The organism is Steroidobacter flavus, assembly GCF_042651805.1.
GTDB lineage: Bacteria > Pseudomonadota > Gammaproteobacteria > Steroidobacterales > Steroidobacteraceae > Steroidobacter > Steroidobacter flavus.
Genome location: NZ_JBHSDU010000015.1, coordinates 806,514 through 1,646,477, shown reverse-complemented (window position 1 = coordinate 1,646,477; position 839,964 = coordinate 806,514). Strand labels below are relative to the sequence as shown.

The window sequence follows — 839,964 nt, the reverse complement described above, 5'->3', positions numbered from 1 at the left end:
GCGACGGTACACATGCCGAAGGCCAGGCAGTAAATCAGATCCGCTTTGCCGATGGCACGATCTGGGACGTGCCGACCATCAAGACGATGGTGCTGCAACCGACATCCGGTGATGACACCATCCTCGGCTATGCCAGCAACGACACCATCAACGGTGCCGCCGGCAACGACACCTTGAAGGGCGCAGCGGGTAACGACACACTCGATGGCGGCGTGGGCAACGACACGGTCTTGGGTGAAGACGGCAACGATGTGATCTACGGCGGCGACGGTGTCGACACCCTCCAAGGAAACCTCGGTGACGACCACCTGATCGGCGGCGTGGGCAACGACTACTTGTATGGTGAAGAAGCCGAAGGTGGCATTCACCCGAGCCGCATCGGCAACGACATTCTCGATGGCGGCGCCGGTAATGACGTGCTGGTCGGTGGCTTCGGCAGCGACACGTATCTGTTTGGTCGCGGCGATGGTCAGGACACGCTGTACAACGAAGGTGACCGTTATGGCAGCAACATCGATCCGACGGTGAATCGTCTCGACGTGTTGCAGTTCAAGGAAGGCGTGTTGCCGAGCGAAGTGACCGTGCAGCGAGTGAACAGCGACCTGATCGTTCGCATCGCAGGGACGACGGATCAAGTCACGTTGATCGGCTACTTCGTGGGCGACGGCACACATGCCGAAGGCCAGGCAGTAAATCAGCTACGTTTTGCTGACGGTACGATCTGGGATGTGGCCACGATCAAATCGATGGTTCTGCAACCGACATCCGGTGATGACACCATCCTCGGCTACGCCAGCAACGACACCTTGAACGGTGCCGCTGGCAATGACACGCTGAAGGGCGCGGCGGGTAACGACACGCTCGATGGCGGCGTGGGCAACGACACGGTCTTGGGTGAAGACGGCAACGATGTGATCTACGGCGGCGACGGTGTCGACACCCTCCAAGGAAACCTCGGTGACGACCACCTGATCGGCGGCGCGGGCAACGACTATTTGTATGGTGAAGAAGCCGAAGGTGGCATTCACCCGAGCCGCATCGGCAACGACATTCTCGATGGCGGCGCGGGCAACGACGTGCTGGTCGGTGGCTTCGGCAGCGACACGTATCTGTTCGGTCGCGGCGATGGCCAGGACATGCTGTACAACGAAGGTGACCGTTATGGCAGCAACATCGATCCGACCGTGAACAAGCTGGACGTGTTGCAGTTCAAGGAGGGTGTGCTGCCGAGTGAAGTCACCGTGCAGCGAGTGAACAGCGACCTCATCGTTCGCATCGCGGGGACGACGGATCAAGTCACGTTGATCGGCTACTTCGTGGGCGACGGTACACATGCCGAAGGCCAGGCAGTAAATCAGCTGCGCTTTGCTGACGGGACGATCTGGGATGTGGCCACGATCAAATCGATGGTTCTGCAACCGACATCCGGTGATGACACCATCCTCGGCTACGCCAGCAACGACACCATCAACGGTGCCGGCGGCAATGACACGCTGAAGGGCGCAGCGGGTAACGACACACTCGATGGCGGCGTGGGCAACGACACGGTCTTGGGTGAAGACGGCAACGATGTGATCTACGGCGGCGACGGTGTCGACACCCTCCAGGGAAACCTCGGTGACGACCACCTGATCGGCGGCGCGGGCAACGACTACTTGTATGGTGAAGAAGCCGAAGGTGGCATTCACCCGAGCCGCATCGGCAACGACATTCTCGACGGCGGCGCCGGTAATGACGTGCTGGTCGGTGGCTTCGGCAGCGACACGTATCTGTTCGGTCGCGGCGATGGTCAGGACACGCTGTACAACGAAGGTGACCGTTATGGCAGCAACATCGATCCGACCGTGAACAAGCTGGATGTGCTGCAGCTCAAGGACGGTGTGCTGGTCAGCGACGTGAACGTATCTCGCACTGGCAACGATCTGATCGTGCGCATCAGTGGCACGACCGATCAGGTCACGGTGGTGGGTTACTTCATCGGCGAAGGCACGCACCCTGAAGGCTATGCGGTCAACCAGATCCGCTTTGCCGACGGCACCACTTGGGACGTCGCGACTGTGAAAGCGTTGGTGCTGGCGGGCGGTTCTGCGGCAACTTCGGCGCTGAGCTCCTGGGCACTGACGTCCGCGTTGCTGGACTTCCACAGCACCGGCAGCGAGAGTGCTGCGCTCGGCGGCGAAAGCGGTTATGACCACGGCCGCCTGAGCAATCTCGACGGTATCGGTGTGGCAGCGGCCCAGTCGAGCAATTCGAGCTTCAGCCCGGCCCTGCAAACGCCGGCGCTGGCGAGCGAGTTGCGAACCAACGTCGCACGCATCGCTTGATGTAACGAGGCCTCGTTTCCTCCGCGTCTGGCACGAATTGGCGTGCCAGCGCGGGGTGTGCTCGACAAAGGTAGTTGGACAGCGCACGGGCAGGGCTGATCGGCGCCCGATCGGATATCCGCGCCATGTTATTGCCCACCCGGGGGGTGATAACCCTCCTGGTGGGTGATTGCCGATCCATGGGCTGCGGCCGACACTGCCCGGAGAACAAGCGCAGTCGCGATAACGGACTGTCGCCTCCTAAGTTGCTTCCATCCGGTAAGTCACCTGCGAGGAGAAGAATATGAAGAGATTGCTGACGTTCGTTGCAGTGATCGTGGCGTGGTCGTCGCCACCGGTGCTGGCTCAATCACGCTGCACGGAAACTGACAACAACGGCCTCACGACCATATCGTGCACGTACCAGTCGACGAGTATCACCGGAAAATCAAACGACACGCGCGAGGTACAGTACCAAGTCCCGCTGGGCACGGCTCCCGAGAATGGGTGGCCAGTGGTCGTGATGTATCAGGGCTCGGGCTACCCGGTTTTGTTTACGCGCGACAGCACGACGCCCTATGGCGGCCTCAACGAAACCAGGATCATTCGCGACCTGCTCGATCACGGTTATGCCGTCATCGCGCCACGAACCAAGGATTCGCAGGCGTTCTGGGATACCAACCTGCCGCTGGCGTGGCTGTGCTACACCTGTACCGACGACTACACGTTCTTGAGCAATTTATTCTCGGCCATGCAGTCCGGTTCCTTTGGCAATCTGAACAGCGCACGCTGGTTTGCAGCGGGAATTTCCAGCGGCGGCTACAACACGAGCCGCATGGCGGTGAGCTTTGGCGGCAAGTTCCGCGCCCTCGCCATCGACGCGGCTTCCTATGCGAGCTGTGCCGGGCCGCTTTGCGTGCTGCCGTGGAGTTTGCCGGCGAATCATCCGCCGACCTTGTTCTTGCACGGCGCCGCTGACACAACGGTGCCGCAATGGACCATGGACCAGTACTACGACCGCCTCGTAGCCATGGGGGTGGTCACTATTAAAATGATCGATCCGACCGCGGATCACCGATGGATCGACGCTGCGCCCCACTCGGTCCGGCCTTGGTTCGACGCGTATCCCTGATAACGGTCGTTTGTCGAACAGACGAGCCGTCCGCACCAGCGAGTGCGGACGGCGACTCCCTGCCGGCCTTGCTAAATTCGTGGACACTTGCCACCGTCCGACCTGCATGACAATAAGTCGATCAGCAGGGGGACACGATAGCAATGACATTCACGGCGAGATCGCGAGGCGCGGGGCGCGCTTCGTTGGTAAGAGAGCCTGCGAGCCAGCCCACCAATCAGTCGCCCGGGCCGTTGCCGGACTATGCCGCGTTGGTCGAAGCGGCGGGGGACTTCATCTATACGCTCGATCTGGAGGGGCGCTTCACTTATCTCAACCGCGCCGCCGGTCGCCTGTTGGGCCGCCCGGTGGAGGAACTGCTCGGTAAGAAGTTCACCGCGGTGCTTACACCACTGTCGTGCGAAATCGCCTTGAGGCATTTCGGTCGGGGTCTTGCCGGCACCGAAGCGACGCCCTTCTTCGAGGTCGAGCTCCTGCGCAGCGATGGCAGCACGGTGTTGATAGAAGTGCGGGCCGGCAGTCTGCATCGCGACGGTAAGCTGGTCGGGCGACAAGGGATCGGCCGTGACATCAGCGCGTTACGTTCGCTGCAGGAGGCGATCGCCGTCAAATCCGAACGGGTCGCGCTGCTCGAGGAACGTACACGGATCGCCATGTCGTTGTACGCGCGAATCGCGGAACTCACGGGAGAAGATACGCAGGATGCAGGCACGTCCTCGCAAGCATTGCGTCAGTTGCACGACACGGTGTTACGCGTCACGGCTGACAAACATGGCCTGACTGCATTCGATGTCAGCGTCTTGCGATTGCTGGCGCAAGGCGGCTCCAATCGGGAAATCGCGGCAGCACTCCATCGCAGCCCGCACACGATCAAGGACCACATCAAGAAGATCAAGGCCCGCGTCGGCGCGACACGCCGGGCCGAGCTGGTGACGACCGCGCTGAAACTAGGGCTCGTGACTCAAGACCGATGAGACTTCAGTTGCCCAGTGCGAGCCGTAACAAGTAGCCGCCGAGATTCGTTGTTTGCTCGTCAGGTGCGCCAAGCGCGGTGCGCGGCAGGGCATCCATATGTAACATTGCCTTCGCGAACGTGGTGACCTGTTGATGAGCGAAGGCGGGGTCGAGCTTGCCGATGTCGCCATCGGCAGGCGCCGTGCACAGATAATCAGGAATAGGGCACATGGAAATGCTCGGAATGCCGACGTCGTACAACGCGGCGCCTTCGCCAATGAAGACCTTGTTGCGCGGTGATAGCGTCAGCGAGCGAACTTTCGTGCGGCTTCGCAGGGCGTCCGCATAGATGCGTTCCATCGTAGCGTTGGTAGTGTAGACCAGCTCGCGCTCGAGCTGGCCCGTCGCGCGATAGTGCCGGCGCTGCTCGTCGTCCTTCCATTCCATGCAGCCCAGATGTTCGAGGGTCAGTCCGGCCACCGCCTGCGCGTGTCCTTGCTTGCCGTCCCACAGTTCCGGGTGTTTGCGCAGCCAGGCACTGGTCGATTGACCCTGGGTCCCCACTTCCGGCATTTGGAAATGACCGGTGGCAAACACGAAGACGAGCGAGCGTTGCCGGGCTTCTTTCGGCAGCGAGGCCGCATATCGCGCGAGTGCGAGCAATCCCGCCGGCCCGTTCTCCTCGCAAGCGTTGGGGCCATCCGTGTGCGTGTTGATGATGATCGTCTCGGCGGCGTTCGTGCCAGGCAACACTGCGTAAAGTGTTTCGGTCAACGCCTGCGGATCCAGATCGGCTTCCATCGTCAACGTCGCTTGAGCGCCGCGTTTTGCCGCGGCTTCGAGCTGGGCGCCGCTCTGCGGTCCCACCCATAGCGCGGGACAATCTTGGTAGGGTGTCGTGAACGGCAGATATTGATTCAACGCATTCTGCTCGGAACAGCCGCGCCATACGCAGATTACGCCGCGCACGCCGGCTTTGCCGGCCGCACTCAACTGAATGCCTGACGCTTTGAGCAACCCGCCGATCAGCGGCGTGCTCAGGTCGTCGGGGAAGTCGGCGGTCGGGTCCGGCGTCGGCGTCTTGCACGTGAACATCATGTACCTGAGGAGCCAGCCGATGTCCGGCGTGTCGACCTCGACGATCGCGATCTTACCCGCGGCCGATTCGAACGAATCCGGCGCCTTGCCGAGATACACGAGGGGCGCACGCACGCCGCTCGCGGGCGTGACGCCCGAGTACGGAAAATATGCGCTGACCGGCACGCTGCGCGCACTCCCGGAGGTTTCCCGGACGCTGAGTTCCCAACGCTTGGGATGCCAGCGCCTGAATCGGTAACTGTCGCGTTGGACCTGCAGCCCGATGTCCGTCAATTCCGTGGCGATGAATTCCAGTGAGCGCCGATGTGCGTCGCTGCCGGTGAGTCGCGGACCGAAACTGTTGAGCGCTTCGATCCAGGACCAGAGGCGGTCTTGTGAAGGCAGTCGCGCCGGGTCGAAAGATTGTTTGAGAGGAGCAATGCCAGGGTCCGAGGCCCATGCGCCGGGTGAGCCAGGCAGCAGCGTGCAAGCGCCCGCTGCCAGAAGTCCGCGAGTGGCGTCGCGCCGTGTTACTGACATCATTCCCCCCCGATCAAACCGCATGAGACGCGCGCAACTGCTTCTTGTCGATCTTTCCAGTGGCGCCGAGCGGCATGCGCTCCACGAATCGCACCTCGTCCGGCATCCACCACTTGGCAATGCGACCTTCCAGGAATGCGAGCAGTTCCTCCGGCGTGGCGCTTTGTCCTTCCTTCAGTTGTACCACCAGCAGCGGGCGTTCGCTCCATTTGGGGTGAGGCATCCCGATCACGGCCGCGAGCGCCGCCTTCGGATGCGCGGCGACGATATTCTCGATGGCGATGGAGCTGATCCATTCGCCGCCCGATTTGATCACATCCTTGGCGCGATCGGTGATCTGCATGAACCCGTGGCGATCGATGCTCGCAATGTCGCCCGTGTCGAAGTAACCGCGCTCATCGAGTACGTCCGCAGTCGCGTTCTTGAAATAGTTGGCGGCTACGGCTGGGCCGCTGGCGAGCAAATAACCATGAGCGCTGCCATCGTGGGGCAGATCGGCGCGCGAGTCATCGACGATGCGCATGTCCACGCCCAACGGCGGCCGGCCCTGTTTCGCCCGGCAGGGCATCTGGTCTTCGAAGGGCAGCTCCACCCTGTCGGCCGTAGGGGCGGCGACACAACCGAGCGGGGAGAGCTCGGTCATGCCCCAGCCGTGCAACACTTCGACACCGAAGCGGTCGTGGAAGGTACGAATCATGTGCTCCGGACAGGCGGCGCCGCCGACGATGACCTTTCGTAACGAGGTGAGCTTGCCGTCGGTCGCGAGCAGATGCTGGAGCAGGACTTGCCACACAGTAGGCACGGCGGCCGAGAACGTCACAGCCTCGCTCTCGATCAGTTCGTGGATCGCGGCGCCATCCAGTCGAGCGCCGGGCATGACGAGTTTGGCGCCGACCGCCGGCGCGGAGAACGCCAGACCCCAGGCGTTGGCATGAAACATGGGAACGATCGGTAGCACGACATCTCGCTGCGACAGTCCCATGATGTCCTGTTGCAGTGTCATGAACGTGTGCAGGAAGTTCGAGCGGTGCGAATAGAGCACGCCTTTCGGATCGCCCGTGGTGCCGCTGGTGTAGCACAGGCCGGCCGCCGTGTTCTCATCGAAGCCGCCCCACGATGCCGGGGCATGCGCGGTGAGCAGCGGCTCGTATGCGAGGACGTTTCTCAGGCTCGTTACAGGCGGTTCGTCCTCATCGCTCATCACGACGACGCGTTCGACGCTCGGGCACCGGCTCAGTGTTTGTTCCAGCAACGGAAGAAACGGCGCATCCGTGAAGACGATCCGGTCCTCGGCGTGGTTGATGATATAGGCCAGCTGCTCGATGAAAAGACGCGGATTGAGCGTGTGGCACACGGCGCCGATGCCCATGGTCGCGTACCACACCTCCATGTGCCGATCGGTATTCCATGCCAGGGTCGCGACGCGGTCTCCTGGGCGAATGCCCGCGGCGAGCAGGGCGCCAGAAAGTTGCCGTGCCCGGGTATGAAGCTTCTTATAGGTTGTTCGTACCAGCGGACCGGCCACCGACCGCGTGACGATTTCTCGTTCGCCATGCCAGCGAGCCGCATGGTCGAGAATCCGATCCACGGTCAATGGCCATGGTTGCATCAAACCCTGCATGGAAAGTGTCGCCTTCGTCGATCAAAAGTTGAACTTCACACCGGCCGTGAAATAGCGGCCGATCACGTCGTAGAGCGTCGGATTGGTCGGATAGAACGTGCCGAGCGTGCCAGTCGGGACAATCGGTGGGTCCTTATCGAGCACGTTGTTCACGGTGAGATACAGCTGCATCGATCGATCCTCGCCCAGGCGATAGCCCACCGTGGCATCCGTATAGAAAACGGCAGCGACGTCGTTATCGTCGATCGTGACGCCGTCGATGCGGGCGGCATCGTAGGTGCCCGAGCCGATGAAGCGCTCCTGCACGAACAGCAGCCAGCGCTCGCTTTGATAGGTTGCGCTCAGCGAACCGGACCAGCGCGGATTCGCCGACAGGCCGACTTCACCGCTGCGATCGATCACCGGTGCGCCCGGCACCTCGCTTTCATATTTGTCGAGATACGAGGCGATCAGCCGCAGCCCGAGCTGCCCGCCGGCTACCTGCAATGGCAAGCCGACTTCGAAATCGACGCCACTGGTCTTGAGCGACGACAGATTGAGCTGCGGTGTGACGATCCGGGTGATCACGCCACCGCTGTCGCGAGTCACATTGGCGCAGGCAAGGGCCGACCCGGCGAAACATTCGTCCACCGTCAACTGCGCGTTGAGTGAGCCGATGACCGCATCGAGATCGATATCGTAGTAATCCACCGAGATCGACAGTCCCGGCAGCGCTGCTGGCTGGTAGACGATGCCGGCGGTGAACGTATCGGCCTCTTCGGGGTCCAGGAGCGGATTGCCGACCGAACCGACGATCACCGGAGTCTGGGCATTGCCGCGTTGAGGATCGATCACGGAACCCTGGCCTTGCACCGATCCCGAGAACAATTCAGCAACGTTCGGCGCGCGAATATCTCGCGAGCGAGTGGCTCGAAGACGCAGGTCTTCGACGGGTTGATAGGTCGTGCCGATTTTCCAGGTGGTGACGCCGCCGCTGGTGCTGTAATCCGTGTAACGAACGGCCGCGTTCAGATCGAGCGACTGTGCGCCGGGCAGATCGCGCGCCAGCGGAGCGAGCAGCTCGATGAACCCCTCGTTGATGTCATAACTGCCGCCGACCGGCTGCGCGTTGGTCAGCGAGTAGCCGCCGGGCGCCGTGCGCAACACGCTCGGGAAACCGCGAATGCCGACGGCGGCATTGAATTGCTGAGAGAGCGGGTCTGAGGTCTGGTCAGCTTGTTCCTTGCGGTACTCGAGGCCGAAGGCGACACCGACCGGTCCCGCCCAGGTCTCGAACGGCTCGCCACGCATGCTGACCGATGCGACGTCTTGTTTGAGCTTTGTTTGATAACGAGCGGTGCCGAGCACGTAATCGAGCGCTTCCTGACTGGGCGAGCCTTCGCCGAACAGATTGATCGGCACGCAGCCTGGATACAGGCCGGGATTTGTCAGGGTGACGCGGCAAACGATGGAATTGTTGCTTGGATCGACGACGGCGTCCGCGGCCGCATACAAGCGCTCGTGAATCACATTGCGGCGGGTCTCGATGCGCTGACGATTCTCTCCGTGCTCGTAGTAGCCCTGCAGGCTCCAACCGTTGCCGATGTCCCAGTCGAACCCGGTCACGAGGTTCACGGTTTCGTTGGCGGCGTCGGCGTGCGCCGGGCCGCCGAAGTCGAAGCTGATCCGGCCCATCGAAAATGCCGGAATGCCATCGGCGGTCATCACGCTCTGGATGGCCGCTGGCAGGTAGGCGTTGCCGCTGAAGATCGTCAGGCCGTTCAAGCCCGGGATCATGAACTGCTGTACCTGGTTATATTCATTATCCGCCGTGGCGTACGCGCCTTCGGCGAAGACCTTGAAGGACGATGTCAGCGCATATTCCACGTGAGTGAAGGCACTCGCCGTGGTGACTCCGGCAGTGATATTCGTGCGTGGACGCGCGCCATCGCCTCCGACCTGATTCAGTACGCCGCGCGTCGTGCCAGGATTGAACGGCATGGGTGTGCCGCCCGGTCCAAACTGAATGCCTCGAAGCCGGTTGGCGGGATCGAACGATGCGACGATCACACCGCCGCCAGAGGTGAGCGCGCTGTTGAGGTTGGGCAGGATCAACAGACGAGCAGGATTCGTTGGATCGGGCAGGGTGCCCCAGCCCGCGGCGCCCCAGGAGCGGTCGTTGAGATCCTGTAAGCCATCGGTCTTGTAATACGAGGCGCTGGCGACAACGTGGCCTCGACCTTCGGCGAAGGACGTGCCTGCCGTCAGGCTCGCCTTGACGGAGTCGTCATCGCCATGCGTGGAGGTGCCGCTTTGTATGAGGCCTTTGACGCCTTCGAATCGGGTGTCGAGCACGAAATTCACCACGCCGGAGATGGCATCCGATCCGTACGCGGCCGATGCGCCGCCGGTGACCACGTCGACGCGACTGATCAATTCCTGCGGCAACAAGTTTGTATCGACAGCGCCGGATAACGCCGAAGGCGTCGGGCGACGACCGTCGAGCAAGACCAGCGTGCGCTGGGCACCGAGCGAACGCAGATTGAGGAAGCTGCCGGAGTTCGGGCCCGTCGCGGAGACGGACCCGGTCGATGGGCGGGTCGAGCCGCGAAACACGGGAAGCTGGTTCAATGCCTCGCCGACGATGCCAGGGGAGGCGAGCTGCAATTGCTCGCTCGAAACGACAGTCACTGGTGTGGGCGCTTGAGAGCCGTCGACAACGACGCGTGAACCGGTGACGACGACCTCTTCGAGTCCCCCCTCTTGCGCAACAGCGGCGTGTGCAATCAACGTGACCGCGGAGACCGCGGTGCTCAGGACCAGCTTCTTCATAGCGTTCCCCCAACCGTTAACGGCATGTAGCCGTCGATGTTTTGTTTGTGCCTGCAGTGTCGATGGCGCCATGCGGGCGGGCAATCACCCACCAGGGGGTTCTTACCCTCCAAGTGGGTGATTGCTCATCCGCGGGCCGGAACCGACACTGCTGCGACAACGAGCGCAGTCGCCGTGAATGACTGTCGCCGATCTCACATCGGGGGTTGGATGCAAAAGAACGTAGCGCGGAGCGCGATCGGCCTGACTGCCATCGCGCTATGGATGATGCACGGCCCGTGCGCTTTTGCTGAGGGTGCACTCGATCCGGTGTATCGCGACTTCGTCGAGCCACCCGCGGCCGCCCGGCCTCGCGTGTGGTGGCATTGGATGAACGGCAACGTCACCAAAGAGGGCATCAAGCTCGACCTGGATTGGATGCAGCGGGTCGGCATCGGCGGCTTTCAGAATTTCGATGCCGAGTTGCTGACGCCGCAAGTCGTGGAGCAACGCCTGGCGTTCATGACGCCGCCCTGGAAAGAAGCGATGCGCTACACGATCGATCTCGCCGAGGAGCGTGGCCTGGAGATGGCCATTGCCGCTTCGCCCGGCTGGAGCGAAACCGGCGGGCCGTGGGTGCGGCCCGAGCAGGCGATGAAGAAGCTGGTGTGGAGCGAACTGGAAATCGCCGGAGGCACCGCGTTCATCGGCAAGTTGCCGCCGCCGCCGACGGTGAGCGGTCCGTTTCAAGATATTCCGCAAGCGTCGACGCTGCTCAGCACGCCGAAGCCTTCGGTGCGTTTCTATGCGGACGCGGCAGTCCTCGCGTACCCCGTGGTCGGGCGTCATTCGTCGCCGGGATCTCCTCGGGTGACATCGAATGGCGGCGAGTCGATCGATGCGACGGTGTTGAGCGACGGCATCCTGACGAACTCGCTCACATTGAAGTTCGGTACTGCCGACGCGCCTGCCTGTTTGACGTTCGACTACGGCCGGGCTGCATCGATCGGCTCGATGTTACTGGCCCTGCCGAAACGGACCGACTTCTTCCGCTCGGCCGCCGCGGCGCCGACGCTCGAGGCGAGCGAAGACGGCGTCCGCTATCGCAAGGTGGCAGATGTGACATTCAGCGCGATCCTGCAACAGACCGTATCGTTCGCCGCCGTCACCGCACGTTACTTTCGTGTGTGCTTCGGGCCGCCACCGCCGCCGCCACACACCGATCTGCTCAGCGCCCCTGCCTCGGGCGCAAACCAGTTGGGGCTGTTTGCCAAGCGCGAGCCGCCGCCAAATTTTCAAGTGAGCGAGCTGCGTTTGTTTGCTACACCGCGCATTCATCATGCGGAGGAAAAGGCTGGTTATGCCGTAGCGGAAAATTACTATGCGTTGGCGACCGCGCCAGTCGACTCCGCCGACGCGGTGCCGCTCGACAGGGTGATCGATCTGACACAAAAGATGCAGCCGGACGGCACGCTCGCCTGGACGCCGCCGGCTGGACGGTGGCGGATCGTGCGATTCGGGTACTCGCTGACTGGCAAGGAGAATCATCCGGCAACAGCCGAGGCGACCGGGCTCGAAGTCGACAAACTCGATCGCGGTCACGTCAATGCCTATCTCGACGCATATCTCGGCAAATATGAGAACGCAGTAGGCGCTCAGCGCCTCGGTGCAAAAGGGATTCGCGCGCTACTCGTGGATAGCATCGAAGTGGGCGCGCAGAACTGGACCGAATCCTTACCGGTCGAGTTCCGCCGGCGCCGCGGCTACGAGCTCACGCCTTGGATGCCGGCACTCACTGGCGTCATCGTCGGCAGCGCCGAACAGAGCGACCGATTCCTCTACGATTTTCGGCGCACGCTGGCCGATCTCCTCGCCGATCATCACTATGGGCAGATTGCCGCCACTGCTCGGGCTCGCGGGTTGATCAATTACAGCGAGGCGCTGGAGCGCGATCGTCCGGTACTCGGCGACGACATGGAAATGCGCCGGCATGCCGCGGTACCGATGGCGGCGATGTGGACTTACTCCCCCGAGGCAGGCGCGCCGGCACCGGCCCGGTTCGCCGACATTCGAGGCGCCGCTTCGGTCGCTCATATATATGGGCAGAATCTGGTCGCGGCGGAGTCGCTCACGTCCGCGTTTGCGCCGTGGGCTCATGCACCTCGCGATTTGAAGCCGATGATGGATCTGGAATTCGTCCTCGGCGTCAATCGGCCCGTCATTCATACCTCGGTGCATCAGCCGTTGATCGACCGGCCGCCGGGACTTTCGCTGGCGGTGTTCGGCCAATACTTCAATCGCAACGAGACGTGGGCCGAACAGGCGAGCGCGTGGGTTTCATATCTCGCTCGCACCAGCCAGCTGTTACAACAAGGCACGTTCGTTGCCGATGTCGCTTATTTCTACGGCGAGGAAGCACCCCTGACGGCGTTGTATGCGGACCAACCGACGCGCGACGGGCCGACCGGTCACGGGTTCGATTTTGCCAACAGCGATGTGCTCCTGAACCGTCTGCGGGTCCAGGACGGCGATCTCGTGACCGTCAGCGGCATGCGATATCGGTTGCTGTATCTCGGCGGCAGCAGCGAACAGATGACATTGCCGGTGCTCCGTCGTATCGACGCGCTGGTGAGCGAAGGCGCGAGCGTCGTCGGCAATCGACCGCTTGCGAGTCCGAGTCTCGCGGACGATCCGGCTGAGTTCGACGCAATCGCGAGTCGGCTGTGGGGCGGAGCGCCGCCCGCGAAAGGTCGTGTCATACCCGGCCGTGACGTGGATGCGGCGCTCGCGATGATTGGCGTGCCTCGCGATGTCGATTATCGAAAGCCGCAGCCGGACAGTGACATCATGTTCCTGCATCGACGCCTCGACGACGGCGACGTGTACTTCCTGACGAATCGCAAGCCGCGCAGCGAATCTGTCGAAATGAGCTTTCGCGTGACCGGCAAGCGTCCCGAAATCTGGCGCGCGGACGACGCTCGCAGAGAGGCGGTGTCGTATCGGATCGAAAAGGGTCGGACCTTTGTGTCGTTACAGTTCGCGCCGCACGACGCGTTCTTCGTCGTGTTTCGCGAGCCGGCCACGACGAACGCAATCGTGCTACCAAAGCAGAGGGTTACGAGAGTTGCGACGTTGTCCGGCGACTGGGACGCGCGCTTTCAGCCTGGACGCGGCGGGCCGACATCGTCACAGAAGCTGGCCGCTGGATCGTGGACCCAGAGTAACGACCCCGCCATTCGCTATTTCTCCGGAACGGTCGCTTACAGCAAGGATCTGGAAGTACCACGCTTTCGCGACGGCGCGCGATTGATGCTGGATTTGGGTGATGTGCGCGAGCTTGCGGAGGTGTTAATCAACGATCGTTCGCTCGGTGTGCTGTGGCATTCGCCGTATCGCCTCGATATCACCGACGCGCTCCACGACGGCGGCAACCGCATCGAGATTCGCGTGACGAATCTGTGGGCCAATCGCCTGATCGGCGATGCGCAGCCGGGTGCCCGGAAAATTACGTTTACAACCTATCCGCCTTACGAAGCTGATGCGCCGTTGCGACCGTCGGGTCTGCTCGGACCGGTAACGCTCGATCGCGAGCTGCCGGCCGCGATTCGCCAATGACGCCTGCCTATTCATTTCAATGGAGTCACCGCTCGATGTTTCCATTCTTCGCTCGTGTGTCCCTGGTTTGTTTGTCGCTGGCAACGCTGGAGCCGATCGCGGCACATGCGTCCGCGTGCGACGCCTTGAAGGCGTTGTCGCTACCTGACACGAGCATCGACAGTACGGTGACGACCGCGGCGGGCCCTTATCGTGACGGCAGCAAATATTGGAGCCTGGCGGATGAGTTGCCCGAGCACTGCCGCGTGCGCGCCACCCTCCGGCCCGGTGACGATTCCGATATCAAATTCGAGGTCTGGCTGCCGGCGACGGCTGCATGGAATGGCAAGCTGCACGCCGGCGGCAATGGCGGCTTCGCCGGTTCGATCAACTATCAGAGCGGACTCGCCGCGGCTGTCCAACGCGGTTACGTGGGCGTGTCGACGGACACGGGGCATGTCGGTAAGGACGAGGACGCTTCCTGGGCCAAGGGCCATCCGGAAAAGGTGATCGACTATGGTCACCGCGCGGTGCACCTTGCGACGGCCAACGCCAAGGCCATCCTGCAGGCGTATTACGGCAAAGCCGCCAAGCGTTCGTACTTCATCTCCTGTTCCAACGGCGGACGCCAGGCGTTGATGGCCGCGCAACGCTATCCCGACGATTACGACGGCATCATTGCCGGCGCTCCCGCGAATGATTGGACCGGGCTCATGCTCAGCTTCATTTGGAACGCGCAGGCACTCCTCAAGCCGGGTGCGTATATTCCAGCATCGCTGGCGGCGACGATTCAGGCTGGCGTGAACGCTCAGTGCGATGCCCTGGATGGTGTCAGCGATGGTGTCGTGTCGAGACCGCAAGCGTGTAATTTCAAGCCCGAGCGACTGCTGTGCGCACCCGGGCAATCCGAACAATGCCTCACGACCCCGCAGGTCGAGGCGCTACGTTCGATCTACCAGGGTCCGCGTACAGCCAACGGCGTGCAGTTGTTTCCTGGGTTCGACCCCGGCGCGGAAGCGGGCTTTCCCGTGCCCGGCATCGGTTGGGACGGATGGATATTCGGCTCGGGCGCCGGCAACAGCAATCAGGGGCGCATGGTGACGAGCTTCATGCGCAGCATGATCACCGGCAATGAGAGCTGGCAGTTCACCGACTTCAATTTCGACCGCGATCCCCCGTTGGTTCTGGAAAAGGTCGGATCCGTGCTCAACGCCACCGATCCCGACCTGAGTGCGTTCGCACGTCGCGGCGGCAAGCTGATTTTGTTTCATGGCTGGGCCGACGCCGCGATACCGCCGCGCAACTCCATCAAATACTTCGAGAGCATGGGTGAGCGTATGGGCGAGCAGCAGCGTGCATCGTTCGCCCGTTTGTTCATGGTGCCTGGCATGCAGCATTGTCTGGCGGGGCCGGGCCCGAGTAGCTTCGGCGGCCTCACGGCAGCGACACAGCCATTGAATGCCGCCGTCGATCTGTCAGCGGCCTTGGAGCGATGGGTAGAAGAGGGCACCGCGCCGGAATCGGTGCGAGCGATCAGAGCGCGTGACATGGTGCGGGCATTGTTCGATCCCAAACGAGCCGATGTGGAGCGCAGCGGAGTGATCTGCGCTTATCCCAAGCAGGCGAAGTGGAACGGCACCGGCAACCCGGCGGACTCGTCGAGCTATGCGTGTGCCGATCTTCGAGCTGGCGAACGTTAGAGTGTCGTCTCGGTACGCGGTTATGGGCCCACCTTGACCAACCGATTTTGGCTCCATAGGCGCGCCTCGCCCTCTGTCATTTCCGACACTTCCGCACAATTGCTGAGTAGATAGCGCACCGTCGTTCCAGCGTGCGCTTCGAATGTAACCAGCTGTTCTTTCCATTGCCCCCATGCAAAGCAATGTGAGCCGACTTCGTAGCGGCCTGGGCTCACATCAAACTCCACACGTTGCAGCGGCATGAGCGATGCGATCAATTGTTTGTTTAGCGAAAGCCATCGATTGTTCGCCGAGCCGGCGAATGTTCCGTCTCTATACACGATGACTCGCGTCGCTGGCTCAGTCTTCGCAACAATTGGCGGTGCGACCAGTAGTCCGTGGGGTGGGGGCTGATTCGCAAACTCTGATGTGGAAGTTAGAGCCGAGCAGCCGCTAAGTGCGGTCGCGCACAGCAGGATAGCTCCGGTCCATGCGATGCTTTTCGTCGAGTTCCTCCGGCCGCGTTTACGTGCGGCGTGGGATGCAGCCGTTCAAAGCGCAAGATCACGGCCGGCAACGAGGGCGACGACGGTGGATCGCAGGGTTATGGCGCGCCTAGTGCCCGCGTGCAACGAGACCGGTCCTTAGAAATATTCACGTTGCGGAGAATATGTCACGCGCTCGGCTGGGGCGATCTGCTTGACAAGAAAGGAGTTCAACTTGAAGCGCTGGTAGTCAGCCGTCAGTGCATCCTGATACGAGAGCGCTCCTTGCAGAATGACGATTTCTTCGGAGGGTGTGTGCCAGTGGAAAGGCACTACGCAGCCGGTCCGCATGCGCACCATTCGAGTCCCGGGGCCCAGGCATGCGTTTTTTAATGCGATTGACGGCGGCTCGCAAAAAGAGCCCTCCGCCGCGGCGAGCGGTGGAGGGCGGAAGGCCCCGCTCAGGCCGTGGCGACGGCCTCCCTGACGAAATCGGCATACGTGCGCAGAGGGCGACCCAGAATGGTCTGCAAGCGATCCACTGCGTCCGCTTCGCCGTTCATGCCGAACTTCTGGATGCCGACCATCATCAGGCGCATGTCGTAGGCGAGCCAAGCGGGACCGAACGAGGCCATCTGTCCTTCGAAAGCGGCCACGTCGTCGCCCGCGTAAGTCACCGCTCGGCCTAGAGCAGAGCTCCAGATCTTTGCTGCCGACGCGCCCGTCAGCACGTCCGGACCGACCAAATCCATCGATACGCGCGGAAGAGGAGTGTTTGCTCTGTCCCGGCGCAGGAGCTCGGCAACGGCTATGTCGGCGATGTCTCGCGTATCGACCATCGAGACGCCAGCCAAGCCGATGGGCATCGGGTAGACGCCATAGTTCTGGATCACCTGCTGGACCATGCGTTCGTTCTGCATGAAGTAAGCGGGACGCAGGATGGTCGCTGGCATATCGAAGCTCTCGATCATGCGCTCGACGGTGTGCTTGCTCGTGAAATGCGGAACATTCGTGTATCTATCCGCGTGGATCACCGACAAATAGACAACACGCTCTATGCCGGCCTCGCGAGCCAAGTTCAGCGCGATGAGCGCTTGTGTCACCTCGTCGGGTGTCACGGCATTCAACAGGAATAGCGTTCGCACCGATGTGAGCGCTGCGCGTAACGAAGACACATCCGTTAGGTCCCCGACCACTTCGGTGACGCCGGCGGGAAAACTCCGCTTGCCCCGCTGGCGAACGAGTGCCTTGACCTCAGCGCCGGCGTCGGCCAAGCGTTGAACGATGAGAGAACCAATGGTGCCAGTGGCACCGGTGACGAGAATGCTCATGTGAATCTCCAGGAAATAGTGGGTTAGAGCGAGAAGTCCGCCACGACCTTGCCGGCGTGAGAGGCGGTGCGATTGCGTTCGATGGCCGCAGGAATGTCCTCGAAACGGACGACCTCGCTGACTTTGGATTTCAGCGCGCCGGTTGCGATGTCTGCAGCCAGCTTTTCAAGCAGAGCTGCGTCGGGCGTGTTCACGAACCAAAAGCCGCGGCGTCCAGCAGGCGTGCGCGCAAGGATGTCGGGCGACGACGTGCCCACGATGGCGCCTGTTTTCGTCAGGACTTGCCAGGAGCGATCGAGAACGCCGCCACCTACGTAGTCGAGTACGAGTTCGATGTCTCGAGCGATGTCCTCGAAACGTTCGGTCTGGTAGTCGATGACGTGGTCCGCGCCGAGACTGCGCACATACTCGATGTGAGCGGTGGATACGGTTGCGAAGACTTGGGCACCTGCTCGCTTGGCGTACTGCACGGCATAGCCGCCAAGTCCACCTGCCGCGCCGTGAATCAGAATTCGCTGGCCTGAGCGGATCGGGCCCGCGTGATGCAGGCTTTGCCAAGCCGCGACGGCCGCGACCGGTATAGCGGCCGCCTGGACGTCGTTCAGACCTTCAGGCGTGAGGGAGAGGTTCGCCTCGTTCACCGTCACGAAATCGGCGTAGGCTCCAAGTCCGCCGACCGGGCCCATGACCCGATCGCCGACCTGGAAGCGCGACGCGCCGTGGCCGACGGCCTCAACAATGCCCGCGAGCTCGATGCCTAGTACCGCCGGCAGTTGAAGTGGGAAAGCGTCTCGCACATAGCCCTCACGCACTTTCCAATCGATGCCATTGATGCCGGCCGCGCGAACTCGGACCAGTACCTGGGCCGGTCCGGGTTCGGGCTTTGCGATCTCGGCCACCTTGGCGGCATCGGCGCGTCCATAGGCTCGAATCAGTACTGCTCGTTGCGTGGTGTTCATTTCACGTCCTCGTATTTGATGGCGACGACTGCAAGATAGGCCGTTGCACGGGCGATACGAAGACGCCAAAATCGAGACGCCTGGTTTCAAAAACGGAACACTGGATGGACCTGAACGCTCTAGCTGACTTCGTGCTCGTTGCCACAAATGGCGGGCTCGGAAAGGCGAGCCGCGCAAGCGGCAGGTCGAAGGCGACCCTGTCTCGGCGCATCGCGGACTTGGAAGATGAGGTCGGCGTCCGCCTCATCGAGCGTAGCGCACGCGGACTGAAGCTCACCGAAGCTGGCGAGGCCTTGATGGCTCGAACAGAGGGGCCGATGCACGAGGTGGCTGAAGCGATGACCGCAGCTCGGGAGGGACTGTCGACACCTCGCGGGCGATTGCGGGTTGCTTCCCCGGTGTTGTTCTCGCAACTCGCGATGGGTCGGATTAGCGCCGAGTTCTGTGCGGCCTATCCGGAGGTCACGATCGAGGTCGCGGCAGAGGACCGCATGGTCGACCTCGTCGAGGAACAGTTCGATGTTTCCATTCGGATCAACCCGAGTCCGGATAGCAGCCTGGTCGGCCGATGCTTCGCCAAAGATCGGCTGGTTGTAGTGGCCGCGCCTTCTGTACCCATGCCGAGCCCTGGCGAAGTCAGACAAGTGCCCGGCATCGTGTTCTCTAATTTTCAACCCACCAATTGGGACCTCGACGAAGGCCGCCTGGTCTTAGAGCCCATCCCTAAGCTGAGACTTTCATCGTTCCTGATGATCCGCGACGCTGCTGTCGCCGGCGCTGGCGCGGCGCTCATTCCGCAGTCCATCGCATGGAGCCAACTTACTCGCGGGGAGTTGGTTCAGTGGGGGACGGTCACGGGTGCCGAGGTCGAGCTCTGGGTTTTGCACACCTCCAGACGCCTTCCGTCGCCCAAGGTTCGCGCGTTCGTCGAATTCATGTGCAACCGATACCCGGGAGTGTCTCTTGTGCTAGGACAATAGAAGCCTGATCGCTCGAAGTTCTCACGTTGAGATCGTCATAGATGATGAATCTCGATGAGCGTGCCCACGTCGCGCGCACGAATCGGACCAGCACCGAGTCCAGAAACGACCTCAAGCGTTAGCGCCTGCTCATGCGCTTCGATCCGCACTACCTCGTGCCTTGTTCACCGCGCCGTCGGAAGCAGCGCGCGAGTGGTCACAACAGCGAGCGAATGGTAGTGCTCTACGACCACGAGGTTCCGACGGTTGCATCCGCAGTCCCGCGAGACCGCGCGAATTTTCGGGAGAATTTTAGGGAGGCGATGACTTCTGCGAACGACGAAGATGCTGAGTCGCAGATTTCAAACCAGGAAAGTGGTGGGCCGTATAGGACTCGAACCTATAACCAACTGATTAAGAGTCAAATTAAACGATCAGGGAAATCGCGAGGTTGCCGGTCCGAATTTTATAGAAGCATGCCTAAAGAGCCCGGAAGCCGGGCGGGTTTGGGGTTTTATTTTATAGAGGCTGCTGGGCGCAGTGATCGAGGTCCGATGGCGAGGAGAGAGTTTCGCTGAACTAACGGCGATATAGGTTCGCTGAGCGGTGTTTGGAGTTTTGCCGAAAAGGCGGCGAAACTCAATGTGATCGAGTTCTTGGACAGTACGGGCAACCGATGCCTTGTCCACGAGCAAACGGTCTGTGCCGCATTCGGCCAAACCCTGATTCCATCTGCAAAGCATTGACAGAGTTGCAGTCTCAAAATACAACTACGGACACCAAGAACATTACGGATGAGGAGCTAAGGAAGGTCATGGCGTTGATATTCGCTATTCCATCTGTGCCGATCGATCATCTCCCGTCTGCCATCCCGTTGATCGATCATTGAGTCGCGGATCCCTGCCGCAGCGGGTCTCAAACATCCTTTTGCCAACGCCTCAACTAGTGGCGTCTCGCGTAACCAACGGGGCGCGGGCTGTCGCTCGGCTGTGAACTTGATTTGGATCACCGTGCGCAGATCTCAGCGCTTTCTCATCGCAATCGGCTTGGGCTGGCTCTTGATGGTCAGCTCAGCGCTGGCGATCACGCCTCAGGACATTTTCGGCAAGCCGGAGAACAGCTTCAATTCGACCAATGTGGGTCAATTCGAGGGTGAGTACCTCGATGTACGCACGCTGACGTTGTCCTGGGAGACCAAGGAACTCATCGTTCCCGGCAACGGCGGCCTCGATATCGTCGTGTCCCGCTCTTTTGGCAAGACGCCCGTGTATGGGCCGCTCGGAAACTGGGAGCTGGAAGTTCCGAGAATCCATTTGCAAACAACCCCTCACATCACCACGCGGGGGCCGCAATGTGAGGAGCCCGGGCCGCCAGACACGATTCAGCTGTACGACCAGCCGATCGGCCAGCCCGCCGTGTACACGCAGGGAAACTGGTACAGCGGACCGCTGGTGCTGCTCATGCCCGGTGAGCGTCCGCGCCAGCTCCTGCGCAAGCTCGACACGGCGACCCAGTATCCTGCGGATGTGAAGTACGTGACGGCGGACAACTGGATCGTTCGCTGTGTGAATTCCGGGCGGGGGTTCGAGGTGACCTCGCCCAACGGCACGCGTTACCTGATGCATGAGTGGACGCAGCTGAAATTCGGCGACCAGTGGTTCGGCTCGTTCCCGGGCTATCAGATCTTCGGTGCGACGACGGTTACGGACGTCCATGGGAATACGCTCACGTATGCCTACGAGCCTTCTGGCATCCAATACCAAAACCGGGTTGCAAGTATCACGGCCAATGACGGTCGCGTAGTCACGTTCAACTACTACCCCGAAAGCACGGCACCCTCCTCGCGGAGGCTGCAGACCTTTACGTTCAATGGACGGACCTGGAGCTTCTATTACGTGGCGTGCTCTTCGGGCAGCGGTCGCTTTGCATGGCAAGGCAACTGCCTGGAACGCGTCGTGCAGCCGGAAGGATTGCAGTGGACCTACCTCAACAGCAGCGACGGAGCGTTGATCTACAACGGGCCGGGCATGACTCGAGTGACCACGCCAAGCGGGGCTTCGGTGAACTACACATACAACAAGCCGATTGCTTATCGCGGCAGTGTGGTTAATACGCGAACCGTTACCGGGTCGACGATTCCCACCTCGTCCTGGACCTATACCAAATCCATGGACACAGACTATGAGTACGTGACGATCGATGGTCCGGCGCGTCGCGAGGCGTACACCTTCCATCGCGGCTGGCACGATGTCTACAACGACAACTATCTGTATCAGGCGCCACGCAATCCCTTGTTACCCGGGTTGCTCAAAACGCTGCTCATTTCAAGCGTCGATGGCTCGGTACTGTACCGAACGGTCACGCCGGCCTATGCGGACCTGCCCGCGATCGGGCAGTCGTTCCTGGGGGCGTACTCACTGCCCAATCAGAGAAAGCCCGTGCCGTTGCAATCGCAGACCATTGCGGAACTCGCACCCGGGCTGTCGTATGTGACGGCCTGGTCGAATTTCGACAGCTTCGGCCTGCCCGCGACCATGGTTGAGAACGGCAACGCCAGCCGCCAGACCAACTACACCTATTTTTCGAGCGCCTCGCCGTGGATCGCCAACGTGGTGGACTCGGAGGAGGTCGTTGGTGAAGGCATCATCGATCGAACGTTCTTTACCAACGGCAAGCTGCAGTCGGTCAACAAATATGGCATCGCCGAGAGCTACGACTACCATGCCGACGGCAGTCTGCATCATCGATATTGGATGAAGGACGGTGTGCAGCGGTCGCAGACCTACACCAACTATTATCGCGGGACGGCTCGCCGCGAGGAGCTTCCCTTGGGCGTGACCTACGAGCGTGAGGTCAATCCGGACGGCACGGTGCAATGGTCGAAAGACCCGCTGAGCAATACGACCTACTATGAATACGACGGTCTGAAGCGGCCGACCAAACTTACTCCGCCGCTCGGCGCGATTACGAACATCACATGGCCGACCGCGACCCGGATGGTGCTCACTCGTGGCAACTTCGAGAAGACCGTCACCACGGATGCACTCTGGCGAGTCAGCGAGATCAAAGAGTGGGACGTGACCAAGCCCGCCAATGAGGCCACCTACGTCCGCCACGTGTACGACCCTGTCGGGCGGCTCAGTTTCAAGTCCATTCCGAGCCTGTCGGCTACGGAGGTACGCGGGCTGTCGTATCAGTACGATGTGTTCGATCGAAAGACGCGGGAGACGAACACGGCTGACGGCAGCTATGCGTCGATCTGTTACTACTGTGTCGAGTCTGGCACCACCCCATACAAAGACAACGCGGAGTACATCAGCTTCGTGGAGCCCTCTGGAGGCGAGCCTCATCACTCCTACCAGTACTACCGCTCATACGGTAATCCCGACGTGAAGGAGCTCATGACCGTGCAACAGAGCTACTACCTGCCGACCAATCCGAATGAGACCAAGAAATACATCGACACTCGACTTGGCAGGGACAAGCTCGGCAATCTGACCAGCGTTCAGCAGGGCTCAGTGCTGCGAGAGTATGTGTACTACCCGACCAAGCTGCTGTGGAAGGTCATCGAGCCGGAAACCGGCACCACCGAGTTCACTTACGATGAGCCCGGCAACCTCAAGACCTCCAAGGTTGCGAACTCCGGCACCACGATCTATACCTACGACACGCTCAATCGACTCACCGATATCGATTATCCGGGGACCACGCCGGATGTGAACAAAGGCTACTACGCCGACAGCAAGCTGCGGTGGGTGACCAACAGCAGCGGTCGCTGGGACTACACGTACGATGCCGCGCGCCGCCTCGGAACCGAGATTCTCACGACCAATGGGCATACCTTCGGGCTTGGTTATGAGTACGACGCCAGCGATGCGCTGAAGAAGATCACCTATCCGAGCGGCACCGAGATCCTCACCAACCCGGATGCGCTGGGTCGTGCGACGACCGTGGGGGGCTATGCAAACAGCCTCGGCTATCATCCCAACGGCGAGCTCAAGACCATGACCTATGGGAATGGTCAGAAGCTCACGTTCACGCTCGATGATCGCAACTATCCCGATTCGATCGTGGTCGCTCGGGGTGCGGTCCAGCGTGTGTCGGTGGGTCTGGATTACAACGCGCGCGGCGATCTCACCACCGTCGTCGACTACCGCGATACTCGTAACAGCCGACAGCTGCGTTACGACGGTGTCCATCGGTTGACCGGTGCGGACGGGCCGTGGGGCCTCGGCACGCTCGTCTACGATACGGCCGACAACATCACCTCGATCGCGCTGGGCTCCACGACGAAGTCATTGCAGTACGATCCGGCGACGAATCGGCTGTCGTCCGTTACAGGCGCGGTGAACTACGCGCTTCAATATGACGTGTACGGCAATGTCACGAACAATGGACTGTATTCCTACACCTTCAACACTGCTTCTCAGCTCGTCTCGGTCCCTTCGGTGTCCGGTTTGAGCTATCAGTATGATGGCAACGGCAAGCGCATCCGTTCCTCGGCCTCCGGTGGGGATACCTACTATCTCTACAACCTCGCGGGCCTGCTCATGTATCAGACCAACGTGACGGCCACGCAGTCGAGCGAGTTTTTCTATGCCGGCGACAAGTTGGTCGCGCGCCGCGACTATGGCGCTGGGGTGAACCCGGATGTCGACGGCGATGGTCTGCCGAATCACATCGAGCTGCAGCTGGGCTCTTCGATGACCAATCCCGCCGATGCGACGCTCGATTCCGATGGCGATGGTTTGTCGAACCTCGCGGAGTACGTAGCCGGCACGGAGTTCACGTCAGCGGACACCGATGGCGACGGTATGTCGGATGGCTATGAGGTGCGCTTCGGGCTCAATCCGTTCGTGAACGATGCGGGCCTGGATGCGGACGGCGACGGCCTGACCAACCTGCAGGAATCGCAACGGCGCACCAATCCGAACAAGGTCGATACCGATAATGACGGTGTGCCCGATGCAACGGATCCGCATCCGACGTTCAACCCGGCGATCGTTCCCATCATCGAGATGATCCTCAATGACTAACCTGATGCAAGCGGGCAGGGCGCTCGGCGCGCTGTGTCGAATCCTCATCGCATCGCTCGCGCTCGGTGGCGTGTGGGGCACGGCGCTCGCGGGCGAGCTGGTCACTTACTATCACAATGACGTGGCTGGCTCGCCGATCGCGGCGACCGACTCCAAGGGCTACTACATCTGGCGCAGCAGCTACGAGCCATACGGGCAGCGCATTCAGAACGACGCGGAATATGCGGCCTCGATCGACAACAACCGCTGGTTCACTGGCCACGTGGAGGATGTCGAAACAGGCACGCTTTATATGCAGGCGCGCCATTACGACCCGGTGATCGGCCGGTTCATGTCGGTGGATCCAATTCGCTTCGTCGAGTCGGAGCCGCATACTTTCACGCGCTACGCCTACGCGGCCAACAATCCCTATCGCTATAACGACCCGGATGGTGAGTTCATCAACTTCATCGTCGGTGGCGTCAAAGCAGCTGTCGAAAACGTGGCCATCCAGCATATCGAGATGGCGCTGGGCATCCGTGACAGCTTTAGTTGGGGCGAGGTTGCCATCGACGCTGCGGTCGGTACCGCGACCAGTGGTCTCTCGACGATCAAGAATGCCGCGAAGCTTGCCAAAATCACCAAGCGCGTCACCAACAGGGGCGACGACCTTCCGGACTCGACCCTGGTCTGTCGTGGCGGAACCTGCAAGGCGGACCAGTTCACCCATGGTAGCGGCGTGACGAAAGAGGCGGATGGAACGCTCAAAGGTGTCTCGACGCAGAGCAAGACGGGTGCTAGCGTTGAGGAACTCGCTCAGCCGTTCAAGAATAATAAGGTGGGTGTGACAACGGTCGGTGACATCCGCCGTGCCGGCGGGAAGATTGAGCCGGACGGCACGCCGAACAATCCGAACCACGCCACCGTCGAGGGGTTGACGGCGGAGAAGCTTGAAGAGCTGTTCAAGGTCATAGACAACCCTGTTCCGCCCGCTCAGCGGGGCAAGTGATCGCTCGCGTGAGGTAGATACCGTGCCCAACCCGCAACTGTACGTCGACTTCAATGAAATGCTAGAGCCCGACCTCGTGTTGCTCAGCGCCGAGGATACAAAGCGGGATGTCGCCGGAGCGTTGGTTCAATTGCGCGAGGCGATGGCGATAGACGTATACATGGATGACGTGAATGAGCGCGGTGAGCCTGACAATCTGGTGGCCAGCGGACGGGTAGAGAAAAACCAAAGTACCGGTTGGGGCTCAAACGCCAGGTGGTGCTGTCGCATCGATGAACACGGGATCCGCCATCAATCGGATCTCGGCAAGCAAGACTGAGGCCTGAGGACGTTCATCAGGCCACGGCGCCCGGGACTCGCGACAAAAACGCTCGCGTGAGCGCGACGACTTCAGCAAGATTCGTTTCCAGCAGCCAATGGCCGCCATCGAGGATGTGCATCTCGGCGTTCGGCAGATCACGCAGATAGGCGCGTGCCGACGCTTCAGTCATGTAGCCATCTTGCGGCCCCCAGACGATTAGTGTCGGCGGCTGATGCCGACGTAGATACGCTTGATATTTTGGGAACCACGTGAGGTTGTCGCGCAACCCCGCGATCACCTCGGTTGCAATCTCCTTGCGCCGTGGCGTGGTCAACGACCAATGCAATTTCCAGAGATCGGGACTGATGCGTTGGGCCAGCTCGGGCCGGACCTCGTTTAGAAACTCATCCCGATACCTGTGTGTGGCGAATTCAAAATTCTGCGCATAGATCGTGCAAATCGTCCACGTGTCCTCCGCAAAAATTCGATGATGGCCTCTGAGATGGCCGGCCCGCGCAACTGTGGCATGATCATGGCGTGCTGAGCGCGTTCTCCACGATCGTCCGACTGACCTGGGATCTGATCCTGTGGTGCGGGCTCGTGCTTCGGCCGCGCGAGTCGTTGGAGGCAGAGATACTCTTTCTGCGGCGGCAGCTGGCGCTGTACCGCGAACGCGGGGTGAAGCCGAGGCGGGTGGATGCGACAACCCGAATGAGATTGGCGCTGTTGTCGCGCTGTTTCGACTGGCGTAGCGCTCTGGTGGTGGTGCGGCCGGAGACGCTAATCGGTTGGCACAGAGCGGGCTTCAAGCTCTTTTGGCGATGGAAGTCGCGAGCTGGACGGCCGTCGATTCCGAAGGAACTTCGCGATCTGATCCGACGAATGGCAGCCGAGAATCCCGTGTGGGGTCAAGAGCGGATCGCGAACGAGTTGCTGGTGAAGCTCGGTCTTCGCGTGTCGCCGCGCACGGTGGCGAAGTACATGCCGCGACGGACGCCGGGTCGGCCGAGGGGAGGTCAGCGATGGTCAACCTTTCTTCGCAACCACGCACGGGGAGTGATCGCTTGTGATTTCCTTGTCGCGGTGACGAGCACGTTCCGAGTGCTGTACGTGCCCGTCGTCATCGAACACCACAGCCGCCGACTCATTCACTTCAACGTGACGTCGCATCCGACGGCGCAGTGGACGCGGCAGCAACTGCGAGAGGTAGTGGGATACGAGGAGCGATGAGTACCTGCTGCATGATCGCGACGCCATCTTCTCGGCCGAATTGGATGAATCCATACGGCGGCTGGGTCTGCGGGTGTAGAAGAGCCCGCCGCGCAATCCCAAAGCAAATTCCATCTGCGAGCGCGTGATTGGGACGATTCGCAGAGAATGTTTGGACTGGATCATTCCGCTCTCTGAAGAGAATCTGCGTCAGACGCTCAAAGCTTGGGTGACACATTACAACCGCGGACGTCCGCACACAGCGTTGGGCCCAGGCGTTCCCGATCCTCCCGCGAATTCGCGTGTTCCATTGTCGACGTCTCGGCATCGACTCGACGACTTTCGCTCGGTTCATGCCAAAGCAATACTCTGCGGACTGCACCACGAGTACTCGCTGGCGTGCGTGTGAACAAATCGACCCAGCCAAGAACGGTCAGACGAGGTTATTGCGGACGGCAGGGATCGCACCGTCGAATTCGCCCATTTCCGAGATTTGAGAAGCGGCATCGTCGCTCGACCGAGTCGGGCAGAACGGCCGCCGCAGGCCAGCGTGAACAACGCGTGGCGGCACATCGTCATCGCGCCCACCGGCCCAAAGTGGTCACGCTGAATCACCGTGGGACCGCGTGAGAGCGCGGTGCTCGCCGGAACGCAATTCCAACGCTGTTCGCCGGCTCACCTTTATGAGGTTGTTGCGTCGAACCGCCAGCTGAACTCGTTTTTGCCGAAACGAATTTTATAGCCAATTTTATAGAGGCGGGAATTTCGTAGTCGCCTCGAATTCGTAACTCGCGGAGTTCAAACGGGAAAAGTGGTGGGCCGTATAGGACTCGAACCTATAACCAACTGATTAAGAGTCAGCTGCTCTACCAATTGAGCTAACAGCCCACGTGATCGTGGTGTGCGGCGTAGAGGACAGGATGTCCGGCGCCGTCTACGAAGACGTAAAAGTGTAACAGAACTTTCCAAACTACCCAACGCAGCATCGCTTCAATCAAGCGATCCAATCGCTTCATCGAGTGGGGTGGACGATGGGGCTCGAACCCACGACGACCGGAATCACAATCCGGGGCTCTACCAACTGAGCTACGTCCACCATTGCATTCGATAGTGGCTCCCGCTCGCCGACCCTGCAAGAGGGCCCCGGCCGTGCGGGGCGCAGAGTATATACGAACTCGGCGCGAACACTAGATGGTGGAGGAAGTTCGAGCACACCCCGAGGGGCTTGAACCCCCGACCGCCGGCTTGGAAGCCGATCGACCCCGGCGCGGCCAAGTTGGAAGGCACAAGCTCGAGCGCACAAGTGGGTGAAAAATAGGGTGATTTTGTAGGGCGTTTATCTAAAAGACGGACCCCCGCAAAAGACCCCAACCACCCGGACTGAAGCCTCGATAGCGCGCTCTGTGTGGGGTTCATTCCCAACCTCCGCCCAGCGCGAGGAACAGGTCGATCTGGCGATCGATAAGGTTCGCGCGTGCCGCGGACAAGCTTGTCTGGGCATCTGCGAAACTGGCCTGCGCGTTGAGCACGTCCAGAAATGGCGTGCGGCCGAAGCGCTGGAGTTTCTCCGCGTCATCGCTTGCCCTGCCGGCGGCTGTGGCGGCCAGTTCCAGCTCGTTCAGACGATCGCGGGCGTATGCGTAAGCCGCAAGCGCAGTTTCCGCCTGCTGGACGGCCAGCAGCACCGAGCCATCGAAGCTGGCAAGGGCGCCATCCGCGTCGGCGCCTGCCTGCTCGATTCGGGCGCGCACCGCCTTCCTATTTGGAAACGACCAGGAGACGAGCGGGCCGACACTGAAGCCAAACGACGCGGACTTCAGGAATTCGTCGGCGGGTCCCGCCGTGCCCGCGAATCCACCGATGCTGATCTTTGGATAGAGCTCAGCTTCCTCGATGCCGATCGTGGCCGTTGCCGCCGCCAGGAGTCGTTCAGCGCTTCTGATATCGGGGCGTCGCTTGATCAGCATCGCGCCATCGCCGACGGGTATTGGGCGATTGAGGGCGGGCGCGACGTCGCAAGTTTCCACTTCCTTTGGGTAATCGGCGGGCGTGCGCCCCATCAGCGCGGCTAGTTCGTACAGCGCGGCCTTTCGTTCGGCCAGGATATCGGGAATGGCCGCGTTGTTCACATGGACAGCCGCGCCAGCTCGGTCGACGTCGAACTGAGTGCCGCGGCCGCTTTGGGTCAGACGGGTGGCCACCTCAAGCGTCGATTTCTGGATCTCAACGACATGGCGTGCGGCGGCCAGCGTTATGTTCGAGGTGCAGACCCGTGCATAGTTGCGCGTGACGGCGGCGGCGACGAGGACGCGCACTTGGTCGCGCGCGGCCAGAGTCGCCTCTGCTTGCGCATTGGCTGCCTCGACGCCGCGATGGATGGTTCCCGCAAGGTCTAGCGGGTAACTGAGAGCAAACTCCATCGAGTAGCTGAAGGGTGCAGGCAGACCGTCGGCCGGGCCGGCAACGCGCGTGCCGACCGCCTGGCCGGAGATGTTGGTTCGCATCGTGCGAGCGGCCTCGGCCTCGTGAACGATCGCCGTGGCACGACGCAGGTTCGCGTCGGCGGCGCGCAAATCGGTATTTGCCGCCAGCGCCTCTTCCACATAGGAGTCGAGTTTGGGATCGCCATAGAGCCGCCACCATCGCGCCGGCAGTTCCCCTTGGCTCATGCGCGCATCGTCTTGGCCCAGGAACGGCGTGCTGATGTTCGGATCGTTGAGGACGGCAGTGGGTGGGACACGATAGTTCGGCCCTGCCACGCAGCCGACCAGCAGCAGCGTAGGAAACAACGCGAAGGTACGATTCATGACCGAGTCCTCGGCGCGACGGCAGCAGGCTTGGCGCTGGAGGAAACGATTTCGACGGTGGCAGTTCTGCCAGCGATCAGCCGGCTGCCGGCAGGAACACGATCGATGCAGATGCGAACCGGGATGCGCTGGGCGAGTCTGACCCAAGAGTAGGTCGGAGCGATCTTCGGCAGAAGATTGCCCGCTTCGCCGCGCTGATCGTCGGCAATGGCGGCAGCAATGCTCTCGACGTGGCCGGTGATCTCGGCATCCTCGCCCATCAGCCGGACTGTCGCGCGATCGCCGATGGCCACCTGATGAAGCTTGGTCTCTTCGAAATAGCCCTCGATGCGCAGTGAGGCGGTATCGACGAGAGCCATCGCCTGCGTCCCGGCAGCGAGATAGTCTCCCGGATGAATGTCCAGATTGGTGACGACGCCGTTGACGGTCGCCCGGATTTCCGTTCGCTGCATGTCGATAGCTGCGACGCCTCGATCGGCGAGAGCGCGCTTGAGCGCCGCTTGCGATGTCCTGACGCGAGCGACATTCTGTTCGCGGGCCTCGGTTGCCACGAGCTCACCTAACGCGGCGTCTCGTCTCGCTTCCTTGCGCGCTTGCTCCAACTGCGCCTGAGCTTCCGCGATTGCGGCGTCCGCGCGCTCGACCGTCGCGGCGATGCGTGGGCGATCCAACACAATCAGGAGCTGCCCGAGTTGGACTCTCTCGTTGTCGCGAACCAGAACTTGCGTTACGAGTCCTCCAACGTCGGTCGATACACGAACAATGTCCGCGCGCACACGCCCATCGCGCGTCCAAGGTGTTTGCTCGTATCGCTTCCACACAGGCAGCGCGATCAAACAGGCGAACGTGACGAGGCACAGAGTCAGGGCGTAGCGGCCAAGTAGAGATAGAACGGACTTCATCGGAGGTACTGCACGATCAGGCTGTAGATGATGGTGAAGGCGGCGAGCTCGACCAGCGGTCGGTAGGCAAACAATCGATAGATGTCCAGCACGCGCAGGAGGCGGATCGCCGCGATGGTGGCGACAAGTGCGAGGACCGCGATTACCAGCAGACCGGGTATGAGGACGCCTCCAATATAGAAATCGACAATCATGAGTCGCGCTCCTCATGCGTCGCGCCACCTGGGTTCAGGGCGAACCGCAGGTCGATGAGTATGTCGAGCAATCGCGAGCGTTCCGGGAGGGAGCTGCCGGCGAACAACGTCATCAGTGTCTCGATGCGTCGGTTGAGAGCGAGCGCTTCGACAGGTTTCGTCTGTCGCCTGGCGCTGAAGCGTGCAGCAGTCGCAAGAAGCAGTTCTCGCGCCTCATCGCCGAGGTCACCTTCCAGGTGCTCGACTGCCCGGCGAAGCTGATCCACGGCATGGCCCACGCGAAGGTGGTACACGGTGTCGTCGAGCACGTCCGCATAAGAAGCGTCAGACACCCGCAGCCTTGGCAGCAGCAGCGCCGTCCGATCGATCATGAGACTCGTCCAGTGCGCTTCCTCGGGCGCACTACCACAGGCGCGCCGACTGACATCGCGGCGACTCACTCGAAGCAGGCGGTTGATTGCGGCGTCGACCGGGACGGTCTGGAGCGCAGTCATGCTCACTACTGCGAACCCGGTTCCTGCAAACAGCGCGACGGCACTGTTGAGGAACATGGCAAAGTCGCCGGTGTAGGTCGTGCCCAGTCCGCAGAGGATCGGCGTCGTAAGGGTGATGCCGAGCGCCATCAACGTTGTTGGGGGACGCGCTTGAATGGAACCGGCGAGTAGGAATGCCGGCGCGAGTACCGCGACAAGAACGGCGAACTCCGTCACGCGGGGGAGGATGACGAAGCTATAGATAAGGCTGATCGCGACGGCATAGGTCGAGCCGACCAGGAACTTGACGACATTCGGCGCGGGCGCGTCGACGTTTCCGAGCAGAGCACAGCACACGCCGAGCACCGAGACTGCCAGCGCGCCGTCCGGCCAAGCCGACCAGATCCAGAAGGCGCACCCGATGACGATGCCGACGATGGCGCCCGACGCGGCGCGAGCGGCCATCAAGCTGTCGCGGTGATAGACGTAGCCTGTCGGGCGCTTCCGCCAACGAAGCAATGTGACTTCGCGCGACTGGCCGGCAGTCGCGATGTCCCGTCCGAGCCGATCGCAGTCGTGCAACAGCTCGATCATCTCGGCGAGGTGGCCCGCGAGATTGGCGGCGAGCAGATCGCCATGTGCGGCGATGTTTGTTCCGATACGTGCCTGAAGCATCCTCGCGCGCTCAATCAACTGGACTGCGACGAGCTCGCGCTCGGTCGCGCCGGCCGCTGTGATCCAGGTCTCGACGTCGCCCAGCAAAGCGGTCAACTCTTCGGGTGTGTCATGGTCGCGAATGTTGAGGGCATGAAGCCGGTCCTCTATTTCCGTCGCAAGCGGCAGTAGTCGGGCGAGACGATCGTGAATCAGCTGCAGCTTCTCGCGAGCCGGTGTCGCCGGGGCCGGGTCGTAGGGCAGATAGGTCGCAAGCCCCTGCAGGGCGAGCAGATCGGCTGCGAGCTGATTGCGGTCGCGACGGGATTTCTCTTGCGGCGCTCCGCGAAGCGCATCGTTTGCCATTCGACGGGCGTCGTTGAGCGTCGTCGACAGCTTGGTCAGGAACTGGCTCGTCATGGGCTTCGGCACGACGAAGCGATGGATCAGGACGGCGCAGAGAATCCCGATCGAGATTTCCTGGACGCGCACCGATGCGGTTTCAAAGACCGCGCCGGGATCGAGCACGCATGGGAAGCCGATCAAGCTCGCGGTGTAGCCCGCCAGAACGTACGCATAAGCTCGTGGAGTGCGATCCAGTAGTGAGACATAAAGGCACAGACCGATCCAGCACGCGAGGATCACGCTGCATGCAAGGGGATCGTTCACGAAATTCGGGACGATGGCCACTGTCGCCGCCGCGCCGATGAATGTTCCGAGGAAGCGATAGACGCCGCGGCTGAGAGACGCGCCCGCGGAGGTCTGGGAAACGATATATACGGTGACGATGGCCCAGTAAGGCTTGGGCAGCCCGATGCAGAGCGAAATGTAGTAGGCCAGCATCGCCGCGGCGAAGCTCTTCATTGAAAACAGTAGTGCGTCCGCATCGGCTTTCATGCCGTCTATTGTTAGAGATTGGCGGAATCGAATAAATTCGGTGCTCCGTCAGCAAGTACCTAAATCCGGCCAATCGTATGCCTCGATCGCGATCCGCCGTCTCGGCATTCGACCCCGATCTCACGTCACTGCCGGCGGTCGCGCATCGGCTCGACTTCGCGGATCACGAGGCGGAAGTGCCGATGCACGCGCATCGCAAAGGCCAGTTGATTCTTACGCTGCACGGAGCAGTGACCTGTACTGCGGGCAGCCAGATCTGGATTGTTCCACCCAACTGTGGAGTGTGGATTCCCGGCGGAGTGCCCCACAGCGCCAGGGCGACCGAGAATGCCCGTCTCAATTATTTATTCGTGGAGCCGGCAGCGGCGAGCCTGCCCGCGGACTGTTGCACTCTTTGGATCTCTCCGCTGATCCGGGAACTGATCGATCGGTTGGCTCGCGAGCGCGCGGATTATCGTCCGGACAGTCATGCTGCCCGGCTTGCGAGGGTGGTTCTGGACGAGCTGGCCGAGATGCCGCTCGAACACTTCAATCTACCGGTCTCCGGCGATCCGAAGATCCGTGCGATGGCAGATGCCCTGACGATAGAACCTTCCGACCGCGCCACGTTGGGAGAATGGGCCAAGCGCGTAGCGATGAGCGAGAGATCGTTGACCCGCTTGATGGTGCGGGAAACGGGCCTGACATTCGGGCGCTGGCGGCAACAACTGCACCTTCTCGTCGCGCTCAGGGATCTTGCCGGCGGCGCAACGGTGCAGAATGTCGCGGCCGAGCTGGGCTATGAGTCGGTCAACGCTTTCATCACGATGTTCAAGAAAGCTGTGGGCAGCACCCCTGCTCAGTACTTCGCGCAACGCAAGGCGCCGCTCAAGACGTAAATAGCAAACGTCTGTGGCGCGTGAAGTGGATCTCAACCCAAGCTCATCGATGCGTGCAGACGTCACAGCGGCTGGAAGTCTCACCTGAACGGGTGAGGTGGCGGAGACGCGCGCGGTTCTAGCCTTCTCCCAGCTCGCGGCAATCAGCCGCTTGGGGAGATTTGCAGCCGATGTTCGAGATGAATAATTTGAATCGGACGCTCATTGCGGGCGTCGTGGCCCTGACGCTGAGTGGTTGCGGAGGAGGGGGCGGCGGTCAATCCGAATCGGCGCCGCCGGTCGTTACTCAGCCACCGCCCTCGACCAATCCGCCTTCGAATCCGCCGCCGTCCACACCGACCACCAGCGAGTTCACGGGTGTGGCTGCCGTCGGTGCGCCGCTCGTCGGCACCGTGACGGTCAAGGACGCACTGGGCGCGACAAAGACGGTTCAGATCGGCGTCAATGGCGCGTACTCCGTGGATGTCGCCGGCATGACGGCGCCGTTCGTATTTCGGGCCGCGGGCTTTGCGAACGGCCGAGAGTACGTCGTTCACTCGGCTGCTGCTGCCGCCGACGTCAACGGCACGATCAACATCACCCAGCTCACGGATCTGGTCGTCAACAACATCGCCGGACAGATCGCGAGCAACTATTTCGATAACGGCAACTTTGGTTCGGTGAGCAAGGATGCGCTCGATGCAGAGGCGGCCAAGCTCAAAGAGAAGCTGCTGCCGGTATTGCAGGCGCTCGGCGTCGCTGCCAGCGTCGACCTGCTGCGTACGCAGTTCACCCCTCTCGAAAGCGCGCTCGACTCGGCGCTCGACGTGCTTCGCGTGACCGTCGACACGGACTCGCTGGTTGCCACGATCACCAACATCGTGACCCAGCAGCAGCTGCAGGACGATCTGAAGGTTTCGGCCGCGGGCGAGGCCAGTCCTCCGCAGCTGACCGAAACCTCGGGCCTGAGCGACGGCGCGAGCGACGTGGCGCTCATCAAGAACGCGCTGGCGAACTTTTCTTCCCTGTTCGCGACCAGCCTGCCTCCCGCCGCGAGCATCGAAGCGACGCTCACGTCCAACTTCCTGTTCGAGGATAACGATGGCCCGACGTTCGCCGCCGGGATGGCAACTGACACCTCCGCGGTGGGGCTGACCTTCACCGACGCGGACATCAAGCGGATCAATTACGACGATCTGGCGAACGTCTACGCCATCGTGGACTTCACCGCCAAGGACGCCGAAGGTCGGGAGATGGACCGCATCCGCAACTTCCAGTTGCGCAAGGGCCAGGACGGCACTTGGCGCTTGCACGGCAATCGCCAGGTAATGGAGATGTCGACCCATGTCAGCGCCATTCGCAGCACGACCGCTCAGGGCGGGGCCGCCTGCGTTTCCACCGGCATCGAGTTCTATATGGAGGACTTCGATCCGTCCAACAACGGCACTGTCGACTTCAACCAGGTGGTGGTCTACGGTCCGGGGCTGCCGCAAGGTGGCGTTCGCTACGTTCGGCCCGAGCTCGGCGGCTGGTGGCCGATTCTCGGGCAGTCGGGCAACCTGTACGTGATGGGCAACAGCTGCGCTTCGACTCAGCCGGTACCGGAGGCCGCGATTACCGGAATTCCGGACGGCGCGGCGTATCTCGCTGTGGCCTACGATGAGAATGGCAGCCGCGTGAACTTGCCCGGAGGCATCAACAATCCTGGCGCCTTCGCTCATGGTGCTTACGTGCTGAACATCGACAAGCGGCCGCTGACTGTGACGGAAGCCGTCGCCAGTGACAAATTCCCCACGATCACCTCGCCGGCATCCGCCGCAGCTCTCGCGAGCTACAACGGGGGCGCGTTGTCCATCGTCGCGTCGGGTGTGAATCCGACAAACTATGCCGACGTGATCTTCACCATCGGCACGGCGAACGGCGAACGGCAGGAGGCCGACGCGTGGACGCACGCTTCCGCAGAAGGCGTGCTCAGCGAGAACTTCACGCTGACGGCGCCGACGGACCCGATCGCGTGGCGCAGCCTTCGCGTCATCACGTATGACGCCGCCCGGCGCTCGTTCATGACTATCTACAACTAGCCTTGCGCCAGGGAGAGCATCAGCTTCGTCAGGGCAGCGCGACTGTCGACTGCTGTCTTGGCGTAGATGCTCTTCAGATGAGTCTTGAGCGTGTTGAGTGTCACGTTGAGGTGCGCGGCGACAGCATCGAGGCTGTCGCCGTCGCACAGGGCGAGCGCGGCACGGACTTCAGCCGGCGTGAGACTGTACACGCGCTGGAGCAGTCCAGGCTCCGGCTGCGACACGAGTGTATCGGCCTTGATGAAGACGACCGCTCGGGGAGCAGACGCGCCGAGATGGTAGGGGTTCGTCTCGGGCAAGTAGGAGACCTGCACGATGTAGTGAGTGGCCTCCGAAGTACGACGGACCAGGACGGTTTGCGTATGGTGTGTTCCGTCGGCCTGCGGTGCTGAAATGGCGGCCTGGATGGCGCGCTCCAGTGCGGCCTGTGCGAGCGAATCAACGGTGTCGAGAGTGCGATCGGAGCCTTCGATCTCTCCGAGCGACAAGCCGTCGTTCCGCTGCAGGATCTGCTCGGCCATGGTATTGGCAAAACAGACGCAACCCCTTTGGTCCAGCAGCAGAATGCCCTGTCGGATGCGATTCAACGCCTCCAAAGACGCGGCGACCCGGAAGTCCGCGTCGCGTAGCTTGAACATCACGCCCAGCGAACGCGTGATGTGCGGCATCAGCAGTCTCAGCCGCTCCCGATGTTCCTCTTCGAAGGGAGGCGAGTCGACTCCCCTATAGAAGGGCAAGCCGGTGGCGGGCACGCTGGGGCGCCCGGCCGTGAACACGATCCCGGAGATGAACTGGAAAATATCCATCTCCGAAAGAAACTCGCGATACCACGTCGACTCGAGCAGTTCCTCCCTCGTCGCGATATCTCGCCCGAGTACCACGTTGCCCTCGTAGAACAGGCCGCGCTCGACCATCCGCCGCGCCCACAGGTCTTCGGGCAGATATCTCGACTTCCACAATTCGATGTGATGCTGGCCGATACCGTATGGAAAAATAAAGCCGCCCTTGGCGGGCGAGTCGAAGGGTGTCAGCAGCAGGCCCTTTTCGGCCTCCAGATACTCTGCAACGGCGGCGACGATCCGCGTCCAGGCGGACGCGTCCGTGGCACCTTCATAAATCTGCAGAACCAATGCGTTGTATTGTTCGAGCATGCGCCGCAATACTAGCGACGCGGCTGGCGCCGTGCACCAGTTGAGAAATCAAATCCTTTGTCGCTCGAGTGTCGGCGGATCGGGCTGATAGCGCCTCGATGAATGGCGCGCCCGGAGGGACTCGAACCCCCGACCACCGGCTTAGAAGGCCGATGCTCTATCCAGCTGAGCTACGGGCGCGTGGCGTCCGGGAAGGAAAATGGTCGGGGCAGCAGGATTCGAACCTGCGACCCTCTGCTCCCAAAGCAGATGCGCTACCAGACTGCGCCATGCCCCGACGGGACGCGCATGTTAACAGCTTGGCGTCAGGTGGCTACTACAACACGCTACTTTCGCGCTAAATAATTGAGAGTGCTGGAAAATATTGAGTTACACCGCGGTGTGCGGGCGGCTGTCGCCCGAGCTGCGGCGCGAGCAGAGGCCGGGATGGCCATGACTTCAATCACGGTGGCGGGGCCGCGGGGCGTTTGCGCTCCGCTCGCCAGATCGTGGCGATACAAATGAAAGGCAATTTCCCGGGGAGCGCGCTGATCCGCCAGGGGGGATCGCTAGTGCTGCTGATCCTGGTGGCCGTGCTGGTGCTGGGTGGCGTGTTTGGCACGATCGCGACCGGCAACGTCGGGTGCGGACCACGCTCGGGGTCATGAGTCGGGACGAAGTCACGCCCGACGTGTTCATGAAGTGGCCGATGATTTCGCGGGCCGATGAATTCACCGCGAAGGAAGTCGCGCTCGATCTAACCCACCTTACGCCCAAAGCGCGCGACAACCTGTCGCTGCAGGACATGGATATCACCGTGTCGCGCGTAAGACGGCGTACGAAGAAGTCGCCAAGCTCGATTCGCTGATCAATGCCGTCGCGAATCAGAAGCGGCTCGAAGCCATGGAAGTGCAGACGCAGATCGCGCAGAAGGAAGCGGACATCCGCGTGACCGAAGCTCGCGGCATCGCCGAGTCGAACAGGATCATCGCGGGCACTCAATCCGCGGCGTCGACGCCGAAGTAACTCAGCGCAATGCCTTGAACAGCAGCTCCAGGCCGACCACGATCATCAACACATAAATAATAGTGATGAACCGCTCGGCGTTGACGCGCCGAACCAGCCAGACGCCGAGCAGAGTCGATGCGATCGCGAGCGGTATCAGCACCGCCGCGGCGGTGAGGTTCTCGTGCGTGAATTGCCCGAGCGCCACGTACGCAGGAATCTTGAACAGATTGATCACCGCGAAAAAGATCGCCGTGGTTCCCACCAGCACCTGAGGCGACAGGCCCTTCGGCAGCACCCACATTTGAAAAGGAGGCTGGCCCGCGTGCGCGACTTGCGATGTGAATCCCGATGCAAAGCCAAGGGCCGCGCCGAGTGCGCGAGGCGCATTGCTGGAAACGGGCACGCGACCGCCGCGAGAAATCCACAAGCGATAGCACGCGAACACGACTGAGATCGCACCGAGTACCGCGAGCACGACGGTCGCGGACACTTTTGCGGCCAGGAAGTAGGCCGCGACGATGCCGACCATCGCGGACGGAATCATCAACGCCAGCACCTCGCGATCCCAATTCTTTCGAAAGGCCCACACACCCACCGCGTCCTGCACGACCAGCACCGGGAGCAGGATCGCGGCCGCCTGCACCGGAGAAATTCTGAGCGCGAGCAAGGGCAGGGCGATGGCGCCGACACCGGCGAAGCCGCCTTTCGCAAGGCCGAGCAGGATGACTGCCGGGATGGCGAGTAGATAAAACGTGGGATCGGTGAGCATGAACGACCGCTCGTCAGGAGCGCGAACTCGATGGTTGTTCGGGGCGCGCATCTTGCCATGAGGGAGCGCACGGCCGGCTCTTACGAGGTATCAGAACGAAAGATGGTCTTGAAAGATACATTGAAACGATATATCGTTTGTTTCGTACTCAAGAGCCAATAAAGGTTTAAATTCATGTTTCATAGAAGGTTTTTTGCCCAATGGGGCGAGGGTTTCGAGCGCCATCATCACGGGCACCATTGCGGGCACTGGGGCGGTCGAGGTGGCGGCGGCGGACCGCGCGGTATGTTTTTCGGCGGCCCCGGCGGCCGAGGCGGTTTCGGACGCGGGGGCGGGGGCGGCGGTCGCCGGTTCGGGCCTGGCGACTTGCGATTGATGCTGCTCTCCTTAATTGAAGAGAAGCAGCGCCACGGTTATGAGCTGATCAAAGAGCTCGAGACCCAGTTCGGCGGCTCGTACGCGCCGAGCCCCGGTTCCGTTTATCCCACGCTGACGCTGCTCGAAGAGCTGGGTCATGTGCGCTCCACCACGACCGAAGGCAGCAAGCGGTTGTACGAGATCACCGACGAAGGTCGACGTTACTTGCGCGAGAACGAAGCCATGCTGAATAGCGTGAGAAAGCGCATGGCAATGGCGGCGCGTGCAGCGTCGGGCGAAATGCCGCCAGAAGATCTTCATCACGCCATGCATACGTTGCGAGCGGCGCTGATGTTTCATCGTGGTGGCTGGAGCGAGGAAGAGACCGAGCGCGTGCGCAGGATCATCGAATCTGCCGCCGAGGAAATCTCACAAGGGCGTGATAATGAGTAACCCGCCGAATATCACTCGAGTGCGACACGAGGTGCGCTTGCGGCGCACGACCGTCGCGCACGTCGAAACGATTGCGCCGAAGATGAAGCGAATCACCGTGAAGAGCGACGAGCTGCGCGGCTTCACTTCGCTCGGCTTCGACGATCACATCAAGTTGATCTTTCCAAACGCCGACGGCGAGTTGAACCTCGCCCCGCCGGGCACAGAGGGCGCGTCGGAAAGAGTCATGCGTGACTTCACGCCGCGGCGCTTCGATGCCGAGGCCGGCGTGTTGGCGATCGACTTCGTGATTCACGACGATGGCCCGGCGACGACCTGGGCAGCCAATGCCAAAGTCGGCAGCGTGCTCGGCGTCGGTGGGCCGCGAGGCTCGGCCATCATCTCGACGGAAGGCATCGGCCTGCATCTGCTGATTGGCGATGAGACCGCATTGCCTGCCATCGCTCGTCGCCTGGAGGAGCTGCCGGCAGGAACGAATGCGGTGGTCGTTGCCGAGGTGGCGCCGGGGTTTGAATTGCCGTTGTCGAGTCGCGCCAATCTGCAAGTCGTGTGGGTGCCGCGAACCGATCCAAATGCCGTGACAGGCGAGGCCCTGCTCGGTGCGTTGGATGATTTACCGATCATGAAGGAAGGCTGCTTCGCCTGGGCGGCGACCGAAACGCAGGCGGTCCGTGCGATTCGTCGATATCTGGTCGAAGGGCGCGGCTTCGATAAGCGTTGGGTGAAAGCGGCGGGATATTGGCAGCGAGGTGCGGTCGGCTCGCACGTGGTCGTCGACGACTGACAGGGCGTAACCGAAATGAAACCGGCTCGCGACTGAGTTCGTGACCCGGCCGGGACTAGACTGCCGCCTCTGTTCCGACCGCGAGCCCATCCATGCAGTCGCTGACTCAAGCAACTTCGCCGCGCGATTATCGTGGCTGCGTGCCGATCGACGGCTACGTGCACAAGTTTCGCTTGGAGGCACGCGAGGAGGAGGCGGCTGAGCGCCGGCCGCATCCGGATACGACGCCGACCGTCAGTCTCGGCGCATTGCTCGGCAAGTTTGTTCTTTCTGCCGTCGCATTGGCGGGCATCGCGGCTGCCGGCGCGAGCGTTCTGATCTAAAACAAATCGAATCAGCTGAGGCGCTGCCGGGTCCCGGCGCGCAAGTTCACATGTTCAATCGACGTCAGTTTCTCAACGGCGCGCTCGCTACGACTGCGAGTCTTTCCGCAGGCCTGCATACGCGTCCACTCTTTGCCGCCAGCGCGCCGCGTGCGTTGGTCGATTGGCACAGTCACTACGTGTCGCGTGCCGAAATGAAATTCCTCGCGACGCGCACGCAGCCACCCAAGTTGGTGACTGGCGCAGACGGCGTGACTCAACTCGACAACGCGACGACCGTGTCCGCGATCGGCGGGCCGGGTGCGTTTGCTCCGTCGGATATCCAGGCGCGTCTGCGGAATCTCGATAAGAACGGTATCCAACGACAGCTGCTCACGCACACGGTTGCGTTGGGCTTCGATGCGACCTTGCCGATCGAGGAGCAGCGCACGCTCTATCGCGCTTTCAACGACGAGCTCGCTGAAGTCGTCTCGAAGAATCGTCCGAAGTTCCTTGCGGTGGCGGCATTGCCGGCATCGGATCCAGTGTGGGCCGCGCAGGAATTGACGCGTGCGCATCGCGAGCTGGGATTCATCGGCGGTTCGCTGCCGCTGAATGCGTTCTCCACGCTGGCGGGCGCACGCACGTTGAAGCCGCTGTTCGATACGGCGCAGAAGCTCAACAGTCATTTCTTCATTCATCGCGGCCCGGCCAGCGATCGCGTGCCGGGGCAGCCGCCGTTGGTCGTGCCGGAAGACACCGCCTATGCGCGCTGGAATCTCATCAGCAACTCACATCTCGCGGCCGGCGCGATCACGCTCGGGCTGACGGACTTCCTCGATCCGTATCCGGACGTGAGCGTCGAGATCATCATGCTCGGCGGCTTCTTCACTCATTTGTTTGACAGCATCATCCCGGCGGCACGGGCCAACGGCGTCGCGGACCCGCTGCAGAAGCTGCGCCGGATTTATATCGACACTGGCCCGTACTCGGTGCGCAATGCCGGCTGGGTGCGCTACGCGTGCGACAAGATCGGCGCGGACCGCATTCTGTTCGGCACTGACTATGGCGTCGGTGGTGGAGATCGCGGCGATGTCGGGCCGGCGCTCGATACGCTCGATGCCACGCTCACACCCGAGCAAAAGCAAACCATTTACTTCGACAACACACGTGCACTGCTGGCGTCCAAAGGGCTCAGCTGATCGTCACGTAGTTGTAACAATTGCTGAGTCTTACGCACTCGATTTAGATCGCTGCTGATTCCTGGACAGCCGGTCCCGGGACAACAGCGAAAAAGCCAGGCAAACAGGGATCTTTTACGCTGGCACACATGTTGCTCACCTCAGGCTCCCTACTTCGGAGATCCTTCATGTCACGCCGTTTCATCCATAGCAGTCTGCTGGCCGCCGCGGCTGCGACGCTCACTCTGCTGGGCGGTCCCGTCCAGGCAAAGGACGTCGAGCTGCTCAATGTTTCTTACGATCCGACCCGCGAGCTCTACGAGGAATACAACAAGGTCTTCGGCGCTTACTGGGAAAAGAAGACCGGCGACAAGCTGATCGTCAAGCAGTCGCATGGCGGCTCCGGCAAGCAGGCGCGCTCGGTGATCGACGGCTTGCAAGCTGACGTCGTGACGCTCGCGCTGGCCGCGGACATCGATGGCATTGCGAAGAATGCCAAGCTGTTGTCGGACGATTGGGCGGCTCGCCTGCCGCACAACTCTTCCCCCTACACCTCGACCATCGTGTTCCTGGTGCGCAAGGGCAACCCGAAGGGCATCAAGGATTGGGGCGATCTGGTGAAGCCGGGCATCTCCGTGATCACGCCGAATCCGAAGACGTCGGGTGGCGCGCGTTGGAACTATCTCGCCGCGTGGGGCTGGGCGCTGAAACAGCCGGGCGGCAACGACGCGACGGCGCAGGCTTTCGTGCAGAAGCTTTATAAGAATGTGCCGGTGCTGGACAGCGGCGCTCGCGGCTCGACCACGACGTTTGCTCAGCGCGGTCTGGGTGACGTGTTGCTTGCGTGGGAGAACGAAGCGTTCCTCGCGTTCAAGGAATTCGGCGCCGACAAGTTCGAAATCGTCGCGCCCTCGGTCAGCGTGCTCGCCGAGCCGCCGGTCGCTGTGGTCGACAAGAACGCCGAGCGTCATGGCACGAGCGCCGTTGCCAAGGCGTATCTCGAATATCTGTACACCGATGCGGGTCAGGAAGTGGCGGCGAAGAATTACTATCGCCCGACCAATCCGCAGATCCTGGCGAAGTACGCCAAGACGTTCCCGAAGATCGGCACGCTGGTGACCATCGCCGACTTCGGCGGCTGGACCAAAGCGCAAGCCACGCACTTCGCCGATGGCGGCGTGTTCGACAAGATCTATTCGCCGACGACTTGATAGCGCGCAAGTCAGGCGCCTGCGATGACGACATCGTAGGCGCCTCGATCGATCCAATGCCGCCCGTGCCTTCGGCGCGGCGGCACGCGACAAGTTAGCTTACCGCGCGGCCTGTTTCGGCAGATGCTGGAACCAATCGCAACTCTGGATATTCGTCAGCCGCCGCGTCGTGGCTGATGAGCCCGAGCCGCTTGAGCAACGTGCGCAGAACGTTGCGTGAGATTCCCAGCAAGCGCGCCGTCTGCACCTGATTCTGGCTGCAGTAAGAGAACGCCCGCCGCACGATCAACTCTTCGAGCGACTGATACAACTCGGTCGGCGTGCTCGCGAACAGTTTGTCGAGTTGCGCGGCAATGTTTTCGATGGGGCTCAACGCCGGCGCCAACGCCGCCGTTTGAGGCGCGGCTGCGAAGCGAAGATGTTCCGGGCGAATATCGCCGTCTGCTGTCAGCAGCGCGAAGTGAATGACGTTCTCCAGCTCACGAATGTTGCCCGGCCAGGCATAGCTGAGCAGCGCCCGACGCGTATCCAGTCCCAGCACAGGTGGGCGCACATGCAACTTCTCGCTGTACTTGGATAGAAAATGTTCGGCCAGCGGCATGATGTCGCCGTGGCGGTCACGCAGCGGTGGCAGCTCGAAGGTCGCGACGTTGAGTCGATAGTAGAGATCGAGGCGGAAGCGGCCTGCAGTGACGGCCTCGGGCAGATTGACGTTCGTGGCGGCCACCAGCCGCACATCGAGCGGAATTGCTTTGCGCGAGCCGACTCGAACCACTTCGCGTTCCTGCAGAACGCGTAACAATTTCACTTGTAGCGGCAACGGCAGATCGCCGATCTCATCGAGAAACAACGTGCCGCCATTCGCCGCCTCGAACCAGCCGGCGCGGGTTTCGTTGGCGCCCGTGAACGAGCCGGCCTGATGACCGAACAGCTCCGCTTCCGCCAACGATTGCGACAGCGCGCCGCAGTTCACCGCAACGAAGGCGCCTTTGCGTCCGCTTTGCGAATGCAGGTGACGGGCGACCAGCTCTTTGCCGGTGCCGGTCTCGCCAACGATCAGCACCGGCGCATCGGCCGGCGCCACTCGATCCAGCTGCTGAAGCAGCGTGCGCGACTTCGGGTCGGCGAAGATCGCCGCCTTGGCACGGATCGACGTGGGATGAGCGGAGGCGTCGGGATACACGAGTAAACGTCCGTGGGGATCGCTCATAAAAATCTGCGGGTGGATGACGCACCCAGTATTGATGAGTCGCAACTCATGCACAAAGAGCGCGGCGATATCAGCTCATGAGCAATCGGACCGTGACTGGTTTGTCACTGCGAATGTCGTCGGTCGTTCGCCGGAAACGTTATCTGTAAATGCATTGTTACCTCTCACGCCCGCGGTGAGCGGCTTTTAGACTGCCCGGACTTTCCTCACTTCCGCCGGAGTCTGTCATGCGAGTGTCACGTTCGTTTTCGTTCCGCGCTCTGTCCGTGCTGCTGGTCAGCCTCGTTGCGTCCGTTGCGTTCGCCCAAGGCAAGGACGAGTCGAAGACGCCGGTCCTGTCGCGTGCCCAGTTCGATCAACTGCTGGCCAAGCCGGAGCAGTTGCTCATCATCGACCTGCGGCGTCCTGATGAGCTCACGGCCATCGGCGGTCTGCCGGTTTATCTCAGCATTCAGGCGGCGGATCTGGAAAAGAGCCTGGCGTGGATTCCCAAGGACCGGAAGATCGTGACCGTGTCCAACCACGCGGGCCGTGCCGGCAAGGCCGGCGACCTGCTCGCCGCCAAGGGCTTCAACGTGGTCGGCCGCGTCGGCGTGCAAAATTATGAAGCCGAGGGTGGCAAGCTCACCAAGATTGCGCCCAAAGCGCCGGCCGAACAGCAGAAAAATGCACAGGCGGCGACCCAGCACTGATTGTGTTATAGATCGCAAGCGCAGGACTCTCCCCGAGGTGAAGGCAGCCCATGAGCAACAACGAAGCCCAAAAATTTCCGCCCGAAGTCTGGAAGCTGTTCGATAAGTATGTGCATGGCGCGATCTCGCGACGTGAGTTCATCGACGGTGCCGGCGCGTTTGCCGTCGCCGGCATGAGCGGCGCGGCCATTCTCGAGGCGCTCAATCCGAAGTTCGCCGAAGCCCAGCAGATCACTCCGACGGATTCGCGCATCAAGGCCGAGTACGTCGAGATTCCCGCGCCGGGCTACGGCAAGTTGCGGGGCTATCTGGTGAAGCCTGCGTCGGCGAAGGGCAAGCTGCCGACTGTGCTCGTCGTTCACGAGAACCGCGGCTTGAATCCTCACATCGAGGATGTGGCTCGACGGGTTGCTTTAGAGAACTTCATCGCGTTCGCGCCGGATGCGTTGTTTCCTCTCGGCGGGTATCCGGGCGATGAGGATAAGGCGCGTGAGCAGTTCCAGAAATTGGATCAGGCCAAGACGCGTGAAGATTTCATCGCGGCGGTCGCCTATCTGAAGAAGTTGCCGGGCGGCAGTGGCAAGGTCGGCGTCACCGGCTTCTGCTACGGCGGCGGCGTCGCCAACTTCCTCGCCACCAAAGTCCCCGATCTCGCCGCGGCCGTGCCTTTCTATGGCACGCCTCCGGCGCCGGAAGAGGCTGGGAATATCAAGGCGCCTTTGCTGTTGCAGTTCGCGGAGACCGATGAGCGAATCAACGCGGCCTGGCCGGCATCGGAAGAGGCGTTGAAGAAGGCAGGGGTGAAGTACATCGCGTACATCTATCCCGGCACACAGCACGGCTTCAACAACGACACGACGCCGAGATATAACAAGGAAGCGGCGGATCTGGCGTGGAAGCGAACGATCGAGTTCTTCAAAGAGAACCTGCGGGCTTCCTGATCTCATCGTATAACGCGGCCACAGGTTTATTTTTTGTGTCTGCGACGCGAAGAGGCCGGCCATTCTGGCGGCCTCTTCGGCAACTGAGACAGACTGTTCGGCCATGCCAACCACTGGCCAATTGAAACAAACGTTCCGCGACACTTGAGCCGACAAAGTTCGGCCAAACGTCGCCTGAGCTGGCAACGCAGGCCAAACGTTTGACAATGCCCGGCCTGACAACTTAGACAAACCTTTCAGCCCGGGCGGCGCGGACCACTGATGTCCGCGCCGTCGAGCTCGCCGTCCAGCTAGCGAGTTACAGCAGGCAGGCTATTCAACACCGGCCGCACGCCGCGGGAGAATACGAACCCATTGAACCGATCCCAGTTGATCGAGAACGTCATCACGCCGCGGAAGTTGTTATAGCCGCCAGGATTCCGCAGCACGTAGCGGCCGCCGAACGATTGGCCGCGAACGAGATAGTTGATGGCTTTGGCAACTTCAGCGGGCGGGGTGTAGCCGCTGCCGGCGGCTTGGGGGGAGGAAGGTAGGCCGATCATGACTTGGTCGGGACGCAAGGCTGGGAAGAAACGATCGGGATTGCCCGCGACAGGGAAGCCAGTCATCAGCATCTCGGCCATCGCGACTTGGAAGTCGGCAGTGGCGGAGGCGTAGGCCACACCATCCAACCCAAGCACCGTGCCAGTGTTGTAATGCTGGACGTGAATAAAAGTCAGAATGTCACGCACGCCATGAATCACGGGCAGATACGCGCCAGCCGCGCCCCCGTACGCCTGGAAGCCTACCTGCACATAAAACGTTTCCGGCGCCATCGACAAAATGAAATCGCTGCCGAAACGTGATTTCAAAGTCCGCAGCGCCGAGATCAGATTGACGACCTTCGGTGTGGTGGGTGAGCGGAAATCCAGGTCGCCCGCGTTCAAACTGAGGGAGCTGCCCTCGAAGTCGATGTCGACGCCATTCAGCCCATACAGCGTGATGATATTCGCGACCGAGTTGATGAAGTTCTGTTTGTCAGTCTCATTGTTCAGCTCGACGACCGTGTTGGCGCCGCCGATCGACAGCAGCACTTTCTTGCCTTCGCGCTTCAACAACGCCACATCGGACTGAATCTCCGCGGCCGAGGTGCGTGTATCCGGAACGAACTGAATCAGCGAGCGACTGCCCGGCGCCGACTCAGCAAACGACAGATTGATCACATCGAAGTCACGCGACACATCGCGCAGCTTGATGAAGCCGGAGCCATTCTCGAAGTTGTGCCAATAGCCGACGAACGTGCGTCCCGGCACCGGGCCGCCGCCACCGCCACCAGTGTTGGTGGGCAGTGTCGTCGCGCTGACCTGATTGCTCGCAGGAGATAAATTCCCGGCCGCGTCACGCGCGCGAACGGAATAGGTGTACGTCGTGCTGGGCGACAGACCTGAAGAGGTAAACGTCGTCGCAGCGCTGCCCGTCAACGTCGCCGCATTCTGAACGATGTCATAACGAGTCACGCCGACGTTATCGGTCGCCGCATCCCACGCGAGAGAAACACTCGATGACGTCGTGCCAGTGATTCTCACATTCCTTGGCGCTGTGGGCGCCTGAGTGTCACCACCACCGCCGCCACCGCCACCAGTATCAGCACCGATGTTCAGCCACAGCGCCGGTGTATTGATCGGCTCCCAAGTGACGAGGGAGGTGTGAGCCTGACGACATTGATAAACAGATCCTTGGTAAGTCACCTTCGAGTTGACCGCATACGCGGTGTTGGGCGCCCACGCGGGAATCGATTGCGCGTGCGACACGGAGAAGAACAACGTCATCGCGGCCAGGAGCAGCAGCGACAACAACCAGCGTTGGTTGCGAGCGAGTGTGGGGTTCATGAACATCCTTGATTGGCGAGCCCGGCGCGGGGGATGCGCCGGCGGCTTCTGGAGGTTCGCCACCCTTCGGCCAACAGATGTGGCCCTGGCCATGGCCGAATGGCGACAGTCTGGCCGCCCAGGCGGCGGATCGGGCCGGATTCGGGGTGGTTCTCCGGCGTTCTCGAATGGCAGAGGCTGCTCGGGTATACTCCGCGGCCCCCTGCGGGGGAGGCCGGCCGAGCCGGTCCCAAACCTCATATATATGTGTGGGTTGGGAGCCGATGGCGGTCTCGAACAACGGCGCAGCGGTGGTGGACCGCGAAAGTGGCGGAACTGGTAGACGCGCTGGATTTAGGTTCCAGTGGGTAACCCCGTGAGGGTTCGAGTCCCTCCTTTCGCACCAGTTGTCGCAACGACATTACTCATTCGTGACTTGAGGCAGGTTTCGACCATGCAGGTTTCAGTTGAATCGACCGGCGCCCTGGAGCGTCGGATGGAAGTGCAGGTTCCGGCCGAGCGCGTCGAAAAGGCCGTCGACGAGCGGCTGCAGCGCATGAGCCGCACGGTGCGCCTGAAGGGCTTCCGCCCGGGCAAAGTGCCGGTGAAAGTGGTGCGCCAGCAGTTCGGCCAGCAGGTCCGGCAGGAAGTGCTGGGCGATGTCATGCAGAGCACGTTCAACGAAGCCGTTGTCCAGGAAAAGCTCACGCCGGCCGGCGGCCCGCGCATCGAGCCGATCAATCTCGAGCAGGGCGCGGACCTGAAATATGCCGCGATCTTCGAGGTTATCCCGCAGATCGAGATCAAAGGCGTCGAGAGCCTGAGCGTCGAGCGTCCGGCCGCGACGGTCAGCGTCGCCGACGTGGATGCCATGATTCAGAACCTGCGCGAACAGCGTCCGAGCTACAACGCCGTGGAGCGTGAAGCGCGCGACACCGACCGCGTTACCATCGATTTCGAAGGCACCATCGACGGCGTGCCGTTCGAAGGCGGCAAGGCCGAGAATTTCCCCATCGATCTGGGCGCCGGCCGCATGCTGGCCGATTTCGAAGCCGGGCTGCGCGGTACCAAGGCGGGCGACAAGAAGGACATCGAGATGACCTTCCCGGCCACCTACGCCGCCAATCTGGCCGGCAAACAGGCCAAATTTGCTATCACCGTGCACAAGGTCGAAGAGCGTCAGCTGCCTGAGCTGAACGAGGAATTCGCCAAGGTCTACGGCGTGGAAGAGGGCGGCATCGAGCGCCTGCGCTCCGAAGTTCAGGAAAACATGGAGCGTGAGCTGGGCGAGGCCATCAAGGCTCGCGTCAAGAAGCAGATCCTGGACGGCCTGCTGGCCGCCAATCCGATCGAGCTGCCGAAGTCCATGGTCGACGCCCAGGTGCGCGAGCTGCAGCTCGACGCGGCCCGTCGCATGGGCGCCCGCGACGCTTCGCAGATTCCGCCGCCGGATGGTTTCCAGGAGCCGGCGCGCCGTCGTGTGGCGCTGTCGCTGTTGATCGGCGAGATCATCCGTAACGCCAACATCCAGGTCGACCAGGCCCAGGTGCAAACCCGTTTCGAAGAGCTGGCCGCGCAGTATCCTGACCAGGGTCAGGCTCTGCAGCAGTACCGCGCCAACCCGCAGTTCCGTCGGCAGATGGAAGCGGCGGTGCTGGAAGATCAGGTGATCGACTGGCTGGCGCAGCGCGCCCAGGTCGCGGACAAGGCGTCGAGCTTCAAGGAAATCATGAATTTCGGCGCGTAATCCGCTCTCCCGGGCCGAAAGCGGGAGCGCCGTGCGGCGGTCGCTATTGCAGGGGCACTTGCCTCTTCTAAACTAGACCCCACACATCGCTGTCCCGCTTTCTTCATCGTTTAGTAAAAGCAGCAACCATAGATGGCCACCATGAACCTTGTCCCGATGGTCGTCGAGCAGACCGCTCGCGGCGAACGCGCTTATGACATCTACTCGCGGCTGCTGAAAGAGCGCGTGATTTTCATCGTCGGTCCGATCGAGGACCACATGGCGAACCTGGTGGTGGCGCAGCTGCTGTTCCTGGAATCGGAAAATCCCGACAAGGACATTTCGCTGTATATCAACTCGCCGGGCGGCTCGGTCAGCGCCGGCCTGTCCATTTACGACACCATGCAGTTCATCAAGCCGGACGTGAGCACCATGTGCGTCGGCCAGGCGGCGAGCATGGGCGCGGTGCTACTGGCGGGTGGCGCCAAGGGCAAGCGCTATGCGCTGCCGCACTCCCGCATGATGATTCACCAGCCGCTGGCGGGCTTTCAGGGCCAGGCTTCGGACATCGACATCCACGCCCGCGAGGTGCTGGAAACCCGCGAGCGTCTGAACCGTATTCTGTCCAAGCACACCGGCCAGACGGTCGAGCGCATTGGCAAGGACACCGACCGTGACAATTTCATGGGCGGCGAGGCCGCGGTGGCCTATGGTCTGATCGACCGCGTGATGGAAAAGCGGGGCGAGCCGGCCCTGGTGGCGGCCGCGGCGGGCGGGCGCTAAAGAGCCATTGAAGGCCGTCGCCGACGGCCTCATACATGGCACAGGCAGGGCGATTCCGGTAGGGGTTTCCCTGTTCTTTCTAGCAGGGGAGAAGCCTGCGGAAAGGCCGGAAAGGGCGTCTTTGCAGCCTGATGGCGGCGCGTGCTATATAGCCCGGACGCAATAGTGTCGCGACCGTGACGCGATTTCGTAACACGCTGGGACATGAAGAAGTGTCTGATTCGTCCCGGTTTTCGAGGGTAATGCATGTCCGACGATTCCCGCGGCAAACACGACGACGGCAAGCTTCTGTACTGTTCGTTCTGCGGCAAAAGCCAACACGAAGTACGCAAGCTGATCGCCGGTCCGTCGGTGTTCGTCTGCGACGAGTGCGTGGAGCTCTGTAACGACATCATTCGTGAAGAGCTCGAAGAACGCGCCGAGCGCACGCGAGACAAACTCCCGCGCCCCCACGAGATCAAGAAGGTCCTCGACGAGTATGTGATCGGTCAGCCGCGCGCCAAAAAGGTGTTGTCGGTGGCTGTTTACAATCACTACAAGCGACTGCAGACCAAGACCTCGGAAGCACGGGCCAAAGACGAAGTCGAGCTCGCCAAGAGCAACATCCTGCTGATCGGCCCGACCGGCTGCGGCAAGACGCTGCTGGCCGAGACGCTGGCTCGTCTGTTGAACGTTCCGTTCACGATTGCCGACGCCACGACGCTGACCGAAGCCGGTTACGTGGGCGAGGACGTCGAGAACATCATTCAGAAACTGCTGCAGAAGTGCGACTACGACGTCGAGAAGGCGCAGACCGGTATCGTCTACATCGACGAAATCGACAAGATCTCGCGCAAGTCCGATAACCCGTCCATCACGCGCGACGTGTCGGGCGAGGGCGTGCAGCAGGCGCTGTTGAAGCTCATCGAAGGCACCATCGCCTCGGTGCCGCCGCAGGGCGGTCGCAAACATCCCCAGCAGGAATTCCTGCAGGTGGACACGAGCAACATCCTGTTCATCTGCGGTGGCGCTTTCGCCGGCCTCGAAAAGATCATCATGAACCGCACGCAGAAGACGGGCATCGGCTTCACCGCCGACGTGCGTCAGACCAGCGAGCGTCCGCATGGCTCCGACGTGTTCCACGATGTGGAGCCGGAGGATCTGATCAAGTTCGGCCTGATTCCGGAATTCGTCGGTCGTCTGCCGGTCGTGGCGACGCTCGATGAGCTGGATGAAGCGGCGCTGGTGTCGATCCTGCTCGAGCCCAAGAACGCGCTCAGCAAGCAGTATCGCAAGCTGTTCGACATGGAAGGCGTGGAGCTGGAGTTCCGCACCGATGCGCTCAAGGCCGTGGCGAAGAAGGCCATGCAGCGTAAGACGGGTGCGCGCGGCTTGCGCACCATCCTCGAGAATGTGCTGCTCGAAACCATGTATGAATTGCCGTCGCTGCGTAACGTGCAAAAAGTCGTGGTCGACGAGCAGGTCATCCTCGGAGAGAGCAAGCCGTATGTCCTGTACGGTAACGCCGACGACGGCCGCCTCGCGGCGGTTGAAGAGCGCCGTCCGACAGGCAGCGACCACTAAGAAAGCACCACCCACCGCTTCATTGCTGAGGCGGTGGGTTCCTTCCCGGGCCAGCGCCTTTGGTAGTTCAATAGGCCCAACCCTGTAATTCGCGTTCGTCGCGACACGCACCGCCTCACAGTTTTTCCATACATCGGAAAACCCGAGCGCATTTGCGTGGCACAGAACTAGCAGGGCCGCGTTGCTTCCGGTATTTTCGGTCCGAACAGATCTTCTTTTTCGCGGCGCCGGTGATTCGTGCCGGCGCTCACCACAAGAGTACAGCGCGTGAGCACCGATACCCCTGACGCTCCCGAATCCGACAAGACTCCCGCGGCGGCACTGCCCGTCCTGCCGTTGCGCGATGTCGTTGTCTATCCGCATATGGTGATCCCGCTGTTCGTAGGCCGGGAGAAATCCATCCTCGCCCTCGATCAAGCGATGCGCTCCGGCAAGCAGATCCTGCTGGTCGCGCAGAAACAGGCCGATGTCGACGATCCGAGCGCGCAGGACCTGTACCGCCTCGGCACGGTCGCGACCATTCTGCAGTTGTTGAAACTGCCCGACGGCACAGTGAAGGTGCTGGTCGAAGGCGCCGAGCGCGCCAAGATCGAGAAGCTGGTCACCGGCCAGTACTTCTCCGCCGATACCAGCCCGTTCAAGGACATCGAGAATTACGATGAGCGCGAGATGGACGTGCTCGCCCGCTCGGTCACTTCGCAGTTCGAGCAGTACGTGAAGCTCAACCGCAAGGTGCCGCCTGAAGTGCTCACCGCGCTTGCAGGTATCGAACAGCCGGGCCGCCTCGCGGACAACGTGGCCGCGCACATGTCGCTGAAGCTCGACGCCAAGCAGAAGGTTCTGGAGATCCAGGACGTGCGCAAGCGTCTCGAGCACATCCTCGCGCTGATCGAAGGCGAGATGGATGTCCTGCAGATCGAGAAGCGCATCCGTGGCCGCGTCAAGCAGCAGATGGAGAAGAGCCAGCGCGAGTACTATCTGAATGAGCAGATGAAGGCCATTCAGAAGGAGCTGGGCGAAATCGAGGATGCGCCGAACGAGCTCGCCGAGCTCGAGCAGCGCATCCAGAAGGCCGGCATGCCGAAGGAAGCGCGCGATAAGGCGATGAGCGAGCTGAACAAGCTGAAGCTCATGTCGCCTATGTCCGCCGAAGCCACCGTCGTGCGCAACTACGTCGACTGGCTGGTGAAGGCGCCTTGGAAAAAGAAGACCAAGGTCCACAACGACATCAACCTCGCCGAGAAAGTGCTCGACGAGGATCACTACGGCCTCGAGAAGGTGAAGGAGCGCATCGTCGAGTACCTCGCCGTCCAGCAGCGGGTGAAGACGCTGAAGGGCCCGATCCTGTGTCTGGTCGGCCCGCCGGGCGTGGGTAAGACGTCGCTCGGTCAGTCGATCGCGCGTTCCACCAATCGTAAGTTCGTGCGTATGTCGCTCGGTGGCGTGCGCGATGAGGCTGAGATTCGCGGTCACCGCCGCACATACATCGGCTCCATGCCCGGCAAGATCATCCAGAACATGGTCAAGACCGGCGTGCACAATCCGCTGTTCCTGCTGGACGAGATCGACAAGATGGCCATGGACTTCCGTGGCGATCCGTCCTCGGCGCTGCTCGAAGTGCTCGACCCCGAGCAGAACTCGACGTTCGCCGATCACTATCTGGAAGTGGACTTCGATCTGTCGGAAGTCATGTTCGTGTGTACCGCGAACAGCCTGAACATTCCGGCGCCGCTGCTGGATCGTATGGAAGTCATTCGTCTGCCCGGTTACACCGAAGACGAGAAGGCCGCCATCGCGCAGCGCTACCTGCTGCCGAAGCAGATGAAACAGAACGGCTTGAAGGAGAACGAGCTGAAGGTCTCCGAGAGCACCATCATCGACATCATTCGTTACTACACGCGCGAGGCCGGCGTTCGTAACCTCGAGCGCGAAGTGTCGAAGCTGTGTCGCAAGTCGGTGAAGCAGCTGCTCACCAAGGGCGAGCCGAACCAGATCTCGATCACGCCGAAGAATCTGTCAAAGTATCTCGGCGTGCGTCGCTTCCGTTACGGCCGTGCCGAGGAGCAGGATCACATCGGCCAGGTCACCGGCCTCGCGTGGACCGAAGTGGGCGGCGAGCTGCTCACCATCGAATCCGCGATCGTGGCCGGCAAGGGCAAGCTCACGCACACCGGCCAGCTCGGCGAGGTGATGCAGGAGTCCATCCAGGCCGCCATGACGGTCGTGCGCAGCCGTGCGGCTGTGCTCGGCCTCGACCCGGACTTCTACCAGAAGGTCGATGTACACATTCACGTGCCCGAAGGCGCGACGCCGAAGGACGGCCCGAGCGCCGGTATCGGCATGTGCACGGCGCTGGTCTCGGCGCTCACCAAGGTGCCGGTGCGCTCGGATGTCGCCATGACCGGCGAAATCACTTTGCGCGGACAGGTGCTGCCGATCGGCGGACTCAAGGAAAAATTACTCGCCGCGCACCGCGGCGGCATTCGCACGGTATTGATCCCGGACGACAACACCAAGGACCTGGCGGAGATCCCCCAGAACATCAAGGACAACCTGGAGATCAAGCCGGTGAAGTGGATCGATGAGGTGTTGCAAGTAGCACTCAAACACATGCCTGCGCCGACCACAGCCGCTCCAGAGCCGTCGCGTGGCAATGACAAGCCGCGTCAGCGGCGCATTGCCAAGCGCGCCAACAAGCAGGTCAGAGCGCATTGACGGGTCCGACACCGGGCCGGGAATCGCGGCAAATTTCGCGATTCCAGCCCGGTTTCTCCTGCGCTCCGTCTCAAATCCCCCGACACTCATCGCGGCGCGGCGCTTCCTTTCTCCGCCGCCCGCTGCTATAACGCGCCCCCGTTCCTGACGTACTCGTCTGGAGCGAGGGCTTTCTACAAGAAGGAAACCGGATATGAACAAAGCGGAACTGATCGACGCCGTGAGCAGCAAGACGGGCCTCCAGAAGGCCGAAGCAACGCGTGCCGTCGATGCGGTTTTCGATGCCGTCACTGGCGCGCTGAAGGCGGGCGACTCCGTGTCGCTGCTGGGTTTCGGCACGTTCGTCGTGAAGGCTCGTGCGGCCCGCACCGGACGTAATCCGCGCACCAACGAAGCCATCCAGATTCCTGCCAGCAAAGTTCCTGGATTCAAAGCTGGTAAGGCGCTGAAGGATGCTGTAAATTAGCGCGCCTTCGAAACGGGGGGTCTAAACAACCTCTCGCTCGCCAGGGTTCTGATTGAGCGGGTTACGCGAGTACTGATCAGTACAAACGGGTGCTTAGCTCAGCGGTAGAGCGTCGCTCTTACACAGCGAATGTCGGGGGTTCGATCCCCTCAGCACCCACCAACTCAGTGACAAGAGTTGCGCCCGCAAGGGTTCGAAGTTCTAACAATGGTTCTAGCGGCTGGAGCGGTAGTTCAGCTGGTTAGAATACCGGCCTGTCACGCCGGGGGTCGCGGGTTCGAGTCCCGTCCGCTCCGCCAGTTCCTTTGTTAGATATCTCTTTGGTTGGCAAATACTTGCGCCAGCTAAGCCGTCCCCAGCCATCCTCTAGTGGCAAATTCCGGGGACCCGAGGGGACGTAACCCATCGCTCGGTTCTGGCGATCGTTCCATCGCGCGCTTGATGCGTTCCTCGTCCAGGCGGCATACGTGCTCAGCATCGTCTGCACGCTGTGACCATCCTCCTGTGCCACGAGCAACACGTTCTCGCCGATCATCAAGCGCCAGCTGACGTATGAGTGGCGCGCGTTGTAGGGTTCGCGGTAGCGAATCCGCCTTGACTCCGTCACATAGCGCCGACGGTCATACGTTGAGAATCGGTGCGCCGTCTTCCTGGAAGAAGACGAGGTCGTGCTGAATCCTGCCCGCTCTTACCAGCGCTTCCCGCAGCTCCAGTTGCCGCCTTAGAACCTCCAGGGCACGCGCGCAGAGTGCGATCTCGCGATCCTCTCCCGTCTTGGTGCGATCTTTCTCGCGGCTGCGTACGACTGCCTTGGTGATGTTGATCGTCCCCTTCTTCATGTCGCAGTCGTGGGCAGTCAGCGCGATCTGCTCTGACTGGCGGAGGCCGGTGAAAAAGCGGAACTCTTCATAGTTGCCATGTGCCGCTCCGAACTCTGCATGAGAGGCGGCAATGATCGTTTCTCCTTCGTCGATAGTGAACGGGTCGACCGGAGGGCGATGATCTTTGTATCCAAACTCGAAGGCACATCGCAGAACGCTGACGACGTTGTTGTATGTCTTTTTGTTCCGCGTGTGAGCTGCCGCGATGGCGGCCAGCTGGGAGTAGGTGATCTCCTCGAATACATCGTCTCCGATCGCTGCTTTCCAAACTGAGTCCAGAATCTTTCGATAACCATCGACTGTCGAAAAGGCGAGATCGTTCATCTCTACTAGCATGTCGCAGTGAGCGATGAACGCGTCGAAGACTTGTTTACACGTTCGTATAGAGTCTTCCGCGGAGCTGGCCTCGACCTGGTCTCGGAATTTGTAATCTGGAAACTCTTCGATGAAAGTGAAGGTGCCAGCGTCGATGCGTCTCTTGATATCCTTGAGTTGTTCTCGAGCTGGACGCAGGTTGGCTTCTGTTGGCGTCCGCTGCAATGTTGGACGATATCGCTTGTTGTTGAAGACGAAAGTGAACTCAATGCGGTCGCGCTCTTTCGCTTGTACACCGCCACTTAGAGATTTTCTGCCCATTGGCGTGCTCCGGTAAATTCTGATGGCTGTGCTCAAGTGCGCAGGGTGGGGCGGGCTGGCAATATTTGGCGCCAGGATACTCATCACCCTTCAATCCACTTCTCGTATCCAACGATGTCTATGCAGATGTGTCCATCCGGCGCTCGTCTCCAGACCTTTCCTTCTTGCCAATCGCCGCGCTCGATCTTTCTCTCCATCTCCTTCACCGTGTAGCCTGTCATCCATTGTGCTATCGGCAGAAGAACATAACGAGCAGGGGCGATGGTTATCGACTTCGTCCCGCACAGGATTTCCGTGGCCATCGCTTCTCGTCCTCGCATCGCGCTTGAATCGAATGTTTAATGTTAGATCGATATCGATTATTAGATGAGCCAAGCGTCTGCGGGTAAAGAGAAAGTGTCGTGTAGATGCAAATTAACCTGTTGCGAATGGTTGTCTTTGAAGTATTCGTTTGGCGCGAGAGTGGCTGCGACAGATTGCATTCGGTAGCGACGGTTCTTATCGTCGGACTAGTCAAATGCAGGATAGGTTCATCCCGGTTGACCGGGCTGGATTCCCAAGGCGTTCTTCGATCCGCGCCTCGTGCGGCGAGGTTGCGAAGGTGGCAGGAGGTATGGGCGTGGAATCTAAAGTGGTGGCTCTGAGCGATGTGCGAGCTGATGCGGCTCAGAGCTCGGTGACTTCATTGCGATTCGTGAGTGGCCTTTCCGGCCTACACGGCGAAGCGCAATTGCTCCCACACTCGAACACTTCGCATTCACTGCGCGTTGTGCTGGGAAGGCAGGCTGATACCTTGCTTCCTCCCCGGAGCCTTACTAGTGAGCAAGACGGAGAATTGGGATGTTGTTGTCGTCGGCGCGGGCCCGGCGGGCTTGAGTGCGGCGCTCGTCCTCGGGCGTGCACGCCGTAAGGTGCTCATCTGTGACAAAGGGACGCCGCGCAACTGGGCATCCAAGCGTATGCACGGATTCATCACGCGAGATGGCATTGATCCTCGGGAATTCCGCTCTCTGGCCCACGCGGAGCTCGCACGCTATCCGCAAGTGAAGTTTCGTGCCCAGGTGGTTGTCGGGGCCACTCAACTGAAGAGTGGCGCCGGCTTTAAGGTGACGTTGGCGCGAGGTTCACCCGTGCTTACCCGGAAGTTGCTTCTGGCGACCGGCGTACTCGACCGTCTTCCTTCAGTGCCTGGAATCGAGAAATTCTTCGGCGTGAGCGCATTCCAATGTCCGTACTGTCATGGCTGGGAGTTTCGCGACCGTGCGATCGCGGTTTACGGCCGGGGCAAGAAAGGCCTCGAGATGGCGAGGGCGATGACTGCCTGGACGCCGGACATTGTCTTATGCACGGACGGCGGCGCGTTGTCGTCAGCTGCTCAGCGGCAGTTACAGCGCAATGACATTCAAGTGCGGACGGCGCCGGTCGCGAAGCTCGAAGGACGCCATGGTGAATTAAAGCAGATCGTGTTTCGAGACGGGGATACGCTGGCCTGTGATGCGCTGTTTTTCGACACGTCCTCCATTGAACAGTCCGTGCTGTCGCGGGCGATCGGCTGTCAGTATGGAAGTCATGGTGGTATCGAGTGTGGTCAGTACTCTGCAACCAGCGTTCCTGGTGTTTATGCCGCCGGTAATATCACGCGCGACGTACAATTGGCTATCGTCGCGGCAGCGGAGGGAACGCGAGCGGCGTTCGGGATCAATCGAGCGCTGACGAGGGAGGATTTCGCGAACAAGCTGCATCGGAGCACGGCCTGAGCCCGGAGTGTCACTCGAATATTGGTGGGGCGCGCAATCGCGCCCCGTTTCATGTGTGAGCACCCGGCATTGCCGACTCTACCTGGCTGTGGCGCGGTCTGCGTGAGTCACGTGGACGTCACGATCCCTGCGCTTCAAACCGAGCAGCCCCGCCAGTCCCAGCAGGCCAAGCCAGCCCCATTCGCCGTGATCCTCTCGATCGGCTTGGTTGGCAGCCTGGTTGATGTCGTCCCGAGCCTGTTGAGCCGACAACAGGAGCGGCGTTCCAGCGAGCACACCGATAGCGACGGCTCTTACAATTAGATTCTGCATTTGCATCTCCTTCACTTGAGTGTGAGATCTACGTTCGCGTGCGCAATCAGTTCCTGGATTTTTCGAGGGAATCGCCACTTCCCACGCACATCGAGGATCTCTCCGACATGCAGGTCGATTGCGGCGATCAAAAGACTGCATCAAATGTTAAAGAGGAAAGCTTGGACCAGCATCGCGGCGAGCGGACCAGGCGGAACGGAACCGAGAATCGGCGGTGAGGGTTATTGATACTCGCGGTCGCCGACCGGCGAATATAGCGGGAGCGCACCATGGATTCTCAGACGAGCCTGTCGCAACGGTCAATTTTCCTGGTCGAGAGGGAATCTTCGAGAGCGATACGGCTCAGTGAGGCCCTTGCCGCACGCGGCTTGCAGACGCGCGCCATGGCCAGGCTGGTCGATGTGATGAAAGCCTCGAGAACGCAGATGCCTCGTGCCGTGATCATCGACTTGGCTTGTGCGGGGAATGCCACCGAACCGCACGAGCGCATGGGGCCGGATCACATCATGCGTGTCTTACGGCAAACGTATCCTGAGCTCTGCATTGTCGCTCTCGCATCGAGCGCCGACGCTAGAATGGAAGCGATCGCACGCGAGTTTCGCGTACCCCTGATCACAAAATCTTTCGGCTCCGCCGAACTATTATCGATTCTCGAGGAGTGCGGGGCGATCGGTCCGGTGGAAACTGCTTCTGCATCTGAGGCGATGCATGCGTGAAAGGATTCGCATGACTCGCTGAGGTCCGTGTGCTGGCCGACGCGAATAGCGTCACGTACTCTGTAGCCTGTGAAGGGGCTATCTCAGGTGCCTGCTACGGTAACAAGAAGTATGCAAAATGTTCACGATGGCAATCCCGATGCCATTTCAGCGTCGCAATGGCGACAGATCGTCGATAGCGCACTGGATACGGCCATCATCAGTATCGACCCCGACGGACGGGTCACCAGTTGGAACGCGGGCGCGAGCCGTATTCTCGGCTGGACGGACGCGGAAATGCGGGGACAGACGCTCGAACGTATCTTCCCCTCCGGTGCCTCGCAGCTCAAACGTGAAATAGCAGATGCCATCGAGCACGGACACGGTGGAGGAGAGGAGAGCTGGCGCGTTCGCAAAGATGGCAGCCAGTTCTGGGCAGCGGGCGAGCTCCGGCCCATTCGAGAACAGAGCGCGATCGTAGGATTCGTCAAAATTCTCCGCGACCGCACGCGGCAGCGAGCAGCTGAAGAACAGGTTCGCGAGGATCGTCGCGCGCTCGAGATACTCAATCGGGTCGGCGTGTCTCTCGGCCGCGAAACCGATCTGCAGCGCCTCGTTCAGATGGTGACCGATGCAGGAGTCGAACTTACCGGCGCTCAGTTCGGCGCGTTTTTCTACAACGTCCTCAACGAGCGCGGCGAGAGCTACATGCTCTATACCCTGTCGGGGGTTCCCGCCGAAGCGTTTGCGCGATTCCCCATGCCGCGGAACACGCAGGTTTTCGCGCCCACCTTCAGCGGTGAGGGCATCGTCCGCTCCGATGACATTACGCAGGACCCACGCTACGGAAAAAACGCGCCTCACAAAGGAATGCCGGAAGGACACTTGCCTGTTCGTAGCTATCTGGCCGTGCCCGTCGTCGGTCGCGACGGAACCGTGCTTGGCGGCTTGTTCTTCGGCCACGCTACCGTCGGCGTCTTTACGGAACGATCCGAGCGCGGCCTCGCCGGGCTCGCTGCAGAAGCCGCGGTTGCCATCGACAATGTCTATCTGACCCGTGCGGCTCAAGCAGAAATTGCCAAACGCACGCGGGCTCAGGAGGCGCTGCGCGATCTCAATGCGAACCTCGAGCGGGAAATCGCCGAGCGCACGGAGCAGTTGCGAGCTACCGAAGAAATGGTGCGACAAGCGCAAAAGATGGAGGCCGTCGGACAGCTCACCGGCGGCGTGGCCCATGACTTCAACAATATTCTGCAAGTGATCGTTGGCAACCTGGACGTTATCCGTCGTCTCGTGCCGGCCGATGCAGGTCGGCTGCAGCGATCCGTCGAACATGCACTGAATGGCGCGCATCAAGCGGCTTCGCTCACTCAGCGGTTGCTCGCTTTCTCCCGGCGCCAGCCGCTCGATCCAAAACCTGTCGACGTCAATTCGCTCGTGGGCGGCATGGCAGACTTGCTGAACCGCTCACTCGGCGAGACGGTCGCCGTGGAAACAGTGCGTGCCGCGGGGCTTTGGAAAATCGAGGCCGATCCCAACGCTCTCGAATCTGCGATCCTCAATCTCGCAGTCAACGCACGGGATGCGATGCCTCAGGGCGGCCGACTCACCATCGAAACGACGAACGCCTACATCGATGAGGCGTACGCGATTTCGCATGCCGAAGTCACGCCGGGTCAGTATGTGCTGATCTGCGTGTCCGATACGGGAGTGGGCATGGAACCCGAGATCATGAAGCGGGCCTTCGAGCCCTTCTTTACAACCAAACCTGTCGGGCAGGGCACGGGGCTCGGTTTGAGTCAGGTCTACGGCTTCGTGAAGCAGTCGGGCGGACACGTCAAGATCTATTCCGAAGTGGGGCAAGGAACGACCGTGAAGATTTATCTGCCCCGCTTCGAAGCTGCGGGCGCGGAGAGCGATGTCCCGGCGGCGGTGCCCATTCCTGAGGGCTCATCGCAGGAAACCGTGCTCGTTGTTGAGGACGAAGAGGCGGTAAGAGCCTATTCTGTCGATGCGCTACGTGATCTCGGCTACCGAGTTGTCGAAGCGGCGGACGGCCCGTCGGCACTTCGGTTGTTGGAGAGCGCCGGGAACATCGACCTGCTGTTTACCGACGTAGTGTTGCCCGGAGGCCTGACGGGCGCGCAATTGGCGGCCCAGGTGCAAGCACTGCGCCCTGAGATCAAAGTTCTATTCACGACCGGCTACGCGCGCAATGCAATCTTCCATCACGGACGTCTGGATAAGGGCGTCCAGCTAATCACCAAACCTTTCACGTTTGCGGATCTGGCCGCAAAAGTGCGTGATGTGCTGGATGGGCTATCGCGCAGCGCCCAGGATGGCAAACGCAACCGCGAATGATTGTGCTCCTGGCTCGAAGCAATTCGCCGTGGCACTGGAGTCCTGCTCGAGGCGACGCTGGAGTTCCTTGGTGAACAGTTGTTTGCAAGCTTCGAGGTGGCGTAAGCACGCCATCCCGGCACCTCGCGCCGAGGGCGTCCTGCGAACGAGGTCGAGCAGGGACGTCGTCAGCTGAAAGTGCGCCAGGTGATTCAGTGCGAAGCTCAGCTCGAATCCGTCCGGACTCAACACCCGCCAGCGTTGTTGACGAGAACGTCGATACGCTGGTATCTCGCCTTGAACTCCCCTCCGTCGCGCCAGTGAGGCGCTGAGCTGAATCCCGGCGCACCAGCTTCGGGGTCTCGGCTCCACACGGAATATTCATTCGATACCGCCGTGATCGGTTGCACCGCGTGCGCGCGGCGAATGGTCGCGGCTCCCACTTCAGACAACCCGAATGACGAACTTTGCCTTCCTTGATCAGGTCCTGCACGGCCCCGGCGACGTCCTCAATAGGCACGTTCGGGTCGATGCGGTGTTGAGTAGAGATCGATGTAGTGTAACCATGCACCGTCCTAGCCGTAGCTCTGTGCTGTGTCGAAGAATGTGACTCCGTGATCGTAAGCGGCGCGAATTGGTTCTCGTCCGCAGACTGCTACCATAGGCCGCTGGTGCCGCAACCTTCCCGCGCGATCAGTCGATGAGCCTGCTTGAGCAGGTGCACGGGAACATGCTCGCCAGTTCGTAGCTGGAGATCAGCTGCGGTTCCAGCTCTTTCCGAATGAGCTTTGGCCCATTTCAATTTCAGGCCTCTCGTTCGTCTAAGCCGTAAATGCGCAAGTACGATCAAGATCCGCAGCTTCCTCCGGACCCGGAGACCGGGGGGCCATCGCAGCGCTCGTCGGCCGAGCAGCTGATGCGTGAGTTCAACCGGGCGTTGATACGCATGCTGCAGTCCCGGCTGGGGTCGTACGAGGATGCGCGTGAGATCGCGCAAGAGGCCTACGCCAAGTTGCTGAATTTAGGCAGCGATTCGGCGGTGAGCTTTCACCGTGCCTATCTGTTTCGGATCGCCCAGAATCTGGCGACCGACCTGCTGCGCCGTCGTGCCTATACTGAGCAGCCAACCCCCGACGATCTCGGACTGTGGCCCGATCCGGGCGCCAGTCCCGAGCGGTCGGCGAGGGCCGCGCAGGCAGTGGATCGACTGCCCTCCTTGCTTGCGGAGTTGCCCTTCAATTGTGCCGAAGCGTTTCGTTTGGTCCGGGTGGAGCAATTGAGCTTCGCCGAAGCGGCGGTGCGCTTGAACCTCACCGAACGCATGGTTCGCATTCATGTGGCACGTGCCTTGGCCTATTGCCAGGAACGACTGGATGGCATCTCGGTAGGAGAGGACACGGATGAATAGCAATGCCCCAGAGCGGCGACATGTGGTGCTGCAGGAAGCCAGCGAGTGGCTGATGCGCCTGCAGGATGATGCCTGCACGGAGGCCGAGCTCGACGCGTGGGGTCAATGGATGCAGGCATCACCTCAGAACTCGGCAGCCTTCGACGATGTGAGCGCATTGTGGGATGCTGCCTCCAAGCTGGACTCGGCCGCTGTGCTGAATGCGCGAGAGAGAAGCAATCGTCTTTCTCGCCAAAGCGCGCCCCGTGGACGCCGCGGCTTTCGCTGGTCGAAGCGATTCGTGGCGGGGATCGCGGCAAGCTTTCTTGTCGTCGCCGTTGCCTGGTTCGTTGTCTCGAAGCACACGCGAGAGGCCGATGTACAAGTGCTCGCGACCCAGATCGGCGAGCGACGGCAAGTCACATTGCAAGATGGCTCTATTGTCGAGTTGGATGCCGCTACGGAAGTCCTCGTTCGTTACAACGAGCGAAGACGCGATGTCGAACTGCGCGCCGGGCAGGCATTCTTCTCCGTAGCGCACGCACCGGAGCGTCCGTTCGTCGTGGCCGCCGGGAACATACAAGGTCGGGCGCTAGGCACGCGCTTTACAGTAAGTCATCGAGCTGATCGTGCCGTGGCTGTGACGGTAGTCGAGGGACGAGTTCGGGTCAGCCAGGAGCACGAGCAGAGCGGCGCCACGCGTGCGTTCGATGCCATCGCTGGACAGCTTGTGACATTCTCGGACGAAGCGGGGTTGCAGGCACCACGCAACGTCAACACGGACCTTACCACCGCGTGGCGCGAAGGTGTGGTGATCTATCAAGGCGAATCGCTGGCGAATGTGATCGCCGATCTGAATCGTTATTCGCGCGTGCCGGTGCGCCTCGACGATCCCAAGCTGGGCCAGCTGAAAGTGACTGGCCGATGGGAGCTTGCGGCGATCGATCAATGGTTGGACGGGTTGGCGCGGGCGTCAGGGACGCGCATCAAGCGCAGCGCGAATGAAGTATTGTTGACTCGGGATCCTGCTCAGAACAGTACGGAGGTGAGCGTCGATTGAATAGAGCCTGCGGCTCTTTGTGTGCGCTACTCATAGCGCTGGGCTTCCTGGCCGCGAAGGCCGAGTCGTCGCGCATGGCCTTCCGCATTCCCTCCCAACCCCTGGACGAAGCGTTGCTCGCACTCGCTCAGCAAGCAGGCTTGCAGCTGGCGGCCGTCGGAGATCTGGATCGAGCTACTCGCAGCGGTGAAGTCAGCGGCGTGATGACGGTCGAAGCCGCGCTTCGAAGACTGCTTGCTGGCAGCGGATATCGTTTCGAGCTCCGGCGTGATGGCGTGGTGAGCGTCACGGCGGCCGAGCGGCCGAGGCGTGCAACGGCTGCGTCCGAACATGAGCTCGCAGCGCCACCAGTGAACACCTTGGCGACGGTCGTCGTGTCGGCACGGCGTCGAGATGAGCGATGGATCGAGGTGCCCATCGCGGTGTCAATCGCCGACGCCGCAGATCTCGAAAAGCTCGGTACCACGAATGCCACTGAAGCGCTCCACCTCATGCCTGGAGTGAGCGCAGTGGATGCGGGCAGCAGCTTCACCCAAGTGCAGATTCGTGGCATATCGAGCTCGCTCGCGGGCAACGACAACGGTTACTACTTCGACGATGTGCCGTTCTCCGGAGTCACAGTTCCATGGCATCCAGAGACGCGCGCTTTCGATCTGGATCGCGTCGAAGTCTTGAAAGGTCCGCAGGGCACGCTGTTCGGTGAAGGCTCGATGGGCGGCACGGTGCGGATCTTCACTCACGCGCCTGAGCTCAATCGTTTCGGCGCCCACGCGGCCCTGACAGCCACGGCGACCGAAGGCGGCGAGCAGGGTGGCTCGGGCAAGCTCATGATCAACGCGCCTTTGGTGCCGGATCGCCTGGCGCTGCGCGTGGTGGCGACGCGTGAGGCGCTGCCCGGATGGATCGATGTTCCTGAGGGCGATCGCGACGTTAACGAACAACGCATCGAGACTGAGCGCGTCCGGGCGCGCTGGTCGGCGAGCGATCGCTGGATGACCGATGTGAGTTTTGCGAGCTCGACGACGACGGCTCACGGCGGCGACTACGGTGCGAACGACAATTTGCAGTCACTCGGGTTCCTCGATACGCGCGTGCAGTGGCGGAGTTCGATGTTAGCTACCCATTACGACCTGATCGCCTCGCGGCTCAGCCTGGTTCACTCCGAGGCGCAGATGACCGATGCCATGGTCGGCGATCTGGATCCCGCGTCGTCACTGGACGGATCGCTGAATATCGAGACGGAGAACACCGAGCTGCGCTGGGCTTCCACGCACGGCAGTCGCTGGGACTGGCTGCTGGGGTTTGCACATCGCAGGGCGAGTCGATCGGAGAATTTGCGAGTCAACGAGGTGCGCTCCGAGGGAACCCAATCCAACCAGGCCAACGCAGCGTTCGGTGAAGTCACCGTCCGGCCAGGCGGGCCGTGGTCCGTCGCTGCCGGCTTGCGCTATTTCACCGAGGACGTGGTTGCGCAGGGGACCTCCGAACAAATGAGCAGGCGGATGGATACGAGCTTTCATCGCCTCATCCCACGGTTCAGCGTCAGCCGGCAGGTGTCCTCGCAACGATTGTTATATGCCAGCGTTGCGACCGGGTTCCGCTCGGGCCAGATGCAACCTGTCGCCTCGTTGGTGCGCGCCCAGCGAGTGGGCATGGAAGTGCCCGCCACGCTCTCGCCGGACACATTGGTGTCCTATGAATTGGGCCTCAAGCAAGTCCTGGCGGAGGGACGGGTGCGCATGCAGTGGGCCGCTTTTTATAGTCGCTGGCACGACTTGCCAGTGCGCGTACCGATCGACGACACAATCAATGCGCTGACCAATTCCGGCGGCGCTCGAATTCGAGGGACTGAGCTGGACCTGCGTTACACGCCACTAGGCAATCTGGACTTGGGTCTGAGCGCGACATATGTGGATGCACGCTACGCCGCCGATGTTCCTGGTACGCCGCTTCACGAGGGCACGCCAGTTTATAACGTTCCGCCGCTGAGCTTGTCGGGCACGATGAGCTATGGCTGGCGCTTGAGCGATATGACGGCGAGTGTCGCTGCCAGTGCCCGGTATCACTCTCGCCGGCAAACGGGACTGGTGGTCAGCAGTGGCGGGGACGCCATCGCTGAACTGAATCTCCGCTTGGGTCTGGAGTCGCCGAGCGGATGGGGGTGGTATCTGCAAGGAGACAACCTGACCGACGAAGCTGGCGCGGTCGATGGACGCACGACGTTCGGGCGCGCCACGCGCCTCCATCCCCGCAGCGTAGCTATCGAGCTCCAGTACCGCTACTGATCGCAAACAGCATTTCAATTTTCGGCTGCTGGTTCGTCATGTGACACAGAACATCACACTGACGCAACGGGGAGCTTTGTATGCTTGTTTCCTCCGATCGACTCCAGTCCGCGATGCTCGCGGTTGTGCTGGCTGTACCCGCAACCCATGTACAGCAAGTCGGCGCAGCCGAGACTGCCACGGCTGAAGAGCCCGCCGTGCTCGGCACCATCATCGTGACTGCACGCAAACGCGATGAGCGACAACTGGATGTTCCGATCGCCATGAATGCAGTGACCGGCGACCAGATCGAGGCCATGGGGCTGCGTAATGTCGTCGACGTTATCAATACCACACCTGGTGCAACGTCGATCGACAACGGCGGTGGCTTCACACAAGTGCAGATTCGCGGCGTGTCGAGCTCGTTGGGCGGCAATGACAACGGCTACTATGTGGATGAAACGCCGTTCACCGGTGTCACGGTGCCGTGGTATCCCGATACGCGCTCCTTCGACCTCGAGCGCATCGAGATCCTGAAGGGCCCGCAGGGGACATTGTTCGGCGAAGGTTCCATGGGCGGCACTGTGCGCATTCTCACTCGCAAGCCCGTGTTCAATGAGTTCGGCGCCGGCGTGGAGCTGGATACGTCGACCGTCAGCGACGGCGGCGATGGCTGGGGAGCCAAAGGCTATGTGAATGTGCCGTTGATCGACGATCGACTGGCGCTGCGCGTGGTGGCGACCGATGAAAGCACGCCGGGATGGATCACCAACGCCGCAACAGGTGAGAAGAACCTCAACGAGAATGACATCCGCACCTGGCGGTCCAAGCTGCGCTTCGCGCCCACCGATCGCTGGAGCATGGACCTGTCCTACTGGAAATATCGCTCCGAAACCGATTCTTCCCAGAACAGCTCTTACGACGATCTCACCGAAATATCCTTCCTGGCGGGCGAGAATGAATGGGACTCGGCCAGCCTCAGCTCCACGTATGACTTTGCCGGCTCGCAGCTGGTCTACACCTTCTCGGATGGCAACATCGAGATGGGGAATCAAGGCGATCTCGCGCCAGGCCTGTCCTATCGCGGTGATATCGAGATCGGCGTGCGCACGCACGAGCTGCGACTCGCCTCGACCGGCGAGCGTCGGCTCGACTGGACGGTCGGCTACTACCTTCGCGATGCAGAGCGCATCGACGCGATCGATGTGCCGGCGCTGGGGCTCAACAGTAAATCGCGCCAGACCAACGAAGCCTATGCCGCGTTCGGCGAAGCCACACTCAAGTTGCCCGATCCGGCATGGGCGATCGGCGTCGGCATTCGATACTTCGAAGACAAAGTGGATGCCGTCGATAGCGCCGCGGGCGGACCCGCGTCGACGTTGAACGCAAAGTTCGATAGCTGGAATCCACGCGTGAGCCTTTCATACAAACCCTCTGCGAAGGCGACTTTGTATGCTTCGGCCGCGCGTGGCTTCCGTTCCGGGCAGCTGCAGCCGATCAGCTCCATCCTGCTCGGTCAACAGTTCGGGGTCGAGCTGCCGGTCGCCATCGATGCGGACTCGATCTGGACCTATGAGCTGGGCCTGAAGTCGGTGCTGATCGAGGACACACTGCTGTTCGAAGGCGCCGTGTTCCATAGCGATTGGAAGGACGTGGCGGTGCGCGTCCCCATCACGCCGCAGATCAACGGCCTGACCAACTCAGATGGCACTACCAATGATGGCGTGGAGCTGAGTGTCACCTACACGCCGAGTCGGGCGCTGACGCTGCAACTCGGTGGCAGTTACATCGATGCGACGTATTCGGAGGATGTGCCCGGTACGCCGTTGCAGAAGGGCACGCCCGTCTACAACGTTCCCAAGACGAGTCTGCACGCATCGGCGTCGTATGGATGGGACATCGGCGAGAGCCTGCGCGGTACGGTCAACGGCAACATCAACCATGACTCCAGACGTGAGACGTCGCTGACCGCCGGCTCTCCTGGCGATCCCATCACATTGGCCAGCCTGCGCGTGGGGCTGGAGTCGATGCAGGGCTGGGCAATTTATCTCTACGGCAACAACCTCACCAATGAGGATGGTGCCATCAACGCGCGCGGCCCCACCGAGTTCGATGGTAGCGGCAAGTTCCTGCGCTACGGCCCCGCCAACCGCCCCCAGCCGCGCACCTTCGGGGTGCTGGTTCGCTACGAGTACTAACAAAATTCGAGGATGTGACATGAGAAAGATCTTACGCACGACCTTGTGCGGTCTCGCGTTGGTGACGCAAATCAACGGTGTCTCGGCGCAGACTGGCGACGACCTTCAATGGTTGGAGGAACCTCATAGCGAACGAGCCTTGACGTGGGCACGCGAAGCCACCGCGCAGTCGCGCACTCGGCTGAGCGCGTTTCCCTCGCACGCAGCCGTTGCCCAGGAGCTGAAGACGACGCTCGCTGGGGCGCCCGCCGAGGCCGATCAGTTCCCATTGGGCGAGCGGATGGTTCGTTTCTACCGTGATGCCGCTCATCCCTACGGACTGTTGCAAACTGCGCCCCGTGATGCGAAAGGCGGCGCAGGCACATGGAAGACTGTGCTGAATGTGGCCGCGCTACGCGAACGCGAAGGTATTCCGTTCGAGTTGCAGGCTTACCAACTCGGGTCGTCCTGCCTGGCTCCGCAGTATGCGCGGTGCTTGCTCCGGCTATCGCCGGGCGGCGGCGATGAGGTGGAAATTCGTGAGTTCGACCTGAGCAAAGGCGACTTCGTCACGGGAGGATTTCGCGTCGGCAAGTCGCGCGCCTTTGCGGAGTGGATGAGCGCCGACCAGCTGCTGGTCGGGCACACGCTGGGGGACTCCCCCAAGACGCAGGCAGGATGGCCGGCGGCCTTCCGCCTTTGGAAACGAGGACAGCCGCTGGCATCGGCTCGCATCGTGTATCAGGGCAAGCCGTCGGATGCGATCATCCAGATCTCCACGACGGGCTCGGGAGCCCGGACACAGGGAGTCGTCAATCGCGCGATCGACTACTCGACGTTCGAGATCTCGCTGATCGACGGCCAGGGCCAGCGGCGGACGTTGGCATTGCCGCAGTCGTTGAAATCCATGGCTGCGCTCGCATCGACCCAGCGGCATCTCATCGTGCAACTCGCGAAAGACACGGTCATCGAGGGCAAATCATACGGTGCGGAGACTGTCGTTGCTTACGACGTTGACGCGAGTGTTCCGGAGGCGCGGCGGGTCTCGACTGTTTATAGGCCCGCCGAAGGAGAATTCCTGGATCCGGCGTTTGGCGGAATGGCGGCCGACGGCGATGATGTTTATCTGGTCGTCAGTCACAATCTGCGCCAGCGCGTGATCGCCGCGCGTGCTGACAAACAAGGACGCTGGAGTGCGCAGGATGTGATGACCCTGGCCGCGGGTGATTCGGTATCGTTGCGTGCGGAGGCGCACGATGGCCGTGGAATAGTGGCGGCCGTCGATGGATTCGTCACACCGCGCAGCCAATACCTCTTGCGAAGTAACGGCGATCGCCAGCTCTTGGCTCAAGATCCGTCGTTGATCGATGCCACGCGCTTCACCACCGAAATCGGATCAGCCCTTTCCAAGGATGGCACTTCGGTGGACTATTTCCTGCTCCGTGCGCGCAAACCTCGTGCAGAGCCGGTGCCCCTGCTGATGACGGGCTATGGCGCATTCGGGATTTCGTTCAGGCCTGGCTATTTCAACAACGTCGTCGGCGGTCCTGCGCTGAAGCTGTGGCTGGAACGTGGTGGCGCGCTCGCTATCCCCGCTATTCGCGGCGGCGGCGAACGCGGTTCGGCCTGGCACGAGGCGGCGATCCGCGAGAGGCGTCAGAACTCGTACGACGACTTCATTGCCGTCACCGAACATTTGATCAAGACAGGCGTCGCAGCGAAAGGTCGCATCGGCATCTTTGGTCAGTCGAATGGCGGTCTATTGACTGCCACGCTGGTCACGCAGCGGCCGGATCTGTTCAATGCCGTGGTGAGCGATGTTCCGCTGACCGATTTGATCCGCATGCGCTACATGGGCATGGGAGCGGCGTGGATGAATGAATACGGTACTCCTGACGTGCCTGCGGAAGCCAAGGCCATGTTGGCGTACTCGCCGTACCAGAATGTGCGCAAGGGAACGAAGTATCCTCCGATCCTCGTCACGATCTCGACCGAGGACAATCGGGTCGGGCCGGGTCATGCGCGCAAGTTCGCGCATCGCTTGATGGATGCGGGTGCGACAGCTTATTTCTATGAGGACGAAGAAGGTGGCCACGGCGTCAGCGACGCCTTGCGCAACCCGGAGCTCATGGCGCTGCGGATGAGTTTCTTGATCGATACTCTGATGGGAACGGAGTGAATGAGCGCGGGATCAAGCCGCCGAGAGGCGGTTTGATCCCGGTGCTGCTCACGCCCTGTGTGCCACTTTTCGCGGCTCGTTCCGGCGGGACGTGGAATGGGACTCGACGGCGAAACTGTTCAACAAGGTGTCCACCATTGCCAGGCCATCCCGTTGCAGCGATATCAGCTGCGGAGTGAGCAGCCATTCCCGGATCAGGCCGCTGATGGCACAGCGAAGCGCCATCGCACAGACCGCAGGATCCAGCTCCGCGCGCAACTGTTTCAATCGCTTGGCATGTGAGAATGCTTCTTTCATGTGCTCGTGAAACTGCGTGGCGCCGCGCTGTTCTCGACTCAGAATAGGGCGCGTTTCTTCGGCGAGCTCACAGTGAAGATAGGAGATCTCCACCGCGTTACGGGTATGCGCGTTGTGAGTGAGCTCCTCGAACACGGTGACGTGGAATTGTCGCAGCGCCTGTAGCGGCTGATCGCCATTGCTCGAGGCGATCTTGTCGAGCTGGCTGATGAACGGGCTCTCGACGCGCTCCATCACCCCCTCGAACACTTCCAGCTTGTTGGCGAAGTGCCAATAGACGGCGCCGCGGGTATGTCCCGCTTGCGCGGCGCTGTCGTCCAGGGTCGTGCGAGCGACGCCTTTTTTCAGAAAGCACAGCTCCGCCGCGTCGAGGATGGAGGAGCGGGTCGCTTCGGCGTCTTCTTTGGTCTTGCGAGCCATGAATGTGTCGGGCGTCTCAGATTGAGCCCCGATCTTAACCGGTGGGTTGATATACATACAAACGTGTATGTATAATTAATGAACCTGATACCTGTGGTGATTCCGTGCCCCGTCCATCGACCCGTTTCGTGGCGTTTGCCAGCGCCATGTCTGTCGCCTTCGTGCTTGCCGGATGTGCAAAAGAGGCGCCGGCGCCGCCACCTGCGCCCGATGTCATCGTCGAAACCGTGCAACGGAGCGACTTGCCGCTGGCATTCGAGTACCCGGCGCGCGTGGCGGGTTCGCGTGTGGTCGAAGTGCGGGCACGTGTCAGCGGCGTGATCGTCGAACGCAAATATCGCGAAGGTCAGCCGGTGAAGGCGGGCGATCTCCTGTTCCGCATCGAGCCCGACAACTATCGGGCCGCTCATGAGCAGGCCGGCGCGGAAGTTCAAATGCAGCGGGCCGCGATCACGCAGGCCAAGAGCGACTATGAGCGTGCCAAGGCGCTGGTCGCTGAAGGCGCCGTCAGCAAGCGCGAATACGATCAGGCGGAGGCGGCTTTTCTAAGAGCCCAAGGGGGCCTGGCCGCCGCCGAAGCTGCGCAGAAGATCGCGCGGTTGAATCTGGATTACACCGAGGTGCGCTCGCCGGTCACGGGCGTGGCGAGTAAAGAGGCGGTCACCGTCGGCAATCTCGTGAATGGCGCGGCGACGGCGGGCGGCGATTTACTGACCACCGTCATTCAGGCCGACCCCGCTTACGTGGAATTCTCGATCGCTGAAGCTGAGCTGCTGCGTCTTCGCGAACTGCTCGAGCGGAACACCAAACAAACGCAGTATCCCGTGCGCATCGTGCGCGGCTCGACCTGCGAAAGCACCGGCAAGCTCGATTTCGCCGATACGTTCGTGAATACCAGCACCGGCACCGTCCGGGCACGCGCCGTGTTCCCCAACCAAAGCGGCTGTCTGGTCTCGGGCCAATATCTCGCCATTGAATTGAGCGGCGTGCACATCGCCGACGCATTGGCCGTCTCGAAAGCGGCCGTATTGTTTGCGCAGACCGGTCCGATGGTCTGGGTCGTCGGCAACGACAACAAAGTGAGCCCGCGACCGGTGAAGATCCAGGAGAGCTGGCGCGATCGTTGGATCGTGCAGGAGGGCGTGCAGCCGGGCGAGCGAGTCATCGTCGAAGGATTGCTGAAAGTGCGGCCGGGCGTCGAAGTCGTCGCGCTGACCAAGGAGCAAGACGCTGCCCGCAAGGCCGCCAAGGATCAGTCCGCCGCTGACGCGGGCAAGGGCGGCTGAAATGTTTGCTGAGTTTTTTATTCGTCGGCCGATCTTCGCGACGGTATTGTCGATCGTCATTGTGATCTTGGGGCTGGGGGCGATGGCGGGTCTGCCGGTCGCACAGTATCCGGAGATTCTGCCGCCGCAGATTACTGTGAACGCGACGTACTCCGGCGCCGCCGCCAACGTCGTGGCAGAGACCGTCGCCGCGCCGCTCGAGAACCAGGTCAACGGTGCGACGGGCCTGCTCTATATGAATTCCTCGAGCAGTTCCGACGGCCGCATGACGTTGACGGCCACGTTCAAGACCGGCACCGATCCGGACGAGGCGCTGGTTGAAATCAACAATCGAATCGCCGCCGCGACGCCGATGCTGCCGGAAGAAGTGCGGCGCTTGGGCGTTACGGCGCGCAAGTCGATGTCCAGCATCCTCGGCCTCGTCGCGATTCAGTCGCCCGATGGTCGTTATGACGACGTCTTCCTCAACAACTACGCGCTACTGAATATCGTCGATGAGTTGAAGCGCGTGCCCGGCGTGGGCGATGCCATGCTGTTCGGCCTGCGCTATTACTCCATGCGCATCTGGATGGATCCGGATCGCATGCGTGCGCTGGGCATGACGCCCTCGGACATCATTCAAGCATTGCGCGATCAGAACGCGCAGCTGCCGGCCGGCAGCATCGGTGCGCCGCCGCTGACGGAGCCGGTGAACTTCACGTACACGATGACGACCAAGGGACGTTTGAATACGCCCGAGGAGTTCGGTCAGGTCGTGCTGAGGCGCGACGCCGATGGCGGCATCGTTCGCATCAAGGACGTCGCCCGAGTCGAGCTCGCCGGACAGAACTACAACTTCACTTCGCAGTTGAATGGCAAGGCGGCGGTGCCGGTCGCCGTGTTCTTGAGTCCCGGGGCCAATGCACTCGAAGCGATGGATGCGGTCAAGAAGCGCGTTCACGAGTTGAGCGGGGCGTTTCCCGATGGCATCGAGTACAGCGTCCCCTACGACACAACCGAGTTCGTTCGCATCTCGATCAAAGAAGTGGTGAAGACCCTCTTTGAAGCCATGGTGCTGGTGTTCGCCGTCGTGTTCCTTTTCCTGGGAAATTGGCGCGCAACCTTGATTCCGAGCCTGGCCGTACCGGTATCGTTGATCGGCGCCTTCGCCGGCATGGCGATGCTCGGCTTCTCGATCAATACATTGACGCTGTTCGGCCTGGTGCTCGCCATCGGCATCGTGGTCGACGACGCCATCGTGGTGCTCGAAAACGTCGAGCGCATCATGCATGACGAGCATTTGTCGCCGACCGACGCGACTATCAAGGCCATGCAACAAGTCACCGGGCCGGTGGTCGCCATCGTGCTGGTGCTGTGCGCGGTGTTCGTGCCGGTGGCATTCGTCGGCGGCATGAGCGGTGTCATGTATCGGCAGTTCGCTATCACCATCGCCGTCTCGGTCGCGATCTCAGGGCTGGTCGCGCTGACACTGACGCCGGCGCTCTGCGCGCTGCTGCTCCGACCGGGCGACAAAGCGCAGTGGAAGTTGTTGGACCGCTTCAATGAATGGTTCGCCAGGCTCACAGGTCGATACACGCAAGGCGTGGCCTACCTGCTGCGTCACACCGCGCTCACAATCTGTTTATTCATTGCGATCGGGATCGCGGCGGCATTGCTGTTCCGATCCGTGCCTGCGTCGCTGTTACCGAATGAGGATCAAGGCGTCGCCATCGCTGTGACGAGCCTGCCGGATGGCGCGTCGTTGAGTCGCACGCAAGCCGCGGTCGATCACTTGACCGAGTACGAGACTCAACACCCCGATGTCGATCGGGTCGTGAGTCTGGTGGGCTATGACATGCTGACCGGTGCGCTCAAGCCGAACGCGACGACTCAGTTCGTGCGCTTGAAAGATTGGAAGGAGCGTCCGGAGGAGCATCAAAGCTCCGAAGCAATCGCGGCCCAATTGATGGGCGAGGGCGGCAGCAAGGTGCGAGATGCGTTCGTGCTCGGCATCAATCCGCCGCCCATCCCCGGTCTCTCGACGACGGGTGGCTTCGAGCTGTACATCGAAAGCCGCGTCGGCGCCGACTATCGAAAGATTGCCGAGGTCGTAGGCAACTTCATCGCCAAGGCGAACCAGGATCCCAAGCTGCACGGCGTGACTACGATGTTCAGCGCCAATGCGCCGCAGATCCATCTGAACATCGATCGCGACAAGGCGGCGCAAATGGGCGTGAGCCTGACGCAGCTCTTCCAGGCGACGCAGGCGACCTTCGGTGCGTTCTACGTGAACGACTTCAATCGCGATGGACGAACTTATCAAGTGCAGTTGCAGGCCGAGGGCTCGGCACGCGATGAGATCGAGGACCTGCGCAATGTCTCGGTGCGTGCCGACAGCGGCGAGCTGGTGCCGCTGAACACGCTGGTGACTATCGAACAGGACATCGGTCCGGAGCAGGTCGAGCGCTTCAACAGCTTCCCGGCCATCAAAGTGCTGGGCGATCCGGCGCCGGGCGTCGCACCGGGCGAGGCGATCGCAGCGATCGAACGGATCGCGGCGGAGACCTTGCCGCAGGGCTACACCGTGGCCTGGATCGGATCGGCGTATCAACAGAAACAAGTGTCGGCGTCCGCGTCCTTCACGATGGTGGGCGGCTTGTTGTTCGTGTTCCTGATCTTGGCCGCACAGTACGAACGCTGGTCACTGCCGATGGCGGTGATGTTGTGCATGCCATTCGCATTGTTCGGCGCCGCGCTCGCGGTGCTGTTACGAGGGTTGACGAACGATCTGTATTTCCAGGTCGGCTTGATCACGCTCATCGGCTTGTCAGCGAAGAACGCGATCTTGATCGTCGAATTCGCGGCTGAGAACGTTCGCGCGGGCATGAGAGTCAAGGAGGCGGCCCTGCTCGCGGCCAGGCAGCGTTTTCGTCCCATCGTCATGACCTCGCTGGCGTTCATTCTCGGCGTGGTGCCGCTCGCCATCAGCGCCGGCGCCGGTGCGAATGCGCGCCATTCCATCGGCACGGGCGTCATCGGCGGCCTGCTGATGGCGACGCTCGTCGCGACATTCTTTATTCCTTCCTTCTTTCGCTGGGTGATGCGCCGTGAAGAGCGGCGTGAGACCGTCGTGCCGGCGAACGCCGTGTCGCAGGAGATCTAACGATGCGACGAACTATTATCGCCATCGCGATCGCCTCGCTACTCAGTGCTTGTGCGCAGATGCCGGAACGCAATGTTCCCTCGGACGTGCCGGGCATGCTGCCGGATCGATTCACGAACGTGGTCGCAACGCCGGATACCGGGACATCTCCAACCTGGTGGCAGGCCTTCGACGATCCGAAGCTGGCTGCACTGGTCGAGCAGGGCTTGCGATACAACAGCGATCTCATCGTCGCGGCGGAACGATTGCGCGAGGCTCGCGCAACAGTGCGCGCCGTACGCTCGGCTCAGTTGCCGGAGGTCAGCGCATTCGTTGGTGGCACTCGGCAGCGAACCCTGGTCACCGGCTTGCCTGATTCGGCGATCGTCGAGACGGGGGAGTATGGCGTCCAGGTCGGTTACGAAGTTGATTTGTGGGGTCGACTGGCTTCGCAGACCGCGGCCGAGCGTCAAAGATATTTGGCTCAGGGTTACACGTTAGCTTCGTTGCGACTGACTATCGCAGCAGAGCTGGTGCGTGGTTACTTGCAGGCGCAGTCGCTCTCCGAAGCACGCACCGTGCTCGAAGAAAACGTTCAAGTACTGGACGATCAACTGCGGCTGAGTCGTCGTCGCTACGACGTCGGTGCGATTTCGGAGCTGGACCTGCAGCGCTTTCGATCCGAGCTGGAGGATTCACGTGCGCAGCTCGCCGAGACCACACAGCAACTGCGCGCCGTGCAGCGAGCGTTGCTGCTGCTGACGGGGCAGCTGCCGACAGATGAGCGAGTTGCCGGAATCAATATAGAAAGTGAAGAACGCCCGCCCGCGGTATTGCCGAGTGTGCCAACAGGATTGCCATCGACGTTGTTGAATCGCCGGCCAGACCTTCGGGCCGCGGAGGCGAATCTTGCTGCTGCCGGCGCTGATCTGAGCGCCGCTCGTCGTGCATGGCTGCCGACCATTGCGATCACCGGATCGGCGGGCGAGGTCTCAACCAATCTGTCCGACTTGTTCAAAGACGGCGGGAATGTCTGGTCGGTCGCGGCGAACGTCACCCAGGCGATATTCGATGGCGGGCGGCGTAACGCTGCGATCGAGATCAGTGAAGCGCGTCGCGATCAGTTGGCAGAGTCGTATCGCGCGACCGTCCGTCAGGCGTTCGGCGAAGTGCTCGATGCTTTGGATGCGCGAACAGCGGCTGATGCTGTGTATCGAGCTCGCAGTGAGCAGTCCGATGCGCTCCGCACAGCGTTGCGGCTCGCGCAGCGCCGCTACGATGAAGGCTATTCCGATTATCTCGGCGTGCTCGATGCGCGCCGCAGCCTGCTCCAATCTCGATTGGCCGTGGCCGAAGCGCGACGCAATGGTGGTGCCGCGTATGTCGACCTGGTGTTGGCCGTCGGCGGTGGCTGGAGTGAATCGACGTGACGATTGACGCGAGGGAATATTGAACCAGCAAGGCGCCAGACACACGCATCGTTCCGGCACGAACAGCTCACGCCGTGAACAACTCCTCAACGCGGCGGCCCGACTGATTCTGGAGAAGGGCGCCGGCAATCTGACACTGGAGGCCGTGTGTAATGCCGCTCATGTGAGCAAGGGCGGACTGCTGTATCACTTCGACAGCAAGACCGCGTTGCTCGAAGCGCTCGTGGACGATCTGACCGCGCAGCTGGCAAGAGAGGTCGATGAGCAGCTGTGTTCCGATTCGGTTGAGGGTGTGGCCGGCGCCCGTGCCTATCTTCGGGCAATCGCTCAGATGGGTGAGTTGCCGCGGACTCAGCAACTCTGCAAGGCACTGACGTTTATTTGTGCCGCTCATCCGGAATATGCGGATCGAATTCGCGAGCGCGTGGGTGAGCGATCCCGGCTGGGTTGGAGCAAACAGATGCCGCTGGAAGAGCTGCATCTACGTTTGCTCGCGGACGGTCTTTGGCTCGCGGATCTCTATGGGTCTTACCAGATTACTTCCGAGCGTCGCGTTGAGCTGCTTGAGCTGTGCGGATGCGCGTCCCTATGATCAAGCCGCTCGTCATTCTCTTTGTGGCGCAGGCCGCGGTGCTTGGTTGCTCGCCGGCGATGGGGGCCGAGGCGGGCGAATTTTATGAGCTGCTGCGCGCTCGCGATCAGACGCCGTTCGGCTTTCTGCGCCTCGACATGCGGCCGGCCTACGCAGGCTCTCTGGAGAAGGGCGAGACGGCGTTTGAAGTCGAGGTGGGCTATCAGAACACCTGGGCTTCGAGCCCGAACGTCGAAAAATATCTCACGAGTCTGGAATCGCAGGGGCGCAGAGCACTGGGCGCGGCCGAGTTGCAGGCGATCCGCGATCTTCCCGGGGAAAATTATCTCGTGGATCTCGAGTCCGCGACCCTGGATATCATCGTTCACTACAAGTTCGCGGAGCACTGGACCGGATATTTGATCGCGAGCGGTGTGTCGTATCAGGGCGGGTTCCTGGACAGCACGATCGAGAGCTTTCACGACGCCTTCGGATTCAGCTCGTTCGGGCGACCGGCAGTCCGTAAGAATCAGATCAACTACATCTACGATCTCAAAGGCGCCCAACTGGCCAGCCTCGATGCTCCGAGCGATGGTGGCGTTCTGGATCCGACCCTCGGCGTGCGCTACGCCGGCTGGGGGCTTCCGGACCGATGGGCGTTGTCGTTGGAAGCGGCGGTCAAGGTGCCCGTCGACGGGACGCGTCAGATGCTATCCACCGGTCATTACGACTATGGACTGCAAGCATCGCTGCAGCGACATGGCGATCGTCACGCGGTCTACGTCGATGTCGCGGCTGTTTACTATGGCGGCACCGACTTTCCGGCGCGGCAGGACGCTCAGGTGATCCCCACTCTAATCGTGGGCTATGAGTATCGATTGACGCCGACGACTAATATCAATCTCCAAGCCTATGCGAGCACGAGCGCGGACTCGAAGCGCCTGACCGATCTGGATGAGCTGACCGGCAACAAATATCAATACAGCCTGGGCATCCGCCATCGTCGCGGCCGTGCATTGCTGACGTTCGGCGTGACAGAGAATGTTCAGAACCTGAATAACACGCCTGACATCGGCTTTCAGCTGGGCATTGCGTATCTGCCGCTGCGGTCTCAAACGTAACTGGAGACGCAGCCAGTGGATCGCTATGAGGAGATGCTGACGTTCGTGCAGGTGGTTGAGTCTCACAGCTTCGTCGCTGCCGCGGAAGTGCTCGGCATGTCGCAGTCGGGTGTCAGCAAGGCTGTGAGTCGCCTGGAGGAGAGTTTGGGCGTTCGACTTCTGAATCGAACGACGCGTCGTTTGAGTCTGACCGAGCAGGGTGGCAGCTTCTATGACCGCTGCAATGAGGCTCTTCAACATCTGACTCAGGCACAGAATGAGGTCGAAAAGTCGCGCAGCGTGGCTCGCGGAACGCTCAGCTTGAATATGCCGAGCTCCTTGGGGTGCAAGATCATCGTTCCGGCATTGCCCCGCTTCATCGAGCAGCATCCCGAGCTGTCGGTGAAGATCAGTATGAGCGATCGTACCCTCGACCTGGTGCAGGAAGGCATCGATGCGGTGCTACAGATCGGCACATTGCGCAACTCCAGTTTGGTCGCACGATGCGTAGGACATTTGCACGGAGTTACGTGCGCCTCGCCGGATTTCATCGAACGCATTGGCGGCAAGCCTCGCACGCCTGCCGATCTCAAGCCCGAGCAATGTATCGCCATGTTCCGTCCCGACCGCAGACAGCCCCGTGAATGGATGTTCCGGCGCGGGAACGAGGCACATACGATTGTTCCGTGCGCGCCGTTGTCTTTCAGCGATCCAGAGTCGGCCGTCGCTGCTGCTGTCGGCGGCGCCGGCTTCGTCCGTACTCTGGACTTCACAGTGGAGGCGCAGATCGCCGCCGGCTTGCTACAACCCGTGCTCGAAGATTGGAACGAAGGCGCGAGCTGGCCAGTATCGATCTTGTATCCTCACCGCCAACCGGCAGCCAAGATTCGTGCGTTCGTCGAGTTCGTGACGAGCTTGTTTCCGAGTGCCGCTGTCCGTGCCAGGGCCCAATGTTTCGCCCGAGGTCCATAACCAGGTCGGCGGGGGCTGGTCGGCGGAGTTGAGAACCATTATCATGTGGCGGAGTCGCTCCCTACATATATATGTAGCCGCTGGGCCGCGCACCGATGAAGAACGGATTTCGCCAATGCATGGCTTGGCTGCATACCTGGACCGGGCTGGTGCCGGGCTGGGTGTTGTATTTCATGTTCCTCACCGGCACGGCCGGGTATTTCGATACCGAAATCGATCGGTGGATGCAGCCTGAGCGGCCGTTACACACACAGTGGCCGCCACTCGAACAGACCGTCGAGAGGGCACTCGCGCACCTCGAACAAGTGGCGCCGAAGGCTGAGCAATGGTTTATCAGCCCGCCACAAGGACGAGAGAACATCGACTTGCGGCTGTTCTACCGGTTGCCGGCGGTCAACGGCGAGCGAGGGGGCAGTGGTAGCGAGACATTAGATCCGCTCAGCGGCGAGCCGGGGCAGTATCGCGAGACGGGTGGCGGGCAGCTGCTGTATCAGATGCACTATGAGTTGCATTATCTGAACAGCGATCTCGCGAACTGGATCGTCGGCATCTGTTCCATGTTCATGCTGGTGGCGATCGTGACCGGCGTGATCGTTCACAAGAAGATCTTCAAGGATTTTTTCAGTTTCCGCCCCGGCAAGCAGCAGCGCTCCTGGCTGGATGCGCACAACGGCCTGAGCGTGCTGGCGCTGCCATTTCACGTGATGATCACGTTCTCCGGACTGATGTTCTTCGGGTTCATGTACATGCCCTGGGGCGTGCTTGCGAACTATGGGAGTGGCAAGCAGGCGGAGCGAACATTTCTGGAGGAAGCGCTCGGACGGCAGCTCAACGTGCCGCTAGCTGGCGTGGCGGCGTCGCTCGCGCCGCTCGGCCCGATGCTGGCGCAGGCCGAGGGTCGATGGGGTGAACATCAGGTGCGCTCGATACAAATCCTCAACCCCGGGGATAGCAGCGCGCGTGTGGTGATCACTCGACCGCTTCACAGTCCGATGCGCAGTCCCGAGCGAATGATCTTCGACGGTGTGAACGGGCGATTGTTGGAAATGCCCCCGACGCTCGCGAGTGCACCTCAAGGTGTGCATGACACGCTGCTCGGATTGCACGAGGGACTGTTCGCCGGTCCGGGCTTGCGATGGTTTTATTTCTTATCTGGCGTGCTCGGGACCGCCATGGTGGGCACAGGCCTGGTGTTGTGGACGGTCAAACGTCGCGCTCAGCAGACGAAACGGGCCGCGCCGGGATTCGGGCTGGCACTGGTCGAGCGCCTGAACGTCGGCACCGTGGTCGGTCTGCCCATCGCGGTGCTTTGTTACTTTTGGGCGAACCGCGGATTGCCGGTGACACTCGAGCACCGCGCTGCCTGGGAAGCGCATACGATGTTCATTGTGTGGGGCCTGATGCTGTTGCATGCTCAGTTACGACCTGCGCACCGTCTATGGTTCGAGCAGTTCGCCATCGCTGCAGGCCTGTGCCTGCTACTGCCGCTGGTCAATGCACTGACGACAGATCGTCACCTTGGTGTCACCTTGCCACAGGGTGACTGGGCGCTCGCGGGCGTCGATCTGACCATCCTCGCTTTCGGTGCAATATTTGCGCTGACCGCATTCAAACTTCGCTCGCGGGCTCGGCTCGCTGATAACGAGCAACGGGGCATGGATGACTCGTCAATGAGCGACCTGCTGACCCGCGCCGACCGCTGACAGTGCGACGGCGGGCTCGCGTCATCGCGAGCATACATCCCGCGATATTTATTTCCTTGAGATGTCATCGCCCGGCGACGACGCGCAGATAGTTGCCGACTCCGCAATGTCTGGCCATAATGTTTATGGATGAGAATGACTCGCGTTTGAGGGCGGCGGTCAAGGGAGTGCGCTTTGTCGAATCATCGTCAACGCCGGGATATCGAGGACACCTTCCTGCAACACTGGAGTCAGCTTCGATCCGCCGCTCAAGCTATCGTTGGCGTGCGTGAGGCGGCTGAGGATGTCACGCAATCGGCTTACGTGAAGGTGCTGGAGATTTCCGGCGAGCTCACGGTGCGCCAGCCGGTCGGCTTTTGTTTTCAGGTGGTGCGCAATCTCGCCATCGATCATCGTCGGCGCGCGGCGCTTGAGTCGCATGTATTCATGGACGAAAGCCACGGCGAGGCGGTACCGGCGCAACTGGCCTCGCCCGAACAGTCGCTGATCACGCAGCAGCACGTCCGGATGGTCGAGGAGGTGCTGGACGCTTTGCCAGCTCGCACGCGCGTTGCTTTCACGTTGTATCGGTTGAATGGCATGACTCAGCGAGAGATCGCCAAAGAGCTCGACGTCTCGCCGACCCTGGTCAATTTCATGATCCGCGATGCCATCGACGCGCTGAAACGTTGTCGCGGGCTGGTCGACGCCGGTCGCTCGTAGCCGATTCAGGATTGTCCCGCTTGACGCGAGGGCTTTGGATCGCGGCGGCTTTTTAGTATCATTCGTCGCGGCGCTGGGCCTTTTCAAAACATCTCATGACTGATTCCGGACGCGACGATCCGGCCTGGGACCTTGCTTGGGAGTGGATCGTGCGTGAGCACGAGCAGCCACTCGATGCCGCCGCGCGCCAGCAACTCACCGCCTGGCTGAATGCCGACCCGTCACATTTGCGCGCTTATCAGCAAGCGGCCAAGGTCTGGCTGATCGCCGGCCTCGTGCCACCACCGCCCGATTCCGATCCCCCCGCTTAGCATTCCCGCCGCGCTCGATTGCGAATAGCGAACTGCGACTAAACGCGTCGCGGTGTCGTTCGTCATTAGCTGGACAGAGACACTCAATGAGGTGGCGGAATGTCCAGCAGTTGTTTCGATCGCGAAGACGGCGTGTTCAAGGTGCTGGTCAATCACGAGGAACAATATTCCTTGTGGCCGGAGTGGAAAGCGATTCCGGGCGGCTGGACCGACACCGGCGTGCAAGGCGATAAGAAAACCTGCCTGGATTACGTCGATCGCACCTGGACCGACATGCGTCCGCTGTCGCTGCGCAAGTGGATGGCGGAACAGGAACAAAAGAGCTCACCCGCGTCGGCGTAGATCATGCGGACGCCGCTTGCATTGTTGTGCCTGCCGTGCGCGGGCGCGAGCGCCAGCATGTATCTGCGCTGGCAACGGCTGGTCCCGGCGTGGCTCAGCATCGTTCCGATCGAATTGCCGGGGCGGGGCACCCGTACCGCGGAGCCCGCCGCCGACAGTTTCGAAACATTGATCGACGATCTGTGTCGCCAGCACCAGCACCGCTGCAATGAGCGCTATGCGCTGTTCGGCCACAGCATGGGGGCGTTGCTGGCGTACTCGATGGCCGTACGGTGGCGCACACAGCAACGGCAGTCGCCCGAGTTGTTGTTTGTTTCCGCGAGCCCCGCACCTCGCTGGCGTGAGCCTGCGTACTTCGCCGACAAACAAACCGATGCCAGCCTGATCGCGGAGCTGCGCACGCAAGGCGGCACACCGGCCGAAGTGTTCGAGGACGCGGAGTTGCTCGCGATCACGCTCGACACCCTGCGCACCGACTATCGCATCTGCGCCGGGTTTCGCTATCGACCGACAGCGCCGCTCGATGTGGCCATTCACGCGCTGGCGGGCCGGCGAGATCGCATCGGTGAGGAACGGATTCTGGCGTGGCAGACGGAGACCCGCCGGCGCTTCGACGCCTGGTGGTTCGAGGGTGGACATTTCTTCATTCGCGAGCACGAGTCATCGGTGCTGCGGACGTTGATCCATGCATTGAGCGGCGATCTCAGGGAGGAGTGCGATGTCACTGTCGCGAGCGTCTGAAGTCTCTGCCGCAAGCTCATTGCCACTCGTCATCGAGCCGCAGCGTCGCGGCGAGCCGTTGCTGGAAGCCTTCGCACAGCGGAGCAAAGAGATCGACGCGGCCCTGATTGAGATCGGCGGCGTGCTACTGCGAGGTTATTCGGTGCCGAGCATCGAGTCGTTCCAGCAATTCGCGGCAGCCTTCGGACATCCGTTGCTCAGTTATGAGTTTGCATCGACCCCGCGCAGCGCGGTCACGCGCGATGGGGTCTATACCTCGACCGAATATCCCGCGCATCAGCACATCCCTCTGCATAGCGAGCAGGCGTACACGCGCGAGTGGCCGATGAAGATCTGGTTTCACTGTGTGACGGCGTCGCCGGTGGGCGGCGAGACACCGATTGCCGACAACCGGGCGATCTATCGAGACATGCCTGCGGCCATTCGCGATCGTTTCACAGACGGCCTCGTGTATGTGCGCAACTACGGCGACTTCGATGTGCCGTGGCAGAAAGTATTCAACACCACACGTCGCGATCAGGTGGAGGCGTTTTGTCATCGTGCCGCTATCGAATGCGAGTGGCAATCCGACGGCGGCTTGAGAACGCGACAGTGGTGCCAGGGTATTGAGCGGCATCCACGCACCGGGCAGAGCGTCTGGTTCAATCAAGCGCATTTGTTTCATGTTTCCAATCTACAGCGCGAGGTGCGCGAAACGCTCATCGACGCGCTCGGGCTGGAAAACATCCCGCGCAACGTGCACTTCGCCGATGGCTCAGCGATTCCCGATGAGTTGTTCAGCGAGATTCGCGCCGTGTTGGCCAAACATACGGTGATGTTCCCGTGGCACGCGGGCGATGTGCTGATGCTCGACAACATGCTGGTGGCGCACGCCCGGACGCCGTTCAAAGGGGCTCGAAAGGTCGTTGTCGCAATGGCGGAGCCCCACGGAAATCTGACATGAACGCACGCCGCAAGCCCGAACGAACTCTGCCTCGCGACTTGGTGAGCCATCTACGCGGATTGGCAGACCGGCAGCCGGAGGAGACCGCGCTGATCGTTGTCAACGCCGAAGCAGAACTCGTCCTCAACTACGCCGAGCTGGACACGCGCGTGCGGTCGTTGGCTCACAGGTTGCAATCGTCGTTCGCGCCTGGCGAGCGCGCTTTGCTATTGCTGGACAATGACGATCAGTTCGTCGTCGCATTCTTTGCGTGCTTGTATGCCGGATTGATCGCGGTCCCCGCCGCGGTGCCCGAGTCGAAGCGCGAAGGGCACAAAGCGCGATTGCGGGTGATCGCAGCGAGCGCGCAGACCCGTTGCGTGTTGACCGTGAGTCGAATCGCCGTCTCATTGGCATCGGGCGATTTGCCGGAGAGCATGCAGATCATTGCGGTCGATACGATCGGCTCGGCACATGCCGATGCGTGGCGTGCCCGGGAGCCGAAGCTGGAAGACGTGGCGCTACTACAATTCACTTCGGGCTCGACGTCCGCACCGAAGGGAGTCATCGTCACTCATGGCAATCTGATCGCCAACGAGCAGGCGATCGAGACCGGCATGGCCATCGGTGAGCACGACAAGTTCGTGTCGTGGCTGCCGCTGTTTCATGACATGGGGCTGATCGGCGGATTGCTACAGCCACTGCACCGGGGGATTCCGCTGGTGCTCACGTCGCCCGCGTATTTTCTGCAGCAGCCGCTGCGCTGGTTGCAGTTGATCTCGAAACATCGCGGCACCATCAGCGGCGGCCCGGATTTCGCTTACCGGCTTTGTCTGGAACGAGTGAGCGATGCGCAGCTGCAGACACTGGATCTATCGAGCTGGCGTGTGGCGTTCTCGGGCGCGGAACCCGTCCGGCACGACACTTTGCGCGCCTTCGCCGAGCGCTTCGCTCGAGCGGGGTTCGATCCGGCCGCGTTGTATCCGTGCTATGGGCTGGCAGAGGCGACTCTGTTCGTGACTGGTGTGAGTCGCGAGGCGGGCGTCACCACGGCAACTTACTCGAACGAGTCACTGGCCACCGGGCGGCCGATCGTGAGCGGCACTGGAACGACGCTGGTCTCATGCGGGGCCGCCGCTTCGAATCATCAGTTGCAGATCGTTCATCCGGACACGCAGCTTTCCGTATCGGCCGGTGCGATGGGAGAGATCTGGGTCAGCGGTCCGAGCGTCAGTGCCGGTTATTGGAATCAACCGGAAGCCACCGCCGAAACATTCGTGGAGCGCGATGGCAAGCGTTGGCTGCGCACCGGCGATCTCGGTTTCCTCAGCAGCCAGCAACTGTATGTCGCGGGCCGTCACAAGGATTTGATCATCCTGCGCGGACAGAATGTTTATCCGCAGGACATCGAGCGCGCCATCGAAGCGCAGATCGAGGCGGTGCGCGAAGGTCGAGTGGCTGCGTTCGCAGTCCCGACCGATGCTGGAGAAGGCGTTGGCATTGCGTTAGAGGTATCTCGGGGACTGCAGAAGCTCGTGTCGGCGGAGCGTCTGGTCGCGGAAGTCAACACGGTCATCGGCGAGCTGTATCACGAGCCGGTATTGGTTGTGGTGTTGCTGAACGCCGGCGCCTTACCTCGCACGTCGAGTGGCAAGGTCCAGCGTGCCGGGTGCCGTCTCGGGTGGCGCGAGCGAACCCTCGATGCCTTCGCGATCTATGAGTATGGAAGGTTCGTCGAAGGCGAGACGGCTGCGCGGTCCGGCGCCGTTCCGCAAGATGATATCGAGCGTGAGCTCGCGGACGTATGGCGCGACGTGCTCGGGAACAAGGCAGTCTTCCGTGACACGAACTTCTTCGCCGCGGGCGGAAATTCCCTGTCCGCAGCTCAGGTGAGCGCGAGAGTCAGCAGTCGCTGGTCGTTGAATCTTCCGCTCAGCGCTGTGTTCGAGCATCCGCAGCTGCACGCTTATGCGGCCGCTGTGAAGCAACGGATCGCGCAAGCGCCGGGCGTCGAGAATGGCGCCATCGTGGCGATCCCTTTGCCCGAACGAGGCACGCCATTGCCGCTGTCCTATGCGCAGCAGCGCGTGTGGTTCCTGTGCCAGATGGACCGCGCCAGCACGGCTTATCATCTATCGGCGACCTTCCGTTTCGTCGGGACGATGAACGTCGGCGTGGTCAACGATTGTTTCTCAGCGCTGGTGGAGCGACATGAGTCGCTGCGCACAGTCTTTCGACTCGATGACCGAGGTGAAGTGCGCCAGATCGTGCTGGCGAAGCTGTCACCGCTGCTGCACTTTGCTGACATGCGCTCGGTGCCGCCAGACGTTCGGGAACGACTGGTTCAAGCAGAGATTCGGCAACTGCAGGAGGCGCCGTTCGATCTGGAGCACGGACCGCTGCTGCGAGTTGCAGTCATTCAACATGCCGATGAAGAATTTCAGCTGGCGCTGAGCCTGCATCACATCGTGGTCGATGGTTGGTCGATGCAGTTGCTCTTCAATGAGTTTGCGGCGGAGTACGCGGCCAGAGTGGGGCAGCGGACCCTGGCGCCAACAACACTGCCATTGCAGTACATCGACTATGCGCGCTGGCAGCGCGACTGGCGCGAGAGCGCCGAGTGTGAGCGGCAATTGAGCTGGTGGCGCGAGCAGCTTGGCAACGAGCATCCCGTGCTCGAGCTGCCGGTCGATGCGCCCCGTCGCGCGACCACTGCCTATTCGACCGGTCGTCACGAGATCGCTGTGCCGGCCGCCTTGACCGAAAAGTTGCGGCAACGAGCCGATCGACACACAGGCACGTTGTTTACGGTGCTGCTCGCGGGATTTCAGGCACTGGTGCATCGATATACCGGACAGCCCGACGTGCGGATCGGTGTGCCTTTCGCCAATCGCGGTGCCAGTGCCATCGATCGCGTCGTCGGGTTCTTCGTCAACACACTGGTATTGAGATCTCACATCGACAGCGCAGACTCGTTGTGTGACGTGCTGGATCGCGCGGTTCGCACGGTCGCCGATGCCGGTGCCCATCAGGAGCTGCCGTTCGACGTGCTGGTCGACGCGCTCCAGCCCGGACGCGATTTGGGACAGAGTCCGCTGTTCCGCGTCGTGATGAATCATCTGCGAATCGATCCGCAGGCGCTCGAAACGCTGCCCGGTCTGCGGCTCGCAGAACAGTGGCTCGGCAAGCAGGCGGCGCAGTTCGAATTGTCACTGGATGTGGTCGAGTCGACGCACGATACGCTCGTTCGTTTCACCTATGCGGCGGAATTGTTCGAAGCGGCGACCATCGTGCGCCTGGCTGCCCATTACCTGGCGATGCTCGAAGCGCTTGCGACCAGCCCGGTGCAGCGAGTGCGCGAGGTGAGCTTGCTCACGTCGGCGGATCGCATGAGGTTGAGCCAGTGGAGCGAGCTGCCGGTGCAGCCCGCTCGTGCCGAATGCGTTCATCATTTGTTCGAGCAGCAGGTTGAGCGCATGCCAGATGCGATCGCTTTGCTCGTCGGTGACGAACGATTGAGCTATGCCGAGTTGAATCGTCGCGCCAACCAGTGGGCGCATCGACTGATCTCTCTCGGGGTGCGGCCGGAAACGCGCGTCGGTGTCGCCGCTGAGCGTTCGGTTGAAATGGTGGTGGCGCTGTTGGGCGTCATGAAAGCTGGCGGCGCCTATGTGCCATTGGATCCCGAGTTGCCGCCGGAGCGCTTGCGCTTCGTCATGGACGATAGCGGCGTCTCGCTAGTGCTGACTCAACAACACCTGCAAGCGCGGCTGCCGGCGCAGGATCGGATCGCGGTGCTGGCGCTCGATCGGCTCGATTGCAGCGGCGAGCCCGAGCGCAATCCCGAAGTTGCCCTGCACGGCGACAACTTGATCTACGTGATCTACACGTCGGGCTCCACAGGCAAACCCAAGGGCGTCGCCAATCGTCACCGTGCGCTGTGCAATCGGCTGCAATGGGGACAACAGTACGATCCGCTGTATTCTGCTGACGTGGTCTTGCAAAAGACGCCGTTCAACTTCGATATCTCGTTTTGGGAATTCTTCTGGCCGTTGACGACCGGCGCGACGCTCGCAGTAGCGGGCCCAGGCGATCATCGCGATCCGGAACGATTGGTGGCGCTGATCCGACGTCACGGCGTGACGACGATTCACTTCGTGCCCTCGATGCTGCAGGCCTTTATCGGATTTCCGGACGTGCCCGCGTGCAGTTCGCTGCGAAGAATGATTTGCAGCGGCGAGGCCTTGCCGGTCGACTTACAACGCCAGGTGTTCTCACGCCTGCCGCAGGTGACGCTCGACAATTTTTATGGACCCACCGAAGCCGCTATCGAGGTGACATATTTCAGATGCGCCGAGGAGCGGCGCCACTCGGTGCCTATCGGTCGGCCGATCGCCGGCACGCGCACGGTGATTCTGGATGCCGATCTGAACCTCGCGGCGCCGGGTGTGATCGGTGAGCTGTATCTCGGCGGTGCCGGGCTTGCGACCGGGTATCCGACTCGTGCGGGGCTGACGGCCGAGCGCTTTGTCGCCGATCCTCTCTCGGGCGGCGGAGAACGGTTGTATCGCACCGGCGATCTGGTTCGTTGGCGCAGCGATGGCCAGATCGAGTATGTGGGTCGGGTCGATCATCAGGTGAAGATCCGCGGTCATCGGATCGAGTTGGGCGAGATCGAAGCCCAGCTGTCAGCGCTGAGCGAGGTGCGCGAAGCGGTTGTGGTGGCGCAGGGAACATCGGCGGAGAAACGACTGGCGGCCTATGTCGTGCCGGCGCCAGGCGCGTTGCAGAGTGTCGACGTGGGCCCCGCCGCGCTACGCGGCGCCCAGGTATCGCAATGGAGCGAGGTGTTCGATTCGGCGTATTCCGATGACGTCCTTGCGCCGGCCTTTCAGGGCTGGATCAGCAGTTACACCGGCGAGCCCATTCCGGAGCTCGAGATGCAGCAGTGGCTGCAGGAAACGGTGGCGAGGATCGCAGGGCTCACGCCAGTGCGCTTGCTTGAGATCGGCTGTGGCGTCGGATTGCTCGTTCAGCAGTTGGCGCCGCTGGTGCTCGACTATCTGGCGACCGACGTGTCGGCCGGCGCGGTTCAGAAACTTTCAGCATGGACTGCGACGCAGCCTGCGCTATCTCACGTGCGTGTGGTGCAGGCGGAGGCCGCAGCGTTTGGCCATATTGCGCCGGGCTCCTTCGACACGGTGGTGCTGAATTCGGTCGCACAGTACTTTCCGGATGCGGATTATCTATTGGATGTGCTCGAAGGCGCGGCGCTCAGTCTCGCGAGCGGCGGTCGGATGTTCATCGGCGACATCAGACATCTCGCTTTGGTACCGATGTTCCATACGTCAGTACAACTGGGCCGCGCGCCAGCCCGATTGACGGTCCGGCAATTGAAGGATCGCATCGGCAAGGCGCTGGCGCGAGACACCGAGCTCACATTGGCGCCTGCTTTCTTCGAGACCGTTGCCGCGCATCTCGGCATGCAGGAGGTGCGGATCCTGCTCAAGCGGGGCGGGGCGGGCAACGAGCTGACCCGCTATCGCTATGACGTCGTGCTCAGCGCATCGCAGACCAAGCGCTCAGCGCCAGAAACGCTGGCCTGGAGCGGCCCCGAATCGCTCGTCGAGCTGCGAGCTCGTTTGTCACGTCGCGTGCCGGCGGTGCGTTTGTTTGCTGTGCCGAATCTGCGGCTCGCGTGGGATCGCGCCGCCTGGCTGGCGGTGAACTCGGCGGAGGAACATACGACGGTTGAGGAATTGCGAGCGCGGCTCGAGGGCATCGAGCTTGCGGGTATGGAGCCGGAATCGTTCTGGTCGCTGGGCGAGCAACACGGCTATGACGTGCACGTGACCTGGTCGGCGGACGCCCCGGATGCAGGCATGGATGTCGAGTTCATCGATCTCACTCGGGCATCCGCGACCGCTGAGGTCAAGCGGAGCCCCCAGGACTTGCCGCACGACTGGCGATCTTTGGCGAGCGATCCGCTACGTCTCCAGCGGACACGATTGTTTGCATCCCGACTGCGCGATCGTCTGATGACACAGCTGCCGGCATACATGGTCCCGGCGCACTTCGCGATTCTGGACGCGCTGCCGCTGACTCCCAACGGCAAGCTCGATCGCAAGGCATTGCCCGAGGCGGAGTCTTTACAGACCAGCGACTATGAGTCTCCGCATGGGCCGACGGAAACCGCGCTGGCCGCGGTCTGGGCCGACGTGCTGAGCATCGAACGGGTGGGGCGACACGACAACTTCTTCGAGCTCGGCGGCGATTCCATCGTCAGCTTGCAGATCGTGGCACGCGCTCGAACCGCAGGCTGGAAAGTCACAGCCCGACAGATGTTTGAGTCCCAGACCGTTGCGCAACTCGCCGCGGTTGCCGAGCCGATCGATCGTGAGTCGGCGGCGAGCGACCAGCGGCCGCAGGGCGCGGTGCCGTTGTTGCCGATTCAATCCTGGTTCTTCGAGCAGGTCGTTCCGAATCGTCATCATTGGAATCAGGCATTGCTGCTGTCGCCCAGGGATTCGTTGCAGGCTGAGCCGCTGGCAAAGGCGTTACGCGTAGTGATCGATCATCACGACGCTCTGCGCTTGCGTTACACGCAGGACGACAATGGAAGTTGGTCGCAGAGTTACGCCGCCGAAGAAGCATCCGATGTGCTCTGGGTTCGTGACACGCGAGATGCCGCCGATATTGAGTCATTGAGCGCAGCGGCCCAGCGAAGTTTGAATATTCACACCGGGCCGCTCCTTCGGGCGGTGCTGATGACTTCGCCCGAGGGCAGTCAACGCCTGCTGCTCGCCATCCATCACCTCGTGGTCGACGGCGTCTCCTGGCGAATCCTGTTGGACGATTTGCAGACCGCTTACCGACAAGCTCAAGCAGGCACGGCGGTTGTGCTTCCGGCCCGCACGAGCAGCTACCAGCAGTGGGCTCAACGACTGCACAGTTATCCGCAAACCCGCGCCGATGAGTTGAACTATTGGCGACAACTCGAATGCGCGCCGGCACCCTTGCCATGCGATTGGCCGGAGGGCGGCAACACTCAGGCCGATCGCGAGAGTTTGACGCTGCGCCTGGATCGCGAACACACCGCGCAGTTGCTCAAAGCAGTTCCCGCTGCGTCCCGCGTGCAGATCAATGAGCTGCTGTTGGCGGCGCTCGTGCAGGCGTTGTATCAGTGGAGCGGTCGGGCTGAGGTGTCGATCGACGTTGAGGGACACGGTCGCGAGACGGACGGCGATGACATCGATGTCTCCCGCACCGTCGGGTGGTTCACCAGTTTGTTTCCTGTCGCCGTGGTAGCGGGCAATGACGCAGGCGAGACGCTTGATCGCGTCAAGCGGCGGTTGCGTGAGATCCCGGGCAAGGGCGTCGGGTATGGCGCGCTGAAATGCTCCGGTTCGGTGGCACAACGCAAGGCGTTGGCGTCATTGCCGGGGGCGCAGGTCGTCTTCAACTACTTGGGCCAGCTCGATGGCAGCTTCGGTACGGCCGCGCTCTGGACGCTGTCGGATGAGTCCATCGGTCACACGCGGGACCCGCAGGCCTCGTGTGCCCACGAACTGTCGATCGATGGCTCGATTCGAGAGAGCCAGCTGCAGCTCGAACTGGCTTACAGCGCGCGGCGACATCGGCGTGAATCTGTAGAAACGTTGCTCGATCATTATCACGCTTGCTTGCGTGCGCTGACGACACACTGTCTGCATGGCGATGCGGCCGTGACTGCCGCGGATTTTCCATTGGCCGGACTCACTCAGCCGCAGTTCGCCGCGTTGCCGATCGAGCCGAGGCAGATCGACGATCTGTATCCGCTGACCCCGATGCAGCAGGGCGTGTTGTTTCATAGCTTGCAGGATGGCTACGGCGGTCGCTATCACAGTCAGTTGCGTCTGCAGCTCGAGGATTTGAACGTCGAGCGATTTTTGAGCGCGTGGCGGTCGGTGAGCGAGCGACATGCAGCACTGCGTACCGGCTTCCTCTCCGAGCGCGAAGTGCCATTGCAATGGGTGGCGAAGCAGGTGTCGTTGCCGTTCGCCCAGCATGACTGGCGTCATCGCGACGGGCTCGGCGAGCGACTGGACGAGCTGGCTGCATCGGAGCTGGCGCGACCGTTCGATGTACTGCAGCCACCGTTGATGCGCTTTGCACTGATTCGTATCGCGGACCATCGCTATCACTTCATCTGGACCCATCACCACGTTTTGATGGACGGCTGGAGCACAGCGCAGGTCATGAAAGATGTGCTGAGTTATTACGAGGGCGCATCGGTGCGGCCGCTGCATGGACGCTACTGCGACTATGTGCAGTGGTTGCACACGCGAGAGCCGAAAACATCCGAGGACTATTGGAAGGCGCGATTGCAGAGCTTCGATGAGCCGACGCGTCTGGCGCCCGCGGTGGTCGCACGTAGTAACTCGAGGAACTATGACGTTCACAGTGAAGTGCTCGGAACGACCGAGGCTGAGTCCTTGCTGGCGCTGGCGCGACGTGAGCATGTCACGCTGAACACGTTGACCCAGGCGGCCTGGGCGCTGTTCTTGAGTCGTGCCACAGGCAAACAATCCGTGGTGTTTGGCGCGACGACGGCGGGCCGGCCGGCTGAGTTGCCCGATATCGAAAACGTCGTTGGGTTGTATATCAATACATTCCCCGTCACAGCCGAGTGCGACCCGGCAGCCACGGCGGCGCAATGGCTCCGTGAGTTGCAAGCGCAGAATCTGGCGTCACGCGAACATGAGCACACCCCGTTGCATGAGATTCAGCGGTGGGCGGCGGGCGCGGGCCAGAGCTTGTTCGATACGCTGCTGGTGTTCGAGAACTATCCGATCGATGAGGCTTTGCGCGGGGCTGCCTCTTCGGGATTGAAGTTCGGTGAGCTGCAATCCCGCAGCGGAAACAATTTTCCATTGACGCTGCGAGTGCAGTTGCCCCAGCGACTCGGCACGGGCACTAGCGCGACCGATGCCTTGCGGTTCGACTACTTGCACGATCAGAACGTGTTCGATACCGCCACGGTGAAAGGCTTGCATCGCCAGTTCATCGAGCATTTGTATGGATTGGTCCAAGGCGTCCTGCGGAATCCGGGCGCGCGGTTGGGTGAGTTGCAGCTGACCCGAAAGTCCGATGCTTTGGTGGGAGAGGATGGGGTGCTGCCAGCTCCCAGCATTCTCCCGCTGTGGTCCGCTGTCGTGGCCGATCGCGGTGACGCGATCGCCGTGCAGGCCGGTGAGACGATGTTGACGTTCGCCGAGTTGGACGCCCGGTCGAATCGCTTGGCGCAGCTGTTACGTGCGAAGGGCATCGGAGCCGAAACGCCCGTCGGCATTCACGCCGATCGGAGCCTCGAGCTCGTGTTGGGAATATTGGCGGTGCTCAAGGCGGGCGGCGCGTATGTTCCTCTCGATCCACAGTTGCCGCCGGAACGGTTGCTGTATCAGTTGCAGGATAGCGGCGCAAAGCTGCTGCTCCAGGCGAGCCCCCGTGAGTTGATGAGCGATCTGCCTATCGTCGATCTGAACGACGACGTGACCACCGGGCAGGACGCTCCGCTGCCGATCCCCGCTGCCGATCAGATGGCGTATGTGATCTATACATCGGGATCAACGGGTCGGCCAAAAGGCGTGGCGGTGACGCACGGCGCGTTGGCCAACTATGTGCAGAGTGTGCTGAGTCGATTGGCGCTGCCGGATTCGGTGCGAAGCATGGCGATGGTGTCCACGGTTGCGGCCGACCTGGGGCACACCGTCCTGTTCGGTGCTCTGGTCTCGGGACGAACGTTACATCTCGTTCCCACCGACTGTGCGTTCGATGCGGATCGATTCGCTGCCTATAGTGCTCGTCATCGGATCGACGCAATCAAGCTTGCGCCGAGCCATCTGCAAGCGTTGTTGAACGCGGCTCAGGCCGAGCGCGTGCTGCCGCGACATACGCTCGTGCTGGGCGGTGAGGCCGTGTCCTGGTCCTTGCTCGAGCAGGTGCAGGCGCTCGCACCGACGTGTCGTGTGTTCAATCATTACGGTCCGACTGAGACGACCGTTGGCGTCTTCGCGCAGGAGGCGAGCGTTGCAATTCGGGATGCCGGCACGTTGCCGCTGGGCCGGCCGCTGGCGAATATCGAAGCGTACGTGCTGGATGCCGCGATGAATCCGGTCAGTACGGGAATGGCGGGCGAATTGTATCTGGGCGGAACAGGTGTGGCGCGCGGCTACATCGGCAAGCGAGGGCTCACGGCAGAACGTTTCATCGCGAGTCCGTTCCGTGCCGGCGCGCGGTTGTATCGAACCGGCGACCGCGTTCGACAACTCGGCGATGGCAGCGTGGAGTTCCTGGGCCGATGCGACGACCAGGTGAAGATTCGAGGCTATCGGGTGGAGCCCAAGGAGATCGTGGCGGTCCTGCGTCGTCACGTTCATGACGCCGCGGTCGTTGCTCGTGCCGCGCACGATGGCCGGACACAATTGATCGGCTATGTGGTCCCACGACCGGCGACCGCCATCGATCCGGAGGCGCTGAAAAGCCAGCTCGCGACGCAGTTGCCCGAGTACATGGTGCCGAGCGTACTCGTGGTCCTGGCCTCGTTGCCGCTGACCCGAAATGGCAAGCTGGATCGCGAGGCGCTGCCGGCCCCGGACTCTCAGCACGTCGCGCACTTCGAGCCCGCGCTCGGTGAAATTGAAAACAAGCTCGCGGAGCTGTGGTGTCGGATTCTCGGTGTCGAGCGCGTCGGCCGGCACGATAACTTTTTCGCGCTGGGTGGCGACTCGATGGCGGCGCTGCGCTTCATTGCCCGCGCCCGGCGTCAATCGATGGTGCTCTCGCTCGAACAGTTGTTTCAGCATCCGACGCTGATCGCGCTGGCGTCTCAACTGAGCGCCGCCACCGAGGTCGTCTCGCACGCTGCGATCACCCTTGCAGACCGCAATCGGCCGATACCGCTCTCGTCGTCGCAATCACGTCAGTGGTTCCTGTGGCGACTCGATGAACGTAGCACTGCGTATCACACTGGCAGTTCGATCCGCCTCGCCGGCACGCTTGATGTCGAGGCCTTGTGGGACGCGCTGCGTACGCTGGTGCATCGACATGAGTCGCTGCGCACGATCTTTGTGACATCCGCCGAGGGCGTTGCGGAACAGCGCATTCAGCCGCCAGCGGCGTTGCCGATGGGGTTCACCGATTTGAGCGCACTGTCGGAAGCAGATCGCGATGCTCAGGTAGAACGCATCGTCACCGAGGTGTCCGGCACTCCGTTCGATCTGACTGTCGGGCCGCTGTTTCGGGCTCACCTGATCCAACTGTCGGCCGAGTTGCACGTGCTCGTGGTGGTGATGCATCACATCGTGTCCGATGGCTGGTCGGTCGGGATCATCGTGGATGAATTCGCCGAACTCTATGGCGCACGTGTCGAGCGCCGCGAGCCGAATCTGAAACCCTTGCCGATTCAGTATGCGGACTATGCACTCTGGCAGAGGGCGTGGCTCGAAACCGATGCGCCTGAACGGCAACTTTCTTATTGGCGTGCGCAGCTGGGTGAGGAACATCCGCTGCTGTTGCTGGCCACCGATCGCCCGCGCACGGGCTCGGGGAATTACTCGGCGGCCTATCGCGCGTTTGATCTGCCCGCTGAGCTCGTCAGTCAGTTGCAACGAACCGCGCGCGAGCACGGTGCAACGATGTTCATGGTGTTACTGGCCGGCTTTCACGCCTTGCTCTATCGATATACTGGTCAGCGCGACATTCGTATCGGGACCAACAATGCCAACCGACATCGCGCGGAGACGCAAGGCGTGGTTGGATTCTTCATCAACGCTCAGGTGTTGCGCAGTCGCATTGACGAACGGATGACGTTGCGGGAGCTGCTGGATCAGTTGCGGGTGACGGTGGCGGGTGCGCAGGAGCATCAGGATCTGCCGTTCGATCAACTGGTGGAGGCGTTGCAGCCGGAACGCAGCGTCGGCCAATCGCCTTTGTTTCAGGTGCTGATGAATCATCAGCGCCGCGACTGGCGCCGGTTGCAGAGCTTGCCCGGGTTGACGCTGGAGACCCGCGCGTTCGGCGAGCAGGCGGCAAAGTTCGAATTGCTCCTCAGCACGACCGAACATCCCGATGGCAGCGTGAGCGCACTGCTGACCTACGCGGCCGAGTTGTTCGATGCCGCTACGGTGGAGCGCTTCAGCGAACATTATTTGCAGGTGTTGCGATCGTTCGCTCTGGAGTCGTCCACGGCGCTGGACGATATACGGTTGCTTGCCGATCAGGAACTGGAGTTGCTGCGGCAGTGGGGCGGTCAGCCTGCGCGACTGCCGTTGGATATGGTTCCCGAGCTGATCGCTCGTCATGCGGTCACGAGTGCGAACACGGCCGCAGTCGTCTGTCGCGATAAAACACTGACGTTTGCTCGGCTCGATCAGCGATCGAGTGATTTGGCGCGTCGATTGCGTGTGCTGGGTGTTGGCCCAGAGGTGCGTGTCGGCGTGCACGCCGATCGTTCGCTCGAATTTGTGATCGGTGTCTTGGCGGTGTGGAAGGCGGGCGGAGCGTATGTGCCGCTCGATCCGGCGCTGCCGGCGGAGCGACTGTCGTATCAGCTGCGGGACAGCGGGGCGAGAGTGTTGTTGAGCGTGGCGGGGGCGCCGTGGGCAGGTGATATCCCAGTGATGTCTCTGTCGGCGGAGTCAGAAGATGCGTCGGCGGTATCTCTGCATACCGAGTCAGAGAATGCACCCATGGTGCCGCTGCATGCGAAGCCAGAAGATTCGCTCCGGGTGCCGCTGCATGCCGAATCAAAAGCCGTGTCCGCGGTGTCTCTGCATGCCGAGTCAGAAGATGCGTCCGCCGTATCTCAGCATACGGACTCAAAACGGGCTGTGGCAGCTCCGCTCGAGCCCGGGCTTTGGCGCACTCCGCATCCTTCGCAGGCGGCTTATCTCATCTATACCTCCGGCTCGACCGGTCAACCCAAAGGCGTGGTCGTCACGCACGGCTCGCTCGCGAACTACGTGCAAGGGCTGCTCGATCGCGTGGCGTGGCCGGCGGAGGTGCAACGGCTCGCCATGGTGTCCACCGTGGCGGCGGATCTGGGTCATACCGTGCTGTTCGGTGCGCTGTGCTCGGGACGCACCTTGCATTTGATCGGGGCGGAATGCGCGTTCGATCCGGATCGCTTCGGGGAGTATCTGCAACGTCATCAAGTGCAGGTGCTGAAGATCGTGCCGAGTCATCTGCAAGCACTGCTCAGTGCAGCTGAACCCTCGCACGTGATCCCGGCGCATAGCTTGATTCTGGGCGGCGAGGCGACGCCGTGGTCATTGTTGTCACAGCTGCAGACGCTGAAGCCAGACTGTCGCGTGATCAATCACTACGGCCCGACGGAGACGACGGTCGGTGTGCTGACGCAGCCCGCAGCCCAGGCCCTGCGTAGTGCAGGCACGCTGCCGATTGGCACACCGTTGCCGAACATCGAAAGTTATATTCTCGATGCGGCCTTGAATCGAGTGCCGGCCGGTGTGATCGGCGAGTTGTATCTAGGCGGCGCAGGCCTCGCGCGCGGCTATGAACACCGCGGTGGTTTGACGGCGGAGCAGTTCATTGCGAGCCCGTTCACCGCCGGCGAACGGTTGTATCGTACCGGCGATCGAGTGAAGTGGTTGAGCGATGGCAGCGTAGAGTTCCTGGGCCGCACCGACGAGCAGGTCAAGGTGCGCGGCTATCGGGTGGAGCTGCAGGAGATTGCGAGTGTCCTGAAGTCCCAGCCCGGCGTGCGTGAGGCCGTTGTTGTCGCGCGCAACGAGCACGGAACAACGCAGTTGGTGGCTTATGTCGTCGCCAACACCGAGACGATAGAAACATCGCTTTCCGAGCTCGCGACGGCGTCATCGCTCGATGTCGTGGCGCTGCGAGCAGCGCTCGCGAAGCAACTGCCGGACTACATGGTGCCGGCGGCAATCGTGCCTCTAAACGCGTTGCCGCTGACTGGTAACGGCAAATTGGATCGGAAAGCGCTGCCGGCGCCTGGTGAACCAACGACCGCGCGCTACGAGGCGCCGCAAGGCGCGATTGAAACCACGCTCGCCGAGATCTGGCGCGAGGTGTTACATCAGGATCGGGTCAGCCGGCACGACAACTTCTTCGAGCTCGGCGGCGATTCAATTCTCACATTGCAGATCGTCGCACGTGCCCGAAAGCGGGGCTTGAAACTATCCCCTCGCTTGCTCATGGAACGTCAAACCGTCGCGGCGATTGCCGTGATGGCGGAGTCCTTGGAAGAGGCGGCGCCACCAGAAGACATCGAGCCTGTCGACGTGCCCTTCGGGCTGACCCCCGTGCAACGCTGGTTCTTTGAGCAGCGCTTCGCGGAGCCCACGCATTGGAACCAAGCGATCATGCTGGAGCCGCTGGCGCCGGTCGATGTTCATCTCTTGCGTCAGTCCCTACGGCGATTGCTTGAACACCACGGGGCGCTGCGCTTGTCCTTTCAACAGATCGATGGCCATTGGCAGCAGTGCTATCGCGCAATCCCGTCCGAGGATGTTCTGCAAGTCGTGCCGCTGAGTGAGGCCCACGCGGAGGCCATCACCCGCGTCGCCGATCAGTGGCAGCGCAGCCTGCATTGGCAACAGTTGTTCCGTGCTGTCTGGGTGGAGTCGAGTGACGGCGGGCGGCTGCTGCTCATCGCGCATCACCTGGTGATCGACGGCGTGTCGTGGCGCGTGCTGTTGAGCGATCTGCAATCGATTTACGAACAACTCGCTACCACCGGCGTGGCCGAGCTGCCGGCACGGACCACGTCGTTCAAACGCTGGTCGGAAACGCTGCAATCGTATGCCGACCGGGCCGACACGAGCGAGCTCGACACCTGGATGCAAGCACTCGACCCCGAGGCGCTGGAGCTACCCTGCAAACATCAGAACGCCGCGAATCTGGTCGCCGACGCGGCGTCTCTCAGCATCACGTTGAATGAAACCCGCACCCAACAGCTGTTGAGCCTCGCGCCCAAAGCATATCGCACACGGATCGACGATCTGCTGCTGACGGCATTGACCCGCACGCTGTGCGAATGGAGCGGTCGTGACAGCGTGTGCATCGAACTGGAGAGTCACGGTCGCGAGGAGCTTGCGGAAGGCATCGATTTGAGCCGCACCGTCGGCTGGTTCACCTCGCTGTATCCCGTTCGCTTAACGACACACGACGATCTCGGAACGTCGATCAAGACCATCAAAGAACAGTTACGCAGCGTACCGAATCACGGAATCGAGTATGGCGTGCTGCGATACCTCACATCGCACGGCGCGGCGTTAGCGAAGACATCGTACCCGCGCGTGTCGTTCAACTATCTGGGGCAATTCGACCAGACGCTCGATGGCAAGCTCTGGCGCCTGGCGGGCGAAAGCGTCGGCTCGTTGCGCGCGGGCACGAGTCATCGGCGATGCTGGTTCGATGTCGGTGCGCGCGTGCATGAGCGTTGCCTGACCGTGCAATGGACGTACAGCCGAGCGCTTCACGACGAGCAGGACGCGCGCCAGCTCATCGAGCGATTCGCCGATCAGCTGAACACGCTGATTGATCATTGCAGTAGTGGCGTGCAGGGGCTGACGCCCTCGGATTTTCCGCTCACGTCACTGACGCAGCAGCAGCTCGATGCGCTTCCGATTGCGCCGAGCCGCGTCCTTGATCTGTATCCGGCGACAGCGTTGCAACAGGGATTGTTGTTCCACAGTCTGCATGAGGTCGACGATCAACCCTACGTCAATCAGCTGCGCGTCGACATCGACGGCCTGGACGTGCCGCGCTTCAAGGCTGCCTGGCAGAGCGTCGTCGATCGTCATGAGGTGTTGCGCACGGGATTCCTGCACGATCGGGAGCCGCCGTTGCAATGGGTGGCGCACAGCCTGTCGCTGACGTTCATCGAGCGGGATCTGCGCGACAGCACCGATGTCAGCGGTGCATTGGACGCACTCGCTCAGGCGCATCAACAATCATTCGAACTGTCGGAGCCGCCGCTAATGCGGCTGGCGCTGGTTCGCACGGGTGAGTCGCGATATCACTTCATCTGGACGCATCATCATCTGATGACCGACGGCTGGAGCACGGCGCAACTGCTCGCGGAGGTCTTGCAGATCTATCAGCAACAATCCCTGCCGCCGGTGCGTGGTCGTTATCGCGACTACATCGAGTGGTTGCAGCGGTGTGATGAACGAGCCGCGCGAGCGTACTGGCAGTCTCAGTTGCAGTCCCTCGAACAACCGACGCGTCTGATCGACGCGTTACCCAAGCCCGTTGCAGGGCGGGGATATGACCAGCTCGTGCAGCGTTTCGATAGTGCGAGCACACGTCGTCTGCTTGCATTCGCCCGGCGCGAGCGGGTCACGCTTAATACGCTCGTGCAGGCGGCATGGGCGTTGTTACTCAGCCGGCATACCGATCAGGCGACTGTGACTTTCGGCGCCACCACGGCGGGACGGCCGGCGGATTTGCCTGGGGTGGAGCAGCTGGTGGGATTGTTCATCAACACGATCCCGGTGATTGCGACGGTGCGTGAGGAATGTGAGGTCGGCGACTGGCTGCGTGAGCTGCAGGCACGGAGTATCGCCGCTCGGGAGCATGAGCACACGCCTTTGTTCGAGATTCAACGGTGGGCCGGCGTTAGCGGTGGGTTGTTCGATACGTTGCTGGTGTTCGAGAACTATCCGGTCGACGAGGCGTTGCGGTTGCTCGATGGGCAGCAGCTGAGATTTTCTAACTTACGCTCGGAAACGGGCAATCACTATCCGTTGACGGTGCGTGTGCAGCTGATCCAGGAATCTGAGGCACAGCTGCAGCTTGGCCATTTGTATGACTCTGCTCGGGTCGACGCGGAAACGGTGGAGTCGATCGGTCGTCAATTGCAGGAGGCGCTGACGGCGCTGGCCGAGCAGACCGTGAGCTCGCCGGCGCTGCGATTGGGAGAGTTGCAGTTGTCGGCGCAGACACCGACGTTGCGTGGGGAGGAGGTGAGATTCGCGGCATCGGATGTGTTATCCCTGTGGTCTCGAGTGTCGGTGCGGGAGGCCACGAAAATTGCGCTTCAGGCGGGTGAGCGGAGTCTGACCTTCGCTGCGCTCGATGCGATGTCGAATCGCTTTGCGCGTCGGTTGTGTGACTTAGGTGTCGGGCCGGAGGTGCGCGTTGGCGTGCATGCCGAGCGGTCGCTCGAGTTTGTGATTGGGGTGTTGGCGGTGTGGAAGGCGGGCGGGGCGTATGTGCCGCTCGATCCGGCACTGCCGGCGGAGAGATTGTCGTATCAGCTGAGGGACAGCGGGGCGAGAGTGCTGTTGAGCGTGGCGGATGTGTCGTGGGCAGGTAAGGTGCCTGTGGTGTTGCTGTCGGCGGAGTCAGAAGATGCGCCGGCGGTATCTCTGCATACCGAGCCAGAGAATGCACCCATGGTGCCGCTGGATGCGAAGCCAGAAGATGCGCTCCGGGTGCCGCTGCATGCCGAATCAAAAGCCGTGCCCGCGGTGTCTCTGGATGCCGAGTCAGAAGATGCGCCCGCCGTATCTCAGCATACGGACTCAAAACGGGCTTTGGCGGCTCCGCTCGAGCCTGAGCTCTGGCGCACGCCGCATCCTTCGCAGGCGGCCTATCTCATCTATACCTCCGGCTCGACCGGTCAACCCAAAGGCGTGGTCGTCACGCACGGCTCGCTCGCGAACTATGTGCAAGGGCTACTCGATCGCGTGGCGTGGCCGGCGGAGGTGCAACGGCTCGCCATGGTGTCCACCGTGGCGGCGGATCTGGGTCATACCGTGCTGTTCGGTGCCCTGTGCTCGGGTCGCACCTTGCATTTGATCGGGGCGGAGCGCGCGTTCGATCCGGATCGCTTCGGGGAGTATCTGCAACGTCATCAAGTGCAGGTGCTGAAGATCGTGCCGAGTCATCTGCAAGCACTGCTCAGTGCGTCTGAGCCTTCGCATGTGATCCCAGCGCATAGCTTGATTTTGGGCGGCGAGGCGACGCCGTGGTCGTTGTTGTCACAGCTGCAGACGCTGAAGCCAGGCTGTCGCGTGATCAATCACTACGGTCCGACAGAAACGACGGTCGGTGTGCTGACGCAGCCCGCAGCCCAGGCCCTGCGTAGTGCAGGCACGCTGCCGATCGGCACACCGTTGCCGAACATCGAAGGTTACATCCTCGATGCGGCCTTGAATCGAGTGCCCGCCGGTGTGGCCGGCGAACTGTACCTAGGCGCAGGGCTCGCACGCAGCTATGAGCACCGCGGTGGTTTGACGGCAGAGCGGTTCATCGCGAGCCCGTTCAACGCAGGCGAGCGTTTGTATCGTACCGGCGATCGAGTGAAGTGGTTGAGCGATGGTGCAGTGGAGTTCCTGGGCCGCACCGATGAGCAGGTCAAGGTACGCGGCTACCGAGTGGAGCTGCAGGAGATCGCGAGTGTCCTGAAGTCACAGCCCGGTGTGGGTGAGGCCGTTGTTATCGCGCGCGACGAGCAAGGGCATACGCAGCTGGTGGCCTATGTCGTTGCAAACGCCCCATCGACAGCAGCAGGGCAACGGATAGTGCCTTCCAAGCAGGCGGCGGAGTCAATTCAATCGATATCGTTGCCCGAGCACGGAGCGCAGTCATTGCAATCGACGTCGTCGCCCGAGCACGGAGCGCAGTCATTGCAATCGACGTCGTCGTTCGAGCACGGAGCGCAGTCATCGCCATTGACACTGTCGTCTGAGCGCGCCGCGCAGTCATCGCCATCGATATTGTCGTCCGAGCACGCCGCGGCGGCATCGCAATCGACATCGTCGTCAAAGCACGCTGCCGAGTCATCGCCATCGAGTTCATCCGAGCCCGCGACAGCGTCAGCGCTCGATATCGTAGCGCTGCGAGCGGCGCTCGCGAAACAACTGCCGGACTACATGGTGCCGGCAGCGATCGTGCCGCTGGACGCGTTGCCGCTGACGGGCAACGGCAAGCTGGATCGAAAAGCATTGCCGGCGCCGGGTGAATCAACGACCGCGCATTACGAAACGCCGCAAGGCGCGATTGAAACCACACTCGCCGAAATCTGGCGCGAGGTGTTGAAGCAGGACCGCATCAGCCGCCATGACAACTTCTTCGAGCTCGGCGGCGATTCCATCCTCTCGTTGCAATTCATTGCTCGTGCACGCCGCCGCTCCCTCGTCGTGGCACCGAAACTGCTGTTCCAACATCAAACATTGCATGAGCTCGCGGCAGCGATGAAGGGAGGCGTCGAGCGCGGAGGCGATACGAGAATCGCGGCGATCGCGCAGTTGATGGATGAGTTCGAGGTGAGCGGCCATGCTGAATGACCAAGGACACGCCATCGCCCAACGCTTCGCTGCCCTGACGCCCGAGGCCCGGCGCGGCTTCCTGGCGAAGCTGCAGGCGAACGACTTCGACTTCGCGGAGATTCCCATCGTCGCGACCCCGCGGGCCGCGAGCGTGCCGATGTCGTATGCCCAGGCGCGTCAATGGTTCCTGTGGCAGGTGGATCGAAGCAGCACGGCTTATCACATGACGAGGTTGCTACGTCTGCAGGGAACGCTGGATGTGAACGCACTCTGCTCGGCGTTCACCGAGTTATCGGAGCGGCACGAAGCGCTGCGAACCACCTTTCGTGTAGCGACCAACGGGACGACGGAACAACTGATCTCACCAACATCGACGCTGCAAGTTGCAAGGTTCGCCTTGAGCGAGGCGCACGCAAGGGAACAGGCGCAACGAATCGCCTCGGCCCCGTTCGATCTTACGACCGGGCCGTTGTTTCGTGTCGTGTTGTTCGAGCTGTCCGCGACAGATCATCTGTTACTCGTGGTCATGCATCACATCGTCTCCGATGGCTGGTCGATGCAGCTCATCGTCGATGAATTCGTGCAGCTGTATCGGGCGCACGTCGCGGGCACGATGCCCGAGCTGCCACCACTGCCAATTCAATATGCGGACTTCGCGACCTGGCAACGCAATTGGCTGGAAGCGGGTGAGCGGGATCGGCAATTGGCGTACTGGCGGACCCGCCTCGGCGAGGAGCATCCGGTTCTGCAGCTGCCAACGGATCGTCCTCGTCCTTCGCAGCCAAGTTATCGGGCGGCACAACACGCGTTCGATCTGCCAGTTTCGCTCGTGCACGAGTTGCAACAACGAGCACGCCAGCAGCGCGCCACATTGTTCACCGTACTGCTGGCGGGATTGCAAACGCTGTTACATCGATACACCGGCCAGAGCGATGTCCGCGTCGGCATGACCAACGCCAATCGTCACCGACCGGAGACGCAGCGTATCGTCGGCTTCTTCGTCAACACTCAGGTGCTGCGAGCCCAGATCGACGGACGCATGAAGTTGACGGACCTGCTCGAACAGGTGCGCAGTGCCGTGCTCGAAGCTCAGGCGCATCAGGATTTGCCGTTCGAGCAACTGGTAGAAGCGTTGCAGCCACGTCGCGAGCAAGGCCATCAGCCGCTGTTTCAAATCCTCATGGATCATCAGCGCAAGGACTATCGACAGCTCGCCGAGCTGCCGGGGCTGACGCTGGAACGAGAGCCGCTGGGCGAGCAGCAGGCGTTGTTCGAGCTGTGGGTCAACTCGGTCGAGCATGCGGACGGGCGCGTGAGCGTGCGCTTCTCCTATGCCGCCGATTTGTTCGACGCGGACACGATCGAGCGGCTTGGTCGCCACTATCTCTCGGTGCTGCGGGCGTTCGCCAGCGAACCACAACAGCGAGTCGGCGACATCGTGCTGCTCGACGCGGCGGAGCGCGACCAGCTGCGCGCATGGGACGTGCAGCAACACTTTCCGGTGCCGCTGCCGGTGCATCGAATGATCGAAGCACAGGCCGCGCGTCGCCCGCGGGCCGTCGCATTTTGTTTCAACGACTGCGAACTCAGCTACGGTGAGCTCAACCGGCGTGCGAATCGGCTGGCGCATCGACTGATCGCGCTGGGCGTGAAGCCCGAAACGCGCGTGGGCATTGCCGTCGAGCGCTCGCCGGAGATGATCGTCGGACTGCTCGGTATTCTCAAAGCCGGCGGCGCGTACGTGCCGATGGATCCGGCGTATCCGCTCGAGCGGCTGAACTATCTCATGACAGACAGCGGCATCGAGCTGCTGCTCACGCAATCGGCTGGACGGATCGAGAGCGGCACGGTCGCGACACTCCATCTCGATACGCTCGATCTGACGGACGAGCCCGAGGACAATCCCGCAGTTCACATCCATGCCGATCAGCTGGCGTACATCATCTATACCTCGGGATCGACGGGCCGGCCCAAGGGCGCCCAGCTCACTCATCGCAACGTCGCACGGCTGTTGCATGCGACGCAGGCGTGGTTTCAGTTCGATGAGCACGATGTCTGGACGTTGTTTCATTCCTACGCCTTCGATTTCTCGGTGTGGGAAATGTTCGGTGCCCTTTGCTATGGCGGCCGTCTGGTCGGGGTGCCATTCGAGGTAAGCCGCTCGCCGGCGGATTTTCTCGCGCTACTCGAACAGCAGCGCGTGACGGTGTTGAATCAGACGCCTTCGGCCTTCAAGCAATTGCTTCAGGTGCCCGCACTGTATTCGTCCGCGCTGTCGCTACGGCTGGTGATCTTTGGGGGCGAAGCGCTCGATCCGCGGAGCCTGCGACCGTGGCTCGAGCGATTTGGCGATCGGCCAACACGCCTCGTCAATATGTATGGAATCACCGAGACCACGGTCCACGTGACCTATCGACCGATCACGTTGCAAGACCTGCCAGCGCCGCGCAGTCCCATCGGTGAGCCCATCCCGGACCTGGGATTGCGCGTGCTGGATGCCGACCTCAATCCCGTGCCGAAGGGAATGGCGGGCGAGCTGTATGTCGCGGGCGACGGACTCGCGCGGGGCTATTTGCATCGTGCGGGCCTGACTTCAGAACGTTTCATCGCCGATCCGGCTTCGGCAAACGGCGAACGTTTGTATCGTACCGGCGACCGTGTGCGCCGGGCCAACGATGGACAGCTCGAATACTTGGGGCGTAACGACCACCAGGTGAAAGTTCGCGGCTTTCGGGTCGAAGTGGGCGAGATCGAAGCGCAGCTGCTCGCGATGCCTGAAGTGGGCGAGGCCGCGGTGTTGGTCCAGGATCACGAGGGCGACAAACGTTTGCTCGCCTACGTCGTCCCGAGCGCGGCCACTGGTCAGACGCAGCCTGACGAATTGGTGTCGCAATGGCAGTCCGTGTTCGATGAGACCTACGCAGGCGAAGCGATCGCGCCGAGCTTTCGCGGTTGGAACAGCAGCTATACCGACCGGCCCATCCCCGAGGATCAGATGCGGGAATGGCTGGATCGAACCGTGGATCGGATCCTGTCGCTCGATCCACAACGCGTGCTGGAGATCGGCTGCGGTGTCGGTCTGATCGTTCAGCAGTTGGCGCCCCGCGTGCCGACCTATGTCGGCACCGATCTCTCGGCCCGAGCGGTCATGGATTTGCGGGCGTGGATCGCTCTACAGCCGTCGCTCGCTCACGTTCAAGTGCGGCAGGCGGAAGGCCGCGACTTCGACGGGATCGAGACCGGTGGGTTCGACACGGTAGTGCTGAATTCGGTCGCGCAGTATCTGCCCGATGCGGACTATCTGCTCGATGTGCTTCGTGGCGCGGCTCGAGCTGTGACGCGGAACGGTCGATTGTTCATCGGTGACTTGCGACATCTCGCGCATCGACCGATGTTTCATACGTCGGTGCAGTTGGCCAAGGCCTCGGCACAAACGACCGTCCGTCAGCTGCACAGTCGTATCGATCGGGCGGTTGCGCACGATAAGGAACTGGTGCTCGATCCGGCATTCTTTCACGCGGGGGCGCGTGCGCTGGGAATGGACGGGGTCGAGATTCTGTTGAAGCGTGGGCGGGCCGACAATGAGCTCACGAACTATCGATACGATGTGGTGCTTCAAGGTCGCAGTCACGTGGAGCCCGCGCCCGCGGTGCTGGATGAAAATCACAGCGACTTGCTCGAACAGCTTGCTCAGTACTTGAAAGCGCGGCGCCCCGATTCGTTGGCGTTACCGTCCGTGCCCAATCTGCGGCTGTCGCGTGATCTCGCGGCCTATCGTCTAGTACAGGCGAGCGATCCTCGTACTACCGTCGGTGAGCTGCTGGCGCAGCTGTCGCGTGCCGCGCCGAGCGGGATCGATCCAGAGGATGTGTGGGCGCTCGGGGACGCTCACGGTTATTACGTGAAAATCTCATGGACGCCGGATCGCAGCGATGGTGCCTTCGACGTTGAGTTCACGACCCGCGATGCGCTCCGCACTCATGAAACATCAGTGACCCCGGGCGAGCTTCCGGCGCAATGGCGTTCGTGGGCGAGCGATCCCGTGCGTGCCTCGTTTCTTCAGCAGTTGGGAACTCGATTGCGAGAGCGGTTGCTAGAAACGCTGCCCGGCTACATGGTGCCTGCGCGCTTGATGGTGCTCGACCGGTTGCCCTTGACGGCGCACGGCAAGCTGGATCGCCACGCACTGCCGGCGCCTGAGTACGCGAGCACCGGTAACTACGAGCCACCGCGCGGTGAAGTCGAGACTCAGCTGATCTCGATCTGGGCGGACGTGCTTGGCCTGGAGCGCATCGGTCGGCACGACAACTTCTTCGAGCTGGGCGGCGATTCCATTCTCAGTTTGCAGATCGTGGCGCGTGCGCGAGCTGCCGGATGGAGCATGACGCCGAAGCAGTTGTTCGAGCACCAGACGCCAGCCCAGTTGGTGACGGTCATCGAGCGGATCGGGTTGGGGAACGAGGCGTCAGAATCAACGCCGGTGGGCGCGGTGCCGCTGTTGCCCATTCAGGCCTGGTTCTTCGAGCGCGACATTCCGGCTCGGCATCACTGGAATCAAGCGGTATTGCTGAGCCCTCGCGAGCTCATCGACCGGCCCGCACTCGCGACGGCGCTCGCGGCCGTGGTTCAGCACCACGACAGCCTGAGACTGTGCTTTTCTCAGGATGAGGCGGGCGTCTGGCGGCAAGCGTACACAGAGCACGTCGCCTGCGATGAGCTGGCCTGGTTTCGAGAGGCCGCCGATACCAGCGACGTTGAGCGTGTCTGCGCTGAGGCGCAACGAAGTCTGGCGCTGAGTGTGGCTCCGCTGTTGCGCGCGGTCGTTATCACTATGAAGGACGGGAGCGAGCGGCTGCTGCTCGTCGTTCATCATCTGGTGGTCGATGGCGTTTCCTGGCGCATCCTGCTCGAGGACCTGCAGCGTGCGTATCGACAGCTGCGATCGAATCAAGCGGTCGCGTTGCCTGCGAAGACCGCCAGTTATCAACAATGGACGCGCGAGCTGCAGCGTTACGCCGTCGATCATGCGGATCAGTTGACGTTCTGGTGTCAGGACCCTGGCGCATCGACGCCGCTCGTGTGCGATGAGCCCCAAGGCCGCAATACGGCGGCCGATCAGGCGTGCCTGACGGTGCAACTGGATCGCGAGCGGACGCAGGCGTTGCTGTCGGCGGTGCCGGCTGCCTATCGAACGCAGATCAATGATGTATTACTCACCGCGCTGGCGCGTGCTCTAGGTCAATGGAGCGGGGCGTCGCGGTTGACGATCGATCTCGAAGGTCATGGTCGTGAAGATTTGTTCGAGGGAATCAATCTATCTCGGACGGTGGGCTGGTTCACGACTTTGCATCCGGTGTTGCTCGATTGGCAGGGTGAGCCAGGAGCCGCGTTGAAGCGGGTGAAGGAGACGTTGCGAGCCGTCCCCGACAAGGGGATCGGTTACGGCGCGTTGAAATATTTCGGTTCGCCCGAGCAGCGCCAGGCGTTAGTGGCGATGCCGGCGGCCCAGGTGGTATTCAATTATCTCGGCCAGTTCGACGGCAGTTTCGACGATACGAACGCGTGGCTGCCCGCGGCGGAGTCGCCCGGGGCAACGATGGATGCCCGCTCGCCGCGTGCGCATGAGTTCGCTATCAACGGTCGTATCTACGACGGTCAGCTGCGACTTAACGTGTACTACAGCGAGCGACGGTGGCGGCAGGCATCGGTGCGCGCATGGGTCGATCTGTTGCGCACGGAGCTGGAAAGCCTCATCGATCATTGCACGAGTGGAGCGATGGGGTTGACGCCCTCCGACGTCCTGCTGGCGCAGCTGAGTCAGCAAGAATTGGATGCGCTGCCGGTGCCCGCCCGATTCATCGACGATCTGTATCCCCTGACTGGACTGCAACAGGGATTGTTGTTTCATAGCCTGAAGGATCCACAGCACAGCGCTTATATCAATCAATTGCGTGTCGATATCGATGGCTTAGATGTGGCGCGCTTCCGCGCGGCGTGGCAGACCGCGATGGAACGTCACGAGATCCTGCGCACCGGGTTCCTGCATGAGCGGGAGAAGCCGCTGCAGTGGGTGAGTCGGAATGCGATGCTGCCGTTTGTTGTGGAGGATTGCCTGCTCGCCGATGTGGACGCGCGGGCGCGCCAGGAACGTGCGACGGCGTTCGACTTTGCACGCGCTCCGTTGATGCGGTTGTTGTTATTGCGGATTGGTCCGCGACGTTATCACTTCATCTGGACCCGACATCATCTATTGCTCGACGGCTGGAGCACGGCGCAACTGATCGGCGAAGTGTTGCATGACTATCATGGACGGACTTTGCCGCCGCTGCGCACTCGATATCGAGACTATTTCGGCTGGCTGCAGACGCGCGACTGGCAAGCGACGCGGGATTACTGGAGCAGTCGGGTGAAGGTCCTTGAGGAGCCGACGCGACTGGTCGATGCGTTGCCGACCCGCTCGATATCGCAGGGCTACGCCGCTTATATGCAGCGGCTCGATGCGGCGGACACCCGGCGATTGCTCGAGCTTGCGCGCCGGGAGCGAGTCACGTTGAACACGGTCGTGCAGGGGGCCTGGGCGATTCTATTGAGCCGCTATACGCAGCGAATGTATGTGACATTCGGCGCGACCACGTCGGGTAGACCGGCGGAGCTGGCCGGCGTCGAGCGGCTGGTCGGTTTGTTCATCAATACGTTTCCTGTCGTCGTGCCGACGCATCCGGAGCTGCGGGTGGGCGAGTGGTTGCGTGAGTTGCAGGCGCAGAATCTTGCGTCTCGAGAACATGAGCACGCGCCGCTGCGTGACATTCAACGTTGGGCCGCGCTCGGACAGGCGTTGTTCGATACCTTGCTGGTGTTTCAAAACTATCCGGTCGATCAGGCGCTGCGGCAGTCGGACGATGCTTCTCTGCGCTTCGAGCAGGTGCAGTTCGACAATGGCAATCACTATCCGCTGACGGTTCGGCCGCATCTGGACGGGAGGCAGGCGCTCAGCATCGAGTATCTGCACGACGCTGCGCAGGTGAGCGTCGAGGCAGTTCAGTCGATTGCACGTCAGTTGCAAGAGTTGTTGGTGGCGCTGGCCGAGCAGACGTTGCGTGAGCCGGCGCTGAGATTGGGAGAGTTGCAGCTGTCGGCGCAGACGCCGGCGTTGCGCGGGGAGGAGGTGAGATTCGCGGCGTCGGATGTGTTGTCGCTGTGGTCTCAAGTGTCGGTTCGTGAGGCCACGAAAATTGCGCTTCAGGCGGGTGAGCGGAGTCTGACCTTCGCTGCGCTCGATGCGATATCGGATCGCGTGGCGCATCAGCTGCGTGCTTTGGGTGTCGGACCGGAAGTGCGCGTCGGAGTGCATGCCGAGCGGTCGCTCGAGTTTGTGATTGGGGTGTTGGCGGTGTGGAAGGCGGGCGGGGCGTATGTGCCACTCGATCCGGCGCTGCCGGCGGAGAGATTGTCGTATCAGTTGCGGGATAGCGGGGCGAGAGTGTTGTTGAGCGTGGCGGAGGTGTCGTGGGCAGGTGAGGTGCCTGTGGTGTCTCTGTCGGCGGAGTCAGAAGATGCGCCGGCGGTATCTCTGCATACCGAGCCAGAAGATGCGCCGGCGGTATCTCTGCATACCGAGCCAGAAGATGCGCCGGCGGTATCTCTGCATGCGGAGTCAGAAGATGCACCCATGGTGCCGCTGCATGCGAAGCCAGAAGATGCGCTCCGGGCGCCGATGCATGCCGAATCCAAAGCCGTGCCCGCGGTGTCTCTGCATGCCGAGTCAGAAGATGCACCCATGGTGGCGCTGCATGCGAAGCCAGAAGATGCGCTCCGGGTGCCGATGCATGCCGAATCCAAAGCCGTGCCCGCGGTGTCTCTGCATGCGGAGTCAGAAGATGCACCCGCCGTATCTCAGCATACGGACTCAAAACGGGCTGTGGCAGCTCCGCTCGAGCCCGGGCTTTGGCGCACTCCGCATCCTGGGCAGGCGGCTTATCTCATCTATACCTCCGGCTCGACCGGTCAACCCAAAGGCGTGGTCGTCACGCACGGCTCGCTCGCGAACTACGTGCAAGGGCTGCTCGATCGTGTCGCGTGGCCGGCGGAGGTGCAACGGCTCGCGATGGTGTCTACCGTGGCGGCGGATCTGGGTCATACCGTGCTGTTCGGTGCGCTGTGCTCGGGACGCACCTTGCATTTGATCGGGGCGGAATGCGCGTTCGATCCGGATCGCTTCGGGGAGTATCTGCAACGTCATCAAGTGCAGGTGCTGAAGATCGTGCCGAGTCATCTGCAAGCACTGCTCAGTGCAGCTGAACCCTCGCACGTGATCCCGGCGCATAGCTTGATTCTGGGCGGCGAGGCGACGCCGTGGTCATTGTTGTCACAGCTGCAGACGCTGAAGCCAGGCTGTCGCGTGATCAATCACTACGGCCCGACCGAGACGACGGTCGGTGTGCTGACGCAGCCCGCAGCCCAGGCTCTGCGTAGTGCAGGCACGCTGCCGATCGGCACACCGTTGCCGAACATCGAAGGTTACATCCTCGATGCGGCGTTGAATCGGGTGCCCGCCGGTGTGGCCGGCGAACTGTACCTAGGCGGCGCAGGGCTCGCACGCGGCTATGAGCACCGCGGCGGGTTGACGGCAGAGCGGTTCATCGCAAGCCCGTTCAACGCAGGCGAGCGTTTGTATCGTACCGGCGACCGAGTGAAGTGGTTGAGCGATGGTGCAGTGGAGTTCCTGGGCCGCACCGATGAGCAAGTCAAAGTGCGCGGCTATCGCGTGGAGCTGCAGGAGATCGCGAGTGTCCTGAAGTCTCAGCCCGGTGTGCGTGAGGCCGTTGTTATCGCGCGCGACGAGCAAGGGCATACGCAGCTGGTGGCCTATGTCGTTGCAAACGCCGCATCGACAGCAGCAGGGCAACGGATAGTGCCCTCCAAGCAGGCGGCGGAGTCAATTCAATCGATATCGGTGCCCGAGCACGGAGCGCAGTCATTGCAATCGACGTCGTCGTTCGAGCATGGAGCGCGGTCATTGCAATCGACGTCGTCGTTCGAGCATGGAGCGCGGTCATTGCAATCGACATCGCCGTCCGAGCGCGCCACGGAGTCATCGCCATCGACATCGCCGTCCGAGCCCGCCGCGCAGTCATCGCCATTGACACTGTCGTCCGAGCGTGCCACGGAGTCATCGCCATCGACACTGTCGTCTGAGCGCGCCGCGCAGTCATCGCCATCGACACTGTCGCTTGAGCGCGGCGCGGAGTCATCGCCATCGATATTGTCGTCCGAGCACGCCGCGGCATCGTCGCAATCGACATCGTCGTCAGAGCACGCTGCCGAGTCATCGCCATCGAGTTCATCCGAGCCCGCGACGGCGTCATCGCTCGATATCGCGGCGCTGCGAGCGGCGCTCGCGAAGCAACTGCCGGACTACATGGTGCCGGCAGCGATCGTGCCGCTGGACGCGTTGCCGCTGACCGGCAACGGCAAATTGGATCGCAAGGCGCTGCCGGCGCCCGGCGAATCAACGACCGCGCGTTATGAAGCGCCGAAAGGCGCGGTTGAAACTACGCTAGCGGAGATCTGGCGCGAGGTGTTGAAGCAGGATCGCATCAGTCGGCACGACAACTTCTTCGAGCTCGGTGGCGATTCCATCCTGACGTTGCAAGTGATGGCACGCATCAGCCAGCGGCTGCAACTACAACAGCCGATGCGGCTGCCAGTAAGGACCATCTTCGAGCACCCGACACTCGCGGGGTTCGCGAGTCGGGTTCGCGAATGGATCGAGAAGGCAGGTCACGCTGAAGCGACACCTGCCAGAGCGCAGCGAACCGGCCCCGTCGCACTGTCTTCCATGCAGCGGCGCCTGTGGCTCGTCGATCGGCTGGCTGAAGATGAGCAGGAGCGGGCGGCTTATAACATTGCGACTCGACTCAACATCACAGGCGCTCTGGAACTCGACATTCTCAAGCGCGTCTTGCAGACATTGACGAACCGGCACGAGATTCTGCGTGCGACATACCAGGAAACGGACGACGGTGAGCCGATGATGTCCATCGGCGAGGTGCCGCCATTAACAATTCCCGTCGCCGATCTCACCGCCCTGCACCCAGCGGAACAGCAACGACAGCTGCAAGCGCTATGTGACAGTGCAGCCCGACAGCCGTTCGATCTCACAGTCGCACCGATTTTCCGCGCGAGTGTCGTAGCGTTAGGCGAGCAACGCTTCGTCCTGAACTTCGTGATTCATCACATCGCCTTCGATGGCTGGTCGCGCGGTGTGCTGATCAATGAGTTCGTCACGCTGTATCGCTCGCTGCAAACAGGCGAGGCAGTGCAACTGCCGTCCGCCAGTTTCCAGTATGCGGATTACGCCGCCTGGCACGAGAGTTACCTCGAAAGCGAAGCCGGCCTGCGGAGCCGAAAATTCTGGCGCATGCAGTTGGCCAAAGCGCCGCAGCGATCGACGATACCTCACGACGTTTCGGCCTCCGGTGTCGTATCGCGAGAAGCGGACGTCGTGCGTGTGGAACTATCGGCCGCGCATCTGCGAAAACTGCAGCTCCTGGCACGACAGTGCGAGACCTCGCTCTTTGTCGTGCTCTTGTCAGCTTACTTCGCAACGCTGCATGAGGTCTGCGATAGCGACGATATCATCGTCGGTACCGACGTGGCCGGCAGAACCCATCCCCAGACTCAGCAAACGTTGGGGTTCTTCGTCAATGTGGTGCCCCTGCGCTCGCGCCGTGCGGGAGCGCTGACGACGGTCGAGCTGATCGCAGCCGTGCACGGCATGACAATGGATGCGTTCGAGCATCAGGACGTGCCGTTCGACCAGATCGTCGAGTTGGCCGGCATTCCCCGGCAACGCGGCCGCAATCCACTGCTGCAAACCTTGTTCGTGCTCCAGAACACGCCGCCGGTGCGCTTCGAGATCCCAGGGCTCAAGATCGAAGGCGATCCGCAGCCGGTGGCCCGCTCCAAGTTCGATGTGGCGGTGTTCGCAAGCCTTCGGCGCGGACGGCTGACCGCATCGTGGGTGTTCGCGAGCGCTTTGTATCGACGCTCGACGATCGAGCGAGTGTCGCAGACGTGGAGCGCCAGGCTGGATCGATTCATTGAACACGTGGATGACCGAGTGGCACCGGCGCTCACGCAGGAGCTTTCATGAACATGGGCGTTGTGAGTACCGGCGACGATGTGAGACTCGCGCCGCTGCGCGCGGGAGCGGACTTCCCGCTGGTCATCGAAGCCCGCAGCGATCTGGACGCGGTGGCCTGGGCGCAGGCGCATCGGGACTGGATTGAGCAACTGGTGGTGAAGCACGGCGGCATTCTGTTCCGTGGCTTCGCGCTCGCCACGCCGCTCGACTTCGAAGCGTTCGCGCAGTCGATCGAGCCGGAGCTGTTCGGCAGCTACGGCGATTTGCCCAAGCTCGAGGGCGGCCAGCGGATCTATCACTCCACGCCGTATCCCGAGCAACAGATGATTCTGTATCACAACGAAGGCTCGCACCTGGATCGCTGGCCGCGGAAGCAGTGGTTCTACTGTTCGGTCCCCGCGCGCAAGGGCGGAGCGACCCCGATCGTCGACTGTCGCGAGGTGCTGCGCCGTCTGCCAGCGGCGCTGGTCGATACGTTCGAGCGAAAACAACTGCTGTACGTGCGCACCTTCACACATCGGCTCGATGTGAGTTGGCAGGAATTCTTCAAGACAGATCACAAGCCGCAAGTGGAGGAGCGCTTACGCCAGGCGCGTATCGATTGGCGCTGGCTGGAGAGCGGCGAGCTGCAAACGCGTACGCGGTGTCCGGCGGTGATTCGTCATCCGCTCAGTGGCGAGCGCGTGTTCTTCAATCAAATCCAACTGCACCACGCGAGCTGTTTACCCGCCGATGTGCGCGAGGATCTGCTCGATATGGTGGGCCTGGAGCGGCTGCCGCGTCACGTGTATTTCGGCGATGGCAGCGCTATCGACGACGAGATGGTGGCGCTCATCGGGCGAGCCTATGAGGACTGCGCGGTGAGATTCGCCTGGCAGCGGGGCGATGTGATCATGCTCGACAATATGCTCGCGGCGCACGCGCGCGATCCCTACGAGGGGCCCAGAAAAATCATCGTTGCGATGGGTGCGATGTTCGAGCGCTCGACACTCGACGGAGCCTCGGCATGATGAACGGCGATGCATATGATGTCGGGCCGCTCGCCATACCAGCGATCGTTGCTCAATGGGCCGGGCAGCGTCCGGATGCCATCGCGCTCGAATCCGAGTCCGGCGCATTGACCTATGCGGAGCTGGAGTTGCGGGTCGATCGACTGAGTCGCTGGATGCGAACACAGGGCGTCAGCTCGGGCGCCCGCGTCGCACTCGACCTGGATCGTTCTATCGAATGGGTTGTCGCCATGCTCGCAGCGTGGCGCTGTGGTGCCGCTTATGTGGCGCTCGATCCAAGCTGGCCCGCGGCACGCAAGACGGCTGTGCTTGCGGATACACAGCCGGTGCTTGTCTATGAAGGTTCGCGAGAGGAACATCGCGCCTCGAATGCATCGGGCCCGTTGTCGGGACCGTCATTGAGCGATGTGGCGTACGTTCTCTATACCTCGGGCTCGACGGGCACGCCCAAGGGCGCAGTGATCGATCACGCCAATCTCTTGAACTATGTGGCGGCGGCCTCTCACGCGATGCGCCTCGCTGATTCTCGACGCTGGGCGCTCAGCAGCACGGTGGCAGCGGACCTCGGCTATACCGCGTTGTTCGGTGCCTTGTTCAACGGCGCGTGCCTGGTGATCGCCAGCGCCGAACAGATGCAAAGCGGCTCGGCGTTCTGTCGTTTTCTTCGGGAGGCGCGCATCGATGCATTGAAGATCGTGCCCTCGCATCTGGAAGCGTTGCTCGATACCGAACAGCCGAGTCTGCCGCGAAAGTTGATCCTCGGCGGCGAGCCGGCCTCCGCGGCACTGATCCGTCGCATTGGCGAGGTGGCGCCGGACTGCGAAGTCTTCAATCACTACGGCCCGACCGAAACGACGGTGGGTGTGATGATTCATGAAGCGCGCAAGGGCGAGGCGGCCGAGGGCGGCTTGCCGCTCACTCGCGTATTAGCAAATAACCGTATCTACGTGCTCGATGGCGAGCTGCAGCCCGCCCCAGTCGGCACGGTCGGCGAGCTCTATATCGGTGGCGCGCAGGTGGGGCAGGGTTATTACGGTCAGTCCTCGTCGCAGGCATTCATCACCGATCCGTTCATGCCCGGCGAGCGCATGTATCGAACCGGTGATCTGGCGTACCGGCGGGCCGAAGGCGGCCTGCGACTCACGGGCCGAGCAGATCGGCAACTGAAGATTCGCGGCTTTCGAGTCGCCCCGGAGGAAATTGAGACGACGTTGAATGCGATCGATGGCGTGCGTCATGCGGTCGTCACGCCCCGCACGGTCGGGGACGCCACGGAGCTCGTCGCGCATCTGGTTCTGGATACATCGCGGTCGTCGCCGCCCGATATTGAAAGCATTCGCGAGCGCGTCGGCACGCTCCTGCCCATTCATATGCAGCCGACGTATTGGCAGGTGACGACGCAATTGCCGAGGCTCGCCAACGGCAAAGTCGATCGTGTCAGTCTTGCGAAGCTGCCGATAGAGTCGCAACTCATGACAACGACTCGCGCGCCACGGACCGCGGTCGAGTTCGTGCTGACGGACTGCATGGCCCAGTTGCTCCGCCGCGAGAGCCTTGGCATCGATGATGATTTTTTCGAGATGGGCGGTCATTCTTTGCTGGTGATCAAACTGGTGGCCCGCCTGCGCAGGCTGCTGAAGGTGGAGATCCCGCCCGGTCTGGTGTTCGATCATCGAACCGCGGCCGCGCTTGCCGACGTGTTACAGAATCGATGCACCGATCCGATTGAGTTGGAACGTCTGGCCGAACTGCACCGGCGCCTCGCACAGCTGTCTCCCGAGGAGCGAGCGGAGCTGGAGCAGCGGGCGCGGTCGCAGGCCGCCGCAGCCAAGGAGATGAACCCGGCATGAGCCAGGCGCAAGACGAATTGCTGAACGCGTTGCTCGATAGTGAGCTGGCCGCGACCGACGAGATCGTGGCCCGACCTGAGGCGCAGGCGCCGCTCTCGTTCTCGCAGCAACAGTTGTGGTCGCTGCAGAGCTTCGAGCCGACGCTGACCGCTTACAACCTGTCGCGGGCTTTTCGCTTGCACGGACCGTTGAACGTTACGGCGCTGAATCGTGCGTTTGTCGCATTGATCGACCGTCATGCCTCGCTGCGGACTCGCTTTGCTTCGAATCGCGGAATTCCATTTCAAGAGGTCATGCCCTCTGTGCCGTTCGAGCTACGGCAGGATGATGTGTCCGACGTGCCGCAGGCACAGCGCGAAGCGCGGTTGATGGAATGTTTGAAACGTACGGTGACTCACGTCTTCGACTTGTCGAAGCCCCCGTTGCTGGTTGCGCATGTAATCGCGCTGGCACCGCAGGAGCACGTCCTGGTCACCTGCATGCACCACATCGTGTCTGACGCGTGGTCGAATCCGATCATCGCGAAGGATCTGGGCGATGCCTACGCACGGGCCTTGCAGGATGACGGCGCTGTGCGATTGAGGCCGCCCGACATTCGCTACACGGACTATGCACGATGGCAGCGGGCGCGGTCGGAAGCCGGCGAGCTTGCCCGCGATTTGAAGTTTTGGAATGAATATCTGGGTGCCGCGGTCCCGGCACTGGAGCTGCCGGCGGATCGCGTGCGCCCATCGCGACAGACATTCGCCGGTGCTCGCGAGCCGTTCGTGCTGGATGCGGCATTGGTCGCGCGTCTCCATCAGTTCTGTCGCAACGAGCGATGCACGCCGTTTGTGGTGTTACTGGCGGCGTGGCAGATCGTGCTGTCTCGCTGGAGCGCTCAATTGGACTTCGCGATTGGCGTGCCGACCTCGGGCCGCCTGCGTCATGAAGTGCAGTCGCTGGTGGGATTTTTCGTCAATACGCTGGTGTTTCGCGCCCGCCTGCGTCCCGAAATGACGCTGCGTGAGATTTGCAAACAAGTGCGAGCCGACGCGTTGGCCGGGCTCGATCACGCCGGCCTGCCGTTCGAAAGCATTTGCGAAAGCCGCGTGGCGGAGCGCGATCCGGCCCGCAGCCCGGTGTTCCAAGTGATGTTCAGCAGTCAAACTGCTGAGCCCTCCGAACGGCTGGAGCTGGCCGGCCTGCGCGTCGAACCGCTGCGATTTCGCAAAGACACCGCCAAGTTCGAACTGTCCATCGATGTGACCGTGGGCGCGCAGCGCGTTGCCGGGCGCATGGAATACAACACGGATTTGTTCGATGCCGACTCGATTGTGCGGCTGGCTCGATGGTACGAGAACGTGCTGACCCACCTGGTCGATCGTCCCGATGGCAAGCTTGCGGAAGTTGAACTGCGCAGCCCTGCCGAGCTTGAAGCGCAGGCCGCTTGGGGAGCCGTCACGGGGCAACACACCGCGAGCCAGACGTTACATTCGCTGATCGAAGAACAGGCGCGGTGTCGTGCCGATGAGGTTGCAGTCACGTGCGAAGGGCATTCGATCAGCTATGGTGAGTTGAACCGGCGTGCCAACCGTCTCGCGCATCGTCTGATCGCAGCGGGCGCGAGACCGGAAGCCATGGTCGGCGTTTGCTTGGGCCGCGGCATCGACATGGTGATCGCCGTGCTGGCCACGCTGAAAAGCGGCGCTGCATATGTGCCCTTGGATCCCGAGTATCCGCAAGAGCGCTTGCGCCACATGGTGGAGGATAGCGGCGTCAGGCTGGTATTGGCCCAGCCCGACACCAGCGAATGCTTGCAAGCTGCGCCGGGCGTGACGGTGCTGCAGATAGATGCACCCGATGCAGGCGAGCCAGTCGAGCACGATCCGAATGTTCCGATGCGCGTCGACCAACTCGCGTATGTGATCTACACCTCCGGTTCCACCGGCAAGCCGAAAGGCGCGCAACTCACTCATGCCAATGTCGTGCGTTTGCTGGACGCCACGCGGCACTGGTTCGCATTCGATGCCAGCGACGTCTGGACGCTGTTCCATTCCTACGCATTCGACTTCTCGGTGTGGGAGTTGTTCGGTGCCTTGTGTCATGGCGGCAGGCTGGTCATCGTGCCGCATGCGATCAGCCGTGCGCCCGAGGAGTTTCTGCAGCTGCTGCGCGAGCAACGAGTCACGGTGCTCAATCAGACCCCGTCGGCGTTTCAACAGCTGCTGCGCGTGCCCGCATTGTATGAAACGAACGATCTGGCCTTGCGCGTCGTGATCTTCGGTGGAGAAGCGCTGAGTCCGTCGACGTTGCGTCCCTGGATCGAACGCTTTGGCGACGCGCGGCCGCGACTGATCAATATGTACGGCATCACTGAGACCACGGTGCACGTCACCTTTCGCCCAATCACGCTCGCGGATCTGAATGCAGCGCGAAGTCCGATCGGCCAGACGATTCCAGATCTGGGGATGCGAGTGCTCGGACCCGATTTATCGCCGATGCCGCCCGGTGTACCTGGCGAGCTATACGTAGAAGGCGCGGGACTCGCGCGCGGATATTTGCATCGGGCCGGCATCACGTCGGAGCGCTTCATCGCCGATCCGATCGGTCGAGCCGGCGCACGCTTGTATCGCACGGGCGACCGCGCCCGCTGGAACGACGATGGCGAGCTCGAATATCTCGGACGCGTGGACCAACAGCTGAAGATTCGCGGCTTTCGCATCGAGCCGGGCGAGATCGAAGCGCAGTTGCTGTCGCAGCCTGAGGTGCGCGAGGCCCCGGTCGTGCCAAATGAGTTCGGTGGATCGACCCGGCTCGTTGCGTATGTGACTTTGTATGAGGGCGCGGAGATCCGTGGCGAGCAATTGCGTGATCGCCTGGCCCGCTCGCTGCCCGACTATATGCTTCCCGCGAGCATTCTCGTGTTGCCGGCCTTGCCGCTCACGAGCAACGGCAAGATCGATCGCAAGGCATTGCCATCAGTGGCAGGCGCGGCGCTGGAGGGCTTCGAGCCTCCTGAGGGCGAGGTTGAAATCGCCTTCGCGAAGATCTGGCAGGAGGTGCTGGGGGCGGAGCGGGTCGGTCGTCGTCACAATTTCTTTGTCTTGGGGGGCGACTCCATTCTGAGCTTGCAGATCGTCGCTCGGGCGCGCGAAGCGGGCTGGGCGATCACGCCGCGGCAGTTGTTCGAACATCAAACGGTGGCGGCATTGGCCGCGGTCGCGCAACCGCACTCGACGCCGGCCGAGCAACCCGCCGAAGCATTGCACGGGTCGGTTCCCTTGCTACCTATTCAGGCCGAGTTCTTCGCTCGTGACATCGCGGCCCGCCATCACTGGAATCAAGCGGTGCTACTGCGTTCGGCAGTGCCCTTGAATATCGCGGCGTTAGAGCAGGCGTTGCAAGCGCTCGTCACTCAGCACGACGCGCTCAGGCTGCGTTTCAAGCAGGTCGATGGATCGTGGCAGCAGTTCTATGCCGATTCCGCCGGAGCCCCGCCGGCGATGCTCCAGGTTCGCTCGGCGCGCGGTCGGAAAGAAATCGAGATGCTTTGCTCGCGAGCGCAGCGCTCGTTGCATCTGAGCGATGGGCCACTGCTCAGAGCCGTCGCGATTCACGTCGCGGATGACAGCTGGCGTTTGCTGCTGGTCTTGCATCACTTGATCGTCGATGGCGTCTCGTGGCGTGTGTTGCTGGAAGATCTGCGTAGCGCGTACGCGCAAGCGGAGGCAAATCGAGCCATCGAGTTGCCGGACCGGACCAGCAGTTATCGGCGCTGGGCATTGCAGCTGCAAGAGTACGCCAGCACGCATCCGGAGGAGTTCGATGATTGGCAGAGCTCGGCGGACGATTGCTCGACGCTTCCAGTCGATCACCCCACAGGATCGCGAGCGCTCGAGCATCAAGCGGTCGCGCAGGTGAAGTTGAATCGGTTGCGAACACGGGCACTGTTGCAGGAAGCGCCAGCCGCCTATCGAACCCAGGTCAACGATCTGCTGTTGACTGCACTCGCGCGAGCACTGTCGAACTGGAGCGGGCACCAGCGCGTGCTCATCGACCTGGAAGGTCACGGCCGCGAGGATATCTTCGCCGGCGTGGACGTATCGCGCACGGTGGGGTGGTTCACCAGTTTGTTTCCTGTGGCATTGGCGGCGGCAGGCGAGCTGGATGCCGCTTTGAAACAGGTGAAGGAAACTCTACGGAACGTTCCCAACCGCGGCATTGGCTTCGGTGCATTCCGACACCTGGGCAGCGATGAGCAGCGGCAGCGACTGGCGGAACTTCCGCGTGCAGCGGTCGCGTTCAACTACCTGGGCCAGTTCGATGGCACGTTCGAGAACGATTCGACGTGGACGCCGGCCGAAGAGTCGGTCGGGCGCGCGGCCGATCCCAGTGCGCCCGCGTGGCACGAGCTCACCGTCAATGGACGGGTCTTTGGCGGTGAGTTGCGCCTGAATCTGCGCTACAGCAAGCGTCGTTATGCAGCTCGAACCATGCGGGCGTTGGCGCGCAGTTTCGAAGCGGAGCTCGAGCAGATCATCGAGCATTGTTGTAGTGGCGTGCGCGCTGTCACGCCCTCGGATTTTCCGCTCGCTCGATTGATTCAGCCGCAGCTCGACGCGCTGCCGATGCCGGCACATCGGTTGCAGGATCTTTATCCTTTGTCGCCCATGCAGGCGGGCATGTTGTTTCAAGGGTTGTCTGACCCGCGGGGAATCGCGTACATCAATCAGCTGCGGCTCGACATCGACGCGCTCGATGAGGAGCGCTTCTGCGCGGCGTGGCAGGCGGCACTCGATCGACACGATATTCTTCGCACCGGCTTTTTGCATGGAACCGAGCCGCCGCTGCAGTGGGTGGCTCATGCGGCGAGCGTGCCGATCGAGGCGCACGACTGGCGCGAGCGAGCGGATCACACGCGAGCCTTGAGTGAGCTTGCGCAAAGTGAGCTCGACCGTGGGTTCGACGTGGCACAGCCGCCCTTGATGCGATTGACCCTGGTGCGCATCGGGCCGACCCGACATCACTTGATCTGGACGCGTCATCACTTGTTGCTGGATGGCTGGAGCACATCGCAACTGATGGGCGAGGTCATGCGTCATTACGCCGGCGAGCGCGTGCCGGCGCCGACGTTACGCTACAAAAGTTACATCGCGTGGCTGCAGGATCGAAGTCACGAGAGCGCCGCCCGCTATTGGCAATCTCAGCTGCGGGCGCTGGATGAGCCGACGTTGCTCGCCGACGTCGTTCCCAAACCGATCCAGGGGCAGGGGCATGCCGAGCATGCGCTGAACTTCGATGAGCAAACGGCCGCCAAGCTCACAGCGGCGTGTCGCGAGCAGCGCGTGACGCTCAATACCTTGATACAAGCGGCCTGGTCGCTGCTGTTACGTCGTCATACCGGGCGCGCAACGGTGGTGTTCGGTGCGACTACCGCCGGTCGGCCGGTCGAGCTCGCCGGCATTCAGCAGTTGCTGGGGCTGTTCATCAACACGCTGCCGGTGATTGCAACACCGGCGCCGGAGCGCATCGTGGGCGATTGGCTGCGGGACCTGCAGGCGCAGAACCTCGCGTCCCGAGAGTACGAGCACACGCCTCTCTATGAGATTCAGCGCTGGGCCGGCCTCGGCGGGCGGGGATTGTTCGATACGGTGCTGGTGTTCGAGAACTATCCAATCGATGCGGCGCTTCGATCGCTGCCGCCCGGCAGTCCCAAGCTCAGCGGCACGCGTCATCGCGAGGAGACCCACTACCCGTTGACGCTCCTGGTCACGCAGGGACGGACGATCTCGATTCGGTTTCGCTATGACGAGGCGCACTTCGATGCGGAGTCGGTCGATGCGTTTGCCGGTCATTTGGCTGGGCTTATCGTCGGTCTGGTGGAGAGCGCCGCCGGCCCTCTACAACGCGTGGATCATTTGACAGACGCGGATCGCGCGAAGCTGCAGCTCTGGCAGCGCGCACGTGCGCCCGCGAGCGACGATTCGCGACCGGTGCATCGATGTTTCGAGCAGCAAGTGGCCGCGCAGCCGCAGGCAATCGCGCTCATCGCCGGCGACGAGCAATTGACGTACGCACAACTGAACGCGCGGGCCAATCGACTCGCGCATCGTTTGATTGCGTGCGGCGTGAAGCTGGAAACGCCCGTCGGTGTTTCGCTGGAGCGTTCGCCGGAACTTGTGATCGCGCTGCTCGCCATTCTGAAAGCTGGCGGCGCTTATGTGCCGCTCGATCCTGCGTATCCAGCGGCACGGCGCATCCTCATGCAGGAGGAGAGCGGTGTGCACCTGGTGCTCGGGCCCGCTGAGCTCAGCGCAATCGAAGATCCGGCCTGGCCATCGGATGATCCGCAGGTTGTGTCGCACGCCGACACGCTGGCTTATATCTTGTTTACATCGGGTTCCACGGGCCGACCGAAAGGTGTCGCTGTCACTCACCGGGCCATCGTTCAACGCGTGACTGCCGGCGGTTTTGCACGGCTCGATCGTGACCAGCGTGTGCTGCAATTCGCACCGGTGGCATTCGACGCCTCGACCTTGGAGATCTGGGGTTGCCTGTGTAACGGGGGCACGCTGGTGCAAGCCCCGGCGGGCAGCGTGCCGCTGGAGAGCCTGGCGGAGTTGATCGAGACGCGCGGGGTGACGACGGCATGGCTCACGTCTGCGCTGTTCAATAAAATGGTCGAGCGGCACGGTCGCTCACTGCGTGGCTTACAACAATTGCTCACTGGCGGTGAAGCGATTTCCGCGCCCCACGCGGTGCAGGCTCTCGAGCGACTGGCGGGCGGCGCGCTCATCAATGGCTATGGGCCGACCGAGACGACGACGTTTGCCACCTGTCATGCGATCGATGCGAGCGAGGCCGCGACCGGGCGAATTGCCATCGGCCGGCCCATCGGCGCGACCGAATGTTATATTCTGGATGACTCGCTGCAGCCCGTGGCGCCGGGGGCGATGGGTGAGTTGTATATCGGCGGCGCCGGTCTCGCGCGAGGTTATATGAATCGTGCGTCCGCCACCTGCGAACGTTTCATCGCGAACCCGTGGGCGGACTCCGCATCGACACGCCTGTATCGAACCGGCGACCGCGTCCGCTGGCGCGCGGACGGTGCAATCGAATATCTGGGCCGCACCGATCAGATGGTGAAAATCCGCGGCTTTCGCATCGAGCCCGGCGAGGTGACGATGGAACTGCTGCGACAACCCCATGTCAGCGCCGCAGTCACCGTCGTGCGCGATACAGGCGGCGGGAGTCAACTGATCTCTTATGTGTCTCCGCAGCCGGGCGCGACATTGAACGAGTCGCAGCTCAAGCAGTCACTCAGTGAACGTTTGCCTGCATACATGCTTCCCGCCGCTTGCATCGTGCTGCCGGTCTTGCCCGTGAACGCCAACGGCAAGATCGATATTCGCAGCTTGCCGGCGCCGCACGCGGCGAGTTTCGAGGCGCCGCAAGGCGAAGTGGAGGAGGCGCTGGCGGCCATCTGGCGGCAGGTGCTGAATGTCGAGCGGGTGGGACGACACGATAACTTCTTCGAGCTCGGAGGACACTCGCTGCTGTTGTTACAGGCGCGTACGCAGATGCGCGCACTGTCACACCTGCGGCTCGATTTCGAGATTGGCGATCTGATGCGATATCCGACCATCGCGGGTCTGGTCGCTTCGCGCTGCGACCAGGTCGGCGCCTCGCAATCCATTATTCGTCTGAATGCCTCGATGCCAGGCACGCCGGTGTTCTGCCTGCATTCAGGGCGTGGGCCGGCGCTTCAGTACCTGCCGCTCGCACGTGCTTTGAACGGAACGTGCACGGTTTACGGTGTGATGTGTCGCATGCTGCTCGACTTCAACCATCGCGATGTTTCGGTTCAGCAGATGGCGACGGATTACCTCGCGATGATTCGTGAGGTCCAACCGCATGGGCCGTATGCGCTGCTGGGCTATTCCTTAGGCGGGGTGCTGGCCGCAACGATCACGGCGATGCTCGAAGACGAGGGTGAGCGAGTCGAGTTTCTCGGTCTCATCGACAGCTTCGTTCCGCTTCCCGATCGCCCCGGCGAGCGGTCGCTGCGGCAGCCATTTGTCGCGTTCTTGCGAGGCGTGCTGCCGCAGGCTTCGATAGATGAAACGCGACTCGATGGGTTGCGCTTCGATTCCATCGAGGCGCTGGAAGACGATCCGGCGGTGGTGCCGTTCATTCAGGATATGTTGAATGCCCGGTCCGGCGCGACGCGGGCGGCGTTCGGGGAGCTGGATGCCGTCGAGATCCTGCGCGCGTTCATCACACATCGCTGGCTGATCCGGCTCACGATACAAACAACGGCGCTGTCCACGTTACGAACGGAGGCGGATTACTGGTGGATAGAAGATCGGCCCGCGGCGCATAAGGCGCATCTGATACAAACACTGGGGCAGGCGCGAAGCGAGCACAGTATCGCGGCCGACCATTCCGAAATCATCCGGGCGCCGGCGCTGATCGCCAGTGTGGCTGAAACATTTCGGCAACGACGCGGCTGACGCTTGTTCTCTAGTTGAGAACTGTTATCATCTGCTCGTCGATATACAGATCGACATATTCAGCCAGCCCTCCCTGACCCCTTGCTGCGCGGTCAGTCGTGACGGCAAGCCACCATTTGCCGAACAGCCGATGACATCGGTCCGCGTCGCGGGCCCGTGTCTGCATGGAAGTCATAAATGTTAGAGCAGATGTCCGACCGCCGCTGGCCGTCGAGAGCGTTGTCGTTGGCCGTGACTGCGGTGTTACTGGCGCCGCTGGCGGCTGTTGCCGCAGATTCCACCACGGCTGACGCCAAAACCCTGGGCAAGATCCGGGTCGACGGCGCGACGGAGGTGACGACCGAAAACAACGGTTCCTACGCCGCCACTGCGGTCACGCTCGCCAAAGGCGGCCAGGAGCTGCGAGAGATCCCGCAATCGGTGTCGGTCATCACGCGGCAGCGCCTCGACGATCAAAATATCAATTCATTGCCCGAAGCGCTCAAGAACACCACGGGTGTGACCGTGCAGCGGGGCGACGGCTCGGGATTCTTCAATTCCTCGTATGCGCGCGGCTATACCACCGACTCGTTTCAATTGGACGGGTTGAATGTACGCAGCGAGAGCATCGTGGCCGACCTGGATCTGGCGATCTACGACCGCGTCGAAGTGATGCGCGGCGCCGCCGGCTTGTTCAAGGGCACGGGTGAGCCGGGCTTGACGGTCAATCTGGCGCGTAAACGCGCGCTGGAGACAGCGCATTTCAACAGCCTGCTGAGCGGCGGCTCCTGGGATAGCTATCGCGGTGAGCTCGATGTGACCGGCGCGCTCAACGATGCCGGCACCGTGCGGGCCCGCGGGGTTGCGGTGTACGAGGATCGCGATTCGTATCTGGATCATTCGCCTGCCGATAAGCAGGTGATCTACGGCACGTTGGAAACTGACCTGACCGAATCGACGACGCTCTCGGTGGGCGGGACATATCAGGAAGTCGACGCTGTCTTCAATCAAGGCCTGCCTGCGTATGCCGATGGCAGGTTGCTGGATGTCGCGCGTTCCACCGCACTGGTGTCGGATTGGAACGTGCAGGACATGGAGAACATGGATTTGTTTGCCGAGCTGGAGCAGCGGCTGGATAACGGCGGACAGTTCAAGGTCGCCGTGCGTCGCCAGAACCGGGATATGTTTTATCAAGGCATGCGTGGTGCGGGCGCCGTTGCCGCCAACGGTGACGTACGGTTGCAATACCTTCGGCTGGATTTCGAGCAGGAGAGCACGGGGGCCGATGTGTTCCTGAGCACGCCGTTCGAATGGCTCGGGCGCGGCCATGTGGTCACCGTCGGTGCGGACTACAGCAAGCTCGATAAGAGCGAGGACCGCACGCCCGATTCGACGGTCGCCACGACCAATGTGTTCAATCACAACTTCCAGCTCGTGGAGCCGCAATGGGTCGACACGACCGCCACCGACGAGGTGTTGAAGGCGGAAGAGTATGGCTTCTATGGTCAACTGCGCCTGAGCGCAACGGACTCGCTGACGTTCATCGCGGGCGGCCGTGTCAGTTGGTGGGAGTCCACGGTGCGCAATCCGGTGACGCGCGCGGTGCTGTCCGACGCCGAGGCGGAAAGCGAATTTACTCCGTATGCCGCGGTGGTCTATGACCTGACCGATGCGCTGACGCTCTACGCAAGCTACACCGATATCTTCAAGCCCCAGAATCAGCGGACCGCGCTCGGTACTCAGCTCGAGCCACGCACAGGCACGCAGTATGAAGCGGGGGTCAAAGGCGAGTTCCTGGCGCGGCGATTGAATGCCAGCGCGGCGGTGTTTCGAATCGAGGACGAGAACCGCTCCATCGCGGACGTGAACAACGCGGGCTTCTTCGTGCCGATCGGTGAAGCGCGCAGCCAGGGCTTCGAAACAGAAGTCAGCGGTCTGATCACGCCGGCGTGGAATCTCACGGCGGGCTATGCCTTCACGGAAACCGAATTCATCCGTGGCGCGACGGCGATACAGACCGGTCAGCCGCTGAGCACGCTGACTCCGAAGCATGCATTCACTCTGTGGACCACATACACGCTGCCCGACCATTGGGTGCGTGGGCTGGACGTTGGTGGCGGTGTGCGAACCTCGAGCGGCGTGTACAGCGACGCCGGCACGGTTCGCTTCGAGTCCGGCGGTTACAGCATCGTGTCCGCACGCGTCGGTTACAGAATCACCGAGCGGCTCAACGCCTCGCTGAACGTGAACAATGTGTTCGATAAGAATTACTACGAGCGCGTCACGAACGCGACCCGGCAGAACTATTATGGCGAGCCGATGAACTTCACGCTCACCTTGCGCGCGTCGTTCTGATCTCACCGCGTCGGATCGGATCGAACAGCTGGCGTCGGACGGCGCTGTAACAGGCCATGCTGTAACGGTGATGGCCGGTGCCATCCACTTCGGGTGGAATGCTGTCCGCCACGTCGATGACTGCTACGTCGGCGCCTCGTGCGCGAAATGCAGTCTGCGCGGCATAGGCATTCTGCAGGTCGACCACGGTGTCACGACTGCTGCCGCACAGGATCGTGGGCGCGGCGGGGCGCCAGTCGAGAAGATCGTTCTGGCGTAGCGCCCTGCGAAACGGCTGATTCTCATCGAGCAGGAACGCGGCGCTGAAGGCTGGATTTCTCAGCTCGTTGAGCTTGCCACCCGCGGGCAGCGCCTGCTGGCGGTCGATTTCGGTGATGGTCAGCGCGCCGGAGAACAGTTGCTCGACTGGTTTCCCATAAGCCGCGGCGAAGACCTCGCCGGGATCCGAATACAGGCCGTAGACCTGGTTGTAGCTGAGCAGTGTGTACGCGAACAACTCCGAGGCCAACGAGTTCGGCTCGCCCGCGGTGTAGCCGAACCAAGAGCCGAGGAATGTTTGCGATAGATAGTACGGCCCAGCCATGGGGGCGGACGCGATCAGTTTGATTTCACCGGCGTGGTTTCTTTCGATCTCGCGCTGCGCGGCCATCGCCGCATGGCCGCCTTGGGAATAGCCGAACAACATCACTCGATCGTCGGCGGGAATGGCCAGATCGCGAGCCGCTGCACGTGCCGCGCGGATGGCGTCGATGATGGCGCTGGCTTCGGAGTCGGCGTGCAGATAGGGGTGAAAGGGATAGTCGGACTTGCCGAGCCCGAGGTAATCGGGCGTGACGACCAAATAACCTTGGGCGGCGAAAAACGTGATGGCGGTGTTGCCGGCATCGACTTCCGCCGACGAACGTTTGCGGTCCGATTGCGTGCCATGCGCCTGGGCGAGCAACGGAAACGGCCCGGCACAGCCCTGCGGAACATAGATCGCTGCCGATAGTGTCACTGGCTCGCTACGCACGCCGATACTGTCGTAAGTCACCTGTATGACTTGCACGTCACATTGCGCGGCGCCGCTCAATGCCACGAACTTGTTCTTTGCATCGATCGACTGGCGGGAGAAGGTCGACAGTTGCTCGACGCTTTTCACGGTGCCGCGTGCCGGCGAGTCGCTGGCTTGCGGCGAGGCGCAGGCGCTCAGGAGCAGGAGTAGGGCCAACGATACTCTCATGGTCAGGGCGGCCTTGGCGGCGAACGATGAAGCTAAGACGAACGGCGCCGTGAAATGTTTAGTGGACGGGGCCGACTAAACATACGCACCGCTGGTTCGTCTGACGCAGCATGCGGCTCCACGATGTTTCCGTGCTGTCATTTCTGATCCGGCGTTTCCGTGGGGCGCTGCTCGCTGCGGCGATTGCCAGCGTGATATCCGGCTCCTGCAGTGTGTTCCTGGTCAGCCAGATCAACGTAGTGCTGGCCGCCCAGACCACCGCGCCATTGCAGGGTTTGAAATTTGCGCTCTCGGCCGTCGCGGCGATGTGTGCTCATATGTTTTCTGCGATGTTGTTTCAGAACTTGCGGCAACGGGCCGGCGCGGAGCTGCGCGAGTACATCAGCGGTCAGGTGATGCAGGCGCCGTTCAGGTATCTGGAGCGCGTCGGTTCCGCGTCGGTGCAATCGGCGTTGTCGGAGCACACCGCGAGCGTGACCCAGTTTTTTGTGAGCGTGCCGGCGCTGTTGACCAGTGGCGCAATCGTTGTCGGATGTTTGATCTACCTCATGGTGTTGTCGCCGAGGATTTTCCTGGTCACGCTGCCGTTCGTCGCGCTCGGTGCTTTCGGTTATCACCTCGCGCATCTGAAGGCGATCAACTATCTGCGCTCGGGCACCGCCGAGCAGGAGCGGTTATTCGAGCACTTTCGATCGCTTACGGAAGGGGCGAAGGAATTGCGCCTCAATCGCGCCAAGCGCCGCTTCTTCAGCGACTCGGTCCTGAGCCGGTCCATCGAGAGTGTGCGGCGCCAGAGGACGGTGGGCATGTCGCTGTTCGTCGCGGCTTCCAGCTGGGGCAATTTTCTGATCTACGCCTTCCTGGGCCTGGTGTTGTTTGTCATCGCCGGCGACATTCCCGATCGCGCGCGGGTGTTGACGGGGTTTGCGTTGGTGATGGTCTATATGGTCGGCCCCTTGCAGGCGCTGCTGGTCAGCATTCCGAATGCCAACCTGGTGAAGGTCGCCGCCGAACGCATCGAGGCGCTGGTGCGTGGTATGAAGTCCACCGAGCTCGAAGTTACCGCCGTGTCCGAGGGGGCGTTGCGAAGTATCGAGCTGCAATCGATCCGGCATCGATATCACGATCCGCAGAGCAACGAGTCGTTTCACGTCGGTCCCATCGACCTGCGCTTCGCGCCGGGTGAAGTGACGTTCCTCGTGGGGGGCAACGGCAGCGGCAAGACGACGCTGGCGAAAGTTCTGGTCGGCCTGTATCCGCCGGAGGCGGGCGCCATTCTGCTCAATGACGAGCTCATCGACGATGCCAATCGCGATCGGTATCGACAGCAGTTCTCCGCGGTGTTCTCGGATTTTCATTTGTTCGACAGCCTGCTCGAACAACGCCGCCCGGAACTGGACGAGCGGGGCAACCGCCTGCTGGCCCGGTTGCAGCTGCTACACAAAGTGCAATTGCGCGAGGGGGCCTTCACCACGCGCTCGCTGTCGCATGGTCAGCGCAAGCGACTGGCGCTGGTCGTCGCCTGCCTCGAGGATCGCCCGGTGCTGGTGTTCGATGAGTGGGCGGCCGACCAGGACCCCGGGTTCAAGAACATTTTCTACCGTGAGGTCCTGGCGGAGCTGCGCGAGGAGGGTAAATCGGTCGTCGTGATTTCTCATGACGACCGCTACTTCGATGTCGCCGATCGGATCGTGCGGCTGGAGAACGGGCTCGTGGTGTGAGATAGCTAGGGCTCGCCGACCAGCTGCACGGCGTCGATCTCATTCCATCCCCAAACGCGGGCCGTTTCCAATGTGATGCGAGCGCCGGTCACCAGGAAGGATGTTTTCGGAAACTCTTTGATCAGCCAGCCGATCGTATTCTTCTCATACGGCGTGGTGTCCGTGCCGCTCCACATCTCGTGGAAGGCGCCGTCGGCGTCCCTCAGCTCGAGCTTGCTGATGACGCCAGGCGCAGCGCTCTGACGGATGCGCAAGCCGCTTGCGTACACCGGTTTGCCGAATTTCACTTCCAACCATTCGGGCACTTTGGAATCGCCGGACTTGGTGGTCCACGCCGCTGGATCGTCGGAGTAGCGCGAAACGTTGGGTGCGCCGGTGGCCTGCCACGCGGAGTAGCCGGCCTTCTCGCCGGTTGTTTGCGCGTACGTCGAGCTCGCCACGGCGCTCGATGCCCATTGGCCTAGCGGATCCGCGAGGATTTTCTTTTCATCGACGGGCGCGGGTGGCGGTGTCGACGGCTTGCTGTCTTGAGCGACGGGTGTGGACGGTGCGGCGGGCACCGCGTTGCTCGATGAAGCGGTCGCGTCCGGCGGTGCCGGTTCCGACGCCGATCCTGCCGTCTCCGTCGAACCTGACGATGCTCCCTGGCGAACTTCTCTGTTGTGGCGTGCGACCTGCTCGGCGAGCGTGGCCTGAGCGTCGGTCGCTCTCAGGCTGGACGTCTGCATCGTCCGAAACGTCACTTCGCCCTGCGTGTTAGCGAGCGTGATGCTGTCTGTGGGTGTGGCCGCAGGAACATCGATCGTATCTTCGTCGTCCGATGCGAGCGGCTCGTTTGCATCCGGATCGACGATTTCCTCGGTGAGGTGGATTTCCTTGGTGGCAACGGCTGCCTCGTCAAACGATTGTTCCGACGATGGCCTCGCGGCGGTAGGGCGTTCACCGTTGTGCTCGGCCGGTGTCACTTCGCCCTTGCCACACGCAGTCAGGACGGCAAGCGAGATGCACGCGAGTGCGTAGATGCGAGCGCTGGTCATGGCATCACTCCGCAGGCTGGCGATGCAGTTGCAGCGCCCAGTAGTGCTGGCCCTTGCCGGTGCCGTCGGTTTCGATCCGGACGACGTCGACATCGTTCGGATGCTTCGGGTCGATCGTGACCTTCATCGATACGCTGACGCCCGGCATGGTCTGCACGCGCCCCTGCGTCGTGTCGCTCTTCCGGTCCGTCCGTTCCCCGCAAGTGCCTTCGGGCTTGGTCCAGTCGTGCCGGGTGTGCGTGCCTTCAGGCATCTGGGGCACGTCATATTCGATGGTCAGGGTGCCGGACGTTTCGTCGATTCGCAGCTCGCCATCAGCTGTGCCGCTGATGTTGGCCTCCGAGCGCATCTCGTTGCCGGCGTCGAACTTCCAGTTCGTCTTTTTATACCAGCCGCATTCGCCCGGCATCTCCCACAGAATCTTGTTGAACCACGCTTCCTGGCGCGAGGCGCGATAGGGGAGTTTGATATTGCCGCCGCCGGATGGCGCGTCGATGCTCGCCCGGGCGCGGACGGTTCTGCGCTCGCCCCTTTGTGACTCGCCCGTGGCGTCGAGATACACGTTGTTCGAACCCTTCTCCAGGATTTCCGAATTGAACGTGTGGTAGACGTAGGCGTACTTGAGCGTGCCACGCCAGCGCCCGTCACGCGGCGGATGTTTCTCGCACTGACGCTTCAATCGATCACGCTCGGCGTACAGAATGTCCAGACCCGCCTCGTACGCCTCCCGATCGTTCTTCACGAAAAACCGCGCATTCTCCCAGTTGGACTTCGGCGTGCTGGGGCTCTGACAGGTGTGCTGATGATGTCGCTCGTGCGCCAATGTGAATCTCACGAGTGCTGCGCATTCGCGGCTCGGGTATTCCCGTTCGGTAATGCGCTCCCATGCTTGTTCGAGCTGCGGCGGATTGCGGTGCTCCTCGCGGGATCGCTGCGTCTCCCGGATGATCGCGTTGCCCTTCTCATCGTAAAGATACTTGACGAGCGGGCAGTGCTCGTCCGGATCCAGCAATGTCCCATACGCCGCGCCGGCGCCGGACCCTGTGCCCTGGGGCACTTCCGTGGGCACGCCATAGAACGTTAGGTGAAACAACGTAAGCGCCCGTTGCCGCACGTCCTCGGGCGTGTTCAACGAGGTCGGCATGTACTCCTCCCACTGCTGGAACAGCTTGCGAAGGAATTCCTGCTGAGCGATGTGCTCTTCGACCTGCTCGAGATTATCGCAGTCACAGGGCCGGCGCGCCGCCAGGGCTGCGGGGCTCGACAGCCACAGGGCACCGAGGGTCAGTGCATAAGTTGTAATTCTGAACGCGGAGGTTTGCCCAAAGGTCGTACGCATAGCGCTGCCAGGTGCCGATCCAAGCGGCGCATTCTCCGAATTTTCCCCGCGCGCTGCCTCGCTCAAAAGGGCAGCGCGCGGAACGCTTGCGGGAACCGACGAGTCCATCTAGTTTCGCGGCTGATAACAAGGAAAGGAGTCTGGCATGCTATGGATGCGCTCGCCGACGCAGGTCAAGGTGCTGCGGCAGTTCAGTGCGGATGACCCATGGGACGGTACGTTGGGGCGCCGTTTCAGCGGCGGTTTCGCGTGTGGCTCGGTCCGGTGGTTGGAATCCTGATACTGTTGCTCGCGGTTGCCATCGTGATCTTCGAGCCTTGGATTCGTACGCGAGGCCTGACGGGCGAAGTTCTGATGAACGGAGGCACCGCGGCGGCGGTGTTCGGTGGCGTTCCATGGGCTCTAATCTGGCTGCTCGAACGGCGGCGCAGTCAGCAAATACAACGGGTGCTAGAGATGCAAACGAGCGTGGATGCATGAGTGAAGTTCGCTGGCTCGGCAAGGACGATCCGAGGAATCCGTTCACCGTCGACGGTTACGACTGTCTGGCATTCGTCCGTGCGATGCGGGCGACGACCAACGATAAGGACGTCGCGGATAAGTTCGTCGCGCTCAGGAAGAGCGTGGGCGCAAATCACGTGGGGCAAATGCCGGAGGGCGCGACGGCGATCGAGCATCGGCTCGTGTATCCCGGCGGCGGAACCGCGGATGGCGTGCTCTTCAAGGCGCAGCGCATGGAGCAGAAGTGGGATATTTATTTGTATGGCAGCAGGCTGTACTTCTGCCGAAGCTGGACCGATGCGCTGGTGTTCTGCGCGGATTTTTCGACCACCGCGAATACACTCGCGATAGAAACGATCTGGGCGCCCGTCGAAGCGATTGACGGCGGGCCCGGGCTGGCGGTTCGTCAGGTGGACTACCTGATCAAGAACCATCTTCTCCGGCGCGCCGTGCCGCACCCCTTGCCCGAAGGGCTGGAGAAAGACCCCGGCACGATCGGGCTCTATTCATTCAGTCAATATGGAAGCCTGTGTTGCTTCGGTACATACGCCGACACGCTCCGCGGCGATCTGCACAAGCCCAGGCCAAGCTCGGGCTGATCAGTTCACAGCTCGACGGTCTCTTTCCTCCGCCGTTCCATCGCCTTTGCGACGGCCTCCGCCCGCGTGCGTGCTCCGAGCTTGCGTAACAGCGATTCGATATGAAATTTGACGGTGTGGAGCGAGATCTCGAGTTCGCGCGCGATGGCTTTATTGCTGAGCCCCGCGCCGATCGCTTCGATCACATCGAGCTCGCGTGGCGTAAGGATGCTTTGAACTGCCGAATCCGCGAGTTCTTCGAAGCCGCGGCGTGCAACTGAACGGGCGAGTCGAATCGACAAGCCGGCCGCCAGGGCACGGAGCGCCGCATCGACCTGGCTCGACGAAGCATCCCAAGGCAGACGATTGCCGCTCGAAGCACTCTCGTCGCTGAATACGAGAGCCGGTCGCGACATCGACGCTTGTTTCTTATCGCAAACGATCACATCCGACTCAGCCATCGCCACGACGCGATGACCTGCGTCTTCGACGAGCTGAGTCAGCGCCGCGCGTCGCGCATCGTCCGTAGCCAGCACGCCGACGAGAAGCGGCATCGCCGGGATTACGGACGAGTGCCGATCTGCGCGTCCAGTTTTAGGATATGTCCGCCGCGTATGAGTCTGACCTCCACCGATTGGCCGATGTTCTCTTCGCTCAGCCGCGCCGCGAGCGGGCGCATGCCGCGTAAGGCGATGCCATCGACCGTCAACAGAATATCGCCGACCGTCACGCCAGCCGTTGCGGCAGGCCCTTGCTCCGCGAGCGACATGACCATCATCGCGATCCGCTGGCCTGCCTGCTCGACGAGCGCATCGGGTACGGCGATCGGCTGTAGCGCAACGCCCAGCCAGCCGCGGGCGACGCGTCCATTCGCGATCAATTGGGGCACGACGCGATCTAGCGTCGCGGTGGGGATCGCGAGCACTTCGCCGGGGCGGCCGAGCGTCGACATGCCGATCAAGGCACCCATTGCATCGACCACCGGTCCTCCTTCTTCGGTGCGATGAAGGCGAATATCAAGGGTGATCCGTTGATCGATGCGACCGCCGGCCCGGCTGAACCAGCCATCGCCGACGCTACGTACGCCGCCGATGCGCACCGCCGGCGTACCGTCGACGTTCGCCGCCAGCGCCAGCGCCAGGCCGCCGAGGGTCGGCAGGGCCGGGCTATACGGGCTCACGTCGATGCGCTCGCTCGGTCGCAGGACGAGAACGTTCGTACCCGCGTCGCGACCGACGATCTGAGCGCGGTATGAATGCCCGTTCGTGGCCACGATCTCATATTCGTCGCGCTCGCCGATGGTCTGCTCAGACGCGACGATCGCATCCGGATGCCAAACGAATCCGGTGACGTGTCGATGCGCGGCGTTCCGAATCGCGACGATGCGAGTCTTCGCTGCCGCGACGATGGCTTCGATGGCCTGTGAATGCAGCTGCAGAGGGTTCGATTCGAGGTTCATGGGCGGCTCCGCGACAGTAGGGTGCAAGCCTGCGCGCGTGCGTCCGGTCGCGCCCATCGGTCGGATGACCGGGGAGCCGGTCATTCGGCTAGGTGCTCGCATCCCTGAGTCGCGCGAATATCGGCAAATGATTCCCGCACCTCGCCTCGAGCCAGAAGCGCTCGATCCATACTCCGAGCTCGTGGCACAAGCGTTCGATAGCGTGAGCCCGGCAGTCGCGAGCATCACGGCTCGCGCGTCGAATGGCCGCCCGCTCGGGGTCGGCTCCGGCGTGCTCTACACGCCAGACGGATATTTGCTGACGAACAGTCACGTGGCCGGCAGTGCGAGCGAGCTCACCGCCACGCTGACTGACGGTCGCGAAGTGAGCGCCACGCTCGTAGGCGACGACCCCGCAACCGACATCGCCGTGCTACGCCTGACGGGCAGCGGTTTCGCGTATGCGACGCTCGGCACGTCGTCGACCTTGCGCGTTGGGCAACTCGTGGTCGCGATCGGCAATCCGCTTGGCTATCAGGCAACAGTGACCGCGGGCATCGTGAGCGCGCTCGGCCGCAGCTTACGAACCCAGTCGGGTCGACTCGTTGAAAGCGTGATTCAAACCGATGCGCCGCTGAATCCAGGAAACTCCGGCGGTCCGCTGGTCGACGGCGCATGCCGGGTCGTCGGGATCAACACCGCCATTGCCGGTGGAGCGCAGGGAATCTGTTTCGCGATTGGCATCGACATCGCAGCGAACGTCGCGGCGACGCTGATGCGCGAAGGTCGCGTACGCCGCAGTCGTCTTGGCGTCGCCGGCCAGACAATTACGCTCGATCGACGCATTCAACGGACGCTGCAACGGCAAATGCAGACGGCCATTCTCGTGCTCGAGATTCAGTCAGACGGACCCGCCGCGCGTTCGAAGCTCGAGAAGGGCGATGTGTTGCTCGACTTCGACGGTGCGCCGATTGCGGGTCTCGATCATTTGCATCGGTTATTGACCGCAGAGCTTGCGACGCGCGAGGTCCGGACGCGCGTGCTCCGACGCGGAAAATTGCTCGACGTCACGATCAGGCCGATGCTGGGTTGAGGGATTCGGTGACGATCTGCTGGGCTTCGGCCACCAACATTTCCAGATGCCGCGTATCGCGGAAGCTCTCTGCATAAATCTTGTAAAGGTTCTCGGTGCCGGAGGGGCGCGCTGCGAACCAGCCCGTATCTGTTACGACCTTGAGTCCACCGATCGACGCGTTGTTGCCCGGCGCGTGAGTCAGCTTCCCAGTGATTGGCTCACCTGCAAGCGTGGAGGCGCGCACCGCCTCGGCAGACAGATTCGCGAGGCGTGCCTTTTGTTCTGGCGTCGCCGGCGCGTCGATGCGTGTGTAGAAGGGAGTACCGAACTGGGCGGTGAGCTCGCGATAGTGTTCGCCCGGATCTTTGCCAGTGCGCGCCGTGATTTCAGCCGCGAGCAGGGCGAGAATGAGCCCGTCCTTGTCGGTGCTCCAAGCCGTTCCATCCAGGCGCAGAAAACTGGCGCCCGCGCTTTCTTCGCCGCCGAAGCAAACGGAGCCATCGAGCAGCCCCGGCGCGAACCATTTGAATCCCACCGGCGATTCGAACAGCCGCCGTCCGCAGGTGGCCACCACGCGGTCGATCAGACTGCTCGACACGAGGGTCTTGCCGACTGCCGCGCGCGTGCTCCAGTTCGGGCGATGTGACAACAGATAGCGAATTGCGACCGCGAGATAGTGGTTGGGATTCAGCAAACCGGCCGACGGCGTGACGATGCCGTGGCGATCGGCATCGGTGTCGTTGGCGAATGCGACGTCGAAGCGATCCTTCAAGCCGAGCAGGCTCGCCATCGCGTAGGGGCTCGAGCAATCCATGCGGATCTTGCCGTCGTGATCCACCGTCATGAACGCGAACGTGGGATCGACTCGCGGGTTGACCACGTCGATGTTTATTCCGTAAACGCGATTGATCGGCTCCCAATAATTCACGGCGGCGCCGCCGAGCGGATCCACCCCGAGTTTCAGTCGAGCGTCGCGGATCGTGTCCATATCGATGACATGCCGAAGGTCTTCCACATACGCTGCGGCGAAGTCTTGCTCGCGAATGCCGGTCGCCGCAGGCGATACGCGATTGACCCCTCGATTGCCTTCACGCAGGAGCGTGTTGGCTCGTGCTTGAATCCAGCCGGTCACGTCGGAGTCGGCCGGTCCGCCATGCGGCGGGTTGTATTTGAAGCCGCCATCCGCGGGCGGGTTGTGCGAAGGCGTGATCACAACGCCGTCCGCCAAGCGCTCCGTCCGGCCACGGTTGTGCACGAGAATGGCCCGCGATATCGCGGGTGTCGGAGTGAAGCCATTGTCGCTCTGGATGACGGTCTCGACGCCGTTGGCGGCAAACACTTCCAAGGCGGTGCGCTGCGCCGGGGCGGACACCGCATGTGTGTCTCGGCCGACGAACAACGGCCCGCTGATCCCCTGAGTGCGCCGGTAGTCGCAGATGGCTTGAGCGATCGCAAGAATGTGCGCTTCGTTGAACGAGCCAGTCAGCGGTGAGCCGCGATGGCCGCTGGTCCCGAAACTGACCAGCTGAGTCGGATCGGTCGGATCGGGCTGGCGTGCGTAGTATTCACGCTCGAGCTGCGCGGGATCGATCAGCAATTCCTTGGGGGCCGGCTTGCCGGCCAACGGAGACAGGGCCATGAGACCACCTCGCTAGGGCGTGATGGTCAATACTGTACCTCCGGAAGTTGTTCCGTGCGCACGTTCGACACCCGAGCTGCTGAAATCCCCCATGTGAGTTGGCATAGTTGCCGTGGTGCCCACGGAAGGGGTAGGGTGGCTCAGACGGATCGCACCTACGGCAATGACGCCAACCTCAGACTCTCCCACCGAGACTTTCAGCAAGCTCTTCGCCGAGAGTCGACAGGCGCTGCTTCGATACATCCGGCGCTTCGTGCGCTCCAGCGAGACGGCCAAAGAAATCGTCCAGGAAGCGTTTCTTCGGACCTATCGCGAACGCGACTCCATCGTTACGCCCCGAGCCTTTCTCTTTTCCACGGCGCGCAATCTGGCCGCCAACGAGATTCGCCATCGACGGACGGTGGAGCGCGATGCACTGTCGAGCGCCGATGAGCTGTCGGGCGAGGTTGAACAGGAGTCGCTGGAGTCGGGGCTGCTGCGAGATGAGCGCAACCGGCTCATCCAACAGGCCATCGATCGGCTGCCTCCGCAATGTCGCGCGGCATTCACGCTGCGCGTATTTCATGAGTGCTCGTACCGGGAGGTTGCGGACCGTCTCGGCATCTCGGTGAAGACCGTCGAGAAACATATCTCGCGCGGCATACGCGAAACCAATCGCTATCTGCAGCTCCACTATGGAGCGACGAGACGGCACTATGGGTGAGCTTTATCGGCTGCCGAATCCGAAAGACACCGAGCGCGAGGCGAGCGACTGGATTGCCCGCATGAACGCTGACGACGTGACCCCCGACGATCGCGCGCGTTTCGAGGCGTGGCTGCGTGCTCATCCGTGCAATGTGAAGGCTTATGCCGACCTGAAGGCGACCTGGAATGAGCTGGTCAAAACCGGCCCGCTCGTTCGGGCGGTGTACTTCGGTCAAGCGATGAATGCCGCCACGACTCGACAGGCACAGTCATCGCGCTGGCTGGCCGGCGTATTGGCGGCGACCGTTGCAGCGGTCGTTCTCAGCACGGTCTGGAGCTTTTACAAACAACAAGCGGACACCCGCTTTCAAACGGCGGTGGGTGAGCAGGTGGCGGTGACGTTGCCCGATGGCTCCTCGTTCAATCTCAATACCAACAGTCGGGTCGATGTCGACTATAGCCCGGGAAGCCGGGTGATCTATCTGGAACGCGGCGAGGCTTATTTCAACGTGGCTCACGATGCGGGTCGGCCGTTCTGGGTGCACGCCGGCGATCGCTGGGTGCGTGCGGTCGGTACGGCCTTCAATGTTTACTTGCGACCGGCCGGAGTGCAGGTCACGGTCAGCGAGGGCACGGTCAAGGTGGTGGATGCGGGCGGCGGCAAGTTGCCCCCCTCGGACGCTTCATATGCTAAATCGGCAGCAGCGGTGACCGCAGGTGAGCAAGCTGACGCACGAGGCAGCGCCGATGTGATCCGCGCTTTGAATACAGCGGAGCTCAACCGTTCGCTGGCCTGGCGACAAAAGAGCTTGTATTTCCACGATGAGCCGCTTGGCAACGTCGTCAATGAGCTGATGCGATACACGCCGCTCACAATCGAAGTGGTGGACGATTCGCTGCGTGAGTTGCCCGTGGGCGGGACTTTTCAGACCAGTCCCGAAGGGGCGGAAGCATTGCTGAAAATGCTGGAGGATGGATTCGGCGCTCGGATCCGGCGGCCCGGCGCGGATCATGTTTACATCGAAGCGGTGACTGAATAGAAATCGAGTAGGGGGATCGGGCGGCTCGCGGGTCGTTTTAACTGCAGAGAGTGAGAATCATAAGACGCGAGCATCCAAGGAGGGGGCATGAGAGCGACCAATCGGTTGGTCAGATTGGCGATTCTGCAGGCGTTGGCCTGCACGTCGGGGCTGCTGCTGGCGGCGCCGGGCAGCGCGAATGCCGATCCAGCACAATTTGACATCGGCCCCCAGCCTCTGCCGGATGCGCTGAAGAATTTCGCCGCTCAGGCGAAGATGCAATTGCTCTATCGCTACGATGTGGTCCGAAGCGCGACTGCCAACCCGGTGTCCGGGCAGCTCGAAAAGCGCGCGGCGCTGGAGCAGATGTTACGAGGGACAGGCCTGGTCGCGATCTACAGCGGAGAAGATACCGCGACCATTCGTCCAGTCGCCATCGAGAAAAAGCGTGCGGACGCTACGAGCAGCGACACGCCCGCTTCGCCTTCCACCTCGTCTACGGTGCCCGGCGGGCATTCAGGTTTCATCCGGCTGGCTCAGGCGCAAACCCCGCCAGCTCGTGAGCCGCAGGAGTCATCGACGCCCGGCGAAACCATTCAGGAAGTGGTCGTGACCGGTCTGCGCCAATCGCTCGAAACGTCCATGTCGATCAAGCGCGACTCGTTGGGAATTGTCGATGCTATTTCACCCGAAGATATCGGCAAGCTGCCAGACACCAATCTCGCAGAGTCGTTGCAACGAATTACGGGCGTGTCGATCGATCGCTCCGGCGGTGAAGGTGCGTTTGTCACGGTTCGCGGCTTTGGACCTGAATTCAATACCGTGTTGCTCAACGGGCGACAGATTGCGACACCCACGGACCCGTCGCAGGCGAGCGGGCGAGCCTTTTCGTTCGATACGCTCGCGTCGGAGCTCATTGCTGGCGTCGAGGTGTTCAAGTCTTCGGTGGCCCATCTTCAGTCCGGTGGCGTGGGCTCGGCCATCAACGTCAGGACGGCGCGGCCCTTCGACTATCGCGGATTCAAACTCTCTGCGTCGGCGGATGTGAATTACGAGGACAATTCCGAGGACACCTCGCCGGATGCGGCATTTCTGATCAGCGACCGTTTCTTCGATGGGCGCCTGGGGATTCTGGCGTCGGGCAGCTATCAGCGCCGCAAGGATCGGCTGAATCAGGCGCAGACCGACGGTTGGATCGTCAATGGCGGTACGCCGGCTGCGCAGATCAATGGCGGCGCGGGGGTGCAGGCGACCGCGTCAAATCCGCAAGCCAATCTGTTCGTCCCGCAAAACTTCGACACCAAAGTGACGTTCGAAGATCGCAAGCGCGTGGGCGGCACCTTGGTCCTGCAATACAAGCCCAATGACGATCTGACGATTACGGCGGACACGCTCTATTCGCGCTTTACCAATACGACGGACGCGCGATCGTTCGGCCATTGGTTCACGCCGTCCAACCTGACCAACGTCGTCACCGACGCCAATGGCACCGCGATCGACCTGACCCAAGGTGTCGGCATGGCTTCGGACTTCCACGACAAGGCGTTCGACAAGAAGACTCGTCTGACCGCGACCGGTCTCAATGCCGAATGGAAGATCTCGGATCGCATGACGCTCAATCTGGACGGCAGCTTCTCGCGAGCCAAGGAAGATCCGAATGGCGGGGCGGAAAGCGAGCTGGCATTGCTCGGATACACCGGACAAACGATTCGATATCAATCGGACGGGTCGGTCCTGCCGTTTACCACCGGCTTCGTGAGACCGAGCAGTGGTGCCAACGCCGGTGTAGCCGGTGGCACGGAGCCGATGTTCCAGCACGTGATGCTTTATCGCGGCTATGGCGTCGATGACGAAGTGACTCAGTTGCGCGCCGATCTCGCGGTGGAGGGTGACGATGCGAACGAGGGACTGACCAGCTTGCGTCTGGGCGGTTTGTTTTCTCGCGACAAGAAGGATACTGCGCTCTATTCGAATGACGGCGGCACGGGATGCACGACGTGCGGTTATAACAATCCCTCTCCGGCAAGTGTCCCCATCGGCGTATTCAACGCGGGTGGCGGCTTCTTGTCCGGTATCAGCGGTGCGGATCGCCTCACCACTCAGTGGCTCACTTTCGACGGACAGTCTTTGTTTGACGCGATCACCCGGGAGCAACAGGCCCTCACGCCCGGTTTTACATTCGCGCCGCCCAAAGTGAACGATTCTTTGGTGGAGGAGAAAGTCTACGGTGGCTATCTGCAAGCGGTGTTTGCAGGCAGCCTGGGCGGTCGATCCTTCAGCAGCGTGGTGGGCGTGCGTGTCGAGAATACGCAAGCGGATATCAGCGGTCTTGCGACCAACTTCGTCGCGCTGACGAGGCTTGCCAACGACGCCACTCAATACGGCGTTGCCACCGCCGGCACGGCCACCGTGACCCAATCGAATCACTACACCGATATCCTGCCCAACCTGTCGTTCAAGTGGGCGCTGACGGATGAAATCACCGCGCGCTTCGCCACGAGCCAGACGATGACGCGCCCGACGCTAGAGCAGCTTTCACCGGTCACGACGCTGGTGACCTTGCGGCCGGGCAATTTCGCGGCGGCCAGTGGCACGCCGGATCTGGAGCCGTTTCGATCCAACAACCTGGATCTTTCGTTCGAATATTATTACGGCCGCGCCAATTTCATTTCGGTGGGTGTGTACTACAAGGACGTGAGCAATTTCATCGTGCTGAACCAGACGACCGGCGTGGTGAACAATGCTTCCGGGACACCTTTGCTCGATCCAGCGACCGGACAGCCGGCGCAGTTCACCATCACCGCGCCAACGAACGGAGAGAATGCGCAGGTGTACGGATTGGAAGCGGGGATTCAGCAGTCGTTCGGCGACAGCGGCTTTGGCGTCCAGCTGAATGGCACGCTCGCCCATAGCGACAAGGACCTGGATCCGCAGGATCTGACCAACAAATTCGCGCTGACCGGGCTGTCCAACTCGGCCAATGGCGTGTTGTTTTACGATAACCGGAGCAATTTCGAAGCGCGTATGGCGCTCAACTGGCGTGAAAACTTCCTGCAATATCTCTCGCCACCGCCGTTGAACGGCGCCGGCCAGGCGGTCACGCAGGTTCGCGGTCGCTATCAGCTGGATGCCAGTGCGACTTATCACATCAACGAAACCCTCGGGGTGTTCGTGGAAGGCGTCAATCTGACCAATCGGCCGGTCCTGAAGTACGCTTATTACGAGGATCAGTTTCTGTATGCGGAGGACAGCGGCCGCCGCTACAAGATCGGCGTTCGGGCCCAATTCTGATCGCATAAGATGGGGTCATGGAGCGTCCGATTCGATCCATTTGCATCGTCGGCGGTGGAACCGCGGGATGGCTGACCGCCGCCATCATCGCGGCTCGCCACGCGTCCGGTCTCGAGACTACGCTGGTTGAAAGCGAAACCATCGGCATCATCGGGGTAGGCGAGGGCACCTGGCCGACGATGCGCTCGACCTTGAAGAAGGTGGGCATCTCGGAGACGGATTTTTTTCGCGAGTGTAACGCCTCGTTCAAGCACGGCGCGAAGTTCGCGCGGTGGGTGACCGGTGAGGCGTCGGACTTCTATTACCATCCGCTGATGTTGCCGGAGGGCTTTCCGAGCTTCGACCTCGCGCCTTACTGGATGAAATATTCGGAGGCGCAGCCGCAGGCGCCTTCGTTCTCCAACGCCGTCTGTTTTCAAGAGGCCGTGTGTGAGTTGGGGCTTGCGCCCAAATTGATCACGACCCCCGAATATGCCGGCGTTGCCAACTACGCCTATCATCTGGACGCCGGCCGGTTCGCAGGTTTCATTCGCGATCATTGCGTGAAGAAGCTTGGCGTTCGTCACATCGTCGATGATGTGACCGAGGTCATCAGAGATGACGCGGGCGACATCGATTCTGTGCAAACTCGCAAGTCCGGTCGCCTCGCCGCCGATCTCTTCGTCGATGCTTCCGGATTCCGGTCCCTGTTACTGGGCGAGACGATGGGCGTGCCGTTCGTGGATCGCAGCGATGTGCTCTTTATCGATCGCGCGCTGGCCCTGCAGGTGCCCTATGACGACGAACGAAGCGACATCGTCCCCTATACGGTATCGACCGCACAGAAGCACGGCTGGATCTGGGACATCGGGCTGCAAAGCCGGCGCGGCGTGGGCTACGTCTATTCGAGCAATCACACGACTGCCGATGCCACGCTTGGTGAGCTACGCGCCTATGTGGGAGACAGAGGGCGCGATCTGCAGCCCAGAGAGATCAAGATTGCTTGCGGACATCGTCAGGTGTTCTGGAAAGGAAACTGTGTCGCGGTCGGTCTCTCGGGCGGATTCCTGGAACCGCTCGAGGCCTCGGCGCTGGTGCTGATCGAGCTCTCGGCCGACATGATCGCCACCATGCTGCCGGCAACGCGCGAGACGATGGCGATCGTCGCCGATCGTTATAACAAGACGACTCAGTATCGCTGGGACCGGATCATCGATTTTCTGAAGCTGCACTACATTCTGAGTCGACGCACCGATTCGGCATTCTGGATCGACAACCGCGATCCCGCGAGCATTCCGCAGAGCTTGAAGGACCAGATGGCGCTGTGGCGCTATCGGGCGCCGGGCGATCAGGATTTCACCAGCAACTGCGAGATGTTTCCTGCGGCCAGCTATCAATACGTGCTGTTCGGCATGGGCTTCAGAACGGATATCCGCCATCAGCCGCTGGATCGCGACATCGGCGGCGCCCAGCGGGCCTTCGCGCAGAACGAAACGCTCAAGGCGAGATGGACCAAGGCGCTGCCGAGAAATCGGGAGCTGATCGATAAGATCAAAGCGCTGGGGCTGCAGAAGATCTAGGAATCGAAGGATGCATCTAGTCGAGCTATCGCGCAGCGAACATCAGGGATTGCGGATCCGCGCGGATCGGGTCGAAGCCGGTGCGGCCCGTCAACACCTGATCCCGATTGTCATGGGCGAGTTCCGCAAAGCCGCGACTCAATATCCCATTGTGTTTGCAAAGCATCCTGAGACCGCACGGTTTGCTCCCTATGTGCTGAGCGGCTTGGGGCTCGAAGAAAATCTGTTCTGGTCCGGCACCGAGCTGGATGTGGCGTATGTGCCATTGAACGTACGACGACAGCCTTTTTACGTCGGCGCCGACAACGAGCTGTGCATCGATCTCGATCATCCCTGTCTGGACGGCTCTGGCACCCGGGTCCTAGTGAATGCTGATGGCAGCGACTCTGCCTATCTCAAGGAGATATTGGCCATCCTGGGGGAACTGGTCGCGGGGAGGGCGGCGACCGAGCAGTTTGTCGCAACCCTGCTTGATTTGGATTTGCTGGCTCCTATCGTGCTCGACATCGTGTTGGATGATGGCAGCCCGCTGCAAGTCCAGGGACTGTACGGGCTCGACGAAGAGAAATTCAGGCAACTCGACGAAGCGAAAATCGCCGGCCTGTGGCAAGCCGGCTACCTCGATCTGCTCTATGCCGTGATGATCGCCAGCGGACAACTATTCAAGCTCATTCGACTCAAGAACCAGCGCATTGCTCTGAGTCGCGCATGGCAGGGTAACGCGCGCTAGCGGGCCGCACGATATGACCTCATTCGCATTCAATCCCGATGCGGAGGTCAAGCTGGTACGTGTCGGTCGGCACGGTATCAAAGTGAGCGTCATCGACAATGTTCTGAACGATCCCCATGGCCTGGCTGCCCTGGGCTTCTCTCAATCGTATGCCGAGGACCGCAGCAATCTTTACCCGGGCATACGAGCCGCAATGCCCGACAGCTTCTCAATCTCATTCCGCGCCTGGCTCACGCCGATCCTTCAGCGCAATGACATGCTGGAGAGTCACCTGGTCATCGCCCGCGATGTGAGTTTCTTCTCTGTTGTGACCACTGCGAGCAAGGACCTGCTGTCCCTGCAGCGCATTCCTCACTACGACTCGACAGACTCGAACTTGCTGGCGGCCGTGATTTATCTATGCGGCCCGAGATTTTCCGGCACCGCGTTCTACCGTCATCGAAGGACGGGGTACGAAGAGATCACTGAGGAAAATGTCAGTAACTACCAGCTCGCACTCAATAGCGATCTGCGCATGTACGGCCCTCCTCAGCAAGACTATATCAATGGAGACAGTCCGATGTTTGAGGCGGTGTTCGCCAATGAACTGAAATTCAACAGCGCGATCGTCTATCCAGCCAGGATTCTGCACGCGGCGCGGATCGAAAAGGGCTTCAAGCCTCCGAAAGATCAAAGCGAATGGCGTCTGACGGTGACGGCGTTGTTACATTTGCAGCGGTCCTAGGGCGGCCTGGTTCTCGATGGCCAGGTCGACAAGGCTTGCTCGACAACCGCTTCCAGGACATCGCGACTGAAGCCCGCCTTCGCTTGGACCGCCATACCGTGGAGCACCGCGCATACGTACGCGGCTAGCGCAGTAGCGTTGGCCGTCTCCGGCAAATCTCCGTCCTGCTTCGCTCGTTCGAAGCGATCTCGCAGCGATGCCTCTGCGCTCGCGCGTGCATCGACCAGCGCGCGTCGAATAGGTTCAGCATCGTCCGAGCCAGCCAAAGCGCCGTGGATTCCGAGACACCCGGTTCTATCGGCATAACGTGTATTCAGCTCGGCGGCCCCGCGAAGGATGTGTGCGGCCACTTCTCGCGACGTCGGCAGCTCCAGCGCCGCGGGGAAGAAATCCAGGTAGTGCTCGTAATAACGTTCCAGTGCCCGGCGGAACAGCGACTCCTTGTTGCCAAACACCGAGTAGAGCGCAGGTCGCTCGACACCGATGGCTTGCGTGAGATCGGTGTACGACGTGCCTTCGTAGCCTTTGCGCCAGAACACGCAAAGTGCGGCTTCCAACGCCTCATCCGCATCGAACTCGCGCTGTCGTCCCATTTAGATCGGCCCGGGCTTTTTCATAACGATCGATACTAAATCCCTTGACGGCGTCCGTCCAATTCCATACCGTTCGTTACGTAACGACCGTTATGGTTCGCGATTGGTTCCCTGCAAGGGCGTTTCAGATACGTTGAGAGCATTGTTTTTCATGAAGAAACCATTGATTGGCAAGGTCGCGCTGGTTACCGGCGGATCGCGTGGGCTGGGAGCGGCGACGGCCGAGGCGCTGGCCGAGCAAGGGGCTGACGTTGCCATCAGCTATGTGGCATCGACCGAGAAGGCTGACGCGGTGGTCGAGAAGCTGAGAGCAAAGGGTGTTCGCGCTGTCGCGATCAAGAGCGACCAGGCGGACACTGCTACCGCCAAACCGCTGATCGAGGCGGTGCTCGCCCACTTCGGCAAGCTCGATATTCTCATCAATAACGCGGCGATCGCCGTCCAGGGAAAATCGGTCGACGATCCCGAGCTCGACACAGCCAGTCTCGATCGCCAGTGGCAGATCAATGTCCTCGGCACGGTAGCCACCACGCGCGCGGCAGCGCCGGTGCTGTCGGATGGCGGCCGGATCATCTTCATCGGCTCGCTACTGGGCGGCCATGTTCCGTTCGCTGGCGCCGCCGACTATGCGGGCACCAAGGCGGCGATCGCAGGCTATGCGAGGGGCGTCGCCCGCGATCTCGGCGGGCGCAACATCACGGTCAACACCATCCAGCCCGGCATCATGCCGACGGACATGTCGTCGGAAGTGCTGGGCGATGGCGTGCCCGACGCGCTTCTGTCTCTGCACCCCATCCGGCGGATCGCGACACTCGAGGAAGTGTCGGCGCTCGTGTGTTTTCTCGCGGGCCCGAATGCAGGCTACATGACCGGTGGCGTCATCGACGTGGCCGGCGGCCTGGCCATCTGAAATCTTCCCAGCTGCCACTCTCATGAAAGGAACAGAGATGACCCGGAAATTCGGTGCAAAGTCGAGTGCTGACGAAGTGCTTGCCGGCCTCGATCTGAAGGGCAAGCGATTTCTCATCACGGGCGCATCGTCGGGTATCGGTCTCGAAACCGCCCGCTCGCTGGTCTCGCACGGTGCCAGCGTGGTCGGCGCGGTCAGAAATGTTTATAAAGCGGAGCGGGCCACTGCGGCGATTCGTGACGCCGCGTCGAGCGGAGGCGGTAGTCTCGAGTTGATCGAGCTCGATCTCGCATCCTTGCAGAGCGTTCGCGCCTGCGCGGATAAGTTGTTAGCTAACGGCCAGCGGTTCGACGCCATCATCGCCAACGCTGGGGTCATGGCCACGCCGTTCGGTCGGACGGTCGACGGCTTCGAAGTTCAATTCGGGACCAACTATCTGGGACATTTCGCGTTGATCACGCGGATTGCACCGCTGCTCGCCGACAACGGGCGCCTGGTGATGCTGTCGTCGCAAGCGCATCGCGTCGCCGATATCGATCTGGACGATCCGAATTTTGAACGACAACCCTACGAGCCGTTCGTCGCCTATGGTCGCTCGAAAACGGCGACGTCGCTGTTCGCGGTGGAGTTTGATCAGCGGCATCGCAATCGTGGCATTCGAGCTGCCTCAGTGATGCCTGGGAACAGTCTCACCGATCTTCCGCGCCATTTCTCGCAGGAAGCCTTGCAAGGTCTGTTCGAGACTGTTGGTAAAGCTCGCGCCGCTGCGGGCCTGCCGCCCGCGGAGCTGAAAGAAATCTCGCAGGCCGCCGCAACGTCGGTCTGGGCGGCCGTCGTGGCCGACAAAGATGAAATCGGCGGACGCTATCTCGAAGATTGCGCAGTCGCGCCGATCGATGACACGCCCAACCCGTTTGCCGACGGCGTAAGGTCGTATGCGCTCGATGCTCACAAAGCCAAGCGGCTTTGGGCGAAGAGTGGGGAAATGGTCAGCGCTGCGTAACGTATTGGGGGTGTCCCAGGACTCAACTCGATCCGCACGCGGTGACTCCGCCTGACCCGAATGTGCGTCCCTTCACGTTTGCCCGGTCAATAGGGAAGTTCCCCTGGGCTATTCAGGAGATATCTCGTACGCACCGCAAGCGGGCTCACATAGCCTTGATCTTCTGACGGCGTTCCAGATCCAGGGCCGGATCGCAGTAACAAGAAGAGCTAAGTGCGTTATCCGGATCGTGTGCAGGTGTCGCAGCTCGGTGAGGCTGGCGACAGGGGCTTCCTTAGAAAGTTGATAGTGAACCTCGCGGCACTCGCGCTGCTTGCGCTTGGGCTCGCGGTTTGTGTTGGATGGATCATCGGCGACGCCACGCTGATTCAATTGCGCCCGGGCTGGGTGCCGATGAAGTTCAACGCGGCGTTGGGACTCGCGGTTTTCGGCGTGGGCGCGGCGTTGCTGGTGCATGGAGCGAGGAGAGCGGCGCGGGCTTGTGCGCTGTTTGTGTTCGCGATCGGTGGTGCCACGGCGGCTCAATATCTTCTGCAGATCAACCTGCACATCGATCAGCTCTTCGTGCGGGCGTTCATGGTCGAGCCTGGCTCGACGCCGGGGAGAATGTCGCCTGTCACTGCTTCGCTGCTCGCGGCCTGCGCTGCCGGACTGTTCATTGTGAGCTTTCGAGAATCGCGGGCGCGCTCGACGCTCGTCGGGATCGTTGCCTCCATCGTTTCCGGTGTCTCGGTCACCGCGCTGATCGGTTACGCGACACAGACGCCAGTTGCCTATTTATGGGGTGCGCTGGCCGGTGTGGCCATCCATGCCGCCGGATCGTTCGTCATCGCGGCTGCCGCGCTCGGTGCGCTCGCGACTCGTCCTGAAGAGAAGTTGTTGCCGCATTGGGCGCCGTGGGCGGCGCTCATCTGGGGGCTCGCATGCACTGGATCGCTCGGCGGAGCGTTGATCCAGCAGTTCGCTGCCACGCCCGAGTCCATGACGCCGGAGGTGACGATCATCATCGGCTCTGTCCTCTCGGTTTTGATGGCATGGGCGCTGCACTCCAGACGCGAACTGGCCGGTGCATTGGCGGCGAGTGCGCGCTCCGAAGAAATGGTTCGCGGCATTCTGGAAGCGGCGCCGGATGCGATGCTGATCGTCGACGCGAAAGGTTGCATCGTGTTGGCGAACGACATGACGGAAAAGCAATTCGGCTACACGCGCGCGGAACTGCTCGGTGAGACGGTGGATCTTCTGACGCCGATTGAAGTACGCCACACGCATGCCATGCTTCGCGAAAAATTCGCAGCGGCGCCCAGCTCGCGATTCATGGGAGACGGGCGCGAGCTCATGGCGCAGCGGCGCGACGGCACGAAAGTGCCGGTGGAAATCGCGTTGAGCCCGGTGAAGCTCCGGGGCAACAGTTTCACAGTCGCGGCGGTGCGCGACATCACGTTGAGACGGGAGACGGAGCAACGACTGCGCGAGTCGCTGCAGGAGAAGGAGATCCTGCTGAAAGAAATCCACCATCGTGTCAAAAACAATCTGCAGGTGGTGGCGAGCATGCTGGCACTCCAGGCGGACAAGGCCGTGGCGGAGGCGCAATCGCCGCTCGAGGATTGCCGCCAGCGAGTCATGAGCATGGCGCTGGTGCACGAGAAGCTGTATGGCGCGAAGGATCTGCAGCGTATCGACCTGGGCGATCTCACACGTGAAATCGCGACGATGCTGATCAGCGAATGCGTCGGTCCCGCCATCAGAACTCAATTCACGGTCGAGCCGATCGCGATCGACATCGAGCGCGCCGTTCCAGCCAGCTTGATCATCAACGAACTGATGACGAACTCGCTGAAGCACGCGTTCAAGGGTCGCGCCGCCGGACTGCTGAGCGTTTCGGTGCGCCGCTGCGAGGACGATCATGTGTGGATCGAGGTGGCCGACGATGGTGTCGGCGGCGTGCAGGCCGACAGCATTCGAACCGGTCGAACGCTTGGCATGACCATAGTGCGCAATCTCGTGAAGCAGCTCGATGCGCGGCTGTCGATCGGCAGCGGCCCGGGCACGGCGATTTCAATCACTTTTCCAATCGGTCGGGGACAGGATCAATGACGGCGCCCAGCATACTCGTGATCGAGGACGAGAGTCTGGTCGCGGAAGAATTGTCCATGCGGCTCAGGCAGCTCGGCTACGACGTGGGCGGCGTCGTGGACAACGCGGCCGATGCGTTCTCATATGTCAGCGTCGTGAGACCGGATCTCGCGCTGGTCGATATCCATATCAAAGGATCGCTCACCGGCATCGACGTGGCGCGACGCTTCCGCAATGAGTTCGATGTGCCGGTGGTGTTCCTGACCGCACACGCGGACTCGGCAACGCTCAAGGAGGCGACCGCCACGGAGCCGTTCGGATACATCGTGAAGCCGTTCGACAAACGTTCGCTCGCGGCCACGCTTGAAACCGCCATCCGCCGCCGACGTGCGGAGCAGAAGCTAGTAAAGATGGAACGGTGGCTCGCCGCGACGATGAACAGCATCGGCGACGCTGTCATCACGATCGATAGCGAGCTGCGCGTGAGTTTCTTCAATCCGGTGGCGGAACGGCTGTCTGGGTGGGCGCAGCCCGAAGCCATCGGCCGGCCGGTCACCGAGGTGTTCAATATACGCCTGGCGTCTGGAGAGACACTGGCGAGCGTCATTGAGCGAGTCATGCGCGAAGGCATCGTGCTACACATCGACGAGGCGACACTCACGCGTCGTGACGGAAGCAGCACACCGATCGATGATTCCGTCGCGCCGATTCGTGATGACTCAGGTCGCATGACCGGCCTGGTGATCGTGTTTCGCGAGGCCAGTGCGCGCAAGAAGTGAGCTTCAGCGTCCGACGATCAAGCTCACCGTCGTGGTCGCACTGCCGCCGATGTTCAGCGTAGCGAAGGTCTTCGCGCCGTCCACCTGATACTCGCCTGCGGTGCCTGTCACTTGCTTGAAGCAGTCCAGCGCCATCCGCACGCCGGTAGCGCCGACCGGATGTCCGCCGCCGATCAATCCGCCGCTGGGATTGATGGGAGTGCGCCCACGCATCTCGATGTCTCCAGTCTCGATGGCGCGCCAGCTTTGCCCGGGCGGCGTGATGCCGAAATGATCGATGGCCATGTACTCGGTCATCGTGAAGCAATCGTGAGTTTCGATGCCGTCGATCTGCTCGACGCCGGCAATGCCGGCACGGCGGAAAGCATCGGTAATCGCGCCTCGCACGTGTGGAAAGACATAGGGCTGACCTTCGCTGGCCTTGATCTTGGCGGCGTACGTGATGGGCGCCGTTCGATGTCCCCAGCCTTTGATGTGAGGTAGCACGTCGAGGTCGATGCCCAGCCGCCTGGCGTACTCGTGTGCGCGTTCTGCGGAAGCGAGAAATACAATCGCCGCGCCATCGGTGATCTGGCCGCAATCCTGCTTGCGGGTGCGGCCTTCGACGATGGGATTATCAACGTCGTCGGCGCGGAAGCTGTTCTGCTTGAACGTCCAGCGGCGGGTTTGTGCATTGGGATTGCGTCGGGCGTTCTCGAAATTGATCTGCGCGATACGCGACAGATGCTCTTGTTTCAAGCCGTAACGACGATCGTATTCATCTGCCACGTCGCTGAAGACCTGCACCCAGGGATAACGCGCCTCCTGGTACTCGTGACCGTTCCACATCGCCGGGCCGCCGATGAGCTTCGCCGCCTGTTCGCCCGGCACATTGCGCATTTGTTCCACACCGAGAACGGCTGCAAGCCCATACCGTCCCGCCTCGATATCGGCGCTGGCCGCGAGTAGCGCCAGGCTTCCGGACGCGCACGCGGCTTCGTGTCGCGACGCTGGAATGCCAGCGAATGCCGGATCGCTGGCCGCGAACAAGCCGCCAAGATGGCCCTGATTGCAGAACAGTTCGGCGCCGAAATTGCCGATGTGTGCAACCTCGATGTCGGCGGGGGCAAGGTTGGTTTCAGCCAGGCCGCGCAGGAGGGTGGAGCGCATGCCGTCGGCGATCTCCAGGCCGCTGCGGGCCCAGTTGTCGACGAAGTCCGTCTGGTAGCCGCCAAGGAGGTAGACCCGTGACGCCATTGCCGCTTCTCCTTCGGTGAACGAGCCAAACCGCGGGTGGCCCGCGTGTATTCAGTTCGTTCTACCGTGTGCTCGCGGATGCGTTCCGAGCACTCATTCAGCGATATGTCGCCATCTCACCGAGATTTTCTGCTCGGGCAGCAGCACGCCTTTGAGGCGCCATTCGCGATTGGGCTCGACTTCCTCCAGTTGGCCGTCGCCGGCGGAGAAGTCGAAGACGCCGGCGGTGCCGGGATCGAAACGCACCGTCACGCCGTTGAGCACTCGATCCGTCACGATGTGGTCGCCGTCCATATCTTTGCCGGAGATCTCTTCTTCGAAGGTCACGCGAAACGGTCGCGGATTGTTCGGATCGTGAGGCGGCAAAACGAACTCGCTGTCGATGGCGTAGGTCCGCACCGGCGTACGGTTGTCGCGATAGGACTCGCGAGCTCGCAACTCCTGGTCGCCCAGCGTGAACTGGGCCGGTTGTTTCCAGGACGGCGTGCCCGGTGCAATGCCGACGACGGAGAAATGTTTCAGAACGGTGCGCCGCGCTTCATGCAGCTCGTACTCGATCGCAGGATGCAACCGGATCGGACGATTCGTCAGGTTCACCGGCATGTACGTCGTCGTCTTGAGAAGGGTCAGCGTCCCGTCGGGATCGCGCCGGATCACTGAGTAGGACTTGGTGTATTGATCCATCACCCGATCCACGGTCAACAGCTCGAGCAGCTTTTGTTGGATGGCGGGAATGAAATCCGGCGAGAAGGTGCCGGCGGCCTCAGGGACGACGGCGCTGAGCAAAGGGCCCATTGCCTCGGTGGTTGCGGGCGTATCCAATTTTGCGAGAGATTCCGCGAGAGCCTGTACTTCGTTGCGCTGCTCGTCGGAAAGTTTCAATTGGTCGGGATCGAGGACCTGCCACAGTTGCCGATGATATTGGCTGGCCCCCGAGTAGCGACTGGCCAGGATGTCGCGCAGGTGCTCGAGGCTCAGGCAGGCACACAAGACCGCCTGTTGATTCAGCGTGTCGTTGCTGGCCGTGCTTTGCCACAGCAGCGCTTTCAAATAATAGAAGAACAGGCAGGTGCCCAGGTCGCGCATCGCATACTTGAATCGATCGGCGGGGCCGAGATCGTTCAAGACCCGCTCGGCCGAGCGGCGCAGCCGGGTCATGAAGGTCACGCAGTTTCGCCACAGCACCGAATCGGGGCCGGGTGTCACAACGCGTCCGTCCAGATAGTCACGCAGACGCGCACTGAATTGCAGCAACTCGTCCCGATCGGCAATCAGGGCCGGCAGCACCGTCAAAAAGAAATCGACCTCCAGGCGGGCGAAATCCAGTGCGGTCGGTTGCTCGGGCCGCGAGTGAGGAACGTCGATGATGAAATCGGCCGCGGGCGTCTGGTCCGGGGCCAGCGACAGCAAGGCATTCGTCATGTTCATGTCGCCATGGACGCGCGAGAAATGCAGATCGAAGGCCAGCGAGTGACCTTGCTTCACGATGGTCTCGGGCGAGCTCAGCAATGTCATCAAAGTGTCTGACGCATCGGTGCCGGCCGGACGATGGGCTCGAACGATCTGTAACGCCTGCTTCGCGGCGCTTGATGTGGCAACGGTTGCTACGATCTTCGCCAGAGAATCCGCGGTCAGCACCCCTGAAAACCAAGCCGACCAGGTTCGAGGCCCGCTGCCAACGGCGCTGGCACGCATCCCGGGCTGTCGGCGATGGAACGCCGTTTTCAGTGAGTGCAGGACGAGGTCCAGAGCGTTGCTGCAGTTCTGGGGATTGCTGCCGAGCTGGTGAATCAGCAGATCCTGCAGCGTGGTGACGGTCTGAAACTCGCTCTCTCCCTGGGCGGCGGGAAAGATGATGCATTGGTCGGCGGGCTCGTTGCCGTCGATCGGCAGCAGCACGTTGTTCGGCAGATCCGCATCGGCACGCAGCTCGACCACGGCTTCCCATTCCCGATCCGCCCGTTCCGGGCGCTTCTCGAACTTGACCACCAGCCACAGCCCGCGAGCGCGATGCGCATCGCGGCTGGTCTTCAAATAAACGAAATAGACGAAGGATTCGCCCGCCACGCCGCTGGCGCGGAGGAACGGCGGAGGTGCCGTCTCGCCTGGGTTCAACAGTTTGAGACGGATCAACGCGGCTGAGAGCAGACCCTCGTGCCCGGCTTCGTAAGCGACCATGCGCACCTCCGATGTTCTTCTTATGTCCCGGGTTCCGATGGTCGACCGAAATCGGGCCGGCGTCCACTGGGGAACTTTCGGGTCCTCAGAACAGTTTTTTTCCCGGTTTTACACTCCCGGCGTGGAGCGGAGCATACCTATTCGAATCCTAAGAGGAGCTGTCCATGTCTGAGCGAGCGGACCCTGAGCGCGTTTCCACGGGCAGTGCCGGTCTGGATGACATTCTCGGCGGCGGCTTCGATCGGAACCGGATGTATCTTTACGAAGGTCGGCCCGGGACGGGAAAAACCACCATCGCATTACAGTTCCTGCTGGAAGGCGCCCGCCAGGGCGAGCGGGTCCTGTACATCACCTTGTCCGAGAGCCTGGCCGAACTGGAACTGGTCGCGAAGCGGCATGGCTGGTCGTTGCAAGGGATCGATATCTTCGAGCTGATTCCACCGGAGAGCGCGCTCGATCAGGGGCGCGAGATCACCATTCTGCATCCGTCCGAGCTGGAGCTGGGCGAAACCACGAAGCTGATCTTCGATCGGGTCAAGGCGCTCAATCCAACCCGGGTGGTCGTCGACAGTCTTTCGGAGCTGCGCCTGCTCGCGCAGGATCCGTTGCGATATCGTCGCCAGGTCCTGGCGCTGAAACATTTCTTTGCCAGTCGTCAGTGCACGATCGTCCTGCTCGACGATCTGTCCGGCGCGGATATCGGCGGCCTGCAGCTGCACTCGATTTCTCATGGCGTGGTGCTGCTCGAGCAGCTTGCGATCGAATACGGCGCCGAGCGTCGTCGTATACGGGTGCTCAAGATGCGCGGTATCCACTTTCGCGGCGGCTATCATGACTTCACTATTCGTAAGGGCGGGCTGGAGATTTTCCCGCGACTCATCGCAGCGGAGCATCACACCAAATTCATTGGCGAGTTCGTTTCGAGCGGCAGCGATGAGCTCGATCGGCTGTTGGGCGGCGGCCTGGAGCGGGGCACGAATGCGTTGCTCATTGGCGCTGCCGGCGTGGGCAAATCTTCTCTCGCCTTGACCTACGCGATTTCAGCTGCGCAGCGTGGCGATCACGCTGTGTTCTTCGCCTTCGACGAAGGCCGCGGCACGCTCGAGGCACGCGCGCGGACCATTGGATTGCCGCTGACGGAAGCGCTCGAGAAGGGCTCGATCCGCTTTCAACAGATCGATCCCGCGGAGCTGTCGCCGGGAGAGTTTGCGGCGAATGTTCGTAAGAGCGTGGAAGTCGACGGTGCGCGGGTCATCGTGATCGATAGCTTGAACGGTTATCTGAACGCGATGCCCGACGGGCGTTTCCTGATACTGCAGATGCATGAGCTGTTGACTTATCTCAATCAGCAGGGCGTGCTCACCTTGATGGTGCTGGCCCAGCACGGGCTGGTCGGGCCGATGGACACGCCGCTGGACGTCAGCTATTTGAGCGACTCGGTGTTGATGTTGCGATATTTCGAGTACCGGGGCGTGGTGAGGCGCGCCTTGTCGGTCGTCAAGAAGCGCAGCGGCCATCACGAGCACACCATTCGTGAATTTCGCCTCACGCCCGGGGGCATCGAGGTCGGGCCGCCGCTGGTCAACTTTAGTGGCATCTTCTCAGGCACGCCGCAATACACCGGCGATCCCGAGCCGCTGATGACGAGTGAATCCCATGGAGGTGCGTGAGCCGGAAGCATTGCGCGTTCTGGTCGTGGCTCCGATCGGTCGCGACGCATCTGCGGCCGCGGAGTTGCTGAGCCGAGGTGGAGTGAGCACCGAGGTGTGCCGCGATCTCGAGTGCTTGATGGAGCATCTCGAAACAAACGTTGCCGCCGTTCTGCTCGCGGAGGAAGCGATTTATCGTCAGGATACAACTGCGCTCACGACGTGGGTCAGAGAGCAGCCGGCCTGGTCCGATCTGCCATTCGTCATTCTCACCAGTCACCTGACTCATCCCAACGTGTCGAGCTGGCGGCGCGAGCTGGTCGGCATGCTACGCAATGTGTCGCTGCTCGAACGTCCGGTCCAGGCCATTACTCTGACGAGCACAGTGCAGGCGGCGATGCGAGCGCGCCGACGCCAATATGAGCTGAAAGCGTTGGTCGAGGCGCAAGCCGCCGCAGCCGTCCAGTTGGAAGATCTGGTGTCCGCACGGACGCGTGAGCTGCAAGCGGCCAATGAGGAATTGCGTACGCAGATGATCGAGCGCACGCACATAGAGGATTCGCTGCGGCAAGCCCAGAAGATCGAGGCCTTGGGTCAACTGACCGGCGGCGTTGCGCACGACTTCAATAACTTGTTGATGGTGATCCTCGGTGGCTTGGAGATGCTGGATCACACCGATGAAGCCGCGCGACGTAAATTGCTGATGGATGGCATGCGACAGGCCGCGCATCGAGGGGCGTCGTTGACGCGTCAGTTACTGGCGTTCTCTCGTCGGCAGGCATTGCAGCCGCAGCCCGTGGATCTGGCGCGTCAGATCGGCGGCATGCGGGAGTTGCTTGCTCGGAGTCTCGGCGGCAACGTCCAGGTGCAATTGGAGCTCAGCCAGGATCTGTGGCCGGTCCACGTAGATCCCGGCGAGCTGGAGCTCGTGGTGCTCAATCTCGCCGTCAATGCGCGGGACGCGATGCCGAAGGGCGGCGCGATCGTCATTCGCGCCCGCAATGTTCCTTCGCTTCGTCTCGATGGTTTGCGCGGCGATTTCGTCCGGCTGTCCATCATCGACACGGGCGTCGGCATGACGACCGAAGTGCAACGACGCGTGTTCGAACCGTTTTTCACGACCAAAGATGTGGGCAAGGGCTCGGGCTTGGGGCTGGCGCAAGTGTATGGATTCGCACAGCAGTCGGGCGGCAACGTGCAGATCGAAAGCGAAGTGGGGCGCGGCACGACCGTCGCGTTGTTGCTGCCCCGATCCGAGTCGCAGCCGGAACGAGACGGGCCGGCGCCGGAGGGCCTTATTCCCGAGGCCGGTGCACGAGGGGCCGCGGGTGCGGTTCTGCTGGTGGAAGACGATGATGACGTCGCCGTCATGGTCAGCCGAATGCTCGGCAGATTGGGCTATCGCGTGAGTCGCGTAGCCAGCGCGTCATCGGCCCTGGCCACACTTGAGGGGGACAACCAGTTCGATCTGGTGTTTTCCGACATCATGATGCCCGGAGACATGGACGGCGTGGAGCTCGGTCGCGAATTGCGTCAACGCGGAGCAAACATTCCTGTGCTGCTGACCAGCGGTTACGCCGACGCCGCCTCCGGCCGCGCCGAAAGCGAGGGCTTCGGCGTGCTTCGCAAACCCTATTCGCTGGCGGAGCTCGCGATGTTGTTGAAGAGCATTCGGGGCTGAGGAGCAGCCTCAACGCTGCTGATACGGGTGGAAGATATAGTCTTTGTTCTTCACGGCTGTGTGACACGTGTGCCCGCAATCGGCAACGCCGGTCGGATCGACTGAGAATTTGTCGGATGGCGCGTCGTAGTTGAAGAGGGCATAACCCCATCCGCCGCTCTTCGGAAATCGTTTGCTGTCCTTCTCGATGACGAAAGCCTGCGTGAAGACGTCCGGCACATCCACCACGAACGGCGCCTCCGTGCTCTTCTTCGGTTTCCATTGCAGCTTCGCGATCTTCGAGCCGTCGGGGAACGGCTGGCCGTTGCCTGGAACGCCAGCTTTGTAAGCTTTGATCATGGTGGGATTGGCGACAATGACTTTGAGCACTTCGTCAGTGCGGGCGGAGGAGACCACAGCCCAGTCTTCGTAGCCTTTGAAATCTCCGAAAGCGATGCCGCTCGGCGACGTGAGCGAATACTTGTCTGGCTTGCTCTGTGCGTGGATGGCCGAGCCGGCTAGCGCGGCCAGCACGGCCGATGTGGCGAAAGAGAGCCTGATGCTGCGTTTCATCCCGACTGTATAAATCGTTGCCGCCAGCGGCGAGCGGTACCGCAGGGGCAAGCGTCGTGCCCCATGTACTGCCGGGAAACCGACTCGATGAGAAGTACCATCGACTTTTCATCAGGAGCTCCCGATGAGCGCTCAACCGTCGCAGGATTTCAAGCTCGAAGCCGTGGTCATTCCCGTTTCGGATGTGGAACGAGCCAAGCGTTTCTACAAAAGCCTGGGCTGGCGATCCGATGCCGATTTCTCGGCCGAAGGAAATTTCCGGGTAGTGCAGATGACTCCGCCGGGCTCGCCGTGCTCGGTTCATTTCGGGAGCGGCGTGACGTCAGCTCAGCCGGGCTCCGCGCAAGGGTTGTATCTCATCGTGTCCGACATCGAAGCGGCACGCGCCGAGTTGATTGCCCGTGGCGTCGCGGCGAGCGAAATATTTCATCGTCTGGGGCCGGGCCAGCCGGCGAAGCCGGGGCTGCATCCGCAACGGGCAAGCTATTCCTCGTTTGCGACGTTCAGCGATCCGGATGGCAATGCCTGGTTGCTTCAGGAGATTACTTCGCGATTGCCGGGACGAGTCGACCCCGATGTGGCGAGGTTTACTTCGACTTCGGAGCTTACCAGTGCCCTGCAACGAGCAGCCGCTGCGCATGGCGAGCACGAGAAGCGGACGCCTGGAGAGAAGCCCGACGAGTGGCCGAAGTGGTACGCGGCGTACATGCTGGCGGAGCAGACGGGCAAGCCGTTGCCGACGTGAGGCAACGGTGACGCCGTAGAGTGTGACGGCGTTTCACCCCAGGTGACCTGGATGCTGGCATGCCCAGATGCGCTTCACCGGCACGCCCGCGCGCCGGCACACATATCGCACCGACTCAGCATCCGGTGCGAGAAAAATCAGCACCGCGCGCCTGAGATCGCAGGATACAAACAATTGCACGAGCTGCACTCGATGCGCCCGGAAGCAAGGCCGGCACGACTCTTCGAGCTGTGCGAGAGTGCTGGATGCCGTCGGCAGTTCGATCTCGCCGACCATATAATTGAGATTGTCGTTCTGTTCGGTCACGTCAGGCGCTGAGTCGAAGAGGATCCAAGGCGGGCGCGGCTCGATCGCGCAGATAGCCAGCAAGGTGAGCACTGAGATCCCGCGCGTCGTCTTCGGCGCCGTGGATGAAACTCGATTTGCGCCGGCGCATGAAGCTCAATCCGAGAACATACAAGCCTGGCACGTCGACGATGCCACCGTCGTGACGCAGGCGTCCTTTGCGATCGAACGCTGGCACGTACAACCAGCTGTAGTCGGGACGATAGCCGCTCGCCCAGAGCACCGTTCCAATGCGATTGCGCGTGAGATCCAGCTGCAATCTCGGAGCGTGATCGAAGAGTGTCGGTGCGAATCGCTCCGGTTGTGCTGACGGGGCTTGGCCGCTGCGGTCGGCCCACGCATCGATCTTGTCGAGCAGGCGACCGAGCTTGAGATCCGCCATCGCGCACTGGTTTTGCAACGATCCGGAGAACTGGGCCTTACCGTCGCGGATGCCGACGAAACGGCCGACGAGGTCGACGCCGCGCTCTCTGAGTACGTTCAGATCCAGTGTCGTGCGCTCGGCGCTGCCGATCAGTTGCGGAGACGGCAGGCGCCGAGCTCGGTCGATGTCGTCCACTTCGTCATAACGTTCATCGAGAAGGCCGCAGGCATCGAGCCACCATTGGATATCGAGCCCGCGATAAACGCGTGGCATGCGGATGTGCTCTCCGATGGCGAGCGTCACCGGTCTGCCGGATCGATGGATTTCGTCCGCGAGTTGTACGCCGCTCGCCGAAGCGCCGACGATCAACACGCCGCGATCGTCGAGCTGCTCCGGATTACGATAGTCCTTCGTCGTGAGCGAGCGGACCATTGCCGGCAGCTCGGTTGCAAACGCTGCCACGTTGGGAACGCTGTGCTGGCCGTTTGCAACGACCACCGCACGACAGTACCAGTGCCCCCGATTGCTGATCACTTCATAACCATCGTCGGCAGCACGCACGGAGGTCACTTCAGTCTCAGTCCGCACGGGGGCCGAGATCGTGCGTGCATAGCCGGCGATGAACTCCACCACCTCCGGCAGCGACATATATCCATCCGGATCCGCGCCCAGATAGCGATGGCCGGGCAGACGGCTCTGCCAGTTCGGTGTCAGCAAGCGCAGTGAATCCCAGCGCTGCCGCCAGGAATTCGCGACTGCGCCGCGCTCGAGAACGACATGCTCGATGGCGTGCTCCGACAAGCATTGGCTCATCGCAAGTCCCGCATGGCCGGCGCCGATCACGACGACATCGATGTGGCCCGCGAGCGCAGATCGTCCTCGAGCGGCGCCGATCATTTTACGGTCACCGTCACGTTGGTTGGATTCGTCACGATGTCGAACACAGCCGAGCGCTTCTGGGATTGGGCCACCAGCGCGGCGATCTCCTCGCGCGTTGCATCGGCGTCGATTTCAAATACGACGTTCACGCCGCTGAAGCCATTGCGCACGTCGGCGTCGATGCCGAGGATGCCTTGCAGATCCATGCCGGCCTCGACCGTCGCTTTCACCGAGCGCAATTGAATCTTGCGATTCTGGGCGACTGAAGCGATGCCTGCGGTCAGGCAGGAAGCGAGTCCCACGAGCACGAATTCAACCGGCGCGGAGCCGTGGTCCTCGGCGGCGAAGATCTCGGGATGGTCGGCGTCATAACGAAACTCGGTCTTGTGATTTTGTTCGGTGCCGAGCCCGAAGAAACTCTGCACGCTCGACTGACTGTGCGTGCCTTTGACCCAGCTGCAGCTGGCGCGCCATTTGAACTGCGCGGCTTGGGGTGCGTCCGTGAGCGCCTGGCGGGCACCCAGCAATGCTTCGACATTGACGCCATTATCGACGGCGGTGGTCAGGTTCATATCGATCTCCCTCGGTGTGGATGAGTCCGGTCGACGACCGGGAACGGGGAGAACTGTGCGGGCCGCTCGTGGGACTGAGCGTGGGAGCCGCCGTGGAATTTTCAGGGCGAGCGTGGAATCGGCGCGCCAACACGCAGCGAATTGAACGCCCACACCGCGTTCACCGGCATGCCGGCACCATGCTGCGCCAGGCGGACCGCTTCGGCATCGGGTGCCTCATAGAAGCACAGCATTCGCTTGCGGTCGGCGGCAAAGAACGTCCGCACGAACTTGACCCGATGCGCTTCGAGACAGCAGGAGGCGGCCAGCTCCATCGCTTGAATGTCCTCGAACCTGACCGGCGCGGGGAAGGAACGTTCGACCAATACGTTCGGCGTTCCTTGCATCGGCGCTTCGTGCACCGTGCCGCTCCACAAGCGCCGCGTGTCGGCACCGCCTTTGTCGAGCGCGGCCCGGACGGATTCAGCGTCGGCTGCGGTCAAACGGCACACCATGGAGGCGCCGTCCAGGGCGAGAAAACTTCCCAGCCACGTGACCCGATACATTTCCAGGCACCAGGCGCCGCCTTGCATTCCGGCCAGGGCTTGCTCGGGGCTGATCGGTGGATCGAAGGTGCGCTCGAGAAACATTTGCGTCGTCATGACGGTGTGCTCAGTCGAGGGTTGCCCGCAGTGCCGCCGTGCGATTGCGGGTGTATCCCGCGACCGGAGTATCTTCCAAATCGGCGAGCGCGAGCAGATGCTCGCCGCAAGCTTGCTCGTCGTGGGCTGCACGATGGGCCCGCGCCAGAACGATATGGGCGATCATCACTTCGCTGACCCGTTCGAGCGTCATTGCATGGCGGAGCGCTTCGCCGGCCCGCTCGATCGCCGCTTGCGGTCGCTGGCGGGCCAGATCGATGAGCGCCGCGCGATTGAGCGTGTAAGCGAGTCGATATTTCGCGTCGACCCTGCGCAGTTCCGCGAGCGCGGGAGCGAGCGGTGCGGCGTCATCGCTGATCGTGTAATGACAGAGCGCGTGGAGTGCATGAGCGAAACATCGTTCACTGCCATCGCGCAATTTCTCGCCGAGCTCGATCAGGGTGACGCAGGTGACTCGCGCTGCGGCCGGGCGGTCGCGTTCGAGGTCGATCATCGCCAGATATTCGTTGGCCTGAAACTCGCTGAGCCGGTCGCCCGACGCGCGGGCCAGGATGCGCGCCTCCTCGAAGTGCTCGACTGCTTCGTCCAGCCGGTTTTCGTGGAAACGAAGCATCCCGAGCGCGGCTGTGATGACGCAGTGTCGGAGCCGCTTGCGAGCGGCGAGCGCTTGTACTTCCATCAACATCGCGTCGGCGTGCGGCAGATCGCGCTCGAGCATCCCGAGACAACGCGCCGCTTCTGCCATGCCGATGATGTGTTCTTCGTCATCGCCACCGCGCGCCACTCGCTCCGATTGCAGGATCTCCGTGCGAGCGCCGTCCCATTGACCGTGCAGCCAATGCATGTAACTGGCCATGTAATAACCACGCCGGGCGTGAGATACCGCGCCTTGATCGAGTGCCTGCTCTGCCAGCGTGGCGTACTCGCGTGCCGCCGCTTGCCAGTCCTCGACCGGTGCCGCCGTCATCATGATTTCGTGTAGTTCGATCGTCGGACACACGCGCTCCTTGCCGGGCAGTCGTGCCACCCATTGCAGGCCCTTGCGTGCCAGAGCCAGCGCTTGCTGATTCGCAAAGAACCGTAGACACAAACGGCCGGCGCAAATCATTGCGTGTGCGGCGAGCCCTGCATCGCCGCTTTGGGAAGCGTGATGCGCCAGGTCGGCGGCCCGTTCGGGATCGAGCGCGGAGTCTTGCTCCAGCAGCTCGGCGATTTGCCGATGCATGGAGCTTCGCTGTGCGGGAGGAATGGCGTCGTAGATGCCGCGTGCAATCAAGTCGTGAGAGAAACGAAAGTGTCCGTCGACTTGTAACAACATGGCCTGTCGCGCTGCCGTTTGCAGCGCCTCGCCGATCCGATTCCAATCGAGGCCAGTGACCCGCGCGAGCGTGCTGGCGTCGATTCGTGGTGCCAGCACCGCTGCCCAGCGCAGTACTTCTCCACCGTCCTTGTCGAAACGGGCCAGACGCTCCTGAACCAGACCGCCGAGCGATCGAGCACTGTCACCAGCGACTTCGGCGCGTGCCAGCTCAATCGCCAGCAACGGATTGCCGCCGCATTGCTGACTCAGGCGTTCGCCGTTGGCCTGCGGCGAGCTCGTGCTGATCAGTTTGCAAACGTCCTCGGGAGTCAGTGGCCCGAGCCTGATTTCCTGGAGCAGGTTGGCCTGGCGTAGCTCTCGCAACGCGCGTGACATCGGGGCGTTATCTCGTATCTCGTCTTCGCGCCCCGCGAAGACGCCAAGCAACGGTCGATCTCGATTGGTCCGGGCCACGTAGTGCAGGGCCGCGGCGCTCGACTCATCGGTCCACTGCATATCGTCCAATACCAGCGCCACCGGTTGCTCTCGTGAGCGGGTCGCGACGGTATCGCTCAGAGCGTCGAACAAACGATCCCGATTGGCGTGATCGCGTTGATTGAAGATGCTGTCCCGGGTCTCGGGGCCGAGCTCGCGCAAGGCGTCGACCCACAGCGCAAACGGGCGAATCGCTTCGGATTCGTAGGCGCAGGACTCGAGTGCGAGGGCACCGTTGCCGCGGGCGAGCGCGGCCGCCGTCGTCAGCAGCCGGCTCTTACCAATGCCCGGTTCGCCGTAGATCATCACCAGACTGCAGCGGCGTTGTTCGATGACTCGGGACAGGGTGGCCGAGATCAGTTGGAGTTCGGCATCGCGCCCGATCGGCCGGTCGTACGCCGGCGTTTCGATGTTTGTTTCAGAAGGCGCGCTCCGGGGGCGCGGCGTGCGAGCGGCCCGATCGAGCCGGCTCAGGACCGCTCGTGCGCGTTCATCGGACGGATCGATGTTCACCAGCGCACGAGCATGAGGCAGGGCACGTTCCGGATCGTCGGCGAGGCGTCGGATCAACGTGGACAGCAGGTGAGTTTGTGAGCGTCGGACGGCGTCGCACTCGGCGGTGCGCCAGGCGCTGAAGTCCTGGAAATCCGGCAGGTCCAGACCTTCGAGAGGTATCCCAAGATAGTGGTGCGCGGCTGCTTCCAACGTTTCGAGGGGACGAGCCTCGAGGTCGGCGGCGCTCAAGGCCTTGAGCTCGTCGATGTCGATGATGGCACCGGCCGGGTCGAAGGCCACCGCGTTGCGGTCAGCGCGAATCCTCGGTTGCGCTTCGTCGTCGACCAGGCGTCGCAGCTTGGACAGGCTCCAGCGCAGCGAGCCGCGAGGATCGTCTGGAATATCCCAGAACATTTCGCACAGCTGCTCGCGCCGGAACGGCCGCCGGTTCAGCGCGAGATACGCCAGCAGCGCCCGTGTCTTGCGTGAAGCCGGCAGCTCCAGCCGCTCGCCGTTGCGAACGACTTCCAGCTCGCCCAGAAATTTGAGCTGCAGACCTTCCATACCGCGAGTCTACGCGAACCAAAAAACCACGGTGGCCGTGTGAAAAACCACGCCCGTTCCCACGCGGGCACCCACACCGCCGGCTCAGGATCTTCTCATCCCGGCGGCCCGGCTGTCGGAATTTCGCAGGTGAGGTAGGCATCATGGCCCGCTTTAGCAACATTCTGGAAACGATCGGTAATACGCCGCTGGTCCGGCTGAACAAGCTCGCGCCGCCCGACGCGAATGTTTACGTGAAGATCGAGGCCTTCAATCCGATGGGCTCGGTCAAGGACCGCATGGCTCGCGCGGTGATCGAGCGGGCCGAGCGGACCGGCGAGCTCCAGCCCGGCCAGACCGTCATTGAAGCGACCAGCGGCAATACCGGCATCGCGCTGGCGATGGTGTGCGCGCAGAAAGGGTATCCGCTGGTCGTCACCATGGCGGAGAGCTTCAGCGTCGAGCGCCGCAAGCTGCTGCGTTTCCTCGGGGCGCGCGTTGTTTTGACACCGGCGGCGGCGAAGGGCAGCGGCATGCTGGCGAAGGCCATGGAGCTGGCGCAAGAGCACGGCTGGTATCTGTGCCGCCAGTTCGAGAACGAAGCGAATGCCGAAGTGCATGCACACACGACGGCGCAGGAAATTCTCGCCGACCTGGCGGGTGACCGGCTCGACTACTGGGTTTCTGGATTCGGCACGGGCGGCACACTCAACGGCGTCGCGCGCACGCTTCGGAAGGCGAGCCCCGGGACGAAGATCATCGCCGCGGAACCGGATAATTCACCGGTCCTCCGCAGCGGCATTCCCCAGCCGCGCGCTGCCGAGGGTTTGCCACCGCCCAGTCATCCGCAGTTCCGTCCGCATCTCATGCAGGGCTGGGCGCCGGATTTCATTTCCAAGCTGACGGGCGAGGCCCTTGAAGCAGGGCACATTGATGAGATCGTGCCGGTAGCTGGTGCCGACGCCTTGCGTCTGGCCCGCGAGCTGGCTCGCCAGGAAGGAATATTCGTCGGGACTTCGAGCGGCGGTACCTTGGCGGCGGCGTTGCAGGTGGCGCGCCGTTCGCCCCCCGGCACGAACATCGTTTGTATGCTGCCGGATACCGGCGAGCGCTATCTGTCGACGCCGTTGTTCGAGGGGATCGGCGAGGAAATGACCGGCGAAGAGCTCGAGCTCTCGCGTTCGACGCCGGGGTATCGTTTCGACACGCCGTCGTCGACGCCGGTCGCCGCTGTGGCACCGGCACCGAGCGATGCCGATGCCGAGCGCTTCGTCGCAGAGGTCATTCGCAACGAGCCGGTCGTGCTGTTCGCACTCGAGTGGTGTGAGTTTTGTTGGTCGGTCCGTCGACTGCTCACGCACGCCCGAATCAAATATCGCAGCGTCGACCTCGACTCCGTCGAGTATCAACGCAACGACCTGGGCGGCAGGATCCGCGCAGTGCTACTGAGCCGCACCGGATCGCCGACCGTGCCGCAAATATATGTCGGTGGCGAGCACGTCGGCGGCTGCTCCGAACTGTTCGACGCTTGGCGTGACGGCAGCCTGCAGCGGCGACTGGCCGACAACCACATTCCCTACGACACCCAAATCGATATCGATCCTCAACGCCTGCTGCCGAACTGGCTGCAGCCCCGCCGATCTGCTTGACCGGAGTACCATCATGGCTTTCATCGACACGACCAACTACGCCCCCGAACTGGCCGACGAAGTCCGCACGATGTACGGGCGACAGGAGGCGCACTACGGCTACGTCCCGAACTACGCCAAGGTGTTCTGTCATCGCCCGGAAATGATGGGCTTGTGGGCGCAGCTGTTATCCGGCGCCAAACGTCACATGAGCAAGAGACATTACGAGCTCACGACGTTCGCCGCCGCTCATGCTCTGCGCAGCACCTTGTGTGCCCTGGCGCATGGCAAAGCGCTCACCGAATTCTTTTCGAGCGAGGACGTTCAGGCAATGGCCCGCGGCAAGATGCCTGACTCGTTATCGTCCGCGGAAGTGACGATGATGACGTTTGCTCGCGATGTCGCTCGAGATGCAACCAAGGTGACTCACGGCCAGATCGAGCAGTTGAAACGGCATGGCTTCACCGATGCCGACATCTTCGATATCGCGGCGACCGCCGCCGCGCGCTCATTCTGGACCAAAGTCCTGGATGCGCTGGGCGTGGAGGCGGACACCGCGTTTCTCGAGATGGACGTCGACTTCAGGCGAGCCATGACGGTCGGCCGACCGATCGATTTCCTTCGCCGTCCGGTTGTTGAGGACTTGCCCGCTTACGCAGGGTATTCCACGGAAGGGCTGGCCTGAGCTGGCGTCAACGTTTGCCGAGATCCATCGCCGGATCGAAGTCACTCCCGGCGATGTCCTTGAACGCGAGCATCTGCGGCAGCTTCGCAGATGCGCCGTCGTAGAAGCCGGCCTCGCTGGCGAACTCCTTCGGGTTGCGGAAGGTGCCGAACAGGAGGTCGAACAGCGGCAGGTCGGAATAGTTGTATTGGTGAACGCCGCGAGCGTGATGAATGCTGTGGCTCTCGGGACGCTGCACGATATATCCCAGCCATTGCGGCGTGCGGACGTTGATGTGCTGGACGACGGCCAGGAACATGGTGGCGTAAAGGAAATACGTGACCGCCTGCGCGCTGAGCCCCACGATGGTCAGGCTGAGGCTGCTCAGTAACGTGAAGCCGACGATGTCCAGCGGGCTGAAGTAGAACGCACCGTAACTGTCCAGGCGCTCGGCGCTGTGATGCATTTGATGAAAGGACAGCCAGAGCCAGTGCACCCGGTGCATGGTCCGATGCCAGACATAGACCAGGAGCTCATAAGCGAGCACCCCGATGGCAGCGGCCCCGAAGGGGTTGAGCGTTTCGAGGTTGAAGATCTGGTAACGGGCCAGCGTCTCGCCCCAGAGCAGGGGCAGATAGGACGAGACGAAGAAGTAAATAAAGAACACCGTCAGCGCCCGGGTTCGCCAGCCTTTGACCTGGGGCAGGGGGCGGGCGGGGAACAGCGCCTCCAGCAGGATCAAGGCGGCGTACAGTCCAAGAACGGTCAATGAGATAGGATCCAACAGGATTTCTAGCGGCGTAGGCACGAGGGTTCTCCCGAGGTGGTTGGGGTTCGTCGGGTGCCACCCTGGCTGCGATGGCCGGATGGCCGCTTGGTGATTGGCTAATTTTTGGGTAATGATTCGATAACGGTGCGAAGGGACTGCCTCTGAAATACCAGATCGCCGACTACACCCTCGATACGACCCGGTACCGCATCAGTCACGGCGACGCCGTCGTCCCCGCGGAGCCGAAGGTCTTCGATCTGCTGGTGTATCTGATCCGGCATCGCGATCGGGTGCTGTCCCGGGAAGAGTTGTTTCGGGAGGTGTGGGACGGGCGCGAGGTGTCGGACGCGACGTTGAGCAATCACGTCAAGAGCGCCCGGAAGATCCTCGGCGATAGCGGCGAGCTGCAGCGGACCATCCTCACCATTCGCGGCCGAGGCTATCAATTCATCGCCCCGGTCATCGTCATTCCAGAAGGCGCGGCGACTAACGGAGACGTGCCGCCGCCGCCGCCACCTGCGGCTGATCCCGTCGCTACAGCTGCTGCACCGACTTGGCGCGTGCCAGTGGTGATCGCCGCCGGTGTGGTGTTGCTCGTGGCTTTACTGGGTTGGCGTACGTTTGCATCGTGGCACGCGCAGCCGGCACCCGAGTTGCCCTACGTCGTCGTCGTGCCCTTCGATGTTTCCGGCGATGCGCCCGACGCCTGGCGGCCGTTCGCAGATCAGGTCACTCGCGAAGCGATTCGTAACCTGCGGAAGATCTCGGGCCTGCGGGTGGTGCCGCCGCCGTCCGCCTTTACGTTCCGGGACAACAAGTCGCGAGATCATATTCGGCGCCAGTTGCCGGACGTTCAATATGTGCTCGATGGCGTGGTCAGTATCTCTGCGGGCAACGAGCTGCGCATCACCGTCGAGCTGGAAGATTTACGCAAGGGGCTCGTCGTCTGGGACAAGGACTACGAAGGTCGCACCGACGACACGAATCTGTTCGCGATGCAGTCCGCCATTGCCGGTGCGGTGTCGGAGTCCTTGAAGGTCGCGATCCTCGCGGGCGAGCAGCGCGCACTGGATGAATTTCCCACCACCAACTTGCAAGCCTATGAAGCGTATGTAGCCGGGCGTTATCAGCTGGATCTGCTCAGTCACGAGTCCCTGCCGCGCTCCATCGAGCTGTTCGATCGAGCCATCGCGCTCGATCCGAAATTCTTCGATGCCTACATCGCCCGCAGCGATGCCTATCGACAGTTGTTTGCTTATTTCGAGCCGCCCATCAACATGCTGCAGAAGGTGGTCGATTCGCTGGCCGAGGCGCAGCAGTTGCGGCCCGATTCCGCCGAGGCGTGGTCTTCGCTGGGGCTGACCTATGTGATGGCGTGGCGTTGGAAGGATGCCTGGATTGCCTTGAGCAAAGCGAAGCGTCGCGACCCGACGCTGGCGCAGACGGAGTTGGGGTTTGCGTTGTATTACTCGGGCCTGGGCGAAGCGGACAAGGTCAAGCTCGCGCTCGCCGCCGCCAATCGTCTCGATCCGCTCAACGTGGAAATGGCGGACTGGGGCAACTGGGCGCTGTTCATGGTCGGAGAAAGTCAGGCAGCGCGCGAGTGGGTCGATAAAAAGATGGAGCAACACCCGGACGTTGGGCCTGTGTTTTCAGGGGCGGGTGTCGGCGCTTACATCGCCGGTGACTATCGAAGGTCGGTGCAGCTTGCGGAAAAAGGCGCCGAACTGGATGGATCGCCGGTCGCGTTGATCATGCTCGCGCAGGCTTATGGATATGCGGGGCAGAAAGAAAAGGTGCTGCCGCTGCTCGAGAAAGCCGCGAGCGTGGGCACTTATGTTTGTCCGTATGAATCGGCTGCTGCTTATCTCAGCATTGGCGACGAAGGGCGCGCCGTCACGCTGCTCGATGATGCCGTTGCCAAGCGTTCGAACTGTCTCATGTTCCTGCGTACCGACCCTCGCATGGAGCCCATCCGACAGCATCCTCACTATCCGGTCTTGTTGAACCGCGTGGGACTGGACGATATCGCGGTGGCCTCGTACAAGAGGTAACGACGTCCCCGTTGTCGGCGAGACACCGCCGACCCCAACTTTTGCAACCTCGCCGATTGCTCGCTCCGTATAACGATCCCATCACGAAACAGTCAGATGGGGTCGAGTCATGCACGAGATGCAGGCAGGGGCGGCGGAAGAAAGCGAAACCGCTCGCCTGACACGCAACTTCTACGCCGGCAAAGTCATGCCTGGCGCGCAGCTCGAGTTGTTTCGCAATCGTGGCTGGATCTTCGCGCAGCGGGAGATTCCGCGCGGCAAATATGTACGCCCGCTGCAGCGAGCCGGCGATCAGATCGACGATGTAACGATTGCGACCGCGGCCGGCTCGTACGATCTGGTCGATTACGTCTCGCGCAATCGCGTCGCGGGCTTGTTGATTCTCCAGAACGGCAGAGTCGCGCTCGAACAATACGAGCTCGGCAACGACGCGACCACGCCGTGGATCTCCATGTCGGTGGCCAAGTCGGTGGGCACGACGTTGGTCGGCGCGGCGATTCGCGACGGGTTGATCGGCAGCGTCGAAGATATGCTCACGCACTATCTGCCGCAACTCAAGAACACCGCTTATGACGGCGTCACTGTGCGTCATCTATTACAGATGACGACCGGGTTGTGCTGGGACGAGACGCACACGCTGGCCGCTTCCGAGCGGCGTCACATGCTGGAGCTGCAGATCGAGCAGAAGCCCGGCATCGTTCTGAACTATCTGGCCAGTCGACCGCGGATCGCTCCGTCCGGTACCAGCTTTGTTTATGGCACCGGCGACGCTCACGTCATCGGCGTGTTGTTGCAAGCAGTGACGGGCGGCTGGGTGTCCGATTATCTATCGAAGAAGATCTGGTCGACCATCGGAATGGAACATTCCGCGCACTGGTGGCTGGAAGCGCCGGGCGGACTCGAGGCGGCCGGCAGCGGCATCAATGCGACGCTGCGTGACTACGCGCGCTTCGGTCAGTTTTTCCTCGAAGGCGGCGTGGTCGGTACGGAGAGCATCCTGCCGCCGGGCTGGATGAGAGAAGCGGGCACCTCGCGAACGATCGCAGGCAAGCGCGTCGACTACGGCTACATGTGGTGGCCGGTGCCGGGACGCGACGGCACGTTCGCCGACGGTGCCTTCAGTGCGCGCGGCATTTTCGGTCAATACATCTATATCAATCCGGCGCTGCAACTCGTGATCGTCACGCTCAGTGCGCGCTCCAAGCCGCGCTTCGCCGAAGTCATTCTCGATAACGATTTCTTCAACGCGGTCTCGGATCTCTATCGCTGATCCGAAAGCACCCGGAGCCTGCCATGAATACGTTACTTCGTCGCTGGGGCGTTCTGTCCATCGTCCTGGCCGCGCACGCCAGCGCTGCATCCACTCCGGAACAGGGACCTGAGTTCACGCCGGTGCAGCCCGATGTGTTTGCGAAGTCGGGAGGGCTGGCCTCCGCCTGGGCGGATTTCGATGGCGACGGCGATCTCGACCTGGCGGTTTCTTTTGGCACCGGCGAGCTGCGTTTGTATCGAAACGACAAGGGCGTATTCACCAACGTAGGCCCGGACGTCGGGTTGCCCACGCAGGGCGCGGAGATGCGCGGGCTCGCATGGGGCGACTACGACAACGATGGCGATGTGGATTTGTATGCAGCGACATCCGGGCGCGGCGGCACCGTCGGTCGTCTCGGCGACACGATTGTCGGCGGCTTGCTGTTCCGAAATGACAACGGACGCTTTGCCGAAGTCGCCAAGGCGGCTGGCGTGGCGGCGCCGGGACCCAATGCGCGTCAGGCCAACTGGATCGACTACGACAATGACGGCGACCTCGATCTGTTCGTCACGCAGCGCGCTTCGTCCAATCGTCTCATGCGCAACGACGGTGGCACCTTCGTCGATGTGAGCGGCGAGGCGAAGATCAACGATCCCCGCCGCAGCGTCGGCGCGTGCTGGTTCGATTTCGACCAGGACGGCGACCTGGACGTGTTCGTCGCCAACCAGCAGGGCGACAAGGACGGCTTCTATCGCAACGACGGCGGCATTTTCACCGACATCGCCGCTGAGTTGAACATCCAGCAGCCGCATCGTTCGCTGGAAGAAGGCGGTGTCAACTGTGCGGTCGGCGACTATGACAACGACGGCGACTTCGATCTGTATGTGACGGTTTACGGCGTCAACATTCTGTATCGAAACGAGGGTGGAAAATTTCGGGACGTGGCGCAGGAAGTCGGCATCACGGGCGAGAAGATGGCCGTGGGTGTGAACTGGGGCGATTACGACAACGACGGACTGCTCGACCTCGTCATCGCTGGCTACGCGCGCGAGAACGGAAAGTATCGCTCGGTCGATCATCTGCTGCGTAACACGGGCGACCGTTTCGTTGAAATGTTAGTGCCCGGCAGCGCCATGCATGTGGGCGATCACGCCGCACTTTGGGCGGACTACGACAACGACGGCGATCTCGATCTGTCGCTCACCGAAGGTTACAACCCGGCGGGCCATCACCCAGTCCTTCGCAACGATCTGTCCGCGAAGCCAAAGCGATATTCGTTGCAAGTGCAGGTGCTCGACCGCAACGGTCATCTGACCCGCGCCGGATCGGAGGTGCGCCTGTATGACGCGAAGGGCGCGTTGCTGGCTTCGCGACTGGTATCGCCGACCGAAGGTTACGACTCGCAGAGCGCGATGCCTGTGCATTTCGGGCTGCCGAGCAGCGCACCAGTGACGGTGGAAGTGACGTATCTCACCAAGGCCGGGCGCAAACAGCAGCGGATCGAGGACGTAAAGCCGGCGAAGTGGGCTGGCCGATGGCTGGTGGCGAAGGAAGCGCCGTAATCGGCACGACCGCTGACGACTTTATTTCTATTTCCAGATCGACGGGGGCACTGTGAACAAGATCAAGCTACGCATGAGCATCGCCACCTTGCTGGCAACGCTTGCGTGCGCGCAGCCAGCCGCAGCTTCGGATTTCGCCGAGCGTGCCAAGGCCACTCAACCGCAGCACGAAGGTCAGCTCACCGTTGCAGGCCTGAAGCAGCCGGTGGAAGTGGTGCGCGATAAATGGGGCATTCCACACATCTATGCCAAGAACACGCATGACTTGTTCTTCGCGCAAGGCTTCGTCGCCGCGCAGGATCGCATGTGGAATATCGAGCTGTGGCGTCGTAACGCCGAAGGCAAGCTTGCCGAAGTGCTGGGGCCCGAATACGTCGAGCGCGATCGCTTCGCGCGAGTGATGAAATATCGCGGCGATTGGGATGCTGAGTTCCGAAAATATCATCCGGAAGGCCCGGTGATCTTCAAGGCATTCGCCGACGGCGTGAATACCGCGATCCGTCTCGCTCTCACGCAGAACAAGATTCCGGTGGAGTTCGAATTGTCCGGCTTCAAGCCCGAGCCGGCCTGGACACCGCAGACCTTGCTGAGCCGCATGCCGGTGTGGGCGATCACTCGAAATGCGTCCAGCGAAGTGGCGCGAGCGCTCGCTGTGAAAAGCATGGGTCTCGCCAAGACCGCAGAGGTCATGATCACCGATCCGCCGACGCCGCTGCGAGTGCCGGAAGGACTCGACCTCAACGATATCAATCCCAACCTATTGAATATCACTCGCGACGCCAGCGATTTCGATTTCAAGTTCAAGGCGGCGGCGCCGACGCCGAAAATCTCGCAGGCGTTCTTGCCGGTGCGCGGACCTGAGAGCGGTATCGGCAGCAACAATTGGGTGGTGGGCGGTCGCAAGACCACGACCGGCATGCCGTTGCTGGCCAACGATCCGCATCGCGAAGTGCAGAACCCGGCGTTGCGTTACTGGGTGCATCTGGTCGCGCCCGGTTGGAATGTCATCGGCGCCACCGAGCCGGGTCTGCCGGGCGTCACCATCGGGCACAACGAGCACGTCGCCTGGGGCTTTACGATTTTGAACGGCGATCAGCAGGATCTGTACGTCGAGCAGACCGACCCGACCGACGCCAATCGGTATCGTTACAAAGGCGAGTGGCGGACCATGAAGGTCGACGTCGAGCAGATCGCGGTGAAGGGCGCGCCGAGCGAACGTTTCGAAGTGAAGACCACGATTCACGGACCGCTGGTGTACGAAGATGCGGCTCGTCAACGCGCCTACGCGATGCGCTGGACCGGCTATGAAACGGGCGGTCACGGTTATCTTGGTTCGCTCGGTCTGATGCAGACCCGGAACTGGAAAGAGTTCACCGCTAAAGTGGAGAACGCCTGGTACGGCCATCACAGCCTGGTGTACGCGGATACCAAGGGCAATTACGGTTACGTGTCGACCGGCCTGACGCCGGTGCGCCCGAACTGGGACGGCTTGTTTCCGGTGCCCGGTCACGAAGGTAAATACGAATGGGCCGGCTTTGTGCCGACGAGCAAGCTGCCGCGCTCGCTCAACGGTGAACGCGGGTTCTACGGGTCGGCCAACAACAACGTGTTCCCGAGCATCTTCCCGAATCAGAAGGTGCCCGACTTCACGTTCGAATACCTCACGCCGTATCGTTACGAGCGCATCGTCGAAGTGTTGAGTCAGGATCGGAAATTCAGCTTGCAGGACCTGTCGCGTCTGCAAGGGGACGTGGCTTCGTTACCGGCGCGTCGTCTGGTGCCGTTGCTCAAAAACGTCACGAGCGACGATCCCAAGCTGCGCGACGCCATTCAGCGCCTGCTGCAGTGGGACTACAATGTCGACGCCGACTCGGTCGCCGCCGCGATCTACGAATACTGGCTGTTGAAGTTGAATCCGCTGACTTACGCGAAAAAGCTACCGGACAGCGTGCGCGGCTACAACCGCTACGACATCCGGCGACTGATCCAATGGTTGGAACAGCCCGACGCGGATTTCGGTGCCAACCCCAATCAAGAGCGTGACCGCATTTTGCTGACCGCGCTCGAGCATGCGCTCGCCAATTTGAGCAAGCTCGCGGGCGACGATCCCTCCAAGTGGACCTGGGGCAGCATCCATCAGGCGCGCTTCACGCATCCGCTGGTCACGCCGGAGAATGCGCCGCTCGTCCATATTCCACCGGTGCCTCGCGGCGGCGATTCACAAACCATTCAACTGACCGGATCGGCGCGCGAAAGCGGGGCGGATCAGGGCATCGGCGCGTCGGTGATGTTCGTCTTCGACGTGCAGGATTGGGACCGCTCGGTCGGCTTGAACACGCCCGGCAACGAGTCGCAGATCGGCAGCCCGCATTACGCGGACCTGGCGGAGGCGTGGGGCCGGAATCAGCCGTTCCCGATCGCGTTCGGGGACAAGAAGGTCAAAGAGGTCGCACTACAGCGGGTCACATTGAAGCCCTGATGCGCCACGCGCGAGCATGGTGTGTGGGGCACACCGACCACGGTCGCATTCGCACCCAGGCTCTGCGCGCTGTTTCTATTCTGATTGACGATTGCCATTACAAAACACGGGGAGCGAGTGCCATGCGCACCAAGTCGACGACTCTACTGATCTCATCGATGGTCGCGGTCGTGCAGCCGCTGACCGGCTACGGTCAGGACACCGGCAACGCGCTGGAGGAAGTGGTGGTCACCGCGCAGAAGCGCGAAGAACGGATCATCGAAGTGCCGATCGCCATCAGCGTGCTGGATGGCCAGACGCTGCAGGATCGCGGCTTCACCAACATCCAGGACCTGGCTTTCGCAGTCCCCGGCCTGACCATGCGCGAGGATGGCCCGGGCAGCTACACGATCTTCATGCGTGGACTGAGCAACCAGTACGGCACTGGCGCGTTGGTCGGCGTCTATCTGGACGAGGCGCCGATCTCGCTGACTGGCTTCGATCAGCTCGACACGCGCTATCACGACATGGAGCGCGTCGAAGTCCTGAAGGGACCGCAGGGCACGCTGTACGGGCAGGGCTCGGTGGCCGGTGCGATTCGTTACATCACCAAGGCGCCGGTGCTGAATCGTTATGAAGGCACGCTCGGCGGATCGATCTCTTCCGTGTCGGGCGGCGATGAGCGCGAGACGATCAATGGCGCGATCAATCTTCCCCTGGTCGCGGACAAATTCGCGATCCGTATCGCCGCGGTCGCAGAGCAGGGCGGTGGCTGGCAGGATCAGCCGCAGGCGGGCATCAAGGATGGTAACGGTCAGGATGTGGTCAACGCCCGCGTCCGCGCCTTGTGGCAAGTGACCGATGAATTCACGATCAACGCCAAGATCATCGCCCATCGGAACGAGATCAAGCTGGGGCAGGGCTACGAGAACGCCGATCACACCGTCACCATCGGCGTGAATCGCGCGTGGGTGTTGGTCCCCAAGAAGTACGATTACGACCTGTACGATCTGACCATGACGTACGACTTCGGCGGCTTCCAGTTGCTGAGCGCGACCACGTATATCGATCACGACAATCAATATCCGTACACCACGATCTCCGGCCCGCAGACCACCTCGGCCGGCTTCGAAAGCTCCAACGAGCGGCACGTGTCGGCCATGCAGTTCGCGCAGGAGTTGCGGCTCACTTCGACCGGCGATGCCGCGCTCGAATGGACGCTGGGTGCGTTCTATCGCGATGCCAAGCGTTATTTTTATCGCGACGGCTTGTCTCGCTCGGCCGCGGGCCTGGTGACGCCGAGCTTCTTCCGTCAGGACGACACATACAAATCGTCGTCGGTGTTCGCCGATGCGGCCTATCGCATCACCGAGCGCTTCAAGCTGGGCGCCGGCGTGCGTTACTTCGTCGACGACCAGACCGGCTCGGACGGCATCTATCTCGAGAGCAAGAGCTTTCATTCCACCGATCCGCGCGTGTACGCCAGCTTCAAGCTGTCCGAGAACGTGAATATGTACGGCAGCGTCGGCAAGGGCTTCCGCAGCGGCGGTTTCAATCGCGGCACGACGTTGCCCGACTACAAGCCGGAGTCGTTGATCAGTTACGAGCTGGGCACCAAGGGCTCGGTGCTGGATCGCCGTCTGGGGTTCGAGGTCGCGCTGTTCTACAGCGACTACAAGGACATGCTGCGTCGAGGCCTGCAGTTCGTCCCGGCGCTCAACAATCTGCAGTCCAATACGTCGAACATCGGCAAGGTCGAGGTGAAGGGCGTGGAAGCCGGCATTACGCTGCAGCCCATTTCGGCGCTCACGTTCTATGCCAACGCGGCTTACACCGACAGCGAGATCAAGGAAGTCGACGCGCTCAACTCCACCAGCATTGCCGGCGATCCGGTCGACTACGTGCCGGAGCTGAGCTATGCGGTGGGCGGCCGGGTCGGCTTCGACGTGGGCTCGTTGCCGTCATTCGTTCGTGTGGACTACAACTACCGGGATGCGGTGACTTACATCGACCGCACGTCGTTCCTGCCGCAATACATTCCGCAGACCTCCGACGCCATCGGCTTGCTCGACGCCAGCGTCGGCGTGACCTGGAATGCGGCCACGGTGGAGTTGTTCGGCACCAACTTGACCAACGAGAACAAGTGGATCGATCCCTACTACAACTGGAACAACGCCAATCGCACGCGGCCGCGCGTGGTCGGGTTGCGGGTGAACTACGACTTTTAGGATCAGCCACCGGATGATAGCTGCTTGCGGTCGGCGTTCAGCGTGGCACCATAGCTATCACAACACTCAGACTGAGCGCGGGCCGAAGGACGTGGTTCGGACCGCGACCGGAGGCTCCGCGATGCTTGCCGACCCGAAATCGCAGTCGAACGTTCCCGCAGGGCCGATCCATTCGCGCCGGGCCCTGCCGCCCTTCGAAGCCTTGCGGGCCTTCGATGCCGTCGCCCGATTTGGCGGCATCCGGCGGGCCGCCGAATCCCTGTGCCGCGACCATGGCGTCATCAGCCGGCACCTCAAAACCATCGAAGACTGGATCGGCACCAAGCTGGTCGAGCGCACGCCGGGCGGAGCGGTTCTGACCGAGGCGGGCCAGCGTTATCACCGGCAGATCTCGGCGGCCATCGACAGTATTGCCGGCGCAACGCTTGACCTGATCAACGGCGGCGACGCGCATCGTCTGCGGATTCGTTGCATGCCCGCGTTCGCGTTGCATTGGTTATCGCCGCGCCTGGGCGAGTTCGAGCAGGCCAATCCTGGGCTCGACATCGAAGTGCGGCCCTCGGATCGCAGCCCCGACTTCGTCTCGTACAACATCGATCTCGACATCCGGCTGGTCGCGAAATACGGCACGCCGTCGGAGATTCCCGAAGGTTTTCGCAGTGTCGAGATGGCGCATGCGCCGATCGTGGCGGTCGCCAGCCGCGAGTATCTGGCGCGCACGCCCAAGATTCACCAGCCCGGCGATCTGCTCAGTCACCAGCTGCTACACGAAGATAATTTCGACCGTTGGCGCAATTGGCTGGCCGCTCACGACGTACGGGCCGCGGTCGATCTGGCCGGCCCACGTTTGTGGCAAGGTCATTTGACCTTGGATGCCGCCCGCCATGGTCGAGGCATCGCGCTGACCAATTGCCTGGTCGGCGCCGAGGATCTGGCCGCCGGCCGCTTGATCGAGATCGGCAAGGATCAGCCGAGCTTCATGCCGCCGGCCATCGGCGTGTGGCATTTCATCGCCAAGGCGGATCGCTGGGAGTCGCGCTTGATCAAGCGCTTCCGCGAATGGTTGACCGCGCGCATCCTGGCCGAACATCCGGAGCTCAAGCCGGCGCGAACGTAGCGGGGTGCACCGGTCTCACCACTGACTTCGGTATTTGCACCCTGATTCGAAGCTCGCTGGCTATGCTCCTGTCATCGATATCGCAGAAGGGGGAGCGAATGGGGTCACCAGCGATGCTTCGGTTCGTCGGAGTGGCTGCGCTCATTCTGGGCAGCACCGCCTTCGCCGCCGGCAGCTGGGACGTCACCGACACCGGTCAGCCTTACAGCGAAGCGCAGCTGACGCTGACCGAAGGCACCTGGATGAGCGTGGACGTGAGTCCCGACGGTCGGACGCTAGCCTTCGATCTGCTCGGCGATATCTATACGCTGCCCGCAACGGGCGGCAATGCGACGCTGGTTCACAGTGGGCCGGCCATGCAACGCATGCCGGCGTTCAGCGCCGACGGTCGTCGCTTCGTGTACATCAGCGACGCGAGCGGCGTCGACAACGTCTGGATCTCCAACATCGATGGCTCCGAGCCTCATCAGGTCACGCATGAGTCCGTGAACATGCTGAGCGCGCCCGCTTGGGGACCGAACGATGAGTCGATCGTCGCGGTCAAACTCGATGCCGCATTTCCGAAGCGCAACTCGCCGGAGATCGTGCAGGTCGATCTCACGGGCGGCGAAGGTCGCTCGGTGGTGCAGTCGGTGAGAAACGGACTGGATGTGCAGGAACCGCGCTTCTCGCCCGATGGCCGATATCTCTATTACACCGAGCGGACCAACGCATCGACGTTTGTTTTCGTCGACGCAAATCACATCAACTACGCTGTGCGTCGGCGAGAGCTCGCCACCGGCCAGACCGAGTCGGTGGTCAGCGGATTTGGCAGCGCCACCACGCCGGAGATTTCTCCCGACGGACGACAGCTGGCGTTCGTCCGTCGGGTCAAAGAGAAAACGGTGTTGTTTGTTTATGACGTGGACAGCGCCGTGCAACGGCCGGTCTACGACGGACTCGATCGCGACATGCAAGCGTCGTATGGACAGCAGAGCGCGTATTACCCGCGCTTCAGCTGGTTCCCCGACAATCGACACGTCGCCATCTGGGGCAGGGGCAAGTTGTATCGGGTGGATACGCGCAGCGGCGAGGCTGCGGAGATTCCTTTCCAAGCGACCGCCAAGCATCGAATCACGAACGCTATTCGGTTCTCGCACGATCTCGCGCCGGCGCAAGTCACGGCGCGGGCGATTCGTCAGCTCGCGCCGTCGCCCGATAACAAGAGCGTGGTGTTCACGGCGCTCGGCCATCTGTGGCGCAAGCCGTTGCCAGATGGCAAGTCGACGCGATTGACCTCCGCCACGGCGTTCGAGTTCGAGCCGGCATGGTCGGTCGATGGCAGACAACTCGCGTATGTCGAATGGGACGACGATCACGGCAGCGCCCTGAAGATCCTTGCGGCGCGGGGCGGGAAGGCTCGCACTATCATCAGCTCGAGCGGTGTGATTCGCGAGCCGTCGTTCTCGCCGGATGGCCAGTGGCTGGTGTATCGAATCAATGCCGGCGACAAAACGTTGGGCGGTTTCCGCGCCAAGCCCGGGCTCTACGTCGTGCCCAGCGCTGGCGGCAAACCGCGCTTTGTGACAAACGCCGACGAGACGCCAAGATTCTCTGCCGACGGTTCCCGCCTGTACTACGTGGTCAATGCGGCGCAGGGCGTTCGCAAGTTGATGAGCGTGAATGTTCAAGGCTTCGACGAGCGCGAGCATGTGCGCACGCCCGATGTGGATACGCTCGATCTGCGGTTGAGCCCGGACGAGCGTTGGATCGCGTTCCGCGATCGCCAGCAGTATTACGTGACGCGCTATCGAGAGACCGGCAGCCCGCTGACCGTCTCGGCGAAGAGCCAGGCCGCGCCGGTGTTCAAGTTGACCTCGACCAGCGGTGCGTCGCTGACCTGGTCGAACGATTCTGCGTCGTTGCATTGGACGCTGGGGCCCGATCTGTATCGAGCCGATGTATCGAGACTGTCGGCCGGCACTCGTGCCGATGTGCCCAAACTTTCGACGAGTCCCGTTGCCAGTCAGCCTTACGCGAAGGTCGACGTTACGGCGCTGGCGGACGTTCCGCAGGGCGTGGTCGCGTTCACCAACGCACGCGTTATCACGATGCGCGGCGACGAAGTCATCGAACGCGGCACCGTGGTCGTCGAACGAAACAAGATCAAGGCGGTCGGACCGGCCGATTCGATCAGCGTGCCTGCGAATGCGAAGGTCATCGATGTTTCGGGCAAGACGATCATGCCGGGGCTGGTCGACATGCATGGGCACACCGAGTGTTGTAACGGCACCGGCGTCATGCCACAGAAGCAGCCGACGCGATATGCGCAGCTGTCGTTCGGCGTGACGACCAACTTCGATCCGTACTCGTACAACACCGACCTGGTGGCTTACGAGAGCAACGAGACCAATCAGGCGGGACTGACGGTCAGTCCGCGCTGGATCGCGGCGGGCCTGGCGATTTACGGCCGACCGCAGATGTCCGACTCGAGCTATGTGCCCATCGAAAGCTATGCGGATGCGCAGGCGTTGATGACACGCAAGCTCGCGCAGGGCGGCACGTTCGTCAAGAGCTATCGCCAGCCGGCGCGCTTTCAACGGCAGATGCTGGTGAAGGCGGGACGCGAGGCGGGCGTGATGGTGGATGTGGAGGGCGAGGGGCAGTTCTACACCATGGTGACCGCGCTGTTCGACGGTCACACCGGTCTCGAGCACAACTTCCCGGTGGCGAATTACTACGACGATCTCGTGCAGTTGATGAAACACGGCACGACGTCGAATACGCCGACGTTGCTGGTGATCTTCGGCGAGTTGTTCGGCGAGAACTATCTGTATCAGACCCAGAGAGCGTGGGAAGACCCGAAGGTCCGCGCCTTCGTTCAAGAGGTGTCGAGCAGCTATAGCCCGGTGCTCGCGCCGAGCGCGGCACCGGCGCACGTTAGAAACATGACTGGCGTGAACGTCGCGGACGAGCTGTGGGATGTGGGCTTTCGAGCGGTCTCGCGCTCGGTGAAAAAACTCGACGATGCAGGGGTGGTCATCAATGCCGGCTCGCATGGCCAGGTGCCGGGATTGTCGCTGCACTGGGAGATGTGGCTGCTCGCGCAAGGCGGGATGAGCAACCATCGAATTCTGCGCACCGCGACCATCAATGGCGCGAAGACGCTCGCGCTGGAGGCGCAGATCGGCTCGCTGGAGCCCGGCAAGCTGGCCGATTTGATCGTGCTCGATGCCAATCCGCTCGATGACATCCATAACACCAACACAGTGCGCTACACGATGCTCAACGGCCGACTCTACGACTCTCTCAGCATGAATGAGATTGGCAATTACGACCGGCCGCGGTCGCGCTTCTATTGGGAGCGCGAGGACTACCACGGTATCGACTGGAACGAATCGTGGAGCGCGCAATGAGCAAGCGATGCCGAGTGAACAACGATGTCGGGCGCGCAATGAGCACGAATGAGCATGCGATGTCGAGTGAACAACAATGTCAGGCGCGCAATGAGCACGAATGAACAGGCGATGTCGGTGAACAAACGATGTCAGGCGCGCAATGAGCACGAATGAGCATGCGATGCCGGTGAACAAACATGTCAGGTGCGATATGGGCACCAATGAGCAAGCGGTGTCGGGTGATCAAGTGACGTCAGGCGCGATATGAGCACGAATGAACAGGCGATGTCCGGCGCGATGGCTGCGAGCGCCGCGGCTCGCGATGATCAGCGTACGTTTCTAGGCCACCCTCGTGGCCTGGCGTACATCGTGTTCGCGGAAGGCTGGGAACGCTTCTCGTTCTACGGCATGCAGGCGCTGCTCATGCTGTACATGGTCGGCTATCTGTTGCAGCCGGGACAGATCGAGCACGTCGCCGCATTCACCGAGTTTCGCTCGGTCGTCGAGTCGATATTCGGACCGCTGTCGCTGCAGGCGCTCGCGTCCCAGATCTTCGGCCTATATGTGGGCCTGGTTTATTTCTTTCCGGTGCTGGGCGGAATGCTGGGCGACCGGCTCATCGGTCGCACCCGCGCGGTTGTGATCGGCGCGATCCTCATGGCTGCGGGTCATTTCATGATGGCATTCGAAGCCGCGTTCCTGTTTGCGCTCGCTGCTTTGATCCTCGGATCGGGCTTGCTCAAAGGCAATCTCGCGGCTCAGGTCGGCGATCTGTATCCGAAGAATGACACGCGTCGGGATTCGGCGTTTTCGATGTACTGCCTCGCCATCAACGCCGGCGCCTTCGTCGCGCCGCTGGTGTGTGGAACGTTGGGCGAACTGTATGGCTGGCATTACGGCTTCGGGGCCGCGGGCGTCGGCATGCTGGTTGGTATCGCGATCTATCTGAGCGGCCGTTCCTATATTCCGGCGGATAAGACGTTCGACGCCACGACGGCCCGTCCAAAGCTGCAGCCGGGCGACGGTCGCATCATCGTGTCGCTCGCCGGTGTCATCGCCATCACTTCGTTGTATTGGGCGGGACAGACGCAGGTCTGGAACACGTATCCGATCTGGCTGCGGGATCGCGTCGACCGCGGCATCTTCGATCACTCGATTCCGGTGACCTGGTTTCAGTCGCTGGATACGTTGGCGGTGCTGGCACTCGCGCCCTTGGTGATCTGGCTGTGGAAACGTCAGGCCAAGCGGGGAGCGGAGCCGCGCGATCTGGTGAAGATCGCCATCGGCTGCGTTGCCTTTGCGCTGGCGTGCGTGTTGCTGAGCGTAAGCGAGTGGCTGTCCGGCGGTAAGACGGTCTCCGTGCTCTGGCCGACCGTGTTTCATTTCATGTGCGCCATCGGATATCTCTACGTGTGGCCGATCACGCTGGCGCTCATCTCACGCGCCGCGCCGCCCGCGGTGAACAGCACGATGGTCGGTGCTTACTATCTCGCGATTTTCCTCGGCGGCATTTTCAGCGGCTGGCTCGGTCGTTTCTACGAAGCACTGTCGCCTGCTGAGTTCTGGTTGCTACACGGTGCTGTCGTCGGCAGCGGCGCCGTGTTGATCACGTTGATGTCAGGAGTGCTGTCGCGACAGTTCGCGCAGCGACCCATCGAAGCTACTTAAGGGCCAATCATCATGATGACAGTGCGAACGCGGCGCAGATTTGCGCCGCTAGGGACACTTTTGCTCGCAGGAATCGTGGCGGCGTCGCCAGCGACCGCGGCCGCGACGAAAACCTGGATTGTTTGTCCCGCCGGCGCGACGGCGAAAGACTGCGCGTTCAAAGGGAATCAAGCGATCCAGGCCGCTATTGATCGCGCCGCCGATGGCGACACCGTGCTGATCCGCACCGGCACGTATGCCATCGAGAACCCTCGCGACGTGAAGTTCGAGGACTATGTCATTCGCGCCTACGTCGTCGTCGATGGCAAGGCGCTGCACGTGGTCGGTGAACCAGGCGCGGTGATCGACGGCAAGGACGGTCCTGCTTCCACGGCGATGCTGATCAGAGGCAGCGATGTGACGCTGCGCAATCTGTCGTTTCGCAACCTGCGTGTGGCGAGCGACGAAGACGACATCTACGACGGTCACGGCGTGTTCATCATGAATTCGACCGCCGCGGTGAGCGGCGTCGCGCTGGATCGCTTCGAAAAGATGGGATTGAGCGCTCGCGGGACAAGCAATGTCACCGCGACGGATCTGCGTATCGTCGACGGACACGTCGGTATCTGGGTTCGCGAAAGCGCGCAATTGCGTTTGTGTAACTCAGTGATTCGCGGCAACCACGGCGTCGGTGTAGGCGGCGCGGCGCATGCGTCGATTCGGGTTTACAACTCCGTGTTGCAAGCCAATGAGCTCGACGGCGTGTATCTCAAAGAGGATGCGAGCGCACTCGTCACGAATTCAATTATCGCGGGCAACAAGCCGGGCGGCGTGAGCGCCAGGAACAACGCGCAGGCTTGGGTCAGTCACAGCGTGCTGTTCGCCAATGAGAAGGGCGCCACCTCGTCCGCGGACGCGGGCATCGTCAAGCTCGGCGCGGGCATCGCGGAGGTCGATCCGCAGCTCACTCGTGATTTTCGCCTGTCGCCCGCGGTCGCCAACGCCGTTACATCCAATCCTGACGTACTCGATCGGGTCGGTGGGCGGGCACCGGTTGGGTTGAGCGACGTCGCTGGCTGCCTGCGCGCACAAGGAATCTAACAAATGAATAGACCGTCCATCATTCGGAGAACCGGGTCGATGAAATCAGGCATGAATAGAACATCCATTGTTTCGGAGAACGCATCGATGAACTCAAGGTCGCTGTTGCTCGGTTCCGTGATCGCCCTGGGGATGGCCACGGCGCATGCCGACACTAACTTGCTCTACACGCTCGATCGCTCGGCTGTGCTGCCGAGTACCAACACGGGTTGGGATTACATCAAGATGGAGCCGAACAGCAGTCGGCTGTTCATGGCACGCGACAAAGACGGCTTGACCGTATTCGACGTGGACACGAACAAAGCGATCGCGACGGTGGACAACTCTGTGGGCGCAAATGGTCCGCTGCTGCTCCCGGACTACAACCGTGGCTACGTGGCAATGACCGATGGCTCGTTGCTCAGCTTCGAGCTGAAGTCGCTCAAACCGATTGCGCGACTGCCTCTGGCGACGGATGGCGGTTTGAACAGCGGTGTCCTGGATCCGGCGACCAAACAAATCCATTTCATCACCGGCACGCGCACGACCGAGTCGACCTGGTTCACGCTCGATCCGGCGACCGGCAAGCTGCTGAAGAAGACGACGTTCCCGTTCAAGAAAATGGACGATCCGGCACTCGATGGGAAGGGCACGCTATTCGCGCCCGCACGTCGTGACAACTTGATCCTCAAGCTCGACTCGCGCACGTTGAAAGAGCAGGCGCGTTGGAGCGTCGATTGCAACGTATCGAAAGTCCGCTATCAGGCAAGCACCAACCGAATCCTGGCGGCGTGTAGCGGCGACAATCCGCTGTTCCTGGCAGTCGACGCGGCGACCGGTAAGACGGTCGCGCGCATTCCCATCGGCAAGGGCATGGATGGGTTTGTGATCGATGAGCAACGCCATCGCATCGTCACCTCGAACGGCGGCGACGGCACGCTCACGGTGATTGGCCAGAACGGCGCGGACAGCTATGAGCTGTTGGGCACCGTGTCGACTCGCGTGATCGCACGCATGATGCACATCGATGAGCGCACCGGTCGGTTGTTCGTCGTGGCTGCGGACTATTCTTCGGGCAAGCCCGATGCGTCGGGCAATGCGCCGAAGACTCTGCACCCGAACACGTTCACGGTGCTGACGTACAAGCCGATCTGATCGCTCTTACCATCGGAACACGGCGAACCAAGCACAGCGCCAAGCCCCACCCCAGACGCGCGAGGCGCCGAGCCGAATTCGTCGTATGTAACTTTGGCGGTCGCCAATGGCGCACGAGCCGGTGGACTGTCGTCGGAGCGAAGTGCGTCGGGAAGTTCGATGGGAAGCTCCAGCAATGCGTGCGGTAGATCGGCGACGGTGTCGATGACCAGATGCGCGCCGGCGTTCATCAACGTTCGTCGTGCACGCTCGACTCTTGCTGCTCGCTCTGCCGGTGCGAGCGCGTCGAGCGCATGCTGAGACAACCCGACGCCGTTGCCACTCGCAGCGATGCCGATGGTCCAGACTCCGGCGGCCAGGCCCTCAGCGATTCCGACTTCTGTATCGTCTACTTTCACGCAGGTCGATGCCGGCCACACGCCAAGCTCGACCAGATTTTTCCAGACCATCAGTGGCGACGGTCTGCCGTGCGGCGTGTCGCCGGCACAGACCACACGATCCGGACGATAACCCTGCTCAGCGGCGCGGGGCAGGATGTCTTCCATCATTTCGTGCGTATAACCCGTGCACGATCCCAACACCATGCCACTGGCGCGCAATCGCGTGGCAACCGCGGCCGCTCCGGGAATCAGCTCGGAACAGGTTCGAGCGGCAATGCGCATCATCGGGCCGACGTTGTCGAATAACGTGTTTACGTCAGCTTCCTTCGCAGGACCGCCGTATCGTTTGATCCAGGCTTCGGCAACGCGCGGCAAACCAAGGAGACTGCGTATGTGGTCGCGCTTCGCCATTCCCATGTGGGTGCGCGCTTCAGCTTCGGTGACAGGCACGCCCGCGTGTGCGAAAAGTTCGCACAGCGCGACGACGGGCGCGCGGCTGCCGAAGTCGATCATGGTGCCGGCCCAATCGAAGATGACGGCTTGCAGTAGAGGCTTCATGAGTTGGTGTTATCCGAGGAGTTCTGTGATGACGTCTTCCGCCGATGCGAAGGCCGACGAGGCGCCGGTGCTGCTGGCGATCACGACCAGTCGCACGTTGTGAGCTGGCGTACGGACAATGCTATGACCGGTTGCGGAGGCGTATGTGCCTGTCCATCGAGAGGTGACGCGCGGTGGCGGCCTCAACATCCCGGCGCCCGAGCGGTCGGCCTGAGCCGGCGCCGCCACTTCAGGGTGTGGAGGGCGATCATGTCTGAATGAGTCACTTCGCCCCTTCGCTCCTCTAAGGAGTGGAGGGGCGATCATGCGAGCTGTTTCAATTGATAACTGCGCGATCCGGGGCCGGTCATGAAGCTGGCGTCGGAATCACGGTTGTACCGGCGGGTTCGGGTCGGGCTGTGCGTCGGGCTGGCGTTGGTCGCGACCATTCCCTTCGGCTCTCGATGGATCAGCAAATCGGAAGCGACCGCGAAGGCGGAGTTCGATCCAGCGGCGTCGGCGCAGCCGCGCCCGGTCACCGCGCCGGGGCGCATTCGTCCGCGCGACGGCATTGTGACAATCGCGGCCCCGGCCGCCGCGGTGGGTGTCGCAATCGTCGGTGAATTGCACGTGAGCGAGGGCGATTGGGTCGAGCGCGATCAAATCCTGGCGGTGTCGAAAGGCCGCGATGAACTCGAAGCGGATCTGGCGGCGAGTGAGCGGCGAATCGACGTCGCGCAGGCGAAGCTGATCGCGTTGAAGTCAGGCGGAAAGCGCGAAGACATCCAGGCACTGCAAGCCGAGTTGCAAAGCGAGGAGGCGAGTCTCGCGCAGATCGAATCCGACACGCGGCGCGCAGCCCAACTAAATGCAGAGCGTGTGGTGTCAGATGCAGCGCTGGAAGCGCAACGGGCGCGATTGTCCGTCGCGAAGCGCGTTCTGGAAGCAAAGCGGGCACGGCTGCAGGGATTGTCGAGCGTTCGGCCCGCCGACGTTGCCGTTGCCGCAGCGGAGCTGTCGGCTGCGAAAGCGGATGCCGAATCGGCCCGCACGAAGTTAGCAAGCCAATACGTGCGTGCGCCCAGCGCCGGGCGTGTTCTGCGCATTCACGCATATCCAGGTCAAGCCATCGGCGCGGAGGGCTTGCTCTCTTTCGCACAGACCGATGAGATGTTTGTGGACGCCGAAGTGGTGGAGCATGACATCGCGCGGATTCGTACCGGTCAAACCGCACGCGTCACCGGCGACTCGCTAGCCACCCCGTTGGAAGGCACGGTCGACCGGATTGGATTCCTGGTCGGCGCCCGCGAAGTCTTCGCAATCGATCCGACCGCCTTCGCCGACTCCCGCATCGTTCACGTCCTGATCCGAATGAAGGATCCCGCCGCCGTCGAACGCCTCATCAACGCCCGCGTGACAGTCGAGATCGAGTCGTGAACGCCAAGGTGCCGCTGGCGTTTCTGCAGCTCAAGCATCATCCGCGGCGATTGCTCATCGCGGTGGCCGGCATTGCGATGTCGAGCCTCGGCATCCTGTGTCAGATGGGCTTCGAGGACTCGTTGTTCCGAAGCGCGACGCGCCTGTTCCAGGAACTCGACGCCGATCTGGTGCTGATCAGTCCGCAGTATCAATTCATGGTATTGCCGGCGCCCTTCACTGAGCGTCGGTTGTATGAATCGCTGTCGGTCGAGGGCGTGCAGTCGATAGCCTCGTTACGAGTCGGGATCGCGCCCTTCAGAAATCCTGTCACGCGCATCGACCGTAACGTTTATATCGTGGGCGTCCCGAAGAACGCCCGGGTGTTCGCGAATCCCGAGTGGCAGCGTGCGCTCGACAGGCTCGATCAGCCCGACGAGTTGCTGTTCGATGCGCGGTCGCGTCCGGAATTCGGTCCCATCGCGGCACTGTTTCGCGAAGGAGAAGTGCGCAGCGAGGTCGCGCACCGCTCGGTTCGCATCGCCGGACTGTTAGAAATGGGGGCGTCGTTCAGCGCCGATGGCACGGCCGTCGCGACGGAGGAGGGCTTTGCACGATTGTTTCCAGCACGTGCGTCGGGGCTCGTCGACATCGGCTTGATTCATCTGAAGCCAGGCGAGCGTAGCGCAGACGTGCTCGAGCGGCTGCGCGCCGCATTGCCGGGTGACGTTCTGGCGATGACGCATGAGGAGCTGAATCGACGCGAGCAGATTTATTGGCGCGGCACAACCCCGGCGGGATTCATCTTCAAGACCGTACTCGCCATCAGTCTGATCGTCGGGTGCGTCAGCGTTTATCAGATCCTGTCGTCGGACGTGGCCGAGAATCTGCGTCAATACTCGACCTTGAAAGCGCTCGGCTACTCCGATCGATACTTTGTGCGCCTGACGTTCGAGAAGGCCTGGCTGCTCACCTCAATGGCCTATCCCGTGGGCTTCCTGCTCGCGGGCATCGTGTACTTGAGCGCGACTCATTTGACGCTCGTGCCGCTGGTGATGACGACGACTCGCGTGGTCGGTGTCTATGCGCTGATTCTGGCCGCAGCGTTCATTGCCGGATTGGCCGCTATGAATCGACTGCGCCGGGTCGATCCAACGGAGTTGTTCTAATGAACGCGGTGATCTCCGCCCGAGGCCTGACGTATTCGTATTCGCGGGCACGCACGGTGCTCAGCGCGCTCGATCTCGACGTTGCGCCGGGCGCGATTGTGGTTCTGACCGGCGTGTCGGGTGCGGGCAAGACAACGTTGCTCACGCTGTGTGGCGCGCTTCGATCCGTTCAACAGGGAAATCTGCAGGTGCTCGGACGCGACTTGCGCGGTCTGGAGCGTGAGGCTCAGCGCGAGCTACGCAGTTCGATCGGCTTCATCTTCCAAGCGCATCATCTGATCGACGCATTGACGGCAGGGCAGAACGTCGTGATGTCCTTGCTGGAGCAGGTGTCCATCGCCGATGCGGCCGCGCGTGCGGAAGCCGCACTGAGCTCGCTGGGTTTGGCACATCGGGTCGACGCTTTACCGAATGAGCTGTCGGGTGGCGAAAAGCAGCGTGTCGCCGTTGCTCGCGCCCTGGTACGCGAGCCGTCGCTCTTGCTTGCGGATGAACCGACCGCGTCGCTCGATGACGAATCGGCGGACATTGTGAAGGCCGCGATCCACGCGGCCGCCAAGCGGCGCTCCTGTGCCGTGCTCCTCGTTACTCACGACGCCCGTTTGTTCGATATCGCCGATCGGGTGGTCCGGTTGGTGGATGGGCAGCTCGTGGAGCTGTGCACGCGGAGCGTGGTGTCGAATCTGAAATGGCTGGGCACCCTGGCCAAATCCAAGGTCTCGTGATGTCGCGAATCGTCGAACTGCTACGCCCCTTCTTTCGCGTGATTGCCATGAGTCAGGCGAACTATCGTCTGGCCTATGTCACGGATATCGCGTGCGCGCTGGTCTTCGGAATCTTGGGTGCGCGTGCGGGGGGCACTTGGTACTTGGCGCTCGCGAGTATTCTCGGCGGCGCGTTTGTTTTCAGCTTCGTCGAGTACGCGTTCCATCGCTGGCTGTTTCATTCGAACGCGCCGATCTGGAGCGAGCTGCATGCATCCCACCACTCGAAGCCGAAGCAGCCGGCGGCATTGCCGTTCTGGTTCAGCGCGGGGTCCGCGCCGGTGTTCTTCTGGATGTTGACACAATGGCTGAGCGCGTTCGTGGCGCATTTCCTTCTGTGCGGATTCTTTGCCGCCTACTTCGGCTACGGCGTCGTGCACCACCTGCAACACAGCGTGCGTATCAAAGATATTTCCGTACCCTGGGTGCGCAGGAAATGGGCGGCCCATGCCGTTCACCACGGACGCGAGGATGTGAACTTCGGTGTCACGACCTCGCTGTGGGACCGGCTCCTCGGCACGTATCGTCCCGCCGGGAATCGGTGATCGTCATTGTGCCGGTTGCTTGAGCGCGGCGACTTTGTCGGGCTTGCCCCAGGCTGTGTAGAGTTGAATGAGCGAATCGGCTGCGGCTCGAGTCTGTGCGTGTGTGGCGCCAAGTTGTTTGGCGCGCACTTCATACGAACGAGTCAGCAGCGCTTCGGCTTGGGCATACTCATTTCGTTCGAGCAATAACGTTCCCAGTTCGAAGCGGGTTTTCGCGAGTGACAGATGTTCCTCGCCGAGCTTGGCCACGCGAATGGCCAGTGCCTGCCGTAGTAGTTCTTCGGCGGGGCCGGGCTGGGATTGCTTTCGTTTCAGCGCGGCGTAGTTGGACAGCACGTTCGCATAGTCCGGGTGGTCGGTGCCGTAGGCTTTGGCATAGCCGGGGAGGGCTTTGTCGAACCACGCTTGCGCCCGGTCGAGGTGGCCGGCTTGCATTTCATGGGCGGCGAGATTGCCCATGGTTCGGGCTGTCACAGCGGCATCTTCGCCGGCCTTCGCGCGGCGTACCGCCAGCACCGACTCGAGCAACGGAATCGACTCGTCGAAGCGCTGCAGTCGCCCGAGCGCGTTCGCGACGTTCTCTTTCGAGGTGGCGGTTTCGGGATTGTCCGGTCCGGTCAATCGTTCGTAGCTGTCGAGGACCTTGCGATAGTAGTCGAGCGCCTGCTCGTTCTGTCCCCGCATCCAATGCGATACGCCGATGGCATTGGCCGCCAGGGCCGTGTGCAGATCGTGGGGGCCGAACGCCTTGGAATAGATGTCATAGGCGCGCTGCCCCAGTTGCTCGCCCTTTTCGAAGTTACCTTCGCCGTTGTTCGCGATGCTGGCCAGCGTGAGCAGGGAGTCCGCCGCTTCGGGGCTTTGCGGTCCGAACAATTGTTCGCGCACCGACAACCCTTCCAGCGCGGCATTTTCGGCGGCACCGAACTCACCTTGTAACAACAGGCCCATCGCCAGTTGGTCGAGGCTTTCCGCCACCTCTTTACTGCGCTCGCCGAACACAGCACGACGTGCATCGAGTGCTTCGCGGGTGCGCTGGTCGGCTTCGACGTACTCGCTGCGCTGGTGAAGCAGTTCCGCGAGGTCGTTCAAGCTCGCGGCGACGTCTGGGTCCTGGCTGCCGAGCTGAGCTCGTCGCATGTCGAGCGCGGAGCGGATCAATTGCTCGCCGGGTTCGATCTGTCCCAGACTCACAAACGTGCGTCCGATCGTGTTCTTCACCGCGGCCGCGATGAGCGGTTGATCCTTGAACTCCGCGTCCGCCTTTTGAGCCGCGATATTCAACACTTCTCGGATCGAGACGTCTTTGCCGGTCTTCCAGGGATCGGCGGAGCCCAGAGTCTCCTGCAGGAACGCATTGATCGAATTCGCCTTGGCCGCTTCGGCCGTGGCGCGGTCGCGTTCCTTGGCGATGCGCTGTGCCTGGACGAGTGTCACGACCACGAACGCGACGACCACACCAGCCAGTGCCGCGGCGAAAGCCGTCCCGACGCGATGCCGACGCACGAATTTGCGAGCCCGATACGCTGCACTCGCCGGGCCCGCTTGCAACGGCTCGTGTTTGAGATATCGATCGATATCGAGGGCCAGTTCGTGCGGCGAGGAGTAGCGACGATCGCGTTCCTTCTCCAGCGCCTTCATCACAATCCAGTCGAGCTCGCCGCGCAGTTGTTTGCGAAGTACAACTGGCTCCACGCCACGCGATTGGGCGATTGCCCCGCTGCGATCGCCGAGCCGCGAAACGCGAGCGCTCGGACGCATCGGCTCGCGCTCGCGGATCGCATGACGCAGCTCGATGATCGCGGCGGGTTGCGTACCATCGGCGTCGAACGGGATGACGCCCACAAGAAGCTCATAAAGCAGCGCGCCGAGCGAGTACACGTCGCTGCGCGTGTCGATGTCGATCGCGCCGACGCTCAGTTGCTCGGGACTCGCATAGGCCGGCGTGCCGAGCACGGTGCCGAACTCGGTCAGAGAAGCATCAGTGATATCGCGCGCTGTGGCTTTCGCCAATCCGAAGTCGATGACCTTGGCCAGAGGCTTGCCCGCATGATGGGTGACGAGCACGTTGGACGGTTTCAGGTCGCGGTGAATCACACCTTTCTGATGAGCGTGCTGGACGGCCCCGCAGACTTCCTGGAAGAGCTGTAGCCGCGCCCGCAGGCTCAGCGTGTGCTGATCGCAATACGAAGTGATGCGCGTGCCGTCGACGTATTCCATGACGAGATACGGACGCCCCGCGACGGTGGCGCCGGCATCGAACACCTGCGCAATGCTCGGGTGTTGCATCAACGCGAGCATCTGACGTTCGACCGAGAAGCGCGTGAGGATCTGACGCGTATCCATACCGGGCTTTAGTAGTTTCAAAGCCACGGTTCTTCGTAACGGCGTGTGTTGTTCGGCTTCCCACACTTCGCCCATGCCGCCTTCGCCGACGCGCCGAACGAGGCGATAGGGACCGATCTCCTGGCCGGGCGCAGTCAACGCAGCGTGAGCTTCCGTTGTTTCAGCACCGGAAGCCGATGATCGCATCGTTGCCAGATGGCCGACCGTCGCCAGGCAGGTTTCGCAGATCGAGACATGCGATTGCACGGGCAGGGCGCTGGCCGCGTCCAGTTCTCCAAAAGCGAAAGCAGCGATCACGTCCGCGGCAGGACAGAGAGAGGAGGCGTCGGTCATTGTTTCCTGGACCCCGCTGCGACACTGCGGGCCCTATGATAGCCTACGGTCCATGTCGCTCGCTTCGATTCCAGCGGAACGCGCCTATGAAATAGGGCGCGACACCTATCCCGCAATCGATCTGTCCCGCGACGTTTTCATTATGTTTGCTAATGCTCGGGCCGAGACCTGGAAGGGCAATCCCGACCGGGCCGCCGACATGTATCTCGCCTGCGCCTGCGTCGAGCGGATTCCCGTGGCCATCGCCGAATTCCTGGCGACGTTCGGCGAGCGCATCCCGTTGTATCTGGGCAAGCTCGCCCGCAATGCCGATCTGGTTGCAGAGGTCCGGCAGATCCTGGTCACCCGGTGTGTGATCGGCGATCCCGATAAACCGCCGGCGCTCACGGCGTATAGCGCGACAGGATCGTTGGAAGGCTGGCTGCGGGCCACCGTGGTGCGCGAGGCGTTGGCCATCAATCGCGCTCGGGATCGCAACGAGGGCGAGGTCGAAGCCGCGTTGGAAGCGCAGATTCCCTGGGTCGATCATGAAATCTCTTTGTTCAAACAGATCTATAGCGAGCCGGTGAGCCGGGCATTCGCGACCGCCTGCGCCGGGCTGGCGGCGGAAGATCGAGCCTTGTTACGACTTCACTATGTCGATGGAGTCACGACCGCGAAGCTGGCGACGATGTTTGGGATTTCTCGGGCGACCTTGATCCGACGGCTCGCGGCCACCCGGGAAGCGCTGGTCGATGGGGTCAAGGCGGCGCTCAAAGTGGCGTCCGGGGTCGCCGACCAGGACTTTGAAAGTATCTTGCGGCTGGTGAAGAGTCAGATCGACCTGCGGCTGTCGGCCGTGCTCAAGAGTGTCGAAGACGTGTGAGTCAGGTCGGCAACTCGCTCCTCTAGGAGAAAAGGGGAGGAGTTGCCATGACTGTACGATCGATCCTGGGGCTGGGCTTGCTGATGGCCTCGATGCTCTCGAGCGCTCACGATAGCGACGAGACCTGGTCCAGCGCCGGCTACGACGCTCAGAACACTCGCTATAACAAGGCCGAGCGGACCCTTGGCGTTCACAACGTCGGCCGGCTGGTCCCCAAGTGGCGCTTGCCAACGCAAGGCGATGTGTCGGCAACGCCCGCCGTCGACGCCACCACCGTTTACGTGCCGGATTTCGCCGGGAATTTGTTCGCGGTCGATCGGGACTCGGGCGAGATCCGATGGCAGGTGAACGTTGGGGACCTGACCGGCATTCCTGGTAATCACGCCCGTGCCACGCCTGCGATCAGCGGCAAGTTGCTGATCTTCGGCGATCAGGCCGGTAAGGTGTATTCGCCGGACGGCTGGTTGCTGGCGGTCAACAAAGCCACCGGTGCGCTCGTCTGGAGAACCAAGGTGCCGGGCGGCGGCTTTCCGATCGTCACGCAGTCGGCGGTCGTGAATGGCAACACTGCATATGTCGGCGTCGCTTCTTATGAAGAGGCGCTGGTCCGTTTCGGCTTTCCACTGACGTTCCGAGGCAGCGTGCTCGCGCTGGATGTGCGCACTGGAAAGATTCGCTGGCAAACATATATGGCGCCGCCGGGATACACAGGCAATGCCGTGTGGGGCAGCACTCCGGCCATCGACCCTTCGCGCAACTCTTTATATGTCGCAACTGGAAACAACTATGCCGTCCCGCCTGCCGCGAGCCGGTGCGTCGAGCGCGCGGCGTCGTCGCAGAAGCGCGCCGCTTGCATCGACGACAAGAACTATTTCGACAGTATCGTTGCTCTCGACCTCGCGACCGGCGCCGTCAAATGGGTGCACAAGGCGTTGCCGGAGGATGCATGGAATCTTTCCTGCGGCATTTATTTCATCCCCGGCCTGGAAATCGAAATGCCGGGCTGCCCGGATACCGAAGGCCCGGACTATGACTTCGCTCAAGGCCCGGCGCTGTTCAAGGTGAAGGACTTCAAAGGCAAGTCGCGCGATCTGGTCGGCGCCGGTCAGAAGAGCGGCGTCTATTGGGCACTCGATGCTTCGACCGGCAAAGTCGTGTGGCAAACCCAAGCGGGTCCCGGCGGACTGGCGGGCGGTTTGCAATGGGGCTCGGCGACCGATGGCAAACGGGTTTACGTCGCCAGCTCGAACAGCGAATTCAAGGAATGGCGCTTGCAGGACGGCTCGAGCGGCGGTTATCGCGGTGGCTGGAGCGCGCTCGACGCGACGACCGGCCGCATCTTGTGGCAGACGCCGAATCCGGCCTTCGAGCGCGCCATGGGACCGGTGAGCGCGGCGAACGGTGTCATCTACGGTTGCTCGATGGACGACCAGGGCCACATGTATGCGATGAGCGCGAGCAGCGGCGCAATTCTCTGGGACTTCGTCAGCGGCGCGAACTGTAACGGCGGCGCGACGATCGTGGATGGGATGGTGTTTTGGGGAACCGGCTACGATGCGTTCGCCGCGTCGGGCGGGAACGCATCGCAGGCTTTGTATGCTTTCGGTCTGCCGAAGCGACGCTGATCTTCAACCCGGCCGGCACACGAACATCGTGTGACTGGCCGAGAAACGCTGCAGATCATGCTCGATACTGAATCCCGCACGTTGCACGCAGGCGCGCATGTCCTCGGAGCGATACATCTTGCTGTTGCCATTGGCGAGACATGCGAAGTAGAGCGAAGTCATCGTGAGCACGAAGCGGGCGGCGGCGTGCTCCTGATGGTCCCAATACGTTTCAACGATATAGAGGCGCCCCTGTGCTGACAGGGCGCGCCGTGCGCGTTGGAGAATCGAGACAATCTCGTCCTCGCCGAAACAATCCAGGAACTGGCTCATCCAGATGGCGTCCTGATTGCCCGGGAATTCGCGCGAGGGGTCGAGGAAATCGATGGGGTGATAGCTCGCCCGTGCGCCGTGACCTTTCGCCTCGATTGCTTGCCGAGCGAGTTCGAGCTGACCGGGATGATCGAGCAGGCTGACCTGGACTTGCGGATCGTGCTCGAGGCAGCTGAGGGCGAACTTGCCGGTGTTGGCGCCGACATCGAGCAGCCGTCGCGGCCGCTCCGCGAACACCCGCGGCAGAGCGTTCGGAAACATATGGTCCGAATAATAATGATCGAAGGCGAACCAGCTTTTCTGAACCTGCGGCGGTAGCTGCGTGAGACCCTCGTAGATCGTCTTCCACGGTCCCAGTTCCCTCAGCCCCGCCGGCTTGCCGGTCGTGATGGTGTCGCGCAGATGTGCCATCCCTCGATAGCAAACGTCCGCGGTGAAATCCATGTTGACCCGGGTCATCCGGTCGCGCAGGACCAGGAGCCCGAGCTGGCGCAGATGGAAGCGCTCGCCTTCGATGGCGATGAGATCGGCGACCACGCCGGCTTCGAGCAGCACCTTCACGCCATAGAGGGGCAGGCGCGTGACCTCGGCGATGCGTTCGGCAGTGAGGCCTTCCGCCCTGGACTCCGCCAGCGCTGCCAGCACACCGAGATCCCTCAAGGCGAGCGTGGCATGAAACGACAGTGGCGCGAAGGCGAGCTTCTGGGCATCGATGAGCGCTTCGTAAAGCGGTTTGTCGTCCCGACCCGGTCGTCCCGTCACAATGATCCCCAAGCTTGTTTCAACAACCGGCCGCGATTATCCACGAATCGGCGGCCGGCTACCTGTGGATCGGCAACTTCGCGACGGCGGCCACGATCTGACGGAATTGCACCGGCTTTTGCAATCGTTCGATGGCCTGGAAGGCCGGCGGGATCGCTTCCTGTTCGTAGCCGGTGACGAACACGAAAGGAATGCCGCGATCCTGCAGCATTCCGGCGAGCTTGAACGAGGGGCCCGAGCCGAGATTGATGTCGAGGATGACAGCGTCCGGACAGTGATCTGTCAGCTCGATCAACGCCGCTTCTTCGGTCGGGCAGAGCGCCGCGATTTCTGCGCCGGCTCCCTGCAGCGCCCGCGCGATATCCGTCGCCAGGTAATATTCGTCCTCGACCACTAACACGCGGTATCCGTGGAGCGCCGGTTCATCGGACATGTCGAGCGCGCCGCCGAACACGGTTGCCCGTTGCGGAGCGCCGGTCTCGAGGATGCTACCCCGGTCGTCGAGGGGGAATCTGAGATGACATCGGGCGCCGTCGGTGTCGATAGAAAGATGACCGTGTCCGCCGAGTTCGTAGGGAATGCGTCGTTCGATCAACTCCGTGCCGAAGCCGCGGCGGCGGGATGATTGACTGGCGGGGCCGGAGGGCGGTCCGCCTCGTTCCGACCAGCTGAAGTTGAGCCAGGGCACACCGCGCTCATCGACGCTTGCCCAGCTCACATTGACCTTGCCATTCGGGACGGACAGCGCGCCGTACTTGAGCGCGTTCGTAACGAGCTCGTGAACCGCGAGCGTCAGGACTTCAGCGGTTTTGGCGGAGAGCTCGATCTCGGGACCTTCCAGAACATACTGGCTTTCGTGATTCGCCTGCACGCTCAGTTCGTCGTGAACGACAGTCCAGATGCTCACATTGGCATTGGCGGCGCGGGTCAGCAGGGCCTGCACTCTGGCCAGCGCAAGCAGTCGTCCGCCGATCAGATCGGCATATTCCTTCACGCTACCGGCTCGTTCGCCCGTGCGCGCCGTGATCGATCGGATGATCGCCATGATATTGCGCACCCGGTGTTGAAGCTCGGCGAGCAGCACGCCTTGATGTTCGGTGGCGAGCTTCGCTTCCGTCACATCTTCAGCAATGCCACCGATTCGTTGCACGCGTCCTTGCTCGTCGAACAGCGGGAAGTCGGTGCTCCTGATCCAGCGAAACGCCTGGTCGGAAGGGCGCTGGATCCGGAATTCATGCACGACCGCCTCGCCCCGCCGGGCGCGGGCGATCTGGTCCAGCGCAATGTCCCGGTCCTCCGGCACGATGGTGGCCGCCCAGCGTCTGATATCGCCGAGGAACACGTTCGGCTCGGCGCCGTAGATCTTCGCAATCGCCGGGCTCACGTATTCCATCGAAAGACTGTTCGCATCTCTGATCCAGATCGCGGCGGAGGAGGCTTTGGCGAATTCGCGGAAACGTTCCTCACTGGCTCGTAGCGCCGCTTCGGCTCGTGCGCGCTCGACCGCCGCCCAGGTTCGCTCGGCGACGTCTTCGAGAAGTCGCACTTCCGCCGTGGTCCAATCGCGTGGTGTTTTGGAATGAATGCCGACGATCGCCACCAGCTGTCCGCTCTTGACCAGCGGTACGGCGGTCCAGGCGCGAATGCCGATAGCACGATACGCCGCGCGTTGCGACTCCAACGCCGCGTCTTTTTCCGTGTCCCGATACACCAGCGTGCGCCCGGTGCGATACGCGTCGGCCATGTCCGGTGCGAAGTCGGACAGGCGCATGCGGTCGGGCATTGGCTCCGGATCGCGCTCATAACGTGCGGTCAGCGTGAAGCCATCCTGATCCGCATCGAGCTCGAAGTACGAGGCGCGCATCACGTCGAGGTGCTCAGCCAATAGCTTCATGGCCGCTCTTTGGACGTCGGCTGAATGAGTCAGCGGTCGCATCGCATCGCTGAGCTTCAGCAAGAACGCCTGTCGCTCTTCGCTCTCGCGCAAGGCTGCTTCGGCCAGCTTGCGAGGCTTGATGTCGTCGAACAGAACGGCCAATCGATGTTGTGCCGGCGGGCCGAACGGGAACGCATAGACGCTGTACCAGCGACCGAGCGCATCGGCGCGATGTTCGAAACGCTCGGGCTGCCCGGTCCGCGCGATGCGGCCGTAAGTCTCGAACCAGAATTGCTCGAGCGTGGGCGCCAGGTCGCGGACGCGCTTGCCGATGGCATTGGTGAGCCCGGTCTGCGCTTCGAACGCGGGATTGGCGTCGAGAAACACGTAGTCCACCGGTCGCCCGGCAGCGTCGAAGATCACCTCGATGATGCACAGGCCTGTGTCGATGGAGCGGAACAGCTCGCGCCAATCGCGCTCTATGGATGCCCGGTCGTCGGACATGCGCCCTCGGAATCGGATGTCTATTGAGAATGTCGGCTCAGACGAACTCTACAACCGAGGGGCCCTAGGTCCAATTGTCTGTATCCGATTCCCTGGCGAACTCTGTGACATGAGCGCCGGACCCCACGAACTCGACGAGCTCAGCCCCTTTCAGCTCAAGGACCGGCTGATTCGTTATGCCAAGGCGGAATGCGCGAGCGGCGCCGCGGCCCACAAATTCCTCAACGCCGGCCGCGGTAATCCGAACTGGGTGGCAACTACACCGCGCGAAGCATTTTTCCTGCTGGGTCAGTTCGCGCTCGCCGAATCGAAGCGGATCTGGGATGAACGCGACATCGGCGGCATGCCGGAGGCCGCGGGAATCGCCCGCCGGCTCGATTCATTCCTCGCCTCGTCGCAATCGAGCCCGGGCTCGATTCTGCTGCGCGCGGCGATCGAGTACGGCGAGTCGGAGCTTGGCTTCAATCCCGATGCATTCGTGCACGAGCTGACCGATGCGGTCATCGGCGACAACTATCCCGAGCCCGACCGGATGCTCACGCACGCCGAGCGCGTCGTGCAACGTTATCTCGCCAAGACGATGTGCGATGGGCGTCCGCCGACGGGCACCTTCGATCTGTTTGCGGTTGAGGGCGGCACGGCGGCCATGTGCTACGTATTCTCGAGCCTGCGCGAGAACCGTCTGCTTCACACAGGGGACACGATTGCGCTCGGCACGCCGATCTTCACGCCTTACGTCGAGCTGCCGCGCCTCGAGGAATTCTCTTTCTCTGTCGTCGAGATCGCGCAGAGCCGGATGGCGGATCGACACCACGCCTGGCAATACAGCGATGCGGAGATCGACAAGCTCGCCGATCCGACCATCAAAGCGTTCTTTCTGGTCAACCCGTCGAATCCGGCGTCGTTCGCCATGCATCCGGACACGCAGGCGCGCCTGGTCGAGCTCGTCAGAAACAAGCGACGCGACTTGATCATCCTGACCGACGATGTCTACGGAACGTTCGCGCCGGGGTTCCGCTCGCTGGCGGCCGATCTGCCGCACAACACGATCCTGGTCTATTCGTATTCGAAGCATTTCGGGTGTACTGGCTGGCGACTCGGCGTGATCGGTGTCCATCAACAGAATCTGTTCGACGAGCGAATCGCGGCCTTGCCCGAGCGCGATCGAGTGGCTCTGCGCCAGCGCTACGGTTCCTTGACGACAAATCCCGACGGCCTGAAGTTTATAGACCGGTTGGTCGCCGATAGTCGCGACGTCGCACTCAATCACACGGCGGGGCTGTCGCTGCCCCAGCAGGCGCAGATGACCCTGTTCTCGCTGTTCGCCTTGCTTGATCGCGACGACGCGTACCAGAGTCGATGCCGGCAGATCGTCCAGGAGAGATTGGCTGCGCTCTCGAAGGGCCTCGGTCTCCATATTCCCGCAGATCCGCTGCGCGTCGCTTATTACGTCGATCTCGATCTCGCCGTCTGGGGCCGACAGGCGATCGGCGAAGATTTCACGCACTATGTCGCCGCTCATCACGCGCCTCTCGATCTCGTCATTGACCTGGCGAAGAGGCACGGGTCGGTTCTTTTGAATGGTTCGGGCTTCGATGGCCCGCCGTGGTCGGTGCGTGTTTCGCTCGCGAATCTGGACGCCTCTGCCTACGAAGCGATCGGGCGCGATCTGAAGGAGATGGCACAGCGTGCGCTCGCCGAGTGGCAAGCTGCGAAGGGGCAGGGGCGCTGAACGTGGCGGGACTCTTTCAGTTTCTCCACGGCGAGCCGTTCTTCACAATCTTCGGTGTGGTCGCGTTGGGGATGTGGCTCGGCGCGAAAAAGATCAAGGGCATCGCGCTCGGCTCGGTCGTTTGCATCATCCTGGTCGGTCTGGTGACCAGCGTCTGGGCTTACAACGCTGCACGTATTTCGCTCGCGCTTCCGGAAGTGCTCCAGACGGTGTTCTTCAATCTGTTTATTTTTGCGATCGGCGTGAAGATCGGTCCGCAGTTTTTCTCGGGCCTGGAGCGTGACGGCTGGCATCTGGTGGCACTCGGGTTGATCGTCGCCGCGCTGGCACCGGCGTTGGCCTTTGCGTGCGACTGGTTGTTCGATTGGCCGGAGGGCGCGGTCGCCGGCGTGCTGGCAGGCTCCAACAACTCGTCCGCATCCTTCGGGGCGGCAACCGCCGCTGTGCAATCCGGTGGACGTGAGATCGCATCGGACAGCTCGGTCAAGCTCGTGACCGGTGCGTTGTCCGCTGCCTTTGCGCTTTGTTACACCGTGAGTCAGGTGCAGTTCGTGCTCCTGATGAAGCTGCTACCGAAGTTCGCACGTTTCGACGCGCCAGCCGAAGCGCAGGCGTTCGAGAAATCGATGCGTGGAGAGCACACGGCGCCGCTGCCAGGAACGGTCGAAGCTGGTGAGGTTGCCGATGTATCTGTCGCGGTTCGCGCCTATCGCGTCGAAGCTTCAACTATCGGCGGGCGAACGGTCGCTGAGATTCGTGCTAAAGCGCCGCGCGTGTCTATCGAGACGGTGCGGCGTGAGAATCGCTGGTTGACGCCGGAAGAGACATTGAAGCTGGAGCCCGGTGACGAGGTGGTGGTGGGCGCACCCGTCGCGGCACAGGTGCGAGTGCGCGAAGCCCTTGGGCCGGAGATCCCAGACGTTGAGGCGCGCTCGCGAAATCCGGTGCACACCGTCGATGTCGTGGTTGGTCGGCGCGACGTCGCCGGTCGTACGTTGCCCGAGCTTCTTACCAGTCTCGGCCCGGGGCTCTATCCGAATGCGTTGTTTCGAGCCGGCGCGGAGCTGCCGATCAGCGCCGGAACGAAGTTGAAGATGGGCGATGTGATTCGCGTCACGGGCGCCGAGTCGAACCTGGCGTGTCTCGGCAAAGAAGTCGGGCAGGTGATTCGAGCGTCCCACATTTCAGATGTGCTGACGCTCGCCCTCGGTCTGCTCGTTGGCGCCGCGCTCGGCGCGATCCCGGTGCCGTTGTTTGGTATCAGCATCAGCTTTGGAGCCGCGGCGGTGCTGGTCACGGGCATTGTCTTCGGCTGGCTGAAGACGAGACATCCCGCGCTTGGCGGGCCGATTTCCGAAGGTGGCCGCAGTCTGCTCGAAGTCCTCGGGTTGAACACGTTCACTGCGGTGCTCGCGATCAACTCGGGTCAATCGGTGTACGAAGTGATGCATGGCGGGCCGGTCTGGTCGCTCATCCTCGGGTGTCTGGTGATCAGCGCCGTCCCCGCACTCATCGCCTGGTGGATTGGTCGGCACGTGCTGCATATGAACCCGGCGCTGTTGATGGGCGCCATCGCGGGCGCGCGTCAGAACACTTCGTCGATGCAATCGGCGCAGGAACAATCGCACTCCGCGGTGCCCGGGATCGGCTACCCGGTCCCGCTCGCCATTACTACCGTCGCGCTGTCCGTGGTCGCCTATCTGTTTGCCTTGTTTGTTTGATGAGGGGCCCACCGATGCTCGCAACCCTTTCGCGCCCTGTGAGGAGATCTCGGTCATGAGCGATCCGCTGCAATCTTGGAATGACGGCCCCGTCAAGGCTTCGATCGTCGAGTTCGTCGCGCGAGTGACGAATCGGGGCAGCTCGGATCATGTGCCGCCCGCCGAACGTATCGCCGTGTTCGATAACGACGGCACGCTGTGGTGTGAGCAACCGCTGCAGGTTCAGGTGTTCTTCGCGCTCGATCGCATGAAACATCTGGCGAGAAAAGATCCTTCGCTGGCGCAGCGGCAGCCGTTCAAGGCGTTTCTGGAGCACGATCTCAAAACGATCGCTTCTCTTGGGAAGCGCGGCGCGTTCGAGTTTGCGTTCATGACCCACGCCGGGATTTCGGAGGAGGGGTTCGATGCGCTGGCGCATGCCTGGCTCGAAGAAGCGCTTCATCCGAAACTGGGTCGCCTGTTCAAGCGCTGCGTGTTTCAGCCGCAGATCGAGCTGATGAACTATCTACGTGACAATGGCTTCAAGACGTTCATCGTCTCCGGCGGCGGCATCGATCTGATCCGCGCCGTCTCGGAAGAGGCGTACTCGATTCCTCGCGAGCAGGTGATCGGATCGAGTCTCAAGACCCGGGTCGATACGCAGAACGGCATCCTCACGCTCATCAAGCTCTCCGAGCTGGGCACGTTCGACGATCGCGAAGTAAAAGTCGAAAACATCGGCCTGCACATCGGCCGCCGTCCCATCTTCGCCTTCGGCAACTCCGACGGCGATCTCGCCATGATGCGCTACACGCTCGCCGGCCCCGGCTCACGCCTCGCACTGCTCCTACATCATGACGATGCCGCTCGAGAGTTTGCTTACGACCGTGACTTCAAGCTCAGTCCTCTCAGTGAGGCGTTGGATAAGGCCGCGAGTTATGGGGTGCGGGTGGTGAGCATGAAGCGGGATTGGGGGAAGGTGTTTATTTAAGCGTAACATGCGTCATCGCTCGACCGAGGATGACGGATGAACCGCTCGCTTCAGCGCAGAGTCGCTATCAGGTTCCTGCAGCTGCCGCTGATCACGGGGGTGTTGCTGTTTCCGGCCGCCGGTACGTTGAGGTGGTGGCAGGGGTGGCTATTCATCGGTGTGTATTTCCTGGGCACACTGGCCCTCACCGTCTATCTGGCGGTCGCGGATCCGAAGCTTCTCGAGCGACGAATGAACGCCGGGCCGGGCGCGGAGAAAGAGAAATCGCAGAAGATCATCATGGTGGCCGCCATGATGTCGTTCGCGCTCACGCTGGTGCTGCCGGCGATCGATCATCGGCTGGGCTGGTCGCATGCCACTGGCGGGGTGGTCATCCTGGGAAATCTGCTGATCCTGCTGGGGCTGCTGGGAGTCGCGTGGGTGTTCAGGGAGAACACGTTTGGGGCCTCGACGATTCAAGTGACGGAGGGGCAGAAGGTCATTTCGACCGGGCCGTACGCGATCGTTCGTCATCCGATGTATAGCGCCGCTCTGGTGATGCTATCGGGCATTCCGCTGGCGCTGGGCTCGTGGTGGGGCTTGCTGACGGTGATTACCAACGTCGCCGTGCTGGCCTGGCGGTTGCTCGAAGAAGAACGGTTTCTGCTCAGGAACCTGGCTGGGTACAGTGACTACGCGCAAAGGGTACCGCATCGGCTTTTCCCGTTCGTCTGGTAGCCGCATACTGTTCTGGCAGGGAAACATCAATATCAAGGAGTGAGCGTGCGAGCGATATTTCTGGTGGCTTCAGTTGCTTTGATGCGCGTGGCGACCGCGGAGCAGTGTCCGGCGGGATTTGAGGAGTTCATCGGGGCCTTCGAGAGCAGTGCCGAGTTTCAGGTGGCGCACTCGAAATATCCGCTGAGCTATCGATACCTGGACGTCGACTCCGGCGGCGAGCCGAAGTCCGTTCAGGTGGCGGTGACGCGGGACAATCTGGGCGAGTTTGCCGCCGTTCAGTTTCCTTCGTCGGCCCAGCGTGCGCAGGAGTCTATTCAGCAAGCTGTAACTGCTCCGAATGCGAAGACCCGTATCGTCCGGCTGTGGCTGGAGAACTCGGATTTCGAGATCAAGTATGTGTTCGAGAAGACGTCGGCTTGCTGGCAGTTGATCCGCGTGGAGGACGGGGTGTCATAACAAGCGCCACTAGTTCGAAAGAACTAGCCCGCGTACGACCTTCCGTGCCCGCCCGATAGCCGTCCGGCTGATTTGCGGAAGCGTCGTCGCAACTACAGTGGCCAGTGTCGCGTCCCGCGATGCTGTTGCAGTTCTCATGATGGCCACGAAAATCCTCTCTGGAAGTTTATTACTTTCGGTGTGCTCGTCTCTGTTTCTCATGAACGCCCCGACCGAAGCGGCGCCAGTCGTGCGCCCGTTTCAGGTAAACGTCTTCCGGCCCGCGCTGGTGAATGACGTGCACGCGCCGGACGCTGAAGGTCTCTGGCGCTTCAATGGATATGGCAGCCTGTTCGAGGTGGGCCACTGGCGGGGCGACGTCAATGTTTACAACCAGGCGGGCAATCTCTGCTGGCGCGACCCGGCAGCGTCGGGCGAGGAGGCCAACAATCTCATCGCCTACGTCGCGAATTCCCGTTGGCCCGCCCGCACCGCCTTCGCCAACACGCCGGATGGCACGCAGTTCCACGTCGAAAAGGTGCAATCCGTGCCGGCGGCGTGCCTCGCCAATCGCAACACGCCGCTCTACATCTTCGACGCTGTTACAACGTCGTTCGTCGACTTCTATCCGTACAGTGTCGAGCGACAGGTCGATTGGTCGGCGCGCCGGGCACGGTTGAGGCCGCGGGCTGCGGCGGCGAAGAGCGATCAGGAGCTCAAGGCTATCCTGGTCGAGTTCATGAAGGGGCTGGAGGATCCGCACACTGGCATCAATGGGATGGTCGGTGACGAGCCCTTTGAAATCGGCTCGCAACCCGGCAAGCCGACCTTCCGCGCGCTGCGAGCAGAGTTCGCCCGGCAGACCGAGTACACCGATTTCTTCGAATGGCTCGCGGTGTGGAGAGCGGCTGACGATGAGAAGGTCTTTGCAAAGTTGAATCCCGCCACGCGCACGCGCGCGTTGAACGGTGCGGTGATGTGGGGCGTGCTGGACGGCAACGTGGGCTACCTGTCCATCGGGCAGATGATGGGATTCGAGCCGGGCGCCAACATTGCGAGAGAACGTGAGCTGATCGGGCAGGTCATGGATGAAGCGCTGGGCGAGCTGCGGACCACCGATGCGCTGGTGCTCGATATCGCCGCCAATCTCGGGGGCTACGCGCAAATCGCCAGCGATATCGCCGGCCGGTTCGCCGATCGACGCCGCCTCGCATACACTACGCACGCGCCTCGCGCTCGCGGGGTTGCACCTCAGCCGTTCTATACAACCCCGGCAGGACAGGTTCGTTATCGCAAGCCCGTGCTGCTGCTGACCAGTGATGTCACCGTGAGCGCCGGCGAAAAATTCACCTTGATGATGCGTGTATTACCAAACGTCGTGCAGGTTGGACGGGCCACTCAGGGCGCGCTGGCGGGCGGCCTGGGCAAGGGCTTGCCCAACGGGTGGGAGTTCGGGATGCCGAACGAGGTGACTCTCGATGCCTACGGTCAGCGTCATGAAGTGACCGGCATCCGGCCGGATTTGGAATTCGACGTTTATCGTGTGGGCAGAACCGTTGAGGGTCGCGTGCGAGCGGTGTTACGTGCCGCGAGATTCGCGAGTGGCGATTCATACACAACGGCTTGGTAGTCGAGAGTCGGTTCCCGCGTGTCTTTACAGATTTTCTTGCGCAGACGCGGGCTGTTCGTCAAGTTCCTGCTGACGTACGTTGCGGTGTGTGGCGCGGCGATTGCGATCGTTGGAGCCATCGACGTTCAGCTCGCTGACGGTCGGCTACGGAACGATGTTCGAACTCTGTTCGCGGGCATCGATGGACGATTCTTCGAAACGACAACGCGCGGGGTCGATCTCACCGATCCCGTCGCGTGTCGCGAGAGGGCGAACGCAGTCTTCTGGCGTGTCGTCGAGCGCGGCACCGGCCAGGTGTCGGACTTCGCCGCCATGCTTTCCTATTTCGCCACCGGACAGCTGCACGTCGTGTTCGCTTCGGAGGGGCGTGCGCTGTGTGCGAGCTCGCCCGGTCCCAGTCCCTTGCTGGCAAAGGCTCTGAGCAGAGCGCTTGAATCTCCATCGCGTGAGACCTTGTTGCGAGAGGGTAGCGATTGGGCCGTGGTCGCGCGGTTTGAGCCGGGCGGCACCGCTCCACAAATATTCATTGGAGTGCACTATCTGCCCGAGTGGACCACCGGTCCGACCCTTCCTTATGACTTGCTCCGGACCGTAGTTTTCGTGAGCGTGCTTGGCGTTTGCTTCGGCACCGTGTGGATCTGGCTGCTGCTGCGTCGGATCGAGCGTGCGACGCAGGCCGCGGATCGCTGGGCGAGCGGGAATCTGTCCGCACGGATCCGCGATTCAGCGAACGATGAGATCAGTGCGTTGGCGGAGCGGTTCAATCGCATGGCGGATGCGCTCGCTCGTACCATTCAGACGGAGAAAACATTGAGCGTGTCGATGGAGCGGCAGCGGATTGCTCGGGACCTGCACGACACCGCCAAACAACGCAGCTTCGTGCTCGGTCTCAAGCTCACCGAGCTCGAACATGACGCGCAGGGCCAGGGGGCGCTGCTGCAGATCGTCGGCGAAGCCCGGCGGCTCGCCGATCACCTGCAGCAGGATTTGGTCGATGCCGTTTCCGGTTTCAGTCTGCCGGTCGTGTCCGAGCTTGGATTGCGCGAGGCACTGACGCGCAACGTCGACGATCTGCTCGTCGGGTCGGCGATCGAATGGACTCTGGATTTGCCGGGTGAAGTGGAAGTGGCGATTGCACCGCTGGCGGCCCAGGAGCTGCTGATGATTACTCACGAAGCGGTTGCCAATGCGCTTCGGCACAGTGGCTGTCATCGGATTCTAGTAAGTTGTCAGGCCGTCGCGGAGGCGCGCTGGCGCTGGGGCGTCGAGGACGATGGCACCGGTTTCGACCCACGCCACGCGCCAGCGGGCATGGGGCTCGCCAATCTGCGCTGGCGCGCTAGCGCGTTGCCGGAGGGAGAGTTCGTCATCCGTTCGGACTCCACGGGCACGCGCATCGAGGTCACGTTTACATTGCAAACGCGGGAAATCGTATGAGCACGTCGATCCTAATCGCGGACGATCACGCGGTAGTGCGCGAGGGGCTGCGTGGGTTGCTGAGACTCGAGCCGGAATTTGTCGTCGTCGCCGAAGCAGACGATGGCGAAAGCGCCGTGACGCTGGCCCGCCAGCACCGGCCCGATATCGTGCTGCTCGATTTGCTGATGCCTGGCATCGGCGGTGTGGCTGCTACCCGCGGGATCAAAGCGGCGAGCCCGGAGAGTCATATCATGATTCTCACGTCCTCCAATGAAGATGAGCATGCGTTTGCGGCTATCGAAGCGGGGGCGCAATCCTTTCTTTTGAAGTCCATGCGTGGTGAGCATCTGTTACAGGCGATTCGGTCTGCGAGTGCCGGCGAGTCCACTCTGCACTCCGCCATCGCGCGGCGGATCCTGACAGCGATGCGTCAGCCGCAGACGGGTCCGTTCGCCGATCTGACGGAGCGGGAGCTGCAGGTCCTTCGTAGTCTCGCGCAGGGCGGCAGCAATGCGCAGATCGCCGCTGGCCTGGGTATCAGCGAGAAAACTGTCAAAGTTCATTTGAGCAATGTGATGTCAAAGCTGCAGCTTTCCGGCCGCACGCAGGCGGTGGCCTTCGCCTGGCGCGAGGGATTGATGGACGATGAGCCGTAGGCAAGCTATCCGATGAGCGCTGCCAGGGAGATTCCCATTCCACGCTCCAGTGACCAGGCGAGTCCGACGGTTGCGATGATTAGGGCTGCGGTCGGCATGAACGTTCGCTCATAGAAGACGTGGCGTTGCGCATATCTGATCAGAGGCAATGCGAGGAGGACGATTGCGAACTGTCCCAGCTCGACGCCGATGTTGAATGCGAAGAGAGATAACGCCAGCGAGCCGGACGGCAATTGCATGTCTGCGAGCACGTTGGCGAAACCGAAGCCGTGGATGAGGCCGAAGCTGAAGGCGATCCAGGCTGCCGGTCGTGAGATTGCGTATCGCAGGCGCAGTCCTGCCACCACGATTGAGAGAGCAATGGTCGTTTCGATCAGGCGCGGTGGTAGCGAGACAATTTTTAAAGCTGCGAGCGATAGTGTAATGCTGTGTGCGACGGTGAAGGCGGTGACTAATGTTACGACATCCTTGAGCATCGGGGCCCAGTCGGCCGCCGGACCTCCGTCACGTGACGCGCGCAGACCCGTGAGGAGCGGTAGAGTCACGCCATCCTTGGGCACGGGTACATCACGTGAGCGTAGGCCGGCGGGTAATAGCAGGGCCAGCAGAAACAGAATGTGATCGATGCCGATCCAGATGTGCCACACGCCTTCGCGAGCCATCATGCTGAACTGTTGCACCAGGCTCGGTGCGCCGCTCGATAGCACTGCACGACTGTTCTGCGGCGAGAGTGCGAACGTCTGCGGTGCGCCCGGACCGCGGAGTGCGATCAGGCCTCGATGAGTCGCATCGATATCAAACAACAAGGAATAGTCGAGAGTCCACGGCGCGACATTGCGCTGACAGGTCACAGTGAGGGGCAATACGGTGTATGTGCCATCGCTTAGATCGTCGACGAGCTGCGTTCCCGCGTGAACTTCGCACGGAGATTCGTGCGAAGTAATCGCCAACCTCGCCAACGCATAGTTGGCAATCTCCGCGTGCCGTGTGCGCACCTCGCCCCAAGTGATCTTTCCATTGCCATCGCGATCCAGACCGATGGCAGGTTCGAGATCGCGCAGCGCGATCCGCCACTCGCCGGTGAAGCCGTGTTCGGTTGGCGTGAGCTGGAGGTAGCTGTCGCTCGGTTTGTGCGCGAAGGCGTGAGGAGCGAGCAAGACCAGAAGCGTGATGACAACAAAGTGTCTCATGGCCGTGGTTCCAGCTGCATCTGGCCATATTGGGCAGGATGCCTAGACGGTGCGGGCGCGCGAGCTTGCAGGAGACCACTCTGGGCAGGATGCGCAAATGGTGTGGGCGCGGGAGCACGCGGAAGGCCGTGCTGAGAAGGGGGCTCGGATGATGGTGCCGGCGCCGGTAGGCGCAACGGCACGAGCAGCGCCGACAGGCGCACATCCTCCAATCCGCGCTCGCGAACAAACGTCGCCACAGGCGAGGCGGCGGCTGGGCGGCCGGCCGCAATGGCGGCCCGGACGGCGATCAGTGCATCGGCGGGTTCGCGCTGGCTGCGCCAGTTAATAAGAGCGGCATCGAGTGCCGCCGATGCCTTGCCTTCGATATCGAGCAGGAACCTGGCGTAGTCGCGCGTTGGAACGAAGTCACCGCGGCGTTGATGAGCGGCGTATTGCTCACGAATCTTCTGCGCCAACGCGCTAGCGTTCGGCGTATTCATCGCCCGCGCCGCAAGCGCAGCTCGTAGCAGCAAGTCCGCGTACTCGGGATAGCGCTCGAAAAGCGCGATCACCTCGCCGTATTCACGCTGCTCAAGCAGAAAGTCAGCAAAGGTGAGCAAAGTATAGGCATCTGCACCGGCGGCAGAGAGTGCGACGGCATAGTGCTGACGCGCAGCGTCGACATCTCCGAGCCGCGTCGAAATATCGGCGAGCGTCAGCTCGATTTCCTTGCGCTGACGGGGTTCCATGCTGCCGGCCCGATCACGTACCAACAGCAATTTTCGGTAAGCATGGGACGCCTCACCGCGGAGGCTACTAACCCGACTCATGCAATCCACCGTGATCAACGGTTCAACCAGCAAGGCGAGGCTGCGGCAATCCGTCGCCGCTGCGGCGTAATTTCCTTGCACTTGATAGATCGCTGCACGAGTCAACCGCGCCTGAGCGTTCCGAGGGTCGAGTGTGAGGGCATGATCGAGATCGACGAGTGCCGCCTCGAACAGATGGTTGTGCTGATGAATCTGCGCCCGGATGAGAACCACAGGCAGCGGCGCATCCTTAGCCGCCCACCAGGGCCCGAGCGCCGACTGTGCGTAACCAAGATAACGCGGATCGCCGGTGGTGCGAGCCGATTCGACGTCAGCGGCAGCCTGAGTCAAGGCACTTTGCAGATCACGCGGGCGTATCGTTGCCACACGCGTACCCACCGGAACAGTTGCGAGCACGGCCGCATCCGATGTTGGCCGATACGGTGCCGCTCGTGCTTGCGCCGATGAGAGCGCGAGGTTCAGAAGAACCAAGGCGGCGAAGAGGTGCCGCCCTGGTGTGACGCTGTTATTTCTGAAGTACGTCATCGAACGAAGTCTCGTCCTCGTCGAACTCGAACTGTCGGTCGTTCACGTCCGTGGGCTCGGCCGTGTTCGAGGTCTGCGTGAATTGAGCCTTGATGAAGGGCGTGAACGCAGTGCCGGTCGCGCCGGCGGGAGGTGAAGGAGTGCCGCCGCTACCTTCATACCCGCCGCCACCGCAGCCGGCGATGAGCAACGCGACCAGAATCAGAGATCTGCGATTGGAGATCATGATCGTGTTCCTTCCATGAGTTACATGGCGCCAGGATTCGGCGAGCGCAGATAGGGGAAGCGCTCATCGAAATCGGCAGCGCTCACTGCCGTGCCATCCGTCAGCGGTGCTGTGTTGTTGGGCGCGACGGTCGCATCGGGAATCAGCGCGCCCATGGCAACGCGCAGTTCGATGTCGACCACGTCGTCGCCAGGACGACGGCCGTTGGGGAAGCCGGAGGTATCACCGCCCAGTACCCCCAGCGTGTTTTGATTAGCAGAAGGTTTCGCAGCGATGCTGGTATTCAATCGCATCATCTCCGCCGGCCGAACGCTGGCCGGCTGATTCAACCCCTGCACGCCGGTGAGAAACGCCGCGACCAGATCGGTGCGGGGGAACAGGTTCGGCGCCACAGCCACGCCTTTGAACAGGATCTCGAGCAGCTCCGGCAACGTCGGGTTGGTGACATACGTGGCGAACTGCGCGTCGTCGCGCGGTTGGCTGGCGTTGAATCGATCTTTGTCTTTGAGGCCGATGACGACCTCGTTGACCAGCGGCGCGCTCAGGCGTGACACCTGGGTCCATGCGCCACCCGTGATCTGCGGGCGGCGATTGTTATCGAAGATGGGATTCGGATTGAGGATGCGAGCCTGCCGCATGCTCGCCGTCGTCCACGCGCCGATGACTGGATCGTTGTTACGAGTCAGGCACGAGGTCGGCACCTCGAGCGCCAGCGTAGTGATGTTCTGATTGCCGATAGGATTGGGAATAGCATTCGGCGGACCCAGGGGATTCAGATTCACCAGATCGAACACCGGGCCCAGATTCACCGCGAACCCTTCCTTGCGCTGACCGACGAAGGCCCGGCCGCTGCCGCAGCCTGGAATCACGATGTCGTAGATATGATCGCGGGCGTAGCTTTCGTAGTCGGCCACGGATTTGGTGCCGATGTAGTCGGCCGGCTTGCGGAACCGCGTTTCACCGGAATTCGAGGTGACAGAGCGTGAGTTGCCGGTGCGGCGATTGCCGCGAATGAAGTCGATGGTGTAGGTCTGACGCACGTTGAGTGCGCCTGTGCCGTTCTGATCCGGACCGATGCCGCCGATGTTTTTGAGCGGCACGGACACCATGCGATCGCCGGCCTGCACCTTGAGATCCGCCACCACATCGGCGAAGTTGAAGCGGAACGTCAGGTCCTCGCGGGCGTCGCCGTCGTTGTCGACATGGATTTCGTAGATGGCATCCGATTCCAAATCGAAGTAGTTCGGCCCGCCATACGGATCTTGCAGGGGCAGATAGTTGGCAATCAGCGTGATGAAGCCGTCACGGCCGGCCTCGTAGCTGCGGAACATATAAAAGTCGGTGCCGTCGACGCGCGGCATCGTGGTGATGAAGGGAGCTTCCCGGTGGCTGGAAGCCTGGGCCGGCATGCCGGCGATTAGCGCAGTCCCCACCGCGAGGGCGGCAAGCACGGACCGGCGTACTGAACTGCTCATGTGAGGTATCCTCCTGGCGAGCTGAACATAAGATGCGATCTGCGGAGGGGAGTACGGGACGAGACGGGGCGGCGGATGCACGGATGGATTTTTTTATTTCCAAGTGCGTCCAATTGGCGCGCCGCCACGTACATGAGCTGTAAGTTCTGGACGGCGGACCGGGCCGCTGGGCCAGTGGATCAGGGGTGGAAAGGCTTTAGTCGATGGCGGAGCAACAAGAACTCGCTCGGCTCTTGCAGGCGACGGCGCATGGCGATCGCCAGGCCTTCGCTCGTCTGTATGAATTGACGGCCCCGAAGCTGTTGGGGGCCGGGGTCCATATGTTGAAGCGGCGGGAACTGGCGGAGGATGTTTTGCAGGACCTGTTCGTGAAGGTCTGGCATCGCGCGTCGGAATATCAGGCCGAGCGGGGCGGGGTGCTCACCTGGCTGTATTCGGTCCAGCGCTATCTCGCGCTCGACAAATTGCGGGCTCAGCGACCGACCGAGGCGTTGGACGAGGAGATGTCGAGCACGCTGGCGTCCGATGGGCCCGATCCATCCACAATGGCGATGAGCGATGACATGGCAGCGCGCGTGCGTCGGTGTCTCGACACGTTGACCGACACACAGCGACGCACTGTAACGTTGGCATTCTTCGAAGGACTCACGCACGCGGAGCTGACTGAGAAATTGCAGACCCCGCTGGGCACTGTGAAAAGCTGGATCCGTCGCGGTCTGCTCAGCCTGCAGAAGTGTCTCGAGCAATGAGATACAACAACCCACAACTCGTGCAGCGGCTCGCGGCGGAATACGTGCTCGGCACGTTGACCGGCCGTGCGCGTCGCCGCTTCGAGAGCTGGATGAGGGATTCGTATCAGGTTCGCTCAGCGGTGTGGCATTGGGAACGACAGCTCAGCCCGCTGGCGCAAGCGACGAGCAGCGTGCAGCCGCGGCCGCATGTTTGGAAACAAGTGCTCGAGCGCACGGGCGCGAAGGTGGAACGTGAGATCGCTCGCGTGCCTTGGTTCGAGCGGCTCGGGTTGTGGCGCGGTTTGAGTCTGGCTGCGACCGCTGCGGCGGTCGTGCTCGCCGTGCTGCTCGCACGCGCACCGACGGAAGTGACGCCGCTGACTCAGCAATATATCGCTGTAGTGAACGGGCCGCAGTCGCAGCCGTTGTGGGTCGTGAGTGTCGACGCGCGACAAGGGCGGATTGCCATCAAATCGATCAATGCGACGGCGCCCGCGCCAACCAATTCATATGAGCTGTGGATTTTGCCGGCCGGTGGCGCCGCTCCTCGCTCACTTGGCTTGTTGCCGACCGGCACGGGCTCCGTCGATACGGAATTGCCCGTCGAGTTGCGCCCGCTGCTCGCGAGCGCGCAAGGTCTGGCCGTCAGTCTGGAGCCGGTCGGCGGTTCGCCCACGGGCGCGCCGACCGGTCCAGTCGTCTATCAGGCGGCGATTCTGTCTATTTGATTACTGAGCCGGGCACGTGGCCGTCAGCTTCGAATACATCGCATCCAGATTCAGCTGTGACGGAAAGCCTGAGGGCAGGTGAGCACTGTTGTAACCGGCCGCGCGCAGGCCCTGCAGATAGGGGTTGCTCACATACTGCTGGCTGAAAGTGCCGGTGCCATTGAAGTAATGATCGACCAGATGCGCGGGGTCGAGCGCGAATTCGCCACGATAGCTCGCGCCATCGTCGCCGTCGTCCCAGCCCCAGGGCGTGTTGGCCGAGTTGCTGCTGCAGGATTTCAATCCGGATCCGCAGCCGCCGCTCGTGTCGCCTTTGAACGTTCCCCAAGTATTGAATGTCTGCGCACTGCTGCTCGGCAGAGTGGCATCGTTCAGCGCTGCGGCCCACATGCCGTTGGCGGCATGGATGTCGACCAGCCGATAGGGAACGAAGCGATCGTTGCCCGAGGTGGGATATTCGGCTGCACCCTGCGTCGGGTAATAGATGATGCCGTCCTGGTTCACGCTGCCATTGAAGTCGGACGCATACGGCCACGCTTTCAGGCCATGGCCCTTGGCTTCCTGCACCGTTTTCGGACGGTTCACGCCGTTGTGCGCCTCGAAGGACACCGTGCCATCGATAGTTTCGTTGCCGTCGGTCAGCGGGCTGCCGGCCGGCGTGAACGAAAAGAAGTTGGTATGAAAGACCGTGATCATGCCTTCGAGCTTGCCGAAGCTGGTGCCGTCCTTGCGCACCACCAGCAACGCGCCTTCCAGATCGTTCTCGTGCTCCTGATCGAAAATCGTGTCCGACCAGTCGCGCGGATGGAAGAACGAGTAGGTAACAAAGTAGTGACTGCAACTTTCCACCACTGAGTAGTACACCGTCGCGGGCCACAGGCCACCGGCGCGGTTATCCCAGTTATTGGTGGAGATTCGATCGGAGTCGTAGTCGAACGCGGTGATGTAGTCCGACGGATAGTCGCTGGAATCTGTGTCCTGGTAGTGCACCGGCGCGTGGTGGAAGACCAGGGCGTCGTACGGCCCCGCAGAGGCCGTGCCCGCAAGCAATAAACACACGGCCGAGGTGAGAACGGACGTTCTTGGGATCATGTGCATCGATACTCCATTCGATGTTGGGGGAAAAACCGGCCCAGTCTGCGCTCGCGAGGGCAGCGCACGTGTGACGCAATCATGTCCGAACGATGACAATCGTGGCGCTCGAGGGACTACAATGCGCGGGCTCCCTCGGACATACAGGCCGGTCGCATGAAGCTGCAAGCTCGATGTTTCGTGTTCTTTTTTACCCTGATCGTCGCGCCGCTGTGCCTGGCGAGCGGCATGCAGCCCGAGCGTGCCGACAACGGCATGGTCGCGAGCGTGCATGAGCTGGCATCGCAGGCCGGCGTCGACATGATGAAGGCCGGCGGTAACGCGATCGACGCGGCGGTTGCCACTGGATTCGCACTCGCCGTCGTGCATCCGGCCGCAGGCAACCTGGGTGGCGGTGGGTTCATGCTGGTTCGCATGAGCTCGGGCGAAACCCACTTCCTCGATTTCCGGGAAAAGGCGCCGGGCAAAGCCACCTCGACGATGTATCAAGACAAGGATGGGAATGTGGTGCCGATGATGAGCCGCGTTGGCTACAAGGCCGTCGGCGTTCCCGGCTCCGTGAAAGGCATGGTTCATGCGCAGAAGAAGTTCGGCAAGCTGACCCTTCAGCAAGTGGTCGCGCCGGCGATCAGGCTCGCGAAAGAAGGCTTCGAGCTCGATTGGGCCGAGGCGCGTGCGCTGACGAACGACAAGAACATGGGAAATTTCCCGGACTCCAAGCGCATTTTTCAGAACGACGGCAAGGGCTGGCATCAGGGCGATGTGCTGAAACAGCCGGAGCTGGCGCGCACGCTGGAACGCATCGTGGCCGATCCCGATGAGTTCTACACCGGCAAGATGGCGGGCGAGATCGCGGAGTTCATGCAGGCGGGCGGCGGTCTGATCACGGTGCAGGATCTCAAGAACTACGATGTCGTCGATCGCACGCCGGTGCGTGGCACGTATCGCGGCCTCGAGATCATCAGTGCGCCACCGCCGTCCTCCGGCGGCATCGCGCTGGTCGAGACGCTCAATATTCTCGAAGGCTTCGATATCAAGAAGGCGGGCTTCGGCTCGGCCGAAGCGATTCATTTGATCACGGAGAGCTATCGCCGTGCGTTTTACGATCGCGCGCAGTTCCTGGGCGATCCGGAGTTCAGCACTCTGCCGGTGAACGAGCTGACAGATAAGAAGTACGCGGTCGACTGGCGTGCGTCCATCGATCCGCAGCGGGCCAGTGCCTCGTCGCGACTCGAGCGACCGCAGGTGTCGAAAGCCCTGACCGAGTACGCGAAGAAGAAACCGGTGAAGGCAACGGCCCCGGAGTCCACCGAGACGACGCATTATTCGGTGGTCGATAAGGACGGCAACGCGGTCGCTGTCACCACCACGCTCAATGGCAGCTACGGCTCGAAAGTGACCATCGGCTCGCTGGGCTTCCTGCTCAACAACGAGATGGACGACTTCTCCTCCAAGGCCGGCGTGCCCAACATGTTCGGCTTGATTCAAAGCGACGCCAATCTGGTCGGCCCGAACAAGCGCCCGCTGTCGGCGATGACGCCGACCATCGTGCTGAAGGACGGCAAGCTGTGGCTGGTGCTCGGCTCGCCCGGCGGCCCGACCATCATTACGACGGTTGCGAACATTCTGGTCGGCGTCGCCGACTTCGGGCTCGACATCCAGCAAGCCGTCAACGCGCCGCGCTTCCACAATCAATGGATCCCAGATCGGATCCAGATGGAGCGCAATCGGTTTTCTCCCGACACCATCAAGCTGCTCGAAGCTCGCGGCCACACCATCGGCTTCGGTCTCGGTGGCGACGGCGAATGCATTCAAATCGATCTCGCGACCGGGCAGCGGCTGGGCGCGAGCGATGGACGGAACGAGCGGGGCAGGGCGGTCGGGTATTAGACTATGCGCAGAGATTTGTTGAGGATCGCGTCATGAGCATTGGTGGATCGACAATCGCAGCCGAACTTGCTGCCCTCAAAGTGGATTTCTCCGCGCCTCCGGGGATCAGTCGCGATGAGCGATTGCAGCGGCTCGAACGCGCGCGGCGTCTCACCCGCGATGCCGGTGCCGATGCGGTGATCATCAATGCGGGCCCGAGCTTGCGATATTTCGCGGGCGTTCCTTGGGGCGCCAGCGAACGTTTGGTGGCGATGATCCTGCCGGTCAACGGCAAGCCGGCGATGATTTGTCCGGCCTTCGAAAGCGGCTCGCTGGAAGCGGTGCTCGAGATCGAGGCGGACGTGCGTTTGTGGGAAGAGGATGAGAATCCCTTCGCGCTGGTTGCTACCACACTGCGTGACGTTGGCGCGAATGTCGTCGCGATCGACCCGGCGCTTCCGTACGAAATGGCTGTTCGCCTCGCGGCCGCGATGCCGACCCTGAAAATGCAGGATGGATCGTCGGTCGTGAACGGTTGCCGCATGTATAAGTCGGCCGCTGAGCTGGCACTCATGCAGTACGCAAAGAAATTGACGCTCGAAGTTCACCGTCGCGCGGCGCGTGTGCTGGCGCCCGGCATCTCGACGGCCGACGTGCGTCGTTTCATCGAAGACGCGCATCGCAAGCTCGGCACAGCCGGCAATACTTTCTGCATCGTGCATTTCGCCGAAGCCACTTCGTATCCGCACGGCTTGCCGGGCGAACAGCAACTGCGCGAGAACGATATCGTGTTGATCGACACCGGCACCGCCGTCCACGGATACAACTCGGATATCACTCGCACGTATGTGTTCGGCAAAGCCACTGACGAGCAGCGGCGAATTTGGGATTTGGAAAAGGCGGCGCAGGCGGCGGCGTTTGCGAGCGCTCAACTGGGTGTCGAATGTCAGGCTGTCGATGCCGCCGCGCGTGGGCTGCTCACTCGCGCGGGCTTGGGGCCGGACTATCGATTGCCGGGTCTGCCGCATCGAACCGGTCACGGCATCGGGCTCAGCATTCACGAACCGGCGTATCTCGTGCGCGGCGATCGCACGCCGCTCGCGCCGGGCATGTGCTTTTCAAACGAGCCGATGATCGTGATCCCGGGCCAGTTCGGTGTCCGGCTCGAAGATCATTTCTATATGAGCGAACAGGGACCGAAGTGGTTCACGCAGCCGCAGGTGGCGATCGACGCGCCGTTCGGCTGATGTCCCGGGTCAAGTACAGCTCCAACGTGCGCTGGCCGATGGCGTCCCAGTCGTAGGCACTGAGATCGGCCGTGTGGCTCTCATCGAAGCAGGCCGATTCCATGGCCTGCATCAGATGTTCGCTCGCGAGCTGGCCGTTATAGAGGGTCAGCCAACGTGCGCCGACCTGACTTTGGATCTCCGGCAGCGAGCCGAGATCGGGCGCGAGCACGGCGCGATTGAACGACAGCGCCAGGAACACGCTGCCGGAATTCAGGATGCTTTGAAAAGGCAGCACCACGACGTCGGCTGCGCCGATGTAGAGCGGCACCGTGTCGTCGGGGACGAACTCCAGAGACAGGTGGATGCGCGGGTCGTCGGCTACGAGGTTTCGCAGCTCGTCAGTGCGCATCATGTGACCGGGCTGGCCGGCGATCACCAGCTGTACGTTCGATAGCGGCAATTGCCGGAACGCCTCGATCAAGGTCGGCACGTTCTTGTACGGGCGGATGTTGCCGAAGAATAAAAAGGTGAATCGATCTTCCAGCCCCAGCTGGCTCCGGCAAGTGCGCCGGGACAGGGCGGTTGCGTAGGCGTCGCGATAGTGGCCGTGAGGAATCACCGCCGTTGCTTTGTTACGTAATGCCGGGTACATGGCCAGCGCCGCTGCCAGGCCGTTGTTCGTGAGCGCGATGGCGTGCGTGCATGCACGAGGGAACCACAGCGGGAACAGTCTTTCTCCCAGCGGCGGATGGCGCTCGTGCGGCTTCAAGTTGTGCACGGTCCAGACGATACGGGTCCCGCGCAAACGTAACAGCGCAAACAACAGCCCGAGGCGCAGGTGCTTGATCAGGGCGCGAAACGACGAGCGGGCATGCAGGTGCAGGTCGGGCCAGTGAATATGCAGAATGTCATAACGTCGTTTCAGCGCCTGCTTGAAAGAGAAATCGTCGACGCGGACGCCGCGTCGCTCCAGGCTGTCCGACAGGCTGCGCAGGTACGGATTGTCGCCGTGCTTCGGAAACATGAGCACGTGGAGCAACGGTCGTTGGTTATCGTTCAAGCTGCCGACTTGGGCCGCTAGGGGCGCCGATCGATTTTATTAGTCGCTGAGGCGAGCGAGTCTATAGCGGCGTGGCGGCGTCCACAATGTAAGAATGGGCAGGTCGGCGCCTACCACTTTGAGGTGATGGCCGACCGATGGGGTTTGCGGGGCAGCGGCTGTAGCAGGAGCACGAGCTGCGTGCCCATCTGCGGGTCGTAATCGCTCTGTTCCAGTGCAACGACGGAATTCATGCCCTGAAAATGAGCGAACCGCCATTTATAGGGCTTCTCGTAGGTTCCCTCGATCAAGGCGGCAGGAAAGCAGGAGCGGAGCGCCGCAAGCGATTGCTCGAAGCTCGCATCGAATTGGCGGCGGAGGTCGCGGTCTTCGAGCAGATCTTCGGAGTCGTACTCGTCATCCAGCTGCAATCGACAAATGAGAGTGGTGGGCTTCGTCACGGTGTCGAGGACGAGCAGGGCCCCCTCGGCGGGATGCTCCACTTCCCACAAGCCGATGCCGTCGCCGACCGGTGCAGGCCAGCCTGACTTGGCACAAGCCTCGGAGAACGTGGCTGCCGAGAGCGTCGCGCCATCGAGATCTCGAAACAGGGGCAGGACCGACTGAATGGATTGCATGAAAACCTGCGAAGCGAAGCGGATGAAGAGCGTTCGAGGACGGCACCCTTTCGGATGCAACCAACCTGATCGAGGTCAGGCCTTTGTTCTTTGATCCGGGCGTCGATACTTTGAACGGTTCTTCAGCGTGCCGATATCCAACGGCGTCTGCAACGTGAACTGCAAGCCCTTGGGCAGCAGCAGCTTGCCGTTCTGATACTTGTCCCGGAAGACGTTCCATGAGTTCTGATAGTGCTCATTGGTCACGATCTCAGAGTCATAGAATTCGATCTTGGTCTGGTGCGTCCATTCACCGAGGGGCTTCTGGATGAAGGATTCCAGGCCTTGAATAATCGACTCCAGATCGTCGCTGGACGTGCCCCAGCGCACGCCTTCGCCTTGCTCCACCAACGTCAAGGGCTCGAACTCCACTGAAACATGGTAGGTCGTGTGGCCGCGCGTGTAGGGCAGCAGGTAGATGGACTGAACGATGAATTGAGCCTGCTTGATCCGTTTGCGGTAGACGCAGACTCCGCCCACCGTGCTGTGTATCTCTTTTCTATCCATGGGACACGACTATACCGCGAACCGCCCGTTGCGGTTCGCCGCCGTCGCGCTCGTTCTCCGTGAGACCTTTCCGGAGAGCCCAGTGGCGTCCATAGAAGAGGACGAAAACGATCGTCATGTCGATCTTGCGCCAGGCCTGCTGTTCACGGCTTATATGCGCGAGAAGGCGGCGTTGCGCCAGCTGCTGCGGACACGGACCCGCGATACCAGCGTGGCCGACGATCTCGTTCAGGATCTCTGGTTTCGGGTACGGAAGGTGGCCGGCTCGAAACCGGTGCGTAATCCGGGGGCGTTTCTCCGCACGATTGCACGTAACCTCGCGACGGACTGGATGCGCCGTGAGAACATGATTGCAAGCATGGCCGGTGCGCCGGAGCAGGCGGACGATGTTCCGTGCGGGCGACCGAGCGCCTTCGATGAGCGGGTCTCGGAGGAGGCAGTCGCTTTTCTGATGCGGGTCATCGAGGAGATTCCACCGCGCCGGCGCCAGGCTTTCCTGCTGCACAGGTTCGAAGGATTGACGATCGCCGAGACATCCCAACGTATGGGCACGAGCGCCGAGACGGTGGAACGTCAGGTGGCGCAGGCGTTGAGTTACTGCCAGGCCCGGCTGCTCGAGTGCGGGTGGACGTTGTAATGTCCCAGCCGAAGCACACCAAGCTCACCGCCATCGAGATGGCGGTGATGGACACAGCCAACATCTGGTTGATTCGAGAACGAGAGGGCCGTGCGGATCCGGCCGCGCTGGCGGCCTGGCTGGCCGCTTCCCCATCGCACGCTGAAGCGTATCGGCGCGCGGCGAGCGTGTATGCGGCCGTTGAAGTGCCCGCGACCCGAGTCGGACGGAAGACGCGTAATTTCTCTCGCTGGCGAAATGCGGCGTCGGTGCTATTCCTGATCAGTGCGGGATGGTTGCTTCGCGATTTGCCTGTTGAGCTCACATCCACCGTCACCGCGGTTGGCGAAACGCGCGAGCTGTCGCTTCCGGACGGCTCGCAAGTAGAACTGAACGCCGCTTCCGCTGCACGGGTCGACTATTCAGAGGCCGAGCGCAAGATCGAGCTCCGACGCGGCGAAGCGTGGTTTGCAGTGACGCGCGATGTCGCTCGACCGTTTGTAGTAATCGCCGGCGATACTCGTATCACCGTGCTGGGCACGAAATTCAATGTGAAGCGACGAGACGATGCGGTGCTCGTCAGCGTCGCCGAAGGTCGCGTGGAAGTTCGCGACGCGAGCAGGAATGTCACTCTCACGCCCGGCCGGGCCGTGGTGGCGTCGCCCGACCGCTTCGAGGTGACTGACATTCCGCTGACGCAGGTCGCCGAATGGCGCACCGGCTGGATGGGATTCGAGCAAACGACGTTCGAGGCGGTGATCGATGAGCTGTCGAGCTATCACCGCGGGCCGATCTTCATCGCTGCACGTGACTTGCGCACGCGTCCGATCGCCGCGCGACTGAATTTACAGTCGCCGGAAGCCGCGTTGAAGATCGCAGTGTCGGCCGCGTCGGCGGAGATGATCGAGCTGCCGGGAGGCGTGCGAATTATTTTCTAGCGCACGATACCGCTTCGAGCGAGTCCGTTCGTCCAGCAAGAAGAGGAAGCTGCATGTCGCGGCATCCATCGGTTGGACAGGGACATGACGAAGAACATCATACTGCTCGCACTAGCTGCGCTCGCGGGCACCGTTCAAACTCCGCACGCGCTCGCGCAGACTGCCGACAGTCAGCGAGCGACACAAACGTTCGCTTTCGACATACCGTCTGGAAAGCTGTCGAAGGCGTTGAACGCGTGGGCCGAAATCTGCGGCTACCAATTTGCCTGGTCCGATCCGCAAGGCGCGGCGGTTGAATCGCCGGGCGTGTCGGGACGCATGTCCGCCGAGGCGGCGTTGACCGCGCTCGTGTCCGGTACCGATCTCACGTTCGCCATGTCCGATCGGACGGCCACCATCCTACGGCGCGATTCGAAACAACGCATGCTCGGGCCGGTTCGCGTCGAAGGCGCGACCGATGATTCATTCGGTCGTCGTGGGCAGGCGGCCGGCGTGAACGGTATCAACGGTTCGCGCGACATCACCGCGACGGAAGGAACAGGCAGCTACACCTCCGGCGCTTTGACGATCGGCTCCAAGTCGCCACAGGCATTGAAGGACGTCCCGCAGTCGGTCTCGGTGATCACCGCCGAGCGGATGGCGGACCAGAACATGCGCGACTTCAACGACGTGATGCGTTACACGCCGGGCGTGACGACGGTGCAGACGAACAGTCTGATCTCGGAGTTTTATTCGCGCGGCTACAAGCTCACGACCATCCAGATCGACGGCTCGGCGCCGCTGGTGACCCAGGACAAGGACGTTGCCAATACCACCGGTTACTTCCCTTTGATCGACATGTCGATGTACGACCACGTGGAGATCTTGCGCGGCGCCGCCGGGCTGTTCAACGGCTATGGCGATCCCTCTGGCACGGTGAACCTGGTGCGCAAGCGGCCGCTCGAGCACGGACAGGTCGCGATCGAAGGCACGGTCGGCAGCTGGAAAAACTATCGCGCGAGTGTGGACGTGAGCGCGCCGCTCGCGCTCGACAACAAGTTGCGTGGCCGCGCGGTGATGACTTATCAGGACAACGAATATTTCTACGACGACGCGAGCGACAACAAGACCCTCTTCTATGGAATTCTCGAGTACGCGATTACGCCTTCGCTGAATTTGAGCGCCGGCACCAGCTACACGCGGCAGGATTCGGTGCCGTGGTGGGGTGGACTGCCGCGCTATGAGAACGGCGACGACCTGCACCTGCCGCGCAATACTTCCTTCGTGCTGCCTTTCAATCGCTGGGATTTCGATACCACCGAGCTGTTCACCAAGCTCGAATACGACCTGACCCGGAACTGGTCGCTCAAGGTCAATGCCGCTCAGCTCGAGCAGCGCAGCGACTACAAGGGCGGATTCTTCAATGGTGCCGTCAATCCGGCGTCGCTGACGGGGCCGGTCGCAAAGGCAAGCCAGTACGAGTACGGCAGCGATCAGATGACCGCCGATGCCGCCGTCTCCGGCTCCTTCGAGATTTTCGGGCAGCAACAGCAGATCGTGATCGGGGCTCAATATGCCCGCGAAAATCGCACCGATCAGATGCTCTACGCCAACATCTGGTTCAGGGATCCATTGTCGTCCACGACGGTCAGCTCCGCGTCCGTCAACGTCTTCGATTTCAACCCTCGCGATCCGCGGTTTCTCGAGCCTGCTGGCGCGCCTCCCGAAACCGCCAATCAAGGCGGCCAGACGCAGATGGGTGCATACATGAATTTGAGCACCACGATGTTCGACCGGCTGCACGTGAAGACCGGCATCCGCTACAGCAACTACAAGAGCCGCATCGCGAGCACCCAGTACTGCACGTATATCACTACCGGCTGCACCAGGATCGGCGACGTGAGATCCAGCAGCTTCTCGTACTACGACGGCGACGATTTCACCTGGCCGCCGAATTATTCGCTCTCTTACGACATCACTCCGACGCTGTCGGCCTACGGCAGCTATGCGGACGTGTATGTGAGCCAGGCGTCGAAGCTCGACCGCGACCTCAAGACGCTCGCCCCGACCACCGGCGCCAATATCGAAGCCGGATTGAAATGGGAGGCCGTCGGCGGGCGCCTCAATGCGAGCATCGGCGTCTACCGGATGGAACGCCGTAACTTCGCGATCCTCGATCTGGGCGCGCAGGTGTACATCACCGATCCCGTCACGGGCCGTAGCACGCTCTACTACCAGGCAAACAACGGCACGTTGATCCTGGGCGGCGCTGTCAACAACGGTGCGGAACGCCAGAGCTGCTGCTATCTCGCCGACGATCCCACCCGCTACGAGCTGAGTCGTGGCGTCGATCTGGAGCTCGGCGGCCAACTGCTGCCGCGCTGGGAGATTTCAGCGAGCTACGCCTGGAATGAAAACAAGAGGGGTGGCAAGGGGTATGGCACCTCGGAAGGCTGGCCGCTGGAGACCCGGCAGCCCGAGCATATCTTCAAGCTGTGGACCGACTATCGCTTCTCGGGGCCGGGCTGGCTCAGCCGGCTCGGCGTTTCCGGTGGCGTGCAGGCGATGTCCGCCGCCTACGTGCGGGGAACCGCCTGTGTCGAGTTCGCCCCGCCCGCCCAGGATGGAGCGCCGGCGCTGTGTCTGCCGGGGCGCAAAGTACAGTTCGACTACACGCAGGATGCTTACGCCGTCTGGGAGCTGAAAGCCGACTATGAGGTGAACGAGCGCTGGACGGTGGCGCTGAACGCGGTGAATCTCACCGACCAACGCTATTACCAGACCACGGGAACCAGTACCGGCGGCAACATGTATGGCGTGCCTCGCAACTACACGCTGAGCCTGCGCGGCAAATTCTGATAGGAGCGGGCGCCCGGCGGCGGGGATGAAATGACTGTCACCCCGCTGTCATCTGGCTGAAGTCGTCTAGAATTCCGGCACGGGTTGGCCGTGAATTCAGAGGACTTGCCGCGGATGAAGCTCAAATTCGAGTGGATCGTCGCCGTTGCTCTACTGGCTGGAACAGGAACTGGAACGGCGTCGGAGCAACCCGCGCCCGCGGGCGATATCCCCGCTGAGTTCAAGCCGCCGATCGATGCGCGCAACTATGTGAAGCGCGAAGAAATGATCCCGATGCGCGACGGGACCAAGCTGTTCACCGTGATCGTGATTCCGAAGGGCGCCAGCAACGCGCCGATCATTCTCACCCGCACGCCGTACAACGCGGCCGAGCGGGCCAATCGGATGATCAGTCCGAATATTCTCTCGACCCTGCCGCTCGCCGACGAGCAGTTCATCAACGCGGGATATATCCGCGTCTATCAGGACGTGCGCGGCAAGTATGGCTCCGAAGGCGACTATGTCTTGACCCGGCCGGTGATCGGTCCGCTCAACGGCACCAAGGTCGATCATGTCACCGACGCGCACGACACCATCGATTGGCTGGTCGACAAAGCCAACCTGCCTGAGTCCAATGGCCGCGTCGGCATGATCGGCTCGTCGTATGAGGGCTTCACCGTCGTCATGGCGCTGCTCGATCCGCATCCGGCGCTGAAAGTAGCCGTGCCCGAGAGCCCGATGATCGACGGCTGGATGGGCGACGACTGGTTTCACTACGGCGCGTTCCGTCTCGCCAACATCGGTTGGATCGGCACGCAGACCGGCTACAAGGGCGCGGGCAAGAAGCCGGGCACGGGCATTTACGATCACTACGAAGAGTTTCGTCGCCTCGGCGGCGCCAATGAGTGGGCGAAAAAATCCGGCTTCGATCAGCTGCCGGCGTGGCAGCGGATGGTCGCGCATCCGGCGTACGACGCCTACTGGCAGGGGCAAGCCCTCGACAAGTTGCTCGCCGCCAATCCTTCGAACATCCCGACGCTTTGGGAACAGGGGCTGTGGGATCAGGAAGACATGTATGGTGCGATCACAGCGTGGGAAGCGCTGAAGGCCAAAGGCAAGACCGGTAATAACTTTCTCGTGATGGGGCCGTGGCGTCACAGCCAGATCAATCGCGAGGGGCGGGCGCTCGGGCCGATGCAGTGGGAAGGCGATACGGCCGCGCAATTCCGTGAGCAAATGGTGTTGCCGCTGTTCAATCAATATTTGAAAGATGGCCCGGCGGTGACGCTGCCCGCCGCGACCATTTACAACACCGGCGAAGATCGCTGGGATCGATTCGCCCACTGGCCGCTCGCATGTGAGCAAGGCTGTCCGTCACCGCTCAAGCCGATGTATCTGAAAGCCGATGGCGGCCTGGGATTCGACAAGGATGCCGAGGGCGCGGACAGTTATGTTTCGGATCCGGCCAAGCCGGTGCCGCATTTGCCGCGACCTGTGAACTTCGACGACGGTCGTTGGGGCGACTGGTTGTTGAGCGATCAGCGTCACGCGGACGGTCGTCCGGATGTGATGACCTATCAAACGCCGGTGCTCACCGAGGCGGTGCGTTTGTCTGGTGCGCCGATCGCGGAGTTGTTTGCAAAGACCACCGGCACCGATGGCGACTTCGTCGTCAAGTTGATCGATGTTTATCCCGATGAAGTGGCCAACGATCCCAAGATGGGCGGCTATCAGCTGGCGCTCAGCCTCGATATCTTCCGGGGCCGTTATCGCGACAGCTTCGAGAAGCCGAGCGCCATCCCGGCCGGGAAAACCCAGCGCTATCGTTTCCGGCTGCCGGTCGTGAACCATGTGTTCCAGCCCGGGCATCGGATCATGGTGCAGGTTCAGTCGTCGCTGTTCCCGCTCTACGACCGGAACCCGCAGAAATATGTCACCAACATCTTCCTGGCGAAGCGCGAGGACTATCAAAAGGCGACCGTGACGCTGGAGCGGGGCGGGGCGTCGGCCAGCGCGGTCTGGCTGCCGTTGGTGCCGGCCAGCACGGGGCCGTGACGCCAAATTAAGCATCTGTCATCCCGGGCCCGATTGGTTGGGCCCGGATCCCGCGTCCTACTAGCAGCCAAGCACTAGGTAGGCGCGAAGATGACGGCAGCGCAGGTGAAATGAGCATGTCGACCACGGTACTCGACATGCTGAGCGCGATCAGCGGCGTGCTGCCCGCCCTCGACGATGGTTCCCTCCGACTCAGTTACGCGGATGTGCAGCGCTCAGTGGCGGCGGAGCGACGCTGGTTTCAATCGATGAAAGTGCGTCGCTGCGCCCTGCTGGCCGAGAACAGCGCGCGTTGGATCCTCAGCGATCTGGCGTTGCTCGCAAGCGAGGCCGTGAATGTTCCTTTGCTCCCCTCTTTTAGCCATGAGCACGTGGCGCAGGTGCTCGAGGACGCCGGCATCGAGTGGATCCTCACGGATGCGGGCGAGCGGGTCACCCGGGAGCACCCGGCATTCAGCTACGTTGCGACTTCGCATCGAACTGGGCTGGCGCTGCTACGTCGCGACGACAGCCCCGTCGGGAGCGGCGCCTGGCCGAAGGGCATCAGCAAAATAACTTACGCCCCGGGCAGCCCGGGCGTGTCCTTGAAACACAACGCCGTTCAATCCGTCACGGATTCCCTGGTCGCGGAGATCGCAGGGCTCGGCGTGCAGACGCACTTGTGTTTGCTCCCGCTGGCGGACCTGCTCGAAAACATCGTCGGTGTGTATGTGCCGCTGACCATGGGCGCGAAAGTGGTGGTCCGTCCCCGCCACACGATGGGCATCAACAACGTCAGCTTGAAATTGCCGCTGCTGCTGCAAGCCATCGATACAGCGTCGCCCGACAGCATGATCGTTACGCGCGAGTTGCTTCGCGCCCTCGTTGATGCTGTTCGCGATGGGTGGCGCGCACCGGAATCCCTGAAGTTCATCGCCGTCGGCGGCCCGGTGTCCGCGGAGTTGTTTCAAGAGGCACGCCACGCCGGACTGCCGCATCCAAACGCCGAAGTGCGCACCGTCGATCTCGGCGCCATCGATGCCGGACGTTTCGTATACCTGCGTGGCCCGGTTACGCAAATTGGCTGAGCAGTATGGATCTCACAGACAAACGTATTCTGATCACGGGCGCCGGCGGTGGCATCGGCCGGGCGCTGGTCTCCCTGTTGTTAGATGAGGGCGCGCAGGTTCTATTGACCGGTCGCGATCACGCGGCGTTGTTGAAAGTTATCGAGCACCACGCGGAACGGGATCGTGCGGCCGTGTTCGCCGCCGATCTCAGTTGTGGGATGGATCGCGCCAGGCTGTGTGACTTTGCCTTGCGCTGGCGGGGTGGCGTCGACCTGTTGATCAACAACGCCGCGGTCAATGACTTCAATCTGCTGACAACGCAGTCAGCGGATGAGCTGGACGCGGCCGTCGCGACCAATCTGATCGCGCCGATCGACTTGTGCCGCCGGCTGATTCCGCGCCTGGAGCTCAGTGACGATGCCCGCATCGTCAATATCGGATCGGTGTTGGGGAGCATCGGCTTCGCAGCGAACAGCGTTTACTGTGCGACCAAGTTCGGGCTGCGCGGCTTCTCCGAGTCGCTTCGTCGCGAGCTGGCGGATACCAATATCCGCGTGCATTACTTCGCGCCTCGCACTACCCGAACCGCTTTTAACAACGCACTGATCGACGATTTGAACAAGGCGCTGGGCAATCCGGCCGACGATCCGGCGGAGGTGGCGCGCCATATCGTCCGAGCTCTGCGGGACGATGAGTTTGAATGCATCCTCGGTCGGCGCGAGCGCTTGCTGGCTCGTCTCAATGCCTTGCTGCCGCGTCTGGTCGATGTAGCGCTGTTACAGAAATTGGCCACGATCCGCGACTTCGCCAGTCGCTCGCCTGTCAGGCCGTTGCCGCGGCCCGCCGTTCGATCCATCCGGATGACGACCACGTCATGATTTTGTGAGGAAATTGTTGACGTAATCAGGCTCGCGCAGATAGCGTCCACCGCCCGTTGCAAAACGGTCAGAACAAATAACTCTCGGCGGAGGATGTATGGGTCGAAACGGATTGGTTCGGAGCGCGGTGGCGTTCGGTATTCTGGGTGCGAGCTTGTTTGCAAGCGGCTGCGCCTCGATCGTCAATGGCGGCAATCGGGATATCTCCATCGCTACTCAACCGCCTGGCGCGACGGCGTCGGTGCGCAAGAGCGGCGGTAGCATTTCGGACGTCGTGGCGGTGGAGAAGACCCCGTGCACGATTTCGCTCGATCCCAAGAAGAGCTACTTCTCGGGCCAGAGCTACACGCTGCGGCTGGAACTGCCCGGCTACAAAGTCACCGAGGTCGAGCTGACCCCGAAGATGTCCGGCTGGTACTGGGGCAATCTGCTGTTCGGCGGCATCATCGGCATGCTGGCGGTGGATCCGGCCACGGGCGCCATGTGGAACATCTCGCCGGAGAAGATCGACCGCAAGCTGACCGGCGGCCAGGCCGAGCTGATCAAGAACAAGAGCGGCTTCGTGGTCGTGCTCGAGTCCGAGCTCACGTCGGCCGAACGTCTCGCCATGGTTCGTGTGAACTAAGTTTCCTTTGTTTGTATCGATCGGCGACCGGTTCCGGTCGCCGAATCGTAGGTGATTTGCGGGCTGAGCTTGAGACTTTCTTGCAGTATTTTGTGACCCAGCACCTGAGAATGTGTAGGGGGGGGTCATGAAGAACGCCTCGAAGCAGACGTCGGTGAACCGCGCATTAATCGGGGTGCTCGTTCTGGGCGTGGCCGGGTGCGGCGGCGGCGGTGGGGGCGGGGGAGGTCGTACTGGCGGTCGCGCTTCGAATGCACCCCCTGCGTTTGGCGCCCTCGCATTCTCCACCAAGCAGAACACAGATCTGCAAGGCCAGGTGGCCGCGACCGACCCGACCGGCGATGCGCTCACGTTTTCAGTCGTTGCCAATCCCGCCAGTGGCACGCTCGTCAGCTTCAGTCCCTCCGGCGCCTTTGTTTATCGTCCTTCACAGAGTTTTCTCGGCGACGATAGCTTTCGCGTTCAGGTCAGCGACGCGGGTGGCAACACGGTCGCTGGGGTCGTCAATATCAACGTGCATCCGAATCGCGCCCCCGTCGCAACGAGCGACGCCATGCGTGCGGACGGCGCCGCGCTAGCGAATATCACTGTTCTCGCGAACGACACCGACGCGGATGCCGATCCGCTCACCGTGACGATTGAAGAGCGGCCGCTTGCCGGTACCGCCACCGTCAATGCGGATTCGTCGATCAATATCAGCGGGCTGCCCGCCGGCTTCAAAGGCGTGACTCGTTTCAAATATCGTGTGACCGATTCGAGTGCTGCGTCGGCCGTCGGCATCGCGGCGGTCTTTGTCGGTGTCGAGCCGTTTCGCGTCGTGTTCGCAGGCGATCCGGCGGCGAATGGCTCGTCTGAAATTTACATTGGCGATTTCATTTCCGATCCCACCGTGCTGACGACTGCAACTGAAGGAACCCTGCGACTGCGGGGCTTCGCCGTTTCTCAGAACGGCACGACCGTCGCCTATCGGCGGGAAGATCAAACCAATGCGGCGAGAGTCGATCTGGGCTTCGTGCGAACGACGGCGCCGATTCAGCGAGGCACCGTGCCATTGCCGGCGGGCGCGACGTTGCCGCTCGATGCCAGCAACACCGAGCAGTTCATCGTCAGTCCCGACGGTCAGTGGATTGCGTTGATTGCACGCGTCGGCAGCGTCGACGGCGTGTATGTTTTCAATGCCGCCACGCCCGGCGCACTGACCAAGGTCAGCCCGCCAAATACCGTGTTCGGGAGTCGACTGCGCTTCTCGCACGACTCGCGCCTGTTCTTTCTTGCAGCTTCAGTCGCGGGCGGCGGCACGAAATCGCTCTACACCGTCACGCCTGCGGGCCCCAGCGCGACGGTGCCCGTTTCAGCGCTCAGCGATCCTGCGACGTCGGACGATGTGCTCGACTACTCGATCTCCGCCAATCAATCCTCGATTCTGATCCAGGCGAATCGCGCCGGACGGCAGGGCCTGTTCTTCATCGATGCGCGTCAGTTGCAAACTGAAATCCAAGTGAGTCATGCGCTCGCGTTCGGCGAATCCATCAGCGCAAGCACGGTGTCGTTGACGGGCGGTACGATTGGCGGGAGTGTCGGGCAGCGCGTGGGTTATACCGTTCGCACGGCGGCGCTGGCGACGCGGGCCTATGTGGCGGAAGTGTCTGCTACTCCCAATCCACGTGAAGTGGCGACGACGGCGGAGGTTGTCGGCTTGCGTCCTGACGACGGTGCGTTGTTGTACACGCGGGGCGGTCAGATCTTCGAACGGGATCTCACGGTCGGCTCGGACACGATGGTCGCAGTGGGCGGCACGGCCTGGTACGACTCGACAGGGAACATCGTGCTGGTACAACAGGCGCAGTTTTCCGGTGGCACTCCTTATCCCGTGCTCGTCGTGACGACGCGCGGTGCGTTCGGCAACCTTCCGCAGTCCGTCGGCACGCCAGCACAGGCGGTGCGTCTCAGTGAGGTGAGCGGTTTCGATCGAGGCGTGGCGATGCTGGCCGAAGGACCGCCGGGCGGGACGCCGCCGGCCCGGGCGCGCATCGCCCTGGTGAATGGACTGGCGCCGGATCGATTGCTCTATCTCGCCGATTTCGAATCGCCACTGCAGCTCACCTCGTCCCCGGCGGAGGTCGTGGCGCGCTGATTCTTTAGGAGCCCCTGCGGCCGATGGGGCTCTCGCTCGCCGCTCTCGATGCGGGCGACGTTTTGAAGCTTACTGTTCGATCGTGCGGACCGCGACGCCGTCGCGGGTGTATTGGAAACGTAACAGCCACACGCGCGAGTCTTCAGTGTCCGCCGGAATGAATTGCCATTGCCTTGCAGCCTGATCCGAGAGCCGGGCGAAATATTTGCTCGGCCCTTCGTTTTCCATCAGGACCGCGATGACCTTGCCATTGTTATCGACCAGCACTCGGACGGTGACGTAGACGCGGCCCTGGATTTTGTTTTGGATTTTTTCCGGGACGGTCGGCAGGACTTCGTTGAGTACCGCTGACGTTGGTGTTGTCGGTTGAGCTGGTTGCTCTGCCGGCGGGAAGGCTTGGGTCTGTGTCGGTGCCTCGATCTGCGGAGGTTGTGAGGGTGCTGCGTTCGTCGGCTCTTGAACCACGGTTGTTTGTACCGGAGGTTGCTCCTTATCCGTAAACTGTGACCCACCCCAGATGGCCAGCGCCAACAAGAGCACCGCCGCGATGCCCGTCACGAACAGATGCCGCTTCGGCGCGCTCGGCCGCAGCGGCTCTTCTCGACTGGTAACGGGTGCGGACTGAGACGGTGCGGTCACTCGCGATGTGCTGGGTGCCGGCTGGGCCGGAACGTCTACTCTGGCGACGCTCGGTGCCGGTTGGGCCGGAACGTTTACTCGCGCGACGCTAGGTGTCGGCTGAGACGGCGCACTTGCTTGCGAAGTACTGGGCGCCGACTGAGACAGGGCTATTTCTCTCGTGGCGCCAGGCACGGGCTGAGACGGAACGCTCAATTGCGAAGCGCTGGGTACCGATTGAGACGCAGCACCGGCTCGCGCGGCACCGGGCGCCGGCTGAGTTGGAACGTTTACTCGCGAAGCAATCGACGGCGGTTGAGGCGGCGCGCTTGCTGGCGAAGCGTTGGATACCCGTTGAGTCGCCGCGCCTGCCGGCGAAGCGTTGGGTACCGGCTGAGATGGAGCGCTCGGCCGCGAAGCACTAGATGCCGCTTGCGACGGAGCATCTGTTTGCGACGCGCCGGGCGCCGGCTGAGTTGGAGCGCTTGGTCGTGACGCACTCGGTACCGATTGAGGCGCGGCGCTTGTTTGTGAGGTGCCGGGTGCGGACTGAGGCGGAGCACCTGTTTGAGAGGCCCCGGACGCCGGCGGAGTAGGAGCGTTTACTCGCGAAGCAATCGATGTTGGTTGAAGCGGCGCGCTCGCTTGTGAAGCGTTGGGTACCGGCTGAGACGGAACGCTTGGTCGTGAAGCACTGGGTGCGGACTGAGGCGGAGCACTTGTTTGAGAGGCCCCGGGCGCCGGCGGAGTAGGAGCGTTTACTCGCGAAGCAATCGATGTTAGTTGAAGCGGCGCGCTTGCTTGTGAAGCGTTGGGTACCGGCTGGCGCGGAGCGCTTGGTCGTGCTGCACTAGGTATCGATTGAGGCGCTGCGCCTGTTTGTGAGGTGCCGAGTGCCGGCTGAGACGGAATGCCTGTTTGCGAGGCACCCGATGCAGGCGAAGTTAGAACATTTGCTCGCGAAGCAATCGACGTCGGTTGAGGCGGAACGCCCGCTTGCGAAGCGTTAGGCAGCGGCTGAGATGGAGCGCTGGGTCGTGAAGCACTGGGTGTCGACTGATGCGCACCGCCTGCGTGTGAGGCACTTGGTGATGACTGAGGCGCGTCGCCCATGTGTGAAGGACCGGATGCTGACGGAGGCGAAACACCTGGTTGCGCCCCACCGGATGCCGGCGGAGTAGGAACGTTTGCTCGCGGCGCAATCGATGTCGGTTGAAGTGGAGCGCTCGCTTGCGAGGCGTTGGGTACCGGCTGAGGCGGAGCGTTTACTCGCGAGGGAGCGGGTGCCTGCTGAGGCACAGCCGGGTCTCGTGCGCCAGTCGATGCGGGCTGCGACGGAGTGGGTTCGCGAGAAGCGGTCGATGCAGTCTGAGGTGGAGCGGCAGCTCGAACGGGGGGCGGTGCAGACTGAGATGCAGTGGGCGAGGCGCTGGGCGCAGCCTGAGATATAGCGGGCGAGGCGCTGGGGGCAGTGTGAGGTGAAGGGGTGCTCGATACCTTTTGTGCCGGCGACTTGGATGACGTCGGAGGCTCCGAAGAAGGAGCAGGAAGTTTATATTCCGCCCGCAACTCAATAACCGACGGCCGGTCCCCAGGCGAGGGCATCAAACAGCGTTGCACGGTCTCAACGAGCGACGCCGGCAAGCCGGCCGGCAACGACGTCGTATTAAAGGAAGAGCCAACGCTCAGCGCCTGACGAGTAAGTGCCTCAACCAGTGTCGCACCTAGGTTCCAAACATCGCCAGCAGTGGAGACGTCTTCGCCAGACCGCCGAATCGTATCGCTAGCCAGTTTCAGCTGATCTCCGACCGCCAGCAAATTCGAAGGCCGCAAGTGACCATGAACCAACTGCCGCCGATGAAGAAACGTCAGCGCATCCAGAACAGGCGGCAATAACTCCAACGTTTCTTCAGCATTCAGAGGCCGATGGCGAAGGATCTCGGCGAGGGTCTGGTCGCCGTATTCCATGACGACAAATAAATAGTCAGCCCCGCCGACCTGCCACCGGCCCACCTCGAAAAGCTGCACCAGATGCGGATGGGACAGCGCCATGGCCGCCTGCCAGTGCACGAGCAGAGTCTTCGCCTGCGATGCGTCCGCGCGAACGAATTTGATGGCGGCTTCGGCGAGGTTCTTGGCTTTGTGTTCGGTGAGGAAGACCGCGCTGTGGTCCGAGCCGCCGAGGTAACGGCGCAGCGTGAAGCGCCCGTCGACGATCTGGTGTTCCCATTTCGTCCAGGCGGAGCTGGTTGTGGTGGGTTTCGGTTCAGCGCTCATCCGTTGGGTATTCGGTGCCGGGGTGGATTGGATTCGAAGTTTATCTCATTGATTTTGATTCATTGGTTGCGAGCGATCATTGCACCACGGCCCAGCGATGATTGCGATCAAGTAACAAGAAACGTGGCAAAAGAACCACGTGTATACAACGAACGAACCCGCACGCTCCAGAATAAACAAAGCGACTGCCCTTATTTTGTGCGGATATTTTTCCGTTTTATCACTCAATGCGCCGTCGAGGCCGACTAAGCAATCTGGCTTTCATTCGGCAAATTGCAGTTGTATGCTCGAAACACGCTTTGATGCGTCCGTGCAACGGCGTCCGTCCGGCACCGGCCAGTAGATGAGAAAAAAGTAAGGGGGAGACACCGGCAGCGGAGGTTCCATCGCTTCAGTGCGGATGCGGATGGGGCGCAAAAAACCAACATCTCTTACGGAGGAGCAGTCGATGTTGATAAGAAACACACTTGCGTTGGCCGTGAAGCAAGCGCTTACGGTCGGCGCGCTTGCCACGACCTTGATTGCAACGGCTCCAACCGCGCTCGCCCAAAGCACGGGCGGCAGCGTGTTTGGACAAGCGGCATCGGGCGACACCGTGATCGTCGAGGGCGAAGGGACGGGATTTCGACGAGAAATTGCCGTAGGCAGCGATGGCTCGTATCGAGTCCCCGCGCTCTCGCCGGGCAGATACAAAGTCACATTGCGCCATCAGGATGGCACGACGGTGATTCGCGACGGCGTGCTGGTCAGCGCCGGCACGGGTACGCCAGTGAGCTTTGTCACGACGACCGGCGGCTCCCCGCAAATGGAAAACATCGTCGTCACCGCGGTACGCGTGAATCCCATCGATGTTTCTTCCGTGGAATCGGTGACGGTCCTGTCCGCCGATCAGCTCGCAAAGATTCCGGTGTTACGCGATCTCACGTCGGCGGCGCTGCTGGCGCCGGGTGCGGTGCGCGGCGACTTTGCATTTTCGGACGGCAAGCTGCCGTCGTTCGGCGGATCGTCGGTCGCCGAGAATCAATACTACGTGAACGGCTTCAATGTAACGAACTCGTTCCGTGGCCTGAACTTCTCCAAGATTCCGTTCGAAGCGATTGCCGAGCAGCAAGTGAAGACCGGCGGCTACGGCGCGGAGTTCGGCCGTTCGCTGGGCGGCGTCGTCAGCCAGACGACCAAACGCGGCACCAACGAGTTCGAGTCGGGCTCCAGTATCTATTGGTCGCCGGCGGCGCTGCGTAGCAAGACCAGAAACTTCATGTACTCGAACCCGCTCGAGCCGAGCAGCTTCGGCACGGTGCGCTCCATCAACTCCGAAGAAGAAACCTCGGAATGGACCGCCAATGTCTGGGCGAGCGGCGCGCTGGTGAAGGACAAACTGTTCGCCTACGCGTTGGTAGGCTACTCCGAGCACGACGAAGACCGCTGGGGCAACGTCACGCAAGCGGCCAATACCGACGACAACACCGAGACCCCGACCTGGCTGGTGAAGCTCGACTGGCACATCAACGACGCGAACTCCTTCGAGCTGACCGGTTTCTCGGACGAGGAAGAAACGACCAGCAAGGTGTATTTGAATACGCTCGGCGCGGCCAACCGGCTCGGCCTGATCGGCACTCAATATGAAGAGAGCGGTGGCTTGAACGTGGTGGGCAAGTACACCAGCTACATCACCGATACGCTGACGGTGTCCGCTCTGTATGGTCACGGCGAATACTCGCGAGGTCTGCATCTGACGACGGCGGATGGCCGGAGCGTCGCGTACAGCGGCGATCTGGACTCACCGGCCACGGGCTGCCCGGTCATCGTCGACGCTCGCTCGAGGGCGCGACGCGACGCCACCGGTGTCTTCGCAAGTACGTGCAATATCACAGCCACGTTCCCAAACGCCGGCAACATCGAGCGACAGGACGCCCGGGATGAGCGCAATCAGTTCCGCGTCGACGCTGAATGGCAGCTCGGCGCGCACCTGCTGCGCTTCGGCTATGACGCCGATGATTTCGAGTCGGTCGCGGGCGAATCGATCGAAGGCGGGCGCCAGTGGCGTTACTCCACCGTCCAGCTCGACCTCACCCCCGACGACGGCGACGACACCAGGCAAGACGTGGACGTCGTGCGAGAGCAGATCATCAATCAGGGCGCCACCGTCAAGGTCAAGCAACGCGCGTTCTACATCGAGGACAATTGGAACATCACCGACAGTTTCCTGTTCTCGGCCGGCTTGCGCTGGGACAGTTTCGAGAACCTGAACGGTCAGGGCCAGACCTACGTCGAGATCAACAATCAGTTCGGTCCGCGGCTCGGCTTCTCCTGGGACGTGAAGGGCGACTCGTCGATGAAGGTCTACGGCAACGCCGGCCGCTATGCGTTGCCACTGACGGCAAGCGTTGCTATTCGCGGCGCGAGCGCTTCGTTGTTCACGCGTAACGACTATTTCTTCTCGGGCGTCGATCCCGCGACCGGCGCGCCGACAGGTCTCGTGTCGCGCAATACGTTCAGGTATGTCAACGGCGAATTCGGCGAGGCCAAGAACGCGCAGACCATCGCGTCGAAGAATCTGGACCCGATGTATCAGGACGAGTTCATTCTCGGCGCGCAGATGCGCATCACCAATCACCAGAACATCGGTGCGCGGGCCATCTATCGCGAGCTGAAAGCCGCCATCGACGACAATTGCGACTACACGCCGATCCTGACGACCGCGGGCTTTCAGTTCGATGAGGACGAGGAAGTCTGGCTCGACAGCAACGGCAATCAGGCCATCCTGCCGAACGGCGGCTTTCCCTATTGCCGCATGTTCAACCCGGGCGAGGATGCGGTCTTTCTGACCGACTTCTATGACAACGGCTCGCTGACGGAGACCACGGTGCCGGGCGATCTGCTGTCGCCGAAGGCGCGCCGGACCTACAAGGCGCTCGAGCTGTTCTGGGACGGCAACTGGGATCGCACGTTCGTGCAGGCGTCGTACACGCTGGCCTACAGCAAGGGCAACACCGAAGGCGGTGTCAAATCCGACATCGGTCAGGACGACACCAACGTCACTCAAGACTTCGATTACAAAGAGCTGGCGGTGGATTCGTACGGGTATCTGCCGAACGATCGGCGTCATTCGTTGAAGGTGTTCGGCAGCTACGCGCTCACCGAGGAAGTGTCGGTGGGCACGAACCTGCTCGTGCAATCCGGACGGCCGAAAAACTGTCTGGGCGTGCTGTATCCGTATCACGGCATCATTCATCCCTACGGTTCTTCCTTCTTCCGCTGTGCCACGACGACGGCCGGCGCGGTGCTGGGTCCCTCGGAGCCGAAGCCACGGGGCACGGCGGGGCGTCTGCCTTGGACTTATCAGGTCGACCTGAGCTTCGCGTACACGCCGCGTTGGGCGGATGGGTTGATTGCGAAGATGGATGTTTTCAACGTCTTCAACAAACAGGAGGCCATTGCGGTGGATGACCGCGCCGAGGATGGAGCCACCGGCGCGCCGCTGGGCACCTACCTCGTGCCTCGGGCATACCAGTCGCCACGTGAGTTTCAGTTCTCGTTGGTTTATAACTTTTGAGCGAGGAGGGCGAATCTCCTTCCTACGGCCGCCGCTTGTCGGCGGCCGTATCGCCCCGCGAATTCTGGGCGCGTGCCCAACAGTATGAGCTGCGGGGCCTGTGGGACGAGGCTCGCTCGTTATATGAAACGATTCTGGACCGGGAGCCTCGCCATGTTCCGGCCCGGCTGCGCATGTCGCGCTTCGAGCAGATCTCCGATCGTTATCTCGCGTCGAAAGAGCATGCGTGGCAGGCGGCGGAGGCGGTACGCGAGCATGGCAGCACGCGCCATATCGGCTACGTGACCGCTCGCCTGTTGGAATTTGCTGAAGAGCCCGCCGTGGTCTCGCTGATCGAGTCCGTGGACTGGTCGGATCCGAATGTCATTTCCCAGTCCGCGGTACTGGCGCAGCAGCTGTGGCTGGCGGGTGACTATCGAGGCGCGCTGCGCTTTCTCGAAGCGATGGCCAGACAGGTGCCGGCCCATCCGTTATTGATCTTTACCCGCGCGAATGTATACCGTTATCTTGGTGACATGCAGGCGGCCGAGAGTGACTACGAAGCGTGTCTCGCTCTGTCGCCGGATCTTGCCGATGCGCATTGGGCGCTGGCCACTCATTCCAAGGCCCGGCCGCCGTTGGCTCGGGTCAACCGTATCCTGGATGCGCTGAGCCGGGTTCAGCCCAACGGAATCGAGCAGGCCCATCTGTTCCACGCGCTGTTTCGAGAATACGATGCGGCGGATCAGCGGGAAGAGGCGTGGTCTGCGTTGACGAGCGGAGCTGAGATCATGAGTCGGCGGTCTGCGTTCGATTCGCTGCTCGAAGCGTCGCGGCTCGAGGCGCTGATACGAATGCCTGTGTCGCTGCCTGAGCCGGCCGCCGACGCCGAGATTGTTCCCATCTTCATCGTCGGCATGCCGCGCACCGGGACGACACTGCTCGATCGCATCCTCAGCAATCATTCAGCGGTGCGGTCGCTGGGGGAGCGCAACGATTTTCAAGCGGCGGTGAGCGAAGCGTCGGGGCACTTCTTCCGATCGCCGCTCCACGGCGATCGGCTGCAATTGATACGAGAGCTGGATTTCAAAAGGGTCGGCCAGCTCTACGAGCAGCGCGTGCGCCGTCTGGCGGCGGACGGTCGATATGTGATCGACAAAAATCCGCAGAACCTGTTCAACCTGCCGCTCATTCTGCAAGCCTTGCCCGCGGCGCGCGTGCTGTGTCTACAGCGCGAGCCGGCGGACGCATGCTTTTCCAATCTGAAAGAGCTGTTCCAGGGCGACGCGTATCCCTATAGCTATACCTTGAGCGATGTCGCGGATCACTGCCTGCGCGTCCGGACCTGGTTACGGTATTGGAAGAGCATTGCCCCGCACTCGGTGCGGATCGTGTCTTACGAGGATCTGGTGCGTGCTCCGGAACAAACGACGACGACTGTCCTGGATTTTATCGGTCTCGATAATCAGACCGCTCTGCACGAGATCACTCGTAACAGCGCGCCCGTGTCGACGGCCAGCAGCAGTCAGGTGCGTGAAAGCATCCACGAGCGTGGGGTCGGTGCCTGGAGACGTTATGAGCGGCAGCTGCAACCGCTGCTCGCGAGATTGCAGGTCCAATGATCGTTCCCGCGAGTGTTCCGTCTGTATTGAGGCCAATGCTGGCAAGTGCGGAGGCGCTGGCCGCCAGGCAGGACTGGGCCGGCGCCATCGCCACGTACGAAAAGATTCTTGCACAGGCACCGAATGAGCCTTACACGCTCGTGCAGCTGTCGTACATGTATTCGCTGCGAGGGAACTATCGTCGCGCCGCTGAGTTCGCGCTCGCCGCGGCACGAACCGGGACGACAGATGAGAAGGTACTGGCCGAGCTGCTGCCGCGTCTGCGCACGTTCAACCAAGGGCCGGAGCTGCTGGCGTGCATCGAACGGGCGGGGCCGCCCGCGAGAATGCCTATTCCTTTATTGATCGCCGCCGGTGCGCAGCTCAGTTATCTCAATCTTCCCGAGCGCGCCATCGATTATCTCGATGAGGCGCGGCGCGCCGATCCCGACTATCCGACAACGTTACTCGCGCGTACGCAGATCCTCACTTACCTCGGTCGTTTCGACGATGCCGAGCAGGACGTGGAGCACGCCCTCCGCAGGGCGCCTGAAATTGCGCAGGGATATTGGTTGCGCGCATCGCTGCGGCGTCAGACTGCCGAGCGCAATCACGTCGACGCGATCAGACGAGAGCTGACGCGTCCGGGACGCTCGACGGACGACATTGCGCTGTTGTCATTCGCGCTTCACAAGGAGCTCGACGATCTGCAGCGATACGACGAAGCGTGGCAGGCCTTGATGCAAGGCTGTCGCGCGAAGCGGTCGCGCTTGAATTATGACGGCCGCAGGATGAAACAGCTGTTCGACGCCTTGGCGACGTTCGAACCAACGTTTGAACCGGCGCAGGCGACTCGCCGGCTGGCAGATGGGTCGAGATCGAGCGACCTGACTGCTGTGGGTATCGCATCCGTGGGCGCCGGTGCAACGCCGATCTTCATCGTCGGCATGCACCGGTCCGGCACGACGCTGCTCGAGCAGATGCTCGCCGGACATCCTGAGGTCGCCGCGCTTGGCGAGCTATATGACTTCACCAGCGCGATGCGCTACGCCACGGATCATCACTGCAAGGGTGTGATCGATGCGACGCTGATCGAGCGAGCGCGCGTCGCCGATCTCAGCGTCGCCGGCAGGCGCTATATAGAAGGCGTTCAATGGCGCCTGGGCAGCGCGCGATATCACACCGACAAACTGCCTTCCAACTTTCTCAACATCGGTTTCATCGCGCGGGCGTTACCGCGCGCGAAGATTCTGCACATGGTCCGCGATCCACTAGAGACTTGTTTCTCCAACCTTCGGGAGCTGTACTCCGATGCGAATCCATACAGCTATGACCTGGCTGAGCTCGCCGACTACTACGGGTGGTATGCGGAGTTGATGAAGCACTGGCACGCGCGTTTTGGCGGGCAAATTCTCGATGTGGAATATGCGCGGCTCCTGACGGAGCCGGAGGTGCAGCTAAGGCGTGTGACGGAGTTCTGCGGTTTGCCGTTCGATCCGGCGATGTTGGAGCTGGGCTCACGGCGCCGCGGTGTGGTCACCGCGAGCGCCGTGCAGGTCCGCGACAGCATTCAAGTTCGGGAGCGGCCCAAGTGGGCTCCCTATGAACGCTGGCTGTCGCCGCTCATGGCGGAGTGAGGGTTGTCACAAAGGTGAGTCCGGTCAACGTATCGGGCCGGCCATCGCCATTCACGTCGATGACCGGGTTGCCCTGGACGATGCCGTACACCGGCGCTTCAAACGTGCCATCCGGTCGTTGCACATACAGCTCGGAGTTGAGCACCAGATCCAGTCGCCCGTCATCCGTGAAATCGGCCAGCTGACCGGTGGCACTGCCGATGAAGTTGCCCTGAAACTTGGCAGTCTCTGTGAACGTCCCGTTCGCATTCTGAGTCACGACGAAGTTGGGCGCGGTGGCAATGAACACGTCGGCGCGGCCGTCGTTGTTGATGTCGCGTACCGTAAATTTCGTGGCAGTGTAGGCTTCGCTGAGAGGCACGGAGGTGGCGTCGAACGAGCCGCCGGCATTGAGCCGCAGAACTGCGAGCGCCGTCGGGCGCTGGCTCGGAATGTAAGGAGCGCCGATCAGATCTTTATCGCCGTCGCCGTCGACGTCGGCGGTGGCACCTTCGACGATCTGCAAGCCGCCCGGCAGGGCGATGACCTGCGCCGGGTTGAAACCGCCCGCGGTGCTGGTGTTGACGATGAGTTGATAGCCCACGCCCGAGCTGCAAAGTTGTGAGCGAATCAAATCGTTGCGGCCGTCGCGATCGACATCGATCGTGCCCAGCACCCGCCAGCTCGAAGTGGAGAGGCAAGCGGGGTCGTTGCCGAGCGTGACCGGCGTGTCGAACTGCCCGGTGGGCAGCTGCACGGAGACGTTGAAGTTATCCGGAGTCGGGCCGGTCGCGATCAAGTCGAGGCGTCCGTCGCCGGTGAGATCCTCGAATCGATACGTTTCGAAAGGCGAGAGTCCTTGAATGACAACGCCGCCGTGGAATCCTCCGCCCGAGCGGCCGCGGTACATGATCATCCGCTGCGACGGCGAGGTGGCTGGAGCCAGGATGTCGACATAGCCGTCGCCGTCGAAATCCAAAGCGTACGGCTCGTAACTCGAGCTCTCCGTCAATTGAATCATCGGCGAGAAGCGGGGCGCGCCGATCGTCAGCCGCTTCTTGACGAGGCTGATCGAAGTCGAGCCTGGATGGTGAAAGACCGCGTCGTAGATACCGGGCTGGCTGGGCGTGAAGCGCAACACTTCGCCCGGCACGGCATTCACCGCGACGGGACTGCTCGACTGTCCGATCGGTCCATAGACGGTCCAGCTGTAGCCGAGCGTCGAAGAGTCGACGTGGTCGCCATACGAGCGGCGCGCATCGAGCGTGACTTCGGTGCCGACTGCTGTCACATCGCTCGCGCCGGGGATCGAGCGTCCGATGAGGCTGGGCATCCCGGCATCGCCCGGAATGACATTCTGAGGCACGCTGCGAACGACCAGATAGTCGGTCGACCTGGTTGCTCCGGCGCTGACTTCCAGGCGCAGCAGATATTGCCCGCTGACATCGGTGATGAGCCAGGGGCGGGGCGTGTCGGCCCACTGTAACTGCGCGGTGCTGCCGGGAGGTGCCGCGTCGATATACCAGCGATGCGTCACGAACGTGCCGTCGCGATGTTCGCTGAAGCGGCCTTCAGGAAAGAACGGCAGGCCGATCTCGGCGTACACCGCATCGAAGGGATAGGCCGCCGCTGCCTGTAACAGATGGCTCGAATCGCTGCCGGCATGCACCGCAAAGTTATCCCTGACCCGGTAAGCCAGCGATTTTTGGGGACGGCCGCTGGCGCCGAGATCGAGCTCGACGCCGAACGTAAACAATGACAGCGACGTGAGCCAGAGTCGCGCCTGGGCTGCGCCGGTCGCGACCAGACTGCCGCGGCCGATCGGTCGCGTGATATTCGCACGTCCGTAGCTGGTTCGCTCGAAGTTGATGCTGCCGTCGATGTCGACGTCGCTATAACCCAGGGTGGGATCGTAGATGCGCGTCGTGCCGCTCCAGCCCCACGTGTTGACCGAGAACGTGCCGGGGCGTCGCAGCGGCTGACCGGCGAAACTCAGCTGAGCATCGCGAATCCAGGTCGTGGAGCCGTCCGGGAAACCGAACACGATGCTGCCACTGAGATTGTTGGTCGTGGTGATCTGTTGTAACAGGGAGCCGCTGGCGGTGACGGTCGTGCCGCCGATCGTCATGGCCGTTCGTTTGTAATTGCGCAGGACAGTGCTGGCGCTGAGATCGACATCGACGATCTCGGTGCCGTTGAAGGTCGCGATGCTGTTGCTGAAGCCGGAGTAGACAATTTTGAGCGTGCCGCGGCCGGCTGCGTCCAGGGTGCCGGTGATATGAGCCGTGCCTGCGGCCAGGCCATTCAACGTGGTATCGACGACGGCAGGGGGCGAGGGAATGAAGCTCCTGGCCCCCAGCTCATAGAGCGCAATGAGGCGCGTGAAGTTGTCCCACAACGACTTGGATATTTGTCCCGCATTGTTTTCAGCGATGACGACCTGCGACCGCGAGCCGCTATAGCTGAGGTTGGCGACGCCCACGGTGACGGGAACGGTCACGAGCGTCGAGCCGCCTTGCGCGTCCGTGACTGTGACATCGAAGGAATCCTGTCCGGAGAACTGCGCGGTGGGTTGATAAGTGAAAGATCCGTCCGCCGCGAAAGCCGACACGGCGCCGCCGATGGGGGCGCGGGTCAGCGTGAATGTGACCGCATCTCCCTCGACATCGGTGGCGACGACCCGCGATGCGGCCAATGTTCCTTCGTCAGTGACAATCGCCGTGGCCGTGGCGGCCGGCAGGTCGTTGACGGGAGTGATCGTGATCGTCACGGTGCCGGTCGTGGCTCGGCCGCCCGCGTCGGTGGCCCGAACCGTAAATGTATCGGTGCCGGTTGCGTTCGCGTTGGGACGATAGGTGATATTGCCGGTCGTGGCGTCCAGGCTGAGCACGCTGCCTCGCGTGGGATCGGTCGCCTGCGCGAAGGTGATCGCGTCGCCGTTGGCATCGGTCGCCGGAATGCGTGCCGTCAGATCGGTATCTTCAGGCGTTGAGAAGGTCAGTGCCCCGAACGCCGGTGCGGAGTTTTGCGGTGCCTGCCCCCCGCCTTCCTGTCCGCCACCTCCACCACCGCAAGCCGAAAGAGTCAGGCACAGCGCCGCGATGGCCGTGCCAACCAGAGTACGCATGATGCTGATCGCTCCATGGCCCTGGTGCTGAGTGCTGTCATAATCTTAATCTTGTCCAAGGGGCCTGCTTGGACTTTTGACGCGCACGCGTAGCATGCCGACAACGTGCGCAACTCACAACTCTCAATGCGCATTGCGGGTGAGCGGCACGAGAAGTATAAGCAGACGATGTCACTGAACAACGCGCGCCCCGCGTCAGTGCAATTGCGAAATAGTGTCATCGCGCTACTGCTGCTGGCGGTGGTGGGATGGGCAGCGTGGCACTTCACCCGAAGTACGGAACGAAGTGCGGGCCGGGGCCGACCCGCTGCCGCCGTGGGAACGGCGCAGGCGACGTCGATGGATGTGCCCGTCACCTTGAGCGCCATCGGTTCCGTGCAGCCCATCGTCGCGGCGACCGTTCGTTCCCAGCTGTCCGGCACGTTGTTCAGCCTGCACTTCACCGAAGGGCAGCCGGTGAAGCAGGGACAATTGCTGGCCAAGATCGATCCCCGTCCTTATCAGCTGGCGTTGTCACAGGCCCGGGCCAATCTGATCCGTGATGAATCGTTACTGGATCAGGCCCGCGCCGATCTGGAGCGCTACCGCACGCTTTGGTCGCAGGATTCGATTGCACGCCAGCAGCTGGATACCCAGGCGGCCACGGTGAAACAACTCGAAGGCACGGTGGCGGCCGATCGTGCCGCCATCGGCGTCGCGAGCTTGAATCTCGATTACACCTCTATCACCGCGCCGGTCGCCGGCAAGGCGGGACTGCGACAGGCGGATATCGGCAACTATGTGACCCCGGGCGACGCCACCGGCATCGTCGTCATCACCCAGGTCCAGCCCATCGATGTCACATTCAGCGTGCCGCAGGCGCAGCTGCCAGACGTGCAGGCGCAATTGCGCGAGGGGCGGAAGTTACATGTCACTGCCACCGATCAAGCCGGCGAGCGCGTGCTGGCAGAAGGTGAATTCCTCACGTTCGACAATCAGATCGACGCGACCAGCGGCACGGTGCGAGCCAAGGCACGCTTTGACAATCGCGACCAAACATTGTTTCCCAATCAGTTTGTGAATGTTTCTTTATTAGTTAAGACTTTGTCAGGATCGGTGACCATCCCGGTGTCGAGCGTGCGGCACGGTGCGCAAGGCGACTTCGTGTTCGTGCTGCAAACAGATCGAACTGTAAAAACGCGAGCGGTGCGAACCGGTGTGATTCACGAGCAACAGATCGTCGTGAGCAGCGGGCTGAAAGCCGGTGAAACGGTGATCACCGAAGGTGCGGACGGTTTGAACGACGGCGCCCGCGTCATGTTGGCTGGTGCGAAATGGCCGGCGAGCGCGAAGAAACAATAGAGCGCAGTGAGGGCGGGCCGTCGCGTCTGTTCATCCTGCGCCCGGTCGCGACTACGCTGTCGATGCTCGCGATTCTGCTCGCCGGTCTGGTGGCATTTCGCGTGTTGCCGCTGTCGGCGCTGCCCGAAGTGGACTATCCGACCATTCAAGTGCGCACGCTGTATCCAGGCGCGAGCCCCGACGTGATGGCGGTCACTGTGACCGGTCCGCTCGAGCGTCAGTTCGGTCAGATGGCGGGACTCGATCGTATGACTTCGGCGTCCTCGGCGGGAGCGTCCGTGATCACGTTGCAATTCTCGCTCGAGCTGGCGCTGGATGTCGCCGAGCAGGAAGTGCAGGCTGCCATCAACGCCGCCAGCACGTTGCTGCCTTCGGATCTACCGGCACCGCCGATCTACGCGAAGGTCAATCCCGCCGATGCGCCGATTGTGAGTTTCGGTGTCACGTCCACGTCGCGGCCGCTCGCCGAAGTGCAGAACCTGGTCGATCAGCGCATCGCCAACAAGCTGTCGCAGATCTCGGGCGTCGGCTTGGTGAATCTCTCCGGTGGACAGCGGCCCGCGGTGCGCATTCAAGCAAATGTGCCGGCGCTGGCTGGGCGAGGGTTGTCACTCGATTCATTGCGAACGGCGATTGCGGCCGCCAACGTCAACGGCGCCAAAGGCAGCTTCGATGGGCCGACGCGTGCGTGGACCATCGACGCCAACGATCAATTGGCGACGGCACAGGAGTATCGCGATCTGATCGTCGCGTATCGCGACGGCGCTCCAGTGCGCCTCGCCGACGTTGCGGACATCGTCGACTCATCCGAAAATACGCGGATCGGTGCATGGATGAATCGCACGCCGGCCATCATCGTCGACGTGCAGCGGCAACCCGGCGCAAATGTCATCGGCACGGTCGATGCGATCCGCAGCGCCTTGCCGGCACTCGAGTTGCAACTGCCGGCCGATGTGAAGATGACGATGCTCAGCGACCGAACCGTGGGCATTCGTGCCTCGCTGGCCGATGTGCAGTTCGAATTGTTGCTCGCTGTCGTGCTGGTCACCGTCGTGATCTTTCTATTCCTCGGCAGCTTGCAAGCGACAGTCATCGCCAGCATTGCCGTGCCACTGTCGTTGATCGGCAGCTTTGCCGCCATGTATCTGCTCGAGTTCAGCATCAACAATCTGACGTTGATGGCGCTGACCATCGCGTCGGGTTTCGTGGTCGACGATGCCATCGTGGTGCTGGAGAACATCAATCGTCATATCGAGGAGGGCACCTCGCCGTTCGCCGCGGCCTTGCGAGGCGCGCGTGAGATTGGCTTCACCATCATTTCGCTCACGGTCAGCCTGGTGGCTGTGCTGATTCCATTGCTGTTCATGGGCGACGTGGTCGGGCGGCTGTTCCGAGAATTCGCGATCACGTTGGCGGTGACGATCTTTATTTCCGCGATCGTAGCTTTGACGCTCGTGCCGATGCTTGCGTCGCGTTGGCTAAAACCGGAGCGCGAGCTGCGTCGTTTGCCGCTCATCGAGCACAGTCTGCACTGGTTTGAACGGCTGGCGCAGAGTTATGCACGCCGGCTCGATTGGGTGCTGGACCGGCAGCCGCAGACGCTGCTGGTGTTTCTCGCGACGCTGGTAATGACCGCGCTGCTGTTCGTGCTCATTCCGAAAGGACTGTTTCCACAGCAGGACACCGGGCAGCTGCGCGCCGTGGTGGTTGCCGGCCAGGATGTTTCTTTCCCGCGCATGGCCCAGCTGCAGTCGCAGGTTGCAGCGCTGGTGCTCGACGATCCGGACGTGGCCAGCCTGAGCTCGAACGTGGGCGTCGATGGCCAGAATGTGGCCCTTCATCAGGGCCGCATGCTGATCAACCTGAAAGACGGCAGCGAGCGTGGCTCGCAGCAGGACTTGATGGAACGGTTGCAGCGGAAGGCACGTGAGACGTTGGGAGTCACGTTGTATCTGCAGCCGGTGCAGGATCTGACTATCGATACTCAAAGCGGCGCCAATGAATACCGCTTCGCTTTGCAAGCGGCGAGCGCGACTGACATCTCGCAATGGGCCAATCGGTTGCTCGCGGCGCTGCGCGATGTGGATCAGATTCGCAATGTGACGTCCGATGTTCTCGAAGACGGCAGGGCGGTGGAGGTCGACATCAATCGCGATGTCGCCGCACGGCTGGGCATCAGTGCCGCAACCGTGGACAGCGCGCTGTACAACGCGTTCGGTCAACGCATCATTTCCACCATCTTCACTCCGTCCAACCAGTATCGCGTCATCCTGGAAAGCACGCCGGGTATGTTGGCCGATCCCAAGGCGCTGTCGCAGATTTACGTGCCGACCGGGTCAGGCACCGTCGCGCCGTTGAGTGCGCTGGCAACGTTTCGTTTGAAGAGTGCGCCGGTATTGATCTCGCGGGTGGCACAGTTTCCGGCCGCGACCATCGGTTTCGATCTGGCACCCGGCGTTTCGCTCGGTGCCGCCGTGGACGCGATCACGCGGGCAGAACAGGAGATCGGCGTGCCGGCTTCGATCACGACACAATTTACCGGCGCCGCCAGCGCATTTCGTGCATCGCTGGCCAATGAGTTCTATCTGATTCTCGCGGCCATCGTGGTCGTCTACATCGTGCTCGGTGTGCTGTATGAGAGCTTCATTCATCCGCTGACGATCCTGTCCACGCTGCCGTCCGCTGCGGTCGGTGCATTGCTCGCGTTGCTGGTGACCGGAAGCGATCTCGGCGTGATCGGCATCATCGGCATCGTGCTGCTGATCGGCATCGTGAAAAAGAACGCAATCATGATGATCGACTTCGCCATTGAAGCGCAGCGCGTGGAAGGCAAGGAGGCGCGTGCCGCGATCCGGCAGGCAGCGTTGCTGCGCTTCCGGCCCATCATGATGACGACGTTCGCCGCGCTGTTCGCCGCCTTGCCGCTGATCTTCGGCTTCGGCATGGGCTCGGAGCTGCGCCGTCCGCTGGGTATTGCTATCGCCGGCGGCCTGATCGTCAGTCAGGCGTTGACGCTGTTCACGACGCCGGTGGTGTTTCTCGCATTCGAGCGATTGGTACAACGATGCACGCGCGGCGCTTCGCCCGCGTTGGAGTCACCGCCATGAACCTGTCCGGTCCATTCGTGAGGCGACCGGTCGGCACGACGTTGCTGACCTTGGGCGTCGCTTTGACCGGACTGGCCGCGTTTTTTGTTTTGCCCATCGCGCCGTTGCCACAAGTGGATTTTCCCACGGTGAGCGTGACAGCGGGGCTGCCTGGCGCGAGTCCTTCGACGATGGCGTCGAGCGTCGCGTCGCCGCTGGAAAAACGCATGGGCGTGATTGCTGGCGTGACCGAGATGACATCCCAATCCGGCACCGGCTCGACTCGCGTCACTTTGCAGTTCGATCTGAGCCGGGATATCGACGGCGCAGCTCGCGATGTACAAGCCGCGATCAACGCCGCACGCGCCGACCTGCCGGCTACTCTGCGAACTAATCCGACGTATCGCAAAGCCAATCCCGCGGACGCGCCCATCATGATTCTGGCGATGACGTCGGAGACGCGCTCGCCCGCGTCTATCTACGATGCGGTTTCTAATGTGATTCAGCAGCGCCTGCTGCAGGTCGATGGTGTGGGCGATGTAGAGCTGGGTGGCGCCGCGTTGCCAGCGGTGCGCATCGATCTGAATCCGCTGGCGCTGGCGCGTTTTGGAATTGCACTCGAAGACGTGCGCAGCGCGCTGGCGTCGGTCAGTGCTCACCGGCCGCGCGGTGTGATCGAAAATGACGAGCTGGCGTGGCAGATCGAAGGCAGCGAGCCGGGGCTGCATGCCTCTGACTATCGCGATCTGTTGATCGCCTGGCGTGGTGAGGCGGCGGTTCGGTTGAGCGATGTCGCCACGGTCTATGACGGGCCTGAGGACGTGCGCACCATGGGTTTGTTCAACGGTGTGCGTGCCGTGACGGTCATCATCAGTCGTCAGCCCGGAGCAAACATCGTCGCGACGGTGGATGCGGTGAAAGCGCAATTGCCTGCGCTCGAAGCCGTGCTGCCGAAAGATATCAAGCTGCAGGTCGCGTCCGACCGGACTACTACGATTCGCGCGTCGCTACATGAAGTGGAAGTCACGCTGATTATTGCGACCTTGCTGGTCGTGGTCGTGACCAGTGTGTTCCTGCAGTCGTTGCGGGCGACGCTGGTGCCGGCCGTCGCCGTCGTCGTGTCGTTGCTGGGGACGCTCGGCGTCATGTATGCGTTGGGATTCTCGCTCAACAATCTGTCGCTGATGGCGCTGACCATTGCCACCGGTTTTGTGGTCGACGACGCGATTGTGGTGTTGGAGAACATCTCCCGACACGTGGAGCGGGGCATGCCGGCGAGACAGGCCGCGCTGCTCGGGGCGAAGGAGGTCGGTTTTACCGTTGTGTCGATTTCCATCAGCCTGGTGGCGGTGTTCATTCCGCTGCTGTTCATGGGCGGCATCATCGGCCGGCTGTTTCGTGAGTTCGCGGTGACCTTGTCGGTCGCGGTGCTGATCAGTCTGGTGATTTCGCTCACCACGACGCCGATGCTGGTATCGCTGTTGTTACGCGGACGGGAGAAGCCAAATCGATTCAGCGCGCTTTTCGCGGGCGCATTCGAGCGATTGCAGGTGCGCTATTCGCACGGGCTCGACTGGGCGTTGAACAATCGGCCGACGGTGTTGGTGATATTGGCCGGCGTGGTCGTGCTCAATCTGTTTCTGATGGCGGCGGTGCCGAAGGGGTTCTTTCCCGAGCAGGACACCGGCTCGCTGCAAGGCGGCTTGCGTGCCGATCAAAGCATCTCGTTCCAGGAAATGCAGCGGAAGATCACGCAGGTGGCGGGCATCATCCGGGGCGATCCGGATGTGGATACCGTCATTGCGTTTACCGGTGGCTCGCGCCCGGGCGGCGGCTTCATGTTCGTTATTCTGAAGCCGCGCGACCAACGTGCTTCGAGTCGCGAAATCATCGGGCGCCTGCGTCCCAAGCTGGCGGGCGTCAGCGGACTGGCGGTGTTTCTGAATCCGGTGCAGGACATGCAGATCGGCGGACGCGGTGCCAGTAGCACTTATCAATTTACGTTGAAGGCCGACGACGTCGATACATTGCAGAAGGCGGGCGATACGCTGGTGCGACTGCTGAAACAAGAGCCGCAACTGGTGGATGTCGATATCGATCGACAGGAGGGTGGAGCGGAGGTGCGGGTTCAGATCGATCGCGACCGGGCCGCGCAATTCGGCATCCCGACGCAAGCGGTGGACGCGGCGCTGTATGACGCGTTTGGACAGCGACAGGTTGCGACGATTTACTCCGGCTTGAATCAGTATCACGTGGTGATGGGCGTGGCGCCGGAGTTCAACGGGTCGCCGACGATGCTCGAACATGTTTATGTTCCGGCGACGCCGACATCGGCTTCGAACTCGGCCTCGAACTCGACATCGAACTCGACATCGACATCGACATCGACCTCGAGCTTGATATCGACATCATCGACCTTGACCTCGAGATTGCCCTCGACATCGACGGCGACCTCGACGACTAGCGCCGCGGGGGGCTCAACTCCGGTGTCCACCACCGGTACGGGCCGGGATGCATCGACCGGCGCGGCGGTGAGTCTGACGCCAGCGAACGTCGTGCCGCTGTCGGCCATCGCACGCTGGAGCACCGATTCGACCGCAGCGCTGGTCAATCATCAAGACGGCCAACCCTCAGCCACCGTCTCTTTCAACCTGGCCAACAACGTATCGCTGGGTCAGGCGACACAACGGATCGTTGAAGTGAAACAGGGCGCGGGCTTGCCCTCGACGGTCACCGGAGCGTTTGCTGGCACGGCCCGCGTGTTCGCACAGTCGACCGCGACCATTCCGGTGCTGATCCTCGCGTCGCTGATCGTGATTTATATCGTGCTCGGCATGCTGTACGAGAGCGCGATCCATCCGCTGACCGTGTTGTCCACGTTGCCCTCGGCGGGCGTGGGCGCGATGCTCGCGTTGCTGATCGGGCAGCTCAATCTGGATCTGATTGCGCTGATCGGGTTGATCCTGCTGATCGGCATCGTCAAGAAGAACGCCATCATGATCATCGATTTCGCACTGGAGGCAGAGCGCTCTCGAGGGTTGTCTCCGGTGGAAGCGATCCGCGAAGCTTCGTTGTTACGTTTTCGCCCGATTCTCATGACGACGCTGGCTGCCGGCTTCGGCGCAGTGCCGTTGGCCATCGGTTTCGGCGACGGCGCGGAGCTGCGTCGTCCGCTCGGCATCGTGATCGTCGGTGGCTTGATTGCCAGTCAGTTGTTGACGTTGCTGACGACACCCGTGGTGTACCTCGCGCTCGATCGTTTCCGTCGGCCGAGCTCCCGCACCGTCGATTCTGCTTTTGGAGCGGCACCGACATGAGAATCGCCGTGCTCATCGTCTGTGTTGTGAGTTGCGTCGCTTGCAGCGTGGCGCCGAGTTATCGACGACCGAGTGTGGAGATTCCCGCGTCATTTAAAGAAGCTCCGGGTTGGCGTGAGGCGATGCCGTCAGACGCGGTGGCACGCGGTGAGTGGTGGCAACTGTTTGGCGATCCCGTGCTATCGGACTTGCAGCGGCAGGTGGTGCTTTCCAATCAAAATCTCGCGGCCTCGAAAGCGGCTTACGATCAGTCGCGCGCGTTGGTTCGCGAATTGCGTGCGTCGCTGTTGCCCGTGATAGATCTGACCGCGTCGGGCACCAAAGTCGGTTCGTTCGGCACTGGGAATCCGACCGTGGGCAATACCGGGTCGGTGAGCACGGGCGGCAATCAGCGTTACTCGGTCACCATCGGTACCACATGGGAGCCCGATTTGTGGGGACGCATCGGCGACAGCGTGCGGCAAGCCGGTGCGTTGGCGCAGGCGAGTGAGGCCGACCTTGCCAACGCGACTTTGTCTGCGCAAGGCGAGCTGGCACTCGACTACATTCAGGGGCGCGGACTGCAAGCTCAGGAGGAAGTGCTCACTGCGACGATCGCGGCGTACGAGCGGGCATTGACGATCACTACGAATCGTTACAACGCGGGCGTCGCCGCTCGATCAGATGTGTTGCAGGCGGAAACAGCACTGCGAAACGCACGCGCGAACGTTGCCGATCTCGGTCGGCAACGCGCGTTACTCGAACATGCGATTGCGGTGTTGGTCGGCGTCAATCCATCGAACTTCGTCTTGCCGAGTGGCGAATGGAGCCGCGATGTGCCGGAGATTCCGGGCGTGCTGCCTGCGTCGCTATTGGAGCGACGGCCCGACATCGCCGCAGCTGAGCGTCGGGTGGCCGCGGCGAACTCGGCTATCGGAATCGAGCGCAGCGCCTATTTTCCCACGCTTCAGTTGAGCGGCGATGCTGGCTACAGCTCGCGCGCCATGAGCGATCTGTTCGAGTCCGCCAGTAGCATCTGGTCGCTGGGCCTGACGGGAGCGTTGACCTTGCTCGATTTCGGGGCGCGTTCGGCCCGAGTGGATCAGGCACGCGCCGCGTACGAGCAGACCGTTGCTGAGTATCGGCAGACGGTGCTGACGGCGTTTCAGCAAACGGAAGATCAGCTTGCGGCCCTGCGTGTGTTGGACGTCGTTACCACCGAGCGGGACGCGGCCGCGGTGGCGGCGAAGAGCGCAGAGAAAATAGCATACAACCAATATTTCGCCGGCCAGATCGGCTATGCGGACGTGATCGTTGCGCAGACCGCGGCGCTTTCGTCCCGACAGGCGGAGATACAAGCTGTCGTTGATCGGCAGTCGGCAGCCGTTGCGTTGATTCAGGCCATCGGCGGTCATTGGCAGTGAAGTCACTGTACTAAGCCGTCGCTTGCTTCGCGGCCTCGAGCCTCAGCTTGAAGTGTTGGGCGGCCTGCGCCGCCCAAGGGTGGGGGGCTCGGGCAACCCGCGCGATCTGCACTTCAAGCTCCTGCGTTTTCCCGGCCTTGTCGAGCAGGTCGAAGTAGTGCTTGGTTGCCATCCGGAATGACTTGTCTGCATACCACTCGTAGGCGTCACCCCGGTCGTTGAATTCGAACAGCGTCGGCCAGCGACGCGTCAGGGTTGCGTACAGCTCGTGTGTTTCAGCCAGATCCTGGAGCTGCTCCGTTCCCAGGAACCGCAGGCGATGGATGAGCAGGCTTGCATACAGACCCGGACTCAGATCGTTCACCGTCAGTGCTTCCTCACCCAATGCCTTCATTCGCAGGAAGCTCGCTGATTTCAAATACTTTTTCTTCTCCACATCCTGGCCGGAAGCGACCGTCTCCGCGGCGTCGGCGGCCAGACCGAAGCCGTCGCAAATGACGCGCCATCGCAGCGGATGCTGAGCCAGGCGGTCCACGAAACGTAATGAGCGCTCGATACCCTCGATCATTCGTGCGTTCCACAACGCGCCCGGGTTCGGCGGGTCCTGTTGCCTCAGTGTCTGCAATTCGAGTTGCCCTTGCCGTTGCTCGTGCGCGTATTCAGCGAAGATCGCTTCCATGGAGCCCGGCGTTGCGGTGTGTGGGCCGACATCGCTGGCTGAATCGACTTTCCAGCGCTTCAGCAGATCGCAAGCCAGTACCGCCGTGGCGACCATCGGGCCGCGGCGATAACGCCGTAATTCCGCGACGTATTCTGCCTCCGGCGCGACTTGCGCCAGGCAGCTGAAATAGGCCTTTGCGCATTCTTCGTGAGCGGATTTCGGGAACCACCGTCCATGTCGTGCCGGCGTCGTCAGCAGGCTGTCGCCGGGGAAACGTTTTTCCAGAGTCCGCAACCAGCTTTCCGCCTGTGTCAGCCGCCCCACGAAGGCCGCCGCCGGCGCCTTGTTCCGGCGCAGCTGTCGAATATTCGGCGAATCCATCTGGCGCAGACGATCGGCCCGGCCCTTCGCCAGCATGGCGTAGACAACGGGATCGAGCGCTTCATGCTCGACAGCCCAATCCGCGATCAGCAGCAGGCGCGCCAGGTCCGCGGAGTTGAGCACTTCGTCCGCGATGAGCGGCCGACCCTTGAGCTCCTCGCTATTCGAAAACCAGCCGCCCTTGCCTGACTCGAGCATCGTCAGGAAGAAGTGATAGCGAATGGCCACTTCCTGGGCCAGGACGATCGCGTCCCATCGCAGTGGGTGCAGCGAATATTGGTAGTAGAAGGCGAGACAGGCGCGCAGATAGGGCGCGACATTGTTCTGCTGCCATTCCTGGAGCGTCATGTTCCGGCCGGCGGAAGGCAGCGCAGTTCGTTGTCGATCCAGCAGCGCGTTCAGCTGAGCAGGGGCGGGTGAGGTGGTCATGTCAATCCTTTCAGATACCGTGCCGACTACCAGATTCCCCGCAGCCGCAGGGTGTAGGTGCGCGGCGTCCCATAGAAGTTGCCTCCGGTCACTGTGCCGATGCGCTCGTAGTAGGTCTCGTCGAGCAGGTTGTCGACGTTCAGGGATAGATTCAGGGTCTTCGACAATGCATAGGTCGCCGCGCCATCCACGAGCGCGTAGCCTTTCTGCGTGAACTCGAAGGGAATGAGCGCGCCTACCGGACGCCCGGTGGCCGGGTCGATTCTCTCCGCCGCCGTGCCGGACGCGTAGTAGGTAGACGAGCCGGTGATTCCCAATCCGAAGTTCCATCGCGACATCATCGGCGGCCGGTAGCTCGCCCACACCTTGACCAGGTGGCGGGGAAAGCGCTCGTTGAAAGTCTGACCGTCGCTATCGCTGAGCGGGTTGTCCTTGCGGAGTCGGCTGAAATTGTAGCTCGCGGTGAGACTCATTCCGCCGCCTGCTTCTCCTGTCACCTCGACGTCGACACCCTCACTGAGCTGCTTCGAGTTTTCGTTATAGGTGTAACAGCACAGGCTGTTGTCCACCGGGTCTTGTATGGATGGAACGCTACGGTCGCGTGCATATCCGCCGCGAGAGCTCGCGCGATAGAACGCCACTGAGCTCTGCAACCTTCCGTCGAAGCCCACGTGCCTGGCGCCGAGCTCGTATTGATCGCCGTGGGTGGGCGGCAACGGCACGCCATGAACGTCACGCCGGATCTGGCCGGCGTTGCGCACATCCGCATAGTTGAGATAGACGGAGGCGGAATCGGCCAGCCGATAGATCAACCCGTAATACGGCCGAAAATCCCCCTGCGTCTGCAGCTCGTGCAGACTGATGTAGGAAGGAGGCACATTGAGCCACGGCGGCGCCGAATGAGTTTCGGACTCCTCCGTGTTCTTCTGTGACAGCCGGTTGCCGCCGGCCAGCACGTCGAGACGATCCGTCACGCCGACGACGAGTTTTGCGAGCAGGCCCGTGGCGCGCACCTCGCGCACCTTGGCTTCATAGGTCACATATTCCGGACTCGCTCCGTTCGGTGCCACCGAGCCGGGATCGAACGCAAAGAAATCGGGAATGGCGACGACGTCCACTCCCGCGTAGGTTTTCTGGCCGGTTCCGTCGTCGGACGAGAGGTTGTATCCGAGACTGAGATCGAGCTTGTGCCCCCAGGCTTCGCCTTGCCCGCCCATCGTCACTGAGAGTGCATCACCCTTCTGTCCTTCGGAGCGGCGGGCGCGCCTCAGTTGCACGCCCTCGAACGTGACCGGATTGACGCTGCCGGTGAACTCCGCGTACCGCGTATCCGCTTCCGTTACGTTGTGGCTGTAACGAACGCTGCCCTGCCAGGACATGCTCGCGAGCCACGGCGTCTCGGCGGCAAAGTCGAGACTCACGAACTGCTCGGTCCGCTGGGAACGCAGATAAGTCCACGGCGGCGACAGACCCGTATTCCGTGGCAACCCGAGCGACTCCCCCGTGTTGAAACGAGGCAGCCCGCCCCACCACGCATTGTTATCGTTGCGCGTATGACTGATGCCGACGCGCACAGCGAGATCGTTCAGCGGGTTCGCCTCCAGCACGCCATAGATCGATTCGCCGCTCGACTTTGCACCGTCGTAGAAGAACCGCCGGTTCTCGAAAGATCCGACCAGGCGCCCCTTGAGACCCAGCACGTTCAGCGGTCCACTGGCGTCGAGCATCGCGCGGTAGTCGTTCCAGCGAGCGCCGGTGAGCTCGACGATCACCTGATCGTGATCGAGCGGCTTCTTGCTGACGAGATTGATCGTGCCGGTATACGAGCCGGAAGCGACTTTCAGCGCATCCGGCCCGCGCAGAATCTCGATGTGCTCGAAACGGGCCAGGTCGAGCGTGCCGAACAAGCCGCCCTTGTAAGGGTCGAGACTCGCGCCGCCGTCGAGCTGGAAGCTGGTAATGGCGGCGCCACGCGAGTAAATGGCCCCGCTGGTGCCGCCCGTCGAATACCCCGGGCTGAAGACGATGCCCGGCGCGCGGCGCATCGCGTCTTCCATCGAGGTGATGTTCTGTTCCGTCATCTGCCGCTCGGTGAGCACACTCACCGATTGCGGCACGTCCAGCACGTCGACGGCACGAACGGCGCCGACCCTGACCTTGGACGGTGTGAAGCTTCCGGTGCCTTCCGTCGATGTCGGGTCTGTGCTGCCATTCGCCCCAGCAAGCAACCCAGCCCCGCTCCCGGAAGCACCTTCCACGCGCACCGGACCGAGCGTGCGTGTGGAGTCGCGACGCGGAGCTTTCTCGATCGTCACCGTCGTCGGATTGATAAACCGGAAGGTGAGATCGGTGCCGGCGAGCAGCCGGGTCAGCGCGGCTTCGGGCTCGAATACGCCGCTGACCGCAGGCGCGCTCATCCCGGCGACGAGCTTGCCGTCGTAGACGATCTGCAGTTTGAGTTGCTCCGTGAGCGCAGCGAGCGCGTCGGGCATCTTCTGCGCGTGAACGTCCACCTTCACAGGGGCGGCGCAGGCCAGCGCGGGCAATAGCAGCGCGGCGACAATAGTTGTAACACGTCCCAGCAAGTTCGTTCTCCCACCGCATCGAGCACGTTCGAAGCGTTCTGCCGTGGATGACGAACGATCCCAGCAACCCTGCCAAAAAATCGGCCGCGACGGCCTGGAGTGCGGTAACTGGCGACGCCGCTCGTTATGAACGGGAAAGCCATCCCATGTCGAGCTCTACCACGCTGCAATCCGAGCAGATCGCGCAGGCCTTCGCGGAACATCGCCGCGAGGTGCGCAACTTCCTGCACGGACAACTCAAATGCGCGCACAGTGCAGAGGACTTGACGCAGGAGACCTATCTACGCCTCATTCGCTCCGAGCCGACCGGTGTGAAAGACTGGCGCGCACTCATCTTTCGTGTGGCACGCAACCTCGCAATCGATCACCTGCGTGGCAAGGACCGCCGCACAGCCTTCGAGCACGATCTCGAGGCGCTGTACCAGGTCACTGACGATACTCCACAGATGGACGACGAACTGGTCACGCAGGAAGAGATGGAGCGTCTCGAACGCGGGCTGCTGGCGCTGCCGGAACGATCTCGCCGTGTGTTCGAGCTCAGCCGTGAGGACGGCCTCTCACATCGCGAGATCGGCGCTCGTCTGGGACTTTCCGTGCGTACTGTCGCCCGTCAGATGGCGCTGGCCGTTCAGTTTCTGCGCGAGAGGATCGAGCGGTGAACCTCGACCGCGAGGCCGAAGCCTGGCTCATCCGTCTCACTTCGCGCGACGCGGGGCCTGCCGACTACGCGGCTGCGCGGGCGTGGTGCGAACAGAGCGATCAACACAAGACGGCCTTCAGGCGGGCGCGCAGATTCTGGCGCCGGGCGCGAGTGCGCGGCTCGACCGGCCATGGCGCGAAACTTCGGGCCACGCCGAGAATGTTCGCGGCAGCCGCTGCGATAGCTGCTGTAACCTTCTTGGGAATAATAGCGGCACATGCCCACTGGTTGGCAGACTACAGAACGACGGCAGGTGAGCAACGCAGACTCACGCTCGCCGACGGCTCCGAGGTGTTGCTCGACTCTGCCACTGCGCTCGATGTGGACTACTCCGCAGGTGTCCGCGACGTTCATCTGCTCAGCGGTCAGGCGCTCTTTCACGTTGCGCACGATCCCAGCCGCCCGTTTGTCGTACACGACGGCGCGCTCACCGCCACCGCGCTCGGCACCGTATACGCCGTACATCACGGCGACGATAGCTCGAAGGTCACGGTGCGTGAGGGTCGTGTCGCCGTTGCCCGCGAAGATGGCCAGCGCCTCACGCTTGGCGCCGGAGAGGCGATCACGGCCTCGAACGAGCGCATTGTGCGCACCCTCGTGGATACCGACGCTGTCCTCGCCTGGGAGCGCGGCGTTCTGGTCTTCAAGCAGGCTCCGCTCGCGGAGGTTGTAGCCGAGCTCAATCGCCATCGGCGCGGACACATCATCATCGCAAGCTCGCGCGCTCGCGACATGCCGGTCAGCGGCGCGTTCCGCCTGAGCGAGATAGACAGCTCGCTCAGCTCCCTCGCAGCAGTGTTCCCGATCCGAGTGACGTCGATCGGAGGCTACCTTTCAGTCGTGAGATGAATCGGAAAGTGCCAGGCCGTTGTCGACAAGTTGAACTCGTGACATCTCGACGTGTACAGACGTCGACCTGATATCCGCCGTGCCAATGCCGGCGCATTGTGACCAAACCACCTCTGACACCCCGCTGAACCCAGCGCCACTGACGATAGCAAACAACGCGCGTGGCAAAGGTTGCTAGGCGCAGTTGTGACTTTCGCGTTGACACAACGTTGCACCTATTGCTGAATCGCACGCGCCCGACATTCCTCAGTTACTCACGGAAGGAGTTGCATCATGAACCGATGCCGAGGATTCGCAGTCGTGTCGATCTCGTTCGCCTGCGGCGTGTGCTGGAGCACGCTGACAGGCGCTCAAGAAATATCACCCACTCAGGATGCCGAGCGTCATTTCGATGCTCGGCTCGATCTGAATCGAGGATTCAGCGCGGCTCGATCCGCAGCTGCCGTTCAGCCTCAGTCGATTCAGGGGCTGGTGGCCAATGTCGAAGAGCTCACCGTCGAATCCAATGAAACAACGGGAGCGGTGAGCTCGCTGTCCAGTCAACGCGGCTATCTCACGGGCACGTCGAAGAGCCGGCCCATGGATCTGGCGATGGCGTTCATTCGCAGTAACGTCGCTGCGCTGGGGCTCGAGGCGTCCGACCTGCAAGGGTATGTGGTTTCGGATGTCGTGTACTCGCGTGTGACGGGGGCTACGCATATTTATCTGCAGCAGCGTCATGCGGGCATTCCTGTGTACAACGCTCAGCTGCAGGTCAACGTGAATCGAGATGGCCGCATTATCAGCGTGAACAATTCATTTTTGCCGGGACTGGCGCAGTCGGTGGGTGCACTGAAACCGAGCATGCCACTGCGGGAGGCGGTGAGCGCTGCCGCGAAGTTCTCGGGCATCGCTGTGCCGACGAAGACCACCAAGGGTCGACTGATGTTGCTGCCGATCCGACGAGGCGAGGCGCGTCTGGTCTGGAATTTCCAGATCAACACGCTCGATGAGCAGCACACGTGGGATTTCACCGTGGACGCCGAGAACGGTCAGGTCTGGACGCGCTTCGACGGCACGGTCGCGGATCAATATCGTGTTTATCCGCAGCCGGTGGAAAGCCCGACGCATACCAGTCCGCTGCCTCCGTCCGACGGCCGCACGCTCGTCGTGAACCCGGCGAACAGCCTAGCGTCTCCTTTCGGGTGGCATGATACGAATGGCGCTGCCGGCGCGGAGTTCACCACGACTCAAGGTAACAACGTTGAGGCGTACACCGATACGGACAACAACAACTCGCCGGATTCTGGTTCGAGTCCGAGCGGCGGTTCCGCGCTGAATTTCGACTTCGCGATCAATCTCTCAGGGGCGCCGAGCACGTATCGTCCGAGCGCCGTGACCAACCTGTTCTACTGGAACAACATCATTCACGACGTTCAATATCAGTACGGGTTCGATGAGGCGGCCGGCAACTTTCAAGTCAACAACTATGGCCGGGGCGGCGCCGGCAACGACTCCGTCCGAGCGGAAGCGCAGGACGGCGGTGGAACCAACAATGCCAACTTCGCCACGCCGGCCGATGGCTCGCGGCCGCGCATGCAGATGTATGTTTGGACCAGTCCCAATCCGGACCGCGACGGCGACCTGGATGCGGGCATCGTCGTGCACGAGTACGGCCACGGCATTTCCAATCGTCTCATCGGCGGACCGTCCAACGTCAACTGCCTCACGAATCGTCAGCAGCCCGGTGAAGGATTGTCGGATTGGTGGGCGCTGGCATATACGGCGAGAGCGAGCGATACGGGCGCCACTCCACGGGGCATGGGCACCTATGCTTTGGGTCAAGCGACTACTGGCGCAGGCATTCGCACTCAACGTTACAGCACCGATCCAGCCGTCAACACTTGGACCTACGCGAGCATCAACGGCATGGCGGTTCCACATGGCGTCGGCTCGGTGTGGGCGCAGGCGGCGTGGGAGGTGTACTGGAAGCTCGTCGATCAGTGGGGCTTCAACGCGAATCTCTACAACGCCACCGGCAGCGCAGGCAATCAGCGCATGATGTTGTATGTGAACGAGGGTCTGAAGAACACGGCGTGCAATCCGACTTTCACTCAAGTACGCGATGGCATCATCCAGGCGGCGACGGACAATCATGGCGGCGAAGATGTTTGTCGTGTGTGGGAAGCCTTCGCGGCGTTCGGCCTCGGCTCGAACGCAGTCAGCGGCGGGTCGGCCAGCACGACACCGACGAATGGATTCGATGTGCCGGCTTCTTGCACGGGCGGTGGGGGCACCGTCGTGTTCGAAGATACCTTTGAGACCAGCCTGGGTTGGCAGACGAATCCGAACGGGACGGATACTGCCGTGTCCGGCGCTTGGGAACGCGGCGACCCGGAGGCCACGACTTCCAGTGGCACCAAACAACTCGGCACCACCACCAGTGGCACGAACGGTCTGGTCACCGCGCGTCTGGCGGGGGCGAGTGCAGGTGAGAACGATGTTGATGGCGGCATCACGTCGATTCGTTCACCGGCCATTACGTTGCCGGCGACGGGCACGCTGACTCTGTCGTTCAGCCAGTATCTGGCTCATGGCTCTAACGCGACCAACGCGGATTTTCTGCGGGTGAGCGTCGTTGGTGCGACGACTAGCGTGGTGTTTCAGCGGCTTGGAGCTGCGGCCAATGTCGACGGTGCGTGGTCGACGGCGTCGGCCAGTCTGAATGCCTTTGCTGGCCAGACCGTGCGGCTGTTGATCGAAGCGGCCGATGCGGGCACGGCGAGCCTCGTCGAAGCGGGCATCGACGACGTGCGGATCACACAGCAGTGAAGCTTTGAGGCGGCGCGGGCCTATTCGGGCCCGCGCTGTTATTCTCACGAGATGAAACGCCATCACTATCTCATTCCGCTATTGCTTACTTTGGCGGCGACCGGCTGCCGATCAGCGAGCGATCCTGCGCCTCAGACCACCGGGCTCAATCAGGAAGTTCGTTTGGCGCCCGGAGAGCGGGCGGTGTTCGGGCCGGACACGCTCGATGTGGAATTCGTGCGCGTCGTTGAAGATTCGCGCTGTCCCACCGATGTGACTTGCGTTTGGGCCGGCGAGGTCAAAGTACAACTCGCAACTCGCAGCGGCGCCGCCGAAGCCGCGCGCCATGAGATCACGGCGGGTAAGGATGCAACGGTCGGTGAGCTGCGGCTGGTCGTCGTGCAGGTTCAACCCGAACGAGTCTCAACGCGCGAGATTCCGCCGGAGGAGTATCGCGTTACGTTGAAAGTGGAGGCTTCGAAACCGTAGCTTTCGGAGCCCTTGTTTTCGGAGCAAAGCGTTCGTAGCCAATATACCGGCGGTCATTGGCCGTTACTTCACGCTATAACCGCGGCCGCCGAGGCACGCCGTCATGGCTCGGTCGTAATCCGCCGATTGTGTGGACGTCATGCTGTTCGCGGTCCGTGACGGATCTATACCCGTTTCATCAGTCGCCCACACGTGACAATCGTAGCGATCGCGCGCCTGCTGGTCCGGGCTCTGGCCGTTGAGCGGATAAGCATAGAGCCGATCGCCGTTCACCACTGGCTCCGGGGCACCCGGCGGCGGAGTGACGATCTCATAAGCGGCATGCTCCGGTCGCCATGCGTAATAAACATCATCAGCGTAGTAGTAGGGCAGGCCGCCGAACCACACCGTCGTGTAGAACGAAGGCAGCACTGGCACGAACGCTCCGATCGGCGCCGCGACTACAGTGAAGCGCGGGCCATACGGGCGATACCACACGCCGTCGTGAATGCTGTACGACACGCCCGCATGCTGGACGACGATGGTCTGCGGCGGCAGGTGCGTAACAATGGTGCCGCGAGCTGGGCCGAAGTGAGCGGGCTCATTGCGTACCGGCAGCGGATCACGACGCATATCAAAGCCGTGCTCGGCCATGACACGATCGTCGCGACGCATGTCGAACCCTCGCTCGGGCATAGCCCGATCTTCGAGACGCGTGTCGAAGCCGCGCTCGGACGTGACCCGATCTTCGCGACGCATGTTGAAGCTATGCTCGGACGTGACCCGATCTTCGAGACGCACGTTGATGGCGCGCTCGGGCATGACTGGATCTTCGCGATGCATGTTGAAGCCGCGCTCGGGCGTGACATGATCTTCGAGACGCATGTTGAAGGTACGCTCGGGCGTGGCCCGATCGACGAGACGCACATTGAAGCCGCGCTCGGGCATGACATGATCTTCGCGATGTATGTCAAAGGTGTGCTCGGGCGTGACATGATCTTCGAGACGAATGTTGAAGGTACGCTCGAGCGTGGCCCGATCTACGAGACGCACATTGAAGCCATGCTCGGGCATGACATGATCCGCGTGACGCATGTCGAAGCTGCGCTCGGGGATGACGCGATCGTCGCGGGGCATGCCGGATATGACAGGCTCTTGATGCGGGCGTTCCTCGTTTGCGAGGCGATGCACGCGCGGATGTAATTCTTCGTCGGTCAGCGCGGACGAGGTGACGCTCGCCAGCGTGCAGGCCACGGCGATCGCCACCGCGAGGTGGCGATGAAGGCTCGTTAAGCGGATGTTCATTTTGACTCCTACAGGAAGCTCGAATTTCTTCCTTGGAGTTCACCCTAGGCTTGCAGCCTTACGTCAACCTGACGTTGTAATTTCCGGGGGGAATGTCAGTCGAATCGCAGTCCCTCGCCCGTCCGGGCCTGAGTTGATGGCGAGGCCGGCGCCATGCAACTGCGCTACCTCATCAACGATGGCAAGTCCGAGTCCCGTGCCGGTGCCACGAGCGTTGCTGGCGCGGAAGAAACGTTCGAGTACGTGCTGACGTTCGGCGGGTGGGATGCCGATGCCGGTGTCGATGACTTCGAGGAACACTGCGCCGTGCTCGCGGCCGCATTGAACGGTGACGCTGCCGCCGTTCGGCGTATGCGCGATGGCATTGTTCACCAGATTGCCCAGCGCTTCCTCGAGCAACCACGCAACTCCACGAGCGCGCACCGGTTCGATCTGCGCGCCAAGGTCGATGCCGGCGAGGTCCGCTGTAGCCAGTCGTTGCGTGACGATGGATTCCACCAGTTGCGCCAGGTCGACCGAAGTGAAATCCCAATTGAGATTCGCCGCTTCATCCGAACGCGCCAACGTCAGCAACTGATGTGTGGTGTGCGCGAGGCGTCGGGTCGCATCGAGCACGCGGTCCAGTCGCTCATGATTGGGCTCAGTTGCTTCAGCGGCAAGCAATTCCAATTGAGCCTGCACGCCGGTCAGTGGCGTGCGTAGTTGATGAGCCGCGCTTTCGAGAAAGCGGCGTTGCGCCGACCCAGTATCGCGAAGCACGTTGAACAGCCGATTGATCGTTTTGACGAGGCTGAGTATTTCAACCGGCACGGCCGTCGTCGGCAGAGCCGCGAGATCGCGCGGCGAACGGCTGCCGATCTGTCGTTCGACGTGATGCAGGGGAACCATCGCCAGCCGCACACCGAGCCAGATCAGCAACAACACCAAGCTGAGCTGCGCGGCGTCCACCAGCAGCGCACTCGAGAGAATGCGATTCAACGTGTGATCGCGTTTGTGCATAGTCTCGGCCACGGTGACCACGATCGGGCCCGCCGCACTCATCGCTCGATACGCGACCATGCGAATGCGCTCGCCGCCATAGACAGCATCGCCGCGCGCCGGATTGATCACGTTCTGATGAAGTTGCGGCAAACCAGCGTCGCCGGCAATGTATCGCGCGTTCGCGCCGGTCACCTGAAAATAAATAGAATCCGACGAGTCCGAGCGCAGCAGCGCAATAGCGTGAGGCGACAGCGTCAAGGTCGCGTTGCCTTCCGCATCCGGCTCGACGTAAGCAGCAATGGCGATGGCCGCGTCGATCAGCGCCTGATCGTAGGCATCTCGCAACGGCGAACGAGAGGCGAGATAGTCGGTGGCCGTGCCGGCCGCGAGCACCAGCGCGGCGGGAATGAGCAGCAGCGTAAACAGCCGCCGACGGATCGACGGTCCGCGTTCATTTGTTTTTCTCATCGATGCGATATCCCATGCCGCGCACGGCGCGAATCCGGGCCGCGTCGCCCAGCTTGCCGCGCAGGCGCGAGACATAAACTTCGATGGCGTTGGGGGTGAGATCGTCGGTCCAGTCGGTGACGGAACTCATCAATTTATCTTTGGAGACAATCCGTCCGGCGTTGAGCACCAGACATTCCAGGATGGACCATTCACGCTGAGTCAACTCCACCGGCTTGCTACCGATGCTGAGCGCGTGATGAGTCATATCCAGTTGCAGCCCGCCAAACGAAAGCTGGTTGTTCGCCGCCGAGTTGGCTCGCCGGATCAACGCCCGACAGCGTGCGATGAGCTCTGCGACTTCAAAGGGCTTGGTCATGTAGTCGTCAGCGCCGAGATCCAGCGCGTTGACGCGATCAGACAATCCATCGCGCGCAGTGAGCATGAGTATCGGCGTGGCTTTGCCGCCGGCACGCAATCGACGCACCAGGTGCAATCCATCCTCACGCGGCAGTCCGATATCGACGACGGCCAGGTCGAACGATTCGGCTTGTAACGCCGACGCGGCGGCTTCCGCGCTGGTGACGATGTCCGCGGCAAAACCGGACCGGGTCAACGCCTGGCGGACGGCGTCGGCAATCAGCGGATCGTCTTCGACGATGAGCACACGCATAAGGGCCGGCCCCGGAACGTCAGATTCACGTCAGCCTCGGCTCGCATTCTGCAGCCGTGATCCGATTCGGTCACGCTCGATGAGGAAAATGTCATGAACAAGATCATCAAGGCGGCCGGGTTGCTGGCGCTCGTGCCCCTGAGCGGCGTGCTGGCTGCCGACAAACCCGCCGCACCGCGGGCATCCATTCCATTCGTGAATTTCGGCGGCATCCGCGACTGGCAGGCCGATGGCGACAAGGGCTTGTGGGTCGAGGACGCGCACCGCCAGTGGTACTACGCCGACTTGGTGGGCCCGTGCGTGGGCCTGGATTTCGCCTACTCAATCGTCTTCGACGCACAGCCCATGGACACGCTCGATCGCTTCAGCTCGGTGATCCTGCCCGGCTGGGGTCGCTGCTACTTCAACAGCTTTGCAGTCAGCGACGGCCCGCCGGCACACAAGTCCGACGAAGCCGCGGATGCGACACGCGGATGAAGGAGACACTTATGAACATTCAACTCAATCGCTTGATCGCGGCCGCCAGCGGCGTCGCCTTTTGCGCCATCGCCATCGTCGGCTTCGGCACCGCCAGCGATCGCGACTTCGCCAAGTGGCGACCGATTCCGCCGCCGGCCGAGGATGCCTTGACGCAGGCCGTCGATTTGAACCGCATCGCCAGTTTCCGTTACATCAATGACCGAGAGCTGGAAGTCACCGACGAGACCGGCCACAAGTTCAACATGAAGTTCACGCAGGACTGCGCGCCGCTGAAAGACATGAAGGACTTTTCGCTGGTGACCGAGAGCTTCCACGACATGGACCGCTTCACCGGCATCGGCGTGAACGGGCAGATCTGCACGTTCAAGGATTTCTCGCCCAAAAGTTGAGCGAGAGTGACAGATCAGCTGCGCTGTCGATTGTCGCGGATACGTTGAGCCTTGCCGACGGAACGCTCGATGGACCCTGGCGGTGCAATCCGCACATCGGCGCTGATGCCGATGTGCGCCTTCACCGCTTCGCCGAGGGTGCTCGCAGCGGCGGTGGAAGTGGGGCAGGTCTCGGCCTCGACATGAATCGTCAGATTGTCCAGTCGTCCGTCGCGGGTCAGCTCGAGCAAGTAATGAGGCGTGAGCGCGGGCAAGCGCAGAATCAGTTCCTCGATTTGAGTCGGGAACACGTTGACCCCACGCACGATCATCATGTCATCGGAACGGCCGATGATCTTCGCCATGCGTCGCATGGAGCGCGCGGTCGGTGGTAGGAGTCGAGTGATATCGCGCGTCCGATAACGGATGATGGGCAACGCTTCCTTGCTGAGTGAAGTGAACACCAGTTCGCCCAGCTCGCCATCGGGCAGCACCGCGCCGGTTTCGGGATCGATGATTTCGGGATAGAAATGATCTTCCCAGATCACCGGGCCGTCTTTGGTTTCGAGACATTCGTTGGCAACGCCCGGGCCCATCACTTCGGACAGCCCGTAGATATCGAGCGCGTCGATGCCCATTGTTGTTTCGATTTCCGTGCGCATGGCGTCCGTCCACGGCTCCGCCCCGAAGATGCCGAGCCTGAGCGAACATTCGCGCGGATCGAGCTCTTGCCTGGCGAACTCATCGGCGATTGCCAGCATGTACGAGGGCGTCACCATGATGATGTCGGGCTTGAAGTCACGAATGAGCTGCACTTGTTTCTGAGTTTGCCCGCCAGACATTGGAATGACGGTGCACCCCAGACGCTCCGCGCCGTAGTGAGCGCCGAGCCCGCCCGTGAATAATCCATAGCCGTACGCCACATGCACGATGTCGCCCGGTCGGCCACCGGCGGCTCGAATCGAGCGCGCGACCAGATTGGCCCAGGTGTCGAGGTCGTTGGCGGTATAGCCAACGACAGTGGGTTTGCCAGTCGTGCCACTCGACGCATGAATTCGGCTGATGCGTTCGCGCGGTACGGCGAACATGCCGAACGGATAGTTGGCACGCAGGTCGGCCTTGGTCGTGAACGGAAACTTCGCGAGGTCGTCGAGAGTGCGTAAGTCGCCCGGATGCACGCCGCGTTCGGCAAACATCCGTTGGTAATGCGGCACGTTCTCGTAAGCATGCCGCACCGACCATTGCAGTCGGTGCAATTGCAGGGCGCGCAGCTCGTCTTCGCTGGCGGTTTCGATGGCTTCCAACGACACGTCGCGGATCACCAGTGCGACGGCCGTTCGATGTGATCCGCCGCGCCGGCGGCGACCGCGAGGTCGTACATCAAGCGCGCATCGACGACGGCGGCGACTGCGCCGTCATCGTGATAACCGGCCAACGGTCCATGCACGACCGCGAACATGATCATGCCATCCGGATGGGTGGTCGGCTCGTGACGAATGCCGGCGCCTTCATAGACATAGTGTCCGGCGCGACCGCGATCTTCTCCGTAGCTGAAGCCGCCTTCGAGCAAGATGCCTTCGACTGCGCCGAGATGACCGTGCACCGCTGCGGCGTTGTCCGGCGACACCTTGAGCAACATCGAGAAGCCGCCGGTGTAGGGGTTGACGTTGAGCAGCTTGAACCACGTGCCGGGCATGACCCAGTCGGCCCACGGCAAGCCCGAGGGATCAAAGAACGCGGACTTGTGAGTCGCGGTCGCTTTGACCGTGCTGTTCTCGCTGCGCTTGATGGATACGCTCGACATGCCAATCCCCCGTCAACTGTTGTGAGGCGGATGGTAGGAGTGCGGCCGCCGGCCGCGACATGACGAGAACCACTCAGGTGGTTCCCGGTCCACCTGAGTGGAATACGCTATTGCCGCCGCCCGCGCCCGACTTCAGCCTCGCCGGGCAGATTACGAGCGGGGGATCATGGGCAGGCTCGAAGGTAAAACGGCATTCATCACCGGTGCCGCGTCCGGCATCGGGCGCGCCACGGCGTTGCTATTCGCACGAGAGGGCGCACGCGTTGTGGCGGCCGACATTTCCGGTGCCGGCGCCGAGCAGACGGCGGATCGTATCGGTCCGAACGCTCTGGCGGTGACGCTCGACGTCGCGGGCGAGCCGCAATGGGAACAGGCGATGCGTCGGGCCGTTGACCGGTTCGGGCGGCTCGACATCCTTTGCAACATCGCGGGCATCGGTCGCGGCGGCTCTATCGAAGATGTCACGCTTGAGGACTGGAATGCGATGCTCGCCGTGAACCTCACGGGCACCATGCTCGGGTGCAAACACGGCGTGCGCACGATCAAGAGCACCGGTGGCAGCGGCGCCATCGTCAATGTTTCCTCGGTGGGTGGACTGGTCGGCATCGCCGATATTGCGGGCTACTGTGCCTCCAAAGGTGGCGTCACGATTCTCACCAAGTCGGTGGCATTACATTGCGCGCAACGCGGCTATCCGATTCGTTGTGTCTCCGTGCATCCGACCTATGTCGATACCGAGATGCTCGATCCAGTCGCAGCGGCAATGGGCAGTCGTTCGGAGTTGCTGGCACGCATGGCGCGTCAGGTGCCGATGGGGCGAGTGGCGACGGCGGACGATATCGCGCGCACCATTCTGTTCGCGGCGTCCGACGATGCAATCATGATCGACGGTTCTTCCTTGATCGTCGATGGCGCCCAACTCGCCGGTCCGCCGTCCGCGCATTTCGAATAAAAAGTTTGGAGCGGTTATGAAAAGAGTCGAAGGTCGGGTGGCATTGGTCACGGGGGCCGCACAAGGTATCGGACTGGCGGTGGCGCAGCGCCTGAAGGAAGAGGGCGCAATCGTCGTGATGTCGGATCTCAACGCGGCTGCCTTGCAGGAGGCGGCGAGGCGTCTGGATGCGGACGCAATCGTTCAGGACGTCGCCTCCGAACAAGGCTGGATCGACACGATGCGCTCGATCCGCGAAGCGCATGGCGCCTTGCATATCCTGGTCAACAACGCGGGCATCGAAGGCGATCCCAGCGCGCCCAAAGATCCGCAAGGCGCGCCGCTCACCGACTGGAACAAGATCTTCACCGTCAACAGCGCCGGTGTGTTCCTGGCCTGCAAGCACGCAATCACGTTGATGTCGGAGTCGGGCGGCGGCTCAATCGTGAATGTTTCTTCCATCGCGTCGCTGGTGCCCACGCCGTTCCTGACTGCGTATGGCGCTGCCAAGGCGTCCGTTCAACACCTCACGCAGTCGGTGGCGTTGCATTGTGCGACCTCCGGTTATCGGATTCGCTGCAACTCCGTTCACCCGGGCCAGGCGCGTACGCCGATGCTCGAGGCTTTGTTCGAACGCATGGCGCGTCAAGCCGGCGCGTCGGTTGAGCAGTTCACGGCCGCGTTTGTGGCGCAGATCCCCATGGGCTCGTTGCAGGAGCCCGAGGATGTGGCGAACCTGGTGCTGTTTCTCGCCTCGGACGAGGCGCGTTACATCACCGGGCAAGCCATCGCCTGCGACGGCGGCTACGTGCTGGCTCATTGAGATAAAGCATCATGCAAGTCATTCAGATGGCCTACTTCGTCGAGAACATCGAAGAGGCGATGCCGCGTTTCACCCAGGCGCTCGGCGTCGGCCCGTGGTTCTACTTCGAGAGTTTCCCGTTCGAGCGACTCGAATATCGCGGCATGCCTTCGCAGGCCAAGCTCTCGCTGTGCCTCGGCATGTCGGGCGGGATGATGTACGAGTTGATTCAGCAGCGGGACGATCTGCCCAGCGTCTATAAAGAAGTCCAGCGCGAGCGGGGCTGGGGCTTTCATCACTACGCCGTCGGTGTGACGCCGGCGGACTATCAGCGCACCGTCGCCGACTATGTGGCGCGTGGTTATGACAAGGTGCTGGACGCCAGGGTCTCGATTGGTGCGCAGGCCGCCTATGTCGATGCGCGTCGGGATTTGCAGGGGATGATCGAGGTCATCGAAATGACCGCGCCGGTCCACGAGCTGTTCACGATGATTCGGGAGGCGGGCGAGCGTTGGGACGGGCGCGACCCGATCCGCCGCCTCGGTTGAGTCGCCCCGGTCCCTGGTGTACGTTTGCAGTCGGTAGCTCGACTGCTCGGCGCCAATGGGGGGCTCCATGCACGGCGTGGAAGTGGCTGACGACTCGATCGAGTCAGCGGTCTCGAAGATTCTTACCTGCACCGATCACAGCACGGTAGATGCACAGCTGTTGCGCCCGGTCGCGGCCCGCATCGCTGCGACCAGCGGTGTGTATTTCCGGTTTGCCAGCGCGCCCCGGGCGGACTGCTACGCGGCGAGCTATTCGTACGCCGGCGATACGCCGGAGGCGGCCGAGGTCTATCTGGATCACTATTTCCGCCTCGATCCGGTGGTGCGCTCGGGTCTGCGCTGGTTGCATCACCCGCAGGCGCCCATCGAGCTGGTGTCGGGGCTGTCCGCGAGCGCCGTCGATTTGCACGATCACGCGTATCGCGATGCCTTTCTGTATCGGTACAACATCGGGCACGTCATGGCGTTGATCGTGCCATGTCCGATCGCGTCCGGCCCGCAGCTCATGTGCATCGGGTTTCATCGCTGTGTCGATGACCGGCCGTTTCAGGCGCATGAAGTCCGCACCTTCGAGCGGCTGGCGCCGGCCATCACCTCGGCCATGCGATTGCTCGCGTATCAGGATGCCGAGCGTCTGTCACACGACGTGCTGAATTCTTTGAGCATGAGCGGCGGGGTGGGGTACGTGATCCTCGATCACGATCTCGCCATCGAAAATGCCAACGCTCGCGGCCTGGCGGATCTCGATGTGAGTCCTGCGAACGGGACGGCGGCGCTGCTTGGCGAGGTGCGTCGATTGCTGATTTCCGGCGAGGTGTCGGGCCAGGGCGGCGACGGACGCAACGTGTTCACGACGGGCGGCAGTCGGCCGCTGGAAATTTCAGTGTCCCGCCTGCGCAGTCCCGGCGGGCGCGAACGTTATTTGTTGATCACGAGCGAGCCGCTGACGGCGCGACTGCTGAATGCATCGACGCGGCTGTTCGCTTTGACCGATCGTGAAAGTGAGATTGCCCGGCTGGTCGCGGCCGGCCTGTGCAATGCCGGCATCGCAACCGAACTGCGCATCGCCCTACGAACGGTCGAGAATCATCTGCGCTCCATTTACGCCAAGGCGGAGGTGTCGAGCCGGACGCAGCTGGTGTCGAAGCTATTGCGCCTGCAATAGCAGCCGTTCGGGTACATGGATGTACCCCGCCGCCGCAGGTGGCGGGCTCCTGGAAAAAACCACGCTTTTTTCCAAGGAGCCACGACCGTCGTGACAGGATGTCCGATCGGTCGATCTAAATGAGTGGTTCACGTCATGTGGACCGTTTGAGCCTTCTGTCACAGTTCCCCTCGAACAGACGCCACATCCGAGTGGCGCTCAAACGGGGGGATCATGTCCAATCGCACGTCTGCCGCTGTGCGTGTCGCCTGCGGCCTTCATTCCATTCTTGCGTGCGCGGCGGTCCTGCCCGCGTATGCGCAGTCGAGCGATACGCCGGAAGAGATCGGCGGCCTCACTGAAATCGTCGTTACCGCCACTCGCAGCAGCGCCAACCTGCAGGACGTCGGCATCAGTCTGAGCGCATTCAGCTCGGAAGATCTGGTCGACCGCGGCGTGCGGGATTCGACCGATCTGGCCTTGCTCACGCCGGGCCTGCAGTTTGCCGATCCGGGTGGCTCGCCGATCGCCGGCCTGATCTCGATTCGCGGCGTGTCGCAGAATGACTTCGCCGGCCACATCGAGCCCGCCAACGCTTATTACATTGACGAGGTGTATCAGCCATCGAACGCCACCAGCGTGCAGCGGTTGTACGACGTCGAGCGTGTCGAAATCCTGAAAGGGCCGCAGGGAACGCTGTTCGGTCGCAATGCCACCGGCGGCTTGTTACATGTGATCACGCGTCAGCCGACTCAATCGCTCGATGGCTTTGCCGAACTGACGGTCGGCAGCTTCGATCAGCTCGGTTTCGAAGGCGCAGTCGGTGGACCGCTGAGCGACACGGTCTCGGCGCGAGCCGCCGTGCTCTACAATCGCAACGACGGTTACTTCAAGAACGCCATCGGTCCCGATTACGCCAACGACGATACCGTCGCCGGCCGCGTGCAGGTGAAGATCGAGCCTTCCGATCAGCTCGATATCTCGCTGTTCGCTGACTACTACGAGATCCGTCCCATCTACACCGGCGCGAGCATGATCACCGGCGCGGCCCCGGACGCAGATGGCTTGGGCATTCGATTGCCGCCGGGCTCACCGACCGGCTTCGGTTATGTCGATGCCGATGGCGATCCGTACACCGGCGCGCTCGACTATCCAGGCCAGTTGGAACGGCGCACGTGGTCCACGGGCGCGAAGGTCCAGTATCAGTTCGACACGCTCACGCTCGCGTCGATCACGAGCTATCAAAAGCTCGACAGCACCTACGATTCCGACAACGACTTCTCGCCGTATCCCATCGGCATCTTCCAACAGAATGCGGATGCGACACACCTGACTCAGGAGTTGCGCCTGATCGACGCGGACGGCGCGTTTCGCTGGACGGCGGGCGTCTACTACTTATACATCGACGGCGACTATTTTCAGGGCTTCAATCTGCCGGCCTTCGCGTCATATCCGCGGGCGAACTACAGCGTCGACACGCGGTCGGCTTCGGCATTCGCGCAAAGCGAATATGACATTTCAGACTCGGTGCGTTTGACCACCGGCGTGCGCGTGACGCGCGATGAAAAGAAATACAACTACACTGAAGTGTGCGAAGGCGCGCTGTGCCCGCTGTTCATCCAGCCGGGAACATTGGCCGCCAACGGCACCACGAGCGATGAGCACGCGGAGACGGGCACGTCGGGTCGCGTGCAGCTCGACTGGTCGGCGACCGACGATCTGTTGCTGTATTCGAGCGTGAGCCTGGGCTACAAGGCGTTCAACTACAACGCCGGCTTCGTCGGCCAGGCGCCACTGTCCATGTTCCGCTTCAAGGGCGAGAGCTTGCTCGCCTACGAGATCGGCGAGAAGTTCCAGTTCATGAACAATCGCGCGCGTCTCAACGGCGCGGTGTTCTATTACGACTACGACGACTATCAAGCCTTCGACCAGCGCGGTTTCAACTTCACGCTGTTCAACACCACGGCATCGATGTACGGCGCGGACGCGGAGCTGTCGGTCAGCGCCGGCGACGGTTACTTGTTCTCCGTCGGTGGCGCATACCTGCGAACGAAGGTGGACGATGTGCCCATCGGCACTCGACGAGTCAGCCGTGAAGCGCCGCAGTCGCCGCGTTACACCGCCAATCTTTCCGCGAGCAAGGACACACATTTCCAGTTCGGCGGCTTGAACGTGAATGTCACCGCGAGCTACGGCGACGACTTCTACGCTCAGCTGACCAATGCGCCGGTGACTCGCATCCCGGCCAGCTGGCTGGTCAATGCGCGCGTGACGCTCTCCTTGATGGATGATCGGCTGTCGGTCGCGGTGTTCGCGAATAATCTGCTCGACGAGGAGCGTGAGACGTTTGCCTTCGACGTTTCGGGCGCGCCGCTCGGAGGAACCTACACCACCTACGGCGAACCGCGCTGGTACGGCGTGCAGACTCGAATCAATTTCTGAGCGCGTATGTCAGCCGGGCGAGAGTTCATTTCCACGCGCGATGCTCTGTTGGCCGCCAGAGAAGATCTGGCGGCCGCGTGCCGCGCGTTCCGGCGGCCTGCATTCACCAGCTTCAACTGGGTGGCCGACTACTTCGATCGTATCGCCGTCGGCAACGCGGGGGCGGCGCTGCGAGTCGTGGACGATTCGGGACGCGACGATGCGTACTCGTACGAATCGCTCCGCCTGCGGTGTAATCAAGTCGCTAATTTCCTGGCGTCGCAGGGCGTGGGGCAGGGCGATCGCGTGCTCGTCATGCTCGGCAACGTCGTGCCCTTGTGGGAGACGATGCTCGCGGCGATCAAGCTGGGCGCGGTGATGATTCCGGCGACCACGCTATTGGATGGCGCCGATCTCGAAGATCGCATGGAGCGGGGTCGGGTCAAGGCAGTGATCACGCATTCACATCTCGCGGAACGGTTCGCCAAACTTCGCGCCGCCGCCGTGCAAATCGTCGTTGGACCGGCCGTGAAGGGTTGGCTCAACTACGAGGCGACGCTTGCGCAACCGACGCAGATCAACGCCGCACCTACGCGCGCTGACGAACTGCTGCTGTTGTACTTCACATCGGGGACCACGGCGAAACCCAAGCTCGTCGCACACACCCACACCAGTTACCCGGTCGGTCATCTCTCGACCATGTATTGGCTCGGACTGAAGCCAGGCGACGTGCATCTGAACCTGAGCTCGCCGGGGTGGGCAAAGCACGCGTGGTCCTGTTTCTTTGCGCCGTGGAATGCACAGAGCACGGTGCTCGCCTATCAATACGATCGTTTCGATCCTTGCGCGCTGTTGAATGTCATCGAACGCTGCGGCGTAACGGTGTTTTGTGCGCCACCGACCGTGTGGCGCATGCTTATTCAACAAGACTTGAAACGTTGGAAGCCCGTGCTCCGCGAAGCCATGAGCGCCGGCGAGCCGCTGAATCCGGAAGTGATCGCGGCGGTCAGGGATGCGTGGGGCGTCACGATTCGCGATGGCTATGGCCAGACCGAGACGACCGCGCAGGTCGGCAACTCGCCGGGACTGCCGCTCAAGCCCGGCTCCATGGGGCGGCCGCTGCCCGGCTATCGCATCGAGCTCATCGATGCCGAGGGACGCATTGGCGATGAAGGCGAGATCTGCATCGATCTGTCGCAACGGCCGCTGGGCCTGATGCAACAGTATCTCGACGATCCGGAGCGGACCGACGCCGTCATGCGCGACGGCTTTTATCACACCGGTGACGTCGCGAGCCGCGATTCGGACGGCTATCTCACGTACGTCGGCCGCATGGACGATGTTTTCAAATCGTCCGACTATCGAATCAGCCCGTTCGAGCTGGAAAGCGTGCTCATCGAACACGCGGCGGTCGCCGAGGCGGCGGTCGTGCCCAGCCCGGATCCGACTCGATTGTCGGTGCCCAAGGCTTTCATCGTGCTCAGCGCGGCGGCGACGCCCGATGCGGATACCGCACGATCCATCTTCGAGCACGTGCGCGCTCGTGTGTCGCCGTACAAGCGCATCCGGCGGTTGCAGTTTGCTTCGCTCCCCAAAACGATCTCAGGGAAGATTTGTCGCGGCGAACTGCGTGCGGCGGAAGTCGAGCTGCGCGCCGGCGGTGAGCGTTCCGCAGGCGAATTTTGGGAAGAGGACTTCGCGTCGCCGCGCTGAGTGTCATCACGCTGTAACGAATGTCATTTAGACAGCTGCCTGCCGGCGAATCCCGGCGGACCGTGACGAAATGTTTCGATGACCGTGAGCGATCCCGAGCGAACCCGCTGGTTCCTCCGTAACATCCTGCCGCACGAGCCGGCGCTGCGCGCCTGGCTCGGCAGGAAGCAGCGCTCGGGGATCAACGTCGACGACATCGTCCAGGAAGCCTATACCATTCTGGCTTCGCAACCGGCCTACCAGACCATCCGTCATCCTCGCGGCTATCTGTTTCAGATCGCGCACTCGCTGGTCGTTCGACACATCCGGCGTGCGCGCATCGTCGACATTCAGGCAGTGGATGATCTGGATCAATGGGACACGGCCGGCGCCGCGCCGTCGCTCGAGCAGGGCGCAATTGCCCGCGATGAGCTGCGCTATCTGGCAGAAACGATCGCGGTGATGCCGGAGAAGACGCGCGAGGCCTTTATTCTTCGGCGCGTGCGCGGGCTATCTCACCGGGATATTGCGCAACAGATGAAAATTTCCGAGCGCACGGTCGAGAAACACATCGCACGGGGGTTGCAACTGCTGGCAGAGCGCTTCACTCGCGGTGTGACAGATTCGCCCACCTCCGACAGTCAATTGCAAGGCGCCGCCCGAGATGGAATCACGGGAAACAAGTCAAAGCGTTGACATCGCGGCCTTCGAGTGGGCCGCGAAGATCGATCACGCACCGCTGTCGCAGGAGGAAACCGCGGCCTTGCGGGAATGGCTGGACGGGGATCCTCGCCGGCCTGGCGCGTTGTTTCGTGCGCGAGCGGTCTCGATGTATAGCGAATCGGCGAGTGCGCTCGGATCGAATTACAACCCCGATGACTTCACGGAAGCACGCCCTGTCGAACCTCGGTTGTCGCGCAGAAGAATGCTCGCATGGGGCGGCGGCTTGGCTGCGAGTCTGGCGGTGACTGTTGGAATCGGGTTGTCGCTCGGCACTTCCCAAGCCTATGCGACCGCGCGAGGCGAGATGCGCCTGATTCCGCTCGGCGATGGCTCGACGATGCTGTTGAACACGGCCACCAGTGTCGAGGTGGATTTCGGGTCGGAGCGCCGGCTGGTGCGGGTGCTGGAAGGGGAGGCGTATTTCGAGGTGACCGCCGATGCGCGACGGCCGTTCGTCGTCGAAGTCAGCGGTCAGCGGCTCGGCGCGTCGGCCTCCGCCTTCATGGTGCGTCGTCTGGAAGGCAGCCCGGTCGACGTGATCGTGCGCTCAGGAAACATCGAACTGCTGCCATCGAAGGCTGCGCCCGCGGCGCCGACCAGCCTGACCGCCAATACTCACCTGGCGATGACAGTTCGTGACGACGATGTATTGACGCGTGCCGAGGCCGCTGTCGTTTCGCCCGAGGTCCTGTCGCGTCAGCTCGCCTGGCGAGAGGGCAAGATTGCGCTTCATGGCGAAACGCTGGCCTTCGCGTCTCAGGCATTCGCGCGCTACAGCGATGTTCACATTCAGATCGCCGATCCCGGTTTGGCGAACGAGTCCATCACCGGATTGTTTTCCGCCAACGACCCGGTGGGCTTCAGCCGCTCCGTCGCCCGCATCTTCGGCGCCCACATCTCGATCCAACCAGACTCAGTCGTGCTGTGGCGCTGAGGCGCTATATTAAAGTTTAGTGACACATAGGGGTTGAGCAGCGCCGACGGCTCTTACGCGTCAGAAGACTGCGCTACACGCGGTCGTGGAGCGTGGCTGAAGATGTTTCCTGCGAAGTCCCTGCTGGCACGTTGCGTGGCTGCTGTCTTGCTCGTGGCCGGTGCGCGTGCTCATGCCGAGCCGAGATTGTTCAACGTGCCGGCGCAGTCGGCGGTGATGGCGATACCGGAGTTCGCGCGTCAGGCGGGTGTGCAGATCGTCGCTCCTGCGGGTCAGCTGCGGGGCATTCAAACGCCGGCGGTCGTGGGAGAAATGGAGGTGCGCGCCGCGCTGACGCAGTTGCTAGCGGGCACGCAGCTCACGATCGATTCTGAAGAGGGCGGCATCTTCACTCTGATCAATGCCTCCGCCGCGGCACGCGCAGCGGAAGAGCAGAGAACAGGCGTCATCGAAGGCCGTGTTCTCGATGTCTCCACCGGCGAGTACCTGCGCAACGCCATCGTGCGTGCGACCTCCGATTCGGGCATGCGTCAATCGACGACCACGGGCGAGCGCGGCGAATATCGATTCGTCGGCCTGCCGGCCGGTACGTTCGAAGTGTCCATCAGCTTCACCGGCCGCAGCGATCGAAATGCCACAGTTACTTTGCAGGCGGGCGAGTCGACGCAACTCGATTTCGATCTGCTGCGCCTGGGCAGTACTGAGGAAGTTCTCGAAGAAATCACGGTGAGCGCGGGCACGCTGGACGGCGATGCGCGGGCCATCATGAGTCAGCGCGAATCGATGGATATCAAGAACAGCCTGTCGTCGGAAGCGTTTGGCGATATTTCCGAAGGCAACGTCGGCGAGTTCATCAAGTACATGCCGGGCGTGGACACCGATGGCGTCGACGGCACGGTGCGCACGGTGCGCTTGCGCGGTCTGCCTCCGGAGTACACGTCGGTCACGATCAACGGTGTGGAGCTGGCCTCGGCGGATGCCAATCTCGGTTCGAGCGCATCGCGCACCTTCAGCTTCGAGCAGGTGTCCTTGAGCAGCATCGATGCCATCGAAATCTCCAAGACGGTGAGCGCGGACGTCGATGCGAATGCGCCGGCGGGCACGATCAACTTGCGCACCAAGCGCGCCTTCGATCGGAACGGCCGGCGAATCGCGGGGCAGATCAGCGCGAGCACACAGTCCGATCTCTGGGATGACCATGATGGCGGACCGGGCGATGGCGACCAGGATCGATTCCTGCCGGGCGCGCAGCTCGAATATTCGGATGTGTTTTTCGACAGCCGGCTCGGTGTGCTGCTCAGTCTCAGCAACTCGGAAACCTACATCCAGCAGGAGCGCATGACTTTGGGATGGGACTTCACGCCGACTGCCGCCAACAGCAATGCGGCGGCGCTGACTGCCATGCGTGCTCAGCAAATCAATCAGACGGTGGAACGGCTCGCGACCTCGCTGACTGTGGACTTCAAGGCCACGGATCGGCTGATCCTGTCGCTGTTGACGATGTACAACGAATCGGACCTGTGGTCGGGTCAGCGCTCCTGGCTGTTCACGACAGGCGATCGCTCGATGTCGGTGACGGGCGATGTGCTCACGGACTTCACGACGCGACATTCGAGCGCCCGCGCGAACTCAGAAGCGCTGGCCGTGGCCAAGCGCGGTCGTATCGTCAGTGCTATTCCCAGCTTCGAGTGGACCGGCGATCGCGTGACGCTCGATGGTCGCCTGGCTCATTCCAGCTCGACCAGCCGCTACGATCCGCTCGACTGGCACGGCTCGGTATTTTCAATGGGCTCGCTACAAGCATCCGGCGCATTCTCGGCAGAGCGTTCCAGTCTCGGCGAGCCCAACTGGAACATCACGCAGCTTGGCGGAGCCGATTGGAGCAATCCGGCGAGTTACAGCCGCCCGGTGATTCAGGCGGAAGACGGCCGCTACGCCGAGAGCGAATTGAATTCCGCGGCGATGAATCTCACATTCAAGGCCTGGCTTGCGCCTACGGCTGTCACGTTCAAGACGGGATTCAAGCTGGCGCGCAACACTTATGACTTCGGCAACGAGCGCGAAGCCCACCAGTACACGTATGTCGGGCCGCTGTCGGTGAGCCAGTTCTGGCAGAACTACGGGAGCCCGGTGCAGATGTCGTTCGACGACAACGATTTTCATCTGAGCACTGCCAGCGGCGCATCGAGCCTGTTCATGCCGAGCAATTATCAGATCGGTCAGTTGCTGCTCAGTCATCCGGAATATTTCACGCGCACACTGACCGCTGCCAACTACTACACCGCGTATATCGCCAATGCCCGTCACTTCGAGGAAGATCAGAACGCGGCGTACCTGATGGGCACCGTGGACTTCAGCGAGCGCGTGAGCCTGCGTGCCGGGTTGCGTTGGGAGCAGACCGAAACGCGTGCGAGACAAACCGATCCGCTGTCTTATGCGGAGGTGGTGGCCGCCGGCTATGCCGCTTCCGCGGCCACGGGGCGGGCGACGACCATCGATGGGCTGAAGTATCAATATGAGTCCCGGCCCAAGGTGGATCAACGGGGGCGATACGATTACTTCTTTCCGAGCGCGTCGCTGAAATATGCATTCGACGATCAGACCGAGCTGCAGCTGGGCTACAGCAAGACCATTCGGCGTCCGCAGGTCAATGTGCTGGCTGGTGTGCAGACGGTGGATGAGGCGGAGCGCATCGTCAGCGTGCCCAATCCCGGGCTCGAGCCTGAGCTTTCCAACAACGTGTCGATCCGCGCCGTGCATTACTTCGAGCCGACCGGCCTATTCGCGGTCAATCTGTTTCAGAACGAGATTCACGGCCTGTTCCAGACAGTGGACCTGACGGCGGCAGAGTATGGCTATGCCGGTGGCATCTACGACGACTACACCTTCCGTGCCACGCGCTCAGTGTCGGATGAGACCATCACCGTGCGCGGGGCCGAGCTCGAATATCAACAGTCGTTCGATTTCCTGCCCGATCCCTTTCGCGGCCTGAGCCTGCGCAGCTCCTATACATTCAGCGAAGCCGAAGAAACGATGCTCGGGATGGCTCGTCATATGGTGACCGCCGCCTTGTCGTATTCGCGAGGCGGGTTCGGTCTGAATCTCAATACGGTATGGGCTGACGACAAGCCGTATGACTCCAGCGGTGTGGTGGTGGACGATCGCGTCGAAGCGAATCTTTCCGGCAGCTATCAGTTGAGCCGGCAGTGGCAGATATTCTTCTCGGTGCGCAATCTGCTCGATTCGCCGTACAGCCGCACGGTGCCGGCGCAGGACGGCGTTCCCAGTCTCAACACCTACTATCAGAAGTTCGGTCGCACCAGCACGCTCGGTGTCCGCGCGGCCTTTTGATCGATGCGTGCCGTCGATCGTCGGACCGTGTTGAGAGGTGTCGGTGGACTGCTTCTCGCCGGGGCAGCCGGCCGCGTGTGGAGCAAGCCGGCATTTGCGGAATATCCATTCACCCTGGGCGTGGCATCGGGTGATCCCACGCCCGAGGGCTTCGTGATCTGGACGCGATTGGCGCCGCAGCCTTTGCAGCTTCACGGAGGCATGCCTGCGCGCAGCGTCTCGTTGAATTGGGAGGTGGCGGAGGACGAACGGTTTCGTCGTATCGCCCGTGCGGGCCAAGTGCTCGCTCATCCAGAGTTGGCCCATGCGGCGCACGTGGATGTCGCGGGATTGAAGTCGGATCGTCTCTATTGGTATCGATTCTTTATCGAGGGCGGCGAACCGAGTCCTGTCGGTCGAGTGCGCACGGCGCCCGCCGCTGGACAACTGCCGCGACGAGTGCGTCTGGCTGTCGCCGGTTGTCAGCACTATGAGAGCGGGTGGTACGGCGCGTGGCGCTATTTGAGCCAGGAGCCAGAGTTGGCTGCGGTGTTTCACTACGGCGACTACATCTACGAAGGCTCCGGCATCGCCTCCGATCCGATCGCGTCGGGGCGGCGTCATCTGGGCGACGAGCTCTACAGCCTCGATGACTACCGGCGCCGATACGCACAGTACAAAACCGATCCGGACCTGCAGGCCGCGCATCAAGCTGCCGCGTTCATTGCTTCCTTCGACGATCATGAAGTGGACAACAACTGGGGCGGTGAGCGCGCCCAGGACGATACGCCCCCCGAGCTGTTCGAGTTGCGCAAACTCGCAGCGATGCAAGCTTGGTACGAGCACATGCCAGTGCGTCGTGAACAGTTTCCGAGGCCGGACGGTTTGCGAATGTTTCGTCGGCTCGACTACGGTCGTTTGTTTCGACTCCATGTGCTCGATACGCGCAGCTATCGCGTTCCAGGCGAAACCATGCTGGGCCCTGCACAGGAAGGCTGGCTCTATCGAGGATTGAGCAATGACGCGTGTTGGAATCTGATCGCCCAGCAGGTCCTGATGATGCCGCTGTTACGCCGGGCCGCCGATTCGGGCCGGCTGGTCTCTACTTATAAAGACCACTGGGGCGGTTTTCCCGAGTCCCGACAACGCTTGGTGCGTGCGATCGGCGAGCGGCAGCTGACTAACGTCGTCGTGGCCTCCGGCGATTCGCACCAGTATTTCGTCGGCCGCGTCCCGGCGGATCGCGACCGACCCGACGGGGCCGCGGCGGCAAGCGAATTCCTGGGCACGTCGATCAGCTCGGGGGGCGACGGCATGCCGGTGTTGCCCGGTTCGGAAACCTTGCTCGCGGACAATCCCAACATTGCCCTCAACAATGCTCAGCGTGGCTATCTCACTTTCGATGTCACGCCCAGTGAGCTGCGCGCCGATCTGAATGTGATGGATCGCGTGAGCTCGCCCGGCGGGACGTTGAGTAAGCTCGCTCGATTCGCGGTGATGCCGGATCGGCCTGGACCGGAGCGGTGCTAGCGGCGCAATCGCGAATGCTTCCTAACCGTTAGTGGAATACCGCGAATCTGGCGAGATCGCGAGTTGCCGATCTATCATCGCGCCATGACCCCTGACCATCGCGACGATCCGGCCACGCCCGAAGCTTCCTCGGTACGAGAACAGCTCGAGCGTTTGCACCAGAGTGCAGTGTTCGAGAAATCCGACCGCCTCATGGCATTCCTCCGTCACATCGTGGAAGCCGTGCTCCGCGGTGAGGCGCGATATCTGACGGAATCGGCGGTAGGCAATGCCGTTTATGGGCAGACGCGCGAATATGATGCACGCATCGATTCGACGGTCCGGGTCGAGGCCCGGCGGCTGCGTCGTAAGCTGACTGAATACTATGCCGGGCCTGGCAAGAGCGATGACGTCATCATCAGCTTGCCCGTCGGCAGCTACATTCCGTCGCTCCAGCGTGCCGAGCGTGCGAGTCCGGAGGCGGACAGCGCTCGAGCCGATGACGCACAGCCGATTTTCCGAAAGGGTACAGGCGCGGCCATCGCCGTGCTCCCATTTCGAGCATTCTCGACTGATACGGGCGAAGAGAGTTTTGCCGTCGGCCTGAGCGATGAGCTGGCTTTCAATCTGGCGCGTGCTCCCGGCTTGCGCGTGGTGGCCCGAAGCGCGATTGCGCAGGCCGTAGCCCGCGATCTATCCGTGCCCGCGCTGGCGGCGGAGTTCGGTCTCGATGCATTGTTACAGGGATCGGTCCGCATCGAGGGTGGGCAAATGCGGGTGACCTTGGAGGTCGCCGATCCCAAGGGCTTCATCGTGTGGTCGGATCGGATGCGTCTTCCCGATGGCGAGCGTCTGCGGCTGCAAGAGCTGACCGCCGCCACCATGCTCAGCAGGTTGCGCCTGGATAGCTCGCAGATGCGAGCCAAGCAGATCGGGCCCGGGCCGGACGCGCTCGACGCGCTCGGCAAAGTGTATTCGTCGCGACAGCTGCTCGACGAACAGACACCGGCCTCGCTGTTGCAGGCATTGGAGCAGTTCAAGCAGCTCGCAGCGTCCGCACCCGACTATGCCCGCGGACATTCCGGCATCGCCGATTGCTATTGCGATATGTATCGGCTGGGGCTGATCGACCAGGCGACGGCACAACGCCAGGCCAAAGCGGCAGCCCTGCGAGCGCTGGCCATCGATCCCCGATCGAACGAAGCGCGTGGCGCGCTCGGCACGGTATGCGGCTGGCTGGAATGGAATCGCTTCGAAGCCGAGGAGCATTTTCGCGCAGCGCTGGCACGAGGTGAAAACTCACGCGCGGCGCGTGCCTATGCGGTTCTGCTCACGTTGCTCGGACGCGCGGATGAAGCGGACCACATGCTCTGGGAAGCGCGTCAGATGGAGCCGTTCTCGATTCAGCAGGATATCGCCGAGACACTGACCCGTTATCAGTCACGTCGCTTTGCCGATGCGATCGGAACGTTGGCGCGAGTCCAGGCCAGTAAGGTTGCGAACGAAGCGCTCGTCTACGTCGCCCTCTCGCACATATTCGGCGGCGATAAAGAGGGCGCCCGGCAGATCCTGCCGCAGATCGATCGACGCATCGTCAAGCATCTGGATCTCAAGCATGCACTCGCGGAGTTGCAAGCGTGGCTGGGCGAGAGCGAGCCGGCGAAGGCACTGCTCGCCAGCGACAGGAGCGACGAAACTTACTTTGCGCGTGCCACGCTCGCGGCGGCTGTTCAGGACGATGAGCGAACTTTCGACGCATTGAGCAAGTCGATCGCACGCCGGGAGTTGTCCGCGGTGTGGGTGCGTAGCGACGTTCGATTCGATCGACTGCGCGGCACGAGTCGATTCGAGGCGCTCATCGGCGAGCTCGACCGGGCTTCGTTGCAGCGATTCGCGCCAGCAACACGCTGAGCTAACGGTAAGCGCAGTGCGCTCACTGCACGGGGCCGGACCGCCTCACTAGCATCCTGCGGATGATGCGCCGGAGGCGGCGCAAGCAGGCATCCGCATGAGTGGGGTCGAAAGCTCCCAATATTCCTATTCGCCGGACGAGCGGCCGACTTTTCCCGGCTCGCCCGCTGTGCCCGCGCAGTCGGCGTCGCGTCGTACCGGCGCTGGCGTCATCGGCGCGGTGCTGGCGATCTGCGCGACATTCGGGAACGCGCTGGTCAATGTGAATGTCGCCAGCATCGGCGGGGCGCTCGGCCTGTATGTCGCCGAGGCGAGCTGGCTGCCGGCCATCTACGTCGCGATGAATGCCAGTGCCAATCTGTCGCTGGTCAAAGCACGCGCGCAGTGGGGTATTCCCTGGGTCACGCATACGTTGCTGTGGATCTATGCGGGCGTCGGCGCGATTCAACTGATGTTTCCCGGTTTCGCCGCGGCCATCGCCGTCAGAGCGGTTTGTGGAATGACGGCGGCCGCGCTCACGACGCTATCTATTTATTATTTGCTCCAGGCGTTCCCCGGCAAATTTCGACCGCTGTCTTTGGTGGTCGGCATGGGACTCACGCAGCTCGGGACGCCGCTGGCCCGGCTCGTGCCTGTGGAGATGTTAGCGCTTGATCACGGGCAGAGTCTCGCGCTCATTGAGATCGCGCTGCCGTTGAGTGTGCTCGCCCTCATCACTGCATTTCCGCTGCCGCCCAGCGAGCGAAGCACTGCGTTTGAGCGGACCGATTTCGTCACGATTGCACTGTTGGTGCCGGCTTACGTGCTCGTGTGCGGCGTGCTGAGTCTGGGGCGGGTGTATTGGTGGACCGATGCGCCGTGGATCGGTTACGCGCTGGTCTGCGCAGTGCCGTTGTTCGTCGCTGTTTTGCTGATCGAGCGTCGGCGCGACCGACCGCTGTTACAGCTGCGATGGCTGCGAACGCGAGACATTCTTCGATTCGCCGCGGTGGCGCTGTTCGTTCGCCTTGCTCTGGCCGAGCAAACTTACGCCGCGGTGGGGTTGCTGACGTCCGGCGGGCTCAGCAACGATGAGCTACGCACGTTGTTCTCCATCGTTGCAGTGGCGATGTTTTTTGGAGTCGTCTGTGCCGCGCTGACGTTGTCCGAGCGCCGGCTTCCCTATCAAGTAGCCGTTGCGGCGCTGATGATTGCGTCAGCCGCCTGGCTCGACAGCAATGCGACCAACCTCACGCGACCCGAACAACTGTATTTCAGCCAGGCGCTGCTCGGGTTCGGCACGACGCTGTTCATCGGGCCGGCCCTGGTGTACGGCTTCATTCGCATGTTCAGTCGCGGGGCCGATCACCTCGTCAGTTTCATCGTGCTGTTCAGTACGACTCAGAACGTCGGCGGACTGGCGGGCTCGGCACTGCTGGGCTCGTATCAAATCGAAGCGGCACGACACCATGCACTCGCGCTCTCGGAGCGTGTGCTGACGACAGATCCGGCGGTCGCCGGCCGCATCCTCGGCGGTGCGGCGTCGTTGTCGGGAGTGATCGTCGATCCCGCACTCAGAGCGGGGCAGGGGGCGGGCCTGTTGAGTCGTGCGATGGCTCGAGAAGCCAGCGTGCTTGGCTTCGACGATGTGTTTCGATGGCTGTGCGCGGCGGGATTATTCATTGCAGCTTATGTGCTCGTCATCGCCCTCTATAAGGAATGGCGGCGCCACGTGACGCACGGAGTCGTGGCATGAACGACGAAACCGCTTCGAATCCGCGTCGACTGTGGCGACCTGAACGGCACGCGCCGATCAAGGTGGCCGCGATCGTCGCGATAGCGATCGTGGCCGTTGGCTCAATTTTGATTGCATGGGATCTGCCGCCGTTTCGCGGCGGTGTGGAGCGCACTGAAAACGCGTATGTCCGGGGCCGCACGGCGCTCATTGCTCCACAGGTCAGTGGCTATGTCGTCGACGTTGCAGTGAAGGACTTCCAGCAAGTCTCCGCCGCGCAGGTGCTGGTGCGTATCGACGACCGGATCTATCGCGCGCGTGTCGATCAGGCACGTGCGCATCTCGCAGCCCAGCGAGCGGCGCTCGCCAATAGCGATCAAGCGCATGCCGCTCGCACGGCGGCGTTACATTCGCAGCAGTCCGCATCGGCAAGCGCAACGGCTCAGCTCGAACGTGCCAAAGCCGACATGGCGCGAGTTGAGGAGCTGGTGCGGGACGGAGCGGTGTCTCAGCGCGAATACGATCAGACACGCGCAGTCTTGCGTCAGGTCGAGGCTCAGGTTCGCCAGTCCGCGGATGCGGTGGAAGTCGCGCGCCAGGACATTCGCACTGTCGATGTCGGACGCAAAGGGCTGGTGGCACAAGTCGAGGCGGCCGAGGCGCAGTTGCGCTTGGCCGAGATCGATCTGGGCAACACCGAGATTCGCGCCATCGAAGCCGGGCAACTCGGTGAGATTGGCGTACGCCTGGGACAATACGTTACGAACGGTACGCAGCTGCTGGCGCTCGTTCCCAATGATTACTGGGTGATTGCCAACTACAAGGAAGCGCAGACCTCGCGCATGCAGCCGGGGCAGAAAGCAAGCTTCACCGTCGATGCGCTCGGCGATGCCAGGTTGACCGGACGAGTCGAGCGTCTCGCTCCCGCGGCCGGCTCTGAGTTCGCTGTCCTCAAGCCGGACAACGCGACCGGCAACTTCGTCAAAGTCCCGCAGCGGATTGGAGTGCGCATTGCGATCGATCCGAATCAATCGCTGGCCGCGCAGCTGCGGCCAGGAATGTCCGTGCAGGTCAGCGTCGATGCCCGCGACTGAACAAACATTCTGTGTCATCGGGCTGACGCTGGCCGTCGCCGCGTTGCTCGGCTGTGCCGGCCCGCGGCCGGAGTCGCCGGCCGCTGCGGCGATAACCGTTCCGGCGCAGTGGCTCGCGAATCATTCGAACGATGAGCCGGGAGCCGCGGACGAATGGGTTCGCGGCTTCGGCGATCCGATGCTCGCTCGCCTGATCGAAGCTGCGCTGGCCAATAATATCGACATCTCGGTCGCCGCGGCCCGAGTCGAAGAGGCACGCGCTCAATACGACCTGTCTCGTGCGCAACGCGGGCTGTACGTCGCTGGCGGTGTTGCGGGAGTGCGCGAGCGGACGATCAATCCGGCATTCGGCATTCCGCAGGAACAGACGGCGGGGCAGGCGGCGCTCAGTGCATCCTACGATCTCGATTTGTTCGAACGGCTGTCGAACGCGAGCGCGGCCGCAAGAGCGGCGCTCTTGGCGACGGAAGCGTCGAAGGAAACCGTGAGAATCGCGGTTCTGACCGGTGTTACGGAAGGCTATGTGACCTTGCGAGCGCTGGATGAGCGATTGCGAATCTTGAATCAAACGCTCGCAGCTCGCGAAGAAGAAGTGCGCTTCACTCGGCGTCGGGCGAGTGTGGGTTACTCACCAGTGATCGATCTTAAGCAAGCGGAAGCGGCGTATCGGGCGGCGGAGCAAGCGATACCGGCGGTCACGTTGTTGATCGCGCGCCAGGAGCATGCACTGAGCATCCTGCTTGGTGACAATCCGCGCACCATAGAGCGCGGGCTCGAGCTCACCGATATTCACCTGCCACCTCGGTCCAGTGTTCTGCCTTCGCAGCTGCTCGCGCGCCGTCCGGACATTCTCCAGGCCGAACAGCAAATCGTTGCAGCGGATCGATCGTTGGACGCGGCGCGAGCTGCATTCATGCCATCGATTCAGCTGCAAGCGTCGGGAGGTTGGGTGGAGTCGACGCTACTGAAGGACGATCCGATCGGCATCTTCTCGCTGGGCGGCAGCGTGTTGGCACCGATTTTCGACAGCGGTCGCCTGCATGCTCAGCAGAATCTCGCAGCGGCCCGGCGCGATCAGGCAGCGTTTGCCTACCGCAAGACCGTGCTGACAGCGTTTCGAGAAGTCGAAGATGCGCTGACCGCGATCGAACAGAACGAGCGGCAATTGCGCGCTGTCGAGTCGCAGCGGGACGAGATCGCTCGAATCCTGGAACTGGCGCAGAAACGTTATCGCGCCGGGTACTCACCCTACATCGAGCAACTCGATGCTCAGCGCAACCTGCTGACCGCGGAGCTCGCGGCTGTACAGGCGCGTGCCGATCTACTCATCTCGAGCGTCGCTTTGTACCGTAGCGTCGGCGCGGGCTGGCGCGTGCCGTAACTTCGCGATAGCGAGCGTCGCATGTCGTCGACGCTAACCGTGAGCCATCGTTTCTCACTCCCTTGCCTCGGTGCGGCCTACCTAGGATCCGCACATCGAAACGATCGGGAGATCGAGATGGTGATTACGGTGCGCGTCGCGCGTCATCTCTTCGCAGTGTGGATGCTTTGTTTGGGCTTGCTGGCCGGCGTCTCGGCACGAGCCGATGTGCCGCCCGATGGGTACGCGCGCTGGATCGGTGCGTTGGAAGGCTCCGAAGCGCATGTCCATGGCGGCAGCATCGTTTACGACCTGCGCTTCGCCGGAGACAGCGTCACCGTCGAGAAGTCGGTCGGCCCGCGGCTGCACACGCAACGTTTCAAAGTCAGTGAAGTCGCCAACGGATTGAAGCTCGAAGGCGATGCCGCGGGCACGGTTCCGGAGTTGGCCGGAGCGCTGTTGGAACGCAGCGGCCAACGTCACTTCAGCGTGCGGTTGCCAACCGATGCGCAACTGCAGCTGCGCCCCTCGATCGGCTGGCTCTCATGGCTGCACTACGCATTTTTCTTCGGCGTCGTGCTGTTGCTCGGAAATGAGCTGGTCCGGCACAAGAAGGCCGCCGCGTACACGCTGTTCTTCGTATTCCCGATCGTGTTGATCCCGTTGTGGCTGCACGCCGGTTTCGACGGCTTGTTTCGCTGGGTCAAGTTGTACTCAGCGGTCGTCGGCGCGGTGTTCTTCACGTTGTATCGATTCAACGGCCTGGATCGCTTCAAGTGGGCCAGGGTCGTGGTCGCGGCAATTCTCGCCGTGAACATCGCCGAAGCGGTCAGCCAGGACTACGCGTTCGGCGAGCTGCCGAACCTGCTCAATGCGGCTGCCGGCATTCTCAACATCGTCACGCTGTCGAGATGGATGGGCATCAAGCGCGACGAGAGCGCGCCTCACGACATGCTGTGGCCGGGCATGACGACGTTCTGGATCATCGCTTACGACGCCTGGAACATCACCTTCGTCTATCTGAACTTCCCGAGCACGGTGTTCTACACAGTGGCCATCATCGTTGCTCCGACGCTGGCTGCACTGTTCATCAAGAAGGGGACGTGGTTGCAGGCGCGTGCGTACACGCTGGCGATCTACATGATGTACATCTTCAGCTTCCATGCGCTGGCCGAGCAATACATCGGTCTGCACTTCTCGCTGCCTCTGCCGCGCAGTGAAGGCATCGCGATGACGATGGCCATCGTCAGTCTGGGATTGAACGCGGCATATGCGCTGCTGCACTTCGGTTGGAAGCTCACCGGACGCGCGCCATCGCAGCTGCAAGTCGGTCAGAACGCTTCGGTCATCTGAGGGATTCACCATGTTCAAGCTCAATTTTCTGATCGCACTGACCGTTGTCGTTGCGTCGGCGGCGCTCGCTGAAGAAGCGGCCACGAACGCTTCGAATCAAGCGAATAATCCGCTGCAGCCGAGCATCATGCTGAACGTCAACGACTACTACATTCCTTCGTTGTACGGCCTGCCGGATCGCGACGCGAACATCGCCCTGGTTCGGGGGCTCGTGCCGCATCTGGCGTTCGATCACCCGCAGCTGTTGCGCTTCACGTTGCCGATCAACACCACGCCGACGTTTCCGAACGGACATGACAGCGGCCTGGGCGATCTGACGATCTTCAACATGGCGCTGTTCCAGAACAAGCGTCACGGGCTTGCCTGGGGCGTCGGACCGGTGCTCACCGCGCCGACGGCCAGCGAAGATTCGTTGGGCACCGGCAAATGGCAGGGCGGTGCGTCCGGCGCTGTTGTCGCGGTTCGGTCGTGGGGATTGGCGGGGGCGCTGGTGATCGCACAGGACTCGTTCGCGGGTGACGACGATCGGCGCGACGCAGGCAGCGCGACCGTGCAGCCCATCGTGTTCTACAACTTGCCGCACGGCGCGTATCTGCGTTCCACCGGTATCTGGAGCTTCGATTTGCACAGCGACGATTACTACGTGCCGGTGGGCTTGGGGGTCGGCAAGGTATGGAGCATGGCGCCGAAGGTCCAGGTCAATGGTTTCGTCGAGCCGCAGTTCACGGTGCTGCACGAGGGCATCGCGCCTCATTGGCAGCTCTACGTCGGCTTCAACGTTCAATATCTGTTGTGACAGGGAAGAGCGTCATGATGTCCAGCGAGCAGCTCGGCAGGGTCCCGCTTCGGGTTCGTGATTTTGTGTTCGATAGTCTCGCTGTCGGCGATCCTGAGGCGCCGCTCGTGCTGTTTCTGCACGGCTTTCCGCAGTTTGCCGAATCCTGGGCCGACATCATGGTGCCGATCGCGAATGCCGGCTTCCGCGCGGTCGCAGTCGACCAGCGTGGCTATTCGCCTGGTGCGCGGCCTGAAGGCGTCGCCGCTTACGACATGAGCCTGTTGGTTGGAGACATTCTCGAGTTCGCTGACGCGCTCGGCGCGCATCGCTTTCATTTGGTAGCGCACGACTGGGGTGGGATTCTCGCATGGCGCCTGGCGGCGGAACGGCCCGGGAAGTTGCTCAGCCTCACGGTGCTTTCCACTCCGCACACCGATGCCTTGCTGAACTCGATAGCTCGCGATCCCGTGCAGGCCGCGATGTCTCAGTACATTCATTTCTTCCGCCAGCCTGGCGGTGTGGCGGAGGCGGGCATGCTGGCGAACGGAGCAGAACGGTTGCGAGCTGCATTTCGCGGCAAGCTCTCCACACAACGGTTGGAAACTCATGTGGCTCGGTTGTCCGTGCCGGGCGCACTGACGGCGGCGCTCAATTGGTATCGCGCGCTGGACTTCGACGCACGGATCGGGCCGGTGCATGTCGATACGCTGTTTATCTGGGGATCGGCGGATCACGCGTTGGGTGAGATTGCCGCGAACGACACGGCTGACTTCGTGCGTGCGCCGTATCGATTCGTGCGCCTCGACGAGTGTTCCCATTGGCTGATGGACGAAGTTCCCGAAGACATCGTCGATCTGTTGCTGGAGCGTTTGCGATGAATACTCGTTGGCTGAATGCCACGCTCGGCGCGGTAACGATGCTTGCCAGTGTTGCCGCGCCCGCAGCCGAGAGCGACTTCTACGGTCTGCTACGCAACCGGGACCTGACGACGTTCGGGTTTCTGCGACTGGATATGAGACCCGCTCACGCCGTCTCGATCGAGAAAGGCACGTGGGCGGCGGAGTTCGAGCTGGGGTATCAAAACACCTGGGCATTGAGCGGCGCAGTGGAGCGCTACCTGACTTCGCTCGAATCTCAGGGACGACGCGATCTGAGCGCTGCGGATTTGCAGGCGATCCGCGATCTGCCCGGTGAGAATTATCTGGTCGATGTGGAGTCTGCGGCCGTCGACTTCACCCTGCATTACAGGTTTGCCGATGACTGGAGCGGTTACTTCGTGACGAGTGCCGTTTCGTATCAAGGCGGATTTCTCGATAGCACCATCGAGGAATTTCATCGGACGTTCGGCTTCAGCACGTTCGGGCGACCGGCAGTCCGCCGCAACGATGTAACGCTGATCTACGATTTGAAATCGGCGCAGGTTGCGAGTTTCGGTGCGCCGACGGACGGCGGCTTCACGGATCCGACGGTGGGGGTTCGCTACACTGGAGTCCGGCTGCCGGAGCATTGGAGCATGTCGCTCGAAGCTGCCGTGAAAGTGCCATTGGATGGTGAGCGCACGCTGCTGTCGACGGGACACTTCGACTATGGAGTGCAAGCCTCCCTGCAGCGTCGAGGCGCGCATCATGCGCTCTATGCGAACATCGCTGCAGTCTATTACGGCGGTGCCGAGTGGCCGGTCCCGCAGGAGGCTCAGATCATTCCGACGCTCATTCTGGGCTACGAGCATCGGCTGACCGGGCGCACGAATGTCAACGTGCAGGCCTATGTCAGCCCCAGCGTCTACTCGGACGATGACACCGACCTCGATGAGCTGACCGGCCTGAAGTATCAGTACAGCCTCGGCGTGCGTCATCGAATGAATCGATACCTGCTGTCATTCGGTATCACCGAGAACGTGCAGAACATCAACAATACGCCCGACATCGGTTTTCAGCTCGGCATCGCCTACATCCCGCAGCCGCGCTCTTGAATGAGCGCTACGCGGACAGTCGATCGAGCTCCTGTCGACAGGTCTTGCTGAAGTCCTCCAGGAACGTCAGTTTGCCGGCCCGGGCTTCGGCGTAGATTTCATGCAGCGTCCGATTGGGCGAGAGGTACGCTTCGACCAACGCGTCGAGGGCGACGCGAGCGGTGTGCACCGACTCCTCCGTGGCAACCAGGCGGATCTGCGAATACAGCGAGTACAGCCGGACCAGATCGGTGAAGTCGTCCTTTTCATGAGTGAGCGCGTCGGCATAGACGCGAGTGGCCTCTTCGATGAAGGAAGAAAACAGCAACTCGCGCCGCGAGCGCACGGCTTCGATGCGTTTCTCGCGAAACTGCCAGCGCTGTGTGAACCAGCTGCTGGCGAACGAAGTCAGTCCACCCACCGCAACGCCGAGCAGACCCAGGAACGCAGGAACGTATGCAGCTGAATCCATGCTCTCTCTCCGCACGGTACGGTTTGTTGTGTGCGGAAGAGTAGCTGCCCGATCGCGGGGCGCGGAGTAAGCCGCGACGCCTTACGGTTAGTGGCGGCTCACGACTGCGGACGAAACCGCAGCAGCATGATGCCGAAGCCGACGAACATCACGCCGGTCAATCGATCGAACATCCGTCGCAGTCCGGGTCGTGACAGGTAGTGACGCAAGCGGTTGCCGCCCAGGCCGTACACCGCGTACCAAAACAGTTCGCAGAGCGAGAAAGTCGTCACCAGCACCGCGAACTGCGGAATCTTCGGGCTGGAAGGATTCACGAACTGCGGCAGGAAGGCGGCCGCGAACAGCAGCAGTTTGGGATTGCTGATGGAAATGACGAACGCCGTTTGGAAGATCTGCCGATTGGTCAACACAACGGACGGCACTGTCGCCGCGCCGTTGTCCGCGTCGGCACTGTCGTCGCGCCATGCCTTGATTCCCAGCCAGATGAGATAGGCGGCGCCGACGTATTGCAGTACTTCGAAAACTCTAGGTGACGCCAGCAACACGGCGCCAAGCCCAAGGGCCGAGCCCACCAGCATCAGGACCAGCGCCACCAGACAGCCGAGCATCGCGGGAACGGCGCGATTCACGCCAAGCGACACGCTCCGCGACATGATGTGAAGCATGTTGGGACCGGGCGCGCCCGAGAGCAAAAAGACGGTGACGAAGTACAGCCACCAGGTATTCCAGCTCATGGTCTGGCTCTCAAAGTGTCGCGCAGGCGCCGCCAGGCTGCGTCCCCATGGGGCAGGCCGAATCGCAGCAGCTTGGTATCGTGAGTGAATGGACGGACCAGGATGCCTGCGCGAAGCAATTGATTGAAGCGGGCCTGGGCGAGATCGCTGTGCGCGAGTCGAAACAGCGTGGTGCCACCGACGATGCTGAAGCCGCTGCGTATCAACAGCGCATCGAGCTTGCGGGTGGCGCTTCGCAATCGAATGCGAGTGCGTTCGGCCCACAACGGATCGTTGTATGCCGCGAGTCCTGCGGTGATTGCGTCAGCGGCCACGGGCCAATCGCCGAGCGCGGTTCGAATCCGTTTGACCAGCGCCGGAGCACCGATCATGAAACCCAGACGAACGCCGGCCAATCCGTAGAACTTGCCGAAGGAGCGGAGCACGATCATGCGCGGATAACGTTCGGTGCCGGCCAACGAAGCGACGCTGCAGGAAGCATCGGCATCGGCGAAGGCTTCGTCGATTACGAGAAAGCCCTCGTGTTCGGCGATCTTGTCGTACGCCTCGAGCAACTGCTCACGCGGCGTCATCGCGCCGTCCGGGCTGTTGGGATTGACGAGCGTGACGACGGTGCCCGCTGTCAGTGACGCTCGTTCAATGCCAGCGACACGGCCGACCGGCACACCGAGGCTTTGCCAGATATCCGTATGCGAAGAGTAGGTGGGCCACACGATGCAGGCCGCGGTCACCGCAGGCAGCGCGTGAGGCAGGAATCTCACAACGGTTTCGGAGCCGGCCGTGGCGAGGATGCGATCGGGATCGTCGACGCCAAAGGCACGGGCCGCGGCGGCTTCGAGATTCTGCAGCTCCTGTGGATCGGGCAACCGGGCCCGAGCTTGCGCGCTGGGGTGAGGGGCCGGATAGGGATTGGGATTGATCGCGGTCGACAGGTCGATCCACGGCTTCGGCGCGTCCGGCCATAGGCTGCGCGCGATGCCCAGGTGGGCACCGTGACGAGTGAACGGATCGGTAATAGCAGCGCTCATGTGACGAGTTCCAATGCAAAGCGAAGACACATGGGATCGCCTCGCTGGCGAGCGCGACCCACACCGGTCGTCACTCGGGAACTCCCGTTCACTCGGCGCACCCCGGCCGATGAATGGACGACGGCGGCGAGCAGGTCTCCTGGCTTTCGGCTTACTGCCGCGCCACCTTCCCAAGCCTCGAGGCTCAGTGGCTTTTAGCGCGGCCAACACCGTTTACAGTTGCGGGGGCAGCCCGGGTCTATCCCGGTTCCCGTTTTAATCCCACTGGCGTGGGAACTCGACGCGACGCCAAGAATGCGGGCGAACCGCGCACCGGTCAAGCAACGAATCCGTATGCCGGGTATTACAAGAATTTATGGGCACGGCGATGGGGACCGAGCACAATCCATCGTCCAACGACAGGGGAGAACAAGATGATTCGACGCTCGCTGGCTCTGACGTCTGTTTGTTTGTTCGCCGTTTCAAGCATCGCCCTCGCGGAGGGGCCGCGCGCTCGGGACATAGGCATCCAGTTGCAAGGCAAGCCCGGAGCACTCAACGCGATCACCGACGTGCAGGGTGTGGAAGTGGGCCATGTGACGTTGATCAAAGGCGACGGCGCACTTCAGCGAGGCAAGGGGCCGGTGCGCACCGGTGTCACAGCGATCATCCCACGCGGTAAGAACTCGACCGCGCCGGTGTACGCCGCCTGGAACACCAGCAACGCCGCCGGCGAGATGACCGGCACCGTGTGGTTGGAAGAGCGCGGTTATCTCGATGGCCCGATCATGATCACCAATACTCACAGCGTCGGCGTCGTGCGCGACGCGGTGGTTGGCTGGATCGTGGATCACAAATGGCCGGGCTCGTGGTTCACGCCGATGGTGGCAGAGACCTACGACGGCTTCCTCAATGACACCGACGGTTTCCACGTGAAGAGCGAGCACGCGCTGGAAGCGTTGAAGATCGCCAAGTCCGGACCAGTGCTCGAAGGGGCGGTCGGCGGCGGCACGGGCATGGTCTGCTTCGGCTTCAAAGGCGGCATCGGCACGTCGTCGCGTATCGTCACTACGCCCATCGGCCAGTACACCGTCGGCGTGCTGGTCCAATGTAACTTCGGCGTGCAGACCGATCTGCGCATTGCCGGTGCCGCGGTAGGTCAGGAGCTCAACAAGAATTACGCTCCGTGCACGGCGACCCCTGCGCCCAACGACAAAGTGCCCGCCTGCAATGCGCGGCCTGACGATAAGCCAGGCGACGGCTCGATGATCGTCGTGATCGCCACCGACGCGCCGCTCTTACCCCATCAACTCAAGCGCTTGGCCAAGCGGCCGGGCCACGCGATGGGGCGCCTCGGCGATATCAGCCGCGAAAGCTCAGGCGATATTTTCATGGCGTTCTCGACGGCCAATCCGCAACTGAATAGCATGCAGATGGAGAAGATCTCGGTCGAGACGTATCCAAATCCGCTGTTGAATCCGCTGTTCGAGGGCGTGGTTCAGGCGACGGAGGAGGCCATTCTCAATGCCCTGGTGGCCGCGAAGACCATGACCGGTCGCGACGGTCATCGGGTTTATGGCTTGCCTCACGATGAGGTTCGCGCCATTGTTTCCCGAAACGGGGCCAGGCCGCAGTGACCATGAATCGAACCAGGGCAGAGGGCGCCGAGATCGAGGCGCCCGAGTTGGCGAAGAGCCTGCGCTCGCGCCATGTCGCGATGATCTCCATCGGCGGCATCATCGGCGCGGGCCTGTTCGTCGGCAGCAGCTCGGCCATCGCGACGATCGGGCCGGCCGTCGTGGCAAGCTATGCGCTCGCCGGCCTGGTGGTGCTGGTCATCATGCGCATGTTGAGCGAGATGGCGGCGGGGTCGCCCGGGCTCGGCTCGTTCATCGAATACATTCGGTTGGGGCTCGGCGATTGGGCCGGCTTTGTCAGCGGTTGGTTGTACTGGTATTTCTGGGTGGTGGTCGTCGCGATCGAAGCCATCGCCGGCGCGGCGTTACTGCATGAGTGGATCGATCTGCCGGTGTGGCAGATCGGGCTGGCGTTGATGCTCGCGCTCACGGCCGTGAATCTCATGTCCTCGCGCTCTTACGGCGAGTTCGAGTTCTGGTTCTCTTCGATCAAAGTCGCGGCCATCGTCATCTTCATTCTGATTGCCGGCGCGTATGCGTGCGGACTCACTTCGCCCGATGGCCCGACGTTCTCCAATCTCACCGCGCATGGCGGCGGCTTTGCGCCGTTTGGCGGCGTGTCGATTCTGGCGGGTGTGACGACGGTGATCTTCTCTCTGTGCGGTGCTGAGATCGTGACGATTGCGGCCGCGGAGTCCAGCGAGTCCTCACGCACCATGTCGCGACTGACAGGTACGATCATCATTCGGATCCTGTTGTTCTATGTGCTGTCTGTTTTGCTGGTCGTGGCCATCGTGCCCTGGACTGAGATCGTTCCCGGCTCGTCGCCGTTCGCTGCGGCGCTGACGCGGACTCATATTCCCGGCGCGGCGACGATCATGAACCTGATTGTGCTGACCGCCGTGCTGTCCTGTCTGAATTCTGGCTTGTACGTTACTTCGCGGACGTTGTTCGTGCTGGCTGCGCGGGGCGATGCGCCTCAGTCGTTGGTGGCGCTCAACAAGCGGCAGGTGCCTGCTCGTGCCATTTTGATCGGGAGTACGTTCGGCTATCTCACTGTGATGACGTCGGTGATTGCGCCGGAAGTGTTGTTCGCGTTTCTGGTGAATGCGTCTGGCGCGATCATGCTGATGGTTTATGCGATGGTGTGCCTGGCGCAGATCAAGCTCCGGCGTCGGATGGAGCGCGAGCGGCCGGAACGGCTTACGAATAGAGTGTGGCTGTTTCCCTGGCTTAGTTATGCGGCGATTGGGGCCATTGTCGCGGTGATGGTCGCGATGTTGTTCACGGGTACTCTTGCTACGCAGCTGTATGCGAGCTTGTTGGCGGCGGCTGTTGTCGTCGTGGCGTACTGGTTCCGCTCGAGGGTCAACGCATCGGAGGGAGATGGATCGCTCGGGCGCTCTCGTGTCTAGCTTCAGCGCCTCGTGTCATGCGAGCTTCGGTGAGTTGCTGCAGGGGATGCTTCCGGACGGCAGTCACTTTCTTGTGACTCTGCCGATCGATCTTCATAGTCACGCGTCGTTCACTGTTTCCTCCGGGATTGCTGGGCTCAGTGTTTGGCCGGAGAGTTCCTGGAAGGTGCTCAGTGGCGTGACTGCGCTGCTGCGTCGCTATGGCTTACCAGTGCAGGGGCAGCTGCGGCTGCAAAGTGATATTCCTCGCGGCAAGGGCCTTGCCAGCAGCACCGCCGATCTCGTCGCCTCGTGCCGGGCGGTCGCTCGTCACTATGATTTGTCGCTCGACTTAGAGGTGCTCGAGGCTACCCTGCGTGACATCGAGCCGAGTGATGGTGTGATGTATGAGGGCGTTGTCGCGTATCGGCATCGTCAGGGGCGCTTGCTTGAGGAGTTGGGGCCGGTGCCGGCCCTGACGCTCGTGGCGGTCGATGAGGGCGGGGAGATCGAGACGCTTGCTCACAATGCGCGGTCGCTCGATTATTCAGAGAGCGAGCGTGATGAGTATGTTGAGCTTCTGGCTCAGGTGCGTCATGCGCTCCAGGGCGGTGATGTTGCCGGGCTGGGGGCTGTGGCTACGCGGAGCGCGCTGTTGAATCAGCGCTTGTTACCCAAGCGCTGGTTCGATGCGATGAGAAGTATCGCTCGCGAGATTGGCGCGGCCGGTGTGGTCGCTGCGCATAGCGGGACGTTTCTTGGAATCATGATCGATGCGGCCGGCGCTCGGCATGAGTCTCAGGTTCAGCGTGCCATTGCACTGCTTGAGGAGATGAATCTCACACCGATGGTGTTTCGCTCGCTATCGCGGCCATGAGCGACCTCGCGGTTCAAGCCTATCAGTTGACGGCCGCAGGCCGATTCGCCGAAGCCCTGCCGCTGGCGCAGAGTGCCGTCGCCGGGCTGAGAGTGTGCACGCCGACGCATGGCATGCTCGCGACGATCCTGCTTCGGCTAGGTCGGCGTCGCGAGGCTGAGTTGGTTGTTCAGCAGGCGCTGGATTATTCGGAGGGATCCGCCGATGCGTACGACGCGCTGGCGCATGTATCGGCGCTTCTTGGGCAGCATGAGCGGGCGAATGCGTTGTATCGGCGAGTTGTGGAGTTGGCGCCGAACGACCCACGGTTCTGGCACAACCTCGCATCGAGTGAACGCAGCTTGGGACGGTTGCGTGAGGCGGAGGAAGCTTGCGATCGGACGATCGCGTTGGACCGGACGCGCTATGCGACCTTTCTCTTGCGCTCGGAGCTGCGAGTTCAAACCAGCGACGCGAATCATGTGGACGAGCTGCAGCGGGAGCTGTCGCGCAACAGCTCTGATGATCGCGCGCGAATGTTTCTTGGCTACGCGCTGGCGAAAGAGCTGGATGATCTGCAGCGCTACGATGAGGCGTTCCCGCACCTGGCGGCGGCGTCGGCGATTCGAAGACGTCACCTCGCGTACAACGTCGAGATGGACTGCCGCAAGCTCGAGCGAATCGCGGCGGTGTTTCCCAAGGATCTCATCCGCGGCGCGATGACGCACTCCAAAGGGTTAGATCGCGACGATGCGGCGATGTCTCCCAAGGAGTTCATCCGTAGCGAGGCGACGAGGCATCCTAAAGGGCATGACCGCGGCGACGCGGAGATGTCTCCAAAGGATCTCAATCCCGGCGAGTCGGCGATGCATCCTAAAGAGCTTGATCGCGGTGACGCAGCGATGTTTCCCAAGGAGTTCAATCGCGGCGGCGAAACGGATTCTCCAAAAGAGTTCATTAGCGGCGTGGCGGCTTCTCCAAGAGAGTCCGTTCACGACGCCGCGGCCGGTAGCCGACACATCTTCATCGTTGGTCTGCCTCGATCCGGCACGACGTTGCTAGAGCACATGCTGCTGGGTCTTGCCGGCGTCCGCTCTAACGGCGAAACGGAAAACTTCAGTCAAGCTCTGCTGGCTGCGGCACCGAGAGACCGAGGCGATGTATTTGCCGGGGCGGCGGCGGCGGAGTCGGCCGCGGTGGCGAGAGGGTACGAGCGGCTGGCGGGAGGAGATGCGACGGCGGACAGAGTTATCGAGAAGTTGCCGATGAATTATCTGTACCTCGGTGCCATTCATCGCGCCTTGCCGGGTGCGAAGTTGGTGCTGGTGAATCGAGATCCGGTCGACAGCTGTTTCGCGATGTATCGAATTCTTTTCGGTGAAGCTTATCCTTTCAGTTACGACTTCGACGACCTGGCGAAATACTACGCCGCCTACGAGCGCTTGATGGACCACTGGCGCGCGAGCCTCGGGGAGGCGCTGTACGAAGTCTCGTACGAAGATCTCGTGAGGGAGCCGGCGCGTGTCGGTGAGGGCGTCGCCAAGTACTGCGGGCTGGAATGGAACGAGAGAGCCGTCGAAGTACACAAGCGGGCGAGTGTATCGCTGACCGCGAGTGCGGCGCAGGTCCGGCGACCGATCTATGGTTCGTCGTCAGGAAGATGGCGGCGTTACGAGAAACATCTGGAGCCGTTGATTCATGCGCTACGCCGAGAGCGCGTCATTTCCAGCTGCTGATCAATCGCTGCGGCCAGAGCGTGTCGTTTCGAGCTGCTGATTCAAGCGTCGCGGCGTGAGCGCGACATTCAACAATGGCCCCGGCAAGTGCCGGGGCCAGTGCGGGCAGGCCGGCCGAAACGCAGCGAGCGAAGAGAGCGTAGGCCAGTCGGGGTTCGCTCAGAAGTTATATCTGAGCCGAACGTAAACCTCCCGCGGCTGATTGATCAAACTCTGCGTCGCTAGGTTGCTAGTGACCGGATCCAGATTGCCCGGCGACAACAACACCCGTTTGTTGGTCAAGTTGGTGGCATACAAACCAACCAGCCACTTCTCGTTGTTGAGCGCCACCGACGCATTGACGATATTCATCGGCTCCGAAGCGAGGGGCGCATTGCCCAGAATGCCGAAGTTGGATAGCAGCACCTTCGAGCGGTACGTGTCGTTCAACGACATCGCCATCCGATAGTCGTTACTCAACTCGAACTCGTAGTTGAGCGTGGCAGCCGCGCTGACCTTGGGGCTGCCAGGCAGTTGCTGACCTTCCATCCCGACGATATCGCCGAACGTGGACGCGATCCGATAGTCCTTCGAGAAAGTAGCGTCGGCGTACGCGCCGCTGACCATGACGCTCAGGCCGTCGACCCACAGCGGCGAGCTGATATCGAGCTCGACACCTTTCGACTCCGCTTCTTTCGCATTCCACACCGCGAAGTTCGTAGTCGGCGTGGTGCCGCCGATCTGCGGGTTCTCCCAGATGATATCGAACGCAGCCAACGTGTACGCCAGGCCATTCGAGAAGTGACCTTTCAGGCCGAGTTCGTAGTTGTCCGCGGTGTCGGGGCGATAGGTGACGAGCTCCGGATTGTCGGCGAACGGACCGACGAGTGGCAGCGCGTTCGAGCCGCCGCGGCGGAAGCCCTGCGACCAGACTGCATACACGCGATGATTGTCGGCGTATTCATAGGAAGGATTGATCTTCCAGGTGGTCTTCGAAGCCGACGATGTGCGCGTCTCCGCTGGCACCGACAGGCCGTATGCGTACAGCTCGAGATACTGGCTGTCGTCGAAGTCCTGTTTGAAGTGCCGGAAGCCGGCCGTGATCTGGCCGCGATCGGTGAAGTGCCAGGTCAGCTCGCCGAACACTGATTTGTCTTCGAACTTCTGCTTGTCGGTCTGATCGATGATGACGCCGCCGGGCGCGGTGAGCGGAATACAGTCGGGGAATTCGGCGCCGAAGTAATAACCGCCGGTGCAGCCCTGCGCGAGCGCACGGTCGACCGAGCCGGGATTGGTCACGATCCAGGTGCCGTCGCGAGTTTGTTTCTGATAGAACAAGCCCACCACGTAATCGAATTTATTGTCGGGATGACTGTTCGACACCAGTCGCACTTCCTGCGAGAAGGTGTGCGCACGGTCGCCGTAGACCTGCGGCAGGATGAAACGCGGGCTCAACGTCGTGCCGGTGTAGTAGCCGATGTACTGCGGCAGTCGATACAGCGTGTAGCTCGATTCGCTCTGGCTCTGACCTTCGGTCGTGAAATACGAAGTCGTCGAGGACAGGGTTGCGAAACCGGCGTCGTAGCTCAGATCGAGGCTCGCGAGATCGGTTGTGCGATCGTAAGGCTCTTCGGCGCCAGCAAACCGGCGATAGTCGCCGCCCGCCGGGAAGATAATGCGCGGGTCGCCGGCGAACGGGCCGCCGGGAAAGTACGAGGTCGTGGTGCGGCCGGACATGCCTTCCAGATCGGAATACATGTACGCGAGTGTCGCGTTGAAGGTGTCGGTGGGCTGCCACAACAAGCTGGCGCGACCGGTGAATGTTTTCTGCTCGTTCCAATCTTTCTTCGACGTGTACACAGCGGGGCTGTCCACCGGATCGGTCGGATTGGCGAGGATCGGTGCGCCGTTGCCGTCGAGTTTCATGAGGCCGTAGGCATCGATGAAGCCCGGCAAATCTTCGTAGTTCGCGGAAGCGCGGAACGCGAAGGTGTCGCCCATGGGCAGATTGACGGTCGCCGTGGTCGCGTAGCTCGGATCGCTGGCGTTGTCGATCATGCCGATGCGCGCTTCGGCGTTACCAGAGAACTCACCGAGCTTCGGAGAGGCCGGAATGATTCGCAACGCGCCGCCCAGCGCACCGGCGCCGTACAACGTTCCTTGCGGGCCGCGCAGCACTTCGACGCGCTCGATGTCGTTGAGTTGGAAATAGCCGTCGATGGGCGAGTTGCCGATGTATGTTCCCACCGGCGCCTGCTCGAACGTGCGGAATCCACCGGCGCCCGGGCTCGCATTCAAGCCGCGGATGATCGGGAACGAAGTGGAGCTGGAACGCGCGCCACGATCCGACATGCTCACGCCAGGCACTTGACGAGCCAGCGAGGCCAGATCCGTGACACCCGCATTCGACAGCTGCACCGGGTTCACGACCGAGATGCTGTAGGGGACTTCTTCCGTCGTCTGCTGCCGGCGGCTCGCGGTCACGATGACTTCGGTGAGCGATTCCAGTTTTGTATCGGCCTGCTGTTGCGCGCTGGCCAGCGGCGGCAGTCCGTAGAGTGCGATCAGCACAGCTCCCGTGATCTGTGATGTTGCATGAATCTTCATAATGTCCCCATGTTGGTGCAGTTGTAAGGCGCGAAAAGATTCTTGTCTTAATTTGAAACAGACCGGCGCGCAGCGGTAGCAAATCGTTCTAATGCTGGTCATAAGCTCGCGTTAGGTCCGTCGGTCCCGCTTATGGCCGCCATCAAAATGATTTGATACCGTCGGCCGGAGCCGGGTGCCTAGAATCGACTGTTACCTCCGTCAAGAGAGTGAGCCATCGTGAGACTTCGAGCTTTCGGATTGCTGGCGCTGTCCTTGTCGATCGTCACCGCGGCCGCGCAGGCGGATACGGACAGGCAATCGCCGCCGCCCTTCAACGACGTTCCTCAAGAATTCACCGCCAAGGTTTTCGAGAAGAATTTCATCAAGCGCGAGGAGATGATTCCGATGCGCGATGGCGTGAAGTTGCACACGTTGATTTTTATTCCCAAGGGGGTGAAGGGCGCGCCTATGCTGATGGGGCGTACGCCGTACAACGCCGCACGCTATGAGCCGGGAATGAATGGCGACAAGTTCCTGCGCGAAGGATTTATCCGCGTCTATCAGGACATTCGTGGGAAATATGGCTCGGAGGGCAACTACGTCGTCACCATGCCGGTGCGAGGGCCGCTCAATCCCACCTCCACGGATCACGTCACCGATACCTGGGACACCATCGACTGGCTGGTGAAGAACGTATCGGAGTCCAACGGCCGAGTGGCCATCATCGGCAACTCCTATGACGGCTTCACCGCAGCGATGGCGTTGCTCGATCCACATCCGGCGCTCAAAGCGGCTGTGCCGGTGGGGCCGCTACTGGATGCATGGATGGGCGATGACTGGTTCCACTACGGCGCCTTCCGCCAGATGATGTTGGGCTACGTTCACATGCAGACCGGCCAGCGCGGCGAGGGCGTGATCGCGCCGAGCGAGATCTACGACAAGTACGAAGAGTTCCTGCGAGCCGGTTCGGTCAGTGGCTACGCCGCCAGCAATGGGTTGGATAAGTTGCCGTTCGTGCAGCGCTTGCTCGAGCATCCCTCGTACGACGCGTACTGGCAGGGCCTCGCCGTAGACAAACTCATCGTCGCGCGTCCGTCGAAAGTGCCGACGCTGTGGACGCAGGGCCTGTGGGATCAGGAAGACATGTGGGGCTCGAATCATGTCTGGCGTGCGTTGAAGGCGGCAGGTCATGAAGCGAACAATTGGCTGGTGATGGGCCCGTGGAATCACATCCAGCCGTGGGCTGGCGGCACGTCGATCGGCCCGATGAAGTGGCCGACGGACACCTCGTATCAATGGACCAACGAGATGCTGTTGCCGTTCTTGAACGAGCATCTTCGCAACGGTCCGCCGGCGAATCTTCCTCGCGTCACCGTGTACAACACGGGCGAGAAGCGTTGGGACAAGTTCACCACCTGGCCGACGGCTTGCGATCAAGGCTGCGGCACGAAGTTGAAGCCGCTGTATCTGACGGCGAACTTCAATTTGTCATTCGAGCAATCGGCGCAAGCCAACGGTGGCGATACCTACACCAGCGATCCGGCGACGCCCGTGCCGTTCCTGCCGCGGCCCGTGGTCGATCCGTTCGGTGAGTTCGGCGCCACCGGCGGGTTGGGCAGCGCTTACGATCCCTGGAGCAAATGGTTGTCGACGGATCAGCGCTTCGTCGCGGGCCGGCCCGATGTGCTGGTGTATGAAACCGAAGTGCTGACCGAGGCGGTGCGCGTGCAGGGCATTCCCATTGCCGATATCCGCGCCTCGACCACGGGCACCGATGGTGACTTCGTCGTGAAGCTTATCGATGTGTATCCGTCCAAGGACTACACCAACCCCAGCGCCAGTGGTTATCAGTTGCCGATCGCGACCGATATCTTCCGCGGCCGCTATCGCGAGAGCTTCGAACATCCGACCGCGATCCCGGCGAACAAGCCACAGCAGTATCGTTTCGAGCTGCCCAATGTGAATCACGTGTTCCAGCCGGGCCATCGCATCATGGTGCAGATCCAGTCGACGCTGTTCCCGCTGTACGACCGCAATCCGCAGACGTTCGTGGCGAATATCTTCAAAGCCAGGCCGACGGACTACAAGAAGGCGGATGTCACCATTCTGCGCTCCAAGGCGCAGCCGACCGCGATCCTGCTGCCCGTCGTGAAGTGATAACCCCGCCTTATGGGGCGCATTAGAGATATTAGGGGCGTCGTACCGACGCCCTTGGCTAAGATCCAGACGCCATAAAAAAACATATTGGGGATGCCGTGCTTCACATCGAGAATCTGTCTCACGTCTATCCGAACGGTACGCGCGCTCTGGACTCGGTCTCGCTCCAGGTGCCGCCGGGAATGTTCGGGCTGCTGGGCCCGAATGGCGCCGGCAAGTCGTCGTTGATGCGTTCCATCGCCACCTTACAGACGCCGACCTCCGGCACCATTCGTTTCGGGGACATCGACGTGCTCGCCGATCCGGAAGCGTTGCGTCGGACGCTCGGCTACTTGCCGCAGGATTTCGGCGTGTATCCGCGAGTATCCGCCTACGAAATGCTCGATCACATCGCCGTGCTCAAAGGCTATGCGGCGAGCGGCGAGCGGCGCACGGTCGTCGAAGCGTTGTTGAATCAGGTCAATCTCTGGCCGGTGCGACACAAGGCGCTGGCCGGATTCTCCGGCGGTATGCGTCAGCGCTTCGGTATCGCGCAGGCGCTGATCGGCCAGCCGCGACTGGTCATCGTCGATGAGCCCACCGCGGGTCTCGATCCTGAAGAGAGCAATCGATTCTTGAATCTGTTGGCGGAGATCGCCGAAAGCACGGTCGTCATCCTCTCGACGCACATCGTGCAGGACGTTGCGAATCTGTGCCCGCGCACGGCCATGTTGGTCGGCGGCAAGATCGTGCGTGTCGGCGCACCGCTGGATCTCATCGGCGAGCTGCGCGGTCGCATCTGGCAAAAAGTCATCGACAAGCGCGAGCTCGAAGCGCATCGAAAAGCGCACGAAGTCATCGCGACTCGACTGTCCAGCGGTCGCACCGTGATCCACGTGCTGGCGGACCGGCAACCGGGCCCGGGATTCGACACCGCCGAAGGCAGTCTCGAGGACGTGTATTTCTCGACCTTGTCGTCGCTGCGTCGCGCGGCCTGAGGGGTTACAACATGTTGACTCAAGTCGCGCGTTTCGAGCTGCGATATCAGATCCGCTCGCCCATTTTCTGGATCACCAGCTTCATTTTTCTGGCACTGACCTTCACGTTGGTGACCTCCGACGACCTGCGCATCGGCTGGGGCGGCTATGTGGCCCGCAACTCGCCGTTCGCCATCGCGACCATGTGCATGATCATGGTCATCTTCGCTATCTTCATCGTCACCACGTTCGTTTCCAATGTGATCCTGCGCGACGATGAGAGCGGCTTCGGGCCCATCGTGCATGCCACGCGGTTGACGAGGTTCGATTATCTGTTCGGTCGTTTCACCGGCGGCTTCCTGACCACCTGCCTGGTGTTTCTCAGCGTGCCGCTGGGCGTGCTGATCGCCTCGGCCATGCCCTGGCTCGATCCGGGCACTGTCGGGCCGTTCCAGCCCGGCGCCTATCTCTATGCGTATCTGGTGCTGTGTGTGCCGACCCTGTTCGTGCTGTCCGCCAGCTTCTTCAGCCTGGCCACGGTGACACGCTCGATGATCGCTACGTACATCGTGGCATTGGTGGTGCTGATGGCTTATCTGCTCACCACCACTTACTTCGCGCGCAAGGAGTTCGCCGATATCGCGGCGGTGCTGGATCCCTTCGGCATGTCGGGCTTCCGGAGCGTGACTCAGCATTGGACGGCGAGCGAACGCAATTCGCTGCTGACGCCCATCGTCGGGCACTTTCTGCAGAATCGCATCCTGTGGGTGACGATCGCGTTCGCGCTGCTGGCGGTCACGTGGCGGACGTACAAGAGTCAGTTGAGCTCGGCAACCAAAGCGTCGAAGCGGCCGGCGGAGGAGAAAGCAGAGAACAACGCGCCCGCTGCGGGCCCACTGCCACGGCCATCGACGGATACGCAGTCTCTCGGTTGGGGACCGCTGGTCGCGCTGACGAAGTTCGACGTGCTCAGCGTGCTACGCAGTCCGGCGTACATCGTGCTGCTCGGCATCGGCTTTATGAACACAGTGGTCGGCCTGTGGTATGCGGGCGAAGACAACGTCAGCATCACGTTGCCGGTCACGCGCATCATGATCAAGACGCTGATCGATCAGTTCACGCTGATTCCGTTGATTATCGCCGCGTACTATGCGGGCGAGCTGGTGTGGCGGGATCGCGAACGTCGCGTGAACGAAATCGTCGACGCCACGCCGTCGGCCGATTGGGCGTTCGTGCTGCCGAAGATCATCGCGATTGCCATCGTGCTCTTCAGCATGGCGCTGATCAGCGTGGGCGCGGCGTTGTGCGTGCAGGCGGTCAAGGGCTACTTCGATTTCGAATTCAGTCACTACCTGGTCTGGTATGTGCTGCCGTGGCTGCTCAACATGGTGATGTATGCCGTGCTGGCGGTGTTCGTGCAGATGCTGGTGCCCCACAAGTTCGGCGGCCTGTTGATCACATTACTGGTGCTGGTGGCGCAGATGTCGCTGTCCAAGCTCGGCTTCGAGCACAACCTGTATCACTTCGCCAGCTCCTCGCCAGTGCCGCTGTCCGATATGAACGGGCAGGGCGAATTCGCAAAGCATGCGGCGTGGTTCCGTCTGTACTGGGCAGCGTTCTCGGCCATCCTCGCTGTGCTTGCGTATGGGTTGTGGCGTCGAGGCGCGTCGTCGCCGTTGAAGGGGCGCATGCAACGTCTGCCGTCGCGATTGCAAGGGCCGGCGGGATTCATGGCGGCGGGGGCCGCTGCCGTCATGGTCGCGGCCGGCGGGTACATCTACTACAACACCAATGTGCTCAATGAGTATCGGACCTTCATCGACAGCACGCACTGGTCGGCGGAGTATGAGAAGACGGTGCTGCCGTTCGAGAAGGTGACTCAGCCTCGCATCGTCGATGTGAAATTGAACGTCGACATCTATCCCACTGAGCCGCGAGTGGTGACACGCGGAACCTATGTCGTCGAGAACCGGACGAACGGGCCGCTGAGCGAGGTGCACGTGACGTGGCCACGTCAGCTCGAAATGAAATCGTTCCTTGGACCGATGGTCGTGGCCGAGGTGCAGATGCAGTCGCTCGAGGTGCCGGGCGCGAAGATGACGCGTGAGTTCCCGGACCTGCACTATCGAATCTTTACGTTCGATCAGCCGCTGGCGCCCGGCCAGCGGGCCGAGGTGCGTTTCGAGACCGTGCGCGAACAGCGCGGCTTCAAGAACACCAACAATGAAATGCGTGTGGTCGAGAACGGTGTGTTCATCGACAACTGGCAGATCGCGCCCGTGCTCGGCCCCAACCGATGGGTGTTGCTGGCGGACCGGACGCAGCGTCGCAAGTTCGGCTTGCCCGATGAAATCCGGCCGCCCGCGCTCGAAGACGAGAGCGGTCGCGCGCATCATTACTTCAGGCACGACAGCGACTGGATCAACGCCGATGTGACGGTGACTAGCACCGCGGATCACGTCATCGTGGCGCCAGGTCAGCAGCTCGACACCAAGGTCGAGGGCGACCGACGCGTCTCGCACTTCCGCACCGAGGCGCCGATTCAGAATTTCTTCTCGATCCAGTCGGCACGTTACGCGGTCAAGGAAGACAAGTGGAACGACGTGAAGCTGGCGGTCTACTACCATCCCACGCATCCGTACAACGTCGATCGCATGATCACGGCGATGAAGGCGTCGATGGACTATTACTCGACCAACTTCAGCCCGTATCAGTTCAATCAGTTCCGGATCGTCGAGTTTCCGGCATATTCCAATTTCGCGCAGGCGTTCCCCGGCACCATTCCTTACTCGGAAGCGGCCGGCTTCATTCTGGACAGCACGCATCGTGACCGGATCGATTTCATCACGTATGTCACCGCTCACGAAGCGGGGCACCAGTGGTGGGCGCACCAGGTGATCGGTGCGGACATGCAGGGGCAGACTGTGTTGTCGGAGACGTTGGCGCAGTATGCGGCGCTCATGGTGATGGAGCGGATGTATGGCGTTGAGGAGATCCGCAAGTTCCTCAAGGGTTCGCTCGATGGCTACCTGCGTGGCCGTGCCAGCGATCTCATCGGTGAGGTGCCGTTGGAGCGGGTCGAGAATCAGGCGCACATCCGCTATCAGAAGGGCGGCATGGTGATGTACCTCCTCAAGGATCTGATGGGCGAAGATGCCGTGAATCGCGCGTTGCAGGCGCTGATTCGGGATTACGCGTTCAAGCCGGCGCCGTATCCCACGTCACGCGACTTGATCACACGCTTGCGGGCGGAAGCGAAGCCGGAGCTTCAGGACCTGATCACCGATCTGTTCGAGAACATCACGCTGTACGACCTCAAGGTGACTGGCAGCCGCGCGACTCGACAGGCGGACGGTAAGTGGAGCGTGGCCATCGATTTGAACGCTCGCAAGTTGTACGCGGACGCGAAGGGTGAGGAGAGGGAAGCGCCGCTGGAAGGGGAGTTCGATATCGGCGTGTTTACTGCTGAGCCGGGTAAGCCGGGCTTCAAGGACGGCAACGTGCTGTTCATGCAGCGCCAGCATGTGAGCGGCGGCAAGCACACGGTGACGGTGGTGGTGGACCAGGAGCCGAAGTTCGTCGGGTTCGACCCATATAATAAGTATGTCGACCGGAACTCGGACGATAACCTGGTGCCGATCGGCGCCGAGTCGTAGCACTGCATGTCGCCCCGGGACGGCAACCCGGGGCGACGGCGGTTCTATCAGGTGTCGATTTGAGCCGTGATGCCGCGCGGGGCGATCATTTGACGGCCGGATTTGGCCCGTTGGCCGTCGTCGATGCTGAGGTCTGCTTCGCGGCGGCATGGATGATGAACGCCTGGATAGCCTGCGCGTCCTTCTCCGAAATCACTTCCGCAAAGTTCGGCATGCCTTTCGCGGAGCGGCCGCCTTTGAGAACGATGTCTTTGAACTCAGCGTGTGTGGCCGCGTTCGATCGGGTGAGATCCGGAGCCCGGCCGTTCGCGTGACACATCGCGCAGTGCTGCGCGAACAACGCCTTGCCGCTCGCAATCTGCTCAGGCGTGCCGGTGTCCGGCAGCGGCGGCTCGCCGGAAGGCGGCGCGACCTGCGACACCAGCGGACGTTGCGGAACATCGCCGCCGCCCAGTTTGAATGCGACGACGCGACCCTTATTCCCGTAGTGATAGTCCGCGTACCCAGGATACGCACCGATGCCGGCCATGACAGCGACATACTGCACGCCATCGATCTTATAAGTCATCGGCGCAGCCATGATGCTGGTGCCGACATTGATGTCTCGAAGCTGCGCCCCGGTCCGTCCGTGGAACACTTTGAAGTGACCATCGAGATCGCCCTGGAACACCAGCTCGCTCGCAGTACTCATCACGCCACCCGGACGGCGAATCATCGCGCCTTTCTCCGGCGTGCCGGTGATGTCCACTTCCCAGGCCGCCTTCTGCGTCACAGGATCCCAAGCGCGAAGGAACATCTTCGGACGGGGCAGCGGTTGATCGAACTTTAAACCCTCCGGCAACGAGAGCACCAACAGCTCGCCATCGGGCAGCACCACCGCGCGATGCACGCCTTCATTGAAGTTCTTTTTCTTGTATTGGAACTTCTCGGCAACCGTTGCGAAGACAGCCGTAGTGTCGAAGACGGGGATGTAAACCAACCCAGTGACACTGTTATATGACATCGGCTGCCAGGCACGCGCACCGTTCGGCCCCGGCGTGACCAGACGCGGCTGATTGGTGTAATCGGCCGACCCCGTCTCGATAGGACGGCCGGTTTTCATATCGATGCCGCTGGCCCACGTGACCTTGGTGTAAGGCTTGGCGGAAAGCAGTTCGCCGGTCTGGCGGTCGAGCACATAGAAGAAGCCGTTCTTCGGCGCCTGCATCACCACTTTGCGCGGGCGGCTGTCGATGGTGATGTCGGCCAGCACCATTTTCTGCGTGGCCGTGTAATCCCACGTGTCGCGCGGCGTGGTCTGGTAGTGCCACAGCAGGCGCCCGGTATCGACGTTGATGGCGAGGATGCAGGAAAGAAACAAATTGTCGCCGCCGCCGGGGCTGCGAACGTTGCGATCCCACGGCGCGCCATTGCCTGTGCCCACATAGATAATGTTCAGTTCGGGATCGTAGGCCATGCCGTCCCACGCGGTACCGCCGAGGCCGACATCCCATCGGCTGTCTTTGGACCAGGTCTTCGCCGCTTCTTTAAGTTCGGGATGCTCGAACCCCTTCTTCGGATCGCCAGGCACGGTGAAGAAGCGCCACGCCTGTTTGCCGGTCTCCAGATCGTAAGCAGTGACGTATCCGCGTGCGTCCAACTCCGAGCCCGCGTTGCCAATGACGACTCGCTTGCCCGCGATGTACGGCGCGCCAGTGATCGAGTAGGCGCGATTGCGATCATTGATGGTATCGACCTTCCAAGCGACCGATCCGTTCGTGGCATTCAGCGCGTAGAGCCAGCCATCGATCGCGCCCACATAAACTTTCCCGTTCGCCACCGCGACGCCGCGGTTGGTCAGTCCATAACCCACCTCGCCATTGAAGGACGGATCGATCTTGGGCTCGAACTTCCACCGTTGCTTGCCGGTGACGGGGTCCAAAGCGTAGACGATGCCGCCACTGCCGCTGGTGTACAGGGTGCCGTCGACAACCACGGGCGTTGCTTCCAGCATGCTGTCGAAGTCGATGTCGTATTGCCACGCGAAGCCGAGCTGGTCGACGTTGCTCGGATCGATGTCTTTCAGCGGCGAGAAATAGTTTTGTCGCCAGTTGTTGCCGCCGGTCTGCCAGGCCTCGTCGCCGGACTGCGCGAGGCTGACGTTCGTTACCAAGGTCGCGGCGGCCAGCAGCCAGCCGGCACGAGAGCAGGGAAGATTTCTCATGGTTTTGTGGGTTGTGAGGGGTGATCGTGATAGTCGATCGGCCGCACGTCCGATCGATACATTTCCGGGACGTGCCAGTAGTAGTCGCCGAAGGGACGCTGTCTCGGCCAGAGCTCATCGAGTGAGCTGGCGTCGTACAGCACGCCGGCCTTCATCACGTAGCGGATGCCGGCGGTGTTACGAATGTTTTCGAGCGGATCGGCGTCGAGCACGACGAGGTCGCCGAGCTTGCCGACGGCGATCGAGCCGAGGTCGCGTTCCATGCCCAGGAATTTCGCCCCGTGAAGGGTTGCGGCCTCGAGCGCGCCCATGGGGCCCATGGCTTCTGCGTAGATCCAGGTGTCCCAATGCGAACCGATGCCGTGCTGTTGTCCATGCGAGCCGATCGGCGCAAGGCCGCCAGCGGCCACGATGTCGGCGGCAGCTTGGGCAAGCATCGGAATGGAATAGTCGGTCGGCGGACGTAACATCCGTCGACGCGTGTGTGGAATCAGTTGTCGCCACGGCATCCAGCGCTGCTGCTTGGCGTCCTTCCACAAATCGCTTTCTTGCCAGAAGAATTGTTCGTTCCAAGCACCCGTGCCACCGGCCAACGGCGTCGCCGAGTACGCCGAGCCAAGCCGGCCGAGCAGGGTGGTGACATCGGAGTACAGCGGCGCATGCGCGGTCGAGTGCTCGAAGCCCGTGTGCCCGTCGAGAGCCAGGCTGATCTTATGATCGAGGTCGAGACTGCCTTCGGCCGTCACCATCACGCCGAGCTGTCGGCCCGCTTCCACCACCCACTGGCGTTTATAACGCGTGGCCTGCATGTAATCCTTGAGACCCGTCGCGCCCCATTGCACCCGACGCTTCGCGTCGTCGAGCATGGCGGCCGCTGAATTGTTTTCGTTGGTCCAGGCGGTTTCGCCAGAGATCATGAACTCCGCGGTCGTGAACACGCGCGGCCCGATCATTCCGCCGGCTTCAATCAGCTCGGCGGTGGGGAAGACGCCGAACGATTCGGTGGTCGGGTCGAACGTCGTGGTCACGCCGTACGCGAGGTAGATGGCTGTCTCGAAATCGTGAGGCGGTTGAATCGCGACGTACTCGCGATGATGGTGAGCGTGCATGTCGATCATGCCGGGCATCACCGTGCGACCTGCGAGGTCGACTGTGTGGTCTACGCCCGTGGTGTTGCACTCGCCGACGCAGGCGATGCGGCCGGCACGAATCACAACGGTGCCTTTCGGAATGACCTGCCGATTCTCCATCGTCAGAATGCGCGCGTTGGTGAGAGCGATCGAGCCTCGTGGCAGATCGCGGGGCACGCTCAGCTTGATCGTCGTTGTATCGGTCTTCTTTGCGGCCACGTCATAAGAGACGAGCTGATTGCCGTTACCGAACGTCACCGTCTGAGCATTGCGCCAGCGAGGGAAAAGCCCGCCGACCGTGGTCAGCTGCGTGACGGGCAGGGCGCCGCCCGACTTGCCAATCACGGGCAGCGCGCCCGCATAGCCCGTTGCCGACATCGGCGCGACGAACGCATTGGCGCCAAGCGTGAAGGCGATCCACTTTGCATCCGGCGAGACGACGATTTCGGCGGCGTGCGTGACTTTGAGATGTTCGCGACGCTCCAGACCGTCCAGAGTCACCGAGATCAGCGTCAGTCCGCCGCTCGCTGGCTCGTAGTAGAAGAGTCGTCCATTGGCGAACGAAACTTGCGGAATGAGACCGGTCACGCGCGTCACGGCTCGAGTCTCGCCGCCAGCCAGACTGACGTTGATCAGATCCCAATACTCGGTACGCGTAAGGCCTTGGCCCCGCGCCGTCGCTCCGGCGCCGCGCGCGACGATGAGTGACTGGCCGCCGGGTGTCCACGTGGGAGAGAGATATTCGGCCGCTTGTCTGGCGATGGGCTTGGGTGAGCCGCCGTTTGCGTTGGCGACCCACAGTTGGCCGCTTTCTTTTTCATCCCAGGTGACGAATGCAATCGAGCGTCCATCCGGCGACCAGGCGGGATAGTACTCGTAGGGTTGCGAAGATTCGGGCGTCAGTCGACGCGGCGTGCCGGAGGGAAGATCCATGAGCCAGATCCGGCCCACCGCTTGGAACGCCAGCGTTCGTCCATCCGGACTGACGGTGTGCCAGCGGGCGAACTTTGTTTCGAACGGACCGTCGGAGAGTCGTACGGACGGCTTCACTCGTTCGGTCGTGGCTCGTTGCACGCGTGCGTTGAAACGAATCGTGCTCACCTGGCCGGAGGCGACATCGAGCCGTCGGATCTTGCCTCCTTGCGAGATCACGATGGAACGTCCGTCAGCCGTCCATCGATAACCGGGCAGCGTTTGATCGATGGGCGCGAGTCCTTCGGCGAAGTCATATTCGACCGGGTCCATGACCAGACGCTCGCTGCCCGATTCGAGATCGCGAACCCACAGCGCTGTGCGCGGACCGAACTGCTTGCCCTTGAAGCTCAGCAGTCCGTCAGGCATGCGGCGCGCGAAGGCGAGGAAACGCCCATCGGGCGAGGGCTCCACCGCATAGGCGCCGCCGCTCGAGCCTTGGTCTTGCTGGTACACATGACCAGCGGTGATCGGATCGGTGCGACCGGTCACCAGATCGAGCCGGCGGACCTGCGCATCGCCTTGGAGCGTGTCGGTGTCGTTGTAAGTGCCGTTGACCGGGCCCGCGAGCACTTCGTAATAAACATAGCGGCCGTCCGGCGAGAACTTCGGTCCACCGGGGAACAAGTTGTTCTCGACCTTCACCAACGTGGTGCCCTGGCCGCCGTCCCGATGCACCATCACGATCGAGACATCCAGCAGCTTCACCGCATCGATTCTTCGCACCACCAGGAAGCGGCCATCCGGCGACCAGCTCGGCTCCATGTAGCGCGCGTTGCTGTCGCTGGTCACTGGACGGGGATTGCTGCCGTTCAGGTCCATCACCCAGAGATTGCTCTGACCGTTTCGATCGGAGATGAACGCGATGGTCTTGCCGTCCGGTGAAATGCGCGGATGGAAATTCACCGCGATGCCGCTGTTCTGCGTGAGACATTCGGCATCGCCGCCCGTCGCGCGCACGCGATAGATGTGGCTCAGCAGATTGAAGACCGTCCATTGCCCATCGGGCGTGATGTCGGTCGACATCCACGTTCCTTCTGACGTGGTGAAGTCGATGCGGGCGGGAGTGCCGCGCGGCTTGGTGACATCCCAGGATTTATCGGGGACCTGGGCGAGCAGCGGTTGAGCCAGTCCCAGCAGCAGAGCGCAGCAGCCAATGACACGTTTGCGCACAGTCTCTCCCATCGTTCTTTATCTAATCGACCACTGTTATCACACCGCTGCCGGTACCGAGTGCAATTCTAATAATGGCGTCGATAACTCCGGCTTATCCGATAAGCGGCGCTAATCCTCGGCATTAAATCTATTAGTTAGCGACCCCGTGCGGCCCGCGCTAAGAATCCACGGCACTCGCCGCGTCAGAAATCTATGGGGTATGAAGCGATGCGAATTCAAAACTGGAGTGCCCTGACCCTGCTCGCCACTGTGACCAGCTCCGGTGCGTGGGCGGCCGAACCGGCGGCCAACGAAGAACGACGGCGTCTCGAAGAAGTCGTGGTCACCGCGACCAAGCGCGAAACCAATCTGCAGGAGACCGCCGCGGCGGTCAGTGTGATGTCGTCGGATTCCATCGAGAAACGACATCTGGTCGGCATGGACGATTATCTCGCCGCGTTACCGAGCGTCAGTTATCAAGACCGCGGCGCCGGCTCGAACACCATCACGATTCGTGGCATTGCGATGGGCTCGCAGCTCGATGCGAACTCTCCCGTTGGCAGTTACTTCGGCGAAGTGCCGGTCACGGGCTTGGGGCCGCAGGTCAACGGCAACCAAGCCGGCAACGCCGATATCAAAATGGTCGATGTGCAGCGGGTAGAAGTGCTGCGCGGTCCGCAAGGCACGTTGTACGGCTCGGGCACAATGGGCGGCACTGTCAGAGTCATTCCCAAGGCGCCGAATCTGGAGCAGACCGAGGGCAGCGTCGCCACGGAATATTCCTTGACCGGTCGCGGCGGTGGCCAGAATTACATGGCGCAGGCCGTGGTCAACGCGCCGTTGGTTCAAGACAAGTTCGCGGTGCGCATGGCGGCGTATCGGTACGACAACGAGGGTTACATCGACAACGTCGCGGTCAGCAATCCGGACCCGCAGGTGATCGACGCCGCCAATGCGGGCGCCTTTGCGCAGGATCGAAAGCATGTGGGCGGTGACGTTTATACCGGCGCTCGCGTCACCGCGTTGTGGAAGCCCACGACCGAGTTCTCTGCAACGCTGATGCATATGACGCAGAAGATCGAGCAGGACGGCTTCCGTGAAGTGGAAACCGATCTGCCCGGCAAGTATCAGCAGACGCGCGTCAAGGTCGGCGAGATGGGCCTCGATAACGAATACGTCGACATGGATCTCGACATCACCAACCTGGTGCTGGAATACAACTTGGGCTGGGGCAGCGTGCTGAACTCCAGCTCGTTGATCAAGAGCGAGGCGGCGAGCGATCTGGAACTGTCCTTTCTCGGTGCGCCGTTCCTTGGCAGCGGCTCCTACAACGAGAACGAGAAGGAAGTCATCGTCAACGAGCTGCGCTTCACCTCCGATCTCTCCGGACCGTTGCAGGCGCTCGCCGGCGCGTACTATGAAGATCGCACCGTCGATGTCGATGTGGCGATTCGTTGGAACGGCCGGCCGCCGGCGCCCGCGAGCGCGTTCTTCAGCCAAAGTCAGATCAGAAACAAGCAGAAGCAGGTCGCGGGCTTCGGCGAGCTGTCGTATCGCCCGTTCGAGCCGCTGACCCTGACCGCTGGCGTTCGTTATTTCAAGTTCGATCAAGCGGTGCCCATCTCACGCAACCTGGGCACGCCGAGCAGCACCGAAGGGCGCAAGGCCAGCGTCGATGGCGATAACCTGAAGTTCAACGTTTCGTACAAGTTCAGCGATCAGTTGTTCGCTTATGCGCAATGGTCGCAGGGATTTCGCGAGCCGCGCTTCCAAGGTCAGATCCTTCCGGAGTACGACGCCGATCACGACGGCCTGATCGAGTTCCGCGACGGCATCGAGCGCCGCGTGACCGAAGGCCTGCTCGATCCGGACTCGGTGGACAACTACGAAGCCGGCATCAAGTTCTCATCGAGCAACGGCCGGTTCAAAGGCAGCTTGACCGGATTTTTGATCGATTGGGAAGGCATTCCCGTCGTGCCGTCGTTGACTGCATTCCAGGGCGCCGCGTTGTACTTCAATGCCGGCGAGGCGAGATCGCAAGGCGTGGAATTCGAAACCACCGCCGAAGTGATCGACGATCTGATCGTCGAGTTGTCGGCGTCCTGGGTCGATGCCACCTTGGCGGAAAGCTCAGAAGGTCTCGGCGAAAAGGGCGATCGATTGCCTGGCTCGGCCGAATACAACGTCAAGGCGGCGCTGGAGAAACGTTTCGATCTGGGTGGCCGTGAGAGCTTCGTGCGCGCCGACTACACCTATATCAGCGAGTACTTCAGCCTGTTCCAGGAGACCGGCACTCCCGCGGGCGACTACAGCCTCGTCGATCTGAGTGCCGGGGTCAGGATCAATACCATCAATGTCGGTCTGTTCGTAAAGAACACGGCCAATGCCGACGACTTCACCTGGGTCGACAACGTGTTCGCCGCTCAGCGAGCTTACCGGCTGCGCCCGCGCACCGTCGGCTTCAATGTCGGCATGAATTTCTAATCGTGTTCAGCCCCTCGGGCACGATCCCCACGTGCTGGTGTGGGTCGTGCCTCTTTTTTTGGGAGAGCGTATGGGTTCGATGAGGGTGAGTCTGGTCGCGGTGATGCTGGCGCTGCCGCCGGCGCATGCATCCGAAGGAGCTGTCAGTTTGAGCGATATTCCCCGCCAGTTCGAGCCGGTGCTGCCGGCGCAGGACTTCGTCAAGCGCGTCGTGATGATTCCCATGCGCGACGGCGTGAAGCTGCATACGATCATCTATGTGCCGAAGAGCGCGAAGAGCGCGCCGATGTTGATGAACCGGACGCCGTACGATGCGACGGGGCGTTCGACGCGCTCGGCCGACAGCGCCTCGTTGCTGGGGGCGCTGCCGACGGGCGATGAGTATTTCGTGAAGGCGGGATACATCCGCGTGTATCAGGACGTGCGCGGAAAGTATGGATCGGAGGGTGACTACGTGATGACGCGTCCGCCGCGCGGACCGCTGAATCCGACTGAGACTGATCATGCCACCGATACCTGGGACACCATCGATTGGTTGGTGAAGAACGTGCCCGAGTCGAACGGGCGCGTCGGCATCATCGGCTCCTCCTATGAAGGCTTCACTGCCGCCATGGCGTTGCTCGATCCTCATCCGGCGCTGAAGGCGGCGGTGCCGCAGGGGCCGCTGATCGACGCATGGATGGGCGACGACTGGTTTCACTACGGCGCGTTTAGAAACATCATGCTCGGCTACGTTCATATGCAGACGGGCCAGCGCGGCGCCGGCACGATTGCGCCCAGCGACACCTACGATAAATACGAAGAGTTTCTGCGGGCCGGCTCGACCGGCGACTACATGCGCTCGCATGGTCTCGCCCAGTTGCCTTGGATCGAACGCACGATGGCGCATCCAGCCTACGACGCGTATTGGCAAGGTCAGGCGCTCGACAAGCTGCTCGCGGCTCATCCATCGAAAGTGCCGACGCTGTGGACGCAGGGCATGTGGGATCAAGAGGACATTGGCGGTGCGAACCGCGCCTGGCGAGCACTCAAGGCAGCGGGGAGCGAGGCCAACAACTGGTTGGTGCTCGGGCCATGGAATCACAATCAAGTGAAGGCGGAGGGGAGTTCGCTCGGCCCGATGGTGTGGAGCGAAGACACGGCTCGTCAGTATCGCCGCGACATTCTGCTGCCGTTTCTGGACGAGCATCTGCGTGACGGGCCGCCGTCCGGCCTCGCACGCGTCACCGTCTACAACACCGGTGAGAAGCGCTGGGAGCGCTTCTCGACCTGGCCACAGATCGGTGAGCTGAAGCCGCTTTATCTGAGCGAGAGTTTCAAGCTGTCGTTCGATGGGCCTGCGCAGTCGAGCGGTGGCGATGCCTATATCAGCGATCCGGCCAAGCCCGTGCCGTTTCTGCCGCGCCCGGTGCTCGATCCGTTCGGCGACCTGACGCCGGGGGCGTTGGGGACTTCTTATGAGCCGTGGAGCAAATGGCTGGTGGCCGATCAGCGCTTCGTCGACGGTCGCACGGATGTGCTGGTGTATGAGACGCCGGTGCTGACGCAGCCGGTACACGTGCAAGGGATTCCTATCGCCGACATTCGCGCCATGACCAGCGGCACCGATGGCGACTTCGTCGTCAAGCTCATCGACGTGTATCCAAAGAAGGATCCGCTCAATGCCGCGGTCAGCGGTTATCAGCTGGCGATTGCGATGGATATATTTCGCGGCCGCTATCGGGAGAGCTTCGAGCATCCCAGCGCGATTCCGGCCAACAAGCCGCAGCAGTACAAGTTCGAGCTGCCGAACGTGAATCATGTGTTCCAGCCGGGCCACCGGATCATGGTGCAGATCCAGTCGACGCTGTTCCCGCTGTACGACCGCAATCCGCAGACGTTCGTACCGAACATCTTCAACGCGAAGGCGGTGGATTATAAAAAGGCGGAGATCACGGTGCTGCGATCGAAGCAGCAGCCGTCGGCGGTGCTTCTGCCTGTTGTGGAATAGAGCTGAAGCACTCCTGGCGGGGCTATCGCCGGTGCAGCCGTATCTCCTTCTGCTCCTCCGTCACTGCGATGTCGAAGCGGTTGGTGAGCGCGAAGGTGACCGATTCCATGTCGCCGATTCGGAAGCGGCCGGACAGGCGGACCGATCGCAGCGCCGGGTCGGCGATGACGAAGGGTTTGACGGTGTAGCGATTCACTTCCCGCAGCACATCGAGCAGCGGCTCATCGTCGAATTGCACCATGCCACCGGTCCAGCTGGTGGCGGCCGCTGCATCGATCGCGATGGGCGCGGGAATCGGCACTTCCGGAGCCACGTTCAACTGCATGTTCGCGATCAGATCGACCGATGGCGTGCGCGCAGTGTCGATGCGCGAGACTCGTACGCGGCCTTCCGAAACCACGACCTGCGTGCCGCCCTCGGTGCGGCGGACGCTGAACTTGGTGCCGATGGCGCGGACTTCGAGATCGTCGGTGCGAACGATGAACGGCCGCTCGGGATTCTTGGCGACTTCGAAGAAAGCCTCGCCGCGCGGCAACGCCACCACGCGCGAGCTATCGCTGTAGAGCACCTTCACTTCTGAATCGGTGTTGACGACGACGCTCGAGCCGTCGGAGAGCGTGACTCGCTGCTGCTCGCCGTGGCCCACCGAATAGCGATCGTTCGCGTACCAGAACCAGCCGACCATGACGGTGAGCAACAGCAGGGCACAGGCGCCAGCCAGCGACGGAGTCAGTCGGGACAGGCGCACCGGAACGAATCTTTCGCTCTGTCGCTCGGCCGCTCGCAGTCGTCGATAACCTTCCAGGCGCGGCAGCTCGGCGCGATGTTCCCGCAGCTGCAGCCCGAGATAGCTGATCTTGTTGATCTCGGCGTACGCCTGCGCGTTGCGCGGGTCGGCTTTGAGCCACTGATCCAGCACCAGCAATTCCTGGCGAGTCACGTCGGGACATTGAACGCGCACTGCCCATTCGGCCGCGGTGTTGGGATAGCCGCCCAACACGTGCCGCAGGTGAGTCCATATCGACGGGGTGTTCATCGCAGGTAGTCCTTGAGTCGTTCCTGACTATGGGCGAGCGCTTTCGCCATGTGCCGCTCGACGCTGCGGATCGAGATGTGCAACCGGCGAGCGATGCCCGCGTGCGGCAGCCCTTCGAGATAGTAGAGCGCGAAGACTTGTTGAGTGAGATCGGGAAGCTCATTCAGCGCGTCGACGACCCGGCGCAAGCCTTCGCGCCAATAAAGAATCTCGCTGGCTTCGACCTTGCTGCCCGCCGGGGTGTTCTCGTCGAGCGCGAAGTGATCGTCGGCGTGGTGAGTTGCACGCGAGCGCTGTACATCGGTGGCGGCGTTGTAAGCCGCTTTCACCATGTAGGCGCGTGCGTCTTCTTCCAATGCACCGGCCTGTTCGCGTCTGACCAGGCCCAGGAACACATTCTGGGTCGCGTCCTGTGCATCGTCGTCGTTGCGCAGCCGCCGTCGCAGGAAACTGCGGACGCGTTTCCCCTGTGACTTGAAGAGCCGGGCGACGGGCGATTCGGACATGAGACCAAGACTGCCACGAATTTCAGGTCCGCGGAAAATATCTTGGCGAGCTGTCGGGTTCTCACGAACGCGCCGTAAGTACTCCACAGGGGAGCGTCCGATCATAACAATGCGTTTGAAGGGTCAACATCATGGGTCAACCGCGTCGTTCCGTTTGTCTGGCGGTCCGTGCACAGCTCGCGGCGTGCGTGCTCGCCACCTCGCTGGCCTGGGGCCAGACCAGCCGTCTCGAATTCGACTTGCCTGCTCAACCGCTGGAAGCGTCGCTGCGCGCCATTGCGGAGCGTGACAACTTACAGATCGTCTATGTCAGTGCAGATGTGGCGGGCATCGCCGCCCCTGCGCTCAAAGGGCAGTTCACGACCGTCGATGCCATCACCAAGCTGACCGAAGGCACGCGCCTCAGTGTCAGCTTCGACGGCAAGGCGACGGTGGTGGTGAAGCCGAAAGAAACATCGAGGGAAGGCGCGCTGCGCGACTCGGCGCAGTCGTGGTACGTGGACGAAGTGGTCGTCACCGGCACCAACATCAAAGGCGTGGCGCCGGCCGGCTCGCCGGTGATCGTGATCGACAAGGAGACGATCCGGCGCAGCGGCTACAGCACCACCGAACAGTTACTGCAGTCCTTGCCGCAGAACGTGCGCAGCGGCTCTGAAGGCGCTACGGCCGATGGCGAGTTGAGTGCGGGCTCGCTTGCCGGCGTCAACAGCACCAAGGGCACCGGCGTGAACCTTCGAGGTCTCGGCTCGGTTGCGACTCTCACGTTGATCAACGGCCGCCGGATCGCGGCATCGAGCTCCGGCACGTTCACGGACATTTCATTGATCCCGCTGAGCGCCATCGAGCGCATCGAGATCCTGAGCGACGGCGCGTCGGCCATCTACGGTGCCGATGCAGTCGGCGGCGTGGTGAATTTCATCCTCAAGCAGGATTTCGAAGGGGCGGAGAGCCAGGCGCTCTACGGCTTCACCACCGAAGACGGCCTCGACGAATGGCAGCTCACTCACACGGTGGGCTCGCAATGGGGCAGTGGCAATGCGCTGTTCGTGATCGACTACAAGAACCAGAGCGAGCTGCTGGCCGCGGATCGCGATGTCACGTCGACGGTGCGCCATCCCACGTCGATCTTTCCCGAGAACAAACAGATCGCGTTCGTGTTCTCGGGCCGGCAGCGGCTCGGCGACAAGTTATCCGCTCAGGCCGACGTGCAGTACTCGCATTCGGAGCGCTTCGGCCATCTCACATTCAGCGGCGGCAGGCTGACCGCCGAGCAGCCCAACACCATCGATCGCATCAATGCGGCACTGGGTCTGACCTACGAGCTCGGCCGCGACTGGGAAGTTTCGCTCGATGGTGTGGTGAGCCGGGAAGACATCGACCTGCGTTTCGATGCCAGGAATGTGGCCACCGGCGCGCCCGATGCGTCGCAGTCATACGTCCAGGATCAGCGCCAGGACCAGTGGAGCTCGGGCATCAAGGTGACCGGCCCGCTGTTCACTCTGCCCGGCGGCAACGTCGGGCTCGCGGTCGGCGCCAGCACACGCTCCGAGGAATACTATCGCAAGGTGCCATTGTGGGCCGCCGACGAGGAAGCGGAGCGCACCGTCAAATCGATGTTCGCGGAATTGCACGTGCCGCTGGTCGGTCACGACAATGCGATGACGGGTGTTCGCAGACTGGAGATATCGCTGGCCGCCCGCTACGACGACTACTCGGATTTCGGCGACACCACGAATCCTAAGATCGGCATCTCGTGGTCGCCCATCGATTCGCTCGAGCTGCGCAGCAGCTACAGCACTTCATTTCGCGCGCCCTCGGCGGGTCGCGAGCTCGCCGACAGCAACAAAGGCATCGATCCGCTGATGTTCATCTATTCGTTCACCGCGCCCGATGGCGTGGGCTACGTGCCCGTGATCCAGCTGTTCGGCTCCTCGCCGCTGGTCCCGGAGGAGTCCAAGAACTGGACGGTCGGGCTCACGTTTCGTCCCGAGTCGGTGTCGGGGCTGGAGATCGGGCTGACTTACTTCGACATCAAGTACACCGATCGCATCATCGCGCCGCCGTTCGATAGCGGCGCACTGCTGGATCCGACATTGCAGGCGTTCGTGACGGAATATGCGTCGGCGGCGGCGCTGCAGGCTGCCCTGGCGCAGCTGGTGAATGGCCCCGTGAGCTACTACGACGCCTCGGGACCGAGCTATGCCGGCGGCTTCTTCGGTCCCAACCCGGAAAACAGCACGCGCTACACCTACGAGAGTCGCTGGATCAACGCTGGCAAGGTCGACATCAGCGGCTTCGATCTGACCCTCGACTATGGCTTCGAGTGGCGCGACAACCAGTTTCGCTTTGGCTTCAACGCCAGCCATCTCCAGGAAATCATGAGCTCGTTCGCGCCCGGTGTGCCCGCGGTGGATCTGGTGGACACGACCGGCAATCCGCTCGACTGGCGAATTCGCACCACCGCCTGGTGGTCGCGCGGCAAGTACGACGCAGCGCTGGCGGTGAACTACGCCGACTCCTATGTGGATACGTCGGGTGCGATCGATGCGCCGATCCGCTCCTATGTGACGGTCGATGCGAACTTTCGATATGAGCTGGGCGACGCGGCAGTAGCGAACAAGAACCTGTTTCTGTCGCTCAGCGTGATCAATCTGCTCGACGAACAGCCGCCGTACGTGGCTGCCTCCGGCCGCAACTCGCACTACGACGGTGCCAACGCCAGTCCGCTCGGGCGGATGGTGACCTTCGGCGTGTCCAAGCGGTGGTGATCCCGATGCGCATCTGCCTGGTCAAGTTGTGGGCACTGTTGGTATCGCTGTGCGTGGCGGGCGGCGCGTTCGCGCAGCATCCGATGACGCTGGACGATTTGTTCAAGCTCAGCGTCGTCAATCACACCGCCGTCTCCCCGGATGGCGAGTGGATTGCGGCGGTGATCATCCGTCCGGTGACGCCCGGCGAGATGTACGGTCGGACTTATTATGAAGCGGACGTGACGCGCGCCGATGTCTGGTTGATTTCCACCAGGACCGGCGAGCGACGCAATCTCACGCAAGGTGCGCGTGACGCAAGTGGATTCTGGTGCGCCACCTGGTCACCCGACGGGCAACGGCTTGCCATGCTCTCGACCAAGCCCGCGGGAAAGGAGCCGCGCGGCGGCGATAACATCCGCTTGCACGTATGGGAGAAATCCAGCGGGGCGATCAAGCGGCTGAGCTCACGGGCGATGATGACGCAGACGATGGGCGGCTCGTCGCTCTATCGCGTCGATCTTCGCAATCAGTTCAACCAGGCTCACAACGCCGGTCGCTGCAGCGACGAGGAGAACGCGCCGTTTGTTTGGATCGACGACACTTCGCTGCTGGCGGTGGCACTTCCGCAAGGAAATGTTTCCGGCCTGCTCGATGCGTACTCGCGCAGCTTGAAGCATGCGTTCGCGACATTGAAGTCGCTCGAGCAAGGCGACCAGCCGACCGTATCGTCGGTTGAGAGCGCGGGCGCAGAATCCGCCGCGCCATTGAACGTCTCGCTGCTGCGGATCAACGCTCGCAATGCCCGATCGGACGAGATCGCGTCGGTGCCCGTGTTTCCGCTGGACGGCGATCTGCAGATGGTGGTTGCGCCGGATGCGAAATCGGCGGCGCTGTTGGCGACCATCCGTGCCACTGCGCCGGGCGGCGGTGAGAAGTTCTCTTATCCGTTCGGCTCCTGGGCAGTGGACAAGCAGCTGGGATTTGTCGATCTCATAGCCGGCTCGTCGGTGCGTTGGGCGCCGCTGCCTGCAACCGGCAAATATCTGCTGGACCTGTTGTCCTGGTCGAACGATGGCAGCGCGGTGGCGGTCCGTGCGCGTCCCAAAATATCGACGCTGTCACTGACCATGTTCGTCGCGTCCGCTCGCGATCTCTCCATCAAGCGCGTGAGCCCGGAAGCGCTGTCGATGGCGGCAGCGGCGTCAGGGGCCGACATCCCGGACACGTCGAGCGTGATCTGGGCCGATACCGGCGGGCTGATTGCGAAGGCTGTGCGTGCCGATGAGGAACTGTCGCCGCTGGAGTGGTGGATCCGTCAGGTTCGTTCGCGCAGCGTCCCTCGCGCCGACTGGTGGCTGCTTCGCGACGATGCCGAACCTATCAATCTCACCTCGAAGATGGCGCACGTTCCTGCAAGCTTGCATCGTGTCGCATCGAACGGCCGGTTGGTGGGAGTCGCCGACGATGCGCTGTGGACGCTCGATGCAACCAGCGGCGAGGCAACGCGACTCGCATCGGCACCGCTGCCGCAAGGGGCCGAAGTCGTGTGGGCCGGGCCGCAACGAAGCGCGGCATTTGAGCTGTTGATCGCTGGCAAGGGCAAGGACGGAGTGCGGCCTTGGGTGCGGGCACAGATCCAGGGCGACACTGCAACGGTGACGCCGATCGAGCTGCCGAACCCGACCGCGCGATTCGAATCGTACGACGCGGCACGCACGCGACTGCTGTTCAAAGATCAGGCACCAACGGGCACGTTTCTGTGGGCGACGAATGCGGCTGGCACTGACGCCAGGAAATTGCTGTCGATCAATGAGCATATGGCCGATGTGGCGATGGGCGAGACCCGACTCATCGAGTATCGCGGCATCGATGGCCAGTCGTTGCAAGCCGGCGTGATTCTGCCGCCGGACTATGTGCCGGGTCGCAAGTATCCGATGCTGATGTGGGTGTACGCCGGCGCCACGGTGCGCGGCTTCGACAGCGATTTTTTCAATGCCTATTACGCCGGCATGTACAACATGCGCCTGTACGCCGCGAAGGGCTACGTCGTGATGATGCCGAGCATGCCGCTCGCGCCCGATGGCGGGAAGAACGACGATTACATCGACCTGCCGAAGGGTGCGATGCCCGCCGTCGACAAGCTGATCGAGCTGGGCATCGCCGATCCCGATCGGCTCGCCGTGATGGGCCAGAGTTACGGCGGCTACAGCACGTATTCGCTGGTGACTTACACGAATCGCTTCAAGGCGGCGATTGCGATGGCCGGCATCACTGAACTGGTGAGCTTGTACGGACAGTTCGATCCCACCGCGCGCGGTTACGGGGGCATCGAGCATCAGAAGTCGGCCAACTGGGGGCTGCTGGAACACGGTCAAGTCAGCATGGGCGTGCCGCCGTGGGAAGACCTATGGCACTACCTGAGGAACTCGCCGCTGTATTTTGTCGATCGCGTGCAGACGCCGCTGCTGATGATTCATGGAGAGCAGGACATTCGCGGCCCGATGTCGCAGGCGGAAGAGTTTTTTTACGCGCTGTACCGTCAAGGCAAGCGGGCGAAGCTGCTGCGGTATTGGGGCGAAGATCACGGGCTGCGCCAGTCGCCGGCGAACGTGCGCAGCGTGGTCGATGAGATCGTCGCCTGGCTCGACACGAACCTGGCGACCCAGAACAAATAATCCCCAATAGGCCTCGAGGTCACACGATGAAGAATCTGCTATGGCTGGCGCCGTGGTTGGCGCTGCTGGCCTCGCGCGCATGGAGCCTGGATGCGGTCGAATCCAGCAAGCTGGCGCTGTACGAAGCGAATGGCGAACCGTATGTGGTCCTCGCCATCGCCGCCGCAGAGGGCAGGACCGGGGAGGTGATCGATCTCGTGCGCCGAGAGGGTGGTCGCGTCGACTATGTTCGCAAGGACGTCGACTACGTGACGGCCGTGTTGCCGACGGCGCGCGTTCGGAAGTTCCTGGATCATTCGTCGATCGCAGCTGCCGAGCTCGACAATTTTCGTGGGCGCTATGGTGAGGCGCTGTTCGGTTGGGAGTCGCCACCGTGGTCGCCACCGAAAACACCGGCTGAGGCCGAGGTCGACAAAGCTGCGACGTCCGTGCGAGACGTGCGTGCGGACTGGCCGCCGCAGCTCGGAGCGCCGAACCTCGAACAACCGTACGACATTCTGAAAGACATGGACGGAATCGCTTTTCGCGAGCGTCTCGGTGGCAACGACGGTCGCGGCGTGGTGATTGCGCACGTGGAATGGTTCCCGGATTTCCTGCTGCCCGAGTTGCAGACCGCGTGGTCGGCCGGCGGCGAGCGGATTCCGAAGTTTCTGGATGTGATCAATCTGCCCGCGACGCTGCCGACGCTCGATCCGCAGTCCGAGGGTATGGGCGAATTCTGGACTTCGCGCTTCTCGTCGTCGCTGACGTCGCGCTCGCGGCAGCTCACGCATCGAGGCCGGACGTATTCCGTGCCGTTCGACGGCGCGTTTCGCATGACGCGTCTGGCGGTGCTGTCCACTGACGGCGGCGTACAGCGCATTTATGAGATCGGCCACAAGGTTTGGTCGCAGAATGCAGTGCCGGCTACCGAACAGGAGGCGGCGGCAGGAGTGTTGATCTCCTATCCCGTGCTGTGGTCCGAGCGCAGCCAGCAAGCCTGGCTCGATACCGATCTCGACGGCGATTTCGCGGATGAGCTTGCGGTGGCCGAATATCGTCGCACGCACGAGTTCGGCATCGTCGGCCGCGACGATCCGAAAACACCGGTGCGAGATACGATTGCGTACGCGCTGCAAAGGGACCGCGATCGGCTGTCGTTCAACTTCGGTGTCGGCAACCATGCGAGCGCAGTGGCCGGCGCCGCGGTCGCAAACCGGACGCCGGCCGGCCGCATCGACGGCGTTGCACCGGGTGCGCAGTTGCTGGCGGTCTCCGCGCACGGCAACGATTCCATCGCGACGTTCGTTCGCGGGATCATCACGGCCTTCACGCATCCTCAGGTCGACGTGGTGCTGATCGAAGGACATTTGTATCTTTCGGGCGTCTATCATCTGGCGAGGGACGGCCGTTCCGTGCCGGCACTGATTATCGCGAGGCTGCAGGCACGACATTCGAAACCGGCGTTCGTCACCGCGGACAACGTCATCGGCATGGGCAACGTCATGGACACGGCGATGCCGGAGTCTGTGATTGCCGTTGGCGCGTATCAGAGCGCCGAGAACGGCTACGTCAATCTCGGCATTCACAGTCGCAATCGGGACAGCCTGCATTGGGTCGGCTCCGAGGGGCCTGCCGGAACGGGGGCGTTGAAGCCGGACCTGGTTGCTCCGGCGACGCCGATGTCGCTTGCCGTAGGCTTCAAATGGGATCGCGGTCGCGCGCGACGCGGTGGCGTCTACGAGCTGCCGCCTGGCTATGACATTTGCGGCGGCACTTCATGTGCAACGCCCGTAGCGGCGGGAGCAGCGGCGCTGCTGATGGGGGCCGCCAAGCGCGAGCGGCTGGCGGTCGATGGAAATCGTGTACACCGGGCCATGCGCGAGTCTGCGCGCCGCCTTCCGAACATCGATACTTATAAACAAGGGCGCGGGCTGGTTCAGATCGATGCAGCCTGGCGACATCTGCAGGCAGCTGCTAGCGGGACTGTCGAAGTCATCGACGTCTCCGCGCCGGTTCGAACGGCGGTGAGCGATCGGTTGCCTGTACCGAATGTCGGCAGTGGCCTATTTGAGCGAGACGGCTGGAAGCCGGGTATGCGAGGCACTCGCGAAATCACGTTGACGCGGAAGACCGGACCGCGCACGCCCGTTCAGTACGCGCTGTCCTGGCAAGGACCCGACCAGCGTGCATTCGAGACTCGTGCGTCCGTGGAGTTGCCGCTCGACAAGGCGGTGACTCTGCAGATTCAGATCTCGGTAGGGGAGCCGCGGGTGTACAGCGATCTGCTTCGGCTGGAGCGTGCAGGTGTCGAGATTGCAACGGTGCCTGTGACCGTCGTCGTGCCGCACCCGTTCACGGCTGAGAATCGCTTTGAGGTCAGTGAGGAGGTCCAGCTGGATCGGCCAGGTCGCCACAACATGTTCTTCGACGTGCCCGAGGGAGTTGAGTTGTTCCGGATCAGCGCTGGTTCGAAGCGCCAGAAGATCAGCGTGCTTCTGCACGCGCCCGACAACTACCAGGTGGTCGAGTACGGCACCATCGAGGCGCTGTCGACGTCCGGTGGACTGTCGGTGTTCCGCCCCATGCCCGGTGTGTGGCAGGTGACCTTGGTTGATTCCACCGATGCATCCGAGCACGACTGGTCGGTGCCGGAGAACGAGGCGCTGCCGGCGACCGCAGTGACGACCACCGCTTCGATCTACTCCGTCGATCTGCAGCAGCACAGCGGGCAGGTGACGCTGAGCAATCGGTATGCGTCTTTCGTCGGCGGCCTGATTTCCGCGCCACTTGCGGTACGGCGAGAAATCGATTTGCAACTGCGCGCCGGCGAGCGAGTGGAGCGTGAGATCGAGGTCATCGCCGGCGCGTCCTGGCTGACGGTCCGGACTGAGATAACGACTCAGGATGCCGCCACAGTCGACCTCCATCTCTACGACTGCAGCGGCTCCACCTGCCTTCCCGCCAAGAGTTACGACCACGCTCGTGACAAGCAGATCGTGGTGACGAATCCTTCGGCGGGTCGGTGGAAAGTCGTGGGTAGCGCGCGAGGCAGGGGAGCGGCAAACGTTCGACTCATCGAGGCAATGGCACATCCTTCGTACGGTTCGCTAGCGACCACCGATAGCATGATCCAGCGTCGACCTGGCGATGTCTGGTCCGTGGATCTGAATCTGTGGCCACGGCAGCCAGTGCCTGCGGGGTTCGAGCTGGCTGCGATGTTTCGAGTTGGCGTGCAGGGCGTAAGATTCCCGCAGGGGCGAGGCGGGGCCGCGGCAAGTGGCTCTGATGCCGCGGCGCTGTTGAGGTGGGTGCCTGCACGAGGTGAGGGCGTCAGCCGATGACCTCACCAAAGACTCTCAGCCAGTTGCCGCCAAGAATCTTGACGATCGCCTCTTCTTTGTAGCCGCGCTTGATCAAGCCCGCAGTGAGATATTTCCATTTGTGCTCGTCATTGAGGCCTTCCGTGCCCAACGGGTATCTAAACCGATAGGTGTTCTTGAAGAACGGCTCGCCGTAAGCGGCGAGAAAGGCTTCCTTCTGCTTCGGGTCGGTCGGCCAGCCGCGCACTAACGTATCGCTGCCCAGGGCGACGTGGTCGATGCCGACCAGTTTCACGATGTGATCGATATGATCGATGAAGTCGCTCATGGTCACCGGCAGATCGCGCTTGACCATGACGTTGACCGTCGTCAGCCCCATCACGCCGCCTTTCGCCGCCAGCTTACGGATGTGCTCATCCGTCTTGTTACGAGGATGCTGGTTGAGCGCCGCGCAGTTGGTGTGGGAGAAGATCGAAGGCTTCTTGCTGAACTCGATGGCGTCGAAGCTGGTCTGATGGCCGGAGTGCGAGCTGTCCACCATGATGCCCAGCTCGTTCATGCGCTCGATCACCGCCAGCCCGAAGGTGCTCACGCCCGCGTCGGTGCGCTCGGTGGAGCCGTCGCCGATGTCGTTGCGCTCGTTGTACGTAAGCTGCATCGTGCGGACGCCGAGCGAATGGAACATGTCGAGGTTTTCCAGCCGGCCTTCGATGGGCGTGTTCTGGAAGTTCAGCATCACGGACCGCTTGCCTTCCTGCTTGGCGCGACGGATATCGCCAGTGGTGCGTGCCGGGGCCAGAATGGAACTGTTGTCTTTGATGAACCGGTTCCAGGCGGCGCAATCCTCGACGGCGGCCGCGAGCGGGAACGCATTGAGCATATAAGAGCCCTTGGCATTCTCCGTCTCCGGCTTGCGAACCCCGAGCGTGGTGCTCATGCAAGTGACGGCGCTGTCCTTGATGTACTTCAAGCCTTCCTGATCGCGGATTTCGTCGCACAGCATGTCGACGACGATGGAGCGGGCGTAAAGATCCTCGGCTTCTTTCATCAGGACCGGTACGTCCTGAGCTTTGCCCAGGGCCGGCAGCGCCCAACCGAACGCTGCGCTGGAGGCCAGTGCGCCCTGCATGAAGCCGCGTCTGCTGATAGTCATGATTCGTCCCCTGTCGCTGTTTGTTTTGTCAGCGGGCATCGTAGGTAAGCGGCCCCGGCAGCGGAAGAAAATTGCGGTAATGGCGCTCATAAGAGCGCGTTATGCCGCCGCTATTACGCAGCCTTATCTCGCGTATTAGAGCTATTAGCGATGAGCGAGCCGAGGCGCGGCTAAGATCTTTGCTCGACTGTCAGGGGAGTTTGCATGTCCGGTTCATTGGAAGGGGTCATCCGTGTGCGCATGTCCACAGCGGATGGTCACTACGCGGGCGGCTTGGTGGATGGGGCGCGCATCGTGCAATTGTTCGGCGATGCCGTGACCGAGCTGCTCATCCGACACGACGGCGATGAGGGTCTGTCGCGCGTGATGAATGCCGAATTTCTCGCGCCGGTCCGCAGCGGCGACTTTCTCGAAATTCGAGCGAAGGTCGTGGCGGTGGGAAAGTCGTCGCGGACCATCGAGTGCACGGCGCACAAGATCATCGAGCTGGTCGATCCGAACGACTCGGCGGCCAATGTGCTGCCCGAGCCCTTGCTGGTCGCGAAACTGACCGATGTCGCCGTCGTTCCCCTCGACAAACAACGAAACGTCAAATGAGCACTAACAAAATCCGCGTCCTGGTCGCCAAGCTGGGACTCGATGGCCATGACCGCGGCGCCAAGGTCGTGTCTCGCATCCTGCGAGATGCGGGCATGGAAGTGATTTACACGGGCCTCTACAAAACGCCGACGCAGGTGGTCAACGCGGCGATTCAGGAAGACGTGGACGTGATCGGCGTCAGCCTGCTGTCCGGGTCGCACGTGCCGTTGTTCCGCGAGCTATGCAGATGCCTGCGAGAGCACAAGGCCGAGCACATCTTCGTCGTCGCCGGCGGCGTGATTCCCGAACAGGACTATGAGCCGCTCCGAGAGTGCGGTGTGGATGTGATTATTCCTCAGGAAGCACGCGCCGATTTGATCGTCACGACCATCACAGAGCTGGTCGAGGCTCGTGGGCGCATATGACTAGCGTTGCTCGCTTCGACCGGGCGAAGCGTCCGACGTACGTCCCTTCGCTCGAGCTGGTGCCGGAGGTCCTTGCGGGCTCCAGACTCGCGATCGCTCGTATGATCTCGCGGGCGGAAGGCAACTACGCCGAAGCAACGGCAGCCCTCGCTGAGATCTACAAACATACAGGCAAGGCTCACATCATCGGCATCACAGGCGTGCCGGGCGCCGGCAAGTCGACGCTCGTGGCGTCCTTGATCAAGGCGCTGACCCTGGAAGGTCACAAAGTCGGCGTGGTGGCGATCGACCCCAGCAGTCCATTCTCAGGCGGCGCCATCCTCGGCGATCGGGTGCGCATGAACGATGCGGCCGAAGCGAATCAGGCGTTCGTTCGAAGCATGGCCACGCGCGGTCATCTCGGTGGCCTTGCACCCTCGACGCTTCAGGCGGTCGACGTGCTCGATGCCGCCGGATACTCGCCCATCATCATCGAGACCGTCGGCGTCGGTCAGGATGAAGTGGAGATCGTGACGGCCGCTCACACGGTCGTCGTGCTCTCGGCCCCTGGGTTGGGCGATGACATCCAGGCGATCAAGGCGGGCATTCTGGAAATCGCCGACATCCATGTCGTGAGCAAGGCCGATAAACCGGAAGCCGCGGCGACCGTCGCAGCGATCAAAGGCATGCTCGCGCTGGGCGGAGGCACGACGCATTCGACGTGGGGTTCTCCCGTTCTCGCTGTGAGCTCGGTCTCCGGCGAACACATGGAGAGCCTGCAGGCGACCCTGCGCAATCACTGGAAACATCTGCAAGATAGCGGCGAATTCGCGGCGCGTGAGCGTAACAACTGCAGGACGCGCATCTTCAACATGGCCCGGCATCTGTTTCAGCAGCAGTTCGATGCGGGCGCCAACGACCTCGAGCAGCACTTGCAAGCCGTGGTGAGACGGGAATCCGATCCCCGCACCGCTGCCAACGTATTGCTGGGCTGGAATCAAGAGAGATAGAGATGAAGCTTTTCTCGGACGCAGCGATAGCCGACCTTCGTAAGAAACAGGCGGAGTGGGAGGAGAAGGAGCTCGCTGCCGCGCTCAAGGGGCGAGCAGAGGAACGATCCGACTATCAAACCGAGTGCGGCATTCCTCTGAAGCGGGTCTACACCGCCGCCGACGTGGCCGATATTCCCGCCGATGAGCTGGGCTTTCCCGGCGCGTATCCGTTTGTTCGCGGTGTCTATCCGACGATGTATCGCGGCCGGCCCTGGACGATCCGGCAGGTGGCGGGCTTCGGCAATCCTGAAGCTACCAATCGTCGCTACAAATACATGATCGAGACCGGCCAGACCGGCCTCTCTACCGACTTCGACCTGCCGACGTTGCTCGGCCTGGACTCGGACGATCCCATGGCGTTCGGCGAAGTGGGTCGCGTCGGTGTCGCCATCGACACCATCGAAGACATCGAGCGGCTGTTTGATGGCATCGATCTGGAGAAGATCTCCGTCTCGCTCACCATCAACCCTTCCGCGTGGGTGATCTACGCGATGTTCATCAGCGTGGCTGAGCAGCGCGGCTGCGATCTGACCAAGCTCGCAGGCACGTTGCAGGCCGATCCGCTGAAGGAATACGTGGCGCAGAAGGAATGGATCTATCCGGTGCGCCAGGCGGTGAGGCTGCTGCGCGATATGATCGTTTACAGCACCAAGGTGACGCCGAAGATCAATCCGATCAGCCTGAGCGGCTATCACCTGTCCGATGTCGGCGGCAATGCCATCCAGGAAATCGCGTTCATCATGGCTTTCACGATCGCGTATTGCGAGGAAGTCATCGCGGCCGGCATGGACATCGACGACTTCGCGCCCCGGCTGTCATTCTTTTTCATCAGCCACCAGGATTTTTTCGAGCAGATCTGCAAGTTCAGAGCCGCACGACGCGTCTATGCGAAGGTGATGTCGGAGCGCTTCAAAGCCAAGAAGCCGGAGTCGATGCGACTGCGCGTGCACGTGCAGACCGCAGCCATGAGCTTGACCAAGGTTGAGTATCACAACAACTTGATGCGCACAGCGATCCAGGCGCTCGGCGCGGTGCTCGGCGGCTGTCAGAGCATGCACACCAACGGCCTCGACGAGGCCTTTGCGATTCCCACCGAAGAGGCGATGAAGCTCGCGATCCGCACTCAGCAGATCATTCGCGACGAGATCAATGTGACGTCGGTGGTCGATCCCCTCGGCGGCTCGTACTTCGTTGAGCGTCTGACGTGGGACATGGAGCGGGAAATCTGGAAGGTGCTCGACGAAGTGGATCAGCTCGGTGGCGCGGTCAAGCTGGTGGAGGACGGTTGGTTCCAGCAGAAGCTGGCGGACTCGGCCTATGCGATCTTCAAGAAGATCGACAGCGGCGAGAAAATCTCTGTGGGCGTCAATCGCTACGTTGATGAAAATGCCCGCGCGCTCGATGCGGAGATTCATCCGTACGACGAGCAATGCACGCAACTACAGATCGATCGGCTGAATGCCGTGCGTGCCAAGCGCGACACCGCGTTGGTCCAGCGTCTGCTGAAGGAGCTCAAGGAGCAAGCGCGCTCGTCCGATGTGAACCTGTTGCCGAAGACGATCGAGCTGGCCAAGGCCCGCGCGACGCTGGGCGAGATCTGTGGCGCCCTGCGCGAGGTGTGGGGGGCGTACGAGGAGCCGATGATCGTGTAGCCGCGGCAAATTGCTCAGTGCTGTAAGATTTAGTATTGAAGCGTTTTCGCGGGAGTAGAGCATGAGTCAGATCAAGTCCATCGGCGTCCTCGGCAGCGGTCAAATGGGCGGCGGTATTGCGCAGGTCGCGGCCCAGAGCGGGTATTCGGTGGCGCTGGCCGACATCTCGTTGGCCGCGGCGACGGCCGGTAAGCAGAAGATCGAGAAGGGGCTCGCCAAGCTGGTCGAGAAGGGCAAGCTGGACGCGGCCAAGTCTGCGGAGATTCTGGGGCGCATTACGCCGGTGGGCGAGCTTGCGGGCCTGGCGGACTGCGACGTGGTCATCGAAGCGGCGACCGAGAATGTCGAGCTGAAGAAGCAGCTGTTCGCCAAGCTGGATGCGGCTTGCCAGAAGGCGTCGATCCTGGCGACCAACACGTCGTCCATTTCCATCACCGTCATCGCCGCGCAGACCAAGCGGCCGGAGCGCGTGGTGGGCATGCACTTCATGAACCCGGTGCCGGTCATGCAGCTGGTCGAGATCATTCGCGGTCTCGCGACGGACAACGCCGTTTACGAGTCGACCGTCGCGCTCGCCAGGGCCATGGGCAAGACGGTGGTGACGAGCAACGATGCGCCCGGCTTCCTGGTCAATCGCATTCTGATTCCGCTGATCAACGAAGCTTGCTTCGTTCTGCAGGAAGGCGTGGGTACGGCTGAAGACATCGATGCCGGTGCGCGTCTCGGCTTGAATCATCCGATGGGACCGCTGCAACTGGCGGACCTCATCGGCCTCGACACGTGCCTGGCCATCGCCGAAGTGTTACATCGCGACCTGGGCGACGATAAGTATCGGCCAGCGACGATTCTGCGGAACCACGTTGCGGCCGGCTGGCTGGGGCGCAAGACCGGCCGCGGGTTCTATCGCTACTGAGCAATCGAGGAGCAGCGTGACTCAACGAGACTGTCTGTTTGCGACATTGTTGATCGCGCTGGCTCTTGCGGCGTACGGCGGTGAGTTCTCCACCGCCTGCGGCGCGCAGGCGTTTATTCATCAGGTGCTGGGGCTGCGGTAATCAGCGCGCGAGCATGCGCCGCTCGGCGTCTTCCCAGGATTGAGTGGCGTGGAGCGGCGGCACGTTGGCCAAGCCGCTCTTGGTGTCCGGTGACACAGCATCGCGTGTCACCGCGACATCGATCACCGCGGGCAAATTTGCAAGGCCGCGTTCGAATGCGGCCGCAAGATCCTCGGCGCGCTCGACGCGCTCACCATAAGCACCTAGCGACCGGGCGAGCAGGTCATAGCGCGACGGCGACAGCGTCGTGCCAAGCTCCTGCTCCGGATACTTGATCAGTTGATCCTGGCGCTCGATATTCCAAGCATCGTTATTCGCCACCACGAACAGCGCACGCGCGCCCGTGCGCACGGCGGTTTCGATTTCCATCGCGCCAAATCCGAATGACCCATCGCCGATGAGAGCGACAACTCTGCGAGAGGGAAACGCAAGCGCCGCGGCCACGGCGTAGGGTGCCCCCGAGCCAAGACATCCAAACGGGCCGAGATCGAGATAAGTATTCGCGCGCAGGCCGATGCGAGCAAACGAAAGGATATCTCCGCCGTCCACGATGCTGATGGTCTCGTCGTCGGTCACGCGGTTGATGGCATCGATGAGCGTGAGCGGATGCATGCGCCCATCGGCGCCCGCCGGTTTGCTGGGCGCCTTCGAGCGAGTCTTATCGGCATTCGCACGAATGAGCTCGTCTCGCCACGCGATGTCCGCATCCACGGGTTTAGCATTCGCGAGACGTTCCAACGTTGCATCGACGTCCGCGTAGACCTCGACGTCACCACATCGATTCTCCGACAGTTCCTCAGCGCTGCGGCCGATGCGAAGAAAGCGTGCCGATTCAGCGAAGACGGCACCCGACCCATAGGCGAGCTCGAAATCCAATCGCCGACCGAGCGTGATCACCAAATCCGCTTCGGCGATGGCACGACCGCGCAGAGCCGGGATGGAATAGGGATTGTCGGGTGAAAGAGTGCCGCGGCTTTCTCGGGTGTCGAGGTACAAGCAGCCCGTGGCTTGCAGGAATTTTTCCAGCGCGGCGCCCGCGCCTTGCACGCCACGTCCACCGATCGCAAGCGGCCGGCGGCTGTTACGAATCAGCGCGGCTGCACGTTCGATGCTGTCGTTATGCGGTACGCGGGCAGGGCGCACGACGGGATTGAACCAGTGCGGATCCAGATACCACTTCGGAATCGACTCCTTGAGCAGATTGGGCGTGAAGTCGACATACACCGGGCCCGGCGGCCCGTCGCTGCCCAACGCAAGAGTCGCGGCCTGGTGCAGGCCGGAGAGCACATGGCGCGCATCGGAAATCTCACGAACATGACGACACACGGGACGCACCAGCGCTGCTTGCGGAACCTCCTCGAGCGCGCCCATGCCAGCTTGCGGGTCGGGAACTCGCGCTGACATAACCAGGAGCGGCGTGCGCGAGAGATAGGCGCTCGCGATGCCGGTGACTGCATTGGTGAGGCCGGGGCCGGTGGTCACGATTGCGACGCCGATGCGTCCAGTGAGATCCGCTTCGGCATGCGCCATGTGGACCGCCGAGCACTCGTGTCGTGTCGAGACGATGCTTATGCCGACGCGCGCCAGCTCGCTGCAGATGGGTTTCACATGCGAGCCGGGCAGGGTGTAAACACGGCTGACACCTTGTGCCGCGACGAAGTGGGCGATCGCCGCGGCGACCGTGGATGGACCTTGTTGGGATGTCATAGGCCTGAAATTTTAGGCTCGCGCCACGCCCGCCGACAGCGAATAGAAATAATGGAGCGGATAAATCGCGCTTATGTCGGGGCGGATTAATGGGCGCTTATGCCGTGTATTAGCGCTATTAGAGATGCCGGCGGGCGCGGCTGGCTAAGATCCGGGCACATCAAACAACTCTCGCCAATAACAGATGAGCACGCACGAATACGGCAGCGAGCCTCGATTGGATGCGATCCTTGCCCGGGCGGCGATCTCCGAGCCCGGTCGCGCAGCGGTGATTTTTCAGGGCAAGGCGTGGAGCTACGCCGAAGTTCACGACCGGGCCCGCCGACTCGCCGGCGCGCTGGCCGGGTTGGGGATTCGCAAGGGCGACCGGGTCGCGTTCTGGATCGGCAATCGTGCCGAGTTCGTCGAGATCATTTTCGGCGTGCCGATGCTCGGCGCGATGGCTTCGCCGCTGGATCATTGGTGGACCTGGAAGGACGCGTATGTAGCGCTCGAGCAGATCCGCCCGAAGGTGCTGATCGTCGGCCCGTCGCAGGCCGCGGCCGTGGTCGGACACGGCGACGCCTTGCAAGCGGCCGGCATCGAACATGTGTTCTGTCTGGATGAATGTCCGCCGGAGAAGATCTTTCGTTCCTATGCGGAGCTGCTCGCTTCGGCATCGAAGCTGCGCAACCTGACGCCGGTGGCAGCGAGCGATCCGGCGGTGGTGTTCTTCACCTCCGGTTCGACCGGTCGTTCCAAGGGAGCCGTGCATACTCATGGCAGTCTGCTCGCGGCTGCCTCGACCGCGGCTCTGGAATTCGAGTTGCAGGATGGCGAGCGAACGCTGCATTTTCTGCCGCTGTTCTCATCGTGCATGGAGCACCTGCTGCCGCTCACGTTGAGGCGCGCCACGCATGTGATCATGCCTCACTTCGATGCGGCCGCCGTGTGGGAGGCCATCGAAACATTTCAGATCACTCATTTCGATGCGGTCCCGACGACCCTGCGTCGCATCCTCGACGCAGCGCCCGCAAAAATTCCTTCATCGCTGCGTTCGATCACTTATGCGTCGGAGCGGATGCCGGAGCCACTGATCGCTGCGTTGATCGAGCGCATGCCCGAGGTCGGGTTCGTGCAGTTCTACGGAATGATGGAGCAGCTGTGTCTCACCGTTTGCAATCCCGCCGATCAGCTTCGGAAGATCGGCACCGTCGGTCGGCCGATGATGGGCGCGCAGATTTGTTTGTTGAATCCGGAGGGTGAGCCGGTGGGGCCCGGAGAGTCGGGTGAGATTGTCGCGCGCAGCCTCACCGTGTTTGCCGGCTATTGGCAGGACGAAGCGGCGACCAAACAAATTCTCACGGTCAATGGCATGCGAACCGGCGATCTCGGGCGCTTCGATGAGGATGGCTTTCTCGTGCTCGACGGACGCGTGAAAGAGATGATCAAGACGGGCGGCCTCACGGTGATCCCGAACGAGGTCGAGGGAATCCTGCTGGGCCATCCGGCCGTGAAAGAGGCCGCCGTGATCGGTGTGCCCGACGAGCGCTGGGGCGAAGCGGTGCATGCCGTAGTCACTCTGGCGCCAGGCACGGCGCTGCTCGAGGCTGACTTGAAACAGTTCTGCCAGGATCGGCTCACCGGTTACAAGCGACCGAAGGCGTTTCATATCGTCGCGGATCTGCCCCGGACCGGCATCGGCAAGATCGCGCGTCGCCTGGTGCGCGAGCGGGTGATGGCGTCGATGTCGAAGTGAGCAGAGCGATAAGCGGCGCTAATCCTCCACATTAGATCTATTAGTGACCGGCCACGGACCGGCTGGCTAGTATCGGTTCAGGCGCGTTGCGCTTGGGGATCCAAAAAAAATCGCCTGTCTCTCGCACATCGTAAAACCGATCGTACGAAGGAGAGAAGCTTGAATCGTCGAGATTATCTACTGGCGACGCTGTCCGCGGCCGCGGTGGCTCCCGCGCTCGCGTCGACTCCTCCGGCGATTGCGCCGCCCAGCGTGACGAGCATCGATGAGCGCAAGGTTCAGGAAGCGCTGAAGGTGCAGCGCTCGACGCTGGTGGTGGATGGCCTCGATCCCTCTGCGCTCACCAAGGAATATCTCGGCATGCTCAAGGCCGGCGGTGTGAACTGCTGGCACCAGAGCGTCGGCGGCCTCGGCTCGTTCGCCGCGTTACATACATTCTTCGACGCGAACTCCGACCAGCTCGTGCAGGCGGGGACGGTGAAGGAGATCAGGCAGATTCATCAGCAGGGCAAGATCGCGCACGTCTCCGGCTGGCAGATGGCCGATCCGCTGATCCTCGACGCCAACGGTCAGGGGCCGTTGGGAAATCTGCGGGCCTATCGACAGCTGGGCCTCAGGATCGCGAGCATCGCCTATAACAACTCGAACATTTTCGGCGGCGGTTGTCTGGATCCGGATGTGCCGCTGACTCGTGCGGGTCATCGCTACGTCGAAGAGGTTCACAAGCAACGCCTGGTGCTGGACGTGTGCGGTCACACCGGCGAACGGACTTCGTTCGACGCCGTGCAAATCTCCAAGGGCGTGCCGGTGATTTGTTCGCATACGAACGCGCGGGCGTTGATGGACAACCCGCGAAATATTTCCGACCGGCTCATCGAAGCCATTGCCAAGACCGGCGGCGTGGTCGGGCTCACGGCCTTCAGCGATTTCCATGTCCGCAGCCGCAACGATGCGAACGTGCAGCGGACGCCGCAGGCGGGCCTGGACAAACATCTGGATCAGTTCGATCACCTGAAGAAACTGGTGGGTGTCGATCACATCGGACTGGGACCGGACTTCATGACCGGCCGTTCGGACCTGGACGCGATGGGCCTGGATCGCGAGCGTTGGCCGGCGGACGTTTACAGCGACTGGCCGTGGTACATGGTCAAGGACTTCGAGACCATCGTCGAGCTGCCGAAAGTCACTCAAGGTCTGCTGGATCGCGGCTGGAGTGCGGCGGACGTGCGCAAAGTTCTCGGTGAGAACTGGCTCCGCGTCTATGAAAAAGTGTGGGGCGCATGACGATGACGCAGTTCAGTCGTCGTGAAGCGCTGGGTCTCGGAGCGCTGCTCGCGGTTCCGACGTTGGCACAGGCGCAAACGTCCGCGCGCGGCGGCGCCGATTTCGCACCGGACTTGATCGCCGTCAACGGCAACGTGCTGACGATGGATGATCGCCAGCCGCGCGCCGAAGCGTTCGCAATCAAGGACGGACGATTCATTGCGGTCGGCAGCACGGCCGATATTCGCAATCTCGCGACCCGTCGCACCCAGGTCATCGACTGCGAGCGCATGACTGTGACGCCGGGCTTCATCGACGCGCATTGCCATCCCGGTCGGCAGCAAGAGCTGTACGACGTCAACGCCGACCGGCGCTCCATCAAAGAGATTCAGGACGCGTTGCGCGAGCGCGCGGCGAAGACGCCGCCGGGCTACTGGGTGAACGCGTTCAAGTTCGACGACACCAAGGTCAAGGAGCAGCGACTGCTGAGTCGCCAGGACCTGGACGCCGCCGTGCCGAATCATCCCGTGATCGTCATGCATCGGGGCGGTCACACCGGCTTCTTCAATAGCAAAGCGTTCGAGCTCGCCGGCATCACTCGAGAGACACCCGATCCGCCCGGCGGACGTTTCTTTCGGGATGCGAATGGGGACTTGCAAGGGCAGGTGGCCGACATGGCGCTGCTCGCGTTCGAAAAGGTCGGCAAGTACGAGCAGTTCACGCCGGAGCAGGAGCGTCAGCGCGGCGAAGCGGCCATGGCGTATCAATCGAAGCAACTGGCGGCCTGCGGACTCACGACAGTGCACGATGCCGGCGCCGAGAGCGACAAGATCCGCACTTATCAAGCCTTGCATGCGAACGGCGAACTGCTCCATCGCGCTTACATCCTGGCGATTGGTCTCGGACGCGACGGCCTCGATGCGTATCAGAAACTGCGCGATGCCGGTGTCTATACCGGCTTCGGCAACGAGCACGTCCGTATCGGTGCGGTGAAGTTCGTGGCGGACGGTTCGGCGTCCGAGCGAACCATGAGCATCCGCGCCGGATTCCCAGGCAAGCCGCACGATCACGGGCTGCTCACGCTGGATCAGAAGCAGCTGGATGAAGCGGTGGAAGATGCCCATCGTCACGGCTGGCAGATCGGTATCCACGCGAACGGCGACGTCGCCATCGACATGGTGCTCACCGCCTACGAGCGCGTGCTGAAACAATGGCCGCATCCGGATCGCCGACATCGAATCGAACATTGCACGCTGGTCAATCCGGATCTGATCCGGCGGATCAAAGCGACCGGCTCGATCCCGACGCCGTTCTGGACCTACGTTTACTACCACGGCGAGAAGTGGCGCGCATACGGCGAAGAGAACGTGCGCTGGATGTTCGCGCACAAGAGCTTCCTCGACGCGGGCATTCGCGTGCCCGGCGCGTCCGATTATCAGCCCGGGCCGTTCGAGCCAATGATGGCGTTGCAGAGCCTGGTCACGCGCAAGGACTACGCCGGCCGCGTGTGGGGCGCGAATCAGAAGGTCACGGTGGATGAGGCGTTACGGATCGGCACGATCAACGGTGCCTACGCTTCGTACGAAGAGCACGTGAAGGGCTCGATCACCGCCGGCAAGCTCGCCGACTTTGTGGTTCTCGAAAAGGACCCGCACGGCGTCGATCCAGACACGCTCAAGGACATTCGGATCGTGCGCACCGTCGTTGGCGGCAAGACGGTCTATTCGCAGGCTTAATCCTCTGGAAGAAACAATGGATCGACGCACATTGATCAAAGGCGCCATCGCCTCCGCAGCGACGCTCTCATCCGCTGCGGCTCTCGCATCGGCGCCGCCGGCCAGCAAGCTGAAAGCAATTCGTCGCGCGGTGGATGCCGACTTCGATCGTTCGCTGACTCGAATCAAGGATTGGATGCGACTGCCGACCGTGGCCGCGGAAAAGCTCAACGTCGAGCAGGGCGCCGACTACATGGCGAAGCTTGCAACTGAGGCGGGCTTCACTCGCGTGCGCAAAGTCGCTACGGGCGGCAATCCGGCGGTGTTCGGCGTTCTCGATGCGGGCGCGAAGCGGACCATCGGTCTGTACTTCATGTACGACGTGAAGCAATACGACGAGCCCGGCTGGTCGTCTCCGCCGCTCGAGCCGGTGATGTTCGATCATCCCATGGGGCGGGCGCTGCGCGGTCGTGGCGCATGCAATCACAAAGGACCGGAAGGAACATTCCTTGCCGCGATTCATGCATTCCGCGCGGCTGGCGTGCCGTTGCCGGTGAATCTGGTGTTACTCGCCGAGGGTGAAGAGGAGATCGGTTCGCCCAATCTGCGCAATGCTCTGAAGGATGCGGAAGTGCTCGCCGAGTTACAGCGAGCCGACGCGGTCTTCATGCCGACACCCATGCAAGGGCTGAAGGGCGAGGTGGCGATCAGTCTGGGCGCCAAAGGCATGATCGAGTGCGAGCTGATCGCGAGCGGCGAGCGCTGGGATCGAGGTGCCGTGCAGGACATCCACTCGGGCATGAAGGCTGCTGTGGATAGTCCGGTGTGGCGGCTGATCGAAGCGCTGTCGACGTTGGTGAAGGACGGCGGCAACACGCCGGCCATCGATGGATGGTTCGAGCACTATCGTCCGCTCACCGATCGGCAACGCGTGATGCTCGCCAAGCTCAATGGCACCAGCACCGACGCTGAAGTGAAAGCCTCGCTCGGCGTCAAGAAATGGATCGACGACCTGCCGCTGGCCGAGGCCATGGAGCGCATGACCTCCGAGCCGACCGTGAATATCGAAGGACTGGTGGCGGGTTACACCGGCCCGGGCGGCAAGACCATTCTTCCCACGCGCGCGACAGCGAAACTGGACTTCCGAATCGTGCCTGACATGAAGGCTGCGGACTGTGTGGCGAAGCTGCGGGCGCATCTGGCGAAAAGAGGCTTCAGCGATATCGAGATCAAAGTCAGCGGTAACTACGATCCGACCGAGACCTCTGAAACCAGCGGCCTGGTGCTGGCCCAGCAGGCCTTTCTCGACCGCCGGGGATTGGAGCACACCATCACGCCGCGTATCGCCGGTTCCTATCCCGGCTACATCTATACCGGCGAGCCGCTGCGCAAGCCGTTCAACCAGTTCGGACTCGGGATGGGCGGCAAAGCGCACGCGCCGGACGAGTTCTATCTGATCGAAAGTAACAACCCCAAAGTCGCGGGCCTGCGCGAGGCGACGATGGGGCACGTGGAATTCTTGTACATGCTGGCGTCCATCGCCTAGCGGTCGAGCTCGAATAGATATAAGGGGAGACGATCTTGTTGCATTTGAAAGGTGTGGAGCACGTGTATCCCAACGGTACGCGGGCGCTGGACGGAGTCACGCTGACTATCGGCAAGGGCATGTTTGGACTGCTCGGGCCCAACGGCGCGGGCAAGTCCTCACTGATGCGGACCATCGCGACGTTGCAAACGCCGACCGCGGGCGAAATCAAGTTCGGCGACATCGACGTGCTGGCACAACCGGATCGCCTGCGCGCGACGCTGGGTTATCTGCCGCAGGATTTCGGTGTGTATCCGCGGGTCTCCGCGTACGACATGCTCGATCACATGGCTTCGCTGAAGGGCATCGTATCCGCGGCGGAGCGGCGCGCCACGGTAGAAACATTGCTGGTGCAGACCAATCTCTGGTCGGTGCGCACCAAGGCGATCGCCGGCTTCTCCGGCGGCATGCGCCAACGCTTCGGCATCGCTCAGGCGCTGATCGGCAATCCGCAACTGATCATCGTCGACGAGCCGACCGCCGGCCTCGATCCCGAAGAGCGCAATCGTTTCTACAACTTGCTGGTGAAGATCGGCGAGAACGTGGTGGTCATCCTGTCGACTCACATCGTCGAGGACGTCGCGGATCTGTGTCCTCGCATGGCCGTGCTCGCGGCCGGACGCTTGCAGCTGGAAGGGGCGCCGGGTGAGCTGATCGCGCGCAGCCGCGGCACTATCTGGGCGAAAACGATTCCGCATGACGCGCTGGAAGATGTGCAATCGAAATATGAAGTGATCTCGACCCGGCTGTTCGCCGGGCGCACCGTCGTGCACGTCCTCTCCGATCGCGATCCCGGCAACGGCTTCTCGCTGGTCGAGGGCGACCTGGAAGACGTCTATCTCTCGACTCTGACGCAAGCCCGCCGCGGCGCCGTGCGTAAGGCCGCATAAGGGGCAGCACGATGTTCTACACCATCGCGCGCTTCGAGCTGCGCTATCAGATAGGCAACCCGGTGTTCTGGGTGGCCACCATCATGTTCTTCCTGCTGACCTTCGGGGCGACGACCGCGGAGTCGATCCGCCTCGGCAGCGGAGGAAACATTCACACCAACGCGCCGACCGCCATCGCGCAGATCCAGTTGATCATGTCGCTGTTCTTCATGTTCGTGACGACCGCGTTCGTCGGTAACGTGGTGGTGCGCGACGATGAGAGCGGCTTCGGCGGCATCATCCGCTCGACCAAGGTCGGCAAGCTGCCCTATATGTTCGGTCGCTTCAGCGGCGCCTTTCTCGGCGCGGCGGTCGCGTTTCTGGCCGTGCCGCTGGCGATCTGGATCGGCACGTTCATGCCCTGGGTCAATCCCGACTTTCTCGGGCCGAACCGGCTGCAGGATTATCTATTCAGTTATTTCGTGCTGGCGCTGCCCAATCTGTTGATCACTTCGGCGATCTTCTTCGCCGTTGCCTGCTGGACGCGCTCGGTGACGTACAGCTACCTGACGGTGATCCTGTTCATGTTCGTCTACTTCGCGTTGACCGCGATGCTGAAGAAATGGCCGGACCTGTCGCTCGCCGCCTATTTCGAGCCCTTCGGCACGGTCGCTTACGGCTTGGGCATCCGCTATCTGAGCCCGGCGCAGGCGAACACGCTGCCGTTGCAGCTCACCTCGCTGTTGCTCGGCCATCGTCTGGTGTGGCTGGGCATTTCCGCTGCGATCGTCGCGATCGCGGTCTGGCGCTTTCGTTTCGCCGATCGTGGCGTTTCGAAGAGCAGCGCCAAGCGGCAGGCGGCGCGCGAGCAGAAGCTGACCGCGGTCAAGCCGGTCATCGTCGAGCGGCTGCCGGCCACGACGCCTGCAATCGCAGCCTGGCATCAGCTGCGCACGCGTGCGCTGTTCGAGATGAAGCTGATCTTCAAGAGCCCGGCCTTCTGGGTGCTCGCGTTCGTGACCTCGATCAATCTGTTCTCGACGCTGAACCTGGCCGGCCGCGCCTACGACATTCCGATGTGGCCACGAACCTTCGCGATCGTCGATACGGTCCGGGCGACGTCGACATTGATCACCTTGTTGATGGCGATCTATTTCGCGGGTGAAGTCGTCTGGCGCGAACGCGAGCGCCGTATCAACGAAATTGTCGACGCGACGCCGCTGCCCAACTGGATTTTCCTGATCTCGAAGCTGGCCGGTGTGCTGGGCGCGCTGCTGATGCTGTGCGTGGCGGTCGTGTTGCTGGAATCGATCCTGTTCCAGTTCGCGCGCGGCCTCACCGACATCGAGTTTGGCCAGTGGCTGGCGTGGTTTGTCGCGCCGAGCTCGCTCTACGTGTTGCAGATTTCAGTGCTGGCCATCGTGATCCAGGCCATCAGCCCGAACAAGTTCGTCGGCTGGGGACTCATGTTGCTCTATCTGATCGCCGGGACCGTTTTCGCCGGCATGGGCCTGAATCATCCGCTGCTCAACTACGCGGAAGTGGCCATGCCGCTGTCGGACATGAACGGTGCGAACTATCACGGCACCGCCGCCTGGTGGCTGCGCATCTTCTGGACGGTGGTCGCGGTCATCCTGGTCGTGATCGGCCATCTGATGTGGCGCCGTGGAACTGCGGTCACGCTCAAGGGCCAGTGGCGCACCTTGCCGACGCGGTTGCGTGGCCAGCCGCTGACGTTCCTGTCGAGCGCGCTGCTGGTCGCCATCGTCATGGGCGGCTTCATCTACTACAACATGAACGTCCTGAATCATTTCGGCAGCGACGACGAAGAGGAGAGCCGCACTGCCAATTATGAGAAGGAATATTCCAAGTACATCGACTTGCCGAAGCCGACGCTGACTGACATCAAGCTGGACGTCGATCTGCAGCCCGCGAAGCATTTTGTACAGTTCGATGGCACGTACCGCTTCGTGAACGCGACCGCGGTGCCGATCGAGACGCTGCATGTCCGCATGATGATGCCGATGGTGCCGCTGAAAGAGGTGTCGGTGCCCGGCGCGAAGCTGATCCACGACGATCAAGTCAACCAGCATCGGATTTACCGGTTCGACCAGCCGCTACTGCCAGGCGCGAGCGGCACGCTGACCTTTCAGACCGTGATGGGCAAGCCCGGCCTCGCTTCGTTGCCGAGCGACCGTCAAGCGTTCGAGGTCGACGCGCAGCCGGCGCGCAACGGCGCCTATCTCACCAATCTTGCGTTCGCCCCGATGCTGGGCATGGACCGCTCGTCGTTCCTGAAAGGGAACAACGTGCGTCGCAAGCACGGCCTTGCGCCGGAGCTGCCGACGCCGCCGCTGGAGGATACGGCGGCGTTGGGCAAGAGCTATGTGGGCGTCGATCGCGTCAACACGGATATCACGGTTACGACGGACGAGGATCAGACGCTGGTCGTGACGGGCGCGGAAGTGTCGAACACCGTCGCCAACGGTCGCCGGACCGCACGGTTCGTATCGCCCATTCCGACGCTCAACTTCATCACCATCCAATCGGCGCGCTACGACGTGAAAACCGCCGACGCTGGCGGAGTGAAGACGAGCGTTTACTACTTCCCCAAGCATCCGATGAACATCGATCGCATGCTCGGTGTGATGAGCGACGCGCTCGACTACTACCGTAAGAACTACGGGCCCTATCAATATTCCTATGCCCGGATCATCGAGCGGCCAGACTACGGTGGCGGTGCGAACTCGGCGCCGGGCACGGTCGGCTATTCGGAGAAGGCCGGCTTCACCATGGATTTCCGGGATCCGAAGAAGCTCGACTTCCTGGGCTACGTCACGGCCCACGAGTTGGCGCACCAATATTGGTTCCATCAAGTGATGCCCGCGGACGTTCAGGGGGCCGAGGTCATTACCGAGACTCTCTCGCAGTATTCGGCGCTGATGGTGATGAAACACCGCTACGGAGAGGAGCAGATCCGGCAGTTCCTGAAGTACGAGCTCGATTACTACCTGCAGGGACGCCGGCAGGAAGCAGCGGAGGAGCAACCGCTCGGCCGCGTGAACAAACAAGGCTACATCCACTACAACAAGGGCTCGATCGTGATGTACCTGATCCAGGATCGTCTGGGTGAGGAGCGCGTGAACACCGTGCTGCGCGGCCTGATCGATCGTTATCACTTCAAGACGGCGCCCTATGCGCGGTCGAGCGACCTGGTCGATGGTTTGCTGGCGCTGGCCCGCACTCCGGCCGAGCGTGAGCTGATCCTCGATCAGTTTTATCGCATCACGCTCTATGACCTCGCGACCAAGCAGGCAAGCGTGCGCAAGTTGGAGAACGGACAGTACGAAACGACGCTGCTGGTCGACGCCGCGAAGTTCTATTCGGACGGCAAGGGCAACGACACTGCCGCTCCATTGGATGAGTCTATCGATGTCGGAGTGTTTACCGCGCGTCCCGGCGATTCCGACTTCGGTGCCGCCAACGTGCTGTCGATGCAACGTTTGACGGTGCGCTCCGGCCAACAGCAGATACGGATCGTTACTGAACAAAAGCCGGCGTACGCGGCCATCGATCCCTACATCAATTTCATCGACCGCAACTCGAACGACAACATCGTGCGGGTCACGGACTCGGTGGTCTCAAGGACAGCACCGCTTCAAAGTCGATTGTAAGTGGGAAGGGATTCTCCGTCTGGTCGAAACGTATCAGCCGATACCTAAAAACAACTTGGGGAGCATATGTCATTTCACAAATACGTGACTGTGGGCTCGGCATTGGCGCTGGTGTGCCCGGTAGTGACGATGGCGCAGACCACGTCGCCCGAGCAATCCGCAACGAGCAATACACTGCAAGAGATCATCGTCACGGCGACGCGCCGTGAGGAAACGATTCTCGAAGTGCCGATCAGCATTGCCGCCTACACGCAGGAATCTCTGGATCAAAAGGGCGTGCGGAGTATCGAAGACCTGGCTCGCATCACGCCGGGTCTGTCGATCACGCAGGGCTTTTCGGGCATCAAATACATTTCGATCCGAGGCGTCGAGTCGCGTTGGGGCGCGACGACGACCGGTGTCTATATCGATGAGACGCCGGTTCAGGTGCGCTCGCTCAGCATCTCGACCAACTTCTATCCGGCACTCTTCGATCTGGAGCGCGTCGAGGTGCTGCGCGGCCCGCAGGGGACGCTGTTCGGCGCCGGTGCCATGGGCGGCGCGGTGCGCTTCATCCTGGCGAAGCCGGGCCTGAAGGAATATTCAGGTTCGGCACGGACCGAGGTGGGATTCACCGAGAGGGGCGACTGGAGCCAGGAGGCCGGTGGGGCGATCGGCGGACCGCTTGTCGAGGACAAGATCGGCTTCCGCGCGAGTGGCTACTATCGTCACGACGGCGGCTACGTCGACCGCGTTCCTTTCTATGCCAATCGCGGTACGCCCGAAGAGAACTCGAACTCACGCGATACCATGGGCGGCAACGTGGCGTTCACCTTCGCGCCGACCGATTCGCTCAGGATCACGCCGTCGGTCTTCTACCAGAGAGTCGACCGCGACGACACCGACCAGTTCTGGACCTGGATGCCCACTTCCAGCCGGGAGCCTCTGCCCAAGTTCACCAACGCCGAGGGCGTTGCCTCCTGGGGCATCGACAAGAGCGCGCTCTATTCGCTCAATGCCCAATTCGATGCGGGCGCATTCAGCCTGATCAGCAACACCTCGTATATGGATCGCGAGGTCGAGTCGCGCGATGACGGCACCAATTTCATTCTCGACGCTCTCGGTCCGGCCGTACTGCGGCCCGACGGGTCGGGCGGCCTGAGGAGCACGCTGTTCTCCGATCAGTTCGCCAATGCCGGGGAGCGCGCGACCATCAACGTGTGGATGACGCAACGGTCCTTCGCCCAGGAGCTGCGGTTGCAATCGAACCAGCACGACGATTCCAGGTTGAGTTATGTGCTGGGTCTGTACTATCAGAAGCTGCGGCAGACAGTGTATGAGCGCGATTCGGCGGTCGTGCCCGAGGTGTTCTCGCCCAATTTCGTTGCGCCGCTGTTCGGTCTGCCGGCGGGCATCCCGATTCCTCTGGAACCCGACGGCGCGTATGCGGTGGCCTTCGACGAAACACGAGATGAGCAATATGCGGCGTTCCTCAATCTCGACTATCAGCTGACCGATCGATTGACGGTCAGTGCCGGCGCCCGCATCTCCCGCATGGAGTTTGACTTCCTGGGCACCAGCGCGTTCGTCGGCATCCCGGACCGCGCTTCGGGTCATACGAAGGAAACGCCCGTCACGCCCAAATTCGGCGTCGAGTACAAGACGGAGGGGAATTGGTTGTTCTATGCCAGCGCGGCCGAGGGTTTCCGTCCCGGCGGCGCGAACCGGCTGGTGGGCGAGGGCAGCTGCGTGAGCGAGTTGCAGGCGCTCGGCATGTCGCAGGTGCCCGCATCATACAAACCGGACAGCGTATGGAGTTATGAGATCGGCGCCAAAGGCCGTCTCGGCCGCCTCGTGACGATCTCCTCCAGCGTGTTCGACGTCGAGTGGACCGATCGGCAACAGCTGCGGACGCTGCTGCCCTGTGGCTCGGTGTTCATCGACAACCTGGGAGATGCGCGCAGCCTGGGATTCGACGCGCTGATCACGCTCAACCCGCTCGACGGTCTGTCGTTCGATCTCGGCGTGGGCTATCAGGACACGACCTTCCAGGACACGATCTACGCCGCGGTCGCCACCAATCCGAAGCCGATCGTTTCCAGCAAGGGCGACCGGCTCGCGACGCCGTGGATTGCAAACTTCGCCGCGGATTACGAAACATCCCTGGGCGCGGGCGGGTTGCGGGGCTATGGCCATTTGCAATACGACTATCGCAGCGACTGGGAGGGCAGCAACCCGCGTAATCAGAGTTACGACCGAACCCTCGCCGAAACGGAGGCTCAGCATTACGTCTCGGCCAGGGTTGGCACGCGCCGGGGCCCGCTCGACATCTCGCTGTTCGTCAACAACCTGCTCGACTCGCAAGATGTCATCGGCAAGCTCAACTTCCGTCCCTCGGAGCGCCTGCTGGTGCAGACGTACCGGCCGAGAACGTGGGGCCTGACCGCCAACTATCGCTTTTGAAATTTGCAAGCAGTGTCCGGCGTGCGGGGGCTCTCCAGCCCCCGCGCGTGTAGATTGAAAGAGGCAGGGTCAATGAGATTCAAGTCTGGTTTGGTCGGCATGCTCGCGGTCGTCGGAACTTCCATTCTGTCGGCAGCGCATGCAGTGGATTCCTCGAGCGACATGACGTCGGTGAGCGACTTCCCTAAGGAGTTCAAGGCACCGGCAGTCGAGCGCGACTACACCAAGCGCGTCGAAATGATTCCGATGCGTGACGGCGTGAAGCTGCACACCCTCATCATGGTGCCGAAGGGCGCAAGGAACGCCCCCATTCTGCTAACTCGCACGCCGTACAACGCAGCGGCGCGCATCGAGCGTTCGAAGAGCCGCAGTCTGGTGAATACGTTGGCGCTGAGCGATGAGGAGTTCGCGAAGGCTGGCTACATCCGCGTGTTTCAGGACGTGCGCGGCAAGTATGGCTCAGAAGGCGACTACGTGATGATGTGGCCGGTGCGTGGGCCACTGAATTCAGCGAAGGTCGACCATACGACCGATACGTGGGACACCATCGAGTGGCTGGTGAAGAACCTGTCGGAATCCAACGGCCGCGTCGGCATGATCGGCTCGTCGTACGAAGGCTTTACCACCGCGATCGCGCTGCTGGATCCACATCCTGCGTTGAAGGCGGCGGTGCCGGAGAGCCCGGTCATGGACGGCTGGATGGGCGACGACTGGTTTCACCATGGCGCCTTCCGTCAGATGATGCTGCCCTACATTTATATGCAAACCTCCAGTCGCGAGGCGGGCATCTATTCGGGACTGGGCGGCGATGCGTCCCGCAATACGCACGATGACTACGACACGTTTCTGCGAGCAGGCTCCGCCGGCGACTATGTGAGGACCTACGGTTTCGATCAGTTGCCGTGGGTGGCGCGAGCGATGGCGCATCCTGCTTACGATGCTTTCTGGCAGGGGCAGGCGCTCGACAAGCTGCTGGCCGCTCGTCCATCGAAGGTGCCGACATTGTGGGAACAGGGCCTGTGGGACTCGGACGATATCTACGGTGCGAATCAAGCGTGGCGGGCGCAGAAAGCGGCCGGGAAGATGGACAACAACTGGCTGGTGATGGGTCCTTGGAAACATAGCCAGGTCAATGGCACCGGCTATGAGATGGGCCCGCTGAAATGGGAAGGCGACACCGCCAAACAATACAACCGCGACATGGTGCTGCCGTTCTTCGAGCACTACCTGCGCGACGGCCCGGATCATAAGCTGCCTCGCGTGACGGTCTACAACACCGGCGAGAATCGTTGGGAGCACTTCGACGATTGGCCGACCGCCTGCGAGCGCGGCTGCGCGACCGGCATGAAGCCTATATATATGAGTGAGGGCTCGACCCTGTCCTTCGACGCGCCCACTGGCTCGGGGGAGCAGGCCGACACCTATACCAGCGATCCGGCCAAGCCCGTGCCGTTCATCCCGCGGCCCATCCTCGATCCGTTCTCGAACATGGCTGCGGGCTCCTGGAACGGATGGGGCGACGCGCTGTTCACCGATCAGCGCTTCGTGGACGGTCGTCCCGACGTGCTCACTTACGAAACGCCGGTGCTCACATCGCCGGTCGGGGTGCAGGGCATTCCCATCGTGGATCTGCGCGCCATCACCACGGGCAGCGACGGCGACTTCGTCGTGAAGCTCATCGACGTCTATCCCGCCGACTATCCGAACAATCCGAAGATGCGCGGCTATCAGCTGCCCATTGCCATGGACATTCTGCGCGGCCGCTATCGCACGAGCTTCGAGCATCCGAGCGCGATTCCGCCCAACAAGCCGCAGCAGTATCGATTCGAGCTGCCGAACGTGAATCATGTGTTCCAGCCGGGACACCGGATCATGGTGCAGATCCAGTCGACCTTGTTCCCGATCTACGATCGTAATCCGCAGACCTTCGTGCCCAACATTTTCAACGCCAGGCCGGGCGATTATCAGAAGGCACAGATCAGCATTTTGCGCTCGAAGGCGCAGCCCAGCGCCGTGCTGTTACCCCTGGTGAAGTAGCGTTTCGCCATTATCCCGCCTTATCTCCCGTATTAGAGCTATTAGTTATCGCAATCATAAGGCCGGCGGCAAACTACCTGTCAGCCACAACTTATTTCGAATCCGTTCATCGGGGAGTGCGAGTGGATAAGGCAAGCAAAGCAGCGGCGGCGCCGGCGTCGCCCGATCAGGAAACCTGGAAGAACACGACGCTCGCGGGCAGTCTGAAAAAAATGCCGACGCGTCAGGAGCAGTTCACCACGCTGTCCGGCCTGCCCATCAAAGAGCTGTACTCCGCCGAAGATGTCAAGCACATCGACGTGCCGAGCCAGATCGGCTTTCCCGGTGAGTATCCCTACACGCGCGGCGTTCACCCAACCATGTATCGCGCGCGGCCCTGGACGATTCGCCAGGTGGCCGGCTTCGGTACCGCCGAAGACACCAACGGCCGCTATAAATATCTGCTCGCGCATGGCGAGACGGGCCTGTCCACCGACTTCGATCTGCCGACGCTGCTGGGCTACGACTCCGACCATCGCATCGCCGTTCCCGAGATCGGCAAGATCGGTGTCGCGGTGGACACGGTGGACGACGTCCGGTTGCTGATGAAGGACATCCCGCTGGACGAAGTGTCCACGTCGTACACCATCAACGCGTCCGCGTTCGTGCTGATCGGCATGTATGAAGTGGTCTGCAAAGAGCAGAACGTTCCCGACAACAAGATCACCGGCACCTGCCAGAACGACATCCTCAAGGAATACACGGCGCAGAACGAATACATTTATCCGCCAGCGCCGGCGGTGCGCCTCGTGGTCGACACGATGGAGTACGCGGCGAAGACCATGCCGCGTTACAACCCGATCAGCGTGTCGGGTTATCACATCCGCGAAGCGGGCTCGAACGCTGTGCAGGAGCTGGCGTTCACGCTGGCCGGCGCTCACTGCTACGTCACCGAAGCCGTGAAGCGCGGTTTGTCCGCCGACTTCGTCGCGCCTCGGGTCTCGTTCTTCTGGGACATCCACAACGATTTCTTCGAAGAGATCTGCAAGCTGCGCGCAGCGCGCCGTTTGTGGGGCCGAATGATGCGCGATTGGGTTGGCGCGAAAGATCCGCGCTCGTGGACGATGCGTGCTCACAGCCAGACGGCCGGTGTCAGTCTCACTGCTCAACAGCCTGACAACAACATCGCTCGCACAGCGGTGCAGGCGCTCGCTGCGATTCTCGGCGGCACCCAGTCGTTGCACACCAACTCGAAGGACGAAGCGTTTCAGATTCCGTCCGAAGGCGCGATCAAGATCGCCGTGCGCACTCAGCAGATCTTGATGCTGGAGAACCGCGTTGCGGACGTGGTCGATCCGCTCGGTGGCTCGTATTACGTCGAGTCGTTGACGACGCGGCTCGAAGAAGAAGCCGAAGCGTTGATCAAGCAGGTGCTGGATCGCGGCGGCATGGTGCAGTCGATCGAAGACGGCTTCATTCAACGGCAGATCGCCGACGCCTCGGCCGACTACCAGCGCGCCCTGGAAAAGCACACCGAGTACATCGTCGGCATGAATATTCATGTCGAGCCCGCGGGCGAGTTGCCGTTCGAAGCGTTCACGCTCGATCCGGGTCTGGGCGAGCGCCAGATCAACCGCACTCGAGGCATTCGTCGGTCGCGTGCTCAGAACGAGCACGCCAGCGCGCTGAAGGAAATCGAAGCGGCGGCTCGTGGCAATACCAACACGATGCCGGCGGTGGTGCGCGCCATCAAGGCGCAGGCGACCGTTGGCGAGATCTGCGATGTGCTGCGTGGAGTGTTCGGCGAATACCGCGCACCGCTCGTTTACTAATCAAGACAGAGATCGGAAATATCATGAGTAAGCCTTTGCGTGTGGTCGTGGCGAAGCCGGGACTCGACGGTCACGATCGGGGAGCGAAGATCATCGCGCGTGCCTTTCGCGACGCCGGCATGGAAGTGATCTACACCGGCATTTTCCAGACCACGGAAATGATCGTGCGGACGGTGGTGGAAGAAGATGCCGACGTGCTCGGCCTGAGCATTCTTTCGGGCGCGCATCTGCACTTCGCCGAGGAGATTTGCAAGGCGCTGCGCGAGCAGGCCGCCAAGGAAGTGCTGGTGGTGATGGGCGGCATTCTGCCGCCGCCGGATATTCCGAAGGTGAAGGAGTCGGGCGTCGCCGAAGTGTTCGGTCCCGGCACGCCGACCGGCACCATCATCGACTTCGTTCGCAAGTGGCACGCGGCCCAATGAGCAGAGTCGAGCACGGCAGTGCGCCGCGTCTGGACGCGATTCTGGCGCGTGCCGCGCTGTCCGATCCGAAGCGCGAGGCTGTCGTCTTCAATCGGCAGAGCTGGAGCTACGGCGTGGTCTACGACCGCGCCCGTCGTCTCGCCGGTGCCCTGACTGCGATCGGGGTGAAGAAGGGCGACCGGGTCGCGTTGTGGACCCACAACCGACCCGAGTTCGTCGAGGTGTTCTTCGGCGTGCCGATGCTCGGTGCGATCTGCGCGCCGGTGGATTTCTGGTGGGGTTGGAAGGACGCGAACGTTGCGTTGTCGCAGATCCGTCCGAAGGTCCTCATCGTCGGTCCGGCACAGGCCGCGATTGCCGCTGAATCACGTGCCGCGCTTCGTGAGGTCGGCATCGAGCACGTGCTGTGTCTGGATGAGGCGCCCGAGGGCAGCGGCTTCAAGTCTTATGTAGATGCGATTGCGAATGCCGAGCGGCTGAAACAGTGCACGCCGGTGGCGGCGAGCGATCCAGCGGTGATTTTGTTCACGTCCGGATCGACGGGGCGTTCCAAGGGCGCAGTGCATACGCATGGCAGTTTGACGGCCACCGCGTCGACGATGTGTCTGGAGCTGGACCTCGCGGACGGCGAGCGGACGCTGCATTTCCTGCCGCTGTTCTCCTCGTGTCTGGAGCATCTGTTGCCGCTCACGTTGGTGCGGGCGACGCACGTCGTGCTGGCGCATTTCGACGAACCGGCGGTGTGGGAGGCGATTCGCGATGCCAAGGTCACGCACTTCGACGCCGTGCCGACGACGCTACGTCGCTTGCTCAAAGCGGCGCCTGCGGAAATTCCCCGTTCATTGAGCTTGATCTCGTATGCGTCGGAGCGCATGCCGGAGCCGCTGATCAAGTCGTTGATGGAGCGCATGCCTGCGGTTCGCTTCGTGCAGTTCTACGGAATGATCGAGCATCTGTGTCTGACGGTGCTGACCGCGGCGGATCATCAGACCAAGACCGAGACAGTGGGCCGACCGATGTTCGGCGCTCAGCTGTATTGCACGGAGAGCGGCGAGATCGTGGCCCGCAGTCCGACGATGTTTGCTGGCTATTGGCAAGATCCCGAGACGACGTCGAAGGTGATGGTGGACCAGTGGATGCGAACCGGCGACGTCGGCAGCTTCGATGACGATGGCTTCCTGCGCTTGAAGGGACGCGTCAAGGAAATCATCAAGTCCGGCGGCATGACGGTGATTCCGAACGAGATCGAAGCCGCGCTGATGGCTCATCCCCGAGTCAGCGACGCCGCGGTGGTTGGCGTGCCGGACGAGCAATGGGGTGAGGCCGTGCATGCGTTTGTGATTCTTTCGTCCGCGGCGGCGGTGTCCGAAGCCGATCTGAAAGTGTTCTGCCAGGAAACCCTGGCCGGCTACAAGCGCCCCAAGGCCATTCATATCGTTACCGATCTGCCCCGCACGGGCATCGGCAAGATCGCGCGTCGCGTGGTTCGCGAGCGGCTGCTCGCAACCGGCAGCTACTAAATCCAAGAGGTTTCGATGCAAAGTCTGATTCGTTTGCGCATGTCCACGGCCGATGGCCACTACGCCGGCGGCCTGGTCGATGGCGCCAGGATCCTGCAGCTGATGAGCGATGCCGTCACCGAAGTGTTGATCCACAACGACGGCGACGAAGGCCTGATGCGCACGATGAATGCCGAGTTCCTGGCGCCCGTGCGGAGCGGCGACTTTCTCGAGATCCGCGCGACGCTGGTGTCCACCGGCAATTCATCGCGCAAGCTCGAATGCACGGCTCACAAGGTCGTGCAGCTGGTGACGGCGGAAGATTCGGCCGCTGATGTGCTGAAGGAGCCGCTGCTCGTCGTCAAGGCGAACTGTGTCGCCGTGGTTCCAGTGCCGAAGCAGCGCGCGGTCAAGAAATGAAAACAGTCGCCGAATTGCTGACGGCCGCGCGTGCGGGACATACCGCAGCGATCGCCAGGCTGTTGTCCATCGTCGAGAACGACGAGCCGGGCGCGACCGAAGTCATTCGCGCCACGTATCCGCAGACGGGGCGGGCGCTCAAGGTCGGTTTCACCGGGCCGCCGGGCGCGGGCAAGAGCACGTTGGTGTCGTCGCTCACGGCGGCGTATCGAAAGACTGTGCCGCGTGTTGCTGTCGTCGCTGTCGACCCGTCGAGCCCTTATACCGGCGGCGCGATTCTCGGCGATCGCATTCGCATGCGCGAGCAATATCTCGACACGGGCGTGTTCATTCGAAGCATGTCGAATCGCGGGCAGTCGGGCGGATTGTCGCGTGCGACCCGTCGTGTCGTCAGCGTGCTCGATGCGATGGGCTTCGACGTCATTCTGGTGGAGACCGTCGGCGTGGGGCAGCAGGAGATCGACGTCGTGCGAGTCGTCGACACTGTTTGTTTGCTGACCATTCCTGGCGCGGGCGACGACATTCAAGCGATCAAGGCGGGCATCATCGAGATCGCCGACCTGCTCGTCGTGAACAAGGCGGATCGTCCCGGTGCGGATGAGGCTGTGAAAGATCTGATGCAGATGCTGAACCTCGGCACGCCGCGCAATGACTGGCGCACGCCGGTGATCAAGACGTCTTCAAATACGGGCACCGGCATCGAAGATCTGATGGGCGCGGTACAGAAGCATCGCGAATGGGCGAATCAGGGCGGCGAGGCCCAGCGGCGCAACGCCGATGCGATGCGAACCGAGATCCAGGCACTGATGCGTGAGCGCGTGCTCCGAGAGCTGGAACGTCGCATGGACCCGCAACAGCTCGAGGACGTGGTGTCGCAAGTGGTGAGCAAGCGACTCGATCCCTATGGCGCGGTGGACGAGCTGCTCGGGCCCGAAGCGAAAGGCTGACCCCATGGGCAATCGTTTGAGCAAGATCTATACGCGCACCGGCGACGACGGCACGACCGGTCTTGGTGATGGACAGCGTGTGGCGAAGGATCACGAGCGGGTTGAAGCGTACGGCGCTGTCGATGAGCTCAACAGTTCCATTGGCGTGTTGCTCGCGTATCCCTCGTTGCCGGCAGCGGTGAGCTCATGTCTCACGGAAATTCAGCATGAGCTGTTCGATCTGGGCGGCGAGCTGTGCATTCCAGGCAGTCGCGCCATCAAGGCTCCGCAAGTCGAACGACTCGAGCAGGAGCTGGACGAGTTCAACCAGCCGCTGCCGCCGTTGAAAGATTTCATATTGCCCGGCGGCGGGCCGATGGCCGCGGCGTGTCATGTGGCACGCACGACCGCACGCCGCGCGGAACGCCGCGTGTGGACGTTGATCACGATGGAAACGTCGTCGCCGACGCCGCCAGAGAACGTCAATTCCGAAGCCGCGCGTTATCTGAATCGACTTTCGGATCTGCTGTTCGTAATTGCGCGCGTACTGGCGCGTCACGAGCACGGTTCGGAAGTGCTGTGGCGTCACGACCGCAAACGATAACAACTCGCCCCAGCAGCCGATCACAGAAGCGGCATCTGTAGCCGGGGGACCACTATGACTCGGGGATCCTATGAATCGGCGAATCAAGCCTGTTGAAGCCTGTATCGAGAGCGCTGAGCGCAAAGGCCTGGAACGGACGCTCGGTCCCATCCAGCTGATGCTACTCGGCGTCGGCGCGGTCATCGGTACTGGAATCTTTGTTCTCACCGCAGTGGGTGCGGAACGAGCGGGGCCGGGATTGTTGTTGTCCTTCGTGATTGCGGCGACGGTGTGTGCGTTCGCTGCGCTGGCCTATGCCGAGCTGGCAGCGATGGTGCCAGTGGCGGGCAGCGCCTATACCTATTCGTATGTCGTGATTGGAGAGCTCGTCGCCTGGCTGGTCGGGTGGAATCTCATATTGGAGTATGCGGTCGCCGGCGCGGCCGTGGCAGTGGGATGGTCAGGCTACATGACTGGGCTCCTGCAAAGTATGGGCATCGAGATACCGCTGGCGCTGAAGGCCGGAATGTTTGCTGTTGAAGGGGGCGGCGTGAATCTCATCGCCGTCACTGCCACGCTTACAGTGACTGGTTTGCTCATTGTCGGGACGCGCGAGAGCGTCTACTTCACGACGGCGCTCGTGTTCGTGAAGATGCTGGCGCTCGGCGCGTTCATTTTCATCGCCGTGCCCCGGATCGATTGGGCCAACTTCCAGCCGTTCATGCCTTATGGATTCGGCACGACCGAGGAGGGCGGTGTGGCCAAAGGAGTGATGGCCGCGGCGGCGCTGATCTTCTTTGCGTATATCGGCTTCGATGCGGTGTCGACGGCCGCTGAAGAGACGCGCAATCCCAATCGCAACGTGCCCATTGGATTGATCGGCTCGCTGATCATCTGCACGACCGTGTATGTGCTGGTCGCCGCGGGTGCTGTGGGAACTACGTCTTACCTGGAGCTGGCCGGCAACACTGAGCCGCTGGCATCGATCCTGCGCACCTTGGGATTCCCAACCGTGGGTAATCTAGTGGCACTGGCGGCCATCATCGCGTTGCCTACCGTCGTACTGATGATGGTGTTCGCGCAGACGCGCATTCTGTTCGTGATGTCCCGCGACGGCTTGCTGCCGGAGAAGCTGAGCACGGTGCATCCTCGCTTTCGCACGCCGCATATCATCACGATGGTGACGGGGCTGTTCGTCGCGGTGGTGTCGGGGTTGTTCTCGGTCGACGAGATTGCCGAGCTGTCCAACACGGGAACGTTGTTCGCGTTTGTGGTGGTGAGCATTTCGGTGATGGTGCTGCGTCGTGCGCAGCCCGATCGTCATCGGCCGTTCCGCTGTCCGACGCTGTGGCTGGTCGGACCGTTGGCGGTGGCGGGATGTTTGTATCTGTTCTCGAGTCTGCCGAAACTGGCGCAGGGCCGGTTTGCGATCTGGACTGCGATCGGCGCCGTAGTTTATTTCCTCTACGGCTACCGTCGCAGTCCGCTCGGCAAGCAGTGACGGTCAGGGCGAAACCGGCAACCGGATCCTCGACAGGTACTTGTCGGAGTGGTGGACGCTGTTGCGTGCCACCACCGCCTTCGACTCGTCGAAGTTGTTACCGCCCGTGTTGAGGTTGCGGTCGTAGCGCGGGAAGTTGCTGGAGGACACTTCCAGTCGCACGCGGTGGCCTTTCTTGAACGTGTTGGCGGTGATCATCGGCGCGAAAGTCAGCTTGTAGACTTCGCCGTTCTTCATGAACACCTGCTTGTCGTAGCCTTCGCGGTATCGGGCTCGCAGGATGTTGTCGTCCAGGTTGTACGCCACGCCGTCGGCATCCACGTCGATGAGCTTGAGCGTGAAATCCGTGTCTTTGGCGTCGGAGGAGACATAGAGATCGACTTCGATGAAGCCGGCGACGGTCAGGTCCTTGTCCAGCACGGGGCTGTTGTAGACCAGAATGTCGTTGCGCATCTCGAGCGTCGACTGATCGAAGGAGCCCGTGGCTTTCACCGTCCCCATGCAGCAGGCGCCGCCGCCGTACGTTTGTACCGGCCGGATTGGATCGTAGACAAACGTGTCCGCGGCTGCGCTCTTTGGACGACTGAAGCTCAGCGTGCCATCGCCGTAGAGCGTGTTGGCGCGGCCTTCGCTGGTGAGATACAGGTCGACGTACTTCGTGCCCTTGAGCGGGAAGCTGTCGCTGCTGACCCATTTGTTCGAGCCCATCTGGTAGTAATCGACCTTCGGTCGCTGGAGCGCGTTGTTGCGGACACCTTTGAGCCAGTAGTCGAACCATTCCAGATAACGGGCGGTGTAGTCGTAGCGTGCATCGCCGACATTGCGCTCGCCGACCAGGGTCTGCTTCTTCTCGGCGCCCATCATGCAATGGGAGGTCGGGCCGATGAACATTTGTTGGGCGCCACGCGCGCGGTCCGTCGAGGTGTTCTCGCGAGCGTAGTTATAGAGGGCGACGTTGGGGCCGACGCTCACGTCGTACCAGGAGAAGCCCCAGAGCATGGGGACACCGAACTTGTCGCCTTCGTTCGACAGCGAGATCTCTTTCCAGGCGGGATCGCCAGGGGTGCGCGCGGAGAACCGGTCCCAATCTGTGACCGGTCCGTTGACGGCCTTGTTGAGGTCGCGAACGGGCAGGTTTCGGAAGTACTTGTCGTAGTCGAAGCCTGGCGACGTTCCGAAGTCGCCGCGGTTTGGATGGAGACGGAAGGTTTCGCCGAGGCGTTCGCGTTGTTCAACGGTCAGATTGTCCGGGTATTGTGGCCGTGGATCGCCGTGCTTGCCGTAGAAAATGAGTCCGCGATACCAGGAGGCGAACAACAATTGCAACGCTCCGCCGCGGAACGTGTTGCCCTGTTCGCTGTAGGGACCGATCTTTCCGATGCCGGCGCCTGGGCCCAACGCGATGGCTGCCGCGTGCGCCGGGTGGGCGGCGGTGTTTAATTTGAGCTGGTTTTCAGCCGTCGATGAGCAACCGTAGGTGCCGACCTTGCCGTTGGACCAGGGCTGCTTTGAGATCCAATCGATGGTGTCGTAACCGTCCTCGCCGGCATTCGCGAGGTATTCATACTCGCCACCCGACCAATACCGGCCGCGCTCATTCGAATGCACGACGGCGTAGCCGTTCTCGAGCAGCACGGCGTTCAAATCGTTCAACGGCATCACGCCGGGGGTGAAGAACATGTCCGGCATGTAGGGTGAGCGGTACAAAACGACCGGGAACGGTCCCTTGCCTTTGGGCAAGTAGATGTTTGCATCCAGCTGCACGCCGTCTCGCATCGGCACCGGCCGGTGAAGCATTTTCTTGTCGACCAGATCGGCCTCGATCTCGGCCCAATCTTTGTAGTGCGCACTTTGCGCCGACGCTGGCAAGCACGCGGCGATGGCCAGCGCCAGCAGCGTGGCCTTGTAGGGAGCTCGCATCGATCAACCTCCGGAAAGTCGTCTGTGTCGATATTGTTTTGAGTTACGGCAGCAGGGCGAGGGCTTCGATTTCGACCTTGGCCTGCTCCTCCAGCAACGCGGCCACTTGCACGACTGCCATCGCCGGATAGTGCCGGCCGATGATGTCGCGATAGGCCGCGCCGATTTCCTTGAGCTGCGCCTGATATTCGTGACGATCCACGATGTACCAGGTCAGGCGCGCGATGTGTTCCGGGCGGGCGTTGGCCTCGGCCAGGACGGTAACGATGTTGGCGAGCGCGAGTCGCACTTGATCGGAGAGCCGAGCGCTCGGAATCTCAAGGCGCTCGTTGCAGCCGATCTGACCGGAGACGATGACTTGCCGACCGGAGCCGACGACGCCGGCGGAATAACCTTTGGGCCGTTCCCAGTGGGGCGGCTGCAGTATTTGAATGCTCATGCGACCGAACTCTATAGCAGCTCGCCGCACGGCCGGATTTAAGAGATCTTATGCCGAGTATCAAACGCCGTTATCACTCGGCGCCGTTCAGGGTTGGGCCTGGGCTATTTGTTTGTTCGGCGTTGCTGGTCGAGGCGTGCGGCGGCGAGCTGACACACGTTACTTCGTTCTTCGTTGCTCATGCGCGACCAGGCGGCGATTTCGGACAGCAGGCGGCCGCAACCGATGCACGTGTTGTTGGTGCGGTCGAGCGTGCATATGCCGACGCACGGCGAGAGCGGGGGCTGGGACATTGGATTAAAGCGTCGGCAATACCGAGCGGATGTGAGTTTCGAAGCTCTTGAGCAGTCTCGACGACTTGCTCCGGCCGGTCTTGACCGTGATGCCCACTGAAGGAAGCTTGGGCAGGCCGGTGGAGAGCGGAATCACCTGAAGATCGGGCGGCACAGCGGTCTGTGTCAGCACCGTGATTGCCTGACCGGAGCGAACCACGGCCGTCAGCCCGGTCATGCTGCCGCTCGCATAAGCGACGCGATAGGTGCGACCGATCTTGTCGAGCCGTGACGTCGCGGCTTGATGATCGAGGGTATCGACATCCGACAACGCCAGTTGTATCGGGTCGAGCGTATAGGCGGTGCTGCCCTTGGCGCAAACCCAAACAAAGGGCTCGCGACGTAAGAACTGATCGCGCTGAGGGCTGTCGGGCATGGAAACGATCGCGATATCCAGCGCCTGATCGTCGAGCCGTTCCAATAACCGCGGCGTCGGAGCGCAAATCACCTCGACGAAGACCTGCGGGTGCTGCTGGGAAAAGCTTTGTAACAGAGGCGGAAGAAACACTCTCGCGTAATCGTCGGGACAGCCGAACCGCACGTTTCCCGACAAACTCACGCCCATCAACTCCGCGACCGCCTCATCGTGCGTGCGGAGAATCTTCTGTGCGTGCTGGAGCAGGCGCTCACCCTGCAAGGTCAGCGTGATGCCGCGACCCGTTCTGATCATCAGCGTTTGCTGAACGGCGATTTCCAGCCGCTTCACTTGCTGGCTCAATGCCGCCTGGGTTCGCCCCACCCGGTCCGCGGCCCGGCTCATGACGCCGGCTTCTGCGATGGCTGCGAAGTTTCTCAGCAGATCGATGTCGAGCTGGGTAGTCATGGACATTAGGCTACTTTATTGCGTGTATTAGAGCTATTAGTTTTCGTGGGGATTCGCGGCTCACTAGAATGAAATTTGGGGATCGCGCGAGCGAGGCGTCCGGCTGTGCATTTGATCCCTCAACCGCGTCGAAGGTGGAATTATTTCGTGAGCAGCCCAGCTAAAAATCGCTTCAGCGATGCCGAGCGCGAGGCGGTGTATCGCGCCATCGCCGAACGTCGCGACATGCGCCATTTCAACAGCGAGCCCATCGACGAGCCGACGTTATGGCGCCTGTTGCGCGCGGCGCACCGGGCACCGAGCGTGGGACTCATGCAGCCGTGGCGTCTGATACGAATCAGCGATCGCACTCTGCGTGTGAGAATTCATGAGCTGGTAGAACGGGAACGAGAAGCAACCGCGGCCGCGCTCGGCGAGCGTAGCGATGAGTTCATGCGCTTGAAGGTACAGGGCGTGCTCGAGTGTGGCGAGGTGCTGGTCGCCGCGCTGGCCGATGGTCGCGAGCGGCATATCTTTGGACGCCGCACGCTCCCCGAGATGGATCTGGCCTCCGTGGCCTGCGCCATTCAGAACTTGTGGCTCGCGGCCCGCGCTGAAGGCTTGGGCATGGGCTGGGTTTCTTTATTCGAACCCGAAGCGTTGGCGCGGCTGCTCGACATGCCCGCGGGTGCGAAGCCCGTGGCGATCCTATGCCTCGGGCATGTCGATGCGTTCTACTCGGCTCCCATGCTCGAGTTGGAGGGTTGGACGGTCGGTCGGCAACTTCAGGAGTTCGTGTTCGACAATCGTTGGAATGAAACCGCCGAGCCGCGTTAGCGCGTGCCCGACGGCACCGGCAGCGGAACGCCCTCGGCCACCGGTTCGCCAAAGTTGGGCCAGCCTTTCTCGGTCCACTCAAAGCGCTGAATGTGCGGAGCGCGCTTCGCCGTACATTTCATGCCGGGCCCGGAGTTCGCGTGATAGATGATCCAATGTTCCTTGCCGTCGGGCGACATGAAGAAACCATTGTGTCCGGTGGCATACACACCGTTGGCGCTCTTGAGCACGGGCTGTGGAGATTTGGTCCACGCCGCGGGATCGAGCGGATCGGCGCCCGGTGCCGCATGCAACAAGCCTAACGAATAACCATCGGACCAGCAGGCGCTCGCCGAATACGTCAGAAACAAATCTCCCTTGGGGCCGGGCAGGAATTCCGGGCCTTCGACGATCTTGCGACCGCCTTGTTGTTCCCACGGCTGATCGGGGCGAGCGATCACATTTTCAGGGCCGGTCAGCGTCCAGGGATTTTTCATTTCCGCGATCGCCAGCGACGTGTCCGTTTCCGTGTACGGCGAATAGACGAAGTAACGTTTGCCGCCGTGAGTGAATACAGAACCGTCGATGCCAGGGCGAGCCGTGTTGATGCGGCCACGATCGACCCAGTCGGTGTTCATCGGATCGGCCGAGTCGTTCTCCAACACGAACACGGCGCGATGTTTGTCATCGGTGAAGCCGCTCGCGGTCGCCGAGTAATAGAGAAACCATTTGCCGTCCAGGCGATGCAGCTCGGGCGCCCAGATGGAATGCGCGTTCGGGCCTTCTTTCGGGGCCGTCCAGACCACGACCGGCGTCGCCTTCGCCAGATTGGCGATATTGTCGGTGCGCCACAGAGCGATCCGGTTGCCCAGCGTGTGCATGTAGTAATAAACCCCATCGACCTGAGTGATCCAGGGATCGGGCCCCCCGGGCAGCAGCGGGTTGGTGTACGTCGATCCGGCCGACGCAGTCTGGCCCGCGAGGATCGCAACCGCCGAGATGCTGACCAGCCAGCTGTTCTTGTACCAATTACACCGAGTCATCAGATCGAAACCCCTCGCGGTATGCATTAGACGTATTTATCTTATAATTGACAGGCATCGTGCAAGCAATCGACAGGGGTGAGACCAAAGATGGCCGAACGGTATCCAAAATTGATTCGGGGGCTGCTGGTGTGTTGTGGCCTGGCGCTCGCGAGTTGCGCGACGAAGCCCGAGCCGCACGTTGAGGCGCAGCGTCCCAAGAACATCCTGTTCATCCTGGTCGACGACCTGGGCTATGCGGATTTTTCCGTCACCGGCAATCGCAAGGTGCAGACGCCGAACATCGATCGGCTCGCTCAGCAAGGATTGCTCATGACACAGTTCTCGGTCGCGGCGCCGATCTGCTCGGCGTCTCGCGCGGGCTTGATGACCGGGACCTTCCCCGCGAAACAGCGCATCGTCAGCTTCATCAGCAACCGCAAGCACAACGAGCAGATGGGGCAGGCGAACTGGCTCGATCCGGCGGTCCCGACGCTGCCGCGAACGCTCCACGACGTGGGTTATGCGACGGCTCACATCGGCAAGTGGCATCTCGGCGGCGGGCGCGATATTGGCGAGGCGCCGCTGATTACCGAGTATGGCTTCGATGAAAGCTACACGCAGTTCGAAGGCCTCGGCCCTCGCGTGTTGATGAAAGAGGACACGGCCAAGCTCGCCTCGCAGAGCGCTGCGCTCGGGCACGGGCCCATCGAGTGGGCGCCGAAGTCCACGCTGACCGAGCGATATGTCTCCAAGGCGCTCGATTTCATCCAACGCACCGGCGACCGTCCCTGGTTCGTCCAGCTCTGGCTCGACGATGTGCACGACCCGTGGCACCCCGACGAAGTGCAGATGCCACCAGTGCGTGGCAAGGGCGACGATGCGGACGAGGAACGTTTCTTCGCTGTGCTCGTGGCAATGGATGCGCAGCTCGGTCGGCTCATCGATACTTTGCGCAACTCAGGCAAGTTGAACGACACGCTCATCGTGCTCACGGGCGACAACGGTCCGAGCGGCGCCGGGCAGTATTACGAGAATGGCGCGACTCCGCCGGGCGATGCGCTTCAGTTCCGCGGCCGAAAGGGAAGCCTTTATGAAGGCGGTGTGCGCGAGCCGTTGATCGTCTATTGGCCGGGGCACATCAAGCCGGGCAAGCGGGATGATACGACCGTCGCGAACGGTGTCGATTTGTTTCCGACTCTGGCGCAGCTCGCGGGCGCGAAACCTCCAGCCGCGCTCGACGGTGTCAGTCTTGCCGCTGCGTGGACCGGTGCTCCGATCGAATCCCGGCCTGATATCTTCTATGCATATGGCGGCTTCGGCGTGCCGGGCAAATCGCCGCGGCCGTTTCTCGATCGCGATGTGAGTCCGCCGTTTGCGGTTCGCTCTGGCGATTGGAAACTGCTGGCGCGCGGGGATGGGACGGGCGCCGAACTCTACAATCTCTCGACCGATGTGTCGGAGTCACGCAACGTTGCGAAGGAGAATCCTGACGTTGCCGCTGCGCTCACCGAGAAGGTCGTTCGCTGGCGCAAGACCTTGCCGCAGTAAGCGACCGGCGCGGAGTGGGCCGTTCCACTCCGCGCCGCTTTCGAAGTTACTCTCGATATTTCAACTCACCGTGCCGGGCGTCTTCTGGCATCGGCACGAAATCCAGACGTTCTCCCTGCTGTACGCGCCAGGTGTCGAGCTTGCCGCGCAGCTCCACTTGAACGTGAGCGTAGTTCACATCGCCGGCGAGATTGGTGAGCTCGAACGGATCGTGCGCCAGATCGTACAACTCCTCCGGAGGATGCTGGCGGAAGCGCTGGACGATGCGTGCGGCCGCCGGATCGGTCTTGGCAACCTCGACCCAGTTGTCCCAGTAGTCGCGGCCGTCCTTGCCGTTCGCGTTGCTGATGTGATTGCCGTAGGGGATCTCCGGCGCCAGGTTGACGATGTACTTATAACGTTCCGTGCGGATCGCCCGCATCGGTGCGCGGTTCATCTGGCCATCGCCCGTATGAGCCGCGAAGGCCGCATCGAGATGGTGTGTGGAGCGACCCTCCAGCACGTCGACGAAGCTGCGACCGTCGATATCTTTCGGCGCCGTGCCGCCGGCCAATTCGATCACGGTCGGCAACACGTCGACCAGAGAGACGATGGCGTCGTTCGTTGCATTCCGCGCGACCTTGCCGGGCCATGCAGCGATAAACGGCACGCGCATGCCGGCTTCATAAAGCGACCACTTGCCGAACGGGAATTGCGGGCCCTGATCGGAGGTGAACATGAAGAGCGTGTTCTTGCCAAAGCCATAGCGGTCGAGCGCGGCGCGAACCTGGCCGACTTCTTTGTCCGCCTGCGAAACATCGGTGTAGTAGCGCGCCATCGCGTTACGCGTGACCGGTGTGTCGACCAGATACGGCGGCACCGTGAAGCTCGCGGGATCGTAGCCCTGGTTTTCCAGCCAGTACACGTGCGGCGAATGAGCTGCGACCACCAGCGCCAGCGGCTTTTTCTTGTCGTGGGTCTTCAACAGATTTTCGATGGCCGGCACGCCGAGGTCGGTGTACAGCACCTCGGGCTTGCCCGGCGGGCTGACGTTGGAGTTCGCCAGATACTCGAACGGGTACTGCTCACGCGGGCCGATGTGAGTTTTGCCGGCGATCACGGTCCGGTAGCCGAGCTCGGACAGGTACTGCGGCCAGGTGCGAACGTTCGGCTCGATGATGCTGTGATTGGCGTGCGCGCCGTTGCGCATCGGGTAGAGGCCGGTGAACAGTGCCGCGCGGGAGGGTGCGCACGTAGGAGATGCCGCGAAGGCTCGATTGAATTTGGTGCCCTCGGTGGCGAGCTTGTCGATGTTGGGCGTGCGAACGTCGGGGTTCCCGTACGTGCCCATGTCGTGCCAGCCCAGATCGTCGGCGATGAAGATCACCACGTTCGGGCGGTCCGCCGCATGGGCGAAGCTAAAAGCAAACAGCGCGGCGATGGCGAAGGCCCGCCGCGCGAGTGAACGAACATTTGTTGTCATTGGTAATCTCGCTGGCGCCTCAGAAGCGCACCCTCATACCGACCGTGTAGATCGAATCATCATACCGGTAGTCGCGGTTGAAGAACGACTCGCCCATGTAGCTGCGATATTTCGAGCCCAGCACGTTCGTGCCGCCCACGTCCACGCGCACGCTGTCGGTGATGTCGTAGCCGATGCTCATATCGAGGCGACCTGCGGCGCGCACGTAGCCGAGCCACGTCGGGTTGTACATCGGATCATCCGCACGAGCGGCATCGATGGGGCGCAGTGCGTTGCCGCCGGTGATGTCTTCGTCGTAGTACTTCGAGCGATACGTGTACACCATGCGTGCCGACAGGCCGGAACGCTCGTACAACAGCCCGGCGTTGAAGTTGTGCTCGGACACCCCTTGCAACGGGAAGCCCTTGAGCGAGTTGCTGGCCGAGCTGTCGCCGGTCACTTCGGTGTCGGCCCACGTGTAGTTACCGAAAACGCCGAAGCCGGCCCACGCGCCAGGCAGGAAGTCGAAGAACATCTGGCCGCTGACCTCGACGCCCGCCAGTTCCGCCGCCGAGACGTTACGGGGACGGGAGATGTTGTAGGTGATGCCGTCGATCACTTCCGCGGTCGTGCCGTTGATGACGCGGTCCTTGATGTCGCGGTAGTACACGCCGCCCGCCAGGAAGCCCGATTTGAAGTAGTACTCGAGCGTAACGTCGAAGCTGTCCGAGATCTGCGGTTTCAGGTCCGGATTGCCGGCGTTGCCCGAATTGATGACATTCGGATTGGTCGCGACGATGTAGCTGATGCCGGGGTTGAGGTTATCGAAACCCGGGCGCCGCATGGTCTTCGCGTAATTGAAGCGGGCCTGCCAGTCCTCGCCGATCACCCAGCGCGCGTTGAAGTTCGGCAGCACTTCGCTGTCCGTCGTGTCCGCCGACACCGGCGTGAGCACGCTGCTGATGATGCCTGCGCCGCTGATCGTGCGTTCGGTGCGGGTGGGGCGTACGCCGACCACGCCGTCGATGACGGTACCGCCAACGTTGAATTCGTAGCCCGCTTGCAGGTAGGCCGCGTAAGTTTTCTCGGTTGCCTCGAAGTGACGCTCCGGTGCATAGGCCGGGTCGCCGACGCCAAAGCCATAGATCTGCCGGAGACGGTCGCGTCCCGCGGCGCTGCGCAGATAGTCCGGGTCCGGGATCAACATCGATTGACCGCCGTTGATGCGGGGAATGCCGGGCATGGATGCATAGAATTCATCGCCCAGACCCGTGGAGCTGACCAGCGTCATGAGATCGCCGCCGGGTGCCGCACGATTCACCTGTGCTTGATCGTACTCGGCGCCGCGGTCCGCGTAGCGCACACCGGCCTGCACCTTTGTGATGAAGGAATCGATGCGGTAGGTGCCGTCGAGCGATATCGCCATCAGGTCGCCGTTGGCTTTGTTGAAATTCTGGTTCAAGCCGTTGCGGAGGTACATGCCGTCCGCCGAGCCCAGCGGATTGCCGGGCGCATCGTACAGACCGCCCTCGTTGAAATTCGAGTTCACATTGGTGACGGGAATGCGCTTGCCGATGTCGACGATGAAGACCTCTTCCTCATAGGTCGAGTCCTGGAATGAGACTTCGCCCTTCAGGTCCAGACGCTCGCCCTGATAGCGGGTGCCGATCGCGCCCAGATAATTGTTGGTTTCCTGATCGCGCGATTGCGCGCTGGCGAATGCGGTGGCGTTGGTGAACGTCGCAGTCGTGACATTGCACAGGTTTTGTAGCGTGAAGTTGTGGGCGGCGAGCTCGACCGCGTTCGGATTGAGGCCGCTCGGCGAGACGCGCGCAAGGAAGCAGTCGCCGCTCGGGGCTCCCAGAGTCACGCCCGTGTTGGGATTGAAGAACTGCGTTTCGACGAAAGCCGACTGATTCTCGGAGCGATAGCCGGTGAAGATCGCGTCCGCGTAGAACTGCAGCTCATCGGTCGCTTGCAGCTGGAACGCCGCGTTGGCTTGCGGGCGCTCATAGGTTCCATAGTGATTCACGCCGCCGGCGACGTTCTGAACCATGAAGCCCGGTTGATCGAAGCGGAATGCAGTCGAACGACGAATCGGCGCGTAGGTGACCGGGCGGCTGTAGTCAGTCTCGCTCCACGACACGTTGAGCAATGCGCCGAGCTCGCCGATGCCGGTGTTCCAGCGATCCGTGAGCAGCACGCTCAATTGCGGATTCACTTCTTCGACATTGGTCGAGTAGTTGGCGCGGGCGCCGATGACGGCGGTGGGCTCATCGAAGTCGAAGGGCTTGTGGAGCCGCAGATCGGTGACGCCGGCGATGCCGCCTTCGATCAGATCCGCGGTGGTGGACTTGATCACGTCGACACGGGCGAGCGCGTCGGCCGGCAGGTCCTGGAACTGGAAATTGCGGCTGTTGGTCGAGAACAGCTCGCGCCCGTCGAGCGTCGTCTGGATGTCGCTCAAGCCGCGAATCAGCACGTTCACGATTTCGTTGTTGTTACCGATCGACACCTGCACGCCTGGCACGCGCTGAAGCGCGGCGGCGGTGGTCGGGTCGGGGAATTTACCGATGTCCTCGGCCACGATCGAATCGACGACCTGCACCGATTCGCGCTTGATCTCGGCGGCGGCTTCGAGGCTGCCGCGGATGCCGGTTACGATGATTTCTTCGACCTCGGTCGTCTGACCGGTGGTCTGCGCCTGCGCCACCGCGCCGAGCAGGCTGAATGCCGATGCCGTGTAAAAAGCAATACGCCGCTTCACTGTGCCCCCTGAATCTTCCTGATCGCAGCTACCGTGGCTGCGGACGCGAATATAATGATTAGTATGATAAAAGAGAACGGCTTTAGACTGATTTATCTTACTAATAAGACGCAGTTAGGCCGGCGCGGCTTTCTATGGGGCGCGCTTGGACTCGGTCTGTGGCTGTTGACCGCGTGTCACGCGCTGTCAACGTCGCCACTGTTGCCGATACGCAACCCTGTGCTACGTGCGAATTTTCCCGATCCGTTTCTGCTGGAGGCGGAGGGGCGCATTTATGCGTACGCCACGAATTCGGCCGGCCGGCGCGTGCAGGTCTCCTCATCCCACGATCTTCAGCACTGGTCGCCGCCGACCGATGGGCTGGCGCGCCTGCCCGCGTGGGTGAATCAAAACAAGCCCGATGTATGGGCTCCCGAAGTCATGCGCTTCGATTCATATTATGTGCTGTACTTCAGCGCTCGCTCCGCAACGCTGCTGCGGCCGGACGGCATCGGCCGCTTATGTATCGGCACAGCCGTCAGCAAACAACCCGATCGGGAGTTTGTTCCCAATGACACGCCGCTGATCTGCGATGAGTTTGCCGAAGGTGTGATCGATGTGAGTCCGTTTCGCGACGGCGGTCGGGTTTATCTTTATTTCAAGAACGATGGTAACTGCTGCAAGCTGCCGACCTGGATATTTGCACGCGAGCTCGACGCGACCGGTCTCGCGATGGTTGGCGAAACTTCCCGGCTGGGCTTGAGTAACGACCAGCCGTGGGAAGGTCACGTGATCGAAGCTCCCACGATGCTGAAGCACGAGGGCGCGTATTATTTATTTTATTCGGCTAACGCGTACGACAAGCCCGAGTACGCAGTCGGCTATGCACGCTGCGATGGGCCGCTCGGGCCGTGCAAGGACGCGAGCACGCAGCCGTTGCTAGCGACACCTGCGCAGCCCGTCGGTTGGTTTGGCCCTGGTCATCAGTCGATCCTGAGTTTCCAGGGCCGCACCGTCATGGCGTATCACGCGTGGAATGTGCTGCCGGACGGGAAGAAGGATCGCTGCCGCGCGATGCATATCAGCGAGCTCAAATGGGCCGAGAGTGGCGAACCATTCGTGGCGCCGGACATGAGCCCGGCCGAGCCATGGCGTTGTCCTACCGGCCGATAGCCGGGTCTCAGCGCCATTCATCCGCAGGATTGAGCCGGCGCTTGGATGCTCGCTCATGGGCGCGCGAATGAAAGCGCTTTGATCGCGGGCTCGCCGACCTCGTGCTCTGGATAGAAACGGCCGCGCGTGCCAGGGTGATAGCCAGGGAAGGGATATCCGATGCCCGGCGTGGCGACCAGCAGCGGCTCGACCAGGCCGGCGAAATTCAACTTGAAATGATGGCCGCTCTTCACCACCACAAAGTCCTGCGCCGCGATGGAAATGCCCTGGCTTTCGAAGGCCTGCGGATCGAGCGAATAGGCCGGTCGGCTGGTCACGAGCAACACCAGTCCATTCTCCAGATCGAGCACGGCCGTGTCGCCCATGTCCGAGCGTTCGCCGCCATGAAAAGGACCAGCCATGGTGAAAACGCCAGTGGAAACATTGCGGACCCTGGCGCGAATCGCCAGCGGTTGGAACATCGATGTCATCGTGCCACCAACGTCGAGCGTGATGTGCGCGCCGATGCCGGCAGCCTTCGCTTTCGCAACCGCCGCCGCGTCGGTGATTGGAATGGCGCCGCGCAGTCCCGGTCGCTTCAGCGCTGCCTGCAGAATGTAGACGCCATCGCCAGGCGCGCCGGCGGTGACTCGATCGCCCATGTCGCCCAACGCAACGGGCAGTGCCTTCTTCGGGTCGGCGGCGAGATCGAGCGCTCGATCGATCGTCAGCAGGTCGTCACGAAATTCCTCTCGCCGTCGCCAGAACTCGCCGGCGATCCTTGCCGCGATCTCCGTTGCGGCCGGTAACGGTCCGTCGCTCAACACCACGACGCTTTGTCCCATGTCGACATCGTCCATGAGACGCATCACGTTATACAAAGAAATATCGCGGATCTGCGGATGCCTCGCGGCCAGCGAGCGGGCGAGTGTGTGCAGTTCCTGCAAGGGGCCGGCATTCGTCTCCGCGTTGCCCATCAGAATCATCGGGACTCTGGCCAGCGTGCTGACGGGATGCAACTTGCCCGAGAGCAACTGATCTAGCAGCTCGACGACTCGTTCGCCGCACTCGACGGTATCGGAATGCGGATTCTCCTTGCAGGCGATGACGATTTCCGCGGACGACAGCATCTTTGGCGTCATATGCGCGTGCAGATCCAGGCCGACGCCGATGGGAATATCGGGCCCGACGGCATCGCGAAGCGCGGCGAGCAGATCGCCGTCCGCGTCGGGAATCGAGCCGGTACCCATAGCGCCGTGCAGGTCGAGCGCGATCGCATCGAAGTTCCGACGCCGGGCGCATTCGACGAAGGCGGCGCGAATCCCGGCGTAGTAGTCGTCGTCCACCAATGCGCTCGGTGGCGCGGCGATGTCGACGGCACCGATCATTTCGTAGCCCAGCGCCTTGGCTTTCTTATATATACCGCCCAGGGTGCTGCTGGAGCCGCTAGCCTCCTGCAGCACCGCCTCATCCCGATGCTCGTTGAACCAGGAGCCGTCGGTCCGGAAACTCGGCAGGAAGTTCGATTCGTGATACATGCGGCCAATCAGCAGCCGGCGCTTGGAAACATTCACTGAGTATTCCTCGACAGGGCAGGTCAGACGGCGACGAACTCGCCGCCGTTCACATCGATGACCGCGCCGTTCACAAAGCCCGCGGTCGGGCGGCAGAGCATTTCGATGACAAGCGCGATGTCCTCGGGCTTGCCGAGGCGTCCGACAGGTACACGCGCAGTAAGTTGAGCGAGTTGTTCGGCGCTCAGCGCTGCGACCATGTCGGTGACGACGTTGCCGGGCGCGACGATGTTGCAGGTGATGCCATAGGCGCTGTACTCGCTGATGACAGAGCGCATCAGTCCCGACAACGCCGACTTGGACGCGACATATGGAGCGCCGGCGAGCTTCGGTGTCGCGCGAGCGGCGATGGAGCCGACCAGAACGATTCTTCCGTAACGCTGCGACATCATCGACGGCAAGCAGGCGCGAGCGCAGTTGAAGGCGCCGGCGAGATTCACCGACAGCGTGCTTTCCCATTGTGCGCGTGTCGTTTCATGAAGCGGGATGCGCTTGCCGTCTCGTTTCGGTGAGATACCGGCGTTACACACCAATGCACCGACAGCGCCGAGCTTTGCTTCCACCTCAGCGTGAAATGCTGAAACTGCGGCGTCGTCGGTGACATCGACGACGGCAGCGTGGATGTCGGGCCCGGGTTCGCTGGCAAGCGCGGCCACGGCGGCGTCGACCTTGGATGGCGAAGAGCTGAAGAAACCGACCTTCATGCCGGCACCACGCATCGCACGGACTGTGGCAAGCCCTATGCCGGTTGACCCGCCGCTCACGATCGCGACCTGACTCATGATCCAAATCCCATGGGAATGTCGAATAGAATGAAGGTCGTGATCAGCATCATGCCGGCGCACAGAATGCTCAGGGCATAAGGAAACATTTGCGTCAGCAGCGAGCTCAACGAGAACTCGGGCAGAAAGCGCCGGATCACGACCAGCGTGAACGCCATATAGACGCTGCAGGGATTGATGATGTTGACGGCCGAGTCGCCGATCCGATACGCAGCCGTTGCAGCCGCGGGTTCCAACCCAAGCAACATATACATCGGTACTACCGCCGGCGCGATCATCGCCCATTTCGCCGTGGCGGCCGGCGCGAGTAGATCCAGTCCGGAGGCGACCAGGATCAATGAGACACCGAGCAGCGGCGGGGGCAGCGCGAAGGCGCGGAGGGCATCGGCGCCTTTGACGGACAGAATGGTCGTGAGGTTCGAGCTGCTTAGCAGCTCGAGAAAATAAGATACGAAGAACAACAGCACGATCATGAAGCCCAATTCCCGGGCCGAGTCCTGCAGCGTTCGGACCACATCTTTGTCGCTCTTGAACTTGCCGGTCATGACACCGAACACGATGCCGGACAGCACGAACATCACGAAGATCATCGCGACCAGCGCGTGGTAGAACGGCTCGAGATCTCCGCTTTCGCCGCGTAGCGGCCCGCCGGGGAGGACCATAGCGACGAATCCGAGCGCCACCGCAACCATGGTCACGGTTGCCGCAATTACTGCCTTTCTATCAGGACGAGCGCGAGGCTCGGTCGACGGCGCGTGCGGATGCAATTGGCGCAGTCTGGGCTCGATGATCCGATCGGTGATGAAAGTGACGATTGCAATCACCACCACGGCGAAGGTCATATTGATGAACAGATTCGCGCCAATGTTGAGCGATGACGCCGGATCCACCGCGCGTGCGGCTTCGTTTGCAATGCCGAGCAACACCGCATCTGTCGGCGTGATGATGAAATTAGCGCTGTAGCCGCCCGAAAGGCTGGCATAGACCGCGGCGATGCCAGCCACCGGATGACGCCCGGACGACATATATATGATGCCGGCGAGCGGCATCAGCACCAGCAAGCCCACGTCACCGCCGACGTGCGTGAGGATGGCCAGCAATGAAATGGCCGGAGTGAGCAGGGCGGCCGGAATTCTTCGCGCAAGTCCCTCGACCAGCGCACCGAAGAACCCGGACTTCTCCGCAAAGCCCGCCGCCGTGAACGTCAGCAGCGCGACGCCCAGAGGACTGTAGCCGGTGAAGATCTTCGGCATGTCGCTCAACAAGTGTCGAATGACATCGGGCGCCAGCAGATTTCGAGCCGGAACCCACTCACCTGTCGTCGGGTGGTGGACGCCCCATCCTCGCGATGCCGCCCATACGCTCATCGCGACCGTGACCACACTCAGGCATACAAATATCGTGACGGGATCGGGGACGCGTGCCGCGACCCGTTCCCACCACGGTTGAACCTGAGGCACGGCGTTCATGACTGTGCGAATTTACCGTCGAACATCGTGAGGGGCGGCACCGCTTCTGGATCGCAGATGATGTCGATCACATGCGTCGTTTGATCGTCCGCGAACGAAGCGGTCAGCGCATCGCGCAGCGACTGCATCGTGTCGACCCGATGCGCCGGCAATCCACACGCCCGCGCGATGGCGGCGTGATCGACGGCGCCGAAATGAATCGCTGAGGTGAAGCGGCCGAACTTGACGAGTTCCGCATGCATCTGGAAGCCCAGCAGCGAATTGTTCAGGACCAGGAGCGTGACCGCGCAGCCCATGCGTTTAAGCGTCTCGAGCTCCGACCAGCAATGACCGAAGCCGCCATCGCCGACGACACACAATACTCGCGAGGCGGGTGAGGCGAGCTTGGCGCCCATGGCCAGTGGCAATCCCCAACCCAGGCCCGCAAGGCCGCGCGGTGCGATGAAACGCTGACCGGCTCGACGCGCCTCGAGAAACGCGGTGATCCAGATCGACGAATAACTCGCATCGGCGGCCACCACGGCATCTTCGTCGAGCAGTTCCTGACAATACGCCATGACTTGCTCAGGTCGAAGACGACCTCGATTGGCGATCAGCGGAGCGATCTCCGTCGCGCGATCCTGACGAGCTGCGGCGATACGTTGCGCCAATGTTTGCTGGGTGCTGCGTCGATGGTCGGGCCAGAGATCGCGCAATCGTGTGGTCAGCGCTTCCAGCGATGCGCGGGCGTCGGCCGAGATGCGCACCTTTGCTTCGTACGTGCGGCCGATTTCCATCGGGTCGATGTCGATCTGGATGATCTGAGCGTTCGGTGGCAACAATGTCCAGCTGTCGGTGCCGTTCTGATTGGTGCGCGTGCCGACCAGGAGAACAACGTCCGCTTCCTGAAGAATAGGGCGCAGGTGACGACCGAGCGAATGGCGTCCCATCGCATTGCCAACGAGGCCGAGGGTCAACGGGTGTCGATCGCTGACGCTGCCTTTGCCCATCATCGTGTACGCGACCGGCACCCCGTAATCTTGCAGATCTTCCAGCGCGGCGCAGGCGCGGGCGGCGTGAACGCCACCGCCCGCGATGACGATGGGTTGACGTGCATGCGCAATCATCGCGGCGGCCGTTGCAATGGCTTCCGGATCCGGCGCCGGACGTTCCAATGGCCAACGACCCAACGTGGCGGATCGTGAGAAGGGCGCTTTCGGCGCGTTCGCGATGAGCATGTCCGCTGGCAACATGAGCACTGCTGGTCCGGCTCTACCCGAGGTTGCGGCGATGATTGCAGCGTCGATGTATTCCTCGACACGTGCTGGATCTGCAACTCGTCGCGCATATTTCGTGCAGGATGCAAACAGCGTGATGTGATCGAACTCTTGAAACGCATTCCGATCGACCTGATCGCGATTGACGTCCTGGACCAGAGCGAGGATCGGCACGCTGGCCTTCATCGCCTCGGCGAGCGGCGGCACGAGCAGCGTGGCGGCGGGCCCGTTCTGCGCGGTCACGACGCCGATCTTGCCGGAGACCCGTGCAAAGCCGTCGGCCATCGCGCCACCGGCATTTTCTGTGCGATACACGAACTGGCGTATGCCCAGGTCTTCGCAAGCAAGAACGAGCGCGGAGGGCAGGCTCTGGCCAAAAATAACTTCCACGCCATGATGTTTCAGGCGTCGCGCGATGCGCTGGGCGGCCGTTGGAGTGGCGGTGTCGAGCAGAGTGGCTTCGGTCATGATTGCAAATTCCGTCAGAGTCCGATGTCCGCGAGCGCGGCGGTGAATGCGTCGCTCAAATGACGGACTTCGGCGTCCGTCATCGGCGTAGAAAGAACACCAGTACCGTGCCGTGGAAGATTCACGCCGTGGCGAAGGAGCGCTTCGCAGAGGCGCGGCATGGGCGAGCTCGGTCCTTCCGCCGCGAAGGCTTCGCGATAGGTCCGCGGGATGCGACGTGACGGTTGAATTCGAAACAGCGACGCTCGTCCATAGACCGACATGTCGACGTTGCGTTTGGCGATCACGGCATTCAATGCTTCTCGGACTGCGTCGCCCAGTGCTTCGAGCTTGGCGAAAGCGGCTCGATCGAGTGCCTGCATCGACGCCAGTCCCGCGACCATCGACAACGGGTTCGCCGAGAACGTTCCTCCTTGCGGCAACAGCCAGCCATGGCTGTCTCGCTGAGCGAATATTTCCATGACGTCGCGGCGTCCGGCGATGGCACCGATCGGCAAGCCGCCGCCGATGATCTTGCCCATGGTCATGAGATCGGGCTTGATCCCGAAACGCGCCGATGCGCCCTCGAAGTCTTGCCGCAGATTCAGCACTTCATCGCTGATCAGCAGCGTGCCGCTACGACGGCAATAGTCCGACAGCAGCTCCAGATATTCCGGTTCGATGGGAATGAGGCCGCATCGGCTCGGCATCACATCGATCAGGATGGCTGCGAGTTTTCCTTCCGTGCCGGCGAGCGCGGTGGCGGTTCGCGCGACATCGTTCAATGCGAGAACAATGGTTTCCGCCGCGACGCTCTGTGGCGCGCCCCGGTAATTGCCCAGAGCAATCGGTGGCTGCGCTCGCGAGGTGCTTGGATCGGTGTGCTCGCTGATCTCGGCCCAGTCGTAACCGCCGTGATAAGTGCCTTCGAGCTTCGCGATCTGCGAGCGGCCCGTGAATGCACGTGCGGCCTTGAGTGCGAACATCACCGCCTCGGTACCGGTATTAACGAAACGAATACGTTCGGCCGCCGGAATCCGGCCGCAAATCAATTCCGCGAGCGCGAGCTCATGTTCGGTGGGATTCGCGAAGCAGGTGCCGCGTTCGAGTTGAGCGGCGACCGCTGCTGAGATCGGCTTGAACGCGTGACCGTGAATGAGCGTCGTGAAGTTGGCATTCAAGTCGAGCAGGCGATTGCCATCGACATCGATGAGCCAAGGGCCTTCGCCTCGCTCTACATAAATGGGCCGCGGATGACGGACGACGGTTGTCCGCGTCACCCCGCCAGGAAAGACGCGCTGTCCGCGCTCAAACAGTTGTGCCGATCGAAGTTCGACTCGATGCATGCTGATCCCCGCCCGCTCATCGCGACGGAGATCATAATATGATGGATGTTATTTGATGCAACAAAAATTTTCAGGTTTTGCCGAGCGCGCCACTCAAAGTCGCGTAGCCATCGTCGATGTCGTGCTCGAAAGCGGCCCGGACGACCTGAGCGTCGCGCTTCTGCAGACCTTCCAGCACCCGCATGTGATTGGAGACGCCGCGCCGGCTGACCGCGAACTCGGGATATAACATGTTGAGCGACGGCCCCACGCGCAGCCACTGCGCTTCGATCAGCCCGACCAGACGGGGCATGCCGCACTTTTCATAGACGCCGAAGTGAAAAGCTTCGTTGCGATCCAGGACGCGCCGGTAGTCGCCGCTGTTCATCGCGCTCTCGAGCTCGGCTTGCAGGCTCAGCAAGTTAGCGATGTCGTTCGGGCCGAAATTAGCCGTCGCCAGCTCGGCAGCGGTGCCTTCGAGCGAGCGTCGAATGGTCGCCACTTCTTTCAGTGCCGCGACGGTGAGGACGGGCACGAGGATGGTCTTGGCGCTCGGCATTTCGAGCGCGCCCTGATCGATCAATCGGTTCAGGCCTTCGCGCGCCGGTGTGACGCTCACCTGGAGATCTTCGGCAACGGAACGCACCGTCAGCTTCTGTCCGGGCTGAAATGCGCCGCTCATCAAGGCGCGTTTCAGCCGGTCATAGACGTGTGCGCCGAGGGATTTGTCGCGATCGATAGGAGCAAGTGCGCTCATGCCAGGCCTTCCATTCAGTCCTTGAGATTCTGATCGCAACGAGCTGTCGTTGCATCAAATATCGCATCTCACGCATCATGGCGCACTTTCGCCGGCACGAAAAGAGGCGCGACGCCTGCACGCGCCGCGCTTTGCCTGGCTCTAGTGGATCGGAGCTAATACTTGTAGGAAAACAGGACTCCGACGGTGCGCGGCCGCATGCGCGAAACCAGATACTGCCGAATCGACGTGGTGGGCCGGACCACGCCGTCTTCATCGGTCAGGTTGTCGACGAAGAATCGGGCGGACCAGTTGTACGGGGCGGTCACGGTGAAGCTCATCGACGCCGTGGTGACGTCGTCGCCTTCGAATACTGCGCCGGTGCCTTCGTTCTTGGTCGTCAGCTTGCTGACGTAATTCACATCCGTTGAGAAGTGGCCGGCGTAGCCAGTGGACCCGAAGTCGAACCCGTAGTCGGCATACAACGAGCCGGTGAGCTCGGGGCTCTCATCCAGCCGGTCGCCCTTGTTATAGATCTTGAGCGTGCGGGCGTAGACGTCCTTGGAGAAAGAAAGGTCGTTCCAGCTCGCCGATCCGCCAAGGGTGAGTCCGCGGGTGATTCTGAAGTTCAACGTTGCGTCGATGCCAAGCCCGTTCGCATCCGTGCCATTGCTGGGTGTCGCGATGTAGACAGGCACCGCGCCGGTCCCGATGTTTACGAACTGACGGACTTGCGGGTCCTGCCAGGATTGATAGTAGGTCGCGACTTCATAACTCACCACGCCCGCCGAGCCCTTGGCGCCGATCTCATAGTTCGTCAGCAGATCGGGCTTGACCGCGCTGAGCCCGGGCGCGGCCGCGACGGCATCGCCGCTTTGTTCGAAGCCGCTGCGAAAGCCTTGTGAGTAAGAAGCGTAGAGCGTGTGTCGCGAGCTTGGAAACCACGACAGCACGACGCGCGGTGTCGTTTTCTCGAAGGTGCTCGACGAGTCGATGGGCTCGCCGGTAATGCCGGTGAGACGATCTGTTTCCTCGAGCGACACGTCATCGTGGAAATATCGCAAGCCACCGCGCAGTTCGAAGCGCTCGTCGGCGAACTTGCGGCCGACCTCGCCATACACCGCCACGGACTCGGACTTGTTGGCGTCGATGGCGTCGTGGGAGTAGGTGACGGGAATGACGACGAGCCTGGAATCTTCGGCATTTCGATACGATGCGCCCACCGACCAGCTCCACACGCCATCGGTGGTCGAGTACGCGCGCAATTCCTGAGTGAAGGTCTGCGCATCGAGCACTGTGCGCTGGCTTTCGACGGCGCTAACTTCGAAGTCGCCATCGTTCTTGTAGTCGATGTAACTGGTCGGCGCCTCGATGCTGAAGCTATCGAAGCTGTAGGCCAGATTGAGGCCGTAGATCTGATACTCGGTGAGCGTGCTTTCATCGCGCACGGTCGGCAAGGTCATGTTCGCGGTCGACGAATTCAAGCCGTCGAGATTCGAGCGCGAGATCCAGGCGGACAGATTGGCCGTGAACCGCTCGGTCGGCCGGGCCGCCACTTTCACCCGATAGGATTCGGTTCGCGAGCCGTTATAGTCCTTTTCGGGTACGGCCGGACGATCGACCCAGCCGCTCAGATCTTCGTAACTGGCTACGGCCCGGATCGCGAGCTTTCCTGTGATGAGCGGCACGTTGACCGCGACATCGCCCTTGTAATTGTCGCCACCGTGCTCGGTGGAAGAGACGCCGCCTTGAGCCTTGGCTTCGAAGGCGTCGACGTTTGCATCTTTCGTCAGTACGCGCACGACGCCGGCGAGCGCGCTGGCACCATACAACGTGCCTTGTGGACCTTTGAGCACTTCGACGCGATCCAGATCATAGGCATTGGCATCCGGCGTCAGCGGTGTTTTGACGAGCGCGAAGGGCACCTCGTCCATGTAATACGCCGCGGTGCCGCTGCCGGAAAAAATGGACGGGCTGGCGGAAACGCCGCGGATCGAGAACTTCGAGCCGTTGCCTTGGAACGTTTCATACACCGCGACACCGGGCAGGCGCCCGATCGCATCGTTCACGCTCGACACGCCGGCAGTATCGAGCTTGTCGCCGCTCAACACACTGATCGAGATCGGCACGTCCTGCAGCGTTTCGCTGCCGGACTTCTGCGCGGTGACGACAATCTCATCGATGTTCCCGGCGGCAGGGGAGTCTTGCGACTGTGCATGACCCGCCTCGCTCGCCAGTAGCTCCACGGCTGCCACCGTGCAGGCCAATGCTGTTTTTCTGAATTTCACTGCCCACCCCATTTGCTACGCCAGATGAAATTTGATGTAACAAATATCATGCGCCAATGACGGGATGCAACCCCAATCCGCTCCAGATCGCGGCGAACAGTGGACGCAGCGGCGCGCTGAGGGAGGACGCTCCCTCAGAAATCAGTGGCTTAGTCCCGGTGGGCGAGGATGAATTGGCGCGTTATGACCAGGGCGAGCCTGGCCCCGCCAATGCGCAGCGTCTTAGTGCGGGCGTGCGAGGGCTTAACTTAGCGTTCGATGGCGAGGGCAACGCCTTGCCCGCCGCCGATGCACAGGGTGGCGAGGCCGCGCTTCACATCGCGACGAGCCATCTCGTGAATCAAAGTCACCAGCACCCGACATCCCGACGCGCCAATGGGATGGCCGAGCGCGATGGCGCCGCCATTGACGTTGACTTTCGCGATGTCGAGATCGAGCTTCTTCGCGACGGTCAGCGACTGCGCGGCGAAAGCTTCATTTGCTTCGATCAAATCCACGGAGCCGAGTGTCCATCCGGCCTTCTTCAAGCAGCGTTGAGTGGCAGAGATCGGGCCTTCGCCCATGTACGCGGGATCGACGCCGGCGCTGGCATAGGAAACAACTTTCGCGAGCACGGGCAGGCCGAGCTTCGCTGCGCGTTCGGCGGACATCATGACGACAGCGGCGGCGCCATCGTTCAACGTGGATGCGTTGCCTGCCGTCACCGTGCCTTCTTTGTCGAAAGCAGGACGCAGTTTGGCGAGCGAGGCGAGGTCGGTCCCGGCACGCGGTTGTTCATCGACAGCGAACTCGGCGGTCTTGCCTTTGCCCAACTGCACCGTCACGGGCGTGATCTCATCGACGAATCGACCGGCGGCAATCGCGTCGCTCGCGCGCGTCTGCGACAGCACTGCATATTCATCTTGCTGTTCGCGAGAGATGCCATGGCGCTTCGCCAGGTTCTCGGCCGTGATGCCCATGTGATATTGATTGAAAGCATCCCACAGACCGTCGACGATCATGGTGTCGATGATCTGGCTGTGTCCCATGCGCAAGCCGGTGCGCGCTCCGGGCAATACATACGGTGCGAGACTCATGCTCTCCATGCCGCCGGCTACGACGACATCGGCGTCGCCGAGCAGAATGGATTGCGCGGCCAAGTGCGTTGCTTTCAAGCCCGAGCCGCACACTTTGTTGATCGTCATCGCCGGTGTCGTGACCGGCACGCCGCTGTTGATCGCCGCCTGGCGCGCGGTGTTCTGACCTGCGCCGGCCGTGAGCACGTGACCCATCACCACTTCGTCGACCGCGTCGGCCGCGAGCCCCGTCTTGGCGAGCAGCGAACGAATCACGATCGAGCCGAGCTCGGCAGCGGGGACTTTCGCGAGCGAACCTTGGAAGGCGCCAATGGCGGTGCGGGTGGCGGCGACGATGACGACTTCACGCATGACAGACTCGCTTCGACTCAAAATTTCATTTCCGGCACCGAGGCCGGAACGATCAGGCGACCGGCGGTTTTCGCCTTGATCTCTTCGACGCTCACGCCCGGCGCACGCTCTTTGAGATGGAACGCGCCATCGGCGATTTCAATGTAGGCGAGATCGGTGAGCACGCGCTTGATACAACCGCTGCCGGTCAGCGGCAGGCTGCAACGGTCGAGCAGTTTCGATTCGCCGTCTTTCGACGCGTGCATCATCGTGACGATGATGTTCTCGGCGCCGGCGACCAGATCCATGGCGCCGCCCATGCCTTTGACCAGCTTGCCCGGCACCATCCACGACGCGATGTTTCCTTGCACGTCCACCTCGAACGCACCGAGTACGGTGAGGTCGACGTGGCCGCCGCGAATCATCGCGAACGATTCGACGCTGGAGAAAATCGACGCGCCGACGCGCGCGGTCACGGTCTGTTTGCCGGCGTTGATCATGTCAGCGTCGACTTCGCTGTCGGTGGGGAAGGGGCCCATGCCGAGCAGACCGTTCTCCGACTGCAACATCACTTCCATGCCTTTCGGCACGTAGTTCGCGACCAGCGTCGGAATGCCGATGCCGAGGTTCACATAGAAGCCGTCGCGCAATTCGCGAGCGACGCGTTCCGCCATCTGTTCTCTAGTCAGTGCCATGATGACCTCAAGCCGCGCGCGTGGTGCGCTTCTCGATACGTTTTTCGAAGTTGCCCTGAATCAGCCGGTCGACATAGATGCCCGGCGTGTGGATCTGACTGGGCTCGAGCTGACCGGGCTCGACGATCTCTTCGACTTCCACGACGGTGATGCGACCGGCGGTCGCGGCGGCGGGATTGAAATTCTGCGCGGTGTGACGGTACACGACGTTGCCGTACCAGTCGGCCTTCCAGCCTTTCACGATCGCGAAGTCGGCGGTGATCGACGGTTCGAGAATGTATTTACGACCGTTGAACTCGCGCACTTCCTTGTTCTCGCCGACGGGCGTGCCGTAGCCGGTCGCGGTGAAGAAGGCCGGGATGCCGGCGCCACCCGCGCGGATTTTCTCAGCGAGCGTGCCTTGCGGAGTGAGCTCAACTTCCAGCTCGCCGGACAGCAGCTGGCGCTCGAACTCGGCGTTCTCGCCGACGTACGACGCAATCATCTTCTTGATCTGGCGATCCTTGAGCAGGATGCCCAGGCCGAAGTCGTCGACGCCGCAGTTGTTGGAGACCACCGTGAGTCCCTTGACCCCCATGCGCCGGATCTGGGCAATGAGGTTCTCGGGGATGCCGCACAGGCCGAAGCCGCCGGCGATGACTGTCATGTTGTCGGTGAGGCCGGCCAGCGCCGCCTCGTAACTATCGACTCGTTTATCGAAGCCTGCCACTTGCCTGTCTCCGTGGGTCGGATGGGGACAGCTTGGCATGCGCCGATTCAGTTGTTAAGTTGGAAATTCCTGCTGATTCTTTTGCCGGGTAAATGAGTCAATGACCCCCCGCCAACTCGAGGCCTTTGTGGCCGTCGCGCAAACTTTGAGCTTCGCCCGGGCCTGCGAACGGCTGCACATGTCGCAGCCGGCGCTGAGCCTGGCGATCCGTAGCCTGGAGGATTCCCTGGGCGGCCGATTGCTGTCGCGAACCACCCGACAGGTCAAATTGACGCCGGAAGGCGCGGCGCTATTGCCTCAAGCCATTCAGCTGCTGGCGGATTGGGAGAACGTGCGCGAGCGCTCTCGCCAGCACTTCACGTTGCGGCGGGGGCACGTGACGATCGCGGCCATGCCGTCCTTCGCGGGTAATGTGCTGCCACAGATCCTCGATGAGTTTCGCGGTCGCTTTCCGAATATCGAAGTGACGGTGCACGACGTGATTCACGAAGACGTCGTGCGCATGGTGGCCAACGGGCGGGTCGAGCTGGGATTCGGCTTCGAGCCGGAGACGGCGAGTCAGTTGAGCTTCCACCCACTGTTCATCGATCGCTTCGTCGCCATCGTGCCGAGCCGCTCGCCGCTGGCCGAGTTGCGCTCCGTGTCGTGGGCGCAGTTGTTGACCAACAATTTCATCGCGCTACAACGGCCGTCCACCGTCCGGCAGCTGTTGGAAACATCGCTGGCTGCCAGCGATATGGAGCTGCGAGTCGGCGTCGAGTGTCATCAGCTCGTGACGGTCGGGCAGTTCGTTGCCGCCGGCCTCGGCGTCAGCGTCGTGCCCAACTTATGCGAGCGGCAAATGACGGCGTTGGGGACGCGAAGCGTGCAGTTGACCCGGCCGGCGATTCGTAAGGCGGTCGGGTTGATGACGCGTAACGATCAACAGTTGTCGAGTGCGGCGGAAGCCATTCGTCAGGCGGTTGCTACTCGCCAGCGCAAGTAGCAACGCAGGCCTCGGCGGAGAGCTCGTCGTCGTCACCGACCAGCAGCGACGTGCCCCACACAACCAGTCCCGCGAGCGCAAGACCGCATCCCACCCAACCGGTGGAAGTCCAGCCCCAACCGGCCGCGATGGCCAGGCCACCGAGGAAAGGTCCCAATGCGTTGGCGGCGTTGAAAGCGCTGTGATTCAAGGCTGCGGCGAGCGTCTGCGCATCGCCAGAGACTTCCATCAATCGTGTCTGCAAGACGGTGCCGAGTCCGCCGCCGCAGCCGATCATGAACACGACGATAGAGATGGCGAAGAGGTTGATCGCCGCAAACGGAAACAATGCGAGCGACGCCGCGCTCCACAGAAGAATGCCGCCAACCGTCGGCATTACGGCACGATCGGCGAGCCAGCCCGCAACCAAAGTACCGGCCGTCATGCCCAGCCCGAACATACACAGGACCAAGGGCACGAACTGATTCGAAACATGAGTCACTTCGATGAGCGTCGATGCGACATAGGTGTACACGGCGAACAATCCGCCGAAGCCGATGGCGCCGATGCCCAACGTCAACCACACCTGTCGACGCTTCAATGCGCCGAGCTCTCGCAACGGGCTCGCACCCTTCGGCGGCTCGTCGTGAGGAACATATCTTCTAACCAGCATCACAGTGAGCAACGCGAGAATTCCCACCACGCCAAAGCCCCAGCGCCAGCCCAGCAGCAGACCGATCCAATTGGCTGCCGGCACGCCGATGATGGTTGCCACAGTGAGTCCAAGCATCGTGCGTGCGACTGCTTGCGCGCGTTGATTGGGAGGAACAGCGGAGGCGGCGACGAGCGAGGCGATGCCGAAGTACGCGCCGTGCGGCAGACCGCTCAAGAAACGAAACAAAAGCATCCATTCATAGGAAGGCGCGAGCGCACTCATCACATTGGCGACGGCGAACACGCTCATGAGCGCGATCAACAATGTGCGTCGGGCCACTCTTGCGGCGAGCACGGCAATCACCGGCGCTCCGACCACGACACCCAGGGCGTACGCGCTGATTACGTGGCCTGCTGTGGGGGCGTCGATACCGAGCCCGACCGAGAAGTAGGGCAGCAGGCTCATGGAGGCGAATTCGGTCGTGCCGATGGCGAAGCCGCCCATGGCCAGGGCCAGGAACAGCAGTCCGACAGAAGGAACGCGGGGCTGACCCCGGGAAATCTCGGGGACGTTTGATAAATCAGTTGCTTGCAACGGAATTCCAGGATCGGGGAGGCGCTTTGCATAGCATTGCAACACGGTTTGCATAGCTATGCAATCGGGCGTACCCTGCGCCCGCCTCATTAATAAGAATGGAAGGGGGATCGGAGTCCATGGCGCATGCCAAGCCGCCATCATCGGTTGACGTTGCGCGCCTCGCGGGCGTTTCACAGTCCGCCGTGTCGCGCACATTCACGCCTGGGGCGAGCATTTCGGCGGAGACCAAGGCCAAGGTGATGGCCGCGGCCGAGGCGCTGAACTATCGACCGAACCTAATTCCTCGCATCATGCTCAAGAACCGCTCGAATATCGTCGCGGTCGTCGTGGGCAGTCTCGCCAATCCGTATCACTCCAAGGCGCTGCAAGCGTTTGGTTGCAAGCTGCAGGCATTGGGCAAGCAAGTGATGCTGGTGCAAACGAATTTCGATCGTTCGTTAGATGAGGTTGTCGGGGAGCTCGCGAGCTATCGAGTCGATGCAGTGGTGAGTCCGTTGGAGATCACGTCTCCCGATGTCACTGCGCTGATCGATCCGATGCGCATTCCGGTGATCACCCTGAACTCCGACCACATCAGCGAATGGAGCGCGACGGTTTCATCCGACAACGAGATGGCGGGCGATTGCATCGCGCAGCTGTTGTGGAAGCGCGGCGGCAAGCGGTTTGGATACATCGCTGGACCTCGCGACAGCCCGTCACAACAACAACGTGAAGCGGGATTTCGCCGGGGACTCGCGGCGGCCGGTGTCACCGACTGCGCCTGGGAGCAGGCCGATTATTTTTACGAAGGCGGATACGCGGCGGCTAAAAAAATGTTTGCTACGACTTCGCCGCCGGACGCTGTGTTCTGCGTCAATGATCTGGTCGCGCTCGGTGCCATGGATGCGCTTCGCGTCGAGTTCGGCCTGAAGATTCCAGACGATGTCATGATCGCCGGCTACGACAACATCGAAGCCGCGGGCTGGTCCGCATATCAACTAACGACGTTCGACCAGCGCATGGACGAAATGGTGAGCAATGCGGTCGCCATGCTCGAGCGGGACTGGGCACCGAGCGCCCAGTCGTTCATTGCACCGACGCTGGTGGAGCGCGCGAGCACTCGAGCCGAGTAGCGGTCACCGCAAGGCGATGGCGTACGTCGAATTCAAGTGCGCGTCCGCCCAGATCGTTTGTGTAGCCGTAGTCGAAGTTGAATGCACCGCTGCCGGCAGAGACGGGTGAATGCGTGAGTACTGGTTGAGCGTCAAGAAAAATTTTTGAGCCGTCCGGGTAACCACTTTTGTTCGCGAATCGCTCTATAGCAGCAAGTTCATTCGCGGACGGGTAGGGGTTTCGGGATCTGGATCGTCTTTACCAGTCGTCGTCGCGTTGGTTTCCCCCTCCGCGACTGACAAAGGCTGGGCCGCTGCGACGGCCCGGCCCGTAGCCATCGGCGGCAGGGACGCCGCCGTCGCTCGAAATCAGCATTCCTCCTCAGAAAGGACCGACAGCTTCGATGGTTCGAATCAGCAAGCACTGGCTGGCACTGCTGCCCGCCGCCGTTCTCGTTACCGCCTGTGGCGTCAGCGAGAGTCCGAATAAGTCCGCGCTCAAACCTGCAATCGGTGCCTTCGGGTTGGACCTGTCCGCCGCGGATCCCGCCGTGAAGGCCGGCGACGATTTCTTCGCGCATGCAGGCGGCAAATGGCTGTCGAGCTTCCAGATCCCGGAGGACAAGACGTCCTACGGGCCGTTTGTGAAGATCGCCGATGACATCGAAGTTCAGTTGCGCTCGTTGATTGAGGCTGCCGCTGCCGCGCCTGGTGAGCAGGGCTCGGCGTCTCAACGCGTGGGCGATTACTACGCAAGCTTCATGGATGAAGCCGCCATCGAGAAGGCCGGGCTCGAGCCCATCGCGGCGGATTTGTCGCGCATCCAGGCCGCACGCGATAAGAAACACATCGCGACTTTGTTCGGCACGCCGGGCATGCCGTCGGTGTTCAAGATCTTCGCCACACCGGATGCGAAGCACCCCGACAAATATTCGCTGGAGCTCGGTCAGTCGGGGCTGGGCTTGCCCAATCGCGACTATTACTTGAAGGACGATGCCAGGCTGAAGGAAGTGCGCGGGCAATATCTCGCTTACATCGAGCAGATGCTGACGCTCGGCGGCGTGAATGAGTCGGCCGCCAAGGCCAAAGAAATCGTCGCGTTCGAAACGTCGCTCGCTCAGGTCTACTGGCCCATCGAGCGGCTGCGCGACGCGGATGCCACCTACAACCCCTACACCAAGGCGGAGCTGCTGGCGTATGCGCCGGGCTTCGATTGGCAAGCGTTCCTGCAAGCGAAGGAAATCCCGACGCGCGAGCACTTCGTGTTGGGACCCACCACCGCCATTCGCGATGCCGCCCAGATCGTTCAGCGCATTTCATTGGACACGTTGAAGGCTTATCTCACGTTTCACACGCTGAACACTTACGCGACGTATCTGCCCAAGCGATTCGACGACGCGCAGTTCGCGTTCAACGGCAAGGTGGTGAGAGGCCAGCCGGTTCAGCGCGATCGTTGGAAGCGGGCCATCGCCGAGGCGAACAAGGGCGTTGGCGAACTGGTCGGCCGTATGTATGTGGAGAAGCACTTTCCGCCGGAGTCGAAGGCGAAGATGCAGGCGCTGGTCGCGAACTTGCGCGCAGCGCTGAAACAGCGGTTGGAGCAGTCGACCTGGCTGGGCGATGACACCCGCAAACGTGCGCTCGAGAAGCTGGGCACCTTCGTGACCAAGATCGGCTATCCGGACGAATGGAAGGACTACTCCGGTCTCGAAGTTCGGCGCGGCGACTTGATTGGCAACGTCAAGCGTGCGCAGTTGTGGGATTGGCGACGCGACATCGCGCGGCTCGATCAGCCTGTCGATCGCAACGAGTGGTACATGACGCCGCAACGGGTCAATGCTTATTACAATCCGCTGAACAACGAGATCGTCTTCCCGGCGGCGATTCTGCAGCCACCGTTCTTCGATCCTAACGCGGACGATGCTGTGAACTACGGCGGCATCGGCGCGGTGATCGGTCATGAGATTGGCCACGGCTTCGACGATCAGGGGCGCAAGTTTGCCGCCGATGGCAGTCTCGAAGATTGGTGGACCGAAGCGGACGCCAGCGCATTTAACGAACAGACCCAGAAGCTGATTGCGCAGTACTCGTCGTTCGAAGCGCTGCCCGGATTGAACGTCAACGGTGCAATCACCATTGGCGAGAACATCGGCGATCTGGGCGGGCTCAACATGTCCTTGCATGCGTACCGGCTGTCGTTGAATGGCAAGCCGGCGCGGGTCATCGATGGGCTCACCGGCGAGCAACGCTTCTTCCTGTCGTGGGCACAGATCTGGCGCGCCAAGTATCGCGACGAAGCGCTGCGTGTGCTGGTATTGTCAGATCCACACAGCCCGTCGCAATTCCGAGTGAACGGCGCGGTGCGTAACATGGACGAGTGGTACCAGGCATTCGACATCAAGGCCACGGACAAGCTCTATCTGCCACCGGAGCAGCGCGTGAAGATCTGGTGAGACGAGTGGGGCGGTCAGTCCCCCCAGTCTCTTCGCGAAAATAAATTCCTGCCCCGGGTGCGCATTGGTTGTAATGTCACCGGGGTATGGATGACTCCCTGGACACTTGGTTCGCGCGCGAGATTCTCGTGCATGAGGAGTCATTGGTGCGCTACCTGGCGCGCTCCTGGCCCAAGCCGGACGAGGTCCACGACTTGCGCCAGGACATCTATGTGCGCGTCTACGAATCCGCCCTGCGAGCGCGGCCGGCGGCACCCAAGGCCTTCCTGTTTACGACGGCCCGCAATCTCATGACCGATCGGGTACGGCGAGGACGCATCGTGTCGATCGAAGCTACCGGCGATATCGACGCTTTGAACCTGCTCGTCGATGAAACCTCTCCCGAACGACGCACTGGCGCCCGCCAGGAGTTGCAGCGGATGGCGCACGCATTCGATTCCTTGCCGCCGAAATGCCGAGAGGTCGTTTGGTTGCGCCGGGTCGAAGAACTCTCCACGCGAGATACGGCTGATCGCATGGGCGTCAATCACGGGACCATCGAAAAGCATCTGGCACGCGGCATGGAATTGCTTGCGAACTTTCTGTTTGGAGGCATGCAGGGCCGGAGCGCCCCGACCAAGCCACCGGAGGACGAGTCAAAGCAGCGTGGGTACGAGCATGGACAGCAATAACGACAGTGAAAAGGCCGCCGCCGCGTGGCTCGCGAGGCGCATCGGTGAAGGCTGGACCGCCGCCGATGAATCGTCCTTCAACGCGTGGTTGCAGGCGTCGACGCGTAATCGGGTGGCGTTTATTCGAGTCAATGCGGCCTGGCAAGAGGCGGGCCGTCTGAAGGCTCTGGGGGCCGGATTACAGAGCGGAATTGTGCCGGCGCCGGGAGAGTGGCAACTGACGCCGTTCTTCGATGCCGCGCCATCGACGGCAGCCGCCTCAATCGATGCGCCGCCGGTCCGGCCGTCGTCGGCCGCGCCAAACAACGCGAACGGTTCAGGGCCATCGCGCGAGTCAAATGGCGCGAATGGTCAGGTGCCATCGCGCGCGTCAAACAACGCGAATGGTCAGGTGCCATCGCGCACGTCAAATGGCGCGAATGGTCTGGTGCCATCGCGCGAATCAAACGGCGCGAACGGCCTGGATTCATCGAGCGTGTCAGGCGACGCGAACGGTTTGGGTCGATCGTCTGCGAAGGCGCGGCGAAGCCGAGCGCCGCGGTGGCAGGCGATAGCGGCGTGCGCGTTGCTAGGCGTGCTCGGCATCGCGGGCTATCTCTGGCCGACAGGCCCGTCGTATCACACCCCCGTCGGTGGCGTGGCGCGCGTGCCGATTTCGGACGGCTCGAATGTCACGCTCAATACAGACAGCCGCATTCGCGTAGTGCTCACCGACACCGAGCGACACGTGGACATCGAGCGGGGCGAAGCGTTCTTCGAAGTCGCGAAGGACGCGGCCCGTCCGTTCGTCGTCAGCGCCGGCAACAAGCGGGTCATTGCAGTCGGCACAAAATTCTCAGTGCGACGTGACGGCGAGGATGTTTATGTGGTGGTCACGGAAGGGCGAGTGCGTGTCGAGGACGATCGCGCGGCCTCAGCTCCTCCGACACAGCTCGCCGCTGGCAACGTCGCGACAGCGAGCACAGCGGGCGTCCTGGTCCAAGAGAAACCGTTGCCCGAGGCAGAGGAATATTTGAGCTGGCGCTCCGGCTATCTGGTCTTCCGAGACCGAGCGTTGGTCGAAGCGGTAAACGAGTTCAACCGTTACAACACAAGACAACTCGTGATTGACGATCCTTCGCTTGCCACTCTTCGCATCGGCGGAAACTTCCGCGCCACCAATGTCGACGGCTTCGCTCGATTGCTGGAGCAGGGCTACCCGGTTCGCATCGAGCGCCGCGATGACGGTGCCGTGCTGTTGATCAAAGCCGAATCGATTGATCGATGACGCGCAACGGTGGCTTTGTCGATTTCATTCGTCCCGGTAGATAGCGGCCGACTCATCAGAGCCGCCTTGGGGAGGATGAAATGTTGAAGTCCGTACTGCCACGATCCATCGCGCTGTTCCTTGCTTGTTCCACTGTGTTGAGCGCGCACGCCGCCGAGCCGGGGCGCCTCGATATTCCTGCCGGTGAGCTGGTCACAGCGCTCGAAGCGCTTGCCAAGCAGTCGGGCGCCGAGCTCATGTACAACCCGGAGCAGCTCAAAGGCTTCAGCACGCGAGGCCTGCACGGCAACTTGTCGCTGCAGGAAGCGGTGACCAAGCTGCTCGAAGGCACCCCGCTCAAATTGAGCATCGATGAGACCGGCGCCATGTTGATCGCTCCGACGCGCGAACAAACGACGGTGCAAAAGGAACCGACCGCCGCGCTCGACGATCGGCCGGTCGTCCTCGATGAAATCGTCGTCACCGGATCGAACATTCGTGGCGCGGCAGCGGAAAGCTCGCCGGTGAGAATCTATGGTCGCGAAGACATCGTCGCCTCGGGTGCGTCGACCGCGCAGGAGTTCGTCAATCGCTTGCCGCAGAACTTCGGTGGCGGCTCCACGGAAACGCTGTCGTGGGGCGCACCCGGCGACGACAACGCAAGCTTCAACGGCGCCACCTCAGGCACTGCTGGCACCGGTGTGAATCTTCGTGGCCTGGGCTCGGGCAGCACGCTGGTGTTGCTCAATGGTCAGCGAATCGCGCCCTCGTCAGGCATCGGCGACTTCGTCGACATCTCGATGATTCCAGCCTCGGCCATCGAGCGAGTGGAAGTGCTTTCCGATGGCGCCTCATCGATCTACGGCGGCGACGCGGTCTCCGGTGTCGTGAACTTCATTCTTCGAGACAAATACGATGGCGTCGAAGCCAGCGTACGCTACGGCACCGTGACCGAAGGCGATCAAGACGAGTATCGCGCCAGTATCACCGCCGGCACGAGCTGGGACAGCGGCAACGCATTGCTCGTCTATGAATATTTCGATCAGAGCGCGTTGAGCGCAGCGGATCGCGACTTCTCGCGAGGCGCCGCTCTGCCGAACGACCTGATGCCGGCCCAGCGACGTCACAGCGTGCTTGGATCGGGCGCGCAGCAGCTGACCGACGACTTGAAACTGTCGAGCAGTGTGGTCTATTCCGAGCGCAAGGCCATCCAGGATTTCTACAACCCGGCGGCGAATCGATTTCATTCCGAGCCGACCTCGGAGAATCTGAACAGCTCCATCGATCTGTCCTGGCGCGTGGGCGGTTCGTGGTACGTGGATCTGTCCGGCGCTTACAGCTACGTGAATGGCGAGACGGATACCACCGGCACGACAGCGCCGCGAAAGCGCAAGATCGAGTCCGATATCTGGACCACGGACCTGAGAGCGTCCGGCCCGGTGCTCACCTTGCCGGGTGGCGAGTTGATGCTGGCGTTGGGCGGTCACTATCGCGAAGAAAGTTTCAGCAATACCAATGTCATCAGCGGCGTGACGGATCGGGATGCCGAACGCCGAGCCAACGCATTCTATGGCGAAGCCTTGGTGCCGGTGATCGGTCCCGCCAACGCGCTGCCGGGAATGCAACGTTTGGAGTTGAATGTCTCCGGTCGCCGCGATGATTACGATGACTTCGGCTCGACCACCAACGAGAAAGTCGGCGTGATGTGGCAACCGCTGGAGTCGCTGAAACTGCGGGGCTCCTATAGCACTGCGTTCAATCCGCCGCCGTTGGGTCGCGTGGGCGCGGTGGACCTGGGGGCTTTATCGGCGCGGACTTCTTACACCAACGGCGTGTTCCGTTTCACACCGGGCGATCCTTCCATTGCCGATGTCGTCGCACTGACTGTGTTCGGCACCGGCAAGGATCTCGAAGCGGAGACCTCCAAGGCGTGGACCGCGGGTCTGGATTTCAGCGACCGCTGGGGGCGACACGACGTGTCGTTCTCGGTGAACTGGTTCGACATCGAGTTTTCCAATCGACTCGCGACCACGCCGGTTCCTGTGACCAACAACGTGTACGACGCGCCGAACCAGGCGTTCAACAATCCCAGCTTGTTTCCGGCGGGCACGGTGATTTTCGGGCCCACGCAGAGTCAGATCGCCGATCTGCTGGCCAGCCTGTATTCGTTGAACCAGTTGGCCGATCCGTACCAGGCCCAGATCATCAACGTGGCCGGTGTGCTGCGTAACTTGAGCGAAACCTATGTCAGCGGCCTGGACTTCGTCGTCAACTATGGAACCGATGCTGGCGCGGGCTATCTGTCGCTCGGCGTCGATGCCACTTATCTGTTGACCTACGACCAGCGCGCTGCCGCCAACACGCCGCTCGTCGATAAGATGAATACGCTGTACAACCCCATCGATTTGAAGTTGCGAGGGCGCGTGGGCTATCGCGTGGCTGCGGTGACGGCCAATCTGTTCTTGAACTATCAGGACAGCTATCGGATCGACGACACGTTGGGCGCGGCGAATATCAGTTCATGGACCACGATCGATCTGAACCTCGCTTACGACATGGATAGCCTGGGGCTGCGCTTGTCCGCCTTCAATCTGCTCGACAAGAACCCGCCCAAGACGACCAGCAATGCCGGCTTCGGCATCTACGGCTTCGATCCCGCCAACGCGTCACCCCGCAATCGTTTCATCGCGGTCGAGCTGACCAAGCGGTTCAAGTAACTGCTGCCGCAACTTCTCGGATACGCGCGGTAATGAAGCCGCGTGGCTCCGAGCCAACCTGGACGTCATTATGAAATTTCTCCTGGCGCCGTCGCGCGTCTGCGCGGTGCTGCGAATGTTCGGCCTGTGGCTTGGTCTGGCTCCGATGCTTGCGCAGGCCGAGGGTGGGCGCGCATTCACGATAGACGACTTGCTGAACCTCGAAGCGATTCGTGGTGCGCAGTTCGATCCGCTCGGCAGGTATGTCGTTTACGAGTACCTGCCGCCGCGAAGCGATCCGTCCGGTCGCGGGCGACTCAACTCCCACGGAGAGGAGCAGTCCAAGCTGTTCCTCTACGACGTGGAGAAGGGCGGACAGCCGCGACCGTTGTTTGACGCCTCGGGATCGGATGGATATTCGCTCCGAGGCATCTCGCCTGACGGCGGATTCATCCTGTATGCCCGGTTCTCGTCGGACCAGTTGACGTATGGTGCATTGGAAGTTGCGTCGGGACAGCGCAGGGAGTTTCGAGGCACGCCCGATTGTCATTTCACGCATGCTCCGCAGCGGCCGGTATGGGTGTCATCGCGTGAGGTCGTCTATGCGTTGAGCCCGGACGGGCGACAACCGGCTTCATGTTCCGGACGCGCGCCGTCCCCGAGTGAGCTGCAGCGTTCGTGGCAGACGTCGTACACGGGCCTGGATGCAACTGTCAGCGTGCTCGGCAGTGGGAGTTACAAGTCGGTCCACGATCAGCCCAGAAACAAAGGTCAGCTGGTGCTGGTGAACGTGCTCACCGGGCACACGCGAACCTTGGCCGAAGGGAATTTCGTTTCCTGGTTTCTCTCGCCCGATCGTAACGCCGTCGCTGCGGTTCGGATCCAGCCTGCGTCGCTCGATGGAGCGATTCCCATCGACGAGCACACGTTCGCTCGCGGCTCCAATAAACAGCTGATGCTGTACGACGTGCGCTCGGCTCAAGCCCGTTCCATTTGCGATGCATGCGGCGATGTCGCGCCGACCGGCGTGGCCTGGTCGGCGAGCGGACGGCGTATCGGTTTCGTCGCACGATCTGCGAACGCAAGCTGGCGCGAAGCGGGGATCTGGAGCTTCGATGGCAAGTCGGGCGTCACCCGGCAGGTCGCGACTCACGATCTGAAGTTATCGATGCACACGACCGGGTATCCTCTCGGCCCCAAGTGGACTTGGATGGGCGAACAGATCGCCTCGCTCGGAACATCGACGCAATCGCGCGAGGAGCGCTGGTATCTGTTGGGTGATCGTGCCGCCAAGCAGGTGCCGTCGCCACCGGCGGCAGCGCCCGGAAGCGCCAACGTAATCGCAGCGTTGGACATCCGAGCGCAGTTGACGTTCTCGCAGGAAACATCCGGAGTAGGGACGCTCGCACTGACGAGGCCATCGCAAGAACCGGTGACCCTGGTCAAAGTAAACCAACATCTGGCCGAGATCGATCAAGGCCGGCTGATGCGATTGGAACATCGCGGTCCCAACGGAGCGGCTTTGGTGTCGTGGCTACTGTTGCCGGCGTCGGCGAACCAGCACCGTCCGGTGCCAATGGTGTGCGACGTTTATCCAAGCCGGAACAATCAAACCAATTTCACCGCCGGCCCGAGCATCACAGATCGCAACGACCTGAACGGCTACATGCTCGCTTCACACGGCTACGCTGTGCTGTATCCGGGGATGCCGCTCAGTGGGTCGGAGGGACAAAGAGAGCCGGCGGAAGGGTTGGCTGCGCTCTTGATGACCGCAGTCGACGCGGCGGTCGCTACCGGCTACGTCGATGGCGACAACATCGCCGCTCAAGGCCAGAGCAATGGCGGCTTCGCCACCATAACCATCCTCACGCAAACGAATCGTTTCAAGGCCGCCGTCGCGCAAGCGGGGATTTACGATCTCTTCAGCGCTTATGGCAAGTTCAACGCAGCCGAGACGGTGAGTGCCGAAGCCGAAGGCCCCGCAATGAATAGCGCTGCCTGGTTGGAACTCGGACAGGCGGGCGTCGGGGGACTGCCATGGGAAACGCCCGATCGTTATCTTCGCAACAGTCCGCTGCTAGGCGTGGCCCGCATCGAAACGCCCGTGATGATCGTGCATGGGGATCGCGATCCAGTGACGAACATCGCCCAATCGGAGGAGCTGTTCACGGCGCTGTACCGCTTGAACAAGCCTGCGGTGTTCGTGCGCTATTGGGGCGAAGGCCATTTGCTATTCAACCCCGAGAACATTCGGGACAAATGGCGCCGGGTGTTCAAGTGGTACGACTCCCGGATCGGCGCGTCTCTTGCGCACTGACAGCACCGAATTCCGCCCGGCCAATCCTACCTAGACGAACCAGTCGCGCCGATCCCTGAGTGCCGCGACGAAAATCGGTGGATTTGCGGATTCGACGCCACCTGCCTGTATTTCCAGGCCTGGTTGCAGGTATCTTGCCGGCGTGAACGAAGCGCTCAATGACTGGTTCGCCCGCGAGATTCTGGTGCACGAGGCGTCCCTCGTGCGCTATCTCACGCGGACCTGGCCGAATCGCGACGAGATCCACGACCTGCGCCAGGAGACTTACATTCGGGTGTACGAGGCCGCGCAGAAGGCGCTGCCATACGCCGCGAAATCGTTTCTGTTCACCACGGCGCGACACTTGATGGCCGATCGGCTGCGCCGGGGCCGGATCGTTTCCATGGAAGCTGTCGGGGATCTGGAAGTGCTCCACGTCCCGGGCAATGAGCTGTCGCCCGAGCAGCGCTTGAATGCGCGTCAGGAGCTCATGCAGCTGGCGCGTGCCTTCAGCATCCTGCCGCCGAAGTGTCGTGAAGTGGTGTGGCTGCGGCGGGTGGATGAGTTGTCACAAAAGGAAGTGGCGAGCCGCTTGAGCATCAGCGAGAAGACGGTCGAGAGCCACGTGATGAAGGGCACACGACTGCTCGCCGATGCGCTGTTCAGTCGGAAGACACGTAGCAAACAAACGGATGGCAATGAGGCTATCGATATCGAAGAGGACTCCGCGCATGGACAGCCGGCAGATTGAAGAGCTGGCCAGCCAGTGGCTGGCGCGACGAGATGGCGCGGTGTGGAGCGACGGCGACGAGGCCGAGCTGCAGGCGTGGTTGAATCAATCCACCGCGCACCTGGTTGCGTTCGTGCGCCTGGAAGCGGCGTGGAAACAAGCGAAGCGACTCAAGGCGTTGAGCAACGGCGTGCCGCCCGGCGAGGTGCCCGCGCCGGAGCAGTGGCAGCTCGCTCGATTCTTCGACAAGGGCGAGATGACCGGGCAACGGTCCCGACCATCGGTGCGCGGAAGATTGCTGGTGCGAGTGGCCGCAAGCCTGATGTTGGCAGTCGTGGGCGCCATTGTTTGGTACGTCAGCGCCGTTCGTCCCGATCACAGCACGCCGGTGGGAGGCGTCGCGTCGGTGCCGATGAGCGATGGCTCGAAGGTTACGCTCAACACCGACAGTCAGATCCGCATCGATGTCACCGAGAGCGAGCGACGGGTCGAGTTGCAGCGGGGCGAAGCGTTCTTCGAAGTCGCGAAGGACCCCAGCCGACCCTTCGTCGTGACCGCCGGCGGCAAGCGAGTCATCGCGGTGGGCACGGCGTTCTCGGTTCGTCGCAATGGCAACGACGTGCAGGTCGCAATCACCGAAGGCCGAGTGCGCATCGAGGATGCAACGGAGCGCCAGCCGATGAGAGGAGCCGTCGACGAGAAGTTATTGACGCTCGCAGCCGGCAGCGTCGCGCGTGCCACCGACGATGGCGTCCTCGTGCAGGACAAGCCGATCCCCGACATCGAGAGCGACTTGAGCTGGCGCACCGGCTATTTGATTTTTCGCGACGTGGCGCTGGCCGACGCCGTCGCCGAGTTCAACCGGTACACCGACCGAAAGATCGTCATCGACGATCCGGCGGTCGCGACGATTCGCTTGAGCGGCAAGTTCCGCTCGACCCAGTTCGACGCATTTGTGCGCTTATTGGAGCAAGGCTTCCCGGTCCGCGCCGAGCGCACCGACGATCGCATCGTGCTGGTGGGCAGTCGCCGTCCGCAATAGTTGCGCGCCGACTCAGGGATTTGGTCGCGCAGGTCGTCACGGTACCCCGATGGCCACAACATAGAGCCAATTGGGGAGTCGTGAAGTGCTGAAGACCTCGAAGTTGAAATCCACGATAGCCGCGTTACTGGTGTCGGCGTCGCTGGCTGGCGCCGCGCTGGCGGACGCGCAGCGAATAGATATTCCAGCAGGGAGCCTGCTCGGTGCGCTGGAAACGCTGGCGAAGCAGGCGAATGTCGATCTGGTGTATCAGGACGAGCAGGTCAAGGGGCTCAAGACCAGAGGCGTGAGCGGCGAGTTGTCCGCGCAAGAGGCCGTGATCAAGTTGCTCGAGGGCACGTCGCTGATCGTGCGTCGTGATCCGGAGTCCGGTGCGATTCTGATCACCACGCGCGGCACAAGCGGACCGGAGCACCAGGAAACGACCAGCTCATTGCGCGATCAGATCGACGAGATTGTCGTGACGGGCACGAACATTCGCGGCGTGTCGAATCCCACCGTGCCGATCATCCAATACGATCGCAAGGATATCGAATACTCCGGCTCGCGAACCGCGCAGGACTTTCTGCAGACCATCCCGCAGAACTTCGCCGGCAACTCTTCGCTGTATAGCGGACGCGCCATCAATCCTTTCAAGTCGGCCACCAACAACAGCGGCAGCACAGGCGTCGATCTGCGTGGCCTCGGCGCCGGCTCGACACTCACGTTGTTGAACGGCCGGCGCATTCCCGCGACCGAGTCGGGAGAGTTCGTCGATGTGTCGACGCTGCCGTTGGCCATCATCGATCGCATCGACGTGCAGACCGACGGCGCTTCGGCCGTTTACGGCTCGGATGCCATCGGTGGCGTGATCAACTTCGTCACGCGCCGGGATTTCACCGGGCTCGAAGTGGGCGGCAGCGCCGGCTCGGTCACCTCGGGTGACAAACGGGACTATCAAGGGAACATCGCCGGCGGCTTCGGCTGGGGATCGGGCAGCGCCGTACTGAATCTCGGATACACCGATACCGGCAAGCTGGCGATGGCGGACCGTCCTTTCATCGGCCAGAGCGACTACGGCACGCTGCCGGGCGGCGACATCCTGCCCGACGAGCAACTGTGGAGCGGCTACGCGTCCATCGCCCAGGATCTCGGCGAGCGCACGACGTTCACCGTGGATGCGCTCTATACGCAGCGGGACCACGAGTCCACGACGTCCATGTACAACCGTGCCCAGCACCGCGTCTTCAGCATCGACAACTTGTTCGTCACGGCGCAACTCAACAGCGACCTCACGGAGAATTGGAACGTCGGTGTGTTCGCCGACTACGGCGCCAACTCGCTCGAAGAGAGCGAGAACAAAGTGCTCAACACCGGACAGAACTTCAGGTTGTTTCTATTCGAGAATGACATTCTCACGCTCGAAGGGCGGGTGAGCGGCAAGCTGTTCGATATTTACGGCGGCAAGATCAGTGTTGCCTTGGGAGCCTCGTATCGCGAGGAAGGCTACCGCGATGCCAGTCCTCCGAACGGCCGGTTCGATCCCGATATCACGCGCCGTGTGAAGGCGGCCTACGGCGAAGTCATGGTCCCGTTCATCGGTGTGGACAATGAGGTGCCGCTCGTTCGGCAATTGCAGCTCAGCGTCGCCGGTCGCTACGAGGAATACAGCGATTTCGGTACGACGTTCAATCCGCGCTACGGTTTGTTTTGGGAACTGGTGGAAGGTCTCGGTGTGCGCGCCTCGTACTCCGAATCTTTTCGCGCTCCGCCGTTATATAACGTAGGCAACCGGCCGCAGCTGGCGATTCTCGGTTTGCGCGATCCGCTGTACACCGGCACGCCCGATCCTCGCTTGCCTGCCGGAACGGTGTATGCGGCCGCCATCTACGGATCGAACAGTCTGGACGGCTTGACCGAAGAAACCGCCGACAGCATCACGCTGGGGTTGACGTTCGAGCCGCGCTCGCTGCCGGGATTGAGCGCCGAGCTGTCGTACTTCGAAGTGACCTACAAGGACCGCATCCAGTTCGTGTCGCCGGACCTGGCCGCCGGCAATCCGGCTTACGAGAATCTGATCGACCGCTCGCCCGATCCGGCGTATATCCAGAGCCTGATCGACCGTGCCCAGTCAGACGATTATTTGCTGTTCTACTCCGGCGTGTTCGATGTCAACGGCAATCAGTTGCCGGTGGTTGCCTCGGACGTGCAAGTGTTCTTCGACACGGGCACTCGCAATCTCTCGAGCGTCGACGTGCGCGGCACGGATCTGAGCGTGAAGTACAGCCTCGACACCTCGTTCGGTCATTGGAGCTTCGGCTTCAACGGCAGCTTGCTCATGGACTACAAAGTCGCCTCGTCGCCGCAGGTGCCGCCCACCGAAGGAGTCGATCAGATCTATCGCCCGGTCGAATTCAAGGCGCGAGGTTCGGTGGCATGGAGTCAGGGGGACTTCACCGTGTTCACGGCGCTCAATTACATGGATAACTACATCGATACGTTGAGCAATCCCGCTCAACCGGTCGGCATCGCGAGCTGGACCACGGTCGATCTGACGTTGAGCTACGGCGATACCAACAACCGTCGCAACGACTGGCTCGACCGGACGCGCCTGAGCCTGACGGTGCAGAACCTGTTCGATAAAGATCCGCCGTATGTGAAGACCACCGACGGGCTGAACTTCGACAGTACCAACGCCAGTCCGTTGGGACGGTTCGTCATCCTGAGATTCACCAAAGGGCTGCTGTAGTAGCCCGTTTCGCGAGCCATTTTCTTTGGAGCTGACATGAGAGCAGTACTCGTTCGGTGCGCTTGCGCCTTGAGTTTGTCGATGGTGTGCCTGGCGTCCAGCGCTGAGCCCAAACGACCGTTCCTGTTCAAGGACAGTCGCGGCGAATTGGCCGACGCGCATGCCAACGACAAACGAACGGTGTCGTTGCTCATCGCATCCGCGAAGGGAATGAACTCGCGAGTGGCGGAAGAAGCGCATAGGCTCGGGGGCGAGGTGCGCTATCGAGAAGATTCGGTCGACTATCTGCGGGTGGCAATCGCTCCCGACGCCGTCGAGGCGCTGGTCGCGTTTCCGCAAGTTCAATCGGCCGATATTCAATCCAACTCCGATCGTCGTGCCGACATCCAACTGCCCAGTGCCGACGACGCGTCGTTACCGCCGTCGACTGACGATCCATGGCCGCCGCAAGTCAGCGACTATCCGTTGTCGAAGCCGTACTCGGCCTACGACGATCTCGACATCACGCGCTTGCTGGCCGAATCGCCCACGTTCGACGGTCGCGGCGTCGTCATCGGCCATGTCGAGGGATATATCGACCTGCTACGGCCGGAGTTTCAGCAGGCGCTGAGCCTCGACGGCAAGCCGGTGCCGAAGGTGCTCGATTATCTGACCGCGAGCGATCCGCTCGAGCAGGACGAGACCAGCAACATTCGCCCGTGGGTGGCGATGAAGACGCAAGTGTCGGTGCGGGGACGCAGCTTTGAGTTCAATGGCCAGCGCTTCAGTGCGCCGAAGAGCGGCACGTTTCGAGTTGCGATGTTCGATGAGGGCGAGTTCTATCCTTTGCCCACGCGCTTCGACGTGAATCGTGACGGCGATCCCGAGGGCAGCAGTCGCTTGTTCGGGGTCTTGTGGGAGGAGCAGACCGGCACCGTCTGGGTGGACACCGATCAGGACGGCGACTTCAACGATGAAAAGGGCATGCGTGAGTTCGCGATTGCTCGCGACATCGGAGTGTTTGGGAAGGACGATCCGAATACGGCGGTCCGCGAGACGGTGGGCTTCACCGTCCAGATCGACAAGCGCAATAAGTTCGTTGCCATTCTGTGTGCGTTCGGTGGCCACAGCAGCGCCGTTGCTGCCGCCGCGGCCGCCAATGGCAAAGTGGTTCCGCAGGGACGCGTCTCAGGTATCGCGCCCAACGCGCAGCTGATCTCGATCGAGTACGGCTTCAGCACGGGCGGCGCCGTCGAAGGATTGATCGCCGCGTTCAAGGATCGTCGCATCGACGTGGTGCTGTTCGAGCAATCCGTGTTCATCGACAATTCCTATCGGCTGAAGGATGGTCGGTTCACACCGACAATCGTGATCGCGCGCCTGATCGACAGGTACAACAAGTTGTTTCTGGTGCCCGGCGACAACTTGCCTGGATTGAATCGCGCATCGGACTATGGCGCATCGGGCGCGGCGCTCGCGGTCGGTGCGTACCAGAGCCAGGCGAACTTTCTCAACAGCAATGGCATCGTGACTCGGAACCAGGACAATCTGCACTGGGTCGGCTCCTACGGCCCGGCCGGCAATGGCGCGATGCTGCCGGACGTGATGGCTCCGTCGGCCATCATCTCGATCACCAGTATCTTCAAGGATGACCCGGCCCGGAATGTCAACGGCCTTTATCGACTCCCGCCGGGTTATATGATGTGTAGCGGGACCTCGTGCGCGACGCCGGTGGCCACTGGCACGGTGGCGTTGCTGATCAGCGCTGCCAAACAACGCGGCGTGAAATACGACGCGCAACGACTGCGTCATGCGCTCACGATGAGCAGCCGGTACATGAACAGCATCGAGACGCATCAGCAGGGCAATGGTTTGTTACAGGCCAAGGCAGCGTGGGATCTGCTGCAGAAACTAGATGCGTCGGCGCCGCCGTTGACTATCGTCAGTAGCGCGCCGGTCAAGACCGCGCTGAGCTCGTGGCTCGAAGTCCCCGATCAGGGTGTCGGCATCTTCGAACGAGAAGGATGGAAACCGGGCGACGCCGGCCAGCGAGTGATCACCTTCACGCGGACCGGCGGTCCCGCTCGGCCGATGACGTTTCGCGTGTCCTGGCAGGGCGATATCGAAACATATAAGAGTGCTACGGAAGTGACGTTGCCGCTCAACACACCGGTCGCATTCCCGGTGCAAATCTCGACCCAGAGCGAGGGCACGCACAGCGCGCTGCTGTCGCTCGATCACGAGTCGATTCCGGGGCACGCGTATCGAGTGATGAATACCGTAGTAGCCGCGCCGTCCCTGGATGCGTCCAACGCATACACCATGGCACACAAGGCCGATGTGCCGCGTCCGGGCAAGCATAGCTTTTATTTCCACGTGCCCGCCGGCGCCGCCACGCTGAAGCTCGACTTCAAGGTTCCTGACGGCGTGATCAAACTGGTGTTCACGCCCGACAACCGCGTCGCTTACGTGCAATCGTCCGACTACATCGTGGACCGGCCGGCATCGGGCGTGTGGGAAGTGTTGCTCAGTGAAAACACGGACCTGAGAAAGTTCTCGCCCGGGTTGCCGCAGCCGTTGCCACCGACGCCGACGACGATCACCGCGTCGCTCTTGAATGCCGGCGGGGATACGATGAGTGTGAACCTGGGGCCGTTGCTGCCAGGCAAGTCGGTCACGCGTGAATTGAATCTGGTCAATCGTGGCGCCAGCTTCACGGGCGGGTTGCTCACCAGTCCCATGGGCAGTGTCCACCGAAAGACAGCGACGATTCGCAATCGCGAGCAGCAGGTCTATCGGATCGACGTGCCCGCCGGCTCGACTCAACTGCGGGTGGATGTCGAGGCGGGCACGGCGGGCGATGTGGATTTGTATCTCTTCGATTGCACCGGTGACAGCTGCGCACCGGCCCGAAGCAGTCTCAACCCGGCAGGCAGCGAATCCGTCGTCGTGAATCAGCCCAGGGCAGGGCAGTGGAAAGTGGTCGTCGACGGTGCACGCATCGCTTCCGGCCGCGCCGACTACAAGTACAGCGATGTGATCTTCAATCCCCGTTACGGGACGATCGCCGTCACCGACGTGCCGGTTGAGCGCGCAATAGGGGCGCAATGGACGGCGTCCGCCAACATCTGGCTGGCGCAGTCGTTGCCGGCGGGGCGCGAACCCTATGGAGCGATTCTCATCGGCAGCGATCAGCTCCGGGCCGCCGCGCGCTATCCCGGCAGCCCGCCGCTGGCGGACTACAATCCGGAGGCCTCCCGGCAAAAGCAGGGGCCGGCGGCGGTGGGAACGATTGCGGTGGAGATGACCGGCTCGCCCTGAGCCGGTCCCCTCACAAAAAATCAGGTAGCCATTTTTCTTCGGGCCACGCTCTACTTGGACGAGCCACAGCCAAGTTGAGCGCCCTTGCCCACGTCCGATAAGCAGGTTTTCGTCACTGCCGTTGAAAAGCAGCACGGCCAGAACCTGCGTCGCTATCTCGCCTCGCGGCTGCGTAACGCGGCCGCAGATCTTCCCGATCTGGTCCAGGAGGTGTTCCTGCGCCTGTTGCGCGTCGAGCAGCACGAGACCATCCGCAATCCCCAGGCCTACCTGATCACCATCGCGAGCCATGTACTGCATCAGCATGCCCTGCGCCAGGCCGCCAATCCGGAGCCCACGGAAATGCTGGATGCGCTGTTCGAAATGCAGTCCACCGTCGAGGACCCGGCACTGCAGATCGAGACGCAGCAACGCGTCGCTCAGCTGGAGCAGGCGATGAAGCAGCTCTCTCCCAAGGCGCGCTCGGTGCTGGTGTTGCATCGTCGTGACGGCTTTTCGCTCGACGAGATCGCCTCGCACCTGGGGATGTCGCGCGGCATGGCGAAGAAATATCTCGCTCAGGCGCTGTCCCATTGCCGACAGCGCATGCCGGCGCAGGAGTAAGGAAGTGGCAGGACGCAATGCGCAGATCATCGACGAGGCGGCGGAGTGGTTCGTCGAATTCAGTTGCGACGACGACGATCAGAATGCGCGACGCGCGTTCGACGCGTGGTTGCGAAAGTCGCCCGAGCACGTGCGTGCTTATCTGGAAATGTTTCCGCTCTGGCAGGACGCGTCGAAGGTCGACGCCGGTCACACCGCGAGCGCCGATGAGTTGATCGAGCTGGCCCGGGCCGGCGGCAACGTCGTGCCGTTGGAGGGCCGGCGGTTCGATCGCGTCAGGCAGGTGAGGCGGGGCAGGCCGTGGCTCATCGTGGCGGCTGCGGCGCTGCTCGTCTGTGTGATCGGAGCATTCGTATGGTTGCAAACCCTGCGGGGCTCGACCTACGAAACGGGCGTGGGTGAGCAGCGCGCGGTCTCGCTGCCCGACGGCTCGATCGTCGAGATCAACGCTCGCTCGCGCGTTCGGGTTCGCTATGCCGAAACGCGGCGCGATGTGATTCTTCTCGAAGGACAGGCACTGTTCAAAGTTCACAAGGACGCCTCTCGTCCCTTCGTCGTGTACAGCGGCGATACGCGGATTCGCGCCGTTGGCACGCAGTTCGACGTGGACCGAAGCCGCCGGGGCACGGTGGTCACCGTGCTTGAAGGCCGCGTCGCCGTGATCGCCGATCCGACTCAGGATGTTTCGACCTCGTCGAGCCCGGTGCTGACGCCCGCTTCCGGAACGTTTGTTTCCGCGGGCGAGCAGACCATCGTCCGCGAGAGCACTCGGCCTCGTGCGCTGCCCGTGAATGTTGAAGATGCCACAGCATGGAGAGAGCGGCGGCTGGTGTTCAGCGGTACACCGCTCACCGTCGTGGCGGAGCAGTTCAATCGTTACAACGAGCGACGCCTGCTGGTTCGCGATACCCGACTCGACAAGTTCCTGGTCAGCGGCACGTTCTCATCGACCGATCCCGCCTCGCTGGTTCGTTTCCTACACGCGCAATCGGACCTGCGCGTCGAGGAGTCCGATTCAGACATCGAGATTTTTTCCAACTGAAGTGACCACTTTCCGCTCACGATTGCTCTACCCCTGCATGAAGTCGTCAGCATCTCGCTCGACGACATTTGCAAGCCTGAGACAAGGCTGGGGAGTTTTCATGCGCGTGACCGCGGTTGCCACTGCCATCTGTGTTTCCCTCGTGAGTCTTTCGGTCGCGCAGGAGGTGCGCGCGGCGATTCGCAAGCCGACCTATATTCCGGCGCAACCGCTCGAGCCAGCGTTACAGGCGCTCGCCAAAGTCTGCGATCTGCAAGTTGTCTATCGCACCGAGATCGTCGGTCGGCAGCTGAGCGAAGGCGTGGCGGGGGACGTGACCGCAGATGAGGCCCTGCAGAAGATTCTCAGCGGCACCGGGCTCACGTACATGTATCTGGACGAGAAGACCGTCACGATTGTTCCGCCGACTGCTCCGGCAACAGACTCTCCGCGTGGAGACAGCGCACCGCTCGAACTTCAAGAGATCGTCGTAACAGGCAGTCACATTCGCGGCGCCGAAAGTTCCTCACCCGTGGTCACGCGTACGCAAGATCAAATGTTGGATGCCGGGCAGAATTCTTTGCGCGAGGTGTTACGCACGATTCCGCAGAATTTCACCGGCGGTCAGAATCCCGGCACCGGATTCGGCTTGGGCTCGACGGCGGCGGGCTCGGGCAATCTCACCGGCGCATCGACGTTGAACCTGCGCGGCGTGGGCAACCAAGCGACGTTGACGTTGTTGAACGGCCATCGCCTGGCCTATGCCTCCAGCAGCAATTCCGTCGACATTTCTTCGATTCCGTTCGGTGCCGTCGAGCGCATCGAAATCGTCGCTGACGGCAGCTCCGCGCTGTACGGCGCCGATGCGGTCGTGGGCGTCGCGAACATTATCTTGAAGCGGGACTACGAAGGCGTCGACGCGAGCGCTCGCTTCGGTGTCTCCACCGAAGGCGGCAACGAGCAACAACAGTACGGGCTCACCTCCGGCACGACCTGGGACACCGGCGGAATTCTGGTGGCGGCCGAGTATCAAGATACGAATGCTATCTATGCCGATCAGCGCAGCTATGCGAAGCGTCGGTCTCCCGGCCTGGGGCTGATGCCTGAGCTCGAGAATCAAAGCGTGCTGGTCAGCGGTCATCAGCAGCTCGCATCGAACCTGTCGTTCGAGTTCGACGGCTTCTATGCCGAGCGCTCGAGTTACTACACCTATGCGAGCGACGCTCGCGGTAGTTACCTGCTGAACGGCGGCACTCAAGACTCGCAGGCTGAGTCTTTCGTGCTCGCGCCTTCGTTGCAACTGGAGCTGGGGGGCGACTGGCGGACGTCGCTGTCCACCATGGTTGGCCATGACTATGCAGACTTCTATCAAGAGGCCTATCTCAACAACGCCAGTATCGCGGCGGCGACGATTGGCATGAACAACAAGACAGCGTCGGTCGAGATCAACGCCGATGGGCCGCTGTTCGCCCTGCCGGCGGGCATGGTGCGGGCGGCGGTGGGTGGCGGTTATCGTGAGCAGTCGATGCGACAGACCAACACCTTTGCGAAGGCGAAGGAACAAGAGACTTACTTCGGCTTCGCCGAGTTGAATCTGCCGTTGCTCCAGAATCTCAGTGCGAGCGCGGCGATTCGCTATGAAGACTATCCCGACATCGGCGATGTCACGACTCCCAAGCTGGGCCTGATCTATTCGCCCACGCCGGATTTCGATCTCAAGGCGTCGTGGGGGCGCTCGTTTCGTGCGCCGAGCATCTATCAGACGTACGTCCAGGCCAACATCGTCGCTCGCCCCGTCACGACGTACGGTGGCACGGGCTATCCAACCACTGCCAGCGCGCTGTACTTGTTGGTCGGTGGCCGCGAATTGAAGCCCGAACGCGCCAAGACCTGGTCGGCAACGCTGGACCTGCACCCGCGCGCTCTCAGCAATCTGCAAGTGGAGCTGAGTTATTTCAACATCGATTACACCGACCGCATTCTCGCGCCCATCACCTACCCAGCGCGCTCGCTGAGCGATCCGATCTATCGCGATCTGGTGAATCTCTCGCCCTCGGATGCCGATAAGACTGCCGCTGTCGCCGCGGCGATTGCCAGTGGCGGCACGTTCTTCAATCAACTGGGCCGGGCCTACGATCCCGCGGACGTGGTCGCCATCATCGACAACCGCACGGCCAACGTCGCCGAACAAAACATTCGCGGCGTCGACGCGACGGTCGCGTATTCCTGGGGCTCGCTGACCTTCACCGGTTACGCAAGCTACATGGACAGCAAACAGAAGCTCAGCAGTTTGCAGCCGTATGTCGACCTGGCGGGTTCGGTGTTCAATCCACCGCATCTGCGCGGTAACGTCGGTGTGGTGTGGGGCCTGGATGCGCTGACGCTCAGTTCCTTCGTCAATTACATCGGCGGTGTCGAGGATGTGCAGATCACGCCGAGCCGCGATGTGTCTTCGATGACGACGCTGGATCTCACGGCGCGCTTTCAGGTGCCGGACGGCCCTTCGCTGTTCCGGAACCTCGAGCTGATGTTGTCGATGCAGAACGTGTTCGACGCGCAGCCGGATTCGATTTACACCAGCAGCTCCATTTTCCATCCCTACGATTCCACCAACTACTCGCCGGTCGGCCGCTTCGTGCGCTTCGGCATTTCCAGACATTGGTGAGGATGGCCCGAGCTCAACCGTCTTAATTAGCTGCGGGGCCGGGGCGCGCCCGGTCTCGCGGTCATTCTCACTCGAGGTTCCAGCATGATTCGCTCGGCTCAGGCGGCGATGTGGGTGGCTTTTTGTCTGTGGATTGCTCTGGCTCCGGCGCGAGCCGAGCCGACGCGCGAAATATCGTTCACGACCACGGAAGGCACGTGGATCTCGCTCGATGTCTCGCCCGATGGTCGCACTATCGTTTTCGACCTTCTCGGCGATCTCTATACGCTGCCCGTCGAAGGCGGGCAGGCGACTGCGCTCACGCGCGGCATCCCTTACGATACGCAGCCTCGCTTCTCGCCCGATGGCCGCGAGATTGTCTTCGTGAGCGATAGCAGTGGCTCAGAGAATGTCTGGCTGATGAATGTCGATGGCACGAACGCGCGCAAGTTGACGTCTGAGACCATGGCCCATTTCGTCTCGCCCTCGTTCACGCAGAATGGCAAGGAAATCCTGGTCTCGCGACACAAGCCCTTCACCTATCAAAGCTCCTTCGAGCTCTGGCTCTATCATCGCGATGGCGGGCACGGGGTGACCCTGGTTCGCAGCCAGCCCACGCCGGGCATGTCGATGGACTCATGGAACAACGCGATGGGTGCGATTGCGTCTGGCGACGGTCGTTATATTTATTATTCCTTCGCGCGCGGCTTCCTGGCGAACTTTTCGTATGAAGCGGGACTGCCGCGCGCGATGCCGTACTGGCAAGTCCGGCGACGGGATCGCAGAACGGGCGAAGAGGTGGATGTCACGGCCGCGGCTGGCAGCGGCATGCGGCCGGTGCTGTCTCCTGACGGTCGCAACCTCGTCTATGGAACGCGCAATCGCGCGTCCACAAATCTGATGATACGAGATCTGCGCACCGGCGATGAACGGTTGCTGATCGCGGGCGTGCAACGTGACGATCAAGAGTCATCGAAGCCCGACCACGATTTGCTGCCGGGCTACGCGTTCACCCCCGATGGCAAGCGGCTCATCACGGCCTACGACGGAAAGATTCATAGCGTGGACGTGGTGAGGGGCGAGGCTCGCGTCATTCCGATGAGCGTGCCGGTGTCGCGTGAGATCGGGCCGGCGTTACAAACACAGAGTCGAGTGCCGCAGGGGCCAGTCGTCGCGCGCATCGTGCAACGACCGACGTTGTCGCCAGATGGAAAGTCGCTCGCGTTCACTGCGTTCGGTCAGCTCTATGTGAAGTCGCTACCGAGCGGCGAACCGAAGCCGTTGACGAGCGGATCGCGCGGCGGCTATCAACCCGCGTGGTCGGCCGACGGTCGATGGATTGTCTATACGACGTGGACCAGCACGGAAGGTGGGGCGCTGTGGAAGATTCGTGCGTCGGGCTCCGGGCGCGCCATTCGTCTCACCAACGACGCCGCTTACTATCGCGATCCGGTGTGGTCGCCGGATGGCACGCGAGTGCTGGCGATGCGCATGTCGAAGAGCGACTTCTCGAAAGGTGCGGCGGATATGTCGCTTGCCGGCATCGATGAGCACGCCGAGGAGGCGAGTGAAAGCGGCGTATCGCTTGGCGCCTCGGCGGCCATGGATCTTGCGTGGGTGCCCGCTGATAGCGGCGACACGCACGTCATTGTTTCAGCGCCCGGCTTGATGCGACCTCATTTCGGTCCCGAGAACGACCGGGTTTATCTGTCGTCGGGTCTGGGGCTGGTCTCCATGCGGCTCGATGGCAGCGATCGTCGCGCCGTGCTGGAGTTGAAGACTTCCGTGATGGGCTCGGGCAGTGGTGGAATGGAGATGCAGCCGATGGTGCTGCTGAGCCCCGATGGCCAGCAGGTTCTGGCACACGTTCGCGGGCGAGTGTACGCGTTTCCCATGGCGTGGACAGGTGTTGCTCCGCTGACGATCGATGTGTCGGCAGCGCAAGTGCCGATGCGTCGTTTGGATCAGCAAGGCGGCGACGATATCGCATGGAATAAATCGGGAACGACGGCGCTGTGGACGCTGGGCGCCACCGTGTTTCGTGCGCCCGTTAACGTCGAGGCCGCCGTCGAGTCGGACGCATTGGCGCTGCGGATCGAGAAGCCAAGAGCGCAGCCTCGTGGAGCGGTTGTGTTGAGCGGCGCCCGAGTCATCACAATGAAGGCGGACGAAGTGATCGAGGATGCGGACGTTCTCGTTGTCGACAACCGAATCTCCGCCATTGGCCCGCGCGGCGCGTTACAGCTGCCAGCGAAGGTCACGCGCGTGGACGTCGCGGGTAAGACGCTGGTCCCCGGCTTCATCGATCTGCATCCTCACATGCTGGCGCTTCGGCGCGGCGTGCTCGAACTGCAGGCGTGGCCTTTTCAAAACTATCTGTCGTACGGGGTGACGACGGGGCGCGATCCGCAGACGATGAACGTCGATCCGCTGGTGCACGAAGATCTGGTCGAGGCTGGTGAAGTGCTCGGCTACCGTTCTTTCTCGACCGGTCCGGGTGCGTTTCCAACAAACGATATCCAATCGCTGGAGGATGCCCTCAGAGTCGTCCGGCGCTATCGGGACTTCTATGGCGTGCGGACGATCAAGTCTTATCTGATAGGCAATCGTCAGCAGCGCCAATGGATCATCGAAGCCGCCAGGCACCTGAATGTCATGCTCACGACGGAGGGCGGCGGCGATCTCGTTCTCGACATCACGCACGCGCTCGACGGCATGCAGGGCAACGAGCACGTCCTGCCCTACACATTGCATGACGACGTCATTCAACTCTTCAGTCGCACGGGCATCGTCTATACGCCGGCGATCCTGGAGACGTATGGCGGGCCTTCCGGTTGGAGCCCGGGTTATCAGAACCCGTCGCTCTACGACGATGAGAAGCTGCGTCGTTTCTACCCGCCCGACGGCTTGAGTCGCAAACGACGCTCGCAATGGATACCGCCGGAAGAACGATTCACGTCACAACTGGCGCAATCGGCGGTGGCAGTCGCTCGTGCTGGAGGACGCGTTTGCGTCGGCAGTCACGGCAACTTCGCGGGTCTCGGCTATCACTGGAATCTGTGGGCGTACGCCGACGGCGGGCTCACCGCTCTCGAAGCGTTGCGTGCCGCGACGATGTGCGGCGCCGAGGCGCTGGGATACTCACAGGACCTTGGCAGCATCGAGCCCGGCAAGCTCGCCGACATTCTGGTGCTGGACCAGAACCCGCTCGACGACATCCGGCACACCGAATCGATTCGCTATGTGATGAAGAACGGCGTGCTCTATCGAGGCGACACCTTGGAAGAGCAGTGGCCCACCCAGCGGCCGGCACCGCCGCTGTGGTGGCACTAAGTTGTCATCGACTCCGGTGTGCCATCGCGAGCGCCGCCGCGCGCGTTGGCACGCCGAGCTTGGTGAGAATGGCCGAGACGTGGTGATCCACCGTTCGAGTCGACACAAACAGTTTGGTGGCGATCTCGGCGTTGCGCAGCCCTTGTGACATCAGGTCGAAGATCTGCGCTTCACGCAGCGTCAGTCCCATGGGGTTGTCCTGCGTCGAACGGCGCGAGCCGCGCGGAATGCGACGGACGCCGTCCAGTCGCATCTGCCGGCGCAGTGCTTGAGCGAACAGGGTCGAGCCCAGCTCCTCAAACATTTCGAGCGCGCGTCGCTTCTCGGTCTCGCCACCATAACGGGCCAACACGGCTGCTTGATCGTGTCGGCAGCCTAGTTTTTCCCAGGCGAGCGCGGCTTCCCGCCACTTGCCCACGAGTTCCAATGCGTAGGGACCCACGGTTTGCTCAGGGGCAGCCACCCAGGTGCCCAGTCGTTGCAACCACGCAGCCAACTCGCTTTGGATCCAGTGATCCTGAGTCTTCAGTGCTCGCTCATACACTGGCAGCAACTCCGCGACTGCCGCGGCGGGATCGCCGGCAAGCCATGCCGCTTCGGCCGATGCCACCGTCAGCGGCACGATTCGTTGCAACTCTTCAGTGAGCTGGACGAGCGTGCGAGCATCATTCAAAGCCGCGGTCGCTTGCGGATCGCCACGACGGGTTCGCAATTGACCCAGCACGATGAGTGCGGGCGCCTGTGCCGCCACGGTGGTCGAGCAGTTCTGCAATACCTTCTGTGCGTCCTCGCCCGCGCCATCCCAGTCGCACAGTTCGAACTTCAGGCGAGCGCGCCACGCCGTCATGTACAGGACCCACGAATCCAGATCGTGTTCTTCGCAGTACGCGATTCCTTCGGCGGCGTAACGTTGTGCCAACTCATAGTTGCGGGAGGCGACAGACGAGGAAGTCAGATTCGTATAGGCACGCGCGACGTGCTCCTGCAGATTGCCTTCCAGCGCGATCCGCAAGCTGCGTTCCAGATCCTCATAGCCCGTGACATCGCCGGCATTGAGCTTGGCGGCGCCGCGGTTGTTCAATGAATGACTGACGATTTCCCAGTTGCCCCAGGGCTCGGCGAGCGCGAGCGTGCGGTCGGCCCACGCGATCGCGGATGAGCTTTCCTGCGCAAGCATTTCAAGCTGAGCTCGATTGCTGTAAGCCATGGCCAGCTCGGGTCCGGCAGGCAACTGTTCCAATGTATCGATTGCTTCGATGGCGTGGTTCATGGCCTCGGCGCCGAGGCCGGCGAACCAGCTGAGTCGTGACAGCCAGCGCTGCGAGTCGCCTTGTTTCAGTCTATTGCCGAGAGCGCGCCAGATCGCCGCGGCTTCGCGACGTGTGGCCACGGCTTCATCGATCTGATTGGTCAGATAACATTCGTACGACAACGCTTCCAGCAAACGTGCTCGTTCCTCGGGATTCAGTTTTTCCTCGTAGCGTAGGGCCGTGCGATAGTGCGCGGCGGCTTCGCGATGGGCTCTCACTGAGGCTGCTTGAGTGGCTGCGAGCGGCGCGAAACGTAAGACGGCTTCGGCGTTTTCGGCGCCGTTCGCATGATGGGTGATGCGAGCTGCCGAAACGCCTGGTCGTTGTGCCAGGACTCCAAACACTTTCGCGTGCAGACTGAGCCGGCGCAGTTTGGAGAGCGAATCCTGGAAGGCGCGACGCGTGAGCTCGTGTCTGAAGGAGAGGGCACCGTCGGCATCGCGGATCATGCCGATGCCCAAACATTCCTCCACGCTGGCATCGTCCACAGCGACCGCTTGTTTGATCAGCCAGGCTTCGGTTCTCGCCGGAACCACGCTGACCACTTCCGCGATAGCGCGTGCCTTCGCGGACAATTGCGATGCGCGTGCGAGTACGGCGTCACGGACGGTGGCAGGCACTGAAGCAGTGGGCTCGGCTAGCACTTCGGTAACAAACAGCGGATTCCCGCCAGTGATTCGATGCAGATCGTCGGTGCTGCGACCGGCTTGCCTGGCCAGGTCCGCGACCGCGCTTTCCGATAGCGGCGACAAGAGCATGCGATGCGTGTTGGCGCGAGGCAGCTCACCAAGCACCGAACACAACGGATGCCTCGAGTGAACTTCGTCGTCTCGATAGGTGATGGCCAGCAACGCCTTGGTTCGATGAATACGACGGCCGAGAAATTTGAGCAGATCCAGCGTGGCTTCATCGGCCCAATGGACATCCTCAAACACCACCAGCGACTCGGCGCGCTCAAGCTCATCCAACGCGGCGTTGAAGATGACCTCGCGATTCGTCGCCGTTGTTACGGTCGTCAACAGTCCGCCGCGAGCTTGCCTTGCGATGTCATGCAACGGCGCCAGCGGACGAGGCGTGAACAACGAATCGCAGGCGCCCCAGAGCACTCGGGTCTTGCGCTGTTGCCGGGCGAATTCCTGCATCAGCGAGGTCTTGCCCAGGCCGGCTTCACCGCCGACCAGTGCGATGCGGCCGCCGCTCCTGGCCGCCGCCAGCCATTCCGTCAGATCCTGGAGATGACGTTCGCGCTCGAGCAAGGGCGCCGTGACGAAGCCTCTGGTCTGGCGCATCTGGATTGCCTGCACGTTGATCGCGCTCATGACTGTTATGTCCCCGGGCCAGCAGGAAAGGTTCTGGTACCAGGGTCATCGGAATCGGCCAGGCAAAGCCGACATCGGCCGCGAAAAATCTCAGGACGGGGTGGGGTCGGGCAGGTGGGCCAGGGCGCGATGCAGAAACAGCCGGGCCTTTTCCCAATCGCGCTGGATGGTGCGCTCGGACATGCCCCACATCGCGGCGATATCGGTAAAGGAAAAGCCGCTGAAATATTTCAGGTCGACCACCTGCGCCAGCCGCGGCTCGACGCCGGCCAGTTGCTCGATGGCGTCGCTCAAGCGTTGCAGCTCTTCGACGTCGGCGGCCTGTTCGGGAATGTCGGTGGGCAGCGAGGTGATCTCGAAGCCGCCGCCGCGTTTCAGCGCCTGACGGCTGCGGGCGTAATCGATGATCAAGCCCCGCATCGCGCGCGAGGCATAGGCCAGGAAATGCGCTTGATCGGGAAACAGCGCCCGATGCCGGTCGCTGATGTTCAAATACGCTTCATGAAGTAGCGTCGTCGCGCCGAGCGTCAAGGCGCCGCCGCCGTTGCGGCGTAGTTCGCGTTGGGCGATTCGTCGTAGATCGCCGTAAAGGCTGACAAACAGCTCCTGACGGGCGGCGGGGTCGAGCGCGGTCAAAGCGGCGGATTCCGGCCGCGATTGTGGTGTTGGCTGCTGCGGATTCAAAGCGCGACCTCCCGGGCCGGTCATCCCCACCGGCGTGGCGATTCTATAGCACGAGGCCCGCCGCCCAGAAATTGCCCTGTCGGGTGGCGCCGTCGCTTTCCGATTACGGTTAGGATGAGCGAAACGAACTCAAAGCGGGACCGCACGCATGACCGCCCAATTGCTCGATCCCGCGACCTGGCGCCGGGTGACGGCCTATCTGGATGAGGTGCTGGATCTGGAGGGCGAGGCCCGCGAGCGCTGGCTCGCCGATCTCGAGCTGCGCGAGCCGGAAATCGCCCGGGCCGTGCGCGAGCTGCTTGCCGAACAGGACGTATTGAACGCCGAAGGCTTCTTGAATGTGTCCGCGACGCCGGCGGCCCAGTTGGTCGCGGCGGCCAATGTGTCGCTGACCGGTCAGGTGGTGGGGGCTTACACCATCGAGCGAATGATCGGTCGCGGCGGTATGGGAGAAGTGTGGCTGGCCGCGCGCAGCGACGGCCGGTTCGACGGCAAGGTCGCACTGAAGTTTCTCGACAGCAGCATCGTCCAGTCGAGGCTCGCGGAGCGCTTCACTCGCGAAGGCCGGCTGCTCGGGCGGCTCGCTCATCCGAACATCGCGCGGCTGCTCGACGCCGGCACGACCCAAGACAATCGACAATTCCTGGTGCTCGAATACGTCGATGGCGAGCGCATCGACGATCATTGCGAGCTCGGCGAGCTGTCGATTCGCGACCGGGTCCGTTTGTTTCTCGATGCGGTATCGGCGGTCGCATACGCGCATAGCCAACTGGTCATTCACCGTGACCTGAAGCCGTCGAATGTGCTGGTGACCCGCGATGGCGCGGTGAAGCTGCTGGACTTCGGCATCGCCAAACTGTTGGGAGAACAGCACGAGGATGTCGACGGCTCGCTGACCCAAATCGATGAAGTCGTATTGACGCCGGAATACGCGGCGCCGGAACAAATTCTCGGCGAGCTACCGACCACGGCAACCGATGTTTATCAGCTCGGCATGCTGTTGTATGTATTGCTGGCCGGCGAACACCCGTTGCCTAAAGGCTCGAGCCGTACCGATCGGATCAAGATTGCACTGGAGGGGCGCATTCCCCGTGCTTCGCAGTTTGCGACCGGTGCGCGGGCCAAGGCGCTGCGCGGCGATCTCGATGCCGTGCTGGAAATGGCGTTACGACCCGATCCAAAGCAGCGATACGCGACGGCGGCCGCGCTACGGGAGGATCTGCTCCGCTATTTGAACAACGAGCCTGTTCGTGCGAGAGAGGGCTCGGCGCTGTATCGAGCGCGCAAGTTCGTGTCACAACATCGGTTGGCCGTCGCGGGCTTGAGTACAGCGTTCGTGGTCGCGATCTTGTTCGGCCTCACGATGCGACAGCTGGCACAACAGGCACAACGGGAACGGGATCGTGCCAACGACGAAGCCGCGGTCGCGCGTCGTGTTACTAATTTCACGGCGGGATTGTTTGAGCTCGCCAATCCACTCATCAGCGGCACCAAAGATATCTCCGCGCGTCTGCTGTTGGATGCCGGAGTGCGCCGCCTGCAGTTGCAGCTGGACCAGCAGCGCGAGGATGTCCGTGCGGCGTTGTTGGAATCCGCAGGCAATGCATATCGGGGCATCGGTGCCTATCCCGATGCGGCCAGGCTGATTGAACAGGCGATCGAGCTGCGTCGAAAGAAGGTGGAAGCTGAGCCTGGCCTATATGCCAAGGCGCTGCTGGATCTGGCACTGGTCAAGCGTGAGGACGGCGATCTCAATCGGGCGCGTGAGTTGTTGCACGAGGCGATGGGGACACTGGAACTGACCGGGCGCGACCCTGATGTGCTGAATCAAGCCAAGGTCGAAATGGCGAATATCCTGCGCCGTCGCAGCGAGTTCGACGAAGCGGCGGAGTTGGTGCGGCAGGTGCTGGCGACTTCCGGAACATCCGCTGAAGCGCAGGCGACGCGAGGCTATGCGTTGTTGCTATCCGGACGAATCGCACTGGCCCAGGGACATGTCGACGAAGGTCTCGAGACGTTACAACAAGCGTATCGCGAGCAACTGAAGACCAACGGACCCATTGCAGAGATGACGCTCGAAGCGCAGAGCGCAGTGGCCGATGCCTTTGTCATCAAAGGCGAGCCCGCCGCGGCCGAGCCGTTGTTACGTTCGTTGGTGGAGGAGACGCGTCAACTCTACGGCGACGGGCATCCGCAAGTCAGTGTCGCTCTGAATAATCTGGCCAACGCGATTTCAGATATCCCGGAGAAATACGACGAAGCGGCCACCGTCTATCTGCAGGCCGCCGAGATCCAGCGTCGCACGCTCGGGCCGACCGCGGTTGAAGTAGGCACAACCTATAACAATCTTGGCGCGCTCTACATTTCGATGAACCGCTGGCAGGAGGCCGAGGCGTTCTACCGACAAGCGTTGCAGAATCGACAGGCCAATCTGGGCGCCGACAATCCAGACACGATCAGCACCAGCAACAGTTGGGCGCTGACGTTGAGCCGGCTCGGGCGCGATGATGAGGCGGAGCGCTTGTTACGCAGCGGCTCGGATGCGCTGATCAAAGCGCTCGGGCCGGAGCATTGGCGGGTCGGCAACGCCCGCCGTCAGCTGGCCAGGGTGCTCGCGCAACGTGGCAACTTGGCCGAAGCGCAGCGTGAGATCGACGCGGCGTGCGAAATCCTCATCAAGCAACTGGGGCCCGACCATCCGCGCTCGGTGACAGCGAAGACCCTCGCCGCGGAGATCGCTGCTAAACGTCGCTGAGCGCCATTGAGCGTCAAATGCTCGGTTTTCTCCATTAGGAGAAAATTTTGACTATTGGGATATCCATGTCCTAACCTAGCTCAAACAAGATTTTGGGGATGGTCATGGGCTACGGTTCGAAGCGCTCTCTGGTTCGCGCGGCGGTTGGCATCGCGTGTGTTTTGGGTGGTCAATATGCCTTCGCGCAGGAAGCGAGTACGGCAAATCCCGGCGACACGCTCGAAGAGCTGACGGTCACCGGCTCGCGTATCGAGCACAGCGGGTTCCAGGCGCCCACGCCGGTTTCGGTTCTCGACGCCTCGCAAGTCGAGCAGCGCGGCACCACCAACATCGCCAATGTGATCAATGAAATCCCCGCGTTCACCGGCACGATCACGCCGGCTTCCACCGGCTTGAACAGTCGCCAGAACGGCATCAACGCAGTCGACCTGCGCGGCCTGGGCACCAATCGCAATCTGGTGCTGTTGAACGGTCGTCGCGGTACGCCGTTCGATGAGTTCGGCAACGTGGACTTGAACGCGGTGCCGTCGCTGGCCATCGGTCGAGTCGAAGTCGTGACCGGCGGCGCGTCGGCGGCTTGGGGCTCGGACGCCGTCTCCGGCGTCGTCAATCTGATTTACGACGAAGATCTCGAAGGCCTCAAGTTCAACGCGCAGTACGGCCAGTCCGAACACGGCGACGCGGAGGACACGCGGCTCGCGGCGGCGTGGGGAACTTCACTCAGCGGTGGCAGCGGTCATTTCCTGCTCGCCGCCGATTACAACAAGAATGAAGGCATCGCTGAAGGTCGCGATCGGGCCTGGCAGCGTCGCAGCCCGGCGCTGGTCAACAACCCGGCGAACACCAGCCTGACCGATGGCATTCCGCAGTATTTGATTCGCGACAATGCGGTGCTGTTCATTGCTTCGCCGAACGGCGTGACGCTGCCGGGCGGCCCCAACGGCAATCTCGAGTTCTTTCCCGATGGCACGGCGCAGGAGCGTCAGTTGGGCGAGATCATGGGCGATTTCATGATCGGCGGCAGCGGCTCGCGGCTCGGCGATCGCAGCGCTATCTTCATTCCCACGGAACGTTTCAACGTTCTGGCGACCCTTCAACACGACATCGGCGATAACACCGAGGCGTTCGTCGAGGCGAGCTTCGCGCAGTCGAAGTCGACCGGTAAGCTGGTCGACGCATTTTCGTTCGGCGATGTGGAGATCACTCCCGACAATCCTTACTTGCCCGCGGACATCGCGGCGCGGGGACGGCCGCTCACTCTGTTCCGCACGTTCGAGGAAATCCCGCCGATCACCTCGGAATCCAAGAACGACAACATGCGCTTCGTGGCCGGGTTCAAAGGCGACTTCGGCAACTCGTTCAAATGGAACGCGTCGGGTCAGTACGGTCGCACCAAGTTCTCGAACGTACAGCCGCAGAATTTGCTGGTGGGCAATCTGGTCCTCGCGGCCGACGCCGTGCGCGATCCTGTCAGCGGCAACATCGTTTGCCGCGCCAATCTCGGCGGCGCGAACGGCGCACCGGGTTGCGTGCCCATCAATCTGTTCGGTAAAGGTTCGCCCAGCGCGGCGGCACTCGACTACATCACGGGTCGTGGTACGTCCGACACCGAGATCAAACAGACGGTGTTCATGGCCGATGTGGGCGGCGAGCTGTTCGATGCGTGGGCCGGCCCGTTGCTGGGCACGTTCGGCGTCGAATGGCGTAAGGAGCAGCTCGATCGCGTCGTCAACGCGCCGAACGCCAATGAAGAGTTCCTGATCGTCAATGCGCAGCCCCTCAACGGTGAATTCACCGCCAAGGAAGGGTTCGCGGAATTTGCACTGCCTGTGCTCAAGACCGATCAGCAGTCGCTGGACCTCAACGCGGCCGCTCGCTTCACCGATTACAGCACCGTCGGCAGTGTGACGACGTGGAAGGTCGGTCTGGTGTACTCGCCGGTGGAATCGCTGCGATTCCGCGGCTCGGTCTCTCAGGACATTCGCGCGCCCAGCATCGGTGAAACGTTCGTCAAGACCGTGCTGCTGTTCGGCAATGTCTCCAATCCGTTCCTCAACCCGCAAGTCCCGCCTACGGACCGCGTCGAGTCGCCGACGATGGGTAACCCGGATCTGAAGGAGGAGACGGCGAAGACCACGACGTTCGGCGTCGTGTATTCCATCGGCGGCTTCCGCGCTTCGGTGGACTGGTATCACATCGACCTGACGGACACGATCGGTACTCTGTCGGCGCAGAGTGTGGTCACTCGCTGCTTCAAGGGCGAAACCGCTCTGTGCGACTTGATCACGTTCAATCCCGACGGCAGCGGCGACATCCAGGTAGTCGCCGGCAAGAACCTGAATCTGGGTAACTTCGATTTGAAAGGTATCGATGCCGAGTTGCGTTACACGCAGCCGGTCGGCGCCGGCGATCTCAGCGTCGGCTTGATCTCCAGCTATCTCATCCACAAGGAGATCGCACCCTCCGGCGGCGCGGTGGTCGATACCGCGGGCGAGCTCGGCACCGGCTCCAATTACGGTACGCCTGATTTCAAAGCGACGCTCAGCGTCGGCTATGACCTCGAAAACTGGGGCGGCTTTGCGCAGGCACGTTACATCGGCTCAGGCGTCTACGACGCGACCTATGGACTGGAAGACCTGGCCAGCAACGAGAACGACATTGGCGCGGTGACCTACGTGGATCTTTCCGCCCACTACGACTTGTCGAACTTCGGCAACGGCGAGGTGCGGATCTTCGCCGGCATCGATAACGTGCTCGACAAAGACCCGCCGGTCATTCCGCTCAACTTCATCTCGAACTCCGCCACCAACGGCACGCACTACGACGTCATCGGTCGCAAGTATTACGTTGGCGCGCGGGTGAAGTTCTAAATCGACGAAGGGATCACGAATTCTGATCCCTTCGCCGTGCTCTCCGGCCAGCGTTGCATGATGGACTTCTGCCGCGTGTAGAAGCGGATGCCTTCCTGGCCGTAGACGTGAGTGTCGCCGAACAGGCTGCTCTTCCAGCCGCCGAAGCCGTGCCAGGCCATCGGCACGGGAATGGGAACGTTGATGCCGACCATGCCCACTTCGATACGTCGCGCGAATTCGCGCGCGACGTGTCCATCGCGCGTGTAGCAGGACACGCCGTTGGCGAACTCGTGAGCATTGATCAAGCGCACCGCGTCCGTGAAGTCTTTGACACGCACGCAGGCGAGCACCGGGCCGAAGATTTCCTCGCGATAGATTTTCATTTCCGGCTTGACGTGATCGAACAGCGTGCCGCCCAGCCAGAAGCCGTCTTCCCGGCCCTTGACTGCAAACGGCTGGCCGGAGCTCGGATCGACGCGGCCGTCCACCACGAGTGACGCGCCGCTGGTGCGACCTTCCTCGATATAACCGCTGATCCGCTTCACCGAGTCGCGAGTGATGATAGGCCCCATCTCGGCGTCCGCGACGGTGCCGTCCGCAATCTTGAGGGTTCGCGCGCGTTCTGCGAGGCGCGGCATGATCTTGTCAGCGACATCGCCAACGAGCACGGCGACAGAAATGGCCATGCAACGTTCGCCGGCAGATCCGTACGCTGAGCCGATCAGCGCGTCGACGGCTTGATCGAGATCCGCGTCCGGCATGACGACCATATGATTCTTGGCGCCACCTAAAGCCTGCGTGCGCTTGCCGTTGCGGGAGCCTTCCGTATAGATGTGCTTCGCGACGGGGGTGGAGCCGACGAAGCTGACGGCCTTGATGTCAGGGTGTTGCAGGATCGCGTTCACGACCGTCGCATCGCCCTGGACAATGTTGAACACGCCATCGGGAACGCCGGCTTGCTTCAGCAACTGAGCCATCAACAAAGACGCGGACGGATCGCGCTCACTGGGCTTCAGAATAAACGTGTTGCCGCAGGCGAGAGCGATAGGAAACATCCAGCACGGCACCATGCACGGGAAGTTGAAGGGCGTGATGCCCGCCACGACGCCGAGCGGCTGACGAATGGTCCAGTTGTCGAGGCCGGTGGCGACCTGATCGGTGAAGTCGCCCTTCAGCATGGGCGCGATGCCACAGGCGAACTCGACGATCTCGATGCCGCGCATGACTTCGCCGCGCGCATCCGATAATACTTTGCCGTGCTCTTCGGTGATCGCCGCCGCGATAGCATCCCGCTGCTCATTCAGAAGTTGCAGGAAACTCAGCAAGTGACGAGCGCGACGAATCGGCGGCATATCCGCCCACGTCTGCTGCGCTCGCAGGGCTGCATCGACTGCGGTCTGCAGGTCCTGCACGGTGCCCAGCGCCACGTCGCGAACGCGTTGCCCCGTGGCGGGATTGAACACAGGCTGGGTTCGCGTCCCGCTACTTTCGACTTGACGTCCGCCGATCCAATGCTGAAGCGTGCTCATGTTTATTCGACCTCTGCCAAAGACTCTCGCACCGTATCGATCAGTCGATCGATCTCCGGGCGCTGGACAATGAAGGGCGGGGCGATCTGCAAGGTGTCGCCGCCGAATCTTACATAGACGCCTTTGCGCCAGCACGCAAGCGCCGCTTCGAGCGGACGACGCGCCGGTTCGCCGGGCCGCGAGGCGAGCGTGATGCCGGCCGCCAGTCCGAAATTCCGGATATCGGCGATGTGTCGCGAGCCCTTCAGGCTGTGAACGGCCTGCTCGAAATAGGGCGTCATCTCATGAACGCGCTCGATCAAGTGTTCCTGTCGAAGCACGTCGAGCGCCGCAATACCGGCGGCGCAGGCCACGGGATGAGCGGAGTACGTGTAGCCGTGTGCGAACTCGATCGCATAGTCGGGGCCGCCCGCATCCATGATCGCGTTGTGAATATCGTCGTTCGCGATGACCGCGCCCAACGGCTGTGCGCCGTTTGTTACTTGCTTGGCGATGTTGATCATGTCCGGAACGACGCCGAACGCTTCGGCCCCCGTCATCGCGCCACATCGACCGAAGGCCGTGATGACTTCGTCGAAGATCAGCAGGATGTTATTCGCAGTACAGATTTCACGAAGCCGCTGCAGATAGCCGCGCGGCGGCACGACAACACCGGCCGATCCGGAGAACGGCTCGACGATCACGGCCGCGATGTTGGAGGCGTCGTGAAGTGCGATGAGATCGAGCAAACGGTCGGCCAGCTCGGCTCCGTTCGCCGGCATGCCACGTGAGAAAGCGTTCGCAGGCAATAAGGTGTGCGGCAAATGATCGGCTTCGACCGCCGGGCCAAACACCTTGCGATTGGCGCCGATGCCGCCCACCGAGATGCCACCGAAGTTGACGCCGTGATAACCCTTCTCGCGGCCGATGAGCCGCGTCTTGCTGGCCTGTCCCTTCGCGCGCCAATACGCCCGGGCGATCTTTAGCGAGGTGTCCGCGGCCTCGGAGCCGGAGCAGGTGAAGAAAACCCGATTCAGCCCGGCAGGCATGAACGACACGATCTTCTCGGCCAGCTCGAACGCCAGCGGATGGCCGAATTGAAAGGCCGGCGAGTAGTCGAGGCGGGCGATCTGCCGCGACACCGCTTCGGTGATTTCCCGGCGGCAATGGCCGAGCCCCGTACACCACAGGCCGGACAGGCCGTCCAGAATCTGGCGGCCCCGGTCATCGGTGAAATAGGCGCCGTCGGCCTGCACGATGATGCGAGGGTCCTGCTTGAAAGCGCGGTTGCCGGTGAACGGCATCCAATAAGCGTCGAGTGTCATGGGCGCATCGTCGGCAAAACCGGTACTCTTGGAAATGAGCAAACATCGCTCTTTAGTTGCGCATCCATGAAAGTAAGCCGGCAGCCTCGGGAACGCGCCATCCTCGGCCAGGTCAGCGATCTGGACCTGCGTTTGCTTCGGGTTTTCAAGGCCGTAGCCGAGTGCGGCGGCATGGCGGCGGCGGAGCTGGAACTGAACATCGGCACCTCGACGGTCAGTCGGCACGTCAAGGATCTGGAAACCCGCCTGGGACTGCGACTGTGCCGGCGCGGGCGGGGCGGGTTCGGGCTCACCGCCGAAGGCGACCGGGTGTATCGCGAGATCCTCAAGCTGCTCGGTTCCGTAGAGGCGTTTCGCGGCGGCATCGACGATATCCATCGCCGCATGGGCGGTCAGTTGGAGATCGCGCTGTTCGACAAGACTGTGAGCAATCCGGAAGCACGCATTCATGCGGCGGTGGAGCGGTTCACGGCCATGGCGCCCGAAGTGAGCTTGAGCGTGCACGTCGATTCCATCAACGGCATCGAGCGCGGCTTGCTCGACGGCACCTATCACGTAGGTGTGATTCCCACTCATCGTAGTTCCAAGGCGCTGTCGTACACGGATTTGTTTGGCGAGACCGTGCTGATGTACTGCGGCGCGCGGCATCCGCTGTTCAATACCGATAACGAAGGCTTGAGCTGGGCCAGGATCCGCAAGCTGCCGTTCGCCGGTCTCGGTTATCACTCGCCCAACATGGTGGCGAGTCATCGGGCGCGGCTGGAGCGGGCCGCGACCGGGTTCGATCAGGAGGCGATTGCGACCTTGGTGCTGTCGGGCGCTTATTTGGGATTCCTACCCGACCATTACGCCGACAGTTTTGTGAAGGCCGGGCAGCTGCGCGCCGTGCATGCCCAGCGATTTCGTTATTCCTGTCGGTTTGCTAGTGTGATTCGTCGGTCACCTGCGCCGTCGCGCGTGGTGCGGGCATTTGCCGAGTGCCTGGCGACCGCCCACCTGAAAACTTCGGCCTAGGGTGATCGGGAAGTAACAATCGCGGCGTTCGCGGTTTGTTTCCAATCCCGCTCTGTCATTCTCGTTACCCGGCGAGAACCGCTTAGAAACAAACGTTACGCGCCGGTCACAGCAATTTGTGACCGGGTATGTCGTGATCGTGTTTTGCTATTTCCACGCGAACTCTCGGCGTGGCTAGAGTTCCCGCAAGTAAAACGATACGGGAGCCTGGATTCATGACTGGGTCATTGATTCGCTCATCGCGCGTCGCGCTGGCCATCGCGGCGGTGCTCGTGGCGTCGCAAGGATCGGCGGCGGATGCGAGTGGCGACGAGCGGGCGGCGGGCTTGGAGCAAATCATCGTCACGGGGACACGACGTGCCGAGCGCACGGTTCTCGAGTCGAACGTTCCCATCGACGTTGTGAGCAACGACGATCTACGGCGAACCGCGACGCCCGATCTGAACGGCAAGCTGCAAGCGGCAATCCCGTCCTACAACGTGCGGCGCCTGCCCACCGCGGACGGTTCGATTTTCGTGCGGCCCGCGTCGCTGCGGAACCTGTCGCCGGATCACACGCTCGTGATGGTGAACGGCAAGCGTTTTCATCGTTCCGCGTTCGTAGATGTCACAGCGCGCGGTGCGCAGGCAGTGAATCTCGCGCTCCTTCCTGCCAATGCATTCAAGCGTACCGAGGTGCTGCGTGATGGGGCGGCCGCGCAATACGGTTCTGATGCGATTGCGGGCGTGATCAATTTTATTCTGAACGACGAGCCGGGCACCGACACCTATGTGCAATTCGGCGAGTACGACGGCGGCGACGGTCAGAACCTGCAGGTCGGCTGGTCGAGCGGTTTCGAGTTCGGCGACAGCGGGCATCTGAACTTCGCGGCGGAGTACATCGATGCCGACGCCACCAACAACGGCATTCAACGCCCGCAGGCTGCGTTGATTGCGGCTCAAGGCGAGCCGTACGCCAGCGCCGTGCGAAACATCGGCGAAGTCGTGCAGCGCTATGGATTGCCGGAGCAGGAGACGAAGAAGATCTTCGTCAACGCCGGTTTCAACCTGACCGAAAGCACGCAGCTCTACACCTTCGGCAGCTATGCCGACGATACCGGCGTCGCCGATTTCAACTACCGTCCGTCGCTCACTGTCACGGGTCCCAATGCTGACGGCAACGTGGTCACGTTCGCTCGTAACGGCGGCTACAACATCAAGGCCAACGGTCATCATTCGATCTACCAGACCGCGGGCACCGATGGCGTGAACACGTGGGCGGCCACCGATCCCGACTTCAACCTGCTCAATATCTATCCCGGCGGTTTCACGCCGCGCTTCGGCTCGGATACGCGTGACTACAGTTTCGTCGCGGGGCTCAAGGGCACGCTCGGCTCGAATCTCGACTGGGATCTGTCCGCGTCCACCGGTAGCAACCGGATCGAGTACTGGTTGAAGGAATCCATCAACCTGTCGTTGGGCTCGTTGTCGCCGACGGAGTTCGACAACGGCGGGCGCGAGCAGCGCGAACAGGACGTCAATCTGGATTTCGTTTATCAATGGCAGACGGCACTCGCCAATCCCATCAACGTCGGCTTCGGCCTGGAGTATCGACGCGAAGAGTTTCGTATCACGGCGGGTGAGTACGCCTCGTGGGCGGTCGGTCCGCTGCGCGATCTGTCGCCGGCGTCGAACGGCTTTCCCGGCGCGCATCCGGCGACTGCCGGTGCCTGGGACAGCTACAACACTGCGGCTTACGTCGACTTCGACGTGAACCTCACCGATCGTTTCAACATCGGCGTGGCTGGTCGCTTCGAGGATTATTCGCTGTTCGGCACGACGACGAACGGCAAGCTCGCGGCACGCTTCGAGCTGGCTGAGACCGTCAGTCTGCGCGGCGCGGTCAGCACTGGCTTCCGTGCGCCAACGCCGGGGCAACAGTATCTGCAGAACGTAGCCCAGAACCCGAACGTGAATCCGCTCGTCGCTCGCTCGGTCGATGTGCGTGCACAGTTGCCGTCGAACTCACAAGCCGCGGCTTTGTTTGGCGGCAAGGCGCTTACGCCGGAGGAGTCGGTGAATCTCAGCTTTGGCGTGGTGGTGAGGCCATTTGCTGGAGCCTCGGTCACGCTCGATGCGTATCGGATCGACGTTGACGATCGCATCGGTCTGTCCACAGCATTTGAGTTGACCGCGGCTCAGCGGCAGCAGCTGGTCGATCAGAATGTGCCTCTGGCGAATGAGTTGACGCACGTCAGCTTCTACACCAACAGCTTCGACACTCGTACCACCGGTCTCGACCTGGTCGCCAACTGGCAGGGTTCGGTCGGCCCCGGCGCGCTCGGGATCACGTGGGCGAGCAATTACAACGATACCGAGTATCGACGCTACGACCCGGTGCTGATCGACGAACAGGCGCGCGTCACTTTCCTGAAAACGATTCCGCGCTTCACGAGTCATCTGTCCGCGGATTATTCGTTGGGCAAGTGGCAACTCACCGCGCGCGGCCGGCACTTCGGCGAGTGGACTTACGTCGCCAGCACCACGATTCCCTATGTCTACGAGCAGATCGGCGCCGAGACCTTCCTCGACCTGATCGGTAGCTATCAGTTCAGCGACAGCGTCGGCATCACGGTCGGCGTCGAGAACGTGCTCGACAACTACATCCAGGAAGTCGGGCTGGTCACGGTGCGTAACAACGGTCGCAGATATCCGGGCGGCGCGCCGTACGAGAACGAGGGCCGCCAGCTCTATGCGCGAGTGGGCGTCCGGTTTTGAGCAAAGAGTGAGGAGAGCTTCAGATGTCGGAACCCGTAAGGAGTGAAGTCATGATCAGGCGCGCGGTGAGATTCGGCCAGGCAGCCGTGCTGCTGGTGGCGTGCGTATCGGCGGCGTCGGCGTTTGCCGGCCCCAAGAAATTCCCGGATGAGGGCGTGTGGCGCGGCGAGTTCACCGTCGACGGCGAAGCGATTCCCTTCAACTTCGAAGTCAAGGGCAAGGACGCGGCCGGCGCGAAGTTCTCGTTGATCAATGGCACCAGACGCGATCACTTCGTGGTCGAGCGTGTGTCCGACGATGAGCTGTCGGTGCCGATGAACACGTATGACGCGGCGCTGGCGATCAAGATCGTTGACGGCAAGCACCTCCAGGGCGAGTACCGCGACCTGGTGCCGAAGCGCAAAGGTGCGCGCAACCTGCCGTTCACCGCCGAGTATGGCAGGAGCTGGCGCTTCGTCGAGCCTTCCAAACAGGCCGCTGCGGCTGTGGATCTGACCGGCAAGTGGGCTCTGCATCAGGCGGATGACGCGGAGTTGCGCGACAAGAACAACAATGAGCGTGACAACCGCCGTAATCAGGTCGGCCTGTTCAAGCAGGACGGCACGCATCTGAGTGGCGTGATCATGACGTCGGTCGGCGATACGCGTGAGCTCGACGGCATCGTGCAGGGCAATCGTTTCTATCTGTCGCACTTCAGCGGCCCGAGCCCGCGCCTGATCAAGGGCACGGTGGACGAGGATGGCAACCTGCAGGGCTCCTCGGGCAGCGGCATTTATAACGTCGCGCGCTTTGAAGGCGAGCGTAGCGACAATGTCGAGCTGGCCGATCCCTACAAGCTGACCCGCTTGAAGGAAGGTCAGACGCGCATCGACTTCACGTTCCCGAACCTGAAGGGTCAGCCGGTGTCGCTGAAGGACGATAAGTATCGCGGCAAGGTGGTGATCGTCGAAGTGATCGGCACCTGGTGCCCGAACTGCACGGATCAAACCAAGTTCCTGGCGCCCTGGTTCAAGCAGAACAAACATCGCGGCGTCGAGGCGATTGCCATCGCGTTCGAGCAGGAAGACAGCTTCGAGTACTTCCAGAAGACGGTCGGCAAGTTCCAGAGCTTCTTCGACATTCAGTATGACTTGGTGTTCGGCGGCGTCGCCGACAAGAAGGTCGCGACTGAGAAGCTGGCGGGCTTGAACTATATGGCGGCGTTTCCGACCACGTTGCTGATCGACCGCAACGGTGAAGTGCGCGAAATCTACACTGGGTACACCGGCGAGGTGACCGGCCAGTACTTCAAGGACTACGTCACCAAGTTCAACCACGTGCTGGATGAGTTGATCGCCGAGCCCGATCCGTACTCGAACGTGAGTCAGGTCAAAGGGCCCTGATGGCACGCTCGTTCTATCAAGTGATTCTGCTGAGCGCCGTCCTTTGGGCGGCGCCAGCGCTCTCTGACCTGCAGGAACGCGATGCGGCTCGGGTCGAGCTGGGCAGAAAGCTGTTTTCCGATCCGTTGCTGTCGAGCGATCGCACCGTCAGTTGCGCGTCCTGTCACAAGCCAGAGAAGGCGTTTGCCGACGACGTGGCGTTCAGCGTCGGTGTCGGCGGCGCGAAGGGCGAGCGGAATACACCGACGCTGTTGAATGTCGGCGGCCGCACGTCGATGTTCTGGGATGGCCGCGCCGAGACGCTGGAAGATCAGGCGATCTTTCCTATCGAGAATCCCATCGAGATGAATCTGCCCATCGCCGAGGCGATTCAGCGCCTCGAGGCGAGCGCGGACTACAAACAACTGTTTGCCGTTGCGTATGAGGGCAAGATCACTCCGCGCACCGTGGGGCGTGCGCTGGCTGCGTTTCAGAAAACGCTCAAGAGCTTCGACACGCCGTATGACAGCTTCAACCTGGGCGACGACTCGGCGATCTCCGCATCGGCCAAGCGCGGCCGGTTGCTGTTCATCGGCCGGGCGAAGTGCGCCGATTGTCATTCCGGCAACGACTTCACCTCGGAACGTTTTCGCAATATCGGTCTGTTCGATGGCGCTCAGCTGAGCGATCGCGGGCGCGGCAAGGTCACCGGCAATCCTGCCGATGACGGTCAGTTCAAAGTGCCGACACTGCGTAATGTCGCAGTGACCGCGCCGTACATGCATAACGGCATGTTCAAGACGCTGCGGGAAGTGATCTCTTATTACAGTGAGCCTGACAAAGTCGTTCCGGGTCAGAAGGGGCGCGATGCTTCGATGGGCGAGCCGCTGCGGCTCACGCCGGAGGAGATCGAAGATATCGAAAGTTTCCTGCGGACGCTGACGGATCGACGTTTCACCGCCCAGGCTACGAGCGCTCGCTAACCCGCCCACTCCCACTTTACACTTCGAGGATTGTATGGACACGCATTCGGCTCTCTCTCGCTCGGTTCGTGGGCTCGCTGTTTCTCTGGCCCTGGTCACTCCCTTTGTGTACGCGGCCGGCGCTGAGCAAGCCTCGCTCGAAGCACGCGTGCGTGACATTCATTCGAGGGTGCTGACGCTCGACAGTCATGTCGATGTGTTGCTGCCGGACACGCCGAAGCGCTATTGGGGCAAGGATGGGAAGTCGGCGGCGGATGTTTCCAAGCTCAAGGCCGGCGGCGTCGATGCCATCGCGCTGGCGATTGCCGTGGGACCTGGACCGAGAACGGCTCAAGGCGATGCGGAGGCCAAAGCCGAGGCCGATGCGAAGGTTGCGGCCATCCAGGCTTTCGTTCGTGACAATGCCAGCGAGGTGGGGTTTGCGAAGACGGCCGCTGATGTTGAGCGCTTGCATGGTGACGGCAAGATCGTCGTCATTCCCAGTTTTTTGAATGCGCGCTCGCTTGGCGGCAAACTGGATGGCATCGATAGGCTGTATGAGCAGGGCGTGCGCATCTTCGCGTTCACGCACGCTGGCAACAACGCGTTCGCCGATTCGTCCCGGCCGTCTGCTGGCGAGGGCGTTGAGCACAAGGGGTTGTCGCCCTTGGGTAAGCAGGCCGTGGCCAAGCTCAATCAGTTAGGCATCATCGTCGACGTGGCCCAGCTCACGCCGGATGGCGTGTTCCAGGTGTTACAACTGACGAAAGCCCCGGTGATCGCCAGCCATTCCGCTGCCCGGGCGTTGGTCGACAACACGCGCAATCTGAGCGATGCCGAGCTCGATGCGATCAAGAAGAATGGTGGCGTCGTCCATGTCACGCCGTTCAATCCCTACATCGCGAAGCCACCCGCGGACTACGCCGCCCGGATGCAGGCTGTGCGCGATCAGTATGGGGTGAAGGGTCAGTTCGATCCGGTCCGGAACAACTACACGGAGGGTACTGAGAGTCTGTCGAAGGAGCGCAATGAGCAGTACCTGAATGCCACCGCGACAGTTCGACCGGTCGCCACCCTGAAGGATTACATCGATCACATCGACTACATCGCCAAACGCATCGGCGTCGACCACGTCGGCATCGGCACGGACTTCAACCACGGCGCGGGCGTGACCGGCTTCAGCAACGAGGCCGACGCACTCAACGTGACCCGCGAGTTGGTGAAGCGAGGTTATACGGAAGAGCAGATCGGCAAGATCTGGAGCGGCAACTTCCTTCGCGTGTTCCGCGAGGTGGAGCGGACGGCTAAGGCACAACGAAGTTGAGTTGCCGATAAAGAGCGCCGGTAATGTGTCTCGCCGGTGCCATGATCAAATGAGGCCCCAGCTATCGGCCGGCAACGACCCGCTGAGGCCATGATCAAATGAGGCCCTAACTATCGGCCGGCAATGACCCGCTGATGCCATGATCAATGAGGCGCCAACTATCGGCCGGCAACGACCCGCTGAGGCCATGATCAAATGAGGCCCCAACTATCGGCCGGCGATGACCCGCCGATGCCATGATCAAATGGGGCCCCAACTATCGGTCGGCAATGACCACGCCGGCCCGAGGATCAACTGAGGCCCTAACCATCGGCCGGTAATGAGCCGCTGACGCCATGATCAAATAAGGCCCCAACTATCGGCCGGCGATGACCCGCCGATGCCATGATCAAATGGGGCCCCAACTATCGGTCGGCAATGACCACGCCGGCCCGAGGATCAACTGAGGCTCTAACCATCGGCCGATAATGAGCCGCTGACGCCAGGATCAAATGAGGCCTCAACTGTCGGTCGGCAATGACCACGCCGGCCCGAGGATCAACTGAGGCCCTAACCATCGGCCGATAATGAGCCGCTGGCGCTAGCGTCAGATGAGGCCGAGCCATCGGCCGGCGATGACGACGCCGGTCCAGAGCAAGAGCGACGCAAGCGCGAGCGCGCGGGTGACGATTGTCGCGGCACTGGCGTGAGCGAGACCGCTGGCGAGGCGGCGAGTTAGCCATGTGTGTGAGGCAAGGGCGGCCGCGAGCAGGCCGAGCTTCACTGGAAATAGCGGGTTCGTGTAGTACTTGAACGGTCCCGCGGCCACGAGCAGCAGGCCTGAAACAGTGACGAGCGCGAGGCCGAGATACGCGACCGGTTGCAGATTGCGCACGACGGTCGCGGGCGGCAGCGATCGGAGCGTCAGGCCAAGTGCCGATAGATGCGTGATCAGTACGGCGCCACCAACCATCGACAACGCAATGATATGCAGCGATTCAGTCGCGGCGAACGCGGCGGTGGATTGATTGAGGTAGCTACCAATCGCAGTCTCGCCGAGCCAGACGAAGAAGTCGTAAAGGAACATACGGAGAGCGCGCTCAGAAGTAGGCGATGAAGCGGCCAGTGACGATGACGGCGGTCCACGAGACCAGGGAAGCAGCTGCGAAGGCGCGGGCGCTGGCGGGCGCTTCGCGAGCATCGCTCCAGCGGACGGCGTGACGGAATGTCGTCGCATGGAAGAGGGCGACATTGATCAACGCGATCGCCAGCAGCCCCAGCTTCAGTTGCATGAAGAAGTTGGTATAGATGCGCGCCGACTGAGCGGCGAACAGCAATCCACCGCTCACCAGCATCACACCGAATCCCAGCCAGGTAATGGGCAGCAGCGAACGGATGAGTTGTTCCGGGGCGGTGCCTGGGAACAGCACGCGAAGCAACGTGAGATCGACGATGGCGATGGCGCCGGCCAGCAGAATGGTGCCGACGATATGAAACGTCTGCAGCACCGGAAACAGAGTTTCGGACTCGCGAATCGCGGTGGCGAGCGGCGAGTCATACAGGTGCTGAATCAGTACGGAGAGGGACATGCCAGTCTTTGATTATCGCGCGGCTCGTGGCCGCCGCGGCGTTTGCAGGGTGGGGCGCAGCCGCGAGCGCGGCTGCGCCAGGAAACATCAAGGCTTGAGCTGGGCCCGAATCTCACCGCCCTTGTTGGCGGCGCTATGCACGTTCACGTACAGATTGCCAGCCTTGTAGGCGGCGTACTGTTCGTCGTTGAGCTTCGAGCCTTCTGGCACGCTCCACTCGGCGTCGCTCTTCTTCACGAGCGTGATGACCGGCGGGCCGTTCTTCCCGACCGGTGCGAGATGAATATGAGCGGCCACACCTTCGACACCCTTGGTCGTGACACTACCGGTCACGGTCTTATCGTCCTTGATAGTGATTGTGCCGGTGCCGCTGGCGCTGGTCGTCACGGCCGGCACTTCCTCAGCGCCTGACAATGTCACCTTGCCGTCCGCGGACGCGATGCCGCTGGCCAGCGCCAGCGCGACCACGATTCCACCGAAACCCAAAGCTTTTTCATTCTTCGCGAGCATGAGACCTCCGCCTTGTGATGATCAATTCAATCGCACCGAGAACGGCTCTTTGAACAGCAGGCAGACGCCGTCCTTCTCCTGGCAGGTCTGGCCGTCGATGCGTCCGGTCACGTTCGTTCCAGTCTTCAGCACACGCACCTTCTGACGGAACTCGGCGCGGCTGGCAAAATAGGTGTACTCGGTGCCGAAGACTTTATCCTTGCGACGCTGCGACTGGACGGCAGTAACCGGACCTTGCAGTTCGACAGAATCATTCGCTTCGAACACGAACTTCGCCGGGCGCGGGCCCAGCTCAGCGGCGAAGTCGGACGAATAAAGAATCTGTCCTTCGGGAATCGCGGCGGAGAACACGATCTCCACCTCATCGCCGGCGTTGACCTTACTCGGCTCGACACGCCATTGCCACTGCAGACCGGTCTCATCGGCCCACGCGGACGACAAAGCGGCCAGTGCCAGCGTTCCGGCCAGCAGAAGCGGGCGCAGGTTCATGATTCAGCTCCGATGTTTGCAGGCGCGCAGCACCCGATGATTTGAAGATATCGGCGCCGCGGTCACGGCGTCAGTCGATTCAGGGCGAAATATCAGTCACAGAACCAAACGATGCATGTCGAGAACGATTTGTTATATCGACGGCGCGGCTCACTCGACGACAAACCTGTAGCCGGCGCCCGCGGTGGTCTGAAGCACGCGGGGGTTGGAAGGATCCTGCTCCATCTTCTGCCGCAACCGATAGATGAGTTGTTTCAATGTGTGGCGCTCATGCGCGCTGGCGCGTCCCCACAAGTGGCGGGCGATCTGCTCGGTGAGAATGGTCCGGCCGGGGCTGTTCAGGAACAGCCCGACCATCTTGGTCTCGAGCGAGGTCAATCGAAACGGCGCGTCGCCGCCGAGTTGCAGCGTGCGTTGCGTGGGATCGAAGCGGGCCACGCCGGTTTCGACAAATGCCGCGGGCGGGCTTTCCGTCCGTCGAACGAGCGAGCGTATTCTCGCGAGCAGAATGCGTGGGCTGAAGGGCTTGGTGACAAAGTCATCGGCACCGCTGTCCAACGCCGCAACCAGATCGTCTTCGCGATTGCGAGCAGTGAGCATCATGATGGGAATGGTCGAGCGCTGCCGGATCTCTCGGCACACGGCCAGCCCATCCAGCTGCGGCATGGTGAAATCCAGCAGCGCGAAGTCCGGCAGCTCTCGTTGAAACGTTGCGAGCGCCCCGGAGCCATCCACGGCCGTGAGGACCTCGTAGCCAGCCTGGCTCAACGAGAACTGCAGCAGGCCGAGCAGCTCCGTGTCGTCATCCGCGACCAGAATTCTCATGAGGGTGGTGAGATCAGCCGGAAGGCGGGCGGGCTCCCGCGGCTTCGCCGGGGCCGCCATCGCCCGGAGTGCCGCCGCTGACGACTTTGCCATCGGGCAATGTCACGCGCCGCGCATCGATGATCTTACCGCCGGCTTTGGCCAGATAGCCGTCGACGATGAGCGTGTCGCCGATCTTGATGTCGCTCTTGTTGAAGCCGCGACGGGACAACGCGCCCGGGCCGGCGCCTTCGCAGGCCCAGGTGGAAACGTTGCCATCCTTGCCGGTCACTTCCAGATGAAAGTAAGAATGCGGATTGGTCCATTCCACTCGAATCAGCTTGCCGACCAAGCGCACGGGCTTCGCGGCATCGTACATGGCAGCAAACGAGTGATGCGCCTGAGCTGAGCCGAACGACACCGCAGCGAGCGCGGCGCCGAGCACGAACGAGTTGCGAAGGTTCATGGAAGCATCCGTCGATGTAAGAACAATATACGTTTGTTCACAGTACCACGCGCGCGGCGCGAGTCGAGTCGCGCGGTATGCGGTCACCGAAACGGATTGGAGAACGTCGCTTTCCGGTCACAAACGGCACATTTGTTTGATCAGCTGAGTAACGACGCGGAACGAGCCGCGGCGGTCGCGTAGAACGTGCGCATTTGTGGTGTCATGGTCGCTTCCAGATGTATCGAAAGAGGGCGACGAAGATATGTTTGCTTTCCGGTGCCGGCCGATGCTGGCGGCAGTTGTGACTTTATTCGCGCAGGTCGGATTGGCCCAAACGTTGCCGCCCTCAGCGGAGGTGCTGCTGGGTAAGGAATATCGCGGCCCGAACGTGCCGACGCCGCGTGACGCGGAAGGCAAGCCGCTGTTGACCGGTTACTGGAAGCTGCTGCACGAGACCGGCAAGCCCGATGGCAACCTGGGCAAGGACGAGCCTGGCTTTCGCCTGCCGTACAGCGCGCGGGGCGAGCAGGTCCTGCGAAACAATCTCACCAAAGTCGTCGACCCCGAAGCCCGATGCATCATCACGGGCATTCCGCGCCTGCTGACCAGCGTGCTGCCGTTCGAGATCCTGCACACGCCGAAACGTCTCGGCACGTTTCATCAGCTCAGCTGGCACCGCTGGGTATGGCTCGACGGCCGCAAGCTCGAAGACGATCCGGACCCGGAATATCTGGGCAACGCGGTCGGGCATTGGGAAGGCGATGAGCTGGTGGTCGAATCCATCGGCTTCCAGGACAGCGCCGACGGCCGCGTCTGGCTGGACGACAACGGCAATCCGCAAAGTGCCAAGGCTCGCGTCATCGAGCGCTGGTCGCGTCCAAACTTTCATCATCTGAATCTCTCGCTGACCTATATCGATACCGAGTACTACAGCAAACCCATCCACTATCGACGCAGCTGGGTGATTGGCGCGCCAGGCGAGGGACTGAAGGAGTTCTCGTGCGAATGGAACACGCCGTGGGTCGTGACTCACCTGGAGCCGGGCCCGGGCGTCATCGGCCCCAATGGCAATCGCGGCTACGGTCCGAACTTCCAGATCGTGCCCGATCTGCCGCTGGGCTCGGTGAGCTCTTCGCGAGGCACGGCGTATTGGTTGTTCCGTCCGAACAAACCCAAGCCGTCGGATCTGCCATCGCCGCCGTCCGCTGCCGCACGATAAAGAGAGTCACGCACATGCTGAACATTCATCGCTTCACAGGCGGCGCACTGCTCGCGTCGCTGTCCTTGATGGCCAGTGCCCAGACTCCACCCGACGGCGATCAAACGTCGCAACTGATGCGCGGCCAGGCTTATACGGGTCCGGCGCAACCAACACCGCGAGGCCTCGATGGGAAACCCGATCTCACTGGATTCTGGCGTCCATTGAAAGAACCGGGCAAGCCTGGCGGCAATCTGGGCAAGGACGAGCCGAACTTCATTCTGCCGTTCAACGAGGTGGGCAAGCGCGCATTGATCTACACGCAGAACCATACCGTCGATCCGGAAGCTCAGTGCATTCTCGGCGGCATTCCTCGTCACAACGGCAGCGGTCTGCCGTTTGAGATTCTGCATACACCGCAGCGGCTCGCCACGACGTACAACTACAACACGTCGCGACTGGTCACCATCGATCCGAAGCTGAAGCACGGTAAGAACCTGGAGCCGTTGTACTTCGGCCATCCGATCGCGCATTGGGAAGGCGACACGCTGGTCATCGAGACGCGAGGCCTGAAGGACAGCGTCAAGGATCGGATCTGGCTGGACGAGAACGGCAACCCCACCAGCGACCAGACCGTTGTGATCGAGCGCTGGTCGCGGCCCGACTATCACCACCTCAAGCTCGAGATGACGGTGACCGACCTCGAGTACTACTCGCGACCGTTCACGTTCAAGCGCACCTGGGCGCGTGCCGACGAGGGACTGGGCCAGAAAGAATATGCATGTAACGAGAGCAACTTGTCAGGTGAGTTAATCGGACCCGGTGCCGGCGTGATCGGGCCGGACGGCAACCGTGGATTCGGCTACAGTGAGCCGCTCCCCGACGTGCCGCCGGGGCCCGAAGCTTACGAGACCAAAGAATGAAATCGATGTTGATGTGGGCCTGCCGTCTGTCGCTGACAGCGGCAGCCTTGATGAGCGTTTCCACACAAGCGCAGAGCGCGACCGATGAGGCCGAAGCACGGCGCCTGCACGAGCGGATGCTGGTGCTGGACACGCATCTGGATGCGCCCGCCAATTTCGTGAAGCCCGGCTGGAACATCACCGATCGCCATTCTTACGACGATGACCGCTCGCAAGTCGACCTGCCGCGCATGGTCGAAGGCGGGCTCGATGGCGGGTTCTGGGCGATTTACACGGGGCAGGGGCCGCGGACGCCGGAGGGCTTTGCCGCTGCTCGTGACACGGCGTTGCTCCGGGCGCTGAGCATTCATCAGATCGTCGACCGTTATCCGCAGAGCTTTGAACTGGCGCTTACGTCCGCCGATGCTGCTCGCATCGCCACCCAGGGAAAGCGAGTGGTCTATCTGAGCATCGAGAATGGCTATCCGCTGGGACTGGATCCGTCGTTGTTGCGGACGTTTTATTCGCTCGGCGTGCGCTTGTTCGGGCCGGTGCATTTCCGAAACAACGATCTCGCCGACTCGGCGACGGACCCCGCGAAGGAGTGGAACGGCTTGAGCCCGCTGGGCAAGCAACTGGTCGTCGAAGCCAATCGGCTCGGCATCGTGCTGGATGCGTCGCATGCGTCCGACGACGTGCTCGATCAGCTGATCGAGCTGTCCCGGACGCCGGTGCTGTTGTCGCACTCGGGATGCCGGGCGGTGTTCAATCACCCTCGCAATGTTGACGACGATCGACTCCGCAAGCTGGCCGCGAGCGGCGGGGTGATCCAGATGAACTCGCTGGGCGCCTACATGAAACAAATTCCGCCGAACCCCCAGCGGGACAAGGCGCTCGCCGCACTGAATGCGAAATACGGACCAGCCGACAATGTGCCGGCGGATAAGGTGGCGGAGCGACGCGCGGCTCGTCAGGCCATCGACAAGCAATATCCGGCGGAACGGGCGACGTTCGAAGATTTCATGAATCATCTACTGCATGCATTGCGGCTCGTCGGACCGGAGCATGTCGGTATCGGCGCCGATTGGGATGGCGGTGGTGGCGTCGTCGGGATGGACGACATCACCGCGCTTCCGAAAATCACGGCACGGCTGCTGAAGGAAGGCTATAGCGCGGCGGACATCGAGAAGATCTGGAGCGGCAACGCGTTACGCGTGCTGAAGGCCGCCGAGGACTATGCGAAGCGTGCAGGAACGGAGTGATCGATCGATGGGACCCGCGCACGCATCCTTGCGCACGCGGGCTTTCCTCAATCATTAGAACTTTGCCGTCAGAGTCGCCTGGTAGGTGCGATCCGGGCCGGGCCGGAACGTCGCCGCACCGGTAACCACCGTGGTGATCGTGCCGAGATAATCCTTGTCGGTGAGATTGTCGACATTGAAGCGCAACTTCAGATCGCGCACCGGCCCGAGATCCAGTCCTTCGCCGCCGAGATCCACATAGGCGTTGTAGATGGTGTAGCCGCCGATCTGCTCGGCATTCAAGTAGTCGCTGTATCGGCTGCTCAAGTAGCGCGCCGACAGATTCACGACGACCCAGGACGACGGCTCGAACGTCACGCCCGACTGAAGCACATACTTGGCGTTATCCGGCAGTCGATTGCCCTTGATCGGCAGACTGGTCAGCGCGCCGCCGGTGTTGAGATTGGTGGTGGCGTAGTTGTCCTGAAATTCCGCGACGTTGTAGGTGAGGTTGGCGTTGAAGTACACCTTCTCTTGCAGGAGGTGCGGCTTCCAGACGCCGCTCAGCTCGGCGCCATAAGCTTCCACGGCGCCGACGTTCGCATAGAACGTTTCGGTGCGGCCACCGCCGCCCGCCACCGTGACGCTGTACGCCTGCAAAAAGTTCTCGAACGATGTTTGATAGATCGCCAGCGCGGCGTTGAACGTGGGCCGGTTGGTGCGATAGCCGATCTCGACATTCTTGGACGTTTCCGCATCCAGGGTCTGGATCACGAGCGGATTGTCCGGGCCCGCGAACACATCGTCGGCGCCACGAGGTAGAGCCAGGTTCTCGGAGTAGGACGCGAAGATCTGATCGGTGGCATTCACCGAGAACACCGCGCCGACCTGCGGCAGGAACGAATCGTCCCAACTATCGACGATGCGCGCTCGACGGCGGGCGATGTAATCGGCGGCGTTGCGATAGCCCTCGATTTCGTAGTCCAGATTCAGCGCTTTGAAGCCCACCTCGAGCTGCAACCGATCGTCGAGCAGCGACAACGTATCTTTCACGAAGACCTGCAAAGAGTCGCGCTCTGAAGTGTGGTCGCGTTGCAAGTGGACAGGTTCATTGAGCAGCGGCTGACCGGCGGGGTTGCCGCCCACCTGGTTGTAGCGCGCCTGCGTGCGGTGATAGTCATCGACTTCGTACCACGCACCGACCTGCAATGTGTGAATACCCACTTCGTATTCCAGACGGGTGCTGATGCCGCTACGATCGCCCGAAATAGTCGACAGGCCATACTGCAGGCCGCGCGGCGCGACCAGGCCGGGCACGAAGGGAGCTTCGGAGTTGTAACGTGCAATGGACGTCGAGTACGCCTCCGGCGACACGCCATAGCCGTCCTTGTCCTCATAGTAAAGAGCGGTCGTCAGGTGCCATCGCTCGCCGAGCTGCACCCGATCGGTCAGCCCGAACAAATAATCGGTCCGTTGATTGATGGCCTGCTGGTAATACTGGTTGTAGCCCGTGTTGGAGTAGGCCACACCGGCGACGCTCGGCGGCAGATCCGGCACGTAGCCCAGATATGCAAAGTAACGACCGCTGCGGCCGAACAGATCGTTGGCCGTGCCCGCGTACTGCGCTTTGGTGATGGCCGGTGTGTCGTAGTCGAAGAAGTCGTTGTACACGGCCTGGAACGTGAGGTCGTGGGTGTCGCTGAATCGATAGCGAAGTTTCGCTTCGATGTGCTCGCGATCGATCGAGCCCGGGCCGCGCCACAAATCGCCGTCGATCTTGGAACGGCTCAGGTAGCCGGAGAAGCCGCCGATTTCGCCGCTTTCCACCTTGATGAAGGAGCGACGCAGGTCGTCGCTGCCAATGGTCTGCGCGAGCGTGACGCCGAAGTCCGCCGCGGGATCGACGCTCAGATATTGAACGATCGGGCCGAGCGACGCATAGCTGGCTCTGGAAACATCGCCGGCGCCCTGCGAGGCCGCGACCCGGCCCAGGTTTTCGTTGTCGACGTAACGAAAGATCGGGCTGCCGCCGAACTGATCGGAGCGGCCCATGGGAATCTCATCGAGCAGGAAGCCGATCTGTTGAAAATTGAAGGCGCGCACGAACACGGAGTTACCGAACTCATAAAGACCGAGCGCGTCGTTCGCCTGCACGTTGAAGCCGGGCAACGACTCCAGCATCTTCAAGCCGGAGATGCCGGAAGGCGCGGAGAGCAGAGCTTCACGTGTCACTGAGATCGTGTTGCTGATGGAGTCGGTGCCGATCGCAGCGGATGCTTCTGAGATTCGGCGACCGGTGACCACCACTTGTTCGACATCTTCGGCGGCGAAGCTCGCCGTACTGACGACACTAATTAACAACGCGCCGCTGACGAGGCGCGAAACAAAACGATCGGTCACGAGGACTCCCCGGTCGATGGCCAGAACAAACATTTGTCAGCAAACATTGGTGGGTGGGGCAGGGGATGTCCAACCACCGATGGCTATATGCGCGCGTCGTGTCGTTATGTGACTGGCCGGTCACGTGGAAACCGGGGTTACTGACCGGATCCTGACCGGAGCGTCAACATTTTCCAGCGAATCTGAGACTTGGTCCGGCGGCCAAATGATAATGGTTTGCATTGGCGCCGGGTCTGACGGTATAAAGGGCGCTTCTCCCCGGGATGGTCGACATGCTGAGCGCGTCCTCGATTCGACGTTGGTATTGGGTGCACAAGTGGACCAGTCTGGTGTCCACGCTGTTCCTGCTCATGTTGTGCATCACCGGGCTGCCGTTGATTTTCTATCATGAGATCGATCATGCGACCGGCTACTCGGTGGAACCTCCGGAACGCCCGGGCGTCACCAGCACCGTCAGTCTCGATCAGATCGTTTCCTCCGCGCAGGCCAAGCGACCGCAGGATGTGGTGACGTTTGTTTCACGCGATCCCGACGAACCGAATGCATGGTTCGTGTCCATGGCCGAGACCCCGAACGCCCCCGAGGCTTCGGCGTTTTATATGTTCGATGCGCGCACCGGCGATTTCCTGCATGAGTATCCGCTCAATCAGGGCTTCATGAATTTCATGTTCCGCCTGCACTACGACATGTTCACGGGCCTGCCGGGCACGTTGTTCCTCGGCTTCATGGGATTGCTGCTCGCGGCGTCATTGGTGTCGGGCACGGTGGTTTACGGGCCGTTCATGCGCAAGCTGCCGTTCGGTACGGTCCGGCACGGTCGTTCGACGCGGCTGAAGTGGCTCGATCTGCATAATCTGCTCGGCATCGCGACGTTGATGTGGGTGCTGACGGTGGGAGTGACCGGCGTCATCAACACGCTGGCGATTCCGATTCTCGGACTGTGGCAGCAGACCGAGATGGGCGAAATGACGGCGAAATATAAAAATGAGCCGCCGGTCCAGCAGCTCGCTTCAGCTGACGCCGCGGTGAAGACTGCGCTCGCGGTGGCGCCTGGCACCGAGCTGAGCTTCATGGCGTTTCCCGGCACCGCTTTTTCGAGCCCGCATCACTACGTCGCTTTCATGCATGGCGCGACCCCGATCACGTCGAAGTTGCTGACGCCGGTATTGGTCGATGCGGCGAATGGCAATTTTGTGGATAGCCGCTCGATGCCCTGGTACGTCAAGGCGCTGCTGGTCTCGCAACCGCTGCATTTCGGCGATTACGGCGGCATGGTGTTGAAGATTCTCTGGGCGCTGCTCGATGTGCTCGCGATCGTCGTGCTCGGCAGTGGCGTGTATCTGTGGATCAAGAAGCGCAACGTGCCCATCGAAGCACGCTTGGGCACGCTCGCTGCCGAAGGGGCAGCGTCGTGAGTGCGAAAGAGCGCGTCGATGTTTGGACCGCGCCCATCGTTCTGGGTGCGTTGACGGCGGTGGGCCTGATTTCCGCGCTGGTGTCGGACGACGCGGGTGATGTGCTCGCGTGGCTCACGTTGGGCGTGCCGGTCGCCGTCGTGCTGTGGTATGTGCCACGACGTCAACCCAAGTCGGCCGTCAGCAGGAACGATTCGATATGACGGCGGCGAGGCGGCCGCCGTCATGGCCGATTAGTTGACGAGCGACGACACCTTCTGCGGGCAACTGCCTTTGGCTTCATGACGCAGCAGTTTGCCGGCGGCGATGCCGGTGAGTTTGCCGCCGTCAATGGCCAGCTGGCCGTTGACCAGCAACTGAGTCACCCCTTCAGACAGCTCGCGCGGATGTAAATAGTCCGCCTTTGGCGCGTACCGCTTCGGATCGAACACGAGGACATCGGCGAAGTAACCTTCGCGCAGATAGCCGCGAGCTTTGAGGCTCAGGAGATCGGCGGTCCGACCGGTCGAGCTGCGAATGAATTCGCCCAGCGTGATCACGCCTTTCTGCACGTACTCGCGATATTTCTGCGGAAACGTGGCGAACTGACGCGGATGGCCCGACGAGCCGTCCGAGCTGGTCACGACCCAGGGCTGGTGCATGAAGCGAATGACATCGTCGTTGTCCATGTTGAACGAGACCGCCGCGTCGCGGCCATCGCGGATTACAAACAACGCGGCATCGATGGGCTCTTCGCCGCGCTCGCGCGCCAGCTCGCCGAGCTTCTTGCCATGCCAGGGCGAGCTGGCCACGGTCAGCACCAGCGAGTCGGGCCCGCCACGACGGCGCAAGTTCTCGCGCATTTCCGTGCGAATCTTCTGCAGGGTCGCGTTGTTGTCCAACCGTTTCAGCAGAGCGGGGCGCCCGCCATCGACGGCCCAGCGAGGCAGCAGCGACGCGCTCAATCCCGTGCCCGAGGCGAGCCAGGGATATTGATCCGCAGTGACGACTTGCCCGGCGGCGCGTGCTTCGTTGATCAACTTGATCACATCATCCGCTTCGCCATGCACGTCGACGCCGAGTGCCTTGATGTGCGCGAAGTGCACGGGCAATCCAGCCTCGCGACCGATGCGCAATACTTCGCGCGTGGAGCCGAGCAGGCCGATGGAATAAGACGACTCATCTCTTTGATGCGTGTCGTAGATGCCGCCTCGTGTGGCGGCCTCCCGAGCCACCGCGATCACTTCTTCGGTTTTCGCAAAGCTCTGCGGCGCGTAAAACAAACCAGTCGACAAACCGAAGGCGCCCTGACACATGCCATCGGCGACCATGGACTGCATCCGCTGTAACTCTTGGGCGGTGGGGGCGCGTGCGTCTTGCTCGAGCACGCTTTGACGGATGCGTCCAAAGCCGACGTAGGCGCCCAGGTTCAGGCCGACGCCGTCCTTCTTGATCCGCGCATCTTCCGCATCGAGATCGGGTGTGCCGGCGCCGTCGACGCCGATCATCAAGGTCGTCGCGCCTTGAAACAACCAGGCGGCCGTCAAGCGCTGGGTCGGATCGTTGGAGCGAATGAACTCGTCCGGATGGGTGTGCGGGTCGATGAAACCGGGTGCCACGATCTTGCCGGTGGCGTCGATGATCTTGCCGGCGGAGAATTTCTCCTGCGCCTTGCTACCGACATAGACGATTCGATCGCCACGAATCACCACATCGCCGACCCGGGACGCGGCGTCACTGCCGTCGTGAACCGTGCCATTGACGATGATGAGGTCGCTCTGTTCCTTGGCGAATGCCGGCGATCCGGCACAAGCCGCACTGATGGCCGCCGCCAACCAGCATGCACGCATGGTTGCGGATGCCATCACGGCGCCACTCGCGTGAATTTCACGCCGCCTTCGAGCCGGCCGGTTTCGAGCACGAACCCTGTGATGGCGTTGTCGGCGCCGCGTTCCAGTCGCAGCTTGCCGAACTCACCTCGCAGTACATCCGGCGAGTCGAGCAATATTCCGGAGAAGCCTTCCGGGCGGCCGCCGCTGACAAAATCGGAGAACACATCGACCGCGAGGCTGTCGCCGTCGCGCATGAAGCGATAGTCGGCGTCGATTTCTTCCGAGCGATACAGCGCCGTGCCGACGCCGAGTGCAGTCAACGTGTCCGCAGGAATCGGTTGCCGGGTATCGGCGGGCTTCACTCGCTCTTCCGGTTTGGGCTTGGGCCCGGAGAACGCCTTCGGATACAGCGCCTCGACAACGCGCAGGTTATAGCCGCCCGGGTTATCGGCGATATTGCAGATCGAGACCACGCTCGCCTTGAGCTTGGGGAACGTCATGTAGTTGCTGGTGAACGCCGCATGGCCGCCGCTGTGTTCGACGATCGGTTGTCCGCGCAGCGTGCCGACGCGCAGACCGCTGGCGTAGCTGAGACCGTTACCGGCATCGATGAGCTTGCCATCGTTGAGGACGCCGGGCGTCAACATGATCTGCCGCGTTTTCTCGGTCCAGATCTTGTGACCGACGTGGAAGTCGTGATCGTACTTCGCCATGTCATTCACGCTGCTCATCAGTCCGCCAGAGCCACTGAAGCCCGGATAGGTATCGCGGACCGCGTAGCCGGCGCCGTCTCGAACATAGCCGTGCGCGAGGTTGGCGCCGCCCGGATTGGCGCCGTAACGGAAGTAGCTGCTCTTCATGCCAAGCGGTTCGAGAATGCGCTTGCGGGCGAACTCATCGAAGCGCTCTCCCGCAGCCCGCTCCACCACCTGGGCCAACAGGAAGTAACCGCCGTTGCTGTACGTATATTGCGCGCCCGGGGTGAAGTTCAGGGATTTCTGGCGAACCATCATTCGCAACACTTCCGGCGGCATCAGAGTTTCATAGCTCTGCGTGCCGGCCAGCGAGAACAGGCCGAGCACTTCGCGGGCGCCGCTGGTGTGATTCATCAAGCGACGCACGGTGACCGGCGTTGCATAGCGCGGCAGCTCCGGCAGCCATTTGCGGATGTCGTCGTCGAGGCCGAGCTTGCTGTCCTCGATCAGCTTGGCCGCCGCGAGCGAGGTGAACTGCTTGCTCACCGAAGCCATGTAGAAAACGGTGTCCGCGGTCAGCGGCGCCTTCGTGGCCAGATCGGCGAGGCCGTAATTCCGAAGCAAGGCCGTCTCGCCGTTGCGGAACACGCCGACCGAGCAGCCGGGGCGGTCGCCGTTGAACGGCGCGAATATTTCATCCACGACGGCGGTGTCCGGGAGGTTTTTTTCTCGTGCGGAGGCGCAGGCCTGGCTGACGGCGATCGTGCAGACGATGGAGACTAATAGACGCTTCACGGACACCCCTCGTAGTAAAGCGAACAACGCGATCATTCCATTGTTGCCTGCCGAACCGCCAGAGCGTGTGGGAAATTTCTTCGGTGATGCATAACCCGAATGCATACCTCGTCAACTCGCCGGCTAATGACTCGCAACGAATTGCCGGATTACTCTGCGTCGACTGTCTATCTCTTTATGTCGCCCGACTCTCAGTTGACATCGACTGTGGAAACGCCGTCCAGCAGCGACGACGCGCGCGTCCAAACGGTGCAGCACCTGATCCAGCTGCACCATCGCGCGCTGCATGCGTTCCTCATGACTCGCGTGCGCGATTCGCAGGAGGCGAAGGAAGTCGCGCAAGAGGCGTACGTGCAGCTGTTGCAGCTCGATCGGCCCGACGCGATCGGTTTCCTGCGCGCCTACCTGTTCAAGACCGCCGCCAACATCGCCATCAATCGAGCCAAGCAACGACGAGTGCGGGGCGCGCTCGATCGGCTGGACGATCCGGCACCGCCGGTGGATTGGCTCAGCCCCGATCGTCATGTGTTGGGTCGACAACAACTGTGGCTGCTCCGCCGTGCGCTGGTCGAGCTGCCGCCGAACTGCCGGCGGGCCTTCATCCTGTACCGCTTCAAGGAATGGAGTCAGGAGCAGATCGCCAACGAGCTGGGTGTCAACGAGCGCATGGTGCGCAACTACCTGGCGCGAGCCGGGCTGTACTGCAAGTTGCGCGTACGCGGCTGCACGCCGGCGGAAGCCAAGGCTCAGCTAAAGGAACAAAAGGTCAATGACGTATAGAGTGGACGTGGCGGAACTGGAAGCCGCGTGGCTCTGGGTCTTGCGCCTGCGCGACGAGCAGGCTACGCAGGACGATCTCGCCGAGTGGCTGCGCTGGTATCAAGCCGACGAGCGTCATCGCCTCGCGTTCGAGGAGATGCAATCGTTCTGGCACGAGTGCGGACGATTGATCGGCGACGACGAGGCCGCCAGTGTGGCCGCGCTGCTCGCGGGACGCTCGACGCCTGACGAGCGCTCTCAGCCGAGTGGGTGGCGCCGCCGTTGGCCAACACTCGCCGCGAGTTTGCTGATTGTGACTGCGACGCTTGGATGGTTGGTGAGCGCTCATTGGTCTCCGCCGGCCGAGCCCATCGCCGAAGTGCGTCAAACATCGCTGCCGGACGGCTCCACCGTCGATCTCGCCGCCCGATCGACGGTGAGCTCGCATTACAGTGAGGATCTGCGATTGCTGGTCATGGAGGGCGAGACGGGCGAAGCGTATTTCTCCGTGGCTCGCAATCCGCAGCGACCGTTCGTCGTGCAAGTTGGAACCATGCAAGTGCGTGCGCTGGGGACCGCCTTCAATGTACGCCACGCCGACGATCGAGTCGTGGTGAGCGTGACCAAGGGCATCGTCGAAGTCTCGACGCCGAGCGGTAGCGCGAAGGTTGCCGCCGGCAATCGCATCGTGTGGGAAGTTTCGGGAGATTCGGTGCCGTCGATCACGCCGGCGACCGAGGCGAGCACGCTGGCCTGGCAGCAAGGCCGGCTCGAATATCACAACGAGCCGCTCGCGGCCGTGATCGCCGACGTCAATCGTTATTCGCATCAGCCCATCGTGATCGACGATTCAGCGGCGGGCGACATTCTTTTCTCGGGAACGGTGTTTACGCAGGCAACCGAGGCGTGGATCGACGCGCTTCCGCAAGTGTTTCCGGTGCAGCTCGAGCCACGCCTGACCGGCGGGCTGTCACTCAAGAAGCGGCAGTGACCCTCAGCACAGAAATCTGCAGGAGACATTTCCGCTTAGGAGCGCTCGCTTGTCTTGATGGAATGACACGGCAACGCGGCCGTGGCATCTCAACAAATAGTACGGGGAGATCGGTCATGTCGTCGTCCGCCATTCGTCATTTGTGCCGCGTGCTGAGCCGTCCGCTGGCGACCACCGCTGCGTTGGCTTGCAGTGTCGCCTGCTACGCGCAGGATCAAGGACTGGCTCGGGTTGTTTCATTCGGGATCGCGCCTCAGAAAGTGTCGACGGCGCTGATTCAGTTGTCGAATCAGGCGGGCGTGCAAGTGTTGATGCCCGCCGTGATCACTGACAACAAGAGCACTCGCGGCGTTCGCGGCAAGATGTCGGTCGAGCAGGCGCTCAATCAACTGCTCGAAGGCACGCAGCTGCGCTATCGCCTCACTGGCGAGAATGTCATCGGCATCGAAGCGCTGGAGACTGAAGCCGGCATGCGCACGCTGCCGTCGCTCCCGCACTATGCGGCGTTGAATGTCGCGTATGTCACCGAAGATGCGGGATATGGTTCGGGTAGCGGTCAGTCGTCGACAACAGCCAGCACCGCCGAAGTTCCCGAAGGCGTGCAAACCGTCATCGTCACGGGCACGCGTTTCAGCAATCGCACCGAGCTCGAATCGCCGGTGCCAGTGGACGTGCTGTCTCGAGAGAACTTGCGTAGCGGCGGCTACAACGACACGCCGTCGATGCTATCGGTGTTGGTGCCGTCCGCCTATTTCCCGCCGACCAGCACAGCGAACAGTGGCTCTTTCATGCGGCGCGTGCAGATTCGTGGACTCAACGCGTCGCAGGTGCTGGTTCTGGTCAACGGCAAGCGCAAGCATCTCGGCATCAACGGCAGCCTGGCTGCGGCGGACTTCAACTCTTTGCCGAGCAGTTCCATCGGTCATATCGAAGTGCTGCGCGATGGCGCCGCCGCTCAGTACGGCTCGGATGCAATCGCAGGCGTCGTGAACGTCATTCTGAGAAAAGATCTCGGCACTCAGGTCGAGACTTCGCTCGGGCAGACCTATAAAGGCGACGGCGAAGTCGCCGAGGTGTCGCTCGACAATGGCTTCGAGATCGGCGAAGGCGGGTTCGTGCACAGCTCGCTCTACTATCGCAAACGAGACAAGACCAACCGCCAGGGCTACGACAAGCGGCAGATGTACTTCGGCACGCGTAACGGCAACCCGATCATCTTCCCGACTACCAGCGCCAGCGACGCGACGCCGGTTCTGCAGCCGGGCGACACGTTCGATCCGCGCGAGTTCGCGATCGATCGATACAACACGTATCGGGTCGGCGATCCGGAGAGCGAGGACATGGGACTGTTCGTGAACAGCGAGCTGCCCATGGGCGAGCTCACGGGCTACGCGTTCGGCGGTTACATGCGTCGCGAAGTCGAAACGCCGTTTGTGTTCCGTGCGCCGCTCGATAACAACAATGTGCGCGCGATCTTTCCCGACGGTTTCCAACCTCTGATGGTCGGCATCGTCACCGATGGTTCGCTCACTGCGGGCGTGAAAGGCGCGCTGGGCGGCTGGGACTTCGATCTGAGTCAGGGCTGGGGCATGAACAATCTGCGGCCCTATCCGAGCAACACGTTGAATCCTTCGCTCGGCGTCGACAGCCCGACGACGTTCTTCGCGGGCAAATACACCATGCAGCAGGCAGTGACCAACTTCGATCTCACGCGCAGCCTCGAGATCGGCTGGCAGGCGCCGCTCGATATGGCGCTCGGCGCTGAATTTCGCTGGGACGGTTATGCGACGGAGCAGGGCAGTCCTTCCGGTTATATCCACGGCGGTGTCCCAGTGCTCGATGGCCCGAACGCCGGCACCATCACCGCCGCTGGCTCGCAAGGTTTCGGCTCGCTGCGACCGACCGACGAAGTCGACGTGGATCGGACCAGCTATGCCGTGTACGCCGATGTGGAAACCAAATTCTGGGAGCGCCTGACCGTGTCGGCGGCCGGACGCTACGAGAAGTTCAGCGACTTCGGCGACACGTTGAACGGCAAGCTCGCCCTGCGTTTCGCAGCGACCGATTGGCTGTCCTTCCGAGGCGGTGTCAGCACGGGATTCCGCGCGCCGTCGCTCGCCGATATCTATTACCTCAGCACCAGTTCCAGCTTCATCCAGGGCGTTTCGTATGTCACGCGCCGCTTCCCGCCGTCCGATCCGGTGGCGCGATTGATGGGGGCGAAGGATCTCGAGCCGGAGGAGTCGGAGAGCGTGAGCTTCGGTGTCGTGCTGGATGGCGGTCCGCACTTCAACCTGTCGGTCGATGTGTATCAGATCGAGGTGAGCGATCAGATCGTGTCGTCGAGCAACTTCAACGACGCGCGTGCGCGTGCGTTCTACGCGGCCAACGGTTATCCGAACATCAGCGGCGCCAGCTTCCCGACCAACGCGATCGACGCGAAAGTGGAAGGCCTCGATGTCACCGGCCGCTACACCATCGACTTCGACGCGAGCCAGCTGACCTTGACCGCGGCGATGAACTTCAACAATCGCGAAGTGACCCGGATCGCCTCGACGCCGGCCGAGCTGGCGGCCATCACGTCGATTCCGTTGTTCAACCGGGACAGCCTGATCACTTACTCTAAGGGCCAGCCGCGGCGCACGTTCAATTTCTCAGGCACGTACGAGCTCGGCGACTGGACCTTCTTTGCCCGAGCGCTCTACTACGGCGATTACTATTACGGCACTACCAATCCGATCTTCGACCAGACCTTCTCGGAGGAGTGGCTGGCGGACGTGAGTGTGGCCCGGCGCTTCGGCGACAGGTACACGGTGACGGTGGGAGCCAACAACGCCTTCGACCAGTATCCGGACGAATACATCGCGATCAACAACCCGCAAGGTCCGTTCCGATATCCGTCGGCGAGCCCGTTCGGCTACAACGGCGGCTATTACTATCTGCGCCTGCTCGCCAGGTTCTGAGGCGGGCATAACCGCGGGTTAAGTCACTCGGTTCTCTTTTCGGTAGTGGCGGGCAACCCCCGCCACTACACTAGCCGCAGCGGGAAATATGAAGTGACCACGTAATGCATGTCTGCGTGCTTGGCGGAGGGGTGATAGGCGTCACCACGGCGTACTATCTGGCACGCGATGGCCATCGGGTAACGCTGCTCGACCGGCGCGAAGGCGTCGGGCTGGAGGCCAGCTTCGCCAATGGCGGACAGCTCAGCTATAGCTACGTTGCGCCCCTCGCGCAGCCATCGATCCTGCCCAATCTGCCGAGCTTGCTTCTTGCGCGAGACTCGGCGCTTCGTTTCGCGCCGCGCCTGGATTGTCTGCAATGGCGTTGGCTGCTCGCATTCCTGCGAGCCTGTCGCAAGGAGGTGGCGTCTCAGACCACCACTCATTTGCTGGCGCTCAGCCTCTATAGCCGCTCGCTGCTCCACGCTCTGGTGCGCGAGGAGTCCATCGACTTCGACTACAAGCGCAACGGCAAGCTGGTCCTGTTCCGGGATCGACAGGCCTTTGAGCAGGCCCAGCGGCAGATGGAATTCCAGGCGGCGCTCGGCTGCGAGCAGCAGGCGCTCGGCCCCATGGCGTGCACGACGCTGGAGCCGGCAATCGAGCCGTTGCGGACCGAGCTGGCCGGCGGCATCTACACCCCCAGCGAAGATGTCGGCGATTGTCACCAGTTCACGGTCGAACTGGCGCGATTGGCACGCGAAAAATACGGGGCAGAATTCGTCTATGGCTCGCAAATTCAGCAGCTGCATGTCGCGAACGGACGTGTCGCGGCGGCTCGCACACAACAAGGCGATGTCGAGGCCGACGCGTTCGTGGTGGCGGCCGGTATGTCGAGCGTGAGGCTGCTCGACCCGTTGGGTGTAAAGTTGCTGCTGTATCCATTGAAGGGCTACAGCTTGACCGTCCCGCTGGATCCCGGTCACAGCGCGCCTGGCGTGAGTGTCACCGATGCCGATAACAAGGTCGTGTATGCGAAGCTCGGGGAGCGACTGCGTGTCGCTGGCATGATCGATATCACCGGCAGTCCCAAGGCCGATCCGCGTCGTCTGGAGCTGCTGCGCAGGCAGGCGCGTGCAGCTTTCCCACGCGGCGGCGATTACAATCGCGCTGAAGGTTGGTCCGGTCAACGACCCGCGACGCCCAGTGGAAAGCCTGTGCTCGGCAGTACGCCTTATTCGAATCTTTGGCTCAATACCGGTCAGGGGGCGCTGGGGTTCACGCTCGCCTGTGGCAGCGCCCGGCTCGTGGCCGACAGCATTGCCCAGCGCCCGCCCTCGTTGGACATGAGCCCGTTCCGTCAAGCATGAACCTGCGGCAGATCGAAATCTTTCACGCGGTGTACGCGAGTGGTTCGGTCACAGTTGCCGCGCGAGAGCTGCATGTATCGCAAGCGTCGGTCAGCAAGACGTTGCGACATGCGGAGCGACAGGTGGGGTTCCCCTTGTTCCGGCGTCAGAAGGGGCGGCTCGTGCCCACGCCGGAAGCTCATCTGTTATTCCGCGAGGTCGACGAAGTTTATAAGCGCGTCGGCTCGCTGAAGGCTTCCATCAAGAATCTTCGCGCCGGTGGCGAAGGGCGGTTGCGTCTCGCAGTGCTGCCTTCGCTCGGTCTGGCGGTGACGCCGGCGGCGGTCGCGAGTTTCCGAGCCGCGAACCCCAAGGTGACTTTCGACGTCCAGACGCTGGATCACTCCGACATCCTGCGTTGTCTCTATGAGCGGGAGAGCGATCTCGCGGTCGGCTTCGTCGCCCCGAATCATCCGCGTCTGAAATCCGTGCAGGTCGGCTCGGGTGAGCTGGTGCTGTTACATCGGGACGGCGCGTTCGGCGGGAACAACTCACGTGTCGATCTGCGCAAGCTCGGCGGCTGCGATTACATCAGTCTCACCGGGAGCGGCCCGATTGGCGCGTTGCTGGCGGCGGAACTCGAACGTCAGCAGATTGAAGTCAACGAGATCGCTTCGGTACGCACCTTTTATGTAGCGGCCGCGTTGGTTGCGCAGGGCGCCGGCGTCAGCGTCGTTGATGAGTTCACCGCGCGTGCACCGATCTCTTCGGGGTTGGAATATCGCCGGCTCTCGCCCCGCATCTCTTTCGGTGTGTATTGCATCTGGCTGGAAGAGCAACCGCCGTCACGCGTGTGCCAGCGATTCATTGCTGAACTGCGCAAGCATTTGCCCGCATCCGCCGCAGGCGGCGGCGCATGAAGCTCGGCTTGATCGAGACCGCGGCCGTGGCGAGCATGCTGCTGCTGGCGGGCTATGCCATCCGTCGTATCGTGACACCGCTCGAACGGGTCAACATGCCTGCGCCGGTGATCGGTGGATTGATCGCTGCCGTGGGCATGCTGATCGCACGCATTCTGGAGCTGCCGACAATCGAGTTCGACACGTCGCCCCAGCAGCCGCTCATGATCGCGTTCTTCACCAGCCTGGGATTCGCGGCCAGCGTGCGTTTGCTACGAGCGGGTGGTTTGCAGGTTCTGGTGCTGCTGGCGCTATGCTCCGTGTTTGCAGTCTTGCAGAACCTGCTGGGCATTGGGATTGCCACTGCGTTCGGCTTGAATCCTCTGTTCGGTGTGATCACAGGTTCGGTCACTTTGACGGGCGGCCCGGCGACCGGGCTGGCATTCGCGCCTTTGTTTGAACAGGCCGGTGTGACGGGTGCGTCAACGGTGGCTATCACCACTGCGATGGCGGGGATCATCTTGGGAAGTTTGGTGGGGGCACCGCTTGCGACTGCGCTCATCGAGCGGCGCGGGTTGAAGACTCCGACGGTTGCGCGCTCCTCATCTGTGATTGTCGACGTGCAGGAAGCATCAGACCCTCAGGATGAGGGTGCCCGTGTCTTGCGGGTCCTGAAAACCATTGCGATATTTCTGATCGCGATGTGGCTGGGCTCGTGGATCAGCGCCGCGATCCAGCGCACCGGGCTCACCATGCCTGCCTATATCGGCGCGATGCTGGCCGCATCGGCGCTGCGTAACTTCGACGATGTGACGGGTTGGCTGAAGTTGCCGCATCGATATATCGACATGGCGGGCGCCGTCACGCTGTCGTTGTTTCTGGTGATGGCGATGATGACGCTCGATCTGCTCAAGCTGTCGAGCCTGGCCGGGCCGTTGCTGGTCGTCATCGCCGCGCAGTTGTTGCTGGTCATGCTCGCGTTCGTGTGGCCGCTCTATCAGTGGATGGGACGCGACTACGAAGCAGCCGTGATCTCCGGCGGCTTCGCCGGTTTCATGCTCGGCACGACCGCGAATGCCATGGCGGTGATGCGTTCGCTGGTCGAACGTTATGGCCCGGCGCCGCGTGCGTTTCTGGTCGCGCCGTTGGTGGGGGCGTTCTTCATGGACTTCACCAACGCACTCATCATCACGCTGTTCCTGAACCTGCTGGCCTGAACCTTCGGTGAAATCACTTAAAGCGCTCGCGTCGCCTTGACCGCTCTCGCAACCCGCGTCTAAAAGGGCCTCATGCAAACATCTGCGCGGTTCCTGGTTCGATTCGCACTCGTCGTGGCGACGTTCGTCGCCGTTCCCGCATTGGCCAGCGACCCGGCACTGCCCATCGCGGACATCGACGCCCGGATGGCGACCATACTGAAGGAGTGGGACCAGCCGGGCATGGCGATTGCGCTCGTCACCCGCGACGGCATCGTTCACGAGAAAGGCTTTGGTGTCCGCGACCTTCGCAGCAAGCAGCCTGTCGACGAGCGCACGCTGTTCGGTATCGCGTCGTTGTCCAAGAGCTTTGCTTCTGCCACGGTCGCGAAGCTGGTCGCGGACGGTCGCATGAACTGGGACGACCCGGTGATCCGACATTTGCCGTGGTTCGCGATGCCCCGTGAACGCGACACGCCGGAAGTCACGTTGCGCGATCTGCTCAGCATGCGCAGCGGATTCGGCAGCTCGGAATATACGTTCCGCCGCGTCAGTGCCAATCGGGCGGACCATGTTCGTCGCATTCGGTTCCTCGAACAGCGTCATCCCTTGCGCAGCGAGTACCTGTACACGACAGATTCATACACGGCCATCGGCGAAGTCGTCGCGACCGTCACGGCCGAGCCGTGGGAAGCGTTCGCCGCCGACATGTTCTGGAAGCCGATCGGCATGACCCGCACGAACGCGGATCACACGGTGGCGCGTGCAGACAGCAACGCAGCGTCTCCGCACATCACCGTCCAGGGACGGAAGCAGCCCATCGATTGGATCTACGAGGACTACAACGCGCTGCCCGCCGGCGGCGTGAATTCGACCGCTCACGATCTGGGGCTGTGGCTGCAGTTTCAGCTCAACGATGGCGCCGTCAACGGCAAAGCGCTCCTGCCTTTTGCAGCCTTGAAGGAAACTCGCACGCCGCAGACGCCGGAGCGAGGGCGCTTCGCGGGTAGTGCCTGGTCGGAAGCGGCAGGCGAGGGCGACGACGCGTTTCGTCACCCGGCGTATGCGATGGGCTGGACGACACACACGTATCGCGGTCACGACGTCGTCTCGCATGCCGGCGGCATCGATGGCTTTCGCACCTTCATGGGTTTCTTGCCGGACGACAACATCGGCATCGTCGTGCTCACGAACGCCGATCAGTCGTTGCTGGCGATGGCTGCATTCCAGACGATGGTCGATGCCGCGTTGGGTCGCGGTGTATCGAACCGATGGAGCGAGAGCTTCCGGCGGATGGCTGTCGCCGATGCCGAGGCTGGCAAGAAGCGCCGCTCCGAGTTGGAAGCCGGTCGCCTCAAAGGCACCAAGCCCTCGTTGCCGCTCGATCGATACACCGGTACCTTCGCCGACAATGGCGCGTTCGGCGAGGCACGAGTTCATGTCGACAATGGCAAGCTAGTGATCGATGCCGGCCGCATGCAGTACGACCTGAGTCACTGGCATCAAGATCAGTTCGAGGCCAAGCCGCGCTGGCCTTACGAAATGGCATCACGAAATTTCTTTGTGAGCTTTCGGCTCGATGCGCGCGGGCAAATCGTCGGTTTCGACTTCAGCACCGGCTCAGTCTTCAAGCGGCTGAAGTAGCCGCGCCCAAGCGTTTGCGCTCTCCAGTTTGCGCAAGCGCAGCGGATTTCAGTTGATAACCGGTTGTTGACAGGTCACAGCCCGGTCACATTCCACTCCATCCCCATCTGAAAACAGCGCAGCGTGGCGACGGCGATTTGCCGACGTTAGGATCGCTACGCAATGTAATTCTCACGCCACGGCAAACGCCGGGCGCCCGCTAGTTCCAGCATCGGAACCTCGTCCAGCGCAGCGCCTATTCATCGAAGGATCGATTAACGCGGTCGCGACTCTCTCGAGGAGTCGTGCTCGACGGGCTGCTTTTGCTCGCGGCAACAGTGCGCATCGACATCGTTCTTCGTATCGAGTGGTTGTTAGCAAAATGTCTCAGCATGATTCTCGTAGTTCGGGCAAAGCCTCACTGAGGTTGGTGATCTCAACGCTGCTGGCGCTCAATGGCGCAGCACTCATGGCGACCGAGGCATGCGCGCAAGACAGCGATGCAGGCGACTCGACAGTAGCGCCATCGGAAGTGGATACGGTCGTCGTGATCGGCTCGCGCAGCGGCGAGGCGACGGTGCTCAACAGCGCCGCGCCGGTTCAGGTCGTGAGCGGCGCCGATCTCGCTGAGAGCGGCGCGCGAACGCTCAGTGAAGCGTTGCAGTCCACGGTGCCATCTTTCAGCTTCCCGACGTCGGCAGCGTCGAGCAACGCGGCGAGCTTCGTTAAAGGCGTCGCGCTGAGAGGCCTCGCGGCCGACCAAACATTGGTGCTGGTCAATGGCAAGCGGCGTCACGCGTCGGCGCAACTCAATGCGTCCACCGGTGTGACCAAAGGCGCTCAGACGGTCGACTTGAACAGCATTCCCTTGAACGCCATCGAGCGCGTTGAAGTGCTGCTCGATGGCGCGTCCGCGCAGTACGGCTCGGATGCGGTCGCGGGCGTCGTCAATATCGTGCTCAAGGAAAGCACCGAAGGTTCGGATCTGTCCGCGCAGTTCTCGAAGAACGCGAAGGGCGATGGCGATACCTACTCGGTCGGCGGCAGTCTCGGCTCGACGCTGCCCGGCGACGGTTTCGTCACGGTCTCGTTCGACGCATGGGATATCGACGCCACGCGGCTGTCGACGCTCGACACGCGTCAGATGTACTTCGCCAACGATCCGCGCGAATCGACCTACGATAATCGCGACTGGTTCTATGGCAGCGGCGCTTCCAAGCGCTACAACCTCTTCGTCAACGCCGAGAGCACGATCGGTTGGGCGACCTTGTATGGCTTTGGCTCGTACGGTTGGCGCGAGGATCACGGCTTCGGCAATTTGCGCCAGCCCAACTCGGATCAAACGGTTCGCGCGCTGTTTCCCGACGGGTTCCAGCCGTTCCTGGACATCAAGTCCCAGGACGCGTCGGCAACGGTCGGCGCAAGGTTCGGCTCCGATGCGCTCGGTGCGTTCGATCTGAGCGCGACGTACGGTCGCAACCGGGTCGAGAGCGTGGTGTGGAACACGAACAACGCGAGCCTCGGCACCGCCAGCGGCACGCGTTTCGATACGGGTGACTTGCTCAATGTCCAGAGTAGCGTGAACCTGGACTGGACCCATTCGTTCGACGTGCCGGTGTTGTCGGCACCGTTGAAGGTCGCGGCCGGTGTGACGTATCGCCACGAAAGTTATGAAGTGTTCGAAGGCGACTACGGGTCGTGGGCGAACGGCGGCGTGCGCATCATCGACGGCCCGAACGCAGGCCGAGTCGCGACGCCAGCCTCGCAAGGCTTCGGTGGCTTCTCGCCGGATGACGCCGGACGATTGAGTCGCGATGTCGAAGGCGCGTACGTGGAGTTTGAGAACGAGCTCACCGAAAAGCTCAGAGTCACGCTGTCGGGTCGTAGCGAGCACTACTCCGACTTCGGCTCCACGACCAACGGCCGACTGGCATTGCGTTACGAAGTGCTGCCGAGCCTCGCCTGGCGTGGCAGCGCGAGCACGGGCTATCGCGCGCCGTCGTTGGGTCAGTCGGCGTATTCGCGCACCATTCCAAACATCACGAATGGCGTGTTGGCCACCAATCGTCTCGCTCGAGTGGATAGCGCGCTCGCGCGTGCGCTCGGTGCGACCAGCCTGACGCCGGAAGAGTCGGTCAACTTCTCGACCGGTCTGGTCTGGACGCCGACCAGTCATGCCTCGCTGACGGCCGACGTGTATCAGATCGACATCGACGATCGCATCGTGTTGTCGGAAGTGTTGTCCGGTCCGTTGGTGACAGCGGCGCTAAATGCCGCCGGCTTCTCGACGTTCTCCGGCTTGCAGTACTTCACCAACGCTGCGGACACCCGCACGCGCGGTCTGGATGTCACGGGCCGCTATGGATTCACCTTCGGCGGCGGACACGATCTCAATTTCAGCCTGGGTTACAACCGCAACGAAACGGAGATCACGGGTCGCAAGCCGACGCCGAGCGTTCTGGCTGGCAGCAACCTGGTGCTGATCGGTCGCGAGAGCGCCGGCATCATCGAGCAGGCCAATCCGACCTCGTTCGTGCGCCTGGCGGCGGACTATTCGTTCGACAGCTTCAGCGCGCACCTGGCGGGCCTTCGCTATGGAACGTACAAAACATTCCATACCAGCAATCCGGCGCTCGATCAGACGTACGGCGAACAGTACGTCGTCAACCTGAGCGCGGACTATCGCTTCAGCGATGCCTTCAACGCGACGCTCGGCGTGAACAACCTGTTCGACAGCCATCCGGACAAGGTGCTGCCGGCGCTGCGTAACCCGGTGGTCTCGTTGTATTCGAACCTGTCGCCCGAAGGCGGCGCCGGCGCGGTCTACTACGCGCGTTTCAACTTTTCCTTCTGAGTGAGAGCCATGAACAAATTTTCCATCAAGCCCGTGCTCGTGGCGCTGACCTTGCTGTCGCCTGTAGTTGTTGTCCAGGCAGCGGAACACAGCACGCCTGTAAAAGAAAAAGTGTCGCCTGAACAGCGCCGCGAGGTGCTGCAAGCGGTCGAGCAGTGGAAGCAGGCGGTGATCAAGAAAGATCGCGCCGGTTTGGAACGCGCGTACCACGCCGATCTGTCCTACGGGCATACCGACGGTGCGGTGCTGACCAAGAAAGAGCAGATCGATCGCACCATCGTGCCGAACCGCGACTTCACCGATGTCGATCTCACCGACATCGCGGTTCGCGTCTACGGCAACACCGCCTTCGTCACCGGAGGCTTTGCGTTCCACGTGGCCGAGAAAGGCAGCGAGCCGCGCGTCGCCAAGCTCGCCGGTTTGGATGTTTGGACCAAGGGCCCGCAAGGCTGGCAGTTGATTGCCCGCCAGCTGACCCGCTTGCCGTAATCACGACTCGGAGACTCACGACCATGCATAGTTCACTCATTCGTAAGTCACGTGTCGGGCTCGCTGTGGCGCTGCTCGTGGCAACGACCTCTTTCGCGGCACCGTCTGCGGACAACCTGCAGAAGGCCGCCGCGATTCACAAGCAGATTGTCACGTTCGACAATCATCTGGACATCCCGTTCGAGTTCGGCGCCGGCGCGCTCGATGCGGCCAACAATGGCGAGTCGCAGTTCGATCTGCCCAAGGTGGAGCAGGGCATTCTCAAGGGCGCGGCCATCGCGATCTTCGTTCCGCAAGGGGCGCGAACCGCTGAAGGCGTGCAACAGGCGCGTGCGAAGGCCGAGCAGAAATACGAAATCCTCACATCGATCGCCAAGAAATATCCCGACCGCGCCGAGATCGCCTATACGCCGGCCGACGTCCGACGCATCGAGAAGTCGGGCAAGTTCGCCATCGTGCTGAGCATTCTCAACGGCAGTCTGATCGGCAACGATCTGTCGCAGATCAATGCCTGGCAGGCCAAGGGCGTGCGGCTGTTCGGTTTCACTCACAACGGCAACAACGATCTCGCCGACTCCTCGCGTCCTCACCTGTTGCTCGGCGACAAGCTCGATGAGCACAAGGGTCTGTCGGAGCTGGGCAAGAAGGCGGTCGCGCGTCTCAACGAGCTTGGCGTCGTCATCGACGTGTCGCAGCTGTCGGGCAACGCGCTGGCGCAAGTGCTGAGTCTCACGAAGGCGCCGGTCGTCGCGTCGCATTCGAATGCACGAGCCATCATCGATCACCCGCGCAACCTTAGCGACGAGCAGTTGCTGGCGATCAAGAAGAACGGTGGCGTGGTCGCGGTCAATGCCTACAGCACGTGGGTGCGGCCGTTGCCTGCGGAGGCACAACGTAAGCTCAACGAGATTCGTGCGAAGTATGGTGTGCCTCAGGAAGCCAACATCGCGGGCGTGCAGCCGCTCACCGAGAAGGGCGTGAAAGTGCTGTCTCGAGAGACGTTCGCCAAGTACAGCGAGGAGTTCCACGATGTGACGGGGTCGGCCGAGTACCGCGCCTCACTCGAGGAATACGTGAATCAGATCGACTACGTCGTGAAGAAGATTGGCATCGACCACGTCGGCATCTCTTCGGACTTCAACCATGGCGGCGGCGTCACGGGCTGGAATAACGAGGGCGAGTCGTTGAACGTCACGGCGGAGCTGCTGCGACGGGGCTACTCGCAGGAGCAGATCGCCAAATTGTGGGGCGGCAATTTCCTGCGCGTGTGGGAAAAGGTTCAGTCGCTCGCCAAGTCCTGATCGAGATCGGCCATGCATCGACGTAACGTTCTTCAGCTCCTGGGGGCCACGGCGGTCGCCGCGGCCTACGGCTCATCCGCCCGCGCCGCGCGATCAGGCGATCGCGTGGTGGTGATCGGGGCCGGCATTCTCGGTGCGGCCATTTCGTATCACCTGGCTCGACGAGGGGCGAAAGTCACCCTCCTCGAGAAGACTGCACCGGCGAGCGGCACGACCGGCGATTCGTTCGCTTATCTCAACGCTTCGACGAAGTCGTCGTCACGACCGTACTTCGACCTCAATGCGCGAGGCATGGCGGGATGGCGCCGTTGGCAAGCGGAGTTTGGCGCTGCTTTGCCGTTGCAGTGGGGTGGTTCCATTTACTGGCGTGATGAGAACGCCGCCGCGGAGAAGTTACTGTCGACGCTGCGGATCTGTCAGGAGTGGGGCTATTCCGGTCGACGTGTCGACGAAGGCGAGTTGCGAGGGTTGCTGCCGAAGGCGTCGTTGGGCCGCGTGGATGGTGCAGTTGTCTATGAAGAGGAGGGCGTCGTCGATCCGGTGGGTGCGGTTCGCGTGCTGCTCGATCGAGCCAAAGCGCTTGGCGCGACGTTGCGCTTTCCCGTTGAGGTGACAGGCATCGATGTCGCGGGCGATCGAGTCCGCGGCGTGAAAACGAACGAAGGAAACATCGAGGCCGACACCGTCGTCGTGGCGGCCGGTATCGGCAGTCAATGGCTCGCGAACTCGCTCGGCGTGAAGTTGCCGTTGGTGCCGTCGCCCGGCGTGCTGATTCACACGGCTCCGCAGCCCAAGCTGCTGGACTCAGTGGTGTTCGCGCCCACCAGTACCGTCAAGCAGAGCCTCGACGGTCGTATCGTGAGCAGCAGCGGTCACGAAGGCTCGAGCGAAGGCGGCGATCTGCAACAGCAAGGTCAGCGCATCCTCGCGAACGCGGCTCGGTACTTCCCAACCTTGAAGGACGCGAAGATCGAGCGAGTGAGCCATGGTCTGCGAGTGTTGCCCCAGGATGGTTTTCCGGTCCTCGGCTACGCGCCGAAGGTCGGGAATCTGTATCTGGCCGTGACTCACAGTGGTATTACGCTCGCGCCGGCCGTCGCCCAATTCGCAACCCAGGAGATCCTGGACGGGATCGCGCCCGACGTACTGGCGCCATTCCGGCCGACGCGGTTCGCATAATTTCGCAAAAGTAGTTCTCTATCCCGATGAGCTTGTGGTCTAATTGCGCCGCCTCTCGAGGGGAGTAGCCGGAGCGTCAGCTCCTGCCGTGTCGTCAGTACGGAGTCTTGCCACCCGGCGCGGGTGATGAGGTTTCCCGGCACCGCAGACCACGCATAGCGTGGGTGGCAAGACCGAAGCGGCCGTGGTCCTCCCCCTATTCACGCCGGTTTCGCGCCGACGGCTTTCGCGAGAGGCTTTCATGAGCTCTATCGGTACTCCGCTGATGTGGTGGTTATTCGCCGCATTCGTGGTGCTTGCGCTGGTCGTCGACTTCATTGCGCTCAATAAACAAGGCGCCCACAAGGTCTCGATGCGCGAGGCGTTCGTGTGGTCGCTGATCTGGGTCGGTGTCAGCGCGGCCTTCGCCGGCTGGCTGTGGTGGTACCTGGGGCAAAGTCCCGACGAGGCCACCCGCGCGCTGGCCAACACCAAACTGCTGGAATTCACGACCGGTTATCTGGTCGAGAAAGCGCTCGCCGTCGACAACGTCTTCGTCTTCCTGATGGTCTTCACGTACTTCTCGGTGCCGGGGGAGTATCAGAAGCGCGTGTTGATGTTCGGCATTCTCGGCGCCATCGTGTTGCGCGCGGCCATGATCCTGGTCGGAGCCTGGTTGATCGCGCGCTTTCACTGGGTGCTGTATCTGTTCGGCGCCTTCCTGGTGTTCACCGGTATCAAGATGTGGTGGGCGGCCGGGCAGGAGCCCGATCTCGAATCCAATCCCGCGTTGAAATGGTTGCGTCGTCGCATGCGTGTCGCGCCCGGCTATGACGGCGAACGACTGTTCACAAACATCGACGGCAAGCGGCTGGCGACGCCGCTGGCGCTGGTCGTGGTGTTGATCGGCATCGTCGATGTCGTGTTCGCGGTGGACTCGATTCCCGCCATCTTCGCCATCACGACCGATCCGTTCATCGTGCTGACCTCGAACGTCTTCGCAATCCTGGGCCTGCGGGCGCTGTACTTCTTGCTCGCCGGTATGCACGAGCGCTTCCATCTGCTCTCTTACGGCCTTGCGGTCGTGCTGTTGTTCATCGGCACCAAGATGCTGTTGCTCGACATCTACAAGATCCCGGTCGGCCTCTCGCTCGGCGTCACGGCGGCCATTCTTGCGGCTTCGATGATTCTGTCTGCATGGATACCGCCCAGTGACAAGAAAGGCACGGCTTATCCGTTTGCCGCCAAGAAGCCGGACCCTCAGGAGAAGCGCTGAAACACCAGCGTCCCGTTGGTGCCGCCGAAGCCGAAGCTGTTGGACATGACCGTCTGGATGCGCTGCTCGCGAGTGGCGCGCAGGATCGGGTAGGGGGCGCACGCGGGATCGATCTCTTCGATGTTTGCTGAGCCCGCCATGAAGCCGTCGCGGAGCATGAGCAGGCTGTAGATTGCTTCATGCACACCGGCGGCGCCGAGCGAATGACCGGAGAGCGATTTGGTCGAAGAGATGGCGGGGATTTGCGCCCCGAACACTTCGCTGATCGCTCTGAGCTCGATGGCATCGCCGAGCGGCGTTGAGGTGCCGTGCGCGTTGAGATAGTCGATCGGGCTCTTCACGGTCGCCAGCGCTTGTTGCATGCAACGAACCGCACCTTCACCGGAAGGTTGAACCATATCGGCACCATCGGCGGTCACGCCGAAGCCGACGAGCTCGGCAATGATGGGCGCACCTCGTGCACTCGCGTGCTCGAGCGATTCGAGCACGAGCATGCCGCCGCCGCTGGCGATGACGAATCCGTCGCGCTGTGCGTCGTAGGCGCGTGAGGCTGTCTCCGGCCGATCGTTGCGACCGGCGGAGAGCGCACCCATGGCGTCGAAGAGCGCGGTCAACGACCAATGCTCTTCCTCCCCGCCGCCGCAGAACATCACATCCTGGTGGCCCCATCGAATTTGTTCTGCGGCGGCGCCTATGCAATGTGCGCTGGTCGCGCAGGCGGAAGTCACGGAGTAACTCACGCCTTTGATGTGAAACGTCGTGGCGAGGCAAGCGGCAACGGTACTGCACATCGTTCGAGGCACGCGCGTTGCTCCAACCTTGCGCACACCGCGTGAGCGTACGATGTCCGCCGACTCGACCACGTTCGCAGGCGAGCCGCCGCCGCTTCCGGCGATCAGGCCGGTGCGGGGATGACTCACTTGAGTTTCAGTCAGGCCGCTGTCGCGAATGGCCTGCGATAACGAAATCGCAGCGAATGCCGCGGCGTCGCCCATGAAGCGTAGGTCCCGGCGATCGACGTGATCCTGCGTGTTGATTTGAGGCACGCCTGCGATCTGGCTGCGCAAGCCGATCTCGGCGTATTGAGGCATCGCTCGAATGCCGGAGCGGCCGATGCGCAACGATTCGCTGACGGTCTGCAGATCATTCCCGAGGCAGGAGACGATGCCCATGCCTGTCACGACCACCCGCCGCATTATTCGATTCCAGGCGTGAGTGACATGCCGCCCATGCGAGCGGGCCCGTCGAACAGTCCCACGCGCAGTCCGCGTGCAGCGTAGATCCGCTCGCCGTCCGCAAACAATGTGCCGTCGCCGGTAATCATGATGAGCTTGCGGACGATGACGCGACGAATGTCTATTTGATACGTGACGCGCCTGACGCTCGGTAACACCTGACCGAAGAAACGAACCTCGTCGACCCCCAGCGCACGGCCGAGCCCCTTGTGCTGACTCCACGCGAGGTAGAAGCCGATCAGTTGCCACATGGCATCGAGCCCGAGACAACCCGGCATCACGGGGTCGCCGCGGAAGTGACAATCGAAGAACCAGAGGCTCGGATCGATATCCAGTTCTGCCCGCACTTCGCCGCGATCGTAAGCGCCGCCGTGCGAGGATATCCAGGTGATGCGATCGACCATGCGCATGGGGCCGACCGGCAGACGGGGCGTATTCGGCCCGAACAGATCGCCTTCACCGCAGGCGATCAGTTCCTCTTTCGAGAACGACGATTGACGAAGGGGCGGTGCCGTGTTGGCGACGGCGGCGATCGTGGTGTGCATGGGCCCGATTAGAGCGCACGATGCGCGAGGTCATCTTGACGTGAGTCAATTGCGCCCGCTGAATTTGCATGCAGCAGGGCCCACATCGCATCGGTGCGCTCCAGTACTTCGCGAGTCATCTCGATCGGCCGGCCCCAGGTTCGTTGGGTTTCGGCGGGCCATTTGTTGGTGGCGTCGATGCCGAGCTTGGAGCCCAGTCCTGCGACCGGGCTGGCAAAATCCAGGTAATCGATGGGCGTCCGGCGTACCAGATGCGTGTCTCGCGCCGGATCGACGCGGGTGGCGATGGCCCAGATCACTTCCTGCCAATCGCGGATGTTCACGTCGTCGTCGGTGACGATGACGAACTTGATATAAAGGAACTGTCGAAGGTACGACCACACGGCCTGCATCACCTGGCGCGCATGCCCCGGATAGGACTTGCGAATGCTCACCACGGCGACCCGATAGGAACAAGCCTCCGGCGGCAAATAGAAATCTGTAATCTCTGGGTAGCTCCGCTGCAACATAGGCACGAACATTTCATTCAGAGACATCGCCAGAACTGACGGTTCATCCCAGGGTGAGCGGCCCATGTAGCCGCCGTGATAGAACGCCTGCTCTCGCAGGCAGATGCGATCGATGGTGAATACCGGGAAGGTTGCCTGCGAGTTGTAATAGCCGGTGTGATCGCCGAACGGTCCTTCGAGCGCTTCATCGCCTGGCATGATGTGACCTTCGAAGACGATTTCCGCCGTGGCGGGCGCGTCGAGACCGACACTGGTCCGATAAACCTCGCTCCGCTGACGACGCAACAGCCCCGCGAACTGATATTCGGAAACGCTGTCCGGGATGGGCGCCGTCGCGGCGATGAGCAGCGCGGGATCGGCACCGATGGCGACGACTACAGGAAAAGGCTTGCCCGGATGAGTCTTTTGCCAGTCGTGAAAGTCGAGGGCGCCGCCGCGGTGGGGGAGCCAGCGCATGATGACCCGGTTGCGCCCGATCACTTGCTGACGATAGATCGCGACGTTCTGACGCGGCTTGCGAGTGCCGCGAGTGACGACGAGACCCCAGGTGATGAGTCGACCGGCGTCTTCAGGCCAACAGGTCCAGATCGGCAAGCGCGCGAGATCGATCTGATCGCCGGTCAGCACATGCTGGTGGCACGGTGGACTCGAGATGACGCGCGGTGTCGCTTTGAGCAGCGGTAGAAAGGTCGGCAGTCGTTCGAGCAGCGCGCTGGGACGATCGGGCCACTGCGGCTCCTTGAGCGCGCTCAGCAGTTCGCCGAGATGGCGCAGCTCCTTCACGTCGGCATAGCCGAGCGCGGCGGCGACTCGCGCCTGCGTTCCAAACAAATTGCCAAGCACCGGCATGTCAGAACCGCGCGGATGCTCGAACCACAGCGCCGGCCCTCCGGTTTGAAGGCTGCGCTGACACAGCGCCGTCATTTCGAGATTCGGATCCACCGCGAAAGGGACGCGCTTCAGGTCGCCCTTGCGCTCCAAGGCGCGCAGAAAGTCGCGCAGGCTCGAGTAACTCATCCGCGTTTCGATTTGACTATGATCAAACTGATGCGGCCGCGGCCGTGGCATGAATGGGCGAATTCCATTCGCTGGAGATGTCCGTGCCCGATCCCACCGCCGTGCTCAGTCCGCTGCTCCGGCTCGCGCCTGCAACGGTTCATTCTCGAGCCATTGCGTTTCTCGTCAACCGACTGATGCGCGGACAGTCCATTGAGCCGCGCCTGTCGGAGCTGGCGGGAAAGAGGTTCTGTCTGCACGTTCAAGACGTGCCGCTCGCGCTCACGTTCGAAATCACAGCCGACGGATTGCGACGCTCGGACCTCGCCGCCGATGTGACCTTTCGAGGCGCGCTGCGGGACTTCGCGTCGCTGGCCGCGCGGCGGGAAGATCCCGATGCACTTTTCTTTCAACGCCGCCTGGCGGTGGAGGGCGAAACGGAAACGGGGCTGCATCTGAAGAATCTGCTGGATGGTTGGGAATACGATGTGCCGGGACACTTGCGCGCCGTGCTGCCGGCGCCGGTCGCGAAACTTACGGAGGCGCTCGCAAACCGCGCTCGTGTGCTGCCCGAGCTATGCCAGCTGCGCCGCCCAGGTAGCCATCGCAGTAGCCGCCGGGAAGATACGGCTCGGGAAACGCGGCTGCGCTCGTAGTGTTGATGGCCTCGTCGAATGCGCGCACGACGTCGAGGAACCCCAGAGAGTGAGGGGACAACCTGAGCACATCGACGCCGGCTGCGCGCAACGACGAGACATGAGGGTGCAGGTTCTGCACCGAAGCCGATTGGGTCTGGATGCCGTTCAACGTGAGGAACGGCTGCTCCTCGCGCGAGTAGAGCGTGAGCCCGTCTGGATACGAGCCGCAGATGAATCCGCAGTCGTCCTTGGCGAGATTGTGCGAACGGGCCGTGAAGCATCGCGCCGAGAACGCGAGCGGCAATCGACCATACGCGAACATTTCTATTTCCAGTCCGGCCGGGCGAGTGGCGGCGAGCTTCGCGACCGTATCGAGCGGTAACTCGACAGGAGCGACCCATCGACGCGCACCTTGGCGGGCGAGCAGGTCGAGAGTCGACGTGTTGTAGACATTCAGATGCGGGCCGGCGACGAAGGGACGGCCAGCCGCATATTCGACGGCCGCGTAATCGTTGGCTTCGAAGAGCCGGGGCGCGCTGTCGATCTGCCGTGCCAGCGTGGCCAGCTCGGATTCGGCTTCGATGAGCGCGAGCGTGGAGATCACGACTTCCTTGCCGGCTTGCGTGAGCATGTGCGCCACGTCGAGCCAGTCGTCTCGCTCAAGTACTCGACGCTTGCTGCAAACGACTTCGCCGAGATAAACGATGTCGACGGGCGTCTGGCACAGCGACTCATAGAACGAGAGCGCGTCCGTGCGCTCCCAAAGGTAAAGAATCGGGCCGACCGCGAGTTTCATCATTGCCATGGCCTGTGATACGCGCCCAGCGTGTGGGTGCGCCCTTCGGCGAGATGATCGAGTGCCGCAGTGATATTGCGAGGAGCAACCCAGTCCTCGCCCGTGGCGAGACAGCCATCGAGCGCGCGACGGAGCAGCCCCGTGACATGCGCGACGTAGGCGGGTGAGCGTTGTCGTCCTTCCACTTTGATTGCTCGCACGCCGCTTGCGACCAGGCGTGGGAGAACGTCGAGTGCATTCAAGCTGGTCGGTTCTTCCAACGCGTGAAAGACCGAGTCGTTCACGTGGAAGCGGCCTTTGCAGAGCGTGGGATAGCCGGCCGCTTCACCCGGCGCGTAGCGATCGATCAATACGCCGTTCAGGCGTGACTGCCGTCCCTGCGGTGTTTCCTCCCAGCGCACCGCGTGCGCCGGCGAGCACACGCCCTGCATGTTTGGCGAATGTCCCGTCACGAAGGAGGAGAGTGCGCAGCGGCCTTCGACCATGACGCACAGACTGCCGAAACCGAAGACTTCGATCTCGACGGACGTGCGTGCGATCAGTCGCTGAACCTGAGTGCAGGAGAGCACGCGCGGCAGGACGGCCCGTTGAATGCCGAACTCACGACGATAGAACTCGATCGCTCGCCAGTTGGTTGCCGACCCTTGAACGCTCAGATGCAGACGCAGCTCTGGGTGATGCTGAGCTGCATACGCCATGAGTCCGGGGTCTGCGAGGATGAGTGCATCGACGCCGATATCGGCCGCCTGGTCGATCGCGTCGATGCCGGCCTGCCAGTTGCTCGGGCCTGGATAGACGTTGAGGGCGACGAACACGCGGGCGCCTCGAGCGTGCGCGTATGTGAGACCCGAGCGCGCGTCTTCGTAGGCGAAGTTGAGGCCGGGAAAATTTCGTGCGTTCGTCTCACCGCGAAAGCCGATGTAGACAGCGTCGGCGCCATGATCGACAGCGGCACGTAATGCAGGCAGGGTTCCCGCCGGGCACACCAGTTCGACTGGCGTGCGCTGCGCGAGTGTTGTATCGCGAGTCATGGCGGAACGGTACGCGTCCGCACGTCATCGCGACTTGATGTGCGTCAATCGGCGTGGGTGAGTCCCAGCAATGTGACACTGTTACCTCGCACTTGAATGGCACGTTCGCGATGTAATCGCTGCATCATCCGACTCACCGTCTCGATTCTGGCGTCGAGCAGATTGGCGATTTCCTGGCGGCTCAGCCCGAGCGTGAACTCTCGGCCGTCATACCCTCGCTGTTTCAGGCGAGTCGACAAATCGAGCAGGAAATCGACGATGCGAGTCCGGATGCTGCCACGAGCGTGATTGATGGTCGGCGTCGTGGCGCGACTCAACAGTCGAATGAGCGCCGCCGCGAGCTCGCGAACACGCAGGCCTTGTTCTTCCAGCAGCGGCAGAGGAAGTTCGCAACACACGACCGGTTGTAGCGCAACCGCATCGGTGGCGTAAGCCCCGGACGAAAAGGCTTCGAGCCCGAGCACTTCACCGGGGACGGCCACCGACCGCAGCTGCTCGTCGCCCTCGGCTGTGACATTCACCACCTTCAGCAATCCCTGACGGACCGCATAGAGGTGACCCGCCGGTGCGCCGGCGCGATATAAATGTGCGCCGGGGCGGATGGTTCGCAGCGTGCCCATCGGTTTACGGTTGCGCCCTTCGAGCGCGATGAGGCCGTATAGGCGGCATACCTCGTTCAGATCGCAGCTACTGCACCGGATCGGGCCGGCGGTCGAGCCATCGCAAGTATCCTCGTCACGCATGTCGTTCTCGTAGTGGTTTGACATGGATCAAACATCAGTGCCGTTATACCTGGGCTAATAAGATGTCCACTTGATCTAGATCAAGTGAAGCTCGTTCCGTCGCCGCTAGGCTGCGCGCATCCCGGTACAGGATTGCGCGATGGCCGTCGACTTCTCTCATGTCCACTACGATTCCGCCGAGCATGCGCGTCGCTATCCGCGGGTGCGGCGATCGATGCCGAGAGAGGAGTGGGACGCGGTCTACGAGCAGGTCGCGGCGATCCAGGCGCTGAAGCGTCGGCGCGGTGCCATGGTGCTGGCCCATAACTACCAGCGGCCCGAAATCTTTCATGGGGTGGCCGACGTTCAAGGCGATTCGCTCGCGCTGGCGCGTATTGCCGCCGAGTCCGACGCGGAAGTCTTTGTCATGTGCGGCGTGCATTTCATGGCGGAGACCGTAAAGCTGCTCGCGCCCGACCGGCTGGTCTTGCTACCGGATCCGCAGGCGGGATGTTCGCTCGCCGAGTCCATTCAAGCGGCCGATGTGCGTGCGTTACGTGCTCGTTATCCAGGCGTGCCTGCCGTGTGTTACGTGAATACCAGCGCGGCCGTCAAAGCCGAATGCGATGCCTGCTGTACTTCGGCGAATGCAGTTCAAGTGGTCGAGAGTTTGGCCTCGCCGGAGGTGATCTTCGTTCCGGACGAGTACCTAGCCGCCTACGTGGCGGCCAACACCTCGGTGCGAATCATTCCCTGGCTCGGGCGCTGCGAAGTGCATGAGCGCTTCACCGGCGATCAGATTCGTGAGTATCGGCACACCACCGATGCCTTCGTGCTGGCGCATCCGGAGTGTCCGGTCGATGTGCAAGAGGCGGCGGACTTCGTCGGCTCGACCGCCGGAATGATCGCCGCGCTCGACCAGCGACGGCCGGAGCGGGCCGTCCTGATTACCGAGTGCTCGATGAGCGACAACGTGTCGAGCGCGTTCCCGGGCACGCAGTTCCTGCGCCCGTGCAACCTTTGTCCTCACATGCAACGAGTGAATCTGGGGAATATTCGTGCGTGTCTGGAGTCGTTGTCGCCCGCGGTCGAGGTGCCGGCCGACGTTGCCGATGGCGCGCGTCGTGCCGTTCAACGAATGCTGAGCTTGAGTGGACGGCCCGCATGAATACGATCGATACCGATGTAGTCGTCATTGGCGCGGGCGCCGCCGGTCTTATCACGGCATTGAGCGCTCGCGGCCGGCGGGTATGCATTCTCACCGCTGATGATCCGCTCAAGTCCGGGGCAGCGAGCGATCTCGCTCAGGGTGGCATCGCCGCGGCGGTGGGCTTGGATGATTCCCCGACGCTGCACGTGAAGGACACGATGGCGGCCGGTTGCAAGGAGAACGCCGTCCGGGTCACGCGATTCGTGTGCGAAGAGGGGCCGGCGACGATCGCTTATCTGCATGCGCTGGGTGTGCCGTTTACTCGGGAGCTCGGCACGTGGTCGTTACATCGGGAAGCTGCGCACACCCGAGCGCGAGTGCTACATGCAAACGGCGATCAAACGGGTGCCGCGATCATGGCGACTCTGCGTCTGCACGTGGCGGAGGCCCCACATATTGAGATGCTGCCGCACACTCAGGCAGTGCGTCTTCTAGTGAATGGCGCCGTCAATGGCGTGCTCGCGATAACAGAAGACGGACAGCCGCTGGCTATTCGCGCCCATGCGGTCGTTATCGCCACCGGCGGTATCGGTGGCTTGTATAGCCGGAGCACGAATCCGATCGGCGCGTGCGGTGACGGGCTTGCAATGGCCATCGAAGCGGGCGCACGAGCGACGGCGTTGCCCTTCGTCCAGTTTCATCCAACCGCACTCAACGTCGACGCTCGGCCGCAGCCATTGTTGACCGAGGCGTTGCGGGGAGCGGGCGCGAAAATAGTCGACGAGCGCGGCGTGAGTGTCATGCGCGAATATCATCGACTCGGCGATCTCGCGCCCCGCGATGTCGTTGCACGCACCATCTACACTTTGGAGTGCGTCGGCAGGAATGTATGGCTGGATGCGACGGGTGTGCGCGATGTTTGCTTGCGATTCCCGGCGGCGTATCAGGCGTGTCTGTCCTACAGCTTCGAATTGGCGAAGGAGCCCGTGCCCATCACGCCGGCGGAGCACTATCACATGGGCGGCATCGCGGTCGATCTCGATGGGCGATCGAGTCTGCCGGGTCTGTGGGCTGTAGGTGAAGCGGCGTGTTCGGGATTTCATGGAGCGAATCGTCTCGCGAGTAATTCGCTGCTCGAAGCGGTCGTGCTCGGCCGACGGCTCGGTCAGGCATTGAATCGCGAGTATCGACACGCCTTGGGCGAGTTGGTCGTGTCGGCCGTGCCGGGCGATCAGTTGGTCGATGAGGAAGCCGAGCGTGTATTGCGGGAATGTATGTGGCGATCCATGGGCCTTGTACGTGATGCGCGTGGTCTGTCAGAAGGGCTGACCTGCGTTGCTCGATTGCGGGAACGAACGTCGGTACTCGCGTTGCTCACACGCTCGCGCCTGCAACTCGCTGAACACATGATGCGTGCGGCGGCTTGCCGACGCGTCAATCGCGGCGCTCATTACAGGAGCGACGCCGAAGAAGAGCCAGTTCATCGAGTGGTCCACTTGATCTAGGTCAAGGAGCGCCGGACCGCTTGGCGCCCATACTGGCGACCAATGGACGCCGCCACTCTTTCTGGCCGATCCTCGGCCTGCCAACCCCGTCGCTTCGCGCTGTTCGAGTACGGCTTCAGGCCGTTCTTCCTGCTGGCCGGCGTGTATGCGCTCGTTTCCGTACCCGCCTGGCTGTGGATCTACACGCATGGCGCGACGATGCTGCCGGGCGTTGCGCCACAGTTCTGGCACGGTCACGAAATGATCTATGGATTCGCCGCCGCGGCGATTGCTGGTTTTTTGCTCACCGCCGTGCCGAGTTGGACCGGCGCACGCGGATTCGGTGGACGACCGCTGATCCTGCTGACGCTGCTCTGGATCGCAGGCCGCGTGGTTTTCTTTGCGGGCGATCGAGTGCCCATCTGGCTCATCGCTCTCGTGGAACTCAGCTTTCTGCCGGCGATCATGCTGATGCTGGCGCCGCCGTTGCTTCGGGCACGCAATCGAAACACACCGATGCTGTTCGTGCTCGGCGTGCTTTGGCTGGTCGATGCTGCTTTTGTCAGCGCACTGAGGTTTGGCGATCAGGTGCTGGCTCAAGACGCGTTGCACCTGGCGATCAACATCATTCTGGTCCTGGTGACGGTCATCGGCGGACGCATCGTGCCGTCGTTCACTGCCAATGCTCTGCGGCGTCGAGGTGAAACAGTTGAGCTGGCGGCTCGGCCGCTGCTGGATCGAACCGTCATTGGATTGACGATTGCCGTCGCTGCTGTGGATCTGGCCGCGCGGAACTCGTTGGCAAGCGGAGTGCTCGCGGCCGCTGCAGCCATCGCGCATGCGTGGCGGCTCTCCGGCTGGTATGGGCACAAGACGTTACGTGAGCCCATCGTTTGGGCGTTACATATCGGCTATGCGTGGCTGCCCATCGGGTTCGCGCTCAAAGCGCTGTGGTTGTTGGGTGACGTGTCGTGGGCGGCGCTCTGGCTGCATGCCTTCACGATGGGCGCGTTCGCCACCATGATTCTCGCTGTCACGACTCGCGCATCGCTCGGTCACACCGGACGACCGCTGGTCGTCGGTCGCGCGATCGCCATCGCATACATCGCACTCACTGCAGGCGTGGTGGTTCGAGTGTTGGCGCTGGTCGCGGGCGATGCCTATCGATATGCGGTGACAGTGGCGGGTGGATTGTGGTGCGTGGCCTTCGCGTTGTATCTAATCGTCTACGCGCCGATCCTGATTCGACCGCGCGTCGACGGCAAGCCGGGCTGACCCTCAGCCCAACGCAACCCAGGTTTCGAAGTACCCGCTCGCCGGGTACATCGCTCGGACGGGCGGTTGGTTCGGCTGGGGGCTGAACCATTCCGTGTAGGCCAGCAGCTCTTCCATGATGACGCGCAGCTCGAGCCGTGCCAGCGGTGCGCCGGGGCACACGTGGATGCCCAGGCCGTACAAAAGATTTTCATCGGGATTGCGGTCGAGCTGAAACTCATCCGGTGCGTCGAAGGCGCGCTCGTCGCGATTCGCGGAAGCCCACATCAACGTGACACGCGATCCTGCCGCCATGAATTTGCCACCGACGGTGACCGGTCGCGTGGTCTTGCGGCGGCTCGTGAGCAGCGGTGGATGAATACGTAAGACCTCGTCGATGGCCGTTGGAAGCGCCGTCGGCATCTGGCGAAGTTGCTGTTGGACACTGGGATGCTCGGCGAGGTAGTGCACGAGAATGCCCACGCAGGCGGCAATGGTTGTGAGCTCGCCCACCGTCCAGTTGCGCAGGATGCTGACGATCTCTTCGTCAGTGAGCAGGCGCCCACGAATCCGCTCGCGCAGCAGCCTCGATGTGACATCGTCCGACGGCGTGGCTGCTTGCCGGCGCGTCTCGAGCAGATCGCGGATGTAACCATCGAACTCTTGTGCCACCGCTGCCGTTGCGACGGGGTCTTGGGCCAGCGTGGCTTCGCGATTTCGCATCGTCCACTGCCGTAGCGGTTCGTGGAGATGCACGGGCCAGTCGAGAAATGCGGACTGTGCTTTCAGCGCGAACGGCTGCGCCAGCTCGCTCATCACTTCCACGGCTCGATCGATCGGCAGTTTGCCGATCAGACCTTCGGCGATCTCGCGACACACCGGCTCGAACGCGTCGATGCGCTCGCGACTGAAATAGGGATCGATGATGGCCCGGTAATCCGAATGCAGCGGCGGATCGATGCCATTCGGCACCGACAGGTGAGTGGAAACCTCATTGCTGTAGGTACGAGGGTCGCGCAGGGCACGGACCACGTCGGCATGACGGAACAGCGACCAGTGCATCGCTTCGCTGTGCGCGACCGGGCAGCGTCTCCTCATGTTGTCATAAGCGCTGATCTGATCCCGCAGGACGCTCGAGTCCTTGGGGTCCCAATCTTCCACAAACACTTGGTCGGGTACGCGGCTCATAGGGTGAGTACACCCGATCCTGGGAGCCGTCGTTCTGACCTAGATCAATGCGGGCCTGCCGCCGCCGCCCGCATCATGGAGACCATGAGCTATCCGGTGCTGCTCACGTTGCATCTGTTCGGCGCGCTGATTTTCGTCGGCGCCGTGTTCTTCGAGATATTGATTCTCGAAGGCGCCCGGAAACACGTCGATCGCGCAGCCATGCGTGCCGTCGAGGTGGCTGTCATGAGTCGTGCGCGCCGGCTGATGCCGTGGGTGTTGCTCGTGCTATATGGCGCCGGCGTGGGCATGGCGTGGAGCTATCGGAGTGCGCTGACTCATCCTTTTGAAAGCAGCTTCGCACTGATGCTGGTGCTGAAGATCCTGCTGGCGTTAAGTGTGCTCGGTCATTTCATTCGCGCGATCACGTGGAGCCTGCAACGGCGCATGAACGCCCGCCGGTCGAGATTCATTCACCTGAGCGTGTTCTGTCACATGATCGCCATCGTGCTGCTGGCGAAAGGCATGTTCCACTGGAACGTGTTATCGATGTGAGCTCAGTTCGATCACGATGAGCTCGGAGGGCTCGGTTGCGTTGAGATCGATTGAGCCGGTGTCGTCGTCGAAGACCGCGCAGTCTTCGGGCCCCAATCGTTCGGACGCGAGCTGCACCTCGCCGCGCTGGCAGAAGACGATAGTAGTGCTCGCGCTTACTTCCAGTCGACGCTGCCCGGTGCACGATAGACGGCGCACGGAATGCTGGAAGGCGTCGCGTCGAGTCATCACATTGAGGTCGACGATGGTGCCATCGACGAGCGTGGCACTCGTCGTGGGCTCGCCTGCGAAGGTGCAGGGATCTGAGCTATCGAGCAGCAACTTCGGTGGTTCGTTATCCACCATGAGCCGAATGCCGGCGCCTTGAATGACGCTCAACGTTCGCTCGATGCCTTCGAAGGTCGAGAACGGCCCGTCGGTCGCAATGGTCGCGAGGCTGATGCGCCAATCGATCTCGTTCAAGGGCGCACCGGCGGGCGAGACCAGGACTTCCCGAGTCTCGCCGCCGCCGTTCTTCCAAGGCATGCGCCGATAATCGCTGGCGCGAAGAATGCGCATGATCAGCCGACGCTCGGCAGATCCAACCCCATCTTGCGCGCATGATCGATGGCGGACTCGTAGCCCGCATCGGCATGTCGCATGACGCCGCTGGCCGGATCGTTCCACAACACGCGACCGATGCGCGCAGCAGCCTCTTTCGTTCCGTCGCAGACGATGACCATGCCGGCGTGCTGTGAGAAGCCCATGCCGACACCGCCGCCGTGATGGAGCGAAACCCAGGTCGCACCGGACGCAGTGTTGAGCAGCGCATTCAGCAGCGGCCAATCCGACACAGCGTCTGAGCCATCGCGCATCGATTCGGTCTCGCGATTGGGCGAGGCGACCGAGCCGGAGTCGAGATGATCGCGGCCGATGACGACCGGAGCACTCAGCTCGCCGGAGGCCACCATTTCATTGAAGGCGAGGCCGAGGCGATGCCGCTCGCCGAGACCGACCCAGCAAATGCGCGCCGGCAAGCCTTGGAATTTGATTCGCGCACGCGCCATGTCGAGCCAGTTGTGCAGATGTTTGTCATCGGGCAGCAGCTCTTTGACCTTGGCGTCGGTCTTATAGATGTCTTCCGGATCGCCCGACAGCGCAGCCCAGCGGAACGGCCCGACACCGCGACAGAACAGTGGCCGAATATAGGCAGGCACGAAGCCAGGGAAGGCGAACGCGTCCGTCACGCCCTGATCGAGCGCGACCTGACGGATGTTATTGCCGTAGTCGAAGGTGGGAATGCCCAAGCGGTGAAATTCGAGCATGGCCTTCACATGCACCGCCATCGAGCGCTTGGCGGCGTCGGCGACACCGTTTGGATTGGAGGCGCGTTCGGCCTCCCAGCGCTCGACGGTCCAGCCGCCCGGCAAGTAGCCGTTGATGGGATCGTGCGCCGATGTTTGATCCGTGACGGCATGCGGCCGCACGCCTCGACGCACCAGCTCCGGCAGAATCTCACAGGCATTGCCGCGCAGGGCCACCGATCGAGCTTTGCCCGAACGCGTGGCCTCGTCGATCAATTGCAGCGCTTCATCCAGGTCCTTCGCGCAAACGTCGACGTAGCCGGTGCGCAAACGGAAGTCGATGCTGGACTGACGACACTCGATGGCGAGACAGCTTGCGCCGGCCATGGTCGCGGCGAGCGGCTGCGCGCCGCCCATACCGCCAAGGCCGGCTGTGAGAATCCATTTGCCGCTCAGGCTGCCGCCGTAGTGGCGACGGCCCATTTCGACGAACGTTTCATACGTTCCCTGCACGATGCCTTGCGAGCCGATGTAGATCCAGGAGCCGGCGGTCATCTGGCCGAACATCATCAAGCCGCGACGGTCCAGCTCGTTGAAATGTTCCCAAGTGGCCCAGTGCGGCACCAGGTTCGAGTTGGCCAGCAGCACGCGCGGCGCGTCCGGGTGCGTACGAAACACGCCGACCGGCTTGCCGGACTGAATCAGCAAGGTTTCATCCGCTTCGAGCCGCTTGAGCGTGGCGACGATGCGATCGAAGCTTTCCCAATCGCGGGCCGCGCGACCGATGCCGCCGTAGACGACCAGCTCGCCGGGCCGCTCGGCGACGTCCGGATCGAGATTGTTCATCAACATTCGCAGCGGCGCTTCGGTCAGCCAGCTGCGGGCGGAGAGGGTCTTGCCGCGGGGGGCGCGTATCACGCGCGAGGTGTCGACTCGTGACATGGCGGGTTCCTGGATCAGTGGTGTTCGCAGAGACTGGGGAGTTGCAGGCCAGCGGCACTTGCGATGGAGGAGTTCCGCACGAGCGCGATGGCGGCCTCCATGTCTGGCTGCATGTAACGATCGTCTTCGAGCTTCGGTACGCGATTACGCAGGGTGGCACGCACAGCTTCGAGCGCCGGGCTCGATGCGAGCGGTGCGTGAAAGTCACAAGCCTGTCCGGCTGCAAGCAGCTCGATGGCGACCACTGCGGCGACGTTGTCGATCATTGGCAGCAGTCGACGCGCGCCGTGCGCCGCCATCGAGACATGATCCTCTTGATTGGCCGACGTCGGAATCGAATCGACGCTCGCCGGGAATGCCTTTTGTTTGTTCTCCGACACGAGCGCTGCCGCCGTGACTTGCGGAATCATGAATCCCGAATTCAACCCCGGCTTGGGTGTCAGGAAGGCGGGGAGGCCAGACAGCGCGGGATCGATCAGCATGGCGATGCGCCGCTCGGCAATCGAACCGATCTCGCACAGGGCGATAGCGATCATGTCGGCAGCGAAGGCGACCGGCTCCGCGTGGAAGTTGCCGCCCGACAGCGCTTCGCCCGTGTCGGCGAACACCAGCGGATTGTCGGAAACACCGTTGGCTTCCGTGTCCAGGAAGGTGGCGGCCTGTCGCAGCAGATCCAGGCAGGCGCCCATGACTTGCGGCTGGCAGCGCAGGCAGTAGGGATCCTGGACGCGCTCATCGTTGACCAGATGCGAGGCACGCAACGCGCTGCCCGCCATCAGGTCGCGTAAGGCATCGGCCGCTTCGATCTGGCCGCGATGTTTTCGAAGCAGATGGATGCGATGGTCGAACGGAGTATCGGAGCCCAACGCGGCATCGGTGGTCAGCGCGCCGACGACCAGGGCGGTTTGGAATATCACTTCGGCTTCGAACAGCGCGGCGAGTGCCACGGCCGTCGAGAACTGCGTACCGTTGAGCAACGCAAGTCCTTCCTTCGGACCGAGCTCGAACGGTTTGAGTCCGGCGAGCGCCAGGCCTTCAACGGCCGACACCCGACCTTTCTTGGTAAACACATCGCCGACGCCCAGCATCGCTGCGGTCATGTGGGCGAGAGGCGCGAGATCGCCCGAGGCGCCGACCGAGCCTTGCGACGGCACGACCGGAATGATGTCGTGCGCGAGCATGGTTTCGAGGAAGTCGACTGTTTCGTTACGGACGCCTGAGGCGCCCTGGCCGAGGCTCACCAGCTTCAGCGCCATCATCAAGCGCGTGATGTTTGCTGGCAGCGGCTCGCCAACGCCGGCCGAGTGAGACAGCACGATGTTCTTTTGCAGCTGGACCAGATCGGCGGCGTCGATACGAACGCTGGCGAGCTTGCCGAAGCCTGTATTGATGCCGTAGACGGGCTGACCGTCCGCGACGATCTTCGCGATCACCTGAGCGCTGCGTTCCACAGCCGGTCGACAGCTCTCATGCAACTTCAGACCGGCGCCACGATAGATGGCGCGCCAGTCAGGTAGGGGCACGGAGCCGGGGAGCAGAACAAGGGCGGTCATCGACCTCTCCAGATACGGGCGAATAACGGATTGAATCCCATGCGATACACCAGCTCGGACAGGCTCTCGACATTCCAGATCGCCAGGTCGGCGTGCTTGCCGGCCTCCAGCGAGCCTTTCCTTGCTTCCATGCCCAACGCGCGAGCGGCCTCGCGCGTCACGCCGGCGATACATTCCTCGACGGTCATGCCGAATTGCGTGGCCGCCATATTCATCGCCAGCAACAGCGATGTCAGAGGGGAGGTGCCGGGATTGCAATCCGTAGCCACCGCCATCGCTACGCCGTGCTGTCTCAGTAGCGCTACTGGCGGCCGATGCTGCTCGCGTAGGAAATAAAAGGCGCCGGGTAACATCACGGCGACCGTGCCCGCCGCGGCCATCGCCGCGATGCTGTGCTCGTCGGTATGTTCGAGGTGATCCGCCGACAACGCATGATGCTCGGCTGCGAGTGCCGCTCCCCGCAGATTGGAAAGCTGATCGGCGTGCAGCTTCACGGGCAGTCCGAGGTCGGCCGCCGCTTTGAAGACGCGTTGAACTTGCTCGGGCGAGAAGGCGATCGATTCGCAGAAAGCATCGACCGCATCGACCAGCCCTTCGTTGGTTAACACTCGGAGCATGGGCAGTACGGTGTTGTCGATGTAGTCGTCCTTGCCTCGCGTCGACTCCGGCGGCAATGCATGCGCGCCCAGAAATGTGGTCGAGACGGTGACGTTGCGTTCCTGAGTCAGGCGACGAGCCGCCTGTAGCATCTTCCGTTCGTTGTCCAGATCGAGTCCGTAACCCGATTTGATCTCGATTGTGGTGACGCCTTCAGCAAGCAATGCATCCAGGCGGGCCAGAGACTGTCGCATCAGCTGCTCGTCATCGGCCTCGCGAGTGGCACGCACGCTGGAAACAATTCCGCCGCCGGCTCGCGCGATCTGTTCATAACTCACGCCTTGCAGACGCAGCTCGAAATCTTTGGCGCGATTCCCCGCGTACACCAGATGGGTGTGGCAATCGATCAAGCCGGGAGTGATCCATCGACCTTCGCAATCGTGAATTTCGGCACCGGCTTTTACGGCGGAGGGAAGGTCGGCTTCCGGGCCCGCATAGACGATGCGGCCGTCGCTCACTGCGACCGCGCCCCGGTCCACGATGCCCAAGCCTGCCGAGCTCCGCGACAGGGTCGCAAGTCGTGCATTGAGCCAGATGCGGGCGGTGGGCGGTTGATCGAGGCTCATGGTCGGGCTCGGCGGCTAATGTATAGCCATAAACGTTAATGTATAGGCATAATGAATCCGGATGCAACTGCTGCTCCGGAGACCCCATGCAAACCCTATACGCCGCCCGGGTGCTCACAGCCGATGGCTGGCGCAGTTCCGTACGGCTGCAACTGCAGGGCGGGCGCATCGCGACCTTGCAAACAGAGGTGCCCGCCGAGCCGGGCGACGAGCGCCATGCGGTCATCGTGCCGGCCTTGGGGAATTTGCATAGTCATGCGTTTCAGCGCGGCATGGCCGGCCTCGCAGAGATCGCGGGCGACACAGCGGATAGTTTCTGGAGCTGGCGCGATGTGATGTATCGATTCGCGCTGCGCATGAATCCGGATCAGCTCGAAGCGATTGCCGCGCAGGCTTATGTGGAAATGCTCGAGGCGGGCTTCGGGCGGGTGGGGGAATTTCATTACCTGCATCACGATGCAGACGGCGCTCACTACGCCGATATCGGCGAGATGGCGGGCCGGATCGCGGCAGCGGCGGAAACAACCGGGCTTGGACTGTGTTTGCTCCCGGTGTTTTATGCGCACTCGTCGTTCGGCGGGGCTGCGCCCGGCAATGCGCAACGACGCTTCATCAATTCGCTCGATTCCTATCAACGATTGTTGGAGCGGTGTCGCCAGTTGCCGGCGTCCACGGTGGGCGTGGCTCCGCACAGCCTGCGAGCTGTCACGAAGGACGAATTGCTCGCTGTCGCGGACATGGCGGCCTCGGCACCGATCCACATTCATATCGCGGAACAAACCAAAGAAGTCGAGGACTGCATCGCCTGGTCAGGGCGTCGGCCGGTCGCCTGGCTGCTCGAGAACGCGCCGGTCGACGAGCGCTGGTGCCTGGTGCATGCCACGCATGTCGATGCGCAGGAAATCGCCGGCATCGCGGAGGCGAAAGCTGTCGTGGGTTTGTGTCCGGTGACCGAGGCGAATCTTGGCGACGGCGTGTTTCCTCTGCCGGATCTGCTGAGTCACGGCGGTCGATTCGGTGTCGGGACCGATTCGAATGTCCACATCGGTGTGGCCGCCGAACTGTCTTTGCTCGAGTATTCGCAGCGCCTGACGCAGCGTGCGCGAAACGTGGTAAAGCGGGGTCGTCAGTCCACCGGACGCGCTATCATGGACTTCGCCCTCGCGGGCGGAGCGCAAGCGCTGGGCGGTGCAGGGCGAATCGAGCAGGGGGCCGCAGCGGACTTTGTGAGTCTCGACCCACAGCATCCGGCGCTGTGTTCGCGCGACAACGATGCGCTGCTGGATGCCTGGATATTTGCGAGCGCCGGCAACGTGGTCGATGGCGTGTGGATGGCTGGCAGAAAGGTCGTCACGGCCGGAAGACACATTGCCCGAGACCGGATCCGGGATCGATTTCGTACCGTCATGAAGGATTTGTGTAGTTGAGCGACTCAAGCCCTCAGCCCCTGTCGTTGCATCAGCGCATTCTCAACGACATTCAACAGCTGATCCTGACCGGCACGTGGCAGCCCGGGCACAAGATCCCGGTCGAGCACGAGCTGATGAAGCAGTACAACTGCTCGCGCATGACGGTGAGCAAGGTGCTCACGCAGCTCGCCCATGCCCGCATGATCGAGCGCCGCCGCAAGAGCGGCAGCTTCGTCAGCCGGCCGCATTCCCAATCGGCGGTGCTCACGATTCCGGACATCAAGACCGAGGTGGCCGCGCTCGGCGTGCCTTATAGCTTCGAGGTGTTGCACAAGGCACGCAGAAAGGCGACCGCCGAGGAACGTGAAATGCTCGGCTTCGAGCGGGCCGTGCCGGTGCTGGAGATCGAATGTCGCCATCTCGCCGGCGAGCGGCCGTTTTGTTTCGAGCAGCGTCTGATCAATCTCGACGCCGTGCCCGAAGCGGCCAAGGAAACGTTTGAGGAAACGGCGCCGGGGGCGTGGCTATTGCAGCGGGTTCCATGGACGTTGGCTGAGCACAGAATTCGGGCCACAGGTGCCGAGGCGCGCAGCGCGAAGCTGCTCGGTATCGATCGCGGGGCGGCGGTGCTGACCATCGAGCGTACCACCCGATCTGCCCAATCGACGGCGATCACCTTCGTGCGCTTGATCTACCCGGGCGATCAGCACGAACTGGTCGCGACGTTCTCGCCGGAGCGGGTGGGGCGGCCGGCGCAATAGCCCGTTTTCCGTTTACGCAACGGGTTTGCAGCATCCGGAATGGGCGGGCTACCATGCCTGCCTCTCACCCAACGCCGGGAACCGTATGCCGATCGCCAAGCCGGGTGTCTCGCTGAAACAGCTGCGCAAGTCCAATGGCTGGACGCTGGCGGACGTCAGCAAGCGCACCGGCATTCCGCCGTCCACCTTGTCCCGCATCGAGAACGATCGGGTATCGCCGACCTACGATTTGCTGGCCCGGCTCAGTCAGGGGTTGTCGGTGGACGTGGCACAACTGGTGTCCTCGGCCGAAGCGCCTGTGCCGGCGATGGCCGAGCAGCAGGGCCGGCGCAGCTTGAATCGCCTCGGCGATGGCGAGCTGATCGAGATGTCGAACCATACGCTGCGCTATCTCTCCACCGATCTGCTGAGAAAGCAGGTGACGCCCATCCTCTGCGAATACCGGGCGCGGACGCTGGAGGAGTTTGGTGAGTTCATGCACCACGCCGGCGAGGAATTCCTGTTCGTGCTCGAAGGCGCCGTCGAACTTCACACCGAGCTCTATGCGCCGGTCGTGCTCAAGGCCGGCGAATCGATTTATTTCGACAGCCGCATGGGCCATGCCTATCTGGCGCACGGGCCGGGCGTGTGTCGCGCACTTTCCATCAACGTCACGCCGCATGAAGAAATGCGGAAAGTGCACGACGTGGCCGCTGCCCGTGCCCGCCCCACTAGCGAGGCCGCCAAGCCGAAGCGGTCCGTTGCCCCGGCCAAACAGCGCCGCCGTCGCAGCAGCTGAGCTAGCTTGCCCATTTGCAATCAATTCCGGATGCGCGTATAAAATTCCATAAATGGAATAAATTCTCCATGTGCAACGCAGCTTGCACACATTAAAACGAGCATCGGGAGTAACGACCATGATCGATCGAACCCTGCATGGGGCAGTGCTGACCAGTATCGGTGCCTTCGCAATGTGCGCGCAGGCTTCCGCCCAGGACACGAAGAGCGGCCCGGCGCTCGAAGAAATCGTGGTCACCGGCTATCGCTTCCTCAACGAGGACACCAGCGGCACCACCAATCTGCCGTTGCCCATCGAAGAGGTGCCGCAGTCGATCAGTTTGATCAGCAACGATTTCCTGAAAGCTGCCGACATCAAATCGTTGGGCGAGGTCGCGCAGTACACGCCGGGCGCGATTTATTCCGGCAACACCGAGGGCTATCGAACGACCGTGAAGCTGCGCGGCTTCAGCCCGGGCGAGGCTGTCGATGGCTTGCCGCTCGGTGGCGGCGACGCCATCAGCGAATACGACTATGCCGTCGTGGATCGGCTGGAAATCGTCAAAGGTCCGTCGTCGGTGGTCTATGGCGCTTCGAGCCCGGGCGGCATCGTCAACATCGTGACCAAGAAAGCCCGGCCGGAGACCGCGGAGTATCTGTCGCTCGACATCGGCATGTGGAATAACTATCGCGTCGAAGGTCAGGCTGGCGGTGCGGTCGATTCGGAAGGGCGCATCAGTGTGATCGGCGTCGGCGCTTACGAGCAGGGCGACAGCTTCATGGATGTCATGAATCACGATCGCACCGTGCTCTACGGCGGTGTGGATATTGCGATCACCGACTCCGTGAGCGCCTACGTTCGCAGCAGTTTCGAAAGCAACACCCGAACTTCGTTCGACGGCATTCCCACCTTCGCCGATGGCACACCGGCACCTGTGCCGCGCTCGTTCTTTATCGGTTCCGACGATCCGCGTTTCGAGCTGCAGACCGATCGCTCGTACGTGAATGCCGGGCTCGATTGGGATGTGACCGAGCTCTGGAGCATCGCTGTCAAGACCAACTACACGCGCAGCGATCACAAGGGCGCCGCCGCGTATGCCGGTGAGCTGCAGGACAATGGCGATATCTTCCTGAGCGTCGATGAGGATTTGCGCTCGACCCATGAGCTGTTCGCGGCCGGCATCACTTCGATCTACAAGCTCGATCGTCTGGGGCTGAGCGAAAGTTTCATTTCGCTCGGCGCCGTTTATAACGATCACGAGTGGAATGCGGCGCGGCGTCTCTACTTTGTCGCCGATCCGGCGAACATTTTCGACGGAGTGCAGGCAATTTCGAATGCTTATGAATCGGAGCCGGTCCCGGGCCTGATCAGAAGGCCGCACCAGGAAGACTCGCTGCTCACGTATTCCGCGCAAGCGGTGCTGAAAGTGATCGACCCGCTGACCGTGCTGCTCGGTGCTTCGTACTCGGGCACCGACTATGAGTTTTATTCGACGACGCTGCCGCGTTCCGAGTACGAATACAGCGGCGAGGTGAGCTATCGAGGCGGCCTGACCTATGAGTTCGCCCAGGGGCTCAACGGTTATCTGTCGTACAGCGAGTCGTTCCTGCCGCAGACTGTGCGCGATGTGAACGAGAATCCGTTGAAGCCGCTGATCGGCGAGCAAAAGGAAGTCGGCGTGAAGTATGCGCCGCAGGGTGGCCGGACGCTGTTCACGGCGGCGCTGTTCGAGATCGTCCAGAGCAACAAGCCGGAGTTCGATCAGGTCACCGAGTTGGGCGATCGTTTCAAGCCTATGGGTGAAGTCCGTCATCGCGGCGCCGAGTTGGAAGTTGTCGGGCGGCTCGCGGATCGCTGGCAGATCCATGCCGGTTATGCCTATCTCGATCCGGAGATCACCAGGAACGGCGAGGAGCCGGAGCTGGTGGGCAAGACGATTACTTATCTGCCCAACCACACCGCGAGCGCGTTCGCGAGCTATGAGTTGACCGATAGCTTCACGCTGGGAGCGGGCGTGCGCTATGTCGATTCGGTCAAGACGACCTACGACAGCAGCGTCAAGGATCTGCCGGCCTACACCATCGTCGATGCGACAGCGTCGTACATCTATCAGAACTGGCGTTTCCAGCTGAACGCGCACAACCTGTTCGACGAGAAGTACTACATCAACACTTACGAGACGGTGTACTACGGCAACGTCGTTGGCGAGCCGGCGAACGTGTCGGTGTCCGTCCGCTACGAGTTCTGATTGTGAGATTACTCCTCGCCAGCCGCTCCTGCGCTGTCGTGCTCATGTCGCTCGGCATGATCGCGACGGCGGCTGGCGCGGAGTACGACGTCGTTTATACCGGTGCGCGTGCTATCGATCCGGAAACCGGTCTGGACGAGGTGAGGAACATCGGTATCGCCGGCGGCAAGATCGCTGCCGTGTCGACCGATCGGTTGAAAGGACGCCGAACCATCGATGCTCGCGGCCTTGTCGCGGCGCCGGGTTTCATCGATCTGCACTCGCACTCGACCACGCTGCAGACGGCGAAGTATCAGGCCAAGGACGGCGTCACGACCCGTCTGGAACTGGAAGCCGGCGCGTTTCCAGTGCAGCGATGGTACGAGCAGAAGGCCGGCAAGGAACTCCTCAACTACGGCGCGAGTGTCAGCCATAACAAAGCGCGGTTTTATCTTCTGAACGGCGGCGACGATCGGGCGATGCAGCTGCTGCAGTCCGACCCGCTCATTTCCTTTCGCAAGGACATTCACACAGCGCTGCCGGCGGAACAGCGCGATCGTCTGATCGTCGAACTCGAACGAGGAATGAAGGCCGGTGCGATCGGCATCGGCAGCGGTCCGCAGTATGCGCCGGGCATCGATCGTTGGGAGCTGTTGGACGTAACGCGTCTTTCCGCGCGGATGCGAACTTGCGTGTTCACGCATATTCGTTATGGCAGCTTGATCGAGCCGGGTAGCACGCTGGAATCGATTCAGGAGAATGTCGCCAACGTCGCGATCACTGGCGGTTGCGTGCACATCATGCATCTCAACAGCATGGGCATGTCCGCGTCGCCCGAGCTGCTGAAGTTGATTCACGGTGCGCGAGATCGCGGTTTGGATGTGAGCACCGAGACGTATCCGTGGGGCGCATCCAGCGACAGCATTCGTAGCGTGATCTTCGACCCGGGGTGGGAACAGCGCTGGGGCGTCGGGCCGGAAGATCTGCAATCCACATCGACCGGAAAGCGCCTCACCCGCGAGGAGTTCGACGCCTTGCGTTCGGGCACGGGCAAAGACGGCGTGCTCATGCATATGAACACCGAGGAAACTCTCGTCGCGTTGCTGCGAGACCCGTCGATGATCGTGGTGAGCGACGCGGGCAACCTGGAAGCGGGCAAGCTCAGTCATCCGAGAACGGTTGGATCATTCGCGCGAGTGCTCGGTCATTACGTGCGCGAGGCCGGCGTGCTGACGCTGAGCGATGCCATTGCGAAGATGAGTCTGAAGCCCGCGCAGCGTTTGGAAGCATTCGTGCCGGCGATGAAACACAAAGGGCGCTTGCAAGTCGGCGCCGATGCCGACGTCGTGTTTTTCGATCCAGCCACGGTGCGAGAGAAAGCGACCTACCTGGACGCCATGCAGTACTCCGAAGGATTTCAGTACGTCATGATCGACGGCGTGCTGGTGGTCGATCGCGGCAAGCTCATAGAGAACGTATTTCCTGGCCAGCCGTTGCATGGCCAATATGGAGAGTAGGGGATAGACAATGGCAGCCGTTCCGGCGCTCGACACAGCGCGCGTCATCCAAGTGCCGCAGCCCTATTTGCTATTTCTGGGACACGCGCAAGAAACCACTTTCATGAAGACCGCGCTCGGTCTGCGTGACTGGGCACACAATCTTTGCATCGGCGAGTATCGATGTGACTCGACCAAGGTGAGCATCGGCTTGCCTTATCTCGACCCGGCGAGTGCTTACCGAGCTGGAGCGCGATCTCTCGTGATCGGTGTTGCGAGCATCGGTGGCGCCATCGATGAGCGTTGGATCGACTATCTGGTGCGCGCACTCGAAGCAGGCCTGGATATCGTGAGCGGCGCGCATTCGAGGCTGAGCAGTTCCCCGATCCTGAAGAACACCGCGGATCGTCTCGGCAGAGCATTGATCGACATTCGCGTGCCGCCGGCGGGCATCCCGGTTGCGACGGGGCGGAAGCGCTCAGGCAAACGGTTGCTGACGGTCGGCACCGATTGCGCGCTTGGCAAGAAGTACACCGCGCTGTCTCTGCAGCGGCAGTTTCAGGCGCGAGGCATCGACGCCGATTTTCGCGCCACAGGCCAGACGGGCATTCTGATTTCCGGCGCGGGCATTCCGATCGACGCGGTCGTGAGCGACTTCGTGGCTGGTGCGGCTGAGATGCTGAGTCCCGATGCCGCCGAAGATCATTGGGACGTGATCGAGGGCCAGGGCTCGGTGTTTCATCCTTCCTACGCTGGCGTGTCGCTGGGCCTACTGCATGGCTCGCAGCCGGATGTCATCGTCCTGTGTCATGAAGCAGGGCGCGAGCGCATCGTCGGGCTCGAGAGCTATCGGACGCCGAGTCTGCCTGAGGCGATCGATCTGACGGAGCGGCTGGCGCGTCTGACGAATCCGAAGGTTCGTTGCGCCGGCGTGTCGTTGAATACGTCGCGTCTGCCTGAGCCTGAGGCCCGGCAGTTGCTGAGAGAGGTCGGCGTGAGTTTGAATCTGCCTGTGGCCGACCCCATGCGGCCCGGTCATGAGCTGGATCGTTTGGTCGACGCCTGTCTGGCATAGGAAACGTATGTCTGCAACGAGATGGATGGCGGCAGCGCTGATCGCGGCGTGGATCCCGCTGGCGAGCGCGACCACCGATGAGCGCATCAAGCCAGCACTCGAAGAAATCCAGAAACTGGTCGCTGCGTCGGGCGACGGTCCAGGCATTGCCATCGGTGTGAGCGATCGGGAGCGGTTGCTTGGGGTCGTGGTTCATGGCTATGCGGACCTGAAGACCGCCAAGCCCGTGACTCCGGACACGAAGTTCGCGATCGGCTCGATCTCGAAATCCTTCACCGCCGTCGTGCTGCTACAGATGGCCGACGCGAAGAAATTCGATCCGGCGGCACCGATCAGCAAGTACCTGCCGCAGTTCCGCGTGAACACGACTTATCCGGCGATCACCGGTCATTCGGTGCTCAATCACACGTCCGGATTGCCGAACTATCTGCCGCATCTGTCCTCGATGCGGTACGCGCTGTATGCCTTGCATGACTTCCAGCCGACCTATGCGCCGGGAGACCATTTCGAGTACTCCAATACGGGGTATCAGATTCTCGGTTACGTTGCCGAGCGCATCGACGGCGATTCGTTTCCATCGATCCTCGAGCGCCGCATCCTGGAACCGCTCGGGATGCATGCGACCGAGCCGCAGATGGACGATACCGTCAGGCAGTCGCTTGCGATCAGCTATGAGCGCTGGCCCTATGACGGCAGCTATGTCGAGTCGAACTGGTTTCCTTACACAGCCTCCGATGGCGGCATCGCCAGCAACACCGAGGACTTCGGCGCGTATGTGAGATTCATATTGAATCGAGGCGTCGGGCCGAAGGGAAGAATTCTGTCGCCTGCTGCCTTCGAGGCATTCATCACACCGGCATTGGACAACTACGCGTACGGAGTCAACGTGTCGCGCGCGGCGGGGAAGACGGTCGTCGGCCACGGTGGCTCCATCTACGGATTCAATAGCTACTTCGAAGCGCACATCGACGAAGGATTCGGGCTCACGTTCTTGAGCAACACCCGGCTCGATTCGGAACTGGTGGGGCGAGTCATCGGCATCGCGTCGAAGGCGCTCGGCGGCAACGGGCAGCCTGCGACCTATCGCAAGTTCACCAATCCGCCGGCCCAGGATTGGAACGATACGTCGCGCTATGAGGGAACGTATCTACGTCAGGATGGGGTGCGCGCGGTTTTCTCCAAGGGGCAGGACGGCCGGTTGCTCATGCGCTCGTCGGATGGCAAGCAAGTGGAGTTGCGGAGAATGGGACGGAACATCTACGGGGGTAGAGCGACGGGTGCCTACCTGTTCTTCGGCGATTCGGAGGTCTCTCATGGCGCGGATTGGTACACGAAGGAAGGCGCCGCTGTGCCTGAGAGCGTCACGACGCCGGCTGAGTATCGCGCCTACGTGGGCAGATACCAGAACCATAACAATGAAGGGCCCGACGTGCGGGTGTTCGTGCGTCGGGGGCGTCTCATGGTGACGTCGGCCACGAGCACATCGTTTACCTCGGAGCTCGTCGCCGTCAGCCCTGGAGTGTTTCGACTCGAGACCCCGTCACACAGCCCGGAACGCTACCAATTTGATACGCTCGACGATGGAGTGACGCTGCGTCTGCAGGTCACGGGCGTGCCGCTCTATCGCGTGGATTTGCCCTGACGGGGAACGCATGAACGTTTTGATTCGGGTTCTGGCGCTGGCCTTGTTCATCGGGTCCATGCAGGCGCGAGCGGGCATTGAGGCGCCGCCGTCGAGCCCGCTGCTTCAACAATTGGTGACTGCGGTTGCCGCTGACGACAAGACTGCGAGCGACAACTTCTGGCGCTCTATCGAGGCATCACATACGCCACTAGTCGAGCAGGATGCCGACTCGCCCGACGTGTTGATGACATTTCTTTGGCGTGCGTTACCGGAGCAGGGCGCGGTCAACGTTCGCGTAATTCCAGGCGAGCTGACCTCGTGGGAACAAGTGGGCGATCCGCTGCAGCGAGTGGCCAAGACCGATGTCTGGTATCGCACGTATCGAATCTCACGCAAGGCCCGGTTCACGTATTACCTGGCCTGGCCGGAAGGCGCTGTGCCGCGCACCGACACGATTCATCGGCTCACTGCCGGCAATGGGCTGGTGTATGAAGCCGTCGCCGATCCTCGAGCGCGTTCAACTTACGCGCAGGAACGCGACGGAGTGCGCCGGCTCTTCTCCTATGCCGAAGGGCCGGAGGCACCCGCGGAACCCTTCGTCAAATTCAGAGAGGGCGCCGCGCGAGGCAACGTCGAGACGTTTGACGTCGACAGCAAGATTCTCTCGAATCAGCGCAAAGTATCTGTTTACACCCCATCGGGTTATCGAAAGCAGGGCACGAGGTACGGCCTGCTGCTGATGTTCGACCGCCTCTCGTACACGAGCGATGTGCCGACGCCGACGATCCTCGACAACATGATCGCTGACAAAGCGATACCGCCGATGGTCGCGGTACTGATCGACTCTCGCGTGACCAACGATCCCGATGGCGACGCACGCAGCAGGGAACTGCCGCCTAACGACAAGTATCAGAGCTTCCTGCGCGACGAGCTGTTGCCGCTGATCCGGAAGCGCTACAACGTGAGCGCCGATCCGAAGCGGAACGTCGTCGCCGGTTCCAGCTATGGCGGATTGGCGGCGACTTACACCGCGTTGAGCAATGCCGCCGTGTTCGGCAATGTCGTTTCACAGTCAGGGTCGTACTGGTGGAATCCGGAATGCTGCCAGTCGTCGCCGGAGAAGATGGTATTTCTCAGCGAGAACGCCGGCTGGATGATCAAGAAGGTCGCTTCGCTGCCACGTCGCCCGATTCGTTTCTATATGGACGTGGGCGCGTGGGAGTCCGCGGACATGCTCATGCCCAATCGAATTCTGCGGTCCGTGCTCGAAGGCAAAGGCTACGAGGTAACATACCGCGAGTTCATGGGCGGCCACGACTACGTGATCTGGCGGAGCACGTTGTCCGATGGATTGATCGCGGTGGTCGGTACTAAGCGCTGAACGCCGCGAGGCTCTGTTGGAGTTGCGCTCGGCATTCCGTAACCATGCGTTGAATCAATTCGGCGCACGTGGGAATGTCGTCGATCAGTCCGATGACCTGTCCACCCCAGACCAGCCCGCCATCGATATCGCCGGACTCCAACGAGGCGCGGCCGCGCTGCCCTGAGACCAGCGGTTGCACGTCATTGAACTGCACGCCGGGTTGACGCTCCCTGGTAACGACTTCATCCGAGACCGCATTCTTCACGCAGCGCGCCGTGTTTCGAAACGGCCGGAAGATGAGGTTCGTTTCACGCTCGGTGCGCGAGACGAGCAGTTGTTTGATGTTGTCGTGAATGGGCGCCTCGACCGTCGCGCAGAAGCGCGTGCCCATGTTGACGCCTTCCGCGCCAAGGGCGAGGGCCGCCGCCATTCCGCGACCGTTGCCGATGCCGCCCGACGCAATCAACGGAATCTTCACTTTGCGAGCCGCAGCCGGAATCAGCACCATGCCGCCGATATCGTCTTCGCCGGGATGGCCAGCGCATTCGAACGAGTCGATGGAGATCGCGTCGACGCCGCGACGTTCGGCGGCGAGTGCATGTCGAACGGCCGTGCACTTATGCACGACGATCATGCTGGCCGCCTTGGCCTTTGCGAAGAACGCTTCGGGCACGTTGCCCGCCGTTTCGAGCACGCGGACACCGCCTTCGATGGCCACATCCAGATAGCGCTCGTACGGCGGCGGATTGGTCGCGGGCAACATCGTGAGATTCACGCCGAATGGCTGGCTCGTCATCTCGCGGCAACGTCGAATTTCCGCTCCGAGCGCTTCCGGGGTGGGTTGCGTGAGCGCTGTGAGGATTCCGAGACCGCCGGCGTTCGATACGGCGGAGGCAAGCTCCGCACGACCCACCCACTGCATACCGCCTTGAATGATGGGATAGCGAATGCCAAGCAACCGCGTGACGCGCGTCTGCATTGGAGGGACAGCAGTGTTGGTCATGAAGCTCAATTCCTTCAGCCGCAAAGATCTTTGAGAGAGACCGCGGGATTGCCGAGTCGGGCCGGATCGGGCGACAGTCCGCCGCTCACGAGCTTGCGACCGAATGCGTAGTCGCGCGGGGCGTTGACGCAATCGAGCGCGACCACTCGACCTTTCTTCAAATAAACGATGGAGAAGCTGTGGCTCGCCGGAATGCCGCGCAGGACGGTCGAGTCGTGGCCCAGCGAAAGGCCGACTGTTTGCAGACGCAGATCGTATTGATTCGACCAGAACCAGGGCAGCGCCTGGTAGGGCGTGGGAGTGCCGAGCACGTCCTTGGCCGCAACGGTCGCTTGATCGACGGCATTCTGCACGGATTCGATTCGGAGCTCGGCGCCATCGGCCCAGCGATTCGTGTGAAGCGCGCAGTCACCGACGGCGTGAATCCCTGGCAGCGTCGTGCGGCAGTATTCATCGACGCGCACACCGACGGATGTGCCGGCCGCGCCGGCATCGATGAGTGGAGCAACGTTTGGAACGATGCCGATACCCACGATCACAATGTCGGCGTCGAGAACGGTTCCATCGCTGAGACGCACGCCGCACACGCGGCCGTGCTCGCCAAGCAATGATTCGACCGCGCAGGAGGTTCGCACATCGACGCCGTGTGCACGATGCTCGTCTTCATAGAACTTCGATAGCTGCGGTCCGGCGACTCGAGCCAGCACGCGATCGAGCGCTTCCAGCACCACCACTTGCTTGCCTAACTTGGCGAGCACGGCGGCGGCTTCGAGCCCGATATAACCACCGCCCACCACGGCAACGCGACGGGCACTCTCGATTTCTGTACGAAGCTGATCGACATCCGCTCGGGTGCGGATCGAATGCACGCCGGCCAGGTCGCCGCCACTGCACGTCAAGCGACGCGCATTGCCGCCGCCCGCCCAGATCAGATTCTGATAATCCAACGTATCGCCGCCGGCTATGCCGACGCGGCGAGCTTGCGAATCGATGCTCACAACACGACTGGCGGTGCGAACGCCGATCCGGTGCTCGTCCCAGAACGCCTGCGACCGAATGAGCATGTTGTCGAACGCGCGCTCGCCGGCGAGGTATTCCTTGGAGAGCGGCGGACGTTCATACGGCAACTCCGGCTCGGCGGTGAGCATCGTCACGGGCGCCTTGTAACCGCCTTGCCGAAGGGCGAGGGCGGCTTGAGCACCGGCATGTCCAGCACCGACGATCACGACACCAGCCGAGGAGTTCGCATCGCTCATTGGATTCGTCGCCTCACGTGGCGATCCAGGAAGTCGAGAATGGCCGAGTTGAACGTTTGATTACTGTCGCCCGCGACCATGTGGCCCGCTTTGGGCACAACGGCGATTTCGGCGTGCGGCATCCATCGTTTGAAGTCCTGCGCGCTGTCCGGTGTCACCACGTCACTGTCGCCGCCGCGCACGAGCAGAGTCGGCATGGTCTCGGGCGGCTCGAACGATCGTGAGATGCGCTCGAGCTCGGCCATGTCGTCATCGATATTGTCGGGCACGATTCGCGGATCCCAATGCCAACGCAAGCGGCCGTCTTCGGTACGGCGCAGGTTGCGCATCAGATGACCGCCATCTTTCGGGCGCGGCCGATGTGGGTTGTAGGCCGCGACAGCGTCGACGGCTTCTTCAAGTGTCGCAAAACCGTTCGGATGCGAAGCCATGAAGTCGCGGACCCGCTGCACACCGGATCGCTGTGGTCGAAGCACGATATCCACGAGCACGAGTGCCGGCACTTGTTCCGGCAAGAGCAGACCGCTGCTGATCGCTTCCATGGAGGTGATGCCGCCCATCGATGCGCCAATCAGAATGGCTGTGCCGCCGGCATCGTCGAGCACCGCGCGCAAATCGTCGGCGCGCTGGAAGAAAGAATATTTGCCGTCGGGCGACCAACCGCTCTCGCCGTGGCCGCGTGCGTCGTAGGCGACGACTCGATAACCTGCAGCTACGAGAGCTTGCAGTGTCGCTTGCCACGAGTAACGCGTTTGACCGCCGCCATGCGCGAGCACGACACAAGGCGCGTCGATGTTGCCCGCGACGTCGGCGATTAACATCACGCCGTCGCGAGTGGCGATCTGGCGCGTCGTAACTGCCGAAGCCACGCTCAGATCCGCTCGATGATCATCGCCGGGGCCATGCCGCCAGCCGTGCACATCGTGGCCAACCCAATCGAACGATCACGGCGCTCCAGTTCATCCAGCAGGGTGCCGATCAGGATCGCGCCGGTCGCACCGATGGGATGACCGAGAGCGATGGCACCGCCGTTGACGTTGACTTTGGCGGGATCGATATCCAGATCGCGCATGAACTTCAGCGGCACCACTGCGAACGCTTCGTTGACTTCGAAGAGATCGATGTTGCTGGCTGTGAGGCCTGCGAGCGCCAGTGCCTTCTTCGCAGCAGGCACGGGTGCATTCAGCATGAGCGTCGGATCGCCGCCGACGGTGGTCATCGCACGAATGCGAGCGCGTGGCTTCCAACCTTGCGCGCGTGCGTAGTCGGACGAGGCAATCAGAACGCCTGCCGCACCGTCAACGACCCCTGAACTCGTGCCGGCGGTGTGCACATGATCGATGCGCACGTTTGGATAAACCTGTCGCACCAGTGCGGCGTGGGTCAGACCGGCATCGTCGAGCGGCTTATCGAGCACGGCGGCGAAGGCGGGTTTCAGTTGAGCCAGGGCCGCGGCTGTCGTTTGGGGCCGCGGATATTCCTCGCGATCGAGCGCGATCTTGCCATCGTCGTTCAATACGGGGACTAAGCTGCGGGCGTAGCGGCCTTCGAGAATCGCCGCATCCGCGCGACGCTGACTCTCCAGGGCCAACGCATCCAGATCTTCACGACCGATCCGCTCCAGCGTCGCAATGAGATCCGCACAGATGCCTTGATGAGGTTGCGGATACTTACGGCGCAAGGAGAGATTGCCCGAGTCCAGTAGCAGCGCGCCGCGCGGCAGTGTCTGCGTGTGAGACATCGATTCGACGCCGCCCGCCACGACGAGTCGCTGCGTTCCCGACATCACGCCCATGGCGGCAAGCGCCACGGCGCTCATGCCCGATCCACAGAAACGATCGAGCGTGACGCCCGGGACGGCTTGATTGAAGCCTGCATCGAGCGCCGCCATGCGGGCGAGGTCGAGCCCTTGCTTGCCGAATTGCGTGTTGCAACCGACGACCACGTCGTCGATGTCCGCGGTGTCGACGGTGTTACGCGTCGCCAGTGCTTTCAGCACGGTCGACAGCAAGCGCTGCGGATGAATTCCGGCGAGCGCGCCTTTGTCGGGTTTGCCGATGCCCCGCGGGGTGCGGGCGACGTCGATTATCCAAGCTTCTTGAGTCATTCGAATCCTCTATGTCCCGGCTCAGGCCGCGACGGCGCCGTGCGCGACGCGTGTGCGCTCCTGGAGATCGCGCAATACACGCAGCTCGTCCGCGGTCGGCGCAGGCATGGTCAAGAGTGTGGTGGCGAAACGCACCGGCCAACCACACTCACGGGTGATGTCATCGCGAGTCACGCCCTCATACAGAGTCGTGACGATGAGCTCCTTGCTGTCCGGCTCGGGCTCGAAGACGCACATGTCAGTGATGACGCGGGTCGGGCCGGCGGTGGTCAGACCCAGGCTGCGACGGTGATCGCCGCCCCGGCCGTGACCGAACGAAGTGATGAAGGGCAACTTGTCGACGAATGCGCGCCGGTTCAGCGCCATCGTGATGAATGTTTGCTTGCAGTGAGCGCCAATCTCGGGCGCGCCACCGCCACCGGGCAGGCGAACTTTCGGCGCATCATACGGGCCGACGACCGTGGTGTTGAGATTGGCGTAACGATCGATCTGCGCGCCGCCCAGGAAGCCGATGCTGATGCGGCCGCCTTGCAACCAGTAGCTGAACATTTCCGGCACCGGGACGGTGGTGAGCGCAGTGTCGCAGAGTTCTCCGTCGCCGATCGACAGGGGCAACACGTTGGGTCGTGTACCGATCGTCCCAGACTCGTAGATCAAGACGATGTCGGGCGCGTGCGTCAGTCGCGCCAGATTGCAGGCTGCGGACGGGGCGCCGATGCCGACGAAACAAACATCGTCATTCTTCAGCGCACGCGACGCTGCGACGATCATGGTCTCTGAGCGAGTTGCAGGCTTGGCGCTCATGCGGCCACCTCCTGGAGACAGTCGGGGCCGAGCACTTCGCGGCGGTCGATCACATAGCGTTGCATCCACGCCAGGAAACGTTCGCGATCGCGCGAAATTTCATCCCATGCGATGTAGAAGCCGTTGTGGCGGGGATAGTAGCCATGGGCGTAGGAGGGGAAGGCGCCGCGCGGCACCTTCGCGATGGCTGTGATGACCCAGCCAGGGAGAATGGTTGTGTTTGGGCTGCGCGGACCGAAGTCGTCGACGATTTCCTCGACGGTGACGACCGCGCGCTTCGCACCGAGTACTGCCTCACGCTGCACGCCCAGGATGCCTTCGAGCAAAACGTTTCCATTGCGGTCCGCTCGCTGCGCGTGAATCACGGCCACGTCGGCGCGAATCGATGTAACGGCCGCGAGACGTTCACCTGTGAACGGGCAAACGACCTGACGAATCTGATCGTTGACGTTCGGATGATCGGTGCCGATGTAACCTCGGAGCATCGCGAACGGCAGGTTGGCAGCGCCCGCTTGATAAGCAGCGGCCATCGCCGCGTGGGCGTGCTCTTCGATGAGCAGCGGTTTAGGCCAGCCACTTTCCACCGCCTCGCGAAACCGATGCAGCGAGCCGACGCCAGGGTTACCGCCCCAGGAAAATCTCAGCGCGCGTGCCACCCCCATCCCGATCATCTGGTCGTAGAGGATGTCGGGCGTCATCCGAATGAGGGTGAGATCGCGCCGTTGCTGGCGAATGATCTCGTGCCCCGCGGCGAACGGTATTAAATGAGTGAAGCCCTCGAGCGCGACGGCGTCGCCATCGCGGACGGTGGTTCGGATCGCCGTTTCCAGGTCGAGAAATGCAGCCACAGGAGTTCCAGATGTGCGAATATCGCGCGTCGGTATCATAATCGCACATCGAGGCCGACCGCTGTCAAGGCCGGCGTCGATGCGCGGGCAAAGCTCAGAGCACCTCGACGATGGTCACGTTGGCGAGGCCGCCGCCTTCGCACATCGCTTGCAGGCCGTAGCGCTTGCCTCGCGAAATGAGTGCGTTGAGCAGGGTCGCCATCAACTTGCAGCCCGAGGCGCCGAGCGGATGACCGAGCGCGATTGCACCGCCATTCACGTTGAGCTTGCTTGGATCGGCGCCGACGGCTTGCAGCCAGGCGAGCGGAATCGGCGCGAACGCTTCGTTCACTTCATATAAGTCGATGTCGTCGATCGACAGGCCGCTTCTCTGCAAGGCCTTGCGCGTGCCGGGAATGGGCTCTTCCAACATGATGACTGGATCGCCGCCCGTGACCGTGAGGTTGTGAATGCGAGCGAGGGGCTTGAGGTTGTGTGTCTTCAACGCACGCTCGTTGACGACGAGCACACCCGACGCGCCATCGCACATCTGACTGGCATTCGCCGCGCTGAGTACGCCGCCTTCCTTCAATAGTTTGACTGAGCCGATGGACTCGAGATTGGCGTCGTAGCGAATGCCTTCGTCGGTGTCGTGCCAGCCGTCCGCGACTTGTAGAGGGACGATCTCATTCCTGAAGGCTCCGGCAAGTGTTGCCGCCGCCGCGCGCTGGTGACTCAGCAGTGCGAACTCGTCGAGCTGCCGACGCGTGAAGTTGTACTTCTCGGCCATCATCTGTGCGCCGGTGAATTGGCTGAACTCTTCGACGCCGTAGCGCTTGCGAATGCGCTCGCTCCACGGGCCACCCAATCCTGCCTTCAGTGCGAGGCTGACCGGGCTGCCCATCGGCACGCGCGTCATGCTCTCGACGCCCGCTGCGATCACCATGTCCTGAGTGCCCGACATCACCGCCTGAGCCGCGAACTGCAGCGCCTGTTGTGACGAGCCGCATTGCCGATCGATCGTGACTGCGGGCACGGAATCCGGCAGGCGCGAGGCCAACACAGCGTTGCGTGCGATATGAAAACTTTGTTCGCCGACCTGACTGACGCAGCCCAGGATGACGTCATCGATGGCGGCGGGGTCGACGCCACTGCGATCGACCAGCGCATTCAATATCTCACCGGCCATATCCGCCGGATGCCAGGTCGCCAGCTTGCCGTTGCGCTTGCCGCCAGCGGTGCGCAGGGCCTGTACGATGTAAGCGTCGCTCATAGTTGATTCACCATTTACAGAAATTGGGGTGCCGTCATCTGCCGCGCGCGTTTCACCAGCCATTGCAGCAGGAACGCCGCGATCGTTGCGGCAGTGATGCCCACGCAGGCGAGTGCGAAGGGCAACGGATGTTTGGTAAACGCCAGTGCGTCGCTCAGCATTCCCACGAGCATCGGACCGAGCCCGGTACCGACCAACGCAGTGACGAGCGCGAGGAATGCGACCGCCTGGGCGCGAATATGAGTGGGCACGAGGAGCAGGAACGGCATCGATGACAGCGAGTTCACCGAGCTCACGCAGAAAATTGCCACTGCGATGACGGCGATCTGCAACGAGACGGACGGCGCGAGCGGGGCGATTGCGGCCGCAGGCAGTGCGATCCAAACGCTCAGTCGCATGTATCGAAAGATTCGCTCGACCGTGCTACGCGCGTGGCTGTCGCCGGCCTTGCTGATGACCTGACCGGCGATGAGCGTGCCGGCGATACCCGCGATCAGGAAGGTCGGGCCGAATACAGCACCGGCCGCTTTGGGCTCGAGATGAAACGAGCGCATCAACACCGCGGGCATCCACGAGACGATGGCGTTCAACATCATCACGAGCATGGAGATCGCGAGCACGTAGCAGGCGTAGAAGCCGGCATCGGCACGCAGAAATTGAGCGAGGCCTTTGAATGAAGATTTGCTCGATGCCGCTGAGCGTTCGCGTCGCGGCTCAGGAACGAGGAGCATCAGGGCGGCCGCGAGCAATCCTGGCGCGCCAATGATCAGGAACACCCACCGCCAGGGTTCCATCTGCAGGTCCAATGTTTGCACCCAGGCATACACCGCTCCGCCGCCCATCAACGCCAACCCGCCACCGAGATAGGGCGCCAGCATGAAAACGGAGTTGGCGCGGGCCAGGCCTTTCGCGTCGTTCATGTCGGCGAGCATGGTGAGCGCGGCAGGTGGCAGTCCCGCCTCGCTCGACGCGACGCCGATGCGCGCCAATAACAATTGCCAGAAGTTCGTGACGAATCCACACAGCGCGGTCATCGAGCACCACATCGCGATGCATGCACTCATGATCCGAGGCCGGTGACCGCGATCGCTCAATCGGGCGAGCGGTAGACTGGCGAGCACATAGAAGATGGAGAAGCTCAGGCCCTGGGCGAGACCGATCTGGGTGTCGCTGAGCGCCAGCGACTGCTTGATCGGCTCGACCAGCAGGCTGAGCACGTGCCGGTCCATATATGAAAGCGTGAAACACACGGTCATGAAGACCGTGATCACCCACGCACGTCGGGCCGATGCGTTCGCCGTGAGTTCCGTTATCGAACTTTCGGCAACCATGTCTCGGCTCCTTGATACTTCTGTCGGAGCAGGGGCTTCGCGACTTTACCGGACGGCAGGCGCGGCAACGGCTCCTGCTCGATAGCGACGTAACGAGGGACCTTGTAGTTAGCGAGGTGAAGATTGCAGTGTTCGATGATGGTCGTGCAGGTGGCCTGCCCATGCACGATAGCGAGCGGCGTTTCGCCGAAACTGGAATCGGCGGCGACGATGACTGCCACCTCCAGCACACCCGGCACATCGGAGATCACGCGTTCCACTTCGGCGGCGGAAATGTTCAGGCCCCCCGAAATGATGATGTCCTTGAGCCGGTCGATGAAGGTGAGATTGCCGTTGGCGTCGATCTCGCCGAGGTCGCCGGTGTGCAGCCAGCCGTCGCGCAGAATCTCACGCGTGCCCGATTCATTGTTCCAAAGGCCCACGGTCATGCAAGCCGAGCGAATGAGGATTTCGCCGGGGCCGCCGGTTCTCGCGATGGTTCCATCGCTCAGCCGGATGGCATATTCAGAGAACATTCCGCCACGGCCGCACTTATGGGGCTCGCTGACTGCCACATCGCTGCGAGCGCCCCAAGCGCCGCCGGCTTCCGTCGAGCCGTAGGCGTGTCGAAGCACCACACCTTTGCTTCGCCATGCACTGAGCAGCGCGGGACTGACGCGAGCACCGCCCACTTGCGTCCAGTAGAGGCTGGACAGATCCGCGTCGGCAAACGCTGGCAGGGCAGCGATACGCTCGAAGAAAATCGGCGCTGCCATGAACGACGTGATGCGATGGCGGGTCAGCAGATCGAGCGCGCGTTCGGGGACGAACTTGCTTTCGATATAAATAGTGGCGCCTTGCGTCAGGCCCTGGGTCATCACCAGATAACCGGAGCCGGAGCTGAAGGGGCCGACCATCAGGACTGACGAGCCGCGGCCACAGCGGGGCTCCATCAACACAAACTCGCTGGCGTACGTGACGACCATGCGATGGGTGTAGATGACGCCTTTGGGCCGACCGGTCGAGCCGCTGGTGCCGATGATGAATGCCGCCGCTTCGTCCGCTGGTTCGTTCATCGGCGGTGCAGGCGGACCTGAGCGTAGGGCAGGGATGATGGACTCTAGCGACAACAACTTTTCGTTGGCCGCGGTGCCGAGCGCTTCGGCGACGGTGGCACTTCGCTCCGTGTCCGCGAAGATCAACGTGGGCGAAAGCTCATTGAACCATTCGCGCAGCTCCGACGCGGTGGAACGGAAGCTCAGCGGCGCACCGATGGCGCCCAGGCGAATCAATCCGCAGGCGAGCACCGCGTAGTCGAGCGAATTCGTGGCAACGATGCTAATGCGGTCGCCCGGTCGCACGCCGCGTTCAGATAAATCATGGGCTACGCGTCCCGCCCAGTCGTACAGCTCTTTGAAGGAGACGCTGCGATCCTCGTACCTCAGCGCGGGTTGGTCCGGTGTTTCTTCGGACCAGAAGCGCAGGGCGCGGGCAATCGTAAAATTCATCGGGCCGTTACTCCAGGATGTCACTGCTCAGCGAGGTCGCCGTCAGGCGCTCGACCCACGCGGCCGGCGCGGACACCGGCTTCTTCAAGCGATAGTCGAAGAACACCACGCCGTTCTTGCCACGAGCCACTTCGCGGCCGTCGCCATCGACCGTTGCTCGAAAGACCAGATCGCAGCCGTACTTGTTGAAATCCGCGGCGCCGATTTCGAACAACAACGTCTCGCCATAGAAGGCTTCGGATCGATAGGTGACGGCGGTGTCCGCGACGATCATCGCCACGTCAGTATTGTCACGACGATAGTCAATGGCGGCGAGCATGCGGGCGCGGGCCTCCGCGAACAGCGTCAGCAGCGCCACCGAGTCCAGATGACGGCTCTGGTTGATATGACTGGTGTAGATCGGCACTCGGGTCGAGAACACGAACCGATCGGGTAGCTCAATCGTGACGCGCGCCATCGGCTGCTCACATTCACTTCGGTGACGGTCATGGTATAGTGAACAATGTTCATGTGCCAGTCGCGTCTTGATCGGTTATGTCGCGCCCCGAGAACATGGCTCGAGTTTGGGGGAGAGGGCAGATGCCGAAGCTGACTGTTACTACACGTTCCGGCGAGGACCGGGAGATCGCCGTCCAAGCTGGCCCTTCGCTGATGCAGGGCCTGCGCGAGGCCGGCATCGATGAGATTCAGGCGGTTTGTGGCGGCTGCGCCGCTTGTTGTACTTGTCACGTATTCGTGGCGAGCGAACAACTGGACCGGTTGCCGCCAATGTCTGAAGAAGAAGATGCGCTGCTCGACAGCTCCGATGCGCGCCAGCCCACGTCGCGACTCTCTTGTCAGATTCCGGTGACAGAAGCTCTCGAAGGCTTGCGCGTGACGGTCGCGCCCGACCTCTGACCTACTGCGCAGTGAAGCCGCCATCGACGACCAGCTCGGTGCCGGTCACGTAAGCGGCGTCGTCCGAGGCGAGGAATGCGATCGCAGCGGCGACTTCCTCAGGTCTGCCCATGCGTTGCATCGGAATCGTGGCGTGAATTCTGGCGGACTGTTCGCCACCGTCGGCCTTTGAGACTTGTTGCATTTGTGTCTCGATGACGCCCGGATGCACGGTATTTACGCGAATTCCCTCGGCCGCTGTCTCCATCGCCAGGGCCTTACTCATGAGTCGAACGCCGCCTTTGCTCGCGCTATAGCCCACGCAGCGGCGCATGCCGACCAAGCCCGCAATCGATGAAACATTGATGATGGCGCCGCCGCGAGCGTGGCGGCGCATGTGTTCGATCACAGTCCGGCAGCCGTGATAAACGCTGGTGAGATTGACGTCCAGTTGCCGACGCCAGTCTTCTTCAGTTTGTAAATCAATGCCTTTGAGGATCACCAGGCCGGCGTTATTGACCAGGATATCGATCGTGCCGAACGCCGATTCGGCGTCGTTCAGGATGCGCTGCCAGTCCTGGTTACGACTTACGTCGTGAGAAAAACCAAGCGCGGTTGCGCCGAACGCCTTCAATTCTTCGGCCCGCGCGGCGGCGCCGACACCATCGATATCTGTGAGTAAAACCTTGGCGCCTTCGCGTGCCAGGCGTGCAGCGGTTGCGAAACCGATGCCTGCAGGGGAGGCGGCGCCCGTCACAATCGCGGTTTTGCCCTGGAATCGCATCATGGTTGGCCCGCCGGAAAGGCGACTAGAAAGTGAACAATGTTCACTATACACTCGGCTCGGAGTCAGGGCCTAGGGGGTGAGGCGTGAGTAAAGCCGATGCCGGGCGTTGTCCAATCGCAGCGCTGGAATTCGCGCAGTTCGATCACCATTCCGCTCAGCATCGCGCCGATGCGGAGCAGGTGTGGGACGCGATGCGGGCCGCAACCGAGCTGCCGCGCAGCGACGCGTACGGCGGTTTTTATGTCGTCACCCGGCATGCGGACCTGCGCACGGCGGCCGCTCAGCACAAGATCTATTCCTCCGCGCAGGGCATTGCCTTACCGAACGAGAGCCGGACTCGTCACGTGCCCGCCGAGGTCGATCCGCCGTTGCAACGTGAGTTTCGTCGGTTGCTCGATCCGTTCCTGACGCCGGATCGCATCGCTGCGAACGAAAGCAAAGTGCGCGCCATCGCGGTGAGTCTCCTCGACGGCCTGGCCGGCGAGACCAATGTCGAGATGGTGTCGAGATTCACAGAGCCGTTCCCGGTTCATGCCGCGCTCGCCATCTTTGGCTTTCCGAGTCAGGACGCCGACCGACTCAACAATCTAGTGGATGGCTTGATTCACGGCCGCGGTAGCGAGGCCTCGATCAAAGCCTCGCAGGAACTGACGGCCTACCTGATTGAACAGCTGCAGATCCGCGGCGCCTCGGCCGATCCATCGAAAGACATTTTGGCAGCAGTCGCACACGGCAGCGTCGAAGGCCGCGCGCTGAGCATCGAAGATCAAGTGTCGATCACGCGGCTCCTGCTATTCGGCGGTTTCACCACGGTGAACCTGGCGCTGTCGCAGACGCTGCTGTTGTTTGCAAAACAGCCCGAGCTGGCCGACCGCCTGCGCAATCAACCTGAGTTGTTTCCAACCGCGCTCGAAGAATTCGTGCGCTATGCGTCGCCGGGCACGTATCTACGTCGCACCGTAGTTGCCGACGCTGAGCTCGGTGGCTCGAAGCTCCGCCAGGGAGATCAGGTGCTGTTGTGTTTCGGCGCGGCCAACCGCGATCCGGCGGTGTTCGACAAGCCAAATGAAATCAATCTCGCGCGCAATCCCAATCCCCACGTGGGCTTTGGCTTCGGCGCGCATCGCTGCCTGGGCTCGGCCATCGCCAAGCTCGAGCTGCGCATCGCGCTGGAAGAAATCCTGCGTCGTTACGAGCGAGTGGACCTGGATCCGAACGATTCGATCGCCTGGGGTGAAGGCGAGACACAAGGGCTGACGCGACTGCCGCTGGTGCTGCGGCCCCGCGCCTGACTACTGACCCCTGAGGGTACCTGCATGACGAGTGAAGCAAGTGTGATGACTGAGGAAACGACTCCCCGCCGGCCGTTGACAGCGGTACAGCGCGGGATCGTCGCGTCGCTGACGGATTCCGATCCGACCATGGTGCCGAAGAAGGTGACGTATCTGCGCACCGAGGTCTTCACGTCTCAGGAGTACTTCGAGCTCGAGCAGAAGAAGTTGTTTCGCGGCAAGCCGGTGCCGATCGAAGTGTCGGCCGCGTTGCCGAAGCCGAAGATGCACGTCATCAACGAAGACTATGGTACCTCGGTACTTTTGACCCGAGACGATACCGGCAAGGTGCACGCATTCCTGAACGTCTGCATGCATCGTTGCATTCAACTGTCGCGTGAGAAGGAAGCCAAGTCCGGCGGCCTGATTGTCTGTCCGTACCACGCGTGGTCCTACAACATGCGAGGCGAGCTCGTCGGCGTGCCGCGCGAGGACGTGTTCCCTGGCCTCGATAAAAAGAAGCACTCGCTGAAGCGGCTCGAGTGCGTGGAGGCGGGCGGCATCATCTGGGTCAATCTCGATCCCAACAGCAACGCGGATTTCTCCATCGTCAGCGGCGATCTGGCGGCCGAGTTCGACGCGATCGGCTTGCCGAAGCAGGTCGTCTACACCAAGGCGCGCTACGAAATCAAAGCGAACTGGAAGTTCGTGCACGACGCGTTCCTGGAGAACTATCACATCCCCCGACTGCATTCGAAGTCGCTCGGCTCGATGTTCGTGGACCGTCCGACGGCGTTCACGCAGATCGGCCCACATCTGCTGCAATCTTCGGCACGCGCCGGCTACAAGGCCGAGCAAGGCGAGGGCATGCAGACGTTCGAAGATTTCCGGGCGTCGGGTGTTTTCAGCTACACGCTCATCCCCGGCAGCATCGTCATCACCAGCCCGACCTATATCAACGTGATGTTCCTGTCGCCGCAGTCGCCCGACAAGACCGTGATCAACTACTACATGCTGGTCGATCGCATGCCCGAGACCGAAAAAGAGAAGGCGAGATGCGAGAAGTCGATCGAGCTGATGCAGCGGGTGACCACGGACGAAGACTTCTGGGTCTCCGAGCTCGGAACCATCGGTGTGAAGACCGGTGCGGTGGAGCAGTTGACGTTGGGAGGCATGGAGCAGGACGTTGCGACCTTCCACAAGGTGCTCGAAGAACAAATGGGTCTGGCCAGCGGCTGAGGCGAAAATCATGACAACCAGCATTCCGTCGAATGTGCGACCCGACCAGGTCGTCGACGTCGATATCTACACCGATCCACGGCTGCTCGACGGTCCGCACGCAGCGTACAAGGCGCTGCAGGACGCCGGGCCGGACATCTTCTACACGCCGCGCAATGGCGGCCACTGGATCATCACGCGCTACGATCTCATGTCGACGATCCTGCGCGATCCGGAACATTTCTCGAGCAAGGAACTGCACATCCCGCGCCTCAACAGCCCGGTGCAGTTCATTCCGCTGAGTCTCGATCCGCCGGATCACGCGCGTTACCGGGCCGTGCTGCTCAAGCACTTCGACAAGAAATCCATCGTGGCGATGTCCGAGAAGCTGCGCATGTGGGCAGATCGTCTGATCGATCGCGTCCAGGCGCGAGGCCATTGTGATTTCGCCGAAGAGTTGGGTGCGGCCTATCCCGTGTCCATCTTCATGGAAATGATGGGCATGCCGCTGGATCGCTTCGAGGAGTTCCGGGGCATCGTGCTGGAGTACTTCAGCAACATCACCAGCGAACGCCGGCTCCAACTGCAAGAGACCATCATCGGCGTGATGATGGATCTGCGCGAGCAGCGCCTGAAGGAGCCGCGCGAAGATCTCATCAGCAAGCTGTTGGCGGAGCGCGTGCGTGGCGAGCCGTTGACGCCGGAAGAATTCCAGTCGATGGGATACCTGTTGTTCCTCGGCGGTCTCGACACGGTGGCGAACGCATTGACGTTCGCGTTCTACCATCTCGCTGGCGATCCGGACCTACAGAGCCGGCTTGCGAGTCAGCCTGAGCGTCTGCCGGACTTCGTCGAGGAGTCGCTGCGGATGTATGGCGTCGTTCATCAGCCGCGCATCGTCAAGAAAGAGATCGAGCTCGGTGGCGCGCGTTTCGAAGTGGGCGACATGGTGATGTGCGCGCTGCCGGTGGCCGGTCGCGACGATCGCAAGAATCCCGACCCGCAACGCTTCGATATCGACCGCCAGGATCGCCAGCACATCGCTTTTTCGATTGGTGCGCATACCTGCATTGGCAACGTGCTCGCGCGTGCCGAGATGCGCACGTTCACGGAGGCGTGGCTGAAGCGCATTCCAAATTTCCGGATGGCACCGGGCGCGAAACTCGAATGGCGGGGCGGCTCCATTCTGGCGCTGACTCATCTGCCGCTCGAATGGGGTTGAGGTCGACATGCCACGAATCAATGTGACAACCCGGTCGGGCGAGACCCGGACCATCGATGCAACCGCCGGCAGCTCGCTGAAAGACGCGCTCATGGACGGCGGCGTCGAAGAGATCAACGCCGTGACGAGCTGCGGTGGCTGCTGTTCCTGTGGCACGTGCCACGTCTTTATCGATGCAGCGGACTTGCCGCGTTTGCCGGACATGCAGAGTCAGGAAGACGATTTGCTCTACGCCCAGGAGGGCCGGCAGCCCGGTTCGCGGCTGGCCTGTCAGATCAACGTCACCGACCGGCTCGACGGGCTGAAGGTGACCGTCGCGCCGGAATGGTGAGGTAGTCATGTCAGCGATCGATCCGCAACGTTACGAGATGATCAAGGTGTCCGTCAGCGACGGCATCGCGACGCTGGTGCTGTCCAATCCGGCCCGCAAGAACGCCGTGAACCGGCAAATGCACACCGAGCTCGAGCGCATCTGGGATGACATCGATGCGGACGACGACGTGCGCGTGGCGATTCTGACCGGCGACGCTGGCACGTTCTGCGCAGGGACGGATCTCGGCGGTCAGCAGAAGCAGAACAACGAAGGTCGGCGTGGCCGGCCGCGCACGCGACCCGCCCGGCGGATTTTCTGGAACATGCTCGATTGTGAGAAGCCGATTATCGCGAAAGTGCGCGGTTACGCTTACGGCCTGGGTGTGAATCTGGCGCTGGCGTGCGACTTGGTCTACGCCGCGGAATCCGCGAAACTATGCGACTCGCACGTGAAGCATGGCATTGCGCCGGGCGACGGTGGCGCCGCGTTGTGGCCGTTGCTGATCGGGTTTCATCGGGCCAAAGAGCTGATTCTCACGGGCGACCCGATTGGCGGCCGCAAGGCGGCGGACATTGGCCTGATCAACTATGCGCTGCCCGACGATGAGCTGGACGGGGCAGTGGATGCGATGGCGCGCAAGCTGGCCGACGGGCCGCCGCTGGCGATCTCGTACGGCAAGCTTTCAGTGAATACCATGCTGAAGCAGATGATGGCCGGTGCTTTCGAAACGTCGCTCGCTTACGATCAGTTGACGCTCTATACGCAGGATCACAAAGAAGGTGCCAATGCATTCATGGAAAAGCGCAAGCCCAAGTTCACGGGCAGCTGAGGCAGGGACGCTCGTACCATGTGCGCGATGAGAGCCCCTCGTTCCGTGAAGTCCGACTCGCCGTTGTCGCGACGAAAGAAGCCGTCGCAGGAGCGGTCGCGGTCCACCGTTCAGGCGATCTTCTCGGCGACTGACGAGCTCGTGCGAGAGCACGGCTTCGGTAATGTCGGGACACGGCAGATTGCAGAGCGGGCGGGAGTGAGCATCGGCTCGCTGTATCAATACTTCCCGACCTACGAGGCGATCCTGCTCGCCTGGTACGAGGATGTGGCGGCGACCGCAGCTCAGAAGATGCGGGTGATCACCATCGACATCCTCGACAAGCCGCAGATCGAGGCCATCCGCACCGCCATCACTGCGCTATTGACCATTCTCGAGCGCCATTCGCTGGTCCTGCTACGCATGCCGACCGAGGCGCCCGAGATCGAGCGAGTGGTCGGCGCGACTTCGTTTCTAACGTTGAACCGGGCGGCGATGCGGCTGTTCTTCGCTCAGCATCATGAGTTCGATCCGTTGGAGACCGAGCGGCACATCTTCTTTCTGGAGACGCTGCTGATGAGCGTCTTCCGCCGGTGGGTGTTGGAAAAGCCGCGCAATGTGCCCCGAGCCCTGCTGATCGAGCAGGTGGTCGGGGTGGTGGACGACTATCTGAAACGCAACGTCGTGGCGCCGAAGCGCAAGCGTTGACGGATCAGGGCAGGATCTCGGCGAGCTGACGCTGCGCTTCGAGCATTCGCGGCAGCACTTCGGAGCGAATGCGTGAAGCGGACTCGGGCGTTGCATGCAAGGCCACGACGACGGCCGCGACGGTGCGGGCCTGAGTATTGCGAATCGGCACCGCGATCGACATCGAGCCGATCTCGACTTCCTGATCGATCAGGGAGAAGCCGCTGGCTCGGACGCGACCGAGCTCCGCTTCGAGCGCATCGATATCGGTGAGTGTGCGAGGCGTGATGGCTTTGCGATCACTTTGCACCAGTCGCTCGTGGCTTTGATCCGGAGGCAGTGCCGCGAGCAGCACGCGACCCATGGCCGTGCAGTAAGCGGGCAAGCGGCTGCCGGCGTGCAGGCTGCCAGCAATCAACTGATGGTGTGCGGCCCGCGCGATGTAGACGATCTCGGTGCCGTCGAGCACCGAAGCCGAGCACGAGGCGCTGACTGCATGAGCCAACTGATCGAGCGAGGGCTGAATCAAACGCGACAACGGCGCGGCCAGATAGGCGTTGCCGAGCCGCAGGATCTGCGGAGTGAGCTCGAAATACCGGCCGTCGGTCGTGGCATAGCCGCGATTGACCAGGGTGAGCAAACAACGCCGCGCCGAGGCGCGATCCAGACCGGCGAGGCGGGCCACTTCAGCGATGGTCAACGCGGAGCGGCCGCGGCCGTAGGCCTCGATCACCGCGAGCCCTTTGGCGAAACCGCCCATCTGGTCTTCGGGATTCGCGGCCGCCTTGGCCGGCGCCGGCGCGAGATCGGGCGTTTTATTAGTCGGTGTAATGGGTTGGCTCATGTGCGCGCTTTCAAGGTGCTGCAATGCTAATGACTTCCTCGGGAGAGTGCGAGGTAGACATTGTGCGATATAAAAACACTTGATACATTATCGCACAAACGTGCTACGGGAAGGAGCACTACCCGGATTCACGCCAGGGTCGGCGGTCCAGTCGACGTGTGAGGTGTGAGTAATGAAATTGACGGGGTCTGCAGCGGTTGTGACCGGTGGCGCGTCCGGGCTCGGTGAAGCGACGGCACGCGCGCTCGCCGCCGAAGGCGTGAAGGTCGCGATCTTCGATCTGAATGCGGAGAAGGGCGAAGCGGTGGCGGCTGCGATCGGCGGCGTCTTCTGCCAGGTCGATGTGCGTCAGGACGCGAGCGTCGATGCCGGCTTCGCCAAATCGCGGGCCGCGTTCGGTCAGGAGCGCATCCTGATCAACTGCGCCGGTCTGGGCAATGCGGTCAAGACCGCGTCGCGCGACAAACAAACCGGCGAGATCAAACATTTTCCGCTCGATCAGTTCGAGCGCATCGTGCAAATCAATCTGATTGGAACGTTCCGTTGTATCGCGAAATCCGCGGCCGGAATGCTGACCCTTGCGCCCATGGAGGACGGCGAGCGCGGTGCGATTGTGAATACCGCCAGCGTGGCTGCCGAAGACGGCCAGATCGGGCAAGCTGCTTACGCATCATCGAAAGCGGGCATCGCCGGCCTCACCTTGCCGGTCGCACGCGATCTGATGAATGAAGGCATTCGCGTCAACACGATTCTGCCCGGCATCTTCGACACGCCGCTGATGGCGACCATGAAAGAGCCGGTGCGCCAGGCGCTGGCGGCCTCGGTGCCATTCCCGAAGCGACTCGGTGCACCGGCGGAGTACGCGTCGCTCGCGCTCGAAATCTGTCGCAACAGCTACCTCAACGGCGCCTGCTTCCGTCTGGACGGTGCCATTCGCATGGCGCCTCGCTGAGTCGTCGCATTGCCTCGGATTTAACCCGCGTACTTGGTTTTCTCGTTGACACTCGAATACTCATGTGCGACTGTGTTACATCGGAGCGATAATCGCACAATTGGTTTCAGCGGTTCGAAAACGATCTGACCTTAGGCCTTGAGAGGGGGACCCATGACGATTGAAGTGAAATCAGCGGTGCAATCAGCATTCGCTGCCGCATCTGTGTTTTCGAGCCTGCTTGCAGGCGTCGCGTCGGCTCAGACTGCCGAGACGCCCGCCGCCGAGACGGCACAAACAGACAGCCTCGAAGTAATTACGGTCACTGCCCAACGTCGTGAGGAGCGCTCGGTCGACGTGCCGATCTCCATCGCCTCTCTCAGCGGAGACACGTTGCGAGACGCTGGCGTCGCCGCGACCAGTGCATTGCCTCAGGCGGTGCCCGGTCTGCGATTCGATTACTCCGGCTCCTACGTGCAGCCAACCATTCGCGGCGTCGGTAGCGCGCTCGCGGGTCCCGGCATGAATTCCAACGTCGCGATCTACGTCGATGGTTTCTATGTTCCGAACCTGCTGGGCTCGGACTTCGATCTGGTCAGCGTGCAGAGCGTCGATGTGTTGAAGGGACCGCAAGGCACGCTGTTCGGCCGCAACGCTACGGGTGGCGCCATTCTGGTCACCACGCGCGATCCTACCGATGAACTCTCCGGCGAAATCCGCGCGGGCTTCGGCTCGTTCGGTCGTCGCACGATCAGCGGCTATCTCTCGGGCGGTTTGACCGACACTCTCTCGGCCGATCTGACGGCGTACTACGAAGAGGGCGATGGCAGCGTCAAGAGCCTGGTGACGGGCAAGGACGATGTCGCCGCCTTTGAACGCTCGACCGTGCGCTCGAAGATTCTCTGGAAGCCCTCCGATAACGCCAAGATCGCGTTGACGCTCGAGCATCGTGCCGCCGACGATCCGACCGCGAACATCACCAGCGCCTATGAAGGTCTGTCGGCCGGCTCGGTGATTCCGGGAACGCTGGTCGCGACCGGTCCGCACAACTATTCGGGCACGGCTAAAGCCGGTCACGACTACAAAGGTAACAGCGCAACGCTGCGCGGTGACTTCGATCTGGGCGGCTTGAACTTCACGTCGTACTCGATGTATCGCGATGAGAAGAGCGATGAAGCCAAGGATTACGACAGCACGCCGGTGGATATCTTCTCAGCGTTCTGGCGCGTGAATGACAAGACCGTGACGCAGGAATTCAACCTGTCCTCGAGCGAGGGCGAGAAGTTCTCGTGGGTCACGGGCCTGTTCTACTACCGCAACGAGAACGAGTATCCCGCGTTCAATCAGAAGGTGGGCGCCGCGGCGCCGTTCGCCGCCTTCAGCTCGAACATCGTGCAGAAATCGCTGGCCGCGTTCGCCGACGGCACTTATGAGATCGCCGATGGCTTGTTCCTGACGGCGGGCGTGCGTTGGGGGCGCGATGAATCCGACGCTTCCTATGTGAACCTGGTGAACCCGGCCGGCAGCCGCCAGGGCGAACACAGCTGGACCAGCGTGACCCCGCGCGCGGTGCTGCGTTATGAGCTGACGCCCTACTCGAACGTTTATGCCTCGTACACCCAGGGTTACAAGGCCGGTCTGGTGCCGATCACCGAGTCGACCACGCCGGTCGATCCCGAGAAGATCAATGCATACGAAGTGGGTTACAAGCTGGCTGGCCAGGGCCTGACGTTCGATGCCGCTGCGTTCTATTACGACTACAAGGATCTGCAGATCGCGTCGTACGTCGGCACGATCAGCTTGACGCGTAACGCCGCCGAGTCCGAGATCTATGGTCTCGATGCGCAGGTGACCGCGGATCTCACCGATCGATGGTCGGTGCGTGCTGGCGCGACATATGTGCACTCTGAGTACAAGTCTTTCCCGGGCGCGGTGTCTTATCAGCAGGTGCTCGATCCGACGTCGCCGGCGTACGGCATCTTCATCAACCCGCCGGTCGACGCGAGCGGCAATCAGATGCAGCGTGCGCCTGAGACTTCCGGCACGCTGGGTGTGAACTATCACCAGCCGGTGTCGTGGGGCGAGCTGTCGTTCGACGCGAATCTGTATGCGACCTCGAAGTTCTACTTCGATCCCATCAATCGGTTCGTCGAGGACGGCTACACCCTGTTGAACCTGCGTGCCACCTGGACTTCGCTGTCCGGGTCGACATCGGTCACCGTGTACGGCAACAACGTGACGGATGAGGACTATCGCGCCGAAGTGCTGCCGGGCCCGTTCTCGATCCAGCAGATCTATGGCGAGCCGGCGGCAGCGGGCCTCTCGGTGTCTTATAAGTTCTGATCGAGCCCCAAGCGTGGAAGAAACGTTCGACTATGTGATCGTGGGAGCCGGTGCGGCGGGCTGCGTGCTCGCCTACCGGCTCTCGCAAGACCCGGCCAACCGGGTCTTGTTGATCGAAGCGGGCGGCTCGCATCGTCATCCGTTCATCACCATGCCGAAAGGCATTTTCAAGATCATGGCGAGTCCGGTGCACATGTGGCCCTACATGACGCAGCCGGACGCCGCTTCCAAACATGCGGCCGAATCGTGGGCGAGGGGACGCACCCTCGGCGGATCGAGCTCCGTCAACGGCATGGTTTACGTGCGTGGCCAGGATGCCGACTACGATTCGCTCGCGGCCGACTCGAGCGAAGACTGGAGTTGGAAGCACATCGGGGCCGCGTATCGGGCGATGGAAAATCACGAGCTCGGGTCGGCGCCGACGCGCGGCGATCGGGGGCCGTTACATATTTCTTTGCCGGAGATGCGCACGCCGCTCATCGATGCAGCGATTAAAGCCGGTGCGTCGATGGGCCTCGCGCCCAAGGCGGACGTCAACGATCCGGAAGATGTACCTCGTATCGGCTATGCGCCGCGGACCATTTATCGCGGTCGTCGTCAAAGTGGGGCGACCGCGTTCCTTGATCCGATCCGCGATCGACCGAACCTAACTGTGATTACTGGCGCCGCAGTCGATGCTGTCGAGTTCGAAGGGCGGCGCGCTACGGTGGTTCGCGCGATTCACAATGGCGCGAATGTGAGTTTCAAAGCCCGTCGCGAGATCCTGCTCAGTGGCGGCACGCTGGCCTCGCCGGCGATTCTGCAACGTTCTGGCATCGGCCCAGCGGAGCTGTTGCATCGACACGATGTGCGGCTGGTTCAGGAGAGCCCGGAAGTCGGTCGCAACGTTGTCGAGCATCGCGGCCTCGTCATGCAATGGCGCGTTCCCGATCGCAGTTCGGTGAATCGCGATCTGCAGGGCTGGCGGCGATATCGCTCCGCCGCTCAATATTATCTCACGCGGCGTGGCGCCCTCGCGGCCGGCGTTTATGATGCCGTCGCGTACTTCAAATCACGCGACGACTTGTCGCGTCCGGACATGCAGATGCTGATCGCACCGTTCAGCATCAACTATATGAATCCCGGCGCGGGCGTCGAGCCGCACGGGGGCATGAATCTGTGTGTGTATCCGCTGCGGCCTGAGTCGAAGGGTTCAGTGTCGATTCGTTCGCGGAATGCCAGTGAGTTGCCGGAGATTCAATCTGGATACGGTACTGCGCCGGACGACCGCAAGAAGATGATCGACATCGTGCGCCTCACTCGCCGCTTCGTGAACAGCGCGGCGCTCTCGGCGTTCAAGCCGCAGGAGACTCGTCCAGGCCCGCAATACATGAGCGACGAGCAGATCCTCGATGCGCACCTGCAGATGGGCTACACGAACTATCACGCATGCGGCAGCTGTCGCATGGGAAGGGATGAGCAATCCGTCGTCGACCCACGCCTGCGAGTGCGGGGTGTCGATGGCCTTCGGGTCGTGGACACCTCGATTTTTCCGGTCATGCCCTCAGGCAATACCAATGGACCGGCGATGGTGCTCGGCTGGCGAGCGGCGGATCTCATTCTCGCGGAGCGTTGACCGACTTTTATGAGCGCGACTTCCATGAACCATGTTTCCAGCCTCCAGCATCCGGACCGTTTGTTCATCGACGGCGCCTGGGTGGCGGCTTCGTCGAATCAGAGTCTCGACGTCATCGCGCCGGCCACCGAGCAGAAATATATTTCGGTGGCGGCGGCGACGCCTGCGGACATCAACCGAGCTGTCGCGGCCGCGCGCGTCGCGTTCGACAAAGGCCCGTGGCCGCGAATGTCACATGCCGAGCGGGCGCGTTATCTGACGGCGATTGCTGAAGAGCTGGATCGTCGCAAGGAAGATGTCGCCCGGTCGTGGCCCAATGAAATGGGCATCCTGCACTCGATGGCCACGGCCTATGCCGGCGGCGTGAGTGGCATGTACAAGTTCTATGCGAGCCTGGCCAACCAGTTCGCGTTCGAGGAGAAACGTCGCACGTTCTCCGGCGCGAAAGTGGGGTTGCTGGTGCGCGAGCCCGTCGGTGTGGTCGGCGCGATCATTCCTTGGAATGGACCGATTGCGCTCATCGGCTTCAAAGTCGCGCCGGCGTTGCTTGCGGGTTGCACCGTCGTCATCAAAGGTTCGCCCGAAGCACCGAGTCATGCATTGATCATGGCGGAGATCGCGGAGAAGGTGGGACTCCCGCCAGGTGTGATCAACGTCGTCACTGCGGATCGCGAGGCGTCCGAAGCGCTCGTGCGCCATCCCGGCATCGACAAGATTTCGTTCACCGGTTCCAGTGCAACCGGCAAGCGCATCGCCTCGATTCTTGGCGAACGGATGGCACGTTACACGCTCGAGCTCGGCGGCAAGTCGGCGGCGGTGGTGCTCGATGACTATGACGTGGAGAAGGCGGCACAGTCGATCGCGGCGAATGCATGCGACATGACCGGCCAGGTCTGCGCGTCGCTCACTCGCATGATTGTGTCCCGCTCGCGGCATGACGATTTCGTCGAAGCACTCAGCAGCAAGTTGTCGAAGGTGGTGGTGGGCGATCCGTTCGATCCGGCGACACAGATGGGGCCGCTCGCGACGGCACGACAGCGCGACATCGTCGAGCGTTACATCGCGAAGGGCAAGGAGGCGGGCTTCAAGGTCGCAACGGGCGGCGGGCGGCCGTCTCATTTATCGCGTGGGTTCTTCGTGGAGCCGACGGTGTTCGCCGGCGTCGATAATCGCTCGGCGATCGCGCAGGAAGAAATCTTTGGCCCGGTGATCGTCGCCATTCCCGCGGACAACGATGAGCACGCCATCGAGCTGGCCAATGACAGCCCGTACGGATTGAACGCGACAGTGTTCACCAACGACGTCGAGCGCGCATATAGCGTCGCGCGACGACTTCGTAGCGGCACCGTTGGACACAACGGATTGCGCCTCGACTTCTCCATTGCGTTCGGCGGGTTCAAACAATCCGGCGTCGGTCGGGAGGGCGGAGTCGAAGGGCTCATGCCGTATCTGGAGACGAAGACGGTCCTGCTCGATGGTCTTCCCGCGCATATCGCTGCGGCCGAGGCCGCGCGGGCCAAGAGCTGAGGTCGAGTCGTGACGCAGGAAAATCTCTCCGACACCGTTCGTTTGCATTCACCGGCGCCTCACGTCGCGGTGATCACCATCGATCGGCCGGAAGCGCGCAATGCCGTCAGTGCATCGGTCGCCGAAGGCATCGATCGTGCGCTGACGCTCACTGAAGCGGATCCCGATACGTGGGTCGTCGTGTTGACCGGCGCGGGTGGCAAAGCCTTCTGCGCGGGCGCGGATTTGAAAGAGGTCGCGGCTGGACGTGCGACGACGTTGGGAACGCCGCGTGGCGGATTCGCCGGCTTCGTGAACTACCCCCGTGAGAAACCTTGGATTGCGGCGGTCGAGGGCTTCGCGCTCGGCGGCGGTTTCGAGATTGTGCTCACTTGCGACATGGTCGTAGCTGCGGAGACCGCGACGTTCGGTTTGCCCGAGACCTCACGCGGTCTCATGGCGGCGGCGGGCGGCGTGTACCGATTGCCTCGTTTGCTCCCCCGGAATATCGCCATCGAGCTGATTGCGACCGGAAAGGTACTATCGGCGATGCAGGCGCATGCTCACGGTCTCGTCAATCGAGTGGCATCGCCGGGCTCGGCGCTCGACGTTGCCGTCGAGCTTGCGCAAGCGGTTGCGAAATGCGCGCCGGTCGCGGTTCGTGAAAGCTTGAAAGTCGCGCGAGTCGCCGCTGATATGACCGATGCCGAGTTGCGCGTCGTGATGAGGCAGGCTTTCGAGCGCAACGCCAGCGCTGAAGATTATCGCGAAGGTCCTCGCGCGTTCCTCGAGAAGCGCGCCCCACAATGGCTCGGTCGCTGAGCACGCCGCAATGATCGAAGAGTTGAAGGCTCACGAAGATTTCCGCCAGCAGGTGCGCGAGTGGCTTGCTCGCAATCTGCCGAAGGATTGGCAGACCGAAATGCTCGGCGCGTCGGAGGACGAGCACGTCGCGTTTCAGAAGCGGTGGTTTCGTCAGATGCGCGACGGCGGCTACGTCGCTCCGCATTGGCCCAAGGAATGGGGCGGCGGCGGAATGTCCTTCCCGCAGCAGATCGTGTTGTTCGAAGAGCTCGCTCGTGCCGGCGCGCCGCGCCTCGTTCTTTATTTCATCTCGCTCTATCACGCGCCGGCCACGCTGCTGGAGTGGGGCTCGGATGAACAGCGCAAGCGGCATCTGCCAGCCATCCTGACCGGCGATGAAATCTGGTGCCAGGGCTTTTCCGAGCCCGGTGCCGGCTCCGATCTTGCCAGCTTGCGAACCAAGGCGGAGCGTCGCGGCGATGTTTACGTCATCAATGGTCAGAAGACGTGGTCGTCGAATGCGTATCGCGCGCGTTACTGCTTGCTGCTCGCTCGCACCGATTCCAGCGCGCCAAAGCACAAAGGCATTTCCTATTTCATCCTGGATCTGGAGAGCAAAGGCGTCACACGCCGGCCGATCCGGATGCTCACCGGTGGCTCGCACTTCTGCGAGCTGTTCCTGGACAACGTCGAGATTCCGGCCGAGAACCGCGTCGGTGAGGAAGGGCAGGGTTGGGCAGTCGCTCAATCGACGCTCGCTTCCGAACGCGGTCTTACTGCGCTCGAGTTCGCGGAGCGCATGCGCCAGGCGCTCGCGCTGCTGGTTCGCGATGCATCCAAGCCGGCGCCCTGGGGCGGGCGATTCATCGACGACGACGGCATCCGGCGTCAGCTCGTCGACGTGCACATCGGCACCGAAACATTGCATGTGCTGGTTGGAAACATGCTCACCCGCGCGCTGCGCGGTGACGGTGGCGGCTCCGAAGCGTCCATCATCAAGATCTATCACAGCGAGATGCTGCAGAAGTTCACCGATCTCGGCGTGCAGCTGGGCGGCATCTCCGCTCAATACGTGCAATCGGTGTTGATGGGCGGCGGTTACGAATCCGGCTACTGGATGCACGACAACTTGTACTCGTGGGCCTGCACCATCGCAGGGGGCAGCAACGAGATCCAACGCAACATCATCGCTGAGAAGACGTTAGGCCTGCCGCGCGAGCCGAAGCTCGCCGTCGGGCCCTGAGGCTGCAACATGGAATTCGGCTGGACTCCCCAACAGATCGACTATCGACAGCGCGTGCGCACCGCGCTGGACGAATTGCTCCCGGACAACTGGGACGAGTTTTACGTCAAGCGCAGTTATGCCTCCGACGAAGCGATGGACTTCTCGCGCTGGTTTTGCGCGGAGCTGGCGAAGCGCGGACTGCTGGTGCCGCACTGGCCGACCGAGTACGGCGGCAACGCCGGCGAGGATTGGGAACATTTCATTCTCGGCGAAGAGATGAAGGCAGCCGGCGAGCCTCGCGGCGGCCAGTACATGAACATCAACTGGATCGGTCCGGTGCTGATGAAGTACGGCACCGAAGAACAGAAGCGGCAGCACCTGGGCGGAATCGCCAGTGGCAAGGTGATTTGGTGTCAGGGCTTTTCCGAGCCGAACGCCGGCACCGATCTGGCGGCGTTGAAGACCAAAGCCGAGCGTCGCGACGATCACTACGTCGTGAATGGCGGAAAGATCTGGACGTCCTACGCACGCAAAGCGGACTGGTGCATCCTGCTCGTGCGCACCGGGCCCGAGCGCAAGGACATCACCGTGCTGCTCGTGCCGATGAATTCGCCGGGCATTCGCGTCGCGTCCTATTCCGGTCTGGTCAAAGACGGCCATCTCAACGAAGTGTTCTTCGAAGATGTCCGTGTGCCTGTGAGTTCACGCGTCGGTGAAGAGAACCGGGGCTGGGAAATCATCACGCACGCGCTGTCGTACGAACGGGTCGGCGTGCCGCGATATCACGTCGGCCTGGAAGCGTTGGACATGGTGGTCGAGAAGTTGCAGAGCGAAGGGCGCTGGGATGACCCCATCATCCAGACGCTCGCGGGAGAGCTGGTCGCGAAGTTCGAAGCCGCTCGATTGCTCACGTATCGCGTGGTCGATCAACGTGTGAAACGTCAGCCGCCGAATACCGACGCCAACCTGTCGCGCATTTGTTCGCTCGAGGCCGTGCAGGATTTGATGGACTTCATCGCGCAGTTCGCACCGGACGCATTAGCCGGCGGCCATCTGCTGCTCGATGACTATTACCGTATCAACACGCCCGCCGGCATCACCGGCGGCACCAACGAGATTCAACTCGATCTGGTGGCGCAACGCGGCCTCGGGCTGCCGAGGAAATGAGTCGATGGATTTCAAACTGACCGAGGAACAGTCCGCTCTAGTCGAGGCCGTGCAGGCCATCCTCGCCGACCATTCGGAACTGGCGGTATCGAATCGCCAAGGCTTCTGTCATTTCGATCACAAGCTGCAGCACTTGCTGCTCGAGAACGGCTTCCTCGATGCCGGCCGAGATCTGGGTGCGTTGGAGGCGGCGCTCGTTACGATTGAAGCGTCGCGTATTCCGGCGACGGTGGAGGTGGGCGCCTCTGCAGTTGTTGCTGCCCGGCTGCTGCCTGATGAGCGAGTCGAGGGGCCCATCGCTCTGATCGGGGCCGGAAACCTCGACAAGCCGATCCGCAATCTTCCGGTGGCGCGCACGGCATTTGTGGAAAGCGGTGACGATGTTCTGGTCGTCAAGGTCGACGCGAAGGATGTCGAGACCACGCCGTCCATTTACGCGTATCCATTCGGTCGCTTTCATACACAACCAGATCTGACGCGGAGTCGGCGCATCGTGGGCGCGGCGGCTACACTGAGACAGTGGTGGCGCGTGGCGCTGGCAGCGGAGTGCGCCGGTACGGTACAGAGTGCGATCGCATTCACGATCGATCATGTCAACAACAGGCACGTGCTCGGTCGCGCCGTCGGTTCGTATCAAAGCGTTCAGCACCGGCTCGTTCAGTGTCATATGGTTGCTCAAGGCATTCAGTTCCTCACATTGCGTGCCGCCTGGAGCGGCGATCCTGCGCATGCGGATGAGGCGGCGTGTTATGCCCAACAGCACGTGAAGAAGTTCATGGTCGACTTGCATCAGTTCAATGGTGCGATGGGCGTGACCAACGAGCATCTGCTGCATTTCTGGACTTATCGACTGCGCGCGTTACAGAGTGAGGTCGGCGGTGCTCACAACGCTGCGCAAAGCATCGCTCGCGCGCGGTGGTCGACCCGAAAAGTTGCGGGAGGGCGCGCATGACGGACGCTGCAGGCAGCGAGCTTCGCGAAGCGATCCGGCCCGTGCTCGAAGGCAAGTGGGACGGAACGATCGCCCACTTCAAGGAAGGCCGAGCCTCGCAAGCCGAGGAAGAGCTTTGGACTGAAGCGGCCTCGCTTGGCTGGTTCGGCGTGGCGATCGCGGAAGAGCACGGCGGACTCGGCTTGGGTTACGCAGGGCTCGCGGTCCTTTATGAAGAGTTGGGACGTTTCCTCGCGCCCTTGCCTGCGCTGCCCATGTTGTTGGCCGCGGACGCGATTTCGCTCGCTGGCACTGACGATCAGAAATCGACGTGGCTGCCGAAGATCGCCGCAGGCGAGGTTCGTATCTCGACGGCGCTGCCGTTACAAGGCGAGCCCCTGCCGGAAGTCACATCCGATGGTGTCGTTAGTGGACGCGTTTCGAACGTGGGTTACGCCGGCAAGCTCGACTATTTGCTGCTGCCCGTGCGTAGTGAGCGCGGGGTTGAGCTAGCGATAATCGGAGCGTCCGCGTCCGGTGTGGCGGTCAAGCCCGCGCCCATCATCGATCTGACTCGCGCGATGTGCACGGTCACGCTTGAAGGAGTGCGGATCGGCGCCGGAGACCGGTTGGCGCTCACGACGGCACACTGGGAGCGACTGCTCGATCATGCCAGCGTTGCCCTGGCGCTCGACAGCGTCGGCGGCGGCATGCACATCCTGGAGCGCACCGTCGCGTACATGAGTGTGCGAACTCAGTTCGGTCGACCGATCGGCTCATTCCAGGCGTTGAAACATCGCGCTGCCAGCTGGAAAGTCTGGCTCGAAGGCGCACGTGCCTTGACCACTCAGGCGGCGTCTCAGTTGGCGAGCGCGGCTTCGAATGCGTCTTCTCTTGCATCCTCCGCCAAGGCCTCGGCATGCGATGTCTATACCGGCGTCGCCGGCGACTCGATTCAACTTCACGGCGGCATCGGCTTCACCTGGGAGCACGAGTGTCATTTGTTCATGAAGCGTGCGCGGTTGAACGCGGCCTGGCTCGGCACATCGCTCCAGCATCGCGAACGGGTGGCCGGCCTTTCCTTTGCGCAGGCGCTGGGCTCGGATTTCTCTCGCGGCAGATTGCTCGCGATTCCCTGATCGAGGGCGTGTTGTGATTGGACTAGCAGACAAGTCAGTGATCGTGACAGGCGGCGGCAGTGGCATCGGCCGCGCTGCGGTCGAATTGCTCGTCGGTCATGGTGCGATCGTCACCGTCGCCGATATCAACGAGGCGGGCGGCCGCGAGGTCGTGGAGAGTGTGAACGCGAACGGCGCACGACGCGCGCAGTTTGTTCGTGCCAACGTTGCCGACGAAGCTGAGGTGAAAGCGATGGTCGAGGCGGCGGAGGCCTTCGGCGGCAGGCTCGATGCGGCCATCAATGGCGCCGGCATCGGCCAGCTTGGCAAGAAAGTCCACGAGCTCGACGCAAGCGAGTGGGACGCGCATATGGCCATCAACCTGCGCGGGATGTTCCTGTGCATGAAGTATGAAATCGCCGCGATGCTGAAGGTCGGCGGAGGTTCGATCTGCGCGATCTCGTCCGTCGCTGCCGTCATGGGACTCACAACGAGCCCCGAGTACTGCGCGGGCAAGGCTGGCGTGAACGGGCTCGTGCGCGCCGCTGCGATTGATTACGCGAAGCAGGGCATTCGTATCAATGCATTGCTGCCCGGAGCGACGAACACGCCGCTGGCGGTCAAGGCGGCGGCCACGAAACCCAAGGATGTCGGCCCGATGACGCTGCCGAACGGTCGCAGGGCCGAGCCCGTCGAGATCGCACGCGGCGCTGTCTGGATGATCTCGGACGAAGCGTCGTACATGACAGGCAGCTGCCTCACGCTCGACGGCGGCCTGTCGATCGTCTGAAGATGGATCTCGGTATCTCGGGCCGACTCGCGCTCGTCTGTAGCGGCAGTCGCGGGATCGGCTATGCCGCGGCTCAGCGACTGGCGAACGAAGGGGCACGCGTAACGATTGTCGCCCGCACGGCAGAGTCAGCGACGCGTGCGGTGGATTCGTTACGTCGCGAGACCGGCGGCGTGATTGAAGGCATCGCTGCGGATCTGAGCACGCCGGCCGGACGGGCGGAGATCGTCGCGGCCTATCCACAGACAGATATTCTGATTGCGCATGCAGGAACACCGCAGCGGCCTGCGGACTTCGAGTCGTTGTCGCGAACCGATTGGGACGGCTGGTTCGACGCGCATTTCTATTCGGCGCTCGCCGGCGCGCCCTTCGCATTCATGACGGGGCAGAACATCGTCGTGGACGGCGGTGCCTACCCCGGTCTGTTTTAGCGACGCTGCTGTTACAGCGTCTCCTCCGTGCCGAACAGGGCCGTGCTCGTGAGCGTATCGCCCGGTCCGCCGGTCATGAGCGAAAGTTTCGCATCGGGCACCTGATTCGTGGAGGTGCCGCGCAGCTGACGTACCGCTTCCGCCATGAGGCCCATGCCGTGAATGAAGCCTTCAGCGAGATCGCCGCCCGAAGTGTTACAGGGCAGGGAGCCGTTCGGCGCGATCAGATTCTCGAATCGAATGACTTCGCCGGCGTTTTCGTATGTGCAGAAGCCATGATCGATGAGTGCACCGACGCCCATGCCGGTCATGTTCTGATACACCTGCAGAACGTCGACGTCCTTCGGCGCGTAACCAGACTCGGCCCACATCCGTCGCGCCACGCCGGCCTGTCCAGCGGTGCTGTAGGGATGAATGTTTTCCTCACGCGCACCGCTGCCTTCGAGGCCGCCCATCGGCGCCGAGAGAATGTAGGCAGGCTTTTGCTTGAGTTGCTTCGCGCGCTCCGCAGAAACCACGATGACCGCGCAAGCGCCGTCGTTCTCGCGCGAGCAATCGAACAATCGATAGGGCTCGGAGATCATGCGCGCATTCGCGTAGGTCGCGTCATCGAGCACGGTATTGCGCCCGTAAGCGCGAGGATTATTGCGAGCGTGGTAGTAACACGCCTGCGCCATCGCACGAAGCGTGTCCGCCGGCACGCCGTCGGCCTCGATCAGCCGTTGTGCGCGCAGAGCCAGGATCTGGACGGGCGATTCCAAGCCGTTGACGAGATATTGGGCGGCGGTGTCGCCCTGTGCGACGTTGATGCGCAGACGTTGTCCCGCGCTCTCGGCCATCGATCTATAAACGGCGACGACATTCGCCTGGCCGGCAATGATTGCGCTCGCGGCGATGCTGAGCGCGCCGGGAATGCCGCCCCCGTGGATCCAGCTCAGCGCTGCGAACCGCACTTCGCGCGTGCCGAGCGCAGGCATCAGCTTCTGGGCGTCGCTGCGTTCCGAGGCATAGGAGATAAACCCGTCCACCTCACTGGGTTGGATGCCAGCTTCTTCGCACGCATCGACGATGGCGCGGACGCAGAGCTTGAGCTCCGGATCGGGCGAAGTGCCGCGCTTGTAGTACGGCGTCTGGCCGACGCCGACGATGGCTGTCTTGCCACGAATGGTGCTCATGAGCGCACCTCCAGCGTCCACTGGATGGAGGGATAATGTTTGCTCTTCTCGGACGGCGGCAAGATCACGCCGCGAACCGGTGCGCCAATGCGAAGGTGTTCTTCCGAGCCTTGCAGAATGCCCATGACGCGCGCGTTGCCTGCCGCTGGAATTTCAGCGAGCACGGTGACGTAGGGAACATCGGCGGCGCGCTCTTTCACTCGTTCGAACGCATAGCAGGTGCGGGTCCAGGCATAGACGACGCCGACAGGCTCGACGGCCTCCCAAGCAAATTCCCACGAGCCGCAGGCGCCGCAGCGGTAATGCGCGGGCCAGGTCCATCGCTTGCAGGCGGAACAACGAGGCAATTTGAACTCGCCTTGTTCCAATGCGCGCCAGTACTGATCGTCGGCGCCGATGCCGCCGATGATTCGATGTTGCTCGTAAGAGAATTGCATTCAAACTCCAATCAAAGACGCTGTGCGCCGTTGCATGTAATCACAACTCAGTCAGCGACGAAATCGAAATGTTCGACCGCTTCGGTCTCGAGCTCCAGCACCGCGCAGCTGGAAATAAAGCCCTGCGAGGTGGGCCGGCCTTCGCCGGTCGAGCCGGGATTGATCACCAATGTTTTCGCAACACGAGTCGCGACGGGGCAGTGAATGTGTCCATACATGACGATATCCGCGGCGACGTCGCCAAATCGTTGGAAGTCACTCGACGATGGATGGATGTACGCGCCGCCCGATTCCCACGGCGTGCTGTGAACGAGCAGCACCCGTTTGCCGGCGAGTTGCAACTCTCTGCGCTTGGGTTGTTGCGACAACCAAGTCATCAGCTCCGGGTCGATCCAGTCTTCGGTGCGCGCCCGCGTGCCCTGCGGGCTGAAAAAAACTTCTTCGTGATTGCCCCAGATGGTGCAGACATCGCGATCGCGCAGCTCACGCACCACCTCGTTGGAAAAACGAAATTGGTTGATGCAATCGCCCAGGCAGATCCAGCGATCCACGTCGCCCATCAATTCGAACGCGCGGCGCAGGGCACGAGCGTTCGCGTGGATATCGGAAACGATGCCGAGCTTCATGTTCAGGGCTTGACGGCCGACCACTCACTTTGGTGTACTTTATCGTAACAGACGTGCGATAAACGCACAAAACGAATTTTGGCTTACGAAGAGTCCAGGGCAGGAGTCGAGTGGGCTGCCGGCAAAAAGGCAGTGCGAGGCACTGCGGACGAGGGGGCTATGGCGAACTCTGGGCTTCGTACGAATTTCTTCTGCGGCTTGACGGTCTTTACCGGGGTCTTTGCGACAGCAGCGGCACTGGCTCAGGTGGAGACTCCGTCCGAAGCGGCTCCCACGACCTTGCAACCATCTTCGGCCGGTCCCGAAGAAGTGATCGTGACCGCTCGCCGTCGCGACGAGCGATTGCAGGATGTGCCGCTCGCGGTGACGGCGGTCAGTGCAGCCGACCTGCAACACCAAAACATTCTCTCTGTCGCTCAACTCTCGCAAGCCGCGCCGGCGCTCGTGTCGGTACCGGCCTCGGGCGGCGGTCGGTCGCAACCCGCGTTTACGATTCGCGGCCTGAGTGCTCAAGAGCTCTCGATCATTGGCGATCCTTCGGTGTCGGTGTATCTCGGCGACGTCGTCATGGCACGCACCCAAGGCGTGAACGCCGCGCTGTTCGATATTGGTTCGGTTGAAATCCTGCGCGGCCCGCAAGGCACGCTCTTCGGTCGCAATACCACTGGCGGCGCCGTCGTGCTCCGGCCCAACAAGCCGACGGGTCGATTCGAAGGCAATGTGAGCTTGACCGGCGGCAACCTCGAGACGTTCAACACCGAGGCGATGATCAACGTGCCGGTCAGCGACATGTTGAAGCTGCGCGTGGCGGCCGTGAATCGCACGGACGACGGCTTCGTGTACGACGAGCTGCTGGGTCGAAACATCAACGACACCGATCAGCAGGCGGCGCGCGTGTCGGCGCTGCTGAGTCTGCCGGGTGATGCCGAAGTTCTGACGACGTACGACTACTTTCGCGACGACAGCGGGAGCACGCCGAGCTTCATCAAGTACGTGAACCCGAACGGATCGTTCAATGGCGAAGCGTTTCGTACCGCTCGGGGTTATCGTCCGTTAGAGACGCTGCTCGCCGAACAGCAGGCCCGCGGCATGTATCGCGTTGCCAACGGCACGCCGATCTTCAACGACATCAAGACTCATACGTTCTCGAACACCATCACTGTGCCGCTCGGTGACAATGTGAGCATCAAGAACATCGTCGGCTATCGCACCGTCGAAGACGAGTTGCGCGACGACGTCGATGGCACCGAGAGCGCGCTGTTCCCGCAGGAGCGCAACGATCGCGGGCATCAAGTCAGCGAAGAGTTCCAGCTGCTCGGCACGACCGGTCGGCTCGACTGGATCGCCGGTTTGTTTTATTTCCGCGAGAAGGGCCGCACGCAGGCGGAATCGTATGCGGGTGCGGTCGATCCAGGCCCGATCGAGCCGGTGCACGTCGAGGACTATGTGGGCCCGGCGTATTCGATCACCGATGTCGCAGGCGAAAACAAGAGCTACGCAGGCTTCGTGCAGGGAACCTATGAGTTGGTTGACGGCTTGAAGCTGACGGCAGGCGTGCGCTACACGAAGGACGAGCGCGAGGCGACGATTCGCAACCGCACCCGGAGCGCGTGCCGCTTCACGCTGGATCAGGACAACAATCCTGCCACTCCCGAGACGACACCGACGCTGGACGACTGCACGGTCACCAATGACGCCTCGTTCTCCGAGCCCACTTACAACCTCAGTCTCGACTATCAGTTCGCCGACTCGAAGCTTGTATACCTCGCGCATCGTCATGGCTATCGCAGTGGCGGCTTCGGTTCGCGCGCGGCGACGCAGGTCGGTCTGGCTCGTACGTTCAAGCCGGAAACCGTGGACGACGTCGAGCTCGGCCTGAAGGCCGACTGGCGGCCCGGCGACATGTTCGTGCGGACCAATCTGGCGGCTTATTACTCCAAGTACGAAGACATCCAGCGCATCCTGACCGATCCCAACGTCGCGCCGGTGACGGCGGTGACCACCAACGCGGGCCGTGCGCGCATTCAAGGCTTCGAGGCCGAGTTCATGCTACGACCGATCGAGTCGCTGGAGCTGACGGCCGATTACGCCTACACCGACGCTGCCTTCACCGAGTTCATCGCGCCGGATGGCACCGATCTTTCGAATGCGCCGTTCGCTCGCGCACCGAAGAACGTCTACACCATTGGCGCTCGCTACACGGTGCCAATGGATTCGAGTCGCGGCGACGTGTCGGTCGGCAGCTCGTTCTATCACATCGACGCCTACAGCGCGGTCGACGACGTGATTCCCGGCGTCACCGGAGTTGCGGCGAGAGAGCTCGTCAATGCCGACGTGAGCTGGAACGCGGTGCTGGGCTCGCGCTTCGATGTTTCAGCGTATGTCACCAATCTGCTCGATAAGGAAAGCAGCTCGTTGTTCGTGACGTTGAACGGACTGGGCTTCACCAGCCACATCGCCGAGGAGCCGCGGCGGTACGGTATCAACGTGCGTTATCACTTCGGGGAGTGAGGCGAGCTTGTCCGCCCTCGGGCCGAGCATCGTGCAGCACCGTACCGGCGCGTCATGGCTGGTTGCGGTGTTGTTCACGTGCTGTTTCACGTTGTCGTATGTGGATCGGCACGTCATCAGTCTGCTGGTCGAGCCGATCAAGTCGGCGCTGACCTTGAGCGACACCCAGATCGGGGTCATTCAAGGGCTGAGCTTTTCGGTGTTTTATGTGCTCGCCAGTTTGCCGCTGGCGCATCTGTCGGATCGTGGCAATCGGCCTCGCATCATCACGGCGTGCATCGCTGTGTGGAGCTGCATGACCATGCTCTGCGGTCTCGCCGCCAACTTCTGGCACTTGCTGCTGGCTCGCATCGGTGTGGCGGCGGCAGAGTCGGGGTTGCCGCCGGCCGCCTTGACAATGATGGCCGACACGTACGAGCCCAAACGTTTAGTGCGTGCGACATCGATCTTCATGCTCGCTCCCTATCTCGGCGGAGCGATTGCGCTGGTCGGTGGTGGTGCGATTTACGCCGCCGTTGCGCAAACGCCATGGCCTGCGATTCCAGGCATCGGGCAACTGGACTCGTGGCAGTGGGTTTTCATCATGGCGGGTGCACCGGGCCTTCTGGTGGCCTTGCTCGTGCTGTGGTTGTTGAAGGAACCGAGGACCGCTGAAGCGAGCAACAAAGGCGAGGCAACCGTCTCGGAGCTGCTGACGTTTCTTCGAACTGACTGGCGGCCACTCATGGCGTACATCGTGGCCACCGCACTCGTCGTGTTGCTGTTCAACGCCCAGGTCGCTTGGGTGCCTGCGGCTTTGATGCGCGCTCACGGCATGGACACGCATACGGTCGGTGTCATGTTCGGTCCTGTGTTTCTCGTGTCGGGAGCCATCGGCACCTTGGGCGCGGGAATGTTGTTGGGCAGGGCGCACGGCGATGTTGTGACCAATACGATTCGCTTGCTGCGAGTGTGTTTGATGGTGGCGCTGCCGGCGGCAGTCATCGGGCCGCAGATTTCTTCCGTGTGGATTCAGCTGGCCGTCGTCGGTGTTTCGCTTCTCTGTAGCAGCGCCATTCTCGGGATGTCGACGGTGCCACTGCAGTTCATTACGCCCAAGCCGTTGCGAGCGCGGATCATGGCGCTACAAGGACTGGTGTGCGCGTTGATCGGTACCGGTCTCGGGCCGCTGCTGGTCGGCGTGCTGAGCGATCAACTCAGTTCCTTTGCTTCCCAATCGTTGACGGTCGCGCTGTCGGTCATCGCGGTCGGCACCGTTCCTCTGTCTTATCTGTTGCTGGGGCGAGCTCTGCGACATTTCGACGGCTCCGCTCAAGCATCGCGTTCGGAGCGTAGTGCTCTGTTCGGTCATCCGCCCGTGCCCGTTCCCGAGGAGTAGTTTATGAGTCAAGGCACCAGCAGCGTTCGCGTCGATAACAGCGTCGCGCAGCGGTTGATCGAGCACATTCGTAACAAGACGACGGATACCGCGCCGTCGGAGCTGCGCATTCCCATCGATCAGTTTGTGAATCCAGCTCGAGCGGAGGCCGAGATCGCGCTGCTGAAATCGTTGCCCGTGATCGTTGCGCACGTGTCCGAGCTGAAAGATACGGGCAGCTATGTGACCCGCGAAGTGCTCGGCGTCGCGTTGCTCATCGTGCGCCAGAGCGACGGCACCGTAGCGGCGTTTCACAACATGTGCCGCCATCGAGGCGGACGGGTGGAGCAGGCGGCGGCTGGATCGAAGCGCGTGTTCATGTGCCAGTATCACGGCTGGGCCTACAACTCCGAAGGTGGCAACCTGCGGCATGTTCCCTATGAGGAATCCTTCGGCACCATCGACCGGTCCTGCAATGGCCTGAAGCGATTCACGACCCATGTTCGACATGGCTTCGTGCTGGTCGAGCTGTCGGGTGCGCCGGGCCGCTCCATCGAGGAGTACTTCGGGCCGGAAGTCGATGCGGAGCTAGCGCCGTGGGGGCTGGAACGCTCGCAGATCTTCCTGGACAAGTCCTTCACGCTCGACATCAACTGGAAGCTGGTGATGGACGGCGCCGTGGACAGCATGCATCCCCAGTTCCTGCACGTGGGCGGCGTGGGCAAGCTCGTGGCCACTCACACCGCTGTGTTTCAAGCCTATGGCCGACACGGCAAGTTGTTTCAGCCGCGTCGCAAGCTCGAGCAATTGGTGAGAGAGGGCGCTGAGCTCGAAGGCAGCTCCAAGTACATCAGTTCGCTGCTCCTGCTGTATCCCAACGCACTGATCATCGGTGCGCCCGATCATGTGGAGTTCTGGACCGTGTGGCCGGTGCCCGGCAATCCAAACAAATCCACGGTGCACATTCGTTTCCTGGTGCGTCCGGAAATTCTGAGCCCGGAGATGGAAAGCCGGATCAACGCCAGCTGGGACATTCTGTCCAACGCGGCCCAGAAGGAAGACTGGCCGATGGAAGAGTTCATTCAAAAGAATGCGCAGGCAAATCCCGACGGCACGTTCGTGTACGGCAAGAACGAGCGCGCGGCTCAGCACCTGCACTGGCAGTTGATCCAGGATCTGGGCAACGGCACGACTTGAGCGCATGGCCGGCTACGATTTTCTGCGAGGTTTGAAGGTCCTGGAAGTGGCGCAACTGGGGCCGTCCAGCCTGGGCGGTTACCTCGCCGACATGGGCGCCGAGGTCATCAAGATCGAAGGCGCCGACGGCGATCCGGTCCGTCACACGGGGTCGCCGGCAGTGAGCGCGCCCGATGGCGTCGGCTTTCTACACCTGCGCTGGAATCGCGGTAAGAAAAGTGTCGGCGTGAATCTGGACAGCGAGCAGGGCCGTGTTGTTTTCCGGCGCCTGGCCGCGAAGTCCGATGTCGTGATCGAGGGCATGCGCGCGGGATATCTCGAGCGACTGGGCCTCGGCTTCGAGACGCTGCGAGCCGACAATCGCAAACTCGTTTTCTGTTCGCTGTCGGGGCTCGGCAGCACGGGCCCTTATCACACACTTGGCTCGCACGCGCCGGCGTTCGATGCATTCGCGGCACTGTCGGCCACCAATCTGTACGCGTTGACGAGTGCTCAACGAGCCAAAGCCGATTGGGCGCCCATCGGAATGAATGCCATGGGCTTGAATGCGGCCTTGGGCACGCTCGCCGCCGTCATCCGTGCGCGAGCGACCGGGGAGGGCGCGTCGATTGAAGTGACCGGGGCGGAATCGGCTGCGCATTGGCTGCCGGACGGTGTCGATCGGGCACTCAACACGGGGCAATTGCACCAGCGTCCCGGCTTCCTGCACGAGGACGGCAAGATGATTGGCTGGCCACGCTTGCATGCCTACGAGACGAGCGATGGCCGTCAGATTTTTTTCCAGGCGACCCGGCCGAAATTCTGGGAACGATTTTGTCGAGCGGTCGAGCGTACCGATCTGCAGACGGTCGACGACGAGCTCATCTTTCGCGAGCTCACGGCGATCTTCCGTACCCGACGCGCGAGCGAATGGATGGAGCTGTTTCTATCCAAAGGCATCGCGGGCGGTCCGGTCAACACCGTCGAAAGCCTCGCAACCGACCCGCATTTCCTGGCGCGCGAGAATGTTTATGAAGTTCGTGGCCCCGATGGCAAGCCATTGCGCCTGGCCGCGACGCCCGTAAAGACGCCGGGGCAGTCCTTCGCGCCTGCGCTGGCGCCGGGGCAGTGGCAACACACGCAGCAAGTGCTGACTGATGTGCTCGGCCTCGGTGCCAACGAAATGCGCGACTTGCTGGATCAGGGCGCGATTTATTCCCACGCAGCTCGCTGAGAACGTCCCATGTCGATCAATCTTCACAACATGCTTAGCTTCTGGGCCACGCGCTGGCCGCAGCGACATGCGATTCGATGCGCCGGCCGCGATATGACCTGGGGCGAGCTGCACCGACGCAGCGATGAGATCGCCGCGGGCTTGCATCGGATCGGAGTTCGTCACGGCGATCGCGTCGGCATCCTCATGCACAACCGGGTCGAGTTCATCGAGTCGATGCTCGGCGTCATCAAGGCGGGCGGGGCGGTTACGCTGCTCAATGTCCGCTTCACGCCGCGTGAAATGGTTTACCCGATCGTCGATGCTGGCATTGGCGTCGTGATTACGGAGCCTGCGCTTGCGGATCTGTTGTCTGAAGCGGAGCACGAACTTCCGAAGTTGCGGGTCTACGCGGCCGATCCCATTGACGGCTGCGGTTTGCTCGACGATCTGCGGATTTCTGGTGCCACGGCGCCTGATTTGCAGATCGGTTCGGACGACGTCGCGCTCGTTTGTTATACGTCAGGCACGACGGGCTTTCCCAAGGGCGCGATGCTCACTCACGGCAACATCCGTGAGTCCGCGCTGGCTAGTAACATTCCGTCGGGCATGACGTTCGCCGATCGTTTGTTGGTGTCGTTGCCCTTGGCGTACACCTGGGCGAGCTGTCAGTACCTGCGCGAAGCCATCGTGACTGGCGCGACCGCGACGATCATCGAGCCGCGCAGCGATGTCGACAATCTCATCGATCTGCTGGCGGGCGAGAAGATCACGGCGTGGTCGAGCGTGCCAGTGTTGTTCGAGCGGATCTCGAACAGCCCGCGCTTCGGCTCGGTGGATTTTTCCAATCTGCGTCATGCCGTGACGGGTGGCGCGTCATTGCATCTACTGCGTTCCTGGCAAAGCCTCGGCGTGCCGATCACCCAGGCCTATGGACTCACTGAGACCGCCGGACATGTGACGTTGCTGTTCGCGGACGATGCCGAGCGCAAGCTGGGCACGACCGGGCGACCGGTGATGAATGTGGATCTGCGAATCGTCGATGAGCAGGGCGCGGTGCTCGAAGCCGGCCAGACCGGCGAGATTTCGGTTCGCGGACCGACAGTGATGAAAGGCTATCTCAACAAACCTGAAGCCACCGCGACTGTGATGGAAGCGGGCTGGCTACGAACCGGCGACATGGGATTCTTCGACGACGAGGGTTTTCTCAAGGTCGTGGACCGAAGCAAGGACATGCTCAAGTCGGGCGGGTTGAATGTTTATCCGGCGGAGCTGGAGCGAGTGCTCGCCGGCGTGCCCGGCCTCGAGGAGTTCGCGATCATCGGGGTGCGCGATGAGCGGTGGGGCGAAGTGCCGATGATCGTCGCACACGGCAGTCGGCCGCTCGATGTCAGCAAGTTAAAAGAGTGCTGTCTGCGCGAGCTGGCCGACTACAAGCGACCCAAATATGTCCTCGATCACGGCAAGCCGCTGCCGAGGACGATTTCCGGAAAAATTCTCAAGCGGGAACTGCGCCACGATTATCCCACGGCGCCCGCGAGCGCGACCTCGCTTCGAGACTGACGATCATAGCTGCTCGAGCGATTCGATCGGGCGAACCTCGATGCCGCCGCCGAAGATCTCGCCCAGATGCGTGCCCGGGTGGAGGCGGGCGATGCGGACCGCTTCGTCCATGTTCTCCGCGTCGACGATGAAGAACGCGCCCCAGGGTTCCTTCGTCTTCTCATAGGGGCCGGCCTCGTCCGTGACTCCGCTCTTGTCTGCGCGCAGCGTCCTGAAATCGTTCGGCAGGGCCAGCGACCCGATCATCGACACCTTGCCCGAGGCCTTGAGCCGGGCGTCATGGGGCGCGCAAAGCTCGCCGATCTTCTGGAAATCGCCGGGCTGAAGCTTGGCGAAGCCTTCCAGGTCGTAGTAGCAGACACAGATGAATTTCATGACCTCTCCCTCGGATTAACTGGTTGCACTCTGCAAGCGGTTGCGACTCTACCCAGACCAGTTGCACAATGCAACCAGTATGAGTGCCAAGATCGATCCCGCCGCCTTGCCCGTGAAATCCGGCTGTGCCATCAACCTGGCCACCGAGGTCCTTGGCGACCGCTGGAGCCTGGTGGTGCTCCGGGACATGATGTTCGGCAATGTCCGGCACTTTCGTGAGCTGCTGAGTAACAACATGGAGGGGATTGCGTCTAACATTCTGTCGGCGCGGCTCAAGCACCTCCAGGATGTGGGCTTGATCAGCTGTGCGCCGGATCCCACCCACAAGCAGAAGTTGATCTACAGCCTGACGGAGGCCGCGATTCAGCTGGTGCCCGTGATGGCGACGCTCGGCGAGTGGGGCCGGCGACATCTGCCCGTCACGCACGAGCTCAGTATTCGCGCGCGTTTGCTGTTCGAAGGCGGCCCGCCGATGTGGGAAGAATTCATGGAAGAGCTGCGCGAGCTGCACCTCGGCCGGCGGCGAGCCGCACGGGCCGGCGCGGGGCCGGGTGTTTTGCAACGTTTGAATGACGCGTATCTCGCCGCGTCGAAGAAGAGTCGAGCTCGCTGACGGGTTTCGAAATGCTGACTGCTGCTACTTATTCCATCGCCATGCGTTCGTACGGGACGCAGAGCACCGTCGATACTCACAACTACTCTCAGTTGGTGTTGCCGTTGGCGGGCGAGCTGTCGATGGACATCGCGGGACGTGGAGCGATTCTGGATCGAACGGTGGCCGCCTATGTCGAGGCAGGGTCCCGGCACGATCAAGTGAGCGATGTGGCCAACCGGGCGCTCATCCTGGATCTGCAGCCTCGCGATCTCGATGCCCGAGCTGCGGATCGCCTCGCTTCGCGCCCGTACATGTCGATGACGCCGGAAGCGACCAACCTCATCGACTATATGGGAGCGTCGCTCAACAAAGGGCGCGTGCTTCCTCACAAGTTGCAGCTCTGGGTTCCCTTATTGGTCGATGCGCTGCTGGGCGACGAGCCGCAAACGCCTTCGCGCTTGGCTTCGCTGCTCACCGCTATGGAGTCCGATCTGTCCAAGAACTGGACTGTGGACATCATGGCGGAGCGGGTGGGTGTCAGCGCCAGCCGGCTGCACGCTATTTTTCAAGAATCGCTCGGCAAGTCGCCTCGTGCCTGGCTCATGGATCTTCGCTTGCAACAGGTCTGTCGCTTGCTGACCAACACCGAGCTGTCGATTGCTGAGCTGGCATATCGCTCCGGCTACGCGGATCAAAGTGCGTTGACCCGGGCCATGCGCAAGGCGACTGGACTGACGCCCGCGGCCTATCGCCGGCAGACAAGAGTCCGGGACTAAACCGCAAGAGTCTCGGTCAAGACCAGGTGCCCGCGCTCGTCCTATCTTGCGAGCATGGGTAACGATCGGCGGACAATCGCAGGTGTCGCATGTGGCATCGGTGCTGGCGCGCTCTGGGGACTGGTGTTCCTGGCGCCGGAGCTGGTACGCGAGTTCAGCGCGTTACAGCTGACCGTCGGCCGCTATCTATTTTACGGATTGTTCTCGGCGTTCCTGATCGCGCCTGTCTGGCGAACGCTCGCACGGAAGCTGGGGCGGCGCGAGTGGATTGCGTTGGGTTGGCTGGCGCTGGCCGGCAACACGCTTTACTACATTCTGTTGTCGAGCTCAGTCCGGCTGGGCGGGATTGCGATGACTTCTCTGATCATCGGGTTCCTGCCCGTTGCGGTCACCATCATCGGCAGTCGTGACCAAGGCGCAGTGCCACTGCGCCGTCTGATCCCATCACTGACTCTCAGCGCACTTGGCGCAGTTTGCATCGGATGGCAGGCACTCGCTGGGCCGGCATCGGGGGCCGTTACGAAACAAGTGATAGGGCTGCTCTGTGGCATGGGCGCGCTGGTGTCGTGGACATGCTATGCGGTGGGGAACAGCCGCTGGCTGGCGCGACTCGAGCACGTGTCAGCTCATGAGTGGAATTTGCTCACCGGCGCGGTGACCGGAGCGCAAGCTCTGTTGCTGATTCCATTCGCACTCGTTCTTTCCACTGCGTCTCACACGACGCTCGCCTGGACGAAGCTTGCAGGCGTTTCGGCTGGCGTGGCTATCCTCGCCTCGATGCTCGGCAACTCGTTATGGAATCGCATGAGCAAACTGCTGCCGCTCACGCTGGTCGGGCAAATGATTCTGTTCGAGACGCTGTTTGCGCTGCTCTACGGCTTTCTTTGGGAGCAGCGCTGGCCGACCGCGCTGGAGTGTGTCGCGTTCACGCTGGTGGTGCTCAGCGTCGTCTCCTGTCTGGCCGCGCATGCCAAGTCACATGCGCGGCCGACCACAGAACCGATCAGGTCTTGCTCTTCAGCCAATGCATGACCTGCTCACGCAGCATCGGTAACGTCACCGAACCATTCTCCAGCAGCACCGTGTGGAATTCGCGAATGTCAAAACGCGGGCCCAAGGTTTCCTGCGCCTGCTTGCGAAGCGCGAAGAATTCCAATGCGCCAGTGTCGTAAGCGGTGAGCTGTCCGGGCCACATGGCGACGCGATCCACTAACGCCTTGGCAGTGTTGTCGTCGAAGCGACCGCTCTCGGAGACGAACTTGACGGTCTGCTCGCGCGTCCAGCCGAGCAAATGAATGCCGGGGTCGACGACCATGCCGCGTGCTGGCCATAGGCGTCGATTCGCGAGGGCGTAGTTGGAGCTGTACAAGCCCATTTCTTCCGCCAGCGCCTCGGCGTAGCGCGCCCAGCCTTCCACGAATCCTGAGTTGCCGACCAATCGCGTGATTGGATGAGCGGCGGGCCGCTCGGTCGCGAGTGCGAGCTGCAGGTGATGACCCGGGTACGCTTCATGAAACGCAGTGATCTCGGCGTTCGCTCGGGTCGTCTGCTTATAGGCAAACAGCGAGATGCGATACATCGCAGGCCGGCTGCCATCCTCAGCCGCGGGCCAGTAGCTGTCGCTGGCGGTCTGTTCCAGAAAATCCGGGTAGGGCTCGACGATGACTTCCGCTTTGGGCACGCGAGCGAACCACTTCGGCATGTGATCTTTCGCGCGCCCCACCGCGGCCTGCGCGTACTTCTGCAACTCGTCGCGGCTGGTGAAGTGGTTCGCGGGGTCCTGTTTCAATCGTTCCAGCAACGTGGGCAGGTCGTTCGCCTGGAAGTCCTTCTTGCCGATCGCGAGGGCGGCGGCCAGATTCCGCTCCACTTCGCGACGCCCCAGCTCGAATGTTTCCTTCGCGGGTCGATCCAGCGTCGTGTAGTTGCGGAAGGACGCCTGATAGCATTGCTCGCCGTTCGGATGCGCTTTGATGGCGATGGATTCGCGCGCTTTGCCCAGGTATTCGTTCTTCAGGAACTGATTGTAACGTTCGATCACCGGCTTGATCTGTTCGCTCAGCAGCGCGGCCCACGCCTTCTTGAACTCCGGCGACTCGTCGCGCGAGGCCGGGCTGTACATCGGCCATTCTTCGACGGGCTTGGCGAGGATAGCATCCAGCTGCTCGATGAACAGGCGCACATTCGCTTTTGGCGTGGTGTAACCCGCGCGCAGACCTTCGCGCAGGTTGTCCAGCTCATTGTTCAAATAGCGTGGCAACTTGCCCCAGCGAGCCAGCGCTTCCTTGCGTGCCTGCTCGGAGCCCACCGGTTGGATGGCAGCGAGCTGAGTGGTCAGGAACGGCCAGCCGGACATTTGATTCACCGGCCACAGCTCGTACTTGCACACCCGCAACTGACGCGACGATTCCACGGCTTCCCGCAGGAAGCCCAGCACGACCCACTCGGGCTGGCCGAAAAGCGCGGCGGAATCGATCTTCGCGAGCTCCTTGGACCAGCCGTCTTCCAAGGTCTGCCAACGTTTCAGCGCGGCCAGCGAGTTGTCGCTCAAGCCATCCTGATGTTCCACCGTCATGCCGCTGAACACCGCCGCCTCGGGGAAATTCTTCACGTACTCGGCAACATAGTTGTCCGCGAGCGTGACCACCCGGGCCGCAGTGTTTTGATTCGGTGGCGTCGATTGCTCCGCGGTGTTTGCAACACCCGCCCACAAGGTAAACATTGCCGCTACTGTCGTGTTCAACGTCTTCACTAGCATCCCCCGTGCGTGCTTTATCCACGCATGGTAGCAGCCATCCCCGTAAATTCCTCGATCAACCGCGCGCATTCTTTCGGCCGGGATTGCAGGAGCAGGTGAGGGCCTTCGACAGCTTTGACGGTTGCGCCCGGAAGCGCTTCGATGAGTTGGTTGTAGCGCGACGGGCTGACGAGACGATCGCCCGTCGCACGCAGGATGAGTATCGACGTGCGGATGTTTGGGCAGAGCGTGCGGACCTGCAGCGCCGCCAGCACGTTGATGCGTGCAGCCACTGTGACGGCTGGCATGGACCGAACCACTGCGAGTGCTTGATCCATGAGCGCTGGGTCACAGCCATCGTCCAGACAGAATCGTTGCAACATGGCCCGTTGGCCAATTTTCAGTCCGAATGCGGCAGGCGGAACGAAGCGCGCCAGTTTGGTGAGCGACCGGAACGGACTCTCTACGAACGTGGCACACAGCACTGCTCGTTGAATCTTGGTGGGGTGTCGCGCCATCACGGCTAATGCGACAGGGCCGGAGAAGGATTCTGCAACCAGCGTCGCGCCACCCTGGTCGGGAAGCGCGGCGCTGACTGTGTCCACGTAGTCATCGAACGTTCGTTCATCGCGATAACGAATGACCGTGGTTGGATATTGCGTGGACAGCGCAGTGGTCAAAGGGCCGAACATTTCACCGGTGCCGTCGAACCCAGGCATCAATATCATCGGAACAATACTCGCCGGCTACTGCCGTTGAATCTCAGGATACCAGCCACTCTTCGCAAGAAACGCTTTTGCGTCGCTCACTTCCAGGAGGTCGCGAGATGCCTGGGCTTAGTCCGCTTGGGGCGCGACTGGTTTTATGACGCGCATTCTCGCAAACAGGTTGCGCGAGTCGCCACTAATGTCCGACGGTTTTATTCAGCGATTTCCGGGCACGGACGCGCCGCGAGCGGCGGAACAGATAGACCACCAGGATGACTGCGGCCACGAGGCAAAGGATCGGCGCGAGTACGGCGAGCACCGAAATCGTCGCGGCACTCGCGGTCTCGGCGGTGCTGACGACCGGGTTGCCCAACCCGCCGGTGAGCGCGGTGCTCTTGACCCGGAACAGGGCGGCTCCGGCTTTGGTGAGGCCGGCGATGCCCCCGCCCGCAATGAGCGCGATCGGCCATCGGGCTTCCGGAGGCAGATCGACCATAACCGAAGCGCTGGTCACCACGCCGGCCACCACCGCCAACGGACCGGCGAGCACATCGAGCAGATGGTCGACGCCTGGAATATAAAACGCCGCTGTTTCCAGCACGGCCGCCGTTCCCAAAGCAATCAATGCAGGCGTGCTTTGCAGCCAGGAGAAAGAGTCGATCAACGGGATGTAGCCGGCGCGGGCCGCCAGGCCGGCCACGAGTAACGGCACAAACACACGAAAGCCGGTGGCCGCGGCCAGGCCGATGCCCAGCGCGATGCTGAAAAGCGTGTTCAGCGAGATGTCCACGGTCAGTAAGGACCTGGCGGGAGATTCGGTTCCCGCAGTCTATCCCAGCCGACAACGATGGATCACCTAGGGTTGCTGTCGCTGGTCCCGCTGACGTAGCTCGGCAACTCGCGAGGCAGTCGAGCTGTGGCGTCGGGTTGAATATGGATGAGCCCGAAGCGCTTGAGCAGCTTGCGAAGCACGTTACGCGACATGCCCAGCAACTTCGCGGTGTGCACCTGGTTGTGGCCGCAGAAGACGAACGCCCGGCGCACGGTCAGTTCCTCGAGGCGTCGATGCAGATTCGGTGGCGGCTCGTAGAACAATCGTTGCAGCTGAGTCGAGATGAGATCGAGGGGACCGGCGTTCGCGGCTGCGCCGAACGAGCCGGGCAAGTTCGCAAATCTCAAATCTCGAGACTGGATCTCGCCATCCGACGCCAGCAATACCGCGGCGTGCACCACGTTCTCGAGCTCGCGAACATTCCCCGGCCATGGATGGTGTTGAAGGGTGCGTGCCGCTTCGGGAGCCAGGAGCGGAGGCGTCGCATTCAATCGGCGGCTGTACACAGAAACAAAGTGCCGGGCGAGCGGCAACACGTCGCCGGGACGATCGCGCAACGGCGGCAGGTTCACTGTGATCACATTCAGTCGATAGAAAAGGTCGGCTCGGAAGCGTCCGGCCGCAATGGCTTCGGGCAGATCGACATTGGTGGCCGCGACCAGCCGCACGTCGATGGCAATCGGCTTGCGCGAGCCCACTCGCACGACCTCACGTTCTTGCAGAACTCGTAGCAGCTTCACCTGGAGCGCATGAGGCAGATCGCCGATCTCATCGAGAAACAACGTGCCGCCGTTGGCGGCTTCGAACCAGCCCGCGCGGGAATCCGTGGCGCCGGTGAATGAGCCGGCCTGATGGCCGAACAACTCGGACTCGGCCAGCGATTGTGTCACCGCGCCGCAGTTCACCGCAATGAACGGCCCCTCGCGTCCGCTGCGAGCGTGCACGTGACGCGCCAGCAATTCTTTGCCGGTGCCGGTCTCGCCGACGATCAGGATCGGCGCGTCGGCGAGCGCGACCCGGTTCATTTGATGGAGTATCTGTTGAGACTTGGGGTCGTTGAAGATGACGGCCTTGTCGATCTCCAGTCCCCTATCGTTTCTGGTTGTCACTTGAACGCATCCGATTTGCCAGTGCGTGCAGTATCGCTGTGTGTCTCAGCGAAGCAAAAGGCAGTGTATGCATTTGCTCATAAGTGCTGAACGCGTGCTGTGCCAAGGGCAGCAGCTCGCTGTTTCGATTGGAGCAGTGAGTTACGAACGGTGATGAGTTCGTTACTGAAAACAAACATCGCCGCTGAACCGAACGAGTCACGCAACAGCGGGCCGCTGACTCAGGTGAAACAGCTGTATACCTTGGCCGCCGAGGCGTCGGCTCGCTATGACGATATGTGATTTTTTCATGATGCGCGCCGGAGCCTGATAACTACGGGGTTTGAACGCTGTCGGGAGGCGCCGGGCGGGCGCGTCGGGTTCGCTGGCATAACGGTTGCTCTCTGTAGCCGCCTGTATGTTCACGCGGATTACGAGAGTCATGTTCAACAGAGCTTCGAGAGTTTCCAGCCACCGACAAGGGATATCCACCGTAGCCGCGCGTGCGCTGCTGCCGTGTGCGCTGTGGATGAGCGGTGTTTCCTATGGTCAGGATGTCGAGAGCGAGGCGGAGACTTCAGAGGGTGAGGCGATCCGCGTCGCGGCGGCAGACGCACGCAGCGTGGAAGCGGGAACGCTCGCTACCGTCGTGGTCACAGCGCGTAACCGCGAAGAGAAGCTACAGGATGTGCCGCTGTCGGTCTCGGTCGTCAATGGCGAGCAATTGCAACGGCTCGAAGCGGTTGATCTGAGCTCGTTCGCCAGTCGGGTCGCGAACGTGTTCGTGCAGCGGGACAATCCTCAGCATCGAGCCGCGTCGATTCGCGGTATCGGCATGATGAGCAACACGCACGCTCAGGATCCGAGCGTCGGCATCATCGTCGATGGCGTCAACTACGCCTATAACCCGCTCGCCGCGAGCGTCGAATACACCGACGTTGCGTCGCTCGAAGTCACGCGCGGCCCGCAGGGCACGTTGATGGGGAAGAACGCAACGCTGGGCGTGATCAACGTCATCACCAAGCGGCCGTCCTTCACCCCGGACGCCAGCTATTCGCTGGGCTACGGCGACAACGAAACGTTTATCGGCAGAGCGTCCGGCGGCGGCCCGCTCATCGACGACGTGCTGGCCTGGCGCGGTGCTGTGTCGGTGCAGAGAGGCGCGGGGCCGTACGACAACAAATATCGCAGCCCGGACGACACCTACGTCAACACCGATCGCGTGTCCGGCCGTGCGCAGTTGCTATGGCAGCCCACCGACGATTTTTCGGCGCGACTCAGTCTGAATGCTCAACCCCGCACCACGGACAACTCCAATGGTTCCGAGTTGCATACACCGACGCCGACGTTCTACGCGGACGGCAGCCCGAATCCGCGCAGCTCCGACGCGTCGACCCGACTGGCGCGGCGCTGGTTCGACCAGTATCAGGACTTCGATTACGAGCGCGATTACCTGAGCAACAAATATCACTTCAACGACGGGCAGGGACCGCAGGTCACCGGCAGCAAGGGCGCGTCGTTGGAGCTGAACTGGAAGCGCGACGGCTACACGCTCACCTCAGTCAACGCGTACAACGACTATCACTTCAATGCACGCTACAACGACGAGGGCACGCCGTTCGCCATCCAGATCGGCAGCGGCAATCTGCATGACTACCGGCAGGTGAGCCAGGAGCTGCGCCTGAGCTCGCAGATCGGCAACTTCGTCGACTATCAGACCGGCGTGTATTACATCAACACGCGCATGAGAGATCAGGGATCTCTCACCGTTTACGGTGCGGACGCCGGTGCCTGGTACGCGAATAACAGCCAGTACACCACGCTGGATCGGGACGCGGCCGGCCGCTACCTGATGCAGAACTCCATCGATCACTTGGGGATCGTCGGCAACCCCAAGCAGGACCTGGACAACACCAGCCAGGCCGTGTTCGGGCAAGCGAACTGGCACTTCACGCCGGCGCTGACGTTGACCACCGGGCTGCGCTTCACTCGCGAAGATCGCAAGACGTCGCACACCACGTCCTATATCTATTCGCAGGGCTATGCGCCGGAGCTCAATCCGGTCTCGGTCAACGGCGTGCAGCTGGGCGGATTCGCATCGACGTCGACAGGTGCGTTGAATACCACCGATCCGGCGCAAATTGCCGTCGCGAATGCAGTGGCGCTGAAGTATTTCGGCGTCGCTACCTACGCGGCGCTCAGCGACGCGCAGTTGCGTCAGGTCGCCGCAGCCAAATCGCTTCGTGCCGCTCGTATCGGCAGAGTGTGGAACGACTACACCCCGCCGGCCTGGAAGGACACGCAACCCTCATTTGTCGTCAGCCCGAGCTATCGCATCAACGACGACGTGAACACCTATGTTTCCTGGCAGTACGGCGAGAAGGCCGGCATCTCGCAGGCGAGATTCGGCGTCTCGGCGCCCGCGAACGCCGAGAAGAACAGTTCATATGAGGTCGGAGTCAAGGCGACGCTGTTCGATCGAACCTTGACGCTCAATGCCGACGTGTTCGTCACGGACATCAAGGACTATCAGCAGGCGGTGCAAATCTTCGATGAGTACACCACCAATCTGAATGCCGACGGCAATCTCTATTACATGTCGGCCACCGGCAATGCCAACAAGGTCCGGGCCAAAGGACTGGAGATCGATGGTTCTTACGAGGGTATCGAGCATTTGTCGATCCGCTTCGCCGGCGCCTACAACGATGCGTACTACCGCGATTTCCCCAACGCGGGCCAGCCGGAGGAGCGGGGCAATCTGGCGCTTCCGTATCGCGACGCTTCCGGTCTGACCTTGCCGGGCGCCTCCAAGTACACATTCAACGTCGGCGCGGACTATCGCTATCCCATCTTCGATCGCAGCGAATTCCGCTTCAGCTTCAACACCGCCTACATGAGCAAGTACAAGTCGGATGTGGCTCTGTCGGACTACAGCTGGATCCCGGGTCACAGCATCACGGACCTGTCGCTGGGCATCGCCACCACGACCCTGCAGAACAATGAATTCGAAGTCAGCCTGTTGGTGAAGAACGTGTTCGACGACGACACGCCGTTCAAACAAACCTGGAACCTGGTCACGCCGGCGGACCCGCGTTGGGCGGCCATCGTGGTCAGCGGCAAGTTGTAAGGAGCTCATGACATGTCTGTGTTGAAGAATCTTGCGCGCGGCGCGTTGTCGCTGAGCCTTGCTGCGGTCACGGTGGTATTTGCGGCGGATCCACCGCCGGCGCGTGCCTGGTGGGCATATCAGCCGCTCGCCTCAGTGGGCGTTCCTGAAGTGAAACATCGAGACTGGGTGCGCACGCCGATCGATGCGTTCGTGCTGGCCAAGCTCGAGGAGAAACAACTGCAACCTTCGAAGGACGCCGATCGCGCCGCGTTCATTCGTCGAGCCACGCTCGATGTCTGGGGCGTGATTCCGACGCCGGAGGAGGTGGATGCATTCGTCAGCGACCGCTCTCCGCAGGCGTATGAAAAGCTCGTCGACGGATTGCTCGCGTCGCCGCGCTATGGCGAGCGGCAAGGACGTCGTTGGCTCGATCTCGCGCGCTATGCCGACAGCGTCGGCTATACCAACGATGAAGATCGTCCCAATGCCTGGCGGTATCGCGACTATGTGATTGCCGCCTTCAACGATGACAAGCCCTACGATCGATTCATTCGCGAACAAATTGCCGGCGATGAACTGTGGCCGGAGGATCAGCAGGCACTGATTGCGACCGGCTTCCTGCGCTACTACCCGGACGACAGCAACTCCCGCGACCTGTATCTCAAGAAATACGACAACACCACCGACATGACCGATACCGTCGGCACGGTGTTCCTGGCGCAGACCGTGGGCTGCGCCCGTTGCCACAATCACAAGGTCGACCGGATCTCGCAGAAAGAATATTTCCAGCTGCAGGCGTTCTTCGCCAACACCAGCGCCCGCGATGACATTCCGGCGGCGAAAGGCACCTACGAGCTGGAGTACGACAAGCAGCAGGCAATCTGGCAAGAGGCGACCAAGGACATTCGCGCGCAGCGTAAGGCTGTGCTCGACGAGGTGCGCGCGAAGGCGGAGGCACATTACATCTCGCGCTTCCTCGACAATACGCGCGATTCGCTGAACAAGCCGGAGGAGCAGTGGACGCCGGACGATCGCTGGGTCAACAACCGCAACAAGATCTATCGCACCGAAGGCAATCTGGCCGACTACCTGGAGGATTCTCAGGATCCCGCCGACAAGGAACGCCTGGCGCGTTACAAAGCGCTCAACGACCAGTTGAAGAAGTTCGATCATCTGCGTCCGAAGCGCGGCACATCGAACTCGATCTCGGCGATCACTGAGCTCGGTCATCCCGAGGCGCCGGCCACTCATTTGTTGTTCACTGGCTCGTTGGACCAGCCGCGCGATGAGGTGCAGCCGGGCATCCCCGCGATTCTCAATGTGAGCAAAAAACAGCTGGCGATTGCTCCGACCCAAACGTCGTCGGGCCGCCGCACGGCACTGGCCGGATTCATCGCCGATTCGACCAGCAGCCCGCTCACCGTGCGCGTGTATGTCAATCGCGTCTGGGCACAGTACTTCGGTCGCGGCATCGTGAACACGGTCAGCGACTTCGGGCGCGCCGGCGAGGAGCCGACGCATCCGGAGCTGCTCGAGTATCTGGCGAATCGATTCGTTGCCGATGGGTGGAGCACCAAGAAGCTGCATCGGCAGATTCTGCTGTCGAGTGTGTATCGACAGTCCTCGGCGTATCGGGAGGATCTGCAGTCCGCCGATCCCGATAACAAGCTCTTGGGTACGTTCCCGCGCATCCGTCTGGATGCGGAGCAGATCCGCGATTCGCTGTTGGTCGCTTCCGGGAAGCTCAATGAGACTCGCGGTGGCCCGAGCGTTTTCCCGCCGATTCCGGCCACCGCGGTGACCGACAATCGGCAGGGACGATACGACTGGCGTGCCTCGGTCGATGAGAGCGATTACAACCGTCGCAGCGTTTATATCTTCACGAAACGTAGCCAGCCGTATCCGTTGCTCAACACTTTCGACATGGCGTCGGCCGATGTCGTCCACAGCAAGCGCGAGACGACGACGACGCCGTTGCAATCGTTGGTGCTCATCAACAGCGACGCGGTGTTCGACTGGTCGCGGGCGCTGGCCGGCCGGGTGTTGAGCGAGGCGGGCTCGAAACAATCGGAGCAGTTCGAGCGGCTGTATCGGATTCTGTATGCCCGCTCGCCGGACAAGTTCGAAAGCAATGCCCTCGCGCAGTTCTTGAATCAGCAGGAAGCCGCCATTCGTGCGCAGCTGCCCAGCGGTCAGTTCGCCGTGGCCTTGCCCGTCGGGCTGAAGAACGACCCTACACCCTCGAGCGATCCGGTGCGACTCGCTGCGTTCGTCGACCTGACGCATTCGCTGGTCGCCGCCAACGAATTTGTCTATCGCTATTGAAACACCTGGCAAGCGGAGAACTGTCGAGTATGAGTATCAAGAGCAAGTCGCGCAGAGCATTTCTCGCGCATACTTCCCAAGGATTGGGTGCCGTCGCGCTCGGCGGATTGCTGGGGCCTCGGGCGTTCGCGGACGCGGTGGAGGGCGCGCCGGCGCTGAATCCGCTGGCACCGAAAGCCCCGCATTTTGCGGCCAAGGCAAAGTCAGTCATCTGGCTGCATATGGCGGGGGCGCCGAGCACCGTCGATCTGTTCGATTACAAGCCGGAGCTGGTCAAGCTGGCCGGTCAGCCGGTGCCGCAGTCGTTTCTCACTGGCATTCGCACCAGCACGACCGGTGGCGTCGGTAAGTTGATCGCCACCAAGCGCAGCTGGAAACAACACGGCGAGAGCGGCGCCTGGTTCTCGGATCTGTTACCGAACCTGGCGCGGCAAGCCGACGATCTGGCCTTCATCAAGTCGAGCGTCACCATCGGCGCCACCCACAATATTTCTATTCTCAAGCTCAACACCGGCGAGTTGAATCCGGGACGCCCGTCGCTCGGTGCGTGGGTGCAATATGCGCTGGGCACGGAGAATCCCGACCTGCCGGGTTACGTCGTGCTGTCCAACGGCGGGCGTGGCCTGGAAGGAGGATCGGCGGTGAACTTTGCGTCCGGCTTCCTGCCGGCCGTGTATCAGGGTACGCCGTTCCAACAGGGCGACTCTCCCATTCTGTTTCTCGATCGTCCCAAGCTGACCAGCATCGAGCAGCAGCGTAACAGCCTCGATCTGCTCAAGCGCCTGAACGAGCATCGTGCGGATCGTTATCCTCACGACACCGAGCTGCGTGCGCGCATCGAGGCCAATGAGCTCGCGTTTCGCATGCAGAAAGCGGCTGCCGAGTCCGTCAATCTCAAGAACGAATCGGAAGCGACCAAAGAGCTCTATGGTTTGAACGATGCCGCTTCGGCTGCGTACGGCACCAACCTGCTACGCGCCCGCCGGCTCGTGGAGCGCGGCGTGCGCTTCATCCAAGTCGTTTCGGGCGAGTCGGGCGGTGTGAAGGATTGGGACGCGCACAACGAGATCGAAAAGAATCACAGCGCGATGGCGCGCATGGTGGACAAGCCGGTGGCCGGCTTGCTCGCCGATCTCAAATCGCGCGGGCTGCTGGAGTCGACCGTTGTGGTGTGGGCGTCGGAGTTCGGACGCACGTCTTGGGGCGAGTCCGGTGACGGTCGCGATCACAATCCGTGGGGCTACACGCAATGGATCGCTGGCGCGGGTGTGAAGGCGGGCACGACGGTGGGCGCGACCGACGAGATTGGCTTGAAGGCAGTGAGCGACGTCAAAGTCGATACCTACGATCTGCACGCCACGGTCTTGCAACTGCTCGGCCTCGATCATCTCAGGACCATCTTCCTGCACAACGGCCGTGCCGAGCGCCCGACCGTGGTGTACGGCTCGGTGGTCAAAGATCTGCTGGCGTAAGCGGCGGGCCGATCAAGATGCGACTCGCTGCAATTGCGGGCATGACGCTGTGTGCGCTCATGCCCGGTCAAATGGCGCTGGCCGAGATCGATACCAGCGATATCGATTGGTACCTGATGCAGGACATGGAGAACGCGCTCAAGGATCTGGAGCCCGTGCTGACGGTCGGTAACTTCGATTCGGCGCGCTCCAGCGCCGAAGTGTTACGGGGCGGGCTGCAATACGTGCACGACTATTTCGTTGCCAAAGGTAATGTCGAAGATGCGGTGAAGATTGCCGCTGAAGGGCAGGTGACGATTGCGCGCGTGTTCGCCGCGTTGGAGAGCAAGAATCAGGAGGCCGCGATCACCGCGGCCCGCGACACCGCCAGGAACTGCAAGGCTTGCCACGAAATCTACAAGCCCTAAATGCAAGGGCGCGCGGCATCGTCGCCGCGCGCCCCTCGATCGTAAGATCAGAACGACTTGTTGACCGTCAGACCGTAAGTGCGCGGATCGCCCAGCTGCGCGACGACCAGGCCGGTGCTGCCCGACTGCGTCGAGAAGAACTCGAAGTAGTCCTTCGCGAACGCATTCCGAACCCAGCCATACACATTCCAACCCTGGCCGAAGCGGGCACCGGCGCGGAAGTTCGACAGCGCGTAGCCACTTACGTCGGTGTAGATCGAGCGCGACGGATTCGACGAGAACTTCGAGCGATAGCTGCCGTCGTAGGCAAAGTACACGCCGCCATCCTCACCGAGCGCTGAGAGCGGCAACTCATATTCCAATCCATACGACAGCGCCACCTTCGAGATGCCCGGCAACCATTGGCCCGAGATATTGCACGAAGGCGGGCTGAATCCATTCGGTGTGCCCGGCGCACTCGGCGGATTGGCAGCGGAAGCCGCTTGACCGCCGGCCAGCTCCGGCGGGCACGGCGCGTCTGGGAACTTCACATACTCGTGATCCGTGTACGAGCCGTTGGCGTACAGGAGCAAGGTGTCGACCGGGCGCGTGCTCAGTTCCAACTCCACGCCACGCACGCGAACTTTGTCGGCGTTCGCCAGATAGCCACGGATCACGTTGGCCTGGCTGTTGGTGACCGTCGCCTGATAGTCGGTGATGTCAGTCCAGAACGCGGACAGATTCAGCGTCACGGCGTGCGAGAACAGCTGAGTCTTCAGGCCCGCTTCGTAGTGATTGGTGCTCTCCGGCTCGACAGTTTCCACCGCCGTGATCGGCTGATTGTTTGCATCCAGCGGCAAACCCGACAGGTTGATGCCGCCGGACTTGAACGAACGCGCGTAAGTCACATACGCGAGCACGTCGTCGGTCACGTCATAGGAGACGGTGAAGTCGCCGGAGACGTTGGTGTCGTCGAACTCCGGCTCATAGCTCTGCGGAGCGAGCACGCCGAGCTGCGCGGCGGTGAGTGCGGTGTTCGTCTCGTTCGTCACCGTCGCGATGTACTTGCCTTCCTTCTTGTCGTAGTTGACGCGCAAGCCGGGCTGCAAGCGCAGATCGTCCGTAACATGCCAGGTGAGCTGGCCGAATGCCGCCACGCTGGTGTTCTTCAGGCCGATGTCGTTTTCCGAGCGCAGGCCGTCCAGGATCGAAGGATTGTTGGCGTTCGCACCGCTCAGCAACCAGCGGCTCGCGAGCGGGCCTTGCTCCTGCACGCCGGCGGTGTCCACCGTTTGATAGAAGCCATACACGCCGGCGACGTAGTCGATCTTGTCGCCCGTCGCCGAGTAGCGCAGCTCCTGCGAATATTGCCGCTGCTTGGAGGGATTCGCGGAGATGGTGGTGATCGGCAAGCCGATGAAGTCACGATCGTTCGACGGACCCCAATCCCACTTGCGATACGCGGTCACGGATGTGAGCAGACCCGAACCGAGTTTCCACTCCGCCAACGCCGAGGCGCCGCCGAACTGTTGGATGGCAGTCAGCGGCGAGTCCAGATCGGTGAGCCGATCGAACGGATTGAAGCTCGGCGGCTGATAGTTACCCGACGCGGCGGCGAGGTCGGCGTATTGACGATTGAGCGGACGCTGGGTCGAGCCGGTCTTCGCCCAGACCTGGCCATAGCCGATCGGATCCTGCTCGGTGTAGTCGGCCGAGAAGGTCACTTTGAAGTCATTGCTCGCCTGCCACAGCAGCTGACCCTTGACGCCCAGGTTGTCCAGCTCGTTGATGTGCTGGCCCGTGGTGACGTTATAGATCGTGCCCTCGCGCGAGGTATAAGACGTGCTCAGTCGACCGGCGAGCTTGTCTCCGATCAGCGGGCCGGACACTGAGGCCTTGCTTTGCGTGTAATCGTAGTTGCCGCGCGTCAGCTCGATGCGGGCCTCGGGCGTGAACGTCGGCTTGCGCGTGGTGATGTTCACAGCGCCGGCGGTCGTGTTCTTGCCGTACAGCGTGCCCTGCGGGCCGCGCAGGATTTCGACTTGCTCCACGTCGAGGAAGTCGAAGGTCGCGGTGGCGTTGCGGTTGTAATAAACCTGATCGATGTAGATGCCGACGCCCGGCTCGATGCCGTCGTTGGTCAGACCGAACGGCGTGCCCAGGCCGCGAATGTTCACGCTGGAATTGCGCGGGTTGCTGGAATAGAACTGCACCGAAGGCTGCAACTGCGAGAGCCGGCCGACGTTGATGGTGCCGGTGGATTCGATGGTCTCGGCATTCAGCACCGAGACGGCCAGCGGCACGTCCTGAACCGCTTCTTCGCGGCGGCGGGCGGTGACGGTCACGCTCTCGATCTGTGAATCGGCCGAGACGTTCGTGTCGGGGTTGGCGTCGGCGTGGACTGTGCTCGCGCCTCCCGCAACGATCAGAGCGAGTAACGATAGTCTGCGCATTGTTCTGTTCCTTCGATGTTGGCCAGCGCAGCAGCGCGTCGGTGGCTGCTGTCGATGACAACATCGTAGGAGCTACCCGGTATCTAATCAGTCAGGAGTCGGTAACGAATGGGTCACCGCTCATACCGGGCTGCGATCAATCGAGCATGCGAAGGAATGTGACTCGGATGTTACTCAGAACGATGCCAGCGGCATTCGCGCGGGCCTTTCGGGCCGTCGTCGGCATGAGCCCCACCGAATACCGCCGCACCCTCCGATAAGCCCGTCTCCTTACCGAATCTGATTAGTCGTCAGGAATTTGTAAGAATCCAGTAACAATGAGCTGAAAGAATCGCGCCCTGACAATAACTGTAAGGTATTTGTCAGGACTGACGGGTGCAAGACACCTGCAGTCCCTCGGCGGGCGCCACTCTTATTAATAAGCCGGGTACGCCAGCCAATCGCCAGATTTGGGAGGGGCTTCGACGTGCAACTGGTTTCCGACCGCGCCCTGGGCGCGGCGCTCTTCATCGGCGCTCTGCAAATGGGCGCGGCCGCGCAGGTGCTGGCTCAAGACACCGATGCACCAGCCGAAACGGCCGAGGCGGAAGCGGCGCCTGAACAGCGTCGTGTCGACGTCCTCGAGTATCGGATCGACGGCAACACCGTGCTCAGCGCGGCCGACATCGAAATGGCGGTACAACCGTTCCTCGGCCCGCAGCGGACGATAGAGGAGATCCAGCAGGCGCGCACCGCGCTCGAACAGAAATATCGCAAGCTGGGTTACGAGACCGTCGCGGTCGAAATTCCCGAGCAGGACGTGCGGACAGGGGTCGTACGTTTCAACGTCGTCGAGCTGAGTGTCGGCCGACTGCGAGTCACTGGCTCCAAATATTACTCGCCGGATCTGATTCGCGAGCGCGTGCCGTCCTTGGCCGAAGGCAAGGTGCCGCGCTATGACCTGGTTTCCAAAGATATCGCGGCGATCAACAACGCACGCGATCGCACCATCACGCCGACGCTGCGAGCCGGCACCACGCCAGGCACCGTCGACGTCGATCTGGAAGTGGATGATCGCGCGCCCATGCATGGCAGCGTGGAGATCAACGATCGTTACAGCACACAGACCAGCCGCTTGCGCGCCGTTGCGTCGGTGAGCTACGCGAACCTGTGGCAGCGGGATCACAGCCTGAGCCTGCAAGTGCAGGCCACGCCCGAAGAGTTGAAGGAATCTTTCCTGGTCTCGGCGTCGTATCTCGCGCCGTTACCCGGCACGAAAGCGAACCTCGTTGTTTATGGCATGCATTCGGACAGCGACGTCGCTGCCGTCAGCGGCATCGATGTGCTGGGCAAAGGCGACATCATCGGCGTACGTGCCGTGTTGCCGCTGCCGGGCAGTGGTGACTCGTTCACGCATTCGATCCTCGCGGGTTTTGATTACAAGAACTTCAAGGAAGATTTGATTCTCGGCGCCGACAAGGCGGCCACGCCCATCGACTACGTGCCGCTGACGCTCGAGTACTCGATGTCGGCGCTGGGCGGCGCGGGCTCGACCGATGTCCACACCGGCTTGACCTGGGGCACGCGTGGCCTCGCTTCCACTAACGACGAGTTCGCTCGTAAGCGTGACGAAGCCCGCGCCAATTTCATGTATCTGCGCGCGGATGTGACTCGCACGCAGCGGCTGCCGAAGGATTTCATGGGAATCCTCTCGTTCTCGGCGCAGCTCGCCGACGAGCCGCTCATCAGCAACGAAGGCTTCAGCATCGGCGGATTCGACAGCGTACGCGGTTATGCCGAATCGCAAGTGCTCGGCGACTCCGGCATGCGTGCATCGCTGCAGTTTGAAACACCGTCGCTGTCCGGCCGCTTCGGCTCGTCCTTCAATGAGTGGCGTGTGTTCGTATTCGGCGATTGGGGCAAGGTCTACATCGAAAATCCGCTCGCCGACGTCGACGGTGTCAAGACCGATCGCATCGAGATCGCGAGCTACGGACTCGGCACGCGACTGCGCATGTTCGACAAATACAACGCGATGCTGCTGCTCGCCAAGCCGCTCAAGGATGAAGAAGAGCTGGACCTGGACATCAACGACCAGTACCGCGCGCAGTTCCGTGTCTGGGCCGAGTTCTGATCTGCCACCCAACCCCAAGCCTGAGAAATATTAGATGAAGAAGACGATTGCGCTCCTGATCCTCGGCCTGCTGGGCCTGCCGCATGCCTGCTGGGCATGGTGGAACGAGGACTGGAACTTCCGCACGCAGATCACGCTCGATCCGGGCCGCCTCGCGGTGCCGCCGGGCGAGTCTCTGACGCGCGTGCCGCTGCTCGTGCGCCTGCATGAAGGCAACTTCGCTTTTCTCGATGCACGCAGCGACGGCACCGACTTGCGCTTCGTCGCGGCCGACGATCAGACGCCGCTGAACTATCACATCGAAACATTCGACGGCGTCGCGAGCCTCGCCTACATCTGGGTGGACGTGCCGACGATCGAGCCCGGCAAGCCGCAACACATCTGGCTGTACTACGGCAACGAGCAGGCCACTGGGGTCAGCAATGCGCCCGCCACTTACGATGGCGAGACAGCGCTGGTGTATCACTTCAATGAGACTGCCGGCCCGCCGCGCGATCAGACCGCGAACGGCAACAACGCCGTCAGCTCGACCGCGATGCCTTCGTTCGAAGCCTTGATCCGTCAAGGTGCGCAGTTCAACGGCAACATGCATGTGCGGATCGCTCCATCCGCGTCGTTGAGCTTGCCCGCTGGCGCGCCGCTCACCTGGACCGCATGGATCAAGCCGGAAGCCGAGCGTCCGCAGGCACGCTCCGTCGTGTTCACCAAGTTGAGCGCCGCCGGCGAGACGTCTCCGGCGCGACTGCTGATCGGCCTCGATCAGAACCGTCCGTTCGTTCGGGTGGTGGACGCGGCCGGGAACGCGCAGGAAGCGATTGCACCCAGTCCCGTGCAATCGCAGTCCTGGCTGCACCTGGCCGTGGTCGCTTCCGACTCGATCCGTTTGTATGTAAACGGCATCGAAGCCGCGGTGCTGGCGGCGAAGCTGCCGGAGCTGGGCGGTGAATCGACCATCGGCGCCGATTCGCAAACATTGGCTGCTGCCGGCCTGCATCCGGTCGCGCCGAGCTCGAGCTCGGGCTTCATCGGCTCGTTGGACGAGTTGAGCATGTCCAATGCGCCTCGCACTCCGCAGTCGCTAGCCTTCGCCGCGGCCACTCAGGGGCGGGATGCTTCCTTCATCAGTTTCGCACCGAAGGCCGAAATTCGCGGCGACTGGTTCAGCGGCGGCTACTTCACCATTCTGCTCGGCGCCGTGACCGTCGACGGCTGGGTGGTGATTGCATTGCTCGGTGTGATGCTGCTCATCAGCGTGTTCGTGATCTGGAGCCGCCTCGACTACGTGAGTCGCGTGGACAACGCCAACAAAGGTTTCCTGCGCGAATTCCAGGAGTTGTATCTGTCCCTGGCGCGGCAGAAACAGTCGGGCAATCTCGGTGTGCAACCGATCCCGACGACGCCGGCCGCTGCGAAGCTCGCCGACTCTTCGATCTTCCGCATCTACGGCACGGGCGCGGCTGAAATCGAGCAGCGCATCGCCATGGCGACGGCCCTCGCGCCGTTCTCGATCGATTCGCAGACGGCGGAGTCGCTACGTGCCGCGCTGGATTCGGCGCAGATCCGCGAACAGCAGCTGCTCAACAAACAAATGGTGTTCCTCACCATCGCCATTTCGGGCGGTCCGTTCCTCGGGCTGCTGGGCACGGTCGTGGGCGTGATGATCACGTTCGCATCCATCGCGGCGGCCGGCGACGTGAACGTCAACGCAATCGCTCCGGGTGTCGCGGCGGCGTTGATGGCCACGGTCGCCGGCCTCGCGGTCGCGATTCCCGCCTTGTTTGCTTACAACTACCTGACCACGCGCATCGGCAACATCACTGCCGAGATGGCCGTGTTCGCCAACGAGTTCGTCAGCAAGATGACCGAGCTGTATCGGCGCCAGTCATGAAAGTTCAAACGAACAAGCCTTATGACGACATCAACATCACGCCGATGCTGGATCTGGCGTATGTGCTGCTGGTCATCTTCATCATCATGACGACCGCTTCGGTGCAGGGAATCAAGATCAGCGTGCCGAAGGCGAGTGCGGCGCAGAGCCTCGCCAAGCCGACGACCAAGGCCATTTCCATCACCAACGACGGGCGCGTGTTCCTCGACACGTTCCCGGTCACGATGACGGAGCTGGAGTCGCAGCTGCGCTCGTATCAAGCCGTGACGCCGGAGTTTCCGGTGGTGATCAAAGGCGATCGCACGGCGCAGTACGGACGCATCATGGAAGTGCTGGATATCTGCGCCAAGCTGCAGATCACCCAGCTCGGCCTGGTGAGCGAACGGCAGGCGCCGGCGCAGTAGTCATTGGCAATGAGCGTCGCAGTCATGACTACTCCTGGGATCACTCCCAACTTTCCAGTACCGCCGCCGCCTCCGCGTCGGCGGATTCCCGTGGGCCTGTTGCTGGTGCTCGCGGGCATCGCATTCGTCATCGGCTTTTTTGTGCTCAACCGGGGCGAGCCGCCGGTGCCCAAGCAGTATGTGACTCAACAAATCACGGTGCTGCCGCCACCACCGCCACCGCCGCCGCCGCAAGAAGAAAAATTGCCGGAGCCGGAAAAGATCATCGAGCCGAAGCAGGAGGCCGAGGTTCAGCAGGACGTGCAGGAAGTGAGCGAGACGCCGTCGCCCGAGCCGAGCACGGATCTGGCCGCGGGCTTGAATCGAGCTGCCGATATCGGCGCCGACAGCTTTCATCTGGCGGCGGGCAAGGGCGGTGGAATGTTCGGTCGTGGCGGTGGCGGCGGTAGCTGGGATGCGTTTGTCGCAACTCATGTCCGTCGTGCGCTGCGCGCCGATCCTCGCACGAGCACCGCTTCGGGCTATCTCGAAGTGTTGTTTGTCATCGATCCGAACGGAAAGTTTGAGCGGGCCGAGCTGCAGAGCTCGACCGGCAACAAGGAGCTCGACGCGGCGATTCGCGATGTGCTCAGTCGCTTGCCGGCGCTGTCCCGCGGCCGGCCGGCGAACGTCAAGCCGCTCATGGTGACGGGCATCAATATCCGCGCGACTCAGGATTAGCTCGCGCAACTCTTTATATGGATAACGAACGGTACGAAGGGCGACCTATGGGTAATCAGAATCCGATGGCGAATCAAAAGCTGGCGCATGCATGTGCGCTGATCCTCCTCGGCGCGGCGGCGAGCCACCAGGCGCATTCGCAAACACAGACGCCGTCGGAGCAAGTGCAGGCGGCGGAGTCGTCAGCGGCGGCATCCGCGGCACAAACATCGTCGGTCACCATTGCTTTGATTCAAGAGCTGGTGCGCGAAGGCGTCATTACTCTCGAGCGCGCTCAACAGCTGCTCGATGCGGCTGAGCGTGAAGCTTCGCTCGCTCGTCAGCGTCAGACGCCCCCGCCGAGCAATCAAGTGCGCGTTCCGTATGTTCCGGAAAGCGTGAAGAACGAAATGCGCGAAGAGCTGCGCAAGGAAATCACCACCCAGGCGAAGAACGAGCGCTGGGGCACGCCGGACGCGCTGCCCGAATGGCTCGACCGTATTTCCTGGAGCGGCGATTTCCGTTTGCGTTATCACGGCGATTTCTTCGACAGCGGCAACTTTCCGTTCGTGCCGGACGTGCAGGCCATCAATAACCGTGGCGGCGTGACCACGGCCGACGGCTTCCCGTTCGTGAACGCCACCGAAGATCGTAATCGCGTGCGTTATCGCGCCCGCATGGAGCTCACGGCGAAAGTGACCGAGGGTGTGAAGGTCGGCATCGGCCTGGCCTCCGGCCAGGACAACGGCCCGATCTCCACCAATAAGACCTTCGGCGACTATTTCACCAAGGACGCCGGTTGGATCGATCTCGCCTATATCGAAGCGCAGCCGTTCAAACAATTGACATTGATCGGCGGTCGCATGGCGAATCCGTTCTTCTCCACGGACCTGGTGTGGGACACCGATCTGCGGATGGAAGGCGTGGCCGCGCAGTTCCGCCAGCCGTTCGGACCGGCGACCGTGTTCTTGAATGGCGGTGCGTTCCCGTTGCGTGAGCTCGATGTGGAATCCGACAGCTGGCTGTACGCCGGCCAGCTCGGTAGCAAGCTCACGTTCGGCGGTCTTGAATTCACGCTGGCCGGCGCGTACTACGACTTCGACAACGTGCAGAGCAAGCTCAATCCGCCGGACGGCTCGCGTCTGAACGACTTCACGGTGCCGCCGCTGCTGGGACCGGGCAACTCGGTGTTCAACATGCGCACCGACGGTTTGACCACGCTCGCCGGTCTCGCCTCCAAGTTCCAGCTGATGAACATCACCGCGGATGTGATGTATCGCTTCGGCAACGGCAAGGCCGTGCGCTTCACGGGCGACTACGTGCGCAATCGCGCGCTCGACACAGCGGAGATCGATCGGTTGCGCGGCGAGCCCGGCGTGCCGGCGGGTGACACTGGTTGGCAGGCTCGCATCCAGGTGGGCGACGTTCGTATCGTCGATCGTCATGACTGGAGCTTCGCGGCCACGTATCGAAAGCTCGAGACAGATGCAGTGCTCGCAGCCTTCACGGATTCGGACTTCGGCGTGTACGGCGGCACGGACCTGAAGGGTTACGCCATCGAGGCCAGCTATGGCCTGACGCGCAACACCTGGCTGTCACTGGAATGGGACAGCGCCGATTCCATCGACCGTCCGCCGTTCAGCACCGACGTGGTGCTGTTCGATGTGAACGCGCGCTTCTAACGGAGCAATCATATGACCACGAGCAAAGTCATTCTCGGGAAGTCGTTCCTGGCGCTCGCGATCTGCGGCGTACTGGGCAATGTTTCTTCGGCACAGGCGCAGAACGCCGACAACGACGTGCTGCGTCGGACGCAAATGCAGCTTCGGCAAAGCGAGCAGGAGCGCAATTCGTTGCGCAGCGAGCTGGCGCGCTTGCAGGGGCAACTGGACGCGCAGCGCGCAGAGTTCGATCGCGTGCGTCAGCAGGCTGTGCAGGCGAAGGGCGATAACAATTCCAACGAAGCCGAACTGCTGGCGAAGACCAGCCGGCTCAATCAAACGACGCAGCAGTTGAAGGACACGCGCGAAGAGTTGGAACAACTGCGAGCCGACAACGCGCGCCGTGCGCAGGCCGTGCAGAACATGAAGTCCATGCTCGACGCCGCCGAGAAGAGCTCGGCGCTGCGCCAGGAGCTGGTCGGTCTGTGCCGTGACCGGAATCAGGAAATGTACAAAGTCTCGCAGGAACTGATCGGGATGTATCGCGACAAGGACTTCAACAGCTTCACCAAGCGCGAGCCGGTGCTGCAGTTCCAGCAAGTGAAGCTGCAGAACCTGATGCAGGAGTTCGAGGACCGGCTACGCAGCCAGCGCATGTTCGAGGACACGCTGCCGCCGAGCCTGGAAAAACAGATGCAGGAAAGCTTGCGCAAGGATGCCGCGAACAAGTCCAACAGCACTGGGCCGGCCAGCAGCGGGCGCACACCGCCCGGCTGAGCCAAGTCATTTGAATAACAACGTCAACGCCTGAAGTTCGAGCCGCAGCACAGTAGTGAACACCATGGATCGCAAGCCCGCTCATTCCCGTTTCCGTAAGTCGGCTGCACGCAAGCCGTTGCGTCTATCGGCGAAACGTACCTCGGCGATCGCCATCGCCGTGGCGGCAGCACTGACTGGCAGCCACGCGTTCGCGCAGACCGCGCCGTTCGGCTCGATGGTAGCCATGCAAAACGGCATGGTCCGTCTGCCCAACGGCACGATGTCGAAGTGGACCGGCGCCAATCGCCCGGTGGTGGGCACGGCGAGCGACGGGCGGCCGTTGATGACCATCGAGCAGACCGAGCAGAAGGCGTTGCTCGACTGGGAGCGCTTCGAGCTGCAGGCCAACGAGATTCTGGAATTCCAGCAGCAGCGGGCCGACTGGATCGCGGTCAACCGCGTGCATTCGGATAGCCCGAGCCGGATCGACGGCGAGATTCGCGCCATCGGTCGCGTGTTCATTCTCAACGACAACGGCGTGCTGATGGGCCAGGGCGCGACGGTCAACACGCGGCAACTCGTCACGGGCCGCGGTGTGTCGGACGTGCTGGTCGAGGGCAATACCACGACCATCGTCCAGAGCAAGGACAAGGCCATCCTGAACTGGAGCGACATGAGCACTCAGGCCGGCGAAGTGCTCAAGTTCCAGCAAGAGAAGAAAGACTGGATCGCGCTCAACCGCTCGCTGCTGGAAGGGCAGGCCACGCAGTTGAAAGGCGACATCAAGGCGGACGGTCATCTGGTGCTGGTGGCACGCGAAGGCCTGGCCATCGACGGCAAGGTCGAGGCACAGCAGGTCATCGCTTCGTCGCTGGAAGTTCGCGACTCGCAGTTCCTGAGCTCGCACGGCTTGTTGTCCCAGGCGGACAACTACAACGATCGCACCGATCCGACTTTCAGCAACACCTGGAAGTACAACATCGATCCGCAATGGAACCAGGGCTTGTTGTATGCCGACGATCCGCCGCCGCCGGCGCACGATCCCAATGATCCGTTGCGTTATGCGGTGACCGTTGGCACCACCGGCAGCATCGAGACCGCGAGCCGCGGCAAAGTGATGTTGCTCGGCCCGAACGTCAATAATCGCGGCCGCATTCGCGTGCAGGACGAAGGCCAGGTGCTCCTGGCCGCAGGCGACAACATTTATCTGCTGGGCGGCGGCAGCAACGGTGTCGTCACCGCCTATGCCGGCGCTTACAACCCCATGTCCTTCATGCGGGCCAATGTTCCTTATAACGGTACGCCATGGCGCGGCGGTGGCGTCGTCACCGCCGACTGGGTGGACTTCATCAACAACATGACGGCCGGCACCGACATCGGCACCTTTGCGGTGGGCGATGTGATGACACCCGAACAAGGCGCGGCGGTGTTCGACCGCATCGTCCCGTACATCAACGAACAACAGGCCCGTCGCGTCGACGATGTGGGCTTCCACGCGCGCAACGAAGGCATCATCAGCTCGTTGCGTGGCGGACGAGTCGACTTCCGTGGCTGGAATCTCGAGCAGATGGGCGCGATCGAGATGACGTCGACGGCGTCGTTTCGTGGCGCCATCAGCTTCACGCCGGTGATGTACGACTATCAGGAATATCCGAACAACGGCGAGAACGGCCCGATGGCGCCGGGCAATGGCAATGTGGTGTTCGGTCGCGGCAGCTTGACGCAGATCACGCCCGACCTCGATGCCACCGACACTATTCCTGTGAGCGAAGGACCGCAGTCGGTCGGTTCGCTCACCATCAATGCGCGTTCTGTCCATATGCAGGAAGACGCCATTATCTATTTGCCCAGCGGCTCGATGAATGTGCTGCTGGATGCCGGTGCGCACGTGTTCTCCAACCGCGGCGCGGGCGCCAATTTCGACAACGAGGACGGCACGCGCTTCCTGATGGATCGCGGCGCGACCATCGACCTGTCCGGTTGGGAAACGACGCTGGGCATGGGATATCACCAGGTCACCGGCAAGCTGTATGCCGCGCAACTTGCCGACTCTCCTCTGCAACGGGACGGCGCGCTGTATCGCCAGGAGATCTCGGTCGACCGCCGCTTCGGCACCAACGTGGCGGACTGGCAGAGCTTCGATAATCTAAGTAAGGGCACGCTGGCGCAGTTCCTGATCAACGGCGGCACGCTGACCATGGATATCGGCGACGACTTCATCATGAAGTCCGGGTCGGTGATCGATGTCTCCGGCGGCAAGATCACCTACGAGGATGGTTACGTTTACACCTCGCTGCTGCGCCGGCTGGACGGCAGCGTCATCGATATTCGCGAAGCCGATCCCGATGAGCTGTACATGGGCCTGGCCAACACCTGGACCAGGTACGACACCAAGTGGAATACGCAGCGGACTTATTACATCCCGCTGATGTCCTCGGTGCAGGGTCGTTACGAAACCAGTTATGAGCAGGGCGGCAACGCCGGCAGCATCAAGATCCTGGCGCCGGACACGGTACTGCAAGGAACGGTGCTCGGCGGCACCACCATCGGCCGTTATCAGCGGACCAATCGTCCGACCGCGGGTGTGTTCGAGTTGAACAACGCCGGCGAGAGCGAAAAGGAATACGTCAGCAACAACATCCTGATCACGGCGGCGGAGAATGCGCTCGCGGACAGCTTCGGCATCCGCGACATGCTCAGCGACGTTTACGACGACTTGTTCGGCGACGAGTTCGATCCGGAAACAGATCAGCCCGCGCCGGCAGGCTCGGCCACGGGTCGTCTGTTCGACAACACGACGCTGACCTCGGCGGATTTCTTCGAGCGTTCGACCATGGGCTCGTATTCGTTCGACCAGGACGGTCGTATCGATCCCCTGAACAGAGTGAACAACGCGTTCGTGCCGTTGGACGGTCCCGCCGTCCTGATCGAGCGGGGCGCGCAGTTGAATCTCGATAATGGCGCTTCGCTCGAGATCACTGCCGGACAGCGCATCGAGTTCCTCGGCAGCGTGCGCACCGAAGGCGGCAACATCAACCTGTCCGGCATGTCGTTGCGCTTCGGCGAGAGCTCGGTGCTCGACACGCGTGGCTCGTGGTACAGCGATTACGAGCTCGATGAGCCGGTCGCGCTGAGCAGCGTGCCGCGCATCGACGGCGGCCGCATCTCGCTCGCGGCGATCGGTGACCCGACCGGTTCCGACGATGTGACCCTGACGTTGCCCGCCACGATGATCCTCGATGCGTCCGGCGGTGCCTGGGTGGATCGCAACGGCAAGATCAAGGCGGGCAAGGGCGGCGACATCGCCGTCGTGGTCGCCGGCGTGCCCGAGTTCGATCTGTCGGGGCTGGATTCCGCGCGTGCCTACGGTCTCGGCGGCAACGGCAAATTCTCGATGATCGTGGCAAGAAACATCCACATCGGCACCGAGCTGCCGGAGGTCGAGGACGAAGCTCAGCCCGAGGCGATGTTATTCCGTCCGGAGTTCTTCCAGAACAGCGGCTTCTCGGCGATATCGCTGGCATCTTCCAACGGCACCGTCACGTTGCAGGAAGGCGTGCAGGTCAATGCCACCAGCGCATCGTTGCAGCTGGATCAGAGCACGTTGAGCAATGGCGTGCTGTCGGCGTACTACGCGCCATCGGGCAGCGATATTTACGATCTCGCGACACCTCGTTATCTGCCGCCCGAACAGCGTGCGGCTGGCTTGCGCAATGGCATGGCGATTTCGCTGGGCGGTGTCGCCATCGGTATCGAGGAAGGCAGTCTGCTCGGCACCGAAGCCGGCGGCAGCCTGGCGTTGGGGGCTGGCCTCGTCGACGTCGCCGGCACGCTGTCGGCACCGGCGGGCACGATCTCGGTGTCCGGTGGCACAGAAAACGGCAGTGTTCTCGTCCACGATACGGCGAGGCTGCTCGCACCGGGAGCGGTGCGTATTCTGAGCCGGGGTATGGATTCCAGCGGTCGCGAGCTGCTGGATGGTGAAGTGCTCAATGGCGGAACGATCACGTTGAGCGCGGCGACGCTCGAGATCGAGCGCGGTGCTGTGCTCGACGTGTCGGGCACCAGCGCGGTATTCGATCTGGCGCAGTCGGCATCGGGCTCGGTGGTGCGTCAGCCGCGCACCGTGGCATCTGATGGCGGCAGCATTTCAGTCGGCGGGCGGTTGCTCGACGTCAACGATGCAACTTTCCTCGCGCATGCCGGTGGTGCAGGTGCACGCGGCGGCAACTTCTCGTTGTCCTGGGCCGGCGGCTACGAGCTGGAACGCGCCCCCGGCGTGCCCACGCCGGATTCCGTCTACGACATGTTCGGCTGGTTCTTCGAGTTCGGCTATGTCAACGACCTCAACGGCACGCCGCTCGCCTCATTCTTCGGTACCGATCTGAGTCAGGTCGATTGGAATATTTTCGGTACGGTGTACGACTTCCATTTCCCGCCCGGCTTCACGGTCAACAGCCGGGAAGAGCTGGTGGCCATGCTGAAGGCGTACGACGCCGCCGTGCTTGGCGCCGCCCCCGTGCTGCTGGTAGGCGACAATCTGCCCGACGTCGGCGGCCCGCCGCTGGCACCGAATATCGAACCGGCATTGCGCGCTCTGCTCGAGCAGCTGGGCGGCTATCAGTTCCAGGAAATTCCGGACAACCGGCCTTCACCGGTCACGCGCCTGTCGCCGGCCAACATCGTGGCAGGCGGTTTCGCGGGTCTGGAGATCGACGCTGCGCCGGGCATCGTGTTCTTCGGCGATGCCACGCTCGGCGGTCGTCGCGCCGACGGTAGCGCGATCTTCGATCGCATCAAGCTCAGCGCGCCGCGCATCATGGGTCAGCGCGGTGCCAACGTGAACGTCAATGCCGACGTGGTGATCTTGTCGGGTGAAGCGGCGGGATTGCCCGTCGATCAAGCGATGTATGACTCGGCCCTCACCAACATCGGTGTGCACGCGGTCAACGAGGACACGCATCTTCACATCGCGGCCGACAAGCTGCTGCAAGTCGAGTCGGCGCAGTTCTATGGTTATTCGGATACGACTCTGAGCAGCGGCGGCGACATCCGCCTGGTCGGTAACACCGTGGGGAACGGTCAGCCGCCGACGGGTTTCATCCATTCCGCCGGCAAGCTCATTTTCAAGGCGGACCAGCTGTACGCCGCGACCGGACGCAAATACGACATCAAGTCCGACGACACCATCGAGATCCTGCCGCAGGATGCGGGCACGCCGATCAACGCGAGCCCGTACGAAGCCGGCGCCGAATTGACGCTCACTGCGCCGCGCATCGTTCAAGGCGGCACGGTGCGCTCGCCGTTGGGCACGATCAATCTGGTCGGCGTCGACGATGGCAGCGAAGGTGCGAATACCATCACGTTGTTGCCCGGCAGTCTCACGTCCGTGTCCAGCGACGGCAAAGTCATTCCTTATGGCGCCACCGCGAGCGGCGACACCTGGATCGATCCGATCACCGGTCAGGAACTGACGGCGCTGCCGGGCAAGTCGGTCAACCTCACGGCCGAAACATTGGATATGCAGGAAGGCGCCGTGCTCGATGTGAAGGGCGGCGGCGATTTGTTTGCATCCGAGTTCACGCCGGGCATCGGCGGCACCAAGGACTGGACCACCGGCTATCGCAACGAAGACTACGAGTGGGTCAACGATGCCAGCAATGTGTTTGCTGTCATTCCGGGCTACGACGCCGACATCGCTCCGATCGGTCTGGGCAATACCAGCGGCGCGGCGATTGGCGAACGGATCTGGTTGTCGGGCGGCAGCGGTTTGCCGGCGGGTTATTACACGTTGTTGCCGGCGCGCTATGCGTTGTTGCCGGGTGCGTTCCGTGTCACGGCAAATCATCACTACGGCGATCACGGCGACATGGTGCCGGGTCAGAGCCGCGCGTTGCTCGATGGCTCTTCCATCCAGGCGGGCTATCGATTCATGCCGGGCGTCGACGGATCGCCGCGCTACACAGCTCAGCGTACCGACGGTTACTTGGTAATGCCGGGCGCGACGTTGCGCGAACGTTCGCAATACGTCGAGACGCGCGCCAATACGTTCTATCTCTCCGACGCGTTCTTGAAGAAGGCGTTGCGCACCAATCGCCCGGTGGGCGAAGTGCCTCGCATTCCGTTGGACGGTGGCAGCGTGGTGCTGGACGCCAGCGGCTCCATCAGGTTGGATGCAACGCTGCGTTCAGCGGCGGCGGAAGGCGGTCGCGGCGGCTTTGCCGATATCAAGGGCGAGAAGATTCTGGTTGCGAGTGCGGCCACCGACCTGTCGCAGTATCAGGACTATCTGGTGCTCGACAGCGATCGTTTGAACAGCTTCGGCGCCGAGAGCCTGTTGCTGGGTGGCGTTCGCGAGCAGGGTGCAGTGAACGTCGAAATCGACGTCGGCGCGACCGACATCGTCATCGACAACGCCGGCTCGGTGCTGGCGGGTCCGGAGTTGTTGTTTGCTTCCGGCGGCGACATCACCGTCAAGGCCGGCAGCGCCGTCGAGACTCGTGGCACGATCAGCGGCAGCTCGGGCGATCTGCGCGTGCGGCCGTCGATCGCTGGCTACACCGACGATCGGGGCACGCCCTATACCTGGGACGACGTCGTCGTCCATGGCGCTTTCGATCAGGGCGCAGTGTTGCGCCTGTCGTCGAGCGAACAGGTTGACATCCTCCGCAACATCAACGCTGTGGATGCGCTCGCGCAGTTGCTCGCCGATCCGGTCGCGCTCGCCGCTGTCAATGCTCAGCGTGTCGCAGGAGGACTCGATCCGATTACACAGCGCGGCAGTCTGCTCATCGAAGACGGTGCGCGTCTGACGAGCAGCCGTTCGCTGGCACTCGATGCGACCAACGACACGCGCCTCGCCTCTGGCGCCAGTGTGTCGACTCGGCAGATCAGCGCGTCGGCTTCGCGCGTGAGCGTGGGCGAAGTGCCTTCCGGTACCAGCGGACTCGTGTTCGCCGGTGGCTCGCTGGGGGCGCTGGCGGCCGCCGAAGACATTCTGCTCAAGAGTTACAGCAGCATCGATTTCTATGGCTCGGCCACGCTGCGCGCCGACGGTGCGTTGAGTCTCGATAGCCGTCAGATCAATGCGGTGAACGCCGACAACGGAACGGTCGCCATCGCGGGAAAATCGCTCACGTTGACCAACACCAACGGCGGGACATCGACGGCGACTGCAGGCACGGCGCGTCTGCTGATCGAAGGCGACAACATTTATCTCGCCGGCGAAGACAAGTGGCTGTCCGGGGTCGGTACCGTCGACATCCAGGCGCGCGAGCGAGTCATCGGTCGCGATGAAAATACGCTGTTCGTGCCCGCGGGCTTGAACATTCAGGCCGCCGACGTGACTGCGGACAGCGGCGCGCGTCTGTTCTTCGACGCGCAGGGCGATGTAATCATCAATAACAACGGCAACACCAATCTGCCCGCGTTCCAGACGTTGGGCGCGACGCTCGGTATCACAGGCTCGAGCGTGGTGAACCAGGGTCGCATGGGCTTGACCGGCGGCACGATCAATCTGCGAGCGCGTTCCGGCAATGTGACTCTGGCGCAAGGCTCGTCGATCGATGTCACGAGCAACACCAGCCAGATCTTCGACGTCGAAGTCGGCGTCGCAGGCGGCACGGTGAATCTCACCTCCGATCACGGCAACATCGATATGAGAAGCGGCGCCACCATCGACATCTCCGGCACCTCGGCGGGTGGTGACGCGGGCACGCTGCATACCCAGGCTGCCGAAGGCGAAGTGCTGCTGGCCGGCAATGTGCTCGGCAATGCCAACGCGGGCTATCGCTCCGGTTCGTTCTCTTCGCTCAGCCGCACCATCACGGACTTTACTGGCCTGAATGCGCAGCTCGACCTGGGCGGTTTCCGCCAGAGCCGTCGTTTCGAAGTGAACGACGGCGACATCAATGTTTCCAGCACGGTGTCCGTGCAGGAGTTCGCCGCGGTTGCGAACCACGGCAGCATCAACGTCGACGGCACGATCTCGACAGTCGGTGGCAACGGCGGACGTATTCAGCTGTCTGCCGCTCGCAATGTCACTGTCTCCGCTACGGGTCGCTTGATCGCGCGTGCCAACGCCAGCGACGGCTCGGGCGGCACGGTGTTCCTCGAAACCACGGGCGAGAACGGTGGCCGGATCAACATCGCCGCTGGCTCGCAGATCGATGTGACCGGCACAGGCGAGGGCGGTCGCGTCGTTCGTCTGCGTGCTCCGCAACTCGGCGGTGACGTTGCGATCGACCCCGTCGCCGGCACGATCCTCGGCGCACGTTCGGTGATCGCGGAAGCCTTCCGTGTTTACGACAACGTGTACACGATCGATCAAGGTGTGATCGATACGGTCTCCGCCGACGCCATCAGTTTCATGGCGAACGCGGCGGCAATTCAATCGCGGCTCGGCAGCGGCGTGACCGTCGCGCCGGGCATCGAGCTGCGTAGCGATGCCGACATGGAGTTGGTGCAGGATTGGGATCTGCACGATCTGCGTTTCGGCACCGATCAATCCGCGGGCGTGCTGACGCTCCGTGCGGCGGGCGATCTGCTGATCAACGGCAACTTGAGCGATGGCTTCGACGGCGCAACCGCCGATGCGGCTTTGCTCGGCGGCAACTCGTGGACGCTCAATCTCACTGCCGGTGCGAACACCACCAGCCCCGACTCGCTGGCCGTGTTGTCGGTCGGTCAGCTGGCAGCGGGCAAGGGCTCGATCATCGTCGGCGGTACGCCCGACACGATCGAGTACTACAAGATTCAGATCGCCTCGGGTCCGCTCGCGGGCACCATCGAGCATCGGTTGTATCTGAAGGATGGCAACGGCGAGCTGGTGAGCATCAACAACGACCCGCCGCCGGGCCGATATGTGGAACTGACTCGCGATGCGGCCACCGGCCTGTACATCGATCCGTTCACCAATCAGCTGATCCAGAAGGATCCGGTGACTGGCGACTACGTCGAAACCAACAACTACGGCAAGGTGGCGCTGCCCGAGCTGTATTCGGATTCGAACGGCGCGGATCAGTTCCTCAACGGCGAAGCGCCGCAGATCACGCAGTACGGCCAGAGTCGCGCTGTGCAATGGGATAACTCGACCGGTTACATGGTTCGTACCGGGACCGCCGGCATCAACATCGCCAGCGGCCGTGACATCGTTCTGCAGTACGCGCCGTCGGTGATCTACACGGCCGGCCAATCGGCTGCGCCGATCGCCGATTTCCATGCGCCGACGCGGTTGCCTTACTTCGCGCCCGGCGATATGTGGACGCCGATGACCGGTTATTACCTCGAAGGCGGCGGCGACCTGCTGCTGCGTGCACAAGGAAACATCATCGGTGCGAGCAGCGATCAGCTGCCGAACGCGTGGCTGTGGCGCTATGGCACGCTCGACCAGGCGACCGGCGACTTCCGCCAGCTTGGCAACCAGGGCCTGGGCCGCGACTACGAACAGACCACCTGGTTTGTGAGATTCGACAAGTATCAGGCGGGCATCGGTGCGCTCGGCGGCGGCAACGTCGACATCAGCGCCGGCGGCGACGTCAACAATCTCACGGTCAATCTGCCGAACACCGGACGTGTCAGCGGCGGCTATGACGGCATCGAGCGAGTGTTGCATACCAGTGGCGGCGGCGATTTGTCCGTGCGTGCCGGCGGCAACATCGGCAGCGGCATCTTCTATGTCGCCGAGGGTACGGCGCAGTTGACTGCGGGCGGCTCGTTCAACTCGTCCCGCCAGGTGATGGCGGTGCGCCAGAACGGCTTCGCGCCGCTGGCGATCCGTGGCTACGATCTCTACACCACGCTGCTCACCTCATCGGGCGATTTCAATCTGCAAAGCGGTGGCGATCTGAACATCGACGCTGTGCTCGATCCGATGAACATCGAACAGGCACAGAACAACAAGAACGGTGGCGGCGGCACGTTCGGCCCGGACAACATTCAGCAGTACGTCGGCGACGATCGTCTGCGGGAGCTGTATGGCGTGGCATTCATGAGCTATACGCCGGACGCGAAGGTCGATTTGTTCTCGGCCGGTGGCGATGTGAATATCTGGAACAACCACGGCAACCTCAGCTTGTTGCAATGGCGTGGCAGTTACATGCAGCCCCAGCATTACTTCATCAGGGCGCAAAGCCCCGGTGTTTCCATCGGCGGCGAGGTGTCGGCGCTGTGGCCGGCGACCTTGAATGCGGTGGCCGCGGCGGGCGACGTGGTGGTGAAGGGCGGCATGTATCTCGCGCCGGCGCCGAAGGGCAACCTGTCGTTGCTGGCCAAACAGAACGTGCTGTTCGGTCAAGGCTCGCGCGTCGACGATCCGTTCGCCGAGCTCAACCGGGACGCGCAGAATTATTTCCCGGCCTATGAGGATATTTTCATGAGCCAGAGCCTCATGGACGCGCTGCCGGATGCCACCAATATCCGTCAGACCTACGGCTCGATCATCGATTTGAACGTGCTCACGCAGGCGGGCTTGAGCGAGACCGGCTACAACCCCGTCAGCCAGGGCTGGGATGAGTTGCATGTGCCGGACTTGCACGCGGGCGACACGATGCCGGCGCGCATCTATGCCGCCGAGGGCGACGTGGTCACCACCCGCCAGATCAATGTTCCCAAACAGATGTGGGTGCAGGCGGGTCGTCACGTTTACTTCCCGTACTACACCATCCAGCACAACAGCGAGCAGGATCTGTCGCTGATCCGTGCCGGCGACGGCTTGTATTTCTCGGGCACCGGCTACGTGAACGTGTTCGGTCCGGGCCGCCTGGAAATCGAGACCGGCAAGGACTTCTGGATGCCGAGCAACGCCAAGGGTGTCACCAGCAATCGCATCGTCTTCAGCGATCCGAATCCGTACGACCTGACTCCGGGCCAGCCGTGGCATCCGGATCAGGCCGCCGCGGATATCGCCATCAGCGCCGGCTACAACCAGCAACCGAATTACGAAGCGTTCGAGAACGCTTATTTGAATCCGGAGCTGGTCGCCGACATGGCGGAATATCTGCTGGACGATGCGGGCGACGGTCGCGAGCTGCCGATCTATCTGTTCGATCGTATCTACGCGCGTGGCAACGGCAGCGACTCGATGTTCGCGTCGCCGGAGCTGGCCGCGGGCTTCGTCAATTACATTCGCGGCATGCAAGGACTGCCGCCGTTGGCAACGGCTGCGGATCAAACGGCGTACCTCGATCAGGCCTGGAGCTTCTGGCTGGCGCTGCCTTCGACTCAGCAGACGGCGTACGACGGACTGGTGCCTCGCATGACCGCGGCGGAAGCGAAGGCGCGTGGTGCGAAACCCGAGTTCTATCAGCCGGAGCGTCGCGAAGGCCTGGTGAACTACGTGCGTCGTCTGCAAGGTCTCGAGACGTTGAAGACGCAAGAGGAGCAGCTTGCGTATCTCGATCAGGCGTGGAGCTACTGGAACACGTTGAGCAACGACTACAAGACCCCGTTGTATCGCAGTACCTTCTTCATGGAGTTGCGCACTACCGGTCGCGAAGTCAACGATCCGGACAGCGATCGTCACAACACCACGTTCCGTGGTTACGACGCCATCGCGACGTTGTATCCCGGCGCGCAGAAGCGTGACGATGAGGCGTTGAGCGAAGGCGAATCGCGCTGGGCCGGCGACTTCGAAACCTTCGCGAGCCGGGTCATTTCCAATGGCGGCGGCAAGGTCGAGTACGTGATTCCGGGCGGCGGCTTCAAGCTCGCCAACGTGGCTGCGACGCCGGGCGAGACCGGTCAGCCGGTGTCGTCGGGCGATCGCGGTAATGCGTTGCGCGCCGGTGTGATTACGCAGGACGGCGGCGATATCAACATCTTCTCCAAGTCCAGCGTGACCGTGAACAACTCGCGCATTCTCACGACCAAGGGCGGCAACGTCATGATCTGGTCGTCGTACGGCGATATCGCGGCCGGCAAGGGCGCGAAGACCTCGATCAGCCCGCAGTTCTATGACTACAGCCTGGGCAACTGGCTGCACATGGACCGCGTGCCGGCGGGTCTGCCCACCGGCGCCGGCATCGGCACGCTGGCGACGCAGCCGGGCGTACCGCCGGCCGACGTCGATCTGATCGCGCCGAACGGCATCGTCGATGCCGGCGATGCGGGCCTGCGTGTGAGCGGCAACTTCAACGTGTTCGCGGTGCAGATCCTGGGCACCGACAACATCGACGTGCAGGGTGTGAGCACCGGCTTGCCGGTGCCGCCCGCGGCACCGCCGACTTCGCTCAATATCGACGACGCGGCGGCGAAGGCGACCAAGGTCACCGGCGCGTTGCTGGACTCGTTGAAGCAAGTGCAGGACAACGCGGCCATCAAGGCGCCGTCCATCATCGAAGTGAAGGTGCTGGGCTACGGCGAGGAATGTGCTGAAGACCGCAAGGACTGCGAGACCGAGGCGGGCTCATCGAAGAACTAGTGGAATCCTCATGACTCAAGCTATTCAGAACGTACCGGCACCGGCCCCGACGCTGCCGCTGTTTTATAAGAACCCCGTGCCCGTGGAGCCGGGCCGTCATGCGACGGCCGGTCTGCGGGAGCGGATCGATTTCGGTTTCTCGCGCGAGACCAATGCGATTGCATTGACGGCTTCGGAGATCGTGCATGCCGCACGTCACTATCCGGTCGTGTTCTCCAAGGACGCGCCGACGGTGCCGTTCGCGGTCGTCGGTCTGCGTGACAAGGAGAATCTGTTTGTCGACGCGGAGGGCCGATGGCGCGAGGGTTATTACATTCCCGCGTACGTCCGGCGTTATCCCTTCATCTTCTCCGAAGTGCCGGACTCGCGGCAGCTGATATTGTGCGTCGACGAGGGCGCGGACAGCTTCGAGCAAAGCTCGACTGCGCCGTTCTTTGTCGAGGGCAAGCCCAGCGAGTCGTTACAGCGCTCGTTCAAGTTCAACGAAACGTTTCAGATCCACTACCAGGACACGCACCGTTTCGGCGAGTGGCTGGACCAGAACGACATGCTGGAAGGCAAGATGGCGCGAGCCGAGCTGGGCAATGGCCAGACGTTCACCTTGCAGGGCTTTCGTTTGTTGAATCCGGAGCGCTTGCGGACGCTCGACGATTCGCAGGTGCTGGAGCTGCACAAGCGCGGCTGGCTACCGCTCCTGCATTTCCATCTGCAGTCGCTGCAGAATTGGTCGACGCTGAGCGCCTTAACGCGAGCTCGATGACGTCCTAGCGGGCGGCGGGAAGCGGACTTCGACCCGGGTTCCCGTACCGTTCGCCGGCGTGGCGATCTCGATCTCGGCCAGATGATCGCGCGCAATCTCGCGCGCGATCGTCAATCCCAGGCCGCTGCCGTCGGCATTGGTGCCCGGCATGCGATAGAAACGATTGAACACTTTCAAGCGCTCGGCCGGCGGAATGCCCGAGCCGCTGTCTTCCACGAAGACCAGCGAGCCGCCGTCGCTCACCTGGCAGCCGATGAGCACGTGGCCGCCCGCGGGCGTGTAGATCACCGCGTTCGTCAACAGATTGTCGAGCAGCTCGCGTAACAGGAATTCGTCGCCCAGCACCGGCGCCTGATTCAGATCGAAATGCAGCTCGATGGATTTTTGATCGGCCAGCCGCACCCAGTCGTTGATGCAACGTTGGATGATGTCGGGAAGTTGCAGCGGCCGCAGTCGTTCGGCGTGAAAGCCGCTGGGCTCGGCACGAGCGAGCGCCAATAATTGATTCGCCAATCGCACGGTGCGCGTCGCCGTACCCTGCATGACCGCGATCGAATTGCGAACCTCGACCGAGTCCGATTGACGTTCGGCGACCGACAGCTGTGTGATCAATCCTGCGAGCGGCGTGCGTAACTGATGCGCGACGTCGGTGAGGAAACTTTGCTGGGCTCGGGCGGCGTCGGCGATTCGTTCCAGCAACGCATTGATGGCGGTCGCGAGCGGCCGCACTTCAATCGGCACCACCGACTCATCGATGGGAGCCAGATCTCGCAGCGAGCGCTTCGCGATATCGCTCTGCAGCCGGTCGAGTCGTGACAATGCCCGACCGGTGGCCACCCAGCCGACGACGACGATGGCGCAGGTCAGTGCCAGGCCCCACGTGACGAGTGTGACGATGATGGTGCGTTGACCGCGCTCGCGCTTGAGCGTGGTCTCGGCGACCGTGATCACGACCAGCTCGCCGGCCGATAGCGTCGGCAATGACACCAGTCGCACCGGCAGTCCACCGTAATCGCCGTCGTAATACACCGGCTTGTCCAGATCGTGCGGCACCGGCGCGGAGGGCAGGCCACGATCGCCATTCAACAGAATGCCGTTGCGATCGTGCACGCAAAAAAAGATTTGATCGAAGCGATCGGCGCGCAGGCCTTGTTCGATTTGCAGCGGCAGCTCGGTGAGCAGGCCGTTGTTGGCGGTCTGCAGTCGGGTCGCAAGCTCCCAGGCGGCGTTGGCGAGCGCCAGATCGTAAGCATTGCGAGCGGGAATCCACGCCAGCCAATAAGTGGCGAAGCCGCCGACCAGCCCGATCACCGCGAGCGGGCCGACCAGCCAGTACAGCAGGCGGAGCCGGATGCTATTGCCGCGCATTTCCAGGCTGCACGCTTTCGAGCATGTAGCCGAAGCCGTGAATGGTCCGGATGCGCACGTCGGCCTCTTCGAGCTTGCCCCGCAAGCGGGAGATGTAAACCTCCACCGCGTTGGGCGAAATATTCGCGTCGGTGCCGCGGATGGCTTCGGTCAACTCCTGTTTGCTGATGACCCGATCGGTGTGCTTCATCAGGTGCTCGAGCACCGACCATTCGCGCACCGACAGATCCAGCGGCTGTTCGCCATTGAATGCGCGCTTGGCGGCAACGTCCATGGTGATCGAGCCGTGCGTGAGCTTGCCGGAGCGGGCAGGGTGACGACGCAGCAGCGAGCGCACGCGAGCCATCAGCTCGTCGACGGCGAAGGGCTTCACCACATAATCGTCGGCGCCGAGATCGAACCCGTGCACCCGGTCGGAAATCGCGTCCCGGGCCGTCAGCATCAGCACCGGCATGCTGGTGTTGTGGGCGCGCAGCCGACTCAACAATTCGAAGCCGTCGATGTCCGGCAGGCCGATGTCCAGCAGCAGCAGATCGTAGCTCTCTTTCTGCAAGCGCTCGCTGGCCGGCTCGCCCTGCGCGAACACCTGCACGTCCATGCCCGCATCCTGTAATACGCTGGTCAGCGCACCGGCGAGCACCGAGTCGTCTTCCACCAGCATGACGCGGGCCGTCATGGCGCCGCCGCCGGTAAGTGCCTGTATTTCATGGTCGCCAACATGGCGACGATATTAGAGCGGCGGCCCGGGACGTCAAGCGCGGCGGCGCCGGTGCTGCGTTTTTCGGCCTGGCGGGTCGTTTAACCGGGACCATCAGGCAGTCATCCTCTATCAGCCGCGAATGCATGCCGCTCCTCGATGACGACGCACATCTGCACTGTCCGGCGCCGACGCCCGAGGCGGTGGCTGCGGGTGACGATGAACTGAATCAATTGCAGCTATCGGCCGCGTGTTTCCACGGTGGCACCGCTCGCCCGACGCCTATAGCCCACTCGCACGGCGAAGGTGTTCATGAGTTGCTGGTCGATTACGTCGAACAGCATTACAGCGTCGCGGGTTATCACTTGTTCGATGTCGGCGCGCAATATGAGATCTCGCCGTCGCTGCGACTCGGGCTGCTGGCAGAGAATGTTACGGATGAAACTTATCTGTCTCTATCGCTACTTCTATGTGCCGGACGTGAAGTGGGACATGACGGGTGAGTACAACCCGGATCTGACACAGACAGTCTGGTGGGCGTCGTACGGTCTGAGTCACTTCGAAGGCGACTCGAAGGATCGATCTGTGACCCTGGCCTTGCGCTGGAACTTCGGTGCGGGAGCAGGCTAGTACCAACGGTCGATTTGTGACTCAGTCCTTGCGGACCGTAACAGTCCTGTGCTATCAAACGCTCCATGTATCAATCCTTCGCCCGCTATTGGTTTTACTTTAGCTATCCAATGCCGCAGGCGGTAGGACTGAACTCGATTTGACGAAACGATAACCGAGTCACCCGAAGAAACCGCCAGCAAAACTGGCGGTTTTTTTTTGGACCGCCCGACCTGGCCCACTGGAGCCCACTGTGAACGCCCGTACCGATGACCTACGCATTCGTGAAATCCGCGAGCTGGTCACCCCTCATCAAGTGATGAGCGAGCATCCCTGCAGCGACACCGCCGCCGCGACCGTCGAACAGGGCCGCAAAGCAATGCAGGACATCGTGCACGGGCGGGGCGACCGCCTCGGCGTGGTGATCGGGCCTTGCTCCATTCACGATCCGAAGGCGGCGATGGAATATGCGCATCTGCTGCGGGAGCAGCGCGAGCGCTTCAGGGGCGAGCTGGAAATCGTGATGCGTGTTTATTTTGAGAAACCGCGCACCACCGTGGGCTGGAAGGGACTCATCAACGATCCCGATCTCGACGGCAGCTTCAATATCAATCGCGGCCTGCGCATTGCGCGTCAGCTGCTTTGTGACATCAACGATCTCGGCCTGCCGGCGGGCTGCGAATTCCTCGACATCATCACTCCTCAATACATCGGCGACCTGGTGGCCTGGGGCGCGATCGGTGCCCGCACCACCGAGAGCCAGGTGCATCGTGAGATGACTTCGGGCCTGTCGTGTCCGGTGGGCTTCAAGAACGGCACCGACGGCAATGTGAAAATCGCCATCGATGCAGTGCAGGCGGCGTCCTTTCCTCATCATTTCCTGGCCGTGACCAAGCAAGGTCACAGTGCGATCGCGACGACCAGCGGCAACGGCGATTGTCACGTGATCCTGCGCGGTGGCAAGGAACCGAACTACGATGCGGCCAGCATCGATGCCGTTTCCAAACAACTCGACGCCGCCAAGTTGCCGGTGCGCGTGATGATCGACGTGAGTCATGGCAACAGCTCGAAGAAGCCGGAGAATCAGCCGCTGGTCATCGCCGACATCGCCCGACGCATCGAAGCCGGCGAGCGCCGCGTCAGCGGTGTGATGGTGGAGAGTCATTTGAAGGCGGGTCGCCAGGATCTGGTGGCCGGCAAATCGCCGGAATACGGTCAGAGCATCACGGATGGATGCATCGACTGGCAGTCTTCGGTGCGCGTGCTCGAACAGCTCGCCAGCGCCGTGCGAGCGCGTCGAGCCGCAGCGTAAGCGACGCTGTCTTCCTGTAGGACTTTCAACGATCGCGACGGCTTCGGCCGTCGCCGCTTGCCCTTTGCCACGGGCTTTGAGGGCCGTTGCCCACTTGCCGTTGGCGCATTCGCGGCCGGAAGATGCTCCGCATCTGGACCGGTTGCGAGGCGAGCTGCAAATGAGTCAGGACCCTTGGCCGGAGCTGCCCTACGCGGCATGGAGCGACACCTGCACGACGCTGCATCTCTGGACGCAGATCGTCGGCAAAATCCGGTTGGCCCGCGCGCCGTGGCTCAATCACGGCTGGCAGGTGGCGCTGTATGTGACGCCGAGCGGTCTCACGACTTCGCCGATTCCCGATGGCGATCGCACCTTCGAGCTGCGCTTCGATCTGTTGCAGCACCATCTCGATATCGAAGTGAGCGACGCGCAGAATCGCCGGATTCGCTTGCAGCCCATGTCGGTTGCGGATTTCCGGTCCGCTGTGTTCGCCGCGCTTCGCTCGTTGGGCATAGAAATCGAGATCGACGATCAGCCCAGCGAGATTCCCGACGCGATTCCTTTCTCGCAGGATCGCACGCACGCCTCTTACGATCGGCAATACGTGCAGCGCTTCAGTCAGGTGCTGCGTCAGTGCGACCAGGTCTTCAAACGATTTCGCACCGGCTTTCTGGGCAAGAGCAGCCCGGTGCATTTTTTCTGGGGCAGCTTCGATCTGGCGGTGACGCGTTTCTCGGGCCGGACTGCGCCGCTGTTCACCGGCAAGGCACCGGGCTTGCGTCAGGACGTGATGCAGGAAGCTTATTCGCATGAAGTGAGCAGCGCCGGCTTTTGGCCGGGCGGGGCGGGCGCCGACGCGGCGTTTTATTCGTATGCGTATCCACCGCCGCCGGGCTTCAAGGAATATCGAGTGCAGCCGGCGGGCGCGTCTTTCAGCGAAACCCTCGGTGAGTTTCTTTTGCCATACGAGCAGGTGCGTACTGCTAAAGATCCGGCGGCGGAGTTGCTGAGCTTTCTTCAGTCGACCTATGAAGCGGCGGCCGTCACTGGCAAGTGGGATCGCGCGGCGCTGGAGTGCGCTATCGGATCGCCAGGCGTGCCTCGCGGTCGCGTTACCTCTGAATGAGGAGATGAACATGAGCACCGTAGAACGACACACAATGCCCGGGTTTCTGTCGTTGGTCGGCCGGAGCTGGTGGGTGCTGTTGTTATACGGAATCCTCGGCGTGCTCTTCGGCTTGTTTGCGCTCGCGCGGCCGTTGTCCGCCGCCGCTGCGATGGTGTGGGCGATCGGCGTGCTGGCACTGGCCGAAGGTATCGTGAGCTTGTTTGCTGTTTTCAGAGACAACGTCGCGGTGTCCAAAGGTTGGGCGATTTTCTATTCGTTGATGTCGATTGCATTCGGTGTCGTTGCGATCACCAACCCGGTGGCCGCGGCGGGTGGCTTGTTGTTATTCCTGGCCGCGTGGCTGATCGTTGCCGGTATTTATCGAATCATCTTCGCGATCCGGGTGCGCGAGGAGATCAAGGGAGAATGGCTGATCGCGCTCAGCGGCCTGCTCAGTATTCTGCTGGGCGTGCTGTTCCTCGCGAGCCCGCTGACCGGGCTGGTCATCACCGCCTGGTGGATCGGGGCGGGGGCGCTGATCTACGGCGTTCTGCAGATCGTCGCCGCGTTCAAGCTGCGCACGCTGCGGTAAGCCGGGCCGTTCAGGTTCGGCGGTTGCCCGCGCCGGGCAACTCTGAAAACATCGCCGCTATGAAAAAGTCAGCGGCGCTCTACTGTCTGATCCTTGCGACAACCGCGGTGGCTGCGCAGGTTCCCGAGAAACGTTTCGTTTCCGACAAGCTGGTGCTGAATGTTTATGCCGAAGCTGCGCAGGGCAGCGAGCGCGTCGCGACCATTCAAACAGGCGATGCCGTCGAGGAACTGGAGCGCTCCGGCAATCAGGTTCGCGTCCGATTGGAAGACGGTCGCGAAGGTTGGGTGGGCGCGAACTATCTGGTGAACGATGCGCCCGCGATCGTGCGCCTTCGCGAGCTGCAAGCTCAGCAAACCAATCCGACGCCTCGAGTAGACAAAGCATCGGCGGATGAGATCGCGCAACTCAAGAAAGAAAACGCCACGCTGCGAGGGGAGGTCGGTCAGCTGCAAGCACGCGTTGCTACACCCGTCGCCGCCCCGCCGGCCGAGTGCCCAAAGACACTGGAATGTCCCACGCCCGAGGCGCCCATCCAGGCCGCCGCCTTCCCCGTCATTGATCCAACCGGCGGTGTTCTGGGGTGGCTGGTGGCCCTGCTGCTCGTCGGCGCTGCGAGCTTTGCCGGCGGCTATCAGATGCTCGCACGCCGTCTCCGCAAGAGATTCGGCGGCCTGAAGATTTACTAAGCCCGACAACAAAAACTAATCGCTCCGCACCCGTATCTGTTTCCTCCACGGACCGCTGCGGTAGGCAGAATGCACTCTGACAACAGCGCGCTGCCAGCGATGGCCAGCGCGTGCATGACACTGGGGGGAACAACAATGGATCGACGCATTGCTGCCATGCTGATCGCCGGCGGCGCCGGCATGGTTTCCACGTTGAGCTTCGCGCAGGCGGAGAATGAGCCGGCGCTCGAAGAGGTGACGGTCACCGGATCGCGCGTGATCACCAACGGCGACGACAGCCCGACGCCGGTCACCGTCGTGTCGACCGAAGAGGTGCTGGCGGCGCAGCCGGGAACGCTTGCCGATGCGCTCAATATTCTGCCGGTCTTCTCCGGATCGCGCGGCTCGGGCAGCAACCCGACTTCGACCGGGACCGTGTCGGCGGGCAACGCCTCTGCCAATCAACTCAACCTGCGCAACGTCGGCGCGATTCGCACCCTGGTGTTGCTCGACGGTTTGCGGGTGCCGCCGACACTCATCAACGGCATCGTCGACGTCGACCTGATTCCTCAGATGCTCGTGCAGCGGGTGGACACGGTGACCGGCGGCGTTTCTGCGGTCTACGGCTCCGATGCCATCAGCGGCGTCGTGAACTACATCCTCAACAAAAAATTCGAGGGCCTCGAAACCCGCGTCAATGGCGGCGTTTCAGATTACGGCGACGCGGACAAGTACAACGCGGCGATTGCGGCGGGCACCTCTTTGTTCGACGGTCGCGGCCACGTCGAAGTCAGTTACGAGTACAGGAAGGAAGAGGGCATCCTCTCCCGTTCCGACCGGCCCTATATGAATCTGGTCGGTGTCGCCGGATCGGTGCCCGGCACCGCGAGCCCAGGCACCGCGCAGAATCCGTATGAGATGTACACGAACGTGCGGCAGGCCCAGTACCCGTTCGGCGGCCTGATCCGGAGCGGCGTCTATGCGAACCAGACGTTCAGCACCGATGGTGTGTTGAGCCCGTTCGTGGCGGGCACGGCCACCGGCACCAACGGTCTGCAGATCGGCGGTGACGGCGGTTACTACGATTCGTCATTGCTGGCGCCCATGGAAGGGCACCAGTTCTTCGGCCGCTTCCAATATGACCTCACCGACACCCTGCAGGGCTATGTGCAGATCGCCGGCAACATCAAGACCAACGAAGTCTTCGGCGAATATTTGCAGTACGACCGCAACTTCAGTAACCAGAACGCCTTCCTGAGCTCGACGTATCAGGCCGCGATGGCCGCGCAGCCGACGTTTCGCATGACCGGCTTGCTCCAGAACGGTCCGCGCTTCGAGTCCGATTCGAAGTCGGATCAGCGCGTGTACACGGCGGGCTTGAAAGGCGCGCTGGGCGACTACGATTGGGGCGTGAGCTATGTGTTCGGCACGACTCAGCTGGAAACCACGCTGGGTAAGAACATCAATGCGCAGCGTCTCGCGTACGCGCTCGATGCGGTTCGGGATACCAGCGGCAACATCGTTTGTAACATCACGCTGACCAATCCGTCGTTGGGTCAGGGATGCGTGCCCTTGAATGTGTTCGGCCCGACCGCGGCGAATGCGGCGGCCTTCGATTACGTCATGCAACCGACGCGCTTCGAAGGCGAGACGAACATGAGCGATGTCTCGGCCTACATCAGCGGCTCGCCGTTCGAGCTCTGGGCCGGTCCCGTGAATGTGGCGCTGTCGGGTGAATATCGCGATCAATCGTTCGAGGGCGAGAGCGATGGCGAGCCGACGGATGTGCTGAACTGCGCCGGCTTGGGCATTCGTTTCAACAATTGCCGCGATGGCGATCCGATCTGGATCCAGTCGTTCGCCGATGTGCCCAAGGTCAGCCAGAATGTTTGGGAAACCGCGCTCGAATTCGGCGTGCCCATCGTCAAGGACTCGATCAACTTCAGTGCCGCCGGCCGTTATACGAGCTACAACACCAGCGGCGACTATTGGACCTGGAAGTTCGGCGTCGACTGGCAGATTCTCGACTCACTGAAGTTCCGCGCGACTCGCTCACGTGACATTCGCGCCCCAACGCTGAGCGATCTGTATGCGCCGGACAATTTCGTCTACGTGCAGCCCACCGACTTGCTGACCAACACGTCGCCGCGTGTTCAATCGCGCGACCGGTCCAATCCGGGTTTGACGGCGGAGATCGGCAACACCGTTACCGCGGGCTTCATATGGCGACCGATTCCGGAGCTGAGCGTTGCGCTGGACGGCTATCGCATCGTCGTGTCCGACGCCATCACTCAAGTGAACGGCGCGACCACGGCGTTCCAGAATCAGTGTTACGCGAGCGGCGGCACGTCGCCTTACTGCGATCTGCAGGATCGACCGAATGGTTTCGCGGATCAATCGGCCGCTAACGCCGTGACTGCCTGGTACAACGTGTGGCTGAATATTTCCGAGATCGAAACGTACGGCGCCGATTTGGAAGTGAACTGGAACAGCACGCTGTTCGATCGTCCGTTCGCGGTTCGCTTCCTGGGCGCGTATCAGCCGCACATTTTCTATCGGCAGCCCAATCTGCCCGTGACCGACCAGGGCGGCGTCGGCTTCGGCCCGCTCGGCGCGGCCGCCAGCCCCAGCGTACGACTGACCGGCCTGGTGAGATTCCAGCCGTTCGAGAATTTCACCGTCGATCTGATGGAACGCTGGCGCAATTCCATGAACCTCGGCGGCGACCCCACTCAGTACTGGGTGAGCAACCATGTCGAGTCGTTCGCGACCACCAACATCAACCTGGCCTACGAGCATCAGATGGGCGGGATGAAGATGGAGTACTACGTGAACGTCCAGAACGTGTTCAACGCGGATGCGCCTAACGGCGCGTACTCCGGTAATGGAACGCGGTCGGGGTTGCGAGATGGGTTTGCGATGAGTGATAGCCCGCTGGGGCGGTTCTATCTGGCGGGCGTAAACATCAAGCTCTAAGAGAAAGAGCAGAAGTGGCCGGCTCGATGGCCGGCCGCTTTCAAATGACGCCGCAACACATGCACGGCGACGCCTAGAAAGCGTTCTTCCGCACTGGCTGCACGGTGGAATCGCGCGGCTTGGGTTGCTGCGGATAGCCGCCCGTGGACTGGCGTTTTTCCAGCGCCTTTTTCATGGTCTCGGCCCAGCTGGGCTTGGCCTTGGCGGTCTTGGCCTTGGGCTTGTGAGCGGCGCCTTTCGCCGTGGTCGACTTCTTTGCCGTGGTGGTCTTCGTACTCATGGTGCCTCTGTTACTGACAGTGTCATCGCATAACGCATGACCGATGGACCAAGCTCCCGCGAAGATGAACCGCAGCTCGATCACTCGGTACTTACCAACGAGCACGCGCTGACGTCGGCGTGCGCGAATTTACCCATCCGCCCCGGGGATCCAACTCATGAGTAACGCAAAACTCTTTCCGTGGTCAAGCTTTGTATGGATCGCGCTCACTCTACCGACCCTGCCCGCGCTCGCGCACGACAACGATAACAACAATGGCAATGGCAACGGCAACGGGCAGACTGTCTATGAATCGAAGGTGCTGGTGTCCAATGGCGGCATCCCGGCGAACTTCACCGATCCCAACCTGATCAATGGCTGGGGCGTGGCCTTCAACCCGAATGGGTTCGTTTGGGTGAACGCCGCGGATGCGGGCAAGTCGGTGCTGTATGACGGCAATGGCCAGCCGCAATCCCTGGTCGTGACCGTCCCCGGGCCCGGCGGCGGCGAAGGCAATCCGACCGGCATCGTTTTCTCGGGAGGCATGGACTTCGTTGTGAGCAACGGAACCACGAACGGACCGGCCCGTTTTCTGTTCGCCACCGAGCAGGGAACGATTGCCGGCTGGGCGCCCAATGTGAATGCCACGAACGCCATCCAGGCCGTCGATAACTCGAGCAAGAAGGCCCACTACACCGGCCTCGCGCTCAGCGGCAACGGCACGACCCACCTTTTATATGCCGCTAACTTCAGTCAGGCACGTATCGACGTCTTCGACGGCACATTCAAGTCCGTGAGCGTGCCCGGCGGCTTCACCGATTCGAAGCTTCCCAAGCTCTATGCCCCGTTCGGCATTCAGGCGATCGGCGGCGATATTTATGTGACGTATGCGAAGCAGGAAGAGGAGGGCGGCGATGAGGAGGAGCAGGGCGCCGGGCTGGGCATCGTCAACGTGTTCGATCCGGAAGGCCATCTCATCCGCCGGATCGCCACTCGCGGTCCGCTGAATGCGCCTTGGGGTATCGCGCTGGCACCTGCGAGCTTCGGTGGGTTCGGCGGGGCCTTGCTGATCGGCAACCTGGGCGATGGCACGATCAACGCCTTCGGGCCGCGCTCGGGCAAATTCCTGGGCGCGCTGAGCGGCGCGGATCACAAGCCCCTGCACGTCGACGGGCTGTGGGGCATGCAGTTCGGCAACGGTATCTCGGGACAAGAGACGAACTCGCTCTTCTGGGCCGCCGGTCCGAACGACGAGAGCGACGGCGCGTATGGCGTGATCAGCGCGGTCAGCAAATGACTCTTTGACATCGACCGGATAAATGTCGACATGGGCGATCAGCCTGGGCGCCCTGCATACGGACGATTTCTTGACCTAAGTTAACCCGCGGGCGGGGCCAGGAAGGCCTCGCCCGTGAATTCGCTCACACTAAATATAATATCACTTGATACTATCTCAGCGATGACCATATAGTGCGGTACGAAATCGCCCGATAGCGGGCGACCACCCCCGTCCCCCTATCGGAGTCGCCGTGGATCGCATTCGGAACTTCGGGTTCATCCTGAAGAACCTCGAGCGCCTGTACACCAAGCGCTTCGAGATCTTGGCCCAGGAACTGTCGTTGACGCTGCCTCAATGCAAGGCGCTGTTCAACCTGGCTCGTAACCAGGGCATCAGTCAGAAACGGCTCGCCGAGATCTGCGAGATCGAGCCCATGACCCTGGTGCGCATCCTCGACCGCATGGAGAGCGACGGCTGGGTGGAGCGGCGGCCCGATCCGAACGATCGCCGGGCCCGCACGCTGTATGTGACTTCCGGCGCGACCCCGGTGCTGGAGCAGATCGACAAGCTGTCCGCGCAGATGCGCGCCGAAGCGCTGGCTGGCCTGAACGCCGAGCAGCGCAATCAATTGATGAGCCTGCTCGAGCACGTTTACCAGAACCTGGTGACCTGCAAGGTCGAGCCGATGGTCGCGACCGCAAAGCCCGCGGCCGCGGTGCCGATTCGCAAGAAGGCTCAGTGACCGCCATGAATGACCCGCAACCGATGAGCGATTCCGTGTCCGACTCCGTTTCGAATGAACAGTCTGTGAGCAAGCTGCGCCGTCCGCTGATGATCGCCGGGCCGGTGCTGGCGCTGGCCGTGGCGGCATACATATATGTAACCGGTGGCCGCTACGAGGAGACCGACGACGCCTACGTGCGCGCCGCGCAGATCTCGATCAGCGCCAACGTCGCCGGCCGCGTGAGCGAGCTGGCGATTCGCGATAACCAGCGGGTCAACAAGGGCGACTTGTTGTTCCGTCTCGACGAGCGTCCGTTCCTGATCGCGGTAGATGAGGCGCAAGCGCGGCTCGCTTCGGCGAAGCTGGAAGTCGAATCGCTCAAGGCGACGTACCGGCAGCGTCTGGCGGACCGCAGCTCCGCCCAATCGACCCTCGACTATCAGACGAAAGAACTGGCGCGGCAGCAGGGCCTGCTCGAGCCGGGTATTTCTTCTCAGGCACAAGTCGAGAAGGCGCAGGTGTCACGCGATGCCGCCCGTCAGGACCTCGAATCCGCACGCGAGCAGATCACTGCGGTACTTGCACGGCTCGGTGGCGATCCAAACATCGCGGTCGACGATCATCCCAGCGTCCAGCAGGCACAGGCCGCGTTGGATCGCGCGAAGTTGAATCTCTCCTATACGACGATCACCGCGCCGTCGGACGGCATCGTCACCAAGGTCGAGCAGTTGCAGGTCGGCGACTACCTCAACGCGGCGACACCGGCGTTCGCGCTGGTGTCTTCGCAGAACGTCTGGATCGAAGCCAACTTCAAAGAAGTGCAGCTGACGCACATGGCGGAAGGACAGCTGGCCGAAGTGATGATCGATGCGTATCCCGGCCACAAGCTGGAAGCCACCGTGGTCAGCGTGAGCCCGGGCACTGGCGCCGAGTTCTCATTGCTGCCTGCAGAGAACGCGTCGGGCAATTGGGTGAAAGTCGTGCAGCGCTTACCGGTGCGACTGGAGCTGAAGACGGCCGCGGATATTCCGCTGCGTGCCGGCTTGAGCGCGAATGTCGAAGTGGACACTCGCCGTCAGCGCACGCTGTTCGGCCTGCGTTCCGACACTGTTGCCGAACCGGCCACTGAAACGGTGGCTGCGACCGATCGATGAGCGATTCGCTGCCAACAGCATCGGCCGAGGAACTGCGTCATCGCGGCTGGATCACCTTGTCGGTGATGCTGGGCTCCGTGATGCAGTCGCTGGACACCACCATCGCCAACGTCGCGTTGCCCCGGATTCAAGGCACGTTGTCGGCGACGCAGGAACAGATGGGCTGGGTGCTCACGTCCTATATCGTGGGCGTCGCGATCATGACGCCGCTGTCGGGCTGGCTGACCGGCCCGGTCGGGCGCAAGAAAGTTTTCGTCTCCTCGGTCGCTTTGTTCACCATCGCTTCGGCGATGTGCGGGCTGGCGCACAGTCTGACGGAACTGGTGATCTATCGCGCCATTCAAGGCGTCGCCGGCGCGGGTCTCGTGCCTTTGTCGCTGGCCATCCTGCTCGATCTGTATCCGAGGGATCAGCACGGCAAGGCAACGGCGATGTGGGCGATGGGCGTGACGCTCGGCCCGATTCTCGGCCCCGCGCTCGGCGGATGGCTGACGGAGACGCACAGCTGGCGCTGGGTGTTCCTGATCAATATTCCTTTCGGCGTGCTGGCGTTCCTGATCGCTTCGCGGTTCCTGCATGAAACGCCGTTACGACGCACGCCGTTCGACTTCTTCGGCTTTGCGATGTTGAGCGTCGCGATCGGAAGTTTGCAGTTGATGCTCGATCGCGGCCAGCTGCTCGACTGGTTCAGCTCGACCGAGATCGTCATCGAGGGCGCGATTGCCCTGGTCGCATTCTATCTATTCATCGTGCACATCCTGACGGCGCGCGAACCGTTCATGAGTCCCGGGTTGTTCAAAGATCGAAATTTCGCGCTGGGCTCGATCTTCATCTTTCTGATCGGCATCGTGCTGCTGGCGACCCTGGCATTGCTGCCGCCGTTGCTCGAGGGCCTGTTCGACTATCCGGTCGTGACCATCGGCCTGGTCACCGCGCCTCGGGGTCTGGGAACGTTCGCTGCCATGTTCATCGTGGGGCGGGTCATCAACAAGATCGACGCGCGGGTGTTGGTTACGTTCGGTCTGTTGACCACCTCGCTGTCGTTGTGGCTGATGACGGGCTTCTCGCCGCAGATGGACGACAGCCTGGTGATCTGGAGCGGCGTGATTCAAGGCTTCGGCCTGGGCTTCACCTGGGTGCCGCTGACGACGATTGCGTTCGGCACGCTGCTGCCGAGTCAGCGCAATGAAGCGACCGCCATCTTCAATCTGCTCCGAAACATCGGTAGCAGTATTGGCGTGGCGATGGTCACTGCGCTGCTGACTCGCAATGTGCAGTTCATGCATGCGCGCCTGGTCGAGCACGTCACGCCGTACGATCTGGCGACGCGCACGCACCCGGTGTTCGATGCCTCGACCTTGTATGGCCTGCAAGCCATCGATGGCGTGGTGACGCATCAGGCGACGCTCATCGCCTACATCAACGATTTCAAGCTGCTGTTGATCATGACACTGGCGGTGACGCCGTTGGTCTTGCTATTGCGCAAGGCTCAAAGCAGCGGGCCGGTCGCCGTGCATGCGGATTAAAGATGATGACGAGTCGAATGTTTCGTAGTTTTGTAACGGCCGGCGTGATGGTTGCGCTGTCGGCCTGCGCCATCGGGCCCGACTTCAAACGTCCGGACGCGCCGACGACCAGCCGCTACACGGCGGTGGCCGATCCAACCCAACGCATCATCTATGGCGAGACGCCGCCCAACGATTGGTGGACGGTGTTTCAGAACGATGAGTTGAACCGGATCATGCAGCAGGCGAAGGAGGGGAGCTTCACGCTCGCCGCGGCCCGCTCGTCGTTGGCTCAAGCGGAAGAATTGCTGGCGGCACGCAGCGGCACGCGCTTGCCGAAAGTGAATCTGACCGGTGGCACCGGCCGCCAGCAGATGGGCGCCCAAGCGCTCGGTGATTTCCACCTGCCGACGTTTACTTACTACGCTATTGGCGCCGATGTTCGCTACACGCTCGACTACACCGGCGGCGTCGCTCGCTCGATCGAGCAACAGCAGGCGCTGACCGAGTATTACCAGCGCGAGCTCGACGCTGCGTGGTTGTCGCTCACCGGCAATGTGGCCGTTCAGTATTTCACCATCGTGTTCACGCAGGCGCAGATCCAGGCGCTCGAGGACCTGCTGGCTGAAGATCGAACCAATCTCGATCTGGTGACTCGCGCGCAGAAGGCCGGCATCGTGACCAAGGTGGACGAGCTGAGCGCACGATCGCAGCTGGCTCAGGATGCGACGTTGCTACCGCCGCTGCGCCAGCAATTGGATACGGCGCGACATGCGCTCGCGGTGTTGTTGGGCAAGGCGCCCGCTGATTGGGCCGATTCACAAACGAAGTTCGCTTCGGCGAGCGATCTGCGACTGCCGGATCAGTTGCCGGTGAGCTTGCCGTCCGAGCTCGTGCGGCGTCGGCCGGATATCCTGTCGGCCGAGGCGCAGTTGCATGCGGCGACGGCTGCGGTCGGAGTGGCCACCGCAAACCTTTATCCGCAGATCACGCTGTCCGGGAACGTGGGCATGCAGTCCACGAGCACCGGACGATTGTTCGATGCTTCGAGTCTCGCGTGGGGCGTCATTGGCGGCATTACGGCGCCGTTGTTCGACGGCGGTACATTACGGGCTGAGCGTCGCGCAGCGTTGCAGGCGGTGCAGGTGAGCGCCGCGAACTATCAGCAGACCGTGCTGGAATCGTTCGGGCAAGTCGCGAACTTACTGCAAGCGGCTCGACATGACGAAGAGCTGTTGGTGTCGCAGACCGAAGCGGTGGAGACGGCGAACTCCAGCGTAGATCTGGCTCGCAGAAGTTACAGCGCGGGCAACGTCGGCGTGCTGACGGTGCTCGATGCCGAACGTCAGCGCTTGCAGGCGCGGCTTGGACTGCTGGATGCGCAATCCAAGCGCTTCGTGAATACCGCCCAACTGTTGCTTGCGGTGGGTGGCTCGAATCTGAGCGGCGGCTAAATCGAAGTCAGCCGCGCTTCTAGCAGATCGATCTCACGCACCAGCTTTCGCACGGTTTCTTCGGGCAGCTGCCTCGCGCGCACGAGGCGAAACAGCTCGTCGCGCTCTGCTCGTAGGCCCGCGAGCCGCAGCTGACGTTCGATCTCGCCGATCAGCCGCATCTTCTCCGCTTCCTCGGCGCTGTGAGGTTGGCTGGTGATGCGTGCACGGTACACGTCCATGATCTTCGCGCCGGTGTCCGCATAGAGATCGACGTCGTCGCGGTTCCGGCTCAACTCGTGTTGGGCATGCTCGATGGCTTTGATGGCCGCTTCCGCAGCCGCCACTCGCGCGGCGTCCTCTTGTTCGTCATGCGCTGGCTCGGGCGGAATTTGCAGACCGCCGAGCAGGAACGGCAGGCCGATCGTGGCGGCGACCAGTGAGCTGAGAATGACACCTGCGGCGAGGAAGATCGCGAGATCGCGGGCCGGGAAGGGCGAGCCATCGGGTAGCAGCAATGGCAGCGTCAGCACACCGGCGAGCGTGATCGCGCCTCGGACACCCGCGAGCGACGTGGCTGCGACCAATCGCCAGCTCGGGCGCTTGGCCTGCGTTCCTGACGATCTCGATGCGCGAAACAGCGTCAGGCGCAACGATACCCAGACCCAGATGAAGCGAAGCGCGGCGAGCGCCGCATTGATCGCGACGACATACACGATGAGCCACAGCGGATCGTGATGTCCCGCGTCTTGCACGACCCGCGCCGCGCCCTCGATGAGCTTGGGCATTTGCTCGCCGAGCAGAACGAAGATGACGCCGTTGACCGCGAATTGAATCGTGTCCCACACGCCGGTACGACGCATACGCGTGGTGGCGAGCGCTCGGCCGGTCAATTCGGCATAGCTCATCGTGATGCCTGCGGCGACGGCGGCAAGAATGCCCGAGCAGTGCAGATGTTCCGCCAGCAGGTAGGCGCCGAAAGGAATGAGCAGGCTGATCAGAATCTGCGAGCCGGTGTCCTCGCCGAGCCGGCGTGCCATCCAGTCCTTGATGCGCGTGATCGCCCACGTGACGACCACGCCGATGACGATGCCGCCGAGCGCCAGCCACAGGAACGTGCCCACTGCGGCGAGCGGCGAAAACAATCCTGTCATGGTCGCCGCGACGGCGAAGCGCATGCAGACCAGGCCCGACGCGTCGTTGAGCAACGATTCGCCTTCGAGAATGTGGAGCAGTCGTTTGGGGATCGGTGCGCGGGAGGAGAGTGCCGAGACCGCGACCGGATCGGTCGGCGAGACGACGGCAGCCAGCGCGAACGCGACCGGCAACGGCATGGCCGGGATCATCCAATTGATCAGAAATCCCAGGCCGACCACGGTGAAGATCACCAGGCCGACGGCCAGTTCAAGAATGGTGTCCTTGTCGCGGAACAGGCCTTCTTTGGGAATGCGCCAGCCATCGAGGAACAGCAGCGGCGGCAGGAACAGCAGGAAGAACACGTCGGGGTCGAGCTCCACCGGTGCTTTCGCGACCAGTGCGATCAATGCACCGAGCGCGATCTGCACGATAGGCAGCGGCACCGACCAGGGCAGGCCGCGTTGCAGCCAGCCGCTCATGACTACTGCCAGGAGCAAGAACAAGGTGACGGTAATGCTTTCCAACCCGTGACTCCGAACGAAGGCGACTCAATCCGTTATTGTGACAGTCTCATGAACCTCGCACAAAGTAGGACTTGCGTCCTACCTCGCTGTGAGGGGTGTTCAGGAAAATGCCACGGTCATCTGTTCAGACCGTTGTTTGTTCAATGTTCCGCATCGGACAGCTCGCGATTGCCGGCCCTGCGCTGACTCCACGCCACACCTGCGTGGAGGCTCTGGATTATTTTTCAGGCAACCCGAGCTACGACATGTTGCCCATCGTCAGCGAGGATCGGCCGGTCGGGCTGATTACGCGCCACGTCCTGTTGGAACGCTTCTCGCGACCCTTCCAGCACGAGCTGTTCGGTAACAAAAGCTGCTCGCTGTTCATGGACAAGAAGCCGCTGCTGGTCGACGAGGACGATTCGATTACGACCGTGGGCGCCGTTGCAGCCAGCGATTCACGCCGGGCGTTGCAGGATGGCGTGATCGTCACATCGAAGGGCAAGTATTCGGGCACCTGCAGCGGGCCGACGATCATGCAAGTGCTCGCCGACATGCAGGTGGAGCGCAGTCGTCAAGTTCTGGAGGGGGTGCGTTACGCAAGTCGCATCCAACGCGCATTCCTGCACACCTCGAACGAAAATCTCGCCGAGCATCTGCCGCAGCATCAGGTTTTCTGGGAGCCCCGAGACATGGTCGGTGGCGACTATTACTTCTGTCGCGGCGACCAGGATCGCGTGTTCGTCGCCGTGCTCGATTGCACCGGTCATGGCGTTCCCGGGGCGCTGATGACCATGATCATGTCTGCGAATCTCGAAGCGTCGATCGCGGAAGTGGACTCCTGGGATCCGAGCGCATTGCTCGCAAATATCAATCGACGGACCCGTGCCGCGCTGGGACAGCGGCAACGTGCGCAGTTCGACGGCTCGGCCAGCGAATGCTCCGACGATGGCATGGACGCGTCGCTGGTACTGATCGATCGACGCAAAGGGCGGCTGCAATTCGCCGGTGCGCGATTGCCGGTGTTTGTGTCATACGCCGGTCATGATTCATGGGTCTGCTTGCCTGCCGGTCGTCCGGGCGTTGGTTATGCGGACACGCCCGACGATACGGAATGGCCCATCAGCGAGACGCCGCTGGAGAAGGGCATGCGGGTCGCTCTCGCCACGGACGGGCTGTTCGATCAAATCGGTGAAGCGCGGGCCATCGCTTACGGCAAAGCGCGGTTCGCTCAGTCCTTGGGTGCGGCCTCTGGAGCGGGGCTGCGAGATAACTTCGAAGAAACGTTGTCACGTTATCGGCAGTGGCAGGGATCACAGTCACGCCGTGACGATGCGACGCTAGTGATGTTTGAGGTTTAGATGAGTTCCAACGTTGCACAGCGGATGATGCCGGAATCGTCCGAACGAGAAATCTTCAGTTACTCCGGCGCTGTGAGTGCCGGCATCGTCGGCGCCACCGGAGAAACATTGCGCGCCCGGCTGGCTGCGCTGAACGCGGACAGCCACCGCGCGAGAAAAGTCTTCTCGAGTTTCGTCGAGCTGGCCTACAACATCATTCATCATGGCGAGCCCGAAGGGGCGCGCGATGTGAAGATCGTCCGCTGCGGATCGGTCGCCGTGTGGCAGGAAGAGCAGCGTTATCATTTACGCTCGCGCAGTCTCATTTCAGCTGACAACGCGCCGCCGATCGCGCAGCGGCTGCAAACATTGCGAGATCTGGCGCCGGAACAAATCCGCTTCGAATTCCGTTTGCGACTGACCAATTTGCAGTACAGCTCAGACGCCAGTCCCAGCGGCGGCGCGGGCCTGGGGCTGCTCACCATCGCCCGCAACGCGGCCGAGCCCATCGATTTCGAGCTGGTCCCGGTGCCGTCTCACGACGGCCGACTGCAGCTCACCATTCATACCGTCGTTCAGTAGCAGGAGAGAGCAATGGAGCGTCTGACTCTTCCCGCCACCCAGTTCACGCCGTTGGTGGACTTCGACTACGCCCGCCGGGCCTTCGTCCTGCAAGGCGAGTCGTATCCGGAGAATGCCGCGGAGTTCTATGGGCCGATCCTGTCGGCGGTCCGTCAATATATGAGCAATTCCCAGTCCGGCAAGACCACGGTCACTTTGCAGTTTGCATACGTCAACAGTTCGAGCACCCGCAGCTTGCAGCAGTTGCTCACATTGCTCGACTCGGCGGCACGTGACGGTGCCAGCATCGATGTGCGCTGGCTGGTCGAGGCTGACGACGACGCCATGGCCGAGCTCGGCGTCGATCTGTTGAGCGATAAGAGCTCATTGAGTTACGAGATCGTCAATACCCCGCTGTCATAGAACGGCAATACCTCGACTTTAGGATGGTTGGCTCCCATCGTGCCCTGTGGCACTGTCCAGGCGTATTGCCATTCATTTCTCTATGACCTCACATAAAATGCGCTCCGCTCCTATCGCTGTCGCGGTGCTGCTGGCGATCGGCAGTATCGGTAACGTCCTGGCCGCCGAAGACGCGGCTAAATCTCAAGCTCAGACTCAAGGCCTGGGCGGTCCGGAGATCCCCGGCGTTTGTTTGCTGAGCCGTCAGGCGATTTTCGCCAACGCCGAAGTGGGCAAGTCCGCTTCCGCGCAGATCGCCAAACTGACGGAAGAATCGCAGACGGAGTTCGAGGGGCAGCGCAAGCCGTTGGAAGACGAGGCGCGCAAGCTCGAAGGTGAGAAGGCACTGATGCCGGCGGCAAAGTACACCGAGCAACAGCAATCGCTGGCCCGCCGTTGGGGCGAGCTGCAGAAGAAGGCCGATCATCGCACTCGTGAGATCGAGGCGACCCGGCAGAAGGCGATCGACCGCATCTCCACCGAGGCCCAGCCGGTGCTGGCCGACGTGTACAAGGAGCGCAAATGCGGGTTGCTGTTGGATCGCGGTGTCGCGCTCGGCGGCAACATGAATGGCGATCTGACCGCGGCCGTCGTCAAGGCGCTGGACGCGAAGATCAAGACCATTCCGGTCCAGCGCGAGATTCTGCCGATGACGCCGGTGGCGTCGAGCGGCCGCTAATGCTTGGCGTCGCCGGACGGTTGATCCGATCCGGCGACGATGCTGGCCTGGCGGGCCAGAAACCACCACTTGCCGTCCTGAAATAAAAACATATTGGTATAGCGCCGCTGGAACGGCTGGCTGCCGAAGGTCTTGAAGTCGCGACTGCCCGGTGCGGCCACAACTACCTCGTGCCCCAACAGCACGCCGATATTTCCTGTGATGCGCACTGCCTCGGGGATTCGCTCAAACTTTTCCTTGGCGATGGCGCCGGTCTGCACCGATTCCAGCAGCATCTCTTTGGTCACCACGCGGCCGTTCGGTCCGTTGATGAGCAGGTTGGGATGGCACAGGCGCGCGAGTTCGTCGGTTTTTCCCTCGAACACCAGTCGCCGCTGTTCCTGATCGGCGGCCCGTAACGAAGCTTCAGTGGCGGCGGCCTGCGTCTCGGCGCTCGCCGGAGCAAACATTCCCTGTGTCGCCACGGCCAGCACGGCCAGCAGGCTCATCATACGCATCGACGGCTCTCCCAACGCCCAGCGATTGTTGTCGGCGATCAGTCTAGCGCGGCCGATTCTTGCGTGGCTCCATGAAGCTTCTGTGACAAGCGTCGAATGTGCTTGTCAGGAATTTGTCAGGGCATAGAATGCGCCCTCATTTCTCGGGGCGCGTGACAATGCAGGGATCGAATCGTGCGTCGTGCTCGGCAATCGCACTGTGGCTGATGTGTTTTGTTTCTCATGCGACGCTCGCGCAATCCGACCCCTTCATCATCGGCGGAGCGAAGGGCGCCCGGCCGGCCGTTTGTCCGCGACCGGTGGCTCACCTCGCGCGTCAGGAACTGGCCGCACTCGCGCCGGACCGCAAGCACCAGTATCTCAGCGAAGAGCGGCACCGCCTGCTGCTCAATCTTGAAATCGCCTTCACCGAATATGACGACGCGTCGTTGGAGCAGGCGCTGCGAGAGATGGCGGCCGACCGCGGCTTCTTCGAGGCGCAGCGGCGCATGGAAGAGGTCTCCATTCTCGAAGTGCAACTGGTGCTGGCGAGATGGCGGCATGACGTCGAGGGGCTGTCGGCCGGCCGCCGGCGCTTCGAGAGTCTGGCTTCGACCGTGTCCCGCTCGGATGTGAGCTCGTGGTTGACGCGTCGTCGGACGTTGATCGATCTGCTGGTGTGGGAGTCTTTGGAAGGATCGAAGTCACAACGCAGCGCTCTGCTGCGCGATATCGACAGGAGCGTGGCGGAGGTCCTGCAGATTGCCAGGGAAAGCGACTCCGCGGAGTCGATCCGGGACTTCGAGTTACGACGCAGGATGGTCGGTCTGTGGCGCGCGGTCCTCGACGAGGACGCGCTCAGGCTGGCTCCGCTGCTCGATGAATACCGCAAGGAAGTCGACGAGAGTCGTTCCGCAACGGAGCGCCTCGACGCTGCGATTTCTGCGCTCGACGCACTGCTGCAGTACGCCTCGATTGCACGCGACGCCAGCGGTGTGCGAGCCGTGGAGGAAGCGCAGCGGCGAATCGCCGAAGCACAGTCGTTGCTTGCCAAGGCGGAGGCGGAAGTCCTGCCGACCGCATCCCGTGCCCTGTCGCGCTACAGTGGTGTCTGGGCTCTGAGCCCCGCCAGGGATTTTTGTGTCATTCGTGCTGAGCTGGACGAGAGCCGGGCGCACGCAATCATTCTCATGCAATCGCTGCGCGGGGACGATGTAACGCCCGACCTCGCAGCGTTGCAGGAAGCGATCGCGACCTTGAACCGCGTCAACAAAGCGATGTCACAACAGCCGAAGTTCAAGCAGTCAGTCTCGGTGGACCTGTGGCTCGCGGTGGCCTACCGGCTGATGGCGACGACAGCAGCCGGACCGCAGAAACAAGACTGGCTGGAGCGGGCGGAACGAGCCCTGACGGCAGGCACTCAACGAGCTGCTGAATGCTTTTGTGGCTCGCTCCGCGAGCGTATCGAGAAGGAACGTTCCGAGTTGATGCGGCTCAAGTCGTAGGCCGCATCGGTCCGGCGAATGTTTATTGCATCGCGTCTCGGTACTGACCGTAGCGGGGCTTCAAAGCATTCCCTTACGGAGTCGCTGCAAATGTTACCCGTCACAAAAGAATCATGACGGGCGCGGAAGATTCTGGAATCTGGTACGCAGTCGCTGCGCGCCGAGTCATCTACGGTGCCGCGTCCGCTGCTGGTCTGTTACATGAACCTCTCGTCATCGACCTCGAATTCGATATCGACGCGCCCCATGACCGGGCTCGGGGTCGCGCTTGCCCTGACTTTGATGTTGCTCGCGGGACTGGTCGGCAGCGTGATCAGTCTGGTCTCGCAGTTGAACGATGTGCGGACACGCGCGCTGCGCATGGAACAGGTGCGAGGTCGGATCGCGCTGCTGGATGAGATTCTTCGAACTTCGGTGCGGCTCGCAGCCGCCACCGGCGAGCCCGGGGCGGAAGCTCGCTATCGGGAACAACAACGCCTGTTGCGGGCGACGATCGTTGAAGCGAAGCAGTTGGCCGATCGCACGACGTTTCAGGAGATCATTGCGGCCACGGAGCAGGCCAACGCCAACATCGAGATGATGGAGGATCGCGCGTTCCGATACATCGGGGAGCAGAGGTTGGCGGAAGCGCGTGCCATCCTGTTCATGGCGCGCTATCAGGTACATCACGACAGGGCAGCGAAGCTGCTCGCGGCACTTGATCGTGAACTGGAGCGGGCCGTCGTAGCTTCGGTGGAGCGTACCCAACGTCAGGTGCGGTGGATCATCGGCATCTGCGTGGCCGCGTTGCCCATCATTCTGATCTGCTGGTACATCGCTCTGCGCGCGATGTATCGCTGGCGTGCGACGTTGATTCGTAATCAGCTCGTGGCGGAAGAAGCGAATCGAGCCAAGAGTCAGTTCCTCGCCAACATGAGCCACGAGATTCGCACGCCTATGAACGGCGTGCTCGGGCTGTCCGAACTGCTGCTGGATACGCCGCTGTCCGGGGATCAGCGTGAGCTGGCGCGGACGATTCATAGCAGCGGACGCGCGCTGTTGACGGTCATCAACGACATCCTCGACTTCTCGAAGATGGAAGCGAACAAGCTGGTCCTCAATCCCGCGGATTTCGATTTGAGGGGTTTGGTCGGCGAGATCGTTCAAGTAGCGAGCGTGGCGGCGCAGGCAAAGCAGCTGGTCATCCAGTCGCAGGTTGATGAACAGTTGCCCGTGCGTGTGCGCGCGGATGCGGATCGAATCAGGCAGATCCTGCTGAACCTCGTCAGCAATGCGGTGAAGTTCACGGACCGGGGATCGGTGGCGGTGCGCATCCAGCTGTTGGCGGAGAGCAGTGAAGCGCTGCGGATTCAATGTGAGATCGAGGACACGGGCGTAGGGATCGCGGCGGATCAAGTGCCCGCGTTGTTTCAGCCCTTCAGCCAGGTGGACGGCTCCGATACGCGGCGCCATGGCGGGACCGGGCTGGGCCTGTCGATCGTCAAACGGCTGGTGGAGCTGATGGGCGGGCAGGTCGGCGTGACCAGCGTGCCGGGACGAGGCTCGACGTTCTGGTTCACGGCGCAAGTGCTCCGGGCAGCGAGCCCAGTCGAACGCCCGGTCGAAGTCACGAAACCCGACAGCGCGGTGGCTCAGTCATCGGTCGGTCGGATCCTGGTGGTCGACGACAACGAGGTCAATCGCAAAGTCGCCCGGCGCATGCTGGAGCGAATGGGTTTCGAAGTGATCACAGCGGCGGACGGCGCGGAAGCCTTAGCCGTATGGGAGCAGGGCGGGCTGGCCTTGATCCTGATGGATTGTCAGATGCCCGTGCTCGACGGGTACGCGGCGACAGCTGAGATCCGCAAGCGCGAGCCGGCGGGCCAGCGGATTCCCATCGTTGCTTTGACAGCGCATGCCATGAAGGACGCTCAGGAAGCCTGCTCCGCTGCGGGAATGGATGAATATCTCGCCAAACCGTTGGAACGTGCCGCGCTGGCGGCGATGTTAGATCGCTATCTGACGCGCGCCGCCGCCCCAAAACCGTCTGCGCCGCCGCCGGCCGCGCCCAAATGGGGCTGGACCGCTGCTGAAACGTCGTCATCTATGGGTGAGTAAGTTTCATGAGGCGTGCGAATGATGGATCGCGAGGCGGGCGAACAATTGCCGGAGGGCGAGCGTAAAACAACTGCAACGTTGACTCGTTCCAATGTCGACTCTGCAACGGCCAGGATGGACGCGCAAGGGAGCGAGGCATTGGGGATCACAGACGTGCCGGCCGGCACGACGCGAGGAGCGGCGAAGATCCTCGTGATCGACGATGACAAGAAGCATTGCCGGCTGCTGACAGGATATCTCGAGCTCTCCGGCTACGAGGTGACCGCGGTCCAGGATGGCTGGCTCGGGGTGGGGAAGGTGAGCGCCGAGCCCTGGGACCTGGTCATTCTCGATGTCATGTTGCCGAGAATGGACGGCTTCGAGGTGCTGAAGCGCATTCGCGCTCACTCGGCAGTTCCGGTGCTGATGTTGACTGCGCGCGGCGACGAGTCGGATCGCATCGTCGGCCTGGAGATCGGCGCCGACGAATATGTGCCGAAGACGTTCTCGTCGCGTGAGCTGCTGGCACGGATCAAGGCGTTGCTTCGTCGCTCACAAATGTCCGCCATGCAGACCGATGGCTGGCGCTCGGACGGCTCGCTGGTGGTGGGCGATCTGCGCCTGTCGCCACAATCGCACGAAGCGTTTCTGGCCAGCCAGCACCTGCCGTTGACGCCGATCGAGTTCGGCATCCTGCTGTGCCTGGCGCGAGTCAGCGGCACAGTGAAGAAGCGTGACGATCTGATCGAAGAGGTGCGCTCGCAGGGCAAGTTCCAGCTGCACAACCGTTCCATCGACGTGCACATCTCCACGCTGCGCCGGAAGCTCGGCGATCAGGCGGAGGAGCCGCGCTATATAAAAACAGTCCGGGGCATCGGTTATATGCTCATTGCTCCTCAGCACTCGACCGGGTCATGAGACTGCGGCTGCCGTTGTACGGCAAGTTCCTGATCTGGCTGGTCGCGAACATCCTGCTGGTGATCGGCGCGGTGTTCCTGGGCTTTGCCGATCGCCACACCTTCGGTTGGAACATCATGCTCACGCACGGGACGCGCGAGCGGCTGCAAGGGCTGGCGGGCAATCTGGCCGGCGATGTCGGTCCGCTGATCGCGCGCGAGCTGAAAATCGATCTGCAACGTTACGACGCCGAACGCGGGCTGCGCTTCGGTATCTATCTCGGCGATGGCCGGCGGGTGGCAGGGGCGGAGCATCCGTTGCCCACCGAGGTGAGCGACGAGCTGCGACGAACGGATGTGCTGATGCTCGCGGCCATTCCCGGGCCGCTGCGTAACAATCTTGATGCGCTGGCTAACGGTGCTCTGACTCCACTGGTGCTGCCAGCCTGGCCGCCGCTGGATGCCGGCGAGCTGCGACGACAGCAGTTCGTTCTGCATGCCGCCGAGCGTTGGTGGGTGGGCATCCGTGCGCCCATGCCGAATCAGGAAGGGGCGCTGGTGCCTGTCACGATCCTGTTGGATACAACGAGTCTGCCGCGGCTGGCATTGTTTCTAGGCGTGACACCATGGCTGACTATCGCGGCGGTGCTGGTGCTGGCGTCCATCCTTTTCTGGTTGCCCCTGCTTTGGTCGCTGTCGCATGCGATGACCAAGATTCTGCGTGCTGTCGAGCGCATCGCCGACGGACATTTCGAAGCACGCAGCGGCATCGCTCGTGGCGACGAGCTGGGGCGGGTGGCGCAAGCCGTCGATACCGTCGGCGGACGATTGGAGAACTTCGTCAACAGCCAGCGACATTTCCTCGCCGACATCGCGCATGAAGTGCGCTCGCCGCTGGGTCGCATGCAATTGGGGCTGGGCATTCTCGAACAGCATCTACCGCCCTCGGCGGCGCAGACGTTCAGCGAAGTGTATGAAGAGGCCCAGGTGATGACCGAGCTCATCAACGAGCTGCTGGCGTTCTCGCGCGCGGGTGTCGGCGATTCGCGGTTGCCGGCACTGTCCATGTCGCTGAAAGGTCTGGTGCTCGAGGCGGTCCAGCGGGAGGACGCGCGCGAGCGGGTGCTCGTCACTGTGCCGGAGTCGTTGCAGGTCCGCGTGAACACGTCGTTGCTGGTGCGGGCGGTCGGCAATCTGATCCGCAACGCCTTGCGTTACGCTGGTACCGACGCGGGCCCCATCGAAGTCATCGCGCATCCTGTGGATATGATGATTGCCTTGCGAGTGATGGATCGCGGCCCCGGCGTGCCGGAGCTGGCGCTGCTCAAGCTGGGCGATCCGTTTTATCGACCGGAGGTGGCCCGGAGTCGCAGCAGCGGCGGCATCGGCCTGGGACTGGCCACTGTGAGAAATTGTGTGTCGGCCTGCCGGGGCAAAGTGATATTCAGAAATCGCGAGGGCGGCGGTTTCGAAGCCGAGATACAGTTGCCGATGCCGGAAGCCTGATTTCTGCCGATGCATGGCAGCTGCGCACAATCTTAAGGCCGTGTAAAGACAGGCTCCGTGAGCGCATTTTGCCGGCGTTGCGTAACAACAGAAGAAACAATCACTTGTTATAACGCGGGCATAACATATTAAGCCGGCATTAAGACGTCGGCCGCTGTCACAAATTCGTCAAAACGCGCACCGATAGTCCGCGCCACTACACAACGACAAAGTCGTGATTGCGGACATCCATGCGGGCACTCAGCGCGCGGCCACGGGCCGCCACACTCTTTATATGCATCCTCTGGTCGGGATTGCATGCGAGCGGCAACGCCTGGGCGCAGGCGGCGCAGCTCGATATTTGGGAATATTACGTTTCGGGTAACACCGTGCTGGAACCCGAAGCGATCGCGCAGGCGTGCGCGCCGTTTCTGGGCGCGGGCCGCACGGCGGACGATGTCGATCGAGCCCGGGCCGCGCTCGAAGCGGCCTATCGCGAACGCGGCTACAAGACCGTTGGCGTGTCGATTCCTCAGCAGACCGTCAAAGACGGCGTGGTGCGGTTGCAAGTGGTCGAGAGCCGCGTCGGACAGCTCAATGTCGTCGGCTCGAAGTATCACTCGCTGGAACGGATCAAGGATCAGGTGCCGTCGCTGGCCGAAGGTGAGGTGCCGAACTTCAGTGCGGTGGAGCGCGACATCGTCGCCGTCAATCAGCAGGCGGATCGACGCGTCACCCCGGCGCTGAAGGCCGGCGCGACGCCGGGCACGGTCGATGTCGATCTGGTGGTCGACGATGACCTGCCGCTGCATGGCTCGCTGGAGCTCAACAACCGCCAGAGTCAGGACACGAGCGAGCTGCGCGCGGTCGCGAGTCTGCAGTACGACAACCTCTGGCAGCGTGGGCACAGCCTCTCGCTGTCGAGTCAGGTCGCGCCCGAGCAGATGGACGACGCGAAAGTGTTCTACGGCTCGTACCTGGCGCGCTTCTCCGAGAGCTCGTTCAGCCTCATGTTGAACGCATTGCGCACGGACAGCGATGTTTCCACCGTCGGCGGCACCGATGTGATCGGCAACGGCACCGTCATCGGGTTGCGCGGTATCTGGGCGTTCCCGGCCAGCGAGCGTTTCTACAGCTCGGTGAGCTTCGGCGTCGAATACAAACGTTTCAAGAATCGAGTCTCGCTCGACGACGACAGCTTCACCACGCCGGTCGAGTACTACCCGTTCTCGTTCGGTTACACGGGCGTGCTGCGCTCGGGGGCCGCGACCACGCAGTTCGATCTCGGCACTCGCTTCGCGTTCTCCGGTTGGGGCAGCGATAACGAGGTGTTCGGTTTGAACCGGGCCTTCGCACGCGGCCAGCAGTTCTCGATGCGCGCCAGTGTCGATCACAGACAGCCCTTGTTCGCAGGTATCGAAGGACGGCTCGCGCTCGGCGGTCAGATCACCGATCAGCCTCTGATCAGCAATGAGCAATTCAGCGCCGGCGGTTTCGACAGCGTCCGCGGTTATCTCGAAGCCGAAGCGCTGGGCGATTCCGGCTGGAACGCGACGCTGGAGCTGCGCAGCCCGTCGCTGATCGGCCCCAACGATTTCATCGACGACCTGCGGGTCTACACATTCGTCGACGCCGCGCACTTGCGCCTGCGCGATGCATTGCCCGAGCAAGAGGATGCGTACTCGCTCGGCAGCAGCGGCCTGGGCGTCGATCTGCGGCTGTGGCGTCAATTCAACGGCTCGTTCATCTGGGCGCGTGCGCTGCGTGACGGGCCCGCCAGCGAATCGGGCGACAGCCGCTGGCTGTTCCGCACCTGGGCCAGCTTCTAGCGTCATGTGAGTCGCCCGCGGGGAGGGCACAGCTCGGCGCGCGTGCTTGCGACGGCAGGCTCGTTTCTATTCGAAATCCATTTTCACAAGGGGCATGAGTGTGGTGATGAAGTTCATCGGCAGGTTGAAAATCATTCGGGCGCTGGGGCCGCTGCTCGCGCTGGCGACGCTGCTGGCACCGGTGCCGTCGTGGGCCTGGTGGAACCAGGACTGGTCGTTCCGCAAACAGATCGTCATCGACACCAGTGCGCAAGGGGCGGACATCCAGAGTGCGCAGGCCAACGTGCCGGTGCTGGTGCGTCTGCATGAAGGCGTGTTTCGTTTCGAGGATGCCGGGGCAGGCGGCGCCGATCTGCGCTTCGTCGCCGAGGACGACAAGACGCCGCTCAAATATCACATCGAGAAATTCGACGCGGTCTTCAACCTGGCCTTCGTCTGGGTGCAGCTGCCCGCGATCAAGGCAGGTGGCGCGACCACGCTGTGGATGTACTACGGCAATCCCAAGGCCGCTGATGGCAGCGACATGCGAGCAACCTACGATCCCGATCAAGTGCTCGTATATCACTTCGCCGAGCGTGGCACGCCTGCGCAGGATGCGACGGGTTACGTCAATCATTCGCGAAGCACCGTGGCTTTCGAGGATGCCGCGCTGATCGGCAGCGGTGCGCGCTTCAGCGCCGGCAGCTCGCTGCTCGTTCCTGATTCGCCGTCGCTCGCGTTCGGGCCTGGCGCGACGTTGACCTGGCAGGCGTGGATTCATCCGGACAACGCCGACGGTGTCATCTATTCGCATCGCGACGGCGGTGCTGCTTTCATCATCGGGCTGGCCGGCGGTTCGCCATATGTATCGGTCATCGGTACAGACGGTGCCATTCGACGGACGCCAACGACGCAGCCACTCGGTGCCAAGGGCTGGCATCACCTTGCGGTGGCCGCAAGCGCTGAGCGCATCACGTTATATGTCGACGGCAAGGCTGGCCCCGAGTTGGCCGGACCGTTGCCCGCGATGGGCGGTGGCGCGACGGTGGGCGCCGATCCGCAAAATCCCGCGAGCCCGACGTTCACCGGCTTGCTCGATGAGTTGCAGATCTCACGTACCGCGCGCGATCCGGCGTGGTTTCGTGTGGCCGCGCTCAATCAGGGCCCGAGCGATCCGTTGGTTCAATACGGCGCCGATGAGCAGCTTTCGTCGTGGGGTTCAGGTTACGTCGGCGTGATCCTGAGCTCGGTGACGGTCGACGGCTGGGTGATCATCGCGCTGCTCGGCGTGATGGCGTTGGTCAGCTGGGCGGTGATGTTCAACAAGTCGCGGCAGGTGCTGTCCGCGGTGCGCGCGAATCGATCGTTCCTGGAGTTGTTTCGCTCGGTCGCCAGCGACTTCAGCGCGCTCAGTCATCAGCTTGCTGGCGGCAGCTTCGGCAGCAACATCGACGAGCCGCGTCGTCGGCTGATTCAACAGGCGCCTCTGTTCCGGATGTTTACTACCGGCATCACTGAGCTGCGTCAGCGCATCGCGGGCGACAGCTCGGGTCAGGCCGGTAAAGCGATGTATCTGTCGACGCAATCCATCGAGGCGATTCGCGCCGAGCTGGATCAATCGTTGGTGCAGGAGTCGCAGGCGCTCAACCGCTCGATGGTGCTGTTGACGATCGCCATCTCTGGCGGCCCGTTCCTCGGGCTGCTCGGCACGGTCATCGGCGTGATGATCACGTTCGCGGCCGTGGCGCTCGCGGGCGATGTGAACGTCAACGCAATCGCGCCCGGCATCGCGGCCGCACTGGTCGCAACGGTCGCCGGTCTCGGCGTCGCGATCCCGGCCTTGTTTGGTTACAACTATTTGCTGACGCGGATCAAGGACACCACGGTGCAGATGCAGGTGTTCGTCGACGCGTTCATCACGCGCATGGCGGAGAGCTACAAGGAGCCCCGTGCGCTGCGTGCTCTGGCGGCGGAGGACTGAGCATGCAGATGCAAGCGGACGATAAGCCGTACGACGACATCAACATCACGCCGATGCTGGATCTGGCGTATGTGCTGTTGATCATTTTCATCGTCATGACCACGGCGGCGGTGCAGGGAATCAAGGTCAATCTGCCCAAGGCGAGCGACACGCCGAGCCTGGCGAAGCCGAAGACGGTGGCGATCACCATCACCGACGGCGGCAAGATCTTTCTCGACGCCGTGCCGGTGACGCTCGACGAGCTGGCGCAGAAGCTGCGACAGAGGAAGGCAGTCGAGCCGGATCTGCCGGTAGTCGTGCGAGGTGACGGCGCCACGCAGTATCAGAACGTCGTCGACGTGCTGGCATTGCTCGCGCAACTCAACATCACGCAGCTCGGCCTGGTCACGCAGCGGCTGGTGCAGTAGGCGACATGAAGACTGTTTCGCCCACAATTCGCCGCATCGGCTTCGGCTTCGCCGTGCTGATATTTCTTGCGGGTGCCGTGCTTCTGGTGCGATGGCTCGGGCGTGGCTCGGCCATTCCATACAAAGCGCCTCCGCAGACGGTGCAGATGCGCCTGGTGGAAATGCCGCCGCCACCGCCACCACCTCCGCCGCCGCCGGAGCAGCGGATGGTGGAAGTCACAAAGCAGCCTGAGTTCACCGAAGAACCGCCACAGCAACAACAGAGTGCGGCCAACGAGCCGCCGCCCGGACCGCTGGGCCTCGACGTGCAAGGGCAGGGGGCGGGCGATGGCTTCAGTCTTGCCGGCCGGCCCGGAGGCAACGACTTGCTCGGTGGCGGCGGCGGGGGTGCCGGCAGTCGTTTCGGCTGGTACTCGGCCCTGGTGCAAGGACGAATCAGTCAGGCATTACAACAGCAGCGCGATCTCTACAACGCGCGCTACGAAGTGCCCGCGCTGATCTGGGTTGCCACGGACGGCAGGATCGAGCGGGTGCAATTGATCGAATCCTCCGGCAAGCCGGAGATCGATCGGCTGCTGGTGCGCACGATCGAAGCGATGCCCAAGCTGCCTCAGCCGCCGCCGCAGGATATGCCGCAACCCATCACCACGCGCATCCGGGCGTCGTGACTTTCAAAGAACATTTATCGAGCAGGAACTTAGTCACATGAGTCTCGCCATTGCTTCGCGCGCAGCCATCGCTGCCGCACTGTTGGGTTTACCGCTGGTGGCGTCCGCGCAGGACGGCATCACTGAAGAACTGATCCGTTTGCTGATCAAGCACAACGCGCTGCCTCGAGAGGAAGCGGAGGGGCTGATCAAAAAGTTACAACAGCAGACCGCGGCGGCGACACCGCCGGCGGCGCCGAGCACGGGCAAGAGCGGCGACGTGCGCGTCGTCTATGTTCCCGAAGCGGAAAAGCAGCGAATGCAGGCGGAGATCCAGGAAAACCTGCTCCAGACGGTCAAGGCGGAGAACTGGGCCCGACCCGATGCGTATCCCGAGTGGCTGGGGCGCATTTCTTTCGAGGGCGACGTGCGCATGCGCTACGAGCTCGATGCGTTCGATGACGGTAACTCGCCGTTCTTCATCGACTATCAGGAGATCAACAGCGGCTCGCCTTACGACGTCAACTCGACCAATCAGGAGCTGCCACCGCTGCTCAATACCACCGAGGATCGAAACATGATGCGCGCCCGCGCACGTTTCGGTCTCAAGGCGCAGGTCTCCGACACGCTCATCGCCGGGCTATCGTTCACGACGGGCAATACCACGAATCCCGTATCCACCAATCAGACTTTGGGCAGCGACTTCAACAAAGTCACATTCGTGATCGACCGCGCGTATCTGAATTTCCAGCCGGGCGCGGATTGGTCGCTGTCGGTGGGCCGCATGCCCAGCCCGTGGCTCGCGACGGAGTTGATCTGGGACGACGATCTGAACTTCGACGGCCTGGCGCTGCAGTTTCGTCATCAAGGCGAGGTGCTGACGCCGTTCGCCACCGTGGGCGCGTTCCCGGTCGAGAACACGGCGTTCGATTTCCCCTCGACCAATGTGGTCAAGGAGAGCAGCCGGGACAAGTGGCTGTACGGCGCGCAGCTCGGCGCCGGCCTGAAAATCGCGGACGAGACGCGCCTGTCGCTGGGCGTTGCTTATTACTACTTCGACAACGTGGAGGGCCAGCTGTCGTCGCTATGCCCGGCGTTCACCAGCTCGGTGGCGTGCGACTCTGATATTTCCCGACCGGCGTTTCTGCAGAAGGGCAATACGCTGTTCGCCCTGCGCGATCTGGCGGCGGATCCCAACAATCCGAACGGCCCGCAGTATCAATACTTCGGCTTTGCCTCGCCATTTCACATTCTCGATGTGACGACCAAGCTGGACATGGCAGTGACCGGGTCGTTGCGGTTGAGGTTCGATGCCGCGTACGTCGTCAATCTAGGGTATGACGAAGAGGATGTGATCGGCTTGTCGCCAGTCAACAACTACGGGCTCGATGACGAGTTGGAGACCGGCAACAAGGGTTACTACGGCCAGCTCACCTTCGGCTACCCGACGATTCGGGACTTCGGGCAATGGAATGTGAGCGGCGGCTATCGCTATCTGGAATCGGATGCGGTCGTGGCCACTTTCACCGATTCGGACTTTCACCTCGGCGGCACCAACACCAAGGGATTCCACGTCGGCGGCGCCTTCGGCATCACGCGCAACTCGTGGCTCGAGTTGCAGTGGTTGAGCGCGTCGGAAGTGAGCGGCGCGCCGCTGGCGGTGGATGTGTTTCAGCTCGATCTCAACGCACGGTTCTGATGCTCATGCGAACTCACAAACGCACTTGGACCCTGGCGGCGTTGCTGCTCACTCTGCCGCTGGCCTCACAAGCTCAACGCAGCGAGGCCGAGGATCGGCTGCGAGACCTGCTGCGTCAGACGACGATCGAGCTGCGCGACGCGCAGAGTCAGAACGTCGAGCTGCGCGCCAAGCTCGATGAGCTGACGGCCAAACAGGCAACCGCGACAGCAGCGGCGCGTCCGGCCGTCGATGTGACAGCGCTGCGTCGTGCGCAGGGCGAAGTGGAACAGCTGCGAGCCGCGCTGTCCGATGCACGTCTTGCCGTCGAGGCGCGAGATCAGGAGCTGGCGCAATCGAAAACAGCGTACTCACAGGCCGAGCAACTTGCGAACACACGCGACGCCGATGCGAAGCAGCTGGATGAGCGGCAGCGAACGTTGGCTCAGCGAGTCGACGGTTGCGAGCGCGACAACGCCCAGCTCGTCGATGTCGCGGAAGAAATCCTCGATCGCTATCGAAACAAAGGCGTCTGGGCGGCAATGCGTAACGCCGAACCGTTGACCGGCATTCATCGGGTGCAATTGGAAACCCTCGCGCAGAAATATCACTCGCGAATTCTCGAGCTGCGAGCCAAGCCCGACGCCACCGCGCCGAGCACTCAAGAGTCTCCCTGATCCAGGCGCGTCGCCGGGTCCGTCTGCTTTTTAAGGATCGATCATGTCGAGCTTCCCATACCGTCAGCGCAAATCTCGCAAGTCCGCGAAGTCCGCTCGGATGTCACCATCGACCTCCCGGCGTATCGCGCTGATCAGCGGCATCAGTCTCGCGTTGTCGAGTGGCGGTGTATGGGCGGCTCAGTTCGGCTCGCCGGCCTGGTTCGCGGCTCAGAGCAAAGCCGTGCCGGTGCAGAACGTGCAGGCGCCGGCGACGGATGCGGCAAGTAACAATCTGTCCGGCCGCGTTGTTACGCCGGATCAAGCATTGGTTCGTGCGCAACGTTCAGTTCAAAACCTGAGTCGTGCGGCAGAGATCATCGCCAGCGCGCAGTCCGCTCAAAACGCCGCGCGACAGCTCGCGTTGAGCGGGGCGAGCACTGTGCCGAATGGCTTGCAGGCCGGCGGCTTGCAAGTGGCCTCCGGTGTTGGAACTGATCCGAGCTTGTGGCAAAACGCCGCGCTGCCGACGCAGACCACAGAAGGCAGTCAGACGATCGTCACAGTCGAGCAGGACGCGACCAAGGCCATTCTCACTTGGGACAGCTTCAACGTCGGTCGCGATACGACGCTGCATTTCGATCAAACCCGCGGCACGCAGAGTGATGGCAGCAATGCGTGGATCGCACTCAATCGCGTGCTCGATACGCAGGCCGCGCCGAGTCAGATCCTCGGCAAGATCAAAGCGGAAGGCTCGGTGTATTTGATCAATCGCAACGGGATCGTGTTTGGTGGCGCGAGCCAGGTGAATACGCATTCGTTTCTCGCGTCGTCGCTGGCGTTGTTTTCCGAGGACGTGGCGACGAGCAACGCGACGTTCCTCGATTCGGGCATCGAGGCGGTCGCCGGGCGGGCCAGCTTCATTCTGGGCGGCGATATCAACTTCACGAGCCAGGAAGAGATTGACAACTGGCAGGCCCCGGGCGACATCGAAATCCTGGCCGGTGCGCAGATCGTCACGGGGCGGAATGGCTATTCGCTGATCGCGGCACCCAATGTTTCCAATGCCGGCACGATTCTCGCGCAGGATGGGCAAGCGATCGTGGCTGCGGGTGTAGGCATTAAATTGCAGCGCTTCGAGTTGGACAGTGCTCTGGCGATCCTCGGCAACAATGTCTGGATGCCGGCGCTCGCCGGCAACGTGACTCTCAATGACAGCGTACATCCACGAGGCCTGGGCACTGTCGAGAACAGCGGCCTCATCGGCGCCTCGCGTGGCAATGTCAGTGTGGTCGGGTTCGAAGTAAAGCAGTCCGGTATCGTGCAGGCTACGACCAGCGTGAGCCGGCCGGGCAGTATCTATATCGGAGCTCAAGACTCGCGCGGCGGGCTCATCGGTCCTCAGGCTCCCGCGCTCGGCGGCATCCTGGACTTCGGCTCGAACTCGCTCACGACCATCCTGCCGGAGCGCGACGGAGAGACCACGACGTCGGGTAGCGCCGCTGATCTGACGTTCACCGCGCCTGCAATGATCCTGGGCGGCGCGCAAGTCACGCTTCATGACGACGCGTTGGTACTGGCGCCGGGCGCCACCGTCGACCTGCTCGGCTGGGGACGCCGGAACCCTGCGAACAATCAGGAGGTGGCAGTCGAGCGCATCGAAATGGGCCACCGTGCGGTGATCGATGTCGCCGGCCTCGCCGATGTGCAACTGGCGATGTCGGCGAATCAAGTGACGATTCCGCGCGTCGGTCGTAACGAGCTCGCTGATTCTCCTTTGCAACGCGACGGCATTCTCTACACCGAAGAAGTGTCGGTTGACGGCCGTGTGTCAGGGACGCGTGGCGACGGTCTCGCGTGGTTCGGCTCGCCGCTGCTCAACATCGGCGGGTACATCGAAAACCAGCCACGCAAGATCGATCAGTTGCTCACCAGCGGTGGCACGATCGACATCGTCGGTCGCGAGCTGCTGACACGAAGCGACTCGTTGCTCAATCTCGACGGCGGTTACGTGCACTATCTCGGTGGCAGAGTGGAGACCACACGACTGCTCGGTGTGGACGGACGCGTCTACGACATCTCACAGGCCGATCCGGCTTTGCTGTACACGGGCATCGCTGGCCAATACGTGCGGAACTATTCGCGTTGGAATGCCAGCCGGACTTACGAGGATCCTTTGCTGGGCGGCAAGCTCGGCCGCTATGAGACCGCGTACATCGTCGGCGGCAGCGGCGGCACGCTCAATCTGGTGATGAGCGGCGCGACGCTGCTCGATGGCGAGATTAGCGCGCAGGCGGTGTCGGGCCGATATCAGATTGCCGAGGCGCATCCGGCCGAAGGCGGCAATTTCAACTTCGGCATGAACTCGGCTTTGGCCGCACGCGCTTTCAGCACCATTGGTTCGCTGCCTGCCGGAACTCACGTCGTGCTCGCGCGCGACACGGCTCCCGTTGCCGACGAATACGGCATGGACGACAGTGCGAGCAGCCTGCCCGGCAGCGATCTTGCGCCGACGGATCCCGGCAATCCGCTGTATTGGACGACGCTCTCGGCTGAATCGCTCAACGACGCGGGCTTCTCGAATGTCGCGCTCGGCAGCTCGTTGCGCGAAGTGCTCGTGCAGGAGGGCGCCGATCTCACCGTTCAGAACGGCGGCAGCATCGTGCTGAAGGGCGCACGCGTCGAAATCTACGGCAACCTGACTGCCCGCTCCGGTGAGATATCGGCCACGGCGACAGGCGTATGGCAATCCGGTCTGGAAGCTGTTGCCGTACCCATCGATGCCGATACCGGACTCGAAGCGCGCGGCGATGTCGTCGTCGGTGGCACGGCGTCGCTCGATGCCAGCGGCGAATGGGTGAACGACGGGTTTGTCGACATCGACCAGCGCAGCGGTCCTGCGTGGATCGATGGCGGCAAGATCACGCTCACCGCTCGGCAGAGAAGTATCAACGACGAGAGCGGTGCCAGCAGGGACTGGAGCGGCTCGATCTCCTTGCAAGCGGGCGCGACGCTCGATGTTTCTGGCGGAGGCTATGTCCTGCCGAACGGTGAGCTGGCGGTTCACGACGCCGTGCCCCTGGGCAAAGGCGGCGACATCGCGTTGCTCAGCTATGTTCGACCGCCGGAAAGCCCCTTTGCGTTCGCCGCGAGCAGCTTGCCCGTCAATGAGTCGGTCGGTCGTCTCGACTTCGCAGGTGCGCGATTGCTGGGTTACAGCCTCGGCGGCGGCGGCACGCTGAGCTTGCGCGCTCTGGATATTCAGATTGGTGGCGACCCGGTGAATACGGATCCGCGCACTTTGTATCTCGGCGCGGACTTTTTCGCAGGTCAGGGTTTCGGTGCATACGACCTCGCGGCCGAGCTCGATGCAACCATCGCCGCGGACGCGCAGATACATATCTCACAGCGCAATCTGATTCCTGATGTTCATGCGCTGGTCCAGGCGCCGACAGGCGCTGACCTGTACGGCGGACTCTACGGCGAGCTTGGCGTGCTGGACGCTTACTATCGCCCGGCAACGCATTTCTCGCTGCGTGCGGCCGACTTCATCGGCCGCGGTCTGGCGCCGAACCGGTCGGATATCACAGGAACCCTGTTGATGGCGGAGGGGGCCAGTCTGCTGCTGGATCCGGGCGCTTCGGTTCGACTTGGGTCGCGTAATCAGCTCACAGTTCTTGGCAGCATCGTCGCACCCGGTGGCGAAATTGTGCTGTCTGCGGACTCCACTCAAGACCTCGGCGAGTCGGCACCGCCCGTGGCAGATCAGATTCTTCCGGAAGGCTATTCGACTCCGAGCAAATCGCTCTGGCTGGGCGCCAACGCGTCGCTGGACGTGTCGGGCGTATCGTTGATCGATCCGCTGTCGACCCCATTGGCCACGACCGATGGGATGCGCACGCCGCGCAACGTCCGATTGCTCGACGGTGGCACGGTGACGCTCAGCAACGATACGGGTTACGTCGTCGTCGAGTCCGGCGCACGCATCGAGCTGTCCGGTACTGCCGATCGTTACGATTTGATCGAAAGCGGTCCGGTGGGCATCGCGTTGACGTCGCAAGAGGTGTGGAGCGATGCGGGTACGCTGACGCTGGCCGCGAGTAGCGGCCTGTTCTTCGATGGAAACATCCACGCCGAGGGCGGTGCGCCCGCGGCCGCGGGCGGCACGTTGATCCTGCGTCCGACCGGTGGTAACTCGACTGGCCTCGTCGGAGCCGCGGGCATCCTGTTCCACGAGAGCGGCAGTCAGCTGCCGGACGGACTGACTCCCGGTGACATCGTCGAGGCCGAGCTTGCACAGCCGTCGGGCGTGCTCCATTTCGCGGTGGATCGCCTGATCGATTCCGGGATCGAAACTTTGATCGCGGGCACCGACCCGCATCACAGCGGCAACCATGCGCCGCTGCCGATCGGTTTCGCCGGCGATGTTTCGTTGGCGCTCGATCGCGCTATTCTGCTCAACGCGTCCAGCTACGTTGCTTTGTCGGAGACGGCGCTGCGCCTCGACGAAGCGGGCGAGGGCGGCACGGTGCGTGTGCTGGCTCCCTATGTTTCGATCTCGGGCAATCACTTTGAGTCGATTCCCACGGTGAACGCGAATCTCGCGGCTCCGAGCGACGCAAGCCTGTCGGTCGAGGCCGGAACGATCGACCTCGGCGGTCAGTTCGCGCTGGAGAATTTCCGGAACGCTGCGTTCGTCAGTAGCGGCGACATTCGTTTCCACACGCGCGCCGACTTCGCATATTTCAATTCGAGCACCCAGCCGACGCCCGGCCAGCTGTTGACCGCAGGCAATCTCACGTTCACCGCCGCACAGCTCTATCCCGCGACCAACAATGCATTCGCGGTCGTTGCAGCCGGGGCGGTCGATGTCGCGACCGGCTTGCGTGAGGCGACCACGATTACGATTGCCGGCAACGGCGCTGCCAGCAGTGTGCCTTTGTCGGCAGGAGGAAGTCTGCTGCTCGATGCCACGCATATCGAGCAACGAGGAACGATCCGCGCGCCGGCCGGCTCGATCGTGCTCGGTGTGGACGATCCCAACGACACCGATACGCGCGCATCTTTCGGCAACCTTCCGCTCACCGCGACCGAATCGGTACGTCTTGCGGACAGTAGTCTCACCTCTGTGTCGCTGGACGGGCGACGAGTTCCGTACGGCACGACCGTCGACCAGACAAACTATCAAGACCAGTCGAATCCGCGGGTCACTCAGTATCCAGACCTCACGGCACCGCCGGAAAAGCAGATCGCGATTAGCGGCACGAAGGTCGCTCTCGATCCCGGCGCCACGGTCGATCTCGAAGGCGGCGGCGAGCTCTATGCACAGGAATGGATCGCCGGCACCGGCGGCTCGCGCGACGTGCTCTCGCGTACCAATACGGTTTATTCGGGAAATACCAAACGGGAAGTGCCGCTGTATGCGGACGGCCGTGCGGTCTACGCGATCGTGCCTGGGCAGTCGAGCGGCATTGCGCCCTATGATCCGGCGTTCGACACCGGCGACGTGCACATCGGCCAGTCGGTTTATCTCTCGGGAATGGAGGGGATTCCGGCGGGCGTCTACACGCTGATGCCCGCGCAGTACGCGACGCTGCCCGGTGCTTACCGCGTCGTGCAGGACACTGGCGCGATCGATACTCCGGCCAGTCTCAATGCGAAGTTGCCTGACGGCACGTTGCGCATGTCCGGCTACTTCACCGATGGGCTCACCGGTGCTCGCGATGCGCGCAACACTTCTTTCCTAGTGCAGTCGCGCGAGGTGTGGGGGCAGTACTCCGAGTACGCCATCACGGACATGGATGACTTTTTCAGTGACCAGGCGGCGAGCCAAGGCACGGCGCTGCCGCGGTTGATGCGCGACGCGGGTCGCTTGGCGCTCGCGGCTACTCAATCGCTGAGCCTCGGCGCGAGGCTGAACACGACGGCGGGCGAGGGTGGCGCCGGTGCGCAGGTCGATATCGCTTCCGAGCGTATTCAGATCATCGGCGGCGACGCGTCGGCGCGAGACGGTTATCTGCAGATTGCCGCGTCCGATCTCAACTCGCTCGGTGCCGCCAGTCTGCTGATCGGCGGTACACGCAGCCAGACCAAACAAGGCGTGACTATCGATGCGCAGACCAGCAGCCTCGTGGTCTCCAACGACGCTGGCAGCGCATTGCGAGGCCCGGAAATCCTGTTAGTCACGAACGGCGGCGGCGGTGCTGTCGAGGATGGTTTGTATCTCGAAAGCGGTAGCGCCATTCGTGCCCAAGGCGAGATCCCCGCGAGCGCGAGCGTGCCGATCAGGATCGGCCGCGAGGCGGATGCGGCCAACAACATCGCTGGTGTGAGCGGCGATGGCACGCTGTTGCGCGTTTCCAATGGCGCACCGGTGCTCGTCGACCGTCGCAACGTGACTGGCACCGGCGGTCTGTTACAGATTGGTGCCGGAGCGACGCTCGATGGCGGTGCCGTGCTGTCTCTGGATGCAACCGGCGACACGCGCCTGGATGCCACTGCGGTACTGGCGGCCCGCGCGATCGACGCCAATAGTTCGCTGGTCAGCATCGTTGCCAATGCAGCGGACGGCGCAGGGCTCGGTGGACTCGTCATCGGTGCTCAGACGCTCGCGCAGCTGAGCAATTCCGAGAGCATCACATTGCGGAGTCGTGGCGACCTGAACTTCGTCGGCGCCGTCGATATCTCGTTGGATGATGCAGCGTTGAATCTCAGTGCCGGCCGGTTCGTCAGCGATGGCAACGACGTGCACCTCGGTGCGCGAACGCTGACGCTGAGTAACGAGCTCAACGGCAGCACATCGGGAACGGCGAGCGGCGCGGGCAGCTCATTGGGTTTGAGTGCGACGACGCTGCAGTTCGGCGCAGGCGAGGCGCGATTCGCAGGTTTCGCAAACGTCAATGCCAGCGCTACGCAAATGATCACCGGCGAGGGCACTGGCACGGCTGACTTTGCCGATGCGACGCTGACGTTGACGGCGCCCGTGTTGGTCGGCGGCGAGGCGGCCAATACGACGCTGAAGACGACCGGCAACGTGCATCTGGTGGCCGGCGCAGGCAGCGTGCCCGATGACTTGCCGATCGGCGGTGCGTTATCGCTGGTCGGCGGCAGCATTGACGGCAACGCGCATTTCGCCGCACCGGCCGGTCGTATCAGTCTGCGCGCTACGCAAGGCGACGTTGCACTCGACGCCGGCACCGTCATCGACGTCTCCGGTATTGCGAAGCAATTCTTCGACGTGACTCGTTACGCCGGCGGTGGCGCGATTCTGCTCAGCGCCGATCACGGCGATGTGCGCGTGGCTCAGGGAACGACGCTCGATTTCGCCGGCCACGAGAATGGCGGCAACGCCGGCAGCCTCAGTGTCAGCGCGGCTGAGGGAAGCGCGCTGCTCGATGGCAATTTGCAGGGCCGCGCTGCCGCCGGTCAGATCGGCGGCAGCTTCAGCCTCGATACTGGCAGCGCCGTGGTACTCGATGCGCTCGCCGATCGTTTGTTAGCAGGTGGCATCAACGGCGCGATCGCCGTGCAGACGCGCAGTGGCAATCTCGAGCTGTCCGCCGACCGTACATTGACCGCGCAGAGCGTTCGGCTTGCCGCCGATGGCGGCGCAGGCGGGATCGCTGCGACCGAAGGCCACGTCATCATCGGCGGCACGATCGATGCGTCGGGCAGGAAGGGCGGTGAGATCGAGTTGTTCGGTAAGAGCGGGGTCGAGGTGCACGGCACATTGCTGGCGAATGGTTCCAGCGCCGATGAGCTCGGCGGCACGGTCAAGCTCTACACCAGCGGCGTGACGGACGGCACATACAACGCGAGCTACGGCTATCAGAACGTCACAGCAGCCGGCTCCGGTCGTATCTCCATCGACAGCGACGCCATCATCGATGTTTCCGGCGGCAGCGCCGGCGGTCTCTCAGGTGGCAAGGTGCATCTGCGTGCGCCGTTGCTGAACGATGGCGACGTCAATGTTTCTATCGTCGACGGCGCACAGATCCGCGGTGCGCGTGAAGTTGCGCTGGAAGCCTATGCGGTGTGGAGCACGACGGACTCAACAACCGGCAACCAGCACTTCGACGGCATCGTCGATCCCGCGGGTTGGTACGACAGTCAGGGCAATCTGCTGCCGGGCACGTTCACCACCCGAACGGGCGTGGTCCTTGGCGGCACCGGCGATTTGACCCGGGACTACTTCAGCCCGACCACGCCGAATGCCGATCATGTCGGGTTCTACCAAGACACGCTGGCTGACTTCGTGCAGCAACCGGGATTTACATTCGAGGACCGCTTCGCGCACGTCGCGAATTTCGTCGCTCAACCCGGCGTCGAGCTGCAGAACCCGAGCCCGGCGATCAACGACGGCAAGATTTCGGTGCTGACGAACTGGAATCTGGGCGCTACGGATGCGACCAACAATTTCATCTATCGTTATAACGGCGTGGCGCCGTTCCTCACGCTGCGCGCTGAGAACGATGTGTCGATGCAGGCGAGCATCAGCGACGGGTTCCACCAGTATTGGAACGATACGCTGAGCGCTGCCTTGACGATCTGGACTCGTGACGACGCACTGGCGGTGTTCACCAGCAACGGCCTGGCGGCGGCGCGCGTCAATGGCGCCAACTTCCAGGTGTTTCAACCGGACACGTTGACGACTGGCTCGCCGGAAGAGCAGAGCACGTACTACGAAATGTATCGGGCCTACACGGCGCTGTTTTCGGCGGCTCAGGGACAATATGGCGTTCGTGGCAACGCTCGTCTGGTGGCGGCGGCGCAGGCGGCCAACCAGAGAGGCTTTTCGACGGGCCCCAACCCGGCCAATCCAGCGCCCACCGCGCCACTGACTCTGCAGGACTATCCGGCTTATCTACAGGCGTATGTCACCTATGCGAGGGCGGTATTGAGGAATTGGAACGGCGCCAACAGCGTCGCCATTCCGCATCTGCAGTCGCCATCGCCGCCGCCGCCGGGCCTGATGCCGCTCAATGTTTCTAGATCCGCGAACACGCCCGCACCCGTGGCGTCAAACTACGATCGACTTCCGCTGCACACCGCGACACTGATCGGAGGCGGCAGCAGCTACCACATCGTTGCGGGTGCCGACTGGGACAGCAGCGATCCACTGGCGGTGCGGGCAGCGAGCGATGCCGGCGATATCGTCGTCGACGGTCACACGATCTACACCGACGCTGTCAGTGGGCGCGACGTGCTGTTGCCGACGTTGTTACGTACGGGCACCGGTAGCGTTGAGCTCGCCGCGGCTCGAGACATCCGCCTCGATGATTCGATGGCCCCGGCAGCGATCTACAGCGCCGGTCGACCGGCGGACGCTACTGCTGTAACCAACGCGGTCAGTCTTCGCACCGCCACCAGCGCTCTTGCTGGTTATCGTGCGGCGTTCCTGATCACGGGCCGCGTCAATCCGGAGAGCGCCGGCAATATCAGCCTCACGGCAGGGCGCGATATCGTCGGCAACCAGCAGCTCTACGACGTCGATGGCAGGATCACTGGCATCGCGGGAAGTTACATCGGCCAGTACTGGTGGCCCTGGATGCAAACGGGTAACACCAGCGACGCTTCCTCGATCAATTTCGGCGCGTTTGGCCAGGGAGTGATGAGCATCGGTGGAAACATTGCGGTCGCTGCGGGCCGTGACATTCGTGAGCTGTCGGTGTCGCTGCCGACGACATGGACGCTGACGCCGGATGTCGATGGCGTGCAGGAGTTGACCGTGTATGGCGGCGGAGATCTAAGCGTCACCGCGGGCCGCGATGTCCTCGCCGGCACGTACTTTGTTTCGAAGGGCGAGGGCGCGTTGACGGCGGGCAGTCGCATCGGTTCCGGGTTCACGCTGGACACGCTTTATTCCATCAACAGATTGCCGATTTCGACGCCGGTCGCGCCCATCCTTGCGCTCCAGGACGCAAGCTGGCAGGTCGGTGCTGCGCAAGGGGTGGACATTGGCGGTATCTACAATCCCTCGTACGTGCGCCGTGTGGAGGGCCTCTTCAGCGCGGCCGACTCGCAGGCGTACAGCACCGATTCGTCGATATCGATCACGTCGACTTCAGGTGACGTCGCGCTCAGCACCATGATCTTGCCGGCCGCATTGTTTTCTTATGGCAGGAGCCAGGACAGTGCGGGAGTGACCAATGCTCAGCCGCAGATCGAAGACGTGCTGCCGGCGAGCATCGACGCCGTGGCGCTCAACGGCAGCCTGTCGGTCGAAGCGGGCGGCCTGATGTTCCCGTCGGCCACGGGAGCGCTGAGCTTGATCGCCGCGGAGAACCTGAGCTTGTTTTCGCGTCGGGCGATCGAGTCCGCGAACAACAGCAGATTGACGATGGCGGACATCGATGCAGCGACGTTACTGCCGTCGCCGGTCCGGCAGCTCGGCATCAGCAACAGTTTCTCCAATCCACTGACGGCGATGCTTCCAACCCGCTACGAGATGGCCAATCTGCATCGCGAGGCCACCGATCCGGTCCGTCTCTATGCACTCGACGGAGATATCGTCGGCGGCTTCACCGGCAGATTGGGTGCCACCGTGAATTCGCTGACGGTGCGACTGCCGAAGGCCGCGCTGATCCAGGCCGGCCGGGATGTCGTCGACCTCGACCTGCGTGCTCAGAATCATCGCGACACGGACGTCACGCGCGTCGTTGCCGGCCGCGATATCTACTACACGCCTCCCAACGTCCGAGACACGGATGACGGTCTCGGCTACGCCAGCGTTCCAGGATTGCACCTCGAGATCGCCGGCCCTGGCGTGCTGGATGTGGTCGCCGGCCGCAACCTCGGCCCGCTCACGTCAGCACCGGCTCAGAACACCGGCATCCGCAGCACCGGCAACCTCAGCAACGCTGGATTGCCGTACGACGGCGCCGATATCAGCGTGCGCTTCGGTGTCGGGCCGGGCATGGCTACTGACGCATTCGCGGCTCGCTACCTCGATCCCTCGCAGCACCAGCCCGATATCCCGGACTACGGCGACAAGTTGCTGGCGTACATGCGAGCGTACTTTGCCGATCATCCGGAAGAGGGCGGCGCAGAGTTGACCGTGACAACAGCGTGGCAAACGTTCCAGCAGCTGCCCGAGTATCGTCGCCAGCTATTGGTGCAAGAGGTGTTCCTCGATCTGCTCAATCGAGTGGGCGCGGATTATCACGATCCGCTCAGCGCTCATTTTGAGCAATACGCACGCGGCTACGAGGCGATCAACACGCTGTTCCCGGCCGGGCTGGGCTATACCGCGAACAGTCTCGAGGGCGGCACCAACGGCGCCGAGGAGCCGGTCATGACTGGCAATCTCGATATGCGCGGCTCGACGATACAAACGCGGCGCGGAGGAAATATTTCTATTCTCGGACCGGGCGGCCAGGTGCTGGTCGGCAGTTCGTCCGCGCCGCCGGTGATCCTCGACGACCTCGGCAACGTGCAGGTCGGCCCGAGCGAGCAGGGCATTTTGACGATGGAGCGCGGCTCGATCGGTATCTTCAGCGACCTGAGCGTGCTGTTGGCGCAAAGCCGCGTATTCACCGAGCAGGGTGGCGACATTCTGATGTGGAGCTCGAACGGCGACATCAACGCGGGCAAGGGCGCAAAGACGAGCTCTGAAAAACCGCCGGTCATCTTCGACTGCGACCAGGATCGCTACTGTCGTGTCGATGCTGGCGGCCAGGTCACCGGCGCTGGCATCGCGACGCTGCAGACCACGCCGGACGCGCCCGCCGGGGATGCGGTGCTGGTCGCGCCACGTGGCACGGTCGACGCCGGCGATGCAGGCATTCGCGCGTCGGGCAATCTGGTCATTGCTGCTTTCTCGGTGGCCAATGCCGACAACATCCAGGTGCAAGGTGAAACCGTCGGTGTGCCGGTATCGACCGTCAACGTCGGTGCGCTCAGTAGTGCGAGCAGCGCGGCGGCGGCTGCTCAAAAATCCGCCGATGAGCTTGCGAATCAGCGGCCGCGCGAGCGTGCAGCTTCGATGATCACCGTCGAGGTGGTCGGGTTGGGCAAGCCTGAGGAGAAGAAGAAATGAGTATTTTCGTTCGTATATTAATAAGCGCTTAAGACCGCGCTAGCACTTCCTTAACATTGGGTGTTTTTGCCGAAACCGAAAATAACTTTCTTACATAAGGAGTTGAGTGAATCACGAGAGACGGCTGAGGACCGTCGCGTTCACTGTAGGAAAACTGCCATGTGCGCTGTTCAGTCTCGCTCGCGCCCCGGAGCACTACCGGCGCCGGAGCGACACGGAATCTCACATTCAGTTGTCTAAGGAGAGTTGACATGTCTATGTTGATCAAGAAAGCAATCAGCGCTGTTGTGCTGTCGGCGGCGCTGCCGACGGCGGTGGTGTTCGCCGCGGATATTCCTTTGTACGGTGGCGGCGCGACGCTGCCGGCGGTGCCGTATGTGGGCTCGACGTTCGCGCCGGACGCGCGCCTGTCGACGGAACTGCGCAATCTGGCCGGTCCTTCGAAGGCCGGTGCGGGCATCGGCTCCGCTCTCGTGCCGTTCCCGGGCGACCCGCTGGCGTTCCTGTCTCCCATGATCTTCGATTCTTACATGGCGAACACGGTTGCTCCGTACGCCACGGACCGCGTGCGTCTTTCGTATTGCCAGACGGGCAGCGGCACCGGCAAGTCGCTACTGACGGTGGGTTCTCCCGGCGTTGGCAATGGCAGCGCCGATCTGAACTGCGGTGACTTCAATCCTCCGGGCACGCTGGGTGCGTTGGGCGGCTTCAGCTCGGTCAACGACCGGCCGAATTACATCGGCACCGATGCGCCGCTGTCCTCGACCGATTACATCACCAATTTCAACGCCGGCCTGAACGCTCAGAAGGGCGGTCTGGTGCAGGTCCCGACGTTGGTGGCCGCGGTCACGCTGCCGGTGCGCATCGATGGTTACTCCTCGCCGGTCAACATCAGCGTCGCCGATGTGTGCCGGATCTTCAAAGGCACCATCACCAACTGGAATGCGGTGACGAGCTTGAGCCCGACCGGACCGAACCTGGCGATCCGCGTCGTGTCCCGCAGCGATAACAGCGGTACGACCTATGCGTTCTCCAACTTCCTGGCGAACCGTTGCAACGCCGCTTTCGGTGGCGTGCTCCCGGATGCCCCGGCCGGCACGGCCGCGGTCTTCACCAATCAGACCTATAATCCCACCACCAAGCTCCGGGTCGATATCGCCGCCTCCGGCAACTCGGGCGTGGTCACTGCCGTGCGTGGGCAGAATGGCGCCATCGGCTACGCCGATGCGGGCGATGTGTTCGCAACGTCCACCAAGTACGCGTTGGTCGCCGGTCAGGATCCGCAGACGAATTTCACCGGCGCTGGCCTCTCCTATCTGATCAATACGCTGGTGAATACCACGGTGACCACTTCGAACGGCATTCCGACGACGACTGCTGTTCCTGCCGGTCAGGTCACCAGCTATCCTGGCGCGGTCGTGGTGGCCTCGCCAACCGCGAATGTGAGCGGCGGCTATCCGATCTTTGCGGTCACCTACCTGGCCACTTACGCTCGCGGTAACAACCAGGCCGATCAGGGTGCCAACGCGAATGCGGCTTCGGCGCTGCGGGGCCTGCTGAACTTCATCCACGGCCTCGGTACGGCGCCGGCCGTCCCGGCTCCTTCGTTGCCGGTGGGCTTCAGCTACATCGACCTCAGCAGCCCGGTGGTCAGCGGCGGCACGCTTGCTACCGCCGTTCCCAACGCCATCAGCCAGATCCAGAACTGATCGTTGCTCTCGAGAGTCGCATCCCGGGCTCGGACCCACTGCCGCAATGGCAGTGGGTCCTTCTCGATATAACAAAACCGATATGGACATCCAGTCAACACAGTATCCCCATCACACCATCCTCATCGTCGACCACGATGCTTCGAGCCGAGCCTTGCTCACCGGCATCCTCCGCGATGCCGGCTTCGAATGTTTGGAAGCTTGGGATATTTCCACCGCATCGCTGGCGTTGGAAGGCCGCCCCCCGGAGGCGATTCTGCTGGACAGCGTGTTGCAGGGAACGAATGGGCTGGAGTATCTGATCCGGCTCAAGGAAGATCGTCGCACTTGTGATATTCCCGTCATCATGATGAGCGCCGGCGCGACCATCGACGATCGCGTCGCGGGTCTCGAGCGTGGCGCGGACGATTTCATCGGCAAGCCGTTTTCACAATCCGAATGTGTCGCGCGTCTGCGAGCGGTACTGCGTCGGCGTGCGCGACAGCTGCGCTTGCAGAGCGGTCGCGATGAGACCGATGACACCGCGCCGGTCGAGTGTGGCGGACTGCGTCTCGACCCGCTCACGCGTCGGGTGACCGTGGGCGGCGATAGATACATCCGGCTCGGTCCCTCTGAATTCCAACTACTGAAAATCTTTCTGCGCAACCCGGATCGCGTCCACAGTCGCGACGATCTGCTCGCGAGCCTGCGTGGACCGAATCCGGCCATTCTCAGTCGTACCATCGATGTCTACGTGCGTCGAATCCGCCAGGCCTTGCAATGGCACGGCTGCGATTCGCTGCTGCAGACCGTGCACCGCTCGGGCTATCGGTTCTCCGGCTCACACCGGGAGCGGTCCCGATAACGATTGCGGCCCGAGCCTGCCTCACTCGTTAGTCGGAGCATGACTCTCGTAGTAGCGACCGTCGTCGTAGTCGGCGGGCAAGTGTTGTTGGTGCAGGAGAATCTTCCCGGCGAGCCGTGGTATCTGCCAGCGGGTCGCGTTGAGCCTGGCGAGCAATTGCTCGCAGCGGCGCGACGTGAATGCCGCGAAGAGGCGGGTCTCCACATCGAGCCCACCAATCTGCTCGCGATCGAACAGCGGTGGCGTGGCACCCGACCGTGGACGCGTTTCGTGTTTCGCGGTGAACTGGTGGGGGATGCCACGCCAAAGTCGGTGGCCGACAAGCACACGCAGGCCGCTGCCTGGTGGCCGGTCGAACAATTGCGCGAGCTGAATCTGAGAGGCGACGACGTGCTGAACCTCGTGGCGCTCGATGCCACCGAGGGTGCGTCGACCGGCATTCTGAAAGCGACCTGAAGGCATGGCTCACAGCGAAGATCACATGACGCTCGTCGAGGCCTGGTGTCACCACCGGCCCGGGCTGGTGCGATTTCTCGCGCGCCGTCTGCGTTGTGAAGCCACGGCGAAGGATATCGCCCAGGAGATCTGGCTGCGTTTGCAGCGGGTCAATCGACTGGCGACCGACCAGAATCCGCGCGCCTTGCTGTTTCAGATCGCGGCCAATCTGGCGACCGATCATTATCGCGTGCAGCAGCGGCGGATGGAGCTGGACGCCGAGATCGGCGAGCTGTTGAGCGACGAGCGGGACGAGGCGTCGCCCGAGCATTTGTTGATGGCGGCGCAAGAGCTGGCGCAGTTGGAACAGGTGGTGGATCAGCTGCCGGAGCGGAGCCGGGAAGTGTTCCGCATGAATCGTTTCGAAGGTTACAGCCAGCGCGAGATTGCCGAGCGATTGGGCATCTCGGTGACGGCGGTGGAGAAACATCTGCGCAAAGCCTTCGCGCGACTGGCCGCCTTGCGGACGACGCTCGAATGAGCGGGCTGGAGCAAACCAACGAGTCGATCGACGCGGTGGCCCGGGAGTGGGTGTTGAAGCTTGCGTCGGGCCATGCCACCGCGGCAGACGCGGCCGGTGTCCGCGCCTGGCTTGCGGAAGATCCGAAACATCGAAGCGCCTTCAAGCGGGCGAAGGCGATCTGGCACGACGCACGCGCCGTCGAGCACAAATTCCAGACCAAGCCACGGTCGCGCAGATTCATGGCGCCGTTGGCGGCGGCCGCTGCGATCGCCAGCATTCTGCTCGTGCCCATCGTCGGACACCTGTGGACCATTGGCCGCGCTGACTATCGTTCGCCGCTCAATCAGGTGAGCGAGGTCGCCTTGCCCGACGGCTCGACGGTGTGGCTCGACGCGGGCGCCGCCATCGATATCTCTTTCACCGGTCAACGGCGCGACGTGGCGTTGTTGCACGGTCGTGCCTTCTTCGCTGTCGCGCCCGATAGCAGCAAGCCGTTTCGCGTCGAAGCGTGCGATGGATCGGCGACCGCGGTTGGCACCGCATATTCGGTGGCGCTCGAAGAATCCCAAGTCACGGTCGCGGTCGAAGAAGGGCACGTGCGCATCGCCAAAGGCGCGACGGAAGTCACGCTCGCGGCCGGAATGCAGGGGCACTGGTCGAATAAGGGGCAGTTGTCGGCACAAACCGGTGACGCTGAGAGCATGGACAGCTGGCGGCACGGCCGGCTCATCGTCAACGACCGGCCGCTGGCCGAGCTCATCGACGAGCTCGATCGTTATCATCGCGGTGTCATCATCTTGCGAGATCGTGCCGAGGTGCATGTCAGCGGACAGTTCGACATCCGTCGCACCGATCAGGCATTGCAGGCGCTGGCGTTGAGCCAGGGCCTGCAGGTTTCCTACTGGACGCCTTGGCTCACCGTGTTGTCGCGTTGAGAGAAATCCGCGGGCGCGGGTTAGGTTCGCGCTCCGTCCGCTCGTAATACCTGCAGAGGATGCAGCGTGCATCCGGCAGCGACACGAGCAGACGGGGAGTTTCATGTCCAGGTATCGATATTCGTCGCGATCGGCGGCTCTCGCCACCGCGGTGGCGCTTACGCTCGCCACATGCACCGTTCAAGCGCAACAGAGCCGCACCGAGCAAACATCGCGTTCGCAACTGTCGTTCGATATTCCCGCTCAACCGCTGGCACGGGCGCTGAGTAAGTTCGGCGACACCACTGGATTTCAACTGGTCTATGAGGCGCGCCTCGCCGACAACAAGCTGTCGCGTGCGCTCGTCGGTACATTCGAGCCTCGTCAGGCGTTGATCGAGATGCTCGGCGACACGGGGCTCGTCGCTCGCTTCACAGATGCGCGCACGGCCGTGATTCAAGCGGCGAACAGCCTGAGAACGCTCGGGCCGGTGCGCGTTGAAGGTGCGCAACAGTCGGAGCCGCCACGCATTGGCGAAGGCACGGCGACCCTAGGCGGTGTGCGTGGTCATCAGGAAGATGAAACTACAGGCTACCGGCCGAATGTTTCCACGGTCGGCTCGGGCCGGCCGATTCCCATCGAAGACAACGCGCGGGCCATTTCCGTGCTGACGCGCGAGCAGATGGAAGATCAGGGCGTGAACGATCTGGGCGAAGCGCTGAATCGCTTGCCGGGTGTTTCGGTTGCGGGCGGCATCTTCGCGCGCGGTCAGCAGATCGAGAGCTTCCAGATCGACGGCGGCACGCCACTGAACATCAATGATTTTTTCCAAGGCTCCGGACCGGAGACCGGCAATTCATTCAACCTGGCCGCGTACGAGCGCGTAGAGCTGGTGCGTGGCGTGAACGCGGCCTATGTGGGCAACAATTCCCTCGGCGGCACGCTCAACTTGATTCGCAAGCGTCCGACGGCGCAATCGTCGGAAAAGTTTTCGTTGACCGCCGGCAGCTGGAATCGCTGGCAGGGCACCTATGACGTCACCCTGGCGAACATCGCCGATTCGAACATCGCGTTTCGCGGTGTAGTCGACCTGCAGACCAGCAAAGCCTTCTACGACAAGTTCCAGCGCGAGAATGGCATGGCTTACGGCATCTTCGACATTCCATTGTCGTCCACCTCGCGTGCCGAGTTCGGCATCAGCTACACCACGTCGCGAACGGACGCTCCTTACAACGGCGTGTACCGATATGCCGACGGTCCATTGCTCGACGTTCCTCGCAGCACCAACTTCGGACCGAAGTGGGGCTTCTCGGACTTCGAGGAGTCCGAAGTGTTCTCGCGCATCAAGACCGATTTCTCGGAGAACTGGACGGTCAACGTGGGGGTCAGCCGCAAGCTGCTGGACAAGTCGGTGACAGCCATCGATCCCATCGCCAACAACACCTGGCTGAGCAATGGCGAGATCACCCAATATGAGACGACCTACACCGATCCCATGGCCTCCGACGGCAAGGTCGAGCTGCTGAGCGGCGACATCCGCGTCGCGGGTAAATTCCAGACCTGGGGCCTGACTCACAATCTGTTTCTGCAGGCCGGGTACTACGACTCCGATGCAACGACCATCACCTCAGGTTGGGTGAACAGCTACAGCGAGACGGTGATCCCATCGCTGGATTCGCTGTTCGTCGACGATTTCGAGGTGGTGAAAACGGGTCGCGCCTTGGACCATACCTCCGAACGCCGGGTGCAGGGCTCGATCGAGGATCTGATCAGCTGGCGCGACAAGATCGACCTGCGCCTGGCGCTGGGCTACATGAACTCGGATTCGTATCGATTCAACCATGGATCGCGCTGGGTGAATTATTTCGGCGACGGCCGGGATTACGTGCGCCCGACCCGTGCCGAGAAGTATCACTCCAGACCGGATGCGACTCCGACGTATGCTCTGGTGTTCAAGCCATGGCGCGGCTGGAGCATCGCGCCCAGCTATGCTGAAGGAACCATCGATCAATCTTTCTACTACGCCACCAATGGCGAGCGCCTGGGGCCGGCCACGTACCAGAACAAGGAGTTGATGGTTCGCTATACCACGCCGCAATGGATGGCCAGCGCCAGCTACTACACCGCGGATAATGCCAACGTCGCCGAGTGGATGGCGGGCGTAAACATCTGCGGTCCGACGCGAATGGGGTCATGTTACTTCGAGAGCGGCTCCAGCGTGGAATCCAACGGCTACGAGTTCGAGCTGGCCGGACAGCTGTTCGAGCAGCTGAATGTTTCTTTGAGCTACACCTTTGGCGAGAGCACCAACAAGTCGACCAACCTGCCTGTGTTCTCCCAGTCGCCAGAGCAGACCGGCAAGCTGTTCGTCAGCTGGGCGCCGCCCGCATGGCCGGCATGGCGGTTGTCCGCCGGGTATTCGTATCGTAGCGATGTATATCTCTCCGGCTATCGAGCGATCTTCGACAACGGCGGCGTACAACACGGTTGGCTGCCGTTCGACTACGTGACCAAGGGCTTTCATCTGTTCGACCTGGGCGTGCGTTATGCGTATTCGCCGTCGCTGGAGTTCTCGCTGCTGGCGGAGAACCTCACGGACGAGCCGTACTTGATCATTTCGGGCCCACGCAATGCTGCGTACGGCAATCCACGCAATGTTTCTTTGCAGTTCAAGTGGCTGGATCCTTCGTTGGGTCGTGGCGGCCGCGCGTCGATGAACGAGCATTTTCCGTTCGGCGATCCGAGCCGCTGGTACACGGCGCTGGACTTCGGTTATCGGGACGGTGCGACGATCGAGGCCCGCTCGCCGAAACCTGCGACGTGGGATTGGGACTTGGGTGCGAACTTCGCCACATTTTGGCGCGTCGGCCGTCACGTGCGGGATCACTGGCGCGTCGAGGCGGAGGGTGGCTATCGCGCTATCGATATCGACGGCACTTATACGGCCGGCACGAAGCAGGCTACGCTTTGCTCGAACGCCTGGACCGCGCCCGCGTTTCCCGCTTGCGAGCCGCAAGGCGGCCGGTTCGATACCTTCAGCTTCATGGCGAACGGGTTGTATCAACCCTGGAACGATCGACGCTTCATGCCGTTCGTCGGTGCGGGCGTCGGCCTCGCCGTCGCGCAAGTGGAGATGGGCGGACGCTTACCGGTTCACGATGCCGCCGGCAATGAAATCACCGCAGGAACGGACACACACGTGGTGCGGCCTGCGGTGCAAGCCATCGCCGGTGTGTCGGTGCGCCTGGCCGACCGCTTGAGCGCCGACTTGAGCTATCGCTACTTCTATGTGCCGGACGCGAGCTGGTCGATGGCCAGCGACTCGGACGGCGGCGCAGATCCCATCGAGTATGGTCTGAATCGATTCGAAGCCGACTTGAAGGATCGATCGATCAGCGTGGCGTTCCGCTGGAACTTCGACGCCGGCGCCCGCTGACCGGCGCTTGCGGCTTTTGGTTCTTGTTCATGCGTTGATTTGGTATCGCAGCCGAAGTGACGGATGTCTTTACATCCTACAAATGATGACATTGTTGTAACTGCCACGTCATCCGGTCTCTCGATACTCGCCGCCCCCGAAGCATAGTAAACACGGGCGAGAGACGAGATGACGACGATGAAGATGAAGATCCTTGCCGCCAGCGTAGTAGCGGCATTGCTTGGCGGCTGCGGTGGTGGCGACAACAACGTGCAGAACCCCGCGTCGAATCCGCAGGCAGCCAATCCGCTGCCGGAGCCGAGCGGCGGCAAAGACGAAGATCCCGGTTCGCCGGGCAGTGAGCCGGAGACACCCGACGGTGACAGCGGCACGCCTGGAAGCGAAGTCGAGCCACCAAAACGACATGCATTGAAGATCGGCATTCTGCCGGACACGCAAGGGGGCGGCGAGAACGTGTCGATTCATCCGATGGAAGCGGTGTTGGCCAAGTTCCAAGAGCAGGGCGTGAACATCGTGATTCCGGTCGGCGATCTGACGGACAACGGCTCGACGCGTGAGCTGGAGCAGTGGACCACCATCGCCAGCAAATATCGCGATCGCGGCATGGAATTCCTGCCGCTCATGGGCAATCACGAAGACAGCTTCGCTTACATGGTGGAGTGGGTCGAGAGCATGAAGGACTACATCCCGAAAGATGCGGTCCACATGAACGGAGCGCAATACCTCGACTACTACGTGGTGCGCGATGGCGTGCTCATCGTCGTTCTCAAGTACTACCACCTGCCGTTGGCGTTCCAGTGGATCAAGCAAGTGGTCGCGGAGCATCGCGATAACGTCGAACACATCGTGATCGCCAGCCACGACGGCCTGGTCGGCCCGAAGTACGGCGAAGTGCGCGAGATGATCATCGAAGGCACTAAAGGTGACGATCGCCTGCTCGATCAATGGGATGACATCCGTGCCTTTTTCTCCAAGCACGACGTGGTGTGGGTGCAGGGCCATGAGCACATGTATCAGCGCTCGGTCATCAAGGCACCGCTCGGCATCGATGCGACCTCGTGGCGCGCCAGCGATCGCAACTATCGTTTGCCGCAGTTCACGCAGATCGTCTCGGGCAACGCTTCGTACAAGGGTTACGAATCGCGCTTCGGCGAAGGCGAGCTGATCCAGAGCGTAATTCAGCAAAAGATGGCGACGCTGTCGAACGGCTCGCGCGCGTTCGATGCGAATGCCACGGTGCTCAGCTTCGACGGCCCGCGCCTCGACATGGAGGCGTACTTCGCCGAGCACACCATCGAGAACAACGAGCAGGGCGCGAAGGAGCTGGAAAATCCGCAATGGCACCTGTTCGACAAGTTCTCGCGCACCACCGACCGTTGCGAGCGCATCGTGTATCCGAATTCCATCCCGGCCGGCACGCGTCCGGTGATGGTGCTCGATCCTCAGTACTGGACCAACACCTGCACGGCGAAGGACGGTTCGCAGGCGCGGCTCATTGCCGGCGTCAACAACACCTTCAACCGGATGGAGAGCACCAATCGCTCCTTGAGTTGGACGCCCGGCTTCAGCCGCGCGGAGAGCCAGGGCGATCTGATGCGTCTCGCTTATCAGTTCCTGTTCCAGTATCACGAGTCCTGGACGCCGAACCTCAATGGCCGCAATCGTCTGGTTCCGAACGCCGATCAGTTCGAGGTCGACGTGCCGGCCACCACGACGGATATGAAGGAACACGTGACGCTGAGCTGGCTCGATGGCACGGCCGAAACAGTGTCCAACATTCTCCTCGTCAGCGGTACGCAGCAGCAGACAGGAACCTTCAGCAGTGCTTACGGCGCGCCCAAGGATATCGAAGTGGACGCGGGCTTGCCGGGCAGCCAGCCGGACGGCACCGCGAAGACGCCGGTGCAGTTGCCGGCGAGCGCCACGAAGAAGTGGGACATCTCCGACGCGGTCGCCGATTCGTACGTGCTGCAGTTCACGGCCACCAACACTGTGAATGCCAGTAAGCACACTCTTGCGCGCAAGATCGGTGGCAAGTGGAAGCCGCTGGTGGATGAGGAGTGCCTGCTGGACGTGCCCTTTGGCGAGGGCATGCTGCAGACTCCGCCGGCGCGGCCCGCCGGTTGCGAATCCCAACCCCTGGTCGGCTACGACAATAGTTACGGCAATCGTTGGTGGGCTGTGTTCGACGGTGACGTGGAAGTCGCGCTCGTTCGTCGGTAATGAGGCACTCGGTCGGGCCGGTGCTTGGTGCCGGCCCGACCGCTTGCGGCTCGCACGCTCCTCGCTCGTTCCTGAAGGCAACGGGCCGGGAGCGATGCGATGACGGACGGCGGGGAGGGCGAGAGCAAGGGGTTGGGGCGGATTGCGGCTGCAATCCGTTCGCATCGGTCCGATCTCATTGGTTTTCTGGCGCGACGATTGCGCTGTTTCGCGACGGCGGAAGACGTTGCCCAAGAAGCCTGCACCCGCCTGTTCGAAGCCCGCGATGCCGTGCACAGTCCGCGGGCATTTCTGTTTCAGGTCGCGGCGAACCTCGCGTTGGACCACCGTCGCGTGCATCGTCGGCGTGACGACTTGCTGCGCGAGGTGCACGACATTCTGTGGACCGAAGACGATCAGGTGACGCCGGAACGTCACATCGTTGCGCGCGACTTGATCGAACGGCTCGAAGCTGCCATCGCCGATCTGCCCGAGACCAGCCGTCACATGTTTCGCTTGAGCTATTACGAAGGGCTCACTCAGAACGAGATCGCCGAGCAGTTGCAGGTTTCGCGCACCACGGTGAAAAAGCACGTGCGACGTGTCTTTCTGCGTCTCGCCGAAGTGCAATCGCAGTGGGCCGAGCAGGACCAGCGCATCGACTCGGTCGAAGCGGCGCGTAATCTGCTGCTGATGGCGGACGGGCGCTGAGTGGCCATGGTCCCTTCCAACACGTCGTTGCAATTGATCGCACGCGAATGGGTGCTGCGTCTCGCCGACGGCGATGTGACCGCCGACGACGTCGAGCAGTTGAAAGCGTGGCGAGCCGCCCATCCGGCGCATGAAACTGCATTTTGCGAGGCGCGCCGGTCGTGGCGCAGCCTGCAACGATTCGAACCTGACTTCCAACGTCACGCCGCGACCGATGCACCGAAAGCTCGGGCAACGTTGACTGCCGCGCGTTGGGGCCGAGTGGGTGGGACGATCGCCGCGATGGCCGCGTCCATTCTGGCCGTCGTGATTCTGTTCGATCCGGCGACCCGAATGCAGGCCGACCATCTCACCGGCACCGGCGAGATTCAAAAGATCTATCTGCCCGATGGCTCGCGAGCGGTGTTGAACACTGATTCGGCCATCGATGTCGCTTACGAGGAAGGCGAGCGACGCATCGAATTGCTCCGAGGCGAAGCCTGGTTCGAAGTCCGTCCCGATCCCTCCAAGCCTTTCATCGTTCACGCGCACGAGGGACAAGTGCGTGCCGTGGGCACGGCCTTCAGTGTGAGGCTCGAGCCGGACGATCGAACGACGGTGATTGTGTCTCACGGCACGGTCGCAATCTCCGATGGCGCGAGCATCACGAGCACGGCTTCTGTCGGTGAGCGCGTGAGCTTCGGCGGCCGCAAGCTCACTCAGGAAGGTTCTGTCGACATCGACTCCTTGCTCAGTTGGCGCGAGCGGCGGGTCGTGATTCGCGATCGTCCTCTGCACGACGCCGTCGCCGAGCTGGACCGCTATCATCGAGGCGCCATCGTCGTGCTCGGCCCGGCACGCGAGCAACGCATCACCGGCATCTTCGAGACCGACGGTATCGATGCGGGTCTCGACGGCATCGCCGCCGCCCGGGGCCTCGATGTCATTCATCTGACACCGCTCCTGACTATCTTGCGCTGAGCTCGGCGGGGTTACCCGAGCAGCCGCGTTACTCGTCTCAACTTCCACAAGGCAGCGCGTTGCTGCCAGGGGAAGCGATGAAGACAGTGATGACGGGGCGAAGGATGCAGGCGTGGAGCGTCATTGGCGCGTCGGTCGCGATGATTCTGGCGGCGGCGTCGGTGCGCGCGGCGGAATCTCAGCAGCAGGCACCGGCCGATCGTAGCGCCACGATCTCGATTCCCGCGGGCTCGCTCGATCGCAGCCTGCAAGCCTATGCCGAAGCAATGAATGTTCAGCTGGTCTACGCGCCGGAGCTGGTCGCCGGCTTGCGCAGCCGGGGTCTGAGCGGCGCGTATGGTCGTCGTGAGGCGCTTGAATTACTGCTCAACGAAAGCGGTCTCACGTTTCGCTTCGTCAACGAGCGTACCGTCACGCTCGAGCGCGCTCCGCAACCGGGCACTCGCACGCTTGGACCGGTGCGAGTGGAGGGCGCGGATCAGACCAAGCCCGTGCGCGGCGAAGGTACTGCGCAGTTGGGTGGCATTCGCGGTGGGCAGGATCAAGAAGCGAGGGGACTGCGACCGGTGACCGCAGCGGTCGGCGCGGGTTCTCCCATGGCGATCGAAGATGTGCCGCGATCGGTGTCCGTGTTGACCCAGGCGCAGATGGAAGCGCAGGACGTGCAGGATCTCGGCGAGGCGGTGCGACGCATGCCGGGGCTGTCGATGATACAAACATCGGCGAGCAGCGCGGCCTCGAGTTCCGGCGCCCAAGTCTATTCGCGGGGTTTTCGCATCGATACAGTGCAGATCGATGGCGGCGCGCCGCGCGGCCTCGACATGGTTCGCAACGGCTTGCTCGATCTCAACGCTTATGAGCGCATCGAGCTGGTGCGCGGTGCGAACGGAGCATTTGCCGGCACCGAGTCGCCGGGCGGCTCCCTCAATCTCGTGCGCAAACGGCCAGGCGGCGCACCGATGCTGGACGTCGCGCTCACGGCCGGGACCGACGAGCGCTATCAAGGCACGGTCGATTGGTCGACGCCGAGCCTGCTCGATTCTCCCGTCGCGTTTCGCGGTGTCGCCTCCTACGAGGATCAGCAATTCCCCTGGGACAACGATCGTCTCAAGCGCACCTCGCTGTATGGCATCTTCGATTTGCCCTTGGGAGATCGGGCGCGCCTGGAGCTCGGCGCGCAGTATCAGGACGTGAATGAGAAGGGCCTGTACACCGGCTCGTATCGCTATTACGACGGTCCGAATGTCGATGCGCCGTTCTATTTCAACGTCTCGCCCGACTGGACGTTTCTAAACAGCGAAACGGTCGAGCTGTTCAGCCGTTTCTACGTGCGACTGCTGGATGACTGGAACCTCGATATCGGCGTGAACTATTCCAACGTGGAGAAGAGCAGCCTGGATGCCTACGTGGGCCTTTTCGTGCTGTCGACCACTCAGGATGCGTTTCAAATCTGCCGGAACGGTACCTGCACTCGCCGGGCCTCGCGCTTGATCGTATCGGATAATTTCGCGACCGCGGAAAACCTGGGCACGGATTTTCGAGTATCGGGTCAGTTCGAGACCTGGGGCCTGACTCACAATGTGACTTTGCTCGGCGACTTCAACGCGCTTGCGACTACCGACGGGAGATTGCAGTGGGGCGAGACCACCTGGCCAGGCCTCTACGCACTGAGCGACTTTTTGCGATTGCCCGATGCCGCGGCGCCGCCGCGGACCAATGTCCGTCCTCCCTACGATCCCGATTTCAAGTACACCTCGTCGCAGTGGGGATTGACGGTCGCCGATGAGATTTCGTGGCGCGATCGAGCCGCCGTGATCCTGTCCGCCCGTCGCAGCGACTCCGAGTTCTCCAGCGGCAAAGTGAGTCGTCGCGCCTCCGACGGCGTGGTCTATGACGTGCGCATCGACGATGATTTCGACGGCACGGTGAATCGTGCTCCGGAGTGGCATCCCAGCTATGCGGCAAGATTCAGCCCGCTGCGCGATGTGACGGTGTACGGCAGTTATTCGCAAGGCTTCGAGGAGCCGCAGCCGAGGTATACGCCGAGCGGCGAGCAATTGGGTGCCACGACTTACAAGAACATCGAGTACGGCGTGAAATACGGTGTCGCCGACTGGCTGCTGACGGCGTCGCGATACACGTTGAAACAAGAGGGTGTGGCGGTGGAAATTCCAGGCACCCAGGGACAGTGCGGCCCCAAGCCCAATTCCTATTGTTACTTCGGCGGCGGCGTCAGCATCGAAAGCACCGGCTACGAGCTGGAGGCGGTCGGTCGGTTCCTGAATCAGCTCGATGTGGCGTTGAGCTATACGGACAATCGCACGGTCAACAAGCCGAGCGATCTGCCGTTCGATACGCGCTCGCCGGAAAAGCTCGTCAAGGCGTCGCTCGGTTGGGACGTGCCGTGGATACCGTCGCTGACGTTGAATGCGGGCGCGGTGTACACCGGCGCTATCTTCGAGCAGGGTACGCGGCGGTTCTACGATCCGGTCACGTACGCACTGGTTGCGCAGCTGCCCTATGCGTTCGCGGAGGAGTCGACGCTGATCTGGGATCTGGGCGCGAGCTATCGCGTGAACGACAACGTGCAAGTGGCGCTGCTGGTCGAGAACGTCTCCGACACCGAGTATTACTCGACTGTCGGCAGCAGCACGAATTACATCGGCAACCCGCGCACGGCGATGTTGAAAGTGACATGGCGCGATGCTGGCGATCGCAGCGGATATACAGCGAGCCCGACCACGGGGCTGGCGCCGTTCGGCGATCCCGGCGACTGGTACGGCTCGTTCGATGTCGGTCAGCAGCGTCCCGAGGATTGGAAGGCGCACTCCACCGGTCGCGGCGTGTCCGGCGAAACAGTGAAGTGGAAGTTCGAAACCTCGCCGGCCGAAGCGTTCTACGCGCGGCTCGGTTATCGGTTGAACGATCGATGGCGCACCGAAGGTGAGATCGGCTTCCGTCAACATGGCTTCGGCAAAGTGGGCGGCAATTCAACCGTGCCTTATGGACTGTGCGGTGTGAGTTACGCCAGCGCCTACATCGACACCCCCGAGGATCGTATGACTCATTGTTACGATCCGCAGGGCGAGGGCCAGTACTGGAGCTTCATGGCCAACTTGATTCGCGACTTCGGTGCGCCGAGCAATCGTTTGCGGCCGTATCTCGGTTTGGGTCTCGGTGCCACGCGGGCTTCGGTGGACTTCTCCGGCCGCCTCGACGGTTACCGGGACGAGTCGTATCGCGCCTGGTATCAGCAGCAATTCGGCTCGTCGCTGCCGGTCGCGCCGGGTGAAACGGCCTTCGGGTCGGACACCAGTTGGGGGCTGACGTATCAAGTGTTGGCGGGTGTGAGCTGGCGTGTCACCGATCGAGCCACCCTCGATGTGAATTACAAATTCATTCACGACGAGCTGGATGTGAAGACCGCCAACGTCAAGGACTACTATCCGTATGACGGCTGGCCGACGCCACTGGTCAACGCCGGCTTGCCGCCGCTCGGCAGTTTCAAGGGCGATCTGAACAGCCACGCGTTCACGGTCGGCCTGCGCTGGGCGTTCGGAGCACCGAGCGCGCATTGAAGCGTTTGCGGGACTTCGCCGGCTGGCTCGTTCTTGTCGGGCCAGCCATCGCTTCGGTGAAGTCCCAGTGCGTGCAACCGGGCTCGTTGCCACATTCGAGCAGTATTACGACGAACTGTTGGGGTTCGTGCGGACGCGTATTGGCTGCGCGGCCACGGCGGCGGACATCATGCAGGACACGTACTTGCGGGTGTGCGCGAGCGAGTCGGAGCACGCCATCGCCAATCCGAAAGCGTTCGTCTATCGGATCGCCAGCAATCTCACCATCGATCATCTGCGACGGAATAAGTCACGGGGCAAGGTGATCGTCGCCGACGAGGTGCCCGAGGACGAACATCCGCAGGCGCCGTCGCCAGAACGCGAGTGGGTAGGGCAGGAGCGGCTGCATCTGCTGATGCAGGCGATCGGCGATCTGCCGCCGCGGTGTCGCGAAGTCTTCGTGCTCCGACAGTTCGAGAATCTGCACCAGGCTGAGATCGCCGAACGGCTCGGCATCTCGCGCAACATGGTGGAGAAGCATTTGCGGGTCGCGCTGTTGCACTGTATGCAACGCGTGGGAGACGAGGAGTGAGCGCGGCGCCCTCCATCGACGAGCAGGCCGTGAATTGGTTGATTCGTCGCGACGCCGGGCCGCTCGATGTCAGCGAGCAGGAAAACTTCGATCGCTGGCTGCTCGATCCGAAGCACGCACGCGCCTATCGGCGGGCGCAATCGATGTGGTCCGACGTGTCGGAGTTGCCGGAGAAACTTCCCGTCGAAGCGCAGACCCTGACAGCTACGTCGCTGCGTTTGCCGAAGGTCGAAAGCACGCGATGGCTTTGGGCACGCCGCGCCACCACGGCGTTGGCCGCAGCGCTCGCGATCGCGGTGGTAGTACCGCAACTGGCCTTGCAATGGCGTGCCGATGAGCAAACACGCGTCGGCGAGATTCGCAGCGTCAAGTTGCCGGATGGCTCGACGATCACGCTCAACACGGACTCCGCCGTCACCTACGAGTTCACCGATAACGCCCGCACGTTACATTTGTTGACGGGCGAAGCGGCCTTCGAAGTCGCAGCCGATGCCCGGCGTCCCTTCATCGTCGAGGCGAACGGCGGGCGCACGCGAGCGTTGGGCACGGTGTTCACAGTGAAGATCGATGCGGACGATGTGCAAGTCATCGGCATCGAGCATTCGGTCGAAGTCACGTATTCGAATAGCACGAGCTCGCTGTCGCGCACGCTTCATCCCGGTGAGCGCATTCGCTATGGCAGTCGGCTGGGCATGGCTTCCATTCAAGAGGCCGAGCCCACCGCGGATTCCTGGCGACGCGGCCGGCTGATCGTCGAGAACCAGCGGCTCGACGCCGTGGTCGACGAGCTCAACCGTTATCATCGCGGCCACATTCAATTGCTCGGCGCCGATCTCGGGGCGCTGCAAGTCAACGGCGTCTTTCCGTTGCAGGACATGGACGCCAGCCTCGCCGCGCTCGAACAGTCGCTGGGCCTCGAAGCCACCAGCATCGCCGGCTATTTCGTGTTCCTCTCCGCGCCGGGCCGCTGACCCGTCGCTGTCACAAAAAATTCTTCCCGGTCCGACATCCTCTTTTCGCGACCCTCTGCGTCACTGAGAGCGAGAGACGCTTCAGTACGTTCGCAAGAGAGGACCGATGTCGATCGACAAGCCCATCATGTCACCGCTGCTCGCCGCCATGATCGCGGGCATCCTGGCCGCCTCTTCGGTCGCGCGAGCCCAGGAGGCCCAGCCTGCGGAGCAAACGGAACAGGCCCCGCGTCGCTTCGATATTCCCTCCGGCTCGCTGGCAAGCGCGCTCAATCGTCTCGCGGATCTATCGGGCCTTGCGCTGGTGTATCCGGCGAGCCTCGTGCAGGGAATGAGCACGCGCGGCCTGTCCGGCAACTTCAGCGCGCAGCAGGCGTTGAGCTCGCTGCTGGAAGGCACGGGACTCCGGTTCCGCATGACCGGCAAGAATACGATCACGATTGAGAAGGCAACGCAGAGTGCGGATACGCGTGTGCTCGGGCCGGTGCGCGTCGAAGGTGCGGATCAAAGCAAGCCTCAACGAGGTGAAGGTACAGCGCAGCTCGGCGGCGTACGCGGCGGTCAGGATCAAGAAGCGCGTGGCGTGCGTCCGGTCGTGGCCGCGGTGGGTGCGGGGTCGCCGGTGGCCATCGAAGATATTCCGCGCTCGGTGTCGGTGCTGACTCAGGAACAGATGGAAGCGCAGGACGTGCAGGACTTCGACGAAGCGGTGCGACGCTTGCCGGGCCTGTCGATGATCCAGCGTTTGCCCAGCTCCGGCGGCAAAGCCTCCGGTGCCGGCGGCACGATTTATTCGCGCGGTTTCAGTGTGACGACAGTTCAGGTCGACGGCGGCGCGCCGCGCAGCCTCGATATCATCAACAACGGTCTGCTCGATCTCACAGGCTACGAGCGGGTCGAGCTGGTGCGGGGCGCGAACGGAGTGTTCGCCGGTATCAATTCGCCCGGCGGCACCCTCAATCTGGTGCGCAAGCGACCGGGCGGCGCGCCTTCGTTCGAGGCCGCGCTCACGGCTGGCACGGACGATCGTTACCAGGCCAAGATCGACTGGTCGACGCCCAGCGTACTCGGCTCGCCCATCGCGTTTCGCACCGCTGTGTCGCACGAGGATCAGCGCTTCGCGTGGGACAACGATCATCTCAAACGCACTTCGCTGTACGGGATCTTCGATATGCCGCTGGGCGATCGCGCCCGTCTGGAGCTGGGTGCCCAATATCTGAAGATCCGGGAGGACGGCTTTTACACCGGCTCGTATCGGTACTACGACGGCCCGAATCTCGCGACCCCGTTTACCTTCAACTACACGCCGCAGTGGGCGTTTCTCGATGCCGAGTCGAAGCAGTTGTTCACCCGCTTCTACGTGCGGCTGCTGAACGACTGGAACTTCGATATCGGTCTGAATTATTCGCACCAGGACAAGCGCAGCCTGGATGCGGTGATCAACGGCTCGGTGTTTCTGCTGTCGAACACCAACGCCGCCTATCAAACCTGCAATAGCAGCGGCGTGTGCAGGCCGCGCACCACGAACTTCTTCGCGCGCGAGGGTTTCTATACTTCGGAAACGTTGGGCACCGATTTCCGCGTCGCGGGCAAGTTCGACACCTGGGGGCTCACGCACGATGTTTATTTCGCCGGCGACTTCAACGAGGTCGGCGGTGCCGACACCGAGCTGTCGCGTAGCAACCCCAGCTGGACGGGCGTGTTCTCGCTCGCGGACTTCATGGCCCTGCCGTCGTACGGCGAGCCGGCGTACTTTGCAGGTAGCGTGCTGGGCATCGATACCGACTTCAAGAACACTTCCTCGGCATGGGGGCTCGCGATCTCCGATACGATTTCGTGGCATGACCGCGTCTCGGCGACTGCGTCCGCGCGCCGGCAGGGCTACGAGACCTCGGGGGGCAGATTGTTTCGCCGGCGCTCGGACGGCGAGCCCTATAACATTTCTCTCGATGAGATCTCCAACGGCGCGGTCGGGCGCGCTCCGGAGTGGCGTCCCAGCTATGCCGCGGCGGTCAAGCCGCTACGGGATATGACGGTGTACGGCAGCTACGCCGAAGGTTCGAGCACTCCGGAAGTCCTTTACTCGCCGGACGGCAAACAACTGGGCGCCACGACTTACAAGAACATCGAATATGGCGTGAAGTATGGCGTTGGCGACTGGTTACTGACGGCGTCGAACTACCGGCTCAAACAGGACGGCGTCGCGGTACAGATTCCGGGCACCCGCGGGCAGTGCGGGCCCACGCCCACCTCCTCTTGTTATTACGGCGGCGGCGTCAGCATCGAGAGCACGGGTTACGAGTTGGAAGCGGTCGGGCGGCTGTTCGAGCAGCTCGATGTCGCCGTGAGCTTTACCGACAATCGCAGCGTGAGCAAGCCCAGCGATGTGCCGTTCAACACCCGCTCGCCGGAGAAGCTCGGCAAGCTGTTCATGAATTGGGATGTGCCCTGGCTGTCGTCGCTGTCGGTGAACCTCGGCGCAATCTACACCGGTCGCATCTTCGAAGCGGGTACGCGCAGTATTTACGATGCCGTGACGTTCCGGCTGCTCGACACGATTCCCTACGCGTTCGAGGAGGACGCGACGCTGATCTGGGACCTCGGTGCCCGGTACCGCCTGAATGACAACATCGATGTTTCGTTGCTGGTCGAGAACGTCGCGGACACCGACTACTACTCGACCGTCAGCAGCGTCGTGAATCACATCGGCAATCCGCGCACGGCACTATTGAAAGTGACGTGGCGCGATGGCGGCGATCGCAGCGGCTATACGCCGAGTCCGACCACGGGGCTCGCACCGTTCGGCGAGCCGTCAGCGTGGTATGGCTCGCTCGATTTCGGTCAGCAACGTCCCGAGGATTGGAAAGCGGAATCCACGGGCCGCGGCTCGTCCGGTCAGCCGGTGAAATGGACCTTCGAGACCACGCCGGCCGAGGCGTTCTACGCGCGCATCGGTTATCGCTTGAACGATCATTGGCGCACCGAAGGCGAGGTCGGCTTTCGTCAACACGGCTTCGGCAAGATTGGAGGGAATCAGACCGTGCCCTATGGTCTGTGCGGCTTGAGCTATGCGGCGAATTACATCGGCAGGCCGGAGGATCGCCTCGCCCATTGTTATGATCCGCAGGGCGAAGGCTCGTACTGGAGTTTCATCGCCAACGCGATTCGCGACTTCGGCGCACCAGGCAATCGCTTCCGGCCGTACGTGGGTCTGGGCATCGGCGCGACGCGGGCTTCGGTCGATTTCTCGGGGCGTCTCGATGGTTATACCGACAACGTCTATCGCACCTGGTATCGCAATGCCTACGGCTCGCCGCTGACGTTGGTCGCGCCGGGCGAGGAGGCGGTCGGCGGTGGCTCCAGCTGGGGTCTCACGTATCAACTGCTGGTGGGGATGAGCTGGCGCATTACCGATCGCACGACCCTCGATGCGAGCTACAAATACATTCGCGACGAGCTGGACGTGAAAACTGCGAACCTGACTGACTACTATCCGCGCGAGTACGCGCAGGATCTGGCTAGCGCCGGCCCCGAGCCCGACCGCCTCGTCGGCGCCGGTCTGCCGCAGCTCGGCAGCTTCAAAGGCGATCTGAACAGCCACGCGTTCACGATCGGTCTGCGCTGGGCCTTCGGTGCGCCGGGCACGCACTAGGCGCTTGCGGCTCCCGCCGTCCTGGCTCGTTCCTGTGGGAGCGAGCCGGGAGCGGTGTGATGTCAGATGGCCGAAACGCGAGCGAGGCATTCCGCGAGAATGAATCTGGTCTGATCAGATTCATCGCGGCCCGTGTCGGCTGTCGCGCCACCGCCGAGGACATCGGTCAGGAGATTTATGTCCGGCTGGAGCGCGTCAGTTGGGCGCAGGTCGTCAATCCCCGCGCGTTCCTGTTCCGGATCGCCGCCAATCTCATCACGAATCACAAAGAGCAGGCGCGCCGGCACGCCGAGCTGAATGAAGAAGCCATGGCGCTGTTGTGGGGCCGCTTCGATTCGGCGACGCCCGAGCGTCATGCGCTGGCGGAGGAAGAGCTCACTCGAGTCTGGTCGGCCATGGAAGAGCTGCCGGAACGTACGCGCCAGGTCCTGGCGTGGAGTCGCTTCGAAGGCTTGAACAACACAGAGATCGCCGTGCGCCTCGGTATTTCCAGTCAGGCGGTGGACAAACATCTGCGCAAGGCGCTCGATCACTTGCTGTCCGCGAGCCGCGGCGAAAAAAGTTTGCCCTGACGGTTGGAATCCGGTTGGGCTGGCTGTCATGTCTTTGCCATGAGCAATTCTCCGAGCGGAAATGCGCGTCCCGAGCCCAGAAGCGCGAGCGACTGGGTCGCCTTGCTGGCTTCCAAGCGGGCGACTGCGGAGCAGTTGCGCGAGTTGAAAGCGTGGCTGGCGGCGGATGCGACGCATCGGCGCGAGTTCGACGAGGCGCGTCGGCTGTGGACCGGGCTGGCGCCGCTCGAAGCGCCGTTGATTCAATCGCTGCCGCGTCGTCGGCCCATCGCAATCACTGCGGGGCTTGCGGCTGCGGCGTGTCTGTTGATCGCAGTCTTCGTCTCCACATTCAACAATCATGACCTCATCTCGCCGGTGGGCGAAGTGCATGAAGTGCCGCTCGCCGATGGTAGTCAGCTGTGGCTGGACAGCGGCGCAGCCGTCGATTTCGAGCAGCGCGACGGTCAACGCACGTTGCGAGTGGCGAAAGGGCGGGTTCATATCGTCGTCGCCGAGAACGAAGCGCCATTCGTGGTCGAAGCGAAGGGCGCGGTGATTCGCGACATCGGCACGGCATTCTCGGTTGACGTCAGCGAAGAACAATTGCATGTCGCCGTGACCGAAGGATTGGTCGAAGTCAGTGCAGGAGATGACCTGACCACGCTCGGCGCCGGCCGTGCGGCGAGGTTCGGCGCTGACGATCTCAGCTCCACCTATAATTTCGAGGTGACTTTCGAAGCGGCCTGGCGCGAGGGACGCGTCCTGTTCAAGGAGGCGCCGCTGGCTAGAGTGGTGCACGAACTGGGGCGCTATCGAAGCGGCGGCATTCTGGTGCTGGACGACGATGCCGCCAAACAAACGGTCAGCGGCAGCATCGCGATCGCCGACATCGAAGGCGGTCTCGACTCGATCGTCAACGCCGCGGGTGCGCGCCTGATCAGGCTGCCCGGCGTGGTCATCGTGCTCGGCCCGCGCTGACCTCAACATCTCTTTCATCGATTCCAGTTGGAATAGCATCGCCTCGATTGTCCTTGTGGCAAGTGATGAGTAATTCATCGCACGCAAGCCGCAGGACGGTTCCGCGGCGTCGTATTCCGGAGGCTGGATGAAGGCGGTCAGAACGGGTTTGTCGAAGCTCGCGCTTGCGATTGCAACGACATTGTCGGTATGCGCGGTAGCTCAACAGGTACAGGCGCAGGAGACGGCGAGGGCGCAACGCTTTCGTTTCGAGCTCAAGGCCGGGTCGCTCAGCGAGACGCTGACGCGCTTCTCGGAGATCTCCGGCATTCAGCTGGTGTACTCGAGCGAGCTGGTCAAAGGCATCCAGAGCGGCGGGCTCACCGGCGAATACTCCGGCGTCGATGCGTTGACGAGTCTATTGAACGGGACCGGGCTCGTCGCTCGCTTCAGCACACCGACCACCGCTTCGGTCGTGCGCGCACCCAACAGTCAAACGCGTGAGTTAGGTCCAGTGCGTGTCGAAGGCGCGGATCAAACAAAACCCGTGCGCGGTGAAGGCGTCGCACAGTTGGGCGGCATTCGCGGTGGACAGAATCAAGAGGAGCGGGGACTGCGCGCCGTCGTGGCGGGGGTAGGTGCGGGTGCGCCCACCCCGATCGAAGATATTCCGCGTTCGGTGTCCGTGTTGACGCAAGCGCAGCTCGAAGCGCAGGACATCCAGGACTTCGACGAAGCGGTACGACGCATGCCGGGTCTGTCCATGATCGAGCGTCTGCCCAGCTCAGGTGGCGAAGCGTCCGGCGTGGGTGGCGCGATCTACTCGCGCGGCTTCTCTGTCTCGACTGTGCAGATCGACGGCGGCGCGCCGCGCTATCTCGATATCATCAACAACGGTCTGCTCGATCTCAACGGTTACGAGCGCGTCGAACTGGTACGTGGTGCGAACGGCGTGTTTGCCGGCGTCAATTCCCCGGGCGGTACCATCAATCTGGTGCGCAAGCGCCCGGGTGGCGCGCCTTCATTGGATGTGAATCTCACGGCCGGCACGGACGAGCGGTATCAAGCACAGGTCGACTGGTCGACGCCGAGCGTGCTGGGCTCGCCGGTCGCGTTTCTCACCAGCGTGTCTCACGAGGATCAGCAGTATCCGTGGGTCAACGATCATCTCAAGCGCACCTCGCTCTATGGCATCTTCGATATCCCGTTCGGCGATCGCGCCCGCCTGGAGGTGGGCGCGCGGTATCTGAAGATCGACGAGGACGGCCTCTATCAGGGCTCGTATCGCAGCTTCGACGGCGCCAATCTGCACACGCCGTTCGCGTTCAACTACACCCCCGACTGGGCCTTCCTCGATACCAAAACCACGGAGTTGTTCAGCCACTTCTATGTGCGACTGCTGGAGAACTGGAATTTCGACATCGGCCTGAACTATTCGAATCAGGACAAGCGCAGCCTGGACACGGCGGTCAACGGCACGGTGAATGTAATGTCGAACACCGATGAGGCTTTTCGAGTCTGCTATCAAGGCGTGTGCCGGCAGGTTCCGACGTCCATACTCGCGCGCGAGAACTTCTACACCGGGGACAATCTGAGCACCGACTTCCGGGTTACGGGCAAGTTCGACACCTGGGGCCTGACCCACAATGTCTATATGGCCGGCGACTTCAACCAGGCGAGCGGCGCCGACGCCGAGCTGGACCGGTACGATCCCAACTGGCCGGCGGTGTATTCGCTGGCGGATTTCATGAAGGTCCGTTACTTGCCCAAGCCGGCTTACTACTACGGCAGCACCTTCTCCTTCGACGACGACTACCGAAACACGACCTCGCAGTGGGGCCTGGCGGTCTCCGATACGATTTCCTGGCATGACCGAGCCTCAGTGACGCTGTCCGCGCGTCGACAGGGGTACAAGAGCTCGGGCGCCCGAGTGGTGCGCCGGCGTGCCGACGGCGAGCCGTTCCAGATCCAGAACGACGAGATCAATGACGGCCTCGGCGATCGCGCGCCCGAATGGCGGCCGAGTTACGCGGCGGCCTTCAAGCCGTTACGGGATGTGACGATGTATGGCAGCTATAGCGAAGGCTCGGACCCGCCGCGAGAGGTTTACGCGCCCGGCAACGAACGGCTGCCCGCCACGACTTACAAGAACCTGGAATACGGCGTGAAATACGGCGTCGCCGACTGGTTGCTGACGGCGTCGAACTATCGGCTCCAGCAGGATCATGTCGCGCAGGCGATTCCGGGAACCCGCGGGCAGTGCGGCCCTTTGCCCACTTCGCCTTGTTACTACAGCGGCGGTATCAGCGTCGAGAGCACCGGCTACGAGCTCGAAGCCACCGGTCGCTTGTTCGGCCAGCTCGATGTGGCGTTGAGCTATACGGACAATCGCACCGTGAACAAGCCCAGCGATGTGGCCCTCGACACGCGCTCCCCGGAAAAGCTGGGCAAGTTGTTCATGAATTGGGATGTGCCCTGGCTGTCGTCGCTGTCGGTGAACGTCGGCGCGATCTATACGGGGCGCATATTCGAGGAGGGCACGCACACGGAATACGATCCAGTCACGTTCGAGCTGGCCTTCGAAGAACCGTTCGCGTTCGAGGAAGACGCGACGATGATCTGGGACGTGGGCGCCAGCTACGCCGTGAACGACAACGTCAAGGTGTCGCTGCTGATCGAAAACGTCACGGATGAGGAGTATTACTCGACCGTCAGCAGCGTCGTGAATCACATCGGCAATCCGCGCACGGCGCTGTTGAAAGTGACCTGGCGAGATGGCGGCGATCGCAGCGGTTACACGCCGAGCCCGACGACGGGGCTGGCACCGTTCGGCGATCCGGGCGACTGGTACGGCGCGCTCGATTTCGGACAACAGCAGCCCGAGGACTGGAAGGCGGAATCGACGGGCCGTGGCTTGTCCGGTGAGCCGGTCAAATGGAAGTTCGAGACCACGCCGGCGGAGGCGTTCGCTGCGCGCCTCGGCTATCGTTTGAACGATCACTGGCGCACTGAAGGTGAGATCGGCTTTCGTCAACACGGCTTCGGGAAGATCGGCGGGAATCAGACCGTGCCCTATGGCCTGTGCAGCCTGAGCCATGCTCCGGAATTCATCGGAACGCCGCAGGATCGCTTCACCAATTGTTATGAGCCGCAGGGCGAAGGCTCGTATTGGAGCTTCATGGCCAATGCGATTCGCGATTTCGGTGCCGCGAGCAATCGCTTCCGGCCCTATGTGGGGATCGGCATCGGTGCGACACGCGCCGCGGTCGGTTTCAGGGGACGCCTCGATGGCTATACCGACGATGTCTATCGCAACTGGTACCAGACCACCTATGGCAGTCCACTGCCGAACTGGGCGCCGGTCGCGCCTGGCGAGCATGCGGTAGGTGGCGGGGCGAACTGGGGCTTCACCTATCAGCTGCAGCTCGGCATGAGCTGGCGCGTCACCGATCGGGCGACCATCGATGCGAGCTACAAATACATTCGCGACGAGCTGGATGTGAAGGCCGCGAACCTGACGGACTACTATCCTCGCGAGCTCTCGAACGAGCCGCCCTACAACATTCCCGAATCGGATCGCCTCGTCGGAGCCGGCCTACCGCAGCTCGGCAGTTTCAAGGGCGACCTGAACAGCCACGCGTTCTCGGTAGGTTTGCGCTGGGCGTTCGGCGCGCCCAACTAGCGGCCAAGCCTGCCACTTTCATCCTTTCGGCGGGTAGCTGAGGGTCACCCGCTGCGAGGAGGATCGAATGGCGCGAGGCGGGGCGGTGAACTAACGCACAAAGATGCGGACTCCCGCCCCCTCAGTCGTTTTGCATGACAGGGGTTCAGCAGTTTTTGCGGAGGGGTCAGAGTTGAGATTCCATCGACAGATGTGCGCCGTCGCGCGGCCAATGGCGGCCGGCGTACTGGCAACGGTTTTCGCGCTTGCATTCAGTCAAGTCGCCACGGCCGCGGAGGCCAGCGTTTCGCTCAACACCTTGCCGCATGGCTTGTCGCCCTGGTCGATGTTTCGACAGGCCGACGGCATCGTCAAAACCGTCATCCTGATTCTGCTCATCGCCTCGTTCATCACCTGGACCATCTGGGTCGCGAAGTCGCTCGAGCTGCGCAAGCTGCGTAAGACGCTGCGCCAGACCCTGGTGGATTTGAACAATACGCCGAACCTGCCGGCCGATGGCGAGAGCCGCGATCCGATCGTCAGTGTGATGGTGACCGCGGCTCACAAAGAGCTCGCCCTGGTGACCGGGCCGCAGCTCGCGACTTCGAGCGTGACAGAACGTGTCGCCGCTCGACTCGAGCGCATCGAAGCGGCGGCGGGTGCCAAGGTCAGCAATGGCACCGGCATTCTCGCCACCATCGGCTCGACCGCGCCGTTCGTCGGCCTGTTCGGCACGGTGTGGGGCATCATGAACAGCTTCATCGGCATTTCCGAAGCGAAGACGACCAGCCTGGTGGTGGTCGCGCCCGGTATCGCCGAAGCGCTGCTGGCCACCGCGATCGGCCTGGTCGCGGCCATCCCGGCGGTGCTGTTCTTCAACGTGTTCGCCAAGTCGATCACGGCCTATCGCGCACTGCTGGTCGACGCCGGTACTTACATAAGCTGTGCCGTCAGCCGTGAAGTGGATCGCCGCGCGAACGCCCAAGAGGGCGAGCCGAGGCGTCATGTGGCCGCGGTGAGATAACGCCATGGCCTTCAAACTGACGAAGGGCGCTGGCGAGCTGACGGTCAATCACGAGATCAACGTCACGCCCTTCATCGACGTGATGCTGGTGTTGTTGATCATCTTCATGGTGGCCGCGCCGCTGGCCACCGTCGATGTGCCGTTGGATCTGCCGGTGTCGACGGCGCAGCCGCAGCCGAAGCAGGACGAGCCTGTGTATCTGAGCGTGCAGGCGGACCTGTCGCTCAGCGTGAACGAGAAACCGATCGCGCGGCCGTCGCTCGGTCAAGAATTGAAAGCGCTCACCGGCGGCAGCGCCGAGCGCCGTATCTTCTTACGGGCCGATCGCTCGGTGCCTTATGGTGAACTCATGAACGTCATGAACGGGCTGCGCGAGGCCGGTTACACCAAGGTGGCGCTGGTGGGCATGCAGGGTCAGGCGGGAACCGAGCCATGATGCTGGAATTCGATCGACGCAAGGAATTTGGCCGGTGGAGCAGCAGTGTGCTGCTGGTCGGCGCGGGACACGTCGCGGTGGTGGCGGGCTTCATGCTCGATCTCACATTCGCGAACGCCCAGCCCGAGCAAGCCGCAATGGTTGTCGAGCTGGCGCCGGAGCCGGCCGCGCCACCGATCCCGCCCACTGAAATTCCCCCGGGCCCGCCGCAGGTCGAAGCGCGGCCGCAGCCCAAGCCCGAGCCTTTGCGCGAACAACCGAAGTTCGAGCAGCCGCCGGAAGTAAAGACCGAGGTTCCGCCGGAATTCGCCGTCGCCAAGGAAGAGCCTAAAGAAGAAGAGGAAGTCAGCGACGCGGATCCCGCCGACATGACCGCGTCATTGCCGACGCTGACTGCGCCGTCCGACGACAAGCCAGCAGCGCCGACCGAAGGCGCGACCGACGCGGTGGCTCAGAATGCCGAGCGCACTTGGGAAAGCACGTTGCTTGCGCACCTGGAACGTAACAAACGTTATCCGGGCCAGGCGCAGCGCCGTCGCCAGGAAGATGTGATCTATGTGCGCTTTGCCATGGATCGCGTTGGCAAAGTGCTGGAGTTCGCCATCGAGCGCAGTCGCGGTTACGCGCTGCTCGATCAAGAAGTCACAGCATTGATCGAGCGCTCTTCACCGTTGCCGCCACCGCCGGCGGAAGTGCAGGGCGAACGGCTCGAGCTGGTGGTTCCCGTAGAGTTCTTCCTGCGCAAAGTGGCGCATAACTGATCGCTGTTGCCATGGACGTTGCCGGTGCGAACACCGGCAATGTTTTTATTTGCACCAGCAACGGCCAACGGACGTGGCTTCATGCACCAGTTCGGTGTCTCGGTCCACGGTCATAAAACGTTCAGCCGCAGGGGGATCCACAAAAAGTAACCGCAAAAAACTCTCTTCCCTACTAAAGTCGGGATCGACTGTCACCGAGCGTTCTAACGGCATCGCTGTTGCAATGCTCACACAGTTGTAATGTTCCGCGTGCAAACTGGCTTGTCGAGATTGGTGGGAGCATCAGTAATGACGGCGTTGAGCCATGGCGAGCTGATGGATGTATTCATCGGACTGCGCGCCCAGATCGAGCGGATTCTGGCGAGCCGGGTCGGCTGTCCGCAGACGGCCGCGGATCTGGCACAGGATATGTATTTCCGGGTGCAGCGGGTGGCCGCCGAATTGCCGAATGAAGAAGAGGCACGGCGCTACCTGTTACGCATGGCGACCAATGCCGCCACCGATCATTTCCGGGTGGAAGGCCGGCGCGCCGAGATCCTGTCGGGGCTGGCGCTGTTGTTCGAAGGGGTGGAGAGCGATCCGGCGCAGAGCGTAATCAATGGTGACCAGATGCGCGTCATCGAGTCGGCTTTGACCGAGCTGCCACCGAAATGCCGTGAAGTGCTGTTCTTGAGCCGTGTCGAAGGAATGACCCATGCCGAGATCGCCACCAAGCTCGGCGTGTCGGTGAGCCTGGTGGAAAAATACATGGTGCGGGCGCTCTTGCACTGCCGGACGCGGTTGCTGCAACAGACCAACTAACGCGCTAATATCTCCCCACTTTCATTGCGGTAGGGGCGCGCGTCGCTCGTTTCAGGAGCATGCCCTCCAATCACAAGGACGACGAGTTCGAAGAGTTACCGGAGCCCGCGGTGTCGCCCCTCGAAGAAGAGGCGATTCGCTGGTTGGTACGTCTCACCTCCGGTGAGGCGAATGCTGCCGAAAAAGCACAGTTCGAACGCTGGTCGAATCAAAGCCCCGAGCATCGGGAAGCACTGCGTAATGCGCGCCAGCTCTGGGCGTCGCTGGAAGGCGTGCTGGCCGAGCCTCAGGAAGAAATCCCGCCTGCGGTCGTTGCTAAGAAGCCAGTCGAAGCGCCGTCGCGTCGCTCTTCTGTGTTTCGCTATTTCGCACTGGCCGCGTCGCTACTGCTCGGCGCGGGTGTCGCTTATCAATCGCTGCACGACTGGCGCCACGACTTCGTCACCGCGACCGGCCGGCAGGAGCACATCAAGCTCGCGGACAATTCCACCGTCACGCTCAACACCGACACGGCCATCGACGTTCAATACAGCTCGCTCGAGCGTCGCATCGTGCTGGCGCGGGGCGAAGCGTTCTTCGACGTTACTCACAATCCCGAGCTGCCGTTCATCGTCAAAGCGGGTGAGGGCGAGGTGCGCGTGCTCGGCACCGCCTTCTCGGTGCGTAAGGACGGCGATCAGCTGCTCGTCACCGTCGAGCGCGGTCGCGTCGAAGTTCGCGCCGGTGCCGACTTCGTCGTGCTGACGCCCAATCAGCAGGTCCGCTTCAATGGCGGCGTGCTGCGCGAGGCGCAAGTCATCGACTCGCACTCGCAACTGGCGTGGCGTCGCGGCCGGCTCATCATCGAAGATCAGCCGTTGTCGCAAGTGATCAGCGAGCTCGACCGGTATCACCCGGGCATGTTCGTCGTCACCAACGACGCCGTCGGCTCGCGTCGCGTGAACGCGGTCATCGATCTCGCTCACATCGACGACTGGCTGGCCGCCTTGGGCGATTCTCAGCCCATCGAGCTGCATCGCTACGGATTCGTCACCGTCATCCGCTGAGCGCCCGCCGGGCGCTTTGCGGCTGCTCCATGCGCCGGTCGTTCTGGTCGCATGACGTCCAGTGTTGTCCAGTCGGGGTTGCACGATCTTTCGCAGCACTACGACGAGCTGCTCGCGTTCGTGATGCGTAAGGTGCAGTGTCGCGCTCTCGCAGCCGACATCGTGCAGGACAGTTACTTGCGACTGGCGGCCATGCCGGCCGGCGACGTCCTCCTTCATAATCCGCGTGCCTATTTGTTTAGGACTGCGGCCAATCTGGTCACCGATCATTGGCGTGGCGGGCGCCGGCAGCCTCAGTCATTGGACGATGAGAGCGCCGAGGAGCCGGTCGCTGCTTCATCCTATTCGCCAGAGTCGGCGGCGTTGTCTCGCGAACAGTTGGCCGTGCTTGCGGCTGCGGTTGAGACGCTGCCGCCTCGAACCCGGGAAGTGTTTCATCTGCATAAGTTCGAGCATCTGAGCTACGGCGAAATCGCTGCGCGTCTGGGCATCGCCAAGAATACGGTGATGGTGTTGATGGTCCGCGCGCTCGCGCACTGCCGACGCAAGCTCGCCGAATACAACGCGACTGGCGAGATCCTACGATGAGCCAGGGCAAGTTCTTTGGCGATGCTGTGGCGATGGACGACAGTGCCGATGCAGCGCTGGAATGGCTGGTCTTGCTGAACGACGACGAAGCCACCAACGCCGACCGTCAGCGCTTCGATCAATGGCTGTCCGCCGACGAGCAGCACCGAAAAGCCTGGGCTGAGGCGCAGCAGCTGTGGGAAGGGTTGGATACGGTGGCGGCGTCGAAGACACGGCGCGTCGGTTCATCGAAGCGCGGGCTACGAGCGTCGGCCGCGGCCGGTCCTTTGACTCACCGGCATGTTGCGACAGAGTTCGGTCCTTCGGCTCACCGGGGGGCTGCGACAGAGTCCGGTTCTTCGGCTCGCCAGGGGGCTGCGACAAAGTCTCGTTCTTCGGGTCAACAGCGCGGCGCACGTAGTGCGCACGCGCGCGGCGGGCCTGCCTGGCTGGCGGCGGCGTGCGTCGCAGGTCTCGCGTTGCTGGTTTGCTGGGGCGCGTTGCCTGCGAGTACTTGGAGCGTCGGGGCGGACTATCGAACGGCGGTGGGCGAGCGACGCGTCATCACCTTGTCAGATGGGTCGCGTATCACGCTCGATGCGGGGTCGGCGGTGTCCGCCGATCTGGATGCTCACGTTCGCAAGATCACGTTGCATTCCGGCCGCGCCTACTTCGAAGTGCAGCCGGATGTGAAACGTCCGTTCATCGTCAGCGCGCTGGATCGTCAAGCCATCGCGGTCGGCACGGCGTTCGACGTCGGCATCGCTCGATCCGATGTAACAGTGTCGGTGAGCGAAGGGCACGTGCGTGTGTCAGACGAAGACGGTGGCGTCTGGGATCTTCTGAAAGGTGAGATGTCACGTCACGACGCGACTGTGGCAACGATGAATGTCGCGGACGTGGCGGCGTGGCGCACCGGGCGCCTGGTCTTCGAAAACGTCCCGTTGCGGGACGCAATCGACGATCTGCAGCGTTATTCCGGCGGCCGCATCTTCATCATGAACGAAGCATTGCGAGAGCGTCCGGTCACGGGTGCGGTCGACGGCGACGATCCTGACGACGCGCTCGGCACCATCCTCGACCTGCTGCCGGCGAGCAGCGTGCGGCTGTTCGGCGTCACATTGATATTTTCCGCGCACGGCCAGTAATGGTTCGACCCCTCCGTATCGTCGTGATGGGTGATCCAGAATCATCATCACGAGGCGGATATGAAGGTGCGGAACGGGCTCACTCGAGTCCTGCTGATGACGGCGATGCTAAATGCCGTATCGCCAGCGGGCCCGGCTTGGGCGCAACAGAGCAGTGCGGCGGCCGACGAAGCGACGTCGTTCAGAGACTTTTCCATTCCAGCGCTGCCGCTCTCGCAGGCGCTGCTCAGATTCTCGGAGAACACAGGCATCCAGCTGTTCTTCGACGCGCCACTGACAGCGAGCTTGACGTCGCAACCCGTCGTCGGTCGCTACTCCGCAAACAGTGCGCTCACCGCGATGCTCGAAGGCACAGGCCTCGTGCATCGGTTCGTGAAGCCGCACGTGATTACATTAGAGAAGTCACGAGCGACGGGCGTGCGTCAGACCGCGCCGGTGCGAGTAGAAGGCGCAAACACACGCTCTGCGCTGGGAACCAACGGCAGCAGCGACATCACCGCCACGGAAGGAAGCGGCAGCTACACGAGTCGCGACCTCGAGATCGGCTCGAAGACGCCCGAATCGTTGCGCGAGACGCCGCGATCCGTCAGCGTAGTGACTCAGGAGCGCATGCAGGACCAGAATCTCACCAGTCTGAATCAGGTGATGAATCAGTCCACCGGTATCACGTCCGTCACGGGCGCGTTCGGCGATCAATCGCCCACGTTCTATTCACGCGGTCACTCCATCAGCGTAGTGCAGATCGACGGCGGCGCGCCGCTCAACGTGTCCACGTATGACTTTCGCCCGCTGTTCGACATGGCGATGTACGACCACGTCGAAGTGCTAAGGGGCAGTGCCGGTCTGTTGAATGGCTTCGATTCCACCGGCGGCTCCATCAATCTGGTTCGCAAACGTCCGCTGGATCATGCGCAATTGCAGGTCGAAGCGTCACTCGGCTCCTGGGACAATCGACGCGCCATGATCGACGGCACGATGCCGCTTGCATTCGATGGCCGGCTGCGAGGCCGCGCGGTCGCGCTCTTTCAAGACAACGATTATTTCTACGACACGGCGCATAGCCGGAAGAGCAATGCGTTCCTCAGCTTCGAGGCCGATGTGACGCCGACCACGTTGCTCGGGTTCGGTGGCGCCATCGCCAATCAGAAGATGACACCGTTCCTCTATGGGCTGCCTCGCTTCAGCAACGGCGACGATCTGCATCTCGGGCGAGATACGTGCCTGTGTCCGTCCTGGGGACGGTATGACTTCGACAGCAACGAGCTGTTCCTGAAGCTCGATCAACAGATCGGGCGGGCCTCGACATTCAAGATCAATCTGACGCGCTCGTCCCAGGACGCCGACTTCAAGTACGGCTATGTGATGGGCCCGGTCAGCCCGAACTCGGGCGAGGGCGCGACGCTGAATGGTTTGATGGGCGAGGGGCAGAGCACTCAGTACCAGCTCGACAGCAACTTTCGCGGTGTGCTCGAGCTGTGGGGACGCGAGCAGGAGGTCTTGGTGGGGTGGACGCGTCAAATCACGACGATCGACGGGCCTCGCAATGTTTACGACCGGATGTACGCGTCGCCTCGTCCGGCGGTGGATGTATTTGCGTTTGACTCCGCCGGGTATCCAGAACCGCCGGCGACCTTTGTGAGTCAGCGCTATCGCGACTACGGCGAAACGCAGACGGGCGGATATGCGAGCGTGCGAGTGCGGCCCATCGACGCGTTGCGCGTCGATCTGGGCGTGCGTTACAGCCGGTATGTGTACGACCGCTACTACGAGCGATTGAATGCGGCGGGTCAGCTACTGGCCGGATCGCGCGAGACTTATGACGACGATCAATGGTCGCCGCCGTACTTCGGCATCTCCTATGACATCTCGCCCACGCTGACAGCGTATGGCAGCTACGCGTCCACGTATGCCTCGGCCAGCAGCAAATATCTGCAGCAGTCCGGCGAGCCGGTCAAACCGAGCACCGGCTTCAATTGGGAACTGGGCGTGAAGCACAGCTCGCTCGACGGACAGCTCAATGCCAGCTTGGCGGTGTACTGGCTGGAGGTGCGAAACTCGCTGGTCGTCGACGAAAGCGTGCCCTTCACGATCGATCGTGCGACCGGCCAGCAATGCTGCTTCATCGCGCTCGACGAACGTGCGTCGATGAGCCGCGGTGTCGAGGCGGAGATCACCGGGCAGTTGTGGAAGGGGCTGCAGCTGTTCGCCGGCTACACCTACAACGACAACTATTCGCCCAACGGTCAGCGCTTCAGCACCTACACGCCGAAACATCTGTTCAAGCTGTGGGCTGTGCTGCAACCCGGCTGGGCACAGCAGCTGAAACTGGGCCTCGGCGTGAATGCGCAGACCGAGCACTACACCAGCGGCTCCGCCTGCACGGCGTTCGTCTTCGACGAGCTGGGCAACGAATCATGCGCGCCGGATGCTCAGGTGGACTACGAGTTCACGCAGCCTTCGTACGCAGTGATCGCGGCCCGCATCGAATATGCGCTCAACTCACAATGGGAAGTCGCGCTGAACGTCAACAACGTTACGGACCGCACTTACTATCAGACCGTCGGCACGAGCACGTTCGGCAACTGGTATGGCGAGCCGCGCGCTGCGACCTTGACGGTGCTCGGCAAGTTCTGATTCCTGCTTTCGATGGATACTGTCGGCGGCGCGTGTCTCTAAACTGGCTGGATGATCCATGCGCTGCTGACATTGGTCGGCCACGTCTGTCTGCTGCTCTGGAGCTTGCAAATGCTCCAGCGCAGCGTCGATCGATCCTGGGGCGCGCAGATTCGTCGCCTCATGAATCGAGGGAACGATCGCGCGTTGCGCAGTTTCGCGGTCGGCGCGGCGGCCACGACGGTTCTTCAAAGCAGCACCACGGCGATTCTGGCGCTGGCGTCGTGGACTTCGCAGGGCTTGATCCCGCTCGGGGTCGGTATCGCGGCGGCCCTCGGTGCCAATGTCGGCACCACCTTCATCGCCCAATCGTTCTCGTTCCTGTCCATCGAGATCGCACCGCTGTTCGCGCTGATCGGTTTCGTGATCTTTCGCAAAGGCAAGCTCGCCTCGACCCGTGACCTCGGTCGCGTGCTCATTGCGCTGGGTATCGGCTTGTTCTCGGTCCACGGATTGTCGGCGGCACTGGCGCCGATGTCGCAGTCACCGACGTTTCAACTGGTGATGCATTCCATGAGCAGCGAGCCGGCGGCCGCGCTGCTGGCGAGTGCGGCGTTCGCCTGGCTGTCGCATTCGAGCATCGCGGCCATTCTGCTGATCGTGTCGCTGGCGCAGGTGGATGAGTTGTCGAATCAGGCGGCGCTCGCGATGGTGCTCGGGGCCAATCTGGGCACGGCGCTGAATCCGCTGCTGTACAGCCGCTCCGCTCAGGTCGACGCCTTGCGCCTCGCATCCGCGAATATTCTGACGCGGCTCATCGGTTGCGCGCTCGCCTGGCCGGCGCTGATGTTTGCCGATCTATGGATCGACTCACTCGGTGCCAGCACGCAGCGGATCGTGTTCAACTTCCATACGATCTTCAACCTGGCCGTCGCGCTGCTGTTCCTGCCGGTGGTGCCGTTGATCGCGCGGCAGCTCACACGGATGTTTCCGGAGCGGACGCGTGCCGACGATCCGGCGTTGCCGAGATATTTGCACGGTCGAGAAGCAGAGCCCGCGACCGTGGCTTTGACCAAGGCGGAGCGCGAGGCGCTGCGCATGGCCGATATCGTGGTGGAAATGCTGGATCGCTCGCGCGGCATCTTTGCCTGCAACGACCGGGATCGAATCACCGATGTGCGTGCGCTGGACGATACGCTGGATTCGCTGCACGAAAGTATCCAGCGCTATCTCGCCGGCGTCGGCGGCCAACCGCTGTCAGATCGCGAACGCCTGCGAGCGCAGACCATTCTCACCTTTGCGGTGAACCTGGAGCACATCGGCGATGTGCTCGGTCAGCTGCTGATGAAGCGGGCGAGCAAACGGATCAAACGTCAGGTGAGCTTGTCGGCAGATGAGCTGTCGGTGATCGAGCAGCTTTACGACTCGTTGCGAGAGCATTTGCAGCTGTCCATCGTCGTGTTCATGTACACGGATGTGAAAGCCGCCCGCCAGTTGCTCAAAGACAGCGAAAATTTCCGACAGATCGAGCGTCAGGTCGCACGTCGACACTTTGACGCCATTTGCTCGGGACGAGGCGAGGGCGTGTCGGCCGCCGGTTTGTATCTGGATGCCGTGCGCGATCTGTGCTGGGCAAACAGTCGACTGGTGGCGACCGCGGATCTGGCGGTGAAGTATCGCGCGGCTGTTTCCTGAGCTCAGCGTTGCGGGTCGCGCGAGCTCTGCTCGTTCTGGATTCCAAACGAGATCTCGCCCAGTAACCTGACCGGTCCTGCGAGAGTTGTCGGTGTTCATCGGTGTTCATCGGCAATGTTCAGAGCGCGCCGTGGGTGTGCGGCGCGCTCTTTTTTGCCCGTCGGAATTGCGGTGTTTGACCGGCCCGCTCGTTACCGTTTGATGAAAATCTTGACGGTCGCATTGACGGCGACATCCATCGCGCTGGCGGGAACGTCAGCTTATCTGTGGCGTCAGCTCGACGGCGAGCGCCAGAAAGTGGTGGCCGCGGAGCTGGCGCTGGCCAAGGCCCGCACGGCAGTGCCGGACGCCCGGCCGCACGAGTCCATGGAGGACGCGTCGGTCGAACCGGCCGGCCCCAACGCGCTGGCAACCGCTCTTCCCGGCGCGCGGGTCGCCGAAGCCGGTGCGCAAGAATCTCCAGCCGAGTCGCCGGAGGCGCGCTTCATGCGACGTGAGCGCACGAGTCCCTACGCCACACCGCAGGGCCGCGAGATGATGCGGCTGATGAACAAAGTAGGGAACAAGCGGGCCTACGGCGATCTGATCAAACAACTCGGCCTGAAGGACTCGGAGGTCGACGCTCTGCTCAACGCGCTGGCCGATCAGGATGAGCGCGAGTTCGAAACGTTTCAACAGGCGCGCCGCTCGAGCGAAGGCCGCGTCGATCGCGAGGCGCTGGAGACGGCGCGGCGCGATGTGCAGACACAAACGCAGGCACAGATCGCGTCGATGCTCGGCGCAAGCACCGCACAGAAGCTGAGCGACTATCAGGCGACCTTGGGCGAGCGCATGCAGGTCCAGCAGCTGTCCGAGCAACTCGATGCGTTCGGGCTGAAGCTGACCGATGCGCAGGAAGAGCAGATGATCGCCGCGATGAGCGAGGAGAAGGCGGCCTTCCCGCAGCCGAAATTCAATTGGGACGATCCCAAGGCGCGCGAGACCAACCTGGAATGGCGCGAGCAATTCAATCGTCGGGTGCTGGCGCGGTCCACCTCCATCCTGAGCTCGGAGCAGCAGCGCCAGATCAGCGAGATTCAGACCTGGCAGACCAGCATGCAGCGTCAGGGCATGAACCGGCCGCAGCGGCCGCGGGGCATGCGCCCCGACAACCCGGGCTGATTCCTGCTTTGGGGGGAAGCGCACCGGCAACCGTAGCGCTTACGGTTAACGTTTCGGAGAGATAGATTAGTGACCGCACCTAATTCCTTGTCGCCTGAGCTGAATCCCGAGTCGAATGAAGCGGCCGCGCCGCTCGCCGGCGGCTTCATCGCCGACGACGTGACCATTCCCTACGAGAAGTTTCATCTCGACAACGGCCTCACCGTGATCGTGCATGAAAACCGACGTGCGCCGACGGTCACCGTCGCGGTGTGGTATCGCGTCGGCGCCAAGGAAGAGCCCGCCGGCAAGACCGGTTTCGCGCACCTGTTCGAGCATCTGATGTTCGGCGGCAGCAGGCATTTTCCCGGCCTGTACCTGAGCAACATGCTCAACGCCGGTGCCACCAATCTCAACGGCACCACCAACCGCGACCGGACCAACTATTACCAGACGGTGCCGACCGAAGCGCTCGACTACGCGCTGTTCGCCGAGTCGGACCGCATGGGCCATTTCTACGAAACCATCAGCCAGCAGACGCTGGATATCCAGCGCGGCGTGGTTCAGAACGAAAAGCGCCAGACCGAAGGCGGGCCGTTCGGCCTGGTTTACGACAGCATCTCGCGAGGCACGTATCCGGTCGGCCATCCGTACGCGCACACCACCATCGGCTCGATGGAGGACATCCAGTCGGCGACGCTCGACGACGTGAAGAATTGGTTCAAGACCTACTACGGTCCCTCGAACGCGGTGCTGGTGCTGGCTGGCGACATCGATGCGGCGACGGCGAAGCGCAAGGCGAACGAATACTTCGGCGCCATTCCGCCGGGCCCGCCGCTGCGTCGATCCAGAGCGTGGATCGCCAAGATGACAGGCGTGAAGCGCGAGACTCTCGAAGATCGCGTCTCGCAAGCCCGCGTGTACATGGTATGGAACACGCCGCAAACGGGTGAACGGGATGTGACATTGCTGGGGCTCGCGGCGCAGATCCTGAGCAGCGGCACGTCATCGCGGTTGCATCGACGGTTGGTGCACGATGATGCGCTGGCCTCCGGCATCGATGCCGGCATGTCGGCCGGCACGATCGCGGGACAGTTCTCCATCACTGCCACAGTGAAAGGCGGCGTCGCACTGGAAACAGTGGAGCAGACGGTCCGCGAGGAGCTGCAACGGTTCCTGATCGAAGGACCGACGGCGGACGAGCTGGAGCGCGTGCGCACGCAAGAGTTGTCGAGCTTCATCCGTGGGCTCGACAGTGTTTCCAGCATCGCTGCCATGCTCGCGAGCAATGAAGTGCGCCTGGAGCGGCCGGATCTGTATCGGCTCGGTTTGCAGTGGGTGCGCGAGGCGACGTGCGAGTCTATTCGAGACGCAGCTCAGCGCTGGTTGTCCGATGGTTCGTATGTATTGCAAGTGGTGCCGTTCCCGACGTTGCGTGCGACCGGCAAGGAAATCGATCGCTCGAAGGTGCCGTCCATCGGCACCCGGGCTCGCGTCACTCTTCCGGAGCTTCAGCATGAAACGCTGTCGAACGGCATGCGCATCGTGCTGGCCGAGCGTCACGAGCTGCCGCTGATCAATTTCGGGGTGATGTTCAAAGACGGCCTGGTCGACGATCCGGCCGATGCGCTGGGCTCGATGCGCCTGACGGCTCGACTGTTGACGTTGGGCTCGGGCTCGCGCGATGCGTTCGAGTTCTCGGAGGCGCGTCGTCGTATCGGCGCGAAGCTGTCGGTCAACACCGTGCTCGAGGGCTCCGGCATCGGCATGTCGACCTTCAAGGGCCAGGTGGATCAGGCGCTGGAGCTGCTGGGCGATCTGATCTTCCGTCCGCACTTTGCCGAAACTCATCTTGCCCGGGAGCGCGAGCGCATTCTGGAAATCATTGCGCAGGAAGCGACCGCGCCCGATTCGTCGGCTTCCCGCGTGCTGCCCGGATTGCTGTTCGACAAAGGCCATCCGTATCGTCGGCCGATGTCCGGCTTCGGCGTGACGTCGCAGGTGTCGCGACTGGATCGCGACTCGGTGCAGCGTTGTTATTCGCGCTGGTTCCGTCCTGAAGGCACGGTGCTGCTGGTCGTCGGCGACACGACGATGTCCGAGATCAAGCCCAAGCTGGAACGTTGCCTGGGACAGTGGCGAGCGGCGAATTGGCACGCATCGCCACCTGTGCCGGCGGCAGCAGCGCCGCTCGCGCCGTCGGTGTACCTGATCGACAAGCCGGACACGCCGCAAGCCATCATCCGCGCGGCGACGGTGTTGCCGTTCATGGAAGACGAAGTTTCCTTGCCCGTGAAGATCGCCAACATGGTGTTGGGCGGAGAGTTCGGCTCGCGTCTCAACATCAATCTGCGCGAGGACAAGAACTGGACTTACGGCGTGCGCTCTTCGATGACCGCCACGCTGGGGCCCCGAGTGTTCCAGGTGAGTGCGCCGGTGCAGATCGATAAGACCGCGCAGAGCATCGCGGAGATTCAACGGGAACTCAGTGACATGGTCGGCGCGCGGCCGGTGACGCAGGATGAGCTCGCTCGCGTGACGCGAACCGAGATGCTGCGTTTTGGCACTGGTATCGGCAGCCTCGGCGGCTTGCAGAGCGCCATCGAATATCTGATTCGCAGGGAGCGCACGCCGGAACATTGGAGCGCATATCCGGAACGACTCGCGGCGCTGACCGTCGAGCGGGTGAACTCTACGTTCGCCTCGGTGTTTGCTCCCGAGCGAATGGTCTGGATCGTCACTGGCGATTTGCAAAAGATCGAGCCACAACTGCGGGACCTGGACTTGGGATCCCGGCACATCGTTTCCTCGGACGGCGAAGCGCTGTACGGATAGCAGACAGCGAGCGCCCGGCGGACGTTGCGGGCCGCTGCTGCGCCATTCGTTCACTGGGCGCGAATCGAATCGAAGAGGAGATCACGATGATGGAGCGCAAGCACCTGACTCTGGTGTGCGGCGTGGGTCTGCTATTGGCCGGCCTGAGCGGCTGTGACGACACGCCGAATCCGACGTTTGCGCAGGAGGTCAAGGACAAATATGCCGCGGCCTCCGGCGATCCCTACCAGTCGCTGCAAAACGTACCCCGCCAGTACCGCTACATGCGTAACGAACCGGGCATGCGCCCGACGGCCGCGCAGCAGGAAACATTGGGGTTGCGTAGCAGTTTGAAATCTCTGCTGGAAAAGCTGGGGCGGGAACCGGCGATGCCGGCGCTGGACGCCGCAGCCAGCGAATGCGGTGCGTTGTATGAAAAGGCCCAGGCCTTTGCGACGCCCGGCGCTCAACCGGATGTCGAGGGTGCGACCGGACTTTACAAACAATTGGCCGGTTGCCGCTCACAAGCGATGTCGATCGAAGACAAGAGCGACGATGAGGTCGCTGCGCGGGCCCGCCTGCTGCGGCGATTTGCTTCGGCTCACATGGTTCTGGTGAGTGTCGCGTTGGTGGCGCAGGGCGCCGAGCAGGAAGGCCTGGCGCTGTGGACGGAGTCCGAGCAATTGGCCGGCAAGGACAAGCCGGATTTCAAAATCAACGCCAGGATGCTGGGTAATCAATGACCGACGCGCGTTCCATTCAAGTCGATCCTCGCGACTACCGGCTCGACGGCCGGCTCGCACGGCGTATCTGGCGTCTGGCTAAGCCGTACTGGAGCGATCCGAAACACTGGAAATCCTGGGCGCTGATGGCGTTCGGCATCCTGATCGGCCCGGCCTGGGCGTACTACAACTTCTGGGCCGCGCAGGTCGGTGCCGAGCAGGCCAATGCGCTGGTATCGAAGAACCCCGAGGAATGGCACCGCATTTTCTGGCTGTTGTTCCTGCTGGGCATCGGGCGCTGGCTCTACGGGGTCATCCTCGGGCTGCTCAACACGCTGATGCAGATGCAATGGTATCGCTGGATGACCCAATGGATCGTCAAACGTTACCTCGCGCATAAAACTTACTACGACATCGCGATGCGCGACGACATCGACAATCCCGACGAGCGCATCCAGGACAACGTGCTGCCGTTCATCGACGCGGTGTTGTCGTTTCCCACCAAAGTGCTCGGCACCATCCTCGGCCTGACCACCAACGTGGTGCTGCTCTCGCAGGTGAACTCGCGCATGACCACGTTCGTCGTGGTGTATTCGTCTATTTCCATGGTCGTGCAGACGGCGGTGTACTGGCCGCTGATTCGCAAGAACTTCGATGCGGTGGCGGCGGCGGCCGACTTTCGCTTCGGTCTGCTCCGCGTGCGCGACAACGCAGAGACCATCGCGTTCTTTCGCGGCGAGAACATGGAGGAGAGTCAGGTCTCCGATCGTCTCGACCGGGTCATCCGGAACAAGATGAACATCTATTACTACAACCTGAAGACCGGATTCATCACTCAGTTCATCGGCTCGGTCTGGACCATCGCGCCGTTGTTCATGATTTATCCCTTGTACTTCGGCGGCAAGATCGAGTACGGCACGATCGCGCTGGCGATGACGGCTGCCGACGGCTTGCGCTCGGCGCTGCTGTCGCTGGACGACTATATTCCATTCTTCGCCGGCATCGCGCCCAAGACGGTCCGCCTGGCGCAGATCGTCGAGCGCTTCGACGCCATGGATGCGCAGATCGCTCGTCACAGCGAGCAGATCACCATCAAGCGTGGCGACTCCATCGAGCTCGACAATGTTTCTTTCCAAACGCCGGGCGGCGAGCAACAGCTGGCGCAGAAGGTGTCGCTCACACTGAAGCCGGGCGAGAGCATGATCATCGTCGGCCAGACTGGCGTCGGTAAGAGCTCGATGTTGCGTTCCATGGCTGGCTTGTGGGTGCGCGGTACCGGCACGATGACCATGCCGCCGGAAGATGACACGATGTTCGTGCCGCAGAAGCCCTACATGATGCTGGGCAATCTACGGGCGCAGCTGTTGTATCCGCACGGTCGCTCGGACATGACGGACGATGAGTTGCAGGCGGTGCTCGAGAAGGTGTGTCTGCCCAATTTGATCGAGAAATCGGGCGGCCTCGATGCCGATCGCGACTGGAGCAAAGTGTTGTCGCTCGGCGAGCAACAGCGCGTTTCGTTCGCTCGTATTTTGATCTCGAAGCCGAAGTATGTGTTCCTCGATGAGTCCACCAGCGCGGTGGATATTCCCACCGAGGCGCGCCTGTACAAGGCGCTGATCGAGACCGGTGCGACCTTCGTCAGCGTCGGCCATCGCGAAACCATTTTGCGATTCCATGACCGGGCGTTGCGCCTGCTGGTCGGCGGCGGTTGGGAGATCATCGACTCGCGCACCATCGAGCCCACCCTGGTGCAGCCGTTGGGCGCCTCGCGTGTGGCGTCCGAGCCCGTTTCTCCCACGGATTCTGGAGTCTCGGCGACCAATTGCGGCTGAGCATCGGTAGCGGTGTCAACGAACGGTAGGCGAGCCGGAGGAAGACAACTATTATGGCGAACCTCGTAGCTTCACTTTGAGCCTGCGCGGTAGCTTCTGAGGCCGGGTTTGCGGCCGGATCCGCTCTCGCTCGTTATTTGCTTTTAATAGCGAGACTCTTTTCCATGAGCGAGAGCGTAGTCCGGCGAGCGACGTTGCCAGCCGGTGTCTGGGCCCTGGGATTTGTCAGTCTGTTCATGGACATCTCTTCGGAGCTGATCCACGCGTTACTACCCATCTTCGTCGTCGGCACACTGGGCGCGAGCACCATCTGGTTGGGATTGATCGAAGGCGTTGCCGAAGCCACGGCCAGTATCGTCAAAGTCTTCTCGGGCGCGTTGTCGGATCGGTGGGGCAAGCGCAAATCGCTCGCGCTGTTGGGCTATGGCATGGCCGCCATCACCAAGCCGCTGTTTCCTCTGGCGGGCTCGACTGCCACCGTCTTCATGGCGCGATTCATCGATCGCATCGGCAAGGGCATTCGAGGCGCGCCGCGCGATGCCCTGGTGGCGGACTACACCACACCGGAGCAGCGGGGCGCGGCGTATGGGTTGAGGCAATCGCTGGACACGGTCGGTGCATTCGTCGGGCCGCTGCTCGCCATCGGATTGCTGATGGTGTTAGCAAACAATGTGCGTGCGTTGTTCTGGATCGCGGTGATTCCCGCGTTCATCGCGGTCGCCATTCTCTGGTTCGCGGTGAAAGAGCCGCCGCACCTGCAGCCGACCAAGCGGCGCATCGTCGATCTGCGACCGCGCGATTTGCCCAAAGCGTTCTGGGTGCTGAGCACGGTCGCGGCGTTCTTCACGCTCGCTCGTTTCTCCGAAGCGTTCCTGATCCTGCTGGGCTCCAACGCCGGACTGCCGATGGCGTGGACTCCGCTGGTGCTGGTGGTGATGAATGTCGCTTACATGCTGTCGGCCTATCCCGCGGGCGTCCTAGCCGACCGCATGTCACGTACCAAGTTGCTGATGATCGGCTGCTCGGTGCTCATCGTCGCCAATGTGATGCTGGCGAATGCCAGCACGCCGACGGTCGCACTGGCGGGCGTGGCGCTGTGGGGCCTGCACATGGGGCTGACCGAAGGAATCTTCATCGCCATGGTGGCCGACGCCGCGCCCGAAAACTTGCGGGGCACGGCGTTCGGCGTGTTCAACATGATGCGCGGCGTGTTGTTGCTGTTCGCCAGCGTGATTGCCGGATTGTTATGGGATCGGGTCGGGCCGCACGCCACATTCGTGACGGCTGCGATCCTGGCCGCGGTGTCGCTGTTATTCATGCCTCTGGTCGATCCGGCGCGGCATCGGGTGACCGCGCCTAGCGCCTGATTGTTACAGCTGCGTTGCGGGGGGCGTGGCAGTTGCTCGTTATTGTGCTGCTACGACCCAGGTCGCATTCATAATTCACATGCCATCACCCCGTTCGAGGCGCGCCAAGGCCAAGCCGGCCCGTCGCAAGACTCCACAACCGCTGACCAAGGCGGGCTACGACATCATCGGTGACGTGCACGGCTGTCACCTGGAACTGACCGGGCTGCTGAAGCAGATGGGCTATTCCAGGCGCGCCGGCGTGTGGCGCCACAAGCAGCGCAAGGCGGTGTTCGTCGGCGATCTGGTCGATCGGGGCCCGGCGATCCGCGAGACGCTGGAAACCGTGGCGGCCATGGTCGACGCGGGCTCGGCGCATTGCATCCTGGGCAATCACGAGCGGGATTTCATCTACTACTATATGAATCGCGGCGACGGCAAGCCGATCCGCGAGCACAGCAAAGTTCGCAAGAAACAATTGCGCGAGACCCATCGGCAGCTGAGCGTCGAAGAGGGCCTCATCGCGCACTGGGTGCGCTGGCTGCGCAAGTTGCCGCTGGTATTCGAAGCGCCGGGCCTGCGCGTGGTGCACGCGGCGTGGAATCAAAATGCGATCGAGTACTGGCGCGACAAGAATCTAAACGACAAGTCGCTGTACATGGAGCTGTCCGACCACAAGAGCAAGCCCAGCGCCTATCTGGATCGTTTGCTGTTCGGTCCGTGGCTGACGTACGAGAAGGACGGCAAGGAGAAGACCTCGCGCGTGCGCTGGTACGCGACCCCCGATCAGCTCGCTGGCACGACGGTGTGGCACGGCTCGTTTCGACGCCACGCCAAGCTGTCGCGCCGTGAGATGACCGATCAGGAAAAGAGTCTGCTGTGGGGCTATCCGGCCGATGCGCCGCCGCTGTTCACGGGACATCAAAGCCTGGCGCTGGATGCCAAGTTGAAGCCGATGCGCGCCAATCTGGCGTGCGTGGATTATTCCGCCGTGTATGGCGGACGCTTGTGCGCTTATCGCTGGTCGGGTGAGAAGGTGCTGAAGGCGAGCTCGTTCGTCGCGGTGCCGGCGCATCCCAAGACTCAAGCCGCCATCAAGAAAAATAAGGAAATCGAAGCGGCCCGCCAGGCGGAGAAAACGGCCAAGGCCAAGCAGGCCGCCGCCGCCGCTGCTCAGGAAGCGGCGCCGGCCAGTCCGGCGGCCAGCGGTTGAGCTGTCGAGGACGGATCATTGGCCGTTAGAAAACGCGCGCTTCAAGCCGAGCCCGTCGCGCTCACCGGCAGCATCTCACATCTGTCGCGCATCGCCGGCGCGACCGATCTGTCGCTGTTCTGGGAAGCGCTGGTGGCCTTGCTCCAGGAAAACGTGCCTCACAGCACGACGTTTCTTTGGTACGACTACGTCGACTTCTCCACCAGCAGTCTGGCCACCCGCGTGTTCGAGGCTCCGCAGCTCGAGCGCGCGGCGGACTACTGGGAGAATCGTCGGCGCTCGCATCTCACACCGCAGTATTTGAACGAGCATCCAGGCACCATCCTGCATCGGCTCAGCGACATCGCGCCGGCCGAGCGCATCCGCTCGACCGAGTTCTATCAACGCTTCATGCGTCCCGAAGGCTGGGAGCATGGCGTGACCCTGGCGTTCTGGGAGAAGGGCCTCACGCGCGCCACGCTGGTACTGTACCGGACCCATGAGCAGGGCAATTTCACCGATCAGGAATGTCACTGGCTGACGCTGCTGCATCCGTTGATCGAAGCGGTGCTGTTCCGGATGATCGATCAGTATCAGCAGCAGGCCGTGCAGGACGCGATGGGCGACTTCGTGCGCGGGCTGCCGATCGGATTGATTCTGTTGAATTGGGATTTGCAGCCGGTGTACGTCAACGATGCGGGGTATGCGCAGGCGCTGGCCTGGAACGTTCCGAACTTGCGCCATCACGACCCGCGCGCGGACTTTCGTGTGCCGAGCGAATTGCGAAGACATTGCGAGCAGTTCCGTCTCGCCTGGTTGCAGCGACGTGACAGCGGCAGCTGCATCGAGAAGGTTCAACATCCACGCGATGAGGATCTGCGCGCGGTTGTGAGCATGCATCAGGTGCGCAGCTTCTCGGTTCACCGGCCCACGTTCCTGATTCGCTTTACCGGCGTGCGGACCCGTACTCACACGACGGCCCATCTGTCCGAGTCGCAACTGAGCATTCTGGCCCAGCTCACGCCCACCGAACGGGAAGTCACGTTGCTGGTCCGGCAGGGGCTGTCGAATCGGCAGATCGCCGAACAGCTGCATCGTGAGGTGTGCACGATCAAGGACCATCTGGGGCATATCTATCGCAAGCTCGATATCCGCACCCGGACTCAGCTGGTGAGCATGCTGGTCGAAGGGCCGCCGCGGATCGCCTAGCGTTCCGGCCCTTGCCCGGCTGGCTCGTTCTTGGGGGATGGATTCCGAGGGTTCAGGCCCAGTCTGGCGAGCCCCGCAGCTACACGCTGGCGCTGCGCGGCCGGTTCTGATTGCGGTGTCGGAGGAGGCGGGTCGTTCATTGGAACGATGTCCTCCTCCCCGCCAGCGCTGCTACAGATCTTTCTCGCCGAGCGGGATCGGGTCGTTGGCCTGATCCGGCGGATCGTGCGCTGTCGGGACGCCGCCGAGGATCTGGCTCACGAGACGTTGCTACGGTTATGGCATCGGCCCATGGCCGACCAGGACCGCAGCCTGGTGTTCCGTACGGCGCAGAATCTCGCCATCGATCATCTTCGCAGCCGGCAGGTCCGCGCTGCCTATTCGAGAGGCGCAATCGAGGGCGCGTCCGACGACGCGATGCTCGTTCCCGAAGCATTGGAGCCGCAGTCGTCCGCGGTGGCGGCTCAGCAGTTCGACACCTTGGTCGAAACGCTGCGAGGACTTCCTGAACGCACGCAACGGATCTTCCTTCTCAATCGTATCGACGAGCTGTCCTATGCCGAGATCGCGCGGCAATTGGGCGTGTCGGTCAGTACGGTCGAAAAGGAAATGATGCGAGCCCTGGATGCATGCAGGGGAAGTTTCCATGACTGACGCGAGCATGCCAACGAAGAGTGACGCGATTGCGCGCGAGGCGCAGCGATGGCACTTACGATTGAAGGACGCGTCGGCCACGGAGACGGATCGCAAACAATTCGACGCGTGGCTTGGGCTAGATCCGTCACATGCGTCTGCCTACGCGAGGGCAGAGCAGTTGTGGCGGGATCTCCGAGGTCCAGCGTTGAAGTTGCACGCGGATGCGCGGTATCGACGCGGCGCGCGTCGGACAAGCGGCCGACAGGTGACATTCGCGCTCGCGGCCTCGGTCGCCGCGTTTGCGCTGGTGTTTTGGTTTCAGGCGCCGGGCATCGTCGATCGCGCCCTCGCTGACAAGTCGGTAGCGCCGGGACAACAAGCGAGTGTGCCGCTCGCCGATGGCTCGACTGCCTATCTCGACGGAGATACGGCGATCGATGTCGACTTCAACGGCGACGCACGGCGCGTGAATCTTGTCCGTGGCCGCGCCTGGTTCGACGTCCAGCATGATTCTTCACGTCCTTTCTTCGTTCGTGCGGGCGACGTCGACGTGCGAGTCGTCGGTACCGCGTTTGCAGTCGAGCGGCGAGGATCGGCCGTCGTTGTTACGGTTGAGCGCGGCAAGGTGGCTGTGGCGGATAAGAAGCTTGGCACAGCGGCGCAACTGAGCCCGGGTCAACAGCTCGTGCTCGACGGCGAGACGATTCGCGGAGCGGAAAACGTTTCCGCGGAAACGTCGCTGGCCTGGCGACGCGGCCTCGTGGTCTTCGATCAAGCCTCCCTCGCCACGGTGGCCGATGAGCTCAGTCGAATGGGCGCCGGCCGCATCGTCATTCCAGATGAATCGTTACGCTCGCTCACGGTCTCCGGCGTGTTCCAGTCGGGAGATTGGCACGCCGTCCTCGACTCGCTACGCAGTGGCTTGAACCTCCAGGCCACTCGCGTGCCTGGCGTCGTGACCGTTCTGCATCGCTGAGCCTCGACATGAGGAGCTGACCAGGCTGGGCCGTTGTTCCCTTGAGTATCACTTGGGGAGCAATGCATGTTCGCAGGTCTTCGCAGACTGGGCGTCGTTTGTGGACTGGTGACTGCGTTGAGCCTGCCGGCTCACGCACAGCAGAGCGCGGCGCAGGTCGAGCGCACGTTCCGGTTCAATATTCCATCGAAGCCGCTGCTCGCCGCGCTCGTCGATTTCACCGATGTGACAGGCGTGCAATTGCTCTATCCCTCCACGGGCGAACTCAAGGTGACGTCGCGCGCCGTGTCGGGCACGTACTCTGCCCCCGAGGCGCTGCGCCAGATGTTGCAAGGGACTGGCATCGGGTTTCGCTTCGCCAATCAAAACACGGTGACTTTGCAGAAGGAGTCGGAGCCCGGCACACGCACGCTGGGGCCGGTGCGCGTGCAAGGAGTGGACCGAGCGGTGGTGAATGGTGTCAACGGCTCGCGCGATGTGACGGCGACGGAAGGAACGGGCAGCTTCACGACGGGAGCAATGACGATTGGCTCGAAGGCGCCGCGCTCGATCAAGGATACGCCGCAATCGGTGAGCGTGATCACCAGCGAGCGGCTGGAACAGCAGAACATCAACGATTTCCGACAGGCGCTGCAACAGGCGCCGGGCATTTCGCTGAGCCAAGACAACTCGAATCTCGAGAACACCTTCTATTCGCGCGGCTTTCTCATCAGCAGCATCCAGATTGACGGCGGCGCGCCGCTCAGCCTGGGCTTCGCGAACGGCTACGGTACTGGTTACTTCCCTCAGGTCGACATGTCTCAGTACGACCATGTGGAGTTGCTGCGTGGCGCCGCCGGCCTGTTCAACGGCTATGGCAATCCCTCGGGAACGATCAATCTCAGTCGCAAGAAACCGCTGGATCATCGCGAGGTGATCCTCGACACGGAGTGGGGCAGCTGGGATCACTACCGTACTGTGCTCGACGCCACCGCGCCGCTGGCATTCGACAATCGCTTGCGGGGCCGCATGGTAGCGACCTGGCAATCCAACAAACATTTCTACCAGATCGCCGAAGATCGCAAGACGTTGATCTACGGCATCCTCGACTATGACCTGACGCCGACGACACTGGTGACGATGGGCGCCAGCCACACGGATCAGGACAGCGTGCCGTGGTTCTTCGGCTTGCCGAGATATCAAACGGGTGAAGACCTGCGACTACCGCGCGACCGATCGATCGCCATTCCCTGGAATCGCTGGGACTTCGACACGACCGAAATCTTCGGCTCGATCGAGCAGCGCATCGGCCAGGAGTGGGCCGTGAAGCTCAATGTCACGCAGAACGAGCAGGAGAGCACGCGTAAAGTCGGTTACAGCAATGTCTCGGTCAATCCGATCGACAATCGCGGGCCGCGACTCATCGGCATCTACAACGACTACGCGAGCGATCAACTGGCGGCGGAGCTGACTGCATCGGGAGCATTCAACTTCCTGAGGCAGCGGCAGGAAGTGACGATGGGCATCAACCACGCCATTCAGGACGGCAGCGGGCAGATGGAGTATGGAAACGTGATAGAGAGTAACGCGACCGCCCCCTATCAACCCTATCCCGGCGGGCCGCGCTATTGCTATACCACGTCGACGGCCACTCCGTGTCCCGCCGGCACGATCGCACCTGAAACGCCGCCCATCGATGTTTTCTCGTTCAATCCGTTCGATCCCGTTTACACCGAGCCGAAGAATCCGCTGCCTCGAACCCGTTACACCGAGAACGGGCAGGCGCAGACCGTTGCCTATCTGAATCTCAATCTGACCGCGTTCGATCGACTCCATCTGCAGACGGGCTTGCGCTGGAGCAGCTACGAGAATCGACTGGCGTCCGACGCTCTATGCCGAGTCTTGACGGGTGCGTGCGCGGGTCTGCAGATCGGAGATGTTTCCGGCTCGACGCGCAACGTATATCGCGGCGATCGATTTGCCTGGCCGCCCGTTATCGCTCTGTCCTATGACCTGACCGATACGCTCACGGCCTACACCAGCTACACCGACATCTATCAGGACCAGTCGAATTATCTGGATGGCGATCTCGAGCCGCTCGATCCCATCACCGGCGAAAACGTCGAGCTCGGCTTCAGGTGGGTGGCGCGCGACGGTCGATTCAACGCGGCGCTCGCCGTCTATCGGATCGAGAAGCAGGGATTCGGCGATCGCGAGCCCACCTACACCAACCGCTATCGGCGCAACGCGGATGGCACGCTCTATCATGACGCGAATGGCGCATTGATCGTGATCGCCAACCACGGCACCGAATTGCCGAATGGCCAACCCGATCCGTATCACTCTTGTTGTTACATCCAGCTCGACAACCGCACCGAGCTGAGCGAGGGCGTCGACGCCGAGTGGACCGGCGAGGTGCTGGCGGGCTGGCAGATCGCCGCCAGCTACACATTCAGCCGGAACAAGCGCGAAGGTGCGACCTATGGCCTGGAAGAAGGTCTGCCGTTTCTCAGTATCCAGCCGGAGCATTTGTACAAGCTGTGGACGACCTATGACTTCGGCTCTGCAGGCGCGAGCGGCTTGCTGTCGAATCTGACGGTTTCGCTCGGCGTCAACGGCCAGTCGGAAGGTTATCGCGCCGGTCGGACGTGTCCGGATGGCCAGGTGGGTCAACCCAATCCATCCACCGGCATCGCGCGCTGCCTGGTCAGCGAAGTGCCGTTCGAATTTACGGTCGAGCCCTACACGGTGGTCTCCGGCCGGATCGGTTACCGGCTGACCGATAACTTATCAGCGGCACTCAATCTCGAGAACATTTTTGACGAGGTCTACTACCAATCCGTCGGCAACGTCGCGGGCGGCAACTGGTACGGGGCGCCTCGCAGCTTCACGCTGAGTGTGCGCGGTCGATTCTGAACAACCGAGGAAATTTCCAATCAATGACGACCGAAGTTAACGTGCGATCGGTGAGTGCCTTGCGCACGCGTTCGCTGCCGGCCTTGACGCCGTCGCAGGCCAAAACATTCAACGAGGCTCTGACGCTCGTCGAGGGCTGCCCGTTCATCGTGGTGCGTGGGGATCAAGGCGTCGGTAAGACCACGATCCTCCGACATCTGCATGCGCGGCTCGGTGGCCGATTCATCAGCTGCGCGGAGGCTCTGGACGCCATTGCCGTCCGCCATCCGCACGCATTGGAGGAAGCGATTCGAGCGCTGCTGGATGAAGCGCTGCGCCGGGACGACATCGTGTTCTTCGACGATCTCGATTCGATCGAAGCGGTCACGCGCATGGGCAGCGCCTTCCCGCGACCTTATTTGTTCGAGGCGGTGTTGAAAGACTTCTTCAGCCGCGCGCGGCTCGAGAAAAAGAAGGTCTTTCTAGGCATGACCGGCTCGCAGTTCTACAGCACGGTCGAAGGCCAGAGCGTGGTGCTGGAATGTCCATTGTTTCAGCCGGCGGACTATAAAGCGGTGATCGCTGCTTGCCTGGGCACGGAGCATCTTTCGTCGCTCAACATCGAAAGCATCCATCGCAACACCGGCAAGTTGACTGCTTACCAATTACAGGCGGCTTGCGGCATTCTTCTCGCGCGAGGGCGCAGAGCGCCGACGACTGAAGAGTTTTCTCGCGCGGTGGGCGAGAGCCTGTTCTCGAGCAATCTCGATGTCGCCGAAGTCGAGCGCATCGAGTTCGCCGATCTGAAAGGCGCCGAGGAGATTGTCGAAAAGCTCGAGCGCACCATCCTGTTGCCGTTGCGGGAGCCGGAGCTGGCCAAGGCACTCGGCCTGAAGCCAAAACGGGGCGTGCTGTTGCACGGTCACCCGGGCACGGGCAAGACTTCGATCGGTCGGGCGCTGGCTCATCAGATGGCCGGCAAGTTCTTCATGATCGACGGTTCCTACGTGGGCGGTACCTCGAAGTTCTTCAAGCAGATCGACCGGCTGTTCAACAACGCGATTGCCAACAGTCCGTCCATCATTTTCATCGACGACGCCGACGTGCTGTTCAAGTCGGACAACGGCGGGTTGAATCGTTACTTGCTGACGAAACTGGATGGATTGGCGAGCGAGTCGGTCGGCCTTGTGTGTGTGATGATGACCGCGATGGACGTTGCGGATATGCCGGTGGCGCTACTGCGTTCGGGCCGTGTCGAGGTGTGGCTCGAGACCAAGCCGCCGGAAGCCGGCACGCGGGTCGAGATCGTGCGCCACTTCGCGTCGGATCTTCCCAAGGAGCATCAGGAATTCGATCGAGCCAGGCTTGCCCAGTTGACCGACGGCTTCACTCCCGCGGATCTCCGGCGACTGGTCGGCGACGCTCGCGCGTTTCTGGCCTATGACCAACATAAGCGCCGGCCGGTCAAGCGCTTTGCCGAGTACCTGTATCTGTCGGCGGGCGAGATTGCGGACATCAAGGGCAAGATCGCGGCACTGGCACAGAGGAAGCGGGGATGACGAAGGCTTGACGGCTGGAGCTTGCGCGGCCGAACATTTAAGACGGCGTCGGCTCGCTCGCCGCCGCGCACGGGCTGAGGGCCATTCGCCTGCCGTTTCTGACGTTGCTGGTTTCCTCCGGGCCCTGATTGCAGCTCGGGCCTAACGTGTCGCCGCCGACATCCGTTCGGCGGCGGCACCCGCTCCATGCTCAGTACATCAACGTCACTACCGCCGGCACGTTCGCGGTACGCGCGCCCAGTTCCGTTGCAATCATGTCGACCGCCCGATCCAGCTCGTCCAGTCGGAACAGGCCGCTGATGAGACGATCGGCCAGCGCGGCGTCGGCTACGACGATGGGGGGCTTTCGGTAGCGATTGATTTGTTTGACGGCGTCGCGTAACGGCACGTTATCGAATAGCAAACGGTCCCGCGACCAGGTAGCGACGCGAGCGGGGTCGATGTTGTCGATCGTGCCAAGAGTATCGCCGTAGTGAATGCGCTCGCCCGTGTGCACGACTTGCTCGTCAGGCAGTGAATGGAGCTCGACCGAGACGCTGTGTTCCACGACGCTCACGGTCACTTCATCGTCCTGGCGTTCCACCACGAAGCTCGTGCCCAAGGCTCGAACGGTGCCGTCGGAGGCGGCGACGATGAAGGGACGCTCGGATGGATTGTCGATGGCGGCGACGTCGAATTTGGCTGTGCCGGCGAGCAGGTGAATCCGTCGACTGCTGTTGGAGTAGTCGACAGCGATGGCGCTGTCGGTATCCAGCGTGACGACGCTGCCGTCGCTCAGCTCGACCCGGCGCACTTCGCCCACGCGAGTGTAATGATCGGCACCGAGTGCGACCCAGGGAATGTCTCTGATCGTGCCGAGTGCAACGACGCCGACCAAGAGGGAAGCTGCCAATGCGAGCGGTCGGCCGACGCGCCGGTTCGCAAACCGAGGTCCTGATACGGAACGGGTGAAGCTCGCTGACGTCGCTGCCTCGGCCGAAGGTGTGCCAGCCGCGACTTGCCCCATAACTCTCCACGTCGACTGCGCGAACTCCAACGCACGACGATGCTCGGCACTCGTTGCCAACCATTCCTCCAGCGCGCGTTGCTCGTGAGGATCGAGGGACGCGGCGCCAAGGCGGACCACCCAGTCGGCGGCTTCGGCATCGATGGCTGCGGAAGAGGTGCGATCCATCATCGTCACTCGCTCAACCGACGCAGGCGTTGCATCGTGTGCTGTAGCGCTCGCGACAGATGTTTCTGAACCGAGCTGTCGGAGATGCCCAGCTGCCGGGCCACTTCCGAGTGAGTCAAGCCGTCGATGCGGTTCAGTTGAAAGATCTGACGGGTCAGCGCGGGAAGCTCCGCGAGCGCCCGCTCGACCTCGTTCAAGCACTGCGCATTCTGCAGAACATGCTCGGGGACCGGCGCCTCGTCCGGAATATCGACCATCTCCTCGTGGGGTGTGACGATCGTCTGACGCCGCTCCTCGGTGCGGAAATGATCGATCGCCAGATTATGTGCGACCCGATAGAGGTAGGCGCGCGGATTCGTTTCGCCCGCATCGAGTGGCTGCTGTGCCAGTCGGACGAAGGCGTCCTGCACCAGATCCGCCGCGGTATGCGTGCAATAGATCTGTCGCGCGAGATAGAGCCGCAGTTCCCCGGAATAACGGAGAAACAGACTCTTCAGATCGCGGGGCGGGGTGGTTGTCATCGCGTGCGGAGGAGGGCTTCTGGGTGCAAACGAGCCGACCGCTCGAATACCGCAAACGATTTTCTGTTACTGAGTCGGCCACGTTCGGGCGTCACATGAGGGACAGGTTGAAATGTCTCGAACGGGGAGCGGGTAGCGGATGAAACGAGTTCTATTCAAACTAGGCACGGTGGCCGTGTGCTTGACGGCGTGGTCCACGCCGGGTCAAGCGCAAAGTCGCGAGCAGACGGTGCAGACGGGCAATCAACAGAAGTTCGCGTTGAACATTCCGACGCAGGCGTTGAGCACGGCGCTGTTACAGCTCGCGGACGAGACCGGCATTCAAATCGTTTTCGAGTCGGCGAAAGTGCAGGGATTGAAATCGGCGCCGCTGGCGGGAAGCTTCGTTCGCGAACAAGCGCTGCGGACGATCCTGGCGGGCACGGGCTTTACCTATCGCTTCAGTTCGCCGACCACCGCGACGTTGGTGCCGGCGCCGACAGATAAGACGACACGTACGCTCGGACCGGTGCGAGTGGAAGGAGCGGATCGGGCCGCGTTGAATGGAATCAACGGCTCGCGCGATGTCACAGCGACGGAAGGCACCGGCAGTTTCACCACCGGCGCGATGAGCGTCGGCTCCAAAACGCCGCGCTCCATCAAGGAAACAGCGCAGTCGGTGAGCGTGATCAGCAACGAGCAGATCGAACAGCAGAATATCAACGACTTCACCCGCGCGCTGGAGCAGGCGCCGGGCATCTCGCTGGTGCAGGGAGGAGTCAGCGGCACGGAAAGCAATCTCGACACAACCTTCTATTCGCGCGGGTATGCGATCACCTCGATCCAGATCGACGGCGGTGCGCCGCTGTCCCTGAACACTCAGGCCAATTACGACTACGTCCCGTTGATCGACCTGGCGCAATTCGATCATGTCGAGGTGCTGCGGGGTGCCGCGGGCTTGTTCAATGGCTATGGCGATCCATCCGGCACCATCAATCTGGTCCGCAAGAAGCCGCTCGATCGCAAACAGGTCACGCTCGATGCGGAATGGGGCAGCTGGAATTACTACCGGACCGTGCTCGATGCGAACAGTCCATTGACTCTCGACGGCAAACTTCGCGGTCGTGCGGTGATGACCTGGCAGTCCAACGATTATTTCTATGACATCGCCGAGGACGAGAAGACGCTGATCTACGGTGTGCTCGATTACGATCTCACGCCGACGACGCTCATTACCGCCGGTGTCAGCAAGACCAATCAGGACAGCGTGCCCTGGAGCTACGGCCTGCCTCGTTATCTGTCGGGTGCGGCGCTGGACGTGCCGCGCGACACCGCTCTGGTGTTTCCATGGAACAGAGCGAGTGTCGATACCACGATGGTGTTCGGCTCCATCGCGCAACGAATCGGTGCGGACTGGACGGCAAAGCTCAACGTCACCAGCAACCGGCAGTCGAACGAGCGGAAAACGGGTTACAGTTATGGCGCGGTCAATCCCATCGACGGTCGTGGGCCGAGAATTCTGGGGACGTATCGTAAGTCGGCCTCCGATCAGCTGTCCGGAGAAGCGACGCTGGCCGGCGCGTTGACGATATTCGGTCAGCGTCAGGAGATCCTGATCGGCGCCAACCACAGCAAGCGGGATCTCGGCGGCCGGACACAATATGAAACGTTGTTTACCAGCTCGGCCACCGCACCTTACCAACCTTATCCGGGCGGGCCGCTGTATTGCACCTCGGCCACGGTGTGTCCCAACACTCGGGTCGCCACTCCGCTCATCGACGTCTTCGCGTTCGATCCATTCGATCCCATCTATACAGAGCCGCGCAATCCCATGCCGAACATGCGCGCGTCGGAGCAGGAGACGACTCAAACGCTCGCCTATGCTGATCTGAGACTCACTGCATTCGACCGCTTGCATCTGCAAACCGGATTGCGCTGGAGCCGCTACGAAGTCGCCAGCGCGAGCGATTCGCTCTGCACGAGCATACCGACCACCGGCACGCCCGGTCCGAGAAACTGCGTCGGTCGTCAGATCGGCGATCCTTACAGTCCGACCCGTCGTTATTACACCGGCGAGGTGTTCGCGTGGCCGCCTGCGATCTCGCTTTCCTACGATGTGACGGACAGCGTGTCGGCCTATCTGGGTTACGCCGACATCTATATCGATCAATCCACCGTGCTCGACGCCGATCTCGAACCGATCGATCCCATCACCGGCGACAATATGGAGCTGGGTTTCAGGTGGGCCGCGCGCGATGGTCGCATCAACACTTCGCTGGCTGTCTATCGCATCCACAAGCAGGGCTTCAGCCAGACGGAGGATCGGTACAAGCGCAATCCGGACGGATCGATCTACCGGGACGCCGACAATAACCAGATCGTCATCACCAACAACGGCACGGAGCTGGTGAACGGCCAGGTGGATGCGTATCACACCTGTTGCTCCGTCCAGCGCGACGATCAGACCGAAATCAGTGAAGGCATCGACAGCGAGGTCGCCGGTGAGATCGTGCGTGGTTGGCAAGTTTCCGCCAGTTACACGTTCACCCGCAATCGCTACGAGGGTAGCGGCTACACCGGCTATGAAGGCGAGCCGTTCCTCACCATCCAGCCGAAACATCTTTACAAGCTGTGGACGACTTACGATTTCGGCGCGGCCGGACTGGGCAGCTGGCTTTCGAATCTCTCGATCTCAGCGGGTATCAACGGCCAATCGACGGGCTATCGCGCCGGTGAGAGCTGCCCGGCCGATCAGCTGACCGAGCCCAATCCATACACTGGAGCCTCGCTCTGCACGGGCGGTCTCATTCCCTTTCAGTACACGGTGGAGCCGTACAATGTGGTGTCGGGGCGGATCGGCTACAGGGTAAACGATAAATGGACCGCCGCGCTCAATCTCACGAATATTTTCGACGAGGTCTACTATCAGTCGGTTGGCGGTCTGAACGGCGGCAACTGGTATGGCACCCCGCGCAGCTACACACTGTCACTTCGCGGCAATTTTTGAGACTGAGTGCGGCGTCCGACTCCGTTGCTCGTTGACTCAGGGCGGCTGCAGACCTGTAGCCGCTCCCCCATGATCAACGCGAGCAGGAGTCAGACAGAGTGGAACGTCATTACAATTACGCGCGGCAAGCGCTCGAGGATCACTTCGGCGCGCAGCGGCTGAGTTCCGTCGTAACCTCACGACGTCAATTCGCCGCACACCTGTTGCCGGACTTGCAGTCCGCATTGGTGGCCGAAACGGAACGATACAAACCGATTCTGCTGGGCCTGCATCAGCATCATCCGATGCAGCCGCTGTACGCATCCAGCATGCTGATCATGGGAGAGCAGGCGTTGCAGATCGCCCCCGTGCAGCGCTTCGACGTCGACGTGGGAGCGGATAAGCCTTTCTCCGCGATCAGCAACGGGTTATGGCTGTTCCAAGTCGAGGGCGAGCCGGTTGCCGTCATGATGTCGCGGGTGGTCGAGCCCAGGGGACGCTATTCGATCGTCGAAGCGGTCACGTCGCCGCAGTCGCTGAGCGTGGCAACGCGTTTGTTCGAGACGCTGACCAAAGCGGCGACCGCGTCGCGGCTCTATCGCGGCAAGACGCTGTCGTTCGAATCCGCGTCCGACTACAGCGGCATGCGTGCCGACATGCTCGTGCATCGTGTGCCGACAGTGGCGCGAGATAGCGTGATCCTCGAGGACACCACGCTGCGTCGGGTCGAGCGTCACGTGCTCGAGCACATTACTCATCGCCAGGGCCTTCGTCAGCTCGGGCAGTCCACGCGCAAGGGAATCCTGCTCTACGGCCCGCCGGGTACCGGCAAGACGCATCTCATTCGTTATCTCACATCGCAGTTGCCCGAGCACACGACGATCCTGGTGACGGCTGAGCAAGTGGCGAGCCTCGGTACTTATATGACCATGGCGCGAGCACTGCAGCCGAGCGTGTTCGTGCTCGAAGACGTCGATCTCATCGGCCGTTCGCGCGAGGGAATGGGCGGCGCCTGCTCGACCGAAGCCACGTTGAACCGGCTGCTCAATGAGATGGACGGGCTGGGTGAGGAAGCGGAAATTCTTTTCATTCTGACCACCAATCGGCCTGGCGCCATCGAGGAGGCGCTGGCTTCGCGGCCCGGTCGAATCGACGAGGCCATCGAGATTCCGCTGCCGGATGCAGGTTGCCGCGCACGGTTGCTGGAGCTCTACGGCAAGTCGCTCAGCTTCGAAGAGGGCGTCGTCACAGCCACGGTCGCAGCGACCGCAGGGGCGAGCGCGTCTTTCATGAAGGAACTGGTGCGGCGGTTTGCGCAGTTCAGTCTCGCTTGCAACAAAGGCAGAAAGGTGTCGGCAGCGGATGCTGCTGCGGTGGTCGAGGATGCGCTGGGTAGCCGAACAGCCATCGGCGGCAAGCTGCTCGGGTTCCACGCTTAGCTCGTTTGCGGACCGCGCGCCATCCATTCGTTCTGAATGTGATGGCGCGAACAGTCAAACCAGAGCAAGTGGCGGAAGCATTCAGCGATCATGCGCCCGAGGTGCGGCGCTTTCTGAATGGCCGGCTGCATTGCCCGGAAACGGCTGCGGACATAACTCAGGAAACTTATTTGCGATTGATCTCGACGGCGCCGTTGAAGCCCGTCGAGAACCTGCGCGCTTTCATCTTCCGGATCGCCCGCAATCTGGCGATCGATCATGTGCGTGGCCGGGCCCGGCAATCGGTGTTCGAGCAGGGGCTCGAGAATCTTTATGCGGTGACAGGTGAAAGTCCCGCGCAGTTGGATGATGCGTTGGCCGCACGGGATGACCTCGAGCGGATACAGCGGAGCGTCGAGGAGCTTGCGCCATTGACCCGTCGGGTGTTCGAGTTGTGTCGTTACGAAGGATTGGCTCACAAGGAGGTTGCCGAACAACTCGGCGTCTCGGTCAGCACCGTGGAAAAACATATGGCCGCGGCGTTGGATTTTCTCCGCGAGCGGCTCGAGCGATGACCCGATGACCATGGCGATCTCACAACATTCCGGTCTCGATCGGGTTGCGACTGAGTGGGTCGTGCGTCTCACGTCGGGGCAGGCGAGCGCTGCGGATGTCGAAGCGGCGCGTGCCTGGTGCGAGCTGAGCGATGAGCATCGTGCGGCGTTCGAGCGTGCGCGTCATCTGTGGCAACTGGCAGCGCCGCCCGCATTTCGGGCAGCACACACACATTCTCCGGTGCGCAGATTCGCCACTGCCGCCGCGTTGGCGCTCGCTATCGGACTGGGGCTGATCGTCGTCAATGGCCATTGGACGGCCGATTACCGAACCGCGAGCGGCCAGCAACGTTCGATCACGCTCGACGATGGCTCCTCGGTGAGGATGGACTCGGGAACCGCATTGGATGTGGACTACTCCCCCGGCTCTCGCAATATCACCGTGCGGGCCGGACAGGCATCGTTCGAGGTGATGCCCGATCACGATCGACCTTTCGTCGTTCACGCGGGGAAGGTCACCGCGACTGCTGTCGGCACCGTGTATTCGGTTCGTCGAGACCAGAGCGTCACCGACGTCGTCGTGAGCGAAGGTGTCGTCTCTGTTACAACGCCTGACGATGGGTCGGTGTACGTGAGCGCGGGGGAGCACGCTCGCTACGATCTCGATTCGGAAGTGCTCGCGAGGGAGCGCACGAACATCGACAATGCACTCGCGTGGCAGCGTGGCGTGCTGGTCTTTGAACTGGCGCCCCTGGAAGACGTGATTGCGGAGCTCACTCGCCACCACGCCGGCTACATCGTCATCGCGAGCCCGAAGCTGCGTCGACGGCAGGTGAGTGGCGTCTTTCAAGTGAACCGTCTCGACGAGGGCCTGCGCACGTTGTCGGCGGCCTTCGATATTCAGCTCACCCAGATCACACCGTACCTCGTCGTCCTGCGCTAGAAATTTTTACGGGTCGACATCGAACGTTCGTCTTCTGCATGCAGCATGTTGACTGCATCGACACTGGGGACGACACGTGTTCACGGGAAATCTGCACGCCGCACGCGGTTCGCGACTTGCGGGATTGTTACTGGCGATAACGCTGCCTCTCTCGGCGATGGCCGCGCCCGTGAGCGTCAAAGTCGATCCGCAACCGCTCGGCACCGCGCTCAACGTCCTGGCAGAACAGCTCGGTTTACAACTCGTGTATGACGGCGCGCTGGTCGCCAATCTCAAAGCGCCGGCGCTGTCCGGAAAAATGGAGCCTGCCGAAGCGCTTCAACGCATTCTCACGGGCAGCGGGCTGACCTATCGATTCACATCGGCGAGCGCAGTCACGTTGGAGAAATCCACCGCTGAGCGAAGCACGAGAAAACTGGGGCCGGTGCGCGTGGAGGGCGTGAATACGCCAGTTGCCGGCATCAACGGCAGCACCGATCTAACGGCGACCGAAGGGACCGGAAGTTACACGAGCAGCGCGCTTGCCATCGCAAGTAAGACGCCTCAATCGATCAAGGATACGCCGCAGTCGGTGAGCGTCATCACTCAGCAGCAGATGCAGGATCAGAATCTCACCGACTTCACGTCGATGATGAATCGGGCGCCCGGCGTCAGCATGATCGTGGGCGGCAACGGTCCGGGCGAACCGACCTTTTATTCGCGAGGCTTCGCGATTCAACGGTTGCTGATCGATGGCGGCGCGCCGATCGATATCGGCGGGGCGAGCCCGGACATCGGCAGTGCCACGAGCGAAGCTTACCGGCTCATCCCGCAGATCGACATGGCGCTGTACGACCACGTCGAAATACTGCGCGGCGCCGACGGCCTGTTCAATGGGTATGGCGATCCCGGTGGCGTGATCAATCTCACGCGCAAGCGACCGTTGAATCATTCACAAGTGATCGTCGAAGGGCTGATCGGCTCATGGAGCAACTATCGGACCATGATCGACGTTTCGGCGCCGCTGGGCTTCGACGGCAAGCTGCGGGGGCGCGGCGTGCTGGTGTGGCAGGATCAGGATTATTTCTACGACCTTGCGAACAGCAACAAGACGCTGGCTTACGGAGTGCTGGAGACAGACATCACCGAAAGCACGACGCTCAGCGCGGGCTTCAGCATTACCCGACAGCATTCGCTCCCGGCCCGGAACGGTCTGCCGCGTTATCAGAATGGCGAGGACTTGGGCTTGGCGCGCAGTACCTGTCTTTGTTTCTCCTGGAGTCGCGAAGACATGGATACCACGGAAGTCTTCGCCCGCCTGGAGCAAGACCTGGGCGAGCATTGGTCGCTCAAGTTGAATCTGACCGACATCGATCAGCAGCGCTCTTTCAAGCTCGGCACGGTCGCGGGCCCGGTCAATCCAGTGACTCTCGCGGGGCCGACGATGAGCGCCGCGATGGGCGATCGCGCCAGCGCGCAGCAGTCAGCCGATCTGACGTTGGACGGCAGCGTCGAGCTGTTCGGGCATCGCCAGCAGCTGGTGGCGGGAATGAACTACGCGAAAGTCGACGGCGGGGGGTATCAAAACTACGCCGACGTGCTCGGTAACAACGTCGCCTCGCCCGCGGTCAATGTCCTCGATTTCCATCCTGAGAGCTATCTCGAACCGGGGTCGGTGCCGGCCTTTCAACGCTATCCCGAATATGGGACCGAGCAATGGGGTGCCTACAGCAACTTGCGGTTGACGTTCTGGCGACCGCTGCACATCAATCTCGGCCTGCGCTACAGCCACTATGAAGCCCAGGGGACGAATCAAACGCTTTGCAGAGCCGCCGCCAATTGTCCGGGCCGGAATGTCGGCGACGTTACGAGGTCGACCTCGATTGGCTATTCCACGCACAACATGAGCTGGCCGCCGGGTTGGTCGCTGAGCTATGACATCACCGACACGCTGACTGCGTACGGCAGCTATACCGATATTTATAACGAGCAATCCACATACATGGATCCGTCCGGCAGCGCGATCGATCCGGTGACGGGCAGCAATTTCGAGGGCGGTCTGAAATGGGCGCCGCGCGACGGCCGGCTCAACGCCTCATTGTCGATCTATCGGCTGAAGCAGGAGGACTTCGCTTGGAAATTGACCGGTCATCCTCTGACCGGGACCGCGCCCGACGGCATGCATCAGTGTTGCTACACCACCGAGGCCGATGTGACTTCGCTGAGCCAAGGTGCGGACCTGGAAGTATCGGGTGAGTTGCTGCCCGGATGGCAACTGTCGGCCGGGTACACCTACAACAAGAACGAATACAAAGGCCGCGACGTCGGTACTCGGGCGGGCCAGCCGCTGGTGTCGAGATTACCCCGGCAGCTGCTCAAGTTATGGAGCAGCTATCAGTTCCAGGGAGGGGAATGGTTGCAGCGGCTGAGCCTGGGCCTGGGGGTCAATGCACAGACGGAAGGTTTCTATGCGGGCACCGTCTGTGTGCTTTACAGGACCAATGCCGCGGGCAATGTCGTTTGCGACACGGCGAACGGCGGTCAGCTCCCTTACTCATTCACTCAGGGCGGCTATGCCGTGTTCGCAGCTCGCGCGGCCTATCGCATCGATTCCCGCTGGAGCGCGGCGCTCAATGTCGACAATCTCACCGACCGTACTTACTACCAGACCATCGGCAGGAGCGATGCCGGCAACTGGTACGGCGAGCCGCGCAGCTTCACGCTGACTCTGCGGGGCAGTTTCTGACGCCGATTGCGGTACCGGCAGGCTCCAGACGTTTCAGGGAGCATGTCCAGTGTCAGCGAACTGACTTGTCCGGAACCTCCCGCGCCAGAGCCTGACAGCTCGCCGCGCGGGACGACGTCTGTCGAACGAGTGGCGCGCGATCATGGTGCGGAGCTGTTGAGCTTTCTCAAGCGCCGCACGACCTCGGCGCAGGACGCGGCCGATCTTCGTCAGGATGTGCTGGTCCGGCTGCTGAGCGTGCCGGCGCAGGAATCGATCTCGAATGCGCGGGCGTATCTATTTCAGGTGGCGCGTCGACTGCTGATCGATCGGCGTCGACGCAAGCAGGTCGAAGCGACCATCTTCGAGGAGGGCGTGGATGCCGCCGAGAAGGTGTGTCCGACCTCGAGCCCGGAGAGCGCGGCGGCCAATGCGGTCGCCGTGCAACGGCTGCAGGAAGCGGTGGCGGACCTTCCCGAAAAAATCCGCATGGCGCTGTTGTGGAATCGGCTCGATGGACTGAGCTTGAAGGAAGTGGGCGCGCGGCTCGGGGTTTCGGAAAGCATGGCGTGTCGTTATGTGAACGAGGCGCTGTCCCATTGCTATCGCAAGCTCCATGGTCGCGGTGGCAAGTCATGATGTCGCACTCAATCTCAGGCGGCGAGACTCGTCTGGAAGCCGAAGCGCGGCAATTGCTCGTGCGCCTGAATTCTGGACGCGCACTGGCCGAGGACCATGAGGCCGCCACTCGCTGGCGAGCGCAGAGTGCCGAGCATGAGCAGGCATTTCGTCAAATGGAAGACGTGTGGCGAATGCTTGGCGACCTGGGCACCAGCGCGGAGGATGCAAACACACGCGCAGTTGAACGCAAACGGCGCAAGCAGCCGTGGCTCGGCGCGGTGGCCGCATCGATTGTCGGTGCGGCGATTCTAGGATGGATGGCGACTCCTGTCGGCGGCGTGGCTTCCCTCACGGCCGATGAGCGAACTTCGGCGGGTGAGTTGCGTGCTGTCGAATTGAACGACGGCAGCGAGGTGACGCTGAACGGCGGCAGCGCTGCGAACTGGCAGGTCTCGACGTCGGAACGTCAGGTCGAGCTGGTCGCTGGCGAGGCTTATTTCCAAGTAGCCCACGACACCACGCGTCCATTCCACGTCGCCGCGGGCCCGGCTCACATTCAGGTCACAGGTACGGCGTTCGCCGTGAAGCGCCTGGATAACGCGGTAATCCTTACGGTTTCGCAGGGACACGTCGTCGCCAGCTTGCGCGACGGAACAAAAGAAGTCGCACTGACCGCGGGTCAATCAGTGACCTGGAGCGACGATGAGATGAGTGGCGTTGGCACCATCAACGCGGAGGAAGCCACGGCCTGGCTGCGGGGCCGGCTCATCGTTCGCGACGCGCGCCTCGCCGATATCGCCACGGAGTTGACCCGTTATCGCTCTGGACGAATCCTGCTCCTGGGCGAGCGGGCGCGCGACGTTCAGGTCACCGGCGTGTTCGATGTGAGCGATCCGGATCGAATTCTCGCGACCATTGAGCAGACTCAGGGCGTGCGCGTGTATCGCGTCGGTTCGCTGCTTACGGTCATTCGCTGACCGCCCGGCAATAAATAGTTCATAAAAAACCGGTTCAGGCCGCGCGGGCCGCTCGTCTTCATGGCTATCCATGGGATCGAGAGGTCAGCGATGAGAGCAAAGAACTATGGACCGTGCCTGGCGCCGGTGCTGTTCGCCCTGGCAGGCGTGTCTGCCATCGAGCCCGCGGCGGCCCAGACGACGCAAAGCCGCGCCGTTACCTACGCGTTTAACTTACCCGCGCAGTCGCTCGCGGATTCGCTGGTCGCTATCACTGAGTTGACCGGTCTGCAACTGATTGCATCGTCCGAGCTGACTCGCGGCCGTAGCGGCGGCGAGGTCAAAGGACGATTGAGCCTGGACCAGGCACTGTCACGCCTGCTCGCAGGGTCGGGGCTCACGTTTCGATTCATCGATGCTCATACGATTTCCGTCGAAGCGGCGAAGGGCGGTCAACGGGTGCTCGGGCCGGTGAGGGTGGAGGGTGCGGACCGAGCCGCGGTGAGCGGCATCAATGGCTCGCGAGATAGCACGGCCACCGAAGGAACGGGCAGCTTCACCACCGGCGCGATGACGGTGGGATCCAAGACGCCGCAGGCGATCAAGGATGTAGCGCAGTCGCTGAGCATCCTGACCGCTCAGCGCATGGAAGAACAGAACATCACCGACTTCACCGGGGCACTGGAGCAGTTGCCCGGTGTTACGTTGGTGCAGGGGAATACGAGCCTGGAGAACACGTTTTACTCCCGAGGCTTCGAGATCAAGAATTTCCAGATCGACGGTGGCACGCCGCTGACGACGCAGTTCGGATTCTATCCGCAGATCGATCTGGCGCAGTATGACCACGTCGAGATCCTTCGCGGCGCGGCCGCTTATTACAACGGTTATGGCCAGCCCTCGGGTACCGTGAACCTGGTTCGCAAGAAGCCTCTGGACCGTCCTCAGGTGACATTGGAAGCGCAGGCGGGCTCGTGGCAAACGTATCGCTCGGTGCTGGACGCCACGGCGCCGCTGGCGTTCGATGGAAAACTTCGGGGCCGCGCGGTCGTTTCCTATCAAGACAACGAATATTTCTACGACACCGCTGGCGACAACAAGACTCTGCTATACGGCATCCTGGAACAGGATCTGACTGACACGACCATGGCGACCGTGGGCTTCAGTCATTCACGACAGGATAGCGTGCCCTGGATGTCGGGCTTGCCGCGCTACCAGACCGGTGACGATCTGAAGTTGCCGCGTTCGACCTGTCTGTGTTTCCCGTGGAATTATTGGAATTTCGAGACCACCGAGATTTTCGGCGGCGTCGAACAGCGGCTCGGCGATAACTGGACCGCGAAGCTCAACGTCACCCGCTCCGAACAGCGGAGCGAACAAAAGCTCGGCTACAGCCGCGGCGCGGTCAACCCGTTGACGAATGCGGGGCCGATTCTGGTCGTGATGGCCAACGACTATGCCAACGAGCAACTGGCCACCGAAGCGACCCTCGCCGGTACCTTCGAGCTCTTGGGGCAACGCCAGGAAATCACCGTCGGCATTAGTCGCGCCGAAGCCCGTGCCGACGATCAGCTCGCCTATCTCGACCTGATATCGGGAACCGCGGCCGCACCTTATCAGCCCTATGCGGGTGGACCGACCTACTATTCCGGCTCGCCCAATGGCACGGCGCCGCCGATCGATGTGTTCGACTTCGACCCCAACGATCCGCTCTATACGGAGCCGCGTGACTCGCTGCCGAAGATCAATTATCACTACGTGGGCCAACAGCAGTGGGGCGCCTATCTCAACGTTCGTCTGACCGCCTTCGATCGCTGGCACCTCAGCACGGGTATTCGCTACAGCAATTACAAGTCCTCGACCGATCAGGAAGATCTGTGCACTCAGACAACGACGGGGGCGTGCGCCGGCCGCCAGATCGGAGATGCCACCAATCCGATCGTGCAGCGCTGGGACAATGACGACTTGAGCTGGCCGCCGACCGTCACTGTGTCCTACGACATCAGCAGCGCGATGACGGCCCATGTCAGTTACACCGATATCTATCAAAGCCAGGCCAATAAGCTCGATCGCGATCTGAATCCGTCCCAGCCCATCACCGGCTCGGACCTCGAGGTGTCGTTGAAGTGGGCGGCACGCGGCGGCAAGCTGAACAACACGCTGTCGGTCTATCGCATCGAACAGACGGGCTTCGCGCAAATCAATCAGGACAGCTACCCGCGCCGGCCGGATGGCTCGATCGACAACACCGTCCTGGTCGACAATGCCGGCAATCGTTATGTGGGCGGCGTGGTCACGCCGGGCGTCCTCTGCTGTTACGACGACGGGTTCGACTACACGCTCATCAGTCAGGGTCTGGATCTGGAAGTGAGCGGTGAAGTGTTGCCTGACTGGCAGTTCGCGGCCGGCTATACCTATAACGAGAACCAATACAGGGGCGCGGACATCAGATATTTTCGCAGCGATCCGGAAGGAGCGCCATTCGCCTCGGCCCAACCGAAGCACCTGCTCAAGCTCTGGACCAGCTACAGTTTCGCGGAGGGCTGGATTCGTGGCCTGACCTTGTCCCTCGGTGCGAACGGACGGACGACGGCGTATCGAGCGGGAACGCTCTGCACCCGGCTCAACCCGCCGAATGCGTTGGGCGTGAGCAGCTGCGCCCAAACGGTCGACTATGACTACATCATTCCGACCTACGCCGTGGTCGCGGCGAGGGCTGACTACCGCATCTCCGACCGGTGGGCGATCGGCATCAATGGCGACAATTTATTGGACAAGCGCTACTACAAGACCTCCAGCGGTCCTACGAGCGGGAATTGGTACGGCGAGCCCCGCAACTTCATGTTGAGCCTGCGAGGCCGATTCTGAGATTGCGGGAACTTGCGGACCCGGCAGCCTTCGCTCGTTCTAGCAACGAGCTTCGGTTGCTGGGGACAGGTCATGGCGCCGGGTCGGCATGTCATGTAATGAAGGGATGGCGCAGGGCGCGGCGGGGTGTACCGCGCTCGACGACGCTTATGTCCAAAGCTATGCCGATCTGGTTCGCTTCCTGACCGGGCGATTGCGATGTCTCGCGACGGCGCGTGACATCGCACAGGAAGCGTATCTGCGTGCCTCGCAATCCGACGTGGCGATCAGCGATCCGCGGGCGTTCTTGTTTCGTACCGCGGCGAATCTCGCTTCCGACTCTCGCAAGACCAGCAAACGTCACGCGGAGATCCTGGCGGAGGCGAGCTTCTGGCTGGAGCCGGAACCGGACCGGTCCGCTGAAGCACTGACGCTGGCGGCCGAAGAATTCACGCGGGTGAGCCGGATCATCGAGCACCTGCCGCCGCGCTGTCGTGAAGTGTTTTATCTGAATCGTTTCGAAGGCTTGAGCCAGAGCGAGATCGCCACTCGCCTGGGCATCAGCAAGACCGCGGTTGAGAAGAATGTCCGTCGCGCACTCGCGGCGCTCGGCGAGACGCGAATCAAGTGACGGAAGGCACCGACACCGCCGTGCGCCAGGCGGCCCAGCACTGGGTGGCTCGACTGGCGTCACGAGAAATCCGGGCCGAGGAGATGCGCGAGTTCCGACTCTGGCACGACGCGTCCGAACAGCATTCGGAGGCGTTTCGTAGCGAGCGCTATCGCTGGTTGCAACTGGAGCGCACGCGTGAAGTTTTCGAGCGCTCTATAGCTCGCGATAAAGAACGCGCGCGTCAACGTCGGCGGATCTGGATGCCGGTCGGCGGCGCGATCGCTGCGATGCTCGTCATGTTCATCGCTATTGGCAATCCGGTGCATTGGCTGCAGGCCGATCATGCGACTCACGTCGGCGAGATCCGGGCCTGGGACTTGCCGGATGGCTCGAAAGCCTGGCTCAGCTCCGACTCCGCCATCGATGTCGCCTACGATGCGAACACGCGGCGCATTCGCCTACTCAAAGGCGAAGCATGGTTCGACGTTCGGCACGCGCCGGAGCGGCCGTTTATCGTGGCGGCCGACGATGTCGAGGCCGTGGCGAAAGGCACTGCATTCAGCGTGACCCGAGCCAATCGCGGCGTTTCTGTCGAAGTCACCAAAGGCATCGTCGAGGTCCGCCGCGACGGTGCGACGGCGGCGGAGTTGACGGCGGGCATGGCAGCGGACCTCGATGCTGACGCGGCCCGCGTGCATGCGTTCACCGAGGCCGACGCGCTCAGCTGGCGTGAGCGCAAGATTGCGTTGAACGATCTGAGTCTCGACGACGCGCTCGCGGAGATCGAGCGCTATCGGACCGGGCGCATTCTGTTACTGGGCGAGGGGCAGGCGCAGTCGGTGAGCGCGATCCTCACGCTCGACCGACTCGATGAAGGCCTGGAGGCCATCGCGACCAGTCACGGCTTGTCGGTCCTGCATCTGACGCCTTGGCTCACCATCGTGCGCTGATATAAAAAATCGGGGTTAGGCGCGATGCGTCCTGCATCGTCGTCCTGTCAGTAGGTCGCACATGTCGCGACTTGAACGGACAGGTCGAGGAAGCCATCCCCAATGTCACATTCGTCACATCGCCTGCGCGCATTCATCGTCGCCGCGCTGGCCTGCACATTCAGCTCCATCGCGCCGCTGACGCCTGCGCAAGCACAGCAGCCCGTCACCGATCTCAAGCACAAGACGAGCTTCAATATTCCCGCCGGCGATCTGGTCCGCGCGTTGCGAGATTTCGCGGAAGCGAGCGGATTTCAGCTTGTGTACTCCACCGAGATGACCGCGAACGCGAAGACCGCCGGTGCGTCCGGCTCGATGAGCGTGCCCGAAGCCCTCGAACGTTTGCTCGCCGGCACTGGACTCAGATATCGCCTCGTCGGTCAGAAGACGGTGAGCATCGAGCGGGATAAAACAAACGGGACGCGCACGCTCGGGCCGGTGAGGGTGGAAGGAGCGGATCGAGCTGCGGTGAATGGCATCAATGGCTCACGCGATATCACAGCGACCGAGAGCACTGGCAGTTTTACGAGCGGAGCATTGACGATCGGCTCGAAGGCGCCGCAGGCAATCAAGGAGGTGCCGCAGTCGCTGAGCGTCATCACCGCGCAGCGCATGGAAGAGCAAAACATCACCGACTTCAACCAAGCGCTGGCGCAGACTCCTGGCATTACCCTGGTCCAGGGCGTGACCAGCTTGCAAAACACTTTCTATTCACGCGGCTTCGAGATCACCAGCATTCAGATCGATGGCGGACCGCCGTTGAAGACCGGCTTCGGCTTTTACCCGCAGATCGATATGGCTCAGTACGATCACGTCGAAATCCTGCGCGGCGCCACCGGCGTTCTCAATGGATATGGCGGACCTTCCGGCAGCATCAACCTGGTTCGAAAAAAGCCGCTCGATCGTCCGCAGGTAGCGACGGAAGTGCAGGCGGGCTCGTGGGACAACTATCGCGCCGTACTCGACGCCTCCGCGCCGCTGACGGCGAGTGGCGGACTGCGCGGGCGCGCGATCGTGACTTATCAGGACAATCGATATTTCTACGATGTCGCGGAAGACAACAAAACCTTGCTCTACGGCATCGTGGAATACGACCTGACATCGTCGACGCTGATCAACGCGGGCATCAGTCACACTCGGGAGAACAGCGTGCCGTGGTATGGCGGCTTGCCTCGCTATCAGAACGGCGACGATCTCAAATTGCCACGCCATACCTCGTTCGTTTTTCCCTGGAATCACTGGGACTTCGAGACGACGGAAGTGTTCGCGGCGCTCGAGCAGAAGCTCGGCAATGACTGGACCGCGAAGCTCACCGTGACGCGCAACGAGCAGGAGAGCAAGCAGAAGTTCGGTTATGCCTCGGGGCCGGTCAATCCGCTGACCAACGCCGGCCCGTTGCTCACGGGATTTTTCACCGACTATGCCAGCGATCAACTCGCTACTGAAGCGACCTTCTTCGGCGGTATCGAGCTGTTCGGTCAGCGCCAGGAGATCACGCTCGGCTTCAACTACGTCGATACCAACGGTGGCGGTCGCAAAGGATATGAGAGCTTGATCGCCGGTAGCTCGACGGTGCCTTATCAGCCCTACCCGGGCGGGCCGACGTACTACACCGGCTCGCCGAACGGCGCGCGTCCGCCGATCGATGTCTTCAATTTCGACCCGAACGATGCACTCTATGCCGAGCCGCGCGACCCGCTGCCCAATCAGCGCGTTCGTGGCAATGGCAACATCCAGTACGGCAGCTATCTGAATCTGCGACTGACGGCGTTCGATCGCTGGCACCTCAACGCCGGTATCCGCTACAGCTACTACCGATCCAGGCTCCACTCCGACAATCTGTGCTCGAGCATTCCGACCTCGGGCACGCCCGCGGCCAACAATTGTGTCGGTCGCCAAATCGGCGATCCGATCTTACCGACCGATCAAGAGTATGACGATAACGACCTGACCTGGCCGCCGGCAGTGTCGCTCTCTTACGATGTGCGGAGCGATCTCACGGCCTATGTCGGCTATACGGATATCTATGAGAGTCAGGCGAAGTTTCTCGATCGCGACCTGGAGCCGGTGGCGCCGATCACCGGCTCGAATATCGAAGCGGGGTTGAAGTGGCAAGCTCGCGACGGCGCGCTCAATGCAACGCTGGCTGCTTACCGCATCAGTCGTGAGGACTTCGCGCGAGTGGACCCGAGCAGCTACGCCCGCAATCCGGACGGCTCGATCAACACCAGCATCAGAGTGGACAATGCAGGCAATCGCTACTCTCGCGGCACTGTGGCGCCAGGCATCGAATGTTGTTATCTGACGAGCTTCGACATCAGCGAATTCAGCCAGGGGGTCGATCTGGAAATCGCCGGTGAGGTTCTCCCTGGCTGGCAAGTAGCGGCTGGATACACATTCAACGAAAACGAATATCGGGGCGCGGATCTGGCGCTCTACAAGGATGACGCTACGGAAGGCACGGTACTGCGCAGCCAGCAACCCGAACATCTCTTCAAGCTCTGGACGAGTTATCGCCTGCCGGACGAGCGGTGGACGCGCGGACTCACCGTTTCCGGAGGTGTCCAGGCGCAGTCAAAAGCGTTCCTGGCTGGCAGCGCCTGCGCGCAGTTGGGTCCGCCCAACTCCTTGGGCGTGAGCAGCTGTGCCACGGGACAGAACATCCCCTACAGCTACACTCAGTCCGCGTATGCCGTCTGGTCGGCGCGGCTCGATTACGATGTCGCTCGCAATTGGTCGATTGCGCTGAATATCAACAACCTCACCGATACCCGCTATTACAAGACGACCGGCTCCTCGTCATCGGGCAACTGGTATGGCGAACCGCGCAGCTTTCTGGTTTCGATTCGTAGCAAGTGGTAACGCGCAATGGCGGAATCTGACTTTCGTAACTCGAAGCGCTTTCACGACGAGCGCTTCTACGCAGCCTGCGCGAAGACGCCGTTCGAGCCGGAGGAAATCTTTCAGGCCTGGGCACGCTTCTCGACGTTGAAAGCCAATCAAGTCCGTCGGCAGGTCGATTTGAACGTGGAGGAGGCGCCACTCACAGCAAAGGAACGGGAGATTCTGGAGGCGTACGCCGACGTGCAAAGAATCCTGGAGCCGACGCCGCGCGTGATCGAGCAGACCGGTCTGATCGATTTCCCAGTGGAGGTGCGCGTTGCCTCGGAAACCCGGCTGGCGTTCGCGCTGGAATTATTTCGAAGTGCACGCCGCAAAGTTGCGACGTTGCGCGATGCTGACATGACAGTGAATGAGCATCGCGCTTACGCCGCTTACCAGGCCTGGTTGCAGGCGTACCTGGGCACGGAGGAGTGGACGCGAGCTTGCGAGCAATTGGCGGCTGAAACCATGCCGTCGGTCCTGGCGCTCACGGATGAGACATTCGACGAGGCGTTTCGCGGCTATCCGGCGCCGACCATCGTCTACTTCCACAACAACGGTCATGCTGATGCGCCGAAACGCAGCTTACGAATGGAAGCCCTGGCACGGCGCATCGAGCCTTACGGTCGAGTGGCGCGAGTAAATGTCCGGTTGCAGCAAGGGCTGTGGTCCCGATTCAAGGTCGGCTTCAAGCCGGAGCCGCTATTGCTGTTCAGCATGGCGGGCCATCTGAAATCCATGTTCAGCGCGGACGCGACGGTCGATGAAATCGTGAGTTGGGCCGAGTCGCAGCTGGCCATCATGCGGGCGTACCTGACCCGGCCGGACAAGACCGCCAAGCTCCACATCCTGCGCGGGGCCGCCAACGGATAGTGCGGCCTTTGCCACCCGCACTCGTTCCATCTGGTCGCCATTCAAACGGCGCACGGCGGGCAACGGGGAATGGCGCGGGACACGGACCTCAGCATCGGGGGCGGTGGGGGCGAGGGTCTGGAGCAGGCCCCCTCGCTGGTGCGTGCTTTTTCCGAGCATCAGGGCGATCTCATTCGCTTCCTGGCCAAACGCCTGCGGTGCCTGTTTACCGCACGCGATGTCGCGCAGGAAGTCTATCTCCGCACGCTGCGCGTTCCGGAAGCTCAGGTCGAGAATCCTCGCGCATTTCTGTTTGAGATCGCCAGCAATCTGGCCATCGATCACGAGCGGGTCGAAGGGCGGCGTTCGGAGTTACTCGAAGAAGTGCAGGATCTGCTTTGGACTGAAGAAGACAAAATCTCGCCGGAGCGCCAGGCGTTAGCGGAGGATGAGCTCGCGCTATTGCATGCGGCGCTCGAGCGTCTGCCGGAGCGGGCGCGGCTTGTGTTCTATCTCAATCGATTCGACGGGCTGACCCAGCGCGAGATCGCCGAGCGTCTGGGAATATCGCGCACCAACGTTGAAAAGCACATGCGACGCGCGTTGCGCTGTGTGGAGGAGACACGGAATCGGATCGAGGCGGAGGCGCGGGCACATGAGTGACGCGAGCGTCGATTCTGTGCTGAGCGAGTCGGCCCGTCGCTGGGTGTTGCGGCTCGCGTCCGGCGAAATGAGTGCGGATGACATGCGCACGCTCAAGCAGTGGCTGTCGAATCCGGAACACCGGCGGGCCTTTGAAAGTGCACGTTCAGCGTGGCGGCAGGTCGAGTCGCTGCGTGAACGAGTGGGTTCGAGCTTGCCCGCAGCGGCCAAGGCAGGCGATCGCCGCCGTAACGCGACGCTCGTCGGCGGACTGGCGGCTGCGTGCCTCGCGTTGTTCATTTGGCTGGGCAATCCGATCATCTGGTGGAAGGCCGATCACGCCACGGAGGTGGGGGAGATCGCGAAAGTCACATTACCGGACGGCTCGACGGCGATTCTCGATACGAACTCCGCGCTGGCCGTGCATCACGTTGCGGGGGAGCGCGCCATTGAGTTGCTGAAAGGCCAGGCTTGGTTTGACGTAAAGCCGGATCGCGACAATCCCTTCCGCGTCCACGCAGGCACGGATATCGCTGAAGCCGTCGGCACTGCGTTCAGTGTCAGCCGAACAGACGACACGTTCGCAGTGCGCGTGACGAAGGGGCTCGTCGCAGTGAGCACACATGACAAGCCTGAACCGATCCACGTGGGCGCCGGGCGCTGCGCGTGTTCGTCGGAGATCGTGGCTTTCGACGAGCACATCGATCTGGAATGGCGTGAGCAACGGATCGTCATCGAAAACATGCCGTTCGAGGACGCGCTGGCCGAGCTGGATCGTTACCGCCCGGGTCGGATCGTGCTGCTCGGCAAGCGCACGGCGCGTGCTCATGTCAGTGCGGTCCTCTCGTTGGAGGGGCTGGACCACGGCCTGAACAATCTCGCGCGCATGCAGGGACTGCGCATGACCTATCTCACGCCCTACCTGGTGCTGCTCACCGAAAAATAGGGGATAGGAAGCCGCTCACGTCACTCGTCTCCTCTATAACTGCGATCAAGAGGGGAGAGGCGGGTGAAGTATCTGATTCGGATGCTGGTGGCGGCGACCACGTGCGCGGCGAGTATCGTGCCGGCGACGCAAGTGCGGGCCCAGACCGTGCAGGCGTCGAGCGAAGGCGCGCTTGAATTCAACATTCCCGCGCAGCCGCTCAACGTCGCGCTGCGAACGTTCGCGGAATTCACCGGCCTGCAACTCGTTTATTCATCGGCGCTGGTCACCGACATCAAGAGCAGCGGCTTGAAAGGGCGCTATCGAGTCGAGCAGGCGCTGCAACTGATGCTGTCCGGCACGGGACTGGCCTATCGATTGGGGAGCGGCAACACCGCAATCATCGAAAAGGTGACCGCAGGAAATTCACGCGTGCTCGGGCCCGTGCGCGTCGAGGGCGCGGACTCTGGCAATCGCCAAGTGCCCGGAACCAACGGTTCGCGCGATCGTACGGCGACGGAAGGAACAGGGAGTTACACGTCGGATGCGCTCACGGTGGGCTCGAAGTCCCCGCAGAGCATGAAGGACACGACGCAGTCTGTCAGCGTGATCACCGCGGAGCGGATGAAGGATCAGAACCTGACTGATTTCAACGAGGTGTTGCGACAGAGCACGGGCATCACGCTGGTTCAAGGCGACGGCGAGGGAACGACGGGAACCAATCTGGAGAACTCGTTCTACTCGCGCGGCTTCCTGGTGAGGAGCATTCAGATCGATGGCGGGGCGCCGCTGGTCAGCAACTTCGGTTTCTATCCGCAGATCGATATGTCTCAGTACGACCATGTCGAAGTGCTACGCGGGGCGGCGGGGCTGTTCAACGGCTATGGCGATCCCTCGGGCACGGTCAATCTCGTGCGCAAAAAGCCGCTGGATCACAATCAAGTCCTGTGGGAAGGCCAAGCAGGCTCGTGGAACACGTATCGCTCGATGCTGGACGTCACCGGGCCCATCGCTGCTTTCGACGGCGCGCTGCGCGGCCGGCTGGTGGTGACGTATCAAGACAACGAATATTTCTATGACATGGCCAAGGACAGCAAGTCGCTGATCTATGGCGTCGTGGACTATGACCTGACGCCCTCGACCCTGTTGACCGCCGGCTTCAGCAATGCCGAGCAGGACAGCGTGCCCTGGCGTTTCGGCCTGCCGCGCTATCAGAACGGCGACGATCTGAAACTGTCGCGCAGTACCTCGCTGATGTTTCCATGGAATCGTTGGGACTTCGATACCACGCAATTGTTTGTCACCGTGGACCAGCGCCTGGGCGCGGATTGGGCCGTGAAGCTCAACGTCACTCATAGCAGCCAGGAGAGTCGCCAGAAAGTCGGCTACTCCACCGGCACGGTCAATCCCCTGACCGGCCTCGGGCCGAGCACGCTGGCGCTCATGAACGACTACACCAACGAGCAAATCCTGGGGGAGCTGACGCTGTCAGGTGCGTTCGAATGGTTCGGCCAACGGCAGGAGCTGGTGGTGGGAATCAACCACGCCGACAACGACGGCGGCGGCGCGACCAATTTCCCCACCCTCATGACCGGCACCGCGGCCTTGCCGTACGTTCCCTTTCCAAACGGACCGAGATTCTGCTCGGGCACGACCACTGCCTGTCCTAATGGCACCAGCCCCGCGGTGAATGTTTTTGCCTTCAATCCGTTCGACATTCTTTATACCGAGCCGCAATCGGTCCCGCCCAGCCAGCGCCGCCCGGCGCAAGGCGAGCAGAAGTCCGGCGCCTATCTCAACTTGAGGCTGACGGCCTGGGAGCGTTTTCATTTGACGACGGGCGTGCGCTATAGCGAATACGAATACACCAACGACATTCTCGCCTACTGCACCAGCCTGACTCAGTTCGGATGCACGACGCCCGGTATGCAGATCGGAGATCTAAGATCGGCCAGTCACACGCAATACAAGGATGACGATCTCACATGGCCACCCGCCGCGGTCCTGTCTTATGACCTCGCCGATACTCTCACGCTGCATTTCGGATACACGGACATCCATATCAGCCAGGCCGACAGTCTCACCGGGGACCTGCAGCCCATCGAGCCCATCACCGGATCGAATATCGAGCTGAGCGCCAAGTGGCAGAGCGCGGACGGTCGTCTCGACGCGAATGTGGCGGTCTATCGCATCGAGCAATCCGGATTCGCGGTGCGGGACCTGTCTCGCCGCGTGATCGAATTCGATCCCGCGCGAAATCAAAACGTCACTTATTACGTGGCCAACGACGGCCAACGGTTCGAGGGCGGCGACGTCGACGATCAACATTCGTGTTGCTGGATCGCGGACCCCAATCGCACCCTGAAAAGCCGGGGCGTGGACGCCGAAATCACGGGCGAGCTGGCCGCCGGCTGGCAACTCTTCACCGGCTATACCTACAACAAGAACAAACGGACCGGCAGCTACTACCGGACCGACGACGGCACGCCTATCGTCTCGCGTCAGCCGGAACATCTGCTGAAATTGTGGACCACTTACGATTTCGCGGCGGCCGGCGCGGGAGGACACGGGTGGCTGTCCCGGTTATCGCTCTCTGGAGGCGTGAACTGGCAGTCGAAGGCATATCAGGCGGGTACGGCCTGTACTCAACTCGGCGCGCCGAACAACTTTGGCGTTTCCAATTGTTTGGTCACGACTCCGTACAGCTTCACGCAGCAACCCTATGCCATCTGGTCCACGCGAATCGATTACGAGCTGAACGATACGTGGCGAATCGCACTCAACGCCGACAACCTCACGGACACGCGCTATTACCAGACCATGGGGACATCGTTGAGTGGCAATTGGTATGGCGCACCGATGAGCTACACCCTGACGCTTCGCGGCCATTTCTAGTCGGCCCTTCAACCCAAGGAATCATGTATCGATGACCACTCCAGTCAATGTTCGATCCGTCACCGCACTCCGCGCGGGTTCCACACTGCCGGCTTTGACGCCGTCGCAAGCCACGATTTTCAACCGTGCGCTCGCGATCACGGAGGGCTCTCCGTTTGTCGTCGTGCAAGGAGACCAGGGGGTCGGCAAGACGACCATCCTCCAGCATCTCCATGCCCGCTTCGGCGGTCGATTCATCAGTTGCGCGGAGCTGCTTGACGCGATCGCCGCGAGACATCCACATGCCATCGAGGAATCGATTCGTGGCCTGCTGGATGGTGCGCTGACCCGGGATGACGTGGTGTTCGTGGACGACCTCGATGCCGTCGAAAAGGTCACCCGAATGAGCAATGCCTACCCGCGGCCTCATTTGTTCAATGTCGTATTGAAGGATATTTTCAACCGTGTACGGCTGGCTAAGAAGAAGCTCTTTCTGAGCAACACCACTGCGGACTTCTACAGCACGGTGGAAGGGCAAAGCGTAATTCTGGAATGCCCGCCGCTGCAGCCCGCGGATTATCAAGCGCTGATCACGGCCTGGCTTGGGAAGGAGCACGTTGCCCGACTGAACATTGAAAGCATCTATCGCCGGAGCGGCAAACTGACGGCGTACCAGCTGCAGGCGACGTGCGGAATTCTGCTCGCACACGGGCGTCAATCGCCGACGACGGAGGAGTTCACTCGCGCGGTCAGCGAGAACCTGCTGTCGAGCAATCTGGATGTGGCTGAAGTCGAGAAGATCGAGTTCTCGGCGCTGAAGGGCGCGAAGGAAATCGTCGAGAAACTCGAGCGCACCATCCTGTTGCCGCTCAAGGAGCCGGAGCTGGCAAAAGCGCTCGGGTTGAAACCGAAGCGAGGCGTGCTTCTGCATGGTCATCCGGGAACCGGCAAGACGACGATCGGCCGCGCGCTGGCGCATCAGATGGCGGGACAGTTCTTCATGATCGACGGCTCCTTCGTCGGCGGGAGCCCTGGATTTTTCAGGCGCCTCGACCGGTTGTTCGAGGACGCCATCGCCAACAGTCCCTCGATCGTTTTCATCGACGATGCCGACGTGCTGTTCAAGGCCGACAACGGCGGCATCAATCGTTACTTGCTGACCAAACTCGACGGGCTCGCGAGCGAGTCGGTGGGACATGTCTGCGTGATGATGACTGCCATGGATGTCGCGGATATGCCGCCCGCGTTATTGCGCTCAGGTCGCATGGAGGTGTGGCTGGAGACCCGGCTGCCGACCAGCGACACGCGGATCGAGATCGTTCGGCATTTCTCGTCGGATCTTCCCAAGCAGCATCACGAATTCGATGAAGCGAAGCTTTCGCAGTTGACCGACGGCTTCACTCCCGCGGATCTTCGCAGGCTAGTGGGAGATGCCCGCGGATTTCTGGCCTACGACCAGCACAAGGGCCGCACGGTCCAGCGTTTCGAGGAGTATCTTTATGTGTCGGCCGCTGAGATTGCCGACATCAAAGCCAAGATTGCCGCCATCTCGCCGAAGAGAGGAGCGGTGAGCGCCCGATAACGACGCGTCGGAAGGGCCGTCGGCAGTGCGCCGACGGCTCTTTCCTCAATGACGGCGCGGAATCCGAACCGGCAGCGAGCGATAGCCGCGCACGAACGTCGAATACACACGTTCGGGTGCGCCGATGACCTCCACAACGGGAAAGCGTTTCAATATTTCTTCCCAGACAACGCGCAACTGCATCTCGGCGAGCCGGCTGCCGACGCAGCGATGAATGCCGCTGCCAAAGGAAAGATGCTGGCGCGCTTTCGGGCGACCGATGATGTAGTCGTCGGGGCGCTCGATGATGGTTTCGTCGCGATTGCCCGAGAGATACCACATCACGACCTTGTCGCCAGTGCGAATCACTTTGCCGTTGAGCTCGACGTCCTGCACGGCGGTGCGTCGCATGTGAGCGAGCGGTGTCTGCCAGCGGATGGTTTCAGAGACCATGGCCGGCACGAGCTCGGGATGCTCGCGTAATCTTTGATACTGATCGGGATTCTGATTCAACGCGAGCACGCTGCCGGTGATGCTGTTGCGGGTCGTGTCGTTGCCGCCGACGATCAATAGCACGATGTTGCCTTGATACTCATAGGGCGACATGTTTCGCGTGCCTTCGCCGTGCGCGAGCATCGAAATCAAGTCTTTGCCCGCCGGGTTGGCGGCGCGCTCGTGCCAGAGCTTCTGAAAGGTTTCGAAACATTCGGCCATTTCGTTGACCCATTGATCGGGCGTGTCGATCACACCGCCGCCCGGAACGGCCGTGGCTACGTCGGACCAGCGGGTCAGCCGACGCCGCTGTTCCTGCGGGAAATCCATCAGCGTCGCCAGTGTCATCGCGGTCAGCTCGACCGACACCTTGTCAACCCAATCGAATTCGACGCCGATCGGCAGCTCGTCCAGGATGGCGGCGGCCCGGCTGCGAATCAGCGGTTCGAGAGTGCGCAGATTGTCGGGCGCCACGATCGGTTGGACCGCACTCCGTTGCACATCGTGCCTGGGCGGGTCCATGGCGATGAACATCGGCAGCGGATTGCTCGTGGTGTTGATGGTGATGCCGCCCTGTGCCGCGTCGGACGAGAACTGCTGATGGTTCATGTCGACCGCGATGATGTCGTGGTAGCGGGTGATCGACCAATAGCCGCCGAACGTCGGGCTCTCGACCCAGTGCACCGGATCTTCGCGGCGCAGCCGCTCGAAGTACGGACCGACCCGATCGGCATGAAACAGTTTGGGATTGGCGACGTCGATCTCGGCCAGCGGCTGCGAGTACGCATGCGCGCGGGCGGCTTCGAGCGTCGGTGGCGCTTCCGGGAAGACATCCAGCGTGTAGTTGACGATCGGCCCGGAGCGAGACGCGAGGTTGTCACTCATGGAAGCCTCAGTGTGGGTTGGCCAACGCAAACTCGATTGCCGCACAAACCGCCGCGACCTGAGCATCATTGCACTGTTCAGGCGTGGCGCGAGGACTATCTGGATACACTTCGGTCGTCGTCGTGAAACGCGCGCCAGTGATGCCGGCGCACAGGCCGAGCGATCGCATGGCATACCGGATGACGCCGGGTGAAACCACATCCGATTCGATAATCTGCCCTTTGTCGTCGGCCGGAGCAATGTGAGTCACTTTGCTCACGGCGTCGATGATGGCTTGCTGAAACGCCGGTTGCGGATTCTCGGTGTCGTCGACCAGATAGAAACCGTCGGGAATGAGGCCGGGCTCGGCGGTTTTGCCGTCGCGGGCGGCGAGGGCCGGGCGAAACTCACTTTCGTCAGTGTCTGTGGTTTCGTGCAGATCGACGTGGAGCAGAAAACGTCCGCGCAGCGGGCGAATCAAGCGCATCAACGCAGACGACTCTTCGGCGGGGCCGTCCTCGCGGAACGAGCGGTTCGGGTCGATGGCATTCGCGTTCCATCGATGAATCCGCTCATAAGCCCAAGGGCTGACGCACGGCGCGACGAGCAAATTGATTTTCCCCGCATAGTCGGCCGCGCGTTGATCGAGGAACTGTAGCGCACCGTGCACGCCGCTTGTTTCATAACCATGCACGCCGCCCGTCACGAGCGCGACAGGAAGGTCGTCGCGCCAACCGCGATTGCGAACAGCAAACAAACGGTACTGGTCCGGTGCATAGTCGAGCCGGCCGTACTCCTCGACATCGAATCGTGCGGCCAGGCGGTCGAGCTTCTTCACGACATCCTCGTGGTAACTGCGATGACGGACCTGGCGTGACAACCACAGCGCACGTTCGGCCGCGCCCCACGGGGTGCCGGGGGTGCCGATGGGATAGGGCGCCGGTGAAGTCATGACGAATCGCTCCTGAAAATCGAAGGCCGTTACTTTAACTCAGCTGCTCCGTTCCCCGCGGCGCCTCGAATTACAATTCCATCGTTCCAAGAATTTGAAATTTTCATTCCATTGGGGTAGCTTAACCCTCGAGGCGGGACCACGCCGCAGATGCAAATGACTGGCATGACTAAAGAACACATCACCGCGCATCGACGCGGATTCGAGCGGGGATTTACGCCGATTGCGCGTCATGACGACCAGGACAATCCGTCCGGGATCGGCGTCGGCGTCCTCCGGCTGGCTGCGAACGCGCAGTCGGGGCAGCGGGTGGAACGGGAGACCGCGTGGTTACTCATGAACGGTTCGGTGCGCGGCTCGGTCGCCCAACGTCAGTTCGAGTTGTCGCGATCGTCGTTGTTCGACGAGTCCGCGAGCTGCATCCATGTTCCCGCCGGTTGCACGGTGACTTTCACGGCAGCGCGAGACACCGAGCTCATGGTGTTCGATTGCGCCAACCGCAATCTGTTCGATGCCCGGGTCTTCACAGCGCAGGACGTCCCGAACGAACCGCGAGGCCGGGGACAAGTCGGCAATAGAGCTTTGCGCTACGTGCGGACCATTTTCGATCGCACCAACTCGCCGGAGGCTGTGGAACTGGTGCTCGGCGAAGTCGTGACGTTTCCAGGCGGCTGGTCGAGCTATCCGCCGCATCATCATCCGCAGCCGGAGATTTATCACTATCGTTTCACGCAGCCGCAGGGGTATGGTCATGCGGAGCTGGGCGACAGCGTCGTCAAAGTGATGGAGTACGACACCCTTCATATTCCGGCCGGCAGGGATCACGCGCAATGCGCCGCTCCCGGCTATGGCATGTACTACTCGTGGGTGATTCGCCATCTGCCGGATCAACCCTACACGGTCCCGGAATTTACTCAGGCACATGCCTGGACGCTCGACTCCGGCGCATCGTTCTGGCGTCCTCGCGAGATGGATCGATGAACAAAACTCATGACCTGATCTGTCTGGGACGGGCCGCTGTCGACTTTTACGGTGAGCAGATCGGCGGTCGCCTCGAGGACATGCGCAGCTTCGCCAAATATCCGGGCGGGTCGTCCGCCAATCTGGCGGCGGGAACATCGCGTCTCGGTCTGCGCGTATCCATGCTGACGCGCGTGGGCGATGAGCACATGGGACGTTTCGTCCGCGAGGCTTTGCATCGCGAAGGTGTGGATGTCAGCCATGTCGTCACCGATCCGACGCGGCTTACTGCGTCTGTGGTGCTGGGTATCGAAGGTGCCGAGGCCTATCCGCATATTTTCTTTCGCGAGAACTGCGCGGACATGGCGGTGTCCACGCAGGATTTCGACGAGTCGTATATCGCCAGCAGCCGCGCCATCGCGGTGACCGGCACGCACTTGTCGACGCCGGGGACTCGCGAGGCGGTCGAGCAGGCGTTTCGTTGGGCGCGAGCCCATCGCACACAGGTCATTCTCGACATCGATTATCGGCCGGTGCTGTGGAAGCTCACCAACGCGGGGCAGGGCGAGTCGAGATTCATCGCGTCAGCGCAAGTCACCGCGACAATTCAGAGTGTGCTGCCCGACTGCGATCTGGTCGTCGGCACGGAAGAAGAGATCCGTATCGCCGGCGGCTCTGACGACGTGCTCACGGCCTTGCGTGCGATTCGGCGCAAAACGACCGCGACCATTGTTCTCAAACGCGGCCCGGCCGGCTGCTCGATCGTCACCGATGAAGTTCCGGGAAGGCTGGCCGAGTTGCAGACGATCGCGGGCTTTCCAGTTGAGGTGTTGAACGTGCTCGGCGCGGGCGACGCGTTTCTGAGTGGCTTTCTGTCGGGCTGGTTGCGAGGCAAGCCGCTGGCAGAGTGTGCGCGTCTGGGCAACGCATGCGGCGCCTTGGTGGTCTCGCGTCATGGCTGCACACCCGCCATGCCCAGCGAAGTCGAGCTGCGGGAGTTTCTGCGCCGGGCGCCAGGCTTGCGGCGACCGGACCTGGACGCCGAGCTCTCCCATCTGCACGAAGCCACCACGACCCGCCGGCCACGCGAATCGTTATATGTGCTCGCGTTCGATCATCGTCGTCAGCTCGAGGAGCTGGCGGACGAGCAGGGTGCGCCTCGGGCGCGCATTGCTGAATTCAAGGATCTGATCGCCCGTGCCGTGGAGCGCGTGGCAGCGAGCGCCCAGCATCGCGAGCGCCTCGGCGTCATCGTCGACGCCCGGCATGGCACGGCCGTTTTGAATCGGCTCACGCCGCGGGGATTCTGGATCGGCCGGCCCATCGAAACGCCCGGCTCGCGGCCGGTCAGCTTCGATCCTCCTGACAACGTCGGCTTGCATCTGCTGAGCTGGCCGCTGGCGCACGTCATCAAGTGTCTGGTGTTCTTTCATCCGGACGATCCCATCGAGTTGCGTCTGGCGCAGGAACGGCAGATCCGCACGCTGAACGACGCGGCTCGCGCGCTGGACCGTGAGCTGCTGCTGGAGATCATTTGCAGCGGCAAAGGCCTGCCAGTGGACGACAACACCACTGCTCGAGTGTTGACTCGTATCTACAACCTTGGCGTGCGGCCGGCGTGGTGGAAGCTGGAAACTCAAACGCGCGCCTCCTGGTCGCGCATCGAGGAGGTCATCGCCCGGCGTGATCCTCAGTGCAACGGCGTCCTGTTGCTCGGCCTGGACGCCTCGGAACAAGCGCTGCAAGTCGCGTTCGAAAGCGCGGCGGCGACCTCCGTGTGCAAGGGCTTCGCCGTCGGGCGCAGCATCTTCAATCCCGCTGCGCGGGCCTGGTTCGAAGGCCGGATGAGCGATGACGATGTCGTGCAGGATATTGCCGCGAGGTACGAACGTTTGATTGCAAGCTGGCGCGGCACAGTGGCGGAGCAGTCCGTATGAGCGAACGTATCCGTCTGACGACGAGTCAAGCCCTGGTTCGATACCTGATCGCACAGCGCACGGAGATCGAGGGGCAAGAAGTGCCGCTGTGCGCAGGTGTGTTTGCAATCTTCGGTCACGGCAATGTGGCGGGGCTGGGCGAGGCGCTGACTGCATCGCGCGACGCTCTGCCTACCTATCGCGCTCACAACGAGCAAGGCATGGCGCACGCGGCTATCGCGTTCGCAAAGACTCTGCGCCGACGTCGCTTCATGGCGTGCACGACTTCTATCGGACCAGGCGCAACCAATATGGTGACGGCGGCGGCGCTCGCGCACGTCAATCGACTGCCCGTGCTGTTACTGCCTGGCGATGTGTTTGCCAGCCGCAGGCCCGATCCAGTGTTACAGCAGGTCGAAGACTTCGGCGATCCGACGGTGACTGCCAACGATTGTTTTCGGCCGGTGTCGCGTTATTGGGATCGCATCAGTCGCCCGGAACAACTGTTGCGTTCGCTGCCTCGGGCGTTGAACGTGCTGACCGATCCAGCGGAATGCGGGCCTGTGACGCTGGCCTTGCCGCAGGATGTCCAGGCGGAAGCGTGGGACTATCCAATATCGTTCTTCGAGCCGCGCGTGCATCGGCCCGTGCAACTGGGTGCGGACAGGCATCAACTGACGGCCGCGGTCGAGGCGATCAAACGAGCCAAGCAGCCGCTCATCATTGCCGGCGGCGGCGTTCACTACGCACGGGCTTGCGAGGCGCTTGCCGGGTTCGCCTCGCGACTGGGTGTTCCGGTCGCCGAGACGCAGGCCGGTAAGGGCGCGCTGCGTTGGGATCATCCGTGGAACGTCGGCTCCATCGGCGTCACTGGCTCGAGCGCGGCGAATGAGCTGGCTCGCGATGCCGATGTGATTGTCGCGATCGGCACCCGGCTGCAGGACTTCACTACAGCGTCGGCAAGTCTGTTTCGTAATCCGGAGCGCACGTTGATCGGCATCAACGTCTGTCGCTTCGACGCCGAGAAGTTCGGCGCTCTGCAGGTCCAGGGCGATGCGCTGCGTACGCTGAATGAACTGAATGCCGCTCTGGAACCGTCGACGACGCGCGACGGCTATGCCGCTCGAGTCAGGCAACTGGTGCAGGCGTGGCGATCGTCGGTGGACGTTGCGGTTGCCGCGTCGGACACCACATTGCCCAGCGATGCTCAAGTGCTCGGTGCGGTGAATCGGGCAATTGGAGCGAACGGTACCGTTGTCTGCGCCGCGGGCGGGCTGCCGGGTGAGTTGCACAAGCTCTGGCGTGCCCAGGACAGCGACGCTTATCACCTCGAGTACGGTTACTCGTGCATGGGCTACGAGATCGCGGGAGGGCTCGGTGTCAAGCTGGCCCGTCCGGATCGCAACGTGGTCGTGATGGTCGGCGACGGCAGTTATCTCATGATGAACTCCGAGATCGCCACCGCGATTGCGCTCAACCTGAAGCTCAGCATCGTTCTGCTGGACAACCGTGGCTTCGGTTGTATCAATCGTTTGCAGAAGAGTTGCGGCGGGCAGGCATTCAATAATCTGCTCGACGAGGCGGTGCCCGCGATCGACTTCGTCGCGCACGCACGCTCGCTCGGCGCCGACTCATTTCGGGTGAGCAACGTCGGCGAGCTGGAACGCGCGCTGAGCGAAACGCGCGTCAAGACGCGCACGGTCGTGATCGTGATCGACACCGATCCGCATCACAGTACGGCCGCGGGTGGCGCGTGGTGGGACGTGGCGGTGCCGGCAGTGTCCAGCTCCGGGGACGTGACGGCCGCTCATGAGAGATATCGGAAGACGCTCCGCGACGTGAGCGAGCTCGAATAGCAACCCAATCGGCACGGCATCCATGAACATTCGTATCGGCATCAATCCCCTGACGTGGACCAACGACGACCTGCCATCGCTGGGCGCGGAAACCAGCCTGGAAACGTGCTTGCGGGAGGCGAGGGAGGCGGGCTACACCGGTATCGAGCTCGGCAATAAATTCCCGCGCGTCGCCGCTCAGCTCAAACCGATTCTGCAGGCTCACGATCTGCAACTGGTGTCCGGCTGGTACAGCGCACGGTTGCTCGAGCGCGATGTGGAAGCCGAATGGGACGCAATGAGCGCGCATTTCGAGCTGTTGCATGCACTGGGCTGCGAGGTGATGGTCCTCGCCGAAGTCTCGCGTTGTACTCATGGCGATCAACGTGCGCCGCTGTCGCAACGGCCTCACCTCACCAAAGGCGACTGGCCGCGCTTCGGTGAGCGCATGACGAAGCTTGCGGAGAGGATGCGCTCGGCTGGACTGCGGCTCGCCTATCACCACCATATGGGCACGGTCGTGCAGTCGGCGGCGGACATCGACAATCTCATGCAGGTGACCGGCGATGCCGTCGGTCTGCTGCTCGACACGGGCCATCTCACCTATGCGGGCGGCGATCCTACGCAATTTGCGGAACGTTACGCGCCACGCATCGTGCACGTCCATTGCAAAGACGTGAGACGGTTGGTTCTGGAGCGCGCTCGTAACGAAGATTCGAGCTTCTTGAACGCGGTGCTCGACGGCGTATTCACCGTGCCAGGCGACGGCATGGTCGACTATCGCAGTGTGTTGCAGCCGGTGGCGCGGAGTGGCTATGGCGGCTGGCTGGTCGTCGAAGCGGAACAGGATCCAGCGGTGGCGACGCCGATCGTCTACGCGAAGATGGGTTATCGGCACCTGTCACAGCTCGCGACCGAACTGTTCGTTTGAAAGAAGGCTCCCTCGCAAGGCGGGGGAGCCTGGGGCCTCAACTCAGTGTCACCGGGGCTCCGCTGGTCAGCGAGCGTTGCGCGGCATCCGCCAGCAGCAGGGCGCGTCGACCGTCCTCACCCGTCGCAAGCTCCACTTTCTTGCCCTGGAGCGCGCCGATGAAATCCTCTAACTCCAATCGATACGCGTCGGCGTAGCGTTCCAGGAAGAAGGGCAGCGCGGGCTCGGTCGTGTAACCTTGCTTGCCTGCGACAGTCACGCTGGTCGATGTGTGATTGTTGGCGCTGACCATGCCGGCCGCGCCGAACGCTTCGATGCGCTGGTCGTAACCGAAACTGCAGCGCCTGCTGTTTGCGATCTGGCACAACCGGCCGTCGGCGGTTCGTAGCATCACCATCGCTGTGTCGACATCGCCAGCGGCGCCGATCTCCGGATCGACCAACGCGCTGCCCCGCGCGAATACTTCCACCGGCTCGGCACCCAGCAGCCAACGCGCCATGTCCAGATCGTGAATCATCATGTCGCGAAACAATCCCCCCGAGCGACGGATATATTCCACCGGCGGCGGGGCCGGATCGCGACTGGTGATGTGCAATGTCTCCAGCGCTCCGACCGTGCCAGCGCCAATCTCGCGCTTGAGTCGCGCGAAGGAAGGGTCGTAGCGACGATTGAAACCGAGGTACAGCGCAACGCCCGCTGCTTGCGCTTTGCGCATGCATTGAGTTGCGCGCTGGATATCCAGGTCGAGCGGCTTTTCGCAAAACACCGGTTTGCCGGCGGCCGCGCAACGCTCGATCCAGTCGGCATGAGTGTCGGTGGAGCTGGCGATGAGCACGGCATCGACATCGCCTTGTGCCAGCGCCGTGTCGGGCTCGACCGCGCGACACGACCATTTCTTCGCCAGCTCGGCGGCGGCCCGCGAATCGGCGTCGGTGACGGCTACCAACGCCGAAGCGCCGCCGCGCACGATGTTCTCAGCGTGGATACGGCCGATACGCCCGGCGCCAATCAATAGAAATCGAATCATTTGTCCCCCTGACGGGTGCTGCCTCGCTCAGCGCCCGCGGCCACGTTTTTCCATGTCGAATGCATAACTGATGACCAGCGTCTGCGCGAGGCACAGGGATGCTGTCAAGGAACGGAACTGGCGCACCTCGGCGTCCTTGATCTCGAACACCAGGTCCGAGGGACCGGCGATCGGGCTCAAGCGACTGTCCGTGATGGCGATGATCTTGGCCTTCTGCTCGCGCGTGGATCCGACGATCTCCACGGTTTCGGCGGCGTAGGGCTGAAAGCTGATCGCGATCAGCAAATCCTTCGATGTGAGCATGGTGCTCTGCTCGGCCAGCATGCCGGCGACGCCGTCGAGCAAGTAAGCGCGCTTGTCGACGTGACGCAGGGCATAGGCCAGGTACGAGGCGACCGGAAAGGAACGTCGCAGGCCGACGATATAGACCGCGTTCGCGCCGGCGATCATGTCCACCGCGCGCTCCAGGTCCGCTTTGCGTACGCTGCTCTTCAAATGCTCCAGCGCCAGAATGTTGCTGTCCGCGAACTCGTGCATCACGTCCTGCGGAGCGAGCGCGCCGGCCGTGCCGGCCCGGCGGGAAAACTGCCGGATGCGCTCGGCATAGCTGGGGCTCGGCGACTGAGTCAGCATTTCGTCCTTGAACAGCTCCTGCATGTCGCTCGCGCCTTCGTAACCGAAGGTTTTGGCGAAGCGCACGATGGTGGAGGGCTGCACCTCGCAGCGCTCGGCGATCACCGCCAGCGTCTGCAGCGCCAGGTCGTTGGGATTCTCCAGCACGTACTTGGCGACCTGCTGCAGCCGGGGGCTGAGCTCCTCGTACCGTCGCACGATGTCGCTCCGCAGGGATTCGAGGGATTTTGCGCTGCTGGCCACGGCTAATTCTCTGAGTGTCATGGAAATTCCCAAATCATACGGTCGCTGCAATAAATATTCTATGCAGCTTCCGCGCACTCCCAGCCGCAACGTGTGAGCAACTATAGCATCTGGAATTTTTATTTCACTAGTTGCATGTAATGAAATGTTCGTTCTAAACTCTCCGCCAGCTGCACTCGAGTGCGGAACTACAACTCATACGATGGAGAGACGCGGCGAGCGTCCAGGGGGAAACGATGAGACGGTTGAAGCATGGAAACGTCCTGGCCAGCGCGGTGTCGCTCGCCCTGGCGACGGCAGCGGCCAATGCCGCCGAACCGGCGAAGGAAGAAAGCCTGGAGTACATCGAAGTGCTGGCCAAGCGCGTCAATGCGCGCGAGCGCACCGAGCTGGCCGAGCCGGTGCTGACTTATTCCGAAGAATACTTCCAGCGCTTCGAGCCGCTGTCGGTCGGCGAAATGATGAAGCGGGTGCCGGGCGTGACGTTCAGCGACGATGTGGGCGAGTACGCAGCGCCGTCATTGCGCGGCATCGGCTCGGAATATACCCAAATCCTGATCAACGGCCGCCGCATCTCCGGCTCGGGTAATGACAACACCGTGCTGGTGGATCGCATTCCGGCCGAGCTGGTCGAGCGCGTCGAGATCATCCGCAGCCCGACCAGCGACATGGACAGCCAGGGCATCGGCGGCACGCTGAACATCATTCTGAAGGAAGGCGCCGAGTTCGACGGCGGTATCTATCGGCTCGGCGGCTATTACATCGACGGCGAGACGCGGCCGAGCGCGTTCGTCTCGTACGGCCACACCACCGACGCCGTGCAATGGGGCACTTCGCTCAACTATCAGGAGCGCTTCAATCGCAAGCAGGTGTATTCGGTGGAGCGGGTGCTCGACGGCGAGGGCAATGCCGAGCCGGAGTTCAAGACCACCATCGAGCCGGACGAGCGCGACAGCCGCGACATCGCCTGGACCGGCGACCTGGCGTTCAAGCTCGACGGCGGGCAGGAGCTGTCGTTCAACGCGTTGTTCGTCGACACCGATCGGGTCGAGCACGAGTTCGAGCGTGCCTTCGAAGCCGAGGATGACGACGGCGATCTGGATTCGGGCGCCGAGCAGACCAATCAAACCGACGCGTTCCGTGAGCGCAATTACATGCTGGCGGCCACGTTCACCGCGCCCACCGATGGCGGTAACTCCTGGGAAGTCTCGGCGAGCTACGATCGCACCGAGGGCGAGGCCAAGGAAACGAATTATCTGGTCGACATGGACTTCGACTTCGCCAGCGTCGGTCTGAACGGCGGCGACGACATCCTGCCGTTCCTATCGACCTACAACGATCCGGCGTTGAATCACCAGTTCCGCGCCAACAGTACTCAGTTCGGACACGAAATCGATCTGTTCGAGAACATCGACAGCATCGAGAACGAGGACAGCGAGGACTCCGAGACCAAGCTGGGCGGCAAGTACAAATGGAAGTTCACCGCCGCCACCTTGAGCGTCGGTCTGGACTATGTGCTGAAGAAGCGCGACTACAGCTTCAACGTGCAAGAAGTCGACGACGGCCAGCTGGTGACGCTGGATGAGCTGTTCAGCATTTTCAATGTCGACGACCAGCGCATCGCCGGCTTCGTGCAATGGGGCGTCGATCTCACCGACAGCACCAAGCTCGAGCTGGGTGTGCGTGGCGAGCAGACCAACCTGGAGATCACCTCCACCGTCGCGGGACCGGTGGCGGCCGCGGCCGCGGCGCTCAGCTCGTTGGGGCTCGATGTCGAAGGCAATCAGATCGCGGTCGATAACGATTACTTCGAGCTGAACCCGACCGCGCACATCCGTTGGGATGCGACCGACTCGTTGCAGCTCCGCTTGTCGGCGGCACGTACTGTGCGTCGCCCGAGCTTCGACGAGCTCAATCCGACGCTGCTGCTCGACGAAGACGAGAGCGTGCTGGGCAATCCCACCCTCGATCAGGAAACCGCGCTCGGCCTCGATGGCGGCTTCGATCTGCGGCTGAACGGCGAGGACGCCGTGCTCGGCGTCAACGCGTTCTATCGACGCATCGAGAACAAGATCGAGCTGAACGGCGTCGGCGACGAGGTCAACGCCATCTTCCAGGCGCAGATCGACGATGAGATCGAAGCGACTCAGTACGTCAACAATCCCAACAAAGGCACGATTTACGGCGTCGAGTTCGATTTGAGCTATCCGCTCGAAGCGCTCGGCGCACCGAACTTCCATGTGTTCGCCAACTATACCTACGTGCACTCCGAGATCCGCGACGCCAACAGCAACTTCCCCATCGACCGGCGCTTCTCGATGCAGCCGGATTACATCTACAACGTCGGCTTCGATCATCTGATCCAGAAGTGGGCGCTGACTTGGGGCTCGAGCTATCAAAAGCGCGGCGCGGCCGAGGAATGGGTCGATTCGGGCGCCACCACCAAAGAAGTCGCCGACGTGACGTTCGAAGGCAACCTGGAAGTGTTCCTGGAGAAAACGTTCGCGGAACGTTTCGTCGTGCGCCTGGCCGCGCAGAATCTGCTCGACGCCAAGCGTAAGGACGTGACCCGCGTTTACGAATCAGTCGCGCAATACAACGCGCGCACGCCGGTCAGCTCCGAGCTGGACCAGGAAGAGTCGGATCCGTGGATCATTCTCACGTTCCGCAGCACTTTCTGAGCTGATCCTTTCCCGCCCGCACATCGATGGACGGCGCTCGCATTCGCGAGCGCCTCAACGCCCTGTTGTCACACCCAAAGGAGGGTTCCATGTCGAAAGTGCATTCCGTTCTCGCACTCGCCGTGCTCGGCGTTCTCGGCACCGGTCTTGCGCAAGCGGCGCAAGTCCAGGCCGTTCGCGAAACGCCGCCGTCGCTCGACTATGACGATGGCGAACGCCTGTCGAACGCCGACGATCCGGCGATCTGGGTCCATCCCAATGAAGATCGTCAGCACAAGAGTCTGATCGTCGCCACGTTGAAGGAAGGCGGCCTCGATGTTTACAACCTGCAAGGTCAGCTGTTGCAACACATCGCCGGTCTGCCGCATTCGAATCCCGACTACCCTCGTCAGCGCTTCAACAACGTCGATCTGGTGTATGGATTCAAGCTGGGGTCGCGCACCGTGGATCTCGCGGTCGCGAGCGATCGCGGTTTCGACCGGCTGGCCATCTTCGAAATCAACAAGAGCGGTTCGGATGCGGCCGTGCCGCTGACCGAAGTGACCAAGGCTGGGTTGCCGTTCGTGTTCGCGGCCAATCAGAGCGAAGTGAATGACGAGCTCACGGTAATGGGCATCGGCACCGCGAAGCTCGCGAACGGTCAGACCATCGCTTTCGTCACGCGCAACGATCGGGCGCAGGTCGCCAAGTTCCGGCTGTACGACGCCGGCGGCGGCAAAGTGGGTTACGCGCCGTTGGTGCGCTTCAACTTGCCGTCGCAGTTCACGTTGCCGAACGGCCAGCAGTGGACGCCGTGTCAGGATGAAGACGGTCTGACGCCCATGTCCGAGGGCACCGTGATCGATCGGGACCGCGGCTATGTTTATATCGGGCAGGAAGCGGTGGGCTTGTGGCGCACGACCATCGACAATCCGGCGGCGAATCTGCAGCTCATCGACAAGGTGAGCACATACGGCACGCCGTACACGCGCACCTGGGATCCGGATGAAGAGGAATACGTCTGTGAGTACCAGGCCCAGCAGGATCCTGGATACGGTGGACGATTGACGCGCGACGTCGAGGGCGTGGCGCTCTACGAAGCCGACGACGATGAGGGTTATGTGATCGTCTCGAGCCAGGGCAACAACGAGTATGTGGTGTATGACCGCGAAGACAACGACTACGTCGGCAAGTTCTCGATCGTGGACGGCATGGTCGACGGTACGCAGGAGACCGACGGTATCGGCGTCAGCAACGCCGACTTCGGCGGGCCGTTCGGCGATGGCTTGTTCGTGGCCATGGATGGCGGCAATACCCCGGACATCCTGGATCCGGAAGGCGAGACGGTAGAGAACACCAATTTCAAGCTCGTGCGATGGGAGGACATCGCCGATCAGCTCGACCTGATCGTGGATGACGAGCACGATATTCGGGATCTCGATTAAAGATTGAGGCGAGGTCAGGCGCGCCCTTGCGGGCGCGCCTTTTTTATTACTTGCGCAGCGAGCGCAGCGCGTCCTGCCACGAAACATACTTGAAGTTCTGTCGCTCGGCCGGCATCAGATTACGGCCATCCTGCACGACCAGCAGGCCTTCCGGAAAACGCTCGCCGAGCGGGGCGCTGACGATATCGAGCCCATCGGTTTCCGAGGCGCCGTCGATACCCGCTTCGCTGTTTGCGACCACGGCGAACTTGCCGAGATATTCGTTGCTGCCTTCGCGGCGATATACCGCGTAGTTGTCTTCGCCCTGATTGGACGCGATCACATAGCCGGTGCCGTTGGCGCCGTAGTAGATCGATACGCCTTCGATGTCATCCGTCAGATGTCCTTTCCCGACCGTGTCGATGGCCGTACGGCGAGATCCGTCGCGAGGCTCGGCGGAATATTTCCAGAGTGCGACATCTTCTTCGGCCACATACAAGTGGCCCAGTTCGTCGTCGGCCGCGCATCCTTCCGCTTGCGAGCCGACTGCGATCTCGCGCACCAGTTCGCCAGCGAGCTTGCCGTTCTTGACTGAGATCTTCCATTGACGAACCCGGCCGTCCGCGCTGTCGTTGGCGAAAACGTAGTACGCGCCATTGTTCGCGCTTCGATACATACATAAGCCGTAGGGATCGTCGAAGCCCGTGGCCAGATCGCCACCGGGCAGCGCCTGCAACTGCCGCGCCTGCGCATCGTAGCGATACAAACTGATCGACTTGCGAGTCCGATTGGTTGCGGCAACGAGCGTGATCGGGTGTCCGCCGAAAGCGAAGCCATCGCGCACATCCACGTTGTTCATACGACCGTCTGTGACGCTGTGGATCAGCTTGCCGGCGAGATCGTAGACATTCAGGCCCAGCTTCTTGTCCGTCGCGATCACCACGCTACGACTGGGATCCTGACGGTCGACCCAGATTGCCGGATCGTCGGCGGCATCGCCGAAGCTCGGCACAGGCTCAGTCTCGGCGGCGGGCAGCACTGCGCCAGGGATGAACTCATCTTTGACCGCGGCGCTCTGAGCCACGGCCGAGCCCAGCGACGTTGTCAGCGTGCTCAAAGAGACGAGCTTGTAATCGCCAGCGTCCTCATCGGCGACGATCAGCAGGCCAGTGGGAAACGCCGCGCCCAGCGATTCGCCGACGATGGTCAAGCCTTCTGCGTCGCCGATCTGCTTGGGCGCGCCCAATTGCACTCGATGCGGTGAGCCATCGGCCAGGTTGTAAACGATGAAGCCGTCCGCGTCGCGGGCGATCAGGAAGGCGGAGCCGTTCGCTCGACTGACAGCGACGCCTTTGACTTCTTCGCCGATACCGCCGCGTGGCGCGACCAGGTCGAAAGCTTCGCGCGCCGTATCCGATTCGGGCTCGGCGGCGACACTCCAAATACCAACGGACTCCTCACTGAAGTAAACACGACGGCGAGCGTCGTCCACAGCGCAATGACCCACGCCTTTGCCCGCCGCGATCCTGCGCACCAGCCGCCCGCCGACCTGCTGCGCCTGGGCGAACAACTCCCACTGTTCCAATTGTCCCTGGCCGGTGGCGACGAACACATAGAGCTTGTTCGTCAGCGGGCTCACATAGGAGCACAGCCCGGTGATTTCATCGTTGATCGCAAGTGGCTGCGTGGCGACCTCATGCAACCGACGGCTCGTTGCGTCGAACCGGTACGCACGAATTGCGCCAGCGCGTTGATCGCTGACCAGCACCAGTTTGTTCAACGCTTCGAGCAGAGCAGGGCGATCCGGCACTTCGACGAAGCCGACCTCCACGTCTGCGAAGGTGGCGACTCGCTGGCCGGCGAGATCGTGGACTTCCAGTCCGCCTTCGCCGGCCGCGACCATCAGCAGACTGCGCGCCGGATTGCGCCACACAGCTGCATCCAGCGCGAAACGATGCGAGGTAGGCAGCGTAGTCCGCTCGACCGGTACGCTCACGGCTGCATTCTGTTGTGTCGCCGATTGCGCCTGCCAGGCCAGCAGCCCCATGGCGAGCGAACTCAGGAGCGAAGGGTATTTCATAGGGTCTCTCTCGATGGAATGCCGACGATCGGGCTTGGAATATTTATTTCATTGTTTTAGTATATTGGAAATCAAATTTCAATCATCGGCAGGGGCGCGGGGGCAAGGTGAGCGCGGGCGAACCGGGAATCGAACGTTTGCGAGTGGCGGGCAGGGCGTCGGCATGGAGCTCCGTGCTGAAGTTCTTCGCCACCGGCGCGGACCGGCCCGTGCTCGAGGATCGTGCGAGCGTCGACGCGCTGTATCGATATCACCGCGTGCGTGTGATGGTGGCGATCACGCTTTGCTATGGCGTGATCTACACGTGCCGGCTGGCGCTCGGCGTCGTGAAGAAGCCGCTCATCGATGCCGGCGTGTTCGGGCCGGCCGAGCTCGGCATGATCGGCTCGGCACTCTTCTATACATACGCCTTCGGCAAGCTGACCAACGGCTTCCTGGCCGATCACGCCAACATCAAAAAATTTCTGGCGCTGGGTTTCCTGTTGACCGCGCTGTGCAATGTGGGAATGGGATTCTCCACCACGGTGACATTGTCGGTGCTGTTGTGGGGATTGAACGGCTGGTTCCAGAGCTTCGGCGCGCCGTCGAGCGTGGTGGCCATCACTGCCTGGTTCAGCAATCGCGAGCGCGGCCGTGTGTACGGCATCTGGAGCACGGCGCATTCCATCGGCGAAGGGCTGACCTTTCTGGTGGTCGGGGCGGTGGTCGCGATGCTCGGCTGGCGCTGGGGATTCTGGATGCCGGGATTGATCGGCATCGCCATTGCCGTGACGGCGTATCGCTTCATACAGGATCGTCCGCGCACCCTGGGGTTGCCTGCCGTTGCCGATTGGCGCAACGATCATTACGCGCAGGTAAGCGCCAATCAGAAGAGCACATTCGCCACCCAGCTGTCGATCGTGAAGATCGCGCCGATCTGGATCCTGGCGCTGGCCAGCTCGACCATCTACATCACTCGTTACGCGATCAACTCGTGGGGTGTGCTCTATCTGCAAGAGGCACGCGGCTATTCGCTCACCATGGCCGGCACGCTGCTGATGATCAGTACGATCGCGGGAATGGTCGGCGCCATCTCGTACGGATTCATCTCCGATAAATTTTTCGAGGCACGACGGCCGCCGGCGAATCTGCTGTTCGCCAGCATCGAGCTCACCGGTCTGGTGTTGATCTTTTTTGGCCCGGCGGACACGGCGGTGCTGATCGTCGGCATGGTGCTGTTCGGCATCGGCTTGACGGGGCTGGTCACGGCGCTGGGCGGATTGTTTGCCGTCGACATCTGTCCCAAACGGGTCGCGGGCGCCGCCATGGGGCTGATCGGCATCTTCAGCTATCTCGGCGCGGCCATCCAGGAAAACGTCAGCGGCCACCTGATCGAGCGTGGCATGAGCGTGACCGGCGGCATCCGTACTTACGATTTCAGCGCGGCGATCTGGTTCTGGCTCGGCTCATCGCTGCTATCGATGCTGCTGGCCGCCTGTCTGTGGCGTGTGAAGTTACGCGATTGAGGATCATCGGGGAGATTTGCTTGCATACCTTCGATTTCGTTTCTGTCGGTGCCTACACCAAGGACACCATCGTCACGCGCTCCGGCACTCGCCAGGTGCACGGCGGCGGCTACAGCTACTCGGCACACGCAGCGCGCTTGCTCGATCAACGCGTCGGCGCCGTGACTCGTCTCGCCCGGGAGGACGTCGACTCCACGCGACTGCTCAGAGAGTCGGGCGTGGAAGTGATGGTGCGGCCCTCGGAAAAATCCACAGTGATGCGACTCGAATATCCAACGACGAATGTCGACGAGCGCATTCTCACTGTCACCGACGTCGCCGATCCGTTTCGGGTCGAAGACGTGGTGGACGTGCGTGCCGAAGCCATTCTGATCAGTGCGTCCATTCGTGGTGAAGTGTCCTTGCCGGTAGTCAAAGCGATCAGGGAGCGGGCGCGATTGCTCGGCGTCGACGTGCAAGGATTCGTTCGAATCGTCACGCCCGAAGGCAAGCTGGCGTATCAGGGCTGGCCTGAAATGTCGGAAGTGTTGTCGCTGGTCGATGTGTTGAAGACCGATGCGGTCGAAGCGGAGTTTCTCACCGGCCAAGCCGATATCCGCGTCGCTGCGCGCAAGCTTGCGAGCTTCGGGCCGAAGGAAATCGTACTGACTCACAAGGATGGTTTACTGGTCCTGGCGAACGGCGAGTATTTCGAGCAGCCGTTTCGTCCGGTGGAGCTGCGCGGCCGTAGCGGTCGAGGCGACACGTGCGTCGGCTCCTATCTGTCGAGCAGGCTGCAGTCCTCGCCGGAACAGGCGACGAAGTGGGCCGCCGCGCTCACCAGCTTGAAGCTGGAAGAGGAAGGGCCGATCCGCCGCACCCGCTCGGAAGTGGAAGAGTTGATCCGGAGACAATACTCGTGAAGTTCTCGAAGGGTTCGCGCTGGCTGGCCATTGCGGCCGTGCCGGCACTGGCAACGTTGTTCTCGTGCACGTCCGTCGACGTCGACCCCACCAAACAAGCGGTGAGGGCGTCGGAGCGTGTGTCGATTCTGGTGTTCGGAGACAGCGGGTATCACTACGATTATCTCGAAGCGGAAGACTACGAGAGCGTCGTGACCGAGCATCAGTTCAAGGAAAAGGAGCGGCACGACTGGATCGACGACAAGCGGCCCATCGAGGAGCTTGCTTACTCGCCGATGTACCGTCTGCCGCGCAATGGCAGCACGATCACTGCAAGCGGCCTCGAGCCAGTCGCCAACGCCATGCAGGCGTACTGCGCCGGCGCGGCGGATTGCGACTTCGCGGCGATGCTGGGAGATAACATTTATCCAAGCGGCGCCACTGCGAACGGCGACGGGAGCGACGCACGGCGTTTCCGCGACCTGTTCCTCACACCGTTCGCGGGCCTCGGTCGTAGACACGATGACTTCCGCATTTACTCCGTGCTGGGCAATCACGACTGGCGCACGTCTCGCGAAGGAGCGATGGCTCAAGTCCATTTCTTGGAACAAACCCGGCCGTTCTACATGGATGGACTGTTCTATCGCGTGCAGCCGCCGGCAGGCCACGGCGACGTGGAAGTGTTCGCGATCGATACTGAGGTGCTGCTCTCATCGACCACCGTCTACAAGGCGACGCTGGCCGACGATGCCAGCGAGGTGCGCAGTCAGAAACGTGAGAAGCCGTTGAAGTGGGCGGTTCCGCAATCCGACGCCGAGCGCAACATGGTGAGTTGGCTGGAAGAGTCGCTGCGCACTTCCAAGGCGCGCTGGAAGATTGTCATCGGCCATCATCCGTTATGGTCGGGCGCCGGTGGCAAGTTTGAGCAGGCGCATGCATTGCGCCAGCTCATTCTGCCAACGCTGTGTCGCTATGCCGATCTGTATCTGGCGGGGCATGAGCACACCATGGAAGTGCACACCGATGATTGCTCCAGCACCGATACCGGCGTGAGCGACCCGCTGCCCCAGGTGGTCTCGGGCAGCGCCGCCAAGATGCGTCCGATCAACAGCGCATTCATTCGCAATCAAGTCGCCAGCTATCCGCAGCTGCGCACGTTATATGCGAAGGGGCTGACGTGGGGCTTTGCGCATCTGAGCATCGCAGGCGACCAGGCGACCGTCAAAATCATCGAGGTCCCGACCGACGGCTCCGGCGGGTGGCGCGTCACCTTCGAGCAGTCATTCGCACGGCGGCGCCACGCCGGGTCGTGATCGTTTCCAGGAGTGTTCGATGAAGATGTTGGGTCATTTCGTCGATGGCGCCGTGCGCATGGGTACGAGCGGTCGATTCGGTCAGGTGTTCAATCCCGCGACCGGGCAAGTGTCGGCACAGGTGAGCTTTGCGTCTGCGCAGGAGACGCAAGCAGCGGTGGCGGCTGCGCGCAAAGCGCTGCCGTCGTGGGCTGCAACGCCGCCAGTGCAACGGGCGCGCGTAATGTTTCGTTTCAAGGCGCTCATCGAGGCGCACATCGACGAGCTCGCTGCGCTCATCACGCATGAGCACGGTAAGGTGCTATCCGATGCCCGCGGCGAGGTGATGCGTGGCCTCGAGGTCGTGGAGTTCGCCTGTGGCATTCCACATCTGCTCAAGGGGGAGTTTTCCGACGATGTCGGTCGCGGCATCGATAGCTGGTCGTTGCGGCATCCGGTGGGAGTTTGCGCGGGTATTACGCCATTCAACTTTCCGGCGATGGTGCCGCTGTGGATGTTTCCTATCGCGCTGGCATGCGGCAACACATTTGTGTTGAAGCCGTCCGAGAAAGATCCTTCCTGCGCGCTGCGACTGGCTCAGTTGCTGAGTGAGGCCGGCCTGCCGCCAGGCGCCTTCAATGTCATCAATGGCGATCGCGAGTCGGTCGACACACTGCTCACGCACAAGGACGTTGCGGCAGTGAGTTTTGTCGGATCGACGCCCATCGCTCAACACATCTATGAAACGGCGGCCCGGCACGGCAAGCGGGTGCAGGCGCTGGGCGGCGCCAAGAATCATATGGTCGTCATGCCCGACGCCAATCCAAAGCTCGTGGCGCAGGCATTGATGGGCGCGGCCTACGGTTCGGCGGGCGAGCGATGCATGGCGATCTCGGTCGCGGTCGCAGTCGGCGATGCCGGCGATCGGCTGGTGGAGGAATTGAAACCGATGATCGCCGCGCTCAAGGTTGGCAACGGTACGAGCGAAGGCGTGGAGATGGGGCCGCTGGTGACTCGGGAGCACATGGAGCGGGTGCGCGGCTATATCGATATCGGCGTGCAGGAAGGCGCGAAGCTCGTCGTCGACGGGCGCGGTCAAACTGTGCCCGGTCACGAGCGCGGCTTTTATCTGGGCGCGACGTTGCTCGATCATGTGACAACAACCATGCGCGTCTACCAGGAAGAGATCTTCGGCCCGGTGCTCGTCATCGTGCGCGTGCCGGATCTGGCAAGCGCGTTACAACTGATCGAGGAGCACGAGTTCGGCAATGGCACCTCGATCTATACCAACGACGGCGATGCCGCTCGAACCTTCTGTCACCAGGTGCAAGCCGGCATGGTGGGGGTCAACGTGCCGATTCCGGTGCCCATGGCGTTCCACAGCTTCGGCGGCTGGAAACGTTCTTTGTTCGGCGACCTGCACGTGCACGGGCCTGACGGCGTGCGCTTCTACACTCGTATGAAAACCATGACGGCTCGCTGGCCAACCGGCATTCGCAGCGTCGCCGAGTACGTCATGCCGGTCATGAAGTAACGGGTGTGCGTCCTCTCGTTTTCTCAGGGTGCCGCTCGTCGCGGCACGGGTTGCCCGCGCGCCGACGAAATGCCTGGACTGGCGACGCGCTCCGTCGTCTTAGGGAATTGGCGGCGCTGGGCACCGCCGTGGACGAGATTGCCTCGGCATTGGGGCGAAGCGAATCGGCGATTCGAAACAAGGCCGGGCTGCATGGCATTTCTTTGAGCGCCGCCGGGCAAGGTTGCAAAAAGAATCAGTAAAGAGCAAATTCGAGCAAATTCGATTAGGGGGGGCGTCATCCGGGGGGCGAAAGCCTCTCATATATAAGGAGTGCTCGATGGACCAGCTGAAAGGATGGCGGCGGGGGATTGCCGCTGGCTGTATCGGAGTCTTGTTGCCGATTGTCCATGTGGGGGCGGAGGACAGCGCGCCTCGCATACCCGCCAGGCAGGCGGAGTTTCTGGACCGCGGACTGGTTGCGGTCAACACCGGCGAAGGAGTGTTTGTCAGCTGGCGTCTGCTGGGAAACGAATCGTACGACGCCGGCTTCAATCTTTATCGCAACGGTAGAAAGCTGAATCGAAAGCCACTGACCGACACGACGAACTATCTCGATCCCGCGGGCACGGTCGATTCGATCTATTCCGTGCGTCGCGTGTTCGACGGTCGTGAGCATCCGCTTGCTGCATTGATCGATTCTTTGCGACGAGGCCGTCATAACGCAGACTCGGCGGGAGTTTGGGAAGGTTCGTATCTTCCTATTCCATTGCAGAAACCGGCGGATGGCGTGACGCCGGCGGGTGAGGCGTACACCTATCGGGCGAACGACGCGAGCGTGGGCGATCTGGACGGCGACGGTGAATACGAGATCGTCTTGAAATGGGATCCGTCGAATCAGAAGGACAACTCACAAAGCGGCTACACCGGCGAAGTCTTCATTGACGCTTACAAGCTCGACGGCACGCAGCTGTGGCGGATCTCGTTGGGACGAAACATTCGCGCCGGCGCGCACTACACGCAGTTCCTGGTGTACGACTTCGACGGCGACGGCAAAGCCGAAGTGGCAATGAAGACAGCGGACGGCACCACCGACGCTCGCGGCACGGTGATCGGCGATCCAGCGGCGGATTATAGAACCGTCAATGGATACGTGCTCAGCGGCCCTGAGTTTCTGACGATGTTCGATGGCGCCACCGGCAAGGCGCTTTCGACTATCGATTACGTTCCTGCGCGCGGCACGGTCGAGTCGTGGGGCGATAACTACGGCAACCGGGTCGATCGTTTCCTGGGCGGCGTGGCCTATCTCGATGGCCGGCATCCGAGCTTGATCATGAGTCGCGGTTACTACACGCGCACCGTGATCGTCGCTTGGGATTGGAAACATGGCGAGCTCACTCAGCGCTGGGTGTTCGACTCGGATATCTCCGGTGCGGAGTATCGAGGGCAGGGCAATCATCAGCTGGCGGTGGCCGATGTCGACAACGACGGCAAGGATGAGATCGTCTTTGGCGCCATGACGATCAATGACGACGGCACCGTGCTCTACAACACCGGCCTCGGGCATGGCGATGCGTTGCATGTCGGCGATCTGGATCCGAATCGACCTGGGCTCGAAGTGTTCAAAGTCATGGAGTCGAGAACGTCGCCCTATGGTCTCGCGTCCTGGGACGCGGCCACTGGCGCAATTCTCTGGGGCAAGCTCACCGCCGCGGATACCGGGCGAGGCATGTCCGCAGACATCGATCCCACACATCCCGGCGAAGAAATGTGGTCCAGCACGGGCGGCGGCCTGCATACCGCCACCGGCGATCCTCTGACGGGCATCCCGTCATCCATCAACTTCGGCATCTGGTGGGACGGCGACCTGTCACGCGAACTGCTCGATCACACCTACGATGCGGTGGCAGGTGCGGGGGTGGGCCGTATCGACAAGTGGGATCATATCAATGGCGTGTCCGTGCCCATCCTGGTCGCCGCAGGAACGTATTCAAACAACGGCACCAAAGGCACGCCGGCGCTGACGGCAGACATTCTCGGCGACTGGCGGGAGGAGGCGATCTGGCGTTCGCAAGATAGCAGCGAGCTGCGCATCTACACGACGACCGCCCCGACTGCCTACAAACTGCGAACGTTGATGCACGACCCGACCTATCGTCTGGCGGTCGCCTGGCAGAACGTCGCCTACAATCAGCCGCCGCATCCGGGCTTCTTTCTGGGCACGAATATGAAGTTGCCACCGGCGCCGAGGTTGTATTTCCCAAGGCCGCGAAGGTAATGATGACGATGTTCGCGTCGCGTTCATCGCGACGCGAACTTCGATTCACTGTGCGTGTGCTTTAGCCGCGGTCACCAGTAAAACATTGGGCTGCCGGCGGTCGATGATCAGCTTGCGCTCCAGCGCCAGCGACTGTACGAACGTGATCGGATCGTCGAGCTTCACCGTGCCATAGATCACGGTGTCCGCGGGCAGGACCGTCTCGTCTATGTCGATCTGCACGAAGTTGTGGCGATTGAGCTCGGCCACGACCTGCGCGACCGTCTTGCCGTTGAAGTTCCACAGCCCTTCGGTCCACTGCAACTGATCGTCAACGTTGACCTTGCGAACCGCCAGCCGCGTGCCTTCGGCGATCGTCAGCTGCTCGCCTTTGTTGACATAGATGGGCTGACCCTGACCCCGGCCAGGCTCGACGCGCACGGTGCCTTCCTTGACTGTGACTTCAGGCGGGCCGTCGAGCAGCTTGACCGCGAACTCCGTGCCGACCGCTACGACACTGATGTCGCCGGCGCGTACCACGAAGGGCTTGGCGTCCTTCTTGACCTTGAACAAGGCCTGACCGTGCTTGAACGCCACCTTGCGCTCGTCATCGTTCACCTGGAAGTTCAGGGCGGTGCCCGGGCCCAGGAAGACGCCGCTGCCATCGTCGAGGCTGTCCGCGTGCCATTGTGTCGACTGGTTGACGAGTTGCTGCTGACTCCCGACGGTCGGCGGAAACGCCAGCAGCCCGCAGAGGATGCCGACTCCAGCTATGCCCGCGACCGCTTTGAGTGCAATCGAATCGCGCAGTAGCCGGCGCGGCGCGCGGCTTTTGCGGTGGGAGCGGGGCAACTTCTTCGCCGCCCGTAGCAACGCTGCCATTTCGCGGAATGTTTGCTCGTTCTCGGGCAGCGAGCGCCACTGCCGGCAGGCCAGCCGTTCGCTGGCCGACAGGGTTCCTTCCTGCGATTGGATCGCGAGGTCCGCCGCCTTCAAGCGTCGGCGCAGTTCGGCTCGTGAAAACTTCGGTGCGATCATTGCGGATCTCCATGAGTGCGCCCGGCTAGGGCGTGGCAGCGTGTGAGGGCTTGCTTACGCAACCGCCAGACGGTTGCGAAGCTGACATTCATGTCCTTGGCGATTTCCGTCAGCGCCACTTCATCAACGTAACTTCTCCAGAAAACATAGCGCTCCCGTTCCGGAAGCTTGTCCACGATCTTCGACAAAGCGTACTGATTCTCGTAGTCGGGCTCGGTGGCGCGGTCCGAGAAATCGTCCATCGACGAAGCCTCGAGACGCGCCCGTTCCCGACGCTGGCGATAGCGATCCTTCACCTCGTTGCGAATCTTCCAGCAGAAAAAAGCTTTCAAGCTGCGCATCTCTTCAGGGGGCTCCTCTACGAATTTCACCAGCACGCTGCCGACCACATCCCGCGCCTCCGCCTCGGCCATCCGCCATTCGCGCCGGCGCAGCCAGGCCACCAGCCAACGGATGAGGTTCTGATCGACGCCGCCCGGTATGTTTGATTTCATTGCCCGCCTCGCTGCCCGCTGCAATCGCTGCTATCGAGAAGACCGTGTCTGCCACGCCGCTCAACCCTGAATAACTTTGTTGGCCTGCCGCTGTTGTATAGACGTTGTCAGGCGGTATTTTTATTCACATTTCTTTCCTCCAGGTTTACAGCGGATTTAGCTTGCGAATGTTTGCAAGCACCCGGCCACGCGCGGCAGGGATCATCGTTGCCGGTAGAACGGTCAACATCGATGCAGCCCGGAGCTGTGTGCGCGACATCCATGAAGCCAAGCTACAGTTTGTTATTGTCTCTCTCGCTGGCGACGGCGCTTGCGACAGCGAGAGCGGAACATGCTTTATCGCCGCGAGACGAAGTGACGTTCGATATCGAACGAGCGCCGCTGGCGGAGGTTATGAATCAATTCAGTCTGCAGACCGGCCTGCAGGTTTACTTGCCGAACGCCGAGCAGGTCATCGTCGAGGCGTTGCGGGGCCGCTATTCCATCGAAGCGGCACTGAAGAAGCTGCTGGAGGGAACGGGTATCGAATATTTGTACGTCAACGAACGGGCCATCCTGGTGCGCAGGACGGCCCAAAGTCCCGGCACGCCCGTGGCGAAAGTGTCATCGGCGCGATCGCCGGGATCGTCCCCAGCCAATGCGTCGCCGCTCGAGGAAGTGATTGTCAGCGGTGCCCCTGGGAACGCGCTCGGTTTCACGGCGGCGACCATGACCTTCAGTCGCGAAGATTTCGACAAACAGGGCGAGTCTTCGCTCGCCAGGTTCTTCAAGTACATACCCCAGCAGCCGTACAACATGGACGGCCGCCGTGCCAGTGGCGCTGAATTCGTGGAGTTGCGCGGTCTCGGTCCAGGCACCACCGTGGTTCTGATCGATAACTTGCCAGTGGCCGCGTCCTCCGGCGACGGCGCGAGCGGATTTGATCTGAGCTCTATTCCGCTAGCGGCGGTGAGGCAGATGGAGATCACTTCCGATCCGCCGCCGGCCTATCTTCCCGGGGCGGTGGGCGGGGTCGTCAATATCGTTCTCGGCCGCGATCGCGAGCAGACGCTGGTCGATCTCAAATATGCGGCTGCCCGCGGTGGCGCGGGCGAGCGCAAGTTTTCGGCCGCCGGTAGTGCCGGCCAAAGAATCAAAGGAACATTTTCTCTGGAGTATCAGCAACGCGATTTCTTGCTAGGCGAGAAGCGCGACTTGTGGCGCAACCAGGACTATCGGCGCTTCGGCGGCGCTGACTACCGGGCGCCGACCAGCAGCCCCGGAAACATACATTCAGTGAATGGTGAGCGGCTGCCCGGTTTGCGCTCCTCTCGAGCCGCCATTCCCGATGGTGGCAGCGTCGGGCTGACGCCGGAGGATTTCGCGGAGACCGATGGACACGTCAATCTCGAGAGTCTGAGTCGGTACTATTCAGCGGTGCCCGCAACTGAACGTGGCAGCGCCTTCGGCAGAGTGGAAGTGGCTCTGGGCGATGCTATGGCCGTCTCGAGTGACTTGCTGTACACCGGCCGAGAAGTCATACAACAGCGTAACCCGCCCGTTTTGTCCGGCGTTCTCGTACCCGCCAGCAATCCCTACAATCCCTTCGATATACCGCTCGTGGCTGATGTGCTGATTGCAGGTATGCCGCCACAGCGGACGATTACAGATAACAAACTGGTGCGCTCGGTGTTCAGTGTGCGCAGCGTGGGCAGGCCCTGGAATGGCCAGCTGTCAATCATCAATACGCACGATGAGGTGTCCGTCACTTCGTTTACTGGCATTCCACAAGACAGAGTGGCGGCGGCGTTGTCGACGTCGGATCCGGATCACAGCCTGAACATATTCAATCCGGCCAGTTTGGGCAGCCGCGAGTTGCTGGAGTGGCTGGTGGATGAGGCCACCACTGCGCGCAGCTCGTCCAGCTCGACCTTGGTTCGGGCAACACTGAGCGGCAGAATCGGAACGGTGGACACGTTGTTCGGGCTGGACAGCGAGCGCATTCGCTCATCCTTTGCAGAGATCGCACAACAAACATTGCAGCGTCGCTCCTCGGCCGGTTTTGCCGAGTTGCGTGTGCCGCTGCATGCCACGTTGAATCTGAGCGCCGGCGCGCGTCTCGAGCACCTTGGCGACCTGGGCGAGATGACTGGCTTTCAGTACGGGTTCAGATGGCAGCCGGTTGCTTCGCTCACCGTGGTCGCTGCGTATGGCAAAGGCGAACGCGCGCCAACGCTATTGGAAATGATGCGGCCCCGGACGCGCAGCGAAGCGACCGTGGTGGACAGCAGCAGGCGGGGTGAGGTTCGTAGCATCGACGTCATCGTCGGTGGTAATCCCGATCTCGACCCGATGCGAACCGAATCCTGGTCATTGGCGATTACGCTGAAGCCCGAGTCGGGGTCTTACGAGGCGAGTGCGAAATATTGGAACATCTCGCTTCACGACCAGGTGATCGTGCCGTCGTTGCCACGGTTGCTCGATCACGCGGAATATTTTAGCGAGCGCGTGGTACGTGACACGCCGACGCCCGGCGATATCGCGGCGGGACAACCGGGGCCGCTGCGGCTGCTCGACTTCTCGCGGCTGAACAGCGGACGATTGGAAACCCGAGGGATTGATTTGCTCGCATCGAAGCAGGTCGACGCCGGCGCGTTCGGAGTGTTCTCTGGAAAACTGATGGCCACTTGGGTCGACAAATATGTGACCGCGGACGTGCGGAATATCAAAGGCACGGATCGCGCCGGCATCGCGAGTCCCTATGGGACGATTCCGCGATGGCGCGTCGTCGGCTCGCTCGCGTGGAAGCGTGGAATTTTCGGTGCGTCCACGACTGTTCGCTACACGCCGCCCTATGCGGACGCCTTTCTGGAACCGACCGGACGCACGATCCCATCGCAGACCCTGATGGACGTCGAGATGACGCTCGATCTGGCCACAACGACGGACAGCGCACTGCTTCGCGATCTCACTGTGTCGTTTGGAGTGCTGAATGTGTTCGATAAGACGCCGGCGTTCGCGACGGTCGGCTATTCGGCGGGCTACGATTTGTCGCAGGGAGACTTGCTGCAGCGAGTGGGCTACTTGCGGGTGGCCAAAGCGTTTTGAGCGAAATGGCGCCGTCGCAGCGCTGGCAGGAGCGTCACCAGTCCACCCAGCAGTAGGAAGATTGCAGGCGGCAGCGGCACTGGCGTCGTCGTTCCGGAGAGATTCCATGCAAGGGCATAGCTGCCGTCAAACGCTTCGGACTCCAGCGAAGAAACGGTGAGCCGATATTGTCGACCGCTCACCAGCGAGTACCAGAGGTTCTGGGTGTTATCGATCAGGCTGACCGAGTTGCCGACCTGCTGACCGGTGGTCTCGTCGTAGAGCGACAGTCCGAGGTTGTGCAAGGTCGCGCCGCCAGCGCTGCCGACCGCGTCCACGTCCAGATTCCACACCAGTGAGGCGGTCAGCTGATTGCGATTGGCGGTGGCGGTGAAGCTGTAGTTGAGCTCGGTGGCCGAGCCGTAACTGCCGCCGAAGTTTTCAACGTAGTCGAAGCCGGCGCAGATTCGGACGGCGGTACCGCACAACACCGAGCCCGCTTCGTGTTCGCCACCGGCGATGATTTGATGACTGGTCGATACATTGACCTGGCCGGCACCGTAACGACTGTCGAGGCCGTTGGCGGTGGCATTGCCGTTCGCTCGATAGTCGGTGATCTGAGAGGAGGTGCTGAGATTGTGAGTCTGGCGATCGGCACCGGCCATGATTGCGGCTTTGATCGTTTCGGCGCGCTCGGCGTTGTAGACGGTGGCGTCGGCTCGATTGGTCGTCGAGCCATGCGACAGCGTATCGGCGCCTGTGTGCCCGGTCTCAACCAGCAAGGCGGCCAATGACGATACGACGGGCGCTGCTCCGGAGGTCGTGGCCATCGGGGCGACGACGTCCGGGCGCGTTCGGCCGGCGGCATAAACCGCATCGACTGCGCTCAGATCGTAGGAGCCGCGAGGATGATTGCCGCTGGTCGCACCGACGGCGATGGAGTTGAACGCGCTGCCGGGGAGTGAGCGATTGGCGCTGCCGTTGTTCACGGCCGCCACATTGATGATGTTGTCTCGTTGAACCAGCCAATCCATGCGTCGCAGGACCTCGGCGTCTCCTACCGCATCGTTCAACGTGCCGACCCAACTATGGTTGATGACGCGTGCGTCCGTGATCGACGGCATCGCCGGTGTGCCTGCGCCGAGAAAATCCGTTGTCAGCCAATCGATCGCGTTGCCGAGACGCACGGTGCCAATTCCAAAAGCGAGCGCGTTGTTTCCATAGAACAGCTGGCCGACATTGAGCGCATGCCCGGAAGGGCTCGATGAGCGGCCGCTGGTGCTCGTCGTGAAATTGAAAGTCACACCGGAGAACACGCTGCTCGTCGAGCCTGTCACCGGACTCCAGATCGGCAGATTGCTGCTATCGACACCCGCGGGCGCCTCGACCTGCATCGCCGTGACACCGGCACCGGTCGGAGCGGTGCTACCGAGTCGCTTCACCAGATCGTCGTAACCGATATCGTTCTTGTAGTCCTGGGCCTGGACGCCTGCCGACATCGTCAGCAGGGCCACACAGGCCCAATGCGCGGTCGAAATTCTCATCCAGATAGAGTGCCGCACCTGGATGAATGAAGAGTGACGGTCGCCTGCCAGTCCACGAGCGCGCCAGACACTTGTCCGACATCGCTCCTGCAATGGATCGGCAGCACGACGCTGCTCGATGCGCCGCTGATCGAAGGCAACGTCACGGGCTCGTTGCCCACGACGGTGACGATGAACAACGGCACGGCCTTCAATGACTATTTACCCGCGGCTCAGTTCGGCGAGGCGTTTAGCTTCGTCGTGCAGTTCTCGGTCAATGTGACGCCGAGCGTGTTGGGCACTTCGTTCGCGTTGGCGCTGTACGCTGCCGATGGCATGACGCCGCTGCTGACTGACGACGTCTCGGGCAGCCTGGTGCGATTCGAGCTGAGTGCAACCGGTATCGACTACCTGGCGAATTCGTTGGCTGTGCAGGTCACGCCTGTGCCGTTGCCAGCTGCGGCGTGGTTGCTGCTGTCGGGCATGGTGACGCTGTTTGGTGCAGTTCGGCGCCGTACACGATAGTTATTGCTGTTGGATGACAACAGGAATTTATTTGCGGAGCAGGGTTCAAAACGACGCGGCGGAGGATCATTAGAGATGAGGGAGTTCCTGCGCCGCCCGATGCGGTTGCACTTGTCATCATTTTCGCAGAACGCTAGGGGCCATGAGCCGACGCGCAGCTGTCATCTCTGAACCGGATATCGCAATCGAGAGCCCGCTCGATCACGAGGCGCAGCCTTTGTTCGAGGCTGCGTTCCGGGAACATTACACGCCGCTGGTTCAGTACCTGCGGCGTCGAATCGGCTGCGAAAGCGAAGCGCGCGATCTGGCCCAGGATGCGTACGTCAGGCTGTTGCGCTATCGCGAGAACCAGAATCTGGAATCGCTCAAGGCGCTGCTGTTCCGGATCGCGACCAATCTGATGGGCATGCGCTCGCGGCGGGCGCGGGCTCGCCGCTGGAATGAGCACCAGCCCATGGATGAAGAGCTCATCGTGGCGGCGGACTCGCCGTCGCAGGAACAACAACTGGGCGATCAGCAGCAGCTCGACCGCCTGATGGCCGCCATCCAGCGGCTGCCGAACAAATGCCGGCAGGTGTTCGTGCTCAGCCGGTTTCACGACATGGCCTATCCGGAAATTGCCACTCGCTGCGGTATCAGTGTCAAAATGGTCGAAAAGCACATCACGAAGGCGCTCGCAATTTGCCGGGCCGAGGTAGGTGACTCCCGGTCATAAGCATTGATACATCTGAAATGCACGGGAACACCCCTCCACAGATCCTTGCCGAGGCCGAACGCTGGTACGTCCGCTTGAAGGCGGCGGACTGTCGACCCGAAGAGCGCCTGGAATTCGAGCGCTGGCAAGCCATTCCCGAGCACGCTGCCGCTTTCGCCAAGACCGAAGCAATGTGGCAATCCTTCGACTCCCTCGCGGACCGCGAGGACATGGAACTTCTTACCCAGCAGGTTTTCACGGACACTGCGCATCGGCCGCCGCCAATGGCACGTCGCGTATTCATCGCGGCCTCTGTTGTTGCCGCGGTCGGCGGTGGCGTGTTCCTCTACACAGTCGAGCGCAAGGAGCCGACGGTTGTCTATGCGACCGGTGCCGGCGAGCGCAAAAGCTTCGATCTCACCGACGGCTCGGTGCTCTCATTGAACGTTGCGACCGAGGTCGAGATTCGTTTCAGTGATCGCGCCCGGCACGTCACGTTGCGTCGGGGCGAAGCGCTGTTCAAGGTTGCGCATGACAAGACCCGACCGTTCACGGTAGCAACGGCGGACGGACAAGTCATCGCATTGGGGACGCGTTTCCAGGTGCGCAATGACGATGCGAAGATCACTGTGACTTTGCTCGAAGGCAGCGTCGCGGTCAGCCGTCCCCAGCTGCAACAGCGAACGGTGCTGGTACCCGGCGAGCAGTTGCACTTCGCGAGCGGGGAGACGGCAATCGCCCGACGCAATGTTGACACCGACGTAGTGTCCAGCTGGAGCACAGGTCGTTTGCGCTTCCGCGCGACACCGCTCGCGGACGTGCTCGCTGAAGTGAATCGTTATTCCAACCGGAAGATCCGCATTGACGATGCATCCTTGCGCAGCACGCCCATCAACGGTGCATTTGCGGTTGGCGACAGCGACTCGGTCGCCGATGCGCTCGTCGTACTGTTGCATCTTCATGTTTCACATCGGGACGATCTCAGCATCGTACTTGCGTCGCAGTAGCTGAACGCGGCGCGTCCCCTCACAGCCCGTATGAAACCTTTGTGACAAAGGTAGGGCGCTCGGAGCGTGCGGCATTTGATCGGGTAACCGTCGTGGGACGGCGGCACGCGCAGGGAATCACCGATGTCGGATATCGTCAGAGCGATCAGAAACACGCTTTGTTTGGCGCTGGCCAGCGCGAGCGCATTGGGCGCCACGGCGGATGCGAAGACGCCGCATCATTTCCAGATTGCCTCGGGGCAGCTCGCCGACTCGCTCGAGGCGCTGAGCGAGCAATCCGGCACTCAGATCATGTACGAGGCGCCGATCGCGAACGATGCACGCGCGCCGGCGCTCAACGACACGTTGAGCGTGAACGACGCGCTCGATCGTTTGCTCGCGCAGACCGATCTGCGCGCGGATCGTGTCAATGACAGGACGGTGGTGTTGCGCAGAGTCGCGCAGGCCAAGCCCGCGACGACCAATGCAACCAGCCGTCCAACGCGAGTGGCGGTGGCCGCGACGGAGCCCACGATGGGCCAGGTTGAAGTCGTGACGGTGACGGCACGCAAGCGTGAAGAGCGTTTGCAGGATGTGCCCGCATCGATCGCCGCCGCATCGGCCGAGACGCTTTCTCAATTGAATATGGTGAGCGTCACTGAACTGGATGCCGTGGCGCCAGGATTGACGTTTGTGACCAACCCGAGCCGGTTTGGCTCCGGTCCCGCCATCGCGTTACGCGGTATCAGCACGCAGACGCAAGGTTCGGGCGTGCAGGATTCGGTGGCGATCGTCATCGACGGCGTCGTGTATGAGCGCGCCAAGGCGGGCGCATTTCCTGAATTGAGCGACACCGAGCGAGTCGAAGTGCTGCGCGGTCCGCAGGGCACGCTGTTCGGCAAGAATGCCTCCGCCGGCGTCATCAGCATCACGACCAAGGATCCCACCGAAGAATTCGTTTCGGAAGCCGGCCTCGGCTACAGCGACTACAACACCATCGACGTGCGGGGCTCGATGTCGGGCTCACTGGTCGACGATCGTCTCACCGGACGGATCTCGGCCTATCGCAGCTCCAGAGACGGCTACGTCGAAAACATCTACGACAACTCGGAATGGGAAGACGACGAACAAACCGGCTTCCGCGGCAAGTTGGTGCTCGCGGCCACCGATAGCGATCAACTCAAGCTGTCGACGGACTATGTCGAGCAGAAGAACGGCGGCGGCGCGAACATCATTCGCGCGTTCACACCGCAGACGCCTCAGTACGTGATCGAAGACCTGGGCAGCATCGTCGGTCTCGAGAACGACAAGATCAACGCGCGCAGCTTGGGCGAGAATCGTCAGGAGTCGCGAGGAGCAGCGCTGCAGTGGGATCATGCGTTGGGCGGTTACGACCTGACGACGTTAGTTGCGTATCGCGCCTACAACCAGGATTTCCACGCGGGCACCTATACCTGGCTCACGCCGCGTAACGATGGCGACCAGTTCGGTTACACGGATCAGGATCAGTATTCGGCGGAGATTCGTATTGCGTCGCCGACCGAGGGTCCCATCGATTACGTGGCGGGTTTGTATCTGCTCAATAACGAGACCGAGATCGGGCTGCAAGATCCAGGCACGCTGGTGGTCGGCACCACGACCCGGCAAGCGAGCAGCCAGATCAGCAATGTCGAGATGTTGAATTACGCAGCGTTCGCGGAGGCTACGGCAGAAGTGACAGATCGTTTGTCATTCACCGCCGGTCTGCGCTGGACGCACGACGAAGTGGACATGAAGGTGGTCGGATTTCCTATCGCGCCAGGGACGGTGCGATTTCGTCATCCGCTCGGCGTCACCCAGGATGAGGCGAGTGCCAGCAAGGTCTCATGGCGTGCTGGCGCGCAGTGGCGAGCCCATGAAGACCGGATGTTCTATGTCTCGGCCGCGACGGGCTTCAAGGGCCCGGGCTTCAACGTGAACATCGCCGCGATCGGCGACTCGCAACCGGTCCGCCCGGAAACGTCCATCAGCTATGAAGCGGGCATGAAGTCGCAGTTCTTCAATCGCCGCGTGACGCTGAATCTGAACGCGTTCGTGTCGACGTTCGAAGACTTTCAGACCCAGGGCGGTCTGATCGAGCCGAGCAATCCGAACGCCCGCATCGTGCTGTTGAATGCGGGCAAGCTGAAGACGCAGGGCTTCGAGGCGGAGTTCGCAGCGTTGGTGAGCGAGTCGCTGGAGTTTGGCGGCAACGCGGCCTATGTGGATGCGACGTACGACGAGTTTGCGAACGCGCAGTGCTACCCGGGCCAGCCGCAAGGCGCCGGTCAGTGCGTCGGCACCGTGCAGGATCTCTCGGGTGAGCGTTTGCCGAACTCGCCGCGTTGGAACTTCAACGTCTTCACCAAATATCAATTCCCGGTGCCCGGCATCGCGTGGGACGGTTTTGCGACGCTGGACTACAGCTGGCGCGACAGCATCCAGTGGAACCCGCTCGGCAGCCCGTACGGCATCGAGCCTTCGTATGGCTTGCTCGGTGCGTCCATCGGCATGCGGACGCAAAACGATCACGTGAACATTAAGTTGTATGGAAAGAATCTGACGGACCAGTTCCACACCAGCGGCATCGTCGTCGGCCAGGTCGTGACGCACTTTCTGCCGCCGGACTATCGAAGGATCGTGGGCATCGACGTGAGCTTCAGCTACTGAAGCGGGACAGGAGAGTGGGAATGAGGTCGATTGTTCCGCAGGCGGCGCTGCTCGTCATGAGCGCGCTGTCCGTCAACGCGTTCGCCGAAGAAGTCGGCGAGTCGATGAACTGGTATCGCTGCAACACTCACACGCACACCAGTGCGCCGCCCAAGTCCGATGCGAACGCGTCGCCGGAATTCGTGGCTGAGTGGTACAAGTCGCACGGCTATCAGTGTCTGGTGATCACCGATCATGAGTTCCTGACCGATGTAACGCCCTTGAACAAGAAGCACGCGGAGCGGGGCGAGTTCCTGGTGATCCAGGGGCAGGAGATCACGCAGGCGCTGATCGATGAGTCTCGCCCCACGGGCAAGCGTCACTTTCATATCAACGGCATCGGCACCGGGCGCGCCATCATGCCGATCGGTTATCCGGCGGGCGCTCGCGATATCGCGCCGGTCGACATGTATGTGAGAAACATTGCGGAGATCCAGGCGGCGGGCGGCATCGCGCAGATCAATCATCCGAATCTGCAATGGTCGGTGCAGCTGAACGATCTGTTGCCGCTGGATCAGCCGTTCTTGATGGAGGTGTGGAACGCGTTCCCGACTTCCAACAATCTGGGCGGCATCGACGACATCGGCAATGTCGCGCCTTCCTCGGAGGCGATGTGGGACAGTTTGCTCAGCGCCGGCAAAGTCGTGTGGGCCGTGGCCTCGGACGACACACACGAGTACTACCGCTTCGACGATCGGCTCAGTCCCACGCCGGGGCAGGCTTGGGTCGTCTTGCAAGCGCCGCAGCTGACTCAGAGCGCGGTCATGGCAGCGCTGCGACAGGGCCGGTTCTATGCGTCCACCGGTGTGACTCTGCAGAGCTATGAGGCCGACGAGCGCGGCATCTCGATGCGTCTGGTACAGACGCCGGAATGGAGTCCGTCGACGTCGAAGCCGAATACTCGGATCGTCACTCGATTCATCGGTGAGAGCGGTCGTCTGCTCGCCGAGGTGACGGGGCTGAATCCTGCCTATCGTTTCAAGGGCGACGAACAGTACGTGCGCGCTCAGATCGTCGATTCGAACGGCCGCCGCGCATGGACTCAGCCGGTGTTCCGCGACGGCCGTCTGAACCAGCTGCTCAGCCGTCGATGAGCTCCGCTTCGATCCGCTCGCAGAACGGCACCGTGTTCTCCAGGTATTCGTCGGAAAGAAAGTAAGCGCCGGTCTCCGGCAGTCGTCCGACGAAATGCGCCGTGGTCCACAGGTGCTTCAGGATCATGAACAGGCCCACGAACTTCAGCGAGTCGGCGGCCGCCGGGCGCACTTGCAGATAGCTCTCGATGAAAGGAGGCCAGGCACTGTTCTCCTGATTCTCGAAACGGGCATGCCAGCGATACGAGGCGAGATCGAACACCTGCCAGCCCGCGCCACAGAAATCGAAGTCGAACAGCACCAGCCGGTCGCCGTGCAGTCGGGCGTTATTGGACCAAACGTCGCCATGACAAAAGCCCCAATGCAAGTCCGGGGCAGCTCGTTGCAAACGCTCGCCGGTGCGCTCGATGAGGCGCTGGAGGTCACGAGCGATGGCCGGCTTGTTCGCAACATGAGCCAGCACCTTTGCGACCGGAACCTGGAACAAATAGCTGGCGTCGAGTCTTGGGCGCGCCGAGCTCGGCGGTAGATCGTCGCCCGCGATGTGCAGATTCGCGATGAGTGCGCCATAGCGTCGCGCTTGGGCGTCGTCGGTGTACTTCGGCGCGCGGCCATCGGCCCAACGAAACAGTACCGCTTTACGCACGCCTTCGGGCGCCCGAATGGAACACACCCACTTGCCATCGCGCCTTGGCACGGGCATCGCGACGTCGACGCCTTTGCTGCCCACGTGTCTGATAGCCGCCAGCTCACCGAGGATGGCTTCCTCCGAGCGCCAGCTGGCGCGGAACACTTTCATCGCGAACCGCTCCCCGGCGGCCGACACGAAGTAGGTGTCGCTGACGCCCCGGCAGAAGAAGATACATTCGAGCGAGTGATCCAGGTCGTAGTGATGCAGCAGCAGGTCCCTGATCGATTCCGCCCGGAGCGTCGAGTACAGGATGACGGCCTGCAGTGGCACAGGGTTGTGGTCGAGCATCGCGCAGTCCTCAGCCCTTGAGGCGATACGACACGGTCCATAGCCGGGCCGGGCCGTCGATGTCGCCGACTTCCTGCTCCAGGAAAGTCACATCCTCAGCCACGCCGTCGAGTAGCGCCTCGAACTCCGCCTTGGTGGGGAAGTTCTTGACGGTCTCGAAGCGCGTCCCGTCGCGCAGACTGCGCTCTTCGTAGTTGTCGCCGTGCTCGTCGACGCGACGCTTGACCCACTCGGCCTGGTATTCGAGGTTGTCGGAGAAGGAGACAAACGCCCCCGGCCGCAGCTTGGAATGCAGCGCTCGGAGGAAAACCGGGCACATGGCGCGTGGAATGTGCGACCACCAGTACTGTGCGAAGGCCGCTGAGAACGTTTCCTGGACCGTGTCGAGTGTGTACGCATCCGCCACCTGACATCGAACGTTCGGAAAGCGTCGCAGGCGCTCACTCGTTGCCTGTACCAACTCAGTGTGGACGTCTGTTGCCACTACCGAGCGCGCAGTCGCTGCGATCACTGCCGTCCAGTAGCCCGTGCCGCAAGCGATCTCCAAGACGTCGTGACCGGCAAAGGCGGCCTGATGCTGTTCCTTCAATCGAGCATAACCGGCGTCCACGTTGTCGCGATGGTAGCCGGTGGTCTCGTGATATTCGTGGGCCCGGGCCTGGTAGTAGGCGGCGACGCGGGCGACATTCTCTTCCATGGATGGCATGTTGGGTTCCTTCCTGAGTCGATGGATTGTCAAAGCGAGCTCATAAATGTTTCCACTGCATCGATGGCAGTGACTGCGTTGCCTGATTCAGCGAATACGCCCTGCATTTCTCTGGTTCGCTCAGAGAGCGCCTGATCGCGGATCATGAGGTCCAGGCTCTGGCGGATCGTGGCGACGCTCAGTTCCGATTGCGGCACGACGCGGCCCAGTCCGAGCTCGGCCACTCGGTGCGCTACTTCCAGCGTGTAGGGGCTGCCGGGCACAGCGAGCACGGGGACGCCGTGGCACAGCGCTTCCAAGGTGCTGCTCATGCCGCCATGGCAGGCGAACAGCGTGGCCTGAGAGATGATCTCGGTGTTGGGACGATCGCGATTGATCGTCACGTTGGCCGGCAGCGGTCCCAACGCATCGACCGGCACATCGTCGCCAATCGACAGAATGCCGCGACAGTGCATGCCCGCGATCGCCTCAAGAAACATTCGGAAGTAGGGCCGGTTCGATGTTTGCGTTTCGGCGAGGCCCGAGTATCCGGACACCAATATCAGCGGCTCAACCTTGTCTGCACCGGCGTGCGAGCGCGAGCGATTGCCGATGAACAGGAACGTTTCATCGAACAGGTCGGCGCGATATTGAAAGGCGCGCGGAATGAAATGAATGTTCAGCGGCTCGGTATGCCAGAGATTGCCTTCCTGGCGAAGGTCGTGAGCGTGGAACAGTTCATCGAGACGTTGGGCATACGGGATCATCGCGGCCGGCGTTACGCACCGGCCCCGGTCCCAGTAGCGAGTACGGCCGGGATAGGCAAAATGCGGAGAGAACTGCACGGCGCGACGTTGGCAGCGGCGGGCGATGATGCGAGCCGGGATGCTGTACCTGTTATAGACGATCAGATCGGGTCGATGCTCCGCATAGAACGGCCCGACCTGCGCCAGGAATGCATCGGTCTCGCGCACCAGATGTTCCCATTCGAGATCCGACGTCTCGAAGCGGGCGGGATCGTTCAAGGGCGATTGGGCGCGCAGTTCGTTCTCTGCTGTCAGCGCATCGCTCGCAGGCGTGGAGCGATAGGGCACGGGCTCAGCACCTGTGGCGCGCACGGGCTCGATGAATTTCGAGATCGCTGGGCAGGTAACACGATAGCCACGCGTGACGAGCTCCGAGCACAGAGGTAGCACCGGCAACAGGTGCCCCTTGCCCATGAGCGTGAAAACCGCGACGTGTCGGCGAGCCATCAGTTCACAGCCCAAAGAACGCCGCACTCCGGCTGCACGCTCTGCACACGATCATTGGCAGCCATGCCCGTCGCCTCGTACGCTGCGATCTCATCCATGACTGTGCGACGGATGGATTCAGCGCGCTCGTAGGCCTGATGCCAATGCACCACCGAACGGAGTGCACGTTCGAGCGTCCAACGAGGTTGCCAGCCGAGTGCCGAGCGCGCCTTGCTGCTGTCGAGCATCAGCAGTCCGGCTTCATGAGGCTTGATGCCCGCATCGACGTCCCAGTGCATTCGCGTGCCATAGAGATCGGACAGCGTGTCGACGATCCATCGCACCGAGCGCGCGTCGGCGGCGGCCGGGCCGAAGTTCCAGCTTTGTGAGAAGCGTTGCGGATCGTCCCAAAGGCGTTCTGCGAGCAGCAGATAGCCCGATAGCGGCTCGAGCACGTGTTGCCACGGTCGAATCGCATCCGGATACCGGATGCAGGGGCGAGTGTGTCGCTTGATTGCCATCATTACATCCGGCACCAGGCGATCCTGTGCGAAATCGCCACCGCCGATGACGTTGCCGGCACGCGCGCTGGCCACAGCAACGCATCGCCCATGCTGTGCCTGGAAGAAAGACCTGCGATACGCGGAGGTCACCAGCTCCGCGCAGCCTTTGCTACTGGAGTAGGGATCGTGACCGCCGAGCGGATCGCCTTCCCGATACGCCCATTGTCGTTCGGTGTTTTCGTAACATTTGTCGCTGGTGACGTTGACGACCACGCGACAGGTTTTCGAGCGTCGTGCCGCTTCGAGCAGATGCACGGTGCCGAGCACGTTGACCGCATACGTCGTCACGGGATCAGCATAAGAAACACGCACCAACGGCTGAGCAGCGAGGTGCAGAACGATTTCCGGCTCGAACGTGTCGAATGCGGCCTGCAGTCTGTCGAGGTCGCGGATATCCGCGTACACCGACTCCATGTCGCTGCCCACCGATGCGAGCTTGAACAGGCTGGGGCCGTCCGGCGGCGGCAATCCATAGCCGAGCAGGGTGGCGCCGGCTCGTTGCAACCACAGGCTCAACCACGAGCCCTTGAAGCCGGTGTGTCCGGTGATCAGCACGCGCTTGCCGGCCCAGAACCACGGGTTCATTGCCACACCTTCCAAGGCGCGCGGTCGGTCCGCCACAAGGATTCGAGATATTGCTTGTCGCGCATCGTATCCATCGCGGCCCAGAAGCCTTGATGCTGATAGGCGCCGAGTTGTCCCTCGGCGGTGAGCCGGCGCAGTGGCTCCTGTTCCCACACGTCCGCATCGCCTTGCAGGTAATCGAACACGGCTGGCTCAAGGACGAAGAAGCCGCCGTTCACCCACCGACCGTCGCCATTGGGTTTTTCGGTAAAGCGGTCGACGCGCGTGCCGTCGAGCTCCAGGCAACCGAATCGACCGGCAGGCTGAACGGCAGTGACCGTGGCGTGCCGTCGATGCGACTCGTGGAATTCGGTGAGGTTGCGAATGCTCACGTCGCTGACACCGTCGCCATACGTGAGATAGAAACGTTCGCGACCGACGTACTCGCGAACTCGCAGCAGTCGGCCGCCGGTCATCGTGTCCGCACCGGTATCGACCACCGTGATGCGCCAGTGCTCTGCACGCGGCTGGTGCACTCGAACGGTGTTGTCGCGCATGTCGAGTGTGACGTCGGCCATGTGCAGGAAATAGTTGGCGAAGTACTCCTTGATCAAATAGCCCTTGTAACCGCAGCAGATCACGAAGTCCTGAATGCCATGCACGGAGAACAGCTTCATGATGTGCCAGAGAATCGGCTTGCCGCCGATCTCGATGAGCGGCTTCGGTCGCAAATGACTCTCCTCGCTGATCCGTGTCCCCAAGCCTCCTGCCAGTATCACGGCCTTCATTGCTTCCTCCGCGACGCGCTGATATCGTCGTCACAATAACGTCATAAAAACGTCACATTTCACGCGGCGAGCACCGCTTCCGTGCGCTCAACTCTTCGTGGTGCTCGAAGCTTTATGACCGACGTATGAAGGTGTCAAGGCCGCTGTGTGACAGCGCGCGTGCAGAGCGTGACTTCGCTGCGATGTTTGTTTGCTATTTGAATTGGTGTCGAAGTACGCGCGCGAGGCCTTCTTCGAGCGACACTCGCGGTGTCCAGCCAGGGACGAGCGCGCCTCGCCACGGTTTCAAGCGGCGCGATGCGCGCTTGTTGTCGCCATCGATCGACAGGGAATGCCCGGTGATTCTCTCAAACAACATCGCCAGTTCCGATGAACTCACATCGCGTCCGCAAGTCACCGAGTAGTGGCGCAGATCGCCTGTGTGTGCTGCTGAATCGTTCATCAGCAGAAGCGCTTGAACGAAAGCACTCGCGGCATCGCTCACATGGATCGGATCGATCCATGCTTCTGCGCCGTGCATCGTGATCGAGCGACGTTGCGAGCACGCGGCGGCCATGTCGGTGATCAATGTCGGACGCGGATCGAGCTCGCCATAGACGTTGCACAGAGTGAGCACGCTTGCGGCGAATTCGCAGGCGTCGACGTAGTAACGGAGCACGCATTCGAAAGCCTGTTTGGTGGCCGAATACAAGTTGAACGGCCGATACTCGCCGGTAGCCGAATACTGCAGATACGAGCCGGCGGTAATGAACGAGTAACAGTCGGACTGGCGAGCCGCCTCCAGCAGCTGGGTGCCGAAAAGAATGTTTGTATGGTTGAACGCTGCAATGTCTTCGAGCCGGTGCTCGCGTCGCGCCAGTGCGGCAAGATGAATCACGGCGGTGGGCTTTATTTGCTGGAATAGCGTTACCAGCGGTTCTGTCCGGCCATCGATTCGGTGAATGTTCGTTATTTCGGGAAACGATGTGGCCGCGGCTTGCCGGGTCAGGCCGTGAACTTCGATGTCCGCTTGCGCGAGCTGCAATGCCAGCTCACGCCCCAGGTGTCCGGTCACTCCGCTGATGACAACTCGGTGCATGATTATTGGCTTATTGAAAAAACGGTCATGTGTTAACCGTGATTGCATCGTCCACTATGCACGATTGGGCGCATGTCCCGATCCACCGGTGAATGCGAGTGTCGCTACACCACGCTCAGCTCGGGAATGACGGTGACGAACTTGCCGCCCCATTGTCGAACCGGTGCCAGCGACGTCATGATTTCGTCGCGCAGGTTCCAGGGCAGAATCGCGATGTAATCGGGCCGTTGTTCGTAGATGGCATCGACGCTCAGCACCGGGATGCGGCTGCCAGGCAGGTAGGTGCCTTGCTTGGCCGGATTTCTGTCGACGACGAATGGCAACAGATCGGGACGCACGCCCGCGTAGTTGAGCAGCGTGTTGCCTTTCGCGGCCGCGCCATAGGCCGCGACGGACTTGCCTTCCTTCTTCGCGTCCAGCAGGAACCGCAGGAACTGGTTCTTCACTGCATCGATCCTTCTCTGGAAGTCGGCGTAGTACGGCTGCGAGGTGATGCCTGCCTGATTTTCGCGTTTGAGAAGGCTGTCGACGGCCGGCGAACGCTCGCGAGACCCACTCAGTCGCTGCGCGTACACCCGCAGACTGCCGCCATGCGTTGGCAGCTCTTCAACGTCGAATATCTCCAGGCCGTTGCAGGCGAAGATGCCGCGGACGGCGGTGAGTGACAGGTAGGAGTAGTGCTCGTGATAGATGGTGTCGAACTGGCAGCTCGCGACCAGGTTGAGGAAGTGCGGGAACTCGAACGTCGCGACGCCGCTTGGCTTCAGTAGCAGCGCCACGCCGCGGACGAAATCGTTGATGTCGGGCACGTGAGCGAGGACGTTGTTGGCGGCGATCACGTCGGCTTGTTGAGCATTGCTGACCATCGCGTTCGCGAGTCGCACGCCGAAGAAGTCCTGGATGATTTCTATGCCCTTGGCACGAGCGCTATCGGCGGTGCTTGCGGTAGGTTCGACGCCGATACATGGAATGCCGGCGGCCTTCACGAATTGCAGCAGATAGCCATCGTTTGCCGCCAGCTCGACCACGAGCGAGCGTTCATTCAGGCGGAACCGGCTCGCCATCATCGCCACGTAGCGCTGCGCATGTTCCAACCAGCTTTGTGAGTAGGAGCTGAAATACGCGTATTCGTCCGTGAAGAACTCGTTTGCGTCGGCGTAATCTTCGGTCTGTACCAGCCAGCAAGAGGTGCAGGCGAGCACCCGAAGCGGGTACCACCGTTCGGCACGACGCAGGCCGTCCGGGGTGAGATAGGCATTCGATGGCGGAGCGCTGCCCAGGTCCGCGAACTGCAGTGTCAATGGAGCGTGACAGTGGCGGCACTTCATTGAGGTCTCCTTGTGCGATAGGCGGTTCCTGCTCTATGCGAGCCACGGGATAGCCAACCGGTAGCCGCATGCGCCAAAAGTACACCGAATGACTAGCGTCTGGATATCGCCGCCTCCGAGCGCTGTTCCGCCGGCTTCTTGGCGTGGGCCAGGTTGCAGGCGGTCGCGACCAGCGACAGATGTGAGAAGGCCTGCGGGAAATTGCCCACCATCCGCTGGCTCGCCGGATCGTATTCTTCGGCGAGCAGACCGACGTCGTTACTCAGCGCCAGCAATCGCTCGAACAGCGCCTGCGCGTCGTCGAGCCGTCCGCACATCGCATAGGCGTCGGCGAGCCAGAAGCTGCAGGGAAGAAACACACCTTCGCCCGGCGGCAAGCCGTCGTCGGTGACTTCGGTGTCGTAGCGTTGCACGAAGCCGTCGCGTAGCAAGCGCTCTTCGATGGCGCGCACGGTTCCCAGAACGCGTGGGTCGTCGGCAGGCAGGAAGCCGAGCTGCGAGATCAACAGCAAGCTCGCGTCCAGATGTTTGGAGCCGTACGACTGCACGAAACAATTGCGCGCCGAGTCGAAGCCTCGTTCGCAAACCTGGCGATGAATGCGATCGCGAAGGGCACACCATCGATCGAGAGGCGCGTCGAGCTTGTAACGTTGGGCGTCCTTGATGGCGCGATCGAATGCGACCCAGGCCATGATCTTGGAATGAGTGAAATGCAGCGCCGGTCCACGCACTTCCCAAATGCCATGGTCCGGTTGTTCCCAGATTTCCGCCAGACGGGTCAGTAGTTGGCATTGCAGGCTCCAGCCGGTTTCCAAGGTAGCGATCCCGCCTTTGCGCGCTTGATGAAGCACGTCCATGATTTCGCCGAACACATCGAGCTGTAACTGCGCGTGGGCCGCATTGCCGACGCGAACGGGGGCCGACTTCTCGTAACCGGGTAACCACGGCACTTCCCATTCAGTGAGGCGGCGCTCTCCAGCGATGCCGTACATGATATGCAGTTGCTCGGGCGTGCCGGCGATGGCTCGTAACAACCATTGACGCCAGGCCTCCGCTTCTTCGAAGTGACCGGCATTCATGAAGGCGAGCAAGGTCAGCGTGGCATCGCGTAGCCAGCAATATCGATAGTCCCAGTTGCGCACGCCGCCGATTTGTTCGGGAAGCGAGGTGGTCGGCGCGGCCACGATTCCACCGGTCGGGCTATAGATCAAGGCACGCAGCGTGATGAGCGAGCGAGCCGCGGCCTCGGGCCAAGGTTGCACCTTTTGACCCTTCGCGACCCATTCGCGCCAGAAATGTTCTGTATCGGCCAGCGCGTGATCCACATTGGGCTTCCTGGGCGGCGGCAGATGCGACTGGCTGTAAGTGAGCACGAACGAGACGCGCTCACCTTGTTTGACAGTGAAGCGGCTCACCGAGCGTAGGTTCTCGCCCTTGATTTCCACGTCGGAATGCAACAGGAGCATGTCCGGGCCCGCGATGGCCTGCCACGTGCCTTTCTCCAATCGGGTCACCCAAGGCACGACGGCGCCGTAGCCGAATCGAATCACCAGCTCGGTGCACAGATCGATCTCGCCGCGTTCGCCGATCACGAGTCGAATGATGTCCGAGGCTTTACCCCGCGGCGGCATGAAGTCGACGATCGTGGCCGCGCCGGTGTCGCTTTCCAGTCTGGTTTCCAGAATGAGCGTGTTGTCGCGATAACGTCGGCTCACTTTCACGTTCGACTCTCTCGCCCCGAGCAGCCACCGGCCACGCCCCGTATCGCCGAGTAATGCCGCGAAGCATGCGTCCGAGTCGAAGCGGGGCCAGCACAGCCAGTCGATGGAGCCATCGCGCCCGACCAGCGCGGCGGTTTCCAGATCGCCAATCAATGCATAGTCTTCAATCCGTCCCGGCATCCGGCTACTCCGCGAGGTCGATGAGTATTCAATGGGTGGGGTCGCCCGCGCGTTCGACGGCAATGTACTTACATGCACTCGCATTGCCACTAATACGCATCGCCGGGAACCGTTTTGTCGAGGGCCGCGTACCCCCAACGCGAGTTCGCGCACTCGAGGTCAATGTGGCGACCGTCAGCGCTACAGAGCGCCTTACGCAACTTTGGGAAACCCCAGATACATGGTGGGGCGTCCTCGCGACTGTCGACCATAAAACTATCGGGAAGCGATATTTAGTCACGGCGCTGATCTTCCTCCTGGCTGGCGGCGTCGAAGCGCTGATCATGCGCGTGCAACTGTCGGCCTCCGGTTTGCGGGTGCTCAATCCAGAAACCTACAATCAGCTGTTCAGCATGCACGGCATCACCATGATCTTCTGGTATGCCTCGCCGATTCTTTCCGGCTTCGGCAACTACCTCGTGCCGCTGCTGCTCGGCGCCCGCGACATGGCGCTGCCGCGGCTGAATGCCTTCAGCTATTGGATGTTCCTGTTCTCCGGCGTGTTCCTGTATGTGAGCCTGGCGCTGGCCCGTGCGCCGCATGCCGGCTGGTTCGCCTACGCGCCGTACACGAACGCTCTATATTCTCCGGGGCTGAACATGGATTTCTACGCGTACGCGCTGGTGCTGCTGACCATCTCGACCACCGCCGGCGCAGTCAATTTCCTGGTCACCATTTTCCGGCTGCGGGCGCCGGGCATGTCCATCAATCGCATGCCGCTGCTGATGTACAGCACGGCGACCACGTCGGCGCTCGCGGTACTGGCGCTACCTGCGCTGAGTGCAGCGTGCGTGTTTCTGGAGCTCGATCGTCAGTGGGGCACGCATTTCTTCGACAGCGCGGCGGGCGGCACGCCGCTGCTGTGGCAACACGCGTTCTGGTTCTTCGGGCACCCCTGGGTATACATCATCTTCCTGCCTGCCACCGGCATGATCTCGATGATATTGCCGGTGTTCGCACGCCGGCCCATCGTCGGCTACACGTGGGTGGCGGTCGCGACGGTGCTGACCGGTGTCGTCGGCATGGGCGTGTGGGTGCATCACATGTTCGCGGTCGGCATGAGCCAGCTCTCCATGAGCTTCTTCAGCGCGGCCAGCATGACCATCTCGATATTCAGCACGGTTCAGGTATTCGCCTGGCTGGCGACCTTGTGGTCGGGCCGTCCGGTGTTGACCGCGTCGATGATGTTCGCACTCGGCTTCATTGCAACTTTCATCATCGGCGGCTTGAACGGCGTGGTCACGGCCGTGATTCCGTTCGACTGGCAGCTCACCGATACCTACTTCGTCGTCTCGCATCTGCATTACGTGCTGATCGGCGCCAATGTGTTCCCTGTGTTCGCGGCGTTCTATTACTGGCTACCGAAGATCACCGGGCGGCTGATGAACGAGACGGCCGGCAAATGGAGCTTCTGGCTCATGTTCGTCGGCTTCAACGTGGCGTTCTTCCCGATGCAGATCACCGGCTTGCTCGGCATGCCCCGGCGCATCTACACCTATCCGGCGGACATGGGGTGGGACACGCTCAACCTCGTGATCACTGCTGGTGCGTTCGTATTTGCGTTGGGCGCGGCAATCAGCGTCTTGAACTTCCTCGTGAGCAGCCGTTACGGTGCGATTGCGGGCCGTAATCCTTGGAAAGCCGACACGCTGGAATGGGCGCTGCCATCGCCGCCGCCGCCGTACGGATCGGTGCACATCCCGACGGTCGTGAGTCGTCATCCGTTGTGGGATGAGCACGAAGAGGAACGCGATCCGTCCGGCGAGCGCATCCTGGATCAGCAGCGACTGACGATATCGACCAGTGCGCTCGACGCCGTGCCCATCGGTCTGGCGAAGATGCCTGAAGACACGATCACGCCGCTGTTGCTCTCGTTGGCCATCATGGCCCTAGCCACGGCGCTGCTCTTGAAAGCGCTGTGGGTGGCTGGCGCGATGTTCTTCGTAATGTTGCTGTTCATCGCGGCCTGGTTGTGGCCACGGCCGGAGAAGCTCGCATGAGCGCGACCACCGCCGTTTCGATTCTCGATCTGCGACTGGATGAGCGTCGCGGCTCGCAAGCGATGGTGTGGTTCATCCTCACCGAGCTGGGGCTGTTCGTCGTGCTGTTCTTCGCCTATTTCTATATGGGCAGCCTGGCCTCGCACTGGCCGATGGATCCGCCGCCGAAATTGCTCATGGCATCGATCATGGTCCTGATCCTGCTGGTGAGTAGCGGGGTCGTCACGTTTAGCGAGCGGCTTGCGACTGCCGGGCGCACCGGGGCCGCACGTGGCGCGTTGCTCGTTACGATTCTCATGGGCGCAGCATTCGTCGTCATGCAGTCGCTCGAGTATCGTGAGCGACTGAAAGTGGTGAAGCCGACCACGGATGCCTACGGCTCGATCTTCTTTACCATTACAACCTTTCACGGCGCGCACCTCGTGGTCGGGCTCGCGATCCTGGTATTCGCGCTGGCGCTGCCGGATCTGGAGGGGAAGCGCAAGCTGCCACACCGACCGTTGCACAACGCGGCGTTGTATTGGCATTTCGTCGATGCGGTGTGGATCGTCGTCGTCGCGTTGCTGTACTACTTGCCGCACTTTCACGGCGGAGGCTTCACGCCGTGAATACCTACGAAATTCCAGCGCGGCCGGCGCGCAGCATCTGGTTTGCCATTCTGGGGGCGCCGCTGGCCTGGGCGGCGCAAGGCCTCATCGGTTGGTTTGTTTCTGCGAGAGCTTGCGCAGGCGATCTCGACAGCGGTGGGGCACGCGTCGCCGAACTCGTCATCTCGATAGTGGCATTGATAGTGGCGCTCGCCGGTGTCGGCATCGGGCTGCGGGCGTGGCGCCATTCGGCGGATTCAAGTATCGCCGCGATTCGCGCCGAGGTGCGACAGGATTTTCTCGCAGCCGTGGCGTTGATCGTCAGCGTCTCGTTTTCGCTCGGCATCGTCTGGGCGGCGCTGTCGGCATTCCTGTTGCCAATGTGTGAGAGGATGCGATGAAAGTGCATCATCCAGTGGCGTTGTTGATGGTGCTCGGCGCCTCGCTTGGCGCCTGTCAGCAGAAGGCGAAAGAACAGCACCCGGCGAGCTGGCATGAAGGCGCGGTCGCGGGCGCCAAGACGGATGTGAAGACGATCTCGCCGCTGCCCGCTGGCGAATGGTCGCTGCCGGCTGGTGACTACGCCAACACGCGCTTCAGCTCGCTCGATCAAATTACTCAAGCGAATGCCAGGAATCTGAAAGTCATCACTACGGTGTCGACGGGGGTGCCGCACGGACACGAGGGCGGGCCGTTGGTCGTGAAGAACACGATGTATGTCGTCACGCCATATCCCAACAATCTCATGGCGCTCGATCTCACGCAGCCGGGCGGCGCGTTGAAGTGGGTCTATGAGCCGCATCCGGATCCGCGGGCGGTCGGCATTGCCTGTTGTGACATCGTCAATCGCGGCGCTTCATATGCCGACGGCAAGATCATCTACAACACGCTCGATGCGCACACTGTGGCGGTGGATGCCGAAACCGGGAAGGAAGTGTGGCGGGCGAAGGTAGGGAACATCGATGTCGGTGAGACGGTCACGATGGCGCCCTTGGTCGTCAAAGACAAAGTCATCGTCGGCAACTCCGGCGCCGAGCTCGGCGTGCGCGGCTGGGTTCTCGCACTCGATGTGAAAGACGGCCACGAGGTCTGGCGCGCGTATAACACAGGACCGGACGCCGACGTGCTGATTGGAGCGAATTTCAAGCCGTTCTATCCCAAGGACCAGGGTAAAGATCTGGGCGTGTCGTCGTGGCCGGGCGAGCAATGGAAGCTGGGCGGCTCGACGGTGTGGGGCTGGGTCTCGTACGACCCGGAGCTGAATCTCATCTACTACGGCACCGGCAATCCCGGCGTGTGGAATCCGGACATCCGGCCCGGCGACAACAAATGGTCTTCCTCGATCTTGGCGCGCGATGCCGACACCGGGCAGGCGCGCTGGGCCTATCAAATCTCCGCGCACGACGCCTGGGACTATGACGAGATCATGGAGAACGTGCTGGTCGATATGAATTACGGCGGGCGGATGCGCAAGCTGCTGATCCATCCCGGCCGCACCGGCTTCGTGTTCGTGCTCGATCGAGAGAATGGCCAGCTGTTGTCGGCGGACAAGTTTCAGCCGGTCAACTGGGCGGACGGTTATGACTTGCAGACCGGCAAGCCGCGGGAGAACGCGGACAAGCGTACGCACTTCGGTGTAGTAACCAAGAACATCTGTCCGTCCTCGACGGGCGGCAAAGAGTTCGTGCCGTCCTCGCTCTCGCCGCGCACCGGGCTTCTCTACATTCCGGCGCACAACACGTGCATGGACTACGAAGGCATCGAATCCAATTACATCGCCGGCACGCCGTATCTCGGGGCGGACGTCAGAATGTTTCGCGGGCCAGGCGACTATCACGGCGAGCTGGTCGCTTGGGATCCGGTCGCACGCAAGGAAGTGTGGGGCATCAAGGAGCGCGATCTGCCTGTGTACAGCGGCGTGCTTTCGACCGCGGGCGACGTTGTTTTCTACGGCACGATGGACGGATGGTTCAGAGCTGTCGATGCACGCAGCGGCGAGCAGTTGTGGCAGTTCAAGACAGGCTCGGGCATCGTGGGCAATCCGATGACCTATCTGGGGCCGGACGGTAAACAGTACGTTGCTGTTTACTCCGGCGTCGGCGGCTGGATGGGCGCGGTGGCGTTCCCGTCCATTTCCGCGGACGATCCTTATGCGGGCTTGGGCGTCGTCGGCGCGATGGCCCAGATCAAGCAGCACACCGGGCCGGGAGATACGCTGTATGTCTTCGGGCTATAAAGTGCCGCTGCTATTTCTGATCGCGGTCATCGCTGCGTTGGCCGCGATGGACATTCGGATGATGCGAGCACACTCCGCCCCGGTCCAAACGGACGAGTTGCGCGTCTGTGCCGATCCAAACAACCTGCCGTATTCGAATGAGCGCGGCGAAGGCTTCGAGAATCGTCTCGCTGAACTGCTCGCCCGCGATCTGAACAAGAAGGTGGTGTACACGTGGTGGCCGCAGCGACGCGGCTTCATTCGCAACACGCTCGATGCGGGGCGATGTGACATCGTTATTGGCGTACCGACGTCAATCGAGCAGGTGCGCACGACGGTGCCGTACTATCGATCCAGCTATGTGTTCGTGACCCGTCGCGCCGATCGACTGCACATCGACACGTTCGACGATGAGCGCCTGCGCATGTTGCGCGTCGGTCTACATACCATCGGAGATGACTACAGTAACGTGCCGCCTGCTGAAGCGCTCGCGCGGCGAGGCATCGCCCGCAACGTGCATGGTTATCCGATCTACGGCGACTATTCGAAAGCGTCGCCGGCACGCGGGTTGATCGACGCCGTCGCGCGCAACGAGATCGACGTCGCCGTCGCCTGGGGGCCCATCGCAGGTTACTTCGCCGACCGGGCAGCGGTGCCATTGGAGGTGAGTGTGCTGTCGGCGCAAGACGAGGAGCCGCAGCTGGCGATGCGCTACTCGATTGGGATGGGTGTCCGTCGCGATAACGCTCAATTCAGCGCACAGCTCGGGCGCGTCATCGACCGGCGGCGTGCCGACATCCGCGAGCTACTTGCGAGCTACGGCGTTCCGCTCGTAGATCCGACGCACGCGAAGGACTCGCCATGAAACCGCACAGCTACGTCACGAGCATGGCCGCAGTCGTAGCGACGGCAATGCTCGCCTCGTGTTCATCCAAAGGCGAGCAGAAAGAAGTCGCCGCGGCCGCGGCTCCGCCACCGGCGATGAATACTCCTGTGGTAGGTCCAGTGCCTGGACCGAAGCGAGCCATTACCGAACGGGTGAATCCTTTCGCGGGCGATCCAGCGGCGATGGCGCAAGGCCGACAGTTGTTCGTCGCATTCAATTGTTCCGGTTGTCACGGCGGACGGGCGGGCGGCGGCATGGGGCCGAGCTTGCGCGACGAGGTCTGGATCTATGGCAACAAGCCCGTCGATATTTTCAACTCCATCGCGCAAGGACGCGCCAATGGCATGCCTGCATGGGGCGCTGTGTTGCCGGAGCAAACGATCTGGCAGCTGACCACGTACATCCAGTCGCTGCGAACGCCGTCCGAGCCGGCGGCGCCACAGAGTTGAGTCATGATCATGCGCAAATGGCTGGCGACTGCATCGCTCTGGACGGGATGCATGCTCGCCGGCTGCGACGGGCCGCAGAATTATATGCAGGCGGGTGGGCCGGCCGCCGCGAAGCTGGCGTCGATCGGCGCGTTCACGCTGATTCTGTTCAGTCTGGTCAGCATCGTCGTGTTATTGCTGCTCTTGTGGGTGGCCGTGCGTCGCCGTGGCACATTGGAGTCGCATGCGCCAATCGATGCGGATGGCGGTCAGCGTTGGATTCTCGTCGGTGGCATCGCTGTGCCCGTCGCGGTGCTGGCGACTGTGTTCGTCAGCTCGTTGCAGGCGATGAGCCATTATCCGATGTCGCATCAGGATGGCGCGGCAGCGGACATTCGTGTTACGGGGCGGCAGTGGTGGTTCAACGCGGAGTATCTTGGTCACACCGTCCACGGCCGGGTCAACTCACCCACCGAAATTCACATTCCCGTCGGGCGGCCCGTGGACATCGAGCTGGTCACGCGCGATGTCATTCATTCCTTCTGGATTCCGAAGCTGCACGGGAAGGTCGATCTGGTTCCGGGCATGACCAACAGGATTCGCATCCGTGCCGACGAGCCCGGGGTGTTCTCGGGGGAATGCGGTGAGTTCTGCGGCGCTCAGCATGCGAACATGCGCTTGCAGGTAGTCGCGCAAAGTGCCGAGGAGTTCGATCGTTGGCTGCGGGACCAACGCGCGAATGCTCGTGAGCCGCAAACTTCCAGTCAAAAAATCGGTCAGCAGGTGTTCATGTCGGCCGCATGTGCGCTCTGTCACACGGTGCGAGGCACGCCGGCGCTCGGCCAGGTCGGTCCGGATCTCACGCATGTGGCCAGCCGCGGCCACATCGCTGGAGGCATGCTGCCCAACAATCGCGGCACGTTGACGGCATGGGTGTCGCACGCTCAAGAGCTCAAGCCGGGCTCCAGAATGCCCGATCTTCCCGGGCTCACCGGCGAGCAGCTGATCGCTCTGTCGGACTATCTGCAAAGCCTGGAATAGCAGAGCTCAGCGAAGCCAGGGCGCTAGTGTTAAGGTGCGCTCATCGCAGCTGAGCGGCCCGCATGCACACTCTTTTGATCGTCGATCCCCAGAATGACTTTTGCGACCCGAAGGGCAGTCTGTTTGTGCCCGGGGCCGGGGAGGACATGCAGCGGCTGGCCGGGTTCATCGGCTCGGCCCGGCGCCGGCTGGGCGAGATCGTCGTGACCCTGGATTCGCATCCGAGCGTTGCCATCGAGCGGCCGACCTTCTGGGCTCGGGGCGATGGCGGCCCGGTCGCGCCGTTTACGCAGATTACCCATGCGCAGGTGATGGCGGGTGAATTCGTCCCGAATGACTCTTCGTTACGGCCGCGAGTGCTGACTTATCTACAAGCCCTGGAGTCCCAGGGACGGTATAAATTGATGGTCTGGCCGGTGCACTGTGTGATCGGCGCCTGGGGGCACAATATCCAGGGCGCCGTGCTCGAGGCGGTCGGTGAGTGGGAGTCGCAAGTTCAGCGCGGGGCGTTCAAGGTGCTGAAGGGCCAGAATCCACTGACGGAGCAATACAGCGCCGTGCGTGCAGAGGTGCCATCGGCGGACGATCCGCGCACTCAGACCAATCGTGAGCTGATCGAGAAATGTCGGCCCGGATCGGAACTGCTGTTGGTGGCGGGCGAAGCAAGTAGTCATTGCGTGGCCGCGACGCTCGAGCATCTATTCGAGGAGTTCTCTGAGCAGGAGTTGCGGCGAGTGGTGCTGTTAGAGGATTGCATGAGTCCCGTCAAAGGCTTCGAATCCAACGCCCAGGCGTTCATCGAACGCGCGGTGGCTCGGGGTGCCCGAGCGATGACCGGCGCTCAAGCGCTCGCGGTAATCTCTACGAATTAAGCTCTGTCGAGTTCTGCCATGTTCACACCCATCATCCAATCGCTGCTCGACACCGATTTATACAAGCTGACCATGCTGTCGCCGATGTTGCATCGGTTTCCGGCGAATCAGGCCGTCTATAGCTTCGTGTGTCGCAACTCACCTCAGTATCCGCTGGCAACCTTGAAGGCGGACGTCGAGGAACAGCTCGATCATTTGTGTACGCTCACTTATACCGAAGAAGAGCTCGCGTACCTGGCGACCAAGTCCTTCTTCAAGAGCGACTTCATCGACTTCCTGCGCATCTTCCATTTTCAACGACGCTACATCTCGGTCAGCACCGAGGGCGACACGCTCAAGGTCGTGGCCCGCGGCCCGCAGATTCATGTAATGGGCTTCGAGATCTTCGTGCTGTCGATCATTAACGAGCTGTACTTCCGGCGTTACTCCACGCCTGAAGTATTGGAAGAAGGGCGCCGGCGGCTGGCGGACAAGATCCTCATGTTGCGCGACTTTCGAACCCAGAGCATGGTGGTCGAGGTACCGGCGCCCAATGTGTTGAAGTTCGCGAATGGCACGAGTGCGCCCATGGAGGGCGGCGCGTTGTACACGATCCGCCATCCCTTCGAGTTCTTCGACTTCGGCACCCGCCGTCGTTTCTCACGCGACTGGCACGAGGAAATGGTGGCCACGCTGGCTCGCGAAGTACCCCAGTATTTCAAGGGCACGTCGAACGTGCATCTGGCCCGGAAGTATGGCATCGCTGCCATCGGCACCATGGCGCACGAGTATCTGCAAACGTTCCAGGCGGTGGGCGTGCAATTGAAGAACTTTCAGAAGGAAGCGCTGGAAGCCTGGGTTCAGGAATATCGCGGCGACCTCGGCGTGGCGCTCACCGATGTGGTCGGTATGGACGCATTCATTTCCGACTTCGATCTGTACTTCGCGAAGCTGTTCGACGGCTTACGTCACGACTCGGGCGATCCGGTCATCTGGGGCGAGAAGGCGCTGGCTCATTATCAACGCTTGAAAGTGGATGCGCACACCAAACGCCTGGTGTTCTCCGACAGCCTCAATATCCCCAAGGCGCTGCGGCTCTATGAGCACTTTTCGGACCGCGTGCAGTGTGGATTTGGCATCGGCACGGATCTCTCCAACGACATGGGCGTTCCTGCTTTGAACATCGTCATGAAGCTCACCGAGTGCAACGGTCAACCGGTCGCGAAACTGTCCGACACGCCGGGCAAGACGCTCTGCTCCGATGAGACGTTCCTGGCGTATCTACGGCAGGTTTTCAAACAGGCGGCCTGAACCTCATGCCTACGCTGACCATCGCGCTAGCTCAAATCAATCCCACCATTGGCGACATCGACGGCAATCTGGCGCTGATCGTTGCAGCCGCGCGGCGGGCGCATGCGGATGGCGCGCAGTTGGTGGCATTCCCCGAGCTTTCGCTCACGGCTTACTATCCGGCCGATCTGCTCGAAGACCCGGATTTTCAGCGGCGCCTGGCGAAGGGTATCGAGGATCTGATCGCGGCGACCCGGGAACTGCCGAATCTGCACTGGGTCGTCGGTGCGCCGACGCCGAACACGGGCATCGGTAAGCCGCTGTTCAACTCGTTGCTGGTTGTGAAGAACGGTGAGGTGCTGCTTCAGTATCACAAGCAGTTACTGCCCACCTACAACATCTTCGATGAGCGCCGGCACTTCGAGCCGGGCCCGGACGTGGCGAAGATTCTGGATATCGAAGATGTGCGGGTCGGCTTCATGATCTGCGAAGACGGCTGGAACGACGAAGAGCGCGACTACGTCGTCAATCCATTCAAGCGCCTGGCCGACGCGGCGCCCGATCTGGTCGTCTCGATCAACGCCAGCCCGTCGAGCATCGGCCGGCGCGAAATGCGTCATGACATCTTTACCAAGGCGAGCGCGCGTCACGGGCTGCCGCTGGTGTATGTCAATCAAATCGGCGGCCACGATCAATTGGTCTATGACGGCGGCTCTTTCGCCGTCGATCCCGCGCGCGGCGTGGTGATGGAGGGCGCGCGTTTCAAACCTGACCTCATGGTCCTGCAGGTGCATTCGCGCGCGAAGTTTCTGGATCGCGAGGGCAAGGAGCTCGGTGCGATCGATGCGAAAGGGCTTTCGACCAATGAGTTCTATCGCCAGCAACTGCTGCTCGGTCTGCGCGACTACGCACGTCGTTGCGGATTCTCGACGGCGGTGGTCGGCTGCTCCGGCGGTATCGATTCGGCACTGACGCTGGCTATCGCTGTGGAGGCGCTGGGGGCCAATAACGTCGTGGCGATCACCATGCCGTCGCACTATTCGAGCACGGGCAGCGTCACTGATTCGCAGCGATTGTGTCAGAACCTCGGGATCGCGCTGTACACGCATCCCATCGGGGATCTGGTGGAGCAATACGCGGGTCAGTTCGGTACGGTCTTCGGCGAGCCTTTGGTGGGATTGTCCAAGGAGAATCTGCAGGCGCGCATCCGTGGCACGATCCTGATGGAGTTTTCGAATCGCTTCGGTCATCTGTTGTTGACCACCGGGAACAAGAGTGAGATCTCGGTGGGTTACTGCACGTTGTACGGCGATACCAATGGCGGTCTGGGTGTCATTGGCGATCTCTACAAGACCGAAGTGTTCGAGCTGTCGCGCTCCTACAATGAAGTCGCCGGCCGCGAGATCATTCCAACGGCTATCATCGACAAGCCGCCGTCAGCCGAGCTGGCGCCGGGCCAGAAGGACACCGATAGTCTGCCGCCGTACGAGATTCTGGATCCGATCCTGAAAACGCTCATCGAAGGCTCCCGTCTGTCGCAAAAAGAAGGCGAGGAGGCGATGAGGTTTGTGCTGGAGACCTCGAAGACGGACGACGGCAAGGCGCTCATCGAGCGGGTGAAGAAGATGATCGCGCGTAACGAGTACAAGCGCCGGCAGGCGCCGCCCATTCTGCGCGTGCGGTCGCGAGCTTTCGGCAGTGGGCGGCAGATGCCCATTGCCGCGAAATATTGATCTGATAACTTGGACCGGCCGTTTCCCCCGAAGGGGAAACATCACTCTTTGTTTTTAAAAGTCATATGAGCTCGACCATCGCCGTCATCATTGGCCGGTTTCAAATCCTGCAACGAGGGCATGGCACGTTGTTGCAGGCGGCGCTGGCCGTCGCGCCCAAAGTGGTCATCGTCATCGGTTCGGCGTTTCGGGCGCGCGATGCTCACAATCCTTTCACTTGGGAAGAGCGCAAACAGCAGTTCGAAGCGGTGCTGACGCCCGAGCAGCGACAACGCGTCGAGTTCCTGCCGGTCCGCGATTACTACGACGATCAACGTTGGGGCGACGCCGTGCGCACGGGCTTGGAACGTGTCGCCGGTCGCGGCGCTCAAGTCACATTGGTGGGGTTCAAGAAGGATCACACCTCGGGCTATCTCGATGCGTTCCCCGGCTGGACCGTGCATGAAGTCGAGCCGCAGGTCGACATCAGCGCCAGCGACTTGCGTCGCGTGTACTTCGAGACGCCGAACACTTCGGCGGCGCTGACTGTTATCGGCAACTACGTCGAGCCGGGCGTGCGTGACTATCTGCAGGCGTGGGCACAGCTGCCTGCTTACCGTCAGTGTCAAGCGGAGCATCGAGCGGTCGTTGCTTATCGTGAGAAGTACACCCAGCCGTTCTCTATCACCTCGGATTCGGTGGTGACGACTCGGCAACACGTTTTGTTGATCAAGCGCGGCGGCACCATCGGTCATGGCTTGTGGGCGTTGCCGGGGGGATTTGTCGAGCCCTGGGAACGCTTCTATCCCGCAGCGGTGCGCGAGTTGGCGGAGGAGACGGGCTACAAGCCGCATCCGGCGCAACTGCGGGCCGCACTGAAATCCTCCGCAGTGTTCGATCATCCCTTGCGCTCACCGCGGGGTCGGATTATCACCAATGCCTTTCACTTCGATCTGGGCGATGCTGAGTTTCCCGACGTACAAGGCGCCGACGATGCGAAGCTTGCGCAATGGATTCCGATCGCACAGCTGCCGTCGCTCGAGTCGCAACTCTTCGAAGATCACGCGTGCATCCTCGATCACTTCGTCGGGCTGTACCCCGCGCCTTGACGCATAGCGTGACATTCCAGTCAGCGACAGCTGCATTGCTTCGTCTTATGATTGCGCCCCTGCCTGAAGCTCAGTTGAAAGGAGAGCGATCATGTCATTGCGAATCGGCGATAAAGCACCGGATTTCCAGGCGCAAACCACCAAGGGCGCCATCAGCTTTCATGACTGGCTGGGCAACTCCTGGGGCATTCTGTTTTCGCACCCCAAGGATTTCACGCCCGTGTGCACCACAGAGCTGGGCTATCTGGCGAAGCTCGAGCCCGAGTTCGCCAAGCGCAACACGAAAATCCTGGGCTTGTCGGTCGATCCAGTGACCGATCACGAGCGCTGGCTCAACGACATCAAGGATGTCGGCGGCGCGGCGGTGAACTATCCGCTGATCGGCGATCACGACCTGGCAGTCGCGAAGCTCTACGACATGCTGCCCGCCGATGCGGGCACGAGTTCTCAAGGCCGCACCGCCGCGACCAATCAAACCGTGCGCACGGTTTATATCGTTGGCCCGGACAAGCTGATCAAGGCACTTCTTGTTTATCCGATGAGCAGCGGCCGCAACTTCGACGAGGTGTTGCGCCTGCTGGATTCGATTCAGCTGACCGCCGAGCACAAGGTCGCGACACCGGTGAACTGGAAGCATGGCGAAGACGTGATCATCGTGCCGTCGGTCTCCGACGACGAAGCCAAGCAGCGCTTCCCGCAAGGCTGGAAGACGGTGAAGCCCTACCTGCGCGTCGTGCCTCAGCCGAAGAAGCAATAACGGCGTCGGGTCGGCACGTCGCAACGGCGTGCCGACTGCCCGCGCCGGGCGCTCGAAATAAGAACTAAATAAGAATTCGTCATCGGCTGCGTACTACGCGCTGTCCGTAGTGCCCGCATTACGCATCGAATTGGTATTTACCCACTTCGATACTGCGTGTCCCTCGTCAAGGTACTCACTCAAGGAACCGACAATGACGCGGACAGCCCGGTTCACGCTATTCGTGGCGTGTTGTTGCCTGCCGCTCGCATCGCTCGCCGACAACGCCCCCAAGAAACAAGCGCCGCCTGGAACTCGCATGGAACACGATCTGCTCGGCGACAAGGCCGTGCCAGCCAATGCGTACTACGGCGTGCAGACCGCCCGCGCGCTTGAGAATTTCCAGATCTCCAATGTGCCGATGAGCTTCTATCCTGAGTTCGTCGAAGCCTTCGCCATGGTGAAAGTGGCGGCCGCGCGTGCCAACACGAGCGTCGGCGCGATGAAGCCGGATCGACTGGCGGCCATCGAGAAGGCGTACGAGGCCATCAAGGCCGGCCGCTATCACGATCAGTTCAAGGTCGATTGGTATCAAGGCGGTGCCGGCACCTCCGCGAACATGAATGCCAACGAGGTGATGGCGAATGTCGGCCTGGAGCTGTCGGGGCGCCAGAAGGGCGAGTACCAGTACCTGGAGCCGCACGACGATCTGAACATGTCGCAGTCGACCAACGATTCGTATCCGACTGCGATCAAAGTGGCCTTCATCCTGCGCAATGCCAAGCTGGTCGATGAGCTGCAGAAGCTGGCGAAGTCGTTGCGCGCCAAGGGCAATCAGTATCTGGAGATTCCGAAGATGGGACGCACCGAGCTGCAGGACGCGGTGCCCATGACGGTCGGCCAGGAGTTCCATGCGTTCGGCGCGTCGCTGGAAAGCGAGATTGATCTGCTCAAGGACGCCGAGAAATACCTGTACGCGGTCAACATGGGCGCGACCGCCATCGGCAGCGGCATCAATGTGCCGAAGGGATATCCGGAAGCGACCGCGAGGGAGCTGGCCAAGCTCACCGGCAAGCCCATCGTGCCGGCGAAAGATATGTTCGCGGCGACCTGGGATCAGCAGGGCTTCGTCGTGTATTCGGGCGCGCTCAAGAGCGTCGCCGTCAAGCTGTCGAAGATTTCCAGCGATTTGATCCTGCTGGCGTCCGGGCCGCGTGCCGGTCTGGGCGAGATCGATCTGCCGGCCATTCAACCCGGCTCATCGATCATGCCGGGCAAGGTCAACCCGGTGATTCCGGAGCTCATCAACATCATCGCGTTCCGCGTCGTCGGCAACGATGCGGGCGTGTCCATGGCCGCTCACTCCGGACAACTGCAGCTCAACGCCTATGAGCCGCTGGTGGGCCTGGCGGTGATGGAATCGCAGCAACTGCTACAGAAGGGCGCGATGGCATTGCGAACCAAATGCGTCGACGCCATCACCGTGAACGAACAGATTCTCAGCCGCTACATGGAGGAGACGGTGGGCATCGTCACCGCGCTGAATCCCGTGATCGGCTATGAGAAAGCGACCGAGCTCGCGAATGAGGCCTATCGGACCGACAAAGGCCTGCTGGAAATCATCCGCGAAAAGAAAATCCTGACCGAGGAGCAGATCAAGGATCTGCTCGATCCGGTGAAGCTGGCGAACCTCGACAAGAGCAAGTATCCGCATTGACTCGACCGAATCGAACGAAGGAGAGGATGGTATGAATGCGCGCCTCAAAACCTGGGCTGCGTTGCTGACCGCGGTGTCGCTTTGGTCGATGTGCTGGTATGCGCTCGCGGATCAGCAGAAACCGAAGGTCACCATTCTGGCGACGGGTGGAACGATCGCAGGTGCCGCGGCGACAGGAACTCAATCCGGCTACACATCGGGTGCCGTGACCATCGACGCGATGCTTGCCGCTGTGCCCGGCATCGACAAGATCGCGACCGTGAAAGGCGAACAGGTCGCCAACGTCGGCTCGCAGGACATGTCGTTCGATATCCTGCTCAAGGTCGCCAAGCGCATCAATGCCATCGCGCCCAATGCCGACGTCAACGGCATCGTGATCACGCACGGCACCGACACGATGGAAGAGTCGGCCTATTTCCTGAATCTCACGGCGAAGACCGACAAACCGATCGTGATGGTTGGATCGATGCGCCCGTCGACGGCCGTGAGCGCCGACGGTCCGCTCAATTTGTATAACGCTGTGGGAGTCGCCGCCGATCCAAAGGCGAAGGGGCGCGGCGTGCTCGTCGTCATGAACGATCAGATTCATGCGGCGCATTCGCTGACCAAGACGAGCACGACCGCGGTTGAAACCTTCATGTCGCCGGGTCGCGGCCTGGTCGGCGTGGCGAGCTACGGCAAGAACGATTGGTACAACTCGCCGATCTGGAAGCATACGACCCAGAGCGAGTTCGATATTTCCAACGTCACCCAACTGCCGCGCGTCGACGTCATCTTCGCCGATGTCGACATGCCGGGGGATCTGATCGATGCCTCCGTCGCCAAGGGCGCGAAAGGCATCGTCATCGCGGGCGTCGGCAATGGCAACATGAACAAGGCGGCTGTCGATGCCGCGTCCAGGGCTGCCAAGAGCGGGGTCATCGTGGTTCGTGCCAGCCGGGTGCCGACCGGTCTCGTAGGCCGCAATGTCGAGCTCGACGATGACAAGCTCGGCTTCATCGCGTCGTATGAGCTGAATCCGCAGAAGGCGCGCATTCTGCTGGCGCTGGCGTTGCTCAAGCAGCGCTCGCTCGATGACATTCAGAAGCTCTACGACATGTATTAGTAGAGTATGCGAGTCCATGCTCGCTGGATCTGGTGCGTACTGTTGGTGGCTGCGGGTTCCGCTGCGGCTGCCGAGGACACTCTCGATGCGGCGGAGGCGGACGGCCCCGGTCCCCGCCGCCAGCTCGTTTCCTGGAACGAATATGAGGGGCCGTACTTCACCGCGCGTCTCGGTAGCGGGTTTCTCTATGACTATGTTGCTTACTCGCAGGACGACGACAGTAAAGAGCAGATGACATTGCGGCCCACCGGCCAGCTGCGCGACTTTCGTTTGCTACTCAAAGGACGATTCCCGACAGTGCCGCGGCTGAGCTACACGCTCGGTTATATGTACGACGCCGGCATCGAGGCGTGGCGCTTTCGTCAAACGGGCCTGATGCTCGACGTGCCGGAGCTGGGCGGCAATCTGTTCATCGGCCGTACCAAGGAAGGCTTCTCGACCAACAAGGCGATGGTGGGTTACCACGGTTGGGCGAACGAGCGTTCGGCTGCGAATGACGCATTCCTGCCGATTCTCGCCGACGGCGTGAAATGGACCGGTGTCGCGGCCGGCGGTAAGCTGGTTTACAACCTGGGCTGGTTCAAAGACACGCGCTCCGAAAACGAATCGTTCAATCGGAACGACAATCAGTTCGCGATGCGCGGCGTATGGCTGCCATTGGGCGACGGCAAGGAATCGCCGCGCCTGTTGCATCTGGCGCTCGAGTATCGCTATGGCGAATCGGATGACGGCACGCTGCGTTATCGCGCCAAGCCGGAATCGTTCCCGGCGCAATCGTATGCGATCGATACCGGCACGTTCGCGGCGCATAACTCAAACATGTATGGCGTCGAGACGTACTACCGCGACGGGCCGTGGATTGTGGGCATGGAGTACTTCTTCAACGAAGTTTCGGCGCCGCAGTTCGGCGATCCGTTGTTTCATGGAGGAGAGGTGTTCGCGGCGTGGGTGCTGACCGGAGAGACGCGGCCCTACAGTGCCCGCAGCGCTTTGTTTCAAGCAGTGTCACCGGCGCGCACCGTGTTCGAAGGCGGCCCGGGCGCATGGGAGCTCGTGTTGCGGTATTCCTATGCGGACCTGAACGAGGAATCCATTCGCGGCGGCCGCTTTCGCCGCATCACGCCAATGGTCAACTGGCATCTCTCCGATAACGTGCGACTCGAGTTTGCTTACGGCTACGGCCTGCTCGATCGTTTCGGTGTCCAGGGCGCAACACAGTTCTTTCAAACGCGCCTGCAGCTGCAGATGTGATTTAGGGCAAGCCGCCCTTCACCACGAGACAGTGTCGGTATCCCACAGACCTGACTAGCTTGTATGTGCTTTGGCACGGTGTGAATGGGCTGGCAGGAGACGGCGATATGCGAACGTTGCTGCTCGGAATCGCGGGGCTGTTGTGCTCGGCCATGGCGATGTCACAGGACGACAATCAATCCTCGACCATGGACGTCTACGGCTTCGCCATGCTCGACATGGGCTATCAGAGCAAGCAGAACGATCCCGACTGGTTCGACGTCGTGCGGCCGACCAAGCTGCCTTCGTTCAAAGATGAGTTCGGTGCGGACGAAAACTGGTTCTCCGGTGTGCGACAGAGCCGCCTCGGCGTCAAAACCAGCACGCCGACCGGGCTCGGCGATCTGAAGACCATTTTCGAGTTCGAATTGTTCGGCACCGGCGTCGATGCCGGGCAGACGACCTTCCGTCTGCGGCACGCATACGGCGAGCTCGGTCACTTCGGCGCGGGCCAGACCTGGAGCCCGTTCATGGACATCGACGTGTTCCCCAACTCCATCGAGTACTGGGGACCCAACGGCATGGTGTTCTTCCGCAATGTCCAGTTGCGCTGGATGCCAATTCAAGGCGACACGCGACTCACGTTCGCGCTCGAGCGACCGGGCGCCTCGGCCGATCAGGGCAACTACTCGGATCGCATCGAATTGCAAAACATCTCGCCGCACTTTCCGTATCCCGATGTGTCCGGCGAGTTCCGGCTCGGCCGCGACTGGGGCTACGTCGAGATCGCGGGCATCGTGCGTTACATCGAGTGGGAGGACCGGCTGGCGGATCAATTCAATCTGTCGGGCGATGAGGTTGGCTGGGGCGTGAACCTCAGCTCGAACCTCAAGCTCGGCAACAGCACCCTGCGTCTGCAGGCCGTGTACGGCGAGGGCATCCAGAACTACATGAACGATGCGCCTGCGGACGTAGGCATTCGTAACAACTTCAGCAATCCGACCCGGCCCATCGTCGGTGAAGTGCTGCCGGTGCTGGGCATCGTCGCCTTCATCGACATCAACTGGAACGATCACATGTCGACCTCGCTCGGGTATTCGATGGTCGACATCGACAACTCCGACGGCCAGGCCGACGACGCGTTCAAGCATGGCGACTATGCGCTGGTGAACCTGCTGTTCACGCCGGTGAAGAATTTCATGTGGGGGCCCGAAGTTCAGTACGGGCGCCGCGAAAATTTCCGCGACGGTTTCACTTCGGACGATCTCCGCGTGCAGTTCTCATTCAAATACAGCTTCAGTCGAACTTTCGGAGGAGGTTGAAATGAGCTCTCGCTGCGGTTTTATCGGGCTTGCCTCGTTGCTGAGCGTATTCGTCTTGGCACCTGCGATGGCGCAGATCAAAGAGGCGGATCAGGTCCAGTCGGCGCTGAACACTGTGTACACCAAGTACAAGGACTCCAAGGACGGCAAGAATGCCGACTACATTCCGGCGCTGGCGCGCGTCGATCCGAAGATCTACGGCATCGCGCTGGTGACCACCGACGGGAAGATCTATACCGCCGGCGATGTGAAATCGGAAGTCTCGATCCAGTCGATCTCGAAAGTCTTCACCATGGCCAAGGTGATGGAAGAGCAGGGCCCGGATGCGATCGCCAAGCGCATCGGCGTGGATGCGACCGGCATGCGCTTCAACTCCATCGTCGCGGTCGAGTTCGCCGAGAAAGAGCTCGGAGGGCCTGAGATCAATCCGCTGGTGAATCCCGGTGCGATCACCGCGACCAGCATGGTCAAGGGCAAGTCGCGCGACGAAGTGTGGAAGAGCATCCTCGATTTCCATTCGGCGTTCGCGGGTCGTCCGCTCAGCGTCAACGAAGAAGTGTTCAAATCGGAAGCGGAAACCAATCAGCGCAATCAGGCGATCGGCTCGCTGATGTATGCCTACGGTTTCATCAAGGACAACCCGGGCCAGGCGGTCGACATCTACACCGAACAGTGCGCGATCAGCGTCAATGCCAAGGACCTCGCGACGATGGCGGCGACACTCGCCAACGGGGGCAAGAATCCGGTGACCAACAAGCAGGTGATGAAGTCGCAGAACGTGCCGGAAGTGCTGGCCGTGATGGCGACTGCCGGGCTCTACGACGATTCCGGCAAGTGGTTGTATCACACCGGTCTGCCAGCGAAGAGCGGTGTGGGTGGCGGCCTCATCGCGGTCTCGCCGGGCAAATTCGGAATTGCCGTCGTCTCGCCGCCGCTCGATGAGGCGGGTAACAGCGTGCGGGCGCAGAGAGCGATTACAGATGTTTCCAACACGCTCGGCGGCAATCCATACGCACCGGCGGTCGCCAAAGCGAAGTGACATCACGCCGCTCGGGAAATAGCGAGGGAAGCATGGGCGCATTGTCGTCCCTTTGGGTTCGCGCGTTGTGCTCATGGATGGGGTCCTTGCTGCTCCTGGCTGGCACCGTGGTTGCGGAGGAGGCCGACGCGCCGGCGTCGAGCAGTGAGAGTGAGTCGACGCCCAAGCTGTTCGAGCCCGACCCGAGACTGGCCAACGACAAGCCCACCTGGGGCGCGCTCGACACGACCGGTCAAGGCATCGTGCTGTTCGACGACAAGGACATGGGGCAAGTCGCCCTGAGCGCGTATGCCCTGGTTCGTTATATCGATCAACGACCGGCGGAGCAGAGTTTCATCGATCACCTCGGCAATGAGCACGACATCGATACGCGACGGGACATCCAGTTCCATCGGGCGATGATTCATCTGAAGGGCTGGTTCTATACGCCCAAGTTCCGTTACCAGGTCACGGTGTGGACGGTGATGTCCACCGACCAGACCACGCTGTATGGTTTCCTGGGCTATCAATTCAACAAATGGTTCAACCTCTATGGCGGCATCAACACGCCCGGCGGCTCGCGCTCGGTAATGGGCTCGCATCCGCTGTGGCTCGCGAACGATCGCGTCATGGCCGACGAGTTCTTCCGCGGCAGCTTCACCGGCACGCTATGGGCGAACGGCGAAGTGTTGCCGGGCCTGTGGTACCACGTCGCGCTGTCCAACAATCTGAGTCAGCTCGGCGTCACCGCCAGCCAGCTCACCCGTGATATCGCCACCGGCTATGGCATGTGGTGGATGCCGACCACCCACGAATTCGGCCCTCAGGGCGCGTACGGCGATTGGGAATATCACGAGACGGTGGCGACGCGTTTCGGCTTTTCTCATATCCGCAGCCGCGAGAATCGTCAGGAGCTCGAGAACAACAATCCCGATAACACGCAGGTCAGGCTGGCGGACAGCCTGCTGCTGTTCAATACCGGCTCGCTCGCGCCGGGCGTGACCGTGCAGGAAGCCGATTGGGAATCTCTCTCGATCGATGCAGGCATGAAGTACCGAGGCATCTTCCTGCAGGCCGAGTACTACCGGCGCCAGCTCGATCATTTCGTCGCCGATGGCCCGGTGCCGGTCAGGAAGATCGTCGACGACGGGTTCTATGTGCAGGGCGCGTTCTTCCCGATCAAGCAGAAGCTCGAGCTGTACGGGGCGACGTCATGGGTGTTCGGCGACGAAGACGCGGGCTTCGGCGAATCGCGGGAATACATCGTCGGCGCGAACTACTACCCGGCGCACACGCGCAAGCTGCGAGTGAACGCGCAGATCATCGACATCAAGAAGTCCGCTGTGAGCAGTACGTTCGGTTTCTATGTCGGCGGTCAGACCGGCACGACGTATTCCGTGGCCGCATCGATGCTGTTTTGAGAGGGAATGTATGCGTCCATTTGCCGTTGCCGCCGCGATTGCATTGATGGCGGGCGCGAGCCACGCCGTCGAAGGGGCGCAGCCTGCATATCAGGTCAACGACTCGCACTTCCACCTGACCAACTATGTGCAGGAAGGAACCGACATCCGCGACTTCCTGAAGATCATGGGGGATCGGGTCGGGCGGGTCGCGTTGTTCGGCATTCCGCTGCAACAAACCTGGTCGTATCGGAACAGCGGGGATTTCGCGCCGACGTACTATCTGCAGACCGACTCGCCACTCTATTACTACTCGTTCACCGACGCCTATATCGCGATGGCGTATCTGTCGCTGCCGGAGCGTGACCGGGCGCGCTTCGATCCGATGATCACCGGCTTCAATCCCGCCGACATGTATGCGGCGGATCACATCAAGCGCGTGCTGAGAACCTTCCCGGGCGTGTTCACCGGCATCGGCGAGTTCACCATTCACAAGGAGTTCGTGTCATCGAAGATCGCCGGCGATGTCGCGAGCCTGACCGATCCGGCCCTCGATCGGATCTTCGACTTCGCGGCGGAAGCGGGGCTGGTCGTGATTCTTCACAACGACATCGATATGCCGTATCCGAAGAAGGACCAGGAGCCGTATGAGCTGAAGCAGTTGTCGGCGCTGTTCCGCCGACATCCGCGCACCAGCATCATCTGGGCCCACTGCGGAGTGGGGCGCGTCGTGAGGCCGATTGAGAATCAGCTGGAGCTGCTGGAGCGCGCGTTGAACGATCCCGCCAGCTCGCATGTGTCGATCGATATCTCCTGGACTGAGACCGCGAAGTACATCGTCGCGACGCCCGAGACGACCCGTCGTGTCGCGCAGACCATCAATCGCTTTCCGGATCGCTTCCTGTTCGGCACCGACGAAGTCGCGCCGACCGATCAGGGCAGCTATCTGAAGATCTACGACCTGTACCAGCCGCTGTTCGCTCAGCTCACTCCCGAGGCCAGCGAGAAACTGCGCAAAGGCAACTACGAGCGGTTGTTCGATGAAGCGCGACGCAGGGTGCGCGCATGGGAGAAGGCAAACGTGAAATGACACGCTGGGGCTGCATCGTCGCTGTGTTGCTGATCTGCCTGAGTGCATCGGTGCATGCCGAGTTCACGCCGGCGGCGGAGCCTGCGGTGTTGTCGCTGTGGAATCGGCCGATCGTGACCTTTCGTGCCACCGTCGACGGCGTATCTCCCGAGCAGCGCGTCGAAAATTCCCGTAAGCGCATCGCTGAGCATCTCAAGGCAGGGCCGCCCATGCCGGTCGCGACGCGCGAAACAACGATCGGCGCGGTGCACGGCATTCTGGTCACCATGGGACCCGATGTCGCATTCGGCCTGGTCCAGGGCGATCTCGAAGCCGAAGCATCGATGTCACTCCAGCAAGCTGCCGATCGCGCGGCAGGGCGTCTGCGCGAGGCGTTTCAGGCACGAGCACAACAGCAGCGTCCCACGATCCTGCTGCGAGGTATCGGCCTGAGCCTGGTCGCTCTTCTGGTGTTCAGTGTCGCGATCAAGCTGATCTTGATGGCTCGTGAGTGGTCGATCCGTAGCATCGAGCGGCGGCTGCAGTTGCGTCACTGGGTGATTGGCGGCGTCGATATTCTTCCCACGCTCGCGACCCTCGAGCGCGCGACGTTTCGGGTGTTGACCTGGGGGGCGATCGCAGTCCTCACGTATTTGTTCGCGATCTTTCTGTTGCAGGCGTTCCCGTATACCGAGCCGCTTGGCGATCGGCTGGGCGAATATCTGCGCGACCGACTCGCAGCCGGACTGCTGGCGGTGCTCAAGTCGGCGCCGAACATCATCGGCATCGTCGCGATCATTTTCATGACGCGCTCGATTTCGCTCTGGCTTTCGCGGGTGGTCGCCGAAGTCGAGCAGGGCGTGCGTACCATGACGTGGATCGGGCAGGGCCAGGCCCGCGCGACCCGTCGCATCGCCAGCGGTCTGATCTGGCTCCTGGGACTGGCGGTTGCTTACTCGTTGTTGCCCTGGTCGAACAATCCCATCTTTCAAGGCATGAGCATCGTGCTCGGCCTCGGCGCATCGCTGGCGTCGGCGGGATTGGTCAATCAATGGATCAGCGGCGTCGTAGTGCTGTACTCGCGCTCGTTTCGCATCGGGGATTACGTGAGGGTGAGCGATGTCGAGGGCTACGTGACGGAGATGGGGCCGCTCGCGACCAAGCTTCACACCATACGGGCGGAAGAGATCACAGTCCCGAACGCCGTCATGACCAGCGATAAGCTCATCAACTACTCTCGGCTCGGGGACGAGCACGGTGCGTTACTGAGTGTATCGCTCGCCATCGGCTACGACGTGGCGTGGCGGCAGGTCGAGGCGTTGCTGTTGCAGGCGGCGGCGGACACCGAGGGCGTGCGACTCGAGCCCGCCCCTCGCGTATTGCGCTGGGAGTTGAGTGACTTCTACGTCGAGTATCAGCTGCACGTCCGTCTGGTGAACGCCGCATATCGCGCCACAGTGCGCTCTGAGCTGAATTCAAACATCCTCGACCAGTTCAATGCCGCCCACGTGCAGATCATGACACCGCATTTCGAAGGGCAGCCGGAAAAACCGGTGCTGGTCGCGCATCGATAGAACGGGCCTGCCGGGAAAGTTACTCGGTGCGGTGGGAAGGAATCTACGCGCAAGGGGCACTCTCGAACTTGTGTGACCCCGGTGCCCGCCTTACGGACTCGTGAGCCAAGTGGCGGGACGCAACATCCTCTGCTCGCCAAATAACATCAGGAGCCCATCATGCGCACGTCGATCTTGCCTTTATTGCGATACGCCTGCGTCGTGTTGGCGGCTGCGTCCTTCGCGGGGCAGGCATTGGCGGACGACAACAATTCCGGTCCATACATCGGTGCCGGCTACGGCCAGTTCGACGTCAAGATCGAGAACGTCGAGGATGTCACCGATGTGATAGGCAATATCGACACTGACGACGGTGCCTGGAAGGCGTTCTTCGGCTGGCGCTTCAACAAGTTTCTTTCGCTCGAGGCTGACTATGTCGACCTCGGCAATCCGCGCGGCAATTTCAACGCATCGGGATCGGATGGCAATTATTCCGTGGACTTGTCCGGCTTCAGCGGCTATGTCATCGGCACCTTGCCCATCACCATCTTCGAGCTCTCGGCGAAAGCCGGTTACTACTGGCACGACGTGAAGCTCGACGTCAATTTCAACAACGTCGGCGCGAACAACGGCAACGTCCTGCACACGGACGACAACGGCGAGGCCTGGGTCTACGGCGTCGGTGCCGGTGTCACGCTCATCGAGCACATCAATCTGCTGCTGGAATACGAGTACATGGACCTGCAAAAGCAGTTGAAGGATGCCCACGTGTTCTGGGTGTCGGCTGCATGGCGCTTCTAGAAACATTCGCTAACACTTGAAATATATGCTGTTTCAGAGTAAATCATCCGCGCGGGGGGCTGTCGCGGCGGCATAGGGGGCGGTTCGAGTCTCTGGATGTGAGCCTATGGCCATCGATCTCCATGGATGGGAAGTGTGGTTGGTAAGTTCGGTGATTCTCGCGTGCGGCCTGTTCGTGGCCCGCCTCGCCGCGAAACATCGACAGCGCGCACGAGTGCTTGCCGGGCGTCTGCGCCAAAGCCGATTGGCTTTGAAACGAGCGCGGGCGCAACTGCGTGCGCGCACGGAACGGCAGAAACTCACGTTACGCGCCAGTAACGATGTCATCCTCTATTGGAATGCCCACAGCGGCCTGGTGCGCTGGAGTGCCAACGGCCAACGTTTCTTCGGTGCCCCACCCAGACCCACCAACGTCTGGCGATTGTTACAACGATGTGTGGATGAGCAGGATCGCGAGCGCGTACGGCACGAGCTGCAACGTTTCCTGGCGGGGCGCGAGGCCGTCTGGGAGCACGAGTTCACATTGCAGGTCCCGAACGGCACGCGCGTCCCGGTTCGCGTCAGAGCCGTTCTGGTCAGAGAGGCGTCAGGCAAACCTCGCAAGATGGTTGGCGCGCTGAGCGACATGACTGACTCATGGGCGGCGCGAGACGCTGCCAGAGCGCTGGCGCGAGCCGCGCGGCTGGCCACGATAGGGGAGGTCACCGCGGGCATCACTCACGAAGTGACGCAGCCGCTGGGCGCTATTCTCAACAACGCCGAGACCGGGCTGTTCCTGTTACAACAGAAACGGCCGCCGCTCGAGACGATCCGAACCATTCTGGAAGACATTCGCAACGACGACCTTCGGGCCAGCCAGGTCGTACGCCGTACACGGGCGCTGCTGCAGAATCGAGCGATGGTTCGCGAGCCAGTGAATTTGAATAAAGTGCTCGCCGAAGCCGTGGATCTGCTGTGGATGCAGGCCCGGCGCAGAGGTATCGAGTTGAGCCTGTCGCAAGGTTCCATTCCTTCGATCAGCGCCGACTCGGTGCATCTCCAGCAAGTGATCATCAATTTGATCGGCAATGCGCTGGATGCCACCGAGGTGGATATCACAGGGACCAAGCGTGTCGACGTGCTCAGCGATCACACCGATGGCTGCGTGCGCGTTTCGGTGCGGGACAGCGGCTGTGGCATCGCGCCGGAACACCTCGAGACCATCTTCGAATCGTTTCACAGCGGCAAGGCCGACGGTCTCGGGCTCGGGCTCTCCATTGCTCGCGCCATCGTCAAAGCGCACGGCGGACGCATCTTTGCCGAAAACAACCAACACGGCCCGGGTGCGACGGTGTCCTTCGAAATCCCGGAGCCTGTCGACGCTGCAACGCCTTTCTCCTCCGCTCCGATCCGATGGGTCCGCCAGGCGGCCGACTAAGTCCGTAATAAGGGTACCTACCCACTCACTCGAACCGGTTCTCGCGCGGTCGGCCGCCGCGCTACCTATGTGCTTTACAACACGGATCGAAGTAACGCACCGAGGCGCCATGGCTACTACCGCATCGTCGCTGATTCACGCTCACGGCCTGGACGAGGCCTGCGAACAGCTCGCCCCATTTATAAATGTTCGCTACGTGCAGCTGGAGCGGGGCATGGCGTGCGCGCGTGGCTCCGTCGCTCGAATGGATCAATTAGTCGTCGGCTATGTGGAAGCCGATCGTCACAAGCTTGAGTGTCTCGACATTCCGCGCGGACAAATGATGCTCATCGTTCCAATTCGCGGACGCGCGCGATTGGGCACGACCGGCATCGGGCCGGGACAGGCGATCATCGCTCATGGGCCGACGCCCCTGGTCGTTTGCTCAGATCGGGAGTATCGATCGTGCTTCGTGTCGATACCGGATCGAGGCGTCGGCAGGTTCATCGGTCAGGACTATGCGGCCACGGGTTCCATTCGTGTCCGGCCGCTGCACGCGTCGGGAGCGAGAATAGAAACATTCGAGAGCTACGCCCGCCGAACCATCGATGCGGCGGAGGCGGGCACGTCGGAGCTGGCGGCCTCAGCCAATGCACTCCTGGACCTGTGCGACACCTGGTTGCGCGAAGAGCGGGGCGACGACGTAACGTCGCCGGCGTCGACGGCTCGATGCCAGGCCGCGGTGAGAGCGCGGCAATATATCGACGAGCATCTGGATCGTCCCTTGACGCTCGCCAGCGTGTGTCAGGCGAGCTATGTCAGCCCGCGAGCGCTGGAGTATGGATTCAGAGAGATCTTCGGCGTCTCGCCCATCGCATACATTCGTTGCGCGCGTCTATCACGCGTACGACGTGAGTTGTACTTTTCACCGCACTCCATCGGCCGGGTCACTCAGCTCGCGATGAAGTGGGGCTTCTGGCATCTGAGTCAGTTCTCGAAAGATTATTACGATCTGTTCGGTGAGCTGCCGTCGGTCACGCTGGGACGCGCCAGCGGCCGGATCGACAGAAGCGGCTGCGATTGTGAGGAGACCGCGGCGCGTGTCGCCGTGGCGGAGGGGTTGTGAGGACCCTGATCGTGTTGTTGCTGCTTGCGGCGACGGGAGAGAGCTTCGGGCGAGAGGCTTCTCAGACCAGCACGGAGATCTTCATGGTCAGGCCACGGGCACCCTCGGCGGAACGGCGCTTCCTCGAGGTCGTCGTGCTGCGCGAAGCGGCGATCGATCATGCTCTCGGGCCGATTCTCGAAGACGCGTGCACCAAGATCACCCTCGAGTTCGCCGTGCCGGACGATGCTTCTTATCCCTCCGATGCCGCTGCCTACGATCCGTCCCGCCATACCCTGACGTTTCGTCGACAACTGCTCGGCTGGGTCGGCCGCGGCGTGCAATCGTGGGCGAGGGCGTACTGGCCTTACTACAAGAACGATGACATGCGAGCCATGTTGCCGGTGATCGAAATCATCGACGACGCGCTGTGGATGACTCATCTGCAGGAGGCCGCGCATCGCAAAGGTCTCACGTGGCCGCCTCAGGAGTGCGCCTCGCTGGATATTCAGAAGCGGCTGGGCTGCGAGATGCTGGTGTGGGGCGCGATGACGTCACGTCGTCCTGCGCAGCCCATGTTCAACACCAATCGGGTCGATATGTTCTGGCCGGAGAACTTGCAGGAGCTGCGTGCGCGCGGCTGGCGTCAGGGCGATGCAGTGTATCGGGACGTGCAGCAGCTGGGCGGATCGATGCTGGTGCGCCCGCTCATTGCGGAGTTCGGCGTGCCGCGCGTCCTCCAGTACATAGCCCAAACTCCGTTTTATATCCAGGACGACAACGTGCGGGCCTCGGTGCTGCAGTACCAGGAGCAGGCGAGGCTGGCGCTGACAGCGAATGCGATTAATTGATAGCTCGCGCGCCGGCCCGATCCGAAGATCCAAAGACTCACCATGAGGTTTTCCATGAACGCGGCAAAGTCATTCGCAACCGGCGCGCTGACGATCGTAGTGGCGCTGATCGCCGCCTGCGCCAGCAAGCCGACCATCCGCTCCAATGTCGATCAGTCAGCGGATTTCTCTAGATTTCAGACTTACGGATACTTCGACGAATTGACCGATCGCAAGCCGGCGTACGAGTCGTTCGCAACGTCGTATATCAAGAAGGCGATCGATCACGAGATGCAGCTGCGCGGCTTCGAGAAGAGCAACCAGCCGCAGCTGCTGATCAATACCCACGTGCAGACCCAGGACAAAGTGCAGGTGAATGAGACGCCCTATGGTGGCGGCTACTATGGCTATCGCTACGGAATGTATGGCTGGGGCGCGGGTGTCTCCACCACGGTGGACAACTACACCGAAGGCACGCTCAACATTGACGTCGTCGACACTGCATCGAAGAAGCTGGTGTGGGAGGGCATCGCGGTCGGCCGCATCCATGAGAAGTCGCGCGACGAGCCGCAAGCCGCCATCAGCGAAGTCGTCCGGCAGATTTTCGAGAAGTTCCCGAAACAGCCGCCGGCCGGCACGCCGCAAACCTGAGCTGACGGCTCAGCGCCGCAGTACTGCTTCGATGGCGTCGAGGATCTGAGCCGTCGGGCAGGGCTTGGTCAGCACCGCGGCGAACAGCTGCATTTTCTCGTCCCAGTTGGGCGGCGTCGCGGTGAGCGCGACGATAGGAATGTGCTCGAGGGCCAGCTGCGCCTTGATGTGACGGGCCGCGTCGAGGCCGCTGCCCTGGCGCAGATGCAAGTCCATCAAGATCACATCCGGTGTCAGCTTCGCGGCCTTCTGGACCGCGTCGGTCTCATTGGCCGCTTCAAACGCTGAATAACCGCGGGCTGTCAAAAGGCGCAATGCGCTCGCACGCGTACTGCGATCGTCGTCCACGACGAGTATCACTCGACTCAAAGTCCCACCTGGCACGTTGCTATTGCTGTTCACGACGAAGGACCGACGCGAACTCTACGTTCAGGGTTGCCCGCGGGACTGGGACGCCGTTCAGCTTTCGACATCGCGAGCGTGCCTTCGCGTGAGCGGTGTGACGCGGATCAATTTGGCCGATTTGTCGGTATCGCGGCTTAGAACATGAACGCCATGCCCAGCCGGAACTGATCGAAGTCCGGCGTGCTGCTCGACTTGGAATAGTCGAGCCAGTGCTTCTCATAGACCAGGCGCAGCGCGTAGCTCTTGTTGATGTCCCAGCGCACGCCGGCGCCGAGCTGATACGTGAACTCGTCGAACGACTTGGTGCTCTGATACGGCGTGCAGATGTAACCCCACCAGGGATCCCACCAGCAGCCGACCTGGACCCGGCTGTTGGGAATATTGGTGTCGACGAAGGCCCAGCCGGCGCCGACATTGATGAAGGGAGTGAGCGGGCCCTTGAGGATGTTGTAGTTCAACACCACTCTCGGTACGAACGTTTCAACGTCGCCGCTGACCTTGGCCGAGACGCCGGGCAGGGTGCCTGATACGAAGTTCGCGTCGTAGTTGACCTGGGACCAATCGATCGCGGCCTGCAGGTCCAGGTGCTCGTTGAAGCGCCATCCCCACCACAGCGTCGCGCCGATGTCGTCGTCGAAGTCGACGCTCGAGCCGCCGTCGAATTTGACCTTCTGGCTGAGCTGATAAACCACGTCGAAGCCGAATTCCTGGCCCGGCGGGCGAGTGTCCTGTGCCTGTACCGACCACGGCAGGCTGCTGGCAGCCAAAACGCCCGAGACGATCAAAACGCGCATGACAAGCCTCCTGATGACAGAGGCCTATATGACGATCAGTCGCTGAGGGCTGCCATCCGTAGCTCGGGCCGGGGCGCGGTCACTTCCCGCTGATGGACCGTCTGTGCCACACGCCACGCTCTCGGTGTTACGCCGACAACGCGACGAAACAAGCGGGCGAGATGCGCCTGATCGACGAGCCCGCAGTCGAGTGCGATTTGATTGAGCGGGTTTTGTGTGGAGCGCATCAGTTGCTGGGCGCGCTCGATACGGCGACGAATGATGTACTCGTGCGGTGGGTTGCCGGTGCTGTTGTGAAAGGCACGGCAGAAGTGAGAACGGCTCAGGCGCGCGACATCGGCGAGCTCGCTGTTGCGAATCGGCCGGTCGAGATTGCTCTCGATGTACGCGATCACGCGACGGGATTTCCACAACGGCAGCTCGGGGCGCGGCGGGCTGCTCACGCAGGGAACGATCTGGGCTGTGAAGGGCATCTGGTGGTTCATTCGCCGGCTCCTCTACCTGGCTGCCAGCTTGCCGCGATGCGCGCCGGAGGTCGTGTTAAGGGGCGTTCAACGGTGCAAGGCGATGCAAGGCCCGCCGGCGAGACGCGTGTCGCAGATCCTTGGCGTCGCGGATTGCTAATCAACACTACTGTCGATTAAGATCCCGGCCATGGAAACGGTGGCGGCAGTGCGAAGCTTTGTGGTGGACAACCCGATCGGGCGCTTTCTGGCGCTGTTCGTGATCGTCGGGTTCCTGGCGACGGTGTTTCAGGGCTACCTGCGGGCGCGGAAAATTCAGCCCAACGGCTTCAAGTGGCGCACGCTGCGTAATGAGTTTTTGTTCGCGGTCCTGAATTTGACCGTGACGGTTTTCGTGCTCGGCGCGCTGACCGCGTTTTTGACCAAGCACGGTTTCATTTCGTTCAAGACAGGCCCGACGGCGTGGTGGGTGGTCGCGCTGGAGTACTTGTTGTACTTCTTCGCGTTCGATACCTACTTCTACTGGTTGCATCGTTGGATGCACAACGAGCCGGTCTATACCTGGGTCCACAAGATCCATCACCAGTCGACCTCGCCGAACCTGCTCACGACGCTGTCGGTCGGTCCGCTCGAGTCCATTATCAACGGCGGCTTCGTGCCTTTGTTTACCGCGGCCTTGACTGTGCATGACACGACGATGGCGCTGATCACGCCGACCAGCATCATCATGGGCTTGTATGTGCACTCGGGTTACGAGTTCCTGCCGCGCTGGTGGAACAAATCGTGGGCGACGCGCTGGTTCATCACCGCTACGTTCCACGATCAGCACCACAAATACTTCAAATGGAATTTCGGCGGCTATACCACGATCTGGGATTTTCTGTGCGGCACGGCCCGGCCGAAATATCTCGCCGATTTCGATCAGATCAAGGCTCGCGCCAGTGGCGCAGGTTCCCCCGCATCGGCGGCTGCCTCTTCGGATTAACTTTTAGGAATCGCCTCGCCGGGCGGATTCTCCGCGAACCACTCGACGATTCCCGGCATCTCCCGCTCGAACCCACCGGGCACATTGATGCTCATGAACCCGACCCGCGCTGCGCCCCGGTTCTGGAAATCGTGAGTCGTGCCGCCGGGAATCAGGATGTACGAGCCACGCTCGGCCTGTGACCAGGCGCCGTCGAAGAACACGTTCAACTCGCCTTCGATGACGTAGTAAACGTGATCCTCCGGATGCGAGTGCGCGCCCGGGCCGCTCGTATTCGGCTCCAGCCACCATTCCGAGATCGAGTACCGCGCGCCGGTCTCACCGAGATCGGCCTTGAACACGGCGCGCATCTTTCCCATCGGATAAACACGGCCTTGGCCTGGCGCCACGATCGCGGCGGTCCGCTGCGGTTTGTTGGTGGGTTCCATGGAAGCCTCCGGCACAAGGGATTCGACGCCCGTGTCCGGAGGACTATACGACTAAGCGAACTGCCGGGCCACGTCCGCCCAACCGGCGACATGTAGCATGCCCGGCGGTTGCGGACCGCGCTGCGGGCCGAATAGATACCGGTTCGGCACCAGGCCCTGCATGGCCTTCAGCACATCGACGCGATCGTCGATGAAGTGGGTGATGCCCAACTCCCGGCAATGCACCGCCTTGTCCGGCCGGCGCAGGCAGAACCGCACGTTGCGGCGGTCGATGCCGGTGCGCTCGTAGAAGCGGTGACGCTCGAACCACTGCAGCGTTCTTTCCTGGATGCGCGGACCGCATTTGGAAACGATCCATACCTGCCCACCGAATCGCTGCACGAGGCCAGGCACCACGTCGAACATGCCTTCATACGGCGGTGTGCTCAACGCATGCTCGAGCGTGCCACCGATAAACGAGGTGTCCGGCTTCGCTTCATCTCCCGGGCTGATCAGGACGCGCCCCACGTCAATTCCCAATTTCATAGTTGTCTCCTTCATTTGGTTTGCGGAGCGGATTACACAGCGGCTGAGCTATTCACAGAACTTGATTATTTCTAGCGTCTATAGAATTCTTGAATAATGAAGCCGATGCGTGACCTCACTCTGGATGCCTTGCTGGCCTTCGCGGAGTTCGCCGAAGACGGGAATTTCAGCAAGGCGGCGGTGCGTCTGCATATCTCGCAGCCGGCACTGCATACCAAGATTGCCAAGCTCGGCCGGACCGTCGACCGTCCGCTTTACATCCGCCGCGGCCGTTCCATCGAGATCACGCCGGCCGGCCGCAAGGTGCAGCGGTTCGCGCGCGAGCTGTCGGCTTCGACGCTGGCGTTCCAGAGCGATTTGCTGGAGCAGGAGAGTGCCCAAACCGTCGTGCTGGCGGCGGGTGAAGGCTCATATCTGTATCTGCTGGGGCAGGGGATACGGGCGCATCTCTCCGCCAACAAGCATTCGCTGCAATTGATCACAGCGGACGGTGCGGCAGCTGTCGAAGCTGTGCAGTCGGGGCGGGCTCACCTGGGAGTCGCCTCGCTGGATGTCATCCCGAAAGGAATGATGACTCAGCCGCTGACGCGGGTCGGTCAGATGTTGGTGCTACCGAAGCAACATCCGTTGGCTGCGCGTCGGCGTATTCGACTGCGGGATCTCGACGGAGCCGAGTTGATCGTGCCGCCGTCCGGCAGACCCCATCGAGCGATGTTGTCGCAGATGTTGCAATCCGCCGAGGTGAGCTGGCGGGTGGCGGTCGAGGCATCGGGATGGGAGGTGATGCTTCATCTGGTGAAGCTCGGCATGGGGCTGGCCATCGTGAATGCCTGCTGTCGAGTTCCGACCGGCGTCGTCGTTCGTCCGCTGCCGGAATTGCCAGCGCTGCAGTATTTCGTTTTCTGGCGGACGGCCGCGCTGCCTCGAGTCGCGCTGGCGCTCAAACAAAACCTGCTCACGCACGCGAACGCGTGGAAGGAAGGGCGATAAATGTCAGAAGCGCGTCTGATCCGGATCTCCAGGCTGATGTCGCTCATCCTGCGACACAAGCCTCAGCAGTTCGGCATTCTGTTGGATGCGGAAGGGTATGCGCCCCTCGAAGAGGTCGTGCGCGCGGTGCGTGAATCGATCGCCGATGCCGGCATCGAGGATGTGCAACAGATCGTGGCTCACATCGAACCCGACAAGGCGCGCTTCTCGATCGAGGGTTCGGACATTCGCGCGAACTACGGCCACTCACTGCGTGACCGGATCGAGCAACCCCGAGTCGTCCCGCCCGAAGTGCTACTGCATGGGACCAGTGAAAGTGCAGTGCTCGACATCCGGCGCGAAGGCATCCGGCCGATGCGACGGCAATACGTTCACCTGACGACCCATCGGGATCTCGCCGCGCGAGTCGGTGGGCGGCATGGCAAGGCGACGGTGCTGGAAGTCGAAGCGTTGCGCGCATCCGAGGCGGGGCTGGCCTTCTATAGAGCGAATGAATCGTTCTGGCTGGCGGACTTCATTCCCGGCGCCTTCATTCGTTAGCGGTCTATTCCATCGAGCGCCGCAGCTCCAGGAATGCCTGATCGAAGGCATCGACCCGCAGCAACCCCAGGCGCGGGAACTCCAGATCCAGAATAAGATAGGCCGCGATGCTGACCATGGCGGCGAAACCGAGGACGTGAATCAAGCTCTGCCGTGTCGACTTTGCCATGCCGAAGCCTGCGAGCAGCGCGCTGACCAGGACCAGAAACGCCAGCATGAAATAAATGACGATCGGCGGATGTCGTCGTGTCGCCAGCAGGCGGGCATTCGCAAGATCGAACATTTCATTGACCGGTGGCAGCACGAACGAAGTGGTGCGTACGGTCGGGTCTTACTTTGCCGCCGCGATCAGTCGAGTCCAGATTGCTTTCTGTAACTCCGCCGCCTTGGCCAGGCTGGCAGCGACCTTGTCGTCATCGCTGACGTTTGCATAGATGGCCATGCGAGCGTCGAGATACTGTTTGAACTGCGCCTTGACCTCCGTGCGCGCATCGGGCTCGAGAATGTCGAGCCGCAAATAGGCCGTGTGCCGATCGCGTTGACTTCCTGGACGATGAGATCGCGGCGATAGTCGAAGCGCTGCGCAGCGCCCGTGAACGTGAATGCAATCAGCAAGCCCGTGAGCGCGTAGATCGCGCCGTCGACCGCACCCAGGCCGGTGACCGATTCTTCGCCCTCGGCTTGCAGCCGGGCGCGGCCCCACCGCCAGCCGAATCGCAGGCACGCCAATGCGCCCAGAAACAGCAGGGTGGAGAAGATCGCGGCTGCGAGTATGCGCATGTAGCGTCGAGTAGACGCACACCGATACGACGAAACATCGTGGCGTGGGGCAAGAAACATCGCCTGGATCGCAATTGCGCCGGCGATGTTTCCTCGATCTCAGCTCGCGGTCATCGCAGGATATCGTCTACGGCGCTGAATATGGCACCCGCCTGGTCGGCTCTGATGATCTGGCGTTGGGCGCGCCAGATATCTCTGATCGGCGCGGCCGTGCTATCGAAGAAGCCGACATAGTCATGGACGGTATAGTGCACTCCGGGCCAGCCGGAAACTATCCATACCGGACATCCGTCGAACAGACCGGTGACGCCGGTCGGGCCCAGAGGTAAATTGCAGCTTCGATTTTCGTAAGCGGCGTATTCGAAGAACGCCGGCAACCAACCGGCAGCGGTCGCCGGGGTCGGGGTGCCGGGGGCGACCTTGCTGCCCACCAGCGGTACCAGCCCGCGTTGTTGATAATTCGTCGGCGCGTTTGTTTTGAGGTAATAGTAAAGGGGTTCGACTTCGTCGAAGAAGGCGCCCTGGTAGTCGTCGATGGAGACGACATCGATGTAGGACCTATTGAGATCGCAGCCGTGATCCTTCATCCACAGGATTTCCCTCTTGCTGAAATTCACCCAGACGCGGGTACTGGGTGACAGGTTGCGAACCGTTTGCGCGGCGGCCTCAACCTGGATCTGCGTTAGGAGGATCCTGGGGTAATAAATTGAACCGCTGTTGCACGGGTTCTGCTGCTCTCCAACGGCGGTCAAATACGGCTCGTCGATCCACACCGCCGCGATCTTCGACCAATCATAGTTAGCTTCGGTCAACAGCTGCGTCAGAGCGGCGGGATCCTGGTAGTGACCATCGATCTGTAGAATCGTCTTCCGCGACGGTTGCGGAATCGTTGGCCAGAACCACGCCAGGTCGGTGTGTTCCTCCTCGATTTCGGGCGTCTGGTCGGCGCTCTTGAACAACGCCATTAGAAAGTTTCGAGGTTCGGCGGCCGCCGTTTGCCACGCCGAGCTGGCTAATAAGCCGATCAAGAGAAGTTCGGCGACGGCGAATTGCCACCGCCGCCGCGATCCAACGAAAGATGCGCTCACAGAGGTGCCTCCATTGCTGCCGTTGAATCCGCTTCAGTCCAAAGCGAGGATGGTGACCTTGCAGTAGGTTTGGCTGGTGGAGCCCGGCCACTGTTGTGTATCCACTGCGATGATGCGTACTGGCGCTTGGGTGTGATAGGCCGATAGCAACAGCGCATACGAGTTCTTGAAGCCCGCGCTGCTCGGATCAATCCAGAAGGCCACGCACGAGCCAGGTGGACTATCAACCAGGAAGGTAACGTGGCCGTCGACGGGAGCGATGTTGTACGAATACAGTCGTGTGACACTTTTCACCACTTCGTAGTCCGTACTGTGAGCATTGAGTGGCAACGCGGCCGTGGCGGCAACTCCGGCTAACAGTGCGATTCGACGAAGGAAGGGTGCGATGTGTTTCATCCGTTGATTCCCCAAAGGTGGTTGACGCTGCCTTGACGAAGCAACCGAGGGGTTCGCCGCATCCTTGGCATTTCCTGCACGCACCAGAGAATCGCAAGAGACTTGCGAAGGTGTCAACGGATCGATTATGAATCAGGGATTGGATGAACCCGGCGTTAGCGGTCTTGCACCATCTGCCGGTTCACAAACAACGCCACCAGTGTGCCGATCGCGCCGGACAACAGATAGGCGCCAGCGAAGCCGAGGCCGAAGCGGCTGGACAACACCAGCGCGACCCAGGGTGCGAAGCCGGCGCCGAACAGCCACGCGAGATCGGAGGTGATGGCGGAGCTGGTGTAGCGATAGTTCATTTGGAAGTTCGAAGCCACCGCGCCCGAGGCCTGGCCGAAGGAGAGGCCGAGCAGCAGGAAGCCGGAGATCATGAACACCACTTCGCCGAGCTCGCCGGCGGCCAGCAATTGCGGGGCGAAGCCGCTGAAGGCTGCGATGGCCGCGGCGGTGGCGGCGAGCAGGGTGCGACGGCCGACGCGATCGGCGAGCCAGCCGGAGGCAACGATAGCCGCGACACCGAACGCGGCACCGACTGCTTCAATCATGAGAAAGCGAGCCGGACCTTCCTGAGTGAACAGGAACACCCACGACAGCGGGAACACGGTCACCATGTGAAACAACGCGAAGCTGGCGAGCGGGGCGAACGCGCCGATGACGATGTTCCAGCCGCCCTGACGCCAGGTTTCCGCGATGGGCTGCGGTTGCAGCTCCTGAGTCTCGAATGCCTTTGTATATTCGGGAGTGACGACGATACGAAGGCGCGCGAACAGCGCCACGACGTTGATGGCGAACGCGACGAAGAACGGATAGCGCCAGCCCCAACTCAAAAAATCCTCGGCCGACAAGTTCGCGATGATGTAAGCGAACAACGAGCTCGCGACCATCAAGCCGAGCGGCGCGCCCAGTTGCGGAATCATCGCGTAGTAGCCGCGCCGTCTCTGAGGCGCATTCAACGCCAGCAACGAAGCCAGACCGTCCCACGAGCCGCCCAGCGCCAGACCCTGTCCGATACGCAGGATGCCTAGAAAATAAGCGGAGGCAACGCCGAAGTCTTGGTAACTTGGAATAAAGGCGATGGCCACCGTCGACGTGCCGAGCAGGAACAGCGCGATGGTGAGTTTCATGCCGCGCCCGGCGACACGGTCGATGGCGGTAAAAATTACTGTACCGAACGGTCGGGCGACGAAGGCGAGCGAGAAGATCGCGAACGAGTACAACGTACCCGTCAATGCATCCACGTAGGGAAAGATCAGCTTCGGGAACACCACCACCGACGCGATGGCATAAACGAAGAAGTCGAAGAACTCCGAAGTCCGGCCAATGATGACACCGATAGCGATGTCGCCGGGCCGAACCTCGCCCGCGTGCGCTTCATTCGTCCGCCGGGCATCGCGTTCCAGCGATGAGGTGGGCGCATGGGATTGCGCGGCGGTCATAGATCACTCCTTCGGAACATGGGGCCTTTATAGCGCCGGGCGACGTTATGGACCATTGGGCAAAACGCCCAATGTCGCTGCGCAACCGGACAGCCTATCCTGCTCGCCCGATGAAGCCCTTGAGATTTGTCAAACTGCTGCCGCTGCTGGCGATCCTGTTGGGGTTGTCCGCTTGTGACATGGTCGTGCTGAACCCGGCCGGCGACGTGGCCGCTCAGCAGCGCGATTTGCTGGTCATGTCCACGTGGTTGATGTTGCTCATCATCGTTCCTGTGATGGCGCTCACGGTTATTTTTGCCTGGCGCTATCGACACAACAATCGCGAAGCGCGTTACGAGCCCGATTGGCATCACTCCATGCGCCTGGAGCTGGTGATCTGGTCGGCGCCGCTGCTCATTATTATCTGTCTGGGCGCGCTCACCTGGCTCGGCACGCATCTGCTCGATCCGTATCGGCCCATCGATCGGCTGTCGGCGGACAAGGAAATTCCCGCGGACACGCGCGCCTTGCAGGTCGATGTCGTCGCACTCGACTGGAAGTGGCTCTTTATCTATCCCCAGTACGGCGTTGCCACCGTCAACGAAATGGCGGTGCCCGTGAATCGACCACTGGCGTTGCGGATCACGGCGTCGTCGGTGATGAACGCGTTCTATGCCCCGCATCTGGCCGGCATGATCTACGCGATGCCCGGCATGGAGACCCGACTGCACGGTGTCTTGAACGAAGCGGGCGACTCGGAAGGAATTTCCGCCAATTACAGCGGCGCCGGATTCTCGGGCATGAAATTCAAGCTGCGCGGCATGAGCGACACCGAGTTTCAACGCTGGGTCACCAACGCACGCGCCGCCCAGCAATCGCTGACGCGCGACGCGTATTTGCAATTGGCGAAGCCGTCAGAGCGCGAGCCGGTGCGCTATTTCACCGACGTGGATAAACAGCTCTATGACTTGATCGTCGGCATGTGTGTCGAGCCGGGCAAGATGTGCATGCACGACATGATGGCCATCGACGAGCGCGGCGGCATGGGCAAGGCCGGCATCTACAACGTGGCCCGTCGCTCGGACGATCTGCCGCGTGCCGTGTTCGGTTCCGATAACTCACATGTCATCGGCATCTGCGCGGCGCCGCTGGTGCGTACGTTTGAAGACGACTTGCTGCCGCAGGTCGATCGCTCGCCGCTGCGAGGGGCGGGATTGCCACGTCCTACGGCCAGTCGGTCCGGTTCTTTGCTCGCGGACATCGAGTCCCCGAGCTCGCGGTAATTGACGATGCAGCACGCAGATTCGCCAGTCTTGGATCCGATCTTTGGTCGCTTGAGCCTCGCGGCCTTGCCGTTGCACGAGCCCATCCTCGTCGCGACCTTCGCAGCCGTGGCCATCGGTGGCATCGCTTTGCTCGCCGGCGTCACTCGCTACCAGCTGTGGGGCTATCTGTGGCGCGAGTGGATCACCACGATCGACCACAAGCGCATCGGCATCATGTACATGATCCTCGGCATCATCATGCTGCTGCGTGGCTTTGCTGACGCCGTCATGATGAGGTTGCAACAGGCGATGGCGTTCGGCGGCTCGGAGGGCTATCTCAACGCGCATCACTACGATCAGATCTTCACCGCGCACGGCGTGATCATGATCTTCTTCGTGGCCATGCCGCTGGTCACCGGCTTGATGAACTACATCGTGCCGCTGCAGATCGGCGCGCGTGACGTTGCGTTCCCATTCCTGAACAACTTCAGTTTCTGGATGACCACGGCCGGCGCCATCCTGGTGATGTTCTCGCTGTTCGTCGGCGAGTTCGCGCGCACCGGCTGGCTCGCGTATCCGCCGCTTTCGGGCATTCAATACAGTCCGGACGTAGGCGTCGACTATTACATATGGGCGCTACAAATAGCCGGCGTAGGAACCTTGCTCTCGGGCGTGAACCTGTTGGCGACCATCATCAAGATGCGTGCGCCCGGCATGACTCTGATGAAGATGCCGGTGTTCACCTGGACCTCGCTGTGCACGAACGTGCTGATCGTCGCCGCGTTCCCGGTGCTGACGGCGGTGCTGGTGCTGTTGTCGTTGGATCGTTACGTGGGGACGAACTTCTTCACCAACGACTTCGGCGGCAACCCGATGATGTATGTGAACCTCATCTGGATCTGGGGTCACCCCGAGGTGTACATCCTGATCCTGCCGTTGTTCGGCGTCTACTCCGAAGTCACGGCCACGTTCTGCGGCAAGAAGCTGTTCGGCTACAGCTCGATGGTGTACGCGACCGTCGTGATCACGATCCTGTCTTACATCGTCTGGCTGCATCACTTCTTCACGATGGGCTCGGGGGCGAGCGTCAACTCGTTCTTCGGCATCACGACCATGATCATCTCCATCCCCACGGGGGCGAAGATCTTCAACTGGCTGTTCACCATGTATCGCGGCCGGATTCGGTTCGAGCTGCCGATGATGTGGACCGTGGCGTTCATGCTCACGTTCGTGATCGGCGGCATGACGGGCGTGCTGCTGGCGGTGCCGCCGGCCGACTTCGTGCTTCACAACAGCCTGTTCCTGATCGCGCACTTCCATAACGTGATCATCGGCGGCGTGCTGTTCGGGCTGTTCGCCGGCATCAATTACTGGTTCCCGAAGGCGTTCGGCTTCAAGCTCGACCGGTTCTGGGGCCTGGTATCGTTCTGGTTCTGGGTGATCGGCTTCTGGGTGGCGTTCACGCCGTTGTATGTGCTCGGCCTGATGGGCGTGACGCGCCGGCTGCGTTACTTCGAAGATCCGTCGCTGCAGATCTGGTTCCAGATCGCCGCCGTGGGCGCGGGCCTGATCGCGATCGGCATCGGCGCGATGTTGATCCAGTTCTACGTGAGCTTCCGCAAGCGCAAGGAGTTGGCGGACACGACCGGCGATCCGTGGGACGGCCGCACGTTGGAGTGGTCCACGTCGTCGCCGCCGCCGTCCTATAACTTCGCGTTCACGCCCATCATTCACGACGGCGACGCGTGGTGGGACATGAAACAGCGCGGGTATCAGCGGCCGTTAGGCGGCTTCCGGGCCATCCTCATGCCGGCCAACACGGGCGCAGGCTTCATCCTGGCGGTGCTGAGCACGGCATTCGGCTTCGCCATGGTCTGGTACATGTGGTGGCTGGCGATCGCGAGCTTCATCGGCATCGTCGGCTTCACGATCTATCACACGTTCAACTACAAGCGGGACTTCCACTTGACCCTGGACGAAGTCGTTCGCGCCGAGGAAGAGCGCACCCGGTTGCTGGCCACGGTGCGGAGCTAATCGAATGGGACACGCACTGACCAGCGAACAAGCGGCCGATCGCACGCTGTTCCTGCAACTCGACGAGCACGATCACGAGGCCGGCGGCAGCACGCTGCTCGGCTTCTGGATCTATCTGATGAGCGACTGCCTCATCTTCGCCGTGCTGTTCGCCACCTACGGCGTGCTGGGCGGCAACTTTGCGGCAGGGCCGGGGCCGAAGGATCTCTTCGACCTGTCTTTGGTCGCGCTCAACACGACGATGCTGTTGTTGTCGTCGATGACGTATGGCTTCGCCATGCTGTCTTCGTACCGGAAGAAAGTGGCGGCCACGCAGGTATGGCTGCTCATCACGGGGTTGTTCGGTCTCGCGTTCTTGGGCATCGAGCTCTATGAGTTCGCGCACATGATTCATGAGGGCGCGACGCCTCAGCGCAGCGCCTTCCTGTCGGCGTTCTTCACGCTGGTCGGCACGCACGGCTTGCACGTGACGTTCGGCATCGTGTGGCTGGTCACGCTGATGTTCCAGATCGGCAAGCACGGCCTGACCAAGCCGAATGCGCGTCGGCTGGCGTGCCTGAGCTTGTTCTGGCACTTCCTGGACGTGATCTGGATCGGCGTCTTCACCTTCGTCTATCTGATGGGCATGCTGCGATGAGCGCTCACGACCCCGCCTCCGATCACGAAGCCGGCCTGATTCACGGCGAAGAGCCGCACGGCACGCTCAAAGAGTATCTGACCGGGTTCATTCTCTCGGTCATTCTCACCGCGATTCCGTTCTACCTGCTGATGGGCGACGTGTCCTGGAGCAAGCAGACGATCGGGCTCACGGTGGTGGTGTTCGCGGCCGTGCAGATGGTCGTGCACATGGTCTACTTCCTTCATATGACGCCCAAGAGCGAGGACGGCTGGACGCTGACCTCGTTGGTCTTTACGCTGATCCTGGTCGTCATCACGCTCGCCGGTTCGTTATGGGTGATGTATCACATGGACACCAACATGATGCCCAAACACGAGGTCAGCCAGCCGCGCTGAGCCCTGGGGCCCGGGCGCCGCTGTCGCCATTCAAGCTGGCGACGGTGTTGATTGCGGCTGTGGCCGGCATCGCGGTGCTGGTCAGCCTCGGCGTCTGGCAAGTGCATCGGCTGGCATGGAAGCGGGACCTGATTGAGCGCGTCGAGCAGCGGGTACATGCAGAACCCGTCGCGGCTCCGGGCCGCGAGCAATGGCCCAACGTCAATCGAGCCAACAGCGAATATCTCCGCGTGGCCGTCAACGGCCGCTACCAGAACGATAAGGAAACCCTGGTCCAGGCGGTTACCGAGCGGGGCGGCGGCTTTTGGGTGCTGACGCCGTTCGTGACCGACGCGGGCTACACCGTCCTGATCAATCGCGGCTTCGTGCCGCTACAACGCGACCCTGGGACTCGAGCGCAGGGTCAGATCGAGGGCGAGACCCGTGTGACGGGGCTGCTGCGTCTGACCGAACAGGGAGGAGGCTACCTGCGCGCCAACGACCCGACCAACGATCGCTGGTTTTCGCGGGATGTCACGGCGATTGCGGCCAAACGCGGCCTCAGCGACATAGCGCCGTACTTCATCGACGCCGAGGTGCTCGAGCCCGCCGTCCCCGATGCGCCCATCGGCGGGCTCACCGTGATCGCATTTTCCAACAATCACCTGCAGTATGCGCTCACCTGGTTCGGGCTGGCGTTGATGCTGATCGCCGGCCTCGGGCTGGTGCTCCGCCACGAGTGGCGCTTGCGTAGGCCGCAGACAACGTGAATTCAATGGCGCTGACCGAGCCCCAGGCTCCGTCTCATATCGACACCGCAAATCGGAAGAACCTGGCGTTGCTGATCCAGCTGCGCTGGATCGCCGTGCTCGGGCAGGTCGTGACCATCGCGGTCGTCCACTTCGGCTTGCGCATCACCTTACCGCTGGCACCTATGGCAATGGTGCTCGGCGCATTGCTGGCACTCAACGCGCTCAGTCATGTGTGGCTGCGCCAGCATTTGCAGATCAGCAGTCAGGCGCTGTTCTCCGCGTTGTTGTTGGATGTCGCCGCACTCACTGTGCAGCTGTACTTCAGTGGCGGCGCGACCAATCCGTTCACCGCGCTCTATTTGTTACAGATCGCGTTGGCGGCGGTGTTGCTGCCGGGGCGGGGCGCGTGGCTCATCGTCGTGGTGACTTGCGTTGCGTTCGTCGCATTGATCGGCATCAACCAGCCGTTGGCCGTGCGACCTCCGACGAGTCTGCTGAGACTGCATATCCTCGGGATGTTTGTATGCTTCTTGCTGGGCGCGGTGCTGCTGGTCGTCTTTATCAGCCGCATGTCCCGGAATCTGCAGGAGCGCGACACGTACCTGGTCGAGCTGAAGCGCCGTGCGTCGGAAGAAGATCACATCGTGCGGCTCGGTTTGCTGGCGTCGGGGGCGGCCCATGAATTGGGCACGCCGCTCGCCTCGGTGTCCGTGATTCTCGGCGACTGGCGGCGCATGCCCGAGATTTCACAACACCCCGAAATGCTCCAGGAACTGCTGGAGATGCAGGCCGCGATTCGTCGGTGCAAGAGCATCCTCAGCGGCATTCTGATGTCAGCGGGTGAGGCTCGCGGCGAAGCGCCGGTAGTCACGTCGCTTCATCGCTTTCTCGACGAGATTGCCCGCGACTGGTCCGACGGCCGGCCGGCCGGAACCCTCCAATATCACGCGGGTAGTGGCGCGTTGGGCGAGGACATGAAGATTGTGTCGGACCCGGCGATCAAGCAAGTGGTCACCAATCTGCTCGACAACGCGTTCGAGGTGTCGCCCGGCTGGATCCGATTGAACGCCGAGCGTCGCGGTGACATGCTGCGGATCGAAGTGATGGATCTCGGGCCCGGCTTCACGCCCGCGATGCTGGAGAACTTCGGCAAGCCCTACAACTCGACCAAGGATCGGCGCGGCGCCGGGCTGGGCTTGTTCCTGGTGGTCAACGTCATTCGCAAGCTGGGCGGCAGCGTGTCGGCCCACAATCGCGAGCCGGGCGGCGCCACCGTGACAGTCGAGCTGCCGCTTGCGGCTTTGGCATATCGAGAGAAAGATCGTGGCTGAGACGGGCGCCGAAAAATTATTGTTGATCGTCGAGGACGACGAGACCCTGGCACGCACGCTGAAGCGCTCGTTCGAGCGCCGCGAATATCGGGTGCTGACGGCGTCGAGCCACGACGAAATGGTCGAGCTGCTGAAGACGGAATCGCCCGAATTCGCGGTCGTCGACCTGAAGTTGAATGGCGCGTCCGGCCTGGCGTGCGTGCAGACATTGCATGCGCACGATGAAGAAATGAACATCGTCGTCCTCACCGGTTTCGCCAGCATCGCGACCGCGGTGGAGGCGATCAAGCTCGGCGCGCGTCATTACCTGGCCAAGCCCTCCAACACCGACGATATCGAAAAAGCTTTCGGCAAGACCGAGGGCGACACCGATGTGGAGCTCGGGACCCGGCCCTCGACCATCAAAACGCTCGAGTGGGAACGCATCCAGCAGACCCTGGCCGATGCGGATTTCAACATCTCCGAAGCCGCCCGCCGGCTCGGCATCCACCGGCGCACGCTGGCGCGCAAACTGCTGAAGCGGCAGGTCAAGTAGCCTTCGCCAGGCTCTTGATGTAGGCGCAGAACATATCTGCCATCGCTGCGGAGTAGGTTTTGATCTCGGCGGCGGTGCGCGGAGTTTCCGAGAAACCCTTGCCGACTTCGCTGAGGGTCGTCTTGATCAAGTCGCCTGCCATATCTCGCGTGGCGGCTGAGGCGTCCGGCAGGACTTCCTTCATGAATGTTTGGATGGCGTGTTCTCCCGATGCTCGCGCTTCTTTAGCCTCGGGCGCGTCGCGGTAGAGTGGGGCGGCGTCGTGGAGTGCGATACGCACTTTGGCTTCGTCACATTCCGAACGGATGAAGACATGCACCAGCGTGCGCAGCCGTTCGAGCGGCGCGTGTCGAGCATCCAGAAGAATGGATCGAAGCAGCTCGGTGGTCTGGCGCCATTCGTCGCTCTGTAATCGAAACAGGATCGACGCCTTGTTCGGGAAGTATTGATACACCGAGCCGACACTGACCCCGGCCTTCTCGGCCACGCGCGCCGTCGTGAAACGGTGGGCGCCTTCCTTTTCCAAAACCTGAATAGCTGCTTGCAGAATCGCCGCGACCAGCTCGTTCGAGCGGGCCTGTTGAGGCTTTTTTCGCGAGGAAATCTGAGTTTTTCGACGGGTGGCCATGCGCCTGAGGAATGCGATTAGTAAACCTGACGAATTCGTCGCATTCTAGCGCCGGCGCGATGAAGCGCTCAACTGTGGATGAATCGACATGACGACCCTGACTCAGGCGCCGATTGCGCCGCTGCTCGAACGTTTATTTGTAGAGGCCGATGGCGCTCGACCACTGACGCATCCTTCTTTCGCTGCTGTGTCGGTGGAGGAGCGAAACCGGCTCATGCAGAGCAAGACGGAATATCTCGACTTCTACGCCCGCTTGAAGGACCTGCCGCTGCCCGTCTCGCGCGAGACCGGCGCGTTGCTCTATATGCTGGCGCGAAGCTCGGGCGCACGAAACATCATCGAGTTTGGAACCTCGTTCGGAATTTCCACGCTGCATCTTGCCGCGGCGCTTCGTGATAACGGCGGTGGCCGCCTCATTACTACCGAGTTCGAGGCAACCAAAGTAACGCGGGCCCGCGAGAATCTGCGAGCCGGCGGTGTGCTCGATCTGGTTGAGATTCGCGAGGGCGATGCTCTGCAGACGCTGCGTGGCGACTTGCCCAATACTGTCGATTTGCTGTTGCTGGATGGCGCCAAGGCGCTGTATCCCGATATTCTGAGTCTGGTGGAAAGTCGACTGCGCCCTGGCGCGCTCATCGTCGCCGACAACGCCGACTTCTCCCCGGAGTATCTCGAACGCGTGCGCTCGCGCGCGAATGGTTACCTGTCCGTGCCGTTCAGCGATGACGTCGAGCTGTCGATGCGGATCCAGTAGGAGAGTCAGCAATGGATGTTTTCATCACGGGTGCGAGCGGTTGGGTCGGCTCTGCCGTCGTTCGCGATCTATTGACGGCGGGTCATCGAGTGTCGGGCCTCGTTCGATCCGATGACAAAGCGGCCGAGCTCACTGCGCTCGGTGCACAGGCCATTCGGGGCACGCTCGACGATCATGACGTCTTGCGCAAGGCTGCGTCGGCCGCTGACGCGGTGATTCACACGGCGTTCAATCACGACTTTTCTAAGTTCGCTGAGAACGCGGAGCAGGATAGGCGCGCCATCGAGGTGCTGGGCAGCGCACTGGAAGGATCGAACTGTCCGCTGCTTGTGACCTCGGGACTCGCGCGCCTCGCGCAGGGTCGTCTCGCGACCGAATCGGACGTGCCCGATCCGGCAATGCCCAGAAAGTCAGAGGCGGGCGCGAGAGCGGTGGCCGAACGCGGCGTGAGGGTGGGCGTGATCAGGCTCGCGCCATCCGTTCATGGACTGGGCGATCACGGCTTCATTCCAATGTTGATTGGGATGGCTCGTGCGAAAGGCATCTCTGCTTATATCGATGAGGGAACGAATCGCTGGGCCGGCGTTTATCGGCTCGATGCCGCACGCGTGTATCGATTGGCGCTGGAGCAGGGCGTGACCGAGCCTGCATACCATGCGGTGGCGGACGAAGGCGTGCCGTTCAAACAGATAGCTGCAGTGATCGGGCGACGATTGGGGTTGCCGGTCGAGTCGAGGCCGCGTGAGCACTTCGGTGGCTTCGCGAATTTCGCGGGCGCGGATATGTGTGCATCGAGCGAACGCACTCGGACGCTGCTGGGTTGGACGCCGACCGGGCCCGATCTGCTTACCGACATCGATCAGCCCGGTTACTACTAAGAGGCCCGCTCTTGCGCCGCCGGGCGCCGGCGGGCAGATTACGCTCCATGCGTAAAACCCTGCTCGCCAGTGCGGTACTGGCTGTATGCAATTTGTGGTCTGTAGCGTCGATGGCTGAAGCGCTTCCCAATCCGGAGCAGCTGACTGCGATGGCGGCGCGGTTCGCGCCGGTCGATGTAAAGGTTGACGTGGCGAGCTTGCCGGCGCAGGAAAGGGCGGCGCTGGCGAAGTTGGTCGAGGCTTCCCGTTATGTCGATGCCTTGTTCATGCGCCAGCGTTTCGCGGGTAACAACGCCTTGCTGCTGCAATTGCTGTCGGACCGAAGCACCCTGGGGCGCGCCCGGGTCGATTATTTCTTGCTCAACAAAGGACCCTGGTCGGAGCTGGATGAGGACCGCGCATTCCTGCCGGGCGTGAGCGCCAAGCCGCCGGGTGGAAATTTCTATCCGGCCGACGCGACCCGGGACCAAATCGACAGTTGGATGCAAGGTCTGCCGCAGGCGGAGAAAACCGAAGCCACCGGATTCTTCACGACCATCCGGCGCAGCGCGGACGGCAAGTTCATCTCCGTGCCGTACTCACTCGAATATCAGGGCGAGCTGATGGAAATGGCGCGCCTGTTGCGAGAAGCGGCGGCGCTCACCCAGCAGCCGACGTTGAAAGCATTTCTGCAGAAACGTGCCGAGGCCTTCGTATCCAACGACTACTACGCGAGCGACGTGACCTGGATGGAGCTGGATGCGTCCATCGAGCCCACCATCGGACCCTACGAGGTCTACGAAGACGAGTGGTTCAACTTCAAAGCCGCATTCGAAGCCTTCATTACGCTGACCGACGCCGCGGAGACGGACAAGCTCAAGCGCTTCAGCTCGCAATTGCAGGATCTCGAAGATCACCTGCCCATCGACAAGAAATTCCGCAAGCCGAAGCTGGGCGGCTACTCGCCGATCCGCGTCGTGAACGTTGTGTTCTCGGCGGGCGATGCCAATCATGGCGTGCAGACCGCGGCTTATAACTTACCGAACGACGAGCGCGTGGTCGCGGAGAAAGGTTCCAAGCGCGTGCTGTTGAAGAACTTTCAGCAGGCCAAGTTCGACAAGGTCCTCACGCCCATCGCGGATATCGCGCTGGCGCCGCAGGATCGATCGCTGCTGTCGTTCGACGCGTTCTTCACTCACATCTTGATGCACGAACTGATGCACGGCCTCGGCCCGCAGACCATCGAGGTCGGCGGCAAGCAGACGACGGTGCGCCAGGAGCTGAAAGAATTGAATGGTCCGCTGGAAGAGGCGAAGGCAGATGTCTCCGGCCTGTGGGCGCTGCAGTTCCTGATGGACAAGGGCTTCCTGGACAAGAAGCAGGAACGGAACATGTATGTCACGTTCCTCGCCTCGACCTTCCGCACGCTGCGCTTTGGCTTGAACGCCGCGCACGCGAAGGGCATGGCGCTCCAGGTGAATAACTTGCTCGATGCGGGCGCCATTCGCATCGACGCTCAAGGCCGCTTCTCGCTCGATGTGCCCAAGACCAAGAAGGCCGTCACTTCGCTCACCAGCCAGATCATGACGCTGCAGGCCCATGGCGACTACGCAGGGGTCAAACGTCTGCTGGACAAGATGTCCGTCATCCGCCCCGAAGTCCAACGCGTGCTCGATCAGTTGGGTCAAGTGCCGGTCGACATCGCGCCTCAATTCGTCACGGCGAACTCGCTGGCACCGTAACTAGGGCTGATACCGGATTCGATCCGGTACCGGCTTGGTCTTATCCGCCTTCGAATACCACGGCATCAAGGCAAAGAACGCGAAGTAAACGACCGCGAAGAGGCGGGCGGCATTCGTGTACGCGGGCGTTGCCGGCTGCAGGCCGAGATAACCGAGCGCCAGGAAGCTCACCGCAAAGGAAAACAAAAATCCTTTGAACAGCCAGCCGCGATACCGAATCGATTTCACTTTGGAACGGTCGAGCCAGGGCAGAAAGAAGAACGAGACGACGGCCAGCCCCATCAACAACACGCCGAACAGTTTGTTCGGTACCGCGCGCAGGATCGCGTAGTAGGGCGTGAAGTACCACACCGGTGCGATGTGCTCCGGCGTCTGCAGCGGATTGGCCGGATCGAAGTTGGCGTGCTCCAGGAAGTAGCCGCCCATGTCCGGCGCGAAGAACAGCACGGCCGCGAACGCGATCGCAAACCCGACCACGCTGACCAGATCCTTCACCGTGTAGTAGGGATGGAACTTGACGCCATCGACGGGATGGCCGTCCGGGCCTTTGACCTTCTTGATCTCGACGCCGTCCGGATTGTTCGAGCCCACTTCGTGCAACACCAGGATATGAGTGGTGACGAGGAACACGAGCGCGAGCGGCAGCGCGACCACGTGCAGCGCGAAGAAGCGGTTCAAGGTGATATCCGAGATGTAGTAGTCGCCGCGAATCCACTCGACCAACGACTCACCGATGCCAGGAATCGCGCCGAACAGCGACACGATCACCTGCGCGCCCCAATAGGACATGTTGCCCCAAGGTAGCAGGTAGCCGAAGAAGGCCTCGGCCATGAGACACAAATAAATCAGCATGCCGAACAGCCACACCAGCTCGCGCGGATCTTTGTACGAGCCGTACATCAGGGCCCGAAACATGTGCAGATAGATGACGATGAAGAACGCCGACGCGCCGGTGGAATGCATGTAGCGGATCAGCCAACCCCATTCCACGTCGCGCATGATGTATTCGACTGACGCGAATGCCTCGGCGGCGGAGGGCTTGTAGTTCATCGTCAGGAACAGGCCCGTGACGAGCTGAAGGATCAGCACGACGGTGGCCAGCGCACCGAAGTAGTACCAGAAATTGAAGTTCTTCGGCGCGTAATACTCGGTCGCGTGCTTCTCGATGATATGAGTCAGCGGGATACGCGCATCGATCCATGCGAGGAGAGCTCGCAGACGCGAGCTCCCGTTGTCTTGTGAATTGGCACTCATGACGATGCTGCTTTCCGCCTTACTTCGCTGCTTGCGATTCCTTCAACCACGCATCGAAGCGCTTCGCTCCGCTGCGCGCACCCGGGCCAGGGACCAGCGATTTATCGTCCAGCTCCGCGCCAAAGTAGGGTGTGTGGGCGTCCTTGATCACCTGGCGCTTATCGCCCTTCGCCGTCAGCACGCGCTGAACCAGCTCGCCGATGCGGAATTGTTCCGGGCCGCCGACTTCGATCGTGCCGTTGACCGGCGCACCGAGCGCAAGCTCGGCCAGCGTCGCAACGACGTCATCGGAGACGATGGGCTGAAACATTGCGTCCGACACGCGCAGGCTCTTGCCATCGGGGCTTTCCTCAGCAATGCGGCCGATGAATTCGAAGAACTGGGTCGAGCGCAGGATGGTGTAGGGGACGGGCGAATTCTTGATGAGCTTTTCCTGGGCCACCTTGGCGCGCATGTAGCCGCTGTCGGGCAGCCGGTCGGTACCGACGATCGACAATGCGAGATGATGTTTGACACCGGCACGCTCTTCCGCCGCGAGCAGGTTCTTGCCCGCGGTCTCGAAGAACTTCAGCACGGCGGCGTCTTCGAACGAAGGCGAGTTCGCGACGTCGACGACCACTTGAGCGCCGGCCAGCGCCGCGGGCAAGCCTTCGCCGGTGATGGTGTTGACGCCCGAATCGGGCGAGGCCGCGAGCACTTCGTGGCCCTTGGCGCGCAGGGTGCTCACCAGCTTGGATCCAATCAGGCCGGTGCCACCGATGACGACGATTTTCATGTGTTGCTCCTGTCGTTGCAGTTCAAAGGAAATGCCCACCCTCGCGTCGTCGTGTAACTGTTCGGCACCGCGAGGCGGTGGATCCGCGCATGAACGGGCGGAAAATGCGCCTTCCGAGACAGCCCCTCGACGAGCTGACGACCCGTCTTCTTCGTTGCGAGGGTGGGCAGTGATCGAATCTTCAATGGATAGCGGGCGCGCCTCCGGTTTGTTGCAACCAGTCGTCGAATCGCCCGACGCCGATGATCGCGCCTTCGTCCGGCGTCAGCGTGTCCTCGCTCAGCCTAGCGCCGAAGTAACGAGCCTGCGGATCCGCAACGAGTGCACGTGAGTCTCGCGTAACGTGCATCACGCGCTCGACGGCGTCATGGAGACGAAAACATTCCGGGCCCGCGAATTCGAGCATCCCGTTGCGCGGCGATGCTGTCGCAAGGTCAGCGAGCGCCGCCGCCACTTCCGCCGATGCAATCGGCTGCACGAGCGCAGGGGAGACGCGCACGGCACGTTCGTCCGCCTCCGACTGCAAAACGCGCGGCATGAACTCGAAGAACTGTGTCGAGCGCAGGATGGTGTGAGGAATCAGCGACTGCCTGGTCAGCTCTTCCTGTCGCATCTTGGCGCGGAAGTAGCCGCTCTCTAATAAGCGGTCGGTGCCCACAATCGACAGGACCACGTGATGCTTGACGCGGGCGGCCTGCGCGGCGGAGAGCAGGTTGCGACACGAGGTCTCGAAGAAATTCATCACGTCGTCGTCTTCGAAGGAGGGCGAGTTGGTGACGTCGATGACGACGTTGCAGCCGGCCATCGCCTGCTCGAGGCCTTCGCCAGTAATCGTATTGACGCCGGAGTGACGCGAGGCGGCCAACACGTCGTGACCCCGGTGACGCAGGGTGCCGACCAGCTTCGCGCCGACCAGTCCGCTGCCTCCTACCACCACGATCCTCATGTCCCGTCTCCGCCATTGCCAACATTGCGACGACATGGTCCGCAACCGGGGCAGGCGCTTCTTGTTGAGGTGTGGGGCGACTTGGACGCGAGCGGCATGCAGCCCGCTTAGCGTCCTTTAACACCGCTGAACTCGTGCCTGCGCGCACGCAGTGGGACAGTGGCACTCAGATCGAAGACCAGCAACACCACGGAGAAGCCTGATGACCACACCCACCTCTTCGACCAGCGCGAGTCGACGTGACGTTCTGATCGCAAGCGTCATGGCCACCGCAACCGCCGGCCTGTCCGCAGCCGCTGTGGCCTCGACGCAAGACCCCAACCCTTCCTCCCGGAACAAAGGAGCCCGAGCCGTGAACTTGATTACCAGTAAAGATGGCACGCAGATCTACTACAAAGACTGGGGCCGTGGCCCTGTCGTTACCTTCTCGCATGGTTGGCCGCTCAACGCCGACGCGTGGGACGGGCAGATGCAGTTTCTGGTGCAACAGGGATTTCGGGTCATCGCCCATGACCGTCGCGGCCACGGCCGCTCGGAGCAGGCGTCCTCGAACAACGATATGAACGGTTACGCCGACGATCTGGCGGCCGTGATCGAAACGCTGGATCTGAAGAACATCACCATGGTCGGTCACTCGACCGGCGGCGGCGAAGTCGTGCGTTACTTGGGTCGTCATGGCACCAAGCGCGTTGCCAAGGCCGTGTTGATCGGCGCCGTGCCACCGATCATGGTGAAGACGCCCGCGAATCCCGAAGGCCTGCCGATCGAAGCGTTCGACGGCTTGCGCAAGGCCGTGTTCAACGATCGCTCGCAGTTCTACAAGGACCTTGCCCTGCAGTTCTATGGCGCCAATCGCCCGGGCGCGAAGGTGTCGCAAGGCACGCTCGATCAGTTCTGGCTGTGGAGCATGCAGGTCGGCCTGAAAAATGCTTACGACTGCATCAAGGCGTTTTCGGAGACCGATTTCACCGAAGACCTGAAGAAGATCGACGTGCCGACGCTGCTGCTTCATGGCGAAGACGATCAGATCGTGCCCATCCACGATTCGGCGAAGAAGGCCGAGAAGCTGCTGAAGAACGTCAAGACGATCTACTACCCCGGTGCGCCTCACGGTCTCACGGCTACGCATCAGGACCAGGTGAACGCGGATCTGCTCGCGTTCCTGCGCGGCTGAAGCGGAGCGAGCTCATGGATACGTTTACACCGACGTTTGCAACCCATGTGCCGCCCCAGGACGTCGTGGGCAAACAGGGCGTCTGCGCACGGCAGTTTCGTTCGGTCATGACAGAGCTGTGCACGGCTCTGAGGAGCGCGCTCGACGATGAGCGCGTTACCGCAGAAGACAGCCTGCGCCGGGCCGCCGAAATCCTCCAGGAGATCGGCGGCACGCCGACCGTGGCGAAAGAGCCTGTGCGCGGCGGTCTGTCGCCGTGGCAGGTCCGCAAGGTGGCGAGCTATGTCGATGCGAATCTGGATCGTTCCATCAAGAACGAAGATCTCGCCGGCCTGGTGCGCTTGAACGCCTCGCACTTCGGTCGTGCCTTTCGTAACAGCTTCGGCGAGCCGCCTCACGAATACGTGATCCGGCGGCGAGTCGAGCGTGCGCAGGGACTCATGCTGTCGACCGATGCTTCGCTCAGCGAGATCGCGTTGGACTGTGGTCTCGCCGATCAATCGCACCTGACGCGGTTGTTTCGCAGGATCGTGGGCGAGAGCCCGCGTGCTTGGCGTCGGGCTCGGCTCAGCGCACCGGGAGACGTCCAATGAACAATGTGAAAGATCTGGTTGTTGTTGTGACGGGCGGCGGAGGCGGCATCGGTCTGGCCGCCGCTCGGGCGTTCGCAAGGGAACAAGCGAGCGTGCTCATCACCGGTCGGCGAGCTGCGAAATTAGAAGAGATCGTGCGAGCGGAGCCACGCATCGAAGCGGTGACCGCGGACGTTGCGAATCCTGAGGATGCGCGACGGACGATCGATCGCGCGATCGAGTTGTGGGGTCGAGTCGATGTGCTGGTGAATAACGCCGGTGCCGGCGCGCCCTTGCCGCTAGCCGACACGACGCTCGACCACTTGAACGCCGTCTATGCGGTGAACGCGATCGGACCGACGATGCTGGCGGCGGCAGCAGCCCCGCATCTCATGAAGGCGCGTGGCTCGATCGTCAACATCTCCAGCAGCCTGGCGCAGAAGGCGGTGGCTGGGTTCGGCGCTTACTGTGCGAGCAAAGCGGCTGTTGAGCAACTGACGCGTTGCTGGGCGTTGGAGTTGGCGCCTCACGGAGTTCGAGTGAATGCTGTGGCTTCGGGACCGGTGGAATCGGACTTCCTGCGCGATCGCATGGGTTTGTCGGAAGCCACGGTTGAAGCGGTGAAGGAACAGGAACGAAGCATCATCCCGGTCGGTCGACGAGGGGTGCCGGAAGATGTCGCGCGCTGGATCGTCGCGCTTGCCAGCAAGGATGCGGACTGGGTGACCGGTCAGGTATTCAACATCGACGGTGGCTTTACGTTGGTGTGAGTGAGATACGCCGGCGACCGCTTGGGTCGCCGGCGATGGCGGTTACTCAGTGGCAATCGTGAGAACGGGCGCGTTCTGTTTCTTCACGAGGAACACGATGAACTTGGCCGGCTTGGTCTTGCTCGCGTTCCGGCCGACGGTGTGTAGATCGTTCGGGCCTTCGTAGAACGTGTCGCCCGGATTCAACGTCACTTCCTTGCCGCCTTTCACGCCCATGATAATGGTGCCTTCCACCACGTAGACCATGGCATGCGCATCGTGCCGATGCACCGGATCGATGGCGCCCGGCGGATACACCACGTTGATCATGAGCAGTTCCTTGCCCGGAGATTCGGGCATGGGCTTGGTCATCAGATCGGTCACGATCGCGTCTTCACCCGCAAACGCACTGGACGCGAGCGAGCAGGCGAGGGCGATGGCGGGGACGAGTTTCTTTGAAACAAACATGGGACAGTCCTCGGTTGGGGAACAGATCACGCGGATATCCAGGGATCGCGCCAGCTCAGCTCGGCAATGGTCGCGGCGGCGGTGTCGACGGGCGGTCGTGCCATGTCGCTCGAGCCGAGCAGCCGCAATTGCACTTCGCGACGGGTGAGATCGGTCAGCTCGCTGACCCACTCGTGGCCTTTCGCGAACCAGACCGGCAGGGCGTCGTCGCCGTCGGAGGTGGGCTCGAGGGTGATGAAGACCATCAGCGCGTCGTGCTCTTCGACGGCCCACAAATGACGAATCGATGTATTCGCGGCGTACCACTGGGTGAGACAGTTCGGTACGTAAGCAATTTCCTGGTCGAGATCCATGGTGACTTCCTGCACGCGCGGGTGCGTGCGTTAGGGGAGAGTGTTCTACGAAGGGATAACGCGCCGCTTGATGAATCTGCTCTTCAGTTGAATGGAATAGGGTTTTCGACTGGCATCAGCTCTGTTCCAAGCACGGCACGCTCCTTCAAGCCGTACGATCTCTAATCGGGGAGGATCGCTGTATCAGCCAAGCCGGGAGACCGAGATGGACATACTGGACCGCACGATGTATCCGACCGTTCCGACCCGTTTGCTCGCAGGCGTCGTCGTGCCCGATACCCCTATTGTCACGCGCGCCATTGAGTTTGCCCGCGAGCACTGTGAGCCGTATCTCTTCAATCACTCGATGCGATCCTGGCTCTTCTCCGCGGCCGTCGCCTGCCTGAAGAGCTCGCCGCATGATGCGGAGGTACTGGCGGTTTCGACGTTGTTACATGACATTGGATTGGCGCCGGAATTTTTTGGGCCGCTGCGATTTGAAGTTGAAGGAGCCAATGCGGCGCGGGAGTTTGCGAGGGCGTCTGGAATGCAGGAGCGGCAGGCGCAGTTGATTTGGGACGGGGTGGCGCTGAATTCGACACCTTCCATCGGGCTTCATAAGGAAGCTGAAGTGGCGCTGTGCACCGCTGGGATCGGGTTGGATTGGGGCGGGTTTGGATATGAGATGCTTTCACCGTCGCTGATTGCCGCTGTTCTCGATGCTTATCCGAGGTTGGAAATGAAGCAGCGCTTCACACATGCGGTGTGTCGGATTGTTGAGTCGCGGCCGGAGACGACTTACGACAATTTCGCTCGGGACTTTGGGGAGAGATTTGTGGCGGGGTATAAGAAGCCGGCGTCTGCTGTCGACTTGCTCATGAATTCGCCGTTTAAAGAATGATACTGAGGAGACGTGGGCGGTTGCTAAAGCCGCCCACCCAACCACAGCGCCACATTCCGAACATATCGATGCACGGACGTCATCGCGGGTGAGTTCGGTAACTCATACACCGGCGTCTCACTCACAAAGTCCGGGCTGCCGCGCCTTGGATCCCAGTTGTAGTCAGCGAAATGGTGGAACGTGGATTCCGCGATCGCCGGTCCATCTGTCTCCGTACGCTCAAACGCCACCGCGATATTGAATCGCTTGCCGCTGGCCAAACTCTGCCCCGTGGCAATCACCCTCGCATGCGGCGCCGACGCCGGCGCAATCACGGCGCCTTCATGCGGATGAGCGGGAAGAAACATCACAACCCCACTCTCCGATTCTGCGTCGCGCATCACCGGATGCACCGGTTGCACAGCTTCGACCCGCTGAGCACTGCCATTGGCGCCGGAGTGAAAGTTGGGCCATTGAATCTGTGGCGTTCCCGTGTCGTCCGGGGGTGGAACGGTGGGTCCCGCATTGTGAGTGTGGAAAACGTGAGCTGCGCCGATCGCGCCTAGATCGCAGATCGAACAACCCAAATCCATATGATCTCGGGTAATCATGACCCCGCCGCCTCGGGCGCGGAAGCGCAGAATGCCGGCTCGGTCTTCATCGTTGAGTCCGTTGCCGACATCGACGGCGAACAGCCAAAGCTCATCGTAGTCGGAGCGATCGAGCGCGGAGAGCACCGAGTCTGACTGACCGACAGGATCACGATCCCGAGCAGTCACACGAAACAAAGGCTCGCCCTCGGGTGAAGTCAGCGACGCGAGATAGTCGCGGAGCATGGAGAACCGGCCGATGTGCCAATCGTTCTCGGTGGGCTCGATGGTGGTTTGCAGGAGGATGTTGATGGGCTTGCTCATAGGCGCGATCCTACTCTTGCTCCGTCGGCTTCCACACAGCGCAGTAATCGTAGCAGGCATGCAGCTGCTTGATCACCGCGAGAATTTGCTCCGCCTCGAGCACCACGACCGAGCCCGGCCCTTGCTCGATGACGGCGCGTCGTTCGGCGGTGGTGTAGACCTTGATGTCGGTCGAGGGGTCAGTCTTGCCGGCCATGTTGGCACGCTCCATTGATCGCAAACAATGAGGGTCGCGGAAAGGGCGTCATGAGTCTTGGACGGGAGTGACGCGGCGTGGGCGGATTGTGCTAAAAGCCCCGTCAATCTCGAATCGAGGAACCGCCATGCCGCGCTGGACCGCCGCCATTCTTGCTCTGGCCCTGATGACAGCTTGCTCTCCGCCGGTCAAACAAACCACAACGGACGCGGAAGCAGAGAAGCAGGCCATTCTCGCGGTCATCGATCGCATGGAGCAGGCATGGAATCGTGGCGACTTCCGGGGTTACATGGAGGGCTTCGCCAATCCCGACGTGATCTTTGTCTCTCGGGGGGAATTCCAAAAAGACTGGCAGGGCACGCTCGATCATTACATCCGCGACTACGGCACCTCAGCGGACACGCGAGGCTCGCTGCACTTTTTCGATATAAAAATCGAAATGCTCGCGCCCGACGCCGCGCAACTCATCAGTCGCTATCGACTCGATCGGCCCAAGAATGCGCAAGACGGCATCAACACTCGCCTGATGCGCAAGCGCGATGGCAAATGGGTGATCGCGCTAAATCATGTTTCTTCGCGCGAGCTGCCCTGAGCGCGCAGCGGTCGGAAGAATGTGCGGATGTCCTCGGCGAGTAACTCCGGTTGTTCCCACGCCGCGAAATGACCGCCGCGCGGCAAGTTCGACCAATGCACGACATTGAAGGCGCGCTCGGCCCAGCTTCGCGGTGGCATCGGCAGTTCCCTGGGTAGGTGAACGATGCCGCAGGGAGGCGCGATTTTCTGGCCAGCCGCAAGATGAAAGGGATGTTCGCGCGATTCGCTGTAGAAGCGGAGGGCGGAATGGGCGGTGCCGGTGAGCCAGTAGAGCATGATGTCTGTAATCATCTCGTCCTTGGTGAGTGCTTCGTCGGGCTCGAGTCGACAGTCGCTCCAACTACGAAACTTCTCCACGTGCCACGCGGCGAGGCCCGTCGGTGAGTCCGTGAGCGCATAGCTCAACGTGAGGGGCTTTGTTCCCTGGATCGCGATGTACGCACCTTCAGCGTCCGCCCACTTTGCAACCCGCGCTAGATAATCTTCCTCCGCCGCGCTCAGCGGTGGATCGCCCGGGCTGATCGCGGGCCGAAACCGCGTCGACAGATAATTCAGATGCAGGCCGATGATCCGCTCCGGATGACGGAGCGCGGTGGCGGCGCTGATCCACGAGCCCCAATCGCCGCCTTGCACGCCGAAGCGGGAGTAGTTCAAGCCGGCCATCAGCTTCGCCCACAGATCGGCGACGACGAACACGTTGGTTCCTCGATGCGAAGGTCGGCTCGAAAATCCATAGCCAGGGATGGACGGTGCGATGACCGTAAACGAATCGGCGGGATCGCCGCCGTGGGCCCCCGGGTCGGTGAGCAGCGGAATGATCTTGAGCATCTCGACGACGCTGCCCGGCCAGCCGTGGGTCAATACAAGCGGAACAGGCGCCGGTCCGGTCCCGACTTGATGGATGAAATGAATGCGATGCTCGTCGATTCGAGCGACGAACTGAGGGAAGGAGTTCAGCCGGGCTTCGTGCGTTCGCCACTCATATTCATCGAGCCAGTAGTCGACGAAGCGTTTCATGTAGGCCACGGGCGGGCCGTAACGCCACGGCTCGGCGGACACTTCGTCGGGCCAGAGCGTGCGACGAAGTCGCTGTTGTAAATCGTCCAGGGCTTGCGGCTGCGCTTCGAAGCGGAAGCGTTCGATCTCTAGATGGACCATGGATCCTCCTGTCCCGCACCGAGTCTACAAGCGGCGCGACGGCGGAAAATCCAACAAATAAGGCCGGCGATCTATGAGGGGAGGTTATATCGACCGCTCAGTGCTTGCGCCCTGGAATCAGATGCAGAATGCCGACGATCACACCGCCAATGAGCAGCCCGACGACCGCGGAGCCCGCTGCAAACGTCAGCCAAGCAGCGACCGCCCCGAGCACGGGAGCGTGATGAGCTTTCTCCGAAAGCGTCTCGATGAAATGAGGCACGGTGTCCAGATGGAAATGTTCGAGGCCGTGCACGAGGATGCCGCCGCCCACCCAGAGCATGGCAGCAGTGCCGACGACACTGAGTGTTTGCATGACATGAGGCATCGACTTCACGAGCCCCCGTCCGAATCCCCGAGTAACCGCCGAGCCGCGCTTTGCCAGATGCACGCCCACGTCGTCCATCTTCACGATCAAGCCGACGACGCCATACACGCCCGCCGTGAGCGCCAGACTCACGAGAACGAGTGCGCCGGCCTGGATGGCAAACGGTCGATCGGCGACGGTGGCGAGAGCGATCGCCATGATTTCGCCCGACAGGATCAGATCGGTGCGGATGGCACCGGCCACTTTCTGGGCTTCGATCTCGGCTGAGCTTTGGGCGAGCTGTTCGACCTGAGGCGTATCTTCCTGACCATCGGTGGCGTGCATCAGTGCTTCGAGGATTTTCTCCGTCGCCTCGAAACACAGGTACGCGCCGCCCACCATCAGAATCGGGGTCACCGCCCACGGGGCGAACGCGCTCAGTAACAGGGCGCCCGGCAACAGGAACAGGAATTTGTTTCGGAGCGAGCCGAGCGCGATCTTCCAGACGATGGGCAGTTCGCGCTCGGGCGTGAAGCCCATCGCGTAGCCCGGCGTCACGGCCGCGTCGTCGACCACGACACCAATCGCCTTCGACCCGGCTTTGCCGGCCGCCGCGGTTACGTCATCCAGAGACGCGGCCGCCAGCTTGGCGATTGCCGCAACGTCATCGAGTAGTGCTGCCAGTCCTGAGGCCATTGTTTAGCTTTTTCTTCGCCTTTGGTGATATCGGCGCGCGGCGATTGTAGCCGGTCTCCGACGAGTGTCCACATCCGCCTACACGCCACGCCTGCAGGGAAAGATCCCACATATCGACAGGGCATCTGTACCCGCGTTCAGGGCTTCTCCGATGTGATCGTATCAGGGGGACTTGTAACGTGCCCGCCATGAAAGTCCCCGGTCGGGGGCCGATCCAGACACACAACGAGGACCCCACTTGATGACCGAACAGTCGCCGATCGTTTCGAATCATCCTTCCGCGGCCCGTGCTGTGCGCTTCAGCCTGCTCGCCGCAGCCACTATCGCCTCCGGTGTTGCATCGTTCAACGCGGGCGCAGTTTCTGTCATCCCCGGTGCGAAGACCTCCGGTATCACCACGGAGGCCGGTCGCGGCGGCACTGTGTATCGGGTCACCAATCTCAACGCCGACGGCGCGGGCTCGCTGAAGTCGTGCGTCGATCAGAGTGGTCCGCGCGTGTGCGTGTTCGAAGTGTCCGGCACGATTCCGCTGACGGGCGACCTCCATCTGCGTAATCCAAACATCACGATCGCGGGTCAGACCGCGCCGTCACCCGGCATCACGCTGCGGGGAGCGGGTCTGCTGGTGTCGACGTCGAATGTGCTCGTTCAGCACATCCGCGTGCGTCCCGGCGACGATGCTGGCGGTGAGCCGGCCATCAATCGCGACGCTCTGAAAATCGAGGGCCCGGCCGGCCAGGCTGCGATCAGCAATATCGTGATCGATCATTGCACCTTCACCTGGTCCATCGACGAAGTGGCGAGCGCGTGGCAGAACTGGAACAACATCAGTCTGATCAACAACATTTTCGCCGAGCCGCTGCATCAGTCGATTCATCCCGAAGGCAACCATGGCTTCGGCATTCTGCTCGGGCCGGTGAACGGCAATGTGACCCTCGCGGGCAATCTGATCGCGAGCATGCAGTCGCGTCTGCCGATGACGGATGCCGCACGCGCGGCCATCGTCAACAACGTGATCTACAACTGGGGCAACACGGCCACGGATCTGCAAAGTCACGGTGGCGTGACACAGAGCTCCGTCGTGGGCAACGTATATCTGCGGGGCCCGGACACGGCCGGCAGCAATCCGCCGATCGGATTGCGTGCCGACGCGAGCACGCTGCGCTCCGGTGCGAAAGTGTTTCTTGCCGACAATCAGGCGGCGGAGTCGACCGCGAACGATGAATGGTCGGCCGCCGGCTCGATCTATGGCTCGCTGACGCTGGCGAACTTCAAATCCACTTCGCCAGTGGCGTGGCCGGCGGGCATGACGACGATGCCGACTTCGAACAACGTGGTGAAGAACTACGTGCTGAAGTTCTCTGGCGCTCGCCCGGCGGATCGCGACGCCGTCGACACCCGCATCGTCGAAGGTGTGCGTAACTCCACCAATCGGATCATCAATTGCGTCGCGCCCAATGGCACGACACGTTGTGACCGCAATGGCGGCGGCTATCCTTCGCTGGCGGAAAATCATCGCGCGCTGACGTTGCCTGCGGATCCGAACACGGTGACCGCGAGCGGTTACACCAACCTCGAAGTGTGGTTGCACGGCATGGCCGCTGAAGTCGAAGGCCGCTCGCCGCGAACGCCCGCGTCGCCGACGCTCGCCAACCGCTAAGCTTTTTTCCGATTGAATATTCGCCGTCTGCGTCCTGAAGGGAAGCAGGCGGCTTTTTTTGCCGGGATTTCCCGGCGCTGTTGGCTGAGGCTTCGCGCCGGCCTGTCATTCGAGTTCGTGAAAGGGTTCGTTTCGGGGACGGGGGAGTGATAGGCTGCGGTACGCTATAAAATAAAAGGGGAGGAGCGATCGATGGAAGTGGAAGAGGCACTGATCGAGCTCGAGAAAAAACTGGGGATCGAGGCCCCGCTCGGGGCGGATACCCTCCCGCCGCCACGGCGCTTTGCAGCGGTCCTGATTGCGCTCCGGGACAAGATCTGTCCGGCCTACGAGAAAATACGGGCGAGCATCAAGAGCGACGAAGCCGATCTGGTGATACAAATCGCCAATCTCATCGTCGCCGCATTCGATCTGGCGACCGGCGCGGCGATGACCATCGCACGGACCATTGCGCTCATCGGTATGAAACGGTTCTGCGCAACCCCCACCGCAGTCGTACAGGTATGACGCAGGGGCCGGAGTTCCTTGCGGAGCAGGCCCGGGTCGATGCCTGGATCGCGGCGGACCTGGAAGCGGCGATGGGCGAGTCCGAGTACGGGCGTGCCTTGCACGAGGGTTGGAAACAGGGCTCAATCGACTTCGGTAAGTTCCTCGCCGCCGCCTACCGACGTATCTTTAAACGAAAAACCGCATACAACCGCGCACTGGTCGATTCGCTGGTCGGCGGCGAGGCGGGGTCATACTACAAGGCCCTGCTGATGCAGGCGCTGCTGCTCAGCCAGACTGCGGATCGAACCAGTCGTGGCCAGGCGCATGAGAAAGTGCGCATCACTTTCCTACCGTCGAACTCGCGCTACGCGGCCATCTATGAGCCGCATGTAGCGAAAGGCTGGCTGGTGATTGGAGTCGACTGGGGTGTGCTCTGCGCGGTGATGACGGTTGCCTCGGTCGTCTCTCATTGCCTCCAGGGCAGAATGACCGAGGACCGGGCCGTAGAGTGGCGGCTCACGCCAGCGAGCGCGATCGAGCATTTCGATCGTCATCCGGAATTGAAACAAATGTGGGTCGAAGGGCTGACGCCGGCGATCGTGCCGTCGCTGCCTCCGAAGCCGCCCATGTTCAGCGATGAACCGCATCAAGCCGCCTTCGGTACGATGCTCCTGCAGGGCATGATCTTCGGGTTGGTAGCCCACGAATATGGTCACGCAATTCGGAGTCATCTGAGCGACGAGCGACGCCATACGCCGCTGCGCTCGCAGCTCGAGCACGAAGCCGACGGGATGTCCATCATGTTGGCCATGCTCGATCCTTGGAAAGCGCTGGCCTCGGCGCCGGACGAGTTCGATCCCCAGCAACGGACCTTGACCGTCGCCGGCTGCTTTCTGATGCAATCGGTCCTGAAGTGGCTGCAAGTCGGCGACCGTATGGCGAGCGACCTGACGGGCAGGGAACTACGCGCCTCGACTCATCCGGATCCAATGATCCGCATGAGCGCCATGAAGAAGATATTCGACATGGTCGCGCCTGCAAATACAGTACAGCGGCGTGAAGTCGATACGTATGCCTTGTTCCTTTTCGATACGCTCGATGCGATTTGGAACAAAAGTGTCGATGCGCTGTTCACCCATCTCAGTCAGCAGGAAGCGCTTCGCGTGCGAGCTGTAGAGTCGGTGCCGAATGCCGACTTGAGATTTCTATAGCCGAAGCGTCGGCGTTGCATTGCAGCTCCGTCCGGAGCCCGGGCAGTGTGAGTTGTCTTTCTACTTATAACTTCCAGCAAGTCATTGTGTCGTGGGGCAGGCGCGGAACCTTTCTATTTCATGCTCATTGGCTATGCATCCGGCTCGTCATGAGATGGGGAAGAAGATGCGTAATAACAAGCTCGCGATCATCCTGCTCATGGGGGTGGCCGGCAGTGCGGCGGCTCAGACCAGCGACAAGCCAGGCGATATTCCTTCCACCAACAGTCATGAGATCGACGTGGCGTTGAGCAATGACACGCTGCAGCTGAAGTACATTGGCAGCGGCAACAAGGTGGGCGTCAGCAACAGTCGTTTCTCCGGAGCGTTCTTCCTGAGTGAGAATCGAGACATCGTGCTGAGCGCGGGGCTGGTGTTCCCGGTGGATTTCAACTTCGGGCGGCTCAGCGTGTTGATCGGGCCGCAGGCCTACGCGGCGCTGTTGAACGAGGAGAACAACGATGTGATGGCGTTGAGCCTGGGCGCGGAATTGCGCTTTGTCCTCGACAAGGACCTCGATTTCGCAATCGCCGGCTGGGGATACTATGCGCCCGATATTCTGACGTTCGGATCCGCGGACAAGCTCACCGATCTGGGCGTACAGGCGGAGATTCCGTTGTCGAAGCAGATGAAGGGATTTGCGGGCTTTCGCTGGTTCGAGTTCGACCTGACGCAAGGCCAGGGCAAGAACAAGCTGCAGGACGAGCTTTACGTCGGCCTCGGCTATCGTTTCTAGCCCGACACCTCGAGCAACGTGCGAGGCTCCGCGGTTGGAGTGGACGTGACCCGATTCCGTCCGAGCCGTTTGCTTTCATACAAAGCGCGATCGGCTTCGTCGAGCACATCCAGCGTCGTTTGAGGCTCCGCGCTGACCCGATTCAGTAAGCTGCCGACGCCAATACTGATGGTGATGTTCAGCGTCCCCGCCGCGGTTGCAATCGGGGAGCGCTCGATAGCGGCACGCAAACGCTCGGCGACGATGGCCGCGTCTTCGCGACTCGTGTGAGGAAGAATGGCTGCGAACTCCTCGCCGCCGATGCGCGCGATCACATCGTATTCACGAGGCAGATTCTCTCTCAGTGTGGCGGCGAGACTGCGCAGGACTTCGTCGCCGACCTGGTGTCCGTATTGATCGTTCACTTGCTTGAAGTGATCCGCGTCGATCAGCAACACCGAGATCGGCTCCGCGAACCGACGTGCGCGCTTGAATTCAGCGTTGAGTCGTCGATCGAAGGTCCGGCGATTGGGCAGACCTGTCAGAGAGTCGGACGCGGCCTGGCGGGCTTTGCTTTCCAACGTGCGTCGTAAGCGTTGCTCGAGTGTGACAATCCGTTCCGCCACTCGCAGGCGTGCGTGCAATTCAGCGGGCGGCGAGCCCTTGTGTAAATAGTCGTCGGCGCCCGCGTCCAACGCTTCTATCACGCCGTCCGCCTGATCGTGGCCGGTCATGACGATGATGTAGACGTAGCCGGGCCACTTGCCGTGCCGGAGCTTTCGACACAGCGACAGGCCGCCCATGCCGGGCATCTGCACGTCGGTGATCACAATGGGACAGTACGATTTGCGCATTTCCTCGAGCGCGGACTCGGCGCTCGAGCAGGAGCGGGTCTGGAACCCTTGCTCCAGCGTGTAAATGTTGACGAGTTCCTGAATGGCTTCGTCGTCGTCGACGATCAGAATCGTCGGGCGCGACGCTGAGTTGAGCAGGGCAGTGGAGTCGGTCGGCTTCATTCGTGCGGCTTCGTCTTCTCGAGGTCGAAGAACGATTATCGTCCGCAGCGGATGTCAATGCCATGAACCGCAGTGTCTGTATACGCTGACAGGGAAAAACTACAGCGCTCAGGTCAAGCCGAGCCGGATCTCCTCAGGTCGCGCAGGAAGGCTGAGTCGACCGCGGATTGTGGCGAGCGGCCTTCATCGAAGAACGACCGCCACGAATCCCAGTCGATATCGCCGTCCGTCACATCCGGCAGCACTTCGCCGAAATCGAATCGAATGATCGCCACCACACTGGCGCGCCACTGAGGCCATGAGTATTGCATCGAGGTTCACGAGCATCGCAGGGGAAAGCCCCGTGAACCAATCTACCCAGGCCGGGTCATGCGGTCAGTCGTCCGGCGGTTATGGGACGGTTATTTCGACTGCGAGGCGCGCACCCGTAAGTAATATCTAATCATCTCCAGATACTCATCGGGAATGGGGGCGGGCGGCATGCCGTTGAGTTTGAGCGTGCCTTCCTTGACAACGGCCTTGAACGCGTTCGCATCGACGATCATGGGCGAATAACGCAGGTCCGGAGCAGCGCCGCCGCCGATGGCGTTCATGCCGTGGCAAACGAGGCAGCCGCTGCTGGCGTAGGCCATCGCACCTTGCATGGTGAGGTTGGCATCGACTTTGAGATCGGCATCCGCCGGCGGCACGAGCGGCGGCATTTCGTACTTGGGTAGAACGTCAGTGCCGTCGATCGCGAATGTGAGTACGTGACGAGGCAGGCGATAGTCGGTGCGATACGCCGCGTTGCCGGTCGCGAGAATGCCGCCACCTTGCGAGCCGCTGCCCGTGAGCACCGTTACATACTGTTTGCCATTCGCTCGATAGGAGATCGGCGTGGCCACCACGGGGGCGACGGTCTTGAACGACCACACCTGCTTGCCTGTTTTCGCCTCGTAGGCGACGAGCTGTCCGTCGATGCGTCCTTGCAGGACCAGATCACCCGCCGTTGCCAACACACCGCCGGGCCAGTCGCCGGGCAACTCGTGCGACCACGCTTCCTTCTGCGTCACCGGATCCCACGCGCGTAGAAAACTGCGACGGCTGCCGGGCAACTCGGGATCGACAATGATAGTCGCGCCCATCGCGGCGAGCAGACTGGTGTCGCCCGGAATCGGCGGACCGATCATCGCGCCGATATCCGCGACCGGAATGTAGACGAGGCCCGTCTTGGGACTGAACGCTTGCGGCAACCAGCTGTGTGCGCCTTGCGGGCCAGGCCAGAGCTCGAACATCTCTGGGTGATTTTGATAACGAATGCGCGGGTTCTCGATGGGGCGACCGTTTGCGTCGATCTTCTCCGCCCACGTGACTTTCGCGATCTTCTCGGCGGAGATGAATTGACCCGTCACCGCATCGATCACATAGAAGAATCCATTCTTCGGCGCCTGCATGAGCACCTTGCGAGGCTTGCCATCGATCGGCAGCGTCGCGAGCGTCATGTCCTGTACAGCGGTGCAATCCCACTGCTCGGCGGGGCAGACCTGATAGTGCCACACGTACTCGCCCGTATCGGCTTTGACAGCAACAATAGAGGCGAGGAACAAATTGTCACCGCCACCGGGGCTGCGCATCTGCTGGTTGTAAGGGAAACCGTTGCCGACGCCGATATAAAGAAGATCGAGATCGGCGTCGTAACTGAAGGCATTCCACGCCGTGCCGCCGCCGCCTTTGCCGAACCAGTCGCCCTTCCAAGTGGGGCGCATGACTTCTTCGGCTTTGTTCGCGGCAGGCTTCGACGGATCGTCCGGCACGGTGTAGAAGCGCCAAAGTTGTTTGCCAGTGTCCGCGTCGTACGCCGTGACATAGCCACGAATCGAGCTCACGTCCGCGCCGCCATGGCCCACGATGACTTTGCCGTCGAACACGCGCGGTGGGCCGTTGTTATATCGAAGCTCCGACAGCTCAAACTGGCGCTGCTCCCACGCGGGTTTGCCGCTCGCCGCATCGAGCGCGATGACTCGCCCATCCGTGGTCGCGATGAACACGCGATGATTCCAGTAGGACAAGCCTTTGTTGCCCCAGCCCATGTGCAGCGGGGACATCGCGATCTCGCGCACCTTGGGATCGAACTCCCAGATCAATTTTCCGTCGGTGGCGTTGAGCGCGCGAATGCGAGAGTGCCCGCTCGTTACGAACAACTTGCCCTCGGCGGCCACCGGCGTCGACACGGAAAATCCAGGCTCCAGGTCGAAGTGCCATGCCAGCTTCAGCTTGTCGATGTTGGTCTGGTTGATCTCATCGAGCGGGCTGTAGTGTTGTTCGTTGCCGTCGTTGCCGAAGTTCGGCCAGTCGCCGGATACGCTCTGCTGCCGATCTTTCGGCTGACACGCTGCTAACAATAGAACCAACACAAAGGTGCAGGCGTGCGCTCCGGTCCGGAGCATTCGATCCGTCATTGCAAACTCCCCTGATGAATCGGGCGTTGTCGTTAGAGCCGCGCCACTCGGGTCGGGCGAGTGACTTGCCGGAAGTGGCCCGGAGTCACGCCGGTGACCGTGCGAAACGCCACTGAGAAATTCGATGCCGCGCTGAAGCCGAGTCGTGCCGCGATTTCCTTCAGCGGCAGCTCGGTCTCGGTCAGGTACGACTGCGCCTTGGCGATCTGCGCCGCGCGCAAGTACTGGCCGATGGATTGTTTGGTTTGTTCTCGGAACAGCTTGGAGAAGTAACGTTCGCTGAAACCGCAGGCCTCCGCGAGCTCCGCGACGCTCGGTGCCTGGTGATTCAGGCGATGCAGGTAGTCATCGATGATGCGGAAGTGACGCGGCGTCAGTCGGCCACGATCCTGTTCCTGATCGTCCGCCAGCAACGCATGCGCGCATTCCAGCAGCACCGATTGTCCCAGCGACTCCACCAGTGCTTTGCTGATGAATCCCGGCGAGATTGCTTCCGCCATGAGGCGGCTCATCATCGCCGGCAGCAAAGCGCTCGGGACATTCATGCATCCTTGCGGCTGCGATTGCGACAGCTCGATCAAGCTGCCGACGATGTTGTCTAAATGCGAGCGCTCGTAATAACAGGACACCAGTCGCACCTTGCCGGGCTTGCGAGTGCGACCGAAGACTGGAGTATCCGGCGGTGTGAAGACCACGCGGCCGAGTTGCTGGAAGCTGCGACGATGGCTGCCGAAGTAACTCGCTTCGATGTGACTGTTGCCGCCGGTCAACACCAGCGTGATCGCCGGACGATCGACCGACATCTTGGTCTCGGACGCGCGCTTCCAGGAGAACTCGCTGACCTGCACTTCGATGCTGGGCGTCTTGAGGCGGGCGATCGGGTTCAACATGGATCCGTTGTAATGACAGGGTAGCTTCCACACAAGCGTCCGGACCGGAAATCATAATAACCGGCCTACCTCATAACGCCATCGCGAATAGCCTATGTCTGGTGATGTATGCGCGGCTGGCGCCTGCGGTAAAGACAAATCGAACCGGAAGTGATAGGGGCTCGGATGGCTGTTTATTACGATCCATATGATCCGGACATCGTCAGAACGCCGTATCCCGTTTACAAGCGGCTGCGGGACGAGGCGCCGCTGTACTACAACGAGAAGTACGACTTCTACGCGGTGAGCCTCTATCGGGACGTGCGCAAGGGATTGCTGGACCATCGCACGTTTATTTCCAGTCGCGGCGGCATTCTGGAGCTGATCCAACAGAACGTTCCCATGCCGCCCGGCACCTTCATCTTCGAAGATCCGCCCCGGCACACCATGTATCGGCAGACCGTGCAGCGGCTGTTCATGCCGCGTCGGATGAACGGGCTCGAGCCGTTAGTGCGGCAACTGACCGTCAAAGTGCTCGAGCCGCTGCTGGAGCGCGACGAGTTCGATTTCATCGCCGACATCGGCCGACAACTGCCGATGCGAGTCATCGGCATGCTGCTCGGGATTCCGGAAGAAGACCTGCAAGAGGTGCGCGAGATCACCGATTCCAAGATGCGCACCGAGCAAGGCAAGCCGCTGAACTATGAGGGCGGCCTGCATATGGAGCAGAGTTTTGGCGAGTACATCGACTGGCGCGCCAAGCATCCCGGCGACGATGTGCTCACCGAACTGCTCAATGTCGAGTTCACGGACGACGTTGGCGTCAAGCGCAAGCTCACACGAGAAGAGCTCATCACGTTCTTCAACGTGCTGGCCGGCGCGGGCAATGAAACTACCAACCGGCTGATCGGCTGGACCGCGAAGACGTTGGCTGAGTATCCGGATCAGCGGCGTGAATTGGTCAAAGATCCGTCGTTGATTCCGGACGCCATCGAAGAGGTGCTGCGTTTGGAGCCGCCGGGGCCGCATGTGGGGCGATACGTCGCAAGCGACGCCGAGTTTCAGGGCAAGACCGTGCCGGCGGGCAACGCCATCCTGTTCCTCGTCGGCTCGGCCAATCACGACGAGCGCGAGTTTCCGGATCCGGATCGATTCGATTTACACCGCAGCCGGTCGGCGCATGTCACGTTCGGCTATGGCATTCATACCTGCATCGGCAACGTGCTGGCCCGACTGGAAGGCCGCGTCGTTTATGAAGAATTGCTCAAACGCATTCCGGAATGGGACATCGCTATCGATCACGCCAGCTTGCTGCCTACATCGACGGTGCGCGGTTGGGATACGTTGCCTGCGTACGTCAATGCGCGGGGCGCAAGCAAGATCAAAGCGAGAGCGACGACGGCAAGCAAAGAAACTGTCGCTGCGCCACCGGCGTCAGTCGCGGGCAAGTGGACTCTCACCGTGAAAGGTCCGACGGGTGCGATGGACAGCATCCTCACGCTCGAATCCGCCAACGGGACGTTGAGTGGCACGCAGTCGGGCGAGGGCGTCACGACCCAGATCCAACAGATTTCCTACGACAGCGCCACCGGGAACATCGTCTGGAGCAATCAAATCACCAAGCCCATGAAGCTGACCTTGCAGTTCACCGGCACCGTGCAGAACGACAGCATGACTGGCAAGGTGAAGGCGGGGTTCATGGGCTCGTATCCGTTCACCGCTAAGCGGTCTCCAGCGGCACCTGGATCGCATTGAAGGCGCAGCAATACCTCAGTCCCAGCGGATGGGTAACGAGTCGATCGCGATGATGTTGCCGGCGTGGAATTTCACCGGCCGATCGGGATCGAGTCGGAATGTCGGCAGCTTCGCCAACACCTGCGTATAGAGAACCTGCAATTCGACCCGAGCCAGGTGTGCACCGAGGCAGCGATGCGGCCCGGCACCGAACGCGATGTGCACCTTGTTCTCGCGTTGAATATCGAACTTCTCCGGCTCTGGAAATTCCTTGGGATCCAGATCCGCACCGGGCAGATAGATGGCGATCCACTCATCTTTCTTCAGAGGGTAGCCAGCCAATTCGACATCCTTGGCGATCCGACGCATCGGAATCGTGAAGGTGTAACGACGCAGCAGTTCTTCGGCGGCCTCGGGAATCATGCTCGGATTGGCGCGCAGTTGCTCCTGTAACGCGTGATCCTGCGCCAGATGGCGAATGCCAAAGCTGATGCCGTTGATCACGGTGTCCAGGCCTGCGATGAACAGCAAAGTGCAATAGTCCTGCATCAGCTCGATGGTCATCGGCTTGTCGTCGATCCGCGTCCGCCACAGCAGGCTGATGATGTCGTCCTTCGGATCGGTCTCGCGCGCTTTGATCACGTCGATCATCGCATCGGCGACCATACATTGGCGACGTACCTGTTCCTCGGGCGCGCTGCCGCGAGGTGCCAGGAATTCGTGCACCAGATGACGAAAATGAGCCGAGCGATCCAAAGGCAGTCCCATCATCTTCAAGAACACGTGCACGGGCAGAGGCTCGGCGATCGACGCCAGGAAGTCACAATGACCCTGGTCCTTCACCGCATCGATCAACGAGTCGGCGAGCGCGCGAATTTCTTCCCGCTTGCTGACGGCCGACTTGGGAGAGAACGTCGCTTGCAGCGGGCCGCGATACTTGCCGTGCTCCGGCGGATCCAGCGTGATCGGCACCTGTTGTGGAATGTGCCGCCCGATCTTCGCTTCCAGCGCCGCGAATCTCGACATGCCCGACGCATCGAAGGGAGAGCTGGAGAATGTTTCGGGATCGCGCGACACCGTGAATACCGCCGCGTGTCCGATGGCCGCCCAGTGGCCGCCGTTGTGAGGGGTCCAGAGCACGCCATTGGGTGCTCGATTCAACAGATCGCGAACGCGCTCATGCGGATCGCGTAACAGCTCCGAGTCCTTGAACATATCGAAATCGCAGACGGCTGCGTCGGGCACGTGGTCGGGCTTGGCGACCGGATGGATGCCTCTCATATCGCACTCCTTGGCGGGCGGATCAAACGTCGTTGGGAACGCTGGCTCGGCCCATTCCAGTCCCGGGAGTGCGCCGGGTCAATGATCGCAGGCGACAGCAGGTTTCATCCGAGTCGTCCGGCTCGTCGACAGGCGGTGCCGGCCGACGTTGCTGGAACGTCACGATTGTGGCTAGATCCGCGATGACTTGCGCCAGGAAGTCCATGGCTCATTGAACCGGCGCGGGCGCTTTCGCTCAAGCAACATTGCTGATCGGCTGCCATAATCTCAGCTTATGCCAACCTCGGTCCGACTGCCGTCGCTTCATACATTGCACGTTTTCGAAACGACGGCGCGGCGCCTCAGTTTCACGCGTGCGGCGGATGAGTTGCATCTCACACAAGCGGCGGTGAGCCGGCAAATCCGGCAGCTCGAGGAAGCGCTCGATCAGCCGCTGTTCGTTCGTTTGCACCGGCGGGTCGAGCTGACGCCGGTGGGAGAGCGCCTGGCCGCCGATTTGTCGCAAAGTTTCATGCAGATCGCACGTTCGGTCGCGCAGGCGCGGGGTGAAACTCGCGAGCGCTTGCGGCTCAGCGTCGAACCCGCTTTCGCCGCGCGTTGGCTGCTGCCGCGTCTGCCTCGTTTCGTCGCGAGCGAACCGCAAGTCGATGTAGAAGTGGATTCGACCGAGATCATGCGGGAGCTGGGCAGCGAGACCGACATGGCGATTCGTTACATCGAAGGCCCGCGACGCAGCCCACAGCGCAGCGCCATCCTGATCGCGGAGGTTGCGATGTATCCGGTGCTGGCGCCTTCGCTGATGCGTCCCGGTCAGGCGCTGCGAAAGCCCGAGGATCTGCTGCAATTTCCGCTGTTGCATGAGGATGAGGACCGCTCCTGGCAAGCCTGGTTTCGGGCAGCGGGTTTGCCTGGCATCTCGATTCCGCGTCGAATGCGATTCAACGATGTCGCGCTGGTCCTGCAGGCGGCTGCGAATGGCCACGGAATTGCGTTGGGCGACGACCTGTTGGCAGCGGATGACTTGAAGGCGGGAAGGCTGATCCGGCCATTCGACATGAGCGCGCCCTGCGGCACGTATTGGCTGCTCGGCGGGGCATCGCGATCGCGGGCGAGGCGGATGTTTCGAGATTGGTTGGTGGAACAACTGGCGTTGTGATCAGGGCACGCCAACATTTGCAATCGACAGACGGCGGCGCGACCGGTAACGTGACCGCATCATGGGTAAACGTACAGGTAGCGCCGATCTTCCCCTGCATGGCGGGCATGTGCCGCCGTGGCTGTCGGCGCGCATGGCCAAGCTGGGAAGGATCATCGTCGAGGCCATCGTGCTGGAATACGGCCGCGACGAGTTGTTGCGCAGGCTCGCGCATCCGTTCTGGTTTCAGTCCTTCGGCGCCGTGATGGGCATGGACTGGCATTCCTCCGGCATCACGACCAGTGTGATCGGCGCGTTGAAGCGCGGCCTTGCTCCGATACAGCAGGAACTTGGTATCTACGTCTGCGGCGGCAAAGGTGCGAAGTCGCGAGAGACGCCATCGGAGCTGATGGCGTTAGGGGATCGCACTGGACTCGACGCGGCGCCGTTAACGAATGCGAGCCGACTGGTCGCGAAGGTCGATAGTGCAGCCGTGCAGGATGGTTACGATCTCTATCTGCATGCGTTCATTGTGACGACCGACGGCCGTTGGTGTGTCGTTCAACAAGGCATGAATGAGCAGCGACGCGAAGCACGCCGTTATCACTGGTTGTCGGAGAATCTGCAAAGCTTCCTGGATTCGCCGCACACGGCTATCGAAGGTCGCAATCAAGGCTCGATTATCAATCTGGCGGATGTTCGGGCGGAGCGGAATCGACGCGCCGGTCTCGAGCTGGTGCACGCGGGCCCGGACCGCCCCGTGGCCTTGCTGAAACGATGGCGCGATTCGGGAAATGCGGCGCTGAGTTTGTTTCCTGAGCCGGACCCGACGCCGCACTTGAGCTTGCCCGCTCATCACGAAGTACGCGCATCGGACGTGGTATTGCGACGTTTGCACGCGGCGCTCGCAGCGGCCGCGGATCGTGGTCCCAAGGATTTCGCCGATCTGCTGCTCACGCCAGGCGTGGGTGCGCGGACCGTCGCGGCGTTAGCGTTGGTTGCTGAAGTTCTGCACGGCGCCCCGGCGAGGTTCAGCGATCCGGCCCGCTTCTCGATGGCTCATGGTGGAAAGGATGGCCACCCGTTCCCCGTGCCGCTGAAGGTTTACGATCAAACGATTCGAGTGCTCAAGGAGGCGGTGAGCCGGGCCAAACTCGGTAACGACGAAAGACTCGCCGCGATCCGTCAGCTCGACGCTCAAGCTCGGGCCCTCGAAGGGCGCGTCGCCGGCCCGAGCTTCGATGCGTTCATCTCGGAAGAACGCGCGCATGCCGCCGAGTATGGCGGACGAACGGTGTTCGACGACGCTTCAGCCACGAGCAAGCGCGGCTGATTGCTCCAGGGTGATGCCTGCCACGAGGGGATCGGCGTGTCGATGCGCCAGCCGCCACTCCTTTCCTTCCCGCCGATAGACCAGCGTGACCCGTAGCGCCCAGGGCTGCGATGGCAAACCGCCGACTTCCACCTGGGCTCGTTCGATGAGCGCGAGCACCACCATGTCCGGCGAGCCGTAGGCGGCGATCACTTCCTGTTCCAGGGTGCCGTTCTTGAAGAAGCGGCCCATGGCCTGCATGCGCTCGGCGGTGAGATCGATACGACGCGTCGGTTTGCCGCCGAACGGGGCCATGATGGTGAAGTCGTCGGTCAGGGAAATGAGCTCCTGGTATCGGTCGATGTCCCCACGCAGCAGGGTCGCGTTGGACTCTTCGGAAAGTTTGATGAGCTCGCGGACCGTGTCATCGACCGGTATCGCGGTGGCATCGAGTGAGGCGAGGGCGGCTCCGGCCGCGGCAAGGACGGTACGACGTGAGGCAGGCATGCTCGATCTCTCGTTTACAGCAAAGCGGCGCGAACTCTAGCGATCGGATCGGGCCGGTCGGCAGTGCCTTTGGTTATCCATGGACACTCACCCAAGCGGGCCGGTGTAATGGCCACGTTAACGGCTCAGAAAACATCGGTTAACGTCGTTACGAAACCGTTATTAACGCCATAAGCGCCGCGTGTAACGGTTGACGCTTCCGGCAAAGCGCAATATCGTGCGCCCCGTCCACGGTGCCTGCTCCCCGAAGAGCGGGCTGAAAAGGGAACCCGGTGCCCACGCTGTCAGCGTGCATTCCGGGGCTGCCCCGCAGCGGTAATTGGGAACGAACGGCGCACACAGCACTGGGCTTTTGCCTGGGAAGCAGCGCCAAGTAGGTCGGCACACGCCGAAGCCCATGAGCCCGAAGACCTGCCGAGGATCGCGCGCTGTTACAGGCGCGCACAGGCTGTCGGGCTCTCGTGGGAAGGGGCTGGCGGATGTTCGCGTCGCTGCGTTCGCCGGCGAATCGCGCCTTCCGTTATTCCATTTTTTCCATCGATGACGTGCTCGCGCGTTTGTTAACGCGGGCAGGCGGCCTCGTAACCGTAAATAACTGGCGGCCGGTGCGCTCTGTGCACAGGCTGGATAAAACCAATAAGCGAGGCAATTGTGAGCAAACACGGGGTCGCCCGCTGGGCGAGCGGTTTGGGAATGCTGGCGGTGGCGCTGCAGGCGAGTGCGACCGACCGCAAGGCGGATGAGACCGAGTCGATCGTGGTCGAAGGACAGCGGGAGCGCAGCACGGTCGTGCTCGATGAGCCAGTGCTCACGGGCTCGCGACTCGGCATCGATGCATTCGATCTGCCGGCCAGCGTTTCGGTGATCTCACATGAATTGATCCAACTGCGCGGTGCGCGAACCGCCATGGAAGCCATCGAAAGCGCTGTCGGCATGACCGGCGGCACGTCGGTCGGCTCGATTCCGAACTACGCGACGCGCGGATTCTCTGGCAACGACATCACTGTCATGCGCGATGGCATCCGCCAGAACACCGCCTCGCAGTCGTCGCGCCCGCTCGACAGCTTTCTGTTCGAGCGCATCGAAGTGCTCAAAGGCCCGGCCTCGCTGCTGTATGGCGAAGGCGCGGTCGGTGGCGCGATCAACTACGTTTCCAAGTTGCCCGACGACACCACCAAAGCGGAAATCATGGCCACCGTCGGCTCGTGGAATACTTATCGCACCGGCTTTGGCGTGGGCGGCCCATCGGGCGTCGACAAGCTCTACTACCGCTTCGATGTTTCGCAGACGCAATCCGATGGCTACGTCGATGACAGCGGTTATGACTACACCGCCGCCGCCGCCGCCTTACGCTACGACGCCACCGACGACACGACACTCACTTTGCAGAGCACGTTCCTGAAGGACAGCGTCAGCAGTTATTACGGTACACCGCTGGTTTACGATGCGGTCATCGATCAGACCGGTGCGCAGGCGGTGCGGCGTGCAAACAGCGCGACCGATCGACTGGTGAATGCTCGCATCGATGGGCGCACACGTCGTCTCAGCTACGACAACATCGACAACTGGTCGAAGGCCGACAACTCGTTCACGCGGTTCATCGTCGATTCCAACCTGTCCGAGCGCTGGACGTTGCGTAACGAGACTTACGTTGCCACTCAGCACATGGACTGGCGGAACACCGAGAGTACGGTGTGGAACCCCGCGTCTCAGCTGGTCGAGCGCGGCAGTTTCTTCCTGATCTATCGCAACGACCTGCAGATCGGCAATCGCGTGGATTTGCGTTGGAGCGGCACGCTGGCGGGTCGGCCGAACACGTTCCTGATCGGCGCGCTCTACGATAATAACGAGCAGATCCGTAACAGCGGACAGACTCTGCCAGCGTCGCCGACGCCGGCCAATGTGCCGCTGGTCGGCTTCGATCGAGGCTACGGCCCGGACGTGCACTATCAGCGCACGGTGAAGGTGACGACTGAGAACGCGGCGGTCTACGTTGAAAACATTTACGAGCCGGTGCAGCGCTTGAAGGTGGTCGGCGGCTTGCGCTACGAGCAGATCGATGTGGAACGCAAGTCGTATGTCGGTCTCGATCCATACACCAAATCGTACGATCCAATCACCGGTCGGCTCGGTGTGATCTTCGAGGCGAGCGATGCGCTGAATCTGTACGCCAGCTACAGTCGCGCCGCTCAGCCGGTGTCGCAGCTGGTGAGTCTCACGGTGACTCAGGACAACTTCAGCCTGCAGAAGGGCGCTCAATACGAAGTGGGGGCCAAGGCGTCCGTTCATGGCACGGACCTGACGCTCGCGCTGTTCGATATCGAGAAGAAGGATGTGCTGACGACGAATGCGGACCGCGTCAGCTCTCAGATCGGGAAGCAAGTGTCGCAAGGCGCCGAGCTTGCCGTGGCGTTCACGTTGCCGGGAGAGTTTCGAATCGATACGCACGCCGCCTGGACCTGGAAGGCGGAGTACGAAGACTTCTTCGAGAATCTCACGAACGGCGGCGTCCTCTCTCGCGAGGGCAACACTCCGGCGAACGTGGCGAAGTTCGTCGCGGGCCTGTTCATCGTGAAGCCGTTGGGCGATTGGGAGTTCACTGCCGGTGCGCGTCACGTGGGCGAGCGGCAGGCCAATACCAACAACGGCATCCAGCTCGACGCATACACGACCTTCGATGCCAGCGTGGGTTATCGCTGGAACGACGCACAGATCGTCCTGCGCGGGCGCAACCTGAGCGACGAAGAGTACGCCGAGTGGGCCTCGGGCAGCGGTTTGATGGTGAGGCTCGCCGATCCGCGCAGCGTCGAGCTCGGTATGAAGTACTCGTTCTGACGCCATGAGCTTCAAGCGGCAGCTGTTTCTATTCCACCGCTGGGCGGGCATCGTGCTGTGCCTGTTCTTCGCGCTGTGGTTCGTGAGCGGGATCTTCATGATGTACGTGGAGTTCCCGCAGCTTTCGAAGCCAGAACGGCTGGCCGGGGCGCGGCTGCTGAATTTCTCAGCCGCGACGCTCACGCCGGCGGACGCACTGACGAAACTGCAGTGGAAAGACTTTACGAGAGCAGCGACGCCGAGCACGCTCAAGAAAATCGCCGTCGCTGATCCCGAGCAGCCAGCGGCGCCGCGCTCGATTCGCCTGGCAATGATCGCCGAGCGGCCGGCGTATGTGATTCACGCGGACAACGGAGCGCAACCTCGAGTCGTGTTCGCGGACAACGGCGAAGTGCTTCGCGATGTGAGCACGAAAGCGGCGGAGGAGGCCGTGACGGGATTCGTTCAGAGAAGCGCTGCCTCGCTCGGCAAATTCGCTGCGCCGTTCGAAGGTAGCAGCATAGCTTTCGACGGCACTGTGCAAACCGATCAATGGACGGTATCAGCTGCACTCAACGATCACCGACCGTTGCTCAAGTTCGCGATCAATGATGGTGATGGAACGGTGCTCTATGTTTCGTCGACGACGGGCGAAGTCGTTCGGGACACGCACAGCACGGAGCGGGTGCTGAACTATTTTGCCGCCGTCACCCATTGGCTCTATCCGACGTTCGTTCGCAAGTATCCGGAGTTTTGGGAATGGATGGTCGACATTCTCTCCGGCATCGGCGTGGTGCTTGCGATTACGGGCCTATGGATCGGTTGGTTGCGCTGGAACCGTCGTGCCAAACCCGGCAAGCCGCAGGTGCCTTACAAAGGGCTCATGCGGTGGCATTACTTCACCGGCATCATCTTTGGCGCGCTGACTGTGACGTGGGTGTTCAGCGGGCTGCTGTCCATGAATCCTCTGAATTTGAATCCGCCGCGTCGGGCTCAGGCGGATCAGCAACTCATCTATACGGGTAAGTCGCTCACGGTCGGCGATTTTGAAGTGCCGTCGCAAGGGTTCGGCGCGCTGGCGGTGGAAGCCGATCTCGTTCACTACGCGGGTCAACCTTTCTATCGAGTCGCCGACCGAGACGGTTCAATACGCATGGTTGCTGGCAGCGCCGCGGCGACGACATTGCCCGATGCCGAGGCCATGCTGGCCCGCGCGCCGACCTTGATTCCGGACGCTTCGCTGGTTGAAGCAACCGTGCTTACCGCTTACGACAACTATTACTACTCGCGCCACCCGGAGCGGGGTGAGCGTCCGCTGCCCATCATTCGCGTGCGCTTCGACGATGAGCGGCACACCTGGTTTCATCTGGATCCGCTCACGGGGCAGATTCTCGATCGCAGCACGCGGACCCATCGGGTCTATCGCTGGTTGTACAACGGCCTGCATTCCTTCGATATCTGGTGGCTGTGGCAACGCCGCCCGCTATGGGACATCTGCGTCATCGTGTTCTCGCTCGGCGGATTGTTGTTGTCGGTCATCGGCGTCGTGATCGGCTGGCGCCGGTTACGGTACGAACCGCGACGGCGGGCCGCTTCAAGCGCCGCGGTTTCTCCCTGTTGACGACCTCATGGATGAGGTCGATCAACAGTCGTAACGCGGTCGGCACGTGACGATTGGCCGGGTAGTAGAGTGAGATGCCAGGGAATGGTTGCATCCACTCGCTGAGCACGGGAATCAAGCGCCCCGCGGCGAGGTCATCCCTCATGAACCAATCGGTGAGAATCGCGAGCCCCACACCGGCGAGCGCGGCCTCTCGAATGAGCGTCGGCTCGTCGAGTGTGAGTGCGCCGGGCACGTCGAGATTCAGCGCTTCGTCGCCACGCTCGAATTCCCAGCGATAGAGCCTGCCGCCGGGCAATCGATAGCGAATGCAGGTATGCGATAGCAGATCGAGCGGTTGACGCGGTCGCGGATGTTTGGCGAAGTACTCGGGCGAGCCGACGACCGTCATGCGTAACTCCGGCCCCATCGGCACCGCGATCATGTCCTTGGGCACCAGCTCGCCGATGCGAATGCCCGCATCGAATCCCGCCGCGACGATGTCGACCATGCGAGCCTCGGTGACGATGTCGACGTTGACTTCGGGATAGCGGCGAACGTACTCGAGCACGATGGGCGCGAAGGCCATGTGAGCGGCGCCCGCCGGTGTGTTGATGCGCAACGTGCCGGCCGGGTTCTGGCGGTGGGTGTTCAACGCATCCATCGCGCCGTTGATCTCGTTCATCGCCGGCGCGATCCTGCCGACGAACGATTCGCCCGCTTCGGTGAGGGCGACACTGCGCGTCGTTCGATTGAACAGCCGCACGCCCAATCGTGCTTCCAGACCCGCCACGGCGCTGCTCAGTGCGGTCGTGGACATGCCGAGCTCGGTCGCTGCCGCACGGAAACTGCGACGACGCGCGACCGCCAGCACGGCCTCCAGTTCAACGATGCCCGATCGGTGCATTGTCCCGATTCCCCGGATGACTCATCAAGTATTGTCCATCTTACCAGGCCAATGCTCCGGCGCTACCTTGTCTCCACAGTCTTGAAGGAGGCAGTCATGCGAAACATCGGGCACAGCTACATCGACGGCGAATTCGTGGTCCCCAACGGCACTGAGCGCTTCGATCTTCACAACCCCGCAACGGGCGAAATCATCGGCCAGGTGCGGCTCGGCGATGTGGCCGACACGCGTCGGGCCATCGCCGCGGCCAAGCGGGCGTTTCCGGCGTTCTCACGGACCACCAAGGAGCAGCGAATCGACATGCTTCGTCGATTGCACACGGCGGTTGCGGCCCGGGCGGATGAGTTGACTCGGGCCGTGGTGCTCGAATATGGCGGCCCCATTTCTGTCCGAGCTCCATGGACCCGCGCCGCTGCGGGCAACTTCCTCGATCTGGCGGAAGCGCTGGAAACGTTTGAGTTCACGCGTCAGGCCAAGAGCGCGAAGGTCATCATGCAGCCCGTGGGCGTGGTCGGGATCATCACGCCGTGGAATTCCAACTACAGCTTCATCACGAACAAGCTGGCAGCGGCGATTGCCGCCGGTTGTACTTGCGTCATCAAGCCCAGCGAGATGAGTGCGATCCAGACGCAGGTGCTGACGGAATGTCTGCATTCGGCCGGTCTGCCTCCGGGCGTGTTCAACATTGTCAACGGACGCGGCGACGTGGTCGGTGCCGAGCTGAGCTCGAATCCCGATGTGGCGAAGATTTCTTTCACCGGGTCGACGGCGGTTGGCAAGGCCATCCTGCGCGCCGGCGCGGAGACGATGAAGCGTGTGACACTCGAGCTCGGTGGCAAGTCACCGACCGTCATCCTCGACGATGCCGATCTCGAGAAAGCCATTCCGCTCGCGGTCGCCGCGGGATTTCAGAACAACGGGCAGGCTTGCATCGCCGGCACTCGCATTCTCGTTCCTGAGAATCGTTTGGCGGAGGTGTCTGAGCTCATCGTGAAAGCCGTCAAAGCGGTGAAGGTGGGCGATCCGAACGAGGCTGACACGCAGCTCGGTCCGCTCGTCAGTCAAAGGCAATATGAGCGCGTGCAGCGCTACATTCGTGCCGGACTGAACGAGGGCGCGACGCTGCTGATCGGCGGCGAAGGACATCCGGACGGACTGGGCGGCTACTTCGTGAAGCCCACGGTGTTCGCCAACGTGACGAACGATATGACCATCGCGCGTGAAGAAATCTTCGGCCCTGTGCTGGCGCTCATCACGTATCGCACTGAAGAGGAGGCGGTCGCGATCGCCAATGACACAGACTATGGATTGCAGGCATATGTGATCTCATCCGATCCGGCGCGGGCTCAGTCGGTGGCGGAACGTATCAACGCCGGTCGCGTGCTGGTCAATGGACTGTTTCATGAACCGCAGGCGCCGTTCGGCGGCTTTAAGCAGTCGGGGATCGGTCGCGAGTACGGTGCGTTCGGTATCGAAGCTCATTTGGAAACGAAGGCCATTCTCGACCGGCGGCCGGCCGAGCGCGTCTGAGTTACCAAACGCCCGGAACGAATCGCCAGCGAACTTTCCGGGCGTACTCTGCGTAGCCATTGTTCGATCGGAGCAGATGTCGCTCCTCGGTGAGGGCTCGCAGCGCATAGATCGCCGTCCAGCCGAACAGTGCCAGTAGCGAGCAGGTCAGTGCCCGCCACTGGCCGGCGGCGAGCGACGTTCCGATGACTGGCAAGGCGCCGAACCACCACGCCAGATTTTTCGCCGCGTAACCCGGATGTCGGACAAAGGCATAGGGACCGTGCGTCACGATGCCGCGATTGGTCAGATTGCTGGCCTTGAAACCCAGCGCGACCGACGCCCAGGAGAAGAGGGCCAGTGCAAGCAGCACGAGAATGTTGACGGCGAGATGAACGAAATCGTTCGAGAACTGCGGGAAGTCGCTGCTCTGCCATTCCACAAAGCGCAAGGTGAAATCGTTGAACGGCGGATAACAGACGAGGCAGATGAACCAGCCGAAGAACGTCGGCTCGACCGAGCGGATCCGATTGCCGAGCGCGGGCAGCTCGATGATGTAACCGATCGTGAACAGCAGCGTGTCGACGAACAGAATCAGCTGGAAGGCCGCCCAGAACAGCGAGGTGTCGAACAGCTCGCGTCCTGAGAGGCCGCTGTCGATGCCGTTGATGAGCTGCTGCAGAGATCCTGACAGATTGGCGATATGGATCAGGCACCAGTTGATCATCAACGGCGCGAAGAAGAATTTCAGCAGCAACGCCAGGCCTGCTTGTCGGCTCAGAGGGGAAAGCTGCGGGTTCGTGCGATCCCGGCGCAGGGCGAACCACATTCCCTGTGCAAATGTGAAGGCTTTCGACCGCATCCATGGATAGGCGGCGTAGTAGGGAATGAGGATCACCGCATAGAGCGCGATCAGTGCGAGGAAGAGGGCGTGTACTGTGATGACCGCGTCGCCGACCTGCCACTGACCTTGCAACATCGAGCGGTGGAAATTGCTCAGCTGCGAGATGATCCAGCACGACAGGCCGATGAACGCGAGCGTCGATAGATAGTTCGAGGCGAAGCGGCGGTGACACAGCCGCACGAGCACGCTGAGAAAGAGGGTGGACGCGAGTCCACCCTTCGAAGTTGCGACGCGAGCTGCAGTGCTCATGGGATCGCGAGTTACGGTGATATTGTCGATCGGGCGCAGTTACGGCGTGTCGCCGTAGCCGATGGCGCCGTTACAGTGCATCCACTCGCTGTAAGAGCCGCCGCCACAACTGCCGTTGGCGTAGAGCCCGGTGTTATAACTTTGCGCTTCCGATTGCCGCGTCGTGCCGTTCACCTGAATGTAGTCGACCTGCACGTCGCGATTGCCGCTGTCGTTGGTGTAGGCAACCGTGATGCCGCCGCTCAAGGTGGTGGTGGCCGTGAAGTTTTGCATGCTGGTCGTGAGCGTCCAGGTCGCGACATTGGTGTTGTTGACTCGCAGGCTGATGGATTCTCCACCGACCGTGCCGCGTGCGCGTACGAGAATGGTCTTGCTGCTTCCACCGCCGCTGCTACTACTGCTGCTCGATGACGACGAGCTGCTGCTGCCGCCATCGCCTACGGTGATGTCGGAGCTGCCGCTGCTTTGATAGCCCTCGGTTGCCATGATCATGTAATTGAATGTCCCGAGGTTCAGGCCATAGCTGCGCCATGCGTCGAAATGATTGCCGGTGGTGATGGTGCCGCCGACCCGTTTCTGCTGACGAACGCTCCAGTATTGATAGAACGTTCGTGTGCCTTCGATGGACGGTTGATTCACCCGTTGGGTGCGATAGACATCGTAGGTGCCGCCATCGCTCGTGACGGTGCCGAGGTAGCCTTCGCCACCGGGCGGGCGCCACGTGCCCCAGCTATCGACGATGTAATACTCAACCAGCGGATTCGTGGTCCATCCATACAACGCGAGATAAGAATTCCCGGACGGATTGAAGCTGCCCGAGTAATTCACGCTGCGGCGTCCGCCGGTTTGCCAGCCTTTGCCGCCGACCCAGTTGCCGACATTGCTCCATTGGGACGAGTAGCGGCCGCCGGATTGCAAAGTGAACGAGACGGAGCCGCCGCCGTCGGTCCAGAACGAGTAGTAATAACCGCCGTGCGTGCCGGTTTGGCTCGAAGTCAACGTCTGAGCGCTGGCGGCCGGGCCGAGCAGGGCGGCAGCGCAGGTGAGTGCGGAGAACAGCGTGCCGGCAACGGTCAATCTTTTGAAGATTCCATTCATGGTCGATCCCCCTTTCGTTGTGGCGTCAATTGAAAAGCAGACATTCGATGGGCTGTTTGTTATGGACCTCCTGGAAATTTGTTACCGCTAACTTTCGGGCGTACTTATCCGCCTGCCGCAGCGAGGTGTCAAGCGCTGCTCCAGGTGTATGGAAAGATATAGCGGCAACGATGTTTCGTTATTGCCTGAGCGCGGCCCAATCCAGATTGAACCGGGCCAGATATTTCTTCAGCCGGTCGCTGTCGTTGACCGCGCGCCGACGAGTTCGCGACGCTGCAAACAATTTTCGGCCGGCTTCGGCCAGCGTCGTGCACGAGCGGCAGGTCGCGATGACCGCGTCGAGCTGCAATCGGTCGAACAGATCGATGTCGGCGAGTGCATCGGCGCTCAACACAGAGTCGAGATGACCCTGCGACTGTTCCGGTTGCCACGCGTGTTGTAGCCGCTCAATCTCGTCTTTGACCACAGCGACGGTGATGCGCCCGTCTTCGGCGAGCGTCGCCATGCGCATGATGGACGCGGACAGCTCTCTGAAATTGCCGTTCCATACGGCGGCCGCGGAGGTGGCGAAGCGCTGATATTCCCGGCGTGCTTCGGCGTTGAAGCGCACGTTGACATCATTGTCCTGCGCGAATCGCTCCAGCTCATAGTCGATGTTCGGCTCGACGTCCTCGCGTCGCTGGCGCAGGGCGGGCAGTTCGAAGACCCAGAGGTTGATACGTGCGAGCAGATCGTCTCGAAACCGGCCAGCCGCGACGGCAGACCGCAGATCGCGATTGGTGCCGGCGATCAGCTGAAAGTCGCTCTCGACTTCCTTGTCCGAGCCCATCGGGGCGAAACGCTTCTCCTCGATGGCCTTGAGCAACATGGTTTGCTCGTCGATACCGAGCTCGCCGATCTCATCGAGAAACACGACGCCACCGTGCGCTTTACGAAGCAATCCCGCGCGATCGGCCTGCGCTCCTGTGAACGCTCCTTTGACGTGACCGAACAATGTAGAAAGCGCCGCGTCTCCGCGCAGAGTGGCGCAGTTCACTTCGACGAACTCGCCCTGGATCTGATGGCGAGACCGCTTCAACTCGTAGATGCGTCGAGCCAGCGTCGACTTACCGGCACCCGTCGGCCCGTTGAGCATCAGCGGTGCCTTGGAGCGCGCGGCCACTCGCTCGATGCGAGCGATCATCTGGTTGAAGGCCGCGTTGCGCGTCTTGATACCGGACTTCAGGAACTCGGTGCTTTCCTGCTTCTCGCGCGCGAAGCGGGCACCGATCTGGTTGTAACGCGACAGGTCGAGGTCGATGAGCGAGTACGAGCCCAGCTCCCTGCCATTCTGCTTGCGCGGCGGGGATGTTTGCAGCAGCACCGCCGGAAAGTAGCGGGCTTCGGTCAATAGGAACATGCAAATCTGCGCGACGTGCGTGCCCGTGGTGATGTGGATGAGATAGCGCTCGCGCTCCGGATCGAACGCATAGTTGCGAGCGAACTCATGCAGGCAGCCGTACATTTCCTGGAAGTCCCAAGGATCTTTGGGATCGCACAGGTGCAGGTTCACCTTCGTCTCCGGCGATACCGAGGCGATGTCTTCCTGGAGTTGATTGGCGATGCGCGTGTGAGCGCGGCCGTAGAGCATTTCGAATCGATCGACGACCAGATCTTCGTGCTGACAAATCGAAACGCTCGGACGCCACTTCTCCCAGCGACCGGGACCGCCGCCGCTGTCCAGTACCGAGCCGAGGAAGCCGATCACGACCGTTTTCATGCTCTATCGAATAAGCGAAGTGACTAGCGTAAAAGATAGCATCGATCGCTACAGGCCTGCTCGGATTCCGCACGGTCATGAGCAGGAAATCTGCTAAATACGTCGTCAAGTCAGTGAGTTAGGCGTGGGGGAACAGACTGGTCCCGCCGCCTGGCACACCGGTTGCTCTCTAGTCTCGCGAGCAGTGAATCAACGATACGGGCGGCGCCATGGGGGCGCCGCGGTTCGCGAGAAACGAGTTGGAACGGGAGCAACGGATCATGGCCAACAAGCAGCTTTTCCAGACGATGCAGGGCGCGTTCGTGCCGGCGGCAGTGGATAAGAACCGGGAAGGTGCGCCGGCGTACAAGTATTCGCCGAAGCACCTGCTGGCTCAGTACGCGGTGACCGGCTGCCTCAACAACACCTTCTACGCGAGTGGCGAATATCAGCTCGCCAAGGTGCTGGAGTTGAGCAAGGAGCTCGATGCGGAGTTCATTGCGAAGACCGCGGTGTATGCGCGTGAGAGTGCGTCGATGAAGGACATGCCGGCGCTGTTGCTGGCGGTGTTGTCGACCAAGAGCCCGGAGTATTTGCGTCGTGTGTTCGATCGAGTGGTCGATAACGGTCGCATGCTTCGTAACTTCGTGCAGATCCTGCGCAGCGGTGCGGTGGGCCGGAAGTCGCTGGGCTCGGCGCCGAAGGAGCTGGTTAAGCGGTGGTTGAGCTCGGCGAACGACCGGCGCTTGATCGAGGCGGCGGTCGGCAGCGATCCGTCGCTGGCCGATATCGTGCGGATGGTTCATCCGAAGCCGAACGATCGGGTGCGTGAAGCGTTCTACGGTTGGTTGCTGGGTAAGCCGTACGCGTTGGAAGCCCTGCCGCAGAAGCTGCAGGAGTACGTCGTGTATAAGTTCGACCGGTCGCATGCGTTTCCGGATGTTCCGTTCCAGATGCTGACCGCGCTGGGCTTGAAGCGGGACGAGTGGGCGATGGTCGCCCGCCGTGGCAACTGGCACATGGTGCGCATGAACTTGAACACGTTTGCCCGTCATGGCGTGTTCGAGATCGACGGGATGGCGCAGGTCGTGGCGGACAAGCTGCGAGATCCGGAAGCTATCGAGAAGGCTCGAGTGCTGCCGTATCAGTTGCTGGCGGCGTATCGCGCAGCCGGACCGGATATTCCGAACGAAGTGCGCGAGGCGTTGCAGGATGCGATGGAACTGGCGTTATTGAACATCGGCAAGTTCGCGGGTCGGGTGGTGGTGTGCCCGGACGTGTCGGGTTCGATGTCGACGCCGGCGACTGGATTGCGCAAGGGTGCTTCGAGCGCCGTGCGATGTATCGATGTCGCTGGCCTGGTGGCGGCGGCGGTGGTTCGCGCGAATCGGAATGCCATCGTGATGCCGTTCGAGAACGTCGTTCGCTCGATTGTTTTGAATACGCGGGACTCGGTGATGACCAACGCCGAGAAGCTCGCGGCAATCGGCGGCGGCGGAACGAACTGCAGCGCGCCGTTGCGATCGTTGAATGCGCGGAACGTGCAGGCGGACCTGGTGATCTTTGTTTCGGACAACCAGTCGTGGGCTGACGCCCGCAACTCCGGTGCGACCGAGATGATGCGTCACTGGGCTGCTTTCAAGGCGCGCAACAGCGAGGCGAAGCTGGTGTGTATCGACATCCAGCCGCATGGAACGTCGCAGGCCCTGGAGCGAGCGGACGTGTTGAACGTCGGCGGCTTCTCGGACGAGGTGTTCAACGTGGTGAACGCGTTCGCCGCCGGCAAGTTGTCGGCGGGTCATTGGACAGCAAAGATTGAAGAGGTTTTGATTTGAGTTTGGTGCGCCCGGGAATGCGTTTGTGACTACATCGTGTTGATACAAGTCACCGACAATTCTGGTCCCGGGCGCATCGATCATCGGAGTAAAGGACATGAACGAGAAGACTCACGAGACCATGCACGTCGAGGGCGGCGCGCATGTGAAAATGTGGACGCGGGGCGTGCCGGTCGAGGACGATGCGAAAAAGCAGCTGCAGAAGACGGCGCGGATGCCGTTTATTTTTCAGCACATCGCGGTGATGCCCGACGTTCACGTCGGCATCGGATCGACGATCGGTAGCGTCATTCCGACGCTGCAGGCGGTGATTCCCGCGGCGGTCGGTGTGGACATCGGTTGCGGCATGATCGCGGCCAAGACCACGCTGAACGCATCCGACCTTCCGGATAACTTGAGCGGCGTGCGCTCGGCGATCGAGCGAGCGGTGCCTCACGGGCGTTCGCCCGGCCGGCGAGACAAGGGTGCGTGGGGCGATGAGCCTCCCGACGCAGTGGATGTTGCCTGGTCCAAGCTGGACGAGGGCTTCAAGCGGATCACGGATAAGTATCCGCGCTTGAAGAACACGAACAACCGTGCGCACCTTGGAACGCTCGGTACCGGCAACCATTTCGTCGAGGTTTGTCTCGACGAGGAGCAGGCGGTGTGGTTCATGCTTCATAGCGGATCGCGCGGTGTCGGTAACGCCATCGGTTCGTTCTTTATCGAGCTGGCTCGGAAGGACATGGAGCAATGGATGATCAATCTGCCGGATCGGGACCTCGCGTACTTCCCTGAAGGCACGCAGCACTTCGACGACTACGTCGAGGCGGTGGAGTGGGCGCAGCACTTCGCGCGCTTGAACCGGGAGGTGATGATGCAGAATGTGATCGAGGCGGTGCGCCGGGTCATTCCGAAGCCGTTCGAAAGTCATATCGAGGCGGTGAACTGTCATCACAACTATGTGAATCGGGAGCACCACTTCGGTAAGGATATTCTCGTGACCCGAAAGGGAGCCGTGAGCGCTCGAAAGGGCGAGCTCGGCATCATTCCGGGCAGCATGGGGGCTCGTTCGTACATCGTGCGCGGCCTCGGCAACGAGGACAGCTTCCATAGCTGCAGCCACGGTGCCGGACGGACGATGTCGCGTACCGAAGCCCGGAAGCGCTTCACGGTGGACGATCACCGTGCGGCAACAGCAGGAGTGGAGTGTCGAAAGGACGTGGATGTGATCGACGAGACTCCGGCTGCCTATAAGGATATCGACGCGGTTATGCACGCACAGCGCGACCTGGTCGAAGTGGTCCATACATTGAAGCAGGTCGTGTGCGTCAAGGGATGAAGATGATCGAGATCGATGGCTCTCAAGGCGAAGGCGGCGGGCAGATTCTGCGCTCGTCGCTTTCGCTGTCTATTTGCACGCAGCAAGCGTTTCGGATTACCAACATTCGCGCCAATCGCGATAAGCCGGGGCTGTTGCGCCAGCATCTGACTGCGGTCAAAGCGGCGGCGGAGATTTGCGATGGCGATCTGACCGGCGCCGAGATCGGCAGCCGTGAGTTGACCTTCAAGCCGGGACGGTTGAAGGGAGGCAACTATTCGTTTGCGATTGGCACCGCCGGCAGCTCGACACTCGTCTTGCAGACGGTGTTGCCGCCTTTGTTGACGGCTGCGGAGCCGAGCGTGGTTCGCATCTCAGGTGGTACTCACAACCGCGGGTCGCCGCCGTTCGACTTTCTGCAGCGGGCGTTTCTACCGCTGATTGCGCGGATGGGCGCGACGGTGGAGCTGGAGCTGCGACGATATGGTTTCTATCCGCGCGGTGGCGGTGAGATTGTCGCCAGGATCACGCCGTCTGAGTTGTCCGCGTTGACGCTGGTCGAGCGTGGCGAGCGAGTGCGCGGCTACGCGGAGGCGTATGTCGCGGCCTTGCCGGTTCATATCGCTCAGCGCGAGCTGGAAGTGATTGGCAAGCGTTTGAACTGGTCGCAGGATCAGTTGATCTTGCGCGGCCTGTCGAACGACATGGGGCCGGGGAACGCGGTGACGATCACAGTGGAGCATGCGAACGTGACCGAAGTGTTCACGGGGTTTGGCGAGCGGGGCGTGCGTGCGGAGGAGGTTGCTTCCAGCGCAATCGATGAGGCGCGCGAGTACATCGCGGCCAGCGCGGCCGTGGGCGAGCACCTGGCGGATCAGTTGTTGTTACCAATGGCACTTGGACACGGCGGGTCGTTCACGACCATGACGGTCTCCGAACACCTCAAGTCGAATGCGCTGATCATCGAAACGTTCACGCCGCGGCGGGTGACAATTACCGAGTCGACTGGGGGTTTTGCGGTCCGCGTTCGTTAAGACGTTCAACAATTTCAACCGAGGACGACCGGTGCTGAGCATCTGGAAAAGATTGGGCATTTGTCTCGCCGCTTCGATGGCGGTGGCAACGGCGAACGCCGATAGCAACCCGCAGCCGGTCGAACCGACCCAAAGCCGCGTGCGGCCCTATGCCATGGAACATTCCAAACAGTGGACGTTCCGCACCCCGGCGGGCCGGACGTTCGAAGTGACTGTGGCCCTGCCGGCGCAACCCGCGCCGGCCGGTGGCTACCCGGTGATGTATGTCCTGGACCCGAGGACGTCGTTCGCGACGTTGACGGAGACGGCGCGCAATCATGAGTGGATGTTTGGGCCCACGGTGGTTGTGGGCGTCGGCTATGCGAGCGAGGCCGAGGGGAGCAATCGCGGTTTCGACATGACCCCGCCGGGGACGGACCCGGCGAAGTTGCCGAAGATCCTTCCCGGCGGGTGGGGCGCGGTCGGCGGAGCTGAGGAGTTCGCCAGCTTTCTGCTGGGCGATGTGCGTAAGGCGGTGGCGGCGGAGGTCTCCATCGATCCGCATCGACAGGCGCTATTCGGTCATTCGCTGGGCGGCCTGTTCACGTTGTATGTGATGTTCACGCGGCCGCAGAGTTTCGACACTTACATCGCGGGGAGTCCTTCGATCTGGTGGTCGGACAAAGTGCTTCTTCGCGAGCTGCCCCGCTTTCAGGCGGCGCTTCAGAAGGGTGACGTTGAGCCGCGTCTGTTGATTACTGTCGGCGGGCTGGAGGATCGAACGAATCCGGAAGAGCGGCGGCTGCTGGAGATGATGAAGGTGCCGCTCGAGCCGGATCTGGCCCAGTTCGCCGATATGGTCGGCAACGCGCGTCGTCTGACTACAACGCTGCGAGACCAGCACAAGGTGGCTGTCGAACTGGTGGAGTTCGCCGGCGAGACGCACAACTCGGTCATCCCTGCGTACCTCGCCCGAGGCGCGCGTTTCACCCTGTCGCGGTGGTATCCCTAGCGATCGACCTCGTAAGGCCGGGTTACAGAGCGCCAAAGCCCCGCAGCGCCAGCCACGACGCACCTGCCCATACCGCGCCCTTGATGAACAGGGCCAGAAAGGTCGCTTTGGCAGCGTATTTCACCCAGTCGGGGGACTTCTGCACGGTGGCGGCGATGGCAATCGGCGTCTGCATTGCGTATTCCTCGGCGAGTTCGGTGGCGATCGAGAACTGCGAACGAGGATACGAGCGGCGTGCGTGCAGCAAATATCGCCGTATGGACCAACGACCCCTACGGCGAGGTGTGCGATTTGCTCTACGACATTGCCTTAGCCGGATGGCGGACAGGGCGCGCTAGTTTTGCCAGTCCGACAGGCCTTCGCGCGCGTTGACCTCGATAAATGCAGGTCGGGCGCGCATGCGATGGATGTACGGCGTGAGGTTCTTCCAGGCGGTCGCCGGGCGCGGCATGTTTCGCGACCAGCGCATGAGCATGGTCGCCAGGAAGTCGGCCGCACCGAGCTCCTGGCCCAACAGATGCGTGCGACCGTCGGCCATGTGCGCATCGAGACGATCCCAAGCGGCTTCGATTCGACGACGCGCCAGCGCCTTCACTGCCTCGGCCCCCGCGGGATCGCCATCGGTATCGGCGTAGAACCAATCGCGCATGGCGGGTAAGAGTGTGTTCGCCAGGAAGATCATCATCTCGATGTAATCGGCACGTCCGGCCGATCCGGGCGACGGGGCAAATCCCTTTTCCGGATGACGCTCGGCCAGCAACATCAGCAGGGCGGCCGACTCGCCATGCGGCTTGCCATCGATCGTCATCGCTGGAATGCGACCCGTGGGATTCAACCGCAGATATTCCGGCGATTTCTGGGCGCCAGCGTCGATGCTGACCAGCTTCGCTTCGAACGGAATGCCGAGCTCGATCAGCATCCAATGAACCGCCAGGCTGGCGGCGCCAGGAGAGTAGTAGAGGGTGTATGTCATGACGTTATGATGCCCCATCTTTCGATTGGCCAGGCACCCCTTTGCCCGAACGCGGGTAGCAGCGATAATCGCTACCTATGACTGACTGCTGGTGGGTTTATTTGCTGGCGTGCCGGGATGGCCGGACCTATGCGGGGATCGCGACCGACGTCGCTGCCCGCTTCGAAGTCCATAGTCGCGGCAAGGGGGCGAAATTCACCCGGTCGAATCCGCCGGTTTGTGTGCTGGGGTCGGAGTCCTTCGCCACCAAGTCCGAAGCAATGAAGGCGGAGGCGGCGTTGAAGAAGCTGGACCGCCCGGCGCGGCTGGCCTGGGCGAAGCTGCGAGCGGCCAACTCACCCTCATGATGGCTCGCCCGCGCCTTGGCGCTGAACGTCCGTTCCTGATCCGCAGGGTGGCGACGCTTCTCTGTATCGCCTTCATTTCCAGCTGTTCGACGCCAGTGATGCGCGAGCCGGCCGTCGATCCGGACGTGGCGCGGGCGGAAATCGTCAAGCGCATCTCCCCGACGGTCAAGAATCGCGAGGTCTGGGCGGTCGATATCTTTGCCGCGTTCGAGGCGCTGTCGATCCGGCCGACGCCGGAGAACATCTGTTCCGTGATCGCTGTGACCGAGCAGGAGTCGACGTTTCAAGCCAGCCCGGCGGTGCCCGGCCTGCCGGACATTGCGCGTCGTGAGATCGACGCGAGAGCCACGCGCTACAAAATTCCAAAGTTCCTGGTCGATGCCGCGCTGGGCGTGGAGTCGCCGACCGGCAAGACGTATCGCGAGCGACTCGAGAAGGTCCAGACCGAGCAGGAGTTGAGCGATATCTTCGGCGACTTCATCGGCATGGTGCCGCTCGGCGAACGTTTGTTCGGCAACTTGAATCCGGTGCACACCGCCGGGCCGATGCAAGTGAGCATCGAGTTCGCCGAAGAGCACGCGCGCGAGAAGCGTTATCCCTATCCGATGCCGGGCAGCGTTCGCGACGAGGTATTCACTCGGCGCGGCGGCATGTACTTCGGCATCGCGCATCTGCTCGACTATCCGGTGAATTACACCGATCCGTTGTTTCGTTTCGCCGATTACAACGCCGGTCATTACGCCAGCCGCAACGCTGCTTTTCAAAATGCGGTGAGCAAATTGTCCAAGACCAAGCTCGCGCTGGATGGTGATCTGTTGATTCATGGCACCAGCGATCCGAGCAATACCGAATTGGCCATTCGCAGCCTGGCCGGCGATCTCGATCTGGATAATCGTGCGATCCGGCACGATCTGGAGCTGGGCGCCGAGCAGGCGTTCGAGGACAGTAAGCTTTTCAAGCGAGTGTTCGCCCTGGCGGACAAGCGCCTGAAGACTCAAGTGCCGCGTGCGGTGCTGCCCAACATCCGACTGGAAAGTCCCAAGATCACACGCAAACTCACCACTGAATGGTTCGCCAAGCGCGTCGATGAGCGCTACGACCGCTGCCTGGCGCGAGGCCGCTAGGGCTTCAGCTGTGCTATCGTCGGGCATGCCGTTCGATCCCTCGACCATGAATGCCGACGACGAAGATCTCACGCCTGTGCCGGTGCCGCACACCGAGCTGTCGGCCGATGCGCTTCGAGGTGTCATCGAGTCGTTCGTGCTGCGCGAGGGCACGGAGTACGGCGAGCGCGAGTTCACGCTCGATGAAAAGCTCACGCACGTCCTGCATCAGCTCGAGCGCGGCGAGGCGCAGATCATGTTCGACCCGCAATCCCAGTCGGTCGATATCGTGGTGACACGAAAGCTCAGATAGATTTCCATCCATGGCTACTCAGCGTGATTTCAATCTTTTCGTGATCGGTGCCGGCTCCGGCGGGGTGCGCGCGGCGCGTGTATCTGCGGCCCACGGTGCCAAAGTCGCAATCGCCGAGGAATATCGGATCGGCGGCACGTGCGTGATTCGCGGCTGCGTGCCGAAGAAGTTGCTGGTGTACGGCGCGCATTTCGCCGAAGACCTGGAAGATGCGCGCCGCTTTGGCTGGGACGTGCCTGAAAGGAAGTTCGATTGGCCGACGCTGCGTGACAACGTGCTCGCCGAGGTCACACGACTCAGCGGCCTGTACACGCAGACACTCGACAATCACAAAGTGAAGGTGCTGCCGGAGCGTGCTGTCATCACGGGTCCGAACAGCGTGCGTGTCGGCGAGCGCGAATACACGTCCGACGTGATTCTCATCGCGACCGGCGCTCGTCCGCATGTGCCGAAGCAGCCGGGCTGCGAGCACGGCATCACGTCCAATGAGGCGTTCCATCTCGAGAAACTGCCCAAGCGCCTGATGATCGCGGGCGGCGGCTACATTGCCAACGAGTTCGCGGGCGTGTTCAACGAGTTCGGCGTGAAAGTCACATTGGTCAATCGCTCGGATGCGATCCTGCGGGGCTATGACGCGCAGATTCGCGACCGGCTGTTGCAGATCTCGATGACCAAGGGCATCCAGTTCCTGTTCAACTCGCCCATCGAAAAGATCGTCAAGGAACCGAGCGGCGCGCTCAGCGTGCACATGCCCGGCGGACCGGTCGAGTTCGACGCGGTGATGTTCGCAACCGGGCGCGTCCCGAACACGCGTGGGTTGGGGCTGGAAAGCGCCGGTGTCGAGGTCGATGAGGATGGCGCAGTTCGTGTGGATGACGAAAGTCGTTCGACGTGTCCGTCCATCTATGCCGTCGGCGATGTGACCAATCGCGTTCAGCTCACGCCCGTGGCGATTCGCGAAGGGCAGGCGTTCGCGGACACGGTGTTCGGCAAGAAGCCAACGAAGGTGGACTACAAATGTATTCCGTCGGCGGTGTTCAGCCATCCGCCGCTGGCCGGTGTGGGCTTGACCGAAGGTGAGGCGCGCAATCAGCTCGGCAACGTCAAGGTTTACACCGCGGACTTCCGGCCGATGAAGAACGTGCTCGCAGGGCGCAATGAGCGCGCGTTGTACAAAATCGTCGTGGATGAGGCGACCGAGAAGGTCGTCGGCGCTCACATGATCGGCCCGGACGCGCCAGAAATTCTGCAGGTCCTCGCGGTCGCGGTGAAGGTGGGTCTGCGCAAGTCACAGCTCGATGAAGTGGTCGCGATTCATCCGACCATGGCGGAAGAGCTGGTGCTGCTGAAGTAGCTTCTAAGCTTCCGGCGCCGACTCTGGCGCCGGCGGACTCGGGCGCTTTTTCAGCTGATATTCGCGCCACAGGATAATCAAGCCGCCGGCGACGACCAGCGGCGCGCCGATCCACACCGAGGCGGAGGGGATTTCGGCGAAGAACACGTAGCCCAGGATCACGGACATGATCATGTTGCTGTAGTCGAGCGGCGCGATCGTGGACGCGGGCGCATAACGATACGAGTAGGTCATCACGATCTGGCCGATGACGCCGAACAGCCCGGCCAGCAGGATCAGCAGCCATTGGATCGGCGTCGGCACGACCCAGCCGCTGAATGCCGTCAGCGCGGACAGCACCATGAAGGTCAGCGAGAAATAGAACGTGATCGTGATCGCGTGCTCGCCGCCGCTCATCATGCGCAGGAAGATCATCGCCACGGCCGAGAACATGGCCGCACCGAGCGCGACCAGCACGCCGAGCGACGCACCGTCCGCGAATGTGAGATGCGGGCCGAGCATGATCAGCACGCCGATGAATCCGAGCGCCAGCGCGGTCCAGCGGAAGCGATGAATCTTTTCGCCCAGGAACACCATCGCCAGCAGCGTGATGAACATGGGCGAGGTGAACGAGATCGCGGTCACGTCCGCCAGCGGAATCATCGTCACCGCGCTAAAGAGGCAGTACATGCTCACGCTGCCGGACAACGAGCGCAGCGCATGCGATCGCAGGTTCGACGTCTTCAGCAGATACAGCTGGTTCGTATACCAGGTCAGCGCGGCCAGCAGCGCAATGGACACTACGCCGCGTACGAAGATGGTCTGTCCGACGGGAACGGCCGGCCCGAGCAGCTTCACGCACAACGTCATCCCGGCGAACAGAACGACGGAAACCAGTTTCAGCGCGATGCCCAGGATGGGGCGATGTAGAGAGGCGGCGGCGTGCAAGGAAAGCGTTGGTGTTGGGCGTTGGACCGCAAGGCTCGCGATCCAGGGCCCGTCAGCTTACCTCATGACGACTCATTCGTCCTGCGATTCGTCGATTTTCAGCTCGCCGCGCTCGTATGCATCGATGACGAGCTGCGCAGCGGTGCGGTCCGCCTCGTCGATCATGATCGCCAGGTGGCCCAGGGCGGGCAGCTCGCCCAGGCCACCTTGCAACATCGCGCCCTGCAGGAATGTATCGATGCCGCGCTCTCTGAGCAGTCCCTCGACCAGATGAGCTTCGATGTAATCGCTGCAGCGGAAGATGCGGATCATCAGACCTTATTTCACTTCGGCAATTTGATAGAACATGTCGACGTAACCCATGACCGCGTCAACGATGCCCGCGACTTTGGGATTGGTCGATTCCACGACGTAGTACTCGTCGGGCGCGTGGGCGCCGGAGCCGTGACCGAGGCCGAAGTGACCGGCAGGCAGTGACACCGGCGGGGCGGTGAATACGGCGCCGGGCCAGGAGCCGGCCAATCGCGGATTGAGGGTCGCTGTCACGCCGGCGCGCTTGTACGTCGCCAGCTCGGCGCGAATGATGCGGCTGTCTTCGGCGGTTTCGGTGGGATCGTAGCCGCCGGTGACCTTCAGCTCGACATCGTTGAAACCTTTCTTATCCAGATGCGCGCGTAGTTTCTCGACGGCCTCTTTGCGCGTCTGGTTCGGCACGAGCCGCAGGTCGAGCTTGGCGACCGCCCGTCCCGGCAGAACGGTCTTGCCGCCCGGGCCGGTGTAACCGGAGACCAGGCCTTCGATGTTGACCGTGGGTTGCGAGGCCAGCCGTTCGAGTGCCTTCGGGTAGGGCAGATCGTCGATCCAGCGGCTCACGCCCAGCAGCTTCTTCTGAGTCGCCTCATCGCCGTTGCGGGCGATTTCGGCGATCAACTCTTTCTCGCGCGCCGTGAGCGGGCGGACGTTTTCGAACCAGCCCTCGATCGCTGCGGTATTGCCGTCCGGTGTCACGAGCGTGTTGAGCGCCTGGACCAGGCGCCAGGGCGGCGAGTCGACCATGGCTTTCATGCTCGAGTGAATGTCGCCCTTCGGCCCGCGACCCCATTTCTCGCCGCTCGCGATCAGCTCCAGCTCGACCACACCTTTGGAGCCGAGATTGACCGCGACGCTGCCATTCATGTCCTGCCAGCTGGCCGGAATGAAAACGCCTTCGGCCTTCTTGAGCGCGGCGAAGACGTTGGGGCTCTGCACGACCTGATGGAAATGCGGCGAGCCGATTTCTTCCTCGCCCTCGGCGACCAGCACCAGGTTGACCGGCAATTTCACCTTGGCCGCGCGCATGGCATGAAGCGCGGCGAGCACGGTGGCTTCCGGACCTTTCTGATTCACGGCGCCACGACCGACGATGGCGCGCCCGAAGCCCGGCTTGTCCACGATGCGGGCCTCGAGCGGCGGTGACGACCACTCGGCCGGATCGAATTGCTTCACGTCGTACATGAAGTACAGCGCAAGCGTTCGCTTCGCGCCGTTGTCCATGGTCGCGAACACGCCGGGATGGCCGTCGGTCGGAATGATGGTGGCCGAATCGAAGCCGGCCTCGCGGGCCAGCGTTGCCATGTACTCGGCGCCTTCCTTCATGTTGAGGTTTTCGGCGGCGATGGACGGATGGGCGATCCAGTCCTGGATGCGCTTGATGGCGGCTTCGCGTTGCGCCTCGGCGGCCTTGCGAACAGCGGGATAGCGAGCGGTGGCGGAGGCCCACGCGGGCGTGCCTATGGCCAGGGCGCCGGCACTTGCCAGAGCGGCGGTCAGAAAATCGCGACGATCCAAACCGTGGGGAGACTCAGCCATGGATTCCTTCCTTACGGGTAGCGGGACCTGGCTGAGGATTCTGCCCTGAATACTGCCGACGGCCAATGCTATTTAGCACGGGCCGTCGGCGAAAGCAGGCGGATCAGGGCTGCGAGATGAGGAAATTATCTAAATCGAGCGCCGCCTTGTAGGTCGCGACGCCGGCTCTGGATACAACCGGGGTGAGCGACGCGTCCGTGGCCTCGGCCCGCAATGTGTCGTTTACATACGCACGCACGCGGGTCCCGATCACTTCCAGGCGCACACGATAGGAAACATTCGGCTGGACGGTGAAAGGCACGGTGACCAGATTCTGGATCGCGCCATTGACCAGTTTTTTGATATCCAGCGAGCCGCTGTTACGAAGCGTGACATAGTGATAGTTGGAGTCGTCGCGATAGCGCGCGATCAGGCCGACCCAGCGATCGGTGCCGGAGAACTGCGTCGGGCGCAGGTCCGCTGCCACGATCTGATCGCCCATCGTTCCCAAGCCACCGGTGACCAGACGCGTGCCGCCAGTGACATCGCTCTGACGACGCACCCAGGTGGTGCCGGTATTGAAGCGCGACCAGCTGCCCGCGACGGCTTGAAAGTCGAAGTTCAATAGTTCGAAGTCATCGACCAATGCGGTGAGCGCCGGGTTCGAGTTGGCGACGATGTTGTCGTAGTCGGCCTGCGTTCGATACATCATGAGGCCCGGCTGACCGCCGCTGAGCGCGGCATCGCGGACCCGGATGACCGGTCGGTTGTTCACGAACACTCGCACATGATCGCCCACCGACTCGAGGCGAATCCGGTGGGTGGTACCGATGGCGACGGGGAGGGCTGCGGAGCCCAACGTGGTGAACGCGCCGCCTTGCATACGTTTCAATTGGATGCCGCCGCCAGAGCGAGCCGTCACGTAGTAATAGTTGTCGGCGTCGGTGTAGCGGGTCACCAGGCCGAACCAACGATCCGCACCGTCGAAGGCTCGCGGTGTGATGTCGGCCTGAATCGATTGATCGTTGCTGCCGTAGAGCGCCGGCCACAGGGCCGCTGCGTTTCCTGTCGTGTTCGTCTGGCGATAGAACCGCGAAGCGCCACTGGCGGCGACAGCAAACGTACTTCCCGGCAGCGTGGACCAGCCGGCCGCATCGCCGTCCTGAAAATCATCTTGCACGAGCTCGTTACGATCCAGATTCGACGGCACATCGTATACATAGGCCGAGGGACGCCCATAGGAGGCGAGCAACGTGCGACCGGCATCGGTGCTGGCCGATGTGATCGGCGCTTCGTCGCTTGCCGCCAATTCGGCGCGCGTCGGCCAGGCATCTTGCGCAGTGGTGCGTCGATGAAGCTGGGTGTAACGATAGGGGCCGGCAAAACCCAGCAGCGTCACACTGTCATCATCGAGCGCGGTGGCGCCCGGCACGCTGGCTTCGAAATGCCATTGGTTGTTCTCGAAGCGGAACACGTCGCCGCTGATCAATGCGGTGTTGGCGGTGATCATCACGTTTCGAGACCAACCGTTCGGCGACGCCGGCCCATTGGGCTGGGTCAGCGCGGTGACCGTGGCTTGTGCCCAATTGCCGCCGGCCGCGGGTTTGTAAATATAGGCGGTGGACGGAACCGGTGGATCCGAGTCCCAGCCCCAACTGCCGTGAATGGCAAAGTTCGGCGAGATATCGACTCGCGGCGAATAATATTCGTCGTCGGCCTGGCCGATGCCGCTGTCATAGCTGGCGATCTGCACCCAGCCACTGGTCTGGCGTTGAAACAACGCCATCCCGTGCGACGAATAGCCTTCACCGATCGCGATGATGCCGTTCTCTATGGCCACCGAATAACCGTTGCCGTCATTCGGTTGGCTGCCCAGGACCGCGGTCTGTTGCCAGCTGCCTGAGACTTTTTCGTACACGTAGCTGAGACCGGAGAACACGGCACCGACGACGATGACGTTGCCGTCGACGGCCACGTCGATTCCATATAAATCGCCCGCGTTTCCGGAGGACAGCTTGGCGGTTTGTATCCAGGCGCCAGTCGCTTGACGTTCGAAAACATACGCAGCGCTCGGTCGGTCCGGTCCCGAGCCCAGGGTGGCTTGCTGTTCGTTCGCCGTGACGACTGCGACGGTGCCGTTGATTGCAATCGAGCGACCGAAGCCGCCTTCGGAGGCACCGTCTGAGGGAACCAACTTTGCTTTTTCCAGCAACACCGCCGGTGCGGCTGGCAGTTTGGCGGAATAGTAGGCCAGCGCCGCGCCGACCAGAAGACACACGAACCCCGATCGACACTTCGCTGTGCGCATATGCCGCCCCCCTGGAGTGATGTCATGTTCCGTTCGCTAGGCACGAACGAAACGCGGCGCGCTCGAGTTCCAGCGGGGGCGACCGGCCAAAGAAATATTTTGTATCGGGCAGCGAGTCTCAGTCTTTGAGCTCGGCCGGAACCTTGCCGCCGTGTGCGGCCAATTGATTCATGACTTGTTTGTGCAACCAGATATTCATCGTCGCGGAATCGTTGGTGTCGCCTTTGTAGCCAAGCTCGCGAGCCAACTCCTTACGATTTTCCAGGCTGGAGTCGAGCCCGACCAGTTTCATCAGATCGACGATGGAGGTGCGCCAGTTCGACGGCTGTTTCTGGTTCGCCGCCATTTGCTGCAGCACGGCTTCAACGTCGACAGGCCCTGCCGTGGGCGGTGGACTCGCCGGCGTGGGGGCGGGCGCTGGTTTGGGTGCCGCCGTCGCTGTCGGCTTCGGTGCCGGCGAAGGTGACGGTGACGGTGCCGGTGCGGCCTTGGCATTGGCGCCGAAGATTGCGTCTTTGATGCGTGAAAAAATGCTCATGATCCTGCTCCACTCGATGACTTAGATCGAAGCGTTAGGAGCCGGGCGAGGTTCCACCCGGCAGCAAGGCCGCATCGATGGCTTGAATCAGCGCCTGGCCGGTGAAGGGCTTGGTGAGATAAGAGGCGCCGGCCCGCGCGGCATGTCGCGTATGCAGGTCGTCATGAGCGGTGATGAAAATCACCGGGCGATGAATCCCGGCCGCGTCCAGCTTGTCGTGCAGCTCGACGCCGGTGATGCCGGGCAGATGGATGTCGAAAACAAAACAATCCGCGCCGGTCGCCGAATCGCTGGCGAGCAGGCCTTCGGCCGAATCGAAGCTGTGCGAGCGGAAGCCGGCGATGTTCAACAGTCGAGCGACGGCACGGTTCAAGCCCATGTCGTCCTCGACGATGATGACGTTGGCGCGGCACGCTGGCATTCGGAAGCCCGATTGCGTTGCGCACGCGGGCGCTACTGCCGCAGCGTTCTGGCGTCGGAGATTCCGCTGAGCATTTCCAGTTGTTTCGCGGTCTTGACCAGCCCGGCCACGGAGGAGACCCGCATCTTGCGCATGACATTGGAGCGATGTGACTTGATCGAGCGCTCGCAGATGCCGAGCTTCAATGCCATCTGCTTGTTCAATTTACCGTGGACCACTCCTATATATATGTCCCGCTCGCAAGCCGTCAGCTCCGAGTATCTGGACTGCAGCTGCTCCAGCTCGCGACGCTCGGCGCGTCTGCGGGCATCGCGCGAGATGGCATCCCGCAACGATTGCAGCAGTCGTTCCATATCGAGCGGCTTGGTCAG

The 839,964-nt window shown here is 61.9% G+C and carries 608 protein-coding genes, 7 tRNA genes, 7 pseudogenes and 2 riboswitches (1 of these 624 cut by a window edge); of the genes and pseudogenes, 427 read left to right on the top strand and 195 right to left on the bottom strand.

Going from position 1 to position 839,964, the window contains the following annotated elements; all coding sequences use genetic code 11:
- The 3 genes from ACFPN2_RS34425 to ACFPN2_RS34415 form a co-directional block, all read left to right on the top strand.
- Positions 1-2,324, top strand: a 2,324-nt coding sequence (locus tag ACFPN2_RS34425; RefSeq protein WP_380605216.1) for a calcium-binding protein, incomplete at its 5' end; no start/stop codon positions are given.
- 283 nt (positions 2,325-2,607) lie between these two features.
- Positions 2,608-3,435 carry an extracellular medium-chain-length polyhydroxyalkanoate depolymerase gene (locus ACFPN2_RS34420; RefSeq protein ID WP_380605214.1) on the top strand — a complete coding sequence of 276 codons (828 nt, stop codon included), beginning with the start codon at positions 2,608-2,610 and terminating at the stop codon, positions 3,433-3,435.
- A gap of 143 nt (positions 3,436-3,578) precedes the next feature.
- The gene (locus ACFPN2_RS34415) at positions 3,579-4,409 is read left to right on the top strand and encodes a PAS domain S-box protein (RefSeq protein ID WP_380605212.1); all 831 of its coding nucleotides are present in this window, start codon (positions 3,579-3,581) and stop codon (positions 4,407-4,409) included.
- Positions 4,410-4,413: 4 nt separating this feature from the next.
- Here ACFPN2_RS34415 and ACFPN2_RS34410 read toward each other — a convergent pair whose 3' ends face one another.
- The 3 genes from ACFPN2_RS34410 to ACFPN2_RS34400 are packed head-to-tail and all read right to left on the bottom strand — an operon-like array spanning position 4,414 to position 10,438.
- Positions 4,414-6,009 carry a hypothetical protein gene (locus tag ACFPN2_RS34410; RefSeq protein WP_380605211.1) on the bottom strand — a complete coding sequence of 532 codons (1,596 nt, stop codon included), beginning with the start codon at positions 6,007-6,009 and terminating at the stop codon, positions 4,414-4,416.
- A 10-nt stretch (positions 6,010-6,019) separates the two neighbouring features.
- Positions 6,020-7,627 carry a long-chain-fatty-acid--CoA ligase gene (locus ACFPN2_RS34405; protein WP_380605209.1) on the bottom strand — a complete coding sequence of 536 codons (1,608 nt, stop codon included), beginning with the start codon at positions 7,625-7,627 and terminating at the stop codon, positions 6,020-6,022.
- A gap of 21 nt (positions 7,628-7,648) precedes the next feature.
- Complete coding sequence (locus ACFPN2_RS34400) at positions 7,649-10,438, bottom strand: TonB-dependent receptor domain-containing protein (RefSeq protein ID WP_380605207.1); 2,790 nt, start codon at positions 10,436-10,438, stop codon at positions 7,649-7,651.
- A 210-nt stretch (positions 10,439-10,648) separates the two neighbouring features.
- Between ACFPN2_RS34400 and ACFPN2_RS34395 the strand changes: the two genes are divergently transcribed.
- Positions 10,649-14,032, top strand: coding sequence for a glycosyl hydrolase (locus tag ACFPN2_RS34395; protein ID WP_380605205.1), 3,384 nt, complete (start codon positions 10,649-10,651; stop codon positions 14,030-14,032).
- Positions 14,029-15,711: a tannase/feruloyl esterase family alpha/beta hydrolase gene (locus ACFPN2_RS34390; protein ID WP_380605203.1), complete on the top strand. Its 1,683-nt coding sequence runs from the start codon at positions 14,029-14,031 to the stop codon at positions 15,709-15,711. The genes ACFPN2_RS34395 and ACFPN2_RS34390 overlap by 4 nt, the downstream gene beginning before the upstream one ends.
- 925 nt (positions 15,712-16,636) lie before the next feature.
- Here the strand turns inward: ACFPN2_RS34390 and ACFPN2_RS34385 are convergent.
- Together ACFPN2_RS34385 and ACFPN2_RS34380 are read right to left on the bottom strand one after the other, a co-directional pair.
- Positions 16,637-17,506 (bottom strand): SDR family oxidoreductase, encoded by an 870-nt coding sequence (locus ACFPN2_RS34385; protein ID WP_380605201.1) that lies wholly within the window; start codon positions 17,504-17,506, stop codon positions 16,637-16,639.
- A gap of 23 nt (positions 17,507-17,529) precedes the next feature.
- Positions 17,530-18,465, bottom strand: a complete 936-nt coding sequence (locus ACFPN2_RS34380; RefSeq protein WP_380605199.1) for an NADP-dependent oxidoreductase — start codon at positions 18,463-18,465, stop codon at positions 17,530-17,532.
- Between the two features lie 104 nt (positions 18,466-18,569).
- Here ACFPN2_RS34380 and ACFPN2_RS34375 point away from each other — a divergent pair, with 104 nt between their 5' ends.
- The 4 genes from ACFPN2_RS34375 (at position 18,570) to ACFPN2_RS34360 (ending at position 25,767) form a co-directional block, all read left to right on the top strand.
- On the top strand, positions 18,570-19,445 hold the full coding sequence (locus ACFPN2_RS34375; protein ID WP_380605197.1) for a LysR family transcriptional regulator: 876 nt from the start codon (positions 18,570-18,572) through the stop codon (positions 19,443-19,445).
- A gap of 989 nt (positions 19,446-20,434) precedes the next feature.
- Entirely contained in the window at positions 20,435-24,460 is a 4,026-nt protein-coding gene (locus ACFPN2_RS34370) for an RHS repeat domain-containing protein (RefSeq protein ID WP_380605195.1), read from the top strand.
- Complete coding sequence (locus ACFPN2_RS34365) at positions 24,453-25,448, top strand: RHS repeat domain-containing protein (protein WP_380605193.1); 996 nt, start codon at positions 24,453-24,455, stop codon at positions 25,446-25,448. The genes ACFPN2_RS34370 and ACFPN2_RS34365 overlap by 8 nt, the downstream gene beginning before the upstream one ends.
- A 22-nt stretch (positions 25,449-25,470) precedes the next feature.
- On the top strand, positions 25,471-25,767 hold the full coding sequence (locus ACFPN2_RS34360; RefSeq protein ID WP_380605191.1) for a hypothetical protein: 297 nt from the start codon (positions 25,471-25,473) through the stop codon (positions 25,765-25,767).
- A gap of 16 nt (positions 25,768-25,783) precedes the next feature.
- Here the strand turns inward: ACFPN2_RS34360 and ACFPN2_RS34355 are convergent.
- Positions 25,784-26,224, bottom strand: a pseudogene (locus tag ACFPN2_RS34355) (alpha/beta fold hydrolase); the annotation flags it as partial.
- 62 nt (positions 26,225-26,286) lie between these two features.
- Here ACFPN2_RS34355 and ACFPN2_RS34350 point away from each other — a divergent pair.
- A complete protein-coding gene (locus ACFPN2_RS34350; RefSeq protein WP_380606790.1) occupies positions 26,287-26,979 on the top strand; it encodes a helix-turn-helix domain-containing protein in 693 nt (230 codons plus the stop codon).
- Between the two features lie 124 nt (positions 26,980-27,103).
- Complete coding sequence (locus ACFPN2_RS34345; protein ID WP_380605189.1) at positions 27,104-27,367, top strand: integrase core domain-containing protein; 264 nt, start codon at positions 27,104-27,106, stop codon at positions 27,365-27,367.
- Between the two features lie 403 nt (positions 27,368-27,770).
- On the opposite strand, the gene ACFPN2_RS34340 is transcribed toward ACFPN2_RS34345, so the two are convergent.
- The 6 genes from ACFPN2_RS34340 to ACFPN2_RS34315 all read right to left on the bottom strand — a co-directional run bounded on the left by ACFPN2_RS34340 (position 27,771) and on the right by ACFPN2_RS34315 (position 32,885).
- Positions 27,771-27,846 (bottom strand) — tRNA-Lys (locus tag ACFPN2_RS34340).
- 132 nt (positions 27,847-27,978) lie between these two features.
- A tRNA-His gene (locus tag ACFPN2_RS34335) sits at positions 27,979-28,054 on the bottom strand.
- Between the two features lie 316 nt (positions 28,055-28,370).
- Positions 28,371-29,765, bottom strand: a complete 1,395-nt coding sequence (locus tag ACFPN2_RS34330; RefSeq protein ID WP_380605187.1) for a TolC family protein — start codon at positions 29,763-29,765, stop codon at positions 28,371-28,373.
- On the bottom strand, positions 29,762-30,667 hold the full coding sequence (locus ACFPN2_RS34325; RefSeq protein ID WP_380605185.1) for an HlyD family secretion protein: 906 nt from the start codon (positions 30,665-30,667) through the stop codon (positions 29,762-29,764). Before ACFPN2_RS34325 ends, ACFPN2_RS34330 begins: the two co-directional genes overlap by 4 nt.
- Entirely contained in the window at positions 30,664-30,861 is a 198-nt protein-coding gene (locus ACFPN2_RS34320; protein WP_380605183.1) for a DUF1656 domain-containing protein, read from the bottom strand. The genes ACFPN2_RS34325 and ACFPN2_RS34320 overlap by 4 nt, the downstream gene beginning before the upstream one ends.
- Positions 30,858-32,885 (bottom strand): FUSC family protein, encoded by a 2,028-nt coding sequence (locus tag ACFPN2_RS34315; RefSeq protein WP_380605181.1) that lies wholly within the window; start codon positions 32,883-32,885, stop codon positions 30,858-30,860. The genes ACFPN2_RS34320 and ACFPN2_RS34315 overlap by 4 nt, the downstream gene beginning before the upstream one ends.
- 77 nt (positions 32,886-32,962) lie before the next feature.
- Between ACFPN2_RS34315 and ACFPN2_RS34310 the strand changes: the two genes are divergently transcribed.
- Positions 32,963-33,763: an AraC family transcriptional regulator gene (locus ACFPN2_RS34310; RefSeq protein ID WP_380605179.1), complete on the top strand. Its 801-nt coding sequence runs from the start codon at positions 32,963-32,965 to the stop codon at positions 33,761-33,763.
- A gap of 179 nt (positions 33,764-33,942) precedes the next feature.
- On the top strand, positions 33,943-35,823 hold the full coding sequence (locus ACFPN2_RS34305; RefSeq protein ID WP_380605177.1) for a Cif family virulence factor: 1,881 nt from the start codon (positions 33,943-33,945) through the stop codon (positions 35,821-35,823).
- Here the strand turns inward: ACFPN2_RS34305 and ACFPN2_RS34300 are convergent.
- From ACFPN2_RS34300 to ACFPN2_RS34290, 3 genes are all read right to left on the bottom strand, one after another.
- Positions 35,820-36,974 carry a helix-turn-helix transcriptional regulator gene (locus ACFPN2_RS34300; RefSeq protein WP_380605175.1) on the bottom strand — a complete coding sequence of 385 codons (1,155 nt, stop codon included), beginning with the start codon at positions 36,972-36,974 and terminating at the stop codon, positions 35,820-35,822. The genes ACFPN2_RS34305 and ACFPN2_RS34300 overlap by 4 nt on opposite strands.
- Positions 36,975-37,077: 103 nt before the next feature.
- A tRNA-Arg gene (locus tag ACFPN2_RS34295) sits at positions 37,078-37,154 on the bottom strand.
- A 20-nt stretch (positions 37,155-37,174) separates the two neighbouring features.
- A tRNA-Pro gene (locus ACFPN2_RS34290) sits at positions 37,175-37,251 on the bottom strand.
- Between the two features lie 223 nt (positions 37,252-37,474).
- Between ACFPN2_RS34290 and ACFPN2_RS34285 the strand changes: the two genes are divergently transcribed.
- The 3 genes from ACFPN2_RS34285 to ACFPN2_RS34275 are packed head-to-tail and all read left to right on the top strand — an operon-like array spanning position 37,475 to position 37,979.
- Positions 37,475-37,621, top strand: a complete 147-nt coding sequence (locus tag ACFPN2_RS34285) for a hypothetical protein (RefSeq protein ID WP_380605173.1) — start codon at positions 37,475-37,477, stop codon at positions 37,619-37,621.
- Complete coding sequence (locus tag ACFPN2_RS34280; RefSeq protein ID WP_380605171.1) at positions 37,618-37,821, top strand: hypothetical protein; 204 nt, start codon at positions 37,618-37,620, stop codon at positions 37,819-37,821. The genes ACFPN2_RS34285 and ACFPN2_RS34280 overlap by 4 nt, the downstream gene beginning before the upstream one ends.
- A gap of 35 nt (positions 37,822-37,856) precedes the next feature.
- Positions 37,857-37,979 carry a hypothetical protein gene (locus tag ACFPN2_RS34275; RefSeq protein ID WP_380605169.1) on the top strand — a complete coding sequence of 41 codons (123 nt, stop codon included), beginning with the start codon at positions 37,857-37,859 and terminating at the stop codon, positions 37,977-37,979.
- A gap of 1 nt (position 37,980) precedes the next feature.
- On the opposite strand, the gene ACFPN2_RS34270 is transcribed toward ACFPN2_RS34275, so the two are convergent.
- Entirely contained in the window at positions 37,981-38,730 is a 750-nt protein-coding gene (locus ACFPN2_RS34270; RefSeq protein WP_380605167.1) for a sulfite exporter TauE/SafE family protein, read from the bottom strand.
- 375 nt (positions 38,731-39,105) lie between these two features.
- Here ACFPN2_RS34270 and ACFPN2_RS34265 point away from each other — a divergent pair, with 375 nt between their 5' ends.
- The 5 genes from ACFPN2_RS34265 (at position 39,106) to ACFPN2_RS34245 (ending at position 43,018) form a co-directional block, all read left to right on the top strand.
- Positions 39,106-39,540 carry a PadR family transcriptional regulator gene (locus ACFPN2_RS34265; RefSeq protein ID WP_380605165.1) on the top strand — a complete coding sequence of 145 codons (435 nt, stop codon included), beginning with the start codon at positions 39,106-39,108 and terminating at the stop codon, positions 39,538-39,540.
- On the top strand, positions 39,533-40,324 hold the full coding sequence (locus tag ACFPN2_RS34260) for a siderophore-interacting protein (RefSeq protein ID WP_380605163.1): 792 nt from the start codon (positions 39,533-39,535) through the stop codon (positions 40,322-40,324). Before ACFPN2_RS34265 ends, ACFPN2_RS34260 begins: the two co-directional genes overlap by 8 nt.
- A 92-nt stretch (positions 40,325-40,416) precedes the next feature.
- A complete protein-coding gene (locus ACFPN2_RS34255; RefSeq protein ID WP_380605161.1) occupies positions 40,417-40,647 on the top strand; it encodes a hypothetical protein in 231 nt (76 codons plus the stop codon).
- Between the two features lie 50 nt (positions 40,648-40,697).
- Positions 40,698-41,828, top strand: a complete 1,131-nt coding sequence (locus ACFPN2_RS34250; protein WP_380605159.1) for an amidohydrolase family protein — start codon at positions 40,698-40,700, stop codon at positions 41,826-41,828.
- Positions 41,829-41,995: 167 nt separating this feature from the next.
- Positions 41,996-43,018, top strand: a complete 1,023-nt coding sequence (locus tag ACFPN2_RS34245; RefSeq protein ID WP_380605157.1) for a sulfate ABC transporter substrate-binding protein — start codon at positions 41,996-41,998, stop codon at positions 43,016-43,018.
- A gap of 94 nt (positions 43,019-43,112) precedes the next feature.
- Here the strand turns inward: ACFPN2_RS34245 and ACFPN2_RS34240 are convergent, their stop codons facing one another.
- Positions 43,113-44,228, bottom strand: a complete 1,116-nt coding sequence (locus tag ACFPN2_RS34240) for a sigma-54 interaction domain-containing protein (protein WP_380605155.1) — start codon at positions 44,226-44,228, stop codon at positions 43,113-43,115.
- A gap of 227 nt (positions 44,229-44,455) precedes the next feature.
- On the opposite strand from ACFPN2_RS34240, the gene ACFPN2_RS34235 reads away from it, so the two are divergent.
- The gene (locus ACFPN2_RS34235; RefSeq protein WP_380605153.1) at positions 44,456-44,920 is read left to right on the top strand and encodes a rhodanese-like domain-containing protein; all 465 of its coding nucleotides are present in this window, start codon (positions 44,456-44,458) and stop codon (positions 44,918-44,920) included.
- 50 nt (positions 44,921-44,970) lie between these two features.
- Positions 44,971-45,861, top strand: coding sequence for a dienelactone hydrolase family protein (locus ACFPN2_RS34230; RefSeq protein WP_380605151.1), 891 nt, complete (start codon positions 44,971-44,973; stop codon positions 45,859-45,861).
- 290 nt (positions 45,862-46,151) lie between these two features.
- On the opposite strand, the gene ACFPN2_RS34225 is transcribed toward ACFPN2_RS34230, so the two are convergent.
- Positions 46,152-47,729: a chitinase gene (locus ACFPN2_RS34225; protein ID WP_380605149.1), complete on the bottom strand. Its 1,578-nt coding sequence runs from the start codon at positions 47,727-47,729 to the stop codon at positions 46,152-46,154.
- A gap of 300 nt (positions 47,730-48,029) precedes the next feature.
- Between ACFPN2_RS34225 and ACFPN2_RS34220 the strand changes: the two genes are divergently transcribed.
- The 8 genes from ACFPN2_RS34220 (at position 48,030) to ACFPN2_RS34185 (ending at position 55,260) form a co-directional block, all read left to right on the top strand.
- Positions 48,030-48,114 (top strand) — tRNA-Leu (locus ACFPN2_RS34220).
- 48 nt (positions 48,115-48,162) lie between these two features.
- Positions 48,163-49,455, top strand: a complete 1,293-nt coding sequence (tig, locus tag ACFPN2_RS34215) for a trigger factor (protein WP_380605147.1) — start codon at positions 48,163-48,165, stop codon at positions 49,453-49,455.
- A gap of 132 nt (positions 49,456-49,587) precedes the next feature.
- On the top strand, positions 49,588-50,217 hold the full coding sequence (gene clpP / locus ACFPN2_RS34210; RefSeq protein ID WP_380605145.1) for an ATP-dependent Clp endopeptidase proteolytic subunit ClpP: 630 nt from the start codon (positions 49,588-49,590) through the stop codon (positions 50,215-50,217).
- Between the two features lie 246 nt (positions 50,218-50,463).
- The gene (gene clpX / locus ACFPN2_RS34205) at positions 50,464-51,780 is read left to right on the top strand and encodes an ATP-dependent Clp protease ATP-binding subunit ClpX (protein ID WP_116811091.1); all 1,317 of its coding nucleotides are present in this window, start codon (positions 50,464-50,466) and stop codon (positions 51,778-51,780) included.
- Positions 51,781-52,047: 267 nt separating this feature from the next.
- Positions 52,048-54,495, top strand: a complete 2,448-nt coding sequence (gene lon / locus ACFPN2_RS34200; RefSeq protein WP_380605143.1) for an endopeptidase La — start codon at positions 52,048-52,050, stop codon at positions 54,493-54,495.
- Positions 54,496-54,688: 193 nt separating this feature from the next.
- Complete coding sequence (locus ACFPN2_RS34195; RefSeq protein ID WP_129778417.1) at positions 54,689-54,961, top strand: HU family DNA-binding protein; 273 nt, start codon at positions 54,689-54,691, stop codon at positions 54,959-54,961.
- Between the two features lie 87 nt (positions 54,962-55,048).
- Positions 55,049-55,123, top strand: a tRNA-Val gene (locus tag ACFPN2_RS34190).
- A 60-nt stretch (positions 55,124-55,183) separates the two neighbouring features.
- Positions 55,184-55,260: transfer RNA gene (locus ACFPN2_RS34185), tRNA-Asp, on the top strand.
- A 321-nt stretch (positions 55,261-55,581) separates the two neighbouring features.
- Here ACFPN2_RS34185 and ACFPN2_RS34180 read toward each other — a convergent pair.
- Positions 55,582-56,478, bottom strand: a complete 897-nt coding sequence (locus ACFPN2_RS34180) for an Arm DNA-binding domain-containing protein (protein WP_380605140.1) — start codon at positions 56,476-56,478, stop codon at positions 55,582-55,584.
- Between the two features lie 83 nt (positions 56,479-56,561).
- Complete coding sequence (locus ACFPN2_RS34175; protein ID WP_380605138.1) at positions 56,562-56,780, bottom strand: excisionase; 219 nt, start codon at positions 56,778-56,780, stop codon at positions 56,562-56,564.
- Between the two features lie 396 nt (positions 56,781-57,176).
- Here ACFPN2_RS34175 and ACFPN2_RS34170 point away from each other — a divergent pair, with 396 nt between their 5' ends.
- Positions 57,177-58,235, top strand: a complete 1,059-nt coding sequence (locus ACFPN2_RS34170; RefSeq protein WP_380605137.1) for an NAD(P)/FAD-dependent oxidoreductase — start codon at positions 57,177-57,179, stop codon at positions 58,233-58,235.
- A gap of 78 nt (positions 58,236-58,313) precedes the next feature.
- Here the strand turns inward: ACFPN2_RS34170 and ACFPN2_RS34165 are convergent, their stop codons facing one another.
- Positions 58,314-58,547, bottom strand: a complete 234-nt coding sequence (locus ACFPN2_RS34165; protein WP_380605135.1) for a WGxxGxxG family protein — start codon at positions 58,545-58,547, stop codon at positions 58,314-58,316.
- 269 nt (positions 58,548-58,816) lie between these two features.
- Here ACFPN2_RS34165 and ACFPN2_RS34160 point away from each other — a divergent pair, with 269 nt between their 5' ends.
- Entirely contained in the window at positions 58,817-59,263 is a 447-nt protein-coding gene (locus ACFPN2_RS34160) for a response regulator (RefSeq protein ID WP_380605133.1), read from the top strand.
- A gap of 111 nt (positions 59,264-59,374) precedes the next feature.
- Complete coding sequence (locus tag ACFPN2_RS34155) at positions 59,375-61,603, top strand: ATP-binding protein (RefSeq protein ID WP_380605131.1); 2,229 nt, start codon at positions 59,375-59,377, stop codon at positions 61,601-61,603.
- 332 nt (positions 61,604-61,935) lie between these two features.
- Here the strand turns inward: ACFPN2_RS34155 and ACFPN2_RS34150 are convergent.
- Positions 61,936-62,123: pseudogene (locus tag ACFPN2_RS34150) on the bottom strand (aldo/keto reductase); the annotation flags it as partial.
- A 291-nt stretch (positions 62,124-62,414) separates the two neighbouring features.
- Here ACFPN2_RS34150 and ACFPN2_RS34145 point away from each other — a divergent pair.
- The 5 genes from ACFPN2_RS34145 (at position 62,415) to ACFPN2_RS34125 (ending at position 70,649) form a co-directional block, all read left to right on the top strand.
- Positions 62,415-62,990 carry an RNA polymerase sigma factor gene (locus ACFPN2_RS34145; RefSeq protein ID WP_380605129.1) on the top strand — a complete coding sequence of 192 codons (576 nt, stop codon included), beginning with the start codon at positions 62,415-62,417 and terminating at the stop codon, positions 62,988-62,990.
- A complete protein-coding gene (locus ACFPN2_RS34140; protein WP_380605127.1) occupies positions 62,983-64,029 on the top strand; it encodes a FecR family protein in 1,047 nt (348 codons plus the stop codon). The genes ACFPN2_RS34145 and ACFPN2_RS34140 overlap by 8 nt, the downstream gene beginning before the upstream one ends.
- A complete protein-coding gene (locus tag ACFPN2_RS34135) occupies positions 64,026-66,314 on the top strand; it encodes a TonB-dependent receptor (RefSeq protein ID WP_380605125.1) in 2,289 nt (762 codons plus the stop codon). Before ACFPN2_RS34140 ends, ACFPN2_RS34135 begins: the two co-directional genes overlap by 4 nt.
- A gap of 80 nt (positions 66,315-66,394) precedes the next feature.
- Positions 66,395-68,491: a TonB-dependent receptor gene (locus ACFPN2_RS34130; protein WP_380605123.1), complete on the top strand. Its 2,097-nt coding sequence runs from the start codon at positions 66,395-66,397 to the stop codon at positions 68,489-68,491.
- A 19-nt stretch (positions 68,492-68,510) separates the two neighbouring features.
- Positions 68,511-70,649 (top strand): prolyl oligopeptidase family serine peptidase, encoded by a 2,139-nt coding sequence (locus tag ACFPN2_RS34125; protein WP_380605121.1) that lies wholly within the window; start codon positions 68,511-68,513, stop codon positions 70,647-70,649.
- Positions 70,650-70,697: 48 nt separating this feature from the next.
- On the opposite strand, the gene ACFPN2_RS34120 is transcribed toward ACFPN2_RS34125, so the two are convergent.
- Positions 70,698-71,366 (bottom strand): TetR family transcriptional regulator, encoded by a 669-nt coding sequence (locus tag ACFPN2_RS34120; RefSeq protein ID WP_380605119.1) that lies wholly within the window; start codon positions 71,364-71,366, stop codon positions 70,698-70,700.
- A gap of 104 nt (positions 71,367-71,470) precedes the next feature.
- Between ACFPN2_RS34120 and ACFPN2_RS34115 the strand changes: the two genes are divergently transcribed.
- The 18 genes and pseudogenes from ACFPN2_RS34115 to ACFPN2_RS34030 all read left to right on the top strand — a co-directional run bounded on the left by ACFPN2_RS34115 (position 71,471) and on the right by ACFPN2_RS34030 (position 128,703).
- Positions 71,471-72,652: an efflux RND transporter periplasmic adaptor subunit gene (locus ACFPN2_RS34115; RefSeq protein ID WP_380605117.1), complete on the top strand. Its 1,182-nt coding sequence runs from the start codon at positions 71,471-71,473 to the stop codon at positions 72,650-72,652.
- Position 72,653: 1 nt separating this feature from the next.
- Positions 72,654-75,794 (top strand): efflux RND transporter permease subunit, encoded by a 3,141-nt coding sequence (locus ACFPN2_RS34110; protein ID WP_380605114.1) that lies wholly within the window; start codon positions 72,654-72,656, stop codon positions 75,792-75,794.
- 2 nt (positions 75,795-75,796) lie between these two features.
- Positions 75,797-77,203, top strand: coding sequence for an efflux transporter outer membrane subunit (locus ACFPN2_RS34105; protein WP_380605112.1), 1,407 nt, complete (start codon positions 75,797-75,799; stop codon positions 77,201-77,203).
- A gap of 19 nt (positions 77,204-77,222) precedes the next feature.
- On the top strand, positions 77,223-77,795 hold the full coding sequence (locus ACFPN2_RS34100; RefSeq protein ID WP_380605110.1) for a TetR/AcrR family transcriptional regulator: 573 nt from the start codon (positions 77,223-77,225) through the stop codon (positions 77,793-77,795).
- On the top strand, positions 77,792-78,895 hold the full coding sequence (locus ACFPN2_RS34095; RefSeq protein WP_380605109.1) for a DUF3187 family protein: 1,104 nt from the start codon (positions 77,792-77,794) through the stop codon (positions 78,893-78,895). Before ACFPN2_RS34100 ends, ACFPN2_RS34095 begins: the two co-directional genes overlap by 4 nt.
- Positions 78,896-78,910: 15 nt before the next feature.
- On the top strand, positions 78,911-79,846 hold the full coding sequence (locus tag ACFPN2_RS34090; protein WP_380605107.1) for a LysR family transcriptional regulator: 936 nt from the start codon (positions 78,911-78,913) through the stop codon (positions 79,844-79,846).
- Positions 79,847-79,965: 119 nt separating this feature from the next.
- A complete protein-coding gene (locus tag ACFPN2_RS34085; protein ID WP_380605105.1) occupies positions 79,966-81,549 on the top strand; it encodes a PepSY-associated TM helix domain-containing protein in 1,584 nt (527 codons plus the stop codon).
- A gap of 174 nt (positions 81,550-81,723) precedes the next feature.
- Positions 81,724-82,251, top strand: a complete 528-nt coding sequence (locus ACFPN2_RS34080; protein WP_380605103.1) for a sigma-70 family RNA polymerase sigma factor — start codon at positions 81,724-81,726, stop codon at positions 82,249-82,251.
- Positions 82,252-82,346: 95 nt separating this feature from the next.
- Positions 82,347-82,562, top strand: coding sequence for a FecR/PupR family sigma factor regulator (locus ACFPN2_RS34075; RefSeq protein ID WP_380605101.1), 216 nt, complete (start codon positions 82,347-82,349; stop codon positions 82,560-82,562).
- 99 nt (positions 82,563-82,661) lie between these two features.
- Positions 82,662-82,904, top strand: coding sequence for an MbtH family protein (locus ACFPN2_RS34070; RefSeq protein ID WP_380605100.1), 243 nt, complete (start codon positions 82,662-82,664; stop codon positions 82,902-82,904).
- A 3-nt stretch (positions 82,905-82,907) separates the two neighbouring features.
- Positions 82,908-83,645, top strand: a complete 738-nt coding sequence (locus ACFPN2_RS34065; protein ID WP_380605098.1) for a thioesterase II family protein — start codon at positions 82,908-82,910, stop codon at positions 83,643-83,645.
- Positions 83,623-84,588 carry a TauD/TfdA family dioxygenase gene (locus tag ACFPN2_RS34060; RefSeq protein ID WP_380605096.1) on the top strand — a complete coding sequence of 322 codons (966 nt, stop codon included), beginning with the start codon at positions 83,623-83,625 and terminating at the stop codon, positions 84,586-84,588. Before ACFPN2_RS34065 ends, ACFPN2_RS34060 begins: the two co-directional genes overlap by 23 nt.
- Positions 84,585-103,886, top strand: a complete 19,302-nt coding sequence (locus ACFPN2_RS34055) for a non-ribosomal peptide synthase/polyketide synthase (protein WP_380605094.1) — start codon at positions 84,585-84,587, stop codon at positions 103,884-103,886. The genes ACFPN2_RS34060 and ACFPN2_RS34055 overlap by 4 nt, the downstream gene beginning before the upstream one ends.
- Positions 103,876-115,023, top strand: a complete 11,148-nt coding sequence (locus tag ACFPN2_RS34050) for an amino acid adenylation domain-containing protein (RefSeq protein WP_380605092.1) — start codon at positions 103,876-103,878, stop codon at positions 115,021-115,023. The genes ACFPN2_RS34055 and ACFPN2_RS34050 overlap by 11 nt, the downstream gene beginning before the upstream one ends.
- A gap of 29 nt (positions 115,024-115,052) precedes the next feature.
- A pseudogene (locus ACFPN2_RS34045) lies at positions 115,053-116,024 on the top strand (TauD/TfdA family dioxygenase); the annotation flags it as partial.
- Positions 116,021-117,874, top strand: a complete 1,854-nt coding sequence (locus tag ACFPN2_RS34040; RefSeq protein WP_380605089.1) for a non-ribosomal peptide synthetase — start codon at positions 116,021-116,023, stop codon at positions 117,872-117,874. The pseudogene ACFPN2_RS34045 and the gene ACFPN2_RS34040, both read left to right, overlap by 4 nt.
- Positions 117,871-126,369 carry an amino acid adenylation domain-containing protein gene (locus ACFPN2_RS34035; RefSeq protein ID WP_380605088.1) on the top strand — a complete coding sequence of 2,833 codons (8,499 nt, stop codon included), beginning with the start codon at positions 117,871-117,873 and terminating at the stop codon, positions 126,367-126,369. The genes ACFPN2_RS34040 and ACFPN2_RS34035 overlap by 4 nt, the downstream gene beginning before the upstream one ends.
- A gap of 177 nt (positions 126,370-126,546) precedes the next feature.
- Positions 126,547-128,703, top strand: a complete 2,157-nt coding sequence (locus ACFPN2_RS34030) for a TonB-dependent siderophore receptor (protein WP_380605087.1) — start codon at positions 126,547-126,549, stop codon at positions 128,701-128,703.
- Here ACFPN2_RS34030 and ACFPN2_RS34025 read toward each other — a convergent pair.
- Positions 128,681-129,925, bottom strand: coding sequence for an alpha/beta hydrolase family protein (locus tag ACFPN2_RS34025; protein WP_380605085.1), 1,245 nt, complete (start codon positions 129,923-129,925; stop codon positions 128,681-128,683). The genes ACFPN2_RS34030 and ACFPN2_RS34025 overlap by 23 nt on opposite strands.
- 131 nt (positions 129,926-130,056) lie before the next feature.
- Between ACFPN2_RS34025 and ACFPN2_RS34020 the strand changes: the two genes are divergently transcribed.
- On the top strand, positions 130,057-131,646 hold the full coding sequence (locus tag ACFPN2_RS34020; RefSeq protein ID WP_380605083.1) for a cyclic peptide export ABC transporter: 1,590 nt from the start codon (positions 130,057-130,059) through the stop codon (positions 131,644-131,646).
- A 5-nt stretch (positions 131,647-131,651) separates the two neighbouring features.
- Here the strand turns inward: ACFPN2_RS34020 and ACFPN2_RS34015 are convergent, their stop codons facing one another.
- Together ACFPN2_RS34015 and ACFPN2_RS34010 are read right to left on the bottom strand one after the other, a co-directional pair.
- A complete protein-coding gene (locus ACFPN2_RS34015; protein WP_380605081.1) occupies positions 131,652-132,683 on the bottom strand; it encodes a hypothetical protein in 1,032 nt (343 codons plus the stop codon).
- Positions 132,684-132,687: 4 nt separating this feature from the next.
- Positions 132,688-134,022, bottom strand: coding sequence for a hypothetical protein (locus ACFPN2_RS34010; RefSeq protein ID WP_380605079.1), 1,335 nt, complete (start codon positions 134,020-134,022; stop codon positions 132,688-132,690).
- Between the two features lie 207 nt (positions 134,023-134,229).
- Between ACFPN2_RS34010 and ACFPN2_RS34005 the strand changes: the two genes are divergently transcribed.
- Together ACFPN2_RS34005 and ACFPN2_RS34000 are read left to right on the top strand one after the other, a co-directional pair.
- On the top strand, positions 134,230-134,502 hold the full coding sequence (locus tag ACFPN2_RS34005; RefSeq protein WP_380605077.1) for a hypothetical protein: 273 nt from the start codon (positions 134,230-134,232) through the stop codon (positions 134,500-134,502).
- Positions 134,499-135,122, top strand: coding sequence for a hypothetical protein (locus tag ACFPN2_RS34000; protein WP_380605075.1), 624 nt, complete (start codon positions 134,499-134,501; stop codon positions 135,120-135,122). Before ACFPN2_RS34005 ends, ACFPN2_RS34000 begins: the two co-directional genes overlap by 4 nt.
- 5 nt (positions 135,123-135,127) lie before the next feature.
- Here ACFPN2_RS34000 and ACFPN2_RS33995 read toward each other — a convergent pair whose 3' ends face one another.
- Together ACFPN2_RS33995 and ACFPN2_RS33990 are read right to left on the bottom strand one after the other, a co-directional pair.
- Positions 135,128-135,655, bottom strand: a complete 528-nt coding sequence (locus ACFPN2_RS33995) for a helix-turn-helix transcriptional regulator (protein WP_380605074.1) — start codon at positions 135,653-135,655, stop codon at positions 135,128-135,130.
- 8 nt (positions 135,656-135,663) lie between these two features.
- A complete protein-coding gene (locus ACFPN2_RS33990; RefSeq protein ID WP_380605072.1) occupies positions 135,664-136,560 on the bottom strand; it encodes a S1C family serine protease in 897 nt (298 codons plus the stop codon).
- Positions 136,561-136,687: 127 nt separating this feature from the next.
- On the opposite strand from ACFPN2_RS33990, the gene ACFPN2_RS33985 reads away from it, so the two are divergent.
- Entirely contained in the window at positions 136,688-137,632 is a 945-nt protein-coding gene (locus ACFPN2_RS33985; protein ID WP_380605070.1) for a S1C family serine protease, read from the top strand.
- On the opposite strand, the gene pgm is transcribed toward ACFPN2_RS33985, so the two are convergent.
- Positions 137,613-139,253, bottom strand: coding sequence for a phosphoglucomutase (alpha-D-glucose-1,6-bisphosphate-dependent) (gene pgm / locus ACFPN2_RS33980; RefSeq protein WP_380605068.1), 1,641 nt, complete (start codon positions 139,251-139,253; stop codon positions 137,613-137,615). The genes ACFPN2_RS33985 and pgm overlap by 20 nt on opposite strands.
- Before the next feature lie 163 nt (positions 139,254-139,416).
- On the opposite strand from pgm, the gene ACFPN2_RS33975 reads away from it, so the two are divergent.
- The 6 genes from ACFPN2_RS33975 to ACFPN2_RS33950 all read left to right on the top strand — a co-directional run bounded on the left by ACFPN2_RS33975 (position 139,417) and on the right by ACFPN2_RS33950 (position 147,260).
- Positions 139,417-139,956 (top strand): RNA polymerase sigma-70 factor, encoded by a 540-nt coding sequence (locus ACFPN2_RS33975; protein ID WP_380605066.1) that lies wholly within the window; start codon positions 139,417-139,419, stop codon positions 139,954-139,956.
- Positions 139,949-140,977 (top strand): FecR family protein, encoded by a 1,029-nt coding sequence (locus tag ACFPN2_RS33970; RefSeq protein ID WP_380605064.1) that lies wholly within the window; start codon positions 139,949-139,951, stop codon positions 140,975-140,977. The genes ACFPN2_RS33975 and ACFPN2_RS33970 overlap by 8 nt, the downstream gene beginning before the upstream one ends.
- A gap of 87 nt (positions 140,978-141,064) precedes the next feature.
- Positions 141,065-144,247 carry a TonB-dependent receptor gene (locus tag ACFPN2_RS33965; RefSeq protein ID WP_380605062.1) on the top strand — a complete coding sequence of 1,061 codons (3,183 nt, stop codon included), beginning with the start codon at positions 141,065-141,067 and terminating at the stop codon, positions 144,245-144,247.
- A gap of 17 nt (positions 144,248-144,264) precedes the next feature.
- Positions 144,265-145,806 (top strand): tryptophan halogenase family protein, encoded by a 1,542-nt coding sequence (locus ACFPN2_RS33960; RefSeq protein WP_380605060.1) that lies wholly within the window; start codon positions 144,265-144,267, stop codon positions 145,804-145,806.
- Positions 145,807-145,816: 10 nt separating this feature from the next.
- Positions 145,817-146,536 (top strand): SapC family protein, encoded by a 720-nt coding sequence (locus ACFPN2_RS33955; protein WP_380605058.1) that lies wholly within the window; start codon positions 145,817-145,819, stop codon positions 146,534-146,536.
- 13 nt (positions 146,537-146,549) lie between these two features.
- Positions 146,550-147,260 carry a DUF6445 family protein gene (locus tag ACFPN2_RS33950; RefSeq protein WP_380605056.1) on the top strand — a complete coding sequence of 237 codons (711 nt, stop codon included), beginning with the start codon at positions 146,550-146,552 and terminating at the stop codon, positions 147,258-147,260.
- On the opposite strand, the gene ACFPN2_RS33945 is transcribed toward ACFPN2_RS33950, so the two are convergent.
- The gene (locus tag ACFPN2_RS33945; protein ID WP_380605054.1) at positions 147,257-147,853 is read right to left on the bottom strand and encodes a TetR/AcrR family transcriptional regulator; all 597 of its coding nucleotides are present in this window, start codon (positions 147,851-147,853) and stop codon (positions 147,257-147,259) included. The genes ACFPN2_RS33950 and ACFPN2_RS33945 overlap by 4 nt on opposite strands.
- Before the next feature lie 151 nt (positions 147,854-148,004).
- Here ACFPN2_RS33945 and ACFPN2_RS33940 point away from each other — a divergent pair, with 151 nt between their 5' ends.
- From ACFPN2_RS33940 to ACFPN2_RS33925, 4 genes are all read left to right on the top strand, one after another.
- Positions 148,005-148,763: an SDR family NAD(P)-dependent oxidoreductase gene (locus tag ACFPN2_RS33940; protein WP_380605052.1), complete on the top strand. Its 759-nt coding sequence runs from the start codon at positions 148,005-148,007 to the stop codon at positions 148,761-148,763.
- Between the two features lie 37 nt (positions 148,764-148,800).
- Positions 148,801-149,766: an SDR family NAD(P)-dependent oxidoreductase gene (locus tag ACFPN2_RS33935; RefSeq protein WP_380605050.1), complete on the top strand. Its 966-nt coding sequence runs from the start codon at positions 148,801-148,803 to the stop codon at positions 149,764-149,766.
- Between the two features lie 213 nt (positions 149,767-149,979).
- Positions 149,980-151,860, top strand: coding sequence for a sensor histidine kinase (locus ACFPN2_RS33930; RefSeq protein ID WP_380605048.1), 1,881 nt, complete (start codon positions 149,980-149,982; stop codon positions 151,858-151,860).
- Complete coding sequence (locus tag ACFPN2_RS33925; RefSeq protein WP_380605046.1) at positions 151,857-152,618, top strand: ATP-binding response regulator; 762 nt, start codon at positions 151,857-151,859, stop codon at positions 152,616-152,618. The genes ACFPN2_RS33930 and ACFPN2_RS33925 overlap by 4 nt, the downstream gene beginning before the upstream one ends.
- A 3-nt stretch (positions 152,619-152,621) precedes the next feature.
- Here the strand turns inward: ACFPN2_RS33925 and ACFPN2_RS33920 are convergent, their stop codons facing one another.
- The gene (locus tag ACFPN2_RS33920; protein WP_380605044.1) at positions 152,622-153,854 is read right to left on the bottom strand and encodes an acetyl-CoA acetyltransferase; all 1,233 of its coding nucleotides are present in this window, start codon (positions 153,852-153,854) and stop codon (positions 152,622-152,624) included.
- A 93-nt stretch (positions 153,855-153,947) separates the two neighbouring features.
- The gene (locus tag ACFPN2_RS33915) at positions 153,948-156,032 is read right to left on the bottom strand and encodes a hypothetical protein (RefSeq protein WP_380605042.1); all 2,085 of its coding nucleotides are present in this window, start codon (positions 156,030-156,032) and stop codon (positions 153,948-153,950) included.
- Between the two features lie 164 nt (positions 156,033-156,196).
- Here ACFPN2_RS33915 and ACFPN2_RS33910 point away from each other — a divergent pair, with 164 nt between their 5' ends.
- A complete protein-coding gene (locus ACFPN2_RS33910) occupies positions 156,197-157,702 on the top strand; it encodes an ATPase domain-containing protein (RefSeq protein WP_380605040.1) in 1,506 nt (501 codons plus the stop codon).
- Positions 157,689-159,362, top strand: coding sequence for an ATP-binding protein (locus tag ACFPN2_RS33905; protein ID WP_380606731.1), 1,674 nt, complete (start codon positions 157,689-157,691; stop codon positions 159,360-159,362). Before ACFPN2_RS33910 ends, ACFPN2_RS33905 begins: the two co-directional genes overlap by 14 nt.
- 9 nt (positions 159,363-159,371) lie before the next feature.
- Here the strand turns inward: ACFPN2_RS33905 and ACFPN2_RS33900 are convergent, their stop codons facing one another.
- Positions 159,372-159,914, bottom strand: coding sequence for a cytochrome P460 family protein (locus ACFPN2_RS33900; protein WP_380605038.1), 543 nt, complete (start codon positions 159,912-159,914; stop codon positions 159,372-159,374).
- Positions 159,915-160,038: 124 nt separating this feature from the next.
- On the opposite strand from ACFPN2_RS33900, the gene ACFPN2_RS33895 reads away from it, so the two are divergent.
- The gene (locus ACFPN2_RS33895; protein ID WP_380605036.1) at positions 160,039-160,659 is read left to right on the top strand and encodes a VOC family protein; all 621 of its coding nucleotides are present in this window, start codon (positions 160,039-160,041) and stop codon (positions 160,657-160,659) included.
- A gap of 307 nt (positions 160,660-160,966) precedes the next feature.
- Here ACFPN2_RS33895 and ACFPN2_RS33890 read toward each other — a convergent pair whose 3' ends face one another.
- The 4 genes from ACFPN2_RS33890 to ACFPN2_RS33875 form a co-directional block, all read right to left on the bottom strand.
- Positions 160,967-162,265: an NAD(P)-binding domain-containing protein gene (locus ACFPN2_RS33890; protein WP_380605034.1), complete on the bottom strand. Its 1,299-nt coding sequence runs from the start codon at positions 162,263-162,265 to the stop codon at positions 160,967-160,969.
- Positions 162,262-162,819, bottom strand: coding sequence for an OsmC family protein (locus ACFPN2_RS33885; protein WP_380605032.1), 558 nt, complete (start codon positions 162,817-162,819; stop codon positions 162,262-162,264). The genes ACFPN2_RS33890 and ACFPN2_RS33885 overlap by 4 nt, the downstream gene beginning before the upstream one ends.
- Positions 162,820-162,920: 101 nt before the next feature.
- Positions 162,921-163,460, bottom strand: a complete 540-nt coding sequence (locus ACFPN2_RS33880; RefSeq protein ID WP_380605030.1) for a DUF4242 domain-containing protein — start codon at positions 163,458-163,460, stop codon at positions 162,921-162,923.
- A gap of 10 nt (positions 163,461-163,470) precedes the next feature.
- The gene (locus tag ACFPN2_RS33875; protein WP_380605028.1) at positions 163,471-166,314 is read right to left on the bottom strand and encodes an ATP-binding protein; all 2,844 of its coding nucleotides are present in this window, start codon (positions 166,312-166,314) and stop codon (positions 163,471-163,473) included.
- Between the two features lie 143 nt (positions 166,315-166,457).
- On the opposite strand from ACFPN2_RS33875, the gene cysK reads away from it, so the two are divergent.
- Complete coding sequence (gene cysK, locus ACFPN2_RS33870) at positions 166,458-167,942, top strand: cysteine synthase A (RefSeq protein WP_380605026.1); 1,485 nt, start codon at positions 166,458-166,460, stop codon at positions 167,940-167,942.
- A gap of 13 nt (positions 167,943-167,955) precedes the next feature.
- Positions 167,956-168,606 (top strand): carboxymuconolactone decarboxylase family protein, encoded by a 651-nt coding sequence (locus tag ACFPN2_RS33865; protein WP_380605024.1) that lies wholly within the window; start codon positions 167,956-167,958, stop codon positions 168,604-168,606.
- A 7-nt stretch (positions 168,607-168,613) separates the two neighbouring features.
- Here ACFPN2_RS33865 and ACFPN2_RS33860 read toward each other — a convergent pair whose 3' ends face one another.
- Positions 168,614-169,327, bottom strand: a complete 714-nt coding sequence (locus tag ACFPN2_RS33860) for a sterol desaturase family protein (protein WP_380605022.1) — start codon at positions 169,325-169,327, stop codon at positions 168,614-168,616.
- A 182-nt stretch (positions 169,328-169,509) separates the two neighbouring features.
- On the opposite strand from ACFPN2_RS33860, the gene ACFPN2_RS33855 reads away from it, so the two are divergent.
- The 10 genes from ACFPN2_RS33855 (at position 169,510) to ACFPN2_RS33810 (ending at position 187,284) form a co-directional block, all read left to right on the top strand.
- Entirely contained in the window at positions 169,510-171,408 is a 1,899-nt protein-coding gene (locus tag ACFPN2_RS33855; RefSeq protein WP_380606729.1) for a winged helix-turn-helix domain-containing protein, read from the top strand.
- Between the two features lie 109 nt (positions 171,409-171,517).
- Positions 171,518-172,678, top strand: coding sequence for a serine hydrolase domain-containing protein (locus tag ACFPN2_RS33850; protein WP_380605021.1), 1,161 nt, complete (start codon positions 171,518-171,520; stop codon positions 172,676-172,678).
- Between the two features lie 23 nt (positions 172,679-172,701).
- A complete protein-coding gene (locus ACFPN2_RS33845; protein ID WP_380605019.1) occupies positions 172,702-174,222 on the top strand; it encodes a CRTAC1 family protein in 1,521 nt (506 codons plus the stop codon).
- A gap of 52 nt (positions 174,223-174,274) precedes the next feature.
- Positions 174,275-176,701: a penicillin acylase family protein gene (locus tag ACFPN2_RS33840; protein WP_380605017.1), complete on the top strand. Its 2,427-nt coding sequence runs from the start codon at positions 174,275-174,277 to the stop codon at positions 176,699-176,701.
- A 122-nt stretch (positions 176,702-176,823) separates the two neighbouring features.
- Positions 176,824-178,908 (top strand): TonB-dependent receptor, encoded by a 2,085-nt coding sequence (locus tag ACFPN2_RS33835; RefSeq protein WP_380605016.1) that lies wholly within the window; start codon positions 176,824-176,826, stop codon positions 178,906-178,908.
- Between the two features lie 121 nt (positions 178,909-179,029).
- Positions 179,030-180,025, top strand: a complete 996-nt coding sequence (locus ACFPN2_RS33830) for a LysR substrate-binding domain-containing protein (protein ID WP_380605014.1) — start codon at positions 179,030-179,032, stop codon at positions 180,023-180,025.
- A 98-nt stretch (positions 180,026-180,123) separates the two neighbouring features.
- Positions 180,124-183,420 carry an amidohydrolase family protein gene (locus ACFPN2_RS33825; RefSeq protein ID WP_380605012.1) on the top strand — a complete coding sequence of 1,099 codons (3,297 nt, stop codon included), beginning with the start codon at positions 180,124-180,126 and terminating at the stop codon, positions 183,418-183,420.
- 246 nt (positions 183,421-183,666) lie between these two features.
- On the top strand, positions 183,667-185,070 hold the full coding sequence (locus tag ACFPN2_RS33820) for a peptide MFS transporter (protein WP_380605010.1): 1,404 nt from the start codon (positions 183,667-183,669) through the stop codon (positions 185,068-185,070).
- A 75-nt stretch (positions 185,071-185,145) separates the two neighbouring features.
- Positions 185,146-186,150 carry a right-handed parallel beta-helix repeat-containing protein gene (locus ACFPN2_RS33815; protein WP_380605008.1) on the top strand — a complete coding sequence of 335 codons (1,005 nt, stop codon included), beginning with the start codon at positions 185,146-185,148 and terminating at the stop codon, positions 186,148-186,150.
- Between the two features lie 51 nt (positions 186,151-186,201).
- The gene (locus ACFPN2_RS33810; protein WP_380605006.1) at positions 186,202-187,284 is read left to right on the top strand and encodes a YncE family protein; all 1,083 of its coding nucleotides are present in this window, start codon (positions 186,202-186,204) and stop codon (positions 187,282-187,284) included.
- On the opposite strand, the gene phnX is transcribed toward ACFPN2_RS33810, so the two are convergent.
- Positions 187,194-188,222 (bottom strand): phosphonoacetaldehyde hydrolase, encoded by a 1,029-nt coding sequence (gene phnX / locus ACFPN2_RS33805; protein ID WP_380605004.1) that lies wholly within the window; start codon positions 188,220-188,222, stop codon positions 187,194-187,196. The genes ACFPN2_RS33810 and phnX overlap by 91 nt on opposite strands.
- A gap of 348 nt (positions 188,223-188,570) precedes the next feature.
- Between phnX and ACFPN2_RS33800 the strand changes: the two genes are divergently transcribed.
- From ACFPN2_RS33800 to ACFPN2_RS33785, 4 genes are read left to right on the top strand one after another with little or no spacing between them, the layout of a single operon-like run.
- The gene (locus tag ACFPN2_RS33800) at positions 188,571-189,638 is read left to right on the top strand and encodes an HlyD family efflux transporter periplasmic adaptor subunit (RefSeq protein WP_380605002.1); all 1,068 of its coding nucleotides are present in this window, start codon (positions 188,571-188,573) and stop codon (positions 189,636-189,638) included.
- Positions 189,635-190,786 (top strand): ABC transporter permease DevC, encoded by a 1,152-nt coding sequence (gene devC / locus ACFPN2_RS33795; RefSeq protein WP_380605000.1) that lies wholly within the window; start codon positions 189,635-189,637, stop codon positions 190,784-190,786. Before ACFPN2_RS33800 ends, devC begins: the two co-directional genes overlap by 4 nt.
- Positions 190,786-191,511, top strand: a complete 726-nt coding sequence (locus ACFPN2_RS33790; RefSeq protein WP_380604998.1) for an ATP-binding cassette domain-containing protein — start codon at positions 190,786-190,788, stop codon at positions 191,509-191,511. The genes devC and ACFPN2_RS33790 overlap by 1 nt, the downstream gene beginning before the upstream one ends.
- Positions 191,511-192,095, top strand: a complete 585-nt coding sequence (locus tag ACFPN2_RS33785) for a sterol desaturase family protein (protein WP_380604996.1) — start codon at positions 191,511-191,513, stop codon at positions 192,093-192,095. The genes ACFPN2_RS33790 and ACFPN2_RS33785 overlap by 1 nt, the downstream gene beginning before the upstream one ends.
- A gap of 3 nt (positions 192,096-192,098) precedes the next feature.
- On the opposite strand, the gene ACFPN2_RS33780 is transcribed toward ACFPN2_RS33785, so the two are convergent.
- On the bottom strand, positions 192,099-194,774 hold the full coding sequence (locus tag ACFPN2_RS33780) for a serine/threonine-protein kinase (RefSeq protein ID WP_380604994.1): 2,676 nt from the start codon (positions 194,772-194,774) through the stop codon (positions 192,099-192,101).
- Positions 194,775-194,826: 52 nt separating this feature from the next.
- Here ACFPN2_RS33780 and ACFPN2_RS33775 point away from each other — a divergent pair, with 52 nt between their 5' ends.
- Both ACFPN2_RS33775 and ACFPN2_RS33770 read left to right on the top strand, forming a co-directional pair.
- Positions 194,827-195,639 (top strand): hypothetical protein, encoded by an 813-nt coding sequence (locus tag ACFPN2_RS33775; RefSeq protein ID WP_380604992.1) that lies wholly within the window; start codon positions 194,827-194,829, stop codon positions 195,637-195,639.
- A 47-nt stretch (positions 195,640-195,686) separates the two neighbouring features.
- A complete protein-coding gene (locus tag ACFPN2_RS33770; RefSeq protein ID WP_380604990.1) occupies positions 195,687-197,264 on the top strand; it encodes an outer membrane protein assembly factor BamB family protein in 1,578 nt (525 codons plus the stop codon).
- Positions 197,265-197,267: 3 nt separating this feature from the next.
- Here the strand turns inward: ACFPN2_RS33770 and ACFPN2_RS33765 are convergent, their stop codons facing one another.
- Both ACFPN2_RS33765 and ACFPN2_RS33760 read right to left on the bottom strand, forming a co-directional pair.
- A complete protein-coding gene (locus tag ACFPN2_RS33765) occupies positions 197,268-198,338 on the bottom strand; it encodes a methyltransferase (RefSeq protein WP_380604988.1) in 1,071 nt (356 codons plus the stop codon).
- A 58-nt stretch (positions 198,339-198,396) separates the two neighbouring features.
- Entirely contained in the window at positions 198,397-200,718 is a 2,322-nt protein-coding gene (locus tag ACFPN2_RS33760; protein WP_380604986.1) for an HWE histidine kinase domain-containing protein, read from the bottom strand.
- A gap of 109 nt (positions 200,719-200,827) precedes the next feature.
- Between ACFPN2_RS33760 and ACFPN2_RS33755 the strand changes: the two genes are divergently transcribed.
- The 8 genes from ACFPN2_RS33755 to ACFPN2_RS33720 all read left to right on the top strand — a co-directional run bounded on the left by ACFPN2_RS33755 (position 200,828) and on the right by ACFPN2_RS33720 (position 210,001).
- Positions 200,828-202,450, top strand: a complete 1,623-nt coding sequence (locus tag ACFPN2_RS33755) for a bifunctional aspartate transaminase/aspartate 4-decarboxylase (protein ID WP_380604984.1) — start codon at positions 200,828-200,830, stop codon at positions 202,448-202,450.
- 2 nt (positions 202,451-202,452) lie between these two features.
- Positions 202,453-204,171, top strand: a complete 1,719-nt coding sequence (locus ACFPN2_RS33750; protein ID WP_380604982.1) for an aspartate:alanine exchanger family transporter — start codon at positions 202,453-202,455, stop codon at positions 204,169-204,171.
- 55 nt (positions 204,172-204,226) lie between these two features.
- Complete coding sequence (locus ACFPN2_RS33745; RefSeq protein ID WP_380604980.1) at positions 204,227-205,141, top strand: HAD family hydrolase; 915 nt, start codon at positions 204,227-204,229, stop codon at positions 205,139-205,141.
- A 36-nt stretch (positions 205,142-205,177) separates the two neighbouring features.
- Positions 205,178-205,858 carry a methyltransferase family protein gene (locus ACFPN2_RS33740; protein WP_380604978.1) on the top strand — a complete coding sequence of 227 codons (681 nt, stop codon included), beginning with the start codon at positions 205,178-205,180 and terminating at the stop codon, positions 205,856-205,858.
- Between the two features lie 45 nt (positions 205,859-205,903).
- Positions 205,904-206,317 (top strand): hypothetical protein, encoded by a 414-nt coding sequence (locus ACFPN2_RS33735; RefSeq protein ID WP_380604976.1) that lies wholly within the window; start codon positions 205,904-205,906, stop codon positions 206,315-206,317.
- Positions 206,318-206,516: 199 nt separating this feature from the next.
- A complete protein-coding gene (locus ACFPN2_RS33730; RefSeq protein WP_380604974.1) occupies positions 206,517-207,926 on the top strand; it encodes a S41 family peptidase in 1,410 nt (469 codons plus the stop codon).
- Positions 207,927-207,944: 18 nt separating this feature from the next.
- The gene (locus ACFPN2_RS33725; RefSeq protein WP_380604972.1) at positions 207,945-209,363 is read left to right on the top strand and encodes a sensor histidine kinase; all 1,419 of its coding nucleotides are present in this window, start codon (positions 207,945-207,947) and stop codon (positions 209,361-209,363) included.
- On the top strand, positions 209,360-210,001 hold the full coding sequence (locus ACFPN2_RS33720; protein WP_380604970.1) for a response regulator: 642 nt from the start codon (positions 209,360-209,362) through the stop codon (positions 209,999-210,001). The genes ACFPN2_RS33725 and ACFPN2_RS33720 overlap by 4 nt, the downstream gene beginning before the upstream one ends.
- Positions 210,002-210,006: 5 nt before the next feature.
- On the opposite strand, the gene ACFPN2_RS33715 is transcribed toward ACFPN2_RS33720, so the two are convergent.
- From ACFPN2_RS33715 to ACFPN2_RS33700, 4 genes are read right to left on the bottom strand one after another with little or no spacing between them, the layout of a single operon-like run.
- Positions 210,007-211,191 (bottom strand): HupE/UreJ family protein, encoded by a 1,185-nt coding sequence (locus ACFPN2_RS33715; protein ID WP_380604968.1) that lies wholly within the window; start codon positions 211,189-211,191, stop codon positions 210,007-210,009.
- Positions 211,188-212,528 carry a tetratricopeptide repeat protein gene (locus ACFPN2_RS33710; RefSeq protein WP_380604966.1) on the bottom strand — a complete coding sequence of 447 codons (1,341 nt, stop codon included), beginning with the start codon at positions 212,526-212,528 and terminating at the stop codon, positions 211,188-211,190. The genes ACFPN2_RS33715 and ACFPN2_RS33710 overlap by 4 nt, the downstream gene beginning before the upstream one ends.
- On the bottom strand, positions 212,509-212,754 hold the full coding sequence (locus ACFPN2_RS33705; protein ID WP_380604964.1) for a hypothetical protein: 246 nt from the start codon (positions 212,752-212,754) through the stop codon (positions 212,509-212,511). The genes ACFPN2_RS33710 and ACFPN2_RS33705 overlap by 20 nt, the downstream gene beginning before the upstream one ends.
- Positions 212,755-212,774: 20 nt before the next feature.
- The gene (locus tag ACFPN2_RS33700) at positions 212,775-214,229 is read right to left on the bottom strand and encodes a DUF4331 domain-containing protein (protein ID WP_380604962.1); all 1,455 of its coding nucleotides are present in this window, start codon (positions 214,227-214,229) and stop codon (positions 212,775-212,777) included.
- A gap of 203 nt (positions 214,230-214,432) precedes the next feature.
- Here ACFPN2_RS33700 and ACFPN2_RS33695 point away from each other — a divergent pair, with 203 nt between their 5' ends.
- Together ACFPN2_RS33695 and ACFPN2_RS33690 are read left to right on the top strand one after the other, a co-directional pair.
- Entirely contained in the window at positions 214,433-214,978 is a 546-nt protein-coding gene (locus tag ACFPN2_RS33695; protein ID WP_380604960.1) for a sigma-70 family RNA polymerase sigma factor, read from the top strand.
- Positions 214,975-215,688: an anti-sigma factor gene (locus ACFPN2_RS33690; RefSeq protein ID WP_380604958.1), complete on the top strand. Its 714-nt coding sequence runs from the start codon at positions 214,975-214,977 to the stop codon at positions 215,686-215,688. Before ACFPN2_RS33695 ends, ACFPN2_RS33690 begins: the two co-directional genes overlap by 4 nt.
- On the opposite strand, the gene ACFPN2_RS33685 is transcribed toward ACFPN2_RS33690, so the two are convergent.
- Positions 215,689-216,786, bottom strand: coding sequence for a hypothetical protein (locus ACFPN2_RS33685; protein WP_380604956.1), 1,098 nt, complete (start codon positions 216,784-216,786; stop codon positions 215,689-215,691).
- 150 nt (positions 216,787-216,936) lie between these two features.
- On the opposite strand from ACFPN2_RS33685, the gene ggt reads away from it, so the two are divergent.
- Together ggt and ACFPN2_RS33675 are read left to right on the top strand one after the other, a co-directional pair.
- A complete protein-coding gene (gene ggt / locus ACFPN2_RS33680) occupies positions 216,937-218,670 on the top strand; it encodes a gamma-glutamyltransferase (protein ID WP_380604954.1) in 1,734 nt (577 codons plus the stop codon).
- Between the two features lie 32 nt (positions 218,671-218,702).
- Positions 218,703-219,896, top strand: coding sequence for a M24 family metallopeptidase (locus ACFPN2_RS33675; protein ID WP_380604952.1), 1,194 nt, complete (start codon positions 218,703-218,705; stop codon positions 219,894-219,896).
- Here ACFPN2_RS33675 and ACFPN2_RS33670 read toward each other — a convergent pair.
- From ACFPN2_RS33670 to ACFPN2_RS33660, 3 genes are all read right to left on the bottom strand, one after another.
- A complete protein-coding gene (locus ACFPN2_RS33670; RefSeq protein ID WP_380604950.1) occupies positions 219,856-220,938 on the bottom strand; it encodes a glycosyltransferase family 4 protein in 1,083 nt (360 codons plus the stop codon). The two genes, ACFPN2_RS33675 and ACFPN2_RS33670, sit on opposite strands and share 41 nt — an antisense overlap.
- A gap of 110 nt (positions 220,939-221,048) precedes the next feature.
- A complete protein-coding gene (locus ACFPN2_RS33665) occupies positions 221,049-221,555 on the bottom strand; it encodes a hypothetical protein (protein WP_380604948.1) in 507 nt (168 codons plus the stop codon).
- 75 nt (positions 221,556-221,630) lie between these two features.
- A complete protein-coding gene (locus ACFPN2_RS33660) occupies positions 221,631-222,101 on the bottom strand; it encodes a hypothetical protein (RefSeq protein ID WP_380604946.1) in 471 nt (156 codons plus the stop codon).
- Between the two features lie 82 nt (positions 222,102-222,183).
- Here ACFPN2_RS33660 and ACFPN2_RS33655 point away from each other — a divergent pair, with 82 nt between their 5' ends.
- The 8 genes from ACFPN2_RS33655 to ACFPN2_RS33620 all read left to right on the top strand — a co-directional run bounded on the left by ACFPN2_RS33655 (position 222,184) and on the right by ACFPN2_RS33620 (position 233,213).
- Positions 222,184-222,738: an RNA polymerase sigma factor gene (locus ACFPN2_RS33655; RefSeq protein ID WP_380604944.1), complete on the top strand. Its 555-nt coding sequence runs from the start codon at positions 222,184-222,186 to the stop codon at positions 222,736-222,738.
- Positions 222,738-223,655 (top strand): FecR family protein, encoded by a 918-nt coding sequence (locus ACFPN2_RS33650; RefSeq protein ID WP_380604942.1) that lies wholly within the window; start codon positions 222,738-222,740, stop codon positions 223,653-223,655. Before ACFPN2_RS33655 ends, ACFPN2_RS33650 begins: the two co-directional genes overlap by 1 nt.
- An 84-nt stretch (positions 223,656-223,739) precedes the next feature.
- The gene (locus ACFPN2_RS33645) at positions 223,740-226,493 is read left to right on the top strand and encodes a TonB-dependent siderophore receptor (protein WP_380604940.1); all 2,754 of its coding nucleotides are present in this window, start codon (positions 223,740-223,742) and stop codon (positions 226,491-226,493) included.
- Between the two features lie 114 nt (positions 226,494-226,607).
- Positions 226,608-228,527: a CocE/NonD family hydrolase gene (locus ACFPN2_RS33640; RefSeq protein WP_380604938.1), complete on the top strand. Its 1,920-nt coding sequence runs from the start codon at positions 226,608-226,610 to the stop codon at positions 228,525-228,527.
- Positions 228,528-228,643: 116 nt separating this feature from the next.
- Entirely contained in the window at positions 228,644-229,594 is a 951-nt protein-coding gene (locus ACFPN2_RS33635) for an AMP-binding protein (RefSeq protein WP_380604936.1), read from the top strand.
- Positions 229,595-229,599: 5 nt separating this feature from the next.
- Positions 229,600-230,454 (top strand): SDR family oxidoreductase, encoded by an 855-nt coding sequence (locus ACFPN2_RS33630; RefSeq protein WP_380604934.1) that lies wholly within the window; start codon positions 229,600-229,602, stop codon positions 230,452-230,454.
- Between the two features lie 97 nt (positions 230,455-230,551).
- Positions 230,552-231,079, top strand: coding sequence for a peptidase associated/transthyretin-like domain-containing protein (locus ACFPN2_RS33625; RefSeq protein ID WP_380604932.1), 528 nt, complete (start codon positions 230,552-230,554; stop codon positions 231,077-231,079).
- Positions 231,080-231,206: 127 nt separating this feature from the next.
- The gene (locus ACFPN2_RS33620; RefSeq protein ID WP_380604930.1) at positions 231,207-233,213 is read left to right on the top strand and encodes an Ig-like domain-containing protein; all 2,007 of its coding nucleotides are present in this window, start codon (positions 231,207-231,209) and stop codon (positions 233,211-233,213) included.
- A gap of 69 nt (positions 233,214-233,282) precedes the next feature.
- Here the strand turns inward: ACFPN2_RS33620 and ACFPN2_RS33615 are convergent, their stop codons facing one another.
- Together ACFPN2_RS33615 and ACFPN2_RS33610 are read right to left on the bottom strand one after the other, a co-directional pair.
- Positions 233,283-233,771 carry an energy transducer TonB family protein gene (locus ACFPN2_RS33615; protein WP_380606788.1) on the bottom strand — a complete coding sequence of 163 codons (489 nt, stop codon included), beginning with the start codon at positions 233,769-233,771 and terminating at the stop codon, positions 233,283-233,285.
- Positions 233,772-235,679: 1,908 nt separating this feature from the next.
- A pseudogene (locus tag ACFPN2_RS33610) lies at positions 235,680-236,108 on the bottom strand (protein kinase); the annotation flags it as partial.
- Between the two features lie 448 nt (positions 236,109-236,556).
- Here ACFPN2_RS33610 and ACFPN2_RS33605 point away from each other — a divergent pair.
- Genes ACFPN2_RS33605 through ACFPN2_RS33595 form a run of 3 tightly spaced genes read left to right on the top strand, consistent with a single transcriptional unit; the run spans position 236,557 to position 242,881 of the window.
- Complete coding sequence (locus ACFPN2_RS33605; protein WP_380604928.1) at positions 236,557-239,664, top strand: TonB-dependent receptor; 3,108 nt, start codon at positions 236,557-236,559, stop codon at positions 239,662-239,664.
- On the top strand, positions 239,661-241,265 hold the full coding sequence (locus ACFPN2_RS33600; protein ID WP_380604926.1) for a tetratricopeptide repeat-containing sulfotransferase family protein: 1,605 nt from the start codon (positions 239,661-239,663) through the stop codon (positions 241,263-241,265). Before ACFPN2_RS33605 ends, ACFPN2_RS33600 begins: the two co-directional genes overlap by 4 nt.
- A 35-nt stretch (positions 241,266-241,300) precedes the next feature.
- Positions 241,301-242,881 (top strand): tetratricopeptide repeat-containing sulfotransferase family protein, encoded by a 1,581-nt coding sequence (locus ACFPN2_RS33595; protein WP_380604924.1) that lies wholly within the window; start codon positions 241,301-241,303, stop codon positions 242,879-242,881.
- Here ACFPN2_RS33595 and ACFPN2_RS33590 read toward each other — a convergent pair.
- Positions 242,868-245,987: an FG-GAP-like repeat-containing protein gene (locus tag ACFPN2_RS33590; RefSeq protein ID WP_380604922.1), complete on the bottom strand. Its 3,120-nt coding sequence runs from the start codon at positions 245,985-245,987 to the stop codon at positions 242,868-242,870. The genes ACFPN2_RS33595 and ACFPN2_RS33590 overlap by 14 nt on opposite strands.
- 168 nt (positions 245,988-246,155) lie before the next feature.
- Here ACFPN2_RS33590 and ACFPN2_RS33585 point away from each other — a divergent pair, with 168 nt between their 5' ends.
- From ACFPN2_RS33585 to ACFPN2_RS33570, 4 genes are read left to right on the top strand one after another with little or no spacing between them, the layout of a single operon-like run.
- Positions 246,156-247,328 carry an MdtA/MuxA family multidrug efflux RND transporter periplasmic adaptor subunit gene (locus tag ACFPN2_RS33585; protein ID WP_380604921.1) on the top strand — a complete coding sequence of 391 codons (1,173 nt, stop codon included), beginning with the start codon at positions 246,156-246,158 and terminating at the stop codon, positions 247,326-247,328.
- Positions 247,301-250,435 (top strand): efflux RND transporter permease subunit, encoded by a 3,135-nt coding sequence (locus ACFPN2_RS33580; RefSeq protein ID WP_380604920.1) that lies wholly within the window; start codon positions 247,301-247,303, stop codon positions 250,433-250,435. Before ACFPN2_RS33585 ends, ACFPN2_RS33580 begins: the two co-directional genes overlap by 28 nt.
- Positions 250,432-253,731 carry an efflux RND transporter permease subunit gene (locus ACFPN2_RS33575; protein WP_380604919.1) on the top strand — a complete coding sequence of 1,100 codons (3,300 nt, stop codon included), beginning with the start codon at positions 250,432-250,434 and terminating at the stop codon, positions 253,729-253,731. The genes ACFPN2_RS33580 and ACFPN2_RS33575 overlap by 4 nt, the downstream gene beginning before the upstream one ends.
- Positions 253,728-255,134, top strand: coding sequence for an efflux transporter outer membrane subunit (locus ACFPN2_RS33570; RefSeq protein ID WP_380604917.1), 1,407 nt, complete (start codon positions 253,728-253,730; stop codon positions 255,132-255,134). The genes ACFPN2_RS33575 and ACFPN2_RS33570 overlap by 4 nt, the downstream gene beginning before the upstream one ends.
- A gap of 10 nt (positions 255,135-255,144) precedes the next feature.
- Here ACFPN2_RS33570 and ACFPN2_RS33565 read toward each other — a convergent pair whose 3' ends face one another.
- Together ACFPN2_RS33565 and ACFPN2_RS33560 are read right to left on the bottom strand one after the other, a co-directional pair.
- Positions 255,145-256,605, bottom strand: a complete 1,461-nt coding sequence (locus ACFPN2_RS33565) for a hypothetical protein (RefSeq protein WP_380604915.1) — start codon at positions 256,603-256,605, stop codon at positions 255,145-255,147.
- A 26-nt stretch (positions 256,606-256,631) separates the two neighbouring features.
- On the bottom strand, positions 256,632-259,190 hold the full coding sequence (locus ACFPN2_RS33560; RefSeq protein ID WP_380604913.1) for a TonB-dependent siderophore receptor: 2,559 nt from the start codon (positions 259,188-259,190) through the stop codon (positions 256,632-256,634).
- A gap of 146 nt (positions 259,191-259,336) precedes the next feature.
- On the opposite strand from ACFPN2_RS33560, the gene ACFPN2_RS33555 reads away from it, so the two are divergent.
- The 5 genes and pseudogenes from ACFPN2_RS33555 to ACFPN2_RS33535 all read left to right on the top strand — a co-directional run bounded on the left by ACFPN2_RS33555 (position 259,337) and on the right by ACFPN2_RS33535 (position 264,018).
- On the top strand, positions 259,337-259,849 hold the full coding sequence (locus ACFPN2_RS33555; protein WP_380604911.1) for an RNA polymerase sigma factor: 513 nt from the start codon (positions 259,337-259,339) through the stop codon (positions 259,847-259,849).
- Positions 259,846-259,971, top strand: a pseudogene (locus ACFPN2_RS33550) (FecR/PupR family sigma factor regulator); the annotation flags it as partial. The gene ACFPN2_RS33555 and the pseudogene ACFPN2_RS33550, both read left to right, overlap by 4 nt.
- Positions 259,972-260,001: 30 nt before the next feature.
- On the top strand, positions 260,002-260,739 hold the full coding sequence (locus ACFPN2_RS33545; protein WP_380606727.1) for a FecR family protein: 738 nt from the start codon (positions 260,002-260,004) through the stop codon (positions 260,737-260,739).
- Between the two features lie 273 nt (positions 260,740-261,012).
- Complete coding sequence (locus ACFPN2_RS33540) at positions 261,013-263,550, top strand: M36 family metallopeptidase (protein ID WP_380604909.1); 2,538 nt, start codon at positions 261,013-261,015, stop codon at positions 263,548-263,550.
- Between the two features lie 51 nt (positions 263,551-263,601).
- On the top strand, positions 263,602-264,018 hold the full coding sequence (locus tag ACFPN2_RS33535) for a hypothetical protein (RefSeq protein WP_380604907.1): 417 nt from the start codon (positions 263,602-263,604) through the stop codon (positions 264,016-264,018).
- A gap of 63 nt (positions 264,019-264,081) precedes the next feature.
- On the opposite strand, the gene ACFPN2_RS33530 is transcribed toward ACFPN2_RS33535, so the two are convergent.
- The 3 genes from ACFPN2_RS33530 to ACFPN2_RS33520 form a co-directional block, all read right to left on the bottom strand.
- Complete coding sequence (locus ACFPN2_RS33530) at positions 264,082-265,302, bottom strand: DUF6515 family protein (RefSeq protein WP_380604905.1); 1,221 nt, start codon at positions 265,300-265,302, stop codon at positions 264,082-264,084.
- Positions 265,303-265,365: 63 nt separating this feature from the next.
- Entirely contained in the window at positions 265,366-266,751 is a 1,386-nt protein-coding gene (locus ACFPN2_RS33525; RefSeq protein ID WP_380604903.1) for a sensor histidine kinase, read from the bottom strand.
- On the bottom strand, positions 266,735-267,403 hold the full coding sequence (locus ACFPN2_RS33520; RefSeq protein ID WP_380604901.1) for a response regulator: 669 nt from the start codon (positions 267,401-267,403) through the stop codon (positions 266,735-266,737). Before ACFPN2_RS33520 ends, ACFPN2_RS33525 begins: the two co-directional genes overlap by 17 nt.
- Before the next feature lie 93 nt (positions 267,404-267,496).
- Here ACFPN2_RS33520 and ACFPN2_RS33515 point away from each other — a divergent pair, with 93 nt between their 5' ends.
- Positions 267,497-267,880 (top strand): DUF6491 family protein, encoded by a 384-nt coding sequence (locus ACFPN2_RS33515; RefSeq protein ID WP_380604899.1) that lies wholly within the window; start codon positions 267,497-267,499, stop codon positions 267,878-267,880.
- Between the two features lie 11 nt (positions 267,881-267,891).
- Positions 267,892-268,272, top strand: a complete 381-nt coding sequence (locus ACFPN2_RS33510; RefSeq protein ID WP_380604897.1) for a hypothetical protein — start codon at positions 267,892-267,894, stop codon at positions 268,270-268,272.
- Between the two features lie 14 nt (positions 268,273-268,286).
- Here ACFPN2_RS33510 and paaK read toward each other — a convergent pair whose 3' ends face one another.
- Together paaK and ACFPN2_RS33500 are read right to left on the bottom strand one after the other, a co-directional pair.
- Positions 268,287-269,561, bottom strand: coding sequence for a phenylacetate--CoA ligase PaaK (gene paaK / locus ACFPN2_RS33505; protein WP_380604895.1), 1,275 nt, complete (start codon positions 269,559-269,561; stop codon positions 268,287-268,289).
- Between the two features lie 8 nt (positions 269,562-269,569).
- Positions 269,570-270,055 (bottom strand): 2,4'-dihydroxyacetophenone dioxygenase family protein, encoded by a 486-nt coding sequence (locus ACFPN2_RS33500; RefSeq protein ID WP_129778202.1) that lies wholly within the window; start codon positions 270,053-270,055, stop codon positions 269,570-269,572.
- Between the two features lie 166 nt (positions 270,056-270,221).
- On the opposite strand from ACFPN2_RS33500, the gene ACFPN2_RS33495 reads away from it, so the two are divergent.
- The 18 genes from ACFPN2_RS33495 (at position 270,222) to ACFPN2_RS33410 (ending at position 294,271) form a co-directional block, all read left to right on the top strand.
- Positions 270,222-271,007: an SDR family NAD(P)-dependent oxidoreductase gene (locus tag ACFPN2_RS33495; protein ID WP_380604893.1), complete on the top strand. Its 786-nt coding sequence runs from the start codon at positions 270,222-270,224 to the stop codon at positions 271,005-271,007.
- 16 nt (positions 271,008-271,023) lie between these two features.
- Entirely contained in the window at positions 271,024-271,809 is a 786-nt protein-coding gene (locus ACFPN2_RS33490) for a glucose 1-dehydrogenase (protein ID WP_380604891.1), read from the top strand.
- A gap of 11 nt (positions 271,810-271,820) precedes the next feature.
- Positions 271,821-272,336, top strand: a complete 516-nt coding sequence (locus ACFPN2_RS33485) for a VOC family protein (RefSeq protein WP_380604889.1) — start codon at positions 271,821-271,823, stop codon at positions 272,334-272,336.
- 67 nt (positions 272,337-272,403) lie between these two features.
- A complete protein-coding gene (locus ACFPN2_RS33480) occupies positions 272,404-273,501 on the top strand; it encodes a helix-turn-helix transcriptional regulator (protein ID WP_380604887.1) in 1,098 nt (365 codons plus the stop codon).
- Between the two features lie 213 nt (positions 273,502-273,714).
- The gene (locus ACFPN2_RS33475) at positions 273,715-275,922 is read left to right on the top strand and encodes a TonB-dependent receptor (RefSeq protein ID WP_380604886.1); all 2,208 of its coding nucleotides are present in this window, start codon (positions 273,715-273,717) and stop codon (positions 275,920-275,922) included.
- 6 nt (positions 275,923-275,928) lie between these two features.
- Complete coding sequence (locus tag ACFPN2_RS33470) at positions 275,929-277,614, top strand: AMP-binding protein (RefSeq protein ID WP_380604884.1); 1,686 nt, start codon at positions 275,929-275,931, stop codon at positions 277,612-277,614.
- Between the two features lie 78 nt (positions 277,615-277,692).
- Positions 277,693-278,289, top strand: coding sequence for an RNA polymerase sigma factor (locus ACFPN2_RS33465; RefSeq protein WP_380604882.1), 597 nt, complete (start codon positions 277,693-277,695; stop codon positions 278,287-278,289).
- Positions 278,258-279,250: a FecR family protein gene (locus ACFPN2_RS33460; RefSeq protein WP_380604880.1), complete on the top strand. Its 993-nt coding sequence runs from the start codon at positions 278,258-278,260 to the stop codon at positions 279,248-279,250. Before ACFPN2_RS33465 ends, ACFPN2_RS33460 begins: the two co-directional genes overlap by 32 nt.
- A gap of 102 nt (positions 279,251-279,352) precedes the next feature.
- Entirely contained in the window at positions 279,353-282,601 is a 3,249-nt protein-coding gene (locus ACFPN2_RS33455; RefSeq protein ID WP_380604878.1) for a TonB-dependent receptor, read from the top strand.
- 3 nt (positions 282,602-282,604) lie between these two features.
- Positions 282,605-284,110, top strand: coding sequence for an alkaline phosphatase D family protein (locus ACFPN2_RS33450; RefSeq protein ID WP_380604876.1), 1,506 nt, complete (start codon positions 282,605-282,607; stop codon positions 284,108-284,110).
- A gap of 84 nt (positions 284,111-284,194) precedes the next feature.
- A complete protein-coding gene (locus tag ACFPN2_RS33445) occupies positions 284,195-286,000 on the top strand; it encodes a hypothetical protein (RefSeq protein ID WP_380604875.1) in 1,806 nt (601 codons plus the stop codon).
- 97 nt (positions 286,001-286,097) lie between these two features.
- Positions 286,098-287,735 carry an efflux MFS transporter permease gene (locus ACFPN2_RS33440; protein WP_380604873.1) on the top strand — a complete coding sequence of 546 codons (1,638 nt, stop codon included), beginning with the start codon at positions 286,098-286,100 and terminating at the stop codon, positions 287,733-287,735.
- Positions 287,732-288,808, top strand: a complete 1,077-nt coding sequence (locus ACFPN2_RS33435) for an HlyD family secretion protein (protein WP_380604871.1) — start codon at positions 287,732-287,734, stop codon at positions 288,806-288,808. Before ACFPN2_RS33440 ends, ACFPN2_RS33435 begins: the two co-directional genes overlap by 4 nt.
- On the top strand, positions 288,795-290,189 hold the full coding sequence (locus tag ACFPN2_RS33430) for an efflux transporter outer membrane subunit (RefSeq protein WP_380604869.1): 1,395 nt from the start codon (positions 288,795-288,797) through the stop codon (positions 290,187-290,189). Before ACFPN2_RS33435 ends, ACFPN2_RS33430 begins: the two co-directional genes overlap by 14 nt.
- Before the next feature lie 117 nt (positions 290,190-290,306).
- Complete coding sequence (locus tag ACFPN2_RS33425) at positions 290,307-291,521, top strand: DUF5692 family protein (RefSeq protein WP_380604867.1); 1,215 nt, start codon at positions 290,307-290,309, stop codon at positions 291,519-291,521.
- A gap of 10 nt (positions 291,522-291,531) precedes the next feature.
- Positions 291,532-292,317, top strand: a complete 786-nt coding sequence (locus ACFPN2_RS33420) for a hypothetical protein (protein ID WP_380604866.1) — start codon at positions 291,532-291,534, stop codon at positions 292,315-292,317.
- A gap of 14 nt (positions 292,318-292,331) precedes the next feature.
- Entirely contained in the window at positions 292,332-293,177 is an 846-nt protein-coding gene (locus ACFPN2_RS33415; protein WP_380604864.1) for an alpha/beta fold hydrolase, read from the top strand.
- A complete protein-coding gene (locus ACFPN2_RS33410; protein WP_380604862.1) occupies positions 293,174-294,271 on the top strand; it encodes a DUF3187 family protein in 1,098 nt (365 codons plus the stop codon). The genes ACFPN2_RS33415 and ACFPN2_RS33410 overlap by 4 nt, the downstream gene beginning before the upstream one ends.
- Positions 294,272-294,278: 7 nt before the next feature.
- Here ACFPN2_RS33410 and ACFPN2_RS33405 read toward each other — a convergent pair whose 3' ends face one another.
- The 3 genes from ACFPN2_RS33405 to ACFPN2_RS33395 form a co-directional block, all read right to left on the bottom strand.
- Complete coding sequence (locus ACFPN2_RS33405) at positions 294,279-294,722, bottom strand: hypothetical protein (protein ID WP_380604860.1); 444 nt, start codon at positions 294,720-294,722, stop codon at positions 294,279-294,281.
- Between the two features lie 98 nt (positions 294,723-294,820).
- Positions 294,821-295,456 carry a LysE family translocator gene (locus tag ACFPN2_RS33400; protein WP_380604858.1) on the bottom strand — a complete coding sequence of 212 codons (636 nt, stop codon included), beginning with the start codon at positions 295,454-295,456 and terminating at the stop codon, positions 294,821-294,823.
- Complete coding sequence (locus ACFPN2_RS33395) at positions 295,453-296,484, bottom strand: threonine-phosphate decarboxylase (protein WP_380604856.1); 1,032 nt, start codon at positions 296,482-296,484, stop codon at positions 295,453-295,455. The genes ACFPN2_RS33400 and ACFPN2_RS33395 overlap by 4 nt, the downstream gene beginning before the upstream one ends.
- 112 nt (positions 296,485-296,596) lie before the next feature.
- A riboswitch (cobalamin riboswitch) is annotated at positions 296,597-296,780 on the bottom strand.
- A gap of 117 nt (positions 296,781-296,897) precedes the next feature.
- Here ACFPN2_RS33395 and ACFPN2_RS33390 point away from each other — a divergent pair.
- Genes ACFPN2_RS33390 through ACFPN2_RS33375 form a run of 4 tightly spaced genes read left to right on the top strand, consistent with a single transcriptional unit; the run spans position 296,898 to position 302,086 of the window.
- Complete coding sequence (locus ACFPN2_RS33390) at positions 296,898-298,100, top strand: DmpA family aminopeptidase (RefSeq protein WP_380604854.1); 1,203 nt, start codon at positions 296,898-296,900, stop codon at positions 298,098-298,100.
- Between the two features lie 2 nt (positions 298,101-298,102).
- Positions 298,103-299,515 (top strand): amino acid permease, encoded by a 1,413-nt coding sequence (locus tag ACFPN2_RS33385; protein WP_380604852.1) that lies wholly within the window; start codon positions 298,103-298,105, stop codon positions 299,513-299,515.
- Positions 299,508-300,371, top strand: coding sequence for a GHMP family kinase ATP-binding protein (locus tag ACFPN2_RS33380; RefSeq protein WP_380604850.1), 864 nt, complete (start codon positions 299,508-299,510; stop codon positions 300,369-300,371). Before ACFPN2_RS33385 ends, ACFPN2_RS33380 begins: the two co-directional genes overlap by 8 nt.
- Positions 300,368-302,086 (top strand): tetratricopeptide repeat-containing sulfotransferase family protein, encoded by a 1,719-nt coding sequence (locus tag ACFPN2_RS33375; protein ID WP_380604848.1) that lies wholly within the window; start codon positions 300,368-300,370, stop codon positions 302,084-302,086. The genes ACFPN2_RS33380 and ACFPN2_RS33375 overlap by 4 nt, the downstream gene beginning before the upstream one ends.
- A 159-nt stretch (positions 302,087-302,245) precedes the next feature.
- On the opposite strand, the gene ACFPN2_RS33370 is transcribed toward ACFPN2_RS33375, so the two are convergent.
- Complete coding sequence (locus ACFPN2_RS33370; protein ID WP_380604846.1) at positions 302,246-304,672, bottom strand: TonB-dependent receptor; 2,427 nt, start codon at positions 304,670-304,672, stop codon at positions 302,246-302,248.
- A gap of 219 nt (positions 304,673-304,891) precedes the next feature.
- Here ACFPN2_RS33370 and ACFPN2_RS33365 point away from each other — a divergent pair, with 219 nt between their 5' ends.
- The 3 genes from ACFPN2_RS33365 (at position 304,892) to ACFPN2_RS33355 (ending at position 311,423) form a co-directional block, all read left to right on the top strand.
- Entirely contained in the window at positions 304,892-306,811 is a 1,920-nt protein-coding gene (locus ACFPN2_RS33365; RefSeq protein WP_380604844.1) for a CocE/NonD family hydrolase, read from the top strand.
- A gap of 98 nt (positions 306,812-306,909) precedes the next feature.
- Positions 306,910-307,788, top strand: a complete 879-nt coding sequence (locus tag ACFPN2_RS33360; RefSeq protein WP_380604843.1) for an ABC transporter ATP-binding protein — start codon at positions 306,910-306,912, stop codon at positions 307,786-307,788.
- An 11-nt stretch (positions 307,789-307,799) separates the two neighbouring features.
- Positions 307,800-311,423 carry an ABC transporter permease/M1 family aminopeptidase gene (locus tag ACFPN2_RS33355; protein ID WP_380604841.1) on the top strand — a complete coding sequence of 1,208 codons (3,624 nt, stop codon included), beginning with the start codon at positions 307,800-307,802 and terminating at the stop codon, positions 311,421-311,423.
- Between the two features lie 85 nt (positions 311,424-311,508).
- On the opposite strand, the gene ACFPN2_RS33350 is transcribed toward ACFPN2_RS33355, so the two are convergent.
- Together ACFPN2_RS33350 and ACFPN2_RS33345 are read right to left on the bottom strand one after the other, a co-directional pair.
- Entirely contained in the window at positions 311,509-313,626 is a 2,118-nt protein-coding gene (locus ACFPN2_RS33350; RefSeq protein ID WP_380604839.1) for a PQQ-dependent dehydrogenase, methanol/ethanol family, read from the bottom strand.
- Positions 313,623-316,901, bottom strand: a complete 3,279-nt coding sequence (locus tag ACFPN2_RS33345; protein WP_380604837.1) for an amidohydrolase family protein — start codon at positions 316,899-316,901, stop codon at positions 313,623-313,625. Before ACFPN2_RS33345 ends, ACFPN2_RS33350 begins: the two co-directional genes overlap by 4 nt.
- Positions 316,902-317,111: 210 nt before the next feature.
- Here ACFPN2_RS33345 and ACFPN2_RS33340 point away from each other — a divergent pair, with 210 nt between their 5' ends.
- Complete coding sequence (locus tag ACFPN2_RS33340; RefSeq protein ID WP_380604835.1) at positions 317,112-319,367, top strand: TonB-dependent receptor; 2,256 nt, start codon at positions 317,112-317,114, stop codon at positions 319,365-319,367.
- Positions 319,368-319,437: 70 nt separating this feature from the next.
- Positions 319,438-321,357 carry a CocE/NonD family hydrolase gene (locus ACFPN2_RS33335; protein WP_380604833.1) on the top strand — a complete coding sequence of 640 codons (1,920 nt, stop codon included), beginning with the start codon at positions 319,438-319,440 and terminating at the stop codon, positions 321,355-321,357.
- A gap of 22 nt (positions 321,358-321,379) precedes the next feature.
- Here the strand turns inward: ACFPN2_RS33335 and ACFPN2_RS33330 are convergent, their stop codons facing one another.
- Positions 321,380-322,393, bottom strand: coding sequence for a FecR family protein (locus ACFPN2_RS33330; protein ID WP_380604831.1), 1,014 nt, complete (start codon positions 322,391-322,393; stop codon positions 321,380-321,382).
- The gene (locus tag ACFPN2_RS33325; RefSeq protein WP_380604829.1) at positions 322,390-322,899 is read right to left on the bottom strand and encodes an RNA polymerase sigma factor; all 510 of its coding nucleotides are present in this window, start codon (positions 322,897-322,899) and stop codon (positions 322,390-322,392) included. Before ACFPN2_RS33325 ends, ACFPN2_RS33330 begins: the two co-directional genes overlap by 4 nt.
- A gap of 131 nt (positions 322,900-323,030) precedes the next feature.
- Here ACFPN2_RS33325 and ACFPN2_RS33320 point away from each other — a divergent pair, with 131 nt between their 5' ends.
- From ACFPN2_RS33320 to ACFPN2_RS33310, 3 genes are read left to right on the top strand one after another with little or no spacing between them, the layout of a single operon-like run.
- Entirely contained in the window at positions 323,031-325,667 is a 2,637-nt protein-coding gene (locus ACFPN2_RS33320) for a TonB-dependent receptor domain-containing protein (RefSeq protein ID WP_380604827.1), read from the top strand.
- Positions 325,668-325,672: 5 nt separating this feature from the next.
- The gene (locus ACFPN2_RS33315; RefSeq protein ID WP_380604825.1) at positions 325,673-328,324 is read left to right on the top strand and encodes a S9 family peptidase; all 2,652 of its coding nucleotides are present in this window, start codon (positions 325,673-325,675) and stop codon (positions 328,322-328,324) included.
- Positions 328,325-328,350: 26 nt separating this feature from the next.
- Entirely contained in the window at positions 328,351-331,647 is a 3,297-nt protein-coding gene (locus tag ACFPN2_RS33310) for a S8 family serine peptidase (RefSeq protein ID WP_380604823.1), read from the top strand.
- On the opposite strand, the gene ACFPN2_RS33305 is transcribed toward ACFPN2_RS33310, so the two are convergent.
- Complete coding sequence (locus tag ACFPN2_RS33305; protein WP_380604821.1) at positions 331,637-332,779, bottom strand: dipeptidase; 1,143 nt, start codon at positions 332,777-332,779, stop codon at positions 331,637-331,639. The two genes, ACFPN2_RS33310 and ACFPN2_RS33305, sit on opposite strands and share 11 nt — an antisense overlap.
- A 204-nt stretch (positions 332,780-332,983) precedes the next feature.
- On the opposite strand from ACFPN2_RS33305, the gene ACFPN2_RS33300 reads away from it, so the two are divergent.
- The 6 genes from ACFPN2_RS33300 (at position 332,984) to ACFPN2_RS33275 (ending at position 337,521) form a co-directional block, all read left to right on the top strand.
- Entirely contained in the window at positions 332,984-333,376 is a 393-nt protein-coding gene (locus ACFPN2_RS33300) for a hotdog domain-containing protein (protein WP_380604819.1), read from the top strand.
- The gene (locus ACFPN2_RS33295) at positions 333,373-333,783 is read left to right on the top strand and encodes a cobalamin B12-binding domain-containing protein (protein WP_380604817.1); all 411 of its coding nucleotides are present in this window, start codon (positions 333,373-333,375) and stop codon (positions 333,781-333,783) included. The genes ACFPN2_RS33300 and ACFPN2_RS33295 overlap by 4 nt, the downstream gene beginning before the upstream one ends.
- A complete protein-coding gene (gene meaB, locus ACFPN2_RS33290; protein WP_380604816.1) occupies positions 333,780-334,772 on the top strand; it encodes a methylmalonyl Co-A mutase-associated GTPase MeaB in 993 nt (330 codons plus the stop codon). Before ACFPN2_RS33295 ends, meaB (ACFPN2_RS33290) begins: the two co-directional genes overlap by 4 nt.
- Positions 334,773-334,774: 2 nt before the next feature.
- Positions 334,775-336,466, top strand: a complete 1,692-nt coding sequence (locus ACFPN2_RS33285; RefSeq protein WP_380604814.1) for a methylmalonyl-CoA mutase family protein — start codon at positions 334,775-334,777, stop codon at positions 336,464-336,466.
- A gap of 61 nt (positions 336,467-336,527) precedes the next feature.
- Positions 336,528-337,379, top strand: a complete 852-nt coding sequence (locus ACFPN2_RS33280) for a 3-hydroxyacyl-CoA dehydrogenase family protein (RefSeq protein ID WP_380604812.1) — start codon at positions 336,528-336,530, stop codon at positions 337,377-337,379.
- Positions 337,380-337,395: 16 nt separating this feature from the next.
- Positions 337,396-337,521, top strand: coding sequence for a hypothetical protein (locus ACFPN2_RS33275; RefSeq protein ID WP_380604811.1), 126 nt, complete (start codon positions 337,396-337,398; stop codon positions 337,519-337,521).
- On the opposite strand, the gene ACFPN2_RS33270 is transcribed toward ACFPN2_RS33275, so the two are convergent.
- A complete protein-coding gene (locus ACFPN2_RS33270; protein WP_380604809.1) occupies positions 337,522-339,228 on the bottom strand; it encodes a thiamine pyrophosphate-binding protein in 1,707 nt (568 codons plus the stop codon).
- Between the two features lie 184 nt (positions 339,229-339,412).
- On the opposite strand from ACFPN2_RS33270, the gene ACFPN2_RS33265 reads away from it, so the two are divergent.
- The 15 genes from ACFPN2_RS33265 to ACFPN2_RS33195 all read left to right on the top strand — a co-directional run bounded on the left by ACFPN2_RS33265 (position 339,413) and on the right by ACFPN2_RS33195 (position 361,713).
- On the top strand, positions 339,413-340,966 hold the full coding sequence (locus tag ACFPN2_RS33265; RefSeq protein ID WP_380604807.1) for a class I adenylate-forming enzyme family protein: 1,554 nt from the start codon (positions 339,413-339,415) through the stop codon (positions 340,964-340,966).
- A gap of 159 nt (positions 340,967-341,125) precedes the next feature.
- On the top strand, positions 341,126-342,250 hold the full coding sequence (locus ACFPN2_RS33260) for a dipeptidase (protein WP_380604805.1): 1,125 nt from the start codon (positions 341,126-341,128) through the stop codon (positions 342,248-342,250).
- A gap of 2 nt (positions 342,251-342,252) precedes the next feature.
- Positions 342,253-343,965 carry an amidohydrolase gene (locus ACFPN2_RS33255; protein WP_380604803.1) on the top strand — a complete coding sequence of 571 codons (1,713 nt, stop codon included), beginning with the start codon at positions 342,253-342,255 and terminating at the stop codon, positions 343,963-343,965.
- 16 nt (positions 343,966-343,981) lie between these two features.
- Positions 343,982-345,490: a M20/M25/M40 family metallo-hydrolase gene (locus ACFPN2_RS33250; protein WP_380604801.1), complete on the top strand. Its 1,509-nt coding sequence runs from the start codon at positions 343,982-343,984 to the stop codon at positions 345,488-345,490.
- A 35-nt stretch (positions 345,491-345,525) separates the two neighbouring features.
- A complete protein-coding gene (locus ACFPN2_RS33245) occupies positions 345,526-346,419 on the top strand; it encodes an ABC transporter ATP-binding protein (RefSeq protein WP_380604799.1) in 894 nt (297 codons plus the stop codon).
- An 11-nt stretch (positions 346,420-346,430) separates the two neighbouring features.
- On the top strand, positions 346,431-350,072 hold the full coding sequence (locus ACFPN2_RS33240) for an ABC transporter permease/M1 family aminopeptidase (RefSeq protein ID WP_380604797.1): 3,642 nt from the start codon (positions 346,431-346,433) through the stop codon (positions 350,070-350,072).
- 66 nt (positions 350,073-350,138) lie between these two features.
- The gene (locus ACFPN2_RS33235) at positions 350,139-352,514 is read left to right on the top strand and encodes a TonB-dependent receptor (RefSeq protein WP_380604795.1); all 2,376 of its coding nucleotides are present in this window, start codon (positions 350,139-350,141) and stop codon (positions 352,512-352,514) included.
- A 72-nt stretch (positions 352,515-352,586) separates the two neighbouring features.
- On the top strand, positions 352,587-354,551 hold the full coding sequence (locus tag ACFPN2_RS33230; protein ID WP_380604794.1) for a CocE/NonD family hydrolase: 1,965 nt from the start codon (positions 352,587-352,589) through the stop codon (positions 354,549-354,551).
- Positions 354,552-354,673: 122 nt separating this feature from the next.
- On the top strand, positions 354,674-356,362 hold the full coding sequence (locus ACFPN2_RS33225) for an acyl-CoA mutase large subunit family protein (RefSeq protein WP_380604792.1): 1,689 nt from the start codon (positions 354,674-354,676) through the stop codon (positions 356,360-356,362).
- Between the two features lie 23 nt (positions 356,363-356,385).
- On the top strand, positions 356,386-356,784 hold the full coding sequence (locus ACFPN2_RS33220; RefSeq protein ID WP_380604790.1) for a cobalamin B12-binding domain-containing protein: 399 nt from the start codon (positions 356,386-356,388) through the stop codon (positions 356,782-356,784).
- On the top strand, positions 356,781-358,304 hold the full coding sequence (locus ACFPN2_RS33215) for a class I adenylate-forming enzyme family protein (protein ID WP_380604788.1): 1,524 nt from the start codon (positions 356,781-356,783) through the stop codon (positions 358,302-358,304). The genes ACFPN2_RS33220 and ACFPN2_RS33215 overlap by 4 nt, the downstream gene beginning before the upstream one ends.
- A 15-nt stretch (positions 358,305-358,319) precedes the next feature.
- Positions 358,320-358,703 carry a hotdog domain-containing protein gene (locus ACFPN2_RS33210; RefSeq protein ID WP_380604786.1) on the top strand — a complete coding sequence of 128 codons (384 nt, stop codon included), beginning with the start codon at positions 358,320-358,322 and terminating at the stop codon, positions 358,701-358,703.
- Complete coding sequence (gene meaB / locus ACFPN2_RS33205; protein WP_380604784.1) at positions 358,700-359,650, top strand: methylmalonyl Co-A mutase-associated GTPase MeaB; 951 nt, start codon at positions 358,700-358,702, stop codon at positions 359,648-359,650. Before ACFPN2_RS33210 ends, meaB (ACFPN2_RS33205) begins: the two co-directional genes overlap by 4 nt.
- A gap of 4 nt (positions 359,651-359,654) precedes the next feature.
- A complete protein-coding gene (locus tag ACFPN2_RS33200; RefSeq protein WP_380604782.1) occupies positions 359,655-360,233 on the top strand; it encodes a cob(I)yrinic acid a,c-diamide adenosyltransferase in 579 nt (192 codons plus the stop codon).
- Positions 360,234-360,303: 70 nt separating this feature from the next.
- Complete coding sequence (locus ACFPN2_RS33195; protein WP_380604780.1) at positions 360,304-361,713, top strand: amino acid permease; 1,410 nt, start codon at positions 360,304-360,306, stop codon at positions 361,711-361,713.
- A 3-nt stretch (positions 361,714-361,716) separates the two neighbouring features.
- Here the strand turns inward: ACFPN2_RS33195 and ACFPN2_RS33190 are convergent, their stop codons facing one another.
- The 4 genes from ACFPN2_RS33190 to ACFPN2_RS33175 form a co-directional block, all read right to left on the bottom strand.
- Positions 361,717-363,633 (bottom strand): CocE/NonD family hydrolase, encoded by a 1,917-nt coding sequence (locus ACFPN2_RS33190; RefSeq protein WP_380604778.1) that lies wholly within the window; start codon positions 363,631-363,633, stop codon positions 361,717-361,719.
- A 43-nt stretch (positions 363,634-363,676) separates the two neighbouring features.
- Positions 363,677-364,066, bottom strand: coding sequence for a RidA family protein (locus ACFPN2_RS33185; RefSeq protein ID WP_380606725.1), 390 nt, complete (start codon positions 364,064-364,066; stop codon positions 363,677-363,679).
- Positions 364,067-364,176: 110 nt separating this feature from the next.
- Positions 364,177-364,365 carry a DUF1289 domain-containing protein gene (locus ACFPN2_RS33180; protein ID WP_380604776.1) on the bottom strand — a complete coding sequence of 63 codons (189 nt, stop codon included), beginning with the start codon at positions 364,363-364,365 and terminating at the stop codon, positions 364,177-364,179.
- 4 nt (positions 364,366-364,369) lie between these two features.
- A complete protein-coding gene (locus tag ACFPN2_RS33175) occupies positions 364,370-365,227 on the bottom strand; it encodes a LysR substrate-binding domain-containing protein (RefSeq protein ID WP_380606723.1) in 858 nt (285 codons plus the stop codon).
- Between the two features lie 147 nt (positions 365,228-365,374).
- Here ACFPN2_RS33175 and bluB point away from each other — a divergent pair, with 147 nt between their 5' ends.
- Entirely contained in the window at positions 365,375-366,043 is a 669-nt protein-coding gene (gene bluB / locus ACFPN2_RS33170; RefSeq protein WP_380604775.1) for a 5,6-dimethylbenzimidazole synthase, read from the top strand.
- Here the strand turns inward: bluB and ACFPN2_RS33165 are convergent.
- Entirely contained in the window at positions 366,040-367,065 is a 1,026-nt protein-coding gene (locus tag ACFPN2_RS33165) for a glycoside hydrolase family 43 protein (RefSeq protein ID WP_380604773.1), read from the bottom strand. The genes bluB and ACFPN2_RS33165 overlap by 4 nt on opposite strands.
- A gap of 90 nt (positions 367,066-367,155) precedes the next feature.
- On the opposite strand from ACFPN2_RS33165, the gene ACFPN2_RS33160 reads away from it, so the two are divergent.
- On the top strand, positions 367,156-368,595 hold the full coding sequence (locus ACFPN2_RS33160; RefSeq protein ID WP_380604771.1) for a sulfatase family protein: 1,440 nt from the start codon (positions 367,156-367,158) through the stop codon (positions 368,593-368,595).
- 46 nt (positions 368,596-368,641) lie between these two features.
- Here the strand turns inward: ACFPN2_RS33160 and ACFPN2_RS33155 are convergent, their stop codons facing one another.
- The gene (locus ACFPN2_RS33155; protein ID WP_380604769.1) at positions 368,642-370,057 is read right to left on the bottom strand and encodes a sulfatase family protein; all 1,416 of its coding nucleotides are present in this window, start codon (positions 370,055-370,057) and stop codon (positions 368,642-368,644) included.
- A 19-nt stretch (positions 370,058-370,076) separates the two neighbouring features.
- On the bottom strand, positions 370,077-372,803 hold the full coding sequence (locus ACFPN2_RS33150) for a TonB-dependent receptor (RefSeq protein WP_380604767.1): 2,727 nt from the start codon (positions 372,801-372,803) through the stop codon (positions 370,077-370,079).
- 219 nt (positions 372,804-373,022) lie between these two features.
- Between ACFPN2_RS33150 and ACFPN2_RS33145 the strand changes: the two genes are divergently transcribed.
- Positions 373,023-373,955, top strand: coding sequence for a glycoside hydrolase family 43 protein (locus tag ACFPN2_RS33145; RefSeq protein WP_380604766.1), 933 nt, complete (start codon positions 373,023-373,025; stop codon positions 373,953-373,955).
- 53 nt (positions 373,956-374,008) lie between these two features.
- Here ACFPN2_RS33145 and ACFPN2_RS33140 read toward each other — a convergent pair whose 3' ends face one another.
- The 10 genes from ACFPN2_RS33140 to ACFPN2_RS33095 form a co-directional block, all read right to left on the bottom strand.
- Complete coding sequence (locus ACFPN2_RS33140; protein ID WP_380604765.1) at positions 374,009-375,508, bottom strand: M81 family metallopeptidase; 1,500 nt, start codon at positions 375,506-375,508, stop codon at positions 374,009-374,011.
- Between the two features lie 23 nt (positions 375,509-375,531).
- Positions 375,532-376,290, bottom strand: coding sequence for an SDR family NAD(P)-dependent oxidoreductase (locus ACFPN2_RS33135; RefSeq protein ID WP_380604764.1), 759 nt, complete (start codon positions 376,288-376,290; stop codon positions 375,532-375,534).
- Complete coding sequence (locus tag ACFPN2_RS33130) at positions 376,287-377,759, bottom strand: AbgT family transporter (RefSeq protein WP_380604762.1); 1,473 nt, start codon at positions 377,757-377,759, stop codon at positions 376,287-376,289. The genes ACFPN2_RS33135 and ACFPN2_RS33130 overlap by 4 nt, the downstream gene beginning before the upstream one ends.
- On the bottom strand, positions 377,756-379,483 hold the full coding sequence (locus ACFPN2_RS33125) for an acetolactate synthase catalytic subunit (protein WP_380604760.1): 1,728 nt from the start codon (positions 379,481-379,483) through the stop codon (positions 377,756-377,758). The genes ACFPN2_RS33130 and ACFPN2_RS33125 overlap by 4 nt, the downstream gene beginning before the upstream one ends.
- A 14-nt stretch (positions 379,484-379,497) precedes the next feature.
- Complete coding sequence (locus ACFPN2_RS33120; protein WP_380604758.1) at positions 379,498-380,808, bottom strand: aspartate aminotransferase family protein; 1,311 nt, start codon at positions 380,806-380,808, stop codon at positions 379,498-379,500.
- A 70-nt stretch (positions 380,809-380,878) separates the two neighbouring features.
- Positions 380,879-381,544 carry a GntR family transcriptional regulator gene (locus ACFPN2_RS33115; protein WP_380604756.1) on the bottom strand — a complete coding sequence of 222 codons (666 nt, stop codon included), beginning with the start codon at positions 381,542-381,544 and terminating at the stop codon, positions 380,879-380,881.
- 155 nt (positions 381,545-381,699) lie between these two features.
- A complete protein-coding gene (locus ACFPN2_RS33110; protein WP_380604754.1) occupies positions 381,700-383,811 on the bottom strand; it encodes a TonB-dependent receptor in 2,112 nt (703 codons plus the stop codon).
- A 248-nt stretch (positions 383,812-384,059) separates the two neighbouring features.
- The gene (locus ACFPN2_RS33105) at positions 384,060-385,238 is read right to left on the bottom strand and encodes an acetyl-CoA C-acetyltransferase (protein WP_380604752.1); all 1,179 of its coding nucleotides are present in this window, start codon (positions 385,236-385,238) and stop codon (positions 384,060-384,062) included.
- 17 nt (positions 385,239-385,255) lie between these two features.
- On the bottom strand, positions 385,256-385,912 hold the full coding sequence (locus tag ACFPN2_RS33100) for a CoA transferase subunit B (RefSeq protein ID WP_380604750.1): 657 nt from the start codon (positions 385,910-385,912) through the stop codon (positions 385,256-385,258).
- Between the two features lie 7 nt (positions 385,913-385,919).
- Positions 385,920-386,621, bottom strand: coding sequence for a CoA transferase subunit A (locus tag ACFPN2_RS33095; RefSeq protein ID WP_380604748.1), 702 nt, complete (start codon positions 386,619-386,621; stop codon positions 385,920-385,922).
- Positions 386,622-386,721: 100 nt separating this feature from the next.
- On the opposite strand from ACFPN2_RS33095, the gene ACFPN2_RS33090 reads away from it, so the two are divergent.
- Positions 386,722-387,606 (top strand): LysR family transcriptional regulator, encoded by an 885-nt coding sequence (locus tag ACFPN2_RS33090; protein WP_380604746.1) that lies wholly within the window; start codon positions 386,722-386,724, stop codon positions 387,604-387,606.
- On the opposite strand, the gene ACFPN2_RS33085 is transcribed toward ACFPN2_RS33090, so the two are convergent.
- Positions 387,587-388,744, bottom strand: a complete 1,158-nt coding sequence (locus ACFPN2_RS33085; protein WP_380606721.1) for an MFS transporter — start codon at positions 388,742-388,744, stop codon at positions 387,587-387,589. The two genes, ACFPN2_RS33090 and ACFPN2_RS33085, sit on opposite strands and share 20 nt — an antisense overlap.
- Positions 388,745-388,953: 209 nt before the next feature.
- Here ACFPN2_RS33085 and ACFPN2_RS33080 point away from each other — a divergent pair, with 209 nt between their 5' ends.
- From ACFPN2_RS33080 to ACFPN2_RS33015, 14 genes are all read left to right on the top strand, one after another.
- Entirely contained in the window at positions 388,954-389,949 is a 996-nt protein-coding gene (locus ACFPN2_RS33080) for a LacI family DNA-binding transcriptional regulator (protein ID WP_380604744.1), read from the top strand.
- A 383-nt stretch (positions 389,950-390,332) separates the two neighbouring features.
- Entirely contained in the window at positions 390,333-392,381 is a 2,049-nt protein-coding gene (locus ACFPN2_RS33075) for a M13 family metallopeptidase (protein WP_380604742.1), read from the top strand.
- Between the two features lie 86 nt (positions 392,382-392,467).
- A complete protein-coding gene (locus tag ACFPN2_RS33070) occupies positions 392,468-393,052 on the top strand; it encodes an RNA polymerase sigma factor (protein WP_380604740.1) in 585 nt (194 codons plus the stop codon).
- Positions 393,039-394,319, top strand: a complete 1,281-nt coding sequence (locus ACFPN2_RS33065; RefSeq protein WP_380604738.1) for a FecR family protein — start codon at positions 393,039-393,041, stop codon at positions 394,317-394,319. Before ACFPN2_RS33070 ends, ACFPN2_RS33065 begins: the two co-directional genes overlap by 14 nt.
- 80 nt (positions 394,320-394,399) lie before the next feature.
- Positions 394,400-397,015 (top strand): TonB-dependent receptor domain-containing protein, encoded by a 2,616-nt coding sequence (locus ACFPN2_RS33060; RefSeq protein ID WP_380604736.1) that lies wholly within the window; start codon positions 394,400-394,402, stop codon positions 397,013-397,015.
- Between the two features lie 70 nt (positions 397,016-397,085).
- Positions 397,086-399,311 carry an alpha/beta hydrolase family protein gene (locus ACFPN2_RS33055; RefSeq protein WP_380604734.1) on the top strand — a complete coding sequence of 742 codons (2,226 nt, stop codon included), beginning with the start codon at positions 397,086-397,088 and terminating at the stop codon, positions 399,309-399,311.
- A gap of 142 nt (positions 399,312-399,453) precedes the next feature.
- Positions 399,454-400,041 (top strand): RNA polymerase sigma factor, encoded by a 588-nt coding sequence (locus ACFPN2_RS33050; protein WP_380604733.1) that lies wholly within the window; start codon positions 399,454-399,456, stop codon positions 400,039-400,041.
- Positions 400,022-401,062 (top strand): FecR family protein, encoded by a 1,041-nt coding sequence (locus ACFPN2_RS33045; protein WP_380604731.1) that lies wholly within the window; start codon positions 400,022-400,024, stop codon positions 401,060-401,062. Before ACFPN2_RS33050 ends, ACFPN2_RS33045 begins: the two co-directional genes overlap by 20 nt.
- 85 nt (positions 401,063-401,147) lie before the next feature.
- Complete coding sequence (locus ACFPN2_RS33040) at positions 401,148-403,790, top strand: TonB-dependent receptor domain-containing protein (RefSeq protein WP_380604729.1); 2,643 nt, start codon at positions 401,148-401,150, stop codon at positions 403,788-403,790.
- Between the two features lie 36 nt (positions 403,791-403,826).
- Positions 403,827-407,090 (top strand): S8 family serine peptidase, encoded by a 3,264-nt coding sequence (locus ACFPN2_RS33035; RefSeq protein WP_380604727.1) that lies wholly within the window; start codon positions 403,827-403,829, stop codon positions 407,088-407,090.
- A gap of 84 nt (positions 407,091-407,174) precedes the next feature.
- A complete protein-coding gene (locus ACFPN2_RS33030) occupies positions 407,175-407,693 on the top strand; it encodes an RNA polymerase sigma factor (protein ID WP_380604725.1) in 519 nt (172 codons plus the stop codon).
- A 4-nt stretch (positions 407,694-407,697) separates the two neighbouring features.
- Positions 407,698-408,735, top strand: a complete 1,038-nt coding sequence (locus ACFPN2_RS33025; RefSeq protein WP_380604723.1) for a FecR family protein — start codon at positions 407,698-407,700, stop codon at positions 408,733-408,735.
- Between the two features lie 100 nt (positions 408,736-408,835).
- Positions 408,836-411,379 (top strand): TonB-dependent receptor domain-containing protein, encoded by a 2,544-nt coding sequence (locus ACFPN2_RS33020; RefSeq protein WP_380604721.1) that lies wholly within the window; start codon positions 408,836-408,838, stop codon positions 411,377-411,379.
- A gap of 84 nt (positions 411,380-411,463) precedes the next feature.
- Positions 411,464-414,691, top strand: a complete 3,228-nt coding sequence (locus ACFPN2_RS33015; RefSeq protein WP_380604719.1) for an amidohydrolase family protein — start codon at positions 411,464-411,466, stop codon at positions 414,689-414,691.
- A 4-nt stretch (positions 414,692-414,695) separates the two neighbouring features.
- On the opposite strand, the gene ACFPN2_RS33010 is transcribed toward ACFPN2_RS33015, so the two are convergent.
- Positions 414,696-417,320: an ATP-binding protein gene (locus ACFPN2_RS33010; RefSeq protein ID WP_380604717.1), complete on the bottom strand. Its 2,625-nt coding sequence runs from the start codon at positions 417,318-417,320 to the stop codon at positions 414,696-414,698.
- Between the two features lie 90 nt (positions 417,321-417,410).
- Positions 417,411-418,004, bottom strand: a complete 594-nt coding sequence (locus ACFPN2_RS33005) for an ECF-type sigma factor (RefSeq protein ID WP_380604715.1) — start codon at positions 418,002-418,004, stop codon at positions 417,411-417,413.
- 148 nt (positions 418,005-418,152) lie between these two features.
- Here ACFPN2_RS33005 and ACFPN2_RS33000 point away from each other — a divergent pair, with 148 nt between their 5' ends.
- Both ACFPN2_RS33000 and ACFPN2_RS32995 read left to right on the top strand, forming a co-directional pair.
- Positions 418,153-420,759: a protein kinase domain-containing protein gene (locus ACFPN2_RS33000; RefSeq protein ID WP_380604713.1), complete on the top strand. Its 2,607-nt coding sequence runs from the start codon at positions 418,153-418,155 to the stop codon at positions 420,757-420,759.
- Between the two features lie 104 nt (positions 420,760-420,863).
- Entirely contained in the window at positions 420,864-423,629 is a 2,766-nt protein-coding gene (locus ACFPN2_RS32995; protein WP_380604711.1) for a TonB-dependent receptor plug domain-containing protein, read from the top strand.
- Here the strand turns inward: ACFPN2_RS32995 and ACFPN2_RS32990 are convergent.
- Positions 423,626-425,140, bottom strand: a complete 1,515-nt coding sequence (locus ACFPN2_RS32990) for a CoA-acylating methylmalonate-semialdehyde dehydrogenase (RefSeq protein ID WP_380604709.1) — start codon at positions 425,138-425,140, stop codon at positions 423,626-423,628. The genes ACFPN2_RS32995 and ACFPN2_RS32990 overlap by 4 nt on opposite strands.
- 2 nt (positions 425,141-425,142) lie before the next feature.
- A complete protein-coding gene (gene aptA / locus ACFPN2_RS32985; RefSeq protein ID WP_380604707.1) occupies positions 425,143-426,444 on the bottom strand; it encodes an omega-aminotransferase AptA in 1,302 nt (433 codons plus the stop codon).
- Between the two features lie 66 nt (positions 426,445-426,510).
- Here aptA and ACFPN2_RS32980 point away from each other — a divergent pair, with 66 nt between their 5' ends.
- The 5 genes from ACFPN2_RS32980 (at position 426,511) to ACFPN2_RS32960 (ending at position 433,861) form a co-directional block, all read left to right on the top strand.
- Positions 426,511-427,458: a LysR family transcriptional regulator gene (locus tag ACFPN2_RS32980; RefSeq protein WP_380604705.1), complete on the top strand. Its 948-nt coding sequence runs from the start codon at positions 426,511-426,513 to the stop codon at positions 427,456-427,458.
- Between the two features lie 215 nt (positions 427,459-427,673).
- Positions 427,674-430,214 (top strand): TonB-dependent receptor plug domain-containing protein, encoded by a 2,541-nt coding sequence (locus tag ACFPN2_RS32975; protein WP_380604703.1) that lies wholly within the window; start codon positions 427,674-427,676, stop codon positions 430,212-430,214.
- A gap of 50 nt (positions 430,215-430,264) precedes the next feature.
- Complete coding sequence (locus ACFPN2_RS32970; RefSeq protein WP_380604701.1) at positions 430,265-431,596, top strand: peroxiredoxin family protein; 1,332 nt, start codon at positions 430,265-430,267, stop codon at positions 431,594-431,596.
- Positions 431,596-432,558 carry a cytochrome-c peroxidase gene (locus ACFPN2_RS32965; RefSeq protein WP_380604699.1) on the top strand — a complete coding sequence of 321 codons (963 nt, stop codon included), beginning with the start codon at positions 431,596-431,598 and terminating at the stop codon, positions 432,556-432,558. The genes ACFPN2_RS32970 and ACFPN2_RS32965 overlap by 1 nt, the downstream gene beginning before the upstream one ends.
- A gap of 34 nt (positions 432,559-432,592) precedes the next feature.
- On the top strand, positions 432,593-433,861 hold the full coding sequence (locus ACFPN2_RS32960; protein WP_380604697.1) for a dipeptidase: 1,269 nt from the start codon (positions 432,593-432,595) through the stop codon (positions 433,859-433,861).
- Positions 433,862-434,447: 586 nt separating this feature from the next.
- Here ACFPN2_RS32960 and ACFPN2_RS32955 read toward each other — a convergent pair.
- From ACFPN2_RS32955 to ACFPN2_RS32930, 6 genes are all read right to left on the bottom strand, one after another.
- Positions 434,448-434,927: a DUF6644 family protein gene (locus ACFPN2_RS32955; protein WP_380604695.1), complete on the bottom strand. Its 480-nt coding sequence runs from the start codon at positions 434,925-434,927 to the stop codon at positions 434,448-434,450.
- A gap of 13 nt (positions 434,928-434,940) precedes the next feature.
- Complete coding sequence (locus ACFPN2_RS32950; RefSeq protein ID WP_380604693.1) at positions 434,941-435,429, bottom strand: DUF6644 family protein; 489 nt, start codon at positions 435,427-435,429, stop codon at positions 434,941-434,943.
- Between the two features lie 87 nt (positions 435,430-435,516).
- Positions 435,517-435,939: a CHRD domain-containing protein gene (locus ACFPN2_RS32945; protein WP_380604691.1), complete on the bottom strand. Its 423-nt coding sequence runs from the start codon at positions 435,937-435,939 to the stop codon at positions 435,517-435,519.
- Between the two features lie 21 nt (positions 435,940-435,960).
- Positions 435,961-436,428 carry a protein-disulfide reductase DsbD domain-containing protein gene (locus ACFPN2_RS32940; RefSeq protein ID WP_380604689.1) on the bottom strand — a complete coding sequence of 156 codons (468 nt, stop codon included), beginning with the start codon at positions 436,426-436,428 and terminating at the stop codon, positions 435,961-435,963.
- A gap of 150 nt (positions 436,429-436,578) precedes the next feature.
- A complete protein-coding gene (locus ACFPN2_RS32935) occupies positions 436,579-437,253 on the bottom strand; it encodes a response regulator transcription factor (protein WP_380604687.1) in 675 nt (224 codons plus the stop codon).
- A 13-nt stretch (positions 437,254-437,266) separates the two neighbouring features.
- Positions 437,267-437,698 carry a DUF6152 family protein gene (locus tag ACFPN2_RS32930; protein WP_380604685.1) on the bottom strand — a complete coding sequence of 144 codons (432 nt, stop codon included), beginning with the start codon at positions 437,696-437,698 and terminating at the stop codon, positions 437,267-437,269.
- Between the two features lie 268 nt (positions 437,699-437,966).
- Between ACFPN2_RS32930 and ACFPN2_RS32925 the strand changes: the two genes are divergently transcribed.
- The 3 genes from ACFPN2_RS32925 to ACFPN2_RS32915 are packed head-to-tail and all read left to right on the top strand — an operon-like array spanning position 437,967 to position 441,042.
- On the top strand, positions 437,967-438,899 hold the full coding sequence (locus tag ACFPN2_RS32925; RefSeq protein ID WP_380604683.1) for a hypothetical protein: 933 nt from the start codon (positions 437,967-437,969) through the stop codon (positions 438,897-438,899).
- Between the two features lie 14 nt (positions 438,900-438,913).
- Positions 438,914-439,801, top strand: coding sequence for a hypothetical protein (locus ACFPN2_RS32920; protein WP_380604681.1), 888 nt, complete (start codon positions 438,914-438,916; stop codon positions 439,799-439,801).
- The gene (locus tag ACFPN2_RS32915; RefSeq protein WP_380604679.1) at positions 439,798-441,042 is read left to right on the top strand and encodes a dipeptidase; all 1,245 of its coding nucleotides are present in this window, start codon (positions 439,798-439,800) and stop codon (positions 441,040-441,042) included. Before ACFPN2_RS32920 ends, ACFPN2_RS32915 begins: the two co-directional genes overlap by 4 nt.
- 54 nt (positions 441,043-441,096) lie before the next feature.
- On the opposite strand, the gene ACFPN2_RS32910 is transcribed toward ACFPN2_RS32915, so the two are convergent.
- Positions 441,097-443,454, bottom strand: coding sequence for a TonB-dependent receptor domain-containing protein (locus ACFPN2_RS32910; protein ID WP_380604677.1), 2,358 nt, complete (start codon positions 443,452-443,454; stop codon positions 441,097-441,099).
- A gap of 242 nt (positions 443,455-443,696) precedes the next feature.
- Here ACFPN2_RS32910 and ACFPN2_RS32905 point away from each other — a divergent pair, with 242 nt between their 5' ends.
- Both ACFPN2_RS32905 and ACFPN2_RS32900 read left to right on the top strand, forming a co-directional pair.
- Entirely contained in the window at positions 443,697-444,836 is a 1,140-nt protein-coding gene (locus tag ACFPN2_RS32905; protein ID WP_380606719.1) for a PepSY-associated TM helix domain-containing protein, read from the top strand.
- Entirely contained in the window at positions 444,833-445,039 is a 207-nt protein-coding gene (locus ACFPN2_RS32900; protein ID WP_380604675.1) for a hypothetical protein, read from the top strand. Before ACFPN2_RS32905 ends, ACFPN2_RS32900 begins: the two co-directional genes overlap by 4 nt.
- A gap of 30 nt (positions 445,040-445,069) precedes the next feature.
- On the opposite strand, the gene ACFPN2_RS32895 is transcribed toward ACFPN2_RS32900, so the two are convergent.
- On the bottom strand, positions 445,070-446,680 hold the full coding sequence (locus tag ACFPN2_RS32895; RefSeq protein WP_380606717.1) for an N-acyl-D-amino-acid deacylase family protein: 1,611 nt from the start codon (positions 446,678-446,680) through the stop codon (positions 445,070-445,072).
- Positions 446,680-448,137: a serine hydrolase domain-containing protein gene (locus ACFPN2_RS32890; RefSeq protein WP_380604673.1), complete on the bottom strand. Its 1,458-nt coding sequence runs from the start codon at positions 448,135-448,137 to the stop codon at positions 446,680-446,682. The genes ACFPN2_RS32895 and ACFPN2_RS32890 overlap by 1 nt, the downstream gene beginning before the upstream one ends.
- 195 nt (positions 448,138-448,332) lie before the next feature.
- Here ACFPN2_RS32890 and ACFPN2_RS32885 point away from each other — a divergent pair, with 195 nt between their 5' ends.
- The 12 genes from ACFPN2_RS32885 to ACFPN2_RS32830 all read left to right on the top strand — a co-directional run bounded on the left by ACFPN2_RS32885 (position 448,333) and on the right by ACFPN2_RS32830 (position 464,974).
- The gene (locus ACFPN2_RS32885; protein ID WP_380604671.1) at positions 448,333-448,917 is read left to right on the top strand and encodes an RNA polymerase sigma factor; all 585 of its coding nucleotides are present in this window, start codon (positions 448,333-448,335) and stop codon (positions 448,915-448,917) included.
- Positions 448,907-449,887: a FecR family protein gene (locus tag ACFPN2_RS32880; RefSeq protein WP_380604669.1), complete on the top strand. Its 981-nt coding sequence runs from the start codon at positions 448,907-448,909 to the stop codon at positions 449,885-449,887. Before ACFPN2_RS32885 ends, ACFPN2_RS32880 begins: the two co-directional genes overlap by 11 nt.
- Before the next feature lie 116 nt (positions 449,888-450,003).
- Positions 450,004-452,850 (top strand): TonB-dependent receptor domain-containing protein, encoded by a 2,847-nt coding sequence (locus ACFPN2_RS32875; protein WP_380604667.1) that lies wholly within the window; start codon positions 450,004-450,006, stop codon positions 452,848-452,850.
- A gap of 104 nt (positions 452,851-452,954) precedes the next feature.
- The gene (locus ACFPN2_RS32870) at positions 452,955-454,199 is read left to right on the top strand and encodes a D-amino acid dehydrogenase (protein ID WP_380604665.1); all 1,245 of its coding nucleotides are present in this window, start codon (positions 452,955-452,957) and stop codon (positions 454,197-454,199) included.
- Complete coding sequence (locus tag ACFPN2_RS32865; protein ID WP_380604663.1) at positions 454,196-455,098, top strand: LysR family transcriptional regulator; 903 nt, start codon at positions 454,196-454,198, stop codon at positions 455,096-455,098. The genes ACFPN2_RS32870 and ACFPN2_RS32865 overlap by 4 nt, the downstream gene beginning before the upstream one ends.
- Entirely contained in the window at positions 455,095-456,294 is a 1,200-nt protein-coding gene (locus tag ACFPN2_RS32860; RefSeq protein ID WP_380604661.1) for a sodium/glutamate symporter, read from the top strand. Before ACFPN2_RS32865 ends, ACFPN2_RS32860 begins: the two co-directional genes overlap by 4 nt.
- A 72-nt stretch (positions 456,295-456,366) precedes the next feature.
- On the top strand, positions 456,367-457,917 hold the full coding sequence (locus tag ACFPN2_RS32855; protein ID WP_380604659.1) for a serine hydrolase: 1,551 nt from the start codon (positions 456,367-456,369) through the stop codon (positions 457,915-457,917).
- 409 nt (positions 457,918-458,326) lie between these two features.
- A complete protein-coding gene (locus tag ACFPN2_RS32850; RefSeq protein WP_380604657.1) occupies positions 458,327-460,750 on the top strand; it encodes a TonB-dependent receptor plug domain-containing protein in 2,424 nt (807 codons plus the stop codon).
- A 9-nt stretch (positions 460,751-460,759) separates the two neighbouring features.
- Positions 460,760-461,239 (top strand): nuclear transport factor 2 family protein, encoded by a 480-nt coding sequence (locus tag ACFPN2_RS32845; protein ID WP_380604655.1) that lies wholly within the window; start codon positions 460,760-460,762, stop codon positions 461,237-461,239.
- A 23-nt stretch (positions 461,240-461,262) separates the two neighbouring features.
- Positions 461,263-462,540 (top strand): dipeptidase, encoded by a 1,278-nt coding sequence (locus tag ACFPN2_RS32840; protein WP_380604654.1) that lies wholly within the window; start codon positions 461,263-461,265, stop codon positions 462,538-462,540.
- 12 nt (positions 462,541-462,552) lie between these two features.
- Positions 462,553-463,719 carry an NAD(P)/FAD-dependent oxidoreductase gene (locus tag ACFPN2_RS32835; protein WP_380604652.1) on the top strand — a complete coding sequence of 389 codons (1,167 nt, stop codon included), beginning with the start codon at positions 462,553-462,555 and terminating at the stop codon, positions 463,717-463,719.
- A gap of 241 nt (positions 463,720-463,960) precedes the next feature.
- Positions 463,961-464,974 (top strand): TerC family protein, encoded by a 1,014-nt coding sequence (locus ACFPN2_RS32830; RefSeq protein ID WP_380604650.1) that lies wholly within the window; start codon positions 463,961-463,963, stop codon positions 464,972-464,974.
- On the opposite strand, the gene fabB is transcribed toward ACFPN2_RS32830, so the two are convergent.
- Genes fabB through ACFPN2_RS32815 form a run of 3 tightly spaced genes read right to left on the bottom strand, consistent with a single transcriptional unit; the run spans position 464,959 to position 468,280 of the window.
- Positions 464,959-466,170, bottom strand: a complete 1,212-nt coding sequence (gene fabB / locus ACFPN2_RS32825; RefSeq protein WP_380604648.1) for a beta-ketoacyl-ACP synthase I — start codon at positions 466,168-466,170, stop codon at positions 464,959-464,961. The genes ACFPN2_RS32830 and fabB overlap by 16 nt on opposite strands.
- Positions 466,170-466,754: a bifunctional 3-hydroxydecanoyl-ACP dehydratase/trans-2-decenoyl-ACP isomerase gene (gene fabA, locus ACFPN2_RS32820; RefSeq protein ID WP_380604646.1), complete on the bottom strand. Its 585-nt coding sequence runs from the start codon at positions 466,752-466,754 to the stop codon at positions 466,170-466,172. The genes fabB and fabA overlap by 1 nt, the downstream gene beginning before the upstream one ends.
- A gap of 8 nt (positions 466,755-466,762) precedes the next feature.
- Positions 466,763-468,280 (bottom strand): UbiD family decarboxylase, encoded by a 1,518-nt coding sequence (locus ACFPN2_RS32815; protein WP_380604644.1) that lies wholly within the window; start codon positions 468,278-468,280, stop codon positions 466,763-466,765.
- Between the two features lie 53 nt (positions 468,281-468,333).
- Here ACFPN2_RS32815 and ubiT point away from each other — a divergent pair.
- Positions 468,334-468,687 (top strand): annotated as a pseudogene (gene ubiT / locus ACFPN2_RS32810) (ubiquinone anaerobic biosynthesis accessory factor UbiT); the annotation flags it as partial.
- Positions 468,688-468,793: 106 nt separating this feature from the next.
- On the opposite strand, the gene ACFPN2_RS32805 reads toward ubiT, so the two are convergent.
- The 3 genes from ACFPN2_RS32805 to ACFPN2_RS32795 are packed head-to-tail and all read right to left on the bottom strand — an operon-like array spanning position 468,794 to position 471,491.
- Positions 468,794-469,696, bottom strand: coding sequence for a U32 family peptidase (locus ACFPN2_RS32805; RefSeq protein ID WP_380604642.1), 903 nt, complete (start codon positions 469,694-469,696; stop codon positions 468,794-468,796).
- Positions 469,693-470,724: a ubiquinone anaerobic biosynthesis protein UbiU gene (ubiU, locus tag ACFPN2_RS32800; protein WP_380604641.1), complete on the bottom strand. Its 1,032-nt coding sequence runs from the start codon at positions 470,722-470,724 to the stop codon at positions 469,693-469,695. Before ubiU ends, ACFPN2_RS32805 begins: the two co-directional genes overlap by 4 nt.
- Positions 470,725-470,768: 44 nt before the next feature.
- Positions 470,769-471,491 carry a Crp/Fnr family transcriptional regulator gene (locus ACFPN2_RS32795; RefSeq protein WP_380604639.1) on the bottom strand — a complete coding sequence of 241 codons (723 nt, stop codon included), beginning with the start codon at positions 471,489-471,491 and terminating at the stop codon, positions 470,769-470,771.
- Positions 471,492-471,606: 115 nt separating this feature from the next.
- Here ACFPN2_RS32795 and nadA point away from each other — a divergent pair, with 115 nt between their 5' ends.
- Genes nadA through ACFPN2_RS32780 form a run of 3 tightly spaced genes read left to right on the top strand, consistent with a single transcriptional unit; the run spans position 471,607 to position 475,355 of the window.
- Positions 471,607-472,614 carry a quinolinate synthase NadA gene (gene nadA, locus ACFPN2_RS32790; RefSeq protein ID WP_380604637.1) on the top strand — a complete coding sequence of 336 codons (1,008 nt, stop codon included), beginning with the start codon at positions 471,607-471,609 and terminating at the stop codon, positions 472,612-472,614.
- Entirely contained in the window at positions 472,611-474,101 is a 1,491-nt protein-coding gene (locus tag ACFPN2_RS32785) for an L-aspartate oxidase (protein ID WP_380604635.1), read from the top strand. Before nadA ends, ACFPN2_RS32785 begins: the two co-directional genes overlap by 4 nt.
- A 42-nt stretch (positions 474,102-474,143) precedes the next feature.
- Positions 474,144-475,355 carry an NnrS family protein gene (locus ACFPN2_RS32780; protein ID WP_380604633.1) on the top strand — a complete coding sequence of 404 codons (1,212 nt, stop codon included), beginning with the start codon at positions 474,144-474,146 and terminating at the stop codon, positions 475,353-475,355.
- Between the two features lie 3 nt (positions 475,356-475,358).
- Here the strand turns inward: ACFPN2_RS32780 and ACFPN2_RS32775 are convergent, their stop codons facing one another.
- Positions 475,359-476,522 carry a cytochrome P450 gene (locus ACFPN2_RS32775; protein ID WP_380604631.1) on the bottom strand — a complete coding sequence of 388 codons (1,164 nt, stop codon included), beginning with the start codon at positions 476,520-476,522 and terminating at the stop codon, positions 475,359-475,361.
- Positions 476,523-476,606: 84 nt separating this feature from the next.
- On the opposite strand from ACFPN2_RS32775, the gene ACFPN2_RS32770 reads away from it, so the two are divergent.
- A complete protein-coding gene (locus tag ACFPN2_RS32770; RefSeq protein WP_380604629.1) occupies positions 476,607-477,056 on the top strand; it encodes a CopD family copper resistance protein in 450 nt (149 codons plus the stop codon).
- Here ACFPN2_RS32770 and ACFPN2_RS32765 read toward each other — a convergent pair.
- From ACFPN2_RS32765 to hutI, 4 genes are read right to left on the bottom strand one after another with little or no spacing between them, the layout of a single operon-like run.
- Entirely contained in the window at positions 477,045-477,614 is a 570-nt protein-coding gene (locus ACFPN2_RS32765; protein WP_380604627.1) for a HutD/Ves family protein, read from the bottom strand. The genes ACFPN2_RS32770 and ACFPN2_RS32765 overlap by 12 nt on opposite strands.
- A 2-nt stretch (positions 477,615-477,616) precedes the next feature.
- On the bottom strand, positions 477,617-479,281 hold the full coding sequence (hutU, locus tag ACFPN2_RS32760) for a urocanate hydratase (protein WP_380604625.1): 1,665 nt from the start codon (positions 479,279-479,281) through the stop codon (positions 477,617-477,619).
- A 14-nt stretch (positions 479,282-479,295) separates the two neighbouring features.
- Positions 479,296-480,834 carry a histidine ammonia-lyase gene (hutH, locus tag ACFPN2_RS32755; protein ID WP_380604623.1) on the bottom strand — a complete coding sequence of 513 codons (1,539 nt, stop codon included), beginning with the start codon at positions 480,832-480,834 and terminating at the stop codon, positions 479,296-479,298.
- Positions 480,831-482,057: an imidazolonepropionase gene (gene hutI, locus ACFPN2_RS32750; protein ID WP_380604621.1), complete on the bottom strand. Its 1,227-nt coding sequence runs from the start codon at positions 482,055-482,057 to the stop codon at positions 480,831-480,833. Before hutI ends, hutH begins: the two co-directional genes overlap by 4 nt.
- 86 nt (positions 482,058-482,143) lie before the next feature.
- Between hutI and ACFPN2_RS32745 the strand changes: the two genes are divergently transcribed.
- The 8 genes from ACFPN2_RS32745 (at position 482,144) to fes (ending at position 492,787) form a co-directional block, all read left to right on the top strand.
- Positions 482,144-483,484, top strand: a complete 1,341-nt coding sequence (locus tag ACFPN2_RS32745) for a formimidoylglutamate deiminase (protein WP_380604619.1) — start codon at positions 482,144-482,146, stop codon at positions 483,482-483,484.
- Positions 483,481-484,227 (top strand): histidine utilization repressor, encoded by a 747-nt coding sequence (gene hutC, locus ACFPN2_RS32740; protein WP_380604617.1) that lies wholly within the window; start codon positions 483,481-483,483, stop codon positions 484,225-484,227. Before ACFPN2_RS32745 ends, hutC begins: the two co-directional genes overlap by 4 nt.
- Before the next feature lie 85 nt (positions 484,228-484,312).
- Positions 484,313-485,005: a helix-turn-helix domain-containing protein gene (locus ACFPN2_RS32735; protein ID WP_380604615.1), complete on the top strand. Its 693-nt coding sequence runs from the start codon at positions 484,313-484,315 to the stop codon at positions 485,003-485,005.
- A gap of 118 nt (positions 485,006-485,123) precedes the next feature.
- Positions 485,124-487,232: a TonB-dependent siderophore receptor gene (locus ACFPN2_RS32730; RefSeq protein ID WP_380604613.1), complete on the top strand. Its 2,109-nt coding sequence runs from the start codon at positions 485,124-485,126 to the stop codon at positions 487,230-487,232.
- 2 nt (positions 487,233-487,234) lie between these two features.
- Positions 487,235-488,728 carry an amidohydrolase family protein gene (locus ACFPN2_RS32725; protein WP_380604611.1) on the top strand — a complete coding sequence of 498 codons (1,494 nt, stop codon included), beginning with the start codon at positions 487,235-487,237 and terminating at the stop codon, positions 488,726-488,728.
- Between the two features lie 10 nt (positions 488,729-488,738).
- A complete protein-coding gene (locus ACFPN2_RS32720; RefSeq protein ID WP_380604609.1) occupies positions 488,739-489,782 on the top strand; it encodes an N-acetyltransferase DgcN family protein in 1,044 nt (347 codons plus the stop codon).
- A 7-nt stretch (positions 489,783-489,789) separates the two neighbouring features.
- Positions 489,790-491,424, top strand: a complete 1,635-nt coding sequence (locus ACFPN2_RS32715) for a serine hydrolase domain-containing protein (RefSeq protein WP_380604607.1) — start codon at positions 489,790-489,792, stop codon at positions 491,422-491,424.
- 10 nt (positions 491,425-491,434) lie between these two features.
- Positions 491,435-492,787, top strand: coding sequence for an enterochelin esterase (fes, locus tag ACFPN2_RS32710; RefSeq protein ID WP_380604605.1), 1,353 nt, complete (start codon positions 491,435-491,437; stop codon positions 492,785-492,787).
- On the opposite strand, the gene ACFPN2_RS32705 is transcribed toward fes, so the two are convergent.
- The 10 genes from ACFPN2_RS32705 to ACFPN2_RS32660 form a co-directional block, all read right to left on the bottom strand.
- Positions 492,777-493,748 (bottom strand): NAD(P)H-dependent flavin oxidoreductase, encoded by a 972-nt coding sequence (locus ACFPN2_RS32705; protein WP_380606715.1) that lies wholly within the window; start codon positions 493,746-493,748, stop codon positions 492,777-492,779. The two genes, fes and ACFPN2_RS32705, sit on opposite strands and share 11 nt — an antisense overlap.
- A gap of 38 nt (positions 493,749-493,786) precedes the next feature.
- A complete protein-coding gene (locus ACFPN2_RS32700) occupies positions 493,787-495,028 on the bottom strand; it encodes an NAD(P)/FAD-dependent oxidoreductase (RefSeq protein WP_380604603.1) in 1,242 nt (413 codons plus the stop codon).
- Complete coding sequence (locus ACFPN2_RS32695; protein WP_380604601.1) at positions 495,025-495,897, bottom strand: alpha/beta fold hydrolase; 873 nt, start codon at positions 495,895-495,897, stop codon at positions 495,025-495,027. Before ACFPN2_RS32695 ends, ACFPN2_RS32700 begins: the two co-directional genes overlap by 4 nt.
- A gap of 2 nt (positions 495,898-495,899) precedes the next feature.
- Positions 495,900-497,135, bottom strand: a complete 1,236-nt coding sequence (locus ACFPN2_RS32690) for an acetyl-CoA C-acetyltransferase (protein WP_380604599.1) — start codon at positions 497,133-497,135, stop codon at positions 495,900-495,902.
- Positions 497,136-497,156: 21 nt separating this feature from the next.
- Entirely contained in the window at positions 497,157-497,939 is a 783-nt protein-coding gene (locus ACFPN2_RS32685) for a CoA-transferase subunit beta (RefSeq protein ID WP_380604597.1), read from the bottom strand.
- The gene (locus tag ACFPN2_RS32680; protein ID WP_380604595.1) at positions 497,936-498,787 is read right to left on the bottom strand and encodes a CoA transferase subunit A; all 852 of its coding nucleotides are present in this window, start codon (positions 498,785-498,787) and stop codon (positions 497,936-497,938) included. Before ACFPN2_RS32680 ends, ACFPN2_RS32685 begins: the two co-directional genes overlap by 4 nt.
- Before the next feature lie 94 nt (positions 498,788-498,881).
- Entirely contained in the window at positions 498,882-500,039 is a 1,158-nt protein-coding gene (locus ACFPN2_RS32675; RefSeq protein ID WP_380604593.1) for an acetyl-CoA C-acetyltransferase, read from the bottom strand.
- Positions 500,040-500,053: 14 nt separating this feature from the next.
- The gene (locus ACFPN2_RS32670) at positions 500,054-501,370 is read right to left on the bottom strand and encodes an MFS transporter (protein WP_380604591.1); all 1,317 of its coding nucleotides are present in this window, start codon (positions 501,368-501,370) and stop codon (positions 500,054-500,056) included.
- On the bottom strand, positions 501,349-502,857 hold the full coding sequence (locus tag ACFPN2_RS32665) for a class I adenylate-forming enzyme family protein (protein WP_380604589.1): 1,509 nt from the start codon (positions 502,855-502,857) through the stop codon (positions 501,349-501,351). Before ACFPN2_RS32665 ends, ACFPN2_RS32670 begins: the two co-directional genes overlap by 22 nt.
- Before the next feature lie 7 nt (positions 502,858-502,864).
- Positions 502,865-503,314: an acyl-CoA thioesterase gene (locus ACFPN2_RS32660; protein WP_380604587.1), complete on the bottom strand. Its 450-nt coding sequence runs from the start codon at positions 503,312-503,314 to the stop codon at positions 502,865-502,867.
- Positions 503,315-503,436: 122 nt separating this feature from the next.
- On the opposite strand from ACFPN2_RS32660, the gene ACFPN2_RS32655 reads away from it, so the two are divergent.
- Positions 503,437-503,754 carry a 2Fe-2S iron-sulfur cluster-binding family protein gene (locus tag ACFPN2_RS32655; protein ID WP_380604585.1) on the top strand — a complete coding sequence of 106 codons (318 nt, stop codon included), beginning with the start codon at positions 503,437-503,439 and terminating at the stop codon, positions 503,752-503,754.
- Position 503,755: 1 nt separating this feature from the next.
- Here ACFPN2_RS32655 and ACFPN2_RS32650 read toward each other — a convergent pair whose 3' ends face one another.
- The gene (locus ACFPN2_RS32650) at positions 503,756-504,520 is read right to left on the bottom strand and encodes an SDR family NAD(P)-dependent oxidoreductase (protein ID WP_380604583.1); all 765 of its coding nucleotides are present in this window, start codon (positions 504,518-504,520) and stop codon (positions 503,756-503,758) included.
- Positions 504,521-504,603: 83 nt separating this feature from the next.
- Between ACFPN2_RS32650 and ACFPN2_RS32645 the strand changes: the two genes are divergently transcribed.
- From ACFPN2_RS32645 to ACFPN2_RS32620, 6 genes are read left to right on the top strand one after another with little or no spacing between them, the layout of a single operon-like run.
- Complete coding sequence (locus ACFPN2_RS32645) at positions 504,604-505,812, top strand: cytochrome P450 (protein ID WP_380604581.1); 1,209 nt, start codon at positions 504,604-504,606, stop codon at positions 505,810-505,812.
- Positions 505,813-505,836: 24 nt separating this feature from the next.
- Positions 505,837-507,030 carry an aromatic ring-hydroxylating oxygenase subunit alpha gene (locus tag ACFPN2_RS32640; RefSeq protein ID WP_380604579.1) on the top strand — a complete coding sequence of 398 codons (1,194 nt, stop codon included), beginning with the start codon at positions 505,837-505,839 and terminating at the stop codon, positions 507,028-507,030.
- Positions 507,031-507,040: 10 nt separating this feature from the next.
- Positions 507,041-508,231, top strand: coding sequence for a cytochrome P450 (locus ACFPN2_RS32635; RefSeq protein ID WP_380604577.1), 1,191 nt, complete (start codon positions 507,041-507,043; stop codon positions 508,229-508,231).
- Positions 508,232-508,238: 7 nt separating this feature from the next.
- Positions 508,239-508,562 (top strand): 2Fe-2S iron-sulfur cluster-binding protein, encoded by a 324-nt coding sequence (locus ACFPN2_RS32630; protein WP_380604575.1) that lies wholly within the window; start codon positions 508,239-508,241, stop codon positions 508,560-508,562.
- 7 nt (positions 508,563-508,569) lie between these two features.
- Positions 508,570-509,373, top strand: coding sequence for an enoyl-CoA hydratase/isomerase family protein (locus ACFPN2_RS32625; protein ID WP_380604573.1), 804 nt, complete (start codon positions 508,570-508,572; stop codon positions 509,371-509,373).
- Positions 509,374-509,400: 27 nt separating this feature from the next.
- Positions 509,401-510,060 carry a TetR/AcrR family transcriptional regulator gene (locus ACFPN2_RS32620; RefSeq protein ID WP_380604571.1) on the top strand — a complete coding sequence of 220 codons (660 nt, stop codon included), beginning with the start codon at positions 509,401-509,403 and terminating at the stop codon, positions 510,058-510,060.
- A 4-nt stretch (positions 510,061-510,064) separates the two neighbouring features.
- Here ACFPN2_RS32620 and ACFPN2_RS32615 read toward each other — a convergent pair whose 3' ends face one another.
- Complete coding sequence (locus ACFPN2_RS32615) at positions 510,065-510,883, bottom strand: IclR family transcriptional regulator domain-containing protein (RefSeq protein WP_380604569.1); 819 nt, start codon at positions 510,881-510,883, stop codon at positions 510,065-510,067.
- 172 nt (positions 510,884-511,055) lie between these two features.
- Here ACFPN2_RS32615 and ACFPN2_RS32610 point away from each other — a divergent pair, with 172 nt between their 5' ends.
- The 11 genes from ACFPN2_RS32610 to ACFPN2_RS32560 all read left to right on the top strand — a co-directional run bounded on the left by ACFPN2_RS32610 (position 511,056) and on the right by ACFPN2_RS32560 (position 523,744).
- Positions 511,056-511,835 carry an SDR family NAD(P)-dependent oxidoreductase gene (locus tag ACFPN2_RS32610; protein ID WP_380604567.1) on the top strand — a complete coding sequence of 260 codons (780 nt, stop codon included), beginning with the start codon at positions 511,056-511,058 and terminating at the stop codon, positions 511,833-511,835.
- 153 nt (positions 511,836-511,988) lie between these two features.
- Positions 511,989-514,157: a TonB-dependent receptor gene (locus ACFPN2_RS32605; RefSeq protein WP_380604565.1), complete on the top strand. Its 2,169-nt coding sequence runs from the start codon at positions 511,989-511,991 to the stop codon at positions 514,155-514,157.
- Between the two features lie 13 nt (positions 514,158-514,170).
- On the top strand, positions 514,171-515,772 hold the full coding sequence (locus ACFPN2_RS32600) for a GMC family oxidoreductase (protein ID WP_380604563.1): 1,602 nt from the start codon (positions 514,171-514,173) through the stop codon (positions 515,770-515,772).
- A 9-nt stretch (positions 515,773-515,781) separates the two neighbouring features.
- Complete coding sequence (locus ACFPN2_RS32595) at positions 515,782-517,299, top strand: aldehyde dehydrogenase (RefSeq protein ID WP_380604561.1); 1,518 nt, start codon at positions 515,782-515,784, stop codon at positions 517,297-517,299.
- A gap of 9 nt (positions 517,300-517,308) precedes the next feature.
- Positions 517,309-518,100 (top strand): enoyl-CoA hydratase-related protein, encoded by a 792-nt coding sequence (locus ACFPN2_RS32590; RefSeq protein ID WP_380604559.1) that lies wholly within the window; start codon positions 517,309-517,311, stop codon positions 518,098-518,100.
- Between the two features lie 10 nt (positions 518,101-518,110).
- Positions 518,111-519,325, top strand: coding sequence for an acyl-CoA dehydrogenase family protein (locus ACFPN2_RS32585; protein WP_380604557.1), 1,215 nt, complete (start codon positions 518,111-518,113; stop codon positions 519,323-519,325).
- Positions 519,326-519,334: 9 nt separating this feature from the next.
- Positions 519,335-520,474: an acyl-CoA dehydrogenase family protein gene (locus ACFPN2_RS32580; protein WP_380604555.1), complete on the top strand. Its 1,140-nt coding sequence runs from the start codon at positions 519,335-519,337 to the stop codon at positions 520,472-520,474.
- 4 nt (positions 520,475-520,478) lie between these two features.
- Positions 520,479-521,426: an acyl-CoA dehydrogenase family protein gene (locus ACFPN2_RS32575; RefSeq protein ID WP_380604553.1), complete on the top strand. Its 948-nt coding sequence runs from the start codon at positions 520,479-520,481 to the stop codon at positions 521,424-521,426.
- Entirely contained in the window at positions 521,423-522,544 is a 1,122-nt protein-coding gene (locus ACFPN2_RS32570; protein ID WP_380604551.1) for an acyl-CoA dehydrogenase family protein, read from the top strand. The genes ACFPN2_RS32575 and ACFPN2_RS32570 overlap by 4 nt, the downstream gene beginning before the upstream one ends.
- A gap of 13 nt (positions 522,545-522,557) precedes the next feature.
- A complete protein-coding gene (locus tag ACFPN2_RS32565; RefSeq protein WP_380604549.1) occupies positions 522,558-523,313 on the top strand; it encodes an SDR family NAD(P)-dependent oxidoreductase in 756 nt (251 codons plus the stop codon).
- A 2-nt stretch (positions 523,314-523,315) separates the two neighbouring features.
- Positions 523,316-523,744 (top strand): SDR family NAD(P)-dependent oxidoreductase, encoded by a 429-nt coding sequence (locus ACFPN2_RS32560; RefSeq protein WP_380604547.1) that lies wholly within the window; start codon positions 523,316-523,318, stop codon positions 523,742-523,744.
- Between the two features lie 11 nt (positions 523,745-523,755).
- Here ACFPN2_RS32560 and ACFPN2_RS32555 read toward each other — a convergent pair whose 3' ends face one another.
- Genes ACFPN2_RS32555 through ACFPN2_RS32545 form a run of 3 tightly spaced genes read right to left on the bottom strand, consistent with a single transcriptional unit; the run spans position 523,756 to position 525,982 of the window.
- Positions 523,756-524,919, bottom strand: a complete 1,164-nt coding sequence (locus ACFPN2_RS32555) for a thiolase C-terminal domain-containing protein (protein WP_380604545.1) — start codon at positions 524,917-524,919, stop codon at positions 523,756-523,758.
- The gene (locus tag ACFPN2_RS32550; RefSeq protein ID WP_380604543.1) at positions 524,916-525,356 is read right to left on the bottom strand and encodes a Zn-ribbon domain-containing OB-fold protein; all 441 of its coding nucleotides are present in this window, start codon (positions 525,354-525,356) and stop codon (positions 524,916-524,918) included. The genes ACFPN2_RS32555 and ACFPN2_RS32550 overlap by 4 nt, the downstream gene beginning before the upstream one ends.
- A 47-nt stretch (positions 525,357-525,403) precedes the next feature.
- Positions 525,404-525,982 (bottom strand): metallophosphoesterase family protein, encoded by a 579-nt coding sequence (locus tag ACFPN2_RS32545; RefSeq protein ID WP_380604541.1) that lies wholly within the window; start codon positions 525,980-525,982, stop codon positions 525,404-525,406.
- A gap of 159 nt (positions 525,983-526,141) precedes the next feature.
- On the opposite strand from ACFPN2_RS32545, the gene ACFPN2_RS32540 reads away from it, so the two are divergent.
- The 5 genes from ACFPN2_RS32540 to ACFPN2_RS32520 are packed head-to-tail and all read left to right on the top strand — an operon-like array spanning position 526,142 to position 533,802.
- Complete coding sequence (locus ACFPN2_RS32540; RefSeq protein WP_380604539.1) at positions 526,142-528,493, top strand: TonB-dependent receptor; 2,352 nt, start codon at positions 526,142-526,144, stop codon at positions 528,491-528,493.
- 7 nt (positions 528,494-528,500) lie between these two features.
- Positions 528,501-529,871, top strand: coding sequence for an MFS transporter (locus tag ACFPN2_RS32535; RefSeq protein WP_380604537.1), 1,371 nt, complete (start codon positions 528,501-528,503; stop codon positions 529,869-529,871).
- Between the two features lie 3 nt (positions 529,872-529,874).
- Positions 529,875-531,047: an aromatic ring-hydroxylating oxygenase subunit alpha gene (locus ACFPN2_RS32530; RefSeq protein ID WP_380604535.1), complete on the top strand. Its 1,173-nt coding sequence runs from the start codon at positions 529,875-529,877 to the stop codon at positions 531,045-531,047.
- A 4-nt stretch (positions 531,048-531,051) separates the two neighbouring features.
- Positions 531,052-532,260, top strand: a complete 1,209-nt coding sequence (locus tag ACFPN2_RS32525) for a CaiB/BaiF CoA transferase family protein (protein WP_380604533.1) — start codon at positions 531,052-531,054, stop codon at positions 532,258-532,260.
- Positions 532,261-532,269: 9 nt separating this feature from the next.
- On the top strand, positions 532,270-533,802 hold the full coding sequence (locus tag ACFPN2_RS32520) for a class I adenylate-forming enzyme family protein (protein WP_380604531.1): 1,533 nt from the start codon (positions 532,270-532,272) through the stop codon (positions 533,800-533,802).
- A gap of 3 nt (positions 533,803-533,805) precedes the next feature.
- On the opposite strand, the gene ACFPN2_RS32515 is transcribed toward ACFPN2_RS32520, so the two are convergent.
- Positions 533,806-534,177 carry a YciI family protein gene (locus ACFPN2_RS32515; RefSeq protein WP_380604529.1) on the bottom strand — a complete coding sequence of 124 codons (372 nt, stop codon included), beginning with the start codon at positions 534,175-534,177 and terminating at the stop codon, positions 533,806-533,808.
- 79 nt (positions 534,178-534,256) lie between these two features.
- Between ACFPN2_RS32515 and ACFPN2_RS32510 the strand changes: the two genes are divergently transcribed.
- From ACFPN2_RS32510 to ACFPN2_RS32500, 3 genes are read left to right on the top strand one after another with little or no spacing between them, the layout of a single operon-like run.
- Positions 534,257-534,790, top strand: a complete 534-nt coding sequence (locus ACFPN2_RS32510) for a winged helix-turn-helix transcriptional regulator (protein ID WP_380604527.1) — start codon at positions 534,257-534,259, stop codon at positions 534,788-534,790.
- Between the two features lie 11 nt (positions 534,791-534,801).
- Complete coding sequence (locus tag ACFPN2_RS32505) at positions 534,802-535,548, top strand: helix-turn-helix domain-containing protein (RefSeq protein WP_380604525.1); 747 nt, start codon at positions 534,802-534,804, stop codon at positions 535,546-535,548.
- 54 nt (positions 535,549-535,602) lie between these two features.
- Positions 535,603-536,580, top strand: a complete 978-nt coding sequence (locus ACFPN2_RS32500) for a DMT family transporter (protein WP_380604523.1) — start codon at positions 535,603-535,605, stop codon at positions 536,578-536,580.
- Here the strand turns inward: ACFPN2_RS32500 and ACFPN2_RS32495 are convergent.
- From ACFPN2_RS32495 to ACFPN2_RS32480, 4 genes are all read right to left on the bottom strand, one after another.
- Complete coding sequence (locus tag ACFPN2_RS32495; RefSeq protein ID WP_380604521.1) at positions 536,552-538,300, bottom strand: DUF885 domain-containing protein; 1,749 nt, start codon at positions 538,298-538,300, stop codon at positions 536,552-536,554. The genes ACFPN2_RS32500 and ACFPN2_RS32495 overlap by 29 nt on opposite strands.
- Before the next feature lie 20 nt (positions 538,301-538,320).
- Positions 538,321-539,004, bottom strand: coding sequence for an alpha/beta fold hydrolase (locus ACFPN2_RS32490; protein ID WP_380604519.1), 684 nt, complete (start codon positions 539,002-539,004; stop codon positions 538,321-538,323).
- A gap of 184 nt (positions 539,005-539,188) precedes the next feature.
- The gene (locus ACFPN2_RS32485; RefSeq protein ID WP_380604517.1) at positions 539,189-539,782 is read right to left on the bottom strand and encodes a DUF4126 domain-containing protein; all 594 of its coding nucleotides are present in this window, start codon (positions 539,780-539,782) and stop codon (positions 539,189-539,191) included.
- A gap of 62 nt (positions 539,783-539,844) precedes the next feature.
- A complete protein-coding gene (locus tag ACFPN2_RS32480; RefSeq protein WP_380604515.1) occupies positions 539,845-540,933 on the bottom strand; it encodes a sigma-54 interaction domain-containing protein in 1,089 nt (362 codons plus the stop codon).
- 153 nt (positions 540,934-541,086) lie between these two features.
- On the opposite strand from ACFPN2_RS32480, the gene ACFPN2_RS32475 reads away from it, so the two are divergent.
- The 5 genes from ACFPN2_RS32475 to ACFPN2_RS32455 all read left to right on the top strand — a co-directional run bounded on the left by ACFPN2_RS32475 (position 541,087) and on the right by ACFPN2_RS32455 (position 548,225).
- Positions 541,087-541,215, top strand: a complete 129-nt coding sequence (locus ACFPN2_RS32475; protein ID WP_380604513.1) for a hypothetical protein — start codon at positions 541,087-541,089, stop codon at positions 541,213-541,215.
- Positions 541,216-541,354: 139 nt separating this feature from the next.
- Positions 541,355-544,039: a TonB-dependent receptor gene (locus tag ACFPN2_RS32470; protein WP_380604511.1), complete on the top strand. Its 2,685-nt coding sequence runs from the start codon at positions 541,355-541,357 to the stop codon at positions 544,037-544,039.
- Between the two features lie 12 nt (positions 544,040-544,051).
- The gene (locus ACFPN2_RS32465) at positions 544,052-546,346 is read left to right on the top strand and encodes a DUF1549 and DUF1553 domain-containing protein (RefSeq protein WP_380604509.1); all 2,295 of its coding nucleotides are present in this window, start codon (positions 544,052-544,054) and stop codon (positions 546,344-546,346) included.
- Positions 546,347-546,381: 35 nt separating this feature from the next.
- A complete protein-coding gene (locus ACFPN2_RS32460) occupies positions 546,382-547,818 on the top strand; it encodes a DUF1501 domain-containing protein (protein ID WP_380606713.1) in 1,437 nt (478 codons plus the stop codon).
- Positions 547,819-547,835: 17 nt separating this feature from the next.
- Positions 547,836-548,225: a hypothetical protein gene (locus tag ACFPN2_RS32455; protein WP_380604507.1), complete on the top strand. Its 390-nt coding sequence runs from the start codon at positions 547,836-547,838 to the stop codon at positions 548,223-548,225.
- 47 nt (positions 548,226-548,272) lie between these two features.
- Here the strand turns inward: ACFPN2_RS32455 and ACFPN2_RS32450 are convergent, their stop codons facing one another.
- On the bottom strand, positions 548,273-550,657 hold the full coding sequence (locus ACFPN2_RS32450; RefSeq protein ID WP_380604505.1) for a TonB-dependent receptor: 2,385 nt from the start codon (positions 550,655-550,657) through the stop codon (positions 548,273-548,275).
- Positions 550,658-551,123: 466 nt separating this feature from the next.
- Here ACFPN2_RS32450 and ACFPN2_RS32445 point away from each other — a divergent pair, with 466 nt between their 5' ends.
- From ACFPN2_RS32445 to ACFPN2_RS32410, 8 genes are all read left to right on the top strand, one after another.
- The gene (locus tag ACFPN2_RS32445; protein WP_380604503.1) at positions 551,124-552,770 is read left to right on the top strand and encodes a ShlB/FhaC/HecB family hemolysin secretion/activation protein; all 1,647 of its coding nucleotides are present in this window, start codon (positions 551,124-551,126) and stop codon (positions 552,768-552,770) included.
- 34 nt (positions 552,771-552,804) lie between these two features.
- On the top strand, positions 552,805-554,658 hold the full coding sequence (locus ACFPN2_RS32440; RefSeq protein ID WP_380604501.1) for a DUF2341 domain-containing protein: 1,854 nt from the start codon (positions 552,805-552,807) through the stop codon (positions 554,656-554,658).
- A complete protein-coding gene (locus ACFPN2_RS32435; RefSeq protein ID WP_380604499.1) occupies positions 554,655-555,062 on the top strand; it encodes an ExbD/TolR family protein in 408 nt (135 codons plus the stop codon). The genes ACFPN2_RS32440 and ACFPN2_RS32435 overlap by 4 nt, the downstream gene beginning before the upstream one ends.
- A 24-nt stretch (positions 555,063-555,086) precedes the next feature.
- Entirely contained in the window at positions 555,087-555,782 is a 696-nt protein-coding gene (locus tag ACFPN2_RS32430) for an energy transducer TonB (RefSeq protein WP_380604497.1), read from the top strand.
- 47 nt (positions 555,783-555,829) lie between these two features.
- Positions 555,830-557,443, top strand: coding sequence for a putative porin (locus tag ACFPN2_RS32425; RefSeq protein WP_380604495.1), 1,614 nt, complete (start codon positions 555,830-555,832; stop codon positions 557,441-557,443).
- Between the two features lie 12 nt (positions 557,444-557,455).
- Complete coding sequence (locus ACFPN2_RS32420; RefSeq protein ID WP_380604493.1) at positions 557,456-558,199, top strand: hypothetical protein; 744 nt, start codon at positions 557,456-557,458, stop codon at positions 558,197-558,199.
- Between the two features lie 64 nt (positions 558,200-558,263).
- Entirely contained in the window at positions 558,264-570,599 is a 12,336-nt protein-coding gene (locus tag ACFPN2_RS32415; protein ID WP_380604491.1) for a filamentous haemagglutinin family protein, read from the top strand.
- 10 nt (positions 570,600-570,609) lie between these two features.
- On the top strand, positions 570,610-571,359 hold the full coding sequence (locus ACFPN2_RS32410; protein WP_380604489.1) for a SapC family protein: 750 nt from the start codon (positions 570,610-570,612) through the stop codon (positions 571,357-571,359).
- On the opposite strand, the gene ACFPN2_RS32405 is transcribed toward ACFPN2_RS32410, so the two are convergent.
- Both ACFPN2_RS32405 and ACFPN2_RS32400 read right to left on the bottom strand, forming a co-directional pair.
- Complete coding sequence (locus tag ACFPN2_RS32405) at positions 571,342-572,727, bottom strand: sensor histidine kinase (protein WP_380604487.1); 1,386 nt, start codon at positions 572,725-572,727, stop codon at positions 571,342-571,344. The two genes, ACFPN2_RS32410 and ACFPN2_RS32405, sit on opposite strands and share 18 nt — an antisense overlap.
- On the bottom strand, positions 572,714-573,403 hold the full coding sequence (locus tag ACFPN2_RS32400) for a response regulator transcription factor (RefSeq protein ID WP_380604485.1): 690 nt from the start codon (positions 573,401-573,403) through the stop codon (positions 572,714-572,716). Before ACFPN2_RS32400 ends, ACFPN2_RS32405 begins: the two co-directional genes overlap by 14 nt.
- Positions 573,404-573,862: 459 nt before the next feature.
- On the opposite strand from ACFPN2_RS32400, the gene ACFPN2_RS32395 reads away from it, so the two are divergent.
- The 6 genes from ACFPN2_RS32395 (at position 573,863) to ACFPN2_RS32370 (ending at position 580,671) form a co-directional block, all read left to right on the top strand.
- Positions 573,863-574,054 carry a hypothetical protein gene (locus ACFPN2_RS32395; RefSeq protein ID WP_380604483.1) on the top strand — a complete coding sequence of 64 codons (192 nt, stop codon included), beginning with the start codon at positions 573,863-573,865 and terminating at the stop codon, positions 574,052-574,054.
- A gap of 232 nt (positions 574,055-574,286) precedes the next feature.
- Positions 574,287-575,345: a 3-deoxy-7-phosphoheptulonate synthase gene (locus ACFPN2_RS32390; RefSeq protein ID WP_380604481.1), complete on the top strand. Its 1,059-nt coding sequence runs from the start codon at positions 574,287-574,289 to the stop codon at positions 575,343-575,345.
- Positions 575,346-575,505: 160 nt separating this feature from the next.
- Positions 575,506-576,453 carry a DUF5996 family protein gene (locus ACFPN2_RS32385; protein ID WP_380604479.1) on the top strand — a complete coding sequence of 316 codons (948 nt, stop codon included), beginning with the start codon at positions 575,506-575,508 and terminating at the stop codon, positions 576,451-576,453.
- A gap of 10 nt (positions 576,454-576,463) precedes the next feature.
- Entirely contained in the window at positions 576,464-577,027 is a 564-nt protein-coding gene (locus tag ACFPN2_RS32380) for an HdeD family acid-resistance protein (RefSeq protein WP_380604477.1), read from the top strand.
- Positions 577,028-577,086: 59 nt separating this feature from the next.
- Positions 577,087-577,716: an SH3 domain-containing protein gene (locus ACFPN2_RS32375; protein WP_380604475.1), complete on the top strand. Its 630-nt coding sequence runs from the start codon at positions 577,087-577,089 to the stop codon at positions 577,714-577,716.
- 135 nt (positions 577,717-577,851) lie between these two features.
- Positions 577,852-580,671 carry a TonB-dependent receptor plug domain-containing protein gene (locus ACFPN2_RS32370; RefSeq protein ID WP_380604473.1) on the top strand — a complete coding sequence of 940 codons (2,820 nt, stop codon included), beginning with the start codon at positions 577,852-577,854 and terminating at the stop codon, positions 580,669-580,671.
- A gap of 73 nt (positions 580,672-580,744) precedes the next feature.
- Here ACFPN2_RS32370 and ACFPN2_RS32365 read toward each other — a convergent pair whose 3' ends face one another.
- Positions 580,745-580,951, bottom strand: a complete 207-nt coding sequence (locus ACFPN2_RS32365) for a hypothetical protein (protein ID WP_380604471.1) — start codon at positions 580,949-580,951, stop codon at positions 580,745-580,747.
- Positions 580,952-581,108: 157 nt separating this feature from the next.
- On the opposite strand from ACFPN2_RS32365, the gene ACFPN2_RS32360 reads away from it, so the two are divergent.
- The 5 genes from ACFPN2_RS32360 to ACFPN2_RS32340 all read left to right on the top strand — a co-directional run bounded on the left by ACFPN2_RS32360 (position 581,109) and on the right by ACFPN2_RS32340 (position 587,046).
- The gene (locus ACFPN2_RS32360; protein WP_380604469.1) at positions 581,109-582,227 is read left to right on the top strand and encodes a TIGR03118 family protein; all 1,119 of its coding nucleotides are present in this window, start codon (positions 581,109-581,111) and stop codon (positions 582,225-582,227) included.
- Positions 582,228-582,459: 232 nt separating this feature from the next.
- Positions 582,460-582,951 (top strand): MarR family winged helix-turn-helix transcriptional regulator, encoded by a 492-nt coding sequence (locus ACFPN2_RS32355; RefSeq protein ID WP_380604467.1) that lies wholly within the window; start codon positions 582,460-582,462, stop codon positions 582,949-582,951.
- Positions 582,952-582,986: 35 nt separating this feature from the next.
- Positions 582,987-584,087, top strand: coding sequence for an HlyD family secretion protein (locus ACFPN2_RS32350; protein WP_380604465.1), 1,101 nt, complete (start codon positions 582,987-582,989; stop codon positions 584,085-584,087).
- Entirely contained in the window at positions 584,084-585,613 is a 1,530-nt protein-coding gene (locus ACFPN2_RS32345; RefSeq protein WP_380604463.1) for a DHA2 family efflux MFS transporter permease subunit, read from the top strand. Before ACFPN2_RS32350 ends, ACFPN2_RS32345 begins: the two co-directional genes overlap by 4 nt.
- 2 nt (positions 585,614-585,615) lie before the next feature.
- Entirely contained in the window at positions 585,616-587,046 is a 1,431-nt protein-coding gene (locus ACFPN2_RS32340) for an efflux transporter outer membrane subunit (protein ID WP_380604461.1), read from the top strand.
- On the opposite strand, the gene ACFPN2_RS32335 is transcribed toward ACFPN2_RS32340, so the two are convergent.
- The gene (locus ACFPN2_RS32335; protein ID WP_380604459.1) at positions 587,043-588,686 is read right to left on the bottom strand and encodes a Na+/H+ antiporter; all 1,644 of its coding nucleotides are present in this window, start codon (positions 588,684-588,686) and stop codon (positions 587,043-587,045) included. The genes ACFPN2_RS32340 and ACFPN2_RS32335 overlap by 4 nt on opposite strands.
- A 143-nt stretch (positions 588,687-588,829) precedes the next feature.
- On the opposite strand from ACFPN2_RS32335, the gene ACFPN2_RS32330 reads away from it, so the two are divergent.
- The 4 genes from ACFPN2_RS32330 to ACFPN2_RS32315 all read left to right on the top strand — a co-directional run bounded on the left by ACFPN2_RS32330 (position 588,830) and on the right by ACFPN2_RS32315 (position 591,707).
- A complete protein-coding gene (locus ACFPN2_RS32330; RefSeq protein ID WP_380604457.1) occupies positions 588,830-590,026 on the top strand; it encodes a SpoIIE family protein phosphatase in 1,197 nt (398 codons plus the stop codon).
- On the top strand, positions 590,027-590,587 hold the full coding sequence (locus ACFPN2_RS32325; protein ID WP_380604455.1) for a SiaB family protein kinase: 561 nt from the start codon (positions 590,027-590,029) through the stop codon (positions 590,585-590,587).
- A 12-nt stretch (positions 590,588-590,599) separates the two neighbouring features.
- Complete coding sequence (locus ACFPN2_RS32320) at positions 590,600-590,989, top strand: DUF1987 domain-containing protein (RefSeq protein ID WP_380604453.1); 390 nt, start codon at positions 590,600-590,602, stop codon at positions 590,987-590,989.
- Between the two features lie 82 nt (positions 590,990-591,071).
- On the top strand, positions 591,072-591,707 hold the full coding sequence (locus tag ACFPN2_RS32315) for an OmpH/Skp family outer membrane protein (RefSeq protein ID WP_380604451.1): 636 nt from the start codon (positions 591,072-591,074) through the stop codon (positions 591,705-591,707).
- Here ACFPN2_RS32315 and ACFPN2_RS32310 read toward each other — a convergent pair.
- A complete protein-coding gene (locus ACFPN2_RS32310) occupies positions 591,704-592,198 on the bottom strand; it encodes a nuclear transport factor 2 family protein (RefSeq protein ID WP_380604449.1) in 495 nt (164 codons plus the stop codon). The genes ACFPN2_RS32315 and ACFPN2_RS32310 overlap by 4 nt on opposite strands.
- Positions 592,199-592,362: 164 nt before the next feature.
- Here ACFPN2_RS32310 and ACFPN2_RS32305 point away from each other — a divergent pair, with 164 nt between their 5' ends.
- The 47 genes from ACFPN2_RS32305 (at position 592,363) to ACFPN2_RS32075 (ending at position 669,431) form a co-directional block, all read left to right on the top strand.
- Positions 592,363-593,688, top strand: a complete 1,326-nt coding sequence (locus ACFPN2_RS32305) for a hypothetical protein (RefSeq protein ID WP_380604447.1) — start codon at positions 592,363-592,365, stop codon at positions 593,686-593,688.
- 201 nt (positions 593,689-593,889) lie between these two features.
- Positions 593,890-595,785: an ATP-binding protein gene (locus tag ACFPN2_RS32300; protein ID WP_380604445.1), complete on the top strand. Its 1,896-nt coding sequence runs from the start codon at positions 593,890-593,892 to the stop codon at positions 595,783-595,785.
- 18 nt (positions 595,786-595,803) lie between these two features.
- Entirely contained in the window at positions 595,804-596,682 is an 879-nt protein-coding gene (locus tag ACFPN2_RS32295) for a response regulator transcription factor (protein ID WP_380604443.1), read from the top strand.
- Positions 596,679-598,166, top strand: coding sequence for a sensor histidine kinase (locus tag ACFPN2_RS32290; protein WP_380604441.1), 1,488 nt, complete (start codon positions 596,679-596,681; stop codon positions 598,164-598,166). The genes ACFPN2_RS32295 and ACFPN2_RS32290 overlap by 4 nt, the downstream gene beginning before the upstream one ends.
- A 230-nt stretch (positions 598,167-598,396) precedes the next feature.
- Complete coding sequence (locus ACFPN2_RS32285) at positions 598,397-599,974, top strand: ShlB/FhaC/HecB family hemolysin secretion/activation protein (RefSeq protein WP_380604439.1); 1,578 nt, start codon at positions 598,397-598,399, stop codon at positions 599,972-599,974.
- A 94-nt stretch (positions 599,975-600,068) separates the two neighbouring features.
- A complete protein-coding gene (locus tag ACFPN2_RS32280; RefSeq protein WP_380604437.1) occupies positions 600,069-601,934 on the top strand; it encodes a DUF2341 domain-containing protein in 1,866 nt (621 codons plus the stop codon).
- Positions 601,935-601,936: 2 nt separating this feature from the next.
- The gene (locus ACFPN2_RS32275; protein WP_380604435.1) at positions 601,937-602,341 is read left to right on the top strand and encodes an ExbD/TolR family protein; all 405 of its coding nucleotides are present in this window, start codon (positions 601,937-601,939) and stop codon (positions 602,339-602,341) included.
- 5 nt (positions 602,342-602,346) lie between these two features.
- A complete protein-coding gene (locus tag ACFPN2_RS32270; RefSeq protein WP_380604433.1) occupies positions 602,347-603,009 on the top strand; it encodes an energy transducer TonB family protein in 663 nt (220 codons plus the stop codon).
- 37 nt (positions 603,010-603,046) lie between these two features.
- Positions 603,047-604,687 (top strand): putative porin, encoded by a 1,641-nt coding sequence (locus ACFPN2_RS32265; protein ID WP_380604431.1) that lies wholly within the window; start codon positions 603,047-603,049, stop codon positions 604,685-604,687.
- Positions 604,688-604,692: 5 nt separating this feature from the next.
- Positions 604,693-605,343, top strand: coding sequence for a hypothetical protein (locus ACFPN2_RS32260; protein ID WP_380604429.1), 651 nt, complete (start codon positions 604,693-604,695; stop codon positions 605,341-605,343).
- Between the two features lie 43 nt (positions 605,344-605,386).
- Positions 605,387-617,359 (top strand): filamentous haemagglutinin family protein, encoded by an 11,973-nt coding sequence (locus ACFPN2_RS32255; protein ID WP_380604427.1) that lies wholly within the window; start codon positions 605,387-605,389, stop codon positions 617,357-617,359.
- A gap of 251 nt (positions 617,360-617,610) precedes the next feature.
- The gene (locus tag ACFPN2_RS32250) at positions 617,611-619,068 is read left to right on the top strand and encodes a substrate-binding domain-containing protein (protein ID WP_380604425.1); all 1,458 of its coding nucleotides are present in this window, start codon (positions 617,611-617,613) and stop codon (positions 619,066-619,068) included.
- 82 nt (positions 619,069-619,150) lie between these two features.
- On the top strand, positions 619,151-619,912 hold the full coding sequence (locus ACFPN2_RS32245; protein ID WP_380604423.1) for a response regulator: 762 nt from the start codon (positions 619,151-619,153) through the stop codon (positions 619,910-619,912).
- Between the two features lie 39 nt (positions 619,913-619,951).
- Positions 619,952-620,368 (top strand): NUDIX domain-containing protein, encoded by a 417-nt coding sequence (locus tag ACFPN2_RS32240; RefSeq protein ID WP_380604421.1) that lies wholly within the window; start codon positions 619,952-619,954, stop codon positions 620,366-620,368.
- A gap of 25 nt (positions 620,369-620,393) precedes the next feature.
- Complete coding sequence (locus ACFPN2_RS32235) at positions 620,394-620,888, top strand: RNA polymerase sigma factor (RefSeq protein WP_380604419.1); 495 nt, start codon at positions 620,394-620,396, stop codon at positions 620,886-620,888.
- Complete coding sequence (locus ACFPN2_RS32230) at positions 620,885-621,805, top strand: FecR family protein (protein WP_380604417.1); 921 nt, start codon at positions 620,885-620,887, stop codon at positions 621,803-621,805. The genes ACFPN2_RS32235 and ACFPN2_RS32230 overlap by 4 nt, the downstream gene beginning before the upstream one ends.
- A gap of 103 nt (positions 621,806-621,908) precedes the next feature.
- Positions 621,909-625,220 (top strand): TonB-dependent receptor plug domain-containing protein, encoded by a 3,312-nt coding sequence (locus ACFPN2_RS32225; protein ID WP_380604415.1) that lies wholly within the window; start codon positions 621,909-621,911, stop codon positions 625,218-625,220.
- A 168-nt stretch (positions 625,221-625,388) separates the two neighbouring features.
- Entirely contained in the window at positions 625,389-627,443 is a 2,055-nt protein-coding gene (locus ACFPN2_RS32220; protein ID WP_380604413.1) for a metallophosphoesterase family protein, read from the top strand.
- Positions 627,444-627,542: 99 nt separating this feature from the next.
- Complete coding sequence (locus ACFPN2_RS32215) at positions 627,543-628,133, top strand: RNA polymerase sigma factor (protein WP_380604411.1); 591 nt, start codon at positions 627,543-627,545, stop codon at positions 628,131-628,133.
- A gap of 6 nt (positions 628,134-628,139) precedes the next feature.
- Positions 628,140-629,093, top strand: coding sequence for a FecR family protein (locus ACFPN2_RS32210; protein WP_380604409.1), 954 nt, complete (start codon positions 628,140-628,142; stop codon positions 629,091-629,093).
- A gap of 77 nt (positions 629,094-629,170) precedes the next feature.
- Entirely contained in the window at positions 629,171-632,671 is a 3,501-nt protein-coding gene (locus ACFPN2_RS32205; RefSeq protein ID WP_380604407.1) for a TonB-dependent receptor domain-containing protein, read from the top strand.
- Between the two features lie 67 nt (positions 632,672-632,738).
- A complete protein-coding gene (locus tag ACFPN2_RS32200; protein ID WP_380604405.1) occupies positions 632,739-633,242 on the top strand; it encodes an RNA polymerase sigma factor in 504 nt (167 codons plus the stop codon).
- Positions 633,239-634,213 carry a FecR family protein gene (locus tag ACFPN2_RS32195; protein ID WP_380604403.1) on the top strand — a complete coding sequence of 325 codons (975 nt, stop codon included), beginning with the start codon at positions 633,239-633,241 and terminating at the stop codon, positions 634,211-634,213. The genes ACFPN2_RS32200 and ACFPN2_RS32195 overlap by 4 nt, the downstream gene beginning before the upstream one ends.
- A 106-nt stretch (positions 634,214-634,319) precedes the next feature.
- Positions 634,320-637,865: a TonB-dependent receptor domain-containing protein gene (locus ACFPN2_RS32190; RefSeq protein WP_380604402.1), complete on the top strand. Its 3,546-nt coding sequence runs from the start codon at positions 634,320-634,322 to the stop codon at positions 637,863-637,865.
- A 59-nt stretch (positions 637,866-637,924) separates the two neighbouring features.
- Entirely contained in the window at positions 637,925-638,437 is a 513-nt protein-coding gene (locus ACFPN2_RS32185; RefSeq protein WP_380604399.1) for an RNA polymerase sigma factor, read from the top strand.
- 39 nt (positions 638,438-638,476) lie between these two features.
- Positions 638,477-639,397 (top strand): FecR family protein, encoded by a 921-nt coding sequence (locus ACFPN2_RS32180; protein WP_380604397.1) that lies wholly within the window; start codon positions 638,477-638,479, stop codon positions 639,395-639,397.
- A 127-nt stretch (positions 639,398-639,524) separates the two neighbouring features.
- Complete coding sequence (locus ACFPN2_RS32175) at positions 639,525-643,058, top strand: TonB-dependent receptor domain-containing protein (protein WP_380604395.1); 3,534 nt, start codon at positions 639,525-639,527, stop codon at positions 643,056-643,058.
- 172 nt (positions 643,059-643,230) lie between these two features.
- The gene (gene exbB, locus ACFPN2_RS32170) at positions 643,231-644,061 is read left to right on the top strand and encodes a tonB-system energizer ExbB (RefSeq protein ID WP_380604393.1); all 831 of its coding nucleotides are present in this window, start codon (positions 643,231-643,233) and stop codon (positions 644,059-644,061) included.
- Between the two features lie 4 nt (positions 644,062-644,065).
- A complete protein-coding gene (exbD, locus tag ACFPN2_RS32165) occupies positions 644,066-644,497 on the top strand; it encodes a TonB system transport protein ExbD (RefSeq protein ID WP_380604391.1) in 432 nt (143 codons plus the stop codon).
- Positions 644,494-645,258 carry a TonB family protein gene (locus tag ACFPN2_RS32160; RefSeq protein ID WP_380604389.1) on the top strand — a complete coding sequence of 255 codons (765 nt, stop codon included), beginning with the start codon at positions 644,494-644,496 and terminating at the stop codon, positions 645,256-645,258. Before exbD ends, ACFPN2_RS32160 begins: the two co-directional genes overlap by 4 nt.
- Before the next feature lie 288 nt (positions 645,259-645,546).
- Positions 645,547-646,059 carry an RNA polymerase sigma factor gene (locus ACFPN2_RS32155; protein ID WP_380604387.1) on the top strand — a complete coding sequence of 171 codons (513 nt, stop codon included), beginning with the start codon at positions 645,547-645,549 and terminating at the stop codon, positions 646,057-646,059.
- Positions 646,060-646,118: 59 nt separating this feature from the next.
- Positions 646,119-647,105 (top strand): FecR family protein, encoded by a 987-nt coding sequence (locus ACFPN2_RS32150; RefSeq protein WP_380604386.1) that lies wholly within the window; start codon positions 646,119-646,121, stop codon positions 647,103-647,105.
- A 51-nt stretch (positions 647,106-647,156) separates the two neighbouring features.
- The gene (locus ACFPN2_RS32145) at positions 647,157-647,693 is read left to right on the top strand and encodes an RNA polymerase sigma factor (RefSeq protein ID WP_380604384.1); all 537 of its coding nucleotides are present in this window, start codon (positions 647,157-647,159) and stop codon (positions 647,691-647,693) included.
- A complete protein-coding gene (locus ACFPN2_RS32140; RefSeq protein WP_380604382.1) occupies positions 647,690-648,820 on the top strand; it encodes a FecR family protein in 1,131 nt (376 codons plus the stop codon). Before ACFPN2_RS32145 ends, ACFPN2_RS32140 begins: the two co-directional genes overlap by 4 nt.
- Positions 648,821-648,880: 60 nt before the next feature.
- Entirely contained in the window at positions 648,881-651,454 is a 2,574-nt protein-coding gene (locus ACFPN2_RS32135; RefSeq protein ID WP_380604380.1) for a TonB-dependent siderophore receptor, read from the top strand.
- 51 nt (positions 651,455-651,505) lie between these two features.
- Positions 651,506-653,128, top strand: a complete 1,623-nt coding sequence (locus ACFPN2_RS32130) for a Na/Pi cotransporter family protein (RefSeq protein WP_380604378.1) — start codon at positions 651,506-651,508, stop codon at positions 653,126-653,128.
- Between the two features lie 201 nt (positions 653,129-653,329).
- Entirely contained in the window at positions 653,330-654,289 is a 960-nt protein-coding gene (locus ACFPN2_RS32125) for a hypothetical protein (RefSeq protein ID WP_380604376.1), read from the top strand.
- A gap of 69 nt (positions 654,290-654,358) precedes the next feature.
- Complete coding sequence (locus ACFPN2_RS32120) at positions 654,359-657,103, top strand: M16 family metallopeptidase (RefSeq protein WP_380604374.1); 2,745 nt, start codon at positions 654,359-654,361, stop codon at positions 657,101-657,103.
- A gap of 86 nt (positions 657,104-657,189) precedes the next feature.
- A complete protein-coding gene (locus tag ACFPN2_RS32115) occupies positions 657,190-657,825 on the top strand; it encodes a hypothetical protein (protein ID WP_380604372.1) in 636 nt (211 codons plus the stop codon).
- A complete protein-coding gene (locus ACFPN2_RS32110) occupies positions 657,822-659,639 on the top strand; it encodes an ABC transporter ATP-binding protein/permease (RefSeq protein ID WP_380604370.1) in 1,818 nt (605 codons plus the stop codon). The genes ACFPN2_RS32115 and ACFPN2_RS32110 overlap by 4 nt, the downstream gene beginning before the upstream one ends.
- A gap of 164 nt (positions 659,640-659,803) precedes the next feature.
- Positions 659,804-661,006: an MFS transporter gene (locus tag ACFPN2_RS32105; RefSeq protein ID WP_380604368.1), complete on the top strand. Its 1,203-nt coding sequence runs from the start codon at positions 659,804-659,806 to the stop codon at positions 661,004-661,006.
- 79 nt (positions 661,007-661,085) lie between these two features.
- Positions 661,086-662,198: a metallophosphoesterase gene (locus ACFPN2_RS32100; RefSeq protein ID WP_380604367.1), complete on the top strand. Its 1,113-nt coding sequence runs from the start codon at positions 661,086-661,088 to the stop codon at positions 662,196-662,198.
- A gap of 18 nt (positions 662,199-662,216) precedes the next feature.
- On the top strand, positions 662,217-663,386 hold the full coding sequence (locus ACFPN2_RS32095) for a helix-turn-helix transcriptional regulator (RefSeq protein ID WP_380604366.1): 1,170 nt from the start codon (positions 662,217-662,219) through the stop codon (positions 663,384-663,386).
- Between the two features lie 147 nt (positions 663,387-663,533).
- Positions 663,534-664,040, top strand: a complete 507-nt coding sequence (locus ACFPN2_RS32090; RefSeq protein ID WP_380604365.1) for an RNA polymerase sigma factor — start codon at positions 663,534-663,536, stop codon at positions 664,038-664,040.
- Positions 664,033-664,998 (top strand): FecR family protein, encoded by a 966-nt coding sequence (locus tag ACFPN2_RS32085; protein ID WP_380604364.1) that lies wholly within the window; start codon positions 664,033-664,035, stop codon positions 664,996-664,998. Before ACFPN2_RS32090 ends, ACFPN2_RS32085 begins: the two co-directional genes overlap by 8 nt.
- A gap of 66 nt (positions 664,999-665,064) precedes the next feature.
- Positions 665,065-667,893, top strand: a complete 2,829-nt coding sequence (locus ACFPN2_RS32080) for a TonB-dependent siderophore receptor (RefSeq protein WP_380604362.1) — start codon at positions 665,065-665,067, stop codon at positions 667,891-667,893.
- A 23-nt stretch (positions 667,894-667,916) separates the two neighbouring features.
- Positions 667,917-669,431 (top strand): AAA family ATPase, encoded by a 1,515-nt coding sequence (locus ACFPN2_RS32075; protein ID WP_380604360.1) that lies wholly within the window; start codon positions 667,917-667,919, stop codon positions 669,429-669,431.
- A gap of 190 nt (positions 669,432-669,621) precedes the next feature.
- Here ACFPN2_RS32075 and ACFPN2_RS32070 read toward each other — a convergent pair whose 3' ends face one another.
- Positions 669,622-670,608: a FecR family protein gene (locus ACFPN2_RS32070; RefSeq protein WP_380604358.1), complete on the bottom strand. Its 987-nt coding sequence runs from the start codon at positions 670,606-670,608 to the stop codon at positions 669,622-669,624.
- A gap of 2 nt (positions 670,609-670,610) precedes the next feature.
- Positions 670,611-671,126, bottom strand: a complete 516-nt coding sequence (locus ACFPN2_RS32065) for an RNA polymerase sigma factor (RefSeq protein WP_380604356.1) — start codon at positions 671,124-671,126, stop codon at positions 670,611-670,613.
- 139 nt (positions 671,127-671,265) lie between these two features.
- Here ACFPN2_RS32065 and ACFPN2_RS32060 point away from each other — a divergent pair, with 139 nt between their 5' ends.
- The 16 genes from ACFPN2_RS32060 (at position 671,266) to ACFPN2_RS31985 (ending at position 695,491) form a co-directional block, all read left to right on the top strand.
- Positions 671,266-674,112, top strand: coding sequence for a TonB-dependent siderophore receptor (locus ACFPN2_RS32060; RefSeq protein WP_380604354.1), 2,847 nt, complete (start codon positions 671,266-671,268; stop codon positions 674,110-674,112).
- 98 nt (positions 674,113-674,210) lie between these two features.
- Complete coding sequence (locus ACFPN2_RS32055; RefSeq protein ID WP_380604352.1) at positions 674,211-675,530, top strand: AAA family ATPase; 1,320 nt, start codon at positions 674,211-674,213, stop codon at positions 675,528-675,530.
- 68 nt (positions 675,531-675,598) lie between these two features.
- A complete protein-coding gene (locus tag ACFPN2_RS32050) occupies positions 675,599-676,084 on the top strand; it encodes an RNA polymerase sigma factor (RefSeq protein WP_380604350.1) in 486 nt (161 codons plus the stop codon).
- A 4-nt stretch (positions 676,085-676,088) separates the two neighbouring features.
- Complete coding sequence (locus ACFPN2_RS32045; protein WP_380604348.1) at positions 676,089-677,006, top strand: FecR family protein; 918 nt, start codon at positions 676,089-676,091, stop codon at positions 677,004-677,006.
- 76 nt (positions 677,007-677,082) lie between these two features.
- Positions 677,083-679,731, top strand: a complete 2,649-nt coding sequence (locus tag ACFPN2_RS32040; RefSeq protein ID WP_380604346.1) for a TonB-dependent siderophore receptor — start codon at positions 677,083-677,085, stop codon at positions 679,729-679,731.
- Between the two features lie 42 nt (positions 679,732-679,773).
- Positions 679,774-680,349, top strand: coding sequence for an RNA polymerase sigma factor (locus ACFPN2_RS32035; RefSeq protein WP_380604344.1), 576 nt, complete (start codon positions 679,774-679,776; stop codon positions 680,347-680,349).
- The gene (locus ACFPN2_RS32030) at positions 680,346-681,308 is read left to right on the top strand and encodes a FecR family protein (RefSeq protein ID WP_380604342.1); all 963 of its coding nucleotides are present in this window, start codon (positions 680,346-680,348) and stop codon (positions 681,306-681,308) included. Before ACFPN2_RS32035 ends, ACFPN2_RS32030 begins: the two co-directional genes overlap by 4 nt.
- Before the next feature lie 90 nt (positions 681,309-681,398).
- On the top strand, positions 681,399-684,152 hold the full coding sequence (locus ACFPN2_RS32025; RefSeq protein WP_380604340.1) for a TonB-dependent siderophore receptor: 2,754 nt from the start codon (positions 681,399-681,401) through the stop codon (positions 684,150-684,152).
- 88 nt (positions 684,153-684,240) lie between these two features.
- The gene (locus ACFPN2_RS32020) at positions 684,241-684,762 is read left to right on the top strand and encodes an RNA polymerase sigma factor (RefSeq protein ID WP_380604339.1); all 522 of its coding nucleotides are present in this window, start codon (positions 684,241-684,243) and stop codon (positions 684,760-684,762) included.
- Positions 684,759-685,694, top strand: coding sequence for a FecR family protein (locus ACFPN2_RS32015; protein ID WP_380604337.1), 936 nt, complete (start codon positions 684,759-684,761; stop codon positions 685,692-685,694). Before ACFPN2_RS32020 ends, ACFPN2_RS32015 begins: the two co-directional genes overlap by 4 nt.
- A gap of 102 nt (positions 685,695-685,796) precedes the next feature.
- Positions 685,797-688,595 carry a TonB-dependent siderophore receptor gene (locus tag ACFPN2_RS32010; RefSeq protein ID WP_380604335.1) on the top strand — a complete coding sequence of 933 codons (2,799 nt, stop codon included), beginning with the start codon at positions 685,797-685,799 and terminating at the stop codon, positions 688,593-688,595.
- Between the two features lie 6 nt (positions 688,596-688,601).
- Complete coding sequence (locus tag ACFPN2_RS32005) at positions 688,602-689,489, top strand: YbbN family protein (protein WP_380604333.1); 888 nt, start codon at positions 688,602-688,604, stop codon at positions 689,487-689,489.
- 69 nt (positions 689,490-689,558) lie between these two features.
- Entirely contained in the window at positions 689,559-690,131 is a 573-nt protein-coding gene (locus tag ACFPN2_RS32000) for an RNA polymerase sigma factor (RefSeq protein ID WP_380604331.1), read from the top strand.
- Positions 690,124-691,056 carry a FecR family protein gene (locus tag ACFPN2_RS31995; RefSeq protein WP_380604329.1) on the top strand — a complete coding sequence of 311 codons (933 nt, stop codon included), beginning with the start codon at positions 690,124-690,126 and terminating at the stop codon, positions 691,054-691,056. Before ACFPN2_RS32000 ends, ACFPN2_RS31995 begins: the two co-directional genes overlap by 8 nt.
- A gap of 63 nt (positions 691,057-691,119) precedes the next feature.
- Positions 691,120-693,930 carry a TonB-dependent siderophore receptor gene (locus ACFPN2_RS31990; protein ID WP_380604327.1) on the top strand — a complete coding sequence of 937 codons (2,811 nt, stop codon included), beginning with the start codon at positions 691,120-691,122 and terminating at the stop codon, positions 693,928-693,930.
- 31 nt (positions 693,931-693,961) lie between these two features.
- A complete protein-coding gene (locus tag ACFPN2_RS31985; RefSeq protein WP_380604325.1) occupies positions 693,962-695,491 on the top strand; it encodes an AAA family ATPase in 1,530 nt (509 codons plus the stop codon).
- A 45-nt stretch (positions 695,492-695,536) separates the two neighbouring features.
- On the opposite strand, the gene ACFPN2_RS31980 is transcribed toward ACFPN2_RS31985, so the two are convergent.
- Positions 695,537-696,847: a cytochrome P450 gene (locus tag ACFPN2_RS31980; RefSeq protein WP_380604323.1), complete on the bottom strand. Its 1,311-nt coding sequence runs from the start codon at positions 696,845-696,847 to the stop codon at positions 695,537-695,539.
- 7 nt (positions 696,848-696,854) lie between these two features.
- The gene (locus ACFPN2_RS31975; protein WP_380604321.1) at positions 696,855-697,778 is read right to left on the bottom strand and encodes a M14 family metallopeptidase; all 924 of its coding nucleotides are present in this window, start codon (positions 697,776-697,778) and stop codon (positions 696,855-696,857) included.
- Positions 697,779-697,943: 165 nt separating this feature from the next.
- Here ACFPN2_RS31975 and ACFPN2_RS31970 point away from each other — a divergent pair, with 165 nt between their 5' ends.
- Genes ACFPN2_RS31970 through iolE form a run of 4 tightly spaced genes read left to right on the top strand, consistent with a single transcriptional unit; the run spans position 697,944 to position 703,420 of the window.
- Entirely contained in the window at positions 697,944-698,759 is an 816-nt protein-coding gene (locus tag ACFPN2_RS31970; RefSeq protein ID WP_380604319.1) for a 5-deoxy-glucuronate isomerase, read from the top strand.
- The gene (locus tag ACFPN2_RS31965) at positions 698,756-700,675 is read left to right on the top strand and encodes a bifunctional 5-dehydro-2-deoxygluconokinase/5-dehydro-2-deoxyphosphogluconate aldolase (protein ID WP_380604317.1); all 1,920 of its coding nucleotides are present in this window, start codon (positions 698,756-698,758) and stop codon (positions 700,673-700,675) included. The genes ACFPN2_RS31970 and ACFPN2_RS31965 overlap by 4 nt, the downstream gene beginning before the upstream one ends.
- On the top strand, positions 700,672-702,510 hold the full coding sequence (iolD, locus tag ACFPN2_RS31960; RefSeq protein WP_380604315.1) for a 3D-(3,5/4)-trihydroxycyclohexane-1,2-dione acylhydrolase (decyclizing): 1,839 nt from the start codon (positions 700,672-700,674) through the stop codon (positions 702,508-702,510). Before ACFPN2_RS31965 ends, iolD begins: the two co-directional genes overlap by 4 nt.
- A 22-nt stretch (positions 702,511-702,532) precedes the next feature.
- The gene (gene iolE / locus ACFPN2_RS31955; protein ID WP_380604313.1) at positions 702,533-703,420 is read left to right on the top strand and encodes a myo-inosose-2 dehydratase; all 888 of its coding nucleotides are present in this window, start codon (positions 702,533-702,535) and stop codon (positions 703,418-703,420) included.
- Between the two features lie 37 nt (positions 703,421-703,457).
- Here the strand turns inward: iolE and iolG are convergent, their stop codons facing one another.
- The gene (iolG, locus tag ACFPN2_RS31950) at positions 703,458-704,447 is read right to left on the bottom strand and encodes an inositol 2-dehydrogenase (protein ID WP_380604311.1); all 990 of its coding nucleotides are present in this window, start codon (positions 704,445-704,447) and stop codon (positions 703,458-703,460) included.
- Positions 704,448-704,474: 27 nt separating this feature from the next.
- The gene (locus ACFPN2_RS31945) at positions 704,475-705,323 is read right to left on the bottom strand and encodes a MurR/RpiR family transcriptional regulator (protein WP_380604309.1); all 849 of its coding nucleotides are present in this window, start codon (positions 705,321-705,323) and stop codon (positions 704,475-704,477) included.
- Positions 705,324-705,559: 236 nt separating this feature from the next.
- On the opposite strand from ACFPN2_RS31945, the gene ACFPN2_RS31940 reads away from it, so the two are divergent.
- Complete coding sequence (locus ACFPN2_RS31940; protein WP_380604307.1) at positions 705,560-708,004, top strand: TonB-dependent receptor plug domain-containing protein; 2,445 nt, start codon at positions 705,560-705,562, stop codon at positions 708,002-708,004.
- Positions 708,005-708,093: 89 nt separating this feature from the next.
- Positions 708,094-709,428, top strand: coding sequence for a phytase (locus tag ACFPN2_RS31935; RefSeq protein ID WP_380604305.1), 1,335 nt, complete (start codon positions 708,094-708,096; stop codon positions 709,426-709,428).
- Positions 709,429-709,474: 46 nt separating this feature from the next.
- Here ACFPN2_RS31935 and ACFPN2_RS31930 read toward each other — a convergent pair whose 3' ends face one another.
- Positions 709,475-711,487, bottom strand: coding sequence for a phytase (locus tag ACFPN2_RS31930; RefSeq protein ID WP_380604303.1), 2,013 nt, complete (start codon positions 711,485-711,487; stop codon positions 709,475-709,477).
- A gap of 107 nt (positions 711,488-711,594) precedes the next feature.
- Between ACFPN2_RS31930 and ACFPN2_RS31925 the strand changes: the two genes are divergently transcribed.
- From ACFPN2_RS31925 to ACFPN2_RS31905, 5 genes are all read left to right on the top strand, one after another.
- Positions 711,595-712,992, top strand: coding sequence for an MFS transporter (locus ACFPN2_RS31925; RefSeq protein ID WP_380604301.1), 1,398 nt, complete (start codon positions 711,595-711,597; stop codon positions 712,990-712,992).
- The gene (locus ACFPN2_RS31920) at positions 712,968-713,894 is read left to right on the top strand and encodes a PfkB family carbohydrate kinase (RefSeq protein WP_380604299.1); all 927 of its coding nucleotides are present in this window, start codon (positions 712,968-712,970) and stop codon (positions 713,892-713,894) included. The genes ACFPN2_RS31925 and ACFPN2_RS31920 overlap by 25 nt, the downstream gene beginning before the upstream one ends.
- Positions 713,891-715,186, top strand: a complete 1,296-nt coding sequence (locus ACFPN2_RS31915; protein ID WP_380604297.1) for a metallophosphoesterase — start codon at positions 713,891-713,893, stop codon at positions 715,184-715,186. The genes ACFPN2_RS31920 and ACFPN2_RS31915 overlap by 4 nt, the downstream gene beginning before the upstream one ends.
- A gap of 19 nt (positions 715,187-715,205) precedes the next feature.
- On the top strand, positions 715,206-716,699 hold the full coding sequence (locus ACFPN2_RS31910; protein ID WP_380604295.1) for a CoA-acylating methylmalonate-semialdehyde dehydrogenase: 1,494 nt from the start codon (positions 715,206-715,208) through the stop codon (positions 716,697-716,699).
- Positions 716,700-717,018: 319 nt separating this feature from the next.
- Positions 717,019-718,956, top strand: coding sequence for a rhamnogalacturonan lyase (locus tag ACFPN2_RS31905; RefSeq protein WP_380604293.1), 1,938 nt, complete (start codon positions 717,019-717,021; stop codon positions 718,954-718,956).
- A 45-nt stretch (positions 718,957-719,001) separates the two neighbouring features.
- On the opposite strand, the gene ACFPN2_RS31900 is transcribed toward ACFPN2_RS31905, so the two are convergent.
- Positions 719,002-719,973 carry a FecR family protein gene (locus tag ACFPN2_RS31900; RefSeq protein WP_380604291.1) on the bottom strand — a complete coding sequence of 324 codons (972 nt, stop codon included), beginning with the start codon at positions 719,971-719,973 and terminating at the stop codon, positions 719,002-719,004.
- Positions 719,970-720,467 carry a sigma-70 family RNA polymerase sigma factor gene (locus tag ACFPN2_RS31895; RefSeq protein ID WP_380604289.1) on the bottom strand — a complete coding sequence of 166 codons (498 nt, stop codon included), beginning with the start codon at positions 720,465-720,467 and terminating at the stop codon, positions 719,970-719,972. The genes ACFPN2_RS31900 and ACFPN2_RS31895 overlap by 4 nt, the downstream gene beginning before the upstream one ends.
- Positions 720,468-720,728: 261 nt before the next feature.
- Between ACFPN2_RS31895 and ACFPN2_RS31890 the strand changes: the two genes are divergently transcribed.
- Positions 720,729-723,554, top strand: coding sequence for a TonB-dependent receptor domain-containing protein (locus tag ACFPN2_RS31890; protein WP_380604287.1), 2,826 nt, complete (start codon positions 720,729-720,731; stop codon positions 723,552-723,554).
- Here ACFPN2_RS31890 and ACFPN2_RS31885 read toward each other — a convergent pair.
- On the bottom strand, positions 723,527-725,077 hold the full coding sequence (locus ACFPN2_RS31885) for a hypothetical protein (RefSeq protein WP_380604285.1): 1,551 nt from the start codon (positions 725,075-725,077) through the stop codon (positions 723,527-723,529). The genes ACFPN2_RS31890 and ACFPN2_RS31885 overlap by 28 nt on opposite strands.
- 33 nt (positions 725,078-725,110) lie before the next feature.
- Here ACFPN2_RS31885 and ACFPN2_RS31880 point away from each other — a divergent pair, with 33 nt between their 5' ends.
- The 5 genes from ACFPN2_RS31880 (at position 725,111) to ACFPN2_RS31860 (ending at position 731,082) form a co-directional block, all read left to right on the top strand.
- Entirely contained in the window at positions 725,111-725,581 is a 471-nt protein-coding gene (locus ACFPN2_RS31880) for an NF038129 family PEP-CTERM protein (protein ID WP_380604283.1), read from the top strand.
- A gap of 142 nt (positions 725,582-725,723) precedes the next feature.
- Positions 725,724-726,296: an RNA polymerase sigma factor gene (locus ACFPN2_RS31875; RefSeq protein WP_380604281.1), complete on the top strand. Its 573-nt coding sequence runs from the start codon at positions 725,724-725,726 to the stop codon at positions 726,294-726,296.
- Between the two features lie 17 nt (positions 726,297-726,313).
- Positions 726,314-727,282 carry a FecR family protein gene (locus ACFPN2_RS31870; protein WP_380604279.1) on the top strand — a complete coding sequence of 323 codons (969 nt, stop codon included), beginning with the start codon at positions 726,314-726,316 and terminating at the stop codon, positions 727,280-727,282.
- Positions 727,283-727,405: 123 nt separating this feature from the next.
- On the top strand, positions 727,406-729,949 hold the full coding sequence (locus ACFPN2_RS31865) for a TonB-dependent receptor (RefSeq protein WP_380604277.1): 2,544 nt from the start codon (positions 727,406-727,408) through the stop codon (positions 729,947-729,949).
- 20 nt (positions 729,950-729,969) lie between these two features.
- On the top strand, positions 729,970-731,082 hold the full coding sequence (locus ACFPN2_RS31860) for a CehA/McbA family metallohydrolase (RefSeq protein ID WP_380604275.1): 1,113 nt from the start codon (positions 729,970-729,972) through the stop codon (positions 731,080-731,082).
- Here ACFPN2_RS31860 and ACFPN2_RS31855 read toward each other — a convergent pair.
- The 8 genes from ACFPN2_RS31855 to ACFPN2_RS31820 all read right to left on the bottom strand — a co-directional run bounded on the left by ACFPN2_RS31855 (position 731,069) and on the right by ACFPN2_RS31820 (position 740,200).
- Positions 731,069-732,061, bottom strand: coding sequence for a phosphotransferase enzyme family protein (locus ACFPN2_RS31855; protein WP_380604273.1), 993 nt, complete (start codon positions 732,059-732,061; stop codon positions 731,069-731,071). The two genes, ACFPN2_RS31860 and ACFPN2_RS31855, sit on opposite strands and share 14 nt — an antisense overlap.
- A gap of 10 nt (positions 732,062-732,071) precedes the next feature.
- On the bottom strand, positions 732,072-732,767 hold the full coding sequence (locus tag ACFPN2_RS31850; protein ID WP_380604271.1) for a class I SAM-dependent methyltransferase: 696 nt from the start codon (positions 732,765-732,767) through the stop codon (positions 732,072-732,074).
- 29 nt (positions 732,768-732,796) lie between these two features.
- Positions 732,797-733,999, bottom strand: coding sequence for a nucleotide disphospho-sugar-binding domain-containing protein (locus ACFPN2_RS31845; RefSeq protein WP_380604269.1), 1,203 nt, complete (start codon positions 733,997-733,999; stop codon positions 732,797-732,799).
- Positions 733,999-735,126, bottom strand: a complete 1,128-nt coding sequence (gene rfbG, locus ACFPN2_RS31840; RefSeq protein ID WP_380604267.1) for a CDP-glucose 4,6-dehydratase — start codon at positions 735,124-735,126, stop codon at positions 733,999-734,001. Before rfbG ends, ACFPN2_RS31845 begins: the two co-directional genes overlap by 1 nt.
- On the bottom strand, positions 735,123-735,893 hold the full coding sequence (gene rfbF, locus ACFPN2_RS31835) for a glucose-1-phosphate cytidylyltransferase (protein WP_380604265.1): 771 nt from the start codon (positions 735,891-735,893) through the stop codon (positions 735,123-735,125). The genes rfbG and rfbF overlap by 4 nt, the downstream gene beginning before the upstream one ends.
- Positions 735,894-736,086: 193 nt before the next feature.
- Complete coding sequence (locus ACFPN2_RS31830; protein WP_380604263.1) at positions 736,087-736,971, bottom strand: NAD-dependent epimerase/dehydratase family protein; 885 nt, start codon at positions 736,969-736,971, stop codon at positions 736,087-736,089.
- Positions 736,972-737,075: 104 nt separating this feature from the next.
- Positions 737,076-738,299, bottom strand: a complete 1,224-nt coding sequence (locus ACFPN2_RS31825) for a methyltransferase domain-containing protein (protein ID WP_380604261.1) — start codon at positions 738,297-738,299, stop codon at positions 737,076-737,078.
- A gap of 92 nt (positions 738,300-738,391) precedes the next feature.
- Positions 738,392-740,200 carry a glycoside hydrolase family 15 protein gene (locus tag ACFPN2_RS31820; RefSeq protein ID WP_380604259.1) on the bottom strand — a complete coding sequence of 603 codons (1,809 nt, stop codon included), beginning with the start codon at positions 740,198-740,200 and terminating at the stop codon, positions 738,392-738,394.
- Between ACFPN2_RS31820 and ctaD the strand changes: the two genes are divergently transcribed.
- From ctaD to ACFPN2_RS31695, 25 genes are all read left to right on the top strand, one after another.
- Complete coding sequence (gene ctaD, locus ACFPN2_RS31815; RefSeq protein WP_380604257.1) at positions 740,173-742,239, top strand: cytochrome c oxidase subunit I; 2,067 nt, start codon at positions 740,173-740,175, stop codon at positions 742,237-742,239. The genes ACFPN2_RS31820 and ctaD overlap by 28 nt on opposite strands.
- Entirely contained in the window at positions 742,236-742,847 is a 612-nt protein-coding gene (locus ACFPN2_RS31810; protein ID WP_380604255.1) for a cytochrome c oxidase subunit 3, read from the top strand. Before ctaD ends, ACFPN2_RS31810 begins: the two co-directional genes overlap by 4 nt.
- A complete protein-coding gene (locus ACFPN2_RS31805) occupies positions 742,844-743,227 on the top strand; it encodes a hypothetical protein (RefSeq protein WP_380604253.1) in 384 nt (127 codons plus the stop codon). The genes ACFPN2_RS31810 and ACFPN2_RS31805 overlap by 4 nt, the downstream gene beginning before the upstream one ends.
- Positions 743,224-745,062, top strand: coding sequence for a methanol/ethanol family PQQ-dependent dehydrogenase (locus ACFPN2_RS31800; RefSeq protein ID WP_380604251.1), 1,839 nt, complete (start codon positions 743,224-743,226; stop codon positions 745,060-745,062). The genes ACFPN2_RS31805 and ACFPN2_RS31800 overlap by 4 nt, the downstream gene beginning before the upstream one ends.
- The gene (locus ACFPN2_RS31795) at positions 745,046-745,906 is read left to right on the top strand and encodes a substrate-binding domain-containing protein (RefSeq protein ID WP_380604249.1); all 861 of its coding nucleotides are present in this window, start codon (positions 745,046-745,048) and stop codon (positions 745,904-745,906) included. The genes ACFPN2_RS31800 and ACFPN2_RS31795 overlap by 17 nt, the downstream gene beginning before the upstream one ends.
- Positions 745,903-746,376, top strand: a complete 474-nt coding sequence (locus ACFPN2_RS31790) for a c-type cytochrome (RefSeq protein ID WP_380604247.1) — start codon at positions 745,903-745,905, stop codon at positions 746,374-746,376. The genes ACFPN2_RS31795 and ACFPN2_RS31790 overlap by 4 nt, the downstream gene beginning before the upstream one ends.
- 3 nt (positions 746,377-746,379) lie before the next feature.
- Positions 746,380-747,396: a cytochrome c oxidase subunit II gene (coxB, locus tag ACFPN2_RS31785; RefSeq protein WP_380604245.1), complete on the top strand. Its 1,017-nt coding sequence runs from the start codon at positions 746,380-746,382 to the stop codon at positions 747,394-747,396.
- Positions 747,397-747,458: 62 nt separating this feature from the next.
- Entirely contained in the window at positions 747,459-748,268 is an 810-nt protein-coding gene (locus ACFPN2_RS31780; RefSeq protein ID WP_380604243.1) for a cysteine hydrolase family protein, read from the top strand.
- Positions 748,269-748,286: 18 nt separating this feature from the next.
- Positions 748,287-749,558 (top strand): nicotinate phosphoribosyltransferase, encoded by a 1,272-nt coding sequence (gene pncB, locus ACFPN2_RS31775; protein WP_380604240.1) that lies wholly within the window; start codon positions 748,287-748,289, stop codon positions 749,556-749,558.
- 5 nt (positions 749,559-749,563) lie between these two features.
- Positions 749,564-751,270 (top strand): NAD+ synthase, encoded by a 1,707-nt coding sequence (locus tag ACFPN2_RS31770; RefSeq protein WP_380604238.1) that lies wholly within the window; start codon positions 749,564-749,566, stop codon positions 751,268-751,270.
- A gap of 65 nt (positions 751,271-751,335) precedes the next feature.
- On the top strand, positions 751,336-752,358 hold the full coding sequence (locus ACFPN2_RS31765; RefSeq protein ID WP_380604236.1) for an NUDIX domain-containing protein: 1,023 nt from the start codon (positions 751,336-751,338) through the stop codon (positions 752,356-752,358).
- A 91-nt stretch (positions 752,359-752,449) separates the two neighbouring features.
- On the top strand, positions 752,450-753,115 hold the full coding sequence (locus tag ACFPN2_RS31760; RefSeq protein WP_380604234.1) for a peroxiredoxin: 666 nt from the start codon (positions 752,450-752,452) through the stop codon (positions 753,113-753,115).
- 298 nt (positions 753,116-753,413) lie between these two features.
- Complete coding sequence (locus ACFPN2_RS31755) at positions 753,414-754,811, top strand: aspartate ammonia-lyase (RefSeq protein ID WP_380606711.1); 1,398 nt, start codon at positions 753,414-753,416, stop codon at positions 754,809-754,811.
- Positions 754,812-754,899: 88 nt separating this feature from the next.
- Positions 754,900-755,916, top strand: coding sequence for a type II asparaginase (locus ACFPN2_RS31750; protein ID WP_380606709.1), 1,017 nt, complete (start codon positions 754,900-754,902; stop codon positions 755,914-755,916).
- 6 nt (positions 755,917-755,922) lie between these two features.
- Positions 755,923-757,167: an OprO/OprP family phosphate-selective porin gene (locus ACFPN2_RS31745; protein WP_380604232.1), complete on the top strand. Its 1,245-nt coding sequence runs from the start codon at positions 755,923-755,925 to the stop codon at positions 757,165-757,167.
- A 107-nt stretch (positions 757,168-757,274) separates the two neighbouring features.
- On the top strand, positions 757,275-758,468 hold the full coding sequence (locus ACFPN2_RS31740) for a DcaP family trimeric outer membrane transporter (protein WP_380604230.1): 1,194 nt from the start codon (positions 757,275-757,277) through the stop codon (positions 758,466-758,468).
- 1 nt (position 758,469) lies between these two features.
- Complete coding sequence (gene glsA / locus ACFPN2_RS31735; RefSeq protein ID WP_380604228.1) at positions 758,470-759,507, top strand: glutaminase A; 1,038 nt, start codon at positions 758,470-758,472, stop codon at positions 759,505-759,507.
- An 86-nt stretch (positions 759,508-759,593) separates the two neighbouring features.
- Positions 759,594-760,907 (top strand): porin family protein, encoded by a 1,314-nt coding sequence (locus tag ACFPN2_RS31730; protein ID WP_380604226.1) that lies wholly within the window; start codon positions 759,594-759,596, stop codon positions 760,905-760,907.
- 10 nt (positions 760,908-760,917) lie between these two features.
- Positions 760,918-761,976, top strand: a complete 1,059-nt coding sequence (locus ACFPN2_RS31725) for an amidohydrolase family protein (protein WP_380604224.1) — start codon at positions 760,918-760,920, stop codon at positions 761,974-761,976.
- On the top strand, positions 761,952-763,529 hold the full coding sequence (locus ACFPN2_RS31720) for a mechanosensitive ion channel family protein (RefSeq protein WP_380604222.1): 1,578 nt from the start codon (positions 761,952-761,954) through the stop codon (positions 763,527-763,529). Before ACFPN2_RS31725 ends, ACFPN2_RS31720 begins: the two co-directional genes overlap by 25 nt.
- 159 nt (positions 763,530-763,688) lie before the next feature.
- Positions 763,689-764,309: a porin family protein gene (locus tag ACFPN2_RS31715; protein ID WP_380604220.1), complete on the top strand. Its 621-nt coding sequence runs from the start codon at positions 763,689-763,691 to the stop codon at positions 764,307-764,309.
- 106 nt (positions 764,310-764,415) lie between these two features.
- The gene (locus ACFPN2_RS31710; protein WP_380604218.1) at positions 764,416-765,726 is read left to right on the top strand and encodes a two-component system sensor histidine kinase NtrB; all 1,311 of its coding nucleotides are present in this window, start codon (positions 764,416-764,418) and stop codon (positions 765,724-765,726) included.
- Between the two features lie 109 nt (positions 765,727-765,835).
- Complete coding sequence (locus ACFPN2_RS31705; RefSeq protein ID WP_380604216.1) at positions 765,836-766,831, top strand: helix-turn-helix domain-containing protein; 996 nt, start codon at positions 765,836-765,838, stop codon at positions 766,829-766,831.
- A complete protein-coding gene (locus tag ACFPN2_RS31700; RefSeq protein ID WP_380604214.1) occupies positions 766,828-767,661 on the top strand; it encodes a hypothetical protein in 834 nt (277 codons plus the stop codon). Before ACFPN2_RS31705 ends, ACFPN2_RS31700 begins: the two co-directional genes overlap by 4 nt.
- Before the next feature lie 54 nt (positions 767,662-767,715).
- Positions 767,716-768,291 carry a DUF4136 domain-containing protein gene (locus ACFPN2_RS31695; protein WP_380604212.1) on the top strand — a complete coding sequence of 192 codons (576 nt, stop codon included), beginning with the start codon at positions 767,716-767,718 and terminating at the stop codon, positions 768,289-768,291.
- A gap of 9 nt (positions 768,292-768,300) precedes the next feature.
- Here ACFPN2_RS31695 and ACFPN2_RS31690 read toward each other — a convergent pair whose 3' ends face one another.
- The 3 genes from ACFPN2_RS31690 to ACFPN2_RS31680 all read right to left on the bottom strand — a co-directional run bounded on the left by ACFPN2_RS31690 (position 768,301) and on the right by ACFPN2_RS31680 (position 769,975).
- On the bottom strand, positions 768,301-768,651 hold the full coding sequence (locus tag ACFPN2_RS31690) for a response regulator (RefSeq protein ID WP_380606707.1): 351 nt from the start codon (positions 768,649-768,651) through the stop codon (positions 768,301-768,303).
- 179 nt (positions 768,652-768,830) lie between these two features.
- Positions 768,831-769,490: an outer membrane beta-barrel protein gene (locus ACFPN2_RS31685; protein WP_380604210.1), complete on the bottom strand. Its 660-nt coding sequence runs from the start codon at positions 769,488-769,490 to the stop codon at positions 768,831-768,833.
- 35 nt (positions 769,491-769,525) lie between these two features.
- A complete protein-coding gene (locus ACFPN2_RS31680; protein ID WP_380604208.1) occupies positions 769,526-769,975 on the bottom strand; it encodes a helix-turn-helix domain-containing protein in 450 nt (149 codons plus the stop codon).
- 169 nt (positions 769,976-770,144) lie between these two features.
- Between ACFPN2_RS31680 and ACFPN2_RS31675 the strand changes: the two genes are divergently transcribed.
- Positions 770,145-770,939, top strand: a complete 795-nt coding sequence (locus ACFPN2_RS31675; protein WP_380604206.1) for a sterol desaturase family protein — start codon at positions 770,145-770,147, stop codon at positions 770,937-770,939.
- On the opposite strand, the gene ACFPN2_RS31670 is transcribed toward ACFPN2_RS31675, so the two are convergent.
- Both ACFPN2_RS31670 and ACFPN2_RS31665 read right to left on the bottom strand, forming a co-directional pair.
- Entirely contained in the window at positions 770,936-771,367 is a 432-nt protein-coding gene (locus ACFPN2_RS31670) for a cupin domain-containing protein (protein ID WP_380604204.1), read from the bottom strand. The two genes, ACFPN2_RS31675 and ACFPN2_RS31670, sit on opposite strands and share 4 nt — an antisense overlap.
- 51 nt (positions 771,368-771,418) lie before the next feature.
- Positions 771,419-771,892 (bottom strand): hypothetical protein, encoded by a 474-nt coding sequence (locus ACFPN2_RS31665; protein WP_380604202.1) that lies wholly within the window; start codon positions 771,890-771,892, stop codon positions 771,419-771,421.
- 105 nt (positions 771,893-771,997) lie between these two features.
- Between ACFPN2_RS31665 and ACFPN2_RS31660 the strand changes: the two genes are divergently transcribed.
- Positions 771,998-772,882, top strand: coding sequence for a LysR family transcriptional regulator (locus ACFPN2_RS31660; RefSeq protein ID WP_380604200.1), 885 nt, complete (start codon positions 771,998-772,000; stop codon positions 772,880-772,882).
- On the top strand, positions 772,883-773,422 hold the full coding sequence (locus ACFPN2_RS31655; protein WP_380604198.1) for an RNA 2'-phosphotransferase: 540 nt from the start codon (positions 772,883-772,885) through the stop codon (positions 773,420-773,422).
- A 4-nt stretch (positions 773,423-773,426) separates the two neighbouring features.
- Here ACFPN2_RS31655 and ACFPN2_RS31650 read toward each other — a convergent pair whose 3' ends face one another.
- The 5 genes from ACFPN2_RS31650 to ACFPN2_RS31630 form a co-directional block, all read right to left on the bottom strand.
- Positions 773,427-773,726 (bottom strand): hypothetical protein, encoded by a 300-nt coding sequence (locus ACFPN2_RS31650; protein WP_380604196.1) that lies wholly within the window; start codon positions 773,724-773,726, stop codon positions 773,427-773,429.
- A gap of 27 nt (positions 773,727-773,753) precedes the next feature.
- Entirely contained in the window at positions 773,754-773,939 is a 186-nt protein-coding gene (locus ACFPN2_RS31645) for a hypothetical protein (protein ID WP_380604194.1), read from the bottom strand.
- 373 nt (positions 773,940-774,312) lie between these two features.
- Positions 774,313-775,290 (bottom strand): hypothetical protein, encoded by a 978-nt coding sequence (locus ACFPN2_RS31640; RefSeq protein WP_380604192.1) that lies wholly within the window; start codon positions 775,288-775,290, stop codon positions 774,313-774,315.
- Positions 775,291-775,323: 33 nt separating this feature from the next.
- Positions 775,324-775,686, bottom strand: a complete 363-nt coding sequence (locus tag ACFPN2_RS31635; protein WP_380604190.1) for a hypothetical protein — start codon at positions 775,684-775,686, stop codon at positions 775,324-775,326.
- A gap of 155 nt (positions 775,687-775,841) precedes the next feature.
- Positions 775,842-777,173, bottom strand: a complete 1,332-nt coding sequence (locus ACFPN2_RS31630; RefSeq protein WP_380604188.1) for an MFS transporter — start codon at positions 777,171-777,173, stop codon at positions 775,842-775,844.
- Positions 777,174-777,283: 110 nt separating this feature from the next.
- Between ACFPN2_RS31630 and cyoA the strand changes: the two genes are divergently transcribed.
- From cyoA to ACFPN2_RS31595, 7 genes are read left to right on the top strand one after another with little or no spacing between them, the layout of a single operon-like run.
- The gene (gene cyoA / locus ACFPN2_RS31625; protein ID WP_380604186.1) at positions 777,284-778,435 is read left to right on the top strand and encodes a ubiquinol oxidase subunit II; all 1,152 of its coding nucleotides are present in this window, start codon (positions 777,284-777,286) and stop codon (positions 778,433-778,435) included.
- Between the two features lie 6 nt (positions 778,436-778,441).
- A complete protein-coding gene (gene cyoB / locus ACFPN2_RS31620; protein WP_380604184.1) occupies positions 778,442-780,451 on the top strand; it encodes a cytochrome o ubiquinol oxidase subunit I in 2,010 nt (669 codons plus the stop codon).
- Between the two features lie 4 nt (positions 780,452-780,455).
- Positions 780,456-781,088 (top strand): cytochrome o ubiquinol oxidase subunit III, encoded by a 633-nt coding sequence (cyoC, locus tag ACFPN2_RS31615; RefSeq protein ID WP_380604182.1) that lies wholly within the window; start codon positions 780,456-780,458, stop codon positions 781,086-781,088.
- Positions 781,085-781,465, top strand: a complete 381-nt coding sequence (gene cyoD / locus ACFPN2_RS31610) for a cytochrome o ubiquinol oxidase subunit IV (RefSeq protein ID WP_380604180.1) — start codon at positions 781,085-781,087, stop codon at positions 781,463-781,465. Before cyoC ends, cyoD begins: the two co-directional genes overlap by 4 nt.
- A 59-nt stretch (positions 781,466-781,524) precedes the next feature.
- Positions 781,525-782,214: an SURF1 family protein gene (locus ACFPN2_RS31605; protein ID WP_380604179.1), complete on the top strand. Its 690-nt coding sequence runs from the start codon at positions 781,525-781,527 to the stop codon at positions 782,212-782,214.
- 5 nt (positions 782,215-782,219) lie between these two features.
- Entirely contained in the window at positions 782,220-783,527 is a 1,308-nt protein-coding gene (locus tag ACFPN2_RS31600; RefSeq protein ID WP_380604177.1) for an ATP-binding protein, read from the top strand.
- Complete coding sequence (locus ACFPN2_RS31595; protein WP_380604175.1) at positions 783,520-784,062, top strand: response regulator transcription factor; 543 nt, start codon at positions 783,520-783,522, stop codon at positions 784,060-784,062. Before ACFPN2_RS31600 ends, ACFPN2_RS31595 begins: the two co-directional genes overlap by 8 nt.
- On the opposite strand, the gene ACFPN2_RS31590 is transcribed toward ACFPN2_RS31595, so the two are convergent.
- Positions 784,055-784,690, bottom strand: a complete 636-nt coding sequence (locus ACFPN2_RS31590; protein ID WP_380604173.1) for a TetR/AcrR family transcriptional regulator — start codon at positions 784,688-784,690, stop codon at positions 784,055-784,057. The genes ACFPN2_RS31595 and ACFPN2_RS31590 overlap by 8 nt on opposite strands.
- 88 nt (positions 784,691-784,778) lie before the next feature.
- Here ACFPN2_RS31590 and ACFPN2_RS31585 point away from each other — a divergent pair, with 88 nt between their 5' ends.
- Genes ACFPN2_RS31585 through ACFPN2_RS31575 form a run of 3 tightly spaced genes read left to right on the top strand, consistent with a single transcriptional unit; the run spans position 784,779 to position 788,043 of the window.
- Positions 784,779-785,444 carry an O-methyltransferase gene (locus tag ACFPN2_RS31585; protein WP_380604171.1) on the top strand — a complete coding sequence of 222 codons (666 nt, stop codon included), beginning with the start codon at positions 784,779-784,781 and terminating at the stop codon, positions 785,442-785,444.
- A gap of 11 nt (positions 785,445-785,455) precedes the next feature.
- Positions 785,456-786,322: an SDR family oxidoreductase gene (locus tag ACFPN2_RS31580; protein WP_380604169.1), complete on the top strand. Its 867-nt coding sequence runs from the start codon at positions 785,456-785,458 to the stop codon at positions 786,320-786,322.
- Positions 786,323-786,369: 47 nt separating this feature from the next.
- Entirely contained in the window at positions 786,370-788,043 is a 1,674-nt protein-coding gene (locus ACFPN2_RS31575; protein WP_380604167.1) for a dipeptidyl-peptidase 3 family protein, read from the top strand.
- Here the strand turns inward: ACFPN2_RS31575 and ACFPN2_RS31570 are convergent, their stop codons facing one another.
- The 3 genes from ACFPN2_RS31570 to ACFPN2_RS31560 form a co-directional block, all read right to left on the bottom strand.
- Positions 788,044-789,297, bottom strand: a complete 1,254-nt coding sequence (locus ACFPN2_RS31570) for a cytochrome b (protein WP_380604165.1) — start codon at positions 789,295-789,297, stop codon at positions 788,044-788,046.
- 19 nt (positions 789,298-789,316) lie between these two features.
- The gene (locus ACFPN2_RS31565) at positions 789,317-790,072 is read right to left on the bottom strand and encodes an SDR family oxidoreductase (protein ID WP_380604163.1); all 756 of its coding nucleotides are present in this window, start codon (positions 790,070-790,072) and stop codon (positions 789,317-789,319) included.
- 181 nt (positions 790,073-790,253) lie between these two features.
- Entirely contained in the window at positions 790,254-791,018 is a 765-nt protein-coding gene (locus tag ACFPN2_RS31560) for an SDR family oxidoreductase (RefSeq protein WP_380604161.1), read from the bottom strand.
- A 202-nt stretch (positions 791,019-791,220) separates the two neighbouring features.
- Here ACFPN2_RS31560 and ACFPN2_RS31555 point away from each other — a divergent pair, with 202 nt between their 5' ends.
- The 3 genes from ACFPN2_RS31555 to ACFPN2_RS31545 are packed head-to-tail and all read left to right on the top strand — an operon-like array spanning position 791,221 to position 793,534.
- Positions 791,221-792,192, top strand: coding sequence for an alpha/beta fold hydrolase (locus ACFPN2_RS31555; protein ID WP_380604159.1), 972 nt, complete (start codon positions 791,221-791,223; stop codon positions 792,190-792,192).
- Between the two features lie 14 nt (positions 792,193-792,206).
- Entirely contained in the window at positions 792,207-792,785 is a 579-nt protein-coding gene (locus ACFPN2_RS31550) for a helix-turn-helix domain-containing protein (RefSeq protein WP_380604157.1), read from the top strand.
- Complete coding sequence (locus tag ACFPN2_RS31545; RefSeq protein ID WP_380604155.1) at positions 792,782-793,534, top strand: SDR family NAD(P)-dependent oxidoreductase; 753 nt, start codon at positions 792,782-792,784, stop codon at positions 793,532-793,534. The genes ACFPN2_RS31550 and ACFPN2_RS31545 overlap by 4 nt, the downstream gene beginning before the upstream one ends.
- Before the next feature lie 42 nt (positions 793,535-793,576).
- On the opposite strand, the gene ACFPN2_RS31540 is transcribed toward ACFPN2_RS31545, so the two are convergent.
- Both ACFPN2_RS31540 and ACFPN2_RS31535 read right to left on the bottom strand, forming a co-directional pair.
- Positions 793,577-793,981, bottom strand: coding sequence for a cupin domain-containing protein (locus ACFPN2_RS31540; protein ID WP_380604153.1), 405 nt, complete (start codon positions 793,979-793,981; stop codon positions 793,577-793,579).
- A 26-nt stretch (positions 793,982-794,007) separates the two neighbouring features.
- The gene (locus ACFPN2_RS31535) at positions 794,008-794,334 is read right to left on the bottom strand and encodes a hypothetical protein (protein WP_380604151.1); all 327 of its coding nucleotides are present in this window, start codon (positions 794,332-794,334) and stop codon (positions 794,008-794,010) included.
- Between the two features lie 205 nt (positions 794,335-794,539).
- Between ACFPN2_RS31535 and ACFPN2_RS31530 the strand changes: the two genes are divergently transcribed.
- Positions 794,540-795,214 (top strand): HD domain-containing protein, encoded by a 675-nt coding sequence (locus tag ACFPN2_RS31530; RefSeq protein WP_380604149.1) that lies wholly within the window; start codon positions 794,540-794,542, stop codon positions 795,212-795,214.
- Positions 795,215-795,237: 23 nt separating this feature from the next.
- Here the strand turns inward: ACFPN2_RS31530 and ACFPN2_RS31525 are convergent, their stop codons facing one another.
- Complete coding sequence (locus tag ACFPN2_RS31525) at positions 795,238-796,107, bottom strand: hypothetical protein (protein ID WP_380604147.1); 870 nt, start codon at positions 796,105-796,107, stop codon at positions 795,238-795,240.
- A gap of 10 nt (positions 796,108-796,117) precedes the next feature.
- On the bottom strand, positions 796,118-796,303 hold the full coding sequence (locus ACFPN2_RS31520; protein ID WP_380604145.1) for a hypothetical protein: 186 nt from the start codon (positions 796,301-796,303) through the stop codon (positions 796,118-796,120).
- A 166-nt stretch (positions 796,304-796,469) separates the two neighbouring features.
- Between ACFPN2_RS31520 and ACFPN2_RS31515 the strand changes: the two genes are divergently transcribed.
- Positions 796,470-796,895, top strand: a complete 426-nt coding sequence (locus ACFPN2_RS31515) for a YybH family protein (RefSeq protein WP_380606705.1) — start codon at positions 796,470-796,472, stop codon at positions 796,893-796,895.
- Here the strand turns inward: ACFPN2_RS31515 and ACFPN2_RS31510 are convergent.
- Positions 796,868-798,055: an epoxide hydrolase family protein gene (locus ACFPN2_RS31510; RefSeq protein ID WP_380604143.1), complete on the bottom strand. Its 1,188-nt coding sequence runs from the start codon at positions 798,053-798,055 to the stop codon at positions 796,868-796,870. The two genes, ACFPN2_RS31515 and ACFPN2_RS31510, sit on opposite strands and share 28 nt — an antisense overlap.
- 97 nt (positions 798,056-798,152) lie before the next feature.
- The gene (locus tag ACFPN2_RS31505; RefSeq protein WP_380604141.1) at positions 798,153-799,097 is read right to left on the bottom strand and encodes a DUF808 domain-containing protein; all 945 of its coding nucleotides are present in this window, start codon (positions 799,095-799,097) and stop codon (positions 798,153-798,155) included.
- Positions 799,098-799,338: 241 nt separating this feature from the next.
- Here ACFPN2_RS31505 and ACFPN2_RS31500 point away from each other — a divergent pair, with 241 nt between their 5' ends.
- The 4 genes from ACFPN2_RS31500 (at position 799,339) to ACFPN2_RS31485 (ending at position 803,232) form a co-directional block, all read left to right on the top strand.
- Positions 799,339-800,757 carry a pectate lyase family protein gene (locus tag ACFPN2_RS31500; protein WP_380604139.1) on the top strand — a complete coding sequence of 473 codons (1,419 nt, stop codon included), beginning with the start codon at positions 799,339-799,341 and terminating at the stop codon, positions 800,755-800,757.
- Between the two features lie 192 nt (positions 800,758-800,949).
- Entirely contained in the window at positions 800,950-801,264 is a 315-nt protein-coding gene (locus ACFPN2_RS31495) for a hypothetical protein (RefSeq protein ID WP_380604137.1), read from the top strand.
- Entirely contained in the window at positions 801,261-802,457 is a 1,197-nt protein-coding gene (locus tag ACFPN2_RS31490; RefSeq protein WP_380604135.1) for a hypothetical protein, read from the top strand. Before ACFPN2_RS31495 ends, ACFPN2_RS31490 begins: the two co-directional genes overlap by 4 nt.
- Positions 802,458-802,623: 166 nt before the next feature.
- Entirely contained in the window at positions 802,624-803,232 is a 609-nt protein-coding gene (locus tag ACFPN2_RS31485; protein WP_380604133.1) for a YfaZ family outer membrane protein, read from the top strand.
- On the opposite strand, the gene ACFPN2_RS31480 is transcribed toward ACFPN2_RS31485, so the two are convergent.
- The 4 genes from ACFPN2_RS31480 to ACFPN2_RS31465 all read right to left on the bottom strand — a co-directional run bounded on the left by ACFPN2_RS31480 (position 803,229) and on the right by ACFPN2_RS31465 (position 807,555).
- On the bottom strand, positions 803,229-804,227 hold the full coding sequence (locus ACFPN2_RS31480) for a diguanylate cyclase (RefSeq protein ID WP_380604131.1): 999 nt from the start codon (positions 804,225-804,227) through the stop codon (positions 803,229-803,231). The genes ACFPN2_RS31485 and ACFPN2_RS31480 overlap by 4 nt on opposite strands.
- A gap of 113 nt (positions 804,228-804,340) precedes the next feature.
- A complete protein-coding gene (locus tag ACFPN2_RS31475) occupies positions 804,341-804,538 on the bottom strand; it encodes a hypothetical protein (RefSeq protein ID WP_380604129.1) in 198 nt (65 codons plus the stop codon).
- Positions 804,539-804,628: 90 nt separating this feature from the next.
- Entirely contained in the window at positions 804,629-806,665 is a 2,037-nt protein-coding gene (locus ACFPN2_RS31470) for a PQQ-dependent dehydrogenase, methanol/ethanol family (protein ID WP_380604127.1), read from the bottom strand.
- A 32-nt stretch (positions 806,666-806,697) separates the two neighbouring features.
- A complete protein-coding gene (locus tag ACFPN2_RS31465; protein ID WP_380604125.1) occupies positions 806,698-807,555 on the bottom strand; it encodes a helix-turn-helix domain-containing protein in 858 nt (285 codons plus the stop codon).
- A gap of 165 nt (positions 807,556-807,720) precedes the next feature.
- Between ACFPN2_RS31465 and ACFPN2_RS31460 the strand changes: the two are divergent.
- Positions 807,721-808,893, top strand: a pseudogene (locus ACFPN2_RS31460) (cytochrome P450); the annotation flags it as partial.
- A gap of 411 nt (positions 808,894-809,304) precedes the next feature.
- Here the strand turns inward: ACFPN2_RS31460 and ACFPN2_RS31455 are convergent.
- Entirely contained in the window at positions 809,305-810,549 is a 1,245-nt protein-coding gene (locus ACFPN2_RS31455) for a cytochrome P450 (protein WP_380604123.1), read from the bottom strand.
- 274 nt (positions 810,550-810,823) lie between these two features.
- Between ACFPN2_RS31455 and ACFPN2_RS31450 the strand changes: the two genes are divergently transcribed.
- Both ACFPN2_RS31450 and ACFPN2_RS31445 read left to right on the top strand, forming a co-directional pair.
- On the top strand, positions 810,824-811,705 hold the full coding sequence (locus ACFPN2_RS31450) for a LysR substrate-binding domain-containing protein (RefSeq protein WP_380604121.1): 882 nt from the start codon (positions 810,824-810,826) through the stop codon (positions 811,703-811,705).
- 61 nt (positions 811,706-811,766) lie between these two features.
- Positions 811,767-813,017, top strand: coding sequence for a DUF763 domain-containing protein (locus ACFPN2_RS31445; protein ID WP_380604119.1), 1,251 nt, complete (start codon positions 811,767-811,769; stop codon positions 813,015-813,017).
- On the opposite strand, the gene ACFPN2_RS31440 is transcribed toward ACFPN2_RS31445, so the two are convergent.
- Entirely contained in the window at positions 812,994-813,503 is a 510-nt protein-coding gene (locus tag ACFPN2_RS31440) for a nuclear transport factor 2 family protein (RefSeq protein WP_380604117.1), read from the bottom strand. The two genes, ACFPN2_RS31445 and ACFPN2_RS31440, sit on opposite strands and share 24 nt — an antisense overlap.
- Before the next feature lie 214 nt (positions 813,504-813,717).
- Positions 813,718-813,936: riboswitch (cobalamin riboswitch) on the top strand.
- A gap of 218 nt (positions 813,937-814,154) precedes the next feature.
- On the opposite strand from ACFPN2_RS31440, the gene ACFPN2_RS31435 reads away from it, so the two are divergent.
- Together ACFPN2_RS31435 and ACFPN2_RS31430 are read left to right on the top strand one after the other, a co-directional pair.
- Positions 814,155-816,338 carry a TonB-dependent receptor gene (locus ACFPN2_RS31435; protein ID WP_380604115.1) on the top strand — a complete coding sequence of 728 codons (2,184 nt, stop codon included), beginning with the start codon at positions 814,155-814,157 and terminating at the stop codon, positions 816,336-816,338.
- Between the two features lie 4 nt (positions 816,339-816,342).
- Positions 816,343-817,938, top strand: coding sequence for a PepSY domain-containing protein (locus tag ACFPN2_RS31430; protein WP_380604113.1), 1,596 nt, complete (start codon positions 816,343-816,345; stop codon positions 817,936-817,938).
- On the opposite strand, the gene ACFPN2_RS31425 is transcribed toward ACFPN2_RS31430, so the two are convergent.
- Complete coding sequence (locus ACFPN2_RS31425; RefSeq protein ID WP_380604111.1) at positions 817,853-818,824, bottom strand: LysR family transcriptional regulator; 972 nt, start codon at positions 818,822-818,824, stop codon at positions 817,853-817,855. The genes ACFPN2_RS31430 and ACFPN2_RS31425 overlap by 86 nt on opposite strands.
- 96 nt (positions 818,825-818,920) lie before the next feature.
- On the opposite strand from ACFPN2_RS31425, the gene ACFPN2_RS31420 reads away from it, so the two are divergent.
- Entirely contained in the window at positions 818,921-820,354 is a 1,434-nt protein-coding gene (locus ACFPN2_RS31420) for an aldehyde dehydrogenase family protein (protein WP_380604109.1), read from the top strand.
- 1 nt (position 820,355) lies between these two features.
- Here ACFPN2_RS31420 and ACFPN2_RS31415 read toward each other — a convergent pair whose 3' ends face one another.
- The 3 genes from ACFPN2_RS31415 to rtcR form a co-directional block, all read right to left on the bottom strand.
- Positions 820,356-821,486 carry a methyltransferase family protein gene (locus ACFPN2_RS31415; RefSeq protein ID WP_380604107.1) on the bottom strand — a complete coding sequence of 377 codons (1,131 nt, stop codon included), beginning with the start codon at positions 821,484-821,486 and terminating at the stop codon, positions 820,356-820,358.
- 39 nt (positions 821,487-821,525) lie between these two features.
- On the bottom strand, positions 821,526-822,584 hold the full coding sequence (locus ACFPN2_RS31410; RefSeq protein ID WP_380604105.1) for a glycoside hydrolase family 11 protein: 1,059 nt from the start codon (positions 822,582-822,584) through the stop codon (positions 821,526-821,528).
- Between the two features lie 178 nt (positions 822,585-822,762).
- A complete protein-coding gene (rtcR, locus tag ACFPN2_RS31405) occupies positions 822,763-824,343 on the bottom strand; it encodes an RNA repair transcriptional activator RtcR (RefSeq protein ID WP_380604103.1) in 1,581 nt (526 codons plus the stop codon).
- A gap of 260 nt (positions 824,344-824,603) precedes the next feature.
- Between rtcR and ACFPN2_RS31400 the strand changes: the two genes are divergently transcribed.
- The 4 genes from ACFPN2_RS31400 (at position 824,604) to ACFPN2_RS31385 (ending at position 829,482) form a co-directional block, all read left to right on the top strand.
- Entirely contained in the window at positions 824,604-826,157 is a 1,554-nt protein-coding gene (locus tag ACFPN2_RS31400) for an RNA-binding protein (RefSeq protein WP_380604101.1), read from the top strand.
- Positions 826,158-826,254: 97 nt separating this feature from the next.
- Entirely contained in the window at positions 826,255-827,478 is a 1,224-nt protein-coding gene (locus tag ACFPN2_RS31395) for an RtcB family protein (RefSeq protein WP_380604099.1), read from the top strand.
- 2 nt (positions 827,479-827,480) lie between these two features.
- Positions 827,481-828,491, top strand: a complete 1,011-nt coding sequence (gene rtcA / locus ACFPN2_RS31390; RefSeq protein ID WP_380604097.1) for an RNA 3'-terminal phosphate cyclase — start codon at positions 827,481-827,483, stop codon at positions 828,489-828,491.
- A gap of 31 nt (positions 828,492-828,522) precedes the next feature.
- The gene (locus ACFPN2_RS31385) at positions 828,523-829,482 is read left to right on the top strand and encodes an alpha/beta hydrolase (RefSeq protein WP_380604095.1); all 960 of its coding nucleotides are present in this window, start codon (positions 828,523-828,525) and stop codon (positions 829,480-829,482) included.
- Positions 829,483-829,504: 22 nt separating this feature from the next.
- Here ACFPN2_RS31385 and ACFPN2_RS31380 read toward each other — a convergent pair whose 3' ends face one another.
- Together ACFPN2_RS31380 and ACFPN2_RS31375 are read right to left on the bottom strand one after the other, a co-directional pair.
- Positions 829,505-829,657 (bottom strand): hypothetical protein, encoded by a 153-nt coding sequence (locus ACFPN2_RS31380; RefSeq protein WP_380604093.1) that lies wholly within the window; start codon positions 829,655-829,657, stop codon positions 829,505-829,507.
- 159 nt (positions 829,658-829,816) lie between these two features.
- Positions 829,817-830,455 carry a glutathione S-transferase family protein gene (locus ACFPN2_RS31375; RefSeq protein WP_380604091.1) on the bottom strand — a complete coding sequence of 213 codons (639 nt, stop codon included), beginning with the start codon at positions 830,453-830,455 and terminating at the stop codon, positions 829,817-829,819.
- Between the two features lie 77 nt (positions 830,456-830,532).
- On the opposite strand from ACFPN2_RS31375, the gene ACFPN2_RS31370 reads away from it, so the two are divergent.
- From ACFPN2_RS31370 to gorA, 4 genes are read left to right on the top strand one after another with little or no spacing between them, the layout of a single operon-like run.
- Entirely contained in the window at positions 830,533-830,802 is a 270-nt protein-coding gene (locus tag ACFPN2_RS31370; RefSeq protein WP_380604089.1) for a GIY-YIG nuclease family protein, read from the top strand.
- Complete coding sequence (locus ACFPN2_RS31365) at positions 830,802-831,926, top strand: DUF1615 domain-containing protein (protein WP_380606703.1); 1,125 nt, start codon at positions 830,802-830,804, stop codon at positions 831,924-831,926. Before ACFPN2_RS31370 ends, ACFPN2_RS31365 begins: the two co-directional genes overlap by 1 nt.
- A 25-nt stretch (positions 831,927-831,951) precedes the next feature.
- Entirely contained in the window at positions 831,952-832,218 is a 267-nt protein-coding gene (locus ACFPN2_RS31360; protein ID WP_380604088.1) for a YheU family protein, read from the top strand.
- Between the two features lie 10 nt (positions 832,219-832,228).
- Positions 832,229-833,572 carry a glutathione-disulfide reductase gene (gorA, locus tag ACFPN2_RS31355; RefSeq protein WP_380604086.1) on the top strand — a complete coding sequence of 448 codons (1,344 nt, stop codon included), beginning with the start codon at positions 832,229-832,231 and terminating at the stop codon, positions 833,570-833,572.
- Between the two features lie 3 nt (positions 833,573-833,575).
- Here gorA and ACFPN2_RS31350 read toward each other — a convergent pair whose 3' ends face one another.
- The 7 genes from ACFPN2_RS31350 to ACFPN2_RS31320 all read right to left on the bottom strand — a co-directional run.
- Complete coding sequence (locus ACFPN2_RS31350) at positions 833,576-834,499, bottom strand: DMT family transporter (RefSeq protein WP_380604084.1); 924 nt, start codon at positions 834,497-834,499, stop codon at positions 833,576-833,578.
- 72 nt (positions 834,500-834,571) lie between these two features.
- Complete coding sequence (locus ACFPN2_RS31345) at positions 834,572-834,811, bottom strand: putative signal transducing protein (protein ID WP_380604082.1); 240 nt, start codon at positions 834,809-834,811, stop codon at positions 834,572-834,574.
- Between the two features lie 6 nt (positions 834,812-834,817).
- Complete coding sequence (locus tag ACFPN2_RS31340; RefSeq protein ID WP_380604080.1) at positions 834,818-836,347, bottom strand: M20/M25/M40 family metallo-hydrolase; 1,530 nt, start codon at positions 836,345-836,347, stop codon at positions 834,818-834,820.
- Between the two features lie 103 nt (positions 836,348-836,450).
- On the bottom strand, positions 836,451-838,634 hold the full coding sequence (locus ACFPN2_RS31335) for an FG-GAP repeat protein (RefSeq protein WP_380604078.1): 2,184 nt from the start codon (positions 838,632-838,634) through the stop codon (positions 836,451-836,453).
- A gap of 118 nt (positions 838,635-838,752) precedes the next feature.
- On the bottom strand, positions 838,753-839,172 hold the full coding sequence (locus ACFPN2_RS31330; protein WP_380604076.1) for a DUF3597 domain-containing protein: 420 nt from the start codon (positions 839,170-839,172) through the stop codon (positions 838,753-838,755).
- 34 nt (positions 839,173-839,206) lie between these two features.
- Positions 839,207-839,593 (bottom strand): response regulator transcription factor, encoded by a 387-nt coding sequence (locus ACFPN2_RS31325; protein ID WP_380604074.1) that lies wholly within the window; start codon positions 839,591-839,593, stop codon positions 839,207-839,209.
- 32 nt (positions 839,594-839,625) lie between these two features.
- Positions 839,626-839,964: the 3' portion of a response regulator transcription factor gene (locus ACFPN2_RS31320; RefSeq protein ID WP_380604072.1), read on the bottom strand. Its footprint extends 324 nt past the window's final position; only the last 339 of its 663 coding nucleotides appear in the window; its start codon lies beyond the right edge, outside the window; it ends in the stop codon at positions 839,626-839,628.

Bases quoted from the DNA above. Each gene is read 5' to 3' on its own strand.
- ACFPN2_RS33240 (WP_380604797.1), top strand. From the start codon at position 346,431: ATGTTCTACACCATCGCGCGCTTCGAGCTGCGCTATCAGATAGGCAAC.
- ACFPN2_RS32410 (WP_380604489.1), top strand. From the start codon at position 570,610: ATGACTCAAGCTATTCAGAACGTACCGGCACCGGCCCCGACGCTGCCG.
- ACFPN2_RS33270 (WP_380604809.1), bottom strand. From the start codon at position 339,228: ATGACATCCCAACAAGGTCCATCCACGGTCGCCGCGGCGATCGCCCAC.
- ACFPN2_RS34000 (WP_380605075.1), top strand. From the start codon at position 134,499: ATGAGTGAAGTTCGCTGGCTCGGCAAGGACGATCCGAGGAATCCGTTC.
- ACFPN2_RS33915 (WP_380605042.1), bottom strand. From the start codon at position 156,032: ATGGTCGCTTACGAAGCCGGGCACGAGGGTCTGCTCTCAGCCGCGTTG.
- ACFPN2_RS33035 (WP_380604727.1), top strand. From the start codon at position 403,827: ATGAGAGCAGTACTCGTTCGGTGCGCTTGCGCCTTGAGTTTGTCGATG.
- ACFPN2_RS33760 (WP_380604986.1), bottom strand. From the start codon at position 200,718: ATGTCCGACGACCGGGCATCCATAGAGCGCGATTGGCGCGAGCTGTTC.
- glsA (WP_380604228.1), top strand. From the start codon at position 758,470: ATGAGCTCTCGCTGCGGTTTTATCGGGCTTGCCTCGTTGCTGAGCGTA.
- ACFPN2_RS33830 (WP_380605014.1), top strand. From the start codon at position 179,030: ATGCTTGCCGACCCGAAATCGCAGTCGAACGTTCCCGCAGGGCCGATC.
- ACFPN2_RS33020 (WP_380604721.1), top strand. From the start codon at position 408,836: ATGCGCGTGACCGCGGTTGCCACTGCCATCTGTGTTTCCCTCGTGAGT.
- ACFPN2_RS33780 (WP_380604994.1), bottom strand. From the start codon at position 194,774: ATGACCGACGCCTCCTCTCTCTGTCCTGCCGCGGACGTGATCGCTGCT.
- ACFPN2_RS31545 (WP_380604155.1), top strand. From the start codon at position 792,782: ATGAACAATGTGAAAGATCTGGTTGTTGTTGTGACGGGCGGCGGAGGC.
- ACFPN2_RS34385 (WP_380605201.1), bottom strand. From the start codon at position 17,506: ATGAGCATTCTCGTCACCGGTGCCACTGGCACCATTGGTTCTCTCATC.
- ACFPN2_RS32585 (WP_380604557.1), top strand. From the start codon at position 518,111: ATGATCGAAGAGTTGAAGGCTCACGAAGATTTCCGCCAGCAGGTGCGC.
- ACFPN2_RS34310 (WP_380605179.1), top strand. From the start codon at position 32,963: ATGCCTCGATCGCGATCCGCCGTCTCGGCATTCGACCCCGATCTCACG.
- ACFPN2_RS32510 (WP_380604527.1), top strand. From the start codon at position 534,257: ATGAGTGCCAAGATCGATCCCGCCGCCTTGCCCGTGAAATCCGGCTGT.
- ACFPN2_RS34145 (WP_380605129.1), top strand. From the start codon at position 62,415: ATGCGCAAGTACGATCAAGATCCGCAGCTTCCTCCGGACCCGGAGACC.
- ACFPN2_RS32295 (WP_380604443.1), top strand. From the start codon at position 595,804: ATGATGGATCGCGAGGCGGGCGAACAATTGCCGGAGGGCGAGCGTAAA.
- ACFPN2_RS31860 (WP_380604275.1), top strand. From the start codon at position 729,970: ATGAGGTCGATTGTTCCGCAGGCGGCGCTGCTCGTCATGAGCGCGCTG.
- ACFPN2_RS33640 (WP_380604938.1), top strand. From the start codon at position 226,608: ATGAAGCTCAAATTCGAGTGGATCGTCGCCGTTGCTCTACTGGCTGGA.
- ACFPN2_RS34015 (WP_380605081.1), bottom strand. From the start codon at position 132,683: ATGACCAGCGCTCGCATCTACGCACTCGCGTGCATCTCGCTTGCCGTC.
- ACFPN2_RS31330 (WP_380604076.1), bottom strand. From the start codon at position 839,172: ATGAGCATTTTTTCACGCATCAAAGACGCAATCTTCGGCGCCAATGCC.
- ACFPN2_RS31445 (WP_380604119.1), top strand. From the start codon at position 811,767: ATGGGTAAACGTACAGGTAGCGCCGATCTTCCCCTGCATGGCGGGCAT.
- ACFPN2_RS31520 (WP_380604145.1), bottom strand. From the start codon at position 796,303: ATGGCCGGCAAGACTGACCCCTCGACCGACATCAAGGTCTACACCACC.
- ACFPN2_RS32690 (WP_380604599.1), bottom strand. From the start codon at position 497,135: ATGACTCAAGAAGCTTGGATAATCGACGTCGCCCGCACCCCGCGGGGC.
- ACFPN2_RS33620 (WP_380604930.1), top strand. From the start codon at position 231,207: ATGAAGAACGCCTCGAAGCAGACGTCGGTGAACCGCGCATTAATCGGG.
- ACFPN2_RS32425 (WP_380604495.1), top strand. From the start codon at position 555,830: ATGGGTAATCAGAATCCGATGGCGAATCAAAAGCTGGCGCATGCATGT.
- ACFPN2_RS34160 (WP_380605133.1), top strand. From the start codon at position 58,817: ATGGATTCTCAGACGAGCCTGTCGCAACGGTCAATTTTCCTGGTCGAG.
- ACFPN2_RS32995 (WP_380604711.1), top strand. From the start codon at position 420,864: ATGGGCTACGGTTCGAAGCGCTCTCTGGTTCGCGCGGCGGTTGGCATC.
- ACFPN2_RS32380 (WP_380604477.1), top strand. From the start codon at position 576,464: ATGAGCACCGTAGAACGACACACAATGCCCGGGTTTCTGTCGTTGGTC.
- ACFPN2_RS33500 (WP_129778202.1), bottom strand. From the start codon at position 270,055: ATGTCGAGCGTATCCATCAAGCGCAGCGAGAACAGCACGGTCAAAGCG.
- ACFPN2_RS32275 (WP_380604435.1), top strand. From the start codon at position 601,937: ATGCAGATGCAAGCGGACGATAAGCCGTACGACGACATCAACATCACG.
- ACFPN2_RS32570 (WP_380604551.1), top strand. From the start codon at position 521,423: ATGACGGACGCTGCAGGCAGCGAGCTTCGCGAAGCGATCCGGCCCGTG.
- ACFPN2_RS32500 (WP_380604523.1), top strand. From the start codon at position 535,603: ATGGGTAACGATCGGCGGACAATCGCAGGTGTCGCATGTGGCATCGGT.
- ACFPN2_RS32955 (WP_380604695.1), bottom strand. From the start codon at position 434,927: ATGTTCCTTTACGACTTCTTCGTCTGGCTCGGCGAGACTGCGATTGGT.
- ACFPN2_RS34235 (WP_380605153.1), top strand. From the start codon at position 44,456: ATGCGAGTGTCACGTTCGTTTTCGTTCCGCGCTCTGTCCGTGCTGCTG.
- ACFPN2_RS33570 (WP_380604917.1), top strand. From the start codon at position 253,728: ATGAGAATCGCCGTGCTCATCGTCTGTGTTGTGAGTTGCGTCGCTTGC.
- ACFPN2_RS32880 (WP_380604669.1), top strand. From the start codon at position 448,907: ATGACGTATAGAGTGGACGTGGCGGAACTGGAAGCCGCGTGGCTCTGG.
- exbD (WP_380604391.1), top strand. From the start codon at position 644,066: ATGGCCTTCAAACTGACGAAGGGCGCTGGCGAGCTGACGGTCAATCAC.
- ACFPN2_RS34250 (WP_380605159.1), top strand. From the start codon at position 40,698: ATGTTCAATCGACGTCAGTTTCTCAACGGCGCGCTCGCTACGACTGCG.
- ACFPN2_RS32560 (WP_380604547.1), top strand. From the start codon at position 523,316: ATGGATCTCGGTATCTCGGGCCGACTCGCGCTCGTCTGTAGCGGCAGT.
- ACFPN2_RS32780 (WP_380604633.1), top strand. From the start codon at position 474,144: ATGGACGCCGCCACTCTTTCTGGCCGATCCTCGGCCTGCCAACCCCGT.
- ACFPN2_RS33595 (WP_380604924.1), top strand. From the start codon at position 241,301: ATGCTGGCAAGTGCGGAGGCGCTGGCCGCCAGGCAGGACTGGGCCGGC.
- ACFPN2_RS32090 (WP_380604365.1), top strand. From the start codon at position 663,534: ATGTCCTCCTCCCCGCCAGCGCTGCTACAGATCTTTCTCGCCGAGCGG.
- ACFPN2_RS32655 (WP_380604585.1), top strand. From the start codon at position 503,437: ATGCCGAAGCTGACTGTTACTACACGTTCCGGCGAGGACCGGGAGATC.
- iolD (WP_380604315.1), top strand. From the start codon at position 700,672: ATGAGCGAACGTATCCGTCTGACGACGAGTCAAGCCCTGGTTCGATAC.
- ACFPN2_RS33940 (WP_380605052.1), top strand. From the start codon at position 148,005: ATGAAGAAACCATTGATTGGCAAGGTCGCGCTGGTTACCGGCGGATCG.
- ACFPN2_RS31845 (WP_380604269.1), bottom strand. From the start codon at position 733,999: ATGGCTCGCCGACACGTCGCGGTTTTCACGCTCATGGGCAAGGGGCAC.
- ACFPN2_RS32675 (WP_380604593.1), bottom strand. From the start codon at position 500,039: ATGAGCGACGCTTACATCGTACAGGCCCTGCGCACCGCTGGCGGCAAG.
- ACFPN2_RS33800 (WP_380605002.1), top strand. From the start codon at position 188,571: ATGAAGCTGGCGTCGGAATCACGGTTGTACCGGCGGGTTCGGGTCGGG.
- ACFPN2_RS32245 (WP_380604423.1), top strand. From the start codon at position 619,151: ATGGACATCCAGTCAACACAGTATCCCCATCACACCATCCTCATCGTC.
- ACFPN2_RS33485 (WP_380604889.1), top strand. From the start codon at position 271,821: ATGCAAGTCATTCAGATGGCCTACTTCGTCGAGAACATCGAAGAGGCG.
- ACFPN2_RS32240 (WP_380604421.1), top strand. From the start codon at position 619,952: ATGACTCTCGTAGTAGCGACCGTCGTCGTAGTCGGCGGGCAAGTGTTG.
- ACFPN2_RS32860 (WP_380604661.1), top strand. From the start codon at position 455,095: ATGAAGCTCGGCTTGATCGAGACCGCGGCCGTGGCGAGCATGCTGCTG.
- ACFPN2_RS34085 (WP_380605105.1), top strand. From the start codon at position 79,966: ATGGCTTGGCTGCATACCTGGACCGGGCTGGTGCCGGGCTGGGTGTTG.
- ACFPN2_RS32320 (WP_380604453.1), top strand. From the start codon at position 590,600: ATGGAGCGTCTGACTCTTCCCGCCACCCAGTTCACGCCGTTGGTGGAC.
- ACFPN2_RS33865 (WP_380605024.1), top strand. From the start codon at position 167,956: ATGGCTTTCATCGACACGACCAACTACGCCCCCGAACTGGCCGACGAA.
- fes (WP_380604605.1), top strand. From the start codon at position 491,435: ATGAACGTTTTGATTCGGGTTCTGGCGCTGGCCTTGTTCATCGGGTCC.
- ACFPN2_RS32065 (WP_380604356.1), bottom strand. From the start codon at position 671,126: ATGACAACCACCCCGCCCCGCGATCTGAAGAGTCTGTTTCTCCGTTAT.
- ACFPN2_RS33835 (WP_380605016.1), top strand. From the start codon at position 176,824: ATGCGCACCAAGTCGACGACTCTACTGATCTCATCGATGGTCGCGGTC.
- ACFPN2_RS33665 (WP_380604948.1), bottom strand. From the start codon at position 221,555: ATGCAATCCATTCAGTCGGTCCTGCCCCTGTTTCGAGATCTCGATGGC.
- tig (WP_380605147.1), top strand. From the start codon at position 48,163: ATGCAGGTTTCAGTTGAATCGACCGGCGCCCTGGAGCGTCGGATGGAA.
- ACFPN2_RS31655 (WP_380604198.1), top strand. From the start codon at position 772,883: ATGTCAGAAGCGCGTCTGATCCGGATCTCCAGGCTGATGTCGCTCATC.
- ACFPN2_RS33770 (WP_380604990.1), top strand. From the start codon at position 195,687: ATGACTGTACGATCGATCCTGGGGCTGGGCTTGCTGATGGCCTCGATG.
- ACFPN2_RS31970 (WP_380604319.1), top strand. From the start codon at position 697,944: ATGACTAAAGAACACATCACCGCGCATCGACGCGGATTCGAGCGGGGA.
- ACFPN2_RS32950 (WP_380604693.1), bottom strand. From the start codon at position 435,429: ATGTCCCTCTCCGTACTGATTCAGCACCTGTATGACTCGCCGCTCGCC.
- ACFPN2_RS34225 (WP_380605149.1), bottom strand. From the start codon at position 47,729: ATGAACCCCACACTCGCTCGCAACCAACGCTGGTTGTTGTCGCTGCTG.
- ACFPN2_RS33825 (WP_380605012.1), top strand. From the start codon at position 180,124: ATGGGGTCACCAGCGATGCTTCGGTTCGTCGGAGTGGCTGCGCTCATT.
- ACFPN2_RS32745 (WP_380604619.1), top strand. From the start codon at position 482,144: ATGCAAACCCTATACGCCGCCCGGGTGCTCACAGCCGATGGCTGGCGC.
- ACFPN2_RS32895 (WP_380606717.1), bottom strand. From the start codon at position 446,680: ATGGCATCCGCAACCATGCGTGCATGCTGGTTGGCGGCGGCCATCAGT.
- ACFPN2_RS31910 (WP_380604295.1), top strand. From the start codon at position 715,206: ATGAAGATGTTGGGTCATTTCGTCGATGGCGCCGTGCGCATGGGTACG.
- ACFPN2_RS31425 (WP_380604111.1), bottom strand. From the start codon at position 818,824: ATGCACCGATCGGGCATCGTTGAACTGGAGGCCGTGCTGGCGGTCGCG.
- ACFPN2_RS34365 (WP_380605193.1), top strand. From the start codon at position 24,453: ATGACTAACCTGATGCAAGCGGGCAGGGCGCTCGGCGCGCTGTGTCGA.
- aptA (WP_380604707.1), bottom strand. From the start codon at position 426,444: ATGACACTCGACGCTTATTGGATGCCGTTCACCGGCAACCGCGCTTTC.
- ACFPN2_RS32385 (WP_380604479.1), top strand. From the start codon at position 575,506: ATGAGTCAGGACCCTTGGCCGGAGCTGCCCTACGCGGCATGGAGCGAC.
- ACFPN2_RS32345 (WP_380604463.1), top strand. From the start codon at position 584,084: ATGAGCGATTCGCTGCCAACAGCATCGGCCGAGGAACTGCGTCATCGC.
- ACFPN2_RS33660 (WP_380604946.1), bottom strand. From the start codon at position 222,101: ATGGATAGAAAAGAGATACACAGCACGGTGGGCGGAGTCTGCGTCTAC.
- ACFPN2_RS32375 (WP_380604475.1), top strand. From the start codon at position 577,087: ATGAAAAAGTCAGCGGCGCTCTACTGTCTGATCCTTGCGACAACCGCG.
- ACFPN2_RS31710 (WP_380604218.1), top strand. From the start codon at position 764,416: ATGGCCATCGATCTCCATGGATGGGAAGTGTGGTTGGTAAGTTCGGTG.
- ACFPN2_RS31525 (WP_380604147.1), bottom strand. From the start codon at position 796,107: ATGAGCAAGCCCATCAACATCCTCCTGCAAACCACCATCGAGCCCACC.
- ACFPN2_RS31660 (WP_380604200.1), top strand. From the start codon at position 771,998: ATGCGTGACCTCACTCTGGATGCCTTGCTGGCCTTCGCGGAGTTCGCC.
- ACFPN2_RS32605 (WP_380604565.1), top strand. From the start codon at position 511,989: ATGACGATTGAAGTGAAATCAGCGGTGCAATCAGCATTCGCTGCCGCA.
- ACFPN2_RS32440 (WP_380604501.1), top strand. From the start codon at position 552,805: ATGAAGAAGACGATTGCGCTCCTGATCCTCGGCCTGCTGGGCCTGCCG.
- ACFPN2_RS33880 (WP_380605030.1), bottom strand. From the start codon at position 163,460: ATGACGACGCAAATGTTTCTCGAGCGCACCTTCGATCCACCGATCAGC.
- ACFPN2_RS33650 (WP_380604942.1), top strand. From the start codon at position 222,738: ATGTCCCAGCCGAAGCACACCAAGCTCACCGCCATCGAGATGGCGGTG.
- ACFPN2_RS34040 (WP_380605089.1), top strand. From the start codon at position 116,021: ATGATGAACGGCGATGCATATGATGTCGGGCCGCTCGCCATACCAGCG.
- ACFPN2_RS33985 (WP_380605070.1), top strand. From the start codon at position 136,688: ATGATTCCCGCACCTCGCCTCGAGCCAGAAGCGCTCGATCCATACTCC.
- ACFPN2_RS32975 (WP_380604703.1), top strand. From the start codon at position 427,674: ATGACTGGGTCATTGATTCGCTCATCGCGCGTCGCGCTGGCCATCGCG.
- ACFPN2_RS33690 (WP_380604958.1), top strand. From the start codon at position 214,975: ATGAGATACAACAACCCACAACTCGTGCAGCGGCTCGCGGCGGAATAC.
- ACFPN2_RS33370 (WP_380604846.1), bottom strand. From the start codon at position 304,672: ATGAAGATTCATGCAACATCACAGATCACGGGAGCTGTGCTGATCGCA.
- ACFPN2_RS32940 (WP_380604689.1), bottom strand. From the start codon at position 436,428: ATGAACCTGCGCCCGCTTCTGCTGGCCGGAACGCTGGCACTGGCCGCT.
- ACFPN2_RS31345 (WP_380604082.1), bottom strand. From the start codon at position 834,811: ATGATCCGCATCTTCCGCTGCAGCGATTACATCGAAGCTCATCTGGTC.
- ACFPN2_RS33885 (WP_380605032.1), bottom strand. From the start codon at position 162,819: ATGAACCTGACCACCGCCGTCGATAATGGCGTCAATGTCGAAGCATTG.
- ACFPN2_RS33385 (WP_380604852.1), top strand. From the start codon at position 298,103: ATGAATCGAACCAGGGCAGAGGGCGCCGAGATCGAGGCGCCCGAGTTG.
- ACFPN2_RS34405 (WP_380605209.1), bottom strand. From the start codon at position 7,627: ATGCAGGGTTTGATGCAACCATGGCCATTGACCGTGGATCGGATTCTC.
- ACFPN2_RS32250 (WP_380604425.1), top strand. From the start codon at position 617,611: ATGTCTATGTTGATCAAGAAAGCAATCAGCGCTGTTGTGCTGTCGGCG.
- ACFPN2_RS33630 (WP_380604934.1), top strand. From the start codon at position 229,600: ATGGATCTCACAGACAAACGTATTCTGATCACGGGCGCCGGCGGTGGC.
- ACFPN2_RS31905 (WP_380604293.1), top strand. From the start codon at position 717,019: ATGGACCAGCTGAAAGGATGGCGGCGGGGGATTGCCGCTGGCTGTATC.
- ACFPN2_RS32775 (WP_380604631.1), bottom strand. From the start codon at position 476,522: ATGAGCCGCGTACCCGACCAAGTGTTTGTGGAAGATTGGGACCCCAAG.
- ACFPN2_RS33250 (WP_380604801.1), top strand. From the start codon at position 343,982: ATGGATCGACGCACATTGATCAAAGGCGCCATCGCCTCCGCAGCGACG.
- ACFPN2_RS33975 (WP_380605066.1), top strand. From the start codon at position 139,417: ATGACGCCAACCTCAGACTCTCCCACCGAGACTTTCAGCAAGCTCTTC.
- ACFPN2_RS33165 (WP_380604773.1), bottom strand. From the start codon at position 367,065: ATGACTCGGTGTAATTGGTACAAGAACAGCTGGCTGGTCAGCATCTCG.
- cyoB (WP_380604184.1), top strand. From the start codon at position 778,442: ATGCAGCACGCAGATTCGCCAGTCTTGGATCCGATCTTTGGTCGCTTG.
- ACFPN2_RS32100 (WP_380604367.1), top strand. From the start codon at position 661,086: ATGCCATCACCCCGTTCGAGGCGCGCCAAGGCCAAGCCGGCCCGTCGC.
- phnX (WP_380605004.1), bottom strand. From the start codon at position 188,222: ATGAAGCCTCTACTGCAAGCCGTCATCTTCGATTGGGCCGGCACCATG.
- ACFPN2_RS31365 (WP_380606703.1), top strand. From the start codon at position 830,802: ATGGCTCGCCCGCGCCTTGGCGCTGAACGTCCGTTCCTGATCCGCAGG.
- ACFPN2_RS31395 (WP_380604099.1), top strand. From the start codon at position 826,255: ATGAACGAGAAGACTCACGAGACCATGCACGTCGAGGGCGGCGCGCAT.
- fabB (WP_380604648.1), bottom strand. From the start codon at position 466,170: ATGCGGCGGGTGGTCGTGACAGGCATGGGCATCGTCTCCTGCCTCGGG.
- ACFPN2_RS33990 (WP_380605072.1), bottom strand. From the start codon at position 136,560: ATGAACCTCGAATCGAACCCTCTGCAGCTGCATTCACAGGCCATCGAA.
- pncB (WP_380604240.1), top strand. From the start codon at position 748,287: ATGTTCACACCCATCATCCAATCGCTGCTCGACACCGATTTATACAAG.
- ACFPN2_RS32415 (WP_380604491.1), top strand. From the start codon at position 558,264: ATGGATCGCAAGCCCGCTCATTCCCGTTTCCGTAAGTCGGCTGCACGC.
- ACFPN2_RS31380 (WP_380604093.1), bottom strand. From the start codon at position 829,657: ATGCAGACGCCGATTGCCATCGCCGCCACCGTGCAGAAGTCCCCCGAC.
- ACFPN2_RS32550 (WP_380604543.1), bottom strand. From the start codon at position 525,356: ATGCAATTCTCTTACGAGCAACATCGAATCATCGGCGGCATCGGCGCC.
- ACFPN2_RS31890 (WP_380604287.1), top strand. From the start codon at position 720,729: ATGAAGCCAAGCTACAGTTTGTTATTGTCTCTCTCGCTGGCGACGGCG.
- ACFPN2_RS34070 (WP_380605100.1), top strand. From the start codon at position 82,662: ATGTCCAGCAGTTGTTTCGATCGCGAAGACGGCGTGTTCAAGGTGCTG.
- ACFPN2_RS33445 (WP_380604875.1), top strand. From the start codon at position 284,195: ATGACCCCTGACCATCGCGACGATCCGGCCACGCCCGAAGCTTCCTCG.
- ACFPN2_RS32630 (WP_380604575.1), top strand. From the start codon at position 508,239: ATGCCACGAATCAATGTGACAACCCGGTCGGGCGAGACCCGGACCATC.
- ACFPN2_RS33460 (WP_380604880.1), top strand. From the start codon at position 278,258: ATGGAATCACGGGAAACAAGTCAAAGCGTTGACATCGCGGCCTTCGAG.
- ACFPN2_RS33590 (WP_380604922.1), bottom strand. From the start codon at position 245,987: ATGCGTACTCTGGTTGGCACGGCCATCGCGGCGCTGTGCCTGACTCTT.
- ACFPN2_RS32310 (WP_380604449.1), bottom strand. From the start codon at position 592,198: ATGATGAGCCTGCTGGCCGTGCTGGCCGTGGCGACACAGGGAATGTTT.
- ACFPN2_RS32330 (WP_380604457.1), top strand. From the start codon at position 588,830: ATGTTCCGCATCGGACAGCTCGCGATTGCCGGCCCTGCGCTGACTCCA.
- ACFPN2_RS32450 (WP_380604505.1), bottom strand. From the start codon at position 550,657: ATGCGCAGACTATCGTTACTCGCTCTGATCGTTGCGGGAGGCGCGAGC.
- ACFPN2_RS33740 (WP_380604978.1), top strand. From the start codon at position 205,178: ATGAACCGCTCGCTTCAGCGCAGAGTCGCTATCAGGTTCCTGCAGCTG.
- ACFPN2_RS33065 (WP_380604738.1), top strand. From the start codon at position 393,039: ATGGACAGCAATAACGACAGTGAAAAGGCCGCCGCCGCGTGGCTCGCG.
- clpP (WP_380605145.1), top strand. From the start codon at position 49,588: ATGGCCACCATGAACCTTGTCCCGATGGTCGTCGAGCAGACCGCTCGC.
- ACFPN2_RS31820 (WP_380604259.1), bottom strand. From the start codon at position 740,200: ATGCCGGGACGGATTGAAGACTATGCATTGATTGGCGATCTGGAAACC.
- ACFPN2_RS33000 (WP_380604713.1), top strand. From the start codon at position 418,153: ATGACCGCCCAATTGCTCGATCCCGCGACCTGGCGCCGGGTGACGGCC.
- ACFPN2_RS32580 (WP_380604555.1), top strand. From the start codon at position 519,335: ATGGAATTCGGCTGGACTCCCCAACAGATCGACTATCGACAGCGCGTG.
- ACFPN2_RS34280 (WP_380605171.1), top strand. From the start codon at position 37,618: ATGAGTCGGGACGAAGTCACGCCCGACGTGTTCATGAAGTGGCCGATG.
- ACFPN2_RS31565 (WP_380604163.1), bottom strand. From the start codon at position 790,072: ATGAAAATCGTCGTCATCGGTGGCACCGGCCTGATTGGATCCAAGCTG.
- ACFPN2_RS33465 (WP_380604882.1), top strand. From the start codon at position 277,693: ATGACCGTGAGCGATCCCGAGCGAACCCGCTGGTTCCTCCGTAACATC.
- ACFPN2_RS34195 (WP_129778417.1), top strand. From the start codon at position 54,689: ATGAACAAAGCGGAACTGATCGACGCCGTGAGCAGCAAGACGGGCCTC.
- ACFPN2_RS32430 (WP_380604497.1), top strand. From the start codon at position 555,087: ATGACTACTCCTGGGATCACTCCCAACTTTCCAGTACCGCCGCCGCCT.
- ACFPN2_RS33180 (WP_380604776.1), bottom strand. From the start codon at position 364,365: ATGTCCCAGCCCCCGCTCTCGCCGTGCGTCGGCATATGCACGCTCGAC.
- ACFPN2_RS32130 (WP_380604378.1), top strand. From the start codon at position 651,506: ATGATCCATGCGCTGCTGACATTGGTCGGCCACGTCTGTCTGCTGCTC.
- ACFPN2_RS32475 (WP_380604513.1), top strand. From the start codon at position 541,087: ATGAGTTCGTTACTGAAAACAAACATCGCCGCTGAACCGAACGAGTCA.
- ACFPN2_RS32990 (WP_380604709.1), bottom strand. From the start codon at position 425,140: ATGAGCACGCTTCAGCATTGGATCGGCGGACGTCAAGTCGAAAGTAGC.
- ACFPN2_RS32720 (WP_380604609.1), top strand. From the start codon at position 488,739: ATGGCAGCCGTTCCGGCGCTCGACACAGCGCGCGTCATCCAAGTGCCG.
- ACFPN2_RS32085 (WP_380604364.1), top strand. From the start codon at position 664,033: ATGACTGACGCGAGCATGCCAACGAAGAGTGACGCGATTGCGCGCGAG.
- ACFPN2_RS31985 (WP_380604325.1), top strand. From the start codon at position 693,962: ATGACCACTCCAGTCAATGTTCGATCCGTCACCGCACTCCGCGCGGGT.
- ACFPN2_RS31705 (WP_380604216.1), top strand. From the start codon at position 765,836: ATGGCTACTACCGCATCGTCGCTGATTCACGCTCACGGCCTGGACGAG.
- ACFPN2_RS31855 (WP_380604273.1), bottom strand. From the start codon at position 732,061: ATGCTCGACCACAACCCTGTGCCACTGCAGGCCGTCATCCTGTACTCG.
- ACFPN2_RS33585 (WP_380604921.1), top strand. From the start codon at position 246,156: ATGTCACTGAACAACGCGCGCCCCGCGTCAGTGCAATTGCGAAATAGT.
- ACFPN2_RS33060 (WP_380604736.1), top strand. From the start codon at position 394,400: ATGTTGAAGTCCGTACTGCCACGATCCATCGCGCTGTTCCTTGCTTGT.
- ACFPN2_RS31540 (WP_380604153.1), bottom strand. From the start codon at position 793,981: ATGTTTGTTTCAAAGAAACTCGTCCCCGCCATCGCCCTCGCCTGCTCG.
- ACFPN2_RS32705 (WP_380606715.1), bottom strand. From the start codon at position 493,748: ATGCAGACGCGCGTCACGCGGTTGCTTGGCATTCGCTATCCCATCATT.
- ACFPN2_RS33300 (WP_380604819.1), top strand. From the start codon at position 332,984: ATGTCCGGTTCATTGGAAGGGGTCATCCGTGTGCGCATGTCCACAGCG.
- ACFPN2_RS32765 (WP_380604627.1), bottom strand. From the start codon at position 477,614: ATGCGCATTCTTCGCGCCAGCGATTATCGGCGCATGCCTTGGAAGAAC.
- ACFPN2_RS33470 (WP_380604884.1), top strand. From the start codon at position 275,929: ATGTCAGCCGGGCGAGAGTTCATTTCCACGCGCGATGCTCTGTTGGCC.
- ACFPN2_RS31685 (WP_380604210.1), bottom strand. From the start codon at position 769,490: ATGCGCGTTTTGATCGTCTCGGGCGTTTTGGCTGCCAGCAGCCTGCCG.
- ACFPN2_RS33755 (WP_380604984.1), top strand. From the start codon at position 200,828: ATGAGCGCCGGACCCCACGAACTCGACGAGCTCAGCCCCTTTCAGCTC.
- ACFPN2_RS32340 (WP_380604461.1), top strand. From the start codon at position 585,616: ATGATGACGAGTCGAATGTTTCGTAGTTTTGTAACGGCCGGCGTGATG.
- ACFPN2_RS33410 (WP_380604862.1), top strand. From the start codon at position 293,174: ATGAATACTCGTTGGCTGAATGCCACGCTCGGCGCGGTAACGATGCTT.
- ACFPN2_RS34065 (WP_380605098.1), top strand. From the start codon at position 82,908: ATGCGGACGCCGCTTGCATTGTTGTGCCTGCCGTGCGCGGGCGCGAGC.
- ACFPN2_RS32730 (WP_380604613.1), top strand. From the start codon at position 485,124: ATGATCGATCGAACCCTGCATGGGGCAGTGCTGACCAGTATCGGTGCC.
- ACFPN2_RS33515 (WP_380604899.1), top strand. From the start codon at position 267,497: ATGAACAAGATCATCAAGGCGGCCGGGTTGCTGGCGCTCGTGCCCCTG.
- ACFPN2_RS31740 (WP_380604230.1), top strand. From the start codon at position 757,275: ATGCGAACGTTGCTGCTCGGAATCGCGGGGCTGTTGTGCTCGGCCATG.
- ACFPN2_RS34165 (WP_380605135.1), bottom strand. From the start codon at position 58,547: ATGCAGAATCTAATTGTAAGAGCCGTCGCTATCGGTGTGCTCGCTGGA.
- ACFPN2_RS34140 (WP_380605127.1), top strand. From the start codon at position 62,983: ATGAATAGCAATGCCCCAGAGCGGCGACATGTGGTGCTGCAGGAAGCC.
- cysK (WP_380605026.1), top strand. From the start codon at position 166,458: ATGGCCCGCTTTAGCAACATTCTGGAAACGATCGGTAATACGCCGCTG.
- ACFPN2_RS33705 (WP_380604964.1), bottom strand. From the start codon at position 212,754: ATGATCTCCAATCGCAGATCTCTGATTCTGGTCGCGTTGCTCATCGCC.
- nadA (WP_380604637.1), top strand. From the start codon at position 471,607: ATGGCCGTCGACTTCTCTCATGTCCACTACGATTCCGCCGAGCATGCG.
- ACFPN2_RS32360 (WP_380604469.1), top strand. From the start codon at position 581,109: ATGAGTAACGCAAAACTCTTTCCGTGGTCAAGCTTTGTATGGATCGCG.
- ACFPN2_RS33425 (WP_380604867.1), top strand. From the start codon at position 290,307: ATGGTGATTACGGTGCGCGTCGCGCGTCATCTCTTCGCAGTGTGGATG.
- ACFPN2_RS32110 (WP_380604370.1), top strand. From the start codon at position 657,822: ATGACCGACGCGCGTTCCATTCAAGTCGATCCTCGCGACTACCGGCTC.
- ACFPN2_RS32435 (WP_380604499.1), top strand. From the start codon at position 554,655: ATGAAAGTTCAAACGAACAAGCCTTATGACGACATCAACATCACGCCG.
- ACFPN2_RS32150 (WP_380604386.1), top strand. From the start codon at position 646,119: ATGCCCTCCAATCACAAGGACGACGAGTTCGAAGAGTTACCGGAGCCC.
- ACFPN2_RS33510 (WP_380604897.1), top strand. From the start codon at position 267,892: ATGAACATTCAACTCAATCGCTTGATCGCGGCCGCCAGCGGCGTCGCC.
- ACFPN2_RS31550 (WP_380604157.1), top strand. From the start codon at position 792,207: ATGGATACGTTTACACCGACGTTTGCAACCCATGTGCCGCCCCAGGAC.
- ACFPN2_RS32640 (WP_380604579.1), top strand. From the start codon at position 505,837: ATGACGAGTGAAGCAAGTGTGATGACTGAGGAAACGACTCCCCGCCGG.
- ACFPN2_RS33125 (WP_380604760.1), bottom strand. From the start codon at position 379,483: ATGACCGAAGCCACTCTGCTCGACACCGCCACTCCAACGGCCGCCCAG.
- ACFPN2_RS32175 (WP_380604395.1), top strand. From the start codon at position 639,525: ATGAAGGCGGTCAGAACGGGTTTGTCGAAGCTCGCGCTTGCGATTGCA.
- ACFPN2_RS32735 (WP_380604615.1), top strand. From the start codon at position 484,313: ATGCCGATCGCCAAGCCGGGTGTCTCGCTGAAACAGCTGCGCAAGTCC.
- ACFPN2_RS33390 (WP_380604854.1), top strand. From the start codon at position 296,898: ATGATTCGACGCTCGCTGGCTCTGACGTCTGTTTGTTTGTTCGCCGTT.
- ACFPN2_RS33850 (WP_380605021.1), top strand. From the start codon at position 171,518: ATGCACGAGATGCAGGCAGGGGCGGCGGAAGAAAGCGAAACCGCTCGC.
- ACFPN2_RS32805 (WP_380604642.1), bottom strand. From the start codon at position 469,696: ATGATGAAACTCGCGGTCGGCCCGATTCTTTACCTTTGGGAGCGCACG.
- ACFPN2_RS34305 (WP_380605177.1), top strand. From the start codon at position 33,943: ATGAATAATTTGAATCGGACGCTCATTGCGGGCGTCGTGGCCCTGACG.
- ACFPN2_RS32575 (WP_380604553.1), top strand. From the start codon at position 520,479: ATGGATTTCAAACTGACCGAGGAACAGTCCGCTCTAGTCGAGGCCGTG.
- ACFPN2_RS32830 (WP_380604650.1), top strand. From the start codon at position 463,961: ATGAGCTCTATCGGTACTCCGCTGATGTGGTGGTTATTCGCCGCATTC.
- ACFPN2_RS33235 (WP_380604795.1), top strand. From the start codon at position 350,139: ATGTCATTTCACAAATACGTGACTGTGGGCTCGGCATTGGCGCTGGTG.
- ACFPN2_RS33440 (WP_380604873.1), top strand. From the start codon at position 286,098: ATGAGTGGGGTCGAAAGCTCCCAATATTCCTATTCGCCGGACGAGCGG.
- ACFPN2_RS33265 (WP_380604807.1), top strand. From the start codon at position 339,413: ATGAGCACGCACGAATACGGCAGCGAGCCTCGATTGGATGCGATCCTT.
- ACFPN2_RS34325 (WP_380605185.1), bottom strand. From the start codon at position 30,667: ATGAAGTCCGTTCTATCTCTACTTGGCCGCTACGCCCTGACTCTGTGC.
- ACFPN2_RS32530 (WP_380604535.1), top strand. From the start codon at position 529,875: ATGAGTCAAGGCACCAGCAGCGTTCGCGTCGATAACAGCGTCGCGCAG.
- ACFPN2_RS33325 (WP_380604829.1), bottom strand. From the start codon at position 322,899: ATGTCCGAATCGCCCGTCGCCCGGCTCTTCAAGTCACAGGGGAAACGC.
- ACFPN2_RS31400 (WP_380604101.1), top strand. From the start codon at position 824,604: ATGGCCAACAAGCAGCTTTTCCAGACGATGCAGGGCGCGTTCGTGCCG.
- ACFPN2_RS31570 (WP_380604165.1), bottom strand. From the start codon at position 789,297: ATGAGTGCCAATTCACAAGACAACGGGAGCTCGCGTCTGCGAGCTCTC.
- ACFPN2_RS33255 (WP_380604803.1), top strand. From the start codon at position 342,253: ATGACGCAGTTCAGTCGTCGTGAAGCGCTGGGTCTCGGAGCGCTGCTC.
- ACFPN2_RS34395 (WP_380605205.1), top strand. From the start codon at position 10,649: ATGCAAAAGAACGTAGCGCGGAGCGCGATCGGCCTGACTGCCATCGCG.
- ACFPN2_RS33315 (WP_380604825.1), top strand. From the start codon at position 325,673: ATGCGCATCTGCCTGGTCAAGTTGTGGGCACTGTTGGTATCGCTGTGC.
- ACFPN2_RS32875 (WP_380604667.1), top strand. From the start codon at position 450,004: ATGTCGTCGTCCGCCATTCGTCATTTGTGCCGCGTGCTGAGCCGTCCG.
- ACFPN2_RS31555 (WP_380604159.1), top strand. From the start codon at position 791,221: ATGACCACACCCACCTCTTCGACCAGCGCGAGTCGACGTGACGTTCTG.
- ACFPN2_RS33530 (WP_380604905.1), bottom strand. From the start codon at position 265,302: ATGAACATCCGCTTAACGAGCCTTCATCGCCACCTCGCGGTGGCGATC.
- ACFPN2_RS33520 (WP_380604901.1), bottom strand. From the start codon at position 267,403: ATGCGTGTGCTCATCGTCGAAGACGATCCGCTGATTGCCGACGCCGTC.
- ACFPN2_RS31745 (WP_380604232.1), top strand. From the start codon at position 755,923: ATGCGAGTCCATGCTCGCTGGATCTGGTGCGTACTGTTGGTGGCTGCG.
- hutI (WP_380604621.1), bottom strand. From the start codon at position 482,057: ATGAGCCTCGATCAACCGCCCACCGCCCGCATCTGGCTCAATGCACGA.
- ACFPN2_RS33495 (WP_380604893.1), top strand. From the start codon at position 270,222: ATGGGCAGGCTCGAAGGTAAAACGGCATTCATCACCGGTGCCGCGTCC.
- ACFPN2_RS33910 (WP_380605040.1), top strand. From the start codon at position 156,197: ATGTCTGAGCGAGCGGACCCTGAGCGCGTTTCCACGGGCAGTGCCGGT.
- cyoC (WP_380604182.1), top strand. From the start codon at position 780,456: ATGGGACACGCACTGACCAGCGAACAAGCGGCCGATCGCACGCTGTTC.
- ACFPN2_RS33710 (WP_380604966.1), bottom strand. From the start codon at position 212,528: ATGACGTACTTCAGAAATAACAGCGTCACACCAGGGCGGCACCTCTTC.
- ACFPN2_RS33160 (WP_380604771.1), top strand. From the start codon at position 367,156: ATGGCCGAACGGTATCCAAAATTGATTCGGGGGCTGCTGGTGTGTTGT.
- ACFPN2_RS33085 (WP_380606721.1), bottom strand. From the start codon at position 388,744: ATGGGCGGCTTCGCCATCGGCACGACCGAATTCGCCTCCATGAGCCTG.
- ACFPN2_RS31935 (WP_380604305.1), top strand. From the start codon at position 708,094: ATGTCGAAAGTGCATTCCGTTCTCGCACTCGCCGTGCTCGGCGTTCTC.
- ACFPN2_RS33525 (WP_380604903.1), bottom strand. From the start codon at position 266,751: ATGAGAAAAACAAATGAACGCGGACCGTCGATCCGTCGGCGGCTGTTT.
- ACFPN2_RS33010 (WP_380604717.1), bottom strand. From the start codon at position 417,320: ATGAGCGCGATCAACGTGCAGGCAATCCAGATGCGCCAGACCAGAGGC.
- ACFPN2_RS33785 (WP_380604996.1), top strand. From the start codon at position 191,511: ATGTCGCGAATCGTCGAACTGCTACGCCCCTTCTTTCGCGTGATTGCC.
- ACFPN2_RS31885 (WP_380604285.1), bottom strand. From the start codon at position 725,077: ATGAGAATTTCGACCGCGCATTGGGCCTGTGTGGCCCTGCTGACGATG.
- ACFPN2_RS32930 (WP_380604685.1), bottom strand. From the start codon at position 437,698: ATGAACCTTCGCAACTCGTTCGTGCTCGGCGCCGCGCTCGCTGCGGTG.
- ACFPN2_RS31865 (WP_380604277.1), top strand. From the start codon at position 727,406: ATGTCGGATATCGTCAGAGCGATCAGAAACACGCTTTGTTTGGCGCTG.
- ACFPN2_RS31480 (WP_380604131.1), bottom strand. From the start codon at position 804,227: ATGAAGCCGACCGACTCCACTGCCCTGCTCAACTCAGCGTCGCGCCCG.
- ACFPN2_RS33330 (WP_380604831.1), bottom strand. From the start codon at position 322,393: ATGAACACCCCGTCGATATGGACTCACCTGCGGCACGTGTTGGGCGGC.
- ACFPN2_RS34265 (WP_380605165.1), top strand. From the start codon at position 39,106: ATGCTGCTCTCCTTAATTGAAGAGAAGCAGCGCCACGGTTATGAGCTG.
- ACFPN2_RS32650 (WP_380604583.1), bottom strand. From the start codon at position 504,520: ATGATGCGATTCCAGGGCAAAACCGCGATTGTGACGGGCGCCGCCTCC.
- pgm (WP_380605068.1), bottom strand. From the start codon at position 139,253: ATGGCCCTGTCTCCGTTGGCCGGCAAGCCGGCCCCCAAGGAATTGCTG.
- ACFPN2_RS34380 (WP_380605199.1), bottom strand. From the start codon at position 18,465: ATGAACACCACGCAACGAGCAGTACTGATTCGAGCCTATGGACGCGCC.
- ACFPN2_RS31795 (WP_380604249.1), top strand. From the start codon at position 745,046: ATGTCTTCGGGCTATAAAGTGCCGCTGCTATTTCTGATCGCGGTCATC.
- ACFPN2_RS31635 (WP_380604190.1), bottom strand. From the start codon at position 775,686: ATGAAACACATCGCACCCTTCCTTCGTCGAATCGCACTGTTAGCCGGA.
- ctaD (WP_380604257.1), top strand. From the start codon at position 740,173: ATGCATAGTCTTCAATCCGTCCCGGCATCCGGCTACTCCGCGAGGTCG.
- ACFPN2_RS32035 (WP_380604344.1), top strand. From the start codon at position 679,774: ATGTCCAGTGTCAGCGAACTGACTTGTCCGGAACCTCCCGCGCCAGAG.
- ACFPN2_RS34330 (WP_380605187.1), bottom strand. From the start codon at position 29,765: ATGAATCGTACCTTCGCGTTGTTTCCTACGCTGCTGCTGGTCGGCTGC.
- rtcA (WP_380604097.1), top strand. From the start codon at position 827,481: ATGATCGAGATCGATGGCTCTCAAGGCGAAGGCGGCGGGCAGATTCTG.
- ACFPN2_RS31670 (WP_380604204.1), bottom strand. From the start codon at position 771,367: ATGGAACCCACCAACAAACCGCAGCGGACCGCCGCGATCGTGGCGCCA.
- ACFPN2_RS32155 (WP_380604387.1), top strand. From the start codon at position 645,547: ATGACGGCGTTGAGCCATGGCGAGCTGATGGATGTATTCATCGGACTG.
- ACFPN2_RS32555 (WP_380604545.1), bottom strand. From the start codon at position 524,919: ATGAGCACCATTCGTGGCAAGACAGCCATCGTCGGCGTCGGCCAGACG.
- ACFPN2_RS32010 (WP_380604335.1), top strand. From the start codon at position 685,797: ATGTCACATTCGTCACATCGCCTGCGCGCATTCATCGTCGCCGCGCTG.
- ACFPN2_RS32490 (WP_380604519.1), bottom strand. From the start codon at position 539,004: ATGCCTGGGTTCGACGGCACCGGTGAAATGTTCGGCCCTTTGACCACT.
- ACFPN2_RS33475 (WP_380604886.1), top strand. From the start codon at position 273,715: ATGTCCAATCGCACGTCTGCCGCTGTGCGTGTCGCCTGCGGCCTTCAT.
- ACFPN2_RS33555 (WP_380604911.1), top strand. From the start codon at position 259,337: ATGTCGAGCTCTACCACGCTGCAATCCGAGCAGATCGCGCAGGCCTTC.
- ACFPN2_RS32540 (WP_380604539.1), top strand. From the start codon at position 526,142: ATGGCGAACTCTGGGCTTCGTACGAATTTCTTCTGCGGCTTGACGGTC.
- ACFPN2_RS32840 (WP_380604654.1), top strand. From the start codon at position 461,263: ATGCATAGTTCACTCATTCGTAAGTCACGTGTCGGGCTCGCTGTGGCG.
- ggt (WP_380604954.1), top strand. From the start codon at position 216,937: ATGAAGCTGCAAGCTCGATGTTTCGTGTTCTTTTTTACCCTGATCGTC.
- ACFPN2_RS32700 (WP_380604603.1), bottom strand. From the start codon at position 495,028: ATGAGCGATGCGAACTCCTCGGCTGGTGTCGTGATCGTCGGTGCTGGA.
- ACFPN2_RS31470 (WP_380604127.1), bottom strand. From the start codon at position 806,665: ATGACGGATCGAATGCTCCGGACCGGAGCGCACGCCTGCACCTTTGTG.
- ACFPN2_RS33210 (WP_380604786.1), top strand. From the start codon at position 358,320: ATGCAAAGTCTGATTCGTTTGCGCATGTCCACGGCCGATGGCCACTAC.
- ACFPN2_RS33400 (WP_380604858.1), bottom strand. From the start codon at position 295,456: ATGAGCTGGAATACCTGGTGGCTGTACTTCGTCACCGTCTTTTTGCTC.
- ACFPN2_RS32220 (WP_380604413.1), top strand. From the start codon at position 625,389: ATGACGACGATGAAGATGAAGATCCTTGCCGCCAGCGTAGTAGCGGCA.
- ACFPN2_RS31630 (WP_380604188.1), bottom strand. From the start codon at position 777,173: ATGACCGCCGCGCAATCCCATGCGCCCACCTCATCGCTGGAACGCGAT.
- ACFPN2_RS32505 (WP_380604525.1), top strand. From the start codon at position 534,802: ATGCTGACTGCTGCTACTTATTCCATCGCCATGCGTTCGTACGGGACG.
- ACFPN2_RS34050 (WP_380605092.1), top strand. From the start codon at position 103,876: ATGCTGAATGACCAAGGACACGCCATCGCCCAACGCTTCGCTGCCCTG.
- ACFPN2_RS32305 (WP_380604447.1), top strand. From the start codon at position 592,363: ATGCAGGGATCGAATCGTGCGTCGTGCTCGGCAATCGCACTGTGGCTG.
- ACFPN2_RS32145 (WP_380604384.1), top strand. From the start codon at position 647,157: ATGACGTCCAGTGTTGTCCAGTCGGGGTTGCACGATCTTTCGCAGCAC.
- ACFPN2_RS31975 (WP_380604321.1), bottom strand. From the start codon at position 697,778: ATGACTTCACCGGCGCCCTATCCCATCGGCACCCCCGGCACCCCGTGG.
- ACFPN2_RS34105 (WP_380605112.1), top strand. From the start codon at position 75,797: ATGCGACGAACTATTATCGCCATCGCGATCGCCTCGCTACTCAGTGCT.
- ACFPN2_RS31495 (WP_380604137.1), top strand. From the start codon at position 800,950: ATGGAAGTGGAAGAGGCACTGATCGAGCTCGAGAAAAAACTGGGGATC.
- ACFPN2_RS33375 (WP_380604848.1), top strand. From the start codon at position 300,368: ATGAGCGACCTCGCGGTTCAAGCCTATCAGTTGACGGCCGCAGGCCGA.
- ACFPN2_RS34110 (WP_380605114.1), top strand. From the start codon at position 72,654: ATGTTTGCTGAGTTTTTTATTCGTCGGCCGATCTTCGCGACGGTATTG.
- ACFPN2_RS34060 (WP_380605096.1), top strand. From the start codon at position 83,623: ATGTCACTGTCGCGAGCGTCTGAAGTCTCTGCCGCAAGCTCATTGCCA.
- ACFPN2_RS33480 (WP_380604887.1), top strand. From the start codon at position 272,404: ATGCACGGCGTGGAAGTGGCTGACGACTCGATCGAGTCAGCGGTCTCG.
- ACFPN2_RS33965 (WP_380605062.1), top strand. From the start codon at position 141,065: ATGAGAGCGACCAATCGGTTGGTCAGATTGGCGATTCTGCAGGCGTTG.
- ACFPN2_RS34375 (WP_380605197.1), top strand. From the start codon at position 18,570: ATGGACCTGAACGCTCTAGCTGACTTCGTGCTCGTTGCCACAAATGGC.
- rfbG (WP_380604267.1), bottom strand. From the start codon at position 735,126: ATGAACCCGTGGTTCTGGGCCGGCAAGCGCGTGCTGATCACCGGACAC.
- ACFPN2_RS33935 (WP_380605050.1), top strand. From the start codon at position 148,801: ATGACCCGGAAATTCGGTGCAAAGTCGAGTGCTGACGAAGTGCTTGCC.
- ACFPN2_RS31770 (WP_380604238.1), top strand. From the start codon at position 749,564: ATGCCTACGCTGACCATCGCGCTAGCTCAAATCAATCCCACCATTGGC.
- ACFPN2_RS34175 (WP_380605138.1), bottom strand. From the start codon at position 56,780: ATGGCCACGGAAATCCTGTGCGGGACGAAGTCGATAACCATCGCCCCT.
- ACFPN2_RS31450 (WP_380604121.1), top strand. From the start codon at position 810,824: ATGCCAACCTCGGTCCGACTGCCGTCGCTTCATACATTGCACGTTTTC.
- ACFPN2_RS33100 (WP_380604750.1), bottom strand. From the start codon at position 385,912: ATGGCACTGACTAGAGAACAGATGGCGGAACGCGTCGCTCGCGAATTG.
- ACFPN2_RS31810 (WP_380604255.1), top strand. From the start codon at position 742,236: ATGAGCGCGACCACCGCCGTTTCGATTCTCGATCTGCGACTGGATGAG.
- ACFPN2_RS33105 (WP_380604752.1), bottom strand. From the start codon at position 385,238: ATGCGTGAAGTCGTCATCGTCGCCGCCACCCGCACCGCCATTGGCGCC.
- ACFPN2_RS32520 (WP_380604531.1), top strand. From the start codon at position 532,270: ATGTCGATCAATCTTCACAACATGCTTAGCTTCTGGGCCACGCGCTGG.
- ACFPN2_RS32365 (WP_380604471.1), bottom strand. From the start codon at position 580,951: ATGAGTACGAAGACCACCACGGCAAAGAAGTCGACCACGGCGAAAGGC.
- ACFPN2_RS32140 (WP_380604382.1), top strand. From the start codon at position 647,690: ATGAGCCAGGGCAAGTTCTTTGGCGATGCTGTGGCGATGGACGACAGT.
- ACFPN2_RS32405 (WP_380604487.1), bottom strand. From the start codon at position 572,727: ATGCGCGGCAATAGCATCCGGCTCCGCCTGCTGTACTGGCTGGTCGGC.
- ACFPN2_RS33195 (WP_380604780.1), top strand. From the start codon at position 360,304: ATGAATCGGCGAATCAAGCCTGTTGAAGCCTGTATCGAGAGCGCTGAG.
- coxB (WP_380604245.1), top strand. From the start codon at position 746,380: ATGATCATGCGCAAATGGCTGGCGACTGCATCGCTCTGGACGGGATGC.
- ACFPN2_RS33285 (WP_380604814.1), top strand. From the start codon at position 334,775: ATGAAGCTTTTCTCGGACGCAGCGATAGCCGACCTTCGTAAGAAACAG.
- ACFPN2_RS32315 (WP_380604451.1), top strand. From the start codon at position 591,072: ATGACCTCACATAAAATGCGCTCCGCTCCTATCGCTGTCGCGGTGCTG.
- ACFPN2_RS32515 (WP_380604529.1), bottom strand. From the start codon at position 534,177: ATGAAATTCATCTGTGTCTGCTACTACGACCTGGAAGGCTTCGCCAAG.
- ACFPN2_RS31340 (WP_380604080.1), bottom strand. From the start codon at position 836,347: ATGGCTGAGTCTCCCCACGGTTTGGATCGTCGCGATTTTCTGACCGCC.
- ACFPN2_RS34125 (WP_380605121.1), top strand. From the start codon at position 68,511: ATGAGAAAGATCTTACGCACGACCTTGTGCGGTCTCGCGTTGGTGACG.
- ACFPN2_RS31725 (WP_380604224.1), top strand. From the start codon at position 760,918: ATGCGTCCATTTGCCGTTGCCGCCGCGATTGCATTGATGGCGGGCGCG.
- ACFPN2_RS32615 (WP_380604569.1), bottom strand. From the start codon at position 510,883: ATGAGCCAACCCATTACACCGACTAATAAAACGCCCGATCTCGCGCCG.
- ACFPN2_RS33135 (WP_380604764.1), bottom strand. From the start codon at position 376,290: ATGAGTCAGGTCGCGATCGTGAGCGGCGGGTCAACCGGCATAGGGCTT.
- ACFPN2_RS33820 (WP_380605010.1), top strand. From the start codon at position 183,667: ATGAGCACGAATGAACAGGCGATGTCCGGCGCGATGGCTGCGAGCGCC.
- ACFPN2_RS34255 (WP_380605161.1), top strand. From the start codon at position 40,417: ATGCAGTCGCTGACTCAAGCAACTTCGCCGCGCGATTATCGTGGCTGC.
- ACFPN2_RS34230 (WP_380605151.1), top strand. From the start codon at position 44,971: ATGAGCAACAACGAAGCCCAAAAATTTCCGCCCGAAGTCTGGAAGCTG.
- ACFPN2_RS32020 (WP_380604339.1), top strand. From the start codon at position 684,241: ATGTCATGTAATGAAGGGATGGCGCAGGGCGCGGCGGGGTGTACCGCG.
- ACFPN2_RS33415 (WP_380604864.1), top strand. From the start codon at position 292,332: ATGATGTCCAGCGAGCAGCTCGGCAGGGTCCCGCTTCGGGTTCGTGAT.
- ACFPN2_RS31505 (WP_380604141.1), bottom strand. From the start codon at position 799,097: ATGGCCTCAGGACTGGCAGCACTACTCGATGACGTTGCGGCAATCGCC.
- ACFPN2_RS34180 (WP_380605140.1), bottom strand. From the start codon at position 56,478: ATGGGCAGAAAATCTCTAAGTGGCGGTGTACAAGCGAAAGAGCGCGAC.
- ACFPN2_RS32080 (WP_380604362.1), top strand. From the start codon at position 665,065: ATGTTCGCAGGTCTTCGCAGACTGGGCGTCGTTTGTGGACTGGTGACT.
- ACFPN2_RS34120 (WP_380605119.1), bottom strand. From the start codon at position 71,366: ATGGCTCGCAAGACCAAAGAAGACGCCGAAGCGACCCGCTCCTCCATC.
- ACFPN2_RS34025 (WP_380605085.1), bottom strand. From the start codon at position 129,925: ATGAGAGTATCGTTGGCCCTACTCCTGCTCCTGAGCGCCTGCGCCTCG.
- ACFPN2_RS32290 (WP_380604441.1), top strand. From the start codon at position 596,679: ATGAGACTGCGGCTGCCGTTGTACGGCAAGTTCCTGATCTGGCTGGTC.
- ACFPN2_RS32465 (WP_380604509.1), top strand. From the start codon at position 544,052: ATGTCTGTGTTGAAGAATCTTGCGCGCGGCGCGTTGTCGCTGAGCCTT.
- ACFPN2_RS31750 (WP_380606709.1), top strand. From the start codon at position 754,900: ATGTGCTGGTATGCGCTCGCGGATCAGCAGAAACCGAAGGTCACCATT.
- ACFPN2_RS33695 (WP_380604960.1), top strand. From the start codon at position 214,433: ATGGCGGAGCAACAAGAACTCGCTCGGCTCTTGCAGGCGACGGCGCAT.
- ACFPN2_RS32945 (WP_380604691.1), bottom strand. From the start codon at position 435,939: ATGCTCGCGAAGAATGAAAAAGCTTTGGGTTTCGGTGGAATCGTGGTC.
- ACFPN2_RS32255 (WP_380604427.1), top strand. From the start codon at position 605,387: ATGTCGAGCTTCCCATACCGTCAGCGCAAATCTCGCAAGTCCGCGAAG.
- ACFPN2_RS33450 (WP_380604876.1), top strand. From the start codon at position 282,605: ATGCGTGCCGTCGATCGTCGGACCGTGTTGAGAGGTGTCGGTGGACTG.
- ACFPN2_RS34030 (WP_380605087.1), top strand. From the start codon at position 126,547: ATGTTAGAGCAGATGTCCGACCGCCGCTGGCCGTCGAGAGCGTTGTCG.
- ACFPN2_RS32595 (WP_380604561.1), top strand. From the start codon at position 515,782: ATGAGCGCGACTTCCATGAACCATGTTTCCAGCCTCCAGCATCCGGAC.
- ACFPN2_RS33535 (WP_380604907.1), top strand. From the start codon at position 263,602: ATGAAACGCCATCACTATCTCATTCCGCTATTGCTTACTTTGGCGGCG.
- ACFPN2_RS32545 (WP_380604541.1), bottom strand. From the start codon at position 525,982: ATGAAGCTCGGCATCGTTTCCGATATCCACGCGAACGCTCGTGCCCTG.
- ACFPN2_RS34095 (WP_380605109.1), top strand. From the start codon at position 77,792: ATGATCAAGCCGCTCGTCATTCTCTTTGTGGCGCAGGCCGCGGTGCTT.
- ACFPN2_RS33155 (WP_380604769.1), bottom strand. From the start codon at position 370,057: ATGACAACAAATGTTCGTTCACTCGCGCGGCGGGCCTTCGCCATCGCC.
- ACFPN2_RS31790 (WP_380604247.1), top strand. From the start codon at position 745,903: ATGAAACCGCACAGCTACGTCACGAGCATGGCCGCAGTCGTAGCGACG.
- ACFPN2_RS31575 (WP_380604167.1), top strand. From the start codon at position 786,370: ATGCGTAAAACCCTGCTCGCCAGTGCGGTACTGGCTGTATGCAATTTG.
- ACFPN2_RS32960 (WP_380604697.1), top strand. From the start codon at position 432,593: ATGGACACGCATTCGGCTCTCTCTCGCTCGGTTCGTGGGCTCGCTGTT.
- ACFPN2_RS33960 (WP_380605060.1), top strand. From the start codon at position 144,265: ATGGAGCGTCCGATTCGATCCATTTGCATCGTCGGCGGTGGAACCGCG.
- ACFPN2_RS31515 (WP_380606705.1), top strand. From the start codon at position 796,470: ATGACAGCTTGCTCTCCGCCGGTCAAACAAACCACAACGGACGCGGAA.
- ACFPN2_RS32075 (WP_380604360.1), top strand. From the start codon at position 667,917: ATGACGACCGAAGTTAACGTGCGATCGGTGAGTGCCTTGCGCACGCGT.
- ACFPN2_RS32665 (WP_380604589.1), bottom strand. From the start codon at position 502,857: ATGAATTTTACGATTGCCCGCGCCCTGCGCTTCTGGTCCGAAGAAACA.
- ACFPN2_RS34075 (WP_380605101.1), top strand. From the start codon at position 82,347: ATGACTGATTCCGGACGCGACGATCCGGCCTGGGACCTTGCTTGGGAG.
- ACFPN2_RS32455 (WP_380604507.1), top strand. From the start codon at position 547,836: ATGCGACTCGCTGCAATTGCGGGCATGACGCTGTGTGCGCTCATGCCC.
- ACFPN2_RS32125 (WP_380604376.1), top strand. From the start codon at position 653,330: ATGAAAATCTTGACGGTCGCATTGACGGCGACATCCATCGCGCTGGCG.
- ACFPN2_RS33875 (WP_380605028.1), bottom strand. From the start codon at position 166,314: ATGGAAGGTCTGCAGCTCAAATTTCTGGGCGAGCTGGAAGTCGTTCGC.
- ACFPN2_RS32135 (WP_380604380.1), top strand. From the start codon at position 648,881: ATGAAGGTGCGGAACGGGCTCACTCGAGTCCTGCTGATGACGGCGATG.
- ACFPN2_RS33295 (WP_380604817.1), top strand. From the start codon at position 333,373: ATGAGCACTAACAAAATCCGCGTCCTGGTCGCCAAGCTGGGACTCGAT.
- ACFPN2_RS33540 (WP_380604909.1), top strand. From the start codon at position 261,013: ATGAACCGATGCCGAGGATTCGCAGTCGTGTCGATCTCGTTCGCCTGC.
- ACFPN2_RS32670 (WP_380604591.1), bottom strand. From the start codon at position 501,370: ATGGTTGCCGAAAGTTCGATAACGGAACTCACGGCGAACGCATCGGCC.
- ACFPN2_RS33115 (WP_380604756.1), bottom strand. From the start codon at position 381,544: ATGAGCGCACTTGCTCCTATCGATCGCGACAAATCCCTCGGCGCACAC.
- ACFPN2_RS33925 (WP_380605046.1), top strand. From the start codon at position 151,857: ATGACGGCGCCCAGCATACTCGTGATCGAGGACGAGAGTCTGGTCGCG.
- ACFPN2_RS33045 (WP_380604731.1), top strand. From the start codon at position 400,022: ATGGACAGCCGGCAGATTGAAGAGCTGGCCAGCCAGTGGCTGGCGCGA.
- ACFPN2_RS33905 (WP_380606731.1), top strand. From the start codon at position 157,689: ATGGAGGTGCGTGAGCCGGAAGCATTGCGCGTTCTGGTCGTGGCTCCG.
- ACFPN2_RS32915 (WP_380604679.1), top strand. From the start codon at position 439,798: ATGAAATCGATGTTGATGTGGGCCTGCCGTCTGTCGCTGACAGCGGCA.
- ACFPN2_RS32280 (WP_380604437.1), top strand. From the start codon at position 600,069: ATGAGTGTGGTGATGAAGTTCATCGGCAGGTTGAAAATCATTCGGGCG.
- ACFPN2_RS33895 (WP_380605036.1), top strand. From the start codon at position 160,039: ATGAGCGCTCAACCGTCGCAGGATTTCAAGCTCGAAGCCGTGGTCATT.
- ACFPN2_RS33395 (WP_380604856.1), bottom strand. From the start codon at position 296,484: ATGAGCGCTGCTATTACCGATCCGTTCACTCGTCACGGTGCCCACCTG.
- ACFPN2_RS34270 (WP_380605167.1), bottom strand. From the start codon at position 38,730: ATGCTCACCGATCCCACGTTTTATCTACTCGCCATCCCGGCAGTCATC.
- ACFPN2_RS33175 (WP_380606723.1), bottom strand. From the start codon at position 365,227: ATGACTACCCAGCTCGACATCGATCTGCTGAGAAACTTCGCAGCCATC.
- ACFPN2_RS32870 (WP_380604665.1), top strand. From the start codon at position 452,955: ATGCATGTCTGCGTGCTTGGCGGAGGGGTGATAGGCGTCACCACGGCG.
- ACFPN2_RS31420 (WP_380604109.1), top strand. From the start codon at position 818,921: ATGCGAAACATCGGGCACAGCTACATCGACGGCGAATTCGTGGTCCCC.
- ACFPN2_RS32970 (WP_380604701.1), top strand. From the start codon at position 430,265: ATGATCAGGCGCGCGGTGAGATTCGGCCAGGCAGCCGTGCTGCTGGTG.
- ACFPN2_RS34320 (WP_380605183.1), bottom strand. From the start codon at position 30,861: ATGATTGTCGATTTCTATATTGGAGGCGTCCTCATACCCGGTCTGCTG.
- ACFPN2_RS33220 (WP_380604790.1), top strand. From the start codon at position 356,386: ATGAGTAAGCCTTTGCGTGTGGTCGTGGCGAAGCCGGGACTCGACGGT.
- ACFPN2_RS32935 (WP_380604687.1), bottom strand. From the start codon at position 437,253: ATGAGAATTCTGGTCGCGGATGACGACACGGAGCTGCTCGGCCTGCTG.
- rtcR (WP_380604103.1), bottom strand. From the start codon at position 824,343: ATGAAAACGGTCGTGATCGGCTTCCTCGGCTCGGTACTGGACAGCGGC.
- cyoA (WP_380604186.1), top strand. From the start codon at position 777,284: ATGAAGCCCTTGAGATTTGTCAAACTGCTGCCGCTGCTGGCGATCCTG.
- ACFPN2_RS32045 (WP_380604348.1), top strand. From the start codon at position 676,089: ATGACCATGGCGATCTCACAACATTCCGGTCTCGATCGGGTTGCGACT.
- ACFPN2_RS31335 (WP_380604078.1), bottom strand. From the start codon at position 838,634: ATGCGCACAGCGAAGTGTCGATCGGGGTTCGTGTGTCTTCTGGTCGGC.
- ACFPN2_RS33950 (WP_380605056.1), top strand. From the start codon at position 146,550: ATGACCTCATTCGCATTCAATCCCGATGCGGAGGTCAAGCTGGTACGT.
- ACFPN2_RS34400 (WP_380605207.1), bottom strand. From the start codon at position 10,438: ATGAAGAAGCTGGTCCTGAGCACCGCGGTCTCCGCGGTCACGTTGATT.
- ACFPN2_RS31720 (WP_380604222.1), top strand. From the start codon at position 761,952: ATGGGAGAAGGCAAACGTGAAATGACACGCTGGGGCTGCATCGTCGCT.
- ACFPN2_RS32230 (WP_380604417.1), top strand. From the start codon at position 620,885: ATGAGCGGGCTGGAGCAAACCAACGAGTCGATCGACGCGGTGGCCCGG.
- ACFPN2_RS33320 (WP_380604827.1), top strand. From the start codon at position 323,031: ATGGGTCAACCGCGTCGTTCCGTTTGTCTGGCGGTCCGTGCACAGCTC.
- ACFPN2_RS32470 (WP_380604511.1), top strand. From the start codon at position 541,355: ATGTTCAACAGAGCTTCGAGAGTTTCCAGCCACCGACAAGGGATATCC.
- ACFPN2_RS32030 (WP_380604342.1), top strand. From the start codon at position 680,346: ATGATGTCGCACTCAATCTCAGGCGGCGAGACTCGTCTGGAAGCCGAA.
- ACFPN2_RS31475 (WP_380604129.1), bottom strand. From the start codon at position 804,538: ATGCAATACTCATGGCCTCAGTGGCGCGCCAGTGTGGTGGCGATCATT.
- ACFPN2_RS31870 (WP_380604279.1), top strand. From the start codon at position 726,314: ATGCACGGGAACACCCCTCCACAGATCCTTGCCGAGGCCGAACGCTGG.
- ubiU (WP_380604641.1), bottom strand. From the start codon at position 470,724: ATGACTCGCGATACAACACTCGCGCAGCGCACGCCAGTCGAACTGGTG.
- ACFPN2_RS31665 (WP_380604202.1), bottom strand. From the start codon at position 771,892: ATGAAATTGGGAATTGACGTGGGGCGCGTCCTGATCAGCCCGGGAGAT.
- ACFPN2_RS33995 (WP_380605074.1), bottom strand. From the start codon at position 135,655: ATGCCGCTTCTCGTCGGCGTGCTGGCTACGGACGATGCGCGACGCGCG.
- ACFPN2_RS33190 (WP_380604778.1), bottom strand. From the start codon at position 363,633: ATGCGAGCTCCCTACAAGGCCACGCTGCTGGCGCTGGCCATCGCCGCG.
- ACFPN2_RS31465 (WP_380604125.1), bottom strand. From the start codon at position 807,555: ATGTTGAACCCGATCGCCCGCCTCAAGACGCCCAGCATCGAAGTGCAG.
- ACFPN2_RS31455 (WP_380604123.1), bottom strand. From the start codon at position 810,549: ATGAGAGGCATCCATCCGGTCGCCAAGCCCGACCACGTGCCCGACGCA.
- ACFPN2_RS33810 (WP_380605006.1), top strand. From the start codon at position 186,202: ATGAATAGAACATCCATTGTTTCGGAGAACGCATCGATGAACTCAAGG.
- ACFPN2_RS33340 (WP_380604835.1), top strand. From the start codon at position 317,112: ATGCGAATTCAAAACTGGAGTGCCCTGACCCTGCTCGCCACTGTGACC.
- ACFPN2_RS34005 (WP_380605077.1), top strand. From the start codon at position 134,230: ATGGGACGGTACGTTGGGGCGCCGTTTCAGCGGCGGTTTCGCGTGTGG.
- ACFPN2_RS32300 (WP_380604445.1), top strand. From the start codon at position 593,890: ATGAACCTCTCGTCATCGACCTCGAATTCGATATCGACGCGCCCCATG.
- ACFPN2_RS31765 (WP_380604236.1), top strand. From the start codon at position 751,336: ATGAGCTCGACCATCGCCGTCATCATTGGCCGGTTTCAAATCCTGCAA.
- ACFPN2_RS31535 (WP_380604151.1), bottom strand. From the start codon at position 794,334: ATGGATCTCGACCAGGAAATTGCTTACGTACCGAACTGTCTCACCCAG.
- ACFPN2_RS31490 (WP_380604135.1), top strand. From the start codon at position 801,261: ATGACGCAGGGGCCGGAGTTCCTTGCGGAGCAGGCCCGGGTCGATGCC.
- ACFPN2_RS32005 (WP_380604333.1), top strand. From the start codon at position 688,602: ATGGCGGAATCTGACTTTCGTAACTCGAAGCGCTTTCACGACGAGCGC.
- ACFPN2_RS33215 (WP_380604788.1), top strand. From the start codon at position 356,781: ATGAGCAGAGTCGAGCACGGCAGTGCGCCGCGTCTGGACGCGATTCTG.
- meaB (WP_380604784.1), top strand. From the start codon at position 358,700: ATGAAAACAGTCGCCGAATTGCTGACGGCCGCGCGTGCGGGACATACC.
- ACFPN2_RS32025 (WP_380604340.1), top strand. From the start codon at position 681,399: ATGAGAGCAAAGAACTATGGACCGTGCCTGGCGCCGGTGCTGTTCGCC.
- ACFPN2_RS33775 (WP_380604992.1), top strand. From the start codon at position 194,827: ATGTCGCTCGCTTCGATTCCAGCGGAACGCGCCTATGAAATAGGGCGC.
- ACFPN2_RS33845 (WP_380605019.1), top strand. From the start codon at position 172,702: ATGAATACGTTACTTCGTCGCTGGGGCGTTCTGTCCATCGTCCTGGCC.
- ACFPN2_RS31800 (WP_380604251.1), top strand. From the start codon at position 743,224: ATGAAAGTGCATCATCCAGTGGCGTTGTTGATGGTGCTCGGCGCCTCG.
- ACFPN2_RS33080 (WP_380604744.1), top strand. From the start codon at position 388,954: ATGGCGCATGCCAAGCCGCCATCATCGGTTGACGTTGCGCGCCTCGCG.
- ACFPN2_RS31325 (WP_380604074.1), bottom strand. From the start codon at position 839,593: ATGCCAGCGTGCCGCGCCAACGTCATCATCGTCGAGGACGACATGGGC.
- ACFPN2_RS32865 (WP_380604663.1), top strand. From the start codon at position 454,196: ATGAACCTGCGGCAGATCGAAATCTTTCACGCGGTGTACGCGAGTGGT.
- ACFPN2_RS33280 (WP_380604812.1), top strand. From the start codon at position 336,528: ATGAGTCAGATCAAGTCCATCGGCGTCCTCGGCAGCGGTCAAATGGGC.
- ACFPN2_RS31430 (WP_380604113.1), top strand. From the start codon at position 816,343: ATGAGCTTCAAGCGGCAGCTGTTTCTATTCCACCGCTGGGCGGGCATC.
- ACFPN2_RS33405 (WP_380604860.1), bottom strand. From the start codon at position 294,722: ATGGATTCAGCTGCATACGTTCCTGCGTTCCTGGGTCTGCTCGGCGTT.
- iolE (WP_380604313.1), top strand. From the start codon at position 702,533: ATGAACATTCGTATCGGCATCAATCCCCTGACGTGGACCAACGACGAC.
- ACFPN2_RS31715 (WP_380604220.1), top strand. From the start codon at position 763,689: ATGCGCACGTCGATCTTGCCTTTATTGCGATACGCCTGCGTCGTGTTG.
- ACFPN2_RS32835 (WP_380604652.1), top strand. From the start codon at position 462,553: ATGCATCGACGTAACGTTCTTCAGCTCCTGGGGGCCACGGCGGTCGCC.
- ACFPN2_RS33430 (WP_380604869.1), top strand. From the start codon at position 288,795: ATGCCCGCGACTGAACAAACATTCTGTGTCATCGGGCTGACGCTGGCC.
- ACFPN2_RS32980 (WP_380604705.1), top strand. From the start codon at position 426,511: ATGAAAGTAAGCCGGCAGCCTCGGGAACGCGCCATCCTCGGCCAGGTC.
- ACFPN2_RS33675 (WP_380604952.1), top strand. From the start codon at position 218,703: ATGAGCATTGGTGGATCGACAATCGCAGCCGAACTTGCTGCCCTCAAA.
- ACFPN2_RS32325 (WP_380604455.1), top strand. From the start codon at position 590,027: ATGAGTTCCAACGTTGCACAGCGGATGATGCCGGAATCGTCCGAACGA.
- ACFPN2_RS31370 (WP_380604089.1), top strand. From the start codon at position 830,533: ATGACTGACTGCTGGTGGGTTTATTTGCTGGCGTGCCGGGATGGCCGG.
- ACFPN2_RS33200 (WP_380604782.1), top strand. From the start codon at position 359,655: ATGGGCAATCGTTTGAGCAAGATCTATACGCGCACCGGCGACGACGGC.
- ACFPN2_RS33790 (WP_380604998.1), top strand. From the start codon at position 190,786: ATGAACGCGGTGATCTCCGCCCGAGGCCTGACGTATTCGTATTCGCGG.
- clpX (WP_116811091.1), top strand. From the start codon at position 50,464: ATGTCCGACGATTCCCGCGGCAAACACGACGACGGCAAGCTTCTGTAC.
- ACFPN2_RS33685 (WP_380604956.1), bottom strand. From the start codon at position 216,786: ATGCACATGATCCCAAGAACGTCCGTTCTCACCTCGGCCGTGTGTTTA.
- ACFPN2_RS33745 (WP_380604980.1), top strand. From the start codon at position 204,227: ATGAGCGATCCGCTGCAATCTTGGAATGACGGCCCCGTCAAGGCTTCG.
- ACFPN2_RS32855 (WP_380604659.1), top strand. From the start codon at position 456,367: ATGCAAACATCTGCGCGGTTCCTGGTTCGATTCGCACTCGTCGTGGCG.
- ACFPN2_RS31500 (WP_380604139.1), top strand. From the start codon at position 799,339: ATGACCGAACAGTCGCCGATCGTTTCGAATCATCCTTCCGCGGCCCGT.
- ACFPN2_RS31510 (WP_380604143.1), bottom strand. From the start codon at position 798,055: ATGGTCCATCTAGAGATCGAACGCTTCCGCTTCGAAGCGCAGCCGCAA.
- ACFPN2_RS32235 (WP_380604419.1), top strand. From the start codon at position 620,394: ATGACGCTCGTCGAGGCCTGGTGTCACCACCGGCCCGGGCTGGTGCGA.
- ACFPN2_RS33900 (WP_380605038.1), bottom strand. From the start codon at position 159,914: ATGAAACGCAGCATCAGGCTCTCTTTCGCCACATCGGCCGTGCTGGCC.
- ACFPN2_RS31410 (WP_380604105.1), bottom strand. From the start codon at position 822,584: ATGAATGGAATCTTCAAAAGATTGACCGTTGCCGGCACGCTGTTCTCC.
- ACFPN2_RS33305 (WP_380604821.1), bottom strand. From the start codon at position 332,779: ATGACTATCAGCAGACGCGGCTTCATGCAGGGCGCACTGGCCTCCAGC.
- cyoD (WP_380604180.1), top strand. From the start codon at position 781,085: ATGAGCGCTCACGACCCCGCCTCCGATCACGAAGCCGGCCTGATTCAC.
- ACFPN2_RS32965 (WP_380604699.1), top strand. From the start codon at position 431,596: ATGGCACGCTCGTTCTATCAAGTGATTCTGCTGAGCGCCGTCCTTTGG.
- ACFPN2_RS34240 (WP_380605155.1), bottom strand. From the start codon at position 44,228: ATGAGCGATCCCCACGGACGTTTACTCGTGTATCCCGACGCCTCCGCT.
- ACFPN2_RS31895 (WP_380604289.1), bottom strand. From the start codon at position 720,467: ATGAAATCAAACATACCGGGCGGCGTCGATCAGAACCTCATCCGTTGG.
- ACFPN2_RS32610 (WP_380604567.1), top strand. From the start codon at position 511,056: ATGAAATTGACGGGGTCTGCAGCGGTTGTGACCGGTGGCGCGTCCGGG.
- ACFPN2_RS32400 (WP_380604485.1), bottom strand. From the start codon at position 573,403: ATGACGGCCCGCGTCATGCTGGTGGAAGACGACTCGGTGCTCGCCGGT.
- ACFPN2_RS31580 (WP_380604169.1), top strand. From the start codon at position 785,456: ATGGATGTTTTCATCACGGGTGCGAGCGGTTGGGTCGGCTCTGCCGTC.
- rfbF (WP_380604265.1), bottom strand. From the start codon at position 735,893: ATGAAGGCCGTGATACTGGCAGGAGGCTTGGGGACACGGATCAGCGAG.
- ACFPN2_RS32395 (WP_380604483.1), top strand. From the start codon at position 573,863: ATGAAACTTATCTGTCTCTATCGCTACTTCTATGTGCCGGACGTGAAG.
- ACFPN2_RS31360 (WP_380604088.1), top strand. From the start codon at position 831,952: ATGCCGTTCGATCCCTCGACCATGAATGCCGACGACGAAGATCTCACG.
- ACFPN2_RS31850 (WP_380604271.1), bottom strand. From the start codon at position 732,767: ATGCCATCCATGGAAGAGAATGTCGCCCGCGTCGCCGCCTACTACCAG.
- ACFPN2_RS33070 (WP_380604740.1), top strand. From the start codon at position 392,468: ATGGATGACTCCCTGGACACTTGGTTCGCGCGCGAGATTCTCGTGCAT.
- ACFPN2_RS32920 (WP_380604681.1), top strand. From the start codon at position 438,914: ATGCTGAACATTCATCGCTTCACAGGCGGCGCACTGCTCGCGTCGCTG.
- ACFPN2_RS34300 (WP_380605175.1), bottom strand. From the start codon at position 36,974: ATGCTCGAACAATACAACGCATTGGTTCTGCAGATTTATGAAGGTGCC.
- ACFPN2_RS32420 (WP_380604493.1), top strand. From the start codon at position 557,456: ATGACCACGAGCAAAGTCATTCTCGGGAAGTCGTTCCTGGCGCTCGCG.
- ACFPN2_RS32625 (WP_380604573.1), top strand. From the start codon at position 508,570: ATGTCAGCGATCGATCCGCAACGTTACGAGATGATCAAGGTGTCCGTC.
- ACFPN2_RS32660 (WP_380604587.1), bottom strand. From the start codon at position 503,314: ATGGCGCGCGTCACGATTGAGCTACCCGATCGGTTCGTGTTCTCGACC.
- ACFPN2_RS33720 (WP_380604970.1), top strand. From the start codon at position 209,360: ATGAGCACGTCGATCCTAATCGCGGACGATCACGCGGTAGTGCGCGAG.
- hutU (WP_380604625.1), bottom strand. From the start codon at position 479,281: ATGTCACGAGTCGACACCTCGCGCGTGATACGCGCCCCCCGCGGCAAG.
- ACFPN2_RS31980 (WP_380604323.1), bottom strand. From the start codon at position 696,847: ATGAGTGACAACCTCGCGTCTCGCTCCGGGCCGATCGTCAACTACACG.
- ACFPN2_RS31830 (WP_380604263.1), bottom strand. From the start codon at position 736,971: ATGCACCGAGTTGTCATCAGCGGAGTGACCGGACACCTGGGGCGTGAG.
- ACFPN2_RS34285 (WP_380605173.1), top strand. From the start codon at position 37,475: ATGAAAGGCAATTTCCCGGGGAGCGCGCTGATCCGCCAGGGGGGATCG.
- ACFPN2_RS33490 (WP_380604891.1), top strand. From the start codon at position 271,024: ATGAAAAGAGTCGAAGGTCGGGTGGCATTGGTCACGGGGGCCGCACAA.
- ACFPN2_RS32000 (WP_380604331.1), top strand. From the start codon at position 689,559: ATGGCGCGGGACACGGACCTCAGCATCGGGGGCGGTGGGGGCGAGGGT.
- ACFPN2_RS32215 (WP_380604411.1), top strand. From the start codon at position 627,543: ATGACGGACGGCGGGGAGGGCGAGAGCAAGGGGTTGGGGCGGATTGCG.
- ACFPN2_RS32160 (WP_380604389.1), top strand. From the start codon at position 644,494: ATGATGCTGGAATTCGATCGACGCAAGGAATTTGGCCGGTGGAGCAGC.
- ACFPN2_RS33355 (WP_380604841.1), top strand. From the start codon at position 307,800: ATGTTGACTCAAGTCGCGCGTTTCGAGCTGCGATATCAGATCCGCTCG.
- ACFPN2_RS33435 (WP_380604871.1), top strand. From the start codon at position 287,732: ATGAACGACGAAACCGCTTCGAATCCGCGTCGACTGTGGCGACCTGAA.
- ACFPN2_RS31375 (WP_380604091.1), bottom strand. From the start codon at position 830,455: ATGACATACACCCTCTACTACTCTCCTGGCGCCGCCAGCCTGGCGGTT.
- ACFPN2_RS31875 (WP_380604281.1), top strand. From the start codon at position 725,724: ATGAGCCGACGCGCAGCTGTCATCTCTGAACCGGATATCGCAATCGAG.
- ACFPN2_RS34130 (WP_380605123.1), top strand. From the start codon at position 66,395: ATGCTTGTTTCCTCCGATCGACTCCAGTCCGCGATGCTCGCGGTTGTG.
- ACFPN2_RS33130 (WP_380604762.1), bottom strand. From the start codon at position 377,759: ATGAACGCCGTGCCTCAGGTTCAACCGTGGTGGGAACGGGTCGCGGCA.
- ACFPN2_RS32370 (WP_380604473.1), top strand. From the start codon at position 577,852: ATGGATCGACGCATTGCTGCCATGCTGATCGCCGGCGGCGCCGGCATG.
- ACFPN2_RS32715 (WP_380604607.1), top strand. From the start codon at position 489,790: ATGTCTGCAACGAGATGGATGGCGGCAGCGCTGATCGCGGCGTGGATC.
- ACFPN2_RS34245 (WP_380605157.1), top strand. From the start codon at position 41,996: ATGTCACGCCGTTTCATCCATAGCAGTCTGCTGGCCGCCGCGGCTGCG.
- ACFPN2_RS33335 (WP_380604833.1), top strand. From the start codon at position 319,438: ATGGGTTCGATGAGGGTGAGTCTGGTCGCGGTGATGCTGGCGCTGCCG.
- ACFPN2_RS33645 (WP_380604940.1), top strand. From the start codon at position 223,740: ATGACGAAGAACATCATACTGCTCGCACTAGCTGCGCTCGCGGGCACC.
- ACFPN2_RS31600 (WP_380604177.1), top strand. From the start codon at position 782,220: ATGGCGCTGACCGAGCCCCAGGCTCCGTCTCATATCGACACCGCAAAT.
- ACFPN2_RS34415 (WP_380605212.1), top strand. From the start codon at position 3,579: ATGACATTCACGGCGAGATCGCGAGGCGCGGGGCGCGCTTCGTTGGTA.
- ACFPN2_RS31930 (WP_380604303.1), bottom strand. From the start codon at position 711,487: ATGAAATACCCTTCGCTCCTGAGTTCGCTCGCCATGGGGCTGCTGGCC.
- ACFPN2_RS33075 (WP_380604742.1), top strand. From the start codon at position 390,333: ATGGTTCGAATCAGCAAGCACTGGCTGGCACTGCTGCCCGCCGCCGTT.
- ACFPN2_RS34155 (WP_380605131.1), top strand. From the start codon at position 59,375: ATGCAAAATGTTCACGATGGCAATCCCGATGCCATTTCAGCGTCGCAA.
- ACFPN2_RS34055 (WP_380605094.1), top strand. From the start codon at position 84,585: ATGAACGCACGCCGCAAGCCCGAACGAACTCTGCCTCGCGACTTGGTG.
- ACFPN2_RS32105 (WP_380604368.1), top strand. From the start codon at position 659,804: ATGAGCGAGAGCGTAGTCCGGCGAGCGACGTTGCCAGCCGGTGTCTGG.
- ACFPN2_RS33055 (WP_380604734.1), top strand. From the start codon at position 397,086: ATGAAATTTCTCCTGGCGCCGTCGCGCGTCTGCGCGGTGCTGCGAATG.
- ACFPN2_RS33575 (WP_380604919.1), top strand. From the start codon at position 250,432: ATGAACCTGTCCGGTCCATTCGTGAGGCGACCGGTCGGCACGACGTTG.
- iolG (WP_380604311.1), bottom strand. From the start codon at position 704,447: ATGATTCGATTTCTATTGATTGGCGCCGGGCGTATCGGCCGTATCCAC.
- ACFPN2_RS33625 (WP_380604932.1), top strand. From the start codon at position 230,552: ATGGGTCGAAACGGATTGGTTCGGAGCGCGGTGGCGTTCGGTATTCTG.
- ACFPN2_RS31940 (WP_380604307.1), top strand. From the start codon at position 705,560: ATGAGACGGTTGAAGCATGGAAACGTCCTGGCCAGCGCGGTGTCGCTC.
- ACFPN2_RS33455 (WP_380604878.1), top strand. From the start codon at position 279,353: ATGTTTCCTGCGAAGTCCCTGCTGGCACGTTGCGTGGCTGCTGTCTTG.
- ACFPN2_RS34410 (WP_380605211.1), bottom strand. From the start codon at position 6,009: ATGATGTCAGTAACACGGCGCGACGCCACTCGCGGACTTCTGGCAGCG.
- ACFPN2_RS32180 (WP_380604397.1), top strand. From the start codon at position 638,477: ATGAGCAATTCTCCGAGCGGAAATGCGCGTCCCGAGCCCAGAAGCGCG.
- ACFPN2_RS32225 (WP_380604415.1), top strand. From the start codon at position 621,909: ATGTCCAGGTATCGATATTCGTCGCGATCGGCGGCTCTCGCCACCGCG.
- ACFPN2_RS32070 (WP_380604358.1), bottom strand. From the start codon at position 670,608: ATGATGGATCGCACCTCTTCCGCAGCCATCGATGCCGAAGCCGCCGAC.
- ACFPN2_RS33350 (WP_380604839.1), bottom strand. From the start codon at position 313,626: ATGAGAAATCTTCCCTGCTCTCGTGCCGGCTGGCTGCTGGCCGCCGCG.
- meaB (WP_380604816.1), top strand. From the start codon at position 333,780: ATGACTAGCGTTGCTCGCTTCGACCGGGCGAAGCGTCCGACGTACGTC.
- ACFPN2_RS33605 (WP_380604928.1), top strand. From the start codon at position 236,557: ATGTTGATAAGAAACACACTTGCGTTGGCCGTGAAGCAAGCGCTTACG.
- ACFPN2_RS33890 (WP_380605034.1), bottom strand. From the start codon at position 162,265: ATGATCGGCGCCGCTCGAGGACGATCTGCGCTCGCGGGCCACATCGAT.
- ACFPN2_RS32815 (WP_380604644.1), bottom strand. From the start codon at position 468,280: ATGAGTTACTCGAGCCTGCGCGACTTTCTGCGCGCCTTGGAGCGCAAG.
- ACFPN2_RS32060 (WP_380604354.1), top strand. From the start codon at position 671,266: ATGAAACGAGTTCTATTCAAACTAGGCACGGTGGCCGTGTGCTTGACG.
- ACFPN2_RS33090 (WP_380604746.1), top strand. From the start codon at position 386,722: ATGACCCCCCGCCAACTCGAGGCCTTTGTGGCCGTCGCGCAAACTTTG.
- ACFPN2_RS33310 (WP_380604823.1), top strand. From the start codon at position 328,351: ATGAAGAATCTGCTATGGCTGGCGCCGTGGTTGGCGCTGCTGGCCTCG.
- ACFPN2_RS32115 (WP_380604372.1), top strand. From the start codon at position 657,190: ATGATGGAGCGCAAGCACCTGACTCTGGTGTGCGGCGTGGGTCTGCTA.
- ACFPN2_RS33230 (WP_380604794.1), top strand. From the start codon at position 352,587: ATGAGATTCAAGTCTGGTTTGGTCGGCATGCTCGCGGTCGTCGGAACT.
- ACFPN2_RS33420 (WP_380604866.1), top strand. From the start codon at position 291,532: ATGTTCAAGCTCAATTTTCTGATCGCACTGACCGTTGTCGTTGCGTCG.
- ACFPN2_RS32190 (WP_380604402.1), top strand. From the start codon at position 634,320: ATGTCGATCGACAAGCCCATCATGTCACCGCTGCTCGCCGCCATGATC.
- ACFPN2_RS32210 (WP_380604409.1), top strand. From the start codon at position 628,140: ATGGTCCCTTCCAACACGTCGTTGCAATTGATCGCACGCGAATGGGTG.
- ACFPN2_RS31695 (WP_380604212.1), top strand. From the start codon at position 767,716: ATGAACGCGGCAAAGTCATTCGCAACCGGCGCGCTGACGATCGTAGTG.
- ACFPN2_RS32795 (WP_380604639.1), bottom strand. From the start codon at position 471,491: ATGTCAAACCACTACGAGAACGACATGCGTGACGAGGATACTTGCGAT.
- ACFPN2_RS32635 (WP_380604577.1), top strand. From the start codon at position 507,041: ATGACAACCAGCATTCCGTCGAATGTGCGACCCGACCAGGTCGTCGAC.
- ACFPN2_RS32785 (WP_380604635.1), top strand. From the start codon at position 472,611: ATGAATACGATCGATACCGATGTAGTCGTCATTGGCGCGGGCGCCGCC.
- ACFPN2_RS31440 (WP_380604117.1), bottom strand. From the start codon at position 813,503: ATGCCTGCCTCACGTCGTACCGTCCTTGCCGCGGCCGGAGCCGCCCTC.
- ACFPN2_RS31780 (WP_380604243.1), top strand. From the start codon at position 747,459: ATGCACACTCTTTTGATCGTCGATCCCCAGAATGACTTTTGCGACCCG.
- ACFPN2_RS33920 (WP_380605044.1), bottom strand. From the start codon at position 153,854: ATGGCGTCACGGGTCTACCTCCTTGGCGGCTACCAGACGGACTTCGTC.
- ACFPN2_RS33120 (WP_380604758.1), bottom strand. From the start codon at position 380,808: ATGCATCGAGTCGAACTTCGATCGGCACAACTGTTTGAGCGCGGACAG.
- ACFPN2_RS31675 (WP_380604206.1), top strand. From the start codon at position 770,145: ATGGAAACGGTGGCGGCAGTGCGAAGCTTTGTGGTGGACAACCCGATC.
- ACFPN2_RS31530 (WP_380604149.1), top strand. From the start codon at position 794,540: ATGGACATACTGGACCGCACGATGTATCCGACCGTTCCGACCCGTTTG.
- ACFPN2_RS32925 (WP_380604683.1), top strand. From the start codon at position 437,967: ATGCTGGCGGCAGTTGTGACTTTATTCGCGCAGGTCGGATTGGCCCAA.
- ACFPN2_RS34010 (WP_380605079.1), bottom strand. From the start codon at position 134,022: ATGCGTACGACCTTTGGGCAAACCTCCGCGTTCAGAATTACAACTTAT.
- ACFPN2_RS33635 (WP_380604936.1), top strand. From the start codon at position 228,644: ATGTCGACCACGGTACTCGACATGCTGAGCGCGATCAGCGGCGTGCTG.
- ACFPN2_RS33565 (WP_380604915.1), bottom strand. From the start codon at position 256,605: ATGACCACCTCACCCGCCCCTGCTCAGCTGAACGCGCTGCTGGATCGA.
- ACFPN2_RS31900 (WP_380604291.1), bottom strand. From the start codon at position 719,973: ATGATCGCACCGAAGTTTTCACGAGCCGAACTGCGCCGACGCTTGAAG.
- ACFPN2_RS31590 (WP_380604173.1), bottom strand. From the start codon at position 784,690: ATGGCCACCCGTCGAAAAACTCAGATTTCCTCGCGAAAAAAGCCTCAA.
- ACFPN2_RS34260 (WP_380605163.1), top strand. From the start codon at position 39,533: ATGAGTAACCCGCCGAATATCACTCGAGTGCGACACGAGGTGCGCTTG.
- ACFPN2_RS34275 (WP_380605169.1), top strand. From the start codon at position 37,857: ATGGAAGTGCAGACGCAGATCGCGCAGAAGGAAGCGGACATCCGCGTG.
- ACFPN2_RS31560 (WP_380604161.1), bottom strand. From the start codon at position 791,018: ATGAGGATCGTGGTGGTAGGAGGCAGCGGACTGGTCGGCGCGAAGCTG.
- ACFPN2_RS31585 (WP_380604171.1), top strand. From the start codon at position 784,779: ATGACGACCCTGACTCAGGCGCCGATTGCGCCGCTGCTCGAACGTTTA.
- ACFPN2_RS32525 (WP_380604533.1), top strand. From the start codon at position 531,052: ATGGCCGGCTACGATTTTCTGCGAGGTTTGAAGGTCCTGGAAGTGGCG.
- ACFPN2_RS33580 (WP_380604920.1), top strand. From the start codon at position 247,301: ATGGCCGGCGAGCGCGAAGAAACAATAGAGCGCAGTGAGGGCGGGCCG.
- fabA (WP_380604646.1), bottom strand. From the start codon at position 466,754: ATGCACACCACGATCGCCGCCGTCGCCAACACGGCACCGCCCCTTCGT.
- ACFPN2_RS33715 (WP_380604968.1), bottom strand. From the start codon at position 211,191: ATGAGACACTTTGTTGTCATCACGCTTCTGGTCTTGCTCGCTCCTCAC.
- ACFPN2_RS32910 (WP_380604677.1), bottom strand. From the start codon at position 443,454: ATGTTTGTTCTGGCCATCGACCGGGGAGTCCTCGTGACCGATCGTTTT.
- ACFPN2_RS33945 (WP_380605054.1), bottom strand. From the start codon at position 147,853: ATGGGACGACAGCGCGAGTTCGATGCGGATGAGGCGTTGGAAGCCGCA.
- ACFPN2_RS31680 (WP_380604208.1), bottom strand. From the start codon at position 769,975: ATGAACCACCAGATGCCCTTCACAGCCCAGATCGTTCCCTGCGTGAGC.
- ACFPN2_RS31755 (WP_380606711.1), top strand. From the start codon at position 753,414: ATGGAACACGATCTGCTCGGCGACAAGGCCGTGCCAGCCAATGCGTAC.
- ACFPN2_RS33015 (WP_380604719.1), top strand. From the start codon at position 411,464: ATGATTCGCTCGGCTCAGGCGGCGATGTGGGTGGCTTTTTGTCTGTGG.
- ACFPN2_RS31485 (WP_380604133.1), top strand. From the start codon at position 802,624: ATGCGTAATAACAAGCTCGCGATCATCCTGCTCATGGGGGTGGCCGGC.
- ACFPN2_RS32770 (WP_380604629.1), top strand. From the start codon at position 476,607: ATGAGCTATCCGGTGCTGCTCACGTTGCATCTGTTCGGCGCGCTGATT.
- ACFPN2_RS33955 (WP_380605058.1), top strand. From the start codon at position 145,817: ATGCATCTAGTCGAGCTATCGCGCAGCGAACATCAGGGATTGCGGATC.
- ACFPN2_RS31995 (WP_380604329.1), top strand. From the start codon at position 690,124: ATGAGTGACGCGAGCGTCGATTCTGTGCTGAGCGAGTCGGCCCGTCGC.
- ACFPN2_RS31965 (WP_380604317.1), top strand. From the start codon at position 698,756: ATGAACAAAACTCATGACCTGATCTGTCTGGGACGGGCCGCTGTCGAC.
- ACFPN2_RS32270 (WP_380604433.1), top strand. From the start codon at position 602,347: ATGAAGACTGTTTCGCCCACAATTCGCCGCATCGGCTTCGGCTTCGCC.
- ACFPN2_RS31825 (WP_380604261.1), bottom strand. From the start codon at position 738,299: ATGAAGTGCCGCCACTGTCACGCTCCATTGACACTGCAGTTCGCGGAC.
- ACFPN2_RS32285 (WP_380604439.1), top strand. From the start codon at position 598,397: ATGCGGGCACTCAGCGCGCGGCCACGGGCCGCCACACTCTTTATATGC.
- ACFPN2_RS34315 (WP_380605181.1), bottom strand. From the start codon at position 32,885: ATGAAAGCCGATGCGGACGCACTACTGTTTTCAATGAAGAGCTTCGCC.
- hutH (WP_380604623.1), bottom strand. From the start codon at position 480,834: ATGACCGCCCTTGTTCTGCTCCCCGGCTCCGTGCCCCTACCTGACTGG.
- ACFPN2_RS32845 (WP_380604655.1), top strand. From the start codon at position 460,760: ATGAACAAATTTTCCATCAAGCCCGTGCTCGTGGCGCTGACCTTGCTG.
- ACFPN2_RS32685 (WP_380604597.1), bottom strand. From the start codon at position 497,939: ATGAGCGCCAAGCCTGCAACTCGCTCAGAGACCATGATCGTCGCAGCG.
- ACFPN2_RS34390 (WP_380605203.1), top strand. From the start codon at position 14,029: ATGACGCCTGCCTATTCATTTCAATGGAGTCACCGCTCGATGTTTCCA.
- ACFPN2_RS34035 (WP_380605088.1), top strand. From the start codon at position 117,871: ATGAGCCAGGCGCAAGACGAATTGCTGAACGCGTTGCTCGATAGTGAG.
- ACFPN2_RS33970 (WP_380605064.1), top strand. From the start codon at position 139,949: ATGGGTGAGCTTTATCGGCTGCCGAATCCGAAAGACACCGAGCGCGAG.
- ACFPN2_RS32185 (WP_380604399.1), top strand. From the start codon at position 637,925: ATGTCAGATGGCCGAAACGCGAGCGAGGCATTCCGCGAGAATGAATCT.
- ACFPN2_RS31415 (WP_380604107.1), bottom strand. From the start codon at position 821,486: ATGAGCACTGCAGCTCGCGTCGCAACTTCGAAGGGTGGACTCGCGTCC.
- ACFPN2_RS32265 (WP_380604431.1), top strand. From the start codon at position 603,047: ATGAGTCTCGCCATTGCTTCGCGCGCAGCCATCGCTGCCGCACTGTTG.
- ACFPN2_RS33730 (WP_380604974.1), top strand. From the start codon at position 206,517: ATGAACGCCCCGACCGAAGCGGCGCCAGTCGTGCGCCCGTTTCAGGTA.
- ACFPN2_RS32620 (WP_380604571.1), top strand. From the start codon at position 509,401: ATGAGAGCCCCTCGTTCCGTGAAGTCCGACTCGCCGTTGTCGCGACGA.
- ACFPN2_RS33700 (WP_380604962.1), bottom strand. From the start codon at position 214,229: ATGAGCAGTTCAGTACGCCGGTCCGTGCTTGCCGCCCTCGCGGTGGGG.
- ACFPN2_RS34420 (WP_380605214.1), top strand. From the start codon at position 2,608: ATGAAGAGATTGCTGACGTTCGTTGCAGTGATCGTGGCGTGGTCGTCG.
- ACFPN2_RS32260 (WP_380604429.1), top strand. From the start codon at position 604,693: ATGCGAACTCACAAACGCACTTGGACCCTGGCGGCGTTGCTGCTCACT.
- ACFPN2_RS32205 (WP_380604407.1), top strand. From the start codon at position 629,171: ATGAAGACAGTGATGACGGGGCGAAGGATGCAGGCGTGGAGCGTCATT.
- ACFPN2_RS31760 (WP_380604234.1), top strand. From the start codon at position 752,450: ATGTCATTGCGAATCGGCGATAAAGCACCGGATTTCCAGGCGCAAACC.
- gorA (WP_380604086.1), top strand. From the start codon at position 832,229: ATGGCTACTCAGCGTGATTTCAATCTTTTCGTGATCGGTGCCGGCTCC.